The 922,746-nt window shown below is 43.6% G+C and carries 766 protein-coding genes, 4 tRNA genes, 1 other RNA gene and 6 pseudogenes (1 of these 777 only partly in view); 422 read left to right on the forward strand and 355 right to left on the reverse strand.

The window, feature by feature from the left end:
• The 7 genes and pseudogenes from BDE36_RS08805 to BDE36_RS08835 all read right to left on the reverse strand — a co-directional run.
• Window positions 1-303 (reverse strand): annotated as a pseudogene (locus tag BDE36_RS08805) (IS3 family transposase) (it extends 1,055 nt beyond the left edge of the window).
• A gap of 225 nt (window positions 304-528) precedes the next feature.
• Complete coding sequence (locus BDE36_RS08810) at window positions 529-1,542, reverse strand: site-specific integrase (RefSeq protein WP_141814573.1); 1,014 nt, start codon at window positions 1,540-1,542, stop codon at window positions 529-531.
• Entirely contained in the window at window positions 1,529-2,524 is a 996-nt protein-coding gene (locus BDE36_RS08815) for a tyrosine-type recombinase/integrase (RefSeq protein ID WP_141814574.1), read from the reverse strand. The genes BDE36_RS08810 and BDE36_RS08815 overlap by 14 nt, the downstream gene beginning before the upstream one ends.
• A complete protein-coding gene (locus tag BDE36_RS08820) occupies window positions 2,521-3,786 on the reverse strand; it encodes a tyrosine-type recombinase/integrase (protein ID WP_141814575.1) in 1,266 nt (421 codons plus the stop codon). Before BDE36_RS08820 ends, BDE36_RS08815 begins: the two co-directional genes overlap by 4 nt.
• A 134-nt stretch (window positions 3,787-3,920) precedes the next feature.
• A pseudogene (locus BDE36_RS08825) lies at window positions 3,921-4,319 on the reverse strand (DUF932 domain-containing protein); the annotation flags it as partial.
• Window positions 4,320-4,358: 39 nt separating this feature from the next.
• Complete coding sequence (locus BDE36_RS08830; RefSeq protein ID WP_141814576.1) at window positions 4,359-4,553, reverse strand: hypothetical protein; 195 nt, start codon at window positions 4,551-4,553, stop codon at window positions 4,359-4,361.
• 331 nt (window positions 4,554-4,884) lie between these two features.
• A complete protein-coding gene (locus tag BDE36_RS08835) occupies window positions 4,885-6,135 on the reverse strand; it encodes a site-specific integrase (RefSeq protein ID WP_141814577.1) in 1,251 nt (416 codons plus the stop codon).
• 355 nt (window positions 6,136-6,490) lie between these two features.
• Here BDE36_RS08835 and BDE36_RS08840 point away from each other — a divergent pair, with 355 nt between their 5' ends.
• The 4 genes from BDE36_RS08840 (at window position 6,491) to BDE36_RS08855 (ending at window position 14,178) form a co-directional block, all read left to right on the forward strand.
• Window positions 6,491-7,672 (forward strand): FecR family protein, encoded by a 1,182-nt coding sequence (locus BDE36_RS08840; RefSeq protein ID WP_141814578.1) that lies wholly within the window; start codon window positions 6,491-6,493, stop codon window positions 7,670-7,672.
• Window positions 7,673-7,877: 205 nt separating this feature from the next.
• On the forward strand, window positions 7,878-11,207 hold the full coding sequence (locus tag BDE36_RS08845) for a TonB-dependent receptor (RefSeq protein ID WP_161987585.1): 3,330 nt from the start codon (window positions 7,878-7,880) through the stop codon (window positions 11,205-11,207).
• A gap of 10 nt (window positions 11,208-11,217) precedes the next feature.
• Window positions 11,218-12,867: a RagB/SusD family nutrient uptake outer membrane protein gene (locus tag BDE36_RS08850; RefSeq protein WP_128771145.1), complete on the forward strand. Its 1,650-nt coding sequence runs from the start codon at window positions 11,218-11,220 to the stop codon at window positions 12,865-12,867.
• 186 nt (window positions 12,868-13,053) lie between these two features.
• Window positions 13,054-14,178 carry a glycoside hydrolase family 130 protein gene (locus BDE36_RS08855; RefSeq protein WP_235904523.1) on the forward strand — a complete coding sequence of 375 codons (1,125 nt, stop codon included), beginning with the start codon at window positions 13,054-13,056 and terminating at the stop codon, window positions 14,176-14,178.
• A 152-nt stretch (window positions 14,179-14,330) separates the two neighbouring features.
• On the opposite strand, the gene BDE36_RS08860 is transcribed toward BDE36_RS08855, so the two are convergent.
• The gene (locus tag BDE36_RS08860) at window positions 14,331-15,866 is read right to left on the reverse strand and encodes an IS1182 family transposase (RefSeq protein WP_141813269.1); all 1,536 of its coding nucleotides are present in this window, start codon (window positions 15,864-15,866) and stop codon (window positions 14,331-14,333) included.
• A 269-nt stretch (window positions 15,867-16,135) separates the two neighbouring features.
• On the opposite strand from BDE36_RS08860, the gene BDE36_RS08865 reads away from it, so the two are divergent.
• The 11 genes from BDE36_RS08865 to BDE36_RS24250 all read left to right on the forward strand — a co-directional run bounded on the left by BDE36_RS08865 (window position 16,136) and on the right by BDE36_RS24250 (window position 37,766).
• Complete coding sequence (locus BDE36_RS08865; RefSeq protein WP_202618176.1) at window positions 16,136-19,183, forward strand: glycosyl hydrolase 115 family protein; 3,048 nt, start codon at window positions 16,136-16,138, stop codon at window positions 19,181-19,183.
• 84 nt (window positions 19,184-19,267) lie between these two features.
• Window positions 19,268-20,371, forward strand: a complete 1,104-nt coding sequence (locus BDE36_RS08870; protein WP_128771147.1) for a glycoside hydrolase family 88/105 protein — start codon at window positions 19,268-19,270, stop codon at window positions 20,369-20,371.
• A 127-nt stretch (window positions 20,372-20,498) separates the two neighbouring features.
• Window positions 20,499-23,252, forward strand: a complete 2,754-nt coding sequence (locus BDE36_RS08875) for an MGH1-like glycoside hydrolase domain-containing protein (protein WP_141814581.1) — start codon at window positions 20,499-20,501, stop codon at window positions 23,250-23,252.
• 187 nt (window positions 23,253-23,439) lie between these two features.
• On the forward strand, window positions 23,440-24,006 hold the full coding sequence (locus tag BDE36_RS08880) for a sigma-70 family RNA polymerase sigma factor (protein WP_141814582.1): 567 nt from the start codon (window positions 23,440-23,442) through the stop codon (window positions 24,004-24,006).
• Between the two features lie 136 nt (window positions 24,007-24,142).
• The gene (locus BDE36_RS08885; protein ID WP_141814583.1) at window positions 24,143-25,357 is read left to right on the forward strand and encodes a FecR domain-containing protein; all 1,215 of its coding nucleotides are present in this window, start codon (window positions 24,143-24,145) and stop codon (window positions 25,355-25,357) included.
• A 186-nt stretch (window positions 25,358-25,543) separates the two neighbouring features.
• The gene (locus BDE36_RS08890) at window positions 25,544-29,113 is read left to right on the forward strand and encodes a SusC/RagA family TonB-linked outer membrane protein (RefSeq protein WP_202618175.1); all 3,570 of its coding nucleotides are present in this window, start codon (window positions 25,544-25,546) and stop codon (window positions 29,111-29,113) included.
• Window positions 29,114-29,131: 18 nt separating this feature from the next.
• Window positions 29,132-31,156: a RagB/SusD family nutrient uptake outer membrane protein gene (locus BDE36_RS08895; protein ID WP_141814584.1), complete on the forward strand. Its 2,025-nt coding sequence runs from the start codon at window positions 29,132-29,134 to the stop codon at window positions 31,154-31,156.
• Window positions 31,157-31,367: 211 nt separating this feature from the next.
• Window positions 31,368-32,933 (forward strand): family 43 glycosylhydrolase, encoded by a 1,566-nt coding sequence (locus tag BDE36_RS08900; RefSeq protein WP_141814585.1) that lies wholly within the window; start codon window positions 31,368-31,370, stop codon window positions 32,931-32,933.
• A 599-nt stretch (window positions 32,934-33,532) separates the two neighbouring features.
• Complete coding sequence (locus tag BDE36_RS08905) at window positions 33,533-36,109, forward strand: glycoside hydrolase family 31 protein (RefSeq protein ID WP_141814586.1); 2,577 nt, start codon at window positions 33,533-33,535, stop codon at window positions 36,107-36,109.
• A 210-nt stretch (window positions 36,110-36,319) separates the two neighbouring features.
• Window positions 36,320-36,778, forward strand: coding sequence for a sulfatase-like hydrolase/transferase (locus BDE36_RS24245; protein WP_141814587.1), 459 nt, complete (start codon window positions 36,320-36,322; stop codon window positions 36,776-36,778).
• Window positions 36,753-37,766, forward strand: a complete 1,014-nt coding sequence (locus BDE36_RS24250) for a sulfatase/phosphatase domain-containing protein (protein WP_141814588.1) — start codon at window positions 36,753-36,755, stop codon at window positions 37,764-37,766. Before BDE36_RS24245 ends, BDE36_RS24250 begins: the two co-directional genes overlap by 26 nt.
• Before the next feature lie 16 nt (window positions 37,767-37,782).
• On the opposite strand, the gene BDE36_RS08920 is transcribed toward BDE36_RS24250, so the two are convergent.
• The 9 genes from BDE36_RS08920 to BDE36_RS08960 all read right to left on the reverse strand — a co-directional run bounded on the left by BDE36_RS08920 (window position 37,783) and on the right by BDE36_RS08960 (window position 46,997).
• Window positions 37,783-38,580, reverse strand: a complete 798-nt coding sequence (locus BDE36_RS08920; RefSeq protein WP_141814589.1) for an NIPSNAP family protein — start codon at window positions 38,578-38,580, stop codon at window positions 37,783-37,785.
• A 36-nt stretch (window positions 38,581-38,616) separates the two neighbouring features.
• Entirely contained in the window at window positions 38,617-39,402 is a 786-nt protein-coding gene (locus BDE36_RS08925) for a tetratricopeptide repeat protein (RefSeq protein ID WP_141814590.1), read from the reverse strand.
• A complete protein-coding gene (locus tag BDE36_RS08930; protein ID WP_141814591.1) occupies window positions 39,380-41,188 on the reverse strand; it encodes a BatD family protein in 1,809 nt (602 codons plus the stop codon). Before BDE36_RS08930 ends, BDE36_RS08925 begins: the two co-directional genes overlap by 23 nt.
• Before the next feature lie 20 nt (window positions 41,189-41,208).
• Window positions 41,209-41,940, reverse strand: a complete 732-nt coding sequence (locus BDE36_RS08935; protein WP_141814592.1) for a tetratricopeptide repeat protein — start codon at window positions 41,938-41,940, stop codon at window positions 41,209-41,211.
• Window positions 41,937-42,977, reverse strand: a complete 1,041-nt coding sequence (locus BDE36_RS08940) for a vWA domain-containing protein (RefSeq protein ID WP_141814593.1) — start codon at window positions 42,975-42,977, stop codon at window positions 41,937-41,939. Before BDE36_RS08940 ends, BDE36_RS08935 begins: the two co-directional genes overlap by 4 nt.
• Before the next feature lie 3 nt (window positions 42,978-42,980).
• Window positions 42,981-43,988 carry a vWA domain-containing protein gene (locus BDE36_RS08945; RefSeq protein ID WP_202618174.1) on the reverse strand — a complete coding sequence of 336 codons (1,008 nt, stop codon included), beginning with the start codon at window positions 43,986-43,988 and terminating at the stop codon, window positions 42,981-42,983.
• Complete coding sequence (locus BDE36_RS08950) at window positions 43,975-44,958, reverse strand: hypothetical protein (RefSeq protein WP_141814594.1); 984 nt, start codon at window positions 44,956-44,958, stop codon at window positions 43,975-43,977. Before BDE36_RS08950 ends, BDE36_RS08945 begins: the two co-directional genes overlap by 14 nt.
• Window positions 44,955-45,836 carry a DUF58 domain-containing protein gene (locus tag BDE36_RS08955; protein ID WP_141814595.1) on the reverse strand — a complete coding sequence of 294 codons (882 nt, stop codon included), beginning with the start codon at window positions 45,834-45,836 and terminating at the stop codon, window positions 44,955-44,957. The genes BDE36_RS08950 and BDE36_RS08955 overlap by 4 nt, the downstream gene beginning before the upstream one ends.
• A 138-nt stretch (window positions 45,837-45,974) precedes the next feature.
• Window positions 45,975-46,997, reverse strand: a complete 1,023-nt coding sequence (locus BDE36_RS08960; protein WP_141814596.1) for an AAA family ATPase — start codon at window positions 46,995-46,997, stop codon at window positions 45,975-45,977.
• A 322-nt stretch (window positions 46,998-47,319) separates the two neighbouring features.
• On the opposite strand from BDE36_RS08960, the gene BDE36_RS08965 reads away from it, so the two are divergent.
• A complete protein-coding gene (locus tag BDE36_RS08965) occupies window positions 47,320-48,141 on the forward strand; it encodes a hypothetical protein (RefSeq protein WP_141814597.1) in 822 nt (273 codons plus the stop codon).
• 422 nt (window positions 48,142-48,563) lie between these two features.
• Window positions 48,564-49,571 carry a PorP/SprF family type IX secretion system membrane protein gene (locus BDE36_RS08970; protein WP_141814598.1) on the forward strand — a complete coding sequence of 336 codons (1,008 nt, stop codon included), beginning with the start codon at window positions 48,564-48,566 and terminating at the stop codon, window positions 49,569-49,571.
• Between the two features lie 10 nt (window positions 49,572-49,581).
• Here BDE36_RS08970 and BDE36_RS08975 read toward each other — a convergent pair whose 3' ends face one another.
• Window positions 49,582-53,112, reverse strand: coding sequence for a T9SS type B sorting domain-containing protein (locus tag BDE36_RS08975; protein WP_141814599.1), 3,531 nt, complete (start codon window positions 53,110-53,112; stop codon window positions 49,582-49,584).
• 94 nt (window positions 53,113-53,206) lie between these two features.
• On the opposite strand from BDE36_RS08975, the gene BDE36_RS08980 reads away from it, so the two are divergent.
• Together BDE36_RS08980 and BDE36_RS08985 are read left to right on the forward strand one after the other, a co-directional pair.
• A complete protein-coding gene (locus tag BDE36_RS08980) occupies window positions 53,207-53,785 on the forward strand; it encodes a helix-turn-helix domain-containing protein (protein WP_141814600.1) in 579 nt (192 codons plus the stop codon).
• A gap of 46 nt (window positions 53,786-53,831) precedes the next feature.
• The gene (locus tag BDE36_RS08985) at window positions 53,832-54,458 is read left to right on the forward strand and encodes a hypothetical protein (protein WP_141814601.1); all 627 of its coding nucleotides are present in this window, start codon (window positions 53,832-53,834) and stop codon (window positions 54,456-54,458) included.
• Window positions 54,459-54,469: 11 nt separating this feature from the next.
• Here the strand turns inward: BDE36_RS08985 and BDE36_RS08990 are convergent, their stop codons facing one another.
• Window positions 54,470-56,329, reverse strand: coding sequence for an Nramp family divalent metal transporter (locus tag BDE36_RS08990; RefSeq protein ID WP_141814602.1), 1,860 nt, complete (start codon window positions 56,327-56,329; stop codon window positions 54,470-54,472).
• 103 nt (window positions 56,330-56,432) lie between these two features.
• Here BDE36_RS08990 and BDE36_RS08995 point away from each other — a divergent pair, with 103 nt between their 5' ends.
• Window positions 56,433-56,903 carry an Lrp/AsnC family transcriptional regulator gene (locus tag BDE36_RS08995; protein WP_128771167.1) on the forward strand — a complete coding sequence of 157 codons (471 nt, stop codon included), beginning with the start codon at window positions 56,433-56,435 and terminating at the stop codon, window positions 56,901-56,903.
• Window positions 56,904-57,087: 184 nt separating this feature from the next.
• On the opposite strand, the gene ung is transcribed toward BDE36_RS08995, so the two are convergent.
• Window positions 57,088-57,762 carry a uracil-DNA glycosylase gene (gene ung, locus BDE36_RS09000; RefSeq protein WP_141814603.1) on the reverse strand — a complete coding sequence of 225 codons (675 nt, stop codon included), beginning with the start codon at window positions 57,760-57,762 and terminating at the stop codon, window positions 57,088-57,090.
• Window positions 57,763-57,832: 70 nt separating this feature from the next.
• Here ung and BDE36_RS09005 point away from each other — a divergent pair, with 70 nt between their 5' ends.
• Complete coding sequence (locus BDE36_RS09005; RefSeq protein ID WP_128771169.1) at window positions 57,833-58,384, forward strand: DUF2892 domain-containing protein; 552 nt, start codon at window positions 57,833-57,835, stop codon at window positions 58,382-58,384.
• 34 nt (window positions 58,385-58,418) lie between these two features.
• Here BDE36_RS09005 and BDE36_RS09010 read toward each other — a convergent pair whose 3' ends face one another.
• From BDE36_RS09010 to BDE36_RS09030, 5 genes are all read right to left on the reverse strand, one after another.
• Window positions 58,419-58,631: a hypothetical protein gene (locus tag BDE36_RS09010; protein WP_141814604.1), complete on the reverse strand. Its 213-nt coding sequence runs from the start codon at window positions 58,629-58,631 to the stop codon at window positions 58,419-58,421.
• 78 nt (window positions 58,632-58,709) lie between these two features.
• On the reverse strand, window positions 58,710-60,431 hold the full coding sequence (gene lysS / locus BDE36_RS09015) for a lysine--tRNA ligase (RefSeq protein ID WP_141814605.1): 1,722 nt from the start codon (window positions 60,429-60,431) through the stop codon (window positions 58,710-58,712).
• Between the two features lie 150 nt (window positions 60,432-60,581).
• Window positions 60,582-62,495 (reverse strand): AMP-dependent synthetase/ligase, encoded by a 1,914-nt coding sequence (locus BDE36_RS09020; RefSeq protein WP_141814606.1) that lies wholly within the window; start codon window positions 62,493-62,495, stop codon window positions 60,582-60,584.
• 151 nt (window positions 62,496-62,646) lie between these two features.
• Window positions 62,647-62,973, reverse strand: coding sequence for a HesB/IscA family protein (locus BDE36_RS09025; RefSeq protein WP_128771173.1), 327 nt, complete (start codon window positions 62,971-62,973; stop codon window positions 62,647-62,649).
• A 34-nt stretch (window positions 62,974-63,007) separates the two neighbouring features.
• Window positions 63,008-64,213, reverse strand: a complete 1,206-nt coding sequence (locus BDE36_RS09030; protein ID WP_141814607.1) for an IscS subfamily cysteine desulfurase — start codon at window positions 64,211-64,213, stop codon at window positions 63,008-63,010.
• Window positions 64,214-64,578: 365 nt separating this feature from the next.
• Between BDE36_RS09030 and BDE36_RS09035 the strand changes: the two genes are divergently transcribed.
• From BDE36_RS09035 to BDE36_RS09060, 6 genes are all read left to right on the forward strand, one after another.
• Window positions 64,579-64,827: a type B 50S ribosomal protein L31 gene (locus BDE36_RS09035; protein ID WP_128771174.1), complete on the forward strand. Its 249-nt coding sequence runs from the start codon at window positions 64,579-64,581 to the stop codon at window positions 64,825-64,827.
• Window positions 64,828-64,894: 67 nt separating this feature from the next.
• The gene (locus BDE36_RS09040; protein WP_141814608.1) at window positions 64,895-66,076 is read left to right on the forward strand and encodes a putative sugar nucleotidyl transferase; all 1,182 of its coding nucleotides are present in this window, start codon (window positions 64,895-64,897) and stop codon (window positions 66,074-66,076) included.
• Window positions 66,077-66,086: 10 nt separating this feature from the next.
• Window positions 66,087-66,854 carry a triose-phosphate isomerase gene (tpiA, locus tag BDE36_RS09045; RefSeq protein ID WP_128771176.1) on the forward strand — a complete coding sequence of 256 codons (768 nt, stop codon included), beginning with the start codon at window positions 66,087-66,089 and terminating at the stop codon, window positions 66,852-66,854.
• 2 nt (window positions 66,855-66,856) lie between these two features.
• Entirely contained in the window at window positions 66,857-67,693 is an 837-nt protein-coding gene (prmA, locus tag BDE36_RS09050) for a 50S ribosomal protein L11 methyltransferase (protein WP_141814609.1), read from the forward strand.
• 43 nt (window positions 67,694-67,736) lie between these two features.
• The gene (locus tag BDE36_RS09055) at window positions 67,737-69,107 is read left to right on the forward strand and encodes a UDP-N-acetylmuramate--L-alanine ligase (RefSeq protein WP_141814610.1); all 1,371 of its coding nucleotides are present in this window, start codon (window positions 67,737-67,739) and stop codon (window positions 69,105-69,107) included.
• A gap of 4 nt (window positions 69,108-69,111) precedes the next feature.
• On the forward strand, window positions 69,112-69,453 hold the full coding sequence (locus BDE36_RS09060; RefSeq protein ID WP_128771179.1) for a helix-turn-helix domain-containing protein: 342 nt from the start codon (window positions 69,112-69,114) through the stop codon (window positions 69,451-69,453).
• A gap of 26 nt (window positions 69,454-69,479) precedes the next feature.
• Here BDE36_RS09060 and BDE36_RS09065 read toward each other — a convergent pair whose 3' ends face one another.
• The 9 genes from BDE36_RS09065 to ffs all read right to left on the reverse strand — a co-directional run bounded on the left by BDE36_RS09065 (window position 69,480) and on the right by ffs (window position 79,159).
• Window positions 69,480-70,601, reverse strand: coding sequence for a GNAT family N-acetyltransferase (locus BDE36_RS09065; RefSeq protein WP_141814611.1), 1,122 nt, complete (start codon window positions 70,599-70,601; stop codon window positions 69,480-69,482).
• A gap of 134 nt (window positions 70,602-70,735) precedes the next feature.
• Window positions 70,736-70,930 carry a hypothetical protein gene (locus tag BDE36_RS09070; RefSeq protein WP_141814612.1) on the reverse strand — a complete coding sequence of 65 codons (195 nt, stop codon included), beginning with the start codon at window positions 70,928-70,930 and terminating at the stop codon, window positions 70,736-70,738.
• A gap of 124 nt (window positions 70,931-71,054) precedes the next feature.
• Window positions 71,055-71,615, reverse strand: coding sequence for an SMC-Scp complex subunit ScpB (gene scpB, locus BDE36_RS09075; protein WP_141814613.1), 561 nt, complete (start codon window positions 71,613-71,615; stop codon window positions 71,055-71,057).
• 263 nt (window positions 71,616-71,878) lie between these two features.
• Window positions 71,879-74,824 carry a sensor histidine kinase gene (locus tag BDE36_RS09080; protein WP_161987586.1) on the reverse strand — a complete coding sequence of 982 codons (2,946 nt, stop codon included), beginning with the start codon at window positions 74,822-74,824 and terminating at the stop codon, window positions 71,879-71,881.
• A 28-nt stretch (window positions 74,825-74,852) separates the two neighbouring features.
• Window positions 74,853-75,629, reverse strand: a complete 777-nt coding sequence (locus tag BDE36_RS09085; protein WP_141814615.1) for a LytR/AlgR family response regulator transcription factor — start codon at window positions 75,627-75,629, stop codon at window positions 74,853-74,855.
• A 271-nt stretch (window positions 75,630-75,900) separates the two neighbouring features.
• Window positions 75,901-77,025, reverse strand: coding sequence for a cyclic dehypoxanthinyl futalosine synthase (gene mqnC, locus BDE36_RS09090; protein WP_141814616.1), 1,125 nt, complete (start codon window positions 77,023-77,025; stop codon window positions 75,901-75,903).
• A gap of 133 nt (window positions 77,026-77,158) precedes the next feature.
• Complete coding sequence (locus tag BDE36_RS09095; protein WP_141814617.1) at window positions 77,159-78,127, reverse strand: YpdA family putative bacillithiol disulfide reductase; 969 nt, start codon at window positions 78,125-78,127, stop codon at window positions 77,159-77,161.
• A gap of 102 nt (window positions 78,128-78,229) precedes the next feature.
• Entirely contained in the window at window positions 78,230-78,889 is a 660-nt protein-coding gene (fsa, locus tag BDE36_RS09100; protein WP_128771187.1) for a fructose-6-phosphate aldolase, read from the reverse strand.
• A gap of 171 nt (window positions 78,890-79,060) precedes the next feature.
• Window positions 79,061-79,159, reverse strand: an RNA gene (gene ffs / locus BDE36_RS09105) — signal recognition particle sRNA small type.
• A 279-nt stretch (window positions 79,160-79,438) separates the two neighbouring features.
• On the opposite strand from ffs, the gene gltB reads away from it, so the two are divergent.
• Window positions 79,439-83,959: a glutamate synthase large subunit gene (gene gltB / locus BDE36_RS09110; protein ID WP_141814618.1), complete on the forward strand. Its 4,521-nt coding sequence runs from the start codon at window positions 79,439-79,441 to the stop codon at window positions 83,957-83,959.
• Window positions 83,960-83,961: 2 nt separating this feature from the next.
• On the forward strand, window positions 83,962-85,434 hold the full coding sequence (locus BDE36_RS09115) for a glutamate synthase subunit beta (RefSeq protein ID WP_141814619.1): 1,473 nt from the start codon (window positions 83,962-83,964) through the stop codon (window positions 85,432-85,434).
• A 157-nt stretch (window positions 85,435-85,591) separates the two neighbouring features.
• Here BDE36_RS09115 and BDE36_RS09120 read toward each other — a convergent pair whose 3' ends face one another.
• The 3 genes from BDE36_RS09120 to BDE36_RS09130 form a co-directional block, all read right to left on the reverse strand.
• Complete coding sequence (locus tag BDE36_RS09120) at window positions 85,592-86,161, reverse strand: RNA methyltransferase (RefSeq protein ID WP_141814620.1); 570 nt, start codon at window positions 86,159-86,161, stop codon at window positions 85,592-85,594.
• Window positions 86,162-86,269: 108 nt separating this feature from the next.
• Window positions 86,270-87,421: a galactokinase gene (locus tag BDE36_RS09125; protein ID WP_141814621.1), complete on the reverse strand. Its 1,152-nt coding sequence runs from the start codon at window positions 87,419-87,421 to the stop codon at window positions 86,270-86,272.
• Between the two features lie 116 nt (window positions 87,422-87,537).
• The gene (locus BDE36_RS09130; RefSeq protein WP_141814622.1) at window positions 87,538-88,557 is read right to left on the reverse strand and encodes a LacI family DNA-binding transcriptional regulator; all 1,020 of its coding nucleotides are present in this window, start codon (window positions 88,555-88,557) and stop codon (window positions 87,538-87,540) included.
• Window positions 88,558-88,651: 94 nt separating this feature from the next.
• Here BDE36_RS09130 and BDE36_RS09135 point away from each other — a divergent pair, with 94 nt between their 5' ends.
• The 23 genes from BDE36_RS09135 to BDE36_RS09245 all read left to right on the forward strand — a co-directional run bounded on the left by BDE36_RS09135 (window position 88,652) and on the right by BDE36_RS09245 (window position 130,024).
• Window positions 88,652-90,145 (forward strand): xylulokinase, encoded by a 1,494-nt coding sequence (locus BDE36_RS09135; protein ID WP_141814623.1) that lies wholly within the window; start codon window positions 88,652-88,654, stop codon window positions 90,143-90,145.
• Between the two features lie 57 nt (window positions 90,146-90,202).
• Window positions 90,203-91,534, forward strand: a complete 1,332-nt coding sequence (xylA, locus tag BDE36_RS09140; RefSeq protein WP_141814624.1) for a xylose isomerase — start codon at window positions 90,203-90,205, stop codon at window positions 91,532-91,534.
• Between the two features lie 295 nt (window positions 91,535-91,829).
• On the forward strand, window positions 91,830-92,417 hold the full coding sequence (locus tag BDE36_RS09145; RefSeq protein ID WP_141814625.1) for an RNA polymerase sigma factor: 588 nt from the start codon (window positions 91,830-91,832) through the stop codon (window positions 92,415-92,417).
• 292 nt (window positions 92,418-92,709) lie between these two features.
• On the forward strand, window positions 92,710-93,906 hold the full coding sequence (locus BDE36_RS09150; RefSeq protein ID WP_141814626.1) for a FecR family protein: 1,197 nt from the start codon (window positions 92,710-92,712) through the stop codon (window positions 93,904-93,906).
• 188 nt (window positions 93,907-94,094) lie between these two features.
• Window positions 94,095-97,403 (forward strand): TonB-dependent receptor, encoded by a 3,309-nt coding sequence (locus BDE36_RS09155; RefSeq protein WP_141814627.1) that lies wholly within the window; start codon window positions 94,095-94,097, stop codon window positions 97,401-97,403.
• Between the two features lie 9 nt (window positions 97,404-97,412).
• Window positions 97,413-99,044 carry a RagB/SusD family nutrient uptake outer membrane protein gene (locus BDE36_RS09160; RefSeq protein WP_141814628.1) on the forward strand — a complete coding sequence of 544 codons (1,632 nt, stop codon included), beginning with the start codon at window positions 97,413-97,415 and terminating at the stop codon, window positions 99,042-99,044.
• A gap of 34 nt (window positions 99,045-99,078) precedes the next feature.
• A complete protein-coding gene (locus tag BDE36_RS09165) occupies window positions 99,079-100,212 on the forward strand; it encodes a SusE domain-containing protein (RefSeq protein ID WP_141814629.1) in 1,134 nt (377 codons plus the stop codon).
• A 58-nt stretch (window positions 100,213-100,270) separates the two neighbouring features.
• Window positions 100,271-101,434, forward strand: a complete 1,164-nt coding sequence (locus BDE36_RS09170; RefSeq protein WP_141814630.1) for a glycoside hydrolase family 76 protein — start codon at window positions 100,271-100,273, stop codon at window positions 101,432-101,434.
• A 218-nt stretch (window positions 101,435-101,652) separates the two neighbouring features.
• On the forward strand, window positions 101,653-102,204 hold the full coding sequence (locus tag BDE36_RS09175; RefSeq protein WP_128771201.1) for an RNA polymerase sigma-70 factor: 552 nt from the start codon (window positions 101,653-101,655) through the stop codon (window positions 102,202-102,204).
• Between the two features lie 66 nt (window positions 102,205-102,270).
• Entirely contained in the window at window positions 102,271-103,512 is a 1,242-nt protein-coding gene (locus BDE36_RS09180) for a FecR family protein (RefSeq protein ID WP_128771202.1), read from the forward strand.
• Window positions 103,513-103,709: 197 nt separating this feature from the next.
• Window positions 103,710-107,087, forward strand: coding sequence for a SusC/RagA family TonB-linked outer membrane protein (locus BDE36_RS09185; protein WP_211360916.1), 3,378 nt, complete (start codon window positions 103,710-103,712; stop codon window positions 107,085-107,087).
• A gap of 10 nt (window positions 107,088-107,097) precedes the next feature.
• Entirely contained in the window at window positions 107,098-109,026 is a 1,929-nt protein-coding gene (locus BDE36_RS09190) for a RagB/SusD family nutrient uptake outer membrane protein (RefSeq protein WP_202618172.1), read from the forward strand.
• A 19-nt stretch (window positions 109,027-109,045) separates the two neighbouring features.
• A complete protein-coding gene (locus BDE36_RS09195; protein WP_141814633.1) occupies window positions 109,046-110,269 on the forward strand; it encodes a DUF5000 domain-containing lipoprotein in 1,224 nt (407 codons plus the stop codon).
• Between the two features lie 21 nt (window positions 110,270-110,290).
• On the forward strand, window positions 110,291-110,983 hold the full coding sequence (locus BDE36_RS09200) for a DUF4998 domain-containing protein (RefSeq protein WP_141814634.1): 693 nt from the start codon (window positions 110,291-110,293) through the stop codon (window positions 110,981-110,983).
• Window positions 110,984-111,024: 41 nt separating this feature from the next.
• Window positions 111,025-113,010: an FAD-dependent oxidoreductase gene (locus BDE36_RS09205; RefSeq protein ID WP_141814635.1), complete on the forward strand. Its 1,986-nt coding sequence runs from the start codon at window positions 111,025-111,027 to the stop codon at window positions 113,008-113,010.
• Between the two features lie 12 nt (window positions 113,011-113,022).
• Complete coding sequence (locus BDE36_RS09210) at window positions 113,023-113,778, forward strand: SGNH/GDSL hydrolase family protein (RefSeq protein ID WP_141814636.1); 756 nt, start codon at window positions 113,023-113,025, stop codon at window positions 113,776-113,778.
• Between the two features lie 252 nt (window positions 113,779-114,030).
• Complete coding sequence (locus BDE36_RS09215) at window positions 114,031-116,760, forward strand: glycoside hydrolase family 2 protein (RefSeq protein ID WP_141814637.1); 2,730 nt, start codon at window positions 114,031-114,033, stop codon at window positions 116,758-116,760.
• A 452-nt stretch (window positions 116,761-117,212) separates the two neighbouring features.
• Complete coding sequence (locus tag BDE36_RS09220) at window positions 117,213-118,157, forward strand: hypothetical protein (protein ID WP_141814638.1); 945 nt, start codon at window positions 117,213-117,215, stop codon at window positions 118,155-118,157.
• A gap of 379 nt (window positions 118,158-118,536) precedes the next feature.
• Window positions 118,537-122,121, forward strand: a complete 3,585-nt coding sequence (locus tag BDE36_RS09225) for a glycoside hydrolase family 2 TIM barrel-domain containing protein (protein ID WP_141814639.1) — start codon at window positions 118,537-118,539, stop codon at window positions 122,119-122,121.
• A 402-nt stretch (window positions 122,122-122,523) separates the two neighbouring features.
• Window positions 122,524-123,945, forward strand: a complete 1,422-nt coding sequence (locus tag BDE36_RS09230; RefSeq protein ID WP_128769303.1) for a glycoside hydrolase family 125 protein — start codon at window positions 122,524-122,526, stop codon at window positions 123,943-123,945.
• Between the two features lie 143 nt (window positions 123,946-124,088).
• Complete coding sequence (locus BDE36_RS09235; RefSeq protein ID WP_141814640.1) at window positions 124,089-125,102, forward strand: LacI family DNA-binding transcriptional regulator; 1,014 nt, start codon at window positions 124,089-124,091, stop codon at window positions 125,100-125,102.
• A gap of 274 nt (window positions 125,103-125,376) precedes the next feature.
• Window positions 125,377-128,391: a SusC/RagA family TonB-linked outer membrane protein gene (locus BDE36_RS09240; protein ID WP_202618214.1), complete on the forward strand. Its 3,015-nt coding sequence runs from the start codon at window positions 125,377-125,379 to the stop codon at window positions 128,389-128,391.
• A 10-nt stretch (window positions 128,392-128,401) separates the two neighbouring features.
• Window positions 128,402-130,024 carry a RagB/SusD family nutrient uptake outer membrane protein gene (locus BDE36_RS09245; RefSeq protein ID WP_141814641.1) on the forward strand — a complete coding sequence of 541 codons (1,623 nt, stop codon included), beginning with the start codon at window positions 128,402-128,404 and terminating at the stop codon, window positions 130,022-130,024.
• A gap of 34 nt (window positions 130,025-130,058) precedes the next feature.
• Here BDE36_RS09245 and BDE36_RS09250 read toward each other — a convergent pair whose 3' ends face one another.
• Complete coding sequence (locus BDE36_RS09250; RefSeq protein ID WP_141814642.1) at window positions 130,059-130,808, reverse strand: response regulator transcription factor; 750 nt, start codon at window positions 130,806-130,808, stop codon at window positions 130,059-130,061.
• A gap of 3 nt (window positions 130,809-130,811) precedes the next feature.
• Complete coding sequence (locus BDE36_RS09255) at window positions 130,812-132,251, reverse strand: sensor histidine kinase (protein ID WP_141814643.1); 1,440 nt, start codon at window positions 132,249-132,251, stop codon at window positions 130,812-130,814.
• A 346-nt stretch (window positions 132,252-132,597) separates the two neighbouring features.
• Here BDE36_RS09255 and BDE36_RS09260 point away from each other — a divergent pair, with 346 nt between their 5' ends.
• From BDE36_RS09260 to BDE36_RS09280, 5 genes are all read left to right on the forward strand, one after another.
• Window positions 132,598-135,732: a SusC/RagA family TonB-linked outer membrane protein gene (locus BDE36_RS09260; RefSeq protein ID WP_235904480.1), complete on the forward strand. Its 3,135-nt coding sequence runs from the start codon at window positions 132,598-132,600 to the stop codon at window positions 135,730-135,732.
• Window positions 135,733-135,798: 66 nt separating this feature from the next.
• Complete coding sequence (locus tag BDE36_RS09265; protein ID WP_141814644.1) at window positions 135,799-137,610, forward strand: RagB/SusD family nutrient uptake outer membrane protein; 1,812 nt, start codon at window positions 135,799-135,801, stop codon at window positions 137,608-137,610.
• A gap of 44 nt (window positions 137,611-137,654) precedes the next feature.
• A complete protein-coding gene (locus BDE36_RS09270) occupies window positions 137,655-138,626 on the forward strand; it encodes a BT_3987 domain-containing protein (protein ID WP_141814645.1) in 972 nt (323 codons plus the stop codon).
• Window positions 138,627-138,682: 56 nt separating this feature from the next.
• On the forward strand, window positions 138,683-139,399 hold the full coding sequence (locus tag BDE36_RS09275) for a basic secretory protein-like protein (RefSeq protein ID WP_141814646.1): 717 nt from the start codon (window positions 138,683-138,685) through the stop codon (window positions 139,397-139,399).
• A 175-nt stretch (window positions 139,400-139,574) separates the two neighbouring features.
• Entirely contained in the window at window positions 139,575-140,987 is a 1,413-nt protein-coding gene (locus tag BDE36_RS09280; protein ID WP_235904481.1) for an alpha-L-fucosidase, read from the forward strand.
• 348 nt (window positions 140,988-141,335) lie between these two features.
• Here BDE36_RS09280 and BDE36_RS09285 read toward each other — a convergent pair whose 3' ends face one another.
• Window positions 141,336-143,624 (reverse strand): GH92 family glycosyl hydrolase, encoded by a 2,289-nt coding sequence (locus BDE36_RS09285; RefSeq protein WP_141814647.1) that lies wholly within the window; start codon window positions 143,622-143,624, stop codon window positions 141,336-141,338.
• Window positions 143,625-143,916: 292 nt separating this feature from the next.
• Between BDE36_RS09285 and BDE36_RS09290 the strand changes: the two genes are divergently transcribed.
• From BDE36_RS09290 to BDE36_RS09325, 8 genes are all read left to right on the forward strand, one after another.
• A complete protein-coding gene (locus tag BDE36_RS09290; RefSeq protein WP_141814648.1) occupies window positions 143,917-146,127 on the forward strand; it encodes a hypothetical protein in 2,211 nt (736 codons plus the stop codon).
• 259 nt (window positions 146,128-146,386) lie between these two features.
• On the forward strand, window positions 146,387-148,873 hold the full coding sequence (locus tag BDE36_RS09295; protein WP_141814649.1) for a glutaminase family protein: 2,487 nt from the start codon (window positions 146,387-146,389) through the stop codon (window positions 148,871-148,873).
• 163 nt (window positions 148,874-149,036) lie between these two features.
• A complete protein-coding gene (locus tag BDE36_RS09300; protein WP_235904483.1) occupies window positions 149,037-149,738 on the forward strand; it encodes a basic secretory family protein in 702 nt (233 codons plus the stop codon).
• 61 nt (window positions 149,739-149,799) lie between these two features.
• Entirely contained in the window at window positions 149,800-152,094 is a 2,295-nt protein-coding gene (locus tag BDE36_RS09305; protein ID WP_141814650.1) for a GH92 family glycosyl hydrolase, read from the forward strand.
• Window positions 152,078-154,183 (forward strand): glycoside hydrolase domain-containing protein, encoded by a 2,106-nt coding sequence (locus BDE36_RS09310; protein ID WP_141814651.1) that lies wholly within the window; start codon window positions 152,078-152,080, stop codon window positions 154,181-154,183. The genes BDE36_RS09305 and BDE36_RS09310 overlap by 17 nt, the downstream gene beginning before the upstream one ends.
• 2 nt (window positions 154,184-154,185) lie before the next feature.
• Complete coding sequence (locus tag BDE36_RS09315; RefSeq protein WP_141814652.1) at window positions 154,186-156,483, forward strand: GH92 family glycosyl hydrolase; 2,298 nt, start codon at window positions 154,186-154,188, stop codon at window positions 156,481-156,483.
• 56 nt (window positions 156,484-156,539) lie between these two features.
• Complete coding sequence (locus tag BDE36_RS09320; protein WP_128769287.1) at window positions 156,540-157,442, forward strand: ROK family protein; 903 nt, start codon at window positions 156,540-156,542, stop codon at window positions 157,440-157,442.
• A gap of 150 nt (window positions 157,443-157,592) precedes the next feature.
• Window positions 157,593-158,456 carry a DMT family transporter gene (locus BDE36_RS09325; RefSeq protein WP_141814653.1) on the forward strand — a complete coding sequence of 288 codons (864 nt, stop codon included), beginning with the start codon at window positions 157,593-157,595 and terminating at the stop codon, window positions 158,454-158,456.
• Between the two features lie 16 nt (window positions 158,457-158,472).
• Here BDE36_RS09325 and BDE36_RS09330 read toward each other — a convergent pair whose 3' ends face one another.
• Window positions 158,473-159,108: an MgtC/SapB family protein gene (locus BDE36_RS09330; RefSeq protein WP_141814654.1), complete on the reverse strand. Its 636-nt coding sequence runs from the start codon at window positions 159,106-159,108 to the stop codon at window positions 158,473-158,475.
• Between the two features lie 101 nt (window positions 159,109-159,209).
• Here BDE36_RS09330 and BDE36_RS23670 point away from each other — a divergent pair, with 101 nt between their 5' ends.
• Both BDE36_RS23670 and BDE36_RS09335 read left to right on the forward strand, forming a co-directional pair.
• Complete coding sequence (locus tag BDE36_RS23670; protein WP_161987588.1) at window positions 159,210-159,383, forward strand: hypothetical protein; 174 nt, start codon at window positions 159,210-159,212, stop codon at window positions 159,381-159,383.
• Window positions 159,384-159,490: 107 nt separating this feature from the next.
• Window positions 159,491-160,795, forward strand: coding sequence for an NCS2 family permease (locus tag BDE36_RS09335; RefSeq protein WP_141814655.1), 1,305 nt, complete (start codon window positions 159,491-159,493; stop codon window positions 160,793-160,795).
• A gap of 14 nt (window positions 160,796-160,809) precedes the next feature.
• Here BDE36_RS09335 and BDE36_RS24140 read toward each other — a convergent pair whose 3' ends face one another.
• The 3 genes from BDE36_RS24140 to BDE36_RS09345 form a co-directional block, all read right to left on the reverse strand.
• Window positions 160,810-161,811, reverse strand: a complete 1,002-nt coding sequence (locus BDE36_RS24140) for an ATP-binding protein (RefSeq protein ID WP_235904485.1) — start codon at window positions 161,809-161,811, stop codon at window positions 160,810-160,812.
• A gap of 28 nt (window positions 161,812-161,839) precedes the next feature.
• Window positions 161,840-163,198 carry a 7TM diverse intracellular signaling domain-containing protein gene (locus BDE36_RS24145; protein ID WP_235904487.1) on the reverse strand — a complete coding sequence of 453 codons (1,359 nt, stop codon included), beginning with the start codon at window positions 163,196-163,198 and terminating at the stop codon, window positions 161,840-161,842.
• 61 nt (window positions 163,199-163,259) lie between these two features.
• Window positions 163,260-164,831 (reverse strand): serine hydrolase, encoded by a 1,572-nt coding sequence (locus BDE36_RS09345; RefSeq protein WP_141814656.1) that lies wholly within the window; start codon window positions 164,829-164,831, stop codon window positions 163,260-163,262.
• Window positions 164,832-165,088: 257 nt separating this feature from the next.
• Here BDE36_RS09345 and BDE36_RS09350 point away from each other — a divergent pair, with 257 nt between their 5' ends.
• The 4 genes from BDE36_RS09350 (at window position 165,089) to BDE36_RS09365 (ending at window position 168,817) form a co-directional block, all read left to right on the forward strand.
• The gene (locus BDE36_RS09350) at window positions 165,089-165,628 is read left to right on the forward strand and encodes a helix-turn-helix domain-containing protein (protein WP_235833086.1); all 540 of its coding nucleotides are present in this window, start codon (window positions 165,089-165,091) and stop codon (window positions 165,626-165,628) included.
• A gap of 207 nt (window positions 165,629-165,835) precedes the next feature.
• Entirely contained in the window at window positions 165,836-168,109 is a 2,274-nt protein-coding gene (locus BDE36_RS09355) for a glycosyltransferase (RefSeq protein WP_128769281.1), read from the forward strand.
• A 13-nt stretch (window positions 168,110-168,122) separates the two neighbouring features.
• Window positions 168,123-168,470 carry a hypothetical protein gene (locus tag BDE36_RS09360; RefSeq protein ID WP_128769280.1) on the forward strand — a complete coding sequence of 116 codons (348 nt, stop codon included), beginning with the start codon at window positions 168,123-168,125 and terminating at the stop codon, window positions 168,468-168,470.
• Between the two features lie 29 nt (window positions 168,471-168,499).
• Window positions 168,500-168,817 carry a hypothetical protein gene (locus BDE36_RS09365; RefSeq protein ID WP_141814657.1) on the forward strand — a complete coding sequence of 106 codons (318 nt, stop codon included), beginning with the start codon at window positions 168,500-168,502 and terminating at the stop codon, window positions 168,815-168,817.
• A gap of 22 nt (window positions 168,818-168,839) precedes the next feature.
• Here the strand turns inward: BDE36_RS09365 and BDE36_RS09370 are convergent, their stop codons facing one another.
• Window positions 168,840-170,252: an MATE family efflux transporter gene (locus tag BDE36_RS09370; protein WP_244939610.1), complete on the reverse strand. Its 1,413-nt coding sequence runs from the start codon at window positions 170,250-170,252 to the stop codon at window positions 168,840-168,842.
• 358 nt (window positions 170,253-170,610) lie between these two features.
• Between BDE36_RS09370 and istA (BDE36_RS09375) the strand changes: the two genes are divergently transcribed.
• A complete protein-coding gene (istA, locus tag BDE36_RS09375) occupies window positions 170,611-172,134 on the forward strand; it encodes an IS21 family transposase (protein WP_235904557.1) in 1,524 nt (507 codons plus the stop codon).
• Window positions 172,135-172,158: 24 nt separating this feature from the next.
• The gene (gene istB, locus BDE36_RS09380; protein WP_141814234.1) at window positions 172,159-172,905 is read left to right on the forward strand and encodes an IS21-like element helper ATPase IstB; all 747 of its coding nucleotides are present in this window, start codon (window positions 172,159-172,161) and stop codon (window positions 172,903-172,905) included.
• A gap of 72 nt (window positions 172,906-172,977) precedes the next feature.
• Here the strand turns inward: istB (BDE36_RS09380) and BDE36_RS09385 are convergent, their stop codons facing one another.
• The 12 genes from BDE36_RS09385 to BDE36_RS09440 form a co-directional block, all read right to left on the reverse strand.
• Entirely contained in the window at window positions 172,978-173,475 is a 498-nt protein-coding gene (locus BDE36_RS09385) for an RteC domain-containing protein (RefSeq protein WP_141814659.1), read from the reverse strand.
• Between the two features lie 54 nt (window positions 173,476-173,529).
• Complete coding sequence (locus BDE36_RS09390) at window positions 173,530-174,948, reverse strand: bifunctional metallophosphatase/5'-nucleotidase (RefSeq protein ID WP_141814660.1); 1,419 nt, start codon at window positions 174,946-174,948, stop codon at window positions 173,530-173,532.
• Between the two features lie 33 nt (window positions 174,949-174,981).
• Window positions 174,982-175,467: a DsrE family protein gene (locus BDE36_RS09395; protein WP_235904542.1), complete on the reverse strand. Its 486-nt coding sequence runs from the start codon at window positions 175,465-175,467 to the stop codon at window positions 174,982-174,984.
• A complete protein-coding gene (locus tag BDE36_RS09400; RefSeq protein WP_141814661.1) occupies window positions 175,460-176,083 on the reverse strand; it encodes a TlpA family protein disulfide reductase in 624 nt (207 codons plus the stop codon). The genes BDE36_RS09395 and BDE36_RS09400 overlap by 8 nt, the downstream gene beginning before the upstream one ends.
• A 17-nt stretch (window positions 176,084-176,100) precedes the next feature.
• On the reverse strand, window positions 176,101-176,679 hold the full coding sequence (locus tag BDE36_RS09405) for a TlpA family protein disulfide reductase (RefSeq protein ID WP_141814662.1): 579 nt from the start codon (window positions 176,677-176,679) through the stop codon (window positions 176,101-176,103).
• Window positions 176,680-176,707: 28 nt separating this feature from the next.
• Window positions 176,708-178,384, reverse strand: coding sequence for a protein-disulfide reductase DsbD family protein (locus BDE36_RS09410; RefSeq protein WP_141814663.1), 1,677 nt, complete (start codon window positions 178,382-178,384; stop codon window positions 176,708-176,710).
• A 10-nt stretch (window positions 178,385-178,394) separates the two neighbouring features.
• Window positions 178,395-178,841, reverse strand: a complete 447-nt coding sequence (locus BDE36_RS09415) for a protein-disulfide reductase DsbD N-terminal domain-containing protein (protein WP_141814664.1) — start codon at window positions 178,839-178,841, stop codon at window positions 178,395-178,397.
• A gap of 49 nt (window positions 178,842-178,890) precedes the next feature.
• Complete coding sequence (locus tag BDE36_RS09420) at window positions 178,891-179,457, reverse strand: TlpA family protein disulfide reductase (protein WP_141814665.1); 567 nt, start codon at window positions 179,455-179,457, stop codon at window positions 178,891-178,893.
• A 5-nt stretch (window positions 179,458-179,462) separates the two neighbouring features.
• Window positions 179,463-180,575: an efflux RND transporter periplasmic adaptor subunit gene (locus BDE36_RS09425; protein WP_141814666.1), complete on the reverse strand. Its 1,113-nt coding sequence runs from the start codon at window positions 180,573-180,575 to the stop codon at window positions 179,463-179,465.
• A gap of 20 nt (window positions 180,576-180,595) precedes the next feature.
• On the reverse strand, window positions 180,596-183,778 hold the full coding sequence (locus BDE36_RS09430) for an efflux RND transporter permease subunit (RefSeq protein WP_141814667.1): 3,183 nt from the start codon (window positions 183,776-183,778) through the stop codon (window positions 180,596-180,598).
• Window positions 183,779-183,787: 9 nt separating this feature from the next.
• Complete coding sequence (locus tag BDE36_RS09435; protein WP_141814668.1) at window positions 183,788-185,173, reverse strand: TolC family protein; 1,386 nt, start codon at window positions 185,171-185,173, stop codon at window positions 183,788-183,790.
• Window positions 185,174-185,280: 107 nt separating this feature from the next.
• Window positions 185,281-185,700 (reverse strand): hypothetical protein, encoded by a 420-nt coding sequence (locus tag BDE36_RS09440; RefSeq protein WP_141814669.1) that lies wholly within the window; start codon window positions 185,698-185,700, stop codon window positions 185,281-185,283.
• 333 nt (window positions 185,701-186,033) lie between these two features.
• Between BDE36_RS09440 and istA (BDE36_RS09445) the strand changes: the two genes are divergently transcribed.
• From istA (BDE36_RS09445) to BDE36_RS09455, 3 genes are all read left to right on the forward strand, one after another.
• The gene (gene istA, locus BDE36_RS09445) at window positions 186,034-187,557 is read left to right on the forward strand and encodes an IS21 family transposase (RefSeq protein ID WP_235904557.1); all 1,524 of its coding nucleotides are present in this window, start codon (window positions 186,034-186,036) and stop codon (window positions 187,555-187,557) included.
• Between the two features lie 24 nt (window positions 187,558-187,581).
• Window positions 187,582-188,328 (forward strand): IS21-like element helper ATPase IstB, encoded by a 747-nt coding sequence (gene istB / locus BDE36_RS09450; RefSeq protein ID WP_141814234.1) that lies wholly within the window; start codon window positions 187,582-187,584, stop codon window positions 188,326-188,328.
• 98 nt (window positions 188,329-188,426) lie between these two features.
• A complete protein-coding gene (locus BDE36_RS09455; RefSeq protein ID WP_141814670.1) occupies window positions 188,427-189,083 on the forward strand; it encodes a DNA alkylation repair protein in 657 nt (218 codons plus the stop codon).
• Window positions 189,084-189,113: 30 nt separating this feature from the next.
• On the opposite strand, the gene BDE36_RS09460 is transcribed toward BDE36_RS09455, so the two are convergent.
• Together BDE36_RS09460 and BDE36_RS09465 are read right to left on the reverse strand one after the other, a co-directional pair.
• Window positions 189,114-189,983: a DUF4349 domain-containing protein gene (locus BDE36_RS09460; RefSeq protein ID WP_141814671.1), complete on the reverse strand. Its 870-nt coding sequence runs from the start codon at window positions 189,981-189,983 to the stop codon at window positions 189,114-189,116.
• Between the two features lie 214 nt (window positions 189,984-190,197).
• Window positions 190,198-191,058 carry a hypothetical protein gene (locus tag BDE36_RS09465; protein ID WP_128769273.1) on the reverse strand — a complete coding sequence of 287 codons (861 nt, stop codon included), beginning with the start codon at window positions 191,056-191,058 and terminating at the stop codon, window positions 190,198-190,200.
• 298 nt (window positions 191,059-191,356) lie between these two features.
• Between BDE36_RS09465 and BDE36_RS09470 the strand changes: the two genes are divergently transcribed.
• The 9 genes from BDE36_RS09470 (at window position 191,357) to BDE36_RS09510 (ending at window position 199,469) form a co-directional block, all read left to right on the forward strand.
• Window positions 191,357-191,989, forward strand: a complete 633-nt coding sequence (locus BDE36_RS09470; RefSeq protein ID WP_141814672.1) for an RNA polymerase sigma factor — start codon at window positions 191,357-191,359, stop codon at window positions 191,987-191,989.
• The gene (locus tag BDE36_RS09475; protein WP_141814673.1) at window positions 191,986-193,179 is read left to right on the forward strand and encodes an outer membrane beta-barrel protein; all 1,194 of its coding nucleotides are present in this window, start codon (window positions 191,986-191,988) and stop codon (window positions 193,177-193,179) included. The genes BDE36_RS09470 and BDE36_RS09475 overlap by 4 nt, the downstream gene beginning before the upstream one ends.
• A 4-nt stretch (window positions 193,180-193,183) precedes the next feature.
• Window positions 193,184-193,729, forward strand: coding sequence for a YceI family protein (locus tag BDE36_RS09480; protein ID WP_141814674.1), 546 nt, complete (start codon window positions 193,184-193,186; stop codon window positions 193,727-193,729).
• A gap of 21 nt (window positions 193,730-193,750) precedes the next feature.
• On the forward strand, window positions 193,751-194,683 hold the full coding sequence (locus tag BDE36_RS09485; protein ID WP_141814675.1) for a DUF5777 family beta-barrel protein: 933 nt from the start codon (window positions 193,751-193,753) through the stop codon (window positions 194,681-194,683).
• Window positions 194,684-194,706: 23 nt separating this feature from the next.
• A complete protein-coding gene (locus BDE36_RS09490; RefSeq protein WP_141814676.1) occupies window positions 194,707-195,144 on the forward strand; it encodes a QcrA and Rieske domain-containing protein in 438 nt (145 codons plus the stop codon).
• Window positions 195,145-195,267: 123 nt separating this feature from the next.
• Window positions 195,268-195,675 (forward strand): large-conductance mechanosensitive channel protein MscL, encoded by a 408-nt coding sequence (gene mscL, locus BDE36_RS09495; protein ID WP_141814677.1) that lies wholly within the window; start codon window positions 195,268-195,270, stop codon window positions 195,673-195,675.
• An 83-nt stretch (window positions 195,676-195,758) separates the two neighbouring features.
• Window positions 195,759-196,823 (forward strand): Gfo/Idh/MocA family protein, encoded by a 1,065-nt coding sequence (locus BDE36_RS09500; RefSeq protein WP_141814678.1) that lies wholly within the window; start codon window positions 195,759-195,761, stop codon window positions 196,821-196,823.
• A gap of 109 nt (window positions 196,824-196,932) precedes the next feature.
• Window positions 196,933-198,462, forward strand: a complete 1,530-nt coding sequence (locus BDE36_RS09505) for a PAS domain-containing sensor histidine kinase (RefSeq protein ID WP_141814679.1) — start codon at window positions 196,933-196,935, stop codon at window positions 198,460-198,462.
• Window positions 198,463-198,605: 143 nt separating this feature from the next.
• Complete coding sequence (locus tag BDE36_RS09510) at window positions 198,606-199,469, forward strand: OmpA/MotB family protein (RefSeq protein ID WP_128769264.1); 864 nt, start codon at window positions 198,606-198,608, stop codon at window positions 199,467-199,469.
• 56 nt (window positions 199,470-199,525) lie between these two features.
• On the opposite strand, the gene BDE36_RS09515 is transcribed toward BDE36_RS09510, so the two are convergent.
• The 4 genes from BDE36_RS09515 to BDE36_RS09530 form a co-directional block, all read right to left on the reverse strand.
• On the reverse strand, window positions 199,526-200,371 hold the full coding sequence (locus BDE36_RS09515) for a VOC family protein (protein WP_128769263.1): 846 nt from the start codon (window positions 200,369-200,371) through the stop codon (window positions 199,526-199,528).
• 10 nt (window positions 200,372-200,381) lie between these two features.
• On the reverse strand, window positions 200,382-201,260 hold the full coding sequence (locus BDE36_RS24150; RefSeq protein WP_141814680.1) for an SRPBCC family protein: 879 nt from the start codon (window positions 201,258-201,260) through the stop codon (window positions 200,382-200,384).
• A gap of 124 nt (window positions 201,261-201,384) precedes the next feature.
• Entirely contained in the window at window positions 201,385-202,743 is a 1,359-nt protein-coding gene (locus tag BDE36_RS09525) for a BamA/TamA family outer membrane protein (RefSeq protein ID WP_235904418.1), read from the reverse strand.
• Window positions 202,744-203,256: 513 nt separating this feature from the next.
• Window positions 203,257-204,051, reverse strand: a complete 795-nt coding sequence (locus tag BDE36_RS09530) for a carbon-nitrogen hydrolase family protein (RefSeq protein ID WP_141814681.1) — start codon at window positions 204,049-204,051, stop codon at window positions 203,257-203,259.
• 179 nt (window positions 204,052-204,230) lie between these two features.
• On the opposite strand from BDE36_RS09530, the gene BDE36_RS09535 reads away from it, so the two are divergent.
• Window positions 204,231-204,623 (forward strand): hypothetical protein, encoded by a 393-nt coding sequence (locus BDE36_RS09535; RefSeq protein WP_141814682.1) that lies wholly within the window; start codon window positions 204,231-204,233, stop codon window positions 204,621-204,623.
• Between the two features lie 5 nt (window positions 204,624-204,628).
• On the opposite strand, the gene BDE36_RS09540 is transcribed toward BDE36_RS09535, so the two are convergent.
• Window positions 204,629-205,489 carry a GNAT family N-acetyltransferase gene (locus BDE36_RS09540; protein WP_161987589.1) on the reverse strand — a complete coding sequence of 287 codons (861 nt, stop codon included), beginning with the start codon at window positions 205,487-205,489 and terminating at the stop codon, window positions 204,629-204,631.
• A gap of 259 nt (window positions 205,490-205,748) precedes the next feature.
• Window positions 205,749-206,042, reverse strand: a complete 294-nt coding sequence (locus BDE36_RS09545) for a hypothetical protein (RefSeq protein WP_128769258.1) — start codon at window positions 206,040-206,042, stop codon at window positions 205,749-205,751.
• Between the two features lie 494 nt (window positions 206,043-206,536).
• On the opposite strand from BDE36_RS09545, the gene BDE36_RS09550 reads away from it, so the two are divergent.
• From BDE36_RS09550 to BDE36_RS09560, 3 genes are read left to right on the forward strand one after another with little or no spacing between them, the layout of a single operon-like run.
• Window positions 206,537-207,559 carry a hypothetical protein gene (locus BDE36_RS09550; RefSeq protein WP_128769257.1) on the forward strand — a complete coding sequence of 341 codons (1,023 nt, stop codon included), beginning with the start codon at window positions 206,537-206,539 and terminating at the stop codon, window positions 207,557-207,559.
• 2 nt (window positions 207,560-207,561) lie between these two features.
• Window positions 207,562-208,908 (forward strand): nuclear transport factor 2 family protein, encoded by a 1,347-nt coding sequence (locus BDE36_RS23675; RefSeq protein WP_202616878.1) that lies wholly within the window; start codon window positions 207,562-207,564, stop codon window positions 208,906-208,908.
• A 5-nt stretch (window positions 208,909-208,913) separates the two neighbouring features.
• Entirely contained in the window at window positions 208,914-209,918 is a 1,005-nt protein-coding gene (locus tag BDE36_RS09560) for a hypothetical protein (protein WP_128769255.1), read from the forward strand.
• Window positions 209,919-210,454: 536 nt separating this feature from the next.
• Here BDE36_RS09560 and BDE36_RS09565 read toward each other — a convergent pair.
• Window positions 210,455-212,668 (reverse strand): putative Ig domain-containing protein, encoded by a 2,214-nt coding sequence (locus BDE36_RS09565; RefSeq protein ID WP_141814684.1) that lies wholly within the window; start codon window positions 212,666-212,668, stop codon window positions 210,455-210,457.
• A gap of 279 nt (window positions 212,669-212,947) precedes the next feature.
• Between BDE36_RS09565 and BDE36_RS09570 the strand changes: the two genes are divergently transcribed.
• Both BDE36_RS09570 and BDE36_RS09575 read left to right on the forward strand, forming a co-directional pair.
• Window positions 212,948-216,181, forward strand: a complete 3,234-nt coding sequence (locus BDE36_RS09570; RefSeq protein WP_141814685.1) for a SusC/RagA family TonB-linked outer membrane protein — start codon at window positions 212,948-212,950, stop codon at window positions 216,179-216,181.
• Window positions 216,182-216,197: 16 nt separating this feature from the next.
• Window positions 216,198-217,688, forward strand: coding sequence for a SusD/RagB family nutrient-binding outer membrane lipoprotein (locus BDE36_RS09575; RefSeq protein WP_141814686.1), 1,491 nt, complete (start codon window positions 216,198-216,200; stop codon window positions 217,686-217,688).
• Window positions 217,689-217,737: 49 nt separating this feature from the next.
• Here BDE36_RS09575 and BDE36_RS09580 read toward each other — a convergent pair whose 3' ends face one another.
• On the reverse strand, window positions 217,738-218,310 hold the full coding sequence (locus BDE36_RS09580; RefSeq protein WP_141814687.1) for an RNA polymerase sigma factor: 573 nt from the start codon (window positions 218,308-218,310) through the stop codon (window positions 217,738-217,740).
• Between the two features lie 24 nt (window positions 218,311-218,334).
• Between BDE36_RS09580 and BDE36_RS09585 the strand changes: the two genes are divergently transcribed.
• From BDE36_RS09585 to BDE36_RS09600, 4 genes are all read left to right on the forward strand, one after another.
• Window positions 218,335-219,555 carry a FecR family protein gene (locus BDE36_RS09585; RefSeq protein ID WP_141814688.1) on the forward strand — a complete coding sequence of 407 codons (1,221 nt, stop codon included), beginning with the start codon at window positions 218,335-218,337 and terminating at the stop codon, window positions 219,553-219,555.
• A 187-nt stretch (window positions 219,556-219,742) separates the two neighbouring features.
• Window positions 219,743-223,003 (forward strand): TonB-dependent receptor, encoded by a 3,261-nt coding sequence (locus BDE36_RS09590; protein ID WP_161993427.1) that lies wholly within the window; start codon window positions 219,743-219,745, stop codon window positions 223,001-223,003.
• A gap of 11 nt (window positions 223,004-223,014) precedes the next feature.
• Entirely contained in the window at window positions 223,015-224,691 is a 1,677-nt protein-coding gene (locus BDE36_RS09595) for a RagB/SusD family nutrient uptake outer membrane protein (protein WP_141814690.1), read from the forward strand.
• A 57-nt stretch (window positions 224,692-224,748) separates the two neighbouring features.
• The gene (locus BDE36_RS09600; RefSeq protein WP_141814691.1) at window positions 224,749-226,755 is read left to right on the forward strand and encodes an FAD-dependent oxidoreductase; all 2,007 of its coding nucleotides are present in this window, start codon (window positions 224,749-224,751) and stop codon (window positions 226,753-226,755) included.
• Between the two features lie 80 nt (window positions 226,756-226,835).
• Here the strand turns inward: BDE36_RS09600 and BDE36_RS09605 are convergent, their stop codons facing one another.
• Window positions 226,836-229,181, reverse strand: coding sequence for a TonB-dependent receptor (locus BDE36_RS09605; protein ID WP_235904416.1), 2,346 nt, complete (start codon window positions 229,179-229,181; stop codon window positions 226,836-226,838).
• Between the two features lie 220 nt (window positions 229,182-229,401).
• Here BDE36_RS09605 and BDE36_RS09610 point away from each other — a divergent pair, with 220 nt between their 5' ends.
• Window positions 229,402-229,824 (forward strand): DUF3788 family protein, encoded by a 423-nt coding sequence (locus tag BDE36_RS09610; RefSeq protein WP_128769245.1) that lies wholly within the window; start codon window positions 229,402-229,404, stop codon window positions 229,822-229,824.
• A 20-nt stretch (window positions 229,825-229,844) separates the two neighbouring features.
• Here BDE36_RS09610 and BDE36_RS09615 read toward each other — a convergent pair whose 3' ends face one another.
• Complete coding sequence (locus BDE36_RS09615) at window positions 229,845-230,855, reverse strand: WD40/YVTN/BNR-like repeat-containing protein (protein ID WP_141814693.1); 1,011 nt, start codon at window positions 230,853-230,855, stop codon at window positions 229,845-229,847.
• A 279-nt stretch (window positions 230,856-231,134) separates the two neighbouring features.
• Between BDE36_RS09615 and BDE36_RS09620 the strand changes: the two genes are divergently transcribed.
• A complete protein-coding gene (locus BDE36_RS09620; protein WP_141814694.1) occupies window positions 231,135-231,500 on the forward strand; it encodes a VOC family protein in 366 nt (121 codons plus the stop codon).
• 402 nt (window positions 231,501-231,902) lie between these two features.
• Window positions 231,903-234,335: an ABC transporter permease gene (locus BDE36_RS09625; protein ID WP_141814695.1), complete on the forward strand. Its 2,433-nt coding sequence runs from the start codon at window positions 231,903-231,905 to the stop codon at window positions 234,333-234,335.
• A gap of 307 nt (window positions 234,336-234,642) precedes the next feature.
• Here BDE36_RS09625 and BDE36_RS09630 read toward each other — a convergent pair whose 3' ends face one another.
• From BDE36_RS09630 to BDE36_RS23985, 5 genes are all read right to left on the reverse strand, one after another.
• Window positions 234,643-235,851 carry an exo-beta-N-acetylmuramidase NamZ family protein gene (locus tag BDE36_RS09630; protein WP_141814696.1) on the reverse strand — a complete coding sequence of 403 codons (1,209 nt, stop codon included), beginning with the start codon at window positions 235,849-235,851 and terminating at the stop codon, window positions 234,643-234,645.
• Window positions 235,852-235,980: 129 nt separating this feature from the next.
• The gene (locus BDE36_RS09635; protein ID WP_141814697.1) at window positions 235,981-237,216 is read right to left on the reverse strand and encodes a PepSY-associated TM helix domain-containing protein; all 1,236 of its coding nucleotides are present in this window, start codon (window positions 237,214-237,216) and stop codon (window positions 235,981-235,983) included.
• A 35-nt stretch (window positions 237,217-237,251) separates the two neighbouring features.
• A complete protein-coding gene (locus tag BDE36_RS09640; protein ID WP_141814698.1) occupies window positions 237,252-239,711 on the reverse strand; it encodes a TonB-dependent receptor in 2,460 nt (819 codons plus the stop codon).
• Window positions 239,712-239,942: 231 nt separating this feature from the next.
• Window positions 239,943-241,868, reverse strand: coding sequence for an alkaline phosphatase (locus BDE36_RS09645; RefSeq protein WP_235904415.1), 1,926 nt, complete (start codon window positions 241,866-241,868; stop codon window positions 239,943-239,945).
• A gap of 152 nt (window positions 241,869-242,020) precedes the next feature.
• The gene (locus BDE36_RS23985; RefSeq protein WP_202616877.1) at window positions 242,021-242,281 is read right to left on the reverse strand and encodes a hypothetical protein; all 261 of its coding nucleotides are present in this window, start codon (window positions 242,279-242,281) and stop codon (window positions 242,021-242,023) included.
• Between the two features lie 198 nt (window positions 242,282-242,479).
• Here BDE36_RS23985 and BDE36_RS09655 point away from each other — a divergent pair, with 198 nt between their 5' ends.
• The 3 genes from BDE36_RS09655 to BDE36_RS09665 are packed head-to-tail and all read left to right on the forward strand — an operon-like array spanning window position 242,480 to window position 243,682.
• Window positions 242,480-242,800 carry an ArsR/SmtB family transcription factor gene (locus tag BDE36_RS09655; protein WP_128769238.1) on the forward strand — a complete coding sequence of 107 codons (321 nt, stop codon included), beginning with the start codon at window positions 242,480-242,482 and terminating at the stop codon, window positions 242,798-242,800.
• Entirely contained in the window at window positions 242,797-243,315 is a 519-nt protein-coding gene (locus BDE36_RS09660) for an SRPBCC family protein (RefSeq protein WP_141814699.1), read from the forward strand. Before BDE36_RS09655 ends, BDE36_RS09660 begins: the two co-directional genes overlap by 4 nt.
• Complete coding sequence (locus BDE36_RS09665; RefSeq protein ID WP_128769236.1) at window positions 243,305-243,682, forward strand: DoxX family membrane protein; 378 nt, start codon at window positions 243,305-243,307, stop codon at window positions 243,680-243,682. The genes BDE36_RS09660 and BDE36_RS09665 overlap by 11 nt, the downstream gene beginning before the upstream one ends.
• A 17-nt stretch (window positions 243,683-243,699) precedes the next feature.
• On the opposite strand, the gene BDE36_RS09670 is transcribed toward BDE36_RS09665, so the two are convergent.
• Window positions 243,700-244,311, reverse strand: a complete 612-nt coding sequence (locus BDE36_RS09670; RefSeq protein WP_141814700.1) for a hypothetical protein — start codon at window positions 244,309-244,311, stop codon at window positions 243,700-243,702.
• A 165-nt stretch (window positions 244,312-244,476) separates the two neighbouring features.
• Between BDE36_RS09670 and BDE36_RS09675 the strand changes: the two genes are divergently transcribed.
• Both BDE36_RS09675 and BDE36_RS09680 read left to right on the forward strand, forming a co-directional pair.
• A complete protein-coding gene (locus BDE36_RS09675) occupies window positions 244,477-244,746 on the forward strand; it encodes a hypothetical protein (protein ID WP_141814701.1) in 270 nt (89 codons plus the stop codon).
• Between the two features lie 41 nt (window positions 244,747-244,787).
• The gene (locus BDE36_RS09680) at window positions 244,788-245,363 is read left to right on the forward strand and encodes a fibronectin type III-like domain-contianing protein (RefSeq protein WP_141814702.1); all 576 of its coding nucleotides are present in this window, start codon (window positions 244,788-244,790) and stop codon (window positions 245,361-245,363) included.
• Window positions 245,364-245,414: 51 nt separating this feature from the next.
• Here BDE36_RS09680 and BDE36_RS09685 read toward each other — a convergent pair whose 3' ends face one another.
• From BDE36_RS09685 to BDE36_RS09695, 3 genes are read right to left on the reverse strand one after another with little or no spacing between them, the layout of a single operon-like run.
• The gene (locus tag BDE36_RS09685; RefSeq protein WP_141814703.1) at window positions 245,415-246,701 is read right to left on the reverse strand and encodes a beta-galactosidase; all 1,287 of its coding nucleotides are present in this window, start codon (window positions 246,699-246,701) and stop codon (window positions 245,415-245,417) included.
• A gap of 27 nt (window positions 246,702-246,728) precedes the next feature.
• Window positions 246,729-248,273: a RagB/SusD family nutrient uptake outer membrane protein gene (locus BDE36_RS09690; protein WP_161987590.1), complete on the reverse strand. Its 1,545-nt coding sequence runs from the start codon at window positions 248,271-248,273 to the stop codon at window positions 246,729-246,731.
• A gap of 22 nt (window positions 248,274-248,295) precedes the next feature.
• The gene (locus BDE36_RS09695) at window positions 248,296-251,349 is read right to left on the reverse strand and encodes a SusC/RagA family TonB-linked outer membrane protein (protein WP_141814705.1); all 3,054 of its coding nucleotides are present in this window, start codon (window positions 251,347-251,349) and stop codon (window positions 248,296-248,298) included.
• Window positions 251,350-251,531: 182 nt separating this feature from the next.
• Here BDE36_RS09695 and BDE36_RS09700 point away from each other — a divergent pair, with 182 nt between their 5' ends.
• The 5 genes from BDE36_RS09700 to BDE36_RS23680 all read left to right on the forward strand — a co-directional run bounded on the left by BDE36_RS09700 (window position 251,532) and on the right by BDE36_RS23680 (window position 256,989).
• Window positions 251,532-254,378 carry a ligand-binding sensor domain-containing protein gene (locus tag BDE36_RS09700; protein ID WP_141814706.1) on the forward strand — a complete coding sequence of 949 codons (2,847 nt, stop codon included), beginning with the start codon at window positions 251,532-251,534 and terminating at the stop codon, window positions 254,376-254,378.
• An 89-nt stretch (window positions 254,379-254,467) separates the two neighbouring features.
• Entirely contained in the window at window positions 254,468-255,058 is a 591-nt protein-coding gene (locus tag BDE36_RS09705) for an HD domain-containing protein (RefSeq protein ID WP_141814707.1), read from the forward strand.
• A 56-nt stretch (window positions 255,059-255,114) separates the two neighbouring features.
• Window positions 255,115-255,528 (forward strand): hypothetical protein, encoded by a 414-nt coding sequence (locus BDE36_RS09710; protein ID WP_141814708.1) that lies wholly within the window; start codon window positions 255,115-255,117, stop codon window positions 255,526-255,528.
• A gap of 124 nt (window positions 255,529-255,652) precedes the next feature.
• Window positions 255,653-256,840, forward strand: coding sequence for an NAD(P)-binding protein (locus tag BDE36_RS09715; protein WP_141814709.1), 1,188 nt, complete (start codon window positions 255,653-255,655; stop codon window positions 256,838-256,840).
• Between the two features lie 2 nt (window positions 256,841-256,842).
• Window positions 256,843-256,989 (forward strand): hypothetical protein, encoded by a 147-nt coding sequence (locus BDE36_RS23680; protein ID WP_161973394.1) that lies wholly within the window; start codon window positions 256,843-256,845, stop codon window positions 256,987-256,989.
• A gap of 36 nt (window positions 256,990-257,025) precedes the next feature.
• Here the strand turns inward: BDE36_RS23680 and BDE36_RS09720 are convergent, their stop codons facing one another.
• Both BDE36_RS09720 and BDE36_RS23990 read right to left on the reverse strand, forming a co-directional pair.
• On the reverse strand, window positions 257,026-257,748 hold the full coding sequence (locus tag BDE36_RS09720) for a LytR/AlgR family response regulator transcription factor (protein WP_141814710.1): 723 nt from the start codon (window positions 257,746-257,748) through the stop codon (window positions 257,026-257,028).
• Window positions 257,749-258,405 (reverse strand): sensor histidine kinase, encoded by a 657-nt coding sequence (locus BDE36_RS23990; protein WP_202618195.1) that lies wholly within the window; start codon window positions 258,403-258,405, stop codon window positions 257,749-257,751. It lies immediately after the preceding gene.
• 731 nt (window positions 258,406-259,136) lie between these two features.
• Between BDE36_RS23990 and BDE36_RS09730 the strand changes: the two genes are divergently transcribed.
• The 3 genes from BDE36_RS09730 to BDE36_RS09740 all read left to right on the forward strand — a co-directional run bounded on the left by BDE36_RS09730 (window position 259,137) and on the right by BDE36_RS09740 (window position 263,412).
• Entirely contained in the window at window positions 259,137-261,512 is a 2,376-nt protein-coding gene (locus tag BDE36_RS09730) for a TonB-dependent receptor (RefSeq protein WP_141814712.1), read from the forward strand.
• Between the two features lie 35 nt (window positions 261,513-261,547).
• Window positions 261,548-262,369 carry a DUF4249 domain-containing protein gene (locus BDE36_RS09735; RefSeq protein WP_141814713.1) on the forward strand — a complete coding sequence of 274 codons (822 nt, stop codon included), beginning with the start codon at window positions 261,548-261,550 and terminating at the stop codon, window positions 262,367-262,369.
• A gap of 284 nt (window positions 262,370-262,653) precedes the next feature.
• On the forward strand, window positions 262,654-263,412 hold the full coding sequence (locus tag BDE36_RS09740; RefSeq protein ID WP_141814714.1) for an ABC transporter permease: 759 nt from the start codon (window positions 262,654-262,656) through the stop codon (window positions 263,410-263,412).
• Here BDE36_RS09740 and BDE36_RS09745 read toward each other — a convergent pair.
• Entirely contained in the window at window positions 263,409-264,320 is a 912-nt protein-coding gene (locus BDE36_RS09745; RefSeq protein ID WP_420837439.1) for an IS982 family transposase, read from the reverse strand. The two genes, BDE36_RS09740 and BDE36_RS09745, sit on opposite strands and share 4 nt — an antisense overlap.
• A gap of 166 nt (window positions 264,321-264,486) precedes the next feature.
• On the opposite strand from BDE36_RS09745, the gene BDE36_RS09750 reads away from it, so the two are divergent.
• The 3 genes from BDE36_RS09750 to BDE36_RS09760 are packed head-to-tail and all read left to right on the forward strand — an operon-like array spanning window position 264,487 to window position 267,020.
• On the forward strand, window positions 264,487-266,079 hold the full coding sequence (locus BDE36_RS09750) for an FtsX-like permease family protein (RefSeq protein ID WP_141816548.1): 1,593 nt from the start codon (window positions 264,487-264,489) through the stop codon (window positions 266,077-266,079).
• Window positions 266,080-266,118: 39 nt separating this feature from the next.
• On the forward strand, window positions 266,119-266,547 hold the full coding sequence (locus BDE36_RS09755; protein WP_141814716.1) for a PH domain-containing protein: 429 nt from the start codon (window positions 266,119-266,121) through the stop codon (window positions 266,545-266,547).
• A gap of 26 nt (window positions 266,548-266,573) precedes the next feature.
• Window positions 266,574-267,020 carry a DinB family protein gene (locus tag BDE36_RS09760; RefSeq protein ID WP_141814717.1) on the forward strand — a complete coding sequence of 149 codons (447 nt, stop codon included), beginning with the start codon at window positions 266,574-266,576 and terminating at the stop codon, window positions 267,018-267,020.
• A gap of 49 nt (window positions 267,021-267,069) precedes the next feature.
• Here the strand turns inward: BDE36_RS09760 and BDE36_RS09765 are convergent, their stop codons facing one another.
• The 4 genes from BDE36_RS09765 to BDE36_RS09780 all read right to left on the reverse strand — a co-directional run bounded on the left by BDE36_RS09765 (window position 267,070) and on the right by BDE36_RS09780 (window position 270,097).
• Window positions 267,070-267,414, reverse strand: coding sequence for a DUF5615 family PIN-like protein (locus BDE36_RS09765; RefSeq protein ID WP_235904239.1), 345 nt, complete (start codon window positions 267,412-267,414; stop codon window positions 267,070-267,072).
• Between the two features lie 14 nt (window positions 267,415-267,428).
• The gene (locus BDE36_RS09770; RefSeq protein WP_128769198.1) at window positions 267,429-267,659 is read right to left on the reverse strand and encodes a DUF433 domain-containing protein; all 231 of its coding nucleotides are present in this window, start codon (window positions 267,657-267,659) and stop codon (window positions 267,429-267,431) included.
• 91 nt (window positions 267,660-267,750) lie between these two features.
• On the reverse strand, window positions 267,751-268,416 hold the full coding sequence (locus BDE36_RS09775; RefSeq protein WP_128769183.1) for a response regulator: 666 nt from the start codon (window positions 268,414-268,416) through the stop codon (window positions 267,751-267,753).
• 10 nt (window positions 268,417-268,426) lie between these two features.
• Entirely contained in the window at window positions 268,427-270,097 is a 1,671-nt protein-coding gene (locus BDE36_RS09780; protein ID WP_235904236.1) for a tetratricopeptide repeat-containing sensor histidine kinase, read from the reverse strand.
• A gap of 92 nt (window positions 270,098-270,189) precedes the next feature.
• Here BDE36_RS09780 and BDE36_RS09785 point away from each other — a divergent pair, with 92 nt between their 5' ends.
• From BDE36_RS09785 to BDE36_RS09820, 8 genes are all read left to right on the forward strand, one after another.
• Entirely contained in the window at window positions 270,190-270,603 is a 414-nt protein-coding gene (locus BDE36_RS09785) for a VOC family protein (RefSeq protein ID WP_235904234.1), read from the forward strand.
• A gap of 288 nt (window positions 270,604-270,891) precedes the next feature.
• Window positions 270,892-271,068, forward strand: a complete 177-nt coding sequence (locus tag BDE36_RS23685; protein WP_161987591.1) for a hypothetical protein — start codon at window positions 270,892-270,894, stop codon at window positions 271,066-271,068.
• The gene (locus BDE36_RS09790) at window positions 271,052-271,462 is read left to right on the forward strand and encodes a DUF6169 family protein (protein WP_141814719.1); all 411 of its coding nucleotides are present in this window, start codon (window positions 271,052-271,054) and stop codon (window positions 271,460-271,462) included. Before BDE36_RS23685 ends, BDE36_RS09790 begins: the two co-directional genes overlap by 17 nt.
• A gap of 393 nt (window positions 271,463-271,855) precedes the next feature.
• Entirely contained in the window at window positions 271,856-272,449 is a 594-nt protein-coding gene (locus BDE36_RS09800) for a hypothetical protein (protein ID WP_141814720.1), read from the forward strand.
• Window positions 272,450-272,486: 37 nt separating this feature from the next.
• Window positions 272,487-272,867, forward strand: a complete 381-nt coding sequence (locus tag BDE36_RS09805; RefSeq protein WP_141814721.1) for a hypothetical protein — start codon at window positions 272,487-272,489, stop codon at window positions 272,865-272,867.
• 8 nt (window positions 272,868-272,875) lie between these two features.
• Entirely contained in the window at window positions 272,876-273,439 is a 564-nt protein-coding gene (locus BDE36_RS09810; RefSeq protein WP_141814722.1) for a hypothetical protein, read from the forward strand.
• A 756-nt stretch (window positions 273,440-274,195) separates the two neighbouring features.
• A complete protein-coding gene (locus tag BDE36_RS09815) occupies window positions 274,196-274,390 on the forward strand; it encodes a hypothetical protein (RefSeq protein WP_141814723.1) in 195 nt (64 codons plus the stop codon).
• Window positions 274,391-274,429: 39 nt separating this feature from the next.
• On the forward strand, window positions 274,430-274,681 hold the full coding sequence (locus BDE36_RS09820; protein WP_141814724.1) for a PIN domain-containing protein: 252 nt from the start codon (window positions 274,430-274,432) through the stop codon (window positions 274,679-274,681).
• A gap of 169 nt (window positions 274,682-274,850) precedes the next feature.
• Here the strand turns inward: BDE36_RS09820 and BDE36_RS09825 are convergent, their stop codons facing one another.
• The 3 genes from BDE36_RS09825 to BDE36_RS09835 all read right to left on the reverse strand — a co-directional run bounded on the left by BDE36_RS09825 (window position 274,851) and on the right by BDE36_RS09835 (window position 277,639).
• Window positions 274,851-276,017 carry an ATP-binding protein gene (locus BDE36_RS09825; protein ID WP_141814725.1) on the reverse strand — a complete coding sequence of 389 codons (1,167 nt, stop codon included), beginning with the start codon at window positions 276,015-276,017 and terminating at the stop codon, window positions 274,851-274,853.
• 644 nt (window positions 276,018-276,661) lie between these two features.
• Window positions 276,662-277,093 carry a hypothetical protein gene (locus BDE36_RS09830; protein ID WP_141814726.1) on the reverse strand — a complete coding sequence of 144 codons (432 nt, stop codon included), beginning with the start codon at window positions 277,091-277,093 and terminating at the stop codon, window positions 276,662-276,664.
• A 60-nt stretch (window positions 277,094-277,153) separates the two neighbouring features.
• The gene (locus tag BDE36_RS09835) at window positions 277,154-277,639 is read right to left on the reverse strand and encodes a hypothetical protein (RefSeq protein WP_141814727.1); all 486 of its coding nucleotides are present in this window, start codon (window positions 277,637-277,639) and stop codon (window positions 277,154-277,156) included.
• Window positions 277,640-278,333: 694 nt separating this feature from the next.
• Here BDE36_RS09835 and BDE36_RS09840 point away from each other — a divergent pair.
• The 12 genes and pseudogenes from BDE36_RS09840 to BDE36_RS09895 all read left to right on the forward strand — a co-directional run bounded on the left by BDE36_RS09840 (window position 278,334) and on the right by BDE36_RS09895 (window position 291,868).
• A complete protein-coding gene (locus BDE36_RS09840) occupies window positions 278,334-279,140 on the forward strand; it encodes a type I restriction endonuclease (protein ID WP_141814728.1) in 807 nt (268 codons plus the stop codon).
• Between the two features lie 13 nt (window positions 279,141-279,153).
• Window positions 279,154-279,951 carry a RipA family octameric membrane protein gene (locus BDE36_RS09845; protein WP_141814729.1) on the forward strand — a complete coding sequence of 266 codons (798 nt, stop codon included), beginning with the start codon at window positions 279,154-279,156 and terminating at the stop codon, window positions 279,949-279,951.
• A 70-nt stretch (window positions 279,952-280,021) separates the two neighbouring features.
• A complete protein-coding gene (locus tag BDE36_RS09850) occupies window positions 280,022-281,194 on the forward strand; it encodes an SIR2 family protein (protein WP_141814730.1) in 1,173 nt (390 codons plus the stop codon).
• Window positions 281,191-282,873, forward strand: a complete 1,683-nt coding sequence (locus BDE36_RS09855) for an ATP-binding protein (RefSeq protein WP_141814731.1) — start codon at window positions 281,191-281,193, stop codon at window positions 282,871-282,873. The genes BDE36_RS09850 and BDE36_RS09855 overlap by 4 nt, the downstream gene beginning before the upstream one ends.
• 1,056 nt (window positions 282,874-283,929) lie before the next feature.
• Window positions 283,930-284,109: pseudogene (locus tag BDE36_RS24155) on the forward strand (integrase core domain-containing protein); the annotation flags it as partial.
• A 169-nt stretch (window positions 284,110-284,278) separates the two neighbouring features.
• Window positions 284,279-284,959 carry a hypothetical protein gene (locus BDE36_RS09865; protein WP_141814732.1) on the forward strand — a complete coding sequence of 227 codons (681 nt, stop codon included), beginning with the start codon at window positions 284,279-284,281 and terminating at the stop codon, window positions 284,957-284,959.
• The gene (locus tag BDE36_RS09870) at window positions 284,959-285,855 is read left to right on the forward strand and encodes a restriction endonuclease (RefSeq protein ID WP_141814733.1); all 897 of its coding nucleotides are present in this window, start codon (window positions 284,959-284,961) and stop codon (window positions 285,853-285,855) included. The genes BDE36_RS09865 and BDE36_RS09870 overlap by 1 nt, the downstream gene beginning before the upstream one ends.
• Window positions 285,852-286,940, forward strand: coding sequence for a PIN domain-containing protein (locus tag BDE36_RS09875; protein ID WP_141814734.1), 1,089 nt, complete (start codon window positions 285,852-285,854; stop codon window positions 286,938-286,940). Before BDE36_RS09870 ends, BDE36_RS09875 begins: the two co-directional genes overlap by 4 nt.
• Window positions 286,941-287,108: 168 nt before the next feature.
• On the forward strand, window positions 287,109-288,053 hold the full coding sequence (locus tag BDE36_RS09880) for a HamA C-terminal domain-containing protein (protein WP_161987592.1): 945 nt from the start codon (window positions 287,109-287,111) through the stop codon (window positions 288,051-288,053).
• The gene (locus BDE36_RS09885; protein WP_141814736.1) at window positions 288,040-290,631 is read left to right on the forward strand and encodes a DEAD/DEAH box helicase; all 2,592 of its coding nucleotides are present in this window, start codon (window positions 288,040-288,042) and stop codon (window positions 290,629-290,631) included. The genes BDE36_RS09880 and BDE36_RS09885 overlap by 14 nt, the downstream gene beginning before the upstream one ends.
• Window positions 290,631-291,572, forward strand: coding sequence for a hypothetical protein (locus tag BDE36_RS09890; protein ID WP_141814737.1), 942 nt, complete (start codon window positions 290,631-290,633; stop codon window positions 291,570-291,572). The genes BDE36_RS09885 and BDE36_RS09890 overlap by 1 nt, the downstream gene beginning before the upstream one ends.
• Window positions 291,569-291,868 (forward strand): hypothetical protein, encoded by a 300-nt coding sequence (locus BDE36_RS09895; protein WP_141814738.1) that lies wholly within the window; start codon window positions 291,569-291,571, stop codon window positions 291,866-291,868. Before BDE36_RS09890 ends, BDE36_RS09895 begins: the two co-directional genes overlap by 4 nt.
• Before the next feature lie 399 nt (window positions 291,869-292,267).
• On the opposite strand, the gene BDE36_RS09900 is transcribed toward BDE36_RS09895, so the two are convergent.
• Entirely contained in the window at window positions 292,268-292,636 is a 369-nt protein-coding gene (locus BDE36_RS09900; protein WP_141814739.1) for a hypothetical protein, read from the reverse strand.
• Between the two features lie 288 nt (window positions 292,637-292,924).
• Here BDE36_RS09900 and BDE36_RS09905 point away from each other — a divergent pair, with 288 nt between their 5' ends.
• Genes BDE36_RS09905 through BDE36_RS09915 form a run of 3 tightly spaced genes read left to right on the forward strand, consistent with a single transcriptional unit; the run spans window position 292,925 to window position 298,988 of the window.
• Window positions 292,925-294,361 (forward strand): redoxin domain-containing protein, encoded by a 1,437-nt coding sequence (locus tag BDE36_RS09905; RefSeq protein WP_141814740.1) that lies wholly within the window; start codon window positions 292,925-292,927, stop codon window positions 294,359-294,361.
• Window positions 294,362-294,387: 26 nt separating this feature from the next.
• Complete coding sequence (locus tag BDE36_RS09910; RefSeq protein ID WP_141814741.1) at window positions 294,388-297,576, forward strand: SusC/RagA family TonB-linked outer membrane protein; 3,189 nt, start codon at window positions 294,388-294,390, stop codon at window positions 297,574-297,576.
• 41 nt (window positions 297,577-297,617) lie between these two features.
• A complete protein-coding gene (locus BDE36_RS09915) occupies window positions 297,618-298,988 on the forward strand; it encodes a RagB/SusD family nutrient uptake outer membrane protein (protein ID WP_141814742.1) in 1,371 nt (456 codons plus the stop codon).
• 108 nt (window positions 298,989-299,096) lie between these two features.
• Here BDE36_RS09915 and BDE36_RS09920 read toward each other — a convergent pair whose 3' ends face one another.
• From BDE36_RS09920 to BDE36_RS09930, 3 genes are all read right to left on the reverse strand, one after another.
• Complete coding sequence (locus BDE36_RS09920) at window positions 299,097-300,404, reverse strand: ATP-binding protein (protein ID WP_141814743.1); 1,308 nt, start codon at window positions 300,402-300,404, stop codon at window positions 299,097-299,099.
• A 412-nt stretch (window positions 300,405-300,816) separates the two neighbouring features.
• Window positions 300,817-301,530 carry a response regulator transcription factor gene (locus BDE36_RS09925; protein ID WP_128769150.1) on the reverse strand — a complete coding sequence of 238 codons (714 nt, stop codon included), beginning with the start codon at window positions 301,528-301,530 and terminating at the stop codon, window positions 300,817-300,819.
• A 31-nt stretch (window positions 301,531-301,561) separates the two neighbouring features.
• Window positions 301,562-302,968, reverse strand: coding sequence for a sensor histidine kinase (locus BDE36_RS09930; RefSeq protein ID WP_141814744.1), 1,407 nt, complete (start codon window positions 302,966-302,968; stop codon window positions 301,562-301,564).
• A gap of 182 nt (window positions 302,969-303,150) precedes the next feature.
• On the opposite strand from BDE36_RS09930, the gene BDE36_RS09935 reads away from it, so the two are divergent.
• Genes BDE36_RS09935 through BDE36_RS09945 form a run of 3 tightly spaced genes read left to right on the forward strand, consistent with a single transcriptional unit; the run spans window position 303,151 to window position 310,145 of the window.
• Window positions 303,151-306,243, forward strand: a complete 3,093-nt coding sequence (locus BDE36_RS09935; RefSeq protein ID WP_141814745.1) for a SusC/RagA family TonB-linked outer membrane protein — start codon at window positions 303,151-303,153, stop codon at window positions 306,241-306,243.
• A gap of 12 nt (window positions 306,244-306,255) precedes the next feature.
• Window positions 306,256-308,130: a RagB/SusD family nutrient uptake outer membrane protein gene (locus tag BDE36_RS09940; RefSeq protein ID WP_235904232.1), complete on the forward strand. Its 1,875-nt coding sequence runs from the start codon at window positions 306,256-306,258 to the stop codon at window positions 308,128-308,130.
• Between the two features lie 29 nt (window positions 308,131-308,159).
• Window positions 308,160-310,145 (forward strand): glycoside hydrolase family 97 protein, encoded by a 1,986-nt coding sequence (locus BDE36_RS09945; protein WP_202618108.1) that lies wholly within the window; start codon window positions 308,160-308,162, stop codon window positions 310,143-310,145.
• Between the two features lie 2 nt (window positions 310,146-310,147).
• Here BDE36_RS09945 and BDE36_RS09950 read toward each other — a convergent pair whose 3' ends face one another.
• Together BDE36_RS09950 and BDE36_RS09955 are read right to left on the reverse strand one after the other, a co-directional pair.
• On the reverse strand, window positions 310,148-310,660 hold the full coding sequence (locus BDE36_RS09950; protein ID WP_128769147.1) for a DUF6265 family protein: 513 nt from the start codon (window positions 310,658-310,660) through the stop codon (window positions 310,148-310,150).
• Between the two features lie 22 nt (window positions 310,661-310,682).
• A complete protein-coding gene (locus BDE36_RS09955) occupies window positions 310,683-311,510 on the reverse strand; it encodes an alpha/beta hydrolase (protein WP_141814746.1) in 828 nt (275 codons plus the stop codon).
• 86 nt (window positions 311,511-311,596) lie between these two features.
• Between BDE36_RS09955 and BDE36_RS09960 the strand changes: the two genes are divergently transcribed.
• Window positions 311,597-313,513 (forward strand): AAA domain-containing protein, encoded by a 1,917-nt coding sequence (locus BDE36_RS09960; RefSeq protein WP_141814747.1) that lies wholly within the window; start codon window positions 311,597-311,599, stop codon window positions 313,511-313,513.
• 38 nt (window positions 313,514-313,551) lie between these two features.
• On the opposite strand, the gene BDE36_RS09965 is transcribed toward BDE36_RS09960, so the two are convergent.
• The 6 genes from BDE36_RS09965 to BDE36_RS09990 all read right to left on the reverse strand — a co-directional run bounded on the left by BDE36_RS09965 (window position 313,552) and on the right by BDE36_RS09990 (window position 322,314).
• The gene (locus tag BDE36_RS09965; protein WP_141814748.1) at window positions 313,552-314,316 is read right to left on the reverse strand and encodes a hypothetical protein; all 765 of its coding nucleotides are present in this window, start codon (window positions 314,314-314,316) and stop codon (window positions 313,552-313,554) included.
• Between the two features lie 85 nt (window positions 314,317-314,401).
• Window positions 314,402-315,826, reverse strand: coding sequence for a hypothetical protein (locus BDE36_RS09970; protein WP_141814749.1), 1,425 nt, complete (start codon window positions 315,824-315,826; stop codon window positions 314,402-314,404).
• A 63-nt stretch (window positions 315,827-315,889) separates the two neighbouring features.
• On the reverse strand, window positions 315,890-319,162 hold the full coding sequence (locus BDE36_RS09975; protein WP_141814750.1) for a TonB-dependent receptor: 3,273 nt from the start codon (window positions 319,160-319,162) through the stop codon (window positions 315,890-315,892).
• A gap of 26 nt (window positions 319,163-319,188) precedes the next feature.
• Entirely contained in the window at window positions 319,189-320,163 is a 975-nt protein-coding gene (locus BDE36_RS09980) for a FecR family protein (protein ID WP_141814751.1), read from the reverse strand.
• A gap of 96 nt (window positions 320,164-320,259) precedes the next feature.
• Window positions 320,260-320,853, reverse strand: coding sequence for an RNA polymerase sigma factor (locus tag BDE36_RS09985; RefSeq protein WP_141814752.1), 594 nt, complete (start codon window positions 320,851-320,853; stop codon window positions 320,260-320,262).
• 108 nt (window positions 320,854-320,961) lie between these two features.
• Window positions 320,962-322,314 (reverse strand): S41 family peptidase, encoded by a 1,353-nt coding sequence (locus BDE36_RS09990; protein ID WP_141814753.1) that lies wholly within the window; start codon window positions 322,312-322,314, stop codon window positions 320,962-320,964.
• Window positions 322,315-322,611: 297 nt separating this feature from the next.
• Here BDE36_RS09990 and BDE36_RS09995 point away from each other — a divergent pair, with 297 nt between their 5' ends.
• Entirely contained in the window at window positions 322,612-324,582 is a 1,971-nt protein-coding gene (locus BDE36_RS09995; RefSeq protein WP_211360917.1) for a S9 family peptidase, read from the forward strand.
• A gap of 24 nt (window positions 324,583-324,606) precedes the next feature.
• Window positions 324,607-325,356 (forward strand): GNAT family N-acetyltransferase, encoded by a 750-nt coding sequence (locus BDE36_RS10000; RefSeq protein ID WP_141814755.1) that lies wholly within the window; start codon window positions 324,607-324,609, stop codon window positions 325,354-325,356.
• 8 nt (window positions 325,357-325,364) lie between these two features.
• Here BDE36_RS10000 and BDE36_RS10005 read toward each other — a convergent pair whose 3' ends face one another.
• From BDE36_RS10005 to BDE36_RS10015, 3 genes are all read right to left on the reverse strand, one after another.
• Window positions 325,365-325,916 carry a flavin reductase family protein gene (locus tag BDE36_RS10005; protein WP_141814756.1) on the reverse strand — a complete coding sequence of 184 codons (552 nt, stop codon included), beginning with the start codon at window positions 325,914-325,916 and terminating at the stop codon, window positions 325,365-325,367.
• A 120-nt stretch (window positions 325,917-326,036) separates the two neighbouring features.
• Window positions 326,037-327,122: a hypothetical protein gene (locus tag BDE36_RS10010; RefSeq protein ID WP_141814757.1), complete on the reverse strand. Its 1,086-nt coding sequence runs from the start codon at window positions 327,120-327,122 to the stop codon at window positions 326,037-326,039.
• Window positions 327,123-327,554: 432 nt separating this feature from the next.
• Window positions 327,555-328,163: a cyclodeaminase/cyclohydrolase family protein gene (locus BDE36_RS10015; RefSeq protein ID WP_141814758.1), complete on the reverse strand. Its 609-nt coding sequence runs from the start codon at window positions 328,161-328,163 to the stop codon at window positions 327,555-327,557.
• A gap of 161 nt (window positions 328,164-328,324) precedes the next feature.
• Here BDE36_RS10015 and BDE36_RS10020 point away from each other — a divergent pair, with 161 nt between their 5' ends.
• The gene (locus tag BDE36_RS10020) at window positions 328,325-329,812 is read left to right on the forward strand and encodes a PAS domain-containing sensor histidine kinase (RefSeq protein WP_141814759.1); all 1,488 of its coding nucleotides are present in this window, start codon (window positions 328,325-328,327) and stop codon (window positions 329,810-329,812) included.
• Here BDE36_RS10020 and BDE36_RS10025 read toward each other — a convergent pair.
• Window positions 329,793-330,791, reverse strand: coding sequence for an AraC family transcriptional regulator (locus tag BDE36_RS10025; RefSeq protein WP_128769132.1), 999 nt, complete (start codon window positions 330,789-330,791; stop codon window positions 329,793-329,795). The genes BDE36_RS10020 and BDE36_RS10025 overlap by 20 nt on opposite strands.
• A gap of 98 nt (window positions 330,792-330,889) precedes the next feature.
• Between BDE36_RS10025 and BDE36_RS10030 the strand changes: the two genes are divergently transcribed.
• From BDE36_RS10030 to BDE36_RS10060, 7 genes are all read left to right on the forward strand, one after another.
• Window positions 330,890-331,702 carry a heme/hemin ABC transporter substrate-binding protein gene (locus BDE36_RS10030; RefSeq protein WP_141814760.1) on the forward strand — a complete coding sequence of 271 codons (813 nt, stop codon included), beginning with the start codon at window positions 330,890-330,892 and terminating at the stop codon, window positions 331,700-331,702.
• A gap of 2 nt (window positions 331,703-331,704) precedes the next feature.
• Window positions 331,705-333,798, forward strand: coding sequence for a TonB-dependent receptor plug domain-containing protein (locus BDE36_RS10035; protein WP_141814761.1), 2,094 nt, complete (start codon window positions 331,705-331,707; stop codon window positions 333,796-333,798).
• Between the two features lie 12 nt (window positions 333,799-333,810).
• The gene (locus tag BDE36_RS10040) at window positions 333,811-335,184 is read left to right on the forward strand and encodes an HmuY family protein (RefSeq protein ID WP_141814762.1); all 1,374 of its coding nucleotides are present in this window, start codon (window positions 333,811-333,813) and stop codon (window positions 335,182-335,184) included.
• On the forward strand, window positions 335,159-336,319 hold the full coding sequence (locus tag BDE36_RS10045) for a FecCD family ABC transporter permease (protein WP_235904228.1): 1,161 nt from the start codon (window positions 335,159-335,161) through the stop codon (window positions 336,317-336,319). The genes BDE36_RS10040 and BDE36_RS10045 overlap by 26 nt, the downstream gene beginning before the upstream one ends.
• A complete protein-coding gene (locus BDE36_RS10050) occupies window positions 336,316-337,086 on the forward strand; it encodes a heme ABC transporter ATP-binding protein (protein WP_141814763.1) in 771 nt (256 codons plus the stop codon). Before BDE36_RS10045 ends, BDE36_RS10050 begins: the two co-directional genes overlap by 4 nt.
• A gap of 169 nt (window positions 337,087-337,255) precedes the next feature.
• On the forward strand, window positions 337,256-338,281 hold the full coding sequence (locus BDE36_RS10055) for a hemin-degrading factor (RefSeq protein ID WP_141814764.1): 1,026 nt from the start codon (window positions 337,256-337,258) through the stop codon (window positions 338,279-338,281).
• A 6-nt stretch (window positions 338,282-338,287) separates the two neighbouring features.
• On the forward strand, window positions 338,288-338,605 hold the full coding sequence (locus tag BDE36_RS10060; RefSeq protein WP_235904227.1) for a DUF6686 family protein: 318 nt from the start codon (window positions 338,288-338,290) through the stop codon (window positions 338,603-338,605).
• Window positions 338,606-338,832: 227 nt separating this feature from the next.
• Here BDE36_RS10060 and BDE36_RS10065 read toward each other — a convergent pair whose 3' ends face one another.
• The gene (locus BDE36_RS10065; RefSeq protein ID WP_141814765.1) at window positions 338,833-339,255 is read right to left on the reverse strand and encodes a secondary thiamine-phosphate synthase enzyme YjbQ; all 423 of its coding nucleotides are present in this window, start codon (window positions 339,253-339,255) and stop codon (window positions 338,833-338,835) included.
• A gap of 122 nt (window positions 339,256-339,377) precedes the next feature.
• Here BDE36_RS10065 and BDE36_RS10070 point away from each other — a divergent pair, with 122 nt between their 5' ends.
• The 5 genes from BDE36_RS10070 (at window position 339,378) to BDE36_RS10090 (ending at window position 352,735) form a co-directional block, all read left to right on the forward strand.
• Complete coding sequence (locus BDE36_RS10070) at window positions 339,378-340,607, forward strand: exonuclease SbcCD subunit D C-terminal domain-containing protein (RefSeq protein ID WP_141814766.1); 1,230 nt, start codon at window positions 339,378-339,380, stop codon at window positions 340,605-340,607.
• On the forward strand, window positions 340,604-344,275 hold the full coding sequence (locus BDE36_RS10075) for an SbcC/MukB-like Walker B domain-containing protein (RefSeq protein ID WP_141814767.1): 3,672 nt from the start codon (window positions 340,604-340,606) through the stop codon (window positions 344,273-344,275). Before BDE36_RS10070 ends, BDE36_RS10075 begins: the two co-directional genes overlap by 4 nt.
• A 69-nt stretch (window positions 344,276-344,344) precedes the next feature.
• Complete coding sequence (gene recD, locus BDE36_RS10080; RefSeq protein WP_141814768.1) at window positions 344,345-346,102, forward strand: exodeoxyribonuclease V subunit alpha; 1,758 nt, start codon at window positions 344,345-344,347, stop codon at window positions 346,100-346,102.
• Window positions 346,103-346,128: 26 nt separating this feature from the next.
• Entirely contained in the window at window positions 346,129-349,323 is a 3,195-nt protein-coding gene (recC, locus tag BDE36_RS10085) for an exodeoxyribonuclease V subunit gamma (protein ID WP_141814769.1), read from the forward strand.
• Between the two features lie 4 nt (window positions 349,324-349,327).
• Entirely contained in the window at window positions 349,328-352,735 is a 3,408-nt protein-coding gene (locus tag BDE36_RS10090; protein WP_141814770.1) for a UvrD-helicase domain-containing protein, read from the forward strand.
• A 28-nt stretch (window positions 352,736-352,763) separates the two neighbouring features.
• On the opposite strand, the gene BDE36_RS10095 is transcribed toward BDE36_RS10090, so the two are convergent.
• The 3 genes from BDE36_RS10095 to BDE36_RS10105 all read right to left on the reverse strand — a co-directional run bounded on the left by BDE36_RS10095 (window position 352,764) and on the right by BDE36_RS10105 (window position 354,763).
• Window positions 352,764-353,045 carry a hypothetical protein gene (locus tag BDE36_RS10095; RefSeq protein ID WP_128769120.1) on the reverse strand — a complete coding sequence of 94 codons (282 nt, stop codon included), beginning with the start codon at window positions 353,043-353,045 and terminating at the stop codon, window positions 352,764-352,766.
• A gap of 526 nt (window positions 353,046-353,571) precedes the next feature.
• Window positions 353,572-354,015: a hypothetical protein gene (locus tag BDE36_RS10100; RefSeq protein ID WP_128769119.1), complete on the reverse strand. Its 444-nt coding sequence runs from the start codon at window positions 354,013-354,015 to the stop codon at window positions 353,572-353,574.
• Window positions 354,016-354,091: 76 nt separating this feature from the next.
• Entirely contained in the window at window positions 354,092-354,763 is a 672-nt protein-coding gene (locus BDE36_RS10105; RefSeq protein WP_141814771.1) for an arylesterase, read from the reverse strand.
• A gap of 118 nt (window positions 354,764-354,881) precedes the next feature.
• On the opposite strand from BDE36_RS10105, the gene BDE36_RS24395 reads away from it, so the two are divergent.
• Window positions 354,882-355,328, forward strand: coding sequence for an ABC transporter ATP-binding protein (locus BDE36_RS24395; protein WP_235904226.1), 447 nt, complete (start codon window positions 354,882-354,884; stop codon window positions 355,326-355,328).
• Here the strand turns inward: BDE36_RS24395 and BDE36_RS24400 are convergent.
• On the reverse strand, window positions 355,295-355,519 hold the full coding sequence (locus BDE36_RS24400; RefSeq protein WP_244939611.1) for a hypothetical protein: 225 nt from the start codon (window positions 355,517-355,519) through the stop codon (window positions 355,295-355,297). The two genes, BDE36_RS24395 and BDE36_RS24400, sit on opposite strands and share 34 nt — an antisense overlap.
• A 57-nt stretch (window positions 355,520-355,576) precedes the next feature.
• Here BDE36_RS24400 and BDE36_RS10115 point away from each other — a divergent pair, with 57 nt between their 5' ends.
• The 10 genes from BDE36_RS10115 to BDE36_RS10160 all read left to right on the forward strand — a co-directional run bounded on the left by BDE36_RS10115 (window position 355,577) and on the right by BDE36_RS10160 (window position 365,868).
• On the forward strand, window positions 355,577-358,117 hold the full coding sequence (locus BDE36_RS10115; RefSeq protein WP_141814772.1) for an ABC transporter permease: 2,541 nt from the start codon (window positions 355,577-355,579) through the stop codon (window positions 358,115-358,117).
• Between the two features lie 77 nt (window positions 358,118-358,194).
• On the forward strand, window positions 358,195-359,508 hold the full coding sequence (locus tag BDE36_RS10120) for an MFS transporter (protein ID WP_141814773.1): 1,314 nt from the start codon (window positions 358,195-358,197) through the stop codon (window positions 359,506-359,508).
• Window positions 359,509-359,578: 70 nt separating this feature from the next.
• The gene (locus BDE36_RS10125; protein WP_141814774.1) at window positions 359,579-360,307 is read left to right on the forward strand and encodes a (Fe-S)-binding protein; all 729 of its coding nucleotides are present in this window, start codon (window positions 359,579-359,581) and stop codon (window positions 360,305-360,307) included.
• 176 nt (window positions 360,308-360,483) lie between these two features.
• Window positions 360,484-362,409: a threonine--tRNA ligase gene (thrS, locus tag BDE36_RS10130; RefSeq protein WP_128769113.1), complete on the forward strand. Its 1,926-nt coding sequence runs from the start codon at window positions 360,484-360,486 to the stop codon at window positions 362,407-362,409.
• A gap of 13 nt (window positions 362,410-362,422) precedes the next feature.
• Entirely contained in the window at window positions 362,423-362,998 is a 576-nt protein-coding gene (infC, locus tag BDE36_RS10135; RefSeq protein WP_128769112.1) for a translation initiation factor IF-3, read from the forward strand.
• A gap of 139 nt (window positions 362,999-363,137) precedes the next feature.
• The gene (rpmI, locus tag BDE36_RS10140; RefSeq protein ID WP_128769111.1) at window positions 363,138-363,338 is read left to right on the forward strand and encodes a 50S ribosomal protein L35; all 201 of its coding nucleotides are present in this window, start codon (window positions 363,138-363,140) and stop codon (window positions 363,336-363,338) included.
• Between the two features lie 73 nt (window positions 363,339-363,411).
• Window positions 363,412-363,756, forward strand: coding sequence for a 50S ribosomal protein L20 (gene rplT, locus BDE36_RS10145; RefSeq protein WP_128769110.1), 345 nt, complete (start codon window positions 363,412-363,414; stop codon window positions 363,754-363,756).
• Window positions 363,757-363,847: 91 nt separating this feature from the next.
• Window positions 363,848-364,765 carry a DUF72 domain-containing protein gene (locus BDE36_RS10150; protein WP_128769109.1) on the forward strand — a complete coding sequence of 306 codons (918 nt, stop codon included), beginning with the start codon at window positions 363,848-363,850 and terminating at the stop codon, window positions 364,763-364,765.
• Window positions 364,766-364,848: 83 nt separating this feature from the next.
• Window positions 364,849-365,484: a peroxiredoxin gene (locus BDE36_RS10155; protein WP_128769108.1), complete on the forward strand. Its 636-nt coding sequence runs from the start codon at window positions 364,849-364,851 to the stop codon at window positions 365,482-365,484.
• 186 nt (window positions 365,485-365,670) lie between these two features.
• Window positions 365,671-365,868 (forward strand): cold-shock protein, encoded by a 198-nt coding sequence (locus BDE36_RS10160; protein ID WP_128769107.1) that lies wholly within the window; start codon window positions 365,671-365,673, stop codon window positions 365,866-365,868.
• A gap of 50 nt (window positions 365,869-365,918) precedes the next feature.
• Here BDE36_RS10160 and BDE36_RS10165 read toward each other — a convergent pair whose 3' ends face one another.
• From BDE36_RS10165 to BDE36_RS10180, 4 genes are all read right to left on the reverse strand, one after another.
• Window positions 365,919-367,103, reverse strand: coding sequence for a class I SAM-dependent methyltransferase (locus BDE36_RS10165; protein ID WP_128769106.1), 1,185 nt, complete (start codon window positions 367,101-367,103; stop codon window positions 365,919-365,921).
• 4 nt (window positions 367,104-367,107) lie between these two features.
• Entirely contained in the window at window positions 367,108-368,370 is a 1,263-nt protein-coding gene (locus BDE36_RS10170; RefSeq protein WP_141816555.1) for an aspartate kinase, read from the reverse strand.
• A gap of 68 nt (window positions 368,371-368,438) precedes the next feature.
• Window positions 368,439-368,918 (reverse strand): GNAT family N-acetyltransferase, encoded by a 480-nt coding sequence (locus BDE36_RS10175; protein ID WP_141814775.1) that lies wholly within the window; start codon window positions 368,916-368,918, stop codon window positions 368,439-368,441.
• Window positions 368,919-369,107: 189 nt separating this feature from the next.
• The gene (locus BDE36_RS10180; RefSeq protein WP_128769104.1) at window positions 369,108-369,779 is read right to left on the reverse strand and encodes a YggS family pyridoxal phosphate-dependent enzyme; all 672 of its coding nucleotides are present in this window, start codon (window positions 369,777-369,779) and stop codon (window positions 369,108-369,110) included.
• Window positions 369,780-369,820: 41 nt separating this feature from the next.
• Between BDE36_RS10180 and BDE36_RS10185 the strand changes: the two genes are divergently transcribed.
• Together BDE36_RS10185 and BDE36_RS10190 are read left to right on the forward strand one after the other, a co-directional pair.
• Window positions 369,821-370,393: a DUF4296 domain-containing protein gene (locus BDE36_RS10185; protein WP_128769103.1), complete on the forward strand. Its 573-nt coding sequence runs from the start codon at window positions 369,821-369,823 to the stop codon at window positions 370,391-370,393.
• Window positions 370,394-370,422: 29 nt separating this feature from the next.
• Window positions 370,423-372,789, forward strand: coding sequence for an endonuclease MutS2 (locus BDE36_RS10190; RefSeq protein ID WP_141814776.1), 2,367 nt, complete (start codon window positions 370,423-370,425; stop codon window positions 372,787-372,789).
• A 157-nt stretch (window positions 372,790-372,946) separates the two neighbouring features.
• On the opposite strand, the gene BDE36_RS10195 is transcribed toward BDE36_RS10190, so the two are convergent.
• The 4 genes from BDE36_RS10195 to BDE36_RS10210 form a co-directional block, all read right to left on the reverse strand.
• Window positions 372,947-373,480 (reverse strand): pyridoxamine 5'-phosphate oxidase family protein, encoded by a 534-nt coding sequence (locus BDE36_RS10195; RefSeq protein WP_128769101.1) that lies wholly within the window; start codon window positions 373,478-373,480, stop codon window positions 372,947-372,949.
• A gap of 237 nt (window positions 373,481-373,717) precedes the next feature.
• Complete coding sequence (locus BDE36_RS10200) at window positions 373,718-373,996, reverse strand: Rdx family protein (protein ID WP_128769100.1); 279 nt, start codon at window positions 373,994-373,996, stop codon at window positions 373,718-373,720.
• A 6-nt stretch (window positions 373,997-374,002) separates the two neighbouring features.
• Complete coding sequence (locus BDE36_RS10205) at window positions 374,003-374,383, reverse strand: hypothetical protein (protein ID WP_141814777.1); 381 nt, start codon at window positions 374,381-374,383, stop codon at window positions 374,003-374,005.
• A gap of 13 nt (window positions 374,384-374,396) precedes the next feature.
• Entirely contained in the window at window positions 374,397-374,861 is a 465-nt protein-coding gene (locus BDE36_RS10210; protein ID WP_128769098.1) for a DUF4268 domain-containing protein, read from the reverse strand.
• 498 nt (window positions 374,862-375,359) lie between these two features.
• Here BDE36_RS10210 and BDE36_RS10215 point away from each other — a divergent pair, with 498 nt between their 5' ends.
• The 3 genes from BDE36_RS10215 to BDE36_RS10225 all read left to right on the forward strand — a co-directional run bounded on the left by BDE36_RS10215 (window position 375,360) and on the right by BDE36_RS10225 (window position 377,864).
• A complete protein-coding gene (locus tag BDE36_RS10215; protein ID WP_128769097.1) occupies window positions 375,360-375,806 on the forward strand; it encodes a protein-disulfide reductase DsbD domain-containing protein in 447 nt (148 codons plus the stop codon).
• Window positions 375,807-375,817: 11 nt separating this feature from the next.
• Entirely contained in the window at window positions 375,818-377,500 is a 1,683-nt protein-coding gene (locus BDE36_RS10220; protein WP_141814778.1) for a protein-disulfide reductase DsbD family protein, read from the forward strand.
• Between the two features lie 184 nt (window positions 377,501-377,684).
• Window positions 377,685-377,864, forward strand: a complete 180-nt coding sequence (locus BDE36_RS10225; RefSeq protein WP_128769095.1) for a histone H1 — start codon at window positions 377,685-377,687, stop codon at window positions 377,862-377,864.
• A 91-nt stretch (window positions 377,865-377,955) separates the two neighbouring features.
• On the opposite strand, the gene BDE36_RS10230 is transcribed toward BDE36_RS10225, so the two are convergent.
• Window positions 377,956-379,554, reverse strand: coding sequence for a hypothetical protein (locus tag BDE36_RS10230; protein WP_141814779.1), 1,599 nt, complete (start codon window positions 379,552-379,554; stop codon window positions 377,956-377,958).
• 10 nt (window positions 379,555-379,564) lie between these two features.
• A complete protein-coding gene (locus BDE36_RS10235; protein ID WP_141814780.1) occupies window positions 379,565-380,263 on the reverse strand; it encodes a hypothetical protein in 699 nt (232 codons plus the stop codon).
• A 199-nt stretch (window positions 380,264-380,462) separates the two neighbouring features.
• On the opposite strand from BDE36_RS10235, the gene BDE36_RS10240 reads away from it, so the two are divergent.
• A complete protein-coding gene (locus BDE36_RS10240) occupies window positions 380,463-380,717 on the forward strand; it encodes a YtxH domain-containing protein (RefSeq protein ID WP_128769092.1) in 255 nt (84 codons plus the stop codon).
• A 46-nt stretch (window positions 380,718-380,763) separates the two neighbouring features.
• Here BDE36_RS10240 and BDE36_RS10245 read toward each other — a convergent pair whose 3' ends face one another.
• Both BDE36_RS10245 and BDE36_RS10250 read right to left on the reverse strand, forming a co-directional pair.
• Window positions 380,764-381,570: a 5'-nucleotidase, lipoprotein e(P4) family gene (locus BDE36_RS10245; RefSeq protein WP_141814781.1), complete on the reverse strand. Its 807-nt coding sequence runs from the start codon at window positions 381,568-381,570 to the stop codon at window positions 380,764-380,766.
• 78 nt (window positions 381,571-381,648) lie between these two features.
• Window positions 381,649-381,834 carry a hypothetical protein gene (locus BDE36_RS10250; RefSeq protein WP_141814782.1) on the reverse strand — a complete coding sequence of 62 codons (186 nt, stop codon included), beginning with the start codon at window positions 381,832-381,834 and terminating at the stop codon, window positions 381,649-381,651.
• A gap of 245 nt (window positions 381,835-382,079) precedes the next feature.
• On the opposite strand from BDE36_RS10250, the gene BDE36_RS10255 reads away from it, so the two are divergent.
• Window positions 382,080-383,477, forward strand: coding sequence for an ATP-binding protein (locus BDE36_RS10255; RefSeq protein ID WP_141814783.1), 1,398 nt, complete (start codon window positions 382,080-382,082; stop codon window positions 383,475-383,477).
• On the opposite strand, the gene BDE36_RS10260 is transcribed toward BDE36_RS10255, so the two are convergent.
• Window positions 383,478-383,999, reverse strand: coding sequence for a low affinity iron permease family protein (locus tag BDE36_RS10260; RefSeq protein ID WP_128769088.1), 522 nt, complete (start codon window positions 383,997-383,999; stop codon window positions 383,478-383,480).
• A gap of 88 nt (window positions 384,000-384,087) precedes the next feature.
• On the opposite strand from BDE36_RS10260, the gene BDE36_RS10265 reads away from it, so the two are divergent.
• The 5 genes from BDE36_RS10265 to BDE36_RS10285 all read left to right on the forward strand — a co-directional run bounded on the left by BDE36_RS10265 (window position 384,088) and on the right by BDE36_RS10285 (window position 390,435).
• The gene (locus BDE36_RS10265) at window positions 384,088-384,549 is read left to right on the forward strand and encodes a DinB family protein (RefSeq protein ID WP_128769087.1); all 462 of its coding nucleotides are present in this window, start codon (window positions 384,088-384,090) and stop codon (window positions 384,547-384,549) included.
• A 232-nt stretch (window positions 384,550-384,781) separates the two neighbouring features.
• Window positions 384,782-385,837 carry a PAS domain-containing sensor histidine kinase gene (locus BDE36_RS10270; protein WP_141814784.1) on the forward strand — a complete coding sequence of 352 codons (1,056 nt, stop codon included), beginning with the start codon at window positions 384,782-384,784 and terminating at the stop codon, window positions 385,835-385,837.
• Window positions 385,838-385,843: 6 nt separating this feature from the next.
• Window positions 385,844-387,436: a M1 family metallopeptidase gene (locus BDE36_RS10275; protein WP_161987593.1), complete on the forward strand. Its 1,593-nt coding sequence runs from the start codon at window positions 385,844-385,846 to the stop codon at window positions 387,434-387,436.
• A gap of 235 nt (window positions 387,437-387,671) precedes the next feature.
• Complete coding sequence (locus BDE36_RS10280; RefSeq protein WP_128769084.1) at window positions 387,672-388,727, forward strand: cellulase family glycosylhydrolase; 1,056 nt, start codon at window positions 387,672-387,674, stop codon at window positions 388,725-388,727.
• A gap of 4 nt (window positions 388,728-388,731) precedes the next feature.
• A complete protein-coding gene (locus tag BDE36_RS10285) occupies window positions 388,732-390,435 on the forward strand; it encodes an arylsulfatase (protein ID WP_141814786.1) in 1,704 nt (567 codons plus the stop codon).
• Between the two features lie 58 nt (window positions 390,436-390,493).
• Here the strand turns inward: BDE36_RS10285 and BDE36_RS10290 are convergent.
• The 10 genes and pseudogenes from BDE36_RS10290 to BDE36_RS10335 all read right to left on the reverse strand — a co-directional run bounded on the left by BDE36_RS10290 (window position 390,494) and on the right by BDE36_RS10335 (window position 401,762).
• Window positions 390,494-390,963, reverse strand: a pseudogene (locus tag BDE36_RS10290) (DUF4625 domain-containing protein).
• Between the two features lie 107 nt (window positions 390,964-391,070).
• Window positions 391,071-391,787, reverse strand: coding sequence for a DUF4625 domain-containing protein (locus tag BDE36_RS10295; protein ID WP_128769081.1), 717 nt, complete (start codon window positions 391,785-391,787; stop codon window positions 391,071-391,073).
• A 291-nt stretch (window positions 391,788-392,078) separates the two neighbouring features.
• A complete protein-coding gene (locus BDE36_RS10300; protein WP_141814787.1) occupies window positions 392,079-394,193 on the reverse strand; it encodes a TonB-dependent receptor in 2,115 nt (704 codons plus the stop codon).
• Between the two features lie 151 nt (window positions 394,194-394,344).
• On the reverse strand, window positions 394,345-394,686 hold the full coding sequence (locus BDE36_RS10305) for a hypothetical protein (protein ID WP_128769079.1): 342 nt from the start codon (window positions 394,684-394,686) through the stop codon (window positions 394,345-394,347).
• 36 nt (window positions 394,687-394,722) lie between these two features.
• Window positions 394,723-395,127 (reverse strand): GreA/GreB family elongation factor, encoded by a 405-nt coding sequence (locus BDE36_RS10310; protein WP_128769078.1) that lies wholly within the window; start codon window positions 395,125-395,127, stop codon window positions 394,723-394,725.
• A gap of 57 nt (window positions 395,128-395,184) precedes the next feature.
• Window positions 395,185-396,591 (reverse strand): beta/alpha barrel domain-containing protein, encoded by a 1,407-nt coding sequence (locus BDE36_RS10315; protein ID WP_128769077.1) that lies wholly within the window; start codon window positions 396,589-396,591, stop codon window positions 395,185-395,187.
• Between the two features lie 368 nt (window positions 396,592-396,959).
• Window positions 396,960-397,199, reverse strand: coding sequence for a DUF6965 family protein (locus BDE36_RS10320; RefSeq protein WP_128769076.1), 240 nt, complete (start codon window positions 397,197-397,199; stop codon window positions 396,960-396,962).
• A 52-nt stretch (window positions 397,200-397,251) separates the two neighbouring features.
• Entirely contained in the window at window positions 397,252-399,324 is a 2,073-nt protein-coding gene (locus BDE36_RS10325; RefSeq protein WP_235833069.1) for a glucosidase family protein, read from the reverse strand.
• Between the two features lie 168 nt (window positions 399,325-399,492).
• Window positions 399,493-401,127, reverse strand: a complete 1,635-nt coding sequence (locus BDE36_RS10330; RefSeq protein WP_141814788.1) for an ABC-F family ATP-binding cassette domain-containing protein — start codon at window positions 401,125-401,127, stop codon at window positions 399,493-399,495.
• Between the two features lie 149 nt (window positions 401,128-401,276).
• Complete coding sequence (locus tag BDE36_RS10335; protein WP_141814789.1) at window positions 401,277-401,762, reverse strand: hypothetical protein; 486 nt, start codon at window positions 401,760-401,762, stop codon at window positions 401,277-401,279.
• A gap of 134 nt (window positions 401,763-401,896) precedes the next feature.
• Between BDE36_RS10335 and BDE36_RS10340 the strand changes: the two genes are divergently transcribed.
• A complete protein-coding gene (locus tag BDE36_RS10340; protein WP_141814790.1) occupies window positions 401,897-402,502 on the forward strand; it encodes a 5'-methylthioadenosine/S-adenosylhomocysteine nucleosidase family protein in 606 nt (201 codons plus the stop codon).
• A 51-nt stretch (window positions 402,503-402,553) separates the two neighbouring features.
• Here the strand turns inward: BDE36_RS10340 and BDE36_RS10345 are convergent, their stop codons facing one another.
• The 8 genes from BDE36_RS10345 to BDE36_RS10380 all read right to left on the reverse strand — a co-directional run bounded on the left by BDE36_RS10345 (window position 402,554) and on the right by BDE36_RS10380 (window position 412,597).
• Window positions 402,554-404,311, reverse strand: a complete 1,758-nt coding sequence (locus tag BDE36_RS10345) for a HAMP domain-containing sensor histidine kinase (protein ID WP_141814791.1) — start codon at window positions 404,309-404,311, stop codon at window positions 402,554-402,556.
• A 15-nt stretch (window positions 404,312-404,326) separates the two neighbouring features.
• Window positions 404,327-405,454 (reverse strand): sensor protein KdpD, encoded by a 1,128-nt coding sequence (locus tag BDE36_RS10350; protein WP_141814792.1) that lies wholly within the window; start codon window positions 405,452-405,454, stop codon window positions 404,327-404,329.
• A gap of 9 nt (window positions 405,455-405,463) precedes the next feature.
• Window positions 405,464-406,531 carry a porin gene (locus BDE36_RS10355; RefSeq protein ID WP_141814793.1) on the reverse strand — a complete coding sequence of 356 codons (1,068 nt, stop codon included), beginning with the start codon at window positions 406,529-406,531 and terminating at the stop codon, window positions 405,464-405,466.
• A 22-nt stretch (window positions 406,532-406,553) separates the two neighbouring features.
• A complete protein-coding gene (locus tag BDE36_RS10360; protein WP_141814794.1) occupies window positions 406,554-407,123 on the reverse strand; it encodes a K(+)-transporting ATPase subunit C in 570 nt (189 codons plus the stop codon).
• Window positions 407,124-407,140: 17 nt separating this feature from the next.
• Window positions 407,141-409,180 (reverse strand): potassium-transporting ATPase subunit KdpB, encoded by a 2,040-nt coding sequence (kdpB, locus tag BDE36_RS10365; protein WP_141814795.1) that lies wholly within the window; start codon window positions 409,178-409,180, stop codon window positions 407,141-407,143.
• Window position 409,181: 1 nt separating this feature from the next.
• Window positions 409,182-410,900 (reverse strand): potassium-transporting ATPase subunit KdpA, encoded by a 1,719-nt coding sequence (gene kdpA / locus BDE36_RS10370; RefSeq protein ID WP_141814796.1) that lies wholly within the window; start codon window positions 410,898-410,900, stop codon window positions 409,182-409,184.
• A 4-nt stretch (window positions 410,901-410,904) separates the two neighbouring features.
• Entirely contained in the window at window positions 410,905-410,982 is a 78-nt protein-coding gene (kdpF, locus tag BDE36_RS24335; RefSeq protein ID WP_202618110.1) for a K(+)-transporting ATPase subunit F, read from the reverse strand.
• A gap of 268 nt (window positions 410,983-411,250) precedes the next feature.
• Window positions 411,251-412,597 carry a sigma-54-dependent transcriptional regulator gene (locus BDE36_RS10380; protein WP_141814797.1) on the reverse strand — a complete coding sequence of 449 codons (1,347 nt, stop codon included), beginning with the start codon at window positions 412,595-412,597 and terminating at the stop codon, window positions 411,251-411,253.
• A 200-nt stretch (window positions 412,598-412,797) separates the two neighbouring features.
• Between BDE36_RS10380 and BDE36_RS10385 the strand changes: the two genes are divergently transcribed.
• Entirely contained in the window at window positions 412,798-414,126 is a 1,329-nt protein-coding gene (locus tag BDE36_RS10385; protein ID WP_141814798.1) for a glycoside hydrolase family 2 TIM barrel-domain containing protein, read from the forward strand.
• Complete coding sequence (locus BDE36_RS10390; RefSeq protein WP_141814799.1) at window positions 414,123-417,929, forward strand: glycosyltransferase; 3,807 nt, start codon at window positions 414,123-414,125, stop codon at window positions 417,927-417,929. The genes BDE36_RS10385 and BDE36_RS10390 overlap by 4 nt, the downstream gene beginning before the upstream one ends.
• Here the strand turns inward: BDE36_RS10390 and BDE36_RS10395 are convergent, their stop codons facing one another.
• The gene (locus tag BDE36_RS10395) at window positions 417,930-419,636 is read right to left on the reverse strand and encodes a glycoside hydrolase family 26 protein (protein WP_141814800.1); all 1,707 of its coding nucleotides are present in this window, start codon (window positions 419,634-419,636) and stop codon (window positions 417,930-417,932) included. It lies immediately after the preceding gene.
• Between the two features lie 120 nt (window positions 419,637-419,756).
• Window positions 419,757-421,028 (reverse strand): Hsp70 family protein, encoded by a 1,272-nt coding sequence (locus tag BDE36_RS10400; RefSeq protein ID WP_141814801.1) that lies wholly within the window; start codon window positions 421,026-421,028, stop codon window positions 419,757-419,759.
• A 289-nt stretch (window positions 421,029-421,317) separates the two neighbouring features.
• Here BDE36_RS10400 and BDE36_RS10405 point away from each other — a divergent pair, with 289 nt between their 5' ends.
• Both BDE36_RS10405 and BDE36_RS10410 read left to right on the forward strand, forming a co-directional pair.
• On the forward strand, window positions 421,318-422,634 hold the full coding sequence (locus BDE36_RS10405; protein ID WP_235904224.1) for a Gfo/Idh/MocA family protein: 1,317 nt from the start codon (window positions 421,318-421,320) through the stop codon (window positions 422,632-422,634).
• A 31-nt stretch (window positions 422,635-422,665) separates the two neighbouring features.
• Entirely contained in the window at window positions 422,666-423,535 is an 870-nt protein-coding gene (locus BDE36_RS10410; protein WP_141814803.1) for a sugar phosphate isomerase/epimerase family protein, read from the forward strand.
• A gap of 121 nt (window positions 423,536-423,656) precedes the next feature.
• Here BDE36_RS10410 and BDE36_RS10415 read toward each other — a convergent pair whose 3' ends face one another.
• The 4 genes from BDE36_RS10415 to BDE36_RS10430 all read right to left on the reverse strand — a co-directional run bounded on the left by BDE36_RS10415 (window position 423,657) and on the right by BDE36_RS10430 (window position 426,959).
• A complete protein-coding gene (locus BDE36_RS10415) occupies window positions 423,657-424,082 on the reverse strand; it encodes a VOC family protein (protein ID WP_141814804.1) in 426 nt (141 codons plus the stop codon).
• Window positions 424,083-424,164: 82 nt separating this feature from the next.
• Window positions 424,165-425,061: a helix-turn-helix domain-containing protein gene (locus tag BDE36_RS10420; protein ID WP_141814805.1), complete on the reverse strand. Its 897-nt coding sequence runs from the start codon at window positions 425,059-425,061 to the stop codon at window positions 424,165-424,167.
• Between the two features lie 9 nt (window positions 425,062-425,070).
• The gene (locus BDE36_RS10425; RefSeq protein WP_235904222.1) at window positions 425,071-426,069 is read right to left on the reverse strand and encodes an aldo/keto reductase; all 999 of its coding nucleotides are present in this window, start codon (window positions 426,067-426,069) and stop codon (window positions 425,071-425,073) included.
• Between the two features lie 653 nt (window positions 426,070-426,722).
• Window positions 426,723-426,959: a hypothetical protein gene (locus BDE36_RS10430; protein WP_128770572.1), complete on the reverse strand. Its 237-nt coding sequence runs from the start codon at window positions 426,957-426,959 to the stop codon at window positions 426,723-426,725.
• Window positions 426,960-427,143: 184 nt separating this feature from the next.
• Here BDE36_RS10430 and BDE36_RS10435 point away from each other — a divergent pair, with 184 nt between their 5' ends.
• From BDE36_RS10435 to glgB, 3 genes are read left to right on the forward strand one after another with little or no spacing between them, the layout of a single operon-like run.
• Window positions 427,144-429,096, forward strand: a complete 1,953-nt coding sequence (locus BDE36_RS10435) for an alpha-1,4-glucan--maltose-1-phosphate maltosyltransferase (RefSeq protein ID WP_141814807.1) — start codon at window positions 427,144-427,146, stop codon at window positions 429,094-429,096.
• 17 nt (window positions 429,097-429,113) lie between these two features.
• The gene (treS, locus tag BDE36_RS10440; protein WP_128770570.1) at window positions 429,114-432,455 is read left to right on the forward strand and encodes a maltose alpha-D-glucosyltransferase; all 3,342 of its coding nucleotides are present in this window, start codon (window positions 429,114-429,116) and stop codon (window positions 432,453-432,455) included.
• Between the two features lie 44 nt (window positions 432,456-432,499).
• The gene (gene glgB / locus BDE36_RS10445) at window positions 432,500-434,425 is read left to right on the forward strand and encodes a 1,4-alpha-glucan branching protein GlgB (RefSeq protein WP_128770569.1); all 1,926 of its coding nucleotides are present in this window, start codon (window positions 432,500-432,502) and stop codon (window positions 434,423-434,425) included.
• A 61-nt stretch (window positions 434,426-434,486) separates the two neighbouring features.
• On the opposite strand, the gene BDE36_RS10450 is transcribed toward glgB, so the two are convergent.
• Together BDE36_RS10450 and BDE36_RS10455 are read right to left on the reverse strand one after the other, a co-directional pair.
• Window positions 434,487-434,864 (reverse strand): hypothetical protein, encoded by a 378-nt coding sequence (locus BDE36_RS10450; RefSeq protein WP_128770568.1) that lies wholly within the window; start codon window positions 434,862-434,864, stop codon window positions 434,487-434,489.
• 189 nt (window positions 434,865-435,053) lie between these two features.
• Complete coding sequence (locus tag BDE36_RS10455; protein WP_141814808.1) at window positions 435,054-435,815, reverse strand: hypothetical protein; 762 nt, start codon at window positions 435,813-435,815, stop codon at window positions 435,054-435,056.
• Window positions 435,816-435,905: 90 nt separating this feature from the next.
• Between BDE36_RS10455 and BDE36_RS10460 the strand changes: the two genes are divergently transcribed.
• The 3 genes from BDE36_RS10460 to BDE36_RS10470 all read left to right on the forward strand — a co-directional run bounded on the left by BDE36_RS10460 (window position 435,906) and on the right by BDE36_RS10470 (window position 438,156).
• Entirely contained in the window at window positions 435,906-436,970 is a 1,065-nt protein-coding gene (locus BDE36_RS10460) for a metallophosphoesterase (RefSeq protein WP_141814809.1), read from the forward strand.
• A gap of 82 nt (window positions 436,971-437,052) precedes the next feature.
• Window positions 437,053-437,343 carry a YciI family protein gene (locus BDE36_RS10465; RefSeq protein WP_128770565.1) on the forward strand — a complete coding sequence of 97 codons (291 nt, stop codon included), beginning with the start codon at window positions 437,053-437,055 and terminating at the stop codon, window positions 437,341-437,343.
• A 6-nt stretch (window positions 437,344-437,349) separates the two neighbouring features.
• On the forward strand, window positions 437,350-438,156 hold the full coding sequence (locus tag BDE36_RS10470) for an ion transporter (RefSeq protein WP_128770564.1): 807 nt from the start codon (window positions 437,350-437,352) through the stop codon (window positions 438,154-438,156).
• 66 nt (window positions 438,157-438,222) lie between these two features.
• On the opposite strand, the gene ettA is transcribed toward BDE36_RS10470, so the two are convergent.
• Entirely contained in the window at window positions 438,223-439,905 is a 1,683-nt protein-coding gene (gene ettA, locus BDE36_RS10475) for an energy-dependent translational throttle protein EttA (RefSeq protein WP_128770563.1), read from the reverse strand.
• A 188-nt stretch (window positions 439,906-440,093) separates the two neighbouring features.
• Here ettA and BDE36_RS10480 point away from each other — a divergent pair, with 188 nt between their 5' ends.
• Window positions 440,094-442,655 (forward strand): ATP-dependent Clp protease ATP-binding subunit, encoded by a 2,562-nt coding sequence (locus BDE36_RS10480; protein WP_141814810.1) that lies wholly within the window; start codon window positions 440,094-440,096, stop codon window positions 442,653-442,655.
• 126 nt (window positions 442,656-442,781) lie between these two features.
• Window positions 442,782-445,517: a DNA gyrase/topoisomerase IV subunit A gene (locus BDE36_RS10485; protein WP_141814811.1), complete on the forward strand. Its 2,736-nt coding sequence runs from the start codon at window positions 442,782-442,784 to the stop codon at window positions 445,515-445,517.
• A gap of 122 nt (window positions 445,518-445,639) precedes the next feature.
• On the opposite strand, the gene msrA is transcribed toward BDE36_RS10485, so the two are convergent.
• The 3 genes from msrA to BDE36_RS10500 all read right to left on the reverse strand — a co-directional run bounded on the left by msrA (window position 445,640) and on the right by BDE36_RS10500 (window position 449,185).
• On the reverse strand, window positions 445,640-446,176 hold the full coding sequence (msrA, locus tag BDE36_RS10490) for a peptide-methionine (S)-S-oxide reductase MsrA (protein ID WP_141814812.1): 537 nt from the start codon (window positions 446,174-446,176) through the stop codon (window positions 445,640-445,642).
• Window positions 446,177-446,264: 88 nt separating this feature from the next.
• Window positions 446,265-448,592: a M1 family metallopeptidase gene (locus BDE36_RS10495; RefSeq protein ID WP_141814813.1), complete on the reverse strand. Its 2,328-nt coding sequence runs from the start codon at window positions 448,590-448,592 to the stop codon at window positions 446,265-446,267.
• A 2-nt stretch (window positions 448,593-448,594) separates the two neighbouring features.
• The gene (locus BDE36_RS10500) at window positions 448,595-449,185 is read right to left on the reverse strand and encodes a HupE/UreJ family protein (RefSeq protein WP_141814814.1); all 591 of its coding nucleotides are present in this window, start codon (window positions 449,183-449,185) and stop codon (window positions 448,595-448,597) included.
• An 80-nt stretch (window positions 449,186-449,265) separates the two neighbouring features.
• Here BDE36_RS10500 and BDE36_RS10505 point away from each other — a divergent pair, with 80 nt between their 5' ends.
• Window positions 449,266-449,739 (forward strand): DUF6702 family protein, encoded by a 474-nt coding sequence (locus BDE36_RS10505; protein ID WP_141814815.1) that lies wholly within the window; start codon window positions 449,266-449,268, stop codon window positions 449,737-449,739.
• A gap of 145 nt (window positions 449,740-449,884) precedes the next feature.
• Here the strand turns inward: BDE36_RS10505 and BDE36_RS10510 are convergent, their stop codons facing one another.
• Entirely contained in the window at window positions 449,885-450,925 is a 1,041-nt protein-coding gene (locus BDE36_RS10510; protein ID WP_141814816.1) for a hypothetical protein, read from the reverse strand.
• Between the two features lie 546 nt (window positions 450,926-451,471).
• Here BDE36_RS10510 and BDE36_RS10515 point away from each other — a divergent pair.
• From BDE36_RS10515 to BDE36_RS10530, 4 genes are all read left to right on the forward strand, one after another.
• On the forward strand, window positions 451,472-451,903 hold the full coding sequence (locus tag BDE36_RS10515) for a carboxypeptidase-like regulatory domain-containing protein (protein ID WP_141814817.1): 432 nt from the start codon (window positions 451,472-451,474) through the stop codon (window positions 451,901-451,903).
• Between the two features lie 48 nt (window positions 451,904-451,951).
• Window positions 451,952-452,482 (forward strand): hypothetical protein, encoded by a 531-nt coding sequence (locus tag BDE36_RS10520; RefSeq protein WP_141814818.1) that lies wholly within the window; start codon window positions 451,952-451,954, stop codon window positions 452,480-452,482.
• 287 nt (window positions 452,483-452,769) lie between these two features.
• Entirely contained in the window at window positions 452,770-453,069 is a 300-nt protein-coding gene (locus BDE36_RS10525; protein WP_141814819.1) for a hypothetical protein, read from the forward strand.
• A 12-nt stretch (window positions 453,070-453,081) separates the two neighbouring features.
• Window positions 453,082-453,588 carry a hypothetical protein gene (locus BDE36_RS10530; RefSeq protein ID WP_141814820.1) on the forward strand — a complete coding sequence of 169 codons (507 nt, stop codon included), beginning with the start codon at window positions 453,082-453,084 and terminating at the stop codon, window positions 453,586-453,588.
• Between the two features lie 144 nt (window positions 453,589-453,732).
• Here the strand turns inward: BDE36_RS10530 and BDE36_RS10535 are convergent, their stop codons facing one another.
• Genes BDE36_RS10535 through BDE36_RS10545 form a run of 3 tightly spaced genes read right to left on the reverse strand, consistent with a single transcriptional unit; the run spans window position 453,733 to window position 456,150 of the window.
• On the reverse strand, window positions 453,733-454,617 hold the full coding sequence (locus BDE36_RS10535; RefSeq protein ID WP_141814821.1) for a class I SAM-dependent methyltransferase: 885 nt from the start codon (window positions 454,615-454,617) through the stop codon (window positions 453,733-453,735).
• A gap of 52 nt (window positions 454,618-454,669) precedes the next feature.
• Window positions 454,670-455,422, reverse strand: a complete 753-nt coding sequence (locus BDE36_RS10540) for an ABC transporter ATP-binding protein (RefSeq protein WP_128770550.1) — start codon at window positions 455,420-455,422, stop codon at window positions 454,670-454,672.
• Window positions 455,419-456,150, reverse strand: coding sequence for an MlaE family ABC transporter permease (locus BDE36_RS10545; protein WP_141814822.1), 732 nt, complete (start codon window positions 456,148-456,150; stop codon window positions 455,419-455,421). Before BDE36_RS10545 ends, BDE36_RS10540 begins: the two co-directional genes overlap by 4 nt.
• A 237-nt stretch (window positions 456,151-456,387) precedes the next feature.
• On the opposite strand from BDE36_RS10545, the gene BDE36_RS10550 reads away from it, so the two are divergent.
• From BDE36_RS10550 to BDE36_RS10560, 3 genes are read left to right on the forward strand one after another with little or no spacing between them, the layout of a single operon-like run.
• Window positions 456,388-456,981 carry a PspC domain-containing protein gene (locus tag BDE36_RS10550; protein ID WP_128770548.1) on the forward strand — a complete coding sequence of 198 codons (594 nt, stop codon included), beginning with the start codon at window positions 456,388-456,390 and terminating at the stop codon, window positions 456,979-456,981.
• A 4-nt stretch (window positions 456,982-456,985) separates the two neighbouring features.
• Window positions 456,986-457,921 (forward strand): LiaF transmembrane domain-containing protein, encoded by a 936-nt coding sequence (locus BDE36_RS10555; protein WP_128770547.1) that lies wholly within the window; start codon window positions 456,986-456,988, stop codon window positions 457,919-457,921.
• Between the two features lie 2 nt (window positions 457,922-457,923).
• Window positions 457,924-458,535 carry an RDD family protein gene (locus BDE36_RS10560; RefSeq protein ID WP_141814823.1) on the forward strand — a complete coding sequence of 204 codons (612 nt, stop codon included), beginning with the start codon at window positions 457,924-457,926 and terminating at the stop codon, window positions 458,533-458,535.
• A 3-nt stretch (window positions 458,536-458,538) separates the two neighbouring features.
• Here the strand turns inward: BDE36_RS10560 and BDE36_RS10565 are convergent, their stop codons facing one another.
• Window positions 458,539-458,967 carry a Fur family transcriptional regulator gene (locus BDE36_RS10565; protein WP_128770545.1) on the reverse strand — a complete coding sequence of 143 codons (429 nt, stop codon included), beginning with the start codon at window positions 458,965-458,967 and terminating at the stop codon, window positions 458,539-458,541.
• Window positions 458,968-459,142: 175 nt separating this feature from the next.
• Here BDE36_RS10565 and ispG point away from each other — a divergent pair, with 175 nt between their 5' ends.
• The 3 genes from ispG (at window position 459,143) to BDE36_RS10580 (ending at window position 463,102) form a co-directional block, all read left to right on the forward strand.
• A complete protein-coding gene (gene ispG / locus BDE36_RS10570) occupies window positions 459,143-461,104 on the forward strand; it encodes a (E)-4-hydroxy-3-methylbut-2-enyl-diphosphate synthase (RefSeq protein ID WP_141814824.1) in 1,962 nt (653 codons plus the stop codon).
• A 156-nt stretch (window positions 461,105-461,260) separates the two neighbouring features.
• The gene (locus BDE36_RS10575) at window positions 461,261-462,106 is read left to right on the forward strand and encodes a transketolase (RefSeq protein WP_141814825.1); all 846 of its coding nucleotides are present in this window, start codon (window positions 461,261-461,263) and stop codon (window positions 462,104-462,106) included.
• A 36-nt stretch (window positions 462,107-462,142) separates the two neighbouring features.
• Window positions 462,143-463,102: a transketolase family protein gene (locus tag BDE36_RS10580; protein WP_128770542.1), complete on the forward strand. Its 960-nt coding sequence runs from the start codon at window positions 462,143-462,145 to the stop codon at window positions 463,100-463,102.
• Window positions 463,103-463,207: 105 nt separating this feature from the next.
• Here the strand turns inward: BDE36_RS10580 and bcp are convergent, their stop codons facing one another.
• The 4 genes from bcp to BDE36_RS10600 all read right to left on the reverse strand — a co-directional run bounded on the left by bcp (window position 463,208) and on the right by BDE36_RS10600 (window position 466,784).
• On the reverse strand, window positions 463,208-463,672 hold the full coding sequence (bcp, locus tag BDE36_RS10585) for a thioredoxin-dependent thiol peroxidase (RefSeq protein WP_141814826.1): 465 nt from the start codon (window positions 463,670-463,672) through the stop codon (window positions 463,208-463,210).
• Window positions 463,673-463,676: 4 nt separating this feature from the next.
• Window positions 463,677-465,410, reverse strand: a complete 1,734-nt coding sequence (locus tag BDE36_RS10590) for a M23 family metallopeptidase (RefSeq protein WP_244939613.1) — start codon at window positions 465,408-465,410, stop codon at window positions 463,677-463,679.
• Window positions 465,397-466,008 carry a fumarylacetoacetate hydrolase family protein gene (locus tag BDE36_RS10595; protein WP_141814827.1) on the reverse strand — a complete coding sequence of 204 codons (612 nt, stop codon included), beginning with the start codon at window positions 466,006-466,008 and terminating at the stop codon, window positions 465,397-465,399. Before BDE36_RS10595 ends, BDE36_RS10590 begins: the two co-directional genes overlap by 14 nt.
• A gap of 206 nt (window positions 466,009-466,214) precedes the next feature.
• The gene (locus BDE36_RS10600; RefSeq protein WP_141814828.1) at window positions 466,215-466,784 is read right to left on the reverse strand and encodes a T9SS type A sorting domain-containing protein; all 570 of its coding nucleotides are present in this window, start codon (window positions 466,782-466,784) and stop codon (window positions 466,215-466,217) included.
• A 224-nt stretch (window positions 466,785-467,008) separates the two neighbouring features.
• Between BDE36_RS10600 and BDE36_RS10605 the strand changes: the two genes are divergently transcribed.
• Window positions 467,009-468,955, forward strand: a complete 1,947-nt coding sequence (locus BDE36_RS10605) for a KUP/HAK/KT family potassium transporter (protein WP_128770538.1) — start codon at window positions 467,009-467,011, stop codon at window positions 468,953-468,955.
• Window positions 468,956-469,096: 141 nt separating this feature from the next.
• Window positions 469,097-471,493: an ABC transporter permease gene (locus tag BDE36_RS10610; RefSeq protein ID WP_161973448.1), complete on the forward strand. Its 2,397-nt coding sequence runs from the start codon at window positions 469,097-469,099 to the stop codon at window positions 471,491-471,493.
• Window positions 471,494-471,502: 9 nt separating this feature from the next.
• Here BDE36_RS10610 and BDE36_RS10615 read toward each other — a convergent pair whose 3' ends face one another.
• On the reverse strand, window positions 471,503-473,233 hold the full coding sequence (locus BDE36_RS10615; protein WP_141814829.1) for an amino acid permease: 1,731 nt from the start codon (window positions 473,231-473,233) through the stop codon (window positions 471,503-471,505).
• A 155-nt stretch (window positions 473,234-473,388) separates the two neighbouring features.
• Window positions 473,389-474,051, reverse strand: a complete 663-nt coding sequence (locus BDE36_RS10620) for a hypothetical protein (protein WP_141814830.1) — start codon at window positions 474,049-474,051, stop codon at window positions 473,389-473,391.
• A gap of 719 nt (window positions 474,052-474,770) precedes the next feature.
• On the opposite strand from BDE36_RS10620, the gene BDE36_RS10625 reads away from it, so the two are divergent.
• On the forward strand, window positions 474,771-475,751 hold the full coding sequence (locus tag BDE36_RS10625; RefSeq protein ID WP_128771481.1) for a hypothetical protein: 981 nt from the start codon (window positions 474,771-474,773) through the stop codon (window positions 475,749-475,751).
• A gap of 98 nt (window positions 475,752-475,849) precedes the next feature.
• On the forward strand, window positions 475,850-477,370 hold the full coding sequence (locus BDE36_RS10630) for a TlpA family protein disulfide reductase (protein WP_141814831.1): 1,521 nt from the start codon (window positions 475,850-475,852) through the stop codon (window positions 477,368-477,370).
• Between the two features lie 406 nt (window positions 477,371-477,776).
• On the opposite strand, the gene BDE36_RS10635 is transcribed toward BDE36_RS10630, so the two are convergent.
• The 9 genes from BDE36_RS10635 to yihA all read right to left on the reverse strand — a co-directional run bounded on the left by BDE36_RS10635 (window position 477,777) and on the right by yihA (window position 486,462).
• The gene (locus tag BDE36_RS10635; protein WP_141814832.1) at window positions 477,777-479,162 is read right to left on the reverse strand and encodes a retropepsin-like aspartic protease; all 1,386 of its coding nucleotides are present in this window, start codon (window positions 479,160-479,162) and stop codon (window positions 477,777-477,779) included.
• A gap of 69 nt (window positions 479,163-479,231) precedes the next feature.
• The gene (locus BDE36_RS10640) at window positions 479,232-480,572 is read right to left on the reverse strand and encodes a retropepsin-like aspartic protease (RefSeq protein ID WP_141814833.1); all 1,341 of its coding nucleotides are present in this window, start codon (window positions 480,570-480,572) and stop codon (window positions 479,232-479,234) included.
• A gap of 1 nt (window position 480,573) precedes the next feature.
• A complete protein-coding gene (locus BDE36_RS10645; RefSeq protein WP_161987595.1) occupies window positions 480,574-480,903 on the reverse strand; it encodes a hypothetical protein in 330 nt (109 codons plus the stop codon).
• A 2-nt stretch (window positions 480,904-480,905) separates the two neighbouring features.
• Window positions 480,906-481,208, reverse strand: coding sequence for a S1 domain-containing protein (locus BDE36_RS10650; protein WP_141814835.1), 303 nt, complete (start codon window positions 481,206-481,208; stop codon window positions 480,906-480,908).
• Between the two features lie 332 nt (window positions 481,209-481,540).
• A complete protein-coding gene (locus tag BDE36_RS10655; protein WP_141814836.1) occupies window positions 481,541-483,250 on the reverse strand; it encodes a M3 family oligoendopeptidase in 1,710 nt (569 codons plus the stop codon).
• 66 nt (window positions 483,251-483,316) lie between these two features.
• Window positions 483,317-484,246 carry an NAD-dependent epimerase/dehydratase family protein gene (locus tag BDE36_RS10660; RefSeq protein ID WP_141814837.1) on the reverse strand — a complete coding sequence of 310 codons (930 nt, stop codon included), beginning with the start codon at window positions 484,244-484,246 and terminating at the stop codon, window positions 483,317-483,319.
• An 89-nt stretch (window positions 484,247-484,335) separates the two neighbouring features.
• Window positions 484,336-484,959, reverse strand: a complete 624-nt coding sequence (locus BDE36_RS10665) for a Crp/Fnr family transcriptional regulator (RefSeq protein ID WP_141814838.1) — start codon at window positions 484,957-484,959, stop codon at window positions 484,336-484,338.
• A 9-nt stretch (window positions 484,960-484,968) separates the two neighbouring features.
• Window positions 484,969-485,820, reverse strand: coding sequence for a 4-hydroxybenzoate octaprenyltransferase (locus BDE36_RS10670; RefSeq protein ID WP_141814839.1), 852 nt, complete (start codon window positions 485,818-485,820; stop codon window positions 484,969-484,971).
• Window positions 485,821-485,856: 36 nt separating this feature from the next.
• Window positions 485,857-486,462, reverse strand: coding sequence for a ribosome biogenesis GTP-binding protein YihA/YsxC (gene yihA / locus BDE36_RS10675; RefSeq protein ID WP_141816558.1), 606 nt, complete (start codon window positions 486,460-486,462; stop codon window positions 485,857-485,859).
• Between the two features lie 386 nt (window positions 486,463-486,848).
• Between yihA and BDE36_RS10680 the strand changes: the two genes are divergently transcribed.
• Window positions 486,849-489,029, forward strand: coding sequence for a GH92 family glycosyl hydrolase (locus BDE36_RS10680; RefSeq protein ID WP_235904247.1), 2,181 nt, complete (start codon window positions 486,849-486,851; stop codon window positions 489,027-489,029).
• Window positions 489,030-489,032: 3 nt separating this feature from the next.
• On the opposite strand, the gene BDE36_RS10685 is transcribed toward BDE36_RS10680, so the two are convergent.
• From BDE36_RS10685 to BDE36_RS10695, 3 genes are all read right to left on the reverse strand, one after another.
• Window positions 489,033-489,797 (reverse strand): NYN domain-containing protein, encoded by a 765-nt coding sequence (locus BDE36_RS10685; RefSeq protein WP_244939614.1) that lies wholly within the window; start codon window positions 489,795-489,797, stop codon window positions 489,033-489,035.
• A gap of 53 nt (window positions 489,798-489,850) precedes the next feature.
• On the reverse strand, window positions 489,851-490,102 hold the full coding sequence (locus BDE36_RS10690; RefSeq protein ID WP_141814840.1) for a hypothetical protein: 252 nt from the start codon (window positions 490,100-490,102) through the stop codon (window positions 489,851-489,853).
• A 116-nt stretch (window positions 490,103-490,218) separates the two neighbouring features.
• Window positions 490,219-491,436, reverse strand: a complete 1,218-nt coding sequence (locus BDE36_RS10695; RefSeq protein ID WP_141814841.1) for an MFS transporter — start codon at window positions 491,434-491,436, stop codon at window positions 490,219-490,221.
• Window positions 491,437-491,698: 262 nt separating this feature from the next.
• Between BDE36_RS10695 and rpsO the strand changes: the two genes are divergently transcribed.
• The 4 genes from rpsO (at window position 491,699) to BDE36_RS10715 (ending at window position 496,870) form a co-directional block, all read left to right on the forward strand.
• On the forward strand, window positions 491,699-491,986 hold the full coding sequence (gene rpsO / locus BDE36_RS10700; RefSeq protein WP_141814842.1) for a 30S ribosomal protein S15: 288 nt from the start codon (window positions 491,699-491,701) through the stop codon (window positions 491,984-491,986).
• A gap of 131 nt (window positions 491,987-492,117) precedes the next feature.
• Window positions 492,118-494,265: a polyribonucleotide nucleotidyltransferase gene (gene pnp, locus BDE36_RS10705; RefSeq protein ID WP_141814843.1), complete on the forward strand. Its 2,148-nt coding sequence runs from the start codon at window positions 492,118-492,120 to the stop codon at window positions 494,263-494,265.
• A gap of 254 nt (window positions 494,266-494,519) precedes the next feature.
• Complete coding sequence (locus tag BDE36_RS10710; RefSeq protein WP_141814844.1) at window positions 494,520-496,073, forward strand: TlpA family protein disulfide reductase; 1,554 nt, start codon at window positions 494,520-494,522, stop codon at window positions 496,071-496,073.
• Window positions 496,074-496,186: 113 nt separating this feature from the next.
• Window positions 496,187-496,870, forward strand: coding sequence for a PASTA domain-containing protein (locus BDE36_RS10715; RefSeq protein WP_235904246.1), 684 nt, complete (start codon window positions 496,187-496,189; stop codon window positions 496,868-496,870).
• A 164-nt stretch (window positions 496,871-497,034) separates the two neighbouring features.
• Here BDE36_RS10715 and BDE36_RS10720 read toward each other — a convergent pair whose 3' ends face one another.
• Window positions 497,035-497,646 carry an RNA polymerase sigma-70 factor gene (locus BDE36_RS10720; RefSeq protein WP_235904245.1) on the reverse strand — a complete coding sequence of 204 codons (612 nt, stop codon included), beginning with the start codon at window positions 497,644-497,646 and terminating at the stop codon, window positions 497,035-497,037.
• 178 nt (window positions 497,647-497,824) lie between these two features.
• Here BDE36_RS10720 and BDE36_RS10725 point away from each other — a divergent pair, with 178 nt between their 5' ends.
• The 10 genes from BDE36_RS10725 (at window position 497,825) to rpe (ending at window position 515,347) form a co-directional block, all read left to right on the forward strand.
• Window positions 497,825-498,850 (forward strand): FecR family protein, encoded by a 1,026-nt coding sequence (locus BDE36_RS10725; protein ID WP_141814846.1) that lies wholly within the window; start codon window positions 497,825-497,827, stop codon window positions 498,848-498,850.
• 225 nt (window positions 498,851-499,075) lie between these two features.
• On the forward strand, window positions 499,076-502,321 hold the full coding sequence (locus tag BDE36_RS10730) for a TonB-dependent receptor (RefSeq protein ID WP_141814847.1): 3,246 nt from the start codon (window positions 499,076-499,078) through the stop codon (window positions 502,319-502,321).
• 10 nt (window positions 502,322-502,331) lie between these two features.
• Window positions 502,332-503,915 carry a RagB/SusD family nutrient uptake outer membrane protein gene (locus BDE36_RS10735; protein ID WP_141814848.1) on the forward strand — a complete coding sequence of 528 codons (1,584 nt, stop codon included), beginning with the start codon at window positions 502,332-502,334 and terminating at the stop codon, window positions 503,913-503,915.
• A 14-nt stretch (window positions 503,916-503,929) separates the two neighbouring features.
• Window positions 503,930-505,585, forward strand: a complete 1,656-nt coding sequence (locus tag BDE36_RS10740) for an FAD-dependent oxidoreductase (RefSeq protein ID WP_141814849.1) — start codon at window positions 503,930-503,932, stop codon at window positions 505,583-505,585.
• Complete coding sequence (locus tag BDE36_RS10745) at window positions 505,582-506,934, forward strand: glycoside hydrolase family 2 TIM barrel-domain containing protein (RefSeq protein WP_141814850.1); 1,353 nt, start codon at window positions 505,582-505,584, stop codon at window positions 506,932-506,934. The genes BDE36_RS10740 and BDE36_RS10745 overlap by 4 nt, the downstream gene beginning before the upstream one ends.
• Before the next feature lie 22 nt (window positions 506,935-506,956).
• The gene (locus BDE36_RS10750) at window positions 506,957-508,180 is read left to right on the forward strand and encodes a hypothetical protein (protein WP_141814851.1); all 1,224 of its coding nucleotides are present in this window, start codon (window positions 506,957-506,959) and stop codon (window positions 508,178-508,180) included.
• 9 nt (window positions 508,181-508,189) lie between these two features.
• Window positions 508,190-510,520 carry a glycoside hydrolase family 3 N-terminal domain-containing protein gene (locus tag BDE36_RS10755; protein ID WP_141814852.1) on the forward strand — a complete coding sequence of 777 codons (2,331 nt, stop codon included), beginning with the start codon at window positions 508,190-508,192 and terminating at the stop codon, window positions 510,518-510,520.
• 7 nt (window positions 510,521-510,527) lie between these two features.
• A complete protein-coding gene (gene bglX / locus BDE36_RS10760) occupies window positions 510,528-512,771 on the forward strand; it encodes a beta-glucosidase BglX (RefSeq protein WP_141814853.1) in 2,244 nt (747 codons plus the stop codon).
• Between the two features lie 16 nt (window positions 512,772-512,787).
• Window positions 512,788-514,629, forward strand: a complete 1,842-nt coding sequence (locus BDE36_RS10765; protein WP_141814854.1) for a carbon starvation CstA family protein — start codon at window positions 512,788-512,790, stop codon at window positions 514,627-514,629.
• A gap of 46 nt (window positions 514,630-514,675) precedes the next feature.
• Window positions 514,676-515,347 (forward strand): ribulose-phosphate 3-epimerase, encoded by a 672-nt coding sequence (gene rpe / locus BDE36_RS10770; RefSeq protein WP_141814855.1) that lies wholly within the window; start codon window positions 514,676-514,678, stop codon window positions 515,345-515,347.
• 7 nt (window positions 515,348-515,354) lie between these two features.
• Here rpe and BDE36_RS10775 read toward each other — a convergent pair whose 3' ends face one another.
• Entirely contained in the window at window positions 515,355-515,987 is a 633-nt protein-coding gene (locus BDE36_RS10775) for a helix-turn-helix transcriptional regulator (RefSeq protein WP_141814856.1), read from the reverse strand.
• A 143-nt stretch (window positions 515,988-516,130) separates the two neighbouring features.
• Between BDE36_RS10775 and sufB the strand changes: the two genes are divergently transcribed.
• From sufB to BDE36_RS10810, 7 genes are all read left to right on the forward strand, one after another.
• Window positions 516,131-517,573 (forward strand): Fe-S cluster assembly protein SufB, encoded by a 1,443-nt coding sequence (sufB, locus tag BDE36_RS10780; protein ID WP_128768686.1) that lies wholly within the window; start codon window positions 516,131-516,133, stop codon window positions 517,571-517,573.
• A gap of 104 nt (window positions 517,574-517,677) precedes the next feature.
• A complete protein-coding gene (gene sufC / locus BDE36_RS10785) occupies window positions 517,678-518,448 on the forward strand; it encodes a Fe-S cluster assembly ATPase SufC (RefSeq protein ID WP_141814857.1) in 771 nt (256 codons plus the stop codon).
• 17 nt (window positions 518,449-518,465) lie between these two features.
• On the forward strand, window positions 518,466-519,785 hold the full coding sequence (sufD, locus tag BDE36_RS10790) for a Fe-S cluster assembly protein SufD (RefSeq protein ID WP_161987596.1): 1,320 nt from the start codon (window positions 518,466-518,468) through the stop codon (window positions 519,783-519,785).
• A gap of 26 nt (window positions 519,786-519,811) precedes the next feature.
• Window positions 519,812-521,065: an aminotransferase class V-fold PLP-dependent enzyme gene (locus tag BDE36_RS10795; protein WP_141814859.1), complete on the forward strand. Its 1,254-nt coding sequence runs from the start codon at window positions 519,812-519,814 to the stop codon at window positions 521,063-521,065.
• Window positions 521,066-521,080: 15 nt separating this feature from the next.
• Window positions 521,081-521,512 (forward strand): SufE family protein, encoded by a 432-nt coding sequence (locus BDE36_RS10800; protein ID WP_128768690.1) that lies wholly within the window; start codon window positions 521,081-521,083, stop codon window positions 521,510-521,512.
• A gap of 145 nt (window positions 521,513-521,657) precedes the next feature.
• The gene (locus tag BDE36_RS10805) at window positions 521,658-521,978 is read left to right on the forward strand and encodes a metal-sulfur cluster assembly factor (RefSeq protein ID WP_141814860.1); all 321 of its coding nucleotides are present in this window, start codon (window positions 521,658-521,660) and stop codon (window positions 521,976-521,978) included.
• A gap of 340 nt (window positions 521,979-522,318) precedes the next feature.
• Window positions 522,319-523,329, forward strand: coding sequence for a glutamine synthetase beta-grasp domain-containing protein (locus BDE36_RS10810; protein WP_141814861.1), 1,011 nt, complete (start codon window positions 522,319-522,321; stop codon window positions 523,327-523,329).
• Window positions 523,330-523,367: 38 nt separating this feature from the next.
• On the opposite strand, the gene BDE36_RS10815 is transcribed toward BDE36_RS10810, so the two are convergent.
• The gene (locus BDE36_RS10815; RefSeq protein WP_141814862.1) at window positions 523,368-523,772 is read right to left on the reverse strand and encodes a gamma-glutamylcyclotransferase family protein; all 405 of its coding nucleotides are present in this window, start codon (window positions 523,770-523,772) and stop codon (window positions 523,368-523,370) included.
• Window positions 523,773-523,869: 97 nt separating this feature from the next.
• On the opposite strand from BDE36_RS10815, the gene BDE36_RS10820 reads away from it, so the two are divergent.
• The 5 genes from BDE36_RS10820 (at window position 523,870) to BDE36_RS10840 (ending at window position 528,758) form a co-directional block, all read left to right on the forward strand.
• Window positions 523,870-525,228 (forward strand): glutamine synthetase family protein, encoded by a 1,359-nt coding sequence (locus BDE36_RS10820; RefSeq protein WP_141814863.1) that lies wholly within the window; start codon window positions 523,870-523,872, stop codon window positions 525,226-525,228.
• Between the two features lie 121 nt (window positions 525,229-525,349).
• Window positions 525,350-526,387 carry an aminoglycoside phosphotransferase/kinase family protein gene (locus BDE36_RS10825; protein ID WP_128768695.1) on the forward strand — a complete coding sequence of 346 codons (1,038 nt, stop codon included), beginning with the start codon at window positions 525,350-525,352 and terminating at the stop codon, window positions 526,385-526,387.
• An 11-nt stretch (window positions 526,388-526,398) separates the two neighbouring features.
• Entirely contained in the window at window positions 526,399-527,250 is an 852-nt protein-coding gene (locus BDE36_RS10830; protein ID WP_128768696.1) for a TIGR01459 family HAD-type hydrolase, read from the forward strand.
• 8 nt (window positions 527,251-527,258) lie between these two features.
• Window positions 527,259-527,936, forward strand: a complete 678-nt coding sequence (locus BDE36_RS10835; RefSeq protein ID WP_141814864.1) for a TatD family hydrolase — start codon at window positions 527,259-527,261, stop codon at window positions 527,934-527,936.
• Window positions 527,937-527,939: 3 nt separating this feature from the next.
• Window positions 527,940-528,758, forward strand: coding sequence for a tRNA threonylcarbamoyladenosine dehydratase (locus BDE36_RS10840; RefSeq protein WP_141814865.1), 819 nt, complete (start codon window positions 527,940-527,942; stop codon window positions 528,756-528,758).
• A gap of 26 nt (window positions 528,759-528,784) precedes the next feature.
• Here the strand turns inward: BDE36_RS10840 and BDE36_RS10845 are convergent, their stop codons facing one another.
• Both BDE36_RS10845 and BDE36_RS10850 read right to left on the reverse strand, forming a co-directional pair.
• Window positions 528,785-529,900, reverse strand: a complete 1,116-nt coding sequence (locus tag BDE36_RS10845) for a PAS domain-containing sensor histidine kinase (RefSeq protein ID WP_141814866.1) — start codon at window positions 529,898-529,900, stop codon at window positions 528,785-528,787.
• A 234-nt stretch (window positions 529,901-530,134) separates the two neighbouring features.
• Window positions 530,135-530,662 (reverse strand): YceI family protein, encoded by a 528-nt coding sequence (locus tag BDE36_RS10850; protein WP_128768700.1) that lies wholly within the window; start codon window positions 530,660-530,662, stop codon window positions 530,135-530,137.
• 269 nt (window positions 530,663-530,931) lie between these two features.
• On the opposite strand from BDE36_RS10850, the gene BDE36_RS10855 reads away from it, so the two are divergent.
• Window positions 530,932-533,565 (forward strand): DUF5686 and carboxypeptidase regulatory-like domain-containing protein, encoded by a 2,634-nt coding sequence (locus BDE36_RS10855; protein WP_141814867.1) that lies wholly within the window; start codon window positions 530,932-530,934, stop codon window positions 533,563-533,565.
• A gap of 5 nt (window positions 533,566-533,570) precedes the next feature.
• Here BDE36_RS10855 and BDE36_RS10860 read toward each other — a convergent pair whose 3' ends face one another.
• Window positions 533,571-533,858 carry a putative quinol monooxygenase gene (locus BDE36_RS10860; protein ID WP_128768702.1) on the reverse strand — a complete coding sequence of 96 codons (288 nt, stop codon included), beginning with the start codon at window positions 533,856-533,858 and terminating at the stop codon, window positions 533,571-533,573.
• Window positions 533,855-534,634 carry an SAM hydrolase/SAM-dependent halogenase family protein gene (locus BDE36_RS10865; protein WP_128768703.1) on the reverse strand — a complete coding sequence of 260 codons (780 nt, stop codon included), beginning with the start codon at window positions 534,632-534,634 and terminating at the stop codon, window positions 533,855-533,857. The genes BDE36_RS10860 and BDE36_RS10865 overlap by 4 nt, the downstream gene beginning before the upstream one ends.
• A 100-nt stretch (window positions 534,635-534,734) precedes the next feature.
• Here BDE36_RS10865 and BDE36_RS10870 point away from each other — a divergent pair, with 100 nt between their 5' ends.
• The 4 genes from BDE36_RS10870 to BDE36_RS10885 all read left to right on the forward strand — a co-directional run bounded on the left by BDE36_RS10870 (window position 534,735) and on the right by BDE36_RS10885 (window position 538,386).
• Window positions 534,735-535,709 carry a PhoH family protein gene (locus tag BDE36_RS10870; protein WP_141814868.1) on the forward strand — a complete coding sequence of 325 codons (975 nt, stop codon included), beginning with the start codon at window positions 534,735-534,737 and terminating at the stop codon, window positions 535,707-535,709.
• A 377-nt stretch (window positions 535,710-536,086) separates the two neighbouring features.
• Window positions 536,087-537,034 (forward strand): phosphoribosylaminoimidazolesuccinocarboxamide synthase, encoded by a 948-nt coding sequence (locus BDE36_RS10875; protein WP_141814869.1) that lies wholly within the window; start codon window positions 536,087-536,089, stop codon window positions 537,032-537,034.
• A 46-nt stretch (window positions 537,035-537,080) separates the two neighbouring features.
• Window positions 537,081-537,458 carry an STAS domain-containing protein gene (locus tag BDE36_RS10880; RefSeq protein ID WP_128768706.1) on the forward strand — a complete coding sequence of 126 codons (378 nt, stop codon included), beginning with the start codon at window positions 537,081-537,083 and terminating at the stop codon, window positions 537,456-537,458.
• Between the two features lie 16 nt (window positions 537,459-537,474).
• Window positions 537,475-538,386: a ribonuclease Z gene (locus tag BDE36_RS10885; protein ID WP_141814870.1), complete on the forward strand. Its 912-nt coding sequence runs from the start codon at window positions 537,475-537,477 to the stop codon at window positions 538,384-538,386.
• Here the strand turns inward: BDE36_RS10885 and BDE36_RS10890 are convergent.
• Window positions 538,383-539,327: an MlaD family protein gene (locus tag BDE36_RS10890; protein ID WP_128768708.1), complete on the reverse strand. Its 945-nt coding sequence runs from the start codon at window positions 539,325-539,327 to the stop codon at window positions 538,383-538,385. The genes BDE36_RS10885 and BDE36_RS10890 overlap by 4 nt on opposite strands.
• 366 nt (window positions 539,328-539,693) lie before the next feature.
• Here BDE36_RS10890 and BDE36_RS10895 point away from each other — a divergent pair, with 366 nt between their 5' ends.
• The 8 genes from BDE36_RS10895 to xseB all read left to right on the forward strand — a co-directional run bounded on the left by BDE36_RS10895 (window position 539,694) and on the right by xseB (window position 548,819).
• The gene (locus tag BDE36_RS10895; RefSeq protein ID WP_141814871.1) at window positions 539,694-540,497 is read left to right on the forward strand and encodes a PorV/PorQ family protein; all 804 of its coding nucleotides are present in this window, start codon (window positions 539,694-539,696) and stop codon (window positions 540,495-540,497) included.
• Window positions 540,487-542,535, forward strand: a complete 2,049-nt coding sequence (locus tag BDE36_RS10900) for a ComEA family DNA-binding protein (RefSeq protein ID WP_141814872.1) — start codon at window positions 540,487-540,489, stop codon at window positions 542,533-542,535. Before BDE36_RS10895 ends, BDE36_RS10900 begins: the two co-directional genes overlap by 11 nt.
• Window positions 542,536-542,540: 5 nt before the next feature.
• On the forward strand, window positions 542,541-544,637 hold the full coding sequence (locus tag BDE36_RS10905; RefSeq protein ID WP_161987597.1) for a ComEC/Rec2 family competence protein: 2,097 nt from the start codon (window positions 542,541-542,543) through the stop codon (window positions 544,635-544,637).
• Window positions 544,638-544,707: 70 nt separating this feature from the next.
• Window positions 544,708-545,664 carry a DUF2157 domain-containing protein gene (locus tag BDE36_RS10910; protein ID WP_141814874.1) on the forward strand — a complete coding sequence of 319 codons (957 nt, stop codon included), beginning with the start codon at window positions 544,708-544,710 and terminating at the stop codon, window positions 545,662-545,664.
• On the forward strand, window positions 545,654-546,727 hold the full coding sequence (locus BDE36_RS10915) for a DUF4401 domain-containing protein (protein ID WP_141814875.1): 1,074 nt from the start codon (window positions 545,654-545,656) through the stop codon (window positions 546,725-546,727). The genes BDE36_RS10910 and BDE36_RS10915 overlap by 11 nt, the downstream gene beginning before the upstream one ends.
• Complete coding sequence (locus BDE36_RS10920) at window positions 546,714-547,199, forward strand: GDYXXLXY domain-containing protein (protein ID WP_141814876.1); 486 nt, start codon at window positions 546,714-546,716, stop codon at window positions 547,197-547,199. The genes BDE36_RS10915 and BDE36_RS10920 overlap by 14 nt, the downstream gene beginning before the upstream one ends.
• Complete coding sequence (gene xseA, locus BDE36_RS10925) at window positions 547,196-548,635, forward strand: exodeoxyribonuclease VII large subunit (RefSeq protein WP_141814877.1); 1,440 nt, start codon at window positions 547,196-547,198, stop codon at window positions 548,633-548,635. Before BDE36_RS10920 ends, xseA begins: the two co-directional genes overlap by 4 nt.
• On the forward strand, window positions 548,610-548,819 hold the full coding sequence (gene xseB / locus BDE36_RS10930) for an exodeoxyribonuclease VII small subunit (RefSeq protein WP_141814878.1): 210 nt from the start codon (window positions 548,610-548,612) through the stop codon (window positions 548,817-548,819). The genes xseA and xseB overlap by 26 nt, the downstream gene beginning before the upstream one ends.
• Here the strand turns inward: xseB and BDE36_RS10935 are convergent.
• Together BDE36_RS10935 and BDE36_RS10940 are read right to left on the reverse strand one after the other, a co-directional pair.
• Window positions 548,816-549,283: an NUDIX hydrolase gene (locus BDE36_RS10935; protein ID WP_141814879.1), complete on the reverse strand. Its 468-nt coding sequence runs from the start codon at window positions 549,281-549,283 to the stop codon at window positions 548,816-548,818. The two genes, xseB and BDE36_RS10935, sit on opposite strands and share 4 nt — an antisense overlap.
• Window positions 549,284-549,425: 142 nt before the next feature.
• A complete protein-coding gene (locus BDE36_RS10940; protein ID WP_128768718.1) occupies window positions 549,426-549,653 on the reverse strand; it encodes a hypothetical protein in 228 nt (75 codons plus the stop codon).
• A gap of 100 nt (window positions 549,654-549,753) precedes the next feature.
• Here BDE36_RS10940 and ccsA point away from each other — a divergent pair, with 100 nt between their 5' ends.
• The 8 genes from ccsA to BDE36_RS10980 all read left to right on the forward strand — a co-directional run bounded on the left by ccsA (window position 549,754) and on the right by BDE36_RS10980 (window position 557,039).
• Window positions 549,754-550,440: a cytochrome c biogenesis protein CcsA gene (gene ccsA / locus BDE36_RS10945; protein WP_338080177.1), complete on the forward strand. Its 687-nt coding sequence runs from the start codon at window positions 549,754-549,756 to the stop codon at window positions 550,438-550,440.
• Between the two features lie 3 nt (window positions 550,441-550,443).
• Complete coding sequence (locus tag BDE36_RS10950) at window positions 550,444-550,647, forward strand: CcmD family protein (RefSeq protein WP_128768720.1); 204 nt, start codon at window positions 550,444-550,446, stop codon at window positions 550,645-550,647.
• Between the two features lie 17 nt (window positions 550,648-550,664).
• On the forward strand, window positions 550,665-552,089 hold the full coding sequence (locus BDE36_RS10955) for a Glu/Leu/Phe/Val family dehydrogenase (RefSeq protein WP_128768721.1): 1,425 nt from the start codon (window positions 550,665-550,667) through the stop codon (window positions 552,087-552,089).
• A 172-nt stretch (window positions 552,090-552,261) separates the two neighbouring features.
• Window positions 552,262-552,675 (forward strand): cytochrome c maturation protein CcmE domain-containing protein, encoded by a 414-nt coding sequence (locus tag BDE36_RS10960; RefSeq protein ID WP_128768722.1) that lies wholly within the window; start codon window positions 552,262-552,264, stop codon window positions 552,673-552,675.
• A 9-nt stretch (window positions 552,676-552,684) separates the two neighbouring features.
• Window positions 552,685-555,135: a heme lyase CcmF/NrfE family subunit gene (locus BDE36_RS10965; RefSeq protein WP_141814881.1), complete on the forward strand. Its 2,451-nt coding sequence runs from the start codon at window positions 552,685-552,687 to the stop codon at window positions 555,133-555,135.
• Entirely contained in the window at window positions 555,135-555,902 is a 768-nt protein-coding gene (locus BDE36_RS10970; RefSeq protein WP_235904244.1) for a Rossmann-like and DUF2520 domain-containing protein, read from the forward strand. The genes BDE36_RS10965 and BDE36_RS10970 overlap by 1 nt, the downstream gene beginning before the upstream one ends.
• Window positions 555,874-556,455, forward strand: coding sequence for a KdsC family phosphatase (locus BDE36_RS10975; protein ID WP_338080163.1), 582 nt, complete (start codon window positions 555,874-555,876; stop codon window positions 556,453-556,455). Before BDE36_RS10970 ends, BDE36_RS10975 begins: the two co-directional genes overlap by 29 nt.
• 8 nt (window positions 556,456-556,463) lie before the next feature.
• Entirely contained in the window at window positions 556,464-557,039 is a 576-nt protein-coding gene (locus BDE36_RS10980; RefSeq protein WP_141814882.1) for a Maf family nucleotide pyrophosphatase, read from the forward strand.
• Between the two features lie 24 nt (window positions 557,040-557,063).
• Here the strand turns inward: BDE36_RS10980 and BDE36_RS10985 are convergent, their stop codons facing one another.
• From BDE36_RS10985 to BDE36_RS11015, 7 genes are all read right to left on the reverse strand, one after another.
• Complete coding sequence (locus tag BDE36_RS10985; protein WP_141814883.1) at window positions 557,064-557,993, reverse strand: Ppx/GppA phosphatase family protein; 930 nt, start codon at window positions 557,991-557,993, stop codon at window positions 557,064-557,066.
• A 12-nt stretch (window positions 557,994-558,005) separates the two neighbouring features.
• Window positions 558,006-558,416, reverse strand: a complete 411-nt coding sequence (locus BDE36_RS10990; RefSeq protein ID WP_141814884.1) for a nucleoside 2-deoxyribosyltransferase — start codon at window positions 558,414-558,416, stop codon at window positions 558,006-558,008.
• A gap of 116 nt (window positions 558,417-558,532) precedes the next feature.
• Window positions 558,533-559,684 carry a molecular chaperone DnaJ gene (gene dnaJ, locus BDE36_RS10995; protein ID WP_141814885.1) on the reverse strand — a complete coding sequence of 384 codons (1,152 nt, stop codon included), beginning with the start codon at window positions 559,682-559,684 and terminating at the stop codon, window positions 558,533-558,535.
• A 1-nt stretch (window position 559,685) separates the two neighbouring features.
• Entirely contained in the window at window positions 559,686-560,345 is a 660-nt protein-coding gene (locus BDE36_RS11000; RefSeq protein ID WP_420836612.1) for a nucleotide exchange factor GrpE, read from the reverse strand.
• A gap of 71 nt (window positions 560,346-560,416) precedes the next feature.
• Window positions 560,417-561,100, reverse strand: a complete 684-nt coding sequence (locus BDE36_RS11005; RefSeq protein WP_128768729.1) for a cell division ATP-binding protein FtsE — start codon at window positions 561,098-561,100, stop codon at window positions 560,417-560,419.
• A gap of 1 nt (window position 561,101) precedes the next feature.
• Complete coding sequence (locus BDE36_RS11010; protein ID WP_128768730.1) at window positions 561,102-561,305, reverse strand: fructose-6-phosphate aldolase; 204 nt, start codon at window positions 561,303-561,305, stop codon at window positions 561,102-561,104.
• Window positions 561,306-561,352: 47 nt separating this feature from the next.
• Window positions 561,353-562,405 (reverse strand): acyl-CoA reductase, encoded by a 1,053-nt coding sequence (locus BDE36_RS11015; protein WP_141814886.1) that lies wholly within the window; start codon window positions 562,403-562,405, stop codon window positions 561,353-561,355.
• Between the two features lie 86 nt (window positions 562,406-562,491).
• Here BDE36_RS11015 and BDE36_RS11020 point away from each other — a divergent pair, with 86 nt between their 5' ends.
• Window positions 562,492-562,845, forward strand: a complete 354-nt coding sequence (locus tag BDE36_RS11020) for a 4Fe-4S binding protein (RefSeq protein WP_128768732.1) — start codon at window positions 562,492-562,494, stop codon at window positions 562,843-562,845.
• Between the two features lie 57 nt (window positions 562,846-562,902).
• Here the strand turns inward: BDE36_RS11020 and BDE36_RS11025 are convergent, their stop codons facing one another.
• Complete coding sequence (locus BDE36_RS11025) at window positions 562,903-563,382, reverse strand: universal stress protein (RefSeq protein ID WP_128768733.1); 480 nt, start codon at window positions 563,380-563,382, stop codon at window positions 562,903-562,905.
• Between the two features lie 83 nt (window positions 563,383-563,465).
• Between BDE36_RS11025 and BDE36_RS11030 the strand changes: the two genes are divergently transcribed.
• The gene (locus BDE36_RS11030) at window positions 563,466-564,254 is read left to right on the forward strand and encodes a C40 family peptidase (RefSeq protein ID WP_128768734.1); all 789 of its coding nucleotides are present in this window, start codon (window positions 563,466-563,468) and stop codon (window positions 564,252-564,254) included.
• Here the strand turns inward: BDE36_RS11030 and BDE36_RS11035 are convergent.
• The 10 genes from BDE36_RS11035 to hisG all read right to left on the reverse strand — a co-directional run bounded on the left by BDE36_RS11035 (window position 564,247) and on the right by hisG (window position 573,207).
• The gene (locus BDE36_RS11035) at window positions 564,247-565,152 is read right to left on the reverse strand and encodes a WD40 repeat domain-containing protein (RefSeq protein WP_141814887.1); all 906 of its coding nucleotides are present in this window, start codon (window positions 565,150-565,152) and stop codon (window positions 564,247-564,249) included. The genes BDE36_RS11030 and BDE36_RS11035 overlap by 8 nt on opposite strands.
• Window positions 565,153-565,162: 10 nt before the next feature.
• Window positions 565,163-565,750: a bifunctional phosphoribosyl-AMP cyclohydrolase/phosphoribosyl-ATP diphosphatase HisIE gene (gene hisIE, locus BDE36_RS11040; protein ID WP_141814888.1), complete on the reverse strand. Its 588-nt coding sequence runs from the start codon at window positions 565,748-565,750 to the stop codon at window positions 565,163-565,165.
• Window positions 565,741-566,253: a GNAT family N-acetyltransferase gene (locus BDE36_RS11045; RefSeq protein ID WP_141814889.1), complete on the reverse strand. Its 513-nt coding sequence runs from the start codon at window positions 566,251-566,253 to the stop codon at window positions 565,741-565,743. The genes hisIE and BDE36_RS11045 overlap by 10 nt, the downstream gene beginning before the upstream one ends.
• Window positions 566,254-566,255: 2 nt before the next feature.
• On the reverse strand, window positions 566,256-567,122 hold the full coding sequence (gene hisF / locus BDE36_RS11050) for an imidazole glycerol phosphate synthase subunit HisF (RefSeq protein WP_235904243.1): 867 nt from the start codon (window positions 567,120-567,122) through the stop codon (window positions 566,256-566,258).
• Between the two features lie 112 nt (window positions 567,123-567,234).
• Window positions 567,235-567,984, reverse strand: a complete 750-nt coding sequence (locus BDE36_RS11055) for a 1-(5-phosphoribosyl)-5-[(5-phosphoribosylamino)methylideneamino]imidazole-4-carboxamide isomerase (protein WP_141814890.1) — start codon at window positions 567,982-567,984, stop codon at window positions 567,235-567,237.
• A 6-nt stretch (window positions 567,985-567,990) separates the two neighbouring features.
• The gene (hisH, locus tag BDE36_RS11060; protein WP_235904242.1) at window positions 567,991-568,632 is read right to left on the reverse strand and encodes an imidazole glycerol phosphate synthase subunit HisH; all 642 of its coding nucleotides are present in this window, start codon (window positions 568,630-568,632) and stop codon (window positions 567,991-567,993) included.
• Between the two features lie 17 nt (window positions 568,633-568,649).
• Window positions 568,650-569,819, reverse strand: a complete 1,170-nt coding sequence (gene hisB / locus BDE36_RS11065; RefSeq protein WP_141814891.1) for a bifunctional histidinol-phosphatase/imidazoleglycerol-phosphate dehydratase HisB — start codon at window positions 569,817-569,819, stop codon at window positions 568,650-568,652.
• 5 nt (window positions 569,820-569,824) lie between these two features.
• On the reverse strand, window positions 569,825-570,877 hold the full coding sequence (gene hisC, locus BDE36_RS11070) for a histidinol-phosphate transaminase (protein ID WP_141814892.1): 1,053 nt from the start codon (window positions 570,875-570,877) through the stop codon (window positions 569,825-569,827).
• 75 nt (window positions 570,878-570,952) lie between these two features.
• Window positions 570,953-572,290: a histidinol dehydrogenase gene (gene hisD, locus BDE36_RS11075; protein ID WP_141814893.1), complete on the reverse strand. Its 1,338-nt coding sequence runs from the start codon at window positions 572,288-572,290 to the stop codon at window positions 570,953-570,955.
• Window positions 572,291-572,355: 65 nt separating this feature from the next.
• The gene (gene hisG / locus BDE36_RS11080; protein ID WP_128768743.1) at window positions 572,356-573,207 is read right to left on the reverse strand and encodes an ATP phosphoribosyltransferase; all 852 of its coding nucleotides are present in this window, start codon (window positions 573,205-573,207) and stop codon (window positions 572,356-572,358) included.
• A gap of 260 nt (window positions 573,208-573,467) precedes the next feature.
• Between hisG and BDE36_RS11085 the strand changes: the two genes are divergently transcribed.
• Window positions 573,468-574,658, forward strand: a complete 1,191-nt coding sequence (locus tag BDE36_RS11085) for a BaiN/RdsA family NAD(P)/FAD-dependent oxidoreductase (protein WP_128769054.1) — start codon at window positions 573,468-573,470, stop codon at window positions 574,656-574,658.
• 42 nt (window positions 574,659-574,700) lie between these two features.
• On the opposite strand, the gene mnmC2 is transcribed toward BDE36_RS11085, so the two are convergent.
• Window positions 574,701-575,402 (reverse strand): tRNA (5-methylaminomethyl-2-thiouridine)(34)-methyltransferase MnmC2, encoded by a 702-nt coding sequence (gene mnmC2 / locus BDE36_RS11090; RefSeq protein ID WP_202616852.1) that lies wholly within the window; start codon window positions 575,400-575,402, stop codon window positions 574,701-574,703.
• 140 nt (window positions 575,403-575,542) lie between these two features.
• Here mnmC2 and BDE36_RS11095 point away from each other — a divergent pair, with 140 nt between their 5' ends.
• Window positions 575,543-576,571 carry a quinone-dependent dihydroorotate dehydrogenase gene (locus tag BDE36_RS11095; protein WP_141814894.1) on the forward strand — a complete coding sequence of 343 codons (1,029 nt, stop codon included), beginning with the start codon at window positions 575,543-575,545 and terminating at the stop codon, window positions 576,569-576,571.
• A 187-nt stretch (window positions 576,572-576,758) separates the two neighbouring features.
• Here BDE36_RS11095 and BDE36_RS11100 read toward each other — a convergent pair whose 3' ends face one another.
• The 3 genes from BDE36_RS11100 to BDE36_RS11110 all read right to left on the reverse strand — a co-directional run bounded on the left by BDE36_RS11100 (window position 576,759) and on the right by BDE36_RS11110 (window position 578,117).
• Window positions 576,759-576,938 (reverse strand): spore protein, encoded by a 180-nt coding sequence (locus BDE36_RS11100; RefSeq protein WP_128768745.1) that lies wholly within the window; start codon window positions 576,936-576,938, stop codon window positions 576,759-576,761.
• A gap of 28 nt (window positions 576,939-576,966) precedes the next feature.
• Window positions 576,967-577,037 (reverse strand) — tRNA-Cys (locus BDE36_RS11105).
• A gap of 336 nt (window positions 577,038-577,373) precedes the next feature.
• Complete coding sequence (locus tag BDE36_RS11110; RefSeq protein ID WP_141814895.1) at window positions 577,374-578,117, reverse strand: TrmH family RNA methyltransferase; 744 nt, start codon at window positions 578,115-578,117, stop codon at window positions 577,374-577,376.
• Between BDE36_RS11110 and tamL the strand changes: the two genes are divergently transcribed.
• Entirely contained in the window at window positions 578,108-580,477 is a 2,370-nt protein-coding gene (gene tamL / locus BDE36_RS11115) for a translocation and assembly module lipoprotein TamL (RefSeq protein WP_235833055.1), read from the forward strand. The two genes, BDE36_RS11110 and tamL, sit on opposite strands and share 10 nt — an antisense overlap.
• Window positions 580,478-580,498: 21 nt before the next feature.
• Here the strand turns inward: tamL and BDE36_RS11120 are convergent, their stop codons facing one another.
• The 3 genes from BDE36_RS11120 to BDE36_RS11130 all read right to left on the reverse strand — a co-directional run bounded on the left by BDE36_RS11120 (window position 580,499) and on the right by BDE36_RS11130 (window position 584,101).
• Complete coding sequence (locus BDE36_RS11120) at window positions 580,499-581,035, reverse strand: hypothetical protein (RefSeq protein ID WP_141814896.1); 537 nt, start codon at window positions 581,033-581,035, stop codon at window positions 580,499-580,501.
• Window position 581,036: 1 nt separating this feature from the next.
• Complete coding sequence (locus BDE36_RS11125) at window positions 581,037-583,358, reverse strand: patatin-like phospholipase family protein (protein ID WP_235904241.1); 2,322 nt, start codon at window positions 583,356-583,358, stop codon at window positions 581,037-581,039.
• Window positions 583,359-583,432: 74 nt separating this feature from the next.
• On the reverse strand, window positions 583,433-584,101 hold the full coding sequence (locus BDE36_RS11130; protein WP_128768748.1) for a porin family protein: 669 nt from the start codon (window positions 584,099-584,101) through the stop codon (window positions 583,433-583,435).
• Window positions 584,102-584,457: 356 nt separating this feature from the next.
• Between BDE36_RS11130 and BDE36_RS11135 the strand changes: the two genes are divergently transcribed.
• Together BDE36_RS11135 and BDE36_RS11140 are read left to right on the forward strand one after the other, a co-directional pair.
• Window positions 584,458-586,638: an LruC domain-containing protein gene (locus tag BDE36_RS11135; RefSeq protein WP_141814897.1), complete on the forward strand. Its 2,181-nt coding sequence runs from the start codon at window positions 584,458-584,460 to the stop codon at window positions 586,636-586,638.
• Between the two features lie 142 nt (window positions 586,639-586,780).
• On the forward strand, window positions 586,781-588,961 hold the full coding sequence (locus BDE36_RS11140) for an LruC domain-containing protein (protein WP_141814898.1): 2,181 nt from the start codon (window positions 586,781-586,783) through the stop codon (window positions 588,959-588,961).
• A 44-nt stretch (window positions 588,962-589,005) separates the two neighbouring features.
• On the opposite strand, the gene BDE36_RS11145 is transcribed toward BDE36_RS11140, so the two are convergent.
• Window positions 589,006-589,359 carry a hypothetical protein gene (locus tag BDE36_RS11145; RefSeq protein WP_141814899.1) on the reverse strand — a complete coding sequence of 118 codons (354 nt, stop codon included), beginning with the start codon at window positions 589,357-589,359 and terminating at the stop codon, window positions 589,006-589,008.
• A gap of 152 nt (window positions 589,360-589,511) precedes the next feature.
• Between BDE36_RS11145 and BDE36_RS11150 the strand changes: the two genes are divergently transcribed.
• Window positions 589,512-589,760, forward strand: coding sequence for a hypothetical protein (locus BDE36_RS11150; RefSeq protein WP_141814900.1), 249 nt, complete (start codon window positions 589,512-589,514; stop codon window positions 589,758-589,760).
• A gap of 62 nt (window positions 589,761-589,822) precedes the next feature.
• Here the strand turns inward: BDE36_RS11150 and BDE36_RS11155 are convergent, their stop codons facing one another.
• The 3 genes from BDE36_RS11155 to BDE36_RS11165 form a co-directional block, all read right to left on the reverse strand.
• Window positions 589,823-590,848, reverse strand: coding sequence for a PorP/SprF family type IX secretion system membrane protein (locus BDE36_RS11155; RefSeq protein ID WP_235904240.1), 1,026 nt, complete (start codon window positions 590,846-590,848; stop codon window positions 589,823-589,825).
• Window positions 590,848-596,268: a PKD domain-containing protein gene (locus tag BDE36_RS11160; protein WP_141814901.1), complete on the reverse strand. Its 5,421-nt coding sequence runs from the start codon at window positions 596,266-596,268 to the stop codon at window positions 590,848-590,850. Before BDE36_RS11160 ends, BDE36_RS11155 begins: the two co-directional genes overlap by 1 nt.
• Before the next feature lie 105 nt (window positions 596,269-596,373).
• Window positions 596,374-596,916, reverse strand: coding sequence for a DinB family protein (locus BDE36_RS11165; RefSeq protein WP_141814902.1), 543 nt, complete (start codon window positions 596,914-596,916; stop codon window positions 596,374-596,376).
• Between the two features lie 523 nt (window positions 596,917-597,439).
• Here BDE36_RS11165 and BDE36_RS11170 point away from each other — a divergent pair.
• The 8 genes from BDE36_RS11170 (at window position 597,440) to BDE36_RS11205 (ending at window position 604,245) form a co-directional block, all read left to right on the forward strand.
• Window positions 597,440-597,736, forward strand: coding sequence for a hypothetical protein (locus BDE36_RS11170; RefSeq protein ID WP_141814903.1), 297 nt, complete (start codon window positions 597,440-597,442; stop codon window positions 597,734-597,736).
• A 50-nt stretch (window positions 597,737-597,786) separates the two neighbouring features.
• Window positions 597,787-599,484 carry an LruC domain-containing protein gene (locus BDE36_RS11175; RefSeq protein ID WP_141814904.1) on the forward strand — a complete coding sequence of 566 codons (1,698 nt, stop codon included), beginning with the start codon at window positions 597,787-597,789 and terminating at the stop codon, window positions 599,482-599,484.
• 266 nt (window positions 599,485-599,750) lie between these two features.
• Window positions 599,751-599,942 carry a cold-shock protein gene (locus BDE36_RS11180; protein ID WP_141814905.1) on the forward strand — a complete coding sequence of 64 codons (192 nt, stop codon included), beginning with the start codon at window positions 599,751-599,753 and terminating at the stop codon, window positions 599,940-599,942.
• A 687-nt stretch (window positions 599,943-600,629) separates the two neighbouring features.
• The gene (gene nirK, locus BDE36_RS11185) at window positions 600,630-602,066 is read left to right on the forward strand and encodes a copper-containing nitrite reductase (RefSeq protein WP_141814906.1); all 1,437 of its coding nucleotides are present in this window, start codon (window positions 600,630-600,632) and stop codon (window positions 602,064-602,066) included.
• A complete protein-coding gene (locus BDE36_RS11190; RefSeq protein ID WP_141814907.1) occupies window positions 602,056-602,856 on the forward strand; it encodes a formylglycine-generating enzyme family protein in 801 nt (266 codons plus the stop codon). The genes nirK and BDE36_RS11190 overlap by 11 nt, the downstream gene beginning before the upstream one ends.
• Window positions 602,857-602,879: 23 nt before the next feature.
• Complete coding sequence (locus BDE36_RS11195; protein WP_141814908.1) at window positions 602,880-603,494, forward strand: SCO family protein; 615 nt, start codon at window positions 602,880-602,882, stop codon at window positions 603,492-603,494.
• A gap of 5 nt (window positions 603,495-603,499) precedes the next feature.
• Window positions 603,500-603,949, forward strand: a complete 450-nt coding sequence (locus tag BDE36_RS11200) for a hypothetical protein (protein ID WP_141814909.1) — start codon at window positions 603,500-603,502, stop codon at window positions 603,947-603,949.
• Complete coding sequence (locus BDE36_RS11205; protein ID WP_141814910.1) at window positions 603,946-604,245, forward strand: cupin domain-containing protein; 300 nt, start codon at window positions 603,946-603,948, stop codon at window positions 604,243-604,245. The genes BDE36_RS11200 and BDE36_RS11205 overlap by 4 nt, the downstream gene beginning before the upstream one ends.
• Window positions 604,246-604,330: 85 nt before the next feature.
• Here the strand turns inward: BDE36_RS11205 and BDE36_RS11210 are convergent, their stop codons facing one another.
• The 9 genes from BDE36_RS11210 to BDE36_RS11250 all read right to left on the reverse strand — a co-directional run bounded on the left by BDE36_RS11210 (window position 604,331) and on the right by BDE36_RS11250 (window position 614,303).
• Window positions 604,331-606,607: a nitric-oxide reductase large subunit gene (locus BDE36_RS11210; RefSeq protein ID WP_141814911.1), complete on the reverse strand. Its 2,277-nt coding sequence runs from the start codon at window positions 606,605-606,607 to the stop codon at window positions 604,331-604,333.
• A gap of 142 nt (window positions 606,608-606,749) precedes the next feature.
• Window positions 606,750-607,178 (reverse strand): RrF2 family transcriptional regulator, encoded by a 429-nt coding sequence (locus BDE36_RS11215; protein ID WP_128768763.1) that lies wholly within the window; start codon window positions 607,176-607,178, stop codon window positions 606,750-606,752.
• A 33-nt stretch (window positions 607,179-607,211) separates the two neighbouring features.
• Complete coding sequence (gene ric / locus BDE36_RS11220; RefSeq protein ID WP_141814912.1) at window positions 607,212-608,162, reverse strand: iron-sulfur cluster repair di-iron protein; 951 nt, start codon at window positions 608,160-608,162, stop codon at window positions 607,212-607,214.
• Window positions 608,163-608,258: 96 nt separating this feature from the next.
• Window positions 608,259-609,443, reverse strand: coding sequence for a hypothetical protein (locus BDE36_RS11225; RefSeq protein WP_141814913.1), 1,185 nt, complete (start codon window positions 609,441-609,443; stop codon window positions 608,259-608,261).
• Entirely contained in the window at window positions 609,443-609,778 is a 336-nt protein-coding gene (locus BDE36_RS11230) for a metal-sulfur cluster assembly factor (RefSeq protein WP_141814914.1), read from the reverse strand. The genes BDE36_RS11225 and BDE36_RS11230 overlap by 1 nt, the downstream gene beginning before the upstream one ends.
• Window positions 609,765-611,063: a heme-copper oxidase family protein gene (locus tag BDE36_RS11235; protein WP_141814915.1), complete on the reverse strand. Its 1,299-nt coding sequence runs from the start codon at window positions 611,061-611,063 to the stop codon at window positions 609,765-609,767. The genes BDE36_RS11230 and BDE36_RS11235 overlap by 14 nt, the downstream gene beginning before the upstream one ends.
• Window positions 611,060-611,881: a DUF2249 domain-containing protein gene (locus BDE36_RS11240; RefSeq protein ID WP_141814916.1), complete on the reverse strand. Its 822-nt coding sequence runs from the start codon at window positions 611,879-611,881 to the stop codon at window positions 611,060-611,062. Before BDE36_RS11240 ends, BDE36_RS11235 begins: the two co-directional genes overlap by 4 nt.
• A 104-nt stretch (window positions 611,882-611,985) precedes the next feature.
• Window positions 611,986-613,089 (reverse strand): N-acetylglucosamine-6-phosphate deacetylase, encoded by a 1,104-nt coding sequence (gene nagA / locus BDE36_RS11245; protein WP_141814917.1) that lies wholly within the window; start codon window positions 613,087-613,089, stop codon window positions 611,986-611,988.
• A 17-nt stretch (window positions 613,090-613,106) separates the two neighbouring features.
• Window positions 613,107-614,303: a DUF5009 domain-containing protein gene (locus BDE36_RS11250; RefSeq protein ID WP_141814918.1), complete on the reverse strand. Its 1,197-nt coding sequence runs from the start codon at window positions 614,301-614,303 to the stop codon at window positions 613,107-613,109.
• A gap of 440 nt (window positions 614,304-614,743) precedes the next feature.
• Here BDE36_RS11250 and BDE36_RS11255 point away from each other — a divergent pair, with 440 nt between their 5' ends.
• Window positions 614,744-615,196 carry an NUDIX domain-containing protein gene (locus tag BDE36_RS11255; RefSeq protein ID WP_141814919.1) on the forward strand — a complete coding sequence of 151 codons (453 nt, stop codon included), beginning with the start codon at window positions 614,744-614,746 and terminating at the stop codon, window positions 615,194-615,196.
• Window positions 615,197-615,423: 227 nt separating this feature from the next.
• Here the strand turns inward: BDE36_RS11255 and cysC are convergent, their stop codons facing one another.
• The 9 genes from cysC to BDE36_RS11300 form a co-directional block, all read right to left on the reverse strand.
• Window positions 615,424-616,023, reverse strand: coding sequence for an adenylyl-sulfate kinase (cysC, locus tag BDE36_RS11260; protein WP_170205919.1), 600 nt, complete (start codon window positions 616,021-616,023; stop codon window positions 615,424-615,426).
• On the reverse strand, window positions 616,008-616,766 hold the full coding sequence (gene cysQ, locus BDE36_RS11265; protein WP_202618112.1) for a 3'(2'),5'-bisphosphate nucleotidase CysQ: 759 nt from the start codon (window positions 616,764-616,766) through the stop codon (window positions 616,008-616,010). The genes cysC and cysQ overlap by 16 nt, the downstream gene beginning before the upstream one ends.
• A 1-nt stretch (window position 616,767) precedes the next feature.
• Window positions 616,768-617,736, reverse strand: a complete 969-nt coding sequence (locus BDE36_RS11270; protein WP_141814920.1) for a glycoside hydrolase family 16 protein — start codon at window positions 617,734-617,736, stop codon at window positions 616,768-616,770.
• Between the two features lie 6 nt (window positions 617,737-617,742).
• Window positions 617,743-618,765: a sulfotransferase family protein gene (locus tag BDE36_RS11275; RefSeq protein WP_141814921.1), complete on the reverse strand. Its 1,023-nt coding sequence runs from the start codon at window positions 618,763-618,765 to the stop codon at window positions 617,743-617,745.
• Window positions 618,765-620,006, reverse strand: coding sequence for a chromate efflux transporter (gene chrA / locus BDE36_RS11280; RefSeq protein ID WP_141814922.1), 1,242 nt, complete (start codon window positions 620,004-620,006; stop codon window positions 618,765-618,767). Before chrA ends, BDE36_RS11275 begins: the two co-directional genes overlap by 1 nt.
• The gene (locus tag BDE36_RS11285; protein WP_141814923.1) at window positions 619,990-621,429 is read right to left on the reverse strand and encodes an aryl-sulfate sulfotransferase; all 1,440 of its coding nucleotides are present in this window, start codon (window positions 621,427-621,429) and stop codon (window positions 619,990-619,992) included. The genes chrA and BDE36_RS11285 overlap by 17 nt, the downstream gene beginning before the upstream one ends.
• A 59-nt stretch (window positions 621,430-621,488) precedes the next feature.
• The gene (locus BDE36_RS11290; protein WP_141814924.1) at window positions 621,489-623,057 is read right to left on the reverse strand and encodes a RagB/SusD family nutrient uptake outer membrane protein; all 1,569 of its coding nucleotides are present in this window, start codon (window positions 623,055-623,057) and stop codon (window positions 621,489-621,491) included.
• Between the two features lie 18 nt (window positions 623,058-623,075).
• On the reverse strand, window positions 623,076-626,174 hold the full coding sequence (locus BDE36_RS11295; protein WP_141814925.1) for a SusC/RagA family TonB-linked outer membrane protein: 3,099 nt from the start codon (window positions 626,172-626,174) through the stop codon (window positions 623,076-623,078).
• 108 nt (window positions 626,175-626,282) lie between these two features.
• Window positions 626,283-627,089, reverse strand: a complete 807-nt coding sequence (locus tag BDE36_RS11300) for a glycoside hydrolase family 16 protein (RefSeq protein WP_141814926.1) — start codon at window positions 627,087-627,089, stop codon at window positions 626,283-626,285.
• Window positions 627,090-627,334: 245 nt separating this feature from the next.
• On the opposite strand from BDE36_RS11300, the gene BDE36_RS11305 reads away from it, so the two are divergent.
• The 4 genes from BDE36_RS11305 to BDE36_RS11320 all read left to right on the forward strand — a co-directional run bounded on the left by BDE36_RS11305 (window position 627,335) and on the right by BDE36_RS11320 (window position 642,500).
• Entirely contained in the window at window positions 627,335-631,615 is a 4,281-nt protein-coding gene (locus tag BDE36_RS11305; protein ID WP_141814927.1) for a hybrid sensor histidine kinase/response regulator transcription factor, read from the forward strand.
• 89 nt (window positions 631,616-631,704) lie between these two features.
• Complete coding sequence (locus BDE36_RS11310; RefSeq protein ID WP_141814928.1) at window positions 631,705-634,242, forward strand: family 20 glycosylhydrolase; 2,538 nt, start codon at window positions 631,705-631,707, stop codon at window positions 634,240-634,242.
• 53 nt (window positions 634,243-634,295) lie between these two features.
• Window positions 634,296-636,134: a UbiD family decarboxylase gene (locus tag BDE36_RS11315; RefSeq protein ID WP_141814929.1), complete on the forward strand. Its 1,839-nt coding sequence runs from the start codon at window positions 634,296-634,298 to the stop codon at window positions 636,132-636,134.
• Window positions 636,135-636,200: 66 nt separating this feature from the next.
• Window positions 636,201-642,500 (forward strand): alpha-2-macroglobulin family protein, encoded by a 6,300-nt coding sequence (locus BDE36_RS11320; protein ID WP_141814930.1) that lies wholly within the window; start codon window positions 636,201-636,203, stop codon window positions 642,498-642,500.
• A gap of 66 nt (window positions 642,501-642,566) precedes the next feature.
• Here the strand turns inward: BDE36_RS11320 and BDE36_RS11325 are convergent, their stop codons facing one another.
• Window positions 642,567-644,075, reverse strand: a complete 1,509-nt coding sequence (locus tag BDE36_RS11325) for an OmpP1/FadL family transporter (RefSeq protein ID WP_141814931.1) — start codon at window positions 644,073-644,075, stop codon at window positions 642,567-642,569.
• A 27-nt stretch (window positions 644,076-644,102) separates the two neighbouring features.
• Window positions 644,103-645,011 carry a hypothetical protein gene (locus BDE36_RS11330; protein ID WP_141814932.1) on the reverse strand — a complete coding sequence of 303 codons (909 nt, stop codon included), beginning with the start codon at window positions 645,009-645,011 and terminating at the stop codon, window positions 644,103-644,105.
• A gap of 164 nt (window positions 645,012-645,175) precedes the next feature.
• Between BDE36_RS11330 and proS the strand changes: the two genes are divergently transcribed.
• The 10 genes from proS (at window position 645,176) to BDE36_RS11380 (ending at window position 656,985) form a co-directional block, all read left to right on the forward strand.
• Entirely contained in the window at window positions 645,176-646,648 is a 1,473-nt protein-coding gene (gene proS, locus BDE36_RS11335; RefSeq protein WP_141814933.1) for a proline--tRNA ligase, read from the forward strand.
• Window positions 646,649-646,873: 225 nt separating this feature from the next.
• Window positions 646,874-647,929, forward strand: coding sequence for an AI-2E family transporter (locus BDE36_RS11340; protein WP_141814934.1), 1,056 nt, complete (start codon window positions 646,874-646,876; stop codon window positions 647,927-647,929).
• Window positions 647,930-648,082: 153 nt separating this feature from the next.
• Window positions 648,083-649,972 (forward strand): tetratricopeptide repeat-containing sensor histidine kinase, encoded by a 1,890-nt coding sequence (locus tag BDE36_RS11345; RefSeq protein ID WP_161987599.1) that lies wholly within the window; start codon window positions 648,083-648,085, stop codon window positions 649,970-649,972.
• A gap of 98 nt (window positions 649,973-650,070) precedes the next feature.
• Window positions 650,071-651,213: a cystathionine gamma-synthase gene (locus BDE36_RS11350; RefSeq protein ID WP_141814936.1), complete on the forward strand. Its 1,143-nt coding sequence runs from the start codon at window positions 650,071-650,073 to the stop codon at window positions 651,211-651,213.
• A gap of 95 nt (window positions 651,214-651,308) precedes the next feature.
• Window positions 651,309-652,205 carry a TIGR02757 family protein gene (locus BDE36_RS11355; protein ID WP_141814937.1) on the forward strand — a complete coding sequence of 299 codons (897 nt, stop codon included), beginning with the start codon at window positions 651,309-651,311 and terminating at the stop codon, window positions 652,203-652,205.
• A gap of 17 nt (window positions 652,206-652,222) precedes the next feature.
• The gene (gene mnmE / locus BDE36_RS11360; protein ID WP_141814938.1) at window positions 652,223-653,605 is read left to right on the forward strand and encodes a tRNA uridine-5-carboxymethylaminomethyl(34) synthesis GTPase MnmE; all 1,383 of its coding nucleotides are present in this window, start codon (window positions 652,223-652,225) and stop codon (window positions 653,603-653,605) included.
• A gap of 255 nt (window positions 653,606-653,860) precedes the next feature.
• Complete coding sequence (locus BDE36_RS11365; RefSeq protein ID WP_141814939.1) at window positions 653,861-654,670, forward strand: helix-turn-helix domain-containing protein; 810 nt, start codon at window positions 653,861-653,863, stop codon at window positions 654,668-654,670.
• Window positions 654,671-654,790: 120 nt separating this feature from the next.
• On the forward strand, window positions 654,791-655,627 hold the full coding sequence (locus BDE36_RS11370) for a site-specific integrase (protein ID WP_141814940.1): 837 nt from the start codon (window positions 654,791-654,793) through the stop codon (window positions 655,625-655,627).
• Window positions 655,628-655,654: 27 nt separating this feature from the next.
• Entirely contained in the window at window positions 655,655-656,059 is a 405-nt protein-coding gene (locus BDE36_RS11375; RefSeq protein WP_141814246.1) for a hypothetical protein, read from the forward strand.
• Window positions 656,056-656,985, forward strand: coding sequence for an IS3 family transposase (locus BDE36_RS11380; protein WP_141814245.1), 930 nt, complete (start codon window positions 656,056-656,058; stop codon window positions 656,983-656,985). Before BDE36_RS11375 ends, BDE36_RS11380 begins: the two co-directional genes overlap by 4 nt.
• Window positions 656,986-657,081: 96 nt before the next feature.
• Here BDE36_RS11380 and BDE36_RS11385 read toward each other — a convergent pair whose 3' ends face one another.
• The 5 genes from BDE36_RS11385 to istA (BDE36_RS11405) form a co-directional block, all read right to left on the reverse strand.
• Complete coding sequence (locus BDE36_RS11385) at window positions 657,082-657,570, reverse strand: hypothetical protein (RefSeq protein ID WP_141814941.1); 489 nt, start codon at window positions 657,568-657,570, stop codon at window positions 657,082-657,084.
• Window positions 657,571-657,744: 174 nt separating this feature from the next.
• The gene (locus tag BDE36_RS11390; protein WP_141814942.1) at window positions 657,745-658,620 is read right to left on the reverse strand and encodes a DUF4238 domain-containing protein; all 876 of its coding nucleotides are present in this window, start codon (window positions 658,618-658,620) and stop codon (window positions 657,745-657,747) included.
• 4 nt (window positions 658,621-658,624) lie between these two features.
• Window positions 658,625-659,530: a hypothetical protein gene (locus BDE36_RS11395; protein ID WP_141814943.1), complete on the reverse strand. Its 906-nt coding sequence runs from the start codon at window positions 659,528-659,530 to the stop codon at window positions 658,625-658,627.
• Window positions 659,531-659,552: 22 nt separating this feature from the next.
• A complete protein-coding gene (istB, locus tag BDE36_RS11400) occupies window positions 659,553-660,269 on the reverse strand; it encodes an IS21-like element helper ATPase IstB (protein ID WP_141813394.1) in 717 nt (238 codons plus the stop codon).
• A 1-nt stretch (window position 660,270) separates the two neighbouring features.
• Window positions 660,271-661,827 carry an IS21 family transposase gene (istA, locus tag BDE36_RS11405; RefSeq protein ID WP_141813393.1) on the reverse strand — a complete coding sequence of 519 codons (1,557 nt, stop codon included), beginning with the start codon at window positions 661,825-661,827 and terminating at the stop codon, window positions 660,271-660,273.
• Between the two features lie 66 nt (window positions 661,828-661,893).
• Here istA (BDE36_RS11405) and BDE36_RS11410 point away from each other — a divergent pair, with 66 nt between their 5' ends.
• Complete coding sequence (locus tag BDE36_RS11410; RefSeq protein ID WP_141814944.1) at window positions 661,894-662,097, forward strand: hypothetical protein; 204 nt, start codon at window positions 661,894-661,896, stop codon at window positions 662,095-662,097.
• A 667-nt stretch (window positions 662,098-662,764) separates the two neighbouring features.
• Here BDE36_RS11410 and BDE36_RS11415 read toward each other — a convergent pair.
• The 7 genes from BDE36_RS11415 to BDE36_RS11445 form a co-directional block, all read right to left on the reverse strand.
• Entirely contained in the window at window positions 662,765-663,838 is a 1,074-nt protein-coding gene (locus BDE36_RS11415) for a radical SAM/SPASM domain-containing protein (RefSeq protein WP_202618187.1), read from the reverse strand.
• On the reverse strand, window positions 663,828-664,241 hold the full coding sequence (locus tag BDE36_RS11420) for a hypothetical protein (protein WP_141814946.1): 414 nt from the start codon (window positions 664,239-664,241) through the stop codon (window positions 663,828-663,830). Before BDE36_RS11420 ends, BDE36_RS11415 begins: the two co-directional genes overlap by 11 nt.
• A gap of 1 nt (window position 664,242) precedes the next feature.
• Window positions 664,243-664,635: a hypothetical protein gene (locus BDE36_RS11425; protein WP_141814947.1), complete on the reverse strand. Its 393-nt coding sequence runs from the start codon at window positions 664,633-664,635 to the stop codon at window positions 664,243-664,245.
• A complete protein-coding gene (locus BDE36_RS11430) occupies window positions 664,619-667,615 on the reverse strand; it encodes a 5'-methylthioadenosine/S-adenosylhomocysteine nucleosidase family protein (RefSeq protein WP_161987600.1) in 2,997 nt (998 codons plus the stop codon). The genes BDE36_RS11425 and BDE36_RS11430 overlap by 17 nt, the downstream gene beginning before the upstream one ends.
• A gap of 589 nt (window positions 667,616-668,204) precedes the next feature.
• Window positions 668,205-668,417, reverse strand: coding sequence for a YidH family protein (locus BDE36_RS23895; protein ID WP_141814949.1), 213 nt, complete (start codon window positions 668,415-668,417; stop codon window positions 668,205-668,207).
• Between the two features lie 101 nt (window positions 668,418-668,518).
• The gene (locus BDE36_RS11440) at window positions 668,519-669,541 is read right to left on the reverse strand and encodes an LLM class flavin-dependent oxidoreductase (protein ID WP_141814950.1); all 1,023 of its coding nucleotides are present in this window, start codon (window positions 669,539-669,541) and stop codon (window positions 668,519-668,521) included.
• Window positions 669,542-669,551: 10 nt separating this feature from the next.
• Window positions 669,552-669,986, reverse strand: a complete 435-nt coding sequence (locus BDE36_RS11445) for a 4-fold beta flower protein (RefSeq protein ID WP_141814951.1) — start codon at window positions 669,984-669,986, stop codon at window positions 669,552-669,554.
• 200 nt (window positions 669,987-670,186) lie between these two features.
• Between BDE36_RS11445 and BDE36_RS11450 the strand changes: the two genes are divergently transcribed.
• Complete coding sequence (locus BDE36_RS11450; RefSeq protein WP_141814952.1) at window positions 670,187-670,762, forward strand: hypothetical protein; 576 nt, start codon at window positions 670,187-670,189, stop codon at window positions 670,760-670,762.
• Between the two features lie 99 nt (window positions 670,763-670,861).
• On the opposite strand, the gene BDE36_RS11455 is transcribed toward BDE36_RS11450, so the two are convergent.
• From BDE36_RS11455 to BDE36_RS11480, 6 genes are all read right to left on the reverse strand, one after another.
• Window positions 670,862-670,948: transfer RNA gene (locus BDE36_RS11455), tRNA-Ser, on the reverse strand.
• A gap of 50 nt (window positions 670,949-670,998) precedes the next feature.
• A tRNA-Ser gene (locus tag BDE36_RS11460) sits at window positions 670,999-671,085 on the reverse strand.
• A 96-nt stretch (window positions 671,086-671,181) separates the two neighbouring features.
• On the reverse strand, window positions 671,182-672,171 hold the full coding sequence (locus BDE36_RS11465; protein ID WP_141814953.1) for a YihY/virulence factor BrkB family protein: 990 nt from the start codon (window positions 672,169-672,171) through the stop codon (window positions 671,182-671,184).
• A gap of 15 nt (window positions 672,172-672,186) precedes the next feature.
• Window positions 672,187-672,594 (reverse strand): acyl-CoA thioesterase, encoded by a 408-nt coding sequence (locus BDE36_RS11470; protein WP_141814954.1) that lies wholly within the window; start codon window positions 672,592-672,594, stop codon window positions 672,187-672,189.
• Complete coding sequence (gene mltG / locus BDE36_RS11475; protein ID WP_141814955.1) at window positions 672,594-673,649, reverse strand: endolytic transglycosylase MltG; 1,056 nt, start codon at window positions 673,647-673,649, stop codon at window positions 672,594-672,596. The genes BDE36_RS11470 and mltG overlap by 1 nt, the downstream gene beginning before the upstream one ends.
• A 147-nt stretch (window positions 673,650-673,796) precedes the next feature.
• Entirely contained in the window at window positions 673,797-674,573 is a 777-nt protein-coding gene (locus BDE36_RS11480; RefSeq protein WP_128768789.1) for a PASTA domain-containing protein, read from the reverse strand.
• 172 nt (window positions 674,574-674,745) lie between these two features.
• Here BDE36_RS11480 and BDE36_RS11485 point away from each other — a divergent pair, with 172 nt between their 5' ends.
• The 5 genes from BDE36_RS11485 to BDE36_RS11505 all read left to right on the forward strand — a co-directional run bounded on the left by BDE36_RS11485 (window position 674,746) and on the right by BDE36_RS11505 (window position 680,784).
• On the forward strand, window positions 674,746-675,735 hold the full coding sequence (locus BDE36_RS11485; protein ID WP_141814956.1) for a D-alanine--D-alanine ligase: 990 nt from the start codon (window positions 674,746-674,748) through the stop codon (window positions 675,733-675,735).
• Window positions 675,736-675,760: 25 nt separating this feature from the next.
• Window positions 675,761-675,988, forward strand: coding sequence for a hypothetical protein (locus tag BDE36_RS11490; protein ID WP_128768791.1), 228 nt, complete (start codon window positions 675,761-675,763; stop codon window positions 675,986-675,988).
• Between the two features lie 17 nt (window positions 675,989-676,005).
• Window positions 676,006-677,145: a putative sensor domain DACNV-containing protein gene (locus BDE36_RS11495; RefSeq protein ID WP_141814957.1), complete on the forward strand. Its 1,140-nt coding sequence runs from the start codon at window positions 676,006-676,008 to the stop codon at window positions 677,143-677,145.
• Between the two features lie 91 nt (window positions 677,146-677,236).
• Window positions 677,237-679,954 (forward strand): carboxypeptidase-like regulatory domain-containing protein, encoded by a 2,718-nt coding sequence (locus BDE36_RS11500; RefSeq protein ID WP_141814958.1) that lies wholly within the window; start codon window positions 677,237-677,239, stop codon window positions 679,952-679,954.
• 74 nt (window positions 679,955-680,028) lie between these two features.
• Window positions 680,029-680,784 carry an N-acetylmuramoyl-L-alanine amidase family protein gene (locus tag BDE36_RS11505; protein WP_141814959.1) on the forward strand — a complete coding sequence of 252 codons (756 nt, stop codon included), beginning with the start codon at window positions 680,029-680,031 and terminating at the stop codon, window positions 680,782-680,784.
• A gap of 4 nt (window positions 680,785-680,788) precedes the next feature.
• Here the strand turns inward: BDE36_RS11505 and BDE36_RS11510 are convergent, their stop codons facing one another.
• From BDE36_RS11510 to BDE36_RS11520, 3 genes are read right to left on the reverse strand one after another with little or no spacing between them, the layout of a single operon-like run.
• Window positions 680,789-681,193: a DUF2721 domain-containing protein gene (locus BDE36_RS11510; protein ID WP_128768795.1), complete on the reverse strand. Its 405-nt coding sequence runs from the start codon at window positions 681,191-681,193 to the stop codon at window positions 680,789-680,791.
• Window positions 681,194-681,610, reverse strand: coding sequence for a DUF2721 domain-containing protein (locus BDE36_RS11515; RefSeq protein WP_128768796.1), 417 nt, complete (start codon window positions 681,608-681,610; stop codon window positions 681,194-681,196).
• A gap of 34 nt (window positions 681,611-681,644) precedes the next feature.
• Window positions 681,645-682,178 (reverse strand): hypothetical protein, encoded by a 534-nt coding sequence (locus BDE36_RS11520; RefSeq protein ID WP_141814960.1) that lies wholly within the window; start codon window positions 682,176-682,178, stop codon window positions 681,645-681,647.
• Window positions 682,179-682,264: 86 nt separating this feature from the next.
• Here BDE36_RS11520 and BDE36_RS11525 point away from each other — a divergent pair, with 86 nt between their 5' ends.
• From BDE36_RS11525 to BDE36_RS11545, 5 genes are all read left to right on the forward strand, one after another.
• Window positions 682,265-683,893 carry an ABC-F family ATP-binding cassette domain-containing protein gene (locus BDE36_RS11525; RefSeq protein WP_141814961.1) on the forward strand — a complete coding sequence of 543 codons (1,629 nt, stop codon included), beginning with the start codon at window positions 682,265-682,267 and terminating at the stop codon, window positions 683,891-683,893.
• A gap of 66 nt (window positions 683,894-683,959) precedes the next feature.
• Window positions 683,960-684,032 (forward strand) — tRNA-Lys (locus BDE36_RS11530).
• A gap of 224 nt (window positions 684,033-684,256) precedes the next feature.
• Window positions 684,257-685,507 carry a site-specific integrase gene (locus tag BDE36_RS11535; protein ID WP_161987601.1) on the forward strand — a complete coding sequence of 417 codons (1,251 nt, stop codon included), beginning with the start codon at window positions 684,257-684,259 and terminating at the stop codon, window positions 685,505-685,507.
• 152 nt (window positions 685,508-685,659) lie between these two features.
• Window positions 685,660-685,998: a helix-turn-helix domain-containing protein gene (locus BDE36_RS11540; RefSeq protein WP_141814963.1), complete on the forward strand. Its 339-nt coding sequence runs from the start codon at window positions 685,660-685,662 to the stop codon at window positions 685,996-685,998.
• Window positions 685,995-686,240, forward strand: coding sequence for a hypothetical protein (locus BDE36_RS11545; RefSeq protein ID WP_141814964.1), 246 nt, complete (start codon window positions 685,995-685,997; stop codon window positions 686,238-686,240). Before BDE36_RS11540 ends, BDE36_RS11545 begins: the two co-directional genes overlap by 4 nt.
• Before the next feature lie 128 nt (window positions 686,241-686,368).
• Here the strand turns inward: BDE36_RS11545 and BDE36_RS11550 are convergent, their stop codons facing one another.
• The gene (locus BDE36_RS11550; protein ID WP_141814965.1) at window positions 686,369-687,274 is read right to left on the reverse strand and encodes a DUF4145 domain-containing protein; all 906 of its coding nucleotides are present in this window, start codon (window positions 687,272-687,274) and stop codon (window positions 686,369-686,371) included.
• A 256-nt stretch (window positions 687,275-687,530) separates the two neighbouring features.
• On the opposite strand from BDE36_RS11550, the gene BDE36_RS11555 reads away from it, so the two are divergent.
• The 10 genes from BDE36_RS11555 to BDE36_RS11595 all read left to right on the forward strand — a co-directional run bounded on the left by BDE36_RS11555 (window position 687,531) and on the right by BDE36_RS11595 (window position 696,537).
• On the forward strand, window positions 687,531-688,325 hold the full coding sequence (locus BDE36_RS11555; protein WP_161987602.1) for a type IV toxin-antitoxin system AbiEi family antitoxin: 795 nt from the start codon (window positions 687,531-687,533) through the stop codon (window positions 688,323-688,325).
• Entirely contained in the window at window positions 688,318-688,527 is a 210-nt protein-coding gene (locus BDE36_RS24300; protein ID WP_202618188.1) for a nucleotidyl transferase AbiEii/AbiGii toxin family protein, read from the forward strand. Before BDE36_RS11555 ends, BDE36_RS24300 begins: the two co-directional genes overlap by 8 nt.
• On the forward strand, window positions 688,482-689,267 hold the full coding sequence (locus BDE36_RS11560; protein ID WP_202618189.1) for a nucleotidyl transferase AbiEii/AbiGii toxin family protein: 786 nt from the start codon (window positions 688,482-688,484) through the stop codon (window positions 689,265-689,267). Before BDE36_RS24300 ends, BDE36_RS11560 begins: the two co-directional genes overlap by 46 nt.
• An 11-nt stretch (window positions 689,268-689,278) precedes the next feature.
• On the forward strand, window positions 689,279-690,625 hold the full coding sequence (locus BDE36_RS11565) for a hypothetical protein (protein WP_141814967.1): 1,347 nt from the start codon (window positions 689,279-689,281) through the stop codon (window positions 690,623-690,625).
• 26 nt (window positions 690,626-690,651) lie between these two features.
• Window positions 690,652-691,017 (forward strand): hypothetical protein, encoded by a 366-nt coding sequence (locus BDE36_RS11570; RefSeq protein ID WP_141814968.1) that lies wholly within the window; start codon window positions 690,652-690,654, stop codon window positions 691,015-691,017.
• A gap of 74 nt (window positions 691,018-691,091) precedes the next feature.
• Complete coding sequence (locus BDE36_RS11575) at window positions 691,092-691,961, forward strand: hypothetical protein (RefSeq protein WP_141814969.1); 870 nt, start codon at window positions 691,092-691,094, stop codon at window positions 691,959-691,961.
• Window positions 691,962-692,575: 614 nt separating this feature from the next.
• A complete protein-coding gene (locus tag BDE36_RS11580; RefSeq protein ID WP_141814970.1) occupies window positions 692,576-693,364 on the forward strand; it encodes a HEPN domain-containing protein in 789 nt (262 codons plus the stop codon).
• A gap of 166 nt (window positions 693,365-693,530) precedes the next feature.
• On the forward strand, window positions 693,531-694,805 hold the full coding sequence (locus BDE36_RS11585) for a phosphoribosyltransferase-like protein (RefSeq protein ID WP_141814971.1): 1,275 nt from the start codon (window positions 693,531-693,533) through the stop codon (window positions 694,803-694,805).
• 198 nt (window positions 694,806-695,003) lie between these two features.
• On the forward strand, window positions 695,004-696,098 hold the full coding sequence (locus BDE36_RS11590; protein ID WP_141814972.1) for a reverse transcriptase family protein: 1,095 nt from the start codon (window positions 695,004-695,006) through the stop codon (window positions 696,096-696,098).
• Window positions 696,099-696,177: 79 nt separating this feature from the next.
• Window positions 696,178-696,537 (forward strand): MDR/zinc-dependent alcohol dehydrogenase-like family protein, encoded by a 360-nt coding sequence (locus BDE36_RS11595; protein ID WP_262715156.1) that lies wholly within the window; start codon window positions 696,178-696,180, stop codon window positions 696,535-696,537.
• Between the two features lie 607 nt (window positions 696,538-697,144).
• Here BDE36_RS11595 and BDE36_RS11600 read toward each other — a convergent pair.
• From BDE36_RS11600 to BDE36_RS11640, 9 genes and pseudogenes are all read right to left on the reverse strand, one after another.
• The gene (locus BDE36_RS11600) at window positions 697,145-698,236 is read right to left on the reverse strand and encodes a hypothetical protein (protein ID WP_141814974.1); all 1,092 of its coding nucleotides are present in this window, start codon (window positions 698,234-698,236) and stop codon (window positions 697,145-697,147) included.
• A gap of 186 nt (window positions 698,237-698,422) precedes the next feature.
• On the reverse strand, window positions 698,423-698,719 hold the full coding sequence (locus tag BDE36_RS11605) for a hypothetical protein (protein ID WP_141814975.1): 297 nt from the start codon (window positions 698,717-698,719) through the stop codon (window positions 698,423-698,425).
• A complete protein-coding gene (locus BDE36_RS11610; RefSeq protein WP_141814976.1) occupies window positions 698,703-699,107 on the reverse strand; it encodes a hypothetical protein in 405 nt (134 codons plus the stop codon). The genes BDE36_RS11605 and BDE36_RS11610 overlap by 17 nt, the downstream gene beginning before the upstream one ends.
• 48 nt (window positions 699,108-699,155) lie before the next feature.
• Window positions 699,156-699,848, reverse strand: coding sequence for a DUF932 domain-containing protein (locus BDE36_RS11615; protein WP_141814977.1), 693 nt, complete (start codon window positions 699,846-699,848; stop codon window positions 699,156-699,158).
• Window positions 699,849-699,939: 91 nt separating this feature from the next.
• The gene (locus BDE36_RS11620) at window positions 699,940-700,968 is read right to left on the reverse strand and encodes a site-specific integrase (protein ID WP_202618190.1); all 1,029 of its coding nucleotides are present in this window, start codon (window positions 700,966-700,968) and stop codon (window positions 699,940-699,942) included.
• Window positions 700,949-701,935 carry a tyrosine-type recombinase/integrase gene (locus BDE36_RS11625; RefSeq protein WP_141814978.1) on the reverse strand — a complete coding sequence of 329 codons (987 nt, stop codon included), beginning with the start codon at window positions 701,933-701,935 and terminating at the stop codon, window positions 700,949-700,951. Before BDE36_RS11625 ends, BDE36_RS11620 begins: the two co-directional genes overlap by 20 nt.
• Window positions 701,932-703,197, reverse strand: a complete 1,266-nt coding sequence (locus BDE36_RS11630; protein ID WP_141814979.1) for a tyrosine-type recombinase/integrase — start codon at window positions 703,195-703,197, stop codon at window positions 701,932-701,934. The genes BDE36_RS11625 and BDE36_RS11630 overlap by 4 nt, the downstream gene beginning before the upstream one ends.
• A gap of 133 nt (window positions 703,198-703,330) precedes the next feature.
• Window positions 703,331-703,723 (reverse strand): annotated as a pseudogene (locus tag BDE36_RS11635) (DUF932 domain-containing protein); the annotation flags it as partial.
• 72 nt (window positions 703,724-703,795) lie between these two features.
• On the reverse strand, window positions 703,796-704,479 hold the full coding sequence (locus BDE36_RS11640; protein ID WP_235904410.1) for a hypothetical protein: 684 nt from the start codon (window positions 704,477-704,479) through the stop codon (window positions 703,796-703,798).
• 5 nt (window positions 704,480-704,484) lie between these two features.
• Between BDE36_RS11640 and BDE36_RS11645 the strand changes: the two genes are divergently transcribed.
• A complete protein-coding gene (locus BDE36_RS11645) occupies window positions 704,485-704,772 on the forward strand; it encodes a hypothetical protein (RefSeq protein ID WP_141814981.1) in 288 nt (95 codons plus the stop codon).
• 10 nt (window positions 704,773-704,782) lie between these two features.
• Entirely contained in the window at window positions 704,783-705,721 is a 939-nt protein-coding gene (locus BDE36_RS11650) for an NAD-dependent epimerase/dehydratase family protein (RefSeq protein ID WP_141814982.1), read from the forward strand.
• A gap of 107 nt (window positions 705,722-705,828) precedes the next feature.
• On the opposite strand, the gene BDE36_RS11655 is transcribed toward BDE36_RS11650, so the two are convergent.
• The gene (locus tag BDE36_RS11655; RefSeq protein WP_141814983.1) at window positions 705,829-706,275 is read right to left on the reverse strand and encodes a hypothetical protein; all 447 of its coding nucleotides are present in this window, start codon (window positions 706,273-706,275) and stop codon (window positions 705,829-705,831) included.
• A 180-nt stretch (window positions 706,276-706,455) separates the two neighbouring features.
• Window positions 706,456-706,557 (reverse strand): annotated as a pseudogene (locus BDE36_RS24175) (histone H1); the annotation flags it as partial.
• Between the two features lie 188 nt (window positions 706,558-706,745).
• On the opposite strand from BDE36_RS24175, the gene BDE36_RS11665 reads away from it, so the two are divergent.
• The 3 genes from BDE36_RS11665 to BDE36_RS11675 are packed head-to-tail and all read left to right on the forward strand — an operon-like array spanning window position 706,746 to window position 710,000.
• Window positions 706,746-708,023, forward strand: coding sequence for a site-specific integrase (locus BDE36_RS11665; protein ID WP_141814984.1), 1,278 nt, complete (start codon window positions 706,746-706,748; stop codon window positions 708,021-708,023).
• On the forward strand, window positions 708,004-708,963 hold the full coding sequence (locus BDE36_RS11670; RefSeq protein ID WP_141814985.1) for a tyrosine-type recombinase/integrase: 960 nt from the start codon (window positions 708,004-708,006) through the stop codon (window positions 708,961-708,963). Before BDE36_RS11665 ends, BDE36_RS11670 begins: the two co-directional genes overlap by 20 nt.
• Window positions 708,964-708,968: 5 nt before the next feature.
• Entirely contained in the window at window positions 708,969-710,000 is a 1,032-nt protein-coding gene (locus tag BDE36_RS11675; RefSeq protein WP_141814986.1) for a tyrosine-type recombinase/integrase, read from the forward strand.
• An 81-nt stretch (window positions 710,001-710,081) separates the two neighbouring features.
• Here the strand turns inward: BDE36_RS11675 and BDE36_RS24305 are convergent, their stop codons facing one another.
• From BDE36_RS24305 to BDE36_RS11765, 17 genes are all read right to left on the reverse strand, one after another.
• Complete coding sequence (locus tag BDE36_RS24305; protein WP_317132927.1) at window positions 710,082-710,186, reverse strand: hypothetical protein; 105 nt, start codon at window positions 710,184-710,186, stop codon at window positions 710,082-710,084.
• 87 nt (window positions 710,187-710,273) lie between these two features.
• Window positions 710,274-711,572, reverse strand: a complete 1,299-nt coding sequence (locus BDE36_RS11685; protein ID WP_141814987.1) for a hypothetical protein — start codon at window positions 711,570-711,572, stop codon at window positions 710,274-710,276.
• 33 nt (window positions 711,573-711,605) lie between these two features.
• On the reverse strand, window positions 711,606-712,676 hold the full coding sequence (gene traM / locus BDE36_RS11690) for a conjugative transposon protein TraM (RefSeq protein WP_141814988.1): 1,071 nt from the start codon (window positions 712,674-712,676) through the stop codon (window positions 711,606-711,608).
• 11 nt (window positions 712,677-712,687) lie between these two features.
• Window positions 712,688-712,912 (reverse strand): TraL conjugative transposon family protein, encoded by a 225-nt coding sequence (locus BDE36_RS11695; RefSeq protein ID WP_141814989.1) that lies wholly within the window; start codon window positions 712,910-712,912, stop codon window positions 712,688-712,690.
• Window positions 712,913-712,918: 6 nt separating this feature from the next.
• The gene (gene traK / locus BDE36_RS11700; RefSeq protein ID WP_141814990.1) at window positions 712,919-713,518 is read right to left on the reverse strand and encodes a conjugative transposon protein TraK; all 600 of its coding nucleotides are present in this window, start codon (window positions 713,516-713,518) and stop codon (window positions 712,919-712,921) included.
• A 27-nt stretch (window positions 713,519-713,545) separates the two neighbouring features.
• Window positions 713,546-714,760, reverse strand: coding sequence for a conjugative transposon protein TraJ (traJ, locus tag BDE36_RS11705; RefSeq protein WP_141814991.1), 1,215 nt, complete (start codon window positions 714,758-714,760; stop codon window positions 713,546-713,548).
• Window positions 714,757-715,380: a TerB family tellurite resistance protein gene (locus BDE36_RS11710; RefSeq protein WP_141816572.1), complete on the reverse strand. Its 624-nt coding sequence runs from the start codon at window positions 715,378-715,380 to the stop codon at window positions 714,757-714,759. The genes traJ and BDE36_RS11710 overlap by 4 nt, the downstream gene beginning before the upstream one ends.
• 7 nt (window positions 715,381-715,387) lie before the next feature.
• Window positions 715,388-716,083 carry a hypothetical protein gene (locus BDE36_RS11715; RefSeq protein WP_141814992.1) on the reverse strand — a complete coding sequence of 232 codons (696 nt, stop codon included), beginning with the start codon at window positions 716,081-716,083 and terminating at the stop codon, window positions 715,388-715,390.
• Window positions 716,067-716,768, reverse strand: coding sequence for a conjugal transfer protein TraI (locus BDE36_RS11720; RefSeq protein WP_141814993.1), 702 nt, complete (start codon window positions 716,766-716,768; stop codon window positions 716,067-716,069). The genes BDE36_RS11715 and BDE36_RS11720 overlap by 17 nt, the downstream gene beginning before the upstream one ends.
• A 15-nt stretch (window positions 716,769-716,783) precedes the next feature.
• Window positions 716,784-716,996, reverse strand: coding sequence for a TraG/VirB4 family ATPase (locus BDE36_RS23900; protein ID WP_170205921.1), 213 nt, complete (start codon window positions 716,994-716,996; stop codon window positions 716,784-716,786).
• An 8-nt stretch (window positions 716,997-717,004) separates the two neighbouring features.
• Window positions 717,005-718,819 (reverse strand): group II intron reverse transcriptase/maturase, encoded by a 1,815-nt coding sequence (gene ltrA / locus BDE36_RS11730; protein WP_141814994.1) that lies wholly within the window; start codon window positions 718,817-718,819, stop codon window positions 717,005-717,007.
• A gap of 550 nt (window positions 718,820-719,369) precedes the next feature.
• Window positions 719,370-719,975, reverse strand: a complete 606-nt coding sequence (locus BDE36_RS11740; RefSeq protein ID WP_317132928.1) for a TraG/VirB4 family ATPase — start codon at window positions 719,973-719,975, stop codon at window positions 719,370-719,372.
• The gene (locus tag BDE36_RS11745) at window positions 719,965-721,773 is read right to left on the reverse strand and encodes a reverse transcriptase/maturase family protein (RefSeq protein WP_141814995.1); all 1,809 of its coding nucleotides are present in this window, start codon (window positions 721,771-721,773) and stop codon (window positions 719,965-719,967) included. Before BDE36_RS11745 ends, BDE36_RS11740 begins: the two co-directional genes overlap by 11 nt.
• Window positions 721,774-722,320: 547 nt before the next feature.
• Complete coding sequence (locus BDE36_RS11750) at window positions 722,321-724,216, reverse strand: TraG family conjugative transposon ATPase (protein ID WP_141814996.1); 1,896 nt, start codon at window positions 724,214-724,216, stop codon at window positions 722,321-722,323.
• Entirely contained in the window at window positions 724,213-724,542 is a 330-nt protein-coding gene (locus tag BDE36_RS11755) for a DUF4133 domain-containing protein (RefSeq protein ID WP_141814997.1), read from the reverse strand. Before BDE36_RS11755 ends, BDE36_RS11750 begins: the two co-directional genes overlap by 4 nt.
• A 3-nt stretch (window positions 724,543-724,545) precedes the next feature.
• Window positions 724,546-724,890 carry a DUF4134 domain-containing protein gene (locus tag BDE36_RS11760; protein ID WP_141814998.1) on the reverse strand — a complete coding sequence of 115 codons (345 nt, stop codon included), beginning with the start codon at window positions 724,888-724,890 and terminating at the stop codon, window positions 724,546-724,548.
• A 57-nt stretch (window positions 724,891-724,947) separates the two neighbouring features.
• Entirely contained in the window at window positions 724,948-725,490 is a 543-nt protein-coding gene (locus BDE36_RS11765; protein WP_141814999.1) for a hypothetical protein, read from the reverse strand.
• A 152-nt stretch (window positions 725,491-725,642) separates the two neighbouring features.
• On the opposite strand from BDE36_RS11765, the gene BDE36_RS11770 reads away from it, so the two are divergent.
• Entirely contained in the window at window positions 725,643-727,373 is a 1,731-nt protein-coding gene (locus tag BDE36_RS11770; protein WP_150309380.1) for a hypothetical protein, read from the forward strand.
• Between the two features lie 31 nt (window positions 727,374-727,404).
• Here BDE36_RS11770 and BDE36_RS11775 read toward each other — a convergent pair whose 3' ends face one another.
• Window positions 727,405-728,250, reverse strand: coding sequence for an RteC domain-containing protein (locus BDE36_RS11775; protein ID WP_141815001.1), 846 nt, complete (start codon window positions 728,248-728,250; stop codon window positions 727,405-727,407).
• Between the two features lie 300 nt (window positions 728,251-728,550).
• Between BDE36_RS11775 and BDE36_RS11780 the strand changes: the two genes are divergently transcribed.
• Entirely contained in the window at window positions 728,551-728,802 is a 252-nt protein-coding gene (locus tag BDE36_RS11780; protein ID WP_141815002.1) for a hypothetical protein, read from the forward strand.
• Here the strand turns inward: BDE36_RS11780 and BDE36_RS11785 are convergent.
• The 3 genes from BDE36_RS11785 to BDE36_RS11795 are packed head-to-tail and all read right to left on the reverse strand — an operon-like array spanning window position 728,744 to window position 731,907.
• Complete coding sequence (locus tag BDE36_RS11785; protein ID WP_141815003.1) at window positions 728,744-729,970, reverse strand: hypothetical protein; 1,227 nt, start codon at window positions 729,968-729,970, stop codon at window positions 728,744-728,746. The two genes, BDE36_RS11780 and BDE36_RS11785, sit on opposite strands and share 59 nt — an antisense overlap.
• Before the next feature lie 10 nt (window positions 729,971-729,980).
• Entirely contained in the window at window positions 729,981-730,646 is a 666-nt protein-coding gene (locus BDE36_RS11790) for a TetR/AcrR family transcriptional regulator (protein WP_161987604.1), read from the reverse strand.
• Window position 730,647: 1 nt separating this feature from the next.
• Window positions 730,648-731,907, reverse strand: a complete 1,260-nt coding sequence (locus tag BDE36_RS11795; protein ID WP_141815005.1) for an aminotransferase class I/II-fold pyridoxal phosphate-dependent enzyme — start codon at window positions 731,905-731,907, stop codon at window positions 730,648-730,650.
• A gap of 492 nt (window positions 731,908-732,399) precedes the next feature.
• On the opposite strand from BDE36_RS11795, the gene BDE36_RS11800 reads away from it, so the two are divergent.
• Window positions 732,400-732,732: a hypothetical protein gene (locus tag BDE36_RS11800; protein ID WP_141815006.1), complete on the forward strand. Its 333-nt coding sequence runs from the start codon at window positions 732,400-732,402 to the stop codon at window positions 732,730-732,732.
• Between the two features lie 46 nt (window positions 732,733-732,778).
• Here BDE36_RS11800 and BDE36_RS11805 read toward each other — a convergent pair whose 3' ends face one another.
• The 3 genes from BDE36_RS11805 to BDE36_RS11815 are packed head-to-tail and all read right to left on the reverse strand — an operon-like array spanning window position 732,779 to window position 738,596.
• Window positions 732,779-734,134, reverse strand: a complete 1,356-nt coding sequence (locus tag BDE36_RS11805) for a RagB/SusD family nutrient uptake outer membrane protein (RefSeq protein ID WP_141815007.1) — start codon at window positions 734,132-734,134, stop codon at window positions 732,779-732,781.
• A 17-nt stretch (window positions 734,135-734,151) separates the two neighbouring features.
• Entirely contained in the window at window positions 734,152-737,319 is a 3,168-nt protein-coding gene (locus BDE36_RS11810) for a SusC/RagA family TonB-linked outer membrane protein (RefSeq protein WP_141815008.1), read from the reverse strand.
• A 14-nt stretch (window positions 737,320-737,333) separates the two neighbouring features.
• Window positions 737,334-738,596: a TlpA family protein disulfide reductase gene (locus BDE36_RS11815; RefSeq protein WP_141815009.1), complete on the reverse strand. Its 1,263-nt coding sequence runs from the start codon at window positions 738,594-738,596 to the stop codon at window positions 737,334-737,336.
• Window positions 738,597-739,248: 652 nt separating this feature from the next.
• Between BDE36_RS11815 and BDE36_RS11820 the strand changes: the two genes are divergently transcribed.
• Window positions 739,249-739,842 carry a hypothetical protein gene (locus BDE36_RS11820; RefSeq protein ID WP_141815010.1) on the forward strand — a complete coding sequence of 198 codons (594 nt, stop codon included), beginning with the start codon at window positions 739,249-739,251 and terminating at the stop codon, window positions 739,840-739,842.
• Window positions 739,842-740,495: a hypothetical protein gene (locus BDE36_RS11825; RefSeq protein ID WP_141815011.1), complete on the forward strand. Its 654-nt coding sequence runs from the start codon at window positions 739,842-739,844 to the stop codon at window positions 740,493-740,495. Before BDE36_RS11820 ends, BDE36_RS11825 begins: the two co-directional genes overlap by 1 nt.
• 318 nt (window positions 740,496-740,813) lie before the next feature.
• Here BDE36_RS11825 and BDE36_RS11830 read toward each other — a convergent pair whose 3' ends face one another.
• A complete protein-coding gene (locus BDE36_RS11830) occupies window positions 740,814-741,284 on the reverse strand; it encodes a JAB domain-containing protein (protein ID WP_141815012.1) in 471 nt (156 codons plus the stop codon).
• Window positions 741,285-741,576: 292 nt separating this feature from the next.
• Between BDE36_RS11830 and dinB (BDE36_RS11835) the strand changes: the two genes are divergently transcribed.
• The 5 genes from dinB (BDE36_RS11835) to BDE36_RS11855 all read left to right on the forward strand — a co-directional run bounded on the left by dinB (BDE36_RS11835) (window position 741,577) and on the right by BDE36_RS11855 (window position 749,010).
• A complete protein-coding gene (dinB, locus tag BDE36_RS11835) occupies window positions 741,577-742,728 on the forward strand; it encodes a DNA polymerase IV (RefSeq protein ID WP_141815013.1) in 1,152 nt (383 codons plus the stop codon).
• A gap of 5 nt (window positions 742,729-742,733) precedes the next feature.
• Window positions 742,734-745,682, forward strand: a complete 2,949-nt coding sequence (locus BDE36_RS11840; RefSeq protein WP_141815014.1) for a DNA polymerase III subunit alpha — start codon at window positions 742,734-742,736, stop codon at window positions 745,680-745,682.
• 730 nt (window positions 745,683-746,412) lie between these two features.
• Window positions 746,413-747,252, forward strand: coding sequence for a chromate resistance protein ChrB domain-containing protein (locus BDE36_RS11845; RefSeq protein WP_141815015.1), 840 nt, complete (start codon window positions 746,413-746,415; stop codon window positions 747,250-747,252).
• 82 nt (window positions 747,253-747,334) lie between these two features.
• Window positions 747,335-747,844, forward strand: coding sequence for a hypothetical protein (locus BDE36_RS11850; protein ID WP_202618208.1), 510 nt, complete (start codon window positions 747,335-747,337; stop codon window positions 747,842-747,844).
• Between the two features lie 2 nt (window positions 747,845-747,846).
• The gene (locus BDE36_RS11855) at window positions 747,847-749,010 is read left to right on the forward strand and encodes a chromate transporter (RefSeq protein WP_141815016.1); all 1,164 of its coding nucleotides are present in this window, start codon (window positions 747,847-747,849) and stop codon (window positions 749,008-749,010) included.
• Between the two features lie 45 nt (window positions 749,011-749,055).
• Here BDE36_RS11855 and mobC read toward each other — a convergent pair whose 3' ends face one another.
• The 3 genes from mobC to BDE36_RS11870 are packed head-to-tail and all read right to left on the reverse strand — an operon-like array spanning window position 749,056 to window position 752,516.
• On the reverse strand, window positions 749,056-751,023 hold the full coding sequence (mobC, locus tag BDE36_RS11860) for a conjugal transfer protein MobC (protein WP_141815017.1): 1,968 nt from the start codon (window positions 751,021-751,023) through the stop codon (window positions 749,056-749,058).
• A gap of 26 nt (window positions 751,024-751,049) precedes the next feature.
• The gene (locus tag BDE36_RS11865) at window positions 751,050-751,961 is read right to left on the reverse strand and encodes a DUF5712 family protein (RefSeq protein WP_141815018.1); all 912 of its coding nucleotides are present in this window, start codon (window positions 751,959-751,961) and stop codon (window positions 751,050-751,052) included.
• Between the two features lie 3 nt (window positions 751,962-751,964).
• On the reverse strand, window positions 751,965-752,516 hold the full coding sequence (locus BDE36_RS11870) for a BfmA/BtgA family mobilization protein (RefSeq protein ID WP_141815019.1): 552 nt from the start codon (window positions 752,514-752,516) through the stop codon (window positions 751,965-751,967).
• A gap of 746 nt (window positions 752,517-753,262) precedes the next feature.
• Here BDE36_RS11870 and BDE36_RS11880 point away from each other — a divergent pair.
• From BDE36_RS11880 to BDE36_RS11910, 7 genes are all read left to right on the forward strand, one after another.
• Window positions 753,263-753,670 (forward strand): hypothetical protein, encoded by a 408-nt coding sequence (locus BDE36_RS11880; RefSeq protein ID WP_141815020.1) that lies wholly within the window; start codon window positions 753,263-753,265, stop codon window positions 753,668-753,670.
• 149 nt (window positions 753,671-753,819) lie between these two features.
• A complete protein-coding gene (locus tag BDE36_RS11885) occupies window positions 753,820-758,220 on the forward strand; it encodes a CusA/CzcA family heavy metal efflux RND transporter (protein ID WP_141815021.1) in 4,401 nt (1,466 codons plus the stop codon).
• A 17-nt stretch (window positions 758,221-758,237) separates the two neighbouring features.
• Window positions 758,238-759,425, forward strand: a complete 1,188-nt coding sequence (locus BDE36_RS11890; RefSeq protein WP_141815022.1) for an efflux RND transporter periplasmic adaptor subunit — start codon at window positions 758,238-758,240, stop codon at window positions 759,423-759,425.
• Between the two features lie 20 nt (window positions 759,426-759,445).
• Window positions 759,446-761,290 carry a heavy metal translocating P-type ATPase gene (locus tag BDE36_RS11895; protein ID WP_141815023.1) on the forward strand — a complete coding sequence of 615 codons (1,845 nt, stop codon included), beginning with the start codon at window positions 759,446-759,448 and terminating at the stop codon, window positions 761,288-761,290.
• 66 nt (window positions 761,291-761,356) lie between these two features.
• Window positions 761,357-761,563 carry a hypothetical protein gene (locus tag BDE36_RS11900; RefSeq protein WP_141815024.1) on the forward strand — a complete coding sequence of 69 codons (207 nt, stop codon included), beginning with the start codon at window positions 761,357-761,359 and terminating at the stop codon, window positions 761,561-761,563.
• Between the two features lie 59 nt (window positions 761,564-761,622).
• Complete coding sequence (locus BDE36_RS11905; RefSeq protein WP_141815025.1) at window positions 761,623-762,312, forward strand: HupE/UreJ family protein; 690 nt, start codon at window positions 761,623-761,625, stop codon at window positions 762,310-762,312.
• 10 nt (window positions 762,313-762,322) lie between these two features.
• The gene (locus BDE36_RS11910; protein ID WP_141815026.1) at window positions 762,323-762,946 is read left to right on the forward strand and encodes a hypothetical protein; all 624 of its coding nucleotides are present in this window, start codon (window positions 762,323-762,325) and stop codon (window positions 762,944-762,946) included.
• A gap of 682 nt (window positions 762,947-763,628) precedes the next feature.
• On the opposite strand, the gene BDE36_RS11915 is transcribed toward BDE36_RS11910, so the two are convergent.
• From BDE36_RS11915 to BDE36_RS11925, 3 genes are read right to left on the reverse strand one after another with little or no spacing between them, the layout of a single operon-like run.
• Window positions 763,629-764,375: a LytR/AlgR family response regulator transcription factor gene (locus BDE36_RS11915; protein WP_202618207.1), complete on the reverse strand. Its 747-nt coding sequence runs from the start codon at window positions 764,373-764,375 to the stop codon at window positions 763,629-763,631.
• Window positions 764,372-766,114 carry a sensor histidine kinase gene (locus tag BDE36_RS11920; protein WP_161987606.1) on the reverse strand — a complete coding sequence of 581 codons (1,743 nt, stop codon included), beginning with the start codon at window positions 766,112-766,114 and terminating at the stop codon, window positions 764,372-764,374. Before BDE36_RS11920 ends, BDE36_RS11915 begins: the two co-directional genes overlap by 4 nt.
• Before the next feature lie 19 nt (window positions 766,115-766,133).
• Window positions 766,134-767,279, reverse strand: a complete 1,146-nt coding sequence (locus BDE36_RS11925) for a TlpA family protein disulfide reductase (protein WP_141815029.1) — start codon at window positions 767,277-767,279, stop codon at window positions 766,134-766,136.
• Between the two features lie 233 nt (window positions 767,280-767,512).
• On the opposite strand from BDE36_RS11925, the gene BDE36_RS11930 reads away from it, so the two are divergent.
• The 4 genes from BDE36_RS11930 (at window position 767,513) to BDE36_RS24005 (ending at window position 768,816) form a co-directional block, all read left to right on the forward strand.
• The gene (locus BDE36_RS11930) at window positions 767,513-767,680 is read left to right on the forward strand and encodes a histidine kinase dimerization/phospho-acceptor domain-containing protein (RefSeq protein ID WP_141815030.1); all 168 of its coding nucleotides are present in this window, start codon (window positions 767,513-767,515) and stop codon (window positions 767,678-767,680) included.
• Complete coding sequence (locus BDE36_RS24340; protein WP_141815031.1) at window positions 767,671-767,880, forward strand: winged helix-turn-helix domain-containing protein; 210 nt, start codon at window positions 767,671-767,673, stop codon at window positions 767,878-767,880. The genes BDE36_RS11930 and BDE36_RS24340 overlap by 10 nt, the downstream gene beginning before the upstream one ends.
• Window positions 767,881-768,045: 165 nt before the next feature.
• Window positions 768,046-768,285 carry a DUF2007-related protein gene (locus BDE36_RS11940; protein ID WP_141815032.1) on the forward strand — a complete coding sequence of 80 codons (240 nt, stop codon included), beginning with the start codon at window positions 768,046-768,048 and terminating at the stop codon, window positions 768,283-768,285.
• Window positions 768,286-768,318: 33 nt separating this feature from the next.
• Entirely contained in the window at window positions 768,319-768,816 is a 498-nt protein-coding gene (locus BDE36_RS24005) for a hypothetical protein (protein ID WP_211360919.1), read from the forward strand.
• A 100-nt stretch (window positions 768,817-768,916) separates the two neighbouring features.
• On the opposite strand, the gene BDE36_RS11950 is transcribed toward BDE36_RS24005, so the two are convergent.
• The 7 genes from BDE36_RS11950 to BDE36_RS11970 form a co-directional block, all read right to left on the reverse strand.
• Window positions 768,917-769,621, reverse strand: coding sequence for a hypothetical protein (locus BDE36_RS11950; RefSeq protein ID WP_141815034.1), 705 nt, complete (start codon window positions 769,619-769,621; stop codon window positions 768,917-768,919).
• A gap of 177 nt (window positions 769,622-769,798) precedes the next feature.
• Entirely contained in the window at window positions 769,799-770,518 is a 720-nt protein-coding gene (locus BDE36_RS11955) for a DUF3667 domain-containing protein (protein ID WP_141815035.1), read from the reverse strand.
• A gap of 260 nt (window positions 770,519-770,778) precedes the next feature.
• Window positions 770,779-770,955, reverse strand: coding sequence for a VOC family protein (locus BDE36_RS23700; protein WP_161987607.1), 177 nt, complete (start codon window positions 770,953-770,955; stop codon window positions 770,779-770,781).
• A gap of 36 nt (window positions 770,956-770,991) precedes the next feature.
• Entirely contained in the window at window positions 770,992-771,162 is a 171-nt protein-coding gene (locus BDE36_RS23705; protein ID WP_161987608.1) for a VOC family protein, read from the reverse strand.
• An 18-nt stretch (window positions 771,163-771,180) separates the two neighbouring features.
• A complete protein-coding gene (locus BDE36_RS11960; protein WP_128768809.1) occupies window positions 771,181-771,396 on the reverse strand; it encodes a helix-turn-helix domain-containing protein in 216 nt (71 codons plus the stop codon).
• A gap of 3 nt (window positions 771,397-771,399) precedes the next feature.
• Window positions 771,400-771,990 (reverse strand): DUF2975 domain-containing protein, encoded by a 591-nt coding sequence (locus BDE36_RS11965; RefSeq protein ID WP_244939616.1) that lies wholly within the window; start codon window positions 771,988-771,990, stop codon window positions 771,400-771,402.
• A 481-nt stretch (window positions 771,991-772,471) separates the two neighbouring features.
• Window positions 772,472-773,080: a DUF4332 domain-containing protein gene (locus BDE36_RS11970; RefSeq protein WP_141815036.1), complete on the reverse strand. Its 609-nt coding sequence runs from the start codon at window positions 773,078-773,080 to the stop codon at window positions 772,472-772,474.
• Window positions 773,081-773,196: 116 nt separating this feature from the next.
• Here BDE36_RS11970 and BDE36_RS11975 point away from each other — a divergent pair, with 116 nt between their 5' ends.
• From BDE36_RS11975 to BDE36_RS11990, 4 genes are all read left to right on the forward strand, one after another.
• Window positions 773,197-773,565, forward strand: a complete 369-nt coding sequence (locus BDE36_RS11975) for a DUF4180 domain-containing protein (RefSeq protein WP_128768814.1) — start codon at window positions 773,197-773,199, stop codon at window positions 773,563-773,565.
• 66 nt (window positions 773,566-773,631) lie between these two features.
• Window positions 773,632-774,102 carry a hypothetical protein gene (locus tag BDE36_RS11980; protein WP_141815037.1) on the forward strand — a complete coding sequence of 157 codons (471 nt, stop codon included), beginning with the start codon at window positions 773,632-773,634 and terminating at the stop codon, window positions 774,100-774,102.
• Between the two features lie 157 nt (window positions 774,103-774,259).
• Complete coding sequence (locus tag BDE36_RS11985; RefSeq protein WP_141815038.1) at window positions 774,260-775,072, forward strand: oxidoreductase; 813 nt, start codon at window positions 774,260-774,262, stop codon at window positions 775,070-775,072.
• A 6-nt stretch (window positions 775,073-775,078) separates the two neighbouring features.
• A complete protein-coding gene (locus BDE36_RS11990; protein ID WP_128768817.1) occupies window positions 775,079-775,648 on the forward strand; it encodes a Crp/Fnr family transcriptional regulator in 570 nt (189 codons plus the stop codon).
• 117 nt (window positions 775,649-775,765) lie between these two features.
• Here BDE36_RS11990 and BDE36_RS11995 read toward each other — a convergent pair whose 3' ends face one another.
• Entirely contained in the window at window positions 775,766-775,999 is a 234-nt protein-coding gene (locus BDE36_RS11995) for a hypothetical protein (RefSeq protein WP_128768818.1), read from the reverse strand.
• A gap of 721 nt (window positions 776,000-776,720) precedes the next feature.
• On the opposite strand from BDE36_RS11995, the gene BDE36_RS12000 reads away from it, so the two are divergent.
• The gene (locus BDE36_RS12000) at window positions 776,721-777,014 is read left to right on the forward strand and encodes a Fic family protein (protein WP_150309385.1); all 294 of its coding nucleotides are present in this window, start codon (window positions 776,721-776,723) and stop codon (window positions 777,012-777,014) included.
• Window positions 777,015-777,573: 559 nt separating this feature from the next.
• Here the strand turns inward: BDE36_RS12000 and BDE36_RS12005 are convergent.
• Entirely contained in the window at window positions 777,574-778,071 is a 498-nt protein-coding gene (locus BDE36_RS12005; protein ID WP_141815040.1) for a DUF4332 domain-containing protein, read from the reverse strand.
• A gap of 179 nt (window positions 778,072-778,250) precedes the next feature.
• Between BDE36_RS12005 and BDE36_RS12010 the strand changes: the two genes are divergently transcribed.
• From BDE36_RS12010 to BDE36_RS12035, 6 genes are all read left to right on the forward strand, one after another.
• A complete protein-coding gene (locus tag BDE36_RS12010; RefSeq protein ID WP_141815041.1) occupies window positions 778,251-778,796 on the forward strand; it encodes a DMP19 family protein in 546 nt (181 codons plus the stop codon).
• Between the two features lie 46 nt (window positions 778,797-778,842).
• Window positions 778,843-781,986: a DUF3427 domain-containing protein gene (locus BDE36_RS12015; RefSeq protein WP_141815042.1), complete on the forward strand. Its 3,144-nt coding sequence runs from the start codon at window positions 778,843-778,845 to the stop codon at window positions 781,984-781,986.
• 114 nt (window positions 781,987-782,100) lie between these two features.
• On the forward strand, window positions 782,101-782,976 hold the full coding sequence (locus BDE36_RS12020) for an Rpn family recombination-promoting nuclease/putative transposase (protein WP_141815043.1): 876 nt from the start codon (window positions 782,101-782,103) through the stop codon (window positions 782,974-782,976).
• A 391-nt stretch (window positions 782,977-783,367) separates the two neighbouring features.
• Window positions 783,368-783,736, forward strand: coding sequence for a DUF4180 domain-containing protein (locus BDE36_RS12025; protein WP_141815044.1), 369 nt, complete (start codon window positions 783,368-783,370; stop codon window positions 783,734-783,736).
• Between the two features lie 228 nt (window positions 783,737-783,964).
• Window positions 783,965-784,372, forward strand: coding sequence for a hypothetical protein (locus BDE36_RS12030; protein WP_141815045.1), 408 nt, complete (start codon window positions 783,965-783,967; stop codon window positions 784,370-784,372).
• A 48-nt stretch (window positions 784,373-784,420) separates the two neighbouring features.
• The gene (locus BDE36_RS12035; RefSeq protein WP_141815046.1) at window positions 784,421-784,924 is read left to right on the forward strand and encodes a PH domain-containing protein; all 504 of its coding nucleotides are present in this window, start codon (window positions 784,421-784,423) and stop codon (window positions 784,922-784,924) included.
• A gap of 57 nt (window positions 784,925-784,981) precedes the next feature.
• Here the strand turns inward: BDE36_RS12035 and BDE36_RS12040 are convergent, their stop codons facing one another.
• Window positions 784,982-785,437: an amino acid ABC transporter substrate-binding protein gene (locus tag BDE36_RS12040; RefSeq protein ID WP_141815047.1), complete on the reverse strand. Its 456-nt coding sequence runs from the start codon at window positions 785,435-785,437 to the stop codon at window positions 784,982-784,984.
• Between the two features lie 348 nt (window positions 785,438-785,785).
• On the opposite strand from BDE36_RS12040, the gene BDE36_RS12045 reads away from it, so the two are divergent.
• From BDE36_RS12045 to BDE36_RS12050, 3 genes are read left to right on the forward strand one after another with little or no spacing between them, the layout of a single operon-like run.
• A complete protein-coding gene (locus BDE36_RS12045) occupies window positions 785,786-786,664 on the forward strand; it encodes an RpnC/YadD family protein (protein ID WP_141815048.1) in 879 nt (292 codons plus the stop codon).
• 5 nt (window positions 786,665-786,669) lie between these two features.
• The gene (locus BDE36_RS23710) at window positions 786,670-786,846 is read left to right on the forward strand and encodes a hypothetical protein (RefSeq protein ID WP_161987612.1); all 177 of its coding nucleotides are present in this window, start codon (window positions 786,670-786,672) and stop codon (window positions 786,844-786,846) included.
• A 45-nt stretch (window positions 786,847-786,891) separates the two neighbouring features.
• Window positions 786,892-787,539 carry an LURP-one-related family protein gene (locus BDE36_RS12050; protein ID WP_202618206.1) on the forward strand — a complete coding sequence of 216 codons (648 nt, stop codon included), beginning with the start codon at window positions 786,892-786,894 and terminating at the stop codon, window positions 787,537-787,539.
• A 122-nt stretch (window positions 787,540-787,661) separates the two neighbouring features.
• Here BDE36_RS12050 and BDE36_RS23715 read toward each other — a convergent pair whose 3' ends face one another.
• From BDE36_RS23715 to BDE36_RS12065, 4 genes are all read right to left on the reverse strand, one after another.
• Window positions 787,662-787,835, reverse strand: coding sequence for a hypothetical protein (locus tag BDE36_RS23715; protein ID WP_161987613.1), 174 nt, complete (start codon window positions 787,833-787,835; stop codon window positions 787,662-787,664).
• A 563-nt stretch (window positions 787,836-788,398) separates the two neighbouring features.
• Window positions 788,399-788,620, reverse strand: coding sequence for a type II toxin-antitoxin system RelE/ParE family toxin (locus tag BDE36_RS24345; RefSeq protein ID WP_420837440.1), 222 nt, complete (start codon window positions 788,618-788,620; stop codon window positions 788,399-788,401).
• A gap of 6 nt (window positions 788,621-788,626) precedes the next feature.
• Complete coding sequence (locus BDE36_RS12060; protein ID WP_141815050.1) at window positions 788,627-788,875, reverse strand: hypothetical protein; 249 nt, start codon at window positions 788,873-788,875, stop codon at window positions 788,627-788,629.
• A 579-nt stretch (window positions 788,876-789,454) separates the two neighbouring features.
• The gene (locus tag BDE36_RS12065) at window positions 789,455-789,634 is read right to left on the reverse strand and encodes a hypothetical protein (protein ID WP_141815051.1); all 180 of its coding nucleotides are present in this window, start codon (window positions 789,632-789,634) and stop codon (window positions 789,455-789,457) included.
• A gap of 181 nt (window positions 789,635-789,815) precedes the next feature.
• On the opposite strand from BDE36_RS12065, the gene BDE36_RS12070 reads away from it, so the two are divergent.
• Together BDE36_RS12070 and BDE36_RS12075 are read left to right on the forward strand one after the other, a co-directional pair.
• Window positions 789,816-790,247 (forward strand): DUF5991 domain-containing protein, encoded by a 432-nt coding sequence (locus tag BDE36_RS12070; protein ID WP_141815052.1) that lies wholly within the window; start codon window positions 789,816-789,818, stop codon window positions 790,245-790,247.
• Window positions 790,248-790,379: 132 nt separating this feature from the next.
• Complete coding sequence (locus BDE36_RS12075; RefSeq protein WP_141815053.1) at window positions 790,380-790,691, forward strand: hypothetical protein; 312 nt, start codon at window positions 790,380-790,382, stop codon at window positions 790,689-790,691.
• 343 nt (window positions 790,692-791,034) lie between these two features.
• Here the strand turns inward: BDE36_RS12075 and BDE36_RS12080 are convergent, their stop codons facing one another.
• The 12 genes from BDE36_RS12080 to BDE36_RS12135 form a co-directional block, all read right to left on the reverse strand.
• Window positions 791,035-792,810 carry an AIPR family protein gene (locus tag BDE36_RS12080; protein WP_141815054.1) on the reverse strand — a complete coding sequence of 592 codons (1,776 nt, stop codon included), beginning with the start codon at window positions 792,808-792,810 and terminating at the stop codon, window positions 791,035-791,037.
• Between the two features lie 2 nt (window positions 792,811-792,812).
• Window positions 792,813-794,708 (reverse strand): AAA family ATPase, encoded by a 1,896-nt coding sequence (locus tag BDE36_RS12085; protein ID WP_141815055.1) that lies wholly within the window; start codon window positions 794,706-794,708, stop codon window positions 792,813-792,815.
• Window positions 794,698-798,384 carry a Z1 domain-containing protein gene (locus BDE36_RS12090; RefSeq protein WP_161987614.1) on the reverse strand — a complete coding sequence of 1,229 codons (3,687 nt, stop codon included), beginning with the start codon at window positions 798,382-798,384 and terminating at the stop codon, window positions 794,698-794,700. Before BDE36_RS12090 ends, BDE36_RS12085 begins: the two co-directional genes overlap by 11 nt.
• Window positions 798,381-799,841 (reverse strand): ATP-binding protein, encoded by a 1,461-nt coding sequence (locus tag BDE36_RS12095; RefSeq protein ID WP_141815057.1) that lies wholly within the window; start codon window positions 799,839-799,841, stop codon window positions 798,381-798,383. The genes BDE36_RS12090 and BDE36_RS12095 overlap by 4 nt, the downstream gene beginning before the upstream one ends.
• A 31-nt stretch (window positions 799,842-799,872) precedes the next feature.
• The gene (locus tag BDE36_RS12100) at window positions 799,873-800,715 is read right to left on the reverse strand and encodes a hypothetical protein (RefSeq protein ID WP_141815058.1); all 843 of its coding nucleotides are present in this window, start codon (window positions 800,713-800,715) and stop codon (window positions 799,873-799,875) included.
• Window positions 800,716-800,722: 7 nt separating this feature from the next.
• Complete coding sequence (locus BDE36_RS12105; protein ID WP_141815059.1) at window positions 800,723-801,835, reverse strand: AAA family ATPase; 1,113 nt, start codon at window positions 801,833-801,835, stop codon at window positions 800,723-800,725.
• Window positions 801,832-803,325 carry a winged helix-turn-helix domain-containing protein gene (locus BDE36_RS12110; RefSeq protein WP_141815060.1) on the reverse strand — a complete coding sequence of 498 codons (1,494 nt, stop codon included), beginning with the start codon at window positions 803,323-803,325 and terminating at the stop codon, window positions 801,832-801,834. The genes BDE36_RS12105 and BDE36_RS12110 overlap by 4 nt, the downstream gene beginning before the upstream one ends.
• Before the next feature lie 37 nt (window positions 803,326-803,362).
• Window positions 803,363-804,976, reverse strand: coding sequence for a DNA cytosine methyltransferase (locus tag BDE36_RS12115; protein ID WP_141815061.1), 1,614 nt, complete (start codon window positions 804,974-804,976; stop codon window positions 803,363-803,365).
• A 1-nt stretch (window position 804,977) separates the two neighbouring features.
• On the reverse strand, window positions 804,978-805,394 hold the full coding sequence (locus tag BDE36_RS12120) for a very short patch repair endonuclease (protein ID WP_141815062.1): 417 nt from the start codon (window positions 805,392-805,394) through the stop codon (window positions 804,978-804,980).
• Window positions 805,394-806,251, reverse strand: a complete 858-nt coding sequence (locus BDE36_RS12125; RefSeq protein WP_141815063.1) for a nucleotidyl transferase AbiEii/AbiGii toxin family protein — start codon at window positions 806,249-806,251, stop codon at window positions 805,394-805,396. Before BDE36_RS12125 ends, BDE36_RS12120 begins: the two co-directional genes overlap by 1 nt.
• Window positions 806,251-807,051, reverse strand: a complete 801-nt coding sequence (locus BDE36_RS12130; RefSeq protein ID WP_141815064.1) for a type IV toxin-antitoxin system AbiEi family antitoxin domain-containing protein — start codon at window positions 807,049-807,051, stop codon at window positions 806,251-806,253. The genes BDE36_RS12125 and BDE36_RS12130 overlap by 1 nt, the downstream gene beginning before the upstream one ends.
• A gap of 399 nt (window positions 807,052-807,450) precedes the next feature.
• Complete coding sequence (locus BDE36_RS12135) at window positions 807,451-807,648, reverse strand: hypothetical protein (protein WP_141815065.1); 198 nt, start codon at window positions 807,646-807,648, stop codon at window positions 807,451-807,453.
• A 66-nt stretch (window positions 807,649-807,714) separates the two neighbouring features.
• Between BDE36_RS12135 and istA (BDE36_RS12140) the strand changes: the two genes are divergently transcribed.
• Window positions 807,715-809,271, forward strand: coding sequence for an IS21 family transposase (gene istA, locus BDE36_RS12140; protein ID WP_141813393.1), 1,557 nt, complete (start codon window positions 807,715-807,717; stop codon window positions 809,269-809,271).
• 1 nt (window position 809,272) lies between these two features.
• Complete coding sequence (istB, locus tag BDE36_RS12145; RefSeq protein WP_141813394.1) at window positions 809,273-809,989, forward strand: IS21-like element helper ATPase IstB; 717 nt, start codon at window positions 809,273-809,275, stop codon at window positions 809,987-809,989.
• Window positions 809,990-810,338: 349 nt separating this feature from the next.
• Here istB (BDE36_RS12145) and BDE36_RS24350 read toward each other — a convergent pair whose 3' ends face one another.
• The 3 genes from BDE36_RS24350 to BDE36_RS12160 all read right to left on the reverse strand — a co-directional run bounded on the left by BDE36_RS24350 (window position 810,339) and on the right by BDE36_RS12160 (window position 813,129).
• On the reverse strand, window positions 810,339-810,623 hold the full coding sequence (locus tag BDE36_RS24350) for an HNH endonuclease (RefSeq protein WP_141815066.1): 285 nt from the start codon (window positions 810,621-810,623) through the stop codon (window positions 810,339-810,341).
• A 679-nt stretch (window positions 810,624-811,302) separates the two neighbouring features.
• On the reverse strand, window positions 811,303-812,457 hold the full coding sequence (locus BDE36_RS12155) for a DUF3800 domain-containing protein (RefSeq protein ID WP_141815067.1): 1,155 nt from the start codon (window positions 812,455-812,457) through the stop codon (window positions 811,303-811,305).
• Between the two features lie 447 nt (window positions 812,458-812,904).
• Window positions 812,905-813,129, reverse strand: coding sequence for a helix-turn-helix domain-containing protein (locus BDE36_RS12160; RefSeq protein ID WP_141815068.1), 225 nt, complete (start codon window positions 813,127-813,129; stop codon window positions 812,905-812,907).
• 866 nt (window positions 813,130-813,995) lie between these two features.
• Here BDE36_RS12160 and BDE36_RS12165 point away from each other — a divergent pair.
• From BDE36_RS12165 to BDE36_RS12175, 3 genes are read left to right on the forward strand one after another with little or no spacing between them, the layout of a single operon-like run.
• Window positions 813,996-815,297, forward strand: coding sequence for a TlpA family protein disulfide reductase (locus BDE36_RS12165; RefSeq protein WP_161987615.1), 1,302 nt, complete (start codon window positions 813,996-813,998; stop codon window positions 815,295-815,297).
• Between the two features lie 12 nt (window positions 815,298-815,309).
• A complete protein-coding gene (locus BDE36_RS12170; RefSeq protein ID WP_141815070.1) occupies window positions 815,310-818,498 on the forward strand; it encodes a SusC/RagA family TonB-linked outer membrane protein in 3,189 nt (1,062 codons plus the stop codon).
• 28 nt (window positions 818,499-818,526) lie between these two features.
• Entirely contained in the window at window positions 818,527-819,894 is a 1,368-nt protein-coding gene (locus BDE36_RS12175) for a RagB/SusD family nutrient uptake outer membrane protein (RefSeq protein ID WP_161987616.1), read from the forward strand.
• A gap of 68 nt (window positions 819,895-819,962) precedes the next feature.
• On the opposite strand, the gene BDE36_RS12180 is transcribed toward BDE36_RS12175, so the two are convergent.
• Together BDE36_RS12180 and BDE36_RS12185 are read right to left on the reverse strand one after the other, a co-directional pair.
• Window positions 819,963-820,274, reverse strand: a complete 312-nt coding sequence (locus tag BDE36_RS12180) for a hypothetical protein (protein WP_141815072.1) — start codon at window positions 820,272-820,274, stop codon at window positions 819,963-819,965.
• 259 nt (window positions 820,275-820,533) lie between these two features.
• A complete protein-coding gene (locus BDE36_RS12185) occupies window positions 820,534-820,779 on the reverse strand; it encodes an HTH domain-containing protein (RefSeq protein WP_141815073.1) in 246 nt (81 codons plus the stop codon).
• Between the two features lie 318 nt (window positions 820,780-821,097).
• On the opposite strand from BDE36_RS12185, the gene BDE36_RS12190 reads away from it, so the two are divergent.
• The 5 genes from BDE36_RS12190 (at window position 821,098) to BDE36_RS12210 (ending at window position 825,055) form a co-directional block, all read left to right on the forward strand.
• Window positions 821,098-822,504, forward strand: a complete 1,407-nt coding sequence (locus BDE36_RS12190; protein ID WP_141815074.1) for an aminotransferase-like domain-containing protein — start codon at window positions 821,098-821,100, stop codon at window positions 822,502-822,504.
• A gap of 139 nt (window positions 822,505-822,643) precedes the next feature.
• Window positions 822,644-822,835, forward strand: a complete 192-nt coding sequence (locus BDE36_RS12195; protein WP_211360920.1) for a helix-turn-helix domain-containing protein — start codon at window positions 822,644-822,646, stop codon at window positions 822,833-822,835.
• Between the two features lie 440 nt (window positions 822,836-823,275).
• Complete coding sequence (locus BDE36_RS12200) at window positions 823,276-823,923, forward strand: DUF6266 family protein (RefSeq protein ID WP_141815076.1); 648 nt, start codon at window positions 823,276-823,278, stop codon at window positions 823,921-823,923.
• A gap of 52 nt (window positions 823,924-823,975) precedes the next feature.
• Window positions 823,976-824,653 carry a DUF6266 family protein gene (locus tag BDE36_RS12205; protein WP_141815077.1) on the forward strand — a complete coding sequence of 226 codons (678 nt, stop codon included), beginning with the start codon at window positions 823,976-823,978 and terminating at the stop codon, window positions 824,651-824,653.
• An 18-nt stretch (window positions 824,654-824,671) separates the two neighbouring features.
• On the forward strand, window positions 824,672-825,055 hold the full coding sequence (locus BDE36_RS12210; protein ID WP_141815078.1) for a hypothetical protein: 384 nt from the start codon (window positions 824,672-824,674) through the stop codon (window positions 825,053-825,055).
• Window positions 825,056-825,110: 55 nt separating this feature from the next.
• Here BDE36_RS12210 and BDE36_RS12215 read toward each other — a convergent pair whose 3' ends face one another.
• Window positions 825,111-825,497 (reverse strand): type II toxin-antitoxin system VapC family toxin, encoded by a 387-nt coding sequence (locus tag BDE36_RS12215; protein WP_141815079.1) that lies wholly within the window; start codon window positions 825,495-825,497, stop codon window positions 825,111-825,113.
• Window positions 825,482-825,709 (reverse strand): hypothetical protein, encoded by a 228-nt coding sequence (locus tag BDE36_RS12220; RefSeq protein WP_141815080.1) that lies wholly within the window; start codon window positions 825,707-825,709, stop codon window positions 825,482-825,484. The genes BDE36_RS12215 and BDE36_RS12220 overlap by 16 nt, the downstream gene beginning before the upstream one ends.
• Window positions 825,710-825,818: 109 nt before the next feature.
• Between BDE36_RS12220 and BDE36_RS12225 the strand changes: the two genes are divergently transcribed.
• Together BDE36_RS12225 and BDE36_RS12230 are read left to right on the forward strand one after the other, a co-directional pair.
• Window positions 825,819-826,427 (forward strand): C40 family peptidase, encoded by a 609-nt coding sequence (locus BDE36_RS12225; RefSeq protein ID WP_141815081.1) that lies wholly within the window; start codon window positions 825,819-825,821, stop codon window positions 826,425-826,427.
• Between the two features lie 24 nt (window positions 826,428-826,451).
• Window positions 826,452-827,021, forward strand: a complete 570-nt coding sequence (locus BDE36_RS12230) for a hypothetical protein (RefSeq protein ID WP_141815082.1) — start codon at window positions 826,452-826,454, stop codon at window positions 827,019-827,021.
• Between the two features lie 53 nt (window positions 827,022-827,074).
• Here BDE36_RS12230 and BDE36_RS12235 read toward each other — a convergent pair whose 3' ends face one another.
• Window positions 827,075-827,530 (reverse strand): DoxX family protein, encoded by a 456-nt coding sequence (locus BDE36_RS12235; protein WP_141815083.1) that lies wholly within the window; start codon window positions 827,528-827,530, stop codon window positions 827,075-827,077.
• Between the two features lie 183 nt (window positions 827,531-827,713).
• On the opposite strand from BDE36_RS12235, the gene BDE36_RS12240 reads away from it, so the two are divergent.
• The 8 genes from BDE36_RS12240 (at window position 827,714) to BDE36_RS12270 (ending at window position 837,067) form a co-directional block, all read left to right on the forward strand.
• Window positions 827,714-828,604 (forward strand): helix-turn-helix domain-containing protein, encoded by an 891-nt coding sequence (locus BDE36_RS12240; RefSeq protein WP_141815084.1) that lies wholly within the window; start codon window positions 827,714-827,716, stop codon window positions 828,602-828,604.
• 94 nt (window positions 828,605-828,698) lie between these two features.
• Entirely contained in the window at window positions 828,699-829,526 is an 828-nt protein-coding gene (locus tag BDE36_RS12245) for an SDR family oxidoreductase (protein ID WP_202618223.1), read from the forward strand.
• Complete coding sequence (locus BDE36_RS23720) at window positions 829,527-829,691, forward strand: hypothetical protein (protein ID WP_161987617.1); 165 nt, start codon at window positions 829,527-829,529, stop codon at window positions 829,689-829,691.
• A gap of 57 nt (window positions 829,692-829,748) precedes the next feature.
• Window positions 829,749-830,486, forward strand: coding sequence for a helix-turn-helix domain-containing protein (locus tag BDE36_RS12250; protein ID WP_141815086.1), 738 nt, complete (start codon window positions 829,749-829,751; stop codon window positions 830,484-830,486).
• 178 nt (window positions 830,487-830,664) lie between these two features.
• Window positions 830,665-831,606 (forward strand): NADP-dependent oxidoreductase, encoded by a 942-nt coding sequence (locus tag BDE36_RS12255; RefSeq protein ID WP_141815087.1) that lies wholly within the window; start codon window positions 830,665-830,667, stop codon window positions 831,604-831,606.
• Window positions 831,607-831,671: 65 nt separating this feature from the next.
• Window positions 831,672-832,754 (forward strand): alkene reductase, encoded by a 1,083-nt coding sequence (locus BDE36_RS12260; RefSeq protein WP_141815088.1) that lies wholly within the window; start codon window positions 831,672-831,674, stop codon window positions 832,752-832,754.
• 207 nt (window positions 832,755-832,961) lie between these two features.
• The gene (gene dinB / locus BDE36_RS12265; RefSeq protein WP_141815089.1) at window positions 832,962-834,113 is read left to right on the forward strand and encodes a DNA polymerase IV; all 1,152 of its coding nucleotides are present in this window, start codon (window positions 832,962-832,964) and stop codon (window positions 834,111-834,113) included.
• Between the two features lie 5 nt (window positions 834,114-834,118).
• Window positions 834,119-837,067 carry a DNA polymerase III subunit alpha gene (locus BDE36_RS12270; RefSeq protein ID WP_141815090.1) on the forward strand — a complete coding sequence of 983 codons (2,949 nt, stop codon included), beginning with the start codon at window positions 834,119-834,121 and terminating at the stop codon, window positions 837,065-837,067.
• Between the two features lie 90 nt (window positions 837,068-837,157).
• Here BDE36_RS12270 and BDE36_RS12275 read toward each other — a convergent pair whose 3' ends face one another.
• From BDE36_RS12275 to BDE36_RS12285, 3 genes are all read right to left on the reverse strand, one after another.
• Window positions 837,158-837,490 carry a type II toxin-antitoxin system RelE/ParE family toxin gene (locus BDE36_RS12275; protein ID WP_141815091.1) on the reverse strand — a complete coding sequence of 111 codons (333 nt, stop codon included), beginning with the start codon at window positions 837,488-837,490 and terminating at the stop codon, window positions 837,158-837,160.
• Window positions 837,480-837,692, reverse strand: a complete 213-nt coding sequence (locus tag BDE36_RS12280; protein WP_141815092.1) for a hypothetical protein — start codon at window positions 837,690-837,692, stop codon at window positions 837,480-837,482. The genes BDE36_RS12275 and BDE36_RS12280 overlap by 11 nt, the downstream gene beginning before the upstream one ends.
• A 262-nt stretch (window positions 837,693-837,954) precedes the next feature.
• Window positions 837,955-838,659 carry a peroxiredoxin-like family protein gene (locus BDE36_RS12285; protein WP_141815093.1) on the reverse strand — a complete coding sequence of 235 codons (705 nt, stop codon included), beginning with the start codon at window positions 838,657-838,659 and terminating at the stop codon, window positions 837,955-837,957.
• 156 nt (window positions 838,660-838,815) lie between these two features.
• On the opposite strand from BDE36_RS12285, the gene BDE36_RS12290 reads away from it, so the two are divergent.
• The 4 genes from BDE36_RS12290 (at window position 838,816) to BDE36_RS12305 (ending at window position 841,063) form a co-directional block, all read left to right on the forward strand.
• Entirely contained in the window at window positions 838,816-839,412 is a 597-nt protein-coding gene (locus BDE36_RS12290; RefSeq protein WP_141815094.1) for a sigma-70 family RNA polymerase sigma factor, read from the forward strand.
• Window positions 839,413-839,422: 10 nt separating this feature from the next.
• Entirely contained in the window at window positions 839,423-839,713 is a 291-nt protein-coding gene (locus BDE36_RS12295) for a hypothetical protein (protein ID WP_141815095.1), read from the forward strand.
• Between the two features lie 92 nt (window positions 839,714-839,805).
• Window positions 839,806-840,135, forward strand: coding sequence for a four-helix bundle copper-binding protein (locus BDE36_RS12300; protein ID WP_128768885.1), 330 nt, complete (start codon window positions 839,806-839,808; stop codon window positions 840,133-840,135).
• Between the two features lie 229 nt (window positions 840,136-840,364).
• Entirely contained in the window at window positions 840,365-841,063 is a 699-nt protein-coding gene (locus tag BDE36_RS12305) for a PRC-barrel domain-containing protein (RefSeq protein ID WP_141815096.1), read from the forward strand.
• On the opposite strand, the gene BDE36_RS12310 is transcribed toward BDE36_RS12305, so the two are convergent.
• The 9 genes from BDE36_RS12310 to BDE36_RS12350 form a co-directional block, all read right to left on the reverse strand.
• Window positions 841,053-842,387 carry a TIGR00341 family protein gene (locus tag BDE36_RS12310; protein ID WP_141815097.1) on the reverse strand — a complete coding sequence of 445 codons (1,335 nt, stop codon included), beginning with the start codon at window positions 842,385-842,387 and terminating at the stop codon, window positions 841,053-841,055. The two genes, BDE36_RS12305 and BDE36_RS12310, sit on opposite strands and share 11 nt — an antisense overlap.
• A 51-nt stretch (window positions 842,388-842,438) precedes the next feature.
• Window positions 842,439-842,654, reverse strand: coding sequence for a hypothetical protein (locus BDE36_RS12315; protein ID WP_161987618.1), 216 nt, complete (start codon window positions 842,652-842,654; stop codon window positions 842,439-842,441).
• Window positions 842,651-842,968, reverse strand: coding sequence for a rhodanese-like domain-containing protein (locus BDE36_RS12320; RefSeq protein ID WP_141815099.1), 318 nt, complete (start codon window positions 842,966-842,968; stop codon window positions 842,651-842,653). The genes BDE36_RS12315 and BDE36_RS12320 overlap by 4 nt, the downstream gene beginning before the upstream one ends.
• Before the next feature lie 72 nt (window positions 842,969-843,040).
• On the reverse strand, window positions 843,041-843,259 hold the full coding sequence (locus BDE36_RS12325; RefSeq protein ID WP_128768889.1) for a YgaP family membrane protein: 219 nt from the start codon (window positions 843,257-843,259) through the stop codon (window positions 843,041-843,043).
• Window positions 843,260-843,276: 17 nt separating this feature from the next.
• Window positions 843,277-843,585 carry a hypothetical protein gene (locus BDE36_RS12330; protein ID WP_141815100.1) on the reverse strand — a complete coding sequence of 103 codons (309 nt, stop codon included), beginning with the start codon at window positions 843,583-843,585 and terminating at the stop codon, window positions 843,277-843,279.
• A 16-nt stretch (window positions 843,586-843,601) separates the two neighbouring features.
• Window positions 843,602-846,793 (reverse strand): efflux RND transporter permease subunit, encoded by a 3,192-nt coding sequence (locus BDE36_RS12335; RefSeq protein WP_141815101.1) that lies wholly within the window; start codon window positions 846,791-846,793, stop codon window positions 843,602-843,604.
• 17 nt (window positions 846,794-846,810) lie between these two features.
• Entirely contained in the window at window positions 846,811-847,917 is a 1,107-nt protein-coding gene (locus tag BDE36_RS12340; RefSeq protein WP_141815102.1) for an efflux RND transporter periplasmic adaptor subunit, read from the reverse strand.
• Between the two features lie 17 nt (window positions 847,918-847,934).
• A complete protein-coding gene (locus BDE36_RS12345; RefSeq protein ID WP_235904505.1) occupies window positions 847,935-849,269 on the reverse strand; it encodes a TolC family protein in 1,335 nt (444 codons plus the stop codon).
• A gap of 115 nt (window positions 849,270-849,384) precedes the next feature.
• Window positions 849,385-849,993, reverse strand: coding sequence for a Crp/Fnr family transcriptional regulator (locus BDE36_RS12350; protein ID WP_141815104.1), 609 nt, complete (start codon window positions 849,991-849,993; stop codon window positions 849,385-849,387).
• Between the two features lie 198 nt (window positions 849,994-850,191).
• On the opposite strand from BDE36_RS12350, the gene BDE36_RS12355 reads away from it, so the two are divergent.
• Window positions 850,192-851,304: a sensor histidine kinase gene (locus BDE36_RS12355; protein ID WP_141815105.1), complete on the forward strand. Its 1,113-nt coding sequence runs from the start codon at window positions 850,192-850,194 to the stop codon at window positions 851,302-851,304.
• A complete protein-coding gene (locus BDE36_RS12360; RefSeq protein WP_141815106.1) occupies window positions 851,301-852,002 on the forward strand; it encodes a LytR/AlgR family response regulator transcription factor in 702 nt (233 codons plus the stop codon). Before BDE36_RS12355 ends, BDE36_RS12360 begins: the two co-directional genes overlap by 4 nt.
• On the opposite strand, the gene BDE36_RS12365 is transcribed toward BDE36_RS12360, so the two are convergent.
• Window positions 851,983-852,792, reverse strand: coding sequence for a CPBP family intramembrane glutamic endopeptidase (locus tag BDE36_RS12365; protein ID WP_161987619.1), 810 nt, complete (start codon window positions 852,790-852,792; stop codon window positions 851,983-851,985). The two genes, BDE36_RS12360 and BDE36_RS12365, sit on opposite strands and share 20 nt — an antisense overlap.
• 158 nt (window positions 852,793-852,950) lie before the next feature.
• Here BDE36_RS12365 and BDE36_RS12370 point away from each other — a divergent pair, with 158 nt between their 5' ends.
• The 4 genes from BDE36_RS12370 (at window position 852,951) to BDE36_RS12385 (ending at window position 858,687) form a co-directional block, all read left to right on the forward strand.
• Window positions 852,951-854,903, forward strand: a complete 1,953-nt coding sequence (locus BDE36_RS12370; RefSeq protein ID WP_141815108.1) for an LTA synthase family protein — start codon at window positions 852,951-852,953, stop codon at window positions 854,901-854,903.
• Between the two features lie 5 nt (window positions 854,904-854,908).
• Window positions 854,909-855,637, forward strand: coding sequence for a hypothetical protein (locus tag BDE36_RS12375; protein ID WP_141815109.1), 729 nt, complete (start codon window positions 854,909-854,911; stop codon window positions 855,635-855,637).
• Window positions 855,638-855,760: 123 nt separating this feature from the next.
• Entirely contained in the window at window positions 855,761-856,813 is a 1,053-nt protein-coding gene (locus tag BDE36_RS12380; protein ID WP_235904506.1) for a TonB-dependent receptor domain-containing protein, read from the forward strand.
• A 191-nt stretch (window positions 856,814-857,004) separates the two neighbouring features.
• Window positions 857,005-858,687 (forward strand): RagB/SusD family nutrient uptake outer membrane protein, encoded by a 1,683-nt coding sequence (locus tag BDE36_RS12385; RefSeq protein WP_141815111.1) that lies wholly within the window; start codon window positions 857,005-857,007, stop codon window positions 858,685-858,687.
• A 76-nt stretch (window positions 858,688-858,763) separates the two neighbouring features.
• Here BDE36_RS12385 and BDE36_RS12390 read toward each other — a convergent pair whose 3' ends face one another.
• Both BDE36_RS12390 and BDE36_RS12395 read right to left on the reverse strand, forming a co-directional pair.
• Window positions 858,764-859,393, reverse strand: a complete 630-nt coding sequence (locus BDE36_RS12390) for a hypothetical protein (RefSeq protein WP_141815112.1) — start codon at window positions 859,391-859,393, stop codon at window positions 858,764-858,766.
• A 25-nt stretch (window positions 859,394-859,418) separates the two neighbouring features.
• Entirely contained in the window at window positions 859,419-861,629 is a 2,211-nt protein-coding gene (locus BDE36_RS12395) for a TlpA family protein disulfide reductase (RefSeq protein WP_141815113.1), read from the reverse strand.
• A gap of 186 nt (window positions 861,630-861,815) precedes the next feature.
• On the opposite strand from BDE36_RS12395, the gene BDE36_RS12400 reads away from it, so the two are divergent.
• From BDE36_RS12400 to BDE36_RS12425, 6 genes are all read left to right on the forward strand, one after another.
• Window positions 861,816-862,790, forward strand: coding sequence for a glycoside hydrolase family 43 protein (locus BDE36_RS12400; RefSeq protein ID WP_141815114.1), 975 nt, complete (start codon window positions 861,816-861,818; stop codon window positions 862,788-862,790).
• Between the two features lie 148 nt (window positions 862,791-862,938).
• Window positions 862,939-865,425, forward strand: a complete 2,487-nt coding sequence (locus tag BDE36_RS12405; RefSeq protein WP_141815115.1) for a PAS domain-containing protein — start codon at window positions 862,939-862,941, stop codon at window positions 865,423-865,425.
• A gap of 91 nt (window positions 865,426-865,516) precedes the next feature.
• Complete coding sequence (locus tag BDE36_RS12410; protein WP_141815116.1) at window positions 865,517-866,215, forward strand: SAM-dependent methyltransferase; 699 nt, start codon at window positions 865,517-865,519, stop codon at window positions 866,213-866,215.
• Between the two features lie 241 nt (window positions 866,216-866,456).
• Window positions 866,457-868,409 carry a glycoside hydrolase family 97 protein gene (locus BDE36_RS12415; protein WP_141815117.1) on the forward strand — a complete coding sequence of 651 codons (1,953 nt, stop codon included), beginning with the start codon at window positions 866,457-866,459 and terminating at the stop codon, window positions 868,407-868,409.
• 11 nt (window positions 868,410-868,420) lie between these two features.
• A complete protein-coding gene (locus BDE36_RS12420; RefSeq protein WP_235904515.1) occupies window positions 868,421-870,364 on the forward strand; it encodes a glycoside hydrolase family 43 protein in 1,944 nt (647 codons plus the stop codon).
• A 150-nt stretch (window positions 870,365-870,514) separates the two neighbouring features.
• Window positions 870,515-870,937 carry a VOC family protein gene (locus tag BDE36_RS12425; RefSeq protein WP_141815118.1) on the forward strand — a complete coding sequence of 141 codons (423 nt, stop codon included), beginning with the start codon at window positions 870,515-870,517 and terminating at the stop codon, window positions 870,935-870,937.
• A 24-nt stretch (window positions 870,938-870,961) separates the two neighbouring features.
• On the opposite strand, the gene BDE36_RS12430 is transcribed toward BDE36_RS12425, so the two are convergent.
• Genes BDE36_RS12430 through BDE36_RS12445 form a run of 4 tightly spaced genes read right to left on the reverse strand, consistent with a single transcriptional unit; the run spans window position 870,962 to window position 874,125 of the window.
• Window positions 870,962-872,290 carry a sensor histidine kinase gene (locus tag BDE36_RS12430; RefSeq protein ID WP_141815119.1) on the reverse strand — a complete coding sequence of 443 codons (1,329 nt, stop codon included), beginning with the start codon at window positions 872,288-872,290 and terminating at the stop codon, window positions 870,962-870,964.
• Between the two features lies 1 nt (window position 872,291).
• Window positions 872,292-872,966, reverse strand: a complete 675-nt coding sequence (locus BDE36_RS12435; protein WP_141815120.1) for a response regulator transcription factor — start codon at window positions 872,964-872,966, stop codon at window positions 872,292-872,294.
• A gap of 3 nt (window positions 872,967-872,969) precedes the next feature.
• Window positions 872,970-873,812 carry a porin family protein gene (locus tag BDE36_RS12440; protein WP_141815121.1) on the reverse strand — a complete coding sequence of 281 codons (843 nt, stop codon included), beginning with the start codon at window positions 873,810-873,812 and terminating at the stop codon, window positions 872,970-872,972.
• Window positions 873,813-873,825: 13 nt separating this feature from the next.
• Window positions 873,826-874,125, reverse strand: coding sequence for a hypothetical protein (locus tag BDE36_RS12445; protein ID WP_141815122.1), 300 nt, complete (start codon window positions 874,123-874,125; stop codon window positions 873,826-873,828).
• 177 nt (window positions 874,126-874,302) lie between these two features.
• On the opposite strand from BDE36_RS12445, the gene BDE36_RS12450 reads away from it, so the two are divergent.
• From BDE36_RS12450 to BDE36_RS12475, 6 genes are all read left to right on the forward strand, one after another.
• On the forward strand, window positions 874,303-875,103 hold the full coding sequence (locus tag BDE36_RS12450; protein WP_141815123.1) for a DUF4382 domain-containing protein: 801 nt from the start codon (window positions 874,303-874,305) through the stop codon (window positions 875,101-875,103).
• 25 nt (window positions 875,104-875,128) lie between these two features.
• A complete protein-coding gene (locus tag BDE36_RS12455) occupies window positions 875,129-875,662 on the forward strand; it encodes a hypothetical protein (RefSeq protein ID WP_141815124.1) in 534 nt (177 codons plus the stop codon).
• A gap of 372 nt (window positions 875,663-876,034) precedes the next feature.
• A complete protein-coding gene (locus BDE36_RS12460) occupies window positions 876,035-878,509 on the forward strand; it encodes a glycoside hydrolase family 3 C-terminal domain-containing protein (protein ID WP_141815125.1) in 2,475 nt (824 codons plus the stop codon).
• A 92-nt stretch (window positions 878,510-878,601) separates the two neighbouring features.
• Window positions 878,602-879,699 (forward strand): acyltransferase family protein, encoded by a 1,098-nt coding sequence (locus tag BDE36_RS12465; protein ID WP_141815126.1) that lies wholly within the window; start codon window positions 878,602-878,604, stop codon window positions 879,697-879,699.
• A complete protein-coding gene (locus BDE36_RS12470) occupies window positions 879,680-880,228 on the forward strand; it encodes a GNAT family N-acetyltransferase (protein WP_141815127.1) in 549 nt (182 codons plus the stop codon). The genes BDE36_RS12465 and BDE36_RS12470 overlap by 20 nt, the downstream gene beginning before the upstream one ends.
• A gap of 134 nt (window positions 880,229-880,362) precedes the next feature.
• Window positions 880,363-882,774, forward strand: a complete 2,412-nt coding sequence (locus tag BDE36_RS12475) for an ABC transporter permease (RefSeq protein WP_141815128.1) — start codon at window positions 880,363-880,365, stop codon at window positions 882,772-882,774.
• 36 nt (window positions 882,775-882,810) lie between these two features.
• On the opposite strand, the gene BDE36_RS24255 is transcribed toward BDE36_RS12475, so the two are convergent.
• Window positions 882,811-882,942 (reverse strand): hypothetical protein, encoded by a 132-nt coding sequence (locus BDE36_RS24255; RefSeq protein WP_262715158.1) that lies wholly within the window; start codon window positions 882,940-882,942, stop codon window positions 882,811-882,813.
• A gap of 96 nt (window positions 882,943-883,038) precedes the next feature.
• Between BDE36_RS24255 and BDE36_RS12480 the strand changes: the two genes are divergently transcribed.
• Window positions 883,039-883,686: a class I SAM-dependent methyltransferase gene (locus BDE36_RS12480; protein WP_141815129.1), complete on the forward strand. Its 648-nt coding sequence runs from the start codon at window positions 883,039-883,041 to the stop codon at window positions 883,684-883,686.
• 366 nt (window positions 883,687-884,052) lie between these two features.
• Here the strand turns inward: BDE36_RS12480 and BDE36_RS12485 are convergent, their stop codons facing one another.
• A complete protein-coding gene (locus BDE36_RS12485; protein WP_141814111.1) occupies window positions 884,053-884,952 on the reverse strand; it encodes an IS3 family transposase in 900 nt (299 codons plus the stop codon).
• The gene (locus tag BDE36_RS12490) at window positions 884,949-885,500 is read right to left on the reverse strand and encodes a helix-turn-helix domain-containing protein (RefSeq protein ID WP_141814112.1); all 552 of its coding nucleotides are present in this window, start codon (window positions 885,498-885,500) and stop codon (window positions 884,949-884,951) included. Before BDE36_RS12490 ends, BDE36_RS12485 begins: the two co-directional genes overlap by 4 nt.
• 103 nt (window positions 885,501-885,603) lie before the next feature.
• Between BDE36_RS12490 and BDE36_RS12495 the strand changes: the two genes are divergently transcribed.
• The 17 genes from BDE36_RS12495 to BDE36_RS12575 all read left to right on the forward strand — a co-directional run bounded on the left by BDE36_RS12495 (window position 885,604) and on the right by BDE36_RS12575 (window position 904,682).
• Entirely contained in the window at window positions 885,604-886,557 is a 954-nt protein-coding gene (locus BDE36_RS12495) for a fibronectin type III domain-containing protein (protein WP_141815130.1), read from the forward strand.
• 6 nt (window positions 886,558-886,563) lie between these two features.
• Window positions 886,564-887,061, forward strand: a complete 498-nt coding sequence (locus BDE36_RS12500; protein ID WP_141815131.1) for a hypothetical protein — start codon at window positions 886,564-886,566, stop codon at window positions 887,059-887,061.
• Window positions 887,058-887,684, forward strand: a complete 627-nt coding sequence (locus tag BDE36_RS12505) for a toxin-antitoxin system YwqK family antitoxin (protein ID WP_141815132.1) — start codon at window positions 887,058-887,060, stop codon at window positions 887,682-887,684. The genes BDE36_RS12500 and BDE36_RS12505 overlap by 4 nt, the downstream gene beginning before the upstream one ends.
• Window positions 887,685-888,917, forward strand: a complete 1,233-nt coding sequence (locus tag BDE36_RS12510; RefSeq protein WP_141815133.1) for a hypothetical protein — start codon at window positions 887,685-887,687, stop codon at window positions 888,915-888,917.
• Window positions 888,905-889,267, forward strand: a complete 363-nt coding sequence (locus BDE36_RS12515; RefSeq protein ID WP_141815134.1) for a hypothetical protein — start codon at window positions 888,905-888,907, stop codon at window positions 889,265-889,267. The genes BDE36_RS12510 and BDE36_RS12515 overlap by 13 nt, the downstream gene beginning before the upstream one ends.
• Entirely contained in the window at window positions 889,260-889,739 is a 480-nt protein-coding gene (locus BDE36_RS12520) for a hypothetical protein (protein ID WP_141815135.1), read from the forward strand. The genes BDE36_RS12515 and BDE36_RS12520 overlap by 8 nt, the downstream gene beginning before the upstream one ends.
• Window positions 889,740-889,810: 71 nt before the next feature.
• The gene (locus BDE36_RS12525; protein WP_141815136.1) at window positions 889,811-890,965 is read left to right on the forward strand and encodes a type II secretion system F family protein; all 1,155 of its coding nucleotides are present in this window, start codon (window positions 889,811-889,813) and stop codon (window positions 890,963-890,965) included.
• Window positions 890,966-891,310: 345 nt separating this feature from the next.
• Window positions 891,311-894,367 carry an RHS repeat domain-containing protein gene (locus BDE36_RS12530; RefSeq protein ID WP_141815137.1) on the forward strand — a complete coding sequence of 1,019 codons (3,057 nt, stop codon included), beginning with the start codon at window positions 891,311-891,313 and terminating at the stop codon, window positions 894,365-894,367.
• Window positions 894,368-894,409: 42 nt separating this feature from the next.
• Entirely contained in the window at window positions 894,410-899,356 is a 4,947-nt protein-coding gene (locus BDE36_RS12535) for a DUF6443 domain-containing protein (protein ID WP_141815138.1), read from the forward strand.
• A gap of 74 nt (window positions 899,357-899,430) precedes the next feature.
• Entirely contained in the window at window positions 899,431-899,907 is a 477-nt protein-coding gene (locus tag BDE36_RS12540) for a hypothetical protein (protein WP_141815139.1), read from the forward strand.
• 219 nt (window positions 899,908-900,126) lie between these two features.
• Window positions 900,127-900,717, forward strand: a complete 591-nt coding sequence (locus BDE36_RS12545) for a hypothetical protein (protein WP_141815140.1) — start codon at window positions 900,127-900,129, stop codon at window positions 900,715-900,717.
• A gap of 144 nt (window positions 900,718-900,861) precedes the next feature.
• Complete coding sequence (locus BDE36_RS12550; protein WP_141815141.1) at window positions 900,862-901,935, forward strand: RHS repeat domain-containing protein; 1,074 nt, start codon at window positions 900,862-900,864, stop codon at window positions 901,933-901,935.
• Entirely contained in the window at window positions 901,920-902,378 is a 459-nt protein-coding gene (locus tag BDE36_RS12555; RefSeq protein WP_141815142.1) for a hypothetical protein, read from the forward strand. The genes BDE36_RS12550 and BDE36_RS12555 overlap by 16 nt, the downstream gene beginning before the upstream one ends.
• A gap of 87 nt (window positions 902,379-902,465) precedes the next feature.
• Window positions 902,466-903,107, forward strand: coding sequence for a hypothetical protein (locus BDE36_RS12560; protein WP_141815143.1), 642 nt, complete (start codon window positions 902,466-902,468; stop codon window positions 903,105-903,107).
• A 247-nt stretch (window positions 903,108-903,354) separates the two neighbouring features.
• A complete protein-coding gene (locus BDE36_RS12565; protein ID WP_141815144.1) occupies window positions 903,355-903,582 on the forward strand; it encodes a hypothetical protein in 228 nt (75 codons plus the stop codon).
• Window positions 903,583-903,865: 283 nt separating this feature from the next.
• Window positions 903,866-904,189, forward strand: coding sequence for a hypothetical protein (locus BDE36_RS12570; protein ID WP_141815145.1), 324 nt, complete (start codon window positions 903,866-903,868; stop codon window positions 904,187-904,189).
• Entirely contained in the window at window positions 904,182-904,682 is a 501-nt protein-coding gene (locus tag BDE36_RS12575) for a hypothetical protein (RefSeq protein ID WP_141815146.1), read from the forward strand. Before BDE36_RS12570 ends, BDE36_RS12575 begins: the two co-directional genes overlap by 8 nt.
• 63 nt (window positions 904,683-904,745) lie before the next feature.
• Here the strand turns inward: BDE36_RS12575 and BDE36_RS12580 are convergent, their stop codons facing one another.
• Window positions 904,746-905,564, reverse strand: coding sequence for a response regulator transcription factor (locus BDE36_RS12580; RefSeq protein WP_141815147.1), 819 nt, complete (start codon window positions 905,562-905,564; stop codon window positions 904,746-904,748).
• Between the two features lie 239 nt (window positions 905,565-905,803).
• Between BDE36_RS12580 and BDE36_RS12585 the strand changes: the two genes are divergently transcribed.
• From BDE36_RS12585 to BDE36_RS24260, 12 genes are all read left to right on the forward strand, one after another.
• The gene (locus tag BDE36_RS12585) at window positions 905,804-906,223 is read left to right on the forward strand and encodes a prepilin-type N-terminal cleavage/methylation domain-containing protein (RefSeq protein WP_141815148.1); all 420 of its coding nucleotides are present in this window, start codon (window positions 905,804-905,806) and stop codon (window positions 906,221-906,223) included.
• Window positions 906,224-906,244: 21 nt separating this feature from the next.
• Window positions 906,245-906,742 carry a hypothetical protein gene (locus BDE36_RS12590; protein WP_141815149.1) on the forward strand — a complete coding sequence of 166 codons (498 nt, stop codon included), beginning with the start codon at window positions 906,245-906,247 and terminating at the stop codon, window positions 906,740-906,742.
• On the forward strand, window positions 906,739-908,172 hold the full coding sequence (locus BDE36_RS12595) for a GspE/PulE family protein (RefSeq protein WP_141815150.1): 1,434 nt from the start codon (window positions 906,739-906,741) through the stop codon (window positions 908,170-908,172). Before BDE36_RS12590 ends, BDE36_RS12595 begins: the two co-directional genes overlap by 4 nt.
• Window positions 908,172-910,130 carry a type II secretion system protein GspD gene (locus BDE36_RS12600; RefSeq protein WP_141815151.1) on the forward strand — a complete coding sequence of 653 codons (1,959 nt, stop codon included), beginning with the start codon at window positions 908,172-908,174 and terminating at the stop codon, window positions 910,128-910,130. Before BDE36_RS12595 ends, BDE36_RS12600 begins: the two co-directional genes overlap by 1 nt.
• Window positions 910,131-910,324: 194 nt before the next feature.
• Entirely contained in the window at window positions 910,325-911,539 is a 1,215-nt protein-coding gene (locus tag BDE36_RS12605; protein ID WP_141815152.1) for a PilN domain-containing protein, read from the forward strand.
• 4 nt (window positions 911,540-911,543) lie between these two features.
• Window positions 911,544-912,080: a hypothetical protein gene (locus tag BDE36_RS12610; RefSeq protein ID WP_141815153.1), complete on the forward strand. Its 537-nt coding sequence runs from the start codon at window positions 911,544-911,546 to the stop codon at window positions 912,078-912,080.
• A 56-nt stretch (window positions 912,081-912,136) separates the two neighbouring features.
• The gene (locus BDE36_RS12615; protein WP_141815154.1) at window positions 912,137-912,367 is read left to right on the forward strand and encodes an HTH domain-containing protein; all 231 of its coding nucleotides are present in this window, start codon (window positions 912,137-912,139) and stop codon (window positions 912,365-912,367) included.
• 160 nt (window positions 912,368-912,527) lie between these two features.
• Window positions 912,528-912,923: a hypothetical protein gene (locus BDE36_RS12620; protein WP_141815155.1), complete on the forward strand. Its 396-nt coding sequence runs from the start codon at window positions 912,528-912,530 to the stop codon at window positions 912,921-912,923.
• Window positions 912,924-912,950: 27 nt separating this feature from the next.
• Window positions 912,951-918,284, forward strand: a complete 5,334-nt coding sequence (locus BDE36_RS12625; protein ID WP_141815156.1) for a DUF6443 domain-containing protein — start codon at window positions 912,951-912,953, stop codon at window positions 918,282-918,284.
• 11 nt (window positions 918,285-918,295) lie between these two features.
• Window positions 918,296-918,622 carry a hypothetical protein gene (locus BDE36_RS12630; RefSeq protein WP_150309388.1) on the forward strand — a complete coding sequence of 109 codons (327 nt, stop codon included), beginning with the start codon at window positions 918,296-918,298 and terminating at the stop codon, window positions 918,620-918,622.
• Window positions 918,623-919,205: 583 nt separating this feature from the next.
• Window positions 919,206-922,289, forward strand: coding sequence for a hypothetical protein (locus BDE36_RS12635; RefSeq protein ID WP_141815158.1), 3,084 nt, complete (start codon window positions 919,206-919,208; stop codon window positions 922,287-922,289).
• Window positions 922,290-922,299: 10 nt separating this feature from the next.
• On the forward strand, window positions 922,300-922,434 hold the full coding sequence (locus tag BDE36_RS24260) for a hypothetical protein (protein WP_262715160.1): 135 nt from the start codon (window positions 922,300-922,302) through the stop codon (window positions 922,432-922,434).
• Window positions 922,435-922,746 lie beyond the last annotated feature (312 nt).

The following is a 922,746-nucleotide window of genomic DNA, read 5'->3' on the forward strand; positions in this document are numbered from 1 at the left end:
GTCCGCAACCATTTCCTTTAAGCGGGCGTTTTCCTTTCTCAGTTCGGCCACTTCATCTCTGGTGGCTTCCCTTGTCACATCTCCGTTGAGACGTTTCTTCCCGGCTTCCATAAACTCTTTGTTCCAGGAGTAAAACTGAGACTGAGAGATACTGTGTCTTCTGCAAAGCTCTGCCACGGATGTCTCGGCACGGAGGCCTTCCATCACGATTAAAATCTTTTGTTCCGCAGTGAAAGTTCTGCGACTGTTTTTACGAATGTCTTTTACAAATTTTTCGATGTTCTTTTTCTTGGGTGTTTCCATAATTAAATCTAATTCTTTTTTGAAAACACTCCTTAAGTTTTTAGTAAATTGTGTCCACTTTTTGCTGACGATTTACAGCTTGGCAGTGATAAAAATGCGCTCCCCGTTATTATGTAAAGCTTTACATAACAAAGGTTATGGAAAGTAAAAGATTATGTAAAGTAGAGTGCCTTTTGCCATTTTCAGGTGTTTAATCAGGCTATTCTACTTTACATTATTTTAGCCTCAAAAGTTCTTTAACCAGTCTAATAGGCTTTCATTGTTCACCCATACAGGGGCTTCTTTTTTAACAACGTTGATGTAGGCGCTTTCTATTGCTTCCCGTTTTTGTTTGGAATCAACTCTCGCATAGACTTCGGTTGTGATAACCGATTGATGCCCAAGAATATCACGTATATAAACAAGGTTAACACCAGCTTGTAAAAGGTGCATTGCTTTTGAATGGCGAAGCGAATGGCAACTGATTTTTTCGGGGATTAGCAACTTATCGCTGTTTCGCGCCATTGTTGCATATTTATGCAGGATATGGGTAACACCCGCCCGTGTCAGTTTTTCCCTTCGGGTATTGTAGAACAATGGGTATGTCCCTGCATGGGCTTCCAATAATCGGTTTTTCTCCATGTAGTTCTTTAAGTGAACCACCTCTGCATCCATGAGCGGAACAATACGCGCTTTATTACCTTTTCCTATGAGTTTGATGGTATAAGGCTTGTTTAACCTGATATTTTCCGGGGTTAGGTCGATGATCTCCTGCACCCGAGCACCCGTATCGTACATCAATGCAAGCAAAGCCAGATCCCGTATTCCTTGCTTTGTGGTCAGGTCAGGCTGGCTTAGCAAAAGCCGGATGCCATCAACGCTTAGATAATTGATGGTGCCGCGCTGTGCTTTTTTTACTTTTATTGAAAGCACGCTCCGGCATTCTTCCAATTGCTCCGGCCATTCGTATTGCACAAACTTAAAAAAGGTATGCAATGCCGCCAGCCTAACGTTGCGGGTAGAGATACTGCATTTGCGTACCTGCTCCAGGTGGTTAAGGAACTCGACAATACAAGTTTTTGTCAAATCGCCGAACACCAGCTTTTGGGGCTTTATGCCTTTATGTTCTTCCATAAAAGAGATGAGCAGAATGAATGTCATCCTGTATGATGCTATAGTGTTATTGCTCATTCCCCTTTCTGCAGGAAGATATTTGGTCAGGAAGTCCGCAAGGCTCTTAGGGAAGTTAACTGTTTTCATGGCTTGCTTCATCATGGGTTTCCGGGAATAAGAAAGGACAGACATTATTAACCTTAGTGATAATAGATGGGTACATATCGGCGGTGAGCCGTACATACCCGTCCGTACTGGCGATGCATTTATGGCCGAGATAAGTTGAAAGCACCGGCAGTGAATAATACAGGTCAGTACCGGCTTCCGCCATTTTCGCCAGCGAGTGCACACTAAATGTATGCCTCAAGTCATGCACATGCGGGCCTTGACGCCTGCCCCGATGGGGAATACCCGCTTTATATAGCACTTTTCGGAACCAGTTATATGTCCGGCTATTGTCGCAACAGTCACCATTGGGCTGTACAAAAAGCAGGTCTGTTTTTCTTACCATAGGAAAGCGCTCCCTGCAATTCATATATTCCTTGATCACCTGGGTTACGGAATCAGAGATTGGCACCATCCTGTCCGTCCCATTCTTCGTGTCCCGGAGTATGATATATTGTTCTTCGAGATAAACATCTTTGCAGGATAAGGATAGTGCTTCGCCTACACGCAGTCCTGTACCATATAATACCCTGAACAATGCAGGAAGCACCAAGACCATAGAGTTATAACAAGTACTATAGGCGCTTAACTGGTCGGTCGCCTCAAATATGGCAGCCATTTCCTCTTTAGTGTAGATATAAGGTACATGGGTTGATTGCTTGATTTTCGGCAGTACAGGTAAGGAAGATGCGTAATTTAGCTTATTCAGATAGGTGCCGAACTGCCGCATGGCCTGAATGCGGTTATACCACGTTTTGTCCGATTCATTTGACCGCCTGATGCACCACTCATTACAGAGTTCTTTGCTGATGCCGATAGTGGTTTCTTCCCGGTCATAAGCCAATTGGTCGAACTGCATAAAAGCATATTCGACGGTCATGTATTTATAACCCAGATGCCTTTTTAACGCAACAAACTCTTCAATAAAGGGCTTGTATATGCTGTAGTAATTGATCGTACTCATGATACAAACACTCCTTTCTGCTGGTAAAAAGCTGGCGCAACCATTGGTACATCAAGGGCGCACTGTTTAAGTTGCTGTTTATCAACACGCAGGTAAAGCATGGTCGAAGCTGTATGACTATGCCCTAACGCTTCTGATATTACAGGAAGCGGTGTTTTATTTTCAAGCAAATGAGTAGCAAAGCTATGCCGTAATGCGTGCGCTCCCTTGTGCCTGTTCTTAAGAATGATGCCTGAACGCCGTATATGTAAAGCTATTCTGTTTGTAACGTCTTCGGGCGTTATTGATTTGAATGGATATATATGCTGTAAAAAACAATATGGCGCATTGGAGACGGGACGTGCATATTTTAAGTAATCAACAATGGCATTTCCTATCTCGGGCAGAAGCGGAAGGGTAATTTCTTTTTTGGTTTTGAACTGCATTATCTCAATGATGCCCTTATCCCAATTAATGTTCTCGAACTTTAACTGTGCTATATCGGATACCCTCAAACCAAGTTTTGCAGCCAGCAATACCAACGCATAATCCCTTTTACCCGATGGGTTGCCCCGGTCGATCTTTTCTATGATGCAGGTAATATCTTCTGTAGAAAAAAACGAGGGGAGCTTTGGCTGCGATTTGTAATTTGTGCGCTGTATCACATCTGAATAATCTTTATTGAGTATCTTTTCTGTGTACAGATAGGCAAAAAAGCTTTTGATAACGCCCAATTTAGAATGATTGGTGGGCAGAGTTGCCGGATTAAGGCTTTTCATAAACGATACCAGGTACACCTCATTGATATCGGCAACTCTCTTTATTTCTTTACCGCTCAAAAAGGTAAGTAAACCATGCAGCGTGTTCAGGTAGTGGTTTTGGGTTGATTTTGACAGGGTAAAAGTTGTTGCTTTATAAGTGATAAAGTCTTGCATGGCAACACCTACTTCGCCTGTCAACACCTTCGGCGGATTTCTTCTTAATGGTGCAGTCCCAAAAAAGACTTGGCCTGTAGACTGAAATACATGCAGTGCATCGACCTTATTAACCAAATGCCGCTGCATCCGGTCAAGCGAGGCATAATCATAGTCGCCCAGCTTTGACTTAATGAACTGGTCGCCAACAGATTTATCATAGTTTTCGATCCCTGCCGCAGCCATAAATAGCTTTAAGGGTTTCCAGATCTGCCAATATCCCCGGAGGGTGTATCGACCTCGTTGCAGGGTGCGAAGGTGTTTTTCAAACTCATTTACGAGTTCGTCGATGGTTTGATTTTCTTTCATAATTACATTATTTATGGTTAGGGCACTATTGCCGCCAACAAAATAATGTAAAGTATAAATGAGGTTAAGCCGCTGAATTTGAGTAATCCAACGGCTTTAAGAGGATAGCTTTACATAATCTTTTACTTTCCATAACCGTTGCCCAATGCTCCTGCGGTTTCGTACAATATACCATCGCCTCCGCCTACAATAGCATCAAAGAAATTGAACGCCTCACGGTTTTGTACGATATGGTAGTCTTTGCCTACTACGCCCAACGGTGTATTGGTGTCGGTGCGAAGTGTGGCGAAACTGTTAGGTACTAAGATGTCATTGGCTTCAATCAGTTCTCCACTGTAGCCTATGCTCATTGTTCTGCCCTGTGTAAACAGTGGGGATTTGATAACCTCGTAATCTAAACCTGCATGTACTATTGCTTCTTTGCTTGTTGGGTACTGCTCCACGATTTGCCCCAAACCGTGCCACGCTTTTTGTTGAACGCTGAAGAATGAATGACGCCCTGTTTGCTCGTTGAAATTGATGTTGTGTGCCATAATGCTAAAATTTTGATGTTTGAAAAAATGTTTAAATACTCACTCGCTTTTCTCGTTTCCCGTTGTGGTTTGCTCCGCTTCGCTTCGCATAATTTTTTCCAAAAGAAAAACCGGAAAAAAGAAAGCAGATAATCCAAGCGGGCTAAGCGGAAAACCAAAAGGAAACGGAATAAGTCCCGGAAGGTGGCAAGGCAACACACTGCAATCGGCGAAGCCATCTTTTTGACTTGCCATTATGCCGTAGTCTTTTGGTTGGGCGTGTGGGTGGCTGCCCGCTATAACTTAGCTGCCTTTTTACCGGTTGATTGTGGAAATATTCTGTTCTAAATTTTATGGCATTAATGACCAGGCTACGATAGCCTGTAGAGATTTGAAAAACGGAATAGCAGGGAACGTTAGGTAGAGGTTTCGGTTTTCAATTTTCTATTTCGGAAGTAGGTAATAAGCTCTTTTACAGCGTTGGCTTGCGTATAGGAAAGTAAATGTGCTTTACCTACACAAAAAGTATAGGCATAAAAAAAGCAGAACCGTTAAGTTCTGCTCATTGAGATTAGATAAAAGCTGATTAGATTGCCATCATAAACGCTTCTTCCATTGCCTTGAATTTAGGGGTAACTAAATCCATATCCTTACTGATTTTTTGGCTTGTGATTTTAGCGTAAATCTGTGTGGTGGAAATATTTTTATGCCCCATCATTTTGCTAAGACTTTCAAGCGGTACGCCCTCGGTCAAAAACATTGTTCCGAAAGTATGCCTTGCCGTGTGAAAAGTTACTTTATGCTCCGTAATGATTTCTGCCTTTTCAACCAGTTTGCCTATGTGAGTATTGCAGGTTGCATTGGTCGGAACCGGAAAGATAAATTCATTCCTTGTCGTACCCTGATATTTCTCAATGATACGTTTAGGAATTTCCATTAACCGAACATTTGAAGCAATATCTGATTTCTTTCTCCTACTGATAATCCACTGATGACCGTCAAAGAATGATTGAATGTTGTTCCTTGTCAGTTTCTTAATATCCGCATAAGCAAGTCCTGTAAAGCAACTGAAAATAAACAGGTCTTTTACAAGTTCATACCGTTGGTGCGATGGTACGCACATCATCAGCTTTTCAACATCTTCTTTAAGGATATAGCCCCGGTCGGTTTCTTCCATATTGATTTCGTAATTCTGAAACGGATTATCACGTATCAAGCCTTTTTTAATAGCCAGTTCCACCAGACTTAATACAGGCATAGTGTAAACCCAAACCGTATTATGCGAAGATTGTAAGTCGTACCGGAGGTAAAAATCAAACTCCCGGATAAAATCGGCAGTCAATTCCCGAAAAGCCATATCATCACGATGATAGCGTTCTTTTATAAACGTGGTAAGATGATTGTAAACCGTGATATACTTGTTGTAAGTGCTTTGCGCACGTTCTTCCTTTTCGACCAATTTTTTAAAATCCTCATTTTGGTCGTTGAAGACTTTAAGTATTGCATCATCCATTACGCCAACACCCAAAAACGATAGCTTTACTTTTTGGGCGGTCGCAAAGCCCTCGTGCTTCAACATATCTTCATAAATCTTGTCGATACGCCCACGTATATTATCCAGTTTTTTATTGATACTTAATGCCTGCGCACTTTTGCCCTGAACTCTTCCGTGTTTTAAATCCCAATTATTGGGGTCAATTTCTAACTTTGTTCCGAAAGTTTTAGGGGTTCCGTCAATGGTAATACGTGCCATAATCGGAGCATTACCGTTCTTTTTCAATTCGTTCTTTTTTAGGTAGAAAAGCAGTTTGAACGTCGATTTTTTTGTTTGTTCCATAACTCAAATGTTTAACGTTTAAAATTAAATTACATTGAGTTACAAGGGAATGTAAAAAGAGGTGCAAAAGACTGAAATATAATCGGTTAAGCTATATAGTCACTTTTATCAATCGGTAACGAATTAGTAACCTAACCTTGTCATTTTAAGCCCAAAACCTATCAGACACCGACTTCCGAACTAAGACTACTGGTTTTATAAAGCCTTGTATAGCAATGGTTTTAACCGTTTTGCTTATTTTTGCTTTTTACTAATCTTTTTCTTTAAAAAAAATCCAACATCACTAGTCCCCTCCGGCAAGTTTCGTGTTCTCTTATATGAAAACCAGTTAGAGACTGATTATAAATTGAGAACCGTGAATAAAGACAGGCTCCGGAAATTATTAGAGGGATATTTTAACAATACCATTGACCGCAAGGATTGTGATGAATTGTTAAAGTATATGGACCATTCTGACCCTGAATTATTCTCAGAGATAACCGACAGATTGTTGCGTGACAGGAAAGACGGACCTGTGTTTGAGAAGACACAGGCTGATAAAATATATGACCGCATTAAATCTGATCCACGTTTCAAAGTTCGGCCGGATAAGCGTCATCAGGTGATCCGGCTCCGTATTGCCGCTGTTTTGATTGTTTCCCTGTCGTTTACTTACTATCTCGTTAATACTAAAAAGGCTGATCTCAGTTTAGCCAGCCATACTGCGGAGATAAAAGCAAAAGACGAGATCGTACCAGGCGACAATAAAGCCATACTCACTCTTTCAAATGGGAAAAAGATAGTACTCGGTCAGACCGGAGCAGGGCAACTGGCTAAAGAGTCGGGTGTTGAGATAGAAAAGACAAAAAAAGGCGAGATTATTTACCGGGCTACAAGCAGTGGAATTAGGTCGAATTCGGTAGTTTTCAATAAAATAGAAACACCCAGGGGCGGAGAATATCAGGTGATATTACCTGATGGTACCCGGGTTTGGCTTAACGCTGCCTCTTCTCTCAGTTATCCAACCGCGTTTAATGGCCGTACCCGGGCTGTCAGCTTAACAGGTGAGGCTTATTTTGAAGTGGCCAAAAATAAGAATATGCCTTTTCATGTGAATGTAAACGGCGTGACCATACAGGTTTTGGGAACCAGATTTAATATTAATTCGTATTCTGATGAGAGTGATTTGACCACCACGCTTCTGGACGGATCTGTGCGGGTTTTTAAGAATGGCCACCAGGCTTTATTACAGCCGGGGCAACAAGCTGTTGTCGGCAGGGCATCAGATCAGATAGCCATTTCATCCGCTAACATTTCGGAAGTAATGGCCTGGAAAAACGGTTACTTCCTTTTTCGCGATGAGGATATTAAAAGCATAATGAAGAAAATTTCACGCTGGTATGACATAGAAGTTGAATACCGGGGAGACGTAGAGGATCAGAAGTTCGGAGGTACATTTTACCGATCAAAGAGCTTTAAAGAATTGCTCCATTACCTGGAGAAACTGGGGCCTTTACATTTTAAAATTGAAGGAAGGAGGGTTATTGTGATGACTTAATCGCTACCGGTGGCTTAATGAATTATCTTAAAACCGGGAGCGTTCGCTCCGCCCCCGGATGTCAGCTACAGAAAGCTGGGTCAGATAATTTAATTGAATGGAAATACAACCAATTAACTATTAATCTAACATTCAAATGTATAAAATTTTTACAGCAAAGATTTGCAGTAGCCGATCGTATTGTATCAAAAAAATTCTGCTCGTAATGAAACTTACTATTGTTATACTGACAATGGCTTTATTACACGCCAGCGCGGCCGGTTTGGCGCAAAAAGTTTCTATTAATGTAGAGAATGCCTCTATTATAGCTGTGCTTGAGCAAATTCAATTACAAACAAGTTATAATTTCCTCTATAACTCTAAGGATCTTAAGAATACAAAGCCGGTGAGTTTATCTGTTAAGAACATGTCATTAACGGAGGCACTCGATAAGTGTTTTAAAGACCAGCCGGTAAATTATTATATCGAAGATGCAACCGTGCTCATTAAAAGTAAACCGATAATAACTGTTGCAGAACGGGAGCTTAGGAAGGTTATTAAAGGTAAAATAACCGATGAAAAGGGAGAAGCGCTTCCCGGAGTTAGCGTGAAGATCAAAGGATCTAACATAGGGACGGTTTCTGTTAATGACGGGTCTTTTACAATATCGGTTGATAATGCCGATGCTATACTGATATTCAGCTTTATCGGTTTTGAACCTCAGGAAAGAAAGGTGGGGAGTGCAGTCAGTATGAGCATCGTTCTTAAGCCTGTAACAACAGGCTTATCAGAGGTGATCGTGGTTGGATATGGTTCTCAAAAGAAGGCGGATGTTACAGGTTCAATTGCGTCGGTGAGTGAAGAAGCCATTAAAAGCGTACCGGCAAGTAACCTGATAAGCGCCCTTCAAAGTCAGGCACCTGGCCTGGATATTCAAAAATCTGGTGGTAAGAGTAATCCTGGAGCGACACCGTCCATTTCCATTAGGGGTCAGCGATCATTGGGTGCGACCAATGATGTGCTTTATGTGGTAGACGGGATACCATTCAACAGTACCTATATTAATGACCTTAATCAGGATGACGTAACATCCGTACAAATATTGAAAGATGCATCTGCAACCGCTATTTACGGTTCCAGAGGAGCAAATGGCGTGATTCTTATCACCACAAGAAGAGGTAAAAATGGAGCGCCTGTAGTTTCTTATAGTGGTTACGGAGGTGTCTCAACCGCCCTTGGCCATTATGACGTGATGGATACAAAAGCATATGAGACGTATAAAAAGTGGGGCAACTATAACGCAAATAACCCCAACACCATTGGCACACCTAATCGTTACAGCGGAATAGATGATCCGAAGTTCTATACAGACGGTATTACCTTCCTTCCTGCCGAACTGGCCGGCATGGAAAATGGAACAGCAACCGACTGGCAAAAGCTTATCTTCAAAAATGGACTGAAAACAAATCATCAGCTGAGCGTTTCGGGTGGAACACCCTCTACAAAGTATGCTGTGTCGACTGGTTTTTATGATGAAACTGGTGTGTTTCCTGGTCAATCGTTCAAGCGCTACAGTTTCAAGGTAAGCGTAGATCAGGAGCTGGGTAAGTATGTCAAAGTGGGTGGAAGTTCATTAAACACCATTAGCAAGATCAGCGGAGAAAGTATAAACCCGGTGGTCCAGGCGCTGATCTCCAGCCCGCTTACCGTTCCATACGACGACAAAGGAAATCTTATCCCTTTCCCCGGCGGCGGCTCCCTGACTTATAATCCTTTGGCTAATCTGGTACCTGGTGCAGTAGTTCAAAAACGCTCCCGGTATAATACCTTTACAACTATATATGCCGAGGCGCAAATTTTGCCGCACCTGAAATACCGGTTTAACGGAGGCCTGGAGCTTACCCCGGAAACTTATGGCGCATTCTATGGCAGCGCCACTTTTCAAAACCTCAGCGGGCCCTCTACTGCCAGAAATACCAATTATGACTTTTACGATTACACCCTGGAAAACCTGCTGACGTACGAGAATACCTTTGCAAAAAAGCATCACGTAACTGCCACCGGCCTTTTTAGCTATCAGGAAGATTATAAAGCGTCAACAAATTTCTCTTATAACAACATCCTGGCAGATGAGATCCAATATTTCAATCCGGCTTTAGGATCGAACCTGAAGGGAGATGGTGATTACAATAAGTTTAATATCGTCTCGTTTATGGGACGTATCAACTACGACTTCATGAGCAAGTATTTGCTGACACTTACCGTGCGGTCTGACGGTTCGTCTACGCTTGCTCCCGGAAACAAATACCATTTATTCCCATCGGCAGCCCTTGGCTGGAATATCGCGCAGGAAGATTTTATGAAAAACCTTTCTTTCTTATCAAACCTTAAGCTACGCGCGGGCTACGGTTCGGTAGGAAATGCTGCCGTAAGGCCTTACCAAACACTCGGCGGGCTGGAGTTGATTAATTACAACTATGGGACGACAAACGTTACGGGCACCTATCCTAATAATGTACCCAATCCTAAGCTAGGCTGGGAATATACGACATCGCTGAACCTGGGTCTGGACTTTGGTTTACTAAACGACCGGATTACAGGGTCTGTTGATGCTTACAAGCAGAATACCAGCGATCTCATTCTTCCACAAAACCTACCCATTACCACTGGTTATACCAAGCAATTTTTTGCGAATGTTGGTAAAACACAAAATAAAGGATTGGAGGTTTCCATTTCCTCCACCAATATTGTGGCGAGATCAAGAAATGATTTTGGCTGGAGCACAAATTTTAATATCACATTTAACCGCAATAAGATCGTTGCGCTGCAAAATGGAGTGACTGAAGATGTAGGTAATAACCGCTTTGTCGGACATCCTATTAATTCACTTTATAATTATGTAAGGCTAGGTATCTGGCAAAATACGGCAGCTGATTCGGCCCTGGCGAAGGATCTTAAGCTTACGATGACCGGAGCAGGCTCTGTTATCGGTACTATAAAGGTGGCCGATCTGAACGGCGACGGTGTGATCAATTCGAACGACCGGACGATTGTGGGTTCACGTGACCCGAAGTTCCTGGGTGGTTTTACCAACCGCTTTAGTTATCGCGGTTTTGACCTGAACGTGGTGTCTACTTACAGGGTGGGAGGTACACAGATAGCCTACTGGCTTCAGCCCGGCAGTAAAGTAAATGCCTTAAACGGAAAGGAGAATAATTTAGACGTCAATTACTGGACCCCTGATAACCATGAAAATACATATCCTAAACCCAATTTTAACGTAGGAAGCCCTGCTTATGGTGATCTTTTGGGTTATTATAATGCGTCGTATTTAAAAATTAAAACCATCAATTTAGGATATTCCTTGCCAACGGCTATGGTAAATAAAATAGGGGTAAAGTCACTTCATGTCTACAGTAGTTTCAATGATGCCATTATCCTGTTTTCGAAATTACATGACCGGTTTCCTGGCATAGATCCGGAGTCGGCGGGCACGCTGGGCGTAGATACGCCGCCCACGAAGTCGTTGTTATTTGGTTTAAATGTTACATTTTAATTGTTCTGACATGAGATCTATCATATATAAATATATCATACTGGCAGCGATCGTTTTCTCTGGCTTAGGCTGCAAGAAGCAGTTAATAGAACAACCACGTTCGGGGCTGACCCCCGAGTATTTTCAAACAGCACAGGGTTTTCAATCCGGTCTAGATGCGGCCTATGCCGGCAACCGTGATATATGGGGAAATGAAGGCTTAATGACTATGACTGTCCCCGGCACAGATGAGTTCAAATCAGGCGGCGGCGGAAATAGTAATTTTAATATCTATTCCAGCAGCTTCGACGCGAGCAGCACCTGGGTATCGCGTGTGTGGAATGCTTGTTATACCTATATTAATACCTGTAACGGTGTGATTGACAATGGCGCGGCAGTTACGGGACTTGATGCGGGTACTGTTAAGCAAAAAATAGCTGAGGCTAAATTCCTGCGGGCAAACTACTATTTCTTACTGGTACGTTTCTGGGGACCTGTGACGCTGAATACTCATTTTATTGCCGAACCGAGTACAAGCGCCGACAGGGCTCCTATTGCTGATGTTTATAATTTCATTATTCAGGATCTGAAAGATGCTATCGACGCATTGCCGCCAAGTCCGGTTAAGAATGGTGTATTGCCGGGAAAAGCGACCGCAGCTGCAGCTTCGCACTTGCTCGCAAAGGTTTATCTGACCAGAGCATACACATCAGCCAAACAATCGGATGATTTCCAGAACGCTTACAATATCGCCAAAGGTCTTATTGATAACAGCGCGAGTCTGGGCATCGGCTTGCTGCCCGATTTTGCATCTGTTTATGCAGAGGGTAATGAAGGAAGCAAGGAAGTGTTATGGAGTGTACAACATACATCTAACCTCACCTATAACAACAATAGTAACGAGTTGAACTTTTATTACGTGATGGGGTATGAGAACTTCCCCGGACTTGTCCGCTCTATGGCTTACGGTCGTCCTTATGCACGTGTTGAATTAACACGTTGGTTGAGCGATACCTGCTTTGCCGACAAAACAAACGACACCAGGTATTATAAAACGTTCCAGTCTGTATGGTTATCTAACTCTGCCGAGAAGATCCCGAAAGTTAATGGCGTACCCAAATATGCGCTTGGTGATACGGCAATCTATATGCCCGGTGTGGATGTTAGCGATGCTAAAATAGCTGCTAGCCGTTATTTGCTGGTGCCTCCGCGGAATTATACTTTGCAGTTATTTCCAACCATGCTGAAGTATCAGGACACAAAAAGAGCAAGCATCAACGATCCATCGGTAAGGCCGGTTATTGTCTATCGTCTGGCAGAAACCTATCTGTTGGCTGCAGAAGCGGCTGTTAATCTTGGCGACAATATTAACGCTGCCAAATACATCAATGCAGTACGTGAGCGGGCTGCAAACCCAACCGGCAACGTGGCTGCGATGACTATTACCTCAGACAAAGTTTCGCTGGATTATGTTTTAGATGAACGGTCGCGCGAGTTAGCAGGTGAACAAACGCGCTGGCTGGACCTGGTACGGACCAATAAACTGATTGAGCGCGTCAAGAAGCATAACCCCGATGCAGCAGCTAATATTCAGGAAAAGCACGTTTTGAGGCCGATACCTCAGGACCAGATAGACAGGGTGATTTCAGGTCCGCAGTATCCGCAGAATACCGGCTATTAGCAGTCTGGAAGAAGATAAAAGAAACACTGAATGATTAACCACGATCAGGGGCACTGCCAATCAACCCGTTTTGAACGGTAAGTGCCCTCCTGATCATAATTTTAAGTTATCTTGAGAAGGCTTTTCCTGACATTTTATTTGTCTCACAATTATAAAAACAAGTATATACGGAAAATGAAGTATTTAATGAAAGCTTTTTTTATTGTTCTATGTTTCTTCTTTACATCAGTTCAGGGTCAGCAAAACCATCAAACCAAATTACCTGACTGGACGCTTGGCCCTTTTACAAGGCCTGCCGGCGTCAATCCAATTATTTCGCCTGACAGCACCACTTCGTTTATTTCTCCCATAGATAACAAGCGGGTGAACTGGGAGGCCAACGATACTTTCAATCCCGGAGCCGTTGTAAAGAATGGCAAGGTGGTAGTGTTATACCGGGCTGAAGATCGCTTTGGAGAGGGTATAGGCAAGCGAACTTCCCGGATAGGATATGCGGAAAGCTCTGATGGGATTCATTTTACCCGCAGGAAAGCCCCTGTATTATACCCGGCAAATGATAGTCAGAAAGATGTAGAGTGGCCGGGAGGTTGTGAAGACCCGAGGGTGGCTGTTACCAGCGACGGAACTTATGTGATTGTATATACGCAGTGGAATAGAAAGAATGCGAGACTAGCCGTCGCGACCTCCCGCGATCTGATTAACTGGACGAAACACGGAGCAATCTTTAAAAAAGCGTACGGCGGGAAATTCTATAATATCTGGTCAAAATCGGCTTCCATCGTCACTAAGATTGAAAAAGGCAAGCAGGTTATCGCCCGCATTAACGGGAAGTACTGGATGTATTGGGGAGAATCAAATGTCTATCTCGCCACTTCAACTGATTTGGTAAACTGGGACCCTCTGGTGGATGACAAGGGTGACCTGAAAGTTTTAATTGCTCCCCGAAAAGGATATTTCGACAGCAGTTTCACCGAATGCGGGCCTCCGGCTATAGTGACGAAGAAAGGTATTCTGCTTATCTATAATGGCAAAAACGCACCAGGGAGCAAAGGCGATACAACTTTAAGCGCAGGGATTTACTCTGCGGGCCAGTTATTATTTGATATTACGAACCCGGCGAAGGTTCTTGGCCGGTTGGAAAAGCCCTTTTTTAAGCCTACTGAGGCTTTTGAAAAACGGGGACAATATGCAGCTGGTACCGTGTTTACACAGGGGCTGGTCTGGTTTAAGGAGAAGTGGTATCTTTATTATGGCTGTGCTGACTCGAGAGTGGCAGTAGCTGTTTTTGATCCACGTAACCCTGGTAATTAAAATCGCTTATCCCCAGCATTTATTGAGGCCGTATCATAATTCAAATGATGCGGCCTCTGTATTTGTTGCCTATTAAGGTAGTGCAAGATGAATTTGGGCAAGCTGTGGATAATTTGCTTTTCGGGGTCGAAAACCAGTCAAAAAGCAGCTTTTCACCCTGCTTTTTTCCTTAAGTTTTGTGCAATTGCAATCAAACCCCATTCGATCTCCACTTTTTCCTTACCCCGAAGCATGAACCTTTTGAAACCATGGTTCTGTTTAATGTTTCCGAAAGTTGGTTCCACATCAAAGCATCGTTTCTTTCGCCGCTGTAGGCCTTCTTCACTGTTTAACAGTTCATGTGCCTTTTGCTTAAGCCGGTTCAGATTTACATTGACCTCAATGATCCTGTTGGCGCTTGATTTATGACAAGCACCGTTGAGCGGACAGTTAGCGCAATTGCCCGCCTGGTATCTTTTTACTGTTTGCTCAAAACCGGTGCTTGTTCGTTTTCTACTTGTCCCGATGAAATTCATCTGCCGGCCCATCGGACAGATGTAACAATCTTTCTCCTGGTTATAGAAAAGCTTGCTTGCTGCAAAAGGCTGTTTGTTATTGTAGTTTTCATTTTGCTCTTTATCGAACATCCCATACTTTACAAAGGCAATGGTTTGCTTTTGTTCCAGCAGCGTGTAGTTTTCTTCAGATCCGTACCCGGCATCCGCGGTGAGCTTTTCAGGTGCTTTGCCAAAGCTGGCTTCATGCTGCGTTAAATGAGCATTCAGCGTATTGGTGTCTGTTGTATTGGAATGAATGGTATAATTGACAATGAACTGGTTGGAGGTAGATATCTGAACATTATAGGCGGGTTTTAACTGACCATTTTTCATGTGGTCTTCTTTCATCCGCATGAAAGTAGCATCCGTATCGGTTTTACTAAAGCTGTTCCTTTGGCCCAGGATCTCTTCCTGATGCTCATATTTTTCTATATTCTGCGGGTAATGTTTAGTAATATACTTCAGTTTAGCCTTCACCTTTTTATCTGCATTATCTTTTGCGGCCAGCTTTTCGTTAAGCTGATCTACGGCAGCTTTTACTTTTTCGCTGTTAATTTCCGTAAAATCAGGCGGCTCAGGCATCTTGTCTTCTTCCGAGGCTACCTGTTGTGCATACTGCCATATCTCAGTCAGTTGCTTTTTCATCTTCTCTTTATTGGTCTGAATCGACTTCTTCCAAACGAAGGTGTACTTGTTGGCATTGGCTTCGATCTTCGTTCCATCCGTATTAATCTCCTCTATGCTCAGCAGCCCTTCTTCCGACAACAGCTTTACCACCTCTTCAAACACACTGCGCAGGGCATGTTTCAAGCGCACACCCCGGAAACGGTTGATCGTATTATGATCGGGATAGCTCATCGAACTTAACCACATGAAGTAAATACTTTCCTTACAGGCTGCCGCCAGTTTACGGCTGGAATAAAGGTTGGTAACGTACCCATAAACCACCACTTTAAGCAGCATTTGAGGGTGATAACTTGAACTTCCCCTAATGTGATAAGCTTTTAAAAGCGGCTCTATATTGAGCTTGTTAATGACCTCATTTACAACCCGGACCGGATGCCATAAAGGGATCAATTCTTCAAGGGTTGGTGGGAGTACCAGAATTTGTGCCTGATTATAGGGCTTGAAAACAGGTTGCTTTACCGCCATCTTTTATCTGATTATACACTAAATATATGAAAATCAGATTATTAAATCAAATAATCAATGGTAAAAATCCTGAAATATTAAAAATAAAAAGAGGCTGCACCATGATTTATGATACAGCCTCAATATTCCTTATGTAATCTGATACAAATCGGCAAACGATTGAACAGGTTTTCTAAATTTCATTAGTTTACTTTGGTTCGTAATAGAAACCAATAATAACAGGTATTGCAAATTCATCCAGGCAATACTGTCTTTGTGCAACAACTTTTATGAAATTAGAATTTCTTACTTTATTCACCGAAAGCTTCAGGACTACCTCTTTCACTAAAATCAAAATACTCCATCCGTGGGTTGTATGTATTCCTAAAAGAATACTGCCTATAATTATATTAACCAGCTTATTTATGTGTACCGTCAGCGCACAGATCAGTCTTTCTGACGGTAGTAGGCTCCAAAGTGAGTTTAACCTGAGCGGCCAGCAAAATAAAACGGTTCTTTATTTCGATAATAAGGACCACGAAGTTGTGAAAAGAGCAGGCCGTTTGTTTGCAGAAGATATACAAAGGGTAACCGGGAAACTTCCGGCCACTGTATCTTCGGAAGCCAGGTTGGCAGAAAACAGCGTCATTATAGGTACCATAGGCAGCAGCGGGCTGATCGATAAATTGATCCGTGAAGGCAAAATAGAGGTCGGCGGATTAAAGGGTAAATGGGAATCTTACCTCGTTCAACTCGTTGCTAACCCTGCTCCAGGGGTAAAGAAAGCACTTATTATAGCAGGCAGTGACCGTCGGGGTACCGCCTACGGCGTTTTCTCTCTTTCCGAAGCGATTGGCGTCTCTCCATGGTACTGGTGGGCAGATGCACCGGTAGAAAGAAGGTCGCAGCTTAATCTTAAAGTAGAAACGACAGTTTCAAATGAACCTTCAGTAAAGTACCGCGGCATTTATGTTAACGACGAAGATTGGGGCTTGCTCCGTTGGGCAAAGCGTACGTTCGATGTAAAGCAGGGCAATATCGGTCCCAAAACATACGCCAAAGTGTTTGAGCTCCTGCTTCGGCTCAAGGCTAATTACCTGTGCCCGGCCATGCATGAAGCAAGTACAGCATTTAATAAAATACCTGAGAATAAACTCCTGGCTGATAGTTTCGCGATTGTAATGGGTTCGGTGCATGCGGAGCCTTTGTTATTTAACAACGCCAGTGAATGGGATAAAAAAACGATGGGCGAGTGGGATTACCTGACCAACAAGGAAGGGATCAATAAAGTGCTGAAGGAACGTGTAAAAAGCAATGCTAAGTACGAGAATGTGTATACCCTGGCGCTGCGCGGAATCCACGACAAGGCCATGTCGGTGAACAGCTCCATAAAAGACCGTGTAAAGGTATTAGGTGATGCATTGCTCGATCAGAGGAGGATCCTGACGGACGTCATTGGAAAGCCGGCCAATCAGATCCCGCAGGCATTTACGCCTTATAAAGAAGTGCTGGATATCTATTCTAATGGATTGGAACTGCCTGACGATGTAACCATCGTTTGGCCTGATGATAATTACGGTTACCTTAAGCGCCTGAGTAACGCAGCGGAACGGAAACGTTCCGGACGCTCCGGCGTTTATTATCATGCATCTTATCTCGGCAAGCCTCATGATTATCTGTGGATAAGTTCTACGCCCCCGGCTTTGATGTATGAAGAATTACGCAAAGCGTATGACACTTCGGCCGACCGTTTATGGCTGCTCAACGTGGGCGATATTAAATCCTGCGAATTCCCTTTCTCCCTCTTCATGGATATGGCATATAATATCAATAAATTCGACTATGCTATGATATCCAAATATCACGCAGCATGGCTTAGCAATTTATTCGGAAAGCAGCATTACGACCAGCTGCTCGATGTCACTACCTCTTATTATCAGCTGGCCTTTGCGCGGAAACCTGAAGCTATGGGCTGGGGCTATGAATGGAATACTAATAAGAACGACAGAGAACGGACTACAGATACTGACTTTTCTTTTTCAAATTACAAAGAAGCTGAATCCAGGCTGAAAGAATATGACCGGATAGGCAATGCTGTAACCAGCTTGATGGGCAAATTGAAAGACAATCAGAAGCCTTCTTTTTACCAGTTACTCTATTACCCGGTAAAGGGCGCCGAACTGATGAACAAGATGCATCTCACTGCCCAGAAAAATCGCTGGTATGCACGGCAGCAACGTGCGGCTACCAATTTGCTCAAAGATGAGGTGAAGGTGTATTACGATAGTTTGCAGGTAATAACAAAGGGCTATAACTCTTTGCTGAATGGCAAATGGAATCACATGATGTCGATGGTGCAAGGGGTTACGGCTTCTTATTTTGAACTGCCGCGACTCGATTCTGTTGTGCTATCTGGCCCAGCCGCGTTGAATGTGCTGGCCGAAGGAGAAGATGTACTGAAAGGGGTGCGGAGCTTTCATGCCCTTCCTTCTTTCAACACCTATAACAGGCCGTCGTATTATATAGACATCTATAATACCGGCAAAGATCCGTTGAAATGGTCATTGAAGCCTTCCGATAGCTGGATTGTTGTTAATACAAAAAGTGGGTCGACCACCACCGAAGAGCGCATATGGGTATCGGTCGACTGGAAAAAAGTTCCGCGCGGCGAGAAAGTCGCCGGCTCGGTTACAATCACTGCCGGCAATAAAAAAGAAGAGGTTTTGGTGTCGGTCTTCAACCCGGTAGCCCCATCTCTGGCAGATGTCAACGGACTGTTTATAGAAGATAACGGGTATATCTCAATTAATGCCACGGGATTTCATAAAAAAGTGGAGAATGAAGATATTAAGATGAGGATTGTCCCTGGCCTGGGTTATGAAGGGGCATCTGTACAGCTCGGCGATCCGACAGCCCCGTTTCAAAATCCGATGAGCAGCACCGTGCCATCTCTGGAATATAACTTCTATACCTTTCAGGCAGGTTCGGTAGACGTTTATACCTATGCGCTGCCTACCTTTCCGGTGAGCACAGACAGGGCTCTTGGACATGAAACGTCGGGTGGGGAAACAAAGTACGGTGTGTGTATTGACGATGGCCCTGTTTCACAGCCTTCTACATCAGCCATGGAATACTCACAGGTATGGTCTGAAAATGTCCTGAGAAATAGCGCTGTCAAGAAATCAGTGCTTCACATCAATAGGCCCGGCAAACACACGCTAAAGATCCTCTGCGGAGATCCGGGTGTGGTTATTTCAAAAGTAGTGCTGGATTTCGGCGGTATGAAGAGATCCTACCTCGGACCTCCGGCAACAAAAGCGGTGTCTTTGTCTAACTAAATATATCCTGATTGGTTTCGCCAACGACCATGAACGAAACGGAAACTTATATCATAACACACTTCATAGTTAAAATTTATCATTATGCATAAGAGATTATTTGTATTGCTGCTTCTTTTTCCCTTCCAGTTCTTATTTGCTCAGAATAATAGTCTGACAGATTTTCCTAAAGGATTTACGCCCCAGGAGGTTGGTAAGCGTTTAGCATATCGGTTTTTAGAGGGGAAACATATGCTCCATGCAGGAAAATGGATCAGTTATCCCGAAACATTTAACTGGAACGGCGCTCTTAAGTTTGGAGCGATAACCAAAGACAAAAAACTGATAACATCGCTGCAAGATCGCTTCGAACCGTTGTTTACAACAGAAAAAGCACTATTGCCGATTATGAACCATGTTGATTTGAACATGTTTGGAAGCTTGCCTCTCGAACTCTATCAAGTGACTAAAGAGAAAAGATATCTGGAATTGGGCTTACCTTATGCCGATACCCAATGGATCGTTCCTGAAAATGCGAGCGCACAGCAAAAATCCTGGGCAGAGAAAGGTTACACCTGGCAAACACGCCTATGGATCGACGATATGTATATGATCACCATAGTACAAACTCAGGCATATAAAGTAACCAAAGACCGGAAATATATCGACCGGGCTGCGAAAGAAATGGTGATGTACCTTGACGAGCTGCAACGACCGAATGGCCTTTTCTATCATGCTCCTGATGTTCCGTTTTATTGGGGACGCGGCAATGGATGGATGGCTGCCGGTATGACGGAGCTGCTGCGTAATCTACCTAAAGACAATAAAGATCGTCCGCGTATTATGAAGGGCTATCTAACGATGATGGAAAGCCTGAAAAAGTATCAGACAGCCGGCGGTATGTGGAACCAGTTAATTGACGAGCCGGAATGCTGGGCAGAAACATCCGGATCGGCAATGTTTACCTATGCGCTCATAACAGGTGTAAAAAAGGGATGGCTGGATAAAAATGAATATGCGCCGGTTGCCAGGAAAGCATGGATGGCTTTGATACCCTATATCAATGAGAAAGGTGACGTAACCGAGGTTTGCGTGGGGACTAATAAAAAGAACGACAAACAGTATTACTATGATCGCCCGCGACACATAGGCGACTACCACGGACAGGCGCCTTATTTGTGGTGCACTTTTGCTCTTTTGGAGAAGTAAAGACATGTTAAATAATTGATTGCGGATTTAGAATATCTTTGCCTGCAGGCCAGGATACCTGATATTAGCAAGGCAAGACAATACTCTGCCCCGGATAATTCTTAAATTGTCCGGGGCTTTTATAATTATGAAACGAAGACACACCGTTCTGCTTTCTGTTTTTTTGGGGATGCAAGTTCTTTATGCACAAGATAAACGCATAAGGAGTATACAATTCAAAGAGCTGGAGAATACTCATGATATTAGCACCGGCAAATGGGGGCCGTATTCAAAACAGTATGCCGGTATATCGCATATCCCTGAAGTTAGTACAGGTATTCGGTTCGATTTTTCTGTTGTGCCGGGGTATTACCGAAACAAAATAGTCGTACCCAATGTGCTTTTTGAATCAGGTTACTTTCCATGGGACTTTTCTTCTGATATGACCGCCTTCACCTACCGGTATGAGCTGGAATGGAAAGACAAGACGTATGTTGATGTTCGTTACAAGATACTGGATAGTGCGACGGTATTGGCATCCATGAAATGTGTGAATGCAACATCAATGCCCCAGAATATCACTTTAAACCTCATGGCCTGGCAGGCGTATCCTGATATTTTTCCGGCTCAATCATTAAATTATCCTCAGGGTAGTAAGTGGATAAATGCAGCAGATTACCAATCTGTTGGGTACAAGAAAAAGAGTCCGAAGGACAATCTCGTAACGGACGGCCTGATGAGAGGCGAAATAAGAGATGCTGCTTATATTGATGGCTCAGCAATCAGGTTAGGTGAATACGCAGGGGATAAGGGGACTTACAAGTTAAATTTTAAGAACCTGGGGGAGAGTGGAAAACTATCCCTCGTTTACAGGCTGAGGGAGAATAAAACCTGTGCTCTGACAATCTCCGGGATCGTAAATGAGAGCATCCTTCTGAACGGAACAGGAGCACTGGCAATAACAGACCTGAAGGCTGTCTTACCCCGGGATCTAAACGGCAATCTTACAATAGAAGTGACGCTGGGTGCTGCACTTGAGTTGAACGGAATGCTCTTGTCGGCCGGGAAAAGTGCGGTGAACCTGGTTGATAATAAAAGAGGAGATTATCCGCAGATTATTTCAAATCCCAAAGAAAAGAACGCGATCCTAAAGTATAAGGACAATGCGGCTTATTATGGTCTTGCCTGGGACAGCAAGGATTTCACGGTGAGAGAAGTTAGAAATGATGAACTCGACCTGTATTTCCGGAAACTGGTGCATAATCATGTTGACAGTATCCTCAATGGAAATAACAAAGGACATTATTTTAACGTGTTTATCAGACCGGTAGAGCTTGCGCCAAACTCTGAACGAACGGTCTACAGCTTGATTTGTACCGGATCTCTTGATCAGGTAAGAGGGCGGCTGAACCAGTTTAAGTCTATTTTAGCAGAATCGGTTGAAGTTGGTGATCCGATTGTGACTACAGATGAGCGAAGCCAGGTTCTGCCGGAAGGCAAAAAGTATGAATTCAGCCAGAGGTTGTTGAAATCTACCGTATTATCAAACGTGGTGTATCCTATTTATACTCAAAGACAGTATATACGGCATTTCACGCCAGGGAAATGGTGGAACAGTCTCTATACATGGGATTCCGGTTTTATTGCCATCGGCTTAAATGAGATAAATCCTCAGTTGGCAGCAGACTGTATAAACACGTATACCACTCCTGTAGGAAGTCAGTCAGCGTTCATTCACCATGGTTCACCGGTGCCGGTCCAGATGTATGCCTTTATGGATCTTTGGAACAAAAGTCAGTCAAAAGATTTGCTGCAATATTTTTATCCACGTTTAAAGCAGTACTATCAATTCCTGGCGGGCCATTCAGGCAGTTCTTCAACGGCAGTTCTACGTTCAGGTCTTTTGAAAACCTGGGATTATTTTTATAACTCCGGGGGATGGGACGATTACCCTGCGCAGGTGGGAGTGCACCGGCAGAGAGCAGAGAAATACATAACTCCCGTTATCTCTACCGCGCAATGTATCAGGACGGCGAAAATATTGAGATTAGCGGCGATAGCATCAGGGAACGAAAATGATGTTGTTACCTATGACAAGGATATAAGGAAATTCAGTAATTCATTGCAACGTTTTTCGTGGAATACGAAAAGCGGTTATTTCAGCTACGTGCGTCACGATGAAGAGGGGCGTCCTCAAGGCCCCTTTAACTATACCGACGGACAGGATTACAATATGGGTTTGGATGGAGCATATCCTCTTTTGGCGGGCATTTGTACAGGCGAGCAGGAGGATATTTTAATAGAAAAACTTTTTTCAGAGCGTCATCTGACGACTCCTTCCGGTATTGGTGTAGTCGACCAGTCTGCGCCATATTATCAATCAGACGGTTATTGGAATGGCTCCGTATGGATGCCGCATCAATGGTTTATGTGGAAAACCATGCTTGACCTGGGCCATCCGGATCTTGCCTTTAAGATTGCATCTAAGGGTCTGGAAGTGTATGCGAAGGAAACGGATGAGTCGTACTATACCTTTGAACACTTTTTTGCGAAAACAGGAAGAGGTGCAGGATGGCATCAGTTTTCGGGGCTTTCTACACCTGTTTTGTCATGGTTCTCTGCTTATTATAAACCAGGAACCGTTACAGCCGGTTTCGAAGTATGGATAGATTCGCAGAAGATGAGCCGGAATAACTCTGCTTATGAGGCTTTTATCGTTTTCGATAAAGCCACCCCGGCGCATAAGCGTTCTGTCGTTGCTTGTATGGATCCTTCAAAGACTTATAAAGCGACATTTTCAGGAAAATCAGTTGAAATCAAAACCCGTTATCCGGGACTGATAGAAATTATACTTCCTGCGTCAAATGAAGAAGGGACACTGATGATAGAGCCGGTAACTTAACAACTTTAAGGTTCTGAAATATTGAGACAAATTGATGAAAGAATGAATAAATTTAATTACCCTTATTACTTTACTTTGATTTTTATCAGAATGTTTTGATATTAAAGAATAAAACGAAAGACCGTAATTTTCAACGATCAATTATTTTTTCGACATTCGATAGATAGGTACTGGAACCAGTTGATCTATGTCTCCTCATTTTACAGTAAATATCAATCAGTTTAATACAGGTGATCGAAAGGCATTTGATGGGGTTTATCGTTATTACTCCAGGGCTCTGCAACATTTCGCCTTTTCGTACGTGCATGACTGGGGCGTGGCTGAGGAAATTGCCAGCGATAGTATGCTTAAATTGTGGAGGAATCGGGAACGTATTACCACAGCGCTGCAGATCAAGGCCTTTCTATATATCGCTACGCGTAACGCCTGCATCGACAATATCCGTAGCAGCAGCAAACTACCGACAGCTAAACTTTCCGAGGATATAAAAGATCTCTTTAAGGAGGAACCAGAGGTGTACAACCGCATTCTCTATATAGAGTTGCTGCAACAAATCGAGGACGTCGTGGAGAAACTGCCATCCAGCCAGCAAGCCGTGTTCCGTAAAAGCGTTATTGAAGGCAAAACTACCCATGAAATTGTGAGTGAAACTGGAATGACCGAGTCATCTGTCTTCGTCCAGAAGTCAAAGGCACTAACTACTCTAAGACGACTTTTGAAGAACAGTTTTTTATTCCTGTTGTGGGTTTCCTGACTGTGGTATCTTCCTGGTATATACCTGCTTGTAGCTAAGTCACTTGCTCAAACTGAAAAAAGATTAAATTTTTGGTAAGGTTAGCACGCTGCGTCCGTATCTATGGTGTTTGTTATCCCGATGGGTTAAGGTAAAAATGGAACGGATCAGTCAACTACTATATAAACATCTTGAAGGTACACTCAGTGAAGCTGAGCGTACAGAACTAAATGATTGGGCAGCCGCCAATCCTGCTAACAGGAAGCTGCTGGATCGCGTAAATAATAATGAAGTGCTCGAGGCTGATATCGACGACTGGTATGCTATACCGAGGCGCACTGTTGCCGACGATCCACGGCTGGATGCGGCTATCCTCCAATACGAAACTGCCAAAAATCAACCACGCGTCCGTCAGCTGGTAAGGCGTATACTTCCTTATGCAGCAGCAGTATTCGTCATGTTGTTAGCTGGAATGTGGTACGTATCAGAGCAACGACAAACTAGCCGGGAGCATGAAATCGCTGCAACTGATATCCGTTCCGGCGGGAATAAAGCCACACTCACCCTGTCTGATGGGAGAAAGATTGATTTAAGCAGTGAACAATCAGAAATTATCGTAAAAGATGAGAGTGTTACTTACGGTGACGGATCTTCTCTTACCGTGATACCGGATAAGTCCAAAGACCGGTCGGACGTTTCGCTGCTGCAACTCACTACACCGAAAGGGGGAACATATCAGTTGATATTGCCGGATGGTTCCAGGGTATGGCTCAATACCGGTTCTACAATTAAATATCCCGCCAGGTTTATCAGCACAGAACGAACTGTCGAGATTAGCGGAGAAGCTTATTTTGATATAGAGGAAGATAGCAAACGACCATTCAAAGTACTTAGCCCAGGCCAGGAGGTATTGGTGTTAGGCACCAAATTCAATGTTTCTGCTTATCCCGATGACCCTGATACAAAGACCACCCTTGTAGATGGGAAAGTCCTTTTATCGTTGCCAAAAGGATCAGGAGAAGGTTTTCCCGCATCGGGTAAGTCAATCTTACTTGCGCCTGGCGAGCAGGCGTCGTTGAGTAAGGGCCACATCACCAAATCAAAAGTGGATGTTTCTCAATTTACTGCCTGGAAGGAAGGCTTTTTCTATTTCAACAAGCTACCTGTAACAACAGCCATCACACAATTAGCCAGATGGTACAATCTTGATGTGGTTTATCAGGAAAAATTACCTGAATCTAATGTATACGCCTATATCGATCGGGATAAACCATTGAGTGCTGTTTTAAAAGCACTCGAATTAAGCCGGTTGAAGTTTAAAATTGTCCAGCAAGGAGAGCGAAAGCAGTTGATCGTTCTGGGCGAACAATAAACCAATATAAACGCTAAAGAAGGAGGAAAAATGAGATTATAGAAATTACAAATCATAGTTTTATCCAGCCAAAAACGGATGATGCTGGAGACATCACCCGTTAATCTTGTCTGGAGTTGACATCCGGCGGGATATTCAATAGCTGTCGGAAAACCAATTTTCTAACCATCCAAACATGACAAATATATGATTTTTACACAACGTGTAACGGGCTATTACTGGTCCTTTAAATCCCGGTTATTACTTATCACAAAATTAGCGGTTCTCTTAACTATTACCTTTTCCTGGCCGGCGGTAGCTATAAGCAAAGCGCAAACCATTACGTTGAATGTCAGAAACATTACGCTTCGGGAAGTGTTGCAGGAGATTCAGAAACAACAGGGGTATTCCTTTTTGTTTCGTGGAGATAAAATTGCGGAGACGCGCATTACTGCCAGGTTGAAACAGGTGAATTTTGCCGACGCAATGAACACATTACTGGACCAACATGGACTTACGTGGTCATTGAACGACGGTATTATTGCAATTATGAGCAAGCCTTCGAGGCCCGCCCAGCAAGCTTCATTATTTCAACAACATATTATAACGGGTACTGTGACCGACGCCAAAACAGGTGAGGTGCTCGTTGGCGTCGCCGTAAAGGTTCAAAACACACCTACGGGAACCAGTACGGATGTGAATGGAGCTTTTAAACTGCAGGTATCGCCAAATGCGGTGCTGAATGTGTCGTATATTGGTTACGAATCGCAAACCATCACGGTGGGTGACAGAACTACATTCCAGATTAAACTCATCCAAAGCAACAACTCTCTGGAAGAAGTAGTCGTCGTTGGATATGGAACAATGAAAAAGAAAGATCTTACCGGTTCCATTGTTCAAGTCCGTCCAGACAATATCGCAAACGAAAATCCAAAGACCGTTCAGGACATCCTGCGCGGTACTCCGGGTTTGCAGGTAGGCTATAGCGCTTCGGCAAAGGGCGGAGGTACAATGCAAATCCGGGGTCAGCGTTCTGTATATACTGAGGGGGGGCATAACGACCCGTTACTCATCCTCGACGGGATGCAGTTCTACGGCGAGTTATCCGAAATTAATCCCGACGATATCGAGCAGATTGATGTGCTGAAAGATGCTTCAGCAGCTGCCGTTTACGGCTCGAAGGCAGCCAGCGGGGTAGTGCTCATCACCACCAAAAAGGGGAAACAGGGCAAACCCGTTATCAATATGACTATGAATATCGGCGGCACGGAAGAAAGTGACTACCGGGAAAGGTTTAGCACTGACGCCTATTTACGACACCGCGAGGACTGGTATACGAAGAACTCCTATGGCGTAAACCCGCAAACAGGCGCTTATGAGGCTTATCAAACAGGCGTTTTCGCCAGTCAGCCCGGTTATTTTACGCGGCCAGATCAGTTACCGTCAACTATTTCTATTGAGGATTGGCGGGGGTATACTACTAATGATGCCGATGAATCTGATTTAAGCATCTGGGCCCAGCGATTAGGTTTTACAGGCAATGCGCTACAGAACTTACTTTCAGGAAAGACCGTTGACTGGGCAAAACAGACCTATAGAATGGGCCTCAATCAGGACTATAATGCCAGTGTAAGCGGGGCAAGCGACAAAGTAAACTATTACCTGTCTGTGGGCTATTTAAAGAATCAGGGTGCCCTCATAAGTGATGAATACCAGGCCGTGCGCTCCAATATGAAAGTGGATGCTAAAGTAACCGACTGGTTCGAGCTTGGAGCCAACGTAAACTTCCAGAACCGGTCGGACGGAGCCATTGACGTTGATTTGGATTACCAGCTTCGCAACAGCCCGTATGCCGACTATGCTGATGAGGCTGGCAACCCCGTACAGTATCCCTTGAGTTCAGAATACAGTCAGCGGGGCTATAATTATGATTTTCAGAAACAATATCTCGAATTGGAAAAGGGCTATACTGTGCTGAACACTATTTTTAATGCCAAAGTAAAGCTGCCCTATAATATTAACTATTCGTTCAACGCCTCACCCCGCTATCAATTCTTCTTCGACCGTTATTTTATGTCGGCAGATTTGCCTGGCTCCGATCCCGCGTCGCGTGGCGCGAACAGAGAGCAGGCAAAACGTTTCGACTGGTCGTATAACAATACCATCAATTGGGATTACACTTTCGGCGGTAAGCATCACCTAAACCTCACGCTTGTGCAGGAAGCCGAGGAACGGCAGTTCTGGAAGGACCGCATAGAAGCCCGCAAAATTTTACCATCCGACGCATTGGGATTCCATAACACTAAGAATGCTACCAAGGAAAACAGTACGTTCATGAGTGAAGATACGCACCAGACTGCAGACGCCCTCCTGGCCCGTTTATTTTATTCCTACGACAACCGGTATATGCTTACCACGTCCATTCGCAGAGACGGGTATTCTGCTTTCGGCACCTCCAACCCGTACGCTACTTTTCCTTCCGTAGCAGTGGCATGGTCGTTTTCGAACGAAAAGTTCTTCAAATGGAGCAATATCATGAGTACTGGTAAATTGCGTGTATCCTACGGTAAAAATGGTAACCGGTCGCTGGCCAACCCGAATCTGGCGCTTTCCAATCTTTATGAAGGGGGAGGGAAAATGCAGGGCTACCTCAACTCTTCCGGAGAGTTGGCCTTATACCGCTATTTAATGGCCGACAGATTAGCAAACCCTCATCTTCAATGGGAAAAAACGGCGTCATGGAATTTTGGACTTGACTTCGGCTTCCTCAACGACCGTATATCAGGTTCCCTGGATTATTATGACATGAGGACTCATGACATGATCATGAACGAGCGCCTGCCCGGTTTCACAGGATTTGATGATATTACCACCAATTTAGGACGGGTCGACAATAACGGTATTGAACTATCATTAAAAACCCTTAATATCAGAAAGGACAAGTTCCAGTGGTCGACTTCGGTCGGGTTATCATACAATAAGAACACCATAAAGCATCTTTACTACGAGAATGAGGACATTTTAGACGCACAGGGAAATGTAACAGGCAGTAAGGAAATGGACGATGTGAAAAACGGTTGGTTTATTGGAAAGTCAATCAACACAATATGGGATTACCGCGTTACCGGGATCTGGCAGGCTAATGAGGTCGAAGAAGCGAAAGAATATGGTCAGGTACCCGGCGATCCGAAAGTAGCGAATAACTATACTGCAGACGATGTGGTAAAAGCCGATGGTTCTGTTACCCATGTGTATAACGACAAGGACAAAGAATTCCTTGGACAAACTACGCCGCCTTTTCATTGGTCATTACGCAACGAGTTTGTGTTTTGGAAAGATCTCAGCCTTTCGTTCAATATCTACTCTTATATGGGGCACAAAAGCTTAGCAGGCGCCTACCTTAACAATGACGACGATGGAGGACGTATGACCTACGCTTTACAAAATGTAACTGCAAAAGAATACTGGACTCCCGATAATCCCACCAACGACTATGGACGCATTGAAGCCAAAGGGCCTACCGGCGCCACTGGAGTGCAAAAATTGTATGACCGTTCATTCATTCGGTTTGATAACCTTTCTGTCGGATATACATTGCCCAAAATGTGGACTTCAAAATGGAAATTAGATCGTGTTAAACTTTATGGCACCGTACGGAATGTTGCTGTTTGGACAAAAGACTGGGAATACGGCGACCCTGAGACCAACCCGGCCTTTGATCAGGGCGGTGGTCTTGCCACACGTGTTTATACATTGGGATTAAACTTAACTTTTTAGCCTTTAATAGCAACGAATATGAAAAAGATAACTCAAAAATTGCATCGTATATCTATATGCTTTGCGTTGATTATGGGTAGCACAGTGCTGTTTAACAGTTGCTCCAAAGATTTCCTGACACCCGACCCGCTTTCGGTATACGAACCTGCAGCTACTTTCACCAACGAAGCCGGTTTGATGTCGGTATTAGCAATAGCCGATCGTCAGCTCAAACAATATTATGCGACTGACCATAACGAAATGCTGACCTTAGGAACTGAATATATCTTTTCCGACTTAATGGTAGCCAGCGCAACCGATAAGGGTAGTATGCTTTGTGATGTTGCCAATATGCTCACGCCTACCAGTGATGACGGAACTACTACAAATGATCTGGGCAGAACCAACAGTATCTGGCACTTTTGGCAGGAAACTTATAATGGTATTGCAAATGCAAACACGATTCTCAGTTATGTCGATAAAGTGGAGGGACTGGATGAGACCACGCGCAATGCCTATAAGGGCAGAGCTTATTTTCATCGCGCCTTCCGCTATATGGCTCTGGTATTTCAGTATGGTGATGTTCCGCTTGTTTCCAAGCTATTGGAAGTGCCTAAACAAAACTACCGCAGTACGAAGCGCGACGCTATCCTGCAAATGGTTACCAAAGATATGGAGTTTGCAGTGCAATGGGTGCCCGATCAAAAAAACATGAGCCTTACAGGCATGGTTAATAAGGGTGCTTGCCGTATGTTGCTTACCAAATGCTATCTTGCTTTAGGTGAATATGCAAAGGCCAAAGAGCAAACCGATATATTGATTTCTCAATCAGGCTATTCGCTTATGCTCGATAACTTCGGCACATTTAACGACGGTGGCGAACCACAAACATGGAAGATCACCCGCAATGTGATCTGGGATTTACATCGTGCCGAAAACAAACTTATTGCCGCCAACCACGAGGTTATCATGGGTATACCTAACCGCGGCGCTGAAGCAGAATCGTTCATCAAGATGCTTACGATGCGTGTTTTGTATCCCTTTGTTTTCGACAGCAGGATCAAGACAACCGACGGGAAACAAGCACTGTTAAATCTCAGACGCAATGATGCTAATTACAATGCAAGTTACGACTATATGCGGGCATTCGGGCGCGGCATCGCCACGTTTAGGCCCACTTATTTCAGCACCAATACACTATGGCGTATAAATGGTGTAATGGACGCAACCGACTTACGCCATAGCTCGGAGACAGGCAACTGGGTGCGTATGGAAGATTACCGTGTTAATAATAAGGCATCCACACAGTTTGGGAAACCGCTCACACTTTTCAATCCGACCAACGGCGCCTTGTTGTGCAGCGACACTATCCGTCGTTGGTTTGATGTGCCTCATTACAAATTCTTCCTTGACGACCCAGTAAATGAAGCGAACATAAGCGGCTCTGATGGTAACAGGGGCGCAACCAACGGAGGCAATGCCGACTGGTATCTCTACCGTTTGGCTGAGGCCTATCTCCTCAGGGCGGAAGCTAAGTTTTACATAAATCCAAATGATCCTACCATTAAAGACGACCTCAATGCATTAAGACAAAGGGCAAAATGCACTCAGCTATATCAAGGTAGTGTTACCATCGGCGACATCATGAACGAACGCGCCCGTGAGTTGTATTGGGAAGAATGGCGCAACGTAGAACTGAAGCGCGTTTCGTTATGCCTTGCCCGTAGCGGACGGCCCGATGAGTGGGGCAATATGTACACCCTCGAGAACTTCGACAAACAGAGCGGCACTGATGCAGGAGGCGGAAGCTATTGGTATCAGCGTATCGTACATTACAGTTTGTATAATAAAGGGCCTATTCAGATTAACGCCACAGGTAACAGCAACCCTAATTATACTATGGACAAAAAGAATATGTATTGGCCAATTCCTTATGCTGCAATTACAGCGAACAAGAGAGGACAACTTAGTCAAAATTATGGCTACGATGGTTATAACCCGGCAACTCCAAAATGGGATAATTGGGAAGATGCTGTAGCGGACGAGGATAAGACAGGAGACTGATTTTTATTGTTTTTACCCGTTTCAGGTGATCTGGATTTAAGGATCTGCCTGAAACGGGTTTCGTCAGATTGAGACAAATCGGCAAAAAGATGAGCATATTTCCTAAGCCCCATTCCTTATTTTAGGTTACAATTAACCAATTTGTAAACATCACCGCAAATGCTCTTCTCTGGCTAACACCGTGTATTTGCTGTGTACAATAACATTCCTTATGATAAAAAGACCAATAATTAAACTACTCTTCGCTGTTTTATTTTTAACTGCTGCTTGTCAGAAAGAAACAATAAAGGAGGGGAACAATTCTGAAAGTGAGAATGCCAAAAAAGGCGGACAAAAGATTAGCGCGGCACCGCCTGCAGGAACGCTAATAGACGGTGCTATTTATCGCATCAGAGGCATTTCATCTTTACCGGGAGGTCCTGTGGTCGAAGTAACAGGTAACTCAACAGCAGAGAATTCAGCAATCCAGCAGTGGTCATGGTTTCCCAATAATGGACAGAAATGGAAACTAATAAAAATCGATTCACCCTATTATAAACTGGCAAATATTACAAGTAGTAAATATTTGAAGTCGCCTTCAGCAACATCGGGAGATATTTTACAACAGGGTACCGACGACGGCACCGACTCTCAGCTCTGGAAGATTACTTATTCCGGCAGTAATAATTTATACTCTCTCACCAACAAGGCGACTGGTATGAAGATGGTTGTTGATCCGGAAGATAACACACCTGGAAGGAAGATCAGACAAAAAACAACAGTTAGCGGAACGCAGGATCTGTTTAATTTTCATAATCTGAATTTCCAAAACCCCCTGATCAATGCAAGCAGGCCGGATCCGTATGTAGCTCAAAAGGACGGGTACTATTATTTTATGTATACGAGGGGAAGTAGTTTAGGTATCAGAAAAACGACTTCAATGTCGTTGTTGGCAACAGCGCAGGAAGTAGTAGTTTGGACTCCCCCCGCAGGTACAGATCATTCTTCGAATATTTGGGCGCCTGAATTGCATTTTCTTTCCGGTAAATGGTATCTCTATTTTGCTGCAAATGACGGGCAGGGAGATAACCATCGCATGTTTGTATTAGAAAACAGTAATTCAGATCCAACGACCGGAACATGGACTTATAAAGGGAAAATAACTGATTCAAGCGATCAGTGGGCTATTGATGGCTCGGTGCTGACTATAGGTTCGTCTATGTATTTTATTTGGTCTGGGTGGGAAAGCGTGGCTTCGAGGTATAAACAATATATTTATCTGGCTACTATGTCGAATCCATGGACGATAAACGGTCCCCGGGTGAAAATATCCTCACCCACTAATACATGGGAAAAATACGAACCCAACTCATTGGGTGCAGGTGTGAACGAAGGCCCGATTATGTTGCAAAAAGACGCAGGAAGTCCTGTATTTATTATATTTTCTGCCAGCCGTTACAGCAGTGATAATTATTGTCTTGCCCAAATACAATTAAAAGCCGGGGGTAATCCTACAGTCGCCTCTGACTGGATAAATAAAAAGCAGGTGTTTGTGAAAAATGAAACTAATTCTGTTTATGGGCCCGGACATAATGGTTTTTTCACCAGCAGCTATACTGATCCTAATGCCGTATTACGCACCGAAACATGGTTTGTATATCATGCGCGCAGTGCACCAAATAACACTGGTCCAAGAACCCCAAGAATGCAAAAGCTTACCTGGAATGCTGATGGTTCCCCAAATTTTGGTACAGCCACCTCTACTGGTGTTAATATTCCGATACCAATAGGTGAATAATACATGATGAACAAAAGAACAACCTGAGCAGGTTGTTCTTTTGTTTAACAATCCGGCTTCTGGACAGGCTTAACCCGCATCTGAGACTATATTTGTTTTGCCCCTCTTCAGCGGCTTTCTAAACTTATCACAAACCAGATAAAATTGAGATAAACACGATACTGGTTTGGTGAACCACTCAGCGGAGTTGCCATAAAGGTTTACATTATGCTATATCGTTTTAGTTTTTTAATTTAGCAGCTTACAAGTAATACATTTATAAATAAAGTACAAAAGACACAGCCTGACGGATGTAAAATATATCACTTCCGTTAATCATTTCGGGCAAAAGAACTTGGATATTTAGCCTTTCAAAATTGCACAACAAGATAATTATCAATTGCTTGCATTTTTACGCGTTTGGATTTTTTTGTAGAGCGCGCATCCAGAAGAAACGAAGGTCAGAGATATTCATACCTTTAGCGAAAAGTCAAGGCGTTCTAGCTTAGTATACATGAAAGGGGTTTATGACAAGCTTAGAAAACTGACCAGGGATTGAGAGGATGTTGATCTTCCATGTAATTCCACCGACGAAGAAAATAACACACTAAAAACCAGATATGAATTCTATTTCTTTTCACAAAGCACGTTTGAAAACCGTTCTACTCGGTGCTTTGATCTCTCTCCTCTATCTGCAGCCGTTACAGGCACAGAACGCTTCCAGCTTACAGGCTGATAAAAAAGCTATAGTAGAAGCAGATAATGCACGTTTTACAGTTCTCACTCCACGACTTATCCGGATGGAGTGGAATAGCAGCAAGTCTTTTGATGATCATGCATCTTTTGTTGTTGTAAACAGAAAGTTACCTGTACCTGCTTATACATCAAAAAGGGAAAACGGGTGGCTCACTATTAAAACCGGCGAGCTGGAAATGAGCTACAAGTTAAATTCCGGATCGTTCAATCAGGAGAACCTGAAAATAAAAATGCTGAAGAGCGATACAATCAGCTGGTCGCCTGGTAAAAAGCAGAAGTATAACCTGAAAGGTACTTACCGGACGCTGGACAACTATGATGGTGATACTCATCTGCATAATGGCAAGAAGATCGAACTTGAAGACGGAATCCTTTCGAGGGATGGGTGGTATTTTCTGGATGACTCATCTGACTTACGACTGGATAACAGTGATTGGCCATGGGTTTATACCAGAGAGAACGCGGGTACAGACTGGTATTTCATGGGGTATGGTTCCGACTACAAATCGGCGCTGTATGATTTCTCGCAGATTTCCGGAAAAGTGCCTCTGATGCCGCGGTATGCGCTGGGCTACTGGTGGTCGAGATACTGGAGCTATTCAGACAATGAGCTGAGAGAACTTACAGCGAATCTTAAACGCTTTAATATTCCGGCCGACGTTCTGGTTATTGACATGGACTGGCATAGGCAGGGCTGGACTGGCTGGAGCTGGAACAAAAGCTTATTCCCTGACCCAGCCAAATTCTTAAGCTGGACGAACGAGAACCACTTGAAAACTACGTTGAACTTACATCCGGCAGATGGTGTTGCGGGCTACGAAGACGACTATAACCAGTTTGCTCAAAACATGAAATTTGATACCACCGGAAGAAAGACAATCCCTTTCCTTGCTTCCGATAAGCAGTTTATGTCGAATCTGTTTGATGTAATTCTCAGGCCGATCGAACAAAAAGGAATAGATTTCTGGTGGTTAGACTGGCAGCAATGGCCAAATGATAAGAGAATTACTAACCTTAGTAATACATGGTGGTTGAATTATGTTTTTTATACCAATATGGACCGCAATCGTGAAACCCGCCCAATGTTATACCACAGGTGGGGCGGATTAGGTAATCACCGGTACCAGATAGGATTCTCGGGAGATACCTTCATTTCATGGAAGTCACTCGAATACCAGCCTTATTTTACGAACACTTCTTCTAACGTTTTATACACATACTGGAGCCATGATATAGGAGGGCACCAGCTGAAACACGGAGACGAATCTGTTGACCCTGAGTTGTATACACGTTGGTTGCAGTACGGTGCGTTAAGCCCTATTCTTCGTACGCACTCAACAAAGAATGGTAAAATACAGAAAGAGATCTGGAACTTCAGCGGAAAGTATTCACAGGTGCAGTATGAAGCGATAAGGATGCGTTATACGCTTGTTCCGTATATTTATACGATGACCAGGAAAACCTATGATACAGCAATTGGTCTTTGCCGTCCGATGTACTACGACTATCCGAAGGCAGAAGAGGCTTATCGCTTTGACAGGGAATATATGTTCGGCGACAATATGCTTATAGCACCTATAGGTTCGCCGGCAGTAGAGGGATTTTCGAAGGTTAAAGTATGGCTCCCCGAAGGTAACGATTGGTTTGAATGGCATACAGGTACGTTGCTGAAGGGCGGACAGATACTCGAAAGAGCATTTACACTGAATGAATATCCAATATATATAAAAGCCGGATCTATAATTCCTATGTATGGCGAGAATGTGCAAAACCTGGACTCAAATCCGGAAGACATAACAGTCGCTGTTTTTCCAGGGAATAATGGCAGGTTCACCCTGAAAGAGGATAATGGAAATGATAAAGCTTATAAGGACCAGTATGCATCAACCGAATTCTCAACCTCTTCCAACGGCAGGGAAGTTACTGTAACCATCGGGGGAACAACCGGAAAGTATGATGGTATGCCCGGTAAAAGGAGATATATCCTGAAATTATACGGCTCGGAAATCCCTCAAAAGGTCTTGGTTAATGGAAAAGCCGTTGATTTCTCCCAAACGTTGAAAGATGGAAACTGGAGTTATACGGGAAGAGAGCTTAGTGTGAACGTTTCGTTACCACTGTCGGACACCCGCAAGCAACAGCAGGTGAAAGTGATTTATAGTACTGATAATAAGGCAGACATCAATAATGGGCTTGTTGGAAAGCTTAAAAGACTGACTCAGCTGACTGCTGAATTAAAGAGCATGGACAATGGTATCTATCTTCCCGAAGCGCTGGGTAATGCAGAAGAAACGAACCGTGCCCTTGAGTATTATCCTCAGAACTTTTATCAGTTGATTGATAAGTTTAATGCTGACTACCAGAAGCTTCCTGTTATTATTAACGATTTGAGAGGAGTTAACAAGGAAAACCAGCAAAAATTATTGAAGTTACTTCAATAAGCAGAGACTTTCGAAAGAGGCAAGGCAGCAGTGCCTTCGAAACAGATAAGCTATACAAAGGCAGGCGATTTTCGCCTGCCTTTGTTGTTAGTACGCTTTCTTTAATAGCCTCCTGCACAAAATTGACAGTAAAAGGTACGTTTTTGCTAAAGTTTTCTCGTTGGGAGCCTGACATTTGATTTGTTGAACCATTTATAGAGGTTTGGAATTATGAAGTGTTTCGTCTCGCTTAGAATAGCCGTCATTGCTGTTTTTATATTCGTACCACGCGTTTTAAAAGCACAAAAAGTACAGCCGCCAAATATTGTTTTCTTGCTGGTAGACGATATGGGTTACGCCGATGTAGGATGCTATGGCAGTTCATTTTACGAAACTCCCAATATAGACGCGCTCGCCTCCGGTGGTATGAAGTTTATGAATACATATACTGCAGGTTCGGTATGTTCGCCAACGAGGTCGAGTATAATGACAGGCAGGTATACGGTTAGAACAGGCGTAACCGACTGGATCCCTGGTCAGAAGGTGTCAAATACGAAACTTATCCAACCAGGGACAAAGCTTTTCCTTGGAAGAGATGAAATTACATTCGCGGAATTATTGAAAGAGGGGGGATACAGCACTTTCTACGCAGGCAAGTGGCATCTTGGAGAGCGCCAAGCCGGGCCTTGACCCTCTGAGCCGGGGTTTTGAAGAATACTACAGCGCTCTCGAAATGCGCAGGGCGAAAAAACCGGTAGTTACGGATTCATTGACTAAATATACTTCTGATTTTATAATCAGGAAGGCTAAACAGAATAAGCCCTTTATTGCATTCCTCTCGTATTATGATGTCCACACGCCAATTTACGAGTATCCGGATCTCATTAACCATTATAAAGACAAATTGCGGACCGCGGGTGAGGGCCTGGAAAGCCCGGTGGTTGCCGAACATAGTGGAGTAACACGAACGGTTCAGAATAATCCGCAGTATGCATCAATGGTTGGAGCGGTCGACAAAAGCGTTGGGAGTATACAGCGGCTGTTAAAGACGCTCGGCATAGAAAAGAATACTATCATTGTATTTACTTCGGATAATGGAGGACTGGCTACTTCAAAAAAGGCAGGGCCTACATCGAACGCTCCATACCGGTCGGGAAAAGGCTGGCTATATGAGGGAGGAATACGTGTGCCTCTTATAGTCAAATATCCGGCGGAAATTAAGGCTTCTGCGATTTGCAGAGTACCAACGATGAGCACCGACTTTTATCCAACCATATTACAATGGGCGGGCCTGCCTTCCCATCCCGAGTTGCACAAGGACGGAGTAAGTCTTGTTCCATTGTTGAAACAGACGGGCACACTGAGCAGAACGGATTTTTACTGGCACTATCCTCATTATCATGGGTCTACCTGGACTCCTGGTGCGGCTATCAGAAGCGGTGACTGGAAGCTTATCGTGTTTTATGAAACGGACACGTACGAGTTGTATAATTTGAAAGAAGATCCTTCGGAGAAGCAGGATCTCGCTGTTAGAAAGCCGGAGATTGTAAAGCAATTGAAAGAGAAGCTTGAAAAATGGCAAAAGAACTGTGGTGCCCGGTTGCCTGTAGTTAATAATGAGTACGATCCCTTAAGGAAAACGGGACAGCAGAGCAGTAACGACAGCAATGAACTATAGTTGCCGAGGTTACTCTTTAAATCTGTGAAAAATCAGCAGGGACAAGCAATGTCGAATTGATCTTTGAGATCAATACTGCGTTGGCATATTCGGGTATGGAGCTTATTTCTTTCCATTTAGGATCGCTGCCGAATGATTTCCAGAGTTTCGCATGCGCCTCCATGTCGTCGAAAGTTACCATATAGGTCAGATTGGGCCTCGAACTGCCAATTAATGTCTCGCCCCAAAACACGGGTTTGAATCCGAGCCGCTTAAAAATGTCTATTTCTCCCCCTTCATTAAACATTTCTATTTTCTTTTTACCAGCACTTTCACTGGCGCTTTGGTATTGCCGCAGCTCAAAGATCCGCGGCCTGTCAGGGGGGACTTCCATAGCGGGCATGTGTGTAAATGCTTTCAGTAAAGAGCTTTCTATTCTGATGTAAGCTGGTTCTGCCGGCGGAGAATTCAAATAAGCTGATCCCTCTGCCTTGTATCTCGCATCGTTTTCGAGATTTTTGCTTACATCGTCGAAATGGTCGATGCTATTGTAAGGAACCATTACATATACTTTGGTGTGTCCTGCAGGTTTTAGCTCAGTAAACACACCCACATGCTTCACACCCATTCTATTTAGTGCGGGGATTGCGGCTTTCCTGTAGTAGTCCTCAACGAGCTTTTGTTGTTTATCATTACTTAAAGAATATACCCTGAGCTCATAAAATTCTAAAGCAGGCTTTTTAATGTTGTCTGTTGCTGCGATGCTTAAAGCAGAGGTGGCAGTAACAGCAGCGCCTGTTAACAAGGATGCTTTAACAAAGGAACGTCTTTTCATAGGTATGGATGATTATATTAAAGCTACAATAATAAACTAAATTTCCTTTGCATCTGTTTCACGAATCCAGCCTGTGTTTCCGTTTGGCAGCTTAATCTTCATCCAGCCATCATCTTTTTTATCAACACCAACCTTCGTTCCGCTGTGAATGACGAAGACGCCCTTTGATGAGGGGTCAGGCTCGCTCTTTACGGTTCCCGATCCGCTGAAAATAATGGCCTCATGATGAATGTTGAAGTAATGTGCTTGCCGGTTCTGCAGGAACAGAATTGTTATGCTGAAAACGAACAATACGATACCGGTATAGAATGATGCTTTTTTTACGGCTACGGATTGTGTGAAAAGGTAGGTCACAAAACTAAGCGATGTAAAAAGGAGAAATACGATGCTTAAAACAGCGAGGGTATTTAACGACAACAAAAGAATTAGTCCGCGCCACCACCTGAAAAGGAAAAACTCTGGAACAGGATCCGTCTTATCCACCGTCTTCAGGTTTGCTATCTGGATGTTCATTTTAATGTCTTCATCCCCCGGGTCAAGTTTATGAGCCTTTTCGTAGTACAGCAATGCCGATGGAATGTCGCCGGTACGATAATAGGCGTTGCCCAGATTAAAGTAAACGGCCGCCGAGCGATAACCGCTGTTTAGGATCTTCTGATACGACGACACAGCTTCCTCGTACTTTCGTTTCGCAAATTGCTCATTCCCTTTTTTAAAGATGGAATCAGCCCCATCTTCTGCTGTTGAGACCAATGGAAGGATAATCAGGAGGATCAGATATTGAAATAACCTCAGCGAGTTAAAGCTTATCTTCAATTTCATAGATGATGTTTTTTGCTTTTTCAAATACTTCATTGGCTGATATTCCGGTAACAGGAGCAAAGCGGGCCATTTCACACAAGTCCAGCGTTTCAAGCAGCTGCCTGATCAGGCGATCATCTAACGCTTTTGCCTGTAGTTCGGCGGCAATGCTTTCTTTATTAAGATTCGCAGCGGGGATATTCAATTTATCGCTCAGATATCCGTACAGGCCTTTGAACACCTCCTCGTAAAATACCTTACTGTTATTCTCCGACAGCTGCTTTTGAGCATTAGCAAGATGGCGGGCGGCAATTTTACCTGCTTTCCTGCTTTTTACTTTAAGTGGGTCACTATTATTCTTTTTATCCCACTGCCGATATAAAAGCGCTCCTGCAAATATCAGCGGGCCTGTGAGCAGCAGAAGGTAATACCATACAGATCCATGGAATTCTTTACCTTCTTTGTAAAGGTCCGGTTCCGCTGTTTTTATGTAAGAGATATCTTTATTCAATAGTTTAACATCCTGTTTGCCGGCTCCGGAGTATACCACATTTTCAGAAGGGTTACCCTTGTTTACTTTGATTTCGAAACCCTGCACCGAGGCTGTCTCATAACGCCCGGAAGCTGGATTGAAATAGGAGAACCGGACTGGCTCAATTGCAAAATCTCCCTCATGTCGTGGTATTAAAAGATAGTTATACGATCTGCTTCCTGATGCGCCCGACGTGTTCATGGTAATGGCGTCGGTGATTTTTGGGTCGTACTTTTCAAAGTCGGCCGGGAAATTAATTACCGGTTCTTTTATGAGCTTGAGATTTCCGGATCCTGAAATTTTAAGAGTATAGTTCAGTGCTTCATTGGCTTTGAGCTCTTTTTTATCTAATGATGCTTCCGCTTTGAACTGACCCACTGCACCTGTAAAGCCCTGGGGTTTTCCGGCCGTTGGCAAAGGTTTCACGCGAACGGTTAAAGGGGGGCTCTTTACTTTATATTTTACATCTTCATAGGTGCCGAAAAACTCGTCCATAAGCGTTCGCGCCGGAGCCTTCTGACGTACTATAAAAGTCATCTCGACGGGGTCAATCCTTAGGTTTCCGGAATGCTCAGGGAAGAGGATGGTTTGTTTAACTACTGCAACATGATACTGTTTTCCTTTATAGGTCTCTTCCTTCCATTCGACATTCTGATTGGTGTTTTTTATGTCTTCACTCCAGAATCCGTTAAGGTCGGGTATCTTGTCGACCTGACTTTCAACAATAGAGACGCGGGTATACAGCTTAAAGCTCAGGGTAAGTTGCTGTCCCTGATACACATTGTTCTTGTCGGTGACAGCCCGTAGAAACAGCGAGTTCGATAGTTTTTCGGGCTGGCTCTCTTCAAAGTCTTCCTGCGGAACAGCAGGGGCAGGTCTGCTGCTGCCTTGCGGGACTGGCCTTCCTTTGACCACCCGGATCCGTAGCGGATTTGTTTTGTATGTCTTTCCGTTAACGCTTATGGAAGCAGCGCCGAAGGTAAATGTGCCCTCTTTTACTGCCATGAGATAATAGCTATAGGAGGTGCTTACCGTCATGCTGCCGTTTATGGAAGTCATGCTCGACGACATATTCGGTCCACCCAATACCTGGAACCCGTTAAATTCAGGAGGACTGAAGCGATCGCCGTTTGCGTTTACAGAAAATGTAACTTCAAACTCCTCGCCTGTAGCGACCTCGCTTTTACTGGCGGAGGCGCTAAAACGTGTATTCTGTGCATAGAGCCAGTTTGTGAAGAATAATGCAAATAATAATATATAATGTCTCAAGGTCATTATTTTAAATAATTACAGAGCTACCAGTCTTTTGTAATGCGGACTTTTCCGCCTCCCAGCTTTTTGTTTTTCAGCTTATCCTGTGTCCCTTGCTCCTGATTGTTCAATGCTTCGAGCATGCGCTCGGCATCTTCTTTTGATAGCTGGTTAGGGTTGGGCTGCTGCTCTTTTTGCTGATCTTTCTTGTCCTGATTTTGTTTGTCCTGATCCTTCTTATCCTGATCCTTTTTGTTTTGGTCTTTATTCTGTTGATCCTTTTTGTCCTGATCTTTATTATTCTGGTTCTGCTTATTCTGTTTGTTCTGGTTCTGTTTGTTTTGTTGCTGTTGCTTCAAAAGCTCCCTGGCATAAGCAAGATTGTACCGGGTCTGATCATCTTTAGGATTATTTAGGAGTGCTTTTTTATAGGCTTCAATACTCTCCTCTATCTTTTTTGAAGAAAGCAATGAGTTACCAAGATTATGGTAAGCATGTGATAAAACCTGCTTATCTGTCGCCGATGCAGCTATTTTGCTGAACTGTTCACCCGCTTCTGTGAACTTCTTTTGCTTATAAAGAGCGTCTCCAAGGTTAAAAGTCCCTTCTATGGAATGCGCCTTCGGATCAACCGATTTTCTGTAGTTCGTTTCGGCCTCTTTATAGTTTTGCTGCTGGTATAACTCATTTCCTTTGACGATGTATTTTTTTGCTTTCTGGCCAAAAATAAAGGAAGCCTGCAACATCCATAACATAACTAAGATCGATCGCTTCATGGCTTTTTTACTTCAAATAATTTTAACCTGCTTAATCTTCTGTTCTTGCGGTTGTAGATAAAAAACTCAATTAGTATCAGGAAAAATGCAATGGTGAGGAAAACCTGGAAGCGGTCTTCAAAGTCCTTAAACGACTTGCTGCCGTATTCTTTCCTCTGCATTTTGCCAATTTCGTCCATGACGATATTGAGACCACTATTCCCGTTTGTTGCCCTCACGTATGCTCCGCCGCCAGCGGCCGCTATTTGACGGCACATGTCTTCATTTAATTTGCTTACTACGGTGTGACCGGCACTATCGGTATGAAAGCCGGCTACTTTGCCGTTTTTGTATAATGGAACCGGAGCACCTTCTGCTGAACCCAAACCGATAACGTGTATGGCTACATCTTTCTCTCTCGAAGCGGCGGCGGCCGCAACGGCATCGTCTTCATGGTTTTCGCCGTCGGTCATGACGATCATTGCTTTGCTCATGCCATCTTTAAAATCGAAAGATCTCATTCCCATTGCAATAGCTTCGCCTATAGCGGTTCCCTGTGTTGGAACCATGCCTGTATTGATGGTGTTCAGGAATAATCTGGCAGCCGAATAGTCGCTCGTAATGGGCAACTGAACATAAGCTTGCCCGGCAAAAACGATCATCCCGATGCGATCGTCATGAAGATTATCGATTAACTGGGCTATAGCTCTTTTAGCATTCTCGAGGCGGTCGGGTGCAAGGTCCTGGGCCAGCATACTGTTCGATACGTCGAGAAGGATCATCAGATCGGCTCCCTTTCGCTTTACTTCTTCCATTTTCGAGCCTATCTGCGGATTAGCCAGGCCTATGACAAGCATAGTGTATGCCAGTGTAAAAATCACAAATTTCAACCAGGGTTTTGAGAACGACACTTCCGGCATTATCTGCTTTATAACGTCCGGATCGCCCAGCCTGGCCCTTGCTTTCTTTTTCCAGCGGCTTACCCTGAAAAAAAGAATTATCAGAACAGGGACAAGGGCCAGTCCCCATAAAAATTCTATATGTTCAAAACGTAGCATCTTCTAAGTTAAAGCTCCTTTAAATACAGTGTTCCTTAAAACAAACTCAAGCAAAAGAAAAAACAGGGCAGCCAAAGCAAACGGCCAGAATACTTCTGTTTTTTTGCGGTATTGGGTAACATCTATTCTGGCTTTCTCCATCTTGTCAATCTGCTCGTATATCGCCTTCAGTTTTTCGTTGTTGGTAGCCCTGAAATATTTTCCGCCGGTTGTAGAGGCGATTTTGCCAAGGGTGGCCTCGTCGATCTGCACGGGCATGCGCTGATAGGTAATTCCGCCATAAGGCGAGGGGACAGGGTAGGGGGCGTATCCGTTGGTACCAACTCCTACAGTATATACCCTGACATTAAAGTGCTTTGCAATTTCGGCTGCTGTAAGCGGAGGAATGGACCCCGCATTGTTCGATCCGTCAGTAAGCAGGATGACCACTTTACTTTTTGCTTCACTGTCTTTAAGCCGGTTCACGGCGGTGGCTAATCCCATTCCGATGGCTGTGCCGTCTTCGATCATACCATTCTGTATGCCGTTAAACATATTGATCAGTACATCATGATCAATTGTTAGCGGGCATTGAGTAAAGCTTTCGCCGCTGAATACCACCAGGCCGATGCGATCGTCGGGCCGTGCTTTGATAAAATCAATTGCTATATTCTTTCCCGCTTGCAAACGGTTTGGTTTGAAGTCTTCCGCAAGCATACTTCCCGAAATATCCGAAGCGATAATAATGTCAATGCCTTCGGTTGTGGTATTTTGCCAGCTCAATGACGACTGGGGCCGCGCCAGAGCAATAATGAGGGCCACAAGCGATAATGACCTCAGCACAATGCCGGAGTGCCGCAGGCGTGGTAAGAAGCTGTTGGAGGGGACCGGGAATCCCTGAAGGGTAGCTACTGTAAGATTGCCCTGCAGTTCTTTTTCTTTCCAAATATACCAGCCAACGATCAATGGTATACTGATCAGTAACCAGAAGAATCCCGGATTGGCAAATTCTATTCCTTTAAGTAAGTCCATTGCTGCTGTTATCTTCTTTATTTACCGTCGTTTGCTGCGTTTTTTTAGTGTTTTCCACAAAGCTGACCGCATTCTCCATGCTGCGTTCATTGTCGGCCGGCAATGGCCTTTCCTTTGCAAACTTTACCAGGTCGGCCAGGGTGAGGATCTGACGAAGCATTGCTCTGTCGTTCTCCTGTATTTCAGCCGACCTCAGGCTCGACAGGATTTCACCGCTTGTTTGCTCAAGCGCTTTTATCAGGTACCGCTTTTCGAGATACTCCCTCACGATGTCGCTCAGTTCACTGTGGTATAATTTCACCTGTTCCTGCTGCCACAACTTTTTATAACGTAAAGCCTGAAGCTTTTGCAAGGCAAGCTCATGTTCAGGAACTGCTGCTTTTACCTCCTTCACTTCTTTCGCCTTCTTTGGCCGTTTCTTTAGATAATAGAAAACGGCCACTGCGGCTGCGATGAACAGCAGAATTCCGGCAATCAGCATCCAGTTATCTTTGATCCAGTCCATTAAGGTATAGGATACCGTTAAGGGTTGTTTAATATCATAAAAGGCTTTGGTCGTATCTACATCAACCGAAAGTACCTGGAGCGTCAGTTCTTTCGTAGCAAAGCTGCCTTTGCTGGTGGTGAATATAAAAGAGGGGATGGTGTATGTACCCGGCTCAAAGGATGTAATCCGTATATGGCGGGTAATTGTTTCAATGCTAACGTCGTCTTTATTGAAGGCGGTGTCTGTTTTGCTTTCAACGATCTGAACTTTTGCATTGATAGTGTCCTTCAGAGCGGGAAATTTCACGCTGTCCTTAGCCGGGAATTGAATGCTCAGGTGTAATAATGTCTGCCCTCCGAGAGGGATAGACACGTTGTCGAGCCTGGCGTCTACCTTCACGTCCTGCGACCAGGCAGTTTGTGAAAATAACAATAAAAGCAGCGCAAAAAAAAGGCTGTAGTTCAAATAAATTTTCTTCTTCATCTGCGGCCTTCCCGTTTTTTAAACAGTGTAATTAGATGTTTAATATACGATTCGTGTGTCCCGATACTTGTAAAATCAACACCCGACTTTCTGAACTGGTCGGACAAGGCGGCATTCCTTCGGAGACTTTCAGCTTTAAAAGCGTCCCTGACTCTCTTATCTCCCGTATTAATCCAGTGAAATTCCCCGGTTTCAGCGTCTTGTACCGGGATGAGTCCCATATCGGGAAACTCATCTTCATGCTTGTCGTAAAGCCGGAGGGCAATAACGTCGTGTTTTTTATTGGCAATCTTCAGCGCCTGCTCGAATGAAGGACTGATGAAATCAGAGATGACAAAAGCCGTACATCTTTTTCTGATGACGCTGGTGAAGTATCTTAAGGCTTCGGCAACATCAGTTCCTTTACTTTCAGGTGTAAAGGCCAGCAGTTCTCTGATGATCATCAGGATATGGCTTCTTCCCTTTTTAGGCGGGATAAATTTCTCGATCTTATCACTGAAAAAGATCACCCCCACTTTGTCATTATTCTGGATAGCCGAAAAAGCAAGTACCGCACAAAGCTCCGTGGCCAGGTCCTGCTTTTGCTGTTTAATGGTGCCGAAGACTTCAGATCGGCTCACATCCATAAGAAGCATCACCGAAAGCTCCCGTTCTTCGTTAAATACCTTTACGTAGGGATGGTTAAAACGGGCTGTGACGTTCCAGTCAATCGTCCGTATTTCATCTCCAGGTTCATATTCCCTAACCTCACTAAAGGCCATTCCCCGCCCTTTAAAAGCGGACTGGTATTCTCCGGACAGGAGGTTGGTACTTAGCCCCCGGGTCTTGATTTCAATTTTCCTTACTTTATTCAGCAGATCTTTAGTGTCCTTTGCCATATTTAGCTGTCTTTTGGCTATTAGCCATCAGTCTTTAGATTTCAGCCTTGAGCCTTCAGCTTTTACCTTTTACCTTTCGGCTCTCCACTTTACCTTTTAGCTTTAACCTTTCCACTTTCAACTTTCCACTCTCAACTCTCAAGGTACTTCTACTACATTCAGGATGCCTGTAATTATATCCTCTGTAGTGATGTTTTCTGCCTCTGCTTCATAGCTCAGCCCGATGCGATGACGCAGAACATCGTGACAAACGGCACGTACATCCTCGGGGATCACATAGCCTCTTCTTTTAATGAAAGCGAGGGCCTTTGCTGCCAAAGCGAGACTGATACTTGCACGGGGAGACGCACCATAACTAATCAGATTCTTGTAGTCGGGCAATTTATATTGGTCGGGAAATCTTGTCGCAAACACGATATCGATAATATATTGCTCAATCTTTTCGTCCATATACACCTCTCTCACTACTTTCCGCGCTTTAATGATCTCTTCAGGACGAATGATTGCATTGGGTTTTAACATTCCCTGCGGACTAATATTCGCACGCATGATCCGTTTTTCCTCGTCCTTATTGGGGTAGCCAATAACGATCTTCAGCATAAAGCGGTCTGTCTGTGCTTCCGGAAGAGGGTAGGTTCCTTCCTGCTCTATTGGATTCTGAGTGGCCAGTACCAGGAAAGGGGAGGGTAGAGGGAAGGTCTGGTCGCCGATAGTTACCTGTCTTTCCTGCATCGATTCAAGTAAAGCACTCTGTACCTTAGCCGGCGCCCTGTTTATCTCGTCGGCCAGGATGAAATTAGAGAAAATGGGTCCTTTCCTGACGATAAATTCATCTTTTTTCTGATTGTATATCATTGTCCCCACGAGATCGGCCGGCAATAGGTCGGGTGTGAACTGTATTCTGCTAAAGTCTGCCTGTACTGCCTTGGCCAACGTGTTGATGGCAAGTGTTTTTGCAAGCCCCGGCACACCTTCTAAAAGGATATGGCCATCTGCCAGAAGTCCTATCATCAGTCGCTCCACCATATACTTCTGACCGATAATAACTTTATCCATCTCCATCATTAAAAGGTCGATAAATGCGCTTTCTCTCTGAATCATTTCGTTCAGAGCCCTGATATCTGTTGAGTACGATGAATTACTATTTACTAATTCTTCCATGAATCTTTTATTTGGCTGGGGCAAACTTAAAAAGACAAATAGCTTTTAGCTAAATATGAGGGAAAAAATTTATGTTAAAATTTGTTAAATAAGATACGGGATGAAGGAATCCCGTAGACAACCTGCACTAAATAAAAGGATGGTGTGAGTAAGGCAATATGGAAGCAAAAGGACCATTTTAGCAAAAAATCACTATTTTAGGATCGGAGTTTCCGGACTCCAGAATAAATACATCTATTTATTAGTTAGACCTGTGAAGAAAACCCCTGCCCAGGATCTTAATCCTGATTGGTGGAAAAGAATCAAAATTGAGTGAACAGCTATGATGAAGTCAGCCCGGTTAATGATCGCGTTTATATGTTTATGTCCTGGTATCGTTCATTCACAACAGGATAGCGTTCCTGAGTTTTTGGAATCGGTTTCTTTTGTTTTTCCCAACAAAACAGTTGATATACTTAAGTCGAATTATAAAAAGGCAAATCTCAATTTTTTAATACTCCACGATAACGAAAATACAGGTGTCAGGGCTGCTCATGCTTTTTGTAGAAATCGCGGAGGGAGCTTAACAGAGCTAAAGTATGGGAATACGAGAAATATAACGTTTGGCAGCAGGCGTTCTTTATTATCTTTTGATCCCAATCAAATCTTTAATGACGTGGGAGCTTATTTGAGCCTGAAGAGACACAGTAAGGGCAGAGAGGACTCCCTCGCTGTTCAAAAAGCGCGCGATCTTGCAAGATTAGCTCTTAAAGTATATAATCCTGATACCTCCGGCTATATCATTACGCTTCATAATAATTCGGACGGGAAATTCAGCATCGAATCCTATCTCGAAGGGAATTACTTGCATGGCACTGCGGATAGCGTATACATTAATCCAGCGATGGATCCTGACGACCTCGTGTTAGTAACAGACCCTGCCTTTTTTAATTTCCTGAAACAGCAAAATGTAAATGTTGTTCTTCAAAGCCAGACCGGGCCTGCAGATGGCTCACTATCAGTTTATGCTCAGGTGAATAAAATTCCTTATTTTAATATTGAAGTTCAGCACGGGCATCTCGCGGAAAATATCCGGCTGATCTATGTGGTAGAGTCGATGTTTAAAACAATGGGCATAAACGAAGAATATGCTCAAAGTCGATGAAGACTTTTCTATAAAGCAGCCGGGAAATGTATCATATAATGGAAGAATAGTGCGCTCCTGCTTCGACCACTATTCTGGAACTCTTCGGGATGAGTGCACGGTGAGAGCACAGTGAGTGCACGGTGAGTGCACCCTTTCCCGGTAAAAGGTGCACTCACCGTGCACTCACCCTGCACTTACTGTGCTCTCACTCCGAACTGTTCTCGTGTTATACTACAAGCAGTGTTAAATGAATCTAAATCATTTCTTCCTCTTTTTCAACTGGATGATCTCAAAAAGTGTCCTTCCAGGCGAAGCCTGGAAAGGGGAATTTCTCTCTCGACACTCTTTAAATGCGGTGCCCTGATTTTCCGCCGATAAGTTTTCCTTTATTGAAGAAATTATACTAATATTGAGTTCTAAATTTCGGTGTTTAATACTGTATGAAATCATGCCTGGGCCTCGTGTTTTTTTCTTTCATAAGCGTACTTGTTTATGGACAGGGACAACCACGATCAACGCAATACATCTTTAACAATTATTTACTCAATCCAGCTCTTTCCGGCATAGACAATTATATAGATGTAAAGATGGGTTTCCGTAATCAGTGGCAGGGACTGGAGGGAGCTCCTGAAACGTATTATGTATCGCTGAATGCTCCTTTCGGGGAAGATTTCATAAGAAGCTCTGTTAATACTTTTCCCGCCGAAGGTGAGAATCCGATGAGCCGGCAATATGTCAACAGTTTTATGTCGGCTGAACCGCATCATGGTGTAGGCTTCCATGCAATAACTGATAAAGCAGGGAGGATCCGGCAAACATCGGTAAATGCCACCTATGCTTATCACCTCGGGCTTTCGGAAGTCCTTAACCTTTCCGTCGGCGTTTCCGGTGGTTTTTCTTCTATCGGAATTGACGTGGAAGGTGTTGTAGGTGAAAAAGACGATGTTCTTTTTGCTGCCGACTATAACAACAGGATAAGGCCGGATGTTGGCCTTGGTATCTGGCTTTATACCCCAAGGTTTTTCCTGGGGGCGTCCGGAAAACAGCTGGTGGGCAAGCACTGGAAAACGGTGGATGGGCAGCGTACCGTAGAACAATACCAGCAACCTTCCTTTTACGGGACAGTGGGGTATAAGTTCTTCGTAGGAGAAGATCTAGCTGTTATCCCTTCGGGTTTACTGAGTTACGCATTAAACTCTCCTGCGGCCATAGACGCTAACTTAAAGCTTGCTTATAAAGATAAACTTTGGATGGGTAGCGGTTTCAGGAATAACGATTCTTACTCTCTTATGGCTGGGTTCAATGTTGGCTACCTTATCAATCTTAGTTACTCGTATGACTTTACGACTTCGCCTCTCAAGCATGTTAACAATGGTTCGCACGAAATCGTGCTCGGCCTTTTGTTGAATAACCGTTACAAAGTAAACTGCTCGCAGAGACAATTTTAGTCATTGTCCATTACCTTAAAAGCGTGAGACTTCCGCTGAGGGGTTTACAATCGCCCCGGAGATCAATCTTATAATAGTAAACGCCAGCGGGTAGTTCGGCTCCCCTGAAGTGACCGTCGAAGGGATTTATATAGGGGCCAATGCATTCGTATACGAGCTGTCCATCTCTTGTGTATAGCTGGATTTTGATATCGGGGTAATCAGGTAAACCTGTAAGGGACCAAATGTCATTGACGCCGTCTCCATTGGGGGTCATCGTGTTGGTGATATGCAGGTTGTCGTTGGTAACTTCGACATGGATCTTTGTGAAATTGCTAATACAATGTCCAAGGACTCGCCGGACATAATAATCGGATGAGCCGGACGCTAGAAAAGTGAAGATGCCGGTTGTGTTTTCTTTGAATGGAGATGGATCAGATGTTTTTTTGTACAACTGGTAGGTGCCTTCTTCGACATTCGAAACCGGTATTGTGATTTCGGTGGTGTAGCAAACACGAACATCTGCTGCTAATGGATCTGCCATTGGTCTTGACTGGTCAACTACGGTATATTCATCACTAGTGTCCACGCCGCAACTGGTTTGATCTTTTAAAACAAGACGGTATTTTCCTTCACCGATGTTGAGAAGATCCAGGCTTGTTCCCGCCTCTTTGTTATTTTCATCGATCCATGAATATATGTATCCGGGTATACCTCCTGTGGCTTTTAGTCCGGTTATCGAACCTCTTTTTAGCCCACAGTAGTCATTGACTGGCGGTTTTACTGCAGATGCGTCGATCTTCAGAATTTCGGTTCTTGCAATGGTGTACACATAGGTCCTCGGACAGTCGTTTGCATCATATGCCGTGTATGTATATTCACCGGGTCCGAGTTCCTTAATCTGTGTTTGCGTTCCGGTAATTAATAACTGGCCGCCCGCGTCTGTCCATTCGTATCTGGCAGGACGTGCTGAGGTTACATTATAAGTAAGGGTTATGCTTCCGTTAGAAAGTCCGCAGGTGGTAGGTTGAACAGAAGCCGAAAAAGTATAATTCTCCGGAGCTATCTCATATACTGTGAATGGAGTAGGGTTGGATGTGCAACCTGAGATGGTGCTTTCGCCAATCATTATATAGCTCCCGGCGGAAAGACCAGAGAAATTAATGGGGACGCCTAAATAATCCTCTTCCTTAACGAGTACGTTTAGTGCGTTATATAATTTATAATGATTTCCTTCCAGTATGGTGATGCCTGTTACAGATCCATTTTTCTTACCGCAGGTTGTACCCTTGATTGAGCCAATATTTACGATCACCGAGTTATAGATGTTGATATACAGCGGACTGCTATATACCGGAGGACAGCCGCCCTGGTCAGAAACCTGAAGCTGATAGTAGCCGCCTTCTACATTTGTGAGGTCCACATTTGTTTGCCCGGTCACCGCGTCGCCAGTTTTACCGTGGTACGCGTCGTATACGTACCACTGATATTTAACATTCCCTGTAATATCTGAAGTAGTAATTCCTTTAATTGAACCGTTGGGCTTTCCACAAGCGGCGGCTGTAGACACCATAGCAGATATATTTATGACAGGCTGAGGTTTACGTACTATAGTGACGGGATCGGATTTTGATAAACATCCGGCCTCATCTGTTACTTCTACAGAGTAAGTGCCCTGGGGCAGCGAGACATATTGCCCGTATCCTACAGTTTGTCCGCCCGAATTAACCCAGCGGTAGGATATGTTGCCTTTACCACGCAGGGTTGTAGCATAGAATTGGAACGACGTTTGTCCGCATGCCGGCACCGGGGGGGTGATTTCCGGTTTCGTCAGCTTCTGGTCTGTAATATAGAATGTATGTAAAACAGTTTTACAGCCATCGTCAATATTCACTTCGTAAGTTGCCACATCAAGGCCACTAACAGATTGTGTACTGCCGATAAACACGGATGTACCATTTTCTTCGAGCCGGTACCACTTAAAACCAATGCCTTCCCTTGGCTCTGAGATAGTTATACTTCCCAGTCCCTTACAGGTTACCGGTTCCACTTTCGCCTCATTTTCCTGAAGTCCGGCTGTGGAAAACATAGAGGTGACATAGGATGGTAACGTTGCTGTAGCAACTACGTGCCCCGTCAGATTGCCATTGTATTCCCAGCGACCACTGTTGTCGGCAGCGGTTGTGAAAAAGTAAGTCTTGCCCTGGCAGCTTCCGGGACAATTGTCAGAATAAAATAACTCGACTTCTGCATTGGGTGTTGCCTTACCCGAGATGTGGTCAGAATTTATTTTCAGAACCTGTACATAGGTCTGCTGCGTCCTTGTTGCCTTGCCAATGCCAAATTGCGTATTGCAAAAAATGCTGTTACGCGAAATGGTTGTCGGTTTTTCAGAAAGCACGTCAATGCCATAGCGGTTATAGCCTATGTAATTCTTGTCTTCATCGGCTGAGCGCCCTATTCTTCCCTGTGCCCCGGATTCGATGCGGATTCCAACCGTGTTACCAAGGTCTGTTGTGCCATTTACATCTGTTCCAATATGATTTGCTGTAATGAGAAAATCCGCATATGATATAGAGATCCCGCAGGTTAAATGCCCCGAGATAATATTCTTCATAATGTTCAAATCCGTGAGGCTGCTCGATGCCCTGATTCCATACATATCTACACTGGCCGACTGGGAAAAGAGAGGCAGACCTTTGAAATCCTTAGTTCCATTCCAGTCCGTTCCTATCTTGTTGTTGATGATATTGACTACCGCTCGTTTACTGTTATAATAACTGGATCTGTCAATTAGTATATCTGTAGCATTAGCGCTGATTACGTTTTGTTCGCCGGTATTGTCGCCACCGATATTGAGCTCGCGTTCGAAAAGGTTGACCGAAACCCCGATGTAGTTTGTGTTTGCGGTTGTTCCGTTATCAAGTAAGCCTATAAGGTTGGATTGAATAACTATCTTTCCGGATGAATTGACATCGTTAGTGCCGTTGTAATAACGGGATCCATTGATGGCAATTCCGTTAATATTTCCGCATATCACGTTGCCTTTTCCCGGTGCCCCAATCGTTACATTTTGGGCGTTATATTCGACGATAATTCCTGATCCCTGAGATGTGTTTATATTTGAGAGTGAAGTGATGTTCGCGAAGTTTCTGATATACAGTCCGTAAATTTCCACGTCTGATACAGTTTCTTTATAGATATCTGTTGATATAACCAGGCCTGAATAGTAAACGTTGTTAAACTCCCTTTCTATAATAACTTTCGCTCCCGATACACCGAAAACGTCAGATGGCTGGGTGCTTCCGTCGATAATTACTTTCGAGCTTACCATAGGCAGCTGACTTCTAAGCCGTATCGTGCGGTCGTTAATGGTACTGCCCGGCAGATTAAACTCTATCCGGTCGGTGCTGGCTATGCCGTTGGAAGCTGCATCCAGTAAAGCCTGCCGTAATGTTCCCGGGCCGCTGTCGGCTTTGTTCGTTACAATGAAAGTATCAGAAAATGCAAGTTTCGCCGTTATTAAGAGTATCAGAGTGATAAGGGCAGTTATGCGCGACATGGTGAAATTTATGAAGCCAAAATACGATATTATTTTTAATTGACAATGAAATATAGAAAGGACGATTTTGTCTTATTAAAGTACCTTTGTGCCAATGACTGAGTTGTATATAAAGAACATGGTTTGTGCGCGTTGTATTCTCGTTGTAGAGAGTGAACTTGTGAAATTGGGATTTCATCCTCTGAAAGTGGATCTCGGCTATGCGCAAATACAAGAAGACAGCCTTGACGAACAGAAAAGTGCATTATTGTCGGGGAGATTGCAGGAGCTGGGCTTTGAACTGCTTGACGATTCCAGAATGCGCTTGATCGAGAAAATGAAGAATATAGTGATCAGGAGAATTCACCATACTGAAGAACTGAATACGAAGGTTAACTGGTCGGCTTTAGTGGCTGATGAAATGCACCAGGATTACAGCTCGTTGAGCAGCTTGTTTTCTTCTGTCGAGGGAATAACGTTTGAGCAGTATGTTATCCGGCAGAAGATTGAAAAGGCAAAGGAGCTTCTCTTTTATGATGAACTTAACCTGAGCGAGATATCCTACAGGCTTGGTTACAGCAGCGTTCAGCATTTGTCCTCTCAGTTTAAGCGGATTACAGGTCAAACACCTTCAGAATTCAGGCTTTCAAGAGCTTCGGGCGCAGCCCGGAAACCAATTGATTTGGTTGGTTGAACAAATAAGGGTTTATTCACTTATATCATTATACCCCCTTAAAGCGATGCAGTATATTAAAAAACTTCTCTTTCTTTTTCCGGCCCTTATTCTGCTGCACTCATGTGGTATTGACAGCCAGGTGAAACGGCTGGAAGCGCTGGAAGGCTGTACGTACTCCATTGTATCGGCCGATAGTGTTTATCTTGCAAATACCGACATCTCGCGTTTAATCAGGAAAAAGGGATTTGACCTTTCAGGCGCCCCGGCCGTCGCATTTGCGTTCATGCAGCAAACATTGCCGTTAAAGGCCGTGCTCCGGATGAAAATAGAGAACCCGGGAAAGGACGAAGCCGGAATTAACGAGTTTGATTATAAAATTGTGTTAAAAGGAGTGGAATTGACAAGCGGGTCTTATAACAGAAAGATTGTAATAGCTCCTGAAGGAGGCACGGCAGATGTTGCGCTTAAAATAGATTCAGAGCTTTATCCGATACTTTCCAATCCTGAATATCAGAAGGCCGTTACTGCTTTTCTTTCGTCAGAAGAGGAGATGAAGACCATAATAACACTGATGATCAAACCTTCTTTTACTATCGGCAATGAAAAAGTGAGCTATCCCGGATATATTGATATCAATAAAGAGGTTAGTAATAAACAGCTCCTGTCTTTCCTGGGGAAGAACCAGCGCTAAGTTCATACTCTTTATCTAACAATCAATACCGGGATCTTTACTCTATGCCGTACAGAATCGAGCGTGCTGCCGAAGATAATGTCTTTAAGTCCTTTATGTCCATGTGCTCCCATTACAAGGAGATCCATATTATTGATTTTGGCGAGGCGGGCAATGGCCTTTGCTGAGCGGCCGTAACCAATTAAGACTGAGGCTTCATAACCCAGGTTCTTGAGATTTGCCTGATATTTCTGTAAGTTTTCAAAATCACTTTTCGTCTCGAAGTCCATCACCTTCTCCCCATGGTAAGTTGCTCCGGCAGTTTCTACAATATGGATGAGATAATAGTGAGCTTCTTTTCCTCCCTGGATTAAAGCGTTGCGGATAGTGTTTTTATCATGACTGGAAAAGTCGACTGGAATGCCGATACTTGAATAAATAACGCCCTCAATATCCTGTATGTCCATGGCCTGGCCATGAGGTGCTGTAAATATCTCAGCCCTTACCTTACTTATAATAGGGTGAAGGGATACATAGAAAAGCAGAAGGAGGACGCCAAGTATAACAGGTAATACAAAGACAAACACCCACCAGTTATTTTCAGAAGTGTTTATCCACCCTGTAACCTCTTCGAATACGAGTTTTATGTTAAGAACAACAATAATCAACGCGCTAAGCCATGCCAGGATCTTCACCCATAGTTTTATGGCGAATTCCCCCATCAGTTTTTTGTCGGAGTTAAAATGAATAAGAGGGATAACGGCAAAGCCAAGCTGCAGACTTAGGATTACCTGGCTTAATACGAGCAGCTCGCCCAGGGCCTCCTCTCCAAAATATAAAATGGTAAAGAAAGCCGGGATGATAGCCAGCATGCGGGTAAGTAGCCTGCGCAGCCATGGTTGAATACGAAGATTTAAATGTCCTTCCATTATTATCTGGCCTGCAAGAGTACCGGTTACTGTTGAACTTTGTCCGGCTGCAATCAGCGCAATGGCAAATAGGGCAGGAGACAGAGAACCAAATATATTATCGAGCAATTTATGGGCATCCTGTATTTGGGCCACTTCGTGATAACCGTTTTTAAAGAATGCGGTAGCCGAAAGTATAAGGATGGACGCATTTACAAAAAAAGCAAGGTTTAATGCTACGCCGGTATCAATCAGGTTATACTTGAGAGATTCGCGAATGCCTTGCGGTGTTCGTTCTATTTTACGGGTCTGAACCAGTGAAGAGTGAAGGTAGAGATTGTGGGGCATGACTGTAGCTCCGATGATACCTATTGCGATATAAAGAGCATTGCCACTAAGGATGGAGGGTTCAAACCCCTTTACTACCTCTGAGAACACGGGCTCAACTATAAACATTTCAATAAGAAAGGAAAGTCCTACAATGAACACCATCGATACGATGAAGCTTTCCATTGCCCGCATTCCTTTGTTCAACAGAAACAGCAGCAGGAAGGTGTCGAGAATAGTTATGGATATCCCCCAGATGAGGGGCAAATGGAACAACAGTTGCAGTCCGATCGCCATTCCGATTATCTCTGCCAGGTCGCATGCGATGATTGCAATCTGGGCGAGGGCAAAGAGTGGGTAATTAGCCCATTTGGCGTAACCGTTTCTGGAGGCCTGCGCCAGATCAAGCCCCCTTACAATACCTAAACGGGCACTTAAGGATTGCAGTAAAAGGGCAATCAGGTTCGACATTAACAATACCCAGATCAGCTTGTATCCGAATTGACTTCCTCCGGCTATGTCCGTGGCCCAATTCCCCGGGTCCATATATCCAACACTTACGAGGTAAGCGGGACCGATAAATGCCATCAACTTACGCCAACCGGTTTTCCCAGAGGTCTTTACTGTAGAATGTACTTCTCCTAAAGAATCTCCCATAAAGATATTATGTGTCTGTTTTGCAAATCTAATATTTAATTTAGAGTAATCTAAATATAAAAATATTTGCAAATTGTTTTAAATTGCAGAATAATTGTAAACGATGCCCTACCAACCAGACAAAATTGATCTTCAAATTCTTAAAACGTTGCAGCAGAACGGACGTATTACAAATCTGCAGCTTTCCACTGAAATAGGTCTGTCGCCAGCCCCTACCCTCGAACGGGTAAGGAAGCTCGAAAACCTTGGTGTAATTAAAAGTTATCATGCAATAGTAGATGAAGAGGAACTCGGGCTGGGAATCAAGTCGTTTATTCAAATTCAGCTCGACTTCCATCAGAACAATACTATTCAGACTTTTGTTGACGAGGTAAAGAAAATTAAAGAGATTACAGAGTGTCATCATGTGACCGGGCTCTGCGATTTCGTCCTGAAAATTTACGTAAAGGATATTAAGGCCTACGAGAAACTGATCATGGAAAAGATCAGCAAGATCAGAGTGGTAAAAACTTTCCAAACCATGATGATCCTTTCAACAAGCAAGAAAGAGCCGGTGATCCCGCTGGAATACTAAGGCAATTGACAATGGACAATTGACAATGGAGAGTTGACAATTGACAATTGACAATTGAGAATGGGCAATTGACAGTGTGTCTAATTTAATTAGTTTCGCAGCAAAACAACCGTGCATAAATTCAATTATGCGATATCATTTTCAATTCTGCATTATCAACTGTCCACTGTCCCCTGTCAATTGTCTAAATTTGCCAGTCTATCGGTTCAAGTCCCTGTTCTTTCAGCAACTGGTTTGTTTTGGAGAAATGACGGCAACCGAAGAAGCCATGCTCTGCAGAGTAGGGTGAGGGGTGGGCTGCTTTCAGGATGAAATGTTTATTCGCGTCGATTAGAGGCATTTTTGCCTGAGCATTTTTCCCCCAGAGCAGAAAAATAATTCCCTTTTTCTTTTCAGACAGTTCAATGATTGCCTGGTCGGTGAACTTTTCCCAGCCCTTGTTATGGTGTGAGGCTGGTTCTCCTTTTCGGACGGTAAGGGTAGCGTTTAGCAGTAGCACTCCTTCGTCGGCCCATTTAGTTAGCTCTCCGTGATTGGGAATGGTAAATCCTTCGATGTCGTTCTTTAACTCTTTATAAATGCTTCGTAAGGAGGGAGGAACTGTTACTCCTTTTTGCACTGAGAAAGCAAGTCCGTGGGCCTGTCCCTGACCATGGTAGGGGTCCTGCCCCAGGATCACGGCTTTTACCTTCTGAAACGGTGTATGATTGAACGCGTTAAATATCATATTCCCCGGGGGGAAAACGGTCTTTCCTTCCTGTTTTTCCCTGAGAAGAAAGGCTTTAAGATCTTTCATGTAGTCCTTTTGAAATTCTCCTTCAAGGGCGGCTTTCCATGATTCTTCTATTTGAACAGGCATAATGCTATATTTTTTGTTTAAGCGGCTAAATAAGCGGATATTTGCATCCACTTAACAAAGAAATAAAAATATGCCGAACTTTTTAAGGTTAATAATAGCTTTTGCTTTACTCGGGTGTTCTGTTGCGTTAATGATTTTTGGACACTGGGGCTGGGGTATACTTGTATTGCTGCTGGCTATTATCGTAGTTGTAACATTTTTCTTTAACGAGAAGATGCTGATTGCGCAGTATTATCTTAGAAAAGAAAACATGGATAAAGCGGAAAGCTGGCTTAAAAGCATTAAGAATTACGAAACAGAGCTGTTGAAGGCTCAACACGGATACTATCATCTTCTTATTGGTCTTATAGAGTCTCGCAAGGCACCTATGCAATCGGAAAAGTACTTTAAGAAAGCTCTTTCATTAGGAATGACCATGGATCATAATATAGCTCTTGCAAAGTTAAGCCTGGCAGGAATTGCCATGGCAAAGCGAAATAAGAGGGAAGCTACGATGTACCTTCAGGAGGCAAAGAAGGCCGACAAGAATAAGCTACTGGCAGAGCAGATAAAGATGATGCAAGGACAAATGAGCCAGCTGGATAAGACAGTGGTTCAAACCCGAGGGTTCAGGCCCAGATAGGCAGAGATTGACAGATACATCGATGATGTGGTGATTATTTATCGTCCAGATGATCAAAATAGGTGTTTCTTTCTAACCTTGCAGCTTTGCTTATAATATCCTCTTCTTCGTTTGTTTTGGCTGAAGAGAAGAACTTTTCCGCTTGTATCCTTTTCAGGAGCTGACTAATAAAAGAAAGGTCGAAATCTTCCTTATTTAATTTAATAAGGTATTCTTTTTCTGTAATCTCGATACTAGATAAATTCATAAAATCCGTTTTGGTAACAAAAATAAAAAAGGCCTGTAAATTCAATATTTACAGGCCTTTAAGCTTTTGTTAAGTCTTTTATTCAAACCAGAGCATGACTTCCTCTTTCGAAGGCATGGTTATTTCAAGTTTCAGCTTTTTACGCATTCCTCCGAGATCGTTAAATACCTTATTCGGGTTGCCGGCTTTAAGCTCCTCTATTGTATTGAATCCCATTTTCAGGAGAACAGGAACCCATTCTACAGGGACTCCAATCGCTACAAAATCATCTACTGAAGCTACTTTCAATCGTTTCTCGGGGCGCATCTGCGGGAAGAAAAGAACCTCCTGTATGGTGCTCTGGTTGGTCATAAGCATCACCAGCCTGTCGATACCAAAACCGAGCCCTGAAGTAGGAGGCATCCCGTATTCAAGAGCTCTCAGGAAATCTTCGTCCATCGCCATTGCCTCTTCATCACCACGGTCGGCCAGTGCCAACTGGTCCTCAAAGCGGCCTCTTTGGTCTATCGGGTCGTTTAACTCTGAATAAGCATTTCCGATTTCCTTCCCGTTAACAAATATTTCAAATCTTTCAACCAGCCCTTCAATACTGCGGTGTTTCTTGGCCAGAGGGGTCATTTCTACCGGGTAATCGGTAATGAACGTAGGCTGGATGAGGTTGGCCTCTACTTTTGCGCTGAAAATTTCATCCACCAGTTTGCCTTTGCCCATCGATTTATCGACCTCAATGTCGAGGTCGCGGCATACCTGGCGGAGCATCGGCTCGTCCATTTGGGAAACATCAATACCTGTATATTTTTGTATGGATCCGAACATTGATAGTTTCTCGTAGGGGCCGGCAAAGTCAATCAGATGTTCAGCAACTTTTACCACTGAAGTACCATGGATAGCCAAAGCAATCTTTTCGAGACATTCTTCAACCATCGACATCATCCAGATATAATCCTTATAGGCCACATAGATTTCCATGGAGGTAAACTCAGGATTGTGAGTGCGGTCCATCCCTTCATTGCGGAACATCTTGCCAAATTCGTAAACGCCATCGAAGCCTGCTACAATGAGCCTTTTCAAGTATAGCTCATTAGCGATTCGCAGGTAGAGGGGCATGTCGAGCGTATTATGATGCGTTTTAAACGGCCTCGCAGCTGCACCGCCATGTATCGGCTGAAGGATCGGTGTTTCCACCTCCATCCATCCCTGGCTGTCGAAGTAATTCCTCATCGTATTGATTACCTTCGAGCGGTTGATAAAGATCTGCTTGAGCTCAGGATTAACGGTAAGGTCGACATATCTTTGCCTGTATCTTAATTCGGGGTCAGTAAATCCGTCGAATATGTTGCCCTGCTCGTCTCTCTTTACTACGGGAAGAGGCTTGAGTGATTTTGCCAGGAGCGTAAGTTCAGTTACATGGACAGAGATTTCCCCTGTTTGAGTTGTAAAAACAAAGCCCTTAACGCCTACGTAGTCGCCTATGTCGAGCAATTTCTTGAATACCGTATTATAAAAAGTTTTGTCCTCGCCGGGGCAGATATCATCGCGCTTTATATAAACCTGGATACGGCCGGTAGAATCCTGCAATTCGGCGAAAGAGGCACTTCCCATGATACGGCGGGTCATGATTCGTCCGGCAAAGCTGATATTCTTATATGATGTTTTATCCCGTTCGTAATTTTCTTTTATATCCCTTGCTGTAACGTTTACATTGTATGATGCAGCAGGATAAGGCTCGATACCGAGCTGTCTTAACTGCTGTAATGCCTCGCGGCGTAAAATTTCCTGTTCGGACAGTCCAATACTCATCGTCGTTGTGTAATTTTTGCAAAAGTAGCAATTATTGGGGGAGAAATCCGAAAGCTTTCGGATTTCGGCAGTTGGCTTTGGCTTTCAGTTATCAGCAATCAACTTTCTACTTTGAACTTTTAACATTCAACTCCCTACTTCCAACTCCCTTCATCCCTCTGCTTCTTCCTCCTGGTATAGTTTATTTATATCGTGTGCATATTTTTTCTCTATCACTTTCCGTTTCGCCTTAAGGGAAGGGGTCATTTCGCCTGCCTCAATAGAAAAGGGATTCCGTTTAACCATAAAGTTTTTGATGCGTTCGAATTTCGCCAGCTCATGGGAAAGCTTCCTGATGTCCTGCGCAATCCATTCTCTTATTTCTTTATCCTCGATAAACATTTCAGGATTTTGAAAGAACTCTTCCGGAAGTCCGAACTCATGTTGCAAGCTATCTTTAGAGGGAACTACAATTGCTGTTATATACTCACGTTTGTCGCCTATCAGGAAGATCTGTTCTATCTTCTGGCTTTTGAGGTAGGTATTCTCGACGGGCGTAGGGTAAACATTCTTGCCGTAAGAGTTCACCAGGATGTTTTTTATCCTGTCGGTGATCTTTAGATTCCCCTTGTAAAAAAGGCCTACGTCACCTGTGTGAAACCAACCCTCCGGGTCAATGGCCAGGGCTGTATCTTCCGGTTTGTTCCAATACCCTTTCATCACGCAGTGGCCGCGCACTATTATTTCGCCTTCGGGTGATTCGAACGACGGATCGAAGCTTTCATGTGTTTGAACGGTGTAGATCTTCCCTGTTTCGACATCCTGAATGCCAACTTCTATCCGGGGGATAATCCGACCCACCGTACCGTATACCTGACGGTCGAATTCGGTGATCGACATGATGGGAGAGGTCTCTGTCAGCCCAAATCCTTCGAGGACTTTGATGTTGAGATTTCCAAAAAATTCGCCTACGTTTTTGGGGAGCGCAGCTCCACCCGACAGCAGGCATTTCAAACGGCCGCCTGTCTTTTCCCTAATCTTGCTGAAGACCAGCTTGTCGGCTATTTTTTGTTGTATAGATATAGCGAGGCCAGGCCTTTTGCCGGCTTCTTTGATTTCGCGGTATTTTCTTCCTATATCTATAGCCCAGTTAAATACCTTTGCTTTGGCGCCGCCGGCCTGTGTTGCACTTTTTACTGCCTTGTCATGAATTCGTTCCAGCAAACGCGGAACACAGTTCATAAACGTTGGCTTGATCTCCTCCATGTTTTTTGCCAGGAGTTCAAGACTCTGCGAAAAAGCTATTCTACAGCCTTTTGCGCTGCATACATGATAGGTTGCAGTACGTTCAAATACATGTGAAAGAGGGAGAAACGACAGGAAGACTTCTTTTGAAGTAACTACAGGAATTTGCTCCAGGGAAGCCTTTACGTTCTCAATGAAGTTATGATGCGTAAGCATTGCGCCTTTCGGTATGCCTGTAGTGCCCGAGGTGTAGATTAATGCTGAAAGATCTGATGGTAATACGGCTTCCCGGCAAGCAAGGATTTGCTTTTCGTGAACAGGAAGATTCTTTCTGCCTTGTGCCAGGAGTGCAGAAAATCCAATTACTCCGGCGTTCAGATGAATGCCCTCCAGATACTTTTCGTAATTATCAAACGCAGGAATGATCCGTTCGAGAGAAGGACAGTTGTTCGCTATTTTTATTATCTTTCTAAGAAGGAATGGTGTTCCTACCAGGATTGTCCTTACGCCGGCGTCATTCAGGATATATTCAATTTCGTGTTCCGATAGTGTGGGGTAGATGGAAACATTTACCGCCCCGATCTGCTGAAGTGCCTGGTCGTAGTATATGTATTCAGGTGAATTTTCTATTATAAATCCCAGACGGTCGCCCTTCTTTATCCCTATCTCCAGGAGATAGCCCGATATGGCATCTGCATTATCGAGTGTCTGCTTAAAGCTTATCTCCTTCCAGCGTCCGTCTTCTTTGTGCATCAGGAACGTTTCTGTCTCAGGGTGAATGTTATTCACAACGTTACGCAGCAACTCAGGAACTGTGCTGAATCCGGTCTTCAAATTCATCTATTGGTTATCTTTGTTTAAACAACAATATACATATTTTATGCCACAAAAAAAGGGGCTGAGGCCCCTTTCGCGCAAATATACTATCTTATTTCAATCTGTAAAACTGTTTTTACCTGAAATAAGGCTTTCTGCTTTATGAAAAATATAGTTAAACCGAGAAACTTTCTCCGCAGGCGCAGGTGCGCGTGGCATTGGGATTATGGAAGTTGAATCCTTTTCCGTTAAGTCCGTCAGAGAAATCCAGTTCCGTTCCGGCCAGGTATAAAAAAGACTTCATATCCAGCGCGATCCGGATACCTTTGTCTTCGAAGAACTGATCTCCGGGTTTTTCGGCGTTGTCGAAATCGAGTTTGTATGATAATCCCGAACAACCGCCCCCTTCTACTGAAACCCTCAGAAAGTATGATGCATCATACGCCGCCTCCTGTATAAGCGTATCTATCTGAGCTTTTGCTTTATCTGTTATTGTTATCATCGTTTTGTTTTTTTAGATACAAGAAATAAAAAAGCTAGTTTTCCTGCCATTCGGCCTTGCCTGCTTCTTTAAATAATTTCCAGAAAGGAGAACCTTCCCGGAGCTGTTTTACCGCTTTTTGAGTTTGTTCGATCACAAAGTCTATTTCTTCTTCATTTGTAAATCTTCCCAGTCCAAATCGTATCGAAGAGTGTGCCAAACTATCAGACAAGCCCATGCCTTTTAATACATGCGAGGGTTCGATAGAGGCCGAAGTGCAGGCAGAACCTGATGAAACAGCAATGTCCTTCATTGCCATTATTAAGCCATCGCTTTCTGCATGACTGAAGGAAATGTTGGTAATGCCGGGAAGCCGTTGCTCTTTGTTGCCATTAAGGCACGTTTCCTCCAGTTCCAATAATGAGTTTTCCAGCTTATCTCTAAGATAAGAAAGACGCCTTACCTCTTCTTCCATTCCTGTACGACAGAGTTCACAGGCTTTCCCCAGTCCCACGATCCCCGGGACATTCAGTGTTCCCGACCGGAGTCCGCGTTCGTGTCCTCCTCCGTCCATTTGCGCTGTAATCCTGACCCTCGGGTTTTTACGTCTTACATAAAGGCCGCCAACGCCTTTGGGTCCGTACATTTTATGTGCTGAAAAAGCCATCAGGTCTATTCCGTCTTCATTAACGTCAACAGGTATCTTCCCTACAGCCTGCGTCGCATCTGTGAATAATAAAGATCCATGCCTGTGTACCAGCTCGGAGATTTCGCGTATTGGCTGGATAACTCCAGTCTCGTTGTTGGCATACATGATAGATACAAGGATAGTGCGTTCGTTCAAAACGCTTTCAAGCTCTTTTAGATCAATTAGTCCGTCGCTGTTTACTGCGAGATAAGTAATCTCAGCCCCCAATTTCTCCAGGTGTTTACAGGTGTCGATAACAGCCTTGTGTTCTGTAACGCAGGTGACAATATGGTTGCCTTTTTCCCTGTACATTTCAAATACACCCTTTATTGCAAGATTATCGGCTTCGGTAGCGCCCGATGTAAAGATGATCTCTTTATCTGAAGCACCTATGAGTTTTGAAACCTGTTCTCGTGCGAGGTCTACGGCTTCTTCTGCGATCCACCCGAAAGCATGATTTCTACTGGCCGGATTCCCGAATTTTTTAGTGAAATAGGGAATCATAGCTTCGAGTACCAATGGGTCCATCGGGGTAGTTGCATTATAATCTAAATAAACCGGCAGAGTTAGCATCTCTATCACGTTGTATGTTATGAGTTGTAAGTTATTAAGTATGAACCGCCTGAATGCCTTTTTTACGAAAATATAAAGGCGTTTTACCTTTAACTTAACACTACATACAAAGATAACTAAAAACTGTGGCGATCACACGTGATCGTGTTTCTTTCAAGGGGATACGCTTTTTTATGACGAAAGGGTGATTTTGGTCACTTTTGTTTATAATTGCACAGTTCAAAATTAGTAGGGGCAGGACGCTTTGCAGACAATACACTCTGAAATAAACTGTGTATTCATTTGATATTAAAGACTGGTTTTAAAATTGATTTTGAATATTAAAATTTTAATCGCATATTTGCGCCTCTGAAAAAGTTAAGATCATGAAGGCTGATTTGCATCCAAAGAATTATAGATTAGTTGTTTTTAAGGATATGTCTAACGAGTATTCTTTCATCACTAAATCTTGTATTGATACCAAGGAAACCATTAAATGGGAAGATGGTAATGAATATCCATTAGTGAAGCTTGAAATTTCTCATACTTCACATCCATTCTATACAGGCAAAATGAAATTAGTAGATACTGCAGGACGTATCGATAAATTCCGTAGCCGTTACGCTAAGAAGTAAGAAAAAATATAAGAAATATTTTGAAAGTCCCGGTGAACAGCCGGGACTTTTTTTATTTTTGCCCTAAATGACCATTATTCTATTTGACGATTCAGTACGTGAGAGTTTGTTACCTTTAACATTTACACGTCCTGTTGCAGCGTTGAGGGTTGGAATTCTTACTATTGCCGAAAAGTGGGCCGAATATCTTCAGGGAGACATTGCTTATCTTACAGCCGATTATTTGCAGGAAAAATTCAGGTTAAGTATCTCCAGTCAGAATATTTTTATAAATGGCTCTGTTTGTCCTGATGACGCTTTGCTTGAAGCTGTCAGTGGCCTCAGGGAAGGTGAAGCTTTAAGACAAAATGACGTACTTATAGCAGTGAAATTTAATGAGCATGATGCCCGTGATTTTCATCTGAATATCGCCGGTATTAAAACGATAAATTACACATCCGATCTAACCAGAATTGTATATCCTGAAGACGTATTTCTGAAGAACGAAACAGAGCTTCGCAGAGACTTTAAACTCCTTTCGGGTAAACGGCCTTCGGGCAATCTTAGTTCAACGAATACTATTCTTGGAGATAATATCTTTGTCGAAGAAGGCGCCGTAGCAGAATGCAGCACCTTTAACACATTACAGGGGCCTGTCTATCTTGGTAAAAATTCTGAAGTATGGGAGGGATGTATGATTCGCGGGGCTTTTGCACTTTGCAATAACTCGCAGGTGAAAATGGGCACTAAGATCTATCCGAAAACAACAATAGGGCCCTATTGCAGGGTGGGAGGAGAGATCAATAACGCGGTTATTCAGGGTTATTCTTCAAAAGGTCACGAAGGTTACCTGGGAAACTCGGTAATAGGGGAGTGGTGTAATATAGGAGCAGACAGCAATAACTCGAATCTTAAAAACAATTACAAAGAAGTGAAACTCTGGGACTACAGCACCCTGAAGTACCGGAATACAGGTTTGCAGTTTTGTGGCCTGATTATGGCTGACCATTCTAAATGTGGTATCAATACCATGTTTAATACAGGTACGGTCGCTGGAGTTTGTGCCAATGTCTTCGGTGCGGGCTTTCCTCCTAACTTTGTTCCCGATTTCTCGTGGGGCGGGCAGCAGAAAATGGAGACGTACTTTCCTGAGAAGGCGATGGAAACTATCGGAAGAGTGTTTCTGAGAAGAAACAGGATATTTGATGATACTGAAAAACAAATCCTTGCAAAAGTATTTGATCTTACTAAACAATATAGAAATTTTTAACAATTAAACGATGAGAAAAAAAATAGTAGCCGGCAACTGGAAAATGAATATGGATTACACATCAGGTGTAAGTTTGTTTTCTGAAGTGATCAATATGGTAAATGATGAAGTTCGCGGAGAGCAGGAAGTAGTAGTTTGTCCCCCCTTTGTTCACCTGCATAGCCTGGCCCAGCTCGCTAATCAGAATGTAAAGATCAGCATCGGCGCACAAAACTGTCACCAGGCAGAATCGGGTGCATACACCGGCGAAGTGTCGTCTTCAATGATTCAATCTGTAGGTGCAAAGTATGTGATCCTGGGGCATTCAGAACGCCGTCAGTATTTTGGTGAAACGAATGAATTGCTGGCAAAGAAGACAGACGCTGTTATTAAGACCGGATTGCTTCCCATTTTTTGTATTGGTGAAACGCTGGAAGAGCGCAATAACAATATCCACTTTGATGTTATTAAAAGGCAATTAACCGAAGGCGTATTTCATCTTGGTGCAGAGGACTTTGCAAAAGTAGTTCTTGCTTATGAGCCGGTATGGGCAATAGGTACGGGTGTTACTGCCAGCAAAGAACAGGCTCAGGAAGTACACGCGTACATAAGAAAGCAAATTGAAGCCCGTTATGGAGATGCTGTAGCTGAGAATACAACTATTCTTTATGGAGGAAGCTGCAATCCGAAAAATGCTCCTGAACTGTTCTCTCAGCCTGATATTGATGGAGGGCTTATAGGTGGAGCATCTCTTAAATCAAGGGATTTTACAGATATCGTAAAAGTTTTCAATAAATAACATTGGACTATTTCGAATTAAAGTTCACAATAGACTCGAAAGAGGACTTTCATCGTGACCTGCTTCTCAACGCTGTTGCAGAAGCAGGTTTCGATACTTTTGAGGAAACTCCTCTTGGGTTTAATGCCTATATATCTTCAGAGAAATATAACCAATCGCAGCTAAATGCACTATTGGAGCCTTTTGAGGATATGTTTGGCTTTTCGTACGTGGAAGGATTAATACCTCAGAAGAACTGGAACGAAGTATGGGAAAGTAATTTCGATCCTATCACCGTTTCAAACCAGTGCTATATCAGGGCAACTTTCCATCAGCCGCATCCAGAATATCCTTACGAAATAGTTATTGATCCTAAGATGGCCTTCGGCACAGGGCATCACCAGACAACAGCTATGATGATGGAGTTTATGCTGGAGGCGAATATACAGGGTAATACGGTGCTTGATATGGGATGCGGAACGGGAATTCTGGCTATTCTGGCCCGAAAGATCGGTGCAGCATCAGTAACTGCTATTGATTACGACCCTATTTGTTACGAGAGCACCATTGAAAATGCTGCGTTAAATAACATTAGTGGAATAGAAGTTCTTTGTGGCTCGAAAGAAATGATACCGGATAAAAAGTTCGATATTGTTTTTGCAAATATTAACCGCAATATACTTCTGGACCAGTTTGAGCGTTATGCAGATGCGGTAAAAGCTGGAGGTGAACTGTTTATAAGCGGGTTTTATGAGGTTGATTGCCCCGTGTTACTCGAAGCAGCCGATAAATATTCTTTTGTATTTACTGCCAAAAAGCAGTTAAATGACTGGACTTCTCTTAAACTTTTAAAGAAGTAAACATCTTTACTTAAAATAGAAAGTTTTTCTTATTGATTGATTTATGCGAATACATTTTATTGCTGTTGGCGGAAGTGCCATGCATAATCTGGCTATTGCCTTAAAGCAGAAGGGCCATGTTATAACAGGATCGGACGATGCTATTTATGAACCTTCCCGGACTCGTCTGGAGAAATACGGCATACTACCCGCGAATATGGGCTGGTATCCTGCAAATATTACCAGTGATATCGATGCTGTTATTTTGGGTATGCATGCACGCGCCGATAATCCTGAGCTATTGAAAGCCAAAGAAATGGGATTGAAAGTATACTCTTATCCGGAATATATTTTTGAGCAATCGCGTGATAAAGTGCGTGTTGTGATAGGAGGAAGCCATGGAAAAACGACGATCACTTCTATGATTCTCCATGTTCTAAAAGAGAGTGGCAGAAGTTTTGACTACCTGGTCGGAGCGCAGCTTGAAGGCTTTGAGACTATGGTGAAGATAAGTGATGCCGGCGTGATCGTTATCGAGGGCGATGAATATCTGACGTCTCCTATCGACAGGCGTCCTAAGTTTCATTTATACCAGGCAAATATTGCTGTTATTAGCGGTATCGCATGGGATCACATTAATGTTTTTCCAACATTCGAAAATTATACTGATCAGTTTAAAAATTTTCTTCAAACGATCAGACCCGGTGGTACGGTGATTTACAATCAGGATGATGCTGTAGTGCAAAAAATAGTAGATGAGTCAGCTATCGATGTATCAAAAAAAGGATATTCATTGGCTAGTAATTACATCGCTGATGGCGTTACGTATCTTAAAACCCCAGATAAGGACTTGCCTTTGCAGATTTTTGGTAAACACAATCTTTATAACATAGAAGCGGCGCGTCATGTGTGTGCGGAACTTGGTATTTCGGATGAACAGTTTTATAATGCAATATCCTCATTTAAAGGGGCTGCAAGGCGACTTGAGCTGTTAGGAAAGACTGAGCATACGGCGGTATATAAGGATTTTGCACATTCGCCTTCAAAGCTGAAAGCCACAATAGAGGCCGCAAAACAGCAGTTCCCGGACCGGGAGCTTGTTGCTGTGATTGAATTACATACCTTCAGCAGCCTGAACCGGGATTTTCTAAAGGAATACCACGGAAGTATGGACCTCGCTGATACTGCTGTTGTGTTTATTAACCGTCATACTTTTGAACAAAAGAAGATGGAACCTTATGGTGAAAATGTAGTTAAAGAAGCATTTGGTAACAGCAAGTTAAATTTTTTCAATAATAATGAAATATTGGTCGAATTTTTGAGTTCTATTAATTATAAGGGTAAAAACTTGCTTCTTATGAGTTCAGGCGATTTCGGTGGACTAAATTTGGTGCAAGTTGCAGAACGAGCCCTCGAAACAGTGGATAAAAGATAGGAACATGAAAACATTAGGTAAAAAGATAAGACTTCTGCGGCACCAGAAAGGGTGGAGCCAGGAAGATGTAGCGAGGCGGTTAGATATTTCTATTCCTGCATTTTCAAAGATTGAGACCGGTATTACAGACATTAACCTTTCCAGATTAGAACAGATTGCTAAATTGTTTGATATGACAGTAGTACAATTACTTACATACAATGATACTGAGCAGCAGGAAAAATATCTTTCAGAACTGGAATCTATTTCTAAACGTCTTCAGGAGAGGGAGTCAGAAGTAATTCAGCTTCAAAAGAAGATCATTGATTTGTTCGAGGAGCTTAGAAGGACAAAAGTTTTAGCATAAAAGAAATGCTCCGGAATACCGGGGCATTATTCAAATATTTTTCGGAGTGTTGCATGCTTCTTTCCAAAAACAGCTCCTGTTGCTTCATGGATTGCAAGCATTTTCTCATTAAAGTCGCCTACCCAGGAAAGTTCAAGTTCATTATATTGCTTTAAAGGAATAACATATTCCTTTAGCTTAATAAACATAGCAGATTCAAGACCATGTTTCTGATATGCCTTTTTCGTGCCCATAACAATTGCCCTCATTCGCGAAACCCCCCTCCACCGGTAATAAAGGAATTTTAATTTTTCGATAAGCCCCAGCTTCCCGTTAAAAGACTTAATGATCTGATTTGCATCAGGCAATATAATTACAAAGGATGCCGGTTCGTTATTGACGTAAGAAAACCATATCAAATTTTCATCCATGAGTATCTTCATTTTATTGAAGGCTTCTCCTATGGTTTCTTTACGGATAGGTACAAAGTTGTCAAAGTCTTCCCATGCGTCATTATATATTTCCATGAAATCGGCTGCAAAGCGATCGATTTCCTGTACTTTAAGATGTTCAAATCGGTATCCCGGCTTTTTTATTACCCATTGAGCAATTTTGGTAAAGCGTTCAGGAAACGGCTTATTTACGTCAAGATGGTTGGTGATCTGCTCGTATAATGTAAAAAAGCCATAGCTGTCAAATAGCTTTTTGTAGTATGGGGGATTGTAATTCATTCCATACGATGGCTGTGTGAATCCCTCTACAAGTAAACCCCAAAATGTATCGTTTTCGCCAAAGTTGATAGGGCCATCCATCGCTTGCATGCCATGTTGCTGCAACCAATCTTTAGCGGTATTAAAGAGGGCAAATGCAGTTGCTTCATCGTTTATACATTCGAAGAAGCCAATGCCTCCTGTAGGCTGGGCAAATGAATCTGCTTTATTGTAGTTAATAAAGGCTGCTATACGTCCGATAAGGGTTCCTGAATCATCTTTGGCAATCCACCGGGTGATCACCCCATGTTTATGAAAATTGTTCTTAGCAGGGTTGAAAACGTTTTCGATATCGGTATCCAGAGGACAAACCCAGGCGGGATCTCCTTTGTATATTACCCGTGCAACATTTAAAAATTCCTTTATTGTTTTCTTGTCCCTTACTTCAGTAATAATCATAAAATAGCAATATGATGTCAAGGCTGTTTATTTGCCGTGAACATCCAATACCAATGCCAATGTTTCCCGCGTTAAATCGCTGAGAATAAAAAAGCATTCAGATTGTGAATGCTTACCGGACGAACTTTTTAATATCAATACTCGTCGTCGTCGTCATACTCATTAAAATCATTGAATTCTCCCAGATCTTCCAACGGTTCGTCAAAGTCATCATCGTCATCATCTGCAAAGCGTTTATTCGCTCTTGAATCCGCAGGCTTAATGTTAGAACTTTTAGCGCCGCTTACTGTGCTCTTACTCGTTCCAGGCTTCTTTTTTGGCGTTTTCATTTTAAATAAAGTATTCGGTTAAGCTTCTATAAAAATAAAAAGAATTTAATATTGAATGTTATTTTATTTTTCGTTGCATCAAAAATAACAGAAATTCAATTTGACTGAAACGGAGAAGATGAAATTATTCAGATTTTTCTCCTATTTCATTAGCTTCCGACGTAATGTCCTTTAATTGAGGTAATTCTGAATTGTTCTTTATTCCAAAATAATCCATAAATAAAGCGCTTGTTCCGTATAACAGCGGCTTTCCGGCAGCTTCTGCTTTTCCGGTGATAGAGATAAGCTCCTTTTCGAGAAGTTTCTGAAGTGTATAGTCGCAATTAACGCCCCTTATCTGCTCAATCTCCAGTTTTGTTACTGGCTGCCTGTATGCAATTATAGCCAAAGTTTCCAGCGCTGCCTGACTGAGCTTCTTTTTAGATCGTTGAATCTGAAGCTGATGAATCAGCACATGATGGGCCGGCTTTGTCAGGAACTGATATCCTTCATTGAGCTCAACCAGCGTAATCGCAAAGTCGTTGCCATCGTATTTCTCTTTTATTGCCTTTAAATGAGCAATAATATCCTCCTCGCTGATATCAATTCCAAGTCCCGAATGTATGACAGCCTGGATTTCTTTAACAGGCAAGCTTTGTTCAGAAGCGAATACGAGCGCTTCTATATTTAATCTTATATCTTCCACTTTTCAGCGGCAAACTTATATAAATTTTCAGAAGTGTTTTCAGAAACAGAATATAAATGTAGCACTTCGTGCCAAAAACGCTCCCGTTCCCCTCTTCTTTTAAAAGGGATAGAACAAAAAAAAAGCGGTGAAACTTTTGGGAAGCTTCAGCCGCTAAACACACACTTAGATAAAATATTTTTAATCCTTAAAATTGCAGATACACATTACAATATTACGGTAATTACTATTTCGATACTTCTGTATTGAGTATCCGGTACGTATTAATTAGTAAACGGTTTAAGAGGGATGCAAATCTGCACTTTTGTTCCGCCCGAAGGAACCTGGCTTACGTCTATTTTGATTTGTTCGCGTTTGAATTTATTTAACAAAAGTACCCGCTGCTCGGTTAACCGCATTCCCCTGCTAATATGATCGCCGGTTTTAAGCTTTTTTGAATTCTCTATCCCAACGCCGTCGTCCGCTATTTCTATGTTTAGCTCGTCATTCCGTTTCCGGATGGATATTTTGATGGTCCCAGGACTATCTTTAGGCATGATGCCATGCCATATCGCGTTCTCAACATACGGCTGTAATAGCATAGATGGAATATACATTTGCTGGTGATCTATTTCCTTATCGACGTCTATACTATAATTCATCTTTTCGCCGAATCTCATTTTTTCTAATGAGAGATAAAGGGCGAGATAGCTCACCTCTTCTTCAACGCTTATATAGCTCTTATTGCATATATCCAGGTTCTTCCGGATGAGGCGGGCAAAACCAGTTAGTACCTGGTTCGCCATGGTATTTTCCTTTGTGTTAATAAAATACTGTATGGAATTCATTACATTAAAGATAAAATGAGGATTCATCATCGCCTGCAATGCTTGTTGCTCCAAAGAAATTATACGTGTTTTAGTAATCAGCTTTTCCTTTTCTTCAGTCTGCTTGGTCCTGAAATAATAACGGATCAGGAAAAACAGGAGGGTGGCAAAAACCAAACCGGAAAGCAGGATAAACCACCATGTTTTCCAAAATGGAGGGTACACTGTAAATTGTATTTTAACAGGGGCGCCCCATTTTGTATCCAAACCCTTTGCTCTGATTTCGAGAAGATACTTTCCTGGCTCCAGGGACCCAAATTCTAATGTATTCCCCTGGGTTTCAAACCATCTGGAATCGTGATTGAGCTTGTACCCATAAAGAATGTGAGAGGGATGACTGTAATCTAAGGCTATATAGTTGACGGTTATATTGTTTTGAGTATAAGAAAGGTGTAAATATGCATCGGCTTTAACCGGACGTTTATCAACCAGGACATTTTTTAAATATACCACAGGAGGTTTACCTGGTAGCCGAAGTGCCGGACGAAATACAGAGATCCCGTTATTTGTGGCAATATAAACGGTGTCTTGATTTGCAAATACATCGTTTATTTCGTTAGATATCAACCCATTTTCGGTGCTGTAACTGTCGACCTCATTTGGTTGCCTGTTGAAATTTATAACGCTTATACCTTTGCCGGTAACAATCCATGCTTTATTGTTTTCGACAAAGATCCTTTTGCATATGTTGCTGGCAAGGCCATTCGCTGTCGTTATCGTATTTGTTAGCTGATTATTTTTTAAAACGTATACGCCAAATCCATAAGTGGTGCAAACGAGCCTTCCATCTGGCAGTTCTGCTATATCCGTAATCCGTTGCTTTAGTGCAGGGATAGATTGGTATAGCTTTGTGACTTTCCCCTGAGCATAATATTGTAATCCCTGGATATTGGAAAACCACAGGCGTCCTGCCGAGTCGTAGTACACCGTGAAGGCTCTGTCAGGAAAGTAAACCTGGGTCTTTTCGTTGTTTAGAGTGTTGAACGTTAGCGAGCTGCTTTTATCTGCAACAAAAACGCCGGATGCCAGGGCAACAGCTAACTCTCCCTTTTTGCTTATGCTAATTGATTTCAGTGCATAAGCCTTGTCCTTTCCCTTTAACAGATTGATATTGCCATACTGTGGATGCATTTCAATCAAACTGTTGTCGGACGTATACCATACGGAATTCCTGTTTTTATCATAATATAGCCTCTTTACGGGATTATATTGATTGGTATTATTGAGTGTCTTGTGGATGACCTTGCCTTGACTGACGATATCCAGATTTCCTGATCTTAATCCCAGGATCAGCTGATCCCTCTCTTTAACTATGCTGGTGACAGCGTTGCTGCTCATCCCATCCTGGGTAGTAAAATGAGCAACATATCGCGAATAGAAAGGTAACATGTAAACGCCGTTTCCGATAGTAGCGATCCATATATTCCCCTGAGTGTCCTGAAACACGTGTGTAATACTGAGGTCCCGTAAATGGTTTTCCGGTGCAAACGACAGTGATCTGTAGAGCAGTATGCCTTTGCCCATTGTACCTACCCAGAGCTGATTTTGGCTATCTGAAAGCAGACTCCAGGCCACGTTATTGTTGATACCTTTGAGACTGGACAGTATACGAAATTGGCTATGCCGGTATTGCACCAGGCCCTTGCCGGATAAAAATAACAGCGACTTGTCGGTCGGTACCTGCGTAATTGATTTTGAAGAAAGCGGAAGGTGTTCTGTCGGGAGCAGGGAAAATCGTTCGCCTTGGAGTATTAAGGCGTATTCTTTCCTCATGGCAACAATTCTACCTTCATCAGTTTGACTAAGGTAACAGCCTGCCAATGAGTTTCCCGTGGAAGTATAAAATTTAACATTGTCTTGAGCATCGATACGCAGCACCCTGTTTTGATTAGTAGTAAACCAGAGGTTGTGTTTGGAATCTTCGTAGAAGGAAAAAAAACTGCTCGGACAAATACTCTTTTTTAAAACGGGATTATTATCTGGATTGTAGAAATGATTGTTAAAGTAATAACTTAGTTTTCCGTTCAATGTCAGAAACCAGATCCGTCCGGAAGAATCTTCTTTTATTTGCAGAACTTCATTGTCCGAAAGCCCGTTATCCATGGTAAAGAGCTCAAACTTTTGTCCATCGAACCGGTTCACTCCGCTTTCTGTAGCGAACCACATAAATCCCTTTGAATCCTGGAATATTGAATATACCGTAGAATTTGCCAGTCCTTCTTTTACAGAATAATTCCTGAAATTCAGTGTCTCAGCGCGCGACGTAGCAAAACTGGCTAAAACTAAAATAAATGCAGCCAGATACCTGGATACGTATTTGAGCAGGTGGGAGAAATGGGACATGTGAGTGCGATCAGACATGCTTTGTTATTCAGCTTTTAAAATATGCTTTTGCTTTTTCCTGAAATTCATTCGATCTTCTTCTTGACACGGGGAGTGACGTTTTATCATCTAACAGTACCTGAAGTCCGTTTTTATGGGAATAACCTTTTACGTATCTGAAGTTTACGATCACTGACTTATGGATCCTTACAAAGTTCTGGCGATCCAGCATTTCTTCAAATTCCTTCAGCGGCTTAGAGATGATGATTTTCTCGTTGTTCTGAAGATGGAATACAGAATAGTTGGAGTCGGCTTCTATATAAACGATATCCGCGGTATCAATTACATCAAAACCGTTAGTATGCGTTAATGTTATTTTATTTTCGCCGTTCGCCTGAAGGGAGTTGTTTACGGCGTAGTCGTGCAAGGTATCACCCGCATCGACTACGTTCTTAGATTTTAACTCTACGCGCTCTCCGGCCTTTTTAACAGCCAGTTTCAGTTCATCGATATCGATAGGTTTCAGCAGATAGTCAATAGCACTTGCTTTTAACGCTTTGAGGGCATATTGATCGTAAGCAGTAGTGAAAATTACCATAATGTTTTTTCCCTCCAGATCGGGGAGAAGGTCAAATCCACTTTCTTTAGGCATTGCTATATCCAAAAATATGAGATTTAGAGACTGCTCTCTTATCTGTTCTCTTGCCTCCGCTACTGATTTGGCAATTCCCTCCACAACTACCTCGGGGCAGTGTTCCTGAAGTAAAAAATACAGTGATTTCCTGCTGTATTCCTCGTCGTCAACAATAAGGGCATTTAGGGCCATATAAAGGGTAATTTTTGTGAAATTACCTAAAATAAATTAAAAAGCCCGTATGAGTTGTAGGATGTGGGTTGCAAGTTGCAGGTTGTGTATCCAAGGGCTCCTTTGATAACATTCGCTTTTAGTAATCAGCTTTAAGCTTTTACATATGCTTCATGTTTCAATCTAAAGCTTTTAACTCAACGCTTTCAGCTTTGGACTTTAAGCTTTTAACTTTTGTATTCAACTTTGAGCTTTACGCTCGCAAGCCAAAACCCGCAACCTGCAGCATTCTCTAATAATTAATAGTTTGCTGTTCGATCTGAGGCGGGATTTCCCTGAATCCATATTTCTGATTGCGCAGTTGTGGCTCAAAGCCCGCTTCCTGGATTGCCTGTTGAATTCCCGCCGATGTAAACCGGTGGGGAGCCCCTGCTGCACTCACTACATTTTCTTCTATCATGATTGATCCGAAATCGTTAGCTCCGGCATGCAGGCATATCTGCGCAACGTTTTTGCCAACTGTAAGCCAGGAAGCCTGAATGTTTTTAATATTAGGAAGCATGATCCTGCTTAAGGCCAGCATCCGGATGTACTCATCGGCACTAACCTCATTGCTGATTCCCCGTACTCTTTTAAGTAAGGTTCCATCGTCCTGAAACGGCCATGGAATGAAAGCAATAAAGCCATTGGCATCCTCTGGCTTTTCAGACTGTACCTGCCTGATCCAAACAAGATGTTCAAATCGTTCTTCTACCGTTTCTACATGGCCGAACATCATCGTTGCAGAGGTTGTGAGGCCTAATTTATGTGCTGCACGCATTACATCAAGCCACTCCTGTCCTCCGCATTTTCCTTTAGAGATGAGGCGGCGCACCCGGTCATTAAGGATTTCGGCTCCGGCTCCAGGAAGTGAATCAAGGCCGGCATCCATCAGGGCCTGTAAAACATCGGTATGACTCATCCCTTCCAATTTTGCAATATGTGCCACTTCGGGCGGGCCGAGAGAATGCAATTTCAGGGTAGGATAGAGCTCTTTTAATTGTTTGAACAAGGTAGTATAGAACGACAATCCGAGGTCGGGATGATGTCCGCCTTGTAATAAAAGCTGGTCGCCCCCGAGTCTGAATGTTTCTTCTATCTTTACTTTATAAGTTTCTATATCCGTTATATAGCTCTCAGCGTGACCGGGGCGGCGAAAAAAGTTGCAGAATTTGCAGTTTGCTATACAAACATTGGTCGTGTTTAAGTTGCGGTCTATTTGCCAGGTGACTTTGCCATGCGGCACCTGTATTTTACGTAATTCATTAGCAGTATACATCAACTCGGATGTAGTTGCATTTTTGAACAGGTAAACACCTTCCTCTATTGAAAGAAAATCAAAAGCCAAAGCCCGCTGTAGCAAATCCCTTGTATCCATTGCTGCAAAGATAAATAGCAATCAGCAATGAGCAATCAGCAATCGGATTTTATTTGTGATTTATGATGTTCGACTTACAAATAATTCAGCGGGGCAGCTTTATTGGGGAATTTCCTTAAGCCAATCGCCCATTCTAACGTTCGGCTTCTAGTATGTTATTTACAATCTTGACGGCATGTTCGCGCGAATTTTCAATAAAATAGGTATGCGTATCCATTCCTCCGCAAACTACACCTGCCATGTAAACGCCCGGAATATTAGTTTCCATTGTATCAGGGTTATGAGAAGGAAGCTTTCTGTCGTCGATCGAGCAGTTAATTCCAATGTGCTTCAGGAAGTTAAAGTTAGGTCTGTAGCCGGTCATTGCCAGCACAAAATCGTTCGCTATAGTGATTTTGCCTTCTGTACTTTCTATGTCGATTTCGCTTTCCCGGATTGCAGTAACCCTGGAATTAAAATAGGCTTTTATACTCCCTTCTTTAATACGGTTTACAATATCGGGCCGCACCCAATATTTTACCCTGGAGTCGATTTCATCGCCTTTTACGATCATAGTCACTTCTGCCGATTTCCGGTAGGTTTCAAGAGCAGCATCTACCGCCGAATTTCCCGCTCCGATAACAGCAACCCGCTGCATGGCATAGTAATGTGGGTCCTTATAGTAATGGCTTACTTTCGGCAGATCTTCCCCCGGAATATCAAGTTTTACCGGCACATCATAGAATCCTGTTGCAACGATAATATTTTTCGCGAAGTAGCTTGCTTTGCTCGTCTCGATAAGGAATGCTCCATCGGTTTCTGATACTTTAGAAACCAATTCAAAGAGCCGTATATTAAGATTATAATGAATTGCAGCCCTGCGGTAATATTCAAGCGCTTCTGCCCGCGTAGGCTTCAGGCTGATTGACACAAACGGAATGTCGCCTATCTCTAATTTCTCTGAGGTAGAGAAAAAGGTCATGTTGGCCGGATAATTATATAAGGAATTTACAAGGCAGCCTTTTTCAATTATTACATAGGATAAGCCGGCTTTACCCGCTTCAATTCCACATGTAAGGCCAATAGGGCCAGCACCTATGATCAAAACATCAATATGGACCATAATTATCGGATTAAGATAGAAGCAATGAGAACGTATTGCCCCATTAAAGCTAAGAGTTTGAAATGAGCAGGGGTATGCTTATTCCAAACTCTTTTCTATTTATTATTTGCCTGCTGCTTTTGCATGGTCGGCAAGAAATTGTGCCAGGCCGTTATCTGTTAAAGGATGTTTTAGCAGTCCTACGATAGCCGACAGGGGAGCAGTAATAACATCAGCTCCGATTTTAGCGCATTCGATAACGTGCATAGAATGACGTACTGAAGCAGCCAATATTTGTGTTGGATAACCATAATTATCGTAGATAGTTCTGATGTCCTCAATCAGAGTTAGTCCGTCTGTAGAAATGTCGTCAAGCCGTCCAACAAAAGGAGATACGTAAGTAGCTCCAGCCTTAGCAGCAAGTAAAGCCTGCCCTGCAGAGAAAACCAAAGTGCAGTTTGTTTTTATGCCTTTAGAGGTGAAATACTTAATCGCCTTAATTCCGTCCTTTATCATCGGAACTTTCACAACAATTCTTTCATGCAGTTTTGCCAGCGCCTCGCCTTCAGCAACGATCTCGTCGAAAGTTGTAGCTATAACTTCAGCACTCACATCGCCATCTGTAATGTCGCAAATAGCTTTGTAGTGATTGATGATGTTCTCATGCCCTGTAATTCCTTCTTTGGCCATAAGGCTGGGGTTGGTTGTTACGCCATCCAGTACTCCCATGTCGTGGGCTTCTTTAATCTGAGCAAGATTTGCTGTGTCAATAAAAAATTTCATGTAGTTTAATTAATATGTTGAAAGGATCTGTCTGAGAAATTATGGTAGATAATACCGCAAAGTGAATGGTCAGCCGAAAGGCTTTATTAATTGTCAGGCGATTGTGAATTGGAGCTATATCGGTCATGGGCTAATTGTCAAATTAACAATTGACAAATTAGAGAAAAAAAAGTGGGCTAGCACCTTCTATCGCACCGCTACAACCCTCTACCCTTGCTGCGTTCCCACCCTGGGGGAGTTCAAGAGGAGCTGGTCGTAGAAGACTAACCCGGGGCAAATATAGCAAATATGCGGAACGTTGAAGAATCAATTTGAATATTTTTAAAATAAGCCGTACATTAGAATTTCCTCTATGCGTTAGTGATTCTGCGAAATTGTTTGAGGAAAAGTATGATTTAATATATTGTCAAGTTTTTACTTTTAATTTTATAAATTTGATAAAATATATTATGTTTGCTATTGCAGAATTGAAGAATAAACAAAAATTGTTGAATTGTCCTAATTTTGAGGTGAAATCCTTAATTTCGTAATATTTGCATTATAAATCTGATGAAACAAATCGAAAATGAGCAGCTGGGATTGTATCGTCCTGAATTCGAACATGACTCTTGTGGAGTAGGCTTTATTACACATATTGACGGCCACAGGTCACACCAGATCGTGTCAGATGCTTTAACTATTCTTGAGAATATGGAGCATAGAGGCGCGTGCGGATGCGATCCGGAAACCGGGGATGGTGCCGGAATTTTATTACAGATACCTCATGAGTTCCTGATAGAAGAGTGTATTTCACTTGATATTCATCTGGGAGAGCCAGCTCATTATGGTGTTGGTATGATCTTCTTTCCCAAGGAAATTACGGCGAGAGAGTCATGCCGTACTGTCATCGTTAATTCTGCCGAAAAGATGGGCTTACCGTTATTGGGGTTCAGGAAATTACCGGTCGATGCTTCCGTGGTTGGACAAACAGCTCTGGCTGTTGAACCATCTGTTGAACAGGTTTTTATCGGTCGCCCGGATAATATCAACAATGCCGACGACTTCGAACGTAAGCTATATGTTTTAAGAAGACTGATCAGCAAGACAATCACCGAAACAGTAGTACAGGGAAGCGACTTTTATATCGCCTCGATGTCATGCCGCGTGATTGTTTATAAAGGTCAGCTTACAACATATCAGCTTAGAACATACTATTCCGACCTTGCCGATGCGCGCCTTACTTCCGCATTTGGGATGGTTCACAGTCGTTTTTCGACAAATACATTCCCGTCCTGGAAGCTGGCACAGCCTTTCCGGTTCATGGCGCATAACGGAGAGATCAACACTCTTACCGGTAACCTTAACTGGTTCTATTCAGGTCTTAGATCCTACGCTTCTTCTTACTTTTCAGCAGAAGAGATGGATATTATACTGCCTGTGATTGATGCCAACCAGTCGGATTCTGCCTGTCTTGACAACGTAGTAGAGGTGTTGGTGCATACCGGTCGTGCATTGCCTCATGTCATGATGATGCTGGTGCCTGAAGCATGGGATGGAAATGAACAAATGGATCCTGTGAAAAAAGCGTTCTATGAGTTTCATGCGACATTAATGGAGCCTTGGGATGGTCCTGCTGCCCTTACTTTTACGGATGGCAGGCAGATAGGGGCTTTACTCGACAGAAATGGTCTTCGTCCACTGCGTTATGCTATTACTAACGACAAAAGGGTAATTGTTGCCTCTGAGGCCGGGGCTTTACCAATATCCGAAAAGATTATTGTAAAAAAAGGACGTCTTCAGCCAGGAAAAATGTTCCTTGTGGATATTGCTGAGGGCAAGATCATCACCGATCAGGAAATTAAACACAAAGTAGCTTCGGCTCAACCTTACGGAGAATGGCTTGAGAATTATAAAATTAGGATGGAAGAGCTTCCTGAGCCCAGGATTGCTTTTACAAATCTCTCAAAAGAATCTGTTCTGAAGTACCAGCAGGTATTTGGTTATTCCCGTGAAGATATAGAAACCATTGTTAAACCAATGGCCGTGGATGGTAAAGAGCCAATAGGTTCCATGGGTACAGACGTACCACTGGCCGTATTGTCCGACCGCCCTCAGCATATTTCAAGCTATTTTAAGCAATTCTTTGCACAGGTAACGAATCCGCCTATCGACCCTATTCGCGAGAGAATGGTGATGAGCCTGGCTACTTTCATTGGAAATAACGGGAATCTCTTTGACGAAGATAAGATGCATTGCCATTGCGTTGCATTGCGTCATCCTATTCTGAATAATAACGAACTTGAAAAGTTAAGAAGTATTGATACCGGAATGTTTCATTCCAAAACACTCTATACTTATTTCAAAGCGGATGGCCAACCAGGTTCTTTACAGAAAGGGATAGCCCGTCTATGCCGTTATGCCGAAGATGCTGTGGATGATGGTTTTGAAGTGCTGATTTTGTCTGACAGGGCGGTTGACTCTGAGCATGCTCCGATTCCTTCGCTTCTCGCTGTTTCGGCTGTACATCACCACCTCATTAAAAAAGGCTACAGAGGTCAGGTCGGCCTTGTGGTAGAAGCCGGTGATGTATGGGAAGTGCACCATTTTGCGTGTCTCCTTGCATTCGGAGCTTCTGCTATCAACCCTTATCTGGCCCTGGCAACTATTCAAACCTTAAAGGAAGAAAACAAGCTTGAGACATCGCTTGACTTTAAATACCTTTCTAAAAATTATATCAAGGCAGTATGTGATGGACTGCTGAAGATATTCTCGAAAATGGGAATTTCTACCCTTCAGTCGTATCACGGAGCACAGATATTTGAGATCCTCGGAATTAACAAGAGCGTAGTAGACCAGTATTTTACCGGCGCTGTTACCCGCATAGGTGGTCTCGGACTGGATGAGATAGCCAAGGAAAGCCTGTTTAAGCATAATCAGGGATTCATCTATTCCAAGGCGGATGAGCAGTTATTGCCGGAAGGCGGATTATATCAATGGAAGCGTCGGGGTGAGGCGCATTTGTTTAACCCTCAAACAGTTCACCTGTTGCAGCAGTCGGCACGTACCGGTGATTACAGCGTTTATAAACAATACGCAAAGTTGATAAACGATCAGTCCGAGAAGATGTACACGCTGCGCGGGTTGTTTGATTTTGCACATCACCGTGAACCTGTACCTATTGAAGAGGTGGAGCCTATCGAAGCTATCATGAAACGTTTCGCTACAGGCGCTATGTCCTTTGGCTCGATTTCTCATGAAGCACACAGCACTCTGGCAATTGCAATGAACCGCATAGGTGGTAAAAGCAATACAGGAGAAGGCGGAGAGGATGAAATCAGATATACACCATTGGTTAATGGCGATTCTATGCGGTCAGCTATTAAGCAGGTAGCATCTGGAAGGTTCGGGGTGACGTCATACTACCTTACCAATGCAGATGAACTTCAGATAAAAATGGCACAGGGCGCCAAGCCTGGAGAAGGAGGTCAATTACCAGGCGATAAAGTGGATAGCTGGATTGCAAAAGTGCGGCATTCTACTCCCGGAGTAGGACTTATATCTCCTCCGCCTCACCACGACATCTATTCTATCGAGGACCTTGCACAGCTGATCTTCGATTTGAAGAATGCCAACCGGCATGCTCGTATCAATGTGAAGCTGGTGTCAAAAGCAGGTGTCGGTACTATAGCAGCCGGTGTAGCCAAAGCCCATGCCGATGTGATCCTGGTTGCAGGGTACGATGGCGGAACCGGAGCTTCCCCGATCAGTTCAATTAAACATGCCGGACTACCATGGGAGCTTGGTTTGGCTGAAGCACATCAGACACTGGTTCGCAACCAGCTGAGAAGCCGTGTTGTCTTGCAGACTGACGGTCAGCTAAAAACCGGTCGTGATATAGCAGTGGCAGCTCTTTTAGGAGCAGAAGAATGGGGTGTTGCAACAGCTGCGCTCGTAGCAGGAGGTTGTATCATGATGCGTAAGTGTCACCTTAATACCTGTCCGGTTGGCGTTGCCACACAGGATCCCGAACTGCGTAAGCTATTCAGCGGGAAACCGGAGCATATTGTAAATCTCTTCCGTTTCATTGCCGAAGAGTTAAGGGAAATTATGGCGGACCTTGGTTTCCGGACCGTAAATGAAATGGTAGGCCGTTCTCAATTCCTGAAAGTCCGCGAAGGAAACATTCACTGGAAAGCACGTACGCTGGATCTTTCAGCGATACTTCATCCGGTAACTAATCCTTCCAAACAAACATTGTATAACAGTGAAAGCCAGGATCACGGAATGGATAACATTCTCGACTGGCAGCTCCTTGAACATGCGCAACAGGCACTTGAAAGCCGCACGCCGGTATTCGGTTCGTTTGAGGTGAAAAATACAGACCGTACGCTGGGTACCGTTTTGTCTAATGAACTTTCGAAACGATATCATTCGGCAGGATTGCCTGATAATACGATCAACTTTAAGTTTACAGGTTCTGCTGGACAGAGCTTTGGCGCCTTCTGCGCGAAAGGGATTTCTTTTGAGCTTGAAGGTGAGGCAAATGACTACGTGGGTAAAGGTCTCTCCGGTGCACGCCTGGCGATTTATCCTTCGGCCGAAAGCACGCTGGTTCCCGAGGAGAATATTATCATCGGTAACGTTGCTCTTTATGGTGCCACATCCGGCGAGCTTTTCGTTAGGGGACAGGCTGGAGAACGTTTCGCCGTACGTAATTCGGGTGCTACAGCGGTAGTGGAAGGAGTAGGAGACCACGGATGCGAATATATGACCGGCGGTCTGGCACTGATACTCGGTAAAACAGGCCGGAACTTTGCCGCCGGAATGAGCGGCGGTATAGCCTGGGTATACGATGTTGATGGTAACTTCGCTGATAACTGTAATCCTGAAATGGTGGATCTCGATCCGCTGACAGGAGAGGACGAGGAGCAAATACTAACCCTTCTTAAAAAGCATCTTCAGCTTACACAGAGCCATCTCGCTCTCTATCTGTTGAGCAACTGGGCCGAAGAAAGCCGCAGGTTTATCAAAGTGTTCCCTAAGGAGTATAAAAAAGTTTTACAACACGCACAATATCAATCAGCTAACTGAAAATGGGAAAAGTGACCGGTTTTAAAGAGTACGCAAGAGAATTACCTCCGAAGAGGTCGGCTCAGGAGCGTATTAATGACTATAAAGAATTTACAGGCTGTTTCACAGAGGATAAACTGAACCATCAGGCTGCCCGCTGTATGAACTGCGGAATACCTTTCTGCCATTCAGGCTGCCCTCTGGGCAATATAATTCCTGAATTTAACGATGCAGTATATAAAGAAAACTGGGAAGAAGCTTACCGCATATTATCTTCAACTAACAACTTCCCTGAATTTACAGGAAGGATTTGTCCTGCGCCCTGCGAAGCGGCTTGTGTACTGGGTATAAACAAACCCCCGGTCACAATTGAAGAGATTGAAAAGCACATTATTGAAATTGCCTTTTCAAAGGGTCTGGTACATGCTAAAGCACCACTTATCCGTTCAGGCAAAACTGTTGCTGTAATTGGATCAGGGCCGGCCGGTCTGGCTGCGGCAGCTCAGCTCAACAAAGCAGGACATCTGGTAACCGTCTTCGAGCGCGATGACAAACCCGGAGGCCTTCTTCGCTACGGCATACCTGATTTTAAACTTGAAAAATGGGTTGTAGAGCGTCGCACAAAGCTGATGGAAGAAGAGGGGGTGGTATTTAAATGTAATACTGAAGTGGGTAAAGACATCAGTGCCGACGAATTATTACGTGGATACGATGCAGTAGTGCTTTCGGGTGGGTCAACAATACCACGTAACCTTCCAGCACCGGGAAGAGAGTTAAAAGGCGTTTATTACGCAATGCAGTTTTTGAAACAGCAAAATAAAAGAGTAAGCGGCACTGAGTTTGAAGAAGAATCAATTATGGCAACAGGTAAAGACGTTGTTGTGATAGGAGGTGGTGATACAGGTTCTGACTGCGTAGGTACTTCAAACCGCCATAAAGCAAACTCTGTAACTCAGTTTGAACTGATGCCTAAGCCGCCTGAAGCGCGAACAGAAAATATGCCGTGGCCTACATATCCAATGCTGCTTAAAACCAGTACATCACATGAGGAAGGCTGCGAACGTTCCTGGGGTATTAATACTAAAGAATTCATTGGCGATGAGAACGGTAACCTCAAGGGGGTAAAAGTTGTAGATGTAGAGTGGGAAACAGACGTATTTGGTCGTCCTTTGAAGTTTAAAGAAGTTGAAGGTACCGAGCGTGTACTTCCCTGCCAACTTGCCTTTTTGGCAATGGGCTTCCTTCATCCCCAGAAAGAAGGATTGCTTGAGCAGCTTGGCGTTGAACTCGATGCTCGTGGAAATGTAAAAGCTACAGAAGGCGTTTACCAGACTAACGTTAATAAAGTATTTGCTGCAGGAGATATGCGGCGCGGACAATCCCTGGTTGTTTGGGCGATCTCCGAAGGCCGTGAAGCAGCACGGCGAGTGGATCAGTTCCTTAGCGGACGCACTGCGCTGGAGAGTAAAGATGCTGAAAGTATGTATGCGTTTTAAAAAAAGAAGCCTGCCCTTTTCCGGGCAGGTTTCTTTTTTTAAAAGCTATTGGCAGTTGGCAGTTAGCTATTGGCTCCTGTAAAGCTGAATATATCAGTTGCCAATAGCCAATAGCCTATAACCAGCAACCTACAACTCACAACCTACAACCCACGATCTACAACCTGCAACCTGCCTTCGCAAAGAAATCCCATAGTACTATTCCTGCAGACACCACGATATTAAATGAGTGTTTTGTTCCGAATTGTGGAATTTCAATGCAGGTGTCAATCTCTTTCATTGCTTCGTCTGAAACGCCGTTCACCTCATTGCCGAATATCAGCGCATATTTTAACCCGTTTAACGGCTGGAAATCATTCAGCATTACGCTGTTTAAGGCCTGCTCGATTGCTACGATCTTATACCCGCTGGATTTCAATTCCCCGATAGCTTCAGATATTTCGGTAAAGTACTTCCAATCGATAGACTGGGTAGCGCCCAGCGCTGTTTTTTCAATTTCACGATGAGGTGGCTGACCGGTTATCCCGCATAGAAATATTTGCTCTACTGCAAACCCATCGCATGTACGGAAAATCGACCCGACATTATGCATGCTTCTTACATTGTCGAGCACCACTGTGACGGGAAGTTTTTTTTGTTGCTTAAACGCTTCGACGCTGGCCCGGTTTAGCTCGTCCAGTTTGAGTTTCCGTACATTTTCTCCGGTTGTATCCTCCCTTGTGTCCATTTAAATAAAATATTCTGCAGACCAGAAAGATCTGCAAATGTAAATACAAAGAGGGTGTCCCCGTATTCAAGGCACCCTCTTTGTATGCTTAAAAGTATATCAGCTCAATTATAACTCAACTACTCCTGTGCCTATTTCAGAGCTGTAAACTGAAGGGGCATAGCCTATTTTCGAAGTATAATAATCTGTGATTTTCTTACTGAAGTCGTCGAAGCTGGCTTTTTTTACCAAAGCAATAGCACAGCCACCGAAGCCAGCGCCCGTCATGCGGGCTCCCGTAACACCATCAAAGCCTTTACAGAACTCAACAATAGTATCAAGTTCAATTCCCGATACTTCATAAAGATGCTGAAGTGAGTCATGAGACGCGAACATGAGTCTTCCAAAGTCAGCCAGCCTGTTTTGGTCAAGAGCTTCAGCTGCTTCAAGAACCCTGTCATTCTCTTCAACAACATGTTTAGCACGCTTTAACACCGTTGCGTCTGCAATCAGTGATTGATGTTTCTCAAAAGTGTCGGTATGAATATCGCACAGGTTCTGAATATCAAGCTCCGCCTGTAAAGCCTTCAATGCGGTCTGACACTCACCAACACGTTCATTGTATTTTGATTCTGTTAATTTGCGTGGTTTGTTGGTGTTGATGATCGCCAGGAAATGATCTCCCAGGTTACATTCAACAGCCTCGTAATCCAGCGTATCGCAGTTTAATTTCAGTGCTTTGTTCTTTTCGCCAAATGCAACGGCAAACTGGTCCATGATGCCCGAATTTACCCCTATAAATTCGTTCTCTACTTTCTTTGAAAGTTTTACCAGATCAAGCTTAGAAAAACCTGAATGATAGATCTCGTTCATAGCAAAAGCGGTAACTACCTCAATAGAAGCAGAAGAAGATAAACTGGATCCAATAGGCAGGTTGCCATGATAAAGCAGGTCAAGTCCGCCTACAGACTTACCTTGTGCAAGGAAATGATGTATCACCCCCAGGGGGTAATTGTACCATTCTTTTCCAGTCTTTTCATAGCTGTCCTGAACCGCGATCTCCAGGGTTTCTTCAAAGTTGGTGCTTTTGAAACGAAAAACGCCATCTTTGTTAGGTGCGGTCAGAAGGTAAGTACCCATGGTTATAGCACAAGGCATTACCAGGCCGCCGTTGTAATCAATATGTTCTCCAATGAGATTGACGCGGCCCGGAGCGAAGAATGCATTCTTATTTTGCTGGCCGTAAAGTTCTGTGAATTGTTGTTTTAGGTTCTCTAACATAATAGTACTGTGGTTCGGGCAAATGTACAAAATTAGGTATCAGAATCAAGGCTATGTGTCTTACAATCTGCAAATTTTACGTCGCGGCGTACTGCCCGTCTCACATCAGGGGTGTGTTATTTTCTTCGCGAGGAGGCCCTGACAATGAGTAAAGGATCAAGAACGATCTTTTCCGGCTTCTCCTCCTGCGTTAGCTCCGCTTTTTTTAGCTTAAGAAGCAGTTTAGCCGCCTCTTTACCCATCAGGATAGTTTGTTGATCTATGGTCGACAGCTGCGGTGTCACGAGGCTGCCAAAGGACTCATTTGCAAATCCTATCACAGCTACTTCTTCCGGGATCTTTACGTTAAACTCCTGAAGCTGTTGCAGTACACCCATTGCGGTGAAGTCTTCGAGTGCAAATACAGCATCATATTCCAGGTTTTTCAGACGAGCCTCTTTTATTACCGTCTTTCCAAACTCGGGAGAGAAGTCTCCTTTCACTATCAGATCGTCATCCACCGGCAAACCATAATATCGAAGTGCGTCTATATAACCGCGCAGCCTCTCCCTGAATATTAATATTTCGCGGTCGGCGGTTATGTGAAGTATTCGTTTGTATCCCTGCTGAATCAGATGCTCAGTAGCAGTAAAACCACCCTTGTAGTCGTTAATAGTAACCGACGATATATTGAGCTGGTCAATAGCGCGGTCAAAAAAGACAAGTGGCGTTTTACGTTTTATTATTTCCTCGTAAGAAGAGTAATCTGTGGTTTCTGTTGTAATCGAAGCAAGGATGCCGTCAACCCGCGACTGCAGGAAGGTTTCAATACCCTTTTTCTCCTTAACGAGCGATTCGTTAGACTGATAAAGCAGGATATTATATCCATTCGCATTCATCACCTGTTCAATACCAGATACAACGGAGCTGAAAAAGGTGACCCGCAGACTAGGTACAATAACGCCAATAACATTCGTGCGGCCCGACCTTAATGAAGAAGCGATTTTGTTTTGCCGGTAGTTTAGCCTTTCAGCAGTTTCCCTCACTGCTTTCTTGGTAGCGGCACTGATCGCAGGATGATCATTGAGCGCCCGGGCAACAGTAGAGAACGTGACGTTGAGCTCTTTAGCGATATCCAGTATAGTTACTTTCTTCATTTAAATTTTTCACAATTCTAGACTTAAATTTTTTTAATTACAAATATTATATACATTTGTGCAAACGTTGGCACAATTATTAAACCTCTTATAAATGCTTCTTTTAGGAATCGATGTAGGCACCTCTTCAATCAAAGTTTCTGTCGTAGATTCAGAAACCCAGAGCGCCCTGGTTTCAGCTCAGTACCCTGAAACAGAAACAGAAATCAAGTCATTAAAAACCGGATGGGCCGAGCAGTCCCCCGAGATGTGGTGGGATCATGTTCAAAACGCAATTCTTAAAGCTAATGCGTCGGGAATGTATAATCCTAAAGACATTGGCGCGATCGGCATTGCTTACCAGATGCACGGACTAGTCATTGTAGACAAGGAACAGCGCGTACTTCGCGATTCGATTATCTGGTGTGATAGCAGAGCCGTAGAAATAGGCAACTCGGCATTCCAAAAAATCGGAGAGCAAAGGAGCCTCTCGCGGTTACTTAACTCGCCCGGTAATTTTACAGCATCTAAACTGGCATGGGTGAAGGAAAACGAGCCGGAAGTATACGCACAGATCGATAAGGTCATGCTTCCCGGTGACTTCATTGCCATGAAATTAACCGGTGATATCACCATCAGCGCTTCTGCTCTTTCCGAAGGGATCCTCTGGGATTTTCAGGATGACGCAATATCACAGGATGTATTGGAGTGCTATGGGTTCAGCAGCAGCATATTCCCGCCGGTAAAGCCCGTTTTCTCAGAACACGGGTATATTACTTCGGGCGTGGCAGAACATTTGTCTTTAACGCCTGGTATTCCGGTTGCCTATAAATCAGGCGATCAGCCCAATAATGCTTTATCCTTAAATGTACTTCAGCCCGGAGAGGTAGCTGCCACAGCAGGAACTTCCGGCGTAATTTATGGAGTAAGCGACCAGTTGACCTACGATCCCGAGTCACGGGTAAATACCTTTGCCCACGTGAATTATGCAGCCGACAGTAAAAGGTTAGGAGTGCTGCTATGTATCAACGGTACCGGCATATTAAATCGCTGGGTGAGGGATAACTTTGCAGCTGGAACAAGCTATGCGCAGATAAATACCAAGGGACAAGAGATTCCAGTGGGATCTGCGGGATTAAGAGTTCTTCCCTTTGGGAACGGAGCAGAGCGCATGCTGAATAATAAAATGGTAGGTGCTCACTTCCATAATATAGATTTCAACCTGCATACTCAGGCCCACATCTTCAGGGCAGTTCAGGAAGGAATCGCTTTTGCATTTCGCTACGGCCTCGATATTATGCGCGGGAATGGAATGAACCCTTCAGTAATAAGGGTGGGAAAAGCCAATCTTTTCCTTAGTTCCCTGTTCACCGAAGCTTTTGTAAATGCTACCAACGTTCCCGTCGAGTTTTACGATAACGACGGAAGCGTAGGAGCTGCTATCGGATCGGGGATAGGGGTTAAAGTTTTTGCTTCCGAAAGAGAGGCATTTACTAACAATAAAGCTTTTCAACTGATAGAACCAACGTCGGCTGACCTGTATGAGCCGGTGTATCAGGACTGGAAGAAATTGCTGCTTAAGCAGCTCGATCTCAACAATGCCAATTAAACCCTTGCTGATTAATCACAAATAATAAAAAAACGACACAATTAAAATTTAAACATTATGGGAAATATTCTTTCTGGTGAAACAGAGTTTTTTAAAGGAATAGGTCAGATACAATACGAAGGACCTCAATCAGACAATCCACTAGCTTTCAGATGGTATGATGAAAATCTTGTAGTGGCAGGAAAAACATTAAAGGACCACTTCAGATTTGCATGTGCTTACTGGCACTCATTCTGCGGTACCGGAGCTGATCCATTCGGCGGTCCGTCGCATTTCTTTCCATGGGATAAGAAAAGCGATCCTGTGGAACGTGCAAAGGATAAAATGGATGCAGCTTTTGAATTCATTACCAAGATGAATCTTCCTTATTACTGTTTCCACGATGTGGACCTGGTAGATTACGGCAATGATGTGCTTGAAAATGAAAGAAGGTTACAGGCTTTAGTTGATTATGCAAAGAAGAAACAAGCCGAAAGTGGCGTAAAACTTCTTTGGGGAACCTCTAACTTATTCAGCAATCCCCGTTACATGAATGGTGCTTCCACCAATCCCGATTTCCATGTTCTTACACACGCCGGAGCGCAGGTTAAAGCTGCTTTGGATGCTACCATTGCTCTTGACGGCGAGAACTATGTTTTCTGGGGAGGAAGAGAAGGCTATATGACCCTTTTGAATACAGACATGAAGCGTGAACAGGAACATTTTGCGCGCTTCCTGCATACTGCAAAAGACTACGCACGGAAGAACGGCTTTAAGGGTAATTTCTTTATCGAACCAAAACCTTGCGAACCAACCAAACATCAGTATGACTACGATGCCGCAACGGTTATCGGATTCCTTCGTCAGTACGACCTCCTTGACGACTTTAAGCTTAACCTTGAAGTAAATCATGCTACATTGGCCGGTCACACATTTCAGCATGAGATGCAGGTAGCTGCCGATGCTGGATTATTAGGCTCGATGGACGCTAACCGTGGCGACTACCAGAATGGCTGGGATACTGACCAATTCCCTAATAATGTAGGCGAACTTACCGAATGCATGCTGGTATTCCTGGAAGCAGGTGGATTAAAAGGCGGAGGTGTAAACTTCGATGCCAAGATCAGAAGAAACTCAACCGACATGGAAGACCTCTTCTATGCGCATATCGGCGGCATGGATACCTTTGCAAGAGCTCTGATCATTGCAGACAACGTTCTTCAGAAATCAGATTACAAAAAGTTCCGCCAGGATCGTTATGCTTCTTTCGACGCAGGTAAAGGCAAAGCCTTCGAAGAAGGAAAACTAACCCTTGAAGATTTGCGTGCGTTCGCTATTGAAAATGGAGAACCAGCAACCAGAAGCGGTAAACAGGAATACCTCGAAAATCTATTGAACAGATATTTGTAGGAGTACACCTTTTCATATTAAGCCCTCAGCAACTCAAATTGCTGGGGGCTTTTTGTATGTGCGCCTTGAATTTTTTTTATCATTTCCCTAAATCAATTTAGTTGCTTATGTTTGATTTACCTATTGAACTATTTATACCAATTATGAAGATTGTAATGAACTATTCACGTTTACAGCCAGCATATATGGTTATTTAGAGAAAAAATGACTTGTGATATTCAGTAAATTATGACTTTCGGACGATTGGTACTTATAACTTACAACTTATTACGTATAACTTAGCGTAACGTATTATATGCACCCATATAACCAGTTAACAGATATTGAATTAGCAGAGCACCTTGGAAAGGGCGAAGAAGGGGCTTTCAGAGAGATCTATGTCCGTTATTGGGATAAATTATATATCGTTGCAAGAAAGCGTTTGAAAGATTCTCTTGAAGCTGAAGAAACCATACAGGATATCTTTTGCAACCTCTGGCGCAAGAGAGAGACATTCACGTTGTCGAAAGGCTTTGACAACTATTTTGCGGTTGCTGTAAAGTTCGAAGTAATTAATCGCCTTGCCAAAAAAGCGCGGCAGTCGGTCGTTGAGAAAGAAGTCTCGGCCTCTCTTTCCGAAGCTGATTACTCTACTCTTCAAACTCTTGATCTGAACGAGTTAAAAGACCAGCTTCAACAATCAATTAACGAGCTGCCCGATAAATGCCGTATCGTATTCAGAATGAAATACGAGAAAGACTATTCGCAGCACCAGATAGCCGAAGAACTTCATATTTCCGAGAAAACAGTCGAGGCCCACCTTGCAAAAGCCCGTAAAACATTGCGGAGTTCATTCGGAAACGCCTTAGGAATACTGATCGGAATTCTTATTTCTCACAGCTGACGGCAATCTGCTATCCACCATCACTGAGCAATTAGCGATCAGCTGGTGATAATCAACAATTAGCAGTCAGCAATCAGCTGTAGTCGTTGGCAACTAGCCTTAAACTACAAACCATATAACTTTTTGCTTTTACCTTTGGCCTTTATGCTTTCACCTTTAACTTTCCCCTCTCTACTTTAAACTTTTAAATGGAGCCTAATAGCCAAATCCCTTAGTGGGCAGAAAAACTTTTTTTTCTTCCCACTAAGGGATTTGCCGTTTCCGTTTGGCTATATAAGAAACAACCAATCCGATGACCAAGCGAAAGACAGAGGAACGTATGCATGAGCTTGCCAGAAAGTGGCAGGAGGGTACGATCACTGACGAAGAAAAATTACAATTTGAGCAATGGTACCAGTCGTTTGACGATACCTTGCTTGAAGAGACTTCATCCGAAACAACTGAAGAGCTGAGGGATCGGTTGTACCATGCCATCGTCGAAAAGGAAAAAATCAATTCAAAGCATCAGATAAAGCCATTTAATTATAAATACTTTTTACCTCTCGCAGCTACCGTTCTTCTTTTTCTATCATTCGGCCTTTATTTCTATATTCAAAATAAGCCTTCTGAAAATACTGCAATAGCTAAAAAAACATCCCCTGATATAGCCCCTGGCACAGATAAAGCCATTCTTACACTTGCCGATGGTTCACGTATTGTTCTTGACCAGGCGAAGCAGGGTGTGTTGGCCAATCAGGGAAATATATCGATCCGCAAAAATAAAGACGGTCAGATCGTTTACGAAGTAAAAGGAACGAACAAAGGACGTAAGCAACAGGAAATTGCTTATAATACAATAACAACACCGAGGGGCGGACAGTATCAGATAGACCTGCCTGATGGAACCAAAGTTTGGTTGAATGCATCATCCTCTATAAAGTTTCCTGCGGTTTTTAGTTCAAACGAGAGGAGAGTGGAGCTGAAGGGCGAAGCTTACTTCGAAGTTGCGAAAATGTTTGCGGCAAAAAGGCCGGGTGTGAAAAAGGGACAAAGGATACCGTTCATCGTAAAAACCGCCAGTCAGGATGTCGAAGTATTGGGCACGCACTTCAATGTCAACGCCTACGATGATGAGGAAGCAGCGCGAACCACATTATTAGAAGGCTCTGTAAGGGTTACACAACACTCAAGCCATGCTTCAAGACTTCTTCGGCCCGGGCAGCAGACTCAGGTAGACAACGATATTAGTGTACTGGAGGTCGACCCTCAGCAGGTAATAGCCTGGAAAAACGGATATTTCGTTTTTAACAACGAAAATGTACAGAGTATAATGCGCAAGATATCGCGCTGGTACGATGTCGACGTTGAGTATCAGGGTAATATCCAGCGAAAAAGATTTGGCGGTACAATTTCAAAATTCGAAAATGTATCAGCCGTATTGAATATAATGGAATTAACAGGAGTTATTCGTTTTAAAATAGAAGGAAGGAGGATCATTGTTATGCCTTAAGATATACCCGACTACCGGAAATGTTAACCTGAATAACCAGGAGCGATTAGGCCCGCCCCTGGTTTAAGAGGCTAATCATAGAGATTTTGACAACGTCTTATAATTAAACCTAAAATCAAATGTATAAAATTTGTACTGGATTAATATGCAGGTATAAACGCTGCATCACATTTAAATATTTGCTTGCCATGAAACTAACCGTTTTCCTAATGATGGCAGCATTCTTACAGGTAAGTGCCACGGGATACGCGCAGAAAATTAGTTTAACAGAACGAAACGTAACCATAGAGCAGGTCTTTAAAGAAATCAAGAAGCAAAGTCAGTATGACTTCTTTTATGATCTCGAAATGTTGCAGGAAACAAAGCCTGTTAACATATCTGTAAAAAATGCTTCCATAGAAAATGTTCTCGAAAAGTGTTTTGAAGGACAGCCAATAACCTATGTAATAGAACAGAATACTATTGTTGTAAAGAGGAAGCCTAAAGGTGCGCAATCCCTCACTTCCGCTGCTATAATCCCGGTAAATGTATCAGGACGGGTAGTCGACGAGAAAGGTGCCGGACTGCCTGGGGTTAGCGTGAGGGTCAAAGGAACCTCGGCGGCAACCAGTACCGATATAGAGGGCCGCTTCAGGATCAACGTGCAGGATGCAAATGCCAGTCTTGTTTTTACATTCATCGGATACGGCACTAAAGAGATCCCTTTAAGAGGTCAGTCTTCTCTCTCGGTACAAATGCAGCCAGAGCAAAAGGCGCTGGAAGAAGTGGTTGTAGTAGGGTATGGTACCCAAAGAAGATCTAGTGTGGTAGGTGCCGTCGATCAGGTAACTTCTGCAGCAATCGAGGGACGCCCCTCTGTGAATACAACTCAAGCCTTGCAGGGCGTTTCCCCCAACCTCGTAGTTCAGCAGAGAAACTCAGAGCCCGGCGCAGGAATGAACCTGAACGTCAGAGGGATTAGTACCATGGGTAATAATAGTCCGCTGGTAGTTATTGACGGAATCGTGGGCGGAGATATAAACCTCCTAAATCCCCAGGATATCGAAACGGTGTCTGTCCTGAAAGATGCCGGAAGCGCTGCTATTTACGGTTCAAGAGCCTCAAATGGGGTCGTGCTCGTAACTACAAAAAAAGGCAAGAAAAACATGAAGCCCACAGTCAACTATAATGGACTGGCTGGCGTGAATGATCCGAAAATGTTCTTTAAACCTGTGAGTGCCTACGAGAATGCAATTCTGAGGAATGAGTCGCGGGCAAATTCAGGATTAGGATCTGTAGTGTACACACCTGAGCAGATACGCACATTCAAGGAACAGGGCGATAACGAATGGTTTGTTGATGCCATTACTCAAAGCGCCTGGCAGCAAAATCACAATCTTAGCGTTACAGGCGGCAGCGAAACCTCAACTTATATGGTATCGGTAGGGTATACCGACCAGGCAAGTAACTTCGTGGGGCCATCTAAAGGGCTTAGAAGGTATAATTACCGGATGAACCTTACGCACGAGTATGGAAGGCTTAAATTCACCTCGGTGCTTGCCTATACTAAAAGCGATATAAGGGATCACGCCTCCTCTACGGGTACATTAATGGTGGATGCTGCACGTGTACCTCTTAACTATCGCTTAAAAGACGATGAAGGCCGTTACCTTACCAACGACGTATTGCAGGAGTTTAATCCCCTCGGCGTTCTTGAGAAGGGCGGTTTCCGCAAATACGATAATGATAACATATTCGGTAGCTTAACGGCTGAATTAAAGTTAACCAGCTTTCTTAAGCTGAAGGGCGTGTTCGGCGGAAGTCAGTATTCAAACAGTCAGTTTGAAAGAGTGATGAAGGTGAATTACTTTCCCGCGGGCGTTTCAGGTGCCGATTATAATGTTAATGACGAAAGCAGGAAACTGCGTGACCTGAATACACAGTTCCTGGCACAGTTTACTAAAACCTTTAATAAGTCGCATGATGTCGACGTTCTTGTTGGCGTATCTAACGAAAACCATGAAGAGCGTGGTATTAAACTTCAAAGGAGAAATACAGACCCCGAACTCGGTACACCCGTCACTGAAACGATAATCAACGAAGCGGAGACTAAGAATTCCAATCAAGGCTCGGGACAGAACAGTTTGAATTCACTTTTCGGAAGGGCTTCATATTCCTTCGATAACAAGTATTATGCAGAATTCAACTTCAGGTATGACGGTTCTTCGAAATTCAGAAAAGGGTATCGCTGGGGCTTTTTCCCTGCAGGATCAGTAGGGTACCGCCTTACTGAAGAAAACTTCATGCAGAATTACCGCGACAAAGTTGGTGATTTGAAGCTGAGGGCATCTTACGGGATAGTAGGAAACCAAAACGTAGGAAACTTCCAGTACCAAACTACCTTCTTTACATTTGGTCCGGCCTATGGCTTTAACAATGAAGAAGTTTCTGCTACAGGGTTTAACTTTGCCAATCCCGACTTAAGATGGGAACGTGCTGCAACATTTAACATCGGAGCAGATTTCAGTTTCTTTAAAAATGCTCTAACTTATTCTTTCGATTACTTTAACAAAATAACCAAAGACATCCTGGTGAAACCACAGGTTCCTGGTGTGTTTGGTACAACTCTTCCCGACTTTAATGCTGGTAAGGTAAGAAATCAGGGTTGGGAAATGGCCCTGTCATACAGGCATGCCGGAAGAGTGTTAAGACATACGGTATCATTAAATGTTGGTGATACAAAAAATAAAGTGCTTTACTTCGAAGGAACAGAGAATTTGCCAAGGGTTGATGAACTGCGCTATCTGCAAATGACTGGCTTCCCTTACAGATCTTATGTTGGATATAAAAGAGACGGTTACTTCCAGAACATCGATGAAGTGAGTGCGGGTGCCAAGCCATCAGGACTGCTTGTTCAACCGGGTGATAATCGTTATGTCGATGCTAATGGCGACGGGGTAATAGATGACGACGACCTTTTCGTATTCGGAAACCCTTTTCCGCGTTTAACCTTCGGAACTTCCTATAATGTAGGATTTAAAGGCTTTGACTTAAACGTATTCTTCCAGGGCGTAGGAAAGAGAACAATGATGCTGCGCGGCGAACTTGTAGAGCCCTTCCACGTAAATTATGGAAGAACAATGTACGAACATCAGCTCGACTATTGGACTCCTCAAAACCCTGATGCACGTTATCCTCGCCTGGCTGACGACGGAAGTGCCTCAAATACTAATAATTTTAAGAGAGGATCCGATCTATACCTCTACAGTGGTGCTTATCTGCGGCTTAAAAATGTTCAGGTAGGATATACTTTACCGCAAGCGGTTTCAAAGAAGCTCGGTATGCAGAAGCTTAGAGCTTATTTGTCCGGTCAAAACCTCTTTACATGGTCAGCAGTAAAATTCGTTGATCCGGAGCTTACAGAGTTCGACAGCAGCTTGAAGAACTCAGGAGGAAATAGCGGCAGGGCTTATCCAACTCTGGTATATTATGGTTTTGGTTTGGATGTTACTTTCTAAGATTAAGAGATGAAAAAGTTATTTTTAACAAAGGCAGCGATCATCCTATTGCTGGCCGCGATATTCACAAGCTGTAAGGACCTGGAGCTCGCCCCGGAGGACCAGTTTACAGACCTTACTTACTGGAATTCACCAGCTAAGGCGCAGAGTATGCTGAATACAGCGTATTCGCAGATTTACAGTACCGACCATTTCTTCTACGACGAAGCAATGTCAGATAACGCCTACAGCCGTACAGACGCTTCAGGCTCTAATTCAATCGCTACAGGGGCATACGACGCTTCCCTGGCACGTTTAAAGGATGAATGGACTGATCATTATCGTGGAATAAAATCGTGTAACCTGTTGCTTTCAAATATAGATCGCGTCCCCGATATGGACGAAGCTTTGAAAACCCGTATGAAAGCAGAAGCGAGGGTACTGAGAGCGTTTCAGTATTTTCAGTTGATGACCTGGTTTGGCGATGTTCCCTTGTTTGAAAAGGATATAACAATAGAAGAATCCAGATCGATTCAACGCTCTCCAAGGGCAGAGGTACTTGCTTTTATTTTAAAAGAGCTGGATGAATCTGTTAGCGGATTACCCACTAATACTGCGCTTTCCGAAGCCGAACGTGGCAGGATTACCAAAGGTGCTGCTATCGCCCTTAAGGCCCGCGTTCTGTTATATGAAAGCCGCTGGGCAGATGTGGTATCTACCTGCGAATTGCTGATCAACAATACAAACAACGGAAGCTATTCACTATTCCCTTCTTACGAAGGATTGTTCCTTCCTCAGAATGAGTATAACAGCGAGGTAATATTGGATGTACAGTTTGTTCCCTTAACCAGAACCTGGGGCACTTTCTTCGATCTGGCTCCAATATCAGCCGGTGCCAGGCTAAATGCAATGGCCCCTACACAGGAACTGGTAAACAGTTACAGAATGTTAAATGGTAAATTACCCGGAGAATCGGGCTCAGGCTATGTGGAGAGTAATCCATACAATAACAGAGACCCGCGCTTAACATACACGGTAGTATATCACGGTTATACCTGGAAGAAACCCAATGGAAGCACGCAAACTATTTATATCAAACCAGGTTCAGACCCTAACGCTGCAAAGCTGGATGAATATGCGCCAGGTTCTTCTAAAACCGCTACCGGATACTATCTGCGCAAATATTTCGATCCAACACATACTACAAGTTTAGGATCTGGCTTGAACCTGATCCTGATCCGGTATGCAGATGTCCTTTTGATGTATGCAGAAGCTAAAAATGAGTTAGCCAAGCTGGATGAGGCCACCTGGAATCAAACGATAAAAGCACTACGGTCAAGAGCCGGATTTACTGATGCAGGAGCACTGAACTATAACTCTTCCTGGAGTCAGGGTGATTTGAAAGAAATCATCAGGAACGAACGCAGAGTAGAACTTGCCATGGAAGGCCTGCGGATCTTCGATATCAGACGATGGAAGATTGCTGAAACGGTTCTGAATGGCTGGGTGCATGGAGCTCAATTCGGCCCTGCCAACGAAGACGGAGGGTATATACGTGCCGGACAGAGAAGCTTTGATAAAAACAAACATTATCTATGGCCGGTACCAAGAGAAGAAAGAAGCATCAATCCTAATCTCTCACAAAACCCAGGCTGGAATTAAAAAAAACTAATCATTGATATCTAAAATATATATTATGAAAAAGAATTTAAAACATATATTATTTGTCTGCTTAGCAACAGTAGTTGTTTTCGGCAGTTGCAAAGACGACAACGAACTTGATCATACCAAGGTTTCTGCGGTAGAGAATCTATTTGCTCCCAGTGATAATGCGAACGTTTTTATCGAGGGCGAAGGCTCTGTGATGTTCGAATGGGAGAAAGCCAAGGCGGAAGACAACGGAGTCGTGCTGTATGAAGTACTTTTTGACAAAACTGACGGCGATTTCTCCAAACCTCTTTATTCACTTCCATCAGACGGTAACGGGTATCAGAGAACGCTTTCCATGAGTTATGGCGACTTGTCGAAAGTTGCTGCAGCTGCGGGTATAAAACCAGGCGAGACAGGTAAAGTGAAGTGGACAGTATGGTCTTCCAAAGGCATGGAGGCCGAAAAATCGTCCGTCACCAGAATACTTGAAATTGAACGTCCTGAAGGATTTACGGTGTTGCCGGCTACTGCTTATTTAACCGGAACAGCCACAGAGGGTGGCGACGATATCAGTAAGGCAGTGCCTTTTAAGAAGCTGAGCGATGGCGTTTTTGAAGTATATACTTCTTTGAAAGCAGGAACTTATCATATTGCAGAACGCAACAGCGGAAATCCTGCTATATATTCCGTTTCGGGTGATGGCAAAATAGTTGAGTCTGGAACAACTACTGTTACGGGCAGCAACAAGGTGTATCGCATTAGACTTAATTTTAATACCGCCGGTTCAGAATTTACTGAAATAGTATCGCTTGGCTTATGGTTTGCTCCCGAAAATAAAATATGGTATGAGTTGCCATATGCCGGAGGAAGCAGCTGGGAAATTAAAAACGCTCCGGTTGTATTCAGGCAGGAAAGCTGGGGAAGAGATGAACGTTACAAGTTCAAGTTTGTAGTTAAAAATGCCGCAGGAGCATCTTCCGAAGAATGGTACGGCAGTGTAAACCGCGATAACCAGAGACCAACTGATGCTTCCCAGCCATCTTACTGGTACATGGTGCCGGTTACAAACAACCAGTGGGATAACTGTTTTAAATTCAATGGGAATGCAGATAACAAAAACGCCGATATAAAAGTGACGTTTAATCCTGCTGCATATACTCATTCGGTAACTGTAAAATAAGTTTTGAATAAATCTTCCCTGTCTGATCGCAGAGAGGGAAGATTCTAAATTTTATATTATGAAGATCAAACTACTGCCGTCTTTATTACTTGCAGGTATCGGCGTTACTGCTTTGTCTATAAGCTCCTGTTCAAAAGAAGAAGGATATGCATTATACGACGGAAAGGTAAAAAACATGGAATATACCTGGGCTGCTACGGCTGATTCAATGCAGGAAGCAACCTATAATACTTTTAAATCGGCTGATGGCAAATATTTCCTGCAGAATAACGCTGGAAATACCGGCTTCAATTACTGGTGGGAGGCGCATGTAATGGATGTTTTCGCCGACGGCTACATCAGAACCGCCAACGCTGCTTATAAACCTAAAATGACTGCCTTGCTGAATGGTATTAAAGAAAAGAATGGTAACACATTCCTGAATGAATACTACGACGATATGGAATGGCTGGCTTTAGCGTGTTTAAGAGTGTATAATGCTACGGGCGACAACGCATTCAAAACTACAGCAGAACTTTTATGGACAGATATTAAAACCGCGTGGACCGATGCTGCTGGTGGTGGGATGTTATGGAAAAAGACTCCGCCCATATCAAAAAACGCCTGTTCAAATGGCCCCGCATCCATTCTTGCGTCCCGTATGTATCAGCTCAGCAATAATCCCGATGATCTGGCATGGGCAAAGAAGATCTATGCCTGGGAAAAAGCGAACCTGGTTGACCCCTCAAGTGGTATCGTATGGGATAACCTGTCCGTTGAAGGATCGGTGATCAAAGTGAATAAGGACTGGAAGTTTACATATAATCAGGGAACTTACATTGGAGCGGCACTCGAGCTCTATAAGGTAACCAAGGACCGCTCGTACCTTACCGATGCTATGCGTACGACGAATACTTGTATGAACAGTGCTGATATTAATAAAGATGGGATGTTGAAAAGCGAGAATCAGGGCGATGGCGGCCTGTTCAAAGGAATCCTGGTTCGTTATATGACCTTACTGGCGCTGGAACCCGATTTGAATGAGACAGACCGCGGAAATCTTGTAAGGTTCCTGAAGTTTAATGCCGAAACATTTTATACGAAAGGACTGGCCCGGCCCTCCATGCTTGCGGGTCCCGACTGGACTACAAAGCCTTCAGGGAGCATAGATCTTTCCACACAGATCAGCGGCTTAATGCTGATGGAAGCTGCTGCCGCTTTAAAGAAAGCTGAACGGCTTTAACAGTAAAGGTCGATATATAATCGTATCACCTCAATGTTGAAAAGGAGAAACTGTTTAAACACAGTTTCTCCTTTTTTTTTGCTAAAAGGCTTTAATCCTGCTATTATTGCAAATAAATCTAAATGCAGAGCATTCGGGGTCACACCAATTATAAACCATCGAATCGTTGTTTTTAAGCATAAATGTTATATTAGTAGTTAAAAATGCCGTAGCCCGCCATGAATACCAGCTATTCAGACGATTTAAAATCTTTTAATGCCTTGTACGACGAGTACAGTGCAAGGACCTACGGCAACATCCTGAAAATGGTGAAAGACCCGGAGACGGCTCAGGAACTGCTACAGGATATTTTCGTTAAACTCTGGGAGAAAAGAAGTCTCATTGAGCCTGGCAAACCCTGGGGCCCCTATCTTTTTCAGGTAGCAAAGCATCATGTTTATGATCACTTCCGAAAGGAAGCCCTCAGCCGCAAGCTCGAAGCTCATCTCGGAGTCAGCAATGAAGAAACCTACACTCATATAGAAGAAGAACTTATTTATAAGGAGAGCCATAAGCTCCTATGGACAGCGATAGAGAAACTTTCTCCGCAGAGAAAACAGGTCTATACCTTATGTAAGATCGAGGGCAAAAGCTATTTCGAAGTTAGCCGCTTATTAGGAATATCTATATCCACAGTAAGCGATCATATGCTGAAAGCGAACCGTTTTATCCGGTCGCAGTTATTGGCTTCAGAACTTTTTGTAGCCCTCGTTATTTTCCACGCCATATAATTCAAAAAAAATTAATTTCAGAGCAGGGTTTGTTTCCGGCTTAACCGTATTATCTAAAAACGCAGCTTGGAAGATATACAGGAACTCAAACGTTTATTTCGAAAATACCTCGCCAACGAGTGTTCTGAGGAAGAAGTAAACAGGCTCTTGCCGCACCTTCGGTCAGTAGAAAAGAATCATCTTTTCGAGGAGATTATCGGAGAAAATCTAACCGAAGATATAGAGGACGGATTCGCCGACCAGCCTCATATACGGGCTGTACTAGACGATGCCCGAAAAAAGATTGTACTTCGGATAGGAGAGACAGAAGATGCCGGTGAAGCAGGCGTCCGCAGCCTCTGGCCGCGGATCATTTCTGTAGCTGCCGCTGTTATCCTTTGCATCTGCGCTGCAGCATTCATTTTTAACTATACTCCGCGAAAGGAAAATACAGTTTCTAAAGCTGTTCCGGCTGATATTGCACCCGGAGGAAACAAAGCCGTTTTAACCCTTGCCGATGGCTCTAAGATATCATTAACCGATGCCACTAATGGAACACTGGCAAAGCAATCGGGCATCTCGGTAACCAAAACAGCCGACGGGCAGATCACCTATGTCATAGCTGCCGACCAGGGAGCATCCGACGGTACCGCGTCCACGCCGGAAGCTGCTATGAATACTATTTCAACACCTAAGGGCGGGCAATATAACGTCGTTTTGCCTGACGGTTCAAAAATATGGCTAAACGCGGCCTCTTCAGTTCGCTATCCGGTAAAGTTTAATCCTGCTGAAAGAAGAGTGGTTCTTTCAGGTGAGGCGTATTTTGAAGTCAACCCTGCACGCTCTCTAATCCCCGGACAAGCAAGACTCCCTTTTATTGTAGAAACGGGAGATCAGGAAGTAGAAGTGCTCGGCACACACTTTAATATTAATGGATATACCGATGAGCCCTTAGTAAAAACAACGCTTCTCGAAGGTAAGGTAAGAGTGAGAAAAAATGGTACAACAGGAACTATTCTAAGTCCGGGGCAGCAAGCTCAGGCATCGCCGCGTCAAAGCAATATCCGGGTTGTTACTGCAGATATCAAAGCAGAGATGGCCTGGAAACATAACCAGTTTTTCTTCGAAGATGAACCAATTGAAACCATCATGCGCCAAATATCAAGATGGTACGATGTTGACATCGTTTACAAAGATGACCTGAAAGGCAAAACCGTGTGGGGCTCGGTAACACGCTTCAGCAACATTTCAAAAGTTTTGAACATACTCGAATTAACCGGAAACGTACACTTTAAAATTGAAGGGAGGCAGGTAATCGTTATGAAATAAATTCTACTCTCAGATACGAATACCAGGAGTGCTCCAACACCCCTGGTAAAATTGGACTATCTCAATAATAAGTACTATCGAATCATCAAGTAAACCCAATTAACAAATCTATGATTTTTTATGATCTTTTTAAGCCAAAGCTCTTTGCTTATGGCACTAACCAATTATTGCGTATTATGAAATTAACAATACTCATAATGACCACAATACTGATGCAGGTGAGTGCTTCAAGTCTTGCCCAGAAAATTACTTTTTCACAGGGGAAATCTTCTGTTAAAACCGTTTTCAGGGAAATAACGAGGCAAACGGGCTTCCAGGTTGTATGCGATGGCAATCTGATCAGGGAAGCGCCATTGAAAGATGTCGACTTTAATCAGGCTTCTATTCAAGATGTACTCGACACATTCTTTCCGGGGAAGCACTTGAGCTGGACAGTGAAGGAAGAAATCATCATTATCAAGCCGGAAGCAGAACTGAAAAATAGAAAAATTGCAATCCCGGATAAACAGGTGACTGGTTTGATCAGGGATAATAAAGGCGAAGTATTGCCCGGCGTTTCTGTCTCCGTCAAAGGTAAATCAAACATCGGGACCGCAACCGATCTTAACGGACGGTTCGTATTAAGCGTTCCTGAAAACGCTGTACTGGTCTTCTCCATGGTAAGCTTTAAAACGCAGGAGATCCTTGTTGGAGATAAAACAGTTATCAATGTAACCATGCAGGATGCGGAGCAATCGCTTGAAGAAGTCGTAGTAACTGCATTCAGTAACCGGCAGAAGAAGAGTGATCTGATAGGGTCCGTAACTACTGTCTCTCCGAAAGACCTCAAGGTGCCCGGCAGCAACCTCACCACAGCCTTGCAGGGCAGGGTAGCAGGGATGATTGCATTCCAGCGAAGCGGAGAACCCGGTATGGACAACGCCGATTTCTTCATTCGGGGAATTGGCACTTTTGGCGTCAACCAAAAACCGTTGATCCTGATTGATAATATGGAAGTTACTCAGGATCAGCTCGCAAGGATGCCTCCTGACGATATCGCGAGTTTTAGTATCCTTAAAGACGCTACTTCTTCAGCAGTATATGGCTCAAGAGGGGCAAATGGAGTAATTATTGTCACTACAAAGCAGGGAGTTCAAGGTCCGGCGAAGATCAGCTTTAGAGCTGAACAGCGTTTCTCTTCTGCCACTCAGAAGCTGGAAGTTGCTGATCCTGTGAACTTCATGAAAATGAATAATGAAGCGTTGCTAACCCGTGACCCGCTTGCTCTCACGCCTTATTCAGATGAAAAAATAGCCATGACAGAGGCAGGGGCCGATCCTATAATGTATCCTGCAGTCGACTGGCTCGGCATGCTCACGAAAGACTATACCACTACTCAAAATTACAGTCTAAGCGTTTCCGGCGGGAGCAACCTTGCAACCTATGCTGTGAGCGGAAGTCTGACACGCGACAATGGACTGCTTAAGGTAAATCCTATTAATAACTTCAATAACAATGTTGATTTTAAGACATATAATTTACGCAGTAACATCAATTTCAATCTTACCAGGTCTACCCAACTTATGGTAAGAACAATAGGTAATTTTCAAACATACAGTGGTCCGCCTATTACCGGGAGCCAGGCGTTTGCGTATGCTATCAGCGCGAATCCGGTCTTGTTCCAACCTATCTATCAGCCGGGGCCCGACCAGTCCTACATTAAGCACCCTATGTTTGGAAACTATAATACCGGTAACTACAGAAATCCCTACGCGGAAGTAGTTCGCGGGTACCAGGAACGAAATTCGAATAACATGCAGGTGCAACTTGAGTTTAAACAAGATCTCTCGGGTATTCTTACAGAGGGCCTTAATTTTCGTTCGCTTGCAAATCTTACCCGCACTTCGGAATACCGGATTGTAAGGCAGTATAATCCTTATTATTACATGCCTGCCGCGCTTGATCCCCTGACAGGAAATTATACTTACGTTAACCTTAATCCAACCGGAGGAAATGAAGAATTAAATTTCTCATCTGAGGGCCGCGGGCTTTCAGCCTTGTTCTATATGGAAAATGCTTTTTCGTATAACAGGACCTTTAATGATAAACATGCGGTAAGCGGAATGGCAATAGCGACCATGCGCAGCAATATAAATCAGCCGAACGGAGACAACTTCACTTTGCTCAATACGCTGCCTTTCAGGAACGTAAGCTTTTCCGGAAGCTTTACTTATGCGTACGACAGCCGCTACCATTTCCAGTTTGCGTTTGGCTATAACGGGTCAGAACGTTTCGACAACAAATATCGCTGGGGCTTTTTCCCCTCCGGAGGGGTAGCATGGACAGTAAATCAGGAGAAATTTATGGAGCCATTGAAAGATGTGATAAGCACCCTCAGGTTCAGGTTAACGCATGGCCTGGTGGGTAATGACGCCATTTCTGATGCACGTTTCTTTTTCCTGTCTGATATAAATCTCAGCGACGGAGACCGCGCCTTTTCATTCGGGACCATCGGAAACCTGTATACCCGCAACGGTATATCAACCAACCGATATGCAAATCCAACAGTAAGATGGGAGAAATCAACACAAACCAATCTGGGTATCGACCTGGGGCTTTTTAACAATGCCTTCAATCTGACAACGGATATATACCGGCAAGACCGGAGTGATATTGTTCAATCCAGGGCGTCGTTGCCTGCCTCATTGGGACTCGCACAAAATCCCTTGGTGAATATGGGTAAGTATCAAAGTACTGGGGTCGATATGGAAGCAACTTACGATCACTCAGTAAACAGAGATTTGTGGTTTCAGGGAAGAGGTACATTTACATATTCCAGAGGAAAATATGAACAGTATGAAGAGCCCTATTACGAGTATCCGTACCTAAGCCGGCTTGGACTCGCATCCAGCCAGAGACGCGGTTATATAGCAGAGCGGTTATTTACCGATGACCAGGAAGTATTTAACAGTCCCCGGCAAACGTTCGGAAGCGTGATGGGAGGTGATATTAAATATCTGGACGTGAATAATGACGGGGTTATTAATTCGGATGACCAGGTTCCTATTGGCTATCCAACAACCCCTCTTATCAACTATGGGTTTGGGCTCTCAACAGGGTATAAGAATATCGACTTCTCGTTTTTCTTTTCAGGAGTTGCCGGTACGTCCCTGTTCATTTCGCCGATATCCTCCCAACCAGGGGATGATGTACAGGGGATTGCTCCGTTCGGCTCAACGACAGGTCCGAAGGCAGTATTAAAAGAAATTGCCGACAGCCATTGGAGCGAAGAACACCAGGACCCTTATGCCTTCTGGCCACGTTTAAGCCCATCGGCTCTCAATAACAACACGCAGTCGAGCACGTACTGGATGAGAAATGGCGCATTTCTGCGGCTTAAGCAGGCAGAGGTAGGATATACTCTGAATCAGCAACTTACCCGGCGTCTTCATATTGAACGGTTCAGGATATACGCAAGTGCTACCAACCTGTTTAAGTTTAGCTCTTTCGATTTATGGGACCCTGAAATGGGGGGGAACGGACTCGCTTATCCCTTGCAAAGAGTCTTTAACCTTGGCGTTTTTCTAACCCTTTAAAACGATGATGATGAAAAGAATAATAAGTATTATAGCCATATTAATCTCCGTTTGCACCTCTTCATGCAATAAATACATGGATATTGTGCCGGATAACGTTCCTGAGCTGGATAACGCTTTTGCAACACGGATCATCGCCGAACGGTATTTATTTACGTGTTACAGTTATCTCCCCGGCGGATTTGATCTTCAGTCGAATCCTGCATTGTTGGGAGGCGATGAGTTTTGGCTCAATTCTACCGCTAATTTCGGGGAAGGAAGCTACGGAAACTGGTATATCGCCAGGGGGAACCAAAATGTGAATTCTCCCCTGAATAATTACTGGGAAGGCAGCAACCAGGCAAAAAACCTTTGGAGAGGAATACGGGATTGCAATATTTTTCTTGCGAATGTCTATAAGGTACCGGATATGGATGATCTGGAAAAAGACAGGTGGAGAGCGGAGGCCCTGTTCTTAAAAGCGTATTATCATTATTATTTACTGAGAATGTATGGACCGGTTCATATTATGGACGACGAAGTTCCGGTCTTTTCCGACCCGGAAAAAACACAGTATGAAAGAAGGCCCGTTGATGAATGCATGGATTATATCGTCGGTTTGGTAGATAGCGCTATTGTAAATCTTCCGGATGATATCACTGCAACCGCACAGGAAAACGGGCGGCTAAGCAAACTTGTAGCATATGCTATGAAAGCCGAAATGCTGGTTACTGCTGCCAGTCCGCTTTTTAACGGTAACACAGACTATCCGGGTTTTGTAAACTCAGAGAACAAGCCGTTTATTAATCCTGTTTTTAGTTCTGAGAAATGGGTAAAAGCTGCAGACGCCTGTAAATTAGCGGTAGAGTTTGCTGAAACTTATGGTCGCACATTATATAAATGGAAGCCGACATTAAATCTTACCACACCTCCTCAGCAGAGCACCATTAATCAAATGAGTTACAGGGAGGCTCTTGCCCAAAGGGATAATAATTCTGAGCAGATCTGGATAAACAACGTTTCCAGGGCTACGCAGGGCTTTCAGGCAGCAGCTACTGTAAGAAGTTACGATCCTGCCTACGTCGACAACAAAACACTGACGGGATATCTCTCTCCCACTATAAATGTAGCTTTGCTGTATTATAGTAAAAACGGTGTGCCGATTGATGAAGATCTTACCTATGATTATGGCGCCCGGTTCAATCTGCGCGCTGTGCCCACAGGTACTTCGCCATATATGTATAACATGATTCCCGGACATACTACAGTGGGTATGCATTTCGATAGAGAGGACCGTTTTTATGCATCTTTATCATTTGATGGCGGAAGATATTTTATGAGCAGTCATACCAGCGATGCAAATGCATTTAATACGGTGTATCGTTCTGGAGGAAATGCCGCACCCGTCAGTATCGCCTATTATTCTATCACGGGTTATACCCCCAAAAAACTGGTAAGCTACAGAAATGTTGTCGGATCTTCTGATGCCTATACAGTTTACGAATATCCATATCCTATCATGCGCCTTGCAGAACTGTATCTTCTTTACGCTGAAGCACAGAATGAAGCTTCGGGCCCATCGGAAGAAGTTTATAACGCGATTGATAAGGTGAGGGCCCGCAGTGGCCTAAGTGGTGTGGTCGATTCCTGGGCTGGTTATTCCAGGAACCCCGGAAAACCAGCTACAAAAGAGGGCTTAAGGGAAATCATCCGTAGGGAAAGAACAATTGAACTGATGTTTGAAGGGAAACGTTTCTGGGACCTGAGAAGATGGAAAACTGCAACACTAGAGCTCAATGCGAACATCCTGGGATGGGGCATCAGGGAAAAGGAAACACAACTATTCTATCGTTCTGTAAGTCTTTATAACCGCACTTTCGCACAGAAGGACTATCTATGGCCGCTTAGCCTGTCGGAGCTTCGGCGGAATTCTAAATTAACTCAAAATCCAGGTTGGTAAACAATAAAGAAATAAGAATATGAGAATCATATTAAAAAAATATCAGCTGTTACTCTTTGTGCTGCTGCTATCTATATCTGCCTGCAAGGATGCCCTCGACCCTGAACCGATCAGGAAAGGGGATATTCCCGGGGTAGTCGAAAATTTCAGCTCAAAGGAAATCCCCGGAGGCGCCATTATTACTTACGATGTCCCCGAAGGCAGCGACCTTCGATATGTTAAAGCCAGTTACGAGCTCAGCGACGGAACAGCGCGCGAGTCGAAGTCTACCGTTTACAAAAATACAATCACCGTTGAAGGGTTTGCGCAGGCCGGAGAATACGATATTTCGTTAACTGCTGTCGCTGTAGGTGAAGTAGAATCAAAACCGGTCATTATCCGTGTATCGGTGGGAACGCCGCCACATGTCATGGTCGCTGCCAGTATCGCGAACGAGGATAATTTTTATGCAACGTTTGGTGGTATAAATATAGACTACACGAACACTGCGGAAGGAAATATAGTGATTAAGGTGATGGCAAAAGACTCTCTGGATAAATGGCAGGAGATCGGTGCCGAATATACCAGGGCAAAAAAAGGAAGGGTAAGGGTGCGCGGACTGGATACCATTGAGTATACGTTCGGAGTGTACGTTCGCGACCGCTGGAATAATAAATCAGATACTATTATAAAGAAGTTAACCCCCTTGTTTGAAAGTGAGTTTGATAAGGCTTTATTCAGACATGTAAAACTACCCGGCGATACATGGGAAAGACATACCGGGCAAGGGAGAGCGAGGGAGTTACCGGTTCTTTGGAACGGGCTGCATAATCAGCTTGGTGATATATTTCAAACGAAGCCCTCCACTGTAATACCCCAGCATTTCACCTGGGATATGGGAGTGAAAGCAAGGTTAAGCCGGTTTATTTTCTATCCCGATATTCCTGCGAGTCAAAACAACGTCTATATGGGCGGTCAGCCTTCTGTATGGGAGTTATGGGGAAGTAACAACCCGAATCCTGATGGAACGTTTGATGCCAGCTGGACGCTTGTGGGAACATTTCATGCGACAAAGCCATCAGGCTTACCTCTCGGACAAGTGAGCGCAGACGACATTGCACTCGCAAGAAAAGGCGAAGACTTTGAGGTGGAAGGAAAGGTGGAAGCTTTCCGGTACTGGAGATGGAGAACGATTGCTAACTGGGGAAATGTCACCTATGTCGCAATGTCAGAGTTTACATTTTTCGGGGCAATAGAAGAATAATAGAAACCATAGATCTGATCAATGATGAAAAAAACAATAAAATTGTTATTACCCCTTACATTCTTTTTGATATTGGTAATAGCAGCATGTCTGCCCAACGATGGCGATTATAGTGCTTATCTCGATAAGGCTGAAGCCATATACCCCGGCCGGCCCGATTCTGTTATTGTTATGCCTGGTTATAACAGGGCTAACATAAATGCATTAATGAGTACCGATCCGAGGGCTGTAAAGATTCGCCTGTACTGGAATAGCCGCCGGGATTCACTCGACGCGGTGATATCAAAGGATGAAATCGCTAATCGTAAAATAATCCAGGTACCCAACATTCCCGAAGGCGTGTATACTTTCGAGCTTGTAACTTTTGATAAAAGTGGCAATAAGTCGGTTGTCACGGAAAAAACCGGACAAGTCCTCGGGCCTGTTTATGTAAAGGGACTGGCAAATCGTATCGTAAAAAGTAAAGTCAGTATCACCGGAAGTCCTGCCATTATTTGGTATTCAGAAACAGATACCTCTTCTGTTATGGCCGGTACAGAGGTTGCTTATAAATTAAGTTCCGGAGATTCTGCCCGCATCTTCACCTCAAAAAGGAGAGATACTACTATCCTGAAGAATGCCGCGGCTGGTGGAAAATTAATTCTACGAACAGCATATCTTCCCCCAAATGCGATAGATACTTTTTACGCAAAAAGAGATACTATTGCATATTAAAAAACAGTAGCGGGGCACCTTGACCTTTTATAATTAATCAGATGAAACACACACTTTTTTTTCTGCTTCTTTTATTCACCTTTAGGGCTGCGGCCCAACCTAAAATTATTCAAACAGATATCTGCGTTTATGGTGGTACATCGGCTGGCGTTATAGCGGCCTATACGGCCAAAAAGATGAATAAATCGGTCCTGTTGATAGAGCCGGGGAAGCGCCTTGGCGGCTTGTCTTCCGGAGGACTTGGTTTTACCGATATCGGAAATAAGTCGATCGTTACAGGTGTAGCGCGCGATTTTTACCGTCAGGTGGGTAAGCATTACGGAAAGTTTGAACAATGGGTATTTGAGCCGAAGGTGGCAGAAGCGGTTTTTAAGGAATATGTAACAAAAGCCGCTTTGCCGGTTATTTATCAGAAACGGGTAATTAAAGTCAAAAAGACGGGACAGCGTATTGACGAGATCCTACTTGAAGATGCCTCGGGTCGAGGCACCAAAGCCATGATTGTCAGAGCGAAGATGTTTATCGATTGCTCTTATGAGGGCGACCTGATGGCACGGGCCGGGGTTTCCTATACGTATGGAAGAGAAGCGAACTCGCAGTATAACGAAAGCATCAACGGGGTACAGATGAAGAATAAGCATCAGTTTCCTGATGGGATAGATCCTTACAAGGTTCCCGGAATGCCCGAAAGCGGTTTGCTGTGGGGAGTAAGCGCTGAGCCTTTGGCTCCTGAAGGTTCGGGTGACAAAAAGATCCAGGCGTATAACTTCAGGATCTGCCTTACAAGCGATCCGGCAAACAGGGTTCCTGTCACAAGGCCGGTTAATTATGATTCTACCAAATACGAGCTCCTGCTCAGGTATATCGAATTTGCCAAACCGAAGGAAGTTGCCGGCAGCGTTCTGAAGTTCGATCACATGCCCAACCGCAAGGTCGACATTAACAATCAGGGTCCCTTTTCGACGGATATGATCGGCATGAACTATGATTATCCCGATGCAGATTACGCAAGGCGGAATATTATATTTAAAGCACACGAAACCTATAATAAGGGCTTATTATACTTTCTCGGAAACGATCTGCGTGTTCCTGAGCATTTGCGGAAAGATATGCTGAAATGGGGATACCCAAAGGATGAATATACAGATAACGGCCACTGGACACCTCAGCTGTACGTTCGCGAAGCCCGAAGGATGGTGAGCGATTATGTAATGACGGAGGCGAACTGTCTGGGGAAAGTGGAAACGCCGGACGCCGTAGGTGCTGCCGCTTATACAATGGATTCGCATAATGCACAGCGCTTAGTTGTAAACGGAATGGTTAAAAATGAAGGCGACGTACAGCACAAAGTACCTGCACCATATCCGGTATCCTACCGGTCAATTGTACCAAAAGCCGGAGAATGTGCGAACCTTCTGGTGCCGGTTTGCCTTTCAGCAAGCCATATCGCCTACGGATCAATAAGGATGGAACCTGTTTTTATGGTCTTAGGCCAGTCAGCAGCAACGGCGGCCTCCATGGCGATTGATACCCGCAAGCCCGTACAAAAGATCGATGTAAGTCAGTTGCAGGCCTTACTGAAAACGAAGCCTCTCGCGGATAACAGCCCGGCCGACATCCTGGTCGATAATGATGATAAGGACTATGTCGAAATAACCGGTAACTGGCAAAAGGCAGGCGGAGGCTACGGCCCTTCTATGCTCATAGACAGCACCGGTTCTGGTGCAGCTATCAAATTCTTCCCGTTAATAAAGTCGCCGGGTAAATATCACGTATACACTTATATTACAAAGGTCAAGGGGCTCGCCAGTCTGATTAACTACACGATCTATGACGGAACAAATAGTAAGTCCGTTGAACTGGATCCCCGCAAGGTAAATGTAAGCGGACAAACGTCCGGCGAGTGGACATCGTTAGGTGTTTTTGATCTCAAAGAAGGAAAGAATGCTTATATAGAAATAAGCAATCATAAAAAAGCGAATGAAAATACAATAGCCGACGCTATCCTGATTGTTCCTGAACATTGATAGAAATTACAGATGCAAAGAAGACAAGTATTAAAAAGCATATTGACATCGGCAGCGGGTATCGCGGTCCTCAAAGCCGGGGCGTCAACCATTGAGGAAATATCAACCGGGTTTGTTTCGCAACCGGAAACGAATGAGCCGGTCGTTATCAATTCGGGCGTCGGTGGTAACAATACCGTCGATCTGTTAAACCGGATAGAGAAGGATTGCTACGCTCATAAGCCGAAGCTCACCGTTCTGATGATTGGAACAAATGATATGAACAGCAGGAAGTACGTTCCGCTTGACCAATATGAAAAGAATCTCTCTCAGATTATTACCGGTATTAAGGATAAAGGAAGCAAAGTTTTATTGATGACTATTCTTCCGTTCTATGAACCTTATTTGATGACGCGGCATCCCGCGGCTTTTTACGAGCCGGAAGGACCTGTAAAACGGAGGGCACAGGTTATCGAAGTGATAAAACGGGCGGCAAAAAAGCATAAAACACACCTTCTCGATCTGGGTATGCGGTTTGAAGCTGTTGGAAAGATAGGCACAGACAAAGACTCGCTTATAAAAAATGAAGCGAATAGCAACAAGACCGACGGGCTTCATCCAACCGCCAATGGTTACCGGTTTATTGGCCTTTCGGTCTATGATTATATCCTATATCATGACCTTCCTAAAACGAATATCGTTTGCTTTGGCGACAGTATCACCCACGGTGATGGGCCGGTCGAAAGCTATCCTGGCTATTTAAAAAGATTGCTGAGCAGTTCCAAATAGCGGATAATAAGTATCCATCAATGTTTGAATCTGAGATAAATCGGCAAAATGTTGAATAAATTATAAAGAATACATTGTTTTACTTTGGCGGTCGGGGCAAGTCTTGAATTAAAGGAACTATACACATTCCTTCGTCCAATTAGGATCGTTCAAATATTTACCGGCACATATGTAAATATGAACGCTATCGACTTTGTCCAAAGGCGAAAATAATGCATGAAACTAATCAGATAATATATAAATTTTTATAAAGTGAATAGATACCATTCAGTACTACTGTTTTTATTTCTTTTGGTTCGTGCAAGTCTTAATGCGCAGACAAGCGCCTCGCTTAGCAACGCTTCCTCCGAAAACTCTATCTTCCTGAGGTCTCAAAAAGGCTTTAACGGAAAGTTCGAATGGAAAATTAGAAAAGCGGGGGACGTAAAGGGCGGAGGCGCTGTATTGTCAAAAGCTGACTACAGAAGTAATGATTGGTATCCTGCCATTGTACCGGGAACTGTTTTGAATACGCTGGTGAGTAATAAAGTTTATCCCGAACCCTATTATGGCGACAATAACCGCAAAGAGAGAAATCTTATCCCGGATATTTCCCAGGCTGGCAGGGACTTCTATAACTACTGGTTCAGAACCGAATTTTCGGTTCCCGCAGCTTTTGCAGGCAAGAGGATCTGGCTGAAATTCCACGGGATAAATTACCGTTCGGAAATTTGGCTGAATGGTAAGAAACTGGGCAATATGGCCGGCATGTTCAATTCACAAAGCTTCGATATCACAGCCATTGCCTCTTTGCAATCAAAAAATGTACTGGCAGTAAATGTCCTTCCGGTCGACGTCCCCGGCACAAGCAACCGCGCAAATAACAATCGTCAGGGTGCTGTCGGAGAGAACAAGAATGGGGGAGATGGCGAGATTGGTAAGAATGTCACGATGCTGATGAGTGTAGGCTGGGATTTTACATCGCCTGATGGTATCCGGGATCGTAACACCGGAATCTGGAAAGACGTAGAAGTCTACGCCACAGGCGACGTGCTGCTTGAAAATGCCTTTGTTCAGTCGAAGCTGCCACTTCCTGATACCACCTCTTCGCGCGAAATAGTTTCTGTTGAAGTTGTTAATGCCACTTCAAAAGCGCAGAAAGGGACGGTTTCAGGCCTGATCAGCGAGAACGGCGTCAGCTTTCAGCAGGCGGTTCATCTTGCCCCTCATGAACGGAAAACGGTGATATTCCGTCCGGAGCAATACAAACAACTGGTAATTAAAAATCCTAAGCTCTGGTGGCCCGTGAACAAAGGGAAGCCCAATCTCTATACGCTTAACCTGAAATTTGTAAACGCTGCCAACCAGGTGAGCCACACAGCGAAAACCCGTTTTGGCATCCGGGAAATAAGTTCAGATCAGAATACGCCTGATAAATCCCGGAGGTTTTATGTCAACGGGCATCCTGTATTCATAAGAGGCACCAACTGGGTTCCCGAGGCGATGCTGCGTAATACAGAAAAACGTACCTATACCGAATTGAGATATACGCGGCAGGCCGGCATTAACCTGATCCGCTTATGGGGCGGCGGCATTGCCGAGTCGGACTATTTTTACCAGCTGTGTGATGAACTGGGACTGATGGTTTGGTCGGAATTCTGGATCACCGGAGACACCCGGTTCCCCGTCGACACCGCTCTGTATTTTAAGAATCTTGAAAATACTATCAAGAGAATTCGCTCACACGCATCTTCGGCCTATTATGTTTCGGCGAACGAGTCGACCGAGCTGAAGGGTGCCGGAGAGTTGATCCACCGCCTTGACAGTACAATTGGCTATCAGGTGCAAAGTGAGTGCTGCGGAATCCATGATGGCAGTCCCTATAAATACGAAAACCCTATGCAGTATTTTGAGAATACCGCATCTCCGCGAGGCAGCAGGGTAGATGGATTTAATCCTGAATATGGGGCACCTTGTTTGCCAACCCTCGAGTCCCTTCAGGAAATGATGCCTGCAAAAGACTTATGGCCGGCCAATGATACCGTATGGAACTACCTGGACGGCGGAGGCTTTCACCAGATAACGACTAAATATCGCCAGGCGGTAGAAGAATTCGGAAAATCTTCGTCTATTGCCGAGTATGCGCGTAAAGCGCAATTGGTGGGTGCGCTGAACTTCAGGGCTATCTGGGAGGTATGGAATTATAACAAGTTTAACTACGGCGACCGTTTTGCCTCCGGGTTTTTATTCTGGTATCATAACAGTCCGCTGCCCCAGACAGGCAGCCGCCTGTACGACTGGTCGCTTGAACCAACAGCAGCTCTGTATTACTCTCAGAATGGATTGGCCCCTCTGCACCCGCAATTTGATTACTTAAAGAATACGGTATCCGTGTATAACGATTATCGCCTCGCTTTCAGTAAGTATAGTGTGGAGGCTACTGTATATGATCTGAACTCGAAGGCGGTCTTTAACCAGTCGAAGGTTATCGACATCCCTTCAGACGGCGTAGTAAATGACGCCCTTAAGATTGATTTTCCGGATAACATATCGCAGGTTCACTTTATTAAGCTGCAATTGAAAGATGCTGCCGGGAAGGTTGTAAGCGATGCTTTTTACTGGCGCTCGAAAGATCAGTATAAAGGCGCATGGACAATAACCGGTCCGGCTGTTTCTGGATTTTCGGATATTAATAAACTGCCGGCTACTGAATTGAAAATAAAGGCAGGTGCCAGAAAGGCTGCCGGTAAATCGCTGATTGATGTTACCATCTCCAATTCGGGCAATGCACTTGCATTCTTTACCCGTTTAAAGCTTAAGGATGCAAAAGGCGCTATCGTAAAGCCTGCTTTTTATAGCGATAACTTTTTCTCCCTGTTGCCGGGTGAGTCGAAAACCGTTACAATTGAAATTCCTGCCGACTCTTTTGCCGGCAAGCAAGTAGATGTGGTAACAGAGGGCTTTAATACCACCGGGATGACGATCCGTGTTACCTTAAACTAATCTTTGATATCGTCCATACGTCAAACCGTATGGACGATATCAAAGATCCTGTTCGATCGCTTTATAAATAATACTATACCCTACCTGGGTCCGGTTTTAAACCGGCCTGTACCCAGCATGTAACTCTTTTTAAATCCAGTCACTACGTTAGCGTCCATATTACGTGATGAGTGCGTTAAAAGTCCGTGTTTTGGCATTAAAACACGGACTTTTAACATAGTTTTTATATTGTTTGACCGCAAAGGCTGAAATGCAGTCCAAACGTTGTTTATACCTTTATACAGCCCGTTTTTAGATCGCCTTGCTGCACCTGCAGAGCTAATCCGCTCTCTTTCAGGAGAAAGTGGTTTAATCTTTAAAGAAAAAAGATTTCAAATTTTTATGTTTTAATTTTCAGTATTCTTAAATTAGCTTCATAAACCAAACCGATGTTCATCTAAACCAAAACGGGCATGGCAATCATACAAGGCAAATATTTAAGGGGAAGCGTAGGGAATTACGCATTCCGCAAGGTCGGCAACCGCAACATTATACAATCTAAGCCAGGCCGGGGCACGGTCCGTCAAACGGAGGCCACGCGGGAGAGCAGCGCCGAGTTTGGTCTGGCCAGTACAGCAGGCAAGATGCTTCGGTATGCCTTTGGGAACCTGTACGGGTATGAGTATGATGGCAGGATGATGAACAGGATGGTCAGAACACTTACCGAAGTGATCGGCAAGGACGACAGGCCTCGGGGACAAAGGGAGATCACCGGCGGAGATATCAGCAGGCTGAAGGGCTTCGAGTTCAATGCGGCGGCCCCTCTGCGCAACCAGTGGAAGCTGACACCGGAGGTGGGGATGGATGAAAAGGGAACGATCCGGGTGAGCTTTCCGTCGTTCGCGTATCTAAAAGACCTGACGCCATCCTCCAGTTGCAGCTATTGCATCATCAAGGCCCAGGTGATCGCCTTCGACTTTAAGAACAGCCGGTACAAGAGCCTTGGAGAAGAGAAGCTGGAAGTGAAACTGATTACCGGGCGTCAGGAGGCCACCGAATGGACGTTTGAGTCGGACGTACCGGAAGGATGTTTACTTCTGGTGGGGTTCTCTCTGAAATACTACCGGAACAATAACGGGATCCTGGAGATCGTACAGGACCGTTCAAAACACAGTTCAACAGAGATCATCGGGAGCTTTATCCGTGCTGATCGGGAAACGCCGTATGAGGAACCACCGCAGATCATCCGGGTATCCAAATACGAATCATGGGCACCGGATTCAGGCTGGCGAAAGGTCGGGTTAAACAGCAAGGCCTATAACAAGCTGCAAAGGCAAAGGCTGAAACAGGCAAAGGGGAAGAGCCCAACAGTGGCGAAGGAGAAGACAAAGGATAAGGATGGCTGGACGAAGATGTAATTTTGCCACGGGCTGCTATCTGTAAAGTACTGACTTACATTCGGAACCAGAACGCTGAATAAAATGGATCTTTTGCAGATACACGAAGGTACAAAAGTCTTATCGGGAAGCTTCAGTTGCAAACTGAAAACAGCAACACATTATTGACACGTATAATGAAAGGCTAAGTAGCTTATAGTTTTATAAAAAGTAAAGAGTACCAGGTAATTTGTACCACTTGTTATGTATCAGTTTAGCTAACCATGAAATCACCCGGTTCGGCGTCTGAATTTTCTTTTTTTTTGCTAAATCGATTGGGTGGGCTATATTTGTTTGAACTGCAGGTGTAGAGATGGGTGCTGTGTTTCAGGGAGTTATCCGCAGGGGATTATAGATTCAAATGAAACTGAAAATCTTTTTATACGCTATACTGGCAATTACATTTGTTCAGCCAGCGAACTTATTTTCTCAAAACTTTAAAAGCGGGGTATATTATAAACTAATTAACAAAAAAGGCTTAGCGGCCGATACCCGAGGTGCCAACGAGAATAATTCGGAGCTTTATCTCGCAAAGACCGATAAGGGAAGCACCGGACAGATATGGTTACTTAGCGAAAATGAAAAAGGTTCTTATATTATTACAAGCCCGGTAAGCTTTCGAAGCCTGGATAATGCTAATAAGCGCTCGGGAAGCGGGAATGCAGTGGTATTATGGGATAGGGATGACTATAATGAAAATCAGCAATGGAAAATTGTTAAAAAGGACAAGGACAGCTATACGATAACGTCGCAGGCATCGGGTTTCAATTTGTCGTTTAAAGCTGATGCGCGCGGGGAAATAAAGTTATTCCAGATGCCGGCTAATGCGGATGACCCGAACCAGGAATGGCAAATAAAGGAATTTACCGCAAAAATTCATATTCCAAAGAGAGTTGGACTGACGGAATGGGAGAATGAAGAGATCTTTGGGGTAAACAAGGAACCTGCCCACGTTTCCTATATCCCTTTTGCATCTGCAGAAGAGCTTAAAAACGATCCGACTTACAAAACTCCCTGGGAAAAAACCAAGTCGTCTTTGTATCAGTCTTTAAACGGAAACTGGAAATTTAACTGGGTAAAGCAACCTTCGGAAAGACCTCTTGAATTTTATAAGCCAGAATACGACGTTTCGTCGTGGAAAGAAATTCAGGTGCCATCCAACTGGGAGATGCACGGCTATGGTACACCAATCTATACCAATATTACCTATCCTTTTAAAAACGATCCGCCTTTCATTAAGCCAGAGCCGGGTTATACCAACGAAAAGGAGCCGAATCCGGTAGGGTCATACAGAAGAAGCTTTTCCATTCCGGAAAACTGGGCGGGGAAAAGGATCTATCTCCGGTTTGAGGGCGTTTATAGCGCCATGTATGTATGGGTAAATGGTAAAAAGGTTGGCTACAGTGAGGGCGCTAATAACGCTGCCGAATTTGACGTGACTAATTATGCCCAAGCAGGAGAGAATACCCTTGCTGTTGAGGTATATCGCTGGAGTGATGGAAGTTATATAGAGGATCAGGATATGTTCAGGCTAAGCGGCATCCATAGAGACGTTTCTGTTTATGCTTTGCCGGAAGTTCATATCCGGGATTATTATGTGAAAACCGATTTCAGTGGACAGGATTTCTCTTCTTCGGTTTTTAACGCCAAAATTTCTGTCAGGAATATGGGAAAACAGGCCTTGAAATCCGGGGAACTTCAGGTTTCGGTACTTGATCCTAAAGGGAAAGAAGTACTTACATTAAAACAGCCTCTTTCTTCTATCGAAAAAGCAGGGGAAAAGGGGTATAACCTGAATGCCACAGTTAAAAATCCACAGCTCTGGTCGGCAGAAACGCCTGATCTCTACACGGCTATATTTACGCTGAATGATGAGACCGGGAATACGCTTGAAGTTATTTCGTCAAAATTCGGTTTCCGCAAAGTAGAAATTAAGAATAAACGGGTACTGGTTAACGGTAAACAGGTGTTCTTTAAAGGAACTAACCGCCACGATATTCATCCGCAGTTGGGGAAAGCCGTTCCTGTGGAATCAATGATTCAGGATATCCTGCTCATGAAGAAGGCTAATATTAACACTATCCGGACCAGTCATTATCCCAACGATCCGAAGATGTATGCGATGTTCGATTATTACGGGCTATATACGATGTCTGAAGCGGACCTTGAATGTCATGGAAATAACTCGATCAGCAGGATGCCCAGCTGGCTTCCGGCCTTTACCGACCGGAATGTGAGGAACGTAGAAGAGCACAAGAACCACCCTTCTGTGGTGTTTTGGTCGATGGGGAATGAGAGCGGATCAGGAACAAATTTTGATGCAGTGTATAAAGAGATCAAGAAGATCGACAGTACCTTAATCGTCCATTACGAAGGAAAGAACAACGCTGCAGACATGGATTCGAGGATGTATCCGTCAATAGACTACATGACTTCTGTTGACCGGCAAAATACGGATAAGCCATTTTTCCTCTGTGAGTATGCTCATGCTATGGGGAATGCTATTGGTAATCTTTCTGAATACTGGGATTACATCGAAAATAAATCGCAGCGTATGATTGGCGGCTGTATCTGGGATTGGGTAGACCAGGGTTTAAACAAGACGGGGGAACCTAAGGACCGGTATTATTTTGGCGGTGATTTTGGTGACAAGCCCAATGATTTCGACTTTTGCAATAATGGAATTACCACGCCCGACCGCAGGGCTACGGCAAAGATGCTGGAGGTAAAGAAGGTTTACCAGTACATTAAGATGGTGCCTGTTGACCTTTCGGTAGGCAGTATGAAGATCATTAACCGCTATGATTTTATCAACCTTAAACAGTTTGATTTAAAATGGAGCGTTTTGAAAGATGGCAGAGTGGTAGATTCGGGTGCTATCGTGCCGCAGGATGTCAGGCCTGATGATTCGGTGGAACTGGTGATTCCTTTTATCAACAGATTTGAGAGCGGAAGTGAATATTTCCTCAACCTCGAGTTTAAACTGGCCAAAGAGGCGCTTTGGGCTGAGCCGGGTCATGTGGTAGCTTCCGCCCAGTTTGCCTTAACCCCGCGGCCAGCACTTGCGGCGGTTGATACTCTAGGTGTAGAAAGACTTTATGCTTCTGAAAGAGAAAATATCGTGAACATTTCGGGAAGTGATTCTGACGTGCAGTTTGACAGGACGACGGGTTTGCTTGTTTCACTGAAATACGCCCGCAAAGAAATGATCCATGAGGGGAGAGGTCTGGCGTTCAACTGGTATAGGAGCATAAATAACGATCCGCGTAAGTTTGTTGAACCAAAGATAAAGCTTGAAGGGTTTACGTACCTGCCTTCTCAGGATGGCAAGACGGTAATCGTGAGAACAAGGTATACTGCTGTTATCCCTGGTGAGAAACAGGGCACGGTTTCTTATTCGGTTAACTATTTAATTTCGCCGGGAGGTGTTATTGATGTTGAAGCGACCTTCGACAATACCAAAGATGCATACCATGTGCCGCGACTAGGGCTGCAGATGTCGCTGATCCCCGAGATGGAACAGGTGGAATGGTATGGTCGTGGTCCGCATGAAAACTATGCAGACCGCAAAGCTTCTGCTTATTTCGGCGTATATAACAATACGGTGGATGCCATGGAAGAGTATTATGTGAGGTCGCAAAGCATGGGCAACCGCGAAGATGTACGCTGGTGCAAGCTAACCAATGCAAGCAAAGAGGGTATAAAGATCTTTTCAAAAGATAAGATGAACATTAGTGCGATGCATTATCTTGAGCAGGATCTTTGGAATGCTGTTCATGCATTTAAACATTCGGGGATCAAGAAACCGGAAACGATCTTATATCTCGATTACATGCAAAGGGGAATCGGGAATGCAAGCTGCGGCCCGGGCCCTTTAAAAGAATATGAAATTCCGGCGGGTAACGCTCACGTTTATTCTTTCAGAATCGAACGAAGCGGAATTTAATATGCAAAAGACTGGTGACAATTAATCAAAGGAAGGATAGATATAACGGATAGTTCTTATTGCCACATCATCAAACTCTTGTTGAGGCGTATCACCTTTACTTCCAGTTTTTTAGACCAGGATTGTAAAATTTTGGATTCAATAGTTTGCTAAAACAATTTAGTTATGTATGTTTGGTTATGGCATTTATTAGAATGCCATAACCAATTTAGATTAAACTGTTTTATTAATTATTTGATGAAATACATTTGGAGGGTAACAAAAAGGGATGGCTCGCACGAGTAGCAGACAGTACTACCTGGACAGGAAGCGTATTACCGGCGATATGCACGGACAGGCTCCTGTTCTTTGGTGTGCCTTTGCTCTGTTAAATTAACTAGCTAACACATTGATAGAATATATATGAAAAGAAGAACCTTTATTAAGAGCGCAGGGGCATTAGGTGCCGGGTTTGTTCTAAGCAACAATTTTGCTTTTGCTACTCCGCCTGCATTTCCAGTGGTAAGAACTGCTCCGGCATCCAGGAAGTTCACCAGTAAAGCAGTTGAAAAAGCTATCGCTGAATTTAAAAAGAATGTAAAGAATGAGGAGCTGGGCTGGTTGTTTGAGAACTGCTTCCCAAATACGCTCGATACTACCGTTTTTCCGGAGGTTAACAATGGAGTGCCTGATACATACGTAATTACAGGAGATATTGATGCGATGTGGATGCGCGACAGTACGGCACAGGTTTGGCCATATATGCAGTTTATAAAACAGGATAAACCACTTCAGCAGCTGATAGCTGGGGTAATTAACCGCCAGGTGACATATATCCTCAAAGATCCTTATGCTAATGCCTTTTATCATGATCCCAATAAGAAAGGGGAATGGTCTACCGATCATACCGACATGAAACCCGGTGTTCATGAAAGGAAATGGGAGATCGACTCTCTTTGTTATCCTATCCGGCTTGGATATCACTACTGGAAAAGCAGCGGCGACACGAAACCGTTCGGTGAACAATGGCAGGCCGCTATTAAGGCGATACTGAAGACCTTCAAAGAGCAACAGAAAAAAGAGAATAAAGGACCGTATAAATTTCAGCGCAGTACGCCGAAGGCGTCGGATACACAGCCGATGGCCGGATATGGCTTTCCTGTAAAACCAGTTGGACTGATTTGTTCTGCATTCAGGCCGAGTGATGATGCGACGTTATACCAGTTTCTGATACCGTCCAATTTCTTTGCAGTGGTAAGTCTTAAAGAAGCTGCAGAAATGATGGAGGCGATAGCTAAAGACAGCAAAACTGCCGGCGAATTAACAGCGCTTGCTACTGAAGTTGAACAGGCATTAAAGCTTTATGCGACGGCCGACCACAAAAAGTATGGTAAGATATATGCATTCGAGGTTGACGGATACGGGAATCAGCTCTTTATGGATGATGCAAACGTGCCAAGTCTGATGTCGTTACCTTATTTGAAGGCCGTCGAAACCAGCGATGCAGTTTATCAGAATACGCGCAAGTTTATCTGGTCGGAAGATAACCCTTACTTCTACAAAGGAACAGCAGGAGAAGGATATGGCGGTCCGCACGTGGAAAGAGATGGCATGATCTGGCCTTTGAGTATTATCATCTATGGTCTTACCAGCACCGATGACGCAGAGATTAAGCGTTGTGTGGAAGTGCTGAGGACGACGCACGGAGGTACAGGTTTTATGCATGAGACGTTCTTTAAAGACGATCCGAAGAATTTCACCCGTTCATGGTTTGCATGGGCCAACACTATTTTTGGTGAGTTCTTATGGAAAACGTATAAAGAAAGACCTCACTTGCTTGTCTGATTTAACGGAAACGGTGAATGTTGATTCATAAATGGCAGTCCGATTTGCATCACAGCGATGCACCATAAGCTAAGGGGCATCGCTGTGATATTGATAAAGAATAACTATTAAATATTATATTTGGACTCCATTAAATCGTTAAAGTGAAGAAAAAACTTTCCATTAGTGATATTGCAAGAAGCCTGAACATATCGGTCACTACCGTTTCTTTTATTTTGAATGGCCGCGCTGAAGAAAAGCGGATCAGCGAAGAGCTTGTACAGCGTGTTCAGAAATATATAGCGGAGGTTGGATATAAGCCTAATTCTCTTGCCAGAAGCTTAAGGACCGGTAAATCGAACACGATCGGACTGATGGTAGAAGATATTTCCAATCCCTTCTTCGCTAATATTGCGAGGATGATTGAAGATAATGCCTATAAGAATGGATATAAGATCCTCTACTGCAGTACGGATAACGATACAGAGAAGACAAAGGATTTGATCCAGATGTTCCAGGAAAGGCATGTGGATGGATATATCATAGCCCCGCCCGACGGGGTGGAGGAAGAAATAAATACACTTATAAGCTCAGGATCGCCGGTCGTCCTGTTTGACCGTAACCTGCCTGGTGTTCATACTGACTATGTTGGTATTGATAATTATGGCAGTACTTATCATGCTATAAATTACCTTATCAGGAAGGGGTACAAAAACATAGCCTTTATCACGCTGTATTCACTCCAATCCCAGATGCAGGAGCGTATGCAGGGATATGAGAGTGCACTTGCTGAACACCAGATGAATCAGCATATAAAGGAAATTCCTTACAGCAATGATCCTGATGATATTATTAAACATGTATCGGCTTTTTTAAGCAGAAAAAAGGAAGTAGATGCAGTGTTGTTCGGTACGAACTACCTCGCCGTAAGCGGACTACGTGCCATCTATAACCTTGGACTGAAAATACCGTCAGATCTGGCAGTAATAGCATTTGATGATCATGATGTTTTCGAATTAAGCAACCCTTCTATTACAGCCATTAAACAGCCTATTCAAGAGATTTCTGGTGAGGTTATCAATTTGTTGCTCAAGGGATTGAAGTCGCCGTCGAAGCTAAAAAAACCTGAATCACTTATATTAAAGACAACTTTAGAGCTTAGGAAATCTTCAAAGTAGAACAGCTTTTAGTTACTATAGGAGTGTGTCTTGTCGCTTTTTTTTAAATTTTCGCACTTTATCGAAAAAAATATACATTTGCTAAATCGTTTAACCTGTTTCACCTATGAAAACTATGTCTGCTATATGAAGAAATATAAATAAGAATAACGAGCGTTTTAGAAAAGGTATAAAGTGGTGGCTACAGGAGCCAGCCACGGTACATTCCTATGTCTCTTAATTTTTCGATCACATCGCCATCTATTAAACTATTCAAATAAATCAAACAACTATTATGAAACACAAGAGAAAAGTAACACTTCTGTGTGCATTGTTAGTGTTTATGCTAAACAGTATAAACGCCTTTGCTCAGAACCAGATCAAAGGAAGAGTGACAGCTTCCAGCGACAAACAGCCCTTACCGGGGGTTTCGGTAAATGTGAAAGGGAGCCAGAAGGGAGTGTCGACTGACGTCAACGGTAATTTTGTAATTCAGGCAGGCCCAAGGGATGTTTTGGTGTTTACTGCTATTGGATTTGCTAATCAGCAGGTAACCGTAGGCGATCGCACTGAGATCAATGTAGTGATGAAAGATGAATCACAGAATCTGAAAGAAGTAGTTGTAATTGGCTACGGCTCGATTTCCCGTGATAAGCTTACCAATGCGGCAGTGAGCGTAAAAGCAGACGAGTTCAGACAGGGGGGAGCGAGGAATGCCATGGACCTTTTACAAGGTAAGGTAGCCGGACTTAACATTACCAGAAGCAGCAACAACCCCAATTCCGGAGTTTCCTTACAGCTCAGAGGAGTGACGTCTGTAGAGGGCAGCAGGTCGCCGTTGATAGTCATTGACGGGATTCCGGGGGGAAACCTCGACCTTTTGCAGCAGGACGATATAGAGTCGATGGACGTGCTAAAAGATGGTTCTGCAGCTGCTATCTATGGCACCAGGGCAAATGGAGGAGTCATACTGGTAACGACCAAAAAAGGTAAAGAAGGTCCGGCCAGGTTTGATTATTCAACTTACTTCCGTACCGAATCAGTGGTTAAGAAGTATGATTTTATGACAGCTGAAGAGGTGAGAGCAGCGATCGCAGCAGGGCAGCTTCCCGCAAACCGCGATAATGCAGATTGGGGAGGAGCTTCGACAAACATGTTTGATGAAGTGGTAAACGACAATCCTGTAAGCCAATATCACAATCTTGCATTATCAGGCGGGACCAAAAGTACCAGCTACCGGGCGAGCATCTTTTTTCAGGATCTTAAAGGAATCGCCAAAGAAAGCGGCCGAAAAAACTATGGTGGCAGGCTGAATATTAATCAAAAGGGATTGAATGACCGGTTGAGCGCGCAAATAAACCTTGCCACAAATTTCAATACCGCTAATATGCTTGGCAACAGTCTTAACTGGGAGACAGCCTACACCCGGCTCCCCACTCAGCCTATATATAACGCCAACGGTACATATTGGGAGGACCTAACCACGACATCTTCAAATAACCTTGTAAGCGTTTTAAACCAGCAGTCGAATAACCGTACTCAGCAAACAAGTTCTGCCGATGCGAAATTTACCCTTGATATTGTCAAAGGGCTTAAGGCTTCGGTTTTCGGCTCTCTGCAAAGAGATAGTTATACTGATAATGTTTACTATGATATTAACTCAAGGGCTTCGGTAGCCGGCACCATAACACCGGAAGGGGGGAGAAATGTTGTTCCAAGAGGTACCGGATATGCTTTCAAGGGTAACAGAATGGAGAACGACTATGCCTTTGAGCCAACAATTGACTATTCGACCAGGATTGATGACCACTCGATAAATGGCATTGTTGGATACAGCTACCGTTATAATGTATGGGAAACTTCGGGCATGGCTAACTCGGGTTATTTCAACGATCAGTATGATAATAACAATATGGGAGCGGGGATGTATCAGCAATCTGACGCTTCTTCGATGCAGAGTGAGAAGCAGGACAACACGCTGATCGCTTTTTTTGGAAGAATAAATTATTCGTTTAAAGACAAATATATGGCACAGGTGATCCTGCGGAGAGAAGGGTCGTCAAGATTCGGTGCGAATAATAAATGGGGAAATTTTCCGGCGGTATCTGTGGGCTGGAATATCAGCCGTGAAGACTTTATGCAGGGTGTGTCATTTATTGACTTTCTGAAGCTGAGGGCCGGTTATGGTGTGACAGGTAATTCGGGTTATGCTAATTATACTTCGCTGATTACTTTGGGAACCGGAGGCTTTTATTTATACCCCGACGGTGTGTGGAGGCAAACCTATGGACCTGATCGAAATCCCAATCCGGACCTTAAGTGGGAGGAAAAGCGGGAGCTGAATATTGGTGTTGATTTTAATTTGTTTCAAAACAGGATCGGCGGATCGCTGGATGTTTTCAGTAGGAAGACGGTGGATTTGCTAGGTACTGTGCAGAATCAGCTCCCTTCGTACATTACTGAAAGGCTGTTTTATAATATAGGAACCATTGCGCAAAGTGGAGTCGAGCTGTCTGTAAACGCTACGCCAGTAAAAAAGAAAGATTTTACCTGGAGCATGGATGTTACAGCGAGTACTGTCAGCAACAAAATGGATAAGTATTCGAGTCCTCAATTCCGCACCTCTGACTTGAGTTTTGGCAGCATTGGAGGAGCAGGGGCTTTGGGGGATGCCATCAGGACCAGAGAAGGCGATGATATTGGCAATTTCGTAGGTAAACGATTCGCCGGTTTTGATGATGCAGGGAACTGGCTTTTCTTTAAGAGGGACGGTTCGAGGGTCACAGCGGATCAGATTATAATGTCGCCAACAGATCCGAATACCGATCTTGCAGTATTAGGCAATGGTATTCCAAATTATTATGCATCGTGGACCAATACTTTCAACTATAAGAGTTTTGATTTGCGGATATTCCTTAGAGGTAAGTTTGATTTCGATATTCTAAACCGGATGGAGATGACCTATGGTAACAAAACAACATCAAGCAACCTGTTAACGAGTACCTTCACCCGTCATGCCCAGCTCAATTCTTCGGATTCGCCGGCATACATGTACTCTGATTATTTTCTGGAGTCAGGTGACTTTGTAAAGATCGACGAAATAACACTGGGGTATAACTTTAAACTGAAGACACCTCATGTGAAAAATTTAAGGGTATACGCGACGGGTCAGAACCTTGCCACGTTCACCAGCTACACAGGTAATGACCCTGATTTTGTAAACGACAATGGACTTGATCCTGGTATGGACATAAGGAATCCATATCCGGCCACCCGTTCATTTTTAGTTGGTATTCAGGTTGGATTTTAAAAGTTTTGAGATGAAAACAATAAAGAGTTATATCAAATATTTGGTACTGGCGATGTCTGTTATGGTAACGGCCTCCTGTACGAAGCTTGACGAGAATATATACAGCAAACTGGAAACAGGGAATTTTTACAATAATAAAAATGAAGTGTTATCAGCTGTTCTGAGACCTTACACTCATGCAAACGCTTGGATCACACCGGGGCAGAACGGATGGTGGCGGATCAGTGAATTGTCATCAGACCTTTTATCATGGCCCCAAAAGGGGAGACATGGTTATGACGACGGAAAATGGATCAGAGATCATTACCATACCTGGATCTATGATGATGAAGCAGTTTGGGAGCCATGGAGATTAATGTGGTGGGGGCTCGGCTTATGTAACGATCCTATCGAGAATCTCGAACGGCGGGAAGCTGCAGAAATGGGAATTACACAGGAAGAGAAGGACGCTTATATCGGGGAAATGAAGCTGCTTAGGGCTTTTCATCATATGAGACTGATGGATCTCTGGGGTAATATTCCAATTGTTACTGTTGTTGGTGAGAAAGATCCTCCTACTAAGCCAAGGACGGAAGTCTTTAATTTCATAGAAAAGGAGATCCTCGAAAACATGGAAAACCTTCCAAACCTTTCGTCAAACAATATAGGACGGATCTCGAAAGCCGCCGCATATGGCATGCTGGTAGAGCTGTATCTGAATGCGGAAGTTTGGACAGGTACGGCCCGCTGGGACGACTGCATTACGTACTGTAATAAGCTGATCAACAATGAAGCGGGCGGACAGTCAGGCGCGATGGCGCTAGACCCCACGATTACCGCTACTTACAATAATACAAATGATAAGTCAAAAGAGATCATTTTTTCGATTGCATATAAATTCAGAGACGGCATTGGCTGGAAGCCGCAGTGGACGGGCGATTTTTATCATTTTAACCAACGGTTTATTTATGGCGGTGAGCATGATGGGAATGACGGCGTTGTAGTAAATCCGGGTGTTTGGGACCAGTATTATAAGAATACGGATATGAGAAAAGAATCCTGGTTCTTACATGGTCGTCAAACTCCTTATGATCCCTCGAAGCCAGTTTTGGGAACCGAGGAGTATCGCGGACAGCCGCTGGAATTTGTTGATAATATCCGTCGTAACAGTGAAGGCAGCACACGGTCTGACATGACGCAGGGTGAAGAAAACAGTGGATACAGGTTTAATAAGTATAAGCCGGGGGCGTCTACAGACCCGAATTATATGAGTAATGACTGGGCTATATACCGGTTGACGTGGGTTTATTTTGCAAAAGCTGAAGCCATTATGAGAAAGAATGGCGGAACAGCAAACGCTGAGGCTGTGGACCTGATCAATACTTGTAAACGCCGTGCATTTTCTGCAGCTGACTGGCCTGCTGAGGCTTATACAACGTCGACATTGACAATAAATGAGTTATTTAATGAGCGGACCCGTGAGTTTTTCTTTGAAGGATGGCGCCGGCAGGATCTTATCCGGTTTGGGCGATTCCTCACTGCTGAGTGGTGGGATCATAAGCCCTCGCTGCAGGAACATTTGAAATTGATGCGTGTTCCCGACAGGCAAATACAGCTGAATCCGAATTTGAAACAGAATCCGGGATATAACTAAATATAAAAGAGCCTCTGCACGCTGCAGGGGCTCTTTATTGATTAGAGATTTTCTGACTTCCGGCTTTGACATTTTTATTGACCGTGAATATGAAACCAATGCCATACACGTTGTCTATACTTACTGTCGAAGAAAATTTGAGCAGTTTTCGGAGCCTGGAAATGAAGACGTCGAGGCTGCGTCCCAGGAAATAGTCGTTTTGGCCCCATAGCTGAATCAGGATGAATTCACGTTTCAATATCTTATTTGGATGGCTGCAAAGGTATTCAAGTAGCTCCGCTTCCCGTAAGGTTATTGAATCGGGCTTTCTTCCAGCAATAGTAAGGGTAAGAAGGTCTTTCTTCAGGATGATGTCACCAATGGATACATTATCCTCAGAGTCATCCTCTACGTTGAGAGCATTATGAGTCTGCGAGTTTCGTCTAAGGATATTCTTAATACGCAGTATGAACTCTTCTATATCGAACGGCTTGCATATGTAATCATCCGCACCTATCTTCAATCCAAGCAACCGATCCTGCTTTTCATTCCGGGCAGTTAAGAAAAGGAAGGATGTTTCCTGATTGAGTTGTTGGATTCGTTTTGCGAGATCAAAACCGCTTATGTCAGGTAACTGGATATCAATGATAAGAAGATCGAACTTACCCTTATGAGTTGTAAATTCGGCAAAAGCGCTGTTGCCATTAGTACACCATGTTACTTCAAAACCCATAATCTCGAGGTATTGTTTCACTACGTTTCCAAGGTCTGTCTCGTCTTCTATAAAAAGTAGTTTTGGTCTCATATTTTATCCAATTTGAATAATAAACTCACTCCCTATATCTTCTTTACTTATTACACCGATCTGCCAGCCGTGTGTATCTACACATTGCTTGACATAGAATAACCCTAGACCCAGGCCGGCGATTGAGCTCAGCTCATTTTTATTCCCTCTAAAGAACTTTTCAAAGATATGTTTTACATTCCTGGCGGGGATACCGATCCCATTGTCCTTTACGTGTATTTCTATGCCATTTTTGCCCGTTGTGGTTGTGACAATAATTTCTTTTTGATTTTTGTCGTTGTACTTTATAGCATTGTTGAATATATTAAATAACATCGTAGTAAACCAGAATTTATTGAGCTGTACCGGGTTAATATTTGTGCCTTTATTGAAAGAAATAGTTACAGGTTCTTCTGCAATCTTAAGACGGTAATCAAGCAGTACTTCATCTAACACTTCGTTCAGATTATACTCGTTTTTTTTCAGGGTAGCTTTGCTTGTTTTTGTAATGTCAATGACTTGCTGAAAAAGACTTTGTAATCTTAGTGTCTGACGATTAATAACTTCGGTTAAACTATGTATGTTTTCCGTTTTGGACGAAAGCTTCTCGTTTTGGAGACTCCTGTTTGCCACTAATATTGTTGATAACGGAGTGTTAAATTCATGGGTAATACTGTTGAGGAAATCAGACTTCATTTCGGCGAGCTTTTTTTGCTTCACCCAATTACGAAACGTAATATAATTTATCAGTACTACTCCCAATATGCTGATTAGGGATAAAGTAAGTGTGGGTAACATCATTTTGAATAGAATAAGGTCACGATCGGTGCGGTCAACATATAAGGAAAAGGAAAGTTGGTAACTATTCTCACTTGGCGAACTGACGGTGTAGCTTGACGTCAGATTATGACTACCGGGATGTTTTAATGTTCCGTCTATAACAACAACCTTCCTCGGGTAAAACAAAGGGCTCGTATGACCTCGTAAAGTTTGTTCACTAAACAATGGAATGTATTGATTACGTTCATCTTTGATCGTGATATCATTTATGGTTAAAAGATACTTCAGATTAGAGGGTAGATGTCCCTTTTGAACAAAAGTTTGAAACAGCCTATCCATATTAGAACGGTCTCTCATTTCTGTTATAACGGAGTCTAATAGTAACCGTGTTTCACGTTGGAAGGCGACCTTGTCCCTTTTATAAATAGTTGAAAGATCGAGCATACGCCGATTTATGAAACTATCCACGATCCTTTGTCCACCGGGATAGACCTTGTCATTCCTTATGCTAGCCGAATATAAATCATTGATCACTTGCTGCTCTTCCAGACGATATTGCTTGTTTTTGAGGCTATAAGTGTTAGATATTAATTGATATTGTACTATCAGAAGCACGAGTACACTCACAATGAGAAACACGACGTGGGTTTTAGGGGATATATTGATTCTCTTTATTTCATCCATCCGCGCTAATGCTGATTGAGATTCATTTATTAAGCCTTTTAGATGTAAATGCTCTTTACTCCTGTAAAAATAATCTTATTTGGCGGTATATGGAGAAAGTTACTTAGAAAAATGCTGCGTAGAGGAAAGTTTCGCATTATTAAGTGTTAATTATTTGTTAACACGCCATTATAAATCCATTAACAACTTTCTTTTCCCAAACCGACTAGTTTTACCTGAAACGATTTAGCAATAAATTAAATATCATCAAGGATTTTTAAAAAGGAGGTAAAAAATGAGATGATAAAGTGCAAGATTATTACGATTCAACCCCAAAACATGATTCAATTAATTCACAAAATCAACTATGATAAAAATTAGACTTTTAAACTATTTAGCGTTATGTCTGATCGTTCAGTTGTTCAGCGGACAATTGGTGTGGTCGCAGGACAAGCAGATAATTACAGTAACGGGTATTGTTAAGGATGAGCTAAACTCAACATTGCCGGGGGTAACAATAACTAATTTAAGTACGCGCAAGAGCATAAGTACAGATGAAAAAGGGAGGTTTTCTATAACTGCCAGCAGAGGCGATTCACTAGTCGCCCGTTTTATCGGTTTCCGCAATTATACTTTTGTATTCGATCGATCTATCGAATTTAATATTACACTGGTTGGCGAAGACAATAACTTAAAAGAGGTTGTTGTTGTTGGGTATGGTCAGCAGAAGAAAATCAATATGGTTGGTTCCCAGTCGACAGTTAAAATAGAAGAATTGAAACAGCCGGTAGCTAATCTAAGCGCAGCGCTTGCCGGAAGAATAGCTGGTGTTGTAGGTGTTCAAAGAACGGGCTTGCCCGGAAGTAATACTGCTGATGTTTGGATTCGTGGGATCTCGACATTTGGTTCAAATAGCGCTGGCCCGTTGATCGTTGTAGATGGAGTACAGGGCCGTAGTTTGAACGCTTTTGACCCGGAAGATATAGCTTCATTAACGATCTTAAAGGATGCTTCAGCCACTGCTGTTTACGGTGCACAAGGAGCAAACGGTGTTATCCTAATTACTACAAAAAAAGGTGTTAGTGGTAAACCAAGCCTTATGTTCAATTATAATCAGGGCTTGGTTAATTTTACAAAAGTCCCTGAGCTCACAAATGCAGAACAGTACATGCGTTTGCGCAATGAAGCAATGGTAAGTTCCGGGTTAAGCCCTGAATATAGTAATGAATATATCGAGAACACCCTTAATGGCACTGATCCAAATTTATATCCCAATGTAAATTGGATGGACGTTATATTCAAGGATGCCTCTTATAACCGACGCGCTAATTTTAGTGCGCGCGGAGGTAATGAGAATACTCAGTTCTATACATCTGTGGCATATTATGACGAAAGTAGTTTGCTCGATATGGACGAATTGCAAAGCTATAAAGCAAATTCCCGTTTTAAGAGATACAATTTTACCTCCAATATTGATATGAACTGGACAAAAACGACCAGATTTACATTGGGGGTACAGGGTTATATCACAAATACGAATTATCCGGCTGCTCAAACAGACATCAACGCTACTTCGGGAAATGACCCTGTTGCCGGCGTACAGTCAATCTTCAGCAGAGTGATGCAAACAAATCCTGTACTATATCCTCTTATGTATCCCGGTAATCTGGTTCCTGCGGTGAATCAGTCCTCTGACGCGCAACCCAATCCATATGCTTTAGCTACACAAACTGGATATATTAATAGATTTGGAAGCCAATTGTATTCCAATGCAAAGATATCTCAGGAACTTGGTTTTGTAACACCTGGGCTCGCGGCACATGCCATGTTTTCCTTTGATACTTATAACTCTCATACTATTGCAAGAAGGCGAACGCGAACTACATATGCTATTGATCGCGCAGATCCTTATGATGATGACGGATCTCTTAATATGGTTGTTTTGTCAAATGGGTCGGATAATCTAGGCTATCAGAGAACGAATGGCGGGGATCGGCAGCTCTATTTCGAAGGAGGTTTCAATTACAACAGACAATTCGGAAAACATAATGTGACTGGCCTTTTATTATATACTCAGACTGACCAAACCGCTGCTTTTGCCGGTGATCTTACGGGCTCTTTGCCATTTCGTACGCAGCGTCTCGTCGGCCGTGCTAATTATCTTTTTAACGACCGTTATGCTGCCGAGTTTAATTTTGCTTATGATGGATCTGAGAATTTCGTGCCCAGTCGTCGGTATGGATTCTTTCCATCTTTCGGTGTGGGATGGATACTGTCGAACGAAAGCTTTTTCGAACCTCTTCGGGATGCCTTTCAAACTGTTAAGTTCAGATATTCTAATGGTATAACAGGTTCAGGTGGAGGTGGTCGCCGTTTTGGTTTTATGACTATTGTTACAACAGGGGCAAATGGCTATTCATTCTATAATCCTTTAACCGGTAACATCAGTTATGGGGGAGTAGCTATATCAGATTATGGCTACGACGTTACCTGGGCAGAGTCGCATAAGCAGGATATTGGTCTAGATATAACGACGCTGAAGAGCAAATTGAATATTACACTGGATTGGTTTAAGGAACATCGTACAGGTGTTTTTCTTCAACGTGCAAGTTTACCCAATTATTTAGGGCTTCAGAATCAGCCATACGGAAACCTGGGCGTCATAGACAATCAGGGCCTAGACGGAAGTGTAGCCTTGGATGGGTATAAAATTGGTCAGACAACATGGTCTTTCAATGGCACATTTACATACAGTAGAAATAAGCTGATCGATAATGATGCGCCTAAACAACTTTATCCTTATCTTGAAAGAAGGGGGCGTAATTCATTAGCCACCTTTGGCTATGTGGCTGATGGGTTGTTTCAGAGTCAAGGAGAAATCGACAATCATGCAGACCAATCAGCTCTTGGTTCACAGCGTCCGGGAGATATCAGGTACAAAGACTTAAACGGGGATGGGGTGATAAACACCTATGACCAGACGAAGATCGGTAATGGAGATGTGCCTAATCTGGTTTATGGTTTTGGTTTCAATGTTAGCTATAAGAAGTTTTATGTAGGCGCCTTTTTTCAGGGTGTTAATGGCGCGGAGAGGCTTTTGTCTGGAGATGGAATTATTCCCTTCAATAATAGTACTGGACCTGAAAGAAGTAATCTATATGCCGCAGCTGAATCAAGATGGACAGAAGAGAACCCTTCTCAGGATGTTTTTTATCCACGCCTGGGTTATGGAAATTCCGTGAATAAGAATAACGCCGTAGCATCAACGTGGTGGATAAAAGATATCGACTTTATACGCTTAAAAACTGTAGATTTAGGATATTACCTACCTACTGGAAAGATGAGCACCATGGGAATTAAGAATGCTCGCATTTATTTTCAGGGTGTAAACCTTCTATATTGGAGTAAGTTTAAGCTTTGGGATCCTGAGCTGAACAGTTCGAACGGTTCCTCGTATCCTAACATCCGAACGTACTCAATTGGTTTACAGGCGAACTTTTAGCAAGGATTAGAAAGGAAGCTAGATTAATAATCTAAAAGATCAGCTAAACGAAACAACGATAAAAAAATGAAAACGAAAATATTATCTATAATACTTGCTGGTGGACTTTTTGTATCCAGCGGATGCTCCGACTTCCTCGATCAAATTCCGGACAACGTGCTGACTGTGGAGGATATATTCAAGTCAAAGGATTACGTGGATGATTACCTTACGCAGATTTACGCCAATATACCAAATGAACTTTCTCAGCGTCTGGGCGAACAATTTTCAGGTCCCTGGACAGCCGGCTCAGACGAGGCAAAGTATAACTGGGACTTTAATTATGCTAATAATCTCAACCGGAGTACGTGGGCAACTACTGATGGAACCGTATCGAATCTATGGAATAATTTCTACAAATCGATCCGTAATGCTACCGATTTTATTGATAAAATAGACGGAGCGAACGAGGCGGAAGTAAATACAGCTATGAAATCAAGGTACAAAGCCGAGGCGAGAGCTCTTCGTGCAATGTACTATTATTGGCTGGTACGTATTTATGGACCGGTGCCGATGGTGAATAAAGTTTTGCCTGTCGACGCTCCCCTTAGTGAAGTTCTCCTGCCAAGAAGTTCATTTGATGAATGTATTAGTTTTATTGTAGGTGAATTAGATCAAGCATATAATGACTTGCCAATCATACCGGTAGATGATGAATATGGTCGCATTACGAAGGGGATAGTCAAGGCATTTAAAGTTGAAGCGTTAATGTTAAACGCGAGCCCGTTGTTCAACGGCAATGCAGATATGGCTGGCTTAGTCAATAAAGACGGCAAGCAATTGATTAACCAAAGCTATGATGCTAACAAGTGGAAAGCCGCGGCAGATGCCGCAAAGGAGTTTTTGGATCTTTTTGTTCCTGTCACCTATGATCTTTACGTAGATCCCAGTACTACCTCAGATCCTTTTATAAAGGCATATTTGTCTACAAGAAATGTTATGTCGGCTGAATGGAATAAGGAATGGATCTTTGCTCGTCCGAAATCTATGAATCGGTCAGAATACGATAAAACACCAAAACATGTAGGCTATACGACCGCAGTGCAAGGCGCCGGTGCGCTCGGGGCAACTCAAAAGATGGTTGACGCTTATTTTATGGCTAACGGCCTTTCTATCGGAAACCAGAGTTCAGGCTATCAGTCAACAGGATCTTCGGATTTTAAAGCGCCTTTTGATGTAAAAGCAAGGTCCACTTATAATCAATGGATTAATAGGGAACCACGTTTCTATGTTGGAATTACATATAACAGGAGTTACTGGTTATTTCAGGGTTCCAACACAAGCGAAGTTGTATCGGTAATGGAACTGTCAGGAAATTCCGGCAGGAAGCAGAGTACATCGGATGTATCTCCGACGGGCTACATAGTGCGAAAAAATGTAGTTGGAAATAGTAATGACAGGGGTAATGTACAGCTACGCCTTGCCCAGATTTATCTTGATTATGCGGAAGCGCTAAATGAATATGATCCCGGTAATTCAAATATTCTTAAGTATCTTAACCTGATCCGTGAACGCGCCGGGATTCCTACCTATGGTTCTGGTCAGGGCCAGATTTCCGTACCGGCTACTCAGTCGCTGATGCGTGAAGCAATCCGTAAAGAACGTCAGGTTGAGTTAGCTTTTGAAAATGTGCGATATTTCGATGCCCGCCGTTGGAAAATTGCTTCGACTGAATTTGCCGGGGAAGTCTATGGAATGAACATGTTTGGCGATGGGAACGCCTTTTATGGGAAAACGTTAATTGAAACCAGGACATTCAGGCAAAGAGACTACTTGTGGCCCATACCAAACGATGAGATACTTAAAAATGAATTGATGGTTCAAAATCCTGGGTGGTAATAACTATTGGAAATAAAATATCCAAAAAAGGTAACTATTGTAAAATGACAATTATAGCAAAAATGTATAATATAAAATGGATGACCTGCCGCTTGCTACTGCTAACCGTTGTATTAACTGTCTTGGGTAGCGGATGTTTAAAGGACGACGAGTATTCAGTAGATAATGAAGGTACAATCTATATGTCGCAGGCATATCAAAATAGGGCTGCTTTAACTCTTTATGATATTGATTCGATTCAGGATATCAATTTCGGTGCATCATATGGAGGTTTGAGGGCTGCAGCATCCGACATTACCGTATCATTTCAAGTAGATGAGAGTTTGATAGCTGATTACAATCAGAGAAACGGGACGAATTTTATAGCGTTTCCTCATGCATCGTATACTATTCCAGATTTAAATAGCGTAATCAGGAGTGGTAAAATCGATTCCGATCCATTGAAGATAAAAGTAGATGCGAAGCAACTGGAATTGGGACGTGCGTATATGATCCCGGTTAGAATGATCAGTGCCGGCGGGGGAACTCCAGACCCTAATCTTTCAATAGCCTATTTTCGCATCGATTCGCTGGTGCGTCGTGAGCGCGATATTACTGCACAGGCAGCACTGTCTGTAAGTAACGAAAATAATGGCGGTGCCGGTGCTGGTGAAGGATCTCCGAAGCTGGTAGACGGCGACGCGTCGACTAAATATCTGACACAAACGTATGTTTCCGGAATGTGGTTTCAGCTTAAATTTCCAACAGCAAAGCCGGTAGGTGCTTACACCTTTATTTCTGGTAATGATGCGCATACTCGTGATCCAAAAACCTGGAGATTGGAAGCATCTAGTGATGGTTCGAATTGGGTGATGTTGGATCGTCGTGTAGATCAGGTATTTAACAGCTTCACAGAAACCCGTCGATTTGAAATTGATAATGAGGTCCCTTACAGTTACTACCGGGTTGTACTTGAAGCTAACAATGGATCCAGCATCTTCCAAATGAGTGAATGGCGGGTAATTGAATACTACTAAATTATAAAGACCGCGGGATGATGTCTGCGGTCTTTTTTACAACTTAAGATTTATTTATGCTTAAAAGGTTATTACTAATTGCCTTACCTCTTACACTGTGTACAGCGTTGAGCAGTAAGGCTCAGAAAAACTGGAATGATATTGATTTGACTAATGCCACATCAGTTGATACGATAAAGGAAGGTAAATATTCACTAATCTTTATTGATAAATCTCCCGATCTGAATCCTGAGGTAAAGAGTCGACTGATTACGACTTTTTTTACTGTTTATCCGAAGGAAGCAAAAAAATATAATAAGAAGACAACACGGAAAGTTATATTCTTTTTTGATCCGGAATATGATGGAGTTGCAGCTGCCGGAGGCGGTATCATTCGCTTTAATCCTGAATGGTTCAGGAAGAATCCGAATGATATAGATGTGGTTACTCATGAAGTAATGCATCTTGTTCAGAGTTATCCCGGTGATGCAGGACCAGGTTGGATCACTGAGGGTATCGCTGATTATGTCCGCTTTACAATGGGAGTAAGTAATGCCGCTGCCAACTGGAAGTTACCCGAGTATACCAGCAAGCAATCCTATACTGATGCCTACCGTGTCACTGCCCGCTTTTTTTACTGGGTTGAGAAAAAGGGAAATAAAGGGCTTGTAAAGAAACTCGACGATGTTATGAGAAAAGGGACTTACACAAATGGGTTCTGGTTGAAGGAAACCGGTAAAACGATTGATGAACTCTGGAAGGACTATTCCGAATCACCTGCGTTGCCGAAATAGAAAAGCTTATCTTCAGATCATCCGACGGTAAAGCTGTTCTATCTTTATGTCGATGCTTTAGAGAAATCGCAAGATTTCTTGTGTAGGTACTTAATTTAGTATCTTCAATAAATATCACGGCGGATTAAAGTAACAAATATCCAAAGGAGTAATTTACCAACATATACTCAATCTTTTGAAAGCTAATAAGTCGTTAACTCTAATAATAGTTGTTTTCTTGCTGATTCAAATGGGTGGAAGAGCTTTCGCACAGGCAGTTCCGAACAGCAGAAAACAATTGTCGGAACGGCAACAAGAATTTGTTGACCTTGCATTCGGCATGTTCATCCATTATAATATTCCGACCTATATGGAAGATGACTGGGCAGATCCGGACGCTTCACCTGCCATCTTTAATCCTAAAAAGCTTAACACCGACCAATGGGCGGCAGCGGCTAAATCGGCAAATATGAGCTACGGCTGTCTGACGACTAAACATCACAGTGGTTTTGCCATTTGGGACACCAAAACGACTCCGTATAACGTGATGAACAGTCCGCTAAAGAAGGATGTGGTAAGAGAATATGTAAATTCTTTCAGGAAAGCCGGGCTGGGTGTGATGCTATATTATTCGATCCTGGATACGCATCATAAGCTGAGGCAGGGACATATTACGCCTGCGCATATTCAGTTTGTGAAGGACCAGCTGACAGAGCTGCTGACAAATTACGGGAAGATTGAGGCACTGATCATCGACGGGTGGGATGCTCCCTGGTCGAGGATCTCTTATGATACGGTCCCGTTTGAGGAGATCTACAGGCTGATCAAAACGTTGCAGCCTGAGTGCCTGGTGACGGATCTTAATTCGGCTAAGTATCCCGGAGATTTCCTGTTTTATTCGGACATCAAATCGTACGAACAGAACGCAGGACAGCATATCTCCAAAGAGAACAATAAACTGCCGGCGATGTCGTGCCTTCCGCTTCAGGCCAACTGGTTCTGGAAAAGTTCTTTCCCCCAGACTCCTGTAAAGGATGCGGATAAGCTGGTCAATGATAATCTTGTTCCCTTTAACAGTGCCTACTGTAACTTCATGCTGAATGTGGCGCCCAACAGGGATGGTTTGATCGATGAAAATGCCCTTGCTGCTCTTAAGAGGATGGGAGAATTGTATAAAAGACCAGCGCATCTGCCGAAGGTACCGGTGGCGACAGCGCCCATTATATCGTCTAACCTGGCAAAAAAATGTGCCGTGAACGGAAGCTGGAGCAATGATATGTGGCTGATGGATTTTGCTGTGGATGACGATTATGGTACGAATTGGTTATCACATCCATCGGTTAAGCAGCCATGGTTGGAATTTGACCTCGGGAGTGAGAAGGCGTTTAATACGGTTGTGATCACTGAGAATTCTCCTAATGTTTCGGCGTATTCCATTGAATATTTTTCGGGAGGGAAGTGGTACCCTCTGCTGAACGGAAGTCAAAGGGAGCGTATTAAGGTGAACCGCTTTGACCGGGTGTGGGGAAGTAAGATCAGATTCAATATGAAAGATTTTCGTAAGGCTCCGGAGATTGCGGAATTCGGAGTATATAACGAAAGGCGGTAGAGATGTGAGAAGGAGAGTATCCTGCATCTGTTGGTGTTGAAGAAGGCGTCCTGGTTAATCAGGACGCCTTCTTTTGTTATTTCGGACTCGTCTGCTTTCAATGCAAATTTCGCTTGGCGATTATGGACGAGTTGTTGTAAATGGCTCGGATTGTGCATGATTTAAGCTCTAAACCATATCAGTATACGCTTTTAGGGGTACAGGAATTTTTAGTTATACCTTAGAGATGATGTTTTTTAAAAAGGGGAAGTGTTTAGTGAGCGAGACAGACAGAAGTTCAATTATGTATAAACAAAAGGGGCATCTCAAAATAAACTGAGATGCCCCTTTTGTTTACGCTCCTGAAGATTAATTAAATGCACTGTTCAGTGGTCTGGCATCTGCACTTACTCCCCATTTTTTATTCGGTTGCGGGCCCATGGTGAATTCCAGGGTTCCGCCTTTTACAATATCCTGGTGGGTAATGTAGGTTTTGTTATAGCTCTTGCCGTTGAGTTTTACCGATTGTATGTACACGTTCTTCTTTGAAGGGTTTTTAGTGGTTACGGTAAAGTCTTTTCCGGGAAGGTGGATGACTGCTTTGGGCAATACCGGGGAGCCAATGGCATAGATGCTGTTGGCCGGGTTGACGGGGTAGAAGCCCATTGCGCTGAAGATATACCAGGAGCTCATTTGGCCGCAGTCTTCGTTGCCGGAATAGCCGGAAAAAGAGTTGTTGTAGAGTTCGTTGAGTACCTGGGCAACGTAGGCTTGTGTTTTCCATGGCTGGCCTGCGTAATTGTACAGGTAGGCGGCGTGATGGCTGGGCTCATTTCCATGGGCATACTGGCCGATAAAGCCGGAGGCATTGCCGTTCACTTCGCCGGGGAGATCCTTAAGTGTAAAAAACTGATCGAGTTTGGCAATAAATGCTTTGTCGCCGCCTACGAGGCTGATCAGGCCTTTTACATCCTGGGGCACATACCAGAAATACTGCCATGCATTTCCTTCGGTGTAGGGATTGCCGCCGTTTCCGCCGTACTGCAGGGGATTGAAGGGGGAAACCCACTTGCCGTCGTCGTTCTTAGCACGGAAGAAGCCGGTTTGTGAGTCGTACAGGTTCTTATAATACATGGATCTTGCCATGAAGTAGGTATAGTCTTCCGTCTTGTTTAGCTTTTTTGCCAGCTGGGCCACGCACCAGTCGTCATAGGCCATTTCCAGTGTAATGGAGACCGATTGTGACTGCTGGTTTTCGGGCATGAAGTGGTATTTGTTCCAGAGATCGAAAGGTGAACCTGGATGGGTCCTTACGGAGGATCCTTTGACTGCTTCATATGCTTTGCCGATATCGAAACCTTTGAGTCCTTTCAGGGCTGCGTCTACGATTACAGGAATGGCATGGTTGCCGATCATGCAATAGTTTTCGTCACCCCAAAGCTGCCAGATGGGAAGATATCCGTAGGTGTCGTACTGGCGGAACATGCTGTTGATAAAATCAGCGGTACGTTCCGGTTGAATTAACGTATATAAAGGATGTGCTGCCCTATAAGTATCCCAAAGCGAGAACGTAGAATAATGTTTTTTGTCATCTGCTTTCCGGATAGTGAAGTCGGTTGCCTGGTATTCACCGTTCACATCGGCCATATTATTTGGCTGGGTGAAGGCGTGATAGAGTCCGGTATAGAAGATTTGCTTCTGTTCTTTAGTACCGTCGATATGGATCTTTTGCAGCTCCTGTTCCCATTTGCTGTCGGCCTGACTGACTACTTTCTCGAAGTCCCAGCCTGAGATTTCCTGGTCCATGTTCATTTTTGCGTTTTCAAGGCTGACAGGAGAAAGCCCGACTTTTACAAGGAGGGGTTCTTTGTTGTTTTCTCCGAAATTGAGTACCGACTTAATGTTCGTGCCGTTTACAAATACTTCGTTTTCATAAACCTTCTGTCCGTTGATCATTTTGTGGCTGCTGAATGGTCTTGAAAACTCGGCACGGAAATATATCTTCCTCATTTTCGCCCAGCCGGTCAGGATCCTGTAGCCTTCAATAGTCTTGTTATCGATCACTCTCAATTCGGCCCCTATAATCTTACATGACCAGTAAGACCTCTTTTTATTGAGCGAATGGTTCATATCGATAATGACCTGAGACTTTGCCCCGGAAGGGAAAGTATAGCGGTGAAAACCTGTATGCTCGGTTGCGGTCAGCTCGGCATTCACATTGTAGTCCGCCAGCTTCACCTGGTAATATCCGGGCCTGGCGGATTCTTCGCTATGTGAGAACCTGGACCTGTAGCCGCTGCCTGGTTTGCCAGCTTCCCCCGGAACTGTTTTAACTTCGCCAGTAGCCGGCATAAAAAGAACGTCGAACAGATCGGCTACCCCGGTACCGCTGAGGTGGGTATGACTAAAACCTACGATAGTCTTGTCATTGTGATCGTATCCGGACGCAGGGTTGTCCGGGTTATCCTGTGTGTCGGGGCTGAGTTGTACAAAACCGAATGGTACTGTTGCACCCGGAAAGTTACTGCCCGATAAGCTAGAGGAGTCTACTGCTCCCGTGCCTATAAAGGGATTAACAAAGGATGTAAGTTTTTGAGCTTTTAGCGCAATACAAATTAGCGCCAAAACAAACATTATCGGAATGGTTTTTTTTAACATTTGATTTTAGAGTTAGTTGAATGACAATACAACGTTACATATATTTAACTTTATTAGCTAAATCGTTTTTAAATATATTTGTTAACGTATTGTTAACGTTATTAGGACCTGTAATAACGTGTTATGCGAATAGCAGAAGGGGTTGTGCTGGCAGAGCCTGATGGAGACGGGTATGATAAATGTATCCACAGATGGCAGGAATATTGTTTTGCTAAAACGTTTTAATTATTTTTGATTGTTGACCTGATCTTGTTAGACGTATAAAGAGACAAGATCCTTTTAGAAACCAATTATGTACAGGAAAACAGCACTCTATTTTATTTTGCCTATTGCCGCACTGTTTGTATTTATGAAGAATCCTGACGATGGAGGTAAAGGCAAGAAGCGGGAAAAAACGGCATTTCAAACCTCACAACAATGGAAGCCGGTAACGGATATACGGGCTGATGTAGCCATCGTATACGGCGTTGGAGGCAATCCATCGGATAAGGTAAAAGGCAAGACTTTTGAGGAACGCGTGCAATCATGGTGTGATAAAGGGTATACTGCCCATTTTATGACTGGGATTGCCTGGGGTGAGTATCAGGATTATTTCACAGGGAAATGGGATGGTAAATGGCATCTTGATGAAGGGCAGGTACAGGTAAACGGCGATACGATCTGGCATGGCCGGATGGTTCCTTATATTGTGCCTACAGGCAATTTCCTTAAATACATGAAAGAGAAACATGTGAAAAGAGTGATTGATGCAGGCGTCGACGCAATCTACATGGAGGAACCGGAATTCTGGGCAAGGGCGGGATACAGCGAGGCTTTTAAAAAGGAGTGGAAGAATTACTACGGCTTCGAATGGCGCCCGCAACATGAATCGCCTGAAAATACTTACCTGGCTAATAAACTGAAATATCAATTATATTATAATGCTCTGAAAGAAGTGTTTACGTACGCAAAAGAGTATGGGAAAAGCAAGGGTATGAATGTCCGCTGTTATGTTCCTACTCATTCGCTTGTTAATTATTCTCAGTGGATGATAGTTAGTCCTGAAGCAAGTCTGGCTTCACTGGATTGTGTGGACGGATATATTGCGCAGGTTTGGACCGGCACTTCGCGTGAACCTAACTATTTCAACGGATCAGCAAAAGAGAGGGTATTTGAGACCGCCTTTTTGGAGTATGGCTCCATGGAATCGATGACAGCACCGACAGGACGTAAAATGTTTTTTCTTACAGACCCTATCGAGGACAGAGCGCGGGACTGGGTGGATTATAAGAAGAATTATGAAGCAACCTTTACGGCTCAGCTTCTGTATCCCAAAATTGCCAATTATGAGGTTATGCCCTGGCCTGATCGCATATATGAAGGATTATATCGTACAAGCAAAAATAGTGACGTCAGAGAGAGAATACCGAGACATTATTCTACGCAGATGCAGGTGATGATTAATACGTTGAATGACATGCCTGTTTCAGATAATAAAGTGACAGGAGCAGAGGGAATTAGTGTACTCATGGCCAATTCACTTATGTTTCAAAGGTTTCCTGTTCATGCAGGCTATGACGATCCGCAGTTGTCGAACTTTTACGGACAGGCGCTTCCCTTTTTAAAGCGGGGTGTTCCTGTAAAGGCCGTTCATTTAGAGAATGTAGGATATAAAGAATCACTTAAGGCAACTAAGGTTTTGCTGATGACCTATTCAAATATGAAGCCTTTGTCGGCAGAGGCACACAGTTTTATCGCAGCCTGGGTAAAAGATGGCGGTATACTGGTTTACAGCGGGCGGGATAGCGATCCATACCAGACCGTGCAGGAGTGGTGGAATACAGGGGACCATAGATATGCAGCTCCTTCTGATCATCTGTTCGCCAAAATGAATATGAGTGCGTCGCCAAAGGAAGGGGAGTATTCTTTTGGAAAAGGCACTGTTTATATATTGCGTTCAGATCCTAAAGAATACGTGTTGAAAGCAGGGGGGGACGAAAAGCTGATCGACGTTGTTAAAAGGATGTATGAACAAAAAGCGAAGGCGGGGGCCCTGACCTTTAAGAATAACTTCTATTTGAAAAGAGGGAACTATGATTTAGTGTCGGTTTTGAATGAAAGTGTAAGCGACAAGCCCTATATTTTAAAAGATATAGTTATAGATTTATTTGATCCGGACCTGCCGGTTCTATCCGAAAAGATAATAAAGCCCGGGCAACAGGCTTTTCTCTATAACGTAAGCCGAATCAAAAATAAAAATAAAGCGCAGGTTCTGGCGTCTGCGTCGAGGGTGGATAATGAGGTTCCTGAGAATAAAGCCTATTCATTTACCTGCAAAAGCCCCACAAAAACAACCAATAGTATGCGTGTTTTGCTGCCATCGGCACCTAAAACGACCATATTGACTGATCACAGCGGCATGCAGGTTGCCGACGTAAAAATGTCGTGGGATCCATTATCTCATACTTCTTATTTGAGTTTTGAAAATAGTCCCGAGGGGATTAACGTGAGATTTACGTGGTAAGGTAAATTGCTAAAATGTTTTAGCGAAAATCTTGCCTGTAAATTATGTGCTGGATGCAGTGAGAGCAATTGTAGAAATTGTGATAGGATTTTAAGAATTTAAGTAAGTAAAAAACGATTTATTTGCAATGCAAAGTGTTCTGTGGAATATATGCAATTAATAAACAAGCCAAGATTAATGAAAGGGTTTAAACGCTGGAATTCTAAGATTTAGCTTCCGGTCGTCCCGAATGTTTGTAAACACTTAACAGATAATATTAATGAACCAATTCAAACACACGCTATTACAGGTTTATAGCTTATTGCTATTGTGCTGCACTGTATCGGTATCTTTAGCTCAGGGACAAAAGGCCCCTGCGTATCCATTGATAACGCATGATCCCTATTTCAGCATCTGGTCATTCAGTGATCAGTTAACTGCATCGCCAACTAAACACTGGACAGGCACAGACCATTCTTTAACAGGCCTCATTCAGGTTGATGGGAAAGCATATCGTTTTTTGGGACAGGATGAGAAGTACTATCAGAGTATTGTGGCTGCTTCGGATGAAGAAAACTATAGCAGCCGGTACACCGAAATTAATCCCGGGAAGGGATGGAATACCCTGCAGTTCAATGACAGCGACTGGAAAACGGGAGCAGGCGACTTCGGGGATAATAAGGATGCGCAAACCAGATGGACAAGCAAAGATCTTTGGATGAGAAGGAAATTTTCGCTAAACGAAGCAAACTTGAGCAGTCTCTACCTGAAGATCTATCATGACGACAACGTGGAGGTGTATTTGAACGGAAGAAAGATTTATGAGAAAACAGGCTGGAACAGCAAGTTTGAGTATATTGACATAGCGAACGCGGCGGCTAAGGCAATTAAGAAAGGTGAAAATGTACTGGCTATTCATATCGCTAATACAGCAGGCGGACAATGGCTGGATGTTGGTATTGTAAAAGAGAAAGTTGCCGCAAACCTGAGTGCTATTGCAACCGCGACTCAAAAAAGTGTAAATATTACAGCGACTCAGACAACTTATACCTTCGGTTGTGGGAAAGCCGATCTGACTGTGACCTTTACCTCACCTTTGTTAATGGACGACTTGAATCTACTGTCGCGGCCGGTGTCTTATATTACATATAAGGTTAAATCGAATGACGGAGCACCTCACACAGTGAAGGTATACATGGGAGCTTCAACCGATATTGCTGTAAATACTCAGGCCCAGGCGGTTTCTGTGCAACAGTACAGTACCAATAATTTGTCAATTTTGAAAGCAGGGACTAAAAGTCAGCCGGTGTTGCAGAAAAGGGGAGATGACCTGCGGATAGACTGGGGATATATGTATGTTGCTGCTCCGTCAGCTCAGGCAGTACAGCAGTATGTAAGTCGCCCGGAGGAGGCCGTTTCCATATTTAGGTCTGGCAAAGCTGCGGGAACATCAGTGACATCCGGAGCACATCTGACACTGAGTACTGTTCTTCCTTTCGGAAAAGTTGGGAATGTGGCAAAAGAGCAGTATATCATGCTGGGTTACGATGATATTTATTCGGTACAGTATTTCGGTCAAAACCTTCGTCCATGGTGGAACCAGGATGGCAATCAAACTATCGACAAGCAGTTAGCGCTTGCAGCTGCGGAATACAAGACGGTTCTGGGTAAATGTGATGCCTTTGATAAGAAAATGTACAGCGACGCTGTAAAAGCAGGGGGAGAAAAGTATGCCGCTTTATGTAAAATAGGCTATCGTCAGAGTATTGCTGCTCATAAACTGGTTAAAAGTCCGCAGGGCGATATCCTTTTTCTTTCTAAAGAAAACTACAGCAATGGTTCGATCAATACAGTGGACGTAACTTATCCTTCAGCGCCTTTGTTTCTTATATATAATCCGGATCTGCTGAAGGGGATGTTAAACGGTATCTTCTATTACAGCGAAAGCGGAAAGTGGAAGAAGCCTTTTGCCGCGCACGACCTGGGTACTTATCCGCTTGCTAACGGACAAACCTATGGTGAAGATATGCCCGTAGAAGAATCTGGTAACATGATCATCCTGACAGCGGCCATTGCAAAAGCAGAAGGCAATGCCGAATATGCAAAGAAACACTGGCAGACGCTTTCGGTTTGGGCGGACTACCTGTTAAAAGAAGGATTTGATCCAGCGAACCAGCTTTGTACAGACGACTTTGCAGGTCATCTGGCGAGGAATACAAATCTCTCGGTAAAAGCCATCGTCGGCATAGGATGTTATGCAATGCTGGCGGAAGAGTTAGGGGAAAAGGAAACTGCCGAGAAATTCAGGAACAGTGCGAAGCAGATGGTTGCTAAATGGCAACAACTTGCAGATGACGGTGACCATTACACCCTTGTATTTGAAAAGAAGGGCACCTGGAGTCAGAAGTACAATCTTGTATGGGATAAACTGCTGGGATTAAATTTGTTTCCTAAAGAGGTGTATGCTAAAGAAGTGAAATATTACCTTACGAAGCAGAATGCATTTGGTTTGCCTCTTGATAGCCGTAAAAGCTACACAAAATCGGACTGGGTAATATGGACTTCGGTGCTTGCTGACAATCAGAAGGATTTCGAGGCAATTATGAGTCCGATGTACAAGTTTGCTACACAGACTCCTTCGAGAGTGCCTATCAGCGACTGGCATGAAACAACCAATGGAAAGATGGTGGGATTCCAGGCGCGGAGTGTAGTTGGAGGTTACTTCATTAAGATGCTTGAGGCGACTCTCGCAGGCAAAAAGAATTAATATAAAAACAGACAAAAAGGAAGCTGCCGCATGGCGGCTTTTTTTATCTGTTATGCAGAAATTACATAATTAGTCACTTTTTCTTTACACTGTTAAAAAATTGGGTTGCTAAATCGTTTTTAATATATTTGTGTAATAAATATTGCTGCTTGGACCCCTTGCTATGAAAATTCAATTCTTCTCTCCAAAATCTTTAAAGAAAGGACTAACGACAATGGTGTTGCTCCTCCATGCTTTTTCAGGCAGCATAGCTTTTGGGCAACAGTCAGAAACTTTCAAACAGAAAGGTTTTTCTCTTACTTTCATATCACAAGATAAGAGCCTGGATCCTGCATTAAAGAGCAGGATGGTTGAAACTTTTTACGAGGTTTACCCTAAACTGGTAAAAGAATTTAATAAAAAGGCACTTAAGGAAGTGGTATTTATAGTTGATACCAGTTATGAGGGGGTAGCTGCGACATCTGACGGTAAAGTAACATTCAGTTCGAATTGGCTTAAGCTTCATCCGGAAGACATAGACGTTGTTACGCATGAAGTAATGCATATTGTGCAGGACTATGGCAATACCAATGGTCCGGGGTGGCTTACAGAAGGTATTGCGGACTACGTTCGTTATAAATTCGGAGTAGATAATGCAGGCGCCCACTGGTCTTTACCTGATTATAAAGCCGGGCAGAGTTATAAGAACAGTTATCGTATCACTGCAAAGTTTTTAGACTGGCTTGAAACCGATGGCCACAAAGGGATGGTAAAGAATATGGACAAGCACTTACGGGATCATACATATTCTGACGAACTATGGAGACAGTATACTGGCCGCACACTCGACGAACTGTGGAGTAAATATACGGAGAGTCAATCCTAGCTTAAAATTGCTAATTATAAATATATACAACACACACTTGTATTCGTTAAACTTGATAAAAATGACCAAAAAACTCCTAACGACGCTCCTGATCTGTGCTTCATTCAGGCTGGCAGCGCAAACTGTTAATCAGGTAACCGATCCGGTAGAATATGTTAATCCGCTGATGGGAACTGCTTCAAAGCCGAGCCTCTCAAATGGAAATACTTATCCTGCAGTCGCCGTGCCGTGGGGAATGAATTTCTGGACTCCACAAACCGGAAATATGGGTGATGGATGGGCCTACACCTATGATGCTGAAAAGATCAGAGGCTTCAAGCAAACACATCAGCCTTCACCGTGGATGAACGACTACGGTCAATTTTCAATCATGCCGGTAACAGGAAAGATGAAGTTCACGCAAGACGAGCGAGCCAGCTGGTTCTCACATAAAGCAGAGGTTTCTAAGCCATATTATTACAGTGTTTATCTGGCCGATGCAGATGTTACCACAGAGCTGACGCCGACTGAGCGTGCTGCTCAGTTCAGATTTACCTTTCCAAAGGCCGACAGCTCTTTCATTGTGGTAGACGCTTTTGATAAAGGTTCTTATATTAAGATCATACCTTCAGAGAGGAAGATTGTAGGATACTCGACCCGTTATAGCCGCGGACCGTTGCCGAACTTTAAGAACTACTTCGTAATCTATATTGACAAAGCTTTCAGTATCAGCAAAAGTTGGGATTCAAAAACGTTGAAGAATGAGCTTGAGTTAGAGGCCGGGCATGCAGGCGCTATTATCGGCTTTAAGACTATCAAAGGTGAAAAAGTGAACCTGAAGGTTGCTTCCTCCTTCATTAGTATCGATCAGGCGGAATTAAACCTGAAAAGAGAACTGGCGAATGATAGCTTCGATGCTACGATGGCAAAAGCTAAAGCTCTTTGGAATAAAAGATTGAGTGCTATAACAGTAGAGGGTGGCTCTGTGGATCAGGTACGTACATTCTATTCATGCTTGTATCGTACGTTGTTCTTCCCTCATAAGATGTACGAGCTCGATGCCAGCAACAAGATCGTTCATTACAGTCCGTATAACGGAAAAACACTTCCCGGATATATGTTTGCGGGTACAGGTTTCTGGGATACTTTCCGGGCTTTATATCCATTTCTGAACCTGATGTATCCTTCTATCAATAAAGAAATGCAGGAAGGGCTCATTAACGATTATAAAGAAGGAGGCTGGCTTCCTGAATGGTCGAGTCCTGGGTATGCTGATATAATGATTGGCAATAATTCGGCGTCGGTAGTGGCCGATGCTTATATCAAAGGTTTGAGGGGATATGACATTAATACACTGTACGAAGCCTTAATTCATGGAGCAAACAACGAAGGTCCGATCACTGCAGTAGGCCGTAAAGGTGTTGAGTATTATAACAAATTGGGTTATGTTCCTTATGACGTTAATATCAATGAGAACGCTGCGCGGACTCTTGAATATGCATATGACGATTTTGCTATTTATCAGCTAGGTAAGGCTTTGGGCAGGCCTAAGTCGGAAACTGACCTTTATGCAAAGAGGAGCCAAAACTATCGCAATCTTTTTGATCCTGCAACGGGATTGATGCGGGCGAAGAAAAAAGACGGAAGTTTTCAGACTCCTTTTAATCCTTTTAAATGGGGTGACGCGTTTACTGAAGGAAATAGCTGGCACTATTCCTGGTCGGTATTCCAGGATGTCCAGGGACTGGCAGATTTAATGGGCGGCGAGGACAAGTTTGTAATGAAACTGGATTCCGTATTTTCACTTCCTCCGATCTTTGACGAAAGTGGTTATGGCGGGCATGTTATTCACGAAATAAGGGAAATGCAGATTGCTAACATGGGTCAGTATGCACATGGCAATCAGCCGATACAACACATGATCTATTTGTATAACTATGCCGGAGCGCCGTGGAAAGCGCAATACTGGGCTCGTGAAACGATGAACCGCATGTACAAAGCTACTCCTGATGGTTATTGCGGAGATGAAGACAATGGTCAAACATCTGCGTGGTACATCTTTTCGGCTTTAGGGTTTTACCCTGTTACACCGGGAGTTGACCAATATGTACTCGGCGCTCCTTTATTTAAGAAAGCGACACTTAAACTTGAGAACGGCAAGCAGATTGTAATCAACGCTCCTAATAACAGCGATGCTAACCGTTATGTGAACAGCCTTATGCTAAATGGGAAACCGTACAGCAAAAACTGGTTCAGCCATTCAGAACTTCAGAAAGGTGCCGTTATGAATTATAACATGTCGGCCGCGCCGAACGAAAAGAGGGGAATAAATAAAGCGGATTATCCTTATTCGTTCTCCAATGATAAGAATAAATAGTACTTTAACAGGCATAGCGTTTCTTTTTGCGCTATGCCTGTTTTTTATTTGTCCGACAGGCTATCTTGCCGCCCAGCCAGTAAAGAATAGTTTACAAAAGGACGCTGCTTCCCTTGTAAATGTTTTTTTAGGTACTTCAGGTGATCACGGACAGATGTCGCCAGCGGCTTCCTATCCTTTTAGTATGCTGAGTATCGGCCCTCAAACATATCCCAATACTCACACCGGCTACGAATACAATGCGAAAAAGTTTTTAGGGTTTACACATAACCGTTTTGAAGGTGTAGGTTGCACCGGAAGCGGAGGTCTTATTTTGATCAAACCTTTTATTGGACAAAGTCCTGATAGCGAACTTATAAAAAGCGCTCAGTCCGCTTCCCCCGGATTTTACAGTGTATCTTTTACCAATAGGATAACAGCTGAACTGTCGGTCTTCCATAAATCCGGGATGCATCGATACCAGTTCCCCGAAGGCGAGAAAGGTTTTTCTATCGACTTACGTCATAGTCTATCTAACGGTTTCGTGAATGAGGAGCATCGCATTGAAAGAAACACTTTAAGCGGATGGGTCGATGCAAAAACCACTTGTAGTGCCGGTAAATACAGACTTTATTACTTTGCCGAGTTTAACAAGGGAATAAACTTGCAGGAGCAGGGGAATCATAAGCTTCTTGGAAAACTGCAGCCGGATATGAGGAGTGCAGAAATTAGAATAGCTTTATCTTCAGTAAGCATTGACTACGCGAAAGCTTCTTTATTCGCTGATGATTTTGACGCTTTAAAGCAGAAAAGTAAGAACGAGTGGAATTCGTTGCTGAATGCCATTAAGGTGAAAGGGGAGCCCGAACGTGAAAAGCTTTTTTATTCACTTTTATACAGAGCTGTACAATCACCTTATGTCATATCCGAAAAAGATGGAATTTACAAGGGAACAAACGGAGCAGAGCAACACTCTTCCGATATCAGATATAATGGCTGGGCTGTTTGGGATAATTACCGCACGCAACTTCCTCTTCTTTCTATCGCGTGGCCAGAACGATACAAGGGAATATCAGCTTCTCTCGCCGATCTTTACCGCTTCGGGAAGAAAGATTATGCTACTCAAAACGAACCTTCCAATACTGTAAGGACAGAGCACACCATCGTTGTTCTACTGGATGCTTATCGCAAGGGATATAAGGTAGAATTTTCGAAGATTATCGACTCCCTTATCAAAGAGGTAGACGGGCTTGATTTTTCACGTCCAGACAAGGCTCTGGAGTCGAGTTATGACGCATGGGCGTTGTCGGAAATACTTGGAATACTGAAAAAGAAGGAGCTTAGCGAGAAGTACAAACAAAAAGCCCTGCAGTATAAAGAATACTGGAACAAGGATTTCGAGGATCTGTCCAGGCCTGATATAGACAGAATGCAGGCAAGAGGACTGTACCAGGGTACTATCTGGCAATACCGCTGGTTTGTTCCTTTTGATGTGAAAGGATTGATCGAACTGACCGGTGGCGATAAGGAATATACGAGTCAGCTTGATCGTTTTTTTGAGAATGACTATTACAATCATGCCAATGAGCCGGATTTGCAGGTACCTCTTATGTATAATGCATCACCTGAGCCGTGGAAATCTCAGGCATTGATGCACCAGCTCGCCGCAGATACAGTTGTACAATACTATTTCAATGATAATAGCCGGGGAATTGATCCGTTTGTTGACGTTATTTATAAAAATGAGCCGGCTGCTTATATCCGGACCATGGATGATGATGCAGGGGCTATGTCGGCATGGTATGTTTTCGCCGCCTGTGGATTCTCGCCTGCATGTGTAGGCTGGCCGGTCTATTACCTGAATCTGCCTCTTTTTCAATCGGTTCAGTTTTCATGGCCAGGCCGGAAACCTTTTACGATTAAGGTAGAAAACTATTCGCCCGGAAACAGGTACATCGGCAAAGTTATTTTAAATGGAAAGGAATTAAACCGCAATTATATTACTCACGAGGAGATAATGTCGGGTGGCACTATCGTATTTGAGGCTTCAGGAACTCCTGTTAAGAATTGGGGAATAAAAGAACAGTGGATTTCACAAGTAGATAAATAAATATGAGGAAGATTTTTGCCCTTGCCCTATCAGCAACGTTTACTATTTCTGCTTATAGTCAGTCAAAAAAAGATGCTGATCTGATTCAATATGTCAAACCCATCATCGGAACAGAGAAGATGGGACATACATTTCCGGGTGCTACTGTTCCTTTCGGGGCCGTCCAGCTAAGCCCGGATACTGATACGATTCCGTATGAGATGAATGGGAAGTATAATAAGGAGGTCTACAAATACTGTGCAGGCTATCAGTACGACGACCCTACCATTGTGGGATTCAGTCACACTCATTTTAGTGGAACCGGGCATTCAGACCTTGGCGATTTTTTAATAATGCCAACTACCGGAAAACTGCAGCTTAATCCGGGGACTGAAAACAATCCCGGGAGTGGTTACCGCTCTGCTTATTCGCATGCCAATGAAACGGCTGAAGCAAACTATTACAAGGTAAAGCTGGATGACCATGGTATTCTGGCTGAACTTACTACGAGTATGCGGACGGGCTTTCACCAGTATACTTTTCCTAAGTCGGATGAGTCGCATATTATTCTGGACTTAATGGCAGGGATCTATAATTACGATGACAAGAACGTTTGGACTTTCGTGCGTGTAGAAAACGACACGTTGGTTACAGGTTTTCGCCAGACCTATGGCTGGGCCAGAACCCGTACTGTATACTTTGCTATGACCTTTTCAAAACCGTTCACTCAATATGGGATGAAGGATTATTCGAAGGGGCAGGTATATAAAGGTTTCTGGAGAAAGTTTGACCAGACAAAGAACTTTCCGGATCTCGCAGGCAGACAGATGAGGATGTATTTCGATTTTAAAACCGGAGATCAGGAAAAAATAAAGATAAAATTTGCGCTGTCTCCTGTAAGTACAAGAAATGCGCTTGAGAATATGACAGCGGAGATCCCTCACTGGGATTTTGACCGGGTGAAGAGAGAAGGACAGGATCTATGGAGAAAAGAGCTTTTGAAGATCAATATAAAGGGAAATAGCAAGGAGGAACTCGTCAATTTTTATACAGCAATGTACCATGCTGCTCTGATGCCAACGGTCTATATGGATGTTAACGGCGAGTATAAGGGACTTGATCAGAATGTGCATAAAGCCGAAGGATTTACGAACTATACTTCGCTGTCGCTTTGGGACACGTTCCGGGCCTTTCATCCTTATCTCAATATCGTCAATCCTTCAAGAAATGCCGATATAGTAAGTTCTATGATAGCCCATTACGATCAGAGTGCACTTAAGATGCTCCCTGTCTGGTCGCACTATGCTAACGATAACTGGTGTATGAGTGGTTATCACAGTGTCTCGGTTATTGCTGATGCTATCATTAAAGGCACATATAAAGGGGATGCACAGAAAGCGCTTGATGCGTGCGTTGCCACTGCTCGTCATCGTAGTTATGAAGGCATCGGTGATTACATAGATAGGGGGTATATTCCGGCTGATAAAAACGGAACTTCAGTTTCGTCAACTCTTGAATATGCTTATGATGACTGGTGTATTGCTCAGCTGGCAAAGAAATTGAACAAACCAGCTATTTATGAGGAGTTTGTTAAACGCTCGGGCAACTGGAAGAATGTGTACGATGCTTCTATCGGTTTTATGCGGCCGAGGATGAGCGATGGGACTTTCAGAAAAGATTTTGATGTTCTGAAAACTGACGGCCAGGGCTTTATTGAAGGGAATACCTGGAACTTCAGCCTCTATGTGCCACACGACCCGGAGCAGATGATCAATATGATGGGAGGGAAGAAGCGTTTTGTTAGTCATCTTGATTCATTGTTCACGATGCATCTGCCTGATGAGTTCTTTGCTGAAACCGAAGATATTACACGGGAAGGGATAATTGGCAATTATGTCCATGGCAATGAACCTTCACATCATGTGGCCTATTTGTATAACTGGACAGACGAACCATGGAGGACCCAGGAGAAGGTTCGTATGATACTCAAAAAGCAGTATCATAACGGTCCCGCCGGGCTGGGAGGGAACGACGATTGTGGCCAAATGAGCGCCTGGTATATTTTTAGTTCTCTTGGTTTTTATCCTGTGGCTCCCGCTTCAGACCGGTACTGGCTGGGTAGCCCTTCTGTTCGCTCGGCTGATATTCATTTAGAAAATGGTAAAACATTCACGGTTGAAGCGGTTAATCAGAGTGATAAGAATGTATATGTAAAGAAAGTTGTTTTAAACGGAAAGACGCTCGACCGGAAATATATTCAGCACAATGAAATTGTCGCTGGCGGCAAGGTTGTGTTTTATATGTCTTCAAATGCAAAATAAATTTGCTAAAACGATTTGTTTATGTTAATTATGCGGTATTAATAAACTAAATTATAATGAATAACTCTTTGGTATTGGGGATTGATATAGGCGGGTCGCATATAACTTCAGCTCTAATCGATATTGTGTCGGGACAGGTTTTCCGGGCAAGCTACGTGCGAAAGTTTGTGAATTCACATTTGCCGGCTGAGGATATCATCCCGGCATGGTCTGAAGCTATTAAAGCGTCGTTTGCACAAGCCGGTTTAGAGGTTATCACCAAAATTGGTATTGCGATGCCCGGTCCTCTTGATTATGAGAAGGGTATATGCTGGATTAAGGACCAGGATAAATACGAACATCTTTATGGATTAAATATAAAGGAGTTACTGGCAAAGAATTTAGGGATTGAATCTACCGATATAAAGATACTAAATGATGCCTGCGGCTTTTTACAGGGTGAGGTATTAGGAACACTTGATTCGCAATATGATTCTGTAATGGGCTTTACCCTTGGAACTGGATTAGGGTCTGCGCTATACAGGGATGGGGAGGTAACAGACGCCGATTTATGGCGTATGCCATTTCGGGATGGTATTGCCGAAGATTACCTGTCTACACGTTGGTTTATCAGAAGATATAAGGAACTAAAGGGCGAAGATGTAAAGGATGTAAAACATTTACTTGAACGCCTGGATCAGGAACCGACCGTAGCTGAGATGTTCGTTGAGTTTGGCAATACGCTTGGGACCTTCCTAAATGAATGCATCAATGCAAATCACCCCGAAGCAATAGTCCTTGGCGGAAACATTTCCAAATCCCCTGAACTATATCTTAAGCATACAGAAAAGGTTCTGGCAGAAGCTGGCAATAATGTTCCTATAACCCTAGCAAAGCTTGGCGAAGAAGCAGCCCTGATTGGTGGTGCGGGTGTGTGGAAGAAAGTGTTAACAGGTGATAAACAGCTGGTTAATAAATAACAGCTGAATAAGAATTACTATTCCAATGCAAAGAGAAAGAGCAGCGGTTGCTCTTTACAGACTGTCGTAGCCGGCAGTCTGTTTTATTATTTTCTTTCTGCAAATTCTGATTACATTTGATGTCAAATTGACTGTCATAGGATATCATACATGGTCTTTGTTCTTCTAAGTATTTGCTGCAGTGTTATCGTTTCCATTCTTTTAAAGCTTGCAAAACGGTATGAGATAAACATACCTCAGGCCGTGGTATGGAATTATCCCGTTGCTGCATTTTTTACTTTTATAATCTATCGTCCTGATCTGACCGGTTTACATATAGCCACGGCGCCAGTAACTGTGTATTTACTTCTCGGCATTCTGTTGCCTTCTCTGTTTGTGATATTGGGCCTATCAGTCCGTTACACAGGCATCGTTAGAACCGATCTGGCGCAAAGGCTTTCTCTTTTTATTCCACTTCTAACCGCTTTCCTGTTTTTCAAAGAACAGGTGTCGATGATTAAGCTTACCGGAATTATAATGGGTTTTATAGCAATTGTATGTACTATACCCTGGCAAAAAGGAACCAGAAAGTCTGAGAAGCTTGCTTCCTGGATTTATCCTTTGATGGTCTTCGCAGGTATGGGTGTTATTGACGTCTTATTTAAACAGATTGCAGTCTATAGAGGACTGCCTTATACGACATCTCTCTTTATTGTCCTTCTACTGGCATTCATCATTTCGGTTATTACATTAGTGCTTTTTATCGTTACAGGGAAGGCCAAATTTAACTGGGTGAATTTTGTGTCAGGTTTGATACTTGGCTTTTTCAACTTTGGTAATATTTTGTTCTACCTGAAAGCACATCGGGCCCTTCCTGAAAATCCTTCCCTCGTATTTTCGGCAATGAATATTGGTGTAATAGTTGCTGGCGCTATTGTAGGCGTGTTTTTATTTAAAGAGCGACTTAGCATAGTAAATAAGATCGGGATCGTCATAGCCGTTATCTCGATATTAGTTATATCATTGGCTGGGTAACTTCCCGCTAACTGATTTAAAAAAAGTCTGTTATTTCCGGCATGTTCATCATTATTTCATTCAGGTGATCCATGTTTTCTTTTGTCCCTGAGATCTGCAATACTGCATTTAATGTGTTGTTGTGCTTGGAGATCTGGACGGTCTTGCTTTTAAGCCTGTTCGCTTTTATTTTCTCTTCCAGAAGGGAGAGACTAGCACAATCTCCATCCCTGAAATTGATATTAACCGTTTTGTTCTTCTGAAGATTTTCAATAAGCCTTTCCACCCTGGTAACAAGCGATAAGATAATAAAAGTAAGAACGGTAAATATAAGGGCGATCCCATAATATCCAATTCCCACAGCCATGCCAATAGCTGCAGTTGTCCATATTACAGCCGCAGTAGTAAGGCCAAGAACAGAAAGCTTGTCTTTAAAGATAACCCCTGCTCCAATGAATCCTATTCCGGTAATAATGTTGGCAGAAATGCGGTCGTCACTACCATCACCATATCGGGATACTATGGTAAAAAGTGTAGAGCCGAGGCAGATGAGAACAATGGTCCTGAAGCCTGTAGACTTATTTCTGAATTCGCGTTCAAAGCCTATAATACCCCCGCAAATGATAGATATAATGATACTGACCAGATCCTGATATTCGATAGAAAAATCCATAGTATGTAAAGATGCTAAGTTCGAACCTTTTTAACGAAAAAAGGTTTGAAACAATATAAAGTTGTCCCCGTTGTAAATAGATAACCTTTGGAGGACATCGTATGAAAACACCATCAAAAGACGAGGATAACAAACCAGTTACTGAAGGCCCTTTATCGGAAAAGGACGAGGTAAAGAAAGCAGAAGACAGAACCCGGAAAGCCCAGGATAAGGCCAGTGTAGCTTCGGAACTAAAAATCAGATCAAAGGATAATCCAGATAATAAGGAAGAGTAATCTTTACCGAAAGCAGACCAGGAGGTTATAAACAGCGTTATCTGAGGTTATAAATTTGGCATATAAAAGCAATTTTATCTAAGTTTGGTCCATCAGCATTCACATAAATGGATTCATATTTTGGGCTAAAGAAAAATGGCAGCACGGTATCAACTGAAGTCATTGCAGGTATCTCTTCTTTTCTTGCTACCTCATACATTATTATTGTCAACCCATCAGTTCTAAGTCAGACCGGGATGCCTTTTACGGGTGTTCTTACGGCGACAGTAATAGTTTCTTTTTTTAGCAGTGTAATGATGGGGCTTTATGCCCGAAATCCCATTCTTGTAGCGCCGGGTATGGGGCTTAATGCTTTTTTCACCTTTTCGGTGGTTTTTGGACTTAACGTATCCTGGCAGGTGGCGCTCGGCGCTGTATTCTGGTCGGGCATAGTTTTTTTCCTTCTTTCTGTTTTTAATATCCGGACGCATATTGTAAAAGCTATACCACGTCCGCTTCGTTATGCTGTATCTGCTGGAATAGGTCTCTTCATCACGATGATTGGTCTATCCAATGCAAAGTTCATTGTGCCCAATCCCGCCACTCTAGTTTCTTTAGGCCCTATAACACCGGCTCTTCTTACATTCGTTGCAGGCCTGTTTGTAACTGCGATACTGGTAATGCGTAACGTAAAAGGGGGTATTCTGTTAGGTATCTTTTTTACGACACTTGCTGCTTATCCCATCGGTCGTTTGTGGGGAGTGGGTACAGATGTCCTTATAAGCTGGAAGGGGCTGTTTGCAGCGCCGGACTTTAGTTTGCTGTTTCAACTTGACCTTGTTAATTCGCTAAGCTGGGCCGTATTGCCGGTCATCTTTGCTTTTGTATTTACAGATATGTTTGATAGTCTTTCGACCTTTGTTGGTATTGCCGAAGCTGCCAATTTATTGGATGAACAGGGGGAACCCCTGAATATAAAGCGATCGCTCCTCACGGATGCTGTCTCTACAACCCTGGCAGGACTCGTAGGATCGAGCCCTGGTACGGCTTATATAGAATCGGCTGTAGGGGTGGAGGCAGGAGGACGAACCGGGTTAACAGCTGTAGTTGCAGGCTTATTGTTTTTGCCTTTTTTGTTTCTCGCACCTTTGTTATCCATCGTACCTGGTATTGCAACAGCACCGGCGCTGGTGCTGGTTGGTGTCTTTATGATCCGACCGGTTGTTAAAATAGACTGGATGAAACTCGATGATGCGATACCCTGCTTCATTGCAATGGTTTTAATACCTTTTACTTATTCTATCACTCATGGAATTACGTGGGGATTTCTTAGCTGGACCATCTTGAAGTTTGCTTCGGGTAAAAAAGAGGAGATCAGCCCAGCGCTGCTGATTATCGACATATTTATAATTCTCGCTCTGGTCATCGGATAATGCCGGATGCGGTGTTAACATTTATTAAATAAATCTTCTTCTGTGCTTTTGTTTTTCAAAAGATAGAGGACCACCTTTCTGTACAACTCATCAGGTAGAAATGGCTTTACCAGAATGTCATCCATGCCCGTTTTTTCCACCCTCTCCTTAATTTCGTCCGGGAGGTTGGCTGTAAGTGCAATAATGGGTAATGTAACGCCATTCCCCCTCATTTTCCTGGTTGCCTCATCGCCGTCCATTACGGGCATTTGGATATCAATGAGTATTAGATGGTGTCTGGCGGGCTCGACGATATTAAGGGCTTCCAGTCCATTCGAAGCTACGTCAACAGTTGCTCCCCAGCGGTTTAGAAAAGATTTAGCAACTAGCACATTCATTGGATTATCTTCAACCAAAAGAATGTTTACACCAGTAAGAGGCCGCTCTGCTTCCTTTTTGATAGTGTCGCTGATGTTTTCATGCTCAATAGTTTTGAAGCTTTTTTCGAAGGTTTGAACAAAGTAAAAGACGGAACCTTTGCCTTCTTCACTTATTAACTCAAGGGAGGAGTTTTGTAATTCTAATAACCTTTTACAAATGGACAAGCCGAGGCCTGTGCCTCCGAAACTACGAGATGTGGAAGAATCGGCTTGTGTAAACCTTTCAAAGATCACTTTTCGTTTTTCTTCAGATATACCTATTCCTGTATCCTGTACCTGTATTTTAAGGGCGACAGTATTTTCTGTCTGATCTTTAATGTCAATGCTCAACTCTACAAAGCCTGCCTGGGTGAATTTGATCGCATTATGAACAAGGTTAGTTAACACTTGAGACGTCCTGGTGGGATCGCCTTTCAGCATGCTTTGCAGGTGGGGATCGGTCTTCAATCTTAAATTAATGTTCTTTTCCTGTGCAAGTTCCTGTAATCCTTTGACAACATTACCTGCGATAGAACCAATATCCATTTCTACATTTTCAAAAGAAACTTTACCCGCTTCGATTTTGCTATAGTCCAGGATATCATTAACAATTGCCAACAGATTATTCGCCGAAAAAAGCATTACCTCAAGATGCCTGATCTTCTCTTGGGTTGTTTTTAAGCAGCAAATGATTCATCCCGATTACTGAATTGAGAGGTGTCCTGATTTCGTGGCTCATGGTGCTTAAAAAATCGCTTTTTGCCACTGATCCTTGCTGAGCTTCCTCCCATGCTTTTTTTAATGTATACGACACCCGGTTAGACAAAACAAGCGACTGAAGAAAGAAGAAGCCAACATATCCGGCAAAGCTCAGTAATTGTAAAGGCGGAATAAAGCCCCAATAATGTAAAAGCGAAATAACAAATACCGGCATTAAGGTAAAGGAGCTTAATAATGAATATACGGCCCCTGGTCTGTTGTTCTTATACGCCACCCAATACACGTAAGGTAAGTACGTGATACAAAACACCATCAGTATTAAAAAGGGATTTATTAAATTGGTAAAATAAATTGGATCGAGGCATAGAGAGGCTGCTGCAAAGCTAAGACATATAGTAACAATGACGTTTATGACACGGTCATGTACATCTTTGGGATACAGACTTTTGGTAAACAGTGAGAAGAGTCCGATGCCAAGAAACAGGCTGATGTATTCTAACCGTATAGTAATATACCAGCTTATATCTGGTAAAGCCGAATGCAAAATATAGTTTTCTGTTCCGATAATTCTGTAACTGTACACAACAGAATACATTGAAAAAAAAAGTATCGCTTTATCTCTGTTTCCGAGAAGAAAAAGACCAAGGAAAAAAAAACCGCCCATAAATAAGCACCCTGTCAGCAAAAGGTCAATAGCTTCCGTCTGCCGCCTTTTTAAGGCGACTATACTTTTTTTGCCTATTACCAATGATTTGCTGATACCACCATTTTTGTGTGAAAAATTAGCGATGTGTAAGATCACATTTAATGTATCAATGCCTGGAAGAATATCAACCGCCTTATATTCCCAATAAGGAACAAAATCTTTTTTGTTAGTACTGACCTTCCCGTTAACTGCCACCAGTTTGCCATTTATAAATAGTTGATAGGCACAATAGACATCAGGCATTCCAATACGTAAAGGCTCATTCATTTTAGGCAGCAGGATAGTGAGCCTGTAGGTAGCAAATCCAAAAGCAGGAAGTGTTTTCCCATTTATAGCAATTTCATTCCATTTAGAAGGAAAGTTTACGCGAATACCTCTGTTAATTGTGAAGTCGTTGGGTTTTAGGAATCGATTCCAATAAAAATTCCATTCGCCGTCCAGTTTTATTTCAGTTGAAAATGATTGTTTACGTAAATCTAATACACCTTTTTTTGCAATCGGTGCTACAGATCCGAAACTATAGGAGATACTACAACATAACAATAGTAAGACAATATTCAAGCTCCTCATGGCTATCATAATGCTACAAAGTATTCTTCCCTTGATACATGCTTTATTATGTTTTGTTTAGCAACCGGCATTACTTCTTTCTGTTCAGATCAAGATCATGAAAGTCGAAGCTGAAGTCGGTAAGGGGAGATATTGCTTTCATTTTAAAGCTGGATGCATTTCCTTCGTTGTCTAATACAAACATAGCGAAAGCATCGGCATCAAGGCTTCTGTCGTCCCACTTAACAATAAAAGTATTTCCTTTATAGGGCAACATTTCGCCCTTAAGCCGTCGTGATTTTTGCGATTCGAATAACAGTTTATTCCCTTCTTGTTTTATAACAACATCACCGAACCAGTGGTCATTGTACGTGCCTGTAAATACATTATTTTCACCGTTGTAAGAGCTGTTTTTTTGAGCCTCCTCTATTGTTTTCCATATGCCTTGAGTAACTTCCATTGCTTCCTTCTGAGCGGAATGAAAGTTTTCTTCATTCTGTTTTATTCTGTCGATCCCTTTTATTCCGAGAAAGCGGTCTTTAATTGTGTTCGTGATCGCTGTAAAAGCGTAGCCTGATTGCTGATTCGTTAAAACAATGATACCAAGCTTCATTTCCGGAATGAGAGTGACCTGCGTCACAATTCCTGCCAGGCCTCCGGTGTGTGACACTTGTTTGTATCCTTTCACATCAGTAAGAAGCCACCCTAAGCCATAGGCGCCGAAATGACTGTTATAAGGAGGCTGAGTGTTAACCGGTAGAATAGTTTGGGCTGACCACATTTCGCTATGCTGAGATTTACTGAATAGTTGCTTTCCTGTATTTTGTATAACACCTTCATTCAACTGCGTATTTACCCATTTACACATATCCACAATATTGCTGTAAATACCTCCTGCGGCATTAGCCGGTTCACTAATATCACGATCTATGACTTTTAGCCCGCCGTTTACAGGTGCATGAGGATCTATCACATTTGACTTATCTTTAATTCTGGTATAGGAAGCCGCGCTTCCGGTCATGCCTAAGGGCCTCATTATACGGGTTTCAATAAACTCTTCCCAACTAATGCCCGATGCCCTTTTAATAACCTCACCTGCCACTATATACAGAAGGTTGTCGTAGTCAAACTTGGTCCGGAATCCGGATACAGGCTTTAAGTACCTAAGATTATGAATGATTTCATCTGTTGTAAACTCAGCTCCTCCAGGCCAGATCATCAGGTCGCCCGCGCCGAGCCCCAGTCCGCTTCGGTGTGTCAACAAGTCCCTTATAGTGAATTCATCAGAAACATAAGGATTATATAACTTAAATTCAGGTATATAGTAGTTTACCTTGTCATCCCATTTGAGCTTTCCCTCTTCTATAAGGATTGCGAGAGCAGCAGCTGTAAAAGCTTTACTATTTGAGGCTATGGCAAATAATATATGTTCATCGGTTTTTTCGCCGGATGTGAGAGAACGAACTCCATATCCCTTAGAGTGAATAACCTTCCCGTCTTTTACAATGGCCAGGGCAATACCTGGAACATCGAACGTTTTCATCGTGTTGGTTACCAGGCGGTCTATTTCTCCCGATGAAATTACCTGAGCGTTTAGATGGCCTGTAAAACTGAAAAGCAAGAAAAAGGATGAGAGAATCAATTTCTGCGTATAAGACTTCATGATGTGTTAAGATTGTGTGTCTTTCTATATCAACAATGAATATACGGAAAGGAATTTGATTCAAAAGTATTAATGTAGATAAGTCATATGCGACAATATGACTGGCCCTTCTACTGATGTAAAGAATAGCAGTTAAGAGCACGGCGTAGACCTGTTTTGAGATGCCGAATTAAATCATTATATTTAATTTCTCCGTTAAGAAATGTCCCTTTTAGAATAAAACAGCAGAAGTAGTTTTGAAATTTTACATCCGAAATATGGTCTGCATTCGTTGCAAAATGGTTGTAAAGCAGGAGCTTAAAAAGCTGGGCCTTCATTATGTAGTCGTGGAACTGGGAGAAGTGGAAATTCTGGAAGATATTTCAGTTGCTCAAAAAGATGAGTTTAGCACTGCCTTACTTCGGTTTGGTCTGGAGTTGATGGATAACAAAAAGAGCATTCTGATTGAAAAGATTAAAAATGTAATCGTTGAACTGATTCATCATACAGAAGCGCCCTTAAAGACGAATTTCTCAGATCATTTAAGCGAAAGATTGAATCACGACTACACCTACCTTGCGAACTTGTTTTCCGAAGTTGAGGGGATTACCATCGAGCATTATATTATTACTCATAAAATAGAAAGAGTAAAGGAGTTGCTTGTATACGACGAACTATCACTAAAGGAAATCTCTTACAAATTACATTACAGTAGTATTGCTCATCTATCTAATCAGTTTAAGAAGATAACAGGCTTAACTCCTTCGCATTTTAAGAAGCTTAAAGACTATAGACGTCAGGGCATTGAAAATGTGTGAATCATGTAACTCTTTTCAAAAGAAGTGTAACTATCCGGCTCAATCGGCGGCGTATCTTTGTTCAGTGAGAATATTCACCTTATATAGTGCCATAAAATGAGAATAGACACAGCATTGATTGTTGATTGTCTGTATGTTTTCGCAAAAACTGTCTCATTATTTTACCATGACTCATAGCAGAACCTCTGCTTTTAAAACCCCAACAACATGACCGAAAAGGATCAGAATAACCTGCCTGAAATTTTATTTGTTACATCCTATCCCCCGCGGGAGTGTGGTATAGCTACTTATTCTCAGGATTTGATAAAGGCCCTTAATAATAAATTTAATGATTCTTTTACCATTCCGGTTTGCGCACTCGAATCTGAAAAGGAGATCCATAGTTATACCAGTGAAGTGCGCTATATTCTCGATACCTCGGTATCGTCCTCTTTCTCGGAAGTATCGCGTGAGATTAGTCAGAATGCTGCTATAAGGATTGTAATGGTGCAGCATGAGTTCGGTTTTTTTGATTCTGACCACGAAGCCGACTTTCTTCAATTTCTGTGTGATATCAGAAAGCCTGTCATTATCACTTTTCATACGATATTGCCACATCCCGATGCTGCGCTTAAACTAAAAGTGGAAGAAATAACTTCAGTGTGCGCATCGGTGGTGGTTATGACCCAAAATGCTGCTACAATCTTATCCAGGGACTATCAGATTCCTACAGATAAAATAATTGTTATCCCTCACGGAGTACACCTTGTTCCCCATGCTGATAAAGAGACGCTCAAGCGTAAGTACGATGTAGAAGGCCGCACAATTCTTTCTACGTTCGGGCTGATTGGTTCGGGGAAGAGTATCGAAACAACCATCGACGCGTTACCTTCAATTGTCAAGGAGAATCCATCGGTGTTGTTCCTGGTAATTGGGAAAACACATCCCAATATTATAAAACACGACGGCGAGGTTTACCGTGAAATGCTTAAAGAAAAAGTAGAGCAATTACGATTGCAGCAACATGTAAGATTTATAAATAAGTATTTGCCTTTGGATCAGTTGCTAGAATACCTGCAGCTTACAGATATTTATTTGTTTACTTCCAAGGATCCAAACCAGGCCGTAAGCGGGACGTTTTCCTATGCTATAAGTTGTGCATGCCCAATTATATCCACCCCTATTCCGCATGCAAGAGAAGTTCTTCGTGATGACGCTGGAGTGATTATTGACTTTCAAAACTCCCCGCAGCTAGCCAAAGCAGTAAACCTTCTTCTTGGAAATGAAGAGTTAAGAAGGACTTACAGCAATAATGGATTACAGAGAATAGAGCCAAGCGCCTGGGAAAATGTAGCTGTGGCATACTCTGCGTTATTCAGGCGTATTTCACGTGATATTTCCCTGGTATTTCAAATTCCCGAGTTAAATCTATCTCATATTAAGCATCTCACTACCGAGTTTGGAATGATCCAGTTTGCAAAAATCAATCATCCCGATTTGGGTTCAGGATATACTATCGATGATAACGCCAGGGCCATGGTCGCCCTGATAATGCATTATAAAGCGACAGGAGACAAAGCGGACCTTTCTTATATAGAGACCTATCTTAACTTTATAAAGTTCTGTCAGCAGAATAACGGTGAATTCCTGAATTATGTTGATGAGAACAAAGAATTTACGAAACAGAACTATGAGACTAACCTGGAAGATTCTAATGGCAGGACGATTTGGGCGCTGGGATATTTAATTGCTGAAGAAGAGTTATTTCCGGCATCATTAATTAAGACGGCAGAAGAGGTAATTAGCAGGGCTATCCCGGGAATTGAAGGTATGTTTTCTTCGAGGACGATGGCGTTTGCAATAAAGGGTTTGCATTATTACAATCTTAGAAGAGCGTCTCCTGAAAATCTCTCATTGATAAATACCCTTGCGGAGAGACTGGTGGAAATGTTTAAACATGAGGGAGAGTTACGCTGGGAGTGGTTTGAAAGTTACTTAACATACGGCAACAGCATCCTTCCTGAAGCTTTACTATGTGCTTATCAGGCGACGAATAATCTGATATATAAAGAAACGGCTCAGGCATCATTTGCTTTTCTTCTGGATAAGACCTTTACCCGGAACAGAATTAAGGTTATTTCCAATCAGGACTGGCTGAAGAAAGGCAAGGACGCAGCTGATTATGGCGAACAACCAATTGACGTGGCCTACACTATCCTGGCCCTGGATAAGTTCTACCAGGTATTTGGCGATGCTGAATATCTCAATAAAATGCACATTGCCTTTAACTGGTTTTTAGGCAACAACCACCTGCACCAGATAATTTACAATCCATGTACTGGTGGCTGTTATGATGGACTTGAGGAATATGGAGTAAACCTCAACCAGGGTGCAGAGTCTACAGTAACCTACTTGATGGCAAGGTTAACCATGGAGCAGTATACAGAAGGCAGCGGCTCCGACTTTGTCGCGTTTGCTACCGAAGAATCGGAAACCTATTAATTATAAAAGAACCATGATGAATATGATTTCGCAGAAGTATTACCGGGTCTATAAAAACGAGACAGCCGTGTCTGAAATCTCCGATTTGGATTTCAAGCCAGGCTTTGCCACTCATTTTGAAAGAGGTAATATTTATTCAATTCCCCAGGATAATAAGATGTTTTATGATTATACGGATAGAATTGATGCGATGAAGAAGGCTAAGGCTGGAGCCCTGTTTTATATTAATTTACTGATAAAGAAAGCTGAAAATGGTATTGACAATTTGAAGCAATACCGGATAGACCATTATGACGATTTAAATATAAATCTTATCGATTCGAATATCCGAAGGTTGGAGCGTGAAATGCATATCAAATAAGAGACAATATCCACAAAATAGAAAATATTATGATAAATCAAGCAGTTGAAAAACAAGTAAGAAGTATTGTGTACGATTTAAATAATTGTGCAAACGAGTATGGTTTTAAGACGGAAGGATGGCGGTTGAAAGCGGTTACTACTACTGAAAAAGCGGAGCTTGAAAAAAAGTATTATCCTACAATTTCTCTTAAAGTCGTACCTGAAGCTTTAACTGAATTGTTAAGAGCAGTGAATGAGAAGCTGGTAAAAAGTTCCTCTGACTACGAAAAGGACAGGGATACAGAGGATAAAGGCAACCGAAATTTTGAATATTTAGTTGCCTTTAATCCTGAGAGGGTCCGATAGATGAAAATTCCACCCGGCGGTATTATACCTGTATCTTTTTCCATGTACCTTTTTTAAATAAATAGTAAGCCGTAAGTGTAATTCCTACTTCTGCAATAGGAATCGCTATAAACACGCCGACTGGTCCCATTTCGAGATACCTTGCTAAAAACCATGCAAAGGGAATCTGGAAGATCCAGAAGGCGAACACGTTGATTCGTGTAGGCGTCCATGTATCTCCGGCACCGTTAAAAGCACTGGTAAATACCATTCCGCTTCCATAGATTACAAATCCTATGCTCATAATACGAAGGGCCTTAACTGCTACCTGCTTTATCTGCTCATCTTCAGTAAAGAACTGAACAAAGAAGCCTGCTGACGATAAAAACAGTACGGTAACAACTGCCATAAAGCCCATGGTGTATTTCATTGTTGCAAAAACTGAGTGTTCAGCACGTTTGAATTGGCGTGCTCCAAGGTTTTGGCCTACAAGCGTTGCTGCTGCGTTACTGAGTCCCCAGGCGGGCAGCATAAAGAACATCATCAGCCGGAGCGCGGTTTGATAACCGGCTGAACCATGATCGCCTCCTGTTGTCGCGACGAGCTGGGCAAGGAAGATCCAACTACAGCTGGCAATTACAAATTGCATCACAGCAGGAGCCGCAACTTTTATAATCGCAACTATCTGATTTTTTACCGGAATAAAATAAGTAAGCTTAATCTTGATTACATTTTGGCCGTTAAAAAGATGATATATCTGGTAAATGACACCGATGCCTCTTCCTATGCAGGTAGCTATAGCGGCCCCCGTCAGGCCGAAAGCAGGTATGGGGCCGAAACCATTGATGAATATGGGGCACAGAATAATATTGAATATATTCGCTATCCATAAACTCTTCATTGCAATTGCAGCATTTCCAGCTCCTCTGAAAATGCCGTTAATCAAAAACAAAAGCATAATGATCAGGCTGCTTCCCATCATGATTTTAACAAAAGGTGTTCCGTGGGCAACTGTTTCGGCTGACGCTCCCATTAAAAAGAGGATATCTGCGGCGAACCATACTCCGGTAAAAGCAAGCACGAGAGTCACTGCCACTGCGATTACAACCGACTGCATGCCAGCTCTCGAAGCGGCCTCCGGATTTTTTTCTCCTATTCGACGGGCTACAACCGCTGTTGCAGCCATACTCATTCCAACAGCAAGGGAGTAAATCACCGTTAGCACAGATTCTGTCAGACCCACGGTCTGAATAGCGTGACTGCTATTTTCAAGATGGCCGACAAAATAAAGGTCAACCAGGGCGAAGACGGATTCCATCGCCATTTCAAGCATCATGGGTATAGCCAACAGAATGATCGCTTTATGGATAGAGACAGAAGTAAGGTCGGTCTCTTCGCCACGAAGAGACTGTTTTAAAATGGTTATCAGTTGAGACACTTTGCCTCTTTGATTCACAGAAGGAGACATATAAAAAAATAAATATGGGAAACTAAACAAGCAGAGGTAGATCTGCAGGCATATCGGAATATGCTAATTTGTTGAAGAGGTAGTCCTCGGTTTTTAAAACCTCAGGCGGACTGCATATTGGATAAAACACACCAAACTGACCCCTTTTGGCCAATTGAAAATGCCCCCCTCTGCCAGAGCAAAGTGATCCCCTTCGGCCAAAGTAAACTGTCCCCCTTTGGCCAAATCAAAGTGATCCCCTGAAAAGAACATAAAGTTTAGTTCCGAAGGTTTCTATGGACCGGGTTTTTGTTAGCTTTTCGCTAAACACAAATCCTTGATGCCAATGTCCAATAAACCAATTCAAATGAATAAACTTAGGCAGATTATCCGTCTTTATTGCCAGGGAACCGGCACCAAGACCATTAATGGGATGGTCGGCAGTTCCCGTACTACCGTAAAAAAGTATGTTCGCGTGTGGCATCAGCTTGGTATTACCCACGAAGAATTCAGTGCCAAGAGCGATAGTGAACTGTCGGTACTTTTCATGACTTCGGCAGCCAAGACTGTAAACAGTCCCCGGCGGCAGGAACTTGAGTTACTGCTTCCTGAGTATTGTAAAAGACTAAAAAAGAAGGGTGTAACCCGTGAGCTATTGCATGTGGAATACTTAGCGAAACATCCTGGAGGTTACGGACGATCCCGTTTTAACAATGCTATCCATACTTATCTTCAGCTTTCCAAACCTGTGATGCATATTGATCACAAAGCAGGTGATAAGATGTATATCGACTTTGCCGGGAGCAAACTTCAATTTCATCCTGCTGATGGTCCTGAACGTGATGCAGAGGTGTTTGTAGCCATATTGGGCTGCAGCCAGCTTACATACGTGGAAGCTGTGGAAAGCCAGCGCAAGGAAGATCTGATCAGGGCCTGCGAGAATGCCCTGCACTATTTCGAGGGTGTGCCCCGGGCGATCGTTCCAGATAATCTGCGTTCAGCGGTAACCAAAGGGAGCAAGTATGAGGCAGTGCTCAATGATGAGTTCGCAGCTTTTGCGGAGCATTATTCGGTAACTGTAGTTCCTGCAAGAGCTTATAAGCCGCGCGACAAGTCTTTGGTGGAAGGGGCTGTTAAACTGATCTACCGGAGTATTTACCAGCGACTGGAGGGCCGCAGGTTCAGTGACCTGGAATCGCTGAACGCTGCCATACGTCCGGCGCTGGAGATTCATAACAACAAACCTTTTTCTGGTCGCAGCTATTCGAGGCGTGAACAGTTTGAAGAGATTGAACGGGAAGCCCTTGGCACACTTAACCCAATACGGTACGAAGTGCACAAACAAGTCATGGCAACAGTGATGAAGAACGGTTATGTGCGCTTAGGCGAAGATATTCACTATTACAGCGTGCCCTACACTTATATTGGTAAGAAGGTAAAAGTACTTTATACCTCTGCTATAGTCCGGATCTATTTCCATTACACGCAGGTTGCTGCCCATAAGCGCAACCGGATCAAGTACCATTATACTACTGACAAAGAGCATCTGGCCTCACAGCACCGCTTTTTAACCGAATGGACACCCGAAAAGTTTATACAGGAAGCGGAACAGATCCATGAAGATGTAGCACGATATATCGCCCAGGTACTGGAGCACAAAGCCTATCCTGAGCAGGCTTATAAATCATGTTCCGGTATCCTGAGCTTTGCCAGACGGGTAGGCTCCGACCGCCTTGCCGGCGCCTGCCGCTGGGCCGACAACATTGGACAGTACAACTATCCGGTCATAGAGGAGATCCTCCGTAAACGCCTGGACCAGCTTACCCCTGAAGATGAACCGGCCACTATTCCTCTACACAACAACATCCGGGGTAAAGAATATTATCAGTAACCAGCTATAAAATTATAAAGAATAATGAACAACGAAACACTAGAGAAGATGCGTCAGCTTCGCCTTTACGGCATGTATGATGCTTTTAAAACAAATCTGGAGACTTCAGTGAAAGAATCCCTCACGGCCGATCAGTTTGTCTCCCTGCTGGTGGCCAGTGAATGGGACGACAGACGTAACCGCTTCATCGAAAGAACCATCAGGACAGCTAACTTCAGGTACAAAGCATCTTTGGAACAGGTAGATTACTCCTTTGACCGCGGACTGGATAAAAACCAGGTGCACCGGCTGGCAGGACTGGACTTTATCAAAGAACACAAAGACCTGTTTATCACCGGTTCTACAGGAACCGGCAAGAGTTACCTGGCTACCGCTCTTGGGTATCATGCATGCCAGAACGGGTATAAAGTCATGTATGTAAATACAGCTAAGCTGATGGGCCAGTTAAAGCTGGCTAAGGCAAAAGGAACTATGCTGGCAGAACTCAAGCGGATAGAGCGTCTGGACATGCTCATCCTGGATGACTTTGGTCTGCAGCCCTTTGATCCTCAATCCAGACTTGCATTGCTTGATATCATTGAGGACAGGCACCAAAAACGGTCCACGGTGATCACGTCGCAGATTCCGGTTAAGGATTGGTATGATATCATTGGTGAAAAGACAATCGCTGACGCGGTACTTGACCGTATCGTTCACCACTCTTTAAGAGTCGAATTGTTTGGAGAATCTCTAAGGAGAAAAAAATCCAAACCGGAAAATGTATTTTTGTAAAAATAATAGTTGTTAAACCGGACTAAAAGCATCAGTTCAAAGTGCCAATCTGTACAACAACTTTTGTTCTTTTCAAACCTCAACTCTGAGGGGACAGTTTGCAGTGGCGAACGGGGGACACTTTAATTGGTATATCCAATCTAAGCTCAATTTTATATCGTACTTGCCCCTGATAAAATATTTTTCATCAAGATAGGTATTGTTTGTTCTGTAATACTTGTAAAAGTCGAGGTTGTTATCAAAATACCTTTTCAGCTTTGCAAGTTCATTACCGATATATTTCTTTATGGCTTTGCCATTGCCATAAGGCTTTTTAGTTTCTATTTTATAGATGGCATTGTGATAAATGAGCTTGGAAAGAAAAACTGGTTTTATATGTTTGAAGAAATAGATCTCTTCGTCAACATTTTTAAAACCATTTTCCATTACATAAGATTTTAGTTCAGCCATACAACCTAATAGGAGTTCTATTAATTGATGAGCTAAGCCAATCGGGTTCTCCGCTTCGGCTGTCAATTCTTCAATCTTATGTTCTAAGTTTTGTACGTAATTTTCATATTGTTTATCCATAGCTTGCAGCTTAATGTTAAAATAATTACGAGTAAAACCCGTATTCCCGCAGGATCATTCTCCCGAAAAATTGGCATCCGAGCCAACGCTACTTTCGTTCAAGTAAGTAATTAGGGCTTGTACGGTAGTTACTTCTAAATCTATTCTGTTACTGCCGTATTTATCCGAAACACCTTGTTGGGTGATGTAGGCAACCTTATAGATGCTTTGCTTATTAAGATGTACGCCCTCGAATAAGATTTCTTCTATTCGGTAACCACAGGGGTTTTCGATATGGAATTTAATTTGTAAGCCTATATGCCTTTTGCAATATCCGCCCATTTGCTGCATTGGATTAGTTGCAAATGTTCGTTCAAAGTTCTCTTCCAGCATATCAATTATTTCTTGCCCCGTCATATCTACGGTGGTAATTACAGGGTTCATCGGAACCATATTGTACAAATCCCACACGGTGATATCCCCCTTGTCAATAGGCGCACCATATCGCCAGCCGTTTGAGAATGCAATAGCTACACCTGCCGCTTTATGGACAGCTTCTAATAATAAATCATCCATTGACGATGAAAACGTAGAATATCGGTGCAGAATGTTGTCTGTCTTTGCGACTACCTGCTTTTGCAGGCTTCTGTATGAAACCATAATATCGTTTACCATCTGCTCCACAGATCTGTCGCTGGCAACTTGCTCATTGACTTCTATAAGCTCATATTCGTGGTGTGTGATTTTATTGTCTGAAACAGATAGCTTCAAATGTCCCACAAAAGAGCCGTGGCAACCGCATTGAATTACAATAGTATCATTCACTTTTACAGGTTCATACAGCCTGTTATGGGTATGCGCACTAAGGCAAATATCAATCCCAACGGTGTGTTTCAGCAACTCAATATCCTGCGGAAAGCCGTTGTGTGAAAGAAGTATAATAAGGTCAGCACCCTGATTTTTCACTTCGTCCACGTAGCCGTTTATTTCCTGCATTGCATCGGTTACATATATTCCTTTGCTGAATTTATCGGGCATTGTTTTATCTATAATGTTGGCGCAAATACCTATCACGGCTACTTTGATATTGCCAGTTTCGATAAATGAATAGGGCTTTAGGAATAGTGTGCCGTCCTCGTTAAAAACATTAATCGCCAGTACAGGGTAATTGAGCTGTTCTGCCAGCGAGAGCAGATGATCGGGTGTGTAAGCGAAATCCCAATGTCCAACCATCCCACTAAGACCGAGCTGGTTTAGAATAGGTACAATTGCTTCGCCTTTTGAAGATACTACTGGCAGGGTTCCGTGAAAGGTGTCGCCACCATCGAAAAATAAAGCGTGTTCATTTTCGCTTTTTATCTTCTCAAAAATGGTTGCAATCCTTGCATATCCGCCCGCTGTTTTTATATATTCTCCGTCTTTGTTGTAAAACAGTTCGGGATGTGGTTCGAGATAGCCGTGTACATCGTTTATAAATCCTATTGATAATTCCATAATATTGAATTTTGGGTTTGAAACATTTTTTGATTAAGGATGAACAATTGCCCAACCCTCATATTGCCTTAATATAATTTCTCCGTTACCGCTCGGAACATAATTCACGAAATCAAACAGTTCTTTTTTTTCAATTTTTCGTTCCTCCATCGTTTTTGAACATTGAGCGAATACTACGCCCTTGTCTTTTAGCGCAATCAATAATTCCTGATAGCTGTTCGCTTTTTTATACATTTCCACCCCGTCAGAAAATGCAATGACTTCTATGTGTAGCTTGCCTTTCAGTCGTGGGTCAGTCAATACATTATTTATATTGCGAAGTATGCCCCTTACTTTTTTATCTTCTGCTTCGTTCAAGATGTATAGAGCGTTGTAATGTTTTTTATATGCTTTTGCAGGCTCAAAAACTGCATCGGTTTTTTGCTGTGCAAAAATGCTGACAGATGTAAAACACAATACCACTATAAACAAGGCTTGTAATCTTTTCATTTTAAAAACTCCTTTTGTTTCGTTATTCATTTATTAACTCTTCTATCTGCTTTACGAACTTGTCTGAGGCGTAATTGGCAAATCCTGCGTGGTGCAATCTGACTTTTCCTTTTTTATCCAATACAACGGTAGTAGGCAATGAACCAGAGTAAATTTCTGCCGGAACATTACCATTGGATTGATACATCGGGACTGAAAATTTCTCTTTTTCCAAATACGCCTTTCCTGCTGCGGGGTCATTGTCTTCGTTGATGGTCAGAAAGACCATATCAGGGTTGTTTTTGAATTGGGTATAAAGTGTTTCGATTGAGGGAAATTCAGCCCTGCAAGGCGGACACCACGATGCCCAAAAATTGATAAACACAACTTTACCTCTTAATGATGCGGTATTTTGTACATTGCCTTTTTCATCCGTAAAGTCAAAATCCGTGTTCGCCTGGCTCGCCGTAGCCGCATCCTTTTTATCCATACTTGCATTAAAAAGCCCTGTTGCCATTAGCTGCCGCAGCACGAATGATTTTGCATCGGGGCTGACAAACATTATTCCTACAAAAATGACCATTACAATGGTAAAGGCATTTTTCTTGATGTACTGCCATTTACTGGCAGGCGGTTTTTTTTTGGAAACCTCTTTATTGTTCAGCATAATCCTATTTTTATCTGTTAGTTACTTTCTACCAATTCATTCAGGGCTTTGATAATTTCGGGGCTTGTATAATCCCTGCCGCCCTCCATACGGGCTATCATATCTCCGCTTTTATCGAGTATAACCGTAGTCGGGATAGCACTGCCTAAATAGTCTTGGGGTATATCTCCTGCCGGAACATAAACAGGCAAATCATATCCTTTATCTTTCATAAAGGCAGTGGACTTCTCTATCTTGTTATCCACGTCCACCATTAAAAACGCGATATCATCATTATCTTTAAAAGACTGTTTGAGTTTGTTTATAGAGGGCATTTCGTGGATGCAGGGCGGACACCACGTAGCCCAAAAGTTGATGAATACCACGTTGCCTTTTAAGGAACTTAACAATACCGTTTTACCGCTTTTGTCCTTAAAAGAAATATCCGAAGCTGCCGGAGCAGGGGCTTCCGTTGTTGCAACTTCTTCCGTCGGGGTATTTCCGCTTTCTACCTTGTTCTCTTTGTTCTTATCCGTATTTCCACAAGCTGCCAGCGAGATAGCTGTAATAATGAAAATCCCGGAACGAACTGCCAAATTTCTAAACTGCGTTTTCATATTCTGTGATTTTTTACTGTTTCTAATTCTATTTTTTATTCTTGTATCGGTCTATCGCAGATTGCAAAAAGCTGTAATAGCTTTTCGGGTCATAATCTGCTCCGATAGGGTTTACCAAAATTTCTTCGTTGGCGGGGTTTAAAAGCACATAAAAGGGTTGCGAATTGGCGTTGTATTTACTCGCCTGAAAATCGCTCCATTTATTACCTATGGTGCGTATATTTTTACCACTGAACGATGATACAAATTGCTCTGCCTCCGGTAAGGCGGTCTTGTCATCCACATAAAGCTGTATGATAACCAACTCTTCGTTCAATAGCCGGAGTACATCTTTGTCTGACCATACCGATGCTTCCATCTTACGGCAGTTCACGCAGGCGTGTCCTGTAAAATCGAGCATCACAGGCTTGCCTGCTTTTTTAGCATATTCCATTCCCTCGTCGTAATCAAAAAATACGTTCAGGTTTAACGGAGCGTGGAATATATCGGAATATTTATGGGCTTTGCCATCCGTTGAATAGCTTGCTTGTGTTCTGCCTAATGACGAAGTATAAAGGTCAAAATCCTGTGTAGCCTGTGGGGGTAAAAATGCTGAAATGGATTTAAGGGGTGCGCCCCATAATCCCGGAACCATATACAGGGTAAATGCAAGCACCACCATTGACAGCACCATTCTTGGCAGGCTTATATCTACCGCAGGACTATCGCCGGGAAAGCGTAGCTTGCCCAATAAGTAAAAGCCCAAATACCCGAAAATAATAATCCATAGTGCTAAAAAGACCTCCCTGTCAAACCAATTCCAATGATAGGCAAGGTCAACGTTGCTTAAAAATTTCAGTGCAAGAGCCAGTTCCAAAAAGCCGAGCGTAATCTTAACGCTGTTCAGCCAGCCTCCCGAAGACGGCAGGCTTTTTAAAAGGCTTGGGAACATTGCAAAAAGTGTAAACGGTATTGCCAAAGCCAATGCAAAGCCGAGCATCCCGATGGCGGGACCTAAAAGTTCGCCCATTGTGGCAGCCTGTACCAGCAAGGTTCCGATAATCGGACCCGTACAGGAAAATGACACGACCGCTAATGTTGCCGCCATAAAGAAAAGCCCCAACAAACCGCCTCGGTCAGCCTTACGGTCTAACTTGTTTGCAAGCGAAGCGGGCAAAGAAAGTTCAAACGCACCGAAAAATGAAAAGGCGAAAACCACCAAAAGAACGAAGAAAGCAAAATTAAAAATCCCGTTTGTGGAAAGGCTGTTAAGCGCATCCGCCCCGAAAATAACCGTTATCAAAATGCCTAATAACACGTAAATGAGTATGATGGATAAGCCATACATCATTGCTTGCATTACGGCTCTGCCTTTGGTATGCCCGCTTTTGGTAAAGAAACTTACCGTTAAGGGCAGCATCGGGAAAATACAGGGCATCAGCAATGCTGCAAAGCCGCCAATAAAACCCGCAATGAAAATTGCCCATAATGAACCTTTATTCGTTGCGGGTTCATTCTTTTGCAAGGTAGTCCCGTTTTCTTGTGTTAACGAAGTTTCCGGCTCTTTTGATGCTTCGATACTGTCCTGCTGAACAGGCTGCTGCTCCGTTATTTCCGTAAACTCCACATCATCATAGGATACAAGACTGTCCGTCTGCGCATTTGCAGTAACAGCCATCAAACCACTGATGAATAGTACAATTAATATTTTCGCTATTAATCTCATATTGTATCCTTTAATTTACAGGAATGCTGAACGCCACTTCTTCAGGCGGTAAGCATTGTTTGTCGTTACAAACCATATAGGTAAGCGTACCTTTTACCGTAGGCGAATTACCTGTTAGTTTTACCTTTTGCTGGAACACCACAGATTTTTTGTAGTAACCCACTTCCATATCAAAAGTCGGGTCGTGCTTTACAATAGGTTTAGCTGCCAATACCTTTCCGTTCAATTGGTAGGCTTTCGACGCTTGGAACGAAAAACTTGTCGGCTGCGGACCGTTTTTAGGAACCGTCTGCGAATAGATATGCCAGCCGTCTTCTATGGTTGCCTTTAAAAGCAGTACAGCTTCTTTATCGTTGATGCGTTTTGAAGCATAAGACCATTTTACAGGCTTTAGTATTTGTCCGAATGATGCGGCACTTATGAATAAGAATGCGACAAAAAATATTATCCTTTTCATTGTTTTTATCTTTTAATTGTTACTGAATATTTTTCTTATTTATTACCAACTATTTTTCGTTTAAAAGTTTCGTCATCAGGTCAATGACTTCTTTAGACGAATAGTCTGCGCCGCCCACCTGCCTGCCGATGATGTTGTTTTGCTTATCTACAATAATGGTGGTCGGGATAGAACCTGTAAATAGTTCACGGGGTATGTCGCCGTCGGGAACGTGTACTGGGAGGTCAAATTTTTTGTTTTTCATCCACTCTTTTGACTTTTCTATTTTCCCGTCCACATCGACCATCAGGAATACCAGATCCTTGTTATCCTTAAAGGTCTTCCGCAGGTCGTTAATAGAGGGCATTTCGTGAATACACGGCGGACACCACGTTGCCCAAAGATTGATAAAGACAACCTTGCCCTTTAAGGAGTGTAACGAAATGGTTTTTCCGTTTTCGTCCTTGAACTTTAAATCAGGCGTTGGTTGCGCATTTGACACTAATGGCTTTTCGCCATTAGTGTTTTGATTTTTATTCATACTTCCATCAATACCATTGTTATTGATTGCTGCGTATGCCCATCCCGTAATCGCTATTAGCGGGAGCAGGGCTATTTTTTTTATGTTCAACTTCATAATCCCTATTTTTTAATTCTGCCCTCTTTGATTTCTTCCGAAGGCTTTACAATAATTTTATCCTGTTGAGAAAGATTACCGAACACTTCGGTCAGCGTATCCAAACGAACGCCCTCACTTACAGCTATACGTTTTACCTCATTGTCGTTTAAGGTCAGTACATACGTTCCCGACTGTGTGTTCAACACGCTTTTGCTCTGAACCCAATAAGTAGGATTTTTGCGCTGTAATTTTAGCTTTACCTGTGCATAGTCGCCACCCTGTAATTCGCCGGACGGATTGCTCACATCAAACTCCAATGTAAGGGAACGGTCTTGCTGGTCGAGCAAGCCCGATGTACGGGAAAGAACGGCATTGAATGTTTTGCCGGGCTGTGAGCTGATTGTAAATGTAGCAGGCATACCCTGCTTTACAGATGAAGCGTGTTTTTCAGGCAATGATAAGGTTAATCTTAGCTTATTGCTTTGAGCCATCATAAATAAGGGCGTATTGCTTCCAGTTCCTGCCAATGCACCAACCGAAACATTCCTGTCGGTAATCACACCGTCAAACGGTGCTGTAATGCGGAGATACTGCTGCAATTGCGAAGAATGCGCCGTACCTGCTTTAGAAGCATCATAAGCTGATTTGGCACTTTGCATTGCGCTTTTTGCCCTGTCCAGCTCAATATCTGCTACCGCTCCCGTTGTTTTGGAAGCGGTTACCAATCTGTCATAAGCCTGTTTTGCGTATAGGTAATCACTATATACCTTTTGCTCCGTGGACTTATCAGAAAGATATTGCTGGTTCATTTCGGGAGCTTCCAGCACCGCCAAAAGCTGACCTCTACGCACACGATCCCCTCTGTCTACGTACATTCGTTTTACAAAACCTGTAACCTTTGCATAAACGGCTACCTGCTCATACGGTTTCAATTCTGCGGGTACAGATATTTCGTATTCGGGATTGATGAACTGCACAGGTTTGGCAGGATAGTTAACAGCCTTTACTTCCTGCTTTTTTTGCCCCTGTCCTTTTTCTTCCGTTTTATTTGAACAGGAAGCGAAAACCATTGTCAGCACTGCCGCCATTGCCAGTCCTATACCTGATTTTTTATTTATTGAAATGCTTTGATACATTGTATTTAATATTTTAAGAGTTATGATATAGTTTGTTGTGCCGATGGCTCCTTGTAATATCTGCTTTCGCAATCATCAGGGTCTAATGACGGGCTAATCACTTTAGTTCTCGACAGCAGGGAAGAGAAGAAATGCGGAACCAACAAAAGGATAGTTACCGTAGAAGCGATAAGCCCCCCGATAACGGCTCTGCCCAATGGTGCTACCTGCTCGGCTCCATCGCCTAAGCCCATTGCCATTGGCAACATACCCGCCAACATAGCTGCGGCAGTCATTATTACAGGTCTTAACCTGGATGAAGCGGCAAGCCTTGCAGCATTCTTCGGTTTTAATCCTAATTTCTTGCGGTAGAACTCTGCCTGATTAACCAATAATACCGCATTGGACACCGATACACCGAGCGACATAATGATACCCATATACGATTGCAGGTTAAGTGTACTTCCGGTAATGAAAAGGATAATCAGACTTCCGGCAATTACGGCAGGTAAAACAGAAAGTATAATCAACGGTACTTTGAACGATTGGTAATAAGCCGAAAGCATCAGGAATATGGCAATAATGGCTACGCCCAAACCAGCTAACAGGCTTCCTAATGTATCATCCAATAATTGTAATGTTCCCTCCGTCCAAACGTTTGTACCACGTGGCGGTTCCCCGGCATCTTTAATGGCTTGCTTAACCGCTTTGGAAGCTGTACCCAAATCTTTACCATATACATTGGCAACTACGGTAACGTAGCGGTTCGGTCCCTTACGGTTTACCTGTGCAGGCGATGTAACTTTGCGTATGGTCGCCACATCTTCCAACACAGGGCGAAGGCTTCCTTTTTTGAGCGGAAGCGACCGCAGCTTTTCTTCGGATTGCATAATTGCTTCAGGTATCTGCACTTGTGTTTGGAATACCAATCCCGATTTCGGGTCTATCCACAGGTTCTTATCGGTATATCTTGTTGAAGAAGTAGCGGCAACAAGGCTTCGGGTAACATCCTGCATTGTAAGCCCGAACTGCCCCGCAAGGTCACGGTTTACATCTATTTCCAATGTAGGATAAGCGATAGCTTCGGCAATGCGGACATCACGCAGGTAAGGCACTTTTTTAAGATTGGCTTCAATCTTTGATGCGTGCGCAAATGCTCCTTTTATCTGATTGGCTCCTACTTTTACTTCGATAGGTGTCATTGCACCCTGTCCCATAATCTTTTCGGTAAGCTCCATCGGCTCAAAATTGAAAGCGACATCCGGATGCTTTTCGGCAATCTTTTTCCGTATGTTTTCTTTCAGTTCTTCCATAGAACCCTCATACACATCCTGATTGACCGATACCTGCAATACTGCTTCGTGTGAAGCACTTGTAAATAGGAATATCGGGTTGATAGGCGTTCCTGCGGCGTGTGTTCCTACAAATGCGGAAGTTAGTTTGATGCCGTTTTCAGGGATTATCTCACGAATATCATCAGTAACATCTCTTACAAGCTGCTCTGTTTTTTCGAGCCTGCTTCCCTGCGGGGCTTGCAGTCGTAGCTGAAAATCGCCGTTATTGGAAACAGGCATTACGTCTGTACCCACTACGTTAAGCAATAAAGCAGTAACCAATCCTGCAACCAAAACATATCCTATAAAAAGCGGGGTTGCCTTTGTTGACCATTTACGCATCCGGTAGGAATAGTTGACACGGAACTTGTCAAAGAATGCCCGTTTTCTTGGTGTGTTGGCTTCATCATTATGCTTGTTCTTCATCATCCAGTTTGCCAAAATCGGCACAAACGTTTGCGAAGCCAAAAAGGAAGCGACCATTGCAAATGCCACTGCCATAGACAAAGGCATAAACATATCTTTCGGAATACCTGTCATAATAAAGGCAGGTGTAAGTACCGCAAGGATACAGAGCAATATCAGTAATTTAGGAATAGAGATTTCGAGCAAGGCATCTACGATTGCCCGCTGTTTGGATTTGCCCATTTCCATATGCTGGTGTATGTTCTCTATCGTTACCGTGGCTTCATCGACCAGGATACCGATGGAAAGGGCAAGCCCGCTCAATGTCATAATATTAATGGTTTGCCCGAAAAGATGCAGTGCTGTAACGGCTGATAGGATAGCAATCGGGATAGTCAGTACCACAATAATCGCTCCCCGAGTATCGCCTAAAAACAGCAATATCACTAAGCCTGTGAAAACTGCTCCCAATATGCCCTCGTGTATCAGGTTGGAAAGCGAACGTTCGATGTAGGTCGATTGGTCAAATTCGTAACGGACATCAACATCTTCAGGCAACTGGCTTTTGAGCATCGGTATAGAAGCCTTTAAGTTCTTTACGGCATCTAAAGTGGAGGCATCTGCTTTTTTGATGATAGGCAGGTAAACCGACCTTTTGCCATTAACCACCGCATAACCTACGGTCTGATCTGCACCGTCCAACACGCTTGCCACATCACGCACATAAATAGTTCGGTTATCACTTGTTTTTACAGGCGTGTTCAAAAATTCTTCGGGATTTTTGGCAATGGAGTTAATCGGAGCCATCAAATTTTCATCGCCTATGCGGATATTTCCGGCAGGCGAAGGAAGACTGTTTTTAGTAATGGCGGCTGTTATTTCTTCGGGGCTTAGCCCGCTCGCCTGCATTGCTTCGGGATTGATGTTTACAATTATCGAACGGATATTACCCCCAAACGGTGCTGGAGAAGTGATACCGAGAATTTCGGTAAACATCGGTCTGATTTTCGTAATGGCGAGTGTCTGCAATTCGTTTACCGAACGCTGCTCACTTTCAAATACCAATTGTCCAACAGGGAGTGAGCTACCATCAAACCGTACTACCATTGGCGGTACGGCTCCGGGCGGCAGGAAGCCCATTGCCCGGTTGGTAAAGGTAGAAACCTCTCCGGCTGCCTGTGCCATATCCGTTCCGGGATAAAATGTTAGCTTCATCAGTGTTAATCCCTGTACGCTTTTGAAGTCGATGTTCTTTACACCGCTTACAAACAGGAGTACCTTTTGGAATTCATTTGCCATAAACCCGTCCATATAGGCTGGCGACAAACCACCATAAGGCATAGCAATATATATCGCAGGCAATTCCACTTCGGGGAATATATCTACGTTTATTTTTTTTACTGTGTTATAGGAAAAGAAAGCTATCGTAAGCACTGCTACCATAATAGCAATCGGTTTCCTTAACGCAAATCTTATCAGGTTCATAAGCAATAATTAAAGATTGTTAAACAAGAAATCGAAGTTGGCGGTCAGTTCCGCCTCGTAAGCAAGGAGCATCCAATAATCACGGGAAGCCTCTATGTGGGCATTCTCTGCCTGTTCCAGCAAAATGCGTATCTGTAATAATTCGCTTAAAGTGATCAGACCGCTTTTGTACCTTGCCAGATACATATTGTAAGCGTCCTGCGATTGCTGTACAGCAAGTTTCGTTTTCCTGAGTTGTTCGTACTGCTGAATGATTTTTGCCTGCGAAGCAGATAGATCTGCCTGCATTGCCTGTTCGTATTGTGAATGCAGCAATTTGGTACTTTCCGCTTCTTTGAACAATTGTTCCCCTTTCATACGGTTGGTATGCAGGCTCGTCAAATTCCACGTAATACCAATGCCCGCCAAAAAGTTATTGGTCGTATTGCTGAACCCGTTTATCCACGCTCCCGATACTGTTCCGTTAGGGTTGATACCTGTACCCCGATAAGCGTAACCGCCTAACAGGTTAATGGATGGCAAGGATGACCTTTTCTGTGCTTCGCCGCTTAACGTATAATAGGCTGATTGTTTATCCAAAGCATCTAAAATTGGATGCGATGGGCTTATACTATTTACTCTATTGAAATTATTTTCTGCGGGATTACCGAAGCGGCTGGCAGATGCAGTATAATTAACGCTGTCATTACCGTACAATTCCAGCAATTTGATAAGGGAAGCATTTTTAAATCCATTCCATTTATCATTTTCGCCCAATGCCTGTACATAGGATGAGGAAGCAAGCAGGCTGTCTGCTGCCGGTCTTAAACCCGAAGCGGATAAGCTCGAAGTTATTTTGCGAATATCATCCAAACGTCCTGCGTTATTCGCTGTCCAGTCCAGCTTGGCATTGTTGTACAAAAGTGTAATGTATCTTTCGGATAGTATCTTTTTAAGGTTGAGTATGTAAGCATCTTTATCACTTACCGATTTATCATATAAAGCACCCGCAGCCTCGTTCTGCTTGCGCAACTTTCCGAAAGAAAATACTTCCCATTGAACAATGGCGGAGCCAAAAGTATTGGCAGCCGTAGAACTACCGTCCAGTGGTACTGCCGAACCGCTAACATTGAAAAAGCCTGCCTGCGGAAAAAACGCTCCTGCGCTTCCCTCATACGTTCCGTAGGTATTCTGTGCCTGTGCGTTTACCTGTGGGAGCATATTGCCCTTAACCGCCCGTTGGTTGAACTTTGCGGCATCTATCGCCGATGTTTTTACCCCAACGCCGGGATAGGTTTCTTCGACTTTAGACCACAAGCTGCCTAAAGTATATTCCTGTTGTTGCTGTGCATATAGTGGAAGCGCAGCAACAATGGCTAACCATAATAATGTGGTTGCCATAATATGTTTTATCATATTATGATACAATTTTGGAGAGGTCGCTTATACGACCTAAGATTATTTTAAAATGAAAACAATAGAAAGCCTATTGAAACTGCATCACAGTCAATAGGAAAAAAGAATTAGCGGGCAAAGTGGATGATGAGCTTCCGGTATTCCAAAAAGATAGGAATAGAACTACGGATTTTGTTGCTACCGCTATAAAGTGGATGCTTGTTTTCTTTATTTAACGGACGGAAGCCGATAAGGAAAAGAAGCGAAGCCGTAAAAAGAAGAACGGGTAATAAATCGTTCGCCTTAAAATTAAAGTTTTGGACAATCTGGTTGTCGGCAGTTTCAATCTTGCTACATTTTTCCAGCGAGCTTGCCGGAAAACTATGATTGGTCTTAGGAACGCCGCTTTCTGTTTGTGTGGGCAGACCTGCAAAAATTTTAATGCTGCTTTTGATTGGGCAGGATGTAAGCAATACCAACAAGAACGTGGCGAATACAAAGAAGTATCGCCTGTAAGTTGCTGAAATATGTGGTACAGTCCTGTTCATCAATTTACAAAAATACTTTTAATTCTTTAAGCATACAAGAAGAAATGGGTATTTTAGTGTTTTTTAACACGAAAAGATGTGAAGTCTGGTATGTTTTACCGATATTGGATAAAACACACCAAACTGACCCCTTTTGGCCAATTGAAAATGCCCCCCTCTGCCAGAGCAAAGTGATCCCCTTCGGCCAAAGTAAACTGTCCCCCTTTGGCCAAATCAAAGTGATCCCCTGAAAAGAACATAAAGTTTAGTTCCGAAGGTTTCTATGGACCGGGTTTTTGTTAGCTTTTCGCTAAACACAAATCCTTGATGCCAATGTCCAATAAACCAATTCAAATGAATAAACTTAGGCAGATTATCCGTCTTTATTGCCAGGGAACCGGCACCAAGACCATTAATGGGATGGTCGGCAGTTCCCGTACTACCGTAAAAAAGTATGTTCGCGTGTGGCATCAGCTTGGTATTACCCACGAAGAATTCAGTGCCAAGAGCGATAGTGAACTGTCGGTACTTTTCATGACTTCGGCAGCCAAGACTGTAAACAGTCCCCGGCGGCAGGAACTTGAGTTACTGCTTCCTGAGTATTGTAAAAGACTAAAAAAGAAGGGTGTAACCCGTGAGCTATTGCATGTGGAATACTTAGCGAAACATCCTGGAGGTTACGGACGATCCCGTTTTAACAATGCTATCCATACTTATCTTCAGCTTTCCAAACCTGTGATGCATATTGATCACAAAGCAGGTGATAAGATGTATATCGACTTTGCCGGGAGCAAACTTCAATTTCATCCTGCTGATGGTCCTGAACGTGATGCAGAGGTGTTTGTAGCCATATTGGGCTGCAGCCAGCTTACATACGTGGAAGCTGTGGAAAGCCAGCGCAAGGAAGATCTGATCAGGGCCTGCGAGAATGCCCTGCACTATTTCGAGGGTGTGCCCCGGGCGATCGTTCCAGATAATCTGCGTTCAGCGGTAACCAAAGGGAGCAAGTATGAGGCAGTGCTCAATGATGAGTTCGCAGCTTTTGCGGAGCATTATTCGGTAACTGTAGTTCCTGCAAGAGCTTATAAGCCGCGCGACAAGTCTTTGGTGGAAGGGGCTGTTAAACTGATCTACCGGAGTATTTACCAGCGACTGGAGGGCCGCAGGTTCAGTGACCTGGAATCGCTGAACGCTGCCATACGTCCGGCGCTGGAGATTCATAACAACAAACCTTTTTCTGGTCGCAGCTATTCGAGGCGTGAACAGTTTGAAGAGATTGAACGGGAAGCCCTTGGCACACTTAACCCAATACGGTACGAAGTGCACAAACAAGTCATGGCAACAGTGATGAAGAACGGTTATGTGCGCTTAGGCGAAGATATTCACTATTACAGCGTGCCCTACACTTATATTGGTAAGAAGGTAAAAGTACTTTATACCTCTGCTATAGTCCGGATCTATTTCCATTACACGCAGGTTGCTGCCCATAAGCGCAACCGGATCAAGTACCATTATACTACTGACAAAGAGCATCTGGCCTCACAGCACCGCTTTTTAACCGAATGGACACCCGAAAAGTTTATACAGGAAGCGGAACAGATCCATGAAGATGTAGCACGATATATCGCCCAGGTACTGGAGCACAAAGCCTATCCTGAGCAGGCTTATAAATCATGTTCCGGTATCCTGAGCTTTGCCAGACGGGTAGGCTCCGACCGCCTTGCCGGCGCCTGCCGCTGGGCCGACAACATTGGACAGTACAACTATCCGGTCATAGAGGAGATCCTCCGTAAACGCCTGGACCAGCTTACCCCTGAAGATGAACCGGCCACTATTCCTCTACACAACAACATCCGGGGTAAAGAATATTATCAGTAACCAGCTATAAAATTATAAAGAATAATGAACAACGAAACACTAGAGAAGATGCGTCAGCTTCGCCTTTACGGCATGTATGATGCTTTTAAAACAAATCTGGAGACTTCAGTGAAAGAATCCCTCACGGCCGATCAGTTTGTCTCCCTGCTGGTGGCCAGTGAATGGGACGACAGACGTAACCGCTTCATCGAAAGAACCATCAGGACAGCTAACTTCAGGTACAAAGCATCTTTGGAACAGGTAGATTACTCCTTTGACCGCGGACTGGATAAAAACCAGGTGCACCGGCTGGCAGGACTGGACTTTATCAAAGAACACAAAGACCTGTTTATCACCGGTTCTACAGGAACCGGCAAGAGTTACCTGGCTACCGCTCTTGGGTATCATGCATGCCAGAACGGGTATAAAGTCATGTATGTAAATACAGCTAAGCTGATGGGCCAGTTAAAGCTGGCTAAGGCAAAAGGAACTATGCTGGCAGAACTCAAGCGGATAGAGCGTCTGGACATGCTCATCCTGGATGACTTTGGTCTGCAGCCCTTTGATCCTCAATCCAGACTTGCATTGCTTGATATCATTGAGGACAGGCACCAAAAACGGTCCACGGTGATCACGTCGCAGATTCCGGTTAAGGATTGGTATGATATCATTGGTGAAAAGACAATCGCTGACGCGGTACTTGACCGTATCGTTCACCACTCTTTAAGAGTCGAATTGTTTGGAGAATCTCTAAGGAGAAAAAAATCCAAACCGGAAAATGTATTTTTGTAAAAATAATAGTTGTTAAACCGGACTAAAAGCATCAGTTCAAAGTGCCAATCTGTACAACAACTTTTGTTCTTTTCAAACCTCAACTCTGAGGGGACAGTTTGCAGTGGCGAACGGGGGACACTTTAATTGGTATATCCACAGTTAAAATTTATGGTGTAAAAACAGCGGTAGTAAGTAAAATAGGAAAAAGCTACTTCACCAGCCTTAAAGAGAAGCCTAAATTGGAGATATTTAACCTCTGTGAAGAATTGTGGCTTTCGGGTTATATGGAAGAATCATTCATTGCCTGCAACTGGTCGTATTATCTACATAAGACATATGAGCCTGGGGACTTTGCAATATTCAGCCGCTGGATAGATTTGTATGTAAGCAACTGGGCGTCATGCGATACCTTATGCAATCATACAGTAGGGACGTTTATTGAAATGTATCCTGATTATATTCATTCTTTAAAACAATGGGCAGAATCGCCCAATCGCTGGATGCGACGTGCGGCGGCAGTATCGCTCATTATACCGGCCCGCCGGGGCAAATTTCTGAATGAGATTTTTGAAATAGCGGAAATTCTTCTTTTGGATGGCGACGATCTTGTACAGAAGGGTTATGGGTGGATGCTTAAAGCTGCGAGTGAATCATATCAAAAAGAGGTTTTCGAGTACGTTACTAAACATAAGGCGGTCATGCCCCGAACAGCTTTAAGGTATGCTATTGAAAAAATGCCTGCGGAGCTAAAGGCTATTGCTATGCAAAAGTAACTTGATCAGAAACTCGCTTTGCCGGGTTGATTATTGTTTTGAGTTGTGGATCATCCCTGTATGTTTTGCCTTGTAGAATCTAAAGCCCATCCAAAAGACCAGTCCCAGAAGAATGAACACCCATAAATGGACGAGCGCAACAAAGAAACTGATAAAAAGATGCCAGCCTGAATAAAAAGCGTTGCTCACCCTTTGCGAAATAGGAAGGTTGTGAACAGAAAGGTCGGAGTTAGCGATAACCTCTTTTTGGATCAAAGGCGGCTGTATAAGGTTGAGAGAAACAGCGCTGTATCGCACATCGGCATCTATCCGCCTCTTATTTATTTCCTGATCAATCTTTCCGTCTTCTTTCTCTATTAAGGCTGTAGCGTCAGCGGTTTTAACAGCTTTTTTTCTCCCGTCTATTAAGAGTTCCTGTCTTATTTTCTGTTTCATTGACGATGCAAGATAATCTATACTTTTATCCTCAATATCCAACCTGCTATTCAGAGTGAACGTAGCGACGGAGGCGATCTCATTCATGAATTTTTCGAGGTTATCTGTAGGTACTTTTACAGTTATATCGGCATGCGTCGAATAGGCGGAGATGACTAAGACGGAGTCTGCTGATATCTGGAGATTCTTTTCTTTATCCTGAAAGGTTTCAATGTTATGATGCGTAACAATACCGCCAAGAACTCGCGCCTTTTCTGAAATCGTCCGGCTGCTCTCATATATGTTCTTTACCTTGATGGTCATTCCGGCTGTTTTTACAAGCTTGATGGAATCGCCTCTCATTCCAGAGACCGACATTGAAGAGTCTGCACTTGGATACATTTCAGCACTTTCGTGCTTATTAGAACTGCAGGCGGCGAAGAAGAAAAAGATAACGGAGCAGAAAATGGAAGCGGGAGTTTTCATACTGGTTAATTTTTAAATTGATACGCCAGTCCATTAAAAGGTAACCTCTTTAGTATTTACAACAGAAAAGCCACAGTCCGGTAAGCCCCCGCCCTCTCTCTCCCCATCGCTGACAGGAACTTCCAAACTGTGGTATATGAGTCCGGTCATCTTTAGATCTTCCCCATCCGCTGGAGGCAACTCATTGAACAAGGAAGCAAATGACCGGATAGCTTTACATGGATGCCGCTACCGCTGTACTTGTATTGACAATGGGCCATATAGCAGCGCCGGGTACGGGTACACTTATTCCTAAAGTTTTACCACGTTGCATGTTATCGGGTCCAAAGTAGTAGAGAGGCCATCCTTTATAGACCAACTGAGTTTTGCCGAAAACGGTTATAACATCAAACTGTGTTTTATCCAGTATTGAAGGAATGCTGCCGATGCTGTTAATAGCATATACCGGCCACACCCCGTCATGGACAGGATCGTTATTTGAATATTTGTTTTGTTTAAACCTATCATTCTTAAAAGCATACAGCGTATTACCATTAGGGTCAGTTAAGTACTGTGATATTCCCACTCCCGCCTGACCGCTACTATTGTACTGCACTCCGTCATCCCCTACCAGCTGTGTGTAGGAAACCATCACCGTATAGTCCGCTTTAGCAACAAACCAGTTATTACCCACGCCGTCGCCTTTTACTTCTCCCGCCTTAGTATCGCTCTGGTAGTAATATAATGGCCATCCTTTGTAGGTTGTTTGTTTTGATCCATCGGCACGGGTGATAGTTCCAAAATCAGAGGCATTCAATCCGGCACCAATAGATAGATTGTCTTTGTAAAAAACAGGCCACACAACAAGACAGCCATCAGTACAGCTTGAACTTCCGGTCGCATCATTCGAAAAAAAGTAAAGTGCCTGACCGGTGTTATCGGTAATAATGTTTCCAAAAGTAGCATTTGAGCTAAGTTGAACACCCGTGACCGTTGATGTGTTATCACCGTTGTCGTCGTCATCTTTGCTGCAGGATGAGCCTGTTAGGATAAGAGCCCCAACTGTCAGCAGATAGCATAGTTTTTTTAGTTCCATAATAAATGTAATTAATAAATGAGTTTGCTGATAGTGATTACGCCCTGAAAAATTGAAAGGTTGCCTGTGGTGGAAAATGTTTTTGTGCAAATGAGTAAGATTATATCAAAGGAGGCTTTATTGAGGGCTATTGCGCGGTGATTTTGAAAATTTCATATATTTAATATTGATTATGTACCGATGAATTATTTATCTGAGAAAAAAATAAAAAAAAGTCAATACCAAGGCAACCAAACAGCTGTTCATTCCGTGATATGTTAAAAAAAGGCAGAAACTTTTAGAAAAGCATGTACCCGTTATGGGCGAGGCAGAACTACATCAACTAATAGCAGGCTGCTTAAAGCAGGACCGAAAGGATCAGAAAGTGCTTTATAAGGCATTCTATGGATTTGCGATGAGCATATGCCTTCGTTATGCAGGTAATCGTTATGAAGCGGCTGAAATTATGAATAATGGCTTTTTTAAAATTTTCACGCATCTTGATAAGTACAGTCATGATAAGCCCTTTAAAGCATGGATGGGGAAGATTATGACGAATACGGCAATAGATTATTATCGGAGCAATTTGAAAATGGCGAACACTGACGGCCTTGAAAAAGCTGAAGATATTGGTCACGATGATTTTCCGGATAAAAAATTACGTTATGACGATCTGTTGGCAATGGTTCAGCAACTTCCTAATGCCTATCGTACAGTATTTAATCTTTATGCTATTGAGGGATATAGTCATGAAGAAATAGGAGAAATGCTTGGTATTAGCGCTGGAACGTCTAAGTCTAATTTATTTAAGGCACGGGATAAATTGAAGCGAATGGTCTTGCAAGCTGATTCTATTGGTGGAAATGCAAGTGGTGATTCCTACACAACTATAGTTGCCATTAATCCAATTAATTTAAGTGTTACTTTTTTTAACAACGGGATATTTAAATGAAGACTCCTGACGAAAATAAAATAGATCGCCAGTTCAGAGAAGGACTAAACAGCTCTGAGGGGAATGCTGAATTTCGTGAGGAGGATTGGACGGTACTGGAGAAAATGATGAATGAAAGCCGGCCCCGTAAAAACAGTGTAATTTGGTTGTATGTTGTCTCAGCTGGTATTGCTGCTGTATTTCTCTTGTTTTTAATTCTTCCTTTTTTAAAACCAGTTACAACAGTCAGCAACCGGGTTAATAAGGTGGTCGGCGTACAGCATAGAAAAAGTAATAAGCCGTTAGGTAAAACCTATGCGGAACCCCCGAGGGCCTTAAGTCCGACGAACGAGAAGAAGGAGGTTGACAGTAAGAATAACATTGAGAAAGCAGTAGTATTTGAGCGGTTGCCGTTTAGTGAAATATCCAGGGCTTATATGGCAGGGATAGGCAGGGATTCAAATACCAGCGCGTTTACAGGAAGTAAAATATCGCTCGACAGCATTATTCCTGAGTCTACTCCTGTCTTTGCAGGCGTTGAGCCAGAGAAGGCAGATGCATTGGATATAGCAGCGGACAGCCGCGAGGAGAGGAAAGCAGCGACCAGCAAAGTTCCACGTATTTCCCTGGCTGTTATCACGGCCCCTGATGTAAATGGCGTCAATTCGTTTGCGAATGGGCAGGTAGGAGTAAACGCAGGAATACAATTGTCGCTGCAATTATCGCCTAAGTGGAGCCTCTCGACCGGGATGGGATATGCAGTTAAACCTTATAAGATTGGCTCCGAGCAATTTAAAGCAGGCGACTATTCTTACTCTTATGGCAATCGTCAGACGGACAATGTGGTTGCTAACTGCAAGGTTCTTGATGTTCCTGTTAATGTCAATTACCAATTTTTCAGGAACGGAAAAAGTACGTTTAGCTTGGGCACAGGATTATCGTCCTATTTTATGCTTCGCGAGAAATACACGTTCAACTACACAGATAATAGCGAGTACACTTATCGGGTATCGAACCAGAACAAACATATATTAGGAGTGCTGAACCTGAATGCTACCTATCAGCGCGAAGTAAGTAAAAGTTTGAACTTAATAATGCAGCCCTATTTAAAGCTACCCTTAACTGATATTGGTAACGAAGGAATAGATCTAAGGTCGGTAGGAGTAGCTTTTGGCGTGGGGTGGAACATTAATAGCCGAAGAAAACAATAGTCGTATGAAATATATCGCTTTTATTTTGCTTGCCGGATTCGGGATGAATCAGGCAGGAGGGGAGAGCTACGTCTCAAAGAACGCACGTATCAGCCTCTATTCCAAGGCTCCGCTTGAAGATATCGAAGCGGTGTCGGGAAAAGGTGTGTCGGTACTCAATACCACTACCGGAGCCGTTGCTTTTACAGTCCCTATTAAGTCCTTCCAATTCGATAAGTCACTTATGCAGGAGCATTTCAACGAGAACTATATGGAAAGTGATAAGTTTCCCAACGCTTCATTCAAAGGAAAGATTCAGGAGAAGTTCGATGTTTCAAAAGAAGGAACATATCCGGTTCGCGCCATAGGCATATTGGACGTTCATGGCGTAAAACAAAGCAGGACCATTCCGGGCACCATTATCGTAAATAAAAATACCGTGAGACTGACTTCAGAGTTCACTGTCCAATGTAAAGATCACAAAATAGAGATACCGCGACTGGTTTTCCAGAAGATTGCCGAAAGTATTCAGGTAAAGGTTTCCACTGATTACACTAATTATCAAAAATAATCACCCATACTCCCCAATGTTATGAGAAAAACGCTGATATCTATGCTCCTGCTTGTATCGACAGCTGCGCTGGCGCAGGAAGCCGATTCTACATCAACTGATTCTATTATGAACGCTTTAGTCGATAAGGACAAGGCAGAGCCGGTAATAGCATCATTTAAATCTACAAGGCTGATTCTGACCTCAACTACTGAAACTATAAAGAAAAATAACCTAAACTTTATGGTAGTTCACCGCTTTGGCGATGTTGCCGGATCTGGGGGCGGGGCAGAGACCTTGTGGGGGCTGGATAATTCTTCCGATATTTATATTGGCTTTGAGTACGGCCTTAGGGATAACCTGGATATTACATTTGGCCGGAGTAAGTATGAACAGCTGCTTGATCTGGGACTGAAATATAATGTTCTTAAACAAACGTCGGACAACAGTGTGCCTTTTGCTGCTACACTTATTGCGTCTATTGGACTAAAACCTTACAAGGTAACTACAAATGTCTTTGACGATTACTCAAACAGGCTCTCGTATTTTTACCAGGCTATTATCTCACGTAAGTTCTCTTCGCGGTTTTCACTGGAAATTGCACCTTCTTTTTTAAGGAATAATCTTCCCTTTCCATATATAGCAGGCAACGAAAGGAATATCTTTTCGTTATCGGCAGCTGGTCGCTTGAAAGTGACAAAGCGTATGGGTATTGTAGTTGACTATGCTCACCCTTTCTCTAAGTTCAGAAACGACAGTGAAGCTCCAAAGTTTTATGATCCTTCTGCTGCAGGCATTGAAATTGAAACTGGAGGGCATGTTTTTACGCTCAACTTCAGTAATGCACAGGCTATATCACCTATAAATTACCTTGCTGATACTGAATCCAAATGGACAGACGGCCAATATCGTATCGGATTTACTATTACACGTGTGTTTGATTTTAACCGCGGACATAAAAGTACATATAAGTAATTCATCAATTAAACATCAATAACATGGAAAGAAAAGAATTCTTGTCTACGTTGGGCATTAGCCTTGCAGCAGTATGTATGGGTTGTAGTCTGGCTTCCTGCGGAAGCAGCCCTGCCGAAGAAGCAACTCCTGACCCGGATGGCGGCGATGGCCCCGATGGGTTGTTGACCGTTAACCTTGATGCCGAAATGAAGAATACAGGTGAATTTAAAACTGGTAACGGTATAATCCTCGTCAGAATTGCACAAAATAATTTGCCTGCCTCTTTTGCTGCCTTACAAATAGCCTGCACGCACCAGGGGACGCCGGTGACTTACAGCAATGCACAGGGCAAATTTATTTGCCCGAACCATGGCAGTGAATTCAGTACCACAGGAGCGGTTTTACAGGGGCCGGCAACTACGCCCCTTAAAACTTATACAGTACAAATTACCGGTTCAACATTGACAGTATCTTCATAAAGGAAGACACTGTATTCTTTTACAGATCCCGTGCAGATCCCGTTGTTATAGAGTGAAGTAATATTTCTCAGATAAGTATTTATTTTAGAACATAAAAACGTATCTTCAATAAATCATTTTGTTATGGGATTTGTAAAAGAATTTAAAGAGTTCGCAATGCGGGGCAATGTTATTGATCTCGCAGTTGGTGTAATTATCGGTGCCTCTTTTGGTAAAATAGTCACATCTCTGGTGGATGATCTGATTATGCCTCCTATAGGATTTCTTACCGGAGGGATTGATTTTTCTGAAAAAAAATGGATCTTGAAGCCGGCCGATACAGCTAATTCTGTGGCAGAGGTATCCGTAAAATACGGCAATTTCCTAAATACACTCATTCAGTTTCTTATCATTGCCCTTTGTATTTTTATTATTGTTAAGGTAATAAATCAATTGAATCGTAAGAAGGCTGATAGTCCTGCCGTTCCGCCTGCACCTACTAAACAGGAAGTGCTGCTCACAGAGATACGTGATCTCCTGAAAACGAAATAATGCACGTTTAGCTAGTGTAATTATCCTCCGGAACGCTTGAGGCGGGAGGGTTGTGTTCCTTTGGCCTATCCTAATTTATTAACATGAAACATATTCTCGTTTATTGCTTATTATCAGCTGTTTTGGTTTGTCGGGCGCAGCAACCTTTAAGAGTTGGTATTGCAGGTTTAAGTCATGATCATGTGCATAATGCGATGAACCAGTATAAACGGGGAGAAGTGATTATTGTGGGCATCGCAGAACCAGATAAAAGAATAGCAGCCCGGTTTATTAAAACATACAACCTCCCCGAATCACTTTTTTTTAAAGATCTGCCTGCTCTTTTAAGGCACACTAAGCCCGACGCCGTTCTGGCATATAATTCTATTGCGGATCATTTAGGTGTGGTTGAAACTTGTGCCCCTCAGGGAGTTTCGGTTATGGTGGAGAAACCACTTGCTACTACAGTGAAAGATGCTGAACGAATAGCGAGCCTCGCCGCCAGATATAATATTCATGTGCTCACTAATTACGAAACAACCTGGTATAACTCGAATCAGCAGGTTAATACATTGGTGCAATCGGGTAATATTAGCGAGATACGGAAAATGATCGTGCACGATGGACATAATGGTCCAAAGGAAATAGGATGCAGCGCTGATTTCTTAAGCTGGCTTACCGACCCTATTCAGAATGGAGGAGGTGCGATCAGGGATTTTGGTTGTTATGGAGCAAATCTGATGACCTGGATAATGAAGGGACAAATGCCAATAGCAGTTACTGCTATTACCCGGCAAATCAAGCCTTCTGTTTATCCTGAGGTTGACGATGACGCTACTATCTTACTTGAATATCCGCGGGCGACAGGTATAATCGAAGCCTCGTGGAACTGGCCGTTTAATATTAAGGATCTTGAGGTTTTTGGTACAGGCGGATACCTTCATGCTCTGGACAATAGTAACTTATACCAGAGAAAGAAGGATATTACGGAAAAAATAGAGGTTAAACCTGCTATATACCAGGATAATCTTTCCTATTTAGCAGATGTGTTGAGAGGGAAGGTGCAGCCCGGCGATGATCTTTCATCATTGTCTAATAATTTGATTGTGGTTAGAATACTTGAGGCTGCCTCTCGTTCAGCAAAAGAAGGCAAGCGAATAGTGTTTTAATAATAGTGAATTCAAAAAATCCTTTCAGATAAAGTCTTTGGCCTTGCGCATGCAACTTTATAGGATAAAGTCTGTATAACCACAGTGATGAATACAAGTTATTGTCATAATGGATAATATACCAGAAAGTGAAGATAAGGTAAGTAGTCAGTCGACTGAGGGACGACCGAAAATTGATTATAACGGAATCCTAAGTTCGATTACAGAAGGTATTTTTGCTCTTGATCAGCAAGGGCTGTGTGTATACTGCAATTTAGCGAGTTTGAGAATGCTGGGATATAGTTCTGAGAAGGAGTTTCTCGGGAAGAAGCTTCATAGTTTGCTGCATTTCGCCCACCCTGATGGCCGCTCATACCCAGTAGATGAGTGTAAAATTCTACATGCATCCACTTCTGGAATTCATATTTCCGTAAACGATGAAGTGTTCTGGAGGGCTGATGGAATTCCAATACCCGTTAGTTACTCCTGTTATCCGCAGTTGGTGGACGGGAAGTTAACCGGCACAGTAATAACCTTTTCAGATCTCTCAGAACAAAAATTACAGCAGAAGAAACTTGAATCGAGCGAAGCCAAATATCGTAATATCTTTAAAAATGCGAACACCGGAATTATTTATGTTAATGAGTACGGATATACGGTTTCAGCCAACCAATCATTTTTGTCACTTATTCAATTTTCTCTGGCTGAACTTCAGATGATGCATTACTCTGAGTTTACCAACAAGGAAGACTTCGAAACAGAAGTGCTTTTGAGGAGAGAAATGAAAGAAGGGAAACGGGAAGAGTACAAAATTGAAAAGAGGTACCGTCGGAAGGATGGGAGGATAATCTGGGTGAGTTCCTGTGTTTCGGCCTTTCGTGAACAATTATCCCATCCTCTCTTCTATGTGGCTGTTGTTCATGATATTACAGATCGAAAGGAGTACGAGCAAAAACTGCTGAACAGTAACAATACAAAAGACAAGTTCTTCTCCATAATTGCACATGACCTGCGCAATCCCGTGGGGTCACTGAAGATAATGAGCGACCTCTTAAATCAGGATCTGCAAAAGGGTAATATCTCCGGTGTCACAGAAATAGCGGGGATTATGGACAAGCAGATTGGTAACACACTTAGTTTACTAAATGATCTGCTCGAGTGGAGCCGGGCGCAGACAGAAAACATTGCCTTTTCGCCGACGCCCGTTAATGTAAGAGACATATTTTCTGAACGCTCAGACTTCCTGATGATACAGGCTGGTAATAAAAACATTACTATTGAATATGACACAGATAGTGATCTGATGGTTTATGCCGACCGGCAAATGTTAAATACAATCATGCGCAACCTAATCACAAATGCTATTAAGTTTAGCTACGAAAAGAGCATTATTTTTCTTCATGCTGAAGAAAGAGTAGGGTGGGTCTTGATTTCAATCACAGATCGTGGCATTGGGATACCGAAAGTACTTCTTGAAAAATTATTCCTTCCTGATTCTAAATTTAGCACTTACGGAACTAAAAATGAAAGTGGCACAGGCTTAGGGTTGTTGCTGTGTAAAGAGTTTGTAGAACGGCACGGTGGCAGGATATGGGCTGAGAGCGAAGAAGGACAAGGAACGAAATTACTGTTTACGCTACCAATATATCGCAAGAACTGATTGTTTGTCAGTGTTTTATTTTAATTTATTGATTCAAACGGTTTGTGCCCATGTTGGTTCTCCAAAGAAATCAAACTTTCTTAGGATTGAATAGTTATTTATTATTGGTTTAACTAATTTAATCAGAATAAGGATTTAGGAACATGAATTTTCGAATATCAATATTGGCACTTGTCGCTGTAGCAGTGATGAGCCAAAGTTGTGTTACTACAAAAAAATATGATGCGCTTCAAACCAAGTACAACAAACTTGACAGTAACACCCGCGACCTTCGCCGGCAATATCTGCTGACCGAGAGAAACCTTGCTGTTTCTACCAACAGGGTCTCAAGCCTAGAAGATCAGATTGCTTCAGAAAAAGCAAATGTAAAGTCGCTGCAGGATGCGCTCGACAAATGTTTGAATTCTTCAAATCAGGGAAGCGTAAATATTTCAAAACTTGTTGATGAGATAAACAGCTCCAATAAGTATATTCAACAGCTTGTAAATGCGAAGAATAAAAGTGATTCGCTTAATATGGTGTTAACCAATAACCTAACTCGTTCATTGAGTCAGCAGGAAATGCGTGACGTTAATGTGCAGGTATTAAAGGGTGTAGTTTATATCTCGCTTTCAGATAATATGCTCTACAAATCGGGCAGCTATGAAATTTCGGAAAAAGCCGGAGAAACGCTCAGCAAAATATCGAAGATCATCAAAGATTATAAGGATTATGATGTTTTGATCGAAGGTAATACTGATAACGTGCCTATTTCTCAAAAAAATATCCGGAATAACTGGGACTTAAGTGCTTTACGTGCTTCATCTGTTGTTCAGGCCCTCCAGAATACTTACGGTGTTGAACCGAAGCGTTTAACTGCCGGGGGACGAGGTGAATACAACCCCATCGCAAGTAACAATACCGAGGAGGGGAAAGCTAAAAACAGGCGTACTCAGATTATTATCACACCAAAGCTGGATCAGTTTATGGAACTGATAGACAAAGCACCTGAAAATCCACAGGAATAAGACAGGCGTAAATTGCAATGCATAAAAACAAAGGCGCGATTTTCGCGCCTTTGTTTTTATGCATTTTCCAGGTCGGCGATAACTAATTTTTTCATTTGCATTAACGCTCCCATTACCCGCTGAGCCCTTTCAGGATCTTTAATTAGCCCCGGCAATGCCTTGGGTATTATTTGCCAGCTTATACCATATTTATCAGTCAACCATCCGCAGGCAACTTCTTTTCCTCCGTCGGCTGTGAGTTTTTCCCAGTAACGGTCGATTTCATTTTGACTATCACACTCTACCACCATAGAAATTGCATCATTGAATCCGAAACCGTGGTCTGCCGAGCTATCCATGGCCATTACGCTGAAGTCCTTTATTTTAAACTGAGCATGTTTAACAAATTCTGGTCTCTCGCCGTCCTTCTGACTATAGTTTAATATGCCATGAATGCTGGACTCTGGAAATAGATCGGTGTAAAATTGAATAGCCTGGGCGGCTTTACCAGCGTTTGTGCCTGTAAACATCAGTGTCGGGCAAAATTTCTGCGGCGTATCGCTTTTATCCTGGGTTGTATATAATTGCCAGGAGACACCGTATTTATCCTGCAGCCATCCATACTTCGGGCTCCAGTCGTAGCTATCCAACGGCATTAAAGGAATTCCTTCTGTGATCAGCTTGTTCCAGTAATGCTCTGTTTCTTCAGCATTTTCAGATGTCACCATGAATGAAATAGATGGATTAGGCGATGCCGCCGGGCCATCATTGAGGAGCATGAATTTTTGCCCGCTCAGGTCAATCTGGATAACAAAGGGCATTTCCTGTATAATCTTTCCGTTGCCGAAGCAGCCGACATAATAAGCAGCGGCCTCCTGGATCATGCCTTTGATGCAAAGACATGGATATATCGAATTATTCATGTTTGATTCTCTAGAGTTCGCAGATTTCTTTTAGTTTATTCAGCGCCTGTGGCCATGCGGTCGTAAAGAAGTCCTGATATTCTTTTGTCCCCGTGACATCGACGGATAACAATGTACCTCCGTTTTCCTCGGTAAAGGTGTAATTCTCATATGCGCCGGCCCAGCTTTCAACTTCTGGTCCTTCCGTTACTTCCTCGTCGCCTTTTAATAACCCATCATATTTAATCGAAATAAATTTTCCCGGTATATTCTCTGCTATGTGTGCCACCATACCACCTTTCTCCCCTTTTTCGTCGGTGCCAATGAACAGGATTTTTGATCCCTTCTCCCAGGACCCATCAAAGTATGAAGTTGGACAGAAAGGTGCTGTCCAAACGCTGTACTGCTCTCTGTTGAGCATAGTATCAAATACTTTTAGCGTTGGCGCATTAATATTGATCTCAAAATGGAGTTCTACGAGGTTGTTTTGCATTTCAATATAGTTTTTTAAGTTATTCAGTATTGCTTGCCAGCCTTCGCGCTGCATTTCTACCGGGTTCATGTCCTCTGCTTCGAAGGATTCCACAACATGGGTCTCATCTCCTTTTGAGGTAAAGAATATCTTTACTTTGCGGTCATCGCCAAGAGTATATTCAAGGTATTCGTTGGGCTTTACAATGTTGAATACACCCTCGAAATCGAACCCGAAGCTTCCATCTTTGGCCTCCATACGGTAGTTGAATGTTCCTCCTGGCCGTAGGTCATGTTCAGCTTTCGGCGTATGCCAGTCAGGCGATGCACTGTTCCATTTGGTAATGGCATCGGTGTTCGTCCAGGTGTTCCAAACTTTCTCTACAGGCGCGTTAATTGTCGTTTCAATTGTAATGATGGTTTTGCTTGTTGTTTCCATGACTCATTTTCAATTTGGTTAATTACGATGTAAGTTGTTTTAGATGTCTGATAAACAAAATTACACACCATATACACAACCAGAAGGGGGTAATAACGACAATAAAGGGGGAGATTGCGACGTTTTAAAACGCTTCGTTCAATCCAAGAAAAAATCCACGCGCGCCATATTTTCCAAAGGCATAGTCGAGGCACAGATTCGTTCGTGTTGATTTGTTAAACAGGACACGGAGACCGGCACCGCCGCCTGGCTGCCATTTTTCGAATAGCCTGGTTTCAGCTTCGTCGTTTGCAGTTTGGATATTGAAGAAAGCAACACCACTGATGAACTTGTTTTTTAGGATGGGGAAACGATACTCCGTTTCGGAATAGAAGTATTTCGTCCCCTTAAAGTAGGAGAAAGTATATCCCCTGCCGCTGCGTGCGGCAGGATCTTTCCCCGTGCCGGGCAACTCAAAATAGGGTAGCGCTCCGCTTAGTACAGACGAGCCCCAGCTCCAGAATGCCAGAACATGTTCCGGGTTCCGGTGAGAAAGACTCCAATATTTTCTAAAATCGCCTGTTAATTGTACCGCATTTCTTGAACTACCTATCCAGGTCTGATTTGCGCGAATCCCAACGTCGGCATAAATGCCTTTATATGCCCGGTTTTGATTATCGCGCGATGTGTACTGTATATTAAATAGGAATCCATTCGACATATAGTTGCCCGGATCAAATCCATAGCGGCCACTATAAACAGAGTAAGGTGTGATACCCGTTGATCTCCTGTCCTCAATTTTTCTCCTGATATCAAAAGACACTCCCGCTCCAATAAAAAGGTTTTCGCGAACCTGCTTATATATCTTTTCTCTGATATTGTAAAATCGGGCGTGCAGGACGTAGCCTTTTCGGTCGGGATTAGCTAATATACGGTCCTCTTCGTCTCCTCCGGGTTCATTGCCTATTCCTAATCCAAAATCGGGTGTAACCGTCTTAGCGGCTATCAAACTTCCCTGAAGGTTCCATTTATTCCCCGGCGTGAAAATGTTATGACTGATGTAGAAATATATTATACCTTTTGTTGTAATGGATGCCGAAGTTGCAGCTACCGACATCAGCGTATTGGGATCTTTACCCAGTATTTTTCCGGCTACTGCTTTAATTCCGATCTGTGCACCGATACTAGGGTTATATGCCACATTAGGCATTGGCGTAATTCCCGACTTCTTGCGAAGAGAGTCTGGTTTTCTGTTGGGATGGATAATGTCTTTAATCAAGTCGGCCATATCATACTGCTTGAGTATAGAATGATCTGGCCTTTCTGTTATTCCTGGCTTTGCTTTTAAAGAATCATTTTTTAAAGAATCTATCGGATTGGTTATCTGGCTATAACTGTTGCCGCAAAAGCACACTGCTACAGTATGAAAGAAAAGCTTTAAGAATGAAGGAATCCATCTGTAGAGTATTAAATGACGCCTTTGAGTTTGAAGTGAATGTCCCAAGTTCAATTTATTTATTTCTGCAAGCCGATGTAGAATTTTGAACCGCAGAGTTGCCAAAATGTTTGTATCTGATTTTAAATTGAGATTGTGCGGGTGCCCGTCAGCTTTTACCGGTTTTATTCGGGCATTCACCGCCTTATCTTGTAGTTGTACCTAATTAGGCTGGTATTCGATGGTCACGACTTATAGTTTTGGTTGTAGAAAATGCATGTCAGGATGAACCAGGTTAGAAATTTAATTTTACCTTCCGTCGTTGGGAAAAGGGTTTCAGAATTCTCCCCGAACAGCAAGTCAGGTGCGAATTTACGTTGTACTTTTTTACAGCTTGTCAGAGAGTTGTGCGGTAAAGTTACCGTACTTATAAGCCCTTTCCTGTTGTTGCTGCTTCCCATGGTTTTCGGCCTGCTCATTTATTCGGGACAATATAGAACCCGGAGCTATAAGACATCGGAGGAGAAAGCAAGGCCAGTCGTCATTAGGGAAGTAAATACCCGTGTTAAGTGAGTATTCCCTTTATTCACCCGTATAAAGCTCACTCTTATATCTTTTTGCCAGCAAACCTGTAGCAAACGAAAGATCAATATCAGAAACAATCACACCCGCGTTGCCATATGTTTCGTGAGCGGTACATGTCCCGTCCGGGGCCACTATAGCGCTTGCTGATTCAGGGTAGATAAAACAATAGTTCGAGCTTGCGAAATATATAGTGTTCTCTAATGCTCTCATCATCATTGCCTTTTCGTAGTAGGGATTGTCTCTATTGCCCCATTCAGTCAGTTTTGGTCCTTCTATATTACTACCGGCGCAATGAGGATGAAATACTATTTTAGCCCCTTGCCTCGCCGCCCACCTTACAGATTCGGGATAGCGAAACCCTTCATGGCATATAGTAATGCCGAATCTTACTCCATTCACTTCGAATATAGCACGCTCGGTGCCGGGAACCCAAAGATGGTCTTCTGTCGGGTCTAACTGGTTCTTGGTTTGATATCCCAATACGGCTCCCGTTGAAGATATAACAAAAGCTAAGTTGGAGAGTCCCGCAGGAAGCTTCCAGTCCATTGGCATTATAATGTTAAGGGAATACATAGCTGCTATTTCACAAACCTTATCCAATGCGCTCTTTAGCTTTTCAAAAGAGCGCTCCAGAGGGTCAAATGTCGTTAAGGGATATCCCGGAATATATGACTCCGGAAAACAAATGATCTCGACCTGCTTCTCTGCAGCCTCTTTAACTAGTTTTTCCGTCCAGTACAGGCAATCGTCAATAGATTTTGGAAGGGGAGGGGAAGCTATTGCAATTTTCATGAATATGATGCTGTTTGTTTGACGTTTCTAAATGTATGGGAACATGGTGAATAATTTCGCCGTTTCAATTCCTTCATTTACCGAATTCCTTCTGGTGTCTGCCTAATATGCGTTGAAGGACCTTAAAGGTGCAACTATCTTTGATTTATCAAAACGAAAATAACTTAAAAATTAAAAAAATGAAAACGCTTACTACAATTACCGCCGCAGTATTATTAGCTACAGTATTTGCTGCATCAGCAGATGAAAGAACAGAATTAAAAAGCGAAACAACCGCCGTCAGCATTAAGGCGCCCGTTTTCGAATTTGGCAGTCCTGAAGATTTAAATTATGCGGATGTTGAAAAACTAAAGACTATAAGCTTCAGAGCTCCGGAGTTTGTTTGGGGAAGTCCTGAGGATTCGGATCTGTCTGAACTGAAGAATATCAAAACAGCGACTAGAGTATTACAAGCGCCAGCGTTCGAATGGGGTTCCCCTGAAGACGTAAATACAGTTGATGTGCGTCTCCTTAAATTCCGGGCGCCAGCATTTGTATGGGGATCACCAGAAGAAGTAAATATAGGCGGATGAACTTTCTAGTCCGGCAAGCTGTAATACGGGTAGGTTCCGGAAATATGAAAGCCTAATTTTTGGGCCAGCTTGAGCGAACAGGTATTCTCTTTCCTGCACGACCAGACAGGAGTGAAGCCGTTTTTCAGGCAATAGTCAATAAGGGCGTTGCATGAACGTATAGCAAAGCCCTTTCCGCGGTATGAACAAAGAGTCTCAACCCCGATTTCGAGCTCATTGTTTTTTATGTAAGCCGAAAAAGCCAGACTCACTATTCGGCCCTCTTTTACTACACCAAAGGCTATCCCTTTTTGTATAAACTCTTCGTAACTGTTCCAAAAAAAACGAGGTACTACGTTTCCGAGCATTTCATGCATTGTAGCATCTATACGTTTTAACTCAAAGCCTTCGGGAAGCACGGTATTTACTCGATGATATTCGCTCTGCTCGAAATTGAAATTGACCCTGTTCCAGCGAATAATATGGCTGTGCCCCGTTTCTTTTATCAGATAATCACGTTCGCAATTATTCGCATATAGTTCATCACAATAATTTACAAGTTTGTCTTTTAGCAAAATGGTGAACACATCATTCCATTTAGACGGATACACCTGCAACCATTCTTTTTGTTTCCTGTATTCCCAGTTGTTATCCTGCAGATAATACATCAGGTTCTCGTTAAAACTATAGTTATCAGGATTCCCACATAATAGCGACATGCCGTAAGGGTGTACTATGTACGCCGTTTTTGGTGCGTCGATCGAGTCAACATATATTTCACCTTTTACATCCCCGTCCGTTACAGCGCGGGCAAACAATATATTAAATGGGATACCTTCGAGAAGAGGGGTGACTTTATGATAGTTATGTTCTTTAATCTTCAGCACAGCAGGATTGATTAGGTAATTACTTGAGCTGGTAAATTTATATTGAAATCGCTGAAGAAAAAGTGATTATGGTCATACCTGCGGCAAAAAAACAGGTATTTTGATTGATTTCATGAGATCAACAACTGCAATATATCTACCCAGCCGATTTTATCAGTGGTAAAATAACTATGAACCTGTGCTGTATCTTTATCAGGGTCGGTGGGCTAACAGGTATTCGAAGTAAAGGCCCAATTCCTCTTTGCTTCAAGGTAGTCGCTTAATTCGTTTTGTTTAAACGTTCTTCATCTGATCCTTCAAGCTTGCAGATATTCTTTTTTACTATTGTTTTTTCCTCATCTGTATGAGCAAGGTCTAGCGCGGCTTTAAAGTGACTTAAGGCGCGGTAACGGTCTATGCCAGAGTAAAGATTCCCAAGCAGCGAAAAATAAAAATGGCTGTTGCTGATGTTCAGTTTTTCAGCCTCAGCAATCGCTGGTTCTTTGCCGCGCGCTTTTGCAAGGGCGAAGGTTCTGTTGAGTGCGGCAACAGGTGAATACTCAAGTATAAGCAAGTTGTTATATTGACCAAAAAGGGTAAAGGGCAGTCATACGTTCCGCTTTTTATTTTCCCCGAACAAAAAATTTTCTCACTACGGGGCACCTTTGATATTTATTCGAGTAATGTTCCCAAATTTTGACGATTCATTAAGATGAATCCTTAGGACGATGGTGGTAAGGGGTTCGAAAATGAGATACTGCATTATTATATACCTTCTTATCCAGGCATTACTGCCTCTTCTCTCAGTAGAGTACGGGGAAACTCGTAATTCCATTCAAAATCTTGCCAAATGTAAACGAGTTTTTATACTTGATTGCTGAATTTTGCACGGTATCGATGTCCCCTTTTTTTATGTGGATCGTCAAATGTTGAGAGTTTATTGCCTGCTTTAATGTCTTTTTTGCCTGCAAGACGCTATCTCCGCTGGACGTGTGAATTGCTTAATCATATTTTAGCAACATTGTTACGAAAAATGAAATAAGGTATATAAAAAACGAAAAAGAAAAAATGAGAAAAATAATTCCTATGGTGATTATAGCCACTGTTTTATCAATACAGCATATCCATGCCCAATTTGGGAAATTGAAGAACAGCGTGGATAAAGCAAAGAATGTCACCAGCCAAACACAGAGTGCTGCTGAAAAAGCGAACGATGCAAAAGAAAAGGTGGAAGGGGCTTCGTCCGAGGTGAACAAGAAAATGGGCAAGGTGAATATTTACTTCTCTAAGGCGAGGTTTAATGGAAATACTCAAAGTGCTACCAAAGACTTTGGAGAGGGAGACAACATTTATGGCCATATCGTTTTCCCAAAACCGATAAGGGAATATGTAACCGACAATACATTGACGTTTGACGTAGCGTACAAAAAAGACGGAGAGGATAATTACTCAGTCAACTATGTAAAAATAGATGCTACCAAAATTAACCAGGATGCAAAAGAGCTGGATTTTGATGTACTGGCAAAACCATCAGAGGCCACTACATTGTATGCGGATAGAATGCAGGCACCTTCATTAATAGCAATGGTTATGCAAACCTCCGAACCCGGAACCAAAACGGAATTTAGCTGGAAAATAGAAGGCTTGCAAGGTAACTTTTACCTTACTATGAAAAGTGCCAAAAGCTTTGCCGCTTTTGTAACCCCGATACAGCAAAAAGCAAATGGCTTTGCACAAAACGACGATGCCATGAAAGCAGAACTACCCAAAGAATTCAGCCAGAAAAGTTACGCTTTCGCCGATCCGCAGCTCAGCAAAACGGCCATCATTAAGTTCCTGCCTGCCGGTGTAGAGGTGCTGAAATTTGTAGTAGGGCCGGGTGATGATTATAAAGTAATGAAGAATGAGCTGGGTGTTATCATTTACAAACAAACTGCCCGTTACATTATGATTGCCTACAAAGACAAAAAGAATGGAAACTGCTATTATGACAACATGATCTTTGAACGTCCTTATGAAGGTAACGGTAAGTACGGTAGCCTGAAAGTCCGCACTAACGGCGAGCGGATTGATTGTAGTAAAATAAAATAATGATGCAAAAGACGATACATTTTTACAGCGAGGGCTTACGACTGGCGGGTAATTTATACTTACCAGAGGATATTGTCCCAGGGAAGAAATATCCCGCTATAATCGTTGGTGGCTCCTGGACAACCGTAAAGGAACAGATGAGCGGTGCATATGCAAAGCGCCTGAGCAAACACGGGTTCATTACTCTTGCATTCGACCCAAGGTATTTTGGGGAGAGCGAAGGGCAGCCGAGGTATTGGGAAAACCCCGAAGCAAAGATTACAGATTATGCCAATGCAATAAGCTACCTGCAAACATTGAACGAGGTAAACCCGGAAGGAATTTTTCTGACTTCAGTTTGTGCAAGTGCAGGATACATGGCGGTTTTAGCGGCGAAAGACGACCGTATAAAGGGGATAGCCATGGTGGCAGCATGGCTGCATGATGCGAATGCTGTACGGCTGATTTATGGCGGTGAGCAAGGTGTGCAGAATAAAATAAATGCTGCGCAAAAAGCCTATCAAATCTTTAGTGAAACAGGCGAAGTAACCTATATCCCCGTCATCAGTACCACGGACACCTCAGCAGCCATGTTTGGCGAATATGACTATTATTTAAACGCAAAGCGGGGGGCTGTGCCGCAATGGAACGCCGATAAATTTGCAGTTATGAGCTGGGAAGGATGGCTCACATTCAATCCTATGCCATTGGCTACCGCTGTTATGCAGCCAGTGTTAATGGTACACGCTGACGACGCTGTACTTTCTGAAAATGCAAAGCAGTTTTTTGCCGCCATTCCACATACACAAAAAGTATTACACTGGACAGAGGGGACACAATTTGATTTTTACGATAACCCTCTACAACTAACCGAGGCTGTTGCAGCGGTAAGCGTCTTTTTTAAAAGTGTTTTGGTATCATCTGGTTTTCAGGAAAACAGTAACGGGATTATTCGACAGATAAACAAACTGTTTACCGGAGTCGATGATCGTAATTGGCAAGAAGTGATGTCTGTTATGTATGAAACGGTATTGCTCGATTACTCTTCTATGAACGGAAATCCGGCCAACATGCTTACACCAAAAGAAATTACTGACGCCTGGGCAGCTTTCTTGCCGGGCTTTGACAAAACGTATCATCAACTATCGCAATTTGAGCTACAGCCATTGGGAACCCATCTTACCGCGCATTTTAAAGGATTGGCTGAGCATTGGTTAGGTGACGAATGCTGGACTGTAGAAGGTAGCTATGATATGGTCTTCAATTTTATTAATGGCGTATGGTTGCTTACCGAAATGAAATTCAATTTTGAAAAGCAAAATGGCAATACAGAGCTACCTGGTTTAATAACAACAAGAATAAATAAATAAAAATCATGAGAAGAAAAATTTCACTGATGATGTTCGCTGTGGCTTTAATATTTACAGGATGCAGCAAAGATGATAAAGACACCGATGTCGCTCCGACCGTTTATGTAGCGGGAGAACAAAATGTTCCGGGCAGCGGATTAGTCGTTGCTAAGTTGTGGAAAAATGGTGTTGCTGATGATCTTTCCAATGGAACTACAAATGCCACTACAACATCGGTATTTGTATCAGGAAGCGATGTATATGTAACCGGTAATGAAGCAACACCCACTACCATTAATGCAAAACTGTGGAAAAACGGAGTTGCCACTACGCTGCCAACCTCGGCAACCGTGGCAACCGCATCAAAAGTTGTAGTATCAGGCAACGATGTGTATGTGGCGGGCTTTACCAATGAAGGCGCAAGGTTGTGGAAAAATGGTGTTGAAACTAAACTCACAAACAACACAAATCCCGGATACATTACCGATATGGTAATATCAGGGAGTGATGTATATGTTATCGGGTATGAAATTGAGAATAGCAGAGTTATAGCCAAAATATGGAAAAACAATGTGGTAACAAATATTACAGACGGTACTTATAACGCTAATGCTAATGCCCTGGCCGTAGCAGGCAGTGATGTATATGTAGTCGGCTGGCGTCGAGTGGGAGCAAAAGCTACAGCAGTGATTTGGAAAAATGGGGTACCAGCAGATATTACAGATGGCACAAAAAGCGCTACAGCTAATGGCATTTATGTGTACAACAACGACATTTACGTATGCGGATCGGAAGATAATGGAACGGTAAGTGTTGCCAAACTATGGAAAAACGGCACGCCAACCAACCTGAGCGATGTTACAAAGAGGGCAGAAGCATTAAGCATATATGGCTTTGGCAGCGACGTATATATCGTAGGGTATGAATATAATGCCACTAATGCTGTAGCTACTGTGTGGAAAAACGGAGTAGCAGAAAGGCTTAGTGATGGCGCCACCTATGCAAAGGCTTCGGGCATTTTTGTAAAATAATGGAATTAAATTTCGCATTGCTCTGGACAGGGAATGTCCTATCCTAACATTGATATCAATCCATTATGACCGTATATCAGAAAATTTCATTCAGGCTAAACTACACAACCGATCATTGCCGGTAATATATTTTGGTTGGGAGAGAATGGATATAGACATAAAAGGTGTAGGCAGGATTATGCATCAAAAACTCACAATTCCAGTCAAAAAAGAGCCTGAATGGCGGCAATCACATGTCGTCATTCAGACTTTAACGCAATTATAAAAAACAATTATAACGTTCACGAACAGTTGGTAAACAGAATCCGAATTATTCCAGCAGATATTTCTTGTCTTGAAATAAACGAGAAGGAAATCCGACGCCTTTTGTTTTGTAGCAGCCTGGCAGTTGTAATTAGATGGATCGTAGGAATTACAAGTAAGGATAGGAAAATACTTTTCATATGTGCACTTTGGATTCTTGCCAATGTAAAAAAGAAAATAGCACTCATATCCTTTAATTAATAGAATGTTTGCTCTGACGTCATGAATTGTCGTTACCTCACCTTTAACATTACCGTGCCATGAGGTGCAAGTGTATAGCTCCAGTGTGATTTAATCTCATTGAGATCTTTCTGACGCCATAGATCACGAACCTGTTTTACTGAACCCAGATTAAGGCTATTCCAATTAAGAACTATGGGTTTATACACTTCTGTAAGATTAAAAACTCCGATTGCTTTACTTCCGTCGGCAAGTTGTTTTATATAAACCTGATAATCATCATTAGCAAAAACACGCTCAGCTTGTCTGCCGAGTACGTCCTGGTTTACTGCTATGACCTCGTCGTTAGTTAGAAGACTGAGGGTGAAGTCATCCATCTGACTGATATCGCAACCAATTAATAAAGGCGATGATAGCAAGCTCCACAATGTAATATGTGTATACTGTTCGTCGGGAGTAAGACGCGTATTGCGGAGATTACCGCTCCAACCTACGCGACCTACAATAAGCATGTCGGGGTCATTCCAGCGACCTGGTTTAGCGAAGGCTGAAAGCTTGTACTGCCTGAAACCGATGTCATATAAACTGGCCCAGGTATCTGTAATATCACCAGTGGTGCGCCAACTATTTGCATCCACATCCGGGCCCCATTTCCAAACATCACCCATTCCATATTGGCAGAGACTGTAGTAAATATCGCGCGGCTGGGAACGAAGTGCTTTTTGCATTACCCGATATGGTTTTACGTACGCTTCACGCGAAGTGTCATTACCTGCCACCTTGCCATAAGAGCACCAGTCGTGTTTCAAATAGTCAACGCCCCATGAGTTATAAGTTTCAGCATCCTGTGATTCATGGTCCAGCGAACCGAGAAAGCCGCCGCAAGTGAGCGTTCCTGGAGATGAGTAGATTCCAAACTTCAATCCGTGGCTGTGTAACCAGTCGCCAAGACCCTTCATGTCTGGAAATTTGTCGTTAGTGCCAATCGTCCCATCGGAATTGCGGCTTGCCGATTCCCATCCATCGTCGATGTTGATATAAGTCCAACCATGATCAATAAGGCCCTTGTCTATTAAAGCCTGTGCAGAGCTTTTTACTTTATCGGCAGTGACCGAAAGCCCCCAGCAGTTCCAGCTATTCCATCCCATAGCTGGCGTTAATGCAAGCAGATCGCCAACTTTTACAGTCAGCATGCGTTCCGCCTTACCAAGCGCATTGTTAACTGTAAGTTTTATCTGATAGTCGCCCCTCTGGGCAATCCTGCCACTGATTATACCTGTTGAATGATCTAATTTCAGGCCCTCCGGTAATGGGGATGCATCGTATCGCAGTGGTTTTTTGCCCGTTGCCGCGATCTTATATAGGAAAGGAGAACCCGGCCTCACGCCACTGGCCTCAGCACCATTTATTCGGGGAGTAACCGGCGATTTTGGGGTCAGGATGTAGGGCATAGGATCATCTTCAGTAATTCTTTTTCCGGTAATTTTTTCGGTAAAAATGTATGTAAGCGAGAGCCCTTCTTTGTTTTCGTTACGAACGTTTATCGTTTTGGTTCCCCCTGAGGGAAGATGAAGGAGGTACTTACCAGTGGTAGCAGATTTACCTGTCCGGTTATCTTTTACAGCTACCTCCAATGTGCCATTTACCGCGATCTTGTTTTTATTGACAACACTGACTGCCTTAGTTGCCGAAGCTGCGCTGAATGTAAAACTTTTACTTTTGTCAATGCTGATGGAATTAATAATATCAAGCATGGCAATATATGGCTTGGCGCCTCCTATACCGCCATCGCCGCCGCCATCATAAACTTTTATTGCGAGTATATTGTCTTTATCCCAATTCATGCGGAGCTTGCTGAGAGGTAAATGGTACATGCGTTCCTGAAAGTACGCTGTTTGGTAGTTTGCACCATTATCAGGCATTATGCCGGTTTTTCCAACCTGCACGCCATTAAAAAATACTTCATCGCAGTCGTCGATATAGCCAAGATAAACAGCCAGCGAATCTTTGAGACGTGAATTTGTTTTCATAGCCGAAGGCATAACGACATGAAAGCGATACCAGGAATATCCATCATAATCAATTCCCTGATGTTCATAAAACGTCGTCGTTTTAATAGTCTTCCATGACGAGTCGTCAAAATCAGGACTGCTCCAGATAACTTCATTGCCGGTTTGAAATTTGGCTTCTGTTAAAAACAGCCTGTTCTGGGAATTTACCGTGAGGCCCCACACCAAAAGGCACAAGGAAAATAAGAGTTTACGCATCGGTTTAAAATTGAATGTGCAAATTACATAATTGTTGTCAAATTCATGAAAACTCTTAAGGAGAGGATGGGTTGACTATTCTCATTCTTGTAGATATTGTTAGGGTATGAATTGTTGCTTTTCTGCTGATTTAATATATTTAATTGAAATAAAATGAATAATGGTTAAAAAATGACTGCTTTAGATTAAAATTCGGTAACTGGTTTTGGCGGCGAAGGGTTAGTTTTGATGTAAATAGTTTGAAGTCTATCAATTCTGTTTAATGAAAAACAATTTACTATGAGAAAAAAAGCCTTTACGCTTTTGTTAGCTGGGTTTTTCTTATCTGCACCTCTTTATGCGCAAATCTTATTGCGCGGAACGGTAGTAGACAAAGAAAAACAGCCGATCCCAGGGGTCTCAATTAGTCTTGCCAATGGCAAAGGAACATCTACCGGGCCTAATGGAGAGTTTTCCATAACTTACGACGGTCCTGGTATATTAAAAATATTCGCTATAGGATATGAGCGACAGCAGATTCGTTTGACGAGTCAAACCCGGCTGGATATCCTATTGAAGGATGATCAGCAAGTTCTGAATGAAGTTGTCGTTACAGCATTGGGTATTTCACGTGAAAAGAAGTCCCTCGGGTATGCCAGTCAGGAAGTGAAATCCGAAGAACTTACTAAAGCTGGTCAACTGAGTGTAACCGGATCGCTTGCCGGGAAAGTTGCAGGTGTACAAATCAATCAGTTTGGTGGTACAGTTGGGGCTTCATCTAGAATTACAGTAAGGGGCAATTCTTCACTACGTCCCGATCAGCAGCCGCTGATCGTTGTAGACGGAATTCCTATTTCAAACGATATTCAACGTACGGGTGATAATACTTATAACGGAGTGGATTATGGCTCTGGTTTAAACGACATCAATCCAAATGATATTGAGTCAGTAACGGTCTTGAAAGGAGGAGCGGCTGCACTCTATGGTATGCGGGCGGGCAACGGGGTTATATTGATTACAACCAAGTCGGGGAAAGGCGGCGACAAGGGCGTTACAATATCTTACGATGGCAACTACACAGTCGATCAGGCGTCCACGTTCCCGAAGCTACAAAATCTGTATGGACAAGGTTCTATCGGCGATGAGTACCATTATGGCCTAAACGCGAAAGGGCTAAGTTACCAGGATTATGCTTCTCAAAAGTCGTTTACTTATGTTGACGGAACAGGAAGTGGCGGAGGTGTATATGACGGATTTGACGAGTCCTGGGGGCCGCGATTAGATGCCGGACTGAAACTTGCTCAGTTTGACAGCCCGGTAGTAAATGGTGTACGTCAGCAAACTGACTGGATCTCTCACCCCGATAATGTGAAGGATTTTTTCCGGATTGGCTATTCAATGAACCACAATCTGTCATTGTTGTCCCGCACAGATAAGTCAAATACACGCGTCTCTGTATCTTATCGTGACCAGGAAGGAACTGTACCTAATACTGATCAACGCAGGTATGGTATACAGCTCAATAATAATATGAATATCAGCGAGAAGGTATCATATGATGTCACTGCAAGTTATACCCGGACGGAGAGTGATAACCTGTTAAATCAGGGATATGGGGGAAATAATCCAATGAATGGATTTATCTGGTCTGGCCGTCAGATGAATATGAAAAGTCTGGAAGAAAACTGGGATCAGCGCGACGAAAAGGGAAATTATACGTACTATAATTGGAATACTAATTACCATATCAATCCTTTTTTTAATGTGCATGAAAATACCAACGGCTATCAAAGGGACCGTTTTTTTGGCAAGACGTCGTTGTATTATCAGCCCTACCAATTTCTAAAAATTGAAGGCCGAATGGGGCTTGACTATTATGGTTCCAAGATGCTGGAGAAGAACTATTATAGTAGCGATTTTCCTTTTGGAGGCTTCAGAGATATAAATATCGATAATACAGAATTCAATCTCGACTTCATAGCATCCTTTAACAAACAGTTTGGTGTTTTTAATTTATCAGCTAACGCTGGGGCCAACTATCGCGACGCTCAATGGGCCAGATCTTTACAGGGGGCTGATGCGCTGGCGGTTTTAGGCAGCTATACTATTTCAAATAAGTCTGGAGATGCCATTACAGAGATGGATCATACTCATGTTCGCTCTAACTCAGTATATGCAGCAGCTTCTTTAGGGTGGAAAGATCAGCTGTATATCGATGCAAGCGCACGTAATGACTGGAGTTCAACCATCCGCGACGATTTCTTTTATCCTTCGGTAAGCTTGAGCTGGCTGCCGACCACGTCGTTCGGGGGATTGAAAGGGGGCATATTATCCTTTTGGAAGCTGCGTGCATCATGGGCTGAGATAGGGGCAGGCACAACTGCTTATAACGACAGGCTGTATTACTATCCACAAACAAAGTCTTTTGATGGTGTCGCCCAGATATACAAAAGTATGGTATATCCCAATAAGAACTTACGTCCGGAAAGTATTAAAACCTGGGAAGTCGGTACCGAATTAGGTTTTTTTCATGATCGTCTGCATACTGATATTACCTATTATCATAAAACTGCTACAGACCAGATTCTAAACGTAGCAACATCAAACGTGGTAGGCTTTAACTCGATGGTCCTCAATGCTGGTAAGATTGAAAATAAAGGAATTGAAATTCAACTGTACGGCGATATCCTCCGGAAAAAAGACGATCTGGTATGGAGAAGTACGTTTAACTTTGCCAAAGACCAAAGCAAAGTTATCGAACTTTACCCTCAACTGGATGTTGACACGTATCAAATAGGCTGGACATGGGGTATTGCCACCATGGCCAAAGCAGGGGAGAAGTGGGGGGCTCTTGTTGGGACCGGTTATGACAGGGTAGAAGACGGTCCGATGAAAGGTGCTATCAAAGTTAGATCAAACGGTCTGATTGTGGATAAGGCATCCCAAAATATTGGAAATGTAACCCCCGATTTCCTGTTAAGCTGGCGGAACGATGTTACGATAAAAGATTTCTCTTTCGGTCTCTTTCTGGATATGCGTAAGGGCGGCGACATCTGGTCTCAGACCATGAGCCACGGCTATGCTGCCGGGACGGCCTCTATTACAGCAGAAGGTGGAATTCGCGAACGGGCTATAGTCGCGGGTGTCGATGTAATGACTGACGAACGTTTTGCCATGCAGGCCGCCGGCGGTTCTTGGGTTCCTAACACGATTGCAACCAATGCGCAATCCTGGTATGAAAGCGGTGGTATTTCACAAATGTATGTATTCGACGGATCATTTATTAAACTAAGAGAGGCATCTATTACATATAATGTCCCTCAGAAATACCTTCAAAGGATAAAAGGCATAAAGCGGGCAACTGTCTCTCTAATAGGATCGAACCTCGCGTTACTTTGGGTTGACGACTCGAATACTATGCGTCTCGACCCTGAAACAGGAGGAGTATCGAGCGACAGTAGAGGAGTCGGATTTGAGCAGGCTTCGGTTCCAACATCGCGCAGTTTTGGGCTGAAGTTAGGTGTTACATTTTAATTGGAGGAATTACTTTATGAAGATTATATTTTGCAAAATCGGGATACCCGTCATAGTGGCATTAACCATATTAAGCAGTTGCTCTAAGTCATTTGAAGAAGTTAACACAGACCCGGATGCACTAACCAGTACCCCTCCCACCAATCAATTGGCCAATGTGATTCGAAATACAGGCGAGCAGTTTGGTGGCGATGTAGATGGTTTCGGTACTTTTGCCGGGTATATCGTTAAAATTCAGTATCTGGACTATATGGGCGGTTTGAAACCCGACAATAATGGATACGGCAACCGTTGGTATGCTTGCTATTATAATAATACTCAGTTAAAGGACCTCCTCGAGAAAACAGAAGCGGCTGCAGATTCTTATAAGAATATCCGTATGGTTGCCCGCATTTGGCAATGCTATATGTGGCAGTATTTAACTGACGGCTGGCGGGATGTACCCTATACGGAGGCTCTGAAAGGATCGGAGGAGGAGGGTAGTATCCTCAGGTCGAAATATGATAAACAAGAGGATATCTATCCTTCAGTGATGGCCGACCTAAAAGCTGTTGCAGACGAAATGGCTGCAGGTTTTGGCACTGACGAGTTAGGTGAAGGTGACTTAATCTACAAAGAGGGTGGGAGAGAAATGGAAAGGTGGCAACGCTTTTGCAATTCGCTTCGCCTACGCATGGCTATTCGCATTTCAGGAGTGTCCCCGGTACTTGCAAAATCTACGATTGAGGAGATTTGCGGTAATCCCGATAAGTATCCGGTAATAGAGTCGAATGTTGATAATTGTTACCTGAAATGGCCTGGTGCCGCTCCTTATTATGAGCCTTGGTACAAAACTGGCTATGTAGACAGACGGATTGACAACTTTGGTATGTCCGACATTTTTATTGATCACCTAAAACAAACGCAAGACCCCCGTATCCGAACTGTTGCCAACGCAGCCAGTGATGGAGAGTATCGCGGTTATCAGAATGGAGCGGCAACGATACCTCCAGAACTCAGCGAAATTTCCTTTATCGGCGATCGGTATATGAAAGACGCAGGAGGATTCACTCCTTTCTTTAAGTCCTGTGAGAGTTATTATATTATAGCTGAAGCGGCGATGCTGGGTTATTCGGTAGGTATTAGCGCTCAGAATGCTTATGAGAAGGCGGTTAGGTTATCTATGGAAGACAATGGATTAACAACAGCCGATGCCAATACATATTTGGCAGGAAAGGGGAAATGGAATAACACTAAAGAACGTATATGGTGGGATATGTGGGTTGCGTTATTTAAAAATAACTTCGAGGCATGGGCCTTATACCGGAGGACAGGCATTCCTTCGACAAATTATCCTTCGTTGAATTCTGTTTATGGTGATGCACATAACGATCAGCCGTTTCGAATCCCTTATCCCAATAATCAATATCTCTACAATAAGAAGAATCTTGATGTGGTATTGGCAAACGTCGTTGATTATGCCTGGGGGCAGCAAATGTGGTGGGATACAAGGACTGGTGTTAAGTAGCATTCTGTAAATAAACAAACACCGTCTGCGAAGACGGTGTTTGTTTATTTTAAAGCAAATCAAGCAGCACACAAGCAATCAGTATCTCGCTTCGCGATAAGCGAAGGTGCTTCAGCGCATGTGTAATCTGGTTTTCAACGGTTCTTTTGGTTATTCCCAGTTTTTGTGCGATTTCGTCGTTTGTGAGTTGTTCCAGTCGGCTCATGAGGAATATCCTACGGCACGCTTCCGGAAGTTCCGAAAGACATTTTTTTAAATTATATACAACATCGTCATGACTTATCCTGTCTTCTGCTATATTTAGGACCGTTGCCAGTTCATTGTAATCCTCCAGAGACTCTGTTTGTATTCGTTTCGGTGCGCGCAGATGCTTGTACACCTGGTATTTGGTAGTAACGTAGATATAACTGTTAAAGTTCTCGATTTTCAGATGTTTTCGTCGTTGCCAAAGCGTTACAAAAGCATCGTGAAGTATTTGCTCTGCCGTGTCTGAATCTTTCAGATAGTACATCGCCGTATTGTAGAGTTTCTTCCAATGCCGGTTATATAGCACGGCAAATGCTCTCGTATTATCAGCAACTACTTTTTCCCATAGGTCTTTATCTGATAGATCGTGGTTCATATCTGGCTTCCGTAAAGTTAGTTAATGAAAAAAATAAATGCAAGCGGTGTGTGTGTGGGCAGAAAAAATACCTCTTTAGTAGAAAAGGAAGTAATGGAAACTGACCAATACCTGTTACTGTATGAAAAATACCTGGCCGGAAAATGCACTCCGGAAGAGGAAGAGCAACTGTTTAGCGATAAGCCAGACGGATTTACGTTGTACGAATCCTTCGACGGTGCAGATTTGCGAGAGGAGAAAGAACGTCGCAGGCGAGTTTTTCAGCAGATTCGTGGAACTATTACCAGAAAGCGAAAACGCGTTCTCACTCTGCGCATGCTTTATGCTGCAGCGGCTAGCGTCGCTTTGATTTTGCTTGCAGGTATTTTCAATAAGGATGCAATTTTACCCGCGGTTCAATCTCAAAAAAAAGTATCTGTTTCTAAAATGCCAGTGATAAAGCCGGGCAGTAATGCCGCAGTGTTAACCTTATCCGACGGCTCTGTCATCCATATTGACGAGTCGGCAAATGGCCTTATTGCCTCGGAAGGAAAAACACATGTCAGGAAGCTGACAGATGGCCGGATTATATATGAAACCGGCGGACCAGATAATAAGCAGAAAACCTCATTATTCAATACAATATCAATACCAAGAGCCGGACAATACAACGTTACACTCCCCGACGGTACACAGGTATGGCTCAATTCAGAATCCACACTTATTTTTCCTGTGGCCTTTACAGGTCGTGATAGAAGAGTGAGACTGAAAGGGGAAGCTTATTTTGAAGTAGCAAATGATGCAAAGAAACCCTTCATGGTAGAAACAGAAACTGCTGATATAGAGGTATTAGGTACCCATTTTAATGTTCGCGCCTATCCGGCTGATGACGCTGTTTATGCTACCCTTCTTGAAGGCGCAGTTAAGTTAAATAATGGCCGGGACGGCAAAATACTGTCGCCCGGCGAGCAGGGCATCTCCTTATCATCAAATGATGCAATCAGCGTCAGAAAGGTTCGTGTTAGCGATGCAATCGCCTGGAAGAATGGTTTGTTCGTCTTCCGCGATAACACTGTAAGAGAGATTATGGAACAGGTTGCAAGGTGGTATGACGTGGAAATAGAGTTCCAGGGAAACGTGGAGGAAAGAACCTTTGGCGGCGTGTATTCAAAAAACAGGGACCTGGCGCAACTTCTTGCCAGCATGGAGCTGACTGGATTGGTTCACTTTAAAGCAGAAGGAAGGAGGATTATTGTTATGCCATAAACACCGACCTAATATGAAATAGCCCGGCATGTTCGCTGCATACCAGGCCATTCGTACTGAAATTGTAAGCAATTTATTATCGCAGCTAACGACAATTGTAAATTAAACCTACATTCAAATGTATAAAAAAAATACTGCATTCAGGTGCGGGAGGACCCATTACATCCTTACTAAAATCCTGCTCATTATGAAATTAAGCTTCATCCTACTTTTTTTGGCCATTATACAGGTGCGAGCTTCTTCCTTTGCGCAAAAGATCACCATCCAGGTGAAGGAGAAGAACTTCGAAGACTTTCTCATGGATATACAACAGCAAAGCGGGTATGATTTTATCTACAGTGCCAAACTGGCTAAACATGCAAAACCCGTAACATTCAGTTGCAGAAATGCAGACATCGAAGAAGTATTGAAGAAATCGCTTTTTAATCAACCTTTCACATACGTCGTGCGGGGTAGAGCCGTCACGCTTATTGAAAAGCAACAAACCGTGCAATACGATCAGCAAGCGCAGGTAGCGGGCAAAGTAACTGACGAGAACAATCAACCCTTGCCCGGCGTGACGGTTCATGTAAAGAACAGTAGCGAAACAACGGCAACTAACGCCGAGGGAAATTATAAGATCACTGCCGGCGCCAATGCCGTCCTGATATTCCGCTTCATCGGCTTTGCAGAGCAGGAGATCGCCACGCAAGGCAGGAGCACTATTAACGTGAGTATGCGGCCCGATATAAAGGGACTTAATGAAGTTGTAGTGGTAGGATACGGAACGCAGAAAAAGGTAAACCTTACAGGTGCCGTGAGTTCGGTTTCGGGGGCTGATCTGGCACTGCGGCCAGCGGGACAAACCTCCGCTGCTTTGCAGGGCGTCGCTTCAGGCGTCACCGTGATCCAGGGCTCAGGTAGACCGGGAGGTGATAACGCCAGTATCCGGATCCGGGGGGTTGGCACCATATCCACTGCCGACCCTCTTGTTCTGATCGATGGTGTCGAAGGGTCGATCAACAATATAGACCCCAATATTATTGAATCAGTATCTATTTTAAAGGACGCTGCGTCATCGTCTATTTACGGATCAAGGGCTGCAAATGGTGTTATTCTGGTTACCACAAAGAGAGGAACAGGTGACAAGATCTCTCTGGGTTATAATAATTATGTGGGATGGCAGAAAGAAACCAACACGCCCGATATTGTAAATGCCCTCGACCATATGTTACTGCTAAATGAAGCTTATGTCAACGCGGGCAGTACTCCCATTTATGCCGATACGCTGATCGAATCGTACAGGAGGCGGAACGGGGTCTCGTCAGACAGGTATCCCAATACCGACTGGCAAAAAGAAACGCTCACAGGGTCGGGGCTTCAGCAAAGCCATTTTCTTACCGTCAACGGGGGGACGTCAAAAATACGCATGCTGGCTTCTTTTGGCTATCTCGACCAGGCAGGCATTATTGAGAATTCCAGTTTTAGAAGGTATACGGTCCGCAGTAATGCCGATATTCTTTTTTCAGAGAAGTTTACTGCGAGGATAGACCTCCAATACGTCAATGCCATTACTACCGAACCGGGAGCCGGCTCCGGAGAGATCTTTCAATGGATTAACGGCATTCCGGCGAATCAGATTGCCATTAACGAAAACGGAACATGGGGCGTTGGCTGGAATGGATTTAATCCTGTCTCCGGTACCCGGGACGGTGGAACCAACCGCACAAAGGGGCCATTCGGAAGCATTAACGCAGTGATAAATTACAAACCATTTAAATGGCTAAATGCTGAGGTTGCTTATGCCCCTAAGTATGCGGAGTCGCTCACTAAAAACTTCCGCAAAGCCGTTCAGTCGTATCTGCCGAACGGAACACCGAGTTATCTGGCTCCTTCCAAATCGACACTAACCCAGGGCAGCAGCCAGTCTGTTTACAATAATATGAGGGCAACGCTTACTGCCAGTCAGAATTTCGGGTCGCATTCTTTCAAGCTGCTTGCGGGGATGTCACGGGAAGATTATTCAACTGATTATATGACGGCATACCGCGATACCTATGTCCTTCCGGATTATCCGGTACTCGATGCGGGTTCTGCTGCGACCCAGACGGCAAGCGGTAAAGGCGATGAATGGGCTCTCCAGTCGTTCTTTGGACGGTTTAACTACAACTATAAAGAAAAGTACCTGCTGGAACTTAACGGCCGGTACGACGGATCCTCCCGCTTTATGAAAGGCAACCGCTATGGTTTTTTCCCTTCAGTATCAGCAGGCTGGCGTATTTCAGAGGAAGAGTTTATGAGGGAGATCAGAACGGTTATTGCAAATGCAAAAATCAGGGCTTCCTGGGGAAAGTTAGGAAACCAGCAAATCGCTGGCACTGACTATTACCCCTACATATCTTCATATACTCTTGGATCGTATACGTTAGGCGGAGCAGCGGGAACTATCGTCAATACCGCTACTCTTACTACACTGGCAAATAAAACCATTGCCTGGGAATCTACGGAAGAAAAAAATATAGGACTTGACCTAAATCTATTCTCCAAACTGGATGTAACTGCTGATTTGTATCACCGGCGGACTACAGGCATCCTTTTGAAGTTAGATATCCCATTAATCGTAGGTCTGGGAGCTCCCCCTCAAAATGCAGGGATTGTAGAAAATAAGGGCTGGGAACTTGGTCTGGGGTACTCCGGCCAGGTAAGAGATTTGAAATATCGCATTGGCTTTAATGTGTCGGATGTAAAGAATGAAGTGGTAGATCTAAGAGGTAAAAATCAGACCGGTCTCACGGTACATCGCGAAGGACACCCTGCATACTCGATTTTCGGATACCAGGCCGACGGTTTTTTCCAGAGTGACGAAGAGGTAGCCTCACATGCTACCCAGTTCGGAACGGTAAAGGCCGGAGATATTCGTTACATAGATCAAAACGGCGACAATATCATCAACGAGGCGGATAAGGTAGTTATCGGGAGTACAATTCCCCGTTATACCTTCGGCTCCAATATCAATGCTTCATGGAAAGGTTTTGATATCAACCTCCAGATCCAGGGAGTAGGGAAGGCAGACGGTTACCTGTATGGACCCGGTATAATGCCTTTTAACGTGGGAGGAGCTATCGGCGGAACGATCCGTGAGGATAATAAGGACCACTGGACGCCCGATAACCGGGACGCCAGCTTTCCCAGGCTTGCTTTCGGCGCTACAAATAATGAGCAGGCATCGAGCTTCTGGTTAAAGGACGCCTCCTACATCAGACTTAAGAACTTTCAGGTTGGCTATACCCTGCCCTCCACAATGTCAGGTAAAATTAAAGTGAAGCGACTGAGGTTATTTGCAAATGGAAGCAATCTGTTTTCTATCGATAATTTCTGGAATGGATATGATGTAGAGGCACCTGTCGGTCAGGGTAACTACTATCCGCAAGTTAAGGTGTACAGTTTTGGATTGGAAGCAAACTTTTAAACAGATCAACGATGAACAAGATTTTATATTTCCGGCTTTGCGTAGCGCTTGTACTGATTTTGTCAGCCTGCGACAGCTATCTGGACCGTCAGCCACTCGGCGGTCCTTCAGATGAAAACTATTTTACGAACCAGGACGAGCTTATTCTTGCAGTGAACGGTATTTACGCTGCTAACAATTATGCGCCTCTTGATAATATGCCTGTTAATATATGTATCGACAATGGCACCGATATTGGATGGGACCGCAACAACAGCTCTCTTCAAAGTCTGGGAAAAGGTAACCACGACAGCAATAATGGCTTTGCTATTTCTGTATGGACAAATGCCTATATCACCATTGCGAGATGTAATAATATACTGGACAACGCCGGTAGGGTGAAAGATAAGACCAATGCAGCCATTTTCGCACGTTCCATTGCAGAAGCACGGTTTATGAGGGCTTTCACTTACCAGTACCTCATCGACTATTTCGGAGGTGTGCCTCTGGTTACTCACTTGCTCGACCTTGCCGGTTCACAGGTCCCCAAAAGTTCGAAGGAGGAAGTGCTTGATTTTATTTTATCTGAACTCGACGCAGCAGCGCCAGATTTGCCGTTGAGCTACTCTGGAAGCGATGTAGGAAGAGCTACACGCGGGGCCGCCTTTGCTGTAAAAGCCCGCGCAGCACTGTATGGAGGAAAATGGGACATCGCCGCTGAAGCCGCAAAAACTGTGATGAACCTCAACGTCTACAACTTGCACAATGACTTTAAAGCCCTGTTTTCATATGCCGGTGAAAACTCCAGAGAGATCATCTTTGCACTGCAGTTTCTTAAAGCCTCGAAAACCAAAACGCACTCCACTCCAAACAACCTTCTGTCGAGAAACGCACTTGGCTTCTCAAACAAAGTACCTTCCCAGTCTCTTGTCGATTCATACGCATGTACCGACGGACTTGACATCGACAAATCGCCTCTCTATGACCCCGCACATCCTTTTCAGAACCGCGACCCTCGCTTAGGCTATACCATTGCTGTTCCGGGCTCCACCTTCTTCAATTTTCAGTTTGAAACGCACCGCGACAGTGTGAAGTGCTGGAATTACAACAACACACCGGCGACAAGGATAGACAATCAGGATGCATTGAATGCTTTTGCTACGTTCACAGGCTATTGCTGGAAGAAGTACGTCGACCTCCAGGATAAGGACGATCGTGCAAACTCTGAACTGAACGTTACTCAGATTCGCTATGCCGAAGTATTGTTAGTCTATGCTGAAGCGATGATTGAGGCCAATAAGATTGATGCCACTGTATACGATGCTATTAACCAGGTGAGGCAGCGCCCGGGAGTGAACATGCCTGCAATTACTGCCGGAAAGACTCAATCAGAAATGCGTTCGCTTGTCCGTAAAGAGCGTTTATACGAGCTGGCAATGGAAGGATTCCGTTTGTCAGACATCAGACGGTGGAAAATAGCGGAACAGGTGATGAATGGGTCTTTTTACGGCAGGATACAGCGAGGTCTGCTGGCTTCCGCTCCGGCCATTGACAACAACGGCACTCCCAATTATAGTAATGTTCCAAACAAAGACCAGCTTCGTGTAATTGAAGTACGTAAGTTTAATCCCGACAGGGATTATCTCTGGCCCATTCCGAACATCGAGATCGTTACAAACTCAAACCTTGTTCAAAATCCCAACTATTAAACTATGTGAAACAGACAGTAAAACCTGTCTGTTTCTTTGATTTGCAATTCTATAAAGATGAAATTCATTACAACTAAAAGCTTCATATTGTTACTGGTCGGAGCAGTGTTCTTTTGCAGTCCCCCCGCAGCTGCTGCAACGGTGGAATATGATGTTTGCGTATACGGCGGTACATCAGCTGGCGTTATAGCGGCCTATAGTGCGGCGAAATATGGTAAGAAAGTAGTGCTTATAGAGCCAGGACATCACCTCGGAGGCATGAGCTCCGGGGGACTAGGATATACCGATATCGGAAATAAGTATGTAGTCACGGGACTTGCACGCGATTTTTACAGGCGGATCGGCCAGCACTATGGCAAGTTTGAGCAATGGATATTTGAACCAAAAGTAGCCGAAGCGCTATTTCAGGATTACGTGAGAAGAGGAGGCTTTAAAGTTCTTTTCAACCACCGACTGAAGGGTGTAAGCAAAGACGTTAACGTCATAAAGGTATTGAATGTGGAGAATACGGAAGCAGGGGCGGCGCTTCCGGGCCTCGGCATCAAAGCTAAAATATTTATCGACTGCAGTTACGAGGGCGATTTAATGGCAGCGGCTGGTGTGTCGTACACGGTAGGGCGCGAACCTAATAGTCAATATAATGAGACTTATAACGGCGTGCAACTGATGGATGGTCATCAAATACCCGATGGTGTGGATCCTTATGTTACTCCCGGTAGACCCGAAAGCGGCTTGCTCTGGGGTATACGCCCGGGCGCCCTTCAGCCAGAAGGAACGGGCGACCACAAAGTGCAGGCATATAATTTCCGCATTTGTCTTACAGACAAGCCTGAGAATCGTATTCCAATAACGAAGCCTGCCAATTATGATCCTGCTAAATATCAGCTCCTGCTAAGGCTTATGGCCCGCAAGCCCTGGAAAAACCTGAACGACGGATTTATCATCAGCAGAATGCCTAACGGAAAGACTGACATTAACAACAGGGGAGGTTTTTCAACCGACATGATCGGTGAAAACTGGAAATATCCCGAGGCTGGCTATGCAGAACGAAAGAAAATCATAAAAGCTCATGTCGATTATAGCAAAGGACTCTTGTATTTCATAGGGAACGACCCGGCGGTACCGGAGCATTTGAGGAATGAAATGAAACAATGGGGATATCCCAAAGATGAATACACCGACAATGGCCATTGGTCGCCGCAGCTGTACGTGAGAGAGGCCCGCCGCATGGTTGGAGAGCTGGTGATGACGCAGCACCACTGCGAAGGGAAGGAAGTAGTGCCCGACGGGGTTGGAATGGCTGCCTATACAATGGACTCACACAATTGTGACCGCCTGGTAGTAAACGGTTTTGCGAAGAATGAGGGTAATGTTGAAATAGGGGGATTCGGCCCCTATCCGGTATCTTACAGATCGATTGTTCCGAAAGAGCGTGAGGCTGCCAATCTGTTTGTGCCTGTATGCCTTTCTGCTTCGCATATAGCTTATGGCTCGATACGCATGGAACCGGTGTTTATGGTGCTTGCCCAGGTAGCGGCGGTAGCGGGCTGCGAAGCAATTGATAAAGGGACCAGTGTGCAAAAGGTAGAAGTGGAGCAGGTAAACAGGCTGCTGAAAGAAAATCCTCTTTGTGATGGCAGTGTCCCTGAAATATTGATAGATAACCAGAATGCGGGGCTTGTAAGCATGTCGGGAACATGGAACAAGCACACATATGGTGGTTACGGCCCCGACTTTCTTGTTTCAGAACAGAAGCAGGGGGAAGAAACTTTTGTCGAGTTTAAGACCACTGTAGTATCGAAAGGAACCTACTCGGTCTATGCCTATGTTCCGAAACTTCCGGACATTGCCGCTGAGATACCGGTAGTTTTATTCGACGGGAAGAGCCGGCGCAACTTAAGTATTCACACAGCCGAGCTGGAGGTTCAGGGGCAGACATCAGGTGAGTGGACTAAACTGGGTGATTTTAAGTTGGATAACAACAATAAAGTGTCTGTAAAGATTATTGCCGGGAGCGCTATGACGGTAGCTGATGCGGTGTTGCTCGTTCCAAAAACAGACTAAGCAGAGAAATTTCTATCGCACATAAAAAAGGCCAGTCGTTTACCGCTGGCCTTTTAAATTGTAGATATCAATGTTGTATTTTAGAACTTATAACCCAGATTAACGGCAAAAGAACGTGGCCGCATCGGTTCGATGGTCGACCATCCCTTATAGTATTCTTTGTCGGTGAGGTTGTCGAGCTTGAAGATGAGGTTCCATTTCCGGAATCCGTACGAAGCCGACGCGTTTAATACCGTATAAGATGGGAGGGTAAAAGTTCCGGTAGTAGCACGGTTGAGTATTGGGTTTTCCCCGGCATAGTTGCCTCCGAAGCCCAGTCCAAATCCTTTGATTGCTCCTTTCAGAAATTTATAGCTTACCCATGCATTCGCGGTATGCTTCGGACCAGCTTCTTCTGGGCGACGCCCGGCATAGTCGTTAACCCCTGTTTGTGTGATCTTGCTGTTATTATAGTTATATCCTGCAAGGATGTTCAGCCCCTCAATAGGGTTTGTGATGAAGTCGAAACTGATGCCTCTACTGTAATTCTCCCCGTCCTGAACATATTCGTTCATAGCGATCTGACGAACTTTGTCGGTTACCCGAATGTCGTAGTAGCTCAGGGTTCCCGTAATCTTTCCGTCCATCAGGTTGGTTTTAATACCTACTTCCCATTGATTTGCCTGTTCCGGGTCGAAAACAGTAACTACACCACCTGAAGTTACCGGCGCGACATTAGCAAAGCCATTTAAGTAGTTGGCGAATAAAGAAAGCTTATCTAATACCGGCTGATAAACCAGGCCGAACTTTGGAGACCATGCTGTCTGCTCGTATTTATTATCCTCCGAAACGGTCTCGCCTCCATTTTTAAACCTGTCGATCCGCAGACTCAGCATGGCAGAAAGCTGCGGTGTGAAATTAATCACATCAGAAGCGTAAGCACTGAAAACCTGCTGTCTGCCATCGCTGGGAACAGCGGCATCCGCTGCAGCAATCAGGGCATCTACTCCTTCCGGAGTAAGGTTTCCTGTGTCGTTGCCATCTGTTGTAATGGCGCCATCAGCCACCCAGGCGCTGCTGTTATCTTTACTCCGGCGGTTAAAATAATCCAGTCCCACTACAAGCCTGTTGCGGAGTTGGCCAATATTGAAATCGCCAATAAAGTTCTGCTGAATATCTGTAGTGTGGGTCTCTGCATCCTGACGGTTAATATAACGATCGAATATCTGATCAGTGGAGGTAGATTCCCGACCCCTTTCATACAGGTAAGAATAGTACCCGTCCGATTTAGCTGATCCGGCAGACACCAGGGTTTGAGAGGTCCAGTGATCAGAAATTTTATAATTTATCTGGCCCTGGAAGGTAGTAATAGGATTTTTGATAGTCAGATCATTGCTTGTGAATGAGTTCTCTGGATTATAACCCACCTGATCCAGGTTTGTCCATAATAACGGCGCTGCCCGATTGAAGAAAAGCATGGCAGCGTTCGTGTTTTTTGTGCTCAAAAACTCAGCGTTTACTTCAAAGCTCAACCGGTCATTCATCCGGTAAGTCAGTGAAGGAGCGATATAGCGGTTTCTCTTCAGTCCTGCATCTTGAAAACTGTTTTCATCGTGCCATGCAGCATTTACCCTGAAAAGCAATTTCTTTTCAGCATCGAGAGGGGAATTAAGATCAATAGCTGCACGGTTTAATCCGAAGCTGCCGGCAGTATAGTTCACTTCTGCCGAGAAGGTATCGAATGGCTTTTTTGTAACCGTATTGATTAAGCCGCCATACGATATCACGCTGCTTCCGAACAAGGTGCCTGATGGCCCTTTGATTACTTCAATACGTTCGATATTGGCAACATCCAGAGCTCCATTTGTCAATCCGGGAAGCCCGTTGATCAGTGTAGGTTGTACCGCAAAGCCGCGAAGAGAGAAATAGCCCGCTCCATCGCCCGCCCGACCGGTAGATGACCATAGTTTGTCGACACCAGGCGCATTTTTAAGGGCATCGTCGAATGTGGTGATCACCTGTTCTTTAATCAGCTCAGAGGATACCACCGAGTATACCTGCGGATTTTCAAGATTCTTCAACGGCATTTTCGAAACGTATTGACTTTCCTTAACGGCAAATTTATTCGTACGGCTTCCGCTTACCACCACCTCCTGAAGTTGCTCGTCACTGGCAGCCAGAACGAGTTCAACATCGATAGTTTCTCCGGCGCGTATCACTGTTTCGCGGGAAACTGGTTTTACTCCAATCAGTCGGGCTGTTAAAGTATGTTTTCCCGATGGGATATTCTTCAAAGTAAACTCACCGTTCTTATTGGTAGTGGTGGAGGCAACACCCTTAATTAGCACTGTCACCAGCTCAGCAGGTGCTCCGTCTGAGGTACGAACCTTTCCAGCGATAGTTCCGGTTGTTGACTGTGAATAAGAAAGGGATATAGTAATTAACATCAACAGGACTGTTAAGTAAGATTTAGTAAGTGTGGGCCTTATCATTGCGTTTTGTAATTCTTATAATGTTATTTAGATTAATTTTAAACAAACATACAATAACTGGCTTTTTCTTAATGATATTGTTTAGAATTATTATAAATAAGACAATGTTATGACATAAATGAACATGTGTCATAACTTTGTATATGCTCGCAGCGCACTAGTCAATTTTTAACCAATGGAAAGCCAACTCCTCAGAGAACAGGATGTATATCCTTCGGAAAGCGTTATAAAGCAAGCCCTTGGGGCTAGTTATGCCGTATTTGCCGAACTTGAAAAAACAATAACCAGCAATACGTTTGCATTAGTACCCGAATGGAACTATTATAAAGACGGTAAGGCCTGGCTCTGTAAAGTATTATATAAAAAAAAGACTGTCTTCTGGCTGTCGGTATGGCCGGGTTTCTTCAAAGTATCCTTCTATTTCACGGAGAAGAACCGCGATGTGATTCCAAGCTTATCTGTTGATATGGATATAAAGGAAGCTTTCATGCAAGCAAAGCCTATTGGAAGATTAATACCATTAACCGTTAATGTTAGTCGAAAAGAACAAATAAGCGATTTGCTAAAACTGGTTGAATGCAAGAAAAATCTGAAATAGCATTGAACAAATATACAAACTTAAAGGTCCAGCAAGGCAATTCGTCCGTCGCCTCCCGCGAGAATTGCTGTTTTTCCGTCCTTAAGCGCAGCGACTACGTGATAACCATCTTTTGAAATATTTGTCCACGTAAAACCTCCATCTTGAGATAGATCGGTACCCGATGTGCCGGTTGCTATCAATAGCCGGGCATTCATGTAAACAACGCACGAGCGGAAGCCCCAGGGTCGGATAAGAGGTTCCTTCCACGTTCTGCCACCATCTTGCGTTAATACGAGGTTTTTGTTTCTTAGGGTATCAATCTTATAGTCGCCGCCAACCACAATACCGTGTTTATGAGCGTAGAATGCAACAGAAAAAGGACCGCGAGATTCACCGCCCTGAATGACAGGGCAGACAGAAACCTCCCAATGTCCCCCTTTATCGGCCGAATAGAATACCCGGGACTGGCTTCCTCCGGTAATGATCCAGGTTTTCCCGTCGCGATGTGTTGTAATTCCCGTATTGCTTGCCGCAAAACTGGCTTCTCCTTCGGCCAGTTTGACCTGTAGGTTTTCTGAAATATTTACCCAGGTTTTTCCACCGTTGCCCGTCCTTAACAGCTGCATCTTTCCGTTGATAGGATCGCCATAAGCCAGGCCCTCACGGTCATTATAAAAGCTGATTCCATCCAGAAAAATGTCTTTTGAATCATTACGGTATGCCTCCGTCCAGCTAAGCCCACCATCTTCGGTATAGAGAATAAGTCCCGGTGTTCCCGAGCTCATCAGCACCGCACGTTTAGCAGAAAAGGCCTTTATTCCTCTGAAATCGTTTGACTTGTATTGCTTCAGCTGAGTCCATTTCCAGCTCTTTCCTCCATCAGTGCTCCTCGCAAAATTGCCGTTACTGCCGCTCAGCCATACTATCGACGGATTCACCACACTGACGGCACGTATACTGCTCTTATAACCACTTTCAACTTGCCGGATAGTTTGCGCTTCCAAGATTGAAAAACACAGAGAAATCAGAAAAAGAAAAAAGTATCTCATAGATAAATTTTATTCACTTAAGCGGACAATGAGTGTTTTTGAAACAATTGTAAAATAGTGTTTTCTGTGATATAATCAAAAATAAGTATGTTGCTGATATAGGTACGTAATATGAAGCAGATCCAGGTAATGGTATTGACATATTAAAACCGCTGCAAGAACTCCTGTTGAAAGTTTGAAATCGGAATGATTTTAAATTACCACCTGAATTCACTATTTTAATGTGCATAGCTGCATTTGCCAAACACTAACTATGAGTTGATATTAAACACAAAATAAATGAAACATAACGCGCTCTCAATAAGGCCATTCATTGGTGCTATTGATTTTGAACTTTGTCGTAACTTTTACTACGATCTTGGCTTTCAGGAAGTCATTCTGTCTCCGGTACTATCCTTGTTTAAAACCGGACAATTAGGTTTCTATCTTCAGGACGCATATGTGAAAGACTGGATTGAAAATACAATGATCTTTCTCGAAGTCGAAAATGTTAGTCAGTTTTGGAATGACCTGCAGGCTTTAGGTCTTAAAGAAAAGTACCCGAATGTAAAACTAAGTCCCATACGTGACGAATCCTGGGGGAGGGAATGTTTCGTCCACGATCCGTCTGGTAATCTATGGCACTTCGGAGAATTTGCCAAGTAGATCGCTGGTATGATATTGCTGTAGTAAACTGAGATTTTTGCCGGTTTACCGGCGGACTGCTGGCAGACTGACGGCAGACTGCTCTCAGGTTTATTCTTCAGCTATACTACGGCCCGAGCCTGGTTATTCGACTCCGTGTCGATGAATTCTCGATGAAATCAGCATGCGTAGTCGATGAATTCTCGATCAAATGTGCCATTAGTGTGCCGTCAGTCTGCCGGAAGGGTGCCATCAGACCGTCAATGTGGACTTTCGTGCTAACTTATTTTTGCGTACACCACTTGTCCGATTCCGGACAGGAATCCAAGTGAATAGTATGGCAACTAGTTGATTGTTAGTATGTTTTTTTGTTTGGCACTGCATTGGTGATAGTACTCTATCTGATCACCAGCATTAGTTGTTATGATATTAAATTTCCTTAAAACCAGCCTTCGTTATCTTTACAGGAATAAGATGTTCACAGCCCTGAATATTTTGGGTCTAAGTATAGGCATTAGCGCATGCTGGGTCATATTCTGTGTAGTGGATTATGAATTCAGTTTTGATAACAGCATCCCCCGCAAAGAGCATATATACCGTGTGATTTCAGGTTTTGTATACGATGGAAGAGAATCCTTAAACGGTGGTGTTCCCAAACCATTGCCTGAGCTTATCAATACGCAGGTTGCGGGGGTTACAAAAGTGGTCCGCGTTTATGCAGAGCAGATGGATAAGGTTGGAATTACAGGCAGTAAGGGCTTTAACGAACCTGAGAACCTTGTAAGAACAGACAAGGGGTATTTCACTATGGTGCCATATAAATGGCTGGCGGGAAGCCCGGAAACGGTCTTCTCCGGAGAGGATGAAGTAGTATTAACTGAGAGCAGGGCAAATAAATACTTCCCGGGGATTAGTGCCGACAAGTTAATAGGAAAAACTATCTCTTATAATGATACGATAAAAAAAGCCATTTCAGGGGTGGTCCGCGATCTTGAGTTACCCACCGCTTTCATCGGTAAAGAGTTTTTTTCTATAAAGAAACGAGTATATGAGGAGGCTGAATGGACCAGTACAAACGGCGACGATAAAGTTTACATTGAACTCGCTGATCAGGCGGATCCTGAGAAGGTTTTAAAAGATATTAACCGGAACTCAAAAGAAAGATCAGATGCGTACAATCGAAAAACAAATGACTTTTTTACCGGGAATATAAAGCAATGGCATGAGTTAAGGTCTCTGAGAGACATACATTTTTCTCCTGAGATAGGTGAGGCGGGGCACAAGATGAGTAAGACCGTGGTTTATGGGTTAATGATCATTGGTTTTTTTCTGCTGTTGCTTGCAGCTATCAACTATGTTAACCTCAGTACAGCGCAAATACCGCAGCGAACAAAAGAGTTTGGCGTGCGGAAGACACTGGGTGGAGCCCGCAATCATTTAATAGGACAGATATTCACAGAAACATTTTTAATTGCGATATTTTCGCTTCTATTGTCGTTCGCGTTTTCCAGAATGATATTTATTGCTTTAAAAGACATTATCCCAGATGAAGTACCGCAATACATAAATTATAAGATAGGAGCAGCCTTTTTTCTGGTGATGGCAGTTTTCCTTCCACTGATTGCCGGAGCCTATCCTGCCGCATTGGTCTCTAAAGTCGATCCTCTTGCGATTATAAGGAAGCGTGTTTCCATTCCGCTAACGGGCAGGTTAAATCTCAGAAAAAGCCTGATTGTTTTCCAGTTTTTAGTCGCCCAGATTTTTATCATTGCTACTCTTATTGTAGCCAGCCAGATGCATTTTGTGATGAGAAAAGAGCTCGGTTTTAATCGAAATGCCGTGGTTCTTGTAGATATTCCGTGGAACATTCGGCAGAAAGAAGAATATAAAAGTAAACAGTTCTCTTTGTTAAATGAGATACGGAACGTGCCCGGCGTTGTAAAGGTATCTTTGGGAGATCCTCCAATGCAAGGCGGATATTCAAGTAGTCAGTTTTCCTATAATGGCCCGAAGGGTAAAACAACGACCGGACAGCTCTACAGAAAGGAGGTTGATAGCAGTTATATCGGTTTATATGGAATTAAACTTATCGCCGGAAGGAACCTTCGTCAGTCGGATATTGCAGGCGAACTGGTAATCAATGAAACAGCTGTGAAACACTTCGGATTTAAGTCACCGGAAGATGCTCTCGGGAAAATGATGGAGAACGGGGATGGTAAATTGACAATAGTGGGCGTTATCAAAGATTTTCATTCCCAAACGTTTTATAATCGCATAGATCCAACAGCTCTATTTATGAATAAAGCCGAACTGGGTACTTTCAATATCAAACTGAATAGCGACGCTTCCGAAAGCTGGCAGCAGACTATTGGGCTCATTCGAAAAAAATGGAACGAATTCTATCCGGCTGATTATTTTGGGTATAAATTTTATGATCAGAACATCGAAGAAATGTATAAGCACGAAAAGAACGTTTCTTTACTAATAAACCTGTCGACTTTAATATCTGTTGTGATCAGTTGCCTTGGCTTGTTCGGATTAGCGTCACTTACTGCTTTTCAACGGACAAGGGAGATCGGTATACGTAAAGTTTTGGGCGCTACAGTGAGCGGGATCATAAAAATGTTATCTGTCGATTTTATTAAATTGATACTTGTTTCAATCACCATTGGACTGCCGATTTCATGGTATGCTATGAACAAATGGCTTGAAGGATTCGCTTATCGTATTCACATACACTGGTGGATGTTGATTTCAGGGGGAACGGTGGTAATTGTCATTGCATTACTCACCATTAGTTTCCAGGCATTCAGGGCTGCATCCGCAAGGCCGGTAGAGAGCTTAAAAGTGGAGTAGGCGTTAGAACATATTTAAACCTATCGTTCGGAAAGGCAGAGCAGCCAGCTTTTTTATTGGCGAATATAGTTTAACCAAAGAACAAGGTTACTGGTCTTGTTATTTGGGGTGTGTCATTTGACTGATAGGAACAATACCCTGGATTGCTGATCTCCTCAAACTTGAAGCGTGGTTTGCGAAAAAGAAGGATACAGCCAATTCGAGATTGAACGAAAAGCAAATGCACTGGCTCAATTTAAGGACGATCCGGAAGTCCAGTTAATATGCTTAGTTGCTAATTTATCGTTGTGAAAAAGAAAACGATAGACTATTGGTAGATAAGATATTTTTTGCGCATTTGCTTATAAGCGCTAAGCCCCGGCTCCCAGCTCCTGCGGATCTCTTCTTCGCTCAGTCCCGAGATGATTTGCTGCTTAAAAACGTCGTTACCAATCAGCCGCTCTATTCTTCCCATAGCAGTGCTTTGGGTATAATCAAAGAATTTTTCTTTTTCCGGATAAGCTTTATACAGTTCAATCATCCACTTTAGGTTGATACGTCCTTCTTTATGCATTTGTTCTGCATTGTAATTCCTCAAGTCCAGGCCGTAGCAGGTCTGGTTTTTATGCAAAGGCTCCTCTGATAATCCGTGAATAGATTTAGGAGTGAAGGAAAAATTATATAAGCCTTTTAATGCCGGACTTCCCAGTACGGTAAATGGCATATAAGTACCCCGGCCCTGACTGATGATTGTACCCTCGAATAAACATAGCGAAGGATAAAGCAATATAGACTGCTGAGTATTCAGGTTTGGAGAGGGCGACACAGGCAGCGTATACATCATATCGTGATTGTAATTCTTTACAGGAATAATACGGAGCTTACACCTCGTTTTTCCAGGAAGCCAGCCTTCGCCATTTATCATCTGGGCGAACTCTCCGATGGTCATGCCGTGAGTGACGGGTATGGGGAATTTTCCGATTCCCGATTGGAACTTCATATCAAGCACCGGACCGTCTACATAAGCGTTTGGATTGGGGCGATCGAGGATAATCAGTTCTTTTCCAGCCTCAGCACATGCTTCCATGATGTCAGCAAGGGTATTAATATTAGTGTAGAACCGACAACCTACATCAGCAATATCAAAGATCATAACGTCGATACCCGCCATGTTTTTTTCCGATGGTTTGCGTTTTTGTCCGTATAGAGATATGATTGGGATTCCGGTTTTCGGGTCAACTTCATCAGCAACATGAGCGCCGTTACTTGCATTGGCGCGAAAACCATGTTCCGGTCCGAAAATCATCCGGATGTCTACTCCAAGAGAGCGAAGACTGTCGACGCTCAGTGTATGCCCTATAATAGAAGTTTGGTTTACCAACATGCCTACCCGCTTTCCATTCAAATAGGGTAGATACTTTTCTGTCTGGTCAGCGCCAGTTACAACCGTCTTAGTTTTACTTTCTGAACAAGCTGGTTTGGCTGGTGTTTTTAATGAAACCAGGATAAACAACAATAAGAATGATACGAACTTCATAGACCTGGATTATGTATGTTACCAAATATAATGAATAAACTAAAAACTGCAAAAGACTGCAGAAATGAGCAAAGGTGTGCGGAAAGACGCAGTCGTGTCATAAGAGAGGACGCGCTAGAAATAGAGCCTTTAAAATATATGAACCATCGGCCTGTTTTTAATCGATGATCGCATCGTGGCGACCCGAGAATTTTTATATTTTTTATTATGTTTTCCCCACCAGATGAGGAAACCGGTAATGGGTAAACTGGCACAAACCAAGCTGGCTATGAAGGCAAGGATTTTCGTCCACAATCCATAGATGCCGCCTGTGTGGATGTAATAATTTGAATTTCGCCACTTCATAGCTAATGATTTTTTTTCATGCGGCATTGTATCGAATAAACGCCCATCTCTTCCATCGAAATAAAAGTAACTGGCTCCTTTCCAGCCATCTTTATTATTGCTGATATGTACAAAGGCCATAGCTTGTTTATTGCTTTCATCCGGCAGATTAAGAACAAGATGTTCCCAGTCGTTTTTAACAGCCTTCCTCAATTTGGCATAGATTGCGTCGGTTTTGTTTAATGTTGTATCTGCTGTGCCCGTCAGTGCCGGAAGTTCCCGGCGAAATAATTTCTTGTCGTTTCCTCCCATGATCTGGTAAATGCCATTTTCCCACCAGGAGAATGACCAAACCAATCCAGTCACAGCAATCAGCAGGGCAGCAGGAAGTACATAGAAACCAAGGCTGTTGTGAAGGTCATAATTGATACGTTTCCATTTTGAATTCCATTTTATTTTAATGCTCCTTTTAAATTGTTTATAGTTTTTAGGCCACCACAAAATGATACCGCTTAGGAGCATGAATACAAAAAGCAGGATACATATTCCTACTATTAATCTGCCAAGCGGCTTAACCAATAATAGCTGACGGTGCAGTTGCTCCACGATATTGAAAAATTCGTATTTTACATCTACAATGCCCAGTACTTCGCCGGTATACTGATTTACAAAAACACGATTCATGTAATCCACCTGGCTGAAATAGGAAAGTCCCCATTCATCAGGCTTTTTAGCTTCATACGCTTCAAAAACAAAGCTTTTGTTTACTCCATTTTTTAATACCAACGTCTTTATCGGCTTGTCTTTTCCTAGTTTTTTTTGTGCATTGGCAATCAATAAAGAAACAGGCTTTTGTGGGCCTGTTTCTGCTACATGGGTAATTTTGGAGTGAAATATATCAAACAGCTCTTCTTCAAAGACGAAGAGACACCCGGTTATAGAAACAATAAATATCACTACACCCGTGATAATTCCTATCCAGAGATGCAGCCAGCCTATTATTTTTCTGAATCGTGATTTTGCAGGCTTTCTCTTTTTCATTACTATGTTTCCCGGTGTTAATCGTCCTGTTATTTTTAAAAGCTATATCCGATAGAGAATAAGTAACTTTCCGGGGTTCCCGGGAAAATGCGGAAATAGTCATATCCCCCCACCCAGTGTTTTTTGTTTCCAATATTGCTTGCGTTTAACTGCAGTTGCAATTTCCCAACATTATAATAAGCTGCGGCATTGAAAAGCGTAAATTGCGGAATGGTCAGCTGATTTTCAGGGGAAAGTGAGCTATCGTAGTTTAAATTTCTTTTATCCACATAATTGAACCCCGCCCCTATACCAAAACCTTTTAACAGTCCGCTGGTAAAATTGTATTTCGACCAAAAATTGGCTGTGTTTTTAGGTGCATTAGGCTTTTGCAGCCCTATTTCACCAGGATTACTGCTTTCAACTATGATAGCTTCGTTATAAGAATACGATCCCATGACGCTCCAGTTCGGCAGAATCCGGCCGATTACATCAATTTCGATCCCTTTTGATTTCTCATCACCGATTTGTCTGAGCTCATTGCTGCCTGTTATGTTGTATAGAGCTCCTGTTTGACGGATCTCATAGGCTGCTACAGTAAGGGTAAGCAGATCACGGAACCACGACGTTTTGGCACCCAGCTCTTTCATATTACTTTTCAACGGGTCAAAAGGTCCGCCCGCTTCCGGGTTGGCAATGGTAGCTGCAGTTTGCGGATTGTAACCTTCTACATAGCTCCCATACAAATTGATGTTTGGTGTAATGCTATATACCAGCCCTAATCGCGGCAACCACGCCTCTGAATGTGTTTTCTTTTCGTTGGTTAGCTTGTAATTGGCAAAATCAGTGTAATACTCATATCTGATCCCTAACAATGCCTGTAGTTTTCCAATAGTAAACTGGTTCTGCACATACCCGGCATTGAGATAATAATAAGTAGGTGCTACATCTCCTTTAGTAAAAACGGATTTGCTGTCGTCTATCATCTTCTGTGAACCAAGCGGGTCGGAAAGGTTGAAGTGCGGAACATTTGGAATAGGAGCTCCGTTTTTATCGCGTGCGTATTTAAGGCTGTCTTTAGCAACATAACGCGTAATAACAGAATCTCTCGTTTTGTTAAGGTATCCTCCGGCTGTCATTTGTGAGCTTCCCACCGGTAGTTTCTCACTGCCAAAATCGTATCCTACAACAATATTATGCTTTATCGTTCCTGTTTTCGGTTTGTAATTAAGGTACCCCGACATGTTGTCAATGTAACGTTTCCGCTTCCTGGAGATAATCATCATACCGGCCATATTCTCCATGATAACCCCATTTTTGTCTACCCCGTAAGTGCCTGACGTACGGTGCTCGTAAAGGTCTTCCTCGTATCCCGTTTTAATATAAGCAGCATTTAAACTCAGGATATCTGTAATCTTGTGATTAATGGAAATCGTTACATTGTATGTAAGCTCATTCATATAATCATTAGCCGTGTTGAGCGATAAAGATTGTGGTGTAGAATTTAGTTCTGAACTGCCAAATAGAGTTTGCCCGCGATCCAGCCTGCTTTTAGAGTCATTATAAACCAGGTCGAAGTTGATACTTGTTTTGTCAGTTGGTAAAAAAGTTAGAGAAGGGGCAATAACGATATTTTTATCAAACATAAGGTCGCGAAAAGAACCGGCATTTTCGTAACCAAGGTTCAGACGGTAAAGCAGGGAACTGTCTTTACTGGCCGGTCCTGTGAAATCTGCCAGGCCACGGAAGGTATTGAAGCTCCCCAACGAAAAGTTTACCGACCTGCGGGTTTCATCAAGCGGCTTTTTGGTTACCCTGTTTACCACTCCTCCGGGACTGGCATTACCAAATAGTGCTGAGGATGGACCTTTTAAAACCTCTACGCGCTCCAGATAGTTTGCCAGCGGTTGTTTCCAGAAGCCTGTACTGGTTCGTAGTCCATTAATCAGCTGAGTATTTGTCTGTCCATTTACTCTGAATCCCCTTATTGTAAGGTCATCATAGAAACTGGCCTGCGTAACACCACTTAAGTTTCTCACGATGTCCCCCACGCGCATCAACCCGCGATCGGCAATAAATTCCTTGCTGGCATAAGAGACGGACTGCGGAATATCTTTAATGTCCGTTTCTGCCTTCCCAATAAAGGACCGCGTGGTTTTATAGCTCTGTTCTTTACGCCCCATAACCTCTACCTGTTGCAGGGAAGATAATGAGGGCTGCATACGTACATTGAGCTCACTTAGATTACTGCTGCTTGTACTGATATTTTTAACTGTACTATTAAAGCCGATGAAAGAGAAGTGAAGTGTGTAATTACCAGGCTTTACTTTTAATTGATATTGTCCATCCCTGTCTGCGGTTGTGCTGTAATTAGTACCTTCTGCAGTAATAGTAGCGCCCGGTAATGGCAGGTTATCAAGGTCTTTTACAGATCCTTTAAGCACAATGGCCTGCTGACTAAGTGCTGATTTGAAAATTAAAAGGCAAAAAAGTGAAGTAGTAAGGAGTTTTAGCATTGTTATTTAGACTGATTAAAAATTACGCAATTATACAATAGTTTTTCCCCAGTGTGAATATTATTAAGAATAATTTTAAATAAGGTATGGTAGATGGATCTTTGGTAGCGCCGGTTTCAGGAAATCGTTATAAAACAACAGAGCCGGCTTTAGGCACGGCTCTGTCCGGATGTCATCAGTCGAACAGTGTTGGCGTTACGGTCTGACGGCGAGTGTGCAGGTGTAAATCATTTATTTCGCCGCCTGTTTTTGATGACCTGAAGTGCTGAGGTTAATTATCTTGTCGAAAATCTCCGTATTCTGATACATGCCGCTGAAAAGGTCTGAACGGGGGCCATAGGCAAAAACAGGAACCATGATGTTCGTATGGTCGTTTGTGCTGAAGGCCCCACTTATGTATCCCTTTTTTTCATCAACGTCAAGCAGTGACAGCCCTCCGGTCTCATGGTCGGCAGTAACTACCACCAGAGTTTCGCCGTTTTCATCTGCAAACCGCAGGGCTTCTCCCACTGCCTGATCAAAATCGATCATTTCTGTAACCACGTAAGGCAAATCGTTAGCATGTCCTCCGTAATCTATCTGCGCTCCCTCGGCCATGACAAAAAATCCCTTTTCGTTATCGTTCAGCAACGACAATGTTTTTTTTAGTAATACACTAAGAACATCTTTTCGCCCTTCTTTCACCGGTCGCATTACAGAATCGGGCAATAGCAATACCTGTTTCTTTTTTTCTGAAGATAGAAAATCAGACAGCGCATAGCTTGTTTCGTATCCCTTATCCGACAACTTCTTTGCGTATTCACCTCTTTTTTTTAGGTCGCGATAGGGGGCCGGAACGCTTCCTGCCAGTATATTCACATTGCTGTTTAAAAGATCAAGCGATATTTTTTCCGACCATGATCTGTCTGGTTGCGAGGCAAAAAAAACGGCCGGCGTTGCGTCTGTGACGTCTCCAGTGCTTAACAGTCCACTTACTTTCCCTTCGCGGGCTAAGATATCCGGGATTTTCAGAACGGCCATTCCGGCGGAGTCCAAGCCGATCGTAGCGTTATTTGCTTTATGCCCGGTAGCTATAGCCGAACCTCCGGCCCCCGAATCAGTGTTCCCTGCATTTGCCGCCTCCGTACGGGAAAATCCTATGCTTTTAAAATTAGCAATATTTAAACTCCCGTGGTTAGCAGACAGGCCTGCTTTAATATGCGCAAGTCCCATTCCATCACCAATTAATAGAATGATGTTTTTTACTTTGCCCGCACACCGGTCACTTTTATAAGAAGGTTTGTATACCGGGAGAGGTTTATCGAGGGAATAGGTAGTAAACGGCAATTTTTTAGCGTAGTTGCTCAACGCTTCAGGCTGGTCAGTATTTATGATATCGGCACCCATCTTATGAAGTTCCATCCAGGTATTCGGACTGTCGTGTGTTCCCCAAAAACGAAAGGGTTTTTTCCAGCGGCGGGCCTGCTCTATAACCTGGATCAACTTTGCCTTATGCTCTGGAAACGGCGTTCCTTTTCCATTCCAATCGGTGTATTCTTTGATATTATCGCTTATCATGGCCACTCTTGCCAGCTGATCTTCAGTGTATCGGATGTATGGCCTTCCGTCGTAAAAGATAAAAGCAGGATAATCGCCGAAGTGTGATGGGAGAGGCATATCCCCACTTAAAACAATACGTATTGCGTTAGGGTTGATCGCTGGGTCAAACACGTCTTTATAGGGTTTGAGCAGGCGAAGTAATGCCGGGATAACTTGCTGGTGCTTCTCTTTGATATCTATTACGATCTGTAATTTTTTGCGCTTGTTGGCAAATGGATACCCTCCGTTTTTGTGGAACAGGAAAGCAGCCCGTTTCAGGTATAAAGAATCGAGCGTATATCCGGGAATGATCTCCTTTAGTTCGTGGGCTACCATGAGCTTCCCGTTTTGTAAAAACACGTCGGCCTCGATGGATTCCATTCCTGCATAGTAAGCCCTGAGAAAGGGAATGTTCTGCTTGTAGTCGTTGTGACTATGACCGCGAAGTGTCTGCTGCTGCTCAAGTTTTTTTCCTCCGAACATCAGCTGTTCGAGCGAGCGGGGTTTTTCCTGCACTTGCCGGGCCACAGAGGCTCCGGCAAGTAAAAGGAAAGAATACATCAAAAAGTGTTTCTTCATTACTGAACTTGTTTTACCAGCCCGGCGTTTGTTTATAAATCCCTCCGCTGCGCGAAATTTCATCAGGATTCATCGGCCAGGCCATATGTTGATCATTGAATTTGTTCCTGGCTTTTCGTCTGTGCCATACGTATATGGTTCCATATATTTCTCTATCTGAAATCCTGACATGCTATTTGTAGAAAAGTATTCCTCCCTTTTTCAAAGAAAGTAAATTTATCTCCAAAAGAAAGAATCGTTACCCCTCTTCTTGGGTCGTTCGATTCGTTTTCGTCATACAATTCTTCGTAGGGGCGAAGTATCCCCATCAGGTATACATCCCCACTGATTGCGAACTGTTTGCGGCGGCGAAGAAAGTTTATCAGCGTATCTCCTGTAAAGCAGTTCAAAAGCCCTCCTGTCGCTATTCTCATTTAATAAGAGCAAAAGGTCATTATCTGCGAGGCTATTGATCATACCCAGCAAATAAACATATGAGATATTAAGGTAACGTGAAGTAAAAGTTAATGCTCGTAACAAGGACCAAGATAATAAAATTGAATAATAACTTGTGAAACCGGATGGTTGCGCATATATTTGCAACTGATCGTTTGCGTATATAAAAAGGAGAAATGAGAAGAGATGTTTTTCAGGCTATATCTGACCCTACCAGGCGGGCAATTATTTCGCTCATTGCATTACAGGCAATGACACCTAACACCATTGCCGAACATTTTGAGACAACCCGTCAGGCAGTATCAAAACACCTGCGCATTTTGCAGGAATGCGAGTTGATAAGGGCCGGGCAACAGGGGAGAGAGATCTATTATCAGCTTGAGATAGACAGAATGAAAGAAATCGACCAATGGCTGGAGCAGTTCCGGCAAATTTGGGAAACAAAGTTCAGCCAGCTTGACAATTTATTACTAACTATAAAAAATGAGAAAAAATGAAAACAGTACTGCTATTTGAATTTACCGTGGACAAGGGCAGTAACACGGTAAATGTAAGAAGGGAGTTTGCCGCAAATCTCAATCTCGTTTGGGATGCATGGACCACACCAGAGTTGCTCGACCAATGGTGGGCACCGAAGCCCTATAGAACAGAAACGAAATCCATGGATTTCAGGGAAGGTGGAAGTTGGTTGTATGCGATGATTAGTCCTGCCAACGAAAAACATTGGTGTAAAAATGACTATCACAAAATAGACGGGCATAAGAGTTTTACCGCACTGGATGCTTTTTGCGATGAAAACGGAGTGGCGAACCAGGATATGCCAAGAACCGTGTGGACTAACGTTTTCAGTGCAACCGGCGATAAAACTCTTGTTACCATTACAGCAAAATATGATAGTCTCGCCGATCTTGAAAAAATTATCGAGATGGGCTTTAAAGAAGGCTTTACAATGGCGCTCGGAAATCTGGACGAGCTATTATTAACTTTAAGCAACAACCAGGATGAAGAGTAAAATTTTAACTGTACTGTCCATCCTGTTCGGGCTCTTATTTATTAATGCTGGCTTGAATAAGTTCTTCAACTACATGCCGGTACCGGAAAATCTGCCCGAGCCATTGGCTAAGGACACTGCCGCTTTTCTAGAGATTTCCTGGTTAATGCCTTTAGTTGGCTTCGCAGAAATGGCAGGCGGCTTGCTTATCATGTTTCGGAGAACCAGGGCCTTAGCAGTATTGATTATTTTCCCTGTAATGGTAGGAATACTGCTTACAAACATTTTTGTAGCGCCCGATGGGCTTCCTGTTGCACTTGTGATCTGGGGCATCCTGCTCTGGATAATTTATGATAACCGCCGAAGATATCTACCGATCATCGGTTAAATAAAACCGGGGTCATTCTAAGGTTGCAGATATCTGCTGACTTTCAATGCCCCGGTTGTTTTCTTCCATTGAGCCAATTCCCTGGTGTCCTGATTTTCTTCTTTTTCCATCAGATCGATGGTACGGTTGATCATCAGTAAATTGTTGTTTCGCAGTGTTTCTGGTGCGGGAAAGTCTGATTTATAGTTCTTTTCTGCTATAATATTTCCATATAACGTTTGCACTTCTTCGCCGTCGTCCTTGCTATAGGCGATCACCCTGAATGCGGCTTTCCCCGTCGCGGTGAGCTTTAATAAGCGAGTGCGGACCGCGAACTTTCCCGGACGATCCGGAATATTAAAAAATATATCACCGTCCATCGTCACCTTGAATCTCTTTTTCGGCATGGAAGACATGTCTAGCTTTTCTTTATCCAAAACGTAAATACAGGTACTGTCAGGCAGCATGACGATTTCTGACGGAGATGGTATTTTCTTCTCAGTATTGGCAATATTAGTCGTTTCCTGTTGTGCTTCCAGGTTCGCATGCGATTCAGGACGATAGCTGATCAGGAAATAAATACCCGTTATAGCTATCAATAAAATAACAACAGCTAAAGAAAGGATTCCCTTCTGTTTTCTGCCAAACATATCCATATTACAAGCTAGATAAACTTCATTTATGCAAGTTTACATAAAGCTGTCTACAAAACAAGTCTCTGGAGTGTCTTCTTTAATCCCGTTTTGATAGTTGAATAGCGTTTCTAAGAGCGCGAAATCTTAGTCCCTTCGTCTTTTACATACACGCAAAAGGGCATGGCACTGATTTTCATCATCGGATACTCGGTGCAGGGGCAGGAGGCGATTTATCCGTCCAATGACGAACTGGTAGTAAGCTACAGAATTTTGAACAACGGAAGTGAAACCAAAAGAGGGACTATAACTGTCAGGGAAGCGGGACAACCAGTATCAAATAGAAAGCTTAAATCGGCTAAAAAATTTACCTGGGCATACATTGATGATTATTATGGAGATATTCAGGGAATGAGCAAGTCTGTACTTAATCAGATCGTAGCTGAGATTTGAGACGTGTTGTTTTTTGAGAAGCAAAATAAGAAAAACGTTATATGGTTTATTCGGTTTGTCAGAAGTATCATCTTTGTACCCGCCTGAATGTATCTTTTCCAAGGAGCACTGGTAACACGCCCTGTTTCTACAATCATTTTGTCACTGATCGCGAGGAGCCCTTTGACCGCCCGGGAACACCCGACGACTCCAAAGGACACTATATTTTTGATATCCCCGATCCGCTATGGAACTTCGGGTCCGGCTTAAGCTATACGCAGTTTAAATACCTTAACTGCAGTCTGAAAGATTCTGTGTTAACACAGACTGGAACTGTCAGGGTTGAAATAGAGGTCGAGAATGCCGGTACCCGTGATGGGAAAGAGGTAGTTCAACTCTACGTACGCGACAAGTTCAGCTCTGTCGCCACGCCGATCCAGCAACTGAAAGCCTTTAAAAAGGAGTTTATCAAAGCGGGCAAACGTTCAAAGGTGATTCTTGAGGTTCCGGTGTCAGAACTTGGCCTCTACAACGATAGGATGCAGTATGTAGTGGAGCCCGGAGAGTTTGAAATCCAGGTTGGAAGTGCCTCTGATAATATTCATTTTAAAAAAACTGTAAGGGTGGGGAAGGAATGAACATAAACGCGTTTTCCGGTGGCCCCGCTGCCACCGGAAAACGCGTTTATGTTAGTAAACCTGAAAAGGAATATTCACCGTTGAGGCAAAGCCGGTATTATCCAGTACATACACAAATAACCGGTAATTTCCGGGTTCCTTAACGGAGGTTTTTATTTGGTTCTTACCGGATGTGACCACCTCTCCATATCTGTCAGGACGTGGTTCATAAGAACCCCCAAATCCTAATACAGTGGCCTCTTTGAGAATTTCCCATACATAAGTAAATTGTTTCTGTTCGCGGTCGGTAGCGTCCACTTCCGCTGCGATAATTTCCCCAACACGCACCCGTACATTGCCGGACGCGACTTGCCGGTTAAGACGCATCGATTTGATTACCGGCGCAGTCTGCGGAGGTTCCTTCTGTGCCCAGACACGCTGCATAGCTTCCACCATAGGCGTTTTCTCGCCACTGACAGGAAGACCTTTAACATTTCTTTCTAAAAACATGCTGAACCAGGTAGGCGTACGCTCCTGTTTTTGTCCCCATAAAAAGACGAAAGACCCCAGACAACGTTTATTAGCCAGAATATAGTTGTTATACCGCTGCTCATATACCTGTCTTTTCTCTTCGCTGGTTTGTTCAAGTGGAGCCCCCCAACTGGTTTTCGGTACCTCCCAGAAGCCGGTCGGCCCCCATTCAGTCACCATAAAAGCGCCCTTATAGGCAGATTTATTGACCATGTCTGCTATCGAAACAATTGAGCCGTAACTATTTATACCTACAAAATCTAGCGAAGGGCAGAAGCGGGCAATCGAATCCAATGCCTCTGCGTTATGTGAAATCACGGTGATGACCAGATGTCGTTTATCAATCGATTTAATAAGCTGCGCAAGTTCTTCAATGAAAAGCCAGGCCGCCCTGATGTTGGCGTTGCCAAGTTCTATTTCGTTTCCAAGTGCCCAGGCAAGGATGCGGGGTTCGTCTTTATACGCCTCGGCAAGTTGTCGTACATCTGCACGCACCTTATTCTTATAATTTTCATCAAAGTAGGAGGCTGAATCCTTGGTCATAGAAATGCCTTGCAGGATGTACATATTGCTCGCAGCAGCCAGTTCTGTGTCGTTTTTAATCGACTCCACGGTGCCACCCCAGGTCCTGAATGCATTAGCTCCCGAAGCACTCGCCACATCTATGGCGTTTGTGCCACCTACACCCTTGATATAGGTTTGTACACCATCTATATAAAGATGAAAACCGTCCCCGGCTTTTTTTACCGCAACTCCCTGTTGCGGTTGCCGGGCCGCCGCCGTGGTATACAGCAGCAGCCCGGCAAATAAAACAGATAAAATTTTCATAGCCAATATCTCAATTCTGTCTGTTTTCTACCTTAAGTTAGTGTTCGCATCAAGCTGAGCTTGTGGGATTGGAACAAATTCGCTCTGTCCGGGAACAAACCGTGATCCAAAAACCTGTTGTGCGCGTCCGGTGCGAACCAGATCATTAAAACGCTCGCCCCACCATTCGCAGGCAAACTCTGCACGCCTTTCGTCGAGTATTTGTGCCAGCGTCACACCCGTTATAGGGTTAAGCTTCGCCCGCTCCCGTACCAGGCGGAATGGTGCGTCGCCGCTCTGGCCTTTGCGTACCCGTGCTTCTGCATTCAGTAGCAGAACATCAGAATACCGTAAGATGCGTACATTGTTATTCGCGCCATATTCCATGCGACCAGGCGTCATCTGCGAGGAAGGCAGGTAGGTCTTACCGTTAAAGTACTTGATGCCAAACGGATTGCCATATATGCGGTCCCCGCTGGGGGTTGTGGCATAGGTGTCTGTTGTAGCACCGTAACTCAGAATAGTTGTCTTAAGTCGCACGCTATCATTACGGGCATTCAGAAAATCTACAATGTTCTGCGAAGGGGGTACCCAGCCAGCTCCGGATATAGCACTGCCGCGCTGGTCGCCCGAAGGACCCTGCCATCTGAAAAATGTACCCCAGTCAACACCCGGGCGAACGATATCACCTGTTGCAAGTCCGAAGTCGGAATATTGTAACTCAAAAAGCGATTCGTTACTTAGTTTCCCAGGCAGCTTAAACAGCTGATAGAAGTCTCCATACAATGAGAATTTGCCGCTATTGATAATGGCGTCTGTGGCTTCCAAAACCGTATTCCAATGCGGGCTGGCGTTATCATTGCCGGCGAGGTCAGCTGCTGCCTTTGCCTTCAGTAACAAGGCGGAATACCTGGTAACAGAGCCCTGGTGAGTAGCCTGGTTAGGTCTTAAGTCTTCAAGGTCGGGTATACAGGCGTCCATTTCATCGATGATAAACTGGCGAACCTGGGCTGCCGTACTTTTGCCGATGGTGGCTAACCTGGCGATGTCGTCGCTGTCTGTCAGAATGGGCACATCACCAAAAAGACGGCTCGCCATGAGGTGCGCGTAAGCGCGAATAAAACGTACTTCAGCCTGGTATCTGCGGTTCAAGGCAGCGTCGGCAGTATTGCCGGAGGGAATGGCGGCAGCGAACAGTTTAAGTTCTGTTAATGCACTGTTTGCGGCAATAGCGAGACTGAAGTAGCTGATCCACGATTGGTTAAGGCCCCAATACGACTGTACCGTAGCGTCACGCTGAAAATTCTTGATACTCATCAGCTCGGGATTGTCATTAGCGCTGGGCGCTCCCTGCTGGTAGTCGTCCTCCCGTACGGTCCGAATTGAAAGGTCGATCCAATGCACGAGGCGGTCATCCGCCGCGGCCCGGTAGATGCCGGATACAGGAGCATACATCAATGAAAGATTGGTATAGTCGATTTCCTCAGAACGTTGCTGGTTTTCCAGCGGCTTGTCCAGGAATTTTTCACATCCGCTGGTCAGGAATAAAACTAACAGATATCCTGCCAGTACTTTATATTTTATATTTTTCATGATAATCATTTTAATGATTGAATTAAAACGTAACGCGCATACCTAAACTGTAAGTTGACGATACCGGATATACATTAGCGTCGTATCCCATACCCGAGACTTCGGGTGTAAAGCCATTATACTTTGTGAAAATAAAAGGCCGGTCGGCCGTAGCGTAGATACGTACCGGGATAGATTTCTTCAGGTCAAAGCTGTATCCGAGCTGAATGTTCTGCACCCTGAGATAGGCACCGCTTTCAACGAAGAATGAACTTGCCTGCAAATTCCATGGAGCTACACTTCCCTGGGCCGAAGGGTAGCTGTTGGTAGAGCCTTCGCCGGTCCAGAGACCCTCAATAAAGGCAGCATCTGCATTCATTTGTCCGTATTTGCGCCTCATAGCGCGGTTAAGGTTATGGATCTTGTTCCCAGATACTCCCTGAAGTACTGTGCTGAAATCAAATTGCTTATAATTGAACGCGAGATTCAATCCATAAGTGAACTTAGGAAGGTAATTACCGAGATTAATACGGTCAGCCTGATCAAGCTCCCCATTATCGTTCTGGTCTTTAAACTTTAAATATCCGGGTTGGATAGGGCCGCCGGGATTAGCCTGATTATATTTACTCGCTATAGGATCGGCATTAATTTCTGCTTGATTCTGGTAAACGCCTGCCACCTCATATCCATAATAATAGTTTATCGGCTGTCCTTCTTCAATCCGGGCGGGGAACTCGGCAGACCACTCAGGGAAGCCATTCATGATGTTGGCAAGTCCCCCGAGGTCAATTACTCTGTTTTTGAGTGTGGTCGCGTTCACCCCGATAGAATAGCCGAAATCTCCAGCCTTGTCGTTCCAGTTCAGGCCAATTTCCCAGCCACTGTTAGCAACCCGGCCCCAGTTTCCGTACACCTGGTCCCACATAAAAGGCAGCGGGCGGCTAAATGCCAAATCTCTGGTTTCGCGGTGGTAATAGTCCACAGTACCATTCAGGCGGTTATTCAGCATCGCAAAATCGAGACCTCCGTCCCATTCCTCAACAACCTCCCATCGTACCTGCGTAAAGAACCTGTTTACGGTGTATCCCGGTATACGGGTACCATTTGTCGATCCTACGCTTCCGAAGATCCCGGAGGTGTTATTGCCCGAATTGACGATAGCGTATCCTGCGTTCGGCTGAATTGCGTCGTTACCCAGCAGCCCCCAGCTTCCCCTGATCTTCAGGTTGTCGAAGAGGGACTGGTCCTGCATGAAATTTTCCCGACTGATAACCCAGCCCAGACCTACAGAAGGGAAGTACCCCCATTTGGTTTGATATTTAGAGCTTCCGTCAGCCCTGAAGGTCGCCGTAAGCAGGTATTTATTGTCATAGTCGTAAGTACCGCGGGTAAAGTAGGAGACACCGGAGTTACGAAAACCACCTTCACCATATCCTGTAGCCGAGCCGGTCCCCTGGGCACCCTGGCCTACATACCAGAACTCACTCGACTCCGGAACATCGTTGGCTGATACCCATGTTTCGCGCCAGCGCTCTTCTCTAACCGATTGGCCAAGCAATATTGTCCAATGATGCGGGCCAGCCCCATCGCGGTAAGTCAGCAAATTATCCAGAATGTAATCGGTATTGCGCGTTTGCGCCGAACGCAGATAAGATCTGTCTGAACGCTGGTTGTTATCAATGTAATAGATCGGCGTGTACTGGATGCCATGGGTAGACTGGTATCGCTGACTAATCTGCGAACGGAAGGTTAGCTTATTATTCCAGAACTGCGCTTCTACGTATGCATTAGGCAATACCTGAAAGCCTTTGTTTTCGTTGTGATTATAATAAGCGGTAGCTAAAGGATTATTAAACCAAAAGCCACTGTTAATTCCTAATGACTGGCTCGTTCCGAATTTGACGGGCTTGGCTAACTCAAGGCTTTCGTCGTATACAGGATATAAGGGCGATGCAAAATATGCCTGGCGGAATGCAGCATTGTTAGGTGAAAAGTTTTTGAAGTTGTTTAGATGTGCTGTAACTCCCACCTTTAACCAATCGAATACCTTAGCTTCGGCCTGCATGCGGATATTATACCTGCGCACATAGTTTTTGGCATCCATAATTCCGTCCTGATCCAGGTAGTTTGCTCCGAAAGTGTAAGTGATCTTTTCGCTGCCACCCTGTATGTCGACGTTGTGGTTTGTAATCATTGCTCCCGAGCGGAGCAGCGCTCCATACCAGTCTGTATTCATAGCAGGGTTGTCTGCCTGTCCGCCAAACTTGGCCACAGACGCATCTACAATGCCTTTCTCGCCCTTGGCAATGGCGTAAGCGGCGTACTGAGCTCCGTCGGCCATTTCCAGGACGTTGTTGGGAGTTTGAAAGCCTACGTAGCCGTTGTAGGTAATGCGTGGTTTCATGTTCAGCTTCCCCTTTTTGGTGGTGACAATAACAACACCGTTTGCGGCTCTTACCCCGTAAATGGCGGCGCCTGATGCGTCTTTTAATACCGACATATCAGCAATATCATTAGGATTCAGGAAACTGATATCATTCATGAACATCCCATCGACCACATATAGCGGACTTTCATTGTTAAACGAGCCTACACCCCTGATCCTGACGGTTGGAGCGGCCCCCGGTGCACCTGAGCTGACCACCTGCACGCCTGATACCGTACCTTGTAAGGCCTCCATCGGTGCAGCAACGGTTCGTTTAACAGCCTGATTCATGTCAACTGTCGTTATAGGAGCTGTCAGATCTCCTTTGCGTTGCGTTCCGTAACCTACTACTACCACTTCATTTAAGTTAAGAGAACCATCCGGCTGCATCCGGATACGCATTGGTGCCGTGGATATCGCTACAGTTTGTCGCTCGTATCCTACAGCCGAAATAGTGAGGGAGTCGGCCGACTGAGGAACTGATAAGCTGAAAGTGCCCGTAGCAGAGCTTGTTGTTCCGATGCCGGGTGTTCCTTTTACTACTACCGAGCCGGTAACGGGGGCACCCTGTACATCTGTAATAGTGCCCGAGATCATTCTGTTCTGTGCTCTTACATAGGTGTTGGCAACAGATAAGAATGCTACAATTAATAATGTAACTCTCTTTCTCATACTTGGTAAATTTGATTAGCGATTAATTTTATTTATAATTAGTTCAACAAAAATAGGAGAGAAACATCTGGCTGGTGATAGTAAGGGGTACGTCATTTATCCTACAATCTGTGAAAGTCGTTTATTTAGCTATTTTTGTACTACGACATTTATACTACAAAAGTTTATTGAGCATCTATCATATGAAAAGATTTGACTGTTTGACAGTGTTCTTCGTATTGATTTTAGGTACAATCCCGCTCGCACTTTTAAGTCAGTCTTCTGCCAGTCTTCCCTGGGTAAAGGCATACAGCAAGGAGGATTTCCAGGGCGGATCGCGCACATGGGTAATTGAACAGGATAGTCGCGGCTATCTGTATTTTGCTAATAACGATGGGCTGCTCACATTTGACGGGAATTACTGGAAGAAGTTCCGGCTTCCCAATGGCACCATTCTCCGGTCGATATATATTGATAAAAATAACCGGGTTTATGTTGGAGCTCAGGGAGAGATAGGTTACTTCGAGCCCGGGATTAACGGACGCCTGACATATACATCACTAAATAAACTGGTGCCTGAAGGCGACAGGAATTTTGCGGACGTATGGAATACAATAGCCATGGGCAGATCCGTGTTCTTCAGAACTACCGAGTATATTTTCGAATTGAGGGACAACAAGATCACCACACATCCTGCTCCTTCAGCGTGGCAGTTCCTCGGGCGAACAAGTGAAGGGCTGATCGCCCAGGATAAGAAGAGCGGTATACTATATTACAGAAACAACCAATGGTTGCCCGTTTCGCAAGAGGCACTTAGCAATGTGACTCTTTCCGCTGCACTGCCTGTAGGAGGGGATAGTACGCTGATCGCCACAATTGACAACCGTACGTTCCTGCTTCGAAATGGTAAGATCACTCCAATGGATAAGACCTCCCGTCAGGATCTGTATACTCCATCGCTGGCGAGGATCGACAACCAAACCTATGTGGTTGGGTCTGCCGCCGGTTGTTATATACGGCATATAGGGGGGCAGATACTGCAACACCTTACTACGGCCGAGGGGTTATCGAGTAATAATGTCACAGCCGTATTTGTTGACCGGTCAAAAAATATATGGATAGGTACAGACGGTGGTATCGCCGTGATCGGATATAACAGCGCCGTGCGGTTTATCCATCCGCTGAAGAGCAGTGACCTTGTAGGTTACTCTGCACGTGTTTTTAAGGGAGGTTTATATTTGTCCACTTCAAATGGCGTGTACCGTGCAGAGATAAACCGTGCTGCCGGAAGCAAGCGTCTTTCATTCGGCGAGTTTAGCCTTATAAAAGGCACTGATGGCGGCGAGTCATGGCGGCTCGATGAAATTAACGGGGAACTATTGCTTGCCCATAATTCGGGTGTTTATGTCCTCGAAGGTAGCCAGGCGAAACCAGTTGCTGCAGGGATCGGTTCCTGGATGTTCCTGACTATGACATCGGCCTTTCCCATAAATCGCGTATTTGTTGGTACATATCAGGGTATCCGGGAACTGAGCTACGGTGACGGCGTTTTCCATGATGTCACTCAGCTGGCCGGCCACCGGGATTCTTACCGGTTCCTTGCCAAAACTGAAAATGGCGACATATGGGCTTCTCATCCTTACCGTGGCGTTTATCGCCTGCACCTTACAGCACCCGGAAGGTATAAAACCCGGCTCTATACGGATAAGGACGGACTGCCTTCAGCTTTCCAGAACTTCGTTTTTACGGGCAGGAACCAGAATTTATTTGCCACAAAAAAAGGGATTTACGAATTCGACACTAAACGCGACAGGTTCATTCCATCGCAGATATTCAAACAACTTAAAGATCTCGAGATAAATTATCTTAAGGAGGACGGTGATGGGAACATCTGGTTTTACAGCGGCAAAAGATTAGGTGTATTGCGGCTCCGTCCCGCCGGGAGCAATAAGGCAGGTGTGGTTACTTTCTTTCCTGAATTAGATGGTTACAGCTCAGAGGGATTTGAAAGTGTTTATCCATATGACGTCAATAATGTCTTTATAGGTTGGGGCAAGGGATTTATACACCTGGACTTCGAAAAGTATCTCAAACAAGACTCCAGGCCCGTTATCGTATTGTCGGAGGTAACTGCCGTGGCAGAACACGATAGCACCGTATTCGGTGGTTTCAATAACCAGCGATTGGGCACTGTCATTCTGCCGGCTGCTTTTAATGCTTTTCGCTTTGCGTATAGTGCAACTGAATATGGCATGGAAAACCGGACACAGTACAGCTATTGGTTAGAAGGATACGATGAGAAGTGGTCTGCCTGGAGCACAAGCACAGTGAAGCACTATACCAATTTACCCAGTGGCGAGTACCGGTTTAAAGTGAAGGCCCTGGATAACAGGAACCGAGAATCGGAAGTGTTCTTTTTCCCTTTTAAGATCAGTGCACCATGGTATGCCACCTTTTGGGCTTATGCCTGCTATTTAACATTGGCAATCGCCTGCGTTTTATTGTTATTAAGATGGCAGAGGCAGGTTTTTTACCGGCAGCAACAAAAATACGAAGCCCAAATGGCGCACCTGCGATATGTGCATCAGTTGGAAGTGGAAAAACATGAAAGAGAAAATGAAGTGCTGGCAAAGACAAAAGAACTAGCCAATACAAAAATGCAGTTAATGGAAAATACAGATACTCTGGTGCGGCTTAAAGATGAGTTAACGAAATTAAACCTAAAGGCTGACGAGGATCCAAAAGATTTGAAACCAATTACCTTGCTGCTCAGGGATCTTGAAAGGAATAATAAAAATTGGAGTCAGTTCGCACTGCATTTTGATGCCCTCAACGACGGTCTGCTAACCCGTCTCAAGCAAAAACATCCCAATATATCCCGTACCGACCTGAAGCTTTGTGCCTACTTGCGGCTCAATTTCTCCTCGAAAGAAATTGCCCAGTTGCAGAATATTTCCATCCGTGCAGTAGAAATGCACCGCTACCGTCTGCGGAAGAAACTGGGTCTGCCCACAGAGTTGTCGCTTAGCGATTATCTCGCGGGGGTATAACCTAAGGTGTTTTTCACCAAAGATGTACTGTCTTTTTGAACTAGTGTTTTCTTATCTAAAGCTATATTTGCAATGCTTAAGCAGCTTATATGAACTTCGAACAACTTCAAAAACAGATTGATTTCATTCACGAAATTGATAAAATAAAATATATACAGCGTAGAACGCGTCTTTTTAATAGTGATCGCACAGAAAATGATGCAGAGCATAGCTGGCATCTTGCCTTGATGGCTATTGTTTTATCAGAGCATAGCGATCAAAAAATAGATCTGCTAAAAGTTGTGAAGATGTTATTGATCCACGACTTGGTGGAAATCGATGCCGGCGACGTCTTTTTATATGATACAGTTGTTAACCATACAAATACAGAAGCAGAATTAGCAGCGGCCCGGCGGATATTCGGTCTGCTGCCATCAGAGCAGGCAAATGAACTTATTTCAGTTTGGGAAGAGTTTGAGGCAGGCGAAACGGCAGAATCTAAGTTTGCCCGTGCAATGGACCGGATGGAACCATTGTTACAAAACAGATCAAACAGCGGCGGTACCTGGAAAGAGTTTAATGTGCAGTATGATAAGGTTGTAGAGAAGAAGAGCGTTATAAAGCATGGTTCGCAAGTATTGTGGAGTTATGCTAAAAAACTGATTGACCAGAGTGTTGAAGACGGCATTTTGCAAAAATAAAATGGCTCGTAGCGTTTCATGCCCTTCGAACGTATTCTTAAAGAAAACCAACGTATATGAAGAATCTGAACTTAATTACCATTATTTTTGCCGTTTTGCTGTTCGGTTGTAAAGAGGACCAGGTACAGCCAGAATCTCTCATTGGTACCTGGGAGTTAAGGCATGTTTTAGGAGTGCAGGTCGCCGGTGCCCCATCTGATTTTCCGAAAGGAAACGGGAGTATTATTCAGTTCTCAGCCGACGAATATCAACGGATAGGGGATGGTAAAGTTATTTCAACAGGCACGTACCGGATTATTAAGGAATCAGCTGAGATAGACGGAACGAAATACGATCAGAGGATTATTTTCAATGATGACCAATGGAAGACTTTTATTAAATTATCAGGAAATAAACTTCTTCTTTGCAGTGGAACAATAGCAGCTGATGGATCAACAGCTACCTATGAAAAAATTATAACTTTAGAGTAATAAACAACGCTAAATTAAGACTGCGAAGCTTGGAGCTTCTATATTTCACATCCGTTTGTCAGCTTTTTGATACACAGGGAAATCTGCCACATTTTTTCAGAGATTAGCGGTTTTACTGTTTGTTATGGTAACTTGTGAAATCGCCGTTATTGGCGGGGGAATAAGCGGACTTACATTCGCCCATTATGTAAGCCTTAAAGGACATCAAGTTAAGGTCTTCGAAAAGGAAAAGGGTGGTGGTTGTATTCACAGCTACTTTATAGATCAACATTATATAGATTTTGGTGCGCATACTCTTACTAACAGATATGCTACCGTATTAGAAATTCTGGAACGTTATAAGGCTACAGATCAAGTTTGTAAACCTTTAACGCTGAAATTTGAAGGATACGGAAAGAAGGGTTTTTTCAGACTCTTCAGTAAAATCAATTGCATAGAATTGTTGCGTTCGGCCTTTACGGGATTCGGTACAAAGAAGCAGAATTTGTCGGTCCGCTCTTTTTACTCGAAAATCCTGGGGACAAAGAACTACCTGAATTTCTTTCATTATTTATTCCAGGCTATTCTTTGCCAGGATCCCGACCATTATCCCGCAGGGCAATTGTTCAGAAAAAGGAGACGTAACAGGAAATACCCCAAGTCATTTTCTTTAAAGAAGGGTCTCGATCAGATTCTTGATATTATTGCCGGGAACCCTTCTATCAGTACAGAATACTATAATATAACCAAGATTACTAAAGAGGGTGAGTTGCATGTTTTGTGGAGCGGACCGGCACAGGTGGCACAAACAAAGTCTATATGCCTGGCTTGTGATCCGAAGAGTGCATCTCTTCTGCTGGGCGACGGCTGGCCAGCTCTTGCCGGATTACTCCGGCGTTTTCCGGTAGTGCAGGTACAGTCTCTTTTGATTGGAAGTAACAATGCAATGACGTTCAGCAAGCGGAACAAAAGTCTTATTGGATTTGATCAGCCTTTTTATTCAGCAATTCTTTACGTTATCGATGACATCAAGTACTGGCTCTTTCATTTTAAGGAAAATACGATGCCGGTAGCAGAGAGGATCCGCGTGATCGGCGAAATCTTTTCCGCCAAGCAGGATGAAATATTTGTTGTTGCTGCTAGATCGGCTTTACTGCCCGCTATATCTGTGGAGTGTTTGGCACTGCAGTCGGAAATAGATATGCAGACCAGGGATTCGGCTATCTTTATCACGGGTAATTATATGAACGGTTTATCTGTCGAAGATTGTTGCTCGAGGGCAAAAAACGAAGCTGAAAGGTTTCATGCCGCAATTACTCAAAATCCAGGATAGTAGTGAAATTATTTAAAATCGCATCAATCGTATTCCTTCTGGCATTCTGTTCAGCGGCTATTGCTCAGGAAATTGACCGGAAGGCAGTCGTCGGCCGTCACGAGGTAACCGTTAGCTGTATGGATACCTTAAGTTCACTCACTCTTTGAGATTGCAGCGGAATACGCTGAAGCAGGAGTTGTTTTTTACTTGCTCAAAATCTTTCTGGTTACAAATTCATTGAAAAAGTAGTCCCTGTAAATATTGCCGATCGGAATTTCGTTTTCCCCAATATATACTGTATTGTTATCTACAGAATCTATGTTGTTTACATTGATGATGTAAGATTTGCTGACTCTGACAAAAAAACTTTTCGGAAGCAATTCATGAATAGTTTTAATATTCATAAGAGTGATCACTTTTTGTGTTTCTATGTAAATGATAACATAATCCTTTAACCCTTCAATATAAAGTATATCTCTAAAATGTACTTTGAATATTCTGCGTTCTGCTCTTACAAAAATATAATCAGCAGTTATGTTTTCTATGTTGCTGTTTGTATGTTCAGTATGAAATAACTTACAATACGTATGTGCTTTTTCAACCGCTTTTTTAAAGCGCTCCAACTTTACAGGCTTGATCAAATAGTCAATAGCGTCTACGTCATAACTCTCGGAAGCAAACTCATGAAAAGCTGTGGTAAACACCACTAAGGTGTTCTTAGGAATAGTTCTGGCAAATTCAATTCCATTCACTCCTGGCATTTGAATATCAAGAAATACTAAATCAACGGTATTATTTTTTAGAAATTCTCTTGTAGCATCTGCTCCGTTAAATGAAGCTATAGATTCCAGATTTTCCGTCTCGTTAACCAGTTTTTGGATTGCTTTTCTTGCTAAAGGCTCATCATCTACTATTATGCAGTTCATTTATAATTTTAAAGTTAAGGTAACGCAGTACGTTTCCGAATAGTCTTCAATTTTTAAATCATGTAAAGAAGGGAACAATAGTTCTAATCGCCTTTTAATATTAGCCAGGCCTAATCCCTCGGATTTATTAACTGCTTTTACGGCAGGTTTTGAGTTTATGCATTTGAAAAAAAGCTCATTATGGCGAACATCAAAAAACAAATTTACATAGGATAATTTCGCTGAGTCATTATTGTGTTTTACAGCATTTTCAACAAATGAGATAAATAATAAGGGAGGAACCTGCACTCCACTCAATTCACCCTCTTTGGATATTAAAAAATTAAAATTATCCCGCCTGACCTTTTCCAGGTTTAAAAAATCTTCTAAGAAATGGATCTCTGAGGTTAATAAAACCTTATCTCTCGAACTGTCATAAAGTTGATAACGAAGCAGATCGCTTAGTTTCATCAAAACCTGCGAAGCTTTTTTAGGGTCATCTTCAATTAAAACATTAGCATTGTTGAGCATATTAAAAAGAAAATGCGGATTGATCTGATTCTTGAGTTGTTTCAACTCAGCATTAGTTTTGGCCAGGTCCAGATCATGAATCAGTTGAGCGTCCGATATCCACTGCTGAAATAACTTAACTGCTGCCGATGCTATAATAAGCACCATAGTCATAAAAGAAAACGTAAAAAAGTTAATATTATCGTCCTCGTTAGGCAGCAAATCACGTTTAAAAGAAAAAGCAAAAACTTCGTGGACGTAGTAGGAAAGAATCATGCCTGAAATCACAAAGAGGCCATAACTGAGGTATTTGTTCCTAAACAAAAATTTGGGAACGAAAAAATACATATTACTGTAAGCCAATAGAATTATCTGAAAAAAAATAACCACTCGATTGTAGGTCTCGAAAGGTTCGACGTAGTCCGGGGGACTGTAATACAAAACTACAATACAAAAGGCGATCAGTAACAAGTGACGTTGAAACAGGTATTTCTCTGAAACGATCAACTGAAGCATCCAATTGGCATCCATAATTTTTTTGTGTAAAGGTTTACCCATGAGCTTAAAATTTCGGACAAATCAAGCTATACGACAGAAATAAAAAAGTTTACTATACAAAAGCCCATTAATAATATACCAAAATAACATTTACAGATGATATACCCGTCTTTAAGGTTTGAATAATAAAATCAGCCGGTCAGCCGCTTTGTCGGCATAGCGTTGAAGAAAAGATCCTTTTTGGATTGATTTTTTGCTGAATCTTAAGGCGCGTTTATTTTACTATATGTGAAAGCTGCTTTAATATATAAACAAATGCGTTTCGTATATATAAAAATCGCGGGGTCTGTAAAACTATAGTTTAGCGGAAAATTGTAGCTGTTAACCTTAAAGTTTTATAAATGAAAAGTAGAATTCTATCCGTGCTTGCACTCCTTTTTGCCTCCGTATTCCATGCCTATTCGCAGGAAAAAGTCACACTTAGCGGCATAATAACTAACAAGTCAAATACCGAAACACTCATTGGCGTAAGCATTTACATTCCCGAAGCGAAGGTGGGCATGACTACCAATTCTTACGGGTTTTATTCCACAACACTGCCAAAAGGAACTTATACCATTGTCATCAGCTACGTAGGTTATGATCGGCTGGAGGAGAGTATCACGCTGACCGAAAACACAAAAAGGAACTTTGGGATGAGGGAAAGCAGCAAGACGCTCGATGAAGTTTTAATTACAACCAACACAATGCAAGCAGACATCCGCACACCTGAAATGAGTACCAATAAACTATCTATCGCCACGGTCAAAAAGATGCCGGCTGTTCTGGGTGAGGTAGATGTTCTAAAGTCTATCTTACAGCTTCCCGGGGTTACCAATGCCCAGGAAGGTGCGTCGGGATTTAATGTAAGAGGCGGCTCTGTAGATGGAAACCTGGTGCTGCTAGATGAAGCCGTTGTATATAATACCTCGCATTTATTCGGATTCTTTTCTGTCTTCAACGCTGATGTGATCAAAGACCTGAAACTTTACAAGGGAGGGATCCCCGCTAATTTCGGCGGACGTATATCATCGGTACTGGATATTTATCAAAAAGAAGGAAACAACCAGGAGTTTCATGTTAACGGCGGGATCGGATTAGTATCAAGCCGGTTGCTTGTTGAAGGTCCTATCGTCAAAGATAGAAGCTCTTTCGTGGTTGCGGGCAGAGGATCTTACGCCCATCTTCTTTTGAAACTGGCTGATGAACCAAATTCAGCCTATTTCTACGATCTGAACACCAAGTTCAATTACAGGTTCAATGATAAAAATAATGTTTTTGTATCAGGATATTTTGGCAACGACGACCTCAATCTTAACAACAGTTTTATAAACACCTATGGCAATAAACTCCTTAATCTACGATGGAACCATATATTTTCAGATAAGATCTTCTCTAATGCATCTGCCATTTACAGTGATTATGACTACCAGATCAAAATAAAGACCATTGGGCTTGACTGGAAAGCAGAGGTAAAGAACTACAATTTTAAATATGATTTTAAACATTATGTTTCAAATAACCTCACGTTAGATTACGGTATAAACTCAATTTACTACGCTTTTAATCCCGGAACGATCAGGCCGTTTGGAGCAAGCTCGCCGATCAATCCGGACCAGTTGGCCAAAAAATATGCTTTTGAAAACGCAGCATATATCAGTGCTGGCCAACGCTTGTCCGATAAGTTATCTTTGAATTACGGACTCCGATACAGTAACTTTCAGCGAGTAGGCGCGCAGGAAGTGTACACTTATGCCAATAATCAGCCGGTTATTTACAACAAGGAGTTTCATATTTACGAAGAGGCTGATCCAACAGGGACTATAAGCTATAAGAAAAACAAAAAAATAGCCAACTTTGGCAATCTGGAACCAAGGGTCGCCCTTGCTTATTCGCTGAACAATGATAATTCTATCAAGGTAAGCTACAATAGAATGAGCCAATATGTTCATTTAATCTCCAATACCGCTTCTGCAACCCCGCTTGATATATGGGCTCCGTCTGACCAATACCTTAAACCGGAAATCTTAGATCAGTTAGCACTGGGTTACTTCCACAATTTCAAAGACGACAAGTATTCACTGGAAGCTGAGACTTTCTATAAGAAAGTAAAAAACAAGGCAGATTATATCGACGGTGCAGATCTGCTGGGGATCGATGCTGTCGAAAGAGTGCTATTGAACGGCGAAGGAAGGGCGTATGGTCTGGAAATGATGTTGAAAAAGAATACAGGAAGGCTGACTGGCTGGGCTTCCTACACGCTTTCTAAAGCGCAGCAAAGAACACCGGGCAGGAATGCAGATGAGCCGGGTATAAACAACGGAGATTGGTACAGGGCTAATTACGACAAATTGCACAATCTGTCTGTTACCGGCGCTTATTTCTTGAGCCCGGGATGGTCTCTTGGGGCTATTTTCACTTTTCAGAGCGGAAAAGCAGCAACATTTCCTGATGGGAAATACCTGTACCAGGGCGTTACTGTTGCGAATTACGGAGCGAGAAATGAGAATTCTTTATCGGCCTACCACCGTTTAGATGTGTCTGCAACCTATACTCCTAAACCCCGCAAGAAAAAAGGATGGCAGGGAGAATGGAATTTCAGCATCTACAATCTTTACAACAGGAACAATGCTGCATCGTACTCTTTCAGGCAGAATGAAGAAACGGGAAGAAACGAGACAAGAAGAATATCCATTTTCGGTATTGTTCCGAGTGTAGCCTACAACGTGAAATTTTAAAAACAACCATCCCTACTTTAAAAAAATAGAAGAAAATGAAACCACTTAAAATAATGCTAATGGTATTCGCTGGACTGTTTGTAACAGGATGCGAAAAAGTTATTAAAGAGGATCTTAAAACAGCAGCGCCTAGATTGGTTGTAGACGCCTCTATTGATTGGGTTAAAAACACAGCAGGAAATGAACAGAAAATCATATTGTCTACAACGACAGGTTATTTCAGCTCCGAATTCCCGGGCGTTTCCGGAGCAATAATTACGGTAACAAACCCTTCTAATATCGTTTTTGATTTTGTTGAAATGCCTGGAACAGGGCAATACATCTGCAACAATTTCCTTCCTGTTATTGGTCAGACCTATAATTTAAAAATCGTTTTGAACGGAGAAACCTACACCGCCTCGGAAACCTTTACCCCCGTTCCTGAAATCGAAGATAACATTGATCAGAACAGTAAAGGAGGCGAGGCCGGTGATGAAATGGAGATAACATTTTACTACAAGGATGATGCAAGTCAGAAGAATTCTTATCTGAACAGTATTACTGAGCCTCATTCAGCTTTTCCCGAGCTGGAAGTTGAAGACGATGAACATACCAACGGTAATTTAATGCAGGAGTCCTATTCTCAGGAAAAATTAAAGGCTGGCGACCAGGTAGACATAAAATTGTACGGAATTTCAAAAAGCTACTACAATTACATGTTCAAATTGATAGTAGCTTCCGGGAATGACGGCAACCCTTTCCCTACAATACCAAGCGCCGTTCGCGGAAATATCGTCAACCAGACTGATAATAATAATTACGCTTTCGGGTATTTCAGGCTGGCAGAAGTTGCTACTAAAAGTTATACAATCAAATAATCAGGTTTTGTGAGCGGAATAAACATTGCAGGTTATGCGTCAGGTCAGAATTCCGCTCACTTAGTTTTGGAGCAAGTTCAGCGATTCCCATAATGCTTATTGATACAGTGTTTTCTGTGCACAATTGGATAAGGAGCTAACTTTGTGAACTATTGTAAAAGAACAGTGATTGTTCGTATTCGAACACCTTGTTATTGTTAAGTGTTTGGTAGTCAATCGTTTTAAATTCGGCACTCTTAATGTGATACAATAAGTGAACTATACGTTGTCTCTAAACTTGTGGTATGATAAAAAGCTTTTTCAGAATTGCTGTTCGCAGCTTCTTTAAAAATAAGGTACAGTCGTTTGTTAATATAGCCGGACTGACGGCCGGGATGTTCGTTACGATACTGATCGGACTTTGGATTTTCGATGAGCTTACCTTTGATAAATATCACCGCAATTACCATCAAATTGCCCAGGTGATGCAGAACCAGTACATGGGCGGCACAACGAAAACCGGGGCAGCAATACCACGGCCACTGGAGTTTGAGCTGAAGAAGAATTTTGAACATACGTTTAAGCATATTGTCATGTCGTCGTGGAAATGGGGACATTTGCTGGGCGTAGGCGGAAAAACCATCAAACAGTCGGGTGTATTTATGGATTCCGGCGCACCTGACATGCTTGGTCTGAGAATGATTGCCGGAAGCCGGAATGCCCTGCAAGACCCTTCGTCAGTGCTACTGTCGGAATCGGCAGCTAAAGCGCTTTTCGGCAAAAAGGATATATTAGGACAAACGATTAAACTGGATGCGCGATTCTCGCTAAAAGTGGCTGGTGTGTATGAGGATCTTCCATATAATACAACGTTTAACGATGTTCATTTTATTGCACCCTGGGACTTTTACGTTACTACTGAAAGGTGGCTTAAAGAAGCTGCTGATAATTGGTTTAATAATTCTTTTCAGCTTTTCGTTCAGCTGGCCGGCAATGCCGATATGCAGCAGGTATCGCATGAGATAAAAAATGTTAAATTAAATAATACCCGTTGTGCGGTTTAAGCGGCAAGGGCATGTTTTAAGTGATTAATGGGTTTGTTGTTTTTGAAATTGATCAACTGCAGAACGGCTACGCCACTTATCTTTGAACACATCCTTGTGAAGAGCCCGCTGAGCGATTTTGCATAATTCCTTTTGATGTAAAGGTGGTCGCAAAGCTGAGAAAACAGAGTTTCCACTCTCTTGCGGACGTATCGGTAAGAAGGATTCCAGAGGGTTGTTCTTTTCTTCATATTATTCCTTAAAGGGGTGATTAACCGAATCCTGTCCTGTTCAAAAAGAGTGGTTTGATAGGGCAGGGATAAATATCCTTTATCTGCAATTAATTCACATTCATTTAGTTCCAGATTTTCAAGCTGGCTGAGATAGTGTACATCATGTACATTAGCAGCCGTTATTCCCATTGATACCGGAACACCGGCTTTCGAAATAATCAGTTGCATTTTGAACCCGTAATAATGCAGCCTGTGAGATGCATGATACCCTCTGGAAGGTTGTACATGCAAATCTTCTCTGCAAATGCTGGTCCTGGAAATCCTTACATTCTGACAAATAGGAACAGGTACCGAATCTATAATAAACTGGTGGTTATCGGGATTGATTATTTCCGATATAGGTTGAGCCACCAGGGCAATATAATCCTGAAGTCTCTTTCGTCTTCTGTTGTAATTAGACCGGTCTATTAAATTAGGAAACTCCCCGCTATATTCTGTTCTAAGTTTAGAAAACAGCAGGTTTTCCGAGTCAATACCCAGTGCTTCGGAACTAATAGACAAAGCAACTATCTCTATATCTGACAGTTTTGGCAAATTCCTGTACTTGAAGAAGTTGCCATCCGCTAACATATATTCTGTCAAAGCAAGTTTGCTAATCTCAAGAATCTTATCGAAATTGGTCTTTAAGTTGTGCATGTAAGAAAATGTCGAATACTTTCTTAATTTACTGCTTATCAGTAACGTGCACAACTTTATTCCTTCTTCTTTTTTCATTTATTTACTTTTACTCAAACCGCACAACGGGTTAAATAATATAAATAAGGACGAGCGGCAGTTTAAGCCCGAATTGTTCCTGCACCCTATGGAGAAATGGCATCTCTATAGTGAGTTTAAGGAAGGCATTAACACAGGCGGACGCGTTGAATATGTGTGGTTATTTGGCATCATCGGAGTTTTTGTACTGTTTCTGGCTTGTATTAATTTCATGAACCTGAGCACTGCAAGGTCAGAAAAAAGAGCCCGGGAAGTAGGAGTTCTGAAGTCGATTGGTTGTGACAGGAAAACCCTCATTTTTCAATTCTTCGGCGAGTCGATGTTGCTCGCTTTTCTAGCATTGGTGTTCGCTCTTTTCCTGGTATATCTAAGCTTGCCTGCGTTTAATTTAATAGCAGATAAAAAGATAGTGATCCCTGTAGCAGATGTATTTTTCTGGCTGAGCTGCATCGGTTTTACCTTCGTTACCGGGATTGTCGCTGGGAGCTATCCTGCCCTATACCTCTCTTCATTTAAACCTGTTAAGGTATTGAAAGGCACTTTCAGAACAGGGAAGGCCGCTGCTATTCCGCGGAAGGTGCTGGTGGTGATACAGTTCTCGGTGTCGGTGATGCTGATTATCGGCACGATTGTAGTTTTTCGGCAAATACAACTTACCAGGAACCGGCCGATTGGTTATTCGCCCGCCGGACTCATATCGGTTACTTCTTATACCAATGATATTCACAACCATTTCGATGCACTGCGTAATGAGTTAATGGGTTCTGGCTTTGTAGTAGATATGGCCGAATCGAACAGCCCGCTAACCGGCATCAACAGCAATTCAAGCGGTTTAACCTGGAAGGGAAAAGACCCCAGCATGCCTGCCGATTTCGGAACGGTAGGAGTTAGTCAAAGCTTTGGAAATACCGTGGGCTGGCAGTTTAAAGACGGCCGGGATTTTTCTGGAGAACTTGCGACAGACAGTTCTGTTTTAATAATAAACGAGGCGGCAGTGAAGTATATGGGCATAAAAAACCCGGTAGGTGAGACACTTCATTGGGGAAAAGATTACCGCATAGCGGGTGTGATTAAGGATATGGTGATGCAGTCGCCTTACGAGCCATCAAAGCCTACTGTCTTTTATTTGCGCGACGATCCGGGGGAAACTGTCACCCTCCGCATTAACCCGTCTAAGGGTATAAAAGAATCGCTTCGTTTTATTGAGGGCATCTATAAAAAATATTCGCCTGAGAGTCCTTTTGAATACACATTTGCCGATGCAGAGTACGGCAGGAAGTTTGAAGGGGAAGAGCGTATTGGCCGTCTCGCAGGAGCTTTTGCGGTTCTGGCTATTTTTATCAGTTGTCTGGGCCTCTTAGGTATGGCCGCCTTTACTGCCGAGCAGCGGACAAAGGAAATTGGGGTACGAAAGGTACTGGGCGCCACCGTTCTGCAACTATGGCAAATGATGTCGACCGACTTTGCGCTATTGGTAATCATATCTTTTTGTATCGCAGCTCCTATGGCTTATTGGCTAATGGATCTTTGGCTACAGAAATTCTCCTTCCGTTCTGATATTCCTTTCTGGATCTTCCTGTTGTCGGGCACCGGGCTCCTCCTTGTCACGTTGCTCACAACAAGCGCTCACATCATTCGCGTTGCTGTGAGTAATCCGGTGAAAAGCCTTCGTTCGGAATGATTTTTTTATACCTTTACCTATACCAAACCGACAGGGATTATGAAATTTAGATCCGATACCGATATCTTCTTTGACGTGTTCATATTTGGACCTGTTCTGATACTCCTGATACCGTTGTCAGAAATAATCATAAATATCAACGATAGCTCAGCAATTCTTTCGCTGATTGTTATTCTGGCGGTTATTGCGTTTTTCGTATGGGTGCGGTTCGGCACCTATTACGTGATTAAAGAATCTCAGTTGCTCTACCGCAGCGGGCCAATAAGGGGATCGATTGACATTCAATCAGTTCATACATTAATCAAAAACAAGACCCTCTGGGTGGGAACGAAACCGGCCCTGGCGAGGAAAGGAATTATCCTGAAATATAACAAGTACGACGACATCTACATATCACCCAAAAACAAAGACCAGTTTATTGCAGAACTTTTGAAAAGAAACAATAATATACAGGTTGAGGAGTCTTAATATTAACTCATTTTTCGGACAGAACAATGCTTAACGATACCTTAAAAAAACTGTACAGCAGAGACCTTGTTAAATTAAAACAGGAGTTGGAATTATATAACAACGAAGATAACATCTGGAATATCAGCAAGGATATTTTAAACTCTGCCGGAAATCTAAGCCTTCATCTTATAGGAAACCTCAATACATATATAGGAGCTGAACTGGGCGGCACCGGCTATGTAAGAAACAGACCCGAAGAATTTTCACTGAAGAATGTCCCCCGCCAGGAATTGATCAGTAAAATAGAGCGTACTATCGAAATGATCGACGCTGTACTTCCTTCGCTCACTGAAGATCAATTAAAAAGCGAATACCCACAGGCTGTGTCTGTTGGCAAAGTATCAACAGAATATTTTCTCGTTCATCTCGCGACCCATTTAAGCTATCATTTAGGGCAGGTAAATTATCACAGAAGACTGCTGGATTACTGATGCCTTAACCGTGAAATTTTGAGGGCTGTTCTTTTGAAGCTCTGTGCTGCTACAAAGGCAATATTCTTATCCTTTGAGAAGTTTCATCAATTATTATCAGCGCCCCTTTTTGTAAAACTTCTTCATAACGCTGGAGTACGGGAATTAAGATATTCTTAAGGTGACTAACTGTAACGTCCTGCGTTCTCACCTGAATCACGCTAGGCTTATCGGCACGTGTTAAAGCCAAGGCCGTTCCAAAGTCAAGATCATGAGAGAAAACAATATAATCATGTTCTTTTGCCCATTGAATCAGCAATACATCCGGAGCATCATACTTACCAATGGTACTCCAGTGAACAGCAGATATTCCACTCTCTTGCATAACTTCAACCCATTCGGGCGATAAGTTCATGTCGATTAAAATTCTCATGCCCTGGCAAGCGGAACCTCAATTTCTTCAGAACGCCAGGCTGCATAAGAAAGAGCCTCGCTGAGATCTTCAAACTCCATATATGGATACATTTTTAGAATCTCTTCAGCGGTGTATCCAGATGCAAGCAAACCAATTACGGTACCAACAGTAACCCTTAGGCCTCTAATACATGGCTTTCCGCCCATAACGTTTGGATCAAGAGTAATTCTTGTTAAATGCTTCATTTCTCAAGTGTTTATACAAAAATACATATATAAAGTGAATAAACCGGGAAAGACTGATGCCTTGCGAAAGCCGTAACCGCGCATAAACTAATCAGATGATCCAGTGATCCTTACAGTAAGCAATCAGCTGTTCGTTCTTGGAGAAGCCCAAAGCATCCCGGATCTGCCCCAACCGCTTTTCCACGCTGCTTAAGCTGCACGCTTTGAAGCCCTTTTGCTCCAGGACAAAAGGGATATTTTTCTGGTAAGTGCCCTGCGCCAGTTCAGAAATAATGATGATATCATAATTCGTAAAGTCGTGCGCATTCTTTGCCCGGACGGCCTGTTGAAATTCACCTGGAATATAAATCTGGTGTTTCGCGATCTGACTAAGAGCCTGCCTCATATCCTCTTCATCACGCGGACCTTTAGGCACATACCCATTGATCTCAAAACGCTCATAGAGGCTTCCGGCAATAGCAGGCTGATCTTCAGCAGAAAATACCAATATTTTCAGTCTCGGCTGAAGTCTCCTGGCGGCAGCGATCAGTTCGGTGCCGTTGTGCAGTTTTTGTTCTTTCCGGTCTTCACGGAACGAGAGATCGGTAATCAAAAGGTCGAAAGGAGTGCTCTCGCGGAGAGCGATCTCCAGCAACTTAAATGCATCGTCGCAATAATGAGCCTGCCGGATTTCAACAGTACCCAATGCTGTTAAAGTTTGCTTAACCCAGCTATTGACACTATGATGGTCTTCGGCGATTAAAACACGTTCAAACATAATAATCTGTTTATGCAAAGGGAAAGGAGATATCGATCCTAAGTCCTTTTCCCTCGTTTGCGCCAAAAATAATACGGCCGCGGATAGAATTTATACGGGTTCCCGTATTTGTTAACCCATTCTGATGAACGGTGCCAGGCTCTATACCAATGCCATCGTCGATATAAGTTATGTGGCAGGTATCACCCTTTGCTTCAAATTTCACAACCACATTTGCAGCCCGGCTATGCTTCTGCATATTGACCATCATTTCCTGCAGGACATATTTCAATTCCAGTTTCGCTTCTGCGCCCACCCTTTGCCACAAAGCCTGTTCATTGCCCACTACCAATACTTTGGTGTTTTCCGTTCCGAAGGATTTTAGCAGATCGCCGATTCTTGCCGGGAAAAATTCATCAGTATCGGCCAGTATTTCGTAGGAGATGTTCCTCGATCGCTTGTACACAAGCTCCGTGTGGCTCTGTAACCAGCTCCTATCCAGCACCTCGTCATGTTTGATCCTTTTCATGAGCAGATAGATGTCATTAGAAAGAGAATCATGCACATCTTTAGACGCCTTACGCCGGGTTTCCAAAATGGCCTCCTGTTTTTCCAGCTCTTTTCGTTTTTTCCACTTGTTGTATCGCATGCGCGCCACAATCATTAAAATCAACAGTACGACAAAAGCACTAATGAGTAATACATTGCGCACTACCAGCTGATATTTTTTCTCTGCGTTATCTTTTTGAAGCTTCAGGTTCTCTGTTTGATTTCGCTCTACATCATACCGTATCAGGGCGAACTGGTTCCCGGCAGCTCTCCGTGCATTTACCAGGCTATCATTCAATTGCTGATATTTTCCGAAAAAAGCCTTGGCCGCCTTTGGCTCACTCAGCCGGATCAGATACCCCAATGCTTCCAGTTCATCATCCGGACTTCCAATTTGCCTGGCAGCTTCGTGCATAGCCTTTGCATAAAACAACGCAGAATCAGGACGGGACTGCGTATAATACTCAGCCAGGTGTGCAAAGCTAGCGCTCAGGCCCCACAGGTCCTTTTCATCCCGGCGAATTTTCAATGCTCTCAATAACTCTCCTAATGGATTATAGTCGGGATGATGTCGCCATTTGCTGATCGCCATATTCGTTAATATCCGGGCATACGTTTTTTTACGCGCAGTCTGAGGCAAGATCTTCGAATATATTTTTAAGGCTTCCGGATAGTTGTTCATTCTTTGATAGGCCAGGGCCTTGTTATTATAGATTGCCAACCGGAATTTATGGTCATTCGAGAACCTGAGTGCCAGATCAAAGTAACCCGGAGCAACAGTATAGTGTTGTAATTTTATGCTTGCAACTCCCAGTTCGTTATAATCAGAAGCCAGGCATTTATAGTGTTTTTCATTACGGTGATCTAGAAACCGAAGCGACATAGACAGGCTTTCCTGGGCGCCGAAATAGTCACCCGCGTCCGACTGAATAACAGCCATCTCGTTGTAGGCTATAGCTATCTGCAGGCTATCTTTCGAAGCTGTGGCTACTTTGTTCAGATAGTAAAATGCAGAATCATTTTGCTTATCCAAAAACGACTCGGCCTTTTGAAGCTCAGGAGAAATAATGATAGGTGGCGGAGGCGGATCCTCCCGTCGGCATGCTAAAAAGCCGGTGATTAGCAATAGAAGAAGTGACAGGCGGTAATACACTGTTTTTTAGGCAAAATAACAAAAAATTAAAACTCCTGACATACACCTGTCATAAGGCCCGCCGACATTTGTGTCAAATAAAATAAAAACAAATGATAAATCTCGTTTCGATCAGGATCATTACTGAAAATGTAGGTAAACTTTTAGAGTTTTATGAGCATATAACCGAAGTTAAGGGCATTCGCTTTACAGATGACTTTGCAGAATTACAAACTGCTCATGGAACACTCGCTATTGGCAGTACGAGAACATTGCAGCTCTTCGGCGGATCGGAAGTAGCTAAAGCAGCCCAAAACCACACGGCAATAATTGAATTCATTACAACCGATGTAGACAAGTTCTATCAGGAGGAATCTGTGTTTCTGGCACCCTATTTAGTGCAGGAGCCAACGACAATGCCATGGGGCAACCGTTCACTACTGTTCCGCGATCCGGATGGTAATCTCGTCAATTTTTTTACCCCGCTTAGCGCAGAGGCCATTAAAAAATTTGAAGGTAAGATTTAACAGCGGAGCTAGTGGTCGCCACCCGGTATGATTTCGAGCCGGGAATTCTTAATATGAGAATGAATTAACATGGTGTGCTGTTTCTTCACTACATCAAATTCACCTGCAGCTACCAGTACAGGTACGGCGATACGTGTATAATCCTTACCCCTCTTTAGGGAAGATGCCTCAGTTGTTCGGAATTTCCGAACAACTGAGGCATCTTATGACACTAACTTAACTATACGATGTTATCGTTAGGCCGTTTAAAGTTTTGCTTCAAATAGAAATTTTTAGGATATTTGTAGTATGAAAGCAGTGAAAAAAACAGCTACGGATAAATCTGCCGGCGGTAAAAAAGCTGCCGATAATAAAGATAATCCTTTTTTTAAATTGATGGAGGACAAAAAGCGTATTGCCAAAGCGGTAAGTGAAAACGTGTCATTGTCATCACTTGAGGATATTAAGTTTGTCCGCCCTCTATGACATAGAAAAAGCCGACGACGGCACTTCTTATAAGTTCACTACAACTTCCGGATTAGTTTACGTTGCTTATTTTACTGAGTTTATCCTGCTCGATGTTAATGGCGAGGAAATTCAGGTCGTTTCATTCGGTTTTGCCTGTGACCGCCCCGATGAAACAAAAAGGCATGATAGTCGGGTCAAATTGACGATCATTTATATTGTTGAAGAATTTTTTGCGACTCAATCAGATGAAGCACTTTTGTATATGTGCGTGGATGGTGACGGTAAAGGTAAAGGGCATAATCGCTATATTACCTTCGGGCGCTGGTTTCGGGAGGCAGGCGGCCTGTTGGAGAAATATAATTTTGCATCCAGGGATCCCAAGGCCCGCTTCTATAGTTATTGGGGACTATAGATCTTAAAAATTGATACTCGTTTACAGGATGAAACCGTCTGGCTATCGCAGGCACAACTTTGTGAACTATTTCAAAAGTCGAAAGCAACAGTAAGCGAACATATTAAAAATGTTTTCGAGGAAGAAGAATTAGATGCCGGTACAGTTGTTCGGAATTTCCGAACAACTGCTTCTGACGGTAAATCTTATGACACTAACTTCTATAATCAATCCGGCGACTTCAAAGATCATTCCGAAGGCAGTCGTTCGGGAACCAAGGGCAATGGTTTTGATAGCCGGGCGTTTGAAGAGTTCAGTTCATTCTGTCGTTAAGTTGTGTAAATTTGTTATAATGATAGTTACCATCGCATAATCCGGCGAACCGTTGCTGACATATACAAACGGACAGGTCTAATGACAGTTAAATTAAAAGACATATCTTCTGAAGACATTGGTGATGTTTTATTGAAAGCAGAGAAATCGTTTGGCTTTAAGTTCAGCGACGACGAACTCAAGGATGTAAAGACATTCGGCGAACTATGTGACATTATTACGCACAAGACCCAGGGTGTTAATTCTGACGACTGTACCACGCAACAGGCATTTTATAAGCTCAGGGGAGCGATAGGCACAGCTCTTCAAATCGATAAAAAAGAGTTGACTGTTGATATGAAGTTGGAGGATCTGTTTCCACGAAAGCACAGACGAAGACAAATCAGAGAAGTTGAACTTATTTTAGGTTTTCAGGTCAAGGTGCTACAGCCGAAACAACTGTTAGTAACCCTGCTTATTGTCTTTCTATGTGCGTCTCTAATTGGATTGTTCTTTGATTGGCAGGCAGCGCTTGCAGGCTTATTACTATCAATTGCCGGATTCCGAATTTCGGAAAGATTTGGAAAGGAGTTTAGTCTTGAAACAATCGGACAACTTACGGAGAAGATTGCAAGAGAAAATTATAAAAAAGTAAGGCGTAACGCAGAAACAATAAACCGGGTTGAGGGGATTTGATTGTAGAGAAACGTAATAATAATGGTATTTTAGTGCAATGAAACTGAAGAACTTTATCCTCTGTCTTATAATATCTGCTCCCATTATAAGTTATGCACAGCCAACCGATCCTGCACTTATAAAAAAGCTTAGCGTTAACGGATTTTGCCTTTGTAAAACATCCCTAAGCAACCTGAAGCAATCATTGCCCGACTTAAGGCAAGTAGAAGTAGAGGAAATGGATTTACCCAAAAAATGTTTCGGGCAAGACTCCAGATATATAGCAGGTACAGGTTATGTTTCTGATAAGCAGGCAGGGATAGTATTTCAAAAAGATCCGGAAACGGACTATATCAGTAAGATTAGATTGACCCGGCAGTTTAAAGGGAACTTACCCGACGGTCATTACATCGATTTAGGTTCGCTCCGCTTAAAATAATGTAAATCATGAGAAAGATTGTCTTTAGTTTAATCGTGTTACTATCCACCTCTGTTATTTTTCATGCGAAGGCTCAAACAAAAAAAACCGATAATTATGATTTTTTTGATTCTGTCGTAAATAATCACAATCAAATCTTTCAATTGTCTTGCATCCCATCAGCTGTTGAAATGGTACTGAAGTATTATAAAGTCGTAGGTTCTGATTTCTACGACTTGCAAAATGAATGGAAAAACAAAACTGATGGTTCTTTCCGTGACTTTAACAATAAAGAATTATACGGAATTACTTTTTTTCAAAAATTTGTATTGCCCCGGGATACAACCTTTCCGATAGACAGCCTTTTTCAAACTATAGAAAATGAATTGAAGTCTGGGAGAAAGGTGATTATCTCACTTCCGTCGGATACGGGCTGGCATATGTTTGTCATCTGCAAACAAACGCCGGATGGAGAATTTGTTTCATATAGCAAACTTGGAAGCCATACGTTAATACTTAGAAATACAAAAGAAATTGTGAAAAAATCTAACGGTACGGAAATCATGACTTACAGTACTCCCCCTGGTTTGTAGGGAAGAGGATATGCCAGTTTTTTATTCAGTAAGGAAACACCAGCAAATATTGAGCTGCCGTGTTATTTTTGGGGAAAGCTTAAAGCTCCTTATTTAACTGCACGCTGTTTAATAACCCTGGCTAATGTGGCTCGGTCAAGTTTCAATTTGTCGCCGTTCCAGATGGCTCTGTTAAAGGATCCGATAGTAACCTCTGGTGGCGAAAAAATTCGTTTCGAGGGTTTCTCGCATTCAGGCAATGATATCTTCGTTGTGTGCGATAGAGCGAAATGAGAGTGTATTGTTGTCGGTCGGTCGCAAAGAAGTAACCTTAATACGATCGGAAAACACAGTCAGGGAACGAAAGGTACCCTTGCCTGTGAAGTGGATAAAAGCACTTACGTCTGTGCAAACGTATCTTTCATGCTTTGTAACGCAGCTTGCTTTAAACTTGCTTCAATGACTCATCGATGTAGCTAATCTATCCCTGGCATTTGTGAAAAAGATACGAGGGAATTAAATAAGAAAAAGTAGATTACTCTTATTATATCCTCTTCCTACATCTTCGATCGGCAGCGAGCAATACGGCAGCATTACGGTAGCCTGGCGGTGGCAATGTGGCAGGATCTCAAACCAGGGTTAGAACAGGGATGGTACTATTTAACCCGTTTGAAGTAAACCCTGAGTCATAGCAGGTTGCTCCCCAAACCAGTACATTACAAAACGATTGTGAATTATATCTGTTAAATAGTAATTTTGATATAAGAGTTAAAAGATATGCCACAGAACATTTCAGCAAAGGAAAAGCGCGGATTGAATGAGCAACAATTGCAAATGCTGAATCTTTTTAAGAAGCCAATGGCAGAAGAAGATTACAATGAAATCAGACGGGCTGTAGTCAGGATACTGGCCCGGAATGTCGACATTGAAATGGAACAGCTCGAAAAGGAAATGGAACGAGGAAACCTATAATCAATGGGGCAAGGAACATATGCGTACGCCCTATAAACCATGAAGATTGTATTAGACGTTAATATTCTTTTACAATCTATTGGCAGAACCAGTCTTTACCGCCCAGCTTGGGCTGCGTACTTAAATGAGGAATTTCAGTTATTAGTTTCTAATTCAATGTTAATGGAATATGAAGAGAAAATAGCTGAAAAGACAACAGAAACAGTAGCTTTAAACGTACTGGCATTGATTGGTGAGGCCGTGAATACGCAGTATATAACAATATATTACGAATGGAATGCTATCAGGTAGGATAAATGGCGTATCCCTGATTTTTATTGATGTCTTATAGCTTCTTAATAATTAGCGTATGAGTGCTTTCCGGATGAGGGCTGGAGCAGATACCATATCGCTCAGAACATCCAGGAAGTGATTATATTTTGCGAGAATTGGATGCACAACGGGAGTAGCATTGGTTTCGTTAGTTTTTTGGTAAAATTTCCTGCAGCCGATTCCATGGAAGTACCTGCATCCCATTACTTCTTTTTTGTAAGTCGTTTCCAGCATATATAACTGCTCCGGCCGGAGAGCCTGTTATTTTTTCCCAAAATTGAAGATTTTTAAAGTAATCACTGGTGATTGTTTTTCCGGCCTTTACTTCCACGGGATATAAATAGGTGCCTTTATCTATAATAATGTCTATCTCATTTCCGCTGTTATCACGCCAAAAGTAAAGATCAAAGGGAGTATTCCTGTTGTAGCGATCTTTTATGAATTCACCGACGACATAATTTTCAAAAATGCTTCCTTTTAAAGGATGGAGAGTCAATTGAGAGACACTTTTTATGCCTAATAGCGAGCAGGCAACACCAGTATCGCAAAAGTACAATTTCGGCATTTTAACCAGCCGCTTGTTGAAGTTTTGGTGATGCGGTTTTAATAAATGTATAATAAAGCTACTTTCAAGTACACTTAACCACGAAGCAATCGTTTTGGAATCTACCCCTGCCTCTATAGCCAGGCTGCTCATATTCAACAATTGTCCAATACGACCTGCGCATAACTTCAGGAATCGCTCAAATTGATTTAAATTACTAATGTTTTTTATTTGTCTTACATCCCTTTCGATGTACGTAGAAATATAATTAGGTAACCACTTCCCGGGGGGGATTTGATTATCAAATATCGGAGGATAGCCGCCGGAAAACAACGCCTCTTCAACAGAGAGTGATCTTTGAGCCGCCTTCTGTACTTCTTCAGTTGAGAAGGGGAGTAAGTACAAATAACCAATTCTGCCGGCCAGGCTTTGAGATATATTCTCTTGCAATAAAAAGTTATTAGACCCTGTTAAGATGAATTGCCCTTTTTCAGAACTTTCATCAAGAATCTGTTGCAGATACGAAAATAGTTCGGGAACACGCTGCGCCTCATCAAAAACAGCTCCTTCTTTGTATTGTTCCAGAAAACCGCGTGGGTCTTCCTGTGCAAATCTTCGTGTATCGGGATTTTCCAGCGACACATACGGCTTACTGCTGAAAACATTTCTGGCAAGGGTTGTTTTGCCCGATTGTCTTGGGCCAACAATAGCAACAGCCTTAAATTGCCTGGCCAGGATTTTTACCTCCCCGGTAGCTTCCCTTATAATCATAATGCAAATTTACAATTTCGGAATTGAATTCCGAAATTGTAAAAATATAACAAAGCTACAACTCCATGACCTCACAAAAAACAACAATTCCTGAGTTCCGGATGGTAAAGGAGATGATCAGATAGCTGATTTGGCAAATGTCACGATTGAATTTGTACAGAAAGTTCGTTCAGAACTGGCAAAGAAAAAGCGATAGCTGCATTTCACTCTCCAAGGAAAGCTTCAAGTTACAACCGATACGGATCACTTTTACGCTTTTACCTTAAAGACCAGAGTTCCGGGATTTGGTAAATAGAATAACCTACCAGTATTTTGAAAAAAAGCTCTTCTCTTTCGTTCCGTATATTAATCACGAGCCTCTGCAAAGAACTTGACTGATTATTAGCTCAAACATGGGGCGCAATAGTAAATCTTCCTTTGATGCACTTTGCCCAACTGCTCCATGAAAAGAAACTGCTTGGATGTCCAATGAAGGTAAGCTTAGCTGAACATCCCTCGGCTGGATTGGATAAAGAGCCCGTTCTTAGCGAGTTTTGCCTGATCTTTACCACACAAGCCATTTTCATTAATGAAGTTACGGGTGAACCGAAAATTTTCTAATTTAAGCCCGACTTCAAACCTATTTAAAGGGTAAGAGTGCGTAATTAGTCTGTTAAATATCTTTCGGAATAGTTATTCAGGTTCGTTAACAACATTGAATCCGATAAAAAGAACTTTTGGCTAACATTTCTTTGTCTGGTTGATTTGAAAAACTCGATTAATAATGTCAGTTCATCTGAGTTTAATGAAGAGTAGGCATTATAGACGGATACCTTTTTAAACTCATCAAAGTTGATACTGTTTATTTTTTCGTTAATCTTAGCCGTACTCCAATTTTTCGTTTGTCCTGCAAATTTTATTCTTGAAGTGCAATAGGCGGTAAAAAAATCTTTTAGTCCACTTGTGTTCACGAGTTCGTCAATAAGTTTGCTGTTGTTGTTTGATGGCATTGCCATTGCGGGAGGCGGGCCTTGTGCCAGAACGGAGATAGAGCCTGTGAGAAGTGTAATCAGAAAGAGTATTTTGATCGATTTCATGGTTTAAAATTATTAGACTAAAGTATTGAAAAAGCATGAGTTTGAAGAGTAAATATTGAGCTACTCGAGCCTGTATTTAGTTCCAAAGTTCTTGTCGTCTGTAATTATATGATACTTAATGTTAAACCTGTTTGCCACAAAAAAATATGGAATCATTTCAGCTACCAGTGAATTGGAGAAGAACAACAATTCACTGGCTTTATTCCAGCCGGCCTTGAGTACATAATCGGAAGACCGGTCGCCTATAAAAAAGTTTCCATACTTCGGTATTTTATTATTCTTTTTAATGACCGAAATATGCAAAGGGCCATCGTTATGAATACTATTATAACGGTAACAGGCTAACACGTATTTGCCATCGGGAGAAGGACTCTGTGAAACTATATTAAGAGTGTCTCCGGGATTGATATAATCAAAAGGAGACACATTTACCCTTATTCCGTTCATGGTTGTATCGGGCATATGAGCCTTTACTCCCGACCGGATAGATTCCATAATGTCGGCTTTGTCAGACAGTGTACCCATATTGGCCTCCCTGAGGTCCACCTTCTTTTAGTACATTATTAACGTTTATTGTAAATAAAACATACATTAGCCAGTACAGGGGGGAGAAATGCAGAGTTCGTTTTCGTTAGTTATGTGCTTAAGAATTAGGAGGGTAAAAGGCGTGTAGCACATCCTCGAAAGCAGACTGAGGTAAAGCTTCAGCAAAACAGATAATAAAATATATACGGAGTACCAAAAGTTCTGTTTTACGAAGATACGTTCGACCATGCATTGTGAAAGGAAATTATGTGGTTATAATTCGATTTACAGGGATGTTAAAAGCCAAATTCGTTACGGCTTATGAAAAGGATGATATTTCAAACATTCTAAACTCGCCAGACTTCATTAAGTGTAAAGAATTTTTCGGTGAAAAGGCATAAAAAAAACGTTGATTCGGGTTCAACGTTAAAAACCTTTGTAGATTCCATACCAAGGGTAAAGAACAATGCAAGGGTAATGAATTAATGCGTTACCTGCAAATATTTTCCCTCCTTCCGGTTTCCCGTAAAATAATCCCTCAGCCTTCCTATAGCTTTGAAATATAATCAAAGCCGCAACACCATGACCTCACAAAAAACAATCAAAAATGACCGTGGTCATTTTTTTCTATCAACATACCCTGTAACTTTCATAAAACTTTATTCAACAGCAGAAACAAACTAACCAAATACCGTTCAACCAAGCCAATCACAATATGGACTTTCGAGATTCAATACTGCAGTTTGCGCCCTCACCTCCCTTTATACAGTTGCTGGGCTACGATGTATTTAACCCTTTCGAAGTGAACCCCAAGTTCATAGCCGACATCGGGATCAAGAAAGGGGAGAAGGTAGACTACGCCATTATGCGCGAAGGCAAGCCTATCCTGCTGATCGAATGTAAACACTACAGCGAAAACCTCGACCCGCACAACTCGCAGTTGTTTCGTTACTTCCATACCACGGAAGCGAAGTTCGGACTGCTCACCAACGGCATCACCTTCCGGTTTTATACCGACCTGGTGACACCTTTCACCACCATCACCAAGAAGGCCTTCAACCTGATCGTGAGCGACCTCATAAACGACCGCCTCAAGTCGGCACTGAAGACTGAAACCGCCGAGGCCGAGCCGCTTACCGGGGAGCAGGAAGAGCAGGATGTAAAGGTGGAAAACGGAATTGAAACCACCCAGGAAGAAGCAGAGGCATACCTCATCATCAAGTCGATCCTCCGGCAGAAGATCGACCCCCAGCGGATCCATTTAAGAGATGCGCAGTCGTATTGCGCCATCCTGTTCGACGATAACAACCGGAAGCCCATCTGCAGGCTCTATTTTAACGGGAAGAAGAAGTTTGTGGAGATTCCGGATGAGAATAAGAAGTTCAGCAAACATGAGATACAGGTGCTGTATGATATTTTCGGGTTGGGAGATAAGTTGATGGAGGTGGTGGAGGGGTATGAAAGGTCTCGTAGACGGATGATATGGAGATGCAATTTAATAGAAAGTATAGCACTCTGTTAGATAATTTAGCATTATGGAATTTGAGAAAAGAAGAAAACTCTTAAATTATAGAAGAAAGAAGAGTGAATCGTTTACTGCGTTAAAAAAGACAGTGAAATCAACATGGTATTACATCTACTATTTTGGAATATACGAAATTCTCTTTTTGTTTGTGGAAAAGGAAAAAGATGCTCTTCAGAAGTTGACCGATAACGAATACAGAGAGATCTTTATAAAAGGACGAACCAAAGAACAAATTCAGATGAGTTATCAAAAAGCATGGGAGGCAAAAAACTTTGAGATTGATCTTTATTGGAGACGCGCGACTTATTTCTGGGCTTTTCAAATAGCAAGTTTTGCGGGTTATTTCACTGTGCTGAATTCTAAGCAATTTGAGGAGAATAATCCTAAAGATCATGTAATATTATACTTTGTTGTATGCATTGGCTTTATTACTGCTTTAGCGTGGGCTCTAATCAATCAGGGTAGTAAAACATGGCAAAGGCATTGGGAGATACATGTTGATATGCTTGAAGATGAAATAACCGGACCTCTTTATAAGATTGTCACGACAGCTAAGACTTATTCAGTGTCAAAGATAAATGATTTAGTTAGTCGATTTTTTACATGTGTATGGATACTTCTGGCTATCCACTATTTCGGCAATTATATTACATTTAATCCATACTCTAATGGCGGATTAAATTGGATAGTTATTTTGATAAGTATAATTGTATTATTCTTTGTTGGATCTATGCAATGGGGATATGGACGTGGTAGATTTGGTGAGAGAGTCGTTCGGTTTTATTCAAGAAAGTTTAAACCACAGTAACTATAGAGGCAAGATACTTTAAGAAGATGCTGATGGATATTTAAAGATTATTGAGTATATTATTATACATATGACTACTAGTTTTTATACTGATTTTACAGAATCGGAGAAGGAGGTTTTAAAAAGGTCTGATGTTATTGATGCCCTAGACAAGCTAAATAGTCTTTTGCTACAAAATAAGCGAATTTTCCTGATTGGTGCAGGTTGTTCTAAATGCGTGGGATTGCCACTTATGAATGAACTTACGACTAATGTTTTAAATGCCTGTAAGGCTACTGTTGCAGGTAATATCCTAAATGAAATAAGAAAACAATCAAACGATAATGGAACTATAGAAGACTTCGTAAGTGAATTAATTGATTATCTAGCTATAGGTGAAAGAAGATCTGCGCTTTGCGGCGATGAAGCTAATGCAACAAAAATAAAAATAGGGGAAGTAGAATATGATTGTTCAGTTCTTAGAAGCTCGATTAATTTAATAAAGGAGGAAATAAGAAAAGTTATTGATCAGAAAGTTAATATTGATATTCATCGTTTATTTGTTAGGCATTTACACAATACTCAACGACCAGGCAAACCGAGTGAAAGGGAGAAGGTCGATTATATAATTTTAAATTACGACACGTTGTTCGAAGATGCCTTAGCTTTTGAAAATATAACGTTTGTTGATGGCCTTAGCGGGAACTCATCTGCATATTGGTGTCCTGAATTGTTTTGTGCAGAAAATCAGTATGCCAGAGTAATTAAGCTTCATGGTTCAATAGACTGGATCTTATTTGATAAAGATAGCTTACCTAGAAGAGTAAGTCCAAGAATTATTGATGGAAGAGTTGCGACATCGACCATGATTTACCCAGCTACGACCAAGTATGCAGAAACCCAGCTTGATCCATTCGCAAGGCTATTTGATGTAGCGAGATCAAGCCTCAAAACATATAAGGAATCTCAAAAGGTATTGGTTATAATAGGGTACAGTTTCGGAGATGCACATATAAATAGAGAGGTTGAAAACGCTCTTTTGACTGCGGAAGGTCACTTAACTGTGATTATATTCGCAAATGATGAGAATAACATAACTATAAAAAGATGGCGACACTCGGGAATGTTCGGTAAGAATGTACTAGTATACGCTGATAAAGGAGTTTTTCATGGAACTAAAGAAATCGTTTCTTTGAAGAATGGAGAAGCCCTTGAATGGTGGAAGTTTGAAAAATTGACCAAATTAATAAGAGGAGAAGCATGAGAAATATTGACGATCCTAGACATGTAATAGAAAATTTATTTATAGGGGAAATAATTGAAGTCGATGGCTCTCACATCGTTGCAGAACTTGATAAGTCTTTATCTGAATTAGCGCGAACTTATGAAGGGAACACCTATTTGGTAGGTCAATTTGGTTCTATTATCAAAGTGCACTTTGCCCATAAGATTCTTTACGCATATGTGGGGCGGTTAAGAATGAGGTCTGAGTATGAAGCTGAAAAGGGGATAGTTGTTACTGACGCTTCAGATGAAAGAGTAGTGGAAGCGGATCTTTTCGGAGAAGGGACATGGATTCTTGATTCAGGAGAATGGAAATTGTCATTTGGTCGAGGCGTTTCCTCTTATCCTCTTCCTCAACAATATATATATCTTACTCCACAATCTGAACTTAAATACATATTTGGGAACAATAAAGAAGACGTAATTTTACTGGGCGAGCATGTAAGCTCAAGCGGTACGCCGTGTTACGCCAATATTAATGAATTAGTAGGCAAGCACACAGCGATTTTGGGCTCTACGGGATCAGGTAAATCTGGGACTGTAGCTAAAATTATGCATTCTTTAATTGATTATGGAAAGGATAAGGAGGCTTGGAATCCTAGAATTATAGTTTTGGATCCACACAACGAGTATAGCAAAGCATTTCCGGCAGGCAATCTGCTTTCAACAGACGAGGGCACTTTAAAACTTCCCTACTGGTTTCTAAGTTATACAGAAATTGTCAATTTGGTAATTGGGAAAACGGAGTTTGCTGCGACATCTCAAACAAATATAATTAAGAACGCTTTGCTTGTAGCAAGAAAGGAAGGCGCTGCAAAAATTGGTTTGGACCCGGATAAAATAAATGTTGATTCTCCTATACCGTTTCTTTTAACCCGGTTTAAGGAGGTTATTGAAGCCGAGAAGCCACCCCAAGCTTCTAAACAGGATTCACATAATTCAATACTTCAAAAGCTTGAAAGCTTGGAAAGGGATGTACGTCTAAAATTCATGCTGGAGGAATGGACGGTCGAAGCTGACCCTTTTATTGAGATCCTAACACTATTAATTTCAAAAAGTCAACCATGCATTATAAACCTTTCTGGCGTTCCAGATGAAGTGGCGGGAATAACAAGTTCTGTTATTGCTCGTACACTATTTAATTTAAAAGTTTGGCAAACATTAGAAGAAAGAAAACAAGATCCTATGCTCTTAGTTTGTGAAGAGGCTCATAGATATGTGCCAAATCGAGGTGAAGCGCAGTATGAAGCTGCGCAGGAAGCAATTAAAAGAGTGGCAAAAGAAGGTAGAAAATATGGTATAGGCTTATTGCTTGTTTCTCAACGGCCTGGCGAATTGGAGCCAACAGTGTTGTCTCAATGTAATTCATGGCTTGTTCATCGGATTACCAATGATAATGATCGTGAGAGCATTAAATCTTTTTTTCCCGACAGTATGTCCGGGTTAGTCAAGATGTTATCAGGACTTCGACGTAGAGAGGTTATATTCGTTGGACAAGCGGCTGCATTACCTTCACGTATTTTGATTGAGAATTTGGACGATGACAAGTTGCCAAAATCTAATGATATATCTTTTACGAAGGGATGGGTAAATGCTTATTTGTCAGAGGAATCATTAAATCAACTAGCTAAACGTTGGCGATATTTAGTAAGGGAATAGAGGATAAAATCACTATTTTAACACAGGCATTTCTGTTACCAATTTCGATAATAGTCAGGAACAACTGGAAAATACTATGGGGTGGAAGACTTAGAATCTTTTAGTGAGGAAAGGCTGGCTTTTAACGCTAACCTGGTACGTAGCATCATCTACTCGTTGAGCTGGTCATGTTTTCCGATCATCAGTCAAAAATTCGGCACTCTTTGTTCAAATCTGGGAGTTATGAAACGAAGCACTAGTCATAGTTAACAATTTAAGCTGATTTCAATCTCACTTCTCGTTTTTGCAGTTATCAATTAATCTGAAATAATCAATCCGGACAACCGCCAGTTCATTATATTATCGATTCTCACGTCCTACTTGTTTAAATCTTCTGCAGGGCAGCAGTCCCTTCCTTTCTTCATAGTATTATCACACTCCTGTTGTTGTAATGCCATATCGCCAAAAAGGCATCGCGTTGCCATAGAAAAAAACATTTCCGTTTTCTATTCTAGCCGGACATAGTCTTGATTTCTCTACATGGATTAAGCCCTGCGTTGAACCCTTAAATTAGAAAGGGACAGTAAGTAAATAAAAAGCACTGCTGAACTATCCATAGAAATTGAAGACTAAAACTTACCTTCCTCGCTTAAGCCGCTATCGAGGGAAGGGTAAGGACAGGGATAAGCATACATAAGTTTTTATTTCCTTTTTGGATACTTCCTTTTCATTAATGTTCCCTTTTATTAACTCGGTAAGGTCTTTATAATGAATTCCTTCGGTGGTTAGAGATTTTGTTCCAAATCCGATTAAAAATTTGTCTTTATCCTTAAGTAACGGATCAAGTTGCGATTTTGCATTAATTACTCTTTTGGTCATAATTGTGTTTAGTAAATTTAGGTAACCTTTAGTTTGCCGATAATATATCTATCTTCGATTTTATATTCTACGTTTATTCACATAATCAAATATAAATTCTTCAAATAACATTCACAATGCCAGGAAACAGTAAAGTCTTTGGATCCTTCAGGGTAGCAGCTAACGAAGAAGTAAAGGTCGTTGGACGAGCAGGTGTTTGAGCAAACATTAACCAAAGCCAAGAGGCCGCAGACCAACAGTATTTGTGACCGCTTCCACAGGACGATACAAGATGAATTCTATGCCATTGCATTTCGGAAAAAAGTTTACCGTAGCATTCAGGAACTACAGAAGGATCTGGACCGCTGGATGCACCATTATAATCAGGAGCGTACTCATTCAGACTCGCCTTTGAACGAACAGTATAGCTTTATAAATAATTCTATTATAGAATTTAACACCACTGTCGACCTAAAAGAAAGTGTTGTAAGAGCAAAAGTCTTTCGCCATTCAGGTTTCATGGATTCCATTCGTTATATTTGATTATAAACCATAACTATCACAATTCATGGGTCAAAAAATTGGAATACTGGCCTACGGGTCTTTGATTAATGACCTAGGCAAAGAAATAGAACCGCTTATAATCGACCGGATAGCTTGCTTTACGCCATTCGCTATCGAGTATGCTAGGTTAAGTAGCACTAGAGATGATGCTCCCTCACTTATTCCTGTGAAAGAAGGGGGTGCTAAAGTGAAAGCACAAATTCTGGTACTGGGATTTAGCACTTTCTTGACCCAAGCTGAGGATATGTTATGGCGGCGAGAAACTCGGCAGAAAACGAATGTTAAACTATACCCGAGGAATAAGGAGCCTGGAAAAAACTCAGTTACCGTCATACGAATAGATAATTTTGAGGGAGTTGACCAGGTAATTTACACCTCGATTCCTTCTAATATTAGTTTGAACTCTCCGGACATTTTAGCTGGCTTGGCTGTGCAATCCATTTTGCAGGAAGCTGGGGAAAGGAAAATAGATGGTGTGCGATATTTGCTGGACGCGAAGCGAAATGGCATCAAGACACTACTTTCTGAGGCCTATGAACAAGAAATTCTCAAACAAACGGAAACTAAAAGTTTGGAGGCCGCTATTGAGAAGTTGGACGCCTTGCGAACGGCGCAGTTGGAACGAGCCGCAGCGTTTCAGCAACAAGAATTACAATATTTAGAATTTACTAAAGGCCGTAGTTAATGAATTTCGAAGAAAGCGATATTAATTTTGATCGTATTGATTGGCGTCAATTTGAGGAGCTATGCTTCGACCTTCTAATGAAATACCAGTATCACGACATGATCTGGCATCAGGGCAGTGCAGATGGTGGAAGGGATATCGAAGGCTTGTCCACGGTAGTTAATCCCTTATTGGGCTCTTACACGGAAAAATGGTTTTTTGAGTGCAAATTTTACACAGGCGGTGTTCCTATGAATGAACTAGTAAACAAGATCGGTTGGGCAACGGCGCATTGTGTAAAACATTTTGTTTTAATAACGAATACCCATCCGACCAAAGACACTTGGGATTATCTTAACAAAACCCAGGAAATAGCCAGTTTTAAAATACATGTTATTGACGGAAAAAAGATCAAGTTAATGTTATTAGCGTTTCCCGATTTGATTGTAAAATACTTTGCGGATGATACGGTAGCGTGGGTTAAGAATTTGGTTCGGCAATGGCTTTTTCAAAAAGCACTGCCTGAAGTAAAAACACTTGCCAGGTTGGCGGAGATTGTCGATCCGGCCAAATTAGCTAAAGAAGAGTTGGTATTTCTAATGATGGCTTATCAATCAAGTGATTATGACGAAGACGATCTACCCATTGACTTTGAACCATTTGATTTTGATTTCCTTTGGCCTGAAATTGTTAAATATGAAAACGAAAAATATCCTATCAGTCTGAATGATGTATTTCTTTACCAGGATCGTGATTGGCTTCATCTCCGATTGATGAGTTCCACAATTGAACAACTCGATGAATTTGCTTTCGCCATGCAACACGAAATTGACGATGTAGGACATATTCAAATAACGTTGAGAAGAACCGGTAAACAATTTGCTGTTAAAATTGCCATCAACAAGCCTCAACCATGAAAGTTGTATTAGACACTAACATTATTTATGATGACTTCAATTTTAAGAAGCCCAATAGCCAGATTTTACTACGTGAATTGAAAGGGGGCAAGTTGACACTGCATGTCCCTGAAATTGTATTAGACGAAATCGTCAACAAATTCCGGCAACGTATGGATAAGGCACATAAACAAATCAAATCTGAGTTAGATACGATTAAAGAACTGGCGTTGGAAGAATTAACTAGCCCAACGAACGACCAGGTGATTAGTGATCTGGTCAACAACTACCGTGATAGATTGATGTCTCTATTTGAAGAATACGATGTTAAACTAATTCCGTATCCCAAGACTGATCATCGGTTCTTGGCAAAAAAGGCAATGTTAAAAACAAAACCTTTTAATACGAATGAAAAGGGTTATCGCGACAATCTCATTTGGGAGAATATTAAATCTTTGATCTCAGGAGCTGGCGAAGAAATAGCATCCCGTCCAGAACTGGTATTTGTGACAAATAATCATACTGATTTTATGGCCGGTGATAAGCTGCACGAGGACTTGGTTAATGAATTAGATGAACAGGATTTGCAGAGCGACACGGTGGCCGTCTATCGAAACCTAAAGGAGTTTGTCGACAACGTATTGAACTTATATGTCGTGCAGGAAGATGTCTTCAGAGAGCGGCTCAATGCAAATGATTTTTGGGATTTTGAATTGAAGTCAATTATTGAAGAGTATTTAGATAATGAATATGTTGGCCATAACCTTAGTAAGTTCGAGTTTTCTGAGCCAGGCGATTACCCAGATGAAGACCGGGAGATCACTGCTTATCATGAAAATTTTCAAATCCGCGATTTAACAGTAAAAAAACTGAGTGCCGACGAATTTGTGGTTGATGCTAAGATTGATATTGAAACCGAACTTGAATTTTTTGTAGATAAATCAGATTATTATTCAAGCAGAGATGAAGAATATGCTGTAATAGACTCTGACTGGAATAAACATGTGATGCTCGTCGGCCAAACGGAGACCATCCCATTTGACGTGACATTAATTGTGAACAGCAAATTAAAATGTCAAAGTATAGAGCTGAACAAAACCGATTAAATGTGACAAATCCTCTTTGGATTTTACTAATATTTTTAGTATTATTGCTTGCTGTCGTTTTTGGAAGTGATAATTATGTTAAGGTATTTTTTAATCTATATCAATATTGTTAGTTTTATAGGAGTAAAAAGTTATAAATCAAATACATTTCATCGCCAATCCAACGTAATGGCAGAATTCACAAAATCAAATCCTGATGTTTTATCAGGAGAATTGGACGTTAGTCCTGATCATTATGCTAGCATCATCGATCATATACAGGAAGATTGTAACATTAACGACCGGCTACAGGCCTCATTTCATTTTATTAAATATCACGATTGTGTCAATCGTGAAAGTGATTTCTTAAAAACGCTTTCCGGATACCTCGTTCAATATTGTTTTTCTAAACAACGTTATAAATCAGCCAACGTTTTTGAGATCCAACAACTGTTTATAGAGGCCAGGGATAAGTTTTTTAATCCTAAAGACTCATCCAATGGTCGAAGTGGTGCAAGCCGGTCGGGGGAGCTAGGTGAAATCGCTCTTTATTTTCTTTTAGAATCATATTTAAAATCTCCGCAGATCGTTAGTAAAATGGCGCTCAAAACCACTGGGGGCGAAAATTATAAGGGCTCGGATGGTATTCATGTAGGCATTGTAAATAATAAAAAGTGTTTTTTTTACTGTGAATCCAAGTTGAATAAGGTGAAGGATAACGCATTTAGTTCCTGTATTGCTTCAGTTATTAATTTTCACTTAGACAAAAAGGATTTCGAGGTATCTGTTGTCAATAATCATATTGAAATAGAAAACGATAATCTGCGGCAAGCGGTTTTAGACTTTTTAAACCCTTCCAAACCGAAAGGGGATGATTGGTTGGAAGTAAATGCATGTTTTATTGGGTTCGATTGGCCGAATTTCATAGATATCGAGAAGTGCCAGCCTAACGAAGCCCTAATGAAGAAACTGACAGATGATTTAAAATTGGAAATTGAAACCATCAAAAAACACATTACTGATACTATTATATTTCCTACTATAAAACACCGTTTTTTCTTTTTTGTGATGCCATTCAAGGATGTTGAAAACATGCGCAAGAATTTTTTGAAATTATTGTATGGAGGGAAATAATAAAACATCTATTTACGATGAGTTGGCAACTTCGATTGTTGCATCAGAGCGGTTTAAAATATATTTGTCGCTGATTCGTAACGAGCTATTGAATACGTTCGAGCCTAGTAGGCAGCAGAATGATATAACTAAGGAGGATTTGAAATTTTTATTGGAATCCGCTTCTATTTTAGCTTGTGCAACTTCGGACGCACACAAACAACTTGCTTATGCTATTACGGTAAATGTCTATAACCAGTTCAAATCAGAATATGAGGATATTGATCGAATCGCCTCTTTTCTCTTATTGAGGCTTGGTAATTTCCCGGGGTTTCAGTTACTTAAAAACAGGGCAGTTGAACGAGCATTAGAAAAGGAATTGGCCGATATTAATATCAGTCAGCAATATGAGGTCATTTCAAAAAGTATTGATAACAAAGTTTCCGTGAATGGAACTGATCTTTATCTGACAGATTTTCAGCGAGACGCATATCATAGTCTCAGTATTGGGCAAGATTATAGTTTTTCAGCACCTACCTCAGCCGGGAAATCTTTTTTAATGATTTTGTTTATTATAGAACAACTTCAACAGTGCCCTGAACTTACTATCGTGTATGTCGTTCCTACAAAAGCCTTGATCAACCAAGTTAAAAATGATATAAGAGGCGCCTTTAATCGCTATGATATTCAGGGCGTTGGAGTGCATTCTTCTACAACTTCTTTTGAATTGACGGAGTTGCAAAGCGCTCCAACTGATAAAACCAAACATATCTACATACTTACCCAGGAACGGTTAAGCCACTTGTTATCAAGACGCGATATTCCTTTTGTTATTAACACTTTGATTGTTGATGAAGCGCAAAAAGTTGGTGACGGATACCGCGGCGTATTATTGGAAAGAGTGATTACACAAACAGCGCGTACTTACCCGAAAGCCAGGATTGTATTTTCTTCACCCTTGGCGTCCAATCCGGAGTTTTTCAAAAAATTCAAGCCAGAATTACAAGAATCGAGAACAAACAATTCGCCGGTACATCAAAATGTACTCTTTTTGAATAGCAAGAGAAAGGACACTTTTTTGTCGGTGTTGCATGACGAAGTAGAAGCTCTGATTGAAGATAACGACCTTCAAAAAGGATGTCCAAGCGCTAAACGCGCGAAGATGGCTTATTGGGCATTTCACTTAGGAAAAGGACAGTCTAATATTCTCTACGGAAATGGCGCGGCCGAAACTGAAGAGCTGGCCAAGCACCTTTCCGATTTATTACCGAATGTGCAAGATGAACGGATCGAAGAATTTGTCAATTTTATTCAGGACAATATTCACGGGGAGTACACTTTGATCACCTGCTTGCGTAAAGGTGTTGCGTTTCATTATTCGACCATGCCGCGGGAACTAAAGGAAAAAATTGAACTTTTATTTTCAGATGAAACTGTTCCGGTGAATTATTTATGTTGCACCAGTACCCTTTTGGAAGGAATGAACATGCCTGCAAAGAATGTCTTTATCATTGATCCTACCAAAGGACAGGGGAACCACATGGGTAAATTTGATTTTTGGAATCTTGCAGGTAGGGCAGGACGACTATTAAAGGATTTTTATGGCAATATCTATTGTATTGACCCAAACTCTTGGAACGATGAAAGTTACATCCCTGAAAGATCTATTGAAAACTACACCATTGAAAGTTCCACTGAAAATGTTTTGGTCGATAGAGCAGTAGATTTAACCAGCTACCTACAAGATGTTGACCAAGTTTTTCCAGGTAAAGATAAAGAGCTATTAGAACAAACATCATCTACTTTTTTGATTAATTCGCTGAACGATCCAAGCGATACTATCGGCAAATACCTTAATGACCATAAGATTACGATGGAAAGCCAGCAGGTAACTGCTATCGAAACTGCGATTACCGGAATTATCAATGAAAACGTGTTACCCGATTTTGTAATCCGGAAGAATCCGGGCATCGATATGAGGTTGCAAAACCGGCTATTTGCGTATTTCAGCACTGTGCCTACCAGTGTATCGGTGCCGGTTTATCCAGCAGCCTTTGAATTTTATAATTCTATAGTTAATGTTTACGACGTTATCAATACCATATTTTTGGCTTCGGCAGACACCCGTATGATTAGACGTTATGCGTTCGTTTCTTCCGTCTGGATTAAAGAAAATCCTTTAGGTTACCTGATTCAGGAACAAGTAAAATATGAACAAAAAGAGAAAAAGTTTTCATCTGTAAATAAATGTGTAAGGACGGTAGTCGATTTAATAGATGGTATACTCACTTATAAATATGCCAAGTACACGAAATGCTACAACGATATTTTGGAGTACTATATTCAAACCATTAAGGCGGATGTTAAACTGATCAATATATCGGCTTATCTGGAACTGGGTGCATGCAACCCGACAACGATTAGCTTAATATCTTTGGGTCTATCCAGAACAACTGCCATAAGATTACGCACCCTGATCGGGCAAAATGATCTTGATCGCGCGGCATGTGTTAATTGGTTGAGTCAAAATTATACGCGATACAAAAACCGTTTGCCGGTAGTTTGCCAGGATGATTACGACAATAATTTTAACGAATAATGGATTTCGGCGATTTTTCAAAATTTGAACAGAATTTTCTAAACGGAAAGCTTGGCGTATTTGCAGATAAATATGTACGAATGCGTATTGTCTGGACACCCGAACAATTATCTGATGATTTTTTAAAGCACATCGAAGACGAACTGGTAGCCGATATCATTTATCTTCAAAATTTTAATGATAATCGTAGGCCTGGTTTCAATCCGATTCGCTCGATGGAATGGTTATCATCGCGCAGAGGGCATACTTGGGTATTAAACAAAGCAACCACCAAGTATAATAAAGATAAAGATGTAGCACGGAGAGGAAGCCCCATCGCCGAAAGGGTTCGCTTTGGCGACAGTGGTACTAAAATGTTTTATGACATCAATTTTGGTCTACAGGGACCGAATAGTCATAGCCGGGTGACCACCGAGGAATATCGTAACATCGACCTTAATCCCTGGACGATTAAACACGTTAACCATGAACTGCAAACTAAGCATGGCACTGATCTCAAGACAATACTTTACAACTTACCCTTAAACAGTTCACTGGTAGATATCACAGATCATTGGCTTGGAAATTATTATTATGATGAGAATAACCCGGCTTTAATACCATTGCTCAAAACGTTCCGATCAACATTCTATTATTACGTTTACAAAGGGAAATATTATGCCTCGGCAGAAAGCTTAGGTGAAGATAGATTTACCCCGGATTCACAATATTACCAATACGGTTTTGACCTCTGCGTGCTTAATTTTCATCAACAACAAGGGGCGGTATTTGATATCAAAGATTTCACAGAGGAAGAAAGACCATTGAAAATAATTTTAAATCAGCTGGCCAATGAGGCAGGTATAGATTACCACGCTGTCAGTCCCAATAACCTAGGCGTCAATGCTGATCATTTTTTTACAACTTACCAAAACTATTTTAACTCCAAACACATATCATGATCAAAGTAACCTGGAGGCCGCTCATGTTAACAGCCACCCAAAACACACCTTACTGGTACTCTTTAAAAAAAGTAAAGGATCAAACCACTGCTAGGTTTGCTAACGCGCTGGAATGTCAGATCAATGAAGACTTAAATGTTGGTCACGATATTTTATTAGTCGTTGGCATGAAAAAAGGAGCGGACAAATTCACTTGGGATTTCTCTTATGTTCCTGAAAGTGCCGATGGAAAAGAGGTTATTAGTTACATTAAGGAAAGGGGCTTTACCAATGTTGGATTGGATTTTATCTTCTAATGTCTTTGTTTCACTATACGACCTTTCCTACACTGATTGAACATATCCTGCCGACAAAAAAATACGCGCAAGTAATCTCAAATCCATTCCCCCGCAAAACCGTAACAAATGCGTAACGGAGCAAAATTTTGCGGTTTAAAAACAGTTGGTAAATTGCTTCTGTAAGTCAGAAAAGCACATTTTGCCTGATATATAAGGGCGGTAAGGCTAGAAGACTCATAATCTTTCAGTTGCTATTTCAATCAAACGATCCATAAATCGGGTAGAATAATTGACCAAGAGCAAAGAATATTATACTTGTGTAACACCGAAAATAGCAATATCCATATTTCGGAAAACAGGAATATTTTAATAGAAAGTAAATCGGCAAATAAGGATGTTGATTGCTGACAAAGCTAATCAATTGCTCTTTCCTCGTTGTTCCGCTTGCTTTTTTAGCTCATGATACTCTTCCAAAAGCTCGTAGTATTTTTCTTTCCATTTATTTCGATCTTTTTCCATCTCTTCAAGTGTTGTGATCTCTGGACCGGCGCGATGAATAAATGATTGCATTTCTGGCAAATCTGTCGTGAAATCATACCCTATCACCCTGCCGTACTTCTCCAATATCGTATAATCCAAATTTGCCTGTTTGATGTGGTAATAATAGGTGGTCCTATCAAATCCAGCTTCTGCAGCCACCTTTGATTTAACCAAGCCCTTTTTAGTAATAATCTTGCCTAATAATTCTCCCCTGTGCAAACCTTTTGATTTTATAATAACAATCAAAAGGTAACTATTATTAAATGTCTTTCTTTCTACAAAAAGACGTGAATTTTTCTACATATATGTTGAAATATGTAGAAATAAATAAAATATTTGCTATATTTGATGTAGAGAAATGTTGAATTTTATTTGAATGGTGAATTGCATCCCTGATAGATATATTCTTTTGATTTGCCCACCCACTTAAGCGATCCCGGAAATATATTTCTCTCTTCTGAAAGCACTAGGCGCCCTGTTTTCATTGGAATTTCTTAATTCTTAATTCAATGAATCTTACTAAAACTTACAGTAATGAAGCCATTCACAGGCTGCACAGAATCCCTATTGTTCTTTTTGAAGCATACAGACCAATTCTTAAAGCGAAGCGTTCGTTTAAAACGAAGAAATGAAAGCGCAAAAGAAAATGCTTTTCGCAACACTTCTGATCCCAACAACGATAAAACCTTAGGCCGCGCCCTGGTTATAGGATATATCATTCTTCTTATTATTCTCTCCATTTCGCAGGTCGTTTCAACTTTTGCACAGGCTCCGTCAAAAGGTCTGCAAATAGGAGATACGATACCCGAAAAGATTTGGCATCTCCCTCTTCAGGTGGCAGGTCATCCCGAAAATAGATCTACCATCACCCTGAATGACTTTCGCGGCAAGCTGGTGCTGATCGACTTCTGGGCCACCTGGTGTACCAGCTGCATCGCTAACTTTCCCAAAGTTGATTCCCTGCAAAAGCAGTTTGTCGAAAAGCTCCAGGTACTGATGGTTACCCGGGAAGGGGAGAACAAGGTGCTGCCCTTCCTGACCCGCTATAAGAAGAACCACGGCACTTCACCCGAGCACCCTAGTGTGCTTTCAGATACCCTTTTACATCGCTTGTTCCCACACCGCCTGATCCCGCACTATGTGTGGATCACGCCCGAGGGCAGGGTGGCTGCCATTACCGGCCCGGAGAGCCTGAATGCCAGGACTGTCAGGATGCTGCTTGCAGGTGCCCCGGCGCCGCTGTTTGTGAAGAAAGATCTGGACCCGGAAAAGCCTCTCTTTCTACCGCCTCTGCCTGAGGGCGCCAGATTGTACCAGTCCCTGCTGCTGAAAGGACATTATAACGGATTGGGCAGCGGCAACCGCCACTACAGCAACGACAGCTGCCGGGGCATCGCCGTTACCAACTCCACGGCCCTGTGGCTTTACCAAACGGCCGCCCTTGCTCTTTTTGAAAAGCACGGCGAACTGTTTACCGGCCGGCGCATGGTCCTGAACTGCAGTCCGGAGGTATCCTCCGGTGCTCCGCCCAACCAATACACCTACCAGTTGCTTTTGCCCGCAGGCAGGGAGGCCGATCTTTACAGCAGCATGCTGAGCGACCTCAATCGCTATCTGCCTTTCCGTGGAGTTATTGAAAATCGGCAGGTAAACTGCCTGGTGCTTCGCCTCAGGGGCAGTACGGCGATGCTCAAATCCAAAGGAGGGGAGCCGCTGAACCGGCTGCTGGACAAGGCGCATCCCCGGTTGCGGAACTCACCCTTACGCTACCTCGTCGTGCGCCTCAACCAGCTGAACCGGCTGGAGCTCCCGGTGATTGATGAAACGGACTTCAGCGGCAAGGTTGATCTCGATCTCGACACCTCCTTTGACGACCTTGCCTCCCTGCAGCGGGCCCTTAAGCCTTACGGCCTGGAGCTGGTGAAAGCGGTACGCAGCATCCCTATGTTAGTTATTTCTGATCATCCTTAATCATTCAACCCATAACCCCTTAACAAGTGAAACAGCTTCTATTTATCACATTTCTTGTTTGTGCCTCCCTGCCTGCATGGTGCAGGCAGGCCCTCAGCGGCAACGTTTATTCCGCTGATAACAACACGCCTCTTGCCGGGGCCTCCCTGCGCCTGAAAGGCAGCAGCACGGGCACCACCACCGGGCGCAGCGGAGAGTTCACCCTGCAGGTTAGCGGCAGCCGTGTTACAATCATCGTGAGCTACGTCGGCTTTAAAACCACAGAACTGGCCATCAGCCTTCCCCTGAAGCGCCCCCTGGAGATATTGCTTGAGCCCTCGGCAGAAAGCCTGCAGGAAGTGTCTGTCTCCACCGGCTACCAAACTCTTCCTCGCGAGCGCTCCACGGGCTCCTTCAGTCAGGTGGACCGCCGCACCCTCAATCAGCAGGTGAGCACCGACGTGATTTCCCGCCTGGAAGCTGTGGCGAACGGACTGGTGGTAGGCCGTACCAATAACACGGGCATCACCATCCGCGGGCTGAGCACCATCCTGGGCGACAAAGGTCCCCTGATCGTGCTCGACAACTTTCCTTACGAAGGCGATATTAACAACATCAACCCCAATGAGGTGGCGAGTATCACCCTGCTTAAAGATGCTGCCGCTGCCTCCATCTGGGGGGCACGGGCAGGCAACGGCGTGATCGTGATCACGACCAAAAAGGGCCGGTTTAACCAGCCCCTGTCGGTTGATTTCAGCTCCAATGTGTCCCTGACCGGCAAGCCCGACCTCTTTTATCTCAGGCAGATGTCCTCCTCAGATTTCATTGATGTGGAGCAGATGCTCTATGAAAAGGGCTACTATAACGACAAGCTCAGCTCGCCCGGGAAACCAGCCCTCTCACCGGTGGTCGAGCTGCTGGACCAGACAGGGCGAACAGTATCCGCTGAAGAAGCCAAAGCGCAGATCAATTCCTGGCGCAGCCTGGATGTCCGCAATGATTACCGGCAATACCTCTACCGGAGTGCGGTAAACCAGCAGTACGCCCTGAGCTTAACAGGAGGCTCGGGGCAGATGGCCTGGGCAGCCTCAGGAGGCTATGACCGTAACGTCAGTAACCTCGATGCCGCTTATAACCGCGCAAGCCTGAACTTCAACAGCAGCATCAGGCCCCTGAAAAACCTTCAGCTGAGTGCCGCAATTACCTATACACGCAGCGAAAGCGCTACCGGCAGGCCGGGCTACGGCGAGATCTATGCGAACACTTCTTACTTGTACCCTTATGCGCGGCTGGCCGATGAGCATGGCAACGCTTTGCCGCTGGCACGCAATTACCGCTCTTCGTATACCGATACAGCAGGGAGGGGTAAGCTGCCCGACTGGCGTTATTTCCCGCTCGAAGAATATAATCATACTCCCGGAACCACCATGACCCGCGACGCCCTGATGAACTTCGGCCTGAACTACCGCCTGGCAGAGGGCTTGAACCTCGATCTGAAATACCAGTACGAGCAGCAGCAGCGTGAGGGCAGGCAGCTCTATGATGCCGGAAGCTTCTATGCCCGCAACCTGGTCAACTCCTTCGCTCAGCTCAGCGCAGCGGGATCCTTGAGCTACCCGGTACCCCCGGGAGGTGTCCTCGACCTGTTGCAGCAGGATCTGAGTGTAAACAATGCCCGCGCGCAGATCAACTTCGACCGCTCCATAGGCAGGCATACCATCGTGGCCCTGGCAGGGGCAGAGCTGCGCAGCAGCCGCACATTGGCTAATGCCCACCGCAGCTATGGCTATAACCCCGACGTGCTCAGCTTCGGCAACGTGGATTATTCGGTCACCTATCCCTCTTTTGTGGATGGCAGCACCTCTTTCATTCCCAATAAAGACTCTTATGATGACTTCCTGGGCCGCTATGTCTCTTTGTTTGCCAATGCCGCTTATACCTGGCAGGGCAAGTATACCCTTTCGGCCAGTGCCCGCAGGGATGCCTCTAATCTCTTCGGGGTGAAAACCAACGACCGCTGGAATCCCCTCTGGTCGGCAGGGCTGGCCTGGGACCTCTCCCGCGAGAGCTTCTATAAGCTCGCCTGGCTGCCCGATCTGAAGCTGCGGGCAACCTATGGCTTCAGCGGCAACGTAAACAGCTCGCTGGCTGCCGTCACTACCATCCAGTACTTCGGTACAAACCCCTACCTGTTCACTCCCTACACCATCTTCAGCAACTACGCCAACCCCGAGCTGAAGTGGGAGACCTCGCGCATGCTGAACCTGGCGGCCGACTTCCGCACGCGCGACAGCCGCCTCAGGGGCTCTGTAGAGTATTACCGCAAGAAGGGCACCGACTTGCTCGGCCCTTCACTGATTGACTATACCAGCGGTACCGGCAGCAGCATCACTAAGAACGTGGCTTCTATGAAGGGCAGGGGAGTGGATATTGAATTGAACAGCGTCAACATAAAAGGTACACTGGGCTGGACTACCAGCTTTAACCTGAGCTTCTATAAAGACGAGGTGACCAGTTATTACCTGTTCTCTCAGCAGGGTGCCAGCTTTGTGGGCCTCAACAGCCGCATCGCCGGCATTGTGGGCAGGCCGGTATATTCGGCGCTGGCCTTCCGCTGGGGAGGGCTCGATCCGCAGACGGGCGACCCCCAGGGCTACGTGAATGGGGAACTTTCAAAAGACTATGCCGCCCTCACCGGCAGCGGCACTGCCATTGACGACCTGGTATATAAGGGACCGGCCATGCCGACGGCCTTCGGCTCAATGGGCAACACCTTAAGCTGGAAGGGTTTTTCGCTTACGGCCCGCCTGCTTTATAAGTTTGGCTCCTACTTTACCCGCCCGTCTATCGACTACTCCAGCCTGTTCAGCAACGGGGCCGGCCATTCGGATTACGCCCTGCGCTGGCAGCAGCCGGGGGATGAGAATACTACTTCCGTGCCTTCGGTCGCTTATCCTGCTAATTCACGGCGCGACCAGTTTTACCGGGGCTCTGAAGTGCTGGTGGAAAAGGGGGATAACATCCGCCTTCAGTATGTTAACCTCAGCTACGACATTGGTCAGCAGAAGCTGCGCACCCTGCCTTTTAAGTCGCTGGAGGTGTTCCTTAACCTGAATAACCTGGGCATCCTCTGGAGGGCAAACAAGCAGAACCTGGATCCCGACTATGCTTTTTCGGATACCAGCATCCCGCCCGCTCTTACCGTAGCCGCCGGGATCAGGGCATCTTTAAAATAAAGATTGAACAGTGCAGCATTTACATTCATAACCCGAGAACAATGAAAATAATAGTAAACAAACTCATTGCAGGCATCCTGTCTGCTACCTTGCTCTGCTGCCTGCTGGGCAGCTGCGACCAGTTTCTCGACGCCAGGCCCGACAAGAAACTGGTGGTTCCCGCTACGCTGGCCGACCTGCAGGCCATGATCGACAATTACAGCTCCATGAGCAGCAACACTCCCGGAGCGGGAGAGGCCAGCTCGGCCGACTTCTACCTTACCGATGCCGACTGGGCGGCCCGCGGTGAGTTTGACCGCAGGGTATATACCTGGGAAAAGGACCACCTCTTCGCTACCGGCGACCTGGGCAACGACTGGTCGTACTGCTTCGGCTCTACGTATATCTGTAATACGGTACTGGAGGGCCTCCCGAAGATCGGCCGCACCGCCGCCAACGCCGCAACATGGGACGACCTGAAAGGGCAGGCCCTGTTTTACCGCGGCATGAACTATCTGAATGCAGCCTGGGTATGGTGCATGCCCTACGATGACGAGTCGGGCGCGATGGGCCTTCCCCTGCGGCTTAGTCCCGACTTCAACACTCCGTCGCTGCGCTCCACGCTCAAAGAAACCTACGGGCAGCTGCTTGACGACTTGAAAGCTTCGGTTCCGCTGCTGCCCGCTAAAACAACGCATCCGCTGAGGCCCTGCAAAGCAGCTGCCTGGGGCGCGCTGGCAAAGGCATACCTCTCCATGCGTAAATACACCGAGGCGGGGCTGTATGCCGACTCCTGCCTGCAGGTAAACAGCGCCCTGCTGGATTATAACACGCTGAACGCCTCGGCCTCTTACCCCATCGCAAAGGCGAACGCGGAGGTGGTATTCGACCGTGCCGCCGCTATGCCGCCCCCGCTCAACCCCAGCCGGGCGAAGGTTGACTCCAACCTCTATGCGCTCTACCCTGAAGGCGACCTGCGCAAAACGGTGTTCTTTAAACGCAATACCAACGGGACTTACGCTTTTAAAGGAAGTTACCTTGGTACGCTGGGGGTGTTTAGCGGGATTGCCACCGACGAGATGTATCTCATAAGGGCTGAGGCCTATGCCCGTGCAGGGCAGACGGAAAAGGCGCTGGCCGACTTGAATGCGCTGCTGCGAAAGCGCTGGAACAGGAATTTCTTCAGGGAGGTAAACGCTGCTACGGGCGCGGAGGCCCTGCAGCTGATCCTGCTGGAAAGACGGAAAGAACTGCTGATGCGCACCCTGCGCTGGATGGACATCAAGCGCCTGAACATGGAAGGGGCGGGGATCTCCCTATCAAGAAAGATCAACGGCCAGGTGTATACGCTTCCTGCAAACGACCTTCGCTTTGCCCTGCCCATTCCCGATGACGTGATTTCCCTCTCGGGCATGCAGCAGAACCCCCGCTAAACAAAGGAAGAGGCTACCCGAAATCAGAAGCCTCTTCCTTTAAAAACTTTTGCGACGTTTTCAAACAAGTCTGGCTCGTTTCCATAGTTTATCAGTCTGAGCGAGTTCTTACATGTCGTCGGCTGAGAGGAGTGAATAGCTGAAACTGAAGCCTTTTAGCTGTTCCTCCAGTTTTTTAGCTTTGTTCATCAGAATGTTCTTATCGAGTTTGCCGGGATTTAATTTTACTTCAACAAACTCTGCTATCTTTTCATTTTCGTTAATTGCCACGATGTCTATTTCATTTCCACCGCGGTCCCAGTAATTGCCGATGATGTTATAGCGGTGCGACAGAGCCATCTTTTCGGAAAACCACTTTTCGAGGAAACGGCCGGCGAAGGTGTGAAAATCGCGTTTGAATATGTCCTTTACATAAGGGAAGTTACCAAGCTCAATGGCGTTCCTGTTTTTGAAGATGAAGCGGAACCAGAAGTTAAGGAAGTTATCGTCTATATAGTATTTCTGATTGCGGGAACCAGGTTTGGAGAGTACCGGTTTTACTGTTTTAATGATCTGGTATTCATTTTGAAGCCGGTCGAGGTATCCTCCTATGTTTTTCTCCAGTATAGATTCAATGTCAGAACGGGAGGTCTTGGCACTCGCCATTAGTGATAAAATAGAGAAGTAGGTAATGTATTCTTTTCCAAACTCTTCGATTAATAAGTTTTTCCCTTCGTCAAGCCAAAAGGAGTTTGCACGGAATACTTCATCGGTCATGGCTTCGAATGTGAAAGCCTTGCGTTCAGCAAGTAATTCTACATATTTAGCCACTCCGCCTGTGAGCACAAAAAAGGCAAGAAGATCAATCGGCTGGAATTTTGGATGATAATCGGAAACGATTTGTTTAAGGGTATCTACAGAAAATGGCTTCAGATGAATTCGCTCGTTTGCCCGTCCGAAAAGGGGCTCTTTTGCATTCTCGAATATTTTTTTCATCATCGAGAGTACCGATCCGCTTAATATGAGATTCAGATGGCTGTGCTGCTTGCGTCGGTCCCAAATTCGTTGCATTTCACTGAACACAGAAGGGTTAATTGTATTAAATTCCTGGAATTCATCAATCGTTAGCGAAAAAGGCCGCTGCTCGGAGAGCTCCATCAGGTATTCAAAAAGCGTGCTGAAAGAATTGAAGCTGCCTAAAATAGTTATCGAAAGTGTTTTCTGAACCTCTGCTATGAAGTCCTGACAAAGGAGAACTTCTTCTTTGCGGCTGACAAAAAGATAGACGTGAAGATCTTGTTCCGAGGATTTTAAGATCAGGCTGGTCTTCCCAATCCTTCTCCTTCCGGTTACAATGGTCATCCTTGCTCCTTCAGAAATACTCTCTCTGGTTCTTTTTAGTAAAGATAATTCATCTTCGCGATTATAAAACTTCATAACGTAATGGAGGTTACAGTAATGTGCGTTACTGTAACCAAAGTTACGTTATTCAATTTAAATAAATAAAAAAGTTTGTACATTTGCAGACTGTCCTGACTGCCAGGGATAACTCAAGCATGCCCGGATAGTTGAACTGAAACATTCTAATTATTTACTTAATGGATAATTCTACCGACCCGGATCAAAAACTGTATAAAAGTGACCCGAACCAAGCCTATAAAGACCGGCCAATAGTGATATGTCCTTATTGCAAAAATGACCGCTGCGAGCACATCCACCGAAGCTTCATTCACAAAACTTTCTTTTCTTTCCTCAATTTAAGGAAATACCGCTGCCGCAAGTGCTTTAAAAAGTTTTATAAGAAGGCGGGTGATACCCGACGAAGCTCAGAATCACAGTAAAATAGGTCTTAATTCACGCTGAAGATAAAGCCCACGCCATGAACGTTTTGTATTCGTACCGACTGCGAGTCGCGGAATAACTTCCTTAGGCGGGAGATGAATACGTCAAGACTTCTGCCGAGAAAGTAGTTATTGTCGCCCCACAGGTCGCGCAGGATCTCCTCACGTTTCACCACTTTGTTTCTCCGCTGATACAGGTATTCAATCAGGTCGGCCTCCCGTTGGGTAAGCGAGACGTTAAGCTCGTCGGGCAGGGAAAGCACCAGCTGCGACTTCTTAAGCGACATATCTCCCAGGCAGATCGTTTCTGTCTCGGGCAGTCTTCTTGCTGCTTCGGGCGTTACGTACGCCACTTTATGCCTTACCATATTCTGGATCTTCAATACCAGCTCGTCGGCATCGAAGGGTTTGGTAATATAATCTACGGCGCCTATTTTAAGTCCTTTCAGCCGGTCGGCCTTGTCCTTTTTTGAAGTGAGAAATACAAGGTACACATTCTGGTTGATGGCCAGCAGCTGTTCCGACAGGTCGAAGCCGTTCATGTCGGGCAGCTGAATATCAATAATGACCACGTTATAGGCTGCCGGAACTTTCCTGAAGTATTCAAGCGCCGAACGGGCAGTGGTAAACCAGTCAACCTGGAAGTCCATCAGCTCCAGGTACTGTTTGGTAAGATTACCCAGGTCAAATTCATCCTCTACATATAACAGCTTTACTTTCATGGTTTGTAATTTATCCGGCCCGGTATAAAGATTAAGAAATACTGATAATGAACAGGCTCCCTTTATTGATTTCGCTCTTCACTTTCATCTTCCAGCCGTGAGCCATGACGCACTGCCGCGCGTAATACAAGCCCAGGCCAAGCCCCGGGATATGTGACGTGTCTTTCTTATTTGCACGGTAGAATTTCTCAAATACGTCCTTTATCATTTCTTTTTCCATTCCTACACCATTGTCGCTGATTTCCAACTGTATTTCGTGCTTCAAAGCGCTTAACCGGATATCAATCGTTTTGTATTCCTTGTCGTTATACTTTATAGCGTTATCAAACAGGTTAAAAAGCATTGTAGTAAACCAGAAACGGTTGAGCGCAATATGCAGGTCGTCGGGGCTTTTTTCCAAAGTGATCCGGATGCCATCATCCGCAAGCTTCATTTTGTAGTCGTCAACGATTTCTTCGAGCAGGCTGTTCAGGTCTTCGCGCTCTTTTTCGAGGTTCACATTCTGAAGCCGGGCAATATCGAGTACCTGGCCGAACAGCATTTCCAGGCGTTTCGATTGCCGCAGCACCACATCTGTCAGCATCTTCACCTTCTCCCTGTCGGCCAGAACCTTGTCGTTCTGCAGGTTCTTATTTGCCATCACGATGGTAGAGATGGGCGTGTGAAACTCGTGCGTGATGCTGTCTACAAAGTCGGTCTTCATCTCGGCCAGGCGGTTAACTTTTATCCAGCTCCTGAAAGTAATATAGAAGATCACGAGCACCGATAACAATGCAAACAGGGCCAGCACTAAAGCCGGGAGGGTGGCCTTAAAAATATGGTACTGGCGGTTGTTTTTATCGGCATAAAAGGAAAACCGCAGTTCGAATGCGTATTTGTTTACGGAGGTGACCGTTATTTCGGTGATCAGGTTTTGCTGGAGCGGCGTTTTGAGCTCTCCTCCAACGATATAGCCATATGGGGTTTGCCGCTGCTGGTCCAGGAAATCATACCGCTGGTTCTCATTAAACTGGAAGAGTACCGAATCGTTATCCGCGATCCGGATATGATTGATCGTTACCAGGTATTGCAGCTCTTTGCTCAGCTGGTACTTGTCTCGTATGCTGTTAAAGATCGAATCCATGGGATTGCGCTGCACAAATTCGCTGAATAGTCTTTTCAGGGTAGTATCCGCGTAAGCGTTGTGCGTAACGCCCTGCTTCCTGTAATAATATTTCAGGCTGTCCTCCTGTTTGAACAGTACTTTGTTAAGGATGTCATAGCCACCCGGGTATATGTTGTCCTTTTTTATCAGCGACTTATACGTGGTGCTGAGCAGGTTCTTTTCGGCAAGCTGGTACTGCCTGTCATTCAGCTCAAATGTATTGTAGGTGAGGTAAAACAGTACGCTGATCAGCAGGATGAAAGTAAAGAAAGCAACGGACTGAATGTATCTCATCAAAACTTGAATTACTGACCTAAAATAGGACCATTTTTTCTAATAAGAGCTATTGTTAACATATAATTAAGAACTCATTAACAAATTTCGCCCTACGTTAACAAACATTATCCAACCGTTAACAAAAAGCTTTTCGTCTGCCCTCTAAGTTTGTGTTGATCAGTAAAACCAAACATTAGATTATGCATTTAAAAACCTTTACTCAATGCTTTTACCTGCTCGTGATTACGATGCTTTGCCTGGGCGAAGTATCCGCACAAACGCAGGAGTCGGAAATTACGGTTAAGGGAACAGTGAGAGATGAGCTGAACGCACCCTTAATTGGTGTGAGCGTGCTCAACCTCAACACCCGCAAGGCCGTGTCTACGGATATCGACGGCCGTTTCTCGATCCTGGCCAGCCGGGGCGACTCGCTTTTGGCCCGCTACATCGGTTACAAAGACTACCGCACCCAGATCAGCACGGTGATCGAACTGAACATTGTGCTGCAGGCAAGCAATAACAGCCTGAACGAAGTGGTTGTTGTTGGTTACGGGCAGCAGAAGAAGATCAGCCTGGTGGGCGCCCAGTCATCCGTGAATGTGGAGGCGCTGCAGGTGCCTGTGGCAAACCTAAGTACTGCGCTGGCAGGAAGGATTGCCGGACTGGTGGGCGTGCAGCGAACGGGCTTGCCTGGAAGCAATACAGCCGACGTTTGGATCCGTGGGATCTCCACCTTTAACTCGCTGAACAGCGCTTCGCCGCTGGTGATCGTCGATGGTGTGCAGGGAAGAAATATCAATGCGTTCGACCCCGAGGATATCGCTTCCTTTACCGTACTTAAGGATGCTTCAGCAACAGCGGTATATGGTGCCCAGGGTGCCAACGGCGTGATCCTGATCACTACGAAAAAGGGGCGCGTGGGAAAACCTTCCCTCATGTTTAACTATAACCAGGGGATTACGGCCTTCACCCGCACGCCCGAGCTGGCCAACGGCGAGCAGTACATGCGCCTGCGCAACGAGGCCCGCGTGGCCAGTGGCTCGCAGCCGGATTACTCGCAGGAATATATCGATAATACGCTTTCGGCTTCCGATCCGGTGCTTTATCCGAATGTCGACTGGATGAATACCCTGTTCAGCGAAAGCGCTGCTAACCGTCGCATAAATTTCGCCGCCAGCGGTGGCTCCGAAACCACGCAGTACTATTCATCACTCGCGTACTACGATGAGACAAGCTTGCTGAAAACGGATAAGCTTCAGAGCTATAATGCCGATACCAGGTTCAGGCGGTATAATTTTACGTCTAATGTAGATATGAACTGGACAAAGACCACCCGGTTCTCCCTTGGAGTACAGGGCTACATCACCAACACCAATTATCCGGGTACGAATCCCCAGGAGGCTTTCGGGCGGGTGATGCAGACAAACCCGGTGCTGTACCCTGTCATGCTTCCGGGTAACCTTGTACCGGGCATTAACACCTCCCGCGACTATCAGCCAAATCCCTATGCGCTGGTCACTCAAACAGGATACCAGAACATCTTTCAAAGTCAGCTCTATTCGAACGCTGCCATCAACCAGGACCTGAGCTATCTGGTAAAGGGACTTTCGGCAAGGGCTATGTTCTCTTTTGATACCTGGAACTCGCATACCATCAACCGGACCAGGCTGAGAACGCTTTACGCGATTGACCGCTCAGACCCCTATGATGACGAGGGAAACCTGAACCTGGCGATTCTTGCAAATGGTTCGGATGCGCTTGGCTATAACCGCAACAACAGCGGCGACCGTAAATTTTATGCCGAAGCTGCGGTGAATTATGAAAGGATGTTCGGCGATCATAGCGTGTCGGCAATGATCCTCTATAACCAGAACAGCAACACGGCGGCGTTTGCCGATAATCTAACGTCGTCTCTTCCTACACGTACGCAGGGACTGGCCGGAAGGGCTACTTACTCCTGGAAGGATAAGTATTTCGGTGAGTTTAACTTTGGATACAACGGCTCGGAGAATTTTGCCCCCGGGCAGCGCTATGGCTTTTTCCCTTCTTTTGGTGCGGGATGGGTGTTATCGAACGAAGAGTTTTTCAGTCCCCTCAAAGAGGTACTGCCTTTCTTTAAGCTGCGTTACTCAAACGGATGGGTTGGATCGGGCAGCGGAGGCCGGAGGTTCGGCTACCTGACGATCGTGTCGACCGGCGCCAGCGGATATACTTTTGGCAACGGAACGAATAATACCGGGTTTTCCGGACTGGCGATATCTGACTATGGTGCGAACGTGGTATGGGCGAAATCGCATAAGCAGGATCTGGGCCTTGAGTTTAAAACGCTGAAGTCGCTGCTGTCTGTTACTGTTGATTACTTTAAGGAACACCGTTCGGGCGTATTTCTGCAACGCGGCAGCCTGGCGAATTATCTCGGTTTGCAAACCTTTCCCTTCGGGAACCTCGGGGTGATCGATAATGAAGGTTTTGACGGTACGATAGACCTGGCGCCTTTTAAAGTGGGCCAAACGGCTTGGAGCTTCCATGGTACCTTCTCATACAACAAGGATAAGGTGATAGAGAACGACGATCCGGTACAGCCATTCCCTTATATGGAACGCAGGGGAAACAATTACCTCTCGCGCTATGGCTACATTGCCGACGGACTGTTTCAGAGCCAGGCAGAGATCGATGCTCATGCTGATCAGTCGGCTCTGGGAGGTCAGCGTGTGGGCGACATCCGCTACCGCGACCTCAACGGCGACAATATTATCGATGCATACGACCAGGCCAGGATTGGCAACGGCGATGTTCCTAACCTCGTGTATGGCGCGGGCTTTAATGTAACCTTTAAGGGCTTCTATGTGGGTGCATTTTTCCAGGGTATCAATGGCGCCGACCGCCTGCTGGGGGGCGATGGCATCATTCCGTTCAACAACAGCAACGGCGGAGAACGCAGCAACCTCTACTCAATTGCAGAAGACCGCTGGACGGAAGATAATCCGGTATCCGATCCATTTTATCCAAGGCTGGCTTTTGGTAATTCGGCAAACAGGAACAATGCCGTTGCCAGCAGCTGGTGGGTGAAGGATATCGACTTCATACGGCTGAAGACGGTCGACATCGGCTATAATCTTCCGGCCGGTTCGCTGAAGAATCTTTCGGTAAAGTCGGCACGGATCTATTTTCAGGGAGTGAATGTGCTGTACTGGAGCAAATTTAAGCTCTGGGACCCTGAGCTGAATACATCGAACGGCGCTTCCTATCCCAATACACGAACGTTTTCCCTGGGTGCGCAGGTCAATTTTTAAACGAAGAAGTATATGAACAGCAAGTTTGAACGGCCTCAACACAGTTTTAAAAGAGACTTTAACAATCAAAGAATGATCAGCATGAAGAAATATATCATTGCATTCCTGATGGCAGGAGTGATGTTTTTAAACAACTCCTGTAAGGACTTTCTCGACCAGGTGCCCGACGATATCTTAACTACCGACCGGATCTTTGATTCAAAAGATTATGTCAATCAATACCTGGCCAATATATACGCCAACATTCCCAACGAGCTTATGCAGCGTTATACCAATTCTGACCATTCAGGTCCTTGGATCGCTGCATCCGACGAAGCAATGTATAACTGGGATTTCAATTATGCCAATAATCTGAATCAGAGTACATGGTCGGCTACCGACTGGGATGTATCGGCATACTGGTCCGACTGGTATAAGTCGATCCGCAATGCTACTGACTTTATCAGCAAGATCGATAAAGCGAACCCGGCAGAGGTGAATGCGATAGAAAGAGCGCGCTTCAAGGCAGAAGCAAGGGCCTTAAGGGCTTTGTATTATTACTGGCTGGTGAGGATGTATGGCCCTGTTCCGATCATAAATAAAGTTCTCGCGCCCGATGCTCCTCTCAGCGAACTGAATATTCCGAGGAATACCTTCGATGAGTGTATCAGCTTTATAGTGGAGCAGCTTGACTCGGCTTATACCGATCTGCCGCTTGTTCCCGCGAACGAAGAGTACGGGCGGATTACCAAAGGCATCGTTAAGGCGTATAAAACGCAGGCTCTTATGCTGAGCGCAAGTCCGCTCTTTAACGGGAATACGGATATGGCCTCCCTGGTAAATAAGGATGGTACAGCCCTGATCAGTCAAACCTATAATGCCGGAAAGTGGAAGCTGGCCGCAGATGCAGCCAAAGCTTTTATTGACGAGTTTGTTCCGGGCGTTTACGACCTGTATACCGAGAACAACGCCGACCCTTTTGTTGCAGCTTACCTTTCCTGCCGCAATGTGGTGCTGGTGAACTGGAATAAGGAATGGATCTTTGCACGCTCGAATTCGGGAGTGTACAACTGGCACGACGGCACTCCTCTGCACGTGGGTTACACAACTAATGTGCAGGGCTATGGAGCATTGGGTGTTACTCAGAAGATGGTCGACGCTTACTTTATGAGCAATGGCCTGCCGATAGACAAGACCAGCGAATACAGGGCAACGGGCTTCTCTGACTATAAAGCGCCATTCGACGTGAAGGCCCGGAGTACGTATAACCCCTGGACGAACAGGGAACCTCGCTTTTATGTGGGGGTAACGTATAATAACAGCTACTGGCTCTACCAGGGCAACAACAGCAGGGAAGTAATTACAGTAATGGAGTTTTCGGGGAACTCGGGCAGAAGCCAGAGCTCTTCGGACGTGTCGCCAACCGGGTATACCGTGCGTAAAAATATTGCTGTAACCTGGAATGACCGCGGCGCGCTTTTACTTCGCCTGGGGCAGATCTTTCTTGACTATGCCGAGGCGCTCAACGAATACGACCCGGGCAACCCAAATATCCTGGTCTATCTGAACAAGATCAGGACCAGGGCAGGTGTGCCTGCTTATGGCAATGGCGCTGGTCAGATCCCGCTTGCTGCTAACCAGGAGGCCGTACGTACAGCCATCCGCCGCGAACGGCAGGTGGAACTTTCGTTCGAAAGCGTAAGGTATTTCGACTGCCATCGCTGGAAAATTGCTGAGGTTACGGATAATGCGCCGGTAACAGGTTTGAATATGTATGGTAATGGCGATGATTTTTATAAATTTACAACGATTACCGGGCGGACCTTCCGTGAGCGCGATTATCTTTGGCCGGTGCCGAATGATGAGATATTAAAAAACAACCTGCTTGTCCAGAACCCGGGATGGTAGCAGCTTTTATTATAAACTAAATAATCAATATGATCATTACCGAAAAGAAAAAGAGACCTTTATTGCTTAAAAACGTTTGGTTTGCCCTCTTTATACTGATGGGGCAGGTGAGCCTTGCTCAGTCCATTGTACTCTCATCACCCGACAGGAAGATTACAACGCGTATAGAAATTGCCGACAAGATCTTCTATTCAGTATCTCAGGGCAGCGACCTGGTACTCGACAAGTCATCGTTAGGACTTAATCTGAAGTCGGGTTACCTGGGAAAGAGCCCGAAGCTGTTGAAGAAACAGATCGTGTCGCGGAACACGTCCTTTCGCCCCGTTGTGCCTTTGAAGTTCTCGGATATAAAGAATGAATACAACGAACTCCGCATGGACTTTGCCGGCGACTACAGCGTGGTATTCAGGGCTTACAACGATGGCGTTGCATACCGCTTCGTCACCCGGAAAAAGGGCGATGCGGAAGTGATTGGCGAAGATGCTGCTATTCGTCTTCCCGAAGGGTATCTTGCCCATATTCAGCAGCCAGGAAGCTTTCATACGTCTTATGAAGAGTCGTATAAGCACCTTTCATTGAAAGACTGGGGCGAGAAGAAGGGTCTGGCTACCTTGCCGGTATTGCTGGATAGCCGCAAGAAGTATAAGGTTCTTATTTCGGAGTCGGATCTTAATGATTATCCTGCTATGTTTCTTCATAGCGAAGGCGTGAACAGTTTAAATGCGGCCTTTCCGAAAGCTCCGCTGGAGTATGAGGACAACGGCGACCGCAGCATGAAGATTCTGAAGGAGGCTGATTATATTGCAAAAACAAGCGGTAGCCGCAGCTTTCCATGGCGCTATTTCGTAATCAGCAGCAACGACGGACAGCTGATTACCAATACCATGACAGCCAGCCTGGCTTCACCTCTGCAGATGGAAGATACTGGCTGGATCAGGCCGGGAAAAGTAAGCTGGGAGTGGTGGAACGATGCTTCTCCGTATGGTCCGGATGTTAATTTCGTTGCGGGCTACAACCTGGAGACGTATAAGTACTACATTGATTTTGCTGCGAAATACGGTATTGAATACATCATCATGGACGAGGGTTGGGCAAAGAGCACCCGCGATCCTTTTACTCCCAATCCCGACGTGGACCTGAAGGAACTTATCCGTTATGGGAAAAGCAAGAACGTTGGTATTGTGCTGTGGCTTACCTGGCTTACAGTGGAACATCATTTTGATGTGTTTAAGACGTTCAGCGAATGGGGGATAAAGGGCGTGAAGATTGACTTTATGGACCGCAGCGACCAGTGGATGGTGAACTATTATGAAAGGGTGGCAAAGGAAGCGGCTAAGCATAAGCTGTTTGTTGATTTCCACGGTTCATTTAAACCGGCCGGACTGGAATATAAATACCCGAACGTATTGTCGTACGAAGGGGTGAGGGGTATGGAACAGATGGGCGGCGCTACTCCTGATAACAGTGTTTATTTTCCTTTTATGCGTAATGCGGTAGGCCCGATGGATTATACTCCCGGAGCTATGATCAGTATGCAGCCTGATGTATATAGGGCCGAGCGTCCGAATGCTGCCAGTATCGGCACCAGGGCGTACCAGATGGCACTCTTTGTGATTTTCGAAAGCGGACTGCAAATGCTGGCTGACAACCCAACCCTGTATTACAGGAATGCCGACTGCACCGAATTTATTGCAGGAGTGCCGGTTACCTGGGACGAAACGCGTGTGCTGGCTGCCGAAGCAGGCGAATATGCTATTGTTGCCAAGAGGAAAGGTAAAGAGTGGTATATCGGCGGAATGACGAACAACAAGGAGAGCGTACGCGAGTTCGATCTGAAGCTTGACTTCCTTGAGAACGGAAAGAACCTGAAGATGGTGTCGTTCGAAGACGGTATTAATGCCGGCCGTCAGGCAATGGATTATCGCAGAAAGGAATCGACCGTAAAATCATCCGACACCATCCATATTAAAATGGTAAGGAACGGTGGCTGGGCTGCAAAAATTTATGGAGAATAGGGCTATTGCCCTATTTTCTTAATGAAAATAAAGTCTATACTTTTTCCGTCGCCCGAAATGGTGGCTGTCATTCCCTGATCGGTTCGCTTATAGGCTATCTTTTTGGGGAAGTCGTGTTCCTTGTTTTCACAAACAAAGCTGTCGTCGCTTATTTCGGTTATTTTGAAGTGGGTGGGTTCCTGGTTATCAAGCCCGTCGACCACATAGAAAATATGTTTGTCTTTTATTAGCAGCTCCAGCTTTTCTACAAAAATGGTGTCGGTACCTTTGATGGTTTCACCCTGTCCCTTCATGCTGTTGGGCGCTTCTAAGGCCCACATTTCACTTCCCGATTGACCGGGCTTTACGTTGGTGCGCGTCCACTTACCGGCAAGCCATTCGAGTTTCTTAAAGTCCTGTTCGGCAGTCTGCTGACAAAATGCAGTAGTATTTAGCAGCAAAAGGGCTGCAACGAAAAATGATAGCCTGGCTACAAATGCAGTCTGGCGGAGGCGGGTTGTTTTGCTGTGATTCATATCGTTGATGTTTCTGGATATTTTACTTGTTCTGCGCCGAAATCCTCCTGATTTCTTTCAGTAACAGCGGAAAGGCTGGCTCGGCCATTCCTCCGTGGTCGAATCCGTCGAGCTCATACAGCCTGGTATCTTTATGCCCTGCCAACTTCATCATCCGGCACAGGTATGCGTTCTCTTCATACCGCCCTAACAACTCCATTTCGCGGTCGCCTGTTATAAGCAAAACGGGAGGGGCGTCCGCCCTCACGTGAAACAGAGGTGCGTACTTGTCGATGATCGGTTGTGTGTCTTTTATTCCCTTTTCTTTGCGGATAGTAAAGTGGGTAATCGCCTGTCCGCTGAAGGGGATTAGCCCGGCAATCCGGTTGGCATCAATGTTATATTTTGCGAGATATTGCTTGTCGAGGGTCACCATCATCGTGAGGTAACCTCCGGCAGAATGCCCTGAAAGGAAAATACGGCCCGGATCACCTCCGTACTCTGCAATATGCTTGAATGTCCATGCAACAGCCGATGCTGCATCTTCGATATAGGCAGGGGCAGATACCTTGGGTGATAAACGGTAACCTACTCCTATGACGGCATATCCTTTGTTTTTCAGCGCCTCAGGGATCTCCTTATTGCCGCCCTCGATACCGCCTCCGTGGAACCAAACGATGGTAGCGAAGCTTTTCTTGTCTTTTGGATAGTAGACGTCTAAAAGACATCGCTCGTTGATATAAGCGTCTTTACTTTCCTGATCAGAATAGTAATGGATGTTCTCTTTTGTGACATAGGTTTCCTTCTGCGCAAAGGCATTAAAGGATGTAACGACCAGGAACAGTATAATCAGCTTTAATTTAATTTTCATCTTGATGGAGGTGTTTTGCAGTAAAAGTATAAAGAACTGATAATGTTTCATACATGTTTATGCGATATTTGCAGCAGATAAATTGAATGAATACGGATATCCCTGCGAAAGCTTATTTTGAAAAGCTGCTTGCCTTACTAAAAACAGAGAGAGAGGAGGACCTTCGTTCGTACCGTCAGTTAACTGCGTCGAGCGCTGTTTCGGAAAGGCGTGCGAACGGGCTGACCTGGTTTCCTGTTGCTATCCGGGATACGGAGATCGGCCGGGGCGACTACCTCACTATTGGGATAGAACGCACAACGCATCATGATATAATCCATCAGTTTAGGTTCGGCGCTTCTGTGGCCTTGTTTTCTAATCATAATCCTTCGGCCGACCGGCTTGAGGGAATCATTTCTCACATCAGCGGTAACCTGATGCGGATCAGTCTTCGCGTAGATGAGTTGCCCGAATGGGCCGGTAAGGGAAAACTGGGTGTCGACCTGCTCTTTGACGACCGCAGCTATGACGATATGGACGCTGCCCTGGTAAAGGCTTCGTCGCTGGCCGAAGACGGGAAAAAAGGACGCCTGATCAGGGTCCTTACGGGCAGCGCAGCGCCTGCATTTGAAGCGGGGGCTGCAGAGCTTCATCTTCCTGATCTGAATGCATCGCAAAAACGGGCTGTGGGCCAGATTGTCGCAGCACGCGACCTCGCCATCGTTCATGGCCCGCCCGGAACAGGGAAAACGACGACTCTCGTACAGGCTATCAAAACGCTTATTAGCAGGGGCGAAAAACAAATACTGGCAGTGGCGCCCAGCAATACTGCGGTAGACCTGATGACGGAAAAACTTGCCGACGAGGGAATTGAAGTGCTTCGTGTGGGGAATCCTTCGCGTGTTTCAGACCGGCTTATGTCGCTTACCACCGACAATAAAATGGATGAGCACCCCAGAATGAAGGAAGTGAAGGCCTTAAAGAAGCAGGCGAACGAGCTCAGGAACATGGCGCAGAAATACAAACGGAACTTTGGCCATGCCGAAAGGGAGCAGCGTAAAGCTCTCTTCAATGAAGCCCGCAGAATCATGAAGGATGCGGGCGACATTGAACAGTTTATAATGGACAGTGTACTGGAAAAAGCCCGGGTGATTACGGCTACGCTGGTGGGCGCGGGGCATTATACCGTGAATGACCGTGAGTACCACACGGTGGTAATTGACGAGGCTGGGCAATCCCTCGAACCTGCATGCTGGATTCCTATACTGAAGGCGCAGAAAGTGATCCTGGCGGGCGACCACTTCCAGCTGCCGCCAACTATTAAGTCGGACGAGGCGGCCAGGAATGGTCTCCGTAATACCCTGCTTCAAAAGTGCGTTGCTGCTCATCCTGAAGCCGTAGTGCTGCTGGGCGAACAATACCGCATGCACGAGGCGATCATGGCGTATCCCTCGAAGGTCTTTTATAAGGACCAGCTTAGGGCTCATGCCTCTGTTGCGGGCAGCCTGTTAATTCCCGAAGATCTCCCCCTGCTGTTTGTGGATACCGCCGGATGCGGCTTTGAAGAGAGGCTGGAGGGTACTTCTGTTTCGAATCCCGAAGAGGCCGACTTCCTCTTCAGGCATCTTTTTGAGTACCTGCAGGCTTTAGACGAGCACCATACTGCCGAAGAATTTCCCGGGGTAGCGGTTATTGCTCCGTATAAGGGACAAATAACGCTGCTGAAGGAGAAACTGCTGGATTTCGAAGGTATGGAAAAGTATGCTCCCCACATTTCTGTTAATACCGTCGACGGGTTCCAGGGGCAGGAAAGGGACGTGGTATACATCAGCATGACCAGGAGCAACTTTGAAAATACCATAGGCTTCCTGTCGGATATCCGAAGGATGAATGTTGCCATGACGCGCGCCAAAAAGAAGCTCGTGGTAATAGGCGACAGCGCCACACTGTCGGCCCTGCCTTTTTATTCTGATTTTATCAGTTATTCCGAGAACATCGACGGCTATAAAAGCGCCTGGGAATAATGCAGGCATGTGTGATACGGTGATGATGTTTGTGATTTTTAACTTTCAAATAAAATGGCAGGCGATATCGTATCTGACTCCTCCCTCAGAAAAATAGTGAAAATGGATTTTGCGTTTGAAGCGCTGCCGCTGCCGGAAATGAAATAGGTAACCAAAGGGTTGCCGTCCGAATTTGCGATAGGCAGATCGTTTTCGTCAAGGAAAGTTAACTCGTATTGATAGGTAATTCTTTTCTGCCCCCTCACGGTAGTGAATGCTCTTGGCATCACCGAGTATCCGGATGTGTATTCGGTGCCCTGGGTTTGAATTGTATCTACAGCCGCCCCGTTTTGACTGAAAACGACTTTGATATTTTTGTTGCCAAAAAACGACTGGGCGAAATTGGCCAGCTTAACTTTTATGTGATCCGGGGCAGGGGGGGCTTCTGAACCTTGTGTGTCCTCTATTAACTGAACCTGTTCTGAGTTGGCATCAGGCTTGAAGAAAACATACGTTGGTATCGAATCCTTGTCTATATTGAGCGTGGTTTCGAGCGCTTTAATTCCTGAGTCCTTGTAGAGGAACTCAAATTTGCCTTCTCCTGGCAATACTGTGAATTCCCAGCTATTACCGCTGCTTGCAAGAGGTTTACCCTGGTAATTTATTGCCAGGTTGAGGCCCGCCTCGGTCTGGAATAATATAAACGGATCCCGGAACCGTACTTTCGAAAAAGTGCCTGGTTCGGGCAATGTAACTTCTTTTTTGCTGCAGGAGGCGATTATCATCAGAAGGACTAAACTTAAAAGGTAATTATATCTTTTCATTTTTAACTTATTAGAAGCAGCGGCCGGTATTGGCCGCTGCTTATTGAGTTTTTACTGTTTTATAAAGCGTTATTTGAATGATTGTTTAAAAGGAAGGAGTGAAGTCTGTCCAGTTAAGTGTCCAGATGTTGGTGGAAGTTGCGGCAGGATCGATCGCTCCGCGATAAGAGGTACCTCCGCCGGCTGTATTTCCTCCGGTAAGTGCCGGCGATCCCGTTAATGGTCTCAGATCAAGTGGATTGTAAGCTGCTTCTGTGTAAAAAGGGTTGGTACCCAGCTTGAGATACGTATTAGCAGGTGTTCCTGAGCCGGTTTGATTATTGGCAAAAATAGCGGGTACTCCGGTACCTGAAGCAGGGTTAAATGCCGTGGTATAGGCATGAACCACATTATACTGGAAAGCAGATCCTGTTGTGGTAATGTTCTCAAAATGAGCGCCGGTTGCATATCCGCCGATAATAGAATTTTGCAGGTTCACTCCGGACAGTCTTCTGAAATGAGCGCCCTTTTCAAGATCGGCCACGCTTCCATTGCTTGAGTATCCCAGAATGGTGAAATTGCTCAGTGTTGGACGCGTTAATAGGCTTGCCGATGTACTTCCGATGTTATTATCCGACTCAATACCATTGGCATCGCTTGCCCACCCTGAAATAGCGTGTGGCGAGTATGGATCTTTCAGGGCAATGGCAAACCGGATGTTTCCGCTGTATCCATTGTCAAAATCGAAATCATCGTCTGTTCCGGCCAGCGCTACGAGGTGATCGGCATTAACGGTTCCTCCGAAGAACTCGAACGAATCGTCGTTGCTGAACGACACCTGCACGTGATTTATGGTTGTGCCGGAGCCAACACCTCCCAGTGTAAGCCCGTTGATCTCATTGTCGGAGGTTAATATGAAACCGGCATATTCAATCCTTGCAAACCTCAGTACACCGGAGTTGTCATTTGAAACGGCGCCTCCGTAAGTTAAATCGGCGACCGTTGATGGTGGAATTCCTTCAATGAAAGTATGTTGGGGCAAATTGGTTGGGGCGTTGCCTAATATAATAACACCGCCAAAATCGCCGGGATTTGGAATTGCTATATCAGGATGCGGACCAAATACGATGGTACTGTCCGGATTATAGCTGGCTAAAGGCGTATTAGATTGGTTGCCATTGGCATAGATCCGTGCGTTTTTGGTTATAACAAGAACTCCTTTTAGTGAGGTGCCTCCGTAGGTCACCGGGTTGCCGGTCACTACATGGGTTCCTGCTTTAATGTATAGCCTGGCATTGCTGCCGGAGAAGCAAACGACCCCATCTAACAGGTAAAGCGTATCAGGGCTTAGTACACGGGTGGAAGTATATACACCGCTGAGATGTACTTCGGGAAGAGCACTGTAATCAATAGGAGCTTTGGTTGATTTGCTGAAATCACCGTTTGACCCTGGTTCTTTTTTGCAGCTTGTTAGCCCAAAGGTGGTGCCTGCTACAAGGAGCAGCACCCATTTCAAGTTGTTTGTTTTCATTTCAGGAATTGTTAATGAATAAAAGAAAATGTTAACGCCTTATAAACCGGTAAAAATTAAATTTCAAAACTTATATGTAAATGTGAGGCTCGCTGTCCTGCCGTTTTTTACCCGGTAAGAGATCCGGTCGCCTTTATCTCTTTCGTAGGCGTCGGTGCCATTTGTACGTGTAAAACCGTTATCCGCCGATTCCCCTCCTTCGTATTCGTATGCTGTTGGATTGGTGTAAAAGATAGTCGCCTCGTCGAGCAGGTTACTGATGTTGAACTTTATTTCGGCTTTCTGCCTGATCAGCCGCGTGCTCAGTTGCAGGTCGACGAGGTTTCTTCCGTTTTCATATTCTATTTTCCCCGGGTCGTAGTTCACTACATACGAGCGGTAGGCGGAGCGGTTGTAACTAACGTTTGCGCCAAAATAGCTTGAGTTATAGCTGAACCCTGCATTGAGCATCCATGGCGATTGCCCGTAAAGGGGGCGTTTTATACCAGGCACCGGCTTTTCCACTAACGTAAATGACTGGCCTTTCTCGATTGCTACCACCCCGTAGTCAACAGCATCCACCTCAGAACTCATCCAGGTTCCGTTGCCGAACAGGGTGAGGTTTTGCAGCCACTTTTTTGCGGCTATAAATCCCAGCGATTTACGGACTTCCAGTTCGAAGCCTTTATTAACGGCTTTACTCTGGTTTTGAAAACGGAGAAAGCGCGATCTGCCGCTTCCGCCCGTAACGCTCTGATCTACCAGTTCAAGTGGTTTATCAAAGTCCTTATAAAATGCAGATATGGATATGATCTCCCCCGTGGCCGGATACCATTCATAACGAAGGTCGTAATTGCGGATTTTGGTGCTCACCACGTTCCATCCGCTGATGAAGGCATCTAAATAAGCGTCGTATAGTTCGAAATAAGAGGTCTCACGGAAATCCGGCCTTACCATGGTAGTAGAATAGGCCGCCCTGACGTTCATTTTGCTGTTCAGGCTGTACGTAAGGTTTAAAGATGGCAGGAAACGCCAGTTTTTTTCGCCGGTGACATAAGGGTCAACTTTCTCAAAGCCATTCAACGTAGGCGACCGGAGAAACTGCTCCTGGCGGTTAGCGAGGTTGAAGTTCTCTGCCCGGATCCCGTAAACCGCTCTCAGCTTTTGAAAGAACCGCTGATCAAGCATCAGGTACCCTGAATGGTATTTGGAAGAACCGATATACTGTGTGCCGTTCCTGGCGGCGTCTGTATAGTAGAAAGCGGAGTCTGCACCGGCGCCTATGCGGTCGGGAGCCATAATGTCCTCGTAGCGGCCTGTCGTACTTACATTATCCTGGTTGATGATCCTGGCTTCTGTAGAACCCAGAGAGCGATGTTTGTGCCATCCTGAATACCCCGCTTTTACGACGCTCTTGTCTTTCAGGAAATCAAAGGGATAGCTAACGCTGGCCGACCAGTTATAATCCCTTTCTTCAAGCCCCGTAGACAGGCGATAGTCGTAAAGGCCCGATCCGTTGCTGAATACTGAAGTATTGGGCGAGTCGTAATAGTCAACTCCGGCAATGGTGGCTGTATTGTTATAACGGAGTCTGCGCATGTCCATAACATCCTGGCTGATATTGGTTAAGGCCCCGCTCCAGTTAAACTTCAGGCCTTTAGCTCCGATCACATTTTCTCCTTCGAGCTTACTCTGGTAAACGGAAGTATATTCGGGAATGCCGAGTAATTCGAGAAACCGCCGGTTATCCGGTGCATCGTAGCGGCTTGCATACTGGGATGTTTCGCTGAAAACGTGCGAATAGTAGTTTTTCGAAACTATCCTGAATTTCTCTCCCTGGATTCCGGCATTCAGCACACCGCCGATAGTGGTGTTGAATTTGTGTATGTCGCCCGAGCCTCTCAGAGATGCGCTGTCTATGGGGTCTTCCCTGGTGACGCCGATACTCGAATTCCGGATGGTTTCAAATGGGTTGGTTTCCTGGGTATTTCTGTATGTTGCACCGCCGGAAAAACCTAATTTCAAGCTTTCTTTCAGCTGATACAGCCGTCCGATCGAAAAGCGGTAATTCTGATTCGGACTACCTGTATAGGTGTAGGCCCGTAACTGGGCGCTGTTAAACTGCTTGCTTTGTTCAATAGCATAAGCGGGGAGCGGACCGGAGCTTTGCGTCCAGGACTGAAGTCCGGTGGGTGTTTTTCTGCGGTCGTCGTCAAAGCCCAGGTAATCGTATTTTCCACGGCCGCCTAACTGCACGAAGTCCTTGCCTGTGGTGCGGGTATTGTAACCGGTACCTATGGTGAAGGAAGTGAAGTTTTTTTCGGGGATATCCAGGGTATTGATCAGGATCTGCCCGCCTGAAAACTCTGCCGACATGTCGGGGCTGGCGGTTTTGTTCACTACTACATTGCTTACCAGCTCCTGGGGCACTACATCGAAGGAAAAGTTCCTGCGGTTCATGTCGGTACTGGGGATAATAACACCATCGAGCATGGCCTGGTTGTAGCGTTCTGTCATTCCCCGTACTACTACATAGCGGGTATCGATAGTGGTTACGCCGCTCACACGCTTCAAAACCTGTCCGAGGTTATTATCAGGCGTGCGGGCAATCTGCTCTGCCGAAATACCGTCGGTAATGGAGGCATTGTTTTTTTGCTGCGCATAAAGGCCGTTGATCGATTCTCTTTTATAAGACGACTGAACAACTACTTCTTTCAAGGCGCTGGAGGAACTGTTTAATACTATGTCGAGCTTTGTTAACTGTCCAGGTTTCACCACCACGTCGGCAATGCGCTTGGTTTGAAAGGAGATATAGCTTACCTCTATCGTGTAGGTGCCCGGAAGTATGCTTAGCTGGTAGGACCCGTCGACACTGCTGTTGACACCCTGTCTGGTCTGAATGATTTTTACGCTGGCACCCGGCAAGGTTTCGCCTTTGTCGTCGATAACTTTGCCGCCGATGCTTCCTGTCTGCTGCTTTTTAACCGGCTGTGGTTCCTGATATTTTACATAAATAGCATTCCCCGACATCGCAAAGTTCAAGCCTGATTCTGTTAATTTTTCGAGTACCTTTCCTAGTGCTTCTTTGTGGTAGCTAACTTTTTTCAGTTCAACTTTCTCCAGCTCATTAGGGTTGTAAATGAAATTATAGTGGGTCTGTGCTCCTAATTCTTGTATTAGTACTGTTGCGCCCGTCTGTGCGTAGCTGACCGTTACGGGCCTTGTGAGGGTTCTGTAATCCGCATTATTACCCGCCTGGGCGAAAAGCGGCGTGCTCAGAACGACGGTGAACAGAATAAAAAGAAAAGAAAGCGGGGTGGTTCTTGACTGTACGTTTAAGAATAAATTAAAAATCATAATTTTGAATGGCTGGATTGAGGATTTTAGTTCTTGTCGATACGTATGAGTTTGTAGGTTGAAGAGCCGGTCTTCTTTACTTTAAACGGGTAGATAAATGTTAACGATTGTAACATCTCTTCAACGGAGCCGCTGCTGAAATTACCGCTGATGCGGAACTCTTTAAATTCGTCTTCATTGAAGAGGATCTTTACCCCATAATATGAAGCCATGCTATAGACGGCGTCTTTGAAGTCGGTGCGATTGAAATCGAGCGTCCCGGATTCTTCCGGATCCCGGGAGTTATCGAATCCCTTTACGGTACTCAGAGTGCCGTTGTGGTAATCAAATTCCTGCCCGGGATGGAGGATTACAGGACGGCCGTTAATACCGTTACGGTCTACGCGTACCTTGCCGGTATACAGGCTTACTTTTTCGTAACCATAGTCCTTGTAATGTTTGATGATAAAGGAGGTGCCTAGTACAGTTGTTGATAGTTTGCCTGAGTTTACGCGGAAGGGCTTGCTCTTATCGTTCGCTACTTCGAAGAAAGCCTGACCGTCCAGCAGATATACCCGGCGCTCTGTCCGCGTAAAGGCTTGCGGATATTTAAATGTGGTGCCTGAAGTTAAGGTAATGACTGTACCATCTTCGAGCTTTAGTTTAGTGATTTTTCCTTGCGGAACCTTTATAGTTGCAAAAGTTTTTGTCTTCTGAATATAGCTGTATTCGAGATATCCTTTCCAGGCGCCAAAAAGCATCAATACCGCAATAGCAGCTGCAGCGCTTCTTTTGGTGATTAGCCATAAGCTCCTGGTATTATCATGTTTATTGATGATTTTTGCAGCCAGATTCTCAGAGGGCTCCAGCGCTGTGGGGAAGTCGGAGGCGACGTCGTCGAAGCCGGGCAGGTCGTCTGCATGGCTCTGTTCAAGTATACTGAAAAACTCCCTTAGCTCTTCGGCTGTAAGCTCGCGGCTGAGATATCTCCGGTGTAAATCTTTTTTTCTGTCGTATTCCATATGCTATAATCTGCCAAAGGCGGCCAACTATAACTAAATACTACCAGTGGGGCAGGCTTAGGGTAGCTCCAGGAAAAATAAATTTTGCGGGAAGGGTTAGAGAAGAGCCGGAAGCAGCAGAAAATACAGGATCGTTATATAATCCATATAGTTTTTATTGCTTTTCATAGATTGAATAACGCGATTCGCTTTTACCATATGGTCTTTTACGGCATCGCGACTGATGGAAAGCTGCTCGGCGACTTCGTTATAGGTCATTTCTTTAAAGCGGATCATTTCGTATACCAGCTTCCTTTTTGGCGGCAGATCGTTAAGTGTATTACGGAAAGAGGAGAGGCTCATGGAAGCTTCGAGACGCTTTTCGGGTAAATGCTCTTCCTGCTGCAGGATAAAATAGGTTTCGATCTCTGTCCGCATTCTTTTCTTCCTGGATGCATTTCTGAGCCATGTGAAAACAATGTTTTTGGATATCGTAAGCAGGTATCCTTTAATGCCTTGTTCGGGCTCAATGTAATCGCGTGTTTTCCAGAGCTGAAGAAAAATGTCATGTGTGAGCTCCTCGGCGTTCTCCCTGGAGAGGCTGTACCGGTAGCAATAGGCAAAGATCTCCTTGTAAAATACACCATAGATCCTTTCAAATGCTTCGGTATTTCCCTCCGTAAAGTCCCGAATAATATCCTGACCAAGCATAAGCTGAACTGTTAAATGCACAACAAATAAAAAGAACCACTATTAAGGGAAATTACCGTCAGTGTTAAATGTGTATTAAGCTTATAGCCAGACCGCCATTCAGTTAGTTTACCGCCTTACCCGGATAGGACTGGGCATGCGATCGTCTTTATCCCTGGAGTCGTAAAGCCTGTGAGCTTTTTCTGCGGCAGCCCGGCCGCGAACGCTTGCTTTGATGCCTGTAATTTGGGCTAAGGCCTTTTGCGTCAGCGTTTCTTCCGGATCTCCCAGCTGTTTAAGCGGAAGTACGCTGAGTTCGTCGGCTTCAACATCGGGCGGGAGTCCGTCGGTGTAGTCGCCAATGCCTGCCGAGTTGTAAATTTTGAACACAAGGGGCCAGATAACCCAGCGGCCGGCGAGTTGCGGCTTGCGGTGGTCGGCCAGTTCGTATTCTGCCATATCTTTTCCTAAGGTCTTCTCTCCAATGCGGATAGTGGGGATATGCGGAGGTAAATTATTTGCCAGAAGCTCGGCTGCCGACGCGGTGTGATTCCCGGTAATTAAAAATACCCTGTTTATGTTTAGCCTTAAACTGGTGTACTGGCTATAATTAAGCGGTGTAATTAAGCGGCTGATCTCATAGCCAAAGCTATGTCGTTGAACGCCTGCCAGAGAATTTCCGCGATATTCGAGGAAGATAGCCTCCTGGCCGGCCTGGCAGATCATCGCCGCAAGTGCAGCGGCCACCGACACTTCTCCGCCGGTATTGTAGCGAAGGTCGAGGATCAGCTCGTTTACCTGCCGGCCCTGGAAGCCGGCGAATACTTCTTTTAGTTTTGAAAGTGCCCTGATATCAAAGTTATTCAGGAAGATGTAGCCTGTTTTTTTTCCGCCCTTTTCCCATACCTGCGTGGTGTATACCGGACCGGGCTTCAGGTATCCATCGATCTTATAGGGCCCCGGTTTTCCCTCCACATCCAGCGTGATGCTGCCCTGTTTCAGGCTTGCTTCGGTAAGAGCACTTATGTTTGACGCTGTTACTGCAGTACCATTGATGGAAAGTACCGTGTCGCCCCGTTTCAATCCCGCCTGATAACCATCGGAGCCGGGTACCACCAGTCGTATAATTGTTTGATCTTTGCCGGCAGAACTAAGAGTTACCAGGTCGATTCCGAAATCTGAGTAAAGTGTGCGGGGATAGCTTTCAGGTACATCCGGGTTGATCAGCTGCGAAAAGCGGTCTGTTTTGTTTTTAATCGCGGAAAAGAATTGAAGTGGCTCCTGATCGTAATCGGGCTTTGCCGGAAGGCTGTTGTTCCAGTAATAATAAACCTTCATGCTATCCATTACCCAGTCGTTAATAAAGGCATTTGTGCCGGGCGAAAACTCGGGATCCGTTTCCTTTTTGCAGGCATTAAGGTAAAGGAGCAACACTAACAATACGTAGCATGTTCCTTTTACTTTCGGATTGAAATGAATCATTGCGGGGCTCAGAAGCTTTTGATTGTATGAAGCTAAGAAGACAACATGAAGTTAACGTTACCTTTTTGTTATCCTTACCGGAGATGAAGAAGGGGAGCAGAAAAGAAGGCTGGCCCGAATGAACCAGCCTCTTTTCTTTTATTCATTGCAATTCCTGGAAAATTCCTGTATCCCAGGGTAATGCAAAGTTAATATTAATTTAAGATTATAATCGTAACTTTCCTTCTATTTTGTGCGTCTCAATTCTATAGATTATTTAACTAATGCTCTGAACTTTTTATGAAAATCTGTCCCTTAATGATTGCTATTTGCCTCTCCGGAGCCGGAGCGTCGGCTCAGCAGGCTGCGAGCCTGCCCGGCGACACCACGCTGCCCTCTTCGAAGGAGGAACTTGCGGCCCTGGCCGCTTCAGAAACAAGAACGTATAAATATGCCGTGCCCGACTATTTCTCCCGGCCCAAACAATCGGCTTTTAAGCTCTCGCCCGACGGGAAATATTTCTCTTACCGGGAAAAGGATGCTGCCGGGAAACGGCATGTGTATGTGAAAAATGTTGTTACCGGCGAGGTGAAGAAAATTCTGGAGGAAGGGAAGGAGCTGATCAGGGACTATGGCTGGGTGAATAATACAAGGCTTATCTATATTCAGGATGAGGGTGGGAATGAAAACTACCACCTTTTTGCCGTCGACCTTAACGGAAGCAATAACCTGCCGCTCACTCCCTTTGATAAGGTAAGGGTGGAGATTGTGAAGGTCCTGAAAGATCAGCCCGATTACATGATCATCCAGATGAATAAAGATAACCCCGAGATCTTCGAGCCTTATAAGATCAACATCAAAACCGGGGCTCTTGAAAAGCTGTTTGAAAACAAGGATGCGGCTAACCCCATTTCGGGATACGACTTCGATAAGGATGGTAACCTTCGTGCCTATACGAAACAGCAGGGCGGAACCAACTATGTTCTGTATTACCGCGAGTCGGCCGCTGCTCCGTTTAAGAAAATAAAGGAAACAACCTGGAAGGATACGTTCACGATTATCGATTTTGATTATACATCTGGAAATCAGCATCTGGCATACGTTCTGTCAAACCTCAACAGTAACACAGCGGAGATACAACTCTACGATCTGAAGAATAATAAACCGGTTAAAACCCTTTTTAACAATAAAACATACGACTCTGAAGGTCTTGTAACTTCAAGAAAACGCAATTATGAGGTTGATTATTACAGCTATATGGGCGAACGGTCGGAGATTGTCCCCGTGAGCGACACGTTCAAAAAACTGTATGCGAAGTTTAAAAAGCAGTTCGGTGATTATGATTTTGGAGTGGTTAGCAAAACGGATGCAGAAGATAAATACCTGCTTTATGTGACCAGCGACAGGCTTTACGGTAAATATTACAGTTACGACGCTGCTACGGATAAGTTTACCATGCTTCTCGACCTGATGCCAAACCTGAAAGAGTCCGATATGGCGGAAATGAGACCGGTTAAATTTACTTCAAGGGATGGATTAACCGTATATGGTTATTTAACTATTCCTAAGGAGGCTAAAGATGGTAAGAAGGTGCCTCTTATCGTGAATCCTCATGGCGGCCCTTACGGTCCGCGCGATCAGTGGGGCTTCAATCCCGAAACGCAGTTGTTTGCCAGTCGCGGATATGCAACCCTGCAGGTAAACTACAGGGGATCCGGCGGCTATGGTAAAGAGTTTTCCCTTGCCGGGAGCCGGCAGATAGGCCGCAACATGCTGAACGACCTTGAGGATGGCGTGGCGTATGTGAAAACTTTAGGGCTTATTGACGACTCGAAGATCGCCATCTATGGCGGTAGTTATGGCGGACTGGCAACTCTTGGCAGCCTGGTTAAAACACCCGACCTGTATGTCTGCGGTGTTGACTACGTTGGGGTATCCAATCTCTTTACCTTCTATAAATCGTTCCCTCCGTACTGGAAGCCATTCCTTGCCCAGGTTTACGAACAGTGGTATAATCCCGAAAGTGAAGAGGACAAGAAGATCATGGAACAGGTTTCACCTGCTTTGAACATCATTAAGATCACGAAGCCTCTTTTCGTGGTGCAGGGCGCCAATGATCCCCGCGTGAACATTAATGAATCGGATCAGATCGTGAAAAGCCTGAGAAGCCGTGGATTTGATGTTCCCTATATGGTGAAATATAACGAGGGCCATGGCTTCGGTCACGAGGATAACCGTATCGAACTATATAAATGCATGATCGGCTTCTTTGCCCGTCATCTGAAATAACTGATACCTTTAGGATGACCCTGGATGGAAGAGATAATTAAATTAACTGCTGAGAATATCGATACCGAACATATCTGCTGCGCAATTGCAGATCAGAAATGCCAGGGTGGCTATCAGGCTAAGAAAAAGTGGATAAAGGACCAACTGACTGAAGGGTTCACTTTTAAGAAGCTGGATGTGAGGGGGAAAGTGTTTATTGAGTACATCCCGGCTGAAAACGCCTGGTGCCCTGTCGACGCTCCGGGTTATATGTTAATTAACTGTTTCTGGGTTTCCGGTCAGTTTAAGGGTAAGGGTTACGGGAAAAGGCTTTATGAAGAATGCCTGAAAGATTCCGATGGTAAAAACGGCATTATCGTAGTAGTATCTGCGAAGAAGCAGTCGTTTATGTCCGATAAGAAATTCTTTATTAAACAGGGCTTCGTTGTTTGCGATACAGCGGAGCCCTATTTTGAGCTGTTATACAAGCCGTTAAGAGATGATGCGCCGCTTCCGAAGTTTAAAGACTGCGCGAAGAAGGCCGAGTGCGATAATAAAGAAGGGCTGACTGTATATTATACCAATGGCTGCCCCTTTACGGAGTATTACGTTGCCGGGCTTGAAACCGTAGCGGAGCAGAAAGGGTATAAATTAAAAACGGTGAAGATTGCCAGCAAAGAACAGGCGCAAAATCACTTTGTTCCTGTAACCAATTACAGCATCTTCAAAGATGGCTCTTTCGTTACACAGCATATTCTGAATGAGACTTATTTTGATAAGTTCATAAAGAATTAGTGAAGGCTTTAATCCCGGAATTGCTTCCACTTCACCATGCGGTCCTGGAGGTTAATGACCTTGCCGTCGAGGGAGAATGTTCCGTCGCCTTTATGGTGCATCGTGGGTTGTCCCTCGAGTTTCGGATCAACCCATGCCTTTACTGCTTCGAGTATAAAGAGATCGTACTTGTTCGCTAATGTTTTGTCGACCACCTTACATTCGATGTTGGCATAGCACTCTTTGATCAGGGGCGCTTCAACTTCGCCTGCAGGGGAAGATGTAAGTCCGAATGTGGCGAATTTATCAGTATGGCGGCCAGAGCAGTTGCCAATGTCAACTACCTTTTCGGCAAGTGCAGCAGTCGGGATTGCGATAACGCATTCGCCGGTTTCTTTGAGCGCAGTATAACTGTGGTCCCATGGCCCGATGATAGCTCCGATTAAAGGAGGTTCATGCTGAACCATCATGTGAAAACCCATCGTCATAACGTTCATATTGCCCTGGAAGCTGGTGGTAACCAGCACTACCGGTCCGGGTTCGAGAAGGCGAAAAACCTTGTTTACTGCAAATTCTTCCATCGTTTTGATTGTATGTTAGACAAATGTGGCGTTAAGAGCTCTTTTGAAAACGCTGATCCTGCTGTTTTCTGTAGCTTGTATACAATTCAAATATAACCGTTTTTGCAATAAAGTATCCCTCTAAAAATCCACCCTTTTTTTCATGAGCTTGCTCAGGTCAATGGCCTCTCTGGCAGCTATGGCCGACTGCTCGCTCATCTGCCTGAGTTTCTCCCTTACGACTTGCCCCATCTCCTGAAGCTGCTGCTGTCGTTCCTGATCCGAAAGCCCCGGGCTCCCGTCTGCTTTGCTTGTCTTTTGCTGACCCGCCGGCGCCTCCTTTTGATTACGTATCCTGCTCAGAAAGTCGTTCCCCCTGTAAGCGGCCATCAGCTGGGTACGGGTAGGGATGCCCGTCGCTGTTGCCTCTTCATGGTGCAGGATGGCCCTGCTTTCTCCGTATCCTGCCTCTGCTTCATCTTCTGACTGGAATGCCGCGATCAGGCTTACCGGGTTGAAATCCCTGCTGTTGATCGATTCCAGCTGGTTTTTGTATACGTTCATGTCTGTACATTCCAGCATACCCAGCACCAGCAGCAGGCAACCTTTGGGTATTTCGTCCTCAAATACCAGCTCGCGGGCGGCAATCACGCTGCCCACGTGTATACTGACACTCTTTTCCCCGATATACTCATAGAACTTTTCCCTGAAGTTAAAACCAGCCAGTACAAAGCTGAGCCGGAAGCTCTTCACCTTACCGTTGTCCCTGAAAGGGGTGACAAAGTCCCTGCGGGAGTAGATCTCCGGCAGGCTGATGCTTACTTGTCCCTTCTCATTGCGCTTTACCTGCGGTTTGAACTGCAGGGCCTGCGAAAACTTAAAGTTTTCATTAAACTCCAGTCCCTCCAGGAAGGAGAGCTCCCCGTCGTGCAGGTCGCGCTCACCACGCTCCCGGCTGCGGCTGCCCCGGATACTGCGCGAGACGGCGGCCGTCATGCGGTTCACCATCCCCCCGTCATGAAAGTGGTGGTAAAAGGGCCTGAAAGCTTCCCGGATCACCCTGGATGCCTGACTGATCAGTCCGAATTCTCCGGCAGCCTCCTGGCTGGCCTCTGTTTGTTTGAACCGCCGGGGACGGCTCTGAACGATGTTCATTCCCCCGTAGCTGCGGTATACCACGGAGCCTGCAGTGCCGTGGATGCCTCCTTTAATATCGATTACTGCCATATATTTTCCTCCTTTTTTTAAATTGCTTCAGCCATCAGCAGCTGGCACAGGGCAGGGTTAGGACGGTAACACGATGCGGAGGTCGGCGGCTTTAGCTGATGTATCAGTAAAGTTGATAAGAACTGCAAAAAGATGAAACAGGAAATTTTAATTTATAATCATTTTAATTAAGTGGCTGATTTCCTCTGGATTGCGGCCCATTCAACATCCTGTTATACTCCTGATCCGGACGCATCATGGCCGGAGAATAGCCTGCTTCTGGTTATCCTTTGATTATCTGTTTACCTCCATACAAAGTCAGTTCATCGTACTGTGAGTCTACCTTTTTGCCGAAAAGGTAGACTCACAGTAGGGAATCATTAGCCTAAGTGAAGCAATATGGATATCCGTTAGCACTCCAATGGGTGGTTTGAAGCAGGGAAGAAGGATTGCTCAATTAAGCTCTGTAATTAAGTTTTCGCCGGTTTCCTGCCTGCTGTTTTTTATTCCGGTATAGTACTCTTTTTCATGTTTGGGTAGAGAATGCATGTTGCTTTCGGCTATTAAAACCAAACCACGGAATGCGGAGCTTAAGATTAAGCAGCCTGATTCCATATCGCTGATAAAGGTTTTTTTGCAGTGTTTTGTACAATGCCTCACAATAGACATGATTTCGTTGAGGAGGCTTAACGCTGCCAGAGGCGATTCTATAGCGCTTATCAACGAAGTATGGTATAAGGGATCTTTTTGTTTTTCACGCGATGTACGGGGCATGCTCCTCAGCCTGTTGAATATCTCAAGGTCGAGGTCTGCCGCCTGCATAAGTGAAGTTTGAAGCGTCTGCAGTTGTGTTGTCTGTTCTTTAAGGAACAGTTTAATCACTTTATCTCTAATCTTCTTTTGCGACAATTTTAGCGACATCAGGATTAGAGTAAGTCCCATATTGGCCGTGACCAGGACAACGCAGCCACCGGTAATCCCGGGCTTCTTTTCCGTAACCTTCTGCAGAAATTGGCTTAATGTGATATTCCCGATACTTTCTGATGGTTCCCGCTGCTGCATCGTTTTGCTCTTTTAATGATTACTCTTTTCGGCCAAAGTTGTTTGAGGAAAATGATCCGGGACTTTCTTGAAAAGAAATATTTCTGAAAAGGGGAAAACAACAAAAGGTATTTGTTGTTAACGCTTTGTTGTTGCAACATGTAATTTATAAACAAGGGTAAATGCAAGATGCTCATGAGATTGTTAACCCTGATTTGATTCGATTATCGTCTATTATCTTTTCGGCAGAAGACGCAATAATCAGCAGAAATATAGAGGGGCTTATAGATAGTTGGAACCCGGCGGCAGAACGGATCTTCGGGTTTACGAGCGCTGAAGCGCTTGGTCGGCATATTTCAATGATTATACCTCCCCGCCAGCAGGAACGTGAGGAACAATTGGCCATCCGTGTGCTGAACGGCGAAAGAGTAGGTCATTTCTCCGCATCAAGACTGACCAAAGGCGGACGGAAAATCAATGTTTCGGTTAACCTTTCACCTGTTCGCAACAAAGACGGAAGTATTACGGGGCTTGCCATGATAGCACGCGATATTTCGTCCTGGCAAAAGCAGGCAGAGGAAAAACAGGCGATGCTGGCAGCTATTGTCAACTCTGCCGACGATGCTATTATCAGCAAAAACCTGAATGGTTTTATAACAAGCTGGAATCCCGGAGCGCAGGCTATTTTTGGATATACAGAGGAGGAAGTTATCGGAAAACATATTACTATTCTGATTCCTCCCGAAAAGCGGCAGGAAGAAGATTATATTATCTCCTGTATCACAAAAGGCAGGAAGGTGGAGCACTTTCAAACCACCCGGATCACTAAATACGGCAAGGAAATAAAAGTTTCTCTTACCGTATCACCAATTAAGAACCGGCAGGGACAAGTGATCGGCGCTTCAAAGATTGCACGCGACATTACTGAACAGGTTGCTATACAAGCTCAGCTTGAACAGCAGACCGAGAAGCTGAAAGAATTAAACCGGGCAAAAGATGAGTTTATCGGGATGGCAAGCCATGAGCTGAAAACGCCTCTGACAAGCATAAAAGCGTATGTTCAGCTCCTTGAAAGACAATTGAAGGGTGAGGCGCAAACTGCACTATCAATAACTAAGACAATCAGGCATGTTAACAAGCTTTCGGGACTCATCTCCGACCTGCTTGACGTTTCCAGGATTGAGGCAGGCAAGTTGCAGCTTGACTTTATCTCTTTTCCTCTGGGGGCATTTTTATTGGAGGTTATCGATTCCGTTCAGCATACCACTGTCACACACGTTATTGAATGTAAATGTGATATTGGAGAGCTGAATGTATATGCTGATCGTCAACGAATAGAGCAGGTATTAACTAATCTGCTGACAAATGCCGCTAAGTATTCGCCCAAGGCGGATAAGATTGTGGTTGAGGCTGTGCGAACCGGCAATGATTTGATTATCAGCGTGCGTGACTATGGCATAGGGATACCGCAGGCTGAACTTGATAATGTTTTTTCAAGATTTTACCGTGTCAAAGAATTACATCCATCCTTTTCAGGCCTCGGCATCGGCTTGTTTATATCACAGGAGATTATTCAAAGGCATCATGGCAGGATCTGGGTTGAAAGCCAGGAAGGATCTGGTTCTACGTTCTATTTCAGTATCCCGGCATTCAAGCGGAAGGAGGAATAGTGTTTTTAGCAGCCATTGTTTTAGTGATTACGCTGGGCAACATTCCAAACTTTTTTTTAAACGCCGCGGTGAAATGATGCGGGTTTTTGTATCCCACTTCGTAGGCCACTTCACTAACGCTTCTTTTTTGTTCGAGCAACTGCCTGGCACGTTCCATCCTGAAATCGGATAAATAGCTGAAGACAGTTGTGCCGAGGATCTCTTTGAACCCCTTCTTTAATTTGAAATCATTTAATCCTACCTTCCTTGAAAGCTCAATCAGCGAACAGGGGGTTCGTATATTTTCTTCAATAAACAGCTTTGCTGAGTATATTTTATCAATATCGTGGGCCTTTAAAAAAGAGGAAGAGCTCTTTATGTAGGTCTGATCGAGCTGTTCAAGCTGGACCGAAAGGAGTTCGAGCATTTTTGCTTCTAAAAGAATTCTTCCGGCATCTCCATGCTGCTGCTTCGTTTTTATGGTGTTTATAATCTGGTAAATATTCGGATTAACCGGCAAGGCTCCTGTAATAAAAGCTTTTTTGTTTAGAATATGATCCCTCAGATAGGAGGATATACCCTGGGTGTTATGCAGGAGCCGGAGCAGGTATTGCTCTGGCAAATAAATGATGAATGCCTGGAGAGGAGCTTCCATCTGCAGTATATTTACAAGGGGAGCGGGATAATACAAGTTATGCTGGCCGGCCGTAAGATTGAAAAAGGTTATTTCACCGCTGATGTTTTCTGAGACCAGATCTCCTGTAAGAAGGCCGTAGGTTGTGATATACGGTTCCTTTACTTCGTTGCATATTTTCAGGCGGCCTTTTTCGGCTTTTACCAGGATAATATGGATACCCTCAAAGCTCCACCACTGCAGCTCCGCCTTGTTCTGATGTATAGTTCGTTGCCTTAAATCCTTGCCGGAAGCAACATCACCTGCGCTGATGCTGACACTGACACAAATTTCCGTCTTTTCGTTTCCGGTAATGTCGAATTGCATATAATCCTTTTCACGTTTATATAAATCCCTCTGACGTTAACCGCTTTGAGCTTTAGAGCCCAAATTTGCAGCTTATTAAGACTAATTACAAATAAGCTATGAGAAAAATCTATCTTTTCTTGCTCTGCCTGCTCTTTACTTCATTTGCGGAAGCACAGCAGCGCATAGTTTCCTTAAGTGGCACCATCAGTGAAATGTTGTGTGCACTTGGCCTTGAGAGCCAGATTGCCGGTGTTGATGTTACGAGCACCTATCCGTTATCATTAAAACAAAAACCAAAGGTTGGACACAACCGGAATATTTCGGCTGAAGGAATTCTGGCTCTGCGTCCGACTCTGGTTCTTGGGCTTACGGAGAATACGAACCCGCAATTATTACAGCAGTTGAAGTCGGCCGGAGTGAAAACAGTGCTGTTTAAACAGGAGCTGTCGCCCGATGGGGTAAAGGCGTTGCTTCGCGGGGTAGCTTCGGCTGTAGGGTCGCAGGCTAAAGCAGAGGCGATACAAAATCAGTTTGACCAGCAGATGAAGGGTTTAAAGATAAATCCGGTAAACAAGAAGGTGCTGTTTATCTATGCCCGTGGCACAGGAACGATGATGGTGAGCGGGACGGGCACCCCGGTTGAAAAAATGATCATGCTTGCCGGAGCCAGAAATGCCGTTGCCGGTTTCGAGGATTACAAGCCGCTGACCGCAGAGGCCCTGGTTGCCGCCGATCCTGATGCGATTCTATTATTTGATAGCGGGCTGAAGAGCCTTAACGGCCCGGAAGGCTTACTTAAAGTGCCGGGTGTGGCCCAGACTACCGCCGGGAGGAATCGTAAGATTGTGAGTATGGACGGTGAACTTCTGAGTGGATTTAGTTTAAGGCTTCCGGCAGCAATAAAAGACCTTCATAATAAAATTCTCTGAGAATGAAAGGGAAAGTGCTGTTCATCCTGCTGCTGTCAGCGTCCTGCCTGTATGGCCAGGAAAGGAGTAACATGCGGACTGCCGATTCGCTGAAAAGGTTTAACGCTTTAAATCAACTGGATGAGGTGATTGTGACCGGGCAGTTTGAAGCACAGTCGGCACGAAACTCCGTTTATAGTATCAGAACTATCGGCAGCGAGCAAATCAGGCTCCGTGGTGCTACGAGTTTGATGCAAATTCTTAATACTGAACCGGGGGTCAGATTCAGTAACGACCTGGCTCTGGGTACCAGTGATATTTCATTGATGGGTATCTCCGGAAAAGGTGTGAAGATTTTGCTCGACGGGGTGCCGATGCTCGACAGGGGCGAAATACGGGAGAGCCTCGGGCAGATTGATGTCCACACGATTGACAGAATTGAGATTGTAGAGGGCCCGATGTCGGTTAGTTACGGTACCGACGCGCTTGGAGGGGTGATCAATATTATTACAAAGAAAAGCCCGGCGTCTGAGGTGTTTTCGCTGAGTGCTAAAGTGCAGGAAGAGTCGGCGGGTGATGAATACTCCGGATTTGGCAACAAGGGTTCGCATAATCAACATGTCAGCGCTGCCTATAACCGCAACAGATGGTCGTTTACCGGCACGTTTTCGCAGAACGACTTCGGGGGATGGAAAGGCCAGGCTGCAGATCGTGAGCTTGAATGGAATCCTAAAAAGCAGCTGCTGGGAGGCGGAAGCGTGGGCTACAGGCATGACGGGCTTAATATCTGGTACAGGCTGAATGCCACAGACGAAACTATCAGTTTACTGGGCAGGGCGAATCCCAATAACAACCTGGCCACTGATAAAGATTATATCAGCCGGCGTTTCTTTCATCAGGCGCAGCTCGACTGGAAGCTGGGTTCCGCTCTAAGTTTCAACGGAGCTGCGTCGTACACCGATTACAGCCGGCGCACGAAAACAACCAGCCTGAATGTCTTAAATGGCGACAGGCGGCTTTCTTTAGAACCTGATGCACAGGCAAAATCTTTATTCGACCATACTTTTTTCCGGGTAACGATGCAGTACAGACTGTCTGATAAGGTTTCGCTCCAGCCGGGAGCAGAGGTAAACCTTAATGGCAGCAGCGGCGACCGCATACAGGGATCTCCCGAAATAAACGATTACGCCTTGTTTGTGTCATCCGAGCTGAAATTATGGAAGGGGATTAATATCCGCCCTGGTATACGGATGCTGAGAAATTCGGTATACGATGCACCTCCTGTAATCCCCTCTCTGAATACGCATATTATGCTTGGTAAAAAGCTGGATATGCGCTTGTCGTATGCGAGAGGCTTCAGAGCACCGTCGCTGAGAGAGCTGTATTTTGAGTTTTTTGATGCCAGTCATTCTATTACCGGAAATGCAGACCTGAAGGCTGAATATTCGCATAGTTATAACGGCTCGCTTACCTGGCACAATGAATCGAAGGGCAATACAGCCTTAGGCGTGACTTTAAGCAGTTTTTACAACGTGTTCAGCAATCTGATTGAAATCGGAATTAATGCCGATAAACCCGATGCGAGCAGCTATATTAACATCGGCCGTTCAAAAACCACCGGCGGGTCGGTTCAGGGAAATGCGAGATGGAGAAGCCTGCGTGGCATGCTCGGCTTTTCGTACATAGGAAGGTATAACCGCATCTCAGAGGATGAGGAATTCGGTGGCCCGCTTCCGCAGTTTACCTGGTCGCCTGAAGTAAACAGCAATATCATTTATACTCTTCCCAATGCAGGCGCCAGCATCAATCTCTCTTATAAGTTTAACGGGCGGCTGCCTGCATATTACATTTCGGAGCAGGATGGAGAACGTACGCTCGTCGGGGGCAGAACATCGTCTTACAATCTCGCTGACCTGAGCATTCATAAAGAGATCAGGAAAATGACGACACTCTCTTTCGGCGTAAAAAATTTACTCAATGTTACGCGCGTGTCGAATACAGCGATAGACAGCGGATCGGCTCACAATTCGACAGGCCCTTCGCCGGTATCGTATGGAAGGTCCTTCTTTCTTGGTCTCACTTTTCAATGGTCTAAAGATCTATCCAATAACAAGTAACAAACACATATCATGAACAAATCGATTCTTATTCTTTTTCTTTTAATAGTTGTAGCTGTTTTTCCTTCCTGTGATAAAAATGATCCGCCCTTGCCGGATAATCTTATTGCTTTCAATACCGGCGATCTCGGATTTGATGAAGGCGCAAATGAACTCGAGGTGTCTGTAACAGCCTCAAGGGTTGTTGATGCTGCTACAAGCATCACAATTAATCTTCAGACGGAGGACGTAGCCTATGGTACAGAGTTTACCACCGAGCCCGCTGCTGTAAACAATGCACTTACATTGACTATACCGGCTGGTTCGGCCTCTGCCACGTTTAAAATAAAAAAGACTGCGGGCTTGTTCCTGAATGGCGGTGAGGCAATTCATTTTACAATCACCCAGGTAGGGCAGCCTTCTCTGGCAGGTGAGCTAAAGGAGCTGAAGGTGTCATTTTCTGCCATCACTTCAGCGGGTTCAAACCTTCAGCTGGAAGGGGGAGAAGGTGGTTCGGCTGCTGAAAACAGCGTGTTTGTCGACTTAAGTGCCAACAGGCAGACTGCTGTGGGCAGAGACGAGTGGGACCTTGGTTTTTACTCCGGCGCTGATTTTCGTGTGATTATCAATAATGCCACCGGTGCGTCAGCGATAAAAGTGGACAAAACCGACCTGACGCAGGTAAGCAGCGCAGATATTAATCCTGATGATCTTAAGCTGGGCCAGGGACTGGGTTCGTTTTCCCTCATTGATGACGTTAACGGCGACATAACAAAAACGGTTATTGCCGCGGTTTCGGCAACAGAGTCGGAGAACAAGGTCTATGTGATTAACCGCAAAGGAGGCGACAGAAGTGTTGCTCCTGTGGCCGACCTTTATAAAGTTAAGATTAGCAGGAAAGACAACGGATACGTTCTTCAATATGCCAGGTTAAACGAAACTACGGTGAAGTCGCTGGAGATCACTAAAGATGCTGAATACAACTTCAGATATGCTTCTTTTGATAACGGCCTTGTTGCAGTCGAGCCAAAGAAAGACAGCTGGGATTTCGAATGGGGCTGGAGTATGTATTTCACAGGAACAATACCTTACGGATTTTCTGATCTTGTATTCATTAACCACCATGCCGGAGTTCAGGCAGCCGAGGTGTTAACGTCGGCGGTAAGCTACGAGGCTTTTAACGAAAGTAACCTCAGCGGCATCAATTTTTCGGGCAGCCGCGATGTGATCGGGTCAAAATGGCGTGCCACCACCGGGACACCCGGCGTGAAAACGGATCGTTTTTATCTGATTAAAGATGCTGCCGGAAATATCTATAAGTTAAAGTTCATCAGTTTCATTGCCGAAGACGGCGGAGTACGCGGAAGACCAAAATTAGAATATGTACTTGTTAAGAAAGGTGCTTAAGAGCAGTAACTTGAGATATTATGCCGATTCTATGACGCTCCCCGGGGAGGGTGTCGCAGAGCGGGGTGCAGGTGCAAAGAAGAGCGGTGCGGTTACTGTTCGGCAATGGCTGCCTTCACTGTTATGGCTGCTGTTGCTTGCGGCAGTCATTCTTTCGGCATGCCTGGGAGCGGTAACGATCTCGTTTTCCGAATTCTATTCTATCGTTGCCCATAAAGCCGGCTTAAGCCAGGCAATTAACTATGAGCCGCAGCAGGAAGCCGTGTTATTTACGCTCCGTTTTCCCAGGGTGTTGCTCGGTGTGCTGGTTGGTGCAGGCCTTGCCGTGTCGGGTGCGGCGATGCAGGGGCTTTTTCGCAATCCCCTTGCTGAGCCGGGACTCATCGGGATCTCGTCGGGCGCCTCCCTGTTCGCCGTTGCGGTTATTGTATTGGGGAATAAACTGTTTGCTTCATTTCTGGAACAATTAGGATACTATGCTCTTTCTATCGCTGCATTTACCGGGGCATCCCTTACGACGATGCTGGTCTACCGCATCTCTGTTTACAGGGGTAAAGCGGTGATCACCACGCTGTTGCTTGCCGGGATCGCAATTAACGCTCTCTCAGGCGCTTTTACAGGCTTATTTACCTACGTTGCTACAAATGAAGAACTCAGGAATATCACGTTCTGGAGTCTCGGAAGCCTGGGCGGGGCAACCTGGGATAATATCAAGGTGTTGTTTCCTTTTATTATCGTTCCGCTGATAGGCCTGCCTTTCCTCTCGAAGTCTCTGAACGCTCTGGCATTAGGGGAATCGCAGGCCACCCATATGGGGGTGAATGTTGATCTGGTGAAACGGCTCGTCATTGTACTGGCAACTATGGCTGTTGGCGCATCGGTCGCAATGTGCGGTATTATTGGTTTTATCGGCCTTATCATCCCGCATATTATCAGGATGATTGCAGGAGCAAATCATAAAACTGTGATTGTATGCTCTGCGTTGCTGGGGGCAGTGGTGCTCACCCTGGCTGATCTGCTTGCGCGCACGATCGTTGCTCCGGCAGAGTTACCCATTGGAATACTGACTGCCATCATCGGGGTGCCGGTATTTATTTACATCATTTTTAAAGAAAAAAGGGCCAGGCAGTTATGATAGAGGTAAGGGAGCTTTCTTATCGTGCCGGACGGAGCGAACTTCTCCGGGACATTAATTTCAGCGTCAGACCAGGAGAAATGCTGGCCGTTATCGGAGCAAACGGGGCGGGTAAAAGTACCCTGCTAAAGTTATTATCTTCCGAGATCAGCCCTTCGGAGGGTGCCATTTACATAAAACAGCGGCCCCTGCAGGAATATAAGGTTATTGAACTGGCAAGAATGCGCTCGGTGCTCGCCCAGCAAAACACGATATCCATGTCGTTTACGGTTTACGAGCTGGTACTTATGGGGCGCTATCCCCACTTTGAAAATAAACCGGGAATCAATGATATTGAAATAGTGAGACATGTATTGAACGAAACGGGGATAACTCACCTGGCGAGCCGGGAATATAATACGCTCTCGGGAGGGGAACAGCAGCGGGTGCAGCTGGCGCGGGTAATAGCGCAGATAGCAGATGTGCCGCAGGGACTTTTACTCCTCGACGAACCCACAAACGGTCTCGATCTGCTGTACCAGCAACAGATCTTATCGATAGCCCGTGGCATGTCCGACCGTGGCTATTGCGTGGTATGTATCCTTCACGACATCAATTTTGCGTCGCGCTATGCCGATAAGGTGCTCATCCTTAAAAATGGTAAGACCATCGCATTTGGTGCACCTAAAGAGGTTATAAACCACGACAATATATTGAACGCTTTCAATGTGAAGGTGGAGATGATGAATTATACCGGGTTGAACTGGCCAGTGGCGGTGCCTTTGTGAGTTGAGAGTTGAGAGTTGAGAGTTGAGAGTTGAAGGTTGAGAGTTGAAGGTTGTGAGTTGTAGGTTGTGAGTTGAGAGTTGAAAGTTGAAAGTGAATGTTTTGAGTTGAAGGTTGTAAGTTAAAATCTGATTGCTGACAGGCGATCGCTGAAAGCCAAAAAATAGAATTATGAAAAATGTATTAATTGAAAAATGGAACAGAATTAAAAAAGACAATCCAAAGATCCGGATTCGTGAGGCTGCCAGACAACTCGATGTGAGTGAAGCGGAGCTTGTAGCAACCGGAACAGGAAGTGGAAATACACTGCTCAATAATGATTTTAAGTCATTGTTGAAAGAAGTGGAGAAGATAGGCCAGGTGATGGCTTTAACGCGTAACGATTATTGTGTGCACGAACGGAAAGGTGTGTATAATAAAGTGGCATTTAACGGAGAGGTCGGCTTGGCTGTGAATCCGGATATCGACCTGCGGCTGTTTATGAGTCATTGGAAATTCGGATTTGCGGTAAATGAAAACGGACGGCTGAGCTTTCAGTTTTTTGATAAAAGTGGTGAGGCGGTTCACAAAATATATCTTACTGAAAGTAGCGACAAAGAGGTGTACGAAGCCTTAAAAGAAAAGTATAAAGCCGCCAATCAGGATCTGCCGGTTGATGTGGAAGCCTGGGATGACCGGCAAGAGGAGAAGCATGATAGCGATATTGATAGTACTCATTTCGGGGAGGCCTGGAAGGCCTTGCAGGATACGCACCATTTTCACGGAATGTTAAAGTCGTTCGGAGTGAGCAGGCTCCAGGCAATGCGGCTTGCGCCGGCGGGTTTTACCGAGCCGCTCGACACCGGGATATTGAAGCGGGTGCTCGAATCTGTGGCCGCTCAGGGTGTAGAGATAATGGTGTTTACCGGCAGCCGGGGATGCATTCAGATTCATACCGGATTAGTAAAGAACCTGGTTCAAACCGGACCATGGTTCAATGTTCTGGATCCGCAGTTTAATATGCATTTACGCGAGGATGGTATAGCAGCTGTGTGGCTGGTGAAGAAACCTACAAAAGACGGGATTGTTACCAGCATTGAGATATTTGACAATGATGGCGGCATCATCGTTCAGTTTTTTGGTAAACGTAAGCCCGGAATTCCGGAAAGTGAAGCCTGGCGGTCGGCGATTAATCAGAATTTAGCAATCCCTCAATAATTAAATATGTGTGAGACAAGGTTATTGTACTCGGGGGACTCTGTTACCGTGAGCCAGTGTGTACATTGCAGGGTGCTTTTTATCTGGCACGGGAATATTCTCTTAAGCTTTACCTCCGAAAAGTTTAGCTCGTTCAGGCGTGCTATAAATAGTTTCGGGTATGAAGCCCAGTACCAGTATTTCGCCGACGGGGAGGAAAGGCTCGTAGTAAGCACTCCAAATCCGGAGATCAGTTTTGCTTTTACTGCGGAAGAGTGGGCCTCATTCAAAAATGCTTTGAATGAGGCGGCGTATATGCAGGAAATATATGCCTTAATGGTATAGTATGATTCGGGATGCAGGTGATTTTGTATGGGATTTGTCAAATTAGCCAGAACGAAGGCTGAAAGTCGCGGTACGCTTAGGATGCGAAGACTATAGAGTAGAACTTAACGTTAATAAAGCGTGCTAAATTAATTTAGTACAGACTTGTCTTTAACAAGAAGAAGTTAAGATAAAAGTCCTCTGTTCCGGCTTGCTGATATATGGCAAGCCGGAACTCAGGCGCCAGCTTATTCTCCCCAGGCTGTGATAATGATGTTTCTCGGCCCCCCGTAATTGCGGTGCTCACATAAATATATTCCCTGCCAGGTGCCTAGTGCCAGGCGCCCGTTTCGAACGGGAATAGTCACCGAGCTGCCCAGTAAGGCTGCCTTAAGATGGGCGGGCATATCGTCTGAGCCTTCGTAGTCGTGCAGGTAGTCGGGGTCGTTCTCGGGCACCGCCTTATTGAAATACATTTCGAAGTCGGCCCGTACGGTAGGGTCGGCGTTTTCATTTATGCTGAGCGAAGCCGAGGTGTGCTGTATAAATACCTGGCATATTCCTGCGTTCAAACCGCGGATCTCCGGGAATGCCTGAGTTATCTCTGATGTGATCAGGTGAAATCCTCTTTTCCGCTCTTTCAGTTGTATCGACTTCTGATAGATGTTCATTTTTTTTCAAAATACAAACATGCTTCTTTCTTAGGAAATACAGAAGGGCTTGTGCATAATTGTTCGACGTCGCGGCGGCCGTCTGTTGCGGTAAATCCGCCGGATATTAAATACCTTTGGGAATGAAAATTCTTCATACCGCTGACTGGCATCTCGGGAAAAAACTTGAGCAATGTGAGAGAACAGAAGAACATCAGCATTTTCTGAACTGGCTTATTGAGAAATTAAAGGCCGAATGTATTGATGTTCTCATTATTGCAGGCGACATATTCGATACAGGTTCTCCTTCGAATACAGCCCTGGAGTTATATTACCGTTTTCTAAGGAACGTGAAGGATACCTGCTGTCGCGATGTCATTATCATCGGCGGCAATCATGATTCAATCAGTACCTTAAATGCACCGCGCGAGCTGCTGAAGTTTTTCAATGTATATATTGTAGGGGGCGTGCCCGACGAGTTTACCGAGCAGATCATCCCTGTAAAAGATGTAAGCGGAAAACTACAGGTGGTGGTTTGCGCAGTGCCATTCCTCAGGGATAAGGATATACGTCTTTCTGTGCCGGGCGAGACAGGCGCCGAAAGGGAAGCACGCATCAAGCAGGGTATCTGCGATCATTACAACCGATTTAAAGAACATATTGCGCCTTATAAGGCTGAAGGCATTCCGGTTATTGCAACGGGCCATCTTTTTGCGGCAGGCGCCGGCACTTCCGACAGCGAGAAGGAGATCCACGTAGGCAACCTGGGCCAGGTTTGCGGAGACCAGTTCCCCGAAGAATTCGATTATATTGCTCTGGGGCATATTCACAGACCTCAGAAGGTTAATAAAATGGACCATATCCGCTATTCGGGGTCGCCTGTTCCGTTAAGCTTTTCGGAGTCGGATGATAAAAAGCAGGTGATCATCCTGGAGTTTGAAAATGGAGCAATGACGAGGCTCGAAGAGCATGAGATACCCTCTTGCCGCAAGCTGATAAGGGTGAGGGGGAGCCTGGATGCCGTGAAAAGCAAGCTGCTGCTATTGGAAGATGCCTGTCTTCAATATCCTTCATGGGTAGAGGTGCAGGTTGAAACGGAAGCCTATATTCCCGACCTGGAGGAGCAGCTGGAAAAGATAAAAGTCCGTATCCCTTTTGTTGAGCGCTTTTTTTGCAGGCAGGTGCGGAAAATTGCTTTACCCGACTTCGCCGAACAGGTGGACGAAGGAATGACCCTGATGGACCTGGACCCTAAAGCGGTTTTTACGAAAAAGTGTGAAATAGAGTTTGGCGACAATGACTATAGTGAGCTGATGGCAACTTTTGAAGAGGCCATGGAGCGGATGAGGCAGTTGGAGGAGGTGAAAGAATGAGGATTGTAAGTGTTAAGTTTTTAAATCTAAACTCACTGAAGGGCGAACATGAGATCCGCTTTGACAAACCTCCTTTTACCGAAAGTGGTTTGTTTGCAATCACAGGGCCTACAGGTGCGGGTAAAACCACGATACTGGATGCGATTACCGTTGCATTATATGGAAAAGTTCACCGCCTGACGCGCGATGTCTCTGAAATAATGTCGCGGCATACGGCAGAGTGCTATTCGGAGGTCGAATTTGAAGTAAAGGGCCAGGTTTACAAGGCGAAGTGGTCGCTGCGCAGAAGCAGGGGCAAGATAGACGGTAACCTTCAGGGCGAAAAGATGGAACTCGCAGAAATGCCTTCGGGGAAGTTCCTGGGCGGTCATACCCCCACATCGGTAAAGCAGGAGATCACAGATCTTTGCGGACTGGATTATAACCAGTTTCTCAGATCAGTCATGCTTTCGCAGGGTGATTTCACCAGATTCCTGAAGGCCGACGATAATGAGCGGAGCGAACTGCTGGAGAAGATTACCGATACAGGTATTTATACGGAGGTTTCGCGTTATGTATTTGAAAGGCAGAAGGCCGAGAAGGAAAACCTGGACCTCTTAAAGGCAAGGCTTGATAGCGTAGATCTCCTGGAGGAGGAGGAAAGACTGGCTCACGAAACACGCCTGAAAGGCTTAGCCGAAGAGGAGGCAGAGGTTAAATCGAAGCAGGGGGATGTGCTTAAAAAGATCAGCTGGCAAAAGGGTATTGAAACGCTGAAGGTAAAGATCGAAGACCTTGACCGCGATCTGTTAAGTCACCAAAAGTTGAGAGAGGAGTATCATGGTGATTTTGAGCGCCTGAAGCTGCATCATCAGGCTGTGGAGTTCAGGCCGGCCCTTACCGAAATAAGAACAATTGAAGAACGGGCATCGGGACTTCGTTCAAGCCTCAGGCAACTGAATGAACAGCTTCCCACGCTAAAAAGGAATACAGAGGAAACCCTTCAGAAATATACAGCGGCCGTTGAAGCCGCCGATAAGGCGCAGCAGGTGCTTACTGCCACGGAGCCTGAACTTGATAAAGCGGTTCTTCTCGACTCCCGCATAGAAGGAGTGCGTGGCAACGTCTCCCGGTATAAAGCGGCTGCAGATCAGGTAGATGCCGAGGTAGAAAGCCTGGTTGGAACGGAAGAAGATAAAGGGAAAGAGCTGAATACGATTGAAGGCGCTATAGCGGAGTGCTCTGCCGCACTTAAACAAAGAGAGTCCGACCGGACGCTTGATAAACAGCTGATCGTCTTTACGCAGTATTCAAAAGAGCTGAGGGAGGTGCTGCTTTCTATTGATGCTAATGAAGCGGAAAAGCGGGCAGCGGAAAAGCAGGAGAAAGAGGCGCAGGACATTCTCGACGTCAATCTGGCTGTAACGTCAGGCCTGAATAAGGAAATCCTGGACCTCGAAGCGCTCGACGGGCAGCTGAAGGGCAGACTGGAAGAGCAGGGCGCCGGGAAGCGCCTTGAAGAATACGAGGAAGAGGCGGGAGAACTGCCTTCTTTGATCAGTTACTGCGAGCAGCAGTACAGGCTTGCAGAGAACTTCAGCCGCTTACAAATTGAGAAAAGCTCGCTTCTAGACCTCGCCGCAGAACGAACGAAACTACTGGAGCAGGAGAGGGCCCTGCTTGGCGATCTGAAGCTGGAGAAGGAAACGGCCGAAAAACATCTTCAGGACCTAAGGCAATTGGTTGAGCTGCAGAAGCGGATTCAGAACTACGAGGCCGACAGGCTGGCGCTTAAGGAAGACCAGCCCTGCCCTTTATGCGGGTCTCTTCATCACCCCTATGCTGCCGGCGGCTACAAGGCTGAGCTGAGTGAGGCTGAAAAGAAAAGGAATGCAGCGGAGCAGTATGTTCTGTCGGTAAACGAGCGGGTTCAGCAAAAGATGCTTGAGATAAACGCTCTTGAGCAAAATATAGCGACAGGCAAACAACAGCTCGGAAAGACAGAGTCTGAAATAGAAAGCGTAATTAAAGCATTTGAGGAGATAAACAGACTGCTGCCAGCTGCTCTCGACATTGCAAAACCGGACACCATTGCTGCAGTCACCAAAAGAAAAAAACAACAGCTGGGTGATTTACAGAAAATAATCGCGGCGATAAGGGACCTTCAGCAAAAAATAACTGCTACGGGGAACGCCATTGCCGGGAAGAAGGAATTGCTGTTCCAGGCAGAAGCGAAGTGCTCTGCTGCGGCAGAACGGATAAAAGGCGCCGGTGAACAGGCAATGAGAATTAAAAGCCTTATTGTTTCACTGAAAGAGAAAGAAGCCGCGCTGTTGAAAGATCTGCATGATCTGCTTTCTCGCCTCGGAATAGAATTCGGCGGCAGTGATGTGAACAGAATTGAAACAGTTCTGACCGAACGCATCGCCCAGTATGCAGCCTTTGAAAAAAGGCTGCAGCATCTTCAGGAGCAGCATGTTCAGGTGAAAAATGAGCTGGAGAAAACCGGCGGTGCGCTTTCAGCGAAGCTGGATGCACAGCTAAAGCAACGCACTGAGCTGAAGAGAGAGGAGGAGTTGCTGGAAGGACTTCTTGCGGAGCGTAAGCAAATGTTTGCTGATATAGATCCGGCCAAAGAGCGGGAACGGCTCAATAACGTGGTCAGGAGTAGCCGGGCGGCTCAAGATGCAGCCCGCGAACTGCTTCAGCAGGTGCAGGAGCAGTTAACAATCGCGGAGTCGAAAGCAGTACAACTGGAACTGGATGTACGCGCTGCCAATGATCAGAGCGGTGCACTTAGGGAAAAGCTGACACATGCACTTGGGGATAAGGGCATATCTTCTGTAGAAGAGCTTTACCAGCATTTTATTCCTGAGGAAGAAGCAGTACGGATACGCGAACTTGAGCGCGATACAGACGCCAGGATCCGTGCCATACAACAGCTTAGCCTAACGACCCGCGCTGAGTACCTCAGTGAAACGGCCAGGAACCTGACGGACGAGCAGCCGGAGGCATTACAATCGACATCGGAGGGTTTGGAGCAGCGCATTTCTGCCCTGAACCAGGAAATTGGCAGCCTGAAGCAGATCCTTGACGAGGATGACAGGCTGACGCAGAAGTTCTCGGAGGTAGCAGAGCAGATAAACGTTCAGCAAAAGGAGTTTACACGATGGCTGCGGCTGTCATCGCTGATAGGCTCGGCCGATGGAAAGAAGTTCAGCCGGTTTGCACAGGGGCTCACCCTGGCGCGGCTTACCGATCTTGCCAATCGCCATCTGTTGAAGCTTAGCGACCGTTACCGGATACTGAAGAGCAGGGAGAAAGATCTTGAACTTTTGATTATTGATGGCTATCAGGCGGACGTTGTGAGGCCTATGGCTACTCTTTCGGGCGGCGAAAGCTTCCTGGTGAGCCTTGCGCTGGCCCTTGGCCTGTCTGACCTGGCCAGCCGGAAAGTCCAGATCAACTCATTGTTTATAGACGAAGGTTTTGGTACCCTCGATTCGGATACCCTTGATGTGGCTATTTCTGCGCTGGAAAACCTTCAGGCAAGCGGAAAAACCATCGGGATAATTTCGCACGTGGAGGCTCTGAAAGAAAGGATTGGCACGCAGATACAGGTGATTAAGCAGCCGGGAGGTTCGAGCAGGATTAAGCTGCTGAGCTATATGAACGGAACCTTTGTATAGCTTTTCTCTTTTTTATGAGGCTGGTGTGCTTTCTCTGTTGTAGCTTTGGGAACAAGGAACAGCTTTACTATGCGCACAACGAACGATGTTCACCAGCAGTTTGCTTCATTTTTTAAAAGCGAAACGCTTCAGCCCTTTGCCTACCTGGTTTCCAAAAAGCTGAGTGAAGGCCATATTTGCCTGCCGCTGGACGATGCGGGCGTGCTGAATGAAGAGCTGCCAGCCCATTATAAAGGATTTATTGAAAAGAGAGAGCGTCTTAAAACTGAGCCCCTGGTGGGAACGGTGCCCGGCGAAAGACAGCCCTTTATCTTATACAACAACTGCCTCTATTTGCAGCGTTATTTTGCCTACGAATCGCTGGTGCTGGAAAGGATCAGCGACTTTGGTAAAACAGAGGAAACCCGTCTGGCAGAAAGGATGGAGAGCCTGCATCCGCTGACCGGCTTTATCAGAGAGTTGTTTGCTCCTAAGGAAACAGCGGCTTCGGGTGCTGATAGCCGTACCGACTGGCAGATGGTGGCTGCACTGAACGCAGTGCTGAATAATCTCACCATTATCACAGGCGGTCCGGGTACGGGTAAGACGTCGACTGTTGCGAAGATCCTTGCTGTTTTATACTGCATGAATCCCGCACTAAGAGTGGCTCTTGCCGCGCCAACGGGAAAGGCTGCCGCCAGAATGGGCGAATCATTAAAGTCGGCTTCTGTTAAACCATCTACTATCCATCGCCTGTTAGGCTTTGTTCCCGATTCGACATATTTTGAGCATCATCGCTCTAATCCTTTGAATTATGACGTGGTTATCGTGGATGAGGCCTCGATGATCGATGTTTCCTTGTTTGCGAAGTTGCTCGACGCCATCGGTCCGGACACCCGCCTGGTCCTGTTAGGAGATAAGGATCAGCTGGCTTCCGTAGAGGCGGGAAGCTTATTCGGCGACTTGTGTCAGGCTCAGGGGCAGCTGAACCTGTTTGGCCGGGAAAGGGCTGCTTTTATCAACTCCCTTATCGGTGATCCGTCCAGGGCCATTGATGAAGGCTCGGTCGTTACTGAATCCGAACATCCCCTGTTTCAGCATATCATAGAGCTGCGGCATAGCCACCGGTTTAGCGGCGAAGAGGGAATAGGGCGCTTTAGTAAGGCTATTATTGCCAGGGACAAGCAAACGTTGAATGATTTTATCGTTTCTTCCGACGCGCAGGTGCTGGTTGATACTGCTTATTCAAGACCGCTTTTCGAAGAATTTGCCGACGGATATGCAGAGTTTATCAGGGAACAAGATATACGACTTGCATTACAGAAAATGAACCGGCTCAGGGTATTGTGCGCGGTAAGGGAAGGCGAGCACGGCGTATACCAGTTAAACAGAAGAATAGAGAAATACCTGCAGCAGAAGAAGCTGATCAGGGCAAACGGCGGGTTTTATGAGAATCGCCCGGTTATTGTTACCGGCAATAACTACACCGTAGGCCTGTACAACGGTGACACCGGAATTGTCAGGGCCGATGAGAAGGGGACGTTGAAAGTATGGTTTGAGGATGGTGTTGAAGGAATAAAGCCTGTAATCCCTGGTTATATAAGCCAGGCTGAAACTGTGTTTGCGATGACCATCCATAAGAGCCAGGGCTCGGAGTTTGACCGTGTGCTGATTGTGCTGCCCGACAGCGAGAGCAATGCGATCCTTACAAGCGAGTTACTGTATACAGCCGTAACGCGCGCCAGATCAAAAGTATTTTTGCAAGGTTCGGCATCTGTAATTTTGCAGGCCTCTGATCGTTTTGTAAAAAGGGCATCCGGAATTGCCGACAGGTTCAGTGATTATTAATTTCTTTGAGCATTATAGGGTCTGATATGGCATTGTATTTACAAGTATCTAATTCATTATCTCAACTGGCAAAAAAGCTATGCAGTGATTTGCAGGCACAGGGAAATCAGGTTTTTCAGCCCTATTATATCGTTACTCAGACTGAAGGGATGAATAACTGGCTGAAGCTCCAGCTGGCCGACAGCATGGGTATTGCTGCAAATTACCGCTTTCTCAGGCCCAATGATATCGTCTTTAAGATTTATCAGTTGTTGGGCGGCAGATATTCGCAAAGCCTTTCGCCGGAGAACTTGTCGTGGGTGTTTTATAAGCTGTTGAACGATAAAGAGTTTAAAGAGAGGTTTGGGAATATAGCGGCTTATTTCGGAGAAGGTTCTGATAAGGAAGTAAAGCGGCTTGCCCTTGCCGAAAAGGTGGCCGACCTCCTGGACCAGTACCAGATCTACAGGCCCGAAATGGTGCAGGAGTGGAACCGCTCCTCGATTGCTGATGTGAAGGACGATGAATGGCAGAAGTTTTTATGGATCAGGGCTAAAGAATTAACGAAAGACCGCTTGCCCGACAGGACGCTGATGGGGCAGTTTATCCTGCAGGCGCTTCAGCAGGGCGACCGCATTGATGACCTAAAGCGGGGCATGCCGGCCGTTCATATTTTTGGCCTCTCGGTTATAACGAGTTATCACCTTCAGCTGTTCAGCGAACTTAGCCGGTATATCGATTTTTCTTTCCATATCCTCAATCCTGCCCCCTCTGAATACTGGTTCGAAGACAGGAGTGAAAAGCAGATGCTGTTTCTGAAGAAGAAAGGACTTGTTAATGCCGATGAGCCGGTGCCGGGCAACCCCCTGCTGACCAGCTGGGGCCGGCTGATACAGAACACCTTCAGCCTGTTCTTCCAAAATGACGCCCTTATTAACGCATACGATGAGGTCGGTATTGAAGAGCCGGGAGATAAAACGCTTCTGCAATGCATTCAGCAGGATATTTTTTATAACAGGAGTAATGCGGACAGGCGACTGATATCACCTGACCATATAAGGGACGGCTCGGTTACCATAAATGCCTGTTATACGGCAGCCAGGGAGGTGGAAGCGCTCTATAATTACCTGGTACACCTGATAGATAAGCATGGCGAGGTACTGTCGGCACGTGATATTGTGGTGATGGTTAGTGATATAGACGCCTATGCACCTTATATCAGGGCGGTGTTTAACAATGCTCCTTACTCTTTTCATTATACTATTGCCGACGAGAGCTTTGCGGCAAACGACAGCCTGTCGAACGCCTTGCAGTCGGTACTCCGAATGAACCGGCAGACCTTCAAGGCTGAGGAGGTACTGCAATTGCTGGACTCGGGATATATCAGGAAGCGCTTTGCAATCAGTGACCTGAACCTCATCCGGAAGGCAGTTGACAGAGCCAATATCCGTTTTGGCATGGAAGGGGATAAAGATGATGATACCATATATGTAAGCTGGAAATATGGCATCGAACGGATCATTTATGGTATCTGCATGAGCGGTGATGAAGAGTTTAAAGATGAGGATGGTACCGGTTTTTATCCCCTTGAACTGACCGAAGGGCATGCCTCTGCTGAGTTGATTCGATTTTGTCATTTTGTACAGGTTCTGATGGACTCTGTAAAAGAGCGGGAGCGGAGCCGCAGTGTTTCTGAATGGGTGGGGTACGTTGAATCGGTTTTGTATGATCTGGTATCTGAGCCGGGGGAGGACGCGGGTGAAGACTACGATATTTTATTGAAGCAGCTCGAAAACTACAACGCTTTGAATGAGCTGATAACAGAAAATATCAGCTACGAAGTATTCAGCCATAACTTTCTGCAATCCATTTCCTCTGCTACCCGAAGCAGCTCGTTTGCTACCGGTGGTGTTACTTTTTGTTCGCTCATTCCGATGCGAAGTATCCCCTTCAGGGTGGTTGCCCTGCTGGGTCTCAACTTTGATAAGTTTCCAAGGAAAGAAAACCCCTCTAATTTCAACCTGATGGAAAGGGAAAAAAGAAAGGGCGATCGTAATATCAAGGAGAACGACAAACATCTTTTCCTCGAAACCATTCTTTCTGCACGCGACTATCTCTATATCAGTTACATCGGTCAGAGTACAAAAGATAATACTGTTCTGCCTCCTTCGGCCCTGGTGGATGAACTGGTAGATTATATTGAGGCCGGAGTAGCAGCGGAGGAGCATGTTCCCATTGTGATACGACAACCGCTGCATAGCTTCAGCCGTAAGTATAACCTTGCCGACGACCGCCTTTATAATTACCTGAATTATAAACAGGGCAATGGAGAAACGGATGTGCAGGGCGAAAGAAAGGACCCGCCGGCTTTTGATCCGGAGGTGGTTTCCCTTGATGCGCTTGTGAACTTTTTTAAAAACCCGGTTAAAGGGTATTATAATGATGTCTTAGGTATCTATTTTAATAATGATGAGGTGCTTTTAAGCGATACAGAACTGTTTGAGCTTGATGGGCTCAGCAAGTGGTCGCTGAAGCAGGACCTGCTTCTTTTGCCCCCTGAAGATATAGAGGTTCTAAAGGATAAACTGGTCAAAAAAGGAGCTTTACCTTTGAAGAATATGGCTGATATTGCTTTACGGGACGTGGAAGCAGAGGTTTCGGCGATCCGCGACCTGTTTAATGAATGTACGGGCGGTATGCCCGGGCGTTCGCTGCAAGTGGAAGTAAACGTAGGTGATGTCTTACTGAAAGGAAGGGTCAACAGGATCTTTGGCGACCGGATGATCTGTATTTCATGGTCGAAAAAAGAATCGAAGTATCTCCTTGAAGCTTATCTGCGGTACCTGGCTGTAAGAGCTTCAGGCGCTTTAGTGGACCTGTACTTTATTTCGACTAAGGAAGGCCGTGTTTTTGAGGCCTCGGCCATATCAGGCTCCGATGCCTTAAGCAGGCTGAAGGAGCTGCTGGATCTGTATAAACAGGGACATAAGGATATGCTGGCTTTTTTTCCGGACTTTGAAATTGAACCATCGAAACTCGCAGACCTGGATGAAGCGGTGTTTCAGAGCATTGCAGATAAGAAGCTCAACTCGTATCCTTTTCCCTGCACCGACGCCTATGTTATGAGAGAAGCGGGCAATGGGTTCTATAAAAGAGAAGGTGTATTTGAAGAATATAAGATGGCTGCTGAAATGCTGCTGCTGCCGCTAGCGGATATCTTTCCCGGGTATTACCAAAATTAAATGTATGTCGTCTGTAAAAGGATTTGAAAGTTTTAATGCTGCTACTGTATCGCTGGAAGGCAGCAACCTGATTGAGGCCAGTGCAGGCACCGGGAAGACCTATTCAATTGCCATTCTTGTATTACGCCTGGTATTGGAGAAACGCCTTTCGGTAAAGGAAATCCTTATGGTAACCTTTACAAAGGCAGCTGTAGCCGAACTGGAAGACCGGATCCGTTTGTTTGTGCGGCTCGCCTTTAAAGCTTCGGGGGGCGGAACTATAAAAGATAAAACGATAAGTTCACTGGTTAACAGGGCGGCAGAGCAGTATGGAATGGAGGAGGTTCAGTCGCTGCTGAAGGAGGCTGTTTTGTTTCTTGATGAGACTTCGGTACTTACCATTCATAGTTTCTGCCAGATCACGCTTAGTGAATTTGCTTTCGAAACCAGGCAACTGTTTGGTGCTGAAACCCTGCAGGATACCAGCGCCCTGCTTGCCGAAGAGGTGAACAAGTTTTGGAGAAAGCATGTTACCACGGTTCCGGCTGAGCTGCTGGAGCCTTTGATTGGCGCCGGGCTGTCGCGTGACTCAATCTTGCAAGTGCTTAAAGAGCATCTCGACGGGAAGAAATATTTTGGATACGCCGAGACTTCGGATTACTCGTTTTGCGAGGAGGATCATCAGCGCTTTATCCGGGAGTTACAGGAGTTGAAGGCAAGTGAGGTTGAACTGCGGACTTGCCTGACCAGGTATGTGGTGGATAACGCCGAAAATTTAAAGCGTGTAAGTGAGGAAAACAGCAATGCCCGTAAACACATTTTGCATCTGATAGACGATCCTGAAAGTTTTGTACAGGCCGTAGTTGAGAAGAGAAAGTCGGCTTATATTACGAAGCTCTATCAGGATGTACTTGATAGATGTGATGAATGTGATGCGGTAGCCGGGCAACGCGACGGGATATTGAAGAATGTTATCAGTCGCTTATACTGCCTTGCTATCAGCAAGGTATCGTCGGGTGTGACAGAACATAAACGGCGGAATAACCAGATGTCGTTCGACGACATGATCGTAAACCTGCATGATTCGCTGGTTAAGCGTGATAACCCGCGCCTTGCAGAAGAGCTCAGGAAGAAATATAAGGCTGTGTTTGTAGATGAGTTTCAGGACACCGACCGCCTGCAATATGAAATTTTTGGTGCAGCGTTTGGTGAAGGCACCATTTTATTTTACATAGGTGATCCGAAGCAGTCAATTTATGCCTGGAGAAAGGCCGATATCTTTACCTATTTCAAGGCAGGGGAGGCGGTAGACCACCGGTACGGGATGAATGTTAATTACCGTTCTTCGGCGCCTTATATCGGGGCGATGAACCTGTTCTTTAAACCGGAGCCTGATTTCGATACTTTTTATTTCAATGAGGCGGAGAACGCTATTGATTATATTGAGATAGAATCACCTGAGGAGAATTTTAGAGGGCAGCTGTGGCGCCATCAATCGCCGGATGCGCCGATCTCAGTTTGCCAGACGCCTAACAAAGATGCCGTTTATGATGCCGTTGCAGCCCAGGTGATTGCGCTGCTCGATGGTAACGAATATTTGATAGGAGAAACGGGAAAGGAGAGGGGAATAAGTCCTGCCGATATCGGTATCCTGGTGCGATCTAACCGCGATGGCAAAATCGTAAAAGCGAAGCTTGCCAAATATGGGATTCCGGCTGTTACGATAGGTGATGATAAGGTTCTGCAGTCGGACGAGGCACGCTCCCTGCTGTATCTGCTGGAGGCAATGTCTGATATCTCCATGCAGAATATTAACAGGGCCCTATTGTCGTCGTTCACGGGCTACAAAACAGAAGACATTCTCACCCTGGATGATGAAAAAGCACTCGAACTTTTCAGAAAGTACAAGACAAGCTGGGATGAGAACGGCATTTATACTGCGCTGATGGATTTCGTGGCCGACTATTCCGTAACAGAGGTGTTGCTTGCCGGTCATACAGAGAATGGGGAAAGAATCATTACCAACCTTTTTCAGCTGATCGAATTGCTTCATAAAGTGCAGACCCGGAAAAAGCTGTCGCCCCTGGAGTTGATCAGCTGGCTGAAGAGAGGGATTGAGGGGATGGAAACCGATGGTGACGAATATGAACTACGGGTAGAAAGCGACGAGGATACGGTAAAGATTGTAACTATACATAAAAGTAAGGGATTGGAGTATAATATAGTTTTAGCGCCCTTTCTCGACTTCACTATCGATAACAAAAGACCGTTCTGCAGTTTCAGGGATGCAGAGACAGGAGAGTATGTTTCTATGAGCCGGGAAGCGATGAGCGAGGAGCAGATCAAGGTTTTATACAATCAGCTCGAGCAGGAAAACAGGAGGCTTTTATATGTTGCTGTGACGCGGGCCGTTTATAAATGCTTTATTTTTAAGAATGCCTCAGCCCGCCAGTCCACTTTGTCTGTTTTTTATAATGCTTTGGTTCGCAATACATCGCCTTTAATTGAGTTTTCGGCACCACTTGCCGTTCCCGCAAAATACTTTTTTAATACGGGGGCTAAGCTGCCGCCGCTCATACCAAAAACGAAGGTACGGTTTAGCCTCGCCGGCGCAAACTGGAGGAGGATGAGTTATTCGATGCTGCGGGCGGAACATGCGCCAGCAAGCCTGGGCCGCGCCGACAGCCGCACAGAGCCTTATGAACGTTTTGTGTTCAATGAACTGACCAGGGGGGCTAAAACAGGGAACCTCCTTCACTTTATTTTTGAGAATGTGCAGTTTGGCAACAGCAATAACTGGCCTTTTGTGATTGATGAGGCTGTTAAACGCTTTATTCCCGGTGATTCGGGGCCTTACGCCGATATGCTGAAGCTTTTGCTTGACCATGTACTGCATGTCCGGATAGAGCTGGGAGGGTTTAATTTCTGCCTGGCAGATGTAGCGCATGGTAACCAGCTTCATGAGTTTGAATTCGACTTTCGGGTACCCATGTTCGAGACGGCGATGCTCGAAACTTTATCCGATGAGGGGATGGAAATTCATGTAGACAGCCTGAATAAGCTGGAAGGGCTCATGAATGGAAAAATGGACCTGTTCTTTGAATGGAACGGAAAGTTTTTTATCCTTGACTGGAAATCGAACTATCTCGGCAGTTCGATGAGCGATTATTCGGCTGAAGGCGTCGCCGCTGCAATGAATGATAATAACTATCATCTTCAGTACCTCATTTATACACTCGCTGCAAAGAAATACCTTGGAAGCAGGTTACCAGGTTTCGACTATGATACTCATTTTGGCGGTGTATTGTACTTTTTTGTACGCGGGATCAGGAAGGATAAAGATAACGGGATATTTCTGTACAGGCCTCCTCTTGAGAAAATAGAGAAGCTGGACAAAATATTATCAGGACAAGTGGCTGCAGCTGACTTTTAAAACAACGCGTTTGTCCTGATATACTGGCTTATATTTCGGCCAGAACAGAAAATGTTTCTAACGAAGATTTATCAGCTGTCCCCGAAGATGCTTTATCCTGTGTCTTCTCTTTCTTGCGCAGGTTCTTCTTGATTTTCTCTTTAGCTTCTTTGATGATTTTACGATCCTTTTTTTTCAGTTTCGTCTTATCGGACTCATCTGAGCCAGTGAGCACAGCGAGGGCTGCTTCGGTTTTTTTTATATTATTCTGAAGCTTTTCAACACGCTCTTCCAATAAGCGGATTACATCTTTTTCGGTAACTTTTGACATAAACAGATTTTATTTTTTTTAAAATTATTAATTAAAGGATGAATGTCAAAGGGTTTCACGAAATAAAAGACGTTTAATACAGGTGGATGTTACCTTAATGTTAACTATGCAGAAATTGATGCGTATGGTAATATTAAGGATATATAGAAGCCGGTGCAAGACCGTATCAAATGTCGTCGTCGTCAATTTCCAGATCGTAAGGACTAAAGATATAAAGAGCCCCAACGATAAGCAGGATCAGGAAAACCAGGGAGTAGAATATTTCTTGTGTCATTGTTTCAAAGGGTTTGAGCAAGTAAGGAATTTAGTATTTAGTGTGCATTAATCTTTTGTTAAATAAAACATCTTTAATCCGTACGTGAATTTGTTCCTGATAATTACAGCTTAGCTTATATGTTTAAAAAGAATTTATAAGGCTTTAGGTTAATGGGGCTGAACATTCTGAACGAGACGGCACAAGCAATCATTGCCAGGCGGTATTGCCGGTAAAAATTGAAAGAAGTAATGAAATGATTTTTAGCAGTATTTATTCAGCTGTTACTTCAGGCGTTTTGTTTAAAGCTATAATAACGGCGCCTTTTTCGCCAAGACTTCCGTATCGGGCTACAGCTTCGTCTTTGTTTAAACGTGTTATACTTTGAATATCGCCTGGTTGTACGTGTTTATAACTGTTGAGTGCTTTTTTTCGTGTATAAGGTATTCCGTTGATGATATAAAGGGCTGGCCGGTTTGCTCCCGTCAGCGCTGCCACATACCGGTCGAGTAAATTTCCTGCTGAACCGCAGAATGCCGCACCTATTACGGCGCCTACGGCACTATTACCGCTTTTTTTTCCTAACGATGCCCCCATTCGCTCTCCTACTCCTGAACCTATCTCCACTCCTGAAGGCAGCCGCCCCATCGTGCTGCATGATTGTAGTGATATAATAAGAGCACAGGCTCCCAGCCATACTGCATTTGCACTCTTCATATTAATCGGTTTATTTCATGTGCTATTATTTTGCAATATATAAAAATATGACCTTACAATGCAAGTTTTTTTGATATTAATCTGACAAAACTTTCTTTAACTCTTTCCACACGTTTTCAGTCATAATTCGAACCCCTTCCATTGTTGGGTGGATGCCGTCTTTTTGGTTCAGCCTGCTGATTCCGGCTACGTTATCAAGCAGGAAAGGAACGAATGTCATATTGTTTTTTTCTGCTATCTCCCTGAAAATGACACGGAAGCTGGCGGCATAACTTCCTCCCATATTGGGCGGGACCTCCATACCGAGGAGGACAAGCTTAGCCGAAGGATATTTTGACCTGACTGTATCCACAATCGCCTGAAGGTTTGCTTTTGTTTCTTTTACCGGTATTCCCCGCAGTCCGTCGTTCGCGCCCAGTTCAAGGACAAATACATCAACCTTGTTTCGCAGGAGCCAGCCGATGCGGCTTTTACCTCCTGCAGTGGTTTCGCCGCTTGAACCCGCATTAATACATTTGTAAGGAAGACCTAAAGAATCTATTTTATTTTGAATCAATGCGGGGAATGATTGAGCTGAGGGATCGTCGAGTCCGTACCCTGCTGTAAGGCTGTTACCGAAAAAAAGGATGTTTTTAATTTCTTTCTGAACGGGCATCTTGTTCTCTTCTGTCGTATTGTTTTTCTTCTGATCGTTGCTGCAGGCTGCTGCCAGGCAAATAATCAGAATGAGTGTAACTACTTTATTCATCTTAATGTCTTAATATCGATATACCGGACTGTTTTTAAACAGGATCGGAGGGATTTAGTTTCATTTGTAACCGCTTGTGTTATTTTAGAGCACCTGGTATAAAAGTAAAAATAAAATTGTGGGAAATATTCTGTCTGTTCAGAACTTAAGTAAGAGCTATCAAAGTGCGGGAAGAACTTTAACCGTGCTGCACGATATAAATTTTTCGGTAGAGCAGGGGACTATGCTTTCGATCGTGGGGCCGTCAGGCAGCGGAAAGACCACGCTGCTGGGGCTTTGTGCCGGACTTGATCGCTCAAGCAGCGGTTCGGTGGAGCTGAACAATATTCGTATTGATGAATTGAATGAAGACGAAAGAGCATCTGTACGAAATTTATATACAGGTTTTATCTTTCAAAACTTTCAGCTGCTTCCAACCCTCACGGCCCTGGAAAATGTAATGGTACCCCTGGAGCTGAGGGGTAAGAAAAACATAAGGCCCAAAGCGCTCGACCTGCTCGATAAGGTAGGGCTGGCGGACCGCGGACATCATTATCCCGCCCAGCTTTCGGGCGGAGAACAGTAGCGTGTATCACTTGCCAGGGCTTTTTCCAATGATCCAAAAATATTGTTCGCCGATGAACCCACGGGTAACCTTGACGCCGAAACGAGCGAGCGCGTCATCCGGCTGATCTTCGACCTGAACAGGGAAACGGGGACTACGCTGATCATGGTCACCCATGACATGGAGCTCGCGGCCAGGACGCAGAGGATCATCAGGATCAGGGGCGGAGCTATTTACTCGGACGAACCGGTAACGCAGGGCGTATAGGTATGGATAAGAAAGTATCTCTCAATATTTCATGGCTTATTAAAATGGCCTGGCGTGACAGCCGCCGGAGCCGGCCGAGGTTATTTTTGTTTATTTCCTCCATTATTCTGGGCATAGCCGCACTCGTTGCCATTTATTCTTTCGGGCACAATTTGCAGAGAGATATTGACTCGCAGGCTGCAACGCTGGCGGGTGCCGACCTTACTATATCGGGAAACAGCCAGCCTTCAGGCCCCATGAAAAAATACCTGGCTACACTTGGTGACCAGCGGTCTGAGGAGCGCAGCTTTGCTTCGATGGTTTATTTCCCGGGCAGCGGCGGAACAAGGCTGGTTCAGGTGAGAGCGCTCCGTGGCGGATTTCCTTATTACGGCCGAATTGAAACCAGTCCTGTGAATGCAGCCACGTCTTTCAGATCGGGAAAGTATGCTCTTGTTGACAAGACGGTGATGCTGCAGTTCAGGGCGCAGACCGGCGATTCGGTTCATGTGGGTAATTTGAGCTTCGTCATTGCGGGTATCCTTGATAAAGCGCCTGGACAAACAGGTATTTCGTCAGGAATAGCGCCTGTGGTGTATATTCCGTTACAGTATCTCGAACAAACGGGGCTTCAGCAAAAAGGAAGCCGGATCAATTATAACTTTTATTACAGGTATACCAGTGCCGGTTCGCTCGAAAAGCAGCTTAAAGATATACGGAAACGTACGGACAAGGCAGGAATGGACCTGGAAACTGTAGAAACGCAGAAACAAAACACCGGACGGTCTTTTGAGGACCTGAACCGCTTTTTGTCGCTGGTGGGCTTTATTGCTCTTTTGCTTGGCTGTATTGGCGTGGCCAGTTCAATTCATATCTATGTGAGGGAGAAGCTCGCATCTGTAGCTATTTTGAGATGCCTGGGCGTTAGTTCTTTGCAGGCTTTTCTTATTTATCTTATACAGATTGTTGCCGTGGGATTTATTGGTTCGGTGCTGGGAGCGATGCTTGGCACGATCATTCAACAGGTGCTGCCGGTGGTGTTAAAGGACTTTCTGCCAATTGAGGTTACTACGAGTATTTCCGTTCCCGCTGTTTTACAGGGCATTGCTGCCGGGATGGTTGTTTCGTTGCTGTTTGCCCTTTTGCCCTTATTATCGGTCAGGAATATCTCGCCCCTTAATACGCTTCGTTCCTCTGTTGAGGAGGTGAAGAAGAGATGGGATATCCTAAAATGGTTGGTGTACGTGCTTATTGGAGCGTTCGTGGTGCTGTTCAGCTACCTGCAACTAAAAAGCCTTATCCGGGCGGTCTATTTTAGCGCCGGGGTGTTGGCTGCCTTCCTTGCTTTATGTGGCACTGCATGGCTTCTGATGTGGCTTGTAAAAAGGTTTTTCCCTTCTTCATGGAGTTACCTGTGGCGGCAGGGACTGGCCAATCTCTTCAGGCCCAACAATCAAACGCTGATATTAATTGTATCGATCGGACTTGGGACCGCATTTATAAGCACTCTTATGCTTGTGCAGGACGTGTTAATGAAACAGGTGACGCTTTCCGCGAGCGGCAATCAGCCCAACATGGTTCTTTTCGATATTCAAACAAGCCAGAGAAATGCGGTTGCCAACCTTGCTAAACTCAATAACCTCCCTGTCCTGCAGCAGGTGCCTATCGTTACGATGCGGATTGAAGAAATTAAAGGAAAAACGGCCGCGCAGGTAAAAAAAGACACCACGCAGGGAATTCCGGTCCGGGCGTTTAATTCCGAGATCAGGGCTACGTTCAGAGATAGTCTTACCTCTTCAGAGCGGATAACGGATGGAAAATGGACAGGCAAAGCAGGAAGCGGTACGGTGTATGTATCGCTTGATAAAGGCTACGCTCACCGGATCAATGTAAAGGTGGGCGATCCTATGGTGTTTAATGTACAGGGGGCATTGATCCCTGTTGTGGTAGGCAGTCTGCGGGAGGTCGACTGGAACCGTATTCAAACAAACTTCAGGGTTGTTTTTCCTACAGGGGTGCTGGAAGCGGCGCCGCAGTTTCATGTGTTGCTTACCAGAGTGCCTTCGGCTGAGGCTTCTGTTGCGTTTCAGCAGGCGGTAGTACGCAATTTTCCGAACGTGTCCATTATAGATCTTAACCTGGTACTCAGGACCTTAGACGACATACTCAGCAAGATAGGTTTTGTTATCCGTTTTATGGCGGCTTTTAGCATCATAACAGGATTGATAGTACTTATTGCCTCTGTTCTGGTGAGCAAATACCAGCGGCTGAAGGAGAGTGTATTATTGCGGACATTGGGAGGCAGCCGGAAGCAGATCCTGACGATTACGTCACTGGAATATCTCTTTTTAGGCGCTTTTGCTGCCACTACTGGCATTATCCTTTCACTGGGCGCCTCCTGGGCTTTGGCGAGGTTTAGCTTTGAAACAGAATTCAGGCCGCAGGCCTTGCCGCTGCTGGTTTTATTCCTGCTTGTCTGTATGATCACTGTCTTCATGGGGCTGTTTAACAGTCGCGGTGTTTTAAACAGTCCGCCGCTGGAAGTGCTGCGAAAGGAAAACTGAAGTACGTCAATCTGATATTAATCTTCGAAAAGCTCAGTGAGGTGAAGAGCGAAATTTTATCTATCTTGGAATCCTCTATGCAAGATATTAAGAATAACAAAAGAACGATCAGGGGATGGGCCATGTTCGACTGGGCCAATTCGGCCTATAATCTGGTGATCACTTCGACAATTTTTCCTGCGTATTATACCATTATCACCACTACAAGTGAACATGGGGATAAGGTGTCGTTCTTTGGAAGGACTTTCGTAAACACGGCGCTGTCTAATTACGCTCTTTCGGCGGCGTACCTGGTAATGGCTTTATTGTTGCCGCTTCTATCTTCTACGGCAGACTTCAGGGGCAATAAGAAAGTTTTTATGAAGCTGTTTACTTATGTGGGAGGCCTCGCCTGTATCGGCTTGTTCTTTTTTAAACTGGAGACGCTTGAAATTGGCATCATTTGTTTTGCCGTTGCTGCCATGGGGTATATCGGCGGCGTGATGTTCAGCAATTCGTATCTTCCCGAAATAGCCAGTCAGGATCAGCAGGACCGGGTGAGTGCACAGGGGTTTGCGTATGGCTACATTGGAAGCGTACTTCTGCAGATCATTTGTTTTGTTTTTGTATTGAAACCCGAATGGTTCGGTATTACCGATGCGTCCTTTCCGGCGAGGTTATCTTTTCTGCTGGTTGGCGTGTGGTGGATATTGTTTGCGCAGATTCCTTTTAAAGTTCTTCCCGCAGGAAGCCCTAATAAGGAGAAAATCAACCGGCAGGTGATACATAGTGGTTACCAGGAGCTTGCCAAGGTTTGGCGTCAGGTGAATACCATGAAAGTGATGAAGCGCTTCTTACTTGCCTTTTTCCTTTATTCGGTGGGGGTTCAAACCATTATGCTTGTAGCGGCGAGTTTTGGCGAAAAGGTACTGCACCTGGGAACTTCCAGGCTGATTGCTACCATATTGATCATCCAGTTAGTGGCTATAGCCGGAGCCTACCTGATGTCGTCGCTGGCACGGCGGATAGGGAACGTGAAAGTGCTGATTATGGTTGTTGTTGTATGGATTGGAGTGTGCGTAGCTGCTTACGGAATTTCCACAGAGAACCAGTTTTATATCATTGCTGCGCTGGTAGGCCTGATTATGGGAGGGATACAATCGCTTTCACGGTCTACTTACTCGAAGTTCCTTCCTGAAAATACTCCTGATACGGCATCCTTCTTCAGCTTTTACGATGTAACGGAAAAGCTGGCTATCGTACTCGGACTGGCAGCTTTTGCTTTTATTGAAGAACATTCGAATATCAGGAACTCTGCACTGGGGCTTAGTGTTTTCTTCGTTCTGGGATTGATCGTGCTGATTGTACTGCTTTTTACCAGGGAGAATCGGGTGAATAACAGCGAAGTATAATTCTTTATTTAATAATCAATTAATTGCTTTGCGCTTTTAGCTTTATCCTTTTACCTTTACTACCCTGATTATGACTGTAGAATTGTTTATTCCCTGTTTTATTGATCAACTGTATCCGGAAACGGCTTTTAATACGGTGAAGATACTTGAGAAAGCGGGATGTAAGGTAAAATATAACGCTGAGCAGACCTGCTGTGGTCAGGCTTCTTTCAATGCGGGCTTCTGGGATGAGGCAAAGGCCGTGGGCAACAAGTTCCTCAATGACTTTACTGAGAATAATTACATCGTGTCGCCGTCGGCTTCGTGCACGGGAATGGTAAAAAACTACTATAACGACTTGTTTACCAATACCGCTGTCCACAACAAGTGCCGTGCTATTCAAAGCAATATTCACGAGTTGTCGGACTTCCTGGTGAACATTATCGGTAAGGATTATTTTGGCGCCGAGCTGGAAGGCAGGGCTGTATACCACGATTCGTGCGCAGGTTTACGTGAGTGTAAAATTAAGGACGAGCCGCGGGCATTGCTGGCCAAGGTACATGGACTTGATTTGGTAGAGATGAAAGACACCGACACCTGCTGCGGCTTTGGCGGGACTTTTTCTGTGAAGTTTAACAGCATATCATCCGCTATGGCTCAGCAGAAAGTAGATAATGCGCTGGCCGTTGATGCCGAATATATTATCTCTACCGATGCTTCCTGTCTTTTAAACCTGCAGGGATATATTGACAAGAATAAGTTACCTATTAAAACCATGCATCTTGCCGATGTCCTGGCACACGGATGGGGGAACGTGTGAGTTAGTATCAGGTATTTAGTATCAAGACTAGACGATATTTCTTCTTTTTGACGCTGGTCTGGCTACTTGTATCTTGCTACTTGATACTAAAATCCTACCTTTGCACGATAATTAAAGATCACCTGGTACGTGATCGCGTTTTTTTATAAATTTTGAATCATAAATCATAGTTGTAGATGATTAACATTACTCTTCCTGATGGTTCTGTCAAACAGTTTGAGAAAGGAACCAGTTCTCTTCAGATCGCACAATCGATCTCCGAAGGTTTAGCACGAAACGTATTAGCAGCAGAAGTAAACGGTGAGATATGGGACGCGAGCCGCCCTATTGAATCTGATGCTTCCCTGAAGCTGCTTACCTGGAACGATGGTAACGGCAAATCGACTTTCTGGCATTCGTCAGCGCACCTGATGGCGGAAGCGCTTGAAGCTTTGTATCCGGGAACGAAATTTGGTATTGGTCCGGCCATTGAAACGGGCTTTTATTACGATGTCGATTTTGGTGATCGTGAGTTTTCCTCCGATGACTTTAAAGATATCGAAAATAAGATGCTGGAGCTTGCCAGGTCAAAATCGGAATATGTCCGTAAACCGGTGAGCAAGGCAGATGCAGAAGCTTATTTTACTGAAAAGGGCGACGAGTATAAACTCGACCTGATCAAAGATCTTCCTGACGGGTCGATAACTTTCTATACACAAGGTAATTTTACCGACTTGTGCCGCGGTCCGCATATCCCTAATACAGGGTTTATCAAGGCTGTAAAGCTTATGAACGTAGCCGGTGCTTATTGGCGGGGAGACGAAAGCCGGAAACAGCTTACCCGTATTTACGGTGTGACGTTTCCAAAGCAGAGCGAGCTGGCGGATTATCTAAAGATGATCGAGGAGGCTAAAAAGCGGGATCACCGGAAACTGGGAAAGGAACTTGAACTTTTTACTTTTTCTGAGAAGGTTGGAATGGGTTTGCCTCTTTGGCTGCCGAAGGGTACTGCTCTAAGGGAGAAGCTGGTTAACTTCCTTCAGAAGGCGCAGGTGAAAAGCGGATACGAGCAGGTAATCACTCCTCATATTGGTCATAAGAACCTGTATATTACTTCAGGACATTACGAAAAATATGGTGCTGATTCCTTCCAGCCGATTAAGACGCCGCAGGAAGGGGAAGAGTTCCTTCTGAAGCCGATGAATTGTCCGCATCACTGCGAGATATATAAATCAAAACCCCGCTCTTATAAGGACCTGCCGGTTCGCTATGCCGAGTTTGGGACCGTTTACCGGTATGAGCAGAGCGGAGAGCTTCACGGGCTGACAAGGGTACGTGGATTTACACAGGATGATGCGCATTTATTTTGCCGGCCAGACCAGGTGCTGGAAGAGTTTAAGAAGGTGATCGACCTTGTGCTTTATGTATTTAAGGCTCTGGGCTTTGAAGACTATACTGCACAGATCTCCTTACGGGATCCCGAGAATAAAGCGAAGTATATAGGTTCTGACCAGAACTGGCTTCTCGCCGAATCAGCCATTATTGAGGCTGCGAAAGAAAAGGGCCTTAAGACGGTTGTTGAATTGGGCGAGGCTGCATTCTATGGTCCTAAGCTCGATTTTATGGTTAAGGATGCGTTGGGCAGGAAATGGCAGTTGGGTACCATTCAGGTGGATTATAACCTGCCTGAGCGTTTTGAACTCGAATATACAGGAAGTGATAATGCGAAACACAGGCCGGTGATGATTCACAGGGCGCCGTTTGGCTCGCTTGAACGCTTTGTAGCTGTACTGATCGAACATTGTGCAGGAAACTTCCCACTATGGCTTACGCCGGAGCAATTCATTGTACTTCCGATATCTGAGAAGTATGAAGATTATGCAAAAAAAGTTTTAGAATCACTTAATAATTCCGATATTCGCGGCTTGATTGACTTACGGGATGAAAAGATTGGAAGAAAGATACGTGACGCCGAAGTCAAGAAAATCCCTTACATGCTCATTATAGGTGAGAAGGAGATGGCCGATGGAGTGGTTTCTGTGAGGAAACATGGCCAGGGTGATCTGGGAAGCATGAAAGCGGAAGAGTTTGAAAAGCAATTAATTACAGAAATAACCGTTTAAATAGATTTTAAATTTGGCATTAGGAAGACCAGGTTTTAACAAAGGTCCACGGGGACCGAGACCTCCTTTTAAGAAAAAAGAGGCTGAGCATAATATTAACGAGTTCATCAGGTCACCCCAGGTTCGCCTGGTTGGTGAGAACGTTGAACAGGGAATATTCTCTTTAAGCGAAGCAAGGGCAATAGCTGAAGAGCAGGAGCTTGATTTAGTTGAAATCTCTCCCAACGCCAGTCCTCCGGTTTGCAGGGTAATTGATTACAATAAATTTATCTATGAGCAAAAGAAAAAGCTTAAAGAGATAAAGGCCAATGCCAAGCAAACGGTAATTAAAGAAATTCGTTTTGGCCCCAATACCAATGAGCATGACTTTCAGTTTAAGCTGAAGCACGCCATAAGCTTTTTGGAAAATGGAGAGAAGGTGAGGGCATACGTTCACTTTAAAGGCAGAGCCATTGTATACAAGGAACAGGGTGAAATACTTCTGCTACGTTTTGCACAGGCTCTGGAAGAAGTTGGCAAGGTTGAACAGCTGCCAAAGCTGGAGGGAAAACGGATGTTTTTAATTGTTGGACCGAAGGCGAAAAAGTAAATTGAGTTAAAAGTTGAGAGTTAAAAGTTAAAAGTTAAAAGCACAAAGCTGAAAGCATAAGGCTCAAAGTTGAAGATTAAAGTCTTGATACTTGATACTAACTACTTGATACTGAAAAATAAACAATAAAAACAGAGTTATGCCAAAAATGAAGACCAATTCCAGTGCAAAAAAGCGTTTTAAGCTTACTGGAACCGGTAAAATTGCAAGGAAGAACGCGTTTATGAGCCACATCTTAACAAAGATGTCTACTAAACGTAAGCGTAACTTAAGTCACACCAGTCTGGTTTCAGAAGCTGACTTAGGAAACGTAAAGAGAATGCTTTGCATCGGGAAGTAATTATTATTTAACCAGGCAACCGGTAGTAAGACTGCTGTAAGACGCAGCGCCGCCTGCCAAAAATCAAAACAACATGCCACGTTCGGTAAACGCAGTAGCGTCAAGAAGAAGAAGAAAGAAGATCCTTAAGTTAGCCAAAGGTTATTGGGGATCAAGAAGCAAGGTTTATACCGTTGCTAAAAACACGGTAGAAAAAGGTTTGCAGTATGCATACCGTGACCGTAAGACCAAGAAAAGAGAATTCAGAGCTTTATGGATTCAGCGTATTAACGCAGGTGCCCGTCACCATGGAATTTCATATTCTCAGTTAATAGGTAAGTTAACAGCAAAAGGAATTGGCCTGAACCGTAAAGTTTTAGCCGACCTTGCAATGAACGAGCCTGAAGCTTTCAAAGCAATCGTTGATGCTGTAAAATAGGCTTCACTTACAGACATAAAAGAGGGAATCATTTATTTGGTTCCCTCTTTTTTTGTTCCTTTGTATCTAGTGTCACCTATCATTGAACAAGATGGATTTTGGAAAAGTACCGGCGGAGCAGATCTCCGAAATTGATTTCGCCCTTCCTGAGGATAGCCCGCTTACAAAGGAGATTCTTCAACAGTCTTCCAGGTTGGACAAACCACAGATATATGTGGGCTGTGCAAAGTGGGGAAGGAAAGAATGGCTTGGCCTGATATATCCTGAAAAAACGAAAGAAGCCAGGTTCCTGGACGAATATGTAAAACACTTCAACTCAATAGAGCTGAATGCTGTGTTTTATAATATGCCAAAAAAAGAACAGATCAAAACCTGGAGAGAAAAGGCGGAAGCCGAAAATAAAGACTTTAAGTTCTGTCCTAAGTTTACCCGCAGCATAAGTCATATCCGGCGTTTGAAAAATGCTGAAGACGACACCAGCAGGTATCTGGAGAGTATCTATGAGTTCGGGCCTTATCTGGGGCCATCGTTCCTTCAGTTAAGTGACAACTTCGGACCGAAGAATATCGATGTGCTTAAAGATTACCTGTATACGTTGCCGCGGGACCTGGACGTATTTGTGGAGGTGCGGCATAAGGACTGGTTCGAAGACGCAGAAGCGAGACAAGCCTTATTTAAACTACTGAAAGAGGTGAAGAAGGGCGCCATCATTACAGATGCGACAGGCAGAAGAGATTGTGTGCATATGGAACTTCCAACTCCTCATGCTTTCATTCGGTTTGTTGGAAACGGCCTTCATCCCACTGATTACACCCGTATAGACGAATGGATAGAAAGGATTTCATCATGGGCAGGGCAGGGCCTCCAGTCGGTATATTTTTTCCTGCATCAGCACGACGAAAAAGACACCCCGATTCTGGCCGATTACACTATTCGCAAGCTGAATGAGAAGTTGGGAACGCAGCTCAAATCTCCTGATTTTGTAAAAAAACAATCTTCTCTCTTCTAAACATAGCTATATGTTGTTTGTTAGATATCAATCTACTAATTTAGTAGAGATAGTGTAAGTAACAATACTAAATATATATCTATATGAGCTTAAGAATAGGCGATGTTGCCCCAAACTTCACGGCCCTTACATCTCAGGGCGAGATCAATTTTTATGACTATGCCGGCGACAGCTGGGTGGTTCTGTTTTCACATCCCGCGGATTATACACCGATCTGTACGACAGAGCTTGGCAGGACGGCTTCTCTTAGTGATGAATTTGCAAAACGCAACGTAAAGGTCATTGCTTTGAGTGTTGATCCGGTTGATAAGCACCAGGGATGGATCCAGGATATTAACGAAACCCAGAACGTAGAGGTAAACTTCCCGATCATTGCCGATGAAAGCAAGGAAGTAGCTGAGGCATATGGTATGATCCATCCAAATGCATCCGAAACGCATACTGTGCGCTCTCTTTTTGTTATTGACCCTGACAAAAAGGTGAAGCTTATTATATCCTATCCTGCCTCGACGGGCAGAAATTTCCAGGAGATATTACGTGTGATCGATTCTCTTCAGCTTACGGCGAACTACAGTGTAGCAACTCCGGCCGACTGGCAGGATGGCGAGGATGTTGTGGTTGTAAACTCTATAAAAACGGAAGATATCCCGTCGAAGTTTCCAAAAGGACACCGGGTTGTGAAGCCGTATCTAAGGTTTACGCCGCAGCCAAACAAGTAAAAGAAGCGTAGTAAAATCTCAGTGTAAAATATTTTATAGGCATTTCAGCATATTGCATATAAAAATTATTTTATCTAAGTTTGAATAAATCTCCTGTTCTTAATTTACCTGATAAATAAATCTTTTTTTCTTTTTCAGCTACAATAATTACGGTGATTTAGTAATAATTTTATTTTTTTATATTTTATGAAAACTGGAAAAGTTAAATGGTTTAATGCTGAAAAAGGCTATGGTTTTATTGTACAGGAAGACGGTAAAGAGATCTTTGTACATTTTAAAGACATTCAGGGTGGCGTAAATGCTTTACGTGATAATGACAACGTAGAGTTTGAAGTTGCCGAAGGTCGTAAAGGCTTACAGGCTGTAAATGTGAAGAAAGTTTAAGTTACATAACCATACTAATTAGTTAAAGCCCCGCGAGGGGCTTTTTTGTTTTATAGCTCCTGGCGTACAGCTTCGATCACGATACGTTGTCCTGCAGCTCCTGTTGTAAAAATCAGGTATTTATCGCCGCCATCCCGGAGCTTGTGTTTCTTCTTGAGAGCATCCACCGAAAGGGGGAAGTTACGGATGCTGATATTTGCTTTCACCGGAGTCTTGCTTTTTGCAAAGTCTGCATAATCAATGGTACCTGTAACTTTAAAAATCCTTCCTATAAAAGCGCTGTTCAAACGATCTGAAGTATACAAATGAGTATTAGGGTGGAGCTTGGTCAGCCCGAATTCCGATGCGGTTATTTTGAAGCATCCGGCTTTTAAAAGAGCGACGTCTGGTTCGTACAAGTATTCCTGGGGATCAGAGAACGTGGAAAGCTGTGTTTGCTTTTCCCCGCTATATCTGAACGTCAAAGATGATGGCGCCGGTCGGCCTAGTGCAGTGCAGGTGATGAGAGGCTCGCCGATGAAGTCTCTGTCTATAATCCATAGCAATTCCTTACAGTCATTCTTTATACTGACAATGTGGATGCCGGAAACATTATGTAGTTCTTTAAGTCCTGATTGTATATCAAAAAGGGGGGAGGTCTTTATGATTATCCTGGAAGCCTTTGAGAGCAACAGCGGAAGGTGGCTTACAACGTCGGGCTCGGTGTCTTTTAATAGAAATACCTTTCGTGTTTGTATCCGCCTTGCCGGATCGACGTATATCGTATCAAAAGTTTCGGCGCCAGATTTAAGGAAATGGATGCTGTCGGTCTGCAGAAACCGGATGTTAGTTGCCCCTAAGGCGGATGAATTATGTTCAGCTATCGCAGAGAGCTCGTCATTTTGCTCAATATGGTATACCATGCCGCATTGTTTTGCAAAATAGAACGCATCTACTCCGAATCCGCCGGTCATGTCCAATACTACATTCCCCTTCACTAAGCGACTTTTATACTGAGCAGTTAATTCAGATGAAGCCTGCTCTATATTCAGCTTAGGAGGGAAGTAAATGCCGGAAGTGGCGAACCATAGAGGAAGTTTTTTCTCACATCGTTTTTTGCTGTCTATCTGTACAGCGAGCTCTGCGGAGGCCAGTCCAGGGAAGGGGCTTTTCTGCAGAGCGATATGCGTAATATCGTCATGCAGGTGCAACCTGATGAATTCCTGTACTTCCTTATCCAGAATCTGTTTATTCAACGAATCAGTTATTATCCTTCATTACCATCTGACAGGTATGGCGGCTTTTAACTTCAAGCAATACCTTCTTGTTTTCTGTGACGCGGTCGATGGTTTGCTGGTTATAATAGCGGATCGTAACCAGCTCCATATCCTTGTTATACTTCACCTTATAGGTGACGGATAGCGCAGTGATCAGCTTCGTGATTTTCTCCTCGTCGTTATCAACACTGATAGAAAAGCTGAGCGCTGAGTTCAGCATTGTATTTACCTTGATCTTATACTTGTGCAGGATATCAAAGATGTGGCTGAGGTTCTCTTCAATGATAAATGAAAAGTCCTTAGGCAGGATGGATATCAGCACCTGGTCTACCTTAAATATGAATGAAGGTATTGGCAGGGGTTTTCCAGTATTGCTTATGGTTGTCCCTTCGGCCTGGGGATTTAAGAACGACCGCACATGCAAAGGTATGCTGTTGTTTTGCAGTGGCTTTATAGTCTTCGGATGAATAACTGTTGCTCCGTAGTACGCAAGTTCAATGGCATCGTGGTAGTTGAGCTGAGGAATGAGTTCTGTCTGATCGAACCATTTCGGGTCGGCATTCAATACCCCGGGAACATCCTTCCAGATGGTAACGGCTCCGGCTTTTAGGCAGGATGCAAAAATAGCGGCCGAATAGTCAGAACCTTCCCGTCCCAGGGTGGTTGTGAAATTTTCGGAGGTGCTTCCTATGAAGCCCTGTGTTATCACCGGTTTCTTTTGCAGCAGTGCGGTCAACTGGCTTTCTATCAGATGTGATGTTTTGGTCCAGTCCACTTTTCCTTCCCTGTAGGTGTTGTCTGTCTGGATATAGTTCCTGGCATCTACCCATTGGTTGTCTATACCTGCATAGTTAAGATAATGGCTTACTATCTTTGTCGACAGCAGCTCGCCGACAGACACAATCTGGTCGTAGATATAGTCGAAGTCGAAAGGTTCGTCTTCCAGGATCCATTCTATTTCTACAAATGTGTTCGCTATATCATTAAATACGGGATGATCTTTATCCTGGAAAAGCTCGTCGGCTATCGCCTCGTGGCTGGCCCTGATACTTCCGAATATTTCGGAGACGGTATCGAGTCCTTCAAAATAAGCTTTCGTTAGTTTTTCAAGTGCATCTGTTGTTCTGCCCATTGCAGATATTACAATAAGAAGCTGCTTGTTCTTCGTTTGATTAACAATCGTAGAGAGGTTTTTTACGCCGTTCGCGTCTTTAACAGAGGCACCCCCAAATTTATATACTTCAATCATTTTGTAATTAGCGTTCAGTTATCAGCCTTCAGCTGTATAATATTTATTTTAACGGTGTATATGAGTTAAATAATTTCCTGTAAGCTGGTTTTGCTGTGTTCATTCAATTCAACAGATACATTGACCCACTCATTATCAAAACGGGCGTTATATCTTTTATAAAACTTTATCGCGGGTTCATTCCATTCGAGTACCTGCCATGTAATGCCGTTAAATCCCTTTTCTCTGGCTTCCTGCATGAGTGTTTCTAAAAGTCTTTTGCCGATGCCAAGGCCACGGAAATCTTCCGTTATATACAGATCCTCAAGGTACATTCTGCAGCCTTTCCAGGTAGAGAACCGGACGTAATAAAGAGCAAATCCTTCGATTTTTCCATTAACCTCAGCAACGAAGGCCTTCCATACCGGATTCGTCCCAAAGCCGGCTTCTTCGAATTCTGCGCGGCTTACAGTAACTTCGTGCGGCGCTTTCTCAAATACGGCCAGCTGATGCACCAGTTCCATAATCCTGGGGCAATCTGCTCTCTCTGCTGCTCTTATTGTCATGTTTTAGTATCAAGTATTTAGTATCAGGTATCAAGTATTTAGTATCAGGTGTCAAGTAGCAAGACTTGAGAACACTGGTTTGACTATCGCTTTGGTATCAAATATATAGTGCCTGACGTATCAAGTATCCATAAATCCAATCCTGATACTTGCTACTAAATACTTGCTACTAAATACTTGATACCAGAACTAACTCCCTCTTTTTCCAAATATAGTGCTTCCTACGCGGATCATTGTGCTGCCCTGTTTTATCGCCTCCTTATAATCTGATGACATGCCCATGGAGACTTCTTTAAAGTGGTCCTGGTTTCTGAAGAACGAGTGTTTGAGGCCTGTAAAGAAAGTCCGAAGCTCATAAAACTCATCTTTGATCTGCTTTTCATTGTCTGTATTGGTTGCTATACCCATTACGCCTGTGATCCTGATATGTTTCAATTCTGCAAACTCGTCAGACCGAAGCAATTCTATAGCTTCATCAAAGCCCAGACCGAATTTTGTTTCTTCGTCGGCAATATAGATCTGAAGGAGGCAGTCGATCACGCGGTTATTCTTCGATGCTTGTTTATCAATCTCCTTCAGCAGCTTTAGGCTGTCGACAGAGTGAATAAGATGTATGAAAGGAGCAATATATTTTACCTTATTGGTTTGCAAATGTCCGATAAGATGCCACTCAATATCTTTGGGGAGGTGTTCGTATTTGTCAGCCAGTTCCTGCACCTGATTCTCACCAAATACCCGCTGTCCGGCGTTATAGGCTTCCATAATCTCTTCTTCAGATTTGGTTTTGGAAACCGCTATAAGCTTTACGTGTAAACGCTCTACTTCATTCTTTAATTCTGTCAAGTTGGCTGCAATGCTCATTTATATGTATTTTTAACGCGAATTCACGGCTAAATTAATAAATGAAGCGTTTACTGGCATTGTTTTTTCTGATCAATTTTTTTTCTGCCTGCAGTTGGGATGATGTTCCCGACGGAATTATTAAGCAGGATGAGATGATTAATGTATTAATTGATATTCATCTTGCAGACGGTTATGCTTCTGTTTATTATGCTGATTCGAGCAGGGGGACGGTAGATGCCATGTACCGGTCGGTCTATAAGAAATATGATACGGACTCTGTTCAGGTTCGAAAAAGCCTCCAGTATTATACAAGGCATCCCGATAAGCTGCAACTGATGTACGAACAAGTTAATGACAGCCTGAAACGAATAGATGCTGAGGCAAGGGCAGTAGATGAAAAGAGATTCAAAGCAGAGCAGCAGAAACTGAAGGACTCTTTAATGATGAAGGAGGAATTGAAACGTGACTCTATTAACAAAGGATTCAGGATCGATACATTGCCGTACTGGCCGTTTAACAAGTTCATCGTTAAGAAAGATACCACAAGCAGGAAACGTAATATGGTAGCTGGGCCGCCAGCAGATACACTTCTGAGGCCGGCACGTCCGCTACGAAAAATATCAGCACAATAAGGAAAAGACGAAGGAAGGAAGAAGACTGAATGATTTACCCGCAAAACGCATTAGATAAACTTGGATTTACTGAGATAAAGTCGCTCATCAAATCGCATTGCCTTAGTGACATGGGCGTGCAGATGGTAGACCGGATGCAGTTGATGACGAGTTATGAAAACATAAATAAGTTCTTACGCCAAACACGCGAGTTTAAGGAGATCCTCGAAAATGATTCTCCTCTGCCTATCAGGCATTTGTTTGATATAAAGTCGCTCGCCGAGAAGATCAGGGTAGAAGGCGCATTCTTAAGTGAAGCGGAGTTTCACCAGGTGCTCCTGTCGTTGCAGACGGTGTTCTCCGTTATCAGCTATTTTAATGAGAGGGAAGGGCGGTATCCCAACCTTGAAGCTCTTTTTGAGCATCTCCAGATCGAAAAAAAGATTATAAAGAGTATTGAGTTTGTGATTGACGAAAAGGGCAAGATACGCCCTAACGCGTCGCCGGAGTTACAGAATATTATTTCGGGAATCGCTAAAGCCGAGCAGGAGGCCCGTAAAAGAATAGATCATATTTTTAAGAACGCTCAAAACAGTGGCTGGACAGCCGACGGTTCGTTAACCATCCGCGACGGACGTATATGTATCCCTCTGCTGGCTGAAAATAAGCGGAAAATAAAAGGGTTTGTACATGACGAATCAGCTTCGGGGCAGACGGTGTACCTCGAGCCGGAGGAGGTATTTCAGCTCAATAACCAGGTCCGGGATCTTGAGTTTGAAAAGCGTCGTGAGATTGTGAAGATATTAACGGCGCTCAGCAGCGAGCTAAGGCCTTATGTCCCTTTATTGCTGTCGTACCACGGTCTGTTAACCAAGCTCGACTTTGTACGGGCTAAGGCTATGTTCGCGATAGAGACCGAAGGCGACATGCCGCAGCTCAGCACACAACCCGAACTAAGGCTGGTGAATGCACGTCATCCACTGCTTTTTCTTAACTTAAAAAAAGAGGGGCAAACTGTTGTTCCTTTAAATATAAGCATCGACGAGCAGCAGCGGATCATCGTAGTATCTGGTCCGAATGCAGGGGGAAAGTCGGTTTGTATGAAAACGGTAGGCCTGCTTCAGATCATGGTCCAGGCGGGATTGCTCATACCGGTTGACGAAAGCTCGAAGGTGGGCATCTTTAAACAGATATTTGCGGACATTGGTGATGACCAGTCTATCGAAAGCGATCTCAGTACTTATAGTGCACATTTGTCGAAGATGAAATACTTCGTCGAAAATTCGGGCGGGAAAACGCTGATCCTGATCGATGAGTTTGGAACCGGGACGGATCCGCAGTTCGGCGGACCGATAGCAGAAGCGGTTCTTGAAACGCTGAACAGGAAAAGGGTGAGGGGAGTGATCACCACGCATTATTCGAACCTGAAAGTATTTGCAAATGCTGCCGAAGGGCTTGAGAACGCATCTATGATGTTTAATAATCTCGAGATGCAGCCCCTTTATATTCTGGAGATGGGGAAACCGGGCAGTTCTTACGCCTTTGAGATTGCTCAGAAAATAGGTTTGCCTCCGCATGTACTAAATGCTGCAAAAAGCAAGATCGGCGTACACCAGAAGAGAGTGGATACACTGCTGGTAGACCTCGAAAGAGATAAGAAGGAGCTCCTTGAGACGCGTGTAGCGGTTGAAAAGCAGCAAAGACGGGTAAATATGCTGATGGAGGAGAACGAGAAGCTGAAAAGCTATCTTGAAGAGAACCGTAAAGCTATTTTAAAGGATGCCAAGAAGGAAGCGCAGAGTATCATTCTCAACGCTAACAAGCTTGTTGAGAATACGATTTCCGAAATAAAACAAAATAAGGCGGATAAGGAGCATACGCAGCAGCTCAGGCAAAACCTGCGGAAGGAACTAGAGAAGCATGCGGAAAAGAAAGAGGTGCCGGCGCAAACGATTGAAGCAGCGCCAACAGAACTTGCTGCCGGTGATTGGGTGAAGCTGACAGATTCTGAAACGATCGGACAGATTATCGATGTTACAAAGGAAAACGTGATCCTGGCCATTGGCGACCTCAGGTCGGTAGTAAAAAGGAAGCGTGTACAGAAGATTGCTAAGAAGGAAGTGCCAAAAGAGATCCGCAGATCATACTCATCAGGGATTACAGAGGACCTTGCTCAATTCAGGCCTGAAATTGATATACGGGGAATGCGGGGGGAGGAAGCATTGTATGAGATTGAAAAGTATCTCGACAAGGCGCTGATGATGGGATTTTCAAACCTCCGGATCATCCATGGAAAGGGCGACGGCATCCTGAGAAAATTGGTGCGTGACTATCTACGGAAGTATTCACATGTTTCACGCATGGAAGATGAACATCCCGACCGCGGCGGCGACGGAATTACGAATGTATACCTTTAGAGTTTAGAGTTGAGAGTTGAGAGTTGAGAGTTTAGAGTTTAGAGTTGAAAGTTGAAAGTTGTGAGTTGCAGGTTGTGGGCCAAAAAGTTTCTCCAGGTTTCATAACTCATAACCCCTAACTTTCAACGCCTGCAACCCGCAACTCACGTCCTTCTACTTAAAATTCTATTTTCTTGTTTTCGCCCTCTACGTGGGGGTTTCCGGCAAGGGTGTTTTTTACCAGGGATATAATTTGTGATACCAGGAGATCCGGGGTGTCCCAGTATTCAGCTTCTTCAGGAACGATTTTTAAAAGGCATAGATTAGGGTCGGTCTTTCCATAAGGAAACCACACCTGGTAGCGATCGCTCCAAAGCTGCTCTATTTTAACAGGGTCGGTTGTTACAGTTGCCGTGCCGTTCACGGTGATATAGAGGTCGGTGTCGGGCTGGCTATAATTGAGAACCACCTGTGGGTTTGCTTCTATATTTGAAACTTTCCGCGAATCTTTTGATGCAAACATCCATATGAGCCCATCGTCTTCGATTTCGAAGGTGTACATAGGCCTGCTTTCAAGTTTTCCCGCGGCATCGCTGGTAGTAAGCATCGCGATCTTGATGTGGCCTATCTTGTCAGACAGCTCTCTTACTTTCTTTATGAATTCTATTTCTTCTAACTGGCCTTTAACCGTCGTTGCAGTGAGTTTTGTCATGGTAGTAAGTTTTGCATAATTAGAATATGCGAAAAGCTGTTTTTGTTTAGGGAAAGTTGAATAAGGTATCTGGTATCAAGATTCAAGTATCAAGTATCAAGTATCAAGTATCAAGATTCAAGTATCAAGAGATTGCGGCTATAAGTTTTTCTATGCCAGTGCGAACAAGCGATAATATGTTGCTTTGTCTTGATACTTGTTACTTGATACTTGATACCAGATACTAACTACCAGACACTATTTCTTGTCCGAATGTCCGAGACTTTTATCAGGGGCCACTATGTCGCGTATGAGTTGCTTCAGTTCTTTGATTTCAGGGAAGCGGCTTTCCGTTTCGCGGTCAAAAACGGGTGTTTCATTTACCCTGATCTGGTAGGTTCCGCTAACGTCACTTGGCTGTAGCAAAACGCCGTGCAGCTCCTCCGAAAAAGTAGTGAGAAGTTCCTGGGCCATATAGGCTGCGCGCAGCATCCAGCCGCAACGAGGGCAATATTCGATTGTTATCTGTGGTTTCATAAGCTGCTAATTGATGATTGTTAATGTGCTTGCTGTTAAACGCAGATATTCATTCTGCAGTTCATGGACGTATTTTATGTTAACTGAATCAGGGTGATCAAGCCGTCCTTCGTTGTTTTTCGACAGGTATGAAGCAGCACCTCTGCTATCCGACCAATAACCTGTGGACATGCCGGGAGTATAGCCAGCTTTCATCAGCCAATCGTCTGATATTGGCACAGGCGTTATTTCCACGGGCTTAAGTCTGAAAAGATATCCCTTACGGGGACTGATCATTTCGCAGATAACCGTAGAATGCTGGATCTCCTGCACAAGAAGCAGTCCTTCCTGGTTTTCCCTCGGCTGCACTTTTATCAGATTACCTGGTTTTAACTCGTTAATATCCATGGTTATTTACGGATTAATATCTTAGGGCATCAAAGCCGTCTTTTACGTCAGACCAAAACCTGTCCAATGCAAAGATACGTGGTTTAAAGAATGAAATAAGCTGTGGCCAGTCGTCCTTGTTGAAAATACTCACGTTCGGCAGCTGCGTATAGATTCTGCTGATTGTTTTGTTATTGTCGTCTTTATCATGAAGTTGCCATTCCCATTCTTCGCCAAGGTATTCGCGCAGCAGCGGCTTAAACTCCAGAAATTGTTCAAAGAACAGCTCCTGGATGCCTTCATCCACATGGGTGATCTCAATGGCTATCCACGCCAGTTTTTTGTCCGCCTGCATTCTGAAATACACATGTTTCAGTCCCGTTTTATAATTTACCCAGTTCGTTTTTAACCCTTCAGCCGAACGGTGAGGGGAGACATATTGTCCAAAAGTAGTCCAGAAAGCCTGTTTTATTTGCGAAGCCTGTTCCCTTGTATACATTCAACAGAAGTATTTAAATGAATATTTAACACCGCTTTTACTCCAAAAGTATCATTTTGCTTAATATAGATCGATGCCTTTAGGGCGTTTTAAGAATTTTTATTGATGATTACCTTGCGACCGACCATTATCTGACCAACAAGTCACCCGTTTGCAGTCCCCCTGCTCAGTCCTCCGGCGAAACAAAGGGAGCGCATCGCCATTTCCGCAACCAACATAGGCGGAATGTCGAAGGATTTCCGAAGGTGATGGCTTCACGGTTAGAACATGGTTACTTTACAATAGATCCCCAGTTTCGGTACGATTATACATACTTAAAATTAATGCTTATTTTAGCTGGATATGTATTCAAATCGTTACGCACTGATAATAAGCAGGCCGTCCTGATCCTTTTATTGTTATTACACCGTAATAAAAAACGTATATCTCTGTTTTCTTTCTGAAGAGCCGGTAAAAAAGGCTGATATTTGTAGTTTCTAATTGTCGAATTAACCCAATATGAGAAAAATTGTCTTGTTTGTATTAGTAGGGCTCTTAAGCAGCACCCTTCATGCGCAAATATTAAAACCTGTAAAATGGTCGTATGCCGCCAAACGCGTTAGTAAAACCGAAGCAGTAGTATTAATTAAAGCCACTATTGAGAATGGCTGGCATATCTATTCGCAGCATGTAGGAGAGGGGGGGCCAATACCGACCAGCTTTACATTCAGTCCGTCTAAAACATACACCGTGCAGGGGAAGACTATCGAACCAAAACCGGTAAGTAAATTTGAGAAGACCTTTAATATGAATGTAAGCTACTTTGAAAAGTCTGTAGTTTTCCAGCAGAGGGTAAAACTTAATGCTGCCCAGGCGGCCGTAAAGGGCAAGCTTGAATTTATGGCATGCGACGATCATCAGTGTCTTCCTCCTGAAGAAGTTGAGTTCAGTATCCCTGTAAAATAATTGTTTTACGGATGAGATTATTACGATATTTAGTTGTCTTTATGATTCTTGCGGTAAATTCTGCAAGTATGGTACAGGCGCAGGATACTGCCGGTGCTATCCCGGTGGATGATATAGAATTTACTGATATTGCTGAAGCTCCTGCCGATGGTACGGGCAGTGCAGTAACCGACACGGATACTGTTAAGGCTGCCAAAGCAACGCAGACGGTGTCTGCGGTCAGTGCACCGGCAGATAAATCCGCGGAGCAGCAGTCGCTCTGGCTTATATTTATTGCAGGTTTTGCCTGGGGACTGGCGGCTATAATTATGCCGTGCATATTTCCGATGCTTCCACTGACGGTGAGCTATTTTACCAAGAGCGCCGACAGCAGAAGGCAGGCAGTAAGTAAGGCTATTTTATACGGCATTTCCATTATAGTTATCTATGTAGTATTTGGATTGCTGATAACGGTGATTTTTGGAGCGGACACCCTGAACGATCTCTCTACAAACGGAATATTTAATTTCGCGTTTTTTCTCCTTCTGTTAGTTTTCGCGGCCTCGTTTCTGGGTGCGTTTGAAATAACCCTTCCATCATCATGGGCCAATAAGCTCGATTCCAAGGCCGACAACAAAGGTCTGTCGGGGATTTTCTTTATGGCTGCTACGCTTGCGCTGGTATCTTTTTCGTGTACAGGGCCGCTTATTGGAACCCTTTTGGTGCAGGCCGCCAGCATGGGTGCTCTTTTGGGGCCGGCTGTCGGAATGTTTGGTTTTTCGCTGGCCCTGGCCATCCCTTTCGCAGTGCTGGCTATGTTTCCATCTATGCTTAAGTCGCTACCCAGATCGGGCGGCTGGCTCAATAGCGTGAAAGTTGTACTGGGATTCCTTGAGCTTGGTTTTGCGTTGAAGTTCCTTTCGAATGTTGATCTGGCCTACCACTGGAACTGGTTTGACAGAGAGGTATTTCTTTCACTCTGGATTGTTATCGCAGTGATGATGGGATTCTATCTTCTTGGAAAACTAAAATTTGCACATGATACAGAGTTAAGCTTCATATCTATTCCCCGCATCTTCTTGTCGGTTATTGTATTTGCTTTCGCCATTTATCTGGTGCCCGGGTTATGGGGAGCTCCGCTTACATCTGTTTCGGCATACCTGCCCCCTCAAAGCACGCAGGATTTTGATCTTTACACAGCCAGCCTAAGTGGCGGCGGCTCGGGACAAACGGCAAAATCTGGTTCGAAGCATAAATATGCCGATCTGTTCCATGCACCTTTAGGGCTCGATGCATTCTTCGACTACGAAGAGGGAATGGCATATGCTAAGCAGACAGGTAAACCCGTAATGATTGATTTTACCGGACATGCCTGCGTGAATTGCCGTAAAATGGAGACTACGGTATGGCCTGATAAGCAGGTGCTCAGTCGCCTGCAAAACGACTATGTGCTCATTCAGCTATACGTTGACGATAAAGGTGAGCTTCCTGCAGAAGAACAGTATGTTTCGAAGTTCAGCGGGAAAAAGATCAAGACGATCGGTAACAAGTGGAGTGATTTTCAGGCGTCGAAGTTCAATGCAAATTCACAGCCTTTTTACGTGCTTCTTGATCATTCAGGTAAAGTATTAGTACCACCAGTCGGTGCTGATTACGACCCCGCCAGCTATCTTAAATTTTTAGACAGCGGGCTTGCTGCGTTCGGAAAGAAGTAAGAACGATTGAAAAAGTAGGCTTCGGATAACAGTACTGCGGCAGTTGAGAGATTGCTAAATGGCATTTTTCTTTAAAAACAGCGTCAATATTGTTAAAATGTTGAAAAAAGAAGAAATTTTCTCTTTGCGGAGATAAGCACTTATTCGTTTAAAAATATATATTTGCTGCAAAAGATTTAACATTATGGAAAAATTTAATCAATTAAAAGAGCTTGTGGCTTCTATGGAAGCAGATGCAGACAAATTTTACAACAAGAACAGCGGCGCTGCAGGTACCCGTGTTCGCAAAGCGTTACAGGAAATTAAAACCCTGGCACAGGAAATCAGAAACGAAGTAACTGAAATCAAGAATAAAGAAAAATAGTTTTCTTATAGGCTTTAAGCCACCAGAAACGAGAAGCCGCTTCATTATAATAATGAGGCGGCTTCTTTTTTGTGAAACTACGGAACGAGCACTAAAATCCTTTGCAGGTGCTTTCCGGTAACTTTACTCTTTCCCTTAACAATGCCTGCTCCATTTTTCGGGTAACAGTAATAACCTCGCCATCATACGTGCTTTTAAAATCGTATGATTTTCCTAACTGCAGTTCTTTGGTCACAAGCTTTCCTTTATCCATATATCCGAGATACTGATAGCCGGATGTGCCTGATTCACGGTAGAATATATACATCGATGGCCTGATATCCATATTCGGATTGGCGGGGCAAAATCCGATAAATTCCAGGGTTATTTCAACGGTTTGAATATCAGGGATGGTGAGGGTGAGGGGTTTGTCAACACATGATTCTATCCATGGGCTTTCGGCGATAACAGGTGGAAGACTGGTTCCAGAACCCGAGTTTCTCCATAGATCGAATGCTGCAAACTCAAATATCCTTACTCTGGTAGTTGTTTGCGGCAGATTTTTATAGTTCAGACTGGTATTGCTGTTTGTAAGATCTAAACGGCAGGTGTAATAGGGGAAGAAGTCGGATGAATTAAAGAATGCTGCGATGTAGCGGTTGCCGGCGTTGCTTTGAGGCGTTACTATGTTGACCTGTAATGTATTAAGGCAGGATACTTTGTACCAGCATAAGCTATACCAACCTGTCTGACCAGCGGTGAAATCGGCCATAAGCTTTCCGCCTTGTAAGGATAGTGTGATATCTTTCAGATAAGTCCATTTTCCGGTTGCTTTTTGAAAATACCATAGTCCGATTTTATCGTCGGGTGCTATGGTTTTATTGGTAAGGGGATTTACAAGTTGCGCATCCAGCGTTGCTGACATAGCAAAAGCAGCGTTCGTTGCATTTACGGTATGATTATCTACCGTCAATTGGAGCTGGAAAAAGCCGCCCGTGCTAAAATTAATATTTCCTGTACTACCGTCGGGAAGTTTCGCTCCTGCCGATAAAAAACCTCCTGGAAATGACTGGAGAGAAGAGGGATTATGAGCGTCGAAATGAGAAAGCGTAAGAACAAGGACTTTTCCCTCTGTCGCCTTTGCATCCATCATGAAAGCCGTTCCTTTACTAAAACTTGCTTTTACCGACTCCTTTTTGTTTTTAAGGGGCGTTTCAATGCTGAACGGGCTTCCCACCGTATTGCTGTTGAGGTTAACAGTTTTCTGAACTATTGACACTCCGGCAGGTGGATTTATGGCTTTAATAAGATTGATCGTAATAATCTGCTGACTCTGCTGTGAAGTGAAAGACACTACTTCGTTAACAGCCAGATAGCCCGGTGCTGAAACGCTGATGATACATTCGCCGGGATTCGATTCGTTAACATTTCTCGAAGGATCAAGCCCTATTGAGATCATTCCATCTTTCACTTTAAACGTCTTCTTCCCCGAGATTTCGTAAACATATGCCGAGTCCTTGCCGCCGATTGCAAGGCTAATGTTCGCTGGGACGCTTTCAGGCTGTTGTGGATCGACAATGCGGATGAGGGCGGAACTTTTAATGACATTCCCATCGATGATTATCTTAATGTCTTCGACAGGGTTGGTACAGGCCGATATGATAAAAAAAAGAATAGTGCCGACAATTCCGGCCGGTAGATTAAGTTTCATTAATGTAGTGTTATAATTTGTAGTTAAAATTCAACTGAAGCAGTGGAAGTAGGCGGTATGCGCGAATATTGCGTTGTAATACCGGCTCCTGGGCTTTATTTCCCTCAAGCAGTCCGGTACCTGTAATAGTACTTTTGGGCTGCTGAAGATAGTAAGTGCCCGCGTCGAGATTGAGGTTGAACTTTTTCCTGGGAAAGTTCTTAATAATGCCAAGACCGATATAAGGAGCAAACCCCTTCCAAGTGATATCCATGGTTACATCTCCCAGCATATCGCCGGTAACAGGGATGTCTCCGTAGTGATAAACTTCGCTCGGTTTTATAAATAGATTACCTTCCGCCTGCATGAAATAGGCTGCTCCGGCGACAGCTCTTATTGCCCTGAATTTTTTAAAAGGTGTAATATCTGCCAGTATATGGGCATTTGAAAAGCGGCCCGACAATTTTGAATCAGATTTAAAGTCAGTTCCATTGAAAAGGCCAGACATCGAAAATATTGCTGCAGTAACTCCGGCTCTGCCTGTCAGTCTTTCTGAGAGCTGATACTTAAAATCAAGGCCGGCTCCTGAAGTTCCTAGTTGTAATTGTAATGATTTTTGATTTTTTTCTAACGGATATCTGCCCGATACTTCTCTTTGCTGAGCTGCTGCAGTGCAAAATGCAAATAAACATATTGTGCCTGCAAGAACTCGTCCCCAACTAAATCCCATACTTGTAAAATGATATACCTTTTTACAGAGTTCGCTGGATATTAGTTACATAAACAATAAAAGTATTTGAATTTTATACTTGCCTTCTAAGGCCGGAAAGCATCAGTTCGACTCTCCGAAAGTCAATATTTTAAAATTTTCAACACTTAAGAGTTCTTTTTGTTATACTTACAAGTATTAATTAGTAATCATAAACAGAATGAGCAATCAAACAAAAATTATAGCAGCGTTGCTTGCAGGAGTCGCAGTGGGTGCAGTAGCAGGACTTTTACTTTCTCCGGACAGTGGCGAAGAGAACAGGGAAGAGCTTGCCGGATGGTTTAAAGATATGTACAGGTCTTCAAAAGAGAAAGCCGGTGAGCTTGCCGAAAAGGGAAGAAATGCAGTAAAGTCTGCACAATCTAAAGACTTCGCGTCTGCAACTGACGATGTGGAGAAAACTCTGGGAGTATAAAAAAAGATAAAAAAAAGTAGGGCTTATTCTGTTGGCGGAATAAGCCCTACTCTTTTTGTAATGAATTCTTTATTAACTCTTCTTTTTGAGCCGGGCTCAACTGGTAATTGTATTTAAATATTGCATTCTCCCAATCGCCATATGTTGCGTTAGGCAGTACAATAAAAAGCTTTCCGAAATTCTCTGACTGGTTCTGTGTAACAGCCTGTCTTTCCTGTTCCGGTTTCTTGTCGAACAGGGAGGCGAAGTCGCTAAGGTTGTCGCCTATAAGCAGAATGATTTCGTGTGTTGTTAAAACCGACTTTCTTCTGCTCTCCTTTCCTGAAGTAGCTTGTTTGAGAAGTAAATGTTCGTTATCGGCATTAGGAAAGCCGTACTTCTGAAGATTTTTCAATGTAGCCTCCCTTTCGCGTTCGTCGCGGTTGGTGATATAGAAGACGGTAACCCCTTTAGAGGCGGCGTACTTAAAAAAAGAGTATGAGCCCGGTACTGTGTCGCAAGCAGCCTTACTGGTCCACTTATACCACGCTTCCTGTTCGAAGTCTTTTCCCAGTAAGGCCTGTTGCACGGCGTTTGGACTGTTGTCGAGTACCGTTTCGTCAATGTCTGTTACAATAGCCAGTGGTTTTGGATGGCTTGCGTTTATCGAATTATCAAGGCGCAACTTTGCAACATTATAAGCCTGAAAACACAGGGCGTCATATTCGGCAGCCCGCTGTTGCCATAAACTGGCCCATAGTTTTCCGGATTTGGTGATATCAGTGGATACGCCTTCCGTTTGGCTTATTCTTACGGTACATGAAACTGTTGTAAAACAGAGTGCAGTATAAAGGAGCAGACTTTTGTATTTCATTCTTTGCAGCTAAAGGCGCAAACGTACAAAATCCTTTTAAGAATTTAGTTAAGGCAGGGATTTCAAAGCAATACAGTACTAGTAAGAGGCATTTAATGCCTGTTTATAAGTATTGCTTTCCCTGGCCAGGTTGTCGAATAAGGTTATAATATCGGGTCTTTCTTCTTCTTTCTTTAATTCGATAAGTGTGCGTTCATAGGCCAGAACTCGTTCAGTATTGATTTCGATTAAGCTGCTCAAAACGTCCAGGGTGTTTGATCTCATGCGGCGATAACAATAAGTTAAAGTGTTGAACATCTGCCCGCTTTTTTTGTTTGCGCAATATTAAGTTTCTTTACTACGTGTTTTTCCTTCTTGATTTCGCGTGTTTATACGGAGGCTTACGATATTGATAATATCGTAAGTTTGCGTTAATGCTAATATTTAAAGAAATATTCATTAATACATTTGAAATTAGTTTGCTTCTGTGTATTTTAACTAAAAATTCATTTGCGTGAGTTTTAAACGAAATGTGGAACTATAGTTTTTTTGACTACACCAGTAAACCTACGTACCTGAAATATGTAACCGCATTTCTTTTGGTTGCTGTTGTTACTGTTTTAAAAATTTGTTTGTTTTCGACTGTAGGAGGAGAGACGCCGTTTCTGCTTTATTTTGCAGTGATTATTTTTATCACAAGGTACTATGGAAGCCGACCGGCAATATTTGCAAGTGTTTTAACATCCATTGCGATAAGCTATTTTTCCCTTTCTCCACAAAATGGCTTTCGACTTTCACCTAATGAAGCTCTGCAGATCATCGTCTTTCTTGGTGAGTGTTTCTTTCTGGCAAGCTTAAGCTTTCTCCAGGACAGAGCTTCAGAAAAACTGGATGAACACAGGAGGGTTTTCCAAATCCTCGTGGAAAAGAGTTCAGATTGTATTATGATGCTGAAACTGGACGGAGAGATTGTATATAACAGTCCTTCTGTGGTGGGCGTAACGGGCTACTCAGCCGAGGATTTGCTAGGGAAGCAGCTTTGGTCGCTGCTGATGCCCGAAGAGATTACAAATGTTAAGGAAAAGTTTTACCAGATAGCATCGCATCCGGAAAAAAGCATTCAATTTCTGCACCAGCTTAAGCATAAAAACGGTCATGTCATTTGGATTGATAGCACTATTATTAACCTGATGGAAGAGCCGCTCGTGAAATGTCTTGTCCTGAATTTTTCAAATGTGACAGACAGGGTGGTGCGTGAACGTCAGATGGAGGATTTTATTGGCATTGCTTCGCACGAGTTAAAGACCCCCCTTACAAGCCTGAAGGCGTATACGCAGGTGCTTGAAATGCGGATGAAGAAAGAGAATAATGCAACATCTACTATCCTTGTAAATAAAATAGACAAGCAGATAAACAGGGTTATGGGGATGATATTCAATCTTCTGGATGTTACCAAACTCCAGTCGGGTATTATGAACCTCAACGTTTCGGATTTTGATTTCAATGATCTTGTTTACGAAATAGTGGAGGGGATACAAGGATCGTGCGACAAACATCAGATCGTAACAGATCTTGGTCCCTCGGCGGTTATACACGGTGACAGAGAACGAATAGGGCAGGTGGTAACAAATCTCATATCAAATGCTATAAAGTACTCGCCCGATGCCAGCTCCGTATCTGTTACAACCGCGGTAGAAGATAGCACTTTGAAAATCTTTGTTACTGATTACGGGATAGGGATACCCGAGAATGAGATCAGAAGTGTTTTTGGTCGGTTCTACCGCGTTCAAAGTGTTAGGGAATCATTTCAGGGCCTCGGGCTTGGATTGTTTATTTCTTCGCAGATTGTCGAGAGGCACGGTGGCGAAATGGGCGTCATAAGTAAGGTAAATGAAGGTTCCACTTTCTGGTTCAGTCTTCCTCTATAACTATTCAAAAAAGGAATTTTTTACAATACATTTTTTACAAAGCTGGTTTTGTTTTTTCTTGTTGAGCCTGTTTTCTCTGATTCTGCTCTTGCTCCTTTGCAGCTTTTCGGCTGCGTCTATTGAATGCGACTGATGAATATCGTCTTCTTCTTCGGCAAGGTCGGAAAGCCTTTTATAAAAGTCACGCAGGTTATTCAGTTCATCTTCCGTGAGGTCTTCTATATCGACCATCCTGTTACTGGTATGCCTGTTCGCCGCAATCAATTCATTCAGTTTAAGCTGTACCGCTTTTGAATCTTTGTTCTGTGATTTTTGGATAATAAAAACCATAAGAAACGTGATGATTGTGGTTCCTGTGTTTATCACCAGTTGCCATGTTTCTGAAAAATTAAAGAATGGACCAGACACGGCCCAAACGATAACAATAGCGGCTGCCGTCAGAAAAGCGAAAGAGCTGCCTGTCCATGATGTGATGGTTGTGGCAATATTATCAAAAAAGCCCTGGTTGTCTGATTTCGTCATCTTATGAATTTTTCTTTGTCAGTAACAGCAGAACAGATATTTTGGTTTCTTAATTACAAGAAGGTTGCCTCTTTTGTACATTTGCACCATGCAAAAGTCTCTTGAAATTATAAAGAAAACGAGATTACACCTTCTTGAACTAGCGGGTAGTCTTGATATTGAGCAATTAAACAAAGTGCCTGAGGGCTTTAACAATAACATCATCTGGAACCTTGGTCACCTCGTTGCTGCGCAGCAGGGCGTGTGCTACAACCGTGCAGGCGCAGGTTTGACAGTAGATGAATCTTTTTTTCAGGATTACAAACCCGGATCCAGGCCTGAACGCTTTATAGACCAGGCGGCGGCAGAAGAAATCAAGCGCTTATTATTCTCTACGCTTGACCAATTTGAGCTGGACTATAAGGCCGGTATATTTTCAAATTATACGCCCTGGGTTACCCGTTACGGTGTTAATATTTCTGATATCGATACAGCTATTAATTTTCTTCCATTTCACGAAGGCCTGCACTTAGGTTATGTATTAGCTCAGAAGCGGGTGATCTTAAAGTGATTAAATAATCTGTGGTTTATTTAGTCTTTGCTTAAGTTTTTCAGGTCTCATGAAACTTTCCAGCTAAAGGAGAGTTTTAGAAAGGTAGCGTGAATGAAACCATTTAGCTGCTGATAAAGAAGGCTCCTCATTCGGCGGGGTAGTATGGCCCGTAAATAGAAACCAATTATTTACATTGCGGCGGTTCTATTGTCCAACAGCAACATGTGGTGTAACCATCAATATAAAGTATATGACAGACAGGGTTTTTCAGTCATTAGCAGAACATTCTCCTAATGTTAATTTTGCGTTTGACTTAACATCTGGCAGGTTTAAGTATGTAAATCAGGCGTTTAGGCAATTGTTTAATGCAGAGGACGAAGCTCTGACGCTGGATTATGTACGTTCAAAAATTTCTGCTGCCGATAGAGAATACCTGCGAAAATGTTTGGTTGATTTGATGGAAGGCGTTGTCTACAGGACTATTGAATTTCGCATCGAACCCGGGCTTGAGGAAAGATGGATTCGCTTGTCGCCATTCGTACTCAAATCTGATTCGGGCACGACGATCATTGGTAATGCCACAGACATTACAGACGAGATTGTTAATATTAACACACTAAAGAAATATACAAACAAGAAAAATTCGGTTCTTAATATACTTGCCCACGATCTAAGAGGTTCTCTTGGTATAGCAAACACCCTGACCCAGGCACTTACCAAAGAAGTAACCGACCCTAAGCTCTCTAATTTTATTCAAATCATTACTAAGATACTTAAACAGTCGACCGATCTTATTACGGATCTGACCCAGCGCGAATTCTTTGAAACTGCAGAGGTCGACCTGGTGACACAGCGTGTTGATATTGCGGCTAAATTAAAGGAGGTAATGGATGAATACAGAAAGTCTGAATGGACTACAGAAAGGATATTTAATTTTTCCAGCTCCAATGAAAGCATATTTCTTGAGCTGGATGACAGTAAGTTTATGCAGGTGGTGAATAATTTAATGACCAATGCCCTTAAATTTACAAAAAAGCAAGGTGTGATTTCATTAACAGTTACGGATCAGAAGGATTCCGTACTGTTTACTTTCAGCGATGATGGTATAGGCATTCCTGAAAAGTGTCACGCCGTTCTTTTTGAGAAGTTTACTGAGGCAAGGAGAAAAGGGCTGAACGGCGAACCGACTGTCGGACTTGGCCTATCGATTGTAAAAATGATCGTAGAATGGCACAAAGGGAGGATTTGGTTCGAAAGTAAAGAGAATGCAGGTACTACCTTTTATGTTGAGATTCCCCGTAATTAAATGCTGATGAACAGTAGAATAAAGCTAAACCGATCGGTACTAAGTATATTGCTTGTTTTTATTTTAGGAACCGGTGCGGCCTACAGTCAGGTTGATGTACGTCATTACCGTTTAAATATTTTCCTCAGTGATACAACCGATGAGATCAGGGGATCTGCCGATATTGAAGTGAGGCATTTGCAAGCTTCCGATTCTGTGGTATTTGATCTTACCCGGCGTGATCATTTAGGGAAGGGAATGTTTGTTAGCAGTGTAGTTACAAATAAAACGAAAGAGCCGCTGAGGTTTAGTCAGACTGCTGATAAACTTATTGTATACTCATCATCGAAGAGGGGGACGTCGGTACAATATACAATTACTTATTCGGGCGTGCCTTCAGACGGACTGATCATCTCCGTTAATCAATTCGGCCAGCGTACTATCTTTGCAGATAACTGGCCTAACCGCGCTCATTACTGGTTCCCCTGTATTGATCATCCATCCGATAAAGCGACCGTTGATTTTATAGTGAGGGCGCCTTCGCATTACCGCATAATAGCTAATGGCATTAGGAAAGAAGAAAGGGCAGCTGGCAACAATGAAACCATTACACGATATGAGGAAAACACCCCTATTCCAACGAAAGTAATGGTTATCGGAGCAGCTCCTTTTCTGGTTAGAAACACTGGTAAAGTAAAGGGTATACCAGTGAGCAGCTGGCTGTTCGAGGGGGAGAAGAATGTAACGGCCTATGATACGGCGCCCTTTATACTAACTTTTTTCATTCGCAAAATAGGTCCTTTTTCATATAAAAAGCTTGCCAATGTTCAGTCGAAAACCAGGTTTGGAGGGATGGAGAATGCAGGAGCAATTTTCTATTTCGAGGAGTCGCCTGCTTATCCGGGCGTTGAGAGCCTTGTTGCACACGAAATAGCGCATCAGTGGTTCGGCGACGCTGCAACGGAAAAAGATTGGTCGCATGTATGGTTGAGTGAAGGTTTTGCAACGTATTTGAGCAACGTTTACCTGGAGGATAAATATGGACCAGACTCGTTGAGGAGACTGATGACCCAGCAGCGAAACAAAGTGCTGAAATTCGAAAAAAAGCGCTTCACTCCAATTATCGATCATGTGCAGTCTGACTATATGCAGATTCTGAATGCAAATAGTTACGAGAAGGCTGCGTGGGTACTGCATATGCTTCGCCGTGAGATGGGGGATGCCGCTTTTTGGAAGGCCACCAGGAAATACTACAAGAAATATCGTAATAAAAATGCCGACACTGATGATCTCCTTCGCATCTTTGAGCAGGTAGCTGGTAAAGATCTTGATACTTTTTTCAATCAATGGCTTTACCGTGCCGGGAATCCGAAACTAACCTTGAACTGGCGGTATCGTGCAGATTCAAAAAATCTTATTCTGCGCGTCACCCAGGAACAACCTGAACTTTATCAACTGCCTTTTGAATTCTCTATCCCCGGAGAACCGGGCCTGAGATCTGTACTTCTCAAAGACAGGGTGACTACCGTCGAAGTTCCGGTTGCGAGTGTCCCTGCAAGCGTTATTCCTGATCCGAATGTAAACCTGATGGCCGAAATAAAAGAGGATCCACAGAGATAGCACTTATACGGCGAGAGTACGCTAATTGCCGGCAATTTGCCTCAAAATTGCTATAAATGAGACAAATTTACTATATATTGATCAGAAGAAGAGAGGGGAATTGTTTTACTTTGTTCCACCGGTTCGTTAAAGATTTACGGTTGAATCGGCTGACCTGATTTATTATCGGAACTTAAATTAAAAAACAAAGGAGTAAACAACAATGCTCCTTACTGAACTTACATTTTAAACAATTATGAAACGGATTCTGATTTTCTTCTTACTGTTCTCTGGCTTGACTGTTAGTGCCCGGCAGGGTAGATGGCCGGAGGCTAAAGCAAACCAATGGTATAAAAGCGAGGCCTGGATGACCGGCTGCAATTTTCAGCCTTCTACCGCAATTAACCAGCTTGAGATGTTTCAGAAGGCTACATTCGACCCTGCAACGATCGATAAAGAACTAGGCTGGGCAGAAGGATTAGGGTTTAATACGATGCGGGTATTTTTGCATCATGTGGCATGGACTTCAGACAAAGAGGGTTTTAAAAAGAGGCTGGATGAGTATCTTGCCATCTCTGCAAAACACCATATCAAAACAATGTTTGTGTTTTTCGACGACTGCTGGAACGATAAATACCAGGCAGGTAAACAGCCGGAGCCAAAAGTTGGCGTACATAACAGTGGCTGGTTGCGCGATCCGGGGACAGATATCAGGAACAATCCCGATAGTCTGAAGATGCTTGAGGCATATGTAAAAGACATCCTATCAACTTTTAAAAACGACAAGCGCATCGTGATGTGGGACCTTTACAATGAGCCCGGTAACAATGGCTATATCGACAGGAGCTTACCTCTTTTAAAAGAAGTATTTACCTGGGCCCGGGCTGTCAATCCGTCGCAACCTCTTACTGCCGGAGTATGGAATTATGGAGAGAATTTTAAGAATCTAAATGCTTTTCAGCTCGAAAATTCTGATATAATTACTTATCACCACTATGGTTATGCCGATCCTCATAAAAAGAAGATCGATGATCTGCGTCAATATAACCGCCCGCTGGTATGCACTGAATATATGGCCAGAAGGAACGGAAGCCTTTTTCAAACGATAATGCCTATTCTAAAACAAGAAAAGGTTGGAGCTATAAACTGGGGGTTTGTTTCAGGAAAGACAAACACTATTTACGCATGGGACACTCCCAAACCTGATGGAAAAGAACCTGAACTATGGTTTCATGATATTTACCGGAAGGACGGCTCTGCGTTTAGTGAATATGAAATAAAGGCAATCAGGGAGCTTACCGGCAAAAAGTGATGCTATGAAAAGAGGATTGTTCTTCCTGCCGGTTTTAATTGCATGTATATTAATGCTTGGTGCATTTAAGAGAAAGCAAAAGGTAAAGAAAGCAGTAAAAGACCCACCTCCCAACATTATTGTAATTCTTGCTGATGATATGGGCTTTTCTGATGCCGGTTGTTACGGAGGCGAGATTCATACGCCTAATATTGACTTTTTGGCTAAGAATGGCGTTCGATACACCCAATTTTACAATACATCGAGATGTTGCCCTACAAGGGCGTCGCTGCTCACCGGTTTATACAATCAGCAGGCCGGGATTGGGAAAATGACTGAAGCTGAAGAAGAGCCTGGATATCTTGGCCGTCTTGGGGAGAATACTGTAACGCTGGCTGAAGTATTGAAGTCCGCGGGTTACCAAACTGCTATGTCAGGAAAGTGGCATGTTTCGAATACCATCGTTCAGAAAAATCCAAAGGATCAGCTCGCCTGGCTTAATCACCAAAAGGACTTCGGTGATTTTTCGCCTTTAGACCAGTATCCAACAAATCGTGGTTTTGATAGATTTTTTGGAACTATATGGGGCGTTGTTGACTTTTTCGATCCCTTTAGTTTAGTTAGCGGAACTACTCCAATTAAAGATGTCCCTCCAGATTATTATCATACGGATGCTATCAATGATACAGCAGTAGCCTATATCAATTCCTTTCAAAAGACAGACAAGCCTTTCTTTATGTATGTAGCCGAGAATGCTCCGCACTGGCCACTACAGGCGAAACCTGAAGATATAGAGAAATATAAGGATACTTATAAAGCGGGGTGGGACGCAATCCGGGAAGCGCGTTATAAAAAGATGGTCGGACTTGGGCTTATCGACCCGAAAACGACGAAGCTTCCTGCGAACAACAAAGGAGAAGTAAGCTGGGAAAACAACCCGGATAAAGAGTTTGATGCACGTGCTATGGCTGTACATGCTGCTATGATAGATAGGATGGATAGGGGAATCGGACGTATTATTGACGCTCTGCGAAAAACGGGAAAGCTGGATAACACGCTGATCGTTTTCCTTTCGGATAATGGAGCCAGTCCTGAAAACTGTGCAGCATATGGTCCGGGCTTTGACCGTCCGAATATGACAAGGGACGGTCGTCCGATTGTTTATGCCACAAAAAAACAGGTTCTTCCCGGACCGCAGACTTCGTACGCGTCGATAGGCCCGCGGTGGGCACGTGTAGCCAATACACCATTTAAGTATGCGAAAGCAGAATCATATGAAGGTGGAGTACACACTCCTATGATCGCTTTCTGGCCTAAAGGGATCACTGCAAAGAAGGGAAGTTTCAGCGGTCAGGTTGGCCATGTTATGGATTTTATGAATACGTTCATTGAAGTGTCGGGTGCTAAATACCCCGCGACTTTTAAGGGTAAGAGCATAACACCCTCGCAGGGCATCAGCCTGGTGTCATCATTCACCGGGAAGAAGAGCGGAGGCCATGTAAACCTTTTTAATGAGCACTTCGGCGCCCGGTATGTTCGCTCCGGCAATTGGAAGATGGTATCTCTTAGTAATGATAGCACCTGGCATCTTTATGACCTGGACAAGGATAAGTCTGAAGTTAATGATCTTGCACCTGCAAATCAGGCGAGAGTAAAACAAATGGAGAACCTTTGGAAGCAATGGGCAAAAAGTAATCAGGTGTTTCCAAAACCGGGAAGGAAAGACTGATCTCGCAGGGGATTAGTCTTTCCTTATCTGTATCCGGCGCGGGCGTTCATTTCTGGTACTATTGCAACTTTATGCTCAATCCTTTAATGGTCTGCCAGCCTTCCTTGTCGGTTAGCTTGATCATAAAGTGATAGTCGCCCGGGTCGGCGTCTGCGGGAATTTCTATTTCTGCGGTTGCTTCATAACTTGTCTGCCCTCGGGAATGGAGTAGTCTTTTATAAAAAGGAAGGGTTTGACAGGTGATTTTACTGCTTCAAACTCGCAGTTGCTTATTTCGGTGCTATGCGAATGATGATCAAAATTGTGATGGATATCCAAACTGTAGGATCCTAATGCCAGGTTATCACTAAATCTGGCTTTGAAAGAGAGCTTCTTTCCCCGCTCAATGGTGCTGCATTGTTTTGGAAACGCCTGCGTGGAAGAAATGTCGATAACAGGATATTCAGTGTCTGCTTCAGAGCTCTTACTGCAGTTGCTTAGCAGCATTACATAAAATATGGCGAAGGCCATTAAGGTTAATTTTTTCATAACCAACTATTCGTTGTATAATGGATATTGATATACAACCGTAAGCCATTATCGGCTTACGGTATTTTAAACAAGTTTACTTTGTATGCCGCTTTTGGAGCAAGCCGCTATTTTTTGTCAAAATGTTCTTCAAACTCATTTTCTTTACCCTGCTGGTCTACAATCTTTAGGTGAACGTGATAGTGACCTGCCGGCGCTTCAGTAATGTTAACATGCTTGTGGAAATTATAGGTCGTTTGCCCAATCATGGCGGCATCTGTAAATTCGAATTCTTTTTCCCACTCAGCTCCGTGTACCTCAACTACTACTTTGGCTATCTTGTTAATCGCGCTGATCACAGCTTCCAAATGCAGGTCTGTACCGGCTGTATTTGGCGACACTTCCAGGCCAGTGGCCGAGGGTAATGAAGGATCAAATTTTATCTCAAGATCAGATTCAACTTCAGTTGATTGACCAAGTGCGTCGGTTACACTTAAATGTACATGGTAATGTCCCAGCGGAGCCTCAGCCGGGATGTCAATATGCTTGTGGAATTCTGCATTCTTTAATCCGGAGAAACCCTCTGTGTACTCTTGTTCGTATGACCAGCCCTCGCCCGATTGGGGATGAATTTCAAGTTTTACGCTTGCAATGATTGCGGGGGCCAGTATCTCTGCTTCGATGTGAATGTCGCTACCCGGATAGGCAGTCTTATTGTTGCCTGTGCCAATTTCAAGATTGTTTAAGGAAGGTGCCGGAGTTGTTTCATCTTCGTCTTTCTTACATGACGAAATAAATATTAATGATATAAACAGAATGATAGACGATTTTAAAGAAATTTTCATGTTGTTGTTGTTTTAGTATTAAGCAGATCCCGGCCGTCAAATATGGCCGTACTATTAATAATTTAAGGGTAAGAGTTTTAAATTAGCCAGACCCAGACCGGAGGGCCACGTTTATAAAAATGGTTTGTCATTATTTTTGATTGAAAGGGATTTTAACCGAGAGAATCATGTTCCTGCCGGCCTCTGGAAGCTGAATAATGCGATAGAAGCTGGTGTGATTCAGATATCGTCTATTCAGAAGGTTTTGAACCTGAAAGCTTAGTATGACTGGTTGGCTGTATAACTTTAATTTCATACCCGCCGGATATTGACCATCTGGTATCCCGGCGTCTTTTTTTCGGGAGGTACAATGTTGTTTTGTTTACCGGTGAGGCGATAGTCTGCCGAGACGTAAGTATCCTTAAAGATTGCTATCCCTGCAGGCGACCAGGTAAGATTTAACAATGCGGAGGCCGGCGGGGAAAAAGGCAAGGTATACCCTTTTTTATCGCCAGAGAGCTGACGGGCATATAGATACTCGCCAAAAATTTCGCTGTATAGCGTTTTGTGTATTTTGTATTTAAACTGCACTTCAGCTCCATAGCGCATGACCCTGCTTTGTGCGTACTGAAAAACCTGATTGCCAGCTCCGTAGTAATAGTCGTACGTCGCTGAAGGATTCAGATATATGTAATTAGGAAAGTAATTGTAGAACGGGCTTATCAGTGCCGTCCATTTCTCTGTGTTCCATCCCACGCTAAGGTCGGCCTGATAAGATTGCTCGGGCGAGAGGTTGGGATCGCCGCGTTCATAGCTGAAGTAATGATAGTTTACTCCGTTGGCTGCCAGCTCTTTTGCGATAGGCATACGGAAGCTTTTACCAATATTGGCTTTTAGTGTAAATCTGTCCTGGTTATAATTCAATCCGGCTGACCAAACCAGGCTGTTGAAGTTGCGATTAAGATTGGATGCCCGGATAAGGTTTTCGGAAACAACAACATTGCCCTTTGTCGTTTCCGATTTAAACCAATCAGCATATTGAAACATACGAGTGTTACCATAGTCGTATCTGACTGCTGCATGTAAAAGTAAATGCTCATTTATTTTAAGTTTATCGTATATAAATCCTCCCACCGTAGTTTGTTTAAATGAGGGCACAAGAAAGCTCCATCCGCCGATGGTGTTATCCTGATATTCGGCATTGAAGCCCGCTGTTATGCTATGTGAAGCAAAAAGCAGGTTATTGCGCAGATTCAGGGAATAAACTGCTTTGTCAAATTCCCGTTCGAGATTAAGAGGTACCGGAATTTCCGGGGGATAAATTGAAGGCATGTAGCCATGGGGCACGTAATGACTAAACTCCTGCCTGAAATTGCGCTGATAACCAAGCTCCAGCTCAAGTCTGTTGCCGCTAAGATCTAATCTTGTTTGATTAATAATCTTAAAATGGTTTACGTCCTGGCTGGGCATCAACACGTCGCGACTTGAGCGGTCATGAAGTTTGACATCAACGTTACGGGGCTCAAGGCCGTGTGCATTCGCAAAGAATCCGCTTCTGCTGAAGATATTACTGATGAAGAATGTGGAGCGAAGTCGATTTCCGATATAACCCGTATGAAAGTGTAAGCCCGTTTCCTTGCCCGCAGTATTTCGCAACATGTTTCGGTACAGGCCGACAGCATAATCATAAATGAACACTGTGTCTGCAGGCACGCGGTAGTCGGCATAATCCTGATGGGTAACGCGGGAATCAAAGAACCAGTTTTCATATCGGCCGAAAAGGTTCACTGATGTGCCATAATGATTATTATTGCTTTTAGCGATCAAATTCACAGAACCACCAAAGCTGTTTTTTCGCGGCATTGACGATGGCTTTACATCTATTACGCCTCCAATGGCGTCGGAACCGTATATAAAAGAAGCTGCACCCTTTATCAGCTCTACTTCTCCGGCTGCGAACTGATCTATTTCCAGGCCGTGATCAGCGCCCCATTGCTGGCCTTCGTGTTTTACACCTTTATCGAGCACTACCACACGGTTGAATCCTAAACCCCGAATCAGCGGCTTTGACTGGCCCGATCCTATGCCTATTGTGCTAATACCCGGCAGGCGTTCGAGGGTCTTCATGAGACTGCCGCCTAAGTTCCTCTGAATGAAAGCCTGGTTTACTGTTTTAATATTCAATGATTCTTCGCTCATTCTTGTGCGGCTATGATCGTCGTAAACGGTTACTTCCTTTAAAAGACGGGCCGATGGTTTGAGCGCGGTGTCGGTCCGGGTAGTTTCAGAATGGCCGCTCATCAACACTCTGGTCGTTGCGGCGGGCTTTCCGATGCTATCTAAAACAACTCCCGGGAGCTTTGAATTCTGCCCGCAGAGTCGATGAAACGAGAAAATGCAAACAAAAAGAAAGTACGCTTTCTTCATTAGAAACAAGGTATACTGAGCCTGGCAGGCACGATTGATCAGCCACAAAATGGTAGATCAATACATGCCGGAATGGCTGATAAATAAAGAGTTAAATAAACCCCCGGCCGGTTAAACGAACGTGGAAATACTCAAGGCAGGCCGGTTATGCTTAACAGAGAGGGGGACCCTTGTTGGTAAAACCCTGAAGGGTGAATTTATAAATTCCTGCGTAAACCCTAAAGGCTAATGTTACAGGCTCAGGTTTTGGTGCAGCAAGAGCAGTGGGGAAAGGCAGGTGGAATTCTTTCCCCTGCCTATGAGTGTAATAGTCGCACACCTGGCATTTATCAGTGGTATTATAAACCGGCTGTTCTTCAACCTGTCCGGCCTTCAATACCCTGTGGTGGCTATGAAAGGCCGGTGCTGCGGAAATAAAAAGAAAGAGCAATGCCAGCATGAATGAACTCAGCTGGCAGCATTTGAGAAAGAGTAATTTTCCTTTTCTTTTCATTGACGCAGCAAAGTTGCATTTAATTTTTGAGAATGTCTAATCTAATGCCATTTTAAATTCATCTTTCAATTGCGTTACCTGCAGAATTTTAAAAGTCTTCAGGCCGTTCGGCATCTCCCATTGCACTTCTGATCCGGTCCGGTAGCCCAGAAGAGCAATACCAATTGGAGCAAATACAGAAACTTTGCCAAGCTTCATGTTCGCTTCTGCAGGCAGCACAATTTGAAACGTGAACTTCTGACCGCTGTGAATCTCTTCAATTTCCACTTTAGAGTCGATGCAAACGACGTCGGAGGGCAGGTCATCCGGCTTGATTACAACGGCAGATTTTAGTTCTTCTAGTAACTTTTTCTTGTTATAGTCCGAAAGGACCGAATCGTTAAGGTGCTTTTTTAGTAAATCCAGCTCTCTTTGAACTATCATTAAGTTTTCTGTTCTCATGTTAATGAATTTTTATGTTTTTAAATAGTATAAGCGTTTTAGGTGTTCTGAAGCCCGTTAACTCATACCTGTGAATAAATAGGGGCTCCGGGTTGGATGTTCTTCAATATAAATTTCCTTCAGGCTTCTTACTTCAAAAGACTGTACTTTTCTATAAAAGTGATTGGCGTTTACGTCTTCCAGCGACCGGTAAGCGCATGACTCCATGAGTTTTATAGTGCTCCTTACGGTATTGTTGAGGAAGTTTGCAATGCGTGTTCTTTGATCGTTACCTTTAGTACTGAGCAGGTGTCCTGAGTCACCACTCAGCGCCAGAGGTATGGTACTATAGCAAGCGCTGGCGCCAAGTGCGATCGCTTTCAGAATATCATATTCAGTGACCACAGGTCCAGAGAAAAGCAGCTTCACGGGCAGATCGTAATTCTCAAAAACCTTTGCTGTAAATGCCAGCGTATCGAGGTAAGCAGAGTTGTTTGCCTGGGCTATATTTGAGGCATCGGAGCCAATAAGCGGCATGGCCCTGTCAATTGTAATAAAATCAAGATACACTTCGGCAGAAAGCATTGACTGACATAAAGCTGCTATAATCTCTTTGCCCGGGTTGAATAACCGGATCCCAACCGGCTTACCGCCGGACAAAGATCTTAAGCCGTTTAAAAAGATAAGCATCCTGTTTCTGCTGAGCCGTTTCATAATGCTTTCCTCATGGACAGGAAGTGCCATTTCAATCATTTTGATATAGGGTCTGGTGGCTGTCACCTGAAACAGTTTTTCATTAAAAGAGCTGTCCGTTTTGCGGAAAGCCGGGTCTTCGTGCATTATTTGCCATATCAAGTCGCCTCCGCCTCTCAGCAGGTGCGAACTGATACCGCCCTTGCCGGTATTGATGGCAAGGCCTGAAATATTCGCGGCACCTGATAGCGCGAGCAGGGACGAGTTGCTGGCTCCCTTTTGAGTTAAAGCTTCTATGTTTAATATACTTAAGCTATATGGTTGTGTGCATTGTTCATTGCCAATTTTTACTCTCAGGTGTGCTGCGTTTAGTTTAACCGGTTTTGTGTGACTGTCTGTTTTTAAATATTCAAAACCGGGTTCGTCAGCGCGGAGCAGCGTATTGCTGACAATGTTAGTAGGAATGTTATTTGCACGACTGACAATAAGATCGTACTGTTTCGAATTCACCATAGCCTTCAGCTGGTCATTTTCAGAAAAAAGCTTCAGGAGCAGGGGATGTATCCTGCCCGAAAGATATTTCAGGGCTGCTTTAAACGGATAGTTTCTTAATACCGATTGTTTTCTTTTGAAAAGACCGAACGCAGCAATCTGCAATGCAGAAAGAATGATTGCAGCGACAACAAAGGAAAGACCATTGGTTATCAAGCCTGCAAGAACTAAACTGACATTTAAGCAAAAAAGAAGGATAAAGCATATACCCAGCAGCGACTGGAATTTGAATTTTTTCATAATAAACCTTATTAAGACAGTGAAAAACCGGGAGTTTCATGACTGGCCCCAAACCGAACGAGGTTGGGGCTTACTTAATGAAGTCTTTGCTGCTTGTTTGAAAAGAGTAACCGAAGTGATGATGTATCGCTATGCTTTGTGCATAATTGGCATACGACGGAAAGAGGCCACCATACACAGCATGTGCTATATGCAGTATAGATGCATACGCAATTTTAGTGATGCTATATGTATGACAATGTGGGGCCATTAATGCAAATTTCTACATATATAATTAAAAAGCAAGTATTTGCTGAGTTTAATAACACATTCTGATACTATTGTTACAATCGGCTCTGGGGTGTCGTTAGTAGTCGGTTTTTTAAAAATTAGCATTCTTCGACTTCCAGTTCTGGCCGAACCGCTTCCATCTCTAAGATGATGTCCTTTACTTTTATCAGTCTGGCGTGAAAGGAGCTGAATGCAGAAATATTTGACAGATCGCCCGCTATGAAAAGATGGCTTTTTACAAATTTAGGAACATCAATGATTGTTTCGGCTTCACTTAGTTTTATAGTGTCTGGCAAAGTATGCGTTTCGAAAAACTCTTTTAGCTCGGGAAGTGTCATGGTGCAAATGTAAAGAACCTGCACCTGGCCGTGACTTGATATTCGTCACATATTACTTAACTGCCACGGATATCCGGGCGTTGTTAGCGATGACTTTTTCAGAAAGAACTTTACCCTTTTGGATCACCTTTAATCGAAGCTTATCTCCCTCACGTTTCACATAAACGTCTATTGCGGTATTAAATGCCATAACGTTTTTAAGTTCAATATAATCCCATTTTGCAGGCAGATTAGGCTGCAATAATAACGTATTGAAACTCGTTGGTTCCAAGCCCAATAAACCTTCTGTAAAGATGCGGCAGTACAATGCACTTTCGGCTGATAGGTGCACCATGCCATTTTCAGGCCAGGCTTCAACTACGTATGGCACCCGAAACCCTGTCAGGCGGGTTGCAGAATAAGAAAGCAAGCGTTCCAACGCCCTGTCGGCGGCACCTGCTTTAAAGGCTCCTCTAAAAGCATACAGAGTTCCCCTGTCCCAAAACACTTTTGGACGGCCTTCTTCCTTTTTTAACTCAGTAAGTACTCCATTGGCCGACCACAATCTGTCAAACAGAGCATCAAGAGTGCCGTTTTTGCGCTTGTTTAATCCTACTACGAGGGGCATACATATCCAGCTTCTTAATGTTGCATTTTCTTTATAGTATCTGTATGTATCAAGGTCGTCCATTTTCGCACCGAAATATTTTTCAATAGCTTGAGCCAATTTCTGCGCCCTCGCATTGTAGCCAGCAACCAATGAGGCTGGTTTGCCCATTGCTTTCGCTAATCTTGCCGCTTGTATTAGTGCACCGTAATAGAGTGAAGATGTTGATAAATTAGCGGACCCGGCTGGAAACCTGCCTTCAAGTTCATCACTTTCCGAAGCGACAATGCCTTCGGATGTAACCCGTTTCCTGCTGTATTCCAGGCACCAGTTAACCAATGGCCAGATTTCGTTGGCTTTCTCTCTGTCGCCGGAGGCCAATAGGAAATGAGTGGCTCCGTAGGCAATCATCGCGGCATCTCCCCGGTCATATTCTCCAAAAGGAAAGGTCACATCCAGTTCAAAGGAAGCCCATATCTTACCTCCATCTTTGGGAATATTACTTTGAAAGATGCGGTAGGCATTCATCGCCGCCTGTACGCCTTTCTGGTAGCCAAGGTAAGAAAAGAACGGCCCGCTGTATTCTGCCTGGTCATTTGCCCAAATGCCTACATAGTAACTCCCGCCACCCGGAGAGTGCACGAGGCCCAGTCGCGAACGGAAGATACTCTCTGCCGCCCTGATCTTTGAGAAGAAAAACAAAGTGTTGATGATCTTGTCAGGTGATTTTAATATAAGATTATTAGAAACGCTGTCAAGAAACAAGTCCCGTTGGTGTTCCACTTCTGCAAATGACGCTGTGGCTTGAGGTTCATCATTTTGTGTTGCGGTGAAATAGATCCCAAATTCATATTTGTCACCGGGTAGGATGGTTACTTTGTCTTGAGCGTCGGTAACAATTTTTCTGTGGTAAATACCCTGCCAGCCAACCTCTTCCTGCTTTAGTTCAGTAGCTCCGATCCTGAGGCTTTGCGGCTTTTTCCCGGTGTTGATCAACGTCCATTTCTCTACGAAGCATCGCTTTTCCATAGATGGAAAAAAAGATCTGATTACTGAAATGCCGTCCATTTCTTTAAAATAAAAGGCGATCTTGCCCCTGATGCGGACAGAATCCAGTACACCGGTTTCGTATTTCTTTTCAGCAATGGTGATCACCGGCAGGATGTCGTCGTTATACTCAGAACGCAGGTAGGCCCTGTACATCGACTCATTGGATTTGCTGTATTTACGGAGTTGTGGAAAGATGACGTCCCTTCTGATTTGAACCTGTCTTGCTTTATCGACGTTATACCGGATAATTCCAGATACCAATGACCCTGACATCTCTATATTATCGTCATGAGGCAATCGTTTTTCAGTTGTTATATCCCATGTGATGCTTTTATCTTCATTGGTACGCCAGAAAATTTCATCCTGTCGGCTGAGATCCTGGGCTTTTGCCATGTCGCCGACACACGTAAATGAAAATAAAGCTACAAATGTTAAAACAGAGAACAGGTGAGACTCGACGAGTTGAACTTTAGGGGAGGACAAATCCATATTTTGGTGTGTTGTATAAGTCGACTAAGTTATAAAACCCCCAAATAAATACAAGTTATAATCGTACTTCAATAGCTGCTGTGGTACCAGTGTTTACGCTTTACCCTTTATGACGTTGTTGATTCAATATTGTTAAACATTTTTAGATGGCCTCATCGGGTATTCTTATTAATTCTGTTCAATCTCCTTGAGGCTCGTCATTTTTTTATAGGCCAGGAAGCCCTTAATATCCTCAAAGTGCTCGCGCACGCGTTTATTGCCAAATTCAAATACTTTTTGAGCAAGTCCATCCAGGAAGTCACGGTCATGCGATACTAAAATCAAGGTGCCGTCGAAGTCTTGCAGGGCCTCCTTGATGATGTCTTTGGTCTTCATATCCAAATGGTTCGTCGGCTCATCCAGGATCAATACATTGACAGGTTCCAGCAACAGTTTGATCATAGCTAAGCGGGTTCTTTCGCCACCTGAAAGCACTTTTACTTTTTTAGTGATATCGTCGCCGCTAAACATGAAAGCACCTAATAGGTCTTTGATCTTTATAGTTCCGTCACTTAATGGAATCTGATCGATCGTCTCAAACACCGTTAAACTTTCATCCAGCAGAGCTGCCTGGTTCTGAGCAAAGTAGCCGATCTTCGCATTGTGTCCAACCTTTAAGGTTCCCTCAAAATCAATCTCGTTCATAATAGCCTTGATCATGGTCGACTTGCCTTCCCCGTTTTTACCAACGAAAGCCACTTTTTCTCCGCGTTCAATCACCATGGAAGCCTTTTCGAACACCACATGATCACCGTAAGCTTTGGTTAACTCTTCCACAATCACAGGATATTGACCGGAGCGGGGAGAAGGAGGGAACTTTAGTCGCAATGCTGAGGTATCCACTTCATCAATCTCTATAATTTCGAGCTTTTCGAGCATTTTAACCCGCGACTGCACCTGCAGAGTTTTTGAATAGGTACCCCTGAAGCGATCTATGAATTCCTGGTTGTCGGCAATAAAGCGTTGCTGTTCTTCATAGGCTTTTAGCTGGTGTAAACGACGGTCTGCACGCAGCTGGAGGTAGTGACTGTACTTGGCTTTATAATCGTATATCCTGCCCATCGTAACCTCAATGGTACGATTAGTAATGTTGTCTACAAAAGTACGGTCGTGCGAAATCACCATCACCGCCTTTGCCGAGTTGACGAGAAAATCTTCTAACCATTGGATACTTTCAATGTCCATATGGTTAGTCGGCTCATCCAGCAGAATCAGATCCGGCTTCTTTAGTAAAATCTTGGCTAATTCAATCCGCATGCGCCATCCACCGGAAAATTCAGAAGTTGGGCGGGTGAAATCCTGGCGTTGAAAGCCCAGACCTTTTAATACCTTTTCTACTTCAGCATCGTAATTTACCTCTTCTAAGGAGTAGAACTTCTCGCTCACCTCTGATACACGCTCAATTAACTTCATGTATTCGTCGCTTTCATAGTCGGTTCTGATCGTGAGTTGTTCATTCAGTTCATCCAGCTCCTTCCGCATTTGGTGCACCTCATGAAAAGCTTTTGCAGCTTCTTCGAAAACGGTAACATTGTCCTCTGTAAGCAAATGCTGTGGCAAGTACGCAATTACAGCATCTTTTGGTGCGGTAACGCTACCAGTAGTAGGTTTGGCAGCGCCCGCAATTATTTTTAAAATGGTAGACTTGCCTGCCCCATTTTTACCCATCAGAGCTATTTTATCGTTCTCGTTAATTGGAAACGTTACATCACTAAACAGAGTAGTTCCGCCAAACGAAACTGAAATATTATTTATATTAATCACGAAATGAGGATGCTAAAAATGAGCGGCAAAGATAATGGAATTTAGCATAATTAACCTAACGCATGTTGTTACTGCCAAAGTGCAGCTTCAGCGGAGGAAATTTGCTGCTTTTATTCGATTCTCTTAATCGCCCACGAAGATGTACTCTATTATGCATCGTATTTGTATTTTCTCAAATACCAGAGTCGCAGCTTCTCATTGCCGTAGTAATGTACATTTTTAACCTGGAGATAGTCTCTCAACGGAGATACATCTTTTATGTTTATTTCAGTAAAATCAATGTGTTTGCCATTCTTCAGATATAATAATAGCCCTAGCTTCTTTCCGTAATTTGTGAGCTCTTCGGTAGTGCTGTATCCATCAATTTCATCCGGAGAAATTTGCCGGAGAGCGCCATGATAATACTTTAAAATAATTTTGTTGTCCTCAAGTACCGCGGATACTGGCTTTAAAAATAATTTGATATATAATTCAGGAATCAATGTTATAATGAAAGCAGCCATGAAAAAGACACCATAATTTTTGCTTTCATTATGCAGTCTCACTATAGCAAATGGTGTCAATCCGAGCAATGCGATCAGGCCAGTAATTCGAATCAGGAGGTCTGTTTTTTTAGGTTCAAGCGTTGTAGTCATTCTGATTTAAAATTACATTTTTTGAAGAAAATATGTCAGCGAATATCAATTATAAATAATTTTGGGCGTGCTGAAGAGACTTGGCAGCTCTGCATAGCTGTGTGTCCCCATTGAACGGCGAAAATTTACGTCAAATGATAAAAATCAACGAAACAACTTTGTTCAGCCTGGAAAATGTTATGTTTTCTTTTGCTCTGGCTTCTGAAGCAGCATCCGCATTCGAAGGATATAATACATTATTCACAGGAATTGGCAAAGTCAATGCCGCTTATGAGCTCACCAAAGCGATTCAAAGGAGAAGGCCAGACTTGATTATAAATCTTGGTTCGGCAGGCAGTGCGGTGTTTCAGAAAGGCGAAGTGATCTGCTGCAGCCGCTTCGTTCAGCGTGATATGGATGTAAGGGGGTTGGGATATGTTCAATATGAAACACCTCTCTCGGGACTGCCGCCTGTTTTAGAATATGGTTTAGAACTGGAAGGGTTAAAGACGGGCATATGCGGAACCGGAGACAGTTTTGAGATGGCGCATCTAGCCTCCGAATATACTTTAGTGGACATGGAGGCCTATGCGCTCGCTTTGATAGCGAAGAAAGAGAACATCCCCTTTCTCTGCCTTAAATATATCTCAGACGGAGCTAATGGCGATGCTGCCGACGATTGGAATATTCATGTGCATAAAGCCGCTGCCGCCTACAGCGAGGTACTTCAGCTAAAAAAGAACATTACTGAGATGATTTAGTGGGCTCAGGGCCTTAACCGACACCAAAAAGAGAATGTCAATATAACTCACTTATATCTTTCGGCCTGAGACGGGAAGCCTGAACCCAAATTTACTACCCATACCGAGCTCACTTTCGACAAAGATGTTGCCCTTCTGGGCTTCAATAAAGTCTTTGGCAATAGCCAGGCCCAGTCCCGATCCCGACTTGTTTTTACCGTCGGCGGGCACCTGGAAATAGCGATCGAAAAGCTTTTGCTGGTATTGAGGTTCGATACCTTTCCCAAAGTCGCGCACGGAGAATTCGATAAAGGAACCCGATGGTAATACCTCAATGACAATTCTTGAACGATCCGGACTGTATCGAAGTGCATTGGAGAGGAAGTTTATCAGTACCCAGGCTGTTTTTTCGACATCGCCGTAAACAAAGGGCAGGTTCTTTCGCGCCACCAGTTCCAGCCTGATGCCGCGTTGTTCGGCCTGCAATCTTACGGCATTAACTGCGTAGTTTACAATCTCATTCGGATCAGTATCCGTCAGGTTTAATTGTATATTGCCTGATTCAATCTGCGAGAGGTCAAGCAATTCGCCTGTAATCTTCAGCAGCCTGTTACTATCTTCGGCAATATGATCAAGCAATTGTTTTTGTTCCGGGTTCAGACCTCCTACACGTTCGTCGCCCAGTAATTTAAGGCTCATTTTGATAGACGATATAGGTGTTTTCAACTCATGCGAAACTGTGGCAATGATGTTCGTTTTGGCAGCGTCGAGTTCTTTGTATTGTGTTACATTTTTCAGGATAAATACCGAGCCTGCCGCAACTTCAGATTTTCTTAGTTCGGTACTTACTTCCTCAAACATGAAAGGAACGCTGATCTGAATGGAGTCCAGCTGGAAAAAAGATTCTTTACCTCCTGCGAAGATTTTCAGAGCTTTATCATTTTTATCCAGGTGAATGATGTGTTCCAGCAGATCGTTGTTTTCTGCTACCTGCTCAACGTGTTTTCCTACTACCTGTTCAGAGTCTATCGCCAGTAACTGCTCTGCAACAACATTTACAAACAAAATCTTTCCTTTTTCATCCACCCCGATGATTGCGTCGCGCATTTGCTCAATGATGGCTTCTATCCTCAATTTCTCGGAACGGATGGTGGCAAGGTTGCTGTTCTCCCAGTCGCTTAAGCGGTTAGCCATTTCATTGTAGGCTTTGCCCAGTTCCGAAAATTCGTCGGATGAGCTGAAGTTCAGCCTCTTCTGGTAATTTCCATCCCTGATCTCCCTTATCCCATCGAGAAGCTCCCTTAGCGGATTAGCAACAAAACCCGGGAAGTTGACGCTGAAGGAAAACAGGATTAAGAAAGTAAGGCCGCCGACTAATTGCAGCAATGTAATGGAGTTGTCAACAGCCTTTTGGGCGAGATTATTCTTATGAACAATGGCCTCCATATTCATATTTTCAATATGTTGAAGTGCCAGGCGCATCTGGTATTCAGCCTCTGATTTGTCAGCGGCGGAACTGGTTGCTTTGAACGCCCGGTAATGGCGATCCAGATCCTTTACGGCGGCGCGTTCACCCGGTTCAGTGACATTATTTCTCTCCTGCGCTAAGTTTTGCTCAAACCCTGGAAGATCATCCGTCAACTGCCGGTTCTGTTTATCCAGGATCGACCGCATTTCTGCTACGTAGTTGAGGCTTTCATAATTATCTTTCAGTATAACCCTGGCGCTTTCGGCGATTCGCTGTATCTGGTACATGGAAATACCTCCGAAAGCTACCACTATGATGAAGAGAAAGCTGAATCCTATCCTGAGTTTTGCTTTTAATTTCATGGCTACGTGTTTTACTTAACTGAGTATAACCAGGTCAGTATCCGTCGCCGCTAATTTATGAAGCAACTGCTTGAATACTGCTGTTTTTAATAAAATCTGGAAAAAATTAAAATGAGGTCTGCCAATGCAGATCGTGGTGATTCCTTTTTGCTCAACCACTCCTGTAATCGTTTTTGCAATGGCATCACTTTTAATCTTTAATACTTCAGCCCCCAGTTCTGTGGCCAGCTTAAAATTATTGATCAGGTATCGTTGTTTATCCAGCCTGATCCGATCCATACCTTCGCTACTGCTTTGAACATACAGCACGATCCATGGCGAACGCGAGTAAGATGCCAGCCTGGCTGTCTTCCTGATTACACTTCTTGCTTTCTCCTGATTGGTTGATATACAAGCCAGAAAGCGCTCCGGCCTGAGCTTGATCTTTTTGGGGATTTCTATGTCGATTTTGCGTTCGAGATGGTGGGCAACTTCTTTTAAGGCAAGCTCGCGGAGCTGCAGGATTTTTTCGGATCTGAAAAAATTGCCGAGAGCATGCTGAATCTTTGAGCGGTCATAGATCTTACCCGCCTGCAAACGTTCAATCAGCTCATCTGCCGTGAGATCAATGTTAACAATCTCATCGGCTATCTCGAGAACGCTGTCGGGCACGCGTTCCGTAATTTTTATACCTGTTATCTCTTCAGTCTCCTCGTTCAGACTTTCAATGTGCTGGATGTTAAGTGCAGAGATGACGTTGATGCCGGCTTCCAAAATATCCACCACATCCTGCCATCTCTTTGCATTCTTGCTGCCCTCTACATTGGAATGAGCCAGCTCGTCAACAATAACCACCTCGGGGTGACGGCTTAAAACAGCTGCCACATCCATTTCTTCAAGCGACTTTCCCTTGTAAAAGAGGCTGCGGCGGGGAATTAGGGGCAGGCCCTCCAACAGGGCGTGCGTATCTGCCCGTCCATGCGTTTCAACATAGCCGAGCTGAATGTCTATACCATTCTTCTGCAATGTATGAGCCTCCTGTAACATACGGTATGTTTTACCTACCCCAGCACTCATGCCTATATAGATCTTGAATTTTCCCCTTCTTGATCTTTTTATAAGATCAAGAAACTGTTTGACGGAATTGTCTCTGTCCTGGTCCATCTCCAAATTTTAGAATGATATCGCAATACTTGCCGTTACCAGTGCATTATGATTTACAACAGCATCCCCGCTTTGGAATATCTTGTCTTTACTATCATAAACCTTGCCTTCCAGACGGACTAGCGCATTCGTTACTGGCGAATAGTCGATATTTAAGGAATACCCAGTAGTCTTAAAGCCATGGGGTGTGCCGGTCGAAATAATCATCCCATCCCCGTCCTGATAATATTCAATTCTGGTCGCCATAGCAAGCTTAGCAGCCACCTGATAACGCAGAATACCAACCGCTGAAATGATATGATTGTAATCGTTACTTCCTTTTTCCTTTTGTTGTATCCCGTAATCGAAACCTGCAATGAGTCCAAGCTTTTCGTTTAACTGAAAAATTCCGTAAAAATTATTGTAAAATCGCCTGGTCCTTATGGAGTCGGCACCTTCAGACCCAAGGTAGTTACTGTAATTTAGTGTTAACACAGCCGCAGGTTTCCATGTGAACTGGATACCGCCTGCCGGCTGACTATTGCTATCCTGCCGGTTAATGCGCTGCCAGCCATTAAGGTATAAGACCGCTGCGGTGAGCTTACCATCCGGTGTACCATAAGTTACCCTGGCTCCCGATTCATAGTATGGCGTATTCTCAGAGGCTATGTTCCTGGTCAATACCCAGCAATCCTTTGAAACTGCGCTTTCGAAACCAATATGCGAAGAGAATACCCCTGCATCCAGCCAGAGGTTGTCTTTTTGCGACAGCTTTATACCGGCATTAGTCTCGAAGATATTTTTTAATACCCCGGGCTCGGCAGAGAGGTTAGCGTTGCTGTAAGTTCCAGTCATTAAAGCCAGATTAGCCCTGACGCTCCCATCATCGTAAGTAGCCTTGATAAAACCGAGATTGAGGTTCACTTCGTTATGCCTGTTGTGTGAATATACGAAACCAGGACGGTTATTATTTGAGGGTTTATTGAAATCAAAACCGTAGTATGTTTCCAGGTATCCGGAGATCTTTAAAGGAGATTGCTGTGCTAAAGAGCTGTTTGCTACTCCGATAGCAGCAATAAGAATTAAACTTTTTTTCATTGTTTTAGAAGCCTGTAGTTATTCAGTTGTTGTTTAGCCTGTCAAGTGAAACATTCAGCTTAAGAACGTTTACCCTGGAAGGTCCCAGAAGACCAAAGAGCGGCCCTGAAGTAGCCTGGGCCACTAAAGACGCTACCTGTTCTGGTTTTAAATTGCGGTTTTTTGCTATGCGCGAAACCTGCATCATGGCACCCTCGACCGATATATTTGGATCCAAGCCGCTTCCTGAAGCAGTTACCATGTCGGTAGGAATATCACTTTTCTTCAAACCAGGGTGGTATTTGACTAAAGTGTCGATACGGTTTTTTACTTCCTGAAGATAGTCGGGATTGGTAGGACCTTTATTTGATCCGGCTGAACCGGCGGCATTATAACTCACCGCGGAGGGTCTGCCCCAAAAGTATTGCGGAGCAGTGAATGATTGTCCCACCAAAGCATATCCAACGACCTTACCATTCACTGTCACGGTCTCGCCATTGCCTTTGCCCGGAGAAAAACGGGCTATAAATGCAACGGTCAATGGATAGATGACGCACAGAAGCACCAGCAGCACAAGCGTCATACGGATAGCGGATAAAAAATAACTCTTCATGATATTTGATACTGTCGTTAAAAGAATAAAGTAATGGCAAGGTCGATGATCTTAATTCCGATAAAAGGAGCAATAACGCCGCCAATCCCATATATAAGCAGGTTCCTTCGTAAGAGGGCGCTTGCCCCAATGGGCTTGTAAGCCACACCCTTAAGCGCCAGGGGGATGAGGATGGGAATAATGATAGCATTGAAAATTACCGCCGATAAGATGGCGCTTTCGGGGCTATGCAGACGCATGATATTTAAACCCTGCAATGCGGGGATCGATGCGATAAACAAGGCCGGCACGATGGCAAAATACTTGGCAACGTCATTGGCTATTGAAAAGGTGGTAAGCGTTCCGCGGGTAATGAGCAGTTGCTTGCCGATTTCGACGATCTCGATCAGTTTGGTGGGATCATTATCCAGGTCTACCATATTCCCGGCTTCTTTAGCTGCCTGTGTGCCGCTATTCATAGCCACGCCGACATCTGCCTGTGCCAGGGCCGGCGCGTCGTTTGTTCCGTCACCCATCATAGCCACCAGTTTGCCGTTAGCCTGTTCCTGCTTGATGTAGTTCATCTTGTCTTCTGGCTTAGCCTCTGCAATAAAGTCGTCTACACCGGCTTTTTGCGCGATATACTTCGCGGTTAAAGGGTTATCACCGGTCACCATAACCGTTTTTACACCCATTTTGCGCAGCCGTTCAAAACGTTCGCTGATGCCGGGTTTAATGATATCCTGCAATTCGATCACTCCGAGTATCGCTCCATCTTCTGCAACTACCAGTGGGGTACCGCCATTGGATGATATTTCCTTTACTATAGCCTCAGTTTCAGTAGGGAAGGCCTTACCCGCCTTCGCCGAGATGTTCCTTATAGAGTCAAATGCTCCTTTCCGGATCTGCCTGCCGTCGCTCATATTCACACCGCTTGATCTGGTTTCAGCGGTGAAGCCAACAAAATCAGTATTCTGAAATTCCGGGAGGTTAAATACTCCTACAGGTATTTCCGTTTTTGCCAGTTCCACGATCGACTTCCCTTCGGGCGTTTCGTCTGACAGAGATGCCAGGAGGCTGCTTTTAATAAAATGATCGCGACTGGTGCCAGGTGCAGGATAAAAATTAGTCGCCTTCCGGTTTCCTATGGTGATTGTTCCCGTTTTATCCAGCAGTAAGGTGTCAATATCTCCAGCGGTTTCCACCGCCTTCCCCGATTTAGTAATTACATTGGCTCTTAACGCCCTGTCCATGCCGGCAATACCGATTGCCGAAAGCAGTCCGCCGATGGTAGTTGGAATAAGACATACAAATAAGGAAATAAGCGCAGCAACAGTAATCGGTGTATTCGCGTAATCGCCAAAGGGCTTTAGCGTTACACATACAATGATAAAGATCAGCGTAAAGCTGGCCAGCAGGATGGTGAGGGCGATTTCGTTTGGAGTTTTCTGCCTGCTTGCACCTTCAACCAGTGCAATCATCTTATCCAGAAAACTTTCACCCGGTTCAGTGGTCACGCGAACTTTAATCTTATCAGAAAGGACTTTGGTTCCGCCGGTTACAGACGACTTGTCGCCGCCAGATTCCCTGATTACCGGAGCGGACTCGCCGGTAATTGCCGATTCGTCCACCGTAGCGATACCTTCAATAATCTCTCCGTCGGTGGCAATAATATCCCCGGTTTCGCAGACGAAGACATCACCCTTGCGTAAGATATTCGACGACTTGACTTCTATTTTGCCGTTTGCCAGCAACACTTTTGCGGGTGTGTCTTCACGGGTTTTGCGAAGGCTGTTAGCCTGTGCCTTGCCCCGTGCCTCAGCTAACGCTTCAGCAAAATTGGCAAACAATACAGTTAACAGCAGGATCAGGAAGATCAGGAAATTGTATACAGGAGAGCCCTGGTCGTCATGACTGAGCGAATAAAAAGTAACATATGCCATAATCAGTGTCCCGATTTCAACGGTAAACATCACAGGGTTACGGAACATGATCCTGGGATCCAGTTTCAGGATAGATTGCTTCAGTGCCGCACTCACAAGAGCCGGTTCAAAAAGTTTATTGGAAGTTGTTTTCATTTTACTTAATCATGGTAAAGTATTCAGCGATAGGACCCAGCACCAGTGCAGGGAAATAGGAGAGAGCGTTAAGGACAATAATTATTACCAGTGTCATCGCACTGAACGTCACTGTATCGACACGGAGTGTTCCCGCAGACTCCGGAATATATTTCTTCTGAGCCAGCAGTCCGGCGATGGCGATTGGTCCGATAATAGGCAGGAAGCGGCCAAAGAACAGTACCACGCCTGTAGACACATTCCAGAATACATTATTATCACCGAGGCCCTCAAAGCCCGACCCATTGTTCGCGTTCGCGGATGTCATCTCATACAACATCTCAGAGAAGCCGTGAAAGCCAGGGTTATTTAACCAGTTTGCCGGTTTAACGGCCCATTCGGCATCGGCATAGTTCACATTCACGAAAGCTGCCAGGGCGGTACCAGCCATGATCAGGAAGGGACTAAGCAGTGTTACCAGTGCGGCGATCTTGATTTCCCTGGCTTCCACTTTATGCCCGAGAAATTCAGGTGTACGCCCCACCATCAGTCCGGATATGAAAACCGCTACGATGAGGTAAATAAAGTAATTGAGAATACCAACGCCGCAGCCGCCGAAGAACGAATTGATCATCATTCCAAGCATTTGCCACAGCCCGGTAAGCGCCATGGCGCTATCGTGCATGCCATTTACAGAACCGGTAGAAACTATCGTGGTGATGGTGCTCCAATAGGCCGTTGCTGCTGCGCCAAAACGCACTTCTTTTCCTTCCATCGATCCCGCAGACTGCGTGATTCCCATCTTTGCTATTTCCGGATTCCCGCCAATTTCGCTTGAAAGAGAAAGGGCCAGCAACAGGAACATCCCCAGGGTCATCACCCCGAAAATCGACCAGGCCAGTTTCTTCCTTCGGATAAAGAAACCAAAGGCAATGATCATAGCCATTGGAATAATCATTTGGGAGACCGCCTCCGTCATATTGGTAATATAGTTCGGGTTTTCCAGCGGATGAGCCGAGTTGGCACCAAAGTATCCACCTCCATTAGTGCCGAGGTGTTTGATGGCGATCAGTTGTGCCGCCGGTCCCCGCGATACATTGACCGTATCACCCTGTAGTGAAATTAACCGATCTTTTCCCGCGTAACTTGCAGGCGATCCATTGAAAGCCAGGATAAGAGCCACTATCAATGCGAGCGGAAGCAGGAGACGGGTGATCGCTTTGATGAAATACTCCCAAAAGTTACCGAGTGAGACAGTCGATTTATCACGGAATGCCTTGAAGACCACCACTGCGCTGGCGATGCCGGTCGCCGCACTGGTGAAATGCAGGAACATCAGCACAAAATGCTGGGTCAGATAACTTACACCTGTTTCGCCGGAATAATGCTGAAGATTACAGTTAACCACAAAGCTGATGATGGTGTTAAATGACAGGTCGGGTGTCATTCCCGGGTTCCCATCAGGATTCAAAGGAAGTTTGTCCTGATAAATGAGAACAAAGAAACCATATACGAGCCACACAGAGTTGATAGTGAGCAGCGCCTTCATGTGCTGCTTCCAATTCATTTGCTCTTTAGGATTCACGCCCGATAAGCTGAAGATGCCCCTTTCTAAGGGTTTTAGAAAGTCCGTCCAGACTTTTTCCCCCGCGAATACTTTCGCCAGGTACTTTCCGAGCGGGATTGCGATTACTAACGTTAAGACGTAGGTACTTATGATTCCAAGTAGTTCCGAATTCATACGATTAAAATTTTTCTGGTTTTAGCAATACATATATCATGTAGATAAATACTGCGATTGTGACAATGAAAAGTGTGATCATGATAACATTGAATTAGATTTTTTCGAACCAATCAACTGATTTAAACATCAGCCGGCAGAAGGCCAGCAAAGCGAGTAATAGTAATATCGTAAGCATATCAATTATATTTTCGCAACGCATACCAATTGGCATGCCGTGTTATTTAATTGATTGTTAATTGATTGATATTAAGAATATTGTGTGCTTTTGGTAGAAATGATCAAAAAAAAAACCCTTTCAAAATGAAAGGGTTTTTATCATATCGGGATGATTGGTTTTTGAGCAGGTACTATTGAATCTTGTATTCCTCCAGTTTCCGGTATAGGGTTGTCAGGCCGATGCCGAGCAGGCGGGCAGCTTCTGTCTTATTTCCGTGCGTATAATTGAGCACCTTCCGGATGTGCTGTTTTTCCATCATCTGCATATTCAGGGAAGTATGGACGCCTAAATCATTCTGAAATTCAAAAGGCAGGAGTGAAGGGTCGATGATATCCTTTTCAGCCAATATCACAACCCTTTCGATCACATTCTTCAATTCCCGTATATTTCCCTTCCAGGTGTGTTCTTTCAATATCTTCAGAAAAGCTGAATCGAACTGAAGGTTTAGCCGATTTGCTTTCCTTCCATATTCTTTTAGAAAGAATTCTGCAAGCAATTCAATATCTCCAAGTCGTCCCGAGAGCGAAGGAAGTGAAATAGTAAAGACCGAAAGGCGATAATATAAATCCATTCTGAACTTGCCTTCTTCGGATTCGACCTGAAGATTTCTGTTCGTAGCTGCGATGATCCTGACATTCACCCTGGTAGTCGACGTATCGCCCAGTTTAATAAAGGTTTGGGTTTCCAGTACCCGGAGCAACTTAGCCTGAAGGTCCAGATTCATCTCGCCTATTTCGTCCAGGAAAATCGTTCCGCCGTTAGCTTCCTCAAAAAGTCCTTTTTTGTCTTTACCGGCACCTGTAAAGGCGCCCGCTTTATATCCAAACAGTTCACTTTCGAGCAATTCAGAGTTAAATCCACTGCAATTCAGAGCAACGAAGCGCTGGTGCTTTCTGTTACTTTCGAAATGTATAGCCTGCGCAAAAACCTCTTTGCCCGTCCCGGTCTCGCCAAGCAGCAATACCGTTGTATCGGTCTGCGCAACCTTCCGCGCCAGCTGAATACTTTCTTTGATTTGAGGGGAGTTTCCAATGATAGCGTCGAAGTTTGGTTTATCGGCATTAACCCTGTCGAGATCAAACGCTCGCTTTTGTAACAACGCCTTTTCGGAAGCTTTGCAGAGTAAAGGAATTATTTTGTCGTTATCGTCTCCTTTGGTGATGTAATCAAAAGCTCCGTTCTTGATAGACTGTACACCGTCAGGGATATTCCCGTATGCTGTCAGATTGATTACTTCAACGTATGGCTTTCTCTTTTTAATCTGTTCAACAAGTTCTACACCATTTGCATCCGGAAGTTTAACATCGCTCAATACTACGTGAACGTCCTCCTGCGACAGGATCCGTAAGCCCTCTCTGCCATTGTAGGCCTGTTTCACCTTAAAGCCCTCCAGGCTGATAATCCTGCTGAGCAGATTATTCAGCTTTTTCTCATCATCAATAATAAGCACACAAACGTTCTCATGATTCTGTTGCATGTCAGGCAGGAATTTTAGGGCAAATATGCAAATTATCCATCAGGTAAGGAGGGTTCTATTAAATCAACAGCGAACAGATTACCTCTTTCTCTGTAAGCGCAGGCCGTGCCGGTTTTTATAATTGTTGCATTGTTCTGAACCATTATAATTTGATTGCGTAGAAAAGAAAATTGAACTATAATTACTATATTATAACCCGTATGACCAGATTGTTTGGACGCGAACTTCTGCACAACTTTTTTTGGATTTTAACTTTAACAATTGTTTTAGCGGGTTGTGTAAGAGTAAATGTGCAAAACAAGGAGCAAAAGGTATCCATAACAAAAAAGGAATCCGGATTTGATCTGTATAAGGATAATAAGCCTTTTTTCATTAAAGGGGCTGCCGGATTCACCTATATGGATATATTAGCCAGGTCTGGTGGAAATGCAATAAGAACATGGGATGCAGATAATATAGCCGCCATTTTAGATAGTGCCCGTAAACATAATCTTGTTGTAATGATAGGCTTATATGTTGTTGATCCCGAAAAGGATCACTCCTTTTATAAGCAGCCTTCAAAAGTGAACAGACAGTTCAGGACGATAAAGAGTATTGTAAATAAATACAAAGATCATCCTTCTGTACTCATGTGGTGCGTTGGTAATGAACTTAATTTTCCAAATCCCCTTATTCCCGATAAATTCTATCCAGCATATAATAATATAGTAAACATGATTCACAAGGATGATCCTGATCATCCGGTAACAACTGCTGTGTTAAATTTTAGCAGGCGGATGATCGTAAGTCTGAAACTGCGGTGTAATGTTGATCTAATATCATTTAACATATTCAATAACATAACTCACTTAAAGGAGGATTTAAAGAAATTTTCGTGGTTTTGGAACGGACCATACATTGTAAGTGAATGGGGCGTAGATGGTCCCTGGGAGGGCACTGAAAAAACGATCTGGGGTACGCACATTGAAGCTACAAGTACAAAGAAGGCCGAAATTTATTCTACAAGATATTCTGTGCACATGCCCCTTGATGATGATAGATTTTTAGGATCATTTGTTTTTTACTGGGGGAATAAACAAGAGACAACCCAAAGCTGGTTCAGCCTTTTCGACAAAAACGGATGTCCTTCGGAAGCCGTTGGAACAATGCAGTATTTATGGACCCAAAAACAACCTCCTCATCGTGCCCCTCAAATTAATTACATGCTTGTTAATAATAAAGGGGCAAAAGACAATATATTGCTTTCCACCAACGAACGAGCGTTTGCAGACGTTTCGCTCCTCCAACCCGACACAGCCATTAGTAAGGTGGTATGGCAGATTATGCAGGAAGACTGGTTTAAAAAAGGATCAGCCAGCAATACTACTTATTTTAAATCACTCGATGAATTGATTTTATCTTCAAATGGGCTTAGATTGAACTTTATCGCCCCCCGGCGGGAGGGCCCTTATCGGATCTTCGCTACTATATATGATAAATATGGTAATTTTTCTACTTGTAATACACCTGTTTATGTTTTAAGCAAATGAAGCAGGAACCAGATCCGGTTAAATCGCCCTCAAAAAGAGAGAAGTTCACTTTACGCCTGATGATCTTTTTAGGTCTCATAAGTATGGGTTTTTTCTTCAGGAGCTTGTTCGATCCCTCTGTTATCTCAAATCCTTTCTTGTATTGGATGCTCGCCATCGGCCTGATATTCAATTGTCTGACCGTACTTCATGAGTGGTATCATTACTATAGCATTGTAGTCCCGGAAACTCCGCCGAAAACAAAAGTATATACCGTTGATATCTTCACTACATTTTGTGCCGGTGAGCCTTACGAGATGATCGAGGAAACACTCGTTGCAATTCAAGCTATAAAATACCCTCATAAGACTTATTTATGTGACGAAGCTAATGATCCATATCTGATAGATTTATGTAAACGTCTTGGAGTTAATCACGTTACGCGTACAGTAAAGATCAATGCTAAAGCTGGAAACATCAATAATGCATTGAAGCAGTCGGATGGCGAATTATGTGTGGTTCTGGATCCGGACCATGTACCCTTTCCCGGTTTCCTTGACCCGATAGTATCTCACTTTAATAATCAGGAAGTTGGATTTGTCCAGATAGTTCAGGCCTATAAGAATTATAACCATGGTTTAATCGCCAAAGGGGCCGCACAGCAAACTTTTCAGTTTTATGGACCGATGATGATGACCATGAACAGCTATGGCACAGTACAGGCGATCGGTGCTAACTGCACCTTTCGGAGAACAGCTTTGGAATCTATAGGAGGGCATGCAGCCGGTCTTGCCGAGGATATGCACACCGCAATGCAGCTACACGCCAGGGGCTGGAAATCGGTATATGTGCCGGCGGTACTTGCCAGAGGTCTGGTTCCTACCACATTGTCTGCTTATTATAGTCAGCAGCTCAAATGGTCGCGCGGTGTATTTGAGTTATTGGTCGCTACTTATCCAAAACTATTCAGGAAATTTACCTGGCGGCAAAAGCTTCATTATTTCACAATTCCGTTCCACTACCTCTCGGGATTAATCTTCCTGATGAACTTTTTAGTACCCATCATAGCGTTGACATTTAGTATCAGTCCGGTAAATCTGGATCTCAGGGACTTTTGCTTTATTGGTTTACCGCTGCTTACTGCCATCGTTTTGATCAGGCATTTTGTGCAATGGTGGGTTATGGAAGACGAGGAACGGGGATTTCATGTTGTTGGAGGGCTTCTTATGATCGGCACATGGTGGATATATATACTTGGCTTGTTCTATACCATAGTAAGGAAAAAGGTGCCTTATAATCCTACTCCGAAGGACGGTAATGAAGCAAATAACTGGCCGCTAAATATTCCAAACCTTTGTGTAATAGGATTATCTCTTATTGCTATTGTTTACGGTTTATACAATGACTATAACCCCTATAATCTTGCCATGGCTGGTTTTGCGCTGATCAATTGCTTTATTATGTTTTTTAACATCATTGCAAGCAGGCAAGTCCAGTTTCGTCATATCAGAAAATATCATCCTTATCTTGACAGGGTTATGTACCAGGTTCACCTTTTAAAAAGCGTATTCTGGGTAATGAGGCGTCGTATCTATAGCGGAATACGAAGTACAGCCCTGCTCATTACCATTTTGGCCACCTGCATTATCCTTTATTTCCTGAATACCGGCCATCCGGAACGGGAGTATGGTTTCAAAGGACTTAAACCTGCGGACCTGCTTTACGGAATCTATTACCCACAAGGTACAAACGGAATAAGCTCAGTTCGCCGGGTGAAACAGTATCAGGAACAATACCACCACGGAGCATTCGATATTATATCATTATATATTTCCTGGGGAGACCAGAAGCAATCGTATTTGCCTGAAGCTACAATAGATTCTATCTATAACAACGGCTCAATTCCGATGATTACATGGGAGCCATGGCAAACGCTGTTTGATCATAATGCAGCCAGCCATGAGAGTGATAAAGAAAACAAGGTGTTTTCACGAATATTACACGGCGACTATGATCAATACATTCATAAGTTTTCAATGCAGCTTAAAGCGCTGAATCGGCCAGTATACCTAAGGTTTGCACACGAAGCAGATAATCCATTTTATCCGTGGTCTGTAACAGGTGGCAACACTGCTTCTGAATTTAAGGATGCATGGAAGTATGTTCATAACTATTTCAGTAAAAATCATATTTATAATGTAATATGGGTTTGGAATCCCTGGAAACCGGGTGCGGTTAATGCTTTTTTCCCAGGTAAACAATATGTTGACTGGATTGGTGTAACGAATCTGAACTACGGAAAAAAAGCAGGAGGGAAGGGTTGGTTTACCATGGAGGATATGTATGCCCAATTTCATAACAGCCCGGTGTTCAGAAGTGGCGTTCCTGTAATGCTGGCAGAAATGGGTTCTTCCAGGACCGCCGATAGACAAAGTGAGTGGTTCAAAAAAGCCCTTAACTCAATTAAAGCGAAATTTCCGGAGATCAGGGCGCTGGTTCTGTTTAATAACAAATCCGATCTTAATATACCCAGCGGCTCCAATTCGGGTAAGATTGACTGGACTATTTCTGACCCAAATGCCCTGAAAGAGCTTCTTCATCGTGATGGTGAATCCAATATGCAAGTCTCCGCATTATCATCAGTTCCTGTGCGCAGAAACAGAGTCCGCGATCTAAACAATGCCGGCTTCTTTAGGGGAGTAAAAGGCGTGAATTACACCAAAGGCACTTCCTGGCACAAGAGTCATAGTCCTTTCAGAAAAAAAGAGCTAATCCATGACTTTAAAGAAATAAAACAGTGTGGCTTAAATGCCATTATGTATTACGGCCCGTCGATATACGACCGGAATATATTGAGCGCAGCTGGAGAGTTGGATATAAATATCCAGTATGGATTTTGGATATCTGATCAGTTTGACTTCGTTCAGGATAAAAAGCAGCTGGATAAGCTGTCCAAAGACATATTATCTACAGTATCAGATCTGAAAAGCAACCCAAATATAATTTCCTGGAAAATAGGCAATCCTGTATTGCAAAGGCTGGCAGTGCATTATTATAAGCCGATGCTGATCTACCAGCAGGAGGCTTATCTGACCTGGATCGGAAAGTTGATGCAGGCGATGAAGAAGGAGGATCCTTCCAGAATTATATCCCTTGAGATGGAAGTTAGCCCTGATCTTCCCAGTGTAATTGAAATGACAGAGAGTTACGTGCCATTTGTTGATTCATATGGGCTTATCCTGCCGGATATTACTACAAATAATAGTGACGATATAGTCAAACAGCTTCATGTTCCTTATTACTTAAGTAAAGCAAACGTTAATAGTTATCTTGCTCAGGAGCAGGAAACTACCGGTTTCTTTATTTCCAGCTGGCAGGATGAGGAAACATCAGACCGGGCTCTGTTTAGCGGATTAAAGGATTTGCCTGGTAGAAATAAACCAGAGTTATATAGACTGAAGAATCATTTGCTGGGTTCGGCCATACCTGGTATGCCGCTGATAAAAATACTTCGGCCCGCCGGAGCTACAGACGTCCGTTCAATGCGGACATATCATGCGGTTGTTTTCATAAACAATAAATGGAAACTGTCCTCCGAACTGCCCGAATGGAAATATGAATGGCGGCTGGTTAAAAACAATAAATATCGTGAACCTGTTTCGGTGAAGTATTTAGGTGAGGGGAACTTCATAAGAATCAGTATCCCCGAAAACCCGGAGTTTTACAAACTGCATTTATCAGCATACCGGGACGGGAAAGTAGTAACGGTATCGTCGCCGCTAAATACACCGTTATATGAAATGATGAATGAACTGAAGTTTTAATCAGTTAGATAAAGCTTCAACAAAATTTTCAAACGTTGTTTCGCTGATGCCCCAGTCGGGCGCGGGGATTTTACCCCAAACCTTAGGGTTATCCGCCTGATTAAAATAACATACTCCGGCAATGATGTTGCTTTTTCTGATAGTGAAGGCGGCGTCCTTAAGCCAGTTATTCTGGAATGATTCAGATCCCTTTACACCAAATTCAGTGATGAAAAGAGGCTTATCCACCAGTCGCATTCTATAGCTTTTACGTTTAAAGATTGTCGAAAACGACTCTTGTAGCCGGGGATCTGTAATGTTCTTATCCGGAAGCCCGTAGATTGCTATGCTCGTATAATCAACCACGTCGTCTCCAGGCCACCACTCAAGAGACCCTCTGTCGCCTGCTGGTCCCCACACCCTGCGTATGTTTTTAAGATGAGCTCCGAATCGCATAAAATACCGGTATGCTTTTATATATGTAACAGGGTCCTGGCTTTGCCATGGATAACGCATTGTAGGTATTTCCATTTCGTGGGCAAATCTTAAAAAAACAGGATGTTTCGCTCTTGAAATAATACGGTATGTTGTTTCGATGATTGGATCATACATCCCTTTAACCATATCCTTCAAAACATCTCTGCTGGTTGGCCATCTTTTTCCTCTCCATGGTTCGACCGTTATTATCATCGCTCTGCCCCTTGAATTGATACTGTCGATCTGTCGTTCGAGAGTTCCGTCTTCAATAGCGCCCCAATCAGCAAATAAATGTTCAACCGATACCGCTTTTTCATTGATAAGCAATTTTCGGGGATCGTATACGCCAATTAACATTCCGCGATCAGTATTTTTCAATCCCGATACCTGGGGGGCTGCTTCTTTTTTTAAAGGCTGTATACTATGCCAGTCATCCCCAATAGTTTTAGCCGCAATTTCAAAAAAAGCTCTGTTTTTAGCGTTTGAAGGAATCTTCTCCGAGCCCAAAACAATGATCGGTTTATAAATCATTCGCATGCGATGGATTTTTCTCCTGATCAATGTTGTAGTATTGTTTACAAGGGGGTAATTATTACATGCCCGTTCTGATTCTCCCAGAAGAGAGACACTGATAAGGTCGGCAAACGTATCTCCCGGCCAGTATTCGTCGGCTCCGGGATAACCAGCAGGCGACCATACTATTTTGATGCGGGGAAGAAGCTTTTTCACCAGTCCGGAAAAATGGCGGAAAGCTTTTATATATTCCACGGGCGATTGATATTGCCAGGGATATTTTTTTACAGGCACCTCCATATCAGGATTAAAACTCAATAGTACTTTATCCTGTACTCCGGACAGACCATCGCAAAGCTTTTTGATCTTGTCGTCGTATGCCCCACTAATTACATCCCCTAAAACATTTATCTGTTGATTTCTTTCGTTATATCCAGCCCAGGTTTCAACAGAGAGGACCGCGGTTTCATGATGTGATAAGGAATCAATCAAGCGATTGTTTTCAACCGTGTCCTGATCGGTATTCATCCATTGTAAGGAGTAATGGGCGATTGCGGGCATCGTCACATAAGACGAGTCGCTCCCGTGATAGAAGATACCCAGTGCCTGTTGTTTGGAATCTTTGATGATGATGTCTTTGCTCTCAGTCCTATTCTTAATAAAGACATGTCGTTTCGAATAAAGAACAACACCCATTAAAAAGAATAAAGATAAGTACAATGTATATCTTTTGCCCATTGCTGTTTAAATCTTAAAAATAGCGAAAAAACCATCAGCAAGAAGAAATTTAACATCGGTGTATGGTTCATAACTGATCCAAACAGAACGCTGTAATTCAAGACGACTTTGCTTCTGAAATTAAGACATGTTGCCTTGGTTATTAAACAGATAGCCGCTGTATGCCAGTCCGTTAGCAACGCTGATGAAGTTGTCTCCCGAATTAAGGGGAATATCCGGGAATTTCGATTTAAAAAGATTTCTTATTGCCGGAACCAGAGATGTTCCACCTGTAAGAAACAGGCAGTCAATGTCTTTTGCATTTATACCGTTTGTTGCCAGGAATTGATCAAGGTAATCGCTGATCCGGGTAAGGTCACTATTTATAATGCCTTCATATTCCTCTACCGAAATTAGCTCATTGATTTCAATGTTCGATTTAGAGTATGTGAAGTAGGAAGTGTGAAGGCTGGATAACGCAATCTTTGTTTGCTCAATTGCATGAAACACAGTATAACCCAGATTTTCATCTACCAGGGTGATCAGGTTTTTAAACTTAGGATCATTGTCAGAGAAGTAATAATAATCTTCTATCTCTCTCCTGATCCGGGCACCGTTAAAAAAATTCATCTTATCCCAGGAGCAAATATTGGAAAACAAGGATTTAGGGACAGTCAGATACTTGCCAGGTGCGACTTTATACCGCGTGTTCTTTCCAAAGTAAGGAGTTCCTTTTTCCCACATAAATGCCGAGTCAAAGCTGTCGCCACCGATGTAGATACCGCCGGTGCCCAGAAATTTGTCCTTTCTGTTTTGCTTTCCCGCGTTTTCGGGATCGAGTACGAGACAGGTAAAATCTGTTGTACCGCCGCCTAAGTCTGCCACCAGCACCGTCTTTTTCTGGAGAAGCGTTTTCTCGTAAGCAAACGCAGCCCCTATAGGTTCAAACTGGAAGCGCACCTGTTCAAAGCCCGCTATGTCAGCCGCTTTCTCCAGGCGGCTTTGTGCAAGACTGTCCTTTTGCATATTATCGTCATCAAAGAAAACAGGACGGCCGATAACGGCCTTGCGGCAGTCTTGCCCCGTTATCTTATCTGCCCGTGACTTCAATTCTCTGAGGATCAATGCCACCAGTGCAGGAGCATTGTATCTCTTTTTACCAATAAGGGTTTCCGTAAAGCTGCTTCTGGAAAGAATTTGCTTTACGGACTTGATAAAGCGCCCCCTCATTCCATCGTCGAGGTATGCAGAGATCGCTTCGTTGCCGATAACACAATCTTCACCCCGGCCTTCAGGGAAATAAATAAGAGAGGGGAGGATGATGGAATCAACGATTTCACCCTTTTCCTCATCAAAAATAGATAATGCAGAGTTTGTGGTTCCGAAATCAATGCCGTATAAAAACTTTTTCATCTAAATAGCAGGATGTAAACAGTGGCGGTTCGTTTTACCGGGCGGCGAAACTATGAAAAAAAAATAAAAGAGCAAGAATCATTTACGAAGTAGAGACCAGGTCGTTCGGATGTAGCCATAGATATAAATTGAGACAATTAGGCAATAGGTTGAACAAACTATATAACTCAGATTCTTTTAATTTGGCTATAAATAAAACCCAATAGTTAACCCGCTATTAAACCGTTACCAGCAATTATTACATCAATATTCTTTTTTTATGGAGAAACGACGAGATTTTATTAAAAAAATGGCTATTACATCGGCCGGAATAATGGCTGGCAATAGCCTGTTTGGCATGAGCGCTAAAAGCTATCGCAATATTATTGGCGCCAACGAACGCATAAACCTCGCCATCATCGGCCTGAATGGCCGCGGCTCTACCATGGCAGGCACTTTCGCGCGGCAAAAGAATGCAGAGATATCGACACTTTGCGACGTGGATACCCGAGTTTTCGTCAAAGCACTGAAATCTGTAGCCTCAAATAAACAAATAAGCGTCCCTAAAACCGAAGGCGACTGCCGCAAGGTGATGCAGGATAAGAATATTGACGCTATCTATATCGCCACGCCCGATCATTGGCATACGCCTCTTACCATTATGGGATGCCAGGCTGGGAAACACGTATATGTAGAAAAGCCACTAAGCCACAACCCGCATGAGGGCGAATTAGCTATTGCCGCTGCCCGTAAATATGACAGGGTGGTTCAAATGGGAGCACAGCGCCGTTCGGCACCGGTACTGACCGAGGGTATACAGCAGTTGCACGAAGGGATCATTGGCCGCGTTTACTATGCCAAAACCTGGTATACTAATGACCGTAAAGCTACTTTCCTGACCCCAGGTACAGCGCCTGCAGAGTTAAATTACGACCTGTGGCAGGGCCCGGCACCGCGTTTGGCTTATCAAAATGGGCTGATCCATTACAACTGGCATTGGTTTTGGCATTGGGGGACGGGCGAAGCGCTGAACAATGGTACCCACGAAGTTGATATAGCCCGCTGGGGATTAGGGGTTGATTATCCCGTAAAAGTAAGCTCCTCGGGCGGACGTTACGCGTTTAAGGACGATTGGCAAACCCCGGATACGCAGGTGGTGACACTAGAATATCCCGACAGGAAAATGATTATGTGGGAAAGCAGCAGTGCAAACGGGCGCAGAATTGAAGGTGATGAGCGCGGGGTTATTTTTTACGGCGAGAATGGAAGCCTGAGCACCGGGAACGACGCTTACAAGGTTTTCGACCTGAAGGGAAAGCTCACAAAAGAAGTGGCCTCCAAAGATAAGGAAGAAGCCATGCAGGGGCGTAATACAGCCACTGTCAGTTTGAGTCTGGATAGTATGCATGCAGCTGATTTCCTGGATGCAATACGTCAGAATCGCAAACCAAACTGTGATGTAGAGATTGGACATAAAAGCATAGTCGGTATGCAGCTCAGCAACATCGCCTGGCGAGTGGGCCGCGAACTGCATCTTGACCCCAAAAACGGTCACATCCTGAATGATCCGGAGGCAGAAAAGCTATGGAAACGCAGTTATGAACCGGGTTGGGAACCTAAAGTTTAATTGATAAAAACTAATATATCCATTTCGCAATATGATCCGTCACCTAATAAAAGGATTACTAACGCTGGGTCTGATAGCCGGTTTAGCTAACGGCCAGACCTTTGCCCAAAAACAACTATTCCCGGAAGCGCCGGGTATGGTTTCGTATACTTACCGAAATCAGTTTGCCCAGGATGTGCCCGGCACGCTGGACATCTTAAAAGGCCTCGGGATAACTGACATCGAATTTTCGAGCCTGTTTAAACAAACCCCTGAAGACTTGCGCAAAATGTGTGATGCAAGGGGCCTCAAATGTTCATCATACGGTGTAAGTTATGAAGATCTGGTAAATAAGACTGATGAAGTGGGAAAGGTAGCTTTAACCCTGGGCGCAAAGTATGTCAGGGTATCCAGTATTCCGCACAAAGGCGCTTTTACATTAGACAATGCTAAACAGGCAGTTGCCGATTTCAATAAGTCCGGAAAGCTGTTAAAAGATAAGTATGGCCTTACTTTCATTTATCATAATCATGGTTTCGAATATGAGCCTTACGAGGATGGTACGCTATATGACTATCTGCTGAAAAATACAGACCCCAAATATGTAGGCATGGAACTTGATATCCTTTGGGCATTTTTACCGGGGCAGGATCCGGCGCAATTACTGGCAAAATACGGAAACCGCTATAAAGCCCTCCACATGAAGGATCTGAAGAAAGGAGTTGAACGCGGCAGCCTTTCCGGTAGTACCCCGAAGGATAATGATGTGACTTTAGGAACCGGCCAGATTGATATTCCCGCCGTGATTAAAGCAGCGCGCAAAGCCGGCGTAAAACATTACTATATCGAGGACGAAAGCAGTTCAGCCCTTACACAGGTGCCTGAAAGCATAAAATATCTCCATGGCTTAAAAAAGGACTAAAGCAGTAAATAATACGCCTCTGCTTATAAAAGATGGAAGCCACGATGATTTACCACTCATTGCAGGATGACGGATGGCAAATTGAAGTGTGGTACCCGCCCCGTTTTTGATGGGGAGACGGTTAACCAGGATCAAACTCCACAATCCATTCAATGCCATATTTGTCCCTGAACATTGCTGCATAAGTGCCCCAGGGGCTGTCGCCAATAGGGCCTTCTACTTCTCCGCCGGCAGATAGTCCATTGAAAATATTATCTGCCTCTTCCCGGCTTTCGGCATTCACATATATCTTAGACCTGTTTTCATTTTCGCTTACGCGTCCCATAAATTCGGGAACATCATTGGCAATTAACACATTGTTCCTGCCAAGCGGTAAGGCGATGTACATTATTTTATTTGCTTCGTTTTCATCAACCTGAAATTCAGGACCCGCCAGATCCTTGTAGCGAATGATTTTTGTAAACTCACCGCCAAAAACTGATTTGTAAAAGGTGAATGCTTCTTCGGCATTGCCGTTAAAATTGATCCATGGATTGATTGCTCTCATAACGATGTATTAAAGTATAGACGCTACGCATAATCTGCTTTCGCTTCCTAAATATACGATAATATACGATGCAAAGTGCCTATCAGTTAAATGTTTGCCGGAATTCAAGTGGCGACAAACTGGTTTTCTTCTTAAAAAGCGTACTGAACGATTGTGCATGTTCAAAGCCTAGCGTATAGGCAATTTCACTTATCGATAAGTTTGTTGTCGAGAGTTTTTCCTTCGCCTTTTCAATGAGCCTCTCATGAATATGCTGCTGCGTGTTCTGCCCTGTATGCATGCGCAGCAGATCGCTCAGGTAGTTTGGAGACAAATTCATGAGTTCAGCGATGCGCTGTACCGTTAACAGTTCCGGTTGCCTTATCGTACTGCTGTCAAAATATTCGTCAACAAGGCGCTCAAATTTGGCAAGCAGATGATGGTTGTGATTTTTCCGGGTGATAAACTGCCGCTCGTAAAACCGATTGGAATAATTGAGCAGCAACTCGATTTGCGACAGGATGATCTCCTGAGTGTATTTATCAATATGCAGGCATTCCTTATCGATCTTGTTCAATATGGTAATAAGGTCATCTTCTTCTTCAGCAGAAAGATGCAGCGCCTCATTTACCGCGTAAGAGAAGAAGTTATACCGATTGATATTGTTTGCCAGGGGATGGGCCAGCAAAAAGTCGGGATGGAAAACGAGCAGGTAGCCTGATCCGCATTCTACGTTGTTCAGGTCGAGGTATTGTACCTGGTTAGGTGCAGTAAAGCTCAGAACCCCCTTGTCGTAATCGTAATGTTGCTGACCATATCGTACTTTACCTCTGGCTTCCCTTTTCAGGGCTACGCAATAAAATCTGTTCACAAAACCTTTCCATACATCATCTTCCAGGAAAACAGTTTCGTCGAGGTTAATCACACTTACCAACGGATGGCGCGGCTCGGGCAAGGAGAGAAATCGGTGAAATTCTGAGACAGACCTGATGGCATTCATAATGCTAATTTAATCAATTAACCCCATACTAAACTCATCGTAAGGATTACCTGTATCAGTACCAAGGGGCACAATGCTTTCGAGTTTCGACAGATCAGCTTCGTTTAGTTCAATTTCGCCAGCCGCTATGTTTTGCTCCAGATACTTTCTTCGTTTGGTACCCGGAATAGGGACGATGCCCTTATTTATAATCCATGCCAGCGCCAACTGTGATGCGGTTATTTTTTTCTCTTCAGCCATTACCTCAATGGCTTTAACCAACTCAATATTCCTGTAAAAGTGAGCCTCCTGGAAACGGGGAATTGCCCGGCGAAAATCATTTTCCGGCAGGTCATCGATGGTTCGGATCTGTCCGGATAAAAAACCACGTCCTAATGGCGAATAAGCGACAAAACCTATCCCAAGTTCCTTCAGGGTATTCAGTATGCTGCGTTCTTCTGCTGTACGCTCAAATAAAGAATATTCACTTTGTACCGCCGTAATGGGGTGTACTGCGTGAGCTCTTTTAACCGTTTCAGACGATACTTCCGACAGTCCGAGATAACCCACTTTTCCTTCCTTCACCAGCCCGCTCATCGCCTCAACGGTTTCTTCGATGGGCGTGTTTTTATCAAGCCTGTGCATATAGTACAGGTCAATATACTCCGTGTTAAGATTTTTAAGAGATCGTTCCACCGCTTTTCTTACATATTCTTTTTTGCCGTTAATCGCCCAGGTCACTTTGTTGTTATCATCTATTTCCCAGCCGAACTTTGTGGCGATAATATATTTGTCCCTGTTACCTTGTATTGCCTTCGCAATCAACTGCTCATTTTTGAATGGGCCGTACAAATCGGCAGTATCCAAGAAATTGCCACCTAATTCGAGCGATCGGTGAATGGTGGCAATAGCTTCCTGCTCATCTGCCTCTCCATACATATTTCCTTCTTCAAAACCTGTCATACCCATACAGCCCAAACCTATGATTGGTACAACGGGGCCTTCGCTTCCTATATTTATTTTTTTCATTGCCATGCTATTAATTTTAATAGTTCAAAGTTCGCTAAGAACACTTTAATGGCTGTATGCAAAGCCCTGAAAGTTGTATGCAAATCAAGGATGGGTTAATTCTTGAAGCGACTCCATCTTCAATTTAAGGTTACCAGCTTTCCTGATTTTATTAATTATCCTGGATACGGACAAAGGGAGAGGGAAGCAGAACCCAAAGTAACAATATAATCAGGTGAATGCCTGGGATATTTATTAGTCTTTTCCGTAAGAAGTAGTACATTGCATCTATTATAAACATTGTATGTTAAATCCTAAGCTTAACGAACCTCTATCGACTTCATGCGCTTTCTCTCGTTTATTTACCTCTTAGTCTACAACTTTACGGATTGATCCCAAGTATTCCGCTTGATCCTCTTTTTTTAGGACACCGAATTAATTAGAATCAAAAAAAAGGTCAGACACAATTAATATGTCTGACCCTACATCTACCTATGAAAAATGTTGCCTTGGGGCAGCAACAATTACTGATACAAATATGCACGCATCGCAGGTAGAAAAAAATGATCGTCATTTGAAAAAAACATGATCGTAATCATTAAGGGCATAAAAACAAAAAAACCGGTCGTTTTATATTAAAACTGACCGGCATGGAATCATCAAAAAGAGAATGTCTAGTCGTGTCCTTCTACTTTAACTATCTTATTATATATCCCCAGCAGCAAAAATGGTGCGGCCCATTGCCCAACAAATAATGCTGTATGTTTTTTGCCGAGGCATTTAAGGGTAAGGGAAACTCCCATTGATGCGAGAGATGCCCATAAAAATACATCAGACGGAACCTTTGCTGTCTGTTCTTCAATAGCTGTTGCTACTTTACCTTCGCTGTGTTGCGGATTGAAATTTGCCATAATCGTTTTTCTTATTAGATGTATTCTTTTAACATCACTATACAGATATTGTTGGCTGTTTTTTCATTTAATGGAAGATGGCACAACTTGATTCTGAATTGCTTCATTTAATATTCATTCAAACTTTTCAGTCTTAAACGGGGTTGTGAAAATAATACTTCATTAAAATTGAAAATCTACCTGTATGATTCAATCTAATGGCAGAAAGAGAGTTGTTATTTCCAACGTTTCCCCCCAGATAGAAGGCGGGCAGTATCCTGCAAAAGCAGTAGAAAATGAAACTATAACCGTTTCGGCTGATGTGTTCAGTGACGGACACGATGAAATAGATGCCCGGGTGTTGTTCAAGCATCAGGATGAACAGGAATGGAGCTCAGCGTCCATGGCCTTCACTGTAAATGACCGCTGGGTGGCTGTATTGAAGTTGGAAACCACGGGGTTTTATCAGTTTAAAGTTCAGGGCTGGGTAGATCATTTCACTACCTGGCAAAAAGGGCTTCAAAAAAAGTACGAAGCGGGACAGGATGTAAACGTAGAACTTCAGATAGGAGCCGGTCTGATCCGGCAAGCAGCTGAATATGCAGCTGACTCCGATAAGGTTGAATTGTTAAATTACCATGCCGGGTTGCAGACGCAAGGCGACACTGCCTCAGCAGTATTGACGGCTCTAAGCGGGGAGCTGAGTGCGGTAATGAGAAGGTACAGGGATGAAGATCTTGTAAGCACATATCCTCAAACCATGTTGATAGAGGTTGAAAGGAAGAAAGCAGCATTTAGTACATGGTATGAACTTTTCCCGCGTTCAGCAGCTCCCGAGCCGGGTAAGCACGGTACCTTTAACGATGTTAAAAAATTGCTGCCAAGGGTTGCGAAGATGGGCTTCGATGTATTGTATTTTCCTCCTATACATCCGATCGGCGAAAAGAACCGCAAGGGGAAAAACAATACCCTGACGCCGGGATCGGAAGATCCGGGTTCGCCATGGGCAATAGGCAACCGTACCGGCGGACATAAAGCGATTCATCCTCAGCTGGGCACTCTTGCTGATTTTAAGAGCCTTGTAAAAGAGGCCAAAAAGCTCAATATTGAGGTTGCAATGGACATCGCATACCAGTGCGCGCCCGATCATCCCTATGTTAAAGAACATCCGCAATGGTTCAGGTGGCGGCCCGACGGGTCTGTTCAATATGCAGAGAACCCTCCCAAGAAATATGAGGATATTCTTCCGATAAACTTCGAAACGGAGGATTGGGAGAACCTTTGGAAGGAGCTGAAAAGTTTGGTGGACTACTGGATCGCTCAGGGAGTGACTATCTTCAGGATCGATAATCCGCATACCAAGGCTTTTTCCTTCTGGGAATGGATGATCCGTGAAGTTAGAAAGACCAATCCCGATGTTATATTTCTGGCAGAAGCCTTTACCCGTCCTCTGCTCATGGAAAGGCTCGCAAAGGCTGGTTTTAACCAGTCGTATACGTATTTCACCTGGAGGAATACGAAATATGAGCTGGAAGAGTATATGAGGGAGCTGACCAAAACCGATATGCGATATATATTCCGTCCGAACTTTTGGCCAAACACTCCCGATATCCTTTCTCCTTTTCTGAGCTGGGGAGGGGAGAATGCTCATATCCTCCGGTTGGTACTGGCGGCTACACTTTCTTCGAGTTATGGGATTTACGGGCCGGTGTATGAGTTTTGCGTCAATACGCCCCATCCGGGAAAGGAAGAGTATACCGATAATGAGAAATATGAAATTAAGCACTGGGACTGGGATCAGTACACCCGCATAAAGGAGATAATCGCCAGAGTAAATATTATACGGAAAAACAACCCCGCACTGCACACTACCTGGAACCTTGAATTTGCAGAAAGTAGCAGTGATCAAATTATTTGTTACGGGAAGGCCGATCCCGAATCGAAGAATAACCTCATTGTAGTGGTTAACCTCGATCCTTATAATACTCATGGTGCTCACGTGAAAATACCCCTGTGGCAACTGGGTATCAGGCCCGGCGTTCCATATACAGTGCGCGACTTGTTAAGCGGAAGCAGGTACCGCTGGCAGGATGAGTGGAATTATGTTCAGCTTAATCCTTACGAAATGCCTGCGCATATTTTTAGAGTTGAACAATAAATCTAACCTGTTTTAACATGCCCGAAATAAGCACAAAACTCGACGATAAACTTCACTGGTATAAAGATGCCATAATCTATGAATTACACATTAAGGCGTTCAGAGATGGTAACTGCGATGGAATAGGAGACTTTAAAGGTTTGATGGAGAAACTGGATTATCTTCAGGACCTTGGTGTAACAGCAATATGGCTTCTCCCGTTTTATCCATCGCCCTTAAAAGATGATGGTTACGATATTGCCGATTATTATCATATCAATCCGTCATACGGAGACATCAGAGAATTCAGGCAGTTTCTGAAGGAGGCTCATAAAAGAAATCTGAAAGTCATTACCGAACTGGTAATTAATCATACTTCTGATCAGCATCCATGGTTTCAGCGGGCAAGAAAGGCACCGAAAGGGTCTTCTCACCGCAACTACTATGTTTGGACAGATGATCCTCATCAGTATAAAGATGCACGTATAATATTTCAGGACTTTGAAGCTTCGAACTGGAGCTGGGACCCGGTGGCTAAACAGTATTACTGGCACCGGTTCTTTTTTCATCAGCCCGACCTGAATTACGATAATCCCGAAGTGCAGGAGGAAGTGTTTAAAATGATAAATTACTGGTGTAAGATGGGCGTAGACGGCTTCAGGCTGGATGCTGTCCCTTATCTTTTTGAACGCGACGGAACCAATTGCGAGAACCTTCCCGAAACGCATGCCTTCCTGAAAAAGCTAAGGAAATATGTCGACGATAATTTCCCCGGGACATTGTTGCTTGCTGAAGCAAATATGTGGCCTGAAGATTCGGCGGCTTATTTTGGCGACGGCGACGAGTGTCAGATGAACTATCATTTTCCGGTGATGCCCCGCATGTTCATGGCCCTTCAGATGGAGGACCGTTATCCGCTGACGGATATTTTCGATCAGACACCGCAGATACCAGATACCTGCCAATGGGCGATATTCCTGCGTAATCATGACGAGCTGACGCTCGAGATGGTAACAGACGAAGAGCGGGATTATATGTATAAGGTGTATGTAAAAGACCCGAAGGCTCGCATTAATCTGGGAATCCGACACCGGCTTGCCCCCCTGATGGAAAATGACCGTAAAAAGATTGAGCTGCTTAATTCGCTGCTGTTTACTCTGCCTGGTACGCCGGTGGTCTATTACGGCGATGAAATAGGCATGGGCGATAACTTTTACCTGGGCGACCGCGACGGAGTGCGCACACCGATGCAATGGGGCGCCGACCGTAACGCTGGCTTTTCTCAGGCGAATCCTCAACGGCTATATCTGCCTCTGATCCTTGACCCGCAGTTTCATTACGGTTCGGTAAACGTAGAGATACAGTCGCGCAATACATCTTCTCTGTTGTGGTGGACCAAGCGTATCATCAGCATGAGGAAGAAATACAGAGCATTCAGCAGAGGAGATATGAAATTTGTCGATTCTGAAAATGCCAAGGTACTTTCCTTTACCCGTACTTACGGTGATGAAATAATACTGGTAATAGCCAACCTTTCAAGGTTCTCGCAGGCGGTAGAGCTGGATCTCGATGCCTATACCGGTTACGTTCCGGTGGAGATTTTTAGCAGGAACCATTTTCCTATAGTGAAAGATGCGAATCCCTATTTCGTTACGCTGGGGGCTTATTCCTGCCAGTGCTTCCTGCTTCAGAAAGAACGACCCGAGCTGCTTGAGCAACAAACCAGGCATGTACTCGAGCTGGAGCGATGGAAAGATCTGGTGGAACCTTCGAACCTTGAACAACTGGAAAATTCTATCCTTCCTACGTACCTTATGAAGATGAGGTGGTTTGGTGGAAAAAGCCGTGGGGTAGAGCGAATCGCTGTTACAGATCATGGTATAGTGCCTCATGAGGATATGAGTATTATCTTTTTGTTAATAGAAGTTTCTTATCAGAGCGGTCTGCCCGACACGTATCAGTTACCTGTTGCTTTTGGACGAGGCGACTTCTCTTACAGGGTAAAGGAAACGTGTCCTCAGTCTGTTATATCGGGAATAAGTGTTGCCGGCGAAGAAGGGGTTCTATATGACGCTATTTATGGTCTTGATCTTCAGATGGCTATTATAAAACGAATGGCTACTAACCACGATGCCGGTTTAAGGACCAGTGAGATCGATTTTTCGGGGAACAAGTTGCTGAGGAAGTATGTTCAGGAGCACGATAAGATTAAGCCGAGGGTATTGTCCGCTGAACAAAGCAATACCTCAATTACTTACGATAATTTGTTCTTCCTTAAAATATACAGGAAGGTTGATTTGGCCATTAATCCCGATCTGGAAATAACTCACTTTCTTACAAAACATGCCAGATTCAAGCACATACCGGCCTTTGTTGGGGCTATAGAATGGAAATTCAGTAAGGGAACGATGGTGTTGGGTATGATGCAGGAGATGGTAAAGAGCAATAGTGACGCCTGGGAATATATGCTTGATCGTCTCAACGATTTTAATGATAAGATCCTCACGCATAGCGATCCATCCATCCTCACTAAAGATCTGAAAGGGAGCTTGCTTGAGCCGGTTGTTTATGAAGATGTTCCGGAGAATATCAAGGAGCTGCTGGAAGGATCAGTTGCTGAAGGCTGCCGGTTGCTTGGCATACGCACTGGTCAGATGCACCTGGCGCTGGCATCGGGAAAGGATCTTGATGCATTCAAACCTGAGGAGTATTCGCTTCATTACCAGAGATCGGTGTTTTCTTCATTACAGACGCTGGTGCGTGCCACATTCCAAAGTCTCAACCGCAATTTGAAGAAACTTCCTGCCGATGTCAGAGAGGAGGCTGTTTCGCTATTAGGCATGAAGGAACAGATTTTGACCGTATTGAAACGGATATATAGCAGGAAGATTGATGTTACCAAGATCCGCATTCATGGCGATTATCATCTGGGACAGGTGCTGTACACCGGGAAAGATTTTATAATTCTCGATTTTGAAGGTGAGCCGGCACGCAGCTACAGCGAACGGCGTTTAAAATATTCACCCTTAAGGGACGTAGCTGGTATGATCCGCTCCTTTCACTATGCTGCATATGGCAGCTTATTTCTTGATAATCAAATTCGCCGGGAAGACATTGCAAAGCTGTTGCCTTTTGTGGAACAGTGGTATCATTACATGAGCGGCTTCTTTATGCATGCTTATCTCGACGAGGTTCGGGGCTCACATTTTATACCTGAGGATAAGGATGATCTTGAAATCCTGCTGCAAACTTTCCTGTTACAGAAAGCTATTTATGAACTTAATTACGAACTGAATAACCGCCCGAATTGGGTGATTGTACCACTGCGGGGAATTAAAGCGATATTGGCATTTAGTAAAACTGCGGCTGTCAATAAATAGAGCCGGTAACTACGTATAATTTACACGTATAACTTATAACATACATGACTACTGATCTGAATTTTTCGCTTTTCACTGATTTTGATATACAGTTATTCAAAGCAGGAAAACACTATCATTTATATAATAAACTTGGATCTCATGTAGCCGAACATCAGGGACAAAAGGGAGTCTACTTCGCTGTTTGGGCGCCAAACGCGCGCTTTGTCTCTGTCGTGGGGAACTTCAATCTTTGGGATCGGCAGAGCCATCCATTGAAGGTAAGATGGGATGGATCCGGAATCTGGGAGGCGTTTCTTCCTGGAGTACAGGAGGCTGAATATTATAAGTATTTCATAGAATCGAATAATGGTTATTCTGTGGAAAAAGGAGATCCTTATGCTTTTCATTGGGAAAATCCTCCGCATACGGCAACCATCACATGGGATATAGACTATGCATGGAATGATCAGAAATGGTTGGCTTCCCGTGCCGGAAAAAATCCGCTAAGTAAGCCCATTTCTGTTTACGAAGTACATATCGGGTCGTGGCGAAGGGTGCATGAGGAGGAAGGCCGCTTTATGACGTACAAAGAGCTCGCCAATGAGCTACCTGCTTACTGCAGTTATATGGGTTTTACACATGTTGAGTTTATGCCTGTAATGGAGCATCCTTTTTATGGTTCATGGGGGTATCAGCTGACAGGCTATTTTGCTCCTTCAAGCCGCTACGGGACGCCCCAGGAGTTCATGTTCCTGATAGATAAGCTCCATGAATCGGGAATAGGAGTGATACTCGACTGGGTTCCTTCTCATTTCCCTACCGATGAACACGGCCTCGGCTACTTTGATGGTACCCATCTTTATGAATATGATGACCCCCGGAAAGGATTTCATCCGGATTGGAAAAGCAATATTTTCAATCTCACCCGCAATGAAGTACGGGCATTTTTAATATCTAATGCGCTGTACTGGCTGGATAAATACCATATTGACGCCTTAAGGGTCGACGCAGTGGCATCGATGTTGTATCTCGATTATTCCCGTAAGGAAGGTGAGTGGATCCCTAATCAATATGGTGGAAGAGAAAACCTGGAGGCAATAAGCTTCCTTCAGGAGTTTAACCAGGCTGTTCATACGTATTATCCTGACGTGTTCACTGTGGCAGAGGAATCCACAGCCTGGCCCGGAGTTACAAGTAGTGTGGAATCCGGCGGACTGGGTTTTGATATGAAGTGGATGATGGGATGGATGCATGATACTTTGGACTATTTTGCGAAAGAACCTATTTATCGTAAATATCATCAGGGACAACTTACGTTTAGTTTAGTGTACGCATATTCGGAAAAGTTTACGCTCCCTTTGTCGCACGATGAAGTGGTGTATGGCAAGGCATCCCTCCTTGATAAAATGCCCGGCGACAGGTGGCAAAAATTTGCGAACCTCAGGCTTCTTTTTTCCTATATGTACGGACATCCGGGAGCAAAGCTGATTTTTATGGGCGGTGAGTTCGCACAGCAGCATGAGTGGCAGCATGACTATAGCCTGGACTGGCACGAGAACAACGACCCGCTAAATAACGGTGTCCAGAAACTGTTAAGAGACTTGAATAGCCTTTATAAAGAAGAACCTGGGCTCTACGAACGCAATTTCGATCCGGGAGGGTTTGAATGGATTGATATTAGTGATGCATCAAATAGCGTGATCAGCTGGATAAGAAAGGGAAACAACAGGAAGGATGATCTTATTTTTATTGCGAGCCTCGTTCCTGTAGTATATGAGAATTACCGCATAGGTGTTCCTGAAATTGGTTTTTATAAAGAGATATTCAATTCAGATAATCTCAAATATGGAGGGAGCGATGTATTGAATGACCCGGAGATAGAAGCATTCCCTATTCCAATGCACGGAAGAACACATTCCGTTCCGCTGATACTTCCCCCTTTAGGGCTCATCGTTCTTAAATATGTGCGCAGTAATCCTATAATATGATTTAAGAAATATCGTCTTGTGCAGAGTGCAGGACGATATGTTCTATTCAGGAGATCCTTGTTTAAAATATGGTAATTGTATATTTTACCGCCTCTAGTTGATCCTCCTCGCGTCCTTCCATAAAAAGTACAACCTTGTATTCGGTAAGGTTATCATTAAACCCCAGGAACATTCGTCTTAAGCAACGTTGAATGATAGGAGCCAGGTGCATATAAAGGTTTTCGCAATACAATGGAAATTTGTTCCGGATCACTTTTTCGTAAAAATCATTCCGGTTGAAATCAGACATATTTACTGTGAGGATTCCGGCGTTGTAAAAGCCGTTGATAAATTCGTTTCTAACATCAGCAGACAATCTTTCCAGCCATTCTTCTGAAAGCTCTTCGAAGATTGTATTATTAAGATTATTACTGATCAGTTGCCGGTAAAGATTTAGCATAACGTTAACATCGTTTTCAGCTCAGTGTGTAACTATATCATTTTCAATTAAGGCTTTATTCAAATGTTTCATCAAATCCCCTTTTCGAATAAATGCTGCATAGTAGAAGAACCTAAAAATGGTAATAAAGTTTTAAAAAACCACTTCTATTAGAAAATAATGATGATCCCTGTCTCAATGTATAATAGATTATTGTTCACGTTGCCGTTTTAAATTTCTTAGTTGTAAAACCGCAATAATGACCATTATGATGGAAACGATTGAAATTGCCAGTGCTCCATACGCAATGTCTGTATGATCGTTTTTCCGGGCAGATGCGATGGCGATAGTGGCCCAGGCGATAACAGCCGGATATACAGCATTTTTAAAGCGAAAGCTTACGATGATCGCCGCCAAACCCGCAATTGCCAGCATTATAAAAGCAAGCATAGGATTTCCTTTTCCTTGTTGTTCGGCAACGAACACCGAAAGATTGGCCAGAAAGGCAACGGAAAGCCATCCAAAGAATAAGCTGAACGGAAACTGGAGCCACCAGCTATGTTTCGACTGCCGCGCAGCCTTTCCAGTGACTATGAACATTTCAATACTCAGGAAAAGCAAAGCCAATATTATAACTACGCTCAATAACAGCATTTCATTCGTGTATACCCAAATCCACAGTCCTGCCAGCAGGTTTGATAGTAATAGTGGAAGGCTTACCTGGTTATATAATTTTTTTGGGAGCCGCGATCTTTGCAGCTGAATGATGCAATAGAAAATAAAGGATATATAAATAAGTCCCCATATGGAAAAGGCGTATCCGCTCGGAGTAAATAAACTGGGGTAGCGGGCTGATACCTCTCCCATGCTGGCCTGACTGAAGATCTTTACGTAAGAGTAGTTAAATAAAACGTTTAAAATGACTGCGAAAAGCGTTGCCCATCGCAAAATGGCTGAGTTTAATGTGTCCATTGCATCGGAATGACTTAACAAATGTATGATAAAATTAGATGTGTTCCTGAGTTTTGTCAACAATCTTTACATATATTGCGTTTATACAATATGCCCTCTCTTAATCTTGATTCTGCCCCTTTTGAGATATTCCTGATTGGCGATACCGGCGATATTTCTCCGGTACGTCCGGATCCGGTACTGCAGACCCTATGTGCGCATTTGGATCCATCGCAACCTTCTGCGGTTGTATTCCTTGGCGATAATATTTATCCCCGGGGACTCCCTCCGAAGGGAAATATACTGCGTAAGAATGCTGAAAATACGCTTATAAGACATCATGAAGCGCTCAAAGATTATCAGGGCAAAGTGATATTTATTGCAGGGAATCACGACTGGAACAAAGGAAGAAAAGATGGCTATGAGTATATTTTAAGGCAAGAGAAGTATATACAGGAATTATTCGGAGGCAAGAATGTATTTCTTCCGTCTAATGGCTGTCCCGGGCCGGCAAAAGTCAATATAGGCGACAATATAACTATTGTAGCCATAGATACACAGTGGTGGTTACAGAAGGGGCTGCGGCCGATAGGGGCACAGTATGGTTGTCGTGTTAACTCTGAAGACGATTTTTTTGAACAGCTTGAGAAAATTCTTGAAGAGAATAAACACAAGCATCTGCTTGTTCTGGGGCACCATCCGGTTTACAGCTATGCCATTCATGGAGGTCGCTTTAAGCTGAAGCATCATATCTTTCCCCTCACACTATACGACAAGGACGCCTGGATCCCCTTACCTGGCATTGGTTCGCTTCTGCCATTATACCGGAAATTTCTCGGAGCCCGCGAAGATATGTCGCACCCCCGGTATAGAAGGCTGCGGTCCAGGCTGAAGGAAATCTTAGGCCGGTACCCAAACCTCATCTACGCGGCAGGCCATGAGCATAACCTTCAGTATATTTGTAAAAACAAGAACCATTTTATCGTAAGCGGATCTGGCTCTAAAGTAAAATACGTGGTTCAATCGGGTAAGTATCTTCGTTTTGGTATAAAATGCAAGGGCTTTTTTAAGCTTCGCTTTGAGGCTGATGGTTCCGTATATCTTTCAGCATGGTCGGTAGATACTACAAAAGTTCTTGCTAAGGGGAAAGTGATCTACGAGGAACAGATCATCTGAACTTGCTTGCATGTAAAATACACTTGGCTGCCACCTGGATAAACTTATATATTTGCCCTATAACCCAATATATAAATAAGACATGACACAATATTTAGTTACAGGAACAGATTACACGGATGAGAATGCGCTCGAAAGGCGAATGGCTGTGAGAGAAAAACATCTGGAAGGCGCCCGCGCGTTAAAAGCGAATAATAATTTTATAGTTGCAGGCGCTGTACTCAATGAGGAGGGGAAGATGACTGGTTCGACTATGGTAGTGCAGTTTGAAACTAAAGACGATTTGAATGCCTGGCTTGAAAACGAACCCTACATTAAAGAGAAGGTCTGGGAAACGGTCGACGTGAAACCATTCCGCGTTGCGAATGTATAGTTATTGATGCAACGCCGCAGGAGCAACCTTAGAAATAAGATTTATATTATCGTTTTTCGTTCTGATACCAGGGCCGGAAGATTCTTTGATATTGTTCTTCTGTGGCTTATTATCCTGAGCATTCTCCTGGTTTTTATGGAGAGTGTGGAAGGTTTCAGGCGGCTTTATCAACCGCAGATCAGGTTGCTGGAGTGGGTCTTTACTTTCACCTTTACTATAGAATATATCCTGAGGATATACAGCACAAGGAATACCAGGCGCTATGTCTTTAGCTTTTACGGAATGGTGGATCTGCTTGCCCTGCTCCCGGGTTACTTTGCTTTGCTTCTCCAGGGCGGCCAATACTTCATTGTTTTGCGTGCTATACGTTTGCTGCGGGTTTTTAGAATACTTAAGCTAACGCGTTATCTGTATGAAGGAAACATCCTCGGCAAAGCCGTGAAGGCGAGTCTTTATAAAATCACAGTTTTTCTTTCAGCAGTTATAACCCTTGTGACTATAGTGGGTACTTTAATGTATGTCATTGAAGGAGAGCAGCACGGATTTAACAGCATTCCCGAAAGTATTTACTGGGCTATTGTTACCGTTACTACTGTCGGTTATGGAGATGTATCGCCAGCTACTCCCCTTGGGCGTTTAGTCGCGAGTATGCTTATGATCATAGGCTACGGAATTATTGCAGTGCCAACGGGCATTGTTTCAGTGGAGATGGCACGCGCTACCAATGATGCCCAGGAACCCTGTCCCCAATGTAAAGCACCCGTAGAGAAAGGCAAGGCAAACTACTGCAGCAACTGCGGAAGCAAACTGTGAGGGAGTTATGAGTTATGAATTACTGTTTATAAACTCATAATTCATAACTCATAATTCAATAACAACTTACGCTCCCAGCTTCTTATACTTGATCCTTTTAGGTGCGTTATCTCCGAGGCGTTTCTTTTTGTTCTCTTCGTATTCAGAGTAGTTTCCTTCAAAGAAATAAACCTGCGATTCGCCCTCAAAGGCCAGGATATGCGTACAGATGCGGTCGAGGAACCAGCGGTCGTGAGAAATGATTACAGCGCATCCCGCAAAGTTTTCCAGTCCTTCTTCGAGGGCCCTCAGGGTGTTTACGTCAATATCATTGGTTGGCTCATCCAGAAGAAGCACATTTGAGTCTTTTTTTAGCGTAATGGCCAGATGAACACGATTACGCTCCCCTCCGGAAAGAACAGAAACTTTCTTTTGCTGATCACCGCCATTGAAATTGAACTTTGAAACATAAGCCCGGGAATTAACCGGCCGGTTGCCTAAAAGGATCGTCTCTTGTCCGTCGGTAATATTCTCCCATACCGATTTATCCGGGTTCAGGTCGTTGTGCAGTTGGTCGACATATCCGAGAGCGACCGTTTCACCGACCCTGAAAGTTCCCGAATCAGGAGTTTCCTGACCCGTGATCAGGCGGAATAAGGTGGTTTTACCAGCACCGTTAGGGCCGATAATACCCACGATTCCGGCAGGCGGCAGTGAGAAGCTGAGATTCTCGAAGAGGATCTTGTCGCCGTATGCTTTCTTTACATTTTGAGCTTCTATTACAACGTTCCCAAGACGAGGACCGGGTGGAATGAAAAGCTCCAGTTTCTCTTCACGCTCTTTTCCTTCTTCAGACGCCATCTTCTCATAATTTGCCAAACGTGCTTTCGATTTTGCATGTCTTGCTTTAGGAGCCATTCGCACCCATTCAAGCTCTCTTTCAAGCGTTTTCTGGCGTTTACTTTCCGATTTCTCCTCCTGCGCCAGGCGTTTTGATTTTTGATCCAGCCATGAAGAATAATTCCCCTTCCATGGAATTCCCTCCCCACGGTCCAGTTCAAGGATCCAGCCCGCTACATTGTCGAGGAAATAACGGTCGTGCGTAACCGCTATTACCGTTCCTTTATATTGTTTAAGATGCTGTTCGAGCCAGTCAATTGATTCAGCGTCGAGGTGGTTCGTTGGTTCGTCCAGTAGCAGTACATCCGGTTCCTGTAATAAAAGCCGACATAAAGCCACTCTCCTTCGTTCACCCCCTGACAAAGTGGCAATCTTCTCGTCTGGATCCGGCGTCCTCAGTGCGTCCATTGCTCTTTCCAGCTTCGTGTCCAGTTCCCATGCTTGTGTAGCATCGATTTTATCTTGTAGTTCACCCTGCCTGGCCAGCAGTTTATCCATTGCATCCGCATCTTCATAAACCTCGGGTAAACCAAACTTTTCATTGATCTCTTCGTACTCTTTGAGTATTGCAGTGATCTCTGCTACCCCTTCTTCTACTACCTCCCGTACCGTTTTATGAGGATCCAGCTCGGGTTCCTGCGCTAAATAACCTACGGTAAAGCCGGGTGAAAAAACTACCTCTCCCTGAAAGGATTTATCGAGCCCGGCGATAATTTTCAATAAAGAAGACTTACCAGAGCCATTCAAGCCGATAACTCCAATTTTTGCTCCATAGAAAAAGGATAAATAGATATTCTTGAGAACCTGTTTTTGAGGCGGGTAAATCTTATTTACGCCGGCCATTGAAAAGATTATTTTTTCGTCTGCCATTATTGCTTAAAAGTCGGTCAAATATCGCGAATTTGTATGTTTTGATCTAATTTTTATTATCTTAGAGCATCAGGCAACGTTTTTCTCAAGAATGGCGTAATTGTTGATAAAATTATTACACAGATGCCCGTTGGATTTAACAAACAAATTAATACATTAGGGCGTTTTCAACGTAGAAAGGTTTATAAATGGAAGCTAAATTTTCACCCCGTGTCAAAGACGTAATTTCATATAGCAGGGAAGAAGCATTGCGGCTGGGACATGATTATATTGGCACCGAACACTTGTTGCTTGGTCTGATCCGTGAAGGGGATGGCATGGCAATTAAAGTATTAAAAGCGTTGGGTGTAGATACAGCACGTTTGCGTCGCTCTATAGAAGATGCGGTCAAAGGCACATCGGGGACAACAGCAAATCTGGGGAACATTCCCCTTACTAAACAGGCAGAGAAAGTATTGAAAATTACATATCTTGAAGCAAAGATCTTTAAAAGCGATGTAATTGGTACAGAACACCTTCTGCTTTCCATCCTTCGGGATGATGATAATATTGCATCGCAGATATTATTGCAATACAATATTAATTACGATGTTTTCAAAGCTGAGGTAGAACAGAACAAGGAGGATTTCAGAGATGAAGCTCCCGGATCTGCTGCAGGGGATGACGATTTCCGTGAAGAAGAGTCATCTTTCAGCCAACCCAAAAAGGTTTCTGATATCAAATCAAAAACTCCGGTTCTTGATAACTTCGGACGTGACCTCACAAAGGCCGCAGAAGACGGCAAGCTCGATCCGATTGTTGGCCGTGATAAAGAAATTGAACGGGTGTCGCAGATCCTGTCCCGCCGAAAGAAGAATAATCCAATTCTGATTGGTGAACCAGGGGTTGGTAAATCAGCTATCGCTGAAGGACTTGCGCTAAGGATCATCCAGAGAAAGGTATCACGTGTTTTGTTTAACAAAAGAGTGGTTACCCTGGATCTCGCTTCCCTGGTAGCAGGTACAAAATACCGTGGTCAGTTTGAAGAAAGAATGAAGGCTGTAATGAATGAGCTTGAAAAATCTCCCGACGTGATCCTTTTCATCGACGAGATTCACACGATTGTTGGTGCTGGAGGTGCTTCAGGATCACTCGACGCTTCCAATATGTTCAAACCGGCTCTTGCCCGTGGTGAAATTCAATGTATAGGAGCTACTACACTAGATGAGTATCGCCAGTACATTGAAAAAGATGGAGCGCTTGACCGTAGGTTCCAGAAGGTAATGGTCGAACCGGCCACTCCGGATGAAACTATTGAGATCCTTAACCGCATAAAGGAAAAGTACGAAGAGCACCACGCTGTAACCTATACTCCCGAAGCGATTAATGCTTGCGTTAGTTTAACTTCGAGGTATATTACAGACAGGTTCCTTCCTGATAAAGCCATCGATGCGCTGGATGAAGCAGGTTCCAGAGTTCACCTTACCAATATCCATGTCCCTCAGGAAATCATAGATATTGAACAGAAGATTGAAGAAATCAAGGTTGAAAAGAACAAGGTAGTCCGCAGTCAGAAATACGAGGAAGCTGCAAAGCTCCGTGATACTGAAAAACACTTGCTGGAGGAACTTGATCGTGCCAAGACTTCATGGGAAGCAGAAACACGTACTAAACGATATACCGTTACAGAAGATAACGTGGCAGAAGTTGTATCGATGATGACTGGTATCCCGGTACAGAGAGTAGGGCAGACCGACAGTCAGAAATTGCTTGCCATGCCCGAAACTATGGCTGGCAAAATTATCGGACAGGAAGATGCCATTAAAAAGCTTACAAAAGCAATTCAGCGTACCAGAGCAGGACTCAAGGATCCTAAGAAACCAATCGGTTCGTTCATCTTCCTCGGTCCTACAGGAGTTGGTAAAACAGAGTTTGCCAAAGAACTGGCCCGTTTCATGTTCGATACCGAAGATGCGCTGATCCAGATCGATATGAGTGAATACATGGAGAAATTCGCTGTATCACGACTCGTTGGAGCGCCTCCGGGATATGTGGGATATGAAGAAGGCGGACAGCTAACTGAAAAAGTGCGCCGTAAACCGTATTCGGTAGTACTGCTTGATGAAATTGAGAAAGCACATCCTGATGTGTTTAATATCCTGCTTCAGGTACTCGACGAAGGTCAGCTTACTGATAGTCTTGGAAGAAAAGTCGACTTCCGCAATACTATCGTGATCATGACTTCCAACATCGGTGCCCGTCAGCTTAAAGACTTCGGACAGGGGGTAGGGTTTACCACTTCAGCGAAATCAGTACAGGCGGATACTTACTCAAGAGGGGTTATTGAAAACGCTTTAAAACGTGCTTTTGCTCCTGAGTTTCTCAACCGTATTGACGATGTGATCGTGTTTAACTCGCTTACGAAGGAAAACATCTTCAAGATTATTGATATCGAACTGGCCGCACTTTTTGCAAGGGTACAGGCTCTCGGATATAGTATCGTCCTGACAGAGGCCGCCAAAGAGTTTATTGCCGAAAAAGGTTACGACTCTCAGTTTGGCGCCCGTCCGTTAAAGAGGGCCATTCAGAAGTACCTCGAAGATCCTGTCGCCGAAGAGATCCTTAAAGGCGAGATAGCTGAAGGTGGGGAAATGGCGGTTGACTTCGATAAAGAGGCTCAGGAGATCCGCATAGCTCCCGCCGCTGCGAAAAAGGAAAAAGAAGCGCAAATGCCCGACGGAAATCAGGAAAATAAAGCTGATGGCGAATAAAATGGTCGGAACAGGTTGCTGCTGATTTGGTCAGCGATAGCAAGTTTCCCCCGAATATAGAATAGAAAACCCGGTTTAGGCCGGGTTTTTTTGTATATTTACGCGTCCCAGAGTTTAGAAAAAAGGATGAGCGACGAATCTATTGATACTACGAACGAAAGCAACGATAAATTACAAAATGTCACCACGCTTAACGGCTTATACGAAAACTGGTTTCTTGACTATGCATCCTATGTAATACTGGATAGGGCCGTACCCCATGTAAACGACGGTTTTAAACCAGTGCAGCGCCGTATTCTTCATTCGCTGAAAGAAATGGATGATGGCCGCTTTAATAAAGCTGCCAATGTGATAGGAAATACCATGAAATATCACCCGCACGGTGATGCCTCCATTGGAGACGCCATGGTACAGATCGGTCAGAAAAACCTTCTTATCGATACACAAGGTAACTGGGGAGACCCAATGACGGGGGATTCTGCAGCAGCGCCCCGTTACATTGAAGCACGGCTTTCAAAGTTTGCCAATGAAGTTGTTTTTAATCCCGACACTACGGTATGGCAATCCAGTTATGACGGACGTAACCGCGAACCGGTTACCCTTCCTGTAAAGTTTCCTTTGCTGCTGGCTCAGGGAGCTGAAGGTATTGCCGTCGGACTGGCAACAAAAATCCTCCCACATAATTTTATTGAGTTAATTGATGCTTCTATTGAAGTGCTCAAAGGGAACAGGCCCAATCTGGTGCCCGACTTTCCTACCGGCGGTATGGCAGATTGCTCGAACTATAATGAAGGCCAGAGGGGTGGAAGGGTAAGGGTGCGCGCCCGTATCCTGGAGAGAGACAAGAAGACGCTCGCGATTACCGAGATTCCTTTCTCTACCACTACAGGAAGTTTAATAGACAGTATTATTTCGGCAAACGACAAAGGTAAGATCAAGATCAGGAAGATTGAAGATAATACCGCTCAGAATGTCGAGATAATGGTTCATCTTGCTCCCGGTATTTCGCCAGACGTGACCATTGACGCCCTGTATGCCTTTACAGACTGTGAAGTTTCCATTTCTCCTAATACTTGCGTTATCCGCGACGATAAGCCTCATTTTATGAGTGTTAACGATATACTTATCGAGAACACTGTTAATACAAAGGACTTATTAAAGCAGGAGCTGGAGATAAAGCTAGCTGAGCTGAAGGAGAAAATATTTTTCAGCACCCTGCTTAAGATATTTATCCAGGAAGGGATGTATAAGAATCCTGAATACGAAAATTCAGGAGCGTTCGACGCTGTAGTAGAGGTGTTGAATCGTTTGTTTGAACCTTTCTTTCCTCAGTTCTACCGTACGATAGAGCCTGAAGATTATAAAAAACTTATAGACAAGCCTATGAGCAGCATCACCCGCTTTGATGTGAAGAAGGCTGATGAGCAGATGCGGGCCCTTGAAGACGAAATTAAAGATGTTTCTCTTAAATTAAAACACCTTACAGATTATGCTATAAGCTGGTTTGAGCGTATCAGGGAAAAATACGGCAAAGGCCGTGAACGAAAAACCGAATTACGTACATTCGATAAGGTGGAGGCAGCTCAGGTTGCCCTGGCTAACGTAAAACTGTATGTAAATAAAGCGGACGGCTTTATCGGCTCGGGACTGAAGAAGGATGACTTTGTATGCGACTGTTCGGACCTTGACGAAATCATTGTATTCAGGGAAGACGGCCGCTTCCTGGTTGTGAAAATCCAGGATAAAATATTCGTAGGTAAGGATATTGTCCATGTAGGTGTGTTCAAAAAAGGGGATGAGCGTACTGTTTACAACATGATCTACAAAGATGGTCAGAGCGGTACATCTTATATAAAACGATTTTCGGTACTCGGCGTTACCCGCGATAAGGAGTACGACCTCACAAAAGGTTCTAAAGACTCTAAGGTGCTCTACTTTACAGCTAATCCGAACGGAGAGGCTGAGGTGGTTAATGTGCAGCTGAAGCCTCATACGAAGCTTAAAAAGCTGAATATTGATATTGACTTCTCGGAGATTGCCATTAAAGGCCGGAGCTCTATGGGTAACATCGTTACCAAGTATCCTGTTAAGAAAATTCTGTTGAAGTCTAAAGGTATTTCTACTCTTTCCGGCAGGAAGATATGGTTCGACGATGTACTCAGACGACTGAACGTAGATGGAAGAGGTAAGTATCTTGGAGAGTTTGATGGGGCCGATAAAATCCTAACCGTTCTTAGTACAGGCGCTTATGAACTGTCGTCATTCGACCTGACCAATCACTTCGACGACAAGATGACCCTCATAGAAAAGTATGATCCTGAGAAGGTTTATACGGTGATCCATCTGGACGGGAAGTCGAAGAACTATTATGTAAAGCGTTTTACCTTCGACGATCTGGCCATTGGCAGGCAGATGAGCATCATCAATGAAGAACCGGGCTCGAAGATGATCCTGATATCGGGAGCTGCGCAGCCCGTTGTACATCTTGATCTGCTAAAAGGAAAATCGTTGACTCCTGAAACGGCAGAGATCAACCTTGCTGATGCTATTGACGTGAAAGGTATGAAGGCGCAGGGTAATAAACTCTCGCCGCATGAGGTGAAGAAAATTGAACTTATTGCCGAACACGATGATGAGGAAGATGTACCAGATCCTGTAGCGGAGACTCCATTAAAAGCGGTAGTACTTGCTGAAGAACAGGATATCGAGGCTGAAAAAGAGGTTGTAACGAAAGATGATGACACGGCAGCGCCCGTGGTAAGTCCTGAAGTTGAAGAGAAGCCGAAGAAGAAAATTGATTTCGAAATAACCAACCCTGACGATATCGATATTGACGACAAGGGGCAACTGGGCTTATTCTGACAGCTGGAAGAGCTGTCAGAATAAGCTGCGGTTAGCAGTCGGCTATTGGCAGTTGGCTTTTTGAAATCGCTAAATAATAATCAGCTAAAACAAGCCAATTGCCAACCGCCAATTGCCAACAGCTATTTCATTATTTTCTCCCTGAAGCTTTCTGTGAATTTCGCGAGCTTGGGTTGAATTACAAACAAGCAGTAGGGCTTTGCTGTATTTTGTATGTAATAGTTCTGATGATACTCTTCGGCCCGGTAAAAATCGGTTACCGGCGCAATCTCGGTAACTATCGGTTTGTCGTATACGAGTTCTTTGGTAAGATCATCAATCATTTTCAGTGAGGCCTCCTTCTGTTCCTGATTATGGAAAAAGATAACCGAGCGGTACTGTGTGCCGGTATCATTCCCCTGCCGGTTAAGCGTGGTAGGGTCGTGGGTTTTAAAAAAGACAAGCAGTAGATCTTCAAAAGAAATGATTTCAGGATCATAATCAAGTTGAATGACTTCAGCATGACCTGTGGTGCCACTGCACACGTCCAGGTACGATGGGTCGGGCGTTTCTCCCCCCATGTATCCTGATACTACATTCGAAACACCCTGAAGTGCCTGGAAAACTGCTTCGGTACACCAAAAACATCCGGCTCCAAAAGTTGCTTTTTCTAACGCCATTTCTATTGTTTTAACAGATGATATTTAAACTCACATCAATGGCTCAAGAACCGCGCCAGTCAGCCGCATTCACCCTTCCTCTATAGCCTCATTTTCGGGCATCCTGCATTGGATTCGAACCTTCAGAAGAACCTCTTATAGACTGCTTTTGTTTGAACAACTCAAATCTTGATGGCTGATACTGGCGGGGCCAGCTGTTATTGGATTCATCAATGTCTGCCGTTTCCCTGTAAGGGTCCAATTTTACCGATACCACGTCTTTATCTTTAGCAAATACCCTGGTTACGTTATTCTCATCTTTTCGCCAGATATAGGCCGGAATACGTTCTACCTCCTTTGATCCGTCTGCATATGTCCATTCAATGATTATAGGCATTACCAGGCCTCCTATATTAGAAAAGCTTAGTTCGTAGAAGTTCTTTTTGCTGTTATACAATTCTTTTTCTTCGGCAGTCAGAGAGTTATAATAGTCATTAAAGCTTTCCACCGAATTGGCCCTAACTTCGAAGCGGTCGAACTTGTTGTAAAAATCCTTCAGAGAAGTGTCCTGATCAATTGCAAACTTTATTCCTGCCGCGCGGTTGCGTTCTCTGCCGATATCATAAAGCCCGCTTTCATATTCTTTCTTGTCTTCCTTGTTCTCAATGGCCGGATCCTTCGTATTCATCCTATAATGCTTTACATTATCAATTGCAATATCCACAGGGTCAATGCCGTAAAACCAGCCACGCCAGAACCAGTCGAGGTCAACCGCAGACGCATCTTCCATTGTCCTGAAGAAGTCGGAAGGAGTGGGGTGTTTAAACTTCCATCTTCGTGCGTATTCCTTAAATGCATAATCGAACAGTTCACGGCCCATCACAGTCTCTCTCAGGATGTTCAAAGCGGTGGCCGGTTTGGCATAAGCATTCGGACCAAAATTTATAATGTTCTCGGAGTTCGTCATGACGGGCTCAAGCTGATCTTTAGGGAGCTTCATATAATCTACGATCTTATGAGCAGGCCCGCGTTGCGAAGGATAGTTGTTGTCCCATTCCTGTTCAGTCAGAAACTGGCAAAAAGTATTCAGTCCCTCGTCCATCCAGGTCCACTGCCGCTCATCCGAATTAACGATCATTGGAAAGAAGTTGTGTCCAACTTCATGAATGATCACGCCGATCATTCCATATTTTATCGCTTCAGAGTAGGTGCCATCTTTCTCTGCTCGGCCGTAGTTAAAACAGATCATCGGGTACTCCATACCATTAGCCGCTTCCACAGATATTGCTACAGGGTAGGGGTAAGGAACAGTATATTTTGAATACGTTTTAAGGGTGTGAGCCACCACTTTCGTGGAATATTTGCGGTAAAGAGGATATGCTTCGGGACCATAATACGACATAGCCATGGTTTTTTTACCATCTATGTACGTAGCCATGGCATCCCATACCAGCCGTCTTGAAGCCACAAACGCGAAGTCTCGAACGTTAGTAGCCACGTAGGTCCAGGTTTTCTTAGCCTTTGATTTTTGTCCCATCGCCTTTTTAGCTTCGGTGAGATTCACTATTTCTACAGGTTCCTTAGCCGACTGTGCAGATTTCCAGCGGCTAAGTTGTGTTGACGAAAGTACCTGTGCATAGTTCTGACACTCACCTGTTGCACCAATAACGTGATCTGCAGGTACAGTGATATTTACCTTGAAGTTGCCGAATGGCAATGCGAACTCACCGGCTCCGATAAACTGCTTGTTCTGCCATCCCTGAAAGTCGGAGTAAACCGCCAGACGCGGATACCATTGTGTTATAGTATACAGATAGTTTCCATCTTCGGCAAAGTATTCATACCCACCGCGGCCGCCGACGGTCATTCTGTTAGGAATATTATAATACCACGAAATCTTAAACTGGATCCTGCTGTTCGGCTGAAGTGTAGAAGGAAGGTCGATGCGCATCATTGTGTGGTTTATAACATACTTCAGCGCGTTCCCCCGTTCATCGCTTACTTTCAGTATTTTAACTCCCAGATCTTCGTTGAACCCGATGATCCGTTTCAGATCCATGTAGTTCATCTGTTCTTTGAGGCTACTGCTGTTTATCTTATTGTTATCGTTATTCGGATCATGCTGATTTTCGTCCAACTGGATCCATAAGTAAGTTAGCGGATCAGGCGAGTTGTTAAAGTATGTGATCGTTTCATTTCCTGTGATGCGCTGCTTGCTGTCGTCAAGTTCAACATCGATCAGATAATCTGCACGCTGTTGCCAGTAATGCGGACCGGGAGCTCCCGAAGCAGAGCGGTACATATTCGGGTCCTGAAGTATCTGTCCCAACTGCTCGAACTTATTTCCATGATTTGATCCCGGATTGTTTTGACTCTGTGAGAACGCGGCATCCCAGATCAGAATACCAAGTAGAATAGATAGAATACGTTGCTTCATTATTATTGATGTATAAAACTTGTTAAACGCTCCGCCGCCATATAAAAGGCAACTCCAAAGATTATCGTCGATAAGGTCACGCTCCATTTGCTCCGCGGCACCTTTAGTAGGTGAATAATAGCGTACGTTAATAGCAGTACCGTAACAACTATTGCCACCTGGCCCGCTTCCAGTCCCAGATTGAAAGCCAGGAGCTCTGCAACAATATTATTGCTTTTTCCCAGGAGACTTTTAAGATAGTTAGAAAACCCCATTCCGTGAATTAATCCAAATAGGAGGGCCATGACGTATTTAAACGAAAAATAAGCCGATCTTTGCTCTCTGTTAATAATATTGTATAGAGCTGTCAGTATGATCGTTACCGGTATTAAAAACTCTGTTATTGTTGCGGGTACACCGATCCGGTCGAAAACACTGAGTGCGAGGGTGACGGTATGTCCTACTGTAAAAGCGGTAACAAGGATCAATACCTTACGCCAGTCTTTTAAGGAGTATATGCCGCACAAAGCTGCCACAAACAGTATATGGTCATAGCCCTGCCAGTCGAGTATATGCTGCCAGCCCAGTTCAAAGTATAGAGGAAAGTCCTGCATTCGCTGTTCTTTTCGTATTTTTGCGTTAATAATACTACTTTTTTAAGAATCTGTAATTAATAAATCTCTTTTTTTTGAATATGTTACATGTACTTCTGCTTTTTATAAATTTTTTACATCCGTTTTATGTTAGTGTTACCGAGATAAGACACAACGAACGAAATAAAACACTTGAAGTGAGCAGCAGAATGTTCTTTGATGATTTCGAAGCTGCACTCGAGAAACAATATCATGTTAAGATCGATATTTTAAAGCCGTCGGATAAAAAGGTAGTTGATAAGCTGATTGATGACTATATCAGAAAACATTTGGTCCTGACGGTTGAGGGGAAAAAGGTATCCCTTCAATATACAGGCTATGAAATAGAAGAAGACGGAGCGTGGTGCTATTTCACCGTCCCAAATGTGAATAAGTTAAACAAGGTGGTCGTCGTCGATAATATTCTGTTTGAAGAGCATTCATCCCAGATTAATATGATCCACGTTATTGCCGCCGGTACCCGAAAAAGTACCAAGCTAGATAATCCAAAAGATCAAGCGGTATTTTCATTTTGAGTGTAGCAGACAGATGTCCGCTACACTCAAAATGAAAAGCTGTTGGCTGTTGGCAATTGGCTTCAGCTAACAGCCAACAGAACTTTAATCTCTCCACTTTAAACTTTAAACTCTACCCTGCAACTCACGTCCTGCAACCCACAACTTACTGATACTGAATATAAATCGGCTGCGGTTTTAGTTTGAGGAGCTCCTCAGGCGTCATCATCCTATGAGGAGCCTTTTTAATGTCATTTTTGTAAAAGAGTTTAAATCCTGTGAACTGTACAGGCTCGGGAAAGATCCAGTGTCTGTAGGTCCCCTTTTTCAATTCAGGCTCACCCCATCCATCCATATGCATCACTATCTGCACTTCCGGTCTCAGTTTGATGTTTTGAGAGTTGGTAACCATCTTTTTGGTGAAGCGGTGAACGGTAAATACTTTTGGAGGAAGATTATTGTCGCGCACCAATTTAGCAAGGTATTCAGAGCAGTAATTGATATCGGCAGCGTCAAAAGTGCCGATTCTGGTTCCTGGCTTTGCTCCTGTTTTCATTGAGAACTCAGGATCTATGCCAAGATGGACGTGAGGCATCTTTAGATATTCTTCCAGCAACGGAAGTTCTGCTTTGATGTTACTTAATGCAACCTGTATGTCAAGGAATACGATGGCTTTACCCTTTTCGGCTATCTTTAAAACCGAGTCAATTTGCTTATGAGGCATGCGGGTCCGGTATTTTCCATCTTTACCGCCATCACCCTGTGCAACGACCGCGATATAGTGCAGCGCTGGCTGTACCGGTGTTTTAGGATCAGCCTTTTCCCAGCGTTTTACCTCCGCGTTGAGCCGGGAAAGCATTTCCTTAGGAGGATATTCACCCAAAGCGCCCATTCTCTTCGAATAGAGATTCCCGTAATAAGCCACAATACGTTTAAATGGAAGGATTGCACCTGCGAGCGGATACGGTTGTTTTATTACAGGCCAGCGACCAGTAGTGTCACCGTTTGCAATTTCTTTCAGCTTCTGATTATAGGCAGCGGTATCAACGGGTTTTGACTCTTCTTCTTCTTTTGCAGAAGTGCTGTCAGAAGCAGTTGTTAAGGCATTTTCGGACTTCTTCCCGTTTGTATTGCCCGACTTCTGGCCGCATCCCAAAGAAACAATACCTATCGCCAGTGTAATTAAAAACGTATTCTTATATGTCATATAATGTAGAATTTGCAGCAAAATAAATAAAAAGTATCTAGTATCAAGTATCTATCGCTTGTTAATCGCATAATGGCTAATAAAAACTTTTCAGCCACCCTATTGAAAATCTAACCAACAACTCACCCCATTGCTAGCCCCGTGCTTGTTTCACCTGCGAAGACAAAGGATCGCATCGCCTTTTTAGCATCCAGAACAGGTCCAATATCGAAGCAGTTCCGAAGGGGATGGCTTGTTGGTTAGATCATGGTTACTTTTCGGTGAATCACATTTTTAATACCCGGATTTTCGTACATAATAATGGAATCGATAGATACTTTATATATATTTGAAGTAGCCAATTGAACTTAAATGACTATCCTTATCTTTGAATCAACCGACCTGATAGATACTGACAAACTAAACTAACTGTACTTGAACCAACTTGCCAAACGCCAGATGATGCTACTCAAAAATAAGAGGATACATGGTATTCATATGTTACTCCCGTCAGTGCTGTTAAGCCTTTTAATCAGCTCATGCTCCACTGTAAAAACCAATCGAAGTATGGAGGAAGAACAATCCGATGTTTGGTTTAACAATTGCGCCGGCTATACTTTAAATTATACCAATAAAGTGAGTGAAGAGCGGGATAGCATCACGATTTATGGAATAGTGAAGTTCTGCTCATCAAATAAAGCGATCCAGGGAGCCGAAATTAGCTTCTATGGGAATAGTGATTCCGTAATGTTCCGCACAAAAACGGATGCTAAAGGATATTATGAAATTAAAATCAAAATAGGCCACTATCGTCGAATACAAGCCGATTGTTGGGGAGGCGGACTAACTATACCCGACGTTGACTTAGGTGATGTGGGCGATGCGGGTGGCGCTATGAATATTGATATAAAGCTCCTTCGCCGATATTTGTTAATTAATTCATTTCCGCTAACGAGGAAAGATATCAGACAAATCAAGAAGAACAGGAAAGAAAAATAAACATTAATCACGTTAAACCTAAGACCCGTTATTAATAAAACCTCAAACATGAAAACTCTTTTAGTGACAGTTTCTTTGCTTTTATTCAGTAATGTGTTTTTATACAGTCAAACGACAGGAAATACTTCTGAGAGGAAAGCCTCAAAATCTGTTTATGTATATTATGTATATAAGGCAGATACAAAACAGACGAGAGTCTTTGTGCATAAAAAGAATTCCATCCCTCCTGAGTATTTGAAACCTGACCTTAAATTAAAACGAGTTGATCAATTTTCCCTGAAGGACGATAAGGCCTATTCTAAGTCGCTCTTCAAGGTGTTTAGTAAGAGCAGGCTGCGCGATTTGCAACAGGCTTCCATCGCCATAACAATGTACCTTGACATGAACGGTAACATACGATCAGTATCATTTTATTCAAGTCCTGAAATTACCGTCTACGAGCTTGAGAAATTAGAAGATTCCCTAAAGAAGAACGTTGCCTTTTCTTTTAAGGTCGAAGATGACCGGGGGGCTGTTTTAGAGCCCTGCATAATAAATATCCGAATTCAGAAAGTTCTCGACGGATCTTTTCCTTATTAAAGATAACGAAGTTTGTCATGTTAGAAAGTACGAAAAATGATAGTCAGGGACAAGCAGAGCGCGCTGAACGGAGGCCACATGTTAATATGCTCGTTTTGTTACCATTATTGAGTCTGTTAATCTGTTCATGTTTTACGAGAAAAGCGGATCGGGAACGCGACGATCAATCCCGTATTTGGTCCGATAACTGTTCTGGCTACACCTTCAATTATACCGATAAATTTAATAATGAGGATGATTGCAGAAATGACAGTGTAACAATTTATGGGAAAGTTAGATATTGTTCAATGCACAAAAAACTTCCCGGCAGTACCATTTGCTTTTTGGAAGGCGACTCCTTAAAGTTTAGCACGAGGGCCGACAAAAGGGGTTATTATGAGATTAAAATCAAAAGAGGGGTCTATAGTATTATAGCTGAGGGTTCGAGAGGTTCTCTGTTGATTCCCAGGGTGCTGTTAGGACAAATGGGGTGTTCAATGAATATTGACATGAAGCTGTTGCGCCACTACGTATTCATTCATTCGATGCAGTTGACCAGAAAGGATATCAGGCAAATCAAAAAGAACCGTAAGCGGAGTAAACACTAAGAAATACAAAAGATGGCTTTGGAATTGAGACCGACAATAACCACACTATTATTGATTTGGGCTTTAAGCGGTAGCACCCAATCAGTTTCTACAGTAAAACAAGAAGTTGAAAAATCTATTTCGGACTTTTTCATGGGAGATAAGGGTATTTTTGAACGCGTTCCCGATTCAGGTAAGGTGTATAGGTTCTTTTTTCAAGTCGACGTTAGCCGAACTGGTAACAGGAGGCTTTCTGTTACATCGATAAAAGCAAGCGATACAATTGCTTACAAACTTTATCCTGACAGCCATTTTCTGAAAACTCTTCAATGGAATGTTTATATGCATAAGAGGAAAAAAGCTAGCTTTATTATTCCTGTTGTACTGGACGTAATAAGCTCTAAAGGGAAAACGCATAAAAACGAACGATCCGATCAATTAAAGGCTTTTCGTTCGCTTTTTAAGAATGACGGGAATATTGAAGATTATATTTACTTCCGGCCTGTAGTATTTGTGATTAGTAAGCAGATGTTTGATTGAAAAGAAGGCCTGAACATTCGGTTTGAGCGGATCCTGGATAGCCCCTTTCGTCATTGAGATAGCGGATGTGCTGTGAATATCAATATGCTGCTATTGCGTCAATATTTGTTAATTCAGTCAATTCCGCTAACGAAGAAAGGATAGCTACCCTATTTTTCTCACTTTACCAAATACCCCCAGAGGAAGCTTGCTTCCGGCGGTCGCCTGGAGATACAGTTCGCCGGTCTCAAGGTTTTGCGGATCGGAGAGGGGGCCCCGGAGAAGATTTTCGACGATAACCGAGGAAAAGCCAAGAGAGTAGGTGTTCAGTATCAGGAAGTGCTCTTCCTCATCGAGAAGTCCGGCCACGTCCTGCATCATTTCGAGAATATGGTCCTCGAGCTTCCACTTTTCGCCGTTTGGTCCGTGACCATAAGCAGGAGGGTCGAGAATAATGCCATTGTATTTTTTTCCGCGTTTAATTTCACGTTTTACAAACTTGAGAGCATCCTCAACTACCCAGCGGATATCCTTTAGTCCCGAAATCTCCTGATTCTCGTTTGCCCACGTTACCACCTGTTTAATGGAATCAACGTGCGTGGTGTCGGCGCCTGCCGCTTTTGCGGCGAGAGAAGCGCCTCCGGTGTAGGCAAAAAGATTCAGTATCCGGGGTTGTTCCGTTTTAAACTGCCCGATCGTTTCCGAAATATAATCCCAGTTAACGGCTTGTTCGGGGAATACCCCTACATGTTTAAATGACGTAAGAGCAAGGCGAAGCTTTATAGAAATGTCATCATTTTTATAAGTGATATGCCAGCGGTCTGGTGTCCGTGCATTCTTCTTGATCCACTCACCCGAAGTGGCCGAACGCCCTTTAAAGCGGATGTCGTGCAGCTTTTGCCACTCCGACTCCGGTAATTGCTTCGCCCATACAGCCTGAGGTTCAGGTCGTATAAGAGTGATGTTTCCAAAGCGTTCAAGCTTTTCAAAATCGCCGCAATCTATCAGTTCGTAATCTTTCCAGTGCCGGGGAGTAAGTAATGAGATCATTTAAGTGAAAATCTTAAGGCACCAAAGGTAAGGATTCGCCGCCAGCAATCTTCTACAATTTTTCCTTTGCTGCCTGTGTAAACTTGCTGGCAAATACAAAGTCGTTCACCTCGCGGTTGTCTGTATGAGCAATTTCCTTGTTCGATCCTTCCCATTCCTTCATGCCGTTGAAAAGGAAAATGATATGTTCGCCGATACCCATTACCGAATTCATGTCGTGAGTAACTACCACCGTGGTGATGTTATATTCGGCGGTAATCTCATTAATAAGCTCGTCGATCAGGATGGCAGTCTTTGGGTCGAGGCCCGAGTTTGGCTCGTCGACAAAAAGATATTTAGGCTGCATGGAAATGGCTCTCGCAATGCCGACTCTTTTTTTCATACCGCCCGAAAGCTCGGCCGGATACAGTTTATTTTTTCCGCTCAGATCAACCCTTTCAAGACAGAAGTTTACTCTTTCGAGTTTTTCCTCCCGGGATTGAGTCGTAAACATATTAAGCGGAAACATCACATTTTCCTCAACGGTCATGGAGTCGAACAACGCAGAGTTTTGAAAAAGCATCCCAATTTCTTTGCGTATATCAATGCGTTCTTCAGTATTCAGGCGCGTGAAATCCCGACCGTCGTATATAACAGATCCCTGATCAGGCGCATGAAGTCCCACCATGCATTTCAGCAACGTGGTCTTTCCTGAACCGGAGCCCCCGATGATCAGGTTGTTCATGCCATCTTTGAAGGTAGCAGATATTCCCTTAAGAACATAGTTGTCGTCGAATGATTTATGAATGTCTTTTATTTCTATCATAGCATCAGGCCTGTAATAACATAATCGGCACAAAGAATAGCAATACAGCTGGTAACAACGGTCTTGGTGCTCGCCCTGCCTACTTCCAGCGCGCTGCCTTTTACGTAAAATCCCTGGTAAGACGACACCGAAGTGATAATGAATCCAAAAAAGAAAGCTTTTACGAGGGCCACAACGATCGTGTAAGGATTAAAGCCTTCGGTGATACCCCTGTAGTAATCGGCTCCCGAAATTGCGCCCGAAAAAGCACCTCCAAGATATCCTCCCAGGATAGCCAGGCCTATAGATATGATCACAAGTAATGGGATCATTGTTACGCCGGCGACTATTTTAGGAAGGATCAGGTATCCCGGTGCATTGATGCCCATGATCTCTAAAGCGTCGATCTGCTCGGTTACGCGCATAGTCCCTATTTCAGAAGAGATAGATGATCCAATTTTCCCCGCAAGCACAAGGGCGCTGATAGTCGGGCTCAGTTCAAGAATGGCCGAGTCTCGGTTAACTGAACCGATAATCGTGCGGGGGATTAAGTCGCTTTGAAGCTGAAACGCAATCTGCAATGTCATTACCGCTCCAACAAACGTAGATATGATGCCAATCAGATATAACGAATCGACGCCGATGTAAACCATCTCGTTTGAAATGTTCGTTAAATAGATTCTCCACTTTTCAGGGCGTCTGAAAACGGCCTTTAGTAACAGGATATACCGTCCGAAATGTGTAAACATATTTTGTTGTTAAATAATTCCTTTAGAACCTCTCAGCTGACTGTTCTTTGCAATGAAAGCAATTAAGGAGGCAATTTACTGATTCTGTACAACAACACAATCGGCGTAGCGATGTTTTAATAAATATTTGAAGTAGCGGAAATTGGACGTTTTGAACGTATGTAACAAATTGTTGTTCTCACACTCTAATTAATAAAGAATAATTTAATATAGATTACACACATTAATAACATAGTAATGGAAAAGAAATTGCAACGCGACGAAAACAACAAGATGCTTGCAGGAGTAGCTGCCGGTCTTGGTGAGTATTTTGACGTAGATGTCACCTGGGTAAGGGTGATATTCATATTAATGGCCATTTTTGGCCTCTCAGGCGTTTTGATCTACATCATTTTGTGGATAGTGGTTCCTCCCAAACCCTTTTTTGCCGACTTCAGGAAATATGATGCTGACTACCGGGTAAACGACGACCCGGCGGCACCTTTCCAGCCCGGGCAACCTTTCCAGTCAGGGCAGCCTTTTCAGCAGGGACAACCTTTTATGTATCCAAGAGAAAAGAAGGAGGGAAAAGGAAGGTTCGTTGCAGGGATTATTCTGGTTGCTCTTGGAGCCTTTTTCCTGGTAGATGAGTTTTTTTATATCCCTTACTGGTTCTCCTTCGAAAAGCTATGGCCCGTCATACTGATAGTGGTTGGTATCGTTATTCTTGGAAAGTCGGGCAAGAAAAGTACCTTTAGCGGAGTTAATGATCAACAGTCCGCGGCGGATGTATTTGAGAAGAAGGAAAAAGAAAAGGAAGATGATAAGTCGGACGATCAACCATTAGCATAGCGTTATGAAAACAGAAAAAATTATTTGGGGGCTCATCCTGGTTTTTATCGGAGGCATCCTGTTGCTTCAGAACTTTGGCGTGATTGATTTTCAATGGTTCGTGATATGGCGCTTCTGGCCACTTATCCTTATCCTTATTGGAGCCAATATGCTTTTTTCGCGCGAAAACTCGAAAACAGGCGCTATTATCTCAGTTTTCCTAACAGTTGGTGCCCTTGTTTTTATTGGCTGGCAGGGGACGAGGGACCATCACGAGGGGAAATCGCGCTGGTTCTTCTACGAGTGGGAAAACGAACCTAAAAGCGATGTGAAAACCAAGTCAGGATATTTCAGCGAAGCCTATTCGGCGAGCACAACCAGTGCAATATTGAATATCTCGGGTGGAGCAACAACTTACAAGCTGGAAGATACCACCTCAGAATTGTTTAATGCCAAGGTGAGTAGCAGCTTCGGAAATTATTCGCTGGTAAAGATCTCCAACGATAGTTCTGAAACCCTAAATTTCAAGATGTCGGGAAAAGCCGAGTGGGATATGCGCGAGAAAGGTCCGAATGAAGCGGTAATGGCACTTAATACAAATCCCCTGTGGACCATTAACGTCGAAACCGGAGCCGGCAAGGCTTGGTTTGATCTATCTAAATTTAAAGTTGAGAGCTTTAACTTTGAGGGAGGAGCAACTAAACTGGATGTGAAATTGGGCGCGCCACAAGCAATAACCAACGTAAACGTTGAGACCGGCGTCTCGCAGATCCATATTTCAATTCCTGCCAATGCAGCTTGTAAGATAAACACAGATTCAGGACTTTCATCAAGCGATTTTAAAGGTTTTGATAAACAAGGCGACGGGTCCTATATCACTCCAAACTTCAGTACGGCCAAACAGAAATTTATTATTAAACTTGAAGGCGGTCTTTCTAAATTTGATGTAGACCGCTATTAAATATGGAAGATGAATATCTCGTAGTTATTGACGGAAAGCCGCAAGGTCCTTTTACAATAGAACAACTAAAAGGTTTAAACATTGGTCCCGGTACTTTCGTAAAGACCAGGACAATGAAAGACTATAAAGAAGTCGGCGAAGTTGAAGAACTTTGCCGGCTTTTTGGCTTTAGTCACCAGGCCATAGCACGCCCTCAATATTATGCTTCTCCCGACGTCAGGATGCTGGCTGTGGTCATAGACTACCTGCTTATTCTTGTTGTGTATGCGGTGATCCTTGTCATCGTCGTTTCTTTTATAGAATCGAAATACCTGAAGATTGCTGTTTCGCTATCTGGATTGCCCTTAGTCCCAATTACAAAAATCATTATGGGGATCTTCATGGAGGCATCTTCAAGGCAGGCTACCTTCGGGAAAAGCTGGCTTGCGATAAAAGTAACCGATGAACAGGGCCGGAGGATAAGTTTAGGAAGGAGCGCAGCGCGCAACATATTCAAAATCGTTCCGGTACTAACCCTCGGAATTGGCTATCTCTCAGGCTTCTTCAGTAAACGACAACAATGCCTTCATGATAAACTTGCCGGTACGCTGGTTATTAAGGGACGCTTAGTATAGATCTTAATTGTCGGCAGTGCTGCATTTATCACATACTCCGCTTACAATAAGGCTGACTGATTTGGCCTTAAAACCTGCCGGTAAATTGATAGGGGGGAGATGGGTACCATTAAGACAAAACAGCTTTCCGCAAACCGTGCAGTTGAAATGTAAGTGTTCATCGTGATGCTCGTGCTCTTTGCACTCCGACTGGCACAATGCATAATTGGCGGTGCCGTTCAAGTCGATGATCTTATGAATAATTCCCTTTTCTTCAAAGGTCTTCAAAATACGGTATAGCGTTACACGATCAATTTCCTTGCCTAATACTTCTTCGAGATCCGGCTGCGAGGTAGCCATCTCGCGTGAAGAAAGTATGCCCAATACACTGTAGCGTGGCGTTGTTTTCTTAAGGTTATGTTTCTCCAGTAACTGATCAAATTTCCTGTCCATCTTTTTGTCCTTCAATGCCGATCTCCGAACCGCAGAGATACAAATTATCTATCGGACTATAAAAATAAACAAATAATCTCAATTATTGGTGGCTGGCGAGTGTTTTGCAGGAAAGCCTCACACCTTCTCTCATCAGAACAATTAAATCTGTAAATTTGCGTCCTTTAGAGATCTTATGAATACAGCTGAAACGAATACTGCGCTGAAAGGTACTTACTGTAATTCTTTAACTGAATATTCCCGCTTCTTAACAAGGGAAGTGTCGATTGGAAACATTCCGGTTGGAGGCAAAAATCCCATCCGGATTCAGAGCATGACCACAACTGATACGATGGATACGATAGCCACTGTAGAGCAAACGATCCGGATGGTAGATGCGGGTTGTGAGTACGTACGTATTACAGCGCCCAGTATAAAGGAGGCATTGAACCTTGCTGAAATAAAGAAGGAGCTAAAGTACAGGGGATACGACGTGCCCCTGATTGCTGATATTCACTTTACGCCCAATGCCGCTGAAGCTGCAGCTCGTATCGTTGAGAAGGTCCGCATTAACCCTGGCAATTATGCCGACAAAAAGCGTTTTGATCAGCTTGAATATACGCCTGCAGAGTACGAAGCCGAACTTGGCCGGATCTATCAGAAGTTTGCACCTCTTGTGAAGGTATGCAAAGAATATGGTACGGCGATGCGTATTGGCACAAACCATGGCTCACTCTCCGACAGGATCATGAGCTACTACGGCGACACGCCACGTGGTATGGTTGAATCGGCGATGGAGTTTATCAGGATGTGTGAGAGTCTCAGCTACTATAATCTTGTGATCTCTATGAAAGCCAGCAACCCTCAGGTGATGGTTCAGGCTTACCGCCTGCTGGTAGAAACAATGCAAAAAGAGGGGATGAACTACCCTCTCCATCTCGGTGTTACAGAGGCTGGCGACGGCGAAGATGGGCGCATAAAGTCTTCCGTGGGTATTGGTACTTTACTTGAAGACGGTCTTGGTGATACAATCCGAGTTTCTCTGACAGAGGACCCCGAGCTTGAAGCTCCTGTTGCTATTGCACTGGCAAAACGATACGAAGAAAGGCCCTCCCTCAGCGTGGGGCCAGACATCTCTTTGCCTGCAGGATTTTCACCCTATTCTTATCAGAAACGGGAGTCGGCAGAACTCAATACGTTCATTGGCGGTCACCAGGTACCCCGGGTCGTCTTGGATATATCATATTCCAATCTTCGCGACCCGCAGGTGTTGTCGGCAGCAGGATATGAGTATTCTGCTCTTTTAGATAAGTATAATATGGCCGAACAGTCGGTCGACTTTGTGTACCTGGCTGATGAACTTCCTTCTTTCACAATGCCCGGCAATCTAAAACAGGCATATAATTACCCCACATGGCTCAAACTGGCTAATAAAAAGAACTGCCACCCTGTGTTTACCTTGCACGAATATAAAGAAGCCGGGGAGAAGGACCTGTCTTTAAACCTCGTTAGGATAACAAACGAGGACCTTCATAACGGATTCTTTTCTGAAGACCTTATAGATCAAACGCTTGTTTTGGTACTCGAAACCAGCAAAGGCCATGGAATGGCCGATCAGCGCCAGTTCTTTTTCTCCCTGATGAAGGCTGGGATAAATGTACCCGTAATTGTACGGAGAGGCTATTCGGAAGGCAGCGAATCCGATTTTCAGCTATATGCAGCTACTGATGCAGGCGCCTTACTAATCGACGGCTTCGGCGACGGGATATGGCTTGATGCTCCTCATATTTCCCCTAAAGCCGTAGTGAGCACCGCGTTCGGAATTCTTCAGGCAACACGCTCACGAATCTCAAAAACTGAATATATCTCCTGTCCCAGCTGCGGAAGGACTTTATTCGACCTGCAGGAAACTACTCAAATGATCCGGAGCCGGACCAGTCATTTGAAGGGGGTGAAAATAGGGATCATGGGATGCATAGTAAACGGTCCTGGCGAAATGGCCGACGCCGATTACGGCTATGTAGGAACTGGTCCCGGTAAGATCACTCTGTATCGCGGTAAGCAGGTAGTCAAGAAGGCTGTAAATACGGAGAATGCGCTTGACGAATTAATAGAGATTATTAAAGAAGATGGCAACTGGCGGGAAGTTGACAGTTGACAATTCCGGTCTTCTGCGCCTTAATTAACCCTGTCTTTCGATAAATCGCAAACCTGCGGATATGGTAAATTCACGAATGGGTTTGTCTGTTAAATGTCAATTAAACACTTTTCTCTTTCAACTTAATTTCCTATTTTAGTCGCTTTCCAATTAAAAATGAAAGCTGATATTGAAAAATTAACCGGCGTCGCGAAGCAGGTTCGCAGGGATATTGTTAGAATGGTACATCAGTGCCAGTCTGGACACCCTGGAGGGTCGTTGGGATGCACGGACTATTTTGTTGCTCTTTACTTCCACGTACTGAAGCATAATCCCGAGTTTAAAATGGATGGGGTCGGAGAGGACTTATTCTTCCTTTCGAACGGTCATATTTCTCCCGTTTGGTATAGTGTACTGGCACGTTCGGGGTACTTTGATGTTAAGGAACTCGGTACTTTTCGTAAGATTAATTCCAGAATTCAGGGCCACCCTACGACACACGAACATCTTCCCGGAATCCGGATCGCTTCAGGATCACTCGGACAGGGTATGTCGGCCGCGATAGGCGCTGCTCTTACAAAAAAGCTGAATAAAGATACTTCTCTTGTTTTTTCTCTTCATGGCGACGGCGAGCTTCAGGAAGGACAGATCTGGGAGGCAGCCATGTTTGCTCCTCACAATAAGGTAGATAACCTGATCTCTACTATTGATGTTAACGGACAGCAGATTGATGGTCCTACAGAGAAAGTACTTTCCTTAGGTAATCTCAGGGCTAAGTGGGAAGCTTTTGGATGGGAAGTCCTCGAAATGAATGGTAACGACATGGAAGATGTGATCAAGGTACTCGAGCTTGCTAAAACAAAGACATTTAGAGGAAAACCGATCATGATCCTGATGCAAACCAATATGGGGCACGGTGTTGACTTTATGATGGGTTCGCACAAATGGCATGGTGTTGCTCCGAATGACGAACAGCTTGCCCTTGCGCTTGGACAGCTGGAATGCACATTGGGCGATTATTAATACGACAGATAATATAACGCAGGATTAGATATTCTAATGAAAAAATATACTTTCACAGAAAAAAAAGATACACGTTCGGGCTTCGGAGCCGGCTTACTGGAAGCTGGTAAAAGAAACGAGAACGTGGTGGCGCTCTGCGCCGACCTTGTAGGCTCTCTTAAAATGGAGGCCTTCATCAAAGAATTCCCTGAGCGCTTTTTCCAGATGGGGATTGCCGAAGCGAATATGATGGGTATTGCAGCAGGTATGACAATAGGAGGTAAAATTCCTTTTACCGGAACATTTGCTAACTTCTCAACCGGGCGGGTATACGACCAAATCCGTCAGTCGATTGCCTATTCGGATAAAAACGTAAAAATATGTGCGTCACACGCCGGCTTAACTCTGGGCGAAGATGGTGCAACACATCAGATCCTCGAAGATATCGGGCTAATGAAGATGTTGCCTGGCATGACCGTGATCAACACCTGCGACTATAATCAAACTAAGGCTGCTACGATTGCTATTGCAGAATACGAAGGTCCGGTTTATTTACGGTTCGGACGGCCTGTTATGCCCATCTTTACTGACCCTGATCAGAAGTTTGAAATCGGGAAAGCATGGACAGTCAACGAAGGTAAAGACGTGAGTATTTTTGCTACCGGCCACCTTGTATGGGAAGCTATCCTTGCCGGTGAGAAACTTGCAGAAATGGGCATAGATGCTGAGATCATCAACATTCATACGATTAAACCACTCGATGAAGAAGCTGTGTTGAAATCGGTTGCTAAAACCGGATGTGTGGTTACCGCAGAAGAGCATAACCGTCTTGGCGGACTAGGTGACAGCATCGCCCAGTTACTGGTGAAGAATCATCCTGCTCCCCAGGAATATATAGCTGTAGACGACTCTTTTGGCGAGAGTGGTACACCTGCCGAACTGATGAAAAAATACGGCCTCGACAGCGATCATATTATCGCCGCCGTGCAAAAAGTAATAGCCCGAAGAAAAGGCTGATAACAAACAAAAAGGGAGACTGCTGGCAGTCTCCCTTTTTGTTTGTTAATGGACAATGGACAGTTGAAAATGGACAATTATTTATCAACTGTCCATTATCAATTATCAATTGTCAATTAACTCAAGCACCTGCTGTGAGGAATTCGCAGTATCAACCTTGCTGATAATCTTGCGAATGCTGCCATCTTTCGCTATAACGAAGGTTTTGCGGGCAGTACCCATGTACTTCTTGCCATACATATTTTTCTCAACCCACGAACCATATGCCTCGACGATCTTCTTTTCATCGTCTGAGATTAAGGTAAATGGCAGATCATACTTTGCCGAAAACTTCTGATGCGATTTTTCATCATCAGTGCTCACACCGATAACCACATAACCCTGTTGCTGAAGGGCCTGATAATTATCCCTGAAATTGCATGCTTCGGCTGTGCAACCCGGTGTATCATCTTTAGGATAAAAATAAAGAATTACATCTTTACCAGCATGGTCGCTAAGAGAAACACTTTTGCCATTCTGGTCTTTTGCTGTGAAATCAGGAGCTTTATCCCCTTCTTTTAATTCTGACATAGTTTTACTTATAAAATATAGCGTTAAACGTTCTGGAATTCATCATCATATCAGTAACCACCAATTGAAAATGATGTTTTCCGGGAGCGGTTTTATCATCAAAAACATGCCACAGGCTGGCTGTTTTCGGATCAAATTCCATCAATACCCATTGCCCGTCTATTGTTCCGTTGAACGATCGGATGCCTGAAAGGTTGTCTGAGATCTTAAAGCTAATCTTGCTCAGTTCCTTCATCGACTTGCCTTCGCTGATGTTGACAGGCCGGATCGAGGGAGGAATTGTATCGACGGTAATATAAAAATCGCCGAAAACCCGCGGATTCCCTTTGACATAACCGTTCTCATAAACTCCGCCCTGTGATATACCTCTTGAATCAACAATCAACGCCTTACGATGTAAATGAACTGGTAGGGTAGAGTCGGCCTTAATCCAGAGTTCATAATTGCTGTGCAGCGGAATTAGCCTGGTATGCAACTTATGAACAGGCGAATAGGTGCCACGCTTCCGCGGCGTCAGCTGGTACCGGAAGTTGATATCGCTATACAATACTCCCTTAGGGAAAACGGCCCTCATGGCCTGGGTACTATATTCATTCGCCTGGTTATACAGAAACTTTTTTACACCAGGCTCTTCCTTTGATTCAATTACAGACTGCCGGTTATACTTTATCTTAAATTCCAGCGTACTGGTGTTTCCTTTTGCGTCTTTCACAATATAGGTCATATTGTGAATTTTATCGTCTGTTACATTAATTAAGCCTCGGTTTACCGCGGTTTTGTAGATGCCGAGAGGATTGCCGGGTTCAATAAAACTTTTTTGAATGGTTCTGCCATACAGAAGAAGTGATGGATAGTCAATATGAGAATTAACTGCCCTGCTGTTGTTAAATGCAAAGCGTTCCATGGCCGATAGAAAGATGGTAACGCTGTCCATCTTCAACTCAATCGAATAAACGCCGTTCTTATTGCCGGCCGGTTGGGGATCATCAGTGATGATTCCGAATCCAACATCACCGCTGTAATTAATTACGGGCGACTGGTATAGGCGATATTTACCTCCGGCTCCTGTAATCCTGAAATACTGCCTCGGCGTATTTTCGCTGAAAGGCTGTCCGTTTAGCCGGTACATATACAGTCCCCCGATACTAGGTTTAATCCTGTCGGGTATATCTATCCCAAAGAGCTGCGGATTTATTATCTCCTCGGTTTTACTATCTCTTACTTCAAAATGAAGGTGCGGACCGCCGCTGCTGCCAGTGTTGCCCGACCAGGCAATGACTTCGCCTTTTTTTACAGGGATTTCTATAGCCATTAGCGGAAAGTCAACATCATACGATTGCCGTCTGTATTGATAGTCTTTCATTACCCTTTCGATCCGGCTGTTAAAACGTTGGAGATGAGCGTAAACAGTGGTGTAGCCATTGGGGTGATTGAGGTAGACGGCATTTCCAAAACCGCCCACCTGTACCCTGAGCCTCGACACAAAGCCATCTGCTACAGCATATACAGGGTAGCCTTCTCTCTGGTTGGTGCGATAGTCTAAGCCCGAATGAAAATGGCCGCTTCTGATTTCTCCGAACGATCCTGCCAGGGAGGGAGGCAATTCAATAGGGGGTATAAAGTCAGTTGCAGGGTACTTGTTACTCACTGGAATGTCCTGAGCGGATGCAGTGATTGCCAAAAACAGAAAGGATGAAGCGAATTGTATTTTTCTAAATATGTGTCTATTTAATCTCAAAATCAAGCAGTTTTTCGTTCTCAATATAACCGTTAAGCCGGTCGCCAATACTTACTTTACCAACCCCTTCGGGAGTACCTGTAAAGATTAAGTCTCCCTTTTTTAAAGTGATGTATTGCGAAATGAATGCAATTAAGCGTTCAAACGAAAAAAGAAGGTCTTTTGTGTTGCCTTTTTGAACAAAATTTTCGTTCAGGGCCAGGCTAAAGTTAATGTTGTACAGATCGGCGAACTGGCTTTTAGAAATAAAGCGGCTTACAGGAGCCGAATTATCAAAAGCTTTGGCAAGTTCCCAGGGTAGTCCTTTTTCTTTATGTTTCTGCTGAATATCACGGGCAGTAAAATCGACCCCCAGACCTATTTCATCGAAGTAATTTCCTGCAAACTTTTCCGATATGTGTTTGCCCTCCTTTGAGATCTTTAACACCACTTCAACCTCGTAATGAACATCTTCAGAGAAATCAGGATGATAAAATGGACTGTTATCCTTCAAAATAGCAGTATCAGGCTTCATGAAAATAACAGGTGTAACAGGAACAGGATTGTTTAACTCTTTGGCGTGCTCAGCATAATTGCGCCCTACAGCAATAATCTTCATGAAGCGAAGGTAAGAGATAATGTTCCGTGTTGCAAGTTGTACGTTGCGGGTGGTGAGATGTTATGGGTTATGAACGTTTTAAATTATGAACTATTAATTATTAATTATTAATTATTAATAATTAATTGGCTGCAAGAATAATCAATCGTTAGTAATTAGAAGTTTTGGTAAACGCCTCACAACCTTCAACCTTACCTGCAACCCAATTACAAAACAGAGATTCGCTTTATAATAGTTTCGTTGCCTGCGATCAATCGTATGAAATAATAGCCGCTGTTAAGTCTCGACGTAATGGCGAAGCTATGGTTCTGTTCGCCTGAAGGCAAACGCTGGGATAGTAAAGTCGCAATTTCATTCCCCAGAACATCCATGATTTTGATAGTCACATTCGCGTCTTTGCTCAGAGTATAGGAGATATTTATCTGATCTTCAACGGGATTGGGGAATACTTTAACGTTACTTAATGCTTTAAAATCAGGAGCAGCAACTTTTTGCGGAGAAGCAGCGGATGAAGCTGCACTGCCAGATCCTGATCCGGAAGAGGCGCTGCCTGACGGCCGGGAGCTTATGGGTTTAAAGGGAATTATGCTGATCCCTACATCATTCCTGGAGGGCCTGTTGGGCCGCGTATCTGTGATTTTGCTTGCAGAACGTTGAATTCTTCTTGTAGAATCCGCTAACCCATTCTTCAGCACAACAAAACTTCTACTATCAAAAGCCCTGGCTCCTAACAGAATAAAGTAAAACGATATAGCTAACAAGTAAAATTTTTTCATCCTTTATCTCCTCAACAAATCTAATAATTAAAACATAATTTAGAGTACTTAGAAGGCCTATTTAACAAAATTTAACAAAATGTTGTATGTACTTATACGAGAGCGCGATAATAAAGTAACAAAGTACTTGATTTTCAGTTTCAATTAATTTTTAAAACTACTGATAAACGCCGTTGTTTAATTGTCTGGCATATCTTACTTTTGTGCCCGGTTAAAAAAATAGAGTGGCAAATCATAAAGACATTCACAAACTCTCCGGAGCAGGACTGCTGATAAGTTTAGGGATTATATACGGAGACATAGGCACTTCCCCTCTGTACGTTTTTAAAGCCATCATCGGAGAACGCGAAATAACCCCTGATCTGATACTTGGAGGACTTTCCTGTATATTCTGGACCCTTACTTTACAAACGACCATTAAGTACGTAATAATCACCTTAAGGGCCGATAATAGGGGGGAAGGTGGTATATTCTCACTCTTCTCGCTTGTGCGGCGCCGGGCCCGCTGGCTTGCAATCCCCGCGATGATAGGGGGCTGCGCACTGCTGGCTGATGGGATCATTACCCCTCCAATTACTGTTTCGTCGGCTATTGAGGGACTTGGACTAAAGTATCCCGGACTTCCAACGGTTCCCATAGTCATCGCTATTATAACAATTCTCTTTGTTATTCAGCAATTTGGTACATCGCTCGTAGGAAAAACGTTTGGCCCAATCATGTTTCTTTGGTTTACCATGATGGGGGTTCTCGGTTTTGTATACGTTTTGCAATTCCCTGAGATCGTTAAGGCGCTGAATCCATATTATGCATGGCATTTACTCACTTCTTCTCCTGACGCGTTTATTATCCTTGGCGCCGTATTCTTATGTACTACAGGAGCCGAAGCTTTATATTCAGATCTTGGACATTGCGGGCGGGAGAATATACGTATCAGCTGGATATATGTAAAAACGTGTCTCGTGCTCAATTATCTCGGACAAGGCGTTTGGCTATGGCAGAGACAGGGCACTATGCTGAATGCAGATATCAATGAAAATCCGTTCTATCAGATAATGCCCGACTGGTTCCTGATTTTTGGTATTGCCATTGCAACTGCGGCTGCAATTATAGCCAGCCAGGCGCTTATCTCCGGTTCGTTTACGCTTATTTCTGAAGCGGTGCGGCTCAATCTGTGGCCAAAGGTAAAGATCAATTATCCCACAATACAGAAAGGGCAGTTATACGTCCCTTCTATGAACTGGCTCCTATTAACAGGATGTATCCTCGTCATGCTAATATTCCAGGAATCGGCCAGGATGGAGGCTGCTTACGGACTGTCGATAACGGTTGCTATGCTGATGACTACCATCCTGGTGGCGGTGTATCTTTACCGTAAAAGATTGCCTTTTTATCTGATTGTGATATTTATTACGATATATGGAATAATAGAGCTCACTTTCCTCGCTGGTAATATGGTGAAATTTACGCATGGCGGATGGTTTAGCTTATTAGTCGGATCTATTCTTTTTTCCGTCATGTGGGCGTGGTCCAGTGCCCGGCGGATAAAAAACAGATATGTCAAATTTGTTGAAATAGAGGACTATTACGACATAATAAGTGAGCTTAGTGAGGACGAAAGCGTCCCGAAATACTCGTCCCAACTGGTATACCTCACCAGTGCAAATTTTAAATCTGAGATAGAGTCGAAAATTATGTATTCTATTCTTCAGAAACAGCCGAAGCGCGCCGATCTGTACTGGCTCGTGCATGTAGATGTAACCGACGAGCCTTACACAACAGAATACAAAGTTGATTTTCTGGTTCCGGGCAAATTAATACGGATCGATTTTCGTTTGGGTTTCAGGGTAGAACAACGCATCAATATTCTTTTCAGGCTCGTTGTTGAGGAGCTTGTAAGGAAAGGAGAAGTTGATATCACTAGTAAATATCCCTCACTAAATAAGCATAAGATTGTAGGCGACTTTAAATTTGTTGTTTTAGAGAAAGTGCTGTCCCGCTCCAATAAGTTACGTCTTATGGAACGCTTCATTATGGCATACTACTTCATTCTTAAACATGTAGGACTTTCGGAAGAAAGAGGTTTTGGACTCGATCTTAGCTTTGTTACGGTAGAAAAGGTTCCTTTGATCGTTTCCACAGCCGAAGATATCAGGCTGAAGAGAATTGATTAAGGGAGCGGTATTAAATTGTTCGTTATCAGACAACTGGTGTACATAAATGAACAGTTAAACCATATAAACAGCCTCAAATATGCTCCTGCAGCCATGGCGCCGTTCTTGAGCAGGTACCTTGTTCTGCTTAAATTGAGGATCATGCTGAAAAATAATATTATCGTTGCCTGGCGGAGTTTCTTTAAAGATTCATTTTATTCCCTTCTTAACGTAATCGGCATAGCTATCGCCATAGCTGCCTTTATGCTCATCATTAATTATGTAAGATACGAACATAGTTACGAGAGCTTTCATACGAAAGCAGATAATATCTATCGCGTCACATTGGATCTCTATGAAGGAAAGCAATATATTGTTACTGACTGCGAAACCCATCCCCCTCTCGGGCCACTTCTGAAAACTGAAGTGCCGGAAGTGATCGATTATGTAAGGATACAGAGAACTGAAGAACTTCCGGAAGTAAGTCACAACGGTAAGTTTTACAAAGTGGACAGGCTGTATGCAGCCGATCCTTCTCTATTCAACGTATTTAGCTACCGGCTTATTGATGGGGACCCGTCTACGGCACTTAGTTTGCCCATGCAGGCAGTAGTTACAGAAACACTGGCCCGCAGGATATTCGGTACTACCGATGTAAAAGGAAAAGTATTGAAAAGCGGCGAGCGGGTGTTCTCTATATCGGGAGTAATGGAAGATCCGCCTCTCAATACCCATCTCAAGTTAGATATGTTACTTTCATTTAGCTCACTCGCGAAGATGGGCTGGGATTTAAACAGCTGGAATGGGAATAATAATTATACATATCTTTTATTGCGGTCCGGTATTAACCTGGCATCTTTTAACAGCAAGCTGCAATCAGTTACTAAAGAAAAAATAAGAAACAGACAATATGTTGCGGAGCCGGTTAAGGACATTCATTTGAAGTCACATAAGACATTCGAGCCGGAGGTAAATGGAAATAAGAAAACTGTTGATTTTCTGCTGATAACAGCAATACTGATCTTGATTATCGGATCGGTAAATTACGTAAACGTCGCCACTGCGCGCTCGGCCGAAAGGTTAAAAGAAGTGGGAGTACGTAAAGTGTTAGGCTCGTCGCGCATTCTGCTGATTAAACAGTTTATGACCGAAACGCTGCTGACAAACCTCTTTGCTTTTATGATATCGGCTTTGCTGATCCGGCTTACGCTTCCAGCATACTTAAATCTGGTGGACAGGCCTGCTGATACAGCTTTTTTTGCCTCTAAGACTTTCTTTTTAAGTTATGCGGCACTGTTCCTATTCAACTGCCTTTTGTCGGGTATGTACCCCGCCCTGGCACTCTCCGCCACAAAACCGGCGAGTGTAACTAATCGAATGTTTACCAGCTCAGGGAAGAGCGATCTGTTGAGGAAGGTGCTTGTAACAGGACAGTTCACTATTGCCCTTGTGGTTCTTACAGCTTCCTTCATTGTGTTCAGGCAGTTATCCTATATGCGGCACCAGGATCTGGGGGTGAACGCCTCTCAAATCCTGACGATCAGAGCTCCATTCAATAATGAGCAGGATTCCGTCAGCCGCTACCAGAGTTTGACGTTTAAAAATTCACTTATGCAGTTGCCCGGGGTTGAAAAAGTCGCAATTTCAGGCGCTCTCCCGGGACTGAGCCTGCATGAACTCTCTACTATGACATCGATAACACGTTATGGCTCTGTTGCCGGGAAGGGATATAATTACTATATGTACGGCATTGACGCCGATTTTATTCCGGCCATGACGATAGAGATGGCTGCGGGGAGAAATTTCCGTCCGGGACTGCCTAACAAAGACGAGGTGGTCATTACAGAAGAAGCTTCCCGCCTGATGGGATTTAAAAATGCCAAAGAAGCGGTAGGAGAGAAACTAAGCCTTACCTTATCACCGGATGCTAAATTTTCAACAATCATCGGGGTAATGAATGATTATCACCAGCAGTCATTAAAGGAGTCGCTGCTTCCCATGATCCACTGGTACCAGGACAGAGCTGGTTTTTTTTCTGTGAAGATTGCCAGCTCGGATATACCAGGTCTTATAAGCAAAGTGAAGGCAGTTTACGATCAGCAATTTCCCGGACATCCAATTGAGTATCACTTCTTAGATGATATGTTCGACCAGCAATATAAGGCGGATCAGCAGTTTGGCAAAATTGTAAGCATATTCTCTGCATTAACGCTGTTTATTACCTGTCTTGGACTACTCGGATTAGCAGCTTACAGCATCAGCCGCCGCACAAAAGAGATAGGGATCCGTAAAGTAATGGGAGCTTCAGTCTCAGACATCACGAGGCTACTTTCCGTAGATTTTATAAAGCTCGTGATGATCGCAATATGTATTGGCACTCCCATTGCAGCATACGTAATGAGCCTTTGGCTAAACGGCTATGCTTACCGGCTCTCGCTTCAATGGTGGATGTTTATACCCGCTGCAATTCTGGTAATGGTTATAGCAATCCTCGCTGTTAGCTTTCAATCGGTAAAAGCAGCACTGATGAATCCTGTAAAATCATTGAGGTCGGAATAAAGGTCACAATTAACTTAATCTTTTTAGCGTTTTCCCAAGTTTACTATTTCTATAACCATAGCCAAAATAAACAAGCAATCCGAGGCCCAGCCAGATCAAAAACCTGAGCCAGTTGGTATAGCCGAGCTCGGTCATCAGATAAAAGCAGCTTAGCAACCCCATTACGGGGATGAGCGATAATCTCTTTATAAAGCACAATACAGTAATAACGATGGAAACCAGTATAAACAGGAAATAGGGGAGTGTGTCCTTATAAGTATGCCAGTCGCCTGAGTATGTGAATAATCCCGAAACAGGCTGCCAGAATACGATCAGAGCCCCGATGAACAAGCCCGGAATGATATATCTCGAGTTGATATAAGGTATCCGGAACCGTCCTTTTTGTAATTGTTCGTCCTTGTCGAGCACCAGAACACCGCCGCATACCAGTACAAACGCAAACAACGTACCTATGCTCGTAAGATCCGTCACTTCTGTGAGGTTCATAAAAAGAGCCGGTACCGCCACCACAATCCCGGTTACGATGGTAGAGAATCCGGGTGTTTTGTACTTTGGATGTATTTTCGAAAATGCCTTTGGTAACAAGCCATCTCTGCTCATACTCATCCAGATGCGGGGTTGCCCCATTTGAAAGATCAGCAGAACGCTGGCAGTAGCGATCACAGCGCTTATGGAAATAATGTAACTGATCTGATGCAGTCCTACCCGCGCAAATACAAAAGCAAGAGGGTCGCCCACAGCAAGTTCCTTATAATTCACCATTCCGGTAAGAACGAGGGCGATGAGGATATAGAGCACCGTACAGATCACCAGCGAATAGATCATGCCTTTGGGGAGATCTCGCTGCGGGTTCTTACATTCTTCGGCGGTTGTAGAAATCGCATCAAATCCTATATATGCAAAGAACACGCCCGAAACGCCTCTCATAACGCCTCTGAAACCGTTTGGCATAAAGGGGCTCCAGTTTTCGGGAGTGATATAAAAGCAACCCAGAACAATAACCGCGATGACGATCCCTATTTTAAGGATTACCATCGCATTCGTGGCACGTTTTGTTTCCCTGATACCAATATAAACGAGATATGTTATCGCGATTACAATGGCTAATGCAGGAATATCAGCTATAAGCTTAAAATGGCCGATCCCCGGCGCTGAACTCCACGCTACGGCCTGGCGCTGAAGCTGAGAGGTGATCTCCGAAATATTTCCGGCTGCCGTGAGCTGCTGTATCTTCTCATGAGCCCTGAAAGCCGACAGGTAATCCATTGTAAGGTATTCTGGGATGTGAATATGGAATCCCTCCAGCAGGTTGGTGAAGTATTGGCTCCAGGAAATTGCAACGGCGATATTCCCGATTGCATACTCCATGAGTAAATCCCATCCGATGATCCAGGCAATCAGTTCGCCAAACGAGGCGTATGCATAAGTATAAGCACTACCTGATACCGGTATTCTCGCGGCAAACTCAGCATAGCACAAGGCAGAAAAACCACAGGTCACAGCTGTGAGTACGAAAAGAATGGTAACTCCCGGGCCCCCGTGAAAGGCAGCTTCCCCTATAGTAGAAAATATTCCGGCTCCAATTACAGCCGCTATACCCATGAAGGTTAGATCCCGTACTCCTAGTACTTTTTTTAATCCCGACAAGCCCGATCCGTTGCCTTCGCCATCACTATAACCACTTTCTACATCGGAGAGAATATTTGAAAGAGGCTTTTTGCGGAAGTAGTTTTTCAACATGCAGTTTCCTGATAATTTTATGTTTTAATAAATCGGCCAAACATAAAGAATATTTGAAAAAAATATAAAAGTTGAGGACTAAAAAATCAGAAATAGCCTCGTTCATGGGTTTTTTCTGATTTTTAGTCCTCAAATAAGATTGTTATAGCGTTTTTCTAAATTCTTCGTCGCCTTCGTCTCATTATAATTAAGATAACGACGATCACCACTAACAAAAGACCTCCGCCTATCATCATTAAGTTCATGCTGCCAGCCGGCTTTTTCCCGTTAGTGTTCTCTGGTTCAGTAAACTGGGTTGCTACGTCGGCTTCCGGAGGGATCCTGATGGAATTGAAGAATGTTTCAGACTCACCTTTAGCGTACTGGGCATGTATCTCCTTATAAAGAAACTGAAAGGAGTATGTAGCGCTGTTTTCGTGAAGAATGCGGATGTTCCGGTATTGTTTGCCGCTACCGCTGTCCACCTCAAGAGTGAAGTCTTTAACATGCAATTTTCCCAGAAGAGTATCCCGTTCGTTACTGACTGTACCCTTTGACGTGGAGCTTATTCTCTTGACAAAGTCGTCGTAATAGCTGTTCAGGTGCTTTACCTTCTCGATGTCGGGAGTACTTACCGGGTTGTCAGGTTGTTTCGTGATGATGATATTGCCGAACGATGTCGACGCGTTAATTACGGTTTGCCCCAGGGTATCAGTCTTCTTAAAGCCAGGTGGTAACGACACCTGAACTGAATCATCAATCTTTACTGGTTTCCAGCTCTGTGCAACTGTTGCAAGAGAGTAGAATATAAATGTGTATATAAGAAATAGCTTTTTCATTCCTTTTTAACCTGCAAAACGGAAAAAAAGTTTTTGAGACGCCTTTTGCGGCCCATCTATAAACCTTCCGGTACCAGAGATTTTTTAAAATGAAAATACGAATTGATTTTTCCGTTATCTCAAGTTAACTTAGCGAAACATTCATCGTCCTTAACTACATTTCCTGACAACATCCCGCAAATCATTACCTAAACTGTACCTGCTCCTGCCCCTCGCTGTACCATGTTCTCCATGAGTCTTTTGTGTACCCATAGTGCGAGCATAGAGAGTCCACGTCTAAAGGTTTTTATGTGGACTTTCTATGGGTTAAATAAAGGTTCTGTAGACTTTCACAGATAAGAAGGCTCAGAGAAGGGACGGCCATGACGCAGGGCAGCTCAGTAAGATACAGGAAGTAAAGAGGGACGACTGGAAACAGGAGTTGCGAAGTCTTCCTGATCCCGTTTCTTTGGTTGAAGGCGAACCTTTATTCGCCATTTAGGGTTTTAAGTTCGTACTTAACCCGGATCATAAACCTGCGACTTCTTTACAAAGTTACAAAAACAAGCATCAATACGAGTGGCACAACAAAATGAAAAAGTTGATATATATCAACTTCTAATTTGAAATATTCTTGCAAACTTTACTTAAGTAAACCCTTTCAGCTCCCGGCCATAAAATCTTGTCATACTGATGGCTGACCGCTGAAAGCTGAAAGCAAAAAGTAAAGACAAAAAAGAATGGCAACAATAGACAAACAAGGGCGGGTGCATGGTAAAGCCGGCCCGCTGGTGTACCGCACCATCGGAGAGATTAACGTTGTGCAGAGCAGGCCACGACGGTTCAAGCAGACACAGGCAACGCGCGAAAGCGGCATTGAGTTCGGCCTGGCGAGCAATACAGCACGGATAATGCGTGAGGCGCTCTGGCCTGTTTTTTATTCGCCGGATAAAGGGATGGTGAACCGCTTCACCTCCAGGATACTTAAATGCATCCGCGGAAGCCAGACAAAGGGCAGGGGAGAGCGTGACCTTCACGACGGCGACCTGAGCTACCTGGCAGGGTTCCAGTTCAATAAGAATTCGTCCTTGCAGCAAGCACTTCAGGTACGGCCGGAAGTACAGGTAGCAGCAGACGGCAGGCCGGAGGTAAGGGTACCGTCCTTTAACAGCTACCACGACATCCGCTGTCCGATGAACCGCTACAGCGGCATTACACTGCGCTTAACGGCCACGGCCTTTCATTTCCGTGCAGGATACTACGAACACCTTGCCAGCCGGGATGTCTGGGTAGATTACGGGGCAACGATGCCCGGGCAGGTATGGAAGGTAGAGAAGGAACTGCCGGCAGGCAGCATTGTACTGGTGACGGTGTCGCTGATCATGTCGATGAACAAGACCTTTTCGGACCAGACACTGAACACAAAGGACTGGAGCCCTGCGGAGATCCTCTATGCGGTGCAGGTACCTCAGGGGGAGGAAGATGTTCAGAAACCGGAGTTCACGTATACAGGAGACCCCTATGAGAAGAAGCCGCTGAACGCCTACCGCGGAGAGGCAACTCTTTCTTTGATCCAGCGTATCCGGGAAAAGGTGCAGAAGGCCGAGGTAAAGAAAGATGCGGCCCTTTATGAGAAGGTAGAAAAACTCCGACAGCAGATCCTTCAGGAATCTCCGCCATCTGGTCCTCCGGCTTTGCCCGAAGGGAAGATCCGGTTTTAAGGTGCGGCTAAATGCTATTGCTATTGCAGATATATTGTTTTATATTTATAAAACGGGAATTCAACAATACCTTGCTACGGACCTAATCAATTAAAACTATGATCAAAAAATCATTCTTCAGAACCTTTCTGCTTTTAACCGTCTCTTTTCTGTTTTACGCGGCAAAAGGGCAGACCATTTTGAGTACGCCTAAACAAGTAATTATAACCGGTAAAGTCAACCACTATAGCCCGGACATTCCCGTTATGATTTATGTAAACAGACTGGGTTTCTCTACCCAGCATGTTACTGCCAAAACGGATAGCCTTGGGAATTTCTATGCAACCTTTGAAAGCTATATTCCTACCGACGCCTGGATAACGTATAAAAGTAATTTTTTGGTGTTAACCTACCCCGGTGACAGTTTGCATGTGGAATTTGACGGACAGCCCGACTACAGACCTGATGTACTGCGAACTGTTAAGTATAGTGGAAGTACCGCCGAGTCCAACCGGTACGCATCAGTCTTTCAGCAATTGTTTTTTTCTGATCCGCTATATACCGATTTCAATAAAAAGAATCAGGCTATAAAGGATTATGAAGTGGGCAAGTATACTCTATATCTGAATGCACTTAAGTCTCATTCGGACAGCCTGTACAAGATGTTCGTCAGCCAGTATCATCCCGACGAGAGAAGTAAAAAATGGGCTTTACTATATGTCGAACAGGAATACTATGATCGGCTGGCTTTTTATCCAAAAGACCACAGAGAAGCCAATAACATGTCTATCTTCAATGGCTGGGATGTACCAAAAGGCTATTTTCAAAAACTTGCCAACCGCTTGCCTTTAGATTCAACTATGCTTGTCTGCGGGTACAGTCTGTTGAATTTTTCTGACCGGTTTAATAAATATGTTGCCGATCAAACGAAAGGTAATCTCCCTGAAGGTGGCGCTGTGAATGCTGGTGGCTGGTTTTTACCGGCAAACATTGGCGATTCTATCATTATTCATAGCATCATTAAATATGTTCCGGACACTCTTTTACGACAAATTATGCTGACGGATTATTTTTCCCGGAAACTGGAGAAGCAACAGATAACGGAATACGGGAGATTTAAACAGCTTAGAGAAGAGTATATAAAGCTTCCATTCCTTAAGGAACCGCTTGATCAGTTGTACCAGCAAACAAAGATGAGGATTGATAATCCTAACTTATATACCAAAACAGTTTTGAAGGAGGCTGCAGGCTCGTCGGTAGCCCAGCTGCTGGATAGTATTCTTAAGGACAATAAAAATAAGGTGATATACATTGATGTATGGGCGACCTGGTGCGGCCCTTGTCTGAGTGAATTTCCAAATTCGAAATTGGTGGAACAGCAAATGAAAGACCGGAACGCTGCGTTCATTTATCTGTGTACAGCCTCACAAAAAGATCAGTGGAAGGCTACCCTTGCAAAGTTCCAGCTTGGTGGGCAACATTACTTTCTTACAACTCAGCAGAGTCGAGAGTTAACCCGGACTTTTGAGATAAAAGGGATTCCGTTCTATATATTAATTGATAAAAATGGCGTCATCAGGGAAAAAGGAAATCAGCTGAGGCCGCTGGACGCAAAGAATAAAATGGAAAAGTTACTTTGATTGTACTACGACACCTCAAAAGTATTTTACTGTCATCTTTTACTTCTCATAAGGCAGTATAAGATGGCAGTAACTACGCTGAAGAAAATAAACCCAATTGTCCATATAATTTTCTCTGTACTACTGATTCTGTACGAGCCATTGATTTCAAACAATGAAGTAATCACAAAAACAACATGAGCGATAATGCCTGCAATGAGGAGCCAGTAACCATACGGCCCGCCTAGATGAAGTATTTTTAGCGTCAGGCCCACCGTTGAAAAAAGAATGCTTATTAACAGAGATGATCTCCAAATTTCTCTTCTAATCATCGTGTAAAGAGTTATTGATTTTTCCATTACTGCTTTTGTTTTTTTGTATCTATTCAAATATAAGGAATCACCAGCCATACTTCGGTATTGCACCATTAATCGGATGCTTTTAACCTCATATTGTCGAAGTCTAAGGTTATTCGTGGTCCCAGTCGTTTAAATAATCTGACTCCGATGCCCCCGTCGAAGGTGTTGAAAATTAGGTTTTTGTCCCATACAAGAACATCACCGATATTGTGATTTATGCCCCTTCCATTTAGGTAAATTTTTGCATCTTTCACTATCTCGTGGGGGATATTAAACGAACTTCCGGTCGTATTATTAAATTGAAAAGGTCTTTTTTGTGTTACCGAATCAATTTCTATCCGACCTTTATTCTTCTCATAAAATGAAAATCTCATGTTTAAAAACTCATCAGATCCTGTACTTAGATTCCCCACATAATTCAGTCCATTGACCTTCAGCTTTAAGAAAAGATTATTATCTGTTAAATACATATTTGAGAAATCGCTGGAGTCTATCTTTTCAGTATGGTACGGAAAAGAAACGGCACGCCTTTCCCAGTCAAACGCAATTCTTCCTATCAGCTTCATTGCTGGTAGTCCCATTACTACCTGCTCGTCGTTAAATGTTTTTTCGATATTTGATTCTGTTTTAGCATTTAGAGTGTCTGGCGGATTCCGCGAAACTTTATCATTAAAAACCAATACCGGGATATTATAAAGTCCTACACCTGCAAATTCTACTTTTTCAATGATTTCTATCCTTATTTTTGTTGGGACGCCATTAAACATCTGCACACTATCCTGCCTTTTATTTGCCAATTTAGTGCCTATTTTATCTGCCAGGCTTCGTGTTATCATAAAGTGAGCTGTAAGCCCGGTATCAAACAATGTTTCTGCAGTAACACCGTTGTACTTAGCATTAAATCGGATATGCTCACTGTCATTCAGCTTTGCTGTTTGGTCTTTACCGGAATTAGTTCTCTCAATTTTAATCCTGGGTTCGATTAAATCCCTGTATATGAATGACTCTTTGGCCTTGTCTATATAATTTGTCTCATTCTGGATAAACTCGCGTTCCTGGTTAAGCGGATTTCTGATTAAGTATCCCAGATATTTATCGCATACTTTTATCCCATCTTTGAATCGCTGCTGACTATCGTACACAGATAATAGTTTTTTGTAAAAAACGCCGATGGCCGGACCTAATTTAAATTCATGATTAACAACCAAATCCTCCAGGTAAATAGCTGTACTATCCGGCTTGTTGAAAAATGACGCCATTTCTGCCTTGTAGAGGAGATCGAGTGTTTTGTCATTTAAAGGGAGCTTGTCTGCATATTGTTCATAGAGATCCCTCGCTTCAAAAGCCTTGCGCTGTTGAAGTAGGTTAATAAGGTCTTGAGCATAATTACGTTGGGCGTAAGATGACAAAATGAAGGAAAAGGTTAATAATAGTGTTGGAAAAAATCTTTTCATGTCGTCAGATTCTATTTGTAATTACTACATGTATATGGAGTATGAAAGTTCTGTCCTGTTTATATAAAGCTACCTGGATACTTTCACCCTCATATTATTGAAGTCGAAGATGATTTTTGAGCCTAGTTTTTTAAAGAGGTTTACACCGATTACACCGTCAAAAATATTAACGCGATGTTTTCTATCCGAAATAAGAACCTCATTTTCGTTAGTTATTAATTTAACGTCGAGGTTGACATCAGGAAAGATATTCCCTGCCGTGGTATGGTGAACTAACGGCTTCCTTTGTGCAATAGAATCTGTTTCTGCCTGCCTTTTATACTTCTCATGAAATGAAGATGTCATATTTAATGTGCAATCAGATCCGGTATTCAGATACCCCACATAATTTAATTCATTAATTTTTAACTTCATATAAAGATCTCTATCTGCGAAATAGATGTTTGAAGAGTCACTAGATCCAATCTTCTCAGTACTGCCAGGAAAAGAAACGGTACGCTTTTCTAAATCAAAATCAATTCTTCCGATGAGTTTCATCGCTGACACTCCCATTACGATTTGCCGATCATTGATCTTTTTTTCAATATTTGCGTTAACATTCAACGAATCAGCGGTATATGGAACGAATCGCTCGTTAAAAACTAATACAGGAATATTATAAAGTGTTACGCTGCCCATAGTTATTTGGTCGATTACTTCAATTCTCGCTCTTACTGGGATACCATTTATAATTTGTACGCTGTCCTTGCTTTTATTTATCAATTTAGTCCCTATATTATCTGCGAGGCTTCGTGTTATCATAAAGCCTGGCACTCCTGTATCGAACCATGTTTCTGCTGTGACGTTGTTGTATTTAGCGTTAAACCGGATATACTCACCATCATTAATTTTTATTGCTTCCCTAGCGGCGCTATCTCTCTCAATTTTGATCCTGGGTTCTATTTCGTAATACCCAAATTCTTTCTTTATATTTTCTATAGTTGTAAGCTCATTTTGAATGAACCTCAGATCCCTGTCAAATGGATTTCTTTTTAAATGATCCATGTATTTATCACATAATAGGATCCCTTCGTTGAATCGTTGTTTACTATCATAAACTGTCAATAGCTTACCATAATAGGTTCCAATTCTAGGTCCAATTTTGAGTTCATGATTAGCGATCAGGTCTTCCAGATAAATTGCGGCGCTATCCGGTTTATTAAAAAACAGGGCCATATGTGCCTTATAAAATACATCAAAGGTTCTGTCGTTTGACGGTAACTTGTCTGCATATTGCGAGCGATATTCCCTTGCTTCAAAGCATCTGCCTTGTTCTATTAGGCTAATAAGTTCCTGAGGGTAATTGCGCTGGGCAAAGGATGATAAAGTAAAAGAAACAGATAATAGTAAGGTTAAAAGAATTCTTTGCATGTCATTGATTTGGTTTATTTAGTACGCCTCTTTCTTTCAGTATCGCTTCCAACTTTCGATACAATTGCAGTTTATGTTTCCACTGATTTTCTTCACTAAAAAGAGCTTCCTCGAACTCATGATCAAGTTCAGGAGCAGAAATCTGCTCAGAGGGTTCTTCAAACTCTGATATTAGAAACTCATATTCTATACCCTCCTTCATTCTTTGAGATGAAAAAATATATCCTGCACCTTCTATTAAGAACCTTTGCTGATCGGATATCAAACTTAATATCGCAAATTGGGGAATCCGATATTCCCGCCCCTCTTTTTGAGTCACTAATCCGATCATAATTATATTAATCCTTTATTTTCTAACTCTGCTTTTAGATCCAGGTATCTTTCCTTGATATAGTCAATGTTTTGTTCCTTAATTTCGGATGGCTCGTCAATACACTGTATATCTTTCACCTTGATATTTACTTTGTCGCCCGATTTCAATATCTGATTTGGCCATTTTACCCGGTTCCCGGATAGATCAGTTCCACTAATAAGCAGGAGAACATTCGATTCGATTACAGTGAGGAATAGTTGGCTGCTTTGTGATGCAATTTTGATTGGGATATCATTGTTGATTTTCACCTCAAATCCTATCATATACTTATTTTGAAGTTAATAGTCGTAAGTTTCTTCATTCTTAGATTTTAGGTTACAGTAAATATCGGGCGGCGATCAACCCGAGGGTGAGTACTTGTTGTTGAGTATAGAGTTTAAGCATTTTGGTTAGGGTGCCTCGAACGAAAATAAGATTTCAATGAATAAAGGTGATGATTAGCCCGGAATTTCGTTATACAAATCGTCTCAAGATTTAGCTTTAATGTCTCATTTGGTTTGAGGGTATTCTTTATAAGTAAAAAGGAGAAACCTGATAACAGGCATCTCCTTTTTGCTTATAAAGAATTATCGCGTTGAGTCAGCCTATTCGCTTTCTATTGCTCCAGCGTTTCGAGTTCGGCCTGAACAAAGGTTACCAGTTCGCGAACGTAGTCGGCGCTGAAATCGAATTTAATGCCGGCGGTTTCGTAAATCTCCTTAATGGTTTTGGTATAGCCAAGTTTGAGGGCTTCCTTGTAGTTTTTAAGTCCTAGAGCGCGGTCTTCCTTGTAGTTTTTCCAAACGGCAATCGCACCGAGTTGGGCTATAGCGTATTCAATGTAATAAAAGGGTACCTCAAAGATATGTAATTGCTTCTGCCAAAGGTTGGCAAGGGCGTCTTCATAACCGGTCCAGTCGGCAAAGTTATGTTTGAAGGGCTCGAATATTTTCACCCAGGCTTCGCGGCGCTCCTCTGCGGTGTGGTCAGGATTAGTGTAGATCCAGTGTTGAAACTGATCGACTACGGCTACCCAGGGAAGAGTCTTCAGAACATCTTTCAGCTGGTCTTTTTTTGCGCGAACCAGGTCTTCAGGATTGCTAAAGAAGACGTCCCAGCGATCCATCGAGATAAGCTCCATACTCATAGACGCCAGCTCCGCCACTTCGGAGGGGAGGTGCTTGAAGTCGTTTAGCTCGAGATCGGCCGAAATAAAGGTGTGCAGAGCGTGGCCGCCTTCGTGGACCATTGTCGTGAGGTCGCGGAATGTATTAGCCGAGTTCATAAATATAAACGGAGCGCCTGTTTCGGCGAGAGGATAATTGTAGCCGCCGGGTGCTTTACCTTTCCTGCTTTCAACATCGAACAGGTTATTGGCTTGCATGATGCTCAGGCTTTCTCCGATATAAGGGTCTAGTCCTTTAAAGCACTCTACGGACTTTTGGATCAGTTCGGCTCCTGTTTCGAACGGTTTTAATGCCGGTTTGCCAGAGGTATCGACATCCATATCCCATGGCTTTAATGCTTCAAGTCCGAGCGCTTCCTGCCGTTTCTGAGCATGTGCTTCTAATACAGGAACGACCTCCCGTTCAATGGCTTCATGGAATTTATAGCAATCATGGGGCGTATAGTCAAAACGCCCCATAGCACGGAACATATAATCCCTGAAATTTTCGAAGCCTGCGTTCAGGGCCACCTGATGTCTAAGTTTTAAGAGTTCGTCAAACAGGCTGTCGAGCTGCTCCCTGTCTTCCAATCTTCTGGTGGCGATAGCCTCCCATGCGTTCTGTCTGAGAGCCCTGTCGGGATTCTTGAGGAATACGGAGGCTTGCTCAAGTGTATATTCTTTTCCGTCGATCGTGACGCTCATGGCTCCTGTAATCGACTGATACTTTTGTTGTTTAACCTGTATCTCCGTAAAAAGAGGAACGTTCTCTTCGCGGAACAGGTCGAGCGCATTCTTTATGCTCCTGATCAGGACATGGTATTTATCCTGATCCAGTTGTTCGGTAAAAGGGTTGTCAATAAACTTTTTATTCAGATCGTTTGCCAAAGGGGCAATTTTAGGCTCAATTTCGGTAGCAAAGTACTGAAAGTCTTTGAGCAGGCTTTCACTGGCCGTATCGCAGGTCATGCGGATATACCTCCATGCGAAATCTTCCTCGAGTACCGCTTCTAGTTCGCTGCGGTTCTGTAACCATCGTTCGAGCTCTACGACCGACTGGATTTCCCTCGCTTTTAGTTCGTTAAATAATGGCTCTATGTTTTCCCATTTTATCTCCAGGTTTTCGGGGACGTATGTTCTTGATTTTTTCTTAATGATCATGATCCTTCCAGATTTGATTAATACTCTGCTAAGTTAAACCAAATTCGGGTCATGTTGTTGTCAAACTCATTTAGCTTTATAAAACGTGTTTGCCAGGTGTTGTATTCCATCGCGATAGGACGTTGGATTTACAGAGAAGGCCTTTCCAAATTTAGACGAATCAACATTATAGTCGTACTCGTACTGGTAATACATTTCCACTGTCCCTTTTATTACCGGGTTGAACAATCCAAGGGTTCGCAGCATAAGATTGTTTACTTTCATAAAAGAAGGTTTTACCGAGAAGATATCAGCAGCGAGGTTTATAAAGTCGTAACCCTTCATTGCCGGAGCCGTAGGTAAATGCCAGATCTGATTGCCTGATTCGGGGCGCTGCCCAAGCAGGAAGACTCCTTTTGCTGCATCCGGAATATAAATGAAGGAGTGCAGCGTATCAGGGTTACCGAGCCATTGCGCCTTTTGTTTTTTTGAGTATTTATCCAGCACCATCATGTCGAAGAAGCTGTTCATAGAATCGGTCGCTCCATAGAAGTCAGCAGCGCGTGCTATGGTTGCATTGAGGTTTCCTGCCTTTACTTCGTCCATGAGTGCAGTAGCGATCTTTGCCCGCACTTCTCCCTTTTCGCTCGATGGATTGTATGGTGTTTCTTCTGTCATCGGGCCCTGAACACGACCGTACATGTAAACATTATCGAAAAAGATCAGTCGTGCGCCGCTTTCTTTGGTAGCGTCAATTACATTTTTCATTATTACAGGCCACTGCTCTTTCCATACTTCCTTATCATATTTAAGTCCGGCACAGAGGTAGATCACTTCGGATCCTTTTGTGGCAGTCAGGACCTCTTTAGAGTTTAACAAGTCTGCCCTTAACCATGTTGCTTTGTCGCTGATCGTCACCGGTCTCCGGCTTACCAGGCGTACCTGATCGTCGTTTTTTATTAATTCGAGAGCCAGCGCATTGGCCACCGGCCCTCCGGCCCCAAGTATTGTGTGCATAACTGATTTATTTAGTAATGCAAACTTACTAAAGCGCAGGTTGTGAAAACGTTAACAAAAGATAAGAAAATGCTTTTGTCTGCCAGGGATTATATGGCAAAAGAATGTGCGGGACTTACAACCCGTTTTCTGATGCGTGAAAGTGAAACGGGTGTGATGCCAAGGTAGTTCGCTATATAATGTTGAGGGATACGGTGGATTATATCCGATCCGCTTTGCAGCAACTGGAGGTAACGTTCTTCGGGCGTTTGGGTAACAAATGAGAATACCCTGTCTTCATAGCAACAGATAGTGGCTTCGGCGACCATACGGCCAAAACGCTCCATTTTCAAGTTTACACGTTCATCTGTAAGGAGCAGCTGAAGACTGGCGCCTGAAAAAACAATCATTTCGGTGTTCTCAAGCGCTTCGACGTGCAGAAGAGAGGGCTGATGGGTAAGAAAGCTTTTATAAGAGCTTACAAGATCGTTTTCAAGGCTGAAGTAGGTTGTTACTTCTTCTCCATCTTTTACATGAAAATAGCGGGCGGAACCTTTCAGAATAAAGCCTACCTCATTGCACACCCGGCCCGATTCAACAAAGAGCGCTTTCTTTCTCAGCTTCCTTAAAAACAGATGTTCAGAGAAAATACTCCATTCTTCGTTGTTAAAAGTCACAAAGCTGGTGAGGTAATCTCTGAATACGTTCAGTTGCTTTTCAGCAGGCTTTTCCATAATGAGGCGTTATCTGAAATAAATGTCGAGCAGAAAACAGACAGCGAAAATAACAGAGGCGATCCCGTTGGTGGTGCCGAAAGCGCGTCCAACCTTACTCAAGTCATCGGGTTTAACAAGACGGTGCTGGTAAATCAAAAGTAGGATAAAGAAGACGACTCCGGTAATATAAAATCCCCCTAAGGTGGTATAAAACATGGGTAGGGTTACAAAGATAACGCTTAATACATGGAGGAATGAAGATACAGCCAGCGCTCTTTTTCTGCCCAGCCATGCCGGAATAGAAAAGAGTTTTTCCTGTTTATCAAATTCATCGTCCTGGAGAGAGTAAATTATATCGAAACCACTTACCCAGCATACCACTGCCAGCGAAAAGAAGATGGGCAGCAGGGCGAACTCTCCCGTTACAACAAGGTAAGCGCCAATAGGGGCAAGGCCCAGACCGATTCCCAGTATCAGGTGGCATAAAGGCGTGAAGCGCTTGGTGAAACTATAACCCAAAACGACTGCGAGCGCCACGGGCGATAAATAAAAGCACAATGTATTAATAAAATAGGTGGTGAAAATAAACAGGACGCAGTTGGTGATAGTAAAAAGCAGCGCGTTTTTTGCGGGGATCTTACCTGCGGGGATATCCCTAATGGCAGTCCTCGGGTTCTTTGCATCGAAGTTGCGGTCGAGATACCGGTTAAAGGCCATCGCCGAGTTTCTGGCAAAGACCATACAGAGGATCATAAACGCGAGCTTCATCCAGTCGAACTGATATTCGGTGGTGCTTAAAGCCAGAAAAAAACCAATAAACGCAAAAGGCATTGCGAAGATGGTATGAGCAAAGAGTACGAGTGATAAATATTTCTTCACGTAAATTGTAAGTTGTAAGTTCTACGTTGTAAGTTATTAGCTTATCTCAAATCTTCCGTTTACCTCGTTAATAAACGCCAGGACGTCATCACGGCCTTCCTGATTTTCGGAGGAAGTAATAAAGTATTGCGGCACTTCTTCAAAGTACTCAAGGAATGCTTTCTTGAAGCCGTTCACGTTCTGAAGTGTCTTAACCTTGGATTGCTTATCGGCTTTTGTAAAAGTAAGGACAAACGGAATGCCATGCTCGCCCAGCCAGAAACAGAAGTCGAGATCTGCTTTCTGAGGTTCAAGCCTGCTGTCGATCAGTACAAAAACGCACTGCAGGTTTTCACGGTTTTTAAGATAATAGCGGATAAAGCGTTCCCACTCTTCGCGGCTCTTACGTGAAACTTTTGCATAGCCATAGCCGGGGAGATCGACAATATACCAGTTTTCATTGATCAGGAAGTGATTAATAAGCTGAGTCTTACCGGGCGTCTGCGAGGTTTTTGCAAGCCCTTTTTTATTTGTAAGCATGTTAATGAGCGAGGACTTTCCCACATTAGAACGCCCGATGAAGGCATATTCGGGCAACACCGGAGGAGGTAACTTCTCTGTTCTTGTATTGCTGCACTTAAATTCGGCTGATCGTATCTGCATTCCGGCAAAGTTATGAAAATGAAAGGTTATATCTTCATGGTGCTGCACAGAGCGCGACGGGAAATTTGTCTTTAAGGATACGTACTGCCGGTGGCAGGGAAATCGTTTGGACCGATTTTGCCTCTCTTCGGTGCACCTTGCCGCTTCCTCCTGTGCTTCTTCGGGAAAATACCGAAGAAGCACAGGAGGAAGACAAAGTATGGTCGCCAGATGGTGCCTTACCACGCAAAAGCATTTCAGAAGTGCGTGCGAAGCGGATATCCTTGCCCGGGATGTTAAAAAATATATTTTATAGCTAAAACGTTTTAAGTATTATATTTGACCTTAATTAATCAGTTTTTGTTCCCAACTTCTGTGTAAACTATGAAGTGGGGAGAGCTCCTAAGATGATGAATAGAATTAGAAATATTTCGGCTTTAGCTTCTCTTGTTTTGGTTATACTCTTTAAGACGGCATCAGTTTCTAATGCACAGACTAAAACTAACCTAACAAAGTACGTAAACCCCTTTATTGGTACGGCGCCTCTTACAGACCCGAAGATTTTAGGTTATACACTTCCTGAAGGCTGGCGGTCGTGGGCGGGACTGGTATATCCGGGTAGTTCATTGCCAAATGCAATGGTTCAGTTAAGCCCGATCACTGAATATGGCTCTGGTGCCGGTTATGAGTACGAGGATGATATGATCTATGGTTTCACTCATACCAACAAAGGGCACTGGAATCTTTGTAATATTCCCATCCTTCCGGTTTCGGCATCGGGAAGTTCGTCTGAAAAGTTCGGCTCACACTTCTCCCATAAGAATGAAAGCGCTTCGCCGGGGTTCTATCAGGTATTTCTGAGCGACTATAAGGTGAATGTTAGTCTCACTTCTACTTTGAGGTGTGGGTATCATAAATACGAGTTTGCCGATAATAAAGGCCGGCAGATTCTTTTTGATCTCGCTAAGGCTAATAATGGAGTTAACAATTGGAAAATTGAACAGGTAGGAACGAATGCGGTGCAGGGTTTTCAGGACGTGGGCGAGAAGATTTATTTCTATGCCGAACTGAATAACCCGATCAGCAAGCTGGAAAAGATTGGTGAGGGTACGCGCAGGGGCCGTGCCTTATTAAATATAAGTGATGGGAAGCAAGGTCCTGTTGAGTTAAAAATAGGTTTGTCGTTTGTGAGTGTTACGAATGCAAAACAAAATCTTCAGCAGGAAATAGGCGGAAAATCATTTAATGAAGTACTTAAGGCAGGTACGCAGACGTGGGAAACTTTTTTGTCGAAGATCCAGGTAAAGGGTGGAACAGAAAAGCAAAAGCAGTTATTGTATACTTCGCTGTACAGGGCAGTATTATGGCCAGCGTTAAGAAGCGATATAAACGGTGAATATACCGACGTTAAGGGAAAGGTTATAAAGGCCGACTTTAATTACTATACTGTTCCTTCCTTATGGGATACATATCGCAATAAGTTAGTGCTCCTGGCTATAACTTCTCCTAAAGTAACGGTTGATGTGATTAAATCGCTGAAGGACATGGGCGACAAAACCGGCTTTATACCTACATTCTTTCATGGGGACCATGCAGCATCGTTTATAGCTGGTTCTTACTTAAGAGGTTTAGATGGTTTTGATGTGAAGGGAGCTTATGAACTGCTGCTCCGGAATGCAAATATAGAGGGCGGTACCCGTCCGTTTATAAAGGAATATATCGAAAAGGGCTATATTTCAGAGCCTGATATCGCTGCTCCACATGTAGAAACGAAGGCGAAAGCGGGCGTCTCTAAAACCCTGGAATATGCGTACGACGATTACGCCCTTGCACAGATGGCCAAAAAACTTGGCGACACAGCCAATTATCGCGTGCTCATGCAACGATCAAAGAATTACAGGAACGTTTTTGATCCTTCGACGCGTTTTATGAGGGGGCGGCTGGAAAGCGGCGAGTGGGTAAAGAATTTTGATCCGCAGTATCCTTACTACGAGTACATGTATCGCGAGGCTAACGCCTGGCAGGTCTCTTTCTTTGCACCGCATGATATGAAGGGTTTGATTGATTTATATGGTGGAGAAAAGGGTTTTGAATCGAAACTTGATTCGCTTTTCTCGGTGCCCTGGAATCCGAAACATATTGCAAGAAATGTTGAAACAATGGTGGGGCAGTACTGTCATGGTAACCAGCCTGATCATGAAGCGCCTTTTGCTTATCATTTTATCGGGAAGCCCGAGAAATCGCAGAAGATGCTTGATTACATCATGAACAATCTTTACGGAATAGGAGAGGACGGACTGGCTTTATGTGGTATGGATGATGCAGGCGAAATGTCGTCGTGGTACGTATTCAGTGCTTTAGGCCTATATCCTTATTGCGCTGTTGACGATGAATACATCGTTACTGTTCCTCTTTTTGATGAGGTGAAATGGCAAACGGCCAACGGAAAAGTGCTTTCTATCAAGAAGGCAGGGAATGGCCGCAAGATGACCGGTATCACTGTTAATAAAGCGACCAATAAGGGTTATTTCGTATCACACGACCTGTTTAAGAAAGGCGGCGAAATAGTGATCAGCTCGGCTGAATAAGACCTATTTTTTGCGGACGTAAATATGCTTAAAGTGGTTCTTTCCGGTTTCCCGTTCGTCGATTTCGAACTGGTTCATGCTTCTTATGAGCGGCAGCATTTTTGAAAAGCCATAATTTCGCGGGTCGAAGTCGGGTTTCTTTTTTAATATCAGGTTGCCAAGTTCTGCCAGGAAGGCCCATCCGTCGTCGTCTGCAAGGTCGCTGATGCTGTCGGTAAATAGTTTGATCGTCCTGGGGTCGATCTTGCTTATCGGTGTATTGTTCGACGCAGTCTTGCTCTTCGATTCCTTCTTAGGGTCATTGTCGGCAGGGACGACCGTTTTCTGTTCAAGGATCTCAATATAGATGAACTTATCGCATGCAGTGATAAATGGATTTAATGTTTTCTTTTCTCCGATTCCGATCACTTTCATGCCTGCTTCACGCAGCCTGGTGGCGAGTCGCGTGAAATCGCTGTCGCTGGAGACGATGCAGAATCCGTCGACCTTGCCGGTATATAAAATATCCATCGCGTCGATAATAAGGGCGCTGTCGGATGCATTCTTCCCGGTTGAATAGCTGTACTGCTGGATGGGAGTGATGGCATTCTCCAAAAGGACTTTTTTCCAGCCGGAGACTGTCGGTTTAGTCCAGTCGGCATATATCCTTTTAAACGTTGGCGTGCCGTATTTCGCTATTTCTTCGAACATTTCCTTTACATTGGCATAAGGAACATTATCGGCGTCGATTAATACGGCTAATTTGAGGTCATTCTGGGAGTCCATCATTTTATCGGATCTGTTGTTTGTTTCTTCAGTAAATGTTTGTTGTCTTCATTGCTTTATTGATGAAGCGCCTGTAGCTGCAGGGCTATAGCCTGTAACAGGTCTTTATCAGGCATATTTTCTTTTTTGTCCATTTGTTCGGCACTGCTGATCGCCCGGTAATTACGCTCTTCGTCGGGTTCAAATATCACTTTAAAGCCACCGATGTCTACTTCTACGCGGTATGTATATCCGTAGCTGAAGATGCGTGTTTCAAATTTAAGGGATTCTCCCCGGTATTCAACAGGAAGCACTAAAAGGTCGTCCATTTAGCAAAGGTACCTGAATGGGTTGAAAGTTGAAAGTTGAAGGTTGAGGGTTCAGAGTTGAAAGTTGTACGTTTTAAGTTAAGGGTTGAGTGTTCAGAGTTTAAAGTTGAGTGTTGCTATTCTTTATTTTTCTCTTTCATGTTATAGATAATTGTCATCACTGCCATCGCAAAAATTGCCAGTATGAGGTAGCTGTAGCCAAGGTTGTGTTCGTCTTTGGCGGGTAGGAATTCGATAATTCCATAACTGAGGAGGGATACGATTACATACGTAATTCCGCCGGTGAGTCCGCTGGCGATACCGGCATTTTTAGGGAATTTGCCGAGGCAGAACGTAAAGTAATTATTAAAGGTATATCCCGCGGTTACATGGATTATAAAGGCGAAGAAGATCATAGAATAAAGATTTTCAATAAAGCTGATACTGATGATCATCGCTGCTGCAAAGGCTATCTGAAATCCGTGATTTATGAACATCTTTCTGAAGAAAGGACGGTTGATAGTGGCTTTGCCGGCAAAACCGCCGACCATCCATGCCAGTCCGAGGAACAGGGAGCTGTAGCCTGCTACTACCGGCGACAGTTTGAGATGGTGCTCTATGATGAAGGGCCCGGTCATGTTGTAAACCATTACCATGGTATAGGCAAGTCCAAGCATTACGATGCCCAGGCTGAAGCTCGATGTGCGGATCATCCGGGCATATACACCGGCTATGTTACCGAGGTGGAAGCTGGTAAAGTGTTTCAGCGTTTCTCCGCTATAAATGAGCTCAAGGATCACCATAATAAAGGCGAAGGCTGCAAGGAAATAAAAGTTCGACTCCCAGCCGAAATGTGTTTGCAGGTGTCCGCCTATAAACGGAGCTACAATGGGGCCAGTAGACCAGATGATTGAAAAAAGACTTAAATAGTGTTTTAATTTCTCTCCACTAAATACATCTACAAAATATGCTCTTTTCCCCACGATGATGATGGCCGTGGTGATACCATGAATCACTCTCATGAAATATATAAGATAGATATTATGAGTAGATGCGATGACGAGACTTGCAATGCCGAATATGACGAGTGAAACGAGACAGAGTTTATATCTTCCGAAGCTATCGAGGATGCTTCCAACAAACAATTGGGACACTCCGTAGCTGATGAGAAAAAGGCTCAGGCTAAGCTGTACCTGTATACTGCTTACTCCCATCGAAGCGGCCATTGATGGCAAAGAGGGGAGGTATACGTCGGTAGCAAAACCAGAGAGGGGAAGTAAGGCAAAAGCGAGGAATGTTGATATGTCCTGATTCTTTTTCTTTAACGTTTTAGTTTTTACTGTGTTTGTGATCATCTGCTTTGCCCGTGCTCTTTTCGTTTGCTATGTTTTTCGGCAATCTGCCTCTGTTTTTTTGGAAGGCACAAAAGTAGATTTTTCCTTCAGCCTTTCCTGAGCGAATCAAACAGCGTTGTGTAAAAAATGATTATTCTTTCGGTCGGGAAAAGTATCCGGCAGCCATCGGATCTGTCGCTGAAATATTTGGTTTGTATTTTTTTTAATCCTACCTTTGCCCCCTAATTAACAGATGGTTTAACGCTTTAATACTATTCAGGTAATGTATTTAAGTAAAGAGAAAAAGGCAGAGATTTTTGCCAAACATGGCAAAGGCGCCGAAGACACAGGTTCTGCCGAAGGCCAGGTAGCATTATTTACAACTCGTATTGCTCATTTAACAGGGCATTTGAAGAAAAACAGGAAAGATTTTTCTACTCAGTTAGCACTTCAAAAATTAGTTGGTAAACGTCGTGCATTGTTATCTTATTTATATAAGAAAGACATTGAAAGATATCGTGCTATCATCAAAGCATTAGAATTAAGGGATATCATTAAAACTATCAAATAATTCTTTTTTTTAAAAATTAAAAGCCATCTCATCCGGGGATGGCTTTTTTAGTTTAATTTAGCAAACAAAAAGTCTAAAATAAATTATTGATGTACTTCTAAAGACGAAAGGTACATTGCAATGAACACAAGATGAGTTACAATTTAATTAAAAAGTCGTTCGATTTAGGCGATGGCCGTACAATCGAAATCGAGACAGGCAAGCTGGCCAAACAGGCTGACGGTTCTGTCGTGGTAAAAATGGGTGATACAATGCTCCTGGCTACAGTTGTATCGTCTAAAGAAGCAAAAGAAGGTGTAGATTTCCTGCCCCTGTCTGTTGACTACCAGGAAAAGTATGCAGCTACCGGACGTATTCCGGGTGGTTTCCTTCGCCGTGAGGCACGTTTATCAGATTATGAGGTATTGATCTCACGTTTGGTTGACCGCGCACTGCGTCCGATGTTCCCGGAAGATTATCATGCTGAAACGCAGGTGATGATCTCCCTGATCTCTGCTGATAAAAATATCATGCCGGATTCATTAGCCGGACTTGCTGCTTCTGCAGCGCTTGCGGTTTCTGACATTCCGTTTAACGGCCCTATATCTGAAGTAAGGGTTGCAAAGGTTGATGGAAAGCTTGTAATTAACCCTTATATGAGCGATCTGGAACGTGCTACCCTCGAGTTTATCGTTGCTGGTTCAGAAAACGATATCGTGATGGTGGAAGGCGAGTGCAGTGAGATCTCTGAAGAGGAAATGGTTGAAGCGATTGAATTTGCACACCGGGCCATAAAGGTACAGGTGCAGGCGCAGCGCGAACTGACTGAAGCTACAGGAAAGACTGAAAAACGCGTATACTCTCATGAACACAGTAATCCTGAATTAAAGGAACGTGTGTATGCTGCAACGTATCAGAAAGTATACGAAATTGCTAAATCGGGTTCTGCAAAACACGAGCGTTCTGAAAAATTCGAACAGATTCAGAATGAGTTCATCCTTACACTGGGTGAAGAAGTTGATGATGTTACGAAATTCCTTGCAAAGAAATATTTCCATGATGTACAGTATGACGCTGTCCGTAATCTGGTTCTTGACGAAGGAATCCGATTGGATGGCCGTGATGTACGCACCGTACGTCCGATCTGGAGTGAAGTAGGATATTTGCCTGCTGCACACGGTTCTGCTGTATTTACCCGTGGCGAAACCCAATCACTGACTACAGTGACACTGGGAACGAAACTGGATGAGCAGATGATTGACGGAGCCTTTATCAATGGTTATCAGAAATTTATCCTGCATTACAATTTCCCTGGCTTTTCGACAGGTGAAGTTCGTATGAACCGTGGCGCCGGTCGCCGTGAAATCGGCCATGGTAACCTGGCTCAGCGTTCATTGAAGAAAGTTCTTCCTGAAGGTGATGATAATCCGTATACAATCCGCGTAGTTTCTGATATCCTTGAATCGAATGGTTCGTCGTCTATGGCAACTGTTTGTGCCGGTACACTGGCGCTTATGGACGCAGGGGTTAAATTAAAGGCTCCGGTTTCTGGTATCGCAATGGGTTTAATTACCGATGAGAAAACCGGAAAATATGCTGTATTAACCGATATCCTCGGCGATGAGGATCATTTAGGTGACATGGACTTCAAGGTAACCGGTACTGAAAATGGTATTGTTGCCTGCCAGATGGACCTTAAGATCAACGGGTTGAGATGGGAAGTTTTAAGAGGTGCGTTAGAACAGGCTAAGGAAGGCCGTCTTCATATCCTGAACGAAATGAAGAAGACTCTTGCTGAACCACGTACTGACTTGAAACCTCACGCTCCGCGTATCGTAGTGCTTAAGATAGACAAAGAGTTTATCGGCGCGGTAATCGGACCAGGTGGTAAGATCATCCAGGAAATGCAGCGCGAAACGAATACTACGATCACTATCGAAGAAAAAGATAATCAGGGTATCGTTAGTATCTTCGCTCCGGATAAAGATGCAATTGACAGTGCGGTAAGACGTATTAAAGGCATCGTAGCTAAACCGGAAGTTGGAGAGATCTACGAAGGTAAGGTGAAATCGATCATGCCTTTCGGCGCTTTCGTTGAGATCCTTCCTGGCAAAGACGGATTACTTCACATTTCTGAAATAGACTGGAAACGTTACGAAACGATGGACGGTATATTCCAGGTTGGTGACGAAGTTCGTGTGAAACTTCTGGATGTAGATAAGCAAGGCAAGCTGAAGCTTTCCAGAAAAGCTCTTCTGCCAAGGCCTCCAAAGCCTGAAGGTAAACCGGCTGGCGAGTAATAGCTGAAGTTTACTGAATAATAGAACATTAAAGGTTGTTTCGCGATATCGTGAAGCAACCTTTTTTTGTTTGATGCCTGAACTGATTTCTTATTAGTCTGCCCCTTAAATTTTCTGTATTTCCTTCTTTGTCCTGCTGGTTTTTATTTTGTAGCTTAGTAATTACTAACGATATAGTAACTAACCAGAAATCTAAAGCTTATGGGGTAGCCTCCACTATCCTAACATTAATCGCAAAAACCAATGAACTAATCATGAGAAAAACATTTTATTCTTCCGTGAAATCTATTCTTGTCAGCTTATTAATAGTTCACACAACTGGCTTAAATAGCTTGAAAGCTCAAGTAAAGGCGAACAAAACAACGCCGATTGAAAGGGCGGCGCAGCTAAGCTTAGCAAAGGCTGTTGAAACTGACATGAAAAATCTGGATCTCCATAACAAGTTTATCAGGAGCTTTAGGGGAAAGAATCAGCTTCTCGATTCGCAGTATGTTGTATGGGCGGCCAAATATCCATATATCAGGGAGGTGCCATTTGCCATAGGCCGGTATTATGCCAATCTGGAATTACCTCAGGCAAGGGACTGGTTATTTCGTGTCGTTAAAATCGATTCTCTTATGGCCGAGGCCTGGGTTTTATTATCATATGATGCCGTCAGAAGGGGAGATAGAAATCTGGAGCAGGATTATTTATTGAAGGCGTTAAATACCGGTAACGCAACATCAAAAGACTTTTTAAACTACGCGTATTACTATAAAAACAAGGATCAGGAGAAATTTCACACGCTGCTATCGGAGTTGATTCAAAAATTTAAGGGGGATCCTAACAGCGCATGGGCTCTGTCGTTAATTGCGCAGGACACTCAGGATAAGCAGAAAAAGAAAGTTTTGTACGACAGCTTATATAATGAATATTCGGGTGCAAAGTTCTCCGAAGCAGAATCTGGATTGTCATTGTATTTTCTCGAGCTTTTGGATGAAGACCCCCGGGCTGCGCATTTGTTGGTGCGGAAGATTCTGAATGACGGAAAGCTTAAGAAGTGGTATTGGGTGGATAAAGAAAGGGTTGCCCGTCAGTTTTTCACAGTAGATTCTTTGCTTCTGGCTGGTGATTTGAGTCAGGCCTCCAAAGTGGCAGATTCAATAGACTTGATGGATCCTCACAAGGCAGAGCATATTATGGCAGAGGAAAGCCTCTTGTTGTTGAAGGCGAAAGTGAATAAGTACAATAATTTATTGAAGGCTGCCTATGACAGCCTTATTCTCTACTATAGTAAGAAGCCGTCTGATAAGGTTTTTTCTGCGTTATTAGCTAATGCAGGAGACATGAATATTTCGAAGGACAGCCTGTACATAGATATTTGGAAAATAAGGGATAGCCTGTCTAAACCTGCTACGGATTTTAGTCTCGTTAATTTTCTCGATGGACAGAAGGTATCGTTGAGTGATTTAAAAGGTAAAGTAGTATTGCTGACTTATTGGTTTCCAGGCTGCGGCCCCTGCCGCCGTGAGTTTCCTTTTTTTGAAAAAGCTGTCGGGAAGTATGCGGAAGATATAAAATACGTCGGTATCAACCTCATAAATAAACAGGACGACTATGTTGTTTCTTATATGAAATCTTCCGGATATACTTTCATTCCTTTGCAGAACGATCCGAAATGGGATAAAGGAACATTATATGCTTCAGGGGCACCGGTGAATTTTCTGATAGATCGCCAGGGGAGGATAGTATTCTCTCAGTTTTTTATTAATGAAGAGAACTATGATATGTTTGAGACGATGATCGCTGAGATGATAGATAGAGGCTGATACTGAAGTAATCTTCGACTCTATAATATATGAATAGGCTTTTCCTATACCTGCGGACGATAGAATTTCGTAAAAATTTCCTACTAGCTATCCTATCCGTAATTATCCTTATTGTGTCAGTATTCTTTGCACTTAGAAGTTATACAAGGCATGGTGAATCCTTACCTGTTCCTGATTTAAAAGGCTTGAAAATTGAGGAGGCTGTGGCTTTGTTAAGAGACAGGGGACTCAGGTATTCCATTGATTCTCTCTACATTGCTGACTTGCCTGGAGGGACTATCACAGAACAGGATCCCGCCCCTAATACTACGGTTAAAGCAAAGCGTACCATTTATTTAACTGTAGTAAAAAAGCACCCGCCCGATATCAGCTTCCCCGATATAGAAAATAAACCGCTCGAGGAAGCGAAGGCAATACTTCTGAATGCCGGTATAAAGATTGGAAACATGACTTATAGGTCGCATGTCTCACTAAATACTGTTCTCGGAGCATCACTGAATGGGAAATTTGTTCATGCCGGCGATGTCGTACCTAAGGGTGTCAGTATAAATCTCACGCTGGGTGATGGCAAAGGTGATGCCGAAGTCGATATTCCGAATCTGATCGGCCTGACTCTCAATGAAGCGCGTCTTGCCGCATCCGGAGGTAGTTCTTCATTAAGTATTGGAGAGGTCATTTACGAAGGTTCTATAGCGGATACTTCAAAGGCCGTAATTATCAGGCAAAACCCGGTTGCCAGTGACACTTTAGTTCAGATTCCGATAGGAAGCCGAATTAATATCGTACTTTCTCAATAGTATTTGTCGCAGCCTTTCAAAAGAATCGGAATCTATCTTTGTATACTGTGCGATGGCAGCAATAATAATAGTTACTTCTGAAGTAAGTGTATTTGGGTATCGTTATTAGCGGTTAAAAAATGAGTAGTTCATGCTTGTTTAGTATTTTAAGGGCTAAGCAAGAGTCAGTTTAAATACAATAGTAATGCTAAAGGCAGGTATTCTTTAAGTTCTTCGCGCAGGAGTTTAAGGGCCTGCTGGATGCGGTAGTCGACTGTTTTAGGTGAAACATTGAGCTTTAATGCAATATCCTTATAAGTCATATTTTGAAACCGGTTCATTTCAAAGGCTACTTTGTATGATTCGGGAAGCGCAGATATTGCAGTCTTTAACCGTTGTTTAAGTTCCTCGAAAATGTAGAAGTCGGGATCGTTGAATGTGCCTAACATTTCAGCCTGCAGAATATTGTCCCTTTTCTGCTTTACCTTGTTTCTATTGATTAAGGTGATGCATTTATTTCTTACGGATCGGAATAAGTAGTTTTGGACAGAAGTATCGACTGTTGCGTTTTTCCTGTTTTCCCAAAGCCATAGCATGATGTCCTGAACGATTTCTTCGGCATCTTCCATGTCTACAAATTGTGCTGCATAGGCGCATAATTTCGGATAATATCTTATGAACAAGGAATCAAATGCACTATAGCTTCCCTTGCAGATGGCTTTGTAGAGTATTTCGTCAGTCTGAATCGTTGCTTTTATCACCGTTATAAAAGGATGCTGAAACGCATTGTATCTCAAATATAAGCGATAATTTTTTAAGGAAACGCGCGTTCTGCGTTTAAAAGCTGTTTTTTTGGGGAGTAACCTTTTGATAATTAGTCGCGTTCTTTTGCATCTGAAAAAAAAGAATAAAAATCACCTGTCTGTTTAGGACATTTTCTTTGTCGTTAGTCATATATACATTGAATGCACAAAAATGACCGGAAGTCCAGACATAAATGAATCAACACTTATCCGTTACTTTTCAAATGAGTTAACAGAAGAGGAAAGAAAAGAGGTAGAGGACTGGATCGCTCTTTCTGATGAAAACAGGAAGGCTGCGAGAGAGGTGTACTACATCATTGCAGCCGGGGACGCTTTTTCGGTAATGAATACTGTCGATACGCGGGGTGCACTTCGTAAGGTAAGGGAAAGGATGCACATCCGGGAAAGAAAAACTACCCCTGTTGCTCTTTTTTATTTTCAACGTGCGGCGGCTATATTATTTATTCCGCTTATTGGTGCCTTATTATACCTTCTGTTCTTTAAGATGGAAAAGTATGGTCAACAGTTTGTTGAGGTGAGGACAAATCCCGGGATGGTTACAAAAATTACACTTCCCGACAGCTCGAAAGTTTGGCTGAATTCAGATTCCTATATCAGATATCCGATGAGTTTTGAGGAAGGGCAACGAAAGGTGGAAATATCGGGGGAGGCGTTCTTCGATGTAGAAAAAGACGCAGAGCGTGAATTTGTTGTCGCTACATCGGAGGGTGTGGATATAAGAGTGCTGGGAACGCAGTTTAATATAGAAGCGTACAAAGGAATGGAGAATATTTCTGCAACGCTTTTAACCGGTAAGATAAATTTAGTTTATACCAACAATGAGAATAAGAAGGCAGGAGTGCTGTTAAATCCGAACCAAAAAGTTGTATTTAATAAATCGCAGGCAACTGTTAAAATGTATACCGTGGATGTGAGTCCCGATATTGCCTGGAGAGACGGGAAGATCGTTTTTCATAATACAGCATTAAGTGATGCTTTAAAGATGCTTGAGAAACGCTTTAATGTAAAATTCAGAATACTTAATCCGGGGCTGAAAGAGAATTACTTTACAGGTACGTTTGTTAATCAGCAATTGGAAAATATTCTCAAGCATTTTGAACTGTCTTCGAATATCAGATATCGTTATATTAAACCGAAGCCAGCGGAAACCACTAATACAATTATTGAAATTTACTAACCACTAAAGGATGAACATGAAGCATACCAAGACATGACATGAAAAACATACAGGAAAATATTGGCGTATTTCCCTGTATGTAAACAGATCAGACTTGACTGTAACCAAGTCTTAAACCTATTTTTTTACTTGTAATCATTCAAATTTATGGATAAAAATTTTTATGTCCAATGCTATTGGATTGTAAAAACAGTACGGCTAACCAATCTAAAAATACCACTACACATGAAGCTGTTTTTTTTCGCAATATTTCTCTCTGTTTGTATTGCAAACGCTGCTACGAGTTACGGACAGCTGATAAGTTTGAAAGAGAAGGACCGGAGAGTAGAGGATGTTCTGAAAAAGATAGAGGAACAGACCGGTTATACCTTCTTCTATAACACCAAACAGTTTGATATTAACAGAAAGATTAATCTGACGGTTGACAGAAAGGACGTATTTAAAGTTCTTGATGATCTGTTCAGGGGGACTCGTATATCGTATACGGTACTTAATAAGAGTATCATTCTTTCAAATTTGCATTATGCAGATGCCGAAAGATCCGGAGCAGTTTCAGAACAAGCATTTCAGGACAAGGTAATAAAAGGAATTGTTACCGACAGTAAAGGGGAGCCTGTTATTGGAGCAACTGTGAGGATAGAAGGATCGGCAAAAGGTACTTCAACCGACATGAACGGAAGGTTCACCATCACAGCGAACATAGGTGCAATACTTAAAATTACCTATATGGGTTTTTTACCTGTGGAAATCCCTGTTACGAGGGATATCCCTGCTTTGCTTCGAACAGAGCTTCGTGAAGATCTTCGCCAGCTGGATGAAGTGGTAGTGGTAGGATATGGGGTACAAAGGAAAAGTGATGTAACCGGGGCTATTTCGTCCGTTTCATCCAAGAAGCTAAATACAATTCCCTCTACCAGTCTCGGAGAAATGTTGAGGGGGAACGCAGCAGGTGTCCAGGTAACTATGAGTAATGCAGCACCAGGCGGAAGCTCGTCTATTCTCATAAGAGGGCGCCGGTCGTTATCTGGAGATAATGCTCCTCTTTTTATTGTAGATGGTGTTCCAATGGCGAGTATTGATGATGTCAATTCGAACGATGTTCAGTCCGTAGAAGTATTAAAGGATGCATCGGCTCAGTCTATTTACGGGGCGCGTGCAGCCAACGGGGTTATTCTGGTAACTACTAAACGGGGTGTTTCGGGTAAAGCCAAAGTAAGTTATAGTGGTTACGCGGCATCACAAAGTCTGAACCGGAACTTTGAGTTTTACAATGGTGAAGAGTGGGCGGCATACAGGAAGGAAGCTTTTTATAATGCTAACGGTTATTATGATGAAACGGAAGCATTCAGGGGACTGATGCTGGATGCTTTGAAGTCAGGAGAATGGGTTGACTGGGAAAAACTAATGCTTAATCCGGCCTGGCAGCATAAACACGATGTATTTATTCAGTCGGGGAATGATAAAACTAAGTATGCACTTGGTCTTGGGTATTTTAGTCAGGATGGGATGGTGCTTAACTCAGACTTTGAACGATTGACGGGACGTCTGAATGTCGACCAGAAATTATCAAAGAATGTAACGGTTGGCTCTAATATTTCTTTTATGAAATCGTGGAAAAATACAGCCGACGGAACGTTCAACTCCTTTATCACCATGCCTCCGCTTGCTAAAGTATATAATGACGACGGGTCCTTGCGTGAAGATGTAACAGAAGCCGGAGAATCACATTATAATCCCCTTTGGAATATAAATAATTCGGAGAACAAAAGTGAGACAGAAAGATTGCTGATTAATGTTTTTGCGGATATAGCACTTGCCAAAGGCACATCATACCGGGCAAATGCCAGTATAAGTAACAGAACTGTTCATGGTAATACCTATCAGGGTGTCAACCATACAACCGGCAGGAATAACGACGGTCGTGCAACGGTTTCAACCAGCTTTGCAAATGATTACCTGTTCGAAAACATCTTCAACTTCAAGAAAGATTTCGGTAAGGTTCACCAACTCGACGCCACGCTGATGCAAAGCGTGAATGTTATAAAATGGAAAAATATCGGTTTGAATGGTACTGGTTTCCCGAATGACGATCTTTCATACAACGGAATTGGCTCGGCTTCTGAATACGGAAGTCCATCCTGGGAACTGTCTGATCGTAAACTGCTCTCTTATCTCGGGAGACTCAGATATAATTTCATGGGAAAATACCTGTTTACAGCGGCCATGAGAATTGACGGATCGTCTGTATTCGGAAAAAATAATAAATATGGTTATTTCCCGTCGGCTGCTTTTGCCTGGCGTGTAAAAGAAGAGCCGTTTTTGAAGGAATCAGTATGGATATCTAATTTAAAACTGCGCCTGAGTTACGGACAGGTAGGTAACCAGGGTGTAACTCCCTATACCACCCTTGGTCTGGCCGATAAATATCTTACGGAATTTGGTAATTCCACGGCAATAGGCTATCTCCCGGGAAGTGATCTTTGGAACCCGAATCTGAAATGGGAAACATCCACATCGGCAAATGCCGGACTCGATTTCGGATTCCTTAGAGAGCGGATCAGCGGGGCGTTCGAGTTTTATGATACCCAAACCACCGACCTCCTCGTAAGCCGGTCGCTTTCCAGAACTTCCGGATACGCTAACCAGATGGTCAACCTTGGTCATGTACAAAACCGTGGGGTTGAACTTTCTCTGAATTCGGTAGTGGTCGATAGTAAGAGTTTTTCATGGAATGTTAATCTTTCGTATACGCAGAATTGGAATAAGATAAAAAAGATCAACGGAGAGGTTGATAATACCGGAAAGCCAAAGGACGATATCAACAACAACTGGTTTATTGGTAGTCCGATCAATGTTTATTATGATTATGCGTTCGATGGAATATGGCAAAAGGATGTTGATATTGCAAGTTCATATATGCCTGCGGCAACACCGGGAAGTATAAGGGTTAAAGATGTGAACGGTGATCATCAGATATCGGCCGACGACAGGATCATAATGCAGCGTGATCCTGAATGGATAGGGACCCTCGGGACGACTCTTAACTGGAAAGCTTTTGATCTGGCTGCAGATTTGCTTGTGTCGCAGGGCGGAATAATATATAATCCCTACCTGGCGACTTTTGAAACAGGGGGGGATATGACGGGAAAACGAAACGGAATAAGAAGAAACTACTGGACTCTGAATAACCCTTCGAACGAGGCGCCTGCTCCGAATATGACCCAGCAGCCTGCTTACATCGGCGCGCTGGCCTATGAGGATGCGTCGTATATACGCCTGAGAAATGTAACGCTTGGCTTTAATGTACCCGTGACGTTCGCAAGAAAATTACGTACAGAGAGTATCCGTATTTACTCGACTTTAACGAATTTCTGGACAAAATCAGATGTTCATGCCTATGGTCCTGAACAGAATCCGGGTGATTATCCGGAACCCAAAACACTGTTGTTCGGATTAAATGTCTCATTCTAATTTACATATTATGAAAAAGAAATTTACTGTAGCGTGGTTGTTCGTCTTTCTGTTTGCGTCGTGCTCTGATTTTCTTGATGAGCAAAATGAGACAAGATATTCTGCAGAATATATTTACAGCACTCCTGAAGGTTTGAAGCTTGCCACGAATGCTCTTTATGCACTGCAGCGGTATTATGCCAACGACACTGAGAACGCCACCATTTTTGCTCTTGAACGAGCTACAGACCTTGCCGTAACAAACGGGGGAACCGGTAATTTTTTTGGAACTTATGATCCTAATTTTCTTAAACCGTCCGCTTCTCAGGTTGGTTTCATGTGGAGTACGATGTACCAGATCATAGGGAAAGCCAACGAGATCATTAATGCTTCAAAAGAAATGGAAGACTCGCCTTCCCTTAGAGAAACGGTCGCTGAAGCGAGATGTTTCAGGGCACAGTCGTATTTCCTGCTGTACCGGACTTTCGACCGCATCTGGCTGAATACGACACCAACTACCCCTGAAAATGTTAACGACCCGCGAGAGTACTATGCGGCATCGCAAAAGGATGTTTTTGACCTTATCTATTCGGATCTGAATTATGCAATAGAAAATCTGTCATGGACATCCTCTGAACCGGGACGATTTAATCAGGCAGCAGCCCGTCATATGAAAGCTAAGGCAGCCATGTGGATCAAAGACTGGACTACCGCTTTAAACGAAGCAGAACAAATAGATAAATCGGGTAAATTTCATCTTGTTAATGCTGAGAATGTTTTCAACGCTGCCGACCTGAATCATGAGGAATCTCTGCTTGTGCAGCAATGGAGTAAGAATCCCGGAGGAAATCTTTCGGAAGCTACCCCTAAGGGAAATTATTTTGCGGCCTACTTTATTGCTCAATACCGTACTGAAATTGGGGGTACTGCCGAGTATGCCTGTTCGTATGAAAACTGGGGATATACATATGGACGATGTTTACCGAGTCCTTACCTGTTTTCCTTGTATGATAAGGCTAAAGACAAACGGTATACAACCTACTATGTACATCAGTATAAGAACACAACCAATAGTCCAATAGCATATGGATCGGTCAATGTTGCGCCGGGAAGCTATTTCCCACTTTATAAAAGTGGCAAGATTAACAGAAATGTGTATCCCGGATGTGTAAAATATGGAGATATATGGACCCGGACTCCTTCTGAAACGAGAGGATATAAGGATGTAATTCTTTATAGGCTTGCCGAAACTTACATTATAGGAGCCGAAGCAGCTTTAATGAAAGGGGACCAGGCATTAGCAAAATATTACTACAATAAAACCTGGGAAAGAGCAGGTAACGATAAGTTTACCGGTGTTCTTACTCTGAAGGATGTTATTGACGAGCAGGCAAGAGAGCTCGCATTTGAGGGTGACAGGTGGTATTTTTTAAAGCGCCTTGGAATTCTGATAGAACAAGTACGAAACTATGCCGGCGATCCGGAAATTTCGGCGTCTATAGCCGGACGTACTAACCTTCCTGCCAACCCTCATTTTGTAAGGTGGCCGATACCGGAAGCTGAAGTTATTAACATGGGAGCTGAAAACTTCCCGCAGAATGCGGGATACAACTAAAACACATTTTATTTATGACAAAGAAACTAATACTGATCATATTTTTCCTGGGAGTGGTCTGGTTGCCGCGTACAATAGCGGGCGCCGGTTTGTATGATATCTGTGTATACGGCGAGTCGGCCTCAGGAGTGATAGCTGCGGTTCAGGGCGCCCGCATGGGAAAGAAAGTGGTACTTATTTCTAAGAATCGACATGTTGGCGGATTGGCTACGTCGGGTCTTACCGCTACCGATATGAACCGGAATGATCTCGTTGGAGGTATAACACAGGAGTTCTATAAAAAAATATACTCCCATTATCTTAATCCTGAGGCCTGGAAGAATCAGGACAGGGACTCGTTCATGACATCTACACTGAAAAGGACTTATAGAGGGAAAAATGACGAACGTGGTATGCAATGGGTCTATGAATCATATGTTGCAGAGCAGATTATGATAGGAATGCTTAAGGATGCCGGTGTCGAAGTGTTATATAACGAACGGCTCAATCGTAAGAAGGCTGCGATGAGAGAGGGAAATAAAATAAAAAGCATACTTCTTGAAAGCGGTAAGATAATCAGCGCGAGGATGTTTATCGATGCGAGCTATGAAGGTGACTTACTTGCCAATGCCGGTGTTTCTTATATAGTAGGCCGGGAAGCAAATAGTCAGTATAATGAAACCTTCAACGGAATTCGCGTGAACTATGATCAGGGGAGGGATATGTCGTCGATTAATCCTTATGTAAAGGAAGGGAAGCCGGAGTCGGGACTGTTGCCTTATATTACTCCACAGCTCTGGGGAGAGCAGGGAGCTGCTGACAAAAGGGTACAGGCTTATTGCTACCGGTTAACTCTAACCAATGATCCCCGGAACAAACGTATTATCAGGAAACCGAATAACTATCAGCCACTTTGGTACGAACTGCTGGCCCGTCAGTTAAGAGCTGAACCTGAGACGAAGCTTGAACAGATCATTACTCTGACCCCAATGCCGAATAAGAAAACGGATACAAACCATCTTGATTTTTTTGGAGCCAGTTATGATTACGCCGAAACAGATTATAAAACACGGGACGTAATAGAGAGGCAGCATAAGGATTACGCATTAGGTATGCTCTGGTTTCTGGCCAACGACAGGCGGGTACCGGAACATATTCGGCTTCAGATGCGTGAATGGGGATTACCTAAGGATGAGTTCAGTGATACCGATAATTTTCCCTATCAGATCTATGTAAGAGAGGCACGTCGTATGGTGGGCTCTTTTATAATGACCGAGAAAAATGTGATAAAAAACGGACGGGTACCGGCTGAACATTCAGTGGGGCTTGGTTCATACGCCCTTGACTGCCATTATGTATCGCGCCTGCTGGATAAAGACGGAAAGCTGAAGAATGAGGGTACGATCTTTTCACCCACTGTTCCTTATACAATCAGTTATTATTCAATTGTTCCGAAGGAGGAAGAGTGTGCCAATCTGCTTGTCCCTGTATGTATGTCAGCTTCGCATGTTGCTTACAGCTCCATTCGAATGGAACCGGTATATATGATCCTCGGGCAATCAGCCGCGACTGCTGCCTGCATTGCCATTGACTCGGGACTTCCGGTGCAAAGAGTATCCTATGATGTGTTAAGAGACAGATTATTAAAAGACGGCCAGCTCTTACTGACCCCTGAAAAAGATAAAGAATGAAGACGTTAAAATGCCTGCTCCTGTTCAGTTTTGTTTGTACAGGGCTTTTATCATCATGTAAAGAAGATGATTATGTCATACCCAAAGCTTCGTTTGAAGAGGTCGAGGGAGCTTCTCCGGCTAAAGCAGAGCTTGTAAAGGAGAGCGGAAAATGGAAAATGACTGTTAATGGAAGGGACTTTTATATAAAAGGTGTAGCCAGCAATAATTTTTATACAAATGCCGCGCTTTATGGCGCTAACACAATCCGTACATACGGTGTAAGTGACCAGAGCCGGCTAATCCTCGATTCAGCCTATCATGCGGGCTTGTTCGTTAATTTTGGCTTATATCTGAAACGGGAAACAGATGGCTTTGATTACAATAATGAAGTTGCTGTGAAGGCTCAATTTGAAGAAATGAAGGCTGCTGTGAACCGGTTTAAGGACCATCCGGCTCTTTTGGTGTGGTCTATCGGAAATGAAGCCGAAGCAAGCTACACGAATACTAAATTATGGGACGCTATGAATGATATCGCGGAAATGATCCACGAGATTGATCCTAATCATCCTACTACAACAGCACTGGCATCATCGAATGTAGAGCATATTAAGAATATCATGGAAAAGGCGCCTGAAATCGATATCCTTTCGGTTAATTCTTATGCACCTAATTTGCCCGGTGTGCTTTCCAATATTCGTTCGGCAGGTTGGACGAAACCGTATTTGATCACTGAATTTGGTCCAAGGGGAACCTGGCAGATGAGTCCGGAACCGACGAGGGTATTACCCTGGGGCGGCCTGGTAGAACAGACAAGCAGCGAGAAGGAAGCAATTTACCTTGATTGCTATCAGAATTATATTGCAGCGAATAAGGATAACGGATGTCTTGGCTCTTTTGTTTTTCTATGGGGATATCAGACTCATGGAGAAGTTTTAAACTGGTATGGGTTATTCGATAAGCGGGGCTTTACCTATCCGGCCGTTGATGCAATGCAGTATGTGTGGACCGGGCAGTACCCGGTAAATCGTGCTCCTGTTATCGCCACGAGGAATGATGTTCTGATGAACGGGCTGAAGGCTGAAGCGGCAATAACGGTCAGTAAGACTTCTTCCAATACGGCTGTTGTTACAGCTTCAGATCCTGATGGAGATCCTCTGACTTACGAATGGATGATCATGAAAGAAGGAAGTGCAGCATCTGATGGTAGTTTACCGGCGGGGATATCAGGACTTATTGACGATAATACTAAAAATTCAATCACATTTAAGGCGCCATCCGAAACTGGTGCTTTCAGGCTGTACGTATTTGTACGAGATGCGGGTCATGAAAAAGTTGCAAGTGCGGTAATTCCATTCCTGGTTCAATAAAATGCTCTAAAAGATTGTAGATATGAAAATATTGAAATTAACGACGGGATTGTTATCCTGTCTTATATTTTTTGTTTTTTCTGGTTGCAGCAAAGATGATGAGATTGCTGAACCGAAAGCCAAAGTTTCTTTTCGTTATGAAACGACAGGGAATGTCCCTTTGCTGGCGTATCCGAATGACGAATTGACGATTGAACTGAATATAGCGTCGTCATCGGATGTCCGCAAAGTTGTGACGATGTTAGACGGAGAGGAGATTTCGGGCAGCAGCAGGGAGTATACAGCCGGAACTTCCAACACCACTTATAGTACTTTATATAAAGTCAAAACAGAAGATGTAGGGAATACCTTACTGTTTGTAGTAGCAAGTTTCGACAGCGAGGGGAACAAAGGAACGAAGGAATTTCCTGTGTATATTCAATCAGCTAAGCCTAATATAAAAATAACTATTCCGGAAATTGCTCCCGAGAGTATTCCTTCCAATGAAGTAGTTATATTCGATATTTCTGTGACGTCGGATATTGCACTGAAGAGTATAAAGACCTATCTCAATAATACAGAACTGGAAGGCTTGAGTAAAACGTCGTTCAGTGATCCTAACAGTGATGTGTATACTTTTTCTTATAGGCCTCAGGCCGTCGATATTGGTCAGAGCCTTGTATTTGTTTTTGAAGTGATGGATGCAAATGGTAACATCATGAAAGCCGAATATCCTCTTACAGTAACGAGGGTAGAAGAGTTAACGATAAATGAATATTACAATATTCAAATGGGTGCACAAAAGTGTACCGTGGCAGGACCGTTTATGAACGCGATATCGGGACAGATCTATGTGGTTGCAGGATCTGCCGCAGTAAGTCCTTCTATTGATCTGATTGCTTTTTACAGCGGCAGCACGAGGGCCTATTTTATTACATCGCCCACTTTTGCCAATGTTGCAAGTAATATTTATACAGTAGCGGCATCAGGGGCCGATGCGATGGAAAACTGGACTGTTCGCAACCAAACGATACTTAAACAACTATCTCTTACTCCGGAGCAGTTTGCTTCTGTAAACAACGGGGAGATGATCCGGAATTATTACAATAGTGGCGGGGCGGAACTGGAAACTACGGCCGGATTGAAAGATAACGATGTGGTTGTATTTAAAACTGCTGCGGGTAAACACGGGATCTTAGTGATCAAGGGAAGATCAGCGAATGCGAACACCGGTTATATGACCATTGATATGAAGGTGGAAAAATAGAAATGGGCTATGAAGTTAAAAGATAATATATCTGTTATTTTATTGGCAGTGATTTGTATCTCAGTAACAGAAGTTTGGGGCCAGAAGCAAACTGTTCAACTTGCTTATCTTAACCCCAGGCTTCCGATTGAAAAACGAATCGAAAATCTGATGAGTCAGATGACACTGAAGGAAAAGATAGCCCAAATGTCTCAGTATGTTGGTCTGGAGCATATGAGGGAGGCAGAAAAGAATGTTACGGAAAATGAACTTCTAAACGGACATGCAAGGGGTTTTTACAAAGACTTGCATTCGAGCGGTGTGGAGCGGATGGTCGCCGGTGGGGAAATAGGTTCTTTTCTTCATGTTTTGACAGCTACAGAGGCAAACCATCTTCAGAGCCTGGCGGAAAAGAGCCGCTTGAAGATCCCTTTATTGATTGGGATTGACGCTATTCATGGCAATGGGCTGGTCCGCGGTTCAACTATTTACCCGTCTCCTATTACAATGGCATCGACCTTTGCCCCCGGCCTCGTAGAGGAGGCGGCCCGACAAACAGCAGTTGAGATGCGAGCAACAGGTTCACACTGGGCCTTTTCGCCGAATATAGAGATTGCGCGAGACGCGAGGTGGGGACGCGTGGGAGAGACGTTTGGAGAAGACCCCAGCCTTGTATCGCAGATGGGAATAGCGATGATCAGGGGGTTGCAGACCAACGATTTTACTGGTACCGATAAAGTGCTTGCCTGTGCCAAGCACCTCGTGGCGGGCGGTGTGCCGGCCAATGGAACCAATGCGGCACCGGTTGAATTAAGCGAGGGAGAGCTGCGAAATACATATTTGGCGCCGTTCAAAGCTGCAATACGGGAGGCGCATCCCTTCACTCTGATGCCTGCACATAATGAATTGAACGGAATCCCGTGTCACGGAAACAAATGGCTGATGACCGATATTGTCCGTCGGGAATTTGGTTTTAACGGGTTTATAGTCAGCGACTGGATGGATATGGAAGCTATCAGCACGAGGCACCGGCAGGTAGAGAATGTGAAGGAAGCATTTCGCTTATCGGTTGACGGTGGAGTAGATATGCACATGCATGGGCCGGTATTTGCCGGCAATATAGAACAACTAACCGGAGAAGGCCGGCTTAGCGTAGCGAGGGTTGACAGTGCCTGTTACAGAATATTGGAAGCAAAATTCAAGTTGGGTCTTTTTGAGAATCGCTACGTAGATGAAAAAATGATCCATAAGGTTGTTTTTACTAAAGAACATCAACAGACAGCGCTCGAAATAGCAAGACGGGGCATTGTATTACTGAAAAATGAGAACAACTTGCTACCGATCCGGGCCGGGAAGTACAGGAGAATCCTCGTAACGGGGCCGAATGTCAATAATCAGTCAATCATGGGCGACTGGGTATTTGATCAGCCGACGGAAAACGTGTGGACGGTATTGAAGGGCATACAGCAGGAGGCCGCGCCTTCAGAAGTGAATTTTGTGGATGTTGGGTGGAACCTGAGGAATCTGGATGAGAAAAAGATAGAAGAGGCTGTAAGTGTCGCCAAATCGTCTGATCTGGCCATTGTAGTGCTTGGAGAAGATTCGTTCAGGGAGCACTGGGAAGAGAAAACGTGCGGAGAGAACCGGGATCGCATGGACATTACTCTATGGGGAAAACAAAACGCATTGATCGAGTCGATACAGAAAGCCGGTATTCCGGTGATTGTCGTTCTGGTTAACGGCAGGCCGCTGGCTACGCCGTGGATTGCTGAAAATATCCCCGCTATCGTGGAGGCATGGGAACCCGGATCGATGGGAGGAAAGGCGCTGGCAGAAATTCTTTTCGGAAAAGTGAATCCCAGTGGAAAATTGCCGGTCACCATTCCACGGCACGTCGGACAAATATCCACGGTGTATAACCACAAACCTTCGCTGTTTTTGCACCCTTATATCGACGGCGAAAAGGAACCTCTTTATTCTTTCGGTTACGGGCTGAGCTATACATCCTTTACTTATAGCGACTTGAAGGTATCGTCGTCTGCTATAAAAGCGGGTGACAGTGTGACGCTCACGGTAACAATAACGAATAAAGGCGACAGGAAAGGGGAAGAAGTGGCCCAGGTGTATATCCGTGATGATTATAGTACCACCACCCGGCCGGTAAAAGAACTAAAAAAATTTAAACGGATAGTTCTTGATAAAGGACAAAAGCAAACGATTTCGTTTACGATAGGCAAAGAAGAGCTGGCGTATTATAACCGTCGTGCGGAGTATGTTCTTGAGTCAGGTACTTTTACGCTGATGGTGGGAAGCAGCTCGCTCGATAAAGATCTTTTAAAGACTAAACTAACCGTTCAATAATGCTTCGATGAAAAGAATATTTCCAGTATGCATAATATTTATGTTATCCGTATTCTATACATCTTATGGGCAGCAGGTACAGGACATAGAACAGAAAATTGAATCTACTTTGTTGAAAATGACAATACGGGAGAAAGCCGGTCAACTGAACCAGTTGGACGGTCGTGGCATTCATGGTACAATTGAAGAATTAAAGGCCTTGATTAAGGATGGAGAAATAGGTTCATTAATGAATATCACAGATCCGGAAGTATTGAACGATTTACAGGAAGTTGCCTGTAAACAGTCGCGGACCGGTATACCCTTGATTTTCGGCAGGGACGTTGTTCATGGATTCAAAACGATGCTCCCAATACCGTTAGGGCAGGCAGCAACGTTTAACCCGGATTTGATAAAAGAAGGTGCGAAAGTTGCAGCAGCCGAGGCTACAGAACACGGTATCAAGTGGTCTTTTGCTCCGATGATTGACATATGCAGAGACGCTCGCTGGGGGCGCATCGCGGAAAGTTTTGGGGAAGACACTTATCTTACCGGAAAGATGGCGGTAGCCGTGGTAAGGGGTTTTCAGGGCGAAGACCTGTCGAACGCGCAATCGATGGCTGCATGTGCCAAACATTTTATCGGATATGGAGCTGCGGAGGGCGGCCGCGATTACAATTCTACCTATATTCCTGAAAGACAGCTGCGCGAAGTTTATCTTCCCCCATTCAGAGAGGCTTTGAATGTGGGATGTGCCAGTATAATGACTTCGTTTAACGATAATAACGGCATACCAGCAACAGGAAATAAATATCTGCTGAATAATGTGCTGCGTAAAGAATGGAAGTTTGACGGTGTGCTTGTCTCGGACTGGGGTTCTGTAATTGAAATGATTAAACATGGTGTTGCGGAAGACGACAGGTCAGCGGCGAAAAAGGCTATTGAAGCCGGGCTGGATGTGGAGATGTCGTCAAAGTGTTTTATCCGGAATCTGGAACAATTGGTAGCTGAAGGGCAGGTATCAGAGACTACGCTGGATAATGCGGTACGTAATATACTGAGACTGAAATACAGGCTTAATCTTTTTAATAATCCTTATACTAATACTGGCAACTCTGAAGTCTATTCAGCAAAGCACCTTTCCATTGCCAGGAAAATAGCAGAAGAATCGATTGTGTTGTTAAAAAATGAATCTGGTATTTTACCTTTATCGGATAAGATTACCAGCGTTTTAATAACCGGCCCGTTGGCGGATGCACCTCATGATCAACTTGGCACGTGGACGATGGACGGCGAAACCGATAAGACACAAACTCCTGCCAAAGCGATAACTGCAATGTATGGCAACAGGGTAAAAGTACATTTTGTGCCAGGCCTGAAATACAGCAGAGATAAAGACCGGTCTAAATTTGATGAAGTTTTAAAAATAGCAGGTTCGGCAGATGTTATTATTGCGTTTGTAGGAGAAGAGGCGATTTTGACCGGAGAGGCTCACTGTCTGGCAAATTTGAATCTTCAGGGAGCACAATCAGAGTTGATAAAGCAGCTTGAATCAACCGGGAAACCATTGGTGATGGTGGTAATGGCCGGCAGACCCCTGACATTAGGCAGGGAAATTGAACAATCAGATGCAGTACTATACGCCTGGCATCCCGGCACCATGGGCGGTCCGGCAATAGCTGATGTCTTATTTGGAAATGCTGTGCCGTCAGGTAAGTTACCGGCTACTTTTCCTAAGGCGACAGGTCAAATTCCCATTTACTATAATCACAACAATACAGGCCGGCCGGCTACAGGCAAGGAAAAATCGTTGGACGATATACCGCTGAATGCAAAACAATCCGTGTTAGGCCATTCGTCCTACTATCTCGACATTGGTTCTGATCCTTTATATCCTTTTGGTTATGGGTTATCCTATACCACGTTTGAATATTCCAATCTTAGAATAACGAATGACAGCCTGAGTTACCTTGATACGCTAAACATAAGCATCGACATTAAAAATACCGGAAAATACGCCGGGACTGAAGTGGTACAGCTTTATGTAACAGATGTTGTTGGTTCTGTTGTCAGGCCGGTAAAAGAGCTGAAAGATTTTAAGCGGATAGAGCTAAATGTAAAGGAGTTAAAAACGGTTCATTTTCATCTTCCGGTATCTGATCTGGCCTTCTGGAATATTGATATGCAAAAGAAAGTTGAACCAGGCAAGTTTAAAATGATGATTGGCACGAATAGTCAGTCGGGAATGGAAGCATATTTTGAGGTACAATAATTTTTTTTCATTATATATGGGATTTTTGAACGGTGTTAATGCCCTTACTTTAGTTTTTGCGGCTTTGTTGGTGTTTGCCATTGCCTATAGGTACTATGGTGTTTTTATGGCCGCCAAAGTGTTGCGATTAAACGCTAAAAATGTTACACCTGCAATAGAGTTTGCAGACGGTAAAGATTATGTTGCTACTAATAAAAATGTACTTTTTGGCCATCACTTTGCAGCAATAGCAGCGGCGGGCCCATTGGTTGGCCCTGTGCTTGCAGCTCAGTTTGGTTATTTGCCAGGGGCGTTGTGGATTTTAATTGGGTGCGTACTGGCAGGAGGTGTCCACGATATGGTTGTACTTTTTGCCTCGGTGAGACACAAGGGAGAAAGTCTGGCGACCATAGCCAGCAAGGAAATTGGTAAAGGTACAGGTCTGATAGCAGGATTTGCCATTCTTTTTATTCTGATACTGACACTCGCAGGACTTTCTCTTGCCTGTATAAGTGCCATGCATGAAGCATCATGGTCGCTGTTTACGGTAATTGCAACTATGCCGATTGCCATCATAATGGGTCTGATTATGCGTTTCCGGAAGAATAGTGTGATTTTAGCCAGTATCATAGGTGGTATTTTGTTGTTTGCCGGTATTGCTGGCGGACATGAACTGATGCAGTTTAAAGAAATCAGCAATTTGTTCCACTGGAGAATAGAAACCATATCCATTGCTATTACGGTATATGGCTTTTTGGCATCGGTATTACCGGTTTGGTTGCTTTTAGTTCCAAGAGATTATCTATCAACTTATTTAAAAATAGGAACGATACTAATGCTGACAATAGGGGTAATCTTTATTCATCCTACGTTGCAAATGCCTGCAATCACAGAATTGGTACATGGCGGTGGTCCGGTAATAGGTGGCCCGGTTTTACCTTTCATCTTTATCGTAATTGCATGTGGCGCTATTTCGGGTTTTCATGCCGTAATTGCGACAGGAACAACACCCAAAATGCTGACTAATGAGCGTGAAATTCTTTTTGTTGGTTATGGCGCTATGTTGGTTGAAGGCTTCGTCGCATTAATGGCTCTGATTGCTGCCTGTACGTTAGCACCCGGTGATTATTTTGCCATCAATACACCAAAGGAAATGTATGAAGCTTTTGTTGCCGCAAATCCCAATTTACATCCTGTCGATCTCGATTATTTTGTCGAAAAGATAGGAGTAGACTTATATGGAAGAACAGGAGGTGCCGTTTCTTTGGCAGTCGGGATGGCACATATATTCAATAAAATACCATTTATAGATGATTTAATGACCTATTGGTACAATTTTGCAGTTATGTTTGAAGCCGTCTTTATTTTAACCGCTATTGATGCCGGAACCAGAGTGGGACGGTTCTTTCTGCAAGAGATGTTAGGTAATGTAATTCCAAAATTTAATGACAAGAGCTGGATACCTGGTATTGTTATAAGCAGTTTAACTTTCACTTTCTCATGGGGCTATTTAGTTTACACGGGGAATGTAAGTAGTATATGGCCTTTATTTGGCATCAGTAACCAACTGCTGGCAGCCTGCGGGTTGATTGTCTGTACTACCATGCTCATCCGGATTAACAGGAAGAAATACGCTTTGTGTTCAGCCATCCCAGGTGTTTTTATGGCCATTATAACTTTTTGGGCAGGGTATGAACAAATCAAGTATATGTATCTGCCACAAAAGCAGTATTTATTGACTTTTCTCGCATCTCTGGCAATAGTGTTGATGTTGGTGGTGTTTGTTAATACCTTTAAGAGATGGTATCATCTGTTAAAATTGAAAGCAGATAAGACTGATCAATATGGAGAGACAGTGAAGGAACTGGCAGAAAGATAGAACCTTTCTGCTTTTTCCTTTCGGCTCAAAAACCTACCTTTGCGATATGAACCATCTGATCGCCCCTTCTGTTCTTGCGGCCGACTTTGCCAACCTTCAGCGTGATATTACCATGGTAAATGAAAGTGAGGCCGACTGGTTTCACATCGATATTATGGACGGTGTATTTGTGCCGAATATTTCGTTTGGGTTTCCGGTGCTGGAGGCTATAAGGAAATATGCAGGGAAACCCCTGGATGTTCATCTGATGATAACGGATCCTGACCGGTATCTTGAAGCTTTTGCTAAGGCAGGGGCGTCGGTGATTACTGTGCATTATGAAGCTTGCCCTCATTTGCATCGTACGATCGCGGCAATAAAGGATCTGGGTTGTAAAGCCGGTGTTGCTTTAAATCCGCATACTCCGGTTCATTTGCTGGAGGATATCATTCAAGATGTGGATCTTGTCCTGATCATGTCGGTTAACCCCGGGTTTGGTGGTCAGAAGTTTATTCAGCGTACGTTTGAGAAGATCCGTACATTGAAGCTGATGGCAGCGGAAAGAAATAACTCATTGCTTGTTGAGGTAGATGGGGGAGTAAACCTTTCGAACGCAGGTAAGCTTCTTTCATGCGGGGCAAATGTGCTGGTAGCGGGTAATTTTGTTTTTACAGCAAACGACCCTAAGTCTGTTATTTCGGACCTGAAGAATTTAACGCCGGGACTGATCGGCGTGTAATCCCGTCTTATTGCTGCTGGTAGGTTTGGCTTTTGATCCGGTAGGTGCATCTTCTTTCTCCTGATGCGATGTGATCCATGCGTTCTACAGTTACCTCTTCGCCGAGTATCTTCTGCAAAATACGCATATCCGACTGGCAGAAATGCTTACACGAACTTGCCGCTGCTCCAATGGGGCAGTTGTTCTCAAAAAGAAGGTATTCGCCGTTGTCTTCTTTCCTGAATTCGGCCATATAGCCTTCATGTGTCCTTATCGCTGTATAGCCGCTGATGAGGCTTTCAAGGTCACTGCAGTCCCTTAATATTACTTTATACCGCTTTACCGTCTCCGCTTCACGGGAAGCTATTACTGTATCCAACGCTTCCTCTCCGAGCTGCTCTTTGATCGTATCAAGAAGCTGCACCGTCAGCGCAGCGTGAGAGTTTGGAAAAGATGTATTCCCTTGTTCAGTTAATTCGTATACTTGCACCGGACGTCCAACGCCCTTCGTCGAAGAGACATACTTCACCAGTCCGTCTTCAGAAAGACGTACCAGTTGCTGACGGGCACCTTCATTGGTGATGCCTAATTCTTCAGCAATCTCCTTCGCAGTAAGAGGCCCTCGTGTCTTTAGTAGCTGTAAGAATTTATTAGGACGCATAAATATTTTTCCAAGTTTTTACTTGTTTAATTGCAAAAGTAGTAACTTTGTAACAAATAAGACTAAACTATTTTTTAAAAAAGTTATTAAAATATAGGTTATCCCTCTGATACTGAATAGAAAGAGGGTATAATGTTTGAATTATGAGTAAAGACCAGGAGTTATTGGAATCGCTTGCCACCGGCGAATATGAATACGGGTTCAGTACGAATATAGAGATGGAGATGGCTCCGAGGGGTCTTGATGCCGACACCATCCGTTACATTTCTGCCAAGAAAAATGAACCCGAATGGCTGCTAGAATGGCGGCTTAAAGCCTTGGATCGTTTTCTGCAGATGGAGATGCCACACTGGCAAAACTTCAACATGCCGGAAATCGACTTTCAGGCTATATCTTATTTTGCAGCTCCGAAGAAAAAGCAGCTAAACAGTCTGGATGAGGTAGATCCTGAACTCCTTGATACCTTCGAGAAATTAGGCATTCCTCTTAACGAACAGAAGATCCTTTCGGGAGTGGCCGTGGATGTTGTATTCGACAGCGTTTCTGTGGCTACTACATTTAAAGCTAAGCTTGCAGAAAAAGGTGTTATCTTTTGTTCTTTTGGTGAGGCTGTACAGAATCATCCTGATCTTGTAAGAAAATATCTCGGGACTGTAGTGCCTGCAAATGACAATATTTTTGCGGCGTTAAATTCGGCTGTGTTTTCGGATGGCTCCTTCGCCTACATTCCTAAAGGGGTAAGATGCCCGATGGAACTTTCTACCTATTTCCGGATCAATGCGATGAACAGCGGCCAGTTTGAACGTACACTGATTGTTGCTGACGAGGGAAGTTACGTTAGTTATCTCGAAGGATGTACTGCTCCTATGCGCGATGAAAATCAGCTTCATGCGGCAGTAGTTGAAATGGTAGCGCTGGATGATGCAGAGATAAAATATTCTACTGTACAGAACTGGTATCCGGGTGATAAAGAGGGTAAGGGAGGTGTATATAATTTTGTAACAAAACGCGGAATCTGCAGAGGGAACAATTCCAAGATCTCCTGGACACAGGTTGAAACTGGATCTGCTATTACCTGGAAATATCCGGGTGTAATACTTAAGGGAGATAACTCTTCGGGTGAGTTTTATTCTGTTGCCATGACCCGTCATCATCAGATCGCTGATACGGGCACCAAAATGATCCATATTGGAAAGAATACGAAAAGCAGGATCATCTCTAAAGGTATTTCGGCCGGAAAAAGTCATAATAGTTACCGCGGATTGGTATCCATAGGTGCAAATGCTGAAAATGCACGTAATTTTACCCAGTGTGATTCGTTGCTGATCGGTGATAAATGCGGTGCCCATACTTTCCCTTATATAGAGGGTAAGAACAGCAGTGCTATCATTGAACATGAAGCTACTACTTCAAAAATCGCTGAAGACCAGATTTTCTACCTGAACCAGCGCGGTATTGATACCGAGAAAGCTGTAGCGCTGATTGTGAATGGTTATGCGCGTGAAGTGTTGAACAATCTTCCGATGGAATTTGCGGTGGAAGCTCAGAAACTCCTTGCGATATCGCTTGATGGAAGTGTGGGATAGCTTTTGAGTTGAGAGTTGAAAGTTTAAAGTAAAGAGTTGCTGAATGCTGATTGCTGAAAGCTGATAGCAAGTAATAAATTTAAAAAGTAAAAAATATATAAGAAATGCTTAATATAAATAATCTTCAAACTTCTGTTGAAGGGAAAGAGATTCTAAAAGGAATAAGCCTGCAGGTGAATGCTGGTGAAATACATGCGATAATGGGTCCTAACGGTTCGGGAAAAAGTACTCTTGCTTCGGTTCTGGCCGGTAAGGAGAGCTATGAAGTGACCGGCGGTGAAGTATCCTTCGACGGAAAAGACTTGCTTGACATGTCTCCCGAAGACCGGGCGAGAGAGGGTTTATTTCTTGCATTTCAGTATCCAGTGGAAATTCCCGGCGTATCGAATATTAACTTTTTAAAGACTGCTTTAACCGAAATACGTGCATATAAAGGTTTACCTCCTTTATCGTCTAAAGACTTTTTAAAGCTTCTTAAGGATAAACAGGAAGTGGTAGAGCTGAAGGCTTCATTGGTGAACCGCTCATTAAATGAAGGCTTTTCGGGTGGCGAGAAAAAGAGGAACGAAATACTTCAGCTGGCCATGCTTGAACCTAAGCTGGCTATCCTTGATGAAACAGATTCAGGTCTTGATATTGATGCTTTGAGGGTGGTTGCCAGTGGCGTTAATAAGCTCCGGTCGGAAAACAACGCTTTCCTGATAATCACACATTATCAGCGTTTACTTGATTATATCGTGCCTGATTTCGTACATATCCTTTATGATGGAAGAATTATTAAATCCGGCACCAAGGAGCTGGCTTTAGAACTTGAGGAAAAAGGGTACGACTGGGTTAAAGACGAATTAAGTGCAGCAGCATCGCATTCTCTTTGATGTTTAGAACACAACAAATGGAAAAAGGAATATTCAATAACTTTTATCAATATCTAATAAATCGTTTTCCGGAAGGGCAGGCCTTGTCGCGACTGAATGAACCCGCGTGGCTTTCGGAGAAGAGGGAGGCTGCTTTTGAGATATTTAAAAAAGACGGATTACCCTCCAGGAAGAATGAAGAATGGAAGTTCACCAATCTTGAACGCTTGTTGCGTGACGATTATAAGTTCCAGTCGCAGGATGTTTCGGGTAAATTTTCTGCCGCTGTAGAAAATCTGGAAGCAAGCCGCATCTTTATTCTTAACGGGAAATTTGCCCCGGATCTTTCTGATCCACTTCCGGATGGAATGACATTCCTTGACACAGCTGCCGCGTTGGCTGACGCACGTTTTGAAGGAAAGCTGGGCGCAATTGCCAATGATCCTGACAATTCTATGCTCGCTCTAAATACGGCGTTCTTTAAGGATTACAGCGTTCTGCACATCGAGGCGAAGAAGGTGATTGAGCGTCCGGTGCATGTTACTCATATTTACACCGGCAGCCAGGAAGCAGCGTTTGTTCCTTACCGGATGCTGGTTGTTGCAGAAAAGCTTAGCGAGGCAACGCTGATAGAAACTTTTCATTCTGATACAATTTCCCCGGTATTTGTTAGCTATGTAAGTGAACAGCAGATTGACGAGTCGGCTATTTTTCATTCCCATATCGTCAATACCTTAGGGGACAATGTTTACTTTATTCATCACCGTGAAGTGTTTCAGTTCAGAAACAGCGTGCTGAATAATTCAAATATCCTGCTGGGAGAGAATCCTCTGGTAAGGAACGATCTCAATTTTCAGCTAAAGGGAACCGGTACTGAAACAAACCTGATAGGAGCCTACATTATGAGCGGGGAGCAGCATGCTGATAACCACACGCTTGTAGATCATCAGATGCCTAATTGTAATAGCAGCGAGTTGTATAAGGGTATTTTGGATGATAGATCAAGATCGGTTTTTAACGGGAAGGTATATGTTCGGCCCGATGCCCAGAAGACTAATGCTTTTCAGCAAAATAATAACATGCTGCTAAGCGATCAGGCTACGGTAAACAGTAAGCCACAGCTGGAAATATTTGCCGATGATGTGAAATGCTCTCACGGTTCTACTGTTGGGCAGATGAATAAGGAAGCGCTTTTTTATCTCAATTCAAGAGGAATAGGAGAGGATACTGCCAGGCGCTTGCTTATGCAGGCCTTTGTTTTTGACGTTCTTTCGCGGATCGAGATTCCGGAACTGCGGGATTATACAGAGAGCTTACTTCATAAAAAACTTCATACAGAGAATCTGGAAATAGCTTAGATTACAGACCAGGGGGCCGTTATAATATGGAAGTCAATACCGAAAATATAGTCAGACAGTTCTTATACGGAGGCGAGCCGATAGGCAAACAGTTTCCCGCATTACATCAGTCGGTTTACGGAAAGCCGCTGGTGTACTTTGATAATGCTGCCACAACCCAGAAACCATATTCTGTTATTCATGCTATCAGTGAATACTACAGTACGATAAATAGTAACATTCATAGGGGTGTGCATCACCTGAGTCAGAAAGCGACAGACGCCTATGAAGTGTCGAGAAATGCGGTTGCTGCATTTATTAATTCGCGCAGTTCATCTGAAGTGATATTCACGAAAGGGACTACCGACGGTATCAACCTGATTGCTGATGTTTACGGGAGTTATGCTGTAAAGGAAGGTGATTCTGTGATTATTTCGGCGATGGAGCATCACTCAAATATTGTTCCATGGCAAATAATGTGTGAAAAGCGTGGTGCAGTCCTGAAGGTCATTCCCATGAACGAGAACGGTGAACTTCTGATGGACGAGTTTGAGCGTATGCTCGATGAGAGGGTAAAGATAGTTGCTGTTACATATATCTCTAATACACTGGGGACAATTAATCCGGTGAAGCGAATCATCGAACTGGCGCATGCTAACGGCACGCCTGTATTGATAGATGCAGCGCAGGCTGTTCAGCATGTTGCTGTAGATGTACAGGATCTGGATTGCGATTTCCTCGCTTTTTCCGGTCACAAGATGTACGGGCCTACCGGAATTGGCATCCTTTACGGAAAGGAAGAATGGCTTGAAAAGCTACCTCCTTACCAGGGAGGCGGAGACATGATCAAAACGGTAACATTTACCGGAACTGAATATAATGAGCTTCCCTTTAAATATGAAGCTGGTACACCTCATATTGAAGGCGCTATTACCCTTAAATCGGCCGTAGATTTTATTACTGAGCTTGGCGTTAATGAAATCGCCGCTTTTGAGAATGGCCTGCTGCAGTATACGACTTCATTGGTGACAGAAATTCCAGGAATTGACATTATTGGGACGGCAAAGGCGAAAGCCGGTGCTCTTTCATTATCGGTTAAAGGCGTGCATCCCTATGATGTAGGCGTGCTTCTTGATAAAATGGGCATTGCCGTGAGAACAGGCCATCATTGTACGCAGCCTGTAATGGACTTTTATTGTATTCCTGGTACTGTAAGGCTCTCTTTTGCAGTATATAACACTATCGAAGAAATTGATTACTTCATAAGCAGCCTGAAGAGGGCAATAAATATGCTTGTTTAGAGTATTAATTATAAGATGACTATAAACGAGAAACAGGACGAATTAATTGAGGAATTTGAATTTCTTACCGACTGGGTTGATAAGTATGAACAGATCATTCAGCTGGGTAAGGAGCTGCCTCTTATAGACGAACAGTATAAGCAGGATAAATACCTGATTAAAGGATGTCAGTCTAAGGTTTGGCTCTATCCCGAATTTAAAGAGGGCAGGATCTTTTTCTCTGCCGACAGTGATGCCATCATCTCTAAAGGTCTGGTGAGTCTCATCATTAATGTACTGTCGGGGTTTAGCCCTGAAGAGATCATGAATGCTGATTTATATTTTATCGACAGGATTGGACTTAAAGAACATTTATCACCTACCCGCTCAAACGGCTTGCTTGCTATGGTGAAGCAAATTAAACTTTATGCAATTGCTTACGATGCGGCACTTGTGAAAAAGGAGTGAGGAGTGAGATATGAGTATCAAGTATCAAGTATCAAGAATTAAGAAATAAAGTATAAGGTTCAGTATTAATTCAATCTGTTCTCAATTCTTGTTTCTTTATTAAAGTCGTTGGCAGCTTATTGCTGAAAGACAATAACTTAGTAAAATGATTATTAACGATCAGGCAGGGATTAAAGATAAGGTTATCGAAAGGCTCAAAATGGTATTTGACCCCGAAATACCTGTGGATATATATGAGCTTGGGTTGATATATGAGCTTCACACGTTTCCTGATGGGGTTGTAAAAGTTGTAATGACCCTTACCGCTCCTGCCTGCCCGGCTGCGGACCAGATACTGCAGGACGTTCAGAATACTCTTGCCGAAGTTGAAGGCATTAAGGAAGCAAGGGTAGAAATTAGTTTCGATCCCCCCTGGGACAAGGGAATGATGAGCGAAGATGCAAAACTTGAGCTCGGCTTTTTCTGATACAGCTTACCGGAACCCATATTTGTTTTCCCGCCACTGATACCATTCTAACCTAACCTGGAAACCCCAAAAGAGATATACTGATCTGATCAGATCGTAGGAAATATCTTAAATAATAAACTTTTACTTAAACAAATACAGAACTTCGGGCTAAGTCTGCTTTGATTGTTTCTGAAAAAATCGTCTGTGTATTTACTTTGGCATCTTTGATGTTATTTTTTTATTCTTTTTATATGAAATTTGTAAAAAACAGAAATATTATTGTAAATTCGTTTCTATAATTAGTTTTTTAATAACAAAGTATTCATATTTGAATTAAATATTTCCGAAATCATCAAAAATGGCGACAAAATTAGAGTACATTTGGCTTGATGGCTATAAACCCACTCAAAGCCTGCGCAGCAAAACAAAAATCGAAAAGAATTTCAGCGGTAAGTTAGAAGATTGCCCAATGTGGAGCTTTGACGGATCTTCTACCGAGCAAGCACCAGGCGGATCGTCTGATTGTGTTTTGAAACCTGTTTTTATTTGTAAGGATCCTCAGAGAAAAGATGCTTACCTTGTTATGTGTGAAGTGCTTGATTCTACTGGTGCCCCTCATCCATCAAATGGGCGTGCGACCATTGAAGATGATGATAATGACTTCTGGTTTGGTTTTGAGCAGGAATATTTCCTTTGGGATCCTGAAACGAACAAGCCACTTGGTTTTCCAGCTGGTGGATACCCAGGACCTCAGGGACCGTATTATTGCTCTGTAGGCGCTAAGAATGCCTACGGCAGGGAAATAGTAGAAGAACATCTTGATGCTTGTCTGGAAGCCGGCCTTAATGTAGAAGGTATTAACGCCGAAGTAGCTGCTGGCCAGTGGGAATTCCAGATCTTCGCAAAAGGTGCAAAAGAAGCAGGCGATCAGATATGGATTGGCCGCTATCTTCTTGAAAGAATAGGTGAAAAGTACGGAGTAGCGATCAACTGGCACTGTAAGCCTTTGGGTGAGTTAGACTGGAACGGCTCGGGTATGCACGCTAACTTCTCAAATTCTGTATTGCGGACTGCAGGCAACAAGGATACTTACGATAAAATCTGCGAAGCTTTCCGTCCGGTTGTTAAGGAACATATCGAAGTTTATGGTGCCGACAACCACCTTCGCCTTACCGGTAAACACGAAACAGCGTCTATTCACGACTTTAGCTATGGCGTTTCAGACCGTGGCGCTTCTATCCGTATTCCTCTGGCGACAGTAGAAAGAGGCTGGAACGGATATCTTGAAGATCGTCGTCCTAATTCTGCGGCTGATCCTTATAAAGTGGCGGCACGTATTATCAAGACTGTAAAGTCTGCCATCCTATAGAATAAAGGTTATTGTTAAAAAGGCTGAATTGTAATGGTTCAGCCTTTTTTGTATAGAATATAGTCTCCTGATGGAATTGCAGGCAGATGAACGTAAGAACGGTTATAAACGTAAGTCCAGCATATTTTAACTTCATTTCCAGCTAAAACCTCGCACTCGCATCTGATAAATTCACTCGATTCGAGGTGGTCTTCATTAAATCCTTCGTATTCGTCCAGTACTTTAAAAATGTCGTGACGGTTCGGTCCGAGTTCATAAATACTCCCATGGACCAAATTGGGAGATGCAGTATCATAAATAGCTGCCGGATAATCACCGGTGTCATATAGAGTACCCTTTATGCAACCTTTGCTCCATAATGTGCTGTTCTCCATTAAGTAGGCGCCGAATGGGTTGGAGGGTGTTAAAAGAGAACCGTAAATAAACAGAAAGTTTTCTTTCATATCGCGGTAGTAAGTGCTTTTGCAAAATAAAAAAACCTTCGCAAGTTTAGCGATTCCTTCTTAACTTGAGGAAATTTTACTGCTTAACCCTTTGTTTATGGACAATAGTCAGGTTATAAAATATTTACAGGATAAAGATATTCATAAGATCAAGTTTGCGTTCGCAGACATCGACGGCATCCTCCGGGGTAAGGTTATTCACCGGAAAAAGTTTGTCGACGGCTTGCAGGATGGTTATGGATTCTGCGATGTCACCTTTGGCTGGGACAGCAATGATGCTCTTTACGATGAGGTTGCGGTTACTGGTTGGCAAAGCGGCTTTCCTGACAAAGCCTGCAGGATTGATCTCAACACGTTCCGTACTGTTCCATGGGAGGATCATATACCATTTTTCCTGGCTGATTTTAGCAGGCATGATGGAACAAGCCTTGCTGTTTGCCCTAGAAGCTTATTGAAACGAATTATTCAGCAATGCGATTCTATGGGGTTTCACGCCGAGTTTGCCCAGGAGTTTGAATGGTTTAACTTCAAAGAAACTTCCCATTCGTTACAGGAAAAAGGCTTTACCGGACTTCAGCCCTTAACTTCGGGTATGTTTGGTTATTCCATTTTGCGTCCCTCGCAAAACAGCGCCTTCTTTTACGATCTGTTTAACCTTTGCGAACAGTTTAACATTCAAATTGAGGGCCTGCATACAGAAACCGGCCCCGGCGTTTATGAGGCGGCTATTCTCCATAACGGAATACTTGAAGCTGCTGATAAGGCTGTCCTTTTTAAATCAGCCGTAAAAGAAATTGCATCGCGGCATGGTATTGTAGCTTCTTTTATGGCGAAATGGAATACCGACCTGCCGGGCTGCAGTGGTCATATTCATCAGAGCTTATGGACTAAAGATAAGGAACGGAATCTTTTTTATGATGCTGATAACCAGGAGTCTGTTAGTGAACTGTTAAAGCAATACATTGCCGGTCAGCTCTATTGTTTGCCGTATATTCTTCCGATGTACGCACCAACGGTTAATAGTTATAAACGTTTAGTAGAAGGCGCATGGGCGCCTACCACAGTGAGCTGGGGCTTTGATAACCGCACAGTTGCGCTCAGGGTGTTAAATCCATCTGAAAAATACACCAGACTTGAAACAAGAGTACCAGGCGCTGACACGAATCCATACCTGGCCATGGCAGCAGCACTTGCGTCAGGTCTGTATGGTATCAGGAATAAGCTTTTGCTTGACATTCCTGCTACCACGGGTAACGCTTATAAAGAGCAGGAGAAAGAACGGCTCCCTGCCGACCTGTATTCAGCTACTCAATCAATGATGGCTTCTCCGGTGGCGAAGGATTTGTTCGGTGAAGAATTTACCGACCATTTTACCAGAACGCGGCTTTCGGAGTGGAATCATTTTGTTAAACATGTTAGCACCTGGGAACTGAAGCGATATTTGGAGATAATATAGGTTGCAGGTTGTGGGTTGTAGGTTGTAGGTGACAATTATGAATTATGAATTTTGAATGTCGTAAAAACGTTCGCAACCCGCAACTCACAACTCACAACCCACAACCCATAACACATATGCAATGGATTATTCGAGGATTATAAAAAAAGCATGGAGAGAATACGATGCATCAAAAGTTATTCTTAAGATCCAGGATATCAGTGCCATGGTTTCGACAAACCATGTGTTCAGGATTGTTTTTGAGGACGAGGATATTGTAATCGCAAAGCTGTCTTACTTCGGCAAGTATGAACACTTTAAGGAGGATCATCGCATTATTCATTCGCTGGCGAATAATTTACTTTATCCATTTGAAAATCTGCTGGCCAAGTCGCTTCTCAAAAATAACCGGGTATTTACATACCGGTATAAAACAGGTACGACGGATGCCTGGGTGGTGTTCTATAATCCTGTACGGGTGCAGAAACGCTTGCCAAAAAGGCTTTCGGAAGCACAAATACGGGTATTTGGACAGCAGATCGGGAAGTTTCATAAAGCTTGCTCCCGGATCAGGAATGTGCTCCCCCAGTCATCAAAGACCCTGAGCACGGATATTAAAGTTCTTTTAAGACAAACTGCGAACAGAAGGAATACGACGTTTGATCCTGACCAGAAGGGAATTATCAGGCAGCATTGCGAAGCTTTTCAGAAAAACCGCCTGCGGTTGAGAGCCGATAAGTTTGAGAATATCCCGGTGTTTATTGACTGGAATATTGGAAATTTCTCTGTTACGTCAAGCCTGAAGCTATATTCACGATGGGATTATGACTGGTTCAGGATGAGCAGCAGGATGATGGACTTCTATTTCTTCAGCAGAGTGGTGTCGGATATAGGAGACCGCACGGTGTTTAGTTATCTGATCGGACCCATGATGGAGGACCGCTTTCTGCTTTTCCTTGAAGAATATCATAAAGTAAACCCGCTTACAGCAAACGAAATACGCTTTCTGAAAGAAGTCTACCGTTTCTTTATTCTCAATTATGTGATTAAAGATGGTAACTACTTTTTCAGCGGTCAGTATGCTGAGAAATTGCAGGCTGAAGCCTTCGAAATCTACCTGCCATCTATTGAAACTGAGTTTGACGCTGATAAGCTTATAAAGACACTAAACCTCAAATAATTAATATAACAATGGATAATATTTTCGCATTCAGAGAGGTCATTGAGCAGTATAAGGTGGTTTTTTTTGATGCTTTTGGAGTAGTAAAGAACTATAAAGGACTTGTTCCGGGTATTGAAAAGACCTTTGAATATCTCGAGGCGGAGAAAAAGGAGTATTATATCGTTACAAATGATGCGTCAAGAAGTCCTGTTCAGCTGGCCGAAAAGTATCACCAGATGGGCCTGAAAGCGATAAGCCACGACAGGATCATTTCTTCAGGAATGCTCGCCAAAGAATATCTTGATTTAAAGGTGAAAGATGGAATTGCAGCTTATTTGGGAACCACCGACAGCGCACATTACATTGAGAGCTCGGGCCTGCATACCCTTCGGGTAAAGGAAGTTACAGCCGACAATATTCAGCAGGTGAATGCGCTGGTATTTTTGGACGACGAAGGGTTTGAATGGTGCAGGGATTTGAATAAGACAGTGAATCTGCTTAGAAAGAGGACTATCCCGGTAATAGTAGCAAACACAGATGATGCTTACCCTCTGAATGTAAGCGAGGTATGTATTGCAGTTGGAAGCATTGCAACGATGATCGAGAATATCGTAGGTAAAGAGTTCATTCGCTTTGGTAAGCCCGATTCACAGATGTTTATGTTTGCTTATGACCTTGTACGTGAGAAACTACAGGTAACAAAGAAAGATATTGTAATGGTCGGAGACACTCTTCACACCGATATTTTAGGCGGTAACAAGTTCGGATTAGATACCATATTGGTGCTTTCGGGTAATACGCTTGCCTCGGAGGCGGAAACAAGAATAAATACCACCGGAATTATCCCTACCTATATTTGTCAATCTGCAGTGATCGAGTAATTACGGGTATGTTCCTTAATCTGCATTCTCATTACGATTTGGAGCCCGCAGGCGGGAGGGTGATAACCAATATTATCATGTCATGCAAAGGGCAGGAGGAGGGGGTTCTGTTGGCTAACTATTCCGGCAAATGGGTATCAGCCGGCATTCACCCCTGGTATATCGACGAGCTAAATTACTCTTTGCAATTCCATGCGATGGTGGAGTTTGCAGGTAAAGAAGCCGTTAAAATGATCGGTGAGTGTGGCCTGGATCGACTCCGCGGGCCGTCGCTTGATCTGCAGCAGCGTGTTTTTGAAGATCAGATACATTTGGCTGAGAAATTGAAGAAGCCGGTTATTATTCATTGTGTTAAATGCTTCAGTGAGTTGCTAATGGTAAAAAAGAAACTGAACCCTACAGTTCCTCTTGTCGTACACGGTTTTAACAATAAAGCTGACGTAGCTCGGGAGCTAATCAGACATAACTTTTATCTTTCGTTTGGAGCTGCTTTACTTTTGGATGGATCGAACGCACAAAAGGTGTTATCATTAATTCCGGAAAACCGTATTTTCCTTGAGACTGATGATCGTGATGTTCCTGTCGAAAGGATTTATGAAAAGGCGGCCCTTTTGAAAAATGTTTCAGTAAATCAGCTCAAAGAGATTATTTTTGCGAATTATCAGAGTTTAGGGAATAAGTTTTAATTTATGATGGATTTGGGCTGGCTTTCGAGTTCGGCTTTATTGGTGGGAGATGACGGTATTCATACCCTGCAAAATTCGCATGTTTTAGTAGTGGGTCTTGGTGGTGTGGGATCGTTTGCAGCAGAGTTTATTTGTCGTTCGGGAGTGGGCGAAATGACTATAGTTGACGGAGATGTTGTAGATCCTTCAAACCGAAATCGCCAGCTGCCTGCCTTGTCCACCAATCACGGTTTATCGAAAGCAGATATTATGGCAACGCGGCTGCTCGAGATCAATCCCGATTTAAAGCTTCATGTTATAAAGGACTTCTTAAAACCTGAAATGTGCCGCGAGATACTGCAAACACCTTTCGATTATGTAATGGATTGTATTGACAGTGTTACTCCTAAGTTATTTCTTCTTTCCACGGCCTATCAGAGCGGCCAGCGCATTGTCAGCTCGATGGGTGCGGGTGGAAAGCTCGATCCGACCAAGTTAAGAGTTGCCGACCTGTTCGATACCTATCAGTGCCAGTTCGCACAATATGTGAGAAAGCGGGTGAAAAGACTCGGCGTTGGGGAGGGCATCAAAGCGGTGTTTTCTACTGAAGAGGTAATGCGTTCTTCGCTGATCATGACCGATGGAAGCAACTTTAAGCGGTCAGCTTACGGCACGGTGTCTTACCTGCCTGCTGCCTTTGGAGGAATTTGTGCTTCCGTAGTGATAAGGGATCTGCTCGAATACCCCATTGATAGAGAACAACGGCCACTGGGAATAAGAATAAAAAAAGCTGCACGCAATACCCCTGGAAAAGTTAAGGACGGCGAGTTGAACCCAGCCTGAAGAAAAAAGATTCAGGGATGAATGTTTTAGAACAAATTTTTAAGTGTGATAGTGAACACTGTCCCTAAGCCAGGTTTGCTCTTTACGGAGATCTGGCCTCCGAGAGTTTCTACCTGCGTTTTAGTAAAGTGCAAACCGACGCCTCGTCCTTCACGGGTCAGGTCAAATCTTTTGTAAAGGCCAAATAATTTATTTCCAATAGCATCAAGGTCCATTCCCACACCATTATCCTTTACCGAAAGCACAAAGGCATCTTTTTCGCGCCTGGCTTTGAGGTTAATTAACGGCGATGTACCTGTTTTGTGGTATTTAATTGCATTGCTCAGGAGGTTGTATACGATGCTCTGAAAATAGGCTTTAAAGGTATAGATGTTCTCAGCATCGGGCGATATATGTTCCCTGATTATTGCCCCCGAACTACTAATTTGGGTCGAGAGAGTATTTTTAACCGACGAAATGATATCCGAGAGCGAAATTTCCTCCAGACTCTCGTTTATTGGAGTGCGCACAGCGAGAAGCGAAGTCAAATCCTTGATAATCATATCCATTGATTCGGCAGATTTATGAACCATGTCAATCAGTTCTGTATCAGCTGTATTTTCAGATCTAAGCAATCCTGTAAGGCCGAGAATGTTGGCAATAGGCACACGAAGATTATGGGAGACAATATAGTTGAATTGCATGAGTGCGTTGTACTTTTGAGTTAGTTCGCTCAATAGTCTTTCGCGTTCTTTTTCAAGTCTTTTTCTTTCTGTTATTAAGCTTCTTATCGACAGGTAATGAGTTATGTGCCCATCGTTGTTTAACATAGGAGAAATAGTTGTATCTACCCAATAGAAGCTTCCGTCTTTTGCTTTGTTCCTAACTTCGCCATGCCACACATTTCCAGTCGAAATGGTTCGCCATAACGATGAAAAGAACGATTTAGGATGATAATTACTGTTGATAATGCGATGATTATTACCAACAAGTTCATTCTCCTGATATTTTGAAATTTGGCAGAAAAGTTCGTTTACATAGGTGATAATGCCTCGTTTATCGGTAATAGATACTATAGCTGCCGAATTAACAGCTTGCTGATATGCATTCAATGCATTTATAGCATGTAAACCGCTGTTTTTATTATCACTCTCAATCGTCATGTATGTTTTGGCTCTTTAATACAAAGGCGGTACCAAAAATGCGCGATTTTCTCTGTCTTCAGAAATATAACGGAGCTTTTACACTAAGCGTTTAGTATAAAGGAGTTATATCGGATATAGTATAAAAAAAGCAGAAACATTTTAATGTCCCTGCTTTTAACCAAATTTTTATGGGGATTTATTTCTACAAAGCGAATCAGATACGAGATTTTGCTTAACAATTTATTCCCGAATTCAGCCCTGTTTTACAAGCTGTATTTCGCACAGAATGCGGATATCGTCGCTCACAACCACTTGCCCTGCTTCGGTAACGGCGTTCCACGTTAGGTTAAAGTCCTTACGACTGATTTTGCCTTTAACGGTGAAGCCAGCTTTCGTCTGTCCGTACGGGTCGACAACAATGCCGCCAAAGTCAACATCGAGAGTTAATGGCCTGGTAACACCACGGAGTGTAAGGTCGCCATGAAGCTTATAGTCGTCGCCATCCTGTTCGTATTTGTTCCCTGTGAAAGTTAACGTTCCGAACTGTTCGGCATCAAAGAAATCGGCCGATTTTAAATGCGTATCTCTCTGGTCGTTATTCGTGCTGATAGAATTGATATCAGCAGAAAACTCAATTTTCGAAACAGACGAAAAATCATCGCCTTCAGTTTCTGCTTCCACATCAAATTCTTTAAAATAACCGGTCACAGTAGTGATCATTAAATGTTTTACCTTGAACTGCACTTCGCTGTGCGTCGGGTCAATTTTCCATTTAGCCATTTTTTTATTTTTTTAAGATTAACAAACAATTTTACATTCTGATTTAAATAACTTTCGTTATGCAAGCAAAATTAGCCTGTTGATTTCATTTTACTCTTAATGCAGATTAAGAGAATTTGATCCTGATGAACTTTAGCAACAATTTTCGGATTATGATTAGAACGGATGGGAGTAAGCGGAGCCAAATTCATAAAAAGTGTTAAAATAAGACGTAAGGCTAATTACTTTACTATTTTTATCCTTCGTTCAACGTAAATATTCCCCCGGTAATGGAAATCAAAATTAACCGTATCATCATCATAGTTGCTCTGCTAACCTTCCTTCAATTGTCTCTTCTTGCCCAGGGCATCAAGGGCATCGTCAGAAGTAATGACGGCACTGCACTGCCGTTCGCTTCCGTTTTCATCAGTCCGCTTAAGACCGGAACGACCGCAAATTCAGAAGGGTATTTTGAGTTGAAGCTTCCGGCCGGAATGTATACTATCAGGGTACAGAATATAGGATATAAAGCCGAGGAGGCCCAGGTAGAAGTGAAGGATGACTGGGTTACGAAGGAATTTACCCTCAGCGCCCAGGGGTATATACTGGATGAAGTGCAGGTAGGGAAGGGGCGGAAAGAAGACTTTGCATATACAATCATCCGTAAGGCCATTGCCAAAAAGAAATTCCATCTGCTGCAATGTAATAGCTATGAAATGAAAGTTTATATCAAAGGAACAGGCGAGCTCACAAAGGCTCCGTTCTTTTTAAAGAATAAACTGAAGAAAGAGGGGGTAAACCTAAACGAGGCTTATACAACTGAATCTGTGAGCCGCATTAAGTTTACCCAACCTAACAAGATAGATGAAAAGGTTATTGCAATCAGAACAAAGGGCTCCGATAACAGCTCGGTATCGCCGGCGATGTTTATCAATCAAAGCTTCTACAGGGATAAAATTGCAGGCCTGATATCTCCTTTATCGCGCTCGGCATTTACATGGTATAAATTTACTTACGAGGGGAGTTTTAGTGAAGGGAAGTATGAAATTAATAAGATAAGGGTAACGCCACGGTCCAGGGGTGATAACGTTTTTGAAGGGACTATTTATATCATTGAAGATGAATGGGCCATTCACAGTCTCGATTTAAGAACCAGTATCATGGGATTTCCGGTTAGTCTCAGGCAAAACTACGTGGAGGTTGCTCCGAAGGTGTGGATGCCAGTGACGCACCGGTATCAGTTTTCGGGTAACGTCCTGGGATTTAAGGGCCATTATAATTATCTCGCCTCCTGCCGCGATTATAAGGTAGAGCTGAACAAAGATCTGCTGATTAAGGCCGAGATTGTGGATGAGAAGATCGATCCCGCTCCGGAGGAAATCACAGCGTTAAAGCAATCAAAGGGGGCTGCTCCGGTTAAGGTTATTCCTGAGAGCGGCAAACTGAGTCGTAAGCAGTTCAATAAAATGATGGACGAATACGAAAAGAAAGCTTTGAAGGAACAGAAGCACCCTGAGGTTATAGCAGACAGGAACTTCGGTACTGACAGCAGCGCGACCAAACGCGATTCGTCTTTTTGGTCGGAGATACGGTCAATACCGCTGACGTCCAAGGAGCAGGAGGGGTACCGCAGAGATGATTCACTGGCAAAGATAGAATCAGCAAGACTAAGTGGAAAGGACAGTTTAAAGGTTATAAAGAAACGGCGTTTTAATCCTGGGGATATTATAACAGGTGGTGCTTATAATATTTCGGCAGGGACCAGCATATCCATTAACCCAACCTTTACGCAGGTATATTATAACACTGTTGAAGGTTTTAATATCAATTTAAGCGGGCGGATCAGGCATCAGTACGATAGCCTGCGACGTCAGATCGAGTTCTCTCCGGCAATAAGGTACGGATTTTCAAGCGGCGATATATATGCAAAAGCACGCCTTGCTAAAACTATCAGGAACGGCGACAAGCGTTTAAGTTTTTCACTTGAGGGAGGTAATTTCGTTGAGCAATTTAATCCTGAAGCCCCCATACATCCTATTATCAATACATTCAGTTCCCTGTTTTACCGCCGGAACTATATGAAGATTTATGAAAAAGCTTACGGAAAGGGTGCGTTGGAATACAGTCCATCGGCCTTTCTGAAGTTTAGCGGTGGTTTAGAATGGACACGAAGGAGGGAGCTGTTCAATCAATCGGATTATAGTTTCTTTTATCAGGAATCGCGGGAATACTCTTCTAACCGGCCGGTGAACATAGAAATTGCAGATACACGTTTTCCAAACCACGAAGCATTCATTTTTGAGGCGGCTGTAAGCTATCGTCCGATAAAAAGCTACAGGATGTATAACGGCAGCAGGATTGCTCTTACAAACCGGTCTCCTGAATTTTTATTAAACTATACCAAGGGAATAAAAGGCCCGGGAGGCAGCGATGTTGATTTCGACAAAATAGAACTTGGGATGAACCATGGGTTGAGGATAGGTGCCGCCGGCAAGCTGGAGTTTGAGTTAAGCGGAGGAGGATTTCTAAACAGTAAGAGTACGTATTTTATGGATTATATACATTTTGACGGTAATAGGACCATACTAAGTAGTTTAAGGCCAGCTGGTTCATTCAGGCTGCTCGACTATTATACGTACAGTACCGGTGAGAAGTATTTTTCGGCTCACACCCATTACCAGTTTCGCAAGCTGCTGCTTACGCGGATTCCGGAAGTAAGGTATACAGGTATAAAAGAAAATGTATTCTTTAATTATTTGAAAACAAGTAACTCCCCTCATTACTACGAAGCGGGATATTCCCTCGATAATGTATTCAGGATCTTCAGGATTGAGGCAGCAGTTTCCTTTCTCGATCAGCGTTTCCATGAAACGGGGATCAGAGTTGGTATCGCTACTGTGTTTAGAATTTCAGGAGGCGACTAATAAAGCTACTGCGGTGTGAGCGTCCATGCCTGAGCTCTTTCAGAGAAAAGTTTTCTGAGAGAAGGCCAGGTGGTTTTGAAATACTCCGACGATCTGTACGTTTCCAGATCTTCTTCAGAGCGCCAGTAACTTAACGTGAAATAGAGATCAGGGTTTTTGCTATCCCGCAGGAGGTCGAGTTTTACACAACCTTCAAATTGATGGATAATAACACGCTGGGTCTCGTAAAAGATGTGAAGAAACTCCTCACTTTTTTCGGGCTGAAAAGCCATTTTAACTACTCGTGTAATCATGAATGAAATTCTACTCTAACGATGTCTCCTAGGTGCAAGCCCAGTAAGCCGCTTGCATTCCCTTTATTAATAGCTATTTCCAGATAATTACTAATACCGAACAGACAGAGTTTTTCGCCTTCCGGTACTTCATTGTAGTGCCAGCTTAGGTGCGACAAGGTCTCATTCCTCTTGAAATTAAGAGTAAATGGCCGGTTTCTCTGGACCTGACTGAACAAGTCTTTCGAAATGTTGGTAATTACATTCTGAAAAGAATCAATGTATATAACGCTTCCCTTGATAATATCTTTTTCAATAACAGGCTGCAGGTTAACTTTTTCTTCCAGCTCCGCAATCGGAATTCCTATTTCTCTGGTACTTCCGCCGGCAGCCAGGTGACACGATGCCTTTGTAAAGATATCCGTTAATGGGAAATGAAGAAATTTAAGGTCCTGCATAATATTCAGTTCCACAATTTCGCTCGGCCTTTCTTCAAACATCAGTGAGAAAATACCATTGTCTGAGCCAACAAAGTAATGGCCCCTGTATTTTACTGCGAGGTATCTGGTATTCTCATTATAAACCGAATTTACACCAATGAGGTGAACTGTTCCTTTAGGGAAATAATGAAAAGCATTTTTTAAAACGAAAGCAGCCTGGGGGATGTTAAATGCAGAAATATTATGAGTAATATCAACGATATTCACCTCCGGCATGATGGTCAGAATGCTTCCTTTAAGAGCAGCCTGGTAAAAATCTTTGTAACCGAGATCGGTCGTTAAAGTAATTACAGCCATTAAAATGTGAATATTTATTGTTAAACTTGTGATACGATTGTAACCTGCAAATATTGAATTTTAATTGCAAATAAATCAGGAAACTTAAAAAAAGGATAACTTGAACGAATTAAAGATTGATCTTGAGAGCATTAACCCAGTAGTACTTTGGGGACCCAACAACGAATACTTCGAACTTATCAAAAGACAATTCCCTAAAATTAAAATAGTTGCGCGCGGAACAGAGGTGAAGGTGCTCGGTGATGAAACAGAACTTGGCTTGTTTAAGCAGCGCTTTGATAAAATCATCGACCATATTGAAAAGTTTCACAGCTTCAGCAGCAATGAGCTGGAGTCCTTACTCGGCGCCAGGATCACAGCCCCGGCAGACAGAACCGAAGAGACACCCGACAAACCAACTCCGGCTGGGGGCGAGCCGATCGTATTCGGCCCTAACGGGATTGTGGTAAAAGCACGTACGCCAAATCAGCGGCGTATGGTTGACAGCATTAACCGAAGTGACATCTTGTTTGCGATCGGCCCTGCCGGTACAGGTAAAACCTATACGGCTGTAGCGTTAGCTGTACGGGCGCTCAAGAATAAGGAAATTAAGCGCATCATTTTAACACGTCCGGCAGTAGAGGCGGGAGAGAACCTGGGATTCCTTCCGGGAGATATGAAAGAGAAGATTGATCCGTACCTGCGGCCATTATACGATGCCCTGGATGATATGATCCCGCCCGAAAAATTAAAAGTATACCTCGAAAACCGGACAATAGAAATCGCGCCCCTGGCTTTCATGCGTGGCAGGACCCTGGATAACTGTTTTGTTATCCTGGATGAGGCTCAGAACTCTACCGACATGCAGCTGAAGATGTTTCTGACCAGAATGGGCCCATCAGCAAAATTTATTGTCACCGGCGACGTCACACAGGTTGATCTACCCAAGAAACAACAGTCCGGCTTATATACCGCTTTAAGGATATTGGCCGATATAAAGGGGATCGATATAATCTACCTGAGTGGTGAAGATGTGGTAAGACATAAACTTGTTAAGCGTATACTGGAAGCGTACGGCGATATCCAGGCGAGCTGAGCAACTAGTATCAAGTATTTAGTATCAAGTATTTAGTATCAAGTATCAGGATTCAAGTATCAGGATGCAAGTATTATTAACAGGTGCGAAGTATCAAATCATCAATGGCTGTCAGTTGATTTGTTTTACTTACCAGGTCATTAAAGTATTTTGAATTCAATATCTTGATTCCTGAGTCTTAACACCTGTATCCTGATACTTGATACTTGAATCCTGATACTAGAGTATTGACACCTGTATCCTGATACTAGAGTATTGACACCTGTATCCTGATACTTGATACTTGAATCCTGATACTAGAGTCTTGATACCCGATACTTGTATCTTGATACTTTTATTGATAATTTTGGTCCTTTAATCAATCATTTATTTCAGGCATGAACGCACTTAAGGAAACACATTTTAAATTTCCGGGACAGACTAGTTTTTATAAAGGTAAAGTCCGCGATGTATATACCATTGCAGACGAGTATCTTGTAATGGTAGTAAGCGACAGGATATCGGCATTTGATGTGGTTTTGCCTGAGGCGATTCCATATAAAGGACAAGTACTTAATCAGATAGCTGCAAAATTTCTGCATGCCACAGAGGACATCGTTCCCAACTGGGTAATCGATGTGCCGGATCCAAGTGTTACCATCGGAAAGATCTGTGAACCGTTTAAAGTCGAAATGGTGATCAGAGGCTATCTTGCCGGTCACGCCTGGAGGGAGTACAGCGCAGGTCGACGAGAGCTATGCGGTGTATCAATGCCCGAAGGATTAAAAGAAAACGACAAGCTTCCCGAGCCGATCATTACTCCGACCACTAAAGCAGCAGTTGGCCATGACGAAGATATTTCGAGAGAAGGAATTCTTTCCAGGAACATCGTGTCTGAAGAGGATTATATCAAATTAGAAGAGTATACCCGGCAGTTGTACTTAAGAGGTACGGAGATAGCTGCAGAAAGGGGACTTATTTTGGTAGATACCAAATACGAGTTCGGTAAATCAGACGGAAAGATCTACCTGATAGATGAAATACACACGCCCGACTCATCACGTTATTTTTATCTCGACAGCTACGAAGATCTGCAGCAAAAAGGAGAACCACAACGTCAGTTATCCAAAGAATTCGTAAGGAGATGGCTTATAGAGAACGGTTTCCAGGGAAAAGACGGGCAGCAGGTGCCGGTTATGTCGCCGGAGCTGATACAGTCTATTTCCGACCGTTATATCGAACTATACGAACATATCACCGGGGAGCCTTTCAGAAAAACAGAATTAGACGACGTTCAGGCAAGAGTAGAAAATAATATTCTCAAAAGCATTAGTCGTTTAAGTTGAAAATATTTTTTATTATTGTAATGCTGAATACCCGAAATCATACGATATGAAATTTGCTATTGATAAACACGAAAAATATGTGCTGTTCAAATTGAACGAAACGAAGCTTAACAGCCTTGTCTCTCCTCAATTGAAATCTGAATTGATATTAATTAACACCGAAGGAAAGCGTAATGTTATTCTCGACCTCTCGTCGGTAAAATATTCTGATTCGTCAGGTTTGAGCAGTTTGCTTGTGGGACATCGTTTATGCAAAAATTCAGAAGGGTGTTTCGTATTAACCGGAATCAGCGAAAATCTAGAAAGATTAATAACCATATCTCAGCTCGAAAGCGTTCTGAATATAACTCCAACAGTAGAAGAGGCCATTGATTTTATATTTATGGAAGAAGTAGAACGGGATTTAAAAAAAGAGGCAGAATAATTGCTGTACACGATGCATGAGGTTTGATGTTACTATTCTTGGAAGCAGTTCTGCGACACCCATTTTTAACCGAAATCCAACTGCACAGATTCTCAATATAAACGAAAGACTTTTCCTTATAGACTGTGGCGAAGGTACCCAGCAGCAGTTGTTGCGTTATGGAATTAAATCACAGCGAATAAACCAGATATTCATTAGCCACTTACATGGCGACCATTACCTGGGCCTGGTAGGTTTACTCTCCTCATTGCATCTGAACGGACGAGTCAAGCCAATGAGCATTTTCGGTCCTCCAGAGCTCAAAGAGATCCTTGATATTCAATTCAAATATTCGCAAACCGAGTTGCGGTATCCCATCAACTTCCAGGCTACACACACCGAGAGCTCTGAACTGATCTTCGAGAACAACGACGTGATGGTAGAGACCATAATTCTCGAGCACCGGATACCCTGCACCGGATTCAAATTTACACAGAAGAAGAGGCTGCGGAAGATCATCCGCGAGAAAGTAGAAGCCCTTAATATTCCCCTCGACATGATTCCGCTGATAAAGCGAGGAATGGACTACACAGATAGTAAAGGGTTGGTGTATTTGTCAGCCGATCTCACTACTGATCCCGACGAACCAAAAACATACGCTTACTGTTCTGATACCATCTGTAACTGGAAATACCTCGATCAGATAAAAGGAGCGGATACGTTATATCATGAGTCGACCTTTATGCATGATATGCTGCAAAGGGCAGAAGACACCTTTCATACCACCTCGCTGCAGGCCGCTGAAGTGGCATTGCGGGCAGAGGCAAAGCAACTGCTTTTAGGCCATTTTTCTGCACGGTACCGTGAGCTGGAGCCCATGCTTCTGGAAGCGAGAAGCCTCTTCCCAAATTCAAAGCTGGCCATTGAAGGCCATACCTTTGAGATTTAATCTTTTTTACCGCCGAACACCGAGAAACTTACGTAGCGGCCTGGATGGGCTTTCAGATCAAGCATCAGCTTATCAAGGTTCTCAGCAGCATTATTCAGGTTATTATATAAGCCGTCGTCGTTAATCAGTTTGCCTAAGGATCCCTGGCCTGCGTTTACCTTATTAACCGCTGCCTGCATATCGGCCACCGCTTTGTCAGCATTGCGGATCGTCTGGTCAAAGTTAGCTCTTGCAAACTTATCAGTTACAGTTTCCAGGTTACCCATAATGGCGCTGATGCGCTGGTTATTATTCTTGAAGTTACCCGATATCGATTCGAGGTTAGCAAAAATAGCAGTGAGACGGTTTCCCTGCGTTCCCACCATGCCATCAACCTTACGCGTAGTAGATTCAAGCGTTTGTAAAATATGAGCGATGCTGGCAAAACTACTGTTAAAGTTTTGCTGGAACTCAGGGCTAATTGTATTATTTAAAGAAGTAAGGATCGAGTCGAGACGTGTGATCATCGCTTCTGCCTTCTGCTGAACCGGTTTTACCTGCTGTAAGAGGTCTTTCTGGATATTGGAATTCAGTGTGTCGCCGCTCACAGCATATTTGCTACTGTTGCCAAGCTCAAAAACAATGGCTTTGCTACCCAGCAGGCTGGTGCTTTCCAGCCTGGCCACCGTATTTCGCGGGATCTCGTAGTCGGGATTAATCTTAAGCTGCGCCATGATCCGTCCGTTTTCCAGTAATCTTAAATTAGATACCCGCCCGATCTGGAAGCCATTTACGAGCACTGGATTAGAGACCGCCAGACCCTCAACATTGTCGTAAGCAGCATACAATTCCTGCTCTCTGGAGAAAACATCGTTTCCCTTAAGGAAACTGTATCCAAGGATTAAAATAGCAATGGCAACTGCTGCCAGTATACCAACCTTAGTTTCATTAGTAATTTTCATCGAATAATAATTTTTTTAATGGTAACGAAGCTATTTTAAGCGTTCTGTTCATTTCTGTTTGTGAAGCACTGCAAATGCACACAACTTGTTTTGGCCAAACTTCTTCTTGACGATCCGTATCATGCGAATTTACATTTATCTGTTCAGATATTATAAACTATAAGCGGGCATTAAGGTTTGATACGATGAGAAATAAGGCTTTTAACATTGACTTATGCTGTTCGTTTTCATATTGCCAGCGTAGCGCATTCGTTGAGCCCAGGATCATGATCGGGTTGTTTGTAATGGTTCTAAAAAAGAAAAATATTTATTTTTTTAACAGTGCTGTTATAAATTTCGCTGTAATTCAGTTCGATGTCATTCTAAATGCTGCGTCTGGGCCTCGTCATTGTTATCTTAAGCCTTGTAAATCCACTTTTTGCACAGGATGTACATGATGGTTCACGTTTGACCGCGCTTGGAAATACAGGAGTTGCACTTCAGGATGTGTGGACCCTGCAATCAAACCAGGCCGGTATTGCTTCTATAAAACGGCCGGTGGCTGCGATTGCATGTGAAAGCAGCTTTTTCAATTCAGCGATCACCACCCAATCGGCAATTTTTGCATTTCCATATCATCGGAATGTATTCGGATTTAGCTTGCGGAGCTACGGAATGGACGAATACAGGGAACAGAAGATAGGCTTTGCCTTCGCACGAGGTTTTGGTGAAACTGTTTTTGCTTCTTTATCCTTTAACATTCATCAACTAAAGATCAGCAGATACGGGAGTGCTGGAGCGTGGTCGGTGGAGGCAGGATTGCAATATAAAGCCGGAGAAAATCTTATTATTGGAGCTCATATAGCAAATCCCAACCGGAGTGCTTATCAAGCAGACCTGAATGCTATAGTTCCGGTATTGTTCGAATTGGGGGCCTCTTTACGATTTACCGATAAGGTATTATTGAGCAGTGCTATAGCAAAAGAACTTGACTCTGCCGCTGGGTTCAAGTGCGGCATTGAATACAATATTATGAGCGAAGTATTCCTTAGAGGTGGTGCAGTAACAAACCCATTCAGGCAATCCGCAGGATTCGGGTATAAGTATCATTCCCTCAATGTTGACATAGCTGTTACATCGCATCCTGACCTGGGGTTTTCACCGCAGATATCTTTAGGCTATGAATTTTAAGAGAATCAGTGGTCTTCCTTTATTCTTGTCAATCTGCATCTGCAACTCATACGCGCAAATAGAAAATGAACGCGAAACGGAAGTCGTAATTGAATCAGTAGCCGGGAACTTGGATGAGAACTATGACTACTCGGAGTTGCAGGAACATCTGGAGCAGTATCTTAAGAATCCGCTTGATCTGAATACCGCTTCCATGGAAGATCTGAAAGAATTTATATTTCTGAGTCCCATTCAAATAAATAATTTATTGAGACATCGTTTGGAGAATGGCAATTTTGCAGAACTGCAGGAGCTGCAAACTATCGATGCCTTCGACCCCGAAACGATTAGTAAACTACTCCCTTATATCACATTGAAGCGCAGAGAAAGCCTAAAAGACTTACGGCTCAATGATCTTCGCCGCAGGAGCGACAATGATCTGATGTTCACTTACTCACAGCCTCTTCAAAAACAACAAGGGTATTTGCTTTCGGATAGCGCAGGGCACTCTCATTATGAGGGGAACAATGTTCGTTTTCTTACACGCTACCGTTATCATTTCGGAAAGAAGCTCTTCGCAGCGCTCACTATGGAGAAGGATGCCGGAGAAAAACTCTTTCCAGGACAAACAGGACTGGATTTCAATTCTGTAACTATATTCTACAAGGGTGAAGGCAGGATCAGGAAACTCGTTCTAGGTGATTATTTGCTGCAATTTGGGCAGGGTCTTGGCATGTGGTCGGGATTGAGTTTTGGCAAGGGTGCGGCAATTGCGTCAATAGCAAAGCAACAAAGCGGGCTAAAGGCTTATACCTCGACCAATGAAGTACAGTTCTTAAGGGGCACAGCAGCTAGTGTTGGCTTCGGAAAGTTTGAGGTCACGCCATTTATTTCTACGAGAAGAGTGGATGGATCGTTATCTGAGGAGGATTCATCGGGTGTTGTCCAGAGTATTGTTTCATTAGGTCAAAGCGGACTTCACCGTACAGCGACGGAGATAGAGAATCATAATAGTATTCAACAAACGGTATATGGCTCAAATATCCAATATTCAGATAATTCTTTTCGGGCCGGCGCTGTTGTATACAAAACTGGTTTCAATAAGGAATTTCAGCCAGGAAAGTATCTGTACGATCAATTTGGTTTTACCGGTTCGTCGATAACGAATGTCAGCTTTTACTATAACTATAATTTGCAAAATACCTATTTCTTTGGGGAAGTCGCCCATACTCCTGGTTATGGATTTGCGTGGTCGAACGGGGCAATGGTCGCGCTTTCTAAAGAGGTCTCAGCCGTGATACTTTACAGGCACTATCAAAAAAACTTTTATTCTTTTTTCAGCCAGGGCGTGTCGGAAGGTAGCCCAGGCACCGCTGAAGATGGTCTTTATACCGGACTTGTGATCAGCCCGGATCCTAAAACTGAATTCTTGATTTATACTGATGTATTTAGATTTCCCTGGCTGAAGTACGGAGTGGACGCGCCGTCGCGGGGGTATGAAGCGTTTTCACAGTTTTCTTATTCTCCACGTAAGAGTTTTAAACTTACTTTAAGGTATAAGCTAAAAAACAAACCGGAGAATGATGATGGAAATCAAACAGTCCACTTCCTGCAGGATGTCCAAAAACAGAATTTCAGAGTTGAGCTCAATTATAAAACCGGATCATTTCAGCTCAGGAGCAGGGTAGAAGCAGCTCTTTATAAAAAAGGTCAGGCAAGAGAACAAGGTCTGTTGATGTACCAGGATGTCATTTACAAACCGATGAAATCCAGGGTAAGCGGGAACTTAAGACTAGCCTTATTTGATACGGATGGTTTTAATTCACGAGTTTATGCATTTGAAAATGACCTCTTGTATAGTTATTCCATTCCCGGGTACCAAAATGGCGGCGTACGCTTTTATCTGAACGCAAAATACGGGATAAATCGAAATACAGACCTGTCCGCAAGATATGCTATCAGCAGTTATACAAATTGCGAAGAGATAGGTTCGGGACTGGATAAGATAAATGGTCGTAACAAATCGGATTTTAAAATGCAGCTTCGATTTCAATTTTAATGCCTATGGATTTTACAGGCGGTATGATATTCATAAGGATACTTCTTCCTGCAATTGCCGGGACATGGATCGGGCTTTCCTTGCCTGCTTCCGGGTTTATAGTCGCGGTATTTCTGACTGTATGCCTGTTCCTCTTCATTATGCTGATTGCATGCCATTGCTGGTACCGTCGTTTGAAACTTTATTTGCATCGCTGGCTGCCCGGATTAATTGTGCAAGTCCTGGTTGTGTTTGTATTCAGCTCTATAGCCTTAAGCCGCAATCCACTACTACGCGATGATCATTTTAGTAAGAACAAAGCCGATGTACTGATTGCCGAAATCAGCTCAGAGCCAAATCTTTCTAATAAAATATGGAGGTTTGAAGTATCAGTCAGGCAGGGACTAAGAGAAGATTGCTTTGTCCCTTTAAGTGGTAAAATGTTGATTACGGTTTATGCCGATACGTCAGGCAGAAATTATGGAAATGGCGACTACCTACTACTTCCATATGACTTTAGTGAAACACAAGTTTCCCTGAACCCTTTTGAATTTAATTATAAGCAATATCTTGCTAACAAAGGCATTTTTCATCAGGCCTTTTTTTACAGCAACAGACTAAAAACGTTAAATATATCTGCCAAAAAGAGCCTTGGTTGCCTCGTTCTAACATTGAGGCAAAGAATGGTATGGAAATTTAAACAATATATTAATAATGAAGATGCGGCAGCCATTGGGTCGACTCTCATACTTGGGTACAAAGCGAGCTTAAGTGAGGAAATCTTAAATGCTTATTCAAGAACTGGCGTCATGCATGTGTTGTCAGTATCAGGTATGCATGTGGCTATGCTGTTGGTTATGCTGACCTGTATTTTATGGTTTCTGAGACAACGAAAAGGATTGAGGGTATTACAATCGCTGTTGATTATTCTGATCATCTGGTTTTACTCATTCCTAACCGGTTTCTCTGCTGCTGTTTGCCGGGCTGCACTTATGATTAGCTTTGTGATAATCGGGAGAGCTTTTAACCGCGACAATAATTCCACTAACAGTGTTGCAGCATCAGCCGTAATCCTTTTAGTGTATAATCCATGCTTTTTAAAAGATATAGGATTTCAGTTGTCTTTTTTAGCTGTGTTCGGTCTGATATACTTATATCCAATGGTATACAAATTAGTTGTGATTCAGAATTGGATAGGAGATAAGCTATGGTCGTTTACTGCCATATCGCTTTCAGCGCAGATATTTACCTTTCCGCTATGCATGTATTACTTCAACCAATTCCCGCTATATTTTCTTATTAGCAACTTATTTATCGTATTACCGGTTACTCTGGTAATGTACGCCGGGATTGCGTTTATGTTAATCCCTTTTGAACCCCTCTCAAAAGTCCTCGGCTGGATCCTTGAGAAAACGATTGTCTTTATAAACGAGGGATTGTTCCTAATTGAAAGGTTTCCTTATTCGGCTATTCACAGCCAAAGGTTCGGCTTCTGGTATTATGCTTCTATCTATCTCATTATTGCATTGTTAATCTTTTCCTTCCAATATAAAAGAAAATTGTTTTTCTACGGCTCACTATTGGTCGTCTTTCTTCTTACCTCAGTAAGTTCACTACAATCCCTGCGACAGGAACAAAAGAAGAGTATCATGTTTTTCAGCGTGCGAAAGAATATTGCAGTAGGCTTTTTTAATGGAAGGAAAGGCGATATAGTTACGGGTCTTAACAGAAACAGCAAAGCCTTTACTTACTCTGTTAGTCCGTTGATTGATGCAAGGAACCTTAGAATAAACAATTGCTATCCTATCACTGCAGGGTTCAATAACAACTGCTTGTTTTCCGACGGACATTTTTATCAGTTCCTGGGATGCCGTTTACTGATCTGGGACAGGACATTTAACTTTAAGTGCTATAAAAGAAAGGCCGTGGTTCAGCATCTGTTACTTAGCGGAAATCCTGTTATCGACATCAAGAGCCTGCGGCAATATGTGCAGTTTGACAGCCTTATAATAGGGGGCGACAATTCAGATTACCGTGTAAGAAAGTGGACGAGAGAAGCAGGGGTACTTGGAATTAAATACTATGTATTGAAGAATGCACCGGCGATTGAATTGTCTTTATAGCGTGGTAAAAAGCATAACAATAAAAGCTTATCGCTATATTAGCAAGTAAACTTTTGCTTAAGGTAAACAGATGAAGCTTCAGTCAATTACACGAGACGTTATTCATACCATCAGTCGCTATAGTAACTGGAAGCCCGCCGGTATAGAGCAGAGCTTTCGGGAGCATAAGATCTATTCGGACAGGTCTATGTGGCTGAGGTTTATCGATGTTTGCCTGCTGTGTCTTGGTGTTGTTTTTACGGTGGCGGGTATCATTTTCTTCTTTGCTTATAACTGGCAGGACATGCATAAGTTCCTTAAGCTTGGTCTGATACAAGGGCTTCTGATCGCGGCGATTGCCCTGGTTGTGTTCTCGAGGTTTGATGTCTTTGTTAAAAACTGTATCCTTTGCGGCGCTTCCTTTCTTACCGGTGCACTGTTTTCGGTATATGGACAGATTTATCAAACGGGCGCCAATGCCTACGATTTCTTCCTGGGCTGGACGGTCTTTATCACACTATGGGCTGTGGTTTCACGCTTCGCGCCCTTATGGCTTTTGCTGATCTCGCTGGTTGACGTTACGATCATGCTATACGCTAACCAGGTTGCGCGGGGCTGGTCGGCGCCCCTGCTGTTCTGTATCCTTTTCGTGGTCAACACCGGCTGCCTGATTGGGTTTATGCGCTTTGAACGTCTCAATACACCCCGGTGGTTTCTTAAGATACTTGCTATCAGCGCCGTTTGCTGGAGCACCATCAGCATTGTTGCCGGCATTGGTACGCAGTATAGCCTGGTCTGGTGGATCTCTCTTGCTATTGTTACTGTTATGTATGCTGCAGGCATTGTATATAGCTTCAAATCAAGAACGATATTTTACCTGCTGATCATTCCTCTGAGTGTTATCATTATCGTTTCTGCTCTCCTTGTTGAAACAGGAGACCAGCATTTAACCTCAATGTTGTTGATTGTGAGCGCTTTTATTGTAAGCAGTATTACCGTTTTAATTACCCAGCTGATAAGGCTTAACAAGACATGGAATGGAGAATAAACCTGTTGAAAAATTGCTGACTGAAATAGAATCTGCCGAAGGAGAGTATTTTGAGGCGGATGCTGTAGAAATACAGCAGGAACTGGCAAGGCGCGCCTCTTTGTATTCGGGCCTGGGTATAAAAGCGCTTTCGATTGCCGGAGGCGCTTTAGCGGGTGTTTTTTTTATGGCATTTCTGTTTTCTATTGGGTTAAATAAATCGGGAACGGGCATGCTTGTTTTGGGCCTGGCCTGCATCGCCGCCGCCTTGTTGTTGCAGAGGGTGATTAATAGTCTCATACTGGATACCGCTGTCATTTCCGCTTATGCTATCGGCCATATTTCTCTTGCCGCCGGTTTGAACCACCTTCATGTGGACGAAAACTTCACCGCCCTGGCTTTATGTGCCATTTCGCTGGCTAGTATCCTGCTCACCGAAAGCTTTATGCTGGTTTTTATAGCAGTGCTTGTTTTTAATGGCGGCTTGCTCGCTTTTGTGCTGATTAATGATGCGCATTATTTTATCTTTCTGTTAACTGCTTTCGTAAGTATCTCGTTTACCTGGATACATCTGGCAGAGTCGTCGATACTATCGGGGAACAGAAAACTGAATATCCTCTATAATCCTGTTCGTGCGGGCCTTTTGTTTTCATTTATTGGCTTATTGTTTGTTCTGGCATGGAGGGACTTCTTTGTGTTGCATTCGACACCAATGTGGATCTCTTCTGCGATCATCATTGCTGCTGTGATGGTCGTAATACAGCGGATACTGAAAACTACTCCCGGCATCAGCAACAAGAATTACCTGCTGATCTATTTCTTTAGCTTTCTGCTGCTCTTGCCCTGCCTTTTTGCTCCGGCTATTATTGGCTCTGTTTTAATTTTGTTGCTATGCTTTCATACCGGCCACCGCAGCGGCCTTATTCTGGCCATTATGTCTTTCGTCTTTTTTGTGTTTTTGTATTATTACGACTTAGGGTATACACTTTTAACCAAGTCGGCTATTCTGTTTGTATCAGGGCTGCTTTTTTTGCTGGCCTGGCTTGTGTTTAAAAAACAAATAAAAAATTATGAAAAGGAGTAGTGCTGTTATTATTCTTTTGAACCTGCTTCTTCTTTTAATTTACTTTAACTGGAATGTTTTTGAGAAGGAGAAAACGCTGAAGCAGGGTAAACTGGTACTGCTGGAGCTGGCGCCGGTAGATCCGCGGTCATTAATGCAGGGCGACTATATGCGACTCAGCTATTCTTTGGTGCAAAATATATCGCCGCATAAGCTGCCGAAGAGGGGGTACTGCGTGGTGCGGCTTGACGGGCATCAGGTGGCCAAAAAGGTTCGGTTTCAACAGCATAAACTCCCGCTTCATGAGGGGGAGTACCTGATAAAATACTTTTATAACGACTTCATCATTGATCTTGGAGCGGGATCTTACTTCTTTGAAGAAGGTACCCAGGCCAAATACGTGAATGCCAAATATGGGGGGGTGAGGATCGACAACGAAGGAAACAGCGTCCTCACTGGATTGTATGATAAGAGTTATAATCTGATTAAATGACCAGTCTTCCATCTATTCGTTTATCCGACTTAGCTGCCGAGGTCTTACAGGTAATTGAACAGAGCTTTGCCTCGAAGTCGTATTGGGTGATTGCTGATGTGACGAACCATACCTTTAAACAACAGAGCAACTATCACTATTTCGAGCTGGTGGAAAAGGATGCCGCATCGAATAATGTGGTTGTTAAATTTCCTGCCAGGGCATGGGGAACGGGATCGCAGAAAATAGCGCAGTTTGAAAAGCTTACCGGGCAACGGTTTGGCAATGACATCAATGTTCTTGTAAATGTATCGGTTGAGTATCACGCCACTTATGGATTGCGGCTCAGTGTAACCGGCATCGACCCTAACTTTACTTTAGGCTTGCTGGAACAACAGCGCCAGGAAACGCTTAACCGCCTCGTAAGGGAGTATCCTGATCATATTCAGCTTATTGATGGTCGTTATATTACGTATAACAGCCGGCTTCGCTTAAACAGGGTGATCCAGCGCATTGCCATTCTTTCTTCGAGCACCTCGGCCGGGTTTCAGGATTTTACGCATACGCTCGAAAATAACAATCATGCTTATCGCTTTCTTACGGATCATTATGTAGTAATGGTGCACGGTGAAAACAATGCCCGCCAGTTCGTTGATAAAATAGTGGAGGTTTATCATTCGGGGATCGCGTACGATGCAATGGTTATTATCAGAGGGGGAGGCGCCCAAACGGATTTCCTTCTTTTTAACGACTATACTGTTGGCCGCGCCATAGCGAGGTTCCCGATACCGGTGATTACAGGCATCGGGCATCAGAAAAACGAGACGATTGCCGACCTTATGGCCCATACTTCAACGAAAACACCTACGCAGGCTGCCGAGTTCATTATCGCTCATAACAGGAAGTTTGAGGAAGACCTGCTTGGTCTTCAGAAACGTTTGGTGATTAAACTGCAGCAGACTATCTCGGGGCAGTCCAGGGCGCTTGCTTTGCTTCATTCTCTGACGGTAAACTATATCCGGAATTATCTGGACGATAAAAATGAACTGCTGAACCGGCAGAATCAGCTGATTACGGGCCATTCAAAATCCTTGCTTTTTAAGCACCGATCGATTCTTCATAACCTTTCTTCGCTTGTTTCGGCTAACCCCAGGATGATAATTTATAACCGGAAGGCAGACCTGAAGAATATTTGCAGTAACTTGAGTACTTTTAACGGCTTATATCTTAAGAACAGGCAAAGCGAGTTAAATCACTATGTCTCAGTGATCAGAATGATGGCCCCTGAAAATATTATGAAGAAGGGCTTTGCCGTTATAAAGGCAAAAGGCAGGATTACGAGTAGTGCCGACGGAATTGAAAAGGGGGAGGATATCGTTATACTGTTTGCGAAAAAAGAGATTAAAGCAAAAGTAGAATCAAAAGAAAATTATGGAGGAACAGAGCTTAACTTATGAGGTGGCTTTTGAGGAGCTGAAAAGGATAGCAAAAGAGATCGAATCGGAATCTGTATCGGTGGATGTGCTGGCCGAAAAAGTGAAGAGGGCGTCTGTGCTGGTGACCTTTTGTCAGGCAAAGCTCCGGTCGGCCGAATCGGAGGTAAACAATATCATCGCCCAGATGGATCAGAATACCCGCTAGATTTCATCAAGGATAGTCTTTAGCTCCCGGATGATGGGAGTCTGGCCGGGATGGATCCTAAGCAACGCTTCTTCTGTATCAAACCATTCGGCTTTGTCTGTTTCGGGGAATGACTGCATTCTCCCTGACTTTGGGGGCCACTCTATTTCAAATTCGTTGGAGCAAATATAACATGGATCAAAGTCGGCCTCCGCAGCCCATACGGATATAGTCTTTCCACTCTTTAATCTAACGGGAGTTAAGGGAGTGAAATTTGCGCTAGCGATGGTGTTTCCCGTTTCTTCAAAGAATTCGCGCCTGGCTACTTCAAGAGGGTCTTCCCGGTCGGAATATTCACCTTTTGGGATAGACCATACTCCTGCGTCTTTTTTCAAGAAAAATGGCCCTCCTGGATGTACCAGCAATACCTGCAGGCGCTCATCTTTATAGCGATATACCAGTATTCCGGCGCTTTTCTTTGACATGTTTACCCGAATTGAAGCCTGTGTTGAGTTATAGGTTGTAAGTAGTAAGTTTTAAGTTATAAGTATAGTTGCACTTAAAACTTACTACTTACAACTAGTATACGTATAGTTATACTTACTACTTATAACTTACTACTTACGACTAAGATGATATAACCTTGTCTGTTTCTTCTCCTATTGATTGTATGACAGATGGCGACTGCTCAGAAACTTCCCTGGTTTTCCAGCGGCCGTCTGTGTCCTTGTATATCCTGGCAATAAATTTTTGATCCTGGTGAACAATGTAAGTTCCAGCTGCTATGTTCTCTTCCTGAACCTGGAGTGTCTGCTCAATGTTGTCTATAAATAGCTTAATTTCGAATGTTTGCATAATGCAAGTACAAATCTGGAATAAAATTGTTCGGGTGGCTGCTTTGCTATGCTGGAGTCGCGGGCGCTGAAAATTGATTTTGAACGCACATTTGACTTTTATACCTTTGACGTTTAAATATAACTCTATGGGAAAAAACTGGTGGAAAATACTTGCCTCAGTTCTTGTTCTTTATTCGATAATAGCAGGCTTTCTTGCCGAAGTGCCACATTTAGCTATTCTTCACGAAAGCATACGAAATCTGTATTTCCACGTACCTATGTGGTTTACGATGATTATCCTGTATCTTATATCTGTTATATACAGCATTAAATACCTGGCGTCGGGCAATGAAAACCACGACCTATGGGCCGTGGAGTGTGTGAATACCGGGATAATATTCAGCTTTCTTGGACTTGCAACAGGGATGGTATGGGGCAACTTTACATGGGGCTCTCCCTGGCCGAACGATCCGAAAATGAACAGCGCTGCTATTGCAACCCTGATGTACCTGGCTTTCCTGGTGCTTCGCAACTCTCTGGAAGAAGATCAGAAAAGAGCCCGCATATCAGCGGTCTATAATATTTTTGCTTTTCCTGTGATGATTGTGCTCCTTTTCATCCTTCCGCGTATGACCGATTCACTGCACCCCGGCAATGGAGGAAATCCCGGTTTTGGATCTTATGATCTCGACAGCAATATGCGCCCCGTTTTTTATGCAGCATGTTTGGGCTGGATACTTATAGGAGTATGGATTGCGACTATTCGTTTCCGTATAAGGAAACTGGAAAATAAAAACCTAATTTAAACTATGAAAAGAATCGTATTTACTGCTCTTATGCTATTGATTTCTGCTGTTTCTGTGTGGGCGCAGCCTGTTGAAATGGCTGATACGCTACGCGGATCGGGTAAGATCTATGTTGTAGTTGCTGTTCTTGCTGTCATTTTTATTGCCCTTATCGTTTATCTTTTTACGATAGATAGTCGTTTAAGGAAAATTGAAAAACGCAATTAATTATAAATTCTAAATATATGGCAGATACTGCAAATACAAGTTTTTTTAACGACGTCTGTTCATTTTTTGACCATGCGGCGCAATTCACAAAACATCCTGCAGGGTTACTTGACCAGATTAAAGCCTGCAACAGTGTTTATCGTTTTCGTTTTCCTATCCGTAAAGCAGGTGGTGGGGTAGAAGTTATCGATGCCTGGCGGGTAGAACATTCGCACCATATGTCGCCTACAAAGGGTGGGATCAGGTACAGTGAGATGGTGAATGAGGACGAGGTGATGGCCCTGGCCGCCCTGATGACTTACAAGTGCGCTATTGTAAACGTTCCCTTTGGCGGTGCCAAGGGCGGGATTAAGATCAATACAAAAAATTACACCATCGCTGAGCTTGAGAATATAACCAGAAGATTTACTGTCGAGCTGGTGAAGAAGAATTTTATAGGCCCTGCGATTGATGTGCCGGCACCCGACTATGGTTCGGGCGAGCGCGAGATGAGCTGGATTGCCGATACGTATTATACGATGAACCCGGGCCAGCTTGATGCTATGGGATGTGTTACCGGTAAACCTATAGCCTTACACGGCATTCAGGGTCGCCGGGAAGCGACCGGAAGAGGGGTGGCCATCGCTATCCGTGAATGCGTGGATGTTGCTGAAGATATGAAAGAACTTGGACTGACGCCCGGGATCGCCGGAAAACGCGTCATCGTTCAGGGATTAGGTAATGTGGGTTACCATACTGCTAAGTTTCTTTCGGAGCTCGGCGCTGTACTTGTAGGGTTATGTGAGTATGAGGGCGCTATTTATAACAGCGATGGGCTTAACCTGGACGAGGTGGTTGCGCATCGCAAGGATACAGGTTCCATCCTTGGCTTTAAAGGTGCCATGAGTGAGTTTAAAAATTCATCGCTGGGTTTGGAGCAGGATTGTGATATACTGGTTCCGGCAGCGCTCGAAAATCAGATCACTTCTGCTAATATCGGACGCATAAAGGCCAAGGTGATTGCCGAAGCTGCGAACGGGCCAACATCTCCGGACGCGGCCGCAGCGTTTGTGGAAAAAGGAGGTATCATTATTCCCGACATGTATTGCAATGCTGGCGGGGTTACAGTCTCTTATTTTGAATGGCTGAAGAACTTATCGCATGTGGCGTTCGGACGCATGGATAAGCGTTATGAGGAGAATGCTAATCTCAACCTGGTTACTATGGTTGAAAAGATGACAGGTGTAAGCCTTGCTCCCGACCAGCGGAGTATGATCATTAAAGGTGCGTCAGAATTAGAACTGGTCAATTCGGGTCTGGAAGATACTATGGTACGCTCTTACCACGAAATCAGAAACATTAAGTTAAGTAATAATAAAATTAGCGACCTCCGTACCGCTGCCTTTGTAGGGGCCATTGAGAAGGTGGCGATTTCTTATATGAATATGGGCATCTGGCCTTAATATTCTCCATGGATTAAAGGACAGGCTGGTTCCTGTTCTTTAATCCTATCTTTCAATTGTAAAATTCCTGTTTCTATTGCCATCAATACTCTGAATTGGTATTGATAATTTAGTAGTAGTCGTTGAGGTTTTGTAGTTTTGCAAATTAAAATCCATAAGGATAAAAAGTCGAATGAAGAAAAGTTCTATTATAGGGATTATTATTATTGCGATTGCAATTGGGGTGATAATTAGTACTTATGCGGATTCAAGTACCTACGGCAACTTTACAGAGGCGCAGGTTTCTGAAGCAGAACTTCACGTAGTAGGGCAGCTTAACAAGCAGAAGAAAGTAATTTACGATCCTCAGCAGGACGCAAACTATTTTGCTTTTTATATGCATGATAAGCAGGGCAAGGAATGCAAAGTTGTTTTCAACGGATCCAAACCGCAGGATTTTGAGCGTTCTGAAGAGATTGTGCTCACGGGGAAGATGGTTGGAGGTGAGTTTCATGCTTCCAAGATCCTCATGAAGTGCCCGTCAAAATACACTAAAGATGAAGTTGAAGTACAGGAAGTACATACAACAGCTTCGGTTAACAGGTAAATTTCTTAAATGGAGATACAATTTGCAGGAGAACACCAGCTCCCCGGAAAACTCGGACAGTTCTTTATTATACTATCTTTTGGAACAGCGCTTTTATCAGCTATTTCTTATTATTTTGCTACGATAAAAGACACTCAGGATGATTCCTGGAAGCGTATTGGCAGGATTTCAGCATGGCTAAACAGTCTTGCGGTCGTAGGAATTGGTTCCTGCCTTTTCTACATCATCTATAACCACTTTTTCGAATATCATTACGCATGGGCACATTCGTCGCGTTCATTGCCGGTCTATTACATCATTTCCAGCTTCTGGGAAGGGCAGGAAGGTAGTTTCTGGCTCTGGATGTTCTGGCAGGGGGTGTTAGCAAATATCCTGATATGGAAAGCCAAAAGCTGGGAAAGCTCAGTGATGACGACCGTGATGTTTTCGCAGGTTTTTCTGGCCTCCATGCTTTTGGGTGTTGATATCCTGGGGACCCGAATAGGAAGCTCTCCATTTATCCTTCTCAGGAACGCGGTGGAAGGCCCGGTATTTTCGCGTCCGGATTATTTAAGCCTCATACAAGATGGCAATGGTCTGAATCCTTTGCTGCAGAACTACTGGATGGTTATCCACCCGCCTACGCTTTTCCTTGGCTTTGCGTCGATGATCGTCCCCTTTGCTTATGCTGTTGCAGGGCTGTGGGAGAAACGTTATAAAGAATGGCCGACTGCGGCGCTTCCCTGGTCTCTCTTCGCTGTTATGATTTTGGGGACAGGTATTATTATGGGTTCGTTCTGGGCTTATGAGGCTCTTAATTTCGGCGGCTTCTGGGCCTGGGATCCGGTGGAAAATGCTTCTATCATTCCGTGGTTAACACTTATTGCAGGAGTGCATGTGGTACTCGCTTACAAGCACTCGGGACATTCTTATTTTACGGCTACTTTCCTGGTTCTGATAAGTTTTGTACTTGTTTTATATGCCTCATTCTTAACGAGGAGCGGCGTTCTTGGTGAAACCTCAGTTCATTCATTTACCGATCTGGGAATGTTCTGGCATCTGGTGATTTACATAATAGCTTTCGCCGTTTTAGCGATAGGCATCCTGATCGTAAGGTGGAAAGAGCTGCCTATTACTCAGAAAGATGAAGAAACCTACTCACGTGAATTCTGGTTGTTTATTGGAGCGCTTATATTGACTGTTTCCTGCATCCAGGTGATTGCGACTACATCGATTCCCGTATTTAATGCTGCTTTTGGGACGAAGGTAGCGCCTCCTTTAGATGCGATTCAGCATTATAACAAGTGGCAAACACCTTTTGCTGTATTCGTAGCGCTTATCTCAGGCTTCACTCAGTTTTTGAAATACCGTAATACCGACTCGCGGAAGTTTTATGCTTCTATAGCAGCGATATTGGTTGCTTCGGTAGTTATTACAGCAGCTTTTGTTTACATCACCAGGGTGTATACGAACTTCATGTTTATCGCACTTACATTCGCGGCTATATTTTCGATTCTTTGCAATGCGAGGATACTGGCTGATGCAATGAAAGGGAAATGGAAGCTCGCCGGCTCTTCGGTGGCTCATATTGGTTTTGCACTGCTTCTTGTGGGGGCTCTTGTGGCTGCTGCCACCAATAAAGTGATCTCGGTGAACAGTTCCGGGGTTATACCGGTTGCAGGATTTGAAAAAGCCGACAAACCGGGTGATAATCTGATGCTCTATCAGAACCAGCCTGCCCGCATGGATGGTTTTATTATCACGTATTTAAGCGATACCACTATAGGTCCGAATACATTTTATAAAATCAACTACAAGTTGCTCGACGAGGCTTCAGGCAAGATTAAAGAAGAGTTTAATCTTTATCCAAATGCCCAGCAGAATCCTAAGATGGGACTCGTTGCCTCTCCCGATACCAAGCACTATCTTACATACGACATTTATACGCATATTAATGCTGCCCCACAGCTTGAGAAGCCTTCAGAAGCCGAAGGTCACGATCATGAGGGGCATTCGGATGATGAACACTACGAAAAGCCTTCGACTCACCAGGTCTCGCCGGGCGACACCGTACGTGTCAGAAACGGTTACATCCTTGTTAAAGGCATAAACAGAAGCGCTACTATCGCTAAAATACCGCTGGAAAAAGGGGATGCTGCAGTAGCCCTTCAGTTAGAGGCGGTGGTGAATGGCCGCACATATCCAGCTGAACCATTGTTTCTGATTAAAGGTGGCAACAAGTTTGATTTTGCAAAATCACTGGAAGAAGCGGGTCTTAAACTTCGTTTTCCAAACATTTATCCCGACAAGCAGAAATTTGAGTTAATGGTATACCAAAAACCGGAGCCGCCAAAAAAATGGGTAGTAATGAAGGCGATTAAATTTCCTTATATCAATTTATTCTGGGGAGGAACCATTATTATGGTGATAGGATTCCTGCTCTCTATTTTCAGAAGGAGTAAGGAAAGTAAGACTGTTTAATGATGAAGGTTATCCTGATAGGAAGCGGTAATGTTGCTACCCATCTCGGTGGGGCGTTAAAAGCGGCTGGTCATGATATCCTACAGGTTTGGAGCAGGAATGCGAATCATGCCTCGGCACTTGCCAGCCTTTTGTCTGCCGTTCCGATCGATAATTTAGATGATTTAAACGATAACGGGGATATTTATATATTATCCGTAGCCGACGATGCCATCGCTGATATGGCTTCGGATTTTCCTTTTAAAGATAAATTGCTGGTACACACTTCTGGCACAACAGAGCTTGATGCTATAAAAAGCGGATCATCCCTGACGGGAGTGTTTTATCCCTTGCAAACATTCTCGAAGCAAAAGCCTATAGACTTCAGGAATATTCCGATTGTGGTTGAAGGCAGCTCCGAATCGATATCATCATTGCTGCTCTCTTTAGCGTCGGATATTTCAGACAAAACAGAGGTTGTTAATTCAGAAAAAAGAAGGGTGCTGCATCTTGCCGCCGTCTTTGCCTGTAATTTTAGTAATCATCTCTATGCGATTGCCGGGGAGATCCTGGCTGAACAACAGCTGAACTTCGACCTAATCCGCCCGCTGATAGCCGAAACTGCGGCTAAAGCGCAGGTCTATGCTCCGTCGCAAGTACAAACCGGACCGGCCGCAAGAAAAGACTTTGGTACAATGGAAAGACATCTCTTGTATCTTGAAAACAAGCAGGAGTGGTACAAGATATACAAGGTGCTTAGTGAAAGCATTGTTAACAACACGCAATGATATTTTACAATATAATATGTTCCTCACAAAGATAAAAGACATAAAGGCGTTTATTCTGGATATAGACGGAGTACTTACCGATGGAACCGTACATGTGACCGAGACCGGTGAGCAACTACGACGTTTTCACGTGAGGGATGGATATGCTATGCAGAGAGCGGTGAAAAACGGCTACTTGATATGCGTTATTTCGGGTGGAAAATCGGCCAGTGTGGTTTTGCGGTTAAAGGGCCTTGGAGTTACCGAGGTTTACCTTGGTGTGGATAAGAAGCTGGATGTATATAATGAATTTATAAAACAACATTCCCTTTCGCCTGAGCAGGTGCTTTATATGGGAGACGATATTCCGGATATTCCTGTAATGAAAGTTGCCGGGCTTCCGGTATGTCCTGCGGATGCGGTAGAAGAGGTGAAGGCTGTGAGCTTGTATATCTCTGGTAAAGAGGGGGGCAGCGGCTGCGTGAGAGATGTTATTGAAAAAGTATTAAAGATACAGGGTAAATGGATTGATCTGAGTCCCACGGCTGCAGACGACTCTATTACCTCTGCCTGAAAAAGTATATGACGGAAAAAGATATCGCACCTATCATACTGGCTTCTAAATCGCCAAGAAGGCAGGAGCTTCTTACATTAATGAATATCCCTTTCAGGATTGCACTGAAAGATGTAGATGAGACTTATCCCGAGGAATTAAGTCCGGCACAAATAGCGGTTTATATAGCTGAAAAGAAGGCCAGAGCTTTTGACGAATCGCTTACAGGCGATGAGGTTGTTCTTACTGCAGACACTATTGTGTGCGTTGATAGTTTAATTCTCGGAAAACCTGAAGATGAAACACATGCATTTGAAATGCTGTCTCTTCTATCGGGAAGGAAGCATGAAGTGTACACCGGAGTAGCTCTGATGAATAAAAGCGGGCTTCATTCTTTTTATGAAGCTACTGACGTCTATTTTAGAAACTTAAGTCCTGAGCAGATAAAGTATTATATAGAGACCTATAAGCCGCTGGACAGGGCCGGTTCTTATGGTATTCAGGATTGGATAGGACTAATAGGAATCGAAAGAATCACAGGCTCCTATACGAACGTTGTTGGTTTACCTACCGAACGGCTTTACCGGGAACTTTTGTCTATGTGAGTCTCCATGCTTTATCTTTAACAACTAAGCTTCGATCTGGTCAAACAGGAGCCCTTCTCTTAACGAATAGGCAGACATGGCTATTTCGGGTATATGAAGCTCATCCACTATATAAGAAGTTAAGATGGCTGAGACAACTATCATATCTACACGTACCGGAATAATCGCTTCATTGGCTTCGCGTTCAGCGTGAGTTGATTTGAGTATATCGTTTATAACCGAATGGAACTGCCCGTTTTGAAAAAAGAAATTTGTTCCGTCGTACGATACCCTATGCTCATTAAATTTATCAATTGCCAGGGCAACAAAAGTTTCAAAAGCTCCGGCTGAACCGATTAGAAGCTGCGGTTTGAAAATATGGGCGTTAATCTTCAGGTCGTTAAGCTGCTCATCCAAATATTGATGAATGGCAAGAATGTCTGACTCTGAAATGGGGTCAGAGTGATGAAAAAGATCCATCAGCTTGGCGGCGCCGATAGGATAGCTTTTTTTATGAACGACTTCGTGCTTGTCACAAAAGATAAATTCGACGCTTCCTCCGCCAATGTCAGTAATCAATCCGGACTCCGAAAGGTCAATAGCCCTCCTTACTCCTTTATAGATTAATTCGGCTTCGCGTCCGCCATCAATTATCTCAATTGCTATCCCTGTCTCTTTTTTTACCTGTTCGATAAAGTCTGCGGCGTTAGAAGCGTTTCGCAGGGCCGCAGTTCCCACTGCGTGAACTTCGTCGGGATTATATTCGTTTATTATCGACTGAAAGGAGCGTAAGGCTTCAATCCCCCGTTTAAACGCCGCCTCTGTAATGAACCCATTGGTAATGCCGCCCTCACCCAGCTTAGCATCACGTTTCTCTACAATCAGTTGCTGATCGATCCGGCTGTTGACGGTATCAGCTATCAGCAGATGGAAAGTGTTGGTTCCGAGGTCGAGTACTGCAATACGCCTTTTCATAGTATAAATTGTTTAAGAGGTTAACTTCAATAGTTCATCAAGGATCTTTTCTTTAAAGTGAATACGGTCTTCTATTATTCCTGATGCACTGTAATATAACATCGCATTGAAACCTCTGGTATCGCCGCTATCACGAATATCCGTTCTTACGATTATTACAGGGATATTTTTAGCAAAGGCATAACCGCATTCCCAGCAGGTTCCGCTGTCGGCATCAGCGCCATCAAGAATCGCAACGACAGCAGAAGCCGATTCAACGCCATTTTTGCAAAGGGTAAAGATTTCTTCAGTAGTTTTATTCAGACATGCTGCCTGGGGCAGGAAAACATTGCATCCCTTTTCAGTAAGCCATTCAGATAGTTCCAGATTGAACTTCATTTCTGCTGCTGAGAATAAAGGGCCCGCAAGATAAATTGATATCATTCAGTACAAGTTAATAATAGTGACAAAAATAAGAATCAGACAATAAAAAAAGCCACCATTGGTGGCTTAAAGTAGCTATTATAGTTAATAATCTAAAATTTTAATTTACAGGGAAGCTATTCAAAATACTCTTTCATACGCTCGAAGAAACTTTTTTCATGTTTTCCGGGCTGCGGCTTGAAATTTGGCGAATTGTTAAGCTTTTCGAGTAAATCACGTTCTTCTCTTGAAAGAGCTTTAGGCGTCCAGATATTTACGTATATAAGCTGGTCACCGCGATGGTATGAATTCACTTCAGGAACCCCTTTGCCCTTCAGCCGAAGGATTTTGCCTCCCTGAGTGCCTGGTTCAATTTTGATCTTGGCTTTACCGTCAATAGTAGGCACTTCAACACTTGCCCCGAGAACAGCATCCAAAAAGCTGATATGAAGATCATATACAACGTTATTGCCTTCGCGTTGCAGTGTCTCATGCGGGATCTCTTCAACAAGAATGATCAGGTCACCCGGTATACCACCGTTAGGAGCCGCGTTGCCTTTTCCGCTCATTGAGAGCTGCATGCCTTCGCTAACACCTGCAGGGATATTGATACTAATAGTTTCTTCGCCACGCACTACACCGTCTCCGTGACATGCATGACACTTAGAAGTTATCTGGGTACCTGTTCCGTTACAGGTAGGGCAGGTGCTCGTAGTCTGCATTTGGCCGAGGATAGTATTTGTCACTCTTCTTACAGAGCCACTTCCGCCACAGGTATTACAGGTATGGAAAGACGAGCGGTCTTTAGCTCCGGTGCCATCGCAGGTGTGGCACACCACAAGCTTATTTACTTTTATCTTTTTCTCTGTGCCTTTTGCTATCTCCTCAAGGTTCAGTTTTACTTTTATTCTAAGATTACTGCCCCGGGCCATCCGACGGGAGCCACCGCCTGAAGAACTGCCGCCGAAAAAGCTTTCAAACGGACTGCCGCCTCCGAATATATCGCCAAACTGACTGAAGATGTCCTCCATGTTCATATGACCACCGCCATAGCTGCCGGCGCCTGATGTTCCTGCGTGGCCAAACTGATCGTAACGCTGCTTTTTCTCAGGATTGCTGAGAACTTCGTATGCCTCGGCTGCTTCTTTGAATTTTTCTTCAGCCTCTTTGTCTCCCGGGTTTTTATCGGGATGGTATTTTATCGCCAGCTTACGGTATGCTTTCTTGATTTCATCCGCAGTTGAACTTTTAGAAACACCTAAAATATCGTAAAAATCTCTCTTTGCCATTTTAATTTCCTACCACAACTTTTGCGAAACGGATCACCTTATCATTAAGGAAGTATCCCTTTTCTACTTCATCTATTACTTTCCCTTTCATCTCGTCTGAAGGAGCAGGAATGTTTGTAATGGCTTCGTGAAGGTCTGCATCAAACGCTGATCCTATTGATTCCATTTCTTTTAATCCTTTTTGAACCAGGATGTTTTTGAGTTTGCTGTGTACCAGGTTAATACCCTCTTTTACAGCAGCCACATCAGAGGCACTTTCCATCGATTTTAGGGCACGTTCGAAGTCGTCGAGCACAGGAAGAAGACTTTGTAAAACGTCTTTGCCTGCAGTTTGAAGCAGGTCTATCCGTTCTTTTGTAGTACGTCTTTTAAAATTATCGAACTCGGCATATAAGCGAAGGTATTTGTCGTTTGCCTCTGACAAATCAGCACGTAGTTTTTCTTCTTCAGAGGGTTTTGCTGCTGCAGGTTCTCCGGTATTTTCATCCGGGTTTTGGTTATCAGATACAGGGTTTTCAGTCCCGTTATCTTGTTTCAGCTCCTGCTCAGCCTCGTTTTGAGCTGTATTTCCTGGTGAAGGTTCTTCTTCTCTATTTTTCTTCTTGTTTTTCAACATATCTGAAAAGTTCATAATAAATGGATGTGGCAAATCTTTTGCCATTAGTTAAAAACAGTCAAGGTGTCATGGATATTGCGTTTCTGCTTGTCAGCATTTCATGCCTTCAGCAAGCGCTATACCATCGTAACATCCTCAATTACCCTTCCGTTTTCGCATTTGATAATACGGGAAGGGAAGGTGCGAATAAGATGATAATTGTGGGTGGCCATCAGAACTGCTGTTCCTGAACGGCTGATCTCTTTAAGGAGCAGCATTACCTCTTCGGAAGTTTCAGGGTCGAGATGACCTGTTGGCTCATCTGCCAGGATGATTTCGGGATCGTTCAGCAAAGCCCTTGCAACAACAACGCGCTGCTGTTCTCCGCCCGACAATTCATGAGGCATTTTCTTTACTTTAGAGCGGAGGCCGACTTTTTCCAGAACATCACGGATGCGTTCGTTAATGAGTTTGTTGTCTTTCCAACCTGTCGCTTTCATTACAAACTGCAGGTTGTCTTCCACTGTTCTGTCTGTAAGAAGCTGAAAATCCTGGAAAACAATTCCAAGTTTCCTTCGCAGATAAGGAATATCTTTTTCTGAGAGCTTTTTCAGGTCAAAGCCTCCTGCATGTCCTTCTCCCGATCCCACGCCGATCTCACCGTATATTACTTTCATTAAACTGCTTTTCCCCGAGCCGGTTTGGCCGATGAGGAAAACAAATTCCCCTTTATCAATATGAAGGTTGACATCAGAAAGAACTAGATGGTTCTGCTGATAAATGTCAACGTTGTGAAGTCGTATAATGGTATTCCCAATCATATTAAAGTTCTAATTTCATTATTTTCCCAAACGGAAGTTCATTGATCAGGTTCATAATGTCGTCGATCCTGTCTCCCAAACCTATTTTTGTTAAAGTTTTATCGGGCCTGTCAACCCGGAAGTAAGCCAGTAAAGTAAATTCCTCGTCACGCAGTTGCACGTAATCGGGAATTTTGGCTACGCCTTTTACTTTAATGATGTACATGGTCCAAAGTTAAGCTTTTCCCTCAAATTGAGCCTCCCTGATTAGAATTATAAAGTTAGAAGAAACTGAATAGTATTTATGTTGTCAGCGTAATCCCAGAGTCGTGGTTTCTGACTGCAACCGAAGCCTACCTGCTGGACGGGGAGTTTCAAATCTACATTACCTGTGATGCATTGAATTTCATCGGTCTTAGTCTCAATTGTTTTTTCCAGACTTGCCAGGTCCTGATATTCGTCATAATACAATGTGGCGAGAGGCGAACTTAGAGAGTCTGGCGCTTTCTTAAGAAGCAGAAATCCATTGTCGAGATGATGCTCCAGATTCACCAGAAAGATCGATTTGTTATAATCGTAGTTATTATTGTACTTGTGGTGGTTGATTACCTCTTTGAAGCTTTCAATCGCTTCGAAGAAAAATGTAAAGTCGTAGCCTTGGGGGACATACAATTTAGAAACGTTCCGGCAGCCCAGACCGTAATAGTCGAATATGTCATTTCCTAAACAGCGAAGCTCTTCCCCGCTTTCGTCGCCGGTTAGTATAGCAACACTGTTTCGGTTCTTACGTATGATATGGGGTACATTCTTAAAATAGTATTCAAAATAACGAGAGGTGTTGTTACTCCCTGTTGCGATTACTGCGTCGAAATTTTCAAGTCTTTCAGTATATCTGATCTGCCTGCCGAAGGAGGGCTCTATTTCCACAAGTTTACTTAGAATGTGAGGAGTTAGATGCTTGTCCTGCGATGAGAGTTTTATGAGTGCTGTATGGCCAGCCGCCAGCACACACAGAATATCGTGAAAGCCAACCAGAGGAATATTCCCCGCGAGCACCAGTCCAACTGTTTTTTGTTCGGAACGGACTGCTTTGTCATCACGTTTTCGGAATTCTGCTTCTTCATTTTTAAACCAGGTATCTATATCCGTTTCGTTAAGCATCGAACCAATAGCTGTCACTGCTTTTTTAGTCTGTTCTGGCGTAAACCAGGCATTGTAGTGTTTAGCAGCATTTACAAGATGCTCCAAATCATTATCATAGGAAAGTAAATACTGTCCTAACCGTGTAAAAGCTGTTCTTATTTGAGGAGTGAATATGGTTGTCATAAAGTTAAAATCAAGAGATTGTATTATATTTGCAATGTTTTTGCTGATATGAGGCAAAATTAAGTTAAGGAAAAGACTTTTTAGACATGGCGATTAAAATAACGGATGAATGTATAAATTGCGGAGCATGCGAACCTGAATGCCCCAATAATGCGATATATGATGCTGGTGCTGCGTGGCGTTTTTCTGATGGAACATCTCTTCGTGGTGTTATTGATTTTGGAGACGGTACCACGCTGGATGCAGAGGAATCTCAAACTCCTATTTCTGATGAATTTTACTATATAGTGTCAGACAAATGTACTGAATGCAAAGGATTTCACGATGAGCCTCAGTGCGCTGCTGTGTGCCCCGTAGATTGCTGTATTGATGATGAGGATGTGCGTGAAACAGAAGAAGAGCTGCTTGCGAAGAAAGCATGGCTTCACATGGAAGACTAAGGTAGTATACAAATACATAAAAAAAGCGGAACCTGCATTCCGCTTTTTTTATGCTTTTTATTCCTCTTCGTCCTTATTATTCGGAATTATCAGAACGGGGCATTTCGCCTTTCTGGCTACTTTTTCAGCCACGCTTCCCGAGATAAAATGATCAAAGCCTGTACGCCCATGCGTGCCGACGATTACAAGATCAGCTTCCCATTCATCAGCAGTAAGCAGAATCTCCTCTTTTGGATTACCTAATTTATGAAAGGTATACGTAGTAATACCATTTCCAAAAGTATCCGCAATCCGGTCAAGGAGTTTTTTCCCCGACTCATCCTGAGCCTGGATCACGTCAGGCATAACTACAGGAGCCTCGTTAAGCATGGGATCTGTAATATAGGGAGTGGAAACCGGGATATCATTTACATGCAATAAGGCAACCACAGCATCCAGCTTTCTGGCAAGGTCATAACCATAACTGGCCACCTGGTTAGAATAGCGGCTGTCTTCTACAGCTATCAATATCTTATGCAGTTTATTTAGGCTTTTCATATCTATATTTTTTATATAGTTAAAACACTTAATACTATGGTTAAGTTTTAATTACGAATTTTTTGATATTTGTATTAAATATTATGACAGATTCCCAGTTTGGCGTATGCCATTTATCTCTCGTTCCGGTAAGGGCAGAGTCTTCAGATAAAAGTGAAATAACTTCCTATGTATTGTTCGGCGATTGCTTTGAAGTTCTGGAACGCGCAGGTAACTGGGCCCTGATTCTTACAGCTTTTGACAAGTACGCTGGTTGGATTGATATTAAGCAATACATTAGCATATCAGCGGAACAATATGAAACGTATTCAGAGCGGTCACGTATTCTGGGTTGTGCCGTTTATCAGCCGCTTATGAAAGTTGCAACAAGCGAGTTGCTGTATCTTTTGGCAGGCAGTAGTATTCCCCCGCTTAATGAAAATAGCTTTTATCTGAATACCGAGGAATATCGGTTTGTTACTTTACCTCTCTTCGCTGTAAAAGACCATTTTGCAGAGCATGTTGCTTCATATGCAAGGTTTTTTCTTCAGGCACCCTATTTATGGGGGGGCAAGTCTCTTTTCGGTATCGATTGTTCCGGTTTCACCCAAATGGTATTTAAAATGTTAGGTATTACACTCAAACGGGATGCCTGGCAACAGGCAGAACAAGGTAAGGCTGTGAATTTTCTTCAGGAATCGAAAGCAGGCGACCTCGCTTTTTTTGATAATGATGAGGGCCGGATTATACATGTTGGCATCATGCTCGGTGAGAACGAGATCATTCACGCATCAGGCCATGTTAAAATAGATTCAATAGACGATCAAGGTATTTATAGCTCGGATCTTCAGCGACACACTCATAAGTTGCGCATAATTAAAAGATTTATTTAATCTCCCACCTCATAATCATCCGATCGTCGCTAACCGAAATAAGTGAACCATCTTTTGTATTCCAGTTTAACTTATTGACCGAATGGGAATGCGCTTCTATCCCTTTTTCCCTGCTTATGATTTTAAGTAGCCGGAAGCTGTCAGCACTCCATATTTTGATGCTTTTATCCTGACTGGCGGTTGCGAAATAAGTTCCGCTTGGATTAAACTTAATGTCATAGATGGCGAACATATGAGCTGTAATACTGTCCTTAAGTTCAAAATCTTTTACGCCCCATACATTCAGTTTAGCATCGCGCCCTCCTGACAGGAGGAGTTCACCATCAGGAGAAAATGCAAGACTTGTTACCGGCATAGTATGAAGGTGCAGCTCCTTTAACAGGGAATAGTCCGTAACATTAAATATTCTGATGGTGTTATCTTTGCAGCCGAAAGCGACCATACTCTCGTCGGGACTTATGGCCATACAACGTATTGTGTCGTCGGAGATCTTAAACCGATAAATCAGTTCGGTAGTATTAAGGTTAATAACAGAAACGGTTCCGTCTTCTGATGCAGCCAATAATTCGTTTTTTCGGTGTACAAAAGACAAGGCAAACACCGGAAGCCGATGGTTATTGAGCACCGCAATAACTTTGTTTTCTTCGAAGCTGTAAAGGCTAACTTGTCCGCTTCGTTCTCCAGCAGCAAGCCATAAATGATCAGGAGATATCAGCAAGGAGTAAACGGATGTCTTTACAGGCATCAGCACTTTGACATGTCCGGGATCATCGAAACTCCATTGTACAACTCCTTTGTCGTTTCCGGCGGTGTAGAAATAGCCGGTCTCCGGAGAAGATTCTATAGTATATATGGGATTCTGATGCCCTGAAAGCGCCGCAATACGTTTTATTTCCATAGTATTCCCGCTACTTATGCCTGTTTTCCAGATTTTCAGCGATAGTCTTCAGGCTAATATTCTTTTCTCTCAAAAGTACCAACAGGTGGAAAAACAGGTCGGATGATTCGTTAATCAAATCCTCTTCCGTTTGATTCAGCGCCGCCACCACGGTTTCCACACCTTCTTCGCCCACCTTTTGTGCTATCCTGTTAATGCCTTTTTTATGCAGACTATTAACATATGAGCCTTCCAGAGGGTTTTCATACCGGTCGGCAATAATCTGCTCCAGTTTAAACAGAAAGTTCTGATTCAGATCAGTAGAGAAGCAGCTTCTGGATCCGGTATGACAAGTTGGGCCGACAGGATTTACTTTGACAAGCAGTGTATCATTGTCGCAGTCTATATGAATACTCTTTACATTAAGATAGTTGCCGCTTTCCTCACCTTTTGTCCATAACCGGTTCTTCGTGCGCGAGAAGAACGTTACCTTGCCTTCCTGGCTGGTTTTCTGAAAAGCTTCATCATTCATGTACCCAAGCATAAGCACTTCGAGAGTCTGTTCATCCTGAATAACCACCGGAACCAGTCCATCTCCTTTATTAAAGTCTATTTCCATTCTTTTTTTATAATTTTATAGAGAACGCAGGGTTCGTTGTCTAAATCGATGTCCCTCACGTATTTTAACCCTATTTTTTTCAGTACATTAATTGATGCCGTGTTTTCCTTTGCCGCATGTCCAATAATCTCTTCCAAATGAAGAACACTAAATCCGAACGCCAAACTAGCACGTGCCGATTCAGTAGCATACCCCTGTCCCCAATAACATTTTTTCAGCCTATAGCCAACGTCGGTTTCGTTGGTATCGGGATGATATTTCAAGCCGCACCATCCAATATAGTCGCCGGTTGACTTAAGGAACATGTTTAGCCTTCCCATGTTGTACCGGTCATATTGATCATAATTTAAAATAAGCTTTTCTGCTTCTGTTATATCAGCGAAGGCTCTGTCTCCTGTAAAGCGAATAACATCGGGGTCTCTATTAAGAGCGACCATCTCTGCGGCATCCGACAATTGCATCGGCCTCATTATCAGTCGTGAGGTTTCCAGATTTAATAGCATCCTTAAATCCTTGCTTCAATGTTTTGTTGCTTCAGCTTGGCCTTTAGGTTCGGAATCAGGATCTCTCCATAATGAAATACCGAAGCCGCCAGCGCCGCATCTACGTTTGTTTGCTGAAATACGTCAATAAAATGCTGAACGTTTCCAGCACCTCCGGATGCAATCAACGGAATGGACAGCGAGTAGTTGATCTTTTTAAGCAAAATATTGTCAAAGCCGCCTTTAGTTCCATCGTGATCCATGGATGTAAGAAGGATCTCTCCGGCGCCGCGATCTTCTACTTCTTTTATCCATTGTTCGGTTTCGATACCTGTGGGTATTCTGCCGCCATTAAGATGTACAAGATTTTTTCCATTTACCGATTTTGTATCTACCGCAACAACAACGAACTGCTTTCCAAATGCGGCAGCAAGTTCGTTCACTAACCCCGGGTTTCGAACAGCTGCTGAGTTAATAGAGATCTTATCAGCGCCCGAATTGAGGAGTATATCGGCGTCTGTTATTTCATTGATGCCTCCTCCGATAGTAAATGGAATATTAATCTGACGCGCAACCGCTTTTACCAGCTCCGCCATTGTTTTGCGCCGTTCGTGCGTAGCTGTAATATCGAGAAAGACGAGTTCGTCGGCCCCCTGTTGCGAATATTGCCAGGCAAGTTCCACCGGATCTCCGGCGTCCCTTAAATCAACAAAGTTGACTCCTTTAACGGTGCGGCCATCTTTAACGTCCAGACATGGAATAATCCTTTTTGCAAGTCCGCCACCACCAGTGGGTAGGCTCTCAACAAGATCGACTTGCGAAGCCTCCAGTTTGTCGCTGTTTAAAGTTCGCGGACTCGCGGTCATATGTTTAGTATTAATTTCTTTCATAATTGACCGCTTATTGAAGCTCATCAATTTACTTTAGCAAAAGAATTTACTTTATTACGTGTTAAGTTACCGTTTTAAAATTCACGGTTTATACTTATAACTTACAACTCGTCTAAAACGAGATCAGCGATTTGAGGTTCCAGTCCTGAATTTCCTCTATCGTGATATGACCTTCATAGATGGCTTTCCCTACAACACACGCTTCAACTTTAATTTCCTGTAACGCCTTTATATCATCCATTGAGCTAATCCCTCCTGAAGCTATCAACTTAATAAAGGGAGAATGTTCCATTAACTTTTTATATAAGTCTAGACCCGCGCCGGCAAGTTTTCCATCTTTATTAATGTCGGTGCAAAGAAATCTGAAGAAGCCGAGGTTCAGGCAGGAATCCACGTAGTCCATTAGTCTTATTGGGGAGCTTTCCATCCAGCCCGAATATTTAATGACTTCATCTAAAACGTCGATAGCTACTACAACCTGGTCCGAGCACTGTTCTTTGCCGCACACCGCCTTGCTTAGTTGCGTGAGAAAATCCGGGTTGGTAATTGCCTGAGTTCCTACGATTACCCGGTGTATGCCTGCGGCAATCAATTCTTTAACCATTTCTATACTACGAACACCGCCGCCATACTGAACTTTCATGTCGGTTTTGTGAATAATATCAAAAAGGTATTCCTGATTACTAAAGTCGCCTTTCGCGCCGTTTAAATCGATTATATGGACAAATTCGGTACCATTTGACTGGTACTTCTCTATCATTTCTTCCAATGTTACATCGTAAAATGTAGCCTGCTCGTAGTTTCCTTCACGTAAACGGACAACTTTTTTGTCCAGAATATCAATTGCCGGGATGATGTACATATGTTTCTATAGTTCTGAAAAGTTTTTAAGTATCAGTTCTCCAGCTTCACCGGATTTCTCAGGATGAAACTGAACACCGTAAAAATTGTTTTTTTTCAACGCAGCAGAAAATTTCAAGCCGTACTCTGAAAAAGCGAGTGTAAATGTAGAATTAAATTCAATAAAATAGGAATGTACAAAATAAAAGTAAGTTCCATTCTGAATATGCTTAAATAATTCATTCTCAAATTGCAAGCAAACTTTATTCCATCCTGTATGCGGAACTTTAATTTTCAGATCCTCTGTAAAGTGAAGTGTTTTAACAGGAGCAATATTAAGAAGATCAGCCATCCCTTCTTCAGAAAATTGAGTGAGCAGCTGCATTCCTACACAGATGCCGAGTACAGGACGGGTTGTTGATTTTATTTTTTCAACCATGCCGCTTTCTGTTAGTTTTTCCATTGCTGCGCCTGCGTGACCAACGCCAGGAATGATATAACGATCGTACTTCTCAAAGTCGTCCGGCGAATAAATCATTCCATATTGAATGTTCTGTCTTTCCAGCGCGGCCGTCAACGAAAAAATGTTGCCTGCACCATAACTGATAATTCCTATGGTACTAGTATTTCCGCTTGCAGGAGTCATCTGTTCGTTGTTGTCTTCAGTCATCTGTTTCGTTCTTATAACTATAACAAACCCTTTGTACTGGGTAACTGCATGTTATTTACGTCGCGTTTAACCGCCATTTTTATTGTCTTGGCAAACACCTTAAAGATAGCTTCTATTTTATGATGCTCATTGTCGCCTTCGGCTTTAATATTCAAGTTGCACTTCGCTGCATCGCTAAACGACTTGAAAAAGTGAAAGAACATCTCTGTAGGCATCTCTCCAACCTTTTCCCGTTTAAATTCCGCGTCCCACACGATCCAGTTTCTCCCGCCAAAGTCAATCGCCACCTGGGCAAGACAGTCGTCCATCGGAAGGCAGAACCCATATCGCTCAATTCCACGTTTGTCTCCCAATGCTTTGGCAATAGCTTCGCCAAGGGTTATACCTGTGTCTTCAATAGTATGATGTTCATCAATATGAAGGTCTCCCTTTGCAACGATTTCCAAATCTATACTTCCGTGCCGTGCAATTTGTTCGAGCATATGATCAAAAAAATGTAGGCCGGTAGAAATTTTTGCGTTTCCCTTGCCGTCAAGATTGACTTTTATATAGATGTCAGTCTCTTTGGTGGTGCGTCTGTGTTCTATTTCTCTTTTCCCTGCCTTGAGGAATTCGTAGATATCCTTCCACGATGTTGTTTCCAATGCCAGGCAGGTTCCCAGTTCCGCCGCTTTCTCCTCTATTTCGTCAGCTCCAAGTGTTATATCCTGCTTAAGCCATATAGCCTTGGCTCCCAGGTTCCTGGCAAGCACTACATCAGTGATCCGGTCGCCTATGACATAGGAATCAGCCATGTCGTATTTCGTTGTGTCGAGGTAGTGTAATAAGAGTGCAGTCCCCGGTTTCCGGGTAGGGGCATTTTCGTGTGGGAACGTCCGGTCAATTAGTACTTCCTTGAAATAAACACCTTCGTTTTCAAAGGATTTTATAATGAAGTTGTGTACAGGCCAGAAATTTTCTTCAGGATGTGAACTCGTCCCTAATCCATCCTGGTTCGTTACCATTACCAGGTCGTAATTTAGCTCTTCAGATATTTTTGACAGGTATTTAAAACACTCAGGATAGAATTGGAGCTTGCTGAACGAGTCTACCTGATAATCATCCGGCTCCAGAATCATCGTTCCGTCGCGGTCGATGAATAATACCTTCTTTTTGGTGTTAACGCTTGTGTCCAGGTTGTTTGTCATTTTAATCAGTCCTGAAATTTTTTAAGGGTTTCTGATAATATCGTATTCTCTTCCGGCGTGCCAATGGTAATGCGGAGACATCCTTCGCACAGGATCACTTTTGAACGGTCACGCACAATAATACCATGCTGAACAAGGAACTCATATATAGCCCTTGCATTTGTTGTTTTTACCAATATAAAATTGGCATCCGAAGGATAGATCTTTTCAACAAATGGCATCAGCATGAGTTGGGCCGAAAGCGTCTCCCGTTGTTGAATAGTTTCACGAATCCACTCGTTTACCTTCTCAACATTATTTAAAGCATCAAGTGCGAGTTCCTGAGATGCCTGATTGATATTATAAGGAGGTTTCACCTTGTTGAAAACACCAATAATTTCTTCGCTTGCAAAAGCCATTCCTATTCTCAGCCCGGCAAGACCCCAGGCTTTGGAAAGTGTTTGCAGAATGACCAGATTGCTGTATTCTGTGAGTTCCTGGATGAACGTTTTTTGTTTAGAGTAATTGATGTAAGCTTCATCGATAACTACCAGTCCCTGGAAGTTCGCAAGTACGGTTTCAATATCTTCCCTGTAAAGGGAATTCGCCGTGGGGTTATTGGGCGAGCAGATAAAGATAATTTTTGTATTTGGATCTATAGCCTCTGCAATGCCTTCAAGATTTAGCTGGTAATTTACTGTTAGAGGAACTTTCTTTACAGCAACATCGTTGATGTTGGCCGACACCTCATACATTCCATATGTAGGAGGGAGGGTGATTACATTGTCAATTCCCGGGCGGCAGAAGGCCCTGAACAGGATATCTATAGCTTCATCGCTGCCATTTCCCAGAAAAATATTCTGCGGCGGGACTCCCTTTATTTCACTCAGCCGTTTTTTTACCACGTATTGAAGAGGGTCGGGGTAACGGTTATATGGTGTATCCAGGGGTGATCCAAAGCTGTTCTCGTTAGCATCAAGGAATACCGATGCTTCTCCCTGAAACTCGTCTCTGGCAGATGAGTACGGAACCAGGTTTTTTATGTTCGTTCTCAGTATGTTGTTTAAATCAAATTTCATTTTATAAATTATTAGCCATTAGCCCTGGCAATAGAACATAGAATCTTTTCTTACCGTTCTTTCACCCTTTTATTATCAGCCCTTTCTCAGGGTCATCGCATTTTTATGTGCATGAAGGCCTTCCAGCTCAGCAAGCGTTTCAACCGCTGTGCCGATGTTTCTGATCCCTTCTGCAGACAGATGCTGAAAGGTGATTTTCTTAACAAATGAGTCAAGGGAAACGCCGGAGTATGATCGTGCATAAGCGCTTGTAGGCAACGTGTGATTAGTTCCTGAAGCATAATCTCCGGCACTCTCGGGAGTAAGATTACCTAGAAATACCGAACCTGCGTTGTTTACTTTCGGTATAAGTTTATCCCAATGATCAGTTGCCAGAATAAGGTGCTCAGGAGCGTAAACATTGCTGAACTCCATTGCTTCCTCAATATCTTTTGCTAAAATGACGTAAGAGTTTCGAATAGCTTTTGCTGCTATATCTTTTCTTGGCAATACCTCAATCTGTTTTTTTAATTCTTCAATGGATCGTTTTATAACCACATCTGATGTAGCAACAAGTACAGCCTGCGAATCAGCGCCATGCTCGGCCTGTGCCAAAAGATCGGCAGCAACGTAAGCAGGGTTACAGGTTTCGTCGGCTATCACAAGCACTTCCGACGGACCCGCCGGCATGTCAATGGCGGTAAGTGACGTCGACTGAATGATTGTTTTTGCTCTCGTTACATACTGATTTCCGGGTCCGAATATCTTGTCGACTTTCGGAATGCTTTCGCTGCCATAGGCCATTGCGGCAACAGCCTGCGCGCCGCCGCACAGATATATCGCTTCGATGCCAAGTAACGATGCTACGTAAGCAAGATAACAATTGATCAGACCGCCCTTTTGCGGTGGTGAACATACAACGATTTCGCTGCAGCCTGCAATCTTAGCTGGTATACCAAGCATAAGGAATGTGCTTGGCAGCACTGCAGAACCTCCTGGAATATACAAGCCCACTTTTTCTATCGCTCTTACTTCCCTCCAGCACGTTACCCCAGGCATCGTTTCTACTTTACCCTCGGCATGCAGCTGACTTTCGTGGAATTTCCAGATATTCCTGTAAGCGATGTCTATGGCATTTTTTTCATCTTCAGAAATAGAAGAGGCAATGGTTGCAATGTCATCTTTACCCAGCTTTATATCTGTAAGCTTCACTCCGTCAAACCGTTCTGAAAGCTCAAGCAGCGCCTGATCGCCACGATGTTTTACATCGGCGATGATTGTTTCTACACTTGAGCTGATGCTGTTATCGGCGTCGGGATTTCTTATAACAAGGTTAGCAATATCAATCGTCGTTAAATCACTATATACATAGATATCCTTAAAGTCTATGGTATTGTTAACACCCTGTGTAGTCGAATTTGTCGTTTCTTCCATGTTTCTTCAGTCGGTATTCCTTCTGTTAATACATTATGGCAGAAAGGCTGCCATTAAAATGAGGACTAAAGTATAATCTTCTCTATCGGCATTACAACAATGCCTTGCGCACCTGCAGCTTTGAGCTGGCTGATTTTGCTCCAGAAATCTTTTTCGGGAATAACTGTATGTACAGCTACCCAGCCTTCTTCTGCCAGCGGTACTACCGTCGGACTTTTAATTCCGGGAAGCAGGGATTCGATGGCACCGAGATTTTTCTGTTCAATATTAAGAACCACATACTTGGTCTCTTTTGCTCTCAGAACCGACTGAACACGCTGTATTAGTTCAATTGTCAGAGGGTCTTCTTCGATTCCCTTACGGCCGATTAGAACCGCTTCAGAATGCATTACATCTGCAAAAGGGATTAGGCCATTGCTCTTTAATGTCCCCCCTGTAGATACAAGGTCGCATATTGCATCGCTTAAACCCAGTCCCGGAGATATTTCGACAGATCCCGATATCGTTCTTATCTCGGCAGCCACACCGTTTTGTTCCAGGAATTTCCTAAGAATAACAGGGTAGGACGTTGCTATAGATTTGCCGTTAAGATCTGCCAATGCTTCAATACCGCCCTTATTTGGAATAGCAAGTTTCAGTGAACACTTTCCAAATCCCAGCTTTTGAAGGTACGCCACCTCAACTTCGGTTTCATTGATCACATTTTCACCAACAATACCGAGGTCCGCAATGCCGTCCTGAACATATTCAGGTATATCATCATCGCGAAGAAAGAGTATTTCTAAAGGGAAATTGGATACAGGAGAGATAAGGGAGCTTTTATAATTTTCGAAGCTTAAGCCACAGTTCTTAAGAAGTTCTACAGATTTTTCATTTAATCTACCCGATTTCTGGATAGCGATTTTGAGTGTTTTCAATTCGTGTTTTATTTAATCAGTGTAAGAGAATAATAGTCCAATAAAATCAGTTTCACATAGAAACCATACAAATCATGATATCGCCTCAATGGCGATGATGCAGATGGTGATGGTATGTGAATGAATCTGTCATTTATGGTACTCCTGATTAAAACCGGGAACGCAAATATACAAATCACAACTAAATATCAAAACTTTGTATGGTAAAAGAATCTCCAATCTTTGCATACCTTTGCTGCCTGATCACTGAGTTTAAACAAATGTTCGATGCGATTATTATTGGTGCCGGCGCCTGTGGCTTAATGTGTGCCGTGCAGGCGGGGTTTTTAGGGAAGAAAGTACTTATTCTCGAAAAGAACAATAAGCCTGGTGCGAAAATCCTGATTTCCGGAGGTGGCAGGTGTAATTATACTAATCTTAATAACTCTGCTCTTAACTTCATTTCTGAAAATGCTCATTTCTGCAAGTCGGCCTTCTCGCAATGGACAGTGAACGACACGATCAGCTTCTTTGAAACTTATGGTATATACGGTAAGGAAAAGACACTCGGGCAGTTATTTCCTGAAACTAACAGTGCAAAAGACATAGTGAATGTATTCACCGGTCTCTGCAATGATCTTGGTCAGGAAATTCGCTGCGACGCCGACGTAAAGCTTGTGCAACTCACCGAAGATGGAAGCTTCTCCATTGCCTACGAGAGAAATGGAAAGAGCTCAGTTGTTGAAACGAAACGTCTCGTCGTAGCAAGTGGGGGGCTGCCTGTTCAGAAGATGGGAGCTACCGACTTCGGATTAAAAGTTGCCCGCCAGTTTGGCTTACGTATCGCAGCAACGGCGCCGGCTCTTGTGCCGCTTACTGTTACAGGTAAAGAAGCCGACTGGTTTGCGAACCTTTCCGGAAATAGCATATTTTGTCGGGTGAGCAATGAACAGATCAGCTTCGAAGAAAATATTTTGTTTACGCACTGGGGCCTAAGCGGACCCGCTATCCTGCAGATCTCTTCTTACTGGCATCCCGGAGAATGGATCACAATCGATCTGTTGCCCGGGCAAAATATTGCAGAGCTTCTGGAGGAAGAACGTCGCCAGAATGGGAAGAAACTTTTTCTGACGTTCCTTTCCGGCTTGTACACAAAGAAGGTCGCAGAATCTTTTGGTAAATACCTTCCGGTCGACAAGAATATAGCCTCTTTAAGCAAAATTGATATTCAGCAGGCAGAACGGTTCATTCATCAGTTTAAAGTGAAGCCTGCCGGAGATAAGGGGTACGACAGGGCAGAAGTAATGAGAGGGGGAGTAGCTACAGAAGAACTTTCTTCTAAGACGCTGGAGGCTAAGAAAGTGCCGGGACTGTTTTTTGGCGGCGAATGTGTTGACGTGACAGGCTGGCTTGGTGGCTATAATTTTCAATGGGCATGGGCTTCAGGTTACGTAATCGCAAATAACATCTGACAGAGTACTTCAAGGGCTTGATTCCGGCGGCCCGAAGCCGCTTTACCCGTTCTTTACAGCCCGCAGCATTTCCCGTTTTCCCGGAGCTCCAGGGGCTTTTTCAATGCTGAAGTTGAGCGACTTCATTGCTCGCTTAAGATTACCCGTTATGGCATAGGTCACAAAAACACCTCCCGGTTTCAGGTATCGGGTGCAGGCCTCCAATGCTGCAGTCGTCCACATCTCCGGTTGATGTACAGCTGCAAAGGCATCAAAATACAGTACGTCATACTTGTGGATAGTATGAAATGCAGAGAGCTCACAGGCAGCTACCTCCAGCTTACAGTAATCAGTCAATGAAACAATTTCGCTTAGTGAGGCCGGGTAAAGAGCGTTAAAGCAGCTCCACAGTTCAGCTGGAATGTAGTCGTTGTAGCCGGTTTCAGAAAGAAGCTCCTGTTTTAGCGGGTTTGCTTCAATACCAGTATAGTGCAATTGCACCTGATTCGTGGTGCAGTACTGTGCGGTAATCAGAAAGTTGAGTCCCGTTCCAAAGCCGACTTCAAGAACGCTTACTTCTTTCTTTTTTTCTTTTTCCAGAAAGAACTTCAGTCCCGACTCAAGGAACACGTGTCTGCTTTCCTGGAGCGCTCCATGTTTAGAATGGTAATGTTCTCCAACAAGGGTATTGAACAGCGTATTGGAACCGTCGGCTGTTTTTACAACTGACAGGTGATTCGTATTATGAGTGAGGTCGTTTTCCATGATTTTCAATTCAGCGTCAAAGGTAATAGTTCCTGCTTAAAGGAGGTACTTCGTGTTTTGCAAAGGGCGTAAATTGATGTCAGTCAATTAATTGAAAAAACGTCAACGCAATTTGACAAAACTGCCGTATTTTCGCCTTCATGTACCAGCTCATAAAACCTGTTCTTTTCCGCTTTGCTCCTGAAGATATCCATCATTTCGTTACCGGCGTTTTAAAAGCAGTAAACAGAATTCCCGGTGTTGCCGGCATTCAAAAGAAAGCTTTTCATGTAAACGATCCGCGTCTCGAAAGGGAAGTGTTTGGACTGAAGTTTAAGAATCCGGTTGGATTAGGTGCTGGATTCGACAAAAATGCAGCCTACGTTAAAGAGCTGTCTAATTTTGGCTTTGGATTTATTGAAATAGGGACAGTTACTCCATTACCGCAACCCGGTAATGATATGCCCCGTATGTTTCGTCTCCCTAAGGATGCCGGGCTGATTAACCGCATGGGCTTTAACAATCAGGGAGCTGAAGTTGCTGCCGGTCATTTACGACATCTTAAGCGCGACGGAGTTATTATCGGAGGAAACATCGGTAAAAACAAGATTACCCCCAATGAAGAAGCTGTAAACGACTATATAAAATGCTTCGACGCTCTTTTTGACGTGGTCGATTATTTCGTTGTGAACGTAAGTTCCCCAAACACTCCCGGCTTAAGAGAGTTACAGGAGAAGGAGCCCTTGAAAAATATCCTGAATGCATTACAGCAAAGGAATTCAAAGAACGGTATTTCCAGACCGGTGCTACTGAAAATCGCTCCCGATCTTACGAATGATCAATTAGACGATATTATAGAAATTGTGAGGGAGACTGGTATTGCGGGAATTATTGCGACCAATACCACCATTGGGAGAGATGGACTTGTTTCTGACAGAAAATTAACATCGGAGACCGGAGGACTGAGTGGCAGGCCTCTTACCAGGCGATCGACTGAGGTTATAAGATACCTGGCCGAGAAGTCGGGTCATGCTTTTCCGATAATAGGAGTAGGAGGGATTCATTCTACCGCGGATGCCATTGAAAAGCTCGACGCAGGGGCCTCTCTTGTTCAGATCTATACTGGCTTTATATATGAGGGACCTGCGATAGTGAAGAAAATAAACAAGGGTCTATTGGCAAGGAGGTAGTGAGCAGAATGAGGATCCTGAGTGTTTGCTCATATTGGTAGTTGGCGAGGGATTGTATCCATTATGTTCTATTGTATAAAGCATGGTTGTTACTGGACCATTTATCTCCTCAAAAAAAAAGAGGAACCGTTAAGGACCCTCTTTGTATTTCGAATATCAGTTGCTCTGACTATACCAGCGCAGCTTCTTATTTTGACTGTGCTTCAATCTGTGCAAGAACCGCATTGTTCTTTACAACCTGGCTATCTGCAGATTCTTTCGAGCGGCTTCCGGTTTCAATATTCCTGCCGATTTTAAGGAACTGGACTTGCAGGCGTGAAACCGTTTTGTTTCTTCTGTCTTTTCTTTTTAAACGTGTAACTCCCATGGTTTTCTTTTTAATATTTTATCCCGTGAGGTCGGAAGCGGATTCGAACCGCTGTAGAAGGTTTTGCAGACCTCTGCCTAGCCACTCGGCCATCCGACCCTGTTGAAGGAGTGCAAAAATAGTAATTATTTTCAATATGGCAATTAGTTGTTAAAAAATGAGGAAATCGTATTTAAGCCGGCCAGGCTACCCTATTGAAGTCAGGGCAGCGGTGGACACCACATCGATTCGTTCTAAATATAAAGCTTTATTAGAATTACACATCGCACACTAGTCTGAACCGGGTGTGTCTCTCTTCGACGCACCTTGCCGCTCGCTCCCGTGCTTTTTCGGTTTTTTCTCGAGGAAGCACAGGAGGAAGACAAAACATGGTCGCTAAGTGGTGCCTTACCACTCAGAACCATTTTAGGAGCGGATGCGAAGCGGAGCGTGTATTCAGAGTCGCCGGCGAAGTTCAGAGCACAAAATGGCTGCCGAGATGGCCACGTTCAACGATTCAGCCTTGCCAAAGCTAGGAATCGTTATCCTTCGACCAATCTTACTGGTAACTTTTTCCGATATTCCTTTGCCTTCATTCCCCAGTACCAGAAAGCCTTCATTTCCTAAATTAGCCTCATATACAGATTGGCCATCGAGCATGGCGCCAAAAACCGGTACCGGTGCATCGCCTAACAATGTTTCCAGATCTGTATAATGCACCCTGATGCGGGATAGTGAACCCATCGTGGCCTGTACCACTTTAGGATTATAAGCTTCAACAGTATCGATCGAACAGATAATTTCCCCAAATCCAAACCAGTCGGCAGTGCGGATAATTGTTCCAAGGTTGCCGGGGTCCTGTACTCCATCCAATACGATAGTAAACCTGTTTTTAAAACTTTCAGGATGAATATTGGTTTTCTCTGGAATCCGGATAAGCGCTATTGCATCCTGGGGGGTGGTTAAAGCGCTGATTTTTTTTAACTCAGCAGAGCCTGTTTCAAACAGTTTTATTTTCTGTGAGAATTTGCTCAACTTTGGTGTGGCATCAGGAATACAAAAAATTGTATCGACTGAATAATCTGATTGAAGAAATTCAGTTATTGATTTGATACCTTCGGCAATGAAAAGACCTTGTTCTTTTCTATGCTTTTTATGATGTAATGCATTTACAAAACTGACTTGAGACTTTGAAAGCATATTATACCTTTCGTATTTTCTTTGCTGCAAGTATACTGTTTTTAACAGTTATATTGGGTGGATGTTCGGCTACCCGCTACCTGAATGAAGATCAGGCTTTAGTTAAAAAGGTAAAGCTAAAGGGGATAGACAACGACCTTAAAGAAAGCGCTTCATTATACGTCCAACAGGAGATAAGGCCTAACTCCTGGTTTAATCTGGCTCTGTATAACATGCTTAATACAAGCAACGGGAAGTACCGTACAGGGCGTGTAAGGAATATTGGCGAAGCGCCGCATTTGCTGGATAGCTCCCTCGTTGATATATCACGTCGTGAGATCGAGAAATTCCTGGTTTATAAAGGTTTTTTTAATGCCGATGTTAAGAGTGATATCAGAGTGAAGAATAAGAAGGCGTACATCACCTTCACGGCAGAACAAGGCCCCGCATTTAGCATCCGCAATTTTACCTATGAAATTCCGGATACCGCCGTCAGGAAGCTCTATGAAAAGCACCGGCCATCGTTCACGAAGATCAGAAGTGGTAACCGCTATGATATTGATTCGGCAATGAATGAGATTAATAGCACCTATAATCTTATGAAGGAAAATGGATATTACGATTTTTTAAAGCAATACATTCACATCAACCTGGACAGTACTCTTTATTCGGGCAGGGTAGATCTTAAGTTTCAGATTTACAATCCTCCCGGTAAATCAGCTCATCCTGTGTATTTTATAAACAATGAAACTACGGTCGAAATAAAAAACAGCAACGGAAGAACGAGGAATATTACCCCCGACAGTGGTATTGTTGATTCAAGCCTCTACTTCAGAGATTACTCACACCGGTTCAGGTTTAAACCGCTTTCCCGGTATATTTTTTTCAGATATGGTGAACGGTACAATGCCTCGCGTGAGAATTTGACGTACGACCGGTTGTACGAACTAAATGTGTTCCGCAGCATAAAGATTGACTATGAAAAAGATCCCGACAGCAGCAGTTTGAACGTTCATATAGATGCAACGCCACTTAAGAGGATGAGTAACCGTGTGGAAGGGGAGTATACTTTCAATTCAGGGCGGAATGGTTTCAATATTGCGAATACATACACCAACAGAAATCTATTTGGTGGTGCAGAACAACTGGATGTTAAATTGCGCTATGGCATCCTGTTCGACTCCCGCGAGGGGCGAAAGCTTCTTGGAAATGTTTTTAACCGTGATTTTCAGATAGGAGTTAATTTAATTATTCCCCGTTTGCTGGTGCCGTTTAATATCCCATCGAAAATCGGGACGGGAATTCCCCATACTACTTTTTCAAGTAGTATGCAGGTGTTTGATCAGCCGGGGGCATTCAGAAACCGGCTTTTTATTAATTCAATAACATACGACTGGCTTCAGGACAAGAATAAACTTCATAGTTTGACGCCGGTAAACATCGAATACCGGGATGGGATGCTCGATCCTGCTTTCCGCGATTCAATCCGTGCGCTGGGGTACGAAGCCTATATAAGGACTAACGACCGGCGATATTTTAACATTGGAAGTATGTATACCTTTACTTACAATGCTAACAAACTAAACACCTACGGCGATTTCTTTTATTTCAGAGGCCTTGCTGATATAGGCGGAAACACACTGGGGCTTTTTACTAACATCTTTAAGTTTCATAGGGACAGCACCGGTTCAAGGACTTTTATGGGACTACCTTATCTTCAGTACGCGAAGACTGAAATCGATTTGCGCTACTATAAGTATTTCAGGGGAGAGCGGCAGTTGGTGGTCAGACTAAATCCAGGGGTAGTGTATCCATATGGAAATACAGACGAAATACCTTTTGAGCGAAACTTTTATGCTGGTGGATCAGCGGGAGTAAGAGCATGGCAGGCCCGTTCTCTCGGACCTGGTAATTACAACCGGGCAAGTCTGAAAGACGAAGAAACAAGGAAGAACTTTACCTACCTTGATCAATATGGAGAGATTAAGCTGGAAGGCAATATAGAATATCGTTTCAAGATAATGAATAACTTCATAGGCTCGAAGCTGAAAGGAGCTGCATTTACCGATTTTGGAAATGTATGGCGCTTAAGGGAAAATAAAGACGTTGGCGGTGGAGAATTTTACTTTGATAAGTTCCTCAATCAGCTGGCTTTAGGTGCCGGTGCGGGATTGAGGTTTGATTTGCAATATTTTGTTTTTCGTTTAGATGTGGGAGCAAAAATTAAGGACCCGCAATTTACGGGATCGAAACAGTGGGTCATAAAACACCTTTTCAATAGAGACGAACGCGACGCCTTTAAAGACGAGTACTCGAGGACAAATGCCCCCGACCGATACCGTTTCCTTCAATATAATTTTGGTATTGGGATGCCATTTTAGGCTCCGCATGGGCGATACGTGTTAACTAAAAGCCGACTTTATACCGTCAAAAATCGTCTCAAATATAGTGGGTAAGCCGAGCCCTTTATTGGAATTGAAAAGCAGGAATACAACTAAAATGATGACGGCGAAGACGATGAACTTTCGGAATACACTTGCAAGAATCACGAGTATCAGCGGTATAAGTACCAGCATCATCCAGTTTATCTTCATGGGGTTAAGCCCGCTTTCTTTTTTTACAACGTAATAGAGCTTGGCGTGTGTTCCATTATCATTCCTATGTTTTAAATATACAAATGTCGACTTCTCAATCTGTTGTGGTGCAACTGCAATTCCGTTATTAAATTTAAGTTCCTGTTTAAATCCGTTGATGCTGAACAGGAAAGTGCCATTTACTCCTTCCAACGGTTTTTCGCTTTCGTCAGCCGCTATTATAGCAAGCTTGTCATTTTTAAGAAGATTCTCTTTTACGATAAAGTTATTTAAAGAATCGCTTTGTGCCAGCGCATTTCCCTGAAGAAGAATCACTATGGAGAAAAAATATAATACTGTTTTCATATTATTCTAAACAACGTTTATTGTATAATGCGTATCCTATGTGAAACATTACGCCATACCGCTTCTGATCATCGTCGTAATGATTGAAACTCAGACTTACCGGACCCACAGGTGAATGATAAACGATCCCTGCTGTCATAGCAAACGAACGTTCAGCAAAGATACCTTTGTAGGTGGTGGATTGCAGATTTTTTTTTCCGAATGGCTCGATAGGCTGGAAAATATAAGCTTCCAGCCGCAAATCTAAATTTTTATTAAACGAAAAGACATTCTTTATCCCAAGTGCCGTATAGGAATTGGCTCTGAATCGTTCCAGGTAAAGTGACTTCGAATCCTGTAATGGGAAAAAAGCAGGTGCACTGAGAACAGTAGACTTATAGTTACTGAAATGAGGCTTATTGCTGACAACCGTTTCGAAAAGATAACCCAGAGAATAAATCTCCTTAGAAAAAACATATTGCTCGTTACTTATTTTTAACCGGAACCATTCGCGATGGTGCTTTTCAGGCCCGAGATTATCAAATTCAGGTTCATCCCTGAATGTATTGCCGGGGTTATAATGCTCAGAACCCGAATAAAATGAACCATTTAATACGAAATTAAGGCCTCTGCTGGCATACTGCTTTCTGTTTAAAGTATTTCTTTCCAGACTAAAACCTGCAGTAAAAGCATCGAAACTTGTGTGGTCGAGGATGTCGCCTGTTGTAAAGGTATTGTTGGGGCTGTAATTATCTTCAAAGTTTATATAGCCGCTCTGGATCTCCAGTTTCCCGTTATGGGATAATGGGATTCCAGTCTTAAGTACAGCTTTACGGTCTGACTGTTCAATATAAATTGGATTAACATTGGATATGAAAATTTTGCTTGAGTTCAGATAATTCCAATGATTATACGTGAACTCACCTTCAATATAGAATGGTAGTGCGGTTGGAAAATCAATTCGTGTGGTAGCTTGCGCCGATTCGTAGAATCTGCCAAAATAGAAATTAGTGCCGATAGTGTAGGATTTTCGTCTGAGATAATTGTACTGCAGACCCACATAGGTGTTACTGATTGGCCTTGTTGAAATGAAAGCGCCCAGGTCAACCTTAAAATTTCTTTCCGGCCGTGCCTGCATTTCGAAGTTATAAGAGTCAGTTTCCTGCTGGTACACCATTTTAGGATAAACGGTTCCGAAGTTATCGTCTGCCACTACACGATAGTATCCCTCTCTTACATCATGCAGGTCAAGACGCTTCTTACTTTGTCCGAATAGTTTCCGTATATACTTTTTTTGCTGGGAGTTTATGCCTGTTATTTTAATCGAATTAAATTGCAGGGGATCTCTTTTCTTATGGAAGGCCTCTCTGCTTGCTTTTAATTCCGCCGGAGTAACTCTTCTTTCCACTGCCATCTTTATAGCTGGCATCTCGGCCATTGTTGCGTCATAGCCTCTTTTTATTAACTCTTTCACGGGCGAAAAATTAGAACTGGTATAGCCTGTGATATCTGGCTGAATATAAACGCCATTCTTACCAATTGTTGTAGAGTCGGTTTTTGAGAGGAACATGTATAGCAGAAAATGATCAATAAGCTTTTCATCTATATCTTTTGGATACTCATTGAAGATTTTAGATGATACGTTCGTCCCAATGATAAAGTCGGGCTTAAAATCTTTTTTCATAACGTCTACCGGGAAATTGTTGTAGAGCCCTCCGTCAAATACGTATTTGTCATTCACCTTGACTGGCCTGTATATAAAAGGAACCGCCAAAGTGCCTCTTACCGCCTCTACAAGGCTACCCTCGTTTACCACGATTGTTTTTTCGGAAAGTACATCTGACACCACACAACGGAAGGGTACGAAAAGACTGTCAAAATTGTTTTTTGCGTTAGCAGACGCCTGCGACAGGAGTTCAAATAAAGCAAAGTTCAAAGGAATATCGCTTATGATACTTGATCCGAATTTTGCATGAAGACCTGTGTCAATTTGAAGTTTTATAGATACTACCGATGGGTTATCGGGTTTCTTTTTGAAGTAATGCTTGTAACTACTCTCAAATCTTCCATTGATCCAGTTTTGAAAATCTGTACTTAGTGCCAGATATTCAATCTCAGAGGGAGAGTAACCGGCAGCGTATAAACTCCCTACTACTCCGCCCATAGACGTTCCGGTAATAAAGTCAACCGGAATATTGTTTTCTTCAAGCGCTTTCAATACGCCAATGTGAGCTAATCCTTTGGCTCCTCCACCACTGAAAACCAGTCCAACATTCTGTGCCTCGGTTATATTTACACAGAAAAAAAGTAAAAAAAACAGCAGCCTGAACTTCAAAAAATTCACCTGATAAAAGTACCAATAAAAAAAGTTCCGCCCTTAAGAGGACGGAACTTTTTTCAGCAGTGAGATATGAGCTATTAAAAAGAATAACCGACAGAGAACGACAGGACACGGTTTGTTACTTTTCCGTTTCCTCCTTCACCTCCCGGACGCAGGTCGGATAATCCAAGGCCATAACCGGCGCCAACATTAAATCCGCTGTTCAATTGGATACCTCCAATAAAGTTTACACCAAAGTCACCACGTTTTAAATCGTTTTCGCTCGCATCATCGCCATAGGAAAGATCACGGGTGCCCTCGGCAAACGCCTCACCGAGATTACCTGACACTTTCCGTTCGCCCGACACAGCAAAGGCGGCGTAGGGACCTGCTCCCAGATAAAGGTTGGTGCCCGTTGCGCCTAATGGTAACTTACCAACAAGGTTCACCGGAATCTCGATGTAGAGCGAGTTGTCTTTTACTTCGCCATTCAGCGCATTATAAGTCTGTTTGCCTCCCTTTCCTTGCAGGGAGATACCTGGCTGAAAACTAAATCCGTTTGAAACGGGTATATCAGCATAACCAGTAACATGGAAATTGGTATTTGCTTCTGATTCCAAATCATCACCATCTGTATCGGTGAAATGGTATTTGGGTAGGCTAACACCTGCTTTTAATCCCCATTTTACAGGAGACACAGAGCTTGTTTGAGCAAAAGCAGCACTTCCTATCAGGAATCCGGCTGCAAGTAGAGCTATTTTTTTCATTGTTTTCAATTTTAATTTAAAATATGTGTGTTGCCTGTCTTCGTTCAATTTGCACACCAAAATTCCTAAGAAGTAAAAACAGCTTCAGAAAGAGCATTTTACGTTATTCGAAATATTTTGGCCTTTATATTAAATGATTTGTTTGTAGGTCAATTTGTCCCCCAAAACAGACAATCGGGGGTCGTGATAGCGACAAATTGATGTGAACTCCATCTCCTGTTCGTAAAATGAAACTTTGGCGCATGAAAAACGTAGAACACCGAACGTTTTACAGGAAGAATGTTTAAACGTAAGTCTTGAACACTTTTAAAACGCAAGATTGCAGAAGACTCTGGAAATAAAAAACAAACGCATATATGAAGAGATACTTACTAATTGCCGGTGTGCTGGGTTTATTTACAGTGTCCTCCTGTAAAAGATCTGAAGTCGCTGAACCAAAAATTACTAATCTTGACAACATTGTTGTGCCTGAAGGCTTTACCTGGGAGAACTCGAGGGAGGTAACCTTTAGTATTGGTATTTCTGATACAAGATTTCAGGATGCGATTCACCGCATAGCGATATACGATGGCGATCCATCTGCAGGGGGAGCGATGATTGCAGGCGGTGCGGCCTCTCTTGTCAGTTCTTTTAACGTCAAAGTTTCTCTTGCATCCGTTATCAATACCGTCTATGTTGTAAAAGCTGCTCCTGATGGCTCGGAGGTCATAGAAAAGGTGGAACTGAATGGAAACAACGTGTCTTTATCCATAGGGGCTCAAAGTATTACCCGTACGTTGGTGGCAAGTAACGTTTTGCCCAGACTTATGAGTTCAGGTAGCCAGTCGGCTGTTTCCTCATCCCAGGACTGCAGTACTGGTTGTACGACTACTATAACTACCAGTACTCAGGTTAATTCGAATAACGATAATGAGGTAGTTTGTATTACCGGAAGCAATATTACTGTTTCGCTAAACATAAATGGTGGAACGGTGAGGATTTGCGGATCGAATGTACTCGTTTCTGACGCCAATTTAAATAACACCTCCAAATTGATCATCGCGCCGTCTGCCTCCGTCACATTTAACAATTTAAGCATTAACGGCTCGTCTTCTTCGTTTGAGAACTATGGAACAGTTACGGTAAATGGCTCATTTTCTCCTGGAGGGATTACCAGCAATAATGGAACATTGACTGTGAAAAATGATTTTAATTTGAATAGCGGGTCAACATTCACCAACAGCGGTATTTTAAACATCGCGATGAGTATGAATGTGAATACAAGCAATGTTTCTCTCAATACCGGAAAGATTATAACAGGTGGGGACTTTAAATTAAACGGCGGCAGCCGTTTTATAAACAATTGTTCGCTATGGATTAAAAATCAGTTTCATAATAATTCGGAAATGAAAAATTATGGGCTGATAAAGGTTGATAACGAAACAGTTATTAACGGAGGGTCGGTTACTGCTCTGTATAACGGTGCTATGCTCAAGACGGTCAATATGATGATGAATGGTATGGTAACCGGAAGCGGATCAACGTCGCTTATAAAAGTTTCAGCACGTACGGTAATAAACGGTGGTGCTGGAGCCACGGGTGCAATTCAGTATTGCGACCAGAATGGAATTGAAACAAATTACGGTTCTTTTTCTAATGGCGCTGCTCAGGGCTGTAGTCTTTATATTCCTGTTACCGCCTGTAATTCTGAAGGAAATGGAGTTGCTCCTGTTAAGGATAGCGATGGCGACGGTGCGGCTGATGCGATCGACGCTTATCCGGACGATGCGTTAAGGGCTTTCAATAATTATTATCCCTCCAATTCGGCCAGTGCTGCTTCTACACTTGCTTTTGAAGACAGATGGCCTTTAAAGGGCGACTACGACCTGAATGATATCATAATCTCTTATCGCTACAATATTATAACCAATGCGCAGAATAATGTGGTTCAGGTAAGCGCCACTTATAACCTGCACGCTACAGGAGGTACATACCAAAATGGTTTTGGGGTTGAATTCCCTTTAAACCGCTCAGATGTCGGCACATTAACCGGAGGAACACTTGAAGCCGGACAGACGAAGGCGGTGGTAATTCTTTTTAATAATTCCAGAAACGAACAAAACTCCTGGAATACCAGGCCGGAGGAGGCGCTCGCAGCAGTTAAAACGTATACGGTTAATTTTAATGTTCAAAGTCGCCCGCCACTTAGTAGTTTTGGACTAGGCTCCTACAATCCTTTTATCTGGCATAGCAACCTTGGCCGGGGGTATGAAACTCACCTCGCCGGAAAAACACCAACCTCTCTCGCCAACGCGGCGTTATTTGGTACCGGCGACGACCGTACCGGATCAGGGAAATACTATGTAACCGAAAAAGGTCATCCATGGGCTGTCGATGTTCCGCAGTCATCCTTTAACTACCCGATAGAGGGAGTTGATATCTCAAGGGCCTATCCTAACTTTGTAAAGTGGGCCGGATCGGGAGGTGTAAGCTATACTGATTGGTTCAGCAATACCGCACAAGGGTATCGCGATAACAGCTTGCTGTTCCTGAAATAGCCCTGATTATCCCAAAGATAAAGCGGGGAATTATTTGCACACATCAGGTGAAAATAGTTCCCCGCTTTTCTTTTAAATGCTCCATAACGTGCTTAAAAAGCGGGGTTTTTTCTGGCATCACTTTAGCAATTAACACAGCAACATGAAAAGAATTTTACTTTTAGCCGCTTTAGGAGGTATCCTTAGTGTTACATCCTGTAAAAAAGATAATTCCACTCCGTCAACTGAACCTCTGAAGATGGAGGACCTCATCGTTAAAGAGGGATTTGACTGGTCAACAACTAAGGCAATAAAATTTAATATCGGCATAACCGATACCCGGTTTGCAAATGCAGAGCATAGCATCTCTATTTACGACGGTGATCCGGCAAATGGGGGCAATATTGTTTCTACCGGTAAAGCGTCTCTAATCAGGGCGTTCATAGAGAAAATCAATTTTCCATCGGCAGTTAAAGATGTTTACGTTGTAAAAACATCGCCTGATGGTTCGACTATTACTGAAAAAGTAGCAATCAATAATACCGAAGTTTCGATAGCTTTTGGTCAGCAAAAAAGCAGTTCTTCTATATCGTCAGTTTCGGGCAAGAGCAGCTTCTCTGTCAGCGTCGACAATGCAGCATGTCCGGCTGGATCCACGGAAATAAATTCAAACATGAACAGTTGGTCAAGCGTGCCAGCAGGCCAAACACATTGTGTTACCGGAGATGTAAGGATTGAGGGATTGAACATATACGGAACCTTGAGGATCTATGGTAATGTAAGGAGCGAAAACCTTTCGGTTTATGGAGGTGGTAAAATCATAATTGTTAATGGCGGAACCTTCACCGGGAAAATCTTTCAGAACGCATCCAATGCTTATGTTGAAAATAATGGTGAAATTAATACTTTGGCTTACGACGATTTTTTCACAGGTGGTGAATTTGTAAACAACGGAACACTTAAAACCAAGAGATTTTCTGTTAATACATCGTCAAAATTTATAAATGCGGGAGAAGTTAACGCTTTAGGTGCAGTTGCAATAGGTGGGCGTAACTGCGAAAATAAGGGCACATTTATTATAGGGGGTAATTTTAGTATTAATTCAGACGCGACAAACTTTATAAATTCAGGTACAATCACAGTTACTGGGGATATGGCGGTGAATGGCACCGGAGGCATAAATCATCATAAGATCGATGTAACCGGTACTTTTTACCTTAACAGTAATTCAAGCAGCTATATCAATAACTGTATGATATTAGCAGGGAATGAGTTTCATGCGAATGCGATAATGAATAATTATGGCTATATAAAAGCGAAGGTAAAGTCGTTTTTAAATAGCAATGGTAAGCTGAAAATGTACAGTGGGGCAATGTTCAGCACTAAGGATTTAGCCATCAATTCGACTATTGAAGGAGACGGTAATGCGTCACTGGTAAAGGTTACAGGTGCTCATACAGTTCAATATAACATGGCAAAAACTAGTAACGGTGCGGTGTTTCTTGACCTGTATAGTAATCCTTCAGCAAAGGCTGATGTTTATATAGGTGTTTCAGGATGTAATCCGGAAGGATACGGAGTCCCGCCCATTTCTTATACTAAGTCAGTAAATTACGATAACGGAGGTTCTACTTTGATTTTCGAAGATAACTGGCCGTCAAAAGGCGACTTCGACTTAAATGATATTGTAATTTCCTATAAATATCTCATCACCAAAAATAGCAGCAATAAGGCAATTAAGCTTGAAGCCACTTATACGTTACTTGCGTCAGGCGCAGATTATAAGAATGGCTTTGGCGTGGAGCTGCCAACATTATTTTCAAATGCAGTATTAAGTGATAAAAGCAATGCGAGTATTGCTTTGGAGCAAGGGCAGGAGAAAGCGGTAGTTATACTCTTTGAAAACGCCCGTGAAGTACAGCAGAACTGGAACACTGTTGTGGGAAATGCACGATCTGCTTCTGTGACCTATTCTTTCACAATAACTTTTAATAATCCGGTATCCCTGGCAGACAATCCGTTCGATCTTAATCCTTTTGTATTCAAAAAGGGTACAACAGTAGGAAGAAATGAAATCCACTTACCCGACTACAGAGGCACTTCTTTTGCCGGTACTATTCTGGGAAATGGAGATAACTCGGCATCAAGGTATTATCTTACTAAAGATAAAGGGCTTCCCTGGGCTGTGAACGTCCCTGTTGCAAGTTTCAAATATCCGGTAGAAACAATGGATATTTCGCTGGCTTACCCTCTTATCAAAGACTGGGCTAAAACAGGAGGTGTAGAAGCTGACAAGTGGTATAATAATGGAAACCAGGAAAAGTGCTTTCCTGTAGCTGAGTAATTAACTTTATTAGTGCATAACAAGTACCTCCCGGTGGCACAGGTCTATTTTTTAGCAGTGCTGTCGGGAGGTGTTTTTGTTGTAGCGGGTGTAGCTTCCCTGTTTGGATTTACAAGCGTGGGGTTCGGCGAATGCGGATTTGGATTATTCTGAGGCGGTATTCTTGGGTGCCTGGGCCGGAAAAGGAATCTTTTTGTAGTATCTGTACTATCGTGCAAAATGCCTATTCCTGTAGTATCGGTTATTCTTAGAAGCCGTCTTTGCTTGTAGGCAGTAGCAGACGTATCGGAAACCTTCCTTGTTTTTTCATGTCTTTTTTTTGTTCGTGTTTGCGAATTTGCAGATTCCGCTGCCAGAGCAGCTACAAGGATCAGTGCTGTAATCAGATAGTTTTTCATAAAGATAGATTGATCTGGTAATAACCGTACGATGCACTACTTGTTTTGTTATTGATGATTTGTTAGGCTCTTTTTTAAGCACTAAATAAAGTTGGCCATCAATCAGAAAACAACTCAAACACCGGCGTGTTAATCTTCTATAAAAACAAATTATGAAGCGTTTCAAGATACAATATACGATCAAGGGTGAGCAGATAGACTTATACGCCGAACCAATGGATCTTAATCACAGGATGTATTCTCTTGAGCGAAAGCTGATGGATCCCCACCCCTTACTCATTGAACACGGTGAGCACGGCTGGTTTGTCAAATCGCAGGATAACTGGGGGTTAAGTAAAGAAGATGTGAATGAGCTTGGCGAATACCTTGAAAGAGCGTACGATCAAAGCCCCCCGGAATAATTAAGATAGAGTATTACGTCTAATAGCCAATGTGGTCTCTACACAAAAAGCGTTGTCTTCTCTTAATAAAAATCGTAGCATTTAAGACTATTATAGCCTTTATCTTTTGCCTCTCCGGTTTCGAAGCCAATGCTTAATTCGGAAGTACCGCTGGTATTTGAATAGTTTAATTTATTGGTAGTGGCGTCGTGGCTCACGCCAATACGAAGCTTTTGATTTTTGTAGCTATTTGTGAAAATGTCGAATATCAGCGAGAAGACGAAGGAGTCGCTCTGTCCTTTTCCATTTGACCTGAACCATGCACCTGCGTTTACACCTCTATATTTAAATTGCATTCCTGCGCTCACGGACGTTGCTTCTGCTTGTTTATAGTAAACAACGGAGGGGATCAGAAAGGTGTCATCTTCATTATAAGGGTCGGAAGGGTCTAGTGCATACCGGTAACTTGCGTGTACCGCGGTACGGATAGGAGTATAAACCTTACTTCCTGTAAAAGATTCATCCGGTTTATTCAGGTGCATCATAGAAGCTCCTATCATAGCATTTCCTATTACAAAATTAACACCGCTACCGGCGTCAAAATAATATTTGTTATCGTTATAAGGACTCTCTGCTGCAGACGCTCCTCCCTCAAAGCCGAGTCTTGGATCTAGCTGATCAGAGAATATTAGTTTACTGAAATCAAGCTTTCTGTTGGTAATACCAGCCTGCAGTCCAAAAGATGCAGTAAAACCCTCAGTTCCGACACTATAGGAATAAATGCCTGCTATATTGTTCTTTTTCAGGTACGCGGTTCCTTCAGATGAGCTGTTAAACATAAGCCCTACGGCGCCTCCTATGTTTGGAAGCTGATAATCAATTGAGGTACTCATATAATTAAGGTCGCCCGAAATGGAGCTCCACTGATTTCGGTAAATCATGTTCATTCTGAAGGATCCCTTAAATTCGCCATTCAGGGCAGGATTGAGATATACGGGGGCATTAAAAAACTGGGAATAAATATGATCCTGGGCCTCTGTTTTCAGGCTGGTTAAAAGAACTGCTGAAATAATGAATATTTTCTTTGCTTTAAAAATCACTCGCATCATTATCTGATTAAATGTATTGCTCCTGTCCTTTTGGGTTCCGAACTGTTATACGTCATACCAGGCCATTCGGTTCCATTTTTAAATGTTGCTGCTATCTCCCAGAAGTAAATACCCTGTGGAACGGTAACTCCGTTTCGGGTTCCATCCCAACTTTCTGAAGGTTCTCCTCTCGAATCAAGAGCCTCTGTATGCCAGATCAGTTCACCCCATTTATTAAATATCCTCATATGCCATTTTTCTATTCCCGAGCCTTTGACTTTAAATGTCCTTAACTCATTGGTTGCGCTATTCGGCATGAACGCATTAGGCACAAACAGACTACCCGGGATGCCTGATATCCTCACCGTTTTACTTAATGTATCTGTACAGCCTTTAGCATTGGTGACAATAAGCCGTACTTTATAAGATCCTGTATCCGGGTAGGTGTGGTCGGGATTAGGTGCAGAAGAAGTAGAACCGTTATCGCCGAAGTCCCATTCCCATTTTTTTATGTCTTCCCTGCTGGCGTCTCTGAATGTGAAGGTGTAATTCGGGATATTTATTACATCCCCGGGCAGCACATCGAAGTCAGCAACCGGCGGCGGCGACACCGTAATATAATCCTTTATCTCAAGTGTGTCAGTACACCCGAAAGGGGAAATGGATATGAGCCGTACCCGGTAGGCGGAACTACTGTATGAGTACGTATGAGTTGGATTCGGATCAGAAGAGCGCGCTCCATCGCCAAACTCCCATATGTAAGAGTTTGCTCCTGTTGTTTTGTTGATAAAGCGCACGGTTAATGAAGTACAACCCGAAGTTTCATTCGCCGAAAAATCGGTGAAAGCCTGGGGATTAACCGTAATTGTTTGTGTAGTGGTGGTATCTGAACATCCGTTCGATGCGGTTAACCGTACAATGTACTTACCACCTGCGGCGAATGTATGAGGAACGGGATTGGTGTTATTAGTAGTATAAGGGGCACTTCCATCACCAAAATCGTATGTAAATACTGTTGCACCAATAGTATTATTAATGAAATTTACTGTGTGTGGCGCACATCCTTCGTATTCATTGCCATTTACTACCAGGTCTGGAAACACTGTATTCGGCGATATGCGAATGGTATAAGTACTTTCGTCTTTGCCACACTCATTTTCTGCAGTCAGCCGCACTACATAATCTCTTGGCCTGTTGCTGATATATGTATGGGTTACAGCATTCGTATTCGTCGTTTTTAATAGTTCAGTACCGTCGCCAAAATCCCAGGTGTAGGTGTTGGTCGATCCCTGTGTTCTGTTATTAAAGGTTACCGTCAATGGTGAACATCCTCTGGTTTTATCAGGCGCAAATAATGCAATAGCTCGCCCAATTACTTTAATTTCTATGCTTTTTGTGGAGTTGGAGCAGCTGGAGAACGCCTGTAGTGTCACGTTGTATGTGGTATCCTTGCCATCGGTACGTGCATCAAATACTATGGTACCCGGGTCTTTTAGTGTAGAGAATTTGCCGTTTCCGAAATCCCATTTAAAAGTAACACCTTGTGTGTTCAGTGTGGTGTTTTTAAAGAGGACGTTTAATGGCCCGCATCCGCTGATCTTGTCTGTACTAAAGTTGGCAGTCAGCGATGCATTCGTCTTGAAAGTATGCGAGAATGTAGCCGATCCACAGCCCAGCGCGCTGCTAACTTTTAGCGTTATCTCAACAGAATCACCCACGGCACTTAAGTTATAGCCAGGAAAAGTTTGCCCTGTGCCAATTGGCTGCCCGTTGGCAAACCATTCAAAACTATCTCCTTGTTCGGATCCATCTGCTGTTATAGTTCCTGCAGATATGTTAAACGGAGCACAAGCAGCATCCGAGCTCCAGGTAAATCCGGCGTCAGGTCCGGGAGACACCCGTACCGTGATTACATTACTTACGCTCTGTTGAAGTCCCTTACAAATTGCGGAACTTACGATACGCCGGAAAGAGGAAGATTGAGACAAGGCCTGCGGCTGGTAGTCTTTATCAGTCGCCTGGAGAATTATAGCCCATGTCGCGCCATTATCCGAACTTTTCTCCCATTGATAGCTATAAGTGCCGTCGGCACCCAGCGGCGTAGTTCCGGTAAGTATTGCAGGCGTATTATTGCTGCATATAAACTGATCCGCAGAAATAGAATTATTCGTAATACCCTTCTGAACATTTATCTTCACGATGTTACTGTAACTGCTGCAGTTTCCTGACGTTGCAATTCTGCGGAAGAAAGCAGATTCGACAGAGATGGCCTTTAAATCCTTTTCGGTTGCCGTATTTATCGGAAGCCAATCGGTTTCGTTTATGCTCGTTTCCCATCGGTACGAATAATTATTGTCGCCCCCGGTAGGAGTACTTCCATTGACAATATACTCTGCACCTTCACATATCTCAGAAGATGTAGTGGATATGGTATTTGAGGCGACAGGAAGGAGGATTTGAATGGTTACTTCGTCACTGCTGGGTTTGCAATTAAAAGGACCGGATATGGTCCACAAGAAGCGATACGTTGTCCCTGGCACCAAGCCGTTTGCAACAGCATCGAAGCGCGTGTCATCATCAAAAGAAATGCCTCCCTGTCCCGATGCCAATGTCCACTTACCGACACTGGAGCCCGGGTTGTTCGCTTTCAGTTGCACCCTTGTTACATTACAGATCTTTTCATCATCGCCCGCGTTGGCGATCACGGGAGGCGCGGAAACAGTAATTGTCAGGGTAACAGGCGCGCCTTCACATCCGTTGCCGGTAACCGGGGTAATAGTGTATATGACAGTGCCAGAAGTGTTGCCTGCGTTTACCAGGGTATCGTTTATGCTATTTGTAGCGAGAGGAGTGCTTTGCCTGCTGTTTCCGCTGATAGCACCCTGCACCGTACTCGTCCATCGGTATTTTGTTGCTGCAAGATTTGAACTAAGAGTGATCCCGGCCGGCTGGTTGGTGCAAATAGTGGAGTTTGCTGCCGTTACCGTTGCGGATGGCAGCGGTGAAACAGTAACAGTAAAAGTAAACTCTTCTCCTTTACATCCATTGCTTTCAGGTGTGATGATATAAGTAACGACAGCATTCTGGTCAGGGTCGGAGTTTGTAATGATATCAGAAATATCTCCACTGCCGCTGGCAGAAAAATTTGAGGCATTAGCGGTGCCGCTGGCCGTCCAGGAAATAGTGCTTCCGGGAATACTTGCAGTGGGCCTATAGTTTACCGCCGTTCCGGTACAGATCGTTTTTTGAGCTGCGCTAGTGATCTTATTCGGCGGGTTAATAGTGATAATGACGACGTCGTCCACCTTATCGCAGGGCGCGGGATTTAATGTTACGGCTGAAAGAGTGAGTTCTGCCTTCCCTGCCGATACTTCAGCCGGAGAGGGGAGGTACTGTGCATTTAAAGCGTTGCGCCCGGGCAAAAATGTACCTGTTCCACCCTTCCATTCAAAGGAAGATACAGGTGGGCCCGAAATAGAACCTTGTAATATTGCGCTGCTGCCAGCGCAAATTGTTTGATCGCTTCCTGCTGAAATAGTAGGCGACTCGTTAAAAGTTAATGATCTGGTTTCAGTAACCGTTCCGCAATTGTTCTTGTGTGTAATAACAATAGTGTATGTAGCATAGTCGTTAAACAGAATAGAGGGTTCTTTTGAGGATGCGCTTGTTCCATTCTCGAAAGAATAAGTCCCTCCGCTTACCGACCAGGAATATGTATCGCTGAGCTCTTTAACTTTTCCGCTGAAGCTTGTGCTAACAGGGTTTCCCCCCGTATTGCTGAAGGTTAGAAGTTGATCTTTTCCGCAAAGGTTTGCCTGCCAGTTGGCGGTAATTGTTGGCGACTGATTAATTAGTATTGTCTGCTCAGCGCTCGTTACTGTATCGCAAACAGAACTTATGCTTAGTTTAATGGTATAGATACCTTCTACGGTAAAGCCTATCTGCGGGTCTTTACTGTTTTTGGTTGTATTGTTATTAAAGACTGCCGGAGCCGGGCCATTAATTATCCATTCATAATCATGCTTTGCAAGGTTGTTAGGGTCTACCACCGACTTATTCACGGGTGTAACGATCGAGCCGAGACAATAGGTGTCGGCCGAGAGTTCGAAATCAGCTTTTGGCGGAACCTGTATATATACAGTCTTTTCTACGGGAGCGGCCTGGCATTCAGATGTGCTTTCAGACTCAAGCCGGATCGTATGGTTGCCAGAACTTGTAAACGTATGGTTAAGCGTGTAAGTTATAGGAACGCCCTGAGGTGTAATTAACTGATTGTCGATATACCAATAGTAGACAACATTATTGTTTTGGCAGGAAGGTGAACTTGTACTCGGGTCCTCACCGGCAATAGATTCGTTAGTAATTGCTATCGGTGTATTGACACATGCCAGGAGAGGAGCTGTAAAGCGATTTTCAGGCTGACTTATTACTTTTGCCTGGCTTGAAATAGGCACGCCGATATCCCCGCAAAACTGGCTTCGTGTTTGTACAACAATGCCAAACACATTATAGTACCTCACATTTCCGATTGTTATTTGACTGCCGCACGAAGACTTTGTATAAAGATGGCTGATCTTCCCGTTTGTAGATTTAATTTGGCTCAGGATAAACGTCTCAACAGATCCATCACCCCATGTAACCTGGTAGGTATTTCCGGGAAAATTTAACTGAATTCCGTTCGTAGAGGTTGTTTCAACATTGTATTCTAGTGCCCCTAAAGGCAGACAAACTGTGCTGCTTCCGGGTGGATTAAAAGGGGTATTAATTCGATTGTTAATCAGGAAATAGGCTCTCGTCCCGATAACACCATTGAGTTCTGCACGTACGAAAATTGTATAATGAGTAATATCAGGTGTAAACTGCTGGGGCGACGACGGGAAGGAGAGCTGCTGCGTATCCGAAGGGTTCGCTTCGTTTCTGAAAGTAGCTGTAACACTGGCACCTGCAGAGGACGTGTTACTGAAATTATAGCGGACATTGGTTCTCCCAGGAGAACATGATCCAAAGGCTTTGGTGCTATTGTTACCGATCACCTGCTGGGCAGGCGCATCAATTTCCGCCCTTACGCCTGCGCTATTTTTAATTTCAAACGACGCTGAAGGTGAGCTGGTAATTGCCGGATTAGAAGATTTTATGCGTACCCGGTAATTTCCTGCTCCTATATTTGCCGGAATAGTGCCGTTTACAAATGTCGTATAAAAGCCGGCGTAGCTTCCTATTTCTGTCTCGCTGGCAAAGCTCCCGGATGCATCCGACAAGTACAGCTTAAATTCATTATCAGTTTTGAAATATCCGGTATCCTCATTTAGCGTAACAGGTACCGCAATAGATGAGCCCTGGCCATAAGGCCCGTCCATATTTCCAGGTGTGATAGTCTGGCTATAGCCCGGTAAGAGACATCCTGAAATTAAGTAAAATAATAGAGCCCAGAATTTGTTCATAGAGTCCCCCAATTAGCAGAAGCAGGTACATGCAAATTTTATGATGTACCTCTTATACGGGGCAACATTCAATTAGGGTTCAAAAAAATAAACAATTTCTGTTCGTTATACAGCTAACTCATCGATATAATTACTCAACCTGGGAAGATATATAATATTACTATGTTTTTCGACCTCCATTGACCAGAAGCTTCCGGCAAGTTTGAAGATCTTAAAGAGCTGATTGGATTCGTGTAAAAGGAAGAATTCTGCCCACTGACTGATAGTCATCCGCCCAAGCACTGCATGAGTACCAACCCGCGCATAATGCTCTGCCGGCATTTCCTCCAGCATTAAGCAGAGATTACTTCTCATCTTGTATAATTCATGCAGGAGTGATCCCGTCGTTTTTGCACAGGTAAACGAAAATTCGGCATCGAGGTCGGGTTTGTAAACTTCAAAATAGGGGTTGATGTCATTCACTATTCTATTAAGACGTTCCATGAAAATATGCTGGTATCTGGTCAGATAGGCGATAGTCTCGTGGATGGAGAATTTATCTGTACTAAGTCTGTTATAGATAGCTTCGGGCGGAAGGTCGTCAATATAGTTTTTTATAGTCTTGTGCTGGTTTGCCAACCGCTCAAGCGTGTATTCATTTAAATTCATAAGTTTTCCGGTTAGTTAGTAATATAACATTACCCAATTTCTTTTTGTTCTCATGAGAGCAGAATTAATGCCATTACGAAGATATTAGTATGTTATTAAGCCTTTATTTTATTAGGGTTAAGAAATTTATAATACAAGTAAAAAATACAAGGAAAAGTGAAAGGAGCAGGGGTTGCATGTTGTTGAATATGACCAGAAATATAAACAGTCAGATTTTCCTGTGTGGCAGTAATCTTCATGAGCGTTTCCTGTTCTTGCATACTGAAATGGTTTTGAATATGATGCGATTACTAATCCTAACAAAAATGGGGATACTAAGCTCATACCAATTTTTTTAGGTTAGGCGGGATAGTGAATAAATTCCCCAATTCGAGGTGTCTTAGAAACAATGTAAGGTTTTTGTTTTGGTGTTATTGGTTGATAGTCAGTTTGTTGTATTGTTTGTTGGAAGTTGGTACAGTTATTTCTATTAGCGTTCTATTCATGCGGGGACTTCGGTAATGCATCAATTATACTAATAGATATGAAAAAATTACTACTGTTATTATTGATTACAACTGTTTACTTGTCAGTAAGCTCCTGCAAGAAAGATCTGCCGGGCAACTCTGCAGTCCAGGAAACAGAAGACAAAGCGGCTCCTGATGGATTCGATTACAGTACTACAAAGAAAGTAGAAGTTAACGTCAGACTGCTTACACGAACAGAGCAACCTGTAAAAGGAGTTCTCGTTTCTATTTACAGTCCTGCGAGCCTTACAGAAGGTACTGAGCTTGCCAGGGTGCTGAGTGATGATAATGGCTATGTGAAACTTCTGTTGTAATACCTGCGGGATTAGACTCGCTGATAATCGATCCTGCTTATATTGGTTTAATGCGAAATGCAAAAGCGTACGTTACCGGAAACAGCTTAAGTGCGATCATTGGAGGAAAAACAGGCTATAGTGGGAATATAGTTGCCGAAAATGTCAATCGCACTGGCGTTGCAAAAACCTTTTCGGCCCGGTCTTCTGCAATTCCAACGGTTTATAACTACAAAGCAAGCGACTTCGATTCTAATGGGCGGCCGGTAAACAGGTCGGCAGTGGATAATATCGACTTTAGTGCTTTAATGACACAGATAACAGCGACGTTGCCCGAAAGAAAAGCAGTAGATCCAAAGTATATTAAAACAGAAGCTCCTGCAAATCTGAATATTACGGATTTAGCCGATGTATGGATTACCTTCCTGCACGAGGGGGCCAATTATAAAAATGTCCTGGGGTATTACACCTATCCGACCGGACACGCTCCCCAGAGCGCTGCGGAAATTGATTCAGTACATATTATCTTTATGAATGCTTCGCTTAACGGCAGCGGTGGTGGTATGCTGACGGGAGACAAAGTGAAGATTGGCAGATTCACACCTGGAACCACTATTGGCTTTGTATTGTTACAAGATGCATATAATAACGGCTCTGTCAATACGGGACGAGTGAAGTTTTTTACAAATGAATCTCTTAACCCGGAGGCGAACAATAATAAGAAAAGACATAATGTATTGCTTCACGGCGCGAGTCAGCGTATATTCATGATAGGATTCGAGGATATTGACAGATCAACCGGCAAGAATAGTGACAACGATTTCAACGATCTGCTTTTTTATGCTCAATCTAATCCGGTAGAGGCAATTTCACCGAAAGATATTCCATACCTCGACGAAAAAGTGAAGGATACAGATGAAGACGGAGTGCCGGATACTATGGATGAATATCCGGAAGATCCAGAAAGAGCATATGTTCGCTATTATCCTAGTAAAGACGTATGGGGAACAACTGCATTTGAAGATCAATGGCCTGCGGAAGGGGATTATGATCTTAACGATCTGGTAGTTTCATACCGGTATAAATTCGCTATGAGTACCAATAATAGGGTGGTCGATCTTACTGGCGAATATAAGCCCCTTGCTGCCGGAGCAAGCTTCCAGAATGGATTTGGAGTACAGCTTCCTTTAAATCCGTCTGTTATTAAATCGGTTACTGGTCAGGCTCACATAAATAATTATATCAAGCTGGCTGGAAACGGAGTAGAAGGGGGCCAGTCAAAGGCGGTAATTATTCCTTTTGATAATTACAGGGCGCTCTTCGGATCTTCAGCCTCTTATATCAATACCAGCTTATCGCAGAGTAAGATAAATAGCAACACTGTTACGGTGTACTTAGAACTCAATTCTACTCTTGCCGACGATTTTACTGCCGAGGCACCGTTCAATCCATTTATGATCAGCAATCTCACAAGAGGACGTGAAATTCACCTGGTAAATCATAAACCCACCGATCTTGTAAACATGAGTTTACTTAATACATCGGCCGATAACTCGAATCAGGCAGCAAACAGATATTATATTACCGCCGATAACCGTCCTTTCGCACTGGACTATTTTGGCTTCTTCGCATATCCAACAGAGAAAAATGCCATCTACGACGCTTACCTGCATTTCGCGGAATGGGCAAAGTCTGGCGGGAAGCTGTATAGTGACTGGTATCTTGATAAGCCAGGGTACAGAAAAGCTGAATACATCTACACAAAGTAGCTCTTTCCATAATAGTTAAATAAGCATCAGTTCCGCAAGGACTGATGCTTTTTTTATTGGGTGTTTTAAATATTCGGACGCAAGATTGTGAAAATGTCCTGGGATTAGTAAGCGCGCTTCTGTCGCCACATACCGCATAAAGAAAATTGGTAAAGTCAGCTGAATATCCTGTTTGTCGCTTATTGGGTCCCTTTTAGTGATAAATCGAGATATAAATAGGTTGTTGAATATATAAGGTGTACATTTATAGAATTAAATAAAATAAAATGCAACAAGGAACAGTAAAATTTTTTAATGAAACTAAAGGTTTCGGATTCATCACCCCGAGTGCAGGGGGTAGCGAAATCTTTGTTCACTCTTCAGGTCTTATCGATTCAATTCGTGAAAGTGATACAGTAAGCTATGACGTTGAACAAGGTAGAAAAGGTCTTAACGCCGTAAATGTAAAAGTTATTTAATAAAATAATAATTACATACCTTATTATGATATTATCGGGCACCCGTAAAAACGGGTGCTTTTTTTTTGCTTGGCGATGTGTACTTTTTTTTTGACCGCAAAGAAAAAAGATACCAAAAAAGAAACTCGCGGCTGCTTTCATTGCTTTGAAAGAGTATGCTGATACAGGTTTTAGAGCTGCCGCAATGAAAAAGGCCGCAGGATCGGTTATGGCAGGTCAGTGACAGCGAAACGACACAAAAGATAGTCGATATGCCGCAATGAAAAAAAAGCCGCAGGATTGCTTACGGCAGGGTAGTGAATGCCGCATCCTCATTTATTGTTTTTATAGAAGATATAACAGTCTTTTATTTCGATAGAGAGGTGGCGGATTAGGTAATTGACATGTGTCGTCCAATGTAAGCGTGATCTTTGCGCGTGAGTCTTTATTTTAATAAAAGATATATTTGTCTTTTATTATTTCTTTTTGTAATTTTACACTATTCCTTTCAGGCTCAATACCACGAGACAAGGATGGAAATATACGTAGTTCTGATGTTTAAATATTAAAAACGGAGGTATAAGCTTAAACGACTTTGCTTTTAGGATTAATTAAAGCTGTAAGCTCAATGGGGAGAGCGCTTTAATTGCCGGTTTCACTACTACTACTGTCTGCCTTCAATTATAACACGATATTAAAGGAACAATAATGATAAATTATAACATCAAAATCGGCATAGCTTTATTGGCATTTGCGGCAGTAATAAACAGTTGTACAAATCCGGGAAAATCGAAAGAAGGAAATGATTCGGTGGTTGGCCAGTATGAGGCTGAACTTACAGATGCTCCAAACGTACCAAGGTCTCCAGGTTATAAATACCCCGAGAAAGTGATCATCAAGCTGGAAGTGGTTGAGAAGGTAATGCGTCTGGCAGACGGCGTCGAATACAACTTCTGGACATTTGGAGGAAAGGTGCCTGGAAAATTCATCAGGATACGGGAAGGAGATGAGGTGGAGTTCTATTTAAGTAACCACCCTAATAATAAATTACCCCATAATATAGATCTGCACGCGGTTACCGGTCCGGGTGGTGGTGCAGAGCCTTCTATGACCGCTCCCGGGCATACATCTAAATTCTCATTTAAAGCGTTGAACCCAGGGCTTTTTGTATACCACTGTGCTACGGCCCCTGTGGGATTGCACATTGCAAATGGCATGTACGGACTGATCCTCGTCGAACCTAAAGAAGGTTTACCTCCGGTGGATAAAGAGTTTTACGTAATGCAAAGCGAGTTTTATACGAAGGCTAAATATGGCCAGCTCGGGCTTACCGACTTTGATATGGAAAAAGCACTGGATGAAAAACCGGAATATGTGGTGTTTAACGGCTCTGTGGGAGCGGCTGTTGCTGAGAAGGCAATGCAGGCTAAGGTTGGAGAAACGGTAAGACTATATGTGGGGAATGCAGGTCCTAATCTTATATCGTCTTTCCATGTCATCGGAGAGATATTTGATAATGTTCATGTGGAAGGTGGCAGTCTGGTGAATAAAAATGTGCAGACTACGGCTATCCCTGCCGGGGGTGCTGCAATAGTAGAATTTAAGTGTGACGTTCCCGGGACGCTTAATCTCGTAGACCACTCCATCTTCAGAACCTTCAATAAAGGTGCCCTGGCACAGATAAAGGTGGTTGGCGAGGAAAATCTTAAAGTGTATAGCGGCAAGCAGGGCGATATGATCTACCAGCCTGGGGCTGAAACACAGAAAGAGCCAGATGCTGGCGCTGTAAAAAGCGCGGTTCCGGAAAAGTCACTCCCGGAAAGAATGGAACAAGGCCTCGTATTGTTTCAATCCAATTGTGCCGCATGTCATCAAAAAAACGGCGAGGGTCTTGCCGGTGCATTTCCGCCGCTTGCAAAATCCGATTATCTGATGGCCCGTAAGGACAAAGGAGCAGGTATTGTTTTACACGGATTAAGCGGGAAGATAAAGGTGAAAGGTAAAGATTATGATGCAATAATGCCTCAGGTGCAATTGAACGATGATGAAATTGCGAGTGTTTTAAGCTATGTAAGGAATAGCTGGGGAAACAAAGGGGGGCTTGTTAAAGCGTCTGAAGTTTCAGCAGTACGGAATGGAAAGTAAAACGAGCATAAGGATTTTTTCTGCAATTGCAGTACTCTTGTTACTGGGAACTGTAGCCTCTTATTCACAGACTAACAGAGCTGCCGCGAAGGGAATGGTTTTAATACCGGCCGGCAGCTTTAAACCTTTTTTTGAAGTAAAAGGGGCCGGAAAGAAAACCGTTAGATCGTTTTACCTTGATGTTTATGCGGTTACAAATAGCGACTTCCTTCGTTTCGTTAAAGCCAATCCACAATGGTCCAGATCGCGTATCTCACGGCTGTATGCCGATAAAGAATATCTTAAGCATTGGGAAAGCGACTTTAGTTTAGGTAAGAAGCATGCCCTTCTGGCAAATAGCCCGGTGACCAATATTTCATGGTTCGCAGCGCGTGCATACAGCAAATGGGCCGGTAAGCGGCTGCCCAACATGGATGAATGGGAATATGCTGCCGGCGCTGGAATTGCAGATAAAAGACTTCCGATCGAAAAAGTAATTTTAAACTGGTATAGTAAGCCGAATCCTGCCGTTACTCCTCACGTCGGTTCCACCTTTAAGAATAAGTTGAATGTGTACGATATGCATGGCCTGATATGGGAGTGGGTTTCTGATTTTAACAGCGTAATGATGGGCAGTGATTCGCGAAGCGGAGCGTTGAATTCTAACCTCTTCTGTGCCGCAGGATCGAACGGAGCGGCAAATAAAGAAGACTATGCAGCTTTTTTGCGCTTTGCCTTCAGGGAAAGCCTGAAGGGAAGTTATACTATTAATAACCTGGGATTCCGCTGCGCCCGTGATGTGAAACAATAATTAGAATTATAAAGCAAAGTATTATGCGTAAAATAATAAGTTCATACGCCCCCGTCTTACTGGGAATAACCTTTTTATTAATCTCTTTAGCAGGTTGTACAGAAAGCCATTCGACGGTTTCTATTGCCGATAAAAGTGTTGACGATAGTGTTTCAGAAAAACCATCCGTGTATCTTATAGAAAGTTTGTGGCAGAAGCAAACCGGAGAGACTATTAAGCTTGACGCGTTCAAAGGTAAGATACCAGTTGTCTCCATGATTTTTACAAGGTGTGCCTATGCTTGCCCCCGAACCATTGCCGATCTGAAAAATATCGAAAAACAGCTGCCTGCCGGGATAAAAAATGATGTAGTCTTTGTGCTGATCTCTTTTGACGACCAACATGATTCACCTGCTCAGCTTCGGAAGTTTGCCACTAAGATGCAGACTGGAAAAAACTGGGTTTTGTTGCACGGCGACGAAGAAGGGATCAGGGATCTGGCAATGGTACTGAATGTTAAGTATAAAAAACAGCCCGACGGCAGCTTTACTCATTCCAATATGATCACTATGCTGGATCGTAATGGAGTTATTAAAGCTCAGTCGGAGGGGTTGGGCGCTGATCCGGCGCCAATACTCACAAGAATAAATAACTTATAAATATTATGAAGAAGCAAATTCAGACCATTTTCGCCGCCGCGCTGATCAGTGTGTTCTTTTTCTCGTGCGGGAATAATACACCCCACGAAGAACACAGCCAGGAAGATCATAAACAATTAGGAGTTCCGGCAGTTACACTTAATAATGGCTCAGTTTGGAAGGCGAATACAGAAACAACTGCCGGAATCAATAACATGATTTCGCTAATTAATGAGTCGGAAAATAAAAAAGACGCCTCCTGCAAAGATTTAGGACTTTCTTTGAATCAGGAGTTTAACCAGATACTGAAAAAATGCTCGATGAAGGGCGAGGCGCATGAGCAGCTTCATCACTACCTGATGCCGATCATTCCTGTAATTGACAAAATAGAACAGGGACAATCCGGCGACTGCAAGACGACACGGGAAGAGCTAAAAGAGTATTTGGCAGAGTATGATAACTATTTTAAATCATGAATATATTAGATAACCTCCAGCTGAATGATGAAAAGCCAGCGGTACTAACAATACGAAATACCGACCAGGTTCTTATACTCGCTATCGGCTTGAAAAAGGCACAGGTACTGCAGCGGCATGTAACCCCCACTCAGGCAACGCTTATTGTACTCAAGGGTGTGGTATCTTTCGAAATGGAAGGTGAATTTACCAGGGTAGAGCTTGCTGAAACCTTCGAAATACCAGCGAACGTTCCCCACGAAGTGACTGCTATTGAAGAAAGTGTGTTTTTAGTAGTAAAAGACAAAATAGCATAAAAGGCATCCGATAAAGTATACGTCACCGGTAATAAAAAAGGGCTGCAGATTTAAAACCTGCAGCCCTTTCTTTTTACAGAAAAACTTAGTGAAGTTTTTCTGTCTTCTTTACGTCGAAGTCGCCTTTATGGTAGCTCCAACCTGTTTTCAATCCTATAACAAACAATGCCAGTCCGATGGTTCCAAAAGCGAAGATGGTATCACCGATTACCCGGAGCCATCTTAACGTATTCATTATCGGCTGTTGCATGAACTCTGCAGACCTTGCATACCACATACCTTCGTTAACACTTGCGACTGTTTGCAGAAGTCCGATCGGCAATACGCTGATCAAAACCATCAGCAATAAGCCGATATTAATAGACCAGAAGGAGAAGCCAATGAGGCCATCTTTCCAAACGTTTTGCCGGTACAAGCCTTTAAGTACAAACAACATCAGTCCTATCCCTAATATTCCATACACACCAAACAAGGCTGTGTGAGCATGAACCGGGGTGGTGTTAAGGCCCTGCATGTAATATAATGCGATAGGAGGATTGATAATAAAACCAAATATCCCTGCGCCAAGGAAATTCCAGAATGCGACTGCCACGAGGCAATATATTGGCCATTTATAGGCATTTACCCAGGGCTTCAGTTTGCTTATGCTGTAGTTATGATAAGCTTCAATCCCTATAATCACCAATGGAACAACTTCCAGGGCGCTGAATGTAGCTCCTAAAGCCAGAACGGCCGTTGGCGTTCCTGAGAAATAAAGATGGTGAAAGGTCCCGATAATACCTCCGGAAAGGAAGATAATAGTCGAGAACAATACATTTAAGGTAGCAGTCCTTTCATTCAGTAACTTCATTCTCGTAAACAGGAAGGCTGCGACAACTGTAGCAAACACCTCAAAGAAGCCTTCTACCCACAGGTGTACTACCCACCAGCGCCAGTACTCCGCAATAGCCAGGTTCGTACGCCGTCCCCACATCAGTCCGGCACCGTAGAACAAAGCAATTGCCACTGATGATATAATAAACATGATCAGCAGATTTCTGCTTGATGTTTTTTGCCTCAGGGCCGGAAGGAGCGCCCGTACCATCAGTCCCAGCCACAGGAATAAGCCAATGAGCAGGAAGATTTGCCAGAATCGTCCGAGGTCTACATATTCATATCCCTGATGCCCGAACCAGAAATTCTCAATGTATCCCAGCCGTTGCATGATAGCCATCCATTGACCACCCATAGAACCAGCCACTATAATCAGCAGGGCAATAAATAGAAAATTCACTCCCAGTGTCTGATATTTTGGTTCATATCCCGATACGGCGGGAGCAATGTAGAGGCCTGTGGCCAGCCAGGATGTCGCGATCCAGAAAATGGCCAGCTGAACGTGCCATGTCCGGCTTAAAGAATAGGGAAGAACCTCATCCAGCGGTATGCCATAGAACGCACTTCCCTCCACACCGAAATGGGCGGTAACCACGCCAAGGATAACCTGCACCAGGATCAGAGCGGTCACTATCCAGAAATATTTGAGTGTCGCCCTCATCGAAGGGGTCGACTTGATTTGCAGCAATGGATCTTCCGTTGGTATGTCATCTGCAACTTCTTCTTCCTTGTTCTTAGCATTGTAAAAAACAAGTATGCCAATCCCGAGAAGGAGCATAATGACGCTGAACCCAGTCCACAACATCAGATCGCCGGTTGCTACGTTGCCCACAAGGCGTTCCGAAGGCCAGTTGTGTGTATAAGAGACATTTTCGCCCGGCCTGTTAGTAACACAGGCCCAGCTGGCCCAGAAAAAGAATGCACTTATTTTCTTTAGTCTTACGGGATCCTTAATGGTGTTTTTAGGGATTGCGTATGCCTCCCTAAGGTTGTTAAATGCAGGGTCGTCCGAAAAAAGCCCCGAGTAGTATTGCTCGAGCTGTTTATAAGCCAGGGCGCGCTCAGCAGAGAGCGTGATGGTTCCTTGTGCTTCGTCAAATGTATTCTTTCGGATTTCCTTCTGCAGTGTGGTCTGGAGGGCCGCTTTTTGCTCGTCGTTTAGCTTGTCGAAAACGTTGTTAAACCTTTTCGTAGCCTGGTGATCAAGCATGTATTTAGCTTCCCTGTGTATCCAGTCGGCAGTCCAGTCCGGCGCAGCATATGCTCCATGTCCCCATATAGAACCGACCTCCTGTCCGCCAATGCTTTGCCATACGTTCTGTCCGTCTTTGATGTCTTCTCCTGAAAATAATACTTCATCTCCAGATACCACCTTTTCCGGGATAGGAGGTGCTTTCTGATAGATCTCAATTCCATAATAACCTAACACGGCGAAGGAGAGTCCTACTACTAACGCGAATGCTAGCCATAACTTTCTTGGATTTTTCATGATCAATAGTGGTTTAATGTTTATTGATAATAAACAGTTTTAATGATTGGCTTAATAGTTAAAACAAATACGCTTTTATTGTTTTAGTTAATTTCAATTCACAGGTGTGAATCCGCAATAAACGGTTAAGTAAATTCTTGTGCTATTTTAGAAAATACTTATTCCGCTCGTACTCCTGTACCATTTCGTATACCGATTTCTTGCTGAATTCAATCAGCAACTGAGTTCTGATAGGCTTAATTTGGGAGTGTACAGGACAGGGTTGTATATCCGAACAGTTCTTTAGTCCGAGTACACATGAGCTAAAGAGTTCGTTCCCGTCTATGGCCCGTATAATATCGATAAGATATAGTGAACTGGGATCGGCGATGTAAAACCCGCCATTAGGACCCTTATTCGATGATAGTACCTTTTTTCTGGAGAGCTCCTGCAGAATCTTACCAGTGAAATGCATAGGCGAACCTATCGCCTCTGCAATTTCTATTATACCGGCTTTTTCATTCTTATAGCTTCTGAACGCTATATACACAGTAGCGCGTATCGCGTATTCGCAAGATTTTGAGAGTATCATCTTTTACCTGTACAAACCTAAATTTTTTTTCGATTATTTCAGTTGACTTTCTAATTCTATCGCCTTAGGGAAAAGAATATTATTTTCAAGATGAACATGCTGATGAAGATCATTTTCAAATTCTTCCAGTTTCTTGAAAAGGATGCGGTATGATGTGCAGGCATCTTCAGGCACCAGATAGTCGCTCGACAGCAGCCTTATTTCGCTTAAGTCCTCACCGGCACCTTCGTGTTCCATCTCCATTACTTTTATAGGATTTGTCACATTGCCGAAAGAAGGCAATGGTAAGCTACCGCCATTCTTTTGTGCCGACACCAGTTCTTTAATATAAGGGAAAAGAACGCTTTCTTCTTTTACCAGGTGCTGACTAAGGTCAGCGGCAATACCCGAGAACACTTCCGCAATCCGCACTAATTCCGGATGATGATCGCCGTGTACTCTTGCTACTTTTAGCGATAATTCTGATAAGAAGGGGATGTTTTCTTTTACATACCGGTGGTGTGTATTTATAATGTAATCCGAAAGGAAAGCCAAATCCCAGGCCTGGAAATCAACAGAGCTTCCTACCGTTATTTCATCTACTGCCGATAGTTCTGCCTGTACTTTGTGTATATCTAACCCTTTCTTGTCGCATACTTCCGACAGGGCTTTCTTTCCTCCACAGCAGAAGTCAATTCCGAATTTCTTGAACACCTGCGCTTTTCTGTAATCTTTCGCCACCATTTCACCTATGGTTTCTTCCTGCGCATCCTCAGCTTTTTTGCTGATCCTAACTTTCCACCATTCAGGCCCGTTTTCAAGATACTCCCATGTGAATATATTTCCTCTCTCACCGAGCAGCTGGTAGTACAAGGGTTTCGGATCGTGGTCATTCAGGATAGTAAATTGCTGGCCGCCCAGCAGCGAATCAAATTTTTCAAAAATTGCCGGGTGTTTAAATCTCGGCTCAATCAGCGTCACATTTAAGATTTCTGTATTTTCCATTTTTTTGTACTTTAATAAAAGACAAATATATCTTTTATTCTTTTTGAAAGCAAATCATAAATGGGAATACGCGGTACTAAATGAGAGGGAATTGTTCTACTTATGTAAAAATCTAAAGTATCCTATAGCTGGAAGCACAAATAGGAGGGAGGAAATGAGAAGCAAGTATTCATAAAAAGGAACTGCAATGTGCAGAATGGAAAGTACAGGTTGTACAAAAAGAAAGCATAGGTAAATAATTACCAGACCTATAAATCCGTTATTGATATAGTTCAGATAAGGGGATTGTTTAAAAAAACCTGATACCCTAAACTGATCGAGAATCAAAGGCATAATGCAGCCTAAAGTAAGAAGGTGAATATAGCCGATGATGATATAACGCGACGAGAACACCCAGAAACCGACGGCAGGAATGCAAACCAAAATCTGGAAGAATATTTTGAGTGTAACGGCGAGTAATGCAAGACGGACAAAAAGGGGAGTGGTTACTCCACGATGTTTTACAGCCGACAGTAGTTTTACCCAGCTAACAAAATTAACTGCAGCGCCCGCAAACCCGGTTATACCAATCCACAAAGGAGGATTGCTCCACAACGTAAATATGAAAAACAGCGGAATGGTTGAGCCGATAAATAAATGAAGCCATAGTCGTTCACCTTTCTTAAAAGACATGTTCTTTAGATAAGTGTTGGCAAGGAGTGCCAGTACCGCAAGCAGCATCCATCCGTTCATCTGGAAATGGAGGTAGAAGTATATCGAATTCTGGTATAGAGGATTCGCTTTTAATCCTGCCGCAGCGAGGGGACCGAGAGTAAAAGGACCTAAGGACGACAGGCATAAGAATACCAGCGATGCCTTGATCAGCGCCCCGGATATCGGATTAAACGCTTCCTTTACAGAATTATTTTTCAGGATGATATAAGCAGCATAATAACTTATGAATATGAAGAGGGAAGAGAAACTTATAGATACAGCTTTATAACCCTGAAGAAAAAAGCTGATAAGCATTCCGAAAGATGCGATCAGCGTAAGTATAAATATTCTTTTAAATGCGCGTGTGGAAGTTTTATCAGAAGAAAACGTCCCTGCTATCAGGATTACAATTGCCAGGAACACCCATCCGGCAAAGGCAAAGTGGGAATGAGCATGTAAAAGGAACATGTAATTTACTCCCGGTACCGAAGCCAGATGCATCCAGCGCAGCAGTATCCCTAAAATGGTTAGTATCAGAAAATTCACAACAGCCCAGCGGGGGTAGCTGCTGGTTCGTATCCACTCCATCAATATCCTTTTAGCTGTCGCAAACCTTCTTCGGTTATGTTATCGTAACTCCATTCTGGTTCCCAGGTTAGTTTTACCTCAGCAGAGAAAGCCGGGAAATTATGCTCAAGGCAGTTCTTTACAGAATTAAGGATGGCGTCGCCCATAGGGCAGTACTTCGATGAGAGCGTCATTACCACCACAATTTGTTTTTCGGAGTCGTTTACGCTGACATCGTATACGAGTCCGAGATCAATTATATTAATATGAAGCTCTGGGTCAATAACTGTTCTTAAAGCTTCAGTTACTTCCATATTAAGGAAGGATGACTTGTTGGTAATATCAAAGTTTGTCATAGAGTGTAATTTCCGATCGGTGCCGCAGCACGGTGATAATATTGAAAATATATAGAAGAGCTGTCGTGATCAGGCATACAATACCGGCACACAACAGACTATCTGATTTTAAAATTAAACCGGTATAAAAACTCAGGCAGAAAAGTGTGAAAGTAATTGTCTGGGCTTTTAAAATGCCTTTTTTATAAAGATCTGCGGGCAGCGGAGTTTTTCCCTTTCCTGCTAGGTGCTCATATTCCTTCACCCATACAATAAAAGGAAGCGTTTTAAAAGCTTGACCCAGTATCAGCGCGCTGATCCACCCCATAAACAGAAGAGATCCATAAAGTTTTGTCATGTTTACAGAAGTTGGATTTCCACTAATATGATAGTGAACAATAAATGGCAATACCAGGATCGAAACAGCAAGCAACGCAAATGATAAAACAGTATGAACGATTGGAAGGTCAAGATGCTTTTTAAGCCTCGACCTGAAGCATTGTACAATGAAGACAAACCACATTAAAATTCCGGCGATCAGTACAAACGCAATGATAAAGGTCTTTGCATTGATCCCAGAGATATAAGTATCCGCAAGAAAAAGAATAAGGGCGGTATTCACGAGATAGTAGCTCCACTTCAACAGCCCTTCATTCTGTTCCCTCGAAACCAGGAACATCGGAATTAACTTTGAACTCACGCCAATGATCAGCAGTAAAAACCAGCCTGCAATCCCCATATGGGCATGCAGTTTGAGGAACAAAAGATGGTCCTTAGGGAGAAAAGCATATCTGAAATTAAAGACTAGTAAAACCCCCAGCACCACCGTTGCAATGAGCCAGATGCAGGATGTAATGATGAACTCCTGATGTATGCCAGTCTTTTTCTTGTTACTTTCTGCAGTTTGCAGAATAACGGCCGCAAACATAAGAACAGAAGTGAGCAGCATCAGGCCTCCTGCCTGCATAGCGATGCCTGGCTGAAACACCCAGAAAGAATGGGTAAGAAGACACAGTCCGCCGATAAAAAGTATAAAACTCAGCCATGGAAGGCGATAGCCCGACAAGTCCGATTCAAAGATCACCGGAATGAGCTGGTAGCAAGCGCCAAAGATGATCAGCGTGCCCCATCCTAAAGCAGCCATATGGGTTATGGCTAGCAGTCTGGGCTGGAAATAATGCCCCTGCATCTCCTTCACTGAGAAAAAGAGCATCAATGTAAGCGCCAGAAAACAAAGGGCAGAAACAAAATAATGGCTCACCACTATTTTATACAAACGGGGAGACTGCTTTTTTTCCGGGCTCATAGTTTATAGATAAACAAAGTGACTTTGGATCCACCGTCGTCTTGTATAACGTATTCGTATCCTTTTTCGCGCAGGTGTGGAAGTAAATAAACAGGCACCTTCTTGTGGTGGACGAATAAAGCTTCATCATCCTTCATTTGTTCCAGCTTCTCAAGAATGGTGAGCATAGGCTTGGGCATCTCGAACATCGTCACATCAATTTCAACAAGCTTTCCTTCGTATTTCTTCAAAAGGGTTTCAATGTTGTACAAGGGCGTTTTTTCTATCTTCGGAGGGGCAACAGGGGCGATGTTCCCGGTTCCTGTCCTGTGAAAATAAGTATGTATCAGATCTTTGCTTATGAATTGAGTATGGGCAGAAAAGCCTTTTCCTGACAGCAGGTTAATAAGCGGCAGAGGCTCAAATGTATTGATGATCTTTAAGTACTGGCCACTCTTTAACTCGTTTGCTTTTAACATGATCAGCTTCAACGGATCTTTGTTTTCGGCAAGGACGGGCCGCACATCGAGTTCAATGGTTGCCTCAGGCGCCGGTGCCTGAAAACCTTCTGTTTTTAAGGGTAAGCTGTCTGATGAAGACGTCTGTAGCTGAAATCCTATATTTTCCATCGTTCTTAAAAATTCATGGATATTACAGCCGGCAATTTTACAGGCATCGGAAATAGAGACTCTTCTGGCAAGTATTTTTCTTAGTACCGGGTTTCTAAGTTTGTTGAAGTTTTTGTTAAGCTTTGTGAGCGCTGCAATTACTTCTTCTTGTCTGAAATCCAGCAATTGTTTTATGGTCGTATTTCTGTCGATAATAAACGGCTGTTCCATCACCCTTCAAAGATAATAATAAAAGATAAATTTATCTTTTATTATTATCTTTTTACATTTTGGTGATATCGAACCCTATCTAGTCAACTCTCTTCTGCCTTATTTTATTGCCTCACGCCACCCAGAAATACATCTGTCAGTTCGAAATCAGAATTAAAGAGCGTGAGATCAGCTCTGTAACCTTTTTCCATTCGCCCCCTGTCGGAAGTGCCAATTACGCGTGCGGGGTATGTAGATGCCATTCTGATAGCTTCATCCAGCGGTATACCGGCATGCTGAACGCAGTTTTTAATAGCTTTAAGTAAGGTGAGCTTTGAACCCGAAAGGGTGCCGTCCGGCAGGGTATACCGGTCTTCCTGTTCAACATGAATATAAGCGCCTTCTTTTACCGCTACAACGGCATCTGTAATAAGGAACAGCCGCTCTTTCATAACTTTTTTACTGGCTGATACTACAGGGAAAGCTACATGTATCCCATCGGCAACAATACTGGCATATGCCTTTTCTGCTTCAAATACGGCGCCCGGCAATCCAGGTTCGCGGTGGTGCAGGGGAGACATGGCATTGAATAAATGAGTAACGGTGGTGATGCCGTTGTTAAACCCTGCTCTTGCTTCTTCAAAAGTAGCATTACTATGGCCCGCAGAAACGATCACCCCGTTGTCGGTTAAGAGTTTGATGACACCGGGGTCGGTTATTTCGGGCGCAAGGGTTATTATTTTAAGTAGCCCGCCGGCTTCATTAATCAGTGATTCAACTTCATTTATTTCGGGCTTCTTTATGCAGTCAAGAATATGGGCGCCCCGTTTCGCCGGATTGATGTAAGGCCCTTCGAAATGAATACCGAGGAAAGCCGGATGCCTGAATTGCTTAGCTACCCGGATTGTTTCTTTGAAAACCTCCAGCGAATTGGTAGCCAGGGTAAGTACGAAGCCTGTTGTCCCGCTTTTTACTATGCCTTCAGTTATCGATTCCAAAGCCTTAACGGAAGGTTCATTCGAAAAAAGAACGCCTCCCGCCCCATATATCTGGAGGTCAAGCAGCCCCGGTGCAATGTACTTCCCGCTGCAGTCAATTACCGATGCCCGTTCCGGAATGGATGCGGTATCCGTAATATCAGCGATGGTATTTCCGTCAAGCAAAATTGCGTTACCTTTTAATTCCCTGTCACCGGTAAAGATTGTGCCATTTATAAGTGCTGTTAACATGATTGTCCCGATTTAAATTATAACTTCAGTCTGATTCGTTTTTTCTCCATCAGGCGAACAATTAAAACGATACAAAGTGAGAAAATAAGTGATTTTAACAGGCCGATAGTGCCGGTGCGAAAGAACATGGGTAAACGGCCTCCTGTAACTTCGAGGATTGCCTCGTGGATGTAAGGTATAAGATAGCAGGTTAATGTACTCGTTCCCGCTGCTTTTATCACGTTATACCAACTTTTTAAACCCCTGATCTCTGTTAAGTAAGTTATTACGGCGAAGCTGATCATACTGATGCCGGTGCAGATTCCTACCCATGGGGGAGTAGCTCTTATTTTTGAAATTCCCCATACCGGGCGGGTGTAGAGCCCAAAAGCAAGCATTGCCAGTGCTCCGGCAAGAATAAACAGCCAGAAATATTTGTTGGCGGTGCCGAGCTTACTGTACATTAATGCGGTGATAACGCCAGCCATTGTAAGTGCAGGCATAGAGCCATCGCCTACAATCGAGATATACTCTTTTACGATGTCCAATGAAGAAAACCATCCCGAATGGGCGGCGCAGTTAAAGAAAATGAAAAAGAGAAATGCTGCAATTTGCACCAATATACGGCCTTTTGAGAATAGGAAGATAGAACTGCTGATGAGATAGGTCCACCCAATCAGTCCGAGTATACCCCACCACTGCGGTCTCATTCCAATCTGGCCGCCCGCTTCAGAATTCCCTTCGTACAACAGGGCCAGCAACACCAGCAAGGAGATACCCGTGGTCTTTAAATAAACGACACGGTTTTTACCGGCACTTTTTGGGTAGTCGAGCCAGATCAGGAAGAAAGAGAACGTGATTATTATTTCCCATAACCATCGGGGTAACAAGGCAGAATCGCTGTAATTTCCGAGGTTGACATGGAAAAACCCCATTACCAGCAATGCAATTGCCCTTCCGGCAATATGTATGGCAATAGATTGAATGGAAGAGCCCTTCCTCAAACGGTTTTGAATAGCAAAAGGCACAGAAAGACCCACGATGAAAAGGAAAGCCGGAAATATAACGTCGGCAAATCCCATTGCATCGGCAGCAGCATCAGCATGTCCCATCCAGGAAGGAATATTGATTAATGTGCCATGATCATTTACAAATATCATAAGCAGTAATGTAAGGGCCCGAAAAGCGTCGATAGAAATTAGGCGTCCGGTACCCGGGTTTAGAGTTGAGGTCATCGTGCGTAAGAGAGAAGCGAATAATTTGATAAAAGTAATAAAAAAAATTATTCGAACGGTAAGAATGAAATTTCCGAAGCGCTAATTACACGCAAAAAAAAAGCCCCGCTACAATGAGTGTAGTCGAGGCACCTAAACCTTATCATCACAAAGATAAGGCTCTAAGACGGAATGTCAATACCCTTTTTGTCATATTACAGTAATGTTAGGGAGTGTAACTATCTTGTGCGGCTAATCTCATATCTCATCGACTGGGCAATCCCCGGCCAGAGTTCCTGAAATGATTATGGCGTGATTCGGGTGCAAAAAACTCGCATTCTTCGGGCCTACAGACCCGAAGCAGAGGCGGATCTTTCCGATTCATTTAATTAACCACACAATAGGTATATTAATTAATAAACAACCCTTCTGTTAATGATGCATTTCTTTACATTTGCGCCATGTTTTTGTTTAACGTTCGTGCATACGGGCTCTTGATTAACGATAAGGAACAGATTCTTCTCAGCGACGAAGAACACGAGGGCTTTTACATCACAAAGTTTCCGGGAGGAGGACTTGAATATGGCGAAGGCTTGATTGATTGCTTAAAACGCGAGTTCCTTGAAGAATGTAATATGGAGATCGATGTTCCGGAACATCTTTATACCACGGACTTTTTTGAGAAGTCGGCTTTTAATGAAAGCCAGATTATCAGCGTTTATTATCTGGTGAAACCTGCGTCCGACTTAAACGTGCGTATCTCAGACCTGCCTTTTGATTTTAATAAGAACGATAAGGTTAGGCAGGCCTTTCGCTGGAAAAACCTTTCGGAGCTTGATCCATACGATGTTACATTCCTGACAGAGAAGAAAGCAATAGAAGCCCTTAAGCGGAAATTGAACAAGGCAGTCTGACCGGCCATTGGCCGATTTCTGTCAGCCACCATCACATGTAAAAAGAAGTTATTTTTCTCAATTTGAAGTCTGAAAGTATTGTTTTCTTAACAATACAACTTATATTACAAGCGATAAGGATCCGAAAATCAGATATCTCTTGCATGGCTTATGGTGCGTCCAGGGATAACCTCGCCCATGGTGAGCGTTACCAACACGGAGCCGCCTGGATATAACGAAAGTTTTTATTATATAGTATTACTCCGGATGCGGGGTAATACTGTATTGTATAACAACTCCGCGCTTTGCTCCTGGGTTTGCATTGACGTGGGCAGCACCAGGTTTGCATCGTCGGCTCTTTCAAACTCCGAACTTATGCCCGTAAAATTGCTGATACTCTCGTTGCGAGCCTTTTTATAAAGACCTTTTACATCCCTCTGTTCACATATGTCTAATGGGCAGTCCACAAAAACTTCGAAATAACGATGATTCAAAATCTTCTTAGCGAGCTCCCGATGTTCGCGGAGAGGGGTAATAAAAGAACATATTGCGATAATGTTGTTGCTTACCAGTATTTTAGCAATTTCGGCTACCCTTCTGATATTTTCATACCGGTCTGCAGGGTTAAACGACAGGTCGCGATTGATGCCTGAGCGAAGATTGTCGCCATCGAGTAATACTGAAAGATAACCGTTAGCTCTAAGCTTTTGCTCTACAATAGTTGCAATAGTACTTTTCCCCGCACCCGATAATCCGAGCAGCCATATTACAACCCCTTCCTGTTTGAGAAGTGACGTTGCAGAGACGCTCGCAGAGAGAAAAGGGTCAATATTTAGTTCGTTTTGCACAGGAAGCTGCCGTTTAATAAAGACGGTTTATTGTATTTAAATGGATTGCCTTCAGGTGTCGTCATCGCAGCACCGGCCAAAGTGGCAATCGCATGGCCGGCGGCGGTATCCCATTCCATCGTTGGGCCCTTTCTATAATAAACATGAGCCTTTCCCTCAGCTATCATACAAAACTTTAATGAACTGCCTGCCGAAACAGAATTCACAATGGGAAATGCGGATAAAAATGCTTCTTCTTCAGGAGATGAATGCGATCGGCTGCCCACTGATATCCATGCAGAGGCCCCCGAATCTGCTTTTATTTGCTCAGGAACGCCATTCGAAATCTTCCAGCTCCCGGTTTCAGGTTCTCCATAATATAGTGTGTCCTGAACGGGAATATAGATCACGCCCAATATTGGATGACCATCATGAATCAAGGCAATATTTACTGTAAACTCACCATTTCTGCTGATGAATTCCTTTGTTCCGTCGAGAGGATCCACGCACCAGTAATAATCCCAGTTCTTTCTTACCTCGTAAGGAATATTGCTGCCTTCTTCCGATAGTACCGGAAAAGAAGGTTTTATTTTCTTCAGCCCCTTTAAAATAATCTCATGTGAGATCCGGTCTGCCATAGTTAGTGGCGACTTATCGTCTTTCAGAGTAATGTCGAAATTCTGCAGGGGACCATTATAAACGTCTAAGATGGCATTTCCCGCTTCTTTTGCCAGAGATAATAGCTTATCAATATCTATTTTCATACTATTCAGAGCGATCGTCATTAGGTTCGTTAAAGGGGGTGAATTTAACCCAATCAACAAACATTTCCTTTGAATCAAAATCAGGAGCCTTATAGGTTCCACTGTCGTTACCAGCCCACCAGGCAAACCAATTACCAATATAGATATATGAAGCTAAATAAGGAACCTTAACTGTGCTTGTATGTAGTAATTTATTGTCTATATAATATTCTACTCTCGGTGTCTGTCCGTTTCCGCCCGTATGCCAGTCCCAGCGATATATATGAAATGAATTGTCGTTCAGTTCTTTTGCTAAAGCAATGGCCTTGCTTTCATATTCGCCGGCTTTTTCGCCAATCCAGTTTGTTAACAAGGGGCTGCCAAGATTAACACCTTTTATCTCTATATCTATTTCATGATTAAGAGTAATAGTGCCGTTATCCGGAATATTACCTGCAGTAACAGCTTTTTGATAAGCTTCCGGATTCGATACAGCTGTTATCTGCTTATACCAAAAGGTCCATGCAGCGGATAACACTCCCATATCCGGAGTTTGAAGAACTCTCATCTTGATCTCATAGCGCCCTGAAGCAAAACGTTGCTTCGATTTGGCTACTCCCCCCAAACGTTTGCTCTGCCCGCCGGCTCCCCTCAACGTTCCCGAATATTGATCGCCAAGAGCCCTCATTACGGCAAAACCGTTTTTTAGATACACGTTCTCTTTAATTACGCCGCCATGCTGATGCGCAGTGTTTGAAGGTTGTCCCCATATCTGGTTGAGTTTTTCCCACTTAGTATCATCAAAAGTGCCTTCGAACTTATCATAAAAGATGCCCGCTGCTGTGAGGTCTCCAATGTCCGGGTCGCCATCCGGCTCTTCCGTAACTACGGGATCCGGGCCGGGCTCTTTGTCCTGTGTTTTTTCTCCTTTCTTACAACCTATAGCAAGCACAAAAATCAGTAAAGAGAGCTTAGTCAGATGTTTTTTCATATGTCTTTAAATTTGCGGATTCTGAGCATTTCGGTTTTTTATTGCATGGAGTATCGCCAACTGCGGTTCACGTCGCTCAAGGTCACTTTTTTTAGCACTTGAAAGTATCTCCTTTCTTAACAGAGCGTTTTCAATGGTATACTTTTTTATCATCTCTTCAGAAACAAGGTTGGAGCTGGTCATGGATGTATGTAGAGCATATCCTAAACGCTTTAATGTGTCACCCGCAATCAGCTCAAACAACTCAAGGTCAGTATCCTTGAAGTCTTTCAGAAATTTCCCGGTATTGTTACTGATGATAGGCCGTTCAAGATTCGACCACATTTCTCCAGCTGCTGCAGTTATACGTGAAGTATTGGACCGGTAAAACTGCAGCATATCTTCAGAATAACTAATCTCAAGGAAGTTGCAGAGCTTTTGTACTATTTGCCCGGGATGTGTTATCAGCGATTCGTAGTTTAATGCAAAGAAACGTGAGCTGTCCAGGCGCGACGCGAGCTCAAGACATGCGTCCTGATCTTGCTTCCATTGTTTGGCAAGAAAGTAAGTATGTTTTTCACCTACAACAGCTTTTTTGAAGGATACGGCTACATCGCGGCCGTCCCGGTACAGAAAAATATATTTTAAGTCGGGTTGCACTTTTTCGAGCTCAGTGGCGTAGTAAACATTACCCATGCTTTTGCAACACCAGTATTTCGATCCCTTAGTGAGGGCGGCCTGCTGGTAAATGAGTTTATTCAGTTCAAAAAGGCTAAATACTTCAGACTGCCTGAAAAGCTGCTCTTTGTCGGCAAATATTCCTTCCCATGGTACCGGATTGGCATTTACAAAGTCAACCACATCGCTGATAAGAGCGCGGTACGCTGCTTGGTCTAGCGGCCCATAGAGTGGCAGGAGTGGAACAAATGTTGTAAGAATGTGTGGGGGGGGGGGGGATGCAATATCTTCCGATTGATCCAGGATCACCCGCAAAAGGTTTGATCCAGATCGCTGAGTTCCTATTATCTGTATTCCTGCTGGTTTTTTCATTAATATAAGACTATTTTCAATATTACGCCGGCCGCAATGGAAGCAAGAATCAAATAGACCGGACTTACTTTATATTTATAATTCAATAAAAAAGATAGGATAGCTACTGATGCCACTACGACGTTCCTGTCCAGCTGTTGTAATAGTTTTAGGCCCGAGGCGATGATCAATCCTATCACTATGGCTTTTATACCTGCCAGCACATGCCGGAGACGTTTATTGTCTTTGTTTTTATCCAGTATTTGTGATACGAAAATCATCAGCACTGCTGACGGTATGAATATGGACATGGTTGCCAGTATAGCTCCTGTTATACCTGCAAGCTTATAACCAATAAACGTTGCGCTAACGAGAATAGGACCAGGAGTGACCTGACTGAATGCTATGGCATCAATAAACTCCTGCGTACTTAACCATTTCATTTCGTTCACAAAAAGTGATTGCATGATAGGAATCATGACATAACCGCCGCCGAAAAGAGAAAGGCTGATTCCCGAAAATACAAGGCCTATTTTAAGATATGTGTTTTCTATCAGCCTTGGGATATTAGCTATAAATGATAACTCGCAGATGGCCAGAATTGTAAGCATCAGCTTTGCAGGCAGGTCCATTCTAAGGCTCATTCTTAAACCGGGAGATTCTTTGATACCTGGGCGAACGCCGGCGGTTTTCATTATCACGCCAGCAAGCCCGCCGGCAATAATCAGCCCGATGGTAATAAAATAACTCTTGGAAATAAACTGAATTATTACGGCAATAATGCTCAGAGCCGACTTTCTTACGTCAGACGCCGCTTCTTTTCTGAACAGATTTAGTCCTGTTGAAATAATAATAGCGCCCACTGTTGCTCCGGTGAAATACATGATGCTGCCGGCTTGCAAACTATAAGCGTAGCGAAAATAGGCAACAGACAAGATAAACATTAAGATACATGCCGGAAGAAGAATGCCAAGCATACTGATTGCAGCACCTTTCTTCCCCCTCAAAAAATGCCCGATGTAGGTGACTACGTTGACAGCTAAAGGGCCGGGAAGAAGACTGGCCACAGTTACAGCGCCCAAAATAGTGTCGTTGTCAATAACATTATCTTTGTCAACCATTTCCCGCTGTACTACGGAAATCAAAGCCATGTGCCCGCCGAATGACACCAATCCTATTTTAAAAAAGGCGGTGAATAAATATCGCAGCGAAACTTTCTTGTCAGCAGCCTTACTTCGGCCCGTATCAATGTCCCTGTACATTTGAAATAGGGTTATAAGATAAAAAATTAGCAATTTCTTCTATCCTGTAAGGATCACCGCCTACCTGTACTTTCCATAATACTCTTCCCTTCTTGTCAGTAATAAGAAGAGCTCTTGGATCGGTGACGCAGAACAATATCTTATCTCCGTTGAATAATTCTGCATTTCCTTTTGCTGAGGTGTAATAGTCCTTCAGTAGCGGGACATTCAGCGTTGTTACAGCAGTATGCGTGATTGTGTCCACCTTAAATGCCATCGCTCTGGTAATCTGTTTTTTTGAACCATTGTCGAGAATCATCAACTCACCCTTTCTGTTGATATGTGCAAAATGCTGCGAGCTAAACAAATCATCCTTATTTAACTGAAAATTACCCTTCTCTCCCAATTTCCATATCACTCTGCCCGTTTTATAATCGATCTTCCAAATCTGGTTCAAATCCCGGTAAGAAATCAGAAAGTTGCCATCTTTTTCCTTAAATACCGAGTTGGCATGCACCCAGTCTTTTTTATGTTTGAGTATTTCCTTGTCATCTAGAGGATTGAGGTGATCGAGAACCGACCACTGCCATATTTTTTTGCCTTTTCTTGAAAATACTACTATTCCGTCTCCGTGAACGGTATCTCTTTTAGCTCCGCCGGCGGCAGAAAGATCGAATACTTTTTTTTCGAATGTCAGGGCATAAATATTGCCATTCTCATCTGTGCGAACTTCATGATGGACCATTTTATCCATTTCGCCTTTACCTCTCTGAAGATGAGTTAGCACCTTACCCGAGAGATCAAGCTCCACAATTTCATCCCCACCCGAAGAAGGGATTTTCTCCGAACCTACTATACATAACACCGTTCTGTCTGGTGTCCAGTGCGAAACTTTTACGCCTTTTTTAAAAGCCTCGTACCATACAATATTTCCTTTGTGGTCAATAATAACAGCAGATCCAGGTTCTGTTAATATCTGGGTAAGAAAGAACTTTCCCTTCATCTCCTTACTGAACTTTTTATTCATGTATTCAAGGCTGAAATAGGGTGTTGCCTGATAGATAGGCTGAGTTTCGAGAGGATGATTCCTGCTAAATGCGGTTTGAGAAGAGTTAAATGCCACTACCTTAAACGTATAGTTAGTGTTGGCGAGTGCATTCGTGACCCACAGTGTATGCTCTTTTGTCCCTTCGGAAATACCCGTATACAGGGTATCTCTGCTGTTTTTGGCCCAGTATTTTATAAAGGTCTTGCATTTCCTGTTTGTAGTGACCTTTAATTTCAGGCGGAGCCGGTTCTCAGGCAAATGAATCAGATCTATATTTTTAATTTTAAGCGGGTTTAGAGTATTAAGAATGTGTTCGCCCCGCCATAATATCGTCGTTGCAATGACTGCCAATGTTATTATGAAGATCAGAAGAATGGATGTTTTTTTTCTGCCCATATCGAATAATGATTAATCCCGAAAGATAACAATCACGCCTGTATCTTTCGGGATATAACTTATTTTACCCTGCCATTGTTAACAGAGGGTTCGAGGGAGGTATTACTCTGGATCTCGTTCTGAGGATATGGATAAACCGTATAGTCCACATTGTCTGAATAGGTGGAAGGGTTTCTTAAAGTAGGAACTACCTTTTCCTTAAACTTTAGTAAAGGATTGGAGCCATTGGAAGCACTGCGGCCCCAACGGATGAGGTCGTCTCTTCTTCTGCCTTCCATGAAGAATTCTTTAAACCTTTCTTCAAAGATCCTGTCTCTTAAAGCCGCTTTTGAACTATAGCTGGCAAGCTGAATACTACTTAGTCCTGCACGATTTCTGATGGCATTGATCACGTCAATACTTTCCTGATTAGGCCCGTTAAGCTCATTTAATGCTTCTGCTCTCATCATCAGAACATCGGCATAGCGAATGATAGTTACGTTATTAAAACCGGCGTAATTGTAATTGTTCACGTGAGGGTACTTCAGGTTATAAACATAGGTTGCAAGAACAGTATCCGGCGCTGTTCCGCCCTCTCCGCCAAATTCTTTCGGAACACTGATCACCTGGCCGTAAAGGGAAGTAAATTTACCCGTTAGGAGATTCCTTCTGTCGTCAGTCTTATCGAATAAAGAGTAGAATTGAAGGTGGATCGGAAAGCTTCCCCAGCCTCTGTTTAAATCCCATGGAGTAGAATTGATACCAAAGCTGTTGCTGTTAATACCGTAGGCCCCTGGTTCGTTTGACGATTTGAGGACGAAGATAAATTCATTGTCCGACCGGTTACCGGTATCAAAGAGGGAGACGATGCCACCTTCAGCAGGAGTTCTGAGATCGTAGTTTTTGTTCATCACTTCCAGAGCCTTGTCAGCGGCTTTCTGCCACTCACCGCGCCGCATATACAATCGCACGAGCAAAGCTTTTGCAGCACCGCTGGTTGCCCGCGCAACTTCAGCAGGGGGGTAAGAAGGGGGAAGATTCGACTCTGCGAATTCAAGGTCGGCTATTATGGCCGCCTCTACCTCAGCTTTAGGTGTTAATGCCGGATTCTCGTCGCTTTCTGTAAATTCAGAAGAAGACTTTAAAAGAAGAGGAACATCGCCCCATAGAGAGGTCGCATCATAATAGGCAAGGGCCCGGAGAAAGCGTACTTCCCCTATATTCTGATTTTTAACCTGCTCTGAAGACCCGTTCTTCACATAATCTATCTTCTTAATCAAGGCTTCTGCTTCATTGGCCCTCGAAATCATTCTGTAAACGCTTGTCCACACATCATTTATTGCAGCATTGGTAGCGTCGTAAGTAAGCTGATCAAGCTGTACACCCTGGCGTGCCGTTACAGCTGTTGTGACAGCATCAGCAGGGTATTCATAAAGCCAGTACAGATAGCCAGCATAATATCCGAAGCCTCCGTTGTCTTTTAACGCTGCGTAAACTCCGCGTACCCCCTGTTCTCCGTGTTGTGGCTTTGTAAGCGTATTTTCATCATATACAGAGAATGTTTCCTCCTGGAGCCCATTTTCGCAAGCTCCGATAGTTAGCACTCCAAGGACGGATACTGTAGTTATTATTTTGTATATTCTTTTCATGACATTTTTTTTATCTCATTAAAATGTTATTCTCGCACCTAACAGATACATCCTGTTTACAGGATATGCATTAAAATCAATCCCCCTTGCTACATTCCTGTTTTGCTGTGAATTGTTGACGAGGTTACCAACTTCGGGATCCAGCCCCGAGTAATTGGTGAAGGTGTACAGATTCTGCGCGTTCACATAGATATCAAGACCGGCTATACCTACCGGCTTTAGAATGGAGGACGGTACATTGTAAGTGAGTGTGATGTTTTTTAATCGCAGAAAGTCTGAACTTTCAACAAAGCGCGAATTTACCCATCCTCCATGAGAGTTACCATAAAAACTCCTTGCCGGAATAGTTCCTGTGGTATTTTCTGGCGACCAAACGTCTGTTAAAACCTCCTTTAGAACATTTCCTTGTGTAACAGGATTCAGGAGATCGATTTTTTGTACGTTAAGAAGTTTTCCTCCGGTTTGTCCCTGTAAAACAATGTCGAGATTGAAATTCTTATATGTGATATTATTAGTGAGACCAATCAGAGACTTCGGCACTCCGCTGCCAAGGATTTTACGGTCATTTGCATCCAAAATACCGTCCATATTCAAATCAACAAATTTGGGGTCGCCGGCCTCTGCATTTGGATGCGTTGTGGTTAACACAGGGTCATTCTCCTGGATAATGCCATCATAAACATAGCCATAAATAGCTCCAACCGGTTCGCCTGTGCGTATAATAAAAGGACTCTCAAAACTTGCCGCACCATCAGGCTTAAAGCTACCCACATAAATGTCGGCGTTATTAGTTCCGAGTGCTTTGACCTTATTGGTATTGTAAGAATAGGAGAACGTGCTGTTCCACTTAAATTGCCTGGATGACATATTAACTGTCTGGAGTGAAAGTTCGATGCCCTTATTGGCTACTTTCCCTGCATTGCCAAAGCGTGTCTGAAAACCTGTCGATGGCGAGATGCTTCGGTCTAACAGAAGGTCATTCGTCTGCTTATTGTAATAGTCGGCTTCGAAGATGACACGGTTCTTCAGAAGTCCAAGTTCCAGCCCAAAGTCCCAGGCAGCGGTTTCTTCCCATTTCAGGTCGGCGTTAGAAAGTCGTGTAACAGCAATACCGCTAACGGTAGAGACACCGTCGAAAGTGTATTTAGTTGAGTTATCGCTGGCATAAGTAGCCAGTGAAATTCCGGAAGAAATACGATCATTTCCTGTAACCCCGTAACTGATCCTTGCTTTACCCGCAGATAAAATACCAAGATCCTTAATGAAGCTCTCTTCATTAAATCTCCAGGCAATAGCTACAGAAGGGAAGTATCCCAACTTATGATTGCTTCCAAAAACAGAAGATCCATCAATCCTGTAGGTCCCGGTAAAAATATATTTGTCTTTATAATCATAATCTACCCGGCCGAACCAGCTTTTTCTTTTTACCAGCGTCTTCCCCGAATAGCCCGTAAACTGCTGCGCTGTCCCCAGGTTGTTGTATCCGAGGTCGTCGCTGCTGAAATTTGTCGCATTAATACCCTCTTCCTGATAGGTGTAGTTTTGGTGATTGTATCCTAAAAGGAATTTAGCATTATGCCCATTCTTTTTCAGCTCATAATTTGCTGTGGGGTTAAAGATCAGGTCCTGTTCGCTTATATTGGTAATTGTGCCAATTCCCTTAGAAGCGACAGCATTTGGTACAGAGGAAGGCGCGAAATAAGAAACTTTGGCTTTGGTGATGTCGGCACCAAAATCAGACTGCAATGTAAGGTTTTTAACCGGCTGGTATTTTAAAGAGAAATAACCATTGGTCCTGTACGTCGTATTCTCTCTGTCTTCGGCTTCCAGGAAGTGCAGAGGGTTCTGGGCATCAAGTTGAGCGGGCACTCCTGAGTCGAACGTTGACGCAGGGTTTGCTTTTAACACCTGTTTTAGAAATCCGTTGATTGTCGAAGGACTGAGTGGAAGGTCGTTTTGAATGCCATAATTACCAAATACTCTTGCTGTCATTTTAAATTTATCATTCACACTATGGTCAACGTTTACCCTTCCACCATATCTTTTAAACTGAGAATGGATAATAATACCCTCCTGACTCAGATAGTCGAAACTGGAAAATACAGCCGTTTTGCTTGACCCGCCAATAAAACTGACCACATGGTTCTGAACTGAAGCAGACCTGAAAGCCTCATCCTGCCAGTCTGTACCGAGGAGTCCTTTTTGCAGAGAATCTAGACGTCCGGGACCGTAAGGAGCCAGGCTGCCCTCCAAACCCGACAACTTGTTAAGTCGTAATGCATGATCGTAGGGGCCAATGAGATCAAACCGGTCAACCACATTCTGGACCCCTAAATAGCTGTGTATATTGAGCCTGCTTTCTTTGTTTATTCCATTTTTTGTGGTTATCAGAATAACGCCGTTAGCGCCCCTCGACCCGTAAATGGCGGTGGATGCAGCGTCTTTCAGGATAGTCATTGATGCAATGTCTTCCGGATTCAGAGAAAATCCTACACCTGCATTCGTTGGAAACCCATCAATAACATAAAGAGGCTCGCTATCGGCGTTCAGTGAATTCGTTCCCCTGATTCGTATGGATAAGGCAGCACCCGGCGTTCCGTTATTCTGGTTTACCTGTACGCCCGCCGCACGGCCCTGCAGGAGATTGGCAACCGACAGGGACGACTTGTTAAGATCTTCGGCATTAAGGGTAACCGCAGAACCTGTAAATGTGCTTTTATTCTTACTACCATAACCCACTACCATCACCTCATTCAGGGAAGTTACGTCTGGCACCAGACGCACATCATGCTTCGGCAATCCTTTAACCGGAACCTCCTTAACATGGAATCCAATCATTGTAAAAACCAAAGTGGCATTTTCTTCCACCACCAACGTATACTTTCCGTTAATTGCGGTGGATGTGCCATTTTTTGTTCCTTTTTCAAGCACATTTACCCCCGCAAGAAGCTCTCCGTCATTGGCAGTAACAACTCCTGTAACCGTGATTTTTTTCCTGGCATTCAATGACGAACCCTGACCGGCAATCACTTCCGAAAATATAAATGCCTGGATTATAAGAGCCGAAAATAATATTTTAAAAATAAGCCTAAGCTTTGTTGTAAAAGTATAATTCATTGTTTAATTGCTTTTAGTCCGGTTAATTAATACAAAACAAACAGGTGGAATTCTCATTCTTAGCTTGAGTTAATTGCGATGGGAGATTTTCGTATTTGTGTCATTTCTTTATTTTAAATCATTAGGTTCATTGAAGGGCGTGATCTTTACCCAATCCACATATAAGTATGCTGATTCAAAGTCGGCTTCTTTAATCCACCATGGAAACCAAATGCCTATGTTATAACATCCCGCGTGCGCCGGTATATTTTCAAAAGACGTATGAAGAAGCTTGTTGTCGTAATACCATTCTACCCGGGGCTTCTGTACATCACTTCCTGTGTGCCATTCGAACCGGTACAAATGATACTGCCCATCGGTTTGATTACCGAAAAACTTGTCGGCGTTATTGTATTGATCTTCACCGACACCTCTCCAGTTGGTCATCAGGCCCCAGTCGAGCCTTGAACTGTCGGGAGTACGGGGCGCCTGGTTGTGGCCCGGAAATTCAAAGTCTATTTCATGGTTAAAGTTGTCGTTCTCATAATAGAATGTCCAGAATGCAGTTAGAGCGCCTGGATGCGGGCAAATTTTAGCTTTTATTTCAAAGCTTCCCGAGGCATACATTTTTTTTGTAGAGGCAACACCGCCTACTTTGGTATTCTGACCGTGTCCTTTAATGCTTCCTTTATAAAGGTTGCCATTTGCCCTTATTATAAGATTCCCGTTACCTGCCGAAACATTTTCCGGGACTACACCACCATGTCGCCCTTTTGCTGGATTCTCACCCCATTTTGAGTTTAGCAGAGTCCATACAGTTGTATCTATCGACGTTCCGTTGAAGTCGTCGAAAAAAATCTGTGCGCTACTGCTTGCAGGGAAACAAATACACAAGAGGAACGGGCAGAGAAACAGAATAAAGGAACATCGTTGCATAATAAGCGGCCTTAATTTTTTTTAAAACTACGCATATGTGCTATCAGATATGTTCCTATAGTCCCGATTTGTAGTAATTCTGTCCCGTTGGTACTTATATTCAATAAAAAGAATTTCTTTTACGGTGGTAAAGGTAATTTAGCACTGCTATCTTTGAAAAGAGTAACTTTAAAATCCCGTTTTATAAATTGTAAAGGCTGTAAATAGGTTATATTAGCTTTTTCGGCTGGATTAAGAAAAGAAATATGAAATTTCGTTGCTTAGGTCTCTTTCTTATAATACTATTCTGTTCCGTTACTGCTTTTTCTCAAACAAATAATACGCGGTTTGTTCGCATTGGCTTTGATGAGGGTTTATCGCAAAGTACGGTAAGACACGTGTTTCAGGATAGTAAAGGATTCTTGTGGTTTGGCACCAGAGATGGTTTGAACAAGTATGACGGTTATAAATTTGTGGTCTATAAGAAGGATCTTGAGAATGGGAATAGCTTAAGTTCGAACGATATCAAGGCAATCACCGAGGATCGCGATGGCAAATTATGGATCGCAACATGGGAAGGTGGTGTAAACGTGTTTGATCCTAAATCCGGAAACTTTCGTCATTTCAGGAAACGGAAATCGGGTGCCGGTGGCATTTCCAGCGACTTTGTCGAGTGCATCAGCATAGATGGAGATAACAATGTATGGATGGGCAATGATTCAGAAGGACTAGATCTGTATGACAGGAGGGAGCAGCGTTTTACTCATTTTGCCAGTTCAAAACACGACGTCCATTCGCTCAGCAGTAATAATATAACCTCGATATATGAGGATTCTCAAGGAACTATCTGGGTAGGGACGACCAACGGGCTCAACCTGTACACAAAAAAAAACCGCAGATTTAAGCGGTTTATGCATGAACCAGGCAATGCGTTGTCTCTTTCCAATAACAAGATCAAATTTGTATTCGAAGATAGAAAAAAGAACCTTTGGATTGGTACTTATGGTGGCGGTCTTAATCTATTCGATCGTCAAACGCAGACTTTTAGGAGAATTGCGTTAGGGCCCCGTACTTCCGACTATAATGTATTGCTTGCCATCGCCGAGGACAATAACGGCAATCTCTGGATAGGAACTGAAAACAAAGGTCTGGTGGTATTTAATCCCTCGCGTAACTCCTGTATTTATTTTCCAAACAACGACAACGATAATACCAGTATTTCGAGCAGGACTATCAACTCTGTAATAAAAGACATTAAGGGGAACATTTGGATAGGAACCCTAAACGGGGGTGTAAATTTCGTCAGTACAGATGCCGGAAAGTTTAGTCATTACAGGCATCAGGAAGGCACAAACAGCCTGAGCAATAATATAGTGGATTGTATTTACGAAGATTCCAAGGGCTATTTGTGGATCGGTACAGATGGGGGCGGAGTAGACCGGTTCGATAGAAGAAACCGGCGGTTTACGAATTACAGGCATATTCCAAACAACGCCAATAGCATTGCCGGCGACTACATACCTTCTGTGTCTGAGGACGCCCGGCATTCGATGTGGATCGGAACATGGGGTGAAGGAATGACCGTTTTCGACCCTGTAAAAAATCGATATAAGCACTACCGCCATAATCCGTCTCAGGCGGGGAGCTTAAGCAACAACTATGTCTTTTATATCTATAAAGACAGCCGCAATCAGATGTGGGTAGGCACCTATGGCGGTGGATTGAACCGGTACGATTTTTCGAAAGATGCGTTTATTCATTACCAGAATGACTTGAGAAGCCGGTTCAGTCTGAGTAACAATTATATACTTACCATATCGGAAGACAGTAAAGGGAATCTATTGATAGGTACCGATGGAGGAGGACTCAATATTATGAATCCGGCTACCGGTAGGTTTAAAGTATACAAGCATGTAGATGGCGTGAATAGCCTCAGTAACAATAGTGTAAATTCGATATGGGAAGATAAAAAAGGCTTTATATGGCTGGGAACAAACTACGGACTAAACAGGTTAAATCCTGCAACCGGGGCTGTGAAGTCATATTTTACAAAGGATGGCCTGTCAAACGATATTGTAACTGCATTGCAGGGGGATTCGCACGGCCGGCTGTGGATTAGTACTGCCGACGGTTTCTCCAGGCTGAATATGGAAAACGGGGCATTTAAGACTTTCACGATTGCCGATGGTTTGCAGGGTAATGAATTTAAAGCTGCAAGATGCTTCAGCGGTAACGGTTTGATGTACTTTGGAGGCACCCGTGGCTTTAATGAGTTTAACCCTGCAAATATTAAAGAATATCCTTACGACCCGCCCCTTTTATTCACCGGCTTCCAGGTTTTCAACAAGGATGTGCCTATAGGAGAGAAAGGAGCAAACGGGGTGTCTGTCAGCGAAAACATAAATACCGTAAAACAGATCGTCTTGTCGTATAAGCAATCGGTCGTTACGTTTGAATTTGCATCTCTAAACTATGCAGACAAACAAAAAAAACAGTATGCATACAAACTTGGCGGGTTCGACAAGCAATGGCATTACATAGGTACAAAGAATAATATTACATATACCAATCTTGATCCGGGGGAGTACCTGCTGGAGATAAAAACGCTTACTAGTGATGGAAAATGGTCGGATAGAAAGGCCTCACTGCGCTTAGTTATAACCCCGCCTTTCTGGAAGACCTGGTGGTTCAGGTCGCTTTTTGTGCTGGGCGTCGGTGCCATTGTTTTGCTTGTATTTTATCAGCGGCTTTCATCTATACGGCAAAGGAACCGGCAGCTTGAAACGGAAGTTTCAAAGCGTACTTTACAGCTAAAAGAAATCAACAGCGACCTTCTTCGGAGTAACGAGAAAATTAAACATCAGAATGAAAAATTAGAAGAATACAACAGGGAGATCATGCAAAAATCCGACAAGATCCTGCGGCAACAGGAGCATATTGTTTACCAGAATCACGAGCTGGAAAAAACAGTCCTGGAGCTCGAGATGAGCAATAACACAAAAGACCGTTTTTTTTCGATCCTTGCGCATGACTTGAAAAACCCGGTGGCAGCACTTTCCGGTATTTCCGATTTGCTAAAACAGAAACTTCCAAAGCTTACAGAACAGGAAGTATATGCTTATGTTAACGACATTAACAAAAGTTCAAGCTCTGTTTATAATCTATTGATTAATCTGCTCGACTGGGCCCGCACTCAGAACAAGACGATAACCAGGAAGCCCTCGGATGTGAATGTGTACGAACTGGTTGTAAACGCATATTCTCTGATGGAACAGCAGATGAAAAGTAAAAGCATCCGTTTCACTACCCACATCGACCCTGCTCACACTATCTATGCTGACAGACAGATGATTGATACGGCTGTAAGAAATATAATCGGTAACAGTATTAAGTTTACAGCTGCATACGGAGAGATAAAGGTTGATTCTTCTGAACAGCATAATGCTATCCTCCTGACTTTTAAAGATACGGGAGTTGGAATGACCAGCGGGCAGATCAGTAGGCTGTTTGATATTAAAAATCAGGACCTCTCTGTGGGAACGGCGGGAGAAAAGGGGACTGGCCTTGGTCTTGTTGTAACGAAAGAATTTATTGAAGCAAATGAAGGTTCGATCGAAGTGGAGAGCTGTGAGGGACAAGGGACGACGTTTATTATAAGTTTACCTAAAGCTTCATGGCCGGTTGAGGCGCATCTTGATAAAGTGCCGGCAGAGGGTGGCCCGGGCCTGGTGGCCACAGCTAATGAGCCGACTGATATGTCCGGCGCGGAAATTAACGGAAGAAAAGTACTTGTTGTGGATGACAACAGTGAGATAAGAGCCTATCTCAGGCTCCTTCTTTCAGATTCCTTTGAGGTATGCGAAGCAGCGAACGGCGAAGAGGGAATTCGTATTGCCACGACCACCCAGCCTGATGTCATTATCTCAGATATGCTGATGCCTGTAATGAACGGACTTCAGCTATGTAGCAGTATAAAGGGTAGCCCCTCCACTAGTCATATTCCTGTAATACTGCTTACCAGTCAAACCAACGAAGAGAGTCAGCTTTCGGGATATGAAGCTGGAGCCGACGCCTATCTTCCCAAACCAGTTAACAGGAACATCCTCATGACGGTAATCTGTAATTTCATCAGGACCCGTGAAAAAATCCGAATCAGATTCGCCCAGTCAGATGATATTTATCCTAAGGATTTGCCATTTAGTACTCTTGACCGTGAGTTTCTCGACAAGATTGTGAATTATGTAGAAGAACACCTCTCAGAACCAGATCTCGATCACCGTAAAATCTGTGAGTTAACTTCAATGAGCCGAACAGTCCTTTATGCTAAATTTAAGTCGCTGACGGGACAAGGGGTACACGACTTCATTAAGTCGATACGTTTAAAGAAGGCCTTGAAGCTCCTGCAGGAAGGGAAGCTGAATATTAATCAGGTTTCTTACGAGGTTGGATTTAATACTCCTTCCTATTTTTCCAAGAGTTTCATTAAGCAATACGGCGTTACTCCCAAAGAGTATGTTTTAAACCTGCGGAGTGCAGTAAAGCCCTGATCACAGATAAAGACTTCGGGACGGACTGGTTTACATATATTCAGGATTATTGGAAACAGAATCGATTGCTGTGATGCTAGTTTTGAAAGATGAACGATATCTTATCCTTAAAAAGAGCCGCTCTTGTTATACTTTTACTGGTAAGCAGTGGCACGGTTTGTTTTTCACAGTCCCGAAAGAGCGATTTTGCTTATAAAATGCAAGTTAAAAAAGCCGGTATGGTGAAACCGGTTTGCACCTTTGTCCTCCGTAACACGGGGAGTGAGGCATTGCCCGCTGCTGGTTGGGCAATTTATTTTAATTCAATAAAAGATCCTAAGATCGAAGAGGGCGACACCTCGTTCTACCAGGTCAGTCATATCAATGGCGATCTGTACCGCCTGCATCCCGGAAAGAAATTTATACCCCTTCTTCCCGGAAAGCAGATGTCTATAGATATATATCAGCAGTTTCTAAAGAATGTTTCAGACTTTCCGGCAGGTTTTTATCTGGTGTGGGATAAAAACCCGTCAAAGGGATACCCGATAAAGAATACAGACCCTGGTTTTACATCCCTTATCCCAGAAGAACAGCAGATCTCCCAACAGATATTTGAACAAAATGAAATCGTTTTAAGTAACCGTTCCCTGTCTTCAGTAAAGATTTTCCCTACACCGCTCAAGTATAGCGAGAAGGGCTTTACCTATAAAATGAAGGGTGGTGTTGGCATTATAAGCGATCCCGCCTTCCATAATGAAGCGACGCTGCTGGCGTCCGACCTTTTAACCTTATTTGGCCTGAAGTCGCCGGTACTCCCTTCGGGAAGCGGTCCTGCCATCGTTTTGAAAAAAATGCCTATGGCCGCAGACGCATATAAGCTGGAGATAGATAAAGAAAGGGTGGTTATTTCTGCCTCCTCATCCACCGGTATATTTTACGGGATTCAGTCTTTGAAAACGCTGCTACCTCCCGATAGCTGGAAAGGAAAACATTCGTCGCTCGATGTTCCGGCTGTAGCAGCAGAGGACGCCCCCCGGTTTGGACACCGCGCCATCATGCTGGATGTAGCCCGCAATTTCCAAACGAAGCAACAGGTGCTGAAAGTAATTGACCTCATGGCTCTCTATAAGCTGAATATTCTTCACTTTCACTTGATAGACGATGAGGGCTGGAGGGTAGAAGTAAAAGACCTTCCCGAACTTACGCAGGTAGGGGCAGTCCGGGGGCATAGAACGAACAGCAGTGATTATTTACCTCCGTCGCACGGTTCAGGAGCCGATATTAATAAACTTCCCGGAAGTGGCTTCTATTCCAGAGAAGATTTTATCGAAATATTGAAGTATGCAAATGAACGGCATATTCAGGTGATCCCCGAAATTGAAACCCCCGGCCATGCCCGTGCTGCCATAAAAGCAATGGAAGCAAGATACAGGAGGCTCATGAAGACTGGCTTTAAAGCAGAAGCTGAGAAATATTTGTTAACCGATTTATCAGACAAATCAGTGTACAAGTCGGTACAAGGATGGAACGACAATGTGATCAACGTGGCACTTCCTTCTGTGTATACTTTTATGGAGAAGGTAATTGGAGAGTTCGTCAGAATGTATAAAGAGGCAGGAGCTCCCCTCGTTACGATCCACATGGGTGGTGATGAAGTGCCGGCAGGTGTATGGGAAAACTCCGGCGCCGTATCAAAGCTCACTTCCACGGATAAATCGGTTAAAGGCCCGGAAGACCTTTGGAAGTACTTCTTTACAAGGGTAAACTCCATCCTAAGCAGTTATAATCTGCAGATGTCAGGCTGGGAAGAAATCGGTCTCAGGAAGGTAACCGAGGGCGGTAAAAAACGAATGGTAGTAGATACGTCCATGGTGAAGTACAATTTCAGAACCGACGTATGGAATAACCTCATTGGCACCGGGGCCGAAGATCTCGCGTATCGTCTGGCTAATGCAGGATACAAGGTAGTATTGTCTAATGTTACCAACATGTACTTTGATTTCGCCAGCGATCAAAGTTTTAAAGAGCCCGGAATGTACTGGGGAGGGTATGTTGGCGCTGAAAAGCCATTTTACTTTATTCCATACAATTACTTTCGCAACTTCAAAGAAGATGACCTCGGCAATCCGGTAGACCCTTCTGTATTTGAAGAGAAAGAGCGGTTAACTGAAGCAGGACGAGCGAATATTATTGGTCTCCAGGCTGCTCTATGGAGCGAGACCATTACAACGCCGCAGCGCCTTGAATATATGCTCTTGCCTAAGCTGTTAAGCCTGGCGGAAAGGGCCTGGGCGGCTGATCCGGCATGGGCTACAGATCCCGATCCGGCAGTGAGCGAAAAGTTGTACCGTTTAGCGTGGTCTGATTTCCTTACAAATCTTTGGGATCGGGAGTTGCCCCGGCTGGATTATTACCACAGAGGCTTTTCTTACCGTATTCCCGCACCGGGAGTGATCCTAAAGAACGGTAGAGTTTTGGCAAATGCAGAGTCGCCCAAACTTACTATTCGTTATACTATCGACGGTACAGAACCTAATGCCGGTAGTCCGCTATACAAAGATGGTGTTTCGTCAAAAGGAACCATCCTGTTTAAAGCGTTTAATGCTGCAGGACGATCGGGCAATACGGTTAAAATTATAAACAAATAAATTTAGCCCCTCGGCTTTAGCTTTCAGCTTTTACCTTTTACCTTTGAGCTCTCATGGGATATCAAAGTTTAGAAGCATGTGTAGCCGATCTTGAAAGAAACGGTCATTTAATCAGGATCAGGGAAGAAGTAGATCCGTATCTTGAGATGGCAGCCATACATCTTCGTGTTTTTGAACATGAGGGGCCTGCTCTTTATTTCGAGAATATAAAGGGTAGTCGTTTTCCGGCAGTATCCAATATTTTTGGCACGCTGGAGCGGTCGAAGTTTATCTTTCGTGATACGCTTGAGAAGATAAAGGTGCTGGTCGATCTGAAAACGGATCCCGTGAAGGCTGTTAAGAATCCCTTCGGATATCTGAACGTTGCCGTGACAGCGCTGTCAGCTTTACCCCTCAAAGGACGCCGGAATGCACCAATAAACTTCGGGAGGACGAAGATCAGCGATCTTCCACAGATAGTGAACTGGCCGATGGACGGCGGGCCTTTCGTGACCATGCCACAGGTATACACGGAAGATGCCGATAAACCAGGCATTATGAACGCCAATCTCGGGATGTACCGGATACAGCTTGGAGGGAATGAGTATATACGGGATAAAGAAATAGGCTTACATTATCAGCTTCACCGGGGAATAGGAGTACATCAAACGAAGGCAAATGCCAAGGGACAACCACTTAAAGTCAGTATTTTTGTAGGAGGCCCCCCTTCACATCCGCTCTCGGCCGTAATGCCGCTGCCGGAAGGACTTTCTGAAATGACGTTTGCAGGAGCGCTTGGAAACCGAAGGTTTCGTTATTTCTACGATGAAGAGGGCTTCTGCATTTCTTCAGACGCCGATTTTGTAATCACGGGGACAGTATATCCCCATGAAAACAAGCCGGAAGGTCCCTTCGGCGATCACCTCGGATATTATAGTCTTGCACATCCATTTCCATTGATGAAGGTGCATAACGTATATCACCGGAAAAATCCAATCTGGTCATTCACCGTTGTAGGCCGGCCTCCCCAGGAGGATACAAGCTTCGGCGCCCTCATTCATGAAATTACCGGATCGGCACTGCCAAAGGAAATCCCCGGGCTACATGAGGTAAATGCCGTAGATGCTGCAGGTGTGCACCCCCTGCTTTTTGCTATCGGAAGTGAGAGGTATACGCCTTACCTCAAAGAGCGTACACCCCAGGAGATCCTCACCATTGCCAATCATATCCTTGGAAAAAACCAGCTTAGTCTGGCAAAATACCTTTTCATCTCGGCGAAGGAAGATAATCCAACACTGCATACGCATGATATAGAACGATTCCTTACCCACGTCCTCGAAAGAATTGATTTTGCAAGGGACCTGCATTTTCATACCAATACTACTATTGATACGCTGGATTACACAGGAGGTGCTCTGAATTCAGGGTCTAAGGTAGTGTTGGCAGCGGCCGGAGAAAAGAGGAGGGAGTTATGGAAGGAAGTTCCTTCATCATTTACCATTCCGAACCTCTTTAGTGATTTCAGACTGGCGATCCCGGGCGTTCTTACACTTAAGGCGCCTGCGTACATAAACGAAGCAGAGACAGAAAAAGCTATAGCCGTTTTGAACGAACATCTCAGGTCGGTCGATTTAAAAGGGTTGGCGCTGATTGTCTTATGCGACGATGCTTCCTTTACCGCTGCCTCAGTTAATAACCTGGTTTGGATCACGTTTACGCGCAGCAATCCGGCCAACGACATTTATGGAATCAACAGCTTTACAGAGCATAAACACTGGGGATGCCGGGGACCGCTTATTATAGATGCCCGCAAAAAGCCTCATCATGCGCCCGAACTGATTAAAGATCCGGAGGTGGAAAAAAGGGTAGACCGTTTAGGAGAAAGGGGCGGGTCGTTGCATGGTATTATTTAAGAAGTTTATTTAAGAAAATTTATGGATTTTTGTCCGTAATATTATCTTAAAAATAAACCTTCGACCATGCCTCACTATTCCTTTAGGCTAACTTTTTTTAAATCGTTCCTGCTTTGTCTGATTGCGACATGGTGTATCAACACTCCGGCCAGGGCACAGCGTACTTTCTTATATGAAGATCTTGTTTTTAAAATTGATTCCCTGGCCAATGTCGGCCTGATACGATCAGCATTAAAAAAGGCAAAAGAGCTGGAGCAGCTTGGCAAACGGCAGAAACAACCAGCGTGGCAAATAAAGGCTGTATTATTTCGGGTAGCCTTTCAAAATTATCTGGATCAGGACGCAGTAATGCCTGTGATTGATTCGTTGAACTCCGACATAAAGGAGTCGGAGTTTCCTCTAAAACCGGTACTTCAGTCTGTTCTCGCCCAGACGTACTGGAGATATTACCAGGTTAACCGATACAGGATCAGGTCAAGAAGCCATGTTGATAAAGTTCAGAAGGATATAGCGACATGGGGTCTCAGAAGTATCGCTGACACAGCTTCAAAATGGTTCAAAGAATCCTTATCTCAAAGAGAGCTATTGCTAAATACTCCTGTTAATATCTTTAACAATGTACTCGCAGGCGACACTACGAGACTTGAAGTCAGGCCAACCTTATACGATATACTTCTTCACCGTGCACTCGATTTCTTCTTGGACTACCAGGCTTCATCGCCGCGATCTTCCTTTTCGCTTGATGATCCTCGCTTGTTTGCTGCAAGTAACGTGTTTGGAACTATAGCTATTTCGTCGAACGATACCTTATCGGCTTTTTATACAGGTTTCAAACTGTTACAGCAGGCGGAAAGATTACATCTTACAAATGGCCGCACCATTGCTGCTGCACACCTGAATATGAGACGGATGGAGTGTTTGAAATACAATACAAGTCTGAAGGAAAAAGATATCTTATACCTGAAAACGCTTAAGCACATTGCATTTTCAGATAAGTCAGGTGTGGTGGCTGCGGATGCATTGTACAGCCTTGCCATTGAATACCGTTATAAGGATAGCCTTGGTCTTGCACTTGAATTCGCCAGATTAGCTTCAGCGAGGTATCCCGGTTCGAGGTCTGCCAGACTGGCCGATAAACTTTTGGCAGAAGTTCTCCGTAAAGATCTTTCTTGTGCTGTAGAAGAGTTTAATTTACCAGATGAGAATTTGCTCGCTTCAGTTTCTTACCGGAATGTTAAAGCTGTTCTGTTAAGCTTATATAAAATCAGCTTCGGTGATTATGATTCTGTTACGCGTACGGGGGATAGACGTTTGAATAGAAAGCGGATTGCTGAAGTAGTTGAAAAAAGTCAGCTTGTGCAACATAAGAACATCGGGCTTCCCGGCCCGGAAGATTACAAAGAGCATCGAACTGAATTAAAAATTGGCCCCTTTAAGCCCGGCGCCTATCTTATGGTATGTCGTGACGCCGACTCTCCCGACTCTGCCCTTATTCAATGTGCGCCGCTTATTGTATCAAACCTTGCTTTTACAACCAGATTCACCGGAAACGAAAAATGGGAAATACTGGTAGCCGACAGAAAGAAGGGACACCCGCTCGCTTCCGTGATTGTCAGTTTGGATAGTGCCGGTGCTTCCTCACGAAAATCAGGAACATTTTCGTCCGCACTAACAGATAAACTAGGGAAAGTTTATTTTGCAGGCGAAAAAGGAAACTATGGAATACAGATTGTCAGGAATAGAGATACCCTTGTTAAGAGAGAGTTGCATTTTTATCAGTCGAATCCCCACGAGCTTGCCAATCCTCAAACCGAATTTCTTTCTGCATTGTTTACCGACCGGAAAGTTTACAGGCCGGGACAGATTGTTTATTTTAGGGGAATAGAAATGGCACGTTCCGGAGATACTTCAGCTCTGGTTTCTCAAAAGACGTTGCAGATAGAGTTGCGGGACGCTAATAATGGAGTTGTCGATAAGCTGGATAATATCATTACTAACGAGTTCGGCTCTTTTAGTGGGGCTTTTATTCTCCCTGAGGTCACTACTAACGGACCCTATAATATTTCAACAGGACATGGCGTTTCGTGGTTTAGAGTAGAAGAATATAAACGGCCGACTTATTCTGTGAAGTTTTCTCCTGTTGAAAAAATATACAGGTTTAACGATTCGGTAACTGTAAGAGGGCATGTACAAGCATATGCATCGTATGGAATTTCTAATGCCAGGATAAGTTACAAGATTGAGAGGAGTAATACCTGGGGCGACTATCACAGGTATGGGGGCATAAGAAACGGAAGGCCTTCATTCAATTTAGTCACAATCACAACAGACTCAGTGCGAAGTAACAATGAAGGAGAGTTTACCATTCCCTTCCGGGCTAAAATTGATAAGCAGGAGGCATATCCAGGCGCTGTTTATACTTATAATATTACCGTAACGGCAACATCGCCCGACGGAGAAACTAGGTCATCGCTTGTTTCTGTTACAATAGGAGATCGTGCAATAAGAGTAGCTGCTTTGGTCGATCAGCTTATTTCTGTGACAGAGAGGATAAAGATCCCAGTTAGCTTAAGTACTTTAAATGGCCGTCCACAGGCGGGGAAGATAACTGCCGAACTATATCAGGTCAAAGGTCCCGAAAAGATCTTTCGCAGGAGGTTCTGGAGTACGCCGGATCTGCCCCTTATGAAAAAGGATGAGTTTGAGAGGGCTTTCCCGTCTTACTCCTACAGGGACGATCAAAATGACCAAAAGGTCAAAAAAATGCTTTTTAAGGACAGTATTAGCATAACAGAAGATCAACCAGCTTTTGCCGTATTCAGCAAGCTGGAAAATATCTCTTCGGGATATTATTTAATCAGGTTCTTAGCCCGAAATGTCAATGGAGATACCACATCGGCCGAATACTATACTACACTTCTAAGCCAGCAGGCCGATATGCCTGCCGGACAACGGTTTTGGACTGTAGCATTCAGAAATACAGCAAGCAAGGAAGAAGACGCATTGTTCTTTACAGGCTTCGGAGAACGGGGAATGATATTGAAGGAGATGTACAACGGAAACAAGCTTTTGTCAGCTCAATGGCTTCAATCCGGAAAAAAACAAACACCGATTAGCGTTGCTGGTAACACTGGTCGGGATCTTCGTCTCCAATTTTTGTCATTCCACGATAACAGAGTATATCAATATTCACAGAACATTGATCAACGTCTTCCAGATAAGCAACTTAATATCTCCCTTTCTGCATTTAATGAAAAATTGACACCGGGAGGCAGAGAACATTGGAGATTAAAAGTTACAGGAAAAGATGGTGAACCGGTCGAAGCTGAACTGCTTGCAGCAATGTACGATATGTCAATTGATCAACTGAATAGAAAAGATACATGGTCACTTCCCGTTATTCGAAGGCAGGAATATTATAACTATTTCAGTTGGGATAGTTACTTCACACAAAGGCCTGTTAACTCCTATCCTCTAAAGTTCAAAAGGAATATTTACGAAGACGTGCCTCCTGGCTATATCGATCTGGAAAAAGTATCGGTTTATACACCTCAGTCTTCCGCTGTTGACAAGATGGATTCGGTTTTTCACCAGACTGAATACTACAATGCTTTGAACTCTTTTAAAAAGGGTTTTAATATTTCCGGGCGCGTGCTTCTCGAAGGTAATCCTCAAGAGTGGGCGCTTGTTAAAATAAGGGGCAGCAACATTAGTGTATCTACCAATCAATATGGTTATTTTAAGATTAGGGTCCCTTCTGATGTTACCTTGGACATAAGCTTTTTAGGATACATATCTCAATCTGTAAAAGTAAAAGAGGGCCTTCCCGTAGTAGTAAATCTTAGAAAAAACCGAAGTGATCTAAACGCTGAAGCAGACAAACGACGGATTGAAAAGCTCCCGGGGAGCGAAGACTCGCCAGTATCCAGGGTTTTAAGTAAACAGTGGAAACGCAGTTCCCGGGTTGAAATGGAGGAAGATTACACTGTTCATGATTTTGCAAGCATGGAAGCCTTTCCGGCTTTACCTCCTTTTTTGCCTGAAAAAAAGCAAGTCGTCAATTTTAGGAGAAATTTTAATGAAACCGCTTTCTTTTACCCACATTTAAAGACAAACCAGAAAGGAGAGGCATCAATAGAGTTTACGGTACCCGAATCCCTGACAAGGTGGAAATTGAAGATTTTTGCCCATACCAGGAATTTAGCTTCCGGATATTTAGAAAAGGAATTGGTTACTCAAAAAGAATTGATGATTGTGTCTAATTTGCCACGCTTCTTCAGGGAAGATGATTCTGTGACCATAACGGCAAGAATTACAAATTATTCAGGAAAAACGCTTAGGGGTACTGCGGAACTTCAGTTATTTAACCCGGATACCAAAGCCCTCTTACCGGTTATTTCCCGCTCTCCAATGCCTAGTAAGCAGTTTGAAATAACCCCGGATTCAAACGAGGTTGTTCCCTTTACTTTTTTAATACCAAGGGGATTATCAGGTATTACCTGCAGAATAAATGCAATAACGCCCAGCTGCTCAGACGGAGAGGAGACTTTTGTTCCTGTCCTGAGCAACGCCCAACTCGTTACAGAAAGCTTGCCTCTGGTGGTTCCATCAGGGCAAAGCCGGTCATTCACCTTCGAGCCACTTCTAAAAAAGCAATCCGCATCATTAAGAAGCAAAAGTCTTTTACTTGAATATACGTCTAATCAGTTGTGGACGGTGATCCAGTCCTTGTCAACTTTCCTAGGCAGCCCTTCTGTTACCACTGAGCAAACATTCGGTAGCTATTACGCAAACACCCTGGCGTCATACATGCTGAACAAGTATCCTGAGATGAAAATGATACTTTCAAACCTTGAAAGGCATTCGTCAAAGGAAGTGTTTAATGAGGCATTGAAAAACAGGAAAGTAAATTCAGCTTTTATAGAAGAGACACCCTGGTTAAATGAGATTCAATCACAAAGTGAGCAGAAAAAGAACCTTACTTTGCTTGCCGATTTCAACAGGATGAATTACGAGAGAGATGAATACCTAAAGGAGCTTTCCCGGATTCAGATCAATGACGGATCATTTCCGTGGATCCCGGGCGGGACTGCAGGCGACAGATATATTACCCAATATGTTACGGCGGGTATAGGGGCAATTCTGCAATTATCCGCCGCGGCAGATCCCAGACTTGTCGCGATTTCAAAAAAAGCGATAAAATATCTCGATCAGCGGCTTATCTCCGATTATAAAACTTCTGGTGGACCTTTGTCTCCCTTAACAATACAAGGGTGGTATGCGAAAAGTTATTATGGGAAGAAAGAAATTACAGGCGAGCTTGTAGGTGCTTTTGCCGCTTATATTGCCGGGGTTAAGGCTGAATGGACAAGAAGGAGTATTTATGAACAGGCTATGATCGCTTTAACTGCCTTTAGGTTTAATGATCCTGCTTTTACCAACCAAATCGTCGCTTCTTTAAAAGAAACAGGAGTGCGGTCTGAAGAGTCAGGAATGTACTGGCCCCGGAATAAGCCAGGTCATTTTTGGTATCAATCCCCTGCAGAGACACAGTCGTTACTCATACAATTATTTTCTGAATGTACTGATGATACGAGTGCTGTTGCCGAAATGAAAACATGGTTATTAGGGAATAAGCATTTGTCGGATTGGAGAACTACAAAAGCTACAGTTGCAGCCTGCTCGGCATTGTTTACAGGGCGTGAAGGTGAGTTGCCTGGCAGCGATCTTCCGGAGATCAAAGCAGGCGACAGACAGTTAACCTCATTAATGCAGCCTGAAGTTTATGGTCATGGAACGGGTTATGTAAGAGCTTCATGGGGGGCGGAAGAGATTTCTCCTAAACTTGCTGAAATAAAGATTAAGAACACCGGCAAAGCGACTGGAATAGGGGCGGTGTACTGGCAGTACCTCGAAAATATAAATAAGATAAAGCCATTTTCTTCCGGTCTTTCTATTGAACGAAAATACTTTCTTGTAAAAGACCTGGGACATGATAAGCGCTTGTATGAAATTGATGATAAACACATTCCGGTTAAGGGAGATTTAATAAAAGTAATGCTTTACGTTAACGCTGAAGAAGATTTTGAATATGTCCACTTAAAAGATCTTAGACCTTCAGGTGCTGAAGTGGCGAAGGGTTTATCGGGCTTCGAAACGCAGGACGGGTTATACTATTATCAGGTGCATAAAGACGCTTCTTCCAATTTCTTTATTAGTCGTCTGCCGAAGGGTAAATATGTGCTGGAGTATGGCCTTTGGGTAACGCAGGCAGGAACATTTAATTGCGGTATTTGCAGTATCCAGAGTATGTATGCGCCTGAGTTCGGAGCCCACACAAGCGGAAAGAAAATAGAATTCAGATAGGATAAATAATAAAAAGCCGGAACCCTTAACAGGAGCCGGCTTTTTATTGAGAAAAATTAACACGTTCTAAAAACGGAAACCTACAGTAAGGTAAGCATTGTTGTAAGACCTTTTGAGCTCAGCTTCGGGACTCATGCTTCCATAAACCTCATACGGGTAAACGTTCTGTTTTCTTGAAACATTAGTGTATGTTGCATCAACAAAGAAATTACTAATCCTGTATCCAATACCACCGCTGATATTTGTAGTAGCGCCCCCTATTCCTTTTTCAGGATTTCCAAGGTAGCCATAGCCAGCTCTTAAATACACATTAGGACTTACCCGTCCTTCCGCACCGATGCGGGCATTTACGGTAGATTGGTACAACTCCTTTATGTTTTTATTGTCCTGAGCTGCGCCATCATAACCGCTCATATGCATACCTGCATAATCAACGTATTCTAAATCGGCTGTTATGAATCCTTTTTTCTCGATAAATACAGCCAGTCCGCCGCTTACTTTTAAAGGGGTTCTTAGATTATAGTTTTGTTCAAATGACTCGTCTTCATCCTGATTTCCTATCGGATATTTATCTCCGTTCGTGTAAAATGTTTCAAGTCCTAATGTTGTGTTGTCTTCTACAGAATACCATGTTGGACTTGTAAAGGAAGCTCCGAACTGAACAGACTCAAGAGGCTTATAGATGAAACCGAGTTTTAAGTTAAATCCGTTTCCGTTTGTCGTCTGATGGTTATCAAAAAACGTTTTGTATCCCCTCACTCCCTGTACGTTGTTTGCATCTACAAAATCTGCATTACCCTCTTCAGCAAATGTAGAAGTAGAGTTATACTTTAAATTAGTAAAGGCAAGGCTCATTCCAACATAAAGCTTATTGCTGTAATTTGCTCCTACAGCGAGATTAAATTCGTTTTGACCTCCCGTGGTGACCTGAGTCATGGATTGTGAGGAATTTAGATGTGTTACCGGATCGTAAAGTAATCCAGATGCATCATGGCCAATCGTATCTACAAGGAAATGTTCATATCCCCAAAATCCGAGAGGACTGGCTGCTTTTTTCAAGGCATCAATAGTGGGACCATCATCGTATGCCCTTTCTGCAAACATGTCTGCGATTGAATTATTGGGATTGAAACCCGCATAATAAATATTATCATAAAAATTATTCGTTCGGTTCCATGATAGCCCAAAATTTACACTCAACAAGCCTTTGGTTGGATCTGCACCTTTTGGTACCCTCTGTGATGAGTGAAATACAACAGAGGCATTATTGAAGTTTAATTGCTTTTTTTTATCGCTTTCCTTTTGATTAAAGTAAGTGGATGAAATATCAGAAAAATTATATTCAGGCGTAAAACTGAACTCTGAGCCGTTGAAAAAACCAAGACCGGCGGGATTAGTACTAATGGAACTTAAATCTCCGCCTATTGCTGTTGATGCGTTTCCGATTCCCTTAATCCGGCTTGTTGATCCTCTGTCGAATCTCGAGAACCGCAGAGCATCCTGATTATACTGCGCGTATATATTTTGAGTGACCATACATGCTATGATCACTACAAGTGCATAGTTAAATTTCATATTCAATTTTTTATCGAAAATATCAAGTTACCTGCCCCCGCGACTGCCTCTGGAAGGAGTGCTTGAACTACCTCCGCTTCCACTGCTGGTGCTACCGCTACTGCTTCCTCTTGAACTGCTGGAGGTGGAAGGAGTAGAGCTAGGGTAAGCTTCTCTTGTAGGTGTTTCAGCCCTGGCTGGCCTTGAATTTGTATTCGTTCTGTCTACTGAAGGTCTGGGTCTTTGTGTGGTACCTGAAGATGTTCTGCCATCCGTAGTCGGCCGTGTCGAATATCCTTCCGGTCTCGATACAGACCCTCTGCCACTGCCGTAACTACGGTCAGCTGGTCTGGCGCCACTTCTGTCTTTTCCATAATTGGGATTACCTGTACCCATATTCGGCCTGGACCTGTTGTTTCTGCCGCTAGCTATTCCTCCGCCGTAATATCCACCGCCGTATCCGTATCCATAGGGGTATCCGCCGTAATAAGAAACCGGGCCCCAGTAATTACCATAGTAAGGGTTGCCGTAGCCATAATAACCCCAGGGGCTGTAATAGTTTGTATAATAGGGGTAACCAAATCCGAATGAAAGCGACAGTCCTGAGCCGTAGAACCACGGGTCATAACGGTAGCTGTACCAGGGATCGTAGCTGTAGCTGTACCAACTGTCGTAATAGGTTCTCCACGGCGACGCATAATAGAACCTGTTCAGTCTTGAAGCGTACCCGTAATCGTAATCATAGTCTACATTATCGTCTGCATAATCTCCCCCGCCATATAGCTGTTCGTTCGTACGGTAGCTTTGCTCATTTTTCTGAGGATACTCTACCTCTTTTGCTTTGGCCTGAGAATAATATACATCATCATTGGTGCTCACCTGTGCCAAACGGTTGGTAGAGCAGGCCCCAAGCAGTAAGCTTACTGATGCAAGGGCCGGTAATAATAATCTTTTCATTGCCGTGTGTGTTAATTCTCCAATCAATCCCTGTCTCTTTCTTATTAGACGCAACTTCCGGGGAAAAGGTTGCATCATTTACTGTTTTATAGCCCGGTTAGTTTTATAACTTTGCTATCTGAATATTTGTGTTAAAATTACGAAAAAAAACTTTAAAAATTATTATGAGTAAGGGTATTACAAGCAGAAATGACGATTATTCGCAGTGGTATAATGAACTTGTTACAAAAGCCGACCTGGCAGAGCATTCTGCGGTGAGAGGATGTATGGTAATTAAGCCTTACGGATACTCTATATGGGAGAAAATGCAGGCTGCGCTCGACAAAATGTTTAAAGATACCGGCCACTCCAACGCCTATTTCCCCTTGTTCATACCGAAGTCATTTTTCTCTAAAGAAGCTTCTCACGTTGAAGGCTTTGCTAAAGAATGTGCAGTAGTAACGCATTACCGCTTGAAGAATGATGGAAACGGAAATATTATCGTCGACGAAGATGCCAAACTGGAAGAGGAACTGATAGTAAGACCTACCTCCGAAACCATCATCTGGAATACCTACCGCGGCTGGATCCAGTCGTACCGCGACCTGCCTATACTTGTAAACCAGTGGGCCAACGTAGTGCGCTGGGAGATGCGCACGCGACTGTTCCTTCGTACTGCCGAATTCCTTTGGCAGGAAGGCCACACAGCTCATGCCACGGCTGAAGAAGCAATAACAGAAGCAGAACGTATGCTGCATGTATATGCCGACTTTGCTGAGAACTGGATGGCAGTACCTGTGGTGAAAGGCACCAAAACACCCAACGAGCGGTTTGCCGGAGCTATTGAAACTTATTGTATTGAAGCGCTCATGCAGGATGGTAAAGCGCTTCAGGCGGGTACGTCACATTTCCTTGGCCAGAACTTTGCCAAAGCATTTGATGTGAAATTCACCAGTAAGGAAGGGAAGCTTGACCACGTATGGGCTACTTCATGGGGTGTTTCTACCCGTTTAATGGGCGCCCTTATTATGGCTCACTCTGACGACGCCGGATTGGTGCTGCCTCCAAAACTGGCTCCGATACAGGTGGTGATCATTCCGATATATAAAAGTGAGGAAGACCTGAACCGTATTACCGGGAAAGTAGATGGCCTCGTAAAAGAGCTTAAAGCCAGGAATATATCGGTTAAGTATGACGACCGCGACACACAGCGTCCTGGTTTTAAATTTGCTGAATACGAACTGAAGGGTGTTCCTGTGAGAATTGCGCTGGGAGCAAGAGACCTTGAAAACGGAACAGTGGAAATCGCGCGCCGTGATACAAAGGAAAAACAGACCATTAGCAGCGAGAATCTGGCAGATCATATCGAACAGCTTCTTGAACAAATCCAGAAGGATATCTATCAAAAAGCTCTGAAATTCAGGGAAGAAAATATCACACGCGCAGATACCTACGATGAGTTTAAAAAAGTGCTCGACGAGAAAGCGGGCTTCGTATCGGCACACTGGGACGGCACCCCCGAGACGGAGCAAAGGATCAAGGAGGAAACCAAAGCGACGATCCGCTGTATTCCAATAGACAATCCCAAAGAAGATGGTGTCTGCATCCTTACAGGAAAGCCGTCTGTTCAGAGAGTGCTGTTCGCAAGAGCGTACTAGTAGGGGTGAGGGTTGCAGGTTGCAGGTGTGAGTTGGATTATGAATTATGGGTTATGGGTTATGAATGTTGAAAACGGACATAACCCATAATTCACCCATCAATAACCACTTTCAGTAATCAGCAATTAACTCTCAACCTTCAACTCTCAACTTTCAACTCTCGACCAATCCGCAACCCGCCTAAAACAATTATGCCTGCTGTTTGCTTTTGGATATATTACTCATATGGACGAAAACAACTCAAAGCACGAACACTCTTCAGGGGGTAAGAACCTCAAAGTTTATACCCAAAAAGTATGGATAACGCTCGGCATCATTGCGTTGCTGGTTATCCTTATTTTTATATTGAAAGCCGCATTTAACGTTCTTTTAATGGTTTTTGCAGGCTCTCTGATTGCTACGTATTTTCACGGCGTAGCCGACATCATTGAGACACGCACCCGCTGGAGGCGACGCTGGTGTGTGATGCTCTCTGTGTCTCTCTCTTTTATTGTCGCCGGAATGCTGTTCTGGTTTCTGGGGGCGAAGATCTCAGAACAAGTGGGAGATATGTCGAAAGAACTGCCTGATCTCGTTAAAACCGCAGAAGACAAATTGAAGCAAAGCTCTTTAGGCAGGAAAATAATCTATTACATTTCTGGCAACAACAGCCAGAAGCTTATGACTTCCTTTCAGCAGATCTTTCGCACCAGTTTTGGTATCGTGGGCGATTTTTACATTACCTTCTTTATCGGCGTCTTTTTCACCGCCAATCCAAACCTGTATAAAGACGGGATCATCAAGCTCATTCCTCCCGCGGGAAAAGCAACAGCTAAACGACTGATGGACCGCATCAGCTACACACTGAAAGGGTGGCTGAAAGGCATGCTGATAGCCATGTTCTTTATCAGTATTTTAACCCTTACCGGACTGACGATCATTGGGGTGCCAATGGGACTGGCGCTGGCGGTGATGGCCGGACTGCTTAACTTTATCCCTAACTTCGGCCCGCTGATCGCTATGATTCCGGCAGTACTCATCGGCTTAACTGTGAGCGTTAATACCACACTCATTATTGTAGCACTGTATCTCCTCATCCAGGCTGTAGAAAGCAATATTGTCACTCCGATGGTGCAGAACGCAATGATCAAAATACCTCCGGCGATGATTATTATCAGTCAGGTTTTGTTTGGTACACTTACCGGCGGCCTCGGCATAATCCTGGCGACGCCCCTGCTCGCTGTCATCATAGTAACGGTAGACGAATTATATGTAAAGAAACTTCAGAATAATCAGTCGTAGGCGCCGGTATATAGTTGATATTTGCTATTAAATATATATTTTTACCGGAAACTATCCGGCGCTATATTAATGTCTCTCAGCGGAAAATTACGTAGAATATTTTGTATCCTGCTACCCCTGTCTTTTCTGTGCTCTTACGGATATTCCCAAACCATGGCCTCATTATTAAAAAAATGGGATAAGGCCAGAGCCGATAAGGATTACAGGCAAAAAAGCGGGAACATTCCACTGGTACTGAAGATAGCAGACCACTACCGGTATACCTATCCCGACAGCTCACTGATGTACGCCAGGGTAGCGCTGGACCTCTCGAAAGCCCAGAACTCGGTTGAATCCGAAAAAAAGGCGCTCAACAGCATTGCCAAGGTATACTATATAAAAGGGGAGTACAACCTTTCGATGGAAGCCAGTTCGCGTGTGCTATTACTGAGTGCCGGAGAAAACAGTAACATAATCGTAGCCGATGCCATCAATAACATGGGATTGGTACTCCTTGGACAGACCAAGTACCATGATGCCATCCCCGAATTCAGGAAAGCAGCTCAGCTGAACCAGCGTTTTAAAAACCGGTCCTCTCTGGCGGCAAACTATATTAACCTGGGTATTTGCTTTGACGAGACCTCAAAACCCGACTCCGCCTTGTTCTATTTAAGGAAAGCTGTTGGTTTTGCACTCGAAACCAGCAACGCCAATATGCGTGATATGGCCTTCAATAGAATTGGACACACCTATTTCAACGCCGGAAACTATACAGAGGCGATTGATTACTATGAGGAGGTTATTAAGATTACAAAAAATAACTGGGAGCGCTCTTTTGCAAATATCGGCCTCGCGAAAGTCTATTATCAGCAAGAGCAGTATAAGGCAGCCATCCGGCATGCAACCACCGGGCTTTATATGGCGAACAAGATGAACGTGAAATGGGACGCATCTGAAGCCAGTAAAGTGCTTTCTGAAGCTTATGCCAAAACAGGAGACTTCCGAAATGCTTATTATTTTTCGAGGTTAAACAAACGTTACGACGACAGTTTGATGAGCGAAGCGAAGGAAAAGGAAATCAATTACCTGAACCTGAAGCGAAAGATGGCAGAGAACCAACAACTGGTGCGTGATAATAAACTAAAGAATCAGGAAATTAAGCTTAACGAGCTGATATTCATATTGATCGGCGTAGCTGCACTGTTCATTGTTGTATTCATTGCATACATTATCCGCAGCAACCGGAAACAAAAACTCTTAAACCTGCGGCTAAACAAAAAGAATAAAGATATAGAGCTGCAGAAAGATAAGATTGAACAACAGAATAAAGAGCTGTCACGGCTCAACTATACCAAAGACCAGCTTTTCTATATCCTGAGTCACGATTTGCGGGCTCCTCTCGCATCCGTGCAGCAGGCTTCTGAGCTGCTTTGCGACGAGTGTTTCTCACCGGGCGAGCAGAAGATCATCGTAGAGGGATTCTACCGCGAAATTACCTCGGTATATAATATGCTCAATAACATGCTGTACTGGGCAGCCAGTCAGCAAAAAGGTATCAAAGCGAACCGCTCGCTTATAGATCTCTCAGCTATAAGCCACGAGCTGTTAGACGTATACGAGATTGTTGCCAGGAATAAAGGCATCAGTCTGATCAACGAACAAAAACTGCCGGTATGGGTAAATGCCGATCCAGACCAGGTGAAAGTTATTATTCAGAACCTGGTAGGAAATGCCATTAAGTTCACCAATACAGGTGGATTGGTGCGTCTTTTCTTTGACGAAGATGAACTATATTACAAGCTTCACGTTAAAGACACCGGCGTAGGCATAACCGAAGAAAAGATAGAGCGTCTTTTTACGGCAGTAGGCAAGAGCATTTCCACCTACGGAACCAACAGCGAGACTGGTACAGGACTTGGACTGGTACTCGTAAAGGAGTTCACCGGAGCCAACGGGGGGAACCTTGAAGTTCGAAGCAGCCATGGCGAAGGATCTGAATTTATTGTTTCCTTCCAGAAGAAACTCGACTACGTATTAAACGAGGATTATGACCATGATGAATAGCGTACCGTAATGTTATAGTAATAAATCGCAATAAAACGCGCTTTCTACCCTATCTTCCCCCCGGTATTTATATTTTTGTTCAATTAACAGGATATAAAATGAAATTTGCAACCAAAGCAATACATGCCGGCCAGGAACCCGACCCCTCAACCGGAGCCGTGATGACGCCGATCTATCAAACGTCTACGTATTGGCAGAAGTCGCCTGGCGAGCACCAGGGATTCGAGTATTCGAGAGGAACGAACCCCACGCGTAGAGCCCTTGAAAGTTGCCTCGCCGCTTTGGAAAATACCACATACGGACTAGCTTTCTCGAGTGGAATGGCCGCAACGGATGCGGTGATGAAGCTGCTGAGAGCCGGCGACGAAGTGATAACCGGAAACGACCTTTACGGAGGTTCTTACCGCATCTTTACGAAGATATTCGCACAATACGGCATTAAGTTTCACTTTGTCGACCTCTCCGATCCCCATCGGGTTCAGGACTATATAAACGATAATACCAAACTTATCTGGATTGAAACACCCACCAATCCAACCATGCAGATCATCGATATAGCAGCCGTTGCTGCCATCGCGAAAGCCAATAAGGTGCTGCTGGCTGTAGACAATACGTTTGCTTCACCCTATCTCCAGAACCCCAAAGATCTGGGTGCCGATATCGTAATGCACTCGGTGACGAAATACCTGGGCGGCCACTCCGACGTAGTGATGGGTGCCCTGATGCTCGATGATGAAGACCTGTATAAGCGGCTCTGGTTTATCTATAACTCCTGCGGCGCTACTCCCGGTCCGATGGACAGCTTCCTGGTGTTGAGAGGGATCAAAACCCTTCATCTCCGGATGAAAGCACACTGCGAAAACGGTCGCCGTATCGCTCAGTTCCTTAAAACACATCCGCAGGTGGGCAAAGTATACTGGCCGGGGTTTGAAGACCACCCCAATCACGAGGTTGCCAAAAAGCAGATGCGCGATTTCGGCGGGATGATTTCCTTCACCGTGAAAGACGCCGGATTGGAAAAAACCTTCAAGGTGGCTTCTTCCTTTAAAGTGTTTTCACTGGCTGAATCCCTTGGCGGAGTAGAATCCCTGATCAATCACCCGGCCACCATGACACATGCCTCCATTCCAAAGGAGACACGTGAGCAGGCCGGGGTGACCGATAACCTGTTGCGGCTAAGTGTAGGAGTAGAAGACATTGACGACCTGTTAGAAGACCTGGAAACAGCGCTGAAGCTATAGGTTGTATGTTGCCGGTTGTAAGTTCAAAGCTGTACATTGTTGCAGAGTATAACTGTTGATTAGGTTTTTTATCAGAAGCAAGGAATATGGGTGAAATGAGTTTTTCTTTTTTTGAGAATAATGAACTGAAGGATTTCCTGGATGCAAAGGTAGATCAGTACAACCGGCCGGAATTTATAGAGAACGACCCGGTGGTGATCCCACATCGCTTTACTGCGGTACAGGACATAGAGATCATGGGATTCTTTGCGGCCATCCTTGCCTGGGGACAGCGCAAAACGATTATCAGCAAGTGCAGTGAGCTTATCGAGCGAATGGATGGCCGTCCGTATGAGTATATCTTACACCACCAGGAAACCGATTTAAAGTCCCTGCTCGGATTCAAACACCGCACGTTCAATGACACCGACCTGCTGTACTTCGTAAGCTTCCTTAAGCAGCATTACAGCCAGTACGATTCATTGGAAGACGCTTTTTTGCCTTCGCGGACCGGCTTGTTCCATAATGAAGTATTGCGGGAAGAGTTCATGGACCAGGTTCAGGGGCCATACACCGGCGAGAGCTTTTCGTCGCCACCCTGTTACCTCAGTGAACTACAGCCCGACGACCACCGGGTAGAGACTATGCTGAACCATTTCAGGACGTACTTTTTCAGCCTGCAGGACTTCCCTTCGCGCACCATCAAGCATATCAGTTCGCCCTCGCAGAAGTCGACCTGCAAACGACTCAATATGTTTCTGCGCTGGATGGTCCGTAAAGACCACCGGGGCGTAGACTTTGGACTGTGGAGCCGCATCAGTCCCTCGCAGCTCATGTGCCCCTGCGACCTGCATGTCGACCGCGTAGCGCGCAAGCTGAAACTTATCAGCAGGAAGCAAACCGACTGGCTCACCGTCGTAGAGCTCACCGCCCGGCTCCGTGAGTTTGATCCGCGCGACCCCGTAAAATACGACTTCGCACTCTTCGGCCTGGGCATCGAAGAGAAGTTTTAAGATAAGAACCATACATAATGACTAATTCTCACCACTTAGCCAAAGACACTGCCGATACCATTGTAGCGCTGGCAACACCCGCCGGAAGTGGCGCCATAGCCGTCATCCGCCTGTCGGGGCCGCAAGCCATAGCCATTACCGATAAGGTATTCAGGGGTAAGGACCTGGCGAAGCAGTCGTCGCATACCGTTCACTTCGGAACTATCCGCGACGGCGAAACCATCATCGACGAAGTACTGGTGTCCCTTTTCGTAGCACCTCATTCCTACACAAAAGAGAATGTGGTAGAGATATCCACACACGGCTCCAAATACATCATCGAAAACCTCATCAGGCTCCTCATCCGTGGAGGCGCCAGGGCAGCAAAGCCCGGCGAGTTTACGCTGAGGGCATTCATGAACGGAGGTATGGACCTGTCGCAGGCCGAAGCCGTCGCCGACCTCATTGCGTCCAACTCGCAGGCCTCACACCAGGTAGCCATGCAGCAGATGAGGGGAGGCTTTTCAGGCGAACTCCGGCAGCTCAGAGAGCAGCTCATCCACTTTGCTTCGCTGATCGAGCTCGAGCTCGATTTCTCAGAGGAGGATGTAGAATTTGCCAACCGCGAGCAGTTACGAGCGCTGGTGTACAAGATAAACAGTGTGCTGTCACGCTTAATAAAATCATTTGAGCAGGGCAACGTGCTGAAGAACGGTGTGCCCGTAGTGATCGCCGGGAAGCCAAACGTAGGAAAATCCACCCTGCTGAACGCCCTGTTAAATGAAGAGCGCGCCATCGTATCCGACATTGCCGGAACCACGCGCGACACCATCGAAGACGAGATCTCCATCCATGGAATCCTCTTTCGCTTTATCGACACAGCAGGCATCCGCCATACAGAAGACATTATTGAAGCAAAAGGAGTGGAGCGCACCCGGGAGAAGATGAAACAGGCGAAGCTGATCATCTACCTGTTCGACCCCTCGCAGAGCTCCGGCGAAATACAGCATCAGCTGGACGAAGCCGCAAGCCTCGGCATGCGCGCCGTAGCCGTAATGAATAAAACCGACCTGGTGAGTAACCAGCAAAAGCAGGAGTTAAGCAGCCTGCCCTTAAACTATATATCTGCACGAGACAAGCAGGGCATCGAAGAGCTGAAGGACGAAATCCTGGAAAAAGTAAACCTGCATCACATCAATACCGACGACGTGATGGTAACCAATATCCGCCACGTAGAAGCCCTCAGGCACACCGAAGAAGCGCTGAACCGCGTCCTCGCCGGTATTGAGGATCCGGTGACATCCGATTTCCTTGCCATGGATATAAAGCAGGCCCTATACTATCTCGGAGAGATCACCGGCACCGTAACAACAGATGACTTGCTGGAGAATATATTTTCGAAGTTCTGTATCGGAAAATAACCACCCGTAATATATAGAAATATACCTATACTTTATTTACGCAAAAGGGCTGTAATCAATGATTTACAGCCCTTTTGCGTAAACTCGCCCTGCGTTTTTTTACGATCATTTCGTTTAGATTTGTCCCTCATTTGTCCCCCAAATTGATTTTTTTTAAACGAGGGACAAACGGGTGAGTTTATTGGTCTTAGAAAGCCTTAAAAAGCCTAAGAGATCCTTAAAGAGCCATATTGGTTAACTTAGAATCATCGTGAAATGTCGTCAAATATCCGTGTCAATAAGGTATGTGAATATTGTGGTAAAGACTATGAGGCAAGGACAACTACAACAAGATATTGCTCTTCGAAATGTAATTCAAGGGCCTATAAGGCACTAAAACGGGGGGCGAAAATAGAGGAGGTAAAAAAACAGGTTCAAAATATCAGGAGCTTTCCGTTAGCTGAAATAAATGCAAGACAACTGCTGACGGTAAAACAGGCTTGTGTTTTTACCGGCATGGGAAAGAATACTATAAACTATTGGATTAATAGCGGAAAGCTTCCCTCCTGTAATTTGGGAATCCGGCAAACCAGAATATTGAGAGAAGATCTGGAAAGGTTTTTCAAAAGCTCTGTTCATATGGTGCCGCAAAAAGAAAAGCAGAAAACAGCCATGGTCATACTGGACCGAGACAACGCCTATACAATCTCAGAGATCTGTGTGAAATTTGGGGTTTCAATGTCTTTTCTCCGAAATTTTTGTAAGGTGAATAACATCGAAAAACAAGCAGTAGGCCGCGAAACATTGATAGCGAAAACGGTTATAGACGAACTGCTGAAAAATCATATTGATAATAAACCATTGATTAATGAGGAGATTCAACACGAAAGAATCTTCGATCCGGATGAATGCTATTCAATAAAAGAGGTTGAAGCGATTTTTGGATTGTCTCCGTCGAATGTATACGGAATACTATTGAAGAATCGAATCGAAAAGCAGCGTTACGGAAAATCGGTATTAGTACGAAAAAGAGATATTGACGATTTGTATAAAGCCTACAGGAGCAGGACAAGCAGGGAAAAATAATCAGTTTGTAAGATATGTTACCTCTTACTTCTCCGATGGAAAAAATACACAGGATAGCACCAGGGATATATTTTTTTTACCATTGCAACAGGTGTAGGGAATTCGTGTAAAGCAAGATATATGTCAAAAGTTACGTTAAGAAAGAAACCGATAGCTAAAGGGAAACTGTCTTTGTTTTTAGACATCTACCCGCCCGTTCCACATCCGGAAACGGGTAAAGTTGTCAGAAAGCACTATCTAAAGCTCTTTGTGTACAGTAAACCCAAAACAGAGACAGAGCGTTTCCATAATAAAGAAACATATGAACTGGCGAACAGTTGGAGTGCTTCTATACAAATTGAAGTACAGAACAAGCGCTTTGGGTTTATCTCTTCATCCAAAAGGGAGGGAAACTTTATAGATTTCTTTGAGGAAGAAAAGAATAAAAGAATCGGCTCCAATTTGGCTAATTGGAAGAGTGCGGTGAAGTATTTTAAACTATTCGCAGGCGACTTTATTTCGTTCAGACAGTTGAACGAGACGTTGTGCGAGGAGTATGCCGATTTCCTGAAAAGTAAACCTGCCCTGACTAAAGAAGACGGCAAAAAAGGCAGGGCGATCAATACGAATGCAGCCGTGAGTTACTTTTCCAAATTTAAGTTTACATTGAAGCGAGCCTTTAAAAAAAAATTACTGGCAGAAAATATCGGTGAGATCATTGATTCTATTTCGCCGGCAGAGACTCACCGGGAGTTTCTGTTCCAGGATGAGTTGCAACGACTTGCAGATACACCATGTGAGGATGACATTAAGCGGGCGTCTTTAGTATCTGCCTTAACCGGTTTACGCTTTTCCGATATTGAGACTCTTTACTGGTCAGAAATACGCGGAAACCAGGGGAACTATCATATCCAATTTACTCAGCAAAAAACACGTGGGGCCGAGGTGCTGCCAGTGTCAGATATTGTCTTGTCCTGAAATAGCTTTACATTAAATGTAAAGTAAATGGAAAAAAAACAGAGAAAGCGAACGGTAAAACCGCTCAAAAAGATCGGCAGATCTTATCCCGAAGAAGTCAAAAGAAAAGTTGTTGGAGAAATACAATCCGGTTTCCACAGCCATCGTACGGCAGCTAAGCTTTACGGTATGAGTCGGAATACTGTAAACGATTGGGTTGTTCAGTATTCTTTACTTAACTTGGATTCACTGAACTCACAAGAGGAATTTATGACAAAATCTACTGAAAGTTCAACCATTCGTCATCTTCACAGACAAGTTATCGAGTTACAGAAGGCTTTGGAAAAGTCTCAGTTAAAGGTGGATTCTTTGGAAACAATGATTAAGGTAAGCGAAGAGGAGCTGAAGATCAAGATCCGAAAAAAGCCTGGTGCCAAACAGTCAAGAGAATGAGGCAGAAACATCCCCATGTAGGCCTTGGGGAGCTCTGTGTACTGTTTGGCGTTACAAGACAAGCTTATTATGACGCATTCCACCATGCTGAGAAAACGTCGATTGCTAACATGATTGTTCTGACGTTGGTAAAGGAAATTCGGAGCGTGATGCCATTGCTGGGTACACGAAAGCTCCTGTACTTGCTGGAACCACAATTGAAGGAACATGGAATCAAAATTGGCCGCGATCAATTATTCGACCTGCTTCGATTTCACGGGCTAATGATCCGGCGTCGTAAGCGTATAGTTCGTACTACTGATTCTAATCATATCTTCAAGCGATATCCAAACCTGATAAAGGAACTTGTTATCACCGGACGAGAGCAGCTTTGGGTAAGCGATATCACCTATATCAGGACGATTCAAGGCTTCAGTTATCTAAGTCTGATTACCGATGCATATTCCCATAAGATCGTAGGTTATGCATTGCACCCGACGTTAGAAGCGACAGGTTGCTTGAAAGCTTTGGAAATGGCCATATCGACCTGGAAACATGAATCGCCATTTTATCTTATCCATCATTCCGACCGCGGAATTCAGTATTGCTGTGCAGAATACACCGAAACGCTTCAACGTTTCGGTGTAGCTATAAGCATGACACAAAGCGGTAGTCCTTACGATAATGCTTTGGCCGAGCGGGTAAACGGAATCTTAAAGAATGAATTCTTTCCAAAACGGATTTATCAAAATCATAAGGATGCACAGAAGCATGTATCCAGGATTATTGCTATCTATAACGAAAGCCGCCCCCACGGGAGTATAGATTATTTAAGCCCAGCGAAGGTTCATGAGAGTTTATCGGGTCCGATTCGCAAGCGTTGGAAACAATATAGAAGATATAGGAAGACAATTCCGGACGAAAATGAATTTGAACATTCAGAATAAAAATGAAACTCCGTATCCTTGTAAGGATATCTTAGGACTACCAGGAAATACCTGCAAAGTTTTTATAGGATTAATGGTCAAAACTGTAAAGTTTTTTTAGGACGAGACAGTTTTCTCAATATAAAGATTGGCTCGGTCAGGATCATATTCATCTGCCGGATGTTCCATGTTGTTTTCAGGATCAAATTTTATCGTATTGGATTGGTCAGGCGTGATCGGTTTGTCAGTATAAACGTGTAATAGAAAATCAACATGATATTCTTTACAGGACTTGCATTCTCCAATAAAATGGTGTTCAAAATCAAGCCTTCCATCCGATGCAAATAATTCGCGTGGAATCTGATCACCCGGCATTGATCCAAAATAATTTAAACTGGCTTTAGTTAAATGCAATTCAAAAGTTCGTATCTCGTTCTCTTTTTCGCAATGGAAAGAAAAAGTTTCACCTGCAATTTCGCAAGGACTAGTATAAGCGTAGCACTGCCTAATATAATTTTCAACGGCTTTAAAAGGTGTAAATAAAGGAGTCTTCGCTAAAAATTCACTAATGGAGTGCTTTTTATATGTATAGTCTTTTTCAGTCATGAAATAAAGATACTAAACATGGGGTACCGGTTAAAGGAATATTTGCCCATCCTTTTCGAAGAGCGTATTCTTTGAAAGGCCAAGGAGATCTTAAAGGAATCATGGGTTAATCAGAATCTAAGTGAAATGTAGTCAAATATCCGTGTCAATAAAGGATGTGAATTATTCTCAGATTTACACAAACCTAAAAATGTGCTCTTTTATAAAATGTGTCTGTCTTTCCTTTTGCAAGGCTTGATAAGCATTGATAATTGAAACAAGGTGATCTTTGTCACGGCATACAACATATTTTTTCGCTTGGTGAAACATTGCCAGATCCTTATTGACGTAAAAGGCTATGTTATTGACTCTTTTTCCCTTAGAATTGCTACAGATAAAAGTATCACTGTTTCCGAGTGGCAAAATAAAATTGTCCAGATCTTCTATGTCCGAAGCATCACTTTCAATAAGCGGTGAGTCTCCTAGTATAGAAGTTATATTATCTCTTTTATTTATATAGCTGTTTTTGTGAAAGCTGAGCAATTTATCGGGAGTTAATTTAAGGTTGTCGTAGAATGGAAGAAATGCAAAAATAATACGTTTTGTCTGCCGGAAAGCTTCTGAGTTCATTAAATGGCTTAATGCTTCTCTGTTCTCGGTGCCATCATCATTTGTAACCTTGATTGAAATTGGCAATTTATCGAAAGTATAATGGTTATCTTTGGTTGTGAACAGCTCATCATTAACAGGTAGCCGCCATTTTAAAGAAGACGCCATTATTAATAAGGACATCAGTCCTTCTTCTGTGATTTTTTCTGATTCGGAGATTTTAGCAAGGTCTCGTGAAAACTTTTCGTCAAGCGTGGCGTACAGTTTTTCTATACTATCGTTGGGTATGCCGTTAAAATCAAGCGTATTCCTGTTCATATCAAAAAACACTGATTTAGGGCTTCGCTTCTCTTTGGCAAACGCGTTTTTCTCTTTGTCGTACAGGTACAACATGTTGTTATCGTCTGCAAATCTCTTGATAAGGAACTGGGGGATATAATGATGACGTTTGGATAAAGCCATTGTACTATTCTTTTATTTTGAATAGGTTCTTCATATATGATTTGGTAAACTGCAATACCTCTTCTTTTGAGTATTTAATGAGATTGTTTCGATCTCCCTTTATCAAGTTCTCTATATATCTTTGTTTTTGGTGCGCAGGTGCATCTACTCCGAACAGCTTACGCCAAAACAAATCAAACATTTCTTGGTAATACTGGATGTTTTTTTGAACCTTTTCGCCAATAACAACATTGTTTAAAAAGTTTTTTCTTTTAGCATTTTCAAAAATTCGGAAGGTGAAACCCTCTTCGAGGTGGTTTATGTAGGATTTATAATTACCTTCTTCATTCAGCCCATAGAAGTGATTGAGGTGAATTTTATCAGAATCTTCGTAAACTTGGATAATGAAGTCGTTCATGAAAATAATGTAAGGATTTTTATCACTGGTAAACCCAACGAAATTTTCCGTATAACTGGCAGTCTCTCCAGCGGTTTGAAGATATGTTACATTGAGAGGAATAGATTTGTCGCCTGTTTTTCCTAATATGGATACCCGCATTTGCTCTAAGAAAGGATCAGGGAAATCCAGTATATCCTCGCATACAGCGCTCCTATAAATCTGGATATAAAAGAAATTTCTGACAGCGATCGGATCGGGCTCGGTGATGTTTTCAATACCGGATAGGTTATTTCGTCGGAAGCTAGGTAGTATGTCATTTATGAACTTGTTTTCAATTTGAGAAAAGAGGTCTTCACATGTAGTGCAGAAAATATAGTCGACCGAAAACGGAATTGATTTGGCTCTTTCGATTTCGCCGTCTGTGGGTTTTCTTCCAATGGTGGCCTCAAGGGTCAGTTCATCCAGTTGGAGATTCCGGAGATGCTGACCCCGTACCGGGCATACTGACCCCCTAATTTGGTTTTGGCCCATAGATTCTGAAGGCCTGACAATTTTACCTTTTTTTTCTTAGACTTTCACCTTTAAGTTCAATTCTGTAAGCGGTATGTACCAGCCGGTCGAGTATGGCATCAGCAATCGTTTCTTCACCGATCACATCATACCAGCTTGCCACCGGCAGCTGGCTGGCGATGATAGTAGATTTGCGGCCATGACGGTCTTCTATGATTTCCATCAGATCCATGCGTTGCTGCTGTTCCAGGTGAGTGAGTCCGAAGTCGTCCAGAATGAGCAGTTCCGTGCGCGAAAGCTTTTCCATAAACTTATAGATGCTCCCATCAATCCGGCTCATCTTCGTGCGCAGCAGTAACTTCTGCAGGTTATAATAAGCCACTTTATATCCCTGTGCACAAGCCTGGTGCCCCAGGGCAGAAGCCAGAAAGCTTTTACCGGCACCTGAGGCCCCGCTGATCAGAACGGCATCTCCACTGGAGAGATAAGTTCCCATGGCAAGGTCCGTAATGAGTGAACGGTCAATCCCCCTGGAGGCATCCATGTTCAGTTCTTCCACAGAAGCCCGGTAGCGGAAGCCGGCATTTTTAAGCAGACGGTCAAAGCGTTTTCCGCTGCGCTGTTCCTGTTCGGCCTGCAGCAGCAATTGTAGGCCCTCTGAGAGGTTCAGTTCGTGATGGCGGCGGGTCTCCAGCAGTACCTGCCAACTGCGGCACATTCCATGCAGGCGCAGCTCTTTGAGTTGTGTTTCGATTTGCATATTAAAAGTGAATAGTGGATTGTATATAGTATTCTTTTCCTCTGATATTGTTATGGGCAGGAAGCGGATGTTCAATGCTCTCCTCCTGCAGATAGAGCGTCATGTTGTTCTCCAGTATTTTCTGGATGGCCTTATAGGAGCAGATCCGGTGCTGCACAGCGATCCGGCAAACACGGGTGAACTTTTCTGCCTCGGTATTCCGGTGTAAACGGAACAGGCCGTCGCAGGTGCGGTACAACTGCTCTGGATAACGGTCCTGCTGAAAGATGATCTCAAGGAGGCGGTAGAGATCTTCCGACTTATAACGGGCCCGCTCCAGGTAATATTCCGGACTGCGGTTCAGCCAGGCCTGATTAGCAGAACTCAGATGTTCCTTTACCGAAGTATATCCCCCGCTGTAGCTTCTGATATGGACAGCCACCTGTTTCCCTTCAGCATAGATAGAGACCATACTGCGGGTATAGATCACCTTTACTTTGGAACCAATCAGCGTGTAGGGAACACTGTAAAAGTGTTTCTGAACACTGACATGCCCGTTACTGGCTACCTTGGGTTCACAATAGTGTTTTAGTTCAAAGTCCTGCTGGGGCAGCTCAGAGAGTAACGGCTTTTCAGCGGCCAGGAAGCGTTCTTCCCTGCAGTAGTCCTTACGCTGCATGCGGGTCTGGTTATGCTCGCGTACTTTTTCGCTGATGGCCTGATTTAGAGAAGCCAGATCGAAGAACTGCCGGTTGCGCAGCCGGGCATACACTCTGGTATAGAGCAGCTTTACCTGGTTCTCAACCAGACTTTTATCGCGGGGACGGCCCGGTCTTGCAGGCACGACCGACATCTGATAATGATTGGCAAAGTCTTCCAGGCTCCGGTTGACCTCCGGCTCATACCGGTCTGCCTTGACGATAGCAGACTTAAGGTTATCGGGTACCAGTACCCGGGGTACCCCGCCCAATTCTTTCAGGCAGCAGGAAAGGGCATACAGAAAGTCACCGATTCGCTGAGAGGGTACAGCCATAGCAAAAGCATAATCAGAAAAAGGAAGACAGGCTACAAACAACTGGCAACTGATAATTTCCCCGGTCTGGCGGTCTGTATAACTGATCTGTTTGCCGGCGAAGTCGACGAACAGCTTATCGGCAGGCTCATGGCTTAATACAGAGGTCGGCTTACGGGCAACAAGCTGCTGATGCAGATGAAAGCAGAACTGGGAGTAGGCATACCCCTGGGGAAAACCCAGAATGTATTCATCCCACAGCAGTTTTTTAGTCATCCCTATTTTTTTAAGCTCTTTGGAGAGATATTCCAGTTTTCCTTTGAAATGAATATAACGTGGATCCTTATAAGCAGGATTACCGGAATGGAACCGGGTTTCCAGGACAGGATCCTCCAACTGAAGCAGTTCCTGTGGGTCCAGGGCAGCAGACTGAAGCTTGGCAAGATAAGACTTCACCGTGTTCTTGCTGATGTTCAGCGTTCGTGCGATGGCCTTAATAGAATAGCCCTGGGTGTGTAAGCGTAATAGTTGTTTTATCTGACTCATGGGTCTTGGTTTTCCGGCCATCAGTGATCTTCTTTTGTAATAAATTGATCACTAAGTATAACCAAAACCAGAATTAGAGGGGTCAGTATGCTCCGGTACGGTATCCCCTTTAAGTCAATATCAGGGGGGCAACATGCTCCGGTACGCATTGCGCCTATCTCTCAGAGGGGGTCAGTATCCGCCGGAATGGCAGGCGTTTCTGTTGATTTAAGCAGCATCGCTATCCGCTATCCTAACCGCTTTGGAGGGGTCAACATGCTCCGGAATATCCATCCAGTTTTTGAAAATTGAAATCTATAAATGGATTGGTATTATCCAGTGCGAAATATAAACCCTTTTCTCGTTCATTGACACCATTTAGATTAAGACATGAACGGATAATCGCGTCTGTTAAATAGTGTGTGTTCTTTTTGTTAGCCTCATTCTGACGACATAGTTTACAAACTGCCATGTTGTTTTTGTTCCTGACTGTGTGAATGTTAACCTGAGCGGATATTTTATTAAAGCTTGTTATTATTATGCTTATGGTAAAGTTAAGAAAATAAAGAGTAGAATATTTACAGGTTGAACACTTGGGCACAACTATTGCGAAAGTCAAAGGGATATTCTCATTGATCCTTTTGAAATTTGGAGGTATTTCATGGAGATCCCGTTCACTATATATTTCTGTTTTTTTTACAGGTAAAAAGTTTCAAAAATTTCTGAGGTTTCGGATCTGCCATATTTACTGGCTTCGCGCGTTTTTGAAATAATCAAGCCTTTCCTGGGAATCAGTTGATCAGTTTGAAGCTCTATGAAATATATCTTCGGAGACGGAAGTTATATGCTTTCTGAGTAAGTCCCAAATCTTAGTAGTTATCGGTGATCATTGATCAATTTTATCAGGAGTGCATAGCTGGTAAATTGAGGGGCGAAGTGCAGGTTTTCTACCGCAGCTGAAAGAATGTACGCTTTGCTTTTAGAATACAAGCCCCAACCGTTGGTCTTTCCAACCACACTGAGATAATTCTTCAATAAAAGGACACCCGCCCATACAAGTGGACTGATGTTGACATCCTGAACAGCCATTATTCAGGATATTGTTGCGGTATTTTACAAAATATTCATTATTCTGCCAAATGTGCAGCATAGTGTTTTCACGTAACGACCCGAACCAATTATTGTTCGTCATGAATGAGCACGGCATCATCCTCAAGTTTTCGTCGATAAAAGCAGAAAACCTGCCGGCATCGCATCCCTCGTAGAAATTAGAATTCGCATTTGAATACTTTACGACCCCGGAAATACTACAACTGTCGAAGCCTATCTTAAACGCTTGTTTGCGGTTGTTTACCAGATCGTAGAACCGACTTATCTTCAACGGATCTTTTAGCAGCATACCAAGGTCGGGATTTCTTCCGATCGGTTTATAATTGAGAAAAATTATCGAATTTATCCCCTCTATGAACGATGGAGGGTGCTCCATCCATGAAATTGCCGTATCTATGGTCTTGCTGTCCGTAACAAAGTGAACGTTCGCCTTTATCCCATAGGCATACAGAAGTTCCAGGTGTTGCCTGAACTCTGTATATGGCTCATAGGCACTTATTGCAACTGAGCCGCAGAGTTTCTTGGTTGCCTCCAGTATTTCACGGGTGAGGCCTCTTCCATTTGTAGTATAGCACGGAACTATTCCGTGTTCCACAGTGGTTTCCAAGATCTTTACGAAGTCGGGATGCTGGTTCGGATTCCCCCCGCCGAGGGCAACCTGAAGGACATCCATTGCCTTGGCCTGCTCCATTATCATTCGGTAATCAGTCAGATTCATATGACCGCCCCTTATAGTGGATTTACGGTAGCAAAAACTACAGCCCTTATCGCACCAGTTAGTAATACTGATATCGAGGAGTTCTGGCCCGTGTTTAGACCAAAGGGGTTCGGGAAAGCCTTTGTCTTCGGCTCTTATGAAGTAACCGGTTTTCTTGTTAAACCTTATACTGTAGTGCTCATCTGGATAGTGCCGCACCACTAGATTTTCCAAGTTACCAGCCATTCTGTGTAGCATCAATGTAAAGATTTTCGGATTCGATAATAAAGGAGTCAGTACAGAAAAAACCCTCAACCGGGCCTCTGTCACTGCTGAGGCGTCCATAGTAGACCTTTTTTCCGGATTTTTCGGCATCACCAACACGCCGGGCAAGCTCTGGACCAAACTGTCCCGTGATCCACTGCTCGAAGTCTTTTGACCGATATCGTTCGTCATCTGCATATGCGGTACGTGCCAGCTCCATGCTGTTTTTGAAGGATTGAAAGAGCTCCTTGTAGATATCTTGAAATTGCGACGACCCATCAATTCCAACCGCATCAAGGAACATTTTTAGGCTGAATTCTCCATCGTTGATGATGATGAACGATGTAGAAGAGCTGTTCGTGACAAAATCATATCTGATTTTCATGTTATTTCATTAAAAGGATTTTTTCAATACGGTCAACCATCGGCTCCTCAGACATGAATTTTCTCAGTTCGCTGCCGTAATAGCTGTACTCGATACGACGCATGAGCCGAGCCTCTGGGTTTTTTTCCAGTTTTTTCAATATATCTTCCACATTTTTGTAGGAAAAGTTCCACTTGCGATATAGGAATCCGCCTAAGGCTTCATACTCTGGTTTATAGAATCTGTTAAATTCTTCTATCACATCGAGAGACTCGATCATCAAGGCGTCATACATTCTTCCAAACATGTCTGCGGCATAGCCATGATTTGCACCAGCGGAGAAAAGGAACGCTGCCTTGTCCAAGTTACGGTGCACCAGGAACATGAACTCAAAATCATCATAATAGTATATCATAGCGTCGGCAAATTTTTTTAATACTGGATTCTAAATTTCTTGATCCACGTGCAATCTTCAACTGTGCTTTTGCCTGGACTGGGAATCTATGGTAGTAACGCTCGTAAAGTTGTGAAATCTCCAAACTCGATCTATACGGAAACAAATAGATGAGGATTTCAAACAATGAATGCGGAAAATCCTTTTCACTGTCTATAACAATCGCATCGTCGCTATCTTCCGAATCTCCATCGTCGTAGTGGTCTAAAAAGCTCTCAGTATCGGCTAGAAAACTGTCAATATTTATTTGATCATTGAGAAATTCGCGATTAGTGAATAGTTCAAGAAATTTGCTGTAGAACTCTTCGGGCGAAAGTCCTCTCAGGTGCTCAAGATAATGTTGTAAATTTAGGTTTGGGGCTTCCGTAGGCCGATACCGATATCGGAACGCAAAAAAGATAAATATTGCACTTTGTCGGTTGGTACCGATGATGGCAAAGATTTTATCCCGATCAGTCGGTGTTATATATTTATCCTCAAGGTTAAATATGCACCTTAAGTAGATGGAGTCGAACCAGACTTGCCCCTCCACGATTTTAAGTAAATCGGCATTCCCGCTCTTTTTTGTGATATAATATAGGAATGTCCCACATCCTTCAAGTATTCTGGACGACGGATTGATTTCTTCTTTTAGGAAGAGCAAAAACGTCTTTTTGTCCTTTGGGTAGACCAGCGAAATAAGGTATTCAGACAGCAGATAATCCCTGAATTCATCGAAAGTGAAATTCACAACTTCCTGATCGCCGAATATTCCCTTGGACCCGGTTGGGTCTCTCCTGACCAGAATATTTTCATCCAAAAATCTAATGTAGACTTTTCTATTGTCATCTTTCTCCAGCAAGCCATCGAGTGGGATGTTTTCGTATTTTCGGTTTTCGACCATATAGGCGATCAGCCGTCCGATAAAATTTCTAATGTTAATAGGGCCGCTGACTTTCAACTCGTCGTCCCCCTCCATTCGTTTTGTAATTTCGGTGACCTTGGTATCGAAGTATTGCCTGAACAGCGACTCCTTATGTATATGTCCTAAATATGGGATTGATTCGCCTCTGTGCGCATCACAAAATATTCTCAACAACAGATAGTTCTGTGTAAGCTGTTCGAAGACCTTTGTCGAATATGTTCGCAAGTTGATGTTGAAAAACGCCAGGTACCCGTTAAATATTTTGTGGGAGGCCACCTTATCACGGCCTATTGTTAGGCGATCAGTTTCACACATCTGAGGAGAAAACGACGACTTGTCAAAATTGGAAAAGTGCTTCTGATAATATTCGGAACGGCAGGTGATGATTACTTTTATGTACGTCCTTTCCGTGATTTCGGCAATGAACTTTTCGAGATTCTCACTTAATTTCTGTGCAGCCGCATTTTCGTTAAGTCCGTCGATAATAATTACAAACGGTCTGTTTACGGATCTACAATACTGCTCGAGTTCAGAAAGAAAGGTTTCGAAGTTAAGATCAGACCGGTCGGGATAGACCCTGTTTAATAAACTTTTACGGATGTCTGAGGGGTCGATGTCTGTACCCAAAAGAAATACTGAGGGAACTTTTCTTTTGATAAGAAAGTTTTCGGCCAAGTCACATACGAAGTTTGTTTTTCCCTGTCCGGCATCCTCTTTTATAAGGCACACTTTTTTCGCTAGCCACTGAAAAGTTTCCTCAAGGTGGGATAGTTTATATGAAAAATCGCGTAAGGAGTTGCTTGCAACTGGGGGATGCTCCAGTTCCGATATTTTTACCTTCAAATAGTTATCTAGCCGAGCGCAGAAGTGGGGGATAGACTCGATTTGAACAAGTTGTGCGTCTTTTTCAAAGCCCTGCAGATCAAAATCAAATGCAGCGGCGCCCTTCTTCGCAAGCAATTTATTTAGTGGTACAAAATTGAGCACCGAATACTCCCACATTACCTTTGGTATAAAGGCAAATGGATCGCAGAAATAGCGCAAACTTTCTTTGTTCTTATTCACCTCAATAAAGGTTTCTGGTATGTATTTCTGTGATGTCTTCTGTTTGGCTAGTTGGCGTTTTACCTGCTCTTCCAGGGCGTCGTTAATTTTTTTTTTTGAATCTTCTGATTCTTCTTTCGGATATGGAAATGCACCTGAATAAAGACCGATTTCCTCAAACGCATAAGGCGAACTAAAAACATGTTCAGCTAAATTCACCGAAGACCGAACCGCAATTTCCTGAAAAAGGTCTTTATTTGGATTTTTGCCTTTGTCCCCATCGCCATAATCGCAAACGCCCTTGACGAGTATCCAACCGCTGACGGAGTTACCATCGCAGGCGGTGTAGATCCCAGCTCCCTCCATCTCGCCGCCGATCGCATCTGGCCATTCTGTCATTAATTCTTTCTTTCTATCCTTATTATCAACAAGTTCCTCGCCTGACAGGATTAAGCCATGGACGTGTTTAGCTTCATAGTCTTGATCGTCGAATTTTACGTTGAATCTCCAGTCGTCTGCCGACACAAAGCGGTTAAGCAGTAAGGAACTCGCGGGACCTTCCTGCCCCCTATAGGTATGTGATCCGTCTTCATTTACCCTTATCAATTGATAGTTTACCACACATTCGGAAATGAGTACATCTCCGATCCGCACTTTCTCCGGTTTCCCGCCGAATGCAATTCCAACCATAAGGACAACTTTGGGTTTCCAGAATTCAATAGCTTTCATAGTTGTCTTTATCGCAGCGTTTCGGCTGATCGACCCCATATTCCCGGTAGCCACATGGACTGCATTATAATAACCGAATTTTCCAAGATAGTAGGTGTATGAATTCTTCTGAATCTTTAAAATCTTATCCTGACCATCAATCGGAAAAAGATATTCATGTACTACGTCCTTTTCGATTTTCGTTGCCGTGACTATTAATATGCTACAATATCGCCCGTATTCATCGATTAGAGAAGGGGCAATTTCTTTGTATTTTGCGCTCAATTTTAGAATGGTTTATGTTGTTCACTTGACCCTTAACCAAGCGTTTATCTGATAGAAGATCAAGCGTAGAAAGTTACAAAAAAATGCAATGTCATCAACGAAAATATACTGGGTTTTCCGTATCTATTTTAGAGGACGATAATTTAATCCAATATGCACCTGTAGCTTTTTCAAGACACATTGGAATGAGAGGAAAAAGACAAACGAATTTATGCTGTTGTCATTCGCCCTATTCTTCATGGATACACCCTAAGTTTAATGCTATTTCATGCAAACATTATTGTCCAAGACGGATCGCGCATCAAACTTGAGCTTTTTGTGTGGGCTGTTGTATTTATAGTTATTCTGTTTTTAGCTATTATAGCAATGGGAGGGAACCGAGGAACGCTTTTTAATTTCAATATAGATTGTCATGAAAATGTAATATTTAAGAAGAGACGAGACATTTGTTTGCTACAGTATGTAGACGTTTTGTTTACTAGATTTATGTCCCCCATTTGTCCCTCAAAGATAATGGTTTGTTTGTAAGTTATTGATAAACAATTAAATAGTTATATTTCGAAGTTTTGTATCGGGAAGTAAATTGGCTTTAGTTCTTTTTAGCCGTTACTACTATAACAATACCTCCTACGAGCAGGAGGCCGCCCAGGTAAGGAGGCCAGTTTACGCTTTCCTTTTTATCGGCGGATACCTGTAATGGTCCTGCATCTATTATTTTTTCCTTTTTGGTATATGTAAATCCTGTCCAGATAAGCATTACCACTCCAAGTACTATTAATACTAATCCAATTGTTCTGTTCATAATTATAAAGTTTGATTATACGTATAATAACAAAACGAACCGTATTGTTTTGACCTTAACTAGCCGCTTGGAATGAGAGTAATGCTTGCCGATTGTTCTCGCTACCGCCAGCCCAAACCGGGGGCTACATGCTCCAGAATAGATGACAAGACATGCACATTATAATCAACGCCCAGTGTATTCGGTATCGTCAAAAGGAGCGTATCTGCTTCCTGGATAGCTTCGTCGTTAGCCAGCTCCTTTATGAGCTGATCGGGTTCCGCGGCGTAGCTTCGTCCGAAAATAGCACGCTTGTCGCTTTCAATGAATCCAATTTTATCAGATCCGCTTGCTTCCTGCCCGAAGTAATACCTGTCCTGGTCGTTCACCAGTGCAAAAATAGATCTGCTCACCGAAACCCTGGGTTCGCGCTGGTGTCCTGCGTTTTTCCAGGCTTCTTTGTACAGCCTGATTTGCTCGGCCTGCTGCACATGGAAGGGCTTGCCGCTTTCATCGTATTTAAGGGTTGAGCTTTGCAGGTGCATGCCGTTTTCGGCCGCCCAAACAGCCGTGGCGTTGGAAGCAGCGCCCCACCAGATGCGTTCTCTCAGGCCTTCGGAATGCGGTTCCAGGCGTAACAGACCGGGCGGATTGGGAAACATCGGGTACGGATTGGGCTCTGCAAACCCGATACCGTTTAGCTTATCCAGAAACTCCAGCGCTTTACGCCGTCCCATGTCGGCGTCGCTTTCGCCATCAGCCGGCTCATAACCAAAATGGCGCCACCCATCAATTACCTGCTCGGGCGAGCCTCTGCTGATCCCCAGCTGTAATCGCCCTCCGGATATCAAATCAGCGGCTCCGGCATCCTCCACCATATACAGCGGGTTCTCGTAACGCATATCAATCACGCCGGTGCCGATCTCTATACTGCTTGTTCTGGCTCCGATAGCGGATAGTAAAGGAAATGGCGACGCTAACTGGGCCGCAAAATGGTGCACGCGGAAGTACGCGCCGTCTAGTCCAATTTCTTCGGCGGCAACAGCCAGATCAATAGATTGAAGCAGCGTATCACTTGCTGTACGGGTTTTATAGGCTGGATGCCTGGACCAGTGTCCGAATGATAAAAATCCTATTTTCTTCATAGTTTACCTTCTATTTTTTGCCAGAGTATAGAAATTCAGCCAATGGGGTGTCGCTCCATGAACTCTTCAATATTGGTTGAATGGGGGTTATTGGTGTAATGGGGCGGATGGGCGTCATTTTCTGAATACCTTTCATTCTCTCCATTCTTGTAATACGGATAGTTGCATCTTTTCTTGCTCCAACGATTTGACCTTCTTTGTCGTATATGGTGCCATCTTCATACCACCCTAAAAAACTGCCATCAAAGCCGAATATGGCTAAATCGCTCCCGTCCTTTTCGAGGAAGGCAACGGGGGTACCATCCCACATAAATATTGTCCGTTCCTGATCATAGTCAATGTAGGCTCTTGCTTCGCCTTCGCGGTCATAAAGGGACACCTGCTGTGCGCCGGCTGAAAATGTCAGGCTTATCGAAGCTAACAAAGTAAAAATAAATGTTTTCATGTGTGTTTAGTGGTTTAGTTTGTGTGCTCTGAATTTTACTGGTTCTTGCAAAATCTAAATTTACAAAAGCTAAACAGGTTCTGCAAGAGATTTCATCATCCTCGTCCATAGATGAAGCAGCGTTGTAAAGATAGTCGATGTAACATTCGTTTGGCTTATTACCCGGGGAGGTCTATATTTGTCTAAATAAAAACCTGCAAATGAACCGGTTCACCATCGTTTTTTTATTAAGCCTTATTTTTATTGCTGTTTTTGCAAAAGCACAAACAATCACTCAGGCGCGCTTCAGAATTTCGAACAAAACAAAAGGATTCACCTCTATCGACCTGGTGATCAATAACACTATTTATGTGGGCATTGAAGACGACGGGAGTATTGCGTATATAGAATCGGAGAATGACGATATCAACACGCCGTTAGACCTTGAAAGACTGGGTTTACCTATTACTTTTTATGGTACTTCCGATATTCATGATATTCCTGGTAAGATAAAATCTATCGGCAATATTAAATTCACTTACTACAATGTTTTTGATATTCACGACGAGCGCGGCAACCTTAAATCGATAGGCGACATTCAAATAAAATATTGCAATACTTTCGATATTCACGATTCTAAGGGTAAAGTAAAGTCGGTTGGGCCTGTTACCATTAAGTACTATAACGTTTTTGATCAAAGCTTTCCGTTCGGATATGTTAAATCAATCGAAGGCAATACGGCGAGAATAAAAGTGAGTGTGAGAAACCCAATAATAGAACGCGGACGAAAATCCTGAAGTTGATTAAGCCGCCGCGCGCGGCTTCTCCGTCCTAAAAACAAAAACGGCTCAAATCCTTCGATTTGTGCCGTTTTCCAAATTTTGACCTTTTGGTTGCGGAGAGGGAGGGATTCAAACCCCCGGTACCTTTTACAGTACACCTGATTTCGAATCAGGCACATTCGATCACTCTGACACCTCTCCGGTTTTAAATTAGCTCTAACAAAAAATCCCGCACTTGCGGGACTTTGGAGCGGAGAGTTAGGGATTCGAACCCCAGGAACCTTTCACAGTTCAACAGTTTTCAAGACTGCCGCAATCGACCACTCTGCCAACTCTCCGGGGACAAAAGTACAAACTCCGCTCAATTCTGCAAAAAACGGAACGAAAAAAAATGCTTAATTGGTTTACTGCCCTGTAATACAGTTTTATAATTTTTATTTGGGGAGGTTTTTTTGAAACGTTTCCTGTACAGGTTCGTCTTTGAAGGTATTAAAACGCGGCCTGATAATCTTAATACTCCTTTTAGAAAGGTCGATACTCGCGTTGAGCTCAAAGCCGATCAGTATGATCAGGGAGTTCAGAAAGAGCCAGATCATGATCACAATGAGCGTACCGATAGATCCATACAGCTTATTGTAATTGCTGAAATTATTAATGTAATAGGTGAAGCCCCACGACGTGAGGATGGCAAGTATTGTGGCAAGCCACGATCCGGGACTGAAAAGCTTCCATTTTTTCTGGTAGGAGGGACCGTACCGGTATAAAATAGAGATCGTGGTAAAATATACCACAGCCAGGATCACCCACCTTACCAGCGCGATAACATACAGCCAGAACCATTCCTTAAACTGGATCTCTGTTTTAATCTTCGCAATGATGAACTCGCCGGCAGTGATTACCGCCAGCCCGAAGATGAGGGCAAACACCGTAACGACAGTCAGAACGATGGCCACAAATCGCTGCTTAAACCAGCCGCGGGTTTCGGGCTGCAGCGAAGCTTTATTGAAGGCCTGCATCAGGTTAGTCACTCCGTTGGTAGAGAAGAACAGTGCAGCAAGGAACCCGAACGATAAAAGTCCCCCGTTTTGTTTTTTGATGATATCCTCAAGCGTTGATTGTACGGCTCCATAGGCATTAGAAGGGAGCAGCATGGAGATAAGCGACATCAGCTGGTCCTGGAATCCATCGATGGGAATATAGGGAATGAGCGTAAATAAAAAGATCAGACCCGGAAAAATTGCCAGCATAAAGCTGTATGCGAGTGAAGAAGCCTTGGTGATCAGCGAATCTCTCGTTACCTCCTGGAAGAAAAATGAACCTACCGTGTAAATGGGCAGAGGACTGAAAACAGGGAATACTGCCTTCTTGGTCCAGTCCATAAACCGCTTGTATATTTTAACTTTCAAAAGGAATCTCTGGATCATTGGCGTAATCTTTTTCTAATCAAAAAAAGGTTTGAGCCGCTCCTGGAAATATTCAGGGGGCATACAAGGCCTGTTCCTCTTCATGTCGATGAAGGCAAGTGTGGTTTCGCCCTCATGAATGAACTCGTTCTCCTCGTTATACAGTTCATACCGAAAGTGGATACGCACGCCCGGCATCTTATCAAGTATTACTTTAATGGTGATTTCCTCGTCGTAACGTGCTGGTTTGAGATACTTGCATCGCATCTCCAGAACAGGCATCATCACTCCGGCATCCTCCATAGAGCGGTAGGTCATGTCGAGGCTGCGCAGCATCTCTACCCGTGCTACTTCATAAAACTCAGCATAGTTGCCATAGTACATATAGCCCATCTGGTCGGTCTCTCCATAACGTACCCTGATCTTTGTTTCGTGTACAAACATTATTTTTTGATGTTTCTTTCGTTGAGTGCCTGCTGAAACCGCCTGGCATTTGCCTGATGTTCGGCCACGGTAACGGCGAAGTTGTGATATCCCGAAAAATCCTCTTTGGCGCACATGTACAGATAATTGTGTTTCTGGTAGTTTAAAACCGCATCGATGGCCTTAATACTGGGCATCATAATAGGGCCCGGAGGCAGTCCCGCATACACATACGTATTGTACGGCGAATCCTTTATAAGGTGCCTGTTCAGTACCCTGCGGATGCTGAAGTCCTTATTTGCATAGATCACCGTGGGGTCGGCCTGAAGCTTCATGCCTCTTTTATGCCGGTTAAGATAAAGCCCCGCCACGGCGGGCATTTCGCTGTCGTGAAGCGCTTCGGCATCCACAATAGCGGCCAGCGTACTTACCTGTATTGGAGTAAGTCCGAGCGCCTTTGCCTTTTCGTTTCTCTTCTCCGTCCAGAACTTCTGATATTCGTCGTACATCCGTTTAAAGAACTTATCGGTAGAAATATTCCAGTACATCTCGTACGAGTTAGGAATAAACATGGCATACACATTATCCCGGTTGAAGCCATATTTGCTGATAAATGCGGTTGAATCAAGTAACCGTACCAGCGAAACGGAATCGGGCTCCAGCTGTTTGGATACATACCCCGCAAAATCTTCTTTTAAACGGTATCCTCTGAAGCTCAGTTTAACAGGCTCCTGGTTGCCGGCTTTAAGCATGTTAATGAAACGGCGGTTCCCCATGCCCGCGGTTAGCTTGTACTTGCCCGGCTTTACCGCCTTTGGATAGTTCATGTTTAATGCCACCCATTGAAAAACAACAGAATCTTTAACGATCTCCTTATCCCTGATAGTTTTGTATACATCGTCAAAATCAGAACCGGTGTGGATATAAAGATATTGCTCGTTATCGGTAACGCTAGGCCCGAAGTAACGCAGGTAATAGTTGAAGGCAGTGATGGCTAGAGAAATTACTAAAATCAGCCCTAAAGCAATAAAGATTTTGGCTTTTAGAGAAAGTCTTCCGGATTGTTTATCAGTCATTCTTTTATAAAAGTTAATTAATCGATTTAATATGCGGCAGATATTCAGTACAACTGTATTAAAGGCAAATCAGTCAACCGTCATTCTGCATCTGTATATCAACAGTAAGCTCATTAACAAGTTTTCGAGTTTACGAACAGTTCAATGTTAAGGTGCAGGCGGACCATTCGACAGGATAAGATCTACGTGTGTTCCGATAGGTACTTTCGATAAAGTATCGCTAACTGCCGGATACTGTTTGATAACGCGGGCGGTAGTGCTGTCGGTAACCGTACCTTCGTAAAACACAGAACCTGCTTCGAGCGACGAACCCTTCAGTGAAAAGATAGCTTCGGGTAAAGAAAGGCCTACTACGTTCGGAAGGTCTACCTCACTGGCTCCTTTGCCATCGCCCAGTAAAAGGGCTACTACCGTACCTTTAGGTATCTGATCGCCTTTTTTTATCTGCCGGCCTTTATATGTAGCTTCCAGTACACGATCACGAACAATGTCGGAAGTATAGGTGGTATCGCCGATCTTTATTCCGTAATTGCTTAACACAGCACGGGCTTCCAGGAAAGTCATTTCAAAGATGTCGGGGAAGCCTACATCCGGAGCGTTGCGGGTAATGATGGTGAGGTATATCGTCCTGTTCATCTTTACATTGGTATTGGCGTCGGGGTCCTGCTCAATAACAAGTCCAGGCGCGCGGTCTACCTGGTATACCGAATCGATCTGGTACCTGAACCCCTGAGATTCAAGTAATTCAACTGCCTCTTCAACCGACAGGCCCTTTAACTTAGGAACAGGCACTCCCTCTCCATGCCGGGTGTAAAACCTCAGGCTGAAAAAGATGATGAGTAAAAATCCGGCTATAGAAGCAATAGCGATGATCAGATTCTTCCGGAATGTATTGGTCTTGAGATATTCTAAAAATTTACTCATTGTTAAAAGCTGTTGGCACTTAGCGGTTGGCAATTAGCTCCCCGCGCTCGCAGGCCTCCTGTTTTGCCGCCCGCAAACTTAATCTAAAATTAACGATTTTTGAAGATATTATAAGAATTACGTTGCCAAAAGCCAATAGCAAATTGCCAGCAGCTAATTGTATATTTGGCGCATGAAGAAGACTATTGCCCTTGTAACCGGAGGTTTTACCGGCGAATCGGTTATTTCTCTTAAAAGCGCAGAAGTAATCGAAAGAAACATAGACAGCGAAAAATTTGAGGTCTATAAGATTATTATCACTCCAGAGAGCTGGTATTATATCGATAGAAATGCTATCAAACATACAATCGATAAGAACGATTTTTCCTTAAATATCCAGGATAAGGTGATCAGGTTTGATGGCGTTTTCATCGGACTTCATGGCTCGCCGGGCGAAGATGGCAAGCTTCAGGGATATTTTGATATGGTGGGCCTGCCTTATACCAGTTGCGATGCCCTTACATCGGCCATCACGATGAATAAAGGCTACACCAAGGCGATTGTTGAGGGGATTAAAGACCTTCATACAGCGCGCTCCATTCAGTTGTTTGCCAACACGCCTTCGGCTGCGGAGGAGGTACTGGCGGGCTTAAATCTCCCCTTGTTTGTGAAACCTAACAACGGCGGAAGCAGCATTGGTATGAGCAAGGTAAAAACCGCTGAAGAGCTGCCACTGGCGCTTGAAAAGGCTTTCAAGGAAGACGACCAGGTACTGGTAGAAGAGTACATCGCGGGACGCGAGTTTACAATCGGCGTTTATAAAGGAAAAGAAGGCATTAAGGTGTTACCCTCCACGGAAATCGTTAGCTCGAAAGAGTTTTTTGATTACGAGGCGAAATATACAGCGGGAATCACAGACGAGATTACACCCGGCCGCATGACAGGCGAGGAGCAGGCCCGCGTTGAGCGTGTGGTAACGGAAGCGTTCAGGCGGTTAAACTGCAGGGGAGTGGTTCGCATCGATTATATCCTCGAGGAGGAAACCGGCAAGTTCTTTTTTATAGAAGTAAACACTGTTCCGGGGCAAACAGAGGCAAGCCTCATTCCTCAACAGGTGAGAGAGACGGGAAGAACCATAACGGACTTTTACACCGAGCTGCTGGAAACTGCGTTAGGTAAGTAGCACCGCTGAGTATTATCTTTGCTTCATGGCTATCGATTTTATCAAAGAAAGACAGTTCGAGATGAAGCTTATGGAAATATACAGGCAGCATTCATGGCTCAGCGACGAGATTGCGGAAGCAGACTTTATAAATCTTTTTCCGGTGACCTATAAAAAGGGGAAGATTGTAAGGCTTGAAAAGCCGGCGGGCTATGATCTCAATCGTGATATATACCTGGAAGTGCTGGTTGCTTTCAGAAATACGTTTACATAGGCGATTAATCTATTTATATGACTTATGAACCCACATATCAGGCAGCACGTTCGGTAGCGGCAACGATCGAGGCTCATTTTGTTGAGCATGCGGCATTGGCTTGTAAGGCTGGTTCTGACAGCACAGCTTCTATTCCTCCGGCCAACGTTATCGAAGCTATTGTTGATGCTGCATTTTGGGCAAGTCTGCGAAAAGAAGAAGGCAATCCGCCAAAGATCTCCATAGCCTTTCTCAGGCCGGATCAGGCTGAGGATCCTCTTCTCTTTGAAAAGCGGCTGCCCCTTAGTCCCGCTATCCTCACCAAACTGGCGCCGGGACTTGAACGTGCGGGCATACACCTTGGCGTATGGCTGGAAGGCGATGACCTGTTTTTATGGGGAACAACGCTTATAATACCGAACCTGTGCTTTGTGCTGGACGTTTCCGAACCTGGCCTGCTGGTGATCAAGCACAGGCGCATGTGCGGCTTTGGTAAATTTACCAACGTCGCTGTATTGAAGGGCGACCAGGTAAAGGTCGTGAACGATGAGAGCGCCCGAATACCCGACTGCCCTCCGGTAGTTAAGGCCTTACTTGATTTAGGCAGTCCGCCTGCATGGAACGATCCGGTAAACGTACTTATTCAGCTTGCGGTATCTATGCGTGGCCATCAGCATGGAGGATGCCTTCTGGTCGTACCCAGAGGCACACACCAATGGCGTGAATCAATCATTCACCCCATGCAGTATTCGGTTTCACCGGCTTTTTCCGGACTCTCCAATATCGCCAATGTAGAAGACGGGTTACGGGAGAGCCCCTGGCAGAGCGGTTTAAGCCGCGAAGTGGAGCATATCGCCGGTCTTACTGCCGTAGACGGAGCCACCTTAGTGAGCGATCAGCACGAGCTCCTCGCATTTGGAGTGAAAATAGGCAGGCGCGAAGGCAGCGACCCTGTGGACCGGGTTGCCGTTGTGGAGCCCGTGGCGGGAAGTGAAATTACAGTGGTACATCCCGGGCAGATAGGCGGCACCAGGCATCTTTCGGCAGCGCAGTTTGTATACGATCAGCGCAATGCATTTGCTTTCGTGGCTTCACAGGACGGCCACTTTACGGTGTTTTCGTGGTCGGAAGCCGCTGATATGCTTATGGCTTACCGGATTGATACGCTTCTGCTTTAAGTGTTAAATAATGTAAAAGAATCGTTGCTGTTAAATTTCTCTAACCTGAAATGAATATATTTACCATTCTTTTTTGATGAAAGCTCCTCAGATGAATTCCTTAAAATATTTATTGTCACTGTTTGTACTTACGTTTTTCATACACCTTTCGGCTTTTTCACAGCGGGATACAATCAGCATCAATACCATCGTCCAGAAAGTACAGAAGCTAACCGATGAACATCCCTTCGAAAAGGTCTATCTTCACTTCGATAAACCTTACTATGCGGTGGGAGATACCATCTGGTATAAAGCGTATTTAACAAGTCATCTTCATGCGCCCTCACCGTTGAGTAAAGTGGTGTATGTAGATGTTATAAACAGCCGCGACTCGCTGATGGAAACCCTCAAACTTCCTGTTTCAAACGGCGTGGCGGCAGGCAGCCTTACGCTTTCTCCCATGTCGTATAAGCAGGGGAATTATCATTTCAGGGCCTATACACGCTGGATGCTCAACTTTGGGGATGCCTATTTCTTTAATAAAACCATCAGTATCGGTAATACTTTAAATAAAGATCTGATCACCCATATCACGGTGAAGGGAGAAGTTGCAAACAAAGTCCCTAAAGTGAACGCCCGCGTGCTTTTTAAGGATGAGAATGGAAAACCCTATGCCGGGAAGAAAGTGACCTGGCGGATCGTATCAAAGTTTGAAACCGTCAATAAAGGCAGGGGCGTTACCGACCAGAACGGCTATCTGGCTTTAAACAGCGATCTGAAGGACCAGGAGAATGCCGGAGAGCTCGAGACTGCAATCTCAGTATCCGACGATAAAACCATCACCAGCACATTCCCCCTGCGGTCGGCCTTCCACAATGCCGATGTTCAGTTTTTCCCTGAGGGCGGCAGACTTATATCGGGCGTATCGTCGGTTGTCGCTTTTAAAGCGATTAAAACCGACGGGCTTGGTGTGGAGGTGAAGGGCACGGTAACAGATGGTGCGGGCGCTACGGTCTGTTCTTTTAACTCCCAGCATTTGGGAATGGGCATGTTCACCTTTACGCCCGAAAGCGACAAAACATATAAGGCGAACGTAACGTTTGCCGACGGGTCGACTGCCAGCTACGACCTGCCAAAACCCCGTACCTCGGGTATAGGCCTGGCCGTTAACAATATGTCTCCCGAAAATATCATTATCCGTATTTCAGCTACTCCGGCGTATCTGGAAAGGCATATGGATGAAACCTTCTATATTGTGGCGAGGAGCGCGGGAGTTACCTGTTATGCTGCCCAGGCGAAACTAAACAACCAGGCTTTTTCTGCCTCGGTACCGAAAGATAAATTTCCTTCGGGCATCGTCCAGATCACTTTGTTCACTTCCACCGGTTCGCCCGTGAGCGAGCGTATTGCTTTTATCACGCACTCCAAGGCTCCTTCGGTCAGCCTGACCAGCGATAAGCCTGCCTATACCACACGGCAGAGGGTGAAGCTCAACATCGCAGCCCAGTATCCCGATAAGCCAGTTGAAGGTTCTTACTCCATAGCGGTGATTGACGAAAGTAAGGTGCCTTTTAATGAAGATTCGGAAACTACTATTTTAAGCAGCCTGCTTCTTAGTTCTGATTTACAGGGATATATAGAGAAGCCTAATTACTACTTTAATGCTATCACAGATAAGAAAATAGCCGACCTTGACCTGCTGATGCTTACACAGGGATACCGAGCTTTTTCATACAGGGATATTTTAGACGATAAGTTCCCTGCGGTGAAATATTTTCCGGAGCAGGGGATCCAGATATCCGGAACCTTGCGGATGCGTTCAGGCATGCCTGTAAATAGGGGTACGGTTCAGTTTATCATTCCAGAAAAGAGCTTCTCTGTAAGTACACAAACGGATGCCGAAGGAAAGTTCAGCTTTAATAACCTGGTTTTTCCCGACTCGGTGAAAGCAATTGTGAGCGCCCGCAGCAACGCAAATTCAAGGAACATGATGATCATGCTGGACGGCGAAATACTGCCTGGCGCAACCTCGAATATAAATGCTCCCGACGAGATCGTGAATATTGACAGTACACTTAATCCTTATCTTGTAAATAGTAAGAAGCTTTACAGAACGGCTATTGTGCTGAGTGAGGTTGTTATTAAAGCGAAGTCCACGCCTAAGCCGAGCCATGCTGATTATCCCGCCCTGAGCGGTTTAAGTATGATGCCGGATCATCTTATTCCGGGCGACCGCTTCAAGGGCTGTCCGATGTTGCTCGATTGCTTAAAAGGAGGTACCATGGGAATGACCTTTTCGGAGGAGAACTTTTATATAAGCAGAGATTATAATTCTGGCAGCAGGGTTCCGGTTCAGGTTTTCCTTAATGGCATGCCGGTGGATGCAATCAACCTAAGTTCTGTAAATTCGGCCGAAGTAGAATCGGTGGAGATCTTCCTCCGGGATGACCTTGGCACTGTGAACCGCTTGTACAACACGAACGGCGTTTTAGTAGTAAACACCAAGAAGGCTCCCAAAGGCACTCCTATAAAATTATCAGAGTTGCAGGAGATGCTTCCTCAGAGCAATCTGGTAAACTTCAATCCAATGGGGTATCAGAAAGCACGGCAGTTCTACTCGCCCAAATACGCAGTGGCCAAAAGCGGCGTTGTTACAAATGACCTTCGCAGCACCATATACTGGAATCCGTTTGTAAATACTGATGCAACAGGAAAAGCTTCGGTTGAGTACTACAATGCCGACGGTAAAGGCCCGTACAAGGCCGTTATTGAGGGGATAGACAAGGATGGCAATCTGTTCAGGAACGTGTATCGTTATACAGTTAAATAACATTAAACATTAAAAAATAGGTTGCAGGCTTAGATGTATATTGTTACTTTGCGCCAAAAGTACAGAGATTAGTGATGAAACATCTTTTTTATGCCGCGCTTTTACTTCTTTTACCTTATGGTCTCGTAGCCGAAAATGCCGAGCCAGGTACGTTTACTGTAGTGATAGATGCGGGACACGGAGGTAAAGACAGCGGCACCAGGAGCACAACGTCTTTAGAGAAAAATATCGCCTTGAAAATTGCCCTTAAACTGAGGGATGCCCTAAAGGCAAAAGGTATCAGGGTTGTTTTAACCAGGAGCACAGACGTTTTTGTTCCACTATACGAACGCATTGAAAAAGCAAACGATGTAAAGGCCAGTCTTTTTATTTCCCTGCATTGCAACTCACTCCCCTATAATAAGAAAAACCGTTCGTCTATCCGGGGTGTCGAAACCTATGTTTCGGGTTTCGGTCGTCTCGACGAACAGGATATCGCTATCCGTGAAAACGCATCCATCCTGCTTGAAAAGGACTACAAGAAGAATTACAACGGATACGACCCTAAGGATCCCGAAACGATCATTCTTCTGTCGTTAATGAAAAATGCGTACCGCACAAAAAGTATTCAGCTTGCCACTTTGATCCAGAAAGAATACCGTAAGGCGGGAAGGATAGACAGGGGAGTACACGAGAAGAGCCTTGCGGTACTCGCCAGGGCTTCGATGCCCGCAGTGCTTACGGAAATCGGCTATCTGAGCAGTCCTGCGGAAGAAAGGTATATGAATTCAGAGGCGGGCCAGGAAGAGATTTCAAACGGCATCCTAAATGCAATCCTGGCGTTTAGATAGCATTCTATTTCGTAATCTCTTCTTTAATGTCACTGATAACCAGCTTAAGCGCTGCAGACGACAAGCTTATTTCTTTAAACGACAAATAAAGCGCTATCATCAGCAGTACCATGCTTACCCAGAATGTGTACCATGCCATTTGGTCGAGTTCGCTAAACATGAGGAAAATGCTCGCGATGCATAAAAAGAAGCTGCCGGTGCCGAAAGCCTGCATCCTGCGGATAAGATACACCCTTCGTCTGAGGTTTATGATCTGCTCGGCAAGGTGAGGTACGTTTTGACTGGCGCTTTGCTTTTTCAGGTTTCTGATAAGCCGCGCCAGGTGGACAAACTTTTCGGTATAAGCCAGCAGGATGAGCGAAATAGCAGGGAACAAAATGATCGGTGTACTGATCGCGAAATTCATCATCTACTTCTCCTTTTTGTTTTCCAGGATTGACTCTTCGAGATCGCTCAGTTCTATTTCGAGCGCTTCAACAGAGATCTGCGTTTCTCTGAAAGAAATAAGCAGGGAGATCATAAGCAGCATCAGACTTAAACCAAAGGCATACTCGGCTATACGCTGCTGGTTGTTATACAACAACCACATCGAAAGAACACAAATCAGGAAGCCCATAATGCCGCATGCCTGCATATTCCTTACCTGGAGGATCCTTTTTCTGATGTTGCTGATCTGTCCTAAAAGGTTGGGATTCTGGTTCTCGGAGTATTGATTCTTTAAGTTCCGGATTAAGCTGGCCAGAGCCAGGAAGCGGTTGGTGTAAGCCAGGAGTAACAGTGAAATCGCCGGAAATAATAAGGCCGGCGTAGTAAGGGTTAATTCCATCGTGATGGTATTATTAAAGTACAATTATACTCATTTAAGCAAGTAATGACAGAATCTTTTTTCCCCTGCTTTGAATGGCGGCTCCGCCGGTTTTCATAAGGAATTCTATCTCCGCTTTCAATTCGCCGGCAATCCAGTCGTCCTTTTCTTTCAGCAGATATAAAATGCTCATGCAGTTAGCCTTTACAGCCACCGGAGTTTGCTCCATTGCGAGCCACTCGAATGTCGGCTCAATAATCTTCTCATAATCAAAGTCAGGAGCAATCTTGTTTCTTTCGAGCAGGCTGAACAGGATCTTGGTGTAGTGCCTCTGACTGCTGAAGTTTTTCTGGAGGGGGTACTTGTTAAGAAAGTCGGTCAGCAGCGGATCGAAGCGTTCAGGAAAGCGCTCCTGCACGTTCTCCAAAACCCACGCAGCCCTGAAGGCGATAGCTGTTTCGTGATGAAATGTAAGATCAAGAAGGTCTGTAAGCGAATAACCCTTGAGTTCAGAAAGATCAGATATTTTAACAGCCTTGGTTTTAATAAGCGTTTGCTGTAAAGCTTTTAGAAGATCGTCTTTTGTCATGATAAAAACATCCTAAAAATAAATCTTTTTTGCGAACTGGTATATGAAATTGATAATCCCTACCTTTGCACCTCATTTTCAAAGGCATGATTACAGTATCCAATCTATCTTTACGTTACGGCAAACGCACACTGTTTGAAGACGTTAATCTTAAATTTACTCATGGCAACTGCTATGGGATTATAGGAGCAAACGGCGCAGGCAAGTCAACCTTTATGAAAATCCTGTCGGGTGAAGTCGATCCCACGGGTGGTTCGGTAAGCTTTACGCCGGGAGAAAGAATGGCGGTACTTACGCAGAACCACTATGCCTTCGACGAATTTCCGGTGATAGAAACCGTGCTGATAGGGCATAAAGAGCTTTATAGCATAATGAAAGAGAAAGACGCCCTTTATGCGAAGGAAGACTTTACAGATAAGGACGGCGAGAGGGCAGGAGAGCTTGAAAATATCTTTGCAGAAATGGACGGATGGAATGCAGAGAATAATGCAGCCACCTTATTGAGTAACCTTGGAATAAAGGAAGAAAGTCATTACAAGCTGCTGAAAGAGCTGGATGGTAATCAAAAAGTACGCGTTCTTTTGGCCCAGGCCCTGTTTGGCAATCCCGACATCCTGCTGCTTGATGAGCCAACCAACGACCTCGACATTGAAACAATCGCCTGGCTCGAAGATTTTCTTGCCGGCTATGAGAATATTGTGCTGGTAGTATCACACGACCGTCACTTCCTCGATACGGTTTGTACGCATATAGTAGATATAGATTTCGGAAAGATGTCCATCTTCACCGGAAACTACTCCTTCTGGTACGAGTCGAGCCAGCTTGCCCTGCGTCAGCGTTCAGACCAGAATAAGAAGCTGGAAGATAAGGTAAAGGAACTCCAGGAATTTATCCGTCGTTTCAGTGCGAATGCTTCGAAATCCAAGCAGGCAACCAGCCGAAAGAAAGCTCTTGAAAAGATCAACCTCGACGAGATTCAGCCTTCCAACAGGAAATACCCTGCGATTATGTTTAATAACCAGGGCAGGGAAGCCGGTGATCAGATCCTTCAGATTGAAAAACTCAGAAAGGTTTCCGGAGGCGAAGTGCTGTTCTCTGATGTAAACTTCATGGTTAACAAAGGCGATAAGATAGCCCTGCTTTCGCAGAACAGCCTTGCAATATCGGCATTTTACGATGTTCTTACCGGAAGGGATGCCGATTATACCGGTAGCTTCAAATGGGGCATCACCATTAATGCGGCCGACATTCCAAACGATAACTCATCGTATTTCGAGGGAAAAGACCTGAACCTGATCGACTGGTTGAGAGAATATTCTGAAGGGGATAAAGACGAACAGTTTATCCGCAGTTTTCTCGGCAGAATGCTCTTCTCAGGCGAAGAAGTACTCAAGAAGTGTTCCGTACTCTCCGGAGGTGAGAAGATGCGCTGTATGTTCTCTAAAATGATGCTGCAGCAGGCAAACGTGCTGCTGTTCGACGAGCCGACCAACCACCTCGACCTCGAATCCATCACCGCACTGAACAACGGGATGAATGATTTTAAAGGAACAATACTTTTTACATCGCGTGACCACGAACTTACCAACACTGTTGCCAACCGTATTATTGAGTTGACGCCAGGCGGAATTATCGATAAACTAATGACTTACGATGAATATATCACCAGTGAAGCCATTAAACAACAGCGTGAAGAATTATATTCTTTGGCATAAATGAAGAATAAATGATTTTGGGGTTGTGAAAAAAGAAAGAAATTCTTTTCTTTGCACCACCAAAACGACTCCGTAGCTCAGTTGGTAGAGCAACAGACTCTTAATCTGTGGGTCCTGAGTTCGAGCCTCAGCGGGGTCACAAAATAGCCTTCTTCGGAAGGCTATTTTCATTTAAACCCTTCAAAATAGCCAAATTTTCAAGTTTTTCAATACAGGTAAGTACAGGAAAATACAACCCATTCGGTTTCCTATTCGGTTTCCTACTGGTTTTGCCGAAATTAGGAAACCGATCTTTAGCAATTTTTAGTAATTACTTTTGGATAGTGCTAAGAACTCATGGTTAAATATTTAATTATCAACAACATGAGACTTAATGAAAATTTGTCTGTACTTTTTTGGCTGTACAAGTCAAAAGGGTCAAAAAATGGCTTGGTTCCACTGTATGTTAGGATCACTGTAGGTGGCCTGAGATTCGGTTTTTCAACCGGTAAAAAAATTAACCCCGTTTATTGGGATGAAGAGCACGGTATTCCCAAAAAAGAATGTCCGGATTACAAGGTCATTTCCACCTATCTTAAGAGAACCGAGATCGAAATAGAAAGACAGTATAATATACTGACTTCAGTTCAAGACGTGGTTACAGTAGAAATGCTTAAGGACGCCCTGTTTCCTAAACCAACTGAAGAAAAGGGGCTAACTGCTGCAATAAAAATCTTTATCGGCGACTTCGAAGAACTTGTCAATGCAGGAAAGAAATCGCCCGGGACACTGAGGCGTTACCGACGCACGGAGCGGAATGTGGCCGCCTTTCTCAGAAGCAAGTATAAGCAGAAAGACGTAAACCTTGAGAAGGTGGATTTTTATTTTGCAGAGCAGTTCTACCGGTTCCTGCTCACCAGATCAATGAATGATAATACTGCGAAGCAACATGTGAAAACCATCAAGCAGGTAGTGAAAAAGGCGGTTAATCTTGGATGGTCTCCTTCTTCAAGGTTAGCTGAGTATAAATGCGCATACAAACATCCGCAAAGAGAGTTTCTGAGTATGGAGGAAATCTATGCGCTTTACAATAAACGTATAGCTGTTGAACGCTTATCTGAAGTGCGTGACGTTTTTATATTTTGCTGTTTTACCGGATATGCCTATGAAACGGTCTACAAGCTTCAAAAAGCTAATCTATTTAAAGGCGTTGATGGGAAACTGTGGATCCGTAAAAACAGGGCAAAAACAGGTACAGAAGAGACCGTCCCTCTGCTTCCTGTTCCGTTGGCGATTATAGAGAAGTATAAGGACCATCCTTATTGTGTGGTAAATGATCGGTTATTACCTGTTAACAGCAATCAGCGATTTAATGCCTATCTAAAAGAAATTGCAGAGATCTGCGGCATTAACAAGAGATTGACAACTCATATGGCCCGCCATACCTTTGCCACTACTGTAACCCTGGAACAGGACGTTCCCATTGAAACAGTGAGTAATATGCTAGGGCATAAGGATATTCGGACTACTCAGATCTATGCGAAAATTACCAAGCGTAAAGTGAGTAATAATATGAAGGAGCTTCAAGAAAAGCTCTTTCTTAAGAACGGCAGTTTGAAAGATCAGAATTTCTAGATACGGGGACAACCAAACTACATTGTGCAACCGCTGATTGCGCAATGTAGTTACTGAATGCGACTTGTTCCAATACTAAATATTTGGCCATCTTTTGACAAGGTGTCGAATCGATCATCAAACCCTTTCCATCTTTGAGTAAAATCACGGCCATGGAAAAGCATCAGTATTTAAGGAAACCAGATAATTGCACAGGTCCGGCTGAATGGGACAGGCTTCTAACGGTTAGAGACCTAATTGAGTTTAGGGAGCAATTACTTATGGACATTCAGCAGGCGCTAAACGGTAGGGGAGTTAGTCCTGAAAAGCAGTGGCTTAAAGCTAAAGAAATAAGAGAAATGCTGAGGCTTTCAGCGGGGAAGCTACACTATCTCCGGGCTAAAGGACTGATTCCGTTTAAGAAATTAGGGAATATTACCTATTACGATCGGCAAAAGATCAATGAACTGATGCAATCCGGAGACTTTCGCAATAAATTCCGATCGGTATGAAGTCAAACGTTATCCGGCACCGAATGGCAGTATATGAAAGAGTAACTTACCAAAACGGGTTTGGGAGAGAAATCCCACCAGACCTTGAATTTGTAAAGATTTATTTCGATCAGAAAGGCTGCGGACACTTGACTGAAAAGTTCTATAACGAACAAAGCAGGAGTGGGTGGAAAAATGCTAGGGGAGGGAAGGTGCGGAACTGGAAGGAGGCTGCGTCTGAATGGATTTTTTACAATAGATAAGAGTCGGGGTGTGAGGCTTGTCTGAACGTCCGTTGATACTATGAATTGCGAAATCCTTATACGGATCGATATTATCCCGCTGGAATGTGAACTTTGTTCAATTTTTAGCGTTTAAAGACTATACATTTTTAAATATAGAAATCGAAGGTGTTGACCAACTTGGGCAGCTTGGTGATCTTGAATTTGGCACTATCGGCGTCTGCGACTTCAAGGAAATCAAAACCACCTTTTTCGGATTCCTCGACAAAGGATGTCCGGAAGGATTTATAGTCTTTGGTTGACATCAGTCGCTTGGCCTTGTCGAGCAGGGCGTCGAGTGAAACCTCTTTTCCGATCAGCTCCTTGCGGACCGATCGTTTGATCACGTTGATAAAATCATCATAGTTATCCAATGGGATATCCAGTTTTCCTTTGATCAGCTTGTCGCTGATGAACAGGTTGCTCAGCAAATGGTTGACAATGGCCAACAGGATCACCAGCTGTTCTGCCTTTGGCGTCTGGATCTCATGCAATGCGCTATTGCCCAAAAACCTGATGGAATGTAGCCTGCGGGATTCAGCCTTACTCAGGTATCCATTGCTGTGCAATTGATCGATTCTTTCTGCAAGATTAGCCTGTTTGATCTTTAGGTGGTTACAGGTGGCCTCGATCACTGCCCTGAAGCCTGCTGCCGTGAGCAGCAGCGAATCTACCTTGAGCGCATTGACGGTTTCCCTATAGATGCTCTTGATATTTTCCGGTAGCTGATGGAGTCCGCTGAGCTCCTCGCCCTGCTTCAGATAGGGCGGATAGACATCGGAATCCTCATAGTATTCCATTTCACCATCTTGGCCCTCCCGCATCATGAAATTGTCCCCGTACATTTTCAGAAAGGAAATGTTCTCGCAGCCCGCACATTCGATGATACGGAACCGGTTTATCCACTGGAAATTATATTCGTCCTCGGCGCCGCTGGTCTTTTTTTCAAAGAGTACCACATGCTTCCGTTCGCCTCCACAAGCCTGGCAGAAATATTTATCGAGAGTCTGATCCATTGCGAAAATTAACCAAAATATCCGGTTTTTTTAAATCTGCAGGAAGCCATTTTTCTTTTGGGTTATCCTCGCCCCTGCAGCTCGATACCAGTGCATTCACATCGGGGAAGTGAGGGAGGTCACTGCTAAGGTCAGAGTTTACACAAGCGACCGTTTTCGGCGATATTCGCCGAAAATTATGATTTTTGTAAACAATATAGTTTGTGTATATTTGACTTATCGGCGAATTTCGCCGATAAGTTCAATTTTAGTAAACATGAGCACATATTCGCAAAGAAGAAAGCAGATAACAAAGTTGGTCCCAGAAGGATCATTAGTTACGAGGTCTTGGCTACAAGCTCATGAGTTCACGAATCACGCTATAGATAATCTATTGAAGAGCCAGCAATTAGAGACCGTGAAGAACGGGGTGTATAAACGTGCGGGATCGAAAATAGAATGGGGAGATGTTGTTTATTTTCTACAAAGACAATTATCCACAGACCTAACTATAGGCGGCATATCAGCATTAGAACTTCAAAAACTTGCCCATTATCTTCCCATATCAGAACAGCGTTTGGTTCACTTATACGGAAGGGACAATCTTCCAGTGTGGGTAAATGGTTTGGAAACTGGAGCTAGGTTCCAGAAACATAGCTCCAGAGATTTGTTCGGTAATAGTATTGAGGACGAAAAGGTATCACAACTGGTTGAGTTTACCAAGGTTCTGAATTGGAAAAACACGAACGAGGGTTTACGTATTGCCACTCCCGAAATAGCCATTTTAGAAGTAATGAACCAAGTTCCGGGAAACATATCATTTGAACACGCCGATGAACTTATGCAGGGATTGAATACACTTTCTCCACGAACGCTCCAAAAGCTATTGGAACTATGTACTAGTGTCAAGGTACGCAGGATGTTTTTTTATCTGGCCGAACGCCAGAATCATAATTGGTTTACAAAGCTTCAAACGGAAAATATCGACTTCGGATCTGGCAACCGCGTTATTGTAAAGGGCGGAAAATTAAATAAAAAATATAAAATAACTGTTCCCGATTTTTATGAGTAAGAATGAAGAATATGCAGATCAGGTACGGTTGCTTATCCGATTGCTGCCTATCATAGATAAAGAGGATTGTTTTGCGCTTAAAGGAGGGACAGCCATCAATCTATTTTACCGCAATATGCCTAGGCTTTCTGTTGACATTGATTTACTTACCTGCCAATGGAAGACCGGGAAACCTCGCTTGAAAATATCAGGGCTGCATTAGCGAGGATAACTGATTCCGTAAAGACAACGATCATCGGTGCACAGGTACAAAATACTACACTTCAGCAGGACAATTCTTTACGGCTCATTGTTTCACTGAATGATGTTCGGGTTAAAATAGAACTATCACCGGTAATTAGGGGGAGTCTTTTCCCTGCCGTAAGGATGGAAGTAAAGCCGGAAGTAGAAAAAGAATTCGGATATGCCGAAATGCTGGTCGCATCACATCCCGACCTATACGCCGGAAAACTTTGTGCTGCACTGGACCGCCAACATCCACGCGACCTTTTCGATGTTAAACAATTATACGAAAATGAAGGATTGACAGAAGAACTGCGGAAGACGTTTTTGGTCTTCCTGATAAGCCACTTCCGGCCAATGGCGGAATTGCTTAACCCCAACCGAAAGGATATTTCGGGAATCTACGAAACAGAGTTCCTACAGATGGCAGAAATCGACGTGACTTTGGAAGAGTTGCTTTCTGTTCGGGAAAGGCTGATTAGCGATATTAACAAGGACATGACGGATAGTGAGCGTAAATTCTTGCTTTCTATAAAAAACAAAACACCTGATTGGACACTTTCCGGCTTGGATGCGAATTTAGTATCAGAACTTCCGTCGGTCAAATGGCGTCTTTTAAATTTGGAGAAAATGACTAAGGATAAGCATTTGGCAGCATATAAAATCCTTGAAGCAGTGCTTTATCCCATTGACGGTGCAGAAAAAGTAGATTATAATTAATAAAGAAAAAAATGGATAAGCTTGAAGCCATAGCGCGTGAACTGAAAGAACGAGTGGCTCAATTTGACCCGGATATTTTTGCAAGGCAAATGACTTCATACATAAACGGGATAACATTACCTTGGAATATATCTATTATGAAAGGGCTTGTTTCACCATTCCGGCAATTGTTTTATCTGTTAAACCTGAATATCACTTCGCCTACCCGATCTTATAAAAAATATTTCGATCAGAACCAGGATTGGCCAGCCCTGAAAAAAAAGTTGGATGAAATGGAAACCATCCATAAATACGAATATGGTGAACTTAAGCCGTTTGCTGAACATTTGTTAGAGGAAATGGGTGCCGAAGAGGTGGTCAGACGGCGACAGATCGGGTCGTCAACTTATACAGCTTTTTTTCATGTAGGCCCGCTGCATTATGAAGAACAGGCTATAGAAAAGATAACAGAGCTTTATAAGAATTTTGATGCAGAATTGACTGACAAATTTGGATGGAATTCATCCGATATACTAGCGATATATGATAAGCTAGATGCACTGCTTCAGGAAAGGCAGGACAAAGCATTTTTAAAACAGCCTAAAAAACAACTTAGCCAGGACGAATTCAAGGCTGAAATCCTAACTGCAATGGCGAATGGGAGCACTTTTCAGGATGCAATGTTGGCAACTTCCGATGCACCAACAGGAATGTTCGAGTACGTTACAGATCCCTCCAGCACCAACATGTTTACTTTGGATGATCTAGATGGAATTCCAAAGCCGTTGGTCGATCTGGTATTACAAGAATTGACGGTTTCAAGATATACTGATGATACTTATCTATATTTCAGCCAGCCCAATCAATTGTATAAGAAGCCGATCTATTGTTTTGCGAACGGTAGTTATCTTTTACTAGATCACCGGGTATTATTAAGTGCCATGTCTGGACTGCTCCAGCAAAAATGCGCTGAAATCATTAAAAATCAGAACCGTATCACGGTCGCAAGGGATAAATATCTGGAACGAAAGCTGGAGAGCATATTTGAAGTTTTTTATCAGTCGAACCCCAATGTCAAAATTATTCCATCCTATTACCTTGAACAAGGCGGAAATGAACGTGACCTATTGGTTCTGGACGGAAAAACAGCTTTGATTATAGAGGCCAAAGCAGGAAAAATACGCGAACCAATCTATGATCCGGATAAGGCCTACAATCGAATCTGGCAGGATTTTAAAGACACCATCGACTATGGATATGAGCAGGCCTTCAGTGTCAAAGAGAAATTTCTGGCAAAATTGCCGTTTGATATTTACGATAAGAAGAAGAATGTGCTTATGACAATAGATCCAAGTATTTTAGGCACATATATACGATAATAGTTACCTATAATAAATTTGGCCATGTGCAATGCGATCTCCAAATGATGCTGGCCTTGTTTGATGAGGATGACCAATTTCCATGGGCAACTTGCATCGACGACTTGGAGATATTCCTACTAGGACTACGTAAACAAAAACTTACGGAGAAAGACTTTTACCGCTTCCTACATCAACGGGCCGACCTACATGGTCGTTTGATAGTAAATGATGAAGGCCAGGTCACCGGTCAGTTTCTAAAGCATAAACGAATTCTTCATCAAAAAGACATCTATCGCTTTTCGCCAGAAGATGACTATATCTATGATAAGTTATATAGTACCGGGCTGGGTTTCGCAAACGAAAGACGCATGGAAAGAAAAACGAACCCACGGTTTTTGAAAGTCGTTTGACATGATTTTCTAAAAAAATAACTCTACGCAATTAGGGTGCGCAGATGGGCAATTAATTTGTCAAAAGTTTATCAATGGAATGGTATAACATAGAAGACGGAAAGCTGCCTGAAATGGAGGAGCCGGTACTGTTGGCTAAACAGCCAACCGATGATCTGTTAAGTAAGTGCCGCCTGGGCAGGATGGTCATTGAGGATAATACGCACGAAAAAGGATGGTTTGTTGGGAACGACACTGAGGTTATCAATTTGGCATCCAGACCCTACTGGATAAAACTCATTGATGTGCCAATCGGTATACCTGAAAATGAAAATGAGGCAATCCTTAAGGGGTTTCTGGAAAACTATATGCAGTCACTCCGACTGTTCGAGAAGAAATTTCAGGTCCTTGCCGTGGGTATGATTAGTAGTGGAAAGGGACTCTACCCGCTGGATTATTTCATTTCGGGCATACTCAACAGGGGCTTATCACTTATTTACGGGTTTGAAACCTTAATTGGCACTGCGAACTTTTTGTCAGCGGCTCATTTGGTACGTCCACATTTAGATAATTACCTCCGACTATCAGCGGCGTGGCTGGTTACGGAGCCTCATACATTTGCAAATAATGTCTGGAAAGGGGAAATAATCAGAAAAATGAAAGACCGAAACGGTAAGCTGATGACTGACAGGTATCTTAAAGATCAGGCGGCTATCGATTATCCTTGGATAACCAGTGTGTATGAAGCCACTTCAGGATTTATCCACTTCTCTGATAAACATATTGCTAATGCCATAAAATTGACAAAAGATAAAGAGCAAAGCCTTACCACATTCATCGGTAAAGTCGATAATGAAGTATCAATGGAAGCGAAGATAGAGGCAACAATAGGTATGATAGAGATTTCAAATTGTATAGCTAAACAGGTTTATGGCTGGATTGAAACTAAACGCATCAAAGGATAAGAGCATCGCTTCACCAATTATTGATCAGTTTAGTTCCAAAGGTTCTCCCTTTAATAGAACCTGCAATTAAAGACGCATTTCTACCAAGATCTATTGCCAATTATCCGGTTTTATCATACAAGGAGAATGGGTTTCCTTCGATTTCATATTATCCTTCACGGATAGAAGTATCACAATTTTTTAAGAGGGCGTATGCTGGCGCTAAACCCAAAATCGATCTGAACGAATTTCAAGAAATGGATAGTATCCTTAAAAATATCAAAGAGATGCCCGAAGTTCAGAGTTATTACATACATCCAAACAAATCTATTGAATCAGACCGCTTATTTGAAGTATCCTGTTTACCGCTGGCAGAGTCTTTTATTGAGCGTTATTACTATCTACATGGGTGTATTTTGATATAGGTAAGTTTGATGAGATCTATCAACCGATTGAGAACTATCTCTATTCTGAAATGATATATTTCGATATTACAGTCCCGATCTGTTTGTGAAATTTGATCTGGATTATCTCGAAATTTATCCCGGAATAGCGATTAAAAGAATTACTGATGGATATCAGAGAGCCAGGGCACGAATTAAGTCTTACTCACCTGCAATTATGAAAATATTATTATGTCAGCAACGCATGAGTTGGTTCTAGATGATTTTCACTACAAAAAGCCTACTCATTTTTATTATGAGCCATTTTCCAATGCAAATATATATCCTCGAGATTTGATTGAACGGTTTTTTACGTCTCTTAAGATTGCTACCGACTTTACCTCTGGATATGCCCAGCTATTGATGGTACCTAAAGACCGGTCAATTAATGTATCCGGCGATCTACCATTAATGATGGGCATATCGACAAGAAGTTACCCAAGTTATTTCGATGATTTTTATTGGAATTTAGAAGACTATCCTAAAATTACAAAACTACAGCAAGATGAACTGAAAAAGGTGTTTACAGCAGTGCGGGATTCAAGTAATAACCAGATCATCTTTGCTTTGAGGAGGTTCTATAAATCGAATCTTCGTTCGGAGGAGGAAGATATTATTAACGATTTAATTATTGCGTTAGAGATGCTTTTAAGTGATAGTGAAAAAGGTGAAATAACTCATAAGCTTGCGCTTAGGCTGGTTGCATTGCTTTCTAAATCAAAGCCAGATAGATACGAGCCTCTTACCGTATTCGCCAATGTAAAGAAAATTTATGCTTATCGATCTCATATAGTTCATGGAGCGTACAAGAAAAAAATCAATAAAGAAATTCAGTTAACCGACAATAATACAATACCTATTGTTACTCTAACTAACGAATATCTTCGTCAGTTATTAATTATATTGCTCCATGAGCACGCGTACTTGAAGCCCTCCGCCATTGACAATTTATTACTCACTGGCGTACCTAACCATTTCTAATTAGATGTGGTTGGCATGATATGTATTGAACTCCATTCTTTCGCAGAAAACGAATTATCTAGCAAAGAAAGACAGTCGTTTTATAGGTGTGCTGACGGTAGATGATGATTTCTATTTTCGTATATTGTGTCAAATATGATTTCTCTAATTTGCGAATATAAAAAACATGGAGTTTAAGATCAATATCGATGAAGTGGAGCTGGAGATCATATCCAAACGATTGAAAAATCTAGTTTCTCCGGTTACTATTTTGAAGTGGTTATCAAATTTTGAGGAAGATGAAGTCTATTTAGCCGTTAGGTTGATCAGAAATCTCAAGATGTACACCTCCTTTGAAATCGAAGAGGCATATCATGCGGGATTGACAGCAGTGCTGAAAAAATTGATGGAGGGGTCCAAACTTGCGGTTCATCCTATTGGCAAATTTGGCAAGAGTGGAAGCATGATGGCCTACCTATTACGAAAAACCCAAGCCTATACCGTTAACCAAGCTAATATTCAATTGGCATCGTCTGTTGAATCCTTGAAAAGTTTGCCTCAGGAATTTGATACTTTACTGCTTCTAGATGATTTTTTGGGGACGGGCAAATCAGTGGAAACGTATTATAATTCTGAGATTCTTCCGATAAAACAGCAGTTCAAGCAAATATTTTTCCTGGGTGTGGCCGCGATGGAAGATGCGGTACGAACCGTCGGCCCGCTCTTTGACTATATCTTCATTGAGAAGAGCCAGATTTATCGAAAAGCATTTTCCTCTTTTTCGAGCTATTTTGGATACCGAAAGCATGGACCTTATAAAAAGTTGTCATATAGATATGGGATGAAATTGACCCGTCCAGAGATTTTGCAAGGTGGCGGCCTTAAATATCATCATGCCCTGGGCTTTGAGAACTCGCAGTCGTTGGTCACTTTTTTTTATGGGTCACCAAATAACACTCTGCCCATATTTTGGCAACAAGATAAAAAACTTCCATTCCACCCGCTGGTGCCTAGACTCTCGCCCCATAAAATATCACAGGCCAGGGAATTTAGGAAACAGTTGTCCTATGAGCTCAGCCTGCTCCAGGAATTTGGAACAGATATGCTGAAAACAACGTTTGCAACCGCCAGAGTGATTAAAGGTAAAAAGATCTTCAGTTCAGTAAGCCATATCGATTTCTCTATATACGCAATCTTAAAATTGAAAAGAGATGGGTTCAATGAATTTTCGATTTGTCAGCGTTTGGGAATTACCGGAGATGATTATCTGGCCTATATGAACAAGGGCAAATCCCAAGGCATTTTTGATCGCCACCATGATCTTACTTTGAGAGGTTTGAGTCTATTCCAGCAGGCTAAGAAATGCATATCCCAATTGAAAAAAATCGCGTTAGATAAAAAAACTGATTTTGAAATAAAAAAAAATGCCTATTTTCCCAAGTCGTTCAATGGTAGGAGATAATCTGCAAGCAACATCCGGCCTAACTTGGCACTTACTGCCTTTGTTTTCTGAAAGGAAAATGCAAAGGTCGGATATCCCATCAGTAGATGGGGAAATGGTTGAAGATACTTTTCAACCCTTGATACACAACATCACTGCAGGTATTCGCGAGTTGTGTACCAAAGCTTCGCTTTTCAATTTAAAATAGGGTTGCAGCGTATGGACTATCCATTGGACGATGTTTTAGAAGCTGCGCGAGATGAAGGCCATACAACACTGTTCGTCGCAGACATAGAGGCATATGTGAAGTACTTAACAGCAAGACAGCTGCCGGTAATTTATTCACTTGCACACCTGGCCATCTCGATGGGTATGAATATTGACATGATGGTCCGACTAGCAGAATCCAATCGTCGGGATTATTATAAGCGTTTCAAACTTCAAAAGCGAGCCGGGGGATTCCGTACTATTCAAAGTCCCGACAACCCCTTGCGATACATCCAGCGCTGGATCTTGGCTAATATTCTAAATAAAATTCCCTCCCATCCGGCCTGCCTTGGATTTGATCCCACTACTTCAATATTAAAAAATGCCACTGTACATGTAAATCAGAAAGCTATTCTGAAAATTGATTTGTTGCGCTTTTTTGATTCCATAAATGAGAAACGTGTTTATGGGATATTCAAAAGTATTGGATTTCATCCCAACCTTTCGGTCTCGCTAGCCAAATTGTGTACAATTGTTCACGGTAAGAATTTCTTTTCCGAGTTTAGAGAGCATGAGGTGGAGATAAGAGATAGGATAATATCCGATTCCACCGGCATATTACCCCAAGGAGGGCCGACGAGCCCGAAGTTGGCGAATTTGGTGGCCCGTCGGCTCGACAGCCGCTTGCAGGGTCTTTGTGAGAAAAACGGCTTGAAGTATAGTCGTTATGCTGATGATCTTACTCTATCTGGTGATAAAGATATCCTTGAAAGAGTGAGGAAAACAGTATATAAAATTATCAGGGACGAAGGTTTCTTTCCGAACTTATCCAAGACAAGACTTCTGCTCCGGGGTCAAAAGTTTATGGTTACTGGACTTGATATATCTAATGAAAAACCCCGTGTCAGCAGAAAAAAGAAGAAGGAAATTGAACATCATCTTTATCATTGCCAGAAAGGTGTGCAACGACACATTCAAAAGGCCAAGATAACGCAAAGAAACTACAAAGATTGGCTTTTAGGTTCAATATGCTTTGTGCATGGAATCGAGCCGAGTGTTGGAAAACTCTATTTTTCTGAATTTGCCAAAATCGAATGGCCTCTTTAACGTGCGCATCTGCTCTTTTAATATTTAATCCTTTTCAAGAAATCTCAAACGAACTATTTTTTACATTAAGAATATTTCCATAAAAGAGCTGGATGAAACGTTGGGGCAAATAGATTTTATTTTCGAAGCAGCCGGTGTACCTCAGCTCGGTTTTGATCTTATTTATTCTCTGGGAATAAACGGTATATATGTAATGACCGGCATACTAGGAGAAGGAAAGCCTGCTTGTATACCGGGATCTGAAACGATGAGCCAGATGGTGGTTTTGAAAAACCAGGTCATTGTAGGGAGTATCAATGCGAGCCGCCAACATTTTGAGATGGAAATAAGAGATCTTGAAAGCGCAAAAACAGATGGGGCAATTGAATCAATGAACTTATTACCACCCGTATACAGCTTCTTTAAGTTCGGCGGACCAACGCTTGGCGGCAGCAAATGATATTCTATTTTGTGATGATTTACTTGGACAAGTTTCTTCTTACCATCTGGCGGACCCCATTTTATATCAACTTTTTCGGTTTCATCATCAGGCTCTATCGTGACGCTTTCCCAAACGAATTGATTAGATAAGCTATCTAATACCGTAATAATTAATTGAAGAAGATATCCCCTCACAACCAGTTGTCCGCTTATAGTCGTTATTGGTTAAGTTAAATTGTCACGAAGGTTAACAAATTATTCTCGGATGCAATAATGTTTGGAAACCGGTAGCTAAGTACTGCTATTTTACATTTCAGCAGAAAACCGATTAGATGTTCACTGCCTTGATCTGCTGGTGGTTTGATCGCATAAAGTGGTTAACCCGACCTTAGATATTGGCTGCGCCGTTACCACTCGTTTTGGTAAATAAGAGGGATTAAAGCAAGGATACATGCTCGTTACAAATGGTGTGGCTCTCACCATCCGTTGATGGCCTTTATTCCGGAACTGAAAATGGTACCCTGCAACTGGATGCGCATTGCTAATTCTATCAGCAGCAGTGTTTTTAAGTTCTTCTGGAGCAGACACTTGAGTTGGTAAGTTAGGATGGTTATGATAAAGGAAGGCTACTCTTCTGACCGCAAGTTATCAAGCCATTGGCTATCAATATTGATCAAGGTAAATGGCAGTCCGTAATTGCTCGACGCTCGTTGTGAGAATATGAAAATTCTGGAGAAGAATTCGCTTTTCAGATTATAGCCGGCAACCTTATCGAAGTTAAAAGCCTTCCATTGAGAGACAAGTGCAACCGGGACTTTAAATTCGAGACGATAAGGGACTTCACCCGAATTGTACCTATAATCGTGAATCTCCAAAGTCCATTTGGTAGGATCATCGGAAAAATAGCGTAGTCTTGCTTCCAGGTTATTTCTACCTGATTGTTGGGTAAAGAAATCGGTAATATTTCCTTGTCTTGTGAACATAAACAACAGATCACCGGTTTCAAGGAGGCCCACGACAAAGCTGTTTATTACCCTTTCAAATTCCGTCAAAATTTCCCCCACGATTTCATCCATTTGCAAAAAATCGTGTAAGCCACTGTATGTAGAATCATCCCGGGCATCAGGTCGCTTATCTTTTAGAAACTCATATAAGGCATTTAAAATATCTCTTGGCATTGACCGTATGTAACTATTATCAATAGCATGAAATAGATCACAAGTTGAATCGTCAAGAAACCAACGCATCGAAAGCAGGGGGATTTTATTGTTCGCTGCAAACTCAAAAGCCGGTTTGCTAAATTCCTCTACAGATGCAACCCCCACTTGATAGAAGTATCGTTTGCGGTTAGCAATGGCATAACTTGCCCTGCGGTTTTTCTGCCTTTGTGCTATCGTTAAATCTGTAACGATTTCAAACTCATTAATGTCGTAACGTAGCCCCAATACATTTCTGACAACATTCAGACCGATAGTTTTATCGTAGCTTTTGCACTCAAATAATAGTCTGGATGGATAGGAAAAAGGCATCTGTATGGGCGGTTCCATAAGAACATCTGCGTCATGAGCCGCACCTTTGCCATTAATAAAGAAAAGCCCAGTCCCTCGTTGAGCAAATACATAATGACCATCCGCTTTAACTGATGTGAATCCGCAATTGATCATTAAGCTCCTAACTATATATTCTAGTAATGTACCCTTAAGTTGCCCAGCTGTCATATAGTCCAAGTTATTCTTTGAAGGTACCAAATTTTGAATTGATGTTATAAATATCAAATCATTCCTTGCTTTGTTGATCTGAGCGTAAGTGTTCTTTCAGCTTTACAAGGACTTTTAAAAACTTTTCAGGCACTTTCGGCATCACAAAAAACCGACTCACGTTGAATCGGCCTTTTTTAAATAATGCTATACGTGCTTGTTGAAATTTTCAATCCTTCCAATAATCGTTCGGCTGTTCACTTCTATAACTCTGCCGCACCTTTCGCAGCGGCCGTACTTGTTTAACTCAACATGAACCGATATAGGAATAAGATTGCCGTACCGGTCACAACGGTTGAAGCCGTCGTCCTTCTCGAAATTCCCGCATACGCAGTAAGGATAATCCGAATATTCATGATACACCATAGGCTCCGGCGGGTCGATTTTGATGAATTCTCCCGCGTTTGGGCTTTTAGCTTCAGGAGGTTTACGATTCCTTTTCATGACGAGTTTCGTTTTCTGGTTTAAACAATAGTGCAACCGCCAGTTTAAATTTAGGGCTGTTACTTTCCCAATCAGCGTATTTTATAATGCAGTCGATAACGTATAGAGTCGTATAAGTGAAGAACAACTGGTCGGAAAATACGCGGCTGCTGCGTATCATATTTGAACGGTGTCGTTTCAGCAGATCAGCCGTTTCACGAGATAAGCGGAACCACTGATTGAACGACATTAAACCAAAATTCCACTCTTTACGGATGGTGTCTTGATCAATTTCGAGCTTGTGATTCCAGGCATCTATAAAGTCTAATAGGGGAGGTACTTCCTGAGGGAACAGATCGTGCAGCAATTTTGCTTTTTCTGAATTTATGAGGTTCTTTAGATCTTTCATCTTGTTACTGATTTATGTGCGGGCAGCGCGAAGACCGCCCGCGGTTAATTAATTAAGGGCTGTTACTCCGTGCCTGGCGAACTCTTCACACAGATTAAAGGCTGTCTGGCTGCGCTGTAGGCCTGAGCCGAACATGATGGATTTCAATTTGCTTTCTTCGTCCCTGAAAGCCTTGACATTTTGAAAATACCCGGTTATCGAATTATAAGCGCCGAACAACGTTCCTTTCGTGGTGGCCTCCTGCTGGCTCTCACTAGTAAAGGAATAATCCAGAATGGAGCTAACCACATTGTTAAAGACCGTTGATAGCTGATCTTCTTTCCCAGTCTGCAGGTTTTGCAGGACTTCTTTTGAAGGTGCCATAGCTAACTGGATCAGGCGTTTCACAGCACTATCAGTAATGCGGATTCTTGACCAGTGATTAAATAGTTCTTCCAGCTCTCCGGCTAACTGCTTGCTGATTCCTAATAATTTATGCGCCTGTTTTAATTTGTCATGCGCACTGGCAGTATGGCGTATTTTAATGGTGTTAGCTGCGCCCTGTAGGGCAGCATTTAAAGTATTGTTGCAAACAATTCTGATAGGGGTAAATGCTGCCGTGATGCTGCCGAACCCGTCATGGGACGTAGTTAAAAATAGATACTGCTCGATCAGATCATTCCTGCCGACCCGAATATAATCCGGTAGCTTCGCAGTAATAAAGATGCGCTCTCCTTTGTTATGTAAAGCTTTACATAACAAAGGTTATGGAAAGTAATAGATTATGTAAATTGGATTGCATTGTTGTGCTGATAACGGCATTTTTCAGCAATCCTACTTTACATTATTTAGCCTAAAAGTTCTTTAACCAGTCCAATAGGCTCTCGTTGTTTACCCATATTGGGACTTCCTTGTCAACGACATTAACATAGGCCTTTTCTATCGCCTCCCGTTTCTGTTTGGAATCCACTCTCGCATACACTTCGGTTGTGGTAACCGATATATGCCCAAGAATATCACGTATGTAGACAAGGTTGACACCAGCCTGTAAAAGGTGCATTGCTTTTGAATGGCGAAGCGAGTGGCAACTGATTTTTTCGGGGATTAGCAACTTATTGCTATCTCTGGCCATCGTTGCATACTTGTGCAAGATATGGGTAATGCCCGCCCGTGTTAGTTTTTCCCTTCGGGTATTGTAGAACAGTGGATAAGTCCCTGCATGGGTTTCCAATAATCGGTTTTTTGCCATGTAGTTTCTTAAGTGGACTACCTCTGCATCCATGAGCGGAACAATACGGGCTTTATTGCCCTTTCCTATAAGCTTGATGGTACAGGGCTTGTCCAACCTTATATCTTCAGGGGTCAGGTCTATGATTTCCTGTACACGTGCGCCCGTATCATACATCAATGCAAGCAAGGCCAGATCCCGTATTCCCTGCCTTGTAGTCAGGTCGGGCTGGCTCAATAAAAGCCGAATTCCCTCAACGCTCAGATAGTTGATGGTGCCACGCTGGGCTTTTTTTACTTTTATCGAAAGTATGTTGCGGCATTCTTCCAGTTGCTCTGGCCACTCATATTGCACAAACTTGAAAAAGGTATGCAACGCCGCCAACCTAACGTTACGGGTGGAAACACTACATTTCCGTACCTGCTCCAGATGGTTGAGGAAGTCAACGATACAAGCCTTGGTCAGATCACTGAACGCCAACTTTTGCGGCTTTATGCCCTTATATTCTTCCATAAAGGTAATAAGCAGGATGAATGTTATCCTGTATGATGCTATCGTATTGTTGCTCATCCCTCGTTCGGCAGGGAGATATTTGGTCAGAAAGTCCGCAAGGCTCTTGGGAAAGTCTACTGATTTAATGGCTTGCTTCATCATGGATATCGGGGAACAGAAAAGGACAAACATTATTGACTTTGGTTATGATGGATGGGTACATGTCGGCGGTAAGTCGCACATATCCGTCCGTGCTGGCGATGGATTTATGGCCAAGATAAGTTGAAAGTACAGGTAGTGAATAATAAAGATCGATACCATCCTCCGCCATTTTTGCCAACGAATGCACACTAAAGGTATGCCTCAAATCATGCACATGTGGGCCTTGACGTCTACCACGGTGTGGGATGCCAGCCTTATACAACACTTTTTTGAACCAAGAATAGGCACGTCCATTATCGCAGCAGTCTCCGTTCGGCTGTACGAAAAGCAGGTCTGTTTTTCGTGCCATGGGAAAGTTATCCCTGCAATCCATATATTGCCTAACCACATTGGCTACGGTATCGGAGATGGGAACCATCCTGTCCGTTCCGTTCTTTGTGTCCCGAAGTACAAAGTACCGTTCTTCAAGATGTACATCCCCACAGGATAGGGACAAAGCTTCGCCTATGCGCAGCCCAGTGCCATATAATACCCTGAACAATGCGGGAAGCACCAAGACCATTGAGTTATAACAGGTGCTATGGGCGCTCAACTGGTCTGTTGCCTCAAATATGGCAGCCATTTCCTCTTTGGTGTAGATATAAGGTGTATGGGTTGATGGCTTGATTTTCGGCAGGACTGGCAAATAAGATGGGTAGTTCAGTTTGTTCAGGTAATCACCGAACTGGCGCATGGCATGGATACGGTTGTACCATGTTTTGTCCGATTCGTTTGGCCGTCTGATGCACCACTCCTCACAAAGTTCCCTACTGATACCGATAGCTGTTTCTTCCCGTTCATAGACCAATTGGTCGAATTGCATAAAAGCATATTCGACGGTCATATATTTATAACCCAGATGCCTTTTCAACGCTACAAACTCCTCGATTAAGGGCTTGTATATACTATAGTAATTGATTGCACTCATGATACAAACACTCCTTTCTGCTGATAGAAGGCCGGAGCAACCATTGGCACATCAAGGGCGCACTGTTTAAGCTGTTGCGTATCGACACGTAGGTAAAGCATGGTCGAAGCGGTACGGCTATGCCCCAATGCTTCTGATATTACGGGGAGCGGTGTTTTATTTTCAAGCAATCGGGCGGCAAAGCTGTGCCGCAGGGCGTGCGCTCCCTTATGCCTGTTCTTAAGAACGATGCCCGAACGGCGTATATGGACACCGATTTTTCCAGTAACATCATCAGGCGTTATCGGCTTGAACGGATAGATGTGCTGGACAAAGCAATATGGTTCATTGGATACTGGACGGGCATATTTTAGGTAATCGATAATGGCATTTCCTACCTCGGGCAAGAGTGGAAGAACGATTTCTTTTTGGGTTTTGAACTGTACGATCTCAATGATGCCCTTGTCCCAGTTGATGTTCTCGAACTTTAGCCGTGCAATGTCAGATACCCGCAGACCAAGTTTTGCCGCCAGCAACACCAGGGCATAATCCCTTTTCCCTGATGGGTTGCCTCGGTCTATCTTTTCAATGATGCAGGCAATATCTTCGGCAGAAAAAAACGAGGGCAGCTTTGGCTGTGATTTGTAATTCGTCCGCTGTATCACATCAGAATAATCTTTATTGTGGATTTTTTCCGTGTAGAGATAGGTTAAGAAACTTTTGAGAACGCCCAATTTGGAATGGTTCGTGGCAAGAGTTGTCGGGTCAAGGCTTTTCATGAACGATACCAGATATACCTCATTTATATCGACTATGCTTTTTACTTCTTTGCTACTCAAAAAAGTAAGAAAGCCATGCAGTGCGTTCAGATGATGATTTTGGGTAGATTTTGACAACGCAAAAGTTGCCGCTTTGTAGCTGATAAAATCCTGCATGGCAACACCTATTTCACCTGTCAACAGTTTTGGTGGGGTTCGTCTTAATGGCGCAGTCCCGAAAAACACTTGCCCAGTAGACTGGAAAACATAAAGTGCATCCACCTTGTTAACCAAATGCCGTTGCATGCGGTCTAGGGAAGCATAATCATACTCGCCCAGCTTTGACTTAATAAACTGGTCGCCAACGGACTTATCGTAATACATTATCCCTTCCGCTGCCATAAACCGCTTTAGGGGCTTCCATATCTGCCAATATCCTCGGAGAGTATACCTGCCCCGTTGTATGGTACGGAGATGTTTTTCAAACTCATTTAAAAGTTCGTCGATGGTTTGGTTTTCTTTCATAATCACATTATTTATCGTTAGGCATTATTGCCGCCAACAAAATAATGTAAAGTAGAAATGAAGTTAAACCGCTGAATTTTAGAAGTTCATAGGCTTTTATAGTATGACTTTACATAATCTATTACTTTCCATAACCTTTACCTAAAGCGCCTGCTGTCTCGTATAGAATTCCCTCTTTACCGCCTACAATGGAATCAAAAAAATCGAAAGCGTTTACATTCTGAACGACCTCGTAATCATTGCCCACTACGCCTAATACCTCGTCGTTGTCGGCTCTCACGGTTGCAAAATAGTTAGGCACTTCAATATCCGGGATCGCCTCCCAGTTGTTTGAAGCAAGGTTGTTGCCGTCGATCGTGAATAACGGCCGCTTTTCGACCATATAATCAAGCCCGGCGAATTTTATTGCTTCGGCGCTGGTAGGGTAATTCTCTATGACGGTTCCTAAACCGTGCCAAGCTTTTTCTTTCACGCTGAAAAAACTGTGTATTCCAGTGCGCTGATTGTAATTAATATTGTGTGCCATGTTTAAATATTTTTAAATTCATTACTGCTTTAAGAGAAAAAGCGCCCGCATTTGTGCGGGTGCTGTAACCATTCACGGTATGACTATGCCTGCTTCGATTTCGGCAAGGCGGTTTACACACATGTGATTAACGAACTGCGCTACCGCCTGAATGATGACTGGATTTTTCGTGCTGAATTTATTCCGGTTATCGTCCTCAATCGTGAGCTGACAACCCTGATAGTAATTGCTGTCGGTCTCTTCGGCATCCTCCTTTTGGGCAATCTCGAAGCTTTCAAGGCTGTTTATAGTGGCTAGCAGCCGGTCGCGCTGTACCTTTCTGCGGTGCAGCTCCTCCACGAGTTTGAGAGTGTTTTCAAGATTGGGGACTGCTTTCATCTCTTCTTTCAGCTCCTTTTTTGTCGGTTCTTGCTTCGTCTCCGGAGTAGCCAGTTCTGCCGGAGTGCTTGCGGGAATGGCGGCATCTGCAATTGTTTCCGGTGCTTCAGGTTCTGCCTCCTTCTTATCGAAGCCTGTATTTACAGGCAATCCGTTTACTGTTGCCTCTGCGATCTTCCCCGGTGTATCGTTTCCTATAGTGGTGTTGATTTTTCCGTTTCCCTTGCTGCTGTTGATGACCGTCGTTTTCATGATTTTAAATTTTAATGTTATTGGATTATTGATTTTTTGCCCGTTGGGAGTATGCGGTGAACTGCGCTGTTCTACCGGTTGCGGTTTGGCGCTCAGTGGCGGGCTTCTGCCGTTCATTATTTTCATAGTGCTTGCTATTAGAAAGTCAGTCGGCAGGGCCTCCTGGCTTTTTGTTAAGCACCGCACTTTATACCATCCCGGAGCAAGTCAAGGCTTTGCGAAAAAAAATACCTCGTGAGCGGAGCGAGCAGGGAAGATTTTTTTTCAGCAAACCCGAAGGGCTGGCCTTGACTGCTCCGGGATTGTGTAGAGATTTGCTCAGCAAAAAAGCCTCCATGAAACTATTGATCGCGCGTGCTAAAACACTTTTCAAAGATTGCGAGTGGCAGATTGCGTTGCTGACGGCAAAGTCGGCCTAAACGTGGAGCTATGAAACTGTTATATGAAGAGCAAATGAACTGCTGGAATGACGTTTTTTTTAATTTTACCAAAAAGATTATGAAAGTACTGGTCACAGGTTCAGCGGGTAAACTCGGTTCAGCAGTCATGCAAAGGTTAAGGTCGGCTGGCTTGACAGCTATTGGAGCCGATCTTATCGAAAGTCCTTATACCGATGTCATTTTGGACATCAAAGACAAGGCCGGGGTACTCAACGTATGTAGGCAGATCAACGCCGTTATCCATACTGCTGCTATCCACGGCAAACATTATGATCTTGATTATCCAAGAGAGGCATTTGTCGATACCAATATCTGTGGAACGCTGAACTTATTGAATGCCTCCGTTCAGCACCGAATCCAGCATTTTCTTTACATCAGTACTACGTCAGTCTATGGTACTGCCATGGTTGATCCCCTGCAAGCGGTTTGGGTAGATGAGTCACTTACTGAACAGCCCCGCGACATTTATGACATTACTAAACAAGCGGCGGAACAACTGTGCAAAGACTTTTTTTATAAGGAGGGTTTGCATACATCGGTTTATCGGGTAGGCCGGTTTCTGCCGGAAGATCCCAATGTGGAAGCCAACCATCGTCTCTACAGAGGACTTGATGAACGAGACGGGGCCGAAGCGTTGTATCTGGGGTTAAGCCACCATTTTGAAAGGTTTGAAATTTTCAATATTTCCAGCAGCAGTCCGTTTACAAAGGATGATTTAATCGGGCTTAAGAAAAATCCATCAGAAGCAATTATCAAACTTTATCCGCAAGCTGCCGAAATTTACAAGATTAACGGATGGTCATTTCCTGAAAGCATTGACCGCCTTTACGTCACTGATAAAGCCCGAGAATTATTAGGATACTCACCAAAGTATACGTTTGATTATTTATTAAAGAAGTCGGCGTCTTCTGATATCCTTCGCGTTTAGTTTACTTACGCAATGACAGGTAATTTAGCTTAAGTTTAAAATCAGAGGCATATAGTTTAAGATCGCACACCGCAGTTATGATTATAGTGGTTGATGTCAACTTATCCTTACTTCACCTTCGGGTATACTGACTCTCCTCCATCCTGAGCCGGCCAGCTTAAAGTCCCTTTATCTATATCCAAATGAAGTATGGTCACAGCTCCACTTATTGGCTCTGTAATGCGGAGGGTAGTATCCTGAGCCTGCAGTTCTGCAACGAAGGTTTTACCCGGGCCATAATGGTTCCATACGCCCGCAACTTTATTAGAAGGGCGTTGAGGGTCACTTTTTTTGGCAGATGACCAGACCGCAATCTTAGCTACATCAAATTTTCCATCTTCCAGAGCCCGCACTTCTAAGGTATCCTTGAAGTAGTCAAATTCATTCTCGCCTTGTTGGGCATATTTTCCGATAATCCGTTCCGAGATTTCTTCTTTGTCCGGACCCGAAGAACAAGCGGATGTTATTAAGGATAGAGCGATAGAGGCCGTGCTCATTAATTTAATTGTTTTCATAGTTCAAGTGATTAATGATACCGGGTAAAAATACGTAATTTCTAAATTACGTACCATAGGAAAAGCTACTTGTTTGTTCTATGTCAACTTGTTAGCTTTTTGTTTCCGCCCTGGTTAGGAAGCTCTATAAACATGTAAAGCACGGGTGTGTCCCGTGCTTTACGAGAAAACAGCAGGGCTTTATTTCGCCTTGTTTTTAATCTCCGTTACATCTTTGCGAATCTCGGATGCAAGGGTTTTGATTGCCTGTAAGCCGTTGCGCAGGCGTGTTCCAGCGGTCTTATTCTTATGTGAATATTAACATAACAACAATAATGTAAACAATATGATTATGTAAAGAATCTGTTTTTTCAAGGTTCTATAAATATAAACAAGGGGTGCCTGGCTATGCTTGGCACCCTTTTTCTATATGGGGCTTTACATAATTATTTGATTTAGCTTTAGGGTTTACCATTATAAATCAAGTTATTATGAACAAAAAGATTAAAGAAATCTCAGAAGTCATAGAGGCATATCTTGCTGAATTGATTGACAGAGATTATTACAGGGGAACCATTAAAGACTATACAAGGGGTTGTCGAGCGATCCAGAAATGGTGGGATAAAAACGACCTCAAAGAGTTTAATGAGGAAAATGCAGCAAGGTTTTGTGATGAAGTTATAGGTACAAGGTATCTGACTCCCACCTTAACATCGGAGCAAAAAAAGAGGCTCCGGGTTGTCAGAATGCTTCTATCAGTATACCACAATGAAGATTTTGAGAATTATACTCCTCCGGTTGAAAAAAACCTTAAAACGGAACTCGGGGAAGTTTTCAGCAAATACATTGAATGGTGCACATTAAGTTTAAAATTAGCTCCAAACACATTGGATACCCATAAGCGGGTAGCTTTTAAGTACGATACATTTTTAAATGAAAAAGGTCTTCATTTCGAGAAAGTGTCTACCTCAAATTTTGAAGATTTTATTGCGTGCCAATCAAAATCCAATCGAATGAGGTTTAAGGCAGTTCTGCGCAATATTTATAGGTTCCTGCACAATTCCGAAATCACAAAAGGTGATCTGTCAACACTAATCCTCAAAGAGCCACACATACACCAAGGTTCTAAACTACCAACAACTTATACCGAAGAGGAGATTAAAAAGCTGCTTCTATCAGTAGACAGAAGCACAGCTGGCGGGAAAAGAGATTATCTCATCCTACTCTTGGCCGCAGAATACGGAATGAGGGCTTCTGATATCAGGAGTCTGAGCCTTAAGCATATTGATTGGGAAACAAATACAATATCATTTAACCAGCAGAAAACTGATATACCAATATCATACCCCCTTATACCATCTGTTGGCAATGCAATTATTGATTATCTAAAACACGGCAGGCCTCCAGAGGGTGATGCCGTGATCATCGTACGGCACGACAGCAAAAGAAAAGGTGCTCAGCTTACATCCAGTGGTATCTATTCAATTGTAGAGTCCGCTTTTAGAGCGACCAACATTGTTAATTGGAAAGAAAAAAAGCATGGCCCACATTCCTTGCGGCACAGCTTTGCTTCGAATCTTCTGAAACGTGGCACCGGTTACTACGTTATAAGTATGGCTATGGGCCATTCTTGTTCAGAAACGACCAAAGCTTACCTGCAAATTGATTTTGAACGCTTGCGAAAATGTAGCTTACCAATCCCGGATCTACATAGTTTATATTACAACAATATCGGAAAGGAGGTCAGAAATGAGCAGGCCTATCTTTAATTCAGTTTTTGCCAACCACATTTCTACCTTTTTGGATTTCAGAGAGAAGGGTGGTGTAAAATATATGTACCCGGACTTTTTTCATCTCAAACAACTTGATGCTTTTTTTCTCCAAGAAGAAATTACTGATATATCATTCTCTAAAGACCAGGCAATCAAATGGAAACAGCGATCAGAAGACGAATCCGTGAATGCACAGTATGATAGAATCAATTCTACAAAGAGATTCTTTGAATACCTTTTTATACAGGGGTTTCCGGTGGTTCAGCTAAAAGACATCAAGCACCCTAAGTCCAAATTCGCACCCCATATTTATACCGATGAAGAAATTGATAAATACTTCAGGGCATTGGATACTTACGAGTCGGGTAAAGATCGTAAGCATAAAATTCAGTTACCCGTCCTGTTCAGGATCATGTTATGCTGCGGCACCAGAATAACGGAAACTATCAAGATTATTAAGAAAGATGTCGACCTGGAACTGGGTATTTTAAGGCTATCGGAAACGAAAAATGCCAAACAGCGGTACGTAGTCATGTCCGACAGCTTGTTGAGCCTTATGCAATCTTTTGCTGATAAAACATTCTACGCCTTATCAGATAATGACTACATCTTTACATCTGTTCGGCAGAGATATCTATCAGCATCAGCAGTTAGCGGAATACACCATAAAATCTTACAGCATGCAGGTATACCGAACAGAGGAAGTGGGCGGTACGGTAAACGTGTACACGACTGGCGCCATACCTTTGCAGTGAGAGCCTTTAAGCAAATGATCGATTCAGGAGCAGATATGTATGTTGCTCTTCCGATTTTGTCGGTCTATTTGGGACACAATAACATCTATTCTACCGAACGCTATTTACGTTTGACGACTAGTATGTATCCCTATCTTAAAGAGAAGTTTGAAAAGAATCTTGACGAAATATTTGAAAGATAACCGCTATGAAAAAAACCGATTTTGCCAGTGCTGTCCACCGTTATTTCCGCGATTATCTGATTAATGATCGTGGTTGTTCAGAACGAACGATAGAAACCTACAGATATGCATTTATCCAATTTATTGATTTTATGGAAAATACCTTTCGGATAAGTCCCGAAAGAATTGAACTTAGACATATTGACCATAAACATATTCAAGCCTTTCTTACCTGGCTGGAATGCGAGAGAAAAGTCTCAATTGCAACACGGAATCAACGGCTTGCTGCGTTTAAAGGCTTCGCTGCCTTTTTGAAATACGATTATCCCGAATGTATTGAGACGGCCATACAAATCCACAACATTAAATTGAAAAAATCTCAGCCAAAAGAGATATCCTACCTTAAGCCCGAAGGCATAAAGCTGCTATTGTCGCAAATCAAAACAACTTCGCAAGCTGGCAGACGAGACTTTACAATGTTTACATTACTTTATGCTACCGGGGTAAGAGTCAGTGAATTAATTGAAATAAAAGGACGGGATGTTTCAATAAGCGCACCAAAACACATAGCTATATATGGAAAAGGCGGCAAGATAAGGCATGTACCGATAATAAAGCACCTATCATCTGTTCTTGAAAAGCATTTAGACGAAAATCATTCTATGCTACCTCAAAACCTTGACAGATATGTTTTTGTGAACCATTCAAGCGAAAAGTTTACCAGACAAGGCATAAATCACCTCTTGTCCAAGTATGCAAATATGGCGCGGAAAATCGACCCCACACTTGTGCCAAAAGATTGTAGCCCGCATAAAATACGGCATTCCATGGCAATGGCCATGGTCGAAAACGAAACCGATCTAATTATAATTAGGGACTTTTTGGGCCATTCCAGCGTACAAACAACTGAAATATACGCCAAGCTATCTGCTTCACGCCGAATGAAAGTGATTGAGGCGGCGAGTAAAGAAATAGTGCCGACAGAGGACGCACTTTGGGTGAGAAATACTTCGCTTAAAGACTGGTTAAAATATATGACGAACCCAAAAGTTATGTAAAGAACTCGTTTTAGTAGAGGGTGTCCGAAATAGCCAGACACCCTCTTATTATGTTTATGGTACCGCGAAAGAGCAGTTACTTTACATAATCATATTGTTTACATTATTGTTCCCTTTTTGATAAAAAGCCTCTGCGTCTTTCTCAATTGAACTGACGAGTTCTTTTACTTTTTGAAATTTTTCCATGATATTGTTTATTTAAATTATTTTTTCCCTGGATTAGCGTGTAATACTTCGATTACTTTTCAGCGCCAATTTATTAAAAAAGCTGTATTAAAGTTTCATGCCCTGGTTTTCAGTGACTTCTTTGTCTTTTTCTTTATCCAGCTTCCGGTCAAAGACGTTTGTCTTTTCCAGCGATGGATCTTTAATAAACTGTTCCCTCTTCTCCGGTTTTCCGTTCTCCTGGTAAAAGTTTACCTGACTATACCGGGGAACGGCCTCAATAAAAAGTTTGGTTTCCTGACCTTCTTTCACCGTTGTAATCAACGGACGGTTCCCATTCCGCAGTGACTCTTCCAGTTTCTGACGCTTTGCAGGGTCTTCCAGTTCCTTGATATTGAATTTATCCAATGTTTTGGAAAGATCAAACCCATAGGAAGGATCATGAAACTGCCTGGTCTGGTAATTCTGAAAACGATCTTTAGGCTTATCAAAGTCCAATGCCACCCATGCTTTATAAGGAATTCCGCCAACATTGAGTAAGTCGTCCCGGTAAACAGCACGTCCCTGGATCAGGTTGGCCGCCTGATCTGCGGTAAATCCTTTGCCTTTCTCTACGTATACGGTCTGGGCCACAGCCGGAGTATAAAAGGCTTTCTGGAAATCTTTGGCCACGAAATTTACCTTGTCGTTTTCTATTGTTGCCAGTGTGGTCCTGTGAGCGGGGTCTTTGCCCGAAGCCAGTTCAGAGTTGCCCTTCTGACCTTTGAAATAATCAATTGCTTCATTCGGGTTGTCGAATTTCCGGAATACCGGCTTACCCTGGTCGCCCGGAGAAATAACCAGATACTTCTGTCCTTCTTCCAGCGGATTCTTATTCAGCTTTACGTCGTACTTGTTAAAGAAATAGTAGTCAGACTGGCCTGACTGCTTAAAATGCAAAGTGAAATCTACCTGTTCCCCTTTGCTTCCGGGAAGCTGAGTCCGAAGCTGAAATTCGGAGAGGTTCTTTTCCATGTTCTTTTGCATTTCATCTGCAAGCTTCTTGTCGAAACGGAGCTCCCTGAGTTCGTCCCGAAGGTTTTCAAGATTGTTTTTGTTCATCACATTATCTGTTTTACTGGTGTACTTAGAAAATTCGAGCGGTGGCGGAGGAATTTTTGCTTCCTGCTCACGCTTAATACGGTCAATCATGACATCGATCGGCGTCCAGGAATATTCTTCGGGTGACAATACATAGAACTCGAGAATTTGAGCCACATCCTTCTCCTTACAACATTCCAGTTCCCCCACACATGAAATAGGGCGATCCAAATTGTAAATAACATTGGTGTAGCCTTCTTCCCGTTTACGGACCAGATACTCTATGAGTGTGTCGGCTATATGCGGACTTTCAAGATAATCTTCCATTGCCATCGGTTGTTTTGTAAGTTGATTCCGGTTTTAGCGAAGTTTGTTGTTTCGCAGCAGAACTGGCTGGCCCGCTTTCAGTTTTACCTTTACTTTCCTCAGCTGCTTGCTGAACATGTTTTTTGCAGCATCAATTCCGGCACCGGCCACCTGTGTGGCAATGGATTGATCAATGCCATACATGCCCACACTCCGGATTGCGTCGTCCGCTCCGCTGCTGGCCGCATCTCCAAGCACGGCTTCGGGTGCATTGATCCCAGCCATACCATCTAAACTATATACAGAGAGGTCTACCGGAATGATGGACATACCAAGCCTGATGTTCCGGACGTCGAGCAAAAGACGCTGATTGGTAATCCGGCAAATGCCGAAAATCTCGTGGCCTGCCGGGATAATAACACCTTCAAGATGAATGCTGTCCTGTAACTGCAGCCGGATGGTTGCTCCCTGGACCGCTTTCTGATCAGAAACGATCCTGGCCGGAACGGCACGAAACTGACTGTCCGCCGGAGCTTTCTTCTCTGCATCAGGACGTGCATTTTCAGGGGCCGGGTTTTGGATGGTGATGATCTTATCCAGCATCTCCGAAAGCTGCCGCATCTCCGGGTCTTCCTCTTTTTCCTCCTGTATGCTTTGCATCAACCTTTCCAGTCGGTCTACGTCGCCTTTCATGGACGGGGTTTGTGCCGCCGATGCAACTGTCACCGGATTCTGATCCTTTGACGGGACTACCTTGCGGTTCAGTTCCCTGTCTATCTGTGCCAGCTTTTCGTTTATTTCCTGTTCATTGGGATCTTCGGGTATTTTCCCGGCAATCGCCGGGACGCTAATCTTTTCCGCGTCTTCCATCTGTCCGAACTGCTTTTTCAATCCCGAGGAGTCCCGTTTTGTCAGTTCATACAGGCTAAGCTTATCGAGCGGATCTTCGTTTTTAAACTGAGCATCGGGCAGTGTCGTATTTATACCGCTGTCAGCATTACGATCTTCATCAGAGGTTGACTGCCTGCCACCTCCAAGTGCATAAAAGGCTAAAGCCAAAAAGGGTAAAACCAGTACCGGCAGCACCAGTAAAAGCTTTTGAGTATTCTTTTTTCTTGTATCCATGTTTTTGAATATTAATAAGTGATTGAACTGATCAACAGGTATAAATTATAGGCTGCAAACAGGAGACTAAGCAGCCCGAGTATCGCGATCCTGACTTTCGGCGGCAAACGCGCAACAGTCTTGTTCAGGCAGGAAGCAATCTTTCGTTCTGCCGAAATAATCCGGCCTGCAATAACAGCTGCCAGTCTCTCATTGCTCTCGGAGAGCAGGAGGGGGGGCTTTCTGAACGCTTTCATAACCCTTTATTTATTCTCGATAATTTCCCAGTTCTGGATCAAAAAGCCGTGCGGATTATTGTCGGTCTGGCTTTTCAGATCCCTCACCAGTCCCTGGGTAATCAGTTTCCGAATAGCCGTACTACTTGATCGGATCAATTTCTGCGTCGAAAAACAGGTAAAGCGGTAAGGATAATTATCTACGTCGAGCCGGATGCTGTCGATATCAATCTCCTGGGAGATGTTGGCAGCAATCAGGTTATTGTAGTAGCCGGATTCCCTGAGGTTATCGTACTGTTTCTTTGCTGATTCGTCAGCGAGGTACAGTGCCCTGGAAACTGTTGCCTGTATCGCTTTTTCATCCGGGCTGAGTGAAAAGAAATATTGATGAAAAGTCCGGATGTGGTCCCGCAGTTCTACCGGAAGGTTGCTTTTGCGGTCGGATGCCACAGCCTCGAGCACTTTGCCGTTATACAGGATAAAAACTTTATTCTGGGCCTGTTCAGTCAGCTGGTAACTCTTATACAAGCTGAAACAGACAATCAGCATATTAGCCAGAATGAGAAATAGACTGAACGTCCTGATGTGCCTGAAGGCCGTATCGATGTTTTTAAAATGGGTGAACATATTCTTACGCTTTTTATTGAGATTATACTACTTGCCCGAAAGCTTATCATGCTGATGCCGGGACCCGCCGGATTTATCTCCGAAGTAGTCAGAGCCGGAGCCGGAGAAGCTTCCTTGTACCTGCCTGGCCATATCGCCAAGGGAATCGGCTACCATTCCACCGCCCTTACTGACCTGGTTCATAGCAGAAGTGCTGCCGCTGATCACCAGTGTATTTATCCGTTGAAGCATCGTGTTGCCACCTCCCGCATGCACGATATAGTTCGCCACATTAGGAACTGAGAAATAGCCGACGATTCCTATGACCAGAAATATCATGTATGCCGTATCGGTGCTGCTGAAAAAGGTATCACCCTGCTCCTGGATCTGGCTCAGGTCTATGCGCAACATATTTTCCTGGATCTTTCCAATGATACTTCCGAAAATGTTGGCCACGGGTAACCATAAGAAAATATTGACATATCTGGCCAGCCATACCGTGAGCGTATGCTGAAAACCGTCGAACACGGCCAGGCCGAAGACAAGCGGTCCGAGGATTGCCAGAACAATGAGAAAGAAAGTACGCAGGGTATTGATACAAAGCGAGCTTGCCGCATACAACACTTCGAGCACCTGGCTGAGCCATTGCTTGATTGAATTACGAAAGTTGTAGCTTTGTTTATCCATCCAGAATTTAATGTCGTTGCCTATTCCTGCAAACAGTCCCTCATTCCGGGGATTGGGATCTTCCGGGTGAGTATATTTATACCACTCACTGCGGTCACCGCTTCCCGTTTCCCCGACATACATTTTCCAGGCACCCGACTTCTTTATCGCAGCTTCTTTCTGTTTCAGCAGGACCTGGATACTTTTATTCGAGTCTTTTACCATTGCAGAAGTTGCAGAAACCGTGGGCTGCAATACGCCGTTCATCAAAGCAATGACTGCCGGGAAAATGGCTATTGCCAAACCAAGAGCAAAGGGCCGCAGCAAGGGATAAAAATCGACTGGCTCCGCTGCGGCAATCTGTCGCCATACCCGGCTGGCGACATACCAGAGTGCGGCAAATCCGGCAATACTGCGTCCTACACCGATCAGGCGCGAACAAAGGGGCAGCATCTGCCCGTACACTTTATCCAGTTCGGCCTGCATACTGTTTATTTCGCCGGGAAGCCCCTGCGCGCTGCCGGCCAAAGGGAGAACAGCCAGTAGACCGATGCACAGGATGCTACCAATCCAAACGTTATTCTTACTCTTCTTCATGGCTGATAGATTTGTTTCAAACTTTGTACATCTGCCTTTTCCTTTTCCCGTTGCAGGTTCATCAGGCTGGCCTGCCGGTTAAAGTGCCTCAGGAAATTGAGCTTATCGCGCGTGTCTTCAAAGATCCGGTCGATGGCCTGAAGCCGCTCGTCATCACTCATGCGCAGCTGGGAAGAAGTTATGACTGTGGTCAGATCGTCCAGGTTCCGGAGGCTTTGGGTAGTCAACTGACTATAAACTTGATTCAGATACCGGATTTCATTTTCGTTGAAATTCCCCGAAGCGACGAATCTTTTATACGCGGTTTTGTATTCAGAAACAATATCCTTCTGATCTGTAATGATGTCCGCTATCCGGTGATACTTTTTAATTTCAGGGTTCACCAGGAGCAAGCCGTCGAGAAATACTTCGTGTAAAGAAAAATTTCCCTGAGCAATATTCTTTATTTTCGAGTACCCCTCGCTTACGATCTGGTAGCCCTTCTTCATGTCCTCCAGGATGTTTTTCAGCTGACTAAGCTTTTCGACGTTCAGCAGCAGTTGCTGGGCTTCGGTGGATTGGGCCTGACTACCGCTTGCTATCCCAAAAGCCAGGAGCAACAGCAAAAAGCAGCTTTTCATTCTTCCGCTAATCGTTTTCATAAAATCGTCCTAATTTTTTAAGTGATTCCTGTTCTGACCTTCTCTGATTGGTAAGCAGAAGTACTTCACCGGAAAAGTTCTGTACGAAGTCGGATTTATTCTTCATCGAATGATAGATATTGTCCAACCGTTTCAGCCGCTCATCGTCCTTCATTTCGGTTTTCCCTGCTGTGATCACCAGCAGCAGTTCATCCAGGCCGGAGGCACATTCTTTTAGTACAGTGCTGGACACATCGGTGATATATTCGATATTTTCCGGTGTCAGATTATCTTCTTTTTTGATCTCCTTCAGGGCGCCGCTCACCGCCAGTTGCATCTCAATGATTTCAGCGACCCTGGTGTTGTTGCGAATGACCGGGCTTACCGCTTTTAGAGAAGAAAAAAACGCGCTGTGCAGGCTAAACTCACCGTCCTGGATCGACTTTACGGTACTTATTCCCTCATCCGCTATTTCATAGCCTTTTTGGACATACCCGATATACATCTGCAATGCTGCAATCTGCTGAAGTAAGTATTTCTTCTGCGTCTTTTTCTGCTTAAAGAACTCATTCCAGATCTGCGCCTTGCCCGTTGTCAAAAAAGAGGTTAGGAGAGCAGTCAATATCGTGTAAGTGAGCAGGGCGCCAGCCCTTTTCCGCAGGCAGGCCGTCGCCCTGATAACAGGCTTATTGTTCGATTCCATAGAGCTCTCGTAAAACGGTTACTTCATCTGCCGACTGGGCCCTTTGAATGCTGAGCAGGCTATTCTCGGTATTGAACTTTTTGAGGTCCGTATAATTCTCATCGATCTGGGCTGCGGCTGTGTTGATGATTTCCAGCCGTTTCGCGTCAGTCATCTGCGTTTTGAAGCTGTTTACCACCAGCAGGATCTGATCGACATTTTTGATACTCGCATCCAGGATGCCCTTGTACACCGACTCCATGAAACTCAGTTCTTCCGGTGTAAAGTGTTTATCACGGGTAAAGAGGTTCCATGCCCAGCGGTATTCGTCCACAATAGCCACCTGCTTTTCAGTCAGGTCTTTGATCCTCCGGTAATAGGTGATTGCCGTTTTAATCTCCCACAATTCATTAAAATACTTCGAATAAAGTTCCCTTTGCCGTTCAGACCAATCCGCGATCTCGGCAAGTTTCAGCTTGGAGAGCTGGTTTTCCAGTACCTTTTGGGTGTTTTGAAGCCAGATCGTCTCATTTTGAAGGCGTTGAACTTTGAGGTCCACCGCCTTGATCACTTTCTTTACTCCGGCCTTAATGACTTCAGCTACCGCAATCTGTGCGCTTGCCTTGACTGGAAGTGCTACAAACAGCGTCATGGCGCTGACAGGTAGCATGACCATATACTTTTTCATACTGCTTATCAATTTCATAGTGAATTGTTTTTGTTAATTTTTCCTTAGTTCGGCTGCCAGGGCGGCAATGCCTTTTTCTATACTGTCATACTTTTCCGCGAATTCCCGCACGCGGATCTTTTCACTTTCCTCTGTGGTATAGCAGTAGGATAAGAACCCAGCGCCTTGCCACGTTTTACCGTGGTAGGTTTCCAAGAACTCTCCCCCGAACCGTACGTACCTGTCTCCAGGTATACGGCTCTCCATTAATTTATTCAGTCTAGCTTGCCTGCGTGTATCTTGTCGTGACATTTTGAACATACTGCTAAGGTTTTTCTATTTCTTGCGATCATCCTCTTTTCCCAATCCTGTTTTCCCTTCAGGTCTTTGACTTTGCGTACATGGTGCATTTCCAATTTCTCGGTTGCCCCACATTGTTCACATTTCTCAGTTTGCAACCTTGCAATAAGGCTGTTTCTTCCACCTGTTGTTGTAATAGTTTTGGGAACGTTGTCAACGTAAGCTCCACGAGCTACTTTTTGTCTCTTGAAACCTTCCTTGTAGAAGCGTCTAAGGAGTGTTTTTCCTTCCTTATTTTTGTAGGGGATTGTAAACACACCGTTGATGCATCTCTTGGTTTTTTCCTTACCTACGGATGTCTGGTATTTAAGCGCATAGGTCTTATACATACTATATTCCATGATGTAAGAAAAGGATTGGACGTAAGCACTGTTATTGGCAATTGAGTAGTAATTAGCGAATCCTCGTAACTCGGAATTTACTTGACTGATAATTTCTAGGTCGTCAAGATCTTTCATGTAGTAACGTGAACGTGGCTTCCATACTTCTTTACTTTTTTGCGTGACTAATTTCATCGCATTATAGCTTAGAAGCTTTTTCTGCATCACTTCAGTTGTTACATAGAGCACGATTTTATCGCCGAAACACCTTACTGGTCTTCCTAACTTGTCTCGCTTTTTGTCATTGGATTGACGAACAAAGATGTCGTATCCTAGAAATTTAGCAGGTTTCTTCGCATTAGTTATCAGTGTTTTTTCGTCCGAGAGTTCTAGCTTTAGTTTTTCATTAAGATAATTCCTAATGTCATCCTTTATTGCTTTACAATCTTCCTTAGTTCCAATGACACCAATTAAAAAGTCGTCCGCGTATCTCACGTACTTCATTCTCTTGTAGAGACTATCCATCTTATTATAAGCTGGATATTTACTTCGTTCCTGCACCAACTCCTTAAGCTTTACAATCATTTGCTTTTTAACATTTTCATCTTCTTCCTCTTTTAGTTTCATCGCTAAGCGGGCTCTTCTTTGTTCGTTTAATGCCCAAGGTCGGTTGTGCCTTTTTCTTTCCCCTTTGTTGAATTTGTCAATATATTCCTTGATGTATTTATCAAACTTGTCAAGGTATATGTTAGCAAGAAGAGGACTTATAATTCCTCCTTGAGGTGTACCACTATATGTTCTGTGGAATACCCAATCTTCAACATAACCCGCATTTAAGAACTTCCTGATTAATCGGATGAATCTATCGTCAGCAATACGTTCCTTTAAGATGTCTATCAATACTTCATGATTGATATTGTCAAAAAATCCCTTTATATCGCCCTCAATAAACCATCTAGTAGCAGTGAATGATTGTTGTACACCTAGTAAAGCTGTATGGCAACTTCTTTTGGGTCTGAACCCGTGAGAAGTATATTCAAAACTGCCTTCATATATGGCTTCCAATATCATTCTGATAACTTCCTGCACCAGTTTGTCATCAAATGAAGGTATTCCAAGTGGACGCTTTTTACCGTTCTTTTTTGGTATATAAGTCCTTTTGGAGGGGTTTGGCTGATACGTTTCATTTCTGAGCGTATCAATCAACCGTTCAATGCGAAGCATACTCATGCCGTCGATGGTTTTACCGTCAACTCCCGCTGTCATATTACCCACATTACTGTAGATGTTCTGGTATGCGGCATAGTACATTTCTTCATTGAACATAACCTTGTATAGCCTTTCGAATTTATAATCCGAGTTGCCGCTATGCTTGGCTAGACTGTTCAACACTTTTTCTGGATTTCTCATGTCTCTCACATTTTCCTTTAATCGTATTAAACTAAATTAACTGCCCCCCTTCGCCATGTACAAGGCTTTCCCTTGCTCGGACTACTACGGGGGCTCCGTTACCATATCGGATATTCAGAGGCAAATCCTCATAGCCACGCCAGTGGCATTCCGACTTAGGTAATCCCCATTTAGACATATAGTAACTATCTGGCGCGATAGATTGTCGGATGCGATTTTCGTCCTTTTCTGCTTGCTGCAGCTACGTTGTGGTTTGTTTATGCTATAACTACTACCTAACATTAGTATAGTACCACATATATGACGTTAGTAACTGTCTTCCGTCATAGCCTCGGAACCGGCCGTTTAGACTATCGTTCAATCAATCCAGATTTCATCCTCATATCTACCTTTTCAACTTGCCACTCAGTCGCAACACGACAATTAGTTGACTTGTGGCTTTTCCGACATGCTACACTCCCCGTTCAGTTTCCATTCCGGATAAGTCGGCTGTTGATAGGCGTTATAAACACTTGCCTAGTGGTTGCCAAACCACATTTACTATATGCCCTTATGGGCGCACGAGATATTCTTCCAATGAAAGTTCGTTCCGGTAAACCTTTATGGATTGGCCGCCCTGATCGATCATGACCTCCCGGTAGTTCCTGCCCGGTTCATTGGCCCGGTTTAAAGACAGTAGCAGCGTCTTTGCTTTATCCGGCATGCCCATTACCTGTTGCAGGCGCTCGAACTTACCGGCGAACTTGCGCATGTCCAGCAGAAGTTTGGTATCCGAAAGATTAATGACGGTTTCCCGTATGATTGGTGAACTGATCAGGTCATCCACCTCCTGGGTAATCAGGGCTGCTATTCCATTGAACTTCCGGACGGTCTTATAGAGGTATTTAATGAATTCAGCCATCCCGGACTTCGCAATTGCCACCCAGGCTTCATCAATGGCCAGCATTTTACGCAGACCTTTGAGCTTTCTCATTTTTGAGATAAAAAGCTCCATGATAATGATGGTGACTGCCGGGAAAAGGATTGGATGGTGTAGGCTAAGCGCCCGGCGCCTTACTCTATTACTAAAGCAGGTTTCCAAACACTCGCCTCCGAACCGTACGTACACGTTCCCGCGTATACGGCTCTCCACTAATAATCGCAGTTTAACTTCCATAATGAATCTTCTTGTGACATTCTCGGCATACTGCCATAGTTTTCCTCTTTCTTGTAATCATGCGCACTTTCCATTCTTCCATTCCTTTCGGAATGTCTTTCAGTTTGCGCACATGGTGCATTTCGAGAGTTGATGTTTCCCCGCATAGTTCACAAGTCAATGCATTCAGCCTGTCAATCAGGCTTGTCCGCATTCTGACTTGATAGTAATCGGGTAGTTTGTCGAAGAAGGCTTCTCTTGCTTCGGATTTTCTTTTAAAGCCGTTGTTGTAGAATGTGCGGTATCGGGTTTCACGTCTGCTATTGGTATAAGCGACGGTAAATACGCCATCCTTCATGTATTTCCTACAAATGTTGGGTACAGTTGTACGGTACTTTGCTGCGAAAGTCTTGTACATGCTGTACTCCATAATGTGTTTGAACCTGTTTACGGTAGCAGCATTAAGGCAAATCGAGTAGTAGTTATAAAAGCCAAGTATCTCGGAATTGTATTTACTAAGTATCTCAAGGTCATCGTTAAATACCAAGCCCATGCGCTCTTTCGGTTTCCATTGCTCTTTGCCATTGTGAAGCCGAATATCTAAGACCTCATAGGCAAGCAGTTTCTTCCTAATTGTGTCATGAGGAATCCTGATGACGATTTTCTTGTGTAACTGGCGTTTCATCTTCCCATTTACATCCCTTTTGGTCAGATCGGACTTGCGTACAGTGACATCAAATGAAAGGAATTTGGCAGGCTTCTCCGTATGGGTTATCAGCGTCTTTTCATCTGATAATACAAGCTGTAACTTATCATTCAGGAACTTAGTAATATCCTGTTTGATTTGCTTGCAATCAGCAAGACTGCCGATTACTCCGATGAGGAAGTCGTCTGCATATCTCACGTATTTGAGTTTTCTGTAGTCACTGTCCATTTCATCGCAGCTGGGAATCATGGCTCTTCTTCTATCAATCGCTTTAATGCGCTGTCCGATTAACTTTCTGTCGGCAACATCATCTTCGGCTCTGAGCATACTTAAAGCAAGTATCTTATCGTATTCACATTCAAGGCGTTCTCGGTTTGGTTTCCGACCATTTCCTTTATCAAAGTTTTGGATGTATTCCTTTACGTACTTATCCAGTTTATCCAGATAGATATTAGCCAATATGGGGCTGATAATGCCGCCCTGTGGCGTACCGCTGTATGTTCTGTGAAATACCCAATCTTCGACATACCCCGCATTTAGGAACTTTCGCATTAGCCTGATAAATCGGTCATCCGAGATGCGTTCTTGCAAGATGTTCAATAACACATCATGATTAATGTTGTCAAAGAACCCTTTAATATCGCCCTCGATGAACCATTTGGCTCCGTTGAAAGTCTTGCTGACTTGTAGCATTGCAGTATGGCAACTTCTTTGGGGTCTGAAACCGTGTGAAGTATGCTCAAAGCTTCCTTCATATATGGCTTCCAGAATCATTCTAATCACCTCCTGCACTAACTTGTCATCAAATGAGGGTATCCCTAAAGGGCGTTTTTTACCATTTTTCTTGGGTATGTACGTCCTTCGTGAGGGATGGGGCTGGTAGCTTTCATCCTTGATTGCACCAATTAGTTTTTCAATTCGGTCAAGGCTCATTTGGTCGATAGTCTGACCATCTGACCCCTGGGTCATATTACCTGGCTTTGCGTAGATATTTTCGTAAGCGATGTAATACATTTCCTCGTTGAATAGAATACGATAGAGCCTTTCGAACTTATAGTTTGAAAGTTTGCTATGCTCTGTTAAACTGTTTAATACCTTTTGCGGACTTCTCATAATGTCTCACACATTTTCCTTTATTAGCATTAAAAACTATTAGCTGCTTCCCTTCGCCATGTACAAGGTGTTACCTTGCTCGGACTACTACGGAAGCTCCGTTACCATATCAGATATTCAAGGGACTGCTCCCTATAGCCGCGCCAGCGGCATTCTGACTTAGGTAATCCACGTTTAGCGGCATAGTAACTATGGCTTTGCAGATTGTCGGATACGACTTCCACCCTTTATTGCATATTGCAATTGCGCTGTGATCTGTTCTTGCTCTCCCTTCTCAAAAACCAAAAGGAGAGTATCACAGTATGACGAGTTCAGTTGTCTTACGTCACAGTTACAACTCGGAGCCGCTTGGGTTATCATTCAATCAGTATGGATTTTATCCTCGTATCTGCTTTTCATCCTTCTATTCAGTCGCAACCTGACAACTGGTTGACTTATAGTTTTTGGTCGGCATGCTACACTCCCTGTCCGGTTTCCCTTTCAGATAAGCCGACGGATGATAGGCCATTTTGAACACTAGCCTAATACCCTGCCATGGGTATATTTACTATGCTGCCTTTACGTGCGCACGCTTCACATTGTCCAGCTCAAACACAATGAACCGTTCATTCAGCATATCCAGGTTTTCCCGCGCGTTCAGGAGATAATCGAACTCACCGCCTTTATAGTAGGGTGAAAGGACATAGAGGAACCCTTCAACATTAAAATCCCGGTCCTGAACCTTGCTTTCTGTCAGGATCGCCCGGTAGTGCTTTTGCAGAAATTCATAATAGCTATTAAAGCAGGGAAATATTTCCGGGTTGCTGTCAAGATAGTCGTAGTAAAGCGTCAGGGAATTCGAAATGGCCACATATTCGCTGCGTGAGTAGGCCTCATCTTCTTTTTTCCAAAGCGCCACCAGAAGCGTTTTCAAACTTTCCTTCTTTTCGGTATCCAGCACATCGCCGGAAGACAGGTAGAAAGGGTTAAAACGAATCGGATTTTCTTCGGTATAGATAAAGTAATATCCATTTAACAGATCACAAAGCCCCTTGTAACTTCCTCCGATATCGATCACCACGCAATGGGTGCCCTGTTCGTAAAGCGTGCGAAGCATGTGGTTCATGAGCATTGACTTTCCGCCGCCGCTGCCCCCGCAAACAAAGAGGTTACGATTGGTGATCAGCCCGGATTTCATCGGCCCATCAAATAAATCAACTTTTACAGGTCTGCCCGAGAGCCGTTCCCCGAGCCGGATACCCTCATGATCAGACCGATAGTTGCCATCGGTATTTAAAAAGCATGCAGCTTGTTCCAGGAACGTATCAAAGGTGTCGTTCATTGGAAAGTCGGCCCCATTTCCCGGAACGCCGGCAAACCAGATCTGCGCAGCACCGTCGGTTTCAAGCTTCGCCGTCGCGTCAAGCCTGGCTATAGCGGCTCCTGTCATAGTTCGCACTTCCTGTAACAGTTCCGGTCTGTCCGTCCAGGCAAGGACATTAAAGTGAGCCTTTACGGGAAGCCGTTGCTGAGCAATTGCTTCATTAAGGTAATCGGACACCGCATCCCGTGCAATGGCATTTTCCCTTGAATAGGCAGACAAGGACTGCAACCGTAACCTTTTACGTTCAAGTTCTTTCAGCGTCTTTTGACCATCCGCAATGAAAATGTATTGACTGTAAATGTGGTTACAAGGAAGCAATAGCCCCAGAGAGGACGCAAACCCGGTGCTAAACCTGGTCTGATCTGTGCTGTAGGGTTCATAAGTCATCCGGCTTGCGCAGAGGGACGGGAGATCTTCCACGTCAGCCAGCGTAAACAGCTGACACTGCTGATCGCCGATCCGTAAGTTGTTTTTCACGTGAACATCCTTCAGCATTGGCAGTTGATCCTTGCCGGTCAGCAGCATATATTGCTCGATGATGCCTGCCTGTTCCTTTGTTCCGGCAAGCTCATCATCGGTTAACCTCCTGAGATGAATGAAGCCGCTGTCGGAAATAACGCGGGAGAAGCGTGCTGCGCTGTCCAGGAAATCATTAAAAAGTGCCTCGCTGATCATCTGTTGCGGCACAATCGACTTTCGAAGAATATTGCTGTAGGCAGAGCCGGACAGTTTTCTTCCTTCCGGTTTTTTCGTAAGAAAGATATAGCAGCAGTGATCGTAATAGGGGCGACCCTCGAAGTACCGGTTTGCAGAAGCCTCCAGCAAACTGATATTTTTGCGCTGATTCCTGCCTGTATACCGCCTTTCTGTAAACCAGTCCTGTTTACAGAAGACACTATGAGCCGGAAGTACCCGGACCGCTTTTACCAGCGTTTGATGAATCGCCTCATAATCCTGGGAAGAACGGGTAAAGATCTCCGGGAGGATCGCTTCATAAGTAATAGTGATGTCTCCCTGAGCGGACAGGATGGCATTATGCTCTACTTTAGAGAGCGGCAGAATTTTCTCTAAGGGCATCATGGCGTGATCCTATCTTTTAACCGGGTGAATACTTTTCTTGATCTGATGCAGAGATAGTCCGGCAGACTGCGTTTCGCCAGGTACTTTCCCAGGCCATGTTCACCGAAGCGGCGGTTAAGCCGGAAGACTCCGGAGACAAGACCGGCCCCGCCTCCGAAAATCAGAGGCAGGATAATATAGAGGCTAAGCCCGGAAATGTAAAGAAGGGCGAAGACTATCAGCAGAAAAACCAGTCCGCCGGCCAGCCAGCCGATATACTGCCCGCGCAACCCCCGGAACTCAATAGGCTTGCCAATCCCTTTGTTGATCTGATATACGGTAGCCATAACTTAAATGCCGAAGAAGGATTTGAGAACTGTGGCTACTACGACCAGAAAGATACAGGAGCCGAACCAGGCGGCTGCAACCTTGTTGGTGTCCGGCTCTCCCGCATTCCATTTGTTAAATACTTTCACGGCACCGATGATACCCACGACCGCACCGATGGCGTACATCAGATCGCAGCCTGTGTCGAAATAGCCTTTAACTTTATTGGTTGCTTCGGCTATACCGGCATTGCCGTCCTGGGCGAATGAACTCAGGGAAAAGAAGCAATTTGTCAGCAGCGCCGAGGCGAATAGTAAGGTGTTCAATAGTGTCTGTTTCTTAGACGAAAGGGTGTTGTGATTTTTCATGATGTGGATTTTTTGATATGATGATGGATTGTATGATGTGCAAGACTTATCTCTCAGCTATTCCCAAAGGGCGTCTAACTCTTCCTCAGACAGAGGAAACGGCAAGTTTTCGAGAATGTAGGCATTGAGCTGCGCCAGATGAGGTGAGTGCTTTATGCCAGGGTATTTTGATTTGATCAAACTGAATAGAGAGAAGAAATCCTCCTTCGTGCCGCTTTCATTTTGCAGAATATTGAAGAGGGTCTTCATTTCATCGAGGACATCCGGAATAAGTCCAAGGCGGTCATTGTTCTCTGGTTCAGCCTCAGTTTCTTCCCGCTTCGGCGCAAATGAAATTTGTGACATGGAGAGTTCCTCTACGCCTTCCGGAAGTGAGGGTTTTCCGATTAAATTATTATCCTGATCATCGCCCGGCTCTTCGTCTATTTCCTCCCGAGGGTCATACGAAGACTGAATCCGTGGTCTTGATGGAAGGGACTTCCTTTTGATTGTGTCATTCAGCCTTTTGCGGTAGAGCAGAATAACGATAATTGCGTACCAAATCAGAGAAAGTACAAGTGCAGCGATCAGGAACTGCTGCCAGGTGAATTGCTGTAACATAAACCTTTGCTTTTACCCGGAGCCCCATTGCGCCGGGATAACAAAAGCAAAGGTTGAAAGAGTGGGAGTGGAGGTTTGACAAGGTATTGGGTAGTGGTTAAAAATATGATTAGCCCTCTTTACATATTTCATTTGTATGTAGCTTTATAGCAATGAAAATGATTGTAATTCCGAGGTATAAAGATTTGTTTGACGGTCCTATACCCAATCTTGACGACCTATTGCAGGGGATTCCTTCAGAACTTATTCTAGAACTATTGTCTCTTATTCAAGCCAAAGTGTATTTAGGCCGCTCCGATATCGACCAAATGGAGGTACTGAATCTCTTTTTATCCCGGCAGCCAGCCCAAATTCAAACGAAGATAATAAGGGGGATCTTCGTCGCTGAAAACCCTGAAAAGCACAGATGGGCTCCACTATTCGAGATGAATTACATATTAGACTTTATGCACTATATATTAGTGAACTTTAGAGAAGGACCCTCCGACTTCCTGGATACAAATGCGGATCAGGAATTATATCTACTTCAAGCTTATGTTATTTTCATTGAAAATAGGAACAATTATGATAATAAGCTTTTTGAAAGAGAGGAAACTACCGCTGAAGACTTCTTTTATAAAAAGACATGGCCAATGTTATCAGGCCAATTTGGGGCAAACATCCGCTCCAATCCATTTACGTCGATGATTCGTGGTGTTTGTTTGCTGAACTTTCTTCTCTATGACTCCGAATACAAGGAACTAACAGCTTCATTTCTATTGGAACGAGGCCATCCAGGTCCTTGGTCTTATATAATGTCGCTATCAAATATCATCATGCAATCCTGGGGTAATGAGGAGCCAGCAACGAGAAAGACGACTAAATTTTCTATTTCAGCTGATTCGGAATTTAAGCAAATGTTTGATTCTTTTGCTCTTGATCCAGCTTTATATAGAAATCAATATAAAGAGACGCATCAGAATTACGAGGGAATTAAAGCCCGGCCTTTATATCGTACAATAAATGGGGATTACATTATTTTGAATTGGAACTTCCTTTCGAATAAATTACATGATAGCCTGATCTTCGACCTACATAAACACTTCGGTCCAAGAGTGGAATCTTTTAAAAAACTTCCTGATTTTAAAAACTATATCTCATCGAAAGTAACGGAACCAGTTTTATTTCGAAGATTAATCTCGACTGTGCTGAAAAACCGAAAATACGACGTGCTCATTTTTGATGAAAGTCAAAAACAAGGAGCGCCTGATGCATATTTTCGAAGATGCAATGATATTTTCCTGTTTGAATTGAAGGATGCCTTTTTCTCAGCCGCTGCAGTCCATCAAACTTATGAGGCGATCAAAATAGAAATAGACAAGAAATATAATCGCCCTAACAAAGGCATCGGACAGCTGATAGCTCATTTAAACAGAATGAGGGTTAGTTCGTTTGAAGAACCTAAGAGGTATAAGCATAACCGAAATCTTGTCATTTATCCAATAATGATATATACAGACCACTTCTTTGGAATGCCAGGTGTAATTAATTACTTACAAAAGGCTTTCAGCGAAAAAATCACGGAGGGAGATCTAAAAAAAGAATTTAAAATAATTAAACCGCTCATTTTTATCGACCTGAAATTTCTGATAAACATAATTGATCTTTGTAACAATTCAAATATTCAGATCAAGGAGCTTTTTGAACTATTTTATAATGAACAGAAACGGGCAAATAGAAAGGAGCAACGTACGCAGACGGTTGAAGATTACTTTTCTTGCTACGATTCTTTTGAAACGGTAATTACAAATAGGTTCTCAAAGGAATTATATAAGAGTAAGGGATTTGTACAAAAACTATTCAATTCTTTAGATCTTACTCACGGACTACCACAATCTGATTGATAAAAGTTCCTGAACAGAGGACTTTGTTATCCTACCTCCCCGGCCTATACTCATCATCATCCTCAATCTTCTTATTGATCGCCCTGCTCATCTCCTCGAGGAACTTGGTTTTACTCAAACGTTTCCGCTGTCGTATCTCCGAAAACCTGCGATAAGGCTTACCCAAATTCACATTAAATACCCTTTCTACTTTTCTCACCAAATCGGCAATAGTCGCTTGCCCGTTATTGATCTGCCCTGTATAATACCAGCCAAAAACATTTTCCAAGAGATTAATCGAATCCCCTGTCCAGTTGATGGCCGGTTCATCACCAGAGAAAGGCCTGAACTCAAGTCCATTAATCGTATTTTCCAGATACCGGGCAATCTGCTCTTTCGCTTTTATCCTGGCGAATATCAAATCAGCGGCAGTAGAAAAACGCTCATCCTGATCAACCGGCCCTTTACACATCCATCTTGGAGCAGTATTACCACGGATGAAGAGCTGATGGTCGAGATAGGTATCGCCTGATCTGAAGTAAGTATAAATCTCCCTGTTCCTGCCAAAGAATTTATCGACTGCAACAAGTTCATGCTCGTAATACGACTTCACATGAGCCAGACTCCCTTCAGGTTTACCCAGCTCTATCCGGTCGACAGACGAATAATAGATAAGCATACTGGTGAAGCGCGGTTTGATTTCCTTAAAGAAATGGATCTCTTCTTCGGGTGAAGTAAATAAATACGCTAATGCACGTTTCTTGAGTTCCATAAGGAAACGGAAAACGGTTTCCGTTTTGGTCTTACGTTGCACAGATGGCTCTATTACTGTACTGTCAATTTCTTCAAGGGCCGAAACAACGCCCTTATAAAGCTCTTCTGAAAACTCTTGTATCATAGGTGGTGGTGAAGGAAATTGATCCTCATTGCAAAGTTCTGTACGACGATGGTTTGAGTCAACCCGCGCATGTGACACGAAGATCAGTAACAAAACTGTACTCACAGGTTACGACAAACAGGCGCCCCGGGTAATATGTGACAAAAAATAGCACAATTTTCTTATTGAATTAACTTTGAGTACATTAGAACGTAAATTGCATCACAAAGTGAGATAATCTAAAACACACTAGCAGATAAAAAAGTATTTTAATCAGGCCTGCACATAGGCTGATCTTTAGTAATTATAAGCTTTAGCGCAATGAATATAACAGACAATCAGGAAGAGCTCCTTAACGCCCGGATATCCCACCTTCCTTTCTCTGAAAGTTTTATTTATCATAGTCAAAACATGGGCTTCACATCTCTTAAGGAAATTACGGATCTCGGCTGGGTAAGGCTTACCCGGCGGGAGGGGTTCACCAATATGTGGTTCGGAGAGTTGTTAACGTTGCTTAAAAAAGAAGGCCTGCTATCCCTGCTATACCGGCAGGAGCAAGATATTTTTGATTGATCAGCCGGGTCATCTCCATCAGAATATCTTTAACCTTTTTAGCGGTCGCCTGTCTTCTGCTGGCAAAGGCATTCCTAAGGCTTCCACGTGAAAAGGTCTTTCTTTCCTCTGTTCCAATATGCAGATGAATGAAATCATAGAGGTCTGCCTTTCTTTTGATAATCACAATGCCTGTTTCAATTAATAAGCGAAACAAGAACAGAAGTTGTTCAAGGGTGATACTAACAGTGAAAAATATCCTGGGCAGAGCGATAGCCTGTGCTGCCGGAGTGTGTAAATCCAATTCCTGCATCTGCTGAATAGATTTAATCTCCTCCGAAAAACTTTTGGCCAGTATTTCCTTCAGAGGTTCAGATGCTGGGTCATATGGCCGACTTCCTGCCGGGTATTGCTGCAATATGCGCAACTGTGCCGCTGCTTCCAGTAATTCCTCCTGATAGCTCTCCGCCTGTTGATACTCACCTTTTACGCTTGAGATATACAGCCATGCAGCATGAGGATGATTGAAGTTTAGTAAGAGGAGCTCTTTATATACCTCTCTTTCGAGATCCGCAACACGCCTGTTTGAGACCGCATTCAAAGCACTAACGAAGTTCTGAATATACTCCAACTGGTAAAAAGTTTCTGTTCTGAACTCAGTCTTTCTTTTCAACGAGTTCATATACGAGTCGAGCAAAATGAACAGCCCTTTGTCTTTTCCTTTCCTGCCAAGCTCAGATAGAAAAGCATCTACATGTCCCGCAATATGATCCCGGCAAAGATCCCTGAATGCAGCAGGAGCAGTAGCATGCTTATTAAAATAGACAGGGTAATGCTCAATCAGATGTACCAGTAGTTTGTTGAGTTCCCGGAGAAGAGTTTCAACAAGTTTCGTGAAGCGGCTGTTACCTGAATTGTCCGGCCCCGTTTCCTGCGGTGCATTGCTATACCAGAAGTCCGAAAGAAGGATCAGCTCTCCTGTTATAAATTCGATGTAAATGGCAGCCCGCGCACGGTCGTCGCCAAAACTAAGTATAGACGATCTGATCGACGTTCGTATGCGGATGCACTCCGTTTCAATGAAGTGGGTATTATGGAAGTTTCCACCGTTCTTTTCTTTTTCCTCAGCCCTTTCATGCATGAAAAGACTTAACTTTTCGAATTCATTGGTAAGAATGTGCTGAACCATAGGTATTCATTTAATCTTTGTTACCTTCCCTTGCGGTGCGTTCAAATGCCCAGTTGATAATCAGACGAACCGCTTTTAAAATCTCCTGCTGTCCTGCCTCAGAGCTGACATTGATCTCACATATCGTACTCTCGTTTTTCTTAGCATGCAGTATCATGTAATAAATCCCGCTCACCAGAAGCGCTGAAATAGCACGCAGATTGATATCGGTATCCTTAAAAACGGTGTCCATCTTTTCGAAAATTACCTGGCCAATGATTTCCCTCACGTTACTGATACTGTTAAGGAGTTTCTCGTGTTCGGTTATTTCCCAAAGAATGATATCCTGCATTGGCTGATGCTGAAGAAAATAAGCAAATTGCCCTTCAAGTAGTGATACGATTACTTCTTTCATCTCCTGCGGATCCGACTTACATTCAATTACGGTATCCATCTTCCTGGAAACATTCATCCAGTAGTCATTCTCCAGGATATACGCCTCTACGAGTTTATCAAAGGTTCCGAAGTAACGGTAGATCAGTTTTTTATTGACGTCTGCTTCTTTGGCAACGGCATTCACCCCTAAATTTTTATATCCTTTTGTCCGAATGACGCCCCCCACTGCGTCAATCAGCCTTCTTTCTGTCAGAGCCCGGTTTTTCGGCCTTGCCGAAATATCCCTGTAACGATTAGGCATATCATAAAGGTTTAGGTCCGGATAAGGCGAGTTTGTCATTTACAACTTCAAATGCACTGATCACCTTATCAATCTGTTCAGCAGTATGCGTTGCCATGATATTCAGGCGGATTCGGGAATCCTTTTTAGCGACAGCCGGATACATGATCGGGTTGGTATAAATACCGGCTTCCAACAGGAGCTTTCCTGCTTCCAGCGTTCGGGCAATATCTCCAATCTTCACCGGTATAATGGCCGATTCTGTTTCTCCGATATTAAGCCCCAGGCTTAACAACCCAGCTTTCAAGCGATCGATATTCCCCCATAACTTTTCCCGCCAGAAGGGCTCCTCATCAATCAGGTCCAAAGCCTTCAGGATTCCCATCGTTGCCGGGGTTGCAGTAGTAGAAAACAGATGCTGGCGCGCCTGAAACTTCAGGAAATTAATAAGTTCTTTATCCGCAACCACATACCCTCCGATATGCCCCAGTGCCTTACTGAACGTTCCGGTGACGATATCTACCTTCCCGTACAGATCATATTTCTCCATCACCCCCCCGCCGGTATCTCCAACCACTCCGGTGCCATGAGCATCATCGACCAAAAGATAAGCACCGTAGTGATGAGCAAGTTCTGTAATACGATCGAGTTTAGCGATATCCCCGTTCTGGCTGTACACGCCATCAACAACGACAAGCTTTGTCCGGTAATGATCCTTGGCATTTTTAAGGACCATTTCCAGCATATCCATGTCATTGTGAAGGAACCGCTTCACATTGGTCAGTTGGCAGCCTTCCATCACACTTGCATGTACTTCCATATCGAGTATGGCGATATCTTCCTTCTTCAGCAAACACTGAAGAGTAGCGCTGTTGGCTGTATAACCGGTAGTATATAAAATGGCGTCTTCCTTTTTGTAAAAATGAGCGATACGATCTTCGAGTTGCTGGTGATAGATGAAGTGTCCTCCTATTGCGGGGGAAGCTCCTGCGCCTGAACCAAACTGAGAGATAGCTTGTATTAATGCTTCTTTTATAGCAGGGTGCTGGGTAAACCCAAGGTAGTCATTCGATACCAGGCAAATACACTTTCGTCGTTTTCCGTTCACTAAAAGTTCCATCTCCGGGCCGCATCCCGTAGTGGAAAGGATCCTGTAGTTTAAATGTCCGTTTTGTTTGAGAAAGTCGAGATAAGTTTGAAAGTAATCTGCCCTTTTGAAAGCGTCGAGATCAGGAATGTTTTCAAAATCTTTGAAAGAAGCAGTAGAAAAGTCAATTTTCATAGCGATAAATTTTAAGTGAGCGACCTTTAAATTAACGATTACTTAAAATTAGGTTCAATTTTTTAGAAAAGTGGAGACATCCATTGCGTTTTTCAACCGATCACGCATTTCATATGATGAAAACCTTCAAGAAAACAGCATTATAGGATGAATTAAAAAAAAGAAGACAGACCAGCGTCATGTAATGTATGCGGATTCAGTTAAGCTGAGCCCGATTTTGATAGTGTATTACGCAAATGATCGTCATGTGCGCATGTTGACCGCCAGATCAGGTATCGATAATTTTACATCAAACGAGTAACATCTATGAGAAATGTACACAACTGCCAGAATGCTGTATTTCAGCGAAAGCTGTAGGATTAGTAACAATGGGAGGACGCAGCCCAGAAAAGGGTACCTCTTCCCGGGGCGCTCACCTAAGAGGCAAATAAAAAATCGAATATCTCATTTAACGTTTTTGGAGCCCTTTTTTAGCAAAAAAAGTTCATCAATATGAAAAAGCTATTTTCTTTTCTGTTTTTCTTTTTGCTCATTTCAGTCGGTGTATTCGCCGCCTTCAAAGTGATCGGTAGTTCTCCTGAAAAATCAAAGGGAGCTGCGACAAACTATCATTATAAGATCAGGAGCGCAGATATCACCGACCTGAGAACAATGAGTAACTGGGAGGTTGGAACCGGTGGTTCCGACTGTGGTGACGGATCGGACGTCCCCTGTGTAATCGCATTTACACCGGGTACTTCAGATCCCGACTTTCAAACCTTCCTGAATAACAGGAACCTTTCAGGCCTGTTAGCTGCTTCTCAATCACAAAAGGAGTCAGATTAATCAGAAAGCCGGTGGAATGGGTGTGAACTCATTCCACCGGTATCTTTTACCTCGGGTTTTGCTTCATACCTGACAGCAGAATGACATCTTCCGGAACAGGAAGGGCAAACCGAAGGTCATCCGGTTTTAATTCATGCTCAACACCATTGATGATTCTTTTCATTCTGATTGCGCGTCCTTCCTCTCTGTTCAGCCTTTTAATGTCCATCCACCGGATCCCCCTCATTACTAATTCTTTTCTTCTTTCATTTAAAATAAAAGAAAGTATCTCCTTATCATTTGCAAATACCGGAAGATGGTAATCTTTTATCCTCATTTTTAAAAGCTTATCCATGTCCTGCAAAGCCTGCTGCGGATTACCGGTGCGGACGAGGCACTCTGCGCGCGTCAAATACATCTCGTCGGCAGAAAGGCCGCTAAACAGAGCGGCGCTTCCTTCGTAACTGCCGCGAAAACCATAGGTGCCATTTCCGTTACTTTTAAAAAACAGGCTTTTCCGGTAATCACCATCCGCATACATACTGTACAAATCAGCGCTTATTTTTGCCCTGCTATTTCCCAGTGGCCTTGGCGGACTTGCCATGCTTTCGAAAATCACCTCATTATTAAATTGTGTAAAAGGATAGGTTTTTGACCCCGGGACCGTTGCATAGTCAATTAAGGTATTCCGTATCCTCAAACAAGAATCAGCATAAAGAGCCGCATCCGTGTACACACGCATTGACAGGAACACTCTCGATAACATCCCGTACGTCGCTGCCCGGGATGCCCGCATGACATGGCCCGGCTGATCTTTCAGCACTAAGGCTGCTGTTTTCAGATCATTAATAATGCGGGCATAGGTCTGTTTCACTGAACTTCTTTCGGACACTTCGTTAAAATTTATGTTAAGCCGAAGTGGGAGACCCTGATCTGTCTCAGATGTTGCCTCATTGTAAGCCGGACAGAAGATGAATGCCAGTTGCGCGAATGCTTTTGCTCTCAGAAACAGGGCCTGCCCCTTAAGATCGTCCCATTCTGTTTGATTTGCCGTTGTTTTTTCAATGTCTTCCAGTCCGGTCAGCACTGAATTGGCGTAATAGACAACAGCATAGCACTGTGACCAGTCGTTTGGCGTTGTATCAAACAGATAATCGGGCAACCAAAGGTACATCCTCTTATGTCCTTCTGTTGTCAGAGCGCTCCAGTCTGCATCCGTCAGATAATAGTCTGTCGCCGAGATTTCTCCTGAGAAAGGGTCGCGGTTATTAATTATTGCATAGTTGTCAATCAGGGCCTGAAGATCTTTCAACCCGGAAGGAACAGCCAGGGTCTTGTCGGGCTTTTCGTCCAGATAATCCTTACAACCAAAAGGAAGCAGGACTACGGCTATATACGGGATAATACGCTTTATTTTTAACATAATCTTATCATAAAAATTCAGAATGACACTTTAATTCCTGCGGAGATACTTAAGGAAGGGGGGATCGTCCCGGCAAAATAATCCGGATCCAGGCCCTGTTTATTGCTCCTCCAGATTATTCCTATATTATTCATATTGAAATACACATTCACCTTCTTAAAGGAAGTTTTCCGGGGCGCGAGATCATAACCGAGGGTAAGGTATTGAAGCCGCACATGGTCCCCTTTCTCTACCAGTACTTCCGAATTGGAATAAAAAGCATCGCGGGAGCTGACGGAAGGATAGACCAGAGAGGGAATGCTGGTAAACTTCTCATCTCCGGGGTTTTGCCACCGGAGACTATAGTCGGAATGTCCTTTTCTGCTGGCGAAAAGTGAGGTATAGTTAATAGAACTGCGCCGGAAATAATAGCCAAACTTACCCGTAAAGCGAATCCCGAGGGTCACCTTCTTCCAACTGAACGTATTTCCTAATGATCCAAACAGCGATGGCATAGCAGGGCCATTGTATTTCAGGTCGTCCGCAAGAACAGAGCTGCCTGTTAATGCTGTGTAATCTTTGCTGATCTCCCCGGCGAAATATCCGAGCGGATCTCCGGTTTGGGGATCTAATCCCGCCCACCGGTATGAAAAAACAGAATATACCGGCTTCCCTTCTATTCCTGCAATCTGGGCCCCTCCGTTCAGAAAATCGCTTCCTTGTCTGGAAGGCAGATAATATTTGGTGACTTTATCCCTGTACACATTGAGGTTCAGATCGGATTCCCAGGAAAATTGCCCGCGAAGGTTTTTTGAACGCAATGAAACATCGGCGCCTTCTGCTATCATAGACGCCACATTCTTTACAATACTCATGTCAGGGATAGCTGTGTAATCCACCGGATAGGTTCCAAACAGGTCAGTACCGTGCTTTTTATAGTATTCAATGCTGCCGCAGAGCACTCTGTCCTGCGTGCTGAAATCCAGTCCTAAATTAAGTGTCGATATTTTCTCCCATTTAAGATCGGGATTGGCATAGGATGAGAAACGGGCATAAGATGACTGGGTATAAGGAGAGGCTGCAACATACTGCATCGTTGTGAGAGCAACCCTGCCCTGATCGGTATTCCCGCTGTAACCGAAGGTTCCCCTGATTTTTAACTCAGGCAGCGCGGAGAAATGATAAAACGGCTCTTTTGAAATATCCCAGGCGAGACCGGTAGACCAAAGTGGTTTCCACAGGTTATTTGTCTCAACCCCAAATAAATTAGAGGCATCGCGGCGCGCGCTGAACGACAGGGTATACTTGCTGTTAAGGGTGTACGCCCCATTGGTGTAGACAGAAACAAAACGGTCCTGTAAATCACTGAATCCGTTATTGTTTGGGATAAAAGACTGGATTCCGGACACCAGTGAGGGGTAAGTCCGGGTATAGTCGGCATAGCCAAAGGAAAGCAGCTGATCATCGTATCCATACGTTCTGTACCGGTCGCCTTCAGTCCGCGCTTTTCTGAGTTCTGCTCCTGCAATGATTGTCAGTTGGTGTTGTTTCCATTGTTTAATGTAATTCAACTGCCCCCTGAGCTGATGGGTTTGCATCAGGACATTTGAAAGGTCGAGGATCGAACCGGGTGGTATGGGATGTATCACTTCTCCGGTTTCTTCATCGATCCGGGTAAAGGAATTGACGAGGTCTCTTGCGAAATAACTTTCAGATCCATAAAGGGTTCGTCCTCCGGTCACCTGTCTTTCATACTGATATTTTAAATCAAGAGAGAGGCTGGTGTTTAACTTTAATGACAGGCCGGCGTTCGCTACGATATCCTGAAGGGTACTTTCAGCTTGAGTTTGCTTGTAATCATCTAAAGGGTAGTAATTCCAGTCTGACAAAAGGCCTCTCCCTGCTGTATCGATATAGCCCTGCCGGTAGTCTTTCATGATTGACAGCGGGTTTCCGGCTGCATCTGCGAAGCGGGCATAGGGATAAAGATTTCCGCTGCTGGTAGCTATTGATCCGTAAGCCGGCCGTCCTCCACCCGTGCGGGTCCGCGTGAAATAGAGATCGGAAGATAAAGTAATAAACCCGGCAGGCCTGGAAGTCCCGGAAGCGTGTGCGTTGATCCTTCCGTAATCAGAATGCAGGGTGCTGATGTTGCGGTCATACCCGGAAGACAACTGCCAGCTATGGTTGTCCGATCCGCCTGATAAATGTAAGGCATACTGCTGGTTCAGGCTCTGCCGGTACATATACCTGCTGAACTCATCCCTTACATCCACCTTCTTTAATTGTTCTATAAGGGAGTCAGCATCTGCAAAGCCGCTGTTTTTCCTTATCAGCAGTTCAACCACCGGAGTAAGGGCCGGATGGTCGCCTGCATTGATCTGACTGTTGTAATACCCCTTTTCATACAGCATCTTCTCTGCATCAATGAAATCGGCCGGGGAAATGTCTTTAAGATAAAACAGGTCAGGTTTGCCTGTTACCGTTACGCTGGCATTTAAAGACACCTGTAAAGGCTGGTTAAATTTCCCCTTCTTCGTAGTAATAACAATTACACCGTTACCCGCCTTTGTTCCCCATATTGATGCCGCCGCCGCATCTTTTAAAATGGTGATATTTTCCACATCGTTGGGGTTAATGTTATTGAGATCGCCTTCGTAAGGAAAGTTGTCCAGTATAATAAGCGGCGATGTCACGCCCTGAATGGTACTCATTCCTCTGATCATGATCCTTTGTGCCCCATTCTGGTCCCGGTAGACAGAATAGGAATTTGTTATCGCTTCCAGACGATCCGGAATGCTGGTGGAAACCTGCTGGTTAAATAAACGCTGATCGATCACTGTAAAAGACCCGGTTGCCCTTTCTTTCGGAATCCGCTGGTAACCGGTCGAAACAGCCACCTCCTGTAATTCGTTTTGAGTCATCTGCAAAACTACCACGATTGGCTTGCTATCGTGCAGCACCCGGACCTGCCTGCTGACATATCCGACAAAAGAGACGGAGATCTCACACGTGTCTGCTGAAAAGGTGAGGGTAAACCGGCCGGTTTTGTCTGTTTTTACGCCTTCGCCGCTATTTATCATCCTGACGGTTGCCCCGGCCAGGGGTATCCCGCCGGGGGATGTTACGGTTCCGCTTATTTTGTGCTGGCCCAACAACGCTCTGCTGCTTATGGTTAAGAGAAAAAGTGCGATATAGAATTTCATCTTGCTTTTTTGATTTAGTGTGCCGGGTTACTTCCCGGCCTTTCGGATAATACGAACATGTCTGCCAGGCGCTCCGCTGTTACCAAAGACAGCCCGAAGGTGCCGGCCCGCCTCCTGACAGTTTCCAGATCAACAGGCTCGGATAATGAAATATCTATTTTACCTCCATATCCGGATTCATCAAGCACAGGGAACGGCACGGAGTCCGACAGGTTCAATGCGTCTATTAAAGATTGCAGTGGTTTGCCCGCAGAAGCGTGGCTTCTGCCAGGGGGAGTCTTACCGTTACTGATAAACACCAGGCACCTGACCTTTCTTTTCTCCATCCGGCCATAAAAGCCGGAATAGCGGTTCAGATCAGAAAGCATATAATTATAGAGTGAATCCGATTTGTTCACCGGCAGAATCAGATCATAGTTATAAAGAGATTTAGCCCGGGACTTATTCCTGGATAACGAAACTTTTACCCGGGCGGTGTCTTTTAAATCCAGAACCAGACGCTTTCTGCTGTATGTCAGGCCCATTCGCCCGAAAAGCCCTGCCGCCGCAGCTTCATAAACGGGAAGTAGCTCAGAGTTCGTTACGGCCCTGCCTCTTAGTATACTGTCCTTCAGACGGAACCTGTTTCCGGTGGGCAATCCCGTATATCTTCCCTTTAAGAAAACGGAATAAAAGGAGCTGTCATTGATGGAAACCTGGTCATTGATGAAGAGAGGCCGGTCGCCGTCAATATCTGCTTTGGTCTTTAAAGTCACCTTCCGGTCTTCAATGGCGGAAAGAATTTTCTCTTCCGTCAATTCTTCTGCCGAGGTCTGACCGACACAGACTCCAGCCCTGTCGATCCAGACATAATGGGGTATAAGCCGGTGCGGGAAGTATTTATTGAGTATTGTGTCGTTTACGACAGAAGTAATATGGAGTGCCCTTGTTAAATGGTTTGACGCAAGAAACGACCGGGCTTTTTCAGGCTTTTCCTGCGTCACGGCCAAAAAGCTGACACTCTCCTTGTACTTGTCCTGAATGCGGTGAGTGATGGGCATTGCCGCTATGCATGCCGTACACCAGGTGGCCCAGAAATCGACAATAATTAACTTTCCCCGGTAGTCATTCAGGGTGATGGTATTTTTCCCCAGGGGATGGTTGACAACCTGCAGGGGCATGTTCCAGAGAGATTCCGGAATCGAATCACCGATTGTAAGTGGCTTTATTTCCTGTGCCGATGCGGCAAAAAAAGGACAAAGCACGGCCAGTGCTATCGTTAGTAGCTTTTTTTTCATGAACGTTCTTTAATTAATGATTAAGAAGATGATATTCCAAAAAGGGTAGAGCCAGGGGGACTGGCCGGTATTTGTCACTCGGGAGATTTAAAGATATTCATTATCGGATCCTGAAGGGAAGTAGATTCAATAATGCTTAAGCTTATTTCTGTGTCGTTAAAAACAGTAAAAAGGAAGATGGAAAGTGATGCGAAAAGAATAAAAGAGTCATTATTCACTAACAATGACAGGCATCCTGATATAGGATGCCTCTGGAAAAAAAAGCTGTAAATCTTAGTTTCTTTCATTCTCGCTACTGTCAGTAACGAGTCTCTTAATATACGTACGGGCGCATGTACTATAGCGGGCCCCTTGATATCGCCGCGCTGGCTTCCGAGGGCCTACAGAACGATAAACAATAGGGCCCATAATGCTATAGTTTGCGCAAAAATACGCAAAAGTCATTATGGGCACTAACCTATTGTCTCGTCTGCTAGCAAAACTCGGAATTTGCGCGCGAGACTCTTTTGTTAATACCTCTTCTTTAAAATTATGATGCCTTTTATTTGTTTATATTAATAATTAATACATAATACTAAGGTACAAATACTTACAATAATTCCAAAATAAATTTGGAACCAATGCATATTTTTTCATTGCCCGACCTTAGAATATGGCAAAAAGCAACTCAAAACCTTGCTATATTTCAGCAGTTGATCAACATATAATTAACGTTGTTCGAACTTTTAGATACAATTTAGATTTATCACAGAAAAAACTCTCTTCAAAATCAAATGATTCAGCAAATCTATCTCTTGTGGGGAAAGCAGAAGGAATATCGAGCGAACATAAATATTCTGACGACCAGTTGCATGCATTCTTGCACATTTTTTCAGCTGAAGCAGCAATAATTAATAATAGATTTGAAATGGATGGGTCGAACGAGAGGGTACAGGAACAATATTCAATGTATGATTTTTATCCTCTCACTGTTCTACCTGACGTATTGGTACCGAAATCTATTAGCGTTATATCAAATAAAATATATCCAACTGGCGCACTTAACTATATACTTGACGAATCGATTTTTTTTAATTCCTATAAGTCTGCAAAAGAAGTCACCGAGTTTGCCAATACACTGTTTAGTAAAAGCTGGAGGCAATCAGATTTCGGATCGCCTTTAGACCGATTCGCGATAAAAGGGCGTTTGATAAAACGTGAATTAGAAAACTCCATTTCCTACTGTACGGCTAAATTAGTTAAGTAATGAAGAAAGGAAACCTTCCCGAAAATCAAACCTCCCATTCCTTTACAGTAACATCCATTGACTTTAAGAAGAGTTATAACGTAATGGACCTGAGGCTCTCACACGGTTTTTCAGACCGTGACCTGTCATTTTTATTGGGATACCAGCCTTTGTTTGTTCGGGATATCGAAAATCCACTTCACAGTAAACGATACAAACCAAAGGACACTAACTATCTCTTGCACATCTTTAATTGTCAACTATCTGCTATTTTGGATAAGTCATTGCCAACCCTTACATACAAACTTAAAGTGGTGACCACGACCAACAGTAACGCAACAAAAAACTATCAGATATACATAGAAGATCCTGATAAGAAATATCGTTTGTTCCGCTCGTTTACAGAATTAGCAAAAGATCAATTACTATCTCCTAAAAGCATTGCAACACCCGGTGAAGTGAAGGAATACCTTGAAGATATCTTAAAAGGTAGCTATTTTAAAACCCCAAGAACGGGGCTTGAACTGTTCATTAAATGCACAGAATACTTTAATGGGCATATTAAACCGGTCTTTATTCAATCAGCGATTGATGGTATAAATAAAGAAGCAAAAACAAGCCGGATAGTTGTGGGCAAGAACGAAATGCGGCGGTTGGTTTATAGCATCAGATAGGGCAAATGTCGACTATTTGACACGCCACCCATTGTCGTATCAGTGAAGCGTGCTAATTGTCTCGACAGCGCCGGGACAATGGGATTCTCACGAAAACAATCAGCAAGGTCCATACAATACCGTTGTTGCCTTTCGTTCCAACCGTTTCCAACTTAGACAGTCAACTGTGGAGCAAGATGGCGACAACCTATTTTTCAGATGAATATCCAATTTTAACAAAAATAAAAACACTATTCCGGATTTGTATTATTTTTACCCTTGATAAGGTTTAGGTGCCCTGTTTGTGCTCATCACAGGCAGGGCTTTTTATTAAAGGGCTTAAAGCAGCCCTTCATCAGCGAATGAGAAAAATCCATCTGCTGTAACGATGATATGATCAAGAACCGGCATGTCAAGCATTTCCCCGGCAGATGCAAGTTTTCTTGTAAGATTTATATCAGCCTGGCTGGGTTTTAGAGAAGAGGAGGGATGGTTATGAGAAATTATAACAGATGAACAATTCGCTTTCAGCGCGGCGCCGAAAATCACCTTGGGATCAGCAATTGTTCCCGATACTCCTCCTGTAGAAGCTTCGAATATCCCTAATACCCGGTTTCCCCGGCTTAATAGAATTACTTTGAATTGTTCCACATACTGGATCTTTCCCTGGTCCCAGTTAGCCATCAATATTTCAAAGGCACTTTTTGCCCCTGTAATCACCGGACGTTCTGAAGCCTTAAATTTGGGGAAGTAACTTACCTGGATCTCTGCTACCTGATACAATGCCAACTGATTTCTGCGCTTTTCCATAACTTATTGATTTAATGAATTAATTATGGTGCACTGAGCGGCATCCGGCAGCACTAAAGGCAAGGTGGAGGTCAGAAAAATGCGGAGGCTCCGCCTTAGGTGGATACCCATTTTTCTGACCTCCACTTTGGCGAAGCGAACCTGTGTGAGGCGGGATGGCGAACTTTGTACGGAATTAATGAGCCCATTATTTCCCGGCTTTTTGCAGGCTTTCGTGAAACTTTTCAACTGCTTATTCGTAATACTAAAAATATTAGCATAAGTTTGCGGTGCAGAATTGTAGTATTATCAGATGGAGCGGCAGATTATTCATATGGACCAGGATGCTTTCTTTGTTTCGGTAGAGGTGAGGAAGGATCCGCGACTGGCCGGGAAACCGGTGATTATTGGGGGCACGTCCGACAGGGGCGTGGTTTCCTCCTGCAGTTACGAAGCCCGCAAGTTTGGTGTGCATTCTGCCATGTCGTCGAGGATGGCAAAGATGTTATGCCCGCATGCCGTCTTTATTAAGGGAAATATGGATGAGTACTCCAAAGCCTCCCATGAAATAACCGACATTCTGAAAGAGCGCGTCCCGCTGATTGAGAAAGCTTCGATCGACGAGCATTATATCGACATGACGGGGATGGACCGCTTCCACAACACGCGGCTTTATGCCCACGAATTACGAGGGAAGGTGATCAAAGAAACCGGGCTTCCGATATCTTTCGGGCTTTCGGTAAATAAAACAGTTTCCAAGATGTGCACCAATGAGTGTAAGCCTAATGGCGAGCTGAACATCGGCCAGCCGGAGGTGCGCAACTTCCTGAACCCTCTTTCCATAAAGAAGATCCCAGGACTGGGTGAGAAGACCTTCCTGAAGCTGAGCGACATGGGGATTAAAAAGATCTATACGCTCTCGCAGATGCATCCCGATCAGATGAACACCGTGCTCGGCAAAAACGGGCTGGTGCTGCTTCAGAAGGCTAAAGGGATTGACTTGTCGCCCGTGATCCCTTTCCACGAGCAGAAGAGCATTGGCACGCAGAGCACTTTCCGCGCGGATACCATCGACGTCGACTCTATTAACCATCTTCTCACTTCGATGGTGATGGGCATAGCCTACGAGCTGAGGCAAAAGCGGAAGCTCGCCGCCTGCGTTACCGTAACCGTGAGGTATTCCAATTTTGAAGATGTCACCAAACAGGCTGTCATCCCGTATACCTCTTTAGACAGCGTGCTGATCCGGAAGGCTAAAGAGCTCTTCCGGCAGGTATACCAGAAGCGGATGCTGATTCGCCTGGTGGGGGTGCGGTTATCAAACCTGGTGAGCGGCTTTGAGCAGATCGACCTCTACAGCGATTCCACCGAGCAGTACAGCCTTTGCCAGGCGATGGACAAGATCAGGCAGCGTTTTGGTGAGAATGCTATTTCGCTGGCCTCTACCATGGATATAAGCTTATAAATGCCATGTATTTAAACGTTCACTCCTGGTACAGCCTCCGCTATGGGACTATGTCTGTAGACAAGCTGATTGAAGAAGCGGAGGGGCGTGGAATTACGCGCATGGTGCTTACCGATATCAATAACTCGACGGGCGTCATGGAGTTTATCCGCAAATGCCGCAAGTCGGGTGGTATTGAACCCATCGGAGGCATAGAGTTCAGGCGCGATAAGAAGCTGCTCTATATCGGCATTGCCCGGAGTAAGGAAGGGATGAAGGAGCTCAATGATTTTCTTACAGAACATAACCTGGCAAAGAAAGAACTTCCGGACCGGTCTCCCTTGTTCGTACACGCCTTTATTGTTTACCCTTTCAGCATGCATGGTCACCCCCTGGGGCCGAATGAGTTTTTAGGGATACGGGCCGACGAACTGCATCTTCTTTATAAGAATGTCACTGAGGATATTAAAGATAAGTTGCTTGTGCTTCAGCCTGTATTTGTTTCTAACCGGATTGAATACCGCCTGCATGAGTACCTGAGAGCGATTGATTTAAACACCGTACTGAGTAAAGTGGCGGCTGAGGACAGGTGCCGGGAAACGGACCAGTTTCTGATGCCCGGAGAACTGGAGGCGAAGTTTGCCAAATATCCTTTTATCCTGGATAATACCAGGCGGCTGCTTGACCAGTGCCGGATGGACTACCCGGAGGGTAAGATAAAGCTGAACCGGAAGACTTTTACGGGCAACCGGAAGGACGACACGGCCCTGCTGGAGAAACTTGCATGGGAAGGCATGCTTTACCGTTATGGCAAAAACAACAAGGAAGCTCAAAAGCGGTTGAAGTATGAGCTGAAGGTGATCAATGCCCTTGACTTTTGTTCTTACTTCCTGATCACCTGGGATATTATCCGCTACTCGATGTCGCGGGGCTATTACCATGTAGGCCGTGGCTCGGGGGCCAACAGCATTGCTGCTTACTGCCTGCGGATCACGGATGTAGATCCGATTGAACTGGACCTGTATTTCGAGCGCTTCCTCAATGAACAGCGCACTTCTGCTCCCGACTTTGACCTGGACTTTTCATGGGACGAGCGGGAAGATGTGCAGGATTATATCTTCAAACGGTACGGCAGCACGCATACTGCTTTGCTCGGCACCATGACGACTTTTCGCGACCGCTCGGTGATCCGCGAGATCGGAAAAGTAATGGGACTGCCCAAGGCTGAGATCGACAGTTTTACCGACCGCTCGAAGGAGCGCCAGAACCGCGATAATGAAACGTTTAAAAAGATCTTGGCCGTACATGCGCTCATGAGCGACATGCCCAATCAGCGGAGTATCCATGCCGGAGGTGTGCTGGTATCGGAAGAGCCCATCACGTATTATACGGCGCTCGACCTGCCTCCCAAAGGCATGCCTGTAGTGCAATGGGATATGTATGAAGCGGAGGATATTGGCTATGATAAATATGATATCCTGAGTCAGCGGGGTATTGGTCACATCAAGCAGGCGGTAAATCTTGTTGAAGAGAACCGGCAGCGCAAGATTGATATCCATAAAGTGAAGGACTTTATGAGTGACCCCAGGCTGAACGAGCGACTGAAAACAGGGGAGACCATCGGCTGCTTCTATATTGAATCGCCCGCTATGAGGCAGCTGCTCAATAAACTTCGATGCGATAATTACCCGGTATTAGTAGCGGCAAGCTCGATCATCAGGCCAGGAGTGGCCTCTTCGGGCATGATGTCGGCCTACATCCGCTGTCACCATCGTCCGGAAGACGTCAAATACCTTCACCCGGTATTAAAAGAACAGCTCGGCGAAACCTATGGGGTGATGGTGTACCAGGAAGATGTAATTAAGGTGTGCATGCATTTTGCAGGTATGGATGGTGCGGATGCGGATATCCTCAGGCGGGGAATGAGTGGAAAATACCGCTCGCGCGTGGAGTTCGACCGCCTCGTCGACCGTTTCTTTGAAGGGGCGCTGCGTCTTGGCCGGCCCGAAGAAACGGTTAAAGAGGTGTGGCGGCAGGTTTCGAGCTTTGCAGGATACAGCTTCAGCAAGGCCCATTCTGCGAGTTTTGCTGTGGAAAGTTATCAGAGCCTTTTTCTGAAAACATACTATCCTATTGAGTTCATGGTGGCGGTGCTGAACAATTACGGCGGTTTCTATACCCGCTGGCTGTACGTTCACGAGCTGCAAAAAGCAGGAGCAAAGGTGCATCTGCCCTGTGTAAACCACAGCGACGATGTGGTAAATGTGAAAGGAAAGGACTGCTGGCTGGGCTTTGTGGGTATCCAGGGACTGGAGAACAAGCTGATTAGCCTGATCCCCGAAGAGCGAAAGCTAAATGGAGCTTACCATAACCTTGAAGATTTTGTAAAACGGACCGTTATCAACCTGGAGCAGGCCATCATCCTGATACGGGTCGGGGCATTGCGCTTTACCGGTAAAAATAAGAAGGAGCTGCTCTGGGACGTTCACACCTTGCTGGGCAACAAAGTAAAGCCGCTGAATGAGGCCGAGCTTTTCCAGGTGGAGGCGAAACACTATGAGCTTCCGGAGCTGACCACTACCGCCCTGGAAGATGCTTATCACGAGCTGGAGCTTCTGGGTTATCCGCTCTCGCTTTCGATGTTCGATCTGCTGAAAACTGGCTTCCGGGGGAATGTGATGGCCCGGCAAATGAATGATTACGTCGGTACCGTTGTGAGGATGGTGGGCCTGTATGTTTGCGAAAAGACGGTGCACACCAAAAACAATAAAAAGATGTGGTTCGGTACCTTCCTGGACGTAAAGGGCGACTTCTTTGATACGGTGCATTTCCCCGATTCAACCTCCGGCTATCCCTTCAGGGGAGCAGGATGCTATTTAATTGAAGGGAAAGTAGTAGAAGACTTCGGGTATGCCGGGTTGGAAGTGCGGCGCTTCGCCAAGTTGGAGATTAAGGGGAACCCGGTAATGGAGTGAGGGGCACTTTTAAAAAGTGAGATACTTATATTACTTCAGCAAGTTTATAGACCTTGGTTTTCAAACGCCTGTTTACTGGCTATCCAACATTAGAATTTCTATTTTTCTGGTCACAGATTCAGAGATGTGCAGGCGTGTTCGTATTGGTGCTGTTCCCTCGAGAAACGGATACTTCAGGAGGATCTGAGAGTTATTTTAATAATTTCAATAATAATCAGTTACATCAGCAATAAATGGTAACGGCAGTTTCCGAGACTTTTCATAGAGCAATAAAGAGAACAATACCACTCAAAATTCTTTTAATGATTACATTACTAACCAGGTGCAATAACTTAGCGTTTTTTGCACTATACGTGGAACCAAAGAAGAAGATACTTCCTTGCAATAGCCCCGATGTTTTAGTAGGTAAGGCAGTAAAGTGTACGGAATATAGTCAGGTCTATAGTAGTAACCTGTTGAACTTAGTGTTCCAGGCTGATAAAACAGTTGTCCAAAAGAGGTGAGTTTTTCCAAGAGATTTTATGTCTGTGGACTAAGCTTTAAAGAATACTTTGGCGAAGCGAACCTGTGTGAAGCCGGATGGCGAGCTTTGTATGGAATTAATAGAACGGGTCTATAGATTTTTCTATTTGACGACTTTCTATAGGCTACATCAATAATTCAATCATTACAGGATGCCGCTTTTTAACAAGATCCTAAAATAGAGATTGCATTTACTTAAATTTGAGGTATGAGATGGATCACACGCGAAAGACCAAAGATTGACCGTATTGCTTGCCCTTGGTTGATCAGGCGTTTTGTTGACCTGGAAGCCGAATTCATTTACGTGCCGGCTGAACTGGTCTTACAACAGGCTGAGCTGTTATCGGCCATTCCTTTTGATATGCCGGGCGTAGAATATACTCATTATAACGACGAGTGCACATTTGACTATATACTCAAAAGGCACCGCATAAAAGATCCTGCACTTGATCGTATCGCCACTATTGTTCGAGGGGCAGATACGGATCGTCCTGATTTTGCACCACAGGCGGCCGGACTGGAAGCAATATTTTCAGGGCTTGCCTATAATATCGGCAGCGATGCAGAACTTTTAAGCCTGGGCATGATTATTTACGACGGCTTATATAGCTGGGCAACGCATTTGTTCAAAAAGAAACATGTTCAGGACGGTCCGGTTGAACAACTTCTATTGCAGGTTTATCGTCAGTACCTGAAGAGGGAGAAAGGCAGGAAAATGCCGGAGTGGGCAGAAAATCTCAAGGAAATGATCCAGGATCAAATGGATACCAACATGACACTCAGTTTGCAGCAGGCCTCGCAGGAACTGGAGATCAATCCGGCGTATCTATCGAGGGAGTTCTCAAGATATTTCGACAACCTCAGCTTCGGCGACTATATGCGCAAGCTACGTATTGACAAAGCCAAACTACTGATCGAAACAACGGTGCACAGCCTGACTGAAATTGCCTATCTTACCGGCTTTTCTGATCAGAGCCACTTCAACCGGATCTTTAAAAAGCATACGGGGCAAAGTCCTTCGTCTTATAAAAAATCACTAAAAAAGTAAAAATCAGACCAAAGGTTATATAGATACAATTTTGCTATTGCCGGCATGGATAACATTGCATTATAACAATTCAATGTTGACTATGAACAAATTCTGCTTAGTGCTTTTCACTACCGGACTAATCACAGCCACTGGTTCTGCACAAACTACCTCCCGGCAAAACTACCCGAAGATTACCGGACATGTCGGCATTCTGCACCCTATCGTTACTTTCAGCAGTGCGGGTACTGAAAGCAACTTTGATCAGCATTACGTAGTAGGTATGCCCACGGGCATTAATATCTGGAAAAGTGATAAGATCGGCTTCTCAGCTGAGTTCGTTCCGACCATCCGTGCCGAAAATGGGACCAGCAAAATGAGTAACTTCCTTTTCCATCCGGGAGTACTTGTCGCTTTAGGCAAGGGCTGGACTTTTGCCGGGCGAGCGGCGTTCGAAACGTCCGGGCGTTATGGACTTACGCCCGTATTGAGTAAAATGGTGATCAGGGGAAAAAGCAGCGGCCTTTTTGCTGCCTTGCCTTTGCCGTTGCGTGTTGGTAACGAGCGGCCTGCTTCTTTCGGCATCGGATTTCAGTTTGGTATTGCCTTTTAGTTATGGGAAATAAGAAATACACTTTAAAGGAACTCACTTTGTACTTTCTAAAGCTGGGCACCTGGGGATTCGGTGGACCAGTAGCGCTGATAGGGTACATGCATCGCGACCTTGTGGAACAAAAGCAATGGCTCACAGAACAGGAATACAAGGAAGGACTGGCTTTGGCACAGCTGGCCCCGGGACCGTTAGCGGCACAGTTAGGAATCTACATTGGTTTCGTCCATTATGGTCTTGGCGGAGCTACGCTGACCGGCCTGGCTTTCGTGCTGCCATCTTTTGTAATGGTGGTATTACTGGGTATGGTATATCAGTTGTACAGCGGTCTGGCCTGGGTACGGGATGTTTTCTATGGAGTCGCCCCTGCCGTAATCGGCATCATTACCATAAGCGCCTATAAACTTACAGTCAAATCGTTGGGAAAATTGAAGATGAATGAGATTAAAGTTAACTGGCTGCTCTGGCTGTTTTATCTTCTGGCGATTGTGATCACCATTATCACTCAGCAGGAACAGATTCTGCTTTTCATTGGGTGCGGCCTGTTATATATGATAATAAAAGCACCACCTGCCGGGTTGAGAAAGAATCGGGTTTTGCCCGTAGTGTTGCTGACGAACCTTAGCTTTTGGAATTACTCTAAGGATACATTGGCTGAGATCGGCTTGTTCTTTTTGAAAGCGGGGACATTCGTATTTGGAAGCGGACTGGCTATTGTGCCGTTTCTTCATGCAGGTGTCGTTATTGAACGGAATTGGCTTACCGAAAATCAGTTTCTCGATGCCGTGGCGGTTGCCATGATCACACCCGGTCCGGTCGTGATTACGGTTGGATTTATTGGCTACCTTGTCAATGGTTTTCCGGGGGCAGTGGTAGCTGCATTGGCTACTTTCGTCCCTTGTTTTCTGTTTACCGTCATCCTGGCGCCCTCATTTAAAAAGATTGCCGCGAATGCGAGTGTCAAAGCATTTGTTGATGGTATCACCGCCGCTGTGATCGGCGCACTGGTTGGTTCGGTAGTAATAATAGCCTCTCGTTCTGTTGTTGATCTTCCAACTGCTCTTATCGCCGTAGCGACGGGATCGGCTCTGGTTTATATAAAGAAGTTACAGGAAGTACAACTGATTGCAGTGGCGGCCATATTAGGCATCCTGATAAAAAGTATTTGAAAAGCATTGATATATTTAGAGTGCATTAATGCTTTTCAAATACTTTCAAGGAGATTGAGCTGACCGAATGTTCTCAACGCCTTCTGTTTGTTTTTGAACGAGCTCAAATATCTCCCGTTTGATCCATTGGTAATTTTCCTGAACGTCTACTGTGCTAACTTTTTTGATGATAGGAATGTGCTTGTACAAAATTTCGTCAGCTGCTATCGTCTGATGATCATTCTGAATCTCACAATGAAAGGCCTTAAGACTTATTTTCTCTTCAGGATTATCAGCTATTGTTCCGACAAATTCCCCTGAGGATAATGATGCAATTTTCGCAGCAGGTACAGCATAGTCTAATTGGGTAGATTTCGTCAGGGAAGTATCGCTGCTGTTAATGCTCGTGCTGCTTTTATCCTGAAGGATTTTGCCAAGCATTTCCGAGAGCTTACGCGCAGTGTCCCCTGTTACCTGACCACTGATGATGTTCCCCACAATGCCTGTTATCACATCTGCCTGTTCTGAGCCGTAATCTTTTTTTAGCTGATTAAAATCCTGCACAGCCAGGGTAGTAGCGACTTTATTACTACGCGCAGTTGCGATCAGGCTGTCGATATTGTTAAAATATATAGTAGGGAACTCGTCGAATATCAGGCTGCATTTTAGCTGATTTTTCCGGTTAACAAGTTTGATCATGCGGGAGATGTATAAGGACAAAACAGCCCCGTAGACCTGAAGCTTCTGCGGGTTATTTCCCATGCAAACAATCTTCGGTTCTTCCGGATTATTGACATCCATGGTAAAATCATTACCGGACAACACATAATACAACTGAGGTGAAGAAAGACGTGCCAGGCCGATCTTTGCGGAAGCAATCTGTCCTTCCAGTTGCTCTTTAGCCTTATTCTGAAAGGCAGAAACAAAAGGATTGATCAGCACTTTGATCTCTTCTTCCTGTCCAAGCACATGAAAAAGCTTCTCGTACTCGACCTGCATAAGTTCGATAACATGAGGCAAAGTGCAGTACTTTCCATCCTGATACTTCCGTAGATACCAGATAATAGCCGTTAGAAAATTAATAGGCGATTCTACAAAGAAGTCACCTTGCTTTTTAATCCAGTCCCGGTTCAGGCCCAGCATGATTGTCCTGCTTGCTTCCGTTGCATCGGTAATGTCATCCATTGCCTTTGGGTCTAAAGGGTTACACCTGTGAGTATGGTTAAGATCATCGAAATTGATCACATAGAAGGACGGCTTTACTTTATAGTTGCGGTAATACTTCAGTAATTTATTGTAGGCAATCTTGCTAAGGTCGTCATATTTGAAGTCATACAGAAACATCGAAAAGCCCTTCCGGATGTGTTGGTCAATAATATGCCGGATCACGAAATAAGATTTACCGGCACCCGGCGTTCCTGCTACAAGTATCCCTCTGAAAGGGTTGATGATATTGATCCAGCTATCCCTTACCTGCTTCTTTAATCGATATTTTGCTGGAAGGTTAATGGAGAACTCGTTTTCCAGGAGCCGTTCCTCCTGAGGGAACGTCTCGTTTTCTGTGTTGAAAATATCCTCCTGCTGGCCGACCTTGAGGATCCGGGAAAGCCTGGCGCCTCCGCTCAGCATAAGCAGATATCCGGTCACAGTGGTCAAGATATAACATAGAACAACCGCCTCTTCCGGCAGAGACACATAAAAATAAAGGATACTGGCGAAGAACAACAGTAAACCCAAACTGATGAGTGGCATGATGTTTCCCCATGAAACTTTCTCTTCCTTCCTGCCTTTTGCACCTACAAGGGATATTGCAAGAAGAAGCAGGGCAGCAATCTTCGGCTTCATGATGTTACTGAACAGTCCGGTTTTGCTGATATTCAAAATGATCCGGTTTGTAATATCTGCCGTCCATCCCCACTGATAAAAGGCTGCGTAGCAACTGATATAGAAATGAATAGCTAATATGGCAATACTGATATACCTTGTCAGATCTATGATCTTGCGTAATCCCTGAATGTCTTCTCCTGTTTGCATAGACGAGTTCGTTTAACTATTTGATACTAAAGCCGCAATCCCTGGTCGTTCCTCCTCCTTTTTTTCTTCCTCCTGAAAACAGCGGGAGAATAATCCGGCTCTGGTTTGAGCAATAAGGAGTCCAGCAGAGATTCTTTAACAGGCTCGTGTTCCGGGGAAAGTTGATGCGAATAGATAGTATTTTCCGTGTTTATCCCTCTTCCTTTCCGCATCAGCAGCCGTTGCTCTACCGTTCCATTCTTCATGGTATTAGTGTATAAAAATGATTCTGTAAGTCCCCGCTCAAAACCGAACTTTTCATCAAAGATCCGTTCACCCGATGCTGCAAATGCTTTGCGGTCGAACTGACCAATCCTAAGAGAATGCTTTTGATTCCTGCCTCTCGACTTGTTCATCGGGCTGAGTTTGATGCGATTGGTGATATCCTTCCTGCTGACAACTACCTGCACGTGCCACTGGTCCCCTTCCTTCAATTCACCACGTTTCTTTACCCCCTGCTTCACTTCCGAATCTTTATGTGAATAGTACCGGTGCTCTTCGACTTTACCGAACCAAAGTAGGTCTTTGCTGCTTTCAACCCCGGGCCGTTTGAAATTCCTCGCATATTCATCCATCACTGAGATTGAATATTCCTTCAACTTTTCTTTGATTTGGGCTTCTCCATATCGCTCCTTCAGAAAAGCCAGCTCCTTCCTGCTGGGGCTGATATTGATGAGAAAGAACTTTGCATCAGTCTTGCTTAGTTTGGCGACATTGTTATCCAGTGCAATACGCACTTCGTAAGATGGAACGTCCCTCCGTTCCTGGTTGAACCAGTATTCCGGATCTTCCTCTCCGTATTTCGGTCGCACCCTGTTTTCTTTTTCAAGGTAATGCACTAACTGTGAGCTGCTCCCTTTGTTAGTCCCTTCTTCACTATCTGTAATATTGATATGCATTGGCTAAAGATTTTTTACCTGCTGTTTTACTTTGCTGACTAATTCATCTTTCTCCCTGGCTGACGTCATCAGGCTAAATTGCTCCCGCGCTTTGATGTAGGCTTCAAGAATGAGCATGAACTGAGATTTGAGCTGTTCTTTTTGTTGCAGCTGTTTACCGATCTGTCGAACGAGCAAATCTATTTCGCTCAGTTTTTGTGTTTGGTGCTGTAAGTTCGAAGCCGTGCTATTGTGATGGGCAGCCTCTTCTTTAGTCAGCCACTCCAATATTCTGCGCTGGGAGTTAATCATGCGCTCTGTATCTTGCCTGATAGGGATCAGCAGCGACTGCTCCTGAGCCTTGATGAAGCCGGTGAGGTGCTGATTGCCTTTAAGAATAGCTGTCTTCAATGCCTCGTCGTTCAAATCAGCCGGGTCTTTCTTCGTATGGTAGAAATAGTCCACCATTTGGATAAAGAGCTGGACCTTGGTTCGCCCCAGCTTTCTCGCTGTCTTCTCAAGCTTACTTCCCGTTTCGTTCGGAAAGCGGATCGTTTTTTTGTTCACATCTTCCATTTCAACAGCCAGTATACCAGCTGGTATACTTTTTTAAGGGTTCATGATATTTTCAGAGCAGTAAGTATACCCGGAGTATACTTCAAACCCCGTTTGCAGCGCATACGGGCCGAAAAGTGGGGCATTGCCCAACTTCGTCTTGCTCCATTTTTTTACTCTATTTCTTTTTAAAACGGACACCTTCTCAAGGCTTTCGAGTAAAGGCCATCTACGAAGTAAATTTCTGAATGTCAGTAGAATTAAATTGACAAGCATCTAGGTAGTTCCCAAGAAGCCTTACTGGTTTATTCGTATTAGCGTCGATGTGATCTTTGGTCATTTGGCATATGCGGGATAAAATGTCAGGAAATACTTGTGAAATTTTCAAAAGCTATATCTCGAATCTTAACGTGACGAGAAAGCAAGATAGAAATGTGGCAGATGCGGCAACCGTATCTTTTCAGAAGCCACTAATCAGATAGTGTTTGAATCCAATAATAATCACCATCAGCCCTGGAGTAATCATAGCGACTGCGACTAAAAATTGCTTCTTATTCAACCAATGATGTTCGGTTGCTACCCCTGGCCGCCCTTATCAGCCAGGGGCAAGCTATCCGGTTAATTTTAGATCTGTCACGTGTAATTCATTTTATGATCAAATCTCCCCCAATTTTATACTTAAATTATCTATTGTTTGAAAGAGTGTTATTTATTTAGTTAAATATATCTTATTTTAGCACCCTGTTCAGCTATCATTTTTCATCCTGATGAAATTTATCAAGTATATTTTGTTTCTTCTGGCACTTTTTATGATAATGGGACACGACATTATCCCTCACAAGGATTCGTCGGATGAGGTAGCGCATGAACATAATCCAGGAGAACACCAGTCATTGCCCGTACAGTTCTCTTTCTCATTTGGAGAAGTATTAGGACACCTGTTTTCTCATGTTCAGCATGAAAATTCTGCAAAAACTCTTGTTTACCTTAATTTCATTGAGAAGAAAGCAGGTGCTCATATAAATGCATTTTATCATATTGGTGGGTTATCAGAGTTTAGTGACAACGAGTTCTGGTATGCTAATTATAAGAAGCAGCGTTTCTGGTATAATGAATCGCCTGCACTTTATTCTCTTCGACATTCCCTGATTCTCAGGGGACCTCCTGCCTGCTAACATCTTCATTAGTGATGCGATTTAACCTTCGCATCCAACTTCAATTTATAGTGGCGATAGCCAGTTTGTTTGAATGCACCTGGACGTACTGTGCATCAGGCATTCTGCTGTTCCTGCCATTTGGGTAATCACATTTACTATACATTCAGATGTTAGATAAGATCATTTATTTTTCAATAAAAAATAAACTGGTGATCGGGTTGTTTACGCTTGCATTAATTTGCTGGGGCGTATATTCTGTAACAAAGCTGCCTATAGATGCAACTCCCGACATTACAGACAATCAGGTAATGGTCATCACCGTATCACCTACGCTGGCCGCACAGGAAATAGAGCAGCTGGTCACTTTCCCGGTCGAGCAGACGATGGTGAGTATACCCGGGATTAAGGACATGCGTTCGTTCTCCCGATTCGGGCTTTCAATTGTAACGATAGTTTTTGAAGAGAAAGTCGATATTTACTGGGGACGACAGCAAGTGCAGGAGCGCTTGTCTATTGCGGCTAAAAACATACCGCAAGGGGTAGGCACGCCTGAAATGGCCCCCCTTACCACTGGTCTGGGCGAAATCTTTCAATACGTAGTTCATGCAAAGAAAGGTTACGAAGATAAATACAATGCTACGGAGCTGCGCACCATTCAGGACTGGATTATTAAGCGTCAGCTGCTCGGAACTCCCGGAGTGGCTGAAGTAAGCGGTTTCGGAGGATTTGTCAAGCAATATGAAATTGCCATAGATCCTGATAAGATCGGCAGCCTTGGAGTTACCATTACAGATATATTCAATGCACTCAACCGTAACAATCAGAATACCGGCGGGGCCTATATAGACAAAGGGCCTAACGCTTATTTTATCCGGAGCGAGGGTCTGGTTAAAAATATAGAAGAAATAAACAGGATCGTTGTAAAAACGAATAACGGCATGCCGGTGCTGATCCGTGACCTGGCCAAAGTACAATTTGGCAACGGCGTGAGATACGGTGCTGCCACCAGAAACGGGCAGGGCGAAACGGTAACAGGGATCGTAATGATGCTGAAAGGAGCGAATTCCTCTGAAGTAATCAGCGACGTGAAAGAAAGGATCACACAGATCCAGAAGACACTTCCTGAAGGTGTGGTCATAGAGCCCTTTCTTGATCGCAAGAAACTCGTTGATAATGCGATCAGTACCGTAACGACTAACCTGATTGAGGGAGCCCTGATTGTTATTTTTGTATTGATCCTATTCCTGGGTAATCTTCGCGGCGGCCTGGTGGTAGCCTCCGTAATTCCCCTTGCCATGCTTTTCGCTATTTCCATGATGAACCTGTTTGGTGTTTCGGGTAACCTGATGAGCCTGGGAGCTATCGATTTCGGGATTATCGTTGACGGCACAGTGATCATTGTGGAAGCTGTGATGCACCGGATCAAAGGCGGTGGCGGGAAGTATCCGGGGATCTCCGTGCTCAGTCGGGCACAGATGGATGAGGAAGTATATGAATCGTCCCGTAAGATCCGCTCGGCTGCGGCGTTTGGTGAGATCATTATCCTGATCGTCTATCTGCCCTTACTTACTTTGGTAGGCGTCGAGGGGAAGATGTTTATGCCGATGGCCCAAACGGTATCCTTTGCAATACTGGGAGCATTCCTGCTTTCATTCACCTATGTGCCCATGATGTCAGCACTGGCTCTCAGCCGAAACACCACGCATAAACACAATTTCTCCGACCGGATGATGGAAGCTATACAGCGTGCTTACACACCGATTATTGAAGGTGCAATGCGCCGAAAATTACTGGTAGCAGTTATCGCTGTTTCCTTATTCACTGTCACCCTGTTCGCGTTTACACGTATGGGCGCTGAGTTTATTCCACAGCTCGATGAAGGTGATTTTGCTGTGGAAACCCGCGTTCCGGTCGGAAGTTCTATCAATCAGATGATCGACGTTTCTCAAAAAGCGCAGACGATCCTGCTAAAGAACTACCCGGAAGTCAAACAGGTAGTTAATAAGATCGGTTCAGGAGAGATTCCCACAGATCCGATGCCCATTGAGGCAGGAGATATGGTGGTTACGCTCAAGCCAAAAAAGGAATGGCGAAGCGCAGAAAACAGGGAAGAACTAATCGAAAAAATGCAGGCATCCCTGTCTGTGATCCCCAATGCAACATTCAGTTTCCAGCAACCCATCCAGATGCGCTTTAATGAACTGCTAACCGGCGCTAAGCAGGATGTTGTACTGAAAATTTATGGCGAAGACCTCGATGTTTTGTCGGACCTGGCCCGTGAGATCGGCCGGAAGATCAGGCCGGTTGACGGAGTGGAAGATCTCTATATAGAGCAAATTACCGGGCTGCCGCAAATCGGCATCCAGTTTAACAGAGATAAGATTGCGTTATATGGATTGAACATTGAGGATGTCAATGCTGCCATAGAAGCCGCATTTGCAGGTAAAATGGCGGGGCTGGTATATGAGGGCGAACGCCGGTTCGATATGGTGGTACGCCTGGACCGGGCCAACCGGAGAGATATTACCGATGTCCGAAATTTATACATCGGTACACCTACAGGTCAGCAGATCCCGCTGAGCGAAGTCGCCGAAATATCGTATAAACCCGGGCCGGTGCAGATTCAGCGGGACAACGCTAAAAGACGCATTACTATCGGCTTTAATGTGCGTAACCGTGATGTCAAGAGTATCGTCACTGATATCCAAAATGTAATTGCCCGTAGAGTAAATATGCCTGCCGGTTATTATGTAACCTATGGCGGACAGTTTAAAAACCTGGAGGAAGCGAATGCGCGTTTAGCAGTGGCCCTTCCTGCTGCCTTGCTGCTGATCCTGCTGTTACTGTATTTTACATTCCGATCTGTAAAGCAGGGACTGCTGATCTTTACCGCTATCCCGCTGTCGGCAATTGGTGGAGTGTTTGCCCTGCTGATCCGGGATATGCCCTTTAGTATCTCTGCCGGTGTTGGTTTTATTGCCTTGTTTGGGGTTGCCGTTCTCAATGGTATTGTTCTGATCGCAGAATTTAACCGTTTGGAAGCGGAGGGTGTCTCCGATATCTACGAACGTATTCGCCTGGGCACAAAAGTAAGATTACGTCCAGTCCTGATGACTGCTACAGTTGCCTCGTTCGGATTCCTGCCGATGGCGCTTTCAGGGTCGTCAGGGGCAGAAGTGCAACGTCCACTGGCTACAGTAGTAATCGGCGGGCTGATAACAGCTACTATTCTCACACTCGTGGTTTTGCCGGTTTTATATATCTATTTCAGTAAATCAAAAGGGAAACTAAATAAACAACCGGCGACCCTGTTAACAATCTTTATTGCTTTAGGATTTACACTGCCGTTTAACTCAAAAGCACAGTCGGCGGCAACTCCGGCCAACAGGGTCCTCACCCTCGAACAAGCGATTAGTGAAGCCTTACAGAATAACAACGAGATCAGAATTGCTGCTTACCAGATCAGTGAACAACAGGCCCTAAAGCCAGGAAGCATCAGCCTGCCCAAAACGGAATTATCTTATACGCAGGGCGTGGTCAGCAACCCGACGATTTCCGACAATATTATTTCTGCCAGTCAGCGGATTGATTTCCCGACACTGTATGTGAGCCAGGGCAGATTAGCCAATGAGCGTGTCGCCAGCAGGGTGAAATATAAAGCGGTCAAAGAAAATGAACTCAGGGAAAATGTAAGACGCGCTTATCTCCAGTATCAGTATGTTCTTGGCAAAAGGGAGCTGCTGATGCAGTTGGACAGCATTTACGCCAACCTGAGCAAGGCCAGTGGAATAAGGTACCGCACGGGCGAATCTACGAGTCTGGAGAATATGACTTCAACCGTCCAGTCCCGGCAAATAAAAAATGAGCTGGAAAAAAACGGTGCTGATCTGACAATAGCGGCAGAGCAGCTGCGGACGCTTCTGAATACTACCGACAACATTACCGTTGCCGATAAGGATCTTGTTCCGGGAACACTGGTTTTACCACTGGAAGACACATCTTCCGTTTCCCGGAACCCGACCATTGCTTATTTAAAGCAGGAACTAAATGTTAGTAAACAGATGACCTCAGTAGAGAGAAACCGGATGCTGCCTGAAATTATCCTGGGATATAATGGTCAAACCTATAAAGGTGTGCAAATGATCAATGGTGATGAACGCCGGTATACAGGCAGCGACCGTTTCAATTTTTACCAGGTTGGCCTTGCCATTCCAATCTTTCCGGGAGGTTACCGTTCAAAGATCAGGTCATTGAAAGTCAGTGAACAGATTGCACGGTCACAGGTAGAACTGGCCACGGTAAACCTTAACGGTCATTTGAAGCAGATGATCCAGGAGTATCAGAAGCTAAAAAAATCGGTGGAGTATTATAGATCGGAGGCCCTGCCTCAGGCCGATCTGATCATCGGAAACGCAGAGAAAGCTTTCAGAAGCGGGGATATTTCCTATACCCAATACCTTCAGAATCTGACTATATCCACGGATATACACACCCAGTATCTGGATAACCTCTTTAATTATAATCAGGCGATAATCTCTATTGAGAGTGTTTTAGGATCCATACAATAAGTATTAACATGAAGAAAATGAATAGTTTAACAAGAATATACCTCCCTTTCTTGCTTTTAGGCATTACCTTATACTCTTGCGGGGGAAAACAGGCAGGTGATTCGGCAGAGCAAGAGGCCCCCGTTCAAAAGGATACAGTTGCTGCCTCAGTCAATAAGGTATCTTTCACCTCAGAGCAGTATAAATTGGCCGATATCCAAACCGGACAAATCGAACAGCGCAATCTCAGCAGTATCATTAAGCTGAACGGCGTGATCGATGTGGAACCCAGCAGTACAGCTTCCGTTTCGGCCCCGCTCGGGGGCTATATCCGGACGGCGGGGCTACTGCCGGGCGAATTTGTAAAAAAAGGTCAGATACTTGCGCGTTTGGAAAACCCGGAGTTCATTTCCATGCAGCAGGAATACCTGGAAAGCATTGGAAAGCAGGAATACCTGGAACAAGAATATAAACGGCAGCAGGTTCTGAGACAGGAAGATGTAAATGCCACCAAAACATTTCAGCAGGTTAGCTCGGATTATAAAGTAATCAGGGCGAAGATTGCAGGCCTGGAACAGCAAATGCTACTTGCAGGCCTGAACAGCAATGCTGTAAAGCGTAGCGGACAGATTGTACGAACAGCCAGTCTGTATGCCCCGATATCCGGTTATATTAAAACCAGTAATGTCAACATCGGTAAATATGCAGCTCCAACGGACATTCTTTTTGAGATTGCAGGCAGGGATGATCTGCATCTGTCCTTAAATGCTTTTGAACGCGATATGGTAAAACTCAGGATTGGCCAGAACGTAAAATTCTCACTGGCCAGCGAAAATAACTATGACCGTACAGCGAAGGTCTTTCTTATCGGACAGGCTGCCGGAGAAAACAAACAGATCCCGGTACATTGTCATTTCAGCAGACAGCCCGGACTGGTTGCCGGAATGTATGTGAAAGCATGGATAGAAACCGGCACAGAAAAACAAAGTTCGGTGCCAACGGATGCTGTTGTGCAGCTTAATGGTAAAGATTATGTGATCGTCCAAACCGCACAGTCGGATAAAGGGTATGAATTTACTCTCGAAGAGGTGAGAAAAGGTGTAGAACAGGAGGGCTACACTGCAATTTCAGTCAGTCCAGGCTTCGATACTGCCACTTCCCGCATCGTTATTAAAAATGCGTATGCAATACTCTCCGCATTGAAAAATGCTGAAGAAGAAGAATAAATGAAAATAATAAAAGAGTTATGAAAAAGGCATCCGTATTTTTCTCGCGTACATTTCTCTGGGAGATCATTCGCATTATTACTGTAGGCACCGCCTGCTTATTGTTCTTCTGGGAAATGATCCCATTACCGGTACTGCTTGGGGCGATGGCTTTCGGTTTGTATGCCCTCTTAAAAACAGCTCTGAACGACTTGGTCAAAGAACGGAAAGTAGGCACGGAAACTTTCATCACCATAGCTGTGATCATTTCTGTAGTAGGAGCAGAATACCTGGCAGGTGCTGTTGTATTAATGATCATTCTGATTGCAGAGTACATTGCCAGCGCCAGCGGAGAGCGGGCAAGAGCTTCTATCAAAGAGCTCATAGGGTCTGTACCCAAAACAGCTATGGTTAAAAAAGATGGTCAGGTGGTAAACACCGGTATTGACGATCTGAAAGTAGGTGACGTTATCCTGGTAAGAGCTGGCGAAAAGATCCCGGTCGATGGCAAAGTTGTCTCCGGATCGGGTTCCGTAAACCAGGCTCCGATCACTGGCGAAAGCAGACCGGAAGAAAAAACACCCGGTTCGGAGGCCTTTGCCGGAACGATCCTGGAGCTGGGCGCTTTAGATATAGAAATGACCAGGCCTGGTAACGATACTGTTTTTTCCAGGATTATTTCTCTGGTTGAAGAAGCCGAAAGCCGGCAGGCTCCGATTGAAAAATATACAGATAAGGTGGCCTCTTACCTGATCCCGGTTGTGTTCATCTTCGTCCTGGCAGTGTATATCATTACCAGGGACGTTAAACTGATCATTGCCTTGCTGATCTTTACTTCACCGGCAGAACTTGGCCTGGCTACACCACTGGTGACCATCGCTGCCATCGCCCGTGCAGCAAGAGAAGGGATATTGATCAAGGGAGGCTTATATCTTGAGGAACTGGCGAAGATCGATACCATTGTCTTTGACAAAACCGGCACGCTTACAGCAGGAAGCCCTGCTGTGAATAAGGTGGAAATCATAGAGGATACCAAAAATGAAGCCGAACTGGTCCGGCTTGCCGCTGCTGCAGACAGGCGCTCCAGTCACCCGCTGGCCAAAGCAATACTTAATTATGCCGAATCGCTAAGCCTGGAATATCCCGAACCCTCCTCTTTCGAAGTTATTAAAGGAAGAGGTGTGAAAGCGGATATTGAACAGCAGATTATTTTGCTGGGGAATAAAGCCTTTATGGTGGAAAATGGAATTTCTATACCAGCAACCAGGGTCAACCTTGCGGATACTGCTATCTACCTGGCTGCAGATCGAAAAATCCTGGGAGTCTTTTATATAGCTGATTCGATCAGAAAGGGGGCCGCCAATATGCTCAGGGAGCTGAAGATTGCAGGAATAAACAAAGTCATTATGCTGACCGGCGACAACCAGGAAACGGCCAAACATGTGTCCGAACAGATTGGAATCAGCGACTACCGGGCGAATCTGCTTCCTGAAGATAAGATTAGTACAATTAAAGAACTGCAGGCTTCGGGGGCGAAGGTCGCGATGGTGGGTGATGGTATAAACGATGCCCCTGCGCTGGTTCAGGCTAATATCGGTATTGCAATGGGGATCATGGGGACCGAAGCTGCGATGGAAGCCGCCGATATTGTACTGATGGAAGATAAGCTGGAGAAAGTGGCCAGAGCACGGGCAATCAGTAAAAAGGCGTTCCGCACCATTCGGGAGAATATCTTTGTCGGTGTTGGAGTGGTGCATGTGATCGGCATTACACTGGTTTTGCTCAAAATACTTGGCCCGGTACAGGCGGCTGCTATTCACTTGCTTCCTGATACCCTGGTTTTTATTAATTCTATTAAATTATTAAAAGTCAAGATCCGGGATTAGCAGTTTTCCCGGACGGTAATATTCAATCAGAAAATCCATAATTATCTAATAACACAATTTAAAACAATGAAAAAAGTAATTTTTATCGCACTATTAGCTTCTGCAATGATGGCCGCCTGTTCTTCCGAAACAAAAACGGGAGAAACCTCTGACACCATGTCGGTGGATAGTATTCCAGTGGTTACAGACGAGCCTGTTCTGGCAGATTCCACTTCTGCAGCAGATTCAGCCACTCTGGATAGCGCCGCTAAAGCACACGGGCACGTACATTAATCAGTTTAATCAGCCAGTTTCGTCCCGTAGTGCGAAACTGGCATTGTTGTTAGCACATTATGAATTTTAAAAATATTATTTCAGTCGTTACATTCCTGCTGCTGAACGCAGCTACCGGTACTGTTTTCGCACATGGCGTTGACGGGGATACACAAACATTTCTTACCGGGAACAGTGGTGTTGCTTTCGGCCCCTTTCTATACATCGGAGCAAAACATATGCTGACAGGATATGACCACCTGCTTTTCCTGGTAGGGGTAATCTTCTTCCTGTACAGAACCAAGGAGGTTCTTCTCTACGTTAGCTTTTTTACTATAGGTCACAGTATTACACTGCTGCTGGGTGTGCTGGCCGACATTGCCATCAACGCCTACCTGATCGACGCCATTATTGCATTGTCTATTGTGTACAAGGGCTTCGACAATCTGGGAGGCTTCCAGCGATTCTTTGGAAAACAGCCTAACACCAAAGCGGCCGTATTGATCTTCGGTTTATTTCATGGTTTCGGACTGGCTAGCAAGCTCCAGGATTTTCAATTCAGTAAGGAGGGGCTGGTAACCAATCTGCTGGGTTTCAACATCGGGGTAGAGATCGGTCAGTTTATCGCATTGGCCCTGGTGCTGGCGCTGATCACCATGTGGCGAAGGCATAGCAGTTTCATGAAATTTTCTGCCCTCACCAATACCCTGCTTATGGCAGCAGGCTTCCTTCTTTTAGGATTTCAATTAACAGGATATTTTACAGCTTAACAATCTCATCATGTCAGAAATGAATCATCAGGTCCTTGAAAAAGGTAAAATAATAAAGTCTCTAGTTTTTGCATTGGTCATCGCGTCGGTTCTCTTAATAACAGCAGTCTTACCAGCCGAATACGGTATAGATCCCATCGGTACGGGAAAAGCATTTGGTTTCAGCAAACTCTATGTGCCAGAAGAAGGAACCGGAGACTCGGAAATGATCGTCCGGGAAGCGAGATCCGTAATTAAGTTAGAAAAGGCAGGTTCCGGACCGGAAGTAAAAAGGCCGGCTGAAGCAGATTTACCTCCCCCGGCACAGCAGTACACAAAAAGGGAAGACAGCGTCCAGGTAACCGTTCCGGCAGGAGAGGGCGTTGAATATAAGATCAAAATGCTCAAACACGGGCAAATGAAATATGAATGGCTGACCACCAGCGGTGAACTTTACTTCGATTTTCATGGCGAACCTAAAGAGGTGAAGCCTTCGAAAAATACCTACTTCGATAGTTATACCATTGCCTATTCCGATAACATGGTTGGTACGTTTCTTTCGCCGTTTGAAGGAAAGCATGGATGGTATTTCAGGAACAACGGAGATAAAGATATTGTGGTAACCATCAGAATGAAGGGCGAGTACGTTTTATAGAAAATTTGTTAATAAGGACAGTATAAGCCAAAGCTTATACTGTCCCTGCATGTTTGCTATGCCTATTTCCAAAAGAAGAAAGCCCTCTGGCAAAAAAAGAGGCAGATATACAAGGTGGTACCAATCAATGACGCCACCCAAGGGAAAAACTGCTTTGAGATAGCTTCAGAACCTCAAGGCCTTTGATATCCTGAAAGAAAATAAATATCTTTTCTTCCAGGGTTTATTCTATAAGAACTTTTTAGTTAACATTCATTTTAATATCTTTATATTCAGATAGTTCTTTAATTCATCCAAGTAATTACAAATAGTTCGGTTTCCCTTTCGGTTACCAGTATTGTTTGAAGCTTGACATTTGCTTGATAACGAGATGGTTATATGTAAACATTCAGACCTCAGCGGGGTCACCAGATTTCCAAAATCGCTTCTATGGATAATAGAGGCGATTTTGGTTTAATGGCGATTTTAATATTGGGTTTCCGTGCAAAACAAAATCGTTTGGATTCGAACCTTCTCAAATAACCTTATTGGATTATCCAACTCCTAATTACTTGATTATTGCAAAAATTTAGCACATAGATAACAAATCGGTGGGCCTTAAATACCCACGAAATATTTTTTAAAGAAAGGATGAATCTTTTATGGTTGGTAGGTTACCATAGCTGCTACCTTACACTCTAAATCACAATTCCTTCAAAAGATGTTTTCTTTGCCTGCTGACCGGTACGCTCATCTTGTTATCCATCATCAGATAACCTCCATCCGCCTTCTTAAAAGATTCTACACGGTTTTTGTTAATGAGCCATGACTGATGGATGCGGATAAAGCCATACAAAGAGAGAATTTGTTCATATTCGGAAATAGGCTTCGAAACGATAATTGGCCGGCTTTCATTATGTATATAAAAGCTGGTGTAGCTATTTTCGGCACCACAGCAAATGATGCTTTCTATGAGCACATACCTGATTTCGTTCTGATCTGCCAATGCAATTCTCTTCTGTGTATTAAGCCGCTGCTGTTCGTAAGACTGTAGCAGCATGGAAGTCTGGTCTGTATAACTGTTTTTATTTGACAGGATCACTTTATGTACAGCGGCAATCAGTTCCTCGGGCACCACAGGTTTCAGCAAATAATCTGTTGCCGAAAATTTAATCGCCTGTATGCCATACTCATCGTGTGCGGTAACAAATACAATGTGCAGAAACTGCTTGGGAAGCAGTCTTAAGAGATCAAAACCGGTTTCCTGCTTCATTTTAATATCCAGAAATAAGATATCCACAGTGTGGTTATTCAGAAAGTTCAGCGCCTGTTCTACGGAGTTCGCACTGCCGCTAATTGTTAAAAAAGGACAGTAACGTTCTATCAGCACGGTAAGCGTTGTAACAGCGCCTGGTTCATCATCTACAATAAAACAGCTAAGATTGGTCATGAAAGCCAGTTTTGAAGGGTAAATGTAGTAATTGTGCCGCTTCCCTCGCTGTAGTTTACGTTCATTTGAATAGACATTCCTTCAAGCTTTTCGTTATAAACAGCGATACGTTTCCTGGTAAGCGAAAGCCCATGCCCCTGCTGAACCCCATCGCTATTCCAGAAAGTGATGCCGTTGTCTGCCAACTTAACGTTAAGATTATTAGTGTCCCTGAATATCTGAATAGTTATTGTAGGATCAGAAAGGTTTTGACCAAAGGCATGGCGGATAGAGTTCTCCAGCACTGGTTGTAATAATAAAGGCGGAAAATCGATCAACGATGGCCTCAAATCTGTTGAAACTGAAATGGTGTAAGAGAAAGCAGACCTTTCCTGTTCCAGCTTTAAATAGTCTTCCTCTTGCTTTAGTTCCTCTTGCAGGGATACAAACTCCTTTTTGCTATTATCCATTACATCCCGCATAAAACTTGCTACACTGGCTATGTATGCATTTGCCTTCTCCTGGTTATTGTTTATGGTTCCCTGTATAGCATTTAAGGAATTGAAAAGAAAGTGCGGATTGAGCTGGCCGCTTAATAAGGATAGGCGGGTCTCGGTATCTTCGTTTTTTTGCTTAAGCGCAGCAAGTTTTCTTTTGTTCCGTTTGTTGCGTAAATAAAACCAGGTTAGGCCAAGAGTCAAAATTAAAATGCTTATTACCGCTATCTGAGCCCAGGGAATTTCAAAAGGAGGCGGTTTTACACTCACCGTTATGCTGTGCACCGTTTCGGGCTGACTTTTGTATCTGAGATAAATGTCATGGTCTTTTCCGGCAGTCATATCACTTGGGAGAACCAGAAATACCCCATGCCCTGGGTCGAGCGCCGTCAGCGACTTCCATTTGTAAGGATTTTTCCCGAAAGAATATTCGACCTCGTCCTGAAAAGTTAGGCCTTTGTATAACAGGATACCGATAGAGCCGTAGTCTTTTTTAAATATGGTGGAGGTATCTCCACCGAATGCAACGGGCTCGCCCCGTCCTAAATTGAGAATGTCCTGAAGGTTCGCGTTAAGCCCACCATCGCCTAATGGTAGCTGATAATAGATAAAGTTATTGGCTGTATCTGCCGCACGGAGGATTGATATCCGTTGTAGCAATTTTTTTGTTGTGATTTCCCTGACAGTAACTTTCAATGAATCCATGATGTCCAGATTGAAATCACCAGCATAAAAAGTTCGTTTCCAGAGTACTGGAATGAATTTATCTTCAGGGAAGTTAATCCCCAAAATAGCATAATTGCTGTTTTCTCCCAAAGCAGAAAGTGGCATCCATGGCTTAATCACTTTTCCGTTCTGCTCTGCCCTAAACTCCAGCTTTGTATAATCCGGTCCGCCAAAATTTCGGTAAAGTTGGATTTTATTACCATTCTCCTGTAAAAAATTGGGCAAAAAGCTTATCCCTATATTTCTTTGGGAGATAACATAAGCGCTCACTAAAGGTGCCCGGGGCCTTGATGGCCCATAGCTAAAGCTACCCTTTAAGCGCCCAAACCGATGTGGAGTATGCCCGGCACCTGTAATAACATAATTGAAATCGTATTCTTTGGTGACCACAGAAACAGCCCTACAGCTATCGCATATTTTACCATTGATTTTTTTCTTAACGATAACGTCTGAAAATCCAGTTTCAGGTATTTGCTCCTGGCTGTATCCCTGCCGGTTAGCGCATAGCATTAATGCCAGTATAATTAGGTATTTCATTTTAATCTTAAAGCAGCTATTAATTAGTATGGATCTTAGTTTCAAGCTCTTTTTTAATAGCATTTTCCAGGTTGCTCTCTGTGGCTTCACCAAATCCAGTCTCTACCAGCTTTACTTTGCCATCTTTGCCGAGGACTAAAGTAGTTGGAAAAGCCTGTAATTTATAATCCCAGCCTACCCACTTCTCCGTTTGATAGTACTGCGGATAGCTAATATGCTTTTCGTTTAAGAACTTAATAATTGTTTTAGAATCGACGTCCCGGGGATTTATACCAACAACAAGCACATTTTCTTTCCCGAATTTATCTTGTAGTTTTTGCAGTTTAGGCATCAGTTGCCTGCAGGGATAACAGGAAAGATACCAGAAATCCAACACTATCACTTTCCCTTTGAGCGCATTAAGACTAATCCTTTTTCCTGTTCTCAAATCCGTTGCTTTAAAAAGCGGCGATACGGTACCGGTTTTTAGTGTTTCAAAGCGGTCGCTCTCCTCCACGGCAGGGGTATCAAAAAATACCGCAGGTTTAAAGGCAACCGGGTTAGTATCAAGCGATACAGAGAAATCATAAATATCTATCGCCTCCTTACCTTCATCCATAAACATTCCATGCATTATTCTCCTATAAGCGAACAGGCTTTTTTTATCGATAAAATATCGGTTCACTTTCGAATCCCCTTTTCTATCTTCAGAACTGAAATTGTAGCTTTCGTCGATAACATAAAATTCCCCTGCGGATGTATCCCGAACAAACTTGAGCAAAGCAAGGCTTTTATCCAGCCGAGGTCGGGTCGTACCCAGTATACTATGAATACTGGAAGATCCTACTTTGTGTCTGTCCCAGTCTTTAGTGAAAACAACCTGAGCATCTGGAGTTTCTTTTTTATACAACGTATCGCCACGAACAAGCCATTCTGCTTTATTCTCCAGGCGAAGGTGCCAATACGCATTCTTTTTAATAGTACCATTTACTGTGAACCAGCTGACATGGAAACTATTCTCCCTTTTCATGGTATCTACCATCGTTATTCGGTAATGGATGGTTTTCATGGCCGCAAGTTTATCGAAGCTTTTTTGCAGGATATGCAAAGCAGAGGTGTCAATTGTTTGAGCCTGACAAATACCGGTAATTAGGCTAAGGATAAATAAGGTGAATGATCTTTTCATATTCGTTTATTTCTCACAAATATGTTGGGCATAATGATGAAATTATTATCGATAACTGAATCTGGTTGCGTTTTCCTTGAATTTGGCGTTTAAACAGAATCCTTCAATCCTATAAGACCAATGTTAACATTCCTTAATACGTTTTTTCTTTACCTTTCAGGGCTATAGTTTTGATGCAAATCAAACATAAATATGAAACTTAAAAGCCTATTTTGATTGCTCTTTTAGGCTATATGATAAAGTTAATCATCAGCCAAAAGCAACTACCCGAGATAAAGAACGACTTTATAGCAAACATCTCTCACGAACTTCAAACACCCATAACCACATCGCTCACTGCAGTTCAGGGGCTTCAATATTATGAAATCCTGAATGATCCTGATAGACACAAATGTATTTAGAAATAGTAAAGATACTTTATCACCACCGCTTTCGATCCCTGAGCAGAAAAGAATTATTAATACAAGCCTGGGGAAACGATGATTTCTTTAGCTCACGTAGCATGGATGTCTTCATCTCAAAATTAAGGAGGTACCTCACCCTGGACCCGCGTATCAGAATCATTAATCAGAAGGGTGTAGGATATAAGTTAATTTGTTAAAGTTGGGGAGGATAACATAAATTATATGTGTGACAAAATTATCTTCCTTCTCCGGAAGGCTATTTTAGTTTAACTTTATACGTACCTGTTCCAGGCATGTCTGTGCCGGGAAGGTAGATGAAACCAATTTTCAATGAACACAATTAATCATGTAAACAAATAAAAATGGACAACAAAGATGAATTCAATCCGGTAGAGGTATTTGCCGGAGATTATTGGGAAGCCAGTATCATCAAAGAGATTCTTGAAGACAACAACATTCGTGTTTTCTTTAAAGATGAAATAATGGGAAGTATCTTACCATACTATGTCGCCGCAGGCGGAGCAGGTGCCGTGAAAATAGTGGTTTCGAAAAGTGAAGAAGAAGCATCATTGAGGCTTATAAAGGAGTACAAGGAAGGCTAAGGGTTAGATTAAGGGTCAAACAATAAACAAATAATGATCGCATCAAAATTTCGGTTCTTTGTACTGCTGCCTGTTGTAATTACAATAATCATGTTGGCAGCGCCAGTTGTATTTGTGTTCAATAGTCAAGAGCAATTCGATTATTCAGGCTCCGCTGGATTTTTGATATTTATTTCAAGCCTCTACCTGTTGTTTCTTGTATTGTTGATTATGGGCGAATTAAGGGCCAAAGCGATCGTGGTTTCTCTTAACAACGATTCTTTAGAAGTTAAGAACTTCCTGGGATTAGGAAGACCAGGCTCTTTTAGCTATAGCAGTTTAGAAGGATATCGAACATCTGCCGTACCTTCGCGTGGCGGCACATACGAGTATTTATATTTAATACATCAAGGGAAAAAAATAGCAAAGATTTCAGAATTCTATCATCGAAATTACGAAGAGTTAAAAGCATCGCTTCAGAGAATGAATATTAAAAACCTGGGGGAGGAGCAATGGAGTTTTACATCTGAAATGAAAGAGCTGTTTAGTTAAAGTGACTAGTCTAGTAGCTAAAACGCTTTTCAATCTTTATCAATGCAGCCACACTGTATTAAAGCCCCTGTGTCGAATATTTTGTTAACGTCCCTGCTTGTTATAAGACGAAGTCTATGTTACTCATGACCAATCTCAAATATCCATTTTCTAACTTTTTGCTTTCATTTTTCTCGTTAAAAACCATTGCATTAAATTTAGCCTCCAAAATGTAAGTGCCCGAGTTTAATTTCTCCATACTGGTAATTTCAAATTTTGAATATTTTTGAGCGTCTGGGCTTAATTTCGGAGGTTCCCTGAATGATTCTGAGCCGTATGTTTTAAAACCATCAGAAAAACTCAGGGCAATGCCATTTTGTATATTGTCGCGGCCATAATCTATAGCATAATTTCTAGATCCGACAGTAAATAAATCCATAACATCTTTTGGTCTCAAAATAAAAGCCTGTACCATTGATGTCTTGGCATAAGTTTTAATAAATATTACATCAACCTTGTTCTGATCATTGTATATTCCATAGGTCCTTGAGTATAAAACAGAATCCTTAAGGCCGGATATATAATAACTATTCTTTACTATAGAATCTACTTTAGAATAAGGTTGTCTATTTGACGCGCTATAAAAACTAGAAAATTTAGACAGGTTATACGTGACTCCATCAATGCTATAAGAAATACTATCCGTGGCATATTCCAGCGGGTCTTCTTTAACAGTTGTTGGTTGCTCAATTAATGGATTATCTTTTTTGCAGGCGGAAAAAAAGAAAACGGCCATTGCTGCTCCCAAAAAAATATTGATTTTCATACTAAAGAATTATTTATGATAAAGATCTATGTATGCGTCTTCAAAAGTAAGAAAAATACTGACTTAGAATCAACATATGCAAAAGATAAAGACATTGAAAAAAATGTTCAAGGAGTATAATACTTGCTGGCTTGGGTTCTACTTTTAAAATTTTGTTTGGCGAAAAGTCAGTAGTGTTCAATGCCGGATAACAGCATCAATTAAGCTTCCAGCTGCCACGATTAAAAGCAGGAAGCTTAACATTCCCAGTATGTAAGAGGCGAAGGCCTTCATGTAATTTCCTGCTTTTTTTCCGTCAAAGAACTGGCCTATAGCCCAGGAGCTATAAATGACCACTAAATATCCGGCAATCGACATCACGTTAAGGTGGGCAACTCCCTCAATAACTGCAAAAACAGCCATAAATAACATGCCCATTCCCATAACAAAGCACAAGAGGATCAAAATCTCAAAAAGGTTATAATGATATTTTCGGAAAAATACTTTTGCCCAGAAAGCTATAAATATTCCCATGATAATGTTTGCGTAGCCGTAGTGTCCCTGTACCCAATTAAAAAGAAGCCCGGTCGTTGTTTTCTGGTTTTCGTTAAACTCTACGTATTCATCCTCAATGTGAAAGAAATGGTTCAGAAGTGAATACACCAAAGACGTTATAATGATAAAAATAACCGGTTTTACCAGCCTGCTTCTGTCTTCCGTAATAAAATGCCTGACACTTCTGCCCGGGCTTACTAAAAGTTCTCTTACAGAATATAGAATTCCGCGTTCCAGATGTAAAACGTGTTCAATTTCATGCATGATATAATGCCGGTCAATTCTTTTCAGGTTTGAAGGTTTTCCGCAAGCGGGACAGTAATTGAAATTCACTTCAGCATTGCAATTTTTACAAGTAGTCATGTAGTTTAGTCTGTGACAGTTTAGTGGATGTAAGTACCAGCACTAAATATACAGCTTTTTCTGGTACGTTGGATATATGCTGAAATTTGATATATCAGACCAATTATTCATCCCTACAGGTAGACATGAACGTGTTCAATGTCCTCTTCCAGGTCCTTTTATTGGGCTTTTAAGACAGCATCTTCAAAATCTCCAGTCCCCGGAATTCAAATGCCTGATTTACAGCATAGATATATGTGGATGAATTGGTCGTGATGTTTTCATCTTGCTGAATTGTCGTATTGCATTCCGCAGATCAAATTTCCCTCCGTGTCCAAAAACTTGGCAATGTAACCTACATAGGGAATAGCTGTCTTTTGCATTAGTACGTGTCCGCCATAGGCTTTTACTTTTTCAATGGTTTCATCTATGTTCTCAACGCCAAATGTGCATTCCAAACCAATAATTTTTTCAGGGACAGGTGAATATTTTCTTCATTGCATTGCTCCAATTAGTTCTCCATTCTCAGACTTGTCCGCCTTGATCTGTAAAAAGTCGTCTTGACCATAAGAGTTGAAACCCCATTCAAAAACTCCGGCATAAAATTTTTCTGCCCGTTCAATGTGGTCAATGTGAATGGCAAAATGTGTCATTTTGTTTTTCATGCTTTTTATTTTTAGTTGTTACTGATTTTTCTCGTTTACATATTCTAAAATATCAGCAGGCTGACAGTCTAAAGCCTTGCAAATCGCCTCTAATGTGCTAAAGCGAATGGCTTTTGCTTTTCCTGTTTTTAAAATGGAAAGATTTGAAAGGGTTAGCTCCACTTTTTCAGATAGCTCATTAAGCGACATTTTTCGCTTTGCCATCATCACGTCTAAGTTTACAATGATTGGCATTGTTTATACGGTTAAGTCGTTTTCGTTTTGAATATCTACCCCTTTTTTGAAAATAGTCGCAATGATATAGATTACAGCTCCCATCAAAATGAATGCTTGACTGTCTGCCCAAAATTGATTTAAGTTGTCGGGAACAAAACTGTGATGCACTAAATTTTTAACGAACTGCCTGGCGATGTAACTCAACAGTCCAATTGAAAGGGTGTAGTAACTGATTTTTGAAATTTGCCTGGAAACAAAGCTGTGGAATGGTTTTGAAAAATCCATTTTGTGCATTAGTGTGATGACTGTATAAAATAAGCAGGCTTTTAAAATTGAAATAGTTAGAATAAAGCCATAGGTACCGAAAAAAGCTAATCTTCTGCTGTTGTACATTTCTGTTAAGTCCAACTTTTGATAAAGATTTTGAACGAATTCGGGCTTGTAAAGACTGAAAAAGAAATTTACTGTTAAGCCTCCTGCTTCAATAGACAAGCCTACAAAAATGAGCCAAGCCACAATATATAAGCCCCAAAATACGAATTTGTTTGTTTTTGACATCGTTGCTAAATTTAGATTATTGTCGAAAGATAATACATTTTTATTGTTTTTCAATAAAAATGTATTTAAAAACGTTAGGTGTTTGCCTTGTCGAAAAGTCAAGGGGATAAAACTGTCGAAAGAAGATGTTTCCAAGCTGCCGCATAACTCCCAAGTACGCGGCAATCCACTTTTTGAGGATATACAGCACGGCTTCCGGGTTGTAATTTATGCAGAGGAAGAGAAAACGTCGGAGAAAATCATTTCTCTTATCCAAAAGAAGTAATATATATCAATCGTTGCGGGGAGCTTTGTTTGTCAAAAACGTATACATTAAAGTGAAAGTCACCCTTTACCGGTACACGGTCTGTTACCTTTCCGGTTTCAATATTTGTGAATTCTGCTACGGTATCGATAGAAATCGTAGCTTGAAGGATACGGATTTGCCTTAAATCCCCATTGTGCCTAATCCAGCTTTGTATGGTTGTACCCTGAACGGTTCGATTGCTATAGTGAAACTTTGAAAGCGGTGGCGTGAGAAATTGCCTGAAGATCTTTACTCTAAGTTGGCGGTGGGGTAAAACGAACACCCCCCAGCCCCCCGTCCCAATAATGACAACAATAGGATAAAAAATAGTTCTTTTAACCAAAGGAAGGGCTCTATCAGGCCAATAGAAAACAATTTACTTTCTGATAAATTACCAAATTTTACAAAAGCCGAAAAAGATCTTGAAACAGACCTTGATACTGAGAAAGTATTTAGGCCGCCCTTGCGCTCTTCCGTGAAATCCCACCAGCGTTTGCCTGTATCGCTATGCTCGATGAAATGCACCAGCAGGCGGTAGGAGTCTTCCACACAGGGATCGGCCCAGGCCCCCGCATGCCGCTCGAAAGCGTCGAACAGTTCGACGGCCGTCCTGCCCCGCAACTGTTCCAGCGAATAATAGCCCTGGGCGATCAGTTCTTCCGCGAAGTTGATACCCAGCGAAGGAATGCGCTGAAATTCCGCCAGCGCCAGTAGCTCACGGGTCCGTTCGGGAGAAGCCTTCAGGGCGGCAGCTACCTCATCCGCGGCCATGCTCTGCATCTGTTTCTGCGTAAGCCTTTGGGCCTTCAGCACCTGTTTCTCTGCCGATGTAAGCTTATACTCAACCCTCTTTTTCATGATCTGTAGGTTCCTGAAAACAAAGTTGTGAAAAAATATAAATATCTATCAGCTTATGTTGCCTTACGTTGTATTTTCCACATAAACTTATTATCAGAATTTCGCTTAATTTGAATATGAATGTAAACAGTCATATCATAAATAATAAAAAGATAGCAGAAGTAGGAGAAGACGGTGTTTTTATTAAAAGAGCCGAAGACGCTCTCGATCTGTTGGGCGATCTTTATTATCAGGGATTCGACGGAATAATTATCCGTGAGCAGAATATTACTCCCGATTTTTTTGATTTAAAAACCGGCATGGCCGGTGAAATTCTACAGAAGTTCTCCAACTATCGAGTCAGGCTTGCCATCATAGGCGATTTTTCATCCTACAAGGCAAAAAGCATCTGCGACTTTATTTATGAAAGTAACAAAACCGGTCATATCAATTTTCTGAGCTCCATGGAGGAAGCTTTGAAGAAAATATCTAATACAACACCATGAGCAATTACAGCACATACGGGCGAGGAATTTCTCTATAAAAAACCATCACTTATATTGTATGGATTATTGTTACTTCCATATATTCTTTTTCTAGTTAATATTTCGTTGTCTGTTCTTTACCTGTATGCCGAACGGGGGAGAGGTGCCATGGGCGTAAAGGCTGTAATAATATTCTCATTAGCTTTGCCTCTTTATTCCATTGCAGATCGTGCCAGCAAAGATTACGGGCAAAGCCTTTATGCAGAGATCGAGTTGCGGAAAGACGGAGGGGTTGCGCTGACATGCAGGCCTGGCTTTGCCGATTCCCGTCAGTTTTACTTGGTAGTGAAATCCCTGGAGCTGGCTGAAAAATTGAAAGCCAATGCACAAAGTTATAAGGGATCCTTATATATTTCAGATCTCCAGATCGTTAAATCTTTCCCGTTCAGGCAATTTTTACGGTTGAAGATTAAAGCCGCTAATGGCGCCAAAATCGCTGAAGGACCGGTATGGAAAGTAGCAGACATTAGCGGAGACCTGTCTTTTTTGAGGCCTTAGCGCATTCTTTTCCGGAATATTAAAGACACTCCGCCAGTGCTGCATCTTGGGAGCGTTGGGACGCTGCTATTTTTCCGTACGCGAATATATGTTTTTGCCAAATGGCAAATGTTCTTTTTAGGATTAGATGGAGATTTGCATTAAAATTAAAAAGAACATGGCAAAAACAGTATTAGTAACGGGAGCGTCGTCGGGTATAGGTAAGGCAACTGCAACTTTGCTTGCACAAAGTGGATATGTTGTCTATGGTGCGGCGCGGAGAATCAACAGGTTAAAAGCTTTAAGTGAATATGGTGTAAAGCCGGTGACGTTGGATGTTACCAGTGATGACAGTATTGTTAGTTGCGTGAACCTTATAACTTCGGAAGCAGGAGGCATAGATATTCTCATTAATTCGGCCGGTTTGGGGTCTTATGGAGCACTGGAAGACGTTCCGATAGCAGAGGCAAAAAACCAATTAGAGATCAATTTATTCGGAGCGGCCCGATTGATTCAACTCGCATTACCGGGCATGCGCAAGAAAAAGTTTGGGAAAATTGTCAACCTTTCATCAATAGGAGGCAAAGTTGGCCTGCCAATGGGTTGCTGGTATCACGCCAGTAAGTTTGCTATAGAAGGACTAAGTGATTCGCTGCGTAACGAGGTGAGGCAGTTCGGCGTTGATGTAATTGTGGTTGAGCCGGGGGGCACTAAAACAGGAATGATGGATATTGGCGGCGATGACCTAATGAGGGTTTCTGGCCACACAGAATATAGTAAATTAGCAGCGGCGTTGAAAAGGTCGTATGAGAATATGGAGAAGAACTCTTCCGATCCTTTGGTCATCGCAAAGCTGATCAGGAAAAGCATTGAAGCAAAAGTACCAAAGGCGAGGTATGCAGGCGGCGCTATGGCGAAACCGATGCTGCTTTTAAGAAAAATGTTACCTGACAGGCTATTTGACAAAATGTTGATGGCACAAATGAAATGATGTATTATGGACCAAATGATTGATTACCTTTTACAATTCGGCCAATTAAATCAGCACCAGATCGATCTGATAAAAAGCAAAGCTCTTCTGAAAAGCATCGAAAAGGACGCATATTATCAGGAGGCCGGAAAGATTCCAAAAGAAGTTATCTTTTTGATCAAGGGTATAATGCGGGTTTGTTATTATAACAAAAACGGCGATGAAATCACAAAGTATTTCCTGGATGAGGGCCACTTTATCGCTGATATCCATAATTTCAACCAGGGTACCCCCTCAACCGAATACCTGCAGGCGATCACCGATTGCGAATATGTCGTTTTATCTAAACGATCACTTGAAGAACTTTCACTTACAATTATTGGATGGGATGCGATCATCTCGAAAGTAACCGCCAAAGGATTGGCTGATAAGATCAACCGGATCAGCCCGATGATGGCAGAAGACGCTAAAGAGCGGTACCAGAATTTTTTGAGAGATTTTCCAACCATGGCGAACAGAATCCCGCTCTCTTATCTGGCATCATATTTAGGAATAACACAGTCATCACTCAGCCGAATAAGAAGAGGAGTAATTTAAATTTGATCTTTGCATCAAATAAGTATGACGATAATGATAATGAACCCCATGCAACGTCTCAAAGCAATTCGTAGTCTTTAGATGAAAATGCTTATCATGAGTACCAGAGCCGGATTCTCAATCACCCTCCGGTTTAACGGGAACGGTCGCTTCAATAGCCTCAATTACTGCCTTTATCAATCCGGAGCTCATTTGCAATTTATTCCATATAGCGTTTCTCCATTCCTTGCCCTGCTTTAAAAAGATATAGGCAGTCTTATACATCGTTATCATTATTGTTTCTGTATCCTTGTTCTCAATGGTGAAATAGTAAATCCTGTTCTCAAAGTGAGCTTCTAACGGTTGTTCCATGTGTGTCTAAAGGCTGCAAGTTAAGACAATTTTACATACACTATTCTGGTGTCCAGGTGGAATGTCAGGCCGGGATATAAAACCGTCTGATCAATTGTATGTTATGAAACAAATACTAAAACGATGGATGGAAGATCGAGTTTGTTAAGCAACAGCTAAAAAAAGGGGAGTAGGCAGAGCAAAGGTATGAATCCGGATAAAAGCCGAAGACTGTGAGTTCTTGAAAGAAAATATTATATGTTGAATTTTATCTTCAATGTAGCCAGATCAGGCATTACTTTCTAAAGGAAGTTAGTTTCCGGAAGTCCTATTATGGTCTTTTTGAACAGAATGTCGCAATCCATTGTTGAGTTCCCTGACGAAGAATTCCCGGTATTGTCCAGCCGAGTACAAACAGCGGAATACAATCTGCGTTCCAACCCAAACATAACACTGGTAAGACGATTACAGGAGAATTAAAATCACAGATAGATAGATATGGGGGGATAGGAGCGTGGCGTAATAATCTAATCTTTTTGAGACGGTGTGGCTTACGCAGCAGCAGACATTAGGGGAGACCTGTCTTTTTTGAGGCCTTAGCGCATTCTTTTCCGAAATAATATTAAAGACATTCCGCCAGTGCTGCATCCTGGGAACGTTGAACGCTGCTTACAAGAGCTTATATAATTATCATCCATTATTTATTAAATATTTCGTTACTTTGTTTTACCCAAAAGTCCGAATGTCGTTCCCTGCTTCAGGAGAGGTTACCCCCCAGGTTACCCCCCAGGTTACCCCCCAGGTCGAACGTTTGTTGGCGGTAATTACAGGAGAGCACAACAGACAGGAGTTGCAAGATTTACTTGGATTATCCGACAGGAAGAATTTCAGGACCAAATATTTAAATCCGGCAATAGACGCAGGACTGCTCAACTTATTAGACCCCGAAAATCCAACAACGAGTAAGCAGCGGTACATGCTGACAGAACTAGGCAAGCAATATTCTTCATGGCTAAAAAAGACGATAACTTCATAAAAATACTCTTTCACGTTTACAGCAAGGTGCTTGATCAATGGAAAGGGTACCTAATAATCTTCTTAGCATTAACCACAACTGCTGGATGTTCAAGCAGCACACAAAATTGGGTCTTATATCTCGATAAGTATAGTATAGGCACAATTTCGATGCCGTCTGCACCAACTGAAATGCTTGATACGATTAATACTTCCGAATTTAAGCTTGTCGTATCCCAGAACATCGGATATTATGATAGCCCTAAAAAAAGTCCATTTTTTCTATCCTGAGCCAGGCGTCAAGATAACATTGTTTAATTCCGAATCAAATATAAAGAGCATATGCCGGATTATAATTTTCGACAATTGCGTTATATCTATCAGTGCAACGGGAGCAAACGACGGCTATAATAGCGATGCCGAGGAAAAGTTCTTCAACAGTCTAAAAGTAAATCCAGGGAATCGCCATCGTAAAAGGAGAGCCCTTTGATAAATAAATACTGTAAGGGAAATTTGGCGGTCATGTCAGTACTATTGACAACCGGAAGCCTCAAAATAAACGGTTAGTTCATACCTCAAAGCTACTTGCTTTGCAGATAAGCTTTCATTTTCGGATAAGCTTCGGTTTCATACCAGGCTTTTGACGGCCGGTTGGCCGGGAAGCCGTACCGGGCACGGTAAGCCTTGCGTTCTGCCGTGAAATCCCACCAGCGTTTGCCGGTATCGCCATGCTTGATGAAATGCACCAGCAGGCGGTAGGAATCTTCCACACAGGGATCGGCCCAGACGCCCGCATGCCGCTCGAAAGCGTCGAACAGTTCGACTGCCGTCCTGCCCCGCAACTGTTCCAGCGAATAATAGCCCTGGGCGATCAGTTCTTCCGCGAAGTTGACCCCCAGCGAAGGAATGCGCTGAAATTCAGCCAGCGCCTGTAGCTCGCGGATCCGTTCGGAGGAAGCCTGCAGGGCGGCAGCCACCTCATCCGGAGCCATCTCCTGCATCTGTTTCTGCGTAATCCTCTGCGCCTTCAGCGCCTGTTTCTCTGCCGCTGTAAGTTTATAATCAACCGTCTTTTTCATGATCTGTAGGGTCTTGAAAACAAAGTTGTGAAAAAAATGTAAATACTTATTGAATTAACAAAGGTATTAGCATGACTTTGCAGATCTGAATTCGATCAGTTATGCTTGCAAGGAAAGAAGATATCATTGGTGTATAACTTTGGAGCATACTTATAATCAGAAATTTTGTTAATTTGAGTATGCGCATCCTTCCAACGTCGCTTCATCCATCCGAGTACCTTTATTTAACAATCAGCAAGATTGATAAAACCTCTGATAGCCGTCTGATTCAAGTTGTTTTCCGTAATATTCGTGAGAAGATAAAATCACTCGCAGACGACGAGTACCAAGCAGTGTCTTCACTATCGAAGTCAAGACAGGCAATCTATGTGATTTGGCATTTACAAGCCGAAGTAAATAACGGAGGCTTTAACCAGTTCTATTTTAATCCGGTGGGAAAGTATGCACATCTGGCGCCACAAGCACTCTCTCATGTAGGAGCAAACAAGTTCTCGCAGCTTGTGGTAAAAGCAAACATGACATATGAAGATTATTACGATAAGATAACCTGTCAACAGGACGGCACAATTGAAGGTTTCAGCAGATCATATAACGACAACCCCTTAAATGAGTTAGACAGGCAATTCTACCAGCTATATAGCAAAGAAGACCTCACTGCGATTCTTATTCACTTCATAAGAACCCATAAACAAGATTTCAGCGATTGCCCCGACGATTCCTGCTGAAAGTCTCCCCCAAAACCAATACCTTTGAATCTACACGACCTTATAAATGGAGGAAGGACTCTACGAACAACTCATCACAAAACTGCTCGCCAATAAGCTGGAAACGCAGCTGCAGGAGCAGTATTACATTAAAAGCAGCATACTCGATAGGGAAGAAGCCGCCCGGTATTTAAGCACGTATCTGGCGGAAACCATCAAGTTTGCATTATCAGAGTATAAAGACGAAAGCAGCCTTGGCAAGCAGATCGAGCTCAGCAACAAAATCATACAGCTGCTGATGCAGGAACTACCCAGGTTAGACCTGAACGAGAACCTCATAGAGAGTCAGGGAAAACTGCTTGAAGCCATCTTCAGGAAAGAGAATTTTCCCTATTCCAACATCGAAGAGAGGATTAAGCAGATAACACCCTATACCAGGCTGAGCCAAAGCGAACTATTCACCGGGAACAACATTGGGCTGCCTCTCGAAGCAGAATTACGCAAAGAAATCCTCTCTGCCGACGAGATCTGCTGGCTGGTATCCTTCATCCGCTTTACAGGCATCAGAGTCTTCGCCAAAGAACTCGAAGAATTCACACAGAGCGGACGCAGCCTTCGCGTAATCACAAGCTCCTATATGGGCGTTACAGAAACCAAGGCAGTGGAGTATCTGGCATCGCTTCCCAACACAGAAATAAAGGTCTCTTACAACTCGCAGCACGAGCGGCTTCATGCCAAGGCCTACCTCTTTAAACGAAACACCGGGTTCCATACCGCCTATATCGGCTCGTCCAACATGTCATTGTCGGCATTAACCAAAGGACTCGAGTGGAACCTGAAGATCACCACGAAGGAGATCGGTCATATTACCGACAAGTTTCAAAAGATCTTCGAGACCTACTGGCTCGACCGCGATTTTGAAACTTACCGGCCCGGACAAGATAAAGACAAGCTGCGCAAGGCCCTAAAAAGCCAGCAAAGCAGAGACACCGCAACCATCGCCACCTTTTTCGATCTCAATCCCTTCGAGCATCAAAAGGAGGTACTCGAAAAGCTGCAGGCAGAGCGGCAGGTCCATGGGCGCTACAGAAATCTCATTGTAGCCGCCACCGGAACTGGTAAAACCGTCATTTCCGCCTTCGACTACAAACGGTTCAAAGAGCAAAACCTGCGTGCCCGGCTGCTTTTTGTAGCCCACCGCAAGGAAATTCTCGATCAGGCCCGCGAAACCTTCAGACATGTGCTGCGCGACGCCAACTTCGGAGAATTCTGGGGCGACGGACAAGAGCCCGATAATTACGAATATCTGTTCGCCTCCGTGCAAACCCTCAGCAATCGTATTGACAGCCTGCCCCTCGATACCCGTTTTTACGATTACATCATTATCGACGAAGTACACCATATTGCAGCCAGCAGTTACCGGCCCGTACTTCAAAAGTTCGAACCCAAAATCCTCTTAGGGCTCACCGCCACGCCCGAACGGATGGACGGAGAAGATATTCTCAAAGATTTCGACCATACTATTGCCGCCGAAATCCGCCTGCCCGAAGCACTAAACAGGAAGCTGCTGTCGCCATTTCAATACTTTGCGGTGAGCGATACCATCGACCTTTCGCATGTCAACTGGCGCCAGGGAAAATACGAAGTCAATGAGCTCACCCGTCTCTATACCGAAGACGACCGGCGCGTAAACGAGATCGTCCATAACTGCGATAAATACCTCAGCGATATTTCCGATGTACGAGCTTTAGGTTTTTGCGTAAGCCAGGAACATGCCCGTTTTATGGCCGAGAAGCTGGTCATTCGGGGATTAAAAGCCGATTACCTGGTGAGCAATAACGGAAATTCCAATCGTGACGAAGTACGCCGGAAACTGCAGAACAAAGAAATCAACTATCTTTTTGTAGTCGATATCTTTAACGAAGGAGTAGACATTCCCGAGATCGATACCGTACTGTTCCTGCGGCCTACCGAAAGTTTAACCATCTTCCTGCAGCAATTAGGAAGAGGACTACGGCTTTCCGAAGGGAAGGAATGCCTTACCGTACTCGACTTTGTAGGCAATGCCAGGCCAGAATACGATTTTGAACAAAAATTCCGTGCGCTGGTAGGGAAGACCCATACCTCTATCCTAAAAGAAGTGTCCGACGACTTTCCGCATTTGCCCTTAGGTTGTTCCATTATTCTCGAAAAGCGGGCCAAAGAAATTATCCTCAGTAACATCAAGGCGGCCGTAGGCTTTAACCGGAATCAGTTAATCAAAAAGATCCAGAACTTCCGATACCAAAGCACACTGCCCTTAAATTTGAAGAATTTCCTTGAAATCAACCATATAGAACTTCCCCTGCTTTACAAAAGAGGAAGCTGGAAAAGGTTATGTGCAGACGCAGGGGTGATCGATGGCTTTACCGAACCCAACGAAAAGGCCATTACATCCTGCATCAGCCGAAGGCTCCTGCAATGCAATTCTATAAGCTATCTCACGTTTATAGAAAATCTCATCACCAGTAACTTCAATTACGGGATAAGCAGCCAGGCAGAAGAACTCTTGCTCCTGATGTTCCATTATGATGTTTGGCAAAAGGGGGGAGAGGCCCTGGGCTTTCAGTCGTTACAGGAGAGTATGCAGCAATTGAGAAACAATCCGGTAATGCTTGAAGAACTGCAGGAAGTAATCGACCTTCTGATTTCAAGAGTCGATTTTATTGAAAAGGACATCGATCTCGGATTCTCCTTCCCGTTGAAGATACACAGCAGGTATAATAGAGACCAGATTCTGGCAGCATTAGGGCTCCATCAGTTTGAAAAGGCAAGCTCAAACAGGGAAGGAGTAGCCTATAACAAACAAGTAAACGCAGAAGCCCTCTTCGTTACCCTTAAGAAGACAGAAAAAGAGTACTCTCCGACTACGCTGTACGAAGACTATGCTATTAACGAAAGCCTGTTTCACTGGCAGAGCCAGAATCGGGCATCAGCAGAAAACCCTTCCGGGAAAGCCTATATCAGTCAGCAGACTACCGGCAGAAAAATTTTACTCTTTGTCAGAGAGCAGAATGACGACGAATATGGTTTTACCCTGTCATACGTTTTCCTGGGAGAAGCAAATTTTAAAAGCTCTACCGGAGCCAAGCCCATGAATATAGAATGGCGGTTAGCTGAGCCTATGCCCGCATATTTATGGAAAGAAAGTGGGAAGTTGGCGGTGGGGTGATTGAGAAGGAAAAACGATCTCTGGAATTTCATATCTGTGCATTTTTTCGAAAAGTCATTTTTGAAAAAAGTCGTTATTTATTTTCTTCAAAAACAGGAAATTGTAACTTTGGGTATGAACCATTCTGACCAGCCTATAACCACCAAATTCATCGACCCACTTACTGACTACGGCTTCCGCTTCTACTTCGCATCAGAACCCCGAAAAGAGATTCTGATAGAATTTCTCAACGACCTGTTTGATGGAGAGAGGTACATAGAAGATCTGGAATATACACCGACGGAGCACGACGGTGACGTCCCGGCTGACAAACGGGTTATGTTTGACCTTAACTGCCGGGGCCGTAACAATGAGCACTTCATCATCGAGATGCAACGTGTCAGACAGGAATTTTTCAGGGACAGGGCGCTTTATTACACGTCGAGGCTCATTCATCGACTCCTGTCAAAAGGAGGAGAATCGAACCAGTACGAACTGCCTGCCGTTTACCTTATCGGCGTTCTTGAGTTCAGGATGGATGATAACGAAAAAGAACAGTATTTTTACGATATTGCCCTTGCGGATAAAATCACAGGTAAACAATTTTACAACAAACTGGGTTTTAAATTTCTGGAATTGAGTAACTTTGTAAAGGAAGAGCATCAGCTGGAAAGCTACCGCGACAAATGGATGTACCTGCTCAAGCATATGCACAAAATGGACAGGTTGCCGACATTTTTAGATAAGCGGGTTTTTCAGAAAATCTTCAGTATAGCAGAGGTATCGAAATTAACAACGGAGGAACGTATGGCATACGAAGCAAGTTTAAAGGCAAAATGGGATAGTCAAAATGCGTTTGCTTATGTAGAAAAGCGGGTACGGGAAGAAGAACAAGCAAAAATGCTTGAAGAAAGACGCAATATTGCCAGGGCAATGAAAGCTGACGGTTTGTCGGTCGCTCAGATTAGCAAATTTACAGGATTATCTCCTGAAGAAATTCAGGGGTTGTAAATCTCTTGAGAACCTATGGAAACACACAATACGAAAAAATGGGATACGCAGAATGCGTTTGCCTATTTAGAGAAAAAGGCCGGTAAGAAGGCAGAATAGAAAAAAAATATGAGATTGCTCGTGAATTAGTGAAGCTGGGTGTTCCGATAAATAAAATTTCTAAAGCGACCGGTTTGTCTATTGAAGAAATAGAAAAGTTATAATCAATATCCCAAGAGAATATTAGCCGCCCCTTCCGCGGCTTTTTTGTTTTTTACCGTCATAAGTTTATTCGCCTTGCACCGGATGTCGTCCTGTCCGTTCCTAAAAATGCTATACCTCCGGTAATAACAGACTGCGACTTCAGAATGTCCACACAAACTTATTATCAGAAATTTCGCTTAATTTGAATATGAATGTAAACAGTCATATCATAAATAATAAAAAGATAGCAGAAGTAGGAGGAGACGGTGTTTTTATTGAAAGAGCCGAAGACGCTCTCGATCTGCTGGGCGATCTTTATTATCAGGGATTCGACGGAATAATTATCCGGGAGCAGAATATTACTCCCGATTTTTTTGATTTAAAAACCGGTATCGCCGGTGAAATTCTTCAGAAGTTCTCCAACTACCGCGTAAAGCTTGCCATCATAGGCGATTTTTCATCTTACAAGGCAAAAACCATCTGCGACTTTATTTATGAAAGTAACAAAACCGGTCATATCAATTTTCTAAGCTCCGTGGAGGAAGCTTTGAAGAAAATCTCTATTACAATATCATGAGCGATTACGGTATTACAATTGCATCCCATATTTTCGGTTCTGATCCCGACTATATTTAATAATTCTTTTACAGCTATATTTGAAGTCGTGGCTGAAGCATGTTGCAGTGTTGTTATGTTCCTCGAAGGGGATGGTTATTTAGATTGTGATTTGCAACAGCCCCATGGCACTATGTTAACACATGGATATGGAGCGAATGATAATCACTGGTTTTATTAATAACCAGAAATGAGAAACGTTTATTATTTGATATGGGCAGATTCGATTCTTAGTTTTAAGAAATATCACCCTAAGAGACGCGATTGGAAGATAACCGTTTTTTTATACAATACATGGATAAATGCTTTGGGTTTCTGGACGATCCTTCTCTGGGTGAAATATTTTAATGTTTTGAATATTCCACAGTTTCAGATTGATATCTTCCCGGGCACTTTAATAGACAGTTTTATTGCTTTTACAATGGAGTTTGCCCTTCCTTTTGCAGTTCTAAACTATTTTCTAATCTTTCATAAAAACAGGTACAAGGTAATTATACAGAAGTATCCTTCTCCGCCGGAAAAGTTGGCATTTATTTATTCTGCCAGCGTTGCATTAGCTGCTTTCATTTCAGCGGTGCTTTACGGAGTACTAACCTAAAATATATTAATACTATGAAAAATGGCTGAGTTTAAAAAAATAGGTTAGATGAAATATATAGTCACCGTCAAAAAGCATTTTATGGTCTTAGAATCAGCCATTATTGGCCATGTGTTGTTAATTGCGATGATTTTCTATTTTTACTGCTTAACTGATAATCAGGATGGTGTTCTCGTAATATTAGGTGTAACTTATCTGATCTCTATGTTGCCAGCCTTTTTTCTTCATATTGAATACTATACAGCTAATAAGCATGATACCGTAGATATCGATACATTGAGCAAGACTATTACATTTAATGACGGACAGCCTGTTTCATTTAATGACGTTGAAAAAGTAGTACTTTATATGCCGCCTGTATGGCATAGAAAGGGTTTTATAAGATTGCTGCCCTTTGAAGATTATCATTATGCTAAGATAATGATGAAAAGTGGCGAGCAGTTTACTTTTACCTGTTTACTGGCATCCAAGGTAGAAGAAGTTATGAAAACAATGCGCGGAGTTTTGATTGAGAAAAAGAAACGGGTTATAGCAAGTGCTTTGTTTGAATAGCAGAAACTGTAGCTTATAATATTTACTCCTTTTTAAAACGCTCCATTATTTAATGGCTCAAATGTGAATGCCTGAAGCCTTGATGACTTCTTTCCGCAACTTTTCCAAAGCTTCATCAATACCAACGTCAATAAATTCCCTTAATGGGCCATCAGATTTTCCATCAATGAGAAAGTATTGAAGGCCCGAATTAGGGGAAGTAATATATATCAATCGATGCGGAGAGCTTTGTTTGTCAAAAACGTATACCTTAAAGTGAAAGTCACCCTTTACCGGTATACGGTCTGTTACCCTTCCTGTTTCAATATCTGTAAGTTCTACTATGGTATCAATAGGGATCGTAGATTGAAGGATGCGGATTTGCCTTAAATCCCCATTGTGCCTAATCCAGCTTTGTATGGTTGTACCCTGAACGGTTCGATTGCTATAGTGAAACTTTGAAAGCGGTGGCGTGAGGAATTGCCTGAAGATTTTTACTCTATCGCTCATTGAAACGCCGTGTTCTGTATGCATTTCATTTAAATCCCGCAGGTAAACAGATCGAAAGTCATAAAGCGAATCAGGCCGGAACGAACTTAAAAGTATCAGCAAGGAGAAGATGACAAATACCCGATATTTTAATTCTCCTTTTAGCAATAGATTTAGTCTGCTTGTTGTCCTAAAAGTACTCATTTCCCTTAGATTTACATGTAGTTAAAATTAATAAACTTATCGAACACAGATGACTTTTACAACGTGATGGTTCGACTAAATCTAACCTTCGGTGAATAGCTACAGTTCTTTCGGCTGTTTGTGATCAAGATCATTTTCCTGCCGGATCGATAGTTTTTATTATTGTATTACCAAAATCAATTACCATATATGTCTGAGAGTGGTAGTAAAAATACGGGACCGAGACAATCGGGACAATACGATAAGGTCTTGCGTGAAAACCTTGAAGTAACCCTGCCTGTCTTTATCAGGGAAGTTTTGGGTATTGAAGTGGCAGAGAGTGAAGAGTTACCCGATGATGTTCAGCATACCAAAGAGCGAAAGCCCGACGCTCTTAAGAAGATCACTACCGTAAGCGGCGAAACCTTCCTGCTTCATATGGAGTTCCAGGTAGAAGACGAGGATGAGATGGTATTCCGAATGGCTGAGTATTACATTATGCTCATGCGTCGATATCACCTCCCTGTGCGGCAATATGTGATCTTTCTTCGCGACAAGAAACCTTTGATGGCAAAATCTCTCCATACAGACAGGCTTAAATTCAGTTACGAACTATTGGAGATTTCTTCCATAAATTACAGGCTGTTTTTGAATGCCGCAAACCCGGAAGTGAAGATGCTGGCCATCCTGGCAGATTTTGCCAACAACGATAGTTATTCGGTTGTTAAAGAGATCGTAGAAGATATCAGAGGAGGCAAAGAGAGTGATTTCGCAGAAAGCAGATATTTCAAGCAATTACGTATCTTTGTACAGTTACGTCGCAGCATAGAACCACAATTTGAGCGAGTTATGGAAGCAGTAAGCAAATTCTTTAAAGAAGAGAGAGATTTTCTTTTTCGCAGGGGCGAAAGCAAAGGCTTAGAAAAAGGCTTAGAAAAAGGTCTGGAAAAAGGTTTAGAAAAGAAATCACATGAGGTAGTAGCCAATCTTATTAGCGAATTTCATTTTTCCGATGAGCAGGCCGCAAAAGCAACTGGTACCACTGTAGAGTTTGTTAAGGAAGTACGAGCTTCATTAGACAAAGCCTAAAACCTTTGCAAACAGTAAGTCAGTTTTTCAGGGAAGTGAAAGATTTTCTCTTCAAAAGAGGTGCAGAAAAAGACCTTGCCAGGGCCGAGGATAAAATGCTTGAAGAGAAACGCAATATCGCACGGGAGTTTAAGAAGCAGGGTGTTCTTATTGGAGATATCGCAAAAGGTACCGCACCGTGATTCTTTTCAGGAATGAATGCTATATTTAGCTCGTAAAATATAGTTATGACTGAACGAAGCCACATCTTAGATCAGCAAAATGCTGCCCGCATTGAAGTGACAAAGCTTGAATTTCCAATCTCATTCCGGTTCAGGATCGGAACACTGGCTAACGATTTTATGGCCATTGATGCCTCCGGCCGAACGATAGCTTATGTCCGCCAAAAGATGTTTAAGCTTAAAGAAGCCATCATGATCTATTCTGATGAGAGCAGGACGGAACTCCTTTATCAGATTAAGGCAGACCGTTGGATAGACTTCAATGCAAGCTATGCTTTTTCTGACGTTAAAGACGTGCCGGTCGGCAGTGTAGGCAGGAGGGGAATGAAATCGATCTGGAAAGCCAGCTATCAGATCTTTGACCCGGGCAAGAATCTCGATTTCAACATTCGTGAAGAAAACCCCTGGGCGAAGGTTTTCGATTCCTTACTCTCGGAGGTCCCCTTAATAGGGCTGTTTACCGGCTATTTATTTCATCCCAGGTATGCTGTTACCAATGCACAGGGAACGCCTGTTGCGCGCTTGTCAAAAGAATCGTCGTTCTTCGGAAGGAAATTCAAAGTGGACCAGCTGGCGGAGATAGATCCGCGCGATGGCGAGCGGATCCTGCTTGGACTGATGATGATGATCTTGCTGGAGCGTCGGAGAGGGTAATCGCCCGTTTTTATTTAATTGTGTTGTTTTTTTCGTTGCTGAGGGTGAATGACAGATTTTAGAGAATTTACCGTTTTTGAGTTGATCAGCCATATTGTCCATGTCTTATTAACCTTTAAAGCTTATCTGTTTTCAAAAAAACGTTTTTGTATTGTGAAAGCTTCATCCAAAGATGTTTGAATATATGCAATACTCCGCACAGCTTCCGGTGTAGAAGCCAGTCGTCCAATTTCCTCAGGCATACGGTCTGTTACCCTTCCTGTTTCAATATCTGTAAGTTCTACTATGGTATTCATAGGAATCGTAGATTGAAGGATACGGATTTGCCTTAAATCCCCATTACGCCTTATCCAGCTTTGTATGGTTGTACCCTGAACGGTTCGATTGCTATATTGAAACTTTGACAGCGTTGGCGTTGGCTTCTGGCCCGGCTCTGATAGTGATTTGAACGGCCTCCGTAATGATATCGTAATGCTGCGGTACATCTTCGATCGGCAGCGAGTTTGAACGGCAACATTACGGAAGCTTAATGAAGGTGATATTGCAGGGTCTCAGATGCGAGTCAGAACAGGGGTAGGGCACTTTTTACCATCTTCCATTGGCGAATTATGTGGATTTGCTCCATACCGATGTTGATATTGAAAAGGAAGTAATTGCAGATCACCTAGAAAAAAGCCAATTTCGGCAACGAGATTATTCGCTGAAAACAGGATTAAAGAAGCTGCCTTCTTCTTTCTTTTTACCTTACCTGGACAAAATTTTCAGAACCTGTAACATGATTTATTTGGGTGCTCTTCCCAAGCTCTTCGATCGACAAGTGTTATTGAATGATAAGATCGTCTAGATTCTGTTTGCTTGCCTACACCGTATGGACAACAATATCGTTGCCGATTATTTCATAAAAAAGTATATAATCAAGTACAATCAACCCCCGTACTGCTTCCTCGCTTGTCTTAATGCCGAGATCGGGGTGCTTTAACAAAAGGTTGAGACTTTTAGTGAAGTTTTTATAAAGTTTAATAGAATATATCCTGTTATGATTACGCTCTGCATAAAACTCCATGATCTCATAAAGCTTTATTTTCGCTTATGTGACCAAATTATCGTTTTTTAGCCATGCATCCATTTCCAGATCTAAATCAGCCTGCGTTATAAACAAGCCCTGTTTTATTTCACTGCGGGAAATCGAAATGTCTTCCTGCTGCTCTGGCGTAAGCGTAAACATAATGGTATTTGCTTTTGCGTCCAATATGGTTTTAATGGCGCTCAGAAATGCCATATCGTTGATTTCAGAAATACGATGTATCAAAAGTCGCTGTAGCTCTAAAGTACTCATACTGTTCCGCTTTCTATCAAAGCTAGAAAATAATATCTGGCTATCCAATTAAAGACAGAGAATACATCGTCAAAATGAAAAACTCGCACCAATGGTGCGGGAAATAAGCCGGAGCCATAAGGCATAAAAATGCAGCAGTTGAAAGTTGGGAGTTTAAAATCGGCGACACCACTTACTGTATTGGCCACTGGAAGGCTGACGCTACGTTCAGCATGCTTGAAAGTACCATGCAAGGTTCTTCTACGGAGTTTCTGAGCGGGAAGTTTATAAAAAGAGGGAATGAATTCCACTTAACAACAGATGCCGTGCTGTTGTAAACAGAAAATAGCAATATTAACTCCTGGGAGAACAATTGACTTCTGGCCCGACTCTGATAGTGATTTGAGCGGCCTCCGTAATGATATCGTAATGCTGCGGTACATCTTCGATCGGCAGCGAAGTTGAACGGCAGGATTGCGACAGCTTAACGAGGGCAATATTGCAAGGTCTCAGATGCGGGTCAGAGCAGGGGTAGGGCACTTTTTACTATCTTCCATTACCGAATTATGTGGATTTGCCCAAGGCCAATCGTTACTAACATTACCTCCAATAATTCGAATTCAGCATCTCCGGAATCTCCATCTTCAATCTTATCTTTATTATCGCCTGATTGAACGAGATGCTCTGGCTGCAGCTCATGCCAAACCGGGAGTAAGTCCAGGCACAAGTGACATTTCCAGTTTTGTTGAGTAGTACTCCTTTGATGATATTTTGTCTCATACCAACTTTTAGTTAACCTTAATCGTTAACAGCGCTGCAACACCACCGTTCTTTGGTCGTAGAAGTCAAAATGAAACGTCTTAATATTCTGCTACTCTTGCCAGTCCTCATATCATGCAACTCTCCGAAACGCAAAAATCTTGAATTGTCTATTGATTCGATAAAAAAGGAGAACGAATTTTTGAAGAGAGAAAAAGAGATAATAAGAAAGGAAAAAGAACTCTTGATCCGCGAAAAAGAAAAATCTCAAAAGACGACGTATGAAGATATTAAATTACCAGAGGAGTTTTGGCTTGGTAAGTGGTCATATTATTACGATCAGGGGGAATATACTTTAACGATAGAGGGCCAGATCAGAGGTATGAACAGGTGCACCATTCTCGCAGAGGGTGTTCAGCTCTATTACGAGGCCGATTTAGTGGGTGTTCAGAAAGGAAACTCATTTATTATTTATTACCGAGGTTTAACTAACGGCAGCAACTGGTACGAAAACAAAGTTGACATAAACGAACCCTTGCTTACCTTAAAATATCAAAAAGGGAAGGTAAGTACTGTTTTTCATCAGGTCGATACCAACCTGAATGGAAAAGTAAACTTCGAAAAGAAGAGTTGATAGCATCGATTATATCCGTTTTTATGCTGTACGTTTTTAGGTTAAAAGTCCTAAAAAACGACTCACTGGTTTTATTTTACTAAAAAAATTAGTTATATTTACTTCATCAAAAAACAACCAAACGTTTCAAAAATGACAGATCCTCCATCCAACTGGTCCGTTCTTGAAGCCTACGACGATGAGGAAACCGGAGAGCAGGGATACATGTTCGTAAACGCCATCGAAACCCACTATGTAATAATCGAATACTGCAGTGTATTCAATTACCCTTACGGAATCAGCTTCACCCAGATAAAAGGTTCTGCCACCATGATTGGTATAGAAAGTGGAGCCTACACAGCGCATGTATCAACTAAAGAAGAAGCATTTGCCGAAGCCATAAAGACGATGGAATTCATCGACTCAAAGCTCCGCGATCTTGAAATACCTGCTTACCTTAATTAATCATAATATCGGCCTCTGTATAACATTTTCCAATTAAACTAGTTATAAATTATAATATATGGCCGATGAATACAGAGTGAGGAAGTGAATTGTCCCTTTATCTAGTGGTTCTGCAGCATAAAATAGTCAACTTTTTTCCGATGGCTAATGGTTTAGTCAAACAGATACGCTTAATTTCTTCCGGTTGACAGATTGATACATTAATCGTCTCTTACTGTGTTTTTTGTGCCCCCAAATTTATTTTGGACACCTATGTATTCACTCATAATATACGGGAACGACTCGCAGAACAATGACGGTTCCTAAACTGGAGACACCGGAGATGCTTCTCCGGAATCTCCACCTAAACAACATTCAGATTTTCTTTTACAGCGATCCAGCAATCCTCTTTTTTTGCCCACTCTCCATAAAGTGCGCCTGGTGCATTTTGTTTAATAAACTGCTCAACCTGAGTCATCAAGTTATAAATAGAGTCTTGAAGAGTATCGGGAATAGTCTGCTTTTTCCATATTTCATTAAGATCTATAGAATTTCGATTTTTTAAAGAAAGTAGAGTGAGTGCATAGGGAACAGTAATAAATCGCATATCTCCGATAGAACTTGGTTTTCTACCATATAATTTTTCGGCTGTTCTGAATAAAATAGCTTTTGCTATCGTCTCTTCAAAATATTTATTTTCAAGATTTTCAGGTATATTATGCATAATAAATTGCGCATAGTTTTTCTGACTACCCCTAACCACAATATGAGGGCCAATTACCAATGTGTCTTTCTGATACACTTCGTTCCATGTATTTATAAACTTTGCCAGCTCTTCTTTCGTAAAAAGCTGCTTTTTAGGGTTTTTAAGATCAAACGCTTTCAGTTTTGTTTTTGTAGTTCCTTCCCGAGACCGTGCATTTCTGTATTGACCTCTTGCTCTTTCATAAAACCATCTTGTCTGATGAGATTGACCACTGACAGGTGGAGCCCATATATTTCTGGATAATTTTTCAAGTTCAATATGAAACGGTGTATTAGAACTAAGGTCAGATATAGAAACTTTATTCTGAGTATTGGCATATTCAGCAATACGGCTCACAATTTCCGAAAAATTATTCTTGTCTTTTATTATACTCAGCTTAACTTGAATGACGATATCTTTTATATCCGCCTTATCCTTCTTCCAAGTGTGGTATATAGATGCTGTTGTTTGTCCTCCATTTACAATCTGAAGATCTTTTACAGATTCTATCAAATATCCCTTTTCTGTCTTTTTTAGCTTTAAATCGTCGGCAGTAGCTGCAATACCATTGTTAAAAGCCAGGAACATATGCGGTTCTTTCAGTATGGTATTTCGTATTCCTTTATTTATTTTTCCAGTGAATTGTAGAAAAGACCTCACGTTTTGTTCTAGTAACCGGGCTCCATATTGCTCATAAACTGAGACAAGTGCATGCCCTGGGATTAAAGCTAAGTAAGACTGATATTCAGGATTATCTATATCCGCTTTAATACACGGTACTTCAAAACCGTCCTCTTCAAAATCAATTTCAATAGGAACATATTCTTTCTCAGAAATATTGAAAAGATAATTCAAACCAATTACTCTGAAAAAAACAGGGATCTCGTTTAATTCTTTTTGTGAAGGGATCTCTCCGTTGTAAATACCGTCAGTTAAGATATATATATTTATTCTTACAAGGTTTTCCCTTAGTTCTGCTGAAGCATTTAAAGTATGTGCAAAGTCAAATATCTCAGATGATTCTTCTAAACTGCTCGAATATTCTCTATTATCAGCTTTTTTCAAAAAGGAAAGTAATAGTTTTGCTGCATTATCAATATCCGATTTCTGTATCCGTGAAGGTTTTTCTGTGCACTTAAATACTGTAACAAAAAGATCTAGGGTTTCATAATTATCCGCAATAGCGTAAGCATTGATCTTGTGGCGGTTTCTCGGTATGATACTTTCATGGAAAGAAATTCTAACATCTGCTGTTTCCCCGCCTTCAGTTAGAAGAGCAATAGCGTGAGTAGTAAATAACTGTTCTAAAGAACCTCCTTCCTCGTTTGAAAGTTGTTCTGAACGAATATCCTGTAATAGTTCTGTATAAAACCTGTTTAGTTCATGCTGTTCCATAATCAAATCAATTCAGAAATTTTTTCCCCCTCAGCAGTATAAATTTCATCGAATATAAAGTTTTCATAGAAGCTAGATACTGCTCCAGGAACATCAGAAAGAAAGAATATTCCTTCACATAATTTTTTAAGAGATATATAGTTCTTTTCTAAGACCTCGAAATTTTTATATTCTTTTGCCCTATATTGTGAATTGATATTCGAGTTTAATAGTACTCTGAATGTGTTGTATTGAAATATCCTCAGGTTTTCCAATATTTCAAACCTGTAATAGTAGAGGTCGTTCTTATAGTCTTTTTTAATACTGTACATCTGAATTGCATCAGTATTTTTTACCGATAAAATAACTTTTGAAATTATTTTCTGAAGTTCATCTAGTATTTTAAATCCGGTAATAAGTTCTGCTTTAAATATTGAAGATTTCAGGTCATCATGAGAAAGAGGATTTAGTAACCGGTTTTTGATTCCGGTAAGTTCATCAATGAGTAAGAATGGAATTTCATACTGATTGACTAACTTTTTAAATTGATCTATCATTTGTTGTAAAGAGATAAATCTGAAAGTATCTACAGCTGTATCTTCTTCCTCTTTTAATTTGTAAAACCATGCATTATCATTTTCTGAAATTGAAAGACTTCTTTTTGATAAAGCGACTACACTATTGTCTCCCGATGTACCACTAAAACCTGGATATAAAACATTTTCAGGGAGAATTCTCTTTAGCTCTTTTTCAAATGCCTTTCGGAGATAATTCGCACAAGCCGGATAATCTCCTTTAGTGAGATGGTATTCTGCTCTTTCTCTATACGTATCGGATTTGCGTATAAAGGGGCGTTCGATATCATGACTATGGTTATCTACATAAAATTCTGTTTTTTCCCAGCCTTCAAGATATGGCTTAGCTATATTGAACCATTCTCTGTCATAAGTTGTGAGGAAAATCTGAGCATCTTTAAATGAACTACCGTCTCCCAAATTATCTGCAGTGAGTATTTTTAGCAAAGGAATTCTATTGGTCATATCCAGTCCTATAAAGATATCGTCCAGAAACAGAATTCTTAATTCCGCAGGAGGAATACAAAGTTGATGTGCCATAAATACGGAGATTGCTATAGCCGTAAGGCGAGCTTCGTTCAGCATATCATCATGTTCTGGCAATTCTTTACCAAAAAGCTTCACTTTAAAGGATATTGTTGGATTATTCAGTGTGTTATCATTTATTACCCCATCTGTATATTCTATCTTCAAGCTGCATTCTTTGTGAAAAAAACCAAGCAGCATATTTGCTTTCGCTTCAAGCTCTCCGAAAAGAGCAGTAACGTTGGTATTGTAATCAGTCAGAGCTTCCTGGTCCAATCCTCCACATTTAATCCAGAGATTTTTATAAGTTATTTTATTTTCTGGTTGTGCCGGTGCAGGAACAACCATATCTGAAAATAATCCGTCTTGCCCGAGAAATAAAGAAACCAAATCGGGGTTCTGATTATCCTGTCTGAAATGTAGTTTGAGCAAGTCTCTGTAACTGATAAATCCATTGATAATATTTGCCTGAGTAATATAGTTTGTATTAACTCCCGATTCGTTATTAACCAATAAATATTGATTACCATCAGAGGAAAACCTGTGATGACTGTTGTCATCAATTTCAATATCAATAAAAGGAGGTTCCGAAGTATTCCGTGCTTCATAAAACAGGTTTTTTTGAAATGGCTGCGGATTTGTTACTGCATTGAAAAAATCTTTTAAAGCTCGAAAAAGCGATGATTTTCCACTTCCATTTTCCCCATATATTAGTAAGTTCTCTCCGTTAGGGAGATTTAACGTATAACGAGATGCTTCCTGATCATCATTTATTAGGAACGCCCTGTAATTGCTAATATGTATACGTTTAATTTTCATCCGTCAGCGTTTGGTAAATAAGTTTGAACTCAGGAATCGTATTAATGGAGTACAATGCTTTCTTTATAGTACTTTGAGGGGCATTCAATATCTGGTAGTAGCTTTTTATTTGTTCTATATCATTATTAAATGGATCTAGGTCTCTTAATTCCGAAAGAACGCTTAAACGGTTATTTTTAAATATTTCCGGGAAATAAATCTCAAAGACAACTACATCCAGAACATTCATGAAGTATGAGCTTATTACTCTGTTTTCTCTTGATGCCTGATTCTGCTGAAGGTGTAATATACTTTCTACTAAAGCAGTTATTGCTAGTATATATTGTGTATCAGCGATAACAGGAAATTCTCTGATTAGTATTTCCGTTTTTTCTCCTTTTCGGTCTACATTGTAAAAAGCAAAAAGTGCAGAGTTGAACAAAGCCAGTAAATACTCCAAAGCAAGCTCTGAACTTTGAACAGTCAGGCAACTACTATCGGCAACAAAACCAAATTCAGAAAGTGTAAACTTTTGATCGGTATATATAATAGGAGCTATGATACTTTTCTTTTTTGTCAGTATCTCCCCCGCATTTACGACTTGAAAATCATGATAAGTTTTTGTATAGTATCTATTAATATCTTCTGCTCTGATTAAGGGAACACCGCCTTCTGTTTGTTCCGGTACTGCAACAGTTTTCGTTTCGAGTTCATTATAATGTTTACTATAACTTATGTTAGTTCCCTTTTGAAAACCAAGAGAAAGTTCTTTATTGAAGTTTTCCTTATCCTTCATCGTTCTAAGGATAAATGATTTCATTTCAGTGTTTTTTTCCTCTGTTTCGGCTATCAAAGGATCATCAATTTCATCTTCATCCAGCTCATCGGGATAATCCAAAACTTCTTTTAAAAACTGCTCATTTACAGCATACTCGATTTTTATATCTTTTTCAATCCATGGAAAACTTACAGCAAGTCCAACAAACGGAATATCAGATAATGCAGGTTTCTTTTCATCAGGTTGAGGGTTTAATATATAAATCAGTAACAGGCCCTGATTTTCCGGACGAACCTCTTTGATTCTTACCGGGCTTGGTTTATTAACTCGTGATGAGTCCTTCCCTTTCTCTACTGCATCCTGTTTTGATTTTTTAAGAGCATTCCTTATCTGCTCGTCTGTCAGATCAATATATTCATGCTTTGGATCTATAATATGTGATTTTGCAATAGTATAATGATTTACCTGAGTTCCAGAATCGCTTCGTTTAGTTAATCCTACAGTTATATCCTCATTAATTTTTATACCTATTTTATCATCTGTATTATTAATCAGCACTACAATCCAATCTGTAATCACTCCATGTCTTTGCTGTGCCTGAATATAATCTGACATCAAAGAAACATTAAATGATAGTTGTTTGGTTTTATATGCAGATAAGAAGCTAACAACCTTATCTGCATTGCTTTTTCCTCTCCATACAAAATGATTGCGGAATGCAGCTTCTGAATTTGAAATTCCATCAGGTAATCCCAGGCTATTGATAAATGAAAGAGCGAGTGTATAATTGGAAAGATTTGCTGTATCGTTTTTACGGAAAGAATAGGTTTCTTCCAGCTCTCCGGAATAACTAAGCTCCATAATTTTCTTGTATCTGAACTTGTTTGCAGCGGTTACTACCAGTGAACCAGGATGCGTCCTTATTTTCAACCCATATTCAGCAGGTGTTTTATCCAAATCTCCCATGCGGTCAAATTCAGCCCGCATTTCTTCCGTAGCCACTGTAATATGCTGATACCATTGGACAAGCTCATTACTCGTAAATAATCTGCACAAATCCAGATATCCTGGACGGTAGCCAAACCATCTGCCCATCTGCATCAATGTGTCGTACATTTTTGACGCACGAAGGAAATACGTAATTGTCAGCCCTTCAAGGGTAAGTCCCCGAGAGAGTTTATTACCTCCAACTGCAATTACAGAAAGTCCGTTTTTATTATCATAATAATCAAGCGGACGGATATTTTTATGTTCAAGTCCATCGACTTTTGTATCGCCGTGTACAGATCTGACTTCTACTTTAGCTACCGCGGGATATAGATGAGATTCTATATCCATCCAGGACATTTCTTTTATGGATGGATCTTTGACCGTTGGATTAGCTATAATATTTTTTGTAACGGGTACAAATTCTTCATTCCATAGATGTTCAAGTTCTCTCAGGAATGCATTATCATTAAATTCTACTAAACGTGCGTAAGTTTTTACCTGTTCTTCTACCAAACGGCCAATTCTGGCCTGCCATTTTATAAACCTTGTTACGTGTATCAACATTGAGTTATGTTCATTTTCCTGACCACGGGCTCTTCTGGCTGCACAGGATAAAAAGAAACATTTTATTGCTTTATGAAGGCTTGGCGGGAGTTCATCAGGTTTCTCATCATCCATTTTATGCCCATCTTTTATATAATTTAAATAGTCATCTACAGGTTCTATTAAATCATTCAATGGATAGGACGGATTGTCATAATCTTCAATCGATTCAATAGTCTCGATACCAAAAATTTTCTCTGGTCCAATGTAGTTAGAAGGAGCTGGTATATTAACAATAAAGTTTTTTGGGAAAATGTCTTTTCCTAAAGATAAAGGTATATTATGTACGTTATAATCAAGTCCTTTGACATCATCATCTGTATATTGTTTAATGAAAATATTTGCATAAGGAGTAGCTGTATAACCAATATAAGCACTTTGTTCAAACAATTTCAACATGGAACGGATACAGGCATTGATTCCTGAAACATAGTTTTTACTGATGTTTATTGATGCATTATCCGCCTCGTCATCAATAACCAGCAAAGGCAGATTTTTGATCTGTTTTTTTCCATCTTCCATCGTTTCTGCTCTGCTTGCCAGCCAACCCAACAGATTTTTCATAACAGAAGCATTTTTCTTGATGACGAGTACTATCGGATCATTACTACGAATATTAATACCTGACGTTTCGGAAGCTTTTCGATTAAAATCTCCATTAATTTCATTGGTGGTCAGTGAATGCGCTACCAGATTAGGATCAATCTTACCTACACCGATTCTGTTTGTGGTTTGAGTTATGCTTCGGGCTTGTTGGGTATCAAATCCCAGAAAGCCTTCATCAATGCGCAGCTGAGTCTGGGAACGTAAACTATTGTGAATCCCTGCTAATACAATAATCAGTTTATATCCTGCGTCTGCAGCCTTACATATCAATCCGATATAGTTCCCGGTTTTCCCTGATTGTACATGACCGACAATTAATCCTCTTTTATCAAAAGGAATATTGCTTCCTGGTCGAATCAACCTGTCAAGAATATCATCTGTCAGGTTATCCATTTTATTCAGTGTGTCCGGCGCATAGTTCCGTTGTTCCAGTAACATTCTATAACGATTCCAGAATTTCCATTCTATTTCTGCTTTGGCATTTTTTATCCAAGGAATTCTTTTTTTATCTTCCTCTGCATCCAATATGCGATACTGATCAGAAAATACCGCATATCGTACTTCAAGTTCTTCACGAAGAGTTGACAGTTCAGGTTCAGAAAGAGAGAATAGCTTGTTGACATTCTCTACCGTGGTTTTTATTAAATCGGCATTCATACTTTCGGTTGCCCCTGAAAGCATTGTTACACACACATTTTTTGCCTGTTCGTATTTAGTCATAGACATTCAATTAATTCCGGATATTCATTAAATGGCTCAATAAGTAATAACCTGTTTTTTGCCTGTTCCGGTGTGTTAGTATTCAATAATGAATTATATACTGCTTTCAGCAATTCTTTCAGTTCACTGGAAGCTGCTACTCTTTCAAATGGTCTGAAAAATGAATCCGGGTTTTCGGATTCATTAATAACTATCAATGGAACTGGTAATGTTTCTTCCAACAATCTGATGAGCGGTTTTACAGCTTTCAGATCCATTGATACAATAAGAGGATGAGTCTGATTTATTTCGTAATAGCGCTTTCCATCCCTTTGTTTTTCTATCCATACGGGCTGAAAATGCTGCGTTGTGGCATTCCGTTGAACAACTTTACCTCTGTGCCTATAAACCTCAACAGCCTGAGCTCTTACAAGGGACGCATAAGCTTTTAGATTGTCTTTTAGCCCGAAAGGGGCTCTTGCGACTGATTTTTTAATATCAATCTGCCATTCTCCATCCAGGCTATTCGGTAGGTCAATCATTATTCTTGCCAGTTTGAAGTGTTCTTCTTTTCTGAACAATCCTAACCATTCTCCGCTAACCAGCATTCGTTCATTTCGGTATACATAAAATCCCTGTTGTGCATTCCAACCTTTAACGCCTTCCGCGTTCCTGAATTCTTCCGGTGCAAGTTTGGATTTATGAGGTAAAACAAAGCCCCGGACTTTAATTTTTCCATTATGTAGTGGTTCTTCAGGAAAATTCTGTGTTGCTGTATGCTGTATAAGAAAAGGATTCCACGCTTCAACTTCCCTGCCACTGAAAAATATTCTTGTTTTATTGCCTTCAATATAACGATGAAAAACAGTTGCGATATGTTTTTTGATACGTTCCATCGTTTGCAAAAATTTGTCGTAAGCTCTTTTATCGTCTTTAGCTATACCCTTCAACAAATGATCTATATCCTGCCAGATGACAATCGTTCCGGAAGTTAAATTCTGCATTTGTTCGTTCCAGTTTCCATCAGGTAATAATGCGATCAGTTTCCACTCTTTTGCATAATGATAAACATAATCCAGATCCCATGTCCAGAAAACAGGTTCTTTTGATTTCTTTTTAGAAACGACTGTGTATTTCCTGCACTGTGAAAATGAGGCGGTTTTTAATCCCAAGCCAAAACGACCAAGATCTTTTATATGCCGTTCTTCATTCGGATCTCTAGAACCCGGACGCATCGCGTTAATCAATTCATCATTCGTCATACCACAACCATCATCTTTTATTGAAAATGTGGTGTCTGCCCCTTTCCAGTCAAAATCTATCCATATATTTTTCGCCTCAGCTGATATCGAATTGTCTAGTATGTCCGCAACAGCTGCTTCCATACTATAACCTACAGCTCTGAACGACTCAAGCATATTAACTGCAATTGGTGCAGCATCAGCGGTTGGATATTTTGAGTAATCGGAAGTGGTCATCTGTTATTTAGGTTAGGTTTTTACCAAGTACTTAATATTCATTGTTAAATTCTTCTCTTAATATCGCTGCAACAGCTTCAGTTTCCAATAGAGTAGTTCCTGTTGTTTGTATAACAAGGCCTAGCCCCTGATCTGTTCCTGTAAGTACCAGTTCAACTCTTCCATCGGGATAACAAGATTTTACAAAGTCGTTATTATGAGGATTAAAGGGTAACGAATTTATCACCCTTGTGACATAGGGTGATCTAATCAGCTTTTTGGAGAACTTTAATAGCAAATCTTTACCATGGTCATCTCTCAGACTGATTGCCTTTTGTTGTATCTGCAAATCAGTGACAGCTAATTTTATCCCCAATCTTGAAATAATCCAATCCTTGTGCTGTTCTATATGAGATATCTGACTTGCGTGCCTGACTTTAATATTCTGATCCTCACTATCTGCTTCCGAAAACCTGATATCAATTTCATGTGAATTCCATTTTTCAGCTGAACAAAGGCTAACGGCTATAGTCTTGTAGAGGTAGGCAACTGCCAATCCTTCTACGGAAGTATTTTTTTCTTCATTCAGAAAACCATAAGATGAAATAAAACGCTCTTCAGTTGATGTGTCTCCGTCTTCAATATAAGGGTGCCTGACAATGCTTAGTAGCAAATCTTTGTAAGTTCTTGTTACAGATGGGTCACTTAGCCAATCTCTGACACAATAGTTCTCTGCCAGATATTGCTCATAAAAATCAGTTCTGATTGCTAATCTTGACATCCCGGACTCCCTGCCTTTTTTACATACCTGAAGCAGATTATTAATTCCTTTTTTACCTGCATGAATATCAGTAGCAACGTTGCCAAAACACAGTTCATTAAAAATGAAATCCATAAAGTGTTTATATTAATTTAAAAAGCTGAGAACTCCATTCATCTAATAACCCTTTAGGATATTCACTTAATTCCCCATTCTTGTCAATGTTTATAGTAGTAATCGCAGATTCGTGTTCAGCTTTCCCATTGGATACTCTGTCAAAATAGTAGATTGCCGCTTCTGAATGTAGAAGCTTAGTTTCTTTTATAGCTACTCTTATTCCATTAAGGATATGATCACTATGTGTCTCGACAAATATCTGGCAATCATTCGCTGTAGATAGTGCAATGAGCTCACCGATTTTTGCCTGCCCTTGTGGATGAATATGTGATTCTGGATTTTCAATAATTGTAATTTTGTCTGGAGCTATAGTGAGCAAAGCCACAACTACCGGTAGGGCATAGGTGATACCAAAACCAACATTAATTGGTTTGTATTCATTGGTATATCCGTTCTCAGCTTCATATTGAAAGCCGAGACGAATAGAATCCACGCCCTTAATGTCTTCTACAATTACTTTGACTCCGGGACTTATTTCGTTTAACCATGCTTCTACGTTATGAAGCAATCGATTCGATTTGGCTTTAGGGTGGATCAGATTGGCATATTGTATTGGCTCCAATCCATACTCTGAGAGATAATGAACAGCATATTCTCCGTGCTTACCTATCTGCCGGTTATGAACTACTTCAAACTCTGACTTTTTATATGTATTAAGAGGAACAATATGCTCTGTATTTAGGTATTGGAAGTTCCTATTGAAGAGACTAAATTTTGATAGTTGATCTGTGTAAGTACTTTTATTAATAACGGGTAAAATGTCAGAATCTGCTGAATATGTAAAATCCCAGTAATAGGTATGATTAGTAGTGTTGATTTTTATTTTTACAAATTCATCTTTACCGGCAAACTGATTAAAAATGTCTTTACCTGTTCCTAATTCAACGAGATTCCCTTTCAAATTTAAACCGGCTGTCGATAAAATTCCGGACTGTTGAGATTGTCTCAGTAATAGGAGCACCTGAATAATTGAAGATTTGCCAGTACCATTTAGTCCCGTAAACAAACTAAGGGTTCTTAAAGAAAGCTTACTTCTTTTGAACAACTTAAAATTTTCTATTTCTATATCTTTTATCATTGTTGTATTTGTTTTTGGATTAAGTTTTCAATAGCGGTGAATCTTTTTGTTACTCTTTTTCTGTCGCCCGTTCCGGAACTTAAAGAGTCTGAGAAAACAGAATCTTCATTTAATAAGAGAATAAATTCATCCGTCAATTTATCTTTTTGCTCGATGAGTAATTTTAAATCTTCATTTGTAAGTTTAGCGAGAGAGACTGACCAAACCTCAAAAAGAGCTTTATTGATTGGTTTACGATTATCGGCTCGGCTAAATCGCTTACGAAAAGCATCTTCACCAAATAGGCTGTAAGCTCCGTTCATCGCTCCTATGAACTTAGACTTTATTTCTAATCTTTCGCTATCACTTAACTCCTTTAGGGCGGCCATAGATTTATTCATAAAAGTATCTAAGTCCGGTTGGTAGCCTTTATAAGGATTTAAATAAAAAGATAAAAATCTTGTAACAAAATCCCTGTCGAGCATCCTGTGAGTTTTTATAGTATAAGAAGTGGCTCTTTTAAATTCATCCAAATCAGCAAGCTCTTTTACAAAAAGAGCCGGTACTCCCTGATTGATCGCATGTCTAATTTCCTGCGGCTCGAGTATAAGTGCAGTAGTATTAATTCTTTTGAATACATTATATTTTACCTCGTCAGGAGTGCCTGGGTTTATTATATAAACAGTTATTTCTGCTTCATCAATCCGTCTTTGCAGATTACGTGGAAGATCATCGTAGTTACAGCCATTGAATTGATCTAAAAACTCCAGATTCTGAAGTTTCAAAGTTTTGTCGATGACGAAATTCTTAAGAGTGCTTATTCGTTGAAGACCGTCTACAATTAACCACTGATCTTCATCTGTTCCATCAAAATAAAATGCTGGCAATGGAAATCTGATTAAAATTGATTCTATAAGCCTGCTTTGCTTCATAGGATCCCACAAATCACCTTGTCTCTGAAAATCTGTAAAAAGATTTATCTCTTTTCGGGAAATACGTTTGAATATAGAATCTAAGATCAAGGTTTTGCTGGTAATGTCAATCCTCTTCGGATCAAACGGTTTAATGATTTCTGATGATAGTGTATCTTCTTTTTCAACATCCGGATTATGCTGATCGCGAAGTATAGCATTATCTAAATCGCTTTTTGAATCATCATCTAAAAGGTCTTCATCATCATCGTTTGCCAACCGTCCATCCAGCATTTTGATCTTTCTGATAATTTGATCTTTATCAACCGCTTCTGCTTTCTTTCCCTCTTCTGTCAAGGACCAATATGCCCGTCCGGTTCTTTCGAGTAATCCTACTCTTTTTAAATAATTTCTAGACCATGCAAGCCGATAGCCCAGTTTTGTTCTATTGTCTTTGTGTACTTCAAGAATATCTTCAGTAGATAAATCAAGAAGTTCAGAAACTTTATCTTCAATTTCTTTAATATGAGCTTCTCCGCCTAAGCTTTTGAGTGCCTGGAGAGTCGGATTCATCATATCTTCAAATACTGGAACTGGCATAATTAAATTTATTAGTTGTCAAAATCGACGTAACTCTTTACAATGTATATTCTCTTAATAATTTCTTTGCTTTCTTACTCATTCCTACAGCACTGAAAACGTTGAAAACAATCTCTGCTATCTGGTTTGCTAAAAGTGGGGGAACTGCATTACCAACCTGAATAAATTGTGATGTACGGGGGCCACAAAAAAAATAATTATCCGGAAATGTTTGAATTCTTGCAGCTTCCCGCACTGTAAAACTGCGACATTGAGTCGGATCATAATGAATATAGTAATGCCCGTCTTGTGATATATGGCTTGTGATAGTTTTTGAAGGCTTGTTTTTGAGCTGTACCCTGAAGCGATCGGCAAATTTGCGTGTAATACGGCCATCATTACTGTAAACATTTTTATGATCAGGTAATAATGCCAAAGGAAAATCCGATAACTGCGGAGAATACCCCTTGATATTAGCAAAACATGAAATAAAAAAATACCTGTGCAGATCGCTCTCCATATGTCCTCTTGCTGCATGATTGCACACACCCCCGAGTCGATTATCAATGAACCAATCAGCCCGATATTCTGTATTTAATTTCTGATCTGCTATAAATTCTTTCCCGGAACCTTCATCAGGTAGCTTTAATAAAGAAAGGCTTTTTACAATTTCATGTTTTATTTCTGCCTGAATACCTGTTAATATTCCGCGTTTCATTATCCCATTCACAAAATCTTTCCATTTCTCTCCGCTATCATCCCCCCTTGAGGGTTTCCCCCGGAGTTTCGTAAGACCAGACAGTACCTTAGAAATCGCAACCTGCGTTTGTTCCTCTAAAACACCAGGGATAAAACTTATGTCGTTTCGCACGCCTAACAATATTACCCTATGTCTTGTCTGTGGGATACCGTAGTTTTCAGATCTTATAAGAAAGTCTTTCTGCTGGATAATGGGCTCCCCATCAGCACCAAAATCTTTAGGATTTACGACAAGAGAAAATATCTTATATCCCGGGCAAGCGAGCTCCTGTCCATTTCGTTTATAATCTTTTAAATATGCAGTTACCGGATTTGCTAAATCTTTAAGGATTTTAGTAAAGACCGGGCTTTTTTCTGTTGTAGCGGATAAAAGTCCTTTAACGTTTTCCATCACAAATACGGCAGGATTATGGACCGCTAGTATTCGCAAATATTGTTTATATAAGCCAACTCTTTCATCCGTTGACTCATCCAGAATATTTTGCTTTCGTCTCACTCTTCCTACAACTGAATAGGCCTGACACGGTGGGCCGCCTATTAATAGCCAGTTTCGCTCACCATTCAAGGCTTCATATATCTTTTTATCAACCAAGTTGCTTGAAACAGCATCCTTCGACTCCCCAAGTGTAGCCAACCAGGTTTCGTTCGTAGCATGACCAGCTTCTACAGGATATCTTTTATACAGTTCTTCTAAAGAAATATTTCCCTTTACGAATTCGTAATAATCTTTCGGTGCCTTGCTCGGCTCAAATTGCCTAAAAAAACTTCTTAGTGTCAGTGTTTGATGGGCATATCTATCTTTTTCGATTGATAACGCAATTTTGAATACTCTTTTCCCCGCTGGGTTAAGCAATGAACTGAAGCCTTCTCCAAGCCCGCCTGGTCCCGCAAAAATGTCAATTATAGGTATCATGTTAATGTACTATTTTGTGATAAAGGCTATTAAGTGTTTCGTCCAAAGTGTTACTTTTCAATTCGCATTCCCAAACTATAATTACATTCCAGCCATCAGATATCAATTTAAAGACAGCTTTATCATCATTAGCTTTATTGAGGTCAATTTTGTTCTGCCACCATTCCGTTCTGGTTTTTGGAATCACGTAATATTTACAATCCTTATGTCCGTGCCAGAAACACCCATGAATAAATACAGCTGTATTATAGCGCGGAAAAACAATGTCTGGTTTACCTGATAAGCGTTTATCATGTAGACGATATCTCAATCCTTTTGAAAGAAGGAATTTTCTAACCAGGATTTCAGGCTTTGTATCCTTCCCTCTGATCATACTCATGTTGTAGCTTCTTACCTCTTTAGAATGCACATCTGCCATTATATTATTTTATTAAAGAGATTTAAAAGATCATTTTTAACTAGCTCATAATCGGGAAGCTTTTCTGAGATCAACTGATGCCCTAAACTGTTTTTCCAAGCTAACTTTACAGCCCGTTCATTTTTAGGATTTATGAGTTGATTTTTTCCCTCAAATTCAAGCCCCTTAAATTTCATTTTTTCAAAAAAGGCGTCAGTAATTGCTTTCCAATCCAAGTCGTTTACATTGTTTGACAAATACCATATATCATAATAATCCCGTGGAGCGGTATAGGAACGTTGTATCAGTGCCCGGATTTTTTCTGACAATACCTCCTTCAAATCATAGCAAGGAATCTCATTGGTGGCTGTGGTTAGCTTGTCAGAGTAATTGTGATATACCGGACGCATTACTACAGGAAAAATCATTCGCTCATATTGAATAATTTCAATTTTAATGGAAGTTGTCCACCGTTCTGGAGCAGGGGGAGCCTGATCTTTTGCATGATCAGCGCCCCAGAATTTTACGACAGCTGTATAGCCGGTTGGGTTGTCCCGATGTTTTAATTCAGTAAGTTTATCAACATGCAACTGCATCTCTGTCCGGCTACTTACTAAATCTATGATTTGCTGAAGTAATTGTTCGTCAAGTTTGAATTGCGGGTTGAGTGCTATGAAATCAAGATCCTCAGAAAATCTATAGTTTTCCAAGTAACATTTCCGAAGACATGTACCTCCTTTAAATACGAGGCTTTTAGCACATTCTTCCACGGAAAATATTGCATCAATAAAGTGGCCAAGTACCCATTCCTTATCAATGGTACTTCTTGATACTCCACTTGCGGCAGCTTTCTTTTCTATCTCTTTCTTGAGTATCATTAGTATTGCTTATTTGAAATTTCAATCAATTCTTGTCTGTCTATATTGAGGCGTAGTCTCCATTCGGAGACGAATTCTCCCTCTTCTAAGCCTTGAGGATCTAATAAATTGTATTTATTGTTAACTTCCGTTTTCGCAAAATCTACAAAAGAGGCTAACGTTTTGCGCTCAAATAACTCCACTAAAAATCCGATACGCTTTGTGACAGCAATATTTCTGATTGATTTACAGTAAGTAATAAGCTTTGGGGAATCCATTTCTGCCACACTAACAGCTCGGATGAGTTCGGCATAGCCACCTGAATATTGAGGCTGATCAAAGCAATCCACGATTGTTTTTTCAATATCAGTAATTGGATAGCGGAGGCTTCCGTATCCATTCCAAACAATACCAACTCTTTTATAAGCAGCAATTTTGACAAACTTGTATGTTGTCCCTAAAATGTTCTTGTCTTTTTTTTTATTGGTTGTTTGTATAAATACAGTGTTGGCAAATTGTTCGGTTAATCCATGCAGGTTAAGTGCCGACCAATAGGCAATGGCGCTCTCTTCCACTACAAAGGTTCCTATAACAAACTCATCTCTGAAGTTAGGCCGGCAAAATTTTCCTTTTTCGATCCTGGTAAGCAATTCTTTGTGAACCAGATTTTCGAGAATCTCATTTAAATTTTCGAATTTCCGGTTGAGTTGCTTTTCGATATCTGAGAATTTAAATAATTGTATTTCAAAGTCGTCCAGCATTTTTAAGAACTCCAATTGAGTTTTAGTTAGATTTGCAGATATATAAACACTGTCGGCCATATTACCATTTAGGGAGTCAAAAGCCCTAAAAAATGGGTCTTTTGATTCTTTGATTGGTAAATATAATGAGAATAGTTTAATTTTTAGGATTTTATTAAAGATTAAATACACTCAAAAGCAACGATTTGATATAGCGGGCATTCAATGTGTCTTTAAACTTCAATAGAAATGCATATTTCACTCAACAGCGGGCAAACAGTCCTATATATTAGTATGTGCCATTTTCACTCCTGATTCGTCTTTTTACACTATCCGGTTGTTATCCCAGTAAATGCCTAGCAGAACAATCTATAAAGACAATATAACAGGCAATATCTTTAAAACGAACATGGTACGAACAAAGTGTTAAGAATTTTTTTTGCATATAATTTTAAATTACTTGTCTTCTGGCATCCTGACTCAGCTACGATATTGGATATTCCGGAGCATGTTGACCCCTCCAAAGCGGTTAGGATAGCGGATAGCGATGCTGCTTAAATCAACAGAAACGCCTGCCATTCCGGCGGATACTGACCCCCTCTGAGAGATAGGCGCAATGCGTACCGGAGCATGTTGCCCCCCTGATATTGACTTAAAGGGGATACCGTACCGGAGCATACTGACCCCTCTAATTCTGGTTTTGGTTATACTTAGTGATCAATTTATTACAAAAGAAGATCACTGATGGCCGGAAAACCAAGACCCATGAGTCAGATAAAACAACTATTACGCTTACACACCCAGGGCTATTCTATTAAGGCCATCGCACGAACGCTGAACATCAGCAAGAACACGGTGAAGTCTTATCTTGCCAAGCTTCAGTCTGCTGCCCTGGACCCACAGGAACTGCTTCAGTTGGAGGATCCTGTCCTGGAAACCCGGTTCCATTCCGGTAATCCTGCTTATAAGGATCCACGTTATATTCATTTCAAAGGAAAACTGGAATATCTCTCCAAAGAGCTTAAAAAAATAGGGATGACTAAAAAACTGCTGTGGGATGAATACATTCTGGGTTTTCCCCAGGGGTATGCCTACTCCCAGTTCTGCTTTCATCTGCATCAGCAGCTTGTTGCCCGTAAGCCGACCTCTGTATTAAGCCATGAGCCTGCCGATAAGCTGTTCGTCGACTTCGCCGGCAAACAGATCAGTTATACAGACCGCCAGACCGGGGAAATTATCAGTTGCCAGTTGTTTGTAGCCTGTCTTCCTTTTTCTGATTATGCTTTTGCTATGGCTGTACCCTCTCAGCGAATCGGTGACTTTCTGTATGCCCTTTCCTGCTGCCTGAAAGAATTGGGCGGGGTACCCCGGGTACTGGTACCCGATAACCTTAAGTCTGCTATCGTCAAGGCAGACCGGTATGAGCCGGAGGTCAACCGGAGCCTGGAAGACTTTGCCAATCATTATCAGATGTCGGTCGTGCCTGCAAGACCGGGCCGTCCCCGCGATAAAAGTCTGGTTGAGAACCAGGTAAAGCTGCTCTATACCAGAGTGTATGCCCGGCTGCGCAACCGGCAGTTCTTCGATCTGGCTTCTCTAAATCAGGCCATCAGCGAAAAAGTACGCGAGCATAACCAGACCCGCATGCAGCGTAAGGACTACTGCAGGGAAGAACGCTTCCTGGCCGCTGAAAAGCCGTTACTCTCTGAGCTGCCCCAGCAGGACTTTGAACTAAAACACTATTGTGAACCCAAGGTAGCCAGTAACGGGCATGTCAGTGTTCAGAAACACTTTTACAGTGTTCCCTACACGCTGATTGGTTCCAAAGTAAAGGTGATCTATACCCGCAGTATGGTCTCTATCTATGCTGAAGGGAAACAGGTGGCTGTCCATATCAGAAGCTACAGCGGGGGATATACTTCGGTAAAGGAACATCTGAGTTCTGCTAATCAGGCCTGGCTGAACCGCAGTCCGGAATATTACCTGGAGCGGGCCCGTTATAAGTCGGAAGATCTCTACCGCCTCCTTGAGATCATCTTTCAGCAGGACCGTTATCCAGAGCAGTTGTACCGCACCTGCGACGGCCTGTTCCGTTTACACCGGAATACCGAGGCAGAAAAGTTCACCCGTGTTTGCCGGATCGCTGTGCAGCACCGGATCTGCTCCTATAAGGCCATCCAGAAAATACTGGAGAACAACATGACGCTCTATCTGCAGGAGGAGAGCATTGAACATCCGCTTCCTGCCCATAACAATATCAGAGGAAAAGAATACTATATACAATCCACTATTCACTTTTAATATGCAAATCGAAACACAACTCAAAGAGCTGCGCCTGCATGGAATGTGCCGCAGTTGGCAGGTACTGCTGGAGACCCGCCGCCATCACGAACTGAACCTCTCAGAGGGCCTACAATTGCTGCTGCAGGCCGAACAGGAACAGCGCAGCGGAAAACGCTTTGACCGTCTGCTTAAAAATGCTGGCTTCCGCTACCGGGCTTCTGTGGAAGAACTGAACATGGATGCCTCCAGGGGGATTGACCGTTCACTCATTACGGACCTTGCCATGGGAACTTATCTCTCCAGTGGAGATGCCGTTCTGATCAGCGGGGCCTCAGGTGCCGGTAAAAGCTTTCTGGCTTCTGCCCTGGGGCACCAGGCTTGTGCACAGGGATATAAAGTGGCTTATTATAACCTGCAGAAGTTACTGCTGCGCACGAAGATGAGCCGGATTGATGGGAGCATCTATAAGTTTATGGAAAAGCTTTCGCGCACGGAACTGCTCATTCTGGACGACTTCGGACTCACTCACCTGGAACAGCAGCAACGCATGGATCTGATGGAAATCATAGAAGACCGTCATGGCCGCAAATCTACTATCATCGCCAGCCAGCTGCCGGTGGCAAGCTGGTATGATGTGATCGGTGAAGAAACGATTGCTGATGCCATACTCGACCGGCTGGTACATACCGCTTACAGAATTGAACTTAAAGGTGAAAGTCTAAGAAAAAAAAGGTAAAATTGTCAGGCCTTCAGAATCTATGGGCCAAAACCAAATTAGGGGGTCAGTATGCCCGGTACGGGGTCAGCATCTCCGGAATCTCCACGATATTACCAAATATCATTATCCATGCTCTGGATCGGCTTCGGACCCTGTTCTGAAACTGTTCAGAGTGGGAGGCGCCACATTCTTGTGCACCTCGTATCGCCCTCATGTGTTGTTTGATGTTTTTATCGAAGCGGCATACAAGGAGGTGAAGTGTTAGCCAAAACTCTTACATTCCTATTTTCCGGTGATATCTATTTCTGTTTTTTCAATAATAATACGGCTCCAACTTAAACATAGCTTAAATGAGCAGATTTTTTATTTAACAAGATGGTCGCAGATTAATTGTAATATTATTACTGTGCACTGCTGCATGGCAATTTCTGCAAAGTGCTTGTAAATCCTCTAGAGGTTCATTATAAAGATTCTTATACGTTAAATGGTGTACGTCTAGGGCCGGTTCAATTCTGCATCGTTGACATAAATGATGATCTCGATTAAGAACCAGTGTTCTTTTTTCTTTCCATTCGGGAGAGTTCAGATAAGTGTAATATTTGTAAGCTGTCGTGTTTTTATAATTGTTATGCCATAGACTTTGGTAAATCATGTTATCTTCTTCATTTCTTTCTAACTTCCACTGTTCAAATCTATCCTGACTAAATTCGTAGCGAATTTGCTCCAGAAAATCTTTTGATTTTAAATGTTTCTTTTTATCAGCACCGCCGCAATTTAAACATTGATGGTATAGGGAATACCTGTCATGGTCGTAATGAAGAATGACAACAATGAGAATGGCTTACGGCAGCAGTCGACAATCCTCTTATGGTACGAATGATTACAATCTAAGCATTCATAAATATCGTGATAAGGATAATTCCCGTCGACCTTTATCTTGCTGCTTCCGCATTTTTTACAATTATAATTCAAGAGCATCGTCGTCAATATAGGTTATCAAAAGTAATTAACCAGTCCTTTAAACTCAGTTTGGTCTTTTATATTTATAAAGTGATACAGTAACAACTCTTGATTATTAAAGCTTGTTTTATGCGCTGATAATTGAAAGTTGAGGGTTTTAAGCGACGACTTTACATTGTATATGTTAAAATTGAAGCTTTGAAATACCTGATGCAAGTACAAGCAGCCAATCTTTGCTCCTTGTATAAGTTGGCAGGAATCATGTTTTTTAAAAAATCTACATCCGATACCGGCGAGTTTTGGAGTTTTTCAAAACTATATAGACGTAATTGAAGGGATACGGAGTCGTATATCTATTGAACCCGATAGCGTCACTTCAAGTCGTCCAGAAGCATTCTTAACTCATTGAATTCTTCTTTATCCGCTATATCAATTTTATTCAAAGTAGCGAGCTTGATTTTATCTCGGATGATTTTTAGACGATGCAGCATCGGAAGTATCATTCCATTCCCGTGGTTAACAAATTTATGCAAATCCTCTATTGATGAAGGTAGCTTATAACCCTTATCGCGTCCAGTACTGCTGCTTACAACAATTACGCCAGAATCTCGGATTTTACCTATAACCTTAGTTCGGAACGTATGCTCGGTTAAGGTCTCGGTCCTTCCCACATTCAGATGCCTGATCAATTCACCGGTTGTAATATATTTGTCGACGCCGTAATTATTAAAGTATAGTAGAAGCAATTTCACACAGTTGACCTTATCTGTATCTTCCTGACCTTCCACCTTTTGATTATTTAAGAACAAATTTGCGCTATTGAATGCTGCTGTTGCTATTTCCGAATTAAAATTCTTTTCTTCTTTAGCTGCTTCAGCGTAATAGGTTTGGTGATCTGGGGGAAACTGGTTTAGGCTAGTAATTTTGGGTTTTAGTAACCGTAGAAACTCACTAGATTCATCCGTTCGTTTTGTGTCGTCGAAACAGCGAGCTAAGGTGCCGGCAATAAAGTCAGCAAGCTGGATCATGGAATTATCGTGGCTCACTCCAAAGTTGAAATCACTGCCGGAAAACAGGGTAGGCATATGCTGTCTTTGAACATATTTTTTGAACTCTCGCATAAAATCATTTTCCCCATGCTCGTCGACAACCAGATCTAGGCTGGGAAAGGTGCGGAACAATTCTCTATAAACGAGTCCATTTAGAAACTTGTAAAAAGAGGCTTTGTATTTAAAACCTTCCCCTTCCAACTTTCGCTTATCCACGATAACGGCGTAAATGGAAAAATCAATTTGACAAATATCTTGTAGTATCCTTATCCGGCGGGCGTGATTATTGGCGACTTTCTTCGACTTAATCTCGCCTTTTTGAAAATGCTTACTGCGAATTTGCTCAATTTGCTCGCTGCTTTCAGACAACTTATCCTTTCGTAATATAACACTGGCGACAATAAAATGACTTCCCTGAGAGTCGAATTCAAAGGAATTGTTCCCGTATTCATCGGCGAAAGCTACAATGGTACTCATGTTTTTTTTTTACAGTAAATATACAGTATCAGTTATTACTTTTGAATCGGACGAGTAGTAATAGCAAATGCTAGATAAGCTACGATAGAGTTAAGATCGGTTGTTCTGGTGTTCGGCTATATGGATTGATTAAAAAATTTAAATAACGAATGCTGTATTAATCTAGTTCGTGTATTATTCCGTTCCTTATTGTACTCCTGTATATTTGCACTAGACTCCCAAATAAGCTTTTTTCTGTATAAAGCAGGTCTAAAGAGTCGAGAGATATGAAGTAAAATCCGGCTACTGCTCTCACCGCTACACCACAGGACTTTGAACGGAAGCGCTCTCATGAGCCCTGGTAGCCGGCAACGAGCGTGTTAGCGACCAGAAATACATTTACAGCGTTTCCTGTGCGTTGATTGGTTTTACAGAAAAAGAGCTCTATAGCACCAGTACGGTATACACTTAATAATCTAATAACTCCTTTTTGGGAACATCCAAGCCCTTTGCCAATTCAAGAATAGTTGAAAGCTGAACGTTAAAGTGCCCATTTTCAATTTTTGATATATTGCTATCATCCAAATCGCACCTAGATGCTAATAACCGTAAACTAATACCTTTACTTTTTCGAAGTTTTTGAAGATGCTCGCCAAATTCTTTCTGAATTTCGGGATATTCTCTTTTTGCCATATGCTTCAATGTATGAAGCGGTCAAATTGGAACGATATTTTTAAAAAAATGCGGTTGTTTATTACCGCATTTTTTAATTTTATTCATATATTTGATTTTATAAAGGAAATTGACAATAGCGATTGTCGAATAGTGACACTTCGATATAAATAGAGGTGCCCACTTACGAACTTCGTCCGTGCAAATGTGGAATTTGAATCCGAGGATAATAAGTGAGACCCGCATGTATAATAGCTAAGCTATATAGCCTGGGAACAGATTATCGTTTTATCAGAACAATTAAAGGTCGTTCCTCGTCGATACGGATGCACTTGCAGAACGCGAATTGTCCAGATAACCTTTATAACGCATTCCGGCTGTTTGGGTCGAGAATCTTATTTGATTTGTTAATCCTTAACATTGAATAGTGAAACTATTAACTAACAGAAACAAAAAACGTTTTCAGGTCCAAGAAGCTTTAATAAACTTCTTTCTTAATTGTTCTAGCAAAAGAAGTAGGAACCTTTTATTGTTCTGGTTGAAAGGCACCGTTATAGGAAATTATTCCACTCAGCCTAACAAAGAACGAGGCAGTCTAAATAGTTCTTATAAAGAATTATCTCATTTCATAGATGCTGCTTGGTTCGTTAATGAGCAGCAAAATCATTCTTTCTGATATATTGAACGAGCCCTTTATGCTTAGTCGCCCCGCCCTTCATTGGGATCTGCTCATAAGCCCCCCTGAATAATCTGCAGCTCTCCAACGTCAGCAGTAAAACTACGTTTCGCCCCTGCGAAATTTCCTTAGTCGTTAAATAATTAACCCGGATTAATCACGTTAAAATATGCTCAAAAATAGAGTAGAGGGAGGGCTATGCCCTAAGGTGATGGCAGAAAACAAACCCCTGACCGGCCTGGCCGTCGTATTGATATACCTCCTTCTCATCCTTCTTCTTTCCCTGTCGGCCATCATCTCCTCGTACGCTCAAACGCAACCGAAGGCTCTTGAGATCGGGGATACCATCCCCGATATTACCATCACCAGGCTTCACAACTATACGTCGCCGTCTGTAAATACAGCTGATTTTCGCGGCAAACTCCTGATCATCGACTTCTGGGCCACCTGGTGCACAGCCTGCATTGTGAACTTTCCGAAGATGGATTCGCTGCAAAAGGCTTTCGGCAGTAAACTCCAGGTGCTGCTGGTTACCCGGGAGGGAGCAGGCAAGGTGCTGCCTTTTTGGGAAAGGTACAACAAGAACCGGGGGCAGGCCTTGGGGCTGCCCACCGTGCTGAACGATACGGTGCTGAACGATCTTTTTCCGCACCGCTTTATTCCTCATTATGTATGGATAGGGGCCGACGGCATTGTTAAAGCCATTACCGGCCCCGAAAAGGTGAACGCCGCTAATATCGCAGCTTTCACGGGCGGAACCAACAGGCAACTGCAACAGAAGAAGGATCTTGATCCGGAGAAACCGTTGTTCCTTTCGGACGACTTGCCCGCGGCATCGCTGGTGCACCATTCCATCCTGCTGCGGGGCCGCTATGAGGGCCTGTCCAGCGGTAACCACCAGCGCCATACCGAAAACTATACCGGCCTTGCGGTCACCAATGCTTCGCTGCTGTGGCTTTACCAAACAGCGGCAATCATGCTGTTCCGCCAAAGGGGTGAGTCGTTTAACGACCGCCGCATGATTATCCGCAGCAGGCTGCAGGTGGCTTCGGCGACTCCCGACAGCCTCTATACCTACGAGATCCTGGTACCGCCGCAGCAGCAGGAACAAATGTATCCGTACATGCTTGCGGACCTCAACCGCTATTCGCCCGTGAAGGGCCGCGTCGAGCGCCTCAAAGTAAAATGCCTGGTGCTGCGTCGCAGCGGCAGGAAAGACCTGCTGAAAAGCAAAGGAGGCAAGCCGGAAAACAGGCTCTACAACAAAACAGACCCTTATATGCAAAATACTTCTTTAGCCAGCCTGCTGGTGAGACTGAACAGCCTGAACAAGCTGCAGCTCCCGGTGGTGGACGAAACGGGCTATACGGGCAATGCCGACCTGCGCTTTCAGGCCTCCTTTGATGATCTCCTGGCGTTGCGCAGAAACCTGCAGGCTTATGGCCTTGAGCTAAAAGAGGCCAGCCGTGTGCTGCCCATGCTGGTGATCTCTGATAAAAACGAAAATCTTTAACCCTCTTTTTTGATGAAACACGCTTTATTTATCTTTCTTCTGTTCAGCTTTCCGGGCGCAATGCTTGCCCAGTCGCAACTTACCGGCAGGGTGCTGTCGACAAAGGATAGAAGTCCCCTAACCGGGGCTACCATTCGTGTAAAGAACAGTAAAGCCGGTACTTCTACCGGCCGCGATGGCAGCTTCTCGCTGACGCTGCCCTCATCTAAAGCCGATCTGATTATTTCCTATGTCGGCTTCGAACCTTTGGAGCTGTCGGTTACGCTGCCGCTAAAGAGTCCGCTCGAGATCTTTCTCCGCGAATCGGCTGCCGGCCTGCAGGAAGTGATGGTCTCTACCGGCTACCAGAGCCTTCCCCGCGAGCGTTCTACCGGCTCTTTCAGCCAGGTGGACAACCGCAGGTTTAACCAGCAGGTGAGCACCGATGTGATCAGCCGCCTCGAAGCAGTAGCGGGTGGCTTGTCGGTTGGGCGTACCAATAACTCGGGATTGATGGTGCGGGGGCTGAGCACCATCCAGGGCGTAAAAGGCCCGCTGATTGTGCTGGATAACTTTCCCTACGAGGGTAACATCGACAATATCAACCCCAACGACGTCGAGAATATTACCATCCTGAAAGATGCCGCAGCGGCTTCCATCTGGGGAAGCAGGGCAGGGAACGGGGTGATTGTAATTACCACCAAAAAGGGGAGGCTGAACCAGCCGCTTGCCATCGAGCTGAACTCGAACGTCACCGTCAGCGGCAAACCGGACCTTTCGTACCTCCGGCCAATGTCGTCATCGGATTTTATCGACGTGGAGCGGATGCTCTACGAAAAGGGCTATTATAACGATAAGTTCGCCTCGGCAAGGAAACCTGCCGTAAGTCCTGTGGTGGAACTGCTGGACCAGGCGGATAAAACGATTACACAGGAGGAAGCCGATGCACTGATCGATGAATGGCGTAAGCTCGACGTGCGCGACGATTACGACCGCTACCTGTACCGCCTGACGGTTAACCAGCAGTACTCCTTAAGTATGCACGGCGGCTCAGACGCGATGGCCTGGAACCTCTCGGGCGGCTATGACCGTAACATCAGTAACCTCGATGCTGCGAACAACCGGCTGAACCTCAATTTTAACCAAAGCCTGCAGCTCACCAGCAACCTGCAGCTGAGCTCGGGTATCTATTATACCAAAACGGAAAACGAAAGCGGCAGGCCGGGCTATGGCGAGATCTACTCGGTAAGCTCCTATCTCTACCCTTATGCCCGGCTGGCCGACGAAGGGGGCAACGCCCTGGCTGTACCGCGCGGATACCGCTCTTCGTATACGGATACCGCAGGGCAGGGCAAGCTGCTCAACTGGCAGTACTATCCCCTGGAGGATTACAAGCACAGCGGCACGAAATCGGACCTGCAGGATGTGCTGCTGAACTTCGGCCTCAATTACCGCCTGCTGAAAGGCCTGAACGCTGATCTGAAATACCAGTACGAACAGCAGCAGAGCTCTGCAAGGCGCTTGTATGATGAGAACAGCTACTTCGCCCGCGACCTGGTGAACGCCTTTACGCAGCTTTCCTCCACCGGAGCGCTCATACACCCGGTGCCGCCCGGCGGCGTGCTTGACCTTTCGGAATCGCTGCTGAAATCAAACAGCCTTCGCGGCCAGCTCAACTATAACCGGAGCTTCGGGAAGCATGCCGTCGCTGCGCTGGCAGGAGGGGAGCTGCGCAGCCTGCGCACTACCGGAAACGCAGAGCGCAGCTACGGCTACAATCCAGACCTGCTTACCTTCGGGAATGTGGATTATACGCGAACGTACCCTTCGATTGTAGACGGCACCGAGTCGTTTATCCCCAATGCCGACTCCTTCGACCACCTTCTCAACCGCTTTGTATCGCTGTACGGCAATGCGGCTTATACCTACGATGGGAAATATACGGTATCAGGCAGCACCCGGAAAGATGCTTCTAACCTGTTTGGCGTGAATACCAACGACCGCTGGAACCCGCTGTGGTCGGCGGGCCTGAGCTGGGATGTGTCGCGCGAAAGCTTTTACCGCTTCCCCCTGCTGCGCTACCTCAAGCTGCGGGCCACCTATGGCTTCAGCGGGAATGTGAATAATGCGCTGGCTGCTGTTACTACTGTCCAGTACTTTGGCACCAACCCCTACCTGTTTACGCCGTATACCTTGTTCAGCAACTATGCCAACCCCGAACTGAAGTGGGAGACTTCGCGCATGCTGAACCTGGGCGCCGACTTCCAGCTGAAAGACAACCGCCTGAGCGGAAGCATTGAATATTACCGCAAGAAGGGGACCGACCTGTTCGGCCGTGCCCTGATTGATTATACCAGCGGCATCGGCAGCTATATCACCAAAAACGTGGCTTCCATGAAAGGGAAGGGGCTGGATATTGAGTTAAACAGCATCAACACCACGGGCGCACTGGAGTGGAGCACCAACCTGAACTTTAGCAGCTACAGCGACGAGGTGACGGATTTTTACGTGTTCTCGAGGCAGGGCAGCAACTTCGTGGGCAGCAGCAGCCGCATTGCCGGGATTGTGGGGAAACCGGTGTACTCGGTGTTTTCCTACCGCTGGGGAGGGCTCGACCCGCAGACCGGCGATCCGCAGGGCTATGTGAACGGCGAACTCTCTAAAGATTATTCGGCCCTGAATGGCAGCGGTACTACGGTAGACGACCTGGTGTACCACGGACCTTCCATGCCCCGCTTCTATGGCTCGCTGGGCAATACCTTCAGCTACCGGAACTTTTCGCTCACCGCCCGCCTGCTGTATAAGTTCGGCTATTACTTTGTGCGCGGCTCCCTGAGCTACTCCGACCTGTACAGCAATGGCAACGGCCATGCCGACTATGCCCTGCGCTGGCAGAAACCCGGCGATGAACAGGTTACTGATGTGCCTTCGCAGGTATATCCCGCAGCGGCTAACCGCGACCAGTTCTATGCCGGATCGGAGGTGCTGGTGGAGAAAGGTGATCATATCCGGCTGCAGTATGTCAGTTTAAGCTACGACATCAAAAAGCAGAACGTCCGCAGTCTGCCTTTCCGCTCGCTGCGGCTCTTTATGAATGTTAACAACGCCGGGATCCTCTGGCGGGCTAATAAACAGCATCTCGATCCGGAGTACGCGGCCTTCCGGAATACGCTGCCGCCTTCACTGAGCTTCGCCCTGGGCCTCAGGGCAACGGTTAAATAAATGTTCTCAAATAAAATACAGCATGAATATGAAATATATAAAGTTCTTACCCCAAACGCTGCTCTGCATGGCAGCGGCAATCGCCATCTCACTTCCGGCCTGCGACAGCTTCCTGGATGAAAAACCCGACAAGAAGCTGGTGGTACCGTCGTCCCTGGCCGACCTGCAGGCTATGCTGGATAACTACAATACCATGAGCAGCAATACCCCTGCCTCGGGCGAGGTGAGCACGGATGATTATTACTTAACGGATGCCGACTGGGCAGCACGGAGCGAAACCGACCGCCGCAAGTACCTCTGGGAAAAAGATAACCTTTTCCCGACGGGCGATAACGGCAACGACTGGTCGTATAGCTATAGCTCGACCTTTACCTGCAATACGGTACTGAACCTGATCGGTGACATGGAGCGGAATGCCGCCAATGCTGACGTCTGGGACGATATCAAAGGACAGGCCCTGTTTTTCAGGGGTATGAATTACCTCAGCGCTGCTTTTATCTGGTGCATGGCTTACCAGGAGGGATCGCCTGATCCGGGTCTTCCCATTCGCCTTGACCCTGATTTTAATCTTCCTTCCCTGAGGTCCTCGCTGGAGGAAACCTACGCGCAGGTGATCAAAGATGCAAGGGCATCGCTTCCCTTACTGCCCTTAAAATCAGTGAATGCGCTGCGGCCCTCTAAAGCGGCGGCCTACGCCTTGCTGGCGCGCACTTACCTCTCCATGCGTCGCTATCCCGAGGCGGGGCTCTATGCCGATTCGTGCCTGCAGCTGTCGGGCACGCTGCTGGATTTTAACACGCTGAATGCTTCGGCTTCCTACCCGGTTAAATTTCTCAATGCCGAGGTGATCCTCGAACGGTCGGGGGTAGCCACTCCGCTCAACCCTTCGCGGGCGAAGATCGACAGCAGCCTGTACCTGTTGTACCGGGATGGCGACCTGCGCAAAACGGTGTTCTTTAAACGCAACAGCAACGGAACGTATGCTTTTAAGGGCTCATTCGAAGGCTCGCAGGCGCTGTTTACAGGCTTTGCCGCCGGCGAAATGTACTTGATCCGGGCAGAAGCCGCTGCCCGCCAGGGGGATCCGCAGGCTGCGATGGCCAGCCTGAACACGCTGCTGGCCAAACGATGGAACAAGAACAGCTTTGTGCCGCTCAGCGCTGCGGGCAGCGGGGAGGCCCTGCAGCTTATCCTGCTGGAAAGACGTAAGGAACTTGTGATGAGGGGACTGCGCTGGATGGACATCAAGCGCCTGAACAGGGAGGGCGCCGGCATTTCGCTGCAGCGCAAAATAAACGGGCAGCTGTATACGCTCCCCGCGGGCGACCCCCGCTTCGCCCTGCCCATTCCCGAAGATGTGATTGCCCTGTCGGGCATGCCGCAGAACCCGCGTTAAACAAAGCGGGGCTGCCAGGAAATACCCGGCAGCCCCGCTGTATTAAAGCCCTGGCAATATCGGCCGGCTTATTCGGAACGCTTGCTGCTTGCAATGGCCAGGATATCGTTCACGCTCTTACCGGCCATATACGAATCGAGCTGAGCCTGCGTGGTGATATTATCGGGCACCGTGATTTCGCAGGGCAGGTCGCCGGTATTGCCGCAGTCCTCTGCCGGTGTTCCGTTCAGGGTGTATTGGCTGGCCTGTAAAACTTCCGACTGGCTGTCGCCGTTGAAGGTCCACCGTTGTACTCTTTTTTCGGCTTTAAATGCAATAGTAAACAGTACGAGCAGTACGCCCATCACAAGGGCGCCGGCTTTTAAAAATGAAGTTTTCATATCGGTTGAATTTTTTTTATTTTGTTACACATTTAGTTTTGAGGCAGATAGATGCCTTTTATAATCGTTGCGGAAGAGTGGCCGGTCTAAGGTTGCTCTTTCCTGTTTTTATACGTCAGGCAGGAGCCCTGCCGGAATACAGCAAAATGATAGCCCATGTTCTTTTTCATAACATCCCGATGTTTCTATACAAAAGAAACGGGTCGGCCTGTCAGAATATGTCAGTCTTCAGGAAATTGGATTTTTTTTCAAAATATTGTTAGTGGCCGTCTTTCAAGAAATATTCAATCTCGGGGTGCTGGCTTTTATCGGCCAGGAAATACTTCTTCTGGGCGCGGCTCCATTTTATTTGGTATCCCTGGTTTTTCAGGCTTTCGATGATCCTGAAAATAGTCCGTTCACTGCAGCTGAATTTTCTGGCTGCCTCGCGGGCTTCAAATAGTCTTTCTTTGTAAATCAGATAAAGCAGATACTTTTTCTTTTCTTCATATTCCCTGTAATTCATCTAATAAAAGTTTAGTTCATAAGGCGAGTTTCTGTCGTTTTCAAAGCCGGAACTTTGATTTTTACAAATAAAACAGCTTGGCCTGTCAAAATATGGCAGTTTACAAAAGGGCGCTTTCCGCCAGCTCTTCTTCTTCCTGGTTAAGTTGTTTTCTGATCAAAGTAAGGGTATTTTAAGATGCCGGATCCAGACAGTTTTCGTAAAATTTAAATGACAGTTAGGTTTAAGTTGGGAATTTGCCAAATTAACTAAGATATTGCCACCCTGCCTCGTAAAAACCTGTCTTCGGGAAATTGTAAAACATTTCAAGCCTTATTTATGCCAGAAAGACAACTCGAATTGGAAAGAAAAGAAGGGTTTTCAGAAAAAGAAGAGACAGAACTTTATTTGAAGGATCTGATCAGGGGAATGAAACCCGGTGATCCGTTTTTTTCAGTGAGATCTTTATCCCGGTATCTTAAAGTGAACCGTAACACTGCAGAACAGATCCTAAGGAAGTTCACCGGAGAAGGAATATTGAGCAGTGAGCCCTGCATTGGGTATTTCGTAAAAGAAAGTTACCTCTTGCATGAGCCTCCTTCATTGTATGAATGCTCTGATGCTCCGTTTTATTACAGGGCTTCGGCTCCTGCCTTCGGGGCCCCGTACCATCCGGAGTATGAACGTTTTATTAATCTGGGCTGCGCTACACCCGATCCGGAGATTTTACGTTTCGAAAAGTATTTATCGCTTTACCAGGGAACGGGTGTTTCCTTCAAGCAACGGTTGGCAGGCTTTGAGCAGGATTTTAACTCCACTATCAGTCGTATTCTTTTGAGAAGGGGCATCAGTATTCCGGATGCAAACTTTTGTGTTATCCGCGATCTGGCGCTTTTGCTGGTTGTATCGTCGGTTATTCGCAAAGGCGACCGTGTGGTTATGGCCGACTGGGGTGATACGGAGGCCGAGATTGCTTTCCTTGAGGCTGGCGCCGAAATTATATATACCGGATCTGATGATGAGGGAATGCTGGTAGACGAGCTTGTTTCGCTAAGTGGTTCTGAAAAGATCAGAGCTGTTTTTATACGGCCCCGGGCTGGTGTGCCTGCTTGTAAAAGGCTGAGTGAAGAAAGACTGAACATGCTTTTTGAATATGCCGGGGCAATGGATTTTGTGGTGATTGCTAAAGAGAATGAACCTGATTTCTGCATCGACCCGATATGGCCGCCGCAGCAAAACAGAAAGCACTTTAACCGGCTTGTCGGCATAAGTTGTATCTGTAATGTTTTTCCGCAGTACAGCAGAACAGATATTGTAACGGGGCCTGCGGATTTTATAAGCGACTTACATTTGTCATCTTCAATCCGCTCTCCAAAGCCCGATGCCTTCAGGTCGCTGGTTTTAATACAGATGGAAGAAGACGGCGAATTGCAGGCGCAGATTAAGCGCCTTCAGAACTATTATAAAGGATGCCGCGATTATTTATCGGATGCATTTGATTATTACCTGGGAGGAAGAGCGGTGCTGACAATGCCTGACGAAGGACTGCATGCATTTATACAATTTGAAAAGGAAACTGATCTCTCCGTTTTGCTGGATTGGATGGAGGAGGTATGTATGTATCGCCAGGCAGCCAACAACCATCTTGCCGGCGATTATAATGTTAGTTCCGTTCGCCTGGGATTTGGCTTTCCCGATAATAGTATCCACAAGTCTTTATTTAAAAAACTGAATAAAATTATTTGATTGGCTGCCTGCCGAAAATTTTTCATGAAAAGTACCTTTTGCTATGAAACTCCAGTTCCCGCCTCTTATATCTGCATCCCGGTTTGAGTACCTTCTTTCAGAAATGATTCATATTTTGAAACAAATAAAAGGGAATCTCATGCCTCCTGAACCATCAAAGCCCCCTGAAGATGATGTTTGGCTGAGCAGTAAGGAAGCAATGATGCGCCTGCGTATCAGCGCAAGTACCTTCTACCGCTTGAAAAAAGCCCATAAACTTAAACAGCACCGTATGGGCGGCCGGGATTACTACCGGCAGTCTGACATCGACCGCTGCTACGAGGAAGCATAGCTCGTTTCCTGGTCGTTTTTCATTTGTTTCTTACTCGTTTTTCGCGCGCTGCTCAGATGCTGCGCGTTCGTCAACTCCTTGTCGATTGTCCGTCAGGTCTTCGTCAGCCCGATGCTTTTTGTTCGATAGCTGTTCGTCAGCTGTTCGTCAGGGAGTAAATAAACCGACGGTAAAGTGACGGGCAACAGGCGTTTTCGCTGTGCATAAGCTTTGCCTTTGAAACCTGCATGGCCGGGCTGCCTCTGTTCGTGCCTTTTGCCGGGTAAAAGAACACTGTCAAACAGTGTCAAAGTGTGTCAAAGCAGGTCAAAGTATGTCATACGGCCTTGATCGTTAGGTTTTTGCGAAAACCCGTTCTATGTTTGTTCAAGCAAGCACAACGTACCGGTACTACAGATGCTTCGTAAATTTTATGGTTTAATTTTTAAATTTTAAGTATCATGGGAAATTTTCTCAAAGGAGTCCTCGGAGGATTCTCCGGTAAGATCGGAAATGTTATCGGAAGCAGTTGGAAAGGCATCGACTACATGCGAAGCCTGCCACGTAAAACACTAAATAATGCAACACAGGAGCAGCTGGTCCAGCGTCTGAAGTTTTCCTGCGCAGTGAATTTTGTAAAGCCGATAAGTGCCCTGGTGAGCGTAGGCTTTAAGAGCCTGGCCAAACAAAAGATCACCGGCTACAATGTGGCTATTCAGAAGGTGCTGATGAACGCTATCTCTGGCGACTTCCCGGATTATGCCGTAGACTTCGCCAAAGTGCAGATCAGCGAAGGTACGCTGATCTCTGCAATGAACCCCAAGGCGCAGTCGACCATTCCGGGAACTTTAGACTTCAAGTGGACGAACAACGCCGATCCGGGCAATAATGCTCATAACGACGATACGGCCATTGTGCTGGTATACAACCCATCGAAGGGCCGCTATCTGTTCAACTTCCAGGGCGCTAAACGGGAGGAAGAACTCTACAGCTTCGCCCTTCCGGAAAACTTCAGCAACGACGAGGTGCATGCCTACATGGGCTTCATCTCGCGCGACAGGCGTATTGCTTCTAACAGCGAATACCTGGGGAAGGTAGTCGTTTTTTAATCAACCCGACCGCAGGCTTCGATAGCCTGCGGTTTTCTAAACGAAAAAAATCATGGCACGAATTACAGGCTCTAATATTTTCTCCCTTTCAGGGAAACTGGGCGGCATGGTGTACTGCCGCTGGAAGGACACACAATATGTCCGCACCCTTAGTAATAAACCCCCAAAAGCGCCTACCGAAGCGCAGATGGCAACGAGGGCAAAAATGAAGCTGGCTACCCGGCTATTGTCGCCGCTACGGTCGGTTATTGAAACATCATGGACCCCTTCACCCCGTAATATGACGGGATACAACGCAGCTGTAAGTCACTTTATCCGGCATTGTATTGCAGGTACGTATCCGGATCTGGTACCCGTCTATCGCAGGATAGTATTCAGCAAGGGAACCCTGCCTCAAGGTACAGGAGCCTCATTACATCAATGCGGCGGAGGGATAAAAGTAATGTGGCACATGCGCAGCTGGCTTGAGAACCCCCTGGATAGGGCGACAATCGTGATCTTCGATGCTACCAATGAGGAGCATCTTGTGTTGGAAAACTGTGCACTCCGCAGTGACGAAGAGGTCGTTCTTCATCTTCCTGAAGGTTATGCAGGAGACACGCTTCACTGTTACCTCTTTTTCAGAAGTGATGATAAGCGCTTCGCCTCGTCAACACAATACCTCGGAGAGTTGAATTACAAACTGGTACTGACGGGCTTTGCTACGTTTCTGATGTCAGCTCAATCTTAACTTTTAATCCTTAACATCATGAAAAATACTTGTACTGTAATCCTCAACCATCTCACTGATGGAGGGAATAAGATCTTTAATCACGAATTTGGTATTCTGCTCCTGGCCCTTGTTTCTTTCCTGGTTTTCCCCATGCTTTCCAGAACGATAGACGTTACCGCTGCTCCGGTTGATCCCGGTATTCTCAGCGTGGTGATAATGGCCGTGCTGGCCTTTCTAATCTTCAAATCTGTTACGTGGTGGGCTATACGGGCCATCTGGCCTGTATTTGCGGAATATTCCGAATTACAGTTTGAGCAGAACTTTACGTCGCTCTTGTCGTGGCAAAAGGTGTTGATTTACCTGGGATTTTACCTGCTGTTGCTGTTTGGCTTTGTGGTGACACTCGGCGCGCTGATGTAGCGGTTAGGTATTGGCAATTGGTAGTTACGATGGCACACTAGCCTGATAAAGACAATTAAATTAGTTGGAGACTTTCGATACGGTCAAAATGCCTTTTGTTTAGAGTACAGACAGGAATATTTAGTGAAACGGCAGTAGCGGCAATGAAAAGGTCGGCAATATCAATTTGATTTCGGGTTCGTTTCAAGTCGTTGTTGAGTTTAACAGCGGTTTGAACAGCAAAAGAATCAAGTGGAATAACTGAAACGTGGCGAAGGAATTCGTTCCAATAATCTGCTTGAAGAGACCCAGATCCAGAGTAGATTTCATACTCCGTTATTACTGAGATTTTAAAAGCTGAGAAGTGATCGGCAATCTGTAAGAAACGGGTTTTGGATTTATCCTTTTTTCTGAAGTAATCAATTAAGACAGATGTGTCAAGTAAAACTACTTTGTTCTCCATTTATTGATTTGCTTTCTTGCTTCTTTGATTTCTTCCAATTGTTCTTTACCAAACACAGGACCGTTTAATAAAAAAGATTTGATATCGGAATTGGATGCAGAAGCGTCACTTTGGTTGTTCAACTCAGCTTTAAGCCTGTTTAACTCACTTACAGGTAGCTGCTTGATGATACTAACCAACTGATCGAACCCTATTCTCATCTTTAATTCCATAACACAAAAATAAGAATTTTTAATAGCATATGAAACTTGCTGCCAGCTTTCAACTGAAGCTTTTGGCAGTTTGCGATTGGGTTTTTGACTAATCTAAAATGACGATAACATGAAAACAATCATATTATTCATTTTGCTGGGTAGTGTTGCTTTCAGGCCTGCAACGCACAACATACAACCCGCAATTCACCGCCTACGTCAGATCTATACCGCCGAGCTTGGTGTTCGCGAAGCAACCGGCCGAAACGATGGAAGTAGGGTAGAGGGCTACCTTCGCTATGTGGGACTCAAAAAAGGCGATCCCTGGTGCGCGGCGTTCGTGTGTTATTGCCTCGGCAAGGCCGGTGTCGCCAATCCCCGAACCGGCTATTGCCCCAGCTTGTTTCCGGCAGCGAAGGTGGTATGGAGCAGGAAGTCGAGAGTTGAAGGTTCAAGGTTGAAGGTTGAAAGCACGCAACCCACAACCCGCAACTTACAACCTTCTTCCTGCAACTCACAACCCGCAACACACAACCCATACTCCGGCGACGTGTTCGGGATCTATTTTCCGGAGAAAGGCCGCATCGCCCATGTCGGCTTTGTTGACGAATGGGGCGATAAGTACGTTATTACAGTGGAGGGTAACACCAACGAGGCAGGCAGCCGCGAAGGCGATGGCGTGTACAGGAAGCGAAGGCTGATCAGCTCGGTTTACCAGGTTGCCCGTTACCTCAATTAGTTGACATTTTATTTAACAGGTATTATGAGAAAAATGATTTTAGGGCAGCGTGCAATGACGCTGCCAATGTTGTCCATATTATTGCTTCCTGTATTGATGATATCCGGCTGTTCCGTCCTGAAAACAAAATACTCTGAACGGAAGGATAGTCTTGGCCGGAGGGAGCTGTATAAAACGGAAAGCAGTTCCCTTAGCGGCGGAAGCTGGGCCAGCCGTGTTCTGGTAGTGAACGATTCCCTGGGGCATCAATACAGTGCAGAGATCTTTCCGAAGGGGAAGTTTCATTATTCTCCCCTGGAAGGATTTACCGGGGAGGCCAGCAGGGTGTTAGTGAAAGGGAAAATAAAGGGGGCTACCATTGCAAGAGACTCCATATCAGGCGGAAGCAGCCTTAGCGGCCAGCAAACCCTGGCTCTGAAAGAAAAAGAGCAAAGTAACACCAGCTTGGCAGAAAAGGTCAAGGACGTGAAACGCCCGGGAACGGCCGGGCTGTTTTGGCTGCTGCTAATTGTCGCCGGTGTGCTGGCTGGCGGAGTGCTTTGGTGGCGAAAAAGAAGGAAAGTCACAAAAAGAGAATCCATGAATTCTAGCTGACTGAGCCCGACTTGTTCTGCCTGTCTTTCTTAATGTAGACCCTCCGGGAGTACTCAGCGGTCCCGGTTGACAGTTGATGCGGCTTGCTTTTTCCTTAGAAGATAGGAGAGAGCGCCTGTCGACCAAAGTGCCCATAGGATAAGGACGGGTTGAAAAAATAACCTGATCAGACGAGCCTGATCAGTGTCAAGGCCAAAAGCGTCGACTCTATTCATATACTGAGCTATGTTGCCAGGAAAGACAAGTACATAGAATAATGCAAGTAGCAGGCCCGCTTTGATTTTTTGTTTTACCCAGAATATCATGGAAAGTCCGAGTGTCAATTCAAGTACTCCCGAAAGAATCACTACCACGTCTTTGCTTAAAGGCATCCAGTTTGGTACCTGAGCCTGAAATTCTGCCCGTTGAAAAGTAAAATGACCAATGGCGGCAAGTACCATGAAAAGTCCCAGCACAACTCGCAATATATTTTGCAGGGTATTTGTTTTTCTGTTGTTCGTGTCTGTCATTGCTTGAATCTGTTTATGATAATGTGAGTGCGATCCGTTCACTACTTTTCTGATTTCCTTTGCTACGACAACGCTGTAACTGGAATGTTTTCCTCAAACGGAAATTTCCGGGAATGTATATCACAGGTGCTTCAAAGGTAGAGCGGAGCTTTCATTGTAAATTATACTTTTTTAAATTTGAGCATGATCGATACGCAGCCCATTCATGTTTTTGCGCCAGGTTTATCGGAGGTGAAGGATCCTTCTGCCGGGTATTTTGCGGCAGTAAGGCTGGAAGAGTTCTCGGCCGAAAGCCTGGCTGCGACCGCTTCCTATAGTCGTAAGGACTTCTATAAAATATCTTTAGTTACGGGTAACACTTCATACTTTTACCAGGGAACTGAATACCGTTTGAATGGAAATGAATGGGTACTGGTATTTACAAACCGCGAAGTTCCGTACCGCTGGGAAGTGCATGAAGGGATCTGCCATGGCTATGCTTGTATGTTCACGGAAGACTTCCTGCCATTGCACACGCACCTGCGACCAGCGGATTGGCCGGTATTTAACGGCAATGCACAATCCGTTTTTAAGTTAAACCCGTCGGACGAAGCGTTATTTACCGGTCTTTTCCAAAAAATGCTCGACGAGCAAACATCGACCTATGTGCATAAATACGATCTGTTGTTTCTCTACGTGCTGGAATGTATACATGGTGCCTTAAAGCAGCAACCGGAGCCGGAGAATAAAAGTTCCACAGCGGCCACACGCCTGGCAAACTCCTTTAAATCGTTACTGGCCGGCCAGTTTCCTCTGGCTTATCCATACCAGCAGGTTTACTTACGCACACCGCAGCAATTTGCCGAAAAGCTGGCGATACATACTAATTCACTGAACAGGGCATTGAAAGAAGCTACCGGAAAGACCACCACGCAACTCATAAATGAACGGCTGATGATGGAGGCACGTGCTTTACTGGTACATTCTAACTGGAGTATCAGCCAGATAAGTAACAGCCTGGGGTTTGAAGAAGCCACGCATTTTGCCCGTGCATTCCGGGCCTATTCAGGCCAGTCCCCATCTTCACTGCGATAGCTGTTTGATTATGGTCGGTATCTGTTTGGGTGGGGCTAACACTTAACTCCATGCATGCCTAAATTTGCATTGTTAAATTTTAAAACGATACATTATGAGAACATGGTTAATAACCGGAACATCTACCGGTTTGGGCAAGGCACTTACCGAAAAGCTACTGGCAAACGGCGATCGTGTTGTGGGCACGGTTCGCAAAGCGGATGCCTTAGATGAGCTCAAAAAAGCTTATCCGGAGAATTTATGGGTAGCTGTGCTGGATGTTACAGATACAGCGACTGTCAAAACAGTGGTTGACAAGGCGTTTGCAGACCTCGGACAGATTGATATTGTGGTTAACAACGCAGGCTACGCTTTATTTTGCTCGGTTGAAGAAGCCAGTGACGAACAGATCGTTCATCAGATCAATACCAACATCATTGGCTCTATCCAGGTTATCAGAGCTGCGTTACCTTACTTCAGGAAGCAAGGACATGGCCGCATTTTGCAACTTTCATCAGCAGGCGGGCAAACAACTTATCCTAACTTTAGCTATTATCATACCACCAAATGGGCCGTTGAAGGTTTTTGCGATACCATTGCCAAGGAACTGGCGCCATTGAACATTGGCGTAACCATTGTTGAACCTGGAGCGCATCAAACCTCATTCGGTGCGGGCATGACGACTGCCCCGGTTATGGCAGCGTATGAGAACACGCCGGCCGGCGAAGTGAGAAGAGCTATTGCCGCGGGCACTTTCCCTATAAAAGGGGACGTTGACAAATCGGTTCAAGCGATGATTGACAGCGTTGAGATTTCACCGGCACCACTGCGTTTAGCGCTCGGCGGAGATGCCTATCGTGACATGCGAGCGGCGTTGGTATCTCGCCTGGAGGCACTGGATGCACAGAAAGAGCTTGCATTGGCAAGTGAAAAAAATGATTAAGTGCTGATTTTTAAGACGAATACCGGTTTTTACTATGTTGATACGGGTATTCGTCTTCGGGACGCGAAAATCACTTCCGACGACCCTGGCGCTTTTATGGAAGATCTGATACAAAAACACACGCTCAGAAAGTTTCTAAAAGTCGATTTTTCAAATGCTGCTTAGTTCGGCCGCAGTAAATTTGTAAATTTCCAACGATGACATCGCCAAGATTTATGTTATATGAAAAAAACGATTTACAATCCGTTCATTCTTGCCCTTAAGGCTCGCAACCTCACAGTAGAAATCCATCACCACTCGGCATATCAAATTGTCCTGTCGAACGATGCTCCATTTAATTCAACGATCAGCGGATTACTTCACGAAGGGATTCATGGTTTTTTAATAAAACCTCACGTTACGCATTTTTGCGAGGCTGAAAATGGAACGTTGAATGTTTTAAATATAGAACCCTATTCGACTATTGGTTTGGAACTGGCAAGCCGATTTAAAGAAGATCAAGAGTATATCGTCTTCGATACGCCACCGGAAACAAATTCCTTCTTTCAGACACCCAATGACAGTTTAGATATTAATAAATTAGTTGATGCCTTACTAAATAAGTTGCAGTCAATTGAATATGACGAACGAGTAACAAAAATAGTTGAATACATTAACACTAATTATTTCCGATCAGATATAACACCGCAAACATTTGCAGATATCGTTTTTCTTTCTCCGTCTCGTTTAGCGTCGCTCTTTAAGGAACAAACGGGAAGCAGCTTATCAAAGTATCTATTGTGGACAAGGCTGCGCCAGGCTATCTATCTCACGCTTTCTGACAAGGACAGAAGTCTTACCGATATTGCCTGCGACACCGGCTTTTACGACCTCCCGCAGTTTAATAAATATATGTACGAAATGTTTGGAATGCCTCCTAAGGCGTTGAAGTACAATAGTGATTTGATACAGATTTATTAATCTGCTTATCCCACGTATATTTAATTTAACACTTTGAAGGTATCTCATTGCAGGATCCTCTGCGGTCAGACCTTCATTAACATCAAGTCTCAAATCAGAATAGTGATTTGATACAAGTTTGCGGCTGCGCTTGTGTGCAACTTTGTGATATCAATTTAAATAATTAAAAAATTATATCATGAAAGCAATCGCATACAAGGAGTTCGGAACCACAGCTGTTTTGCAAATCGTAGAACAACCAAGACCTACTATTACAGCAGATCAGGTACTTGTAAAAATAAAAGCATTTTCTATCAATCCAATGGACTGGAAAATCAGGAAAGGAGAAATGACACTCATGTCCGGTTCGAAATTCCCAAAGCATACAGGCGCCGATTTCGCGGGTATTGTGGAGGAAATTGGCGCTTCCGTTGTTGGTGTAAAAAAAGGCGACGAAGTTTTTGGAGCAGTCAAAAATATGAAAGCAGGTGCTTCAGCCGAATATGTTGTCATAACATCTTCGTTAATCTGGAAAAAGCCTGCCAACATCAGCTTTGCTCAGGCGGCTTCTATTCCAGTAGTTGGAAACGCGGCAGTTACCGCAATACAAAAAATGGGTAACATCAATTCGCAAACTACCATCCTGGTAAATGGCGCTACCGGAGGTTTCGGTATGTTTTTACTTCAATTATTAAAACAACGGGGCGCCAAGGTAACCGCAGTTGCAAGTACAGAGGGTTCAGACTTTGCAAAAAAATGGGGCGCAAATTCAGTGATAGATTATACGAAGGAAAATGTGCTTTCCAGGAAAGAAACCTACGACATCGTTATTGATTTATCAAGCAAAATGGGATACAAAAAGGCTAAACAAATAATGAAGGCTAAAGCACTATTTCTAAACCCCACGCCGAAACCAATTGAAATTCCCCTGGCACTTTTCAAAAATTTATTTACGTCCCAAAAACATGTCGTGGTACTTGCAAGTTCATCCACCAAAAACACAAATGTTTTGATCAATGCAATTGAGGATGGGTTACAAATTGAAGTCGACAAAGTGTTTCCATTTGCGGAGTACAGGGAAGCATACGAATATGCGGAGCAAGGAGGATACATCGGAAAGGTTGCCGTAGAAGTTAATTAAGATTTCCGCTTATATTAAAGCATTTTTGTATCATAAATAGCTAAAAAAATAAAATTATTAATATCATGAAATTACTTGAAAAAACACAGTTAGGAAATCTAACATTAAAAAATAAGATGGCAATGTCTGCAATGACAAGAAGCCGTGCAGACATAGACGGTGTAGTAGGTGATATAACAGTTCAGTACTATACTCAAAGGGTTAGTGCTGGTTTGATATTTACTGAAGCCATCAGAATAAGTGAAGAAGCAACAGGTAGTCCGCTTACGCCCGGCATTTACACCACCGCACAGATCGAGGCCTGGAAAAAAGTCACAAAATCTGTACACGATAATGGAGGTGTCATAATTGCCCAGCTCTGGCATACAGGCCGTGCAGGACATTCAATTGACCGAAATGGTAAACTTCCGCTCGCACCTTCCGCACTACCCATACAAGGGATGCAACACTTCACGTCGCAGGGATTAAAAGATTACGAAATTCCTCAGGAAATTACCATAGCGGAGATTAACCAAACCATAAGTGATTATGGAAAGGCAGCTAAAAATGCAATCGAAGCAGGTTTTGACGGTGTAGAACTTCATGCCGCAAATGGTTATCTGCCGAGCCAGTTCCTGGCGGAAAGTGCAAACCAGAGAACGGATGAATATGGTGGCAGCATTCCCAAAAAAGCACGTTTCGTACTGGAAGTAATGCAGGAACTGATCAATGCTGTTGGTGGGGATAAAGTGGGGATCAAAATTTCGCCTTTTCATCCGTATGGCAATATGATTTTGGATGATCCTGCCGGAACCTACACTTATCTGGTTGAGGAACTTAACAAACTGGACTTTGCCTATGTGGAATTGATGAAGCGCAGCCCATACTTCCCTTCGCCAGCCCATTACCCTTCTGATGATGAGGTAGAATTGTTCGGAAGCATGATAAAGCAAACCGTTATCGCTAATGCTGGCTATGATAAAGCTTCAGCTGAAGCAGAACTGGAAAAAGGTATAGCTGGCCTTGTCTCCTTTGGTACGCTGTTCCTGGCAAATCCTGACCTTCCGGCACGGTTTGAAAAAGACTCAACGCTTAACGAACCGGACAGGGCAACGATGTTTGGAGGTGGAGCGCAGGGTTATATTGATTATCCATTTTTAAATGATTAAACCGTAATCCGGCAAACAATTAGAACTTTATTCTTGACAGCCCCAGGTCAGACACATTGACAAACGCAGTTATTCTGCTTTAAATTCATCTCCAGGTAAGGTGGAGCGAGACCTGTGTGAGGCAGGGGGGCGAACTTTTTTCAATTGTCCTTCGTAATACTAAAAATATTAGCATAAGTTTGCAGTGCAGAATTGTAGTATTATCAGATGGAGCGGCAGATCATTCATATGGACCAGGATGCTTTCTTTGTTTCGGTAGAGGTGAGGAAGGATCCGCGACTGGCCGGGAAACCGGTGATTATTGGGGGCACATCCGACAGAGGTGTGGTTTCCTCCTGCAGTTACGAAGCCCGCAAGTTTGGTGTGCATTCTGCCATGTCGTCGAGGATGGCAAAGATGTTATGCCCGCATGCGGTCTTTATTAAGGGAAATATGGATGAGTACTCCAAAGCCTCCCATGAAATAACCGACATTCTGAAAGAGCGCGTCCCGCTGATTGAGAAAGCTTCGATCGACGAGCATTATATCGATATGACGGGGATGGACCGCTTCCACAACACGCGGCTTTATGCCCACGAATTACGACGGAAGGTGATCAAAGAAACCGGGCTGCCGATTTCTTTCGGGCTTTCGGTAAATAAAACAGTTTCCAAGATGTGCACCAATGAGTGTAAGCCTAATGGCGAACTGAATATCGGCCAACCGGAGGTGCGCAACTTCCTGAACCCTCTTTCCATAAAGAAGATCCCAGGACTGGGTGAGAAGACCTTCCTGAAGCTGAGTGACATGGGCATCAAAAAGATCTATACGCTCTCGCAGATGCATCCTGACCAGATGAACACCGTGCTCGGCAAAAACGGTTTGGTACTGCTTCAGAAGGCTAAGGGGATTGACCTGTCGCCCGTGATCCCTTTCCACGAGCAGAAGAGCATTGGTACGCAAAGCACTTTCCGTGCGGATACTATTGACGTCGACGCTATTAACCATCTTCTCACTTCGATGGTGATGGGCATAGCCTACGATCTGAGGCAAAAGCGGAAGCTCGCCGCCTGCGTTACCGTAACGGTGAGGTATTCCAATTTCGAGGATGTCACTAAACAGGCTGTCATTCCGTATACCTCTTTAGACAGCGTGCTGATCCGGAAGGCTAAGGAGCTCTTCCGGCAGGTGTACCAGAAGCGGATGCTGATCCGCCTGGTGGGGGTGCGGTTATCAAACCTGGTGAGCGGCTTTGAGCAAATCGACCTCTACAGCGATTCCAGCGAGCAATACAGCCTTTGCCAGGCGATGGACAAGATCAGGCAGCGTTTTGGTGAGAATGCTATTTCGCTGGCCTCTACCATGGATATAAGCTTATAAATGCCATGTATTTAAACGTTCACTCCTGGTACAGCCTCCGCTATGGGACTATGTCAGTCGACAAGCTGATTGAAGAAGCGAAGGGGCGTGGAATTACGCGCATGGTGCTTACCGATATCAATAACTCCACGGGCGTCATGGAGTTTATCCGCAAATGCCGCAAGTCGGGTGGTATTGAACCCATCGGAGGCATAGAGTTCAGGCGCGATAAGAAGCTGCTCTATATCGGCATTGCCCGGAGTAAGGAAGGGATGAAGGAGCTCAATGATTTTCTTACAGAACATAACCTGGCAAAGAAAGAACTTCCGGACCGGCCTCCCTTGTTCGTACACGCCTTTATTGTTTACCCTTTCAGCATGCATGGTCATCCCCTGGGGCCGAATGAGTTTTTAGGCATCCGGGCCGACGAACTGCATCTTCTTTATAAGAAGGGTACTGCAGATATTAAAGATAAGTTGCTTGTGCTTCACTCTGTATTTGTTTCTAACCGGATTGAATACCGCCTGCATGAGTACCTGAGGGCGATTGATTTGAATACCGTACTGAGTAAAGTGGCGGCTGAGGACCGGTGCCGCGAAACGGACCAGTTTCTGATGCCCGGAGAACTGGAGGCGAAGTTTGCCAAATATCCTTTTATCCTGGATAATACCAGGCGGCTGCTTGACCAGTGCCGGATGGACTACCCGGAGGGCAAGGTAAAACTCAACCGGAAGACTTTCACCGGTAACCGGAAGGACGACACAGCCTTGCTGGAAAAACTGGCATGGGAAGGCATGATTTACCGTTATGGCAAAAGTAACAGGGAAGCCCAAAGGCGACTGAAGTATGAGCTGAAGGTGATCAATGCCCTTGACTTTTGTTCTTACTTCCTGATTACCTGGGATATTATCCGCTACTCGATGTCGCGAGGCTATTATCATGTAGGCCGTGGCTCGGGGGCCAACAGCATTGCTGCGTACTGCCTGCGGATCACGGATGTGGATCCGATTGAACTGGACCTGTATTTCGAGCGCTTCCTCAATGAACAGCGCACTTCGGCTCCCGACTTTGACCTTGACTTTTCATGGGACGAGCGGGAAGATGTACAGGATTATATCTTCAAACGGTACGGCAGCACACATACTGCTTTGCTCGGCACCATGACGACTTTTCGCGACCGCTCGGTGATCCGCGAGATCGGAAAAGTAATGGGACTGCCAAAGGCTGAGATCGACAGCTTTACCGACCGCTCGAAGGAGCGCCAGAACCGCGATAATGAAACGTTTAAAAAGATCCTTGCCGTACATGCGCTCATGAGCGACATGCCCAACCAGCGGAGTATCCATGCCGGAGGTGTGCTGGTTTCGGAAGAGCCCATTACGTATTATACGGCGCTCGACCTGCCGCCCAAAGGCATGCCTGTAGTGCAATGGGATATGTATGAAGCGGAGGATATTGGCTATGATAAATATGATATCCTGAGTCAGCGGGGGATCGGTCACATCAAGCAGGCGGTAAATCTTGTTGAAGAGAACCGGCAGCGCAAGATTGATATCCATAAAGTGAAGGACTTTATGAGTGACCCCAGGCTGAACGAGCGACTGAAAACAGGGGAGACCATCGGCTGCTTCTATATTGAATCGCCCGCTATGAGGCAGCTGCTCAATAAACTTCGATGCGATAATTACCCGGTATTAGTAGCCGCAAGCTCGATCATCAGGCCGGGAGTGGCCTCTTCGGGCATGATGTCGGCCTACATCCGCTATCACCATCGTCCGGAAGACGTCAAATACCTTCACCCGGTATTAAAAGAACAGCTCGGCGAAACCTATGGGGTGATGGTGTACCAGGAAGATGTAATTAAGGTGTGCATGCATTTTGCAGGTATGGATGGTGCGGATGCGGATATCCTCAGGCGGGGAATGAGTGGAAAATACCGCTCACGCGTAGAGTTCGACCGCCTCGTCGACCGTTTCTTTAAAGGGGCGCTGCGACTTGGCCGACCCGAAGAAACGGTTAAAGAGGTGTGGCGACAGGTGTCGAGCTTTGCAGGATACAGCTTCAGCAAGGCCCATTCTGCGAGTTTCGCTGTGGAAAGTTACCAGAGCCTTTTTCTGAAAACATATTATCCTATTGAGTTCATGGTGGCCGTGCTGAACAATTACGGCGGTTTCTATACCCGCTGGCTGTACGTTCACGAGCTGCAAAAAGCAGGAGCAACGGTGCATCTGCCCTGTGTAAACCACAGCGACGATGTGGTGAATGTAAAAGGTACCGACTGCTGGCTGGGCTTTGTGGGTATCCAGGGACTGGAGAACAAGCTGATTTGCCTGATCCCGGAAGAGCGAAAGCTAAATGGAGCTTACCATAACCTTGAAGATTTTGTAAAACGGACCGTTATCAACCTGGAGCAGGCCATCATCCTGATACGGGTCGGGGCATTGCGCTTTACCGGTAAAAATAAGAAGGAGCTGCTCTGGGACGTTCACACCTTGCTGGGCAACAAAGTCAAGCCGCTGAATGAAACTGAGCTTTTCCAGGTGGAGGCGAAACACTATGAGCTTCCGGAGTTGACCACTACCGCCCTGGAAGATGCTTATCACGAGCTGGAGCTTCTGGGCTATCCGCTCTCGCTTTCGATGTTCGACCTGCTGAAAACCGGCTTCCGGGGGAATGTGATGGCCAGGCAAATGAATGATTACGTCGGTGCCGTTGTGAGGATGGTAGGCCTGTATGTTTGCGAGAAGACGGTGCACACAAAAAACAATAAAAAGATGTGGTTCGGTACCTTTCTGGACGTAAAGGGCGACTTCTTCGATACGGTGCATTTCCCGGATGCCACGTCCGGCTATCCCTTCAGGGGAGCAGGATGCTATTTAATTGAAGGGAAAGTAGTAGAAGACTTCGGGTATGCCGGGTTGGAGGTGCGGCGCTTCGCCAAGCTGGAGATTAAGGGAAACCCGGTAATGGAGTGATATTTATCGTTCATGTTAACATTCTGAAAGCTTTTATATCTTAGTGGACTACCCCCCTAGGTTATCTGTGCTTCAGAAGTGTTGGGAAGGCTATTCGATATCTTTTAATAACTCTTTTAATCTGGCAGCAGTGATAGTATCCCTTTCACTTTTATCATACAAGGTAATCAGGTATATTGTTCCGGGTAAAACATGGGCTACGAATTGAGAAATAATTCTGGCTCCGCCACTTTTTCCCTTGTTTTTGCTGCCAATAGCCATCCTGATTTTATAGCAGTTCATCCCGATTGAAGTACCTGTTTCGGGGTTCTCTTGCAACTTATCCAATAAACTCCGAAGATCATCGGGTAGAGAAGGGTATTTTTTCTTCAGACGTTTAAAATCCGATTGAAACGTATCAGTTAAAATAATCTTATAGGCCATTCAGAAACTGATAAGCATCTACTCCTTTTTGGTTGCCGGCCTGAATCTCTTTGCTTTCCTTGAAGCCTTTCTTAAGCCGCGCTTCTATTTTTGTTTCGACCTTAACAGGAGTTTGTTTTACACTTAACCCCAACTCTTTAGCCAGGTTAACCAGCAACTCTAATTTTGCAGTGTTCGTTCCTTCTATTATATATGTTGCCATATCCAAATTTACGATTTTTTAAATAAAACATTCCTTAATTTCCCGAACAAACACATTAAAAGGATGTTTTTTAACCATACCACTACAGCTTGCTAACATCTGGAAGCACGATTTCTCAAGGCGGTAGCCATTTCTTTGTCATAGGTAGCGTGTATAAAATAGCTACGGATACTTGAAAGCTTTGGCAAGTTTGATCAATGTTTTTAGCAGGCCATCCAGCGACAATTTTTAGCCTTGCTAAGTTGTATTTAATCATGTGTATCTAAATGTTGGAGGCATCGTCACGAAGCGCTGCTGCAGCAGCCTTCAGTAGGGGCGCGCTTAGCCGTTGCGTGATGTCTGGGTTGATATATTCAAATAGGATCGTTCCCTTTTTATTTAATATGAATACCGACGGTACGGGCAGCAGCTTCTCAAGGTTTTTTCCACCGGAGGTCTCGGGTAGAAATCGATCGTAGTTTCCCGGGCTTTTGTACGCGATACCAAAACGTTTGGCTGCCTTTAGGTCGGCGTCTGATAAGAGTGTGTAGGAAAGTTTTTCTTTACTCATTGTTTTGCTTAGATTCCCGGGGCTGTCGGTGCTTATAGCGATAATCTGATATCCTAAATCTTTAAGGTCGTTTTCAATTTCCTGTAATCCTGAAAGTTGGAGAGTGCAGTATGGACACCAGCTTCCGCGATAAAACACAAGAATTGTTGGCGTTTCAGCAACTGATTTGTTAAGATCGAACACTTCGCCCGAAGATCGGGGGAGACTTAAAACAGGGATTCGCTCGCCGGTAAGCAATGGACTTATGTCCTCCGGCTTTAACGGAACACCTGCCGTTATTTTAATTGTATCTGCTTGATGGGCTGCTGTCGCGCTGATGCCGGTCGCTACATTAGATGTCAGGATTGAAAAGCTGATCAGAGAAAATACAATCATGGGATTTTTCAATGATACTTTTGTAACGTGATTTGTTTGCATGTGCTTTTTTCCATTCAGTCGAAACCTCATCTAAATCCTTACAAAAAATGTCAATTATTTATTCTTTATAAGAAATTTTGTAAGGAATATGAGGTACTTCCGACCAAGCGCTCAAAGACTAACATGAAAGTAAATTAATTTTCTTTAGATTCACTTATGCAAACAGATCATTCTGGAATTGAGAGTATTGACAGTCGACTCGATCCGCATCTATGGGTTAGTAAGTATGCCGACTACCTCTATACTTATGCTATCGTCAGGATTAATGACGAAGACCTGGCAAGGGACCTGGTGCAGGAAACGTTTTTGGCCGCTTTGGAGCGAATTCAGAATTTTGAAGGAAGAAGTACAGAAAAGACGTGGCTTACTGCGATTTTAAAAAACAAGATCATTGATGTTTACCGGTCTAAATCATCGGGCCCAGCTAAAGGTCCCGCTGTTTGGGTCGCTGAAGGAACGGACGGCGACTTTTTCGATCCGGACGACGGCCATTGGAATGACCAGCACCGGCCGGCGATGCTAGGCATTGAACAGCCGGATGCACTTGAAAACAAAGAATTCCAGAGAATACTGCAAACCTGCATGAAAAAGTTACCTGCCTTATGGCTTTCTGTGTTTACCATGAAGCACATCGATGATGAATCGACAGAAATGATCTGCAGGGAATTGAAAGTGACGTCGTCGAATTTCTGGGTAATCATTCACCGGACAAAGGTAAATCTAAGGTCGTGCCTTCAAAAAAACTGGATTTAAATGAACACGCATGAAAGAACTAAATGAATTGGAATTGAAAAAGATAGCCTATAACTGTAGAAAAGCTACTTTTTTAATAGAGAAACAGCAGATAGGGAAAATAACGTTAAGAGAGAAGCTGGAATTGAAGATACATTTAACCGGCTGTTCTATATGCGTAACTTTTATGCAGCAAAGTGCGATGATCAATCAAATGGCAAGGAAACTATTTCATTCAGATCACCCTGAATTGCAGCTGGATGACGCATTTAAGCAGCAGCTTCAAAAGCAAATTGACGATCAGCTTACTAAAAATTGTTAGAGAGTTGTTATACAGAATGTCTATTTTTATTTAATGTAAACCCTCCCAGATATAATGTGTTAGACCTATGAACCATTAAATTTTTAATTATTATGGGATATCACGAATGGAAATCATGTATCGATGCATGTTTGCAATGCGCCGCTGTATGTAATCACTGTGCGAGTTCATGCACAAAGGAAGAGGATGTTAAAATGATGGCCGGCTGTATTGAAATGGATATGCAGTGCGCTGCAGTTTGTTATGCTTCGGCTCAGTTGATGAGCATGGGAAGTCCTCACGCTAAACAACTATGTTCAATCTGTGCCGACATTTGCGAGGCATGTGGTAATGAATGCGGTAAGCATCAAACGGAGCACTGTCAGGAATGTGCCCGGATCTGTAAGGAGTGTGCAGAGGAGTGCCGGAAAATGGCTGCTTAAGAGCCGGCGCATAATTCACGGCTTGTCGGAGCCAGTTAAACTGGCTGATTTTATTTAACCTAAACCATTGATCGCAATATTAGTTGGAAAAGAGTATTACCTAATATGCTCTTTTCCTATGAGTTATCAGCCTGCATAAAACTACGGCATTATCGATGATTTAAATACAGTGGCAGTGACTTTCCTGCTATAATGATCATACTATTTTAAACTAAAAAAGGAGGACAATATGATACGGAGTATTCAGAGTTTAATTAATAACAGGATAGCTGCAACTGATGGTGAGGTTGGAAAGGTTAAGGATATGTATTTTGATGATCAAACCTGGCGGCTTAGGTATCTGGTAGTAGAAACAGGGAACTGGTTATTCGGACGAAAGGTTCTTATATCGCCGGTTGCCCTGGGCGAACCGGACTGGGATGCCGGTTTCTTCCCCGCTAATCTTACCACTGATCAGGTTAAGAACAGTCCGGATGTGAATAGTGAGAAACCAGTATCCCGACAAGAAGAAGCAGATCTTCATAATCACTATTCGTGGCCTGGCTTTGGCGTTGGCGGAGCTGGTTTTGTTACTACGGGAATGGTGGGTGCTGTAATTGATCCTACGGTTCCGCTAGACGAAGCAGTATATCAGGATAGCAAAAGCGCTGACCCTCATCTGCGAAGTTTTAGTCAGGTACAAGGCTACGATGTATACTTCACAGGAGAACACCCGGTAGGCGAAGTGGCAGATCTTCTCATCGACACATCATCGTGGAGGATTATCGCTATGCAAATAGGGAAGGGTGGTAATGGGGAAGAATCAGGCAACTACTTTGTTTCGACGAGCGTTGTAAAGAAAATTGAATATGAAACATCTTCTTTATTCATAGATCCGAATGAGGAACTGAAACAAAGCGTTGATGAAATTTCTCCGGTTATTGAATAATCAGCTTTACAGAGTCTGCTTTAAGCCGGCTCTTTAGCCATTCCCTCATTTTAATCCGTTCAGCCGGGCTAAATGGGCCGGTAAAGTCTGCAATCACCTGTGTCAACGTATCAGCGGGAAGCGTGTCCGTTCTGCGCTCAACGACGTTATAGATAGAGTATTTCTGAAGAGACGGATATAAAGCTTTAAGCTCCTGGTGAATATCGGGAATGGGAATTGCTAGTTTATTTTCCCGGTTATCAACTGCCAGGCTTGCTGAGTCTTTCCTGAACACATCCTCCAGGATGCTTGCTTTGATCTGTGTGAAATCTATTTCCTGTTTGGCATTTAATCCTTGTCGTACAAGGAGCCTGGTGTTGAAAAGTTTATAGTTTTTAAGATTTTTACGGATGCTATCGATGGTTCGGTCCGGTAATTCATAGCCAATAAGAAGGAGATCTATTTCGTTGCCTTTAGAACTGTATTTGAAGGTACGGTTTACCACCTGCGTGTTTTTAAAACGAAATTGCTCGGTGATAAAGGCCCGGGCATTGTTTTCAAAAATGCTTTTATCTACGATGCGATAAGCGAGGTAAATGCTGGGAAGTATAGTAATGGTAATAATAGCGATAATATAGCGCGAGACCTTCTTTTCATATCGTTTGTTTTCAAAGTGCTTTACTTTGAACTTCAAAAAGCGAACAATAAGAAACGTGCTTATACCTATAAAAACAGTATTGATGGAATAGAGATAAATGGCACCGAGGAAGTAATAGATATTTCCCGATGCGATACCGTATCCTGCAGTACAAAGAGGAGGCATAAGCGCCGTTGCAATAGCCACTCCGGGGATGACATTACTTTTTTCTTTTCTGGTTCCGGCAACAATGCCTGCTAGGCCGCCAAAAAAAGCAATAAAAACATCCCAGACGGATGGAGTGGTACGTGCTAATAATTCACTCTGGGCGTCGTGAAGTGGTGTCAGCCAAAAATAAAGGCTTGAGGTAGCAATGCTTATTATCGTAGCAATTAAAAGGTTACGGGCTCCTTTTTTTATCAGCTCAAAATCGTTGGTGCCCAACCCAAGACCAATTCCCATTATCGGCCCCATGAGTGGCGAAATAAGCATGGCACCAATAATTACTGCCGTTGAATTTACATTTAATCCGATGGAAGCTATAAAGATGGCAAAGATCAGTGTCCATAGATTGGGCCCCACAAAATCAGTGTTCTTCCGGATAGAAAGGATCACATCATCTTCGTCTGCCTTGTCGACATGCAGATTAAATCGTCTGGAGAAAAATATTCTTATAATTCTGAAAAACCGGTTCTGCTCTTTATGCATGACAAGGCCAATAATAAGGAATAATTTCTTCAGATTAAAGACCCCGACTTTCTAATGTTTTTTTTGCCTCTGAGCAGGAATACTGCACGAACTACCGGCACAGCAGCCTGCATTAAAGATGGCCTGATATAAAAACAAGGCCGCCATTAAGCCAAGCCATCCGCTGGAAGCGCGGAATGCTTCTACCAGAACGATGAGGCCGATGACCAGCCTGAACCAACGCATAAAATGCCAGTTATTCAAAATTGTATTTTTCAATGTGTTCATCCTGTCCTCCTGCTTAATTTTTTCCATGCTCCGCCGTTGTACACTTCTTCAATACCGCCGGCCTTCAACACGTAAACTGCGGAAGCGCTTCGCATGCCCGAGGCACAGCAGGTTATTACCGGTTTGCTTCTCTTCCTGAGCATAGCAATACTATCATTCAGCTTGTTTAAAGGGATATTTACCGATCCTTGTATGTGGCCGCTTTTGTATTCTCCGGGTGTTCTGACATCTATAATAAGCGCCCCGTTATCAACCAGCTCTTTGAAATTTACCGGATTTCTCCAGAACAGCAGGAATTTAAATAAGTCTGTCATAGTAATTTATTGAAATGTTGTAGTTTCTGGATTTGAATTCATAGCCATGATTTTTAATGCTGCAAATTGTCTCTAATTTTTCAGCTCTTCGGGAACATTTGTTGGATAAGAAGGAACTTTTAAAAGAATGAGTATTTTTTCAAGCGGGCAAAAGCCTGTAACAGATGACTGAAGCAGATTAAACCCGACAAATACAGCCAGCCACAGCCAGTTAATGTTTACTGTGAATGCCAGCAAGGCACTGATTAAAACCAGGGAGCCTGCTACGGCCCTGATGATACGTTCTCTCATGATTACTATTTTTATTGTTAATAAACGGATGCTTCGACAGGCAGCATAAAGCCTCTTACCGGAAACCGCGAGTCATTTTCTCGGTTAAATTCATGGATCAGGCTAAGTGCTTTTGCTGCCCTCTCCTCCTCAGTGAAACTGAAGAGAAAAACAGAATTGTAACTTTCGGTTCCGCTGCTGAACCAATGGTCGAGCAGGTTCTCCATAGCGTTGTCTTTAAACCCGGTGATAGCTGAAGTGCTGAAAATGCTGATTCCTGCTTCCCGGATGATTTTTGCAATATCTTCGCTGCTTTCCTGCAGCCCTGTTATAAGTAATAACTTCATATGGTGATTATTAGGGTTACTTAACTTTTCTTCTCATCATTTTGTAGTACAGAAGCGGCACAACCAGCAGGGTGAGGAAGGTTGATGTGATGGTTCCACCCATAAGGGAAATAGCCAGTCCCTGAAATATCGGGTCGAACAGGATGACCACGGCACCCAGCGCGACAGCCCCCGCCGTGAGAAGGATAGGAGTGGTCCTTACCGCCCCCGCTTCTATAATCGATTGTTTCAACGGAATGCCTTCTTTGATCCTGATATTGATAAAATCAATAAGGAGAACAGAGTTTCTTACCATCACACCTGCCAATGCAATGAACCCGATCATGGAAGTGGCAGTAAAATAGCTTCCCATGAGCCAATGCCCGATGATAATCCCGATCAGCGAAAGAGGAATTGCTGAGAGCATGATTACCGGGACCTTGAAGTCCTGGAACCAGCCTACAATAAGGACGTAAATGATAATGATCACTACCAGGAATGCAATGCCCAGGTCCCTGAATACTTCATAGGTGATCTGCCACTCTCCGTCCCACTTCAGGGTATAGTTCTCTTCAGAGTCCGGTTGTTTACTGTACTCCTCGTTCAGCGTATATCCCGCCGGAAGCTTTATCGTTTTAAGCCTTTCGGAGATGCTGCTCATTGCATAAAACGGGCTTTCCAATTTTCCCGCCATGTCTCCCACTACATACACTACGCGTTTCTGATTCTTGCGGTATATACTCCCGGGACTGGTGTCCTTTGTAACTGTAACCAGATCGCCTACGGGAACGGCATTGCCTTGCTGCCCGATCACCTTAAGGCTCTTCAGTTCATTAATGCCGTCTTTCGACTGGTCGTTCAACTGAAGCCGTATGTTTACCTGATCAAAAGAGGAGGGGCTATGCAGCGTGCCTGCATCCATGCCCGACAAGGCAGCATTCATGGTTGCTACGATTTGCTGAGGGGCAATTCCATACTTCATTGCCTTTTCCTTGTCGACGTCAAAACGGTATTCGGGCTGGTCATCCTCAATCATCCAATCAACATCCACCACATCGGGTGTTTCGCCGAGCAGCTTTTTTACATCGCGGGCTACTTTAACCTGCTGTTCATAGTCGGGACCGTAGATCTCCGCAACGAGTGTTGAAAGCACCGGCGGGCCTGGTGGCACTTCCACTATTTTGACGTTGGCGTTGTATCGTTTTCCTATTGCCTGGACGCCGGCACGGACAGATTTGGCGATGTCGTGACTTTGAAGACTGCGGTCTTTTTTGTCGACGAGGTTTACCTGTATATCGGCCACATTGTCTCCCCGCCGCAGGTCGTAATGCCGCACCAATCCGTTAAAGCTTATCGGGCCGGCAGTTCCTGTATAGGTTTGATAATTTACAACCAGAGGTTGTTTGGCTATGTACTGGGCAATTTCACGGGCTGCCGCGTTGGTTTTTTCCAGCGGAGTGCCCTCGGGCATGTCTATAATTACCTGGAATTCATTTTTATTATCAAAGGGAAGCATTTTGACTGCAACCGACCGGGTGTAGAATAAAACAAATGAAGCCAGGAGGATAACCACGACGCTTCCCATAAAGATCCATCTTTTTTTCCGCGACTCAAGCAGTGGATTAATGAAAGAGTGGTATATTCTGTAGATACGCGTTTGCTCCATCTGTACTGGCTTTCTTTCCTTGCGATCGTCTTTTTCGCGAAGGAAAAGGTACCCGAGATAGGGGGTAAGCGTGAGCGCCACGATCAGCGACAACAACATGGCGATGGAAGCGCCAATAGGCATGGGGCTCATATAAGGACCCATCATGCCGGATACGAACGCCATCGGAAGCACTGCTGCTATTACCGTAAATGTGGCCAGTATGGTTGGATTTCCCACTTCATTGATAGCAAAAATTGCCGCCTGGTGAAAGGGAAGTTTTTTCAGCTTAAAGTGCCGGTGCATGTTTTCGGCAATGATGATCGAGTCATCCACCACAATTCCCGTGATAAATACCAGCGCAAACAGGGTAATACGGTTGAGTGTATAGTCCAGAAAATAGTAGCTGAACAGGGTGAGCGCAAAAGTCACGGGTACTGAAAGGAATACTACCAATCCGCCCCGCCAGCCCATGGCAAGCATGACAAAGAGCGTAACGACAACAATAGCGATAAATAAATGGAACAGCAGTTCGGAAACCTTGTCGGATGCCGTTTCGCCGTAATTCCTTGTAGTGGTTAGGTGTACATCCGGTGATATCAGATCTTTTTTCAGGCTTTCTGACTTTTTAAGGATCAGCTCAGAGAGCTTCATCGCGTCTGCTCCCTTCTTTTTAGCGATGGAAAGTGTAACCGCAGGATATTCGGACGGGAAGGAGACTGTATTTTTGGCATCGGCTTTTCCGTACCCGAAACCCACGTACTGGGCAGGTGTTGCTGGTCCGTCTTCAACGTTCGCTACCTGATGAAGATAAACGGGCTGCTGCTGGTTAATGCCGACAATCAGGTTGCGAGCTTCTTCGGCACTGCTGATAAAGCTGTTGGTCGTTACCGAGTAGGCGGTATCTGCTTTCAGCATATTTCCTGAAGTCATAGAGCTGTTGCTTGCCTGGATTTGCCTGGCTATGCTCAGAAAGTCGACCCGGTTCTCTGCCATTTTATCCTTGTCGAGAATGATCTTTAGCTCCCTGCTTCTTCCTCCGGTGACAGTCACCGCTGCTACATCCGGAATCTTCTTGATCTCGTTACTGAGGGTCTGACCGATCTGCCTCAGCATATAATCATCATACTTATCGCTCCAGAGGGTAAGGCCGAGTACGGGTACGTCGTCTATCGCCCTGGTTTTTATCAGCGGCATGGTAACACCCGAAGGCATTTTGTCCATATTCTTGAGAATCTCATTATAGAGCTTTACCAGCGACCGCTCGGGGTCTTCGCCAACATAAAACTGAACGATGAGCATGCCCTGGCCTTTCATACTCGTGGAGTGAACGTATTCCACCCCCTTTACATTGGAGATAATTTTCTCAACAGGAGCAATCACCCTGGTTTCCACTTCCTGAGGTGAGGCTCCGGGAAAGCCGATAAAAATATCGGCAAGGGGCACTTCTATCTGAGGTTCTTCTTCCCTTGGGATAAGATAGGTGCTGTAGGCGCCTATCAGCAGGAATGCAAACATCAGCAGAATGGTAAGCTTCGATTGGATAAATGCCTTAGCTATTTTACCTGAAAATCCTTCTTTCATGTTTTCGTGTTGTAAGTTTATTGATTTGATTCTTTCACGGGGACTCCGTTGTAGAGGCGGCCCTGAGCTTCAAGAATGAACTTTTCGTCTTTGCCGAGGCCTGAAAGTACTTCTGCCTCGCCGTTATACTGTTTGCCGAGCCTTACCCATCTCAGTACTGCCTGGCTACTGTTGCTAACCGTATAGATGCCGGTCATCTGGTCCCTCATGACTATACTTTTTAAAGGAACAAGGATACTGCCCTCGTTCGTTACGCTGCCGGTTTCGCGGGCTATGGGGATGAACACATTGACATACATTCCTGAATACAGCCCTTTCTTTTCATTGGCCGGAACAGTGATCTTAATGAGGTACTGCCCGCCGGTGGATGCGGATGACTGATTGATTTCGCGGATAACCCCGGTAAAAGTTTTTCCTCCCGATTTAATACTCATCTTTGCCTGCTGGCCGGTTTTTAACTTTGTTATTTCCGTTTCTGGTATCGCAGCGGTTACTTCGAATTCTCCCTGTTGCTCGATGGTGAGAAGGGGTAAGCCCGGACTGGCCATGTTTCCCGCATCGGCTAGTTTTCTCGTTACCACGCCCGAGAAAGGCGCGCGGAGATTGGTATAGGCAAGCATCGCTTGTGCTTCATTCTTCATTTGCTTTGCTGCCTTTAGTCGTGCGCCGGCTGAAGCGTACTGCAGCGAAATGTTGTCGAGTTCTTTTGCGGATGCGCTCTGCTCTTTGTAAAGTGCATTATAACGCTGAAAGTCTTTCGCTGCATTTTGATAAGCTGCACTGGCTTCTGCAATGGCGGCCTCCGTCTGAGCTTTTTTTGCAAGGATATCTTCGTTGCTGATACTTACCAGCAACTGGCCTTTTGTAACTCTGTCGCCTGCTTTAACGTGAATGGCTGTGATATAGCCCATCACACGGGTACTGATATCGGCGCTGCGCGATGACTGAAGCTGCCCGCTTGCTGTAACGCCTTCTTTGTTACCCTGTGAAGGGAGCGCTGTTTTTACGGTAATTGCCTTGACCTCTGATGTTTGTGCAGGTTGGTCTCCTGACGAACAGGCGCTGAATACCAGGATTCCTGCCGTTGCAGTGATTATTGCTGAATGGAAAAAACGTAGTTTCATGATTTATCAGGATTGATTTATTTGTTTGCTGAACTGGTTAAGAAATGAAGTCGTTCTGCAGCTATATTGCTGAGAAATGTGGCCTGGACCAGGGATAGCTTCTGCTGGGAAAGTTGTGTTTGAGCTGCCAGAACATCTGTGGTGTTGGCAAGGCCCTGTTCATACCTGTTCTTCAGGATGCGGAGCGCTTCTGCGGCATGCTCTACGGCGGCTTTCGCCTGTTCTGTCTTAAACATGCTGTCTGAAAGATCGCGGTAAGTTTTGTCAAGTTCCATCTGCGCCTGCTCTTTCTGCGCATCAAACTGCACTACTAACTTGTTGCGTTCCAGCTTTTGCTGATTTACAAGATTTCTGGTTTTGTTGCCGCTGAAGATATTCCAGGACAGCTGGATACCGGCAAGCCAGGAGGTTGCGCCGCTTCCGGCAAAAGTCTGGTCGTTCAGCTGGTAATTTCCAAATGCATTCAGTTTCGGAAGCCAGCTCAGCCGGGTGGATTTTATGCCATTTCCCGACGCTTCAATTGCTTTTTGCATAGCCAGAAGATCGGCCCTCCCTGAAGGAACCTGCAGGCTTTCGTCTTTACTGGCAATGGGAGCGTTCTGTTGAAGCTTTTCAGTGCGATACACTACACCCAAAGGTTTGTTAAGCAGCAGGCTGAGAAGGTCAGATGCGTTCCGGATACCGCTTTTGGCAGAAGCAAGGTCACTTTCGATCGCCGAAACAGTTACCTTGACATTCAGCAAGTCTGATTTCTGCAGAAGCCCCTGTTTTAGCCGGTTGCCGGTAAAAGTATGAATGGCACGTGCGGTGTTCAAAGCTTCCTCTAAAACGTCACCAGCTTCGGCAGCAAGCTGAAGTTGGTGGTAGGCATTCTTTACCTGGAACTCAAGATATTCTCTGGTCCGTATCTTTTTATATTCGTAAAGCTCTGCCTCATTTTTTGCCGCTTTACGCTGCCAGATCAGATCGGGATTGATCAGCGGTTGCTGCACTTCGAGTTTGGCGGAGAAATCGCTGGTTGCCGATGGATGATTTAGCTGGTCGGGATTAAAGTCATTTTGCGTGATTGTCCGCTGCTGGAGTTTAAACCCGAAAGCATTCAGGGGATTATTTGTTGTAAGAGCCGAATAGGAAATCGCTGCCTGAGGAAGAAATATGGCGCTGGTCTGTTGGTAACGCGCTCTGGCAATCTTTTCGTCAAGTTCAGCTACCTGAATATCGCGGTTGTTTTTCAGAGCGATGGCAACAGCATCGTTCAGGCTCATCGTCTCTGGCGCCTGCTGTGCGTTCAAAAAAGTAAAGGGCAACAGGCCGAACGACAGAAGAAAAACGGATAATTGATTTGTTGTCATGTGTTTCACTGATTTTATCATTAAATCCCCGTTTGTATCGGGAAGCATGACAAAAATCAGGAATCACAAAGGCGCCGTCTGGAACATTTGTTGGATAAGGCGTTTTTTTTTGAATTTAGTTCAGCAGTTCAATACTATTGCGGCCCAGTCGTACCATTTTCTTTTCTTCCATGGTACGCAGAAGCCTGCTTACAGCCTCTCTATGGGTATGCAATTCGTCGGCAATTTGCTGGTGGGTAATGGTTAAGGTGCTGCTGCCCGCCGCTGTACATCTTTTTTCGAGATAGTGAAGAATTTGCTGGTCGAGATTGCTGAAGGAAACGAGATCAATAACCCGGATCAGCTCTTCGAACCGGGTGCTGTAGGTGTTGTTGATAAACATTCTCCATTCGGGATATTTGAACCAGTCCTCAATCATTTTAACGGGCACCAGCAGCAGTTCGGTGTCGTCTTCGGCAATGGCCTTCACCATACTTTTCTTTCCGGCCTGGCAACAGTTTATTGCCATGGCACAGGTTTCGGAAGGGTAGAGGTGATACAAAAATACTTCTCTTCCTTCTTCATCTTCCCGTACGATACGAAGTACTCCTTTTAGCACAATTGGAATAAAAACAATATGATCACCAGGCAGAAGAAATGTAGTATCCTTGCTGATCAGCTTTGTTCGCGTATTGTTTTTAATTTCTTCCTGCAGGCGGGGATCAGTAAAAAGTAAGTTGCTCATCTTTACTATAATTAGCACTAAGCTAAATAATACCAAAGGAATCTGGAAATTTACTTAGCCGATCTGATCCATCCTGACGGTGGCCCGGGCAGGCAGGCGGTACACCGTTGGACAACCCTTTCAGGATGCTTGCGGGTGTTTTTTGATGTGTTCGTCGTTTTTTGTTGACTTAATAAACACAAAATAGCAAATTTACTTATGACTATAAATAAGATCGCTTATCTGTTATATCCCAGGATGTTGCTGCGGATCTCTCTGCACCTTCTTTTCTGGGGGCTGCTCTTTTTACTGCGATTTTATCTCACACTGATTTCTTTTAATGTTTACAGCGGTTTTCCTGTTGGCATCGTTGCCCTGCTCAGCATATCCGCCATCGCATTGATAGCGGCCTTTTACTATGTATTGGTTACTTTCGTATGGCCCCGGCTGTTAAGAAAAAGAAAGTACTTTAGAGCTTTTGTTGTACTTATTACACTCCTGATCGTTTATACGACAGCCGATACTGTGCTGGAGCGCATAATACTAAATGCCTGTGGGGACTGCATGGCGACTATGGCCAAAAATCAACCTGGCTATTATAGCTTGATTTGTTCGGATATCTCCAATATTGTGTTGAAGCGTGTCCTTAGTTTTGGAAGCCCGTTTTCTTTAATTTTGGTGCTATTTGTTCCCTTATGTATTAAAGCTGTGCTGAATGCATATCGCAGCAGTATTGAAAGCCTGAAGCTTGCGAAGGAGAATATTCAGCTTGAATTTAATTTCCTGAAAGCTCAGTTGAATCCGCACTTTTTATTCAATACGATGAATAATATATATGGATTGATTTTGAGCGGCGAAAAAGAGCGGTCGGCAAACCTGGTGTCGAGGCTCTCGGAGTTACTCCGGTATATTTTATACGATTCAAACGGAGATAGCCTGCCGCTTGCAAAAGAAGTGAAACTGATTAATGATTATATCGAACTGGAGAAAGTAAGGCTAAACTTTACAAAAGTGGTTTTCGACTGCCGCATCGATGAAGGGGATTACGAAATAGCGCCGTTGTTGCTGATCCCGCTTATCGAAAATGCGTTTAAGTTCAGTCCGGACGAGCCTGGCTCGTATATTAGCATTTTTCTGGATGTGTTAAACGGCAGACTGCGCTTTACCGTTGATAACAATATTGACCAACAGAGGGTTAGCATTCATAGGGGAGGTATTGGTTTAAAGAACCTCGAAAAAAGACTGGCGTTATGCTATCCCGATAGGTACTGGTATGAAAGTTCGGTATCGCAAACAGATTATTCGGCAAATTTAACGATCGATTTAGTATGAACATAAAATGCATGGTGGTTGATGATGAACCTATCGCCAGAGATATGCTGGAAACCTACATCGGCCGAATCCCGGAACTTACATTGGTAAAGAGCTGTATGAATGCCGCTGAAGCCTATGATGTACTCCACGAATACGCTGTCGACCTGATTTTTCTGGATATTCAGATGCCGGTTATCAGCGGCACCGAATTTCTGCGTTCGCTGAGAAAGCCGCCCCTTGTTGTTTTTACAACCGCTTATTCAAAATATGCTGTTGAAGGTTTCGAACTGAACTCGGTTGATTATTTATTGAAACCAATTGTGTTTGAACGTTTCTATCAGGCAGTTCAAAAAGTAATGGATCGTTTATCGGGGTATGTTCCTGCTCATGCAGAAACACAGGAGCCTCCCGATTATATTTTTATGAAACAAGGCATCAGGTTGATTCGGGTCAATCACAGCGACATTAATTATGTCCAGGCTGAACGTGATTTCTGTTCTGTTTACCTGGACGATAAGCGTCTCCTGGTTAGTTTTCATCTGAAGATGCTGGAAGATTTACTGCCTCAGAATATTTTTTTCAGAGTACATCGTTCCTATATAGTGAACCTGAAGAAAATACAGGCCCTTAAGGGAAACATCATCGAATTAAATAACCAGGAGATACCCATAGGTGCTAATTACCGCGAACTGCTTTTTAAGAAACTTCATTTGTAAGACTTCCGGTTTCTTTTTTTTCGAAATTGGTTAAGCCCAGGAAGATGCATCCTATGGTAAAGATGAGCAGGTAGGGCAAAATGATTGTGAAGAAACTGTAATTGCCGGGGTCGCTTACTACTGTGATCAGCACTTTTGAATCCGTGTTCGCTGTGCGCGGAATTAATGCCTGGGCAAAATTCCAGCCCAGATGTAAGCCCACCGGCAGCATGAGGTTTCTTGTTTTGATGTATGCGAGTCCGAATAGCAGGGAGCCTAGTCCGGTTGTCAGCATTACCGGAGCTACGTCCTGAAGCGACATGGAACGGTTTATATGCATTAAAGCAAATGGTATAGCAATTAGTATTTGTGCCGGCCAGGGGCCATACCTTCTTAAGAGTGTTTGGAAAGGGTATCCTCTGAATACAAATTCCTGTATATAGGCAGAGCTGGCACACATCATAAAGGTAATCAGGATGTTTACGATGCCTGGGTTTTGATTGTAGTGCCAGCTTGCCCGGGTAAGAGTTAGTGTAATGATTGCCGTTACAATCAGCATCAGGCAGCCGGAAAATACTCCTGCAAATAGTTGCCTCCAGTGTTTTCTGTTTTGAGGAATACAGTTGAGCGATGAGAGATTCAAATGATCACTACGCAGCAATAACCAGCTGATTAGAAGTGATACTCCCCAAAAATAGAAAAGGCTGTTTAGCCATGGAATAATGCCGGCGATAAAGGTGGCCAGCCACATAATTAGAAAGTAGGTTAATACTTTTAGCCCGGCAGTGCCCGGTTGCATTATTAGTTTCATAGTGTTTTTTTTTCTAAAGAGCGTTTTAATCCGGATCTTCAGAAAAAACATCGACCAGGAGCGGATTATTTCCTGCGAAATTAGTTTTGTTACAAACTAAGCTTGTGTTCAGAATTTCCACAGAATTCAAACTTATTCTTGCCTTATAAATACAGAGAATGTTTCATAACCTACAAAAGGGGAGATACAGTGTATCGTTCGCCTTTATTGCGCTGTTTGTTTTAATTTCTTTTCTGATCCGCACGGGTTTGCTTTTAGTCTCCATTCATAAGGTTGATTTCACACTTTTTAGTTTGCTGCATATTTATCTTTTCGGCTTCTTTTATGATTTTGGAGTTTCTCTGTTTCTGACTGCCCTTTATAATGTATATCTGTTGGTTCTGCCTGCCAACTGGGGAAATACCCTTATAAACAAAATAATTACCTGTTTGGGGTTGGCTCTTACCTTGCTGATCGTTTTCTTTTCGTTCTTTGCCGAAATTACATTCTGGGAAGAGTTTGAAAGCAGGTTTAATTTTATCGCTGTGGATTACCTCATTTATACTTATGAGGTTGTTAACAACATTAACGAGTCATATCCCCTTCCTTTATTAATTGGAGGGGTGCTGGCACTGGTCGTACTGGTAATTCTTTTATTCTCCCGAATAAAGACTTTTTCATATACTTTTCATTCCGTTCCTTCTGTTAATCAACGATTAGCTACATCGGGGATATTGCTTTGTTTAGCAGTTGCTTATCCATTTCTGTTAAGCAATGCAGATGCCGAGTGGGGCAGTAACCGTTATGAAAATGAGCTCTCGAAAGCTGGCATTTATTCTTTTTTCGCGGCTTTTAAGAATAATGAGCTTAGTTATAATGATTTTTACGTCAGGCTCCCTACTGATAAGGCTTATAAACTCATTCGCAACGAATTAAAAACGCCCGACGATACATTTCTCAAGAGTGGAAATTCTATCAGGAGACTCGTTAAGAACGCCGGGCCTATGTATAAGCCGAACGTGATTATGATTACCGTTGAGAGCCTTAGCGCCGATTTTATGTCGCATTTTGGCAATACTCAGAATCTTACTCCGGTATTGGATTCGCTGGCCGATCAAAATCTCCTGTTCAGTAATATGTATGCTACCGGCACCCGGACGGTGCGGGGAATGGAGGCGCTTTCTTTATCTGTTCCGCCGACACCCGGCAACAGCATCGTAAGGCGCCAGGGAAATGGTAATCTGAACACCGTAGGGCATATTTTTGAAAAGCATGGATACAGCCGGACATTTTATTATGGAGGAGATGGTTATTTTGACAACATGAACCAATACTTTGGCAGTAACGGTTTTAATATAACAGACCGGGGAAGAAACGTTGGTCTGGGGGATACTTATCATACCAGGCGGATAATTATTAAAGACAGCCAGGTGCATTTTGAGAATGCCTGGGGAATATGCGACGAGGATCTGCTGGATGCCGTGATCCGGGGAGCGGATGCAGATTATAAAGCGGGAAGGCCTTTTTATAATTTTGTGATGACCACATCGAACCACCGCCCTTATACATTCCCTTACGGAAAGATAGCCCTGAAGCAAGGTAGCAGGGAAGGAGCCGTCCGCTATACAGATTATGCAATAGGTGAATTTCTTAAAAAGCTGGGAATGAAGCCTTGGTATAAAAATACCGTCGTACTGATAGTTGCTGATCATTGTGCTAAGAGTGCCGGTAAGAATGAAATTGACATCAGCAAATATCATATTCCATGCATCATCTTAAACCTGCCGGGAAAGCAGAAAGGGGTTTTCAGCGACATGTGTTCTCAAATCGATATTTATCCAACTTTATTTGGCTTACTTGGCTGGAGATATGAAAGCAACATGTTCGGACAGAATGTTTTTGAGCAGTCCTATCAGCCCCGTGCTTTGTTGGGTACATATCAGAAACTAGCTTATTTGAAAGGAGACAGCCTGGTAGTTCTTGGGCCACAGCAAAAGACGGAAACCTTCCTCTATAACAAAGCGGGCAATGAGCAATTGCCTAAACGTTTGCCTGAAATGTTTACTGACAAGGCGATCGCGTATTACGAAACGGCTTATGACCTATTTAAGCACGGAGGTTTGCGCGAATAGGATCAATGGACCAGGGTGCCGCATGGAATGAATTAAGAAAATCCTTCCAGCATACCACATTTTTTAAGCGGGATGCGAAAGGGATCTCCATCGGTTCAGAACGGGGTGAAATAGGAGGAAGGCTGAACAGTAATTTTAAGTTTTTCGACAACCTGATTGAGCTGACTACCAATGTAAGTTATAACCAGGTAAATGCTGATTTTCCCGGAAACAGCGCTCCTGGCAATTTCAGGGATGAAAACAACAGTATCTACAACATCGCCATAGGTCTCGACCCTACGATTTCACCATACAATGCCTCCGATCCCAGTGGATATAACGTACTTACAGGGGGCTTCGAAACATGGAATCCACTGGCCGAAGTGATGCTCCGGAAAAAGGAAAACCAGTACCGTTACCTGCTTGCCAACGCTACGGTAAAGCTGAACATCACGAAAGACCTGTATACCTCTACCATGTTTGGTATAAAGAATAATACGGAACATCCCCGCTTTTTCCGGTCGGCACAGCACCGCGTTTCACGGGAGCAAGATACAGACGGTTATGCAAAACAGGAATATAAACGCTGGGACGACCGTATTTTCGAGTGGACTGTCGGCTATAGGAAGCGCTTCGACGACCATCAGGTCAATGCAGTTGCCGGGTATAGTTATCAGGACTTTAATGGTCAGGGATTCTCGGCGGAGAATTCGGACTTTCCGGTTGATGGACTCCAGGAGCATGATATGGGTTAGGGCACTCAGCTTGTTGATGGAAGAGCGGGGCTCGGGTCATGGAAAAATCCATGGGTAAAACTAGCCGCTTTCTTCGGCCGTGTTAATTATTCGTTCAAAGACCGCTATATTGTTACTGCTAATTTGCGATATGAAGGTTCCTCCAAGTTTTCACCTGAATACAGATGGGGCTCTTTTCCGGGAATCTCGCTCGGGTGGCGACTGAGCCAGGAGCCGTTTATGAAGGACATCAGTTTTATTAACGATATTAAGATCAGAGCTGGTTACGGAGAAACCGGTAACGAGGGTTTCGGCGCCGAAGTATCCACCCGGATGTACTCGGCCGATACATGGTGGCTCTTTGATGGAGATTGGAATCGCACATTTGGCGTAAAGCATAATCAGAATAGGGGCATTAAGTGGGAAGTGAAAAAAGAGTATAATGCGGGTATAGACTTCGCCATCCTGAATAATAAACTAAGTGGTCGGTTTGACTACTATAAAAGAGTGATCGACGACCTGATCTACGACATCAGCGTTTCGCAACCGCCATACATTTATGATAAAACAACCCTGAACGTAGGCAGTATGGAAAATGAAGGACTAGAGTTTGAGCTGAACTATAATGCCATCAAAACCACCAACTGGACATATAGCACTTCCATTGTTGCCGCACATAATAAATCAACATTGCGTACACTCTATGGCAGTCAGACCTTTCAGGATGAGATGAATTTCCCTGCACCCGGCTCTCCGGGTAACGCGGTACGGCTCTACGCAGGCGAGGCCATCGGGCAATTCTATATCTGGAAATTTGCTGGTTTTACCGAAAATGGCGACTGGCTGCTGTATAATAAGAATAACGAGGTGATTCCCTCGAGCGATAAAAAGTTGGAGGATAAACGCTTTCTTGGAAATGCGATCCCGAAAATACAGCTTTCCTGGAACCACACCGTTGCCTATAAGAACTGGGATGCCGGTGTATACCTGCGCAGCTGGCTGGGATATGATGTTTTCAATATGGTGAACATGTACTATGGTATTCCCAATATTAACGGCAGGAACGTTTTGAAAAGCGCTCTTGGGGACCTTCGGAACGCAAAAGAAAAGCAGCTGAGCGATTACTGGCTCGAAAAGGGAGATTTTCTGAAAGTGGACGCTATCAGCCTCGGTTATACCTTTAAAAAAAATGGATAGGTCCGTTCAGGAACATTCGAGTCTATACAGCAGGAAGGGACCTTTTCGTGTTTACAAAGTACAGTGGTCTGGATCCTGAAGTTAATATTAACGGGCTGACTCCGGGTTTTGAAAGGCTGGATGTTTATCCGAAGACCCGCACATTCATGTTCGGTTTACAGGCAAGTTTTTAACAACAAAAATGGATAAAGATGAAAAAGCTTTTAATATATATATTCCTTCCGCTGCTCATACTTGGAAGTTGTACCAAACTCGATCAGGAGTTCTATAGCCAGGTTACTCCAGAAACATTCTTCAAAAGTGAAAAAGACATACTGGCCGCGTTGAACCGTCCCTTTACACATGCCCGCTGGTATGTTGGCGAAGACCGCTGGAATTTGCAGGAACACACAGCGGATAACTTTGCTATCACCACTAAAGGGCCGCACTGGTACAATGGCGGTGAGAACGAACGTTATCATTACCATACGTGGACGCCTGACGACGGCTGGATATGGGGAAGTTGGAGCGGAACGTTGATGGGGATAGCGCTGGCCCTCGACGCGCGAAGCGATCTTGAGAAGCTCGACTATACCAAATTTGCATTAACAGCAGAAGACCAGCAGGCGCACCTAAACCAGCTGAATACTCTGATTGCTTTCTTCTATATGCGCGGGCTCGATTTTTTTGGAGGCTTGCCGATATTTAATAGCCTCGAAGGTGAAAATTTACCCCGCAATACAGATCAGGAAACATTTGCTCATATTGAACAATTACTGAAGACGGCTATCGAGAAGTTACCGAAAAAAGAGGATGCAGATGAACGTGCGGTAGGTGAGCTGACACAGGCCGCTGCTGCCGCCATGCTCGCGGAACTTTATTTCAATGCCGAAGTCTATGTCGGGCGCCCGATGTTCCAGGAATGCCAGCAACTATCGCAGGACATCATCGACGGTAAATATGGACCATACGAGCTGGATGCGGTCTGGTACGGCCCGCATTCATTCAGGAACGACCGATCCAGAGAAGTCATCTGGTCGATTCCGTCGGAGTTCAATAAGCTTCAGTACGACTGGTTCTACAGTAGTTTTTATCATTATAACAGCCGCGAGTATTTCGGACAGGATATGGGAGCCAATAATGGAGCTCATCTTACGCCCTCTCGCCGCCCAGACTCTACACTCTACCAGAACGAATGGAAGCTAGGCTCGCCTTTTGAAAAGTTCAGCAACGGCGACCTTCGGAAAAGTCCTTACCGGTATCTGGGAGGTGGCAATTATGAAGGTATGTTTCTTATCGGAGCACAACGCAAGCCGGATGGCGGTGTTATTAGAGGCGGTGAGGAATATAAAGACAGACCGCTCTCATTTCGCGATCAGGTAGGACGCTTTTCGGAAGTGGGGCCTGGAAAAAAATACAGTTCTATAACGCAGCTTCCATCTAAAATGTCGGAGGGAGAGGAGAATACTGGTGTTCGTCTTGTTAAGGTGCCCATTCCTACTTTAGCCGACAACACGCTCCGCTGGGGTGCGGATAATCCTGTAATCCGCCTTACAGAGATCTATTATATGTTAGCAGAATGTAAATGGCGCAGAGGCGACGTGACCGGGGCCGCAGAGCTGATCAATACCGTAAGACGCCGCAACTTTGTTAATGGTGCTGATCCTAATCCTGTTCAGCCGGCTACTTTTGATAAATATCGCTTTATCGATGAGTGGAGCATCGAATTCCTGGGAGAGGGGCGCAGGCGCACCGACCTGCTGCGTTGGAATATGTTCACTACGGAAAATTGGTGGGATCACAAAGCCACTGCCTCTGAGCACCTGAAGCGGTTTCCTGTGCCCACAAGGGCCATTTCGGGCAATAATAATTTGCAACAGAATCCTGGTTACTGATTTAACAGAAACCAGGTAAAGTCAAAGAGGGTGCATTCTGGAGCACCCTCTTTACTTTTGAACCTACAGGAGGGCTTTACTTCATCTCTTGTATTAATCTGTCCAGCTCGTTGATAAATAAGGTTTTATTGCTTTTTATAAGTGCCTTTGAGTCTGCCGTTAGATTTACTGGATTTGATATCTGCTTTTTCCAGAACTGATAATGGTAAACTCTGGTCGAAAAATAATCCGCACATCCGGTAAGGCATTCGGTGAATCTGCCATTCTTAAACTTGTATATCTTAACAAATTCAAACGCGGGGGAAAGCTCGATATTCAGAAGCCCCGCGGATGTTTCTTCAATCCGGTTCATTTTTTCAAGCAACTCATATACGCCGTCATTATCAATATCCTGAAAAGAATAGGATCTTAGCGATACGCCGTCGTGCTTTGGAGCTGTCTTTTTCAATTTGGCAATCATTTGTTCCCCTGCGCTCCAGATATTACCGGCAGCAGCAAGAGATATACTGCCTGAATTTGTAGAGGCAGGGGTATTTTCATTGTTGATTAATGTAGAGTGAGTGCCGTCAGGATTGACAATGACCGAGGTGCTGCCGTTATTTATCACAGTGGAGTGAGTGCCATCCGGATTGACAATTACTGACTGCGCGATAACATATGAATTTATGAAAACTGTGAGGATAAGAAAGGTAAGCAATGGTTTCATGATATATCTGATTAGACCAAATATTTTACATATTTTTCTGCACGATGTATTTTTGTATCTCGTACTCGAAATTGTGCATTGCGAAATCGTCGTTAATTACCTTGCCATCTTTTCCAATCAGTACGTAATGGGGAATGCCGTTAAACTTAAACAACTGCCTTAAATACTGATAGTCGTCCGAAGATATACGGTAGGTGTTTGCGAGGTCCTGTTCTTTAACAAATTCGGTGTACCTGTCGAGCGGGGACTCGTTGTCCGACGTGATGAAAATGAAATCAAATGAACCGTTGTTTTTATATTTTTTCCGGTTCTCTTTATGGTGTTTGATACCTGCAATACAGGGGCCGCAAAATATTCCCCAGAAATCGACAATAAGGATTTTGCCTTTATGCGGCTCAATAATCTTCCGGAAGATGTCAGCTGCCCTTCCTTCGGGCAGATCATAAGCCGTCTTTGGAACGGACGGATATTCTTCATTGAACAGACGTTCGGCCTCCGAAGCTAAAAAAGGATGCGATATCCCGTTTTCAAAAGATGTCAGGAACGTGCGGACTGCGTCCTTATCCATTGCGCTCTTAAATGTGGATTTTAACGAACGAACCTTTGCAATGTCATAGACGAGTGCTGGCTGGAGTTTGAAATCGGCTTTTAAGATGGAGTCTTTGTATGACCAGCTGTCTTTCGCCCACTTGAGCGAAGAGTTTTCCGTCGGTTTTAAATACTTATTCTTGTAGTTATCGAACTGCTTGTTGTATTTAGCATAGAACGCCTTGCCCTTTTCTTCGAGGCTCTTCATCAACTCATCACGTTCCTCTTTTGTTGAAGCCTGCGACATCTTATGATTGCTTTCGTTTTTGAGTTTCAGATAGCTTTTATCATTCTCGGTTTGTTTTAGCCTAAGCTCTTTAAACAGATATTCCTGAAAGGATTTCTTTGGTGAAGAGATGTGCTGAATTTTGTAAACGCCCGAAAATGGTTCGGCGAATTCAAACCGGTTAATGAACGTAGAGAAATTTTGAGTGATCAGCAGTAAAGGATCGTTAAGGGGAAGTCTCTTCATGAAATCGTAATAATCGATTCCTGCTTCAATCTTAAGTATGTTATTTGTTGTGTCTTCCCTGGCCCAGTATTCCCTTTCCATTATATAATTGAATAAAAACGATGCGTTCTCAACCATTACTTCATTACGCAGGATCTTTTCCGCCTGAGGCGTAATATTCTTCCCTTTAAGTTCCCGCTCAAGTTGTGCTTCGCAATCGCTCCAGAAATGTAATTGGCTGGCCTTAAAGTCGGCTGGTGATAAGGTCTTTACTGATTTTTCGAGGACATCATAGTCAGTATTGGCCGTCGGTACAGATAGCAGATCTTCGTTGATTGCTGCCAACGGACCTCCGAACGTAATATCCTTAAATGTGTACCTTACATTTCTCAACCTGTCTGCTGTGAGAAAATCCTCCCAGTTTAAGATCATTGAAAGGCTCCGCCCGGGTTCTATATAGAAACCGATCCAATTGTCGCCGAATGTGAGGTAACCATGCTTGGGATGACACATTGGTATATTCGACTCGAAGCGGCCGTCCTCATGGATGGTGATCACCGTGGGGAAATCCTCACGTGTCAGTACATTGGAGGCATATATTATTCCTGTTGAAAATCCGGCCCTACGGTCGTATCCTTTGATATAGCCCACCAATCTGGCTGTGTCCCTGTTAAAAAAATCGGGTGATGAATAATCAACAGGCGTTTTCGTTTTGGCTTTAGCGAGCTCTGCGTCAATCCATTTCGCTACGCTTGCCGGAATGGTATCCAAACGGGTTCCGGGTGTTTTCCGCGACTTTAAGGATACTCCGTAGATGAGTGTTTTTTCTCCCTCGCCATAATCTATCGACCCTGAAGTGCGGGGAAGGGCGGGAAATACCAGCACAAAGGTTGAATCGCCGGAAGCCGGCATGTACATCTCCTTATCGATTTCGCCATTTTCTATATTTTTCACAAACAGCTTTTCGCCGCTGACGGCATCTTTTATATATGTCTGTTTATTAAACTTAATCCATAATTTCGGGAGGAAAGTACAATGAATCCATAGCTTTGTTTCGTTCTTTTTAATCTCAATTCTTGAAATTTCGCTGATGCCAGTTGTTCTGAATTCGTACGAAGGATTCAGGATTACCTTCCGGGCAAAAGAAAGATGGGAGAGCAGAACAAGCGAGACAAGGATAATGATCGTTTTTCGCATGGTTTTTATTTGGTTAGGGGTTCAAGTTTCACTATGTTAAAGGTTTGGTAAATATAAATTTTTTAATGAGAGTATTATCTTTTAACAGAGTTTTTCAGTTGTTTTAAATGGTTATGATCCAATTCAGTACCTTCACCAACCAGAAAAATGAGCGTCACTAATCGGCCATTGAATATTAAATCAACAATGAAATCTATTATCAGCAGTTGCATTATTATGCTAACCGTTCTGCAAATAGCAGCTCAGGAGAAACAGGAAATATTTTTTGCTGACCCGACCATCTATGTCCAGAACGGCAAATATTATCTTACCGGGACCGGAGGAGGCAAGGGAAAACCGGGATTTAGTGTTTTAGAATCTACAGACCTTAAGTCGTGGGCTTCGCCCGCGGGGACAAAGGGCCCTGCTTACATGATCCTGAGCAAGGGCGATCAGACTTATGGTACCGATGGTTTCTGGGCGCCACAAATATTTAAGGCAAACAATACCTATTATCTGGCATATACCGCCAGTGAACAAACAGCCTTAGCTCAGTCCAGTTCTTTGTTAGGTCCCTACAGGCAGAAGGAAGCTGTACCAATTGATGGTTCGGCTAAAAATATTGATCCGTTTGTTTTCAAAGACGACGACGGTAAATATTACTTGTACCACGTTCGGTTTAATAAGGGTAATTATTTGTGGGTGGCAGAGTTTAACCTGAAGGAGGGTAAGATAAAGCCTGTAACGTTAAAGAAATGCTTTGACCAGACTGAATCCTGGGAGGCCACTCCTAATTTTGAATCGGTGCCAATCATGGAAGGACCTACTGTTTTTAAACTAAAGAATAAATATTATCTGTTTTATTCAGCTAACCATTTCAAGAATATAGACTATTCTGTTGGCTACGCTATTTCCGACTCTCCGTACGGTCCATGGACCAAACAGAAAGACAGTCCGATTATTCACCGCTCTGTAACCGGAGAAAATGGCTCAGGTCACGGAGATTTGTTTAAAGGGTTGGACGGCGAATTATATTACGTATATCATGTTCATTTTGACAGTGGACAAGTAAGCCCCAGGCGAACACGGATAGTCCCGGTAGTGAAGCAGTGGGATGCTCAGGCAAGTATTTATAAATTCAGCGTCAAGCGGGATGAGATTATTGTGCCTGTACTTAAATAGTGATAGTTACCACAAGGCATAAATCAACCGGATTTTGTAACCTTAATCATTTTTTTTAGTAAAAGCGTAGATAATTGAATTTTAAACAAGTGCAATCATCTATGTTTTGAAAGAGTATTCACATAATTATTTTCAATTAGCTTTTAATATGTCTCCTCTTCCATCTCTCATTCTGGAAAAAGAGAAGGGCGGGAGTTTTATTATCAGGGAAGCGAGTCATAGCTATTTGCGACTCATCGAAGGGATTGCAGATGATGTAATAGGAATTAGTTTCGCAGACTTCATTTTCAACGGTCGGTTCGTTTTTCAGGAACCAGAACTATTTGGCCGTACCCCGGACAAGATACAAGGAACAGACAGTTCCAGCAAACTCATCCAGCGCGTTAAACGCAAGGATAATGGAGATGAAAGATTCTGGCTTATCGAAACCCGCAGCCTTGAGGATGAAATAACAAATAAAGCTACCTTGGTTTTGCAAACCGTTACCGATATAACGGAAAGTATCATGGCGGGCGAAATTCGCCAGGAAGCGCGGGTGAGTGATTCAAGAAACCCGGGGAAGGCCTCGCTTCACACTCATCCAGATGCCGTTTTTTCCATCGACCTCCAGGGTCGTTTCTTAAGGGCCAACGATAGCTTATTGAAACTGGCTGAATGTGGCGAGGACGACATTTTATCGACGTCTTTTCTTCTTTTTATCGTCCCAGAGGAGCAGGAAATTGCTTTGGACTTGTTTAATACAGCCTTAAAGGGAGAGGTTATACATTTCGAGATTAATACCATTACGTCAAAAGGGAATAGGAAGCATCTCGCTGTTACCAATATTCCGATGGTAGTAAACGGAACTGTTGCAGGTGTATACGTATTAGCTAAAGACATAACTGTTGAATATTTAGTTCGCCAGGAATTGGCGGAGGAGCAAAGGCAACGGGAGGCTTCTGTTAACAGAATGTACGAGGCTTTGGATAGCATTACTGACGGATTTATTTCACTTGACCACAACTGGACCATTACTTACTGGAATAAGGCATCTGAGAGGATATTTGGAATAAACCGGAGGGACCTGATTGGAAAAAATTTATGGGATGTGTATCCTCCATCCAAACATCCGGATTTCTATTCGGCATATCAAAAGGCACTTTATGAAAAGGTCGTCGTCAGATTCAGCACTTATTCCGCACGGTTCAATAAACATTTTGATGTAAGCGTTTATCCTTCCGATGAAGGTCTCTCTATTTATTTTCATGATTACTCCGAAAAGGTGGAGATCGAGAAAAAGATAAGAGAAAGCGCTGAAAAATATGATTTGATCTCGAAAGCCACCAGTGACGCAGTGTGGGACTTTGATTTTGCTGCCGATTCGGTTACCTGGAATAAGGGCGTTAAGGAGATCTTTGGATATTCCGACCAGGTCACTTCTTTTCAATGGTGGGGGGATCACATCCATCCGGAAGACGCTCCGGAAGTTATAAATAGTATAAAGAAACTTATTGCAAGCAGGGCAAGCTTTTGGCAAAAGGAGTATCGTTTCAGATGTAACGACGGAACTTACCGTTATGTGCTCGACCGGGGTTTCCTGATGTTAAACGATCAGGATGAAGTGGTCAGAATAATTGGTTCAATGCAGGATATCTCGCGGATCAGGGAGAAAGAGCGAGAGCTTCAAGAAAGCTTGCTTCTTTATAAGCTTGTTACGAATGTTACCAGCGACGCGATTTACGAATGGGACCTGAATACAAACAAGATTCAATGGAACGAGTCTATCGGGCCACTTTTTGGTTATGACAAATCTGATGACCCATCACTGGAGCACTGGTGGGTTGATAAAATGCATCCGCAAGATCTGGAAAAGGTGCATGCTGTACTGATGGACGCCATAGAGCATAAACTAGACAGACTCAAAAGAGAGTACCGTTTTCGTTGCAGTGATGGTAAGTACAAGTTTATTAAAGATAGTTGTACAATTATTTATCAGGACGGAAAGGCCGTGAAGATTATTGGTGCGATCAAGGATATTAACGATCTGAAAAGGGCGAATGCTGAGAACGAAAGGCTGGTTAACCTGATTAATAAAGTGAACAACCTGATCATTATCAGCGATCCAGATATGCGAATTTTGTGGGTGAATGAAGCCTTTGTTTCGCATTGTGGTTATTCGCGTGAAGAAGTGTACGGAAAGACTCCTATGGAACTGCTGCATGGCGAGGAAACCAATGCCGAAACGGTGGCTCTATTGAAAGCCCAGCTTGGGAGGGGGCAAAGTTTCTCGGGAGAACTTGTTAATTATACAAAGAATGGTGAAAAATACTGGATCCATTTGAACTGTACCCCCGTTTTCGACGAAGATGATGGATTCAAAGGCTTTGTTGCGGTTTCGAATGTGATTACTGAAAGAAAAGAGAGAGAGGGACGATTACAGAAGCAGACTGCTGCCCTCAGGAACATCGCCTGGCTGAGTTCTCATGAGGTAAGAAAGCCCGCTGCAAACATTCTTGGAATTTTGGCTTTGCTTAGACATGCAGATATGCAGGAAGAGGTAAATGAATACGTCGGGTTGCTGGAACAGGCGGCCGAAGAGCTTGATCGCATTGTGAGAGACATCAGCCGGAAGATCAATAGTATTGAAATAGAATAAGCAGGTAGTGTTACGCAACATCATTGCATTTAGGAATAATTGACTATATTTGTTGATACTTCTGATAGTATGTTTATCAACAAATAATCCTATGTCTAATAAAGCAGCATCCGTTTTTTTTGATCAAAAATTTTCAGAGACCTACGATGAACGCAATCGTAACTTATCTCCAATTTTTAAGAATTTGCATTTCCTGTTGGGCCTGGTGCTGGCAGATCTGCCTGTTAATGCACATATCCTCTGTGTTGGCGTCGGGACGGGAGAGGAAATAATTGCTTTGTCCGCGGCTCATCCCGACTGGCAGTTTACCGGCATTGAGCCATCTGTACCCATGGCCGGCATATGCAAGGAGAAAATACAGGAGATAGGGCTTGCTGACCGCTGCACCATCCTCAATGGATATCTTTCTGATGTAGATCAGGGTGCAAACTACGATGCTGTTCTCTGCCTTCTTGTTACTCACTTTATTACTGATCACAATGAACGTCAGTTGATGTTTAACGACATGTACGCCAGGTTAAAGGAGGGGGGATATCTGATAAATGCAGATATCAGTGATAACATGTCTTCACCTCAATTTCAAAGTATTCTGGAGAAATGGAAAGTAATGCATAAGCATTCAGGCGCCTCTGAACAAGCTTTAGAGAATATGGAGAAGGCATTAGCCACCCATGTTTCCGTGGTGTCAAAAGACAAAATGGAGAGCTTCCTGCGCGGCGCAGGTTTTGCGTTACCTGTCCAATTTTTTCAGTCCCTGCTAATCCGGGCATGGTATTCAAAAAAGGAGTAGGCGTTAAGCAAAGAAAAAAGAGCAGGTCCGCGTCCCCAAAAGGAAGAAATAGTATATTATTATAGTGATTTTCTTAATAGCCTGGAGCTTATGCTTTGGGCTATTTGTGTTTACAATTATACCTATGTTCCTTCTTTTAGCATAATCTTTAAATGTCTTTTTTACATTTAAAGATTATTGTTTAATCTTGTGTTTGAATATAACCAATGTTAACCAGTCAGTTTAATGCAAAAGGAGCCATATGTATCATCTTAGGAACATAATCTGCGGATTATTATTGTTGTCATGTTTGTCGAGGTCCTTTGCACAGGACCTGGATGTTTCCAGCCCGGATGAACAACTTGTTGTTAAGCTGTCACTAGACCGTGGCAGGCTCTACTATCATGTGTTCCTGCAGGGAAAAGAAATGCTGGAAAAGTCGCCTCTGGGTTTACGGGGCAGTCAGGTTGACTTAAGTTCAAGCCTTCGTCTTATAGAAAAGAAATCAGGCAGGATCGACGAAACATATACTGAACCGAAAATAAAAACAAGCACGGTCAGGTATCAGGCGAACGAACTGGTTTGTAAATTTGAAAATCAAAATAAGAATCAGCTAGAGGTCGTATTCCGTGTGAGTAATAATAATATTGCTTTCAGATACCATGTCCCGCAGACAGGCGAAGCTGCTAACTTTATCATTGAGGAAGAGCTAAGCGGGTACAAATTCCCGTTGGTCAGCACTACTTTTTTAACACCCCAGGCATCTCCTATGATTGGCTGGATGAAAACCAAACCCAGTTATGAAGAAGAGTACGTTGCCGACCAGCCTTTAGGTGTTCCGTCAAAATATGGTGTTGGTTATACCTTTCCTTCGCTCTTTCATGTAGGTGACAGAGGCTGGGTGTTATTATCAGAAACTGGAGTAAACAGTCTATACTGCGGATCGAAGCTGAGCGAAGGCACTAAAGATGGCTTATATAAGATTGCATTCCCCGAAGCAGGTGAAAATAATGGTATCGGACGTGCGAACCCCACCATTGCGTTGCCTGGTTATACTCCCTGGCGAACCCTTACTGTGGGAAACAACCTGAAGCCTGTTGTTGAAACGACTATTTCGTTTGATGTGGTGGAGCCGCTGTATAAGCCGTCCAAATCTTACTCATATGGTCGTTCTACCTGGAGCTGGTTGTTGTGGCAAGACGGCAGCATTAACTTTGACGATCAGAAAAAGTATATCGATCTCTCTGCTGCTCTGGGGTATGAATTTGTGCTCGTGGATAATTGGTGGGACACCAGAATAGGACGTGAAAAAATTGAACAACTGGCGGCATACGCTAAGGATAAAGGAGTTGGTTTGCTCCTTTGGTATAATTCGAACGGCTTCTGGAGTGATGCACCGCAGGGACCAAAGAATAAGATGAATACAGCCATTGCACGAAAGCCGGAAATGGCCTGGATGCAACGGATCGGTATCAAAGGTATTAAAGTGGATTTTTTCGGAGGAGACAAGCAGGAGACCCTGAAGCTTTACGAAGACATTCTTTCTGATGCGAATGATTACGGATTGGCAGTGATTTTTCATGGAAGTACGTTGCCTCGTGGCTGGGAACGCATGTACCCCAATTTTGTAGGTAGTGAAGCTGTACTGGCTTCCGAAAATTTAATTTTCACACAGCATGCCAATGATACTGAAGCGTTCAACGCAAGCCTGCATCCCTTTATCCGTAATTCTGTAGCTTCTATGGATTTTGGCCCTGTCTTGCTTAACAAACGTCATAACCGGGAGAACAACGGGGGAACCACCAGGAAGACCACAGAGACCTTTCAATTGGCAACAGCAATCTTGTTTCAAACGCCGGTACAGAATTTCGGTATCACTCCTAATAATCTGGTTGAAATGCCCGCTTACGTTATTGATTTCATGAAAAAGGTTCCGACCACCTGGGACGAGACAGTGTTCATAGATGGTTATCCCGGAAAATACTGTGTGCTGGCGAGACGCCATGAAAATACGTGGTACATTGCAGGCATTAATGCAGAAGAAAAACCAAAAACACTAAGAGTGTCTTTGCCGATGTTGTCGGGCAAAGAAGTGATGTTGTATTCGGATAACCAGGGGAGAGAACCGCAACGGACTTCGGTACGTCTCAAAAAAAATAAAACATTAACACTTTCCTTATTGCCTGGAGGCGGAAATATTATTGTCGGAGAGTAACTATTTAATAAATGAAACCTGTAAACTGGATAATGAAGAATGAATGTCAATTTACGAGACTAATACTCTTTGTAGTTTTAATCGTGGGCTTTGCCGGAAGGTTATTTAGCCAGACTTATAAATCGGGGCCGTCCGATAAAGATTTTGCTGGCTACTTGTTTGCCTACTTCAAAGGGAATGTGGTAGAAGATGAAGCTGTTTGCTTTGCGATCAGCACCGATGGATACAATTATCGAGCTTTGAATGGCAACAAGCCAGTGCTCGATTCTAAAGTGATCAGTAGTACCGGTGGCGTGCGCGACCCTCATATCCTTCGTGGTGAAGACGGTCAGTCGTATTATATGGTTTTAACTGACATGACTTCATCGAAAGGGTGGGACTCTAACCGGGCCATGGTGCTGTTGAAGTCGCGTGATTTGATAAACTGGCAACATACTGTTGTGAACATACAACAACGTTACAAGGGGCAGGAAGATCTGAAGCGTGTATGGGCTCCACAGACGATATTTGATCCTGCGGCGCAGAAGTATATGGTTTACTGGTCTATGCAGCATGGCAACGGTCCTGATATCATCTACTATGCTTATGCCAATCGCGACTTTACCGGTTTTGATTCGGAACCTAAAATTCTGTTCCGACCTGGAAATGGCAAGTCGTGTATTGATGGAGATATTATTAACAAAAACGGACTGTTTTACTTGTTTTATAAGACTGAAGGACATGGCAATGGGATTAAACTTGCATTGACAGATTCACTCACCTCAGGGAAATGGATTGAACAGCCAGGATATAAGCAGCAAACCAGGGACGCTGTTGAGGGATCGGGCGTTTTCAAGTTAAACCATTCGGATAAGTATATTTTGATGTACGACGTTTATGGCAAAGGCAAATATCAGTTCTGTGAAAGTACCGATTTGGACAGGTTTAAAGTGATCGATCAGAACGTGAAGATGGATTTTCATCCGCGTCATGGAACCATTATTCCGGTCTCACGCACAGAATTAAAAAATTTGACCGCCCGCTGGGGTGTACCGGAAGGTATGGAGATATCTCTGAAAAAGAATCCTGTACTTGATGGATTTTATGCTGATCCTGATGTGCTGTATTCTAATAAAACGAAGAAATATTACATTTATCCTACCAGTGATGGCTTTGACGGCTGGGGTGGATATTATTTTAAAACATTCTCTTCAACCGATCTGACTAACTGGACCGATGAGGGTGTGATATTGGATTTGAAGAAAGACGTTTCATGGGGAAACCGTAACGCCTGGGCGCCTACCATTACCGAGAAGAAGATAAACGGTAAATACAAATACTATTATTACTTCACCGCGGCTCAGAAAATAGGAGTAGCCGTATCCGACCTGCCTACTGGTCCATTTAGGGATTCGGGGAAACCGCTTATAGATTTTAAGCCAGAAGGTATCAACAGAGGACAGGAAATTGATCCAGCTGTATTTAGTGACCCAAAGAGCGGCAAAAGTTATTTATACTGGGGTAACGGATACCTGGCTGTAGCCGAACTAAATAAGGATATGGTTTCACTGAAAGCGAATACTACCAGGGTTTTAACTCCGGATAAAACATTCAGGGAAGGTTGTTACGTGATCTGCAGGAAGGGGACTTATTATTTTCTATGGTCGGAAGATGATACACGCAGTGAGAATTACCGGGTGCGTTATGGAACATCACGGTCGCCCTTTGGTCCGATCGAAATTCCCGAAAATAACCTGATACTGCAGAAGGATCCATCAAAGGGTATATATGGTACAGGGCATTGCTCCGTATTGCAGGTACCCGGAAAGGATGAATGGTATATGGTTTACCATCGGTTTAATTATCCTGAAGGGATACACATGGGAGATGCTGCAGGATTTAACAGAGAGGTTTGTATCGATCCGATGCATTTTGACCAAAATGGAAATATTGTACCGGTAGTACCGTCTCATTAAGTCGGGAATTGCCGGGAGACGGTTTTAACTCATTTTGTCGTAAATCACCCTTTGATAGTCGTAATGTACCCTTTGCTTTTTGTGAAGGGCGGGTATCTTTGTACAAACAGAACCGCTTAAGAAATTTTACAACTATTAATCTACTTCAAAATGAAATTAAATCCTTATTTAAACTTTGACGGGAATGCAGAAGAGGCATTCAGGTTTTATCAATCGGTTTTTGGAGGGGAGCTGTTCCTGCAAAGAATGGATAACGCCCCCGGTGGCGAAAATCTGCCAAACAGCGAGAAGAACCGCGTAATGCATGTTTCTATTCCGATTGGCGATGGTCAGTTCCTGATGGCCTCCGATTGTTTGCCGAGCGCTGGTCACGTATTGCGTGTGGGTAATAACAACTACATTTCTATTACTCCTGACAGCAGGGAAGAGGCAGACCGGATTTTCAAAGGCCTTTCAGAAGGTGGTACTGTAGAGATGCCGATGGCCGACATGTTTTGGGGTGATTATTTCGGTTCATTTGTCGATAAGTTCGGCGTTTACTGGATGATCAACCTGCCGTCGTCAAAGGCGTGATATTACCGATGCCCGCATCCCTTGTTATAATTTTGCGGTGTTTCGCCTGAATATCAGCGTAAAAGTAGTGCCTTCGTTAATTACCGAATCTGCGGTGATATCTATTTTAAGATAGGCCGCAATACTTTTTACAATAGCAAGTCCCAAGCCATAGCCAACCTGTGAATGCAGGTTGGTCTTCCTGAAGCGATCAAAGACAAAAGGGAGATCCTCTTTTGGAATGCCAATGCCAGTATCGCTAATGGTAATCATGTAATTTCCATTTTTCAGCTTATGTCCGGCGATTGAAATCCTTCCATCCTGGCGGTTGAATTTTATAGCGTTGTGTATCAGGTTGAAAAACAGCTGGAATATTAAGTCTTTGTTTACATCTGGAAGAATAACGTCCGGTGCAATATCCAAAGAAATATGGATGCTTTTTTCTTCCAGCCTGTGTTTAATCTCTTCAATCAAATCTTCAAAAAGAGGTAACAACTGTACAGGTTCCTTCGATGCGTACTGTTGGTTTTCGATCCGTGAGATCAGTAATAACGAGCTGGTGATCTTCTTTAACCTGTCAACCGTTTTCATCATTTCCACTACGGCAATTGCAGAAGCCTCATCTATGTTTTCGTCAGCCAGGAAATTCTCCATTTTGTTCTGGAGGATACTGATGGGGGTCATCAGCTCATGCGAAGCATTTGACGTAAATTCACGCTCCTTGTAAAAGGCTTCGTTGATCTGTTTCATTAATAAGATGAGGGACTCGTCCAGATATTTGAAATCCGTAGTGCTGGTTTTAATTCGTTGCTGCTGGGATTCAAATGGAAATGCACTGTTAACCAGCTTCGTCTTAATGATTGCTGAAAGTGGTTTGATCAGAACCCGTATAAAGGTGAGATCGATCAGGATAGTCATAACGATTAAGGTGATCAGTACATATAGTGCGAAGCGTTGAAGGGGCTTGTTGTACTGATCGATGCTCGCCGTGGTTTTGCCTATCTCAAGGAGGTAGTTTTTATTCTTACTTTTAAATGTATAGCTTAAAACGCGGTAATTGAGCGTATCGCCTTCTATCAGTCTTCTTGAATCCTTGATTGCATCGATCTTAAGGTCGGTATCCACCGGCAGAAAAGCGATAAATTCCTCCTTCAGCAGCGTATAACTGCCGTAATTTTCGTCGCCCTGCAAGTAATGGTCGAGTCCGTTTTTCTCTACAATCTTCAGTACCTTTTTTTGTTGCTGGCGCAGGGTTCGATTCGTATAATCAGAGGCGATCTCCCTCACGAGAAACGGCAAAGCCAGGATAAAAAGCAAAACAATGGCCATCTTCGATCCTGTAATGAACAGCGTGAGTTTTGTAGAGAGCTTCATCTTACTTTTTAATCCGGTAACCTACTCCTCGTACTGTTTCCAGCCATTCTGAAGAAGCCCGGGCGTTGAGTTTTTTACGTATGTTTTTTATATGGGCGTCAATGTAGTTCGAATCATAGTCGTCATTAACAAAAGTTCCCCAGATGTGCTCACTGAGCTGTACGCGGGTGAGTACACGGCCCCTGTGTATCAGCAGGTAGCTTAGCAGATCAAATTCTTTGCGTGAAAACTCTATTTCACTTCCTTCAAACAGTACCTGTCGTTTTTGAATATCTACCTGAAACTGTCCAACCGGAATCAGCTTTTCGGCAATATTAAACTTCCGTCTCGCTATGGCCAGCATCCTCGATTTTAATTCGAGCAGGTAAAAAGGTTTTGCCAGATAATCATCGGCTCCAAGGTCGAGCCCGCTCACCCGGTCTTTCAGGTTGGTTCTGGCTGTGATGATGATATACGCAGCGTCAGGGTTACTCTTCCTGGCGGATTTCAGAACTTCCAGCCCATCTCCGTCGGGTAAACTGAGATCGATTAAAATAAAGTCATATTGGTTAAGCTCTGCCTTTTCGAGCCCGCTCTTTAAAGAGTGGGCAAGATCGCACACGTAAAAGTTCTTTTTGAGGAAGGCCTCCATTTCGTAGGCCAGTGTTTTTTCGTCTTCAACAATTAATACTTTCATAGCCTAAAACTGGTAATAACAGGATAAGCCAAAAATGGATAGCCGGGGCTTAAGTTCCGCATTTTCTTTTGAATTGAGTACAGAAAACTGGTAGCTGAATTCAGCGATATAATTACCTCTGCTAAGACCGACTGGAATCTTAAAGTTATAAGATAACATATTAAAACGGCTATATTCTACTGTTTCTGTACTAACAGCAGCTGAACCGGAGTTTCCTGGCGAAGAGGGTGCCTTGCCTTTAGCCTTGTCGCGTTTGCCTTTTGCTACCGTATAGGTTTCATAAAAACGCCGGGTTCCTGCCACCAGTTCAATTGCTGGTTCCATGTATATCGCGTTTTTTTCGTTAAAAAGACTGCCGAGGCTGATCTCTCTTGAATTGGACAGACCGACGAATATATCACTTTGCTTCCCGAAGGCATAATCTGTACTGAGTGTGCTTTTAAGCCACGGCCATGAATATGCGGCAGACAAGTTTACATTGTTTTGGTTGGATGCCTGCAGCAGGGGGGAGTTGGCTGGAAAAAGAGAATAAGAGTATGAAAGGTCGAGATTTAACTCGTCATTAACATCGTAGTCAAAGCCAGCGCCTAGATCGGTTGCCGATAATCCGGAACCATAATTCAAAAGCTTGTAAGATCCGGCCGAAAAATAAAGTCCTAAGGGTAATTTTACTGTTGCATTAAGCAGTACGTAAGGGAACTTTTCGCTGGTAGCCTGACCGTAATAACTGATGTCGCTACTATACAGGGCAGCCAGGGTGATAGTGGTCTTTTCATCGGGCTCCTGTTGTGCCTTAAGCTGTATGGTATATAGCATTAGCAGGAATGGCAATAGTAATGATCTCATTTAACCACCTTTCTTAACGTTTCTTAATTTTAGGGCGGTTCACTTTCACCGGCTTCACTTTTACATCTGGCTTAGGTACCACAGTGGGGCGTTCCTGTTTTCTCGATTTTGGCACTTCTTTGACCTCCGGCTGGTCAGGCTTCTGATCTCCTTTATCCTTCTTTTTATCATTCTTTTTGTCTTGCTTCTTTTTATCCTGAAGGGAGGCAATTATCGAACTTTCCTCTACTGGCTTTTCCGCCCGCAACAGCACAGGGAATACCAATACCAGCATGGATGTAATAAGTAGCACGAATATGAATGATCTCTTCATGAAATAAAGATAATGAAGTTATTGTTATAGGGCGACTATGAACACTACAAATGTAGATGCTGAACATGAAAATAGAATGAAAATCGCAGGCAACTTAATTCGGGAACATCATCTTTATTTCATGTTTGTTATCCAGTTTTGGGGTATTAAACATACTCACAAACAAAATATATTAAGATGAAAAAGAAACTAGTATACTTCGCATTCGCCTCTTTATTCGGAATTACAACATTTACAGCGTGTAAAGAAGACAATAACGCCGGCACAGACGGGACAACGAAGGTGCAGATCAAGATGACCGATGCCCCGGGGAATTTTGATGAAATCAACTTAAGCGTCAAAGAAATAATATTGGTTTCGGATGGAAAGCCGTATGTGTTTGATGCCGATGTAGACGTTTTCAACGTTCTCGATTTTAGAATCGGAACCAGTAATCCGGATATCCTTGTTGCATCAGGAGAGATGCCGGCCGGAGATATCACTGAAATCAGGCTGGTACTTAATGATTCTGGAAATACAATAGTTGTTGATGGTGTAGAATCCGCTCTTGTTACCCCGAGCGGCCAATCATCAGGCTGGAAAGTTAAACTTACTGAAAATCCTTCACTTGTGGCTGGTGTAACCTACTCATTGCTTCTTGATTTTGATGCAGCCAAATCCATTGTGCATACAGGAAACGGAAAATATTTGCTTAAACCCGTTGTGAGGGGTATCGCGAATGCTACTTCAGGACTGATATCAGGAACGGTATTGCCCTTAGAGAGCCATCCCGAGGTGTTGGTAATCGCCGGAACAGATACCGTTGGAACCGTTGCAGATCCTTTGACTGGTAAATTCACAGTAGGCGGCCTTGCTGCCGGAACATATGCTGTTAAATTTAACCCGGTTGAAGGCTATAGAGACAGCACTGTTGCCAATATATCAGTGGTACGCGGACAAAATACGGTTATAGATGCCGTTGTACTTAAACAACAATAATGAAAATGTATTTTAAATTAAAAGTATGAAAAAGCTATTTGTCTTTTTAATGCTTGCAATTGGCGTCACAGCAGGCTCACGTGCCTTAGGACAGGTAAGCATTAACGTAAATATTGGCAGCCAACCGCTGTGGGGGCCGGTAGGATATGATCATGTCGATTATTATTATTTACCTGACATAGAAAGCTACTACTATGTGCCAACCCGGAAATTTATATACCTGAATAATGGCAGGTGGATATTCAGTTCTGGTTTGCCTTCGGCATACCGAAACTACGATCTTTATAACAGCTATAAAGTTGTTATCAATTCACCTAAACCATATTTAAAATATACCGAACATAAGGTTAAATATTCAAAATATAAATCGAACCGTTCGCAAGCTGTTATCTTAAGGAGTAGCGATCCAAAATACTATATAGTTAAAGGCCATCCGAAAAGCAAAGCCAAAGTGGGTGTTAAAGGCGGGCCTTCTGGCAAGGTTAAAGTTAATGCCGGCAACAAAGCCCACGGAAACGGACATGCCGGCGGCAATGACAAGGGTAGGGGAAAACATTGATTGTTGTTGTTGAATGTTGTGCAAAGGATCTCCATACGGGGATCCTTTGTTGTTATATAGCAGGATTGCTTCTGCGCGACACTTCAGTCTGCTCATCCGGTACATTCAGCGGCATAAGCGATGGATAAAATCAATTACTGCGGCGGTAAAAACTTATGATTTTTTTACTGGAAAACAGGATGATATAAATGTAATAAATTGATAAATAGTTTTTTGCAGAACAAAGTTATTGGATCTTTTCAAGACAGGACTCTTTTTTGGCTGGCATAATTCAGCCTTTACATACCTTAGTTGCAAAGTTTAACCATGACCTGTCGGCTACAAGGTGTAAAATAACCTAAAGTAAGAAGGAGTTCAGAAAAACCTGAAAAAATGAAATTTAAGAGTCTTGTATTGTTTTGTGTATTACTATTTATCTGTTTCTATTTATCAGCACAGCAAAAGGTAAGTCCCGATCTGGATGCTAAAGTCGAAGAGCTTCTCAGTCAGATGACGCAGGAAGAAAAGCTCGCGTATATTGGCGGTGCCGATTGGATGTATACCAAAAATATCGCCCGTTTAGGAATTCATCGGATGAAGATGACGGATGGCCCCCAGGGATTAGGTACGCATGGTAAATCTACAGCGTACCCTGCAACAGTGATGCTTGCTGCTACATGGAATGAGGATTTAGCCTATCAATATGGCAAAGCGTTGGGTCGTGATTGCAAAGCGCGGGGTATAAACATCCTGCTGGGGCCCGCTGTGAATATTTACAGAGCCGCAATGTGCGGGAGAAATTTCGAATATATGGGAGAAGACCCGTATTTAACCTCACACGTTGCCGTTGGCTATATCAAAGGAGTACAGGATCAGGGCGTAATGGCTACTGTAAAGCACTTTGCAGCTAACAATTCTGAGTACGACCGGAATAACATCAGCAATGATATTGACGAGCGGACGCTCCATGAAATTTATTTTCCTGCTTTTAAAGCGGCCGTGCAGGAAGCAAAGGTTGGTGCGGTAATGACCAGCTATAATTTGATGAACGGTATTTATACCACAGAAAACCCGTGGTTATTAAAAGATGTATTAAGAAATCAGTGGGGCTTTAAAGGAATGGTAATGTCCGACTGGGGTTCTACTCATTATGCTATTCCGGCCGCCAGCAGTGGGTTAGATCTCGAAATGGCAGGCGGAGAAAAAATGAATCCCAAAGACATGGCATATTATCTCAAGACCGGGCATGTTACCATGGCTATGATCGATGAGAAAGTCCGCCATATACTTCGCGTTCTTATCGCTTTTGGTTTCAAAGATGGTATGGAAGCCGACAAGAACATTCCGCTCGACGATCCTGCATCTATAGAAACAGCCTTAAATGTAGCCAGGGAAGGCATTGTGTTATTAAAGAATAAGGATAATAATCTTCCTGTTAATCCAAAAAAGGTCAGGAACATTATTGTTACTGGTAAAAACGCAAGCAGGAACGTACATGGCGGGGGTAGTGGCGCCGTTGTTCCATTTCATTTTGTGACAATGTTTGATGGTATCCGGAAAGAGGCATCATTAAATAACATACAGGCAGAATATGTAGATGAACTCGATTTTCTGCCTAAAATCATGTTTACCGACGAAAAGCTAACTGAGCAGGGATTTCAGGCTGAATATTTTAACAACGCTAAACTGGAAGGGAAGCCCGTATTCAGGCAAGCAGAAAAGAAAATAAACTACTCCTGGACTGGTGGTACAGGCATAAAAGAAGTGTCTAAAGATGTTTTCTCGGTTAGATGGAGCGGAATCCTGCGTTCAGACGAAACTTCTGACTACGATTTCACCCTGGGAGGCGACGATGGTTATAGATTATATATAAACGACGAGCTGGTAATTAATGACTGGGCTCCAGGCGGATACAGAAGTACAAATTATACTAAATCCCTGCAGAAAGCTACCAGTTATCGTATACGTATTGAATATTACCAGCAAGGAGGCGGCGCAGCAGTGAATTTCTCATGGAAGAAGAAAGGCGATGCCAAAGACTATTATGCCGAGTATCTGAATAAGGCTGATTTGGTGATAGCTTGCTTCGGGCACAACTCCGATACCGAAGGCGAAGGATCCGACAGATCATTTGGCTTGCCGGAATCCGACAAAAGGATGTTATCCAGCGTAATGAAAGCGAAAAAGCCTGTAATAGGAGTGGTGAGTGCGGGGGGGAACATAGAAATGCAGGAATGGGAACCGAAGCTTAGCGGACTGCTATGGACCTGGTATGCCGGCCAGGAAGGAGGAACGGCAATAGCCGAGGTTCTCTTCGGGAAGGTAAACCCTTCAGGAAAACTGCCAATGACGTTTGAGAAGAAATGGGAAGATAATCCCGCGTACAATAATTATTACGATCCAGATGGTGATAAGCATGTACAATACAAAGAAGGTATTTTTATTGGATACCGAGGGTATGATAAATTGAAGCGTGAGGTGCAATATCCGTTCGGTGCCGGCTTGTCGTACACCAGCTTTAAAGCTTCCGATCTTTCCGTTTCGGCGCCTGATGCCAAAGGCGAAGTGACGATTACCTGCCGTTTATCCAATACAGGAAAAAGAGAAGGCGCCCAGGTTTTACAAGTATATGTAGGGAAAGCCGAAAAGGCTGTCGTGGAGCGCCCTGAAAAAGAATTAAAGCGCTTCATGAAGGTATCCTTAGAACCAGGGGAGGCCCGTTTTGTAGAGATAAAATTGCCAAAAGATGCATTCTCGTTTTACGACGTGAGTGCAAAAGACTTTGTCAAAGATCCTGGCCGTTATAATATCATGCTCGGATTCTCTTCCCGGGAAATTAAACTGCAGAAGAGCGTAGCCATTTACTAGCGGAAAGAGTTTGAGAAAAAACATCTAAGAATTGATACATAATTGCCAGCGATTCCTGCCGCTTTATTTCATCTTTGACCTTATAAACGTAAATGGTGAAACAAAGTGAAGATTTTGGGGCCACCAGGCCCCATTTTAAAATATTAGATGGTCTTAGGGGTGTCGCAGCGCTGACAGTAGTTATTTTCCATTTTATGGAAATATCTGTTCCTGATTACAATGACAGTTTTATAGCGCACGCCTATCTTGCAGTTGATTTCTTTTTTTGTCTTTCAGGGTTTGTGATAGCTTATGCGTATGATCATAAGTTTTTGAAAATGGGTTCCTGGGCCTTTCTGAAGGCGAGGCTTATCAGGCTGCATCCGCTAGTTATTATCGGATCAGTTATTGGCCTGCTGGTTTTTGTTTTTGATCCCTTCAGTAACCTTTACCTAAAGTATTCAGACGACTTACTGGTAATGTTCCTGTCGTCATGCTTAATGATTCCTTATCCTCTTGTGCATGAAAGGTATTTTAATCTGTTTCACCTGAACCCGCCAACCTGGTCGTTATTCTGGGAATACGTTGCTAATATAGGCTACGCATTATTTCTGGTCAAAGTCAAAAACAAAACCCTGTGGATGCTCACTGTTCTGGCCGCATTTTTACTGGTTTACGAAGCGCATAGGTCTGGTTACCTGGGAGTGGGCTGGGGGGGCGACAATATTATCGGGGGCGGTATCCGGGTTTTTTATTCCTTTCTGGCTGGTATATTGGTATATCGTTCGAAATGGATTATTCACTCACGGATGAATTTTATTACAGTAAGCCTTTTGTTGCTCGCCGTCTTTCTTCATCCATTTATGAAGGATTTAAACTGGATAGTCGAGCCGCTGATTGTCATTTTTGGTTTTCCATTCCTGGTTGCACTTGGGGCTGGTGCGCAGCTACCTGCTTCTTTAGCTAGCTTATGTAAATGGTCGGGTGATATCTCTTACCCGCTTTACATGGTACATTACCCATTTGTATGGTTATTCATGAGCTACGTAGAAAAAAATAAGCCAGGCATGAATGAGATGACGATAATTACGATATTTGGTGTAATAGGCCTGGTGGTTTTCGCATACCTGATTATGGTTCTGATGGACATTCCGCTGCGCAGGTGGCTTAAGGGTTTGAGGGTCATTTCTTATGAAAAATATCATTATTGAAAACATAACATTAGAACAAAGCCATAAATCACAGGCATCGCAGTTATTTGCGGCGATTGATAAAAACAGGGAGCACCTTTCAGCGTTTTTGCCCTGGGTAGAAAAAATGCAGCATGTTTCAGATATGGAGGAGTATCTGAGAAATGCTGAAGCGCTGTGCGAGGATTTAAAAGAATCCAGTTTTGCGCTGATCATCAATAATACTGCTGTAGGACGCATTGGACTGCATCACCTAAATATGCAAAACAAAAGTGGGGCGATTGGCTATTGGTTAAGCAAGGAAGCAGAGGGGAAAGGTATAATTCAAAGATCATGCAAAGCCCTTATTCGGCATGGATTTGAGGATTTAGGGCTGCAGCGAATTGAAATCAAAGCTGCTGTTGCTAATTTAAAAAGCAGGGCAGTGGCAGAACGATTGAACTTCGTAATGGAGGGAACATTGCGGCAAGCTGAATTTGTTAATGGACAGTTTCTTGATTTGGTTTTGTATTCGCTGACAAAAGACGAATGGCTGGCTATGAACAGTTAGGCGATCTCAATAAAACCCATTAGCGAACACTAATTGTGCGGTATTGAACACCGTTATACGCTGAAAGGCGCTTTTTACCTTACTTGAGGTGATGGCATACATTTAGTATCATATCAGATACTTAATCATAAAGAATGATCCGTCACTTTTTCCAGATCGCCTGGCGCAACCTCTTGAAACGAAAATTTTATAGTTTTATTAATATAACGGGGCTAGCCATAGGGATGACATGCTGCGTGCTGATCTCCCTTTATATCAGAAACGAGTTGTCGTACGATCAGTATCACGTTAAAAAAGACAGGATATACCGGGTCCTGCAAACTTTTCGCAGCGTTCAGGATGGCGAGACCCTTTCATCTGCAACCCCCGGGGATTACCAGGTTTGGGGTTGCGCTCCCGTAGGACCTGCCCTTCAGGCAGATTTTCCCGAGGTTGAAAAAGTAGTGCAGTTTATGAGCCCGGTCAGCCTGTTGCTGGAGAAAGGTGAAAAACGCTTTCAACAGGATAACCTGCTCTGTATGGATTCTACAGCATTTGATGTCTTTAGCTGGAAAATGCTGTATGGAGATCCGCGTACAGCACTGACCGCCCCCAACAGCATAGTGCTCACTCATACAGTTGCTCAAAAGTTTTTTGGCAATGAGAACCCCGTGGGACAGATGCTGCGGGTTGATAGTCAGTATAGTTATATGATTACCGGTGTGATGGAAGATGTACCGCCAAACTCTCAGTTTACCTTCAACGGCCTTATCTCCATGTCGACGGTGAGAAAGTACAGGGCGGAGATGTTTGACTGGTGGGGGTACGTTGATTTTTATACGTATGTGCTGCTTAAAAAGAACACCAGCATCAGTTCGCTGGACAAACAAAGTTCTTCGTTCGTTAAGCGGCGAAACAGCGGCGATAAGGGATATGCTATCTCATTTGAAAAAATGACAGACGCTTATCTGCATTCTGCGGCGAAAAGGCAGCCGGGACCTACCGGAAGTTTGCTGAATGTGTATTTATTTTCCTGCATTGCTGTTTTCATAATGCTTATAGCGTGTATCAATTTCATGAACCTGTCTACAGCGCGTTCGCTCGAAAGAGCAAAAGAAATAGGTGTGAGAAAAGTGCTGGGAGTGAGGCCCTCCAGTCTGATGATCCAGTTTCTTTCCGAATCTATCCTGTTGTCGCTTTCAGCGGCTGTCATTGCATTGGTACTGGCCCAGGCAAGTATCCCAATGATCGGAAAGCTATCAGGCAAAGATCTTTCCTATACCAATTTCCTTACACCGCTGTTACCCTTTTATATGACTGCTTTTGCTGTCGTTGTAGGTTTATTGGCGGGTATTTATCCTGCATGGTTTTTATCAGGCTTCAGGGCTATCTCCGTGTTGAAGGGGAAATTCAAGCCCCCGGTTGAAGGTGTGTCATTCAGGAAAGTGCTGGTAGTATTTCAGTTTACGTTATCGGTGGCACTTATTGCAGCGACAGCTATTGTATACAGTCAATTGAAGTACGTAAACAGGCATGACCTTGGCTTTCAGAAAGATCAAATGCTGGTTCTCAATTTTGAGGGTGATGAAAAGGTGCAGCAAAATATAGAGATAATTAAAAAGGCCATAGCTGATCAGCCAGGAGTGGTTTCGGTTGCTGCTTCCCGCGCAGTGCCCGGAGAGTTCCTTCCAAATGCAGGCACCCAGATACAAACGCCGCAAGGACAAATGGCTGAGCAGGCCCCTTTTATCTATGAGATAGACTTCGATTTCATTCCGACCTACCATATTCCGGTTATAGCAGGCAGGCCATATTCCCGATCATATACAACAGATAGTGCACAGGCCATGGTTATTAACGAGGCAGCGGCAAGATTGTATGGATACACACGCCCGGCTGATGCTGTAGGTAAAAAGTTCGATCAGTGGGGAAGATCGGGGACGATTATAGGCGTAGTAAAAGATTTTAATTTCCGGTCACTTCACCAGGCCGTGGAGCCGCTGACATTAAGATATGGCTATTCATACAGCCTCAACCGCATTTCGGTCGCTATCAAAGGAGATAACGTACCTGAGACTCTTGCGGGCCTGAGAAAAACCTGGAGCCAAATAGTTCCGCATCGTCCTTTCCTGTATCAGTTTCTCGACGAGTCGTTCAGTGCACAATATGAGGCCGACCAGCATTTCGGACAACTGTTTACATTCTTTTCGTGCCTCGCTATTTTCATAGCATGCCTGGGCTTGTTTGGACTGTCGACTTTTATGGCCCAGCAACGGGTAAAGGAAATTGGTATCCGGAAAGTGCTTGGCTCCTCGGTGAGCGGCATCGTAATCCTCTTGTCGAAGGACTTTATCAAGCTCATATTGATTGGTATCATCATCGCCGTTCCACTTTGTTGGTGGGCGATGGACAAATGGCTGCAGGGCTTTGCTTACAGGATCAATGTCGGGCCGCTGGTATTCATTGAAGCTGGGTTGATTGCCATGTCTGTTGCCCTGATCACCATTGCCTGGCAATCGGTTAAAGCCGCGATGGGTAATCCGGTACAATCGCTTAGGAATGAATAATTGAATGCGTTTTTGTAGTGAAGACTATCACTTTATTTAAAACGATTTTAGCATATCCGAGCGGTAGCGCGGAGAAACGCGGAGATAATCCGACAATTCCTGAACTGTTGGTATGCCGCTGCGATTGGCGGTATCGTTATCAAATCGTTCAGCTAGGTAATCATCCATTTTTGAGATGAGATCAATCACGGAATTAAGCCGATTTTGTTATCTTTATTCAGTTAGAGCCTTTAGCCTGGCAAGGTTACCGGCAACAACAATAGAATTAGAAATGACAATATGAACGTTAAAGAAGCCTATAATATTTGGGCCAGCCAGTACGATACAAATAAAAACAAAACCAGAGATCTGGAAGCTATTTCATTAAGATCGACATTGAGAGATCTTACCTTTCATAACTGTCTGGAAATTGGCTGCGGTACAGGCAAGAACACGCAATGGCTTATAACAAGGGCAAAACAGGTTACTGCTGTCGACCTCTCGGAAGAAATGCTTGCAAATGCAAAAAGTAAAGTTGCTTCGGAGGATGTGAAATTTGTTCAGGCTGATATTACGAAAGACTGGGTATTTGCATGTACTAAATATGACCTGGTAACATTCAGTCTTATCCTCGAGCATATCGAAAATCTCAACGATGTTTTCAGGAAGCTAGCGGATGTAGTTCAACAAGAGGGTTATGTGTACATTGGCGAGCTGCATCCCTTTAAACAATACAGCGGAACCAAAGCAAGATTTGAAACGGAAGACGGATTAAACATTGTGACCTGCTTCAATCACAATATTTCCGACTTTACCACTGCTGCAAGAAACAACGGTTTTCGGATATTGGATATCATTGAATATTTCGACGATGACGATCGGACTACGATTCCGAGGATTTTGACAATATTGTTAAAGAAGCAAGAAGGATAGGGCAGAAATGATGCAGATAGAATTTGCCAGGAATGCCAGCCGAGTTAGAGACGAAATAGAAACCGGAGCTAAACTATACTAATAATTAAAAGACATCTTTTCCTGACCACGTTCGGGCTGGCTGCTTCTTAGGTTCTGGCTGGCTATGACTTGGCTTCGGTCTGGGTATTGGATTTTTTAGAAGAACTGTAGAAGAAATCCCATACCCGTGCTGAACCCAGCCGGGAGAGAGTATGATGAGTGTTATAAAAATGTCTTATCCTGGAATAGCTATACAGGTTAATGAATAAATCCTGAATTAATTATACACTATGGTTTGTTATTCCTGATTGGATTATACACTGCAATTTGGTAATCCTGATTGAACTATACAAGGGCAAGTTCCTCCTTTTTTGATTTTTTATTCTTCCAGCGTTTCATCAAGACTCCTGCCCGCAAATGAGCCTGATCTGGAGTGAGGTAATCACAACTGGCATGAGGTCTTAACTCATTATATGCCCGGATGCTTTCGGCGATCTTTCTTTTAGTGTCATCAAAGCCCAGTCCTGAGTGGTGCAGGTTGAATTCTTCTTTGAGGATCCCGTTCACCCGCTCGGCCAACGCATTCTCATAAGGATCGCCATTTTCAGTCATACTGATGGCAATCCTGCTGCCCAGTAATACAGATACATACTCTTTGCTGCAATACTGCGATCCCCGGTCGGAATGATGGATCAGTTCATCCTGATAGATCCGATTGTCCAGGGCCATTCTCAGAGCCTGTGCACATCCCTGAGCAGCCAGATCTTTATGAAAGCAGTACCCCATGATCTTCCTGGAATAAGCATCCGTCACCAGGCTGAGATATCCCCATCCGCTGTTCATGCGGATATAGGTAATGTCACTCACCCATACCTGCTCGGGACGGTTAATCCTCAATTCTTTCACCAAATTGGCATATTTATGCATCCAGTGCCGCGAATCGGTCGTCACTACCCGCCGCTTTCTGCGCCGGATATCCAGTCCGTGCTCCCGCATCAGATCAAATAAATAGTCCCGCCCTATTCGGATGTCATGCTCAGCCAGCATGGGAGTGAGCATGTAATGTAATTTAAGGGTGCCTGTCCGCGGCAGGGACTCACGGACCTGATGGACATGCTGCAGGATGATCTCCTCTTTTAATCCAATATCCTGATAGCGCCACTGGTGGTCATACCAGGCATGGCGGCTCTTGCCAAACAGTCTGCACAGTTTCTTTATTCCCATTGCGGGTTCCTGCTGTTTCATTTTGGTGACTGTTTGGCTCCAGACTTTTTTCGGATATCGATTTTGAGCTGTTCTTCGGCAATATCGATCATCGTCTCCAACGCCCGGATCTTTAACTGGGCCTCTGCCAATTGTTCCTTCAGCGATTTGGTTTCGCCCGCGGAAACTTCTTTTTGTTGTTTCTTTTTTGATTTCACTGGTGGTATTTGACGGCTAAGTTCGGCATTTTCTGCTTTCTGTTGCTTCACCCAACGGTCTACTACTGTCCTGCTTTTGATGCCAAAAGCCACACATGCTTCCCGTACAGACATTCCTGACTCTACTGCCCGCAGCACCGATCGCTTCTCTGAGGGGCTATACCGCCGGCTGCGTTCTGCATAATAGTCCTTCGATCCATAACGGGTCATCCAATTGGTCAAGGTCGATTCATGCATCCCGTACTCACTCAGTATCTCCCGACGGGGAATTCCTGATTCGATCTGTTCTACTATTTCCTTGATTTTACGCTTGTCAAAGGGTACGTTCTTTTCCGCTCTCTTTGATTTAAATTTCACTCTTCTGGTTTCCATACACTGCTTGTTTGGTGTATAGCTTTTTTAGGAATCGACAAAAGGTTTAAAAAAATTATAGAAAGTACCTGAATATTCTATACCTTTAATTCAAATGAACCTTATGAAATTATCCAGTCATTTCCTCGTTTTGGCCCTGTTTCTAGCCGGTATTGTAACTTCATGCAGTGAGTTTATAGAACGGTCGATAGAAGATAAGAAAGTGTTTTTAAATGCTCCGGCAGACAGCGCAGAAAGCGGTAAATACCTTCAGTCTTTCTGGTGGGAGCCGGTGGACGATGCTCTTTCGTACAGGCTTCAGATTGTAAGTCCATCTTTCAACCAGGCTCAACAGCTGATACTTGATTCGGTAATTAAAGATAACAAGTTTAGTTTTACGCTTGAACCAGGCGAATACCAGTGGAGAGTGCGGGGAGAGAATGGCAGCAGTCAGACTTTTTATACCACGCGCACCTTTTTTATTTATGAAACCGACCTTAGTAAACAACAGGTCCAGCTGAAAGGCCCTCCAAACGGAGTAATAACGAATCAGCGAAACTTTATTACCTCGTGGTACAGCATGTACAGTGCAGCAGGTTATCTTCTGCAGGTCGACAGTACTGCCGGAAATTTCACGGACGAGCCGTCCCTTTTTGTAAATACGATTGTTGCCAATACGGAGTACGCCGTTACGGCGACTTCCGACAAGACCTACAGCTGGCGTGTCAAGGCAAAAAATGACACATCGGAATCAAAATGGTCGGCCGTATACAGGTTTACATTCGATGGCACGGCACCTGGAAAGGTAGTGCTAGGCTCTCCGGCGAATGGAAGCGGAGTGAGCAAGCCCGTAACCCTGCAATGGAATGTCCTCGCCGATGCGAAGAAATACCTGCTATATATATTGAAAAGCGATTCAACAGCATACAATTCAAGCTACCCTCTTACTCTCACAACAAACAGTTATTCTTTCAATGGCGGCGAAACTAACGAGAAAATACTCTGGAAGGTAAAGGCTGTTGATGCAGCGGGCAATATCGGTGCAGATAGTGAGGTGAGGAATTTTACCGTACAATAGGAGCTGATGAAGAATAAACGGACAACCTACATACTGATCATTTCTGTTGTGGCAGTATGGGGGATTATCTTTTACAGGATTTTCACCGCTACCCAGGCGGCGGAGCCGGTAAGCTTCAATCTTCCCGCTTCTAAAGCCTCGTACGAATCGTTGTATGATTATCAGATGAAGGATACGTTTACACTGGCCCTGAATTACCGCGACCCCTTTCTTGGCGGCGAACCTCAGTCAGAGGTTCCGGTAACATCGGTGCCGCGGGAGCCTGCTGGTTTCGTAATGAATGCTATTGCCGCTCCTCCGCCCGTTAACTGGGAAATAATTCGTTATACCGGTTATATTATGAATCCTAATATTAAAAGGGCAGTGGCGATTATGAATATTAATGGTAAAGAATATATGCTGAGCGAAGGACAAAAAGCCGATGGCGTGACGCTTGTTAAAAGTTACCGCGATTCAGTGAAGATCTCTTATCGGAGTAAGACTAAATTTATCAGAATACAATGAGAACGTTATACCTTTCCTTTATCCTGTTATGCGTGTGTGCTAAGGCGAATGCCCAATCTTACTATAAAGAATTGACAACAGACAGGGTAACAATCAATAAACCCGACGAGATCATTACTGCTTATACAAAACCGGCCAAAGGAGAGGTAACAGCTGAGCCGGAAAGGGAATATGTATGGTATAGCGCGGGTCGCATCCACAACACCCAGGGTGGCTATAGCGGGAAGCTTCTCAACGGAGGGTATAGTTCGCAATATCCGGGCAAAAATCTGAAAGAGCAGGGAGAATACTCAAACGGACTGAAAAATGGCGAGTGGCGGTCGTGGTATCAAAACGGAAAACTGAAAGAGATTAGCATCTGGTGCAACGGAGTAAAACATGGCAGGTTCAGCGAGTTCGACGAGAATGGGAATTTGCTGAAAAGCGGCAGCTATCGGAACGGACTGCTGCATGGAGATGTCGCCTCTTTTAATGGGAAAGACAGCAGTACAGTTGCCTATTACAAAAATGGTAAGCCGGCGGTAAAGAAAAAGCTTAACATATCTGCTAAGAAGATGGTGCCGGGCTTTCTGAAAAAGAAGCAGAAGGCAAAAAAAGAAGGGGAGCCGGATAATAAAAACTAAATGCTTAAAGCATCTGCCCTTTACATGGTAATAATAATTGCTTTGGTGATCGCTGTTTTTTCGGCTTCGCTTATTGCTACCGCTTACTTCTACCGCCTGGAGTACCAGAAAAATATGCGCTTTGGTCGCTTGCAGCTTAACCTCAACTCCGCTGCATCCATTTTATTGTCGTCTGCTTACGTGAGTACAGAGGAACAAAGGCTCGACCTTTTTGGTGAACAAACCGACAGTGTGGTGCTGAAAAAAGACCGATGGGGGCTTTTCGCTTTTGGCACTGCGAAAGCATTCACATTGAATGATACGCTGAAAAAAGCATTTCTGATTGCAGAGGATACGGAAAAAGACCAGACTGCCGTTTACCTGAGCGACGAGGACCGGCCCTTGTCCGTTAGTGGTAATACCCGCATCACCGGAGACGTGCAGATCCCCAAGGCAGGGATTAAACAAGCCTATGTAGAAGGCAAGCCTTATGCCGGAAAGGAACTTGTATATGGCAGCATTAAGAACAGCACGAGGACACTCCCTCAACTTAATCAATCAATGCTCGACGAAATTGAAAAGTATTTAGGTGATACTTTAAATAATGAAGTGTATGTTTCTGATTCATTGAGTAATTCTTTTTTCAATGAGCCAAAGGTGATCCGGGTAAGCCGGTCCAGTCCGGCGATCACTAACACGGCCATTACCGGCAGAGTCATCATTCTGTGTGATACGGTATTAACTATTGGCCCGGGCGCACAGCTCAGGGATGTACTTGTCTATGCGCCATCCATTGTTGTAAAAGAAGGATTCAAAGGAAGCGGTCAGCTATTTGCCCGTGACTCGGTGGTAGTGGAAAAGAAGGCCGATTTTGAATACCCGTCGGCTATCGGAATTCTGAAAAAGGGCGAAGGCGGACAGCCAAAAATTGAACTGGGTAGCGATTGCCGGTTGGCAGGAATCATCTTTACCCACGAAAAGAAACGAAGTGAATTACAGACCGTCATTAGCCTCGGGAAGAACGCTGTTGTGAAAGGAGAGATCTACGCCGCTGGGTTTATAAAAATGGAGAAACCCGTAACAGTGGAAGGAAAAGTTAGCTGCAACCGTTTCATCATTCAAACGCCGTCCACCTTGTATGAGAATTACCTCATCGATATTACCATCAACAGAAACAGCAGGAGTGCTTATTATCTCAGTTCGCCTTTGTTTGAGCACAAAGCCCCTAATCAAATCTTAAGATGGCTAAACTGAAAGACAGAAAACTTGCTGCTTCAACTTTAATTGAAGTTCTGATCGCCATGGTGATTATTGTCGCCGTTTTTGGAATGGCAATGGGCATCTATACCAATGTAACGCAATCCGGCTATTCCATCAGTACTACGCAATCTCAGCAGCAAATGCAGACGATCATCGGCGAGAGTATCAGCAACCGCGACTGGCAGGACCAGGAGGTGATAGAAGACAGCATCCGGTACCGGAAAACCGTAAGCGCCTGGCCGGGCTACGACGATCTTGTGCTAATCGAAGTGCGGGCAAATCAGAATGGAAAAGAGATGGGGAGATTAAGGCAAGTCGTCAGGAGGGAGGTGAAAGATGAATAAAGGCAGCGTGCCCGCCTTCACTATCCTCGAGATGACGATCGCCATGCTGCTCGCAGGTATTACAATAGGCATCGCTTATACTGCCTATACCGTGGTCGGCAGATCGTACAGCGAGTACGACCGTAAGAATAAGAAGGTGGCAGAATTCGTACTGCTGAACAAACTTTTGAAAAAAGATATCGCCGAGTCAGAAAAAGCCCTCCGGCTTGGCGAAGGCATCAGTTTGGAAGGTGAGCGGGGCACTATCCAGTATGTTTTTAGTCCCGCTTTCATTACCCGCAGCCAGCACGAACTGCAAACCGATACGTTCTATGTAAAGAACAGCAATCTGCTTATGACATTTGAGGACAAACCTACAGAAGAGGGAAAACTGGCCGATAAAATCAGTTTTACCGCCGAGCTGGAAGGAAGCGCTATCTCCATGGCCTTTACCAAACAGTATAGCTCTGAAGACCTATTTGAGCAAGATTAAATATATCATTTTATGTTCGTTTCATTTTTATCTATATTGCTTTCATAAACGGAACCCGAGCCAGCAGTCCAATGCCACAGATAGACCTTTCGCAATATAAAGCCAAAAAGCCAGAGAAAAAGACCTCTACGGGCGGAAAAGAGGGGCCCTTTAGCTGGGCGGAATTGCTGAATAAAGATATCTCATTCGGAAAGGCAAAGGTTGGTGACCGCAAGAAGGAGGCCTTTTATGTAGAGCTGAGTACACTTCTCCTTTCGGGTATCGATTTGAAGACGGCGCTCGATCTGATCCTCGTAGATCAGGACAAGGCAAAAGATAAGGCACTTTTTGAAGGGATCAAAGAAAATGTTTTGCATGGCAGCTCCCTTTCCGACGCCTTAAAAAGTACCGCCATGTTTACGGACTACGAATATTACAGCGTCCGCATCGGCGAAGAAACGGGAAGGATCGGTGAGGTACTCACAGACCTTGCTAAGTTTTTTAAGAACAGGATCTCGCAAAGAAGGAAGATCATCAGCGCCGTTACCTACCCTTTGATCGTGCTGATGACCTCGCTGGGAGCAGTATTCTTCATGCTTAAGTTTGTGGTTCCGATGTTTGCCGATGTATTTCAGCGCTTCGGCGGGCGGCTTCCCTGGGTCACTTCGATGATCATTCGCTTTTCGGCCTTTACAGATAAATATTTTATAGTATTTCTGACTGTCGTTATCGCCCTTGCCGTCTTTATATTCGCGAGCAGGGGTAAGCTATGGTTCAGAAGGGCCGTGTCGGCGGCGGTGCTTAAGATACCACTGGCCGGCGATATTGTCCGTAAGATCTATCTCGCCCGTTTTGCCAATACCATGCGGCTTCTGGTAAGCACCGATACGCCCTTACTGCGTTCTATCGCCCTGGTAAGGCAGATGATTGGCTTTTATCCTCTGGAAGCCACCCTTGCAGAAGTGGAAAAATCCATTCTCAAGGGTGAATCATTACACCAGAGTCTGTCGAAGTTTAGCTTCTACCCGCCGAAGCTTGTTCAGCTGATTAAGGTAGGAGAAGAAGTGAACCGTTTAGGGTATTTCTTCGGCAAAATCTCCGACCAGTACACCGAAGAAGTAGAATATAAAACAGGCACCATCAGCAGCCTGCTCGAACCCCTTATTATCATCTTTCTTGGCCTGGTTGTCGGCCTCATTCTGATAGCGATGTACCTGCCGATGTTCCAGATGAGTAATAGTTTTTAAGAAGGTTGTGCTTTCAAAAACTTTTTTCTTTGATTCATCACTGAAAAGTACCCGTTCGTGTAATTCTTGTTTTTTTATAAATATTTTCTTCAGAGATTTATTGAAGAAATAAGAAAAGACCTTAACGAATATTTACGAAGCTTTGGATTTAAGATATTTCCTACGCAAATGTAAAGAGTGCCAATTGTAACCTTGCTCCTTATTTCATTAAGTATAAAAACAAGACATTATCAAGTAAGCATGTATTTTCACACACCTGATCTGTCGCAAGCCGCCTGCAGGCACATTGCTAAGCCTTTAAATAGCTTTCTAACCGGTAATACAATCAAAAAAAATAATAGTACTATGAAAAAGATGCTATACGTCGTATTGATGATCACATCAATAGTGAACACCTATGCCCAAACCACTATCCCGCTGGATGTACCGCGTGTTGTCCCGATTTCGCCCACTGCCACAGCGATGGAAAAATATCTGTCGTACCCGGTAGATCATTGTACCGGAATTCCCAACATTACCATTCCGTTATATGAGATTGTAGCCGGAGAAGTTACCATCCCTGTAAGCCTGTCGTATCATGCCTCGGGTCTTAAACCCAAAGACGGGAGCACTCTGGCTGGCACAGGATGGACTTTGAATCTGGAACCATCGGTTACAAGGCAGATTTGTGGTGTTGATGACGATTCCTATTATGGGTGGTTCAATGATCCACATAAGCAAGATTATTCAACTGATGATCAGGGTATAATAGGATATTATAATCAACTCGTAGATAACATAAGGGATACTCAGCCCGATAAGATTAGTTATAAACTGCCCAATGGAGGCGGAAGTGGTTATTTCATAGAACCATTTCGCTTTTTGTCAATCCCGCGCAATAATGATAAAGTTGAATATAATCATTCTGAGGGCGTGCGTATTACTGATGCTAATGGGGTTGTATATAATTTTAATGGCGAAAAAGAGACCGCAGGAGGATACACGACCCGATGGCTATGTAAATCGATCTGGTCTCCAAATAATTCGTATAAAGCATTGGTTAATTTCTCGTACTATATGCTCGACCATAGGACCCCTCCAAGTCATTATTATAATCTCGATAATAAGGTTGTTGTTACGCTTCAGGACTGGTATGATAAGCAGAATATATTCACATTACAAACTACAAATCAAAATCGTCATTACTCAATTAACTATTCTCTTCAACCCGGTCCCGGTATTCAGGATGCGACATTAACTCCAATTTCAGAATATCAGGCGCAGGTGTATTATCCGAGGATCAACAGGTTTATAGATGATAATATGATCATCTCGCGACTGGAGCAAGTCAGCTTTCTCGGAAATAAGTTGTCTGTTTTTTACAAAGTTGTTGGAAGTGATCCGAACAATACAGAAGTGTTGGATAGAATAGAAGTAGTAAATAAGGATGGTATGAAAGTAAGGAATATTGTATTCTACATAACGCCTTATAATTCAGGGACAAAACTCACTAAGTTGGATTCAGTAATTATATCTGCGCCGGGAGTGGAGTCGCGCAAATATGCTTTTGATTATTACGATCCCTCATCTGTCCCTTCAACTTATACAGTTGCCGTTGATCATTGGGGTTTTTGTAATGGATCTGAAAGCCGGAGCGAGCCTACGGTCCCAAGTTTCAAGAGAGCATTGACTCTTCTGAGTGTCAACGGAGGTATTCCGGGAGCTGTGATGCTGAATTTCCAGGGTGCAAACCGCGAACCAAATCATGAATGGACAAAAACCGGCGTTTTGACTAATATAACCGATCCGCAGGGCATCACCACTAAGTTTATTTATGAAGGGAATTTTGGCGCTTTCCGTAATAACAGTAATTACTATGCTAAAGATTATTTACACCCGGTAGGTGGCCTGAGGATAAAACGTATCGAAACAATCGATTCTAAAACGCATCATGCGATCTATAAAAACTATACATATGGTCTAACCAGGCACGATGTGCCAAATTTTCAACCCGTATGGGGCGGAGGGGCGATAAAACACATCGTAACCATTCGGGATTATACCTCATCGGTGAAATATAGAAAAACTGCTTACGAATACAGTTATTTAACCACCTACAATTCTATGCCAGAGTCAAACATAAGTTTCAATGGAGGCAGTGCGGTGATGTATAACGTCGTGATCGAAGAGACTACGAATTGGACAGATAATGCTAAAACGAAAACCAAATATACATATAATGTTAAAAGCCATGATTTTGAAGATATACTCAATTGGGATAGCTCAGACCCTGGCGGTTCTGTCCAACAGTTTTTGAGTGAGCAGCCGGAGACGATTATGCAGCAGCTTACCCGGAAAATGCCGGGTCATCGCCGGGAACCATCAGATGATTACGTCAACTTTTATGCAATGACAAATCAGTTTTATGGAGCCCCGGTCACTACCGAACATTTTAGAAATAACAAACTGGCTTCAAGTACTAAATACGGATATAAAAGCGAGCGGGTTTGGTGGACGAATATAGAATTGGACCTGCCTCATAGGCGTATCATAGGCGATACAGAAGGTTTAAGAGCCAATGATGTTTTTACACTCAGAAACTACTACCCAGCTGGACAATCGGATAATGTACAGACTACATATTACCTGGATACGGAGAGCTACAGAGCCCTTGATAAGGAGATCACAAGTCAATATTATGATATCGAAGGCGGGCAGGATGTAATTACAACGGAGAGGCAATACAACTATCATTTCGATCTTACAGACCCAGGATCATCACTAAAACCCCGGCGGATTGAAACGATAAACAGCGATAAAACGGTAATTATCGATAGTCTTGATTATCTGACTGGTTATCCGGCAATGTTGTCCCGCCATAAACGCATAGAAAATAATAACTGGAAGGAAAGCAGGATATTGTTTAAACCGAACAGTAATCTTCCGGAAAAGATACAATTCAGAACTAATCGGATGCCATCATTCAGGGATGAAGTAAAATACAATGAATACGACTCGTATGGCAATGTGATAGAGATTATGGGAAAGGACGGCAAGCCAGTAACTTTTGTATGGGGATATCAACGGCAGTTTCCGGTGGCCAAAATAGAGAATGCGACTGCTCAACAGGTATACAGTGGCTCTGGTATTTTTCAGGGATCTGCCGATTATCCTCAGCCACCGTTAGAGATGTGGTCAAGAATAGAACAACTCAGAACGGAACTACCTAATGCCCAGATAACAAAATATGAATATAAACCACTACAGGGTGTTGTGGCGATCACTGATCCCAATAATATAACAACCCGCTTTGAATATGACCATTACGGCAGGCTTACGGACAAGTATTTTCTGGATGCGAAATCGCCGTCAGATATCAGAAAAGTTATGCTTCAAAAGTATATATATAAGTTCGGAGAGTAAGCCGGACAAGCTATAAGTCAATAATTCATTTTAAAGATAATCATGAAAAAATATATGTATGCGCTTGTGCTGAGTTTATTTGCGTCCGGAACAATTGCCCAGGGTTACCGGCAAAGAATGTTGTCGGCGATCGATCTGGGGTCTTACTCCGATCTCTTCACCTGTAACAGCACAAAGAATACCGGGGATTATACAAACGACTACACTCACCTTGAGTATAATTACTCGACGGGCGAATATTATAACAATGATCCGCCAGCAAGGGATATCTTTTATAGACTGACAATTACTACAAAGTCGATGGACCTGTATATTAGCAATAACGGAAGTTCATTTACGGCAGGCTCGGTTATCTATTTGCTTGACGCTACAGGAAAAGAGTTATGGTACTATAGATCTTATAGTCAGAATGACAGGAACTCCTTTGTATATCCTGTCCAGCCAGGGACATATTACATTGTTACTGAAGCTATCACTTACGAGGGAAGCACGAACGATATAGGGCTAATTAAAACCAGCGTTGAAGGTAAAGCGAGGAGAACAGGAGAGGATTTTTTCTATCCGGCTGGCCTGGGTACGTTCAGTTCAAATTTCACTGCCTCACATACAATTGGTCCTGATGACATCAGACAGTATAAATGTGACTTTAAAGATGGTTCCGAATTAGATGCCTATAGCGACAGGCGCGATCTTGTACACCAGTTCACCATTACTAAACCCATGGATATAAGTCTCGACAATATCGGATCGGTGAGGATTGAATCAATGAGTACGGCTTACATGAAGATTATTTCAGCATTGGGGGATACTATCAGGGAACAATCAATTGACAATTTTTACTATTCTAACCGAAAGTTCAATTACGAACTTGCTGCAGGAACTTATACGGTCTATTCCAAGTTCACAATGGGGCAGTATAGCGACGCCAAATACGTGCTGAATCTTACAGGCAAGGACCTATTACCCGGTTCATCACCATTAAGTCCGATTGATATAGGCAGTAAACAAGCCAGCTTTACCTATAGTCAAACCCAAAATACCAGTTTGTTCAGCAGAAGCAAGGTTGTTACGAAGTCGGGAAATGAAGTTTTTTATAAATTGACATTGACGGTCCCGATGGAAATAACAGTGGATAACTGTGGTTCAGCGGTCGCGGACACTTATCTACAAGTGCAATCCGAGGATAAGAATCAATACTATACCAACGATACGTATACCGGCAGCGGGGCTTGCGCGAATACGCAAAATGCATACATTAAAATTCTGGCACTGTTACCCGGGACTTACTATATCGTCTCTGATGGCGCACAGAACGGTAATATAACTACTACTATTAAAGGAACTACCCTTGGCGCTATGGGCGACAAACTGATCACAGCCATTGATGCAGGAACGCACGAAGTTGGATTTAATTTTACAGATACGAAGAATACGGCTTCAGAATTCACGAATCAATTTGCAGGGAAACTTACGAACGACGTATACTATAAATTTACTCTTACAGACTCGATGGATATCACGGTGAGCCACTGCGGATCTGCCACCCCAGATACCTATATGAGCATTCTGAATGCAGGTGGTACAGTGGTGTACACTAACGACAACTATACAGGAGAGGGAAAGTGTACAAATACCGGAAACGCAGTGATAAAAGTCAGCAAAATGCCTAAAGGGGTTTACTATGTTGTTTCTGAAGGAAATTCACAGAACGGCCTTATCACGACTACCATTGAAGGAAGTAGCGCCTACGGTAATATCCATACCACCAAAGGGCAGCCACACGTCATCACTCTTACTCCCACTGTAGAAGCGGGTAATCTTGAAATCCTTGATGCGAAGCAATTACACCGAAATGTTCAGTATTTTGATTATTTCGGGTATCCAACGGTGAACATAGAGCTTGATGTAGCTCCGTTGGGCGGCGACCGGGTAACACTTCAGGAAACGGATGGCCTTTTCAGGAAGTCAAAAGGCTGGTTGCCTATAGCTAAAAATACAAATGGAGGAGTATTCTTGACCCCTGAAGAGATCAAACAGGCGGCTAAAATAACGACGACCTATGGAATCGATCAGCGTCCCTACAGCCAGACGATCTATGACGGATCTCCTCTGGACCTCGTTGTGGAGCAATTCGGACCGGGTAATGACTGGTTTAGTAATGGCCGTTCCGTGAAAACCGACCGGTGGGCGAACTTCGGTACATCTGGCATATTATCTTGTGCCAGGTATACGTTGGGTGGAACCTATACTGCTCCGACGCTCATAAAGACCGGTTATTATGCCGACTACGAACTATATGTAACCAGAACAACAGACGAGGACAATCACGTGGGTTATGAATTTAAAGACAAGGCGGGGCGTATGCTCCTTTCGCGCAGGATGAACGGAGCGACACCGCATGATACGTATTACGTTTATGACGACTATGGCAACCTGACTTTCGTTATACCTCCGCTTGCTTCGGATATACTGACGGCCACCAATACCGCATGGGATGAAGCGACATCAGCCGTCAAGAACTACGCCTATATGTACAAATACGATGGCTATAACCGCTGCATTTTTAAAAAACTGCCAGGTGCCGAACCCGTTTATTCCATCTACGATAAAGCCGACCGCCTGATCTATACCCAGGATGGCGAACAAAGGGCCAAGCCGACACCCGAATGGACGTTTACCATACCGGACGCATTCGGGCGTGCAGCATTAAGCGGCAGGTGCGTCAACAGCCTGAACTACCTGGCAAACCCTCTTGGCGATATACTGGTAAAAGCGGAATACACAGGGGGAACGAACGCATCCATGGGGTATACCGTTTCAGGCGTAACCCTGGCAAATCCGATAGTCTTATCAGCTAACTATTACGATAACTATGCATTTCTGAACACCAATGGCATAAACGATGGGGCTTATCTTCCTGAAGCCGGCTTCGGCACACCGTATCCTGGTTCAAAAGGTTTGCTGACCGGCACCCTGATCGCACAGCTGGAACCCGGTGGAGCGGTCAGCAGCGACTATCTCTATTCGGTTAAGTATTACGATAATCGTGGCCGGGTCATACAGGTAGCTGAAAAAGTGACTAGCGGGACAAGCCGGTTGAACACTAACTATGATTTCGCAGGTAATCCCTTGCTGGTGAAGGAGAGGCAGTCTGTCCATGGCCTGCAGACGGATATTCAAACTGCCTATACCTATGATCACGCAGGACGGCGCTTGTCTGAAAAAGTAAGCGTGAATGGCGTTGAACAGGCAGCCATCACCTATACCCACGATGAGGTGGGTCGTCTGGCAAGTCAGAAATATGCAAAAGGCACGTGGTCCACTACCGAAACGATGGGCTATAACATCCGGAGCTGGCTGACGGAAAAAGCAAGTCCCTATTTCTCCATGCAGCTCCGTTACAATAATGTCCTATTGCCTGCTTCCAAAAAGAATTACGGAGGGGGAATCAGTGAGTGGACATGGCAGCACAGCGGTGGCACTAATAATATGTATAGTCTGCAATACGACGATGCAGACAGGCTTACCGGTGCGCGACAGTATGTAGCCAGTGGTTCTAGCTGGGCTAGTGCGCCAAGTCATTACAGTGAAAACGGGATCAGCTATGACAAAAACGGCAACATCCTGACCCTGCAGCGATCGGCCGGAGGAAACACGATCGACAACCTGACCTACAACTATGACGGTAACCGGTTGTCGGCGTTGACTGAATCGGTCGCCTCGCCGGGTGCTGCGGATATCCTAATACAGGGAAGCAGCCCTCAGGGAACGTATAATTACAACGCCAACGGCAACATGGTATACGACAGCCGGAAAAACTCGACATACGGCTATAATATCCTTAACTTAACCGACATGGTGAAGCAGGGCCAAACCGTAAAAGCGACCTATAAGTGGTCCGCTACTGGGGCGAAGCTCAGCGTACGCGATGGAACAGGAACCAACGGGTTAGACTATGCAGGTTCAGTAGTATATGCAAAGAGCGCCTCGGGCATGACTGTAGATGCTATTCACTTCGATCATGGAGTGATCAGGAAGCAAGCCGACGGGTATATGGTAAACTATTTCCTCAATGACCATCTGGGAAGTACCCGCGTGGTTGTCGATGGTAATGGAACATTACTTGAGAGAAACGATTACTATCCTTTTGGAGCCAGACACAAGAGGAACGATTATCTTGCCAGTGACAATAGGTACAAGTATAACGGCAAGGAGGAGCAGGTGGTAGGAGATGTTGGGTTCCTGGATTACGGAGCAAGAATGTACGATGCGACGATTGGGAGGTGGAATGTGGTGGATCCCTTGGCTGAGAAAAGTAGAAGATATTCCTTTTACGTCTATGGTAATGATAATCCTATTCGGTTTATCGACCCTGATGGAAAGGCAGTAATCAATATAAATGGAGGCGTGACATATACCGGGGAAGATGCAAAACTAGCATTCGCTGCCTATAAAAGAGCTAATGAAAACGGAGATTTTAAAATACATTTTGTGAAAGAAATGGACACTCCCAATATTTATCGACATACCTTAAATTCATTTAGATTAGGCAAACCTCAAGTATTGCATTATGATTCAGATAAAAAAAGAAGGACAAAGCGTCGTTATCAAGCTACCCAAAGTTATTTACCCAAACCGGGTATGCAGAGGGATGAATATCCCTACGCATCGACATTTGAAGGAGGGGCTGGCGCCAATGTCGCTTATGTCCCATCTATCGAGAACAGCAGGCAAGGACAGTCCTTAGCAAATTTATATAGTGACATGAATCAAGGGGAGGCATTTCTAGTACTCCCTGTACCCAAAGGCAAAGAGCCGGATGCCTCTCCCGATCCAGTACCGGTTCCTTTTCCCGTTCCAGTGCTCAGAGCAACACCTAAAGCAGTGCCATCTTTATTGAATAGGATTTTAATGCGTGTCTTGCCCATGCCAATTCTGAATTTGCCTGAATATCAGCAAGTAAATCAAGATAATAACAATGAAGGATAGACGTGATATCACATTTGAAAATTCCGGTTTTACACTTGTTAATTCTTTTTATTAATAACTGTCATAATACTAAAATGAGTAATAATATTAAATACAAACTTGATTTTTATACAGAATACAACCAGTTTTATATCGTTGATAAAAACGTCGGACCAGATTTAGAATCATCCGGCCTTTGGACGGACATTTCAGTATTTGAACGATTGGGGATCGCGGAGGGAACCGTAGGAGTTTACACAGAGTGTTATGGACCGGTTAAAGGAGACTTGGAGTTATTAAAGGAATCTAGAAAGGAGGTTGATTATAAAAAATATGATCATATTGTAGAGTGTGGATTGAACATCTCTTCGGGATTCTTACAGATATTAGATTGCCCCACATCTAGAGTGCAATTAGAATTGAAAGTACCATCTGGGAAATACGCCGTGCGTGTTTATTCTTTGAATTTAGGCAGTGTGAAAGGGGATGAAGGAGAAGATTTTTATAAGATAGAAATGTGGCCTGAAAAAAAGATTATGAATCCTAAAGTCCTTAAGCAATATAGGCCTTAGCATATCTTAAATAAGCTTTTTCCCTTGCATTCAAAGAGATGTTTTGCAGAATCGATGGTGTACGAAGTTGACGAATCGAATAGGATCAATGTCATCTGCAATTTGATACGGTGAGGTTATAAGGGAGCGATACATAAAAGAAATGATTACCTGGCCAGTGATAATAGGCATAAGTGCAAAGATGTAGTAAGAAATACTACCAGTTTATAAAATTATACAATGAAGATGTTGAAAAACGTTAATGGGGAATTAGTAATAAACCTTAATCACAATATACTGTATTTGATTTATGTATTGCTGTTCGGTATGCTTTTATCGTGCAGTGGGCCGAGCCCAGTTTATGTAGTTTCAAAAGAGGACAGCCTTAATATTAAAAAGAATACTGACCAATCCGGAGTGGTATTGATGCCTCCTAAAGTTAAATATGCTGTCTATACATTTCTCGTCGATTCTACTGATAATGTTTATTTTTATTCTTTTCCTGAAGAAAAGCCAAGTGTAGGAGTTTCTGATGATGAAGAACCGGAGTTTATAGGATTGATGCCTAATCATGTTTTTTGTATTCCCAATGGATCAGAAAGGATTTTTTTTGAAACAAATGTATTATTTCAAAAAGGTTCAAGGCGGATTAAAGATGTAATATTAGCTTCTTTTAAAGATACAATTAGTATTGACTTTCTTAAATATTTAAAATCCATATCATCTGATAAATCTAACAGGGTTTCTTTTGCGATTAGGTTGGCACTTCCCGAAGAAAGAGATGTTCTAAAACATAAAATCAACGGAATATACTACGAACCTAGGAAGTAAGACAATATGAACACATGCAAGATTCTATGATCTGACAATTGAAAGTGTAATGCGATAGGAGGGGAAGCTCAGAAGGAGGAAAATATAGTCCGGTTCTGAAAGCTCAACGGAGCGGTAACCCGCGGTTTCGACTATGCAGGTTCAGTGGTATATGTTAAGAACGCCTCGGGCGCCAATGTAGATGCTATTCATTTTGACCATGGAGTGATTAGAAAGCAGGCCGACGGGTACATGGTGAACTATTTCCTCAATGACCATCAGGGCAGTACCCGCGTCGTGGTAGACGGCAATGACGCAGTGCTGGAGAAAAACGATTACTATCTGTTCGGGGCGAGACATGAGAGAAATGATTACCTGGCCAGTGACAACCGCTACAAGTACAACAGTAAGGAAGAACAGATAGTGGGCGATGTGGGGTTTCTGGATTACGGAGCAAGGATGTATGATGCGGAGATAGCAAGGTGGAATGCGGTTGATCCATTGGCGGAGAAGGGTTTCAGACTTAGTCCGTACGTTTATTGTAACAATAATCCAATCAGATTTCTAGATCCAGACGGAAGATGGTTTGACGATGATAATGAAGAAACAGCTGAAGAGCTTGAAAAGAAAATCGATAAGCGTACGAAGAAGTTACTCAAACAAATCGCGCGTTTAGAAAAAAACGGGAAGGATGTAGGAGATCGCCGAGAGAGAATTAGCGAGTTAAATAAATCAAAATCTGATATTGCTGCAATGAGAGATGATAAAGTTCATGAATTCCGATACGCTTTAACTCCAGATAACAGGCCTTTAACAACGCCTCAAAACGATGGTAGTGTTGTTACGATGTATCATGATGGTACAACGGGTTCAATGCTTCACGAAACCAGACACGGAGGACAGGTAGTGACAGGAGAAATAAATTTTGTTAAGGCGAGCGATGGAGCGTGGATACCTGGGAGTGAGTATGGGGTAAATGACGAAATGAGTTCTTATAAAGCTCAATATTCTTATAATGGTTCGTTAGACTATGAAATACATGCTGGAGTTATTGATCCGAAGTTTTTTCCCGTATTATTACAATTTGGGGGACAAAGCTTGGCAAGGAGAAGTATAACAAATATAAATCAAATTACTCCCGCTGTAATTAATAGCATGGGAGAAGGTTCAATATTTGTTGGGCAAAAATATGTTTATCCGGCTCAGTTCATAAAACCGAAACAATGGAACTCAAACTAGTCATGCGGAAAGCGTCTATATTTATATCATCTTCATTGATGCTTGTGTTGATCTCTTGTGGTTCTGAAAAAATAATAATTTCACATTGGTATGGATTTTCAGACTCTCCATCGCGAAGTATTCAATTGGCTTTTTCATCAGATTCAACCTTCAAACTCATAAATGCGGTTTCTGGAAATTTAGCCTTTTCTGTATCGGGGCAGTGGAGAAAAATTGATCACCGGACGTTTATACTTATTAATCCCAATGCAAAAGTTCATGGAGCAGCAGGTCCGCAAGCATATAAAACAGAGGAGAATATAGATGAAATTCTTGCTAGTACAGATCATCGTTATATATTCCCCAGCATAGGGATTGATACGATCGTCTTTTCAGAGCATTATAAAAGATTTGATTTAAAGGGATACCCGTTTGTTATAGGTAGAAGAATTAAATCCAATTGATGATTATGTTGCTTCCTACCACTGAATAGTGAATGCTATATGACGCCTGCAAAACGATTACTATCCGTTCTGAGCGAGACATAAGAAATGGAAAATAAGATCAAACTTCAACAAATATTGATGTGCTTGTTGGGACTAATCGCAGCGTGTGGAACGTATAGAGAGAATTGGAAAAAGCAATTGCATTATCTTAGGTTGACAGAATTAACAGTTACTCATTCTCTCCAACAGCATATAGAATTGCGCGATTCTCATAAAGTAAAATATGCTGATGACGAATTCTTTTTACAAGACGACCGTGAAATCATGGAGCGATTAGGCTATAGCGAACGTCAAAAGACAGCAGTCATTAAGGAGTATCTTTTATTTCAAGGATGTCGAAGTAAAAGTAATAAGCAATATGCGTTTCATATCGGAACCACTGAAAACCGACTTATGAGAGCCCATGACAGTATCACCTTTTCAGTGGAAGTTGAAGCTCTTTACTCATTGAGTATCTTGCTTCTTAAACATAATGTTAGAATAAGCCCGGTTTTAATAAATAAAACCACCGGACGTGTCTGTAATTACAACAGAATGGAAATGGACGAAATTTACAGCTTATACAGAAAGTGGTTTGTTATTTTTGAGCAAAATAAATTTAAAAGGTTTGTATGGCCTTTGAAGAATTCAAACTATGGGTGGCTGGGCGAAAGTGATGCTCCCTTGGAATTGGTCTCAACGTTGTGATCAGAGCTCTTTGGGAAGGCCTTGCCGAGTTGAAAGGGCAGCGATCGCCTGGCAAACCAAAAATATGCAAGGGATCCTGGTCGACTGCCCGAGACGATGGGGTCAGCTCAACTCCGCCAACGCCCTTTCCTCTGGCTCCACCGGGCGTTGGCGGAGGGATCAGTGAGTGGACATGGCAGCATAGCGGCGGCCCAATAATATGTACGGCTACAATACGACGATGCAGTCCGGTTTTCAATACTAAAATATGAAGAACGTGATTTATGTAAAACTGCTTGAAGAAGGAACAACCGTTTTTAGGCCCGTTCCAGCAGTAAAAGTGATGGGAAATGTATATCGAATAGAAAGTGAAGATAGTTACAATCCTGAGAATGAAACATGGGAATTTCTCCCGGGAAGTCTGGCTAAAGTAACTGAGGTTTTTTTTGGTGGCAAACCAGCGCTGCTGCAACTCAGCTTTATGCCTAACCCATAAAATGTACAAATACCGTCTAAAAGTATCTGTAATTTAGGAAATTCAGATATCGGTATCGATAACGGTAGTGGAAATAACTAATTTCACCCTTGGCTTTTGTGATACAGGTGAAAAGGAGCTCTGGTCCACAAGTGATAGCGGGAAGATGTGGTATGGTGTTAAATTATGTGGCAATGATGTATGAGGCGTGGATTGAGAAGTGTTACTCAATTGAATTGAAGTTGGTTTAGGAGTAGGCTCTGGAAATAGAATAGCGAGACTGGAGGCATCTGCTACAATTGTGATGAATTCAGATAAGGGCGTTCAATTAAAAGCACATCTAGCCGCAGGAGTTAAGGGATTGGGAGAAGCCTCCACAGAAACAAGGATCTACAAGGATAACCAGGGTGAGACCGTTACAGAGACGAAGAATGAAGTATCCGAGAAGGGCATAAAGGTGTTACCAGAGATTAAAGATGAAATATCCGTACAACAAGGCCCAGCTTCGGCAAAGATAACGTCAGAAACTGGGAATATACTTGCAGACGCTTATAATCAAATGAAGGAAGCGGTTGTCTCAGCTGTAAAGAAAGCTATGGAACATCAAAAGATTGAACAGAATGAATAAAGAACGTAATTGGTTATTAGTTATTATTAATGTTTTTCTGCTGCTTACATCTGTAAGTAATTTATCTATCGTTTTTTTAGCAGTTTTAACACACGATGTAGGAGGTTTCGTTGAAATATTGCTAATACTGTTGCTGGCCGCAGTTGCTATTGTAACTGCGGCCATTAATGGTTACCTGTTATTCAATAAAGATATTAGACTGATCAAAATAACTGCGACGCTTTGCTTTGTTGAAGTTTTTCACGTCTTTACAAATGGCTTTTTCTACAAGGTTACCAACGGACCGGAGTATGTTGTTTTTCTATACGAAGATAAGTTAGGTCATCTACGTTTGGGAAAAACCTTTGATCCTTTAAATCTTGAAGTAATGATGAAATTCAAGGAATCGGATGCCATGTTATATGGAGTTAACGTAATACCTTTAGCGCTTTTTGTTGTGTTGATGTATATTATTGTCAGAGAAACAAGACTTAATCGAGTTAAGCTTAATTGACTTGTCCTTAAGGTATCAATTTACGATATAAGACTTAACTGCTCCTGTGAATAAACATCGTTATCATAAATAAAATTCGCACCAGTCTGATAAGTTAAGTAGCACATAGTGCAGTGCTCCAACAATACTTGCGATATTCTTTGCCGGAAGTTTTGGCCTGTATTGCTTTTTCCATTTTGCAAAACGTTGCTGATAAGTACACCCGATCGGAATGGGGCTTTGGGCGTTTTGATTTAAGATAACGTGGTCACGGCCTTCGATAGATGTGACCTTGTCTAAGTTGATCAGGTAAGCTTTGTTTATTCTTTCAAACTGCGCCGGTAATTTATCCGCAATGGCTTTCAGGGTCATGTGAGATGTAAAGTGCTTATTGCCTTCGGTATATATCTGGAGGTAATTCCCCAGGGACTTGATATAGATGATATCGGAGAACTTTATAAGTACCGTCAGCGTGCCGCCAGCACTTCTGAAATTTGTTCTGATAATAATATAATTGTCGGCTTCTTCTGAATCGTTCTGAACGGAAATGCTGCTGCCGTCTCCCTTCGTTTGCCGGGCTGTTAACGCTGGATAGTCGGCGTTTGCAGAATTAGGTGAAGGATTACTCACAGGATTGTAAAACCGCATTTTGGGATCTCCTTGCACTCTTCCCGAAGTAAATACGAGCATAGACGATTGCCGCAACATGGATAGTTTTTCCTCGTCTACATGGATAAGATCTTCATCGATAAACACCATGTCCGGCTTTTTAACCAGTATCTGATTGTACGCAGCTCCGAGATCGGTAGATGAACCGAGGAATTCAACTGATAAGAAAGGTGGGATACTTGCAGTAAGGTAGTTTACTGTAGAACTGTCTCCTAGGATATAATAATTAAGCACTGTGATAGATTTAAAGGTAAATCATATAGGTTACTGCAACTAAGATAATTTTTTTTTTGAGTGATCTTCAATAATTCTATATGTAACATTTTTGTTGCAAAAATATTCGAAATAGCTCGTTCTGTTCTTATTTGTGATTATTTTTTTGATTCATCACCGAAAAGTACTCATTCGTGTAAATTATCTTTTTCATATCAGTTACGATCTTTAGATTTAAGGCTATAATACTTGTCAATTTTATGAAAAGGAACATTTGCGCAAAAAAAGTCGCTGCCTACACCTTAACCGAGATCCTTATCGTTCTGGTGATCATCGGAATCCTGGTTCTTCTTGCACTACCTAACCTGATGCCGTTGATAACGAAAGCCAAAAGTACAGAGGCAAAACTTCAGCTGGAGCATGTGCATACGCTGGAAAAAAACTACTTCTTCGAGAAATCAAAATATACTTCCGATCTGAATGAGATTGGTTTTGTGCAGGAGAAACTGACTACCGACGGAAAAGACGGAAGGGCAAATTATCGTATCGAAATTGTAACATCCGGCCCTGCGGCTTTTGTGGCGAGGGCTACTGCGGTGGCCGACTTTAACGGTAACGGTACTTACAATGTGTGGGAGATCGATCAGGATAAAAACCTGAAAGAGGTAACGGCCGACTAGATGTTGATTAAAACACTGCTTATGACCTGCCTTTTATTCATCTTTTATCAGGATATGCGCTACCGGGCGGTCTCCTGGTTTGCTTTCCCGCTCTTGCTGGTTTTGCTGGTATATATTTCTGCCGGAAGTGCACCAGTGGAATCATTACTTATGGATCGCGTGTTTAATCTTTCTTTCCTTCTGCTTCAACTAGGTATCCTGACAGTTTACTTTTCGGTTAAACAGCGAAAGATAGTGAATATCACAAGAGGGCTTTTAGGATGGGGCGACATTCTGTTCCTTCTCTGCCTGGCTTTTTATCTTTCGCCGGTTAACTACGTTGTGTTTTATGTGGGAAGCCTGATTGTTGCGCTTCTAATTTCCCTGCTGTCCCTAATGAAAAACGAGCCGGCTAAAAATAAGGTGCCTCTTGCGGGCGTGCAGGCTTTGCTATTTGCAGGGCTCGCCCTGGCCGACTGGAACTCGACATTGTTTAACTTAACCTCTGATAACTGGTATCTGAACTTTATTACTTTATGAATTCCCTAAACGAAATCACCATTCCTCCCGACGCTGTTCACCTGCTTAGCAGGGAGCAGGCCTGGCATTACGGAATCCTGCCCAAGGAGCAGAAAGAAGATCAACTGGTATTCTATTGCAGCGAGCAGGCGGATGAATATGCTCTCTCTTCTGAACTCGAAATTATACTGGGTAAGGCAGTGTCACTTGAAAAAATCAGTAAAGATGAAGTAAACAGGTTATTGTCCACTTACTATTTCAGGGAACAAAGCCGCAGTGATGTGAAAGTAGCCGGTTTTATTACAGGAGGAAACGAATTTCTGGAGAACCTGATCGGCGAGGCGAAGGGATTAAAGAGTAGTGATATCCATATCGAAAGGTATGAGCATAAGTGCAGGGTCCGCGTGAGGATAGATGGCATGATGGTAGAGCGTTATCTCCTGCCAAAAGAGGAGTACCCGGCGCTGGTGAATAAGATCAAGATTATGGCCAACCTGGACATCGCCGAAAAACGGCTTCCGCAGGATGGACGTATTCATTATAAAAGCAGCGACGAAGCTTTCGACATCCGCGTATCGGTATTACCTACCCTGCACGGTGAGAAGGTGGTACTCCGTCTGCTGAATAACAGTGCGACGAATATCGACCTGAACAGCCTTGGACTTTCGGCGTTCGACCTGGAAAACTATCTTCAGGGTGTAAAGAGACCGAACGGTATCCTGCTGATCAGCGGTCCCACGGGATCGGGGAAAACTACCACACTGTATGCAACACTGAAATTACTGAACAAAGAAACCCGTAATATTCTCACCATAGAAGACCCTGTAGAGTATACTCTGGAGGGCATTAACCAGGTGCAGCTGAAGGAAAGCATCGGACTGACGTTTGCGTCGGCGCTCCGAACCTTCCTCAGGCAAGATCCGGATGTGATTATGGTGGGCGAAATACGGGATACAGAAACCGCTAATATGGCCATACGGGCAGCGCTGACGGGTCACCTTGTCTTATCAACGATCCACACCAATTCAGCCTGGGGAACTGTCTCCAGGCTGATGGATATGGGTATTCCGGGTTTCCTGGTTGCCAATACCCTCAACACAACGGTGGCTCAGCGTCTGGTGCGGCTTCTTTGTCCATCTTGCAAACAGAAAGCTAAAGCATCACCGGGGATGTATCCTAAACAGTTCAGGCCTTTTTACGCTGTGGACGAGCATTATACTGCCCGCGGATGTGAGGAATGCTATTTTACCGGGTACCGGGGCCGGAAGGCTGTATATGAGGTAATACCGGTTGATCAGGAGCTGTCGGTGGAGATCAAACAGGGGAATATGGTAATTGATCAGCTGCTTAAGGAACGAGGAATTAAAACGCTGGCGGAAAACGCTTTCGGGCTGTTTGCCGCTGGTGAAACGTCTATAGAAGAGATATATCCATTATTATTTAGTTATTGATGAGAAACCTTTACGTGAAGAAATGGGGAAGGGCGGGGATCTGTTTCCTGTTATTGATTTTGCTGGGAAATTCTGTGGCTCTGGCGCAGCAGAATAGCCAGCCTGAGCGGATGCGCCTGATAGAAGAGCGACTGAAGTCGCTCGCCGGTACTGTGCCGGGAATGAATCAGAAAGTGCAGCTTTCAATGTCGGGAGCTTCGGCGCAGGAGTTTCTTCGTGCGCTTGCGCAATCCAATAATCTCAATATTAATATTGATCCGCAGCTCAGCTTTAAGGTCTATAATAACTTTACGAATGAAACGGCTCATAATGTGCTGCTCTTTCTGGCGAAAGAGCATAACCTGGATATCAGTGTGATCGGCTCGATCATGTCGGTCACGGCCGTTCCTGAAGCGCGGCTGGCACTTCCTCCGCGTGAGATCAGGGTTCGGTATAATGGGCAGGGCAATACCTTGAGCCTGGAGCTTAACAATGATTCGCTGGGGCAGGTAGCACGGAAGATTACACAGCTGAGTCAGAAGAACCTCGTTGTTCCGGTGCCGCTGCTTAATAAAACGGTAACCGCTTTTTTCGCTGATGCGCCCTTTGATGTTGCTCTTGAGAAGCTGGCCTATGCCAATAGTCTGAAGCTGACAAAAACAGCCGACAACGTTTATATTTTCGAAGGGCTGGGAGAAAATGAAGAACTCTTTATTAATGGTGAAAAGCAGACAGACGTACGCCGGAACCTGAGGCCCTCTCAGGGCGGGGGGGCAGGAGGCGGAGCTTTTGCCATCTATGGGAAAAGCTCGGCAGCTGGAAAATTGCTGAGTGTGGATGCTGCCAATGCCTCTATTATCGACCTTGTGAAATCTGCATCAGCAGAAGCCGGGATTAACTATTTTATCTATTCGGATATCCGGGGAAACATTACCACCAAAGTGAAAGACATCACTTTTAATGGTTTTCTAAGCTCCATGTTCCAGGGGACGGAGTATACCTTCCGGGAGGAAAACGGGGTTTACCTGATTGGAGAACGGCGCCTGGAGGGGCTCCGCACAAATAAGGTGATCCAGCTGCAATACCGCTCGGTGGATACGGTACAGGCAATGATCCCAACAGAATGGCGCAAAGGGGTGGAGATAAAAGAGTTCAGGGAACAGAATACGCTGCTTTTATCAGGTTCGTCGCCGCAGATCACGGAGATTGAGAATTATATCAAACAAATAGACCGGCTGGTGCCGATGGTGCTGATCGAGGTGATCCTGATGGATGTTCGCAAAGGGAAAACGGTAAGTACGGGGATTAAGGCGGCGGTTTCTGACAGCGTACCTAAAAGCGGAGGTACTATCTTCCCGGGTATAGATTATACATTCGGAGCGAAATCAATCAACGATTTCCTTTCGCGTTTAGGGAAGAATAACTCCATTAACCTGGGCCGCGTTACTCCTAACTTTTATCTGAAATTAAGCGCTCTCGAAGCAAATAATAATGCCGAAGTAAGGCAGGTTCCGAAGCTTTCTACCTTGAATGGGCATACGGCCAAGCTTAGTATTGGCAGTACGCGTTACTACAGTACTAAAACGCAGAATGTGTTGGGTTCTTTTACACCTCAGACGGTGGTAACGGAACAGTTTACCCCCGTTAAGGCCGATTTAAGCATCGATATCCGTCCGATCGTTTCGGGTGATGACCAGGTAACATTGAATATCAGCGTGGATATATCCGACTTTATTGGCAATCCGCCCCTGAATGCTCCGCCGCCGACTTCCACCAGTAAGTTCGAATCGATCATCAGGGCGCGAAATGAAGATATGATCGTACTAGGGGGACTGGAACGTACGGAGAACAGTGATTCGGGGTCGGGAGTGCCCTTTCTTTCCCGGATACCGGTATTGAAATGGTTTTTCAGTAGTCGCGAGAAGACAACGAGTAAGGTAGTGACGGTGGTGTTTATCAAGCCGACGATAAGTTACTAGGGACTAGTATCAAGTGGCTAGTATCAAGTATCAAGACGAGAGTGCTAAGTATTTAGTAGAAGTGTCAAGACGAGAGTAGTTTGCAAAAATATAATAGTAGTTTAATAAAAGAGCTGACGACTGATAGCCGAAAGCTGATTTCTCTAACAATAAAAAAAGCTGAAGGCTGAAAGCTGAGAGCTGATTTCTCTAACATGATTTTCGATAAATATCAATGGCTTAATTCCTGCACAGGCGTGGAACTTCACCTGTTTCCCGACGGCTCTTATGCCTGCAGGACCTGTTCGGTTTCGCTTGCGGGGAATCTGCTGAACATTGATAGCAAATCGGAGTATTCCGGCGATCTTGCTTCGCTGTTGAAGAAGCTTCCTAAAGATAAACCTGTTGCCCTGAGCCTTACCGGGAAAGGAGTGCTGATCCGAAAAACGGCAAGGATAGAGGAGATCGGAAGGGACAAACTGAACGAAGTGTTCCCGAATCTGCAGTCGGACCAGTTTTATGTACAGAACTTTATCAGCGGCGACTTGTCCTTTGTCTCCATTATCCGCAGGGACGTAAGCGACCAGATTCTCGTAGCCTTTGCCGGAGAAGGGTTGAACGTATTGCTGCTTACAGCCGGTCCGTTTGCTGCATCTGCGGTTCTGAGGCAGCTGAATACCTATGGGGATGAGCTGTGTTTTGATGGGCATTGCGTACAGTATACTAAAGAATGGGACTGGACAGAATACCGGTTTGAACCTGGAAAAAAATCAGAATTTCCTTTGAAAGTTGGTATAGAAGCGCTGCCCGGGCAGTTCCTTATTGCCTATGCTTCAGCATTTCAGCTGGCCTTATATCCCCGGCTGCCGGTGGTTTCGCTGCCCGCGCCCGAGGTTGAACATCATCTCGACGAGTTTGAGCAGAAGCAACGGTTTAACTTCAGGGCGGTGGCTGTTCTTTCTGGCTTTTTCGTGCTTCTGTTGCTCAATTTTGTGCTCTTCAGTTATTTTAATTCGGCAAATGAAGCGCTGCTTTCGCAGTTAAGCCAAACTTCAGCCAGCCTGGAGAACCTGCAGCATACCGAAAAGGAAATTGCATCGAATGAAAAGTTACTCCAGAAATTAGGATGGAACAAGGGCATCCGCTTATCCTATCTCGCTGACCAGCTGGGACAAACGCTTCCATCTTCCCTGAAACTAAAGGAAATAGGGATTAATCCCATGAATGTTACCGAGACAGGCAGACAGAGGAAGGAAATTTATGATACCGGAAAAATAAAGATCAGGGGAGAAGCTTCTGATCCTGCAGCCTTAAATAACTGGATTTACATCCTGAAGGGGAAGGACTGGGCAAAGCAGGTAAACCTGGACAGCTTCTCACCTTCGGGGGACGACAATACACAAGAATTTACAATAACGATTAACTACTAAACCGATGCTGAAGAACCTGGACTACCGCATTAAGAACCGCCTGCTACTGGCAGGGGCCTTGTTACTGCTTATCCTTTCCTGGCCTCTTGCATTACGCAAAACCTCGGATGCCATAGCCCTGAACCATCAGCTCAGCCTTAAGAATGAAGACAAAAGCAACCTTTCGTACAATCCGGCATACCTGAACCAAAAAGGGCGGGTGCTGGAGCAACTCGTGTCGCGCTATACCCTTGATTCCGCCGGATGGAAAAATGAACTCTGGCTGAAAGCTTCCGGCGCTGCTTCCGCTAAGGGGATCTCTGTTTCGTATACACCCGACCTGCTGAAATCACTTGCCGATACAGGCAGTACGAAAACGCTCCGGCAAAGTATCTCTTTTGGCGGCGACTACCGCAAACTGGTGGCCTTGCTCGATACATTGGAAAAGATGGAAGGGGTAGGCTTTGTAAGCTCGGCAAAGTTTGAACGTGAGAAAAATATGAATGCAGAGGGAGGGGATAAGCTGCATTTGAAGGTGGTATTTGGAGGGGTGAGGAAATAATGAAATCAAAATAGAACAATAAAATAATGATTTAATACCAATTAATCTTGAACCCTATGTTTTTACAACTGTTTAACCGCCTGGAACGTATTGATTATCTTATCCGTTCCAAATCTACAGGAACGCCTGACGAACTAGCCCGTCGTCTGGAAATGTCCGAAAGGACGCTGTATGCTTTTATTCATGAAATGCGGGCATCAGGAGCTCCCATCGGATACTCAAAGACGATCAGATCCTATTACTACCTAAAGAAAGGAAAATTCGGGTTTGGCTTCATGGAGGAATAGCTGGATTTTGATTGAGCCTATGCTTCCTTTTATTGAATTAAAAAAAGTTAAAAATATTTTCACACTGCAGTATGGTTGCAGTGTGAGGACGTAAGTTAGCGGTGTGAAGATATTTCAATAACGAGTTAAGATCATTGTTTGGAACTATAAAATATTAATTATGAGGATTTTATTAGTTTTTATTGCAGTTAGCACAGGCTTTTTTTTCAATTTTAGTTCATCGTCTGCCCAGTCCCGTGCGGACAGTATAAGGGTTAACCGACGAATGCCAGGTGCCAAAGACCAGGAGAGGCAGCAACTAGGCTTCTACAGGCGCTCGCTAAAGGTTGATTCAGCAAAAGCAGCCTCAGTGATGAAGGTACAGGCTGAGTATAAGGCCGGGATGAAGGTATTGGAGGCCGACAAGAACGTGGATATGGAAACGCGCCGGGTACGGATCAAAGCCCTTATGGACGAGCGAAACCGGAAGCTGGGCACGCTGCTAACGGCCGATCAGCAATCAAAGATGATTCCACCGGGGGAAAGGGAAGCGATAAAAACTACGCCAAAAGACTAAACGGGCACTTATCCTAATACGCTTTATATGAAGCCACCTATCCAGAAACCGATGCTGTCCCTCAGGGGGATGGTTGGGGCGCTATTGACGTTGCTGATCCTGTTTACAGCAGGCAGAAGCTACAGCCAGGATGGAACCCATATGTACGATCCCATCAATGCGGGGGCCTTAAGTCCCTGCGGGGGCATGTTTACCGACTCGCGGAACAATAACTATACAAACGGGATCTATTATTCCGATAACTATAACGAGTATAACAACTCCGGCCAGGCCCACGGACAGTCCGGTCCTGACGTATGGTATACCTTTTCTGTTTCAGACTATACGGACGTGCATATCTCCCTTTGCGGGAGTAACTTTGACACCTATGTTCACGTACTGGATGAAAACGGGGAATGGGTGAACAGCAATGACGATTCGGACTGTGGCAGGCCTTCCAAACTGGACGTTCCAGGACTCAGTCCCGGGGTCTATTATGTGGTAGTGGAGGGCTATGGCGGCAGCACCGGCGACTATGTTCTTGAGCTCAGCAGCACCATGTACAGCAGTCCCTCGCAGGGAGCGGATATGTATAACTATATCGGGGCGGGCATTTATAGCAGTTCAGGGTCTTTCACCCATACTATGAGTAATGAAGACCTTTGCCTGAAAAACGACATAGGGCAGCCCAGCACTGATATCTACTACCGGTTCACTTTATACAATACAGCCCAGGTAACCCTGTCGCACTGCGGCAGCGGCTTTGATACCTACCTGTACCTTCTGGATGCCGATGGAAATGAGATAGCGCGTAACGATGATAATACAGGCCCCCTTTGCCCGGGCTCACAGGCCTATCTGCAATTGACCCTCACATCCGGCAGCTATTATGTGGTATCAGAAGGGAATGACAATAATACCGGCAATATCGTCACGACGATCAATGTGAGTATGCTGCCCACTATACCAGAGATTAGCTATACGTTCCCTTCAGCGGTTTCCCTGGGGAGTCCGGTGTCGGTCAATGTGACCAATACGGGAGCTCCGGCCGTATCGGTAAATACGACTACGACGTACGCGGGTACAGGCTCGGCAGGCATGACCAATACAGGGGCGTTATCCTCGACGTTTAATAACCCGCTGTCGGTAGCAGCGGACGCCTCCGGCAATGTGTATGTAGCCGATGCCGGGAACCATAGTATCCGGAAGATCAGCACCTCAGGTCAGGTGAGCACCCTTGCTGGTGCAGGCTACAGCGGGTATGCAGATGGTACAGGCACAGCAGCCCGGTTCACCCACCCATCCTCACTGGCGGTTGATGGATCGGGAACACTCTATGTCACGGACCAGCAAAACCACCGGATCCGGAAGATCAGCCCTTCGGGGGTAGTGACCACCTTTGCAGGCAGTGGTACGGCAGGTTACGCTGAAGGTACCGGAACAGGGGCCAGCTTCAGGACTCCGGCTGGCATTACCCTGGATGCCTCAGGGAACGTGTATATAGCCGACCTGGAAAACCACCGGATCCGGAAGATCAGCCCCTCGGGAGTGGTGAGCACGTATGCCGGAACAGGAGTACAGGGCAGTACAAACGGAGCAGCAGCTTCTGCCTCCTTTACGTATCCTATCGGTTTAACCTTTGATGCCTCCGGCAACCTCTATGTGGTGGAACGGCAGGGACAAAGGGTGAGAAAGATCACCCCGGCAGGCGTAGTAAGCACTCTTGCCGGGAGCGGAACAGCAGGCTTTGTCAATGGTACAGGCAGTGCTGCCTATTTTAACTGGCCGAATGCGGTTGTGGCCGATCCCTCGGGTACTCTTTATGTATGCGACCAATTAAACCACATGGTCAGAAAGGTTACTCCGTCAGGAGCAGTCAGCACCCTTGCCGGAACAACCACCGCCGGGGTGGTTAACGGCACGGGAGATCAGGTGCGCATGAACGGACCCTTCGGTATTTGCCGTGATGCGCAGGGGAACCTCTATGTAGGCAACAATGCAGGCAACGTGATCCGCAAGATCACTCTCACGCCGGCCTTCACCATCAGCCCTGCACTTCCAGCCGGACTGACCCTGAACGGCGAAACCGGGACGATCTCCGGGACGCCTACCACCGTCAGCCCTGCCACCACGTACACGATAACGGCCAGGAGCAGCGGAGGAACAGCCACAACGACCATTACCTTTGCCGTAACGGGAGGCGGCCCCCGGCCGAGCCAGGACCAGAACTATATCCTGACGAGTACGCCGCTGAAACCCTTTGACGGAACGGTAGACGTAAGCAATAAAGATGCATCAGAAGTTCAGCATACCATCCAGTACTTTGACGGACTGGGACGGCCCCTTCAGACGGTGCAGTATAAAGGGGCACCTGCGAAGGACAAAGACCTGGTGGTCCCCAATGAATACGATGCCTTCGGGCGGGAGGCAAAGAAATACCTGGGCTATGCCGATGTATCCAATACAGGAAGCTATAAGCCCAACGCACTAACATCCTTGCCATCCTACTTCAGCGCCCCTGCAGCAGGGTCAGGAGTAAGCGCTGTTCCATCCCCCTTTGCCGAGACGAGGTTTGAGCCATCACCGCTGAACCGGGTGGAAGAGCAGGGTGCACCGGGCAATCCATGGCAGTTAAGCACCAGCGGGATCAGCGGCAGCGGCCATACAGTAAAGACCGAATACGGGACCAATACAGCATCGGGAGAGCGGGCAGTACGGTTATACTACGCCAATGTGGTGACTACCGCAGGTGAGGGGTACAAGCGGACTTTGAGCAGCACGGGCAACTATGAGGCTAGCCAGTTGTACCTCACTATCACCAAAGATGAGAACTGGACAAGCGGTAAAACCGGCACAACAGAAGAATATAAAGACAAACAGGGACAGGTAGTATTAAAACGAACCTGGAAGGATGAAAGCACCCCTTATTCCACCTACTACGTCTACGATGACTTTGGCGACCTGAGCTTCGTGCTCCCTCCGGGATCAGAGCCCGACGGGGGCATGGACGATACCCGCCTGACCAAGTACGGCTATCAGTACCGTTACGACGGGAGAAGAAGACTGATTGAAAAGAAGATCCCGGGAAAGGACGGCTGGGAAAGCATGGTGTACAATAAGATCGATCAGGTGGTACTGAGCCAGGACCCCAAGCAGGCACAAAGCGGCAAATGGAACTTTACCAAATACGACGGCCTGGGCCGGGTGGTGATGAGCGGGGAATACCAGAACAGTACCGGCACGCGTACTTCACTTCAGACTACAGCCGATGCCCAGACCGACACCCTTTGGGAGAGGTATACGGGAGGCAGTACAGGAGAAGGCTATACCAACCGGACTTTCCCCACCAGCTACAGCAAACTGCTGAGCGTGAACTATTACGACGACTATACCTTTCCGGGCAGCACTATATTTGGCTCCCTTCCGGTAGCCCGGAGCCGGATGATCAAAAGCCTGCTGACGGGAACAAAGACGAATGTTCTGGGGACAACAACCATGCTCACCAGCCTGACCTTTTACGATGACGAGGGCCGGGTGATGCAGGTCAAAAGCCAGAACTACCGGGGCGGGGTAGACAGTGTACTGACCACCTACACGTTTACCGACCAGCCCGTAACCGTCATCCGCTACCACACTAGCCCTTCAAACAGTGTAACGGTCAGGACGCGCTATCAGTACGACCATATGGGAAGAAAGACCCATACCTGGGAGAGTATCAACAATGCAACCGAAGTGCTGCTGGCAAAGAATAACTATAACGAAGTAGGCCAGCTGTGGAAGAAGGAACTGCATAACGGGCTACAGACCACCACCTATACGTATAACGAACGTGGCTGGCTGAGCGGATCCAGTTCGCCGAAGTTCGACCTGAAGCTAAGGTATAACAGCCCAACCAAAGGCGCCCCTGCACAATACAACGGAAATATCTCGGAGCAGGAATACACGGGGGACTACAGCGGCAACCGCTGGTTCACCTATCAGTATGATGCCCTGAACCGTCTGACCACATCGGTATATAACAACAATAACCTTCTTGGCGAGCAGCTGGTATATGACAAGATGGGGAACATCACCAGCCTGACCCGAGGAAACTACGGAACGCTGGGATACCTTTACGACGGAAACCGTTTAAGCAGTGTATCAGGCTTTAAGGCAGGAAGCTATGGTTACGATGTCAACGGCAATGCCACCACAGACGGAACCAGAGGTGTTACCATTACGTACAACGAGTTGAACCTCCCTTCGCAGGTAAGCGGAACGGGGACAGCCACCTATACGTATGATGCAGCAGGAAACAAACTGCGGTCGGTACAGGGAGGGACGACCAGGGACTATATCGCAGGAATCCAGTATACCAACGGAGTGATCGATTTCATTCAGACCGAAGAGGGCAGGGCCGTCAGAAAAAGCGATGGCAGCTACGCCTACGAATACAACCTGAAAGATCATCTGGGCAATACCAGGGTGGTTATAGACGACAACGGCAACAATACCCAACGAGTGGTACAGGAAGACGAGTATTATTCCTTCGGACTGAATGTTGGAAGATATACACTAGGGAATAAAAATAATTATCTTTACAATGGAAAGGAGAAACAGGATGTATTAACTGATGAATATGATTATGGGGCGAGGTTCTATGATCCGGTAATTGGGAGATGGACGAGTGTTGATCCGTTGGCGGAGAAAGGAAGAAGGTGGTCGCCTTATAGCTACACCTTTGATGATCCTATCCGTTTTACTGACCCTGATGGGATGTGGCCAGGGTTAGATATGTTTTCTTTAAGTGGGTCGGTTGCCTTTTATAAGGGAATGACAAATTTTGCCAAAACTATGGTAAAGGCGGCGATAGCCACTGTGAATAGCGTTCTTGATCCAATATCTAATGCCAATTATGCAGGGAATACCCATGGAGCTAAACATGTTACCTATACAAAAGCGGCAAACGAGGGTGTTAAAACATTAGCAGCTGAAGTCGCTGTTGGTGCTGCTGCTGGGAAGATTGTTGGTTCTGTAGCGAAAACATTTGCGAGGGAAGCTTCAGCTGGTACAGGTGCCGGGGCGGTACGTGCAGCTAAATATTCCTCTCAATGGGAAGGAGCGAGTTTAGATGCTACTATTGAAAAGTTTACACCTGGTGCAAAAGGAGTAATAGAAGGGCAAAAAACTATTTACAATAATGCAGAGACGGGAGTTCAAGTCGTTTATGATAATTCAGGAGACTATTTCAGAATACAGGACACTAATTTAGCAGGTAAAAGGCAATATTTAGATATGAGCGGAGAAGTACCAAATAACAAAGTTGTAAACGGTAAACAAATGGGACGAAATCAAGCAGAGTATAACCAAGTAACTCATTTCAGAAATATAGATAACCCATGAAGATAATTTGTGTGCCTAAGAACGAGGAAGCACTGCATCGATTGGACTTCAATCAAAATATTGAAGGAGATCTTATAGAGATGTCTATAGATGACACTATTTATTCAAATTTGGAAAACACCAGCTTTTTTGAAACTATCAATAGACTTACCGGAGCGAATATAGATAAATTTGAAGATGAGTCTATAACTGATAAAGAGGCTTTAGAAAAAGTGGTCAGTAGTGAAATTTTCAATGAAAAACGTTATGATCATTCTTTATATTCTATAGTCAGAAATATAAAGGCATTATTTGAGGAAGCCTTGAAATGTCAAACCGGTATATTTTTTTACTTTTGATTCCATCCTGAAAAAGCGACTATCTGATTTAAGTTGTAAACAGGCTTAGGACTTTAAAGATAAGCAAAGTTTTTCTTTGAATTAGGTGTTTGAAATTTAGTGTGCATAGGCTTTTTGGCTTTAAGTCTCTCTGGTCAGGGCATCCAGCACCAAAACACCTGCTGCTTTTCCTAGTCAGGGAGTAAATGAATCGGAGGTACTAATGAGAGTCACCGTACAAGGTGCTAAAGTAAAACGAGTTGAATAATTAATATCATGAATGATTCTTTTCCTATACTAACCGACAATCAGGTCGTTTTATCAAGAACTGATGTTAATACGGGCATTCTTGACGAAGAGCTTATATATGCTATAAGCCCTTCCCAAGTCGTATTTACTATTTATCCAAACCTCATAATTGCCGAAGATGCAGCTAAACTTATAATTTCAAATAGACCAGATATTGAGTGTTATATTCACAACAAGGATAGAGTCCTATTAAGGTTTATTGACAATAGCACATCAGAATAATAGCATTACAGATTCAATCGGAATTGCAATCACTTATCCTCTTCTTTGCTCCACGAATAAATTTTTTTATAAAATGAAAATAAAAGGCCCAACTTCAAAGAAGTTATTCTGTTTCTTAACATTCATATTTATTGGGAATTCTGCTTTCAGCCAGTACGGTAGTAAATTGGCAAATATCGTTCCACCATCACCCAATGCCTCAACCTATCAACTATATGGTAATTACCCGGTAAGCTATAATACAGGTTTGCCGGATATTACCATACCGATCTATAATGTAAACCTAAAAAATTATTCACTCCCGATTAATATTAGCTTTCATGCTTCCGGCCGTCGGGCTGAACTTAATTTTTCATCACTAGGGGTGGGATGGGCCCTGAACGCCGGTGGCCAGATTACCAGGGAAGTAAGGGAACGGCCCGATGAATCCGCTCCAGCATTGGAAACGACCGTAGCGGAAGTGTACAGCAATAGTAACCCCAACAGCTATCAGACATTTTACGATAAATTATTAGGAACAGATTTGACATTATCTCAGCAATATGGACCGAGTTCGGGTGATCTTGATAGCGAGCATGATATCTACGCGTTTAATGTTAACGGTATAAGTGGGAAATTTATAATGCGTAATGGGGCCCCCCTATTTCTGACTCACTGTCCATTTAAAATTACTGTCTTAAATGATGCATATACATTAACCGACGACAAGGGCATCCAATATATATTTGCAGATAGAGAAAAAACTGTCGTATTGGGCCAACCAGTAACAACTTCATGGTTTTTAAGTACAATAAAACTATTATCTGGTGATTTGATCAATTTTACGTATGGCGACCGTCTCACCGGATCGCCGGGAGACGATCTTGCAGTAGATAATACGCAATACGATGAAATTGAGGTTAAAGATAAGCCGCTCACTTTGGGAGCCCCTGAAGATCAGCCATATTCGACTTTAATGCAAGTTAATCCGGTAAATCAAGAATACGGCATAAAATATGTAACACAAATAACCTTTAACGGTGGAATTATAAACTTTAATTATGATCAATACACGCTTAAACTTGCCGGGTGTCAGGTCTCAAATCAAAATAATCAACAGTTAAGGGAAATAGGATTTGACTATATACAAACGCCTGGAACTGCATTCCATTTAATCAATAATAATTCGACCTCGTTAAATAATATATCTATTAAGGATGCTGCCGGGAATGCAGTTGAAAAATATCATTTCGATTATTACAATGATCCGTTGCCAGACCCCGGATTTAACTTTTCCAATTATAAAGACTGGTGGGGATACTGTAATGCATCAGGCAAGGGTATAATAATACTTCCGGCAGATCAGAGTGGCTTTAATTACCAGCCGGCTTATTGTAGCAAAGAGCCTAATTTTAATTATAAGCGAAGCGGAATGTTAAAGAAAATCACCTATCCGACGGGTGGTATCAGTGAGTTTATCTACGAAACCAACAGGTATGAAAATGGTACTTCGACAGGAGCGGAAGGTCCTGGCATTCGTATTCAAAAAATCATTACCAATGACAACAAAGGTAACCAAGTAACTAAATTGTACAAATATGGACCAACAGAGAACGGCATAGGATATCTTGCATACAAACCGGAATTACAGGATTTTAAAACCGAAGTTTTTTATTGCTACATTGATTATTATGATGAACATGGCGATGGTATTATTCAGGCTGCGAAACGGGCATATCGAATAAGAAGATTTAAGCCACGCCCGGTAGCCGAGATCGCCAGAGCATACAACCTTCCGGTATATTATAATAATGTAACGGAATATACAGTTTCATCCAACGGGAATTTAAATGGAAAGGTTGAATATGTCTATAATACTCCTGTATCTTTTCGTCTTGTATATTCATTAAGTTTTAATTCTTCGTTCTTGCCTTCTTACTCTCCTAATGTGTTTTTTCTTGATGAGTGGACAGTGGGTAATCTAAATCAAAAGACCATTTATACGTTGGACAGTGGAATCTATATGCCAAAGGAGTCAACGGAATATTCCTACACAGAATTTAACCGAACATCCATCCCCCAGATCAAAGCATCGCGTACAACCATGTTTCCCTGGGAGCATGCACACAACGCTGGAGAAAGAGTAAGTGAACGGATGTGTGCATTAGGCGCAACACCTTGGTTTACGTCGGCGGTCCCTGTCTTTGAAATTGTAACAAATCCCCTCGAAGCAGGTATATTAAAAGTTACCAAAGAAACACATACAACCTATCATCTACAGGACCTTAAGACCATAACTGTTACTAATTATTTTTACGACAACCTGTCATATTTAGAGCCTACGCGTATTATCACCACGGGCAGTAAAGGCGACATTTTGCAAAAAACCTTTTCCTATCCACAAGATATGGTTAGCAATGGTAACGATCCCACCGGCGTATATTTGTCGATGTCAAATGCTAACATGGTCAGTCCTCTTATAAATGCAATTAAAAGTAAGAACGGAACGCAACTTGACCAAACCAAAACCAATTATTCGATATTCAATAACTTGTTTAAACCACAAACGATAGAATATAAGAAAGGCACTAACCAGCCAACAGTGAATGTGATTTTTCAAAGCTATGATACTAAAGGAAATTTAGAGCAATTAACAAAACCAGGTGGCCCGCCTCTCAGTTATGTCTGGGGATATAATAAGGAATACCCAGTGGCTTCGGCATCAAATGCACTAAGCAGTGATATTTATTTTGAAGGATTCGAAGAGGCGACAGGGACAGGTATAAGTTTGACGAGCGGTCATACCGGGCATAATAGTAAGACCAATGGATATTCAAAGACCCTGACGGGTTTAACAAACGGAAAATACACTTTAAGTTATTGGAAGGAAACCAGTGGCGTTTGGTCAAAGATAATAGTTGAAAACATTGATGTGACCGGGACTGCTTATACAATCAGTATTAATGGCACATATCATGTCGATGATGTTTGCTTTTATCCAAAAGATGTACAGATGACAACATATACTTATGATCCATTAATTGGGATGACGAGTCAGACAGATGCGAAAGGAATTACACTATATTATGAATACGATAATTTCCAACGTCTCAGAAACATCAAAGATCAGGATGGAAACATTATTAAGAAGGTCAACTATCACTATATAGGGCAATAAAAACTACAATATGAAAGCAGGAATATTTTATAAGCGCCATGTTCACGCTGGTGACCGTGAATATCAGCGCGAGCTACGGCCTGCAGGTCGTCAGCACTGGTGGAAGTCGATAAGATGGCATAAGCTAATATTTAAAGAGCGATAATACAGCTACGGCCCGGCAGGCCATCGAAATACAGGAGACTTACAAAGCGATATTGCTGCAGTTGCTGGCCTATTCGATGAGCGGCGCTATTAATGCCGGAGCAGCGTAACCGACAACTTTTCAGATTCCAAAAATACTGCAGTCGGTGGTTATACTAATAATTACGTGCTGCAGCCGAAGATGTACGGTACAAATTTGCGTTTAATGCAATGGCAAACCTGGTACAGGACTGTGAATGGCCAAAGGCTATGTGTTAACCGATTTTAGAAAATGTGTTTATGTCAGACAGGTACAGATACCAAAAGTACAGAG

It is taken from the genome of Arcticibacter tournemirensis, from assembly GCF_006716645.1.
GTDB classification, from domain to species: domain Bacteria; phylum Bacteroidota; class Bacteroidia; order Sphingobacteriales; family Sphingobacteriaceae; genus Arcticibacter; species Arcticibacter tournemirensis.

Excerpts from the sequence above, each read along its gene's own strand:
- BDE36_RS08810 (WP_141814573.1), bottom strand. The coding sequence starts at position 1,542 with ATGAAAACAGTTAACTTCCCTAAGAGCCTTGCGGACTTCCTGACCAAA.
- BDE36_RS08815 (WP_141814574.1), bottom strand. The coding sequence starts at position 2,524 with ATGAGTACGATCAATTACTACAGCATATACAAGCCCTTTATTGAAGAG.
- BDE36_RS08820 (WP_141814575.1), bottom strand. The coding sequence starts at position 3,786 with ATGAAAGAAAATCAAACCATCGACGAACTCGTAAATGAGTTTGAAAAA.
- BDE36_RS08830 (WP_141814576.1), bottom strand. The coding sequence starts at position 4,553 with ATGGCAAGTCAAAAAGATGGCTTCGCCGATTGCAGTGTGTTGCCTTGC.
- BDE36_RS08835 (WP_141814577.1), bottom strand. The coding sequence starts at position 6,135 with ATGGAACAAACAAAAAAATCGACGTTCAAACTGCTTTTCTACCTAAAA.
- BDE36_RS08845 (WP_161987585.1), top strand. The coding sequence starts at position 7,878 with ATGAAACTTACTATTGTTATACTGACAATGGCTTTATTACACGCCAGC.
- BDE36_RS08850 (WP_128771145.1), top strand. The coding sequence starts at position 11,218 with ATGAGATCTATCATATATAAATATATCATACTGGCAGCGATCGTTTTC.
- BDE36_RS08855 (WP_235904523.1), top strand. The coding sequence starts at position 13,054 with ATGAAAGCTTTTTTTATTGTTCTATGTTTCTTCTTTACATCAGTTCAG.
- BDE36_RS08860 (WP_141813269.1), bottom strand. The coding sequence starts at position 15,866 with ATGGCGGTAAAGCAACCTGTTTTCAAGCCCTATAATCAGGCACAAATT.
- BDE36_RS08865 (WP_202618176.1), top strand. The coding sequence starts at position 16,136 with ATGAAATTAGAATTTCTTACTTTATTCACCGAAAGCTTCAGGACTACC.
- BDE36_RS08870 (WP_128771147.1), top strand. The coding sequence starts at position 19,268 with ATGCATAAGAGATTATTTGTATTGCTGCTTCTTTTTCCCTTCCAGTTC.
- BDE36_RS08875 (WP_141814581.1), top strand. The coding sequence starts at position 20,499 with ATGAAACGAAGACACACCGTTCTGCTTTCTGTTTTTTTGGGGATGCAA.
- BDE36_RS08880 (WP_141814582.1), top strand. The coding sequence starts at position 23,440 with ATGTCTCCTCATTTTACAGTAAATATCAATCAGTTTAATACAGGTGAT.
- BDE36_RS08885 (WP_141814583.1), top strand. The coding sequence starts at position 24,143 with ATGGAACGGATCAGTCAACTACTATATAAACATCTTGAAGGTACACTC.
- BDE36_RS08890 (WP_202618175.1), top strand. The coding sequence starts at position 25,544 with ATGATTTTTACACAACGTGTAACGGGCTATTACTGGTCCTTTAAATCC.
- BDE36_RS08895 (WP_141814584.1), top strand. The coding sequence starts at position 29,132 with ATGAAAAAGATAACTCAAAAATTGCATCGTATATCTATATGCTTTGCG.
- BDE36_RS08900 (WP_141814585.1), top strand. The coding sequence starts at position 31,368 with ATGATAAAAAGACCAATAATTAAACTACTCTTCGCTGTTTTATTTTTA.
- BDE36_RS08905 (WP_141814586.1), top strand. The coding sequence starts at position 33,533 with ATGAATTCTATTTCTTTTCACAAAGCACGTTTGAAAACCGTTCTACTC.
- BDE36_RS24245 (WP_141814587.1), top strand. The coding sequence starts at position 36,320 with ATGAAGTGTTTCGTCTCGCTTAGAATAGCCGTCATTGCTGTTTTTATA.
- BDE36_RS08920 (WP_141814589.1), bottom strand. The coding sequence starts at position 38,580 with ATGAAAAGACGTTCCTTTGTTAAAGCATCCTTGTTAACAGGCGCTGCT.
- BDE36_RS08925 (WP_141814590.1), bottom strand. The coding sequence starts at position 39,402 with ATGAAATTGAAGATAAGCTTTAACTCGCTGAGGTTATTTCAATATCTG.
- BDE36_RS08930 (WP_141814591.1), bottom strand. The coding sequence starts at position 41,188 with ATGACCTTGAGACATTATATATTATTATTTGCATTATTCTTCACAAAC.
- BDE36_RS08935 (WP_141814592.1), bottom strand. The coding sequence starts at position 41,940 with ATGAAGCGATCGATCTTAGTTATGTTATGGATGTTGCAGGCTTCCTTT.
- BDE36_RS08940 (WP_141814593.1), bottom strand. The coding sequence starts at position 42,977 with ATGCTACGTTTTGAACATATAGAATTTTTATGGGGACTGGCCCTTGTC.
- BDE36_RS08945 (WP_202618174.1), bottom strand. The coding sequence starts at position 43,988 with ATGGACTTACTTAAAGGAATAGAATTTGCCAATCCGGGATTCTTCTGG.
- BDE36_RS08950 (WP_141814594.1), bottom strand. The coding sequence starts at position 44,958 with ATGAAGAAGAAAATTTATTTGAACTACAGCCTTTTTTTTGCGCTGCTT.
- BDE36_RS08955 (WP_141814595.1), bottom strand. The coding sequence starts at position 45,836 with ATGGCAAAGGACACTAAAGATCTGCTGAATAAAGTAAGGAAAATTGAA.
- BDE36_RS08960 (WP_141814596.1), bottom strand. The coding sequence starts at position 46,997 with ATGGAAGAATTAGTAAATAGTAATTCATCGTACTCAACAGATATCAGG.
- BDE36_RS08965 (WP_141814597.1), top strand. The coding sequence starts at position 47,320 with ATGATGAAGTCAGCCCGGTTAATGATCGCGTTTATATGTTTATGTCCT.
- BDE36_RS08970 (WP_141814598.1), top strand. The coding sequence starts at position 48,564 with ATGAAATCATGCCTGGGCCTCGTGTTTTTTTCTTTCATAAGCGTACTT.
- BDE36_RS08975 (WP_141814599.1), bottom strand. The coding sequence starts at position 53,112 with ATGTCGCGCATAACTGCCCTTATCACTCTGATACTCTTAATAACGGCG.
- BDE36_RS08980 (WP_141814600.1), top strand. The coding sequence starts at position 53,207 with ATGACTGAGTTGTATATAAAGAACATGGTTTGTGCGCGTTGTATTCTC.
- BDE36_RS08985 (WP_141814601.1), top strand. The coding sequence starts at position 53,832 with ATGCAGTATATTAAAAAACTTCTCTTTCTTTTTCCGGCCCTTATTCTG.
- BDE36_RS08990 (WP_141814602.1), bottom strand. The coding sequence starts at position 56,329 with ATGGGAGATTCTTTAGGAGAAGTACATTCTACAGTAAAGACCTCTGGG.
- BDE36_RS08995 (WP_128771167.1), top strand. The coding sequence starts at position 56,433 with ATGCCCTACCAACCAGACAAAATTGATCTTCAAATTCTTAAAACGTTG.
- ung (WP_141814603.1), bottom strand. The coding sequence starts at position 57,762 with ATGCCTGTTCAAATAGAAGAATCATGGAAAGCCGCCCTTGAAGGAGAA.
- BDE36_RS09005 (WP_128771169.1), top strand. The coding sequence starts at position 57,833 with ATGCCGAACTTTTTAAGGTTAATAATAGCTTTTGCTTTACTCGGGTGT.
- BDE36_RS09010 (WP_141814604.1), bottom strand. The coding sequence starts at position 58,631 with ATGAATTTATCTAGTATCGAGATTACAGAAAAAGAATACCTTATTAAA.
- lysS (WP_141814605.1), bottom strand. The coding sequence starts at position 60,431 with ATGAGTATTGGACTGTCCGAACAGGAAATTTTACGCCGCGAGGCATTA.
- BDE36_RS09020 (WP_141814606.1), bottom strand. The coding sequence starts at position 62,495 with ATGAATTTGAAGACCGGATTCAGCACAGTTCCTGAGTTGCTGCGTAAC.
- BDE36_RS09025 (WP_128771173.1), bottom strand. The coding sequence starts at position 62,973 with ATGATAACAATAACAGATAAAGCAAAAGCTCAGATAGATACGCTTATA.
- BDE36_RS09030 (WP_141814607.1), bottom strand. The coding sequence starts at position 64,213 with ATGCTAACTCTGCCGGTTTATTTAGATTATAATGCAACTACCCCGATG.
- BDE36_RS09035 (WP_128771174.1), top strand. The coding sequence starts at position 64,579 with ATGAAGGCTGATTTGCATCCAAAGAATTATAGATTAGTTGTTTTTAAG.
- BDE36_RS09040 (WP_141814608.1), top strand. The coding sequence starts at position 64,895 with ATGACCATTATTCTATTTGACGATTCAGTACGTGAGAGTTTGTTACCT.
- tpiA (WP_128771176.1), top strand. The coding sequence starts at position 66,087 with ATGAGAAAAAAAATAGTAGCCGGCAACTGGAAAATGAATATGGATTAC.
- BDE36_RS09055 (WP_141814610.1), top strand. The coding sequence starts at position 67,737 with ATGCGAATACATTTTATTGCTGTTGGCGGAAGTGCCATGCATAATCTG.
- BDE36_RS09060 (WP_128771179.1), top strand. The coding sequence starts at position 69,112 with ATGAAAACATTAGGTAAAAAGATAAGACTTCTGCGGCACCAGAAAGGG.
- BDE36_RS09065 (WP_141814611.1), bottom strand. The coding sequence starts at position 70,601 with ATGATTATTACTGAAGTAAGGGACAAGAAAACAATAAAGGAATTTTTA.
- BDE36_RS09070 (WP_141814612.1), bottom strand. The coding sequence starts at position 70,930 with ATGAAAACGCCAAAAAAGAAGCCTGGAACGAGTAAGAGCACAGTAAGC.
- BDE36_RS09080 (WP_161987586.1), bottom strand. The coding sequence starts at position 74,824 with ATGTCCCATTTCTCCCACCTGCTCAAATACGTATCCAGGTATCTGGCT.
- BDE36_RS09085 (WP_141814615.1), bottom strand. The coding sequence starts at position 75,629 with ATGGCCCTAAATGCCCTTATTGTTGACGACGAGGAATACAGCAGGAAA.
- mqnC (WP_141814616.1), bottom strand. The coding sequence starts at position 77,025 with ATGGATACAAGGGATTTGCTACAGCGGGCTTTGGCTTTTGATTTTCTT.
- BDE36_RS09095 (WP_141814617.1), bottom strand. The coding sequence starts at position 78,127 with ATGGTCCATATTGATGTTTTGATCATAGGTGCTGGCCCTATTGGCCTT.
- fsa (WP_128771187.1), bottom strand. The coding sequence starts at position 78,889 with ATGAAATTTTTTATTGACACAGCAAATCTTGCTCAGATTAAAGAAGCC.
- gltB (WP_141814618.1), top strand. The coding sequence starts at position 79,439 with ATGAAACAAATCGAAAATGAGCAGCTGGGATTGTATCGTCCTGAATTC.
- BDE36_RS09115 (WP_141814619.1), top strand. The coding sequence starts at position 83,962 with ATGGGAAAAGTGACCGGTTTTAAAGAGTACGCAAGAGAATTACCTCCG.
- BDE36_RS09120 (WP_141814620.1), bottom strand. The coding sequence starts at position 86,161 with ATGGACACAAGGGAGGATACAACCGGAGAAAATGTACGGAAACTCAAA.
- BDE36_RS09125 (WP_141814621.1), bottom strand. The coding sequence starts at position 87,421 with ATGTTAGAGAACCTAAAACAACAATTCACAGAACTTTACGGCCAGCAA.
- BDE36_RS09130 (WP_141814622.1), bottom strand. The coding sequence starts at position 88,557 with ATGAAGAAAGTAACTATACTGGATATCGCTAAAGAGCTCAACGTCACG.
- BDE36_RS09135 (WP_141814623.1), top strand. The coding sequence starts at position 88,652 with ATGCTTCTTTTAGGAATCGATGTAGGCACCTCTTCAATCAAAGTTTCT.
- xylA (WP_141814624.1), top strand. The coding sequence starts at position 90,203 with ATGGGAAATATTCTTTCTGGTGAAACAGAGTTTTTTAAAGGAATAGGT.
- BDE36_RS09145 (WP_141814625.1), top strand. The coding sequence starts at position 91,830 with ATGCACCCATATAACCAGTTAACAGATATTGAATTAGCAGAGCACCTT.
- BDE36_RS09150 (WP_141814626.1), top strand. The coding sequence starts at position 92,710 with ATGACCAAGCGAAAGACAGAGGAACGTATGCATGAGCTTGCCAGAAAG.
- BDE36_RS09155 (WP_141814627.1), top strand. The coding sequence starts at position 94,095 with ATGAAACTAACCGTTTTCCTAATGATGGCAGCATTCTTACAGGTAAGT.
- BDE36_RS09160 (WP_141814628.1), top strand. The coding sequence starts at position 97,413 with ATGAAAAAGTTATTTTTAACAAAGGCAGCGATCATCCTATTGCTGGCC.
- BDE36_RS09165 (WP_141814629.1), top strand. The coding sequence starts at position 99,079 with ATGAAAAAGAATTTAAAACATATATTATTTGTCTGCTTAGCAACAGTA.
- BDE36_RS09170 (WP_141814630.1), top strand. The coding sequence starts at position 100,271 with ATGAAGATCAAACTACTGCCGTCTTTATTACTTGCAGGTATCGGCGTT.
- BDE36_RS09175 (WP_128771201.1), top strand. The coding sequence starts at position 101,653 with ATGAATACCAGCTATTCAGACGATTTAAAATCTTTTAATGCCTTGTAC.
- BDE36_RS09185 (WP_211360916.1), top strand. The coding sequence starts at position 103,710 with ATGACCACAATACTGATGCAGGTGAGTGCTTCAAGTCTTGCCCAGAAA.
- BDE36_RS09190 (WP_202618172.1), top strand. The coding sequence starts at position 107,098 with ATGAAAAGAATAATAAGTATTATAGCCATATTAATCTCCGTTTGCACC.
- BDE36_RS09195 (WP_141814633.1), top strand. The coding sequence starts at position 109,046 with ATGAGAATCATATTAAAAAAATATCAGCTGTTACTCTTTGTGCTGCTG.
- BDE36_RS09200 (WP_141814634.1), top strand. The coding sequence starts at position 110,291 with ATGATGAAAAAAACAATAAAATTGTTATTACCCCTTACATTCTTTTTG.
- BDE36_RS09205 (WP_141814635.1), top strand. The coding sequence starts at position 111,025 with ATGAAACACACACTTTTTTTTCTGCTTCTTTTATTCACCTTTAGGGCT.
- BDE36_RS09210 (WP_141814636.1), top strand. The coding sequence starts at position 113,023 with ATGCAAAGAAGACAAGTATTAAAAAGCATATTGACATCGGCAGCGGGT.
- BDE36_RS09220 (WP_141814638.1), top strand. The coding sequence starts at position 117,213 with ATGGCAATCATACAAGGCAAATATTTAAGGGGAAGCGTAGGGAATTAC.
- BDE36_RS09225 (WP_141814639.1), top strand. The coding sequence starts at position 118,537 with ATGAAACTGAAAATCTTTTTATACGCTATACTGGCAATTACATTTGTT.
- BDE36_RS09230 (WP_128769303.1), top strand. The coding sequence starts at position 122,524 with ATGAAAAGAAGAACCTTTATTAAGAGCGCAGGGGCATTAGGTGCCGGG.
- BDE36_RS09240 (WP_202618214.1), top strand. The coding sequence starts at position 125,377 with ATGAAACACAAGAGAAAAGTAACACTTCTGTGTGCATTGTTAGTGTTT.
- BDE36_RS09245 (WP_141814641.1), top strand. The coding sequence starts at position 128,402 with ATGAAAACAATAAAGAGTTATATCAAATATTTGGTACTGGCGATGTCT.
- BDE36_RS09250 (WP_141814642.1), bottom strand. The coding sequence starts at position 130,808 with ATGAGACCAAAACTACTTTTTATAGAAGACGAGACAGACCTTGGAAAC.
- BDE36_RS09255 (WP_141814643.1), bottom strand. The coding sequence starts at position 132,251 with ATGGATGAAATAAAGAGAATCAATATATCCCCTAAAACCCACGTCGTG.
- BDE36_RS09260 (WP_235904480.1), top strand. The coding sequence starts at position 132,598 with ATGATAAAAATTAGACTTTTAAACTATTTAGCGTTATGTCTGATCGTT.
- BDE36_RS09265 (WP_141814644.1), top strand. The coding sequence starts at position 135,799 with ATGAAAACGAAAATATTATCTATAATACTTGCTGGTGGACTTTTTGTA.
- BDE36_RS09270 (WP_141814645.1), top strand. The coding sequence starts at position 137,655 with ATGACAATTATAGCAAAAATGTATAATATAAAATGGATGACCTGCCGC.
- BDE36_RS09275 (WP_141814646.1), top strand. The coding sequence starts at position 138,683 with ATGCTTAAAAGGTTATTACTAATTGCCTTACCTCTTACACTGTGTACA.
- BDE36_RS09285 (WP_141814647.1), bottom strand. The coding sequence starts at position 143,624 with ATGTTAAAAAAAACCATTCCGATAATGTTTGTTTTGGCGCTAATTTGT.
- BDE36_RS09290 (WP_141814648.1), top strand. The coding sequence starts at position 143,917 with ATGTACAGGAAAACAGCACTCTATTTTATTTTGCCTATTGCCGCACTG.
- BDE36_RS09295 (WP_141814649.1), top strand. The coding sequence starts at position 146,387 with ATGAACCAATTCAAACACACGCTATTACAGGTTTATAGCTTATTGCTA.
- BDE36_RS09300 (WP_235904483.1), top strand. The coding sequence starts at position 149,037 with ATGAAAATTCAATTCTTCTCTCCAAAATCTTTAAAGAAAGGACTAACG.
- BDE36_RS09305 (WP_141814650.1), top strand. The coding sequence starts at position 149,800 with ATGACCAAAAAACTCCTAACGACGCTCCTGATCTGTGCTTCATTCAGG.
- BDE36_RS09310 (WP_141814651.1), top strand. The coding sequence starts at position 152,078 with ATGATAAGAATAAATAGTACTTTAACAGGCATAGCGTTTCTTTTTGCG.
- BDE36_RS09315 (WP_141814652.1), top strand. The coding sequence starts at position 154,186 with ATGAGGAAGATTTTTGCCCTTGCCCTATCAGCAACGTTTACTATTTCT.
- BDE36_RS09320 (WP_128769287.1), top strand. The coding sequence starts at position 156,540 with ATGAATAACTCTTTGGTATTGGGGATTGATATAGGCGGGTCGCATATA.
- BDE36_RS09325 (WP_141814653.1), top strand. The coding sequence starts at position 157,593 with ATGGTCTTTGTTCTTCTAAGTATTTGCTGCAGTGTTATCGTTTCCATT.
- BDE36_RS09330 (WP_141814654.1), bottom strand. The coding sequence starts at position 159,108 with ATGGATTTTTCTATCGAATATCAGGATCTGGTCAGTATCATTATATCT.
- BDE36_RS23670 (WP_161987588.1), top strand. The coding sequence starts at position 159,210 with ATGAAAACACCATCAAAAGACGAGGATAACAAACCAGTTACTGAAGGC.
- BDE36_RS09335 (WP_141814655.1), top strand. The coding sequence starts at position 159,491 with ATGGATTCATATTTTGGGCTAAAGAAAAATGGCAGCACGGTATCAACT.
- BDE36_RS24145 (WP_235904487.1), bottom strand. The coding sequence starts at position 163,198 with ATGATAGCCATGAGGAGCTTGAATATTGTCTTACTATTGTTATGTTGT.
- BDE36_RS09345 (WP_141814656.1), bottom strand. The coding sequence starts at position 164,831 with ATGAAGTCTTATACGCAGAAATTGATTCTCTCATCCTTTTTCTTGCTT.
- BDE36_RS09350 (WP_235833086.1), top strand. The coding sequence starts at position 165,089 with ATGGTCTGCATTCGTTGCAAAATGGTTGTAAAGCAGGAGCTTAAAAAG.
- BDE36_RS09355 (WP_128769281.1), top strand. The coding sequence starts at position 165,836 with ATGACCGAAAAGGATCAGAATAACCTGCCTGAAATTTTATTTGTTACA.
- BDE36_RS09360 (WP_128769280.1), top strand. The coding sequence starts at position 168,123 with ATGATGAATATGATTTCGCAGAAGTATTACCGGGTCTATAAAAACGAG.
- BDE36_RS09365 (WP_141814657.1), top strand. The coding sequence starts at position 168,500 with ATGATAAATCAAGCAGTTGAAAAACAAGTAAGAAGTATTGTGTACGAT.
- istA (WP_235904557.1), top strand. The coding sequence starts at position 170,611 with ATGAATAAACTTAGGCAGATTATCCGTCTTTATTGCCAGGGAACCGGC.
- istB (WP_141814234.1), top strand. The coding sequence starts at position 172,159 with ATGAACAACGAAACACTAGAGAAGATGCGTCAGCTTCGCCTTTACGGC.
- BDE36_RS09385 (WP_141814659.1), bottom strand. The coding sequence starts at position 173,475 with ATGGATAAACAATATGAAAATTACGTACAAAACTTAGAACATAAGATT.
- BDE36_RS09390 (WP_141814660.1), bottom strand. The coding sequence starts at position 174,948 with ATGGAATTATCAATAGGATTTATAAACGATGTACACGGCTATCTCGAA.
- BDE36_RS09395 (WP_235904542.1), bottom strand. The coding sequence starts at position 175,467 with ATGAATAACGAAACAAAAGGAGTTTTTAAAATGAAAAGATTACAAGCC.
- BDE36_RS09400 (WP_141814661.1), bottom strand. The coding sequence starts at position 176,083 with ATGCTGAACAATAAAGAGGTTTCCAAAAAAAAACCGCCTGCCAGTAAA.
- BDE36_RS09405 (WP_141814662.1), bottom strand. The coding sequence starts at position 176,679 with ATGAAAACGCAGTTTAGAAATTTGGCAGTTCGTTCCGGGATTTTCATT.
- BDE36_RS09410 (WP_141814663.1), bottom strand. The coding sequence starts at position 178,384 with ATGAGATTAATAGCGAAAATATTAATTGTACTATTCATCAGTGGTTTG.
- BDE36_RS09415 (WP_141814664.1), bottom strand. The coding sequence starts at position 178,841 with ATGAAAAGGATAATATTTTTTGTCGCATTCTTATTCATAAGTGCCGCA.
- BDE36_RS09420 (WP_141814665.1), bottom strand. The coding sequence starts at position 179,457 with ATGAAGTTGAACATAAAAAAAATAGCCCTGCTCCCGCTAATAGCGATT.
- BDE36_RS09425 (WP_141814666.1), bottom strand. The coding sequence starts at position 180,575 with ATGTATCAAAGCATTTCAATAAATAAAAAATCAGGTATAGGACTGGCA.
- BDE36_RS09430 (WP_141814667.1), bottom strand. The coding sequence starts at position 183,778 with ATGAACCTGATAAGATTTGCGTTAAGGAAACCGATTGCTATTATGGTA.
- BDE36_RS09435 (WP_141814668.1), bottom strand. The coding sequence starts at position 185,173 with ATGATAAAACATATTATGGCAACCACATTATTATGGTTAGCCATTGTT.
- BDE36_RS09440 (WP_141814669.1), bottom strand. The coding sequence starts at position 185,700 with ATGAACAGGACTGTACCACATATTTCAGCAACTTACAGGCGATACTTC.
- istA (WP_235904557.1), top strand. The coding sequence starts at position 186,034 with ATGAATAAACTTAGGCAGATTATCCGTCTTTATTGCCAGGGAACCGGC.
- istB (WP_141814234.1), top strand. The coding sequence starts at position 187,582 with ATGAACAACGAAACACTAGAGAAGATGCGTCAGCTTCGCCTTTACGGC.
- BDE36_RS09460 (WP_141814671.1), bottom strand. The coding sequence starts at position 189,983 with ATGAAAACTCCCGCTTCCATTTTCTGCTCCGTTATCTTTTTCTTCTTC.
- BDE36_RS09465 (WP_128769273.1), bottom strand. The coding sequence starts at position 191,058 with ATGGAACTAAAAAAACTATGCTATCTGCTGACAGTTGGGGCTCTTATC.
- BDE36_RS09470 (WP_141814672.1), top strand. The coding sequence starts at position 191,357 with ATGGGCGAGGCAGAACTACATCAACTAATAGCAGGCTGCTTAAAGCAG.
- BDE36_RS09475 (WP_141814673.1), top strand. The coding sequence starts at position 191,986 with ATGAAGACTCCTGACGAAAATAAAATAGATCGCCAGTTCAGAGAAGGA.
- BDE36_RS09480 (WP_141814674.1), top strand. The coding sequence starts at position 193,184 with ATGAAATATATCGCTTTTATTTTGCTTGCCGGATTCGGGATGAATCAG.
- BDE36_RS09485 (WP_141814675.1), top strand. The coding sequence starts at position 193,751 with ATGAGAAAAACGCTGATATCTATGCTCCTGCTTGTATCGACAGCTGCG.
- BDE36_RS09490 (WP_141814676.1), top strand. The coding sequence starts at position 194,707 with ATGGAAAGAAAAGAATTCTTGTCTACGTTGGGCATTAGCCTTGCAGCA.
- mscL (WP_141814677.1), top strand. The coding sequence starts at position 195,268 with ATGGGATTTGTAAAAGAATTTAAAGAGTTCGCAATGCGGGGCAATGTT.
- BDE36_RS09500 (WP_141814678.1), top strand. The coding sequence starts at position 195,759 with ATGAAACATATTCTCGTTTATTGCTTATTATCAGCTGTTTTGGTTTGT.
- BDE36_RS09505 (WP_141814679.1), top strand. The coding sequence starts at position 196,933 with ATGGATAATATACCAGAAAGTGAAGATAAGGTAAGTAGTCAGTCGACT.
- BDE36_RS09510 (WP_128769264.1), top strand. The coding sequence starts at position 198,606 with ATGAATTTTCGAATATCAATATTGGCACTTGTCGCTGTAGCAGTGATG.
- BDE36_RS09515 (WP_128769263.1), bottom strand. The coding sequence starts at position 200,371 with ATGAATAATTCGATATATCCATGTCTTTGCATCAAAGGCATGATCCAG.
- BDE36_RS24150 (WP_141814680.1), bottom strand. The coding sequence starts at position 201,260 with ATGGAAACAACAAGCAAAACCATCATTACAATTGAAACGACAATTAAC.
- BDE36_RS09530 (WP_141814681.1), bottom strand. The coding sequence starts at position 204,051 with ATGAAAATTGCAATAGCTTCCCCTCCCCTTCCAAAATCTATTGACGAT.
- BDE36_RS09535 (WP_141814682.1), top strand. The coding sequence starts at position 204,231 with ATGAAAACGCTTACTACAATTACCGCCGCAGTATTATTAGCTACAGTA.
- BDE36_RS09550 (WP_128769257.1), top strand. The coding sequence starts at position 206,537 with ATGAGAAAAATAATTCCTATGGTGATTATAGCCACTGTTTTATCAATA.
- BDE36_RS23675 (WP_202616878.1), top strand. The coding sequence starts at position 207,562 with ATGCAAAAGACGATACATTTTTACAGCGAGGGCTTACGACTGGCGGGT.
- BDE36_RS09560 (WP_128769255.1), top strand. The coding sequence starts at position 208,914 with ATGAGAAGAAAAATTTCACTGATGATGTTCGCTGTGGCTTTAATATTT.
- BDE36_RS09565 (WP_141814684.1), bottom strand. The coding sequence starts at position 212,668 with ATGCGTAAACTCTTATTTTCCTTGTGCCTTTTGGTGTGGGGCCTCACG.
- BDE36_RS09570 (WP_141814685.1), top strand. The coding sequence starts at position 212,948 with ATGAGAAAAAAAGCCTTTACGCTTTTGTTAGCTGGGTTTTTCTTATCT.
- BDE36_RS09575 (WP_141814686.1), top strand. The coding sequence starts at position 216,198 with ATGAAGATTATATTTTGCAAAATCGGGATACCCGTCATAGTGGCATTA.
- BDE36_RS09580 (WP_141814687.1), bottom strand. The coding sequence starts at position 218,310 with ATGAACCACGATCTATCAGATAAAGACCTATGGGAAAAAGTAGTTGCT.
- BDE36_RS09585 (WP_141814688.1), top strand. The coding sequence starts at position 218,335 with ATGAAAAAAATAAATGCAAGCGGTGTGTGTGTGGGCAGAAAAAATACC.
- BDE36_RS09590 (WP_161993427.1), top strand. The coding sequence starts at position 219,743 with ATGAAATTAAGCTTCATCCTACTTTTTTTGGCCATTATACAGGTGCGA.
- BDE36_RS09595 (WP_141814690.1), top strand. The coding sequence starts at position 223,015 with ATGAACAAGATTTTATATTTCCGGCTTTGCGTAGCGCTTGTACTGATT.
- BDE36_RS09600 (WP_141814691.1), top strand. The coding sequence starts at position 224,749 with ATGAAATTCATTACAACTAAAAGCTTCATATTGTTACTGGTCGGAGCA.
- BDE36_RS09605 (WP_235904416.1), bottom strand. The coding sequence starts at position 229,181 with ATGTTAATTACTATATCCCTTTCTTATTCACAGTCAACAACCGGAACT.
- BDE36_RS09610 (WP_128769245.1), top strand. The coding sequence starts at position 229,402 with ATGGAAAGCCAACTCCTCAGAGAACAGGATGTATATCCTTCGGAAAGC.
- BDE36_RS09615 (WP_141814693.1), bottom strand. The coding sequence starts at position 230,855 with ATGAGATACTTTTTTCTTTTTCTGATTTCTCTGTGTTTTTCAATCTTG.
- BDE36_RS09620 (WP_141814694.1), top strand. The coding sequence starts at position 231,135 with ATGAAACATAACGCGCTCTCAATAAGGCCATTCATTGGTGCTATTGAT.
- BDE36_RS09625 (WP_141814695.1), top strand. The coding sequence starts at position 231,903 with ATGATATTAAATTTCCTTAAAACCAGCCTTCGTTATCTTTACAGGAAT.
- BDE36_RS09630 (WP_141814696.1), bottom strand. The coding sequence starts at position 235,851 with ATGAAGTTCGTATCATTCTTATTGTTGTTTATCCTGGTTTCATTAAAA.
- BDE36_RS09635 (WP_141814697.1), bottom strand. The coding sequence starts at position 237,216 with ATGAAAAAGAGAAAGCCTGCAAAATCACGATTCAGAAAAATAATAGGC.
- BDE36_RS09640 (WP_141814698.1), bottom strand. The coding sequence starts at position 239,711 with ATGCTAAAACTCCTTACTACTTCACTTTTTTGCCTTTTAATTTTCAAA.
- BDE36_RS09645 (WP_235904415.1), bottom strand. The coding sequence starts at position 241,868 with ATGAAGAAACACTTTTTGATGTATTCTTTCCTTTTACTTGCCGGAGCC.
- BDE36_RS23985 (WP_202616877.1), bottom strand. The coding sequence starts at position 242,281 with ATGAGAATAGCGACAGGAGGGCTTTTGAACTGCTTTACAGGAGATACG.
- BDE36_RS09655 (WP_128769238.1), top strand. The coding sequence starts at position 242,480 with ATGAGAAGAGATGTTTTTCAGGCTATATCTGACCCTACCAGGCGGGCA.
- BDE36_RS09660 (WP_141814699.1), top strand. The coding sequence starts at position 242,797 with ATGAAAACAGTACTGCTATTTGAATTTACCGTGGACAAGGGCAGTAAC.
- BDE36_RS09665 (WP_128769236.1), top strand. The coding sequence starts at position 243,305 with ATGAAGAGTAAAATTTTAACTGTACTGTCCATCCTGTTCGGGCTCTTA.
- BDE36_RS09670 (WP_141814700.1), bottom strand. The coding sequence starts at position 244,311 with ATGTTTGGCAGAAAACAGAAGGGAATCCTTTCTTTAGCTGTTGTTATT.
- BDE36_RS09675 (WP_141814701.1), top strand. The coding sequence starts at position 244,477 with ATGGCACTGATTTTCATCATCGGATACTCGGTGCAGGGGCAGGAGGCG.
- BDE36_RS09680 (WP_141814702.1), top strand. The coding sequence starts at position 244,788 with ATGGTTTATTCGGTTTGTCAGAAGTATCATCTTTGTACCCGCCTGAAT.
- BDE36_RS09685 (WP_141814703.1), bottom strand. The coding sequence starts at position 246,701 with ATGAAAATTTTATCTGTTTTATTTGCCGGGCTGCTGCTGTATACCACG.
- BDE36_RS09690 (WP_161987590.1), bottom strand. The coding sequence starts at position 248,273 with ATGAAAAATATAAAATATAAAGTACTGGCAGGATATCTGTTAGTTTTA.
- BDE36_RS09695 (WP_141814705.1), bottom strand. The coding sequence starts at position 251,349 with ATGAGAAAGAGAGTTACATTATTAATTGTAGCATTCTTATCTGTTGCC.
- BDE36_RS09700 (WP_141814706.1), top strand. The coding sequence starts at position 251,532 with ATGAAAAGATTTGACTGTTTGACAGTGTTCTTCGTATTGATTTTAGGT.
- BDE36_RS09705 (WP_141814707.1), top strand. The coding sequence starts at position 254,468 with ATGAACTTCGAACAACTTCAAAAACAGATTGATTTCATTCACGAAATT.
- BDE36_RS09710 (WP_141814708.1), top strand. The coding sequence starts at position 255,115 with ATGAAGAATCTGAACTTAATTACCATTATTTTTGCCGTTTTGCTGTTC.
- BDE36_RS09715 (WP_141814709.1), top strand. The coding sequence starts at position 255,653 with ATGGTAACTTGTGAAATCGCCGTTATTGGCGGGGGAATAAGCGGACTT.
- BDE36_RS09720 (WP_141814710.1), bottom strand. The coding sequence starts at position 257,748 with ATGAACTGCATAATAGTAGATGATGAGCCTTTAGCAAGAAAAGCAATC.
- BDE36_RS23990 (WP_202618195.1), bottom strand. The coding sequence starts at position 258,405 with ATGGTGCTTATTATAGCATCGGCAGCAGTTAAGTTATTTCAGCAGTGG.
- BDE36_RS09730 (WP_141814712.1), top strand. The coding sequence starts at position 259,137 with ATGAAAAGTAGAATTCTATCCGTGCTTGCACTCCTTTTTGCCTCCGTA.
- BDE36_RS09735 (WP_141814713.1), top strand. The coding sequence starts at position 261,548 with ATGAAACCACTTAAAATAATGCTAATGGTATTCGCTGGACTGTTTGTA.
- BDE36_RS09740 (WP_141814714.1), top strand. The coding sequence starts at position 262,654 with ATGATAAAAAGCTTTTTCAGAATTGCTGTTCGCAGCTTCTTTAAAAAT.
- BDE36_RS09745 (WP_420837439.1), bottom strand. The coding sequence starts at position 264,320 with ATGCACAACTTAAAGACCAATTTCGATAAGATTCTTGAGATTAGCAAA.
- BDE36_RS09750 (WP_141816548.1), top strand. The coding sequence starts at position 264,487 with ATGGAGAAATGGCATCTCTATAGTGAGTTTAAGGAAGGCATTAACACA.
- BDE36_RS09755 (WP_141814716.1), top strand. The coding sequence starts at position 266,119 with ATGAAATTTAGATCCGATACCGATATCTTCTTTGACGTGTTCATATTT.
- BDE36_RS09760 (WP_141814717.1), top strand. The coding sequence starts at position 266,574 with ATGCTTAACGATACCTTAAAAAAACTGTACAGCAGAGACCTTGTTAAA.
- BDE36_RS09765 (WP_235904239.1), bottom strand. The coding sequence starts at position 267,414 with ATGAACTTATCGCCCGAATGGGTTGAAGTTATGCAAGAGAGTGGAATA.
- BDE36_RS09770 (WP_128769198.1), bottom strand. The coding sequence starts at position 267,659 with ATGAAGCATTTAACAAGAATTACTCTTGATCCAAACGTTATGGGCGGA.
- BDE36_RS09775 (WP_128769183.1), bottom strand. The coding sequence starts at position 268,416 with ATGTTTGAACGTGTTTTAATCGCCGAAGACCATCATAGTGTCAATAGC.
- BDE36_RS09785 (WP_235904234.1), top strand. The coding sequence starts at position 270,190 with ATGATAAATCTCGTTTCGATCAGGATCATTACTGAAAATGTAGGTAAA.
- BDE36_RS23685 (WP_161987591.1), top strand. The coding sequence starts at position 270,892 with ATGAAAGCAGTGAAAAAAACAGCTACGGATAAATCTGCCGGCGGTAAA.
- BDE36_RS09800 (WP_141814720.1), top strand. The coding sequence starts at position 271,856 with ATGACAGTTAAATTAAAAGACATATCTTCTGAAGACATTGGTGATGTT.
- BDE36_RS09805 (WP_141814721.1), top strand. The coding sequence starts at position 272,487 with ATGAAACTGAAGAACTTTATCCTCTGTCTTATAATATCTGCTCCCATT.
- BDE36_RS09810 (WP_141814722.1), top strand. The coding sequence starts at position 272,876 with ATGAGAAAGATTGTCTTTAGTTTAATCGTGTTACTATCCACCTCTGTT.
- BDE36_RS09815 (WP_141814723.1), top strand. The coding sequence starts at position 274,196 with ATGCCACAGAACATTTCAGCAAAGGAAAAGCGCGGATTGAATGAGCAA.
- BDE36_RS09820 (WP_141814724.1), top strand. The coding sequence starts at position 274,430 with ATGAAGATTGTATTAGACGTTAATATTCTTTTACAATCTATTGGCAGA.
- BDE36_RS09825 (WP_141814725.1), bottom strand. The coding sequence starts at position 276,017 with ATGATTATAAGGGAAGCTACCGGGGAGGTAAAAATCCTGGCCAGGCAA.
- BDE36_RS09830 (WP_141814726.1), bottom strand. The coding sequence starts at position 277,093 with ATGAAATCGATCAAAATACTCTTTCTGATTACACTTCTCACAGGCTCT.
- BDE36_RS09840 (WP_141814728.1), top strand. The coding sequence starts at position 278,334 with ATGGACTTTCGAGATTCAATACTGCAGTTTGCGCCCTCACCTCCCTTT.
- BDE36_RS09845 (WP_141814729.1), top strand. The coding sequence starts at position 279,154 with ATGGAATTTGAGAAAAGAAGAAAACTCTTAAATTATAGAAGAAAGAAG.
- BDE36_RS09850 (WP_141814730.1), top strand. The coding sequence starts at position 280,022 with ATGACTACTAGTTTTTATACTGATTTTACAGAATCGGAGAAGGAGGTT.
- BDE36_RS09855 (WP_141814731.1), top strand. The coding sequence starts at position 281,191 with ATGAGAAATATTGACGATCCTAGACATGTAATAGAAAATTTATTTATA.
- BDE36_RS09865 (WP_141814732.1), top strand. The coding sequence starts at position 284,279 with ATGGGTCAAAAAATTGGAATACTGGCCTACGGGTCTTTGATTAATGAC.
- BDE36_RS09870 (WP_141814733.1), top strand. The coding sequence starts at position 284,959 with ATGAATTTCGAAGAAAGCGATATTAATTTTGATCGTATTGATTGGCGT.
- BDE36_RS09875 (WP_141814734.1), top strand. The coding sequence starts at position 285,852 with ATGAAAGTTGTATTAGACACTAACATTATTTATGATGACTTCAATTTT.
- BDE36_RS09880 (WP_161987592.1), top strand. The coding sequence starts at position 287,109 with ATGGCAGAATTCACAAAATCAAATCCTGATGTTTTATCAGGAGAATTG.
- BDE36_RS09885 (WP_141814736.1), top strand. The coding sequence starts at position 288,040 with ATGGAGGGAAATAATAAAACATCTATTTACGATGAGTTGGCAACTTCG.
- BDE36_RS09890 (WP_141814737.1), top strand. The coding sequence starts at position 290,631 with ATGGATTTCGGCGATTTTTCAAAATTTGAACAGAATTTTCTAAACGGA.
- BDE36_RS09895 (WP_141814738.1), top strand. The coding sequence starts at position 291,569 with ATGATCAAAGTAACCTGGAGGCCGCTCATGTTAACAGCCACCCAAAAC.
- BDE36_RS09905 (WP_141814740.1), top strand. The coding sequence starts at position 292,925 with ATGAAGCCATTCACAGGCTGCACAGAATCCCTATTGTTCTTTTTGAAG.
- BDE36_RS09915 (WP_141814742.1), top strand. The coding sequence starts at position 297,618 with ATGAAAATAATAGTAAACAAACTCATTGCAGGCATCCTGTCTGCTACC.
- BDE36_RS09920 (WP_141814743.1), bottom strand. The coding sequence starts at position 300,404 with ATGAAGTTTTATAATCGCGAAGATGAATTATCTTTACTAAAAAGAACC.
- BDE36_RS09925 (WP_128769150.1), bottom strand. The coding sequence starts at position 301,530 with ATGAAAGTAAAGCTGTTATATGTAGAGGATGAATTTGACCTGGGTAAT.
- BDE36_RS09930 (WP_141814744.1), bottom strand. The coding sequence starts at position 302,968 with ATGAGATACATTCAGTCCGTTGCTTTCTTTACTTTCATCCTGCTGATC.
- BDE36_RS09935 (WP_141814745.1), top strand. The coding sequence starts at position 303,151 with ATGCATTTAAAAACCTTTACTCAATGCTTTTACCTGCTCGTGATTACG.
- BDE36_RS09940 (WP_235904232.1), top strand. The coding sequence starts at position 306,256 with ATGAACAGCAAGTTTGAACGGCCTCAACACAGTTTTAAAAGAGACTTT.
- BDE36_RS09945 (WP_202618108.1), top strand. The coding sequence starts at position 308,160 with ATGATCATTACCGAAAAGAAAAAGAGACCTTTATTGCTTAAAAACGTT.
- BDE36_RS09950 (WP_128769147.1), bottom strand. The coding sequence starts at position 310,660 with ATGAATCACAGCAAAACAACCCGCCTCCGCCAGACTGCATTTGTAGCC.
- BDE36_RS09955 (WP_141814746.1), bottom strand. The coding sequence starts at position 311,510 with ATGAAAATTAAATTAAAGCTGATTATACTGTTCCTGGTCGTTACATCC.
- BDE36_RS09960 (WP_141814747.1), top strand. The coding sequence starts at position 311,597 with ATGAATACGGATATCCCTGCGAAAGCTTATTTTGAAAAGCTGCTTGCC.
- BDE36_RS09965 (WP_141814748.1), bottom strand. The coding sequence starts at position 314,316 with ATGAAAAGATATAATTACCTTTTAAGTTTAGTCCTTCTGATGATAATC.
- BDE36_RS09970 (WP_141814749.1), bottom strand. The coding sequence starts at position 315,826 with ATGAAAACAAACAACTTGAAATGGGTGCTGCTCCTTGTAGCAGGCACC.
- BDE36_RS09975 (WP_141814750.1), bottom strand. The coding sequence starts at position 319,162 with ATGATTTTTAATTTATTCTTAAACGTACAGTCAAGAACCACCCCGCTT.
- BDE36_RS09980 (WP_141814751.1), bottom strand. The coding sequence starts at position 320,163 with ATGGAATACGACAGAAAAAAAGATTTACACCGGAGATATCTCAGCCGC.
- BDE36_RS09985 (WP_141814752.1), bottom strand. The coding sequence starts at position 320,853 with ATGCTTGGTCAGGATATTATTCGGGACTTTACGGAGGGAAATACCGAA.
- BDE36_RS09990 (WP_141814753.1), bottom strand. The coding sequence starts at position 322,314 with ATGATTCATTTCAATCCGAAAGTAAAAGGAACATGCTACGTATTGTTA.
- BDE36_RS09995 (WP_211360917.1), top strand. The coding sequence starts at position 322,612 with ATGATTGCTATTTGCCTCTCCGGAGCCGGAGCGTCGGCTCAGCAGGCT.
- BDE36_RS10000 (WP_141814755.1), top strand. The coding sequence starts at position 324,607 with ATGGAAGAGATAATTAAATTAACTGCTGAGAATATCGATACCGAACAT.
- BDE36_RS10005 (WP_141814756.1), bottom strand. The coding sequence starts at position 325,916 with ATGGAAGAATTTGCAGTAAACAAGGTTTTTCGCCTTCTCGAACCCGGA.
- BDE36_RS10010 (WP_141814757.1), bottom strand. The coding sequence starts at position 327,122 with ATGGCAGTAATCGATATTAAAGGAGGCATCCACGGCACTGCAGGCTCC.
- BDE36_RS10015 (WP_141814758.1), bottom strand. The coding sequence starts at position 328,163 with ATGCAGCAGCGGGAACCATCAGAAAGTATCGGGAATATCACATTAAGC.
- BDE36_RS10020 (WP_141814759.1), top strand. The coding sequence starts at position 328,325 with ATGCAAGATGCTCATGAGATTGTTAACCCTGATTTGATTCGATTATCG.
- BDE36_RS10025 (WP_128769132.1), bottom strand. The coding sequence starts at position 330,791 with ATGCAATTCGACATTACCGGAAACGAAAAGACGGAAATTTGTGTCAGT.
- BDE36_RS10030 (WP_141814760.1), top strand. The coding sequence starts at position 330,890 with ATGAGAAAAATCTATCTTTTCTTGCTCTGCCTGCTCTTTACTTCATTT.
- BDE36_RS10035 (WP_141814761.1), top strand. The coding sequence starts at position 331,705 with ATGAAAGGGAAAGTGCTGTTCATCCTGCTGCTGTCAGCGTCCTGCCTG.
- BDE36_RS10040 (WP_141814762.1), top strand. The coding sequence starts at position 333,811 with ATGAACAAATCGATTCTTATTCTTTTTCTTTTAATAGTTGTAGCTGTT.
- BDE36_RS10045 (WP_235904228.1), top strand. The coding sequence starts at position 335,159 with ATGTACTTGTTAAGAAAGGTGCTTAAGAGCAGTAACTTGAGATATTAT.
- BDE36_RS10050 (WP_141814763.1), top strand. The coding sequence starts at position 336,316 with ATGATAGAGGTAAGGGAGCTTTCTTATCGTGCCGGACGGAGCGAACTT.
- BDE36_RS10055 (WP_141814764.1), top strand. The coding sequence starts at position 337,256 with ATGAAAAATGTATTAATTGAAAAATGGAACAGAATTAAAAAAGACAAT.
- BDE36_RS10060 (WP_235904227.1), top strand. The coding sequence starts at position 338,288 with ATGTGTGAGACAAGGTTATTGTACTCGGGGGACTCTGTTACCGTGAGC.
- BDE36_RS10065 (WP_141814765.1), bottom strand. The coding sequence starts at position 339,255 with ATGAACATCTATCAGAAGTCGATACAACTGAAAGAGCGGAAAAGAGGA.
- BDE36_RS10070 (WP_141814766.1), top strand. The coding sequence starts at position 339,378 with ATGAAAATTCTTCATACCGCTGACTGGCATCTCGGGAAAAAACTTGAG.
- BDE36_RS10075 (WP_141814767.1), top strand. The coding sequence starts at position 340,604 with ATGAGGATTGTAAGTGTTAAGTTTTTAAATCTAAACTCACTGAAGGGC.
- recD (WP_141814768.1), top strand. The coding sequence starts at position 344,345 with ATGCGCACAACGAACGATGTTCACCAGCAGTTTGCTTCATTTTTTAAA.
- recC (WP_141814769.1), top strand. The coding sequence starts at position 346,129 with ATGGCATTGTATTTACAAGTATCTAATTCATTATCTCAACTGGCAAAA.
- BDE36_RS10090 (WP_141814770.1), top strand. The coding sequence starts at position 349,328 with ATGTCGTCTGTAAAAGGATTTGAAAGTTTTAATGCTGCTACTGTATCG.
- BDE36_RS10095 (WP_128769120.1), bottom strand. The coding sequence starts at position 353,045 with ATGTCAAAAGTTACCGAAAAAGATGTAATCCGCTTATTGGAAGAGCGT.
- BDE36_RS10100 (WP_128769119.1), bottom strand. The coding sequence starts at position 354,015 with ATGAAGAGTGCAAATGCAGTATGGCTGGGAGCCTGTGCTCTTATTATA.
- BDE36_RS10105 (WP_141814771.1), bottom strand. The coding sequence starts at position 354,763 with ATGAATAAAGTAGTTACACTCATTCTGATTATTTGCCTGGCAGCAGCC.
- BDE36_RS24400 (WP_244939611.1), bottom strand. The coding sequence starts at position 355,519 with ATGATCCTCTGCGTCCTGGCCGCGAGCTCCATGTCATGGGTGACCATG.
- BDE36_RS10115 (WP_141814772.1), top strand. The coding sequence starts at position 355,577 with ATGGATAAGAAAGTATCTCTCAATATTTCATGGCTTATTAAAATGGCC.
- BDE36_RS10120 (WP_141814773.1), top strand. The coding sequence starts at position 358,195 with ATGCAAGATATTAAGAATAACAAAAGAACGATCAGGGGATGGGCCATG.
- BDE36_RS10125 (WP_141814774.1), top strand. The coding sequence starts at position 359,579 with ATGACTGTAGAATTGTTTATTCCCTGTTTTATTGATCAACTGTATCCG.
- thrS (WP_128769113.1), top strand. The coding sequence starts at position 360,484 with ATGATTAACATTACTCTTCCTGATGGTTCTGTCAAACAGTTTGAGAAA.
- rpmI (WP_128769111.1), top strand. The coding sequence starts at position 363,138 with ATGCCAAAAATGAAGACCAATTCCAGTGCAAAAAAGCGTTTTAAGCTT.
- rplT (WP_128769110.1), top strand. The coding sequence starts at position 363,412 with ATGCCACGTTCGGTAAACGCAGTAGCGTCAAGAAGAAGAAGAAAGAAG.
- BDE36_RS10150 (WP_128769109.1), top strand. The coding sequence starts at position 363,848 with ATGGATTTTGGAAAAGTACCGGCGGAGCAGATCTCCGAAATTGATTTC.
- BDE36_RS10155 (WP_128769108.1), top strand. The coding sequence starts at position 364,849 with ATGAGCTTAAGAATAGGCGATGTTGCCCCAAACTTCACGGCCCTTACA.
- BDE36_RS10160 (WP_128769107.1), top strand. The coding sequence starts at position 365,671 with ATGAAAACTGGAAAAGTTAAATGGTTTAATGCTGAAAAAGGCTATGGT.
- BDE36_RS10175 (WP_141814775.1), bottom strand. The coding sequence starts at position 368,918 with ATGACAATAAGAGCAGCAGAGAGAGCAGATTGCCCCAGGATTATGGAA.
- BDE36_RS10180 (WP_128769104.1), bottom strand. The coding sequence starts at position 369,779 with ATGAGCATTGCAGCCAACTTGACAGAATTAAAGAATGAAGTAGAGCGT.
- BDE36_RS10185 (WP_128769103.1), top strand. The coding sequence starts at position 369,821 with ATGAAGCGTTTACTGGCATTGTTTTTTCTGATCAATTTTTTTTCTGCC.
- BDE36_RS10190 (WP_141814776.1), top strand. The coding sequence starts at position 370,423 with ATGATTTACCCGCAAAACGCATTAGATAAACTTGGATTTACTGAGATA.
- BDE36_RS10195 (WP_128769101.1), bottom strand. The coding sequence starts at position 373,480 with ATGACAAAACTCACTGCAACGACGGTTAAAGGCCAGTTAGAAGAAATA.
- BDE36_RS10200 (WP_128769100.1), bottom strand. The coding sequence starts at position 373,996 with ATGAAACCACAGATAACAATCGAATATTGCCCTCGTTGCGGCTGGATG.
- BDE36_RS10205 (WP_141814777.1), bottom strand. The coding sequence starts at position 374,383 with ATGGATATTAACGAGTTAAAACCAGGTAATCTGATAAAAGTGCAGCCG.
- BDE36_RS10210 (WP_128769098.1), bottom strand. The coding sequence starts at position 374,861 with ATGTATACAAGGGAACAGGCTTCGCAAATAAAACAGGCTTTCTGGACT.
- BDE36_RS10215 (WP_128769097.1), top strand. The coding sequence starts at position 375,360 with ATGAGAAAAATTGTCTTGTTTGTATTAGTAGGGCTCTTAAGCAGCACC.
- BDE36_RS10220 (WP_141814778.1), top strand. The coding sequence starts at position 375,818 with ATGAGATTATTACGATATTTAGTTGTCTTTATGATTCTTGCGGTAAAT.
- BDE36_RS10225 (WP_128769095.1), top strand. The coding sequence starts at position 377,685 with ATGGAAAAATTTAATCAATTAAAAGAGCTTGTGGCTTCTATGGAAGCA.
- BDE36_RS10230 (WP_141814779.1), bottom strand. The coding sequence starts at position 379,554 with ATGAAACTTAATCTACCGGCCGGAATTGTCGGCACTATTCTTTTTTTT.
- BDE36_RS10235 (WP_141814780.1), bottom strand. The coding sequence starts at position 380,263 with ATGGGATTTAGTTGGGGACGAGTTCTTGCAGGCACAATATGTTTATTT.
- BDE36_RS10240 (WP_128769092.1), top strand. The coding sequence starts at position 380,463 with ATGAGCAATCAAACAAAAATTATAGCAGCGTTGCTTGCAGGAGTCGCA.
- BDE36_RS10245 (WP_141814781.1), bottom strand. The coding sequence starts at position 381,570 with ATGAAATACAAAAGTCTGCTCCTTTATACTGCACTCTGTTTTACAACA.
- BDE36_RS10250 (WP_141814782.1), bottom strand. The coding sequence starts at position 381,834 with ATGAGATCAAACACCCTGGACGTTTTGAGCAGCTTAATCGAAATCAAT.
- BDE36_RS10255 (WP_141814783.1), top strand. The coding sequence starts at position 382,080 with ATGTGGAACTATAGTTTTTTTGACTACACCAGTAAACCTACGTACCTG.
- BDE36_RS10260 (WP_128769088.1), bottom strand. The coding sequence starts at position 383,999 with ATGACGAAATCAGACAACCAGGGCTTTTTTGATAATATTGCCACAACC.
- BDE36_RS10265 (WP_128769087.1), top strand. The coding sequence starts at position 384,088 with ATGCAAAAGTCTCTTGAAATTATAAAGAAAACGAGATTACACCTTCTT.
- BDE36_RS10270 (WP_141814784.1), top strand. The coding sequence starts at position 384,782 with ATGACAGACAGGGTTTTTCAGTCATTAGCAGAACATTCTCCTAATGTT.
- BDE36_RS10275 (WP_161987593.1), top strand. The coding sequence starts at position 385,844 with ATGAACAGTAGAATAAAGCTAAACCGATCGGTACTAAGTATATTGCTT.
- BDE36_RS10280 (WP_128769084.1), top strand. The coding sequence starts at position 387,672 with ATGAAACGGATTCTGATTTTCTTCTTACTGTTCTCTGGCTTGACTGTT.
- BDE36_RS10285 (WP_141814786.1), top strand. The coding sequence starts at position 388,732 with ATGAAAAGAGGATTGTTCTTCCTGCCGGTTTTAATTGCATGTATATTA.
- BDE36_RS10295 (WP_128769081.1), bottom strand. The coding sequence starts at position 391,787 with ATGAAAATTTCTTTAAAATCGTCTATCATTCTGTTTATATCATTAATA.
- BDE36_RS10300 (WP_141814787.1), bottom strand. The coding sequence starts at position 394,193 with ATGAAGAAAGCGTACTTTCTTTTTGTTTGCATTTTCTCGTTTCATCGA.
- BDE36_RS10305 (WP_128769079.1), bottom strand. The coding sequence starts at position 394,686 with ATGAAAAGAAAAGGAAAATTACTCTTTCTCAAATGCTGCCAGCTGAGT.
- BDE36_RS10310 (WP_128769078.1), bottom strand. The coding sequence starts at position 395,127 with ATGAGAACAGAAAACTTAATGATAGTTCAAAGAGAGCTGGATTTACTA.
- BDE36_RS10315 (WP_128769077.1), bottom strand. The coding sequence starts at position 396,591 with ATGAAAAAATTCAAATTCCAGTCGCTGCTGGGTATATGCTTTATCCTT.
- BDE36_RS10320 (WP_128769076.1), bottom strand. The coding sequence starts at position 397,199 with ATGACACTTCCCGAGCTAAAAGAGTTTTTCGAAACGCATACTTTGCCA.
- BDE36_RS10325 (WP_235833069.1), bottom strand. The coding sequence starts at position 399,324 with ATGGATTTGTCCTCCCCTAAAGTTCAACTCGTCGAGTCTCACCTGTTC.
- BDE36_RS10335 (WP_141814789.1), bottom strand. The coding sequence starts at position 401,762 with ATGACTACAACGCTTGAACCTAAAAAAACAGACCTCCTGATTCGAATT.
- BDE36_RS10340 (WP_141814790.1), top strand. The coding sequence starts at position 401,897 with ATGATAAAAATCAACGAAACAACTTTGTTCAGCCTGGAAAATGTTATG.
- BDE36_RS10345 (WP_141814791.1), bottom strand. The coding sequence starts at position 404,311 with ATGAAATTAAAAGCAAAACTCAGGATAGGATTCAGCTTTCTCTTCATC.
- BDE36_RS10350 (WP_141814792.1), bottom strand. The coding sequence starts at position 405,454 with ATGGACCAGGACAGAGACAATTCCGTCAAACAGTTTCTTGATCTTATA.
- BDE36_RS10355 (WP_141814793.1), bottom strand. The coding sequence starts at position 406,531 with ATGAAAAAAAGTTTAATTCTTATTGCTGCTATCGGAGTAGCAAACAGC.
- BDE36_RS10360 (WP_141814794.1), bottom strand. The coding sequence starts at position 407,123 with ATGAAGAGTTATTTTTTATCCGCTATCCGTATGACGCTTGTGCTGCTG.
- kdpB (WP_141814795.1), bottom strand. The coding sequence starts at position 409,180 with ATGAAAACAACTTCCAATAAACTTTTTGAACCGGCTCTTGTGAGTGCG.
- kdpA (WP_141814796.1), bottom strand. The coding sequence starts at position 410,900 with ATGAATTCGGAACTACTTGGAATCATAAGTACCTACGTCTTAACGTTA.
- kdpF (WP_202618110.1), bottom strand. The coding sequence starts at position 410,982 with ATGATCACACTTTTCATTGTCACAATCGCAGTATTTATCTACATGATA.
- BDE36_RS10380 (WP_141814797.1), bottom strand. The coding sequence starts at position 412,597 with ATGCAACAGAATCATGAGAACGTTTGTGTGCTTATTATTGATGATGAG.
- BDE36_RS10385 (WP_141814798.1), top strand. The coding sequence starts at position 412,798 with ATGACCAGATTGTTTGGACGCGAACTTCTGCACAACTTTTTTTGGATT.
- BDE36_RS10390 (WP_141814799.1), top strand. The coding sequence starts at position 414,123 with ATGAAGCAGGAACCAGATCCGGTTAAATCGCCCTCAAAAAGAGAGAAG.
- BDE36_RS10395 (WP_141814800.1), bottom strand. The coding sequence starts at position 419,636 with ATGGGCAAAAGATATACATTGTACTTATCTTTATTCTTTTTAATGGGT.
- BDE36_RS10400 (WP_141814801.1), bottom strand. The coding sequence starts at position 421,028 with ATGAAAAAGTTTTTATACGGCATTGATTTCGGAACCACAAACTCTGCA.
- BDE36_RS10405 (WP_235904224.1), top strand. The coding sequence starts at position 421,318 with ATGGCTATTACATCGGCCGGAATAATGGCTGGCAATAGCCTGTTTGGC.
- BDE36_RS10410 (WP_141814803.1), top strand. The coding sequence starts at position 422,666 with ATGATCCGTCACCTAATAAAAGGATTACTAACGCTGGGTCTGATAGCC.
- BDE36_RS10415 (WP_141814804.1), bottom strand. The coding sequence starts at position 424,082 with ATGAGAGCAATCAATCCATGGATCAATTTTAACGGCAATGCCGAAGAA.
- BDE36_RS10420 (WP_141814805.1), bottom strand. The coding sequence starts at position 425,061 with ATGAATGCCATCAGGTCTGTCTCAGAATTTCACCGATTTCTCTCCTTG.
- BDE36_RS10425 (WP_235904222.1), bottom strand. The coding sequence starts at position 426,069 with ATGAAAAAAATAAATATAGGAAGCGAAGGCCCCGTTGTACCAATCATA.
- BDE36_RS10430 (WP_128770572.1), bottom strand. The coding sequence starts at position 426,959 with ATGGCAAATTTCAATCCGCAACACAGCGAAGGTAAAGTAGCAACAGCT.
- BDE36_RS10435 (WP_141814807.1), top strand. The coding sequence starts at position 427,144 with ATGATTCAATCTAATGGCAGAAAGAGAGTTGTTATTTCCAACGTTTCC.
- treS (WP_128770570.1), top strand. The coding sequence starts at position 429,114 with ATGCCCGAAATAAGCACAAAACTCGACGATAAACTTCACTGGTATAAA.
- glgB (WP_128770569.1), top strand. The coding sequence starts at position 432,500 with ATGACTACTGATCTGAATTTTTCGCTTTTCACTGATTTTGATATACAG.
- BDE36_RS10450 (WP_128770568.1), bottom strand. The coding sequence starts at position 434,864 with ATGCTAAATCTTTACCGGCAACTGATCAGTAATAATCTTAATAATACA.
- BDE36_RS10455 (WP_141814808.1), bottom strand. The coding sequence starts at position 435,815 with ATGGACACATTAAACTCAGCCATTTTGCGATGGGCAACGCTTTTCGCA.
- BDE36_RS10460 (WP_141814809.1), top strand. The coding sequence starts at position 435,906 with ATGCCCTCTCTTAATCTTGATTCTGCCCCTTTTGAGATATTCCTGATT.
- BDE36_RS10465 (WP_128770565.1), top strand. The coding sequence starts at position 437,053 with ATGACACAATATTTAGTTACAGGAACAGATTACACGGATGAGAATGCG.
- BDE36_RS10470 (WP_128770564.1), top strand. The coding sequence starts at position 437,350 with ATGCAACGCCGCAGGAGCAACCTTAGAAATAAGATTTATATTATCGTT.
- ettA (WP_128770563.1), bottom strand. The coding sequence starts at position 439,905 with ATGGCAGACGAAAAAATAATCTTTTCAATGGCCGGCGTAAATAAGATT.
- BDE36_RS10480 (WP_141814810.1), top strand. The coding sequence starts at position 440,094 with ATGGAAGCTAAATTTTCACCCCGTGTCAAAGACGTAATTTCATATAGC.
- BDE36_RS10485 (WP_141814811.1), top strand. The coding sequence starts at position 442,782 with ATGAGCGACGAATCTATTGATACTACGAACGAAAGCAACGATAAATTA.
- msrA (WP_141814812.1), bottom strand. The coding sequence starts at position 446,176 with ATGGCGTTAGAAAAAGCAACTTTTGGAGCCGGATGTTTTTGGTGTACC.
- BDE36_RS10495 (WP_141814813.1), bottom strand. The coding sequence starts at position 448,592 with ATGAAGCAACGTATTCTATCTATTCTACTTGGTATTCTGATCTGGGAT.
- BDE36_RS10500 (WP_141814814.1), bottom strand. The coding sequence starts at position 449,185 with ATGCAGGACTTTCCTCTATACTTTGAACTGGGCTGGCAGCATATACTC.
- BDE36_RS10505 (WP_141814815.1), top strand. The coding sequence starts at position 449,266 with ATGTTACATGTACTTCTGCTTTTTATAAATTTTTTACATCCGTTTTAT.
- BDE36_RS10510 (WP_141814816.1), bottom strand. The coding sequence starts at position 450,925 with ATGACATATAAGAATACGTTTTTAATTACACTGGCGATAGGTATTGTT.
- BDE36_RS10515 (WP_141814817.1), top strand. The coding sequence starts at position 451,472 with ATGGAGGAAGAACAATCCGATGTTTGGTTTAACAATTGCGCCGGCTAT.
- BDE36_RS10520 (WP_141814818.1), top strand. The coding sequence starts at position 451,952 with ATGAAAACTCTTTTAGTGACAGTTTCTTTGCTTTTATTCAGTAATGTG.
- BDE36_RS10525 (WP_141814819.1), top strand. The coding sequence starts at position 452,770 with ATGCACAAAAAACTTCCCGGCAGTACCATTTGCTTTTTGGAAGGCGAC.
- BDE36_RS10530 (WP_141814820.1), top strand. The coding sequence starts at position 453,082 with ATGGCTTTGGAATTGAGACCGACAATAACCACACTATTATTGATTTGG.
- BDE36_RS10535 (WP_141814821.1), bottom strand. The coding sequence starts at position 454,617 with ATGATCTCATTACTTACTCCCCGGCACTGGAAAGATTACGAACTGATA.
- BDE36_RS10540 (WP_128770550.1), bottom strand. The coding sequence starts at position 455,422 with ATGATAGAAATAAAAGACATTCATAAATCATTCGACGACAACTATGTT.
- BDE36_RS10545 (WP_141814822.1), bottom strand. The coding sequence starts at position 456,150 with ATGTTTACACATTTCGGACGGTATATCCTGTTACTAAAGGCCGTTTTC.
- BDE36_RS10550 (WP_128770548.1), top strand. The coding sequence starts at position 456,388 with ATGGAAAAGAAATTGCAACGCGACGAAAACAACAAGATGCTTGCAGGA.
- BDE36_RS10555 (WP_128770547.1), top strand. The coding sequence starts at position 456,986 with ATGAAAACAGAAAAAATTATTTGGGGGCTCATCCTGGTTTTTATCGGA.
- BDE36_RS10560 (WP_141814823.1), top strand. The coding sequence starts at position 457,924 with ATGGAAGATGAATATCTCGTAGTTATTGACGGAAAGCCGCAAGGTCCT.
- BDE36_RS10565 (WP_128770545.1), bottom strand. The coding sequence starts at position 458,967 with ATGGACAGGAAATTTGATCAGTTACTGGAGAAACATAACCTTAAGAAA.
- ispG (WP_141814824.1), top strand. The coding sequence starts at position 459,143 with ATGAATACAGCTGAAACGAATACTGCGCTGAAAGGTACTTACTGTAAT.
- BDE36_RS10575 (WP_141814825.1), top strand. The coding sequence starts at position 461,261 with ATGAAAGCTGATATTGAAAAATTAACCGGCGTCGCGAAGCAGGTTCGC.
- BDE36_RS10580 (WP_128770542.1), top strand. The coding sequence starts at position 462,143 with ATGAAAAAATATACTTTCACAGAAAAAAAAGATACACGTTCGGGCTTC.
- bcp (WP_141814826.1), bottom strand. The coding sequence starts at position 463,672 with ATGTCAGAATTAAAAGAAGGGGATAAAGCTCCTGATTTCACAGCAAAA.
- BDE36_RS10595 (WP_141814827.1), bottom strand. The coding sequence starts at position 466,008 with ATGAAGATTATTGCTGTAGGGCGCAATTATGCTGAGCACGCCAAAGAG.
- BDE36_RS10600 (WP_141814828.1), bottom strand. The coding sequence starts at position 466,784 with ATGAAAAAATTTTACTTGTTAGCTATATCGTTTTACTTTATTCTGTTA.
- BDE36_RS10610 (WP_161973448.1), top strand. The coding sequence starts at position 469,097 with ATGCTGAAAAATAATATTATCGTTGCCTGGCGGAGTTTCTTTAAAGAT.
- BDE36_RS10615 (WP_141814829.1), bottom strand. The coding sequence starts at position 473,233 with ATGTTGAAAAACTACTTCCGCAAAAAGCCTCTTTCAAATATTCTCTCC.
- BDE36_RS10620 (WP_141814830.1), bottom strand. The coding sequence starts at position 474,051 with ATGAAAAAGCTATTTCTTATATACACATTTATATTCTACTCTCTTGCA.
- BDE36_RS10625 (WP_128771481.1), top strand. The coding sequence starts at position 474,771 with ATGGCAACAATAGACAAACAAGGGCGGGTGCATGGTAAAGCCGGCCCG.
- BDE36_RS10630 (WP_141814831.1), top strand. The coding sequence starts at position 475,850 with ATGATCAAAAAATCATTCTTCAGAACCTTTCTGCTTTTAACCGTCTCT.
- BDE36_RS10635 (WP_141814832.1), bottom strand. The coding sequence starts at position 479,162 with ATGAAAAGATTTTTTCCAACACTATTATTAACCTTTTCCTTCATTTTG.
- BDE36_RS10640 (WP_141814833.1), bottom strand. The coding sequence starts at position 480,572 with ATGCAAAGAATTCTTTTAACCTTACTATTATCTGTTTCTTTTACTTTA.
- BDE36_RS10645 (WP_161987595.1), bottom strand. The coding sequence starts at position 480,903 with ATGATCGGATTAGTGACTCAAAAAGAGGGGCGGGAATATCGGATTCCC.
- BDE36_RS10650 (WP_141814835.1), bottom strand. The coding sequence starts at position 481,208 with ATGATAGGATTTGAGGTGAAAATCAACAATGATATCCCAATCAAAATT.
- BDE36_RS10655 (WP_141814836.1), bottom strand. The coding sequence starts at position 483,250 with ATGATCATTAAGAAAAAATCAAGAACATACGTCCCCGAAAACCTGGAG.
- BDE36_RS10660 (WP_141814837.1), bottom strand. The coding sequence starts at position 484,246 with ATGCACACAATACTTGGGGCCGGAGGGCCGGTGGCCAATGCGCTGGCT.
- BDE36_RS10665 (WP_141814838.1), bottom strand. The coding sequence starts at position 484,959 with ATGGAAAAGCCTGCTGAAAAGCAACTGAACGTATTCAGAGATTACCTC.
- yihA (WP_141816558.1), bottom strand. The coding sequence starts at position 486,462 with ATGCAGATACGATCAGCCGAATTTAAGTGCAGCAATACAAGAACAGAG.
- BDE36_RS10680 (WP_235904247.1), top strand. The coding sequence starts at position 486,849 with ATGATGAATAGAATTAGAAATATTTCGGCTTTAGCTTCTCTTGTTTTG.
- BDE36_RS10685 (WP_244939614.1), bottom strand. The coding sequence starts at position 489,797 with ATGATGGACTCCCAGAATGACCTCAAATTAGCCGTATTAATCGACGCC.
- BDE36_RS10690 (WP_141814840.1), bottom strand. The coding sequence starts at position 490,102 with ATGGACGACCTTTTAGTGCTTCCTGTTGAATACCGGGGAGAATCCCTT.
- BDE36_RS10695 (WP_141814841.1), bottom strand. The coding sequence starts at position 491,436 with ATGATCACAAACACAGTAAAAACTAAAACGTTAAAGAAAAAGAATCAG.
- rpsO (WP_141814842.1), top strand. The coding sequence starts at position 491,699 with ATGTATTTAAGTAAAGAGAAAAAGGCAGAGATTTTTGCCAAACATGGC.
- pnp (WP_141814843.1), top strand. The coding sequence starts at position 492,118 with ATGAGTTACAATTTAATTAAAAAGTCGTTCGATTTAGGCGATGGCCGT.
- BDE36_RS10710 (WP_141814844.1), top strand. The coding sequence starts at position 494,520 with ATGAGAAAAACATTTTATTCTTCCGTGAAATCTATTCTTGTCAGCTTA.
- BDE36_RS10725 (WP_141814846.1), top strand. The coding sequence starts at position 497,825 with ATGACCGGAAGTCCAGACATAAATGAATCAACACTTATCCGTTACTTT.
- BDE36_RS10730 (WP_141814847.1), top strand. The coding sequence starts at position 499,076 with ATGAAGCTGTTTTTTTTCGCAATATTTCTCTCTGTTTGTATTGCAAAC.
- BDE36_RS10735 (WP_141814848.1), top strand. The coding sequence starts at position 502,332 with ATGAAAAAGAAATTTACTGTAGCGTGGTTGTTCGTCTTTCTGTTTGCG.
- BDE36_RS10740 (WP_141814849.1), top strand. The coding sequence starts at position 503,930 with ATGACAAAGAAACTAATACTGATCATATTTTTCCTGGGAGTGGTCTGG.
- BDE36_RS10745 (WP_141814850.1), top strand. The coding sequence starts at position 505,582 with ATGAAGACGTTAAAATGCCTGCTCCTGTTCAGTTTTGTTTGTACAGGG.
- BDE36_RS10750 (WP_141814851.1), top strand. The coding sequence starts at position 506,957 with ATGAAAATATTGAAATTAACGACGGGATTGTTATCCTGTCTTATATTT.
- BDE36_RS10755 (WP_141814852.1), top strand. The coding sequence starts at position 508,190 with ATGAAGTTAAAAGATAATATATCTGTTATTTTATTGGCAGTGATTTGT.
- bglX (WP_141814853.1), top strand. The coding sequence starts at position 510,528 with ATGAAAAGAATATTTCCAGTATGCATAATATTTATGTTATCCGTATTC.
- BDE36_RS10765 (WP_141814854.1), top strand. The coding sequence starts at position 512,788 with ATGGGATTTTTGAACGGTGTTAATGCCCTTACTTTAGTTTTTGCGGCT.
- rpe (WP_141814855.1), top strand. The coding sequence starts at position 514,676 with ATGAACCATCTGATCGCCCCTTCTGTTCTTGCGGCCGACTTTGCCAAC.
- BDE36_RS10775 (WP_141814856.1), bottom strand. The coding sequence starts at position 515,987 with ATGCGTCCTAATAAATTCTTACAGCTACTAAAGACACGAGGGCCTCTT.
- sufB (WP_128768686.1), top strand. The coding sequence starts at position 516,131 with ATGAGTAAAGACCAGGAGTTATTGGAATCGCTTGCCACCGGCGAATAT.
- sufC (WP_141814857.1), top strand. The coding sequence starts at position 517,678 with ATGCTTAATATAAATAATCTTCAAACTTCTGTTGAAGGGAAAGAGATT.
- sufD (WP_161987596.1), top strand. The coding sequence starts at position 518,466 with ATGGAAAAAGGAATATTCAATAACTTTTATCAATATCTAATAAATCGT.
- BDE36_RS10795 (WP_141814859.1), top strand. The coding sequence starts at position 519,812 with ATGGAAGTCAATACCGAAAATATAGTCAGACAGTTCTTATACGGAGGC.
- BDE36_RS10800 (WP_128768690.1), top strand. The coding sequence starts at position 521,081 with ATGACTATAAACGAGAAACAGGACGAATTAATTGAGGAATTTGAATTT.
- BDE36_RS10805 (WP_141814860.1), top strand. The coding sequence starts at position 521,658 with ATGATTATTAACGATCAGGCAGGGATTAAAGATAAGGTTATCGAAAGG.
- BDE36_RS10810 (WP_141814861.1), top strand. The coding sequence starts at position 522,319 with ATGGCGACAAAATTAGAGTACATTTGGCTTGATGGCTATAAACCCACT.
- BDE36_RS10815 (WP_141814862.1), bottom strand. The coding sequence starts at position 523,772 with ATGAAAGAAAACTTTCTGTTTATTTACGGTTCTCTTTTAACACCCTCC.
- BDE36_RS10820 (WP_141814863.1), top strand. The coding sequence starts at position 523,870 with ATGGACAATAGTCAGGTTATAAAATATTTACAGGATAAAGATATTCAT.
- BDE36_RS10825 (WP_128768695.1), top strand. The coding sequence starts at position 525,350 with ATGGATTATTCGAGGATTATAAAAAAAGCATGGAGAGAATACGATGCA.
- BDE36_RS10830 (WP_128768696.1), top strand. The coding sequence starts at position 526,399 with ATGGATAATATTTTCGCATTCAGAGAGGTCATTGAGCAGTATAAGGTG.
- BDE36_RS10835 (WP_141814864.1), top strand. The coding sequence starts at position 527,259 with ATGTTCCTTAATCTGCATTCTCATTACGATTTGGAGCCCGCAGGCGGG.
- BDE36_RS10840 (WP_141814865.1), top strand. The coding sequence starts at position 527,940 with ATGATGGATTTGGGCTGGCTTTCGAGTTCGGCTTTATTGGTGGGAGAT.
- BDE36_RS10845 (WP_141814866.1), bottom strand. The coding sequence starts at position 529,900 with ATGACGATTGAGAGTGATAATAAAAACAGCGGTTTACATGCTATAAAT.
- BDE36_RS10850 (WP_128768700.1), bottom strand. The coding sequence starts at position 530,662 with ATGGCTAAATGGAAAATTGACCCGACGCACAGCGAAGTGCAGTTCAAG.
- BDE36_RS10855 (WP_141814867.1), top strand. The coding sequence starts at position 530,932 with ATGGAAATCAAAATTAACCGTATCATCATCATAGTTGCTCTGCTAACC.
- BDE36_RS10860 (WP_128768702.1), bottom strand. The coding sequence starts at position 533,858 with ATGATTACACGAGTAGTTAAAATGGCTTTTCAGCCCGAAAAAAGTGAG.
- BDE36_RS10865 (WP_128768703.1), bottom strand. The coding sequence starts at position 534,634 with ATGGCTGTAATTACTTTAACGACCGATCTCGGTTACAAAGATTTTTAC.
- BDE36_RS10875 (WP_141814869.1), top strand. The coding sequence starts at position 536,087 with ATGAACGCACTTAAGGAAACACATTTTAAATTTCCGGGACAGACTAGT.
- BDE36_RS10880 (WP_128768706.1), top strand. The coding sequence starts at position 537,081 with ATGAAATTTGCTATTGATAAACACGAAAAATATGTGCTGTTCAAATTG.
- BDE36_RS10885 (WP_141814870.1), top strand. The coding sequence starts at position 537,475 with ATGAGGTTTGATGTTACTATTCTTGGAAGCAGTTCTGCGACACCCATT.
- BDE36_RS10890 (WP_128768708.1), bottom strand. The coding sequence starts at position 539,327 with ATGAAAATTACTAATGAAACTAAGGTTGGTATACTGGCAGCAGTTGCC.
- BDE36_RS10895 (WP_141814871.1), top strand. The coding sequence starts at position 539,694 with ATGCTGCGTCTGGGCCTCGTCATTGTTATCTTAAGCCTTGTAAATCCA.
- BDE36_RS10900 (WP_141814872.1), top strand. The coding sequence starts at position 540,487 with ATGAATTTTAAGAGAATCAGTGGTCTTCCTTTATTCTTGTCAATCTGC.
- BDE36_RS10905 (WP_161987597.1), top strand. The coding sequence starts at position 542,541 with ATGGATTTTACAGGCGGTATGATATTCATAAGGATACTTCTTCCTGCA.
- BDE36_RS10910 (WP_141814874.1), top strand. The coding sequence starts at position 544,708 with ATGAAGCTTCAGTCAATTACACGAGACGTTATTCATACCATCAGTCGC.
- BDE36_RS10915 (WP_141814875.1), top strand. The coding sequence starts at position 545,654 with ATGGAGAATAAACCTGTTGAAAAATTGCTGACTGAAATAGAATCTGCC.
- BDE36_RS10920 (WP_141814876.1), top strand. The coding sequence starts at position 546,714 with ATGAAAAGGAGTAGTGCTGTTATTATTCTTTTGAACCTGCTTCTTCTT.
- xseA (WP_141814877.1), top strand. The coding sequence starts at position 547,196 with ATGACCAGTCTTCCATCTATTCGTTTATCCGACTTAGCTGCCGAGGTC.
- xseB (WP_141814878.1), top strand. The coding sequence starts at position 548,610 with ATGGAGGAACAGAGCTTAACTTATGAGGTGGCTTTTGAGGAGCTGAAA.
- BDE36_RS10935 (WP_141814879.1), bottom strand. The coding sequence starts at position 549,283 with ATGTCAAAGAAAAGCGCCGGAATACTGGTATATCGCTATAAAGATGAG.
- BDE36_RS10940 (WP_128768718.1), bottom strand. The coding sequence starts at position 549,653 with ATGCAAACATTCGAAATTAAGCTATTTATAGACAACATTGAGCAGACA.
- BDE36_RS10950 (WP_128768720.1), top strand. The coding sequence starts at position 550,444 with ATGAAAAGAATCGTATTTACTGCTCTTATGCTATTGATTTCTGCTGTT.
- BDE36_RS10955 (WP_128768721.1), top strand. The coding sequence starts at position 550,665 with ATGGCAGATACTGCAAATACAAGTTTTTTTAACGACGTCTGTTCATTT.
- BDE36_RS10960 (WP_128768722.1), top strand. The coding sequence starts at position 552,262 with ATGAAGAAAAGTTCTATTATAGGGATTATTATTATTGCGATTGCAATT.
- BDE36_RS10965 (WP_141814881.1), top strand. The coding sequence starts at position 552,685 with ATGGAGATACAATTTGCAGGAGAACACCAGCTCCCCGGAAAACTCGGA.
- BDE36_RS10970 (WP_235904244.1), top strand. The coding sequence starts at position 555,135 with ATGATGAAGGTTATCCTGATAGGAAGCGGTAATGTTGCTACCCATCTC.
- BDE36_RS10980 (WP_141814882.1), top strand. The coding sequence starts at position 556,464 with ATGACGGAAAAAGATATCGCACCTATCATACTGGCTTCTAAATCGCCA.
- BDE36_RS10985 (WP_141814883.1), bottom strand. The coding sequence starts at position 557,993 with ATGAAAAGGCGTATTGCAGTACTCGACCTCGGAACCAACACTTTCCAT.
- BDE36_RS10990 (WP_141814884.1), bottom strand. The coding sequence starts at position 558,416 with ATGATATCAATTTATCTTGCGGGCCCTTTATTCTCAGCAGCAGAAATG.
- dnaJ (WP_141814885.1), bottom strand. The coding sequence starts at position 559,684 with ATGGCAAAGAGAGATTTTTACGATATTTTAGGTGTTTCTAAAAGTTCA.
- BDE36_RS11000 (WP_420836612.1), bottom strand. The coding sequence starts at position 560,345 with ATGGCAAAAGATTTGCCACATCCATTTATTATGAACTTTTCAGATATG.
- BDE36_RS11005 (WP_128768729.1), bottom strand. The coding sequence starts at position 561,100 with ATGATTGGGAATACCATTATACGACTTCACAACGTTGACATTTATCAG.
- BDE36_RS11010 (WP_128768730.1), bottom strand. The coding sequence starts at position 561,305 with ATGTACATCATTAAAGTAAAAGGCGTAGCCAAAATTCCCGATTACGTG.
- BDE36_RS11015 (WP_141814886.1), bottom strand. The coding sequence starts at position 562,405 with ATGACAACCATATTCACTCCTCAAATAAGAACAGCTTTTACACGGTTA.
- BDE36_RS11020 (WP_128768732.1), top strand. The coding sequence starts at position 562,492 with ATGGCGATTAAAATAACGGATGAATGTATAAATTGCGGAGCATGCGAA.
- BDE36_RS11025 (WP_128768733.1), bottom strand. The coding sequence starts at position 563,382 with ATGAAAAGCCTAAATAAACTGCATAAGATATTGATAGCTGTAGAAGAC.
- BDE36_RS11030 (WP_128768734.1), top strand. The coding sequence starts at position 563,466 with ATGACAGATTCCCAGTTTGGCGTATGCCATTTATCTCTCGTTCCGGTA.
- BDE36_RS11035 (WP_141814887.1), bottom strand. The coding sequence starts at position 565,152 with ATGGAAATAAAACGTATTGCGGCGCTTTCAGGGCATCAGAATCCCATA.
- hisIE (WP_141814888.1), bottom strand. The coding sequence starts at position 565,750 with ATGGAAATAGACTTTAATAAAGGAGATGGACTGGTTCCGGTGGTTATT.
- BDE36_RS11045 (WP_141814889.1), bottom strand. The coding sequence starts at position 566,253 with ATGCTATTAAATCTGGAAACCTCACGACTGATAATGAGGCCGATGCAA.
- hisF (WP_235904243.1), bottom strand. The coding sequence starts at position 567,122 with ATGAAAGAAATTAATACTAAACATATGACCGCGAGTCCGCGAACTTTA.
- BDE36_RS11055 (WP_141814890.1), bottom strand. The coding sequence starts at position 567,984 with ATGTACATCATCCCGGCAATTGATATTCTGGACAAAAAAGTTGTCCGT.
- hisH (WP_235904242.1), bottom strand. The coding sequence starts at position 568,632 with ATGACTGAAGACAACAACGAACAGATGACTCCTGCAAGCGGAAATACT.
- hisB (WP_141814891.1), bottom strand. The coding sequence starts at position 569,819 with ATGACAAACAACCTGGACACAAGCGTTAACACCAAAAAGAAGGTATTA.
- hisC (WP_141814892.1), bottom strand. The coding sequence starts at position 570,877 with ATGAAATTTGATTTAAACAACATACTGAGAACGAACATAAAAAACCTG.
- hisD (WP_141814893.1), bottom strand. The coding sequence starts at position 572,290 with ATGGAAGAAACGACAAATTCGACTACACAGGGTGTTAACAATACCATA.
- BDE36_RS11085 (WP_128769054.1), top strand. The coding sequence starts at position 573,468 with ATGTTCGATGCGATTATTATTGGTGCCGGCGCCTGTGGCTTAATGTGT.
- mnmC2 (WP_202616852.1), bottom strand. The coding sequence starts at position 575,402 with ATGGAAAACGACCTCACTCATAATACGAATCACCTGTCAGTTGTAAAA.
- BDE36_RS11095 (WP_141814894.1), top strand. The coding sequence starts at position 575,543 with ATGTACCAGCTCATAAAACCTGTTCTTTTCCGCTTTGCTCCTGAAGAT.
- BDE36_RS11100 (WP_128768745.1), bottom strand. The coding sequence starts at position 576,938 with ATGGGAGTTACACGTTTAAAAAGAAAAGACAGAAGAAACAAAACGGTT.
- BDE36_RS11110 (WP_141814895.1), bottom strand. The coding sequence starts at position 578,117 with ATGCTTTCAAAGTCTCAAGTCAGTTTTGTAAATGCATTACATCATAAA.
- BDE36_RS11120 (WP_141814896.1), bottom strand. The coding sequence starts at position 581,035 with ATGAAAACAGTATTATATTTTTTCTCCATAGTGATTCTTCTTCAGGGA.
- BDE36_RS11130 (WP_128768748.1), bottom strand. The coding sequence starts at position 584,101 with ATGAAAAAAATAGCTCTACTTGCAGCCGGATTCCTGATAGGAAGTGCT.
- BDE36_RS11135 (WP_141814897.1), top strand. The coding sequence starts at position 584,458 with ATGAAGAGATACTTACTAATTGCCGGTGTGCTGGGTTTATTTACAGTG.
- BDE36_RS11140 (WP_141814898.1), top strand. The coding sequence starts at position 586,781 with ATGAAAAGAATTTTACTTTTAGCCGCTTTAGGAGGTATCCTTAGTGTT.
- BDE36_RS11145 (WP_141814899.1), bottom strand. The coding sequence starts at position 589,359 with ATGAAAAACTATCTGATTACAGCACTGATCCTTGTAGCTGCTCTGGCA.
- BDE36_RS11150 (WP_141814900.1), top strand. The coding sequence starts at position 589,512 with ATGAAGCGTTTCAAGATACAATATACGATCAAGGGTGAGCAGATAGAC.
- BDE36_RS11155 (WP_235904240.1), bottom strand. The coding sequence starts at position 590,848 with ATGATGCGAGTGATTTTTAAAGCAAAGAAAATATTCATTATTTCAGCA.
- BDE36_RS11160 (WP_141814901.1), bottom strand. The coding sequence starts at position 596,268 with ATGAACAAATTCTGGGCTCTATTATTTTACTTAATTTCAGGATGTCTC.
- BDE36_RS11165 (WP_141814902.1), bottom strand. The coding sequence starts at position 596,916 with ATGAATTTAAATGAATACACGCTTGAGCGGTTGGCAAACCAGCACAAG.
- BDE36_RS11170 (WP_141814903.1), top strand. The coding sequence starts at position 597,440 with ATGAAAAAATTACTACTGTTATTATTGATTACAACTGTTTACTTGTCA.
- BDE36_RS11175 (WP_141814904.1), top strand. The coding sequence starts at position 597,787 with ATGCGAAATGCAAAAGCGTACGTTACCGGAAACAGCTTAAGTGCGATC.
- BDE36_RS11180 (WP_141814905.1), top strand. The coding sequence starts at position 599,751 with ATGCAACAAGGAACAGTAAAATTTTTTAATGAAACTAAAGGTTTCGGA.
- nirK (WP_141814906.1), top strand. The coding sequence starts at position 600,630 with ATGATAAATTATAACATCAAAATCGGCATAGCTTTATTGGCATTTGCG.
- BDE36_RS11190 (WP_141814907.1), top strand. The coding sequence starts at position 602,056 with ATGGAAAGTAAAACGAGCATAAGGATTTTTTCTGCAATTGCAGTACTC.
- BDE36_RS11195 (WP_141814908.1), top strand. The coding sequence starts at position 602,880 with ATGCGTAAAATAATAAGTTCATACGCCCCCGTCTTACTGGGAATAACC.
- BDE36_RS11200 (WP_141814909.1), top strand. The coding sequence starts at position 603,500 with ATGAAGAAGCAAATTCAGACCATTTTCGCCGCCGCGCTGATCAGTGTG.
- BDE36_RS11205 (WP_141814910.1), top strand. The coding sequence starts at position 603,946 with ATGAATATATTAGATAACCTCCAGCTGAATGATGAAAAGCCAGCGGTA.
- BDE36_RS11210 (WP_141814911.1), bottom strand. The coding sequence starts at position 606,607 with ATGAAAAATCCAAGAAAGTTATGGCTAGCATTCGCGTTAGTAGTAGGA.
- BDE36_RS11215 (WP_128768763.1), bottom strand. The coding sequence starts at position 607,178 with ATGATACTCTCAAAATCTTGCGAATACGCGATACGCGCTACTGTGTAT.
- ric (WP_141814912.1), bottom strand. The coding sequence starts at position 608,162 with ATGGAAAATACAGAAATCTTAAATGTGACGCTGATTGAGCCGAGATTT.
- BDE36_RS11225 (WP_141814913.1), bottom strand. The coding sequence starts at position 609,443 with ATGGAGTGGATACGAACCAGCAGCTACCCCCGCTGGGCTGTTGTGAAT.
- BDE36_RS11230 (WP_141814914.1), bottom strand. The coding sequence starts at position 609,778 with ATGACAAACTTTGATATTACCAACAAGTCATCCTTCCTTAATATGGAA.
- BDE36_RS11235 (WP_141814915.1), bottom strand. The coding sequence starts at position 611,063 with ATGAGCCCGGAAAAAAAGCAGTCTCCCCGTTTGTATAAAATAGTGGTG.
- BDE36_RS11240 (WP_141814916.1), bottom strand. The coding sequence starts at position 611,881 with ATGGAACAGCCGTTTATTATCGACAGAAATACGACCATAAAACAATTG.
- nagA (WP_141814917.1), bottom strand. The coding sequence starts at position 613,089 with ATGTTAACAGCACTTATAAATGGCACAATCTTTACCGGTGACAGGGAA.
- BDE36_RS11250 (WP_141814918.1), bottom strand. The coding sequence starts at position 614,303 with ATGACCTCAACTCTAAACCCGGGTACCGGACGCCTAATTTCTATCGAC.
- BDE36_RS11255 (WP_141814919.1), top strand. The coding sequence starts at position 614,744 with ATGTTTTTGTTTAACGTTCGTGCATACGGGCTCTTGATTAACGATAAG.
- cysQ (WP_202618112.1), bottom strand. The coding sequence starts at position 616,766 with ATGAAAATAGATATTGATAAGCTATTATCTCTGGCAAAAGAAGCGGGA.
- BDE36_RS11270 (WP_141814920.1), bottom strand. The coding sequence starts at position 617,736 with ATGAAAAAACATCTGACTAAGCTCTCTTTACTGATTTTTGTGCTTGCT.
- BDE36_RS11275 (WP_141814921.1), bottom strand. The coding sequence starts at position 618,765 with ATGAAAAAACCAGCAGGAATACAGATAATAGGAACTCAGCGATCTGGA.
- chrA (WP_141814922.1), bottom strand. The coding sequence starts at position 620,006 with ATGTACAGGGACATTGATACGGGCCGAAGTAAGGCTGCTGACAAGAAA.
- BDE36_RS11285 (WP_141814923.1), bottom strand. The coding sequence starts at position 621,429 with ATGGGCAGAAAAAAAACATCCATTCTTCTGATCTTCATAATAACATTG.
- BDE36_RS11290 (WP_141814924.1), bottom strand. The coding sequence starts at position 623,057 with ATGAAAAGAATATACAAAATAATAACTACAGTATCCGTCCTTGGAGTG.
- BDE36_RS11295 (WP_141814925.1), bottom strand. The coding sequence starts at position 626,174 with ATGAATTATACTTTTACAACAAAGCTTAGGCTTATTTTTAAAATATTA.
- BDE36_RS11300 (WP_141814926.1), bottom strand. The coding sequence starts at position 627,089 with ATGCAACGATGTTCCTTTATTCTGTTTCTCTGCCCGTTCCTCTTGTGT.
- BDE36_RS11305 (WP_141814927.1), top strand. The coding sequence starts at position 627,335 with ATGAAATTTCGTTGCTTAGGTCTCTTTCTTATAATACTATTCTGTTCC.
- BDE36_RS11310 (WP_141814928.1), top strand. The coding sequence starts at position 631,705 with ATGAACGATATCTTATCCTTAAAAAGAGCCGCTCTTGTTATACTTTTA.
- BDE36_RS11315 (WP_141814929.1), top strand. The coding sequence starts at position 634,296 with ATGGGATATCAAAGTTTAGAAGCATGTGTAGCCGATCTTGAAAGAAAC.
- BDE36_RS11320 (WP_141814930.1), top strand. The coding sequence starts at position 636,201 with ATGCCTCACTATTCCTTTAGGCTAACTTTTTTTAAATCGTTCCTGCTT.
- BDE36_RS11325 (WP_141814931.1), bottom strand. The coding sequence starts at position 644,075 with ATGAAATTTAACTATGCACTTGTAGTGATCATAGCATGTATGGTCACT.
- BDE36_RS11330 (WP_141814932.1), bottom strand. The coding sequence starts at position 645,011 with ATGAAAAGATTATTATTACCGGCCCTTGCATCAGTAAGCTTACTGCTT.
- proS (WP_141814933.1), top strand. The coding sequence starts at position 645,176 with ATGAGTAAGGGTATTACAAGCAGAAATGACGATTATTCGCAGTGGTAT.
- BDE36_RS11340 (WP_141814934.1), top strand. The coding sequence starts at position 646,874 with ATGGACGAAAACAACTCAAAGCACGAACACTCTTCAGGGGGTAAGAAC.
- BDE36_RS11345 (WP_161987599.1), top strand. The coding sequence starts at position 648,083 with ATGGCCTCATTATTAAAAAAATGGGATAAGGCCAGAGCCGATAAGGAT.
- BDE36_RS11350 (WP_141814936.1), top strand. The coding sequence starts at position 650,071 with ATGAAATTTGCAACCAAAGCAATACATGCCGGCCAGGAACCCGACCCC.
- BDE36_RS11355 (WP_141814937.1), top strand. The coding sequence starts at position 651,309 with ATGAGTTTTTCTTTTTTTGAGAATAATGAACTGAAGGATTTCCTGGAT.
- mnmE (WP_141814938.1), top strand. The coding sequence starts at position 652,223 with ATGACTAATTCTCACCACTTAGCCAAAGACACTGCCGATACCATTGTA.
- BDE36_RS11365 (WP_141814939.1), top strand. The coding sequence starts at position 653,861 with ATGTCGTCAAATATCCGTGTCAATAAGGTATGTGAATATTGTGGTAAA.
- BDE36_RS11370 (WP_141814940.1), top strand. The coding sequence starts at position 654,791 with ATGTCAAAAGTTACGTTAAGAAAGAAACCGATAGCTAAAGGGAAACTG.
- BDE36_RS11375 (WP_141814246.1), top strand. The coding sequence starts at position 655,655 with ATGGAAAAAAAACAGAGAAAGCGAACGGTAAAACCGCTCAAAAAGATC.
- BDE36_RS11380 (WP_141814245.1), top strand. The coding sequence starts at position 656,056 with ATGAGGCAGAAACATCCCCATGTAGGCCTTGGGGAGCTCTGTGTACTG.
- BDE36_RS11385 (WP_141814941.1), bottom strand. The coding sequence starts at position 657,570 with ATGACTGAAAAAGACTATACATATAAAAAGCACTCCATTAGTGAATTT.
- BDE36_RS11390 (WP_141814942.1), bottom strand. The coding sequence starts at position 658,620 with ATGGCTTTATCCAAACGTCATCATTATATCCCCCAGTTCCTTATCAAG.
- BDE36_RS11395 (WP_141814943.1), bottom strand. The coding sequence starts at position 659,530 with ATGGGCCAAAACCAAATTAGGGGGTCAGTATGCCCGGTACGGGGTCAG.
- istB (WP_141813394.1), bottom strand. The coding sequence starts at position 660,269 with ATGCAAATCGAAACACAACTCAAAGAGCTGCGCCTGCATGGAATGTGC.
- istA (WP_141813393.1), bottom strand. The coding sequence starts at position 661,827 with ATGGCCGGAAAACCAAGACCCATGAGTCAGATAAAACAACTATTACGC.
- BDE36_RS11410 (WP_141814944.1), top strand. The coding sequence starts at position 661,894 with ATGCTCCGGTACGGTATCCCCTTTAAGTCAATATCAGGGGGGCAACAT.
- BDE36_RS11415 (WP_202618187.1), bottom strand. The coding sequence starts at position 663,838 with ATGGCTGGTAACTTGGAAAATCTAGTGGTGCGGCACTATCCAGATGAG.
- BDE36_RS11420 (WP_141814946.1), bottom strand. The coding sequence starts at position 664,241 with ATGAAAATCAGATATGATTTTGTCACGAACAGCTCTTCTACATCGTTC.
- BDE36_RS11425 (WP_141814947.1), bottom strand. The coding sequence starts at position 664,635 with ATGATATACTATTATGATGATTTTGAGTTCATGTTCCTGGTGCACCGT.
- BDE36_RS23895 (WP_141814949.1), bottom strand. The coding sequence starts at position 668,417 with ATGAACAGAACAATTGGATTAGTATTAATAGTACTTGGAGTGGTAATG.
- BDE36_RS11440 (WP_141814950.1), bottom strand. The coding sequence starts at position 669,541 with ATGAAGAAAATAGGATTTTTATCATTCGGACACTGGTCCAGGCATCCA.
- BDE36_RS11445 (WP_141814951.1), bottom strand. The coding sequence starts at position 669,986 with ATGAAAACATTTATTTTTACTTTGTTAGCTTCGATAAGCCTGACATTT.
- BDE36_RS11450 (WP_141814952.1), top strand. The coding sequence starts at position 670,187 with ATGAACCGGTTCACCATCGTTTTTTTATTAAGCCTTATTTTTATTGCT.
- BDE36_RS11465 (WP_141814953.1), bottom strand. The coding sequence starts at position 672,171 with ATGATCCAGAGATTCCTTTTGAAAGTTAAAATATACAAGCGGTTTATG.
- BDE36_RS11470 (WP_141814954.1), bottom strand. The coding sequence starts at position 672,594 with ATGTTTGTACACGAAACAAAGATCAGGGTACGTTATGGAGAGACCGAC.
- mltG (WP_141814955.1), bottom strand. The coding sequence starts at position 673,649 with ATGACTGATAAACAATCCGGAAGACTTTCTCTAAAAGCCAAAATCTTT.
- BDE36_RS11480 (WP_128768789.1), bottom strand. The coding sequence starts at position 674,573 with ATGAGTAAATTTTTAGAATATCTCAAGACCAATACATTCCGGAAGAAT.
- BDE36_RS11485 (WP_141814956.1), top strand. The coding sequence starts at position 674,746 with ATGAAGAAGACTATTGCCCTTGTAACCGGAGGTTTTACCGGCGAATCG.
- BDE36_RS11490 (WP_128768791.1), top strand. The coding sequence starts at position 675,761 with ATGGCTATCGATTTTATCAAAGAAAGACAGTTCGAGATGAAGCTTATG.
- BDE36_RS11495 (WP_141814957.1), top strand. The coding sequence starts at position 676,006 with ATGACTTATGAACCCACATATCAGGCAGCACGTTCGGTAGCGGCAACG.
- BDE36_RS11500 (WP_141814958.1), top strand. The coding sequence starts at position 677,237 with ATGAATTCCTTAAAATATTTATTGTCACTGTTTGTACTTACGTTTTTC.
- BDE36_RS11505 (WP_141814959.1), top strand. The coding sequence starts at position 680,029 with ATGAAACATCTTTTTTATGCCGCGCTTTTACTTCTTTTACCTTATGGT.
- BDE36_RS11510 (WP_128768795.1), bottom strand. The coding sequence starts at position 681,193 with ATGATGAATTTCGCGATCAGTACACCGATCATTTTGTTCCCTGCTATT.
- BDE36_RS11515 (WP_128768796.1), bottom strand. The coding sequence starts at position 681,610 with ATGGAATTAACCCTTACTACGCCGGCCTTATTATTTCCGGCGATTTCA.
- BDE36_RS11520 (WP_141814960.1), bottom strand. The coding sequence starts at position 682,178 with ATGACAAAAGACGATCTTCTAAAAGCTTTACAGCAAACGCTTATTAAA.
- BDE36_RS11525 (WP_141814961.1), top strand. The coding sequence starts at position 682,265 with ATGATTACAGTATCCAATCTATCTTTACGTTACGGCAAACGCACACTG.
- BDE36_RS11535 (WP_161987601.1), top strand. The coding sequence starts at position 684,257 with ATGAGACTTAATGAAAATTTGTCTGTACTTTTTTGGCTGTACAAGTCA.
- BDE36_RS11540 (WP_141814963.1), top strand. The coding sequence starts at position 685,660 with ATGGAAAAGCATCAGTATTTAAGGAAACCAGATAATTGCACAGGTCCG.
- BDE36_RS11545 (WP_141814964.1), top strand. The coding sequence starts at position 685,995 with ATGAAGTCAAACGTTATCCGGCACCGAATGGCAGTATATGAAAGAGTA.
- BDE36_RS11550 (WP_141814965.1), bottom strand. The coding sequence starts at position 687,274 with ATGGATCAGACTCTCGATAAATATTTCTGCCAGGCTTGTGGAGGCGAA.
- BDE36_RS11555 (WP_161987602.1), top strand. The coding sequence starts at position 687,531 with ATGAGCACATATTCGCAAAGAAGAAAGCAGATAACAAAGTTGGTCCCA.
- BDE36_RS24300 (WP_202618188.1), top strand. The coding sequence starts at position 688,318 with ATGAGTAAGAATGAAGAATATGCAGATCAGGTACGGTTGCTTATCCGA.
- BDE36_RS11560 (WP_202618189.1), top strand. The coding sequence starts at position 688,482 with ATGGAAGACCGGGAAACCTCGCTTGAAAATATCAGGGCTGCATTAGCG.
- BDE36_RS11565 (WP_141814967.1), top strand. The coding sequence starts at position 689,279 with ATGGATAAGCTTGAAGCCATAGCGCGTGAACTGAAAGAACGAGTGGCT.
- BDE36_RS11575 (WP_141814969.1), top strand. The coding sequence starts at position 691,092 with ATGGAATGGTATAACATAGAAGACGGAAAGCTGCCTGAAATGGAGGAG.
- BDE36_RS11580 (WP_141814970.1), top strand. The coding sequence starts at position 692,576 with ATGTCAGCAACGCATGAGTTGGTTCTAGATGATTTTCACTACAAAAAG.
- BDE36_RS11585 (WP_141814971.1), top strand. The coding sequence starts at position 693,531 with ATGGAGTTTAAGATCAATATCGATGAAGTGGAGCTGGAGATCATATCC.
- BDE36_RS11590 (WP_141814972.1), top strand. The coding sequence starts at position 695,004 with ATGGACTATCCATTGGACGATGTTTTAGAAGCTGCGCGAGATGAAGGC.
- BDE36_RS11600 (WP_141814974.1), bottom strand. The coding sequence starts at position 698,236 with ATGACAGCTGGGCAACTTAAGGGTACATTACTAGAATATATAGTTAGG.
- BDE36_RS11605 (WP_141814975.1), bottom strand. The coding sequence starts at position 698,719 with ATGAAAAGGAATCGTAAACCTCCTGAAGCTAAAAGCCCAAACGCGGGA.
- BDE36_RS11610 (WP_141814976.1), bottom strand. The coding sequence starts at position 699,107 with ATGAAAGATCTAAAGAACCTCATAAATTCAGAAAAAGCAAAATTGCTG.
- BDE36_RS11620 (WP_202618190.1), bottom strand. The coding sequence starts at position 700,968 with ATGATGAAGCAAGCCATTAAATCAGTAGACTTTCCCAAGAGCCTTGCG.
- BDE36_RS11625 (WP_141814978.1), bottom strand. The coding sequence starts at position 701,935 with ATGAGTGCAATCAATTACTATAGTATATACAAGCCCTTAATCGAGGAG.
- BDE36_RS11630 (WP_141814979.1), bottom strand. The coding sequence starts at position 703,197 with ATGAAAGAAAACCAAACCATCGACGAACTTTTAAATGAGTTTGAAAAA.
- BDE36_RS11640 (WP_235904410.1), bottom strand. The coding sequence starts at position 704,479 with ATGAAAATAATGAACGGCAGAAGCCCGCCACTGAGCGCCAAACCGCAA.
- BDE36_RS11650 (WP_141814982.1), top strand. The coding sequence starts at position 704,783 with ATGAAACTGTTATATGAAGAGCAAATGAACTGCTGGAATGACGTTTTT.
- BDE36_RS11655 (WP_141814983.1), bottom strand. The coding sequence starts at position 706,275 with ATGAAAACAATTAAATTAATGAGCACGGCCTCTATCGCTCTATCCTTA.
- BDE36_RS11665 (WP_141814984.1), top strand. The coding sequence starts at position 706,746 with ATGAACAAAAAGATTAAAGAAATCTCAGAAGTCATAGAGGCATATCTT.
- BDE36_RS11670 (WP_141814985.1), top strand. The coding sequence starts at position 708,004 with ATGAGCAGGCCTATCTTTAATTCAGTTTTTGCCAACCACATTTCTACC.
- BDE36_RS11675 (WP_141814986.1), top strand. The coding sequence starts at position 708,969 with ATGAAAAAAACCGATTTTGCCAGTGCTGTCCACCGTTATTTCCGCGAT.
- BDE36_RS24305 (WP_317132927.1), bottom strand. The coding sequence starts at position 710,186 with ATGGAAAAATTTCAAAAAGTAAAAGAACTCGTCAGTTCAATTGAGAAA.
- BDE36_RS11685 (WP_141814987.1), bottom strand. The coding sequence starts at position 711,572 with ATGGAAGATTATCTTGAAAGTCCGCATATAGCCGACACACTCATAGAG.
- traM (WP_141814988.1), bottom strand. The coding sequence starts at position 712,676 with ATGGATACAAGAAAAAAGAATACTCAAAAGCTTTTACTGGTGCTGCCG.
- BDE36_RS11695 (WP_141814989.1), bottom strand. The coding sequence starts at position 712,912 with ATGAAAGCGTTCAGAAAGCCCCCCCTCCTGCTCTCCGAGAGCAATGAG.
- traK (WP_141814990.1), bottom strand. The coding sequence starts at position 713,518 with ATGTTCACCCATTTTAAAAACATCGATACGGCCTTCAGGCACATCAGG.
- traJ (WP_141814991.1), bottom strand. The coding sequence starts at position 714,760 with ATGAAGAAGAGTAAGAATAACGTTTGGATTGGTAGCATCCTGTGCATC.
- BDE36_RS11710 (WP_141816572.1), bottom strand. The coding sequence starts at position 715,380 with ATGAAAAGCTGCTTTTTGCTGTTGCTCCTGGCTTTTGGGATAGCAAGC.
- BDE36_RS11715 (WP_141814992.1), bottom strand. The coding sequence starts at position 716,083 with ATGGAATCGAACAATAAGCCTGTTATCAGGGCGACGGCCTGCCTGCGG.
- BDE36_RS11720 (WP_141814993.1), bottom strand. The coding sequence starts at position 716,768 with ATGAAATTGATAAGCAGTATGAAAAAGTATATGGTCATGCTACCTGTC.
- BDE36_RS23900 (WP_170205921.1), bottom strand. The coding sequence starts at position 716,996 with ATGGAGAGCCGTATACCTGGAGACAGGTACGTACGGTTCGGGGGAGAG.
- ltrA (WP_141814994.1), bottom strand. The coding sequence starts at position 718,819 with ATGAGAAATCCAGAAAAAGTGTTGAACAGTCTAGCCAAGCATAGCGGC.
- BDE36_RS11740 (WP_317132928.1), bottom strand. The coding sequence starts at position 719,975 with ATGGAAGTTAAACTGCGATTATTAGTGGAGAGCCGTATACGCGGGAAC.
- BDE36_RS11745 (WP_141814995.1), bottom strand. The coding sequence starts at position 721,773 with ATGAGAAGTCCGCAAAAGGTATTAAACAGTTTAACAGAGCATAGCAAA.
- BDE36_RS11750 (WP_141814996.1), bottom strand. The coding sequence starts at position 724,216 with ATGATGCCCTTAGAGAAAATTCTGCCGCTCTCTAAAGTAGAGCATAAT.
- BDE36_RS11755 (WP_141814997.1), bottom strand. The coding sequence starts at position 724,542 with ATGGCTACCGTATATCAGATCAACAAAGGGATTGGCAAGCCTATTGAG.
- BDE36_RS11760 (WP_141814998.1), bottom strand. The coding sequence starts at position 724,890 with ATGAAAAATCACAACACCCTTTCGTCTAAGAAACAGACACTATTGAAC.
- BDE36_RS11765 (WP_141814999.1), bottom strand. The coding sequence starts at position 725,490 with ATGTTACAGCAATTCACCTGGCAGCAGTTCCTGATCGCTGCACTTGTA.
- BDE36_RS11770 (WP_150309380.1), top strand. The coding sequence starts at position 725,643 with ATGAAAATGATTGTAATTCCGAGGTATAAAGATTTGTTTGACGGTCCT.
- BDE36_RS11775 (WP_141815001.1), bottom strand. The coding sequence starts at position 728,250 with ATGATACAAGAGTTTTCAGAAGAGCTTTATAAGGGCGTTGTTTCGGCC.
- BDE36_RS11780 (WP_141815002.1), top strand. The coding sequence starts at position 728,551 with ATGAATATAACAGACAATCAGGAAGAGCTCCTTAACGCCCGGATATCC.
- BDE36_RS11785 (WP_141815003.1), bottom strand. The coding sequence starts at position 729,970 with ATGGTTCAGCACATTCTTACCAATGAATTCGAAAAGTTAAGTCTTTTC.
- BDE36_RS11790 (WP_161987604.1), bottom strand. The coding sequence starts at position 730,646 with ATGCCTAATCGTTACAGGGATATTTCGGCAAGGCCGAAAAACCGGGCT.
- BDE36_RS11795 (WP_141815005.1), bottom strand. The coding sequence starts at position 731,907 with ATGAAAATTGACTTTTCTACTGCTTCTTTCAAAGATTTTGAAAACATT.
- BDE36_RS11800 (WP_141815006.1), top strand. The coding sequence starts at position 732,400 with ATGAAAAAGCTATTTTCTTTTCTGTTTTTCTTTTTGCTCATTTCAGTC.
- BDE36_RS11805 (WP_141815007.1), bottom strand. The coding sequence starts at position 734,134 with ATGTTAAAAATAAAGCGTATTATCCCGTATATAGCCGTAGTCCTGCTT.
- BDE36_RS11810 (WP_141815008.1), bottom strand. The coding sequence starts at position 737,319 with ATGAAATTCTATATCGCACTTTTTCTCTTAACCATAAGCAGCAGAGCG.
- BDE36_RS11815 (WP_141815009.1), bottom strand. The coding sequence starts at position 738,596 with ATGAAAAAAAAGCTACTAACGATAGCACTGGCCGTGCTTTGTCCTTTT.
- BDE36_RS11820 (WP_141815010.1), top strand. The coding sequence starts at position 739,249 with ATGGCAAAAAGCAACTCAAAACCTTGCTATATTTCAGCAGTTGATCAA.
- BDE36_RS11825 (WP_141815011.1), top strand. The coding sequence starts at position 739,842 with ATGAAGAAAGGAAACCTTCCCGAAAATCAAACCTCCCATTCCTTTACA.
- BDE36_RS11830 (WP_141815012.1), bottom strand. The coding sequence starts at position 741,284 with ATGGAAAAGCGCAGAAATCAGTTGGCATTGTATCAGGTAGCAGAGATC.
- dinB (WP_141815013.1), top strand. The coding sequence starts at position 741,577 with ATGGAGCGGCAGATTATTCATATGGACCAGGATGCTTTCTTTGTTTCG.
- BDE36_RS11840 (WP_141815014.1), top strand. The coding sequence starts at position 742,734 with ATGTATTTAAACGTTCACTCCTGGTACAGCCTCCGCTATGGGACTATG.
- BDE36_RS11845 (WP_141815015.1), top strand. The coding sequence starts at position 746,413 with ATGAGATGGATCACACGCGAAAGACCAAAGATTGACCGTATTGCTTGC.
- BDE36_RS11850 (WP_202618208.1), top strand. The coding sequence starts at position 747,335 with ATGAACAAATTCTGCTTAGTGCTTTTCACTACCGGACTAATCACAGCC.
- BDE36_RS11855 (WP_141815016.1), top strand. The coding sequence starts at position 747,847 with ATGGGAAATAAGAAATACACTTTAAAGGAACTCACTTTGTACTTTCTA.
- mobC (WP_141815017.1), bottom strand. The coding sequence starts at position 751,023 with ATGCAAACAGGAGAAGACATTCAGGGATTACGCAAGATCATAGATCTG.
- BDE36_RS11865 (WP_141815018.1), bottom strand. The coding sequence starts at position 751,961 with ATGCATATCAATATTACAGATAGTGAAGAAGGGACTAACAAAGGGAGC.
- BDE36_RS11870 (WP_141815019.1), bottom strand. The coding sequence starts at position 752,516 with ATGGAAGATGTGAACAAAAAAACGATCCGCTTTCCGAACGAAACGGGA.
- BDE36_RS11880 (WP_141815020.1), top strand. The coding sequence starts at position 753,263 with ATGAAATTTATCAAGTATATTTTGTTTCTTCTGGCACTTTTTATGATA.
- BDE36_RS11885 (WP_141815021.1), top strand. The coding sequence starts at position 753,820 with ATGTTAGATAAGATCATTTATTTTTCAATAAAAAATAAACTGGTGATC.
- BDE36_RS11890 (WP_141815022.1), top strand. The coding sequence starts at position 758,238 with ATGAATAGTTTAACAAGAATATACCTCCCTTTCTTGCTTTTAGGCATT.
- BDE36_RS11895 (WP_141815023.1), top strand. The coding sequence starts at position 759,446 with ATGAAAAAGGCATCCGTATTTTTCTCGCGTACATTTCTCTGGGAGATC.
- BDE36_RS11900 (WP_141815024.1), top strand. The coding sequence starts at position 761,357 with ATGAAAAAAGTAATTTTTATCGCACTATTAGCTTCTGCAATGATGGCC.
- BDE36_RS11905 (WP_141815025.1), top strand. The coding sequence starts at position 761,623 with ATGAATTTTAAAAATATTATTTCAGTCGTTACATTCCTGCTGCTGAAC.
- BDE36_RS11910 (WP_141815026.1), top strand. The coding sequence starts at position 762,323 with ATGTCAGAAATGAATCATCAGGTCCTTGAAAAAGGTAAAATAATAAAG.
- BDE36_RS11915 (WP_202618207.1), bottom strand. The coding sequence starts at position 764,375 with ATGACCAATCTTAGCTGTTTTATTGTAGATGATGAACCAGGCGCTGTT.
- BDE36_RS11920 (WP_161987606.1), bottom strand. The coding sequence starts at position 766,114 with ATGAAATACCTAATTATACTGGCATTAATGCTATGCGCTAACCGGCAG.
- BDE36_RS11925 (WP_141815029.1), bottom strand. The coding sequence starts at position 767,279 with ATGAAAAGATCATTCACCTTATTTATCCTTAGCCTAATTACCGGTATT.
- BDE36_RS11930 (WP_141815030.1), top strand. The coding sequence starts at position 767,513 with ATGATAAAGTTAATCATCAGCCAAAAGCAACTACCCGAGATAAAGAAC.
- BDE36_RS24340 (WP_141815031.1), top strand. The coding sequence starts at position 767,671 with ATGTATTTAGAAATAGTAAAGATACTTTATCACCACCGCTTTCGATCC.
- BDE36_RS11940 (WP_141815032.1), top strand. The coding sequence starts at position 768,046 with ATGGACAACAAAGATGAATTCAATCCGGTAGAGGTATTTGCCGGAGAT.
- BDE36_RS24005 (WP_211360919.1), top strand. The coding sequence starts at position 768,319 with ATGATCGCATCAAAATTTCGGTTCTTTGTACTGCTGCCTGTTGTAATT.
- BDE36_RS11950 (WP_141815034.1), bottom strand. The coding sequence starts at position 769,621 with ATGAAAATCAATATTTTTTTGGGAGCAGCAATGGCCGTTTTCTTTTTT.
- BDE36_RS11955 (WP_141815035.1), bottom strand. The coding sequence starts at position 770,518 with ATGACTACTTGTAAAAATTGCAATGCTGAAGTGAATTTCAATTACTGT.
- BDE36_RS23705 (WP_161987608.1), bottom strand. The coding sequence starts at position 771,162 with ATGAAAAACAAAATGACACATTTTGCCATTCACATTGACCACATTGAA.
- BDE36_RS11960 (WP_128768809.1), bottom strand. The coding sequence starts at position 771,396 with ATGCCAATCATTGTAAACTTAGACGTGATGATGGCAAAGCGAAAAATG.
- BDE36_RS11970 (WP_141815036.1), bottom strand. The coding sequence starts at position 773,080 with ATGAAAAAGAGGGTTGAGTATAAGCTTACATCGGCAGAGAAACAGGTG.
- BDE36_RS11975 (WP_128768814.1), top strand. The coding sequence starts at position 773,197 with ATGAATGTAAACAGTCATATCATAAATAATAAAAAGATAGCAGAAGTA.
- BDE36_RS11985 (WP_141815038.1), top strand. The coding sequence starts at position 774,260 with ATGGCAAAAACAGTATTAGTAACGGGAGCGTCGTCGGGTATAGGTAAG.
- BDE36_RS11990 (WP_128768817.1), top strand. The coding sequence starts at position 775,079 with ATGGACCAAATGATTGATTACCTTTTACAATTCGGCCAATTAAATCAG.
- BDE36_RS11995 (WP_128768818.1), bottom strand. The coding sequence starts at position 775,999 with ATGGAACAACCGTTAGAAGCTCACTTTGAGAACAGGATTTACTATTTC.
- BDE36_RS12000 (WP_150309385.1), top strand. The coding sequence starts at position 776,721 with ATGTCGTTCCCTGCTTCAGGAGAGGTTACCCCCCAGGTTACCCCCCAG.
- BDE36_RS12005 (WP_141815040.1), bottom strand. The coding sequence starts at position 778,071 with ATGAAAAAGACGGTTGATTATAAACTTACAGCGGCAGAGAAACAGGCG.
- BDE36_RS12010 (WP_141815041.1), top strand. The coding sequence starts at position 778,251 with ATGCGCATCCTTCCAACGTCGCTTCATCCATCCGAGTACCTTTATTTA.
- BDE36_RS12015 (WP_141815042.1), top strand. The coding sequence starts at position 778,843 with ATGGAGGAAGGACTCTACGAACAACTCATCACAAAACTGCTCGCCAAT.
- BDE36_RS12020 (WP_141815043.1), top strand. The coding sequence starts at position 782,101 with ATGAACCATTCTGACCAGCCTATAACCACCAAATTCATCGACCCACTT.
- BDE36_RS12025 (WP_141815044.1), top strand. The coding sequence starts at position 783,368 with ATGAATGTAAACAGTCATATCATAAATAATAAAAAGATAGCAGAAGTA.
- BDE36_RS12030 (WP_141815045.1), top strand. The coding sequence starts at position 783,965 with ATGAGAAACGTTTATTATTTGATATGGGCAGATTCGATTCTTAGTTTT.
- BDE36_RS12035 (WP_141815046.1), top strand. The coding sequence starts at position 784,421 with ATGAAATATATAGTCACCGTCAAAAAGCATTTTATGGTCTTAGAATCA.
- BDE36_RS12040 (WP_141815047.1), bottom strand. The coding sequence starts at position 785,437 with ATGCATACAGAACACGGCGTTTCAATGAGCGATAGAGTAAAAATCTTC.
- BDE36_RS12045 (WP_141815048.1), top strand. The coding sequence starts at position 785,786 with ATGTCTGAGAGTGGTAGTAAAAATACGGGACCGAGACAATCGGGACAA.
- BDE36_RS12050 (WP_202618206.1), top strand. The coding sequence starts at position 786,892 with ATGACTGAACGAAGCCACATCTTAGATCAGCAAAATGCTGCCCGCATT.
- BDE36_RS23715 (WP_161987613.1), bottom strand. The coding sequence starts at position 787,835 with ATGAATACCATAGTAGAACTTACAGATATTGAAACAGGAAGGGTAACA.
- BDE36_RS12060 (WP_141815050.1), bottom strand. The coding sequence starts at position 788,875 with ATGAGTACTTTAGAGCTACAGCGACTTTTGATACATCGTATTTCTGAA.
- BDE36_RS12065 (WP_141815051.1), bottom strand. The coding sequence starts at position 789,634 with ATGAGACAAAATATCATCAAAGGAGTACTACTCAACAAAACTGGAAAT.
- BDE36_RS12075 (WP_141815053.1), top strand. The coding sequence starts at position 790,380 with ATGACAGATCCTCCATCCAACTGGTCCGTTCTTGAAGCCTACGACGAT.
- BDE36_RS12080 (WP_141815054.1), bottom strand. The coding sequence starts at position 792,810 with ATGGAACAGCATGAACTAAACAGGTTTTATACAGAACTATTACAGGAT.
- BDE36_RS12085 (WP_141815055.1), bottom strand. The coding sequence starts at position 794,708 with ATGAAAATTAAACGTATACATATTAGCAATTACAGGGCGTTCCTAATA.
- BDE36_RS12090 (WP_161987614.1), bottom strand. The coding sequence starts at position 798,384 with ATGACTAAATACGAACAGGCAAAAAATGTGTGTGTAACAATGCTTTCA.
- BDE36_RS12095 (WP_141815057.1), bottom strand. The coding sequence starts at position 799,841 with ATGACCACTTCCGATTACTCAAAATATCCAACCGCTGATGCTGCACCA.
- BDE36_RS12100 (WP_141815058.1), bottom strand. The coding sequence starts at position 800,715 with ATGGATTTCATTTTTAATGAACTGTGTTTTGGCAACGTTGCTACTGAT.
- BDE36_RS12105 (WP_141815059.1), bottom strand. The coding sequence starts at position 801,835 with ATGATAAAAGATATAGAAATAGAAAATTTTAAGTTGTTCAAAAGAAGT.
- BDE36_RS12110 (WP_141815060.1), bottom strand. The coding sequence starts at position 803,325 with ATGCCAGTTCCAGTATTTGAAGATATGATGAATCCGACTCTCCAGGCA.
- BDE36_RS12115 (WP_141815061.1), bottom strand. The coding sequence starts at position 804,976 with ATGATACCTATAATTGACATTTTTGCGGGACCAGGCGGGCTTGGAGAA.
- BDE36_RS12120 (WP_141815062.1), bottom strand. The coding sequence starts at position 805,394 with ATGGCAGATGTGCATTCTAAAGAGGTAAGAAGCTACAACATGAGTATG.
- BDE36_RS12125 (WP_141815063.1), bottom strand. The coding sequence starts at position 806,251 with ATGATACTCAAGAAAGAGATAGAAAAGAAAGCTGCCGCAAGTGGAGTA.
- BDE36_RS12130 (WP_141815064.1), bottom strand. The coding sequence starts at position 807,051 with ATGGCCGACAGTGTTTATATATCTGCAAATCTAACTAAAACTCAATTG.
- BDE36_RS12135 (WP_141815065.1), bottom strand. The coding sequence starts at position 807,648 with ATGCTCCGGTACGGTATCCCCTTTAAGTCAATATCAGGGGGGCAACAT.
- istA (WP_141813393.1), top strand. The coding sequence starts at position 807,715 with ATGGCCGGAAAACCAAGACCCATGAGTCAGATAAAACAACTATTACGC.
- istB (WP_141813394.1), top strand. The coding sequence starts at position 809,273 with ATGCAAATCGAAACACAACTCAAAGAGCTGCGCCTGCATGGAATGTGC.
- BDE36_RS24350 (WP_141815066.1), bottom strand. The coding sequence starts at position 810,623 with ATGATTTACCAAAGTCTATGGCATAACAATTATAAAAACACGACAGCT.
- BDE36_RS12155 (WP_141815067.1), bottom strand. The coding sequence starts at position 812,457 with ATGAGTACCATTGTAGCTTTCGCCGATGAATACGGGAACAATTCCTTT.
- BDE36_RS12160 (WP_141815068.1), bottom strand. The coding sequence starts at position 813,129 with ATGGCAAAAAGAGAATATCCCGAAATTCAGAAAGAATTTGGCGAGCAT.
- BDE36_RS12165 (WP_161987615.1), top strand. The coding sequence starts at position 813,996 with ATGGCAGAAAACAAACCCCTGACCGGCCTGGCCGTCGTATTGATATAC.
- BDE36_RS12170 (WP_141815070.1), top strand. The coding sequence starts at position 815,310 with ATGAAACACGCTTTATTTATCTTTCTTCTGTTCAGCTTTCCGGGCGCA.
- BDE36_RS12175 (WP_161987616.1), top strand. The coding sequence starts at position 818,527 with ATGAAATATATAAAGTTCTTACCCCAAACGCTGCTCTGCATGGCAGCG.
- BDE36_RS12180 (WP_141815072.1), bottom strand. The coding sequence starts at position 820,274 with ATGAAAACTTCATTTTTAAAAGCCGGCGCCCTTGTGATGGGCGTACTG.
- BDE36_RS12185 (WP_141815073.1), bottom strand. The coding sequence starts at position 820,779 with ATGAATTACAGGGAATATGAAGAAAAGAAAAAGTATCTGCTTTATCTG.
- BDE36_RS12190 (WP_141815074.1), top strand. The coding sequence starts at position 821,098 with ATGCCAGAAAGACAACTCGAATTGGAAAGAAAAGAAGGGTTTTCAGAA.
- BDE36_RS12195 (WP_211360920.1), top strand. The coding sequence starts at position 822,644 with ATGCCTCCTGAACCATCAAAGCCCCCTGAAGATGATGTTTGGCTGAGC.
- BDE36_RS12200 (WP_141815076.1), top strand. The coding sequence starts at position 823,276 with ATGGGAAATTTTCTCAAAGGAGTCCTCGGAGGATTCTCCGGTAAGATC.
- BDE36_RS12205 (WP_141815077.1), top strand. The coding sequence starts at position 823,976 with ATGGCACGAATTACAGGCTCTAATATTTTCTCCCTTTCAGGGAAACTG.
- BDE36_RS12210 (WP_141815078.1), top strand. The coding sequence starts at position 824,672 with ATGAAAAATACTTGTACTGTAATCCTCAACCATCTCACTGATGGAGGG.
- BDE36_RS12215 (WP_141815079.1), bottom strand. The coding sequence starts at position 825,497 with ATGGAGAACAAAGTAGTTTTACTTGACACATCTGTCTTAATTGATTAC.
- BDE36_RS12220 (WP_141815080.1), bottom strand. The coding sequence starts at position 825,709 with ATGGAATTAAAGATGAGAATAGGGTTCGATCAGTTGGTTAGTATCATC.
- BDE36_RS12225 (WP_141815081.1), top strand. The coding sequence starts at position 825,819 with ATGAAAACAATCATATTATTCATTTTGCTGGGTAGTGTTGCTTTCAGG.
- BDE36_RS12230 (WP_141815082.1), top strand. The coding sequence starts at position 826,452 with ATGAGAAAAATGATTTTAGGGCAGCGTGCAATGACGCTGCCAATGTTG.
- BDE36_RS12235 (WP_141815083.1), bottom strand. The coding sequence starts at position 827,530 with ATGACAGACACGAACAACAGAAAAACAAATACCCTGCAAAATATATTG.
- BDE36_RS12240 (WP_141815084.1), top strand. The coding sequence starts at position 827,714 with ATGATCGATACGCAGCCCATTCATGTTTTTGCGCCAGGTTTATCGGAG.
- BDE36_RS12245 (WP_202618223.1), top strand. The coding sequence starts at position 828,699 with ATGAGAACATGGTTAATAACCGGAACATCTACCGGTTTGGGCAAGGCA.
- BDE36_RS12250 (WP_141815086.1), top strand. The coding sequence starts at position 829,749 with ATGAAAAAAACGATTTACAATCCGTTCATTCTTGCCCTTAAGGCTCGC.
- BDE36_RS12255 (WP_141815087.1), top strand. The coding sequence starts at position 830,665 with ATGAAAGCAATCGCATACAAGGAGTTCGGAACCACAGCTGTTTTGCAA.
- BDE36_RS12260 (WP_141815088.1), top strand. The coding sequence starts at position 831,672 with ATGAAATTACTTGAAAAAACACAGTTAGGAAATCTAACATTAAAAAAT.
- dinB (WP_141815089.1), top strand. The coding sequence starts at position 832,962 with ATGGAGCGGCAGATCATTCATATGGACCAGGATGCTTTCTTTGTTTCG.
- BDE36_RS12270 (WP_141815090.1), top strand. The coding sequence starts at position 834,119 with ATGTATTTAAACGTTCACTCCTGGTACAGCCTCCGCTATGGGACTATG.
- BDE36_RS12275 (WP_141815091.1), bottom strand. The coding sequence starts at position 837,490 with ATGGCCTATAAGATTATTTTAACTGATACGTTTCAATCGGATTTTAAA.
- BDE36_RS12280 (WP_141815092.1), bottom strand. The coding sequence starts at position 837,692 with ATGGCAACATATATAATAGAAGGAACGAACACTGCAAAATTAGAGTTG.
- BDE36_RS12285 (WP_141815093.1), bottom strand. The coding sequence starts at position 838,659 with ATGCAAACAAATCACGTTACAAAAGTATCATTGAAAAATCCCATGATT.
- BDE36_RS12290 (WP_141815094.1), top strand. The coding sequence starts at position 838,816 with ATGCAAACAGATCATTCTGGAATTGAGAGTATTGACAGTCGACTCGAT.
- BDE36_RS12295 (WP_141815095.1), top strand. The coding sequence starts at position 839,423 with ATGAAAGAACTAAATGAATTGGAATTGAAAAAGATAGCCTATAACTGT.
- BDE36_RS12300 (WP_128768885.1), top strand. The coding sequence starts at position 839,806 with ATGGGATATCACGAATGGAAATCATGTATCGATGCATGTTTGCAATGC.
- BDE36_RS12305 (WP_141815096.1), top strand. The coding sequence starts at position 840,365 with ATGATACGGAGTATTCAGAGTTTAATTAATAACAGGATAGCTGCAACT.
- BDE36_RS12310 (WP_141815097.1), bottom strand. The coding sequence starts at position 842,387 with ATGCATAAAGAGCAGAACCGGTTTTTCAGAATTATAAGAATATTTTTC.
- BDE36_RS12315 (WP_161987618.1), bottom strand. The coding sequence starts at position 842,654 with ATGAACACATTGAAAAATACAATTTTGAATAACTGGCATTTTATGCGT.
- BDE36_RS12320 (WP_141815099.1), bottom strand. The coding sequence starts at position 842,968 with ATGACAGACTTATTTAAATTCCTGCTGTTCTGGAGAAATCCGGTAAAT.
- BDE36_RS12325 (WP_128768889.1), bottom strand. The coding sequence starts at position 843,259 with ATGAGAGAACGTATCATCAGGGCCGTAGCAGGCTCCCTGGTTTTAATC.
- BDE36_RS12330 (WP_141815100.1), bottom strand. The coding sequence starts at position 843,585 with ATGAAGTTATTACTTATAACAGGGCTGCAGGAAAGCAGCGAAGATATT.
- BDE36_RS12335 (WP_141815101.1), bottom strand. The coding sequence starts at position 846,793 with ATGAAAGAAGGATTTTCAGGTAAAATAGCTAAGGCATTTATCCAATCG.
- BDE36_RS12340 (WP_141815102.1), bottom strand. The coding sequence starts at position 847,917 with ATGAAACTACGTTTTTTCCATTCAGCAATAATCACTGCAACGGCAGGA.
- BDE36_RS12345 (WP_235904505.1), bottom strand. The coding sequence starts at position 849,269 with ATGACAACAAATCAATTATCCGTTTTTCTTCTGTCGTTCGGCCTGTTG.
- BDE36_RS12350 (WP_141815104.1), bottom strand. The coding sequence starts at position 849,993 with ATGAGCAACTTACTTTTTACTGATCCCCGCCTGCAGGAAGAAATTAAA.
- BDE36_RS12355 (WP_141815105.1), top strand. The coding sequence starts at position 850,192 with ATGACTATAAATAAGATCGCTTATCTGTTATATCCCAGGATGTTGCTG.
- BDE36_RS12360 (WP_141815106.1), top strand. The coding sequence starts at position 851,301 with ATGAACATAAAATGCATGGTGGTTGATGATGAACCTATCGCCAGAGAT.
- BDE36_RS12365 (WP_161987619.1), bottom strand. The coding sequence starts at position 852,792 with ATGAAACTAATAATGCAACCGGGCACTGCCGGGCTAAAAGTATTAACC.
- BDE36_RS12370 (WP_141815108.1), top strand. The coding sequence starts at position 852,951 with ATGTTTCATAACCTACAAAAGGGGAGATACAGTGTATCGTTCGCCTTT.
- BDE36_RS12375 (WP_141815109.1), top strand. The coding sequence starts at position 854,909 with ATGGACCAGGGTGCCGCATGGAATGAATTAAGAAAATCCTTCCAGCAT.
- BDE36_RS12385 (WP_141815111.1), top strand. The coding sequence starts at position 857,005 with ATGAAAAAGCTTTTAATATATATATTCCTTCCGCTGCTCATACTTGGA.
- BDE36_RS12390 (WP_141815112.1), bottom strand. The coding sequence starts at position 859,393 with ATGAAACCATTGCTTACCTTTCTTATCCTCACAGTTTTCATAAATTCA.
- BDE36_RS12395 (WP_141815113.1), bottom strand. The coding sequence starts at position 861,629 with ATGCGAAAAACGATCATTATCCTTGTCTCGCTTGTTCTGCTCTCCCAT.
- BDE36_RS12400 (WP_141815114.1), top strand. The coding sequence starts at position 861,816 with ATGAAATCTATTATCAGCAGTTGCATTATTATGCTAACCGTTCTGCAA.
- BDE36_RS12405 (WP_141815115.1), top strand. The coding sequence starts at position 862,939 with ATGTCTCCTCTTCCATCTCTCATTCTGGAAAAAGAGAAGGGCGGGAGT.
- BDE36_RS12410 (WP_141815116.1), top strand. The coding sequence starts at position 865,517 with ATGTCTAATAAAGCAGCATCCGTTTTTTTTGATCAAAAATTTTCAGAG.
- BDE36_RS12415 (WP_141815117.1), top strand. The coding sequence starts at position 866,457 with ATGTATCATCTTAGGAACATAATCTGCGGATTATTATTGTTGTCATGT.
- BDE36_RS12420 (WP_235904515.1), top strand. The coding sequence starts at position 868,421 with ATGAAACCTGTAAACTGGATAATGAAGAATGAATGTCAATTTACGAGA.
- BDE36_RS12425 (WP_141815118.1), top strand. The coding sequence starts at position 870,515 with ATGAAATTAAATCCTTATTTAAACTTTGACGGGAATGCAGAAGAGGCA.
- BDE36_RS12430 (WP_141815119.1), bottom strand. The coding sequence starts at position 872,290 with ATGAAGCTCTCTACAAAACTCACGCTGTTCATTACAGGATCGAAGATG.
- BDE36_RS12435 (WP_141815120.1), bottom strand. The coding sequence starts at position 872,966 with ATGAAAGTATTAATTGTTGAAGACGAAAAAACACTGGCCTACGAAATG.
- BDE36_RS12440 (WP_141815121.1), bottom strand. The coding sequence starts at position 873,812 with ATGAGATCATTACTATTGCCATTCCTGCTAATGCTATATACCATACAG.
- BDE36_RS12445 (WP_141815122.1), bottom strand. The coding sequence starts at position 874,125 with ATGAAGAGATCATTCATATTCGTGCTACTTATTACATCCATGCTGGTA.
- BDE36_RS12450 (WP_141815123.1), top strand. The coding sequence starts at position 874,303 with ATGAAAAAGAAACTAGTATACTTCGCATTCGCCTCTTTATTCGGAATT.
- BDE36_RS12455 (WP_141815124.1), top strand. The coding sequence starts at position 875,129 with ATGAAAAAGCTATTTGTCTTTTTAATGCTTGCAATTGGCGTCACAGCA.
- BDE36_RS12460 (WP_141815125.1), top strand. The coding sequence starts at position 876,035 with ATGAAATTTAAGAGTCTTGTATTGTTTTGTGTATTACTATTTATCTGT.
- BDE36_RS12465 (WP_141815126.1), top strand. The coding sequence starts at position 878,602 with ATGGTGAAACAAAGTGAAGATTTTGGGGCCACCAGGCCCCATTTTAAA.
- BDE36_RS12470 (WP_141815127.1), top strand. The coding sequence starts at position 879,680 with ATGAAAAATATCATTATTGAAAACATAACATTAGAACAAAGCCATAAA.
- BDE36_RS12475 (WP_141815128.1), top strand. The coding sequence starts at position 880,363 with ATGATCCGTCACTTTTTCCAGATCGCCTGGCGCAACCTCTTGAAACGA.
- BDE36_RS24255 (WP_262715158.1), bottom strand. The coding sequence starts at position 882,942 with ATGGATGATTACCTAGCTGAACGATTTGATAACGATACCGCCAATCGC.
- BDE36_RS12485 (WP_141814111.1), bottom strand. The coding sequence starts at position 884,952 with ATGAAACAGCAGGAACCCGCAATGGGAATAAAGAAACTGTGCAGACTG.
- BDE36_RS12490 (WP_141814112.1), bottom strand. The coding sequence starts at position 885,500 with ATGGAAACCAGAAGAGTGAAATTTAAATCAAAGAGAGCGGAAAAGAAC.
- BDE36_RS12495 (WP_141815130.1), top strand. The coding sequence starts at position 885,604 with ATGAAATTATCCAGTCATTTCCTCGTTTTGGCCCTGTTTCTAGCCGGT.
- BDE36_RS12500 (WP_141815131.1), top strand. The coding sequence starts at position 886,564 with ATGAAGAATAAACGGACAACCTACATACTGATCATTTCTGTTGTGGCA.
- BDE36_RS12505 (WP_141815132.1), top strand. The coding sequence starts at position 887,058 with ATGAGAACGTTATACCTTTCCTTTATCCTGTTATGCGTGTGTGCTAAG.
- BDE36_RS12510 (WP_141815133.1), top strand. The coding sequence starts at position 887,685 with ATGCTTAAAGCATCTGCCCTTTACATGGTAATAATAATTGCTTTGGTG.
- BDE36_RS12515 (WP_141815134.1), top strand. The coding sequence starts at position 888,905 with ATGGCTAAACTGAAAGACAGAAAACTTGCTGCTTCAACTTTAATTGAA.
- BDE36_RS12520 (WP_141815135.1), top strand. The coding sequence starts at position 889,260 with ATGAATAAAGGCAGCGTGCCCGCCTTCACTATCCTCGAGATGACGATC.
- BDE36_RS12525 (WP_141815136.1), top strand. The coding sequence starts at position 889,811 with ATGCCACAGATAGACCTTTCGCAATATAAAGCCAAAAAGCCAGAGAAA.
- BDE36_RS12530 (WP_141815137.1), top strand. The coding sequence starts at position 891,311 with ATGAAAAAGATGCTATACGTCGTATTGATGATCACATCAATAGTGAAC.
- BDE36_RS12535 (WP_141815138.1), top strand. The coding sequence starts at position 894,410 with ATGAAAAAATATATGTATGCGCTTGTGCTGAGTTTATTTGCGTCCGGA.
- BDE36_RS12540 (WP_141815139.1), top strand. The coding sequence starts at position 899,431 with ATGAGTAATAATATTAAATACAAACTTGATTTTTATACAGAATACAAC.
- BDE36_RS12545 (WP_141815140.1), top strand. The coding sequence starts at position 900,127 with ATGAAGATGTTGAAAAACGTTAATGGGGAATTAGTAATAAACCTTAAT.
- BDE36_RS12555 (WP_141815142.1), top strand. The coding sequence starts at position 901,920 with ATGGAACTCAAACTAGTCATGCGGAAAGCGTCTATATTTATATCATCT.
- BDE36_RS12560 (WP_141815143.1), top strand. The coding sequence starts at position 902,466 with ATGGAAAATAAGATCAAACTTCAACAAATATTGATGTGCTTGTTGGGA.
- BDE36_RS12565 (WP_141815144.1), top strand. The coding sequence starts at position 903,355 with ATGAAGAACGTGATTTATGTAAAACTGCTTGAAGAAGGAACAACCGTT.
- BDE36_RS12570 (WP_141815145.1), top strand. The coding sequence starts at position 903,866 with ATGAATTCAGATAAGGGCGTTCAATTAAAAGCACATCTAGCCGCAGGA.
- BDE36_RS12575 (WP_141815146.1), top strand. The coding sequence starts at position 904,182 with ATGAATAAAGAACGTAATTGGTTATTAGTTATTATTAATGTTTTTCTG.
- BDE36_RS12585 (WP_141815148.1), top strand. The coding sequence starts at position 905,804 with ATGAAAAGGAACATTTGCGCAAAAAAAGTCGCTGCCTACACCTTAACC.
- BDE36_RS12590 (WP_141815149.1), top strand. The coding sequence starts at position 906,245 with ATGACCTGCCTTTTATTCATCTTTTATCAGGATATGCGCTACCGGGCG.
- BDE36_RS12595 (WP_141815150.1), top strand. The coding sequence starts at position 906,739 with ATGAATTCCCTAAACGAAATCACCATTCCTCCCGACGCTGTTCACCTG.
- BDE36_RS12600 (WP_141815151.1), top strand. The coding sequence starts at position 908,172 with ATGAGAAACCTTTACGTGAAGAAATGGGGAAGGGCGGGGATCTGTTTC.
- BDE36_RS12605 (WP_141815152.1), top strand. The coding sequence starts at position 910,325 with ATGATTTTCGATAAATATCAATGGCTTAATTCCTGCACAGGCGTGGAA.
- BDE36_RS12610 (WP_141815153.1), top strand. The coding sequence starts at position 911,544 with ATGCTGAAGAACCTGGACTACCGCATTAAGAACCGCCTGCTACTGGCA.
- BDE36_RS12615 (WP_141815154.1), top strand. The coding sequence starts at position 912,137 with ATGTTTTTACAACTGTTTAACCGCCTGGAACGTATTGATTATCTTATC.
- BDE36_RS12620 (WP_141815155.1), top strand. The coding sequence starts at position 912,528 with ATGAGGATTTTATTAGTTTTTATTGCAGTTAGCACAGGCTTTTTTTTC.
- BDE36_RS12625 (WP_141815156.1), top strand. The coding sequence starts at position 912,951 with ATGAAGCCACCTATCCAGAAACCGATGCTGTCCCTCAGGGGGATGGTT.
- BDE36_RS12635 (WP_141815158.1), top strand. The coding sequence starts at position 919,206 with ATGAAAATAAAAGGCCCAACTTCAAAGAAGTTATTCTGTTTCTTAACA.
- BDE36_RS24260 (WP_262715160.1), top strand. The coding sequence starts at position 922,300 with ATGAAAGCAGGAATATTTTATAAGCGCCATGTTCACGCTGGTGACCGT.